This is a genomic window from Flavisolibacter tropicus, assembly GCF_001644645.1.
Classification (GTDB): domain Bacteria; phylum Bacteroidota; class Bacteroidia; order Chitinophagales; family Chitinophagaceae; genus Flavisolibacter; species Flavisolibacter tropicus.
Window position 1 is genome coordinate 2,751,372 of sequence record NZ_CP011390.1, and the last position, 922,746, is coordinate 3,674,117.

A 922,746-nucleotide genomic window follows, 5' to 3' on the forward strand; every position below is an offset into this window, starting at 1 on the left:
ATTACCATTACCAAACACCCGTAGTCCACTGATAGCAAACTTCCCGGTTGGCATATGAATATTTTCCAGTTTGATATAGCGTGCCTGTACTGGCTTATCTAACTCTACATAGTCGTGCGGCACATCCTTTTTATTTTGGCTTTTATCCACTAGCACATTCCACTTCTTACCATCTACAGAATAATACAGCTTGTATTGATGATACTGGTCGTTGAATTTACCTAAGCGATTGCTATCCACATCCTGGTCAGCATAATTGATTTGCACCGCATTTACTCTTGACACCGCGCCCAGATCAGATTGTATCCACTCCCCTTTGTTTCCGGAAGTTGCACTCCAATAGGTCTTGGTCAATTCATCCACCGCACCGTTAGCTAGATATCCGCCCAGTGTGGAAGATACCTGAACGGGTTTGTTATAGTTCAACAGCATCCAACCGGTAAAGTAGGGAGAAGGTGAATATTGATTAGGTTTAGCGTGATCTACAGCATCAGGTAAATAATGAGGATAATCACCAAAGCTGGTATTACACCACATCTGATCGTCTTTATCAAACCCTGACGGCCATACACCTAATCGACGTTCGAATGTATTTTTTACAGAAACCACAGTAGTAGATATGTGCCAGAAATTTTTATTATTGTCTTGAAAAGTAGCTCCGTGACCGGCCCCTCTCACATATCCACCCAGCTTCATACTCAAGGGATCCGAAGCTGGTGTAAAAGGACCCAGAGGACCTTCCCCTACCAACAAACCATCGGCATACCCACTGAACTCAGTACCCGGAGCACCATATTGCAGATAATACTTGCCTTTGTACTTGGTCATGTGTGAGCCTTCAATAAAGGGATCCAGGAACGTATTATCCATATGCTCCCCAAAACGCTGCCAGCCATAACGCCAGGGCTCCAGTAAATACATCTCTTGTCTGGTTCCAATGGGCTTCATGGTTTTCCGATCCAGTTCAACACCATACATGGGATACTTATTACTGCTTCCATTGTACATATACACTCGACCATCATCATCAGTAAAGAATGATGGATCCCAACCTCCAATCTCAAAAGAGTCTACCAATGGTTTCCATTCATTGCCTTTGGGATTGGTGCTCATCCATATAGAGAAGTTGCGGGTATAGGTTGATCCAAAGACAATCATCGTATCTCCCATAATTCCAACGCCAGGAGCACACAATTCATCATAGGTGCCTGTATTCCAGGGTCGTAGAAATCTCTTAGAAATATAGTTCCAGTTAGAAAGATCATTACTCCACCAGTAGCCCCACTGGTTGGTTGAAAACAGGTAGTAATCACCTTTATAGTTTACGATAACAGGATCAGCTGTAGCGCGGTGCCGTCCCCACTCTGAAAAATTGGGAATTGGCGTATAACCATAATCTATATTAATAGGATTGCAATAGGTCTTCGCCTTATTCATCTGAGCAGACACACAAAACAAAGACACACAACAACCTAATAACAATAGCACACGCTTCATATCGAACGTTTTTAATTGCATTTCTCTTAGCGCTTATTTCAAATACGGACTTTGAAAACCCAGCTTCTTCAAACCACCCTGCACTTCTGGCGCACTCATAAACAGGTCCCACAACAAGCCCGTCCGGTAGTTTTCAATCATTACAATGATGGGCCCCTGGTCTATCGCCAAATGCGACTTTGCATACCAGTTCTTCTCCTCACTAAAAGCATCCACAAAACCATACTCACTCCATATCTTATCTCCTAGCTCGTTGTAGAAATATTTCAATGCCTGCATGGAATATTCAGGCGTATAAGGAAATGAAGACAATGCTGCTGTTGGCGTAATCACACCCAGGTCTTCTGATGGCGAATGCGCTGCATAACCTACATAACTGTCACTGGCTGATAATCCCCAGCTGTTAGGACCATAGCCTTTATACTTTTTCGGATTCTCCAATACATAAGCACGATTGATCAAGGTATGATTCGTGTTTTGCTGCCAATAATCAGCATACTGATCTTTTAATCCTTTTGGACTTAAGCCTAAAAAGGAATAGTGTGAAAAGAACAACGGACCACCATAGTCAAACCCTAACGGCAATACATGTCCGTAGAAGGTTTTACCATTCTTAAAGAAATTGCTCTGTGCCCAGCCACGATGATAAACAGCTGTAGGTACAGGATAACGTTCTGCAGAGGCTGCCAACACATAGGTGATCAGTGCTTCATTATAGCCACGGAGTGGAAAGTTCATCGCCCAGTCATTGTTAGGGCTCCAGTGCCAGTACAGTACTTCTTCGCCCCCTTTGGTATACCAGTTCCATTCCGTTTCGCTCCAGATCCAGTTGATGCGGTTCCGCAGTTCGCGTTCAGTATTATTATCTGCATTAAAATACTGACGCGCACATAGCAGTCCTTGCAATAAGAAAGAATGTTCTACTAAGTCACCGCCATCATCTTTACGGCTAAAGCGGATCACCTTACCTGTCTCGCCGTTCAACCAGTGTGGAAACACACCATGAAAGGCATCAGCCTTCCACAGAAACTTTACCATTTTCAACAAATGCTTGGCTGCCGTATCTCTAGTGATCCATCCTCTGTTGGCAGCAACCACTATCGACATTACACCAAAGCCAGTACCTCCTGTGGTTACCACTTCACCTCCGTATTCAAAGGCGGTATTGCTTCGCTCACGTGCCATACCACTTACCGGATGAGCAAAGTCCCAGAAGTACCGAAAGGTTTGCTTTTGCACCAATTCCAGCAAGGCCGAGTCCGACAGATTTTTTGGCCGGTTAGCAGGATTAAAGGCAGGCGTTTTTGCCTTCTGGGCAAAGGAAAAAAGTGAGCAGAAGACAAAACAAATTAGTAGAAATGCAGTTTGCTTTTTCATCAGCTGTTTTATACAATTTATCTATTTAGCATTACAGATTAGGGCTTTGAAAACCTAAGGCACGCATACCGGTTTTTACTTCCGGTGCACTCATAAACAAATTCCAAAGCAATCCGCTCCGGTAGTTTTCAATCATAATGATAATGGGTCCCTGGTCTATGGCTAGGAAGGAATTCGCAAACCAGGGTTCTTTCAACGAGAAGGCATCTATAAAACCATATTCCTTCCAGATCTTGTCTCCCAAGGTATAATAAAAAAACTTTAAAGTCTTCATCGATTCGGTCGGTGTGTATGGAAAAGAAGAAAGAGCCGCCGTTGGAGCAATAACACCTACATCATTAGTTGGCGAACTGGCTGTATACCCACCTTTTATATCGCTCGCTGTGAGCCCCCATACCGAATCGCTATAGCCGAAATACCCTTTAGGGTTGGTCTTGCAATAATTGTAATTGATTAATGCATGATTTTGATTCTGCATCTCATAATTCGCATAAGCATCCGTAAGGCTCTTTGGATTGATACCTAAAAAAGAATAGTGCGAAAAGAATAGTGGTCCCCCAAAAGCCGGCCCCAAGGGTAATGTAATGCCATAATACGCAGCACCATTTCGCATACCTCCATTGGAAGCCCATCCATTATCATAAACCGCTTTTGTAATGGGATAGGTTGTGGAAGAAGCCGCCATCACATAAGTGATCAACGCTTCATTCCAGCCCTTTATCTGCACGTTCATTACCCAGTTCACGCTAGGACTCCAATGCCAGTATAATACCTGCTCTCCTCCTTTGGTAAACCAGCTCCACTCCACCCGGTTCCAAATGGTATTGATATCACTTCGCAAACTAGTTTCGGATGCGTCGGCCCCATTGAAATACTGCCTTGCAGTGATTAACCCTTGCATGAGGTAAGATGTTTCTACCAGGTCGGCACCATTATCATTCGCGCTAAAGGGCACTACAACACCCGTAGCTCCATTCAACCAATGCGGATAGGCTCCTTTAAAGGTTTGCGCTTGATCCTTTAAAAAACGCACTATAATTTGCATACGTGCTAAGCCTTGCGCCCGCGTTACAAACCCGCGGTGAATGCCAGCAACAATAGCCATAATACCAAAGCCGCTGCCACCCGATGTTACCACATCGCCCGATGAATTACGCTCACGAGCCAAGCCACTCACCGGGTGCCCAAAGTCCCAGAAATATTTAAATGTTTGTTGCTGCACTTTAGTCAACAATTCATCTTCTGTCAATTGCGGAAACTTGGCAATGGAATCGATCTTGGTAACAAACGTAAAGTTGGTGCCACTCATCAACGAAGCACCAGTCGTCGCTTTGAGTGAAGTAGAAATTGAAAAATCATGTCGTACTATGGAGGACAAAGGCGAAGCGGGCTGTATCACTAAACTACTATCGCCATTGGCATAGGAAGCCGTATAAGCAACAGCACCACTTTCAGACGTTAGGTGTACAGCCGCAGCAACAGTTCCTTTATCTACTTTACCATTAAAGTTTAATCGTATAACCGGCGAAAAAGGAACATTATAATTTTCTGTGCCTGGCGCCTTCCCGTCAAGGCTGGTACTATTTAGTTGAAAGACAGGCGGTGTAGTGGGCTGATCATTACTAGAAGAACCCTTATTACAGGAAACATGCTGCAACGCCAGCAACGCAAGAACAAAACAATGAATACCGCGCATGTGTTATGGTTTCAACGGTAAGTGAACAACAAAACAGCCAGCTAAATAACAGCTATTTGCACTGGCCTTGTATTAAAATACAATTACAATTTCAAGCTCACAACAGCCCTTCCACCATTTACAACAAGCGTACCACTACTTCTATTTCATCACCAATCGGTTGTCATTCCGGTTAATGCTTCTAAAAAAAAGCAAAGGCTGATTATTTCTTGCCAATACCAGCACCTTCTGACCTTTTACCGTATTCACCCACTTGGCATCGCGCAACTCTCCGTCCAGTACTGGCAAACAAGTACCACTCTCAAACGCATTTGCTTGTTTATTGAACGAAAATGTGGTTGGCGGCAATGCATCATAACGCCCTTCATAGGGAATCACACCATAAAAGTTCCCTCCCGCTAAATAGGCTTTTTTAGAATCAGGCATTGCTTGCGCAAAGGAAAATATAGGTGCCAGCTGCAGAGCTGAGGCAAACTCCACTTTCTCGAAATTGCCTTTCCCATCATTCAAAAAGCATGCTGAAGCAAGCGTTTCGGCTTTCAACTCAGTATAGTCTTTAAAAAGATCATACAGCAAGTATTGCACCGACTTGCCCGCCACTTCACCATACGTTAAATACGCTTTCTTCAACACAGGCAATGGGCGCTCCAGCTCGTCTTTTGCCAAAAACGTGTATTCAGTACCATCAATGGTATAGGTCATGATCTGCTCAACACCACCCTGCCCATCAAAGTTTTTTACATACAGTTTCAAAGGCCCTTGTTTACCTGATGCTAGTTTTGAATTTAACCCCCAGTTACCTGCTAGCAAATCGATAAAGCCATCACCGTTTACATCAGCCGGGTAAACCGTTTGCCACAAACCGGTAGACTGCTGAATATCGTTAGCCTTAAATACGCCCTTGTTATTGATGAATAACTTAATGGGCATCCATTCTCCTGTTACTATCAGGTCCATCCATCCATCATGGTTAATATCACTAAACGCACCGCTGGTGGTAATGCCTAACTTATTCAGATTAATAACTTGCATTCCTGCCACAGTAAAACGACCCTTGCCATCATTCAACAACAAATAAGAGTCTTGCGGCATTCCATATTGGCGTGCATGCGCTAGCCCACCTACAAAAAGATCCATGTCACCATCCTTATCAATATCAGCAGCAACCACGCACGATTTATTCTTTAATAAAGACGGTATACTTTCTTTTGAAAGCGCAAAATGCCCTTTACCATCATTGAAATACAAATGATCCACTAATACGCCATCACCATCCACCGCTTCATTGCCACCACTTACAACATACAGATCCAAAGCACCATCGTTATTGGCATCAAAGAATAAGGCATCTACTTCTTCATTCATTTTAGCTTCTCCAAATACAGCCGAATCGGCCGACACAAACCTTCCCGATTGATTTTGTACCAGCAGCACTCCTGTAGTGCCCTTGGCACCACATACATAGATGTCATCCAGACCATCCTTATTCACATCACCTACCGCCATCTTGGGTCCGCGTGTAGATTCCTGGTGTGGAATTAAATATTGAACATTGTAATCCAGGAAATCATTTTCACGGTGTACCCAGTTTACGCCTGTTTGCGCTGTAATGTTTTCATAAGCTGCTACTGGAGCCGGAAAGAAAGAAGCATAGCTAAACTGACCACCCGCTTCACTTTTTTTCAGTGTCAGCTTTCCAATAGCTGGAATATTTTTAAGCATCTGGTATTTCTGATCAGGCCATACCACCAGTAGACTATCGATATTTCTTCTGTTGTTTAAACCAAAGTGCAACACCGGTTCTACCGACGATTGAAAGCCGCGCGTTAGCATCAATTGCTGGTATTGCATCTGGCCTTGTGTGAATACCCATACTTTGGCACCAATACCAAACTGGTTCAAACTATCACCTTTCAAATTCACATTTAGTACAGGCGCAGGTGGAGTAGTATTCTTTAAGATCACAGCAGCCGACTCTATTGGATTAATGATCACATCCAGGTTGCCATCATTATCCAGATCAGCATAGGCCGCACCAGTGTAGTAACCTTTCATGTCACCAGTTCCCCAATCCCCACTCACATCGGTAAACTGCCAGCCTCCATCGCCTTTAAAGAAATAAGGATGCGAGCTACCATCAGGCATGCTCTTCAACGCTTCATCATCATAAGCATCTGTCTGTTGGCGTCCTTTTTTCATATCCAGGTCAGAAATGAATTTTACATAATCCATATCCACTGGCCGCTTTACAATACCACTGGAAATAAAGAGATCCTTGTTTCCATCATTATCAAAGTCAGCAAATAATGGTGCCCAGCTCCAATCAGTAGCACTCACGCCCGACAACAAGGCCGTTTCACTAAAACTTTCTCCATTACCATTATTGCGTTGCAAGCTGTTTTTGGAATACTGCTTCTGGTAGCCATTCATTTCCAGCTTCACCTTATAGATGTCCGCGTTTTCATCACTACCATAGGTCTTTAAGGTCTTTTCATCAGGTGGCAACATATCTACAGTTACCAGGTCTAGCTGGCCGTCATTATTATAATCAGCCATATCATTACCCATGCTAAACCGACTATAATGCTGAAAATGCTTTGCCCCACTTTCTACAAATGAGCCATCACCTTTATTGATGTAGTAGTAATCATTCTCATGAAAATCATTGCCTACATATATATCATCCCAGCCATCATTATTTAGATCACCTATGGCTAGCCCCAGACCATAGCCCAGACTGCTTTGGTAAATACCCGCCTTGGCAGAAACATCTGTAAACTTGCCTGTAGCAGCAACATCATTACGATACAATCGATCACCCGATAGCGGGTCATAGCTTTTGCGAAAACTGGTATCGCGAATATTTGCATGTGGGTGATGCGACTGGTTCAGGATATAACAATCCAGGTCGCCATCATGGTCATAATCGAAAAAGGCCGCCTGCGTAGAGAGTCCCGCAAAATCAAGACCGTATTGAACAGATAGATCTTTAAAAGTTCCATTGCCTTGGTTTATAAATAGCTGGTTATGTCCTTTCAGGTCATACTTTCCACTTATAGCAGAAGTATAAATATCCAGGTAACCATCACCGTTTACATCAGCCATGGTTACACCTGTACACCAGTCTGCTATACCCGCAACACCAGCTTTATCGGTAATATCTTCAAATTGAAACTGCCCCTTATTAAGGTATAGTTTATTGCCTCCTTTTTTATTGGCGGCAAAATACAGATCAGTCAACCCATCGTTATTGATATCACCAGCAGCCACGCCAGCACCATTGTAGTAATACAGGTAGTAGAGAATATTAAAGAGGGGACGCTTTTCCAGCTTATTAGTGAAATCGACATGGGTAACTGATGCCGGAAGGCTTTCAAAAAGACCTGCTTTTTTTACTTCACAGGCAGATAAGATTCCTGCAATAGCTACGGAAGTAAAAGTGATGGATAGGGTATTTCGGATAAACATAGTATTTCAAAAACTAGTAGAATTAACTATTTAAAAGGGCTGAAACAAGATGTTCAGCCCTTTCCTATTATTGTCTATCAACAAGACAAAAATTGTATTTAGAGCTTGCTGTTATACAATGCCAGCGCCTCTGTTGCTGTCAACGCCTTATCATACATGCGAAACTGGTCAAGCGAACCAGTAAACGACTTCACCCAATCATCAGTAGGCCCTTTCTGCCCTGCATGTTTGTTCCAACCACCTAAGATCAAATTAGTAACCCCAGTGAAATTAACAGAGGCATTCATATTGGTTTGCGTAGCCGTCATACCTGTTACTTCCTGACCATCAAAATAATAGGTCATTTTCTTGGCGGCATTGTCATAAGAATAGACCATATGGTGCCAACTGCCGTCAAACATTGGTTTATTGAACGTCCCTTCAAGCCATTGGTCTTTCAAACCAAACTTCATAGTAGTGTTAGTCGCCGTTTGGTTTTCCACCAGTACAAAGGCCGCACTATTGGTCCAACTAAAGTTAGGTTGTACCAGCGAAAAAAGAAACTCAGTACGACCAGATTGTGCCGCATTTTTGATCCAGAAGGCAATACTGAAACTGCTAGCCTTATCAAAATCATTGGCATTCAAATAAAGTACCGCCTCATTATCTTTTCCTTTAAACGCTTTACCATTGATACCATCCGTATAGTCTACCGGGTACAACAAAGCGGGGTTACCAGATATACTATCCAAAGCATTCCACCTTGCACTGGGACCATCGGTTTTATTAAAGCTGGTAAAGAAACGTAATGAACCAGTAGGCAAACCTTTTCCTCCATCTGTTACTACCTCACCCAATCCCGGCCTATCTATTTTTTGACAACTACCAATAGCTGCAACTACTGCAGCCATTAGTAAAATGTTTGCTATCTTATTTTTCATGATCGTAAATGTGTTAGGTTAATTGATTGGCTTACCATTCAGGGTTTTGTGTAAGTTTTGGATTATCGCTTAAGGCTGCTGTTGGAATTGGATAGTAACGGTGTTTGTTTTGATAACCCAAAGGCCCCAACACAGTAGTAGCATCACCCCAACGTACAAGGTCAAAGAAGCGTTCAAACTCCATAGCGAATTCGGCTCTTCTTTCTTTTTTAATAATGGTACGCAATTCTGCTTGTGTAGGTGTGCCAGTAATGGCTGCCAATCCAGCCCTGTCACGTATCATATTAACCCATTTGATAGCGTCGCTGGTATTGGATGCGCCACCTACTTCATTGGCGGCTTCGGCTGCCATCAACAGTACATCAGCATAGCGCAATACGCGTTGATTGATCCAGGTATTCTGCGCTTCATTATTCGGGGTACCCAAGCCAGCAGCCAGGTAGTCCTCATAGCGGTTGTATACTTTTTTATTCCAGTAAGTATGTGCCAGAGCGGGTAGGGTTAAACCATAACCACCTGTACTGGTACCACCATCAGGCTTGCCTGATTCTAATATAGTTGCATCCTTGCGTTGGTCTCCAGGAGCATAAGAATCAACTAATGATTGTGTTGGTGTATTCCAGCCCCAACCTAGATCCCATGTACCAGAACCTCTTATACCTTGCGCCTGCCCAAAACGGCTCCAATAAGTATCTCCGTCACCAGCAGATTTAGAGGCCTGAATTTCAAAGATGGATTCCTTACTTAATTCACCTGTAGTTTTAAAGATCTGGTAGTAAGGTTTTACCAGTTCATATTGGTTGGATGCAATGACCTCTTTTGTCAGAGATAAGGCATCACTCCACTTTTTGCGATACAACTTTACTTTAGCTAACAAGGTCTTAGCAGCACCTGCAGTCAAGCGTCCGCTATAAGAGGCATCCCAGCTAAGTGGCAAATTTTGCACGGCATAGGAAAGATCACTCTCAATGAAATCATAAATGGCGTCTGCTGTTACTTTAGGCACATGTGCATCTGTTGGTTTTGTAATTACAAAATCAATCTTGGGCACATCACCAAATGTGCGCACCATATCAAAATAGGTATACGCACGGAAGAACTTGGCTTCCGATTCATAGATCTTAGTAGTAGCAGTTGGAGTCGTTTCAGCTACCGCTGCTAAAGCTTCATTGGCCAAACCAATAAATACATAGTGCTTACTCCAATACATACCAGCACCCCAATCGTCTTTGGTATACTGGAAATTATCATAGGTCTGATGCCAGGCAGAGGCTCCAGGATCAGCTGTAATTTCGGCATCATCAGAGCGGAAGCCTTGCATCGCCAAATAGGCAATACCTTGCAAACCATCACCTACAAAGGGTTCTACTTTCGAGTTACGAATGGCACCATATAGCCCCAACACCCGTCCTTCCAACTCACCACCCTGCAAGTCATCAATACTAGCCGACAAGGGCTTGCGGTCTAAAAACTTTTTACAACCGCCAAGTAGGGTAACAGCCAAAGCTGCCATTACAATGCCTGTTGTTAGTTTACCAATTTGTCTCATAGTTCTCAAATATTTTGTAATGACTCAATTAGAAATTAGCGTTTAAACCAAATGTGATGATGCGTGGCAACGCACTGGCAGCATTACCATAGTCAATTCCGAAATTCGCAGCATCACCTGTAAACTCTGGAGAGTAACCACTGTTATTCTTCCAGGTTTTCAAATTCTGCACACCGGCTGTAAGCCTCAGGTTCTTTACAAACTTCAATGCTGGTACACCCACCAAATTGTAAGACAGGTTTATATTACGTATACGGAAGAAACTACCATCTTCAACACCATAGGTTGATGGAGCCCGGTTGATCAAATGTGCTTGGTTCACAATAGGAACTACGCTGGAGGTACCAGGGCCCGTCCAGGCTTCCATATAGTTCTGTGGATAGTTATATACAGAGTTCTTTTGTTCAGAAGTACCCCATACACGATATACCTCGTTACCATAAGATCCGGCAAAGTCCATATTTAATTCAAAAGCCTTATAACGGGCAGATGCTGCTATACCATAGGTAAAGTCAGGTGTCGGATTACCAATGAACGTTCTATCCTTATCATCAACAATATCATCACCATTCAGGTCGGCATACTTGATATCACCAGGCTTGGCATTACCACCATTGATTTTACTTACAGGTGATTTTAAGATATCCGTATACGACTGGTAAATACCAATGGCTTTCAAACCATAGAAGTAGCCAATTGGGAAACCAGTCTCAGCCTGGTTGGGTGTTTGCTCACTGGATGAAATATTCGTCCGTAGTGGAAACGGCAAGAACAACACTTCGTTATTATAAGTAGTCAGATTACCACCTATAGAATAACTAAAGTCCCTGTTGATCTGCTGGTTCCAGTTAGCGGTAAATTCAAAACCTTTGTTGGAAATGGTACCACTATTGGTAAGAGTTTGCTTCAAACCAACAGGCGTTAAAAGAACGATCAAGTCCTCTGTCTTTTTAGTATAATAGGCCGCTTCAAAATGCAGACGGCTTTTCAGCAGGTCTGTCTCAAACCCTACCTCACTGCTTTTTACGGTCTCCCAATGTAGGTTGGGATCATACAGGTAGTCAGATGTAAACACCGGCACATTGGTATTTCCAAATACTGCAGAAGCACTGTTGGAAATGGATGGATATGCTGGATATGCTTTTCCTTGTGCCGTAAAGTTTCCAAGCAAACCGGTAGACGCTTTCAACTTAAAGTAGTTGAAGATGTTCTGGTTAGCCATGAAGTCTTCCTTCGTCAGCTCCCACGCAGCACCCACTGCCCAGAAATTCTGAAACTTCTTGTCATAATCCTGGTTGATCTGGCTAGAGCCATCCCGGCGGAAACTGGCATTCAGATAATAGCGGTTTCTAAAATTATACAATACGCGGGCCAAGCCAGAAACAGTGGTGTACTCATTCTGAGTGGTTGGTATAATGCTCTTTTTATCACCAAAGCCTGTGTTTAGGTACCAGAAGCGCTCTTCATCAGGAATAATGCTTACGCCGGTGGTTGATTGCCCCACAGTACCGCTCACCTGCTCATATTTCTTATAATACGTTGTAAAACCAGCTGTACCTGTAAGGTTATGTTCACCAAACTTTTTCTTATACGTAAGAATATGATCCTGCTGGAAAGAACGGTTATTGGTCAGATCCTGCCGAACCGCAGTAAGAGCGTTCTTATGGAAGATCTGTGAACCTACAGGGTTAGTGGGGATATATAGATCATAGAGTGGCGTATACTCACGATTGTTTTCATTGCTGATATCAGCATAAACCGTACTACGCAGGTTCAGGTCTTTCAGAATGTTTACATCTAAGAATACACTTCCTACATAGCGATATCGATCATCGATCTTTTTGTCATACATGTTCTCCAGTGTGGCCAACGGGTTGGTTTCAGAGTTCTGGATAACGGGGGTTTGAGCGTATAAATTATACCAGCCGGAGTCTACACCATAAGGGTTCTTGGTAAAGAAAGGAGTTGTTTCAGATGGAATGATAGGCAATGCACGACGAGCGTTTTCAAGTGCACCGCTGTTATAAGGCAGCCTTTCTTTAGAAGCCACCAGGTTGAACCCTATTTTCCAGTTGTTGTTGATCCGGTATTCATCATTCAGGTTTATGGTAAAACGGTCATAACGAACATGTTTCACCAAACCTTCATCATACGTATAACCAAGCCCTACGTGAAAGCGGTTCTTGTCGCTGCTTCCATCCAGACTTAAGTTGGTTGTCGTAAACTTGGCATTACGCGTTACAGCATCAATCCAGTCAGTATTACCAGTATAGGCCGACAAACCAGGCCCGCCAACGTTGTTGACAAACTTGTACAAGTTCTGGTCATTCGGATCATCAGCTAAGCGGTTATTGGCTTCAGCAGTCAATAACTGCCTGAACTCGTCGCCATTCGCCAGCTTTATTTTATCTACCAGGCTCTTGGTGCCATAGGTAGTATTGAAGTTGATATTGAATTGACCAGCTTTCGCTCTTTTGGTAGTAACCAATATAGCTCCAGCAGCACCTTTAATACCAAATACCGCCAAGGAAGAAGGATCTTTCAACACCTCAATGCTTTCAATTTCATTGGGGTTTACAAAGTCCATATTGTCGCTGAAAATACCGTCAATTACATATACCGGCCGTACAGTACCCACACTTATGGTACCACGGATACGCACATCCGGTGTTGAACCCGGCTCTGCATTATTTACAATCTGCAAACCGGCTACTTTTGATTGCAAAGAAGCCAGAGGGTTAGTGTTCGGCTGTATAGCAATGTCTTCACCTTTCACCTTGGCTACCGATCCCGTCAGGTCTCTTCGGTTAGCTGTACCATAACCAATCACTACCACTTCACCCAGGTTGCTGGAAGTTGAGGCACTCATAGAAATGTTTACAGTACCACGGTTGTTTACCATTTCTTCTACAGTACCAAAGCCCACATAACTGAACACCAGCACACTTCTATCGCTGGGCACTGTTATCGTATAGTTACCTTGTTCATTAGTAACTGTACCGTTAGTAGTACCCCTTACCGTTACCGATACATTAGACAAGCCCTGCCCGGCACCATCCGTTACTCGTCCCATTACATTTCGTTGTTGTGCCACTACTTGTATACATAGCAGCAGCAGAAAAGCGCCGACCAATTTCAGTCTTCTTAAAGCCTGCAGGCCCATCGAAGTCTTAACAGAAACAGATTCCCTTTTTTTCATTCCCGTGAGTATTTAGATTAAACCAAAGATTCTCTGTGGCTAACAGAATAGCTTAGTCGTTTTACAGGGAGGGGACGGAAGAAATAGCTCATATCTTCGGCATGAATGGTTTTCATGCCACGAGCTTAGAAACGCAATAAAGGATGTGCTGATGTTAAAAAAGACAAGCCCTCTAAAATCTCAGTGTACGCGCAAGACTAGCAATACAAGCAAGCAATCTTAACAGCAACAAGGATCGTTTTTTAACGGTATTGGTACAACGAAATTATATTAATTATTAATTAATGTAAATACTGACAGAATACTATTTGTAATATTTTTTCTACACACCAGGTATTAAACCTAACAGAGTGGAATTTTTCCTAATAAGATAGGATTGTTCGGGCGAAAACTAACCGTACCAACCAAACGTTTTCAACAAAAGCCAAGGATACACCGGCATTTTCATACCCCATAAAACATTAATATAGCATATAAATAGGTAATTACATAGTAATCCATATTTATATCACCTCTAACGGTGGGCTTTATAGGCCATCCAAATCCCCCTAACCTTCCTCCTCTCTTGCAACTAACCTGCGGGTCTCTTGTACCTCTCCTGTACCTAGTCTGTACCTAATCTGTGGGTCTTCTGTAGGTAAGTCCGTACCATCTGCACAGATAAAGCCCTCTACCTGCCTTCCACATTCACTACTCCTCCTACCTTCCTCCTATCCTCGTCCTCTCTTCATTGAACATTGAGTATTGAAAGTTGAGCATTGAACATTTCCTTCCTTCAATATTCATCCTTCCTTGTTCCTTGTTCAATATTCCCTTCCTCCTTTTCTCCTTTCCTCTGTGCGAAACCCTCCCACTGCGCTCCCAGCGCTTCCGCGTGACACCAAAAGCGCAAAAACACCAACCAGAAATCTTCAAATCAGCCGTCAGAAATCCCACTATATATCTTTTTCTAATATAACTTTAAGGAAGCTTACAACCATTGTAGATATTTCTACAATCTTCACCTATTGGCTACCTTATCAAACTTCCTTAACCATGAAACATGTCCTTTTGTGCTGCGGCATACTGTTAGGAATCTACGCCTGTACCAACAAAAAAACGTCATCGTTTAATGACCCTTTAGTGTACTGCAAAACCGTTAAGAAACTGAATGACGTAGTCTTATACAACAACTTCCCTCCCATGATCGCCTCCCGTAACTATGTATATGCCAATATTGCGGCATATGAATGCGTAGCCGCCGGTGATAGTAGCTATCAATCATTAGCGGGACAGATCAAACACCTTCCCCCCTTACCAAAGCCGGAAGCCGGTAAAGAGATCAACTTCCAGCTGGCGGCCTTGTTATCCTTTATTAAGGTAGGCAACGCCGTTACCTTCCCGGAAGGCGTACTGATGGACTATTACCAGGAAATGTTCAACCAGGCTAAAACGGCTGGCCTGTCCGGTGAGGTTTTAGCTAATACCACTACCTTTTCGGACTCGATCGTTAGCGCTATCATGCGCTGGAGTAAGAAAGATCACTACGCTGAAACCCGTTCAGCTGAACGGTTTACTATTACATCAGAAGAAGGCCGCTGGGTACCTACCCCTCCCGCCTACTCGCAAGGACTTGAGCCCCACTGGTGCGAGGTACGCCCCATGGTTCTGGATTCCTGTAACCAATTTACAGTTGCCGGCCCGCCACATTTCAACATCAAAGACACAACCTCTCCCTACTATAAACAGGTAATGGAAGTAAAGACCACTGGCGAGAACCTGACCGCCGAACAAAAACACATTGCCGACTTTTTTGACGACAACCCTTTCAAACTGGAAGTAAAAGGTCATGTTATGTATTCGGTGAAAAAGTTTTCTCCTGCAGGCCATTGGATGAACATTGTGGGCATTGCAGCCGAAAAAGCCAAGGCCGACTTCAACGCCACTGTTGCCGCCTATACGGAATCATCTATAGCACTGTTTGACGGATTCATTGCCTGCTGGAAAACCAAGTATATGACTGCTGGCATCCGCCCCGAAACAGTGATCAACAAATACCTGGACCCCAATTGGGCGCCCTATATACAAACACCGCCCTTCCCAACTTATGTAAGCGGTCACTCTGTAATTTCAGCCGCCTCTGCCGAAGTGATGACCCATTTCTTTGGCGACAACTTTAGCTACACCGACACTTCTCTGAATGAATTTGGCATCAGGCAACGCAGCTTTAAATCATTCAGAGAGGCAGCCATGGAAGCCTCCTGGTCTCGGCTCTATGGCGGCATTCATTACCGCGCCGACCTGGAAGATGGGAACACCATGGGCAAACAGATTGGTGATTATATTACTAAACGAATAGTGTTAAAAAAGACCGGAGAGCAACTGGCCTCCAACGCTTTGCCGAACCACTAACCACCAAAAAAGCCGCCATATACGATTTGTGAAAGAGAAGCCGTTTTAGAAAACTACGTACACACAATAATATATAAACTCAACATCTCACATGAAAAGGCTATTTCGTGCATGTATATGTATTGGTTTCCTATCAACAGGTTTTATTGCCTGCAGCGCAGACAAACCACAGCCTGACACGCCTACAGAACCAGGAAACCCAGTTGCAAAAGCAGACAGCATTAGTTCCTGGATCACTACAGGCGATCGAAGCTTTTTGTTACGCGAACAAGCAAAGATTGCGCTGACCGCTACCAACAACCAAGTAGCTCCTATTGTTGTAGACACAACGAAGACCTATCAAACGATCGATGGTTTTGGCTACACCCTTACCGGTGGTAGCGCTCAACTGATAAATAGTTTAAATGGTAGCGACAAAGAGGCCTTGCTAAAAGAGTTATTTGGGAACAACACCAATTCCATCGGGGTTAACTACTTACGCATTAGTATGGGCGCCTCTGATCTTGACGGCACTGTCTTTAGCTATAACGACTTACCCGCCGGCCAAACCGACGAACCCCTGGCTAAGTTTTCACTGGCACCCGATAAAACACACCTGATACCCGTATTAAAACAGATCCTAAGTATCAACCCCTCCATCAAGATCATGGCTACGCCTTGGTCCCCACCAATATGGATGAAGGATAATAACAACTCCATTGGCGGCAGTCTGAAATCCGCGTATTACAGCACGTATGCAAATTACTTTGTAAAATACATCCAGCAGATGAAGGCAGAAGGCATTACTATCGATGCTATCACGCCGCAAAATGAGCCACTACATCCCGGCAACAATCCAAGTATGCTTATGCCAGCCGTGCAGCAGGCCGACTTCATTAAAAACCATCTGGGCCCCGCTTTCCAACAGGCTGGCATACAAACCAAGATCGTGGTCTATGATCATAATGCGGATCGACCCGACTATCCACTTGCCATTTTAAATGATGCTGCTGCAAAGCAATTTGTAAACGGATCGGCCTTCCATTTATATGGTGGTGATGTTTCGGCCTTAGGACAGGTACAGCAAGCCCACCCCGACAAGGCAATTTACTTTACTGAACAGTGGACTGGCGCCAACGGCTCATTTGACGGCGACCTGAAATGGCATACCAAAAACATCATCATCGGCACCATGCGCAATTGGAGCCGTGTAGCCTTGGAGTGGAACCTGGCCAATGATCCCACTTATGGACCGCATACGCCTGGCGGCTGCACCGAGTGTAAAGGAGCCCTAACCATTGGCAACGGTATCACTCGCAACGTCAGCTACTATATCATTGCCCAAGCTTCCAAGTTTGTTCCAGCAGGCTCTGTTCGTATTGAAAGCAGCAATGTAGGCAGTCTCTACTCTGTAGCATTCAAAACACCTGAAGGGAAAAAGGCACTCATTGTTTTAAACGAAGGATCTGCTAGCGCCTCCTTCAATATCCAGTTTGCTAACAAGTGGGCTTACACCTCTTTACCTGCGGGCGCTGTAGGCACCTATGTATGGTAGCTCTTAAACACGTACAACATAAACAACCATTGAAACACATGAAAAAAACCATCTTTTTAAGTGCACTCTTTATCTCCGGCTTTGCATTCATAAGCCGCGATAAGGATAATGATCCCGGAGAGAAGAATAAACAACTGGCAGCCAAACCAATCATTATTTACACCACCGCCCTAGGCACCAATTTTCGATTGTCCACTACCGATACTCTTACCTTTAAAGACTTTGGGCAGCCACTGGAAACGCAACCCTGCATCTTTGTCGATCCAACCAAGTCTTTCCAAACATTCATGGGCATAGGAGGCGCATTAACTGATGCCTCAGCTGAAACCTTTGCAAAGCTTCCGAAAGAAAAGCAACAGGAATTTTTGCAAGCCTACTACCACCCTACAAAGGGTATCGGCTATACACTGGCCCGCACCAACATTCATAGTTGCGACTTCTCCAGCGGTAGTTATACCTATGTGGCCGACGGTGATAAAAGCCTTAGCTCTTTTAGTGTTGATCACGACAAGCAGTATCGCATTCCTTTTATCAAGCAAGCGATCGCAGCAGCCGGTGGCAAGCTGACATTGTTTGCCAGCCCCTGGAGCCCGCCAGCTTGGATGAAAGACAATAACACCATGCTGCAAGGTGGCAAACTAAAGAAAGAGTATTATCAAACCTGGGCGAACTATTATACCAGGTTTATTAAAGCCTACGAGAAAGAAGGTATTCCTGTATGGGGACTTACCATTCAAAACGAACCCATGGCCAAACAAACCTGGGAGTCTTGCATCTTCACGGCAGAAGAGGAAAGAGACTTTTTGAAAAAATACCTGGGACCCACCTTAAAGAAAGATGGCCTAGGCAATAAAAAGATCATTGTATGGGACCACAACCGCGACCTGATCTATCAGCGAAGCAGCACCCTTTTAGATGATCCGGAAGCCGCTAAATACGCTTGGGGCATAGGATATCACTGGTATGAAGACTGGAGTGGCGCTGACCAGGTTTTTGAAAACCTGAAAAGAGTAGCCGAACGTTATCCAGATAAAAACCTACTCTTCACCGAAGGCTGTAATGGTCCGTTCAATATGGACAGTGTTAACAATTGGGATTTAGGAGAGCGTTATGGCAAGTCTATGATCAACGACTTCAACAATGGTACGGTAGGCTGGACAGATTGGAATGTCTTGCTGGATGAACAAGGTGGCCCTAACCACGTAAAAAACTTTTGCTTTGCACCCATTCATGCTAATACCAAAAGTGGCGAATTGATTTATACAAATGCCTACTATTATATTGGCCATTTCTCTAAGTTCATTCGCCCAGGCGCTAAGCGCATCATCAGCTCGGCTAGTAGAAGCCCATTACTGACAACAGCGTTCAAAAACAGCGATGGCAAAACAGTAGTAGTGGTAATGAACACGGCCAGTAAAGAAATGCCATTTCATTTGTGGGTGGCTGGTAAGGCGGCACAAACCAAGGCCCTACCACATTCCATTATGACGTTTGTATTTTAATTTTTAGATACTTCTTTATAAAAAAGCGTCCCGTTGTAGCGGGACGCTTTTTTATAAAGACAATTGTGCTAACGCGTTCGTATTACTGTTTTACCAATTGCTTCTCCAAAACTTCCAGTGAAACGCCCTTTGTTTCCGGCACTTTGGTTAACACCCACACTAACTGCAAAGCCATCATAAAGGCAAGAAAAGCGAAAATGGGCCAGGGATTATCTTTAAAAATGCCGTTCTCTCCATCCAAAAAAACTGGTGTGATCAAGGTAATCAAAGCGGCAAATACCCAGTGTACTGACGCCCCGAATGATTGTCCTAAAGCTCTTACGTTGTTGGGGAATATTTCAGCGATGAACACCCAGATCACCGCACCTTGGCCAATGGCGTGTGAAGCAATAAACAGGAGCAAAAATGTCATTAACACGCCGGCACTGGCATTGTCTGCAAAACACCAGGCAACAGCAGCAAGACTTATTATATAGCCCAGTGATCCAATAACCAACAACGTCTTTCTTCCTAATTTATCAATAAGGTATAAGCCTAAGAAGGTGAATATAAGATTGGTGCCGCCAATGGCGATTGAATTAAAAAGCGAATCTTTAGCAGCAAGGCCTGCCCGTTCTAAAATCTCTGGTGCATAGTACAAGATAAAGTTGATGCCCGACCATTGGTTAAAGAATGCCACTAAAAACGCCAACCACATGACCTTGCGGTATTTTCGATCCAATAGGTTCTTGCTGTGACCAGTTGCAGCTTCATGCTGATGGCTCTTTACAATCGTTGTCACCTCAGCATCTACATCCACAATGCCTAACTTAGACAATACCTGTTTAGCCTGACTGCTTTTGTTCTTTTTTGCTATGAGCCAGCGCGGACTTTCGGGTATTCCAACCACCAGTAAAGAATATATGATAGCAGGAATTGCCAAAACACCCAGCATATAACGCCAGTCATCGGCACCACCCACTCCTTTTAATAAATAATTAGAGAGAAAAGCCAACAGTATTCCAAAAACAATATTGAATTGATAGAGTGCTACTAATCGTCCGCGGTTGGCAGGCGTAGAAATTTCAGAGATATAAGTAGGTGCTGTCACAGAAGAAACACCAATCCCGATGCCACCAATAAAACGAAAAAAAGAAAAACTGTAAGGGTCAGGGGCCAATGCTGTACCCACAGCAGAAAGCGAGAATAGAATACCAATCCAAATCAGCACGTTCTTTCTCCCATACTTATCTGTTGGTATCCCACCAAAAATAGCACCTAATACTGTCCCCCATAAAGCCATTGACATAATAAAGAAACCGTGAAACCAAGGAGATGTGTGCCAAAGTTCCTTAATAGGCAAGTTGGCGCCGGAAATAACAACGGTATCAAAGCCGAAAATAAATCCCGCCAATGCAGCTGTGAGGGAAATGCGCATAAGATAGCCTGCTGCACCGGCCGATGTATTTTTTTCCAGAACCGCCCGGGTAGCTTGATTTGCTTCAGTAAACATACTTTGTAATTTATAAGTTGGGTAAGCGGATAAACAGTGCGTTGTTTTACTATTCTATCTGAACCCATCAAAAAAAGGTAATTATAATTGAATATGATGTAGTTAGTTAGCTAATAATGCTTACATAAACAGCCCTTTTGTAAGAAGTCACATAGTCTCTTTTTTAGGATAAGGAGTCATAAAAGGAAGCGTATTGATCCAGTAATAATTCCGCACAAAAAGCATTACCCGCTGTCCCATACACCTATTTGATATCTCTTCACGCTATGTTCCTTTATAAATGTTGACACTTTACCTACAGCCAAATCCTGAATTATATAAACTCTTTTAATAATTATATAACAAGCTGCTCTGTTAACGCAACTACTTTTGCGGCGGATTAAACCTACTGCTATGTTAAAACACGGATTTATGAAAAGAAGACCAAAACTGACGATTCTCTTTTACTTGTTATTTTTCTCACTATTAGCCGTTCCGGCTCTTGCGCAGGAGAAGTTCACTCTTAGTGGAACAGTTACAGCGCAACGAACTGGCGAAAAACTACCAAGTGCCACAATAACTGTAAAAGGAAGAAATGCAGCCACGTTCACAAATGAATATGGCTTTTACTCTCTCACTTTATCAAAAGGAACGTATACCCTTGAGTATTCAGCAGTGGGATTAGCTATGCAAACCATTACACTGACGCTGGATAAGAACCAATCACAAGACATCAGTTTAGCAAACAAGGAACAGGATCTGGAAGGCGTAGTAGTGGTGGCCAAAAAAAGTACACGTAGCTTAAGCAATCCTCAAATGGGCGTTGAGCGATTAAGCATCAGTGAAATCAAGAATCTCCCTGTTTTGCTAGGTGAACGCGATGTATTAAAGACCATACAACTACTTCCTGGCATCAAATCGGCTGGAGAAGGTGGCAGTGGCTTTTTTGTACGTGGTGGAGCGGCAGACCAAAATCTTATTTTGTTAGATGAAGCCACTGTTTATAATGCATCGCATTTACTGGGTTTCTTTTCCACTTTCAATTCAGATGCTATCAAAGACATAGCGGTATACAAAGGCGGCATGCCAGCCCAGTATGGCGGGCGTCTTTCTTCCGTACTGGATATCAAAATGAATGAAGGCAATAACAAAGACTACGACGTTAGCGGCGGCATTGGCCTGATCTCTTCCAAGCTGAATGTAGAAGGCCCGATTCAAAAAGATAAATCTTCTTTCCTGGTTTCTGCCAGAAGAACCTATGCCGACCTGTTTTTAAAACTGTCGCCTGATTCTACCATTAACAAGAACAAATTGTATTTCTATGATCTGAATACCAAGCTGAATTACAAACTGGGGAAAAACGATCATCTGTACCTCTCTGGTTATTTTGGCCGCGATGTACTGGGCTTCCAGGACAAGTTTGGCATCAACTGGGGCAATGGTACCGGCACATTGCGCTGGAACCACTTGTTCAACAGCAAGTTGTTTGTGAACACCTCGCTTATTTTCAGCAATTACAACTATAAGATCAATATCAAAAATGAAGCGAACGACTTCACCATCTTCTCCCAGATTCGCGATCTCAACCTGAAACAGGACTACCAGTGGTTTGCGGGCAGCCGCAACACCATTCGCTTTGGCTTCAACTCCGTTTACCATATCATTCGACCTGGCGAAGTAAGGGCTTCTCAAACTTCCGAAATCGATGACTTCTTCTTACAAAAAAGACGCGCCTGGGAAAACGCTGCTTATATCTCTAATACCTGGAAGGCCTCCGATAAGCTCAATCTTACCTATGGCTTGCGCACTACAGCATTCAGTGTATTGGGTGAGGGCAACTATTATACAATTGACAACAATGGGAAGGTAATCGATACCATGAGTTATAATAAAGGAGAGATTGTAAAGACCTATGTAAACGCAGAACCCCGCATAGCGGCAAGCTATCTATTGAATGCCTCATCATCCATAAAAGCAGCCTATGTACGTAATGTGCAGAACCTGCACCTGGTCTCTAATTCCACTACAACCAGCCCCACAGATAAATGGGTAGCCAGTTCAAATATCATTAAACCCGAAGTGTCGGACCAGGTATCGGTGGGTTATTATAAGAACCTGGCGGCCAACCAATATGAGCTAACGATTGAGGCCTACTATAAGGACATGCAAAATCAAATTGACTACCGCAATGGCGCTGACATCTATACCAATGATGCGATTGAATCACAATTGCTGTTTGGGAAGGGAAGAGCGTATGGCATCGAGTGGCTTTTGAAGAAAAAAGAAGGCCGCTTCAATGGCTGGATCAGCTATACCCTTTCCAAAACAGAGCGAAAATTCGATGGCATCAACAACAATAAGTGGTTCAATGCCCGCCAGGACCGCACGCATGATATTGCCATTGTAGGTTCCTATAAACTCAATGACAAGTGGACACTTTCGGCCAACTGGATCTTCTACACTGGTGATGCCGTTACCTTCCCTACCGGAAAATACACCGTTGATGACCGTGTAGTTTTCTACTATACTGAACGCAATGGGTACCGTATGCCCAACTATCACCGCCTGGACTTAGGTGCTACCAAGCAACTAAAAAAGAGAGGTCGCTATTCTTCCGAGTTAAGCTTTAGTCTTTACAATGCGTATGGCCGGGAGAATGCGTACACCATCAACTTCCGGGAAAGTGAAGACAACCCGGAGAAGACCGAAGCGGTACAAACCACGCTTTTCAAATACGTGCCTTCCATTTCTTACAACTTTAAATTCTAAGACCATGAACTATATACTATACTTCTTTATCACCATACTTTCTGTACTCTTTTTGAGCTCTTGTGAAAAGGTCATTGATGTAAGTGTGGCTGATGCTGATAAACAATACGTCATCGAAGGCATAATCACCAACGAGGCAGAAGGCTGCCAGGTGAAGATATCAAAAACGAAGTCCATTAGCGAGACCAACAGCTTTGCAGGTGTAACCAGCGCACAAGTAAAAATCACAGATGAAAATGGGACAGCAACCACTTTAACAGAAACCAGCACGGGTGTGTATCAAAGCAGCTTAATAGGTGTACCCGGCAAGCGTTATAGTCTGCAGGTAAACATTGGTGGCAAAACCTTTAGCGCCACCTCTCAAATGCCGCAACCCGTTTCGATAGACAGTCTTTATGTTTCGTCAATGAACTTTACCAATGAGAAGATGTATTATGCCAATGTGGCAATCATGGATCCAGTAGAAAAAGGAAATGCCTACCGGTACGTACAATACGTAAATGGTGTAAAAGGAAAAGATGTATTTCTGCAGAATGACGACATCTCTAACGGAAAGAAAATTACCAACTCCTTATATGGCCGCGACAACGATAAACTTAAAGTAGGCGACCAGATACGCGTAGAACTGCTATCCATCGATGCCGCCGTTTATAAGTTTTGGCTTACCCTATCGCAAAGTGCTACAGGCGATGGCAATTCAGCTTCTCCTGCTAACCCGGAGAGCAATATTAATGGCGGTGCCTTAGGCTACTTCAGTGCACAGGCTACCACCTCTAAAACGGTAACAGTAGAATAAGTCATTGTAAATAGCAAAACGGCAATAGATACACAATTCCATATTGTTTAGTTATGATTAAAGCCCTCTGTTTATACAGAGGGCTTCTATTTTTCACTAGTGTCGCCTTTTGCTTATGAAAAAGAAGACCTATGGGTTTATTCGATACCTATAATTATGCGTTCACTACATTAACCGGTTTCCCCTCCAAAAATGCAGCTATGTTTTTTACAGCCACATCCATCAACCGGGTCCTTGCTTCTTTTGTAGCCCACGCAATATGAGGTGTGATGATACAGTTTTTAGCAGACAGCAACGGGTTGTCTGCCGATGGCGGCTCCATGGACAGTACATCAATACCAGCACCAGCAATCACACCCGTATTCAAGGCATCAGCTAAATCTTTATCCATCACTAATGGTCCCCGGGAGGTGTTGATCAAAAAAGCTGAACGCTTCATCCGTTGCAGGTTGCTCCGATTGATCAACCCTTTGGTTTCAGCTACCAACGGCGTATGCAAGCTTACGATATCCGATTGATCCAACAACCCCTCTATAGATGCCCATCTAAAGTTTGTTCGATGTGTTTGTCCTTTTTGCGTTCGGCTGGCACCAATGATATTCATTCCAAAGGCTGTTGAAATATCGGCAACCTGTGAGCCAATATCTCCCATACCAATAATACCAATGGTTTTCCCTGCCAGTTCGATCAAGGGATAATCCCAAAAACAAAAATCCTTCGATTGAGACCACTTCCCTTCTCTGACACTATCGCTATGTTTTTGTACATGATGACAAAGCTCCAGGATCAAGGCAAAGGTTAATTGAGCCACCGATGCCGAACTATAACCTGGTACATTGGTCACGGGGATGCTTTTCTGTTTGGCCGCTTCCACATCAACCACATTATAACCAGTAGCTAAAACGCCTATATACTTCAACTGTGGCAACTGCTGAATATGACTTGCATTCAATACGGTTTTATTGGTCACCAGTATTTCCGCCATTTGAGCGCGTTCTAAAACCTTATCAGCCGGTGTTCGATCGTGAATGGTCACATCACCTAAGGATTGCAAGGCCGACCCATCCAGATCACCCGGATTTAAGGTATAGCCATCCAACACAACTATCTTCATATTACTATTTTGATCTTTTCCAAAGAAACGACATTCCTAAACGTTATTCATTTCATATCCATACAAACGAAAGATCAATATCCTAATTAACCGACTCCGTTGCATTGGTTTTCTTTTGATGCTTATTCTTCTTTGCAAAAGCCCCCAGATCTTTATACTTCTTGTATAATTCCTGGTAAACAGCACGCTTATTTTCTTCAGGATAGTATTCTTTTTCATAGCCTGAATGCATGGCAGCTTGCGCATCTCCTATTGCAGGATACACACCAGCTGCCGTAGCCGCAAACATAGCTGCCCCCAAGGCACATGCTTGTTCACTTTTTACAACAGCGATGGGCAGCTCAAGGATATTGGCAAGCGTTTGCATTACAAAGGCCGCTTTCTTTGATAGGCCGCCTAAGGCAATCACTTTGCTGATCGTCACACCTTCTTCTTCATAACGCTCCACAATGGCTTTTGATCCAAATGCAGTAGCCTCTACCAACGTCTTATATATACTCACCGCATCCGTTCCAAGATGTATTCCAGAAATCATACACTTCATATCCAGGTCCACATCTGGTGTACGGCGACCATTGATCCAATCAAGCGCCACGGCATCGGAAGCTGTTACTGGTAGAGTGGCTGCTTTATCATTCAGTGTTGGCAATATTTGTGCAATCATTTTATCAATCATGCCTTTAGGCAACGTATCACCAAAAAGCGTTCTTACAGGAAATGACAGTAACTGACTGAACCATTGAAAGAGATCGCCATAGGCCGATTGTCCGGCCTCCATAGCCAACATGCCCGGAATAATAGAGCCGTCTACCTGTCCACAAATTCCTTTTATGCAAATACCTTCAAAAAGAGATGTGGGAGCAATCAACATATCGCAGGTAGATGTGCCCATCACCTTTACCAAATGGAAGGGTTCGATCTTAGCGCCAACAGCACCAAAATGCGCATCGATGGCACCTACACCTACAACTACGTTTTCAGATAACCCTAACCGCCTACTCCATTCAGCAGACAATGTACCTGCTGCATGATCGGAAGTATAGGTTTCGGTATATAGACGAGAACGAAGTCCTTTCATGCGAAAATCCAAAGCCGACAAAAATTTGTCCGACGGCAGCCCGCCAAACTCCTCATGCCACATGGCCTTATGGCCCGCGGCACAACGACCTCTTTTGATAGAGTGAGGGTCTGTGTTTCCTGTTAGTAAGGCCGGTATCCAATCGCAATGCTCCAGCCAGGAATAGGCCTTAGCGGCCACCGCATCATCAATGCGTATCGTATGCAGGATCTTTGACCAGAACCATTCAGAAGAATACAAGCCACCGGAATATTTTGTATAATCTACTTCCCAAGTCCTGGCCAGTTCGTTTATTTCCCGCGCTTCTTCATTGGCCGTATGATCCTTCCAAAGAATAAACATGGCATTGGGATTGTCGGCAAATTCGGGCAACAAGGCTAAGGGAGTGGCCTTTTCATCCACAGCTACAGGCGTTGATCCTGTTGTATCCACAGAAATACCCACCACTCCACTCTTAACCGTATCCGAAACCTGACTAAGCACTTGTGTAATCGATGCTTCCAAGCCTTCTATATAATCCAGCGGATGTTGCCGGAATTGGGCATGCGCCGGATTACAATACAACCCTTCTGCCCACCGCTTATAGCTATGTACAGCCGTAGCTACCTCCTCGCCGGTATGTGCATTCACTAATAAAGCACGCACCGAGTCGGTCCCAAAGTCGACACCAATAACATATGAACTCATAAAGAACGCTTTTTACAATGATTCGTTTCCAAACTTTACATCACCACAAAAATGAACATCGATACCTAGTTCAGCCAGCGCAGCTGCTTTGATACGACAGGCGCGATGTGCCTGGTCCAAATCGAGAGTATATACTACATGAATATGATTGGCCTTGTGCCTGGCCATCATTTGATCCCGGCTTACACCATGCAGCACCGCATGCATTATAGGCCATTGGGATGTGGTCTCTTGCCAACGGCGTTGTGTTTCCTCCTCTGGTAAGGCTACTACTTCACCTACACCCAAGTCGCACTGCAAACGATTATCCATTACATAAATGCGGCTCCATACAATAGCTCCCGGCTTACTAACACCTTTTAAGCTGCCACCGCCCAAGCGGAAGTACATGCTAGGCTGACGTTCACTACTGGCCCCTTTATATCCATCAATAAAGTGTGCAGGAGGCGCTGCACCTGAGATGAGGAATACCCATACAAAGGCATCAATCCCATTTCCTTTATAATGTTGACCCCAACGCAAGTCGTGCAGTGTGTTCTCTCCAGGCATACCCATCTCGCGCCATAGATGATACGTCACTAAGGCATCAATACCGGCACATTCATCTACTTCATTGAAGTGCGGCATCGCTTCATTGGCGTATAGCAATCTGCCATCTTCTGAAAACGCAGGTGGACGTTCCTGGTTGTTCAATAAGCCCTCTACGAGGTCACTGGCTACTGTTAGATCTTTTAACCCTTGCTGGTATTGAATACCGATCGTATCACAGCCAAACTCGTCGGCAATACGTAAGGCCGCGATATACATTTTACACTGCTCCAGCGTTTGTTCTTTTGTCAATTCTTCAGCACCATTGGTTCCCCAATTAAAGCGCATACCCTTTTGCACCAGCCAGTCCAGTACTGCGGCAGCTTCTTCATCTTTTACGCTCAGCATACGCGCATATAAAGTAGCCTGGCTCAAGCGTTCTTTGAATATGCCAACATCATGTAATAGTGCATCAGGCACAATGGCATTATACATACCCATACAACCCTCATCAAAAACGCCCATTATGGCTTTATTGTGTTTCAGGCGCTGAGCAAATGAGCGGCCTTTATGCTCTTCCTCTCCAGGTATCTTTACTAAGTCATAGCTAACTACATGGCTCTGATCATGCTTGATAACACCAGTGTCTAACCATTCCTGTAAACCATTTACAAAAAAGGGATCATCAAAGGTTTCACTCCACAGCGTGCTGTATTCAACGCCTGCTTTTGTCAGTGAGCCATTCATATTTAACATACCTACCAATCCTGGCCACATGCCGCTCCAATTTGCTACGGTAAGAATGGGGCCCTTGTGCGTAGACAAGCCTGCTAACACATGATGGGTATACTGCCAAACACTTTCAGCCACCACAATAGGCTGATGAGGGTTGATGTTTTTAAACGCCTCAATTCCCATTCTCTGAGAGTCAATGAAACCATGCTTTTTTACCGGATCATATGCGTGAGCCCGTTTAATGGTCCAGCCTTGCATTTCAAAAGCGCGGGCCAATTGTAATTCCATTTCTTCCTGGGCAGCCCAACAACTTTGATTGGCGGAAAGTCGCAAATCGCCACTGGCAACCAGTAAAACCTCATTTTCTTTAAACATGGTAGATGTGTATTAAAAAAGTTGAATAATTGATACTAACAGCAAAAGGTTGTTGAACCGGAAGGATTAAAACGCCAGAAGCGTTCTCTAAAAGAGATAGCAAGCCATCCGTATAGCAACATCGTTTGCAAGCTTTCGCCCACTCGTATAGAACATTTAGAAGTTCCATCTATTGAACACAAGTGAGGGAGTGTATTCTTACAAATATCCTAGGAATGCTAAGGGGATTTCTACCTGTTTTTACCAACTTACTATACGATCTTATCATAAGCTGGTTCCATCATATTAAATAATCCAGTATATTTAAAAAGGCGGTGATCTGCTACTACCGGCACCTCGTTCTTGTGTATGCTATAGGGGTTGTAATAAACAAAGCCCCTGATCTGCCTGTAACATTTTTAAAAAGATCGTATTCAAGCACTTATGAAGCCACATTTTCACAAAGTTCCTGTGAGCTTGCAAAGCTCATTCAGTATCCGCCACGACGTACAGCGCTGTTTTCCAACAACCTGGCACTTGCATCCAGAATTGGAACTGCATTATGTTATTAAAGGCGAAGGGGTTCGCTTCATTGGTGATAATATCAGCAACTTCTCACCGGGCGAGATCTTATTTATGGGTCAGAACCTGCCCCATACCTGGCGGTGTAAAGAGGAATATTTCCAGGAGGCCTCCAACCTGCAAGTGGAAGCCATTGTACTACAGTTCTTACCTACTTGCCTGGGCAAAGATTTCTTAAGCCTGCCTGAGGCTTACCTCATTCCAAAACTGCTAGAAAAAGCAAAGAGAGGCATGGTACTGGGCGGCAAATCAAAAGAGAAAATTGGCGAGTTAATGTTTGCCGCATTGCAAGCCACCAATCTTGACCGCATTATACTACTGCTCTCCATTATTAAAATACTGGCGGAATCAAAAGACTACCATTCAATTTCTTCACCACATGCCTTTTATAAATCAGACGATGTAGAAACACAACGATTGAATACAGTTTGCGCCTATACGCTGGCCAATTACAAGAAAAACATTACCCTTGAAGAAATAGCCTCCATCAGCAACTTAAGCGTTACTTCGTTTTGCCGCTATTTCAAACAAATGACCAATAAGACCTACAATGATTTTTTAACAGAGATCCGTATCAGTCATGCCTGCCGGCTATTGATTGAAGACCGGCTTCCAACAGAACTGATTTGTTTTCAGTGCGGCTTTAATAACATCTCTAATTTCTACAGGCACTTTAAAAACATTACTTCATTAACACCTTTAGAGTACAAAAGGGAGTATTTAAAAATGCCGGTAAATGCCTAACCTCCGATAGCTATAGGCCAGCAACATCCAATAGGAAAATGTGCAGGTATTTACCTTTCTCGCCTTTCGTATAACGGTTATAGGCAAGTTGTTTTCCGTTATTAGACCAGACCACCCCACCTACAGGGCGCTCTTCATCCGAAAAGGATGGTAGCAATTGAGTGGTTTTACCAGTAGAAAGTTCTGTTACGTACAAGGTATTATTTCCTATATAGGCCAGCTTGGTATCATCAGGACTAAAATTGAACATGCCCTGAATGGAAAACGCATTATGCGTTAGCTGTTTACTATCGCCTCCATTGGGAGACACACAAAAGACTTGGATATGTCCATTTTCATCAGAAGAAAGAAAGGCAATGATTGATCCGTCTTTCGTAGAACGCAACCAATGTCTCGGGCCCTGCACGCCGTTATTCGTATAGGTAACGCGGCGTTGTGTAACGCCTGCCGGAACATTAGGTCGACTAGTAGCTGTTCCCTCCAGTGGTTTACCGGGACGCTCTTGCCTGATATCGTTTGGCAGATCAACAACAAAGACTTCCGTTTTCAAGTTTCCGTCCTTATCGCGTACATGCCCTTGAAAAGCAATAGCCCGCTCTTGTCTACTTCCGTCTTTATGCACATAGCCACTCTTGCCAATCCAGGTTTCATCAAAAGCTTTTTCAATTTCATCGGTGCCCCACCTGGGTTGTTCTGTAACTTCAGTAACAATAGCCGAAAACATTTCGCCTGTAAAATTCTCTGCTGAATCAGCATCGGTTACTTCTACCCGAGCTGGCATCATCACACCCACTACCCGCAGGTCTTTTATGGATTGATCTACCAGGCTGTGTTGCTCCAATACATAGTCGTTATAGGTATAGCTTATCCACCGACCATCGCCACTGAACGAGTGTGCATGTGTACCACCACGCAATGCGCCCTTCGTAAAAGGATGGTCCACATCACGGGCATCCATTGCAATTGGTTTTAACGGATTCGCTATATCAATGCCAATACAGGAACGTCTTGCAAAACCGTAAGGCTGTTTCTCATTGGCATTGGTTAAACCACGAAGAAAAATCACCCGATCCTGGATAGGAGAAAAACTGGCAGCACCAACGCCCGGGCCAAACGCTGTTTGGTTTTCGGTATGATATACGGGCTTTACTTCACCCGTTTCTACATTCACAATACCAATGGTACCGGTGCGACTAATATGTGTATCCTCATTTCTTGTGTCAAAAACAATCCATTTATCATCTGCAGAAAAGCATTGCGTATGGTTGATGGTAAATCCATGTTCGCCATACGTCAATTGCTTCTCCTGCAGTGCATGACCTCTCAAATCATCCATAGCTTGCGTATTAAAAAGAAGTAAAAATAAGAAGGGATAGAACTTTGCGCTTAGCATCAGGCAGGCACTTCCAACTGAAGCGTTCTTTCCAGCTCCAGATATTCGTTTAATAAGGCATCTATTTTCCTTGTATCAACTATTGCTGCAGATTGACCAGGGATACGAACCAGTGTAGAAATATTCAGACCTTGCTTTTGCAGGCAATACTTGGCAGAGAGTGGATAGTGATCGTGCATGACATCCATATGCCGAACAAAAAACTCCTGAACCATTGCCACTTCTGCTAGCAGTTCCGGCTTATCATAATTATCACACAACCATACAATCAATCGTGGGAAATAATTACCCTGGATGCAGGAGAGCCCTGCAGCACCCGCTTTTAGTGATTTCACAGCGTTCACCATATAGGCGTCATACAGTCCAAAGCTATGCCCCTCACCTGCTTTGATCTTCTCACGTACTTGTGTAATATCCAGGCAGGTATCCTTATGATAAGTAACCCGTCCTGTTTTTACAAATAAGGCCAGCTGTTGTGCCGATAGTAAGCGTTTATAGGGAACAGGACATTCATAGAAACCGATAGGAATATCTTCTGTCGCCTCTAATAGTTTAAAAACTCTTTCATTAAAAACCTCATCACTTTCCTGCTTTTCTGCAATGATAGAAGTAATAGCAATTACAGCCTGTGTGCCCGTATCATTTATCCGCTTTATGAACTCGGCCTGCTTTTCTAAAGTCTTATCAAATGTACCTGTAGCTACCACAGGCACTGTTCCGTTAGCCACTTTTACCACATGCTTTACTACATGGATTCTTTCTTCTTCGGTCAGCTCATACATTTCACTGGAAAGACAGTTGGCAAAAAGTCCCCTGGCACCTGCCTGCAGGTAATATTCTGTTAATTGGGTTAGCCCATCATAGTCAACTTTACCTGTTGCTGTGTATGGTGTCAGCATAACAGGAATAAATCCTTTGTTCATAATTATTTTTTTCAAGGTGTTGAAATCAATTAGAGGCATCTACCCTCTACATACTTGTTTCTAACTCTACAACTTGTAGTGGTTCCTCTTTACGTTTTCTTTTTGATTGTGTAAGTGCAAGACCGATCAGGAAGATGGTGAGTGTTCCCACCACAATGGTCATATTTGTATGCAATGGATTACGTAAGAACTCATACTGTTGTGGCAACTTAGCGGAAAAGGTTAACCATAAGATTACCACAATGCCTATGATCGTAGCCGTTAGTGCTTCTGCATTTTTAGTTTGGCGGCTAATAATACCAAGAAGGAAAAGACCCAGCATACCACCGGCAAATATGCCAGAGAGCTGCCACCAGATATCTAACACACTTTTTACGCCAATCATAGCCAGCCCTGTACACAAACCGAATAAGCCGAATACCACTGTGGCAATATGAAGTGTTCGTAAGGTGCGAGAATCAGACAGGTTGGGTTTAAAATAGCGTTTATAGATATCAACTGTAAATACCGTTGCTGATGCATTCATACCCGAACTAATGGTACTCATAGCCGCTGATAACAGCGCGGATACAACCAGACCTAATATACCTGTTGGCATTTTACTTACCATAAAGAAGGGCATTACTTTATCACCATAATCTTCAGGTCGTAACGAAGCGGCCATCTGGCTGATCTGTGCAGATGTAGCCGCAGCACCTAATCGTTCTGCCGCCACCTGCTGTCGTACAGTTTCTATTTGTTCCGGATGGATCTGGTAATAGGAATAAAGGGCGGCTCCAATGATGAAGAACAAAAGTGACGCGGGTACATACATGGCCACACACAGCCATAAGGACCGTGACGCTTCCTTTTGTGAAGCCGCCGTATGATAGCGCTGCACATAATTCTGGTCCATCCCAAAATTATTCAGGTTGATAAAGAACCCATAAAACAGCACCACCCAGAAGGTCGATTCTACAAAATTGGGTGATATACTTCCCAGGCCGAACTTTTTATCACTAACTCCAATCTCTATCATTTTCGACACACCACCTGGCATATCGGCAATAATCAAATAGAGGATCAATAGGGCACCTAATGTTTTGATAATGCCTTGTATTACTTCCGTCCATATAACAGCTTCCATACCCCCTAATACGGTATACAAAATGATGCAGGCACCCATCACCACCATGATGGTAGACATCGGGTAGCCAATCAAGGCCTGTAGGCTCAAAGCAATACCAAAGAAGATGGAACCCATTCTTGCCAACTGGGTCAGCAGGAAGCACACCACGGTATAGGTACGGGCCCATGGTCCAAAACGATGTTCAAGATGCGTATAAGCCGATATTTCGCCAGATTTACGATAGAAGGGGACAAAGTATTTAGAAGCTACCCAAGCTGCAAAGGGCATAGAGATACTAAAGACAAATGCATTCCAGTTACTGCCAAATGCCTTACCCGGTACACCCAGGAATGTATTACTGCTCAAAAAGGTAGCATAGATAGACAACCCAATGGCCCAACCAGGAATAGAACCTGATGCCTTTGTAAATTGCTCGGCACTTTTATTTTTCCGGGAAAAATAAACGCCCACCACCACCATGGCCAACAAGTAAAGGGCAATTATCGAAAGGTCTAAAATGGGAAGATTTTTCATTCAAGAGAATTAAGAAACAACAAATACTAAAAACCAAATAACAAATACCAAGAAGCAAATTCAAAATGATAAATGCGAAACTGGTAAGAACAACAAACAATAATTGATATCATACAATGCTGCACCCTTTGAATAGATATCAGCTATGCTGTACTGTTATACTAACTACTGCTGGATACTAAAACTATTTCTGTTCTAACACCACGTGCTTAATGCTTTTACGATCGTAGGTATAAGTGATATGCACTTTACCATCTTTTGTTTGAATGACGGCCGGGTAGCTAAATTCCTCTGTAGTACCATCTTCTAAAACAGCGATATCTGTCCACTGCGCGCCATCTTTGGATACCGCCACATTTAGCTTGGCTCTTCCAGTTGACCACTCTTTACCTCTAATGGTAGGATTGTAGACCAATAACTGCCAACCATTTTTCAATGTCACAGCATCGGTACCAGAGTTCGGATTCAAGATGTCTGTTTTGCTTAATGCACCCCAGGTTTTTCCATTATCCTCTGAAAAGGCTTGTACCACCCTGTCGTGTCTGCTTCTGCAAAGAATTTGCAGCTTATTATTGGCATAGCTCAAAATACTAGGCTGTATAACATTGAACTCGGTCTGTACATCTACAGGAATGATCTGCCACGTAGCACCCAGGTCCGTTGTCTTTTCAATATGCACTTTCCAACTTTCCCTGGTCTCGGTACTGGAAGGCGCTAAGATGGTACCATCCGCCAATTGAATAGGTTTATTCTTAATGGGCCCCAATACGCCATCCGGTAATTTCACAGGGGCTGTCCATGTTTTCCCATCATCCATTGATGTACGCACCATCCCCCACCAGTCGCGTGGTGATGGGCCTTCTTTATAGAATAAGAAAACCTTTCCTTCTTTTGCCTTAAAGAGCACCGGGTTCCAGGTAGGATAACGCAAGGTATCATTAATGATCCCATTCGCCATTTCTACCGGCTGCTTCCATTTACCATTTTCTTCTTCCGAAAGCCAGATGGCTACATCTTTGTGTCCTTCCCGCGTGCCGCCGAAATAGGCGACTAAACGCTTACCCGGCTTTACCTCCAAAATGGTAGATGCATGGCACTCACGGAAGGGTGGATTATTAAATAGCAGTTCTTCCTGCGCTTTTACCCAGGTACCTTGTCCATAGCAAAAAGCTACTTGTGAAAAAAGGGCTATTGCAAGTGTTTTAATGTGTTTCATAATTAATCGTTTGTTCTTTTACCCATTACTGGTATGTGATAATCAAGGCTACAAACCCAGTAAAGGCTTTGCATTTTAATAAACAGAATAACAGCAGCACACCGGTGTCAGTAGTTCAGCGTGCTGCATGTTCCAGGTTATTAATAACCTGTATTCTGTTCCAACTTTGCACTGAAGTTGGCATCGATTGCTGTTTGAGGAATTGGGAAAAATTCGTGTTTATCTTGAATTGTTGTTCGTGTGCTTTGTAACAGGCTGTATTTGCGAACGCGCTCTACCAGCTTACCCATTCTTGTTAATGTACGGCGCCTGGGTTCTTCTGAAATTAACTCACGCGCACGCTCATCCAAAATATAATCCAGTGTAACACTACCTGGAGCAACAGGTTTTGCTTTCGCTCTTGCTCTTATTACATTGATATCATCAGCAGCCTTTGCAGGATCACCTTTTCTTAAATAAGCTTCTGCACGAAGTAAATAGGTTTCTGCCAGGCGGTAGATGATGGCATCTTTTCCTGTACGGCCAGATGTATTGGTATTGTTCCAGGGCTTGCCTTCTACTTTGCGAGGGTAGGCATAAATGTTACGCATAGTGTCTTCCTGGTTTGTCTTCTGCTCTACAGGCTTACCAAAGTAAGCCGCAGAAGCGGGGTTGTTATACAAGAAGCTGCGACGCATGTTATATACGGAATTACGGATATCGTTACTCCAGTCGCTACTCCATATATCATACAGGTAATAATTGGTTCCGCGAATAGGACCCGTACCGCGACCCAGGCTATCTACAACCAACATGGCACCACCGCTTGGATCTTTAATTTTCGATAAGAACGGCGCCCATTGTCTGATCATGCTGTTTCCTCCTTGAGAACCGCCACCACCAGCAGTAAAGTTTTCAAACTGCCAGGCGTAGATCGTTTCCAGGTTGCCTGTGCTACGGTTTTGGTTACCTTCTACAAACAGATCAGAGTACACATCGCCAGGTTGATCTTTTTGCACACCAAAACGATTGGTCATGATCTGGTACAAGCCAGAATTAATAACCGCGGATGCACTTGCAATTGACTTATCGTAATCGCCAAGGCTGATGTATACTTCACTCAACAGATGATCTGCTGCTGCTTTTACAATACGACCTTCTTTTGTTTTAACAACAGTAGCAGGTAACCACTTAGAAGCAAACTCCAGGTCACTCTTAGCCAACTCATACACATCTTTTCTAGCCGCCCGTACGAAATCTGTTTTGGGAGCAGAATAGATCTCTTTTACAATAGGCACACCGCCGTATAAATTGGCCAATAAATTATACGTATAGGCTCTAAAGAATTTTGCTTCTGCTATCACTGCATTCTTCTCCGCTTCAGTGGCCCAGATGGAAGCCGACTCCGGCTTTTCTGCATAAGTTATTACCGTGTTAGCACGCAGGATCATTTGCGTATAGGCCCAGTTCCAGATGTTTACCACTTCGCGGGTAGCTGGGTTTAAGTAAGAATTATAGTCCTTATAAAACACAAACTCTACCCCCGCAGCAGATGCCACATCGGTACCAATGAAGTTCATGATATAGGTCTGATCATCCATGGTCATTTCTTCCCGGGCTGCCTGGTGCAAGCCTACCAGGTAGGTTTCAAAACCAGCTTTTGATGTTAATACGGCATCTGAACTCAATGAAGATAAAGGTGCTTCATCCAGCAGATCCTGTTTGCATGAGTTGAAAGTAAGCAGGCAAAGTGCCAGCGGCAATGCCCAAAAGCTTTTATTATTTATTGTCTGTTTAAAACTGTACATAACAATATTTTTAATTAAATGAATGGTTGATAGTAATGATTAAAAACCTACGTTAAGACCGATGGTTAATGAACGTGGCATTGGATACAAATCGCCAGGCTGCGTACCGCCTACTTCCGGGTCTGCGCCTAACCAATCAGTGAAAGTGTACAGGTTCTTACCACTTACAAATACTCGCAGGTTCTGCAACTTCACTTTAGATAACATATCCTTAGAGAACTCATACGCCAGTGATACATCCTGTATCCGTACGAAGTTGCGGCTCATATACCAGTTGTGTCCCAACGGGTTATTATATACCAGCGAAGGACGTGTAGCTGATTTATTTTCAGCTGTCCAATAACCGGCATCCATTTGGTTCAAGCCTCTACCCGGCGCATTTGGACTAACGGCTGTATTTAACAGCGGGAAGGAAGAGATCCAACCTTGCATGCCATTTACAAATACAGACAGTGACAGATTACGATACTTAAAGTTGTTGGTAATACCAAAGCGGTATTTAGGCTGACCACCTGAACCTACAATGGCTCTATCATTAGCATCGATCTTCTTATTACCATCTACATCTTTCAGGCGTACAAAGCCAGGTTTTGAACCGGCAGGAATATTATCGCCTTCCTGGTAAATGCCATCAAACACATAGTCGAAATAGGTAGTAATAGGCTGACCAATAAACCATCTGTTAGAAATATCATCATCTTCTTTACCATCATTGTTGATATCAGAGCCATAAAGATGTACGATCTTATTTTTATTGTGAGAGAGTACAAAATTGCTGGTCCACTCAAAGTTCTTTCCCTGAACGTTTACAGAGTTAAGTGACAGTTCTATACCACGGTTATTGGTTTCACCGATGTTGGTGAAAATACTGCTGTAACCGGTAAGCGTTGGGATGGTACGTCTTACTAACAAGTCGCGTGTATCACTATTATACACTTCCACTGTACCACCTAATCTTCCATTCAGTACGGTAAAGTCTAAACCCAAATTGGCGGTATTCGTTGTTTCCCATTTCAGATTAGGATTCGCCATAGAAGATGGGAATACACCAACAGAAGTAGATCCACCATCTGCAAACACATACTGTGTAGTGTTTGAAAGACCTAATGATTGATAGGGGTTAATAGCCTGGTTACCTACAGAGCCATAGGATAATCTAAGCTTCAACATATCAATAAACTTATACCGGCTCATGAACGACTCATCAGATAAGATCCATGCAATGGAGCCTGAAGGGAAAGTGGCGTACTTATTATTTTCAGCAAATACGGAGCTGGCATCTCTACGGGCAGTAAGCGTTAACATGTATTTGTTTCTAAACTGGTAGTTAACACGAGCCATAGACGAAATACCCTCTGATGCATCTGCAGCAGATGTAGTACTCAGTACTGTACCCAAACCCAGGTTGTTATAACCCAATGCATCTACACTAAGCTGTGATGCTGTAGCGGTAGTGCTTTCCGTTTCGCTGTGATTACGGCCATACAGGAAGGTAAAATCAACGTTATGATCTCTGGCAATCTTGCGCTTGTAGGTAAGGATGTTTTCCAACACCCAGTCAAAGCCTTCAAAATTGTACTTTGTGGCGCTGGTAGTATTATTAGTCAGGTGTTTGTCCTGGCGGAAGAAGTCATAGTTGTGGTTCCAACGATAGTTTGGAGAATAATTCATACGGTATGACAGGCCTTTCACAAAAGGCACGTCTACCTTAGCATAGAAGTTGCTAAACAAACTATTATTGATCTCTTCGTTTGTGGTTAACAGTGGAGCCCTGAGGGGGTTACCATACGCCTGGTCTTCTGCAACAATATACTGCGTAGGCTCACCGTCTGGATAAAACCAGTTTCCTAATGGGCTGTTGGTATAAGCAAAGCTTAGATCAGCACTTACACCAGACAAGTCGCGCTGTACAAATGTGGCATTGGTACCGATGTTCAACCAGTCGGTGATTTTAGTATCTAAGTTGGCACGCAGTGATGTACGTTTTTGATTATCGTTATAGATCAACCCTTTCTCGTCTACCAGGCCGGCAGACAGGTAATAGTTCACCGCTTTTGCTCTTCCGGAAACACTCAGGTCATACGAACTGATTCTTCCTTTTTGTGAAGCCATTTCCCATGGATCGTGCGAAACACCATTCTTATAATTGTCTGCTTCTGATTTGTTCAGATAGTCGAGGATCTTAGCAGGATCTGCTTCCAGGCCAGATTGCTTGCGGTAGTCAAGCTTGCTTTGTACATAACGCTCTGTATCAAAGGTCTTCATCTTATAAGCCCAATCTGAAACGCCATGAAATGTATTCACACGAATTGTTGGCTTTTCAGTAACGCCTTTTTTAGAAGTAACCAGTATAACACCATTGGCAGCGCGCGAACCGTAAATGGCCGCCGCACTAGCGTCTTTAAGAATGTCCATAGACAAGATATCATTCGGATTAATATCAGCAAGGCTACCGCCAAAAATAATACCGTCTAATACCACTAATGGATTGTTGGATGCACTCAATGAACGAGGACCGCGGATCAGGATGGTACCACCCTGGCCTGGACGTCCGTTGTCCGTAACCTGAACACCGGCAACACTTCCTCTTAAGGCCTGTGTAATGTTGGTATTTGGCAGGTTTTCGCTACGTGACAGATCTGCTTTAGCAACAGCACCGGTAATGTTGCGTTTTGATTGTGTACCATAACCCACTACTACCACCTCATTTCCCGTTATGGTCTTTGGCGTTAGCATAAGGTCAATACTGCCATTACCGCCAACCACCACTTCGCTGTTCTCATAGCCTACAGACGAAAAAACCAGGACATCATTCGGCCCCTTTACAGTTATTGTATAATGTCCACTGGCATTAGAGGTTGTACCTACTGTTGAATTTTTCACAACAATATTTACCCCTTCCAGTGCTTCTCCTTTTGTATCTCTTACAGTTCCTTTAATAGTAGCCGTTTGCGCACTTGCTGATACAGAAAGTACACCAACGAGCAGCAGTAATAATGTTAGGTTTTTAAAATGCGGCAGCTTGTTACAAGCGTGCTGAAGGCATAGGGATAGCTCCCTGAAGTTTAATTTTCGATTCATACAGCAACAATTGAGGAGGTTAGAGATAGTAGTTAACGATCCATTTGTGTTTTATAAAAGTAGAATCTCATAACCCGCAATCCTTATGGCTTCTTGGCTAATTATTATACGATCTTACCATTTAGAGAAATGCGGGATGAGAAAAAGAAAACGTGAAAGGTGAAAGGTGAAATTTAAAATCCTAAATCATACATCAGCCATTTCAAATTTCAGATTTTAAATTTCAAACTAGTGTTTGTGCGGGTTTAAAACTCCGTAGCTTTTGCAACGACTCGCTATAAGCATCTTTTATGAATTTGCTATCATAGCTATAGGTTACAAAGCGCATTCCCTCCTTCACCCATTTTTCTACATACTCCATTTTGGAGAAATGAATACCGGGCGCTACATCGTATTTGTTGCATTGCTCAATTATTTCATGGAAGGCTTCTTCCAATCGGGGATGTTCCAACTGACCAGAAATGCCCATATCCTGAGACATATCGGCCGGGCCAATCATTACTGCATCGATGCCTTTATTGGAAAGTATTTTACCGACATTATTTACGCCCTCTTCACTTTCAATTTGGATGATGTTCATCAATTCTTCATTGGCCCATTGGGTATAGGCCGCCTGGCTGTAGTCGCCAAAAAGGGTAACTGTTTCAGACAAGCTAACACCGCGCTTTCCTAAAGGCGCATACTTGGTAGCATTGATAATGCGCCTGGCTTCTTCATCTGTTCTTACCTGGGGCAGTATTAAACCCTCAGCACCCACATCCAGCATTTGCGCCATTTGGTGGTATAATTTGTCGGGCACACGAACATAAAGGTCCATATCTACATACTTAGATGCCAGGCAGAAATTACTGAGGGTCTCTAGATCATAATCATTGTGCTCGGTATCCAGGATCACATAATCCCAGTGCTGGGAAGCACAAAGGGCAACGGCTTGCGGCGTGCGCAACATCCGCAACATGGTACCATAACAGATACCTCCTTCCCGTAAGATCTTTTTAACACGGCTTGACTTTAGTTTCATCATCTTATTTATTATAGAATTTGAGATTTGAAATTTGAAATCTCTAGTACAAACTAGGATTTTGTATTAAAAGGCCCTATTAGACAGGCTTTTAATATCTTCTTTTTTAGCAGTAAATACAATTGAAAACGTCCACTCTACTTGCTTCTGTGCTTATCTATTCTGTTATAGATCCACCGTTTATAGGGCAAAATATGGGGCTTGAAAAATAAGCTATCTGACCCAATGGAGCGTAAACCATTTAAGGATTACACTGTCATTAGATGGCTACATCTGGGGAATTTGAGATTTGAGATTTGTTTTTTGGAATTTTTCTCTCGCCATCTCCAATTTTCTTATTCAACAGCATATAAAAAGCCCCGGCTGCCTCATTTGGTCAAATCAAGGAACTGCCGGGGCTAAGAAAGTACAATTATAGTGGTTTAGTTGCGGAAGCAGGAGCTTCAGTTACTGGGATCAACCAAACCTCTGAAACCTGCGCCCCACGGCCGCTACCCCCTAAACCGGCAGGGCGTGTCCATGATAAACGCAACTGGCCATTTTCAGTCAGCGAAGTGGGCAGATCAAACTCCACTGGCTGTAAGTTCATTTCTTTGGCACGCATTGGATGCACGGTATATGAACCATTGGCCATTAATTGAATATCAGACTTTGCCTCCGCACCATATACTATCCGCAGGCGGTATTGCGCATTTTTATTCAAATTCGTATATAGCATCTCTAATGGACGATCGTGTAAAGACTCGGCAAACGTAGCCGCCGATACACGGGCCGTATTATCTTGAAAACGAACGGTAAAGCCCGACATAGGCGCCTGCAAGTAGGCAGGGTCATCGTCATAGCTGGTACCCTTTACCAAATGCGGTTGTGCATATGGGTTACCAAGGTCATCATAGAAACCACCAGCACCCGGGTTGTTGTAATTCAAAATATCATTGATCATGCGCAAGCGATCGGCCTCTGTTGACAGCTTTTCTACTTCAGCCAGGCGACTGTTTAACCAGGGCGCATTTGTTAATGGGAAGTCGATCAGATCGAGGTTGGCGCCGCGGCCAATGGCAATGGCTTTGTATTTGGACACACTTAGCTGCATGCGTATGCTTTGATAAAGGGCTTCGGCCAGCTCAAATGCCCGGCCTCTGAATATAGAAGGCGAACAGTTGTTTCTATCCAACGCTTGTTTAGCGGCTTCTATTGCAGAAACTGAACCCAGTAAAGGTGCTTTACGGAGTATCTCCATTGCTTTTTCTTCCTGGGCCATTTCCGTGATCAGGCGACTACGTAACGATGCATCGTAATAGGCTCTGTACATAGCCTGCTGAAAGCGCCAGTTTAACAGTTGCGAAGGGGTAGCTGTACGCTCCATATCCTGGAACTGCAGCAAGGTTGTTTGCACCGTTTGGTTTACCGCCAATGGACCGCGCCAGTTCTGCTCCAGAGATAACAAACCCTGTGCAAAAGCATCGGCCTTGTCAGCGCCAATAAAGTAGCGACTATAATCAGTAAGAATGCTGGTAATATCTGCAGAAGCATCCCAACCCAGGCCACTCCATACAAACTTGTTTACATCATCATTACAGCCCTCTGAGTAGGTAAGAAAGCCATGTGCCATAATCGGCTGCAGCTTACGGAATATATTGGCTTCATCGATAGGGCGCGGGTTGATCGGCTCGCGATTTAGTGTATATCTGTAAGCAAAGTCCCAATCCGGTACTGGGTATTGCGCACGGATGGTATGCGTGATATCCGGGTAAAAGCGAAGCTTGTAACGCTTTGGCAATTTAGCGCTAAGATCCTGTATACTTTCCCGCTGCTGTGGGCCAAACACAATCCCTTCCAGCCAGATAGGTTCGGCTTTCATGAGCTGGTAGAAATCATTCATCCAATCGGCGGTGAAGCCCTGTGGTGACATCCACATTTTAGCACCCGGATGCAGCTTTTGCAATTGTGCCGTCTGCTTTTCCAACATCGGGAAAAGATCTTTCGGTGGTGTATGGCCCGGATCGCCACCCGGTACAAAAACAGCATCTACGCGTGGCAACTGACGAAGAACATCACCCCACTCCTTCACTGCTTTTTGAACGGTAGCAGGGTCTGCATAGCTTTTTTCCAGGGCCGGATACCAGACCCAACACTCAATGCCGTAATCGGCCGCAATGCGCGACATTTCGGCCATCATTTTTATTTGCGGAAGCGGGAAGTGCGGACTGGTGGAATCATCATCTGATACCGGCGGGATCAATTCAATAGCATTGGCGCCAAAGATCACCAAGTCGCGAATGTATTGCTCCCACATTTTTACATCCCAGGCATCGTATGAATTAGTTTTAGGACGGTAACCCAACTGGTGGCCGCGCAAGGGATATTGCGGTGCCGTGTTGATAGCAGTATTAGCATTCAACGAAACAGTAGCAGGACTATAGTTTAACAGGCGTAACAGACGACCAGCGCCATAGAGTACACCACGTGCATCGTTACCGGCTACAATAATTTGATTTTGCTTTGTACAAACAATCTGGTATCCTTCTGGTTTATCGGCATTGTTCGTTGTTAAGCTATTGGCCAACTCCGGATAGGCACGGATCAATTCCGACCGGCGTCCCAGTACAACAGAGGTCTTGCCCTCCTTTGCCAATTGATCTTCTATGGGCCAACGAACCATGCTGCGCTTTTCTACTTCTTCGAGCAACATTTCAGCAGCTTTTCGCTCTTGTTTACTCATGCCTGGTGCCAGTACCAAACTAGCTGCCGATAAATTAATGGAGGGAGCAACTTTCACTACGGGCACAACTTTTACTTCTTGTTGCGTTACAGTAGTAGCGGCCGTTTTCTTTTGGGCGTAAGCGCCTGGAACGCCACTCCCTAAAAGGAGGAGGATGGGGAAGCAAACAATCTTTTTCATATTCTCATTACATTTTAGCCAACAATTGATTTTAAAAGGGCAATCTTTTCAGGTACAAGGGAATCTGAAATTTAGAGCAAATTCCAAATCACAAATTCCAAAAGCCAAATTCCAAATACGAAATCTAAATGTGGTGAGAGCCTATAGACGGAAAGGGGTAAATATATTTATCGTTTTCACAACCGGTCCTAATTTCTTTCAGTCTTTAGCAAATTTCTTTGATTGACACAACAGTTTCCTGCAACTGCTTTGCAACTTATTGTACGATATTATCATGGAGGAGAGAAGAATGTCTGAACCGGGATTTGGGGAGATTAAAGGATTGGAAGGAAATGGCTGATGTGAGGATGGCTGATGGCTGATTTGGGTTGACAGGTTGAGAAGTTGATAAGTTGATAAGTTGATAAGGAGGGATTGGGAATTGAAGAAGGGAGGAATGCTCAATGCTCAATTTTCAATGATCAAAGTACAAGAGAAGGAATAATGAACAAGGAACAAGGAATGATGAATAATGAGTGATGAGTAAGGAGTAAGGAGAGAAGGAAATGTTCAATGCTCAACGCTCAATAATCAATGAGTAGTAATAAATAATTATTGAAGGAGACGGTAAATAAAAAAGTACTCCACTTAACGGAGTGCTTTTAGTATATAACCTGTTACTTCTTAGCGTCTTTACATCTTTACGCCTTTTCGTGAAACCCTTCTCCTGTTTTCCTGAGCCTGTTTTTTGTACGTGAATGAAATATATAAAATCAATTGCTTCCAGGGAAAGATACCTACTCCCTTTTTTTGAATGGAGAATCCAGGTTGTTGTTTATAGATAGCAGTTATAAGTTGCACTGAAGTAATTGAAGGATCATTTTTCTTTTTCTTTTGCCTGCTTATATTCTTCTAAACATTTGTCAAGCGGTTTACCCTGATTATAAATACAATTGCAAAATTCTTTGGAAGCCTTTGGATATTTGCTATCTACACATCCATTCTCGCATTCTATCAGCGAATTACCAGGGCGGACTTCGAATATAAAAATGTTTATTACAATAACTAAAACTACTGTCGCCAACACGCCTCCAAAAAACGCAAACGGAAACTTACTGGTTGACGCCTTCTTTTTTGCTGCGTCAATTTCAGTGTTCGATCGCTTAAATGGTAAGACATATTTTATTCGTTCATAGTCCCAGCATAGCAGATATATGTTTGCCAATAACATCAGTGTTGTGATACGAGTTCCTTCAAACCGAGTAGCATAAGCCAAAATACAAATGTTCAGGATAGCTGGGAAATACATAATTGCACCAAGAAGTGCCGTTCTTGGTATGATTAGTAAGATAGCTGTTAGTAGTTGTCCAACCCCGATAAATGTATAATAGAACCCTGTTTGGTGTAAGGCATCGAAATAATGTCCCAATGGATGATTAGCTGGTAAGGCCGTAAAGCGTTCACCCATAATTTTTACTATACCCGATGGAATGAACCCAAAGGCCAATGCTACACGGCAACAAACAGTGAAGTAGTGAAACCATTTGTTTCCTTTCGCCTCATAGTAATATTGCTCAAGTTTGGTCATTCTGTATTTAAGTGCAATGATAAAATGTCATCAATCCTTTTGACCTATTATTTTTCAAAATTTTCGTTGTTGTTACAAATTATCGCTGGCATGCTAATTTATGAACCTCTGTAAGAATTTGGTATCAAACAGTCACGACCACCGTCGCGTCCCTTGCCACGCACAAGGCTAGGCAAAGGAGACACGGCGGGGACCGAAAAGATTTATATTCATACTGTCTTAATATATTAGTCCTAAATGCTTGATCCAGAATAAAGAAGCCGGTATGCCTCTTTGGGTAAAATAATCTTGGCTATGAGCATAACCAAAACTATAATCTGCAGTTCCGTCTGCAATCATTCTTTTGGCTTTGACTACCTGCTGTTGGCTAGGCGTAATGGCTATCTGGTAATACCTGGTATAGGTATCAACTAATGGCCATAGAGTATAATTGGCAAAAGACATTAAAGGAGAAGTCTGCAATTCCTTTTTCGTATACCCTCCAAAAGTTTTATCATTAACTACAATCGAGTCTGAATAAATACCAGTAGCATATTGATAATAAACAGAAATGGGTGTCGTACGCTTATAAATCAAGGTATCATTGACAAACATTGCTGTATCGCTAAACTGTATTTTTTTAGAAAACAACCGGCCATAACCCCCGCTCTTGGTTTTACCGGCATCGTAAATAAAAAAGGTATGCTTTCCTTGTCTTACAACACGGGCATGGGTTTGCAAAGGTTCTTTCATCCAATCTTCCTGGCGAAAAATGTCAATATCGGTGAGGATACTCCCCCTGATACGTGCAACACACATAGTTTCGGGGCAGGGCATTAGCGCTTACTGTATCTTTCGCAAAAAGCGTACGGTAATCAAAATCACGCCCATATACTTTTCGTACCTGACCTATCCCTACAGGTGCCAGAAGAAAAAAAGACAGAACAAAAAATAGAACCCGCATTATTGCTTTTTATTATGGATGATAAATAGGCGCCCCTCTATTAAAATAAATAGTATCGGGATTGAATACACTTCCGTTTCTAACTGCATTCAGTCCCCGCCGTGTCTCCTAAGCTTGGCTTAGTGTGATAGCAGGGACACTGCGGTGGCAGGAAGCAATAACTGTAACTTTCCTCAATGGCTGTTTAACAGGTATACAAGAAAGCCGGCAATTTAACTTTCGCGACTGCCGCCGTGTCCCTTCCCACGCGCAAGGCTATACAAAGGAGACACGGCTTGGACCGAAATTTACAGATGTTGCTGTTAAAAATAGCAACATCTTAACAAACATTCACTTTCTGCTCTTACCCTACCTCCTTTATTGCTTCACCAGCTTTGTTTGCGCTCCCGAATGCAGGTGCATTCTTAATTGTACTGTTTCATAAATCACAAAAAAGACAAGTAAGCCAAAGAGAATAAGGGTAGCGCCTATTGTGCCATAACCCAGTCCGCCTTTATCGTGCGGCTTCGTGAGCAAGTCGCCAAAGGTGGCACCAAAAGGCCTTGTCAATACAAAGGCGATCCAGAAAAGAAGCACTCTGGATATGCGTGTAAAATAGTAGGCAAGAACAATCAACAGCAATACACTACTGATCAATAAGGCACTGCCGCCGAAACCAAGACCCGAATCATCGGCCAGGAAATCGCCCAGCGCTGTGCCCAGCGTGTTGGAGAACAGAATAGCCACCCAATAAAAGATCTCTCCTCTTCTTGTTCGTATGTCGGTGACCGAAAGGGTCTTTTCAGAAAGCTTCCATATAACGAGTATAACAATAAGAATAGAGATGAGTATGAGGCTGCCCAGTGCATAACCCAGTTCCAATGTACGATCCATGTAATCGGACATGGTGGTACCTGCCGTACTGGTGGCAACAATCACAGCCCAGTAAATGGGCGGCACATATCGCTTAACGATCAACTGTGCTGTTAGAGCTACCAAGAAGAAGGAAAAAAAGATGAGCGTACTGGTGGCATAACCTACGTTCATGGTTTGCGCCAATAAGTCGCCACCCGTTTCACCTAAGGTAGTAGCGGTGATCTTGGTGATCCAGAACAGTAGGGTTAACTGGGGAATTTTATTCCAGGCATAGTGCTCATTGCTCAACTTATCCATCGTTCACTTTTCATAAGACTGAACAATGATAGTGCCAGTGGCTTATTGATGAGGCTGTTTTGCGAATGCTATTATGAGTTTGCATTTCTTTCCTAACACCACGCTAGAGCGAAAAAGTACAGAGTCGCAAACGTCGTATAGCTGTCGTTTATAATTTGAAGAAACAATAAGGATAACCTGGATAGGGCCGCGCAGCGCCAGCCTAATCAATGGTCATTAGTCAATAGTCATTAGCTGCCGCACAAGCCCAATATCAAACAACATTACATAAGAAAAACACTCCCTCAGTGGAGTGCTTTTTAATTTATTGACATTCGTTCTTTCATCAGCTAATTATCACATCAGCTAATATTCTTCTCCTTTTCTCCTTTCCTCTGTGCGAAACCCTCTACAAACAGTTTTCAGAAAGCACCCCTACTTATTTTTTACCGAGTTGTTCTGCAAGCCCAATAAGGAGTCCATCATTTCCGCGAATGTAACAGAGCCTATATGCGTTCTCGTATTGAACCACTTCGCCAACCAGTGTAGCGCCATGCTTATAGAGCCTCGTGAGCAATTCGTCAATGTTGTCAACGGTGAACATAACGCGTAAGTACCCCAGCGAGTTCACAGGAGCCACACGGTGATCTGCAACAGTTGAAGGGTCGATAAACCGAGAGAGCTCCAGGCGACTGTGGCCATCAGGGGTAACCATCATAGCGATTTCTACACGCTGAGAATCCAACCCGGTGACGCGTCCAGCCCATTCTCCTTCAATGGTAGCTCGCCCTTCCAGGCTCAGACCTATTTCTGTGAAAAAAGCAATGGCATCATCAAGGGATTCTACCACGATGCCGACATTGTCCATTCGCAGCAAATTACTTTTCGTCATAATTTATCTCGTTGTAAATGAAAAGCTCTGTATAGTATACAGAGCTTTCCTCAATAACCTTATTTCTAAACGCCTTTAAATAAGTTTTAGCCAACGTAGTTGGCTTTACTAAACCACAAAATTCTTGAGCCTGCTCCAATCTCGCTGCTCACTATTTATTTACAGGCCAGGTTGCCACATCAATCCTGCTTTTGCTAAACAGATGTTAGGCATTCATTGTTCTTCGTCAATTAGTTTTGACTATTAGATTTTGGGGCAAATTCCACCATCCATTCAATACCGTATTTGTCTCTAAAACAACCAAAATAGGAACCCCAAAAACTATCACCAATAGGCCCTTCTATTTGTCCTCCTGCTGAAAGCCCGTTAAATAATTTGTCTGCTTCTTCTTTACTCTCCGCAAATATTACAATTTTACTTCTGTTCTCATTTTCGTTAGTTTTTCCTAAAATTTCCGGAACATCATTAGCCATCAACATATCACCTTTACCGATAGGCAAAGCAATATGCATAATTTTGTTTTCTTCATGTTCCGCTACGGGGAACTCTGGACTCGCAATATCTTTGAAACGAACAACTTTTGCAAACTCACCACCAAATACTGATTTGTAAAAAGTAAACGCTTCTTCAGCATTTCCGTTGAAGTTGATGTGGGGATTGATTTGTGCCATAATTTATATTTCTTAAGTTGGTTTTCTTATTTCAATTCTTCGCCTTAAAAATTGTACCTAATTAGCTAATCCGATAGAGCTACCCAGGTTTATCATTAGGTCTACCAATAAAACGGTCAGCAATTACGGTTATTCCTAAAATTAGTTATCTCATCGCTATTCGTTTACCAGCTGTAAATCTCGCAAAAACCTTGGCGCCATGACAGTATGAATGCGACAATCTTCATGGCCTAACGCGACAAGTAAGATACGGCAATTTGCCTCAAAAGGGTTAAACATTGATGAGATCAAAGGCGTACCGTTCATACAAGTGAAAGCAATATAGAATGACGCGTTTTTCATTAACCTATAAACTGTATAACGAGCTGCCTATTGGCTATTGTTTTGTTGGTTCATAGTAATGTATTACAGCTCCAGAACCGAAGGTTTTTGTCTTCATAAGTTTAAGCATCATCTTTTCGCTTATGTTTTTAAATAGCGGCGATCCACTCCCTACTATTACAGGATGAATACAAAGTTGGTATTCGTCTATTAAATTCAGTTTCATCAGCTCCACAATCAAACCCGGACTGCCAACAAAAATGTCTTTCCCTTCCTGGCGTTTAAGTTCTAAGACGGTTGCTTCGATGTCTTTATTTGCCAAGGTTGCACTTTTCCAATCTACATTTTGCAGCGTGTGCGAAAAAACAATTTTAGGAATCTTGTCCATTGCTATAGCAAATTCATCCGTTGCTTTATCGCCTGTTGGATTTTCCAAAATGGTTCGCCAATACTCCATCAATTGATAGGTGACCCTGCCATATAGAATGACACCTGCGTTATTTAACAGGTCCGCGTAATGTTGATGTATTTCTTCATCAGGATTGATGGCTGTATGGTCGCAATAACCGTCAAGCGTCATATTGATTGCTGCAATTAGCTTTCTCATGCTGTTTTGTTAAAATCAATTGTTGAATTACTGTGGGCTGGTAACCATCCAGTGGCTGATTGTTGTTTGTGGTTGAAAATAACACCTAGCTGTCATTTTTGGAAGCTTGTGTTAGTGGCCCTGCCTTTTCAGCACTTCATCTATCAAATATTTTTGTTCTTCGACTGCCGTAGGATAAGGTAATGACAGTAAATATGCTTTGTCTACTTTTTCTCAAAGCTGCTTCATAAACTCCGTTGACACTGTTTTATAAGTGGACGTCAGGAACAATGCAATCCCTTCATACATTAGTTCAATTGTTTTTAATTGCTTGTCGCTTGCAGCATCAATCAACTGCATAGGGATGAGTACCTCGTAAATTTTAGTGCTTTCTGCACTAATAATCCTTGAACCTTTAGCCAGAAATACAGCATCAGGACCATATTTCCCCTTTCGTATAAAATAGATAGCTAATACGATGTTCCATTTAGCTTTCAGGATAATGTTTTTCTGCTCCAGAACTTCAGTAGTAATGAAGCATTCAAAATACTCTTTCACTCTATAAGATATTGGCGGCCTGTCTTCTTCGGTGGAACTTTGAGAAATAGTGAAAGTGGAAAGTATCATCTCTTAGAGTTAATGAGTATCTGTAAATTGCTGCTAATGGAATAGAGCTTTGCGTCTGCGTGGGCATGCATTGAACGCCAGCCTTGGTTGAAGATAAACTAGTTCATTGGAAAATAAAGCTGACAATATGAATGTCTGCCTAGCTGGCGAAAAACTCGTGCTAGCAGCAAAATCTTTATCCATATATAAAGTAAACACCAGTAGAGCCTTTACTTTTCACATATTCAAGAAACCGTTTGAAATTCCTTAAGTCCTGCCCGAAGTTATTTCCTATATAGCCATCTCCTTTATCAATATTAAAGTCAGAAAAGTAATAGTTATTATTTAAGCTGTCAAAGCCATTGTCATTCAGGAGTTCAGGCAGATTTTGGATATTGGATATCTTTTCAATTAAAGTGCTTACAGTCGAGAGGACTATTTCAAGGTTCGTTTCTAATCTAGCTCTGTCTGTATTGATTCTTTCAAATATTTGTTGCTTCTCTTCTTCTGTTTCGGCAAACGAGAGCTGATGTTCAATACTCTCTGGCACCCAATACTTATTCATATCATATAAGGGCACTATATCTACCGAAGTGATACGCCCAATTTGATCAAGTTCAGGCTCTCCACTAACAGCGTCCTGTTTGCACATAAAGTTGCAAAATGTTCTGCTAAGATTATGTTTATAAAAAGAGTCTATTTCCTTATTCTCATAATAATCAGGAGTCAATACTTCGTCTGCATTATTTACTGAAAGTTGTATATCGAGTCCCATAAAGTTGCCGCTAATGTTAAATGTGTTCCTTAAGCTGTAGTTGTTTGTGTTCCATCAGCTTCACCGTTGTTATATTACACCATTTTCGGTGTTGAGGCAAAAACTACGTGACTAACCCACCAACAACAAGAGTGAAGATAAATAACTTATTGCAGGATAGCTTTATACCTTCTAGTTGTTGGTGCAGCTGCAGCACAAGGGCTAAGCGGAACACCAACAACGGCGTATAAGTTTAAAATTGAATGACCACTAATGGAGATGGACTTTATGCAGTACAGGAATTTCAGGGACTGTAGCTTCACTTATTTGCCTATGTAAAATAGAGATTTATCATAGGCTTTCATTCGCCAGCAGTAATTGCATGAAACTTGTGTTATTTGTCGTTATTCGTCTCCAATTTCAAAGCTTAATTTCCAGTAACTGCCTTGATTATCCTTTGCATAAAGAAAGTTTCGTTTGATACAGGCAATGCCTTCTAAAAAGGCATCAGCTTTCCCCTTCAAATACACTCTAGTATTGACTGCTCCCTTATTTATTTCGCAAATTTGTACTTGCTGCTCCTCGTCTGTTCCTGGATTATTGATGCAGGCAAAATCTCTCATGTTTTGAGCGAATACAGGTTCTCCGATGAGTGTATCAATAGCTCCAGTCGACCGATTAAGAAGATAAAACTCTTCGTGATTGTAGTCTGTTCGCTTTACCAGTGAAAGTTTTGTGCCTTTTATTTCACCCATATAGTCAAATTCATGAAAATTCTCATCAGAGTTGTCGTCCTTAAAAACTTTCGCAGGTCTACCTGCAATTGGAATTGAGAGCTTGCCTGACTGTTTTTTTATTTGGGCGTTTTTCAGAAGGTAGGATGTCCTAGCACAAGTATTATACTGACCTTTTTTGATTTCTGTGTAAGCATACGAGATTTGTCGTTGCGCAGTTGCAGAAACTGTTAATATTAATAAAGCAGAAATTGTTAATAGGGTCTTCATATAGTGGTAACTAATGTAGAAGGTATTACTGACAGTACAGGACGCTGATGTCATTACTGCTTAACCTTACTCAGTTGTTGATTTGTTATTTAGGTTGAAAACTAGCACAAAGCCTGTATTGAAGCAATATTCATGTTAACAGCAGACAGATTTTACCTTTTTATATAAATAAAAGGAGGCTGTCTATCTGTATCGGCAAAGGTTATCGTTTGATTATCCAGCTTGGCGGAAAACAAGTCGTTGGCACAACCGCAATTAATAGGGGCAGCTAATGCACCACACTCCGTTGTTTTCTTATTACCCCTTATATCAGAGACAAAGACGGTCTTTTGTAAAGCAGGGATAAACACCTGCCAGTCAAATCCTGGCTTTATTCCTTGGTCGCCCTTCAGGTACAAGATGACTTTAGTTGTATCGTTAGACGTCCGGTAATATTCGCTGTATTTTATAACGAAGGTATCAACAAGGCTTTGGTAGTTTGTGTTTGGCTGATATTTCCTAACAACGAATGTATCAATATCGGCAGCAGAAAAACCAATAAAAGCGGGATAAATGGGTGGATCTCCGCACTCATACTCTTTGGTGCATTTGCAACCATTGAAAACAAGAGTGAAAAAGAGCACGGCTATTAAAATTCGAATTGTCATATAGCTTGCTGCATAAATTGGCTAAAGTAAGATTGTTACTAACATCTTAGGCTAGTTGCAGTTTTGGGTATCCGTATTAATGCTGCTGAGCTAATGTACAAAAGTTGATTAGAATTACTCCCTACCGGGACATATTCTGAAGCCTCCATTGCTCCCAACCGCTGGTAGCAGTAGTGACGCTGTCAACATTGAAGAAGCATCAACTACCTATTTTATTCCTCGAGTAATCAATGAAGCTTTCTGATTTACTTCATAGTCAACCGAAGAAACATTCTTTACGTACGGTCGGCTTACAACTGCTTTTACCAAGTCAGAATTCATAAAATCTTCCATTGCCGTTTTGCTTTCCCATAAATAGAACCCGCCAAAAGTGTTTTTTTCTATGTCTGAAAGCCAAACTTTTGAAATCAGTCCTTTTACCTGCGCTAAAATTGGTGCATCTGGTTCCACCATTTGCTTAAGATATTCCTCTTGAGAAATATCCTTTAATTGATAGGTGATTAGTTGAGCTTGCATTGTTCAGTATTTTAAATAAACAATACTGCAAAATTAAAAGTGTCGCAACTCCTAAAAAGTGTACCAATCATAAACTTTACTGCACAGTTCATTTTGTAAATCCTTTTGGACTGAACCCTGTTCTAATTTTTAAATTATATCGTTGTTGGGATAAAGACAATGTAACTAGCCCACCAAATACAAGGGCAAAGACAAATAACTAAAAGCAAGTAACCTTACAGCTTCCAGTTGTTGGTGCAGCTGCAGCACAAGGGATAAGAAAAGCACCAACAATGGCGTAGAGAAACTTATTATTGAATTTGGTAAAGGTGTTTTATCAATGCACGTGTTGCCCTATTTTCGTGTTGCACTTAGTAAGCTCCAATATACCTTAAAACCACGTTCAACCGATCCGGGTTAACAAATTTTCCAATCCCTTAACTGGCCGAGTTGCAACGTCTTTCCCCTCTTTCCGGAGGGGATTTTTATTGCTAAAAGTCAAAGCCCCCCCTGAAGACGAAAGATCGCACGCAATTCCTGCTTATTGCCAGATAAAGAGGCCGCCATATAACTATTAGCCGTATCCTATTTACATGAAATTAAGGCATGTGTTTGATGGCAAGGTGAAGCATAGCAAATCGCATCTCTTACTGGTGTATAGCTGCTTTAGCAGGTATGGCAGCTGGTTATATTTAATTTTGGGAGTTTGGTAAATGGTGTGGCCTTTTATTGTTACTTTATAGTATAAAAGCTCTTACGCCATGCTTTCCGTGCAAAAGACCATTCTCTTGATTGATGATGATCCTGAAGAGTTGGAACTCTTTGAAGTAGCCATTGAGGAATTTGGCTTACCCATTCGCTTGCTTTATGCCGGCGAATGCAATATCGAAAGACTTCGGGCCTTACCCCAACCCGACTTAATTTTTTTAGACATTAATATGCCGGAGTTTGATGGCTTTCATTGGCTCAAGGGGATCCGTGAAAGGCTGGCCACCGAAATTCCAATTATCATGTATAGCACCACACTAAATCCTCAGCGCGTTGCGATGGCCTATAACCTGGGCGCCAATCTTTTTCTTTCCAAACCTAGCTCATTTAACACGTTAGCAGCAGCGTTACAACACATTCTTGAAATAGATTGGAACAATCCACGGCAAGTAGCGGTTGAGAGATATCAGCAAGAAACCTTTCATTTGGTTTATTAAGTGTAGGCGCTTCCTCCTCATCCGTTACAAGCAGGCAACGCTGGCTTTGCTGCTGATTAAGCCTGCTCCTGAGAAATTATCCTATTCCCTGTTAAGCTTCGTTTAAGTTCTTCTAGCTACGGCTTCTCGTGGACCTTCATAACCGGCATGGCTATACGAGCAATCTTTCATCATTCATACCATCGCTCTTTTGGCAATAAGTACTAGCGTTCCTGGGTATATGTAACCGACCATTGCGTTTAACCTTCCATTTAGATAGGTAGCGCGCCTGCTTAACGTGGTGTGCTGATGTTGGTACTGCTGGTTTTATTTCCCTCCCAGCAGGTGCTGGTGTTGGCTGCGGTGGCACCACAGGTGCAGTTGTACATACAGAAGGCGTAGCTTCTATCGCCGTTTGCTTGGTCGTTAATTTCTGACAATGCGCCAACAATAGCTCCTGTGCTTCTTCTTTGGTATGGCCCTGGTACAACCACTTATTGACCATGCCAGTTAGCCTGGCAAACAAGCCAGGTTTGCGCACGGTCCCTGGAAGCTGGCGGTAGTACACCCGCTTCACCATCCTGGCGGCCACCCCAAACCGCTCGGCATTGGCCATGGTGCGCTGGAGGCTAGGATCCTTGCGCATCTTTTTACCACTCTTATAATCACCCTTTGAGCGCAGGTAATACTGCCCATTGAGCTTATAAAAGATGATGCCATCGATGGTGCCGGTGATGAATACGGGGCCTATTTGTTTTGCCATGGTGTACGGGAGATTAGTGATGATTTTAAATGCTAAGTATTTTAGCAAATTTACTAAAGAGATGCTCCTCTTACAAGGGTTTTACTCACTTTAGTTATACACATGTAAGCCACTTCTAATATCATTAAACCCTCCGCGTCTCTGCGTGAAACCAAAAGCCCCGGCTTTCTCCTAATCCCCAATACCCTAATTCCCAATTCCATCTCTCTTCATTGAACATTGAGTATTGAAAGTTGAGCATTGAACATTTCCTCCCTTCTATATTCATCATTCCTTGTTCCTTGTTCATTATTCTCTCCCTCCTATCTCCCTGGTCTCTTGTACCTCTCCTGTACCTAGTCTGTACCTCTTCTGTACCTCTTCTGTAGGTAAGTCCGTACCAACTGCACAGATAAAGCCCTCTACCTGCCTTCCACATTCACTACTCCTCCCACCATCCTCCTCTACTGCCCCTACCAGCCTCCATCAATCCTAAAATAAAATCGTAATAATCAGAGCCGAAATTGCTCTCAAAGCGAAGAGGTTGAAATGTACTTATTCGTCCTTTTAGGCAACAGCAGATGCTGAAATAAATGCAGCATGACAGCAAGAGGCATTACACATTTCAAACTTATTTTAGATGCGCGTCTCTGAGATCCTTCGCTATCGCTCTGGATGACAAACGCCAGAGGCATTATGGCTGGCAGGCAGGTTGTAAGGGGGGAGGGAATGACGCCAAACCTGTAAGAGTTTCCCAAAGCACTATTGCTATAAAAGAAAGAGCACTCCAATAGCGGAGTGCTTTTCTATTTTATAGATCTATTTATTCTTTACTGTTCTCTGTGCCCCTTTGTGCTCGCTGTGTCGCCGTGGTTCAATCCACAGCGCCCCCGGCGCACCTACCCTACAGGTTTAGCATGCGCTTTAGTACGGCTGGGTAGACATCGCCTTCGGTGGTGCCTTGGCCGGTGATGCGGTAGCCATTGGTAATGCTGTCGCCGAAACACATTACAGAGTGTACGCCGGGTTTATAGCCTTTAATGGTTTGGTAAACAGCAGTGGCAATAACCTGGTAGCCAGCCGCTGTTGGATGAATGCCATCGGCGATATTGAAATTGGCTTCGTTTTGGAACAGGCTGTTCTTGTCGGTGTTGGCGCCACCGCAGGCCGTGAGAATGGCGTTCAGATCTATGAGTGTGCATTTATTCTTGGCGGCCAGTCGACGGATCACCTGGTTTGCAGAATCCACGCGGGCCTGTGGTGCCTTCTCATCTCCATTGAACTGCGGCTTCCGCTGAATGACGTAGGGTGCATAGATGGGTGGAATGGTCATTAGCACCAGGTCGGACTTTTTGCGGATCGAGGAAATGAGTTTTTGGTAGTTGGCCTCGTATTGTGCCATAGAGAGGCTTTTATCCGTATGCAGCATATCGTTAGTGCCCACCATCAATACTACCAGTTCAGGGCTTTTACTAAGCACGTCGCGCTCCAAGCGTGTCAGCAGATTGGTAGTACTATTGCCATTGACACCGGCATTGTACACCCGAACCGAGTCGGAATAATTTCTTCCCCAAGCTAGAGTAGTACAGCCTACCAAAAAGAACAAAAGAGTTGTTTTGAATAGCTTCATATAGCTGTCTTTAATGCGTTTATTATTTAATCATAACAGGGAGATGCATGCGCGTTTCTATTAGCCTAGCAGCACGTTATTCACCCTACCAACTCCTCCCTCCTGCCACTTGATCCCGGCGGGTGTGATCTGCCAGTGTTCTGCACTATGGGCGCGCACAAAATCTTCATCCACAGAGATACCAAGGCCAGTGCCGGTGGGCACTATTGCACGTCCGCCTTCCACCTTTAGAGGACTGGTCAGCACCTTATTGGCCGTAGGGAACATATCCAGCTGGTGCTCCTGGGGGACAGGGTTGGCAACCACAGCCGTAACATGCCAGGTGGCGGCTACACCGATAGCGGTGCACACACCCAGGTGAGGGGCTATGCGTAGCCCGTGCTCACTACACTGCGCGATGATCCGCTGTCCACCGGTGATGCCACAGCGCACAATATCGGGCTGGGCCACCTGCATGGCCCGTTGTTTGATCCAAGGCTCGAATTCCCGCACGGTGCGAAGCGGCTCGCCAATAGCCAGTGGCGTTTTTATAGCCTTTGCCAGTTTGCTATGGCCGGCAACATCTTCAGGGTCCAGGGGCGACTCAAACCAGGCGGCCCTTAATTCATCCAGCCCAAGGCCAATCTCATATGCCGCTTGATACTCATGGCGGCAGATGGCGTCGAAAGCCAGGTCGGCCTCCTCTCCTATGGCCTCGCGGATAGCAGCACATTCGCGTATCGTGTTTTCGGCTGTATCGCCAATAAACACTTTAACGCCTTTAAAGCCTTCACTCACTTTTTCTTTGGCCAAGGCCTGGCGCTCGGCGCGTGTAGGCAGGCGCAGCCCTGACACGTATTGTGGCAGCTCCGGATGATGCACCGTGCCCAATAACTGGTTTACCGCTATACCTTCTGCCTGCCCTTTGATATCCCACAATGCGATATCGATAGCCGCAATGGCATCAATGGTATAGGATGCATAATGCCCCCGCACATGATTGAGGTGGTACAGGCGGTCATAAACAGCGTGGGGATTGCGGGGATCCATACCCAGCAAGGCTGGTCCTAGTAAGCGCGCAATTAGGGTAGCCGGCACTTCGGGTACCAGTGGCGCCTGGCCTTCGCCCCAACCCACCAGACCAGTGTCTGTGGTAATCTTTACCAGGCACGACTCGGTGAGGCGGCTGTAGGCATGTTGCCACTGCGGCTCAAAATAGTAGTCGGTACCGGGCAGGCGATTAGGAGCGTCGCCATGACCGCCTATGCGGTAGTGATGATCGTATTTAAAGACAAAAACTTCTACGCTTTGTATCTGCATAATCGTTGCTTTGAGGCCTTATCCAAATTTGATATAAAAAAACAGGATGACAGATGTAATGATGGCCCACCAGATAGTGGGGTTGCGCCAACCACGTTGGTGGTGCTTTTCTGCCGGTGGCAGGCTCAGGCTGTCTTTTTTCCAGATCAGCCCCTGTAGTTCGGCCTCCGTTTTTCCCGGCGTGAACAGGCTCACCAGCGCACAGAGCCCCATGCAGGTCCAGAACACAATACCGGTGCGGTTGTAAAACGGCATGCTGGGAAAAAAGAATTGCAGGCCAAAGGAAAGTGGTATCGTCAGCAGGCCTGCGGTAAGGGCGCCCGCCTGGGTAGTGCGCTTCCACAGGATACCCAAAAGAAACATAGTGGCAATGCCCGGTGTAAAGAGCCCATAGGCGCTAAGCAGGTACAGAAACACGGGCTTGTCGGAAGCCGTGATCAGCATAGCTGTACACATAATACCCAGGATGATAACGACAACGCCTGCGCGCCGTCCAAAGCGCACCGATTGCACCTCTGTTGCATTCTTTTTGAAATAGGGCAGGTACACATCCATAGTTAGGATGGTAGTACAAGAGTTAATAGCCCCGGAGAGGTGCGACATGATAGCGGCAATCAAACCTGCCATTACCAGGCCGGAGAGTCCCTTTGGCAGCAGGTTTTGCACCAGGGTGGGAAACACCAGGTCGGCTTTTTCCAGGTTGGGAAATAGTTTGGGAGCCACCAGCGCCGGGCCGATGATCATTATAGGAATGAGGAACTTCAGGTAGTCGGCAAAGATGACACCCATACGGGCGTGCCATTCGTTTTTCGCCGCTAAGGTACGCTGCACGATAAACTGGTTGGTAGCGCAATAAAATACGCTAATGCAGATGGCGCCACCCAGGTACATTGTCCAGGGAAAGGCAGGGTCGCTGGCCGGTAGCAGCATATCCCAATCCTTGGAGGTAGCCAACACAGCGTCAACACCACCGGCAGCGCGTATGGTAAAGAATGACAAGGCCACCATACCTAAGATCAGCACACCCAATTGCAGCATCTCGGTCCAGATCACGGCACGCAGTCCGCCCAGGATGGTATACAAGCCAGTGGCGGCTGCTAAGGCTACCACGCTCCAGGCCATAGGAATGCCGAGCAGCGAGTGCAGCGACAACGCACCGAGATAGAGCACTGCGCCGATCTCTACGAAGATGTAGGTGAATACGACCAGTACCGAATAGTTGGTGCGGGCTGCACCGCCAAACCTTTTTTGCAAAAACTCGGGCATGGTATAAAAGCCGTTGCGCAGGTAATAAGGCAGGAAGATCCACAGCAGTGCGTTAAAGCCTAGCAATACAGCGCCCCACTCGGTGAGGATGGCTACAAAGCCGCGGCTATAGGCAACACCCATAGTACCCACCAATTGGTGGCTGCTGATATTGGCGGCCATGATACTGCCGCCGATCATCCACCAAGGCAGCTTATCGCCGGCGAGGAAGTAGTCCCTTTTGGTTTTCTTTCGCTTAGTAGATGCATACAGGCCCAAGCCCAGTACGCCCAGGATATAGACCCCGAAAATGATGGCATCCAAAGCAGAGAGGTTTGATCCCATGTGTGCGTGATTGTTAGATAAGGGAAAAGGAACATGGTTTTGCAAACCATTACTCCTTCCACTCGTTCATTGGTTTAGTTTTTATTACAGGATGCTTTCGTTCAGGGGCAGCTCAATGCCTGCAGCAGCCGCCACACTCAGTAGCTGGTCTACATCCCATGGCTCGAAGAAAGCTGGCTCGGGGCCTCTTACTTTGGAAGAGCGAATCACACCTTTCTTTACTAGGATCTCTTTCCACAGGCAACGGTTGGCCACATCTTTTTCGTATGCGGCTAGTCGTGAGTATGGTGCAAAATAGTTAACCGCTTCTTGCATCTTACCTTCCTCCAACAGGTTCCAGGTATTGCTGAACTCTGCCGGCATATAACAGGCCGGCATGGTACCACAGCAACCTGCCTCATATTCTTCCGGCAGGAACACGCCGCTGTTGCCACCAAACACACCTACGAGGTTATTTTTTGGATGTGCCAGCAGCTTGCGGGCTTTGTGAATGATATTGCCTGACTCCAGTTTGATATACTTCAGGTTTTCCAGGCGGGAAGAAAGATTGGCCAGGAAATCTACCGGCAGCGAAATATCACTAAGCTGGTGGTCCTGCAAAATGATGGGAATATTAATCGCTTTGTCAATAGCGGTAAAATAGGACTCTATTTCCCCGAGGCCTGAACGCCAGCGGCCAAAGAAAGGAGGCATACACATTACCGCGGCAGCTCCTGCCTCCTCGGCCTGGCGAGCCAGCTGGGCAGCGCAGTATGATGAAGGGTGATTGACGGTAACCACTACTGGTATACGACCATTTACTTTTTGGATCACAAAGGCGGTAAGCGCCTTTTTCTCTTCGTCCAGCATCAGGTGGCCTTCCGAGGCATTAGCCCCAGTAACCAGGCCATGTAATCCGTTATCAATACAATAGTTGATCAGGTTCTCCTGGCTTTCATAATCGATACGCTCATCGTCGTGAAAACAGGTTCCGAGAATAGCAAAAGTTCCTCTAAAAGAATGTTGTGGTGCCATGAAAGGTTTATAAGATTAAATAGATTAATGATAGTAGAGACGAAAGGATCAAAAACAGGGTCACTGTTTTTTGAAATATATGATTGGGCAGCATGCGAAAAGAAAGCATGCCCAGCACATAGCCAGCCAGCGAAGGCCCTATAAGCTTGAGCAACAGCGGCATTGTACCGGGCGCAAAGTCGGTTTGCAGCGTCATGCTGATAACACCAAAGCTCATGATCAGGAACAGGTAGGACAACATGGTGTTTCTTGTTTGTTCCTTATTGGTGAACACAGCGTTGAGGTGCAGGGCCACCAGTGGTCCGTTGATCCCTGTAGAGGGAGTGAGCACGCCACTGAAAAATCCGCCCACCCATGACATATAATTATGTGCAAAGAATACTTTGTTTTTAGTCAGCGATACTACAGAGGCCAACAGGATAACGCCAAGGGTTACCTGCTTTAGCACCAGCGCATTGACGTAGCTGATAATCGCCAATCCTACTAATAGTCCGACAGTCGCACTAACGATCAGTTTGAGCAGGGTGCCCCGTTGGATAGACTGGAGATTTTTACCAGAGAACATCGCCACTAAGGAAGTGAGTACCGACATACAGAGGTTGAAGTAAACCAGCATGGTAAAGTCCAGCTTGTCTACCAGCAACAGCGTAGTAGCGATAGCAAAGCCGAAGCCAATGAGTCCCTGGATCCAGCCAGCCAGCAGAAAGGCAAAAAACAATAACAGCAGCGACGGCATCAGGGAGTCATTTTTGAAGTCAGAGAAAGCCCTCCATCCACCAGGAGGGTTGTACCAGTAATATTCATTCCTGTAAAAGAAGACAGCATACCCACATGGTCCGCTACTTCCTCTACCGACACCAGTGTATGCATGGGTATAGAATCCAGGTGCGTCTGCCGCAAGGCAGGATCTTTCTGCTGGTTCTTTTTCGACAGACCACCTTCTACAATACCGGGTGCCACTTCGTTTACCAGGATATGGTGCGCCGCCAGTTCGAGCGCCAGGCTCTTGCACAACATGCGGATGGCGGCTTTAGAAATACAATAGGATGAAATGCGTGCATTAGGTCGCTCGGCCGCCCAGCTACCGATAAATACAATGCGACCGGGCAGTTCCTTGTTTTTGATACGTTGCGCTGCCTGTACTGCCATATGATAACTACCCCAGAAGTTCACATCCATCTGCCGACGCAACTCGGACGAAGGCATATCGCTAAGCGATCCCGCTACTACAATACCTGCATTGGGCACTACTACCTGGGGCGTACCCCAGTGTTCTTCTACGCGGTTAAGCCAGTCCGTTACTTCCGCTTCTACCGACACATCAGCGCGGGTATAAAGCAGCTCACGACAACCTGCGGTGCGTAAGGCCTCCAGTTGTGATTGTACCGCAGCTTCTTCCTGTAGGTCGCTGAGGGCAATCTTTGCTCCCAGTTTTCCCAGGTGAATAGCTATCGCCTGGCCGATGTCACCAAGCCCCCCACTGATCAATGCTATTTTGTTTTCCATAGTTTCCACGCTCACTTATGCCATTTTATTTTCGGTATATCCCAGTTTGTCGATGGCTACGTTTACTACGTCGCCGGGCTTTAACCATACTTTTTCTTTATGGCCCATGATCACACCTTGCGGTGTGCCGGTCAGGATCAGGTCGCCGGGCTCCAGGGTCATATGCTTAGATAGGAACTCAATAATCTCCGCCACTGTAAAGACCATGTCGGCGGTGTTGGAGTTTTGCCGCTGTTCTCCGTTAAGGGTGCAGGTCAACTGCAGGGTCTGCGGGTCGCCCACTTCATCGGCGGTGACCAGGTATTTGCCAAGTGGCAGGAATGCATCGAGGCTTTTACCCATCAACCACTGTGAGCTCATGAACTGCAGGTCGCGACAGGACAGATCGTTAGCCACGCAATAGCCCAGCACATAGTCTAAGGCCTCCTCTTTTTGCACATGCTTACCCTTTTTTCCAATGACCACGGCCAGTTCCACCTCGTAGTCAAACTCCACCCCCACTGAACCCAGAGGCACATCCGATTGAAAGTCCGTAAGGGTATTGCTATACTTGGTAAAGGCCACGGGCACGGTAGGTATGGCCATTCCGCTTTCAATGGCGTGCTGGCGATAGTTGAGACCAATGCAAATGATCTTGGGTGGACGGGGTACGCAAGGCGCAATCGTCAGCCCTTCTTCGGGTAGGCGGTATTGCGGATCATTCAGTCCGTTAGCAGCCAGCGTTTCCAGTTCTGCTACATCATCCAGGGTCATCGGGTTTTGAGGCCGCCATGTTGTATTCTGTTCTGCGAGGTATTTATCGATATCCAGCACCCCTTCTTCAGTGGCTATGCCGGGATACAATTGGTTGTCTTTCCTAAAATAAAGGATCTTCATCGTGGTTTATATTTTCAGTGTCTGGGTTCTATTTTGCAGCCTTTGGCAGCAACCATTAATAAGTGGCGCGTCCGCCGGTAAGGTCAAAGGTGAAGCCCGTAGTAAAGCTGTTTTGCGGGGACACAATATACAAAGCCATGTTGACAGCTTCGTCAAGTGTACCACACCGTTTCATGGGAATTTTGTCGGTCATGTATTTTACCTGCGCCTCGGGCATAGCATCTACCAATGGGGTCCGTATCACCGCCGGTGCCATGGCATTGACGGTGATGCCAGTTTCGGCATACTCCTTACCCTGCACCTTAGTCATTCCAATTACTGCCGCCTTGGAAGACGAATAGGCCAGCATGCCCGCATTGCCTTCCTTGCCTGCCACGGAGGCCATATGCAAAATACGGCCGTAGTTGGCTTTCAGCATTTGGGGTAAAACGGCCCTAGCCGTATAAAAAGAGCTCATAAAATTCAGCTCAAAGACCTTCTGCAGATTCTCCGGGCACACTTCATGGCTTTTTGTATTGGTTATACCCGTTATACCTGCACAATTGATCAGCATATCGATCCTTCCGTATTCAGCGATCACTTCGTCAACCGAGGCATTCACCTGGTCTTGCTGGGTCAGGTCGATAGCCACTATTTTTACGGTGGCGCCATAGGAGGCAAAGGCCTCGTCAAGGGCCGTCTTATTGATGTCGTAAGCTACCACCTTTGCGCCTTCTTCCAGCAGCTTGCGCGAAATGGCCAGTCCTATACCGGAGGCAGCACCCGTTACCAGGGCTACCTGTCCTGAAAAAGTTCCCATTGATTATTTATTAGTTGTTAGAGGTGTATTAATACAGCCAGTGTTCTACGGTCCGCTATCTGTAATGCAGTTAGTGAAGGTACCGCAGCCCCATCCATCCTATGGAGCGATGGAGCCTAAACATGTCACCAAATGTAGCGCGGCCATATAGAAGAAAAGTCCAATAAACAATTCAAGAATTATACTTTTTTAACACGCTAAGCTCAGCGGTTTTCTTATCTTCCCCACCGGTTCAATTAATATGAAAGCCCGCTTACACAAACTACCACTACACAACGACGTTTCCTTTTTGTACAGCCAATGGGAATGTCCCTATTTTGACAAACCCTGGCATTTTCATGAAGAATATGAGCTGGTACTGATCGATAAGAGTAGAGGCACCAAATTCATTGGCGACAGCGTGAGTTTGTTCGAGGAGGGAGACCTGTTTCTCATTGGCTCCAATATCCCGCACCTGTTTCGTAATGATGAAACATATTATACCGACAGCCCGGGAGCCCATTCTGTATTTATACATTTTACCCAGGACCTTTTTGGCGACCGCTTCCTGAGCCTCCCCGAGTTAAAAGGGGTGCACCAGCTGCTTGACCAATCGGCCTTTGCACTGGAAGTACATGGGCAAACCCGCAAAGAAGTGACCGAGCAATTGCACCAGATGCAAACGCAATCGCCGCCGAAGCGTTTGCTCAGTCTGCTGGATATCCTGCTTACGCTTTCAGAAAGCAGGGAGCTGAAACCGCTCCTTTCCACCCGCTTTGCGCCAAATCACAACATCAATACAAAAGATACCCTGCGCATACAAAAGGTGCTGGAATACATCATGAAGAACTACATGAATGATATTTATATATCAGAAGTGGCCGCCATGCTCAATATGAGTGAAGCGGCATTTTCGCGGTATTTCAAGCATCATACCCAAAAGACGTATACGAGCTACCTGACCGAAGTGCGTATCAGCAATGCTTGTCGCCTATTGATGCAGGGAGAAGAAAGTATTTCGGAGATCGGTTATGGATGTGGCTTTGAGAATCTATCCAATTTTTACCGGCATTTTAAAAAAGTGACAGGCTTCGTTCCCAAAGACTATCGCCGGCAGTTTTTGAAGATCGCCACTGGTGCAGCTACGGCTCCTGATCTTTAAACCGGTTGGCAGGTAATCCTCTAAAACCACAGTTCTTCAGCACAAAAAGAGTACCTGCCTGCGGTTGTTCCGCCAACGCTTGCTCGTTCAATCCTACACGGGAGGTGGTCACATACAAATCATTGAGATCATCTCCTCCGAAAGTACAGGAACTAACGTGGGTCACCGGTAATGTAAACTGGTGTAACAGTCGTCCGGTGGCAGGATCCCAGCGGGTTACTTTACCACCCCCCCACAAGGCGATCCACAACATTCCTTCTTCGTCGATAGTCATACCATCTGGCTTGCCCATGTTCTCTGGAATACGAACTACTATTCTTTTATTACTGATAACCCCACTTTCAACATCGAAATCATAGGCCACCACTACGCGAGTGGGTGTATCAATAAAATAGAACTGGCTTGCATCCGGACTCCAGGCCATACCGTTAGAAACACTTACATCAGCCACCTTGCGGCTATACGAGCCATTGCGTTCGAGGGTGTAGAGACTGCCAGCTTCCGGCACCCCGGCGGTGCTCATGGTGCCAGCCCAGAAGCGGCCGGCGGGATCGCACTTGCCATCGTTAAAACGGTTGCCCGGCAGGTGCGCTTCCGGATTAGCTATAAAATCCAGCTGCCCATTATCCTTGTTAATATAGAAAAACCCCTGCTGCAGTGCCCCCACCAGTCGGCCGGAGGTACACAAGGCAATGGCACCTATGGGTTGTTTCATTTTCCACGTCCGGTGGTTTTGCGCCAGCCCTCCCCAGGCATGGATCTCTCCCTGTAGGATATCTACCCAGAAGATCGTTCCGGATGCAGCATCCCAAAGAGGTGATTCCCCCAAGAGACACAGGTGCTCAGTAACCGTTTCTAACATATTACCCTCTATATAATATTTAAGATTGAATATTTACTATTTGGCGGTCGGCATTCACCCTCCTTTCGCATAGTGCCGTATGCTTTTACGACCAGTGCGGCCATTTTCGTGACACAACATACGTTACAAACCTCATCTACACTGCACCGCCTGACTATACGCGGTCAAATTGTTAAAAAAGTATAGAAACTAACGCTATTATTAAAACTTTTTCCCTTGCGTGCTGTATAGTTTTGAGGAGTAGTGAGGTACTGGTTCTGCTTGTTTGCTATATGGGCTTCGCATACTAGCCGATCCCTGGGCGGAAGTAGATAACAATCCCAGCCTTAAATAAGATTACCTTTCCACGCAAAGGCAAAACAACCATTTTTAAAGATCAGTGATCGACTGCTGATTTAAACCGTGAACATGAAAAGAACGCTTTATACCTTGCTGGCTGCCGCCTTTCTTGCTGCTTGCCACACACAGCCATCTGCGCAAACAACAACTGATAAAACGGCTTATGGGAAACAAGCCTGGGCCGAATCGGTGACCCCTGTTCGCCCGGGAGTGCCGGGCAAGACGCCCTTTTGGAATGCCAACGCGCGCCAGTTTATTTATGCACCTGCTTTTGACTACCAGCAGGTGACAAACGCCACTAAGTACCGCTATACCATTACACAAGAAACTAACGGTAAGACCTATAGCTTTGAAAGCGATGTACCCTATACACCTCTTAGCAAGGTATGGGCTGATGTACCGGTGGGATACTTCAATCTTTCAGTGGCAGGGATCTCGGCCAAAGGCGACTCTGTAGGTCTGGCAGGTAAAGGACGTTACTACCGCGCTGCTCCATTTAATGGCGTGTATCATACGCCTGCACTACCCTACGACTCCAGTGCCCGTCTGGCCCTGGACCGGCTGATGGAAAAAGATTACGTGACCTACTGGTTTGAGCATAAAACACCCAAATGGGATTATATCAATTACAGCTACCCCGCCAAGATCTACAGTGCCCTGGTTATCGGAGCCATCACCCACGCCCGCCTCAAAGCTGGCACTCCCGACGCGCAGCGTTCAACCGAACTGGCCCGCATAGTGGCCGACTATATGCTGAGCATCCGGTTTAAAGAAGGTACGCCATGGGAGTATTTTGTACCCACCTACTATGGCCCTCGCTCCGAAAAGACCACCACGCAGCACCTTAAACCAATCAACAGCTTCTCCATCATGGGTGTAGATGCCGGTAATGCGTTTCTGGACCTCTACGACTTCACGGGAGATAAAAAATACCTGGAAGCCGCACAACATATTGCCCAAACCTATTTAAAAACGCAGCTACCTGGTGGCAGTTGGTACCAGTTTGTTAACCACGAGACTGGCGAGCCAACTGCTAAAAACATTGTTATTCCGACATCGATCATCAACTACTTTGACCGACTGCAACATAACTATAAGATGCAAGGCCTGGAGGCTTCCACTCAAAAAGCGCTGGACTGGATCATGAACAACCCGGTTAAGACCTTTGATTGGCAAGGACAGTTTGAAGACATTGCAGCACGGGCATCTTATGGAAATCTGAGTCGCGAGCAGGCCTGCGATCTGGCTATGTACCTGTTCCGCAACAAAAAAGACCTAGTGTTGGCCGAGGAATTGGTGCGCTTTTCGGAAGACCAGTTTGTTATCTGGGAACAACCGGTAAAGGTTGCCTTCCAGGATCCCAAGCCCGGCGGACGCTCAGAAAACTGGATCACACCATCTGTGCAGGAGCAGTACGTGTTCTGGATGCCAGTAGGAAGAGCGGCAGGCGTAATGATGGAAACGTTCCTGAGCGCCTATAAAGCCACGGGCAAGGAGCTTTACCTCGCCAAGGCCAAATCCATCGCCAATTCCTTTACCTTGGCACAGAAGGCGCATAACGGTGATTACCCAACGTATTTTACTAAATACCCGTTGAACCTATGGTTGAACAGCACCGTTTATCCGGCCAAGTTGCTGATGAACTACCGGGATATTTTAGAGAAAGGGACTCCTGCTTACTCCTTGAAATAAGGAAGTATAGGAAACGAGATAAAAGACAAGGATGAAAAATTATTCCCTATTTCTAATTACGCAGGATGCTACAGATAGGGGAAATAGACACGTACCAAAAGTGGTTTACTGCGAACTAACTTTACTTACCAGAAACAAGAAGCCCCGCCAAAAGCGGGGCTTTGTTTTATTTGGCGCAGAGTGAGGGATTCGAACCTACTCCGCTACGCCTTTATTTTCAAGCCTTTCGGCGGGTGATCAAACCATGAGTCTCGATTTAGACTCGCCTGCAATAAAACTGGCTTTATTTTCTCTAAGTTAATGAATTTGTAGTGATTACATTTAGTTTACACCTTCTAATTCAAGTCTTCATTTTAAGCCATTTTGAATGACAAATGGTGGTAATGAAGGTAAACTTGCTATCTCAGCTTCTAAAGAGGCAATATCTTCATTTCTATAATCACTCGTACGATGTGCCAGTAAATGGGCCATATGAATTGGGCCGATGCACCTTTGCATTTCAGGCATTATAATAAACATCTTACTCTCATCAATTTTGCCCTGCCAATGTGTTTTATTTTGGGTTACCTGTATAAGAGAGCCTCTTGCTCCATAAAAGTTCGAATATAAAAGCAGCTTATTATCAGCAATAAGTAAGTTTATTACATGGCCTCCCTCCCACTTAAGAAACGAATCGATATTTTCAAAGCCGTCACCTCCGATAAAGCCCGACCCGTGGATTGGAATCTTATCTCTTTCTTCTCTATCTTTTGTCCACATGAACTTTCTTAAGAGTGATGCATCTTCACTAGTTTTAAAACTATCATGAAGAAAAATACACCCAAGCCCGAGTGCTAATTTTGCTAAAAAACGATTACCTAAATCCACGTCTATCGTAAAGGTCATAGCATGTTGTTTGCCTTGCATTTCCCAAAGCCTAGCATGTAAGTCTATTAATTCATCAGGAATATCTTTAAAACCGATCCCGTCAATATCCGGAGTTGGACCATTACCTAAATAAAGAGGCGACTTCTTAAAAGCACTAGCAAAAGAATAAATTACTGTAGGTAACCAAGCTGGATTATTTGAACGAAGGAAAATAAACGCAAATCCATAATCAACATTAGCCTTTCGTATATGTGGAGGAACTCCAACCATCACTGGCGTATCTAGATCATTTGAATAAGGCGCATGGAAGTGATAAATTAAGTCACCTGTTGGGCCAAGATAGTTTTCACATATCTTCCCCTCAAAGGCCAACTCTTTAATTACTCCCATGTATATCAATGGCAAAATAGTATCGGGGGTTAGGCGAGTGTATTTTGTAGCATTACTAGCACGGTAATTATTTATAAACCAGCTTTTAGTAAAAGGCGCATCAATAAAGAAGCCTGCAATATTATTGCATCTTTCACAAACAAGGTCAGTTGAGAATGGATTTATAGGCTGAAGAACGCCTCCAATTGCACGAGGCAAAATATGTTCTTGCGAAAATTCACCTTCTTCTTTCTCCCGGTTACAATAAATACAGATTCTCATGTTAAATCTAGCTCGTTCAACTACTTTGATTTATTATTATTTTCGACAGTTTCTTCATTACCAAACAAAGCCAATATCGCTTTTCTGCCCCTTTCACGTTCGTTTGACTTTTCCACCTGTACCTTCTCGTCGAGGTTAAATCCATAATAATACTGAATGCGCTCAATCTGTAGTTTTAGCTTATTGAACTCAGTACTAAGATTCTCGAACTCCTTTGCCTTTACCATTAAGTTTTGAAAATATTCCTTGCGCCATTTCGCAATCTCTTCTGGAATATTAGGTGGAGGCCCGCCTGTAACGCCCACAATATAAGATAGCTTAGCTTTGGCTTCCAACTTCTCAACAGCAGCATTTTCGTTCAATTTCATACACCTGAATAGCTCGTCTGTCATCTGTAAGTTTTCTGGAACTGTATCAGCTAGTTCTCTTTTATAATTCCAAATCTCTTCATCGAATCCCCCTCTTTTACTGTCACTCTTATTTTCAATTTCTAGAGGCTTATTTTCTGCAAATTGTTTGGTTCCACAAAAAGAACAATATACACTGTCATTATCGATTTCTTTTCCGCATGATTTACAATACATATTGACACAAGTTTACTACTGTTACTTAAGATATTTATGGCCATCGCAGCTTAGTAGATATGGCATTCCTCTAGACCTGCTCCGATCTTAAACCTTGTCTTAGTTTGGCAAAAACCATTCGTAAAGCTTTTGCATGGCATTTCGGCAACACAGTTTGTGCTGTTGACGTTTCTGTATGACTAAACACTAACACATCATTTAAAGAGGACATTAAATTGCCTTCTGAACTCTTTTTAGTGATCAATAAGTATTCTTTGCCCTCTTCATCTCGCCATGTAGTGGTAGCTACCCAAAACCGGCCCTCTTTCATAAACTTGTCTATTGCTTTATTTATACCGAGTCTGGCTTCAATGGCATCATTTTTTTCTTTTTCAATTCTGGCTCTTTCTTGCATTCTCAGGTAGGCTTCATGATTTTTTTGGGCTTCTATTCGCTTTATTTCATCTTCTTGTGATGCCTTGATGCCATAATTAGCACCTACAATACCACCAATCAATGCAGTTAGACCTACTACAATAGCAACTACAGGCCCTGTGCGTTGAGATTTCTTTATCATGTTTATTTCACCAAATCCTGCCAATATGCCTACAAATCCTCCCAACAAAAAGCCATAAAAGCCATTTTTAATATGTTTCATCTTTGCTTCGATTTAATAAACAAATGCAAGCTGCTTGGAATTCAAATTATTAGTCACTTAACTAAACGACTATGTATTTTTTCATAAGCATGTCAATTCGTGGTTATTCTTTATAAATAACGGGTTTCAATATTTACTCTTTTGTATTCGATAGGGTTTGTTTTATCTGCAAACCCTCTCAAGTATTTCCCTTCTTCTACTATGGTGAGTGTGTGAACTCCTGATAGGTGCCTCTTGCCTGCTGACATCAAAACAAAAATTATTTCCTGAGTATCTGGATTACAATGAAAATTTTCAATACTGGAAACATATTCCGTTTGTTTAGTAGACTCATCAAGTTGTGAAATTGCCCCACCGTCTATGAAAATCACATAAGATAAAGTGAATTTATTCTCCTCATTCTGCATTGTGACGCTCCATTGACCGTTCATTAAGCCAATATTATTTAATCGCCGCCATCTGTTAATCCAGCTTTGGTTCTCATTGGCTGTGTGAGTAAGTTCCAGATGGGTAGTCTTCAATGATTCATTTTCCTTTAAATATTCGCTTTCTTTCTCTAACACTTGTTCTAAAAGATGCGTCCGTTCAATATAGTTATCGCGTAGCTGAATGTATTTTGATACAGAAACCTTTCCTGTCTTTGTGATTCTGAGGTTTAAGTTGGTGCCCCATGTTTTTGCCCAAGCATGGACTGCTTGAATGACATTTTTTATTATTGGATAACCGAATGTATAGGCCAAGGCCAACCCAAACGGTTGCCAAAATACCTTATTAGGGGTTCCAGCTTTATTGATCAAGTCAATGTAAGATAAATATCCATCTGCTTTAAGATCATTGCTTTTATAAAACAGCAAACCAATAGGTATTTGCCAGTTAATCACTAACCATGAAATGAGAAAAGAAGAAAAAAGTGGGCTAGCGAGACGTTCTTTAATATCACTAAAAAAGTCAGTTAGTTTGTCCATGGTACAAAAAGTCAAGCAGTAATAGGACAAGCAAAATAGGCAACCTTCACTACTTAGCCAAGATTTCTATATGGTTATTCCCCAATGCTGGCGCAAGTATGCAGCCTAGCTTTTGTCGCCAGGCGTACTTGTATCCTGTTATTACAAGCAAACCCATGTAGCAGTTAGCTAGTATGGTATAATGACTCTGATTTTACGGCACAAGTAAACATCCGCACATGAGCCTACCGGCATACTTGCGCCAGATGGGAGGAAATATTGATTTAACCATAAAAATAGCCCAGAGGATTACTCTGGGCTATAGTGTGGGGATTGAGGACTTGAACCTCGGGGCTATATGACAACTCGTTCTCTTCCTTAGTCAGTGATTAACTTTTTCTGGATCCCCATACTAGCCCTAACCCACCTTATTATGTTATTTTTCATATCATTTACATTTAGTTGTTTCATAAAATTATTAATACTAATAACCCCCATCGCAAACTGAAAAAAAGTCACATCTGGGCAACTAAAAAGTAATACTGACATTATTCCAAGAACTACCGCTATCCAATTGAACGCTGCAAATATAGTATTTGCTAAGATTGCTTTATTTATTACAGCAGGAGCTCCTCGTCTCAAGCATTACAGTAAAACAACCTGTTATAAAGCAACTACCAAAAGATAAAAGCCTCTGTTGTAGTGGCTTTTATCTTTTGGTAGAGAGTTAGGGGATTCGTTTCACTGATCCTAAAAGGGGAGGCTTCAAAGAAAACAAAGCCATTCGCTCCGCTCATTACTTTTTTATTTCCATGGCATTGCTGAAGCGAGCTTTGCAATGCCATGGAAATAAAAAACCCCGCATAACGCGGGGCTTTGTTTTCTTTGGCGGAGAGTGAGGGATTCGAACCCTCGATACCCTTTAGAGGTATACACACTTTCCAGGCGTGCTCCTTCAACCACTCGGACAACTCTCCTTTGATTTTGGGGCTGCGAATATACAATATCTCTAGAGATTAAAGAGATTGATTGTGTTTTGTGTTGTGATTTTTGCTACTTCCTCTATAGTTTTCCCGGTAACACTGGCTATTTTATCGGCTACCAACGGTAAATAATCTACCTGATTGCGCTTACCACGGTATGGAACCGGCGCAAGGTAGGGCGCATCGGTTTCCAGGATCAGGGCATCCAGACCAATATGCTGCACCACTTTATCTAAGCCGGCATTCTTAAACGTAACCACACCGCCAATACCCAACATAAAGTTCAGCGCCATGATCTGCTCGGCCTGCGCAATAGTACCAGAGAAGCAATGAAACACACCTCTTAGTGTGGGATATTGCTTCACCACGGCAATGGCTTCGTCAACAGCATCGCGCGAATGGATAACAATAGGTAGCTGGTATTGAAGGGCCCATTCTATTTGCTGGTGAAAGCAATCATATTGTTGTTGAGTAAAGGTTTTGTCCCAATAGAAGTCGAGCCCTATTTCGCCAATAGCAATAAAAGAGCGGCGTTCCAGCCAGTCTTTTATAATAGCCAGTTCAGTTTTATACTCTGCATTAACTGAGCAGGGATGTAAGCCCATCATAGCTTTGCAGGAAGGATAATCCTCTTCAACCTGCAGCATAAGCTGATGCGTAGTGGCATCAATAGCTGGCATTAATATTTGCTCTACGCCTTGCGCTGTAGCTTTTTCTATCAAGGCTTTTCGCTCACTATCAAACTCCGGCACATAAATATGTGCGTGACTATCAATCAAATGCATAATTAAACAAACTGGCTGCAAAGCTGCCGAAAAATAGTTAGATAAAACAGGGTTGCACGAGAAAGAAATCATAAACTCATCACTGGTGAGCACCTCTTCCGCAACCGTCAAAAAACTGAGCAACAAAATAAAATCTACCCCTAGAGTAGGATAAGCTGTAACCCGCTACAGCACTGCATTTTATTAACAAAACTTATTTGAAAACCATAGCACATATTCAAAAATAAGTATACCTTTGATCCAGTTTTCATAGGGTACGGATTAAAAACGGGCCAGGGTTTTCACCCAGGCCCTATTTTTTTATAGAACCTTCTAAACAGGCTATTACGATAAGGCCTTACAAACCACTCCCATCTTCTTCCATTCTTCCAATACTAAAGGCAAGGCATATGCTAAATTGGGAAACGCTTTTTCACTGTCGTGAAATACAATGATCGATCCCGGCTGCGTATGCTTTAGCACATTGGCCGCGCATTGCTCCTTTGTAATAGAGGTATCAAAGTCGGCACTCAACACATCCCACATGATCACTTTTATATCTGCATGCACAGCCTCCTTTAAAAATGGCAGGTGCTTTCGTTTGATGCGTCCATACGGCGGACGAAACAGGGGTGATTGGATATGCTTAGCTGCCTCTTTGCTATTGGCTATGTAGTCGGTCACTGGCACTTTCCAGCCATTCAGGTGGTTGTGCGTATGGTTGCCCACGGCATGACCTTCGGCTAGTATTTGCTGATAGACATCGGGGTATTGCACCACATTTTTTCCTATACAAAAGAAGGTGGCCTTAGCTTCATAGGCCTTTAATTGCTCCAACACCCAAGGCGTGATCTGTGGGTGCGGGCCGTCGTCAAATGTCAGGTAGACTTCATTATTAGTGGCCTGCCTATCCCACACGTATTGGGAATAGAGTTTCTTAACCAGCCACGGCGTTTTAATGAAGTATTGATGCATGCCGGTCAAAGATAGGAGAGAAAGCTGCAAGCTACAGGGAATCGCTACAAGCTGCATGCTACACGCTACAAGCCCAACAGCCGGTTTCTGGCAGCGGACGGTCGCCTGCTATCCGTGAACGCTTTTCATAACGGGCATTCTATTGCGTACAGCGTGCAGCATTACCTATTCTTCTCCTTTCCTCCTTCGCTCTGTGCGCAACCCTTCTTCTGCGTCTATCTGCGCTATCTGCGGGCCACCCATGCCTTCGTGCCTTTGTGCCTCCGTGGTTCCTCCCTCTCCGCGCCCTGGCGCGCTCCGCGTGCAGCGAGTAGCGTACAGCTTGCAGCTTTTTCTCCCCGAGTATTGCCTACTTTTGCCGCGTATGGAAAAACGAGTTCGGGTGCGCTTTGCGCCATCGCCAACCGGCGGATTGCATTTAGGGGGTGTTCGCACCGTGTTGTATAATTATTTGTTTGCTAAACAGCATGGTGGTGATTTTGTACTACGTATAGAAGATACCGACCAGAACCGCTATGTGCCTGGTGCGGAAGATTACATATTTGACACTTTAAGCTGGGCCGGACTGGAGCCTGATGAAAGTACCCGCAAGCCGGGGGCTTTTGGTCCTTACCGCCAGAGTGAGCGTAAAGAGCTGTATCGCCAGTACGCCGAGCAACTGGTACAAAAAGGCGTAGCGTATTATGCATTTGACACCACAGAAGAGCTGGAAAAAATGCGCCACAACTTTAAAACCGAAAGCAATCCTACTCCACAATACGATCAGTCGATCCGTACCAAAATGCGGAACTCGCTGACGCTATCAGCAGAAGAAGTAGACAGCTTACTACAAAATAATACGCCTCACGTGATCCGGATTAAAATGCCCGTGGGCGAGACCGTTAGCTTCAATGACATGATCCGTGGTGAGGTAAGTTTTGAAACCGCCATTGTAGATGACAAAGTATTATTGAAAGCCGATGGCATGCCAACCTATCACTTAGCGGTGGTAGTAGACGACCGCCTGATGGAGATCACCCATGCCTTCCGTGGTGAGGAGTGGTTACCAAGTGCTCCTGTGCACATTCTATTATGGCAGCACCTGTTTGGCTTAGAAAACATGCCACAGTGGGCGCACCTGCCATTGATCTTAGGCCCAAGCGGTAAGCTTAGCAAGCGTGATGGTGCCAAGTATGGCTTCCCGGTATTTTCCATGAACTGGGCCGATCCAAAGAGCGGCGAGCTTACGGAAGGTTTTAAAGAAAAAGGCTTTTTACCACAAGCCTTTGTAAACCTGCTGGCCATGCTGGGTTGGAACGATGGTACCGAGCAAGAGCTATTCACTTTAGAAGAATTGATCCAACGCTTTACGATTGAAAAAGTACATAAGGGCGGGGCTAAGTTCGACTATGAAAAAGCAAAATGGTTCAACCATGAGTGGATCAAGCGCTTACCATTAAGCACTTACAAACAACAGGTAAAAGACCTGTTTGAAAGTAAGGGTCCCATCATTGATAACGACCAGCAGTTTGAACGTATATTGGAATTGGTAAAAGACCGTTGCCATTTGCTAACCGATTTCTGGGAGCAGGCTTCTTTCTTCTACCAAGCGCCCACTGCTCTTGACGCAGCGTCTGTAAAGCCCAAGTGGAATGCTGATAAGGCTAAGTTCTTCCAGGACTTTCAACAGGAGCTGCAAAGCTTACCGGAATGGACAAGCGCTTTTATTGAAAACGCTTTCAAACAGTTTGCAGCTACAGCAGGAATTAAACCTGGCGAATTACAACTACCTATGCGTATTATGTTGGTAGGTGGCAAGTTTGGTCCCCCCGTATTTGATATCGCTGAAATTATTGGGAAAGAGGAAACGATTCAGCGAATACAGACGGCGCTGCCGGCGTTTGAGTAGCTAAGAGAGAAAAAAGGAGAAGAAGGAAAGGAGAATATTGAACAAGGAACAAGGAAGGAAGAATGAAGAAGTAGAGAAAGAGGGAATGTTCAATGCTCAATATTCAACGATCAAATTTCAATAAAGAGAGTATAAATTGATAAATAAAAAAAGCACTCCACTTAACGGAGTGCTTTTTTTATTTAAAGCATGTTTGCTCTTTTGTGCGTGGGTGCTCCCCTTTAGGGGCTGGGGGTGTGCTTGGTCGCTTTCTCTACCCTGCTTTTTCCATTGCATCCAACACCCGTATCCAATCGCTGTTGCGGAGTGCGGTTAGCTGCTGCATGGTTGCTGAGGACAACTTCTTTAATCCACTTGTATTTGAAGACACATGCTCTGGTGTACGAATACCAGGTATAATCGTAGATACCTGCGGATGATTGAGAATAAAACTCAAGGCCATTGCTGTAGGACTCATTTGCTCCTTAGCAGCCAGCGGCCACACTTTCTCTTCCAACACCTGCAAGGTTTGTTGTAAGATGCCGGGCGTTAAGCGGAAGTGGCGGTGGTCATCTTCTGCAAAGGTGCTGTTAGCGGAAAACTTACCCGTCAGCAAGCCAAACTGAAGCGGCATGCGGGCAATAATACCATAGCCCTTCGCTCCTGCTTGCTCAATGGTTTCAATAGCGCGTTGGTTAATAACATTAAACACCAACTGAAAGCCATCGCCATAATTCTGTTGCATTAGGAAATCGGCCTCTGGCGCTGGGTGAAAAGTATTGAGAGACAATCCCCAGTAGCGGATCTTACCCTGCTGCTTTAATTGCTCCATAGCCTCTATGCATTCGCCTTGCTGTAAATGATTCAGGCGGGCGGAGTGCAATTGATAGTAATCAATTGCATCGCGTTGCAAGCGTTTCAGGCTTTGCTCACAGGCCTCAATTATATAGGCTTTAGAATAATCCAGCACAATGGACTCTTTGATATTGCGGTGCCCCACCTTAGTGGCAATGATGGCGTCTTTATTCCCTTTCAAGGCCTGCCCTATCAGGTTTTCTGAATGCCCCAACCCGTAGAAATCGGCCGTATCAAAAAAGTTGATACCAGCATCCACAGCGGCCTGCAGCGCTTTTTGAGAGGTAGCATCATCTGCCTTGCCCCAGCCAATGGGTGTGTTCCCAACTTTGGCATTGCCGCCGATGGCCCAGGCGCCAAAACCGATCTCGCTGACCTGTAAATCGGTATTTCCGAATTTTCTGTATTGCATGCTTGAAATTACAATCTGGATAGGTAAAGAACCCTATTTTTGACCCCGATTTATGACAACGATGCTAAACAGACCGATTCGTGTACTGGTAGCCAAGGTTGGCTTGGACGGTCACGATCGCGGTGCTAAAGTGATTGCTACGGCATTACGAGATGCCGGTATGGAAGTAATTTATACAGGCCTGCGCCAAACTCCAGAAATGGTAGTGAATGCAGCCCTTCAGGAAGACGTAGACGCCATTGGCGTATCCATTCTCTCTGGTGCCCATATGACCGTATTCCCCAAACTATTACAGCTGATGCAGGAAAAAGGCATGAATGATGTGCTCCTAACCGGTGGCGGCATTATTCCTGACGACGACATGCAGCAACTCAATGAAAAAGGTGTAGGAAAGCTTTTCCCTCCGGGAACGGCTACGGCAGATATTGCGGGATATATTACGGAGTGGGTGAAAGAGCATAGGGCTTTTTAGGAAATGCGCTTCACGCTTCACGCTGCACGCCAACTGCAAACCATCAAAACTTAGCATAGGAGAAACTTTAAAGAACTAAGAATTTGGCAGAAGGGGATTGAGATTGCAGTAAAAACTTTTAAGCTCATTGAAACATTTCCAAAGGAAGACAAGTATGGTATTTGTCAGCAAATGACGAATGCTGGTGTATCCATTCCTTCGAACATTGCAGAAGGGAGCAGCCGAAGAAGTGAAAAAGATTATGCGCGGTTTATTGATATTTCCTTGGGTTCAAACTTTGAGTTGGAAACGCAGTTGATTATTGCAGAACAACTTAATAAAGGCAACCCAAACTTGTTACAAGAACTAAAAGCCATGCTAGTAGATCATCAACGAATGCTTACTGGCTTTCAACAAAAACTAAATAGCTCATTACAATAAATTCTTAACCAGCTTGCAGCGTGAAGCGTACAGCGTGTAGCCTTTAGCTAACCAGCTTTCCGCAAAAGCCCAAAACTCTAACATGTATCAAACTTTACTAACATCACTAGAGAATGGCATTTTTACCATTACAATCAATCGCCCGGATAAGTTAAACGCTTTGAACAAACAGGTGATGCTGGACCTGAATGATGCGATACATGAAGTGGAGGCCAATGCCGAGATCAAAGCCGTGATCCTTACGGGTTCCGGACAAAAGGGCTTTGTGGCTGGTGCTGATATCAGCGAATTTGTAGGCTTGACGAGTGGCGAGGGTATGGACCTGGCCAGAAGAGGCCAGGAGATCTTTTTCAAATTTGAAAACTGTTCAAAGCCGGTAATTGCGGCTGTAAATGGTTTTGCTTTAGGTGGCGGTTGTGAACTGGCGATGGCTTGTCATTTTCGCATTGCCGCAGAAAACGCTAAATTTGGCCAGCCGGAAGTAAACCTGGGTTTGATTCCTGGCTATGGTGGTACACAACGTTTGGTACAATTGATAGGAAAAGGAAGAGCTTTAGAATTATTAATGACCGGCGGTATGATCGATGCTCCTACTGCCCTGCAATATGGCTTGGTTAACTATGTAGTACCACAAGAAGAACTGATAGCAAAAGCCACTGGTTTATTACAAACCATTATTGCAAAAGCACCTTTGGCCATCAGCCGTTGCATCCAGGCGGCGAACGCGGTATTTGATCATACCAAAGATGGCTATAAACAAGAGCTTGAAGCCTTTGGCGATTGCTTTAACACAGAAGACATGAAGGAAGGTGCTGCTGCTTTCTTGGAAAAGCGGAAGCCCAACTTTATCGGTAAATAACTGCTCACACAACTACTTAGAAACAAACCCTTCGCTCCCTTTGAAGGGTTTGTTTTTTCCACACATGAAAACGCGTACCCTATTCTTATAGGATTTGACATCTTTTATTATATAAACTAAGAAGTAGTTATGAAACATTTCGCCTGCTTGGGGATAGCGTGTATGGCATTGGCCAACAGCTACGCCCAAAAGATTGCTTTTACTGAGTATGACCTCCCGAACGGCCTGCACGTGATCCTGCACCAGGACAAAACAGCGCCCGTTGTAGCTGTATCTGTGATGTACCATGTAGGGTCAAAAGATGAAGACACCGCCCGCACTGGTTTTGCACACTTCTTTGAACACCTGTTGTTTGAAGGCACTGATAATATTAAACGTGGCGAATGGGACCGACTGGTAACCAGCCGTGGTGGTAACTCCAACGCCAACACAACACAAGACCGCACCTACTACCACGTAGTATACCCTAGCAACCAATTAGAAATGGGTCTGTGGATGGAAAGTGAGCGTATGATGCACCCTGTCATCAATGAAGTGGGTGTGGAAACACAAAACGAAGTAGTAAAAGAGGAAAAACGACTGCGTATGGACAACCAACCGTATGGCGCTTTGATCTCTAATGTATTCAAAGGTTTATTCAAAACACACCCTTATCGTTGGCCTACAATTGGATCTATGGAGCACTTAGATGCAGCCAGCTTACCAGAGTTCCAGGCTTTCTTTAAAAAATACTATCTGCCAAACAATGCCGTATTAACCATTGCCGGTGATATTGATACCGACAAAACCAAACAATTGGTAAAGGCGTATTTTGGTGATATACCTGCTGGTCCAAAGCCTACACGCAACGTAGCTAAGGAACAGCCGATCACTAAAACGATCATTGATACTGCCTACGATGCCAACATACAATTACCTGCTGTGGTTGTTAGCTATCGCACACCGGGTATGGCTACTCGCGATGCGAAAGTGCTGGACATGTTGGGCACCTTGTTAAGTGGTGGCAGCAGCAGCCGTCTAACTAAGAAGATGATGGATGTAAAGCAAAACGCTTTACAGGTGGGCGCTTTCCCTTATTCTTTGGAAGACTATGGCATGTACATTTTGTATGCCATACCTAATAACAATGCTTCATTAGCCGATCTGCAAAAAGATATTGATGACGAGATCAAACGCGTGCAAACAGAGTTGATCCCCGAAGCGGAATTCCAGAAGCTACAAGCTCAAATAGAAACACGCATTGTAAACAATAATACGTCTATGGCAGAAGTTGCCAACAACCTGGCTGATGCGTATATGTTCACGAAGAGCACCAATAGCATTAATGAAGAACTGGCAACCTATCGTTCTATCACCCGTGAAGAACTACGTGCTGCAGCGCAGAAATACCTGCAGCCTAACGCTCGCCAGTTACTTTATTATTTACCCAAGTCCGGTGAAAAAACATTTTAATCACCCAAACAACAATTACTAGCGGGACGACTAGTCCCGGCCTATATAAACTATTAACTGGAAGCGGCTATTTACAAAGCCACTTCTTAAAAATATAATTTGATGAAAAAGCTTTTTCTTTCTTCCTTCTTGTTACTGCAACTAGGAACCTATGCACAAATTGACCGCACACATCCGCCAAAGTCAGGACCTGCGCCAGTGCTTTCTATTCCCGATCCTGTACAGTTTAAATTGGCCAATGGCTTAACGGTATTGGTGGTTGAAAATAAAAAACTACCTGTAGTAAGCGCCAGTCTTACGATTGATGCCGGCCCTATTACAGAAGGCGCTAAGACAGGTGTTACCTCCATTATGGGCACCATGCTGAACGAAGGCACTACTACTAAACCTAAAGATGCATTTGATGAGGCAGTAGACCGTATCGGTGCTTCTGTTTCCCTTTCTTCTGGCGGTGGCTATGCTTCTTCACTGAGCCGTTATTTTCCACAAGCTTTAGCATTAATGGCTGATGCCCTACAACATCCAGCTTTTACCAAAGCGTCGTTTGACAAGGTAAAAACACAAAACATTACGGCTTTTCAATCCAGCGAAAAAGATCCTAATGCTATTTCTGGTCGTGCAGTGAATGCCTTGGCCTTTGGTACCAAGCACCCTATGGGCGAGTTTGTAACCGAAACCTCACTAAAGGGTATCACTTTGGATGATGTAAAAGCGCAGTATAAAAAATACATTACACCTAGTCGTGCTTATCTTACTTTCATTGGAGACATCACCCCTACAGCAGCACGCACACTAGCAGATAAGTTATTCAGCACCTGGAAGGGTTCTATGCTGACCTTACCAACCTTGACTAATGTAACTAACCCTGCTACTACAGAAATTGATATCGTAGACGTACCTAATGCTGTTCAATCTATCATCAACGTAGTAAACGTGGTAGAACTGCCTGTTAGCCATCCGGATTACCATGCTGTATTGTTGGCCAACTATATTTTAGGTGGTGGTGCTAACAGCCATTTGTTTACAACACTGCGTGAAAAGCGCGGGTTTACCTATGGCAGCTATTCCAGCATTAAGGGTAGCCGTTTCCAAAGCAAGTTCTCTGCTTCTGCTTCTGTGCGTAATGAAAAAACAGATAGTGCTGTAGCTGATATTCTTAACGAAATCAATTTGCTCCGTACGGCGCCTGTAACGGCTCAAGAACTGCAAAATGCTAAGGATCTTTACAATGGGAACTTTGCCATTCAGTTAGAGAATCCATCTACTATAGCTGAATTCACTACGAATATTTTGATCAACAACCTGCCGAAAGATTTCTACCGCAACTATCTGAAAAACATCAATGCCGTAACTGTAGCAGATGTACAGCGTGTAGCACAGAAGTATTTCAACTACTCTAATACGCGTGTAGTAGTTACCGGTAAATCTTCACAGATCAGCGAGCCGCTGAAAAGATTAGGTCTTCCTATTAAGCAATATGACAAATATGCCAAACCTGTTGTAGCTACAGCGCAGGGTGCTGCAGCATTGCCTGCTGGCGTAACTGCTCAAACTGTGGTGAATCAATACCTGAATGCCATTGGTGGTGAAGCCACTATTAAGAACGTGCGTTCCTTACTAATGGAAGGAACTTTAGCGGTACAAGGACAGCAGCTTAATGTAGTAAGAAAAGAGCAGGCGCCTAACAAAGAGTCCATTGAAATGAGCATGAATGGCATGACAGTGATGAAAGAAGTCTTTAATGGACAAGAAGGCTATGCTTCTCAAATGGGACAGAAAGAAGCTTATAAGGCTGACAAAGTGGAAGAGAAAAAGATCAAAAAAGGCATCATTGAGCAAGCCTTTTATACTTCTTCTGACTACAAGTTAGAGCTGGCGGGTATGGAAAAAGTTGAAGGTGCTGATGCTTACAAACTGGTTATCACTCCTGCCAAAGGAAGCCCGTCTACAGAGTGGTATGATGCTAAAAGCGGCTTATTGCTGAAGAAAGAATCATCAGAAGAAGCGCAAGGCCAAACCATCACACAAACAATAACCTATAAAGACTATAAAAAAGCAGCTGATCTGCTACTTCCTTTCGCAATGGTGATGAGCGTACAAACACCTATGGGCGCACAAGAGCTTACCTTACAGTTCAAAACGATTAAGGTAAATGAAGGTGTGAAGGAAGAGGACTTTAAGTAAGAGAGAGAGAATATTGAACAAGGAATGATGAATGATGAATAATTAGTGATGAGTAAGGAGAGAAGAAATGTTCAATGCTCAATTCTCAACGATCAATGTTCAATAAAGAGAGAATAAATTGATAAATGAAAAGCACTCCAATTACGGAGTGCTTTTCATTTATAGTCAGCCCTTCATTTCTTTGCGCCTTATAATCTTTGCGCCTCTGCGTGAAATCTTTCTGAATTTCTCCTTTATTGTCAACTTATCAACTAGCCAGCCTATCAACTAGAATTAGCTAATCTTCACATCAGCTAATTCTCCTTTTCTCCTTTCCTCTGCGCGAAATAATTAAGCCCGAAGCTCCCTAAAGCAAGCCTTGGGAATCATTCTGTGGAAAGATGCGTATAGTTTTTACAAACCGCGATCGGTAATACTTACTTAATGGCGTTATCGTAACCCCCATAGCCTTCCCAGATGTAGAATGTATAAAGCGTAAAGTATCCGTATTGGCAACTACCAAACCCATATGACCTACAAATCTTTCTGTAGAATCTGTTCCTGTAAACAATATAATATCTCCGCGCTTAGCCTGCTCTACAGGTATAGGTTTGCCAACATTCGTAAAATCTATGGATGATCGTGGCACACGAATATTAAAATGATTGAAGACATAAGTGATAAACCCTGAGCAATCAAAGCCCACCTTGGGATTTGTAGAAGCATACACATAAGGTGTGCCCATCAGCGTTTCAGCAAAAGCCATTACTTGTTCTGGTTGTACCTGCCCGGTTTCTATGATCTGAGCCGGCGGCAGTGCTGGTGTGTCCCTTACAATTGTTTGATCGGGCGGCATACTATCTACCAGGCTGGTTGTTGTATCCGACTTCGCTTCTCTTGTATCGGTGTTTGAAAGTGTATCCACTAAGCCTTCATTATTGGAAGGCACTGTAAAGTCGCAGGCGCTCAGCAGTAGCACCATTCCTACGCCCAATATCATCCATTGCACTTTTTCCATGCCTATTCAACAACAAAAACAAAACCAGAGAGAGATGGCGGATCGCTGATATAATGATTTCTGATTTGAGTTCAGATATGAAAGGCGTTTGCGTGTCATTTTTGCGTGCAGCGTAAGGCGTATAGCGTGTAGCCCTTATGTCAATAATAATCCCATTAATCCTGCTTATCCAACTACTCCGCGGTCTATCTTTGCACCACTTTAAAACAAGCATATGTCAAATTACCGGATTGAAAAAGACACAATGGGCGAAGTACAGGTGCCTGTTGATGCCTTGTATGGTGCACAAACACAGCGTAGTATTGAGAACTTCAAAATTGCGCAAGACATTAACCGGATGCCGAAAGAGATCATTCGTGCCTTTGCTTACCTGAAGAAAGCAGCAGCTATCACCAATTTTGAAGCGGGTGTTTTACCAAAAGAAAAAATGGAGCTGATCAGCAGCGTGTGTGATGAGATCCTGGAAGGCAAGCTGGATCAATACTTTCCTCTGGTGGTATGGCAAACAGGAAGCGGTACGCAAAGCAATATGAATGTAAACGAAGTAGTTGCTTACCGTGGCCATGTAATGGCAGGTGGTCAGCTAACCGATAAAGAAAAGACATTACACCCTAACGATGATGTAAATAAGTCGCAGTCTTCTAACGACACCTTCCCTACAGCAATGCATATTGCAGCCTATAAAATGCTGGTAGAAGTAACCATCCCCGGCATTGAAAAGCTGCGCAACACCCTGGCTGCCAAGAGCCGCCAGTTTATGAATATCGTGAAGATCGGTCGCACTCACTTTATGGATGCAACCCCACTTACTGTAGGACAAGAGTTCAGTGGCTATGTATCACAACTAGACCATGGTTTACGTGCTATTAAAAACACCTTACCCCACCTGTCTGAATTAGCATTAGGCGGTACAGCTGTTGGTACTGGTATCAATACACCAGCTGGTTACTCAGAGAATGTAGCCAAGCATATTGCGGCACTAACAGGCTTACCTTTTGTAACGGCTGAAAACAAATTTGAGGCACTGGCTGCTCACGATGCGATTGTAGAATCTCATGGTGCTTTAAAGACAGTTGCTGTCAGCCTGATGAAGATCGCTAACGATATCCGTATGTTGGCTTCTGGTCCAAGAAGCGGTATTGGCGAGTTGTTCATCCCTGATAATGAGCCAGGTTCTTCTATCATGCCGGGCAAGGTAAATCCTACCCAGTGTGAAGCTTTAACCATGATTGCTGCCCAGGTAATGGGTAACGATGTAGCCATTAACATTGGTGGTTCTATGGGTCATTTTGAGCTGAACGTGTTCAAGCCAATGATGATCTACAACTTCCTGCACAGTGCTCGCCTGATTGGTGATGGTTGTGTAAGCTTTAATGACAAATGTGCTGAAGGTATTGAAGCTATTGAGGCTAACATCAAAAAGCACGTGGATAATTCTTTAATGTTGGTAACCTCTTTAAATACAAAGATTGGCTATTACAAAGCAGCAGAGATTGCTCAGAAAGCCCATAAAGAAGGTACTACATTAAAAGAAATGGCGGTGAAACTTGGCTATGTAACGCCTGAGGAATTTGACCAGTGGGTTATTCCTGCCAACATGGTTGGTGAACTGAAATAAAGAACCACAAACGCATAAATAAAAAAAGGAAGCTCATTGTAGCTTCCTTTTTTTATAACTAGTTGTTAAAGTCCAAGTTTGCCTTTAACCTAATGCTATTTATGGACTCTAATTAAGTATGAAATAACTTGACTATGAAAAGTGTACTTCAACTCCAATTAGACAACAATTACGAAATAATGAGAGTGGCCTACACATCAAAGAAAGAAACAGCTACCTCCGTTCATTCGTTCCCCGTAAAGTCAGTAAACCTGCAATTAAAAGAGGTGCCTTCGTACCAGGTGCAGCAATCCACTAACTGGGATATGGCCTGGTTCGATAACTATGAGTAATAGGTGAAAGGGAGCTGCATGCTACAAGCTATACGCTGCAAGCAAAAGACAAGTATACCTATTCGATTCTAAAAACAGGCATCATGAGATGTGAAACGTGACAGTGAGGTTCCTCCGTCCTTTTGATCGCTTGGCGTTTGCTCATAGATGTCCCTATTTCTACAGTACAAGTAGTATACGATTATTTGAATTCCAATTATCCTTTAGATAAAAAGGCGAAGCCCGAAAACGGATGTTCGTTTTCGGGCTTCGCCTTTTGTATTTTGATATGCGACCACTTACATTACGTGTGCTCTATCATTATTTTCCGCTGCCGTTTCAACAGTAGGTTGCCCATACTTCTCTTCATGCTTATGCAGGAAGCGTTTTTGAAACACTAACAAGGTAATCACACCTACAGAGATCGCCGCATCGGCAATATTGAAAATGGGACTAAAGAACTCAAACTCTTTACCACCCAGGAATGGAATCCAGCTTGGATACGTTGTTTTGATCACGGGAAAATAGAGCATGTCTACCACATGGCCGTGCAAAAAGCCAGCATAGCCTTGCGCAGGAAACATCGTAGCTATGGTATTATAACTGCTTGATGAAAAGATCAGTCCATAGAACATGCTATCAATCAGGTTTCCTAAAGCACCGGCATAAATTAAAGAAGCGCAAATGATAAATCCTTTGCTATGCCCTTGCTTTACAATACGTCCTAAGTACCAGGTACCAAAACCTACAGCAGCCAAGCGGAACAGGGTTAACAACATTTTACCCCAGTCACCGCCAAACTTCCAACCCCAAGCCATCCCTTCATTTTCTATGAAGTACAGTTTAAAGCCCCGGAACTCTCCTGGCGATGATTCTGAACCAAATATGCGCATCACTTCCCCAAAAGGGTACGACGTTTTGATCCAAATCTTTAATGCCTGATCAGCTATAATGATGGCCAGAATAATAAGTACTGCAGAACGTAATTTCACAAGCTATAAATTAAAAGGGCGTTGCCGTTAAAGATAAACAGTGTTCGGTAAGAACAAGCTAAATGCTAAAAGAAACCTTATGTTTTGTTAAGCAAATGCTGTCATTTCTTCTGTAGCTACCGCTCCGTGTTAAGGGTAACAAAGATAAGGGTTGTGTTGTGGCTGTCTATACATAACCTGTTAAAGCCTATTCCTGGAAATACACCCGTTTTACCCGCTGCGAAATGCCTGTCATGATCTCGTAAGGAATGGTTCCAGCCCACCCCGCCAGTTGTTCAATGGGCAGTTCGTTGCCAAACACTACTACCTCATCTCCTACTTTCACATGAGGCAAATGGGTCACATTGATCATGGTCATGTCCATACACACGGTACCAATTACGGGCACCAGCTGGCCATTCACCCACATTTTTCCCGTGCCATATCCTAGGCGGCGACTGTATCCATCAGCATAACCAATCCTAACTGTGGCTATCAATGAAGGCGCTGTTACTACGCCCCTGCGGTTATAGCTGACCGACTCACCAGGTATTAAGTGTTTTAATTGCGCAATGGTGGTACGCAGTGTCGCTACAGGCTGCAGGTCCAGCTTTTCAGTAGCAATCTCTACACCATAAACACCAATTCCCAGACGCACCATATCCCATTGCAGTTGTGGGTGCCGCACTATGGCTGCCGAATTAGAGATATGTTTTAAGAAGGGATACGTAATATATTTTTCCAAAGCAGCAGCAGCCTGCTGATACAAGCCCGCCTGCTGTTGCGTATAGGCATCTTGAGCAGGGTCTTCACTGGCTGCCAGGTGACTAAACAGGCTTTCCACAGCCAGCAAGGATTGATCACGCAAATGCTTCCCTACAGCCTCTATATCACTTACTGCAAAACCCAACCTGTTCATACCGGTTTCTACTTCCAGGTGCACCGGGTAGTTTTGTAATCCTGTATTCTGCACATGCTGTTCAAAACGTTCCAATATCTCAAAGGAATAGAGTACAGGCTGCAGGTTATATTCCGTAATAGAATAAAAAGAGGCTTCATCTGCATTCATTACCATTATGGGTAGCGATATTCCGCCCTTCCGCAGTGCCACACCTTCATCGGCATAGGCCACACCCAAATAATCTACTTTATTGAATTGCAGCACACTCGCTATTTCAGAACTACCACTCCCGTAGGCAAACGCCTTTACCATCACCATTACTTTAGTAGATGGTTTTAATAGCGCCTGGTATTGTTTTAAGTTATGCGAAATAGCATTGAGGTTGATCTCCAATCTTGTCTGGTGCACTTTCACTTCCAGCAACTGCACAACTCGTTCAAAAAGAAAGCGGCGCGCCCCTTTCACCAGTATCACTTCCTGCTGAAACGTTGATATCTTGATCTGGGCTAAAAACTCCTCGGTGCTTAAAAAACATTGTAGCTGTATTGAGTCTGGCAAGTAAGCAACAATGTATCGGGAGATTTTTTCACCAATAGCTATAACCCGTGATACCCGGTGCTGCACAAGAGCTGCTGCAATGATTTCATACAGCCTCGTTTCTACAAGTCCTGATTCTACAAAGTCTGACAGAATTACGGTACGCTTCTGTTCTACATTTTGCTGCGACATAAAGTGCAGGGCAATGTGTAGCGAGGTCAAATCTGCACTATAGCTATCATTGATGATAACACTATTATTCAGTCCGTGTTTCAGCTGCAGTCGCATGTCTACAGCATGCAAGCCTTGCAGGCGTTCATTAATTACATCAACACTATATCCCAACTGCAATAGAACACTACTGCAGGTTAATGCATTTTGTACCGATGCGTCATCAATAAAGGGAACAATAATTTGAAAAGACTGCTTATTGTATACAGCCGCTACCAGTGCACGTCCATCCTGTATAGAAACAGCATCTACGTGTAGTTGTGCATAAGGACTATTACCCCATGAGAAGTGCTTATAGGGCAACAAATCACTTCTTTCTCCTTGATGTAGTACCAGGCTGGCCACGCTATCATCTTCCGGGTACACCACCACTTCTGCCGTTTGAAATAGTTGTACTTTTTCAATAGCTTTTTGTTCCAGGCTGTCAAAGTTCTCGCTGTGTGCTTCACCAATATTGGTTAGTACGCCAATGGTAGGCTGTATAATGGCTGCCAGCGTCTGCATTTCACCTTTATGCGAAATACCCGCTTCAAATAGGGCCAGGGTATGTTCGGGCTGCAACTGCCAAACACTAAGCGGCACACCTATTTGCGAGTTATAGCTTTTAGGACTACGCGCTATTTTATAATCCATTTGCAACAACTGGTAAAGCCATTCCTTGACTACCGTTTTCCCATTGCTCCCAGTAATGCCAATAACAGGAATTGAAAACTGCTTACGATGATGCATAGCCAACTGCTGCAAGGCCTGCAAGGTATTAGCCACTCGCAAAACCGTAGCCCCCGGCAATTCGTCTAACACAATTTCACGGTCTACTACAAAACACCGAACACCCTTTCGGTAGGCATCTGCTATAAAATAATGCCCATCTTGACGCTGGGTATGCAAGGCAAAAAAAAGAGAAGCCGCCGGAAAAGAAACCGTGCGGCTATCATATAGTAAATGCTCAATAACTGCGTTGTCGCCTTTCTGAAGAAAGGTACCGTTTACAATTTGAGCAATGGATTCAATCTTATACACAAACCTAATTTACACTAAATCATTTTCTTCAGGACGGCGCTTGGCTGCCTGTATTGAATACAACACCGAACCACCCAGGCAAATCAAGATCACGATCAGTGAAATGGTCACTGGCAAATGGAAGCCTGGCACAAAGAGTGGCACTATCATTTTCGCTCCAATAAAGATGAGTACAATGGCAATGCCTTGCTGTAGGTACTCAAACTTATTGACGGCGCCCTTCAATAAGAAGAAGAGTGAACGAAGACCTAATACCGCAAAGATGTTGCTGGTATAAATGATCAACTCTTTATTGGGCGACTCCGTGACAATGGCAAATACCGCCGGTATGCTATCTAAGGCAAAAACAATATCTGTTGTAGCCAGCATCACAATCACCACAAACATGCTGGTAAAAAAGCGCTTACCATCTTTTTTAATGGACAGCTTTCCACTTACATCTTCATGAATGATCGGGAAAAAGCGGTTGAGGAATTTATATACAGGGCTAGTAGCGGGATCAAACTCATCTTCTTGTCTAACCGTAAAGATCTTAAAGCCAGTATACACCAGGAAGGCACCGAAAATGTACAACAGCCAGTTAAAGCGTTCTACCAGGGCAACACCTACAGTGATAAAGATGATACGGAAAACGATGGCCATCAAAATACCCACCAGCAACGCTCTGGCTACATGATCGGTACGAATATTAAAAAAGGAAAAGATCAGGATGAAGACAAAGATGTTATCAATGCTCAGGCTCCACTCCATTAAGTAAGCACTAACATATTCCAAAGCGGAAGCCTTACCAGTCTCAAACCATAAAAAGCCACCAAAAGCAAAAGCAAGAGCCACCCAGAACAAGGTTTGATACAATGCTTTTTTGATACTGATCTCTGTTGACTTTTTGCTGAGCAGCCCCAAGTCAAATACCAGTGCTAATAAAATAACAATCCCAAAAACTAAGTACGTGATCTGATCCGCTGTCATTCGTTCCCAATATTTAAAACGCCAAAGATAAGCCGCTTCGTTTTCTGATTGGCTGCAGAATGATTAGAAAACTGTTTTGGGATTTGAAATTTGGGGTTTGGAAATTGATGTTTCTGATTTCCTATTTCGGATTTCGGCATTCTAATTTTTCGGATTCCCAACTGTATACGTCCGCTTTCTGACTTGCTGGTAGATATAACCAAATAGTACTACCAACACTATTGGCAAGGCAATATTGACCAGTTGCCAAGTAGAGCGTTGCTCATCCACCCGACGGGGATCCAGCAAGCGAAGTGTATACTCTTTAGAGCGGGTTTGTAAAATATCAGTAGGGTTTACCAGGTATTCAAGGCTGTTAACAAAGAAATCCTTGTTAGCAAACGTGTACCGTGTAAATACATTCATACCCATTGGTAAAGGGCCCGCACTGGAACTAAACTGATTCATGGCAATATCCCCATCAGCTACCACAATCATTTTCCCATCAGTAACGGCAGTGTTCTGAAATGGATGATTCATTTGTTTTAAAGAATCGGCTACAGCACGCGGTACTCTACCGGTGTACAAGGAGCGAAATTTACCTTCCAGCAAATACGCAACCGGAGTGGCTGGCTTATGGAATAGTTTCTGATCGGGCGCAATCTGCAAAAACTCAAAGTCTATTTTGGCAGGAGCCTCGAGGTAACGACTGTTATTGGAAGACTGCAGCAAAACTGTTTTACGAATACCCGCAGCCTGTACAGTATCTAAGGTAGTGGGGAACATGGATCGAATACCATCCAGGTTCTTACTGATCGGATGATCTGTGCCATTCAGAATGGGGAAGAAAGGCCAGTCCACCAACATCTGCTGACCATTAGGGCCTACTTGTGGCAGCTTATCGCATTGCATGTCCTGCAATAGCGTTTGGTTGATCCGCACGCCATACGTAAACAACAGATCTTCTAAATTCAACCCTCTATCGTAAGCAATAAAGCCATTGGATTTATATAAGCTATCAAACTCCGCGTACATATTATCGATCATCCAAAACACCTTTCCACCATTCATTACATACTGATCGATCTTTAACTTATCAGCATCAGCAAAAGGCTGGGTGGGCTTCAGAATCACCAGCGCATTGATCTGGGAAGGAATGAACGGCACCTCTTTTATGTTGATCGTATCGCCTGAGTAGTTTTCACGGATGGTAATGAAAGCATCATTCACCCGCGCGTCAAAAGTTTCACCATGCCCCAAAGCATAGGCCACCACTGGCTTTTGCTTGGTTGTTATCTTTTGTATGGCAGAAGCAAACTTGTACTCGATGCGTGCCTCCATGTTGTTGTACAAGGCAGCCAATTGCTCCTTTTCAGTACCGAAAGATTTCTCCCCTTGAAGTAGGTCCACACCTACAGAGCGGTCGCCATAGCGAACCACCGCACCATGTATTAGCTGCTTGATCTTTAGCTCATCACCTACTGCAGCAGGTGCATTGATCACTACAGGAGTCAGCCCATAGTTGGTGGCCAATGAATCTTGCAGTTGACGCACTACCGCCGTATCATTACTTGCATAAGGATCTATAAAATTGAACTGCAGGTTATTACCCGCATACTGCTTGGTCTCAAATAAGAAATCGCTAAGCGTATTTCGAAACTTACGCACCACGGCCGGCAACTCTTTTCCAGTAAGATATACATCTATGGTAACGGGTGCCTCTAGCTGACGCAGTAAGTCTTTGGTAGGTTTACTCAGCGAAAAGCGTTTTTCTTCCGTTAAGTCAAAACGTTGATGAAACTGTGCAGCCAATACATTGATCAATGCCAACGCGCCTGCAATACCAATCCACCAAAGCCGGTTGTTCGTCTTTTTGCCTTTCATGCTTATCGTTTCAATAAATTTTGACGGGTGATCAATAAAAAGAAAGCTGTTACGCTCAGGAAGTAAATAATATCGCGTGTATCAATCACACCGCGGCTAATGCTGCTGTAATGGAAATCGATCCCTAGCATCTCCACATAATAATCGGCACCGCTTTCTAAGGCTGGCAGCTGACTAACCGCCCGAAAGCCATAATACAACACCACACAAGCAATCAGGCTAATAATAAAAGCCACAACCGCATTATTTGTAAATGAGCTGATACAAATACCAATAGCCGTAAAGGCTGCTGTTAAAAACAACAGTCCCAAGTAAGAGCCGATAGCCGCCCCGGCATCAATACCGCTTGTAGCAGCCAGATTGCTAATTGTAAAATAATAGATAATGGTGGGTAACAACGCAATCAAGGCTACAATGAAGGCACCCAGAAACTTCCCCCATACGATCTGGCCTGTTGTTACTGGTTTTGTACGCAATATTTCAAACGTACCGCCACGGTATTCATCCGCCAGGCTGCGCATGGTAATTGCAGGCACTAAAAACAGCAGTATCCAGGGAGCAAAGGCAAAGAAATCTTCCAGCGAAGCATAGCCATTATCCAGGATATTATTACGAAAGACAAACAACACCAAACCATTCACTAACAGGAAAACCACTATAGCTATATAGCCGGTAAGACTACTAAAAAACTGTCCTAGCTCTTTTTTACAAATTGACCACATGGATTATTCAGTTGGTACGACGTAGCTGCAAAATAAGGCATAAGGAGTGATGAATGATGAATAATGAGTAAAGAGTGATGAGTTATAGTGTTTAGTTAACACGAATAATAGAGGCCTCACCCGGCCTCCCCGAAGGAGAGTGGAACGGCCCCTCTAACTCCTCCCAAGGGGGTGAATACTGTCGCACAGAGGCCAGCTTTGCCACGATACTTTACTTTTACAATTAGATCAATAAACAAAAAAGCACTCCACTGAAGGAGTGCTTATGTTATATAATACTGTATAATCTTTTGGTGCTGGGCGGCGGCGAAGTCCTCCCTTTACATTCGAGCTTTGATTAGTTATGGAAGCCGAGGTCTGGATGGTGGAAAAAGTTTTGGATGATTTGGGGTTGGTGCTTTAGGTTTTCCATGACGGTGGTGATTTTTTCTTTTAATTCCTGGATGGTCGGGTTGCAGGTGTTTTTGAGTTTATGTTGTTTTAAATAGTTCCAGACCTGTTCGTCGGCATTGAGCTCCGGCGAGTAATGGGGCTGCAGGACCAAATGCAGTTCATTTTGTGTTTTGCTTTCCAGGTATTTCCGGACTTCTTTGGAGTGGTGAATAGAAGCGCCATCCCAGACAATGAGCAGCTTTCTTTGCAGGCTTTCCGCTAAGTATTCCAGGTACTCAATAATCGCTTTGCCATCAAAGGGCTGGTGACGTACCATATAGCGCAACTGCCCGGAGGCGGTGATGGCACTTGCCAGATAAAGCCGGAGGCTTGTTTCCGTACTGGTGGTAATCACCGGTGTCCTGCCCTTGGGCGCATAGGTATGGGTGAGCACAGAGGCCACACTGATGCTGGCTTCATCTGAATACAATAACAGGTAGTCTTCTTCACGGGCCTTTTTTTTTCAAAGCAGGCAGGGTGTCCTGGTACCACTTCCTGACCGCCTCCTGGTCTTTTTTAAAGCTTCTTCGCCGGGGCTTTTGAAGGGTGAAGCCCAGCTTTCGCATTAGTTTGGAGACGTGAGAAGGATGGTAGTGTACTGAAAACTGCTCCTGGATAAGAGCGGCTATCCTTTCCCGGGTCCAGTTATCGGTGGGAAAGCGGTGGTGCAAAGCTCCTTGTAAAAGCATCCCTTTGAGCCGTTCAAACTGCTCTTGCCGGAGATAGGCCGCTTTACCGCCGCTTGCCGGCCGGACCTTTACCGCCGCTGTGCCTGCCTGGCGGTAGCGTTTTAGAAACTTACTCACCCAGGCCTGGCTGCACTGCAGTAGTTGGGCAATCGCTGTCTGCGTTTTGCCCTCACCGGAAAGTTTGGCTATCAGTTCAAAGCGGAACTCAATAGCTGCATCACTCTTTAATCGCATCGGGGAAAACAATTTTCAAAACACAAAGCTAACAACTATAACCACCTATGGCTCGAATGTATCGGGAGGATTTAGGAGGGCCGCTCTACACCGCGAAGCTTTCCCCACATGCGCAAGTTCTACTGGCATTGGGGTTATTAAAATGGAAGCCCTTACCGTTCAAGCCATCGGAAAAGTCCAACTCGGTATTCACCAGGTATAAAAAGCTTTTCAGATCTGTTACCACCTTTACACCATTGTGTTCAAACACCTGGTCGGTTGGTTTTAACTCGCTATCAAAGTCCATTTTATAGCTCAAGCCGGAGCAGCCGCCACCCACAACGCTAACTCTTAAAAAGTGCGTTTCAAGGGAGTGACCATTTTCCTGCATCAATTGAATTACCCTTTCGCGGGCTTTTTCACTTACTGTAACTGCATTATCTGTTGCTAACATATAGGTATTGTTGTTTGTAAGACCGCTGCCATCTTCAGCTACTCGCTACTTTCACCGGCCTTTTTTTATTTATTACAATTTACTTCAAAATGCTTTCCTATTCTACTCCGCCACTAATCAATAATTATTAATTAGTAATTATTACTCCTCCATCCTAATAACTCTAGCTCTCACCTCCTTCACTGCCCTCGTTACCCGCTCAATCACATAATCAATCTCTTCTTCAGTTGTATTCCTTCCTAATCCAAATCGTAACGAACTGTGTGCCAGTTCATCCGGCAGTCCCAACGCCTTTAACACATAAGAAGGCTCCAAGGTAGCCGAGGTACAAGCTGAACCAGAAGACAAAGCTATCTCCTTATTTAGCTCCATCATCAATCCATTGGCTTCTGCGTCTTTAAATGACAAATTGGTTACATGAGGTAAGCGGTGGGCACGACTACCATTTACTGCCACATCACCCATTCCTAATAGCGCCCCCTCCAATCGATCGCGCATAATGCTCAATCGCTGGGCATCGGAAGTCATTTCCTGCAGGCACAGTTCTGCCGCCTTACCCAGTCCCACTATACCTGGCACATTCAACGTACCGCTACGCATACCTCTTTCATGTCCGCCGCCGTCTATTTGAGCCGCCAGCTTTACACGTGGCCCTTTCCGACGTACATATATAGCACCTATACCTTTAGGCCCATACATTTTATGAGCACTTAGCGTTAATAGATCTATGTTATCACTGTTTACATCCACTGGAATCTTTCCCACAGCCTGGGCGGCATCTGTAAAAAATAAAACCCCGTGTTTCCGGGCAATAGCGCCAACCTCCTGTATGGGCATCACCGTACCCAGCTCGTTATTGGCATACATTATAGCAATCAGAATTGTATTGGGCTGAATGGCGGCCTCCAAGGCTTCCAGGTCGATCAGCCCTTCGGCGCTTACCGGCAGATACGTTACTTCAGCACCTTCCTTCTCCAAATGCTTACAGGTATCCAAAACTGCTTTATGCTCAATCTGGCAGGTAATAATATGGTTTCCTTTGGTGGCATAGGTGTCATAAACACCCTTTAAAGCCAGGTTATCAGCCTCTGTTGCCCCCGATGTAAAAACAATTTCTTTAGGCTCTGCTCCTATAAGCCGGGCTACCTGCTCTCGCGCATATTCAACGGCTTCCTCGGCATGCCACCCAAACGGATGACTGCGGCTAGCCGCATTGCCAAAATGTTCCGTAAAATAGGGCAGCATCGCTTCTACCACCCTAAGGTCGCAGGGCGTAGTAGCATTATAGTCCAGGTAAATAGGAAGTTTTAACATAAAGACGTCCGGTAATACAATACAAATTTAACCCCAACCCTGGGTTCTCAAGGATACTATAACAATTTATGTTTTGCATGGACCACAGATGGATAGGACCGCGGATTCAAGGATTAGTGGGATTATTTTAGCCTAAAGTGTAAGAGTTCCCTTGCGGTTTAGGCTTTAATTAAAGTGAGAGCAGACCCTGAAACGAGTTCAGGGTGACAGCAAGAGGCATTGCCCAAGCCGTTTGTACTATAAACGAAGTCTCTGAGATCCTTCAATGCGTTCAGGATGACAGAAGCCAGCCGCGTTAGGAATAGCAGGCTGGTTGAGCCCAAAAGGTTAAACCTGAAACCAGAAACTTGCGACCTGAAATTTGAAATCAGAAATCTTGAAATTCTTCTCCTTTTTCCGTTTGCGATAACAATTTCAAACCTCAACTATCAAATCAAAGAAATCCTGCTAATCCTTTCTAAATCCTGTTCATCTGCGGTCAATCTTTTCGTACAATTGCACCTTATGCGTAAAGTAGAACATATCGGTATTGCAGTAAAGTCTTTAACAGACTCCGTTCCTCTTTTTGAAAAGCTTTTAAACACACCTTGCTACAAAACAGAAGCCGTAGAAAGCGAAAAGGTAACAACCGCCTTTTTCCAAACAGGAGAAACAAAGATCGAACTGGTTGAAAGCAGTTCACCCGATGGTGTGATAGCTAAGTTTATTGAAAAAAAGGGCGAAGGCCTGCATCATATTGCTTTTGATGTTGCCGATATCTATGCCGAAATGAAGCGCTTACAAAGCGAAGGCTTTACGCTGTTAAACGAAACACCCAAAAAAGGAGCTGACAATAAACTCGTTTGCTTCCTTCACCCTAAGGGAACCAATGGTGTTTTGATTGAGCTTTGCCAAGAGCAACCCTAATCTTTGGAAGCATTTGGCTTGGCAGGTATTGCCGATTCAAGACTTAACTTGTTTTTCTGCGCAAAGTTGTGTTGTGCATTTGTGAAATGCTTATCCAGCTCTGCTTCCTCTGCCGTTAAGGATTGCGTTATTGCTATTGCCCGTTGAGCATCTGCTGCACTAACTTTATTACCTTTTGAATTGATGACCAGCAGGGTCTTATACTCGTTATCAAATATGCGCTTATAGAAAGTAAAATTATTCACCGCTGCATTGCGAAACGCAGTATCGCCCTTATAATCACTCATGGCCGATAAATCAGTCAGGTACTCACCTGTTATACGACTACTCTTTTGCAAAACAGCCTGTGCAGAGTCTTCATCAAAAGCTGACGCAGCCGTAAATTGATCAATAAGCCTTGCCACCTCTTGCTGGCGGGTAATAATATAGTCATTGTATTCCGTAGGCGTTTTAAACTGAATACCATTTCTGCCAGTAGCTTTTGGTGCGGTATTACAGGCAGCTGCAATCAAGAGAATGGTTAAAAGGGGTAGTATGTATTTTCGCATGGTACTACCAATATAAATAAAAACCTCCAGTTCATACTGGAGGTTTTTATTATGGCAGTTTCACTAGGACTACAATAGGATCTGCTTATTTACTTGTATATCTTGTTGATCAGAGACTGTTAGAATATAATTTCCTTTTACAGTAGCAGGAATAATCAGCTGTCCAACAGGCCTATTAATCTGTTGGCGGCTTACTACAGTACCATTAAAAGATACCAGCCTAACCTCTACCTGCCCTTGCACTTGTTTAGCAAATTGCAGAACAATGTTTCCACGAACGGCTGTAGCGTCTACGATATTATTGCCATCTGCTTTTACAATTCTTACCGAAGTGTACTCATAACGCTCATTCAGATCTACTTGCTTAATACGGTAGTAGACAGTTTTAGAACTTGCGTTTTTGTCGGTATAGGAATAATTAGAAGTGTTATTTGAAGTTCCTGTTGCGCTTACCCTACCAATAGCTTTCCAGTTTGAACCATCTTCACTACGCTCTATTTCATAATAATCAGCGCCGGACTCTTGCGAAGTAGCCCATTGCACAAATACATCTGTGCTTTTGCGTACAGCGCTAAAACCAAGGTATTTAACGGGTAAAACGACAGGTATTAAAAATCCAGTGGTTGCACTATTGGCAATGGCCGGACCGCTTATGACTACTCCATTGCCAGGGTATTTCAAAGCGCCACCAATGCTAATAATTTGAGAAGCGTTTTTATCAGAAGAAATTGTACCACCAGCCATTACTTCAACAGTGCTGACCGCATCGAGAACCAATTTTGCACCACCACCAGTGAATTGCAATGCCCCTTGAACTTGAATGTGGATATTGCTCACAGACAGATTTCTGTCAACAAGAACGGTGTCATATGCCTTGATAATAACTGTGTCGCCAGGGTTAGGCGACCTGGTCAGATCCCATGTAGAATTATCCGACCACATTCCTTTTTTGATTTTGGATTTAATAGGGGTTGCAGCAGCAGAGAAACTACTAACTATCAGCAGTAAGGCTAATAACTTCCTCATGGCACGGATCATTTATTTTTTTAATTTATCCAACTAAATAAAGCGACTACTGTTTTCTAAGGGATTTTTCTTACTGCTTTATTTAGCGAGCGCAAAGATAGCGGAGGAATTATATATAAACAAAATACTATTGGAAACACGGATCAATTGAGGATTTTCGCAGATAGATTGTAGTTAGTTATTATGTTTTGCACTACTATTTAGTACCACATTTCACTTAGACCGCGGCCACTACTCAACTTTTTGCATAGTTGCGCTATATATACAACAATTGGGCACACACTAAGTTTTACTCTTACTTACTTAGTCCTTTATACCTAAATGAAACGCTTAGGTTTTATAGCCTATGACTTAGACTTACTTAGAAAAAAAGTGAAAATAAACAAGTAGGGCTATGCGGATAAAAGTCACAACAGCATAATCTCCCTGAAGAGGTAAAGCGAAACGTATAAACAGAAAACGTTCTTCCTGAATAGAGCAGAAACTTAAAAAGGGGGAATGGAGATGTACGTTTATTCCTGAATACCGGGAGAGTCGGCATTGGCAATGCCCATTTTCTCTACGGCCAATTGGGCAGCAATCTGAGAGGCATCTTTTTTATTAAAGGCCTTTCCTTCTGCAATGATCTTTCCGTTAATAACAGCGGCTATTGTAAAGAGGCGGCGGCCATTTTCCAACTGTTCATTGACGGTTTCAAACTCTAGTTGTTTACCGTTTTTGTTGGCCCACCCATACAGTTTGTTCTTATGGTTGATCTCCAGGATTTCAAGATCATCCATATACATGTGAGGAATGATAATGCGTTCGGTAACCCAGCGAGCCGTTTTTTTATAGCCTTTATCCAGGTAAACAGCGCCTACTAAGGCTTCCAAGGTGTTACCAAAAATCTGGCTGGTTTTTAAAGATGCGTCGGCTTTATTGTACAGGGTAATTTTTTTCAACCCCATTTTCACCGCAATTTCATTCAGCTGCTGACGGTTTACCATCTTGCTGCGCATTTCGGTTAAAAAACCTTCTTCTCTATAAGGATAACGCTTGAATAAGTATTCGGCTACCAAGGCGCTCAAAATAGCATCACCCAGGTACTCTAAGCGCTCGTTGTTTTCATCGCTGGTTTCTTTAATTGAACGATGGGTCAATGCCGTTTTATAAAGCGCCGCTTCGCCAGGGGTATACCCTAATACACCTTTCAATTGCTTCTTGAAAGTTGACCCAGAATGTTTCTTAAAGGGGTTCCAGAAATCCACAACCGAATTTGATAGTCAAAAAAATAAAAAGTCGTAACAATTACCCGAAGGAAGCTACGACTTTTTTCTAATGCATTTCCAGAAGACTTTTATTGATACTTCTTAAAGATCACACAGGCATTATGTCCACCAAAACCAAATGTATTACTTAAGGCTGCATTTACCACGCGCTTTTGCGCTTCACCAAAAGTGAAGTTCAGACGTGGATCTAATTCAGGATCGTCAGTAAAGTGGTTAATCGTTGGCGGCACAATATCATTTTGCACGCTCATGATACATGCTATAGCTTCTATAACACCGGCAGCACCCAGACAGTGACCTGTCATAGACTTGGTAGAGCTGATGTTAAGGTTGTAGGCATGTTCACCAAATACGGCTTGAATAGCTTTTACTTCGGCAATATCACCTAATGGTGTAGAAGTACCGTGTGTATTTATGTAATCTATTTCAGTTGGCTGCATACCTGCATCGTCCAAAGCCTGGATCATTACATTTTTAGCACCCAGTCCTTCCGGATGAGGGGCTGTAATATGGTGTGCATCAGCTGTTGCACCGGCACCAGCTACTTCGCAATAGATCTTAGCGCCACGGGCCAAGGCATGCTCCAGTTCTTCAAATACTAATACACCGGCGCCTTCACCCATTACAAAGCCATCACGGTCTTTGTCGTAAGGACGGCTAGCGGTTTTAGGATCATCGTTACGCTCGCTCAGGGCCTTCATGGCATTAAAGCCACCTACGCCCGCTTCAGAGATAACACTTTCCGCACCACCCGTAATAATAATATCTGATTTTCCTAAACGAATCAGGTTCAAGGCCTCCATCATAGCATTCGAGCTGGAAGCGCAAGCGCTTACAACTGAGAAGTTTGGGCCTCTGAAACCATGTCGCATAGAAATATGACCTGCGGCAATATCAGAAATCATTTTAGGGATAAAGAAAGGGTTGAAACGAGGCGTTCCATCGCCTTTTGCAAAATTCATTACTTCTTCCTGGAAGGTAATCAAGCCTCCAATACCGGAAGCAAAGACCACACCCACGCGATCTGGGTTTACATTGTCCTTATCAATTCCTGCATCTTGTACAGCAAAATCAGAGGCAACGAGAGCCGTTTGGGTAAAGCGGTCCAGTTTACGCGCTTCCTTTTTATCGAGATAATGCGTTGGATCAAAGTTCTTGATCTCACAGGCAAATCGGGTTTTGAACTTGGAGGCGTCGAACTGTGTAATGAAATCAGCCCCACTAACACCATTACGCAAATTATTCCAATACTCGGTAATGGAATTACCCAACGGTGTCAAACATCCCATTCCTGTTACAACGATCCTTTTAAACTGCATACAGCCTGCTGTAAAATTTTGTGTAAGAGAAAACCGCCTTCACTGCTGCAATCACAGCCGAGAAGGCGGGTAAAGTTAATTCCGATTATCGGAAAGTAGTTTTTAATTACTTGGCATGTTCTTCCAGGTAAGACACAGCCTGACCTACGGTAGTAATTGTTTCAGCCTGCTCATCTGGAATAGAAATATTGAATTCCTTCTCGAATTCCATAATAAGCTCTACGGTGTCAAGAGAATCGGCTCCCAGATCATTTGTAAAAGAAGCCTCGTTAGTTACTTCTCCTTCGTCAACGCCTAGTTTGTCAACTATGATCTTTTTTACTCTTGCTGCAATGTCTGACATGTTGTAAAAAGTTTGGTTATGATTATAGTGGTGCAAAAATATAGGTTTTTGATATAACTCACATTCTTCCGTAATAGTTGTTCTGCTCGCCAAAGTATTTACTTCTTTTTTAAAATGCAAACTGTAACCATTCCAGATTTGCCGTATGCGCAGATATTTGTAAATTGAGGCACCCAAACAGGAGCTATGGCATTGAAAATCATTGATCACGGAAGCCAGGAATATCGTAAGATGGTGCAACTGCGCGACGACATCCTGCGGAAACCCCTTGGATTACATTTTACAGAAGAAGAATTAGAATCAGAAAAAGATAATTTATTAGTAGCCGCTTATGAAGACGATCGTATGCTAGGCTGCTGTATGCTGGTAGAGGAAGACCCGCAAACTGTACGTCTCCGCCAGATGGCCGTAATGAACGACTTACAGGGAAAAGGCATTGGGAGCGCCCTAATGACCTTTGCGGAAAACCTGGCGCGGGACCGCGGTTTCAGAAGAATTACCATGCATGCCCGAAAGAACGCCTTAGGCTTTTATGAAAAAATGGGATATAAGAAAGTAGGCGAAGAGTTTCAAGAAATCACTATCCCTCACTACGTGATGGAAAAACAACTATAGAACAGAACCAGGATTTATAGGATATAGGATTGTAAGAGATTATGAGGAAATTATAATTGAATTTTAATCATTCCTGATTATAAACAACAATAAAGAAAGGGGGACGCTAATTAGCGTCCCCCTTTCTTTATCAATGATTTTCAATAATCTGTCATTATTCGTTTTTCAGCACTCAGCTCACTTCCTCATCCCTCTACTTGCTGCGTTCACGGTTCACGGAACTTACCACTCACTCCCATCATGCCTTCTTCTGAATCTTTTCTTTAAACAGCTGCCGTATCTCAAAAATGGCATCGCTGCTACCAAAACTGCTCTTAGGTACTAAAAAGAAAGAGCGTGGATCAAAGTATAAGTGAAAGAAATTGGGTGTTTCAATAAACTTTGTCAGCGACGACCACTGCCAGGAGCGGGAACCACGTTCATTGCCTAAGGAAAAGAAATCATTTTCAAACTCCATAGTAAAATGATCCCGGAAAGTGGCAGCCCTCCGGTATACAGCTCCTGGAAGAACAAACCAGATAGAGATCATAATAAAGATCCACAATAATGATCCTATCAAAAAAGCCAGCGGTGTTACTTTTTTGAAATAGAACAAAGCGGCAGAAAACAAGGCAAAGACATTTACCAGTATGATCATGACCCGAATCTCGGGCCGCGACAGAAAGTGGAAGCGCAACGCTTGCAATACCTGTCTTTTATCGTACGAAAAATTAACGGTCATGGGATGAAGGTACAGTTAGCCTACATTTTACACACATTCTGTTTCAACTATTTTTGCGCAATCACTCCAATAAGACCTGGCCACTAAAGGGGAGGCACACAGAGGAAATGGCGGATGTAGGGATGGCGGACGGCTGATTTGGGTTGACAGGTTAACAAGTTGATAAGTTGACAAGGAAGGGAATAATGAACAAGGAACATGGAATGATGAAGGAAGAAGGGAGGAAATGTTCAATGCTCAACGCTCAATAAGCAATGATCAGTAATGAATAGTTATTGATAATTGAAGAAAACTCGTACTGCCGGATTCACCTTTCACGTTTGACGTTTCACGCGCCCAGCCTTCTCCCTTTTATAGGTCGGGGTGTGTGGCTGGCTGAGTTTACGGGTTTGGCAAAGGCTGTTTCTATGTTATGAGGAAAAGCAACTTATAGAGACTAAATATTCAAATACTTGGAATGGTACAGCAAGAACAAACACCCAATTAACTGGATGAAGACACTGTAATCAGAAACAATTTCAAATCTCAAACTCCAAATATCAAATCCTTAATCCCCAAATCTATGATATAAAAAAAAGCCCTGCAGGCTGCAGGGCTTTATAGAGATAATACGTTTTCGCTTATTTATTCATCATTTGTTTAGCTTCAATGCTTAAGGTAGCATGCGGTACAGCACGCAGACGAGCCTTATCAATCAGCTTACCTGTAACGCGGCATACACCATATGTTTTATTTTCTATGCGCATGATTGCTTTTTCCAAGTGATCAATAAACTGAATTTGGCGGCTGGCCATCTGGCTCAATTGTTCGCGTTCCATGCTCATGCTTCCATCTTCCATGGTCATGTAACGTCCATCTTCAATGTCTCCGCTCTCATCTTTACGTGTAATTAATCCCTGCAAATAGGCCAATTCTTTCTTGGCGGTATCCAACTTACGATTAATTAAATCTCTGAACTCTGCTAGCTCTGCATCTGAATAACGCATGGTAGGTCCTGTATGTTCTTGTGTTTGGTTACGAATGTCTAATACTGACTTTGTAAAATCCGGTTCATACTTTACAGATTTAGTAGTAGATGTCTTAGGAATAACAACTGGTTTAGCGGGTTCTTTCTTAGCAGGCGCTGCTTTAACAGGCGCCTTTACTGTGGATTTTACTTCCTGAACCGGCTTTACAGCAACAGGCTGCTTTACGGCAGGCTCTGCGGTTTTCTTTACAGGGGCTGGAGCTGGCTTTACTGCTACTTTTTCGGGAGCAGCTTTCTTGGCGACAGGAGCCGACTTTGTGGCAACCGGGGCCGCTTTCTTTATGGGCTCTACTTTTTTGGCAGGAGCTGCTTTTTTAGGAGCAACTGCTACCTTCTTAGCAGGGGCCGCTTTTTTAGCAGGGGCTGCTTTCTTGGCAGCTACTTTTTTAGCTGGCGCGGCTTTAACTGCTGTTTTTGTATTCTTAGGTGCAACTGCTTTTTTAGCTACCGCTGCCTTTACAGCGGGTTTTGCGCTTTTAGCCGGCTTAGCTGCTGGCTTCTTTGTTGCGGATTTTTTGGTTGCCATACGGTTTATCCCTTTTTAGTTACGATAACCTTCAATGGATTGTCATTAATTTCTATCTCAAGGCCATCGTTTAGTTCAGTTTGGAATTCTAGTGAATCTGCCAGAATTTCCGAGCAAATATAATTATTATACTTCGCCAATGATTCTTTTATGCCGTTAGAAGCTGTCACTTTTACATCTATGCGATCGGTTACATCAAATCCACTATCCTTTCTTATTTTCTGGATACGGTTGACAAACTCTCTAGCATCACCTTCCTGAACTAACTCTGGAGTAACATTAATATCTAAGGCAACGGTTAACGGGCCCTTGGAAGCTACCGACCAGCCCGGAATATCCTCGCTGGTGATTTCTACTTCGCTCAACATCAACTCAATATACTCTTCTCCGTCAACAGGGATTGAATATCGCCCTTCTTTTTCAAATAGCGAAATATCATGTTGACTAAAGTTATTCAGAGCTGTGGAAACCGCTTTCATTTTTGCCCCTAACTTCTTACCCAGCGCCTGAAAATTGGGTTTGATCTTCTTTTTAATAAATCCTTCCGTGTCGATCAAATATTCCACTTCTTTTATGTTCACTTCCGCCTTCACCAGATCTTCTATCTTCTGCAATTGTTGTTCCATGGCCGGGTTCAATACGGGGATCAGCACTTTTTGCAGTGGCTGACGCACCTTGATATTGGCTTTTTTCCGCAATGACAGTACCAAAGAAGAGGCATCCTGCGCCAGCTGCATCCGCTCTTCCAAGGCTGCATCTATCAAAGATTCATTGGCCACAGGAAAGGCTGCATGGTGAACAGAAGCTTCTTTATGTCTGCCAGTAGCGGCATTCAGGTTTCGGAACAGCTCATCACTAAAGAATGGAGAAATCGGCGCCATCAACATGGTCACTGTTTCTAAACATTCGTACAGGGTTTGGTAAGCGGCTATTTTATCCACCTCATACTCCCCTTTCCAGAAACGGCGGCGGCACAAGCGTACATACCAGTTACTTAAATGCTCATCCACAAAATCTTCAATCAGGCGACCTGCTTGGGTAGGCTCATACTCATCAAACGCTGCGTTTACCTTTTTCACCAGTGTTTGCAGTGAAGAAAGAATCCAGCGGTCAATCTCCGGACGCTCTGCTACGGGGATATACTCTTCCTGGAAGGTAAAACCATCTACATTCGCATACAGCCCAAAGAACTGGTATGTATTATATAAGGTACCAAAGAATTTGCGTTGCACTTCCTTAATTCCTTCTAAATCAAACTTCAGGTTATCCCAAGGCGACGCATTGGTGATCAGGTACCAGCGAGTAGCATCGGCACCAAAGTCTTCAATAGTTTTGAATGGATCTACCACATTGCCCAGGCGCTTACTCATTTTGTTCCCGTTCTTATCCAATACTAAACCATTGGAAACTACGGTTTTATAAGCCACTCTATCAAACAGCATTACCCCCAAAGCATGCAGGGTATAGAACCAACCGCGTGTTTGGTCAACGCCCTCTGCAATAAAGTCGGCCGGGAAGTTTTCCTTAAACGTTTCCCTATTCTCAAAAGGATAATGCCACTGTGCATACGGCATAGCACCACTATCAAACCACACGTCGATCAGGTCTGGCTCACGGCGCATAGGCTTACCGCTTTCAGACACCAGGATCACCTCATCTACATAAGGTTTGTGCAGATCCAGGATACCATCGTGCAGGTAGTGCGTGTTTACATCGCCCCCCAACACTTCATTAGCCTTCCGGATCTCGGTATTTAGTTCTTCAATAGAACCAATACATTTTTCTTCTGTTCCATCTTCTGTACGCCAGATAGGCAATGGTGTACCCCAGTAGCGACTGCGGCTCAGGTTCCAGTCCACCATATTCTCCAGCCAGTTACCGAAGCGGCCAGTACCGGTAGCTGCAGGTTTCCAGTTGATGGTTTTATTCAGCTCTACCATTCTATCGCGCAGGGCAGTGGTTTTAATAAACCAAGCATCCAGCGGATAGTATACTACCGGCTTATCGGTACGCCAGCAGTGTGGATAGCTGTGTTCGTATTTTTCTACTTTAAAGGCGCGGTCTTCTTTTTTCAGTTTTACAGAGATGTCTACGTTTACATCTACATAATCCGGCGCGCTCTTATAATCTTTTATAAAGCGGTTGCTAAACTCACCCAGACCGTTCACAAACTTTCCTTCACGGTCTACGAGGGTCAGGATACCAATGTTATACTTCTTCCCAACTTTATAGTCATCTGCACCAAAGGCTGGAGCGGTATGTACCACACCGGTTCCGTCTTCTGTTGTAACAAAGTCACCTAACAGAATGCGCCACGGTTTAGCATCGGGAGTAACTGCATGCACTGCTTCTAAAGAGTTGGCCTCGTAAGGAAGCAATGGCTCGTACTCTATGTTCTCTAAGTCCTTGCCTTTAAACTCAGCAATGATCTTCCAAGGCAGAACGGCCCCACCCCGGCCCTCCCCGGCAGGGAGGAAGTGCTGCGCTACATACCCATCGAAATCACCATTCTCTCCTTCAGGTTTCAGGTATTTTCCAATAAGATCTTTAGCTATGATCACGTTTTGAGGAACGTGTGTATAAGGATTGAAGGTTTTTACCAATACATAATCAATGTTAGGCCCTACTGTTAATCCCAGGTTGGAAGGCAGGGTCCAAGGAGTAGTTGTCCAAGCCAGGACAAAAATGTCTGATGGCTGATGTGAGGATGTCTGGTTTGCAGCATCGAACAGGAACTGTGCTTTGGGCGACTGCTTCAGCTTAAACAGCGTGGTAATACTTGTGTCCTTCACATTACGGTAAGTGCCTGGTTGGTTCAGCTCGTGAGAGCTTAAACCGGTACCTGCCGCTGGTGAATAGGGCTGGATAGACACACTCTTATATAATAATCCTTTTCTGTAGAGCTCTTTCAAGCACCACCACAAGCTTTCTATATATTCATTGGTGAAGGTGATATAAGGATTTTGCAGGTCAACCCAGTAGCCCATTTTGGTGGTCAGGTCGTCCCACTTGTCTTTATAGCGTAATACTGCTTCACGGCATTTTTGGTTATACTCGGCAACAGAGATCTTTTTACCAATATCTTCTTTTGTAATGCCCAGTTCTTTTTCTACGCCCAGCTCTACCGGCAAACCATGGGTATCCCAGCCGCCCTTACGCTGCACTTTAAAGCCCTTCATGGTTTTGTAGCGACAAACCAGATCTTTCAGGGTGCGGGAAATCACGTGGTGAATACCGGGCATACCATTGGCACTAGGTGGACCCTCGTAGAATACAAAGGGTGTAGCACCTTCTCTTAACTCGATACTTTTTTCAAAAGCCTGCTCTTGTTTCCATTTGTTCAGGATCTCCTTCTCGATGGAAGGCAGGTTAAGGTGTTTAAATTCTTTATAACGAACAGCCATAATGTGCTTCTTGGTAAAAAATGTTGGCAAAGGTACGAAAAAACAAAGGAGGGCGCGTTTGACAGGTTTCACGCAGAGCGCTGAGAACGCTGGGTGCGCCTTTGGCGCGGAGAGGGAGGAACCACAGGGACACGGGGGCAGGGAGGGACACGGAGGGAATTGTCTGAACCGGGATTTGGGGAGATTTAGGGATTAAGGAGAAATGGCTGATGTGAGGATGGCGGATGGCGGATTTGGGTTGACGGGTTGAGAAGTTGAGAAGGAAGCTAAGAGATAAAAGAGCAGAAAGAGGAAAAGAGAAGGGTTGACAGGTTAACAAGTTGATAAGTTGACAAGGAAGGGAATAATGAACAAGGAACAAGGAATGATGAAGGAAGAAGGGAGGAAATGTTCAAAAAGGGAAATCCGAAATGCGAAAGGAAGAAAGAAGGAATGTTCAATGCTCAACGCTCAATAATTAATAATCAATGATTAGTAATGAATAATGATTGATTATTAATGGAGGCAGTAAATAAAAAAACACCCCTTAAGTGGAGTGCTTTTCTTATAATTCGATTCTTTCTTTCAATTCTCTGTGTCTCTCCCTGTTCCCCCCTGTCTCTGTGGTTCCCCTTCTGCGCCGATCGGCGCCATCTGCGGGACACCTGTGCGGGCGTCCTCCCCTTCAGGGGTTGGGGGCGTGCGCGCCAGCGTTGCCTATTTGGCCATCTGTATCACTTTTAGCTTACTCAGCAGCAAAATGATGGGGTAACAGAAATCAAACTCGCCTTTGTGGGTGGCAAAGTTGGTGCGGGAAGGGTATTTATGATGGTTATTGTGATAACCTTCGCCGAACATCAGCCAGTCTACCTTGAAGAGGTTTTTAGATGTATTGTCCTGTTCATGGTTCACCTCACCATATTTATGGGCAAACCAGTTGATGACCACTCCATGAATAGGCCCCATAGCTGCATGAATAGGAATTAACAAAAGAAACCATAAAGAAGGTGCAAAGACAATATAGAACCATACGTATACGCCAATCCACAAAAGGCGTGACAGACCGCTGTTGGCCATAAGGTCGAACCAGCGCCAGTCGGGTACGTTCTTGGTAAACTTCTCTTCTACTGGTATTTGCTTTTGCAGAATACCTGCATACATTTTTTTAGTACGCCACATCATGGCCATTAAGTTCTTATCGAATGAAGGTGAATGCGGATCATCTTCTGTATCGGTATAGGCGTGGTGGATGCGGTGCATGATGCCATACGCCCAGGGACTTAAATAAGATGAACCTTGCGTAATGTAACAGAAAATGAAAAAGAAACGTTCCCAGCCCCTACTCATTGTAAAAGCTTTATGAGCTGAGTATCTATGTAAAAAGAAGGTTTGTGCAAATAAGGACAGGTACCAATGCAACACAAAAAACAAAACAATAATCCAAAGCATGATGCGGTGTTTATAATAAAAGGGCCGCAAAGGTGCTAGAAAATAGGGTTACAGAAAAATTACAATACATAAATCTATGAGAAACACCTAGGGGGGGTCAAGATGGAAACGGTTACCTGAACAGGCGTTTGTGTGAGTAATAGCCATCATTATATAAAGTAAACCAAGTGGCCTATGCGCTTATATTCTTTGCTAAACAGAATGAACCCTTGACAAGTGAAATACTTAGCGGGAAAGAAGATACGGAGCCAGATGTAATGAAGAAAGGAGCGTAAAATAAAACGAAACACGGCCTGCCATTTTATGGTAAGCGGTGTTTCGTTAACCGATTTTCAGGAGGACATGCAGTCATTCCATCGGAAAACCTATTGTGCAGGTTCAGGTTGATCAGGCCATTTCCCAAAGTGTATCAGCAGTAGCTTTTACTTGCATGGTACCATTAGAAGAAAGAGTAACATTTTTCAACTTGTACATACCTGGCTTCAGGTTTTCAGGAACAGTAAGTCCTTCTACAATTACCTGTGCTGGCAATGTTCCGCCATCTCCTGATGCTATTGTGTTCAGCACTTCGATGGACTTCATGGGGCAAAAGTACATTACCATTTTTCCGCGTTCTGTTTCCAAACGAACGGGAGCAATGTTAGCTGTTACAGTTTCTCCATGTGACAAACGTTCTTCGCGCATGCGTTGCTGCAGCACATGTGGTTGTGAATAGGAAGTTACAACCACTTGCTTGGGCTGATCTGTTTCTGCTGGCTGACTTTTAGTGCCGAACAGGCTTCCGAAGAAGGGGGTGTGTTCATTTTTCATATTGCTTCGTTTTAAAGGTGCGCACGTTATAACAAATACACGCTACGAGCTTGCAATAGGCTGACACAACAATCTTGTAAACAATTACTTCCCAATTTCAAGAGTACGAGCCATCAAACGATGTTAGGAGCTTTCATGAGGGGTAAAAAAAAGAGGTCTCCCGAGTCAATACTAAGTTACTAGATAATTCATTCAAATAGAACAAAATAAAGGGAAACCAATTTACATAAATAAGACAAAAATTATACCTAATATGATGCGTCAGAATTAGAATTTGAACACTTAAACAAATCTTTGATCAACGATCAAAGCCAGTGCCGTTAAACCCACTAACAGGATGACACATTGATTACAAAACCGCTTTGCTACATACTAAAAAAGCAGTTCTTACGTTACGCAAGAACTGCTTTTTTAGTAGTTATGATGAGGACTATTGCCCTAAAACTTTGATCAGGGTTCCCTTCTGTACTTGATCGGTCAGCAGCATGCCATTCAGGAGTGCCAATTCATTCATTCGATTATCCGCCATATTGAAACCACGTAACACTTGTTGTAAGGTAGCGGTTTGGCCTACTGTTTTAATACGAATGCGTTCTGGTTGCTTATTCAGCTTGGCCTGGTCGGTTACCTGTCTAAAGCTTTGCATTACATTGTTAAACGTATTGGCATATGATGAATAATCGGCTTGGCTGGTTACCCCTGTAATTTGATAAATAGCATTATTATACTGGATGAAATATGATAAGGTATTCACTACCCCACCTTGTTGTTGCTGGTTGGCTTCTACCATCAGGGCCGGCAGTCCATTTACGGTTGTTTCTCTAGAGCCAGTAGCTGTAAGTTGATATTGCTGCATAGCTGTATTAGCCGCCTGCTGTAAAGATGTGCCTTGTGCTAATGTCATAAACATCAACGCCTTTCCATCTTTAGGGGCCATGTTTACCTTTTGTGGCGTATTCTGGTAATTCCAGTTGGCCGGAACGTTGAACTGGAACTTCAATACCGGATGATAAAACACATTATTTTCCAAATAACCTTCGCGTGGATCATCGCCATACACCAGTCCTTCAATGCGGTGGAGGTATTCGTTGCGATTGATCTTAGGGCTGGTAAGATTCAGCTTCTGCTTCCACTCCGTTGCTTTTTTAGCCACAGCTATATGGCGGTCGCCGGGATTGGGGTGGGTAGATAAAAACGTAGGCAGCTCAGCATTACCCGATTGCTCACCCTCGCGTTGCAGTACAGTGAAGAAGTCGGCCATTTGCTGTGCGTCATATCCAATTTTAGAAGAGTATTCAACACCCAAATCGTCTGACTGGCGCTCAGCATCGCGGCCAAACTTTAAAAATAGCAGGCTTAAACCTTGTGAAGCCTCTTGACCAAATTGAGCAAACTGTGGGCTAACCACCATGGCACCTATCAAACCTATTTGCCCCAGGATGGCCTTGCTTTGCTGTGATACCGAGTGGCGGGCAGTGATGTGGCCGATCTCGTGACCTAGCACACCCGCGAATTCGGCTTCGCTGTTAAAGTGTGCCATAATACCACGGGTAAAGTACACGTAGCCGCCTGGTACTGCAAAGGCGTTCAATATATTGGAGTTAACAATACGAAACTGGTAATCCAGATTAGGACGGTGTGATATGGCTGCCATTTCTTTGCCTTTCTGGTTTATAAAGGCTTGAAGGTTAGCATCTTCATATAATCCGTATTCGGCAATAATTTGAGGGTCGGCTTCTTTACCCATTGCAATTTCCTGTTTCTCTGAAATAAGCGCCACTTGACTCTTTCCCGTAACGGGGTTTTTGGCACATTCGCTAAAAAACAAAACCGTGGCTGTTAAACTACTGATCAAAAAAATCTTCTTCATGTTTATTCTAGGTTTTAGACTAATACTTTCGGCTGCAAAAGTAAAGATCTTGCTTTGCCTATATATACAACAGCAATGCCAGTATTCAACTACATCTTTTATTCATACGCTACGGATAAACTAAAACAGAGGATTTAACTACCATAAAGCGCCCAGATACCATTGAATGCAAGACATGTTACTACTTCATTTATCATTTCGTTTAATAGCAGCTTTTACAGAAACGCACAAACGATAATTGATACACTACTCCAATTCTCCGCAATCCTGTATAACACGCTCATCCTATGTAATAGGGATAGCTGGTTGCTGATAAAGATACGTTGGTTTTCAAAGTGTAGTATAAGCGGTAAGTTGGTAGGGCCGCCGCCGCTGTATTCTAAAGCACAATAGGGGCCCTGCCAGCTGACTAAATCCTTTAATCCGTTTCCCTTTTGATTACTAAAAAAAGCCTTACGCCAGCTGCGCGGTCGGGTTGTCTTTTTTCACCTTATTACCTTTGTCTTGGCATCCTATCAGCAGTCGGAGTCCTTGTGTCCGCTGCAAGCATTTATTACAGGCAAAGGAAGTGGCGCTGTATGCTATACGACAGCAGTCTTCGGCCTATACTAAGCACAGGGAGCTGCATAGCGTGTTTTACAGTCGCCACTTTTTATTTTTAAATGCCTTTTCTGCATTGTGTTAAAAGATCAGAACGGTAATAAGATACAGGCCTCTGTTAGGCCAGGGCTTTTACTTTTTCCAATTGGTAGGGTTCTCCTGTTTTGATCACATGGTACATCCGGCTGAGGGTCTTGGCAGCCAGCTTGACGATCAGCTTTTTATGATCACCACCTTTGCGCTCCTGGTAGTACTGCATTAAGACCGGATCTTTTTTGCATGCCACCCAGGCCGCCTCTACCAAATAGCTTCTCAACAGGGCTTTACTACGCCGGGTTAGTCCCTTGGTATAGGTGCGTCCACCGGAGCTGTGTACGGCAGGTACTAACCCCACATAGGCACTTAAGCGGTCGATGCCTTTAAAGCGGCGGATGTCGCCCACTTCAGCCAAGACCCCGATGGCGGTTAGGGGGCCCACACCCGGTAGCGAGCGCAACAGGTAATAATCCTGGCGGTGGTTTTTGCGGGTATAGATGCGCAACTCCTTGGAGACCTGTAGGAACTGGGTTTTCAAAAATTCCAGTTCTGCTAATCGGCTGTGCATGGCTGTGGTAGCTGGTGTGTAAGACCAATGCTGCTGCCCCAGCCACTGGAGCATCTCTTTACTCCAGGTGATGGTGTCGTATTTTTTAGGCAGTACAATGCCATAGTACAAGAGCATGCTTTTAATGCTGCACTTAATACGCCGGATATTTTTAACCAGGTCATTACGCCGGCGAAAAAGGCTACGGAACTGTTCTTGTTCGTGCGATGGAATATAAATGCCGGTGAGTCGTCCCGCCGCCAGTTCCTGGGCCAGGTGGGTGCTGTCAATCTTATCGGTTTTACAAACGGCAAGTTTATGGCCACGGGCAATATCACCGGGGTTGACCACCAGCACCTGCCAACCCGCAGCCGTCAGGGAGTGGTAGATGTGGTAGCCGCAGCAGCAGCTCTCATAACAGCACTGTACCTGGTGATGGGGAAAATGCTTTTGAATATAGTTCACTAAGATGGCTGCATTGGCTTCCATAGTGAAGCGTTTGACAACAAGGTGTTCTTCCTGGATAGTAACCGCCCACGTTTTTTTGTGGACATCTAAACCAATAAAAAGCTGTTGCATAACTTACCTCCTTTAGTGTTTAGGACCGGTAAGCTATCCCATTTACATGAATGCTATATATACAAATAATCAATATTCGACACTTCATTCGAAATCCGAATATGAGGCTTCGTTATTCAGCTAATTTCCTGTTCATATATGAAAACAATCCAGGAAAACTCCTATCAAAAAAACGTCTTTGTAGACTTTGAGGAAGAAAGCAAACGTCTGACCATACAAGCCACATTTCTTCACCAGGTTGAACTTGACATCTTAATAAGACATGGTTTAAAAGAGCATCATGACGTTTTAGACATAGGCTGTGGGCAAGGTTTTCTGGCGCACCTGGTTTCTGGCTACCTGACCAGTGGCCAGATTGACGGTGTGGATATCAATGCCGCGTTTGTTCAAGAGGCGCAGCAAACGTTTCTCTCGCCCAACCTAAGATATCACTGTAGTGCCATTTTAGAGTATACGCCTGAAAAGCAGTATGACTTTATCTATGCGCGCCTTTTGTTTCAGCATCTAAAAGATCCATTAACGGCGCTATTACATCTAAAACAATACTTAAAACCAGGTGGAAGAATTTGCATAATCGATGTTAATGATGAATGGCTCTTTTTAGAACCTAGTCTTCCTGCATTTGATCGTTTGGTAAATGCCAGTATTGATTATCAGCAAAAACAAGGAGGCAACCGCCTGATAGCAAAAGCCTTACCCAACCTTTTACGTAATGCTGGACTAGGAACTCCCCAACTTGAAATTGTTCCATTCTCCTCTGACATTGCAGGCATGAAGCTGTTCCTAGAAGTTGCCATTTCCTTTAGAGCAAACTATGCTTATAGCGACATACATGGACTGGAATTATACCACAGCATAAAGGAATCTATTCTAAATGCCAGCGAGCCTTATTTCGGGCTAATGGGTGTATCCTGTATATCTGCCTGTAACGATCAAAACTAATCACACTGAAAATCCAACTATGTTAGTAGATCAACACCAATCCCAGCTACGTCAGCATATTTATAAACTTCGGTATAACATACTTGTAACAGAGCAACATAAACAACCAACGTATGCCGATCATTCGAATAAACTCGTTAAAGAGCCACTGGATGATACTGGATTATTATTTGCCCATATAGATGCTGATGAAGGAATTGGCTCCTGCAGGGTTAACCGCTTAACAGATCTTCAGGACCTTTCTGGCTACCCCTATCACTGCTTAGACTATTTTAGTCAACATGCCTTTGCTCATCAAGTAGGCATTGCATCAAGACTACTATTACACCCTTCTTATCGAAGAACGAATGCCTTTAAATTATTAGTAAAAAGCGTGGTAAAAACGGCATTTGATAATGGCATTTCTATTCTGATAATAGACGGCGTACTATCGTTAGAACGGCTTTATTTCAAGCTGGGTTTCTTGCCTTACGGAATACCTTTTACACACAAAGACGGCATGGAGGTTACCCCCATGATCCTGGATGCGAATAACCAGAACAGGTTGAGGGAAATCAACTCCTTGCTTTTAGATTGTTACCCGGCCAACTATTGCGGAAGCGAAGCCATAAAAACTAAGGTGGACGGCCTAATTAAACTTCGCCATGAACTGGAAGTGCTTTCCTAAAAATCGAAAGTAGAACACTAACAAGAAAAAACGTAGCGTCGTTGAACCGTCACGTTGCTTTACTTAATAGGCTAATGGTTCCAACAAAGAAAAATTACTGCTTCACACCGTTTCGACAAGCCCAAATTAATTACTGCATACAAGACACGCCCGTCTTCTAAAGAAAGCGCTTCGCGCTTATTGGTTTCACGCAAAGGCGCTGGGAGCGCAAGGGAAGGAACCACGGAGACAGGGGGAAATTGTCTGAACCGGGATTTGGGGAGATTTAGGGATTAGGGAGAAATGGCGGATGTAGGGATGGCGGATGGCTGATGTAGGGATGGCGGATGGCTGATTTGGGTTGACAGGGAAGCTAAGAGATGAAAAGAGGGAAAGGAGAAAAGGAGAAGAGGAATAATGAACAAGGAACAAGCATGATGAAGGAAGAAGGAGAAACTGGGAGAGGGAAGCTGCAAGCTGCACGCTGCACGCTACAAGCTAAACAGCCGCGAGAGATGGTCCACAGTCGACAGACGACAGTCCACAGAAGGAAAGACAGTGGTGAGTGGTGAGTGAGAAGAGAGCTGCAAGCTGCAAGCTGTAAGCTGTAAGCTGTAAGCTGTAAGCTGTAAGCTGTAAGCTGTAAGCTGTAAGCTGTAAGCTGTAAGCTGTAAGCTGTAAGCTGTAAGCTGTAAGCTGTAAGCTGTAAGCTGTAAGCTGTAAGCTGTAAGCTAAACAGCCGAGGGAAAGGAATATTGAACAAGGAACAAGGAATGATGAAGGAAGAAGTAGAGGAAATGGATGAAGTGGGGATGGAGGATGGCGGATTTAGGTTGAGAAGAAAGAATATTGAACAAGGAAGGATGAATGATGGGTGGATTTGTTGAAACTTACACATTACATAATTGGGAAAACCGGCACTCAGGCTTAAAAAAACCAAGTACCTGACAGAGACGTGACAAAAGCAAAAAAGCTTTCCGCATACCGTAAGCAATTTTTCCTCATCCGGCATTTATAGGAAATACGAGTGTTGTCTCTTTGCAAAAAAATTAGAACGTGAGAAGATCGTACTGTTTGATAGCAATGGCTTTATTGACATTAAATGCATCAAGCCAAAACAACTTTAAATTTACCAACTATACTTATTCGAATACTGCTGACAATCCAGATGCCCCAACCGGTACTGTACAAGGCTTGTTGACAACGACAGACAATCAGCCAGCGGCTTATGTAACCGTGCATTTAAAAGGCACCAACATTAACACTGTAACTGACGAAAACGGTGCTTTTATTTTAAAGAGCGTTAAAGAAGGTAATTATGTGCTGGAAGTATCGATGATCGGACTGCAGTCGCAGGAAAAAGCAATTTCTGTAAAGAAAGATCAATTAACTACCATAAGCCTGGCGCTTGTTGAAGATGCCAAGCAATTATCTCGCGTGGTGGTTACCAGCGCCAAGTCGCTAAACCAGCGTCCGGTTATTATAGGCAAGGCGCCTATCGATCCAATGGATCTGCCGCAAAGCATCGCTGTTTTGGGTCAAGGAGTTATTCGAGATCAACAAGCGCAGCGCCTGAGTGATGTGATCAAGAACGTGAATGGCGTTTATTTAGCTACCGCCCGCGCCAGCACACAGGAAAACTTTTCTGCCCGCGGTTACTCCTTTGGTAGCAGCAATATGTTTAAAAATGGAGCTCGTATCAACTCTGGCACAATGCCTGAAATGAGTTCATTAGAGCGTGTAGAAGTATTGAAAGGAAGCGCCGCTATCCTTTATGGCCAGGTATCTCCAGGCGGTATTGTGAATATGGTAACCAAGGAACCTAAGTTCAAGTTTGGTGGAGAAGTAGCTATGCGCATGGGCAGCTACGACCTGTACAAGCCATCTTTTGATATTTATGGACCGATTTCTTCCAACGTAGCTTTCCGTGTAAATGGTACGTATGAAAGCGCCAATAGCTACCGCGATGTAGTGCATTCTGACCGCTATTATGTAAACCCGTCTTTCCTGTTTAAACTAGGTACTAAAACAGACCTGGTGGTAGAAGGCGATTACTTGAAACATGACTTTACACCAGATTTTGGTATTGGTTCTTTAGGAGGCACAACTATTCCTGACCTGCCCCGCAATACATTCTTAGGTACTAGCTGGCAATATGCTAAAACGCAACAAGCTACTGCTACTACTACGCTAAAGCATTACTTCAATGACAACTGGCAGATCAATACCTCTTTATCTTACCAGAACTACTATAGAGACTATTTCTCTACCGAGCGTATACAAGCAGATGCTATTGGCGATTGGACGCGCCCGCTTGGTAGAACCAATACAGAAGAGAACTACTTTACTGGCCAGGCAAACCTGACAGGTAAGTTTAAAACGAAAAGCCTGGAGCATACACTTTTAGCTGGTGTTGATGCTGACCGTAGTGTAACCACTAACTATAATTATACTATTGCAGGTGGAACGAATTACGACAAGATCAACATATTGAATCCAGCGAAGTATACAGCGCGTACCGATATACCTGCCACTGAAAAGATCCGTAAGGTTGTAGCGCCTGTAGACAGAAATGGCATTTACGTACAAGACCTGATCAAGCTTTCCAGCAAGTTCAATATATTAGCTGGTATCCGCTGGTCTTCGGTATATAGCGATCAACCCGATTCTACAACGCTGGCTACTAATGCGAAGATCAAAGGCAAGTCGCAATACAATGATGCCTTCTCTCCTCGTTTTGGATTGGTATATAAGCCAACCGAAGCCACATCAGTATTTGCCAGCTATTCTAACTCCTTTACAGTGAACACGGGTACCGATATCTATGGACAAGTTTTAGATCCATCTTTGATTGACCAGTATGAATTAGGTGTTAAGAATGATTTCTTCAATGGCAAGCTGTCTGCGAATGTTACTCTCTATCAAATAAAGAATAACAACCTGGCACAAACCGCACAAAATGATAAAAACGGCAATCCTAATAGCAATACTGCCTTAAAAGCGTTGGTTGGTGAAACTACCAGCAAAGGTGTAGAAGTAGACCTTGCAGGACACCCTGCGATAGGCTTGGATATTATGGCGGGCTATAGCTACAACGACATGCGCTATACAGATGTACCGGTTGCGGTAGGCAACTATAAAGAAGGTGAGCGCCTGGTAAATACGCCAGCCCATACAGCTAATGGTAGCGTATTCTATACTTTCCAGAAATCAAGCCTGAAAGGATTGAAGCTAGGATTATCTGCCTATTATGTAGGTGACCGTAATGGTGGCTGGAACACTGATGTCACGAAGATCGATGGATCTACTATTACCTATCGTAATCGTTTGATTCCAGTAGAAGGCTTTACCACCATGGACTTCTCTGCGGGCTACAGCTACAAGAAGTTCTCTATCCTGGCCAAGGTTTCTAACCTAACCAACACTTACAACTATTATGTTCACGAGAACTATAGCATTAACCCTATTCCTCCAACACAAGTAGTTGGTACCGTTTCCTATAAATTTTAATTAATTAACTAAACAAAGAGGCAAAGCCCGCAAGGTTTTGCCTCTTTTTGCATCTTGAAATCGTATATACATGAAAGTATTTTTCCGCCGTATTCACCTTTATTTAAGCCTGGCCGCCGGATTGGTTATATTAACCTGCTGCTTAACTGGGGCTATACTGGTCTTTGAAAAAGACCTTCAAATGGCCTTCAACAAAGAGCGGTATTTTGTAGCCCAAGGAAGTCAACGCCTTTCTTTGGACCAGCTATCCAAAGTGGTAAAACAAGGTTTTCCGGAAATGAAGATCAACGGCGTTAAAGTATATGAGGACCCAACGCGTTCGGTTGAATTCAGCGTGTCGCCAGCGCCTAAAAAGGATAAAAAGGCAGAAGGTCTACCAGCTGCTGCAAAGGGAAAAGAAAAAACGGCCGCACCTGCCGGCAGGCAACCTGGCTTTACCATTTTTGTAAATCCTTATACAGGCGATTTACTTGAAAAGTATAGTTATAAAGAAACTTCTTTTTACCAGGTATTTGCCTTGCACCGCTGGTTATTAGGTGGCGAGAAAAGCGCAGGTAAATACATTGTTGGTGTATCGACATTTATATTTCTGTTCATTTTAATTACCGGGATTATCCTTTGGTGGCCTAAGACAAAGAAGATATTAAAGCAGCGTTTGACTGTAAAATGGGATGCAGGCTGGAAACGCATCAACCACGACTTTCACCTGGTGTTTGGTTTTTACAGCGCCATCTTCTTATTCATCTTTGCCTTTACGGGACTTGCCTGGTCGTTTGAGTGGTTCAATGACGGGATATATAAAGTGACCAACTCATCGAGTAAGCCACCAGCCCCACCAAAGTCGGAATATGCGGCCAACACGGACCGTATTTCTTTTGATGCAGCACTGGCTAGCGCAAAGACCGTTTATAATGGGGCGGAGTTTTACACTATTTCAGCTCCAAAAGATTCCACTGAAGTCTTTAATGTATCGGCCCTGCCTGCCAATGCTGTACATGAAAGCGCTACCAATGCGGTTTATGTAGATCAGTACTCTGGAAAAGTGGCAGGTCAATTAGCCTATGAAAACAGAAGCTTAGGTGCAAGAGTGCGTTCTACCTTTAAGCCTGTACACACAGGTAGTATCTGGGGCACGCCCTCAAAGATCATTGCGCTGCTTGTTTGTATAATGGGTGTAACCTTCCCTATTACCGGTGTGATCATGTGGATCAACAGAACTAAGAAAAGCAAAAAGAAAAGTGGACCTATGCATGCAACAAAAAAGGAAACTGCTGTTGCCTAAAAGCGTTTTTCATTAAATAGTGCGGTAATTATCTGGAATCTAAAAGTAGTAAGTACGTAATTCGGAGGCTGATTAAAGACTACATTTCAAATACCAGCGGAGATCATTCTTGCCTTAACAAAGAGCAGGCACTCAAGACTACAAATGTTTTGCTACTGGTTTGCAACCTTATGTGTTTGAAATATCAAAGTCCACTATTTCTTTGATGCTGTTAATGCTCCTGCTGTATAGGATGTGATCAGGTTTCTATTGCTGGCATTCCTTCTTATCCTTGCTTTTCCACTTTTGCCTTGATGGACCGCGGATTGTTTGGATTAGTGGGATTAACAGGATGAGAGACTTTTCGTTTTTAGTGTTCCTTCACTATTTGTCTTTTCTATCTTTTGCCTCTTAAGAAACTTAAGCCGGTTTAAGTTCAAGCCCAAGCCTCTTAGCTTGTTTTTTGAGTTTTCTTACTTGTTTTTCTCTAAAGCTTTCAACATAGTTTTCCAGGCTGATCGGATTAAACCTAACCCGGTCCCGCATCATGTGATAAAAGATCACTGCAATTTTTCTTGCAGTAGCGGTGATGGCCTTCGCTGGTCCGGACCGCGCTTTTATTCTATGGTAGAACACCGCTAACCAGTTCTGACTGCGCTGGACAGCAAAAGCTGCCAGTTTGAAGACCTGGCCCGCCCGGTTTTTTTTCTTTGGTATTTTACTGCTCAACAGCTTACCACCAGAAATTTTATTGTAGGGTGCCAGGTTGAGCCACGAGGTAAAATGTTTTTCAGTTGGCCATTTATTCATAGTAAGACCCGTTTCACTTAAGATTTCAATAGCCGTGCTGTCATTAATCCCAAAAATTTCTGTGAGGTCGGTGCCTGTTATCTCCTGTAGTATTGGTTTGGCATCAAAACTTAAATTGTTCTTGTTGCTTTTCACATTTTGCTTCTTGGCCAGAGCGTGAGTGCTATTGGTTTTTTGAAGGAGCAGCGCCTGGATCTGCTGGTCACATTCTAATATCCTTTGGCGATACTGGTGATACAGCTCAAAAGACAAACGCAGTTCAAAAAGATGTTCTTCTTTCCATACGCCCTCCAGGGATCGGCATATATCATCAGGACTGGCTTTGATTCGGCCATCAACTAGTTTGAGCAGCACCTGAGGATCTCGTTGTCCTTGCAGTATGGTTTGGATGATTCGTTGTCCGGTCTTTCCGGTGATGTCAGCAATGACATGCTGCAACTTGATATTCATTTGCTCCATGGCTTTTTGCATCATGCGGATATGTGTGGCACTCATTTCAATTAAATTTTTCCGATAGCGCATATACGTACGGAGTTTTCTGGTGTACGTATCGGGTTGGAAGGAGGCCGACAGCAAACCACAACTGTGTAATTGGCGGATCCATTCTGCATCACTCATGTCGGTTTTCTTTCCCCTTACATTTTTTACATGCTTTGCATTGTCCAACACGACCTCAAAACCGGCCTCTTCCAGAATTAAGAACAAACTGATCCAGTAAATACCGGTCGCTTCCATGGCCACAGTGTCGACGTCACATTCCTTTAACCAGTTGGCGATAGCATGTAAATCTTCTGTAAAGCAACCAAAGCAGCGAACCGGTTGTGCGTCCCGATTGGGCGCTACGGCTACCCAATGCTCTTTACTGGAGATATCAATTCCCGCAGCGTCGGGATAAAAAACAGGAAACGCCTTGTTTTTGTCTTTCATACTTGAAGTAATTTTAAAGTGACAAACAACAAGGAAGCGTTGTCAGTTCTTTCGATAACTAATACGCTCTTAAACGGGGTTGGCTACTGCCACCTCCAAATACGGGTTGTCATTCAAAGAACTTTACCAAACTTGATGACGGGTTTACAAAGCACCACGGCAAAAGACGGTCTACGGCAATGCTTCCTTAGCTCACAAGTTACTTCTCCGGGTTGGTAGCTTATTACTACTGGTCACTTGATACAAAAGTGGAGCAAAAAAATCAATCCCGAAGTGTCGGGACAGCCCAAACCGCTCCGCGCGTTGGGCCGGCTCGGCTGCTGTAGCACTCAAAGTGATTTGATTATTACTTACGATAGGCAGGTCGTTTTACGCGTACCAGTGCAAGCGTTTATAGCTGACAGCATGAAGAAGTATGTGCTGAGTAGGTAAGATACTGCAGGCGCTGTGATTCCGCTCCACAGTCGTTATGGTTTGGAGTGTACATAGGTCCGCGGAATCAAGGCGCTGAACCACTCCGCTACTTTGCTTTAAGGGTAAGTGTTTCTTGAGAAGGACTGATTGGGGGTGAGTGAGCATTTCCTACATGAAAGCTTTTTTAAGCTATAACAAGCGCACATCTGGGGCTGGCAACTTCAGCTTAAGCGCACAAACTTTTATAATCTATAACATGATTTGCAGAGCCAACAATTTTATTGATACATCTGGAGAATATAAATATTGAACTTTATGGGTAAGAATAGACTCCAAACCACAAATACCAATATCCAATGAAATAACCCTGCTGCTACCTAACAGACATGGTTATCAGATGCGTTACTATGATCTTGCACGCTTATAAATTTTAATAGCTGTCATTAAGATTATTACAAATGCAATTAAACCTGTTAGTCCCCACACAAAGCTCAAGCTTTGTTTTACTGCTGCCAACATTACAATTGCTACCAAAAAGATCGTGGCTACTTCATTCCAAACGCGCAGCTTTTGAGAGGAGTATTTGAAGATGCCTTGCATTTGTTGCTTGTACATACTGTGTAATGTAAAATGGTAGGCATAGAGGCCGACGACAAACAGCAGCTTGATCAACAACCATCTTCCTTCAGGCTCTGTTAAGGTATTTTGCCAGTTGCCCAGAAACATCACTAGAGGTCCAAAGATCAATGTAAGGATTGCCGATGGCCATGTAATCCCAAGCCATAGGCGCTTGATCATTATTGAAAACTGCTTTTGAAGAATAGATCGCTCAGGCTCAGTTTTCTCTTTTGCTTCTGTATTATAGATAAACAAACGCACGATATAGAACATTCCTGCAAACCAGGTCACAATAAAAATGATATGGAGGGCCTTTATGTAGAAATACATATGGTGAATGGTGAGTGGTGAATGGTGAGTTAGTTCCTAGAGCTCATCATACCGCTCAGTATTTTAAATGTTTGTATAATTAATTTACCCAATCGGGAAAGTTGTTCTTGATTACAATAGCCTAAGCATTCTGCAATATCCAATGCTGTATGTATTTCGATAACAGAGCCTCTCGATATTTCAAAGTAGCGTTTTCTCTCTACAGCAGATGTTCTTGAACAACCTTCAGCTATATTTAAATGAACTGACAGTGCAGCCCTTCTGACTTGCTGCACTAATGCGAACTTTTCTTCACTTGGAAATGCTTTTGTAATCTTATAGCATTCTAGTGCTAATTGCTTTGAAACTTGGAAGACATCCAGTTTCGTGTGTGATAGTTGTAAAAACATAGGAACGGTTTGATCTAAGTTAACCAAACTCACCATTCACTACTCACCACTCACGATAAGACCATCTCTTTGCTTCCAGTTGCATATTCCTTGATCCATTTGGCCATGGTGGACACCCATAGCGGATGCACGTTCAGACAAGGGATCATTTCAAAGCTTTCACCGCCATTGTGCATAAAAATTTCTTTGCCTTCTACCGCGATTTCTTCCAGGGTTTCCAGGCAATCGCTTACAAAGGCAGGACATACCACCAGCAGTTTCTTGACTCCTTCTTTAGGCAGTTGTTCAAAACGCATGGCGGTATAAGGTTGTAACCAGGGGTCTCTACCTAGGCGCGACTGAAATGAAAAGCCCCATTTTTCTTTGGGAATGCCCAGCATTTCTGTCACCATCTTGGACGTTTGCCAGCATTGGTGACGATAGCAGTACTCATGTGCTTTGGAAGGAACATCGCAACAGTTAGGCACTTTGAGGCAATGTTGCCCGGTTATATCACCTTTATATATATGGCGCTCAGGCACACCATGATAAGAGAAAAGTATTTGATCGTACTCTTTATCTAAGTACGGCCTCATGCTCTCGGCCAATGCTTCCAGGTAATCAGCATTATCATAGTAGGGCTTTATGGTTGTTAGCTTAAACGCATACCCACCTTTTTTATATTGTTCTTTAGCATATTCAACAGCCGTTTCATAACTGCTCATGGCATAGTGTGGGTACATGGGTACCAAGATGACTTCTTCCAGATCCGGATTCTGCTGTACTAATTCATCGTAGGCTGCCTTAGGAGAAGGATTACCATAGCGCATGGCGATAGTAACAGGCTCCTCCACTTCTTTATCCAGGGCTTTACCCAATTGTTCACTAATAACAATCAGTGGTGATCCCTGATCGGTCCAAATTGATTTATAAGCTTCTGCAGATTTGGGCGCACGAAAGGGTACAATAATTCCTTTGACCAACAAGGCTCTCATTAGCCAAGGCTTATCGATCACCCGTTCATCCATTAAAAACTCGTCCAGGTAACACTTCACATCTTTCACTTCAGTAGAATCCGGACTTCCCAGGTTCATTAAGACAACCGCTCTTTTCATTATTACGTATAAATGTTTACAAATGTAGTTTGTGAATGCAACTCATATTCAAAAACCTTCAATTGAATCATCTTAGTATGACAACTGATTAAAATCAACTCCCAAAATGACAGAGCAATGACAGAGATATTCGGAAGTGCCGCTGACCGTTAATACTTTTGCAACGGTGATTTTGAGATATATAACAGAATGAATTCCAACGATTACAAGCACATATCAAATTTCTACGTAGCCGGGATCAATTATAAAAAATCTGATGCTTCTATCAGAGGACAGTTTGCCATTACTAACGAACAATACGAAGCTATTTTAACATTAGCTGCTGAAAGAGGATTGAATGAACTCTTTATTCTTTCCACTTGCAATCGTACTGAGATCTATGGCTTTGGCTATTCCAGTGAACAACTGATTGACTTGCTTTGTTCACAAACTGCAGGTGATGCCGCTACTTTTAAGAAAGCCGCTTACATAAAAAAAGGCCAGCACGCCGTAGAACATGTATTTCAGGTGGGCGCGGGTCTGGATTCCCAGATACTGGGTGACTATGAAATTGTGGGGCAACTGAAGACAGCGGTTAAATTTTCTAAAGAAAGAGGATTCGTTGGTGCTTTTACAGAACGTTTGATCAATTGTGTACTGCAATCTTCCAAACTAATCAAAAATAGTACAGCCTTAAGCGGCGGTACCGTTTCGGTTTCTTTTGCTGCTGTTCAATATATCCGCGATACTGTTACTGACATCCGTTCCAAGAACATACTGTTACTGGGTGTTGGTAAAATAGGACGCAACACCTGTAAGAACCTTGTTGATTACCTGGAAACAACGAATATTACCCTAATCAACCGCACTACTGAAAAAGCGGCTGAATTGGCAAATGAGCTAGGCCTGAGCTGTGCTCCTTTAAGTGATCTTGATGCTCATATCAAAAAAGCCGATATCATTTTAGTAGCCACAAACGCAGCCGAGCCTACCATTTTAAAATCGCACTTAGAAGGCGGCTCTCAAAAACTGATCATTGATCTTTCTATTCCTTATAACGTAGAAGATGCAGCCCAACTGCTTCCGAATGTGCAAATGGTTAATGTGGACGAGCTTTCCAAACTAAAAGATGAGACCTTGAAGAAGCGCGAGGCAGAAGTGCCTAAGGCTAAAGGTATTATTGGAGAGTTGATGATTGAGTTTATGGACTGGTATGATATGCGCAAGCACGTACCGCTGCTGAAAGATCTGAAAAGCAAATTGAAATCGCTCTATACACATCATCAGCATCTACACCTGGCAACAACTACTTGCCCTAAAACATTGGATGTACAGATTCAACGAGTATTGAACGACACAGCCGGTAAGATCAAGTTGAACAATCAACGTGGCTGTCAATACATCAACGCTATTACTGAATTTATAAGTGCGAAAAATTAATGGCAGCACAAACTTTACGCATTGGAACCCGCGACAGCCAGTTGGCTGTGTGGCAAGCTACATTGGTACAGAATCTTTTGAAAGAAGCAGGTATTGCTTCTGAATTGGTATATATAAAAAGTGAAGGTGACATTGACACCATTACGCCATTATATGACTTGGGTGTAACGGGTGTTTTCACTAAAACATTGGATGCCGCACTCCTAAACAAACGCATTGATATTGCGGTGCATTCTATGAAGGATGTACCAACCAAACTGGCAGAAGGCATTCAGCAAGCTGCTGTTTTAAAAAGAGCTTCGCACAAAGACATACTTGTTTACAAAAACGAGCAGGACTTAGAGGCGATAGGATTCGTGAATGGAGAATGGAATGAAGGAGAGATCGTGAAACGTGAGACGTCAAACGTGAAAGGGTGCGATCAACATTCACCATTTACTATTGGTACTAGTTCTGTACGAAGGATAGCTCAATGGTTACATCGCTATCCTACTAATAAAGTGGAAAACCTGCGTGGTAACGTAAACACCCGTTTACGCAAGCTGGAAGAAAGCAATTGGCAAGGTGCCATTTTTGCTGCGGCAGGACTGGAGAGAATCAACCTTCGTCCGGAACACTCCATTAACCTGGATTGGATGTTGCCTGCTCCATCGCAAGGTGCTATTATGGTGGTATGCCGTGAAGGCGATCATCAAGCATTTGATGCCTGCCAACCTTTCAATGATGAAGCAACCGCATTATGCACAAAGATTGAGAAAGACTTCTTGCGTGTGTTAATGGGTGGCTGTACTACACCTATTAGTGGGCTGGCGGTTAAAAAAGGAGAAACCATACAATTCAACGGAAACATTTGTGCTCCGGATGGAAGTGACCTGGTGAGTATAGAAATTATAAAGGAAGTAAAAGACAGTGCAAACGTGGGTGAAGAAGCTGGCAAAACGCTGCTTTTAGACGCCCGCACCCAACATATCATAGAAACAGTACGGAATGGAAAGCAATAAAAAATACTTGCTCAGTACTCGTCCCTTACCCAAGACCGTTCATGAAGAAGGCGCCAAAAAGAATGTCATCATCGAAGAATTATCCTTCATAGCTACCCAGCCTATAGAAGATGATGAACTATTTCAAAAGATAAAAGCCATTGCTGCCGAACAGCACTACGTTGTTTTTACCAGTATGAGCGCGGTGGAAGCTGTGGCTGCTCAAATTAATGAGACACCGGCCTGGAAGATCTACTGCATTGGTAACACTACCCGTAAGTTGATTGAAGAAAAATGGGGCGCAGACAAAATAATAGCAACGGCTGAAAATGCGCAGCGGTTAGGCGAACGATTAATTGATGATGGTGTAAAAGACGTAGTTTTCTTTTGTGGCAACATCAGACGGAATGAACTACCCAATAAAATGCGCTCTGAAGGAGGCAAAGTAGAAGAGGTAGTGGTTTATGAAACAAATGAAACACCTTCTAAACTAGAGAAGGAATATGATGGCATTTTGTTTTTCAGTCCCAGTGCCGTGCATGCCTACTACAGCCAGAATAAGCCTTCAAAAAGCACAACTCTATTTGCTATTGGCAAAACTACCGAAGAAGCCATCCGTGAACATAAAGGCCATAAGATTGTGGTGGCCAATGTAACCGACAAAATGGAAATGGCATTGGAAGCCATTGACTATTTGCATCAAACCACTTTATAACAACAAGCACAGAAAATACGATATGACAGCACTAAAAAATGACTTGCTATTAAGAGCCTTACGTGGAGAACAAGTAGAACGTCCTCCAGTATGGATGATGCGCCAGGCTGGAAGATATTTACCCGATTATATTAAGCTAAGAGAGAAATATGATTTCTTTACCCGCTGCCAGACACCTGAGTTAGCAACAGAAATTACGCTGCAACCGATTGACCAGGTGGGTGTAGATGCTGCCATAATCTTCTCAGATATATTGGTGATCCCACAAGCCATGGGAGTAGAAGTGTTAATGGAAGAAGGGAAAGGTCCTTTACTACCAAAAACAATCAAAACAAAACAAGATATTGATGCCCTGAATACAGCTAATGCTGAAGACCATTTAAAATATGTAATGGATGCATTAGCCTTAACAAAAAAAGAATTGAATGGGCGTGTACCATTGATTGGCTTTGCCGGTGCTCCATGGACCCTTTTATGTTATATGATTGAAGGTAAGGGCAGTAAGACCTGGGATAAGGCAAAGCAGTTTGCCTATACGCAACCAGAATTAGCACACCAACTTTTACAAAAGATCACCGATATTACCATTGATTACCTGAAAGCACAAGTGAAAGCAGGTGCTGATACTGTGCAGGTATTTGATAGCTGGGCAGGATCGTTGAGTCCAGCTGATTTCAAAGCTTTTGCGCAACCCTATTTATTACAAATAAGTGATGCTGTAAAAGATGATGCGCCGGTGATCCTGTTCCCCAAGGGCACTTGGTATGCATTAAAAGATCTAAGCCAAAGCAGTGCCAGCGGTATTGGTATTGACTGGAGCATAGAGCCTAAACTGGCAAGAGAATTGACCAATAATGCCATTACTATTCAAGGCAATTTTGATCCGGCTAAACTTTTAGCACCCATTCCGCAGATCAAGCAATGGGTGAAAGAAATGATCGATGGCTTTGGTACCCAGCGCTACATTGCTAACCTGGGTCATGGGATTACGCCTAATGTACCGGTAGACCATGCGAAGGCGTTTGTGGAAGCAGTTAAGTCATATAAGGCGTAAGGAGAGCGCTTCGCGCTTTTATGATTTCGCGCAGAGGACGCGGAGTACGTGGAGGGAGGAACCACGGAGGCACAGGGAACACAGGGGGGCACAGAGAATATTGAACAAGGAATGATGAAGGGAGAAGGAATTGGGAATTAGGGATTGGGGGGAAGAAATGATGAATAATGAGTAATGAGTGGTGAAAGAGAAAAGCTGCACGCTGTAAGCTACACGCTACAAGCCAAACAGCCGAGAGAGAAGTCTACGGTTAATAGACGACGGGCGATAGAAGAGAGTGTGTTATCAATAACTGCTAGAGGAGTGATGTGAGAATAGAATTGTATAAGCTTAAAAATGAAATGTGATGATGAAGAGCGGAATTAAAGTTTTGTTTATTGTATTCTTATTTATTACTGGTGTTTTTACTACTAGTGTTACAGCATCTGCACAAGTAAAAACCTTGGGGCTGCAGCTGGAAGAGTTTCCCTACCCCTACCCTGTACATTACCTACAGCTGAACATTCAGAAACAGCGGCTGCAAATGGCCTATATGGATGTAAAGCCACAGCAATGGAATGGTAAAACCGTACTGCTGCTGCATGGCAAAAATTTCAGTGGTGCGTATTGGGACAGCACTGCGAATGTGTTGACACAAAAAGGTTATCGTGTGATCATGCCTGACCAGATTGGCTTTGGCAAATCATCGAAACCAGAAACATTACAATATTCCTTTCAGCTATTAGCCCGCAATACTAAACAGTTGCTAGATAGTTTAAAAGTGGAAAAGGTTACTGTATTAGGACATTCAATGGGTGGCATGCTGGCCACCCGTTTTACATTAATGTACCCGGAACGTGTAGAGAAACTGATATTGGAAAACCCAATAGGGTTAGAGGACTATAAAGTAAAAGTGCCGTATCAATCCATTGATGAAGCCTATCAGAATGAACTAAAACAGGATTATTCCAAGATCAAAAGCTACCAGCTGGAAAACTACTATGGTGACCAATGGAAACCTCAGTATGATAAGTGGGTAACTATGCTGGCCGGCTGGACGCAAAATCCAAAGTATTCTGTAATAGCGTGGAATGCAGCACTCACTTCAGATATGATCATAACGCAACCGGTGATGTATGAGTTCCAAAACATAACTGTGCCTACCCTGTTGATCATTGGTCAGCGTGACCGTACTGCTTTAGGAAAACCTTTAGTATCTGAAGATGTGCGTAAAACGATGGGCAATTACCCTGCCCTGGGCAAAAGCACTCAACGGAAAATCAAAGGATCCCAATTAGTAGAGATTGATGGTGTTGGTCACCTACCCCATATAGAGCGTTTTGATTTGTTCATTACACCAGTATTAGAATTTCTTCAACAATAAACGAAAGTCTACTTGATGAATATAAAGTCTGAAATAGAACTATCGATCAAAGATCAATTTGTAGCGTATATACACGACTTGCAGAATCGCATTTGTGCTGCATTGGAACAATCGGACGGAAAAGCAAAATTTATAGAAGATGCCTGGCAGCGACCTGAAGGCGGCGGTGGTAAAACCCGCGTGATAGCAAATGGCAATGTGATTGAAAAAGGAGGCGTTAATACCTCTGTTGTATATGGTGAAGTAACCGATGCGATGCGCACACAATTAAAGATCGATGGCGCGAAATGGTTTGCCTGCGGTTTGTCGCTGGTGATACATCCTTTTAATCCCTTTGTACCTACGGTGCATTGCAATTACCGGATGTTTGAACTGTATAATGAAAACGATGAAGTCATTGATCGCTGGTTTGGCGGTGGCACCGACTTAACGCCCTATTATTTGTTTGAAGAAGATGCCAAACATTTCCATCAATCCTACAAAGACGTGTGCGATCAATTTGATCTTTCTTTTTATCCCAAGTTCAAAGAAGTATGTGACAACTATTTTGTCAATGCCCACCGCAACAATGAGCGTAGAGGTATTGGTGGTATCTTTTATGATTACCAACGTCCTTCTGAAACTCAAGATGTAAACTTCTGGTTGAACTTTGCAAAAGCTTGTGGTGATGCTTTTATACCGGCATATGTTCCTATCGTAGAAAAAAGAAAGCTCATGCCATTTACATCAGAGAACAAACATTGGCAGGAGATTCGTCGGGGACGTTACACAGAGTTCAATCTAGTTCACGACCGAGGGACTATTTTTGGTTTAAAGACGAATGGACGTATTGAGAGCATCTTGATGAGCCTACCACCTACTGTGCGCTTTGAGTACAACTACCAGCCAGTGCCTGGCAGTGAAGAAGACAAACTATTGCAGGCCTGCTTACACCCAAGAGAATGGGTAGCATCTGAACCTACTGAAGAAGATCGTTTAAACTGGGCAAGAAATGCCAATAAATGCTAAAGATTAAATTATGTATTTACAAAGACGGAATAGAATCTTAAGACAATCGCCTGCTATCAGGAGTTTGATAGCAGAAACTTTGTTAACTCCCAGTGATTTCATTGCGCCTATATTTATTGACGAAGGCGAAAATGTAAATACTGAAATTGCTTCTATGCCCAATTACTATCGTCGCTCATTGGATCTGACGATAAAAGAAGTAAAGGAGCTATACAGCATGGGTATTAAAAGTGTATTGCTGTTTGTAAAAGCAAAAGATGAAGTAAAAGATAATAAGGGTACTGAAGCTGTTAATCCAAACGGATTAATGCAACGCAGCATTAAAGCTATTAAAGATGCTGTTCCTGAGATGGTAGTAATGACGGATGTAGCACTGGATCCTTTTTCTTCGTATGGGCATGATGGCATTGTAGAGAACGGAGAGATTGTCAACGATGCTACAGTAGAGGTATTGGCACAGATGAGTGTAAGCCATGCCCAGGCTGGCGCTGATTTTGTAGCACCCAGCGATATGATGGACGGCCGTATTGCTGCCATCCGTGAAGCTCTGGAACACAATGGCTTTACCAAAACAGGCATCATGGCCTATAGCGCTAAATATGCTTCTTGTTTTTATGGGCCCTTCCGTGATGCTTTAGATTCTGCACCAGGCTTTGGTGATAAGAAAACGTATCAAATGGATTATGCTAATCGCATAGAAGCGGTGCGTGAAGCTGTAATGGATGTAGAAGAAGGCGCTGATATTGTAATGGTAAAACCTGCACTCGCTTACCTTGATATTATTCGTGAAGTGAAGAATGCAGTAGATGTACCCGTAAGCGCATATAATATCAGTGGTGAGTATGCGATGATAAAGGCGGCAGCAAAGATGGGTTGGATCAATGAAGAAAAAGCTATTTTAGAAACGCTGACATCCATGAAACGTGCGGGTGCGGATCTTATCGCCACCTATTTTGCCAAAGACGCTGTTCGCTTACTAAACGCCTAAGCAAATGTTTATTGTTGAACTGACCTATAACGCTCCATTGGAGCAAATAGATGTGCACTTAGCAGCGCATGTACAATTTTTGGACAAGTTCTATGGTAGTGGCAACTTTATTGTGTCTGGCAGAAAGGTACCAAGGGATGGTGGCATTATTCTGGCAGCAGCAAAAAGCAAAAGTGAAGTGGAAAAGATTATAGCAGAAGATCCGTTTTATAAACATCAGTTAGCCGAGTATAAGATAACTGAGTTTATACCTTCGAAACAAGCACATAATATTCAAGAACGTATAGCTTAAAAGTCATGAACATTCAGAAGAGTAAAAGTTTATTTGAACGAGCGCAAAATAGTATTCCCGGTGGTGTTAACTCGCCTGTAAGAGCTTTTAAAAGTGTAGGTGGCAATCCTATTTTTATACAACGAGCTAAGGGTGCCTACCTATATGATGAAGATGGGAACCGGTATATAGATTATATCGCTTCATGGGGGCCAATGATCTTAGGGCATGCTTATGAACCTGTGGTAAAAGCTATTCAGCAGAAAGCCACGGAGTCTACTTCTTTTGGCGCACCCACCGAGTTAGAAGTGGATATGGCTGAGCTTATTAAAGGTATGGTGCCTAATGTAGACCTTATACGTATGGTGAGCAGTGGAACGGAAGCGTGTATGAGTGCAGTGCGATTAGCAAGAGGTTTTACTGGACGCAACAAGATCATCAAGTTTGAAGGTTGTTATCATGGACATGCTGATTCCTTTCTAGTAAAGGCCGGAAGTGGGGTAGCTACTTTTAATATACAGACTGTACCGGGTGTTACAGCTGGGGTAGCGAATGATACATTGACTGCACCATACAATGATCTACAAGCCGTAGAAGCACTAGTGGCTGCTCATCCAACAGAAATTGCTGCAGTCATTATAGAACCGGTTGCCGGCAACATGGGTTGTATTTTACCAGAACCTGGTTTCTTAGAAGGATTACGTCAGATCTGTACAGACAACAATATCATACTCATTTTTGATGAGGTGATGACAGGCTTCCGCTTGGCGCCGGGTGGAGCGCAAGAGCGTTTACAAATTGATGCTGACCTGGTGACCTATGGTAAAGTAATTGGTGCCGGTATGCCGGTTGGTGCATTTGGTGGCCGCAGCGAAATCATGCAACATATAGCTCCCCTGGGTAGTGTGTACCAAGCAGGTACGCTCAGCGGTAATCCATTAGCGATGGTGGCTGGATTTACATTGTTAAGTGAACTGCATAATAATCCATCTATCTACCAAGAGTTGGATGAAAAAACCATTTACCTAAAAGCTGGGCTTATCAATGCATTTGATGCATCTGGCTTCCCTTATGTGATCAATCAATTGGGTTCGATGATCAGCGTGCATTTTAGTGAGCAACCAGTTAAGGACTTTGCTTCTGCGTCTGCGGCTACTAATACACTGTTCAATAAATTTTTCCATGCCATGTTGAACCGTGGAATCTATTTGCCACCTTCTGCCTTTGAAAGCTGGTTTTTGAACAATGCTTTGACGTATGAGGATTTGGATCTGACCATTTTGGCGGTGAATGAAAGTTTGTTGGAAATTCAGCAATCTATGTAAGAAATTTAAGTGATGATAATAGATAAAGCCGGTTCCAACAGGACCGGCTTTATCTATTATATAGTTAGATTCTGGTATTAATCTTTGATGTTCAACAGCTTCTTTACTTGCTCGTAGTTTTTAAAGTCAACACCGGCGTACTTACCTGTAATACCGCCAGGAATTACTACATAGCGGATAGCGAAGTTAGTCTTGGGTTTTAGTTCACTGTACTTAATTCTCTTACCAGCGTTACCATTAGAATAATGATATCTAGGTTGGCCATTTCTATTCAAAGCAGCGTCATAATAAGCAGCAGATCCCTCGTATGAAGTTCGGAATACCATCTTGTCTTTTTGAATATCACCATTTTCACTAGCGTTCTCAAAATAAAAATAGGAAGCATTACTCCAATCGGTAGTACGGTTAGTCATACCTACGCTCCAACCATCCCAAGACTGGAAAGGAAAAATCTTTCCATTAGAAGGAGCTGTCATGTCTTTAAAGTAGTAGAATACAACACCTTTGTCCAAGATCTCCTGAGTTACTTTTGGCGTCAGGACCTCTGCCTGATAAGTAATGGATGTATCCGTATAGTTATCCACTGCATAAGAGCCAGACAGCCAACTATTATAATCTGTATAAGGAACGTTTGGTGTAATCTGGCGATTGGTTTCCACCCATTTTGTATCATTTACCACGATCCAATCAGAGTAGTATACATTAGCAGTACCTGTTGCACCAGTAGAACCAGTAGCCCCATTACATACATATTTTGTTTTAGTAGCGTCTACTTCGCTATCTTCTAAAGTACCATTGTTGTTAGCATCAATACCGGTTTCAACTTTTAAACCTCCTGTGGCACAATTACTGCCAGCAGCTTCCGCTATTGTGCGTGTTAAACTGTTTTTACCATTTGGGCCAGCGGGACCTAATTCCCCTTTGTCGCCTTTACAACTTACAATGACTACAGCCGTAGCCAACATTGAGAATGCAAGAAATTTCATCTTCATAAGAGTAGCTTTGATTGAGGGCACTAAAGTACTGGGTGCGACTTCTGGAATAACCCTTATATAACATCAACCGGGGAAAAGCCAGTATCAATTTCAACTAATCTGTAATGAATCTACTTTTACAATTGATGACTCATTACCATATGGATAATGGTTTACTTATATTTTATTATTTATGAAAAGCAAGCATTTATAACACAACATCATTTCTCTGAATTTTCACAATTTGATATAGGTAGATTTTAACACCTGCCTTTATTTACATTGTAATGAATGATGATCTACAAAATGTAGGTAGCCGCTTTTAGGAGTAAAAAGAATTGTACAACTTTGCGTTATCAAAACAAATAGTAATGAATCCAATTACTTCTGCCGGGATACTCATTGCTGTTTATGCATTGCTCTGTATTATTGTTTTTTTAATTGGGCTACGCCAGGCACTACGTTATACTTCACTTCCGACTCATACACAACAACGGACACTAATTATTACTAGCTTAGTCATAGCTGGCTGGATGACCTTATTGCATATATTGGCTCGTCAGCATGTATTTGCAGTACAAGGATTTCCTCCTCGTCCTATGTTGACAGTTCTCCTTGGTTTAATTATTATTCTAGCTATTTCATTTACCTCAACGGCTAAGATTATTTTAGGGGTTACGCCATTGTATTGGTTGGTTTTCTTCCAAGTATTTCGGGTGGGTGTAGAATTGTGGTTTTGGTATACTTATAAAACAGGCGTCTTTCCAAAGCTAATGACATTTGAAGGTGCCAATTTAGATATTATTTCTGGTTTGCTTGCGTTGGTAACAGGCTTTCTGATACTTAAGAAACCAAGTACCGCACGCGCTATAACGCTTTTTTATAATATTGCAGGCATCTTGATCCTACTGAACACGCTACGGGCAGCGGCTTTATCAATGCCCTCTCCAATTCAGCAATATCCATTTGATGAACGTTTGCTATTGCTCGGTAGCCCCTACTTTATTTATTTACCAGGGATATTAGTTGTACTGGCTCTTGGTCTTCATATTTTATCATTAAGGCAAGTAAGTTTACAAGCCGGGATTAAAGCTACGAATGGTGAGCAGTGAGAAAGGTCAATAGACATTAGTCAGTGGTGAGCGGAGAGTCTGTAGGGAGGGTTTAGTGAAGTAGTATAGGAGGATGGTAGGAGGAGTAGAGAAGGATATCCTCTGTAACTCCTCTGTAAGAGGGGATCGATTATAGTTTTTTAACAGACGACTAAGCATAACTTTTAATGCAAGAAAAAGGAGATAATTCCCACTATTATTAATACAATTCCGCTGATACGCTTTTCATTGTGTTCAATAAAGTGAGCACTTAGAAGTCGGGTGCCCTTATACCCTAAGTTGACCAGCAGTAAAATGCCTGATATGCTAACAATAGCATATATAATGGACAGCAAGGTCACCATTCCCATACCATACGCTCCTGCAGACAGGAAAAGACTTTCTACCTCCAGGCAAGGAGATAAAAACATCATGACTATAAATATCAGCACCCATTTCCGTTTGCTGCGCTTATAAGCCACTACATCACTTTGCTCGCTATGATGGTGGTGTGGAAGGTTCACTGTATAATAAACTAAACCAAAAACAATTAACAAGACAGAAGACCCGACATAAATTGCGTTTCCGTATTGTTGTACCAGCTCTTTACCGATAAAACCCAGCACAATCCCCAAGGCTACAGTACCTAATACATGAGCCAAAGCAGCCAATAGTGTAACCAAGTTAACATCCCGGGATTTCCATTGTTCAGCTTTAGCTACCGCCACCAGTGGCAACCAGTGGTTGGGTATAAGCGCATGAACAATGGCTAATAATACGGTACCGGCTATAACACTATACATGAAAGATTGAGTTGTTTAAAGTTTGCAAGTATAAGGGTTTACGTGTTTACAAGTTTACTTGTTCACTCGTTTAATGAAATAGCATTTATTTTCTGAAAGTTAATTTAACATGTAAACATTCAAACTTGGGAACTCCTACCGAAACAGCAGTTCGCAAGGCTTTAAGCCTGTATGTTTTTTAAATGCAGTGGAAAAATGAGAAATAGAAGAATATCCCAACAGAACAGACACTTCCGTAACGCTTAGTCCTTTTTCATACAACAGGTATTTGGCGTGCTCCATCCGTTGACTTTGGTAAAATTCAAAAATCGTTGTACCAAACAATTGCTTAAACCCCTTTTTTAAATAGCATTCGTTCATGGCTACTTTCCGACTCAGTTCCTTAATTGTTATAGGCTCCCCGATATGCTCAATCAGGATCTCTCGAGAGCGGATCACTTTATCGCGGTCAGCCTCGTTGGCCAAGAACTTACAAGTAATCGTATTGATTTCCTTTTCACCCATAATACAGTCTAAACTGTATAACAACAACATCTGGGTTTGCGCATTTACATAGATGTTTGCCAAGGAGTCGGTATAGTTGTGATTGACCAAGCCTTCCAAAACCGCCCTTGTTTTATTGCAAAGCGGCAAAGGCTTTGAAAAGGAAGATGTATGCGTAAACGCTAAAATTTCATCACTTAACACTGAATGGCTGTTCTTGCCTTTACTAAACTGGTTCAAAAAAGAGGCATTGAAAACAAAAGAAAACATATCGATGCTTTCTATTTTTTCATTGCAATTCTTTTGCACCTGGTGTATGCAGCGTGCACAACAGGCTTCATTGTATTGTCGGCAATACATGTTGCCCGTAATACAAAAACGCAGCTCCACATATTGCTGATCGGTATTGGAAGGGGTATAATGATAATGGAGTATACCTAAATCCTCACTCATCCAATCGTCTGGTTTAGCAAAACGTTTGATAGCATAATGCACGGAGCCGGGTATTTCCTGCCCAGCCTCAAATACCAAACGTTGTGTGGCAGATGATGCGTCAATCCATTGAAAAGTAGAAACAGCCTGCATGTTCAAACGCAAAGGTAATAGGGTGAAGCACATCGGATTGTCAAAGAGATGTAAACTGTTCTTAAATTATGCCTGGAATGAGCGTTTAATTATTTGTAGAACACCCAACTATAATCAATTTCAACAGGAATAATGAAGCTGAGGACTTGACTTGATTGGTTTCTACCAGATTTCAGCTGTAGTACATTTGCTTTTTTCCTACTTTCGCCGCATGCTCTCGGATAATCAGACGAATCAGGAATTTCAGCACACATTGACGGCTGAAACATCGATCAGTGGCGTTGGCATACATTCGGGCCAAACCGTAAATATAGTTTTAAAACCAGCTGATCCCAACACAGGTATAGTTTTTCAAAGAGTAGATCTAGAAGGAAAGCCTACTGTAAAAGCAGATGTAGATAACGTAATAGAAACCAACCGTAGCACCACCATAGAAGCAAATGGTGCTCGCGTAAGTACTATTGAACACCTTATGGCAGCCCTGGTAGGCTGTGGTGTAGATAACGTATTGATTGAAATTGATGGTGTAGAAATTCCCATTTTAGATGGTAGCAGCGCGCCTTTTGTTGAAATTATTAACAAAGTAGGGGTAAAGAAACAAGATGCTGTCAAAGTGTACTACACCTTACAACATAATATAACGTTTGTTGATGAAGGTAAAAAGGTAGAAATGGTGGCATTGCCTTACCATGAATACCGTGTGAACACCTTGATTGACTTCAACTCCCCGGTTTTAGGAACACAGCATGCTTCTATGAAGCATATTTCTGAGTTTCAGGAAGAAATTGCTTCATCACGCACATTTTGCTTCTTCCATGAACTGGAGTTCTTGATACAAAACAACCTGATCAAAGGTGGCGATATCAACAACGCCATAGTGGTGGTTGACAAGCCCGTTAGCGACGAGCAGGTACAACGAATTTCTAAAGTGTTCCAAAAAGAAGATGTGAAAGTGAATGAAGGTGGTATTTTGAACAACCTGGATCTTCGCTTTCCTAATGAACCGGCACGTCATAAATTACTGGATGTAATAGGCGACTTAGCGCTGGTAGGGTTTCCCTTCAAAGCCCACATTATTGCCAGCCGACCTGGTCATGCGAGCAATGTAGAGTTTGCCCGCAAGATCAAGGAACATATCAAAAAAAATAAGCACCGTCAGCAAGTACCGCAATATGACCCCAATAAACCAGCGGTATATGATGTACATGCTATAGAAAAGAAACTGCCGCACCGCTATCCGTTCTTATTGATTGACAAGGTAATTGAAATGACGGAAAAGCATGTGATTGCCATCAAGAATGTGACCTACAATGAAGGTTTCTTCCAGGGGCACTTTCCAGGCAACTGTGTAATGCCGGGTGTACTACAAGTAGAAGCATTAGCACAGGCTGGTGGTATATTATGCATTCCTGACGATCCGGATCATGATTATGATACCTATTTCTTAAAAGTAGATAACTGCAAATTCAAGAATAAAGTAGTACCAGGCGATACCCTTATTTTAAAAATGGAACTGATGAATCCTGTACGCCGTGGTATTTGTGAGATGAAAGGAACTATTTTTGTCGGCGAAAAAATAGTAGCAGAAGCTGACCTAGTTGCTCAAATTGTAAAGAAACCTAAAGTACGAGTATGATTTCACCGCTGGCATCCATCCACCCTAATGCACAATTGGGCAACAACGTAACGGTAGAGCCTTTTGCCGTTATACATGACAACGTAGTTATAGGAGATGGATCACATATAATGTCCCATGCGGTAATAATGCCTTTTAGCCGCATAGGGAAAGAATGCCGCATATATCCAGGCGCTGTAATAGGTGCTATTCCTCAAGATCTGAAGTTCATTGGTGAAGAAACCAGCGTTGAGATTGGCGACTATACAACAATCCGCGAATGTGTAACTGTAAATCGCGGTACTAAAGATAAATGGAAAACCTCTGTAGGTAGCCATTGTTTATTAATGGCTTATGTTCATATTGCTCATGATTGTATTGTTGGAAACAATGTTATTCTGGCCAATGGTGTTCAATTGGCTGGCCACGTTGAAGTGGGCGACTATGCTATTATTGGCGGATTAGCCGCTGCCAATCAGTTTACCCGTATTGGTGCACATACGTACATTGGCGGCCAGAGCGCTATCCGCAAGGATGTGCCACCATTTGTTAAAGCAGCCCGCGAGCCATTATCTTATGCAGGTATTAACATTGTAGGCCTGCAACGCCGCAATTTTAAACAAGAACAAATAGACATCATTTCCCGTATCTACCATTTGTTGTTTATAGGTAATCACAGTACATCAACCGGCATTCAGCGTATTGTTGATGAGCTACCTGATACTGAGTTAAAAAGTGAAATTCTATATTTTATTCAGAGCTCCAAGATTGGCGTAATCAAGCGCTTTTCCAAAGATGGCAATGAAGATTAAGCTCTCCAATGCCGGTAAACGTTTTAACAGGGAGTGGATATTCCGCAAGGTAAACCTGGAATTCTCTGCTCCTATTGCCTATGCCATTACCGGCCCTAATGGATCTGGAAAATCCACTTTACTTCAAAGTATTGGTGGCATGTTGCAATTTTCAGAAGGTGGCATTGGTTACTCCAACAACTCAACAACCATTGCTTCAGAACAGGCTTTCAACTCAATTTCATTTTGTGCGCCTTACCTTGATGTGGTAGAAGAAATGACGTTAGTGGAGTTCCTGCATTTTCATAAAGCATTTAAGCCGTTGCTCAATGGATTAAGTGTGAATGATGTTATAGAAGCTATACATCTTCAACACGCTGCACATAAACAGATCCGTAATTATTCGTCTGGCATGAAGCAGCGTGTTAAGCTAGGGCAGGCCATCTTTTCCAACACGCCTATAGTTCTATTGGATGAACCCTGCAGCAACTTAGATATAGCGGGTATTGAGTTATATCACTCCTTAATTGAACGCTATTGCCAAGAGCGTTTGGTTATGGTTTGCTCCAACGATGAAGTAGAATACCGTTTTTGCCAAGAGCGAATCAGCATTTTGGATTTTAAATAAAGGTTTCTTTTTTAGTCTTCTGCTCTAACCTCTTTAGCCGGAACTTCATAAATGGCTTTTCTATATAATAGAAGTACCCGGCAGACAATAATAATATTAGAAGGGTAATAGCAATAAGATATAGCGGTGCGTAGTTATAATCAAAGCTTGTGTTTCTCGAAAGCATGATTGCACCGAAGCAGGAAATAATACCGAAGTGCAGTAAGTAAATAGAGTAACACATACCGCCAATTAATGTAATTCCTTTCCCCGAGAACATTGTCTTCATTTGTGAATTGAACAATACCTGATAACAAACTATAAACAATAGCAACACCTTAGCATATTGCAGTGAATGCCAATAATATGAAGGAATGCTTATTAAAGCCACTAGGGCTAAAACGCCCATTACGAAGCTAAATTTTGAGTTCTCCACCTTTGCATCTTTACTTACATATAAGTCTGCTAATAATAAGCCTATAATGAAATAATGTAGGAATAGAAGCAGATTAGTGGTAAAGGAGCTGCAAAGCACACTAGTGATAGCTAGTATCACTAATGCGGCCCTACGCAATAACCTTGATGGAATTTTAAATAGCAGACAAAAAAGCGGGGCTAAAATATAAAACTGTACTTCTATTTCAAGTGACCAAGCCACGGGCATTATCAATGGTTGCCGATCATAGATTAAACCATGTGAGTAAAATATGGAAGCAAAGAAGCTTGGTATGAGTTGCCCAACAGCAAACTTCTTTATAATAAATACATGCCCAATGAAAAAGAGGAAAAGCGCAATAAGATAAGGTGGTTCCAAACGGGTAAGTCTACGTAAATAATAGCGTTTCAAACTCACCTTTTCTTTGTTATTGAGATACATCCTGGCAAATGGCAAGCTTAAAATGAATCCACTGATTACAAAAAACAGGTGCATCCCATTTACGCCTTCTAACACAACCAGTCGCCAAACACCATGAATGAGTTGATTATTGTAGAACTTCTCATCCAAATAATGCATGGTATGCATGATGATGGCCACCCAGAAAACTGCCAGAAAACGCAAGCCATCTATTTCAGGCAGATATGCAGTGGAGGCTGTTACCCGACGAAACTTCTCAAAAAAAGAGGACTTCATTAAGTTTTTGGGATTCTAGCGTTGGCTGGCAATCAGCAGATTCAGATCGGTATACTTCAAACCAAATCTTTCGCTTAAATAAAAATTGGTTAAGGCCCCTTTGAACATATAGATACCACTACGTAAGTGAATCTGGTGCCATACCATCTGTTCAAAGCCCCCATCCTCACCTGCCTCCAGCAATAAAGGCATCAGCACATTGCTAATAGCTTGCGATGCTGTACGAGCAAAACCAGAAGGAATATTGGGTACGCAATAGTGTATTACACCATATTTTAAATAGATCGGTTGCTCATGTGAAGTAATTTCGGATGTTTCAAAACAGCCACCCCTATCAATACTTACATCAATAATAACTGACCCGGTACGCATACCGCTTACCATTTCTTCTGTAACGACAATGGGGGTACGTCCTGTTTCTGAACCTAACGCACCAACAGCCACTTCACAGGTTTTTAGTTGCTTAGCCAGCATGCGTGGTTCAATAACCGATGTCCACAACCGTTGGCCAATATTATTCTGCAACCGCTTTAAACGGTACACACTGTTATCAAATACTTTTACAGAAGCCCCTAAGGCCAGTGCAGCACGGGCTGCATACTCACCCACAATACCTGCCCCAATAATTATGACCTTAGTAGGTGCTATACCAGAAATCCCTCCTAATAAAACGCCTTTACCATGATTGGCAGAACTCAAATATTGAGCAGCAATTGATATAGCAGCACTACCAGCTATTTCACTCATGCTGCGTACAATCGGATAAGTACCGCTATCGTCTTTCAGATTTTCAAATGAGATAGCCGTAATACGCTTCTCCATCATTCTTTGCAACAATTCCGCCTTTAACACACTCAGGTGAATGGGGGAAATAACCATTTGATTTAGTTGCAAGAACGGCAGGTCTTCTTCAACAATTGGCGCACTCTTTACCAAAATAGGGGCTTTAAACACATCTTCCCTGCTGTAAACGATTTTAGCGCCTGCTTCACTATAATCTTTATCGCTATAATGAGCAGCCTCCCCAGCATTATGTTCAATAACTACATCATGCCCGTTACTGATCAATACACTAACAGCATCGGGAGTAAGGGCTATTCGATTCTCCTGGAAAGCCACTTCCTTTGGGATGCCTATATGTAAACGGGCACCTTTAGGTTTTATATCCAGGGTTTCCTCGAGTGTTTCGTAATTAAATGAAGTTGCTATAACCGGTTTTAGTTGAGACATATGCGCAAGATCGTGTAGCTACAATATTAAATTGGTGGCTCAAATTACAACTGTTCTGCCATACTATGGGCATTGAACGCCTTATCTGTCAGGATTTTTATAGAACGGGTTTGTTCGTCTATAGGACTTATAACCACATGAATAACGTTTTCATCGAATAATTCAGGTGCCTTATGTGGCCATTCCACAAAGCAGATCTCTCCACTATATATACAATCTTCTACACCAGCAGCCACCATTTCTTCTAGGTCTTTCAAGCGGTAAAGATCTATGTGATATATTTTATGGCTCTGGCCTCCTTCTTGAAAATTGTATTCATTTATTATAGAAAATGTGGGGCTACTAATAGCCTGTTTTACACCTTTATACTGACACAGGGCGGTAATGGTAGTTGTTTTACCAGCCCCCATCTGCCCATGAAATAAAAACACCTTTGCCTCGTTTACATGCTGCCAAAAGGCAGCAGCAAATTCATGTAACTGGTCAATTGACAATTGCATCTCCATGGCACAAATTTAACATCACTTTGCAACGGCGTTGAAAAGATAGTCGGTGTTACAACATTTAATGGCTAATATGGGGTAGTACCTTTGCATGGAAATCGACTAGAATGGAAAAAGTTCAATGGAAAGTAGAAGGAATGACCTGTGCCAATTGCGCACTCTCTATCAATAAATACCTGGAGAAGCAAGGTGCTAAAGAAATTAAAGTTAATGCAATTGATGGTGATGTTTCTTTTGAAATAAATGATAATACACCCCAACAGAACATAGCAAAAGGGGTAGAAGATCTTGGATATAAGGTAATTGGAGAAAAAATCATTCAAGGGAAAAAGAGTGAACCTTTCTTGAAAACAAACCTGCAACGTTTCCTATTCTGTTTTCCATTTACTGCAGTACTGATGCTTCATATGATTCCTAGCCTGAAGCTTCACTGGCTCATGAATCCATGGATTCAATTGACACTATGCCTGCCGGTATTTATTGTGGGCATGCACCACTTTGGTCGCTCGGCTGTTAAAAGCCTGCGTAGAGGCATTCCCAACATGAATGTGCTCATTTCTATAGGTGCTGCATCCGCTTTTATATATAGCCTGATTGGCGCTGTCATGAACTGGGGAAATGAATATTTGTTTTTTGAAACAGCAGCCACCATCATTACACTGGTTTTCATGGGTGAGCACCTGGAAGACAGCACAGTCAAATCAACACAGCGAGCACTAAAAGGACTGATCAAGTCACAAAAGGTGATGGCCAACATGATTGCCTTTGATGATCAACACCAGGAGCTGATCTTCCCAGTAGAAAACACGCAATTGCGAGTGGGGGATCTGGTACTAATCAAAACCGGTGAACAAGTACCGGCTGATTGTAAGATCCTTTGGGGCGATGTAATGGTCAATGAAGCGCTGATAACCGGCGAAAGTGTTCCGGTTAGTAAAGGAAAGAAAGCCATTTTAATTGGCGGGAGCATTATAGAACAAGGAACCGCCAAAGCGCAAGTAACTGCTGTAGGCGCTGATACCGTTTTATCTAATATTGTAAATCTCGTCAAAAAAGCTCAGGGAGAAAAACCACCGGTGCAGCAAATGGCTGATAGAATTAGTGCCATTTTTGTACCAACAATACTTATAATAGCCACCCTTACCTTAATCATCAACTGGATTGTCTTGGGCGACTTCACTCCTGCTATGATGCGTAGCATTGCCGTAATGGTCATTGCCTGTCCCTGCGCTATGGGATTAGCTACTCCTGCTGCTATTGCCGTTGGCTTGGGTCGTGCGGCACGTAATGGTGTTTTGTTTCGCCACGCCAAAAGCTTAGAGCTTTTTAAGAATATCCAACAAGCCGTTTTTGATAAAACAGGAACGTTAACAACAGGGCAATTCCAGATTGCAGATTTTAGATTTCAAAATATTGATGAATCTACATTTAAGTCGATCGTATACTCTTTGGAAAAATATTCAAACCACCCGTTAGCCAAGAGTATTGCTAATGAATGGAAGGATACTGGCGAAATACGCTGGAAAAATATTGAAGAAATAAAAGGCCAAGGCATGCAGGCTACTGATGCTGATGGCAACCAATATCTAGCCGGCTCATATGTGCTAGCCACTGATCTTACGAAAGAGGACAATCACAATATCTATATTGTACGCAACAACGAACTTATTGGCTGGATTGACCTTCAGGATGAAATTCGCCCGGAAGCCAAACAGGTTATTGATCACCTGAAGTCAAAACATATTAAAACGGTAATGCTTAGTGGTGACCGGTACGCAAAAAGCCATCAGATTGCAGACCAACTAGGCATTGATGTAGTTATTGCAGAACAAACGCCTGAACAGAAATTAGAAACCGTAGCACAGCTAACCGCCGCAGCACCGACAGTAATGATTGGAGATGGTATTAACGATGCCCCAGCACTGGCAAAAGCAACCATTGGTATATCCATGAGCGATGCCTCACAAATGGCGATGCAAAGTGCGGGCGTAGTACTAATGAACCATGGCTTAAACAAACTACCATTGGCGCTTGGCCTTGGCCGCCATACCTATTTAACTATCAAGCAAAACCTCTTCTGGGCCTTTGCGTATAACATTGTGGCAATACCTATTGCAGCCTTAGGTTTACTAGGAGAATATGGGCCAACCTACGGTGCTTTAATTATGGGTCTGAGCGATGTAGTGTTAGCAATTAATTCCGTAAGGCTGTTTGTGAAGAAAGTGGATTAATCTTCGGCAATCGGGAATCGATAATCGCGAATGCTGGAACTTTCATTACTTTATGACATGTTCCTACAGCTTAATCATCAACAATTTGATATCTACAAAGTATCCAGAGTTTTTGTTAAGGAATGCTATAAAGCTACCTCAAGTTTCCCACCGGAGGAAAAGTTTACTCTTACTCAACAAATAAGGAGAGCTGCATTCTCCGTGTTCTTGAATATTGCTGAAGGTTTTTCGAGAAAGTCTTCAATAGAGCGCAAACGCTTTTTTGAGATATCCAGAGGCTCACTCAACGAAATTGATGCAGCGCTAGATGTAGCAGCCGACTTAGGCTATTGCCAAAAAGAAAGACTATCTGAACTAGGAACATATGCCCTCCGTACCTACCAGATGCTTTCCAAACTAATTAGTAGCTAATATTGCCGATTAACGATTCCCGATTCCATGAGCGCCATCCACGACATACTAAAGCAATATTGGGGCTATAACGTTTTCCGGCCTTTACAGGAAGAAATCATTACATCAGTACTTGAGCAGAAAGATGCTCTTGCACTCCTACCAACTGGGGGGGGCAAGTCCATCTGTTACCAAGTACCAGCTATGGCCCAAGAAGGCATTTGCCTAGTTATATCGCCGCTTATTGCGCTGATGAAAGATCAGGTAGAGAACCTGCGCAAACGAGGGATCATGGCCTTAGCCATCTATTCTGGCATGTCACGCCGCCAGATTGCTCAAACACTTAAGAATGCTGCTTATGGAGAATACAAACTCCTATATGTATCACCTGAACGAATAGAAACCGACCTATTTAAAGAATACTTGCCGGCACTGGGTGTTAACCTAATTGCGGTTGATGAAGCCCACTGTATTTCACAGTGGGGCTACGACTTTCGCCCCTCCTACTTGAAGATATTAGAGTTGAGGGAAGAGTTGCCCGATGTGCCTATGCTGGCCTTAACGGCATCTGCAACACCTGCTGTGCAAAAAGATATCGTAGAGAAGCTACAGCTTAGGGATGTACAGTTGTTTCGTCAATCTTATGAGCGAAAGAACTTATCCTATACGGTTAGGCAAGCCGACGCCAAGGTGGCTAATTTAACAACCATTATCAGCAAGGTGCCGGGCACAGCTATAGTCTATTGCAAGAGCCGCCGCCGTACACTGGAAATTGCTCAACTATTGCAAATGCATGGCTTTTCAAGTCATTATTATCATGCGGGACTTTCTGCAGAGGAGCGTGATCAAAAACAACAGGACTGGATCAATAACCAGGTGCAGGTGATGGTGTGCACTAATGCCTTTGGAATGGGCATCGATAAGCCGGATGTACGCTTGGTGATTCATGCCGATATGCCTGACTGCCTAGAGAATTATTATCAAGAGGCAGGACGTGCAGGACGTGATGGCAAAAAGTCATATGCGGTATTACTTTATACGCCTGCAGATATTGAAAACCTTAGAGAACTACACCAAACACGTTTTCCCAGTTTTGAACGCATACGCCATGTGTACCAGTCGCTTGTAAATTTCCTACACATACCCGCGTATACCGGAGAGGATATAAGTTATAACTTTAATTTCACCGACTTCGTTCGCAACTTTCAGTTAAACAACCAGGAAGCCTTGTATGCACTGAAAGCTTTGGAAAGTGATGGCTGGCTAGTATTCAATGAAAAGAGCTTTTCACCCTCCACAATTGTTTTTACAACAAACAAACAGCAGTTGTATCAGTTTCAACGCAGCTATCCACAATACGAGCCGTTGCTTACAACATTACTCCGGACATACGAAGGCATATTTGATTACCCGGTTTTTGTAACTGAGAAAAACATTGCCTACCTCACAAAAAAAACTGAAGCAGAAATAAAGCAAATACTCCTGGCAGTTACTGCCCTTCGTGTAATCCGATATACCCCACAAAATGATGCACCTCAAATCATCTTTAAAAAACACCGGGTGCGCGTAGAAGACCTCTACCTTGACCTTTCCCAGTATGAAAAGCGCAAGGCTGTTTTTATAGAACGAGTTGAAAAGATTATCACCTATACAAACATCAGCAGTTGCCGTAGTCAATACTTAAACAACTATTTTGGTGATGATAAAACGAAGGCTTGTGGGATTTGCGACAATTGTTTAAAAACAAAAGCATTACCATTAAGTAAAGAAGAGTTTGCAACTATTCACCACGAGATAAAAGCTGCATTACAGAGTGGGCCACTATTACCAGAGCAGCTCATTCAACAACTAGGGCTGAAAAAAGAAAAAGCCTGGCAGGTGTTAGAGTTCCTCCAGGCTGAACATAAAATAAGTATAAACAAAAACGGACAGCTATTTATTGAAAACTAGGCATATCCATACCTAGCTGCCGTGCCGCCTCTCTGTTGGATTGTACAGAATGATGTTCAACAATCTTTCCTTTATCATTGAATTTAAAAATATCAACATCGTATAGATTGAAAGAACGGCCGGTGGGTTTCATTCCCAAAAAATCCTTAGACCAGGTACCACTCCATTGGCCATAAACCATTACATATTCGCCATCGGCTACAGCTATAAAATCAGAGCCTTTATAATTAGGAACTGCTGCCATCCAGCTTTTAAAGCCTGCTTTTACGCTATCCAAGCCTTTTACTGAAGAGCTAGAGCCTTCTCCATATTCTACGAGATCAGGTACTGCATCTTTAAATACCGAATCGAGATTACCTTTTTCCACCGCCATTACACTGGCTAAGGCAGTGCGTTTATTACGTTCTTCTTTAGCTTTCTGGTTGGCCTCAGGAGAGTTTGCTGCTGAGTTAGAGCAGGCTGTGTAAGTGAATGCTGAAAGTGCAACGATCCATAATGTTTTCATAAAGCAGATTTAATGATCAGAAAAATACGGCGCGCATTTAAGGAATGCAATAGCATCCAGCCCAGCCAATAGATAATCTGATCATAAACGTTACATATTGGCCACGGCTAAACGAACTTTATTGAAAAAGGCCTAAAAATGTAATGTTTTTTCTACCTTATCAACACGAACATTTACATAGTTCTTTTACGATCTTATCAATTTCCTATTAATAATTAGTGTACCTTCTTATTTTGCAGTATAAATAACCCAAATCCAACCCATGAAAAGGATTCTGCTCCTCTTATGTATGGCAGCTAACCTGCAATACATAACAGCCCAAACCAGCATAGACACAACTGCAGTTCTCATAGAACAGAAAGACAAGATCATACGCCCAGAAACCATTCTTAAAATTGAAAACCTAGGCGTCAATATCAATTCAGAGCTAGCAGAACTCAGACCCACTATTTCGGCCGATGGCAATATCTTGTTTTTTATTTGTGAGAACCACCCTTACAATACCAAGTACAATTCTATCCGCAATTCACAAGACATATGGTGTTCGTTTAGAGATACCACTACAGGCAAATGGAGCGAAGCCATGCATATGGAGTATCCGCTTAATACTTATCACTACAATGCCGTTTATTGGATATCGCCTGATAACAACCGGATCTTGATCCGGAATGCTTTTGTTGATGGCGATTATGCAGGCAATGGTGTTAGTATGAGTTACCTGAAGAAAAATGGTTCCTGGAGTAAGCCACAAATGTTACAAATCAAAAACTACCAGAAATATGACCGGGGTCGCCAAAATGGAGCCAGTATGGCTCATGATGGTCAAACACTGTTGCTATATATGTCAGAAGAAAAAGGCGGTTACAACAATGACATCTATGTGTGTTTCCTGGAACCGGATGGTACGTGGACAGAACCTAAAAGCCTTGGTAAAAAGATCAACCTTACTAAGTACAATGAAATGACACCTTACCTGGCGGCCGATGGAGAAACACTGTATTTCAGTAGTGACCGTCCCGGCGGCCTTGGTGATAATGATATATGGATGACCAAGCGCTTAGATAAAAGCTGGCAAAAATGGAGCGAGCCAGTCAATCTTGGAGCGCCCATTAATACAGAAGACTGGGATGCCTTCTTTACGCTGGATGCCGGTGGCGAATACGCTTACATGAGCACGCATTTAAATGGATATGGAGCAAGTGATATTGTACGTGTTAAGCTATTAGAGAAAGAAAAACCCAACCCAGTGGTATTGGTTAGTGGCAATGTTTATAACAAAAAGACAGGCAAGCCGCTTAGCGCATCGCTGGTATATGAAACCTTACCAGACGGAACTATTGCAGGCAATGGTATTTCCAATCCAGAGGATGGTGCTTTCAAGATTGTTCTTCCTTATGATAAGAATTATAGTATCCGTGCTTCGGCCGATAAGTTCTTTGCCATATCCGAGAATCTCAGCTTAGACTCTTTAGTAAAAGCTGGTTATAAAGAAATTCATAAAGACTTATACCTGGTGCCCATTGAAATAGGCCAGGTAGTGCGTTTAAATAATGTATTCTTTGATTTTGACAAATGGGATCTGCGCCCAGAATCTTATGTAGAATTAGACCGGGTAGTAAAACTACTTCAGGAGAATCCGGCCATTGAAATAGAAATGAGTGCTCACACCGATAGCAGAGGTGCTGATGACTATAATTTCAAATTAAGTGATAACAGGGCCCGCTCTGTAATGGAATACATCTTATCTAAAGGCATTGCGCCTACAAGGATCACATCGAAAGGCTATGGCGAAACAATGCCTGTAGCTCCTAATGACACTGATGAAAACCGTCAACTAAATAGAAGAGTGGAATTTAAAATTGTAAAGAACTAAAAGAGCACACTTAGTTCAATACAAACTTATAATTAAAGGCTGGCCAGGAATGTCGAAAACCGACAGAAATCCTGGCCAGCCTTTAATTATAATAGTAGTTCCATTGTGAGTTACTCTTTCACTAATCCCAATTTTTTCCATACAGACTAAGCAAAAAAATATCCGCTCTTGATTGAGCGGATATAGATATTGAAAAGACGTTGTAATTGGTTAGCGACGACCGCTGCTTCTACCATTGCTGGAACCACGGCCGGAACTCTTACTGGTTGTACGGCTAGTAGATGAACTACGTCCACCTTTAGTTGCAGCAGTTTTGCTAGCAGCCTTGCTAGCAACCTTAGTGGCAGCTTTTTTAGTACGTGTGGCCGTTGCCGTACGCGTTTTGCCAGTGCTGGCGCTGCGACCTGTGCTTTTTGATGTACTGCGAGATGAGCTAGCTTTACCGGCTGGCGCTGCACTGCCACCTCTGCTACTGGTTTTTGTTGCTGCCTTTGTGCGACCGGCACTGCGGCCTGAAGTTGAAGATCCAGAGCGTCCGGAGCTGCTAGTTGAACGACTTGTTCTGGATGCATCACGACCAGAAGAAGCACCACCACTTTGGCTATTGCTGGCAGCCAAAGCTGCGCCGGCACGACTACGAGACGTACCAGGAGCGGCAGTACGACTGCTACTGCGACTTGAAGATGAGGCGCTGCTACGGCTGGAACGACGCCCATCACCCATTTCCGCTTCTTTATTAACCTTGCCAACAGCCATGTCTGTTAAGCGATCATCCGCCTCATTCTCTTCGTTCAATGTTTGCTCTAACAACTCAGCTATTTTATCCAAATTCAACTCACGCGCATAGGCACGTGCTGTGCCATACCCGCAAATTTCATAATGCTCAATCTTTTGCGCGCAAGCAATAATTGCAGCATCCAAAACAGATGGCTCCATTTCTTCAGCTAACATTTTTTTACTCTCCTTGATGATCCCCTCCATTCCCAAGCATTTTTCCTCTCCGCTATCGGATTCGTTTTCCTGTGAATGACGTCTCATTAAGCGAGCAAACAAACCGCTATTTTTTCGCTCCTGTATTTCATGATGATCCTGATCCATTAACTCTTTTACTTGATCCAGGCGTTTTAATTGCTCTTCGGTAATGCGCAGGTGTCTTTCCAAACCTTGCTTTAATTGTGGATTATTTGCTTTTTCGATCATTTGTGGCATAGCCTCTATGATCTGTTCTTCCACAGAATAGAGATCTTTAATCTCATGTCTAAGCAGATCTTTTAAATCTGTCATCTTTTCCATAAAATGTATTTATTCGTTTGCGAATACTTAAGGAAAAAATTATGCCGTGGTAAGGCATACAAAATTTGAGATTTGAAGTTTGATGTTTGAAATTATCCTGCTAAATATTTGTTTCAAACTTATTGACCTAACTTCAAAAGAAGTGACTGCTTCAATATCAAATACCAAACTGCAAATCTCAAATCTTCCTATTTATTCTCAGTGTGTGTGAACTGCCCTGTTGTAGCATGTTTTCCTTCACCCAATTCTTCTATCACCTTTTTATTAAATGCTTCCAGGTCTTTGGGACTACGGCTGGTAACTAAACCATTATCCACAACAACTTCTTTATCTAACCACAAGGCACCAGCGTTGATCAAATCAGTTTTAATAGAAGGGTAAGATGTCATCTTACGTGAAGAGACCATTCCTGTTTCAATCAATAGCTGCGGACCATGGCAGATAGCAAACAAAGGCTTTGCCTGCTCAAGAAAATGTTGTGCAAAAGCCACATATTCTTTTTTACCACGCATCTGGTCTGGATTTATAACACCCCCTGGCACTAACAAGCCATCATAATCTTCAGGATTGGCATCCTGCAACGCTTTATCAACGGGTAGTTCTATACTCCAATGATCGTGATCCCATGCTTTTACTTTTTCAGGTTGTGCAGAAACAATATGCACAATGACACCAGCATCTTCCAAGGCCTTTTTAGGTACGGTCAGTTCCACTTCTTCAAAGCCATTTTCAGTAAGGATGGCCACTTTTTTACCTGCTACATCTTTTGCCATAATTTTTATTTTAACCTTTACCTGCCTCAAAAACTAAACCAGTAGGCACATTTGTAAAATCTACTCAACAGTTTCAATTCTTTACTACTTTCATCATTTTTTATAATCACGCCATGAAACGCATTTTACTACTAACTACTCTGCTTGTAATTATTATTGGCAGCAGTTGCAATCGAAATCCGTACGCATCAACAAACAAGCAGTATAAAAAATCTGCAAAGTCGCTGGCAAAACAACTGCGACAATCCCCTTCTCAACAGCTTATTGCTACCGCACCTGATTGGGTAGGCACTACTAATTTTAACCTGCGCAAACCCAACCTGGTTATTATACACCACACAGCACAGAATAGTTGCGACCAAACGTTGAAGACCTTTACTATGCCTTCAACAAGCGTTAGTGCTCACTACGTCATTTGTAAAGAAGGGATCATTCATCATATGCTAAATGATTATCTGCGTGCCTGGCATGGAGGCATTGGAAAATGGGGCGCTATCAATGATATTAATTCTACCTCTATAGGAATTGAAATAGATAATAACGGTATTGATACTTTCTCTACGGCTCAAATCAACAGTCTTTTAGTTGTGTTGGATTCATTGAAGAAGAGATATTCTATTCCTACAGCCAATTTTATTGGCCATAGTGATATAGCTCCTACCCGAAAAGTAGATCCGAACATTAACTTCCCTTGGAAACAGTTAGCGGACAAGGGTTTTGGCTACTGGTGGAGCGACACAACCGGTGTTACCGTACCCACCTATTTTAACCATATGGAGGCCTTACGCCTTATTGGTTACGATGTAAAAGACAGCAGCGCCACCTTTGGTGCTTTTAACCGTAAATACCTGCAACTTGAAAGCAAGGTAATGGCTGAGCCCAGTCGTAAAGTGCTTTATCAACTCTACAAGAAATATTTATAACTGAAGCAATCGCCCGCCTATAGCGGGCGATTCTATTAATGGGGTGTTACGCTTATTGACATTATAAAACCCGTTTCGATAAAATGGAAAGAATTGGCTTTTCTACCCTATTTCTAAGAATTATAAAGTCCATAGTCGTCTTTTCTTCGGGGCTTCTTCGAGATTGCTTCGAGATTTCTTCGAAGCGACTCGAAGAAGCCCCGAACAAGTCCCGAACAAGGATACAGCAAAAGGTAAGGGGAAGGTGAACACTACAACTATAACCTGAGACTTTACTATGCTACAGCTATAGTTTACAGCATAAAAAGTATGGAAAAATGGTAATCGATTACCACTGACCATTCTTTCTATGCATGCAGCTTCATCCTTCTACTTGCTCAGGATTAAACTCATCCTTAATGCATTTACTACTTCTACTGGCAGCCTTTTTGTATTTAATTAGAGCAAAAACAACTATGAATGTTAAGCGGCTTTTTGGAGTCATCCTTACTATATTAGGTATTGCTGGGCTAATCTATACAGCTATTTTATTTTTAGATGCAGAGGGCACACGGAATCAAATCAAGAATTTGATTGTTTGGGGTATATTGGGTGGTATCTTTTTCTTTACTGGTATTGGATTAGTAAAAACTACACAAGACGATGCCAGACCGCCTGTACAATAAAGTTTTAGTAGGCAATAAATTTGCGCACATACATACTGTTAGACATAAAATTATTCTTAGTCGTTTTAGTGCAGAGTTGTAGATACATCTTTTGAATATTTGCAACTCTGCACTATTGCTATTTTACGACAAGTATTTCCCATACTATTACCATTCTTCCACAAATCTCATTCGTTTAACCCTATTTACTTCTACTACGCCTTCCTTCGTAATAGTTTTGCCGCCAAAGGCAGCTAACTATGAGAAAACACCTGCTCGTTTTGCTGAGCCTCTTTAGTTCTACGCTTTTATTGGCTCAGCATGTAAGTGGACTGATCCATGATGATAGTGGTAAGCCTGTAAGCGGGGCCACTGTTTCTTTACTACATATTAAAGACTCTTCTACTTTTAAGTTTGCCACCACAAAAGATGATGGCCGGTTTTCTATAATGGCTGACACAGGTAGCTATCTTGTAAATGTTTCATACATCGGGTTTACGCCCTATTATACATCTTCTATTACAGTAAGTAACAAGGATATTACACTTCCTATTATTACATTAAAAAAAGCAGATGCATCTACCCTAAAAGGTGTTACGGTAACTTCTACAAGACCCATGATAGAAGTAAAGGCGGATAAGACGGTGTTGAATGTAGAAGGGACTATTAATGCTGTTGGTAATGATGCGTTGGAGTTGCTACGTAAATCTCCAGGTGTAATGGTAGACAAGGACGACAACATATCGCTCAGCGGAAAGAACGGCGTGCAGATCTATATTGACGGAAGACCTTCGCCCCTTACTGGCCAAGACCTGGCTAGTTATTTAAAAACCTTACAGTCTTCACAGATTGAAGCTATTGAAATTATAACCAACCCTTCATCAAAATATGATGCCGCGGGTAATGCGGGCATCATTAATATTCGCCTTAAGAAAAACAAAAGCTTTGGGACCAATGGTTCTGTGAATGCAGGATGGAACATAGGCACCTATGCTAAGTATAACGGCGGTTTGTCGCTCAACCACCGCAATGCCAAGATCAATACATTTGGCAACTTCAATTACTTCCGTGCACGGTATGCCAACTATATGAACATGTATCGGGAAACGGTAACTGATTCACTTTTCCAACAACATAATGACATGCAGTTTAAAAACAATAGCATTGGCTTTAAGGCAGGCTTAGATTATTTTCTCAGTAAAAAAAGTACTGTTGGCTTTATAACAAACGGCAACCTCGCTGATCAAAACTTTAGTACCAATGGGAATGCGCTCATTTCTCACTTGGCTACTAAGGACATTGACCGCATAATGATTGCTAACAACAACAATGAGATTGACCGCGACAATGTAAATATAAATTTGAATTATCGTTACAATGATACCAGCGGCCGAGAGTTAAATGTGGATGCCGATTATGGATGGTATCATATTGTCAACAATCAGCTACAGCCCACTGATATGTATGCGTATGCCACAAATACATTATTAAGTCGTGAATTGCAAAATATGTACACGCCCAGTCGCATTGATATTTACACTATAAAAGCAGACTATGATCAGAACCTATGGAAGGGACGCGTGGGCTTAGGTGGCAAGCTTTCTTTTGTAAAGAGCGACAATGCTTTTGATCAATATGATATGCTGCACCCTTCTGGCCCATTCACAGAAGGACAAAACAACTTTGATTATCGGGAAAATATTAATGCTGGGTATGCAACCTATAACCGGCAAATAAAGAAAGTTACGTTTCAAGTTGGCTTACGCGTTGAAAACACAAATGCAGAAGGGCATTCGGCAGGTAAGCGATGGTACTACAATGCAGATGGCACCGGATCTTATAAATACTTTGACTCTCTTACAAAACGCAATTACACCGATGTTTTTCCTAGTGCATCAATAACCCTTAATCAGAACCCAGACAATCAATTTAGTATTTCGTATAGCCGTCGTATTGATCGACCGGCCTATCAGGATCTAAATCCTTTTGAGTTTAGATTAGATAAATATGCGTTTCGGCGTGGCAATACTTTGCTGCAACCACAGTATACCAACATTATTGACATTACCCATGCCTTTAAATCGAAGCTAACCACTAAACTTACGTACAGCCATGTGAACGATGTCTTTGCCCAGGTAATAGATGTAGTAGAAACGAATCAATCGCAGAGTTATTTAACAAAGAAAAACCTGGCGACACAGGATATAGTTGGCTTAAACTTCAGCTACAATCTTAAGTACAAAGCGCTTACTTCCTACATCAATTTAAACACCTACTATTCTCATTTTAAATCCAACGACGGCCCTACCCGCAACATTGATATAAATGTGTATGCGGCAAATGTGTACGCCCAGAATAGCGTGAAGCTAAGTGAGATATGGTCTGCGGAATTGAGCGGCTGGTATTCTACACCCTCCCTTTGGCAAGGCACTTTTAAAAGCTGGGCAATGGGTGGATTAGATATAGGCGGACAAGCGAAACTGCTAAAAGGGAAAGCCACTATTAAAGCAACGGTAACGGATTTTCTGCATACACTGAAATGGGGTAGCACTAACTCCTATGCTGGTCAGTACTCGCGCATGAATGGTGGCTGGGAAAGCCGCCAGTTTCGGCTTAACCTAACCTATCGATTTGGTAGTACTGAAATAAAAGCAGCGCGTCAACGCAATACGGCTTCTGAAGAAGAAAACAAACGTACACAAGGTGGTGGCGGCAGCCCTAATCAATAATACTGGCATAAAATTTAAATAGTAGAGGAGGGCACAAAAGCCCTCTTTTATTTATGAAATGGTGGATATGTAATGCACTGCTGTTTGTAGCATGTAATAATGAATCCTCTAATCAAGCCAATAGCCATAACAATGACAGTACAACGAGTATACATGCCGGTGCTATTGACACCGTTGCTCACAGCAGCATTGCCTTACGCGAAGGATGTTATAAAATGGTACTAAAGCGAGATACAGCTACGTTGTCCTTACACTTGCAAGACACCGCAGTAATGGGTAATCTTAACTACCGCTGGGCTGAAAAAGATAACAACACGGGTACTATAAAGGGCTATGTACAAGATAGCCTGCTGATAGCTGATTATACATTTGAATCAGAAGGCCTGACCTCAGTACGAGAAGTAGTGTTCAAACTAAAAGGCGATACACTTATACAGGGTTTTGGTGAGCTCGGCGAGCAGAACGGCAAGATGATTTTGACGCAAAAAAACAAATTACAATTTGATACTGGTCAACCCTTTATAAAAGTTGCTTGTACACAGTTATCACAATAGCCGAGTTTAAAACGTAATAGTATTAGCAGGTTGTAGTAATTTTCCAGCGTGAGTTTGATACTACATATAGAAACAGCCGTTGAAGGCGCCTCCATTTGCCTGGCAAAAGACCAGGAGCTGATTGCCTTTAAAGAAAATAAAGACATAAGAGATAGTGCTGCGTGGTTGCATCAAGCCATACACCTCCTTTTGCAAGAAAACACTACGCCAATACAGCGACTGCAAGCTATAGCTGTTAGCGCTGGCCCCGGCTCATATACGGGCTTGCGGGTAGGCATGGCTACTGCTAAAGGGTTGTGTTATGCGTTACAAGTACCTCTTATAACACTTGGTACATTAGAAATCATGGCAGCTGCTGCAAAAGAGGTTACTACAGATCTGCTTTGTCCTATGATCGATGCACGCCGTATGGAAGTATTTACAGCTGTGTATGATAAAAATGAACAGGTGCTATTACCACCACACAACCGTGTTTTAGATACCACTAGTTTTGCAGACATATTAGAGAATAACAGTATTACATTTTTTGGTAATGGGAGCCAGAAGTGGAAAGAACTGACTGATAACAAGAATGCTCATTTTGCTGCAATTGAATTCTCAGCAAAAGATATGATTGCAATGGCAGCAGCCAATTATCAGCGGCAAGCTTTTACAGATCTGGCATACAGCGAACCTTTGTATGTAAAAGAATTTTTCACTACGCAGATTCCGCAGTCCATCCAGAAAAAATGTTAATTGGAGTATTCTATTATTTCGAGCGAAAGTGAGACTTCTACATTTGTAGTAATTCTAATAAAGACGTTACTATGAATACCGCGTTTGTTGAATCGACTCAGTCGGAATTGGACTTAAAAATTGATATTGTCCAGCTTAAAAAAGCAGCCTTGGTGTTAAGAGCGATCAATCATAAGTTGCGCCAGCAAATCTTAAAATTGATCTGCGACCATGACCGCATGACTGTTACAGAGATCTACGTAAAATTACGTCTGGAGCAATCGGTGGCTTCTCAACACTTGGCAATTTTACGTAAAGCAGGCTTTGTCAATACGCTGCGTGATGGTAAATTCATTTACTATTCAGTAAGTGCAGAGCGTTTAGCTGAAGTACATGAGTTTTCCGGCCAGTTGTTAAATTAACTAGTCTATTGACTTTCTATACTACTAAACTTGTGCGCAAGAATGTATTTTTGCCCACAAGTTTTTTTTATGTTCATTAAACAACTCTACACCGGCTGCATCAGTGAAGCCGCCTATTATATAGAAAGCAATGGAGAAGCAGCCATTATTGACCCGCTTCGCGATATTGATGCTTATTTGCAATTGGCAACAGAACGCCAGGCAACCATCAAATACATTTTTGAGACCCATTTCCACGCTGATTTTGTAAGTGGCTACCTGGATCTGGCTAAAGTAACTGGTGCTACCATTATTTATGGCCCGGAAACTCAGACCAAATTACCAGTACATGTAGCGAAAGATGGCGACGTATTTAAGCTTGGCGATATTACTATTTCAGTTCTACACACACCTGGCCATACATTAGAGTCCAGCTGTTACCTGCTGAAAGATGCCAGTGGTAAAGATCATGCTGTTTTCACCGGCGACACGTTGTTTGTAGGGGATGTAGGCCGACCTGACCTGGCCCAGAAAGGTGCTGATCTAACCATGGAAGACTTAGCGGGTATGATGTACGACAGCCTGCAGACCAAAATCACTCCTTTGGCCGATGATGTAATTGTTTACCCAGCGCATGGCCCAGGCAGCTCTTGCGGTAAAAACCTTGGTCCTAATACCTTCAGTACCATTGGTGAAGAAAAGAAAAGCAACTACGCTTTAAAAGCAGAAAGCAAAGAAGCATTTGTAAAGGCCGTAACAGAAGGTTTGGCTGAGCCACCGCAATACTTCCCCATCAATGCAAAGATCAATAAAGAAGGATACGATAGTTTGGATGAGATTTTAGAAAAAGGATTACATCCGCTGTCTATTGAGGCTGTTAAAAAAGCCATAGAAGGCGGCGCAGTTCTATTGGACACCAGGCACGCTTCTGTTTTTACACAAGGCTTTATACCGGGTTCAATTTTCATTGGGCTAGAAGGTCGTTTTGCAGAATGGGCTGGTAGCTTATTGTCCTTTACACAACCCATAATACTGGTAACAGAACCTGGGAAAGAAAAAGAAAGCATTATTCGCTTAGCTCGTGTAGGTTTTTCAAAAATAGACGGTTATGTAGACGGCGGGTTTGAGGCTTGGAAAGCGAGTGATGAGGAAATTGATATGATCATTGATGTAGAAGCCGATGAACTGGCCATGGACTTACCTTTTGATCCTAATATTTTAGTGGTAGATGTACGCAAGCCAACCGAGTATGGCGATGGGCATGTAAAGGACGCCGTAAATATGCCGCTAAACGAACTGATTGACCCAATACATATAAGTGGATTGGCAGAAGAGCAAAACCTTTATGTGCATTGTGCCGGTGGTTATAGAAGTGTAATAGCAGCCTCTTTACTGAAACGCCAGGGAATTCACAACTTACGCAATGTAGTAGGTGGCTGGAGTAAGATCAAGGAGCAGGAAAAGATCCAAACTGTAAAAGAAAGCAGCGTTTTGAATTAATACATGTTTGGGAAATTCCAAAGTTTAAATCCCAAATTCCAAATTGGAATCTGAACGCGGAAAAGCTTCTATCTAATTTTTACTGATTTAAGTACAATAAAGCAAAATAAAAAAGGAGGTTAGTTAACCTCCTTTTTTATTCAATGATCTTACCGTATTCAGGTTTCCATTCATGCTTCCAGCGCCGATGACTCCAAAGCCAAAGCTCCGGATGCTCCGTCATGACACGCTCCAAATATTTCACATACAATTTAGTTAACTGCCCTTCCGGCAAGGCTGCAGCATTGTCCGTTGCCAGTTCCGCATGCGCCGTGTAAAAGCCTCTTTTCTTCTTCGTAAAATGAATAAATACAACCGGATAATCGTTACGACGAGCTGCGTTTTCGGGCCCTTTCAAAAAGCCGGTAGGCCGACCAAAGAATTGTACCCAATTCGCCCTGGAAGGTACGCCTGGCGATTGGTCGGCCACTAGTCCAATGACATATTGGGTACCACGGTGAGGCAGCATTTCTTCCTTCATCCGTTTGGCGTTAATTAGTATGGTTCCAAAGCGGGTGCGAATATAGCGGAACAACCGCTCAAAAGCCTCGCTGTTCAGGGGCAGGTATACCGCCATCACCTTGCCCGGCAAGGACGGGGCAACGGCAAGGTTCACCAGCTCCCAGTTAAAGTTATGCCCTGCCAGCACCTGAATGGAACGACCTTGTTTATATAGATCATGTACCAAGGAGAAATCACCATCACAATGGCGCTTAATATAAGCTTGCGAGGCACTTATATATTTGATTGTCTCAATAAAGGTGTCGGTAAAGTTTCGGTAGAACTTGCTGGCAATAGCTTCTTTTTCCGTCTCTGACTTAAGGGGGAAGGCAATGGAGAGATTATGCAGCACTACCTTCTTACGATAGCGGAATATTTTATAAATAATGAAGTAAACGATGTCGGATAAAACGAACAACACACGCAGTGGCAACAACGACACCAAATACAGTAGTCCGAAGAGGAGGTAATACATAGAACCTAGATTTCCCCGATTAGAATGGATTTTTCAGGAAATAAATCGCAAATGTACTACTGTTGAACAAACAACCCCTTTTTTCCGAATAATCTAAGCAAATCTTAATAATTCTGGTCCTATTCTACAGCACAATATTTTGTACCAGGCCTGCTTTTTCCGGATAATCGGTGGTATAGTGTAAGCCACGGCTTTCTTTACGGAAGGTAGCGCCCTTGGTGATCAAATAGCCTACTGTGATCATATTACGTAACTCCAATAACTGTGGCGATACAAAAGTTGACTGATACAGTCCTTCCGTTTCTTCAAACAAGAGGTCTATACGTTTCATGGCGCGCTGCAAACGCACCGTATTTCGTACAATCCCTACATAGTCACTCATCACCTGTTGCAGCTCTTTTAAGCTTTGGGTGATCAGGATCATTTCTTTGGGCTCAGATGTTCCCTCGGCGTTCCAATCGGGTATTTCAGGTACATCTTTGATCAGATCAAAGCGACTTATGGCATCTATATAACAGCGGTGTGCAAAAACCATCGCCTCCAGCAAGGAGTTAGAGGCCAATCGATTGGCGCCATGTAAACCCGTACTGGCACATTCACCACAAGCGTATAAGTTTATAATAGAGCTCCTGCCCCACTCGTCTGTTTTGATACCCCCACAACTGTAATGCGCTGCTGGTGCCACCGGGATCATGTCTTTTGTTACATCGATGCCAATGGAAAGACATTTCTCATTAATATTAGGAAAGTGCTCTTTGAACTTTTCAATATCCATATGGCGGCAGTCCAAGTACACATGTTCGGTACCGCCAATCTTCATTTCATTATCTATAGCACGGGCTACTATATCGCGTGGTGCCAGGTCTTTACGGGCATCATACCGCTCCATAAAGGCTTCACCAGCACGGTTGCGCAAGATACCGCCATCACCGCGCACCGCTTCTGTTATTAAAAAGGCTTGACCGCGTTTGCCTGCTTCATATAAGGCCGTTGGATGAAATTGGATGAACTCCATGTTTTCAATCCTTCCCTTGGCGCGGTAAACCATGGCTACGCCATCGCCGGTAGCAATAGCTGGATTTGTGGTAGTACGATACACTTGCCCATTACCACCTGTGGCCAATAATGTTACCTTGGACAATACTTTTTCAATGCGGTAATTGTTTGTATTTAAAACATACACGCCATAGCATTCTATATCCGGGGTAGACTTGGTAACCAAATACCCCAGGTGATGCTGGGTGATTACATCAAGTACAAAGCAATGCTTGATGAACTCAATATTCGGCGTCTTTTCTGCTGCCTCCAGTAAGGCACGCTCCATTTCTTTCCCTGTAACATCTTTATGGTGCAGGATGCGAAACTCTGAATGGCCACCTTCTTTTCCCAAACGATAGTCGCCTTCAGCATCTTTATCAAAACGAGCACCCCAATTGATCAACTCCTGTACGCGGGCCGGGCCTTCTTTTACAACAATCTCGACAATCTCTTCATCACAAAGGCCATCGCCAGCAATTAAAGTATCTTCAATATGCTTCTCAAAAGAATCGTTTTCCAGATCGTTTACAACTGCTACCCCACCCTGTGCATACTTGGTGTTGGTTTCGTCAGCAGAGGCCTTGGTAATAATGGTCACTCTCTTTTCTGGAAAATGATTTGCCACTTTCAAGGCATAGGTCAACCCCGCAATACCCGAACCAATAACTAGGAAATCCGTTTTCATTATAACAATATGGTCTACAAATATCCATCATCACAGCAATAAATAGATGATCGAATACTGTTTTCAATTGAATCGCCTAGTAATGGGGAAAATCCGAAAGAGTAGAAATATCGAAATCTGAAGGATAGGAAAGATTAAATTCCAAATAACAAATTCCAAAAGGGAATCATGCCTGCAAATAGAAATGTGCATAAGTAACAGTTAGCTAAAACAGCTTATCTATACCTATTCCCTCATTTGGTTGTGCAACCAACGGACGCTCCCCTCAGTAATAAACCACTGTGCCAACCCATATGTAAGCATGATAACAATACCTGCACCTGCAAAATGTTGATAGAATTTATTAATTGCTAAGGCGGTATCTGACAAAACGAAGAGTAATGCACCTAACATAATAAAAAGACCTGAATTGCTATGGTAAGCTTTATTAAGGTGCAAGGCCAGCCACAACATCAGGCAGATTACCGCTCCATAGATCCATACAGGCAGTTTCATATCACCCAACTTAGGACTTAGCAATTGTATCAGCGCTGCATAATAAACCAACACAAAAACGAAGAGCAAGATCTGCCCTTTCATTTTCTCCACCTTACGAATCTGATTGAAGAAAACGATATAACAAACATGCGCTATCAAAAAGGCAGAAAGACCTAGTATAAAGAATTGAGCGGATTGGTCTTCGAACAACAATAATATATCGCCCAACCACGAAAACCCTAAGGCTCCTGCCACCCACCATTTCAGAGATGAGGGCACCAGTTGTACACTGGTGATAAAATAGTTGATGAGAAACAGAATAATCAGCGGCTTGGTAACAAAGCGAAGTGTTTCAAACTGTAATTGCACACAAATCAGATCGCTAATGAGCGCTAAGAAAAAAAGGCCTACCCAGATTTTTTTATTCATATAGCCGTTATTGCTTTCAAACCCGAAAAGCCTGACTTACCCTAGCTTGCTACTTCAACCCACGCTTCATTTGCCTTCAGCAAGTTGATCAATTCTTCTACAGCCACTTCACTAGGCACATTGCGCTTTACCACTTCCTTGCCTTTATACAAGGTAATTTTTCCTGGACCGCTACCTACGTAACCAAAGTCAGCATCTGCCATCTCCCCCGGTCCATTTACAATACAACCCATAATAGCAATTTTCACTCCTTTCAGGTGATTGGTTACAGCACGGATCTTAGCAGTGGTTTCCTGCAGGTCAAACAAGGTACGACCACAAGAAGGGCAACTAATGTATTCCGTTTTAGAAATACGGGTACGCGTTGCTTGTAAAATACTAAACGCCGTATTATTAATGAACTGTTCTACCGAGTTATTCTGTAAATAGTTTCTTCCGGAAGCACTTACTGCTTCTGCCTGACGATAGCTTTGCGGGGTCATGCCAAAACAAACACCGTCGCCCATGCCATCCAGCAATAAAGCGCCGGCTTCTGTAGCATAATGCACTAAATGCTCATCGGCTGTTTGCCAATTACTATCAACAATAATAACAACAGGGTTTTTAATATTGCGATTTGTCAGCTCTATAAACATGCGGCGCACGGCTGCCATTGGCTGAGGGTGTTGGCTACTCAAACAAAGTACAACTGAGGGGTCATTCCCCAACGTATCTAAGTAAGTAAAATCGTTGATGGCTGTTGCATCGCTAAAGCAATCCAGCATTACAAAGTTTACAGCCTTGCTTTTGGCAGGGGCTGCTACATAACCTGTGTTATCAAAGATGGGGAAATACTTTTCCTTAAAGCCTTCCATTTCTTCCTCACCAAGATTGAGTGAGGTTTCTAAACCCTGCTCCCAGGCAGCCGGATAGACAATCACTTTAAGCGTGCCGGGCAAAGCAAAGTCCAATACTCTATTCCCTGTAAAAATGTAATCGGCAGCGGTGTCTGCAATGCTCCATTTATCAGTATGCCCATTATAACGATAGCCAACACGCTCTAGGTCGGCTGGTGAAATACTTTCCAACTTGCTTAGGTCGGCAATCACTACCGGCACGTGTTTATCACCGATATTATCGATGGAAAAGGTTTCTCTACGCTTATATTCAAATGGGTTGTAGGAAAGCTTCTCTACAGCAGGAATTGTTTCACTTTTCACATTTGACGTCTCACGGTTTGCATAGCGCTTCACAATATCTCTACATACTGGCATTTCCAGCTCCGGATCTTCGGTTAGGGATACACGTATAGTATCACCAATTCCATCTTCCAGCAACGTACCAATACCAATGGCGCTTTTGATGCGGCCATCTTCACCATCGCCTGCTTCTGTTACACCAAGATGCAGCGGGTAACATTCATTAAACTCCTCTCCCATGGTTTTCACCAGCAGGCGGTAGGCTTGCACCATCACCTGAGGGTTGGAGGATTTCATGCTAAGAATAATATTGTGATAACTCTCGGCACGCGCAATCCGCAGAAACTCCATTGCACTTTCTACCATCCCCATTGGCGTATCGCCATAGCGGCTCATAATGCGATCACTCAGGGAACCATGATTAGTACCGATACGCATGGCGGTACCATACTCCTTACAGATTTTTACCAGTGGTGTAAAGCGCTCACGGATGCGTTCGATCTCTTCCAGGTATTCTGCATCGGTATAGTCAATAGTTTCAAACTTTTTCTTGTCAACATAGTTGCCTGGATTGACCCGCACTTTTTCTACGATACGAGCAGCAATCTCTGCAGCATTGGGCGTAAAATGAATATCAGCTACCAGTGGAGTTGTGTACCCCCGGCTGTGCAATTCATTCTTTATATTCAATAAGTTCTCAGCTTCTTTTTTAGAAGGCGCGGTAATCCGCACCAGCTCAGCACCGGCTTCAATACAACGGATAGTTTGTTCCACCGTACCCAGTGTATCCATGGTATCGGTTGTAGTCATGGTTTGAACACGGATAGGATGGCCATTTCCCAATAACAGATCGCCGATCTTTACTTCTTTCGTCAGTAAACGTTTATAGCTAGTTAGACTTTCACAATAAAACTGCATAGTACCCCCAACCCCTAAAGGGGAGTTTTTGTCTCTCCGAACAAAGGAGAGGCTTTATTTATGGTTGAATAAAGAACAGAAACTGAGACTAAGTGGCTGCCTTCGTTTAATTAACTTATGCATACCGCCAATACTTGTTTCTAAAAACACTGCAAGATAACTAAAGGCTAATAAACTCCCCTTTAGGGGAGGGGGTATTACCAATCTTTTGGCATTGGCTTGCCGTTCTGGCCCTGCTGCATGCGCTCGCGGATGTTCTTTTCTTTTTCCTGAAGCTGCTGTAACTGTTTTTCGGCCTGGCTCTGGCTCATGGACGACTTTTGCTTTTGCTGTTGCTGCTGTTCCTGCTGTTGTTTTTTCTTTTCCAGTAAGGCCTTTTGCAGGTTCTCACGCGTCTGTTTATCGTTGGGATCAATGCGCAGGGAAGCTTTGTAGGCTTCAATACTATTATCCAGGTCTTTTTGTTTGGAATAGATCACCCCTTGGTTATAAAATGAAGTAGCTTTTACTGATTTTGCGGAACCTGTACTACCTAGCGAACCCCATATCTTTTCCGCCTCGTCATATTTACGCTGCTTGTAAAGGGCGCTGGCCAGGTTATATTGTGCTGTGGCATTTCCCTGCTCTTGTTGTAAAGCATCCCGGTAGCTTTTTTCCGCAAGGTCGTACTGCCCGTTGCGGTAAAAATTATTTCCCTCCGTAATGGTCTTATTTACCTGGGCCTGCAGGCTGGAGTAACTTCCTATGCCAATCAATAGTAATAACAACACTCTCATGCTTTCACTTTTTTACGATCGGGGAAAAAGATATCAGCTAATAAAAGCAGCAGCATGGGAGCCGCTACCCACATGTACAAGGTATTATAATTGAGCAGCGAAGTGTCTATTACAGCTTTTTTATTGGCAGTAGCAAACTGGCTGGTAATAACCTTAGTTGCTGATGCAACATCCTGCAGGTGTACATAGGTGCCATTGCCAGTAGCGGCAATATCTTTCAAAATTGCTTCATTCAGTTTGGAGATCACAGGGCTACCGCCATCCATTTTTACCTTGCCAGTTTCGTCTGTGATAGTAGTACCGGTTGTAGATCCAATACCTACAGTATTAATGATCACCCCTTTTGAAGCCAGATCCTTAGCGGCGTTAACTGCCTGCTCATCAAAGGTTTCACCATCTGTTATAAGCACAAGAGCTTTGTAGCGGTCTTCTGAAGTGGCCAGGGCTATATCCGTTTTCTTTAACGCATCGCTTATAGCGGTTCCCTGTGCTGTAATAGTAGAAGGACCGGCCGCATTAATGAGCATTTGTGCCGCACTGTAATCAGTAGTCAGTGGTGCCTGCACGTAAGCCTGCCCGGCAAAAATCACCAAGGCCACGCGGTTATCCGGCGTTTGCAATAACACCTGGCGGATCAGGTCTTTGGCCTTGGTCAACCGGTTGGGTTGAATATCAGAAGCCAACATACTGTTGCTCACATCCAATGCAAATACCACATCGATACCCTTGCGTACGGTAGGATCGCCTCCTTCGGGCTGACGGGGATTAGCCACGGCAATACAGCCTAAGGCAAAAGCCGTTGCCAGTAATACAAACTTGATAATCACTTTTGGCCGTGAATAGCTTTTTGTCAATTCTTTCACCAGGCGGGCATCACCAATCTTTTTAGCTGTCCGCTTTTTCCAAAGCAAATAGGCTACAAAAAGCAGTATAAATACCGGCACCAGTGCCAGTAACCAAAGGGCTTCGGGGTATTGAAACTGAATGTTGTTCATGAACGTGTACAGCCATTAGCAAAAGTGATGCTAGTTTTTAGCGTTTCCCTTGCATAAACTCCAGCTGCTGCAATATACCTTTTAATATTTTCAGTCGAACAACGGGAATATCCGCTTTTTTATCCGGTGTTTCTACGTTCAAAACGAAAAAGTAGGGGTGCTTATTTTCTTCAATCCAACCTACCATCCAAGCCAGGCTGTTTCCGTTTTCCTTAAAACCCCAGCCAGTTTTGTAGCTTAATTTATAGTTCGGATTATCTTCAAACAACATGGCGCGTTTTACGATATCCTGGTTGATCTTATGAAATGGTAATTGGTTGAAGTATAAACGCTTTACCAATCCTAGTTGCTCATCGGGGCGAATCTTTAATGAATTATCCAACCAGAAAGTATCAATGCGGCTGATCTTCTTGTTTCCATAAGCCAACGTATCTAACCACTGTTGCATGGTATCTTTACCTAATCGTCTAGCTAGTTCCTGGTACCAAGCCGGGCAAGAAATGCGGAATGCATCATACATGCTCATATCGCGGTTACACTCTGAGCGACCGCGGTCGATACCATCCCATTTAATAATCATACTATCGTTTACAATCTTCCCAGTTTGTAAGCCAATCAGCGAGTTAACGATCTTAAACGTTGAAGCCGGCAGATAAGCACTATCTCTGTAACGCTCCAGGTTATACACCGTAAACTTGCCGGTTCCATTATCGAAAAGTGCGAACGTACCTTCTACATTGTTTTCTTTAAAGTATTTGCCCAGGCTGGCATCTTCATTTACATTATTAGGAGAACAGCTGTAAACAAAGGCCAGCATACCGATACCAATTAACCAATTCTTCATACGGGTTGACTTGTAGGCTGCAAAGGTATTGATAGAAGTGTATGCCCGTTTGGAATTTCAACAGCAAATCTTTTCTTTTACAGTCGATTCGTTTCCTATGTCAAAAAACCTGTTGCCTTTTATTGCTTGCCTTTTACTATTAGCTAGTTGTAAAAAAGATCCTTCTGCAGACACCTCCTCTGCCAAGCTGATTTTTAAATTCCAGTTCGATAGCACACAAACCCGCCTTACCAATACGGGAGAAGTTGCGCCTCTTCCTGCCGGGAATGCAGGCCAAAGCCCCGTGTTTAATAAAATGAGTGCTCACTACGTAGAATTAACCCCTACCAAATGGACGGCCCTGGGTGCGGGTGCTGTGTTGTATAGAGCGACAGAAACAACTACAGGCGGCAACAATGCTATTGATTTTGAGAAATCGGCCATGGCGGGCAACAAAGAAGTTTTCTATAGTGTACCTCTAAAAGATATAGCGCCGGGCGAGTATGAATGGCTGCGCATATCGCTGGCTTACCAAAACTTTGATGTAAAATATTATGTTGACACAGTCATTAATGGAGTTACTATTAAACAAATATTCCCTGCCACTGTAGCCGGGTTCATTGGGTTCAACAGCTATATTAAGAACCTGACCATCAAGAATCAGACACTACCCATAAACGCCAATAAGAAACAAGGTTTCTGGGCCTTTGAGACTGAGCTTAGCGTAGCCGGCAACAAGTTTCCTTATGCCACTTCGGGCCAGTCGCCGGAAGGCAGCACCACGGTGGTCAATCCTTTATTTGCCACTTCTCCCATTCCACAAGGATCTTGTGTGGTTACGGCTTCACTTGGGACTAACAAACTAAAGATCTCTGGTACCGAAACTCACGACATAACCATTCTGGTATCGCTTTCTACCAATAAGAGCTTTGAGTGGAAAGAAGTAAAAGCTGACGGCTTGTGGGAACCAGGCAAAGGCGAGGGTGTAGTAGATATGGGTATTCGTGGCATGCTTACTACCATTCAGTAATCAGGGAACGCGTTTTAGTACACCGCGCTGAATACTTTTAATATTGTAGCTATCTACAAAGGGAGAACTGTCAGTACCATCTCCTGTGCGAGCCAGCGGTTTTACCGGTACGCTTGCATACTCAACATATAATTGCCCGTTTTCCAACCAATATGAATTAAAAATAGTAGACCCATTTACTGAAAACACGCCACTAAGTTTATTACCGATCCAGAATTGGTCAAGGAAAATACCATTGCGTTCATCTACCACCCAATGGCCTTTTGTCGTATCAACAGGCTTTAGTACATAGGGGCGATTGTCCGTATCCTTATCGCCATAAATGATCTGCCATGTAAACTGCCCTATGGTATCAGTTGCTCGAATGCGCAACTGCATGGGAATTGTTTTGGATTCCGCCTTGCCTTGCTGATACCAATTAATCTCTCCCTTCCAGTAACCAACAAAATCTGCGGGAAAGCGCTGTGCATGAGCATTATTTGAAAGAAGTAAAATGAGCAGGAAGCCGAATACGTTTTTCATTTCCACAAATAAAGCAAGATCGCTCCATTTGTTGTTAGCCTTCAGTTGCCGTTTATCACATTACAAGTAAATGCCATTTGGCAAGCGTTTGTGTTTGCCGCCTTGGCAATCGCGCTTCATAGAAGCACAGGAACTCATACCAACAGTAAAAATGGCAAGACAGCCCAATAAAAGAAGTACCCTTTTCATACGTACGTAACAAGTTTTAATAGTAAATAAATGCGGTAGTTTAAGGGTAATTGGATGCAATAGACTTCAGAAGGTAAACGGATTATGGGGTTCTTTATTGCAGCTGAGCAATAAGAATTGGTGCGAAACTAATGGCTGAAGAGGGACTTTGCAAGCAGCGTCCTTTCCTTTCAACGGAAAACAACACTAAAGAAAAGCGCCTCCAAATGGAGGCGCTTTTCTTTATTTAAACTATTTCTTCTTTAAATATTCAAGTCCTTGGTAACTTATCGACTGCCACAACCGTGGACTGTCGACTGTCGCCTGAGGACTCACTCACCACTCTCTACTTAATTACGCCCAGCTCCTTACCAATCTTGGTAAAGGCAGTGATCGCTTTATCCAGGTGATGTTGGTCATGACCAGCGCTTATCTGTACACGTATACGCGCCTGACCTTTTGGCACCACTGGGAAGAAGAATCCAATCACATAGATATTTTCTTCCAGCAGCTTAGCCGCAAAGTTGGCCGCCAGTACCGCATCGTACAACATGATGGGAACAATTGGATGTTCGCCCGGCTTGATATCAAAACCAGCCTCTGTCATTTTAGTACGGAAGTACTTTGTATTATTCTCCAGCTTATCGCGCAGCTCCGTTGTTTCGCTCAGCATATCCAACACCGCGATGGAAGCACCTGTGATTGATGGAGCCAGTGTATTAGAGAATAAATACGGACGGCTTTTTTGACGCAGCATATCGATGATCTCTTTACGACCAGATGTAAAACCACCCGAAGCACCGCCTAGTGCCTTACCTAAGGTACCAGTAATGATGTCAATACGACCCATTACGCCTTTATGCTCGTGTGTACCTCTACCGGTTTTACCCATAAAGCCAGAGGCATGGCTTTCATCTACCATTACAATAGCATCGTATTTATCGGCCAGATCGCAGATCACGTCTAGTTGGGCAATCGTACCATCCATGCTAAAAACGCCATCAGTAACGATTACACGGCTACGGGCACCTGCAGCTTCTTTCAGCTTTGCTTCCAAGTCTTCCATATTGTTGTGCTCATAGCGGTAGCGTTGGGCCTTACACAAACGCACACCATCAATAATAGAAGCGTGGTTCAGGGCATCAGAGATAATAGCATCCTGCTCGTTGAACAAAGGCTCAAACACACCCCCATTGGCGTCAAACGCTGCTACATATAAAATGGTATCTTCTGTACCTAAGAAAGTGGCCAGCTTTTGCTCCAGTTCTTTATGAATATCTTGAGTACCGCAGATAAAGCGTACAGAGCTCATCCCATATCCATGGCTATCCAGGTATTTATGTGCTCCCGCTAACGTTTTAGGATGAGAGGATAAACCTAAATAGTTGTTGGCGCAAAAGTTCAATACAGTTTTCCCATTAACGGTAATCTCAGCTCCCTGCGGAGAGGTAATGATCCGCTCCTGTTTATACAAACCCGCGCTTTTGATCTCTTCAACTTCCTGGCGGATCCGGTCTACAAATTTTTGATTCATATAACTGCTTTAGTGGCGCAAAGATAAGGGTGGCGCACAGAGCTAAAGAGGGATTTCAAGATTTTAGGTGGCAGGCTTCTGGTTACAACCTTCCGTTCTCAACCAGACTTCTATTCTTCATGTCGCTCGCTGCCAGGCGTAATTCGTTTCAGCATCTGCTTTCCCCTTCAGGAGTTTATTGTGTAGCTTTATGATTCTTCACTTTGGATTGATTCTTAGGTAATTACATTACGTTTTTTCTACATGATTTATGGATGCTGGTTGGGGCAGTATAGGAGGATGGTAGGAGGAGTAGTGAATGTGGAAGGCAGGTAGAGGGCTTTTTCTGTGCAGTTGGTACGGACTTACCTACAGAAGAGGTACAGAAGAGGTACAGACTAGGTACAGGAGAGGTACAAGAGACCTACAGACTAGGGAGGGGCAGCGTGGCAGAAGCCGGGATCGTGAATGGTCAATGGTGAGTGGTGAATAGAGTGAAACGTCAAACGTGAGACGTGAAAGGGATCCCTACAGTACGGGAATCACTCACGTTCCAATCCTGATAATATTATAATAAATCCTGATAATATGTGGTCACTTAGTGAGGAGTTGCAGAGGACATCCTCCTCCTTTACAACTCCTACCGTCCTTCCATACTACTTCATTAAACCTTCACTCTTAAGGCTCTAACAACTCACCACTCACCATTGACTCAATGACTTGCTGACTTCTTCCTACTGTGGACCGTGGTCTGTCGACTATGGACCACTACTCATCTGTTAGTCACATATTATATTATTATACAATTCATCCATCTTTTTCGCAATTCACACTTTTTTTAGAATACCTGTAACATAGACCTATCTACCTTCGTCTAACCATTAAACAAACCACATGAGGAAGGCATTACCAAACCGATTACCGCTGTTGCTGCTTGTCAGCTTGGGTCTGCTGTCCGCCACCCTCTTCATCTCATCAAGACCTAGTGATACTAACTGCATCAATACTGTTAAGTGCACAAAAAAGATTGAAAAACAAACGATTAAGGATGGAGGAGAGCTTTTATGGGAGTCTCTTAGCCGCCAGTTTGTTGCTTCAATCGGGCCACAATAAAAAAAGTTTTTATTTATTGTAACATCTTAGTGCTTCAGACGTATTAGAGTATAGATAGGCACACACCACACTGTTTTATGACCGAGAAAGAATATAATGAATGTGTTACAACGCACGCCGACCATGTGTACCGGTTCATTTTAAAGAACCTGCGCCACGAGGAGGATGCGCGTGACATTGTACAAACGGCTTTTGAAAAATTATGGCGAAATAGAGCGGAAGTAGAAAGGGAAAAAAGCAAGTCTTACTTATTTACTATTGCGTACAACAGCATGATTGACCACCTGCGGAAGGTAAAACGTATTTACCTGAAGGAGGAGTTTACCGACGAAACCCGTGTGGTGAACAAACCCATGCACAACGCCAAAGCGGTACTGGAAGAAGCCCTTGGTAGACTTAGCGAGACCCAGCGTTCGCTGGTGATGCTAAAAGACTATGAGGGTTACAGTTATGAGGAGATTGGACAAATTACCGGATTAAACAGCAGCCAGGTAAAAGTATATTTACACCGTGCCCGTCTGCAATTAAAAGAATACTTAGTTAAAGTAGAAAATGTCATCTAACGAATTACATATAAGCCGTGCAAACTACGAAGCATACTTTTTAATGTATGTTGATGGTGAGTTAACCCCTGCACAATGTGATGCGGTAGAAGCTTTTGCCGCCCTTCATCCCGATTTGCAGGAAGAACTGGATCTGCTGCTGACCACTCGTCTGGATGCAGAAACCATTTCTTTTGACAAGAGCTCTTTGATGGCCGACAGCATGAAGCAGAATGTAATTGACGAATCGCTGCTGCTATATATCGATAATGAACTGAAGGGGGAGGAAAAGAAAAAAATGGAAGAACAGTTAGCTGCTGATGCTAACTACCAATACCAACATAACCTGCTATTACAAACGAAATTGCCGGCCGAAGAAATCAGCTATCCTAATAAGGCTGAGTTGTACCGGAAGTCAGAAGGCAAAGTGCGCCCCATTATTTGGTACCGCGCTGCTGCGGCTGCTTTTGTATTGATGGCATCTGGTTATATTTGGTATATGAACCAAAATGCGGTTCCTAATGGCGGTTCTTTTGCCCAAGAGCATGGTAAGCAAACTACACCTGCCACTCCATATACGAACAATACAAACCTTGCTAAAGTGCCAGCCACTACACAAGGTACGGAAGCTCCTACTGAAAAAGATCATATTACTAATACTGTGGAAAGCGTAAAAGCTACAGATAATACTATTGCATCCATAGCGCAAGTTACTCCAAGAACATCTACACAGACAGCTGCTGATAACCGTACAAGTGTAACCGTTAGCGACAATACAGCAAACACTACCGTTAACGATGTGGCTGTAGTAACTCAACCTGTTTCGACCATTGCAAAGAATACAGATGCTGCTATCCAACAACAAAATATTAACACTGACGCTGTAACAACCACACAGCCTACTGCGTACAATAAGTATACAAAAGAGGTTACTGGTGATGAATCCGGACTTCAGACAGTAGCTCTAGAAACAGAAAACAATAAGCGCGGCTCTGTAAAAGGTTTCTTACGCAAAGCCTCCCGCTTTATTGAGCGCCGCACAGGAGTAGCCACCACCAACCAAAATGATGAATTACTGATTGGTGCGGTAGCGATCAAATTAAAATAACTACTTTCAAACTTTTTACAGATGAAACAAGCTTTACTTGCAATTTTTGCAACTGGCATAGCTATGTGTACCTATGCGCAAAACGATTCTACCCAGAAAGAAAAAGTCGATACCATTAAGATCGGCGGAATGGTGATCATTAAAAAAAGCGATGGCAAAGAACATTCCAGCGACAAAACCATCACCATCTCTAACCACCATCATTCAAGAAAGAACGAAAACATTAGCACCAACTGGGGTATTATTGATATTGGATTTGCCAACTACAACGATAAGACCAACTATGCCCAAGCGCAAGCTGATGGCTTTGTAGCACCCGGTGTAGGAGATGACCAGTTTGACCTACGTACAGGCAAATCGGTTAACGTGAACCTTTGGTTCTTTATGCAGCGCTTTAACCTTGTAAAGCACGTAGTGAACCTGAAATATGGACTGGGACTGGAACTGAACAACTACCATTTTGACGATCAGCGTGTGTACTTCCAGGAAAACCCTACCAAGGTAGTGCTAGACGACAGATGGAAGGATGCTAACAAAAACAAACTGGCCGTTGACTATCTAACCGTGCCCCTGATGTTAAACTTCAACTTCACACCTGGCCGTGAAAGCGGGTTTGGATTTAGCGCAGGTATTAGCGCAGGCTACCGCTACTCTGCCCGCCAGAAGATCAAGATCGATGGTGAAAGAATTAAAAACCACGACGACTTTAACCTGGAACCCTGGAAGCTTTCCTACATTGGCGAGGTAAACCTGGGCCCGGTTAAACTTTACGGTTCTTATGCACTGGATAATATGTGGGAGAAAGGTTTGAACCAACGACCTTACAACTTTGGTCTGCGCTTTAGCCGCTTCTAGTATTAATAAATATTTTTGAAGAGAACCTTGCTGAATTTATAATTCAGCAAGGTTTTTGCTTTTAGGAGGTTGCCGAGAAAAGCGTTTTTGTGAATTGTAGTTGTGCGTTTTGTTCAGTGCGGTTGGGCTTATTACTTATCACGATCCCATATTTTAGTTATAACTTTTCGGCCGCATACTAAGAAATAGTTATTGTCCGTTACACAAAAAGACACCGCTAAACCGCAATTCAATTTATGAAAACAATCTTGTTGCTATCCAGTTTCATTGCAATAGGAGGTTTGATGCTAACCAGCAAGAGTGAAAATGAAAACGTGAGGTTCACTTCCTATAAAGTGAGTAAAGCCCGTAAAACATCTGAGAAACCCATTGCGCCCATGCGCATCGTCATTGACAAGTCGGACTATGAGCTGAGTGTTTATGACGCCAAGGGCTGGTACGCCACCTACCCGGTGGTATTTGGAGCCGATCCCATGCAGGATAAAAAAATGGAGGGCGACCGCTATACGCCAGAAGGGGAGTTCAAGATCCTTTCCAAACGTCCGCATGAAAAGTGGAGTCGCTTTATAATGCTGGATTATCCTACGCAGGAGTCATTGGTCAAGTTCAATCAACGCAAACAACGAGGTGAAATACCAAAGAACGCTACGCCCGGCGGCGGTGTGGGCATCCATGGTGTATGGCCGCATGAAGATTTTGTGATTGACCGCTATAAAAACTGGACACTAGGCTGTATATCGCTGAAGAATGCCGATGTGCAGGAACTATATGGCTATATACCTATCGGCACGCCAGTAACCATCAAGAAATAATCACTGTTACTTTACCGTTCGACACATACAAAGCAGCCTTCCTCTAATGGGAAGGCTGTTTGCTATTACAGATGGCACAGCTACACGCTGTACGCTATACGCTGCACGCAGAGCGCGCTTCGCGCTGTTTTGTTTCACGCGGAGGCGCAGGGAACGCAGAGAGAAAGGGTTTCGCACAGAGGAAAGGAGAAAAGGAGGAACCGCGGATTGTTGGATTAGTGGAATTCAGACTTCGCTGATGATTGGAGAGCAACTATTCGCTTCACGCTGTACACTGCAAGCAATGAACAGTGAAACGTGAAACGTCAAACGTGAAAAAGGCCTGCACACGCCCCCGCCCCTAAAGGGGAGCAGCCACCCTCAGGAATCTCCCGCAGATAGCGCAGATGAACGCAGAAGTGATCGCCTCAAAGAAAGCTAAGAGATGAAAGAGTATAAGAAGGAAAAGTGAATGGATATAAAGTGCGAAAGCACTCCTAAATTGGAGTGCTATTCTTATGTAATACTATTTGGTCGTCTGGCGTTGTGCGGTGGTGAAGTCCGCCCTTCGGGAGGATTTAGGAGGGCCGTCTCCCTCTCCTACATCTTCCCTCCTGCAATCTCATTCACTACATTCGGATCCAGCAACGTAGACGTATCACCAAAGTTCTGTGTTTCACCTTCAGCAATCTTGCGTAGAATACGACGCATAATCTTACCACTTCTTGTTTTAGGAAGACCATTCACAAACTGAATTTTATCCGGCTTGGCTATAGGACCAATGATACGGGAAACAGTTTGAAGGATATTTTGACGGGTTAATGACTCATCACCATGAAGGTTCTGGCAAACAACATAGGCATAAATACCTTGTCCCTTGATATCGTGCGGGTAACCTACTACGGCACTTTCTACCACATCCGCATGCATATTGATCGCGTTCTCTACTTCGGCTGTGCCTATACGGTGGCCACTCACATTCAGCACATCGTCCACACGGCCAGTAATACGGTAGTTACCCTCTTCATCGCGCAGGGCACCATCACCCGTAAAGTAGAGGTTCTCATAAGTAGAGAAATACGTCTTCCGGCAACGCTCATGATCGCCCCAGGTAGTTCTTAGAATTCCTGGCCAAGGCGCTTTCATACAAAGGTTACCAGCGGCGGGGTTTCCTTCCACCTCTTTACCATTTTCATCTACCAATATAGGTTGCACGCCCGGTAGCGGCAAGGTAGCATGTGCAGGCTTAGCCGGTGTTACACCTGCCAGATTGGAAATAAGAATACCACCTGTTTCTGTCTGCCACCACGTATCTACAATTGGGCATTTCTTTTTACCTATATGCTCATCGTACCAATGCCAGGCCTCTTCATTAATGGGCTCACCTACTGTACCTAACACTTTTAATGAGCTTAGGTCTTTTCCTTCAAGAGGTTTTAAGCCAAAGCCCATGAGTGAGCGAATAGCTGTAGGCGCTGTATATAAAATATTTACTTTGTACTTGTCTACTATTTCCCAAAAGCGACCAGCATCTGGCCAAGTAGGCACCCCTTCAAAAATGATACTGGTAGCGCCAGCAGCCAGTGGGCCGTAAACAATATAGCTATGACCAGTGATCCAGCCGATATCAGCCGTACAGAAATGAATATCACCAGGATTATACTGGAACACATTCACAAACGTATACCCTGTCCACACCATGTAGCCACCGCAGGTATGCACTACCCCTTTAGGCTTACCGGTGCTTCCGGAAGTATATAAGATGAATAAAGGATCCTCAGCATCCATTTCTTCTGCCGGGAAGGATACGATATTGTTTTTTTCTACTTGCGACTCTGCGTGATCCATTTCATCTTCCCACCACAAGTCTCTTCCTTTCAACATACTCACCGGAGTGCGAGTGCGTGTGTATACAATAACTTTCTTAACGGTTTTATTACCTATTAATGCATCATCTATGACGCTCTTTAATGGGATCACTTTTTCACCACGGTAAGCACCATCTTGCGTAATAATAAACTCTGCTTGCGCATCTTCTAACCGGTCGGCAATACTCTGCGCTGAAAAACCACCAAAGATTACACTGTGTATAGCACCAATACGGGCACAGCCTAAAACAGCATACACCAATTCAGGCACCATACCCATATAGATACAAACCCTGTCTCCTTTCTTTACGCCATGGTTCTTTAGCATTTGGGCTACTTGGCATATGCGTTTGTGCAAGCGGTTATAGGTTACCACACGTACTCTATCTTCCGGGTTATTGGGTTCAAAAATAAAGGCCGGCTTGTCGCCCAATGTTTCCAGGTGGCGATCAACGCAGTTCTCCGTGATATTCAGTTTTCCGCCAGCGAACCACTTTACATTTGGCTCTTTAAAGTTCCACTCCAGTGTTTTATCCCATTTTTTTCTCCATAGGAAATGTGAGGCTACTTCCCCCCAATAGGTTTCTGGTTGTTCAACACTTTGCTTCCAGGCTTTCTGATAGGCATCTAAACTTTTGATCTGATAGGGATATGACATTTCTCTAGCAATTTGTGCTTAAAAATACTGATTTGCTATTTACCCAACAGAAGCCTTATATCTTATAGCGTTAGAAGGAGTGCCAGCGTAAGCCCATCATTGTTCTGAACGATGGTATGGTTATCTACACGCCGGCTCTGAAACAAAGTTTGCTTTATATAGCCGGCCTCAAATGCTATATTTTTATTCAGCTTTGATCCTAACTGAAGCATTAGGCGGTTTTGATCAAATGTATTAGCTCCTACATTTTTACCAGCGCTTACAAATACTTCATCACCCACTGCTGTATATAAATTAAAGCCCTCACTATTTATAATCGGATGCTGTAAACGTAATAGGTAGCGGAAACGATTACTGTATGTCCAACCTTCTATCTCCCGCTCATCACCAGGTTTGCGTTTTCCCAACCACCGTTGCTCCACACGCAAGCGTTGATTAACAGCCAGTTTTCCAAATGCGTTTTTCAATTGCATTTGTTCATATATACGGTGCTCTGGAAAGGTGCCATTATTGGCAATAGGATAGTCACCATAGGGAAAGGTCAATATCCATCCATACCCTACAGCGGCTGATACCTGGGTATTGATATTATATTGCAATGCAGTTCGCGCCAGGCTTTGCTGCCAGTATTTGAATCCATCTACACGTCGCCACTGGTATTCGGCCAGCACATCAAACTTCTTATTCAGCTTTATGGCGCTGAATACCTGCGCCCAAGCTATAGTATTATTATCCTGTACACGGTCATTTTGTGCATAGGTGCAAAATGATCCTATCGAAAAAAGAAAAAGAAAAAAATATTTCATAGTGTAAAGAGGCTGCCCATAAAGGGCAGCCATAGTTAGGAATTAAGCAACGCTTTCTGCTACCGCTGGATTGATGTTTACAACTTTGGCATCTTCGTAAAACTCTACTTTACCCGATGTTACATCGTACATAGCGCCAACTATACCAACCTTACCCTGATCGATCAAATCTTTCAGGATAGGACTTTTCTCCAAAATCTCTTTCACTGCTTTATGCACATTGATATTAGCTACGTTTTCTACAAATACAGAATTCGCAGAAGAACGGTTCTCTTTTGTTTCTGTTTCTGCCTGCACAGAAGGCTCAATCTTTGAAAGCAGGTGGGTCAAATTGCCTAGTTGTACATGATCACAAGCCCCCTTGATGGCACCACATTTAGTATGCCCCAATACCACAATGAATTTTGATCCTGCTACCCCGCAGGCAAATTCCATACTGCCTAAAATATCCTCGTTTACAATATTGCCAGCTATACGGATACTGAATATATCGCCAAGACCCTGATCAAATATCAACTCGGCCGATGTGCGACTATCGATACAACTTAATATAGCAGCAATAGGCCATTGCCCATCGCGTGTATCGTTAACCTGCTCTAAAAGGTTTCGGTTGTATTTTAAATTGCTTACAAAACGCTTATTCCCTTCTTTTAAAATCTCCAATGTTTGTGCTGGAGTAATTTGTTGTTGTAACTCTTTATTTAAAGTTCTCATGATTGTTGTAATAATAGTTTAGTATAAGAAAAAGGCACACAAATATCGAACAGTTGTATTACTAAAGATGCGCTTGTGGCGCTACTACGACACTGTATTTGCAACAAGTACCACACTCTGCTTATCTGTTGTTATATGCGCAAATCAAGCGCCACAATCCAAATCATTGTTTGTATAATGACTTTAGAATTATGCCAGCACTACAGTACCCTGGTATAATTGGATAAGAAGAACTCAATAATAGAAACAGTTACTAATTAAGAAAGGTTGAGTCTCCTTATAATTAGCAAAAGTCAGGAGGGGTATAGGGCTTATTGATATAACCTGATGAGAGTAGAGCAAAATAATAAGAGACAGGTAAGTTATTAATTGGCGCAGGCACTTGCAGATCATAAACAGTAGCTAAAACATACTGCACTTTTATATCATCCTCAGCTTTGCTTTGCCTTTCTTCTTTCGAGCTTTTACTGACATCTTCATCTTGCGCCAATGCTTGCCCGGCATCCATATGCTTCAAGACGATGTGTTCAGCTATAAAGCTAAAACTCAACAACACGAGCAATATGGCAACTAAGCCTTTCATTTTTCTGCATCGTAAAAATAGACACACATCAAAAACTACCAAAACAATCAACACGCTAAAACATAATTTTAACGAGTAGTATAAAATCAAGCAAAAAACTGTTGAAGTTTAAGGTTAGTAGTACAATTTTTGTTGAAACAGAAGGATCGATTTTACATAGCCAATGATGAGACCGTTAGATAGCTTGTCTTAAAAAATCGTTTGTTAAAAACAGATAAATACTATTCAAACATCAAAGTTTTACAATAGGAACCTTAGTTTTGTCCTCCTGATGAATAAGTCTAAACACAAATACTATCTTCTGAAGCACCGCATTTCCAGCGTGTTTATGATGATGGCTTTGCTATGGCTTACCATTAGCATACCATATGTATATGCGTCACAACAGGCTCAAAAGGCCGTTGCTAAACAACAATGCCAAAGTCAACGGGATGATGGTTCTTCCAACCCGCTGACCAATACTAATGAAGAAAAAACGGAGAGCGGTGTTAACACACTTTCCGAATACCTGCACGAGGCGCATATTATAGAGCATGGCTATACCATCATTGAAAAATATGAAAAATGCCATGCGGAAGATCTCTACTTTGCCTATCACCCTGAACTGATCTCACCGCCTCCGGACGCCATCTCCGCTTAACTAACCCTTACTCTTTTTACTGTTTCTAATTATTGTTATTGCAGTGCAGTATGCTACTGTATTGCATCTATTGATTTCACATACAAATTATTTTGTGATGGCACGTCGTGCATTAAATATATTTAAGCATGCAGGCTCTGATTTACCTGCGTCTATCGTTGTATTCTTAGTAGCGCTACCCTTGTGTTTAGGTGTAGCGCTGGCGTCCAATGCGCCATTGTTTAGTGGGCTTATTGCCGGCATGGTGGGCGGCATGGTCATTGGAGCCTTGAGTGGTTCTCAACTCAGTGTTAGTGGACCCGCAGCGGGCCTTACGGCTATTGTTGCTGCTGCTATTTTAAAGCTCTCCAGCTTTGAAGTATTTCTTTTATCGGTTGTTATCTGTGGCGCACTGCAGTTAATATTAGGCTTTATAAAGGCTGGTGTTATTGGTGATTATGTCCCTAATGCGGTGATCAAGGGGATGCTGGCAGCCATAGGTTTAATATTGATCCTTAAACAATTCCCCCACCTGATTGGTTATGACAAGGATTATATAGGTGACGAAGCGTTTAAACAGAGCAATGATGAAAATACCTTTTCTGGTCTTTTGCATGCCCTTAAGGCTATAACCCCTGTTGCTGCTCTTATAGGTGCGGTTGGTCTGGCCTTACACTTCTTTTGGGAGAAATTTACTGCCAAGAAGAAAGGCTTTATCAAACTGGTGCCAGCACCTTTATTAATTGTATTGTTGGGTGTTGGTATCAACATCTTTTTTCAGCAGCGTAGTTCCGGGTTGGGTACAGAGCATATGGTAAATCTGCCAAAAGCCGATTCTGCTCAAGAGTTCTTCTCTTTCTTCACCTCTCCTGACTGGAGTGCCATTTTAAATAAAGAAGTGTGGATCACCGCCATCACCCTGGCTTTAGTGGCCTCCTTAGAAACCCTGTTAAGTATTGAAGCTATTGACGATCTGGACCCCTACCAACGCGTTACCAACAAGGAACGGGAATTAAAAGCCCAAGGTGTGGGCAATATGGTTTCTGGTCTGCTAGGAGGTTTACCGGTTACCAGTGTGATTGTGCGCTCTTCGGCCAACGTAAATGCAGGTGCACAGTCTAAACTGTCTACTATGATGCACGGCTTGTTGCTGTTGCTCTGTGTGGCATTATTACCCAATATCTTAAACCTTATTCCCAATGCAGCCCTTGCTGCGGTATTGATCTATACCGGTTATAAGCTGGCAAAACCCTCACTATTCAAGGCCTTTTACAAAAAGGGCTGGGATCAGTTTATTCCTTTTGTAGTAACCATTGCAGCCATTTTATTTACCGACCTCTTAATTGGTGTATTAATTGGCATAGGGGTAGGACTACTATTTGTATTGCGTAGCAACTTTAAAACAGCGGTATTTGTTGTACACGATAACAACAAATACTTATTCCGCTTGCGTAAGGATGTATCTTTCTTAAACAAGCCTATCATCAAGAACAAATTGGAAGAAGTGCCAGAGCAGGCTTATGTACTGATAGATGCCAGCCGCGCCGACTTCATTGACAAAGATGTCATTGAAACGATCGAAGACTTTATGATCCATGCACCGCTGAAAGATATTAAAGTTGAACTAAAGACTGGCACATTCAGAGATTATGGGTTTAACAAGGTGCTGCCCATTAAACAAAAAGAGGAACAAATAATACGTCAGCACGATAAAACGCTGGAAGAAGTAGAATCCATTTAATTTTATTTACGAATTAGAAGAATATGCACTCATACGAAAAATTGTTATTAGAGAACAAGGCCTGGGCCGCAGAGAAAGTTTCAGACGACCCGGATTACTTTAACCGTCTGGCACACTTACAAACGCCCGAGTTTTTATGGATAGGTTGTAGCGACAGCCGCGTGCCGTCCAACGAAATTACGGGTACACAGCCAGGCGAGATCTTTGTCCATCGCAATGTGGCCAACCTGGTGATCAATACTGACGTAAATCTTTTAAGCGTATTGGATTATGCAGTAAATCACTTAAAAGTAAAACATGTGATCGTTTGCGGCCACTATGGCTGCGGCGGCATTAAAGCCTCGTTGACTAAGACTGATTTTAACCAGGTATTAAATATGTGGCTCCGGAATATTAAAGATGTTATCCGCATACACCGAGAAGAACTGGACACCATAAAAGATGAAGAAGCCAAGGTTGATCGACTGGTAGAACTGAATGTGCAGGAACAGGTAATGAACCTAGCGAAAACCTCGATCATTCAACGTGCCTGGAAGCGTGAACAGCGCCCCCACCTGCACGGCTGGGTATATGGCTTAAAAGATGGGATCATAAAACCTGTTTTTGAAATGCAGGCAGGCACTCATATTGACAGCCTGTATGAGTACGACGAGTTATAACCTTTAAAAACGTGTCCATGCAATGTCCAAATTGTAATGAAACATTGGTAATGACGGATCGCCAAGGCGTTGAAATTGATTATTGCCCCAAATGCAGGGGTGTGTGGCTGGACAGAGGTGAGCTAGACAAGATCATTGAACGTTCGGCAGCGTATACCTCAGGCCCTGACGCTAATCAAGGCGCTTCAAACAAAGATGAGTATAAGCAGTACCCTCCTCAGCAAGGAGGCCATGATCAGTATACAAATTATAAGCACAAAAAGAAAAAAGGGTTCTTAAGCGACTTTTTTGATTTCGATTAAACAAAACATCCCGCCCTAAAAAGCGGGATGTTTTGTTTAAAAAGACGTTCTTCTTCCCCTAACAGCTATTAAAGAGTTGCAAAAGGGATAAACGGTTGTTCGCCGTCTAGCGGGTATCCCTACATTTGTAAAAACACGATAATATGGAAACCCGCTTTGACGAGAGCCGTCCTGTGGCCATTGGCGCCGATCATGCTGGCTTTGAATATAAAAATCTCCTAAGCGACCTTTTAAAAAGCAAGGGATTTGAGGTAAAGGACTATGGCACCTATAGTGCTGATTCTGTAGACTACCCAGATTTTGCCCATCCTGTGGCAGAAGCGGTAGAAAATGGTACAGCCGCCTGGGGTGTACTTATTTGCGGCAGCGCCAACGGTGTAGCCATTACAGCCAATAAACATCAAGGCATCCGTGCAGCGCTTTGCTGGACAGAAGAAATTGCGAAACTGGCTCGCCAACACAACAATGCTAATGTGGTTTGTATACCCGCACGTTTTGTTTCTACCAGCGTGGCAGAGGACATCACCACAGCCTTTGTAGAAACCCCATTTGAAGGTGGCCGCCATGAAAAACGCGTAAACAAAATAGCTTGCAGCATTTCAAACTAAACCCTATAAAAAAGAAGATGAGATCACTACTCGTACTAGCAATGATGGCTAGCACAACGTGCACCTTTGCTCAGACATCGGCAAAGTCAAGCGCTTTTGCCAAAACAGGCAAGCCAGATGCATTTGCAAAAACCATCACGGCAGAAGACTTAAAAAAACATTTATTCATTATTGCCGGAAAAGAAATGGAAGGCCGGGAAACCGCCTCACCAGGCCAGCGCAAAGCCGCTGCCTATATTGAAAACCATTTCCGCCAATTAGGCCTGGAGCCGGGCGCAGGCAATGGCTACCAGCAATTTTACAACGTTTATCAAGATTCATTGTTAAACGCCGGCTTAGAAATCAATGGCCAGGCATACAGCCTTGATAAAGACTTTGGTGTAAACATTGCCAACAATGTTTCCGGCACTTTTCGCTTTAGCGAGGTAACCTATGTTAATGCCGCCGACACGAACGCTTTTAAAGCAGCCAATCTTACCGGCAAGCTAGTGATCATGTTTGGCAACAACGCTAACATGTCTCGTGCAGCAGCTATGGCTACCAACAACCTTGTTCGCTCAAAAGGTATTGCAGCCATTTTATCAGTATCATCTCAATTACCGCGCACTACACCGGCTCCACGTAAAGGCAATCAAAGCCTGTATTCGTTCCGCAAAACATTGGAAGCTCAACAATATTCCATTTCAGAAGCAGTTGCAAAAGCCATCTTAGGTACTGACTTTGATGCAGCTAAGGCAGGAACGCTGGCTTCAAAAGCTTACAATACTGAAGCTTTATTGCAAACCAATAAAGCTACTACTACCTTACAAAGCAGCAACGTACTGGGCGTATTACCAGGTACAGATTTGAAAGATCAATACCTGTTTATTACAGCGCACTACGACCACTTAGGTAAAAGAGATACCGTTATTTACTATGGTGCCGACGATGATGGCTCTGGTACTGTTGGCGTATTGGAAATTGCAGAAGCATTTGTACAAGCTAAAAAAGCAGGCAAAGGTCCTCGCAGAACCATTGTATTTATGACTGTAAGCGGTGAAGAGAAAGGCTTGTGGGGTTCTGAAAGCTACTCTAACAACCCACTGTTTCCATTGGACAAAACTACTGCTGACTTGAACATTGATATGATTGGTCGTAGCGATGTTACCCGCAAAGGAGATACTACCAACTATGTTTACGTAGTAGGGGACGATAAACTGAGCACTGATCTGAAGCCGATCAGCGAAGCCCAGAACGCCAAATACACAAAGCTGGAGTTGGATTATAAATACAATGATCCAAATGATCCGAATAGAATTTATTTCAGAAGCGACCACTACAACTTTGCACGTAAAGGTGTACCTATCATCTTCTATTACGATGGTATGTTAGGCGCTGATTATCACCGCCCTACTGATACTCCTGAAAAGATCAATTATCCTTTGGCCGCTAAAAGGGCTCAACTGGTATTTTATACTGCTTGGGAAATGGCCAACCGCAATGAGATGTTGAAGCGTGACATAGCTTTACCTACAGCAACTCGATAATAAATAATACTTTCCTTTTTTTGAAAGCGGAGACTCTGTTCTCCGCTTTTTTATTGAGACTGGTTGCCCCCACATAGATGTAAGGAACTACCAATGCACATTTTAATCTCTAAACCAGATGCAACGCCTGCTTAAAGCCTATTGTCAAGCATAAAAATGGAGATATGAAAAAACGTCTTTTTACCATTCTGGCCTTAACGGGGCTCTTGGTCGCAGTGGCCAGCAGTTGCTCAAAAGACAAGGATAGGTATGAAGAAGTGACCCCTCTTGAAAACAAAACAACCGATGAAATAAAGCTGCTGCTGATTGGCAACTGGAAAGTTCATTATGCTTATGGAGGCTTTGATGGCCATACCAAACAAAGCTTCTCTAATAAAACATTTAGGGTGCTTGCTAATGACAGTATATACTTTTCTACCAATAATGGTATAACAGATGGCGATAAAATAGCTTATGAAAGAATAAACACCATATTTGGCTACGAAGCAACCGTAATGAACTTTACTAGCCATCTGGATTGGATTGTAAGTAATCAGAAAGGCGATACATTGATATTAAAAGATCATGCTACAGAGCCTTTTGAATATTATATTACCAGAATTACCGAACTTAAAAATTAATATTTTCAAACAAAAGGCGAAGACTATTTCAGTGCTTTCATTTTGTATCAGTGTCCCCTACGCTTATATTCGTAAGGAACCTAACTAAACAAAATGGAACAAATGCAAGTCCAACCCACCGAAACAACTGCCACAGACATTGTCTCTGAACATTATGACACCTATAAAGAGGTGCAGCAAGACATTCTGGAAACGGAGACCCGTAAAACACGCAATGCCATACTTATTGTAGCAGCTCTCTTATTTGGCAGCGACCTGCTGGCATTATTGATGGCCAATGCTGTTTCCGGAACAAACCTGCTATACATACTGATTGTCCCGGTTATTTTCGCAACGATTGGCATCTTTGCTTTAAAACAACCTTTAGCAGCTATCATTACTGCTATTGTGCTGTATGTCAGCCTGTGGGCCTTTAACGTTTATATTTATGGCGGCGCACAAATTCTTAGCGGTCTGATTATGAAAGCCATTGCAGTTACCTTTTTACTAATGGGCTTGAACCATGCTAGGGAGGCTGTAAAAGCCCGAAAAAACCTAAAATCAGCGTAATTATTACGCTTTTGAATAAAATAAAAGAGGCTCCATGTGGAGCCTCTTTTATTTTATAATGATTACTCAAACTATCAAGAAAAGTAATCCTATTGATCCTACCTATCAATCCCGCTAATCTGCGGTCCGGTCATTACCAACCTAATAAATACGCAAACACCAATGGAGCCACAATAGTAGCATCACTTTCAATAATGAACTTTGGTGTTTTAATATCCAACTTACCCCAGGTGATCTTCTCATTTGGATGTGCACCTGAGTAAGAACCATAAGAAGTAGTAGAGTCAGAAATCTGACAGAAATAGCTCCAGAATGGAATATCATGCATTTCCAGATCCTGGTACATCATTGGAACCACGCAGATTGGGAAATCACCGGCAATACCGCCACCAACTTGGAAGAAGCCAATACCCTTACCAGCACTGTTTTCTTTATAATAGTTAGCCAACCATACCATGTATTCAATACCGCTCTTCATGGTGCTGGCCTTTATTTCACCCTTATACACATACGATGCAAAGATGTTACCCATGGTGCTGTCTTCCCAACCACCCACTACAATCGGCAGGTTCTTTTCAGCAGCAGCGATCATCCAGCTGTTTTTAGGATCAATCTGGTAATTCTCTTTCATTACACCACTTAACAGCAGTTTATACATGTATTCATGAGGAAAGTAACGCTCACCTTTATCATCGGCGTCTTTCCACAACTTATGAATATGAGTTTGAATACGGCGGAAGGCTTCTTCTTCCGGAATACAAGTATCTGTTACACGGTTCAAACCTCTTTCCAAAAGATCCCACTCCATTTCAGGTGTTAGGTCTCTCCAGTTTGGAAGACGCTCATAATGGTTATGCGCTACCAGGTTCATGATATCCTCTTCCAGGTTGGCACCAGTACAGGAAATGATATGAATCTTATCCTGGCGGATCATTTCAGCCAATGAGATACCCAATTCGGCAGTACTCATAGCACCAGCCAGCGTTACCATCATTTTACCACCTTCCAGTAAGTGTTGCTCATATCCTTTAGCCGCATCTACCAGCGCCGCTGCATTGAAGTGGCGATAGTGATGGGTAATAAACTGTGAAACGGGACCCTTATTCATATGCTTAAAATTGAGCGGCAAAATTAGCCCTAAAAAAACAAACCCCAGCAAATTCGCTGGGGCTGTTCAAAACACACACACTGAAACAAACTCATGGTTTGCGCGTTTTCTGAAAAGTAACCCACTCCGTTAAAGCAGATCCTTTCAGGATTAGTTTATTGTCGCTGTTCTGCAGCGTTACATAGTAGGCTAAGCCATCTTCTGTTGTCATTTCAATCAGATCTGAAATCCAATAGCCTGAATAATCTTTTCTCAAACTTGCCTGTAAAGTAATCGGCAACTGCAGAGAAGAGATATTACGACTGGTAGCTACCAGGTTGCCATCTGCTTCGTAAAATACAGAAGCATATTGACCATTCAAAGCAAAATCGGCCTTATATAAATTATTAGACACCGACCAGCACACTTCAGATGCATCTACAAAGGTAGATTTAAAAGACTGGATTGCTGCTGGAGCAATTTCAATTTTATCAGTAGCAGAGCTAACATTGGTAAACAGTGACGCAGCAACTGTTAGAAAAGCAATTAAAAGTTTCATATAAATGATTTTGGTTTTAAAAATTTCTTTGTCGTTTTATCATTCGACGTGACAAAAGTAGATTTGGTTACAGGCCATTACAAGAAATTTGTGAGGACTGGCGCACACTGTTAAAGCTTTAACACGGTGCAAGAAGATTGTTAACAGAGATGAATTGATAATTTTAATGTATGAACTACCTCGCCCACGCCTACTTGTCGTTTCACCATCCAGAGATATTGGTTGGAAATATGATTTCCGATTTTGTAAAAGGCAAGTCGCGTTTAGGATATTCGGTAGGCGTACAAAAAGGAATTACCCTTCATCGATTAATAGATGACTATACAGATTCTCATTCAGCTACGTTACAAGCAAAAACAATTTTCCATCCATACTATCGTTTATACAGTGGAGCGCTTGTTGATGTAGTATATGATCATTTTCTAGCAAACGACCATTCGATTTTTACAGAAGCATCGCTATACCAATTTACCCATACAGTGTACCAAACGTTAGAGCAGTACCATATGCAGTTGCCACCGCGCTTTTTGCTAATGCTGCCGTATATGAAAGCAGAGAACTGGCTCTATAACTATCGTACAAAAGAAGGTATTGGCAAAAGCATACGCGGACTGGTACGCCGATCGGCTTACTTAACTGACTATGAAACGGCGATATTGCTGCTAAACGAAAACTATGACTTCCTGGAAAGTTGTTACCAACTGTTTATAAAAGATGTTAAATCCTTTGCGGAAGATCAATTAAGCAAACAAGATTGATATTTGGTAAGGGTTCTTTTATTTCAGACACTATTTTTGCAACCTAATTTTTAATACTATGAAAAAACTGATTGGCCTTCTATTGGCTGTTGCGTTTTTAAACACCTCTAATGCGCAAAGCAACGGCAATAAACTGCCAGCCATAGACAAGTCTCCTATGGATATGGCTTATTACCCAGCCAACTTCCCTGTATTAAAAGTACAAGACAAGGCCTCTGAGCCTTTAGTAGCACGAGTAATCTATAGCCGCCCGCAAAAGAGCGGCCGTACAGTATATGGTGAATTGGTAGAATTTGGCAAGGTGTGGCGACTAGGAGCCAATGAGGCCACAGAAATTGAGTTTTACAGAGATGTCAAAATAAACGGCAAAAAGATCCCAAAAGGCAAATACACTTTATATGCCTTTGTTAACCCTGCCGATTGGACAATGGTGATCAATAAAGAAACCGACACCTGGGGTGCGTTTAAATACGATGAAAAGAAAGACGTAGCACGCATAACAGTTCCTTCCGAAAAACTGAAAGAACCAGCCGAAGCTTTTACCATGTATTTTGAAAAAGCAGAAGCAGGCACCAATCTATTAATCATGTGGGACGACACAAAAGTGACATTGCCCATAAGTTTAAAATAACCCTTAGAAAGCCATCTTTTAGGATGGCTTTTTTTATGAAAAATAGAAATAGCATAAAAGCTGTAATTTTTCGCCATGAAATTTCCACTGATCATTTGCCTCTCGTTTTTCCTTTTTTCATGTAATGAGGAGAATGGGAAGCCCAATACCAACACTAAGCCCCTACGAAAAGACACTAACACCGCCCTTCGACCTTCAGCTATAAACCCTTATAGTGCGTTAGACATCTCGGCCATGGATATCAGCTACTTTCCAATCGACTTCCCTGTGCTCAAGATGACCAAAGGCACTCCGGAACTCCCTATAGCACGAATCATTTATAGCCGCCCCCACAAACAAGGAAGAAAAATCTTTGGAGGTCTCTTAAAATATGGTGAACCATGGCGTCTAGGGGCTAATGAAGCTACAGAGATTGAGCTTTTCCAACCTTTGCGCATTCAAGGGAAAACAGTTGCCAAAGGCCGATATATTTTATACTGCATCCCTACTGAAACCAAATGGACCATTGTCTTTAATACTAATATTTATACCTGGGGACTAAAACAAAACGCCAAAAAAGACGTGTACCGTTTTGATATCCCCATTCAAAAAACAGCTAACAACATCGAGAACTTTACGATTTTATTCCAGGGCGAAGCTCCCCATGCCAATATATTAATTGCCTGGGACGATGTAGAAGCACGTCTTCCTTTCAGTACTAATTAACCTACATCCATGTGTGGCATAACCGGTATTCTCCAATATAGGTCGCCTCTTTCAGAGCAGGCCTTACAGCAAGGCACAGCCGCTATACAGCATAGAGGACCGGATGAGCGCCCCTCAATCTGGACTAATTCTGAACGCTCTGTTGGACTTGGCCATTGCCGGTTGTCCATTTTAGATCTAAGCAGCCGTGCCAACCAGCCTCTAGCGTATTTAAATCGCTATCGTATAGTACATAATGGTGAACTCTATAATTACCTGGAGCTTCGCCGCCAGCTTGAGCAAAGAGGCTACCAATTTCTTACTACGTCCGATACAGAAGTTATCGTAGCTGCTTTTGATGCTTATCAAACCGATTGCCTACAACAGTTTGAAGGCATGTTTGCTTTTGCTATCTGGGATGAAAAGGAACAAATACTCTTTGCTGCCCGCGACCGTTTTGGAGAAAAGCCTTTCTTCTTTCATAACAGCAACGAACAGCTATTATTTGCTTCTGAACTAAAAGCTTTATGGCGCATGGGCGCTCCCAAAGAGGTGAACCCTGCGATGTTGTATAACTTCCTGACCATTGATTATACCAGCAACCCCTCCAATCCGCAGGAAACCTTTTATAAGGACATCTTTAAACTGCCAGCTGCATCCTATCTACTGCTTACGCTTCCAACAAGGGAGTTAGAGATACAACAGTACTGGCAAGTGTTTCCAGAAAGCAATCAAAATATTTCGGAGCAACAGGCCATTGAGCAGTTTCAGCATTTACTGACAGATAGTATTCAAAAACGTTTGCGCAGTGATGTGAGTATCGGTACAAGCCTTAGTGGAGGTTTGGACAGCTCAACCATTATTGCTCTTTGTCATCAAATTACCAATCAACACTATTCGCATCAGGCATTCACAGCATCGTTTCCAGGCTATGTAAACGACGAAACGACCAACGCTACATTGGTTGCCCAACGTTTCGGCTTACAGCAGCATTTAGTTACTATTTCGCCCGACAGCATTCCTACCCTCATGGAAACCGTTGCCCGCCACCAAGAAGAACCGATCCTGTTTAGTAATGTATTAGCACAGTATAGGGTATATGAAACAGCCCTGCAACAGGGAATTACTGTATTACTGGATGGTCAAGGAGCCGACGAAATTCTGGCAGGGTATCACAAATACTACCCTTGGTATTGGCAGGAACTCTATAGGCAAGGCAAACTAAAAAGCAGCGGTGAATTGCAAGCAGCGCGGGGCCTAGGCATAACCCAAACCTTTGGCATCAAACGTCAAATAGCAGCTCGTCTTCCTCATTTTGCAGCAGCCTTACAAGAAAGAGCCAAAGCAAAAAAAGCCAACCGCTTTATAGATCTAGAGCCTTCTTTCGCCTGGTCTAACAAACAACAGCTTTATTATGCGCTACCCTCTACTATGGATCTGCAGGGCGCCCTCTATTTCAACACCTTTGTCTATGGCCTAGAAGAACTCTTACGTTATGCAGATCGCAACAGCATGGCACATGGCATAGAGGTACGTCTCCCCTTCTTAAGTCATCCGTTAGTAGAATTTCTCTTTACGCTCCCTTCGCATTTTAAGATCAAAGAGGGCTGGACAAAATGGATACTTCGAAAAGCAACCACATCGCTTCTTCCTTCCGAAATTGCCTGGCGCAAGGACAAAGTAGGCTTTGATACACCACAAAAACAATGGATGCAACAGCCTTCTGTAATAGAGGCTATCCATGAAGGGAAAAAGAAGCTGGTAGAACAGGGTGTTTTACAGCCACAAGTATTACATCAAAAAATAAAGCCGCACGATGTACATGCGGCTGATAACAAAGACTGGAAGTATTGGTCGGCTTCGTTTCTATTTGATTAAAAAAGCAATCACTTAAGTTTTACAAACAGATCGTGAAACGTGAGACGTCAAACGCGAAAGGGTTTCCGACAGAACAATTTTATTCAATAACTAAAGCCCCGTTAATAAGCCAGCCCTGTGCGGTGGCATTTCACGATTCACGTTTCACGATTTTGGACCCTCCGCATTTGGCGGACCGTGGAACCTAAGCCTTATTGTATTTCTTATCCACCATCATATAACCCATCGAATCGCAGACAACGATTGTCCAATGTTTGGCACCTTCTAATACAATGTGATAATTTAATTGATCAGGTGTGGCTACTTCGGTTACGCCAAACACTTTTGTACCAGGGAACTTTTGCTTTAACTTACCACGAATAAATATTGGTAATTGGTCTTCGTAATAATAACGCATGGTCTTTAATATATTACCATTTACATCGTAGGTAACACGAGACCGGATCTGGTTTTGAACAAACTTCACCTCATACACATCTGTATGTTCTTCCCAAATTACTTGTTGCGCATCCTTAAAGGAAGCATTAAATGCTTTTAATACTTTTTCATTTACGATGGTAGGCGTTGCAGCGAAAACTGTTAAGGAAAAAATAGCAGTGACTAAACATAACAAAAGCTTTTTCATGGTTTATTATTTAGGCGTAAACAATGTTGGTTTCAAGTACAAATTAGATCCCTGAAACGCCATACACCAGCAGTTCTACACCAATGGCAAAGCCAATTTGTTACACGAATATTGTTAAGATAGGGGGATATATTTAAGGCGGTAGTTCTACATGATAAAAGTAGTGAAACAACCATAAGCGGCGATGTTATTTGAAATTGTTGGCAAATAAAAGAATTGTTAAAGGGCTCACCGTTAGTGATATACGGCAATCTTCGTATATCGTATAATTCTAAAAGCTGTAGATTTAAATCACATCTTTGCACTACCTTAAATTAAAGACAGCAATTATGAAGATCGGAACCAAGTTTATACACGCTGGTACTGAGCCAGATCCCAGCACTGGAGCTATTATGACGCCTATATTCCAGACCTCTACCTATGTACAGGCAGCACCTGGACAACATAAAGGTTATGAGTATGCCCGTTCTCAAAATCCTACCCGCTCAGCTTTGGAAGAAGCCTTTGCACAAATTGAAAATGGAAAATACGGCCTGGCATTTAGCAGTGGAGTTGCCGCTACTGATGCTGTGATCAAATTATTGTCGCCTGGTGATGAAGTTATTACTGGCAACGACATGTATGGTGGCACGTACCGCCTGTTCACAAAAATATTTGAGAAGTTTGGTATTAAGTTTCACTACATCGATATGCGCGAGGCTAGCAACATTGAACAATATGTAAATGCCAATACGAAACTGATCTGGATTGAAACACCCACCAATCCATTAATGAATATCACTGATATAGCAGCCGTAGCCGCCATTTCAAAAAAGAACAACCTGCTGCTGTGTGTGGATAATACGTTTGCTTCTCCTTATTTACAAAACCCCTTAGACCTGGGTGCCGATATTGTTATGCACTCAGCTACTAAATACCTGGGTGGCCATAGTGATGTTATCCAAGGCGCCTTAATGATGAACGATGCGACCTTAAGGGAGCAGTTATACTTTATTCAAAAGAGTTGCGGTGCAGTACCTGGCCCACAAGACTGTTTCTTGGTACTTCGTGGTATTAAAACGCTTCACGTGCGCATGCAACGCCATTGCGAAAATGGGCATGCTATCGCACATTTCTTACGCAAACACTCAGCAGTAGATAAAGTATATTGGGCAGGCTTTGAAGATCATACCAATTATGATATTGCTAAGAAGCAGATGCGTGACTTTGGAGGTATGATGTCCTTTACATTAAAGGACGACTCAATTGAAAATGCGATGCGTGTATTGTCTTCTACGCGCTTGTTTGCACTGGCAGAAAGTTTAGGTGGTGTAGAATCCCTGATCAACCACCCGGCCTCTATGACACACGCTTCTATTCCAAGAGAAGAACGTATTAAAAACGGACTAACCGATTCGTTGATTCGTATTAGTGTAGGCATTGAAGATGTAGAGGACCTGATGGAAGACTTAAACAGAGCCATAGGCTAATAACGTAATTACAATAATGGAGCTACTGCCAGGTCTAAAGCCTGGCAGTTTTCGTTTACAGCACCCAGGAAGAGTTAGGTTCATTAATTCTTTTTCAAACCTGTAACCTACTATCAACCAACATAGTCCTATGCGTATCAATCAACACATTGGACATGAACAAGATCATTATTGCTTTATTGACCATTATATTTAGTACAAGCACTTTTGCACAAGACTCTACTTTTTATTTTACCACTTCCGATAATGTAAAACTCTATGTACGCCTGGCGGGGAAAGGCAAGCCCTGCTTGTTTGTACACGGCGGCCCAGGATCTACCAGCTATTATTTTGAAGCAGTTGAAGCGGCTCCTCTCATCGAGCAAAAGATGCGCATGGTGTACTACGATCAGCGTGGTTGCGGTCGCTCTGACTCTGCACACAACAACGATTACAGCCTGGCACGTTTAGAAAAAGATATGGACGAATTAAGAAAGGCATTAGGTTATAAACAATGGGCTGTTATGGGTCATTCTTTTGGCGGCATATTGATCACAAACTATGCTTTTCATTATCCTAAATCGGTTGCTGCTTTATTACTGATTAACTGTACCTTGAACATGCAGGCTTCTATGCAAAGCCATCTGGAGTTTGGTTTAAAGGCATTAGACATAAAAGACCAAACCAGCTTCCGTGATACTACAAAGCCTTTAAATGAGCGCGTATGGGCTGTACATGATCAACTTACCCAAAAGAATATGTGGTACAAACTAATGTACCGCAATGCCTATGAGAAACAATACAATGACTCTATTACCTTCTCCTATGGAAAGCCCAACCGCGACTTTGCCAATAAAGTATGGAGTGTAGCCGACTACTGGAAAGACTTTACACCACTTACTGCGAAAATCACTTGTCCTGTTTTTATTCTAACCGGCGATAAAGATTACGCTATCGGTCCTAAACACTATCAAAGCTTTCAATTCCCTAAGTCGCAGATTGTGCACTACATTGGAGGTCATGCGCCTTTCCAGGAAGAACCACAATGGTTTGCTGAAAAGATCATTTCATTTATAGCTAAATACTAATAACCATTTCGCATAGGTACTGTTCAATACCTTTGCATTTTTAAACAGAACAATGCAAAAACTATTTATGCTAGCCGTTGCTCTTATTCTAAAAGCAACGGCTTTTTCACAAACTACCGTTTACCTGATTCCATCTTTGCACGGCATACATAAAACAAATGCGAAGTACAACTATGATTCAATAAAGGCTACCGTCCAGCGCATTCACCCCGATGTCATTGCGGTAGAAATACGCAAAGAAGATATTTCATCCGACACGGCCTATCTGAAGCAGAACTATCCTTATGAAATGTGGATGATGCGCTATTGGTTCCCAACGACTACAATTGAAGGCTTTGATTGGCTGGGTACAGAACTGGAAGGCAAACCTATTCCCAATCGTTACTGGCAAGACCACTCCCGCATCAAAGCACTACAAAAACTGCTTAGCCTGGATACGGTATATAGTAAGAAGCTGGCCAATTGCCAACTATACGCCGATCAACGCATGACCATTTTAAATAACAGCACACTTAAAGGAATATTGTTAAGTAACGACGCCGTACTTATCAAGGAGTACTACGACTGCCTTACCCAGCAGCTGCGAGGTAGCGATTATGAAGAACTCACCACCTTTTACGACACGCGCAACCAACAAATGATGCAACGTCTAAAGGAACTAGTAACGCTATATTCCGGCAAGCGAATTGTTGTTATTACAGGCGATGATCACGCTCCTTACCTACGCGCTTTTCTTAGTAAACAAAATGTAATGCTCAAACAGCCTTACTAAAAGTATTGAGAGCTATTAATTATGGATGCAAAACTGAAAGCTTTCCTGGATCGTAAAGTTGAAGAATACAATCAGCCTTCATTTATCCCTGCTGACCCAATCTCTATTCCTCATCGCTTTACAAAACTACAGGATAAAGAGATCTCTGGTTTTTTTGCTGCCATCTTTGCCTGGGGTAACCGCCGCATCATTATCAATAAAACTACCGAGCTCATGCAATTGATGGATGATGCGCCTTATCAGTTCATCCTTCATCATACCGATAATGATCTAAAGAAACTATTAGCTTTCAAGCATCGCACGTTTAATACCACAGACCTACTTTATTGCATATACTTCTTTCACCATCATTATACTACCAATACATCCCTGGAACAAGCGTTCTTTCCCAACAAAAGCATTAATAGTGTAGAAGCGGGGCTCAATCATTTTCACCACTACTTCTTTTCCTTACCCGATGCACCAGAGCGTACTCAAAAACATATTGCGGCACCTTTTAAGAAATCAACCTGCAAACGACTGAATATGTACCTGCGGTGGATGGTGCGTAAAGACAATAAGGGAGTAGACTTTGGTATCTGGAACCATATCTCCCCCAAAGAGCTGATCTGCCCTATAGATGTACACGTAGCCCGCGTGGCCCGCAAACTGGCCTTAATTCAACGTCCTGTTACAGATTGGCAAACAGCCTTAGAGCTTACCAATCACCTCCGCCAAATGGATCCCCACGATCCTGCTAAATACGACTTCGCTCTTTTTGGCTTAGGCGTAACCGAGAAGTTTTAATAACCAATAATGAGTAATGAATAATGAGTTGCGCTTTTAATATTAAAACGCCTACACTCCTTACTCCTTACTCATCACTCATTTCTAACGCCTCACAATCACTCATCATCCCACCTGCGATAAAAGAAAAGCAGCCCGAAGGCTGCCTGTTAGTTCTGGTTTTATGTCAAGCAAATAGTTAGAAGCGGAAGAAGCGATCCGTTACGCTACCCACTTTTGCACCTTTGAAACTCCTGATATTATAGGTAAAGGTGGCCATGAAATATTGTTGCAGAATATTGATCTGTCTATCGATGATCTGATTTTCAGTAGTATTTCTAAAAACCGATATGTTCTCATTCAGCAGGTCAAAGGCAGAGAACTTTAACTGGCCCTTGTCGTCTTTCAAGAACACAACCGACATGGCTGCATTCCATAAGGCTACATTCTTCTGCACACCAGGCGCCACATTTGAGTTCTTACTTAAAGCCAAATTACTTTCCCACACAATGTGCTTGGGCCACCTAACCACTAGTTCCGTGCGCAGGCCGCTTCTATCTACTTTTAGATCTTTAAACTGGTCATTCTCATAGTTGGTCCGGTTAAAGCCCAGATAATAACTATAACTCCACTCTATCTTGTCTTTCCAATTTATATTACCATTAGCAAAGGGCCCAATATCCAAGGTTTTTACATATCCTTTTCTACCATTTACAATTAAGTAGTTACGATTGAAATTGACGTTGTAGCCAACACCATAACCAAACTGAAAGTTCTTATTCGCCTTGTGTTGCTTCACCACGTTTAAATTCGTATACAAGTCCTGCACACCATCTACATTTACGGGTGTTGTGACTTGTACACCGTTGGTTTGTACCACACGACTCCTGGTTACAGCATTGTTCCGGAAATTGCCAAACCCATAGGCACTAATAAATAAATTCTTGGTAGAAATATTTTTAAAGTAGTTTAAATTAATACTGTGTGCAGTAGCAGGCTTTAAATCCGGGTTTCCATTAACAATGAATAAAGGATTGGTACTGTCGGGAACTGGTTGTAAATCACTAAGATTGGGTGGTGTAGCATTAGCAGAATAATTCAGGTTCAGTTCTCTCCAGTTTACAGTCATTCCTGGCAACACATAACTATAGCGCTGGTTAACATCCGTAACGGATTTACCAAATTGATTATTGATATCCAGTTTTAAAAAGCTGGCTGTACCTGTCACATTCAACTTCTTGTACTTTACATTCAACCCGGCAGATACTGCATTCCTCCAACTTTCCCTGCTCAATTCATTACTCAGATTTGCATTTACCACATCGTACTTACTGCCCCCGCCTTTATTGAAGGTGCCTAATTGATCCACATTGTTAAAGTAGGTTCCGGAATACCCAAGGCGTAAGTTCAGCAATTTGGTGATTGGCTCATTGTAATTTGCATTCAGCGTAGTGGTAAAGTTATTCTGCTCGCGGTCACGCAATTGATTCAAATACGTCTCTAACGCTGAGCTACTTTCATAGAAAGTATTGATCACATCATTGATCTGGCTATTATCTAAATTACCATAGCTTAAGGAATTAGCAATATTAAGCGAGCGATCTTTCTTTCTGAAATTCTTAAAGTAGAGTAAGCTATGACTGTAAGACACATCTTTACCATCCATATTCTGCTGATTGTTACTGGTATTCAGCAACCCATCAATATTGCTGCTACTGCTTGTACCTGTAAACTTATTGCTGTGCTGATCATTTATCACAAACGATGGTTTAAAATCAATACGGCTCAGTGAATCAATTTTACCTTTTAAGCCAAACGCAACCCGATGACTATAAGATTTCAAAACCTCATTGCGGTTAGAGCGGGTGACTAACGTGGTATCACTTAAAAACTGTTGGCGGTTGTTCAACTCCAGGATGTCATTGCGCGATTGGCCGTAAAAATATTGCGAGTTTAAGGTCAAGCCATTCTTTAATACATGGTTCATATTGAAGCCTGCACCGGTAGATTGATTGATACCATCTCCCGTACCCCCTAGTGAAATACCATTCACACTAACCCCGCCATTTCCATTCATCCACAAACTATTAATACCACTACGGCTAAAGCCTCCTAGTGACCGGATATCATTAAAACTAAAACCTGCTCTATTCAGGTTATTTGTAAAACCCAATAAGCTCACTTGCATAGTATCCTTAAACAGATTAACAATGGCGCCACCTTCATAACGCTCATCTGTACCCGCACCTGCATAGGCCTTACCAAACCAACCTTTTTTGATAGCCTTTTTAAGCTTTAGATTAATTACCTGACCAATGTCACCCTCAGAACGATCAGGATTTAGCTCACGCTCATCCTTATCTTCCGTTACTTGTACTTTATCAACAATATTCGCTGGCAGGTTGCGGGTTGCCATCTTTGGATCAGAGCCAAAGAAATCCTTGCCATCCACCATTATACGATTGACCTTTTTTCCGTTGACAGTAATGTTACCATCAGCATCTACTTGTACACCCGGCAACTTCTTTAAAATATCTTCCACCAACGCTGTAGGAAGTGTTTTAAACGACGCCGCATTGAACTCTATAGTATCCTTACGTACGGTTACCGGTGGGCGTTCCGCTATTACCAGCACCTCATCCAGTGAAGTAGCAGCTGGTGCTAATGCAATGGTTCCCAGATCTATTGACGTGTTATCTGTTAATGTAAATTCTTTGCGATATACCTCATAACCAGAAAAGGAAATTACGGCACGGCAAGCTATATTCAGCGGCAATCCTGTCACTTTAAAATCTCCTTCAGGTGCACTCATTCTATAGGTAATCAGCGCCGTATCAGCAGCTTTAAATATAGTAACAGTCGCCAGGGCCAGCGCCTTCTTTGTAGAGGAATCAGTAACTTTCCCCTTAATAGTGCCTTGTGCCATTGCATGTGTAACGGATAGGAACAAGAATGCAATGCAGATTGTAATAAATCGCATGTTGGTCGTGGTTTGAAGTGCAATTATACGACATACTTCGTACGAAACCGCGCTTACCTTTTGCGTTTACATGAATGGTAAATGAAGTGGATGATGGGTACAGCCACATGGCTTTTAAATATATGAAGTGATGGAAAAGCTTTATGAACTTCTACAACAGGTAACTGAATCGTCAAAAACAGTATGTACATCCGAAAATCTACAAAATATACGAGTACAGTTAGAAGCGTATGTAAATGAATTAATTCAACACGATTTCCCTAAATTGGTAGACTTACTTTATAGGGTAGATGTAAACGAAAAAAAACTGAAACGCTTACTGGCCTTACAACAAGACGCTAATAGTGCTTCCTTGATTGCCGATCTATTGATTGAACGGCAAATACAAAAGAAAGCTTTGCGACAAACACCACCACCCGATACAGATATCCCAGAAGAAGAACGCTGGTAATTACTGCTTCCGACGCAGATACATTATTTCGCCATTGCTTGCGGTAAAATAATCACTTCTTGTCCCATCAAATAACTGCCACTGAATCAGGTCATCATTAATTACCTGCAGCAAGCTTTGAAGCTTAACAGTACCAGTAGTGTCTTTAACAGTAAAATCAAACCAGGCAGGCGACTTGGTGAAATCTGCATTAAAAGAGAGCAACGGTTTTCGCTCCTTACCGTAAAAAAGAATGATATGGGTAGTATCCATTACTTCAAACCCACCTCCGTCATACTTACTTTCAATGGTTTCCCAACGGCCTACCAGGGCTGCCAGGTTACGGCTCTGTGCAACCGATTTGCTTAGAAAAGAGAGCAGTACAATTACAAAGAGCATACACATTTTCATACCCCTCAGTTTACCTTCTTTAATAGGCACATATTATATGCCATGACAGACGTAAAACCCTTTTTAGGCATCATTTTTTTTAGCAGTTTAGAAAAGACTTTTTATGAAGAGAGATGGTATACAAACCAGCTTATGGCAACCTTCTGTTCCGGACTTTACCAGTCGCTATACATCCCTTCCCTCTAACCGTTTTGATGTAGTAATTGTAGGTGGAGGTATCACAGGTGTTACTACAGGTCTAATGCTACAGAAAGCTGGTAAAAATTGCCTGATTGCAGAAAAGCATAGCCTCTGCTTTGGCACTACGGGCGGCACTACAGCTCACCTCAATACTTTCCTAGATACCGACTATCATACTGTTAAAGAGAAATTTGGTGAAGAGAATGCACAACGCTTGCATATGGCCGCAGAACAGGCGCTACAGCTCATCAAAAAAAATATTGACACCTATGATATTGAATGTGGCTACAGCGAGCAAGAAGGCTATCTTTTTTCGCAGGATGAAAAGCAAACCGATCAGCTCAACAATATTTATCAATCATCAACAAATGCTGGATGTAATGTAGAGTGGGCAAATGGTATTCCTGTACCTGTAGCGTTTGATAAGGCCATTGTTTATAGTGGACAAGGGCAGTTTCATCCTACACAATATGTAATGGCATTGGCGCGCCTCTTTGAAGAGGCTGGTGGCGTTGTTTTACAAAACTGTTCAGTAGGAACAACAAAAGGTGAAGCTCCTCTACAGTTAGAAACTTCTCTCGGCCTTATAGAAGCAGAACATGTCATCTATGCTACACACATTCCACCGGGTATCAATCTCTTACACTTCCGCTGCGCACCTTACCGCAGCTATGCAATGGCCGTTACATTGCAAGATGATAAATACCCCGTAGGCCTTGCTTACGACATGCAGAATCCTTATCACTATTTCCGCACACAGGAAGTAAGTGGACAGAAGTATTTGATTGTGGGTGGCGAAGACCACAAGACCGCGCATGTAACACACACCGAAGATTGCTTTAGAAACCTGGAAGTGTATATCCGCAAATACTACAATGTAGACAAGATCGCTTACCAGTGGTCGTCACAATATTTTGAACCAGCAGATGGATTAGCGTATATAGGTCACCTGCCAGGCAATCCGAAGAATGTATGGGTAGCAACAGGCTTTAGTGGCAATGGAATGACCTATAGTCATATTGCAGCTATTACCTTATCGGATTTGATTGTAAAAGGTGAAAGTGTATACTCTGAATTGTTCAATCCCAACCGTGTAAAACCAGCCGCAGGCTTTGCCAATTTTGTTAAGGAAAATGTAGACGTAGTAAAAGAGTTTATAGGCAAACGATTGAGCCAGGAAAAACTGCAGAGCTTGGCAGACTTAGCTCCCGATGAAGCAAAGGTGGTAAAATATGAAGGCGAGAGTATTGCCTTATATAAAAATGAAAGTGGCCAGATATATGCGGTAAACCCTGTGTGTACCCACGCCAAGTGTATTGTAGACTGGAACAGTGCAGAAAAGAGTTGGGACTGCCCATGCCATGGTGCTCGCTATGATGTAAGCGGCCAGGTGTTAACCGGCCCAGCTCACAAAGGCTTAGAGGTCATTGTATTGAGTGAAGCTGTAAAAGAAAAACACTAAACATTTTTGTTATCTATTCGTTCTAACGCCCATGCTTTTTGCATGGGCGTTTTAGTAAACATAAGTATCCATTCTATCTAATCCATTTTATTTACGGCTTAGTAAAGTAGTGGTCAATTCTATACAAAAACAACTATTGCGCTTACACAATCCGCATACGCTACCAATTGCAGAAAGGCTGATTAAGGAAGAAAGTGGTCACAATAGGTAATAGATTACTCAACCTTATTGAAAATCAATACCCACTGAAGAAAGATTAAGATTGGCACGATTCTTCAACTATCATCAGCAAATATTTGTTAACTAAAATTGTATGTTATGTTACGTTGGACAGTTATTTTTCTGGTTGTTGCCATTATAGCTGCCATCTTTGGATTTGGTGGTATTGCAGCAGGTGCGGCAGGAATTGCAAAAATTTTATTCTTTATCTTCTTGATACTATTTGTATTATCCCTGATCATGGGCGGCACCAGAAGAACGTTATAGCAACAAAATTCTTTTTAATTGAAAGGTATAGCATTGGCTATACCTTTTTTTATGGCTATATTGCATAACTCAATCCTTTACAGATCCGTCTTCATTTATTGCATTTACTTCTCTCAATTAGCAATTCTCTATTTCAATTTACTTTTTCTTCGAGCGTTGTTCGACACTTGTTCGAGGCACATTCGGAATGTTCCGAACGTAGGTAAACCAATCCCAAACGAATGCTAAACCAACAACAAGATGTAAGTAGAAACGACAGCAAGAACGTCTTTGTATATCCTACACTTACATAACCATTTATATAAGTATGTCTGTTTCGCATAATGCCCGTATGCATTAACTTTATAAGCCACAGAAACCACACTTTATGTGGCTCCAGTTCTTAAATGGGTTCTTCTTTATTTTTCATACAGCCTTTACCCTGTTTAATATTACAGGCTGGTGGTTTCCTGCCACCCGTAAGTGGAACTTGATTACGTTGTTGCTCACTGCTTTTTCCTGGTTTGTATTGGGCATCTGGTATGGCTGGGGTTATTGCCTTTGTACCGATTGGCATTGGGATGTAAGAGCACGCATGGGGTTGCATGATCAACAGCAGACATACATTCATTTTCTGCTTTTCCAATTAACGGGAATTGACTTTAATGAAAAGCTGGTAGATTATGTAACCTTAGCCATTTTTGTTCTCAGCCTGCTAATGAGTATTTATCTAAATTGGAACGACAGAAAACGGAATGTGAATCAAGCTTCATCTCGTTAACAACAATACCTGCGCAAATTAGATCTACGCTATTTCTTTAAATCTTTTTCCATAGCCCTAAGCTTAGATGTTGGCAGGAATATCTGGAAACCGAGTGATAACGTAAGATCATTGGAAGTAACAGCACTACCAAAACCAATAATGCCGTTGTATTTGAATAGCGCTTCTAAGGATACGTTGGGCGTTACAAAAAAGGCCCACCCTGGGCCACCTCCAATGCCAAGGCCATTTGTATTGTCGCCAACCGCTGGATTATCACCCTCTATACCCACATTGGCCTCTAAAAAAAAACGAGACCTATATAATAAATTCCCTGGTTTATCGCCCAAATAGTGGCGCCCTAAGGCACCTATGCCATAACTAATACTAGAACCGTCGCCTGATGCTGTAGTTAAACTAAAAGTCAGGTAACCACCAATTGCCGTATTATCAACAATGAACCAAGCAACTTTTGGATTTAACGTAAAGGAAAAGTTACCTCCTTCGTCCAAACTTAAATCAAGTTTAGATATATCACCTCCAACCATTACGTTTCCGGCTTGTATTTGCGCCTCTGTTTTAAGAGACGTAAAAAGTAGTATCCAGCATGCGAACACAAACAGTATTCTTTTTTCCATAACCTAATTTTTTATTTCTAAATGATACAGTAATAGCATTTTCTTATTTAAAAAAATAAATAGAACCGTTAACTGCATTCGAAGGTGAGGAAGGTTACGTCATATAATATTGGAATGAAAATAACATATGAGCGTATATACAACCCTGTTAGTCAGCAACGCTTAAACACAAGGAATAGGAATAAATGCAAAAAATACAGACAGAGATGGCTTTAGTATATTCAGAGGTAAAAAGATCTTTCCTATTGACTAGATATACCCAGTTAATTTTATTTCACCTGCATGCTATTTTATATAATGGCTTTGTTAAATGAATTGCCAACAGATAAGTTCTTCAAATTTACAATAACAATTCTTAGACAGAGAGCTTTCCAACATATAATTCAATCCTTGCGCAAACAAATAAGCCAGCTTATCAAAAAACTGTTGCATTAAACACCGGATGAACAACACTGCTACAAAAATTATACAGCAGCTTTAAAAACAGGATTTTATTGGCACAAAGCGAGGTAAGCTCTACACAATTCTACAATAAAAACCACAAGATGCTTATAACTGTATGTGCATCAATACTTAATTCTTAAGCGTAATCAGAGGAATTGAAAACGAAAAAAAAGAAATGGAAGAGCTGGCACAATTATTATCTACCTGCTAGGCACAAATGTTAAAGCTGCATAGCTAGCCTAACACCAATTGATTGTGATCCGACTAATTCCTGCTGAATGGTATTCAACTCTATTGAATTCTTATTTTTTCTACCAGTTGTATTTATACTCTACTGGTTTGTAAGCCAGCGAAACCTGGCTATACAGAACTGCCTGATCTTACTGGCCAGCTATTACTTTTATGCCTGTTGGGATTGGCGCTTTGTGTTTCTCTTACTAGCATCCACCTTTATAGGTTTTGGCTTTGGTCTGGCCATTGAGTATTCGAGATGGAAGAAGCTGGCACTGTGGGGTGGACTGTTGTGCAACATACTGCTATTAGGTGTTTTTAAATACTTCAACTTCTTTTCTCAATCAGCGGCAGATTTGATCCATGCCTTGGGCTTTAAAACCAGTCCTTATTTTATTGACATTGCCTTACCGGTGGGTATTTCGTTTTACACCTTTCATGGCATGTCGTACCTGATAGATGTTTATAATAAAAAGATAACCCCTACCCGCAACTTCATTGATTACAGCGTATTTGCTTCTTTCTTTCCCTTACTGGTAGCGGGCCCTATTGAAAGAGCTACGCACCTGTTACCGCAGGTACAAAACAAACGCACATTTGATTATACACAGGCAGTAGCCGGCACCCGCCTTATTCTTTGGGGATTGTTTAAAAAGATAGTCATTGCCGATACACTGGCTACCGTAGTAGATAAAGTGTACCTGCACCCAGAATATTACTCGGGCTCAACGCTTTTACTCACAACCATCTATTTTTCGTTCCAGATCTATTGCGACTTTAGCGGCTATTCCGATATAGCCATTGGTACCGGCAAACTGTTTGGTTTTGAATTGTTGTCTAACTTCCGGTTTCCCTACTTCTCACGCAACATAGCCGAGTTCTGGAGAAGATGGCATATTTCGCTTTCTTCCTGGTTTAGGGACTATTTATACATTCCGCTGGGGGGCTCCAAAGTGGGAAAGCTAAAGGCCATTCGCAACACCTTTATTATATTCCTGGTTAGTGGATTGTGGCATGGTGCCAACTGGACCTTTGTACTGTGGGGTGGCATCAATGCTTTGCTCTTTATTCCCCTATTACTTTCCAATAAAAACAGAAAGTTTGCTACTAGTGTAGTTGCCGAAGACCGCGTGTGGCCGACACTAAAAGAGGTAGGACAAATGGTAATCACATTGTTACTGGTATCCTTAGCCCGCGTCTTTTTCCGATCGCCCAATATAGAGACCGCTACCAATTACTTTGGGCTAATGACACACAAGTTATTCACGCTGCCAGAATTCCTAAGCCTGCTTGTTTTTATATTGTTGTTTGTGGTACTGGAATGGACACAACGAAGAGATGAAAGAAATGTGTTTCAGATTGAGCGTCCTGTGTACAAGCAGGCTTTGTATTTATTTATGGCGGTTATGATTGTCTTTCATCATAAATATATCGACACCACTCAATTTATTTACTTCCAGTTCTAACCATGAAAAGGTACATTGCAAAACTACTTTTATGGAGCCTTGTGGCAGGCGGCACCTCACTTGGGTTGCTAACGGCCATTGATCATTCATTTATTCCTGGACCAAAGAAAATGTTCCTTGCTGAAAAAGCACCCAAGGACATTGACTTGCTTATTATTGGTTCTTCACGCGCCGAGTTTGTTATTGACCCACATCTCTTTAATGAAGAATTTACTGTTTACAACTTTGCTATGGCAGGCCATGGCCTACCCTCTAATTACCTGTTATTAAAACTGATGATTGAAAAGTACGGCTTTAAAGTTGGCCAGATCGTACTCAGTACAGACGAGCTTAATTTCAATGGCAGCAAAGGATTCTCTCGTAAGTTTCGGGATGATTTCTTCATAGATGAAATGGACGATCCTGAAGTGTATGAAGCTTATCAAAAGTATAGAGGTAAAGTCTTTTCTTCTGTACTCAAACATCTTCCACAAACCAGCACAGTCATTTACAGCGATATCCGGAAAACACTGCGCAACCTGCCCTTTATGACTCGCCATTTATTAGAGCGCTCAAAAGCAGAGTATGAGAAAGAATTAAATGTTTTTGCTTCAACAAAAGGATACAGTCCGCTGTTTCAAAAAAGCTATATCAAGGATAACAACAAGAAAGAAAAATATGTGATTGAACCTGATGACCTGGAGTATTTCAATAAGCTGGCGGCTTTGTGTAAAAAGCACAACATTCAATTAAGTTTATTCAGAGCGCCTATGTTGCACTGCAACAATTACCAGTCGGAAGAGTTTGATAGCTTTATCAGTGCCTTTACCAGGGAAAACAATATTCCCTTCTTTGATTACAAATGCAGTTACCAACTGGCCGATCAATTTTATGATGCAACCCATCCAACAGATACGATTTCTCAACGAGTATCCATGGACCTAAGCAATAAACTACAACCTGCATTAGCTGAATTAAAAAAGAAAAATCAAACCATTACATCAAAGCCTGCGTTCATTACCATGTTACAATAATGCGGAAATAAAAATGGCTTTCTAAACAAGGCATAACACTATTTTAAATAAAGAAGGGCGAATTTAGTTGACGGAGGGCAGTTGATAGTTGGCAGTGGACTGCCCTTTATTGCCGACTTTCAACTACCAACTATCATCTGATAAACACTCGATGTAACTTAAATTGGCATAAGAAACCATTGTCATTATTGCACTAAATATACTACTGGTATTAAAACATACCGTTCTCATTGATCATATCGGCAGGCACTTCCTGGCCAAAATCCCACATCTCGGCAATCTTGCCATTTTCAAAACGGAAAATATGCATAACGGCATAGCCTAAGCTTTCAGGTGTTGGCCGCACATGCGAATGAACAGCTACCAAATCTCCATCCTGTAATGTGCGCTTTACTTCAAAGATCTTATCAGGTACTTGCTTAGCGTTTTCTTCCATAGCGGTCATTATCGTTTCTGCATCGCCTTTAAAATACACATTGTGATGCTTGAAGTTGCTAGCCACATACTTATTGAAGGCTTCACGAGAATCACCTTTGGCAGCCAATTGCAAAAAGTCTAGAGCTATTTCTTTATATGTTTTCAATTCCATTGTTTTAATGCTTGGTCAATTTTTATTTCATTTCTCTATTACTAATAAACCCATATTCTAAAAAGGCTTCTTTGCTGTTTCCATTGCTTTTTCCAAATACTCATCTCTTCCTTCACGCACTCCTTGAATGGTCTTGTTAACCAAAATATGGGGCTGTATGCCCACGCCATGGTGCGCAGATCCGTCATGCTTTACTACACGCATACCTGTCCAACTGATTGAATACCCGCCCGGCAGCGTAAAAGGATTAATATTTCCATTGGTACCTGCGGTAGGTTGGCCAATGATTGTTGCCAATTTATAATTCTCAACAAAGCTCATATAGCTTTCTGCATAGCTGATGGCACGACCATCGGTCAGAAAAATGATATTTGCATCAAGATGTGTTTTCGAAGGTTTCATTCCCCAACCATGATATTCCCATCCTGCCAGATTCTCCCTATCGGGATAAATTGTTTGAGGCACCTGCATCCAACGGGTAGATGTATCTTTTCCCTTTAACAGGTATTCAAGAAATTCATGGTTATTGTTTGGATATCCCCTGAGATCACAAATGATTACGCGGCTTTTTTTCAACTCCGGCAATGCTTTGTTGATGGCATCCATTGTAGCCCTATCCATATTAACATAGGCTACATCATTTGAAAGCATCTTGATGGAATCATTCTTTGGCAGTGAAGCATAATATTGCGAAAGGTTTACTGTTCTTGTTAGCGTAACATCTTCTGATTGATTATTCATCCTTTGAACAAACAGCTTCATTACTGATCCTTGCTCGCCTCGCAGTGATTCGGTTTCTGCTCTATAATCCAGCCAACCTTTTGTGCCTGCGGAAATAGTGGGATAGATGTCTGCAAAATATTCTTTAGCCAATCGACCATCTATCTTCTTTACAATATCGCCACGCTTGAGAGCAATACTGCTATCTCCTACATGCGTAATCACTAATTCACCTTCTACCCATTCCCAGCCAATCAAAGGGTAAGAGACGTCCTTATCACTCATCATATTTACCCGCACATGGCCGTCCTTTAGTTTTGCAGTCAGACGCTGTAGAGTTTTTTGAAAATTGGCCGCGGTTTTATCAGTATAAGCCTGCGCGATGGCTTCTTTCAAGGCCAACCCCCAATCTACTTTCACAACATCAAAATAGGGGTAGAAATGTTGGAATATATTCCAGGCGATGTCGAGATCTCCTAATCTTGTATACAACTGATCACCACTAATTTCTGTAGCTGGAATAGAAGCAAGGTTTTGTTTTAGCTTTAGCAACAGGCTGGTATCACCAACTGGAAAGGTTTGTGTTTCAGAACCATATAAGGCAAGTGGCAACACCATTTTTAAACCGCTACCAATTCCTTTTTCTAAATACTCCCCAACTTGAGGGTAAGCATCAAATAACTTTTTATGAGAACGAACAGTCGGTGATACTTCCCTACTCATAATAGCAGCATAGCTTTCGCCACCAGCACCTTGCCTAACTACAATTGAATAGCTTTCCTGTACCGTTGGACTTAACTGCAATCCTTTGGGTGCTGTATTTTGATCGCTATTTGTAAATGCTTCCTTGTACAATTCTTTCCATTCCTCGCCCTCCTTTACCTGCAGGCTCAGATCGTCAAATTCCACCTCACCCTTGCCTATGAGCATTATACCAAAAAATAGCTTTGCTGCATTATTATCAATTTTCCCCTTTATCTCATAAGTATCCCACTCTTTTTTCTTTATTGGCCGGCCGCCCATGTTATCAAAGAAGCCCATGGTCTTATCAGCCTTATCTACCCTAGCCCACAATTGCCCCTGCCCCTCTCCACTTGCCATGCGCACCTTTCCTTTAAAGACAAAGTCCTTGCCCTGTAGCGGTGTTGCATCCAGCCAGGAATTTACCGGCGCAAAATTCGCAGTGGAAACCGTGACTACTTCTGGGCGGTTTGTACGAAGGCTCTTATAGATGCTGCCTCTGCCACCCAATCCTACACCTGAATGCTGCCAGGCAATTGTTTTATAATCCCTAACAGGAGCTTTCAATTCTTCTTTATTCAAAACAGCTTTTTCATCCTCCAGAAGCACTTGTATGGTTGGCGCAATAGGTTTGAATAGCGCCAGCAGGTTGGCTTGTAGCTCTGCTTTGTTTTTGCTTTCACTGACTATGCGGTTTCCATAAATAGCAAACCGATTCCAATCAATAGCAGATGCTTCATCACTTGGATGAAAATATTTTACGTAACCATACAGCTTTGCAAAGGCTGTTGCATTCTCAACCTGCTGAGGTGTCTGGCAAAAGACAGTAAAGGAAGTTGTGAGGGCAAGAAAACAAAAAGTTGACTTAATGTTAAGCAGTTTCATGTTAATGGCTTAAACAAATGGGTTAGTAATGAAACTTAAATCTACAAAAAAAGAGGATGAACGTAAACGTTAGAAGACTGACTGCTTTCATTATAAATAACGGTAGGAGTATTATTTAGAAAGCTTTGCAAATAATGCACCCTGGCTTGGAATCAATGACCAGATACATAAACAAGCTAGTCCTAAATGCCCAATATCGCTACCTAAGGCCGACTGACAAGTAAAGAAACTTTATGATAATGTGGCCTACTTCAAATAACCATAAGCCCGGGTAGACTGTAATAAGCTAGATATAGAATCCCAGACTCTAAGCAATTTATTGTTCGTTTACAAATGCCTTTATCTGTTCCAAGGTATCGCGTTCATTACTTAGGCGTGGTACTTTGTGTTGTCCACCTAACTTACCCCGATAACGTAACCAACTCTCAAAAGTTTGAGGGGGTATGGCTTGAACCACTGGTAAGCGTAACGCGATGTCTTTATGGCGCTTGGCCTCGTAATCGCTATTGATCTGTTTTAAGGCTGTGTCCAGCGCTTCTACAAAGGCAGGTAAGTTTTCGGGTTCTTTATCAAAAGCTATCAACCATTCATGTGCACCGTTTTCTGCTTCAGAAAAATAAACAGGCGCAGCCGTATAGTCCTTTACTGCAGCCCCCGTTTTTGCACAGGCGGCGGCAATAGCTTTGTCGGTATTGTCTACAATTACTTCCTCACCAAAGGCATTCATATAGTGCTTCAATCGGCCCGACACTTTTATGCGGTAAGGACTGATAGAGGTAAACTGAATCGTATCACCCAAAAGATAACGCCAAAGGCCACCATTGGTAGTGATAACGGGTGCATAGTTCTTTCCCAGTTCCACCTCATTAAGCTGCAGGGTACGCGGTTGCTCTTTCCCCCACTCTTCTAATGGCATGAACTCGTAAAAGATGCCATGCTCCAACATGAGCAACATGCCTTCTACTGTAATATCGTCTTGTGCGGCAAAAAAACCTTCCGATGCATTATACATCTCCAGGTAGTTGATAGGCGCACCAATCAATTTTTCAAAATGCGCCCGGTAGGGTACAAAAGATACGCCACCATGCATGTATAACTCCAAGTTAGGCCATACTTCAATAATGGTGCTTTTGCCGGTAATCTCCAGTATGCGTTTCAACAGTACTATGAGCCAGGTAGGCACACCGGCCATAGACGTCACATTTTCATGGATGGTAGATTGCGCCAGCCTTTCAATCTTTTCTTCCCACTCATCCATAAGGGCTATGGAAAGATCGGGTGTACGCAACCAATGACCCCAGAAAGGTGAGTTCTGTAAGAGTACCGCGCTCAGATCGCCATATTGCACATCTTCGTGCAACTGACTGATCTGGTGGCTACCACCAATCACTAATCCTTTGCCTGTTAATAATACACTCTCCGGATGAGTTGCATAATAGAGACTTAACACATCCTTTGATGCTTTATAATGGTTATCGTGAAGGCTTTCTTCACTGATAGGAATGAACTTACTTTTTTCACTGGTAGTACCGCTGCTTTTAGCAAACCAGGTAACGGGTGTATTCCATAAGAGGTTTTCATCGCCCTTCATCATACGCTCAATAAAGGGCTTCAGGTTATCGTATTCCTGAATGGGCACTTGTTTTTTGTACTGATCCAGCGTTTGAATTGTATCAAATTGATAGAGGCGGCCAAACTCGGTATACTGACCTGCAGCCAGCAAATCTTGCCACACAGCAAACTGCGCTACATTAGCATTATGCATCCATTGTTCTACTGCCGGAAGACGTAAACGGGCTAATCCCGATATAGCTGGGCTCAATAATTTCATCTGTGCATATTCCTTTTCAACTGGCCTTGGTGATCAGCCGCTTCCTCAGCACTTAAAAAACGTGCCAATAAGGGCGTCAACTGTCGTGCAGCAAGATAGCCTATATTCTCAAATGAAAGGTAGATAGACAGGCTGCCTGCAGGAATTTCTTTTGACAAATAATTGCCCCTTTTAAACGAAATCGGGTGGCCTTCCTAACAGTTGTAATTTTCCAACTACAGAAAATGGAGTCCGCTTATTATTCCTCAACCTCACGCTAACAGGTTTTATTCGGCAACATATTGATAGCAATCAATCACACTTAGCCTTTCACAATAAAAAAGGACATCCTTAAAGATGCCCTTTTTATAGTTGATTCATAGATTAGTTATGGAACATACTTCGTTTCCACCTCTACAATATGTTTACCAATATTATATTCATCAAAACTAATAACAGCCGTTTCGCCATACGCACCTGTATCCCGCAGACGGATAGCCATTTTCTGAGGTGTACCTCCATTCTCAGGGATATAGCGGGCTGAAATACGGTAACGACCAAAAGGCACATCATCCAGTCCGCTACCTACGGCCGTACCTTGCATGCTAAAGCTGGCTGTAGCGCGTCCAACTACGTTTTGCCCGGTAGTACCATCTACTAATGGTCCCTCTGGCACCAACGTCAATTCAATTTCTTCTCCTTTGATATACGTAGGCGAATTATCGTAATAAGCTACCTTGGCACCAATCTTACTATTATTGGAGCCAGGAACGGCACCAGAAAGCTTCCAGGTAAGATTCCGTACTCCACCAGCGCTAGAAGTAACCGGGTCTGCATTATCTGCGTATACATAAAACGAATAGGTTTGACCGTTATATTGGCGTTGCAGTTCGGCATGCACTAACCAGGTACCACCTGGATTGGCCACATTCATTTTATAATAACCATTTGCATCTGTAACGGCTATTACATTGGTATTATAATACGCTGTATGTCCGGCATATACTTTAACGCCGGCAACCGGTTGTCCTTTGGTATCTATAACACGGCCTTTCAGCAAGCCGGCTTCTACTGTAGTATTATCGCCGTTATTTGTGTCATCGCTTTTTTTATCAGACTTGCTACAATTGGCTGCCGTGGTTCCTAAAAAAACCAAGAGCATAAAAACAGAAGTACAAAATTTCATAGTTGTTAGCTTTAAGGTTAAATGATTTATAACCCTAAACTAAACAGCGCATCTATGTACCTATACTTCAACAGGTATGACTTGCATTTTTAATGCGCTCAATTGAAAGAATTGTGCAATGTGATATTAGATACATTAGCCAACGTATCCTTCAATTTTTGATTAACAGGAACTAAATGTAACGACTACCCTTGCTGGCTTTCCTGAAGTAAATAATCTTTCCGACGCAAAATAAAGTTGCGGCCTAAGTAAAGCTTTTTCACTTGTTCATCTTCCGCCAGTTCTTCTGCCGTACCATGTTTAAAGATCTTGCCCTCAATCAGCAAGTAGGCGCGGTCGCAAATGGAAAGCGTTTCTGTTACGTTGTGGTCGGTAATAAGAATGCCGATATTCTTAAACTTCAATCGGGCTACCACCATTTGAATATCTTCTACGGCAATAGGGTCAATACCGGCAAAAGGTTCGTCCAATAAAATAAACTTAGGATCTACGGCCAGGGCACGCGCAATCTCTGTACGGCGCCGCTCACCACCACTTAGTACATCACCATTGCTTTTACGCACGTGTTGCAGACGGAACTCTTCCAGCAGCGCTTCCAACTTCTCTCTCTGCTCCTGCTTGGTCATCTTGGTCATCTGCAGTACTGCGGAAATATTATCCTCTACACTTAGCTTTCTGAAAATAGAAGCTTCCTGTGGCAGGTAGCCAATTCCCAGCTGCGCCCTCTTATACATGGGCAGCTTGGTAATATTAAGATCGTTTAAAAATACTTCACCTTCATCTGGCTTAATTAAGCCTGTGGTCATATAGAAAGTGGTGGTCTTACCGGCCCCGTTTGGTCCCAGCAAACCCACAATTTCTCCTTGTTTTACTTCTATAGACACATGATTCACCACCCGGCGGTTGCGATACTGCTTTACCAGCTCACTTGTATGTATGCGTAATTCTTCCACTTCTACAAACCTTTCGGTAAAAATAGTACGAAAGCCTTTTATACCCTATTCCTTAACTGTCTTTTGTATTTAGTTAACGCTGTACTATGTTTGCAATCCGAATTAAACCATTATTACAACTGCTGTATCAGCAGAGCCCACGTGCCCCAATGATGCAGCTATCGATTCCGATTATTATCGGAATACTCTAAAGCAACAACATGCAGATGAAAGTCACTGACTACTTGAACAACGGGAAATCCACCTTGGTATCCTTTGAAATCCTACCGCCCTTAAAAGGCCGCAGCATTAACGCGCTTTGGGAACACCTGGACCCTTTAATGGAGTTTAAGCCTTCTTTTATTAATGTAACCTACCACCGCAGCGAAAGCATGTTCAAACGCAAAGTAGATGGCACGTTTGAAAAAGTGGAGGTGCGCAAGCGCCCAGGTACCGTAGGCATTTGTGCTGCTATAATGAACCGCTATAAGGTAGATGCCGTAGCTCACCTGATTTGCGGAGGCTTTACCAAGCAGGAAACGGAAGATGCCCTTATTGACCTGGCCTTCCTGGGAGTTAATAATGTATTGGTACTTCGTGGCGATGCCCCTAAGAATGAAACCTTCTTTGAGCCAGAGCCAGGTGGTCATAAATATGCAATTGAACTGCTGCAGCAGGTAACCAATATGAATAATGGTATCTATCTGGAAGAAGACCTGAAAAATACCGTTAAGACAGACTTCTGCATTGGTGTAGCCGGTTATCCTGAAAAGCATTTTGAATCGCCCAACTTTAAAACGGACCTGGCCTACCTGAAGGCGAAAGTAGATGCGGGCGCTGAATACATCACCACACAGATGTTCTTTGACAATGAGAAATATTTTGCATTTGTTGATGCTTGCCGCAATGTAGGCATTAATGTGCCTATCATTCCAGGTCTTAAACCCATCAGCTCAAAAAAGCAACTGACCATCATTCCACGCACGTTCCATGTAGATATACCAGAACAGCTGTCCAGTGAGATCCTGAAGTGCAAAACCGATGCAGATGTAGAAACTGTAGGTACTGAATGGCTTTTGCAACAGTCTAAAGAATTAAAAGCTGCCGGTGTGCCTATCCTGCACTATTATACCTTAGGCAAGCCGACAATGGTAGCGAATGTGGTTAAAGAGATCGTTTAGTGAGTAGTTTACGAGTTCACTTGTTTACAAGTTTACAGTTCATGGATAGAAACAAGTGAACTTGTGAACTCTGGAACTTGTGAACTATAAATAACCAAAGAAAAAGGAGAGCCGTTGCTCTCCTTTTTCTTTGGTTATTTACCCGAACTTAGAATAGTAGCTAACACTTTATCATCCACTACTACCGGGTACTTTTTCTTTAGTTGCTCCAGCCATTGTTTTTCCAGATCGGCCTGGTAGTCGTTGATCACTAAACCACGCGCTGCAGCAAAATCACGCGGTTCTGGCTTGGTATAGCGTTTTACGATGTAGGCACAAGCCGCTGTATTATCATCTTTGTTAGGTACTAAAGATGTCACCGTTCCTGACTGGCTGCTTTTGGCGGCGCCTGGAATCTGATCGATCTCAAAACGATTGGAATCGGCTACCACCTGTTCTCCAAAATTAGCTATGATGGTACGCCATTTTTGAGGCGCTTTGCTCAGCTCTTTATAAAAGTGCTGGGCCACTGGAATATCAGTAGCATAAAACACAACCGCTTCTGCACTTTCCTTCCAGATATAGCGATCTTTATGTTGGTTATAATATTTCTCTAAAGCCACTGTATCGCTCTGCGCTGGGTTCCAGATCTCGCGCTGCATGATCTCAAAAAACAGGTTTCCGTCCTTAAACTCTTCAACCTGAGCTTTAAACGCAGGATTAAACTCCTCCAAATGCTTCTTGTAATAATCCATGGCAGTAGCAGCAACAAACTCATCCCACAGCTGGTTATAGGCTTTTGTGCCTGAACCATCGTGCTTAAAGCGATTGGCCTGTGCGTACTGGATCCAATTATCTACAGTGGTAGCATCAGCTCCTAATTGGAACAATGCGGATTGTGGTTTCAAACCACTTGCCTTTGCCGTTGGCATATTATTAAGGAGACTATCTGAATAGGCCCACAAAGCATTAGTAGCAAAAGCAGCCTGTTTATATTGTGCCATAGCCCTGCGAATGGCCGCATTGGTAGTGGTTTGCATCCGATCGCTGGCCTTTACTTTTTCTGGTAGCTCGTCCTGAACTTTAGAACTATTAAAGTCGGTTGGTACCGGCTGCAGGATCAATCGTTTTACAATATGCCAGCCATGTGTGGTTTGAAAAGGCTTGCTGATAGCGCCATCTTTGGTAAGGCTATACGCCACTTTTTCAAACTCAGGGTCGTATTCTCCCACACCAAACTCAGGAATTTGACCATTGGCAGCACTTGATACCTGGTCTGCGCTGAAGCGAGTGGCCAGTTTGCCAATATCATCACCCTTTAGCAAACGGTTGTATAAGGAGTCTGCCAGTTTTTTAGTAGCCGCTTTGGTGGCAGCATCCGCGTCGGGAGGGTAGGCCAGTAATATCTGAGCCGCACGTAAACGCCCCAATGCTTTCCGATCGCCCAGGTTCTTAAATATATGATAACCGACTTTCGATCTATAAATAGGTGCTACTTGTCCAGTGGGTGTTTGATAAACTACATTTTCAAACTCGTAAGGCAAGGTGAACACCGTAATATAACCCATATCACCACCATTGGTTTTGGCAGATGGATCTTCGGAAAAAGTCTGTGCTACAGTAGAAAAGGTTTTACCTGCTTTTAATAGCTGATAGGCTTGCTGGGCTTTTTGATAAGCAGCCGCTGTATCATTATTACCGGTAGCAATGAATATATGGGCTACATGAATATCTTTTTGTGAACGCTGAAAAGCTTCTTTTACCAAGGCCTTCACGCTTTCTTCATCCGACAAAAAGCCAGGTAAGATTTGCGCACGCAGGTTCTCTAATTCAGCTACCAGCTGTGGCAATGTATCGTAACCGCGCGCTTTCGCTTCTTTTACTTTCAAACGTGAGGCAATGTAAAGATCCAGGTAGCCTTTCATCGCTTCTGGCGACTGAGCGTCTGTATTGTTTTTACGATACGCTTTTAAAAACTCTTGTGCACTAACCGATTCACCACCATAGGTAAATAAGGTCTGGGCAGAAGCCACTGTACCGCTTAATGCAAAGGCCAGGGCAGCTAGAATGTATTTGTTCATAGCAGTAATCGGTTTAGGACTTGTTTTTTTGACGGACCGCTAATATTTCATCAACCTGTTCTTCGGTTACTTTTTTAGCGATTATTCGTTTGTCTTTGTCTAACAAATACAAGGTAGGAAAACTCTGAACATCAAACAATTGGGAATACCCAGGAACACCAGCATCAATACGTGCTTTTTCATCGGCCTTGGAATAGTATACATGCACCCAATCATTAAGTTTGTGATCATGGATCATATTCATCCAGTCTTTCTTAGAGCCTTCTGTTTCCTTAGCTAATCCAAACATTTGTACACCCTGTGCCTTCCATTTACTGTGAAGCAGGCTATCCAGCTTTGGCACTAATTCCTTACAATGCCCACAGGTAGGATCCCAAATTACTAATAATGTATAAGGAGAATTTACGCTATACAGGTTTATCTTTTTTCCACTGGTATCAGGAAGTTCCACATCAGCAGCTGGAGTGCCCATAATATTTGCCATCAGGCTATACGCACGGTCGGTGATCACTTTCTTTCCTTGCTCATTCAGCCAGGGATAGGTTTTCTGGGAAAAGTATTTTTCATACAGGTGTACAAATACCTTGTCTTCCCACATATACTTCTGGTTCAGATAGCGGTTGACATATTTCACCAGCAGAAAGCGTTGCATGTCTTCACTAATGCTGGCATAACCCAGCATCCAATCCAGTTCCTTGATCACAGAGTCAGCATCCGGATATACCAATTGCTCAAAATAGCGATCTAACCGGGCTTCAAAAAATGGCGTACGTGCCAGGCGATCATCCCAAAAGTTTACACCATCCCAGTAATGTGCCTTGAAATAGTGGTAGCCAAATAGTGAATCAGTCTTGGCTTCCGGGGCATTCTTGGGTACCTCTGGATCTCTCATGGCCTTTAGCAAAACAGTCAGTAAACTGTTAGGATTTTTGGTCATGATATTCACACGGTAATCGTGAATCTGTTTATTAACCGCTATAATCTTTTGAGTAAGTGCTACTGAGTCTTGCGGCTGTGCCGTGCGCTGTTTGTATAAAGCATCCAGCGTTTTGCCATTGGAAGCCATATACTGCTGATACGCCCTGAACTGGGCATTATCGGGCGAGTTTTGGAATGTAATGGTTTTAGCAATGGTAGCGGTATCGGCTATCACGCTAAACCTCTGATTCTTGTCTACCAATATCTCAAAGTTCTGTGAGCGGTCGGGGTAGCCAATCAGGTAAATACCTCCACCCAGCTTTTTAGAACCTTTAAAGACACCTTCGCTTTTCTCATTCAGCTTTACGGAGTCGATAATGGGTAGCGTTTTACCAAAGTAATGACCTAAATAAATGTATTGATTCTTAAAGGGCTTCAGCGTTACCTTAATCTCGTAAGCGTTCTGAGCACTGGCCGTCAGGCCCACAGCAAGGGCAAGGAGTGTGTTTACTATTCGCATTTCGGTAGCAATGTGCCATAAAAATAGAGAAACAATACAGAACCAATTGATTTTGTCAGGTTAAAGAGATGCAAAAGGGAGATAAGAGGAGAAAAGAGAGGGAAAGAGGAAAAGAGGAAAGGAATAATGAGCAATGAACAAGGAAGGAAAAGCTGCGAGCTATGAGCTATGAGAAGAAGTCCACGGTTGACAGATGACAGTCCACAGAAGGAAAGAAAATGTTCAATACCCAATAATCAATGTTCAAGGGACAAGGAAGAAGAGAACTTGCTCTGCGGGGAGGGTTTTCGTATCTTTAGGCTCTTCTCTTTTAGAGCCTATTCGGCTCTTTTTATTACACATTTCCTTATTATATCTGATTGGATTTCTACCGGCTTTGGGGTGGCGGGATACGGGTGAGGGATCGGCCGGGGATGGGGTGAGATACGGGTGAGGTACGGGTGAACCCACAGGACAGGTACAGGCTTATATGAAGATACTAGGGCGTTACCATTAGGTTACTATGGCATTACTGAGGCTTTGCTATGAAGTAGCCATGAAGGAAGAACGGTAGAAGGGGAAAATATTAGGGGCGTTTATCATGTAACGGATTTGGGGCTACCTATAAAAGTATGCTGCCTGTAGGGGGGCTTTTTATTTATCAGCGTTTTTGGTCTTCTGCCTTTGAGTGCAGGCTACTCACCATTGACCATTCACGAGCTAAGCCCTCCCCTTTAGGGGCCGGGGGCATGTGCTTGCTTTCCTATCACTCGTTATAAACCTCTTAAACTGCAAGGCTTCAACGGGAAACTACCAACTATCGCCTACTTTTACAGCGTGAGAAAAAAGAAGAATATTGTTTTAGAGAACGTAACGGTAGCCGATTACGCAGCAGAAGGTAAATCACTGGCCCGGCAGGACGGAAAAGTTATTTTCATTGAAAATGTAGTGCCCGGAGATGTAGTAGACATTCGTTTGACCAAGAGCAAAAAAGACTGGGCAGAGGGCTACCCTATCCAGTTTCACAGTTATTCTAAAGAAAGAGCTACCCCATTTTGCCAGCATTTTGGCGTATGTGGCGGTTGCCAGTGGCAGATGCTGCCCTACGAAAAGCAGTTGCAATACAAGCAGCAGCAAGTGTTTGACAACCTAACCCGTATTGGCAAGGTGGAGCTGCCTGAGTTTCAACCTATTATTGGCGCCCAGGACGATAAGTTTTACCGCAATAAGCTGGAATACACGTTTAGCACAAAAGAATACTTGCCGGCAGGCAGTTTTAATAAAGAAGACAAAGCACAAAGCCTGCGCCCCGTTGTTGGCTTTCATGCCAAAGGCTTCTTTGACAAAGTAGTAGATATTCAAAAATGCTGGCTGCAGGAAGACCTGACCAACCAGATCCGCAACAGTATTCGCCAATATGCTTACGATCATAAACTTTCCTTTTATGATATCCGTGAGCACCAGGGCCAATTACGCACCATGCAGGTACGCCTTTGTACTACTGGAGAACTAATGGTGAATATTGTGTTTGGCGAAGACAATGAACAGAGGCGCAAACCGCTGCTGGACTATGTGCAGCAAACATTCCCACAGATCACTACCTTATTATATACCATTAACTTAAAAAAGAACGACTCCATGTTTGACCTGGAGCCGCAGGTGTACAGTGGTAAAGGATATGCTATTGAAAAATTGGAAGACTTCCAGTTCAAGATCGGCCCTAAATCTTTCTTCCAGACCAATACCAAACAAGGTGAACGTCTTTACCAGATAACCCGTGAGTTTGCAGAGCTTGATGGCAGCCAGGTTGTTTACGACCTCTATTGTGGCACCGGCAGTATTGGTATTTTCTGCAGCAAGGGCGCTAAGCAGATCGTTGGTGTAGAAATGATTGATGCAGCTATCCAGGATGCAAAAGAAAATGCTGCACTGAACAATATTGATCACTCTTTCTTTGTTAGTGGCGATGTAATAGAGGTGTGTAATGACGATTTCTTTGCCCATCATGGCAAACCCGATGTGATCATCACCGATCCGCCGCGGGCCGGCATGCACCCTAAGCTGGTAGAGAAAATTCTAGAGATGGAAGCTCCTACCGTAGTGTATGTAAGCTGTAACCCGGCAACACAGGCAAGAGACTTGCAGTTACTGGATGCGAAGTATAAAGTAACCAAGGTACAGCCCGTAGATATGTTTCCGCATACGCACCATATTGAAAACATCGTACAGTTGAAATTAAAAAGCTAGATAGATGAGCGATTTTAAAACAAGACCGGATTCGTTTCCTCCTATTGTAAAAAACCTGATCATCATAAATGTTTTAGTATTTGTAGCGCAGCTAACGCTAGGCATTACTGATAAGATCATGCTGTACCCAATTCAGTCTCCTCAATTCGCACCCTACCAGATAGCTACCCACATGTTTGCCCATGCGCCAAACATGTATTTTCATATCATTTTCAACATGTTTGCGCTCTGGATGTTTGGGAGAGTATTAGAGAATGTATGGGGACCGCAGCGTTTTTTATTTTTTTACCTTGTCTGCGGTGTAGGGGCAGCAGCCTGCCACTTGGCTGTACAATATATTGCCTGGCAAAATATGGATGCAGCCATCGCAGTAGGCGATATGGCAAAGGCACAGACATATGCCAATTCACTAGCACCCGCTTTAGGCGCCTCTGGTGCTATTATGGGTATTTTTGCCGCTTTTGCCTACCTGTTTCCCAACACAGAAATGTTTATCATGTTTATTCCGTTTCCCATCAAAGCAAAATGGGCCGTATTGGGTTTGACTGCCATTGACCTTTTTGGCGGCATAGCCAATGTTAGCGGAGATAACGTTGCGCATTTTGCGCACCTGGGTGGCGCTATAACCGGTTTCATAATCGTGTTGATTTGGAACAAAATGGACAAAAGACGCTTTTATTAGCGTCTATATACTTGTAATTTTATATAGAACATCATGAGCTACTACGAACAACGACATCAAAATAAATTAGGCATTGGGCAGGATGGAGCGCTAATCACACTTATCTCTGTTAACCTGGTGGCCTTTGTGATAATGGCCTTGATCAAGGTCGTTTACTTTTTCTCTTATGGCGGTCAAGAGGGTAATGTATTGTTTAATGACCAGGTCATTAATTGGGTGGCGCTACCGGCTCACCTGCCTACGTTTCTTAGCCGCCCGTGGACCTTATTGACGCACTTCATCCTGCATGTGGATGTTTGGCACATCATTGCCAACATGCTGTGGCTATGGGCCTTCGGGCGCATCTTACAGGATATTGCCGGCAGCAATAAAATTGTTCCTGTGTTCCTGTATGGTGCTATGGCTGGCGCTATTGCCTTTATACTTTTCATGAACCTGATTCCCGGCTTACGGGGTGGTTTACTGCACGCTAAAGCATTAGGTGCTTCTGCCGGTGTAATGGCCATTGCCATTGCCGCTACAGCATTAGCTCCAGGCTATCGCATTTTTCCTCTGCTAAACGGTGGTATTCCTTTGTGGGTGATCACGGGTATTTTTGTAATTATAGACCTGGCTACCATACCAGAAGGCAATTCTGGTGGCCATATAGCACACTTAGCAGGTGCAGGCATGGGCTTCCTGTATGTGGTGATGCTGAAGCGCGGTAGCGACTGGGGTGGCTGGATCAATAACTTTTTTGATTGGGTCAACAACCTGTTTAATCCAGAGGTACCTAAAAAAGGCAAGACCATCAAAAGCCAACATTTTTACAAAACATCAGTGCCTCCTTATAATAGAACCAGCACGACAATCACACAACAACGCGTAGATGCCATCCTGGATAAGATCAGCCAGAAGGGCTATGGCGCATTAACCGATGAAGAAAGAGAAATACTAAAACAGGCAAGTAAAGAAGATTAGTAAATTGCAATAATGGCTGGTACGTACCGACTGATTCTGAAACGTTCATTTATCTTCCTGAACGGCTTAACAGCTGTCATTTTTTTACTTACCTGCCTGGCACCTTACCTGAATCCCACCCAATGGTGGTTCTTTTCTATTTTAGGCTTGGGGTTTGCCTTTATCCTGATTTTATTATTTGGCTTCCTGCTTTTCTGGCTTTTTGTTAGCCCCCGCTTTATATTCATTTCATTGATAGCATTGGCCATTGGCTGGAAAAGCCTGGCTTCTTTTTTTGGATTTGATATCTCTGGTGCCTACGACCTCCGCAAAGAAAAAGGCAGCATTCGTGTGGCCAGTTGGAATGTAGCCCGCTTTATCGAACTGATGCGCAATAATAATAAAGGCAGTCAGACACGATTAAAGATGCTGGACCTGATAAAGGCACAGAAGGCCGATGTGCTGTGCATGCAGGAATTTTACCAGTCCACGGATTCAAGCCGTTATAATAACATCAAATACATCCAGGAAAAACTTGGCTATCGTTATTACTATTTCTGTTGGGATGGAGATGGCGATAAGCAGTGGTTTGGCCAGATCATTTTCTCACGTTACCCCATAGTGGACAGTGGCAAGATCAACTATCCACGACCCAGCCAGCCCGAAAGCCTGCTTTATGCAGATGTGTTATACAAAGGTGATACCATTCGTTTTTACACAACCCACCTGCAATCTGTACAGTTCAAAAAGCAGGATTTTGAAAGTATTGAAGAAATCAAAAACCGGGAAGACAGCATACTGGAAAACTCCAAAAGCATTTTTTCCAAGTTAAAAAGAGGGATCATTTACCGCTCTCGCCAGGCTAAGATTGTTAAGGAGGCTACCCGGCAATCGCCACATCCCTATGTAATCACCGGCGATTTTAACGATGTACCCAACTCCTATACTTATTTTACTATTCGCGGCGAACTACAAGATGCGTTTTTGGAAAAAGGTTTTGGTATTGGGCGCACCTATTCAGGCCTATCACCAACACTACGCATCGATTATATTCTCCCCACACACGATTTTACGGTAAAGCAGTTTAACCGCGTAGTACGCGACTATTCAGATCACTATCTTTTAGTGGCGGATTTGGAGTTGAAAAAGTAAAGGCCTAGCCCCTCCCGGCCTCCCCGAAGGGGAGGAGAACCATTGCCCAGAGGCCAGCTTTGCAACGATACTTTACTTTTTCAATCACTTTGAACAAAAAGCACTCCGTTAAGTGGAATACGTTTTCCTTATCCATTCTGTTTCCTACTTGAACATTGATCATTGAAAATTGAGCATTGAACATTTCCTTTCTTGTTCCTTGTTTCTTGCCCCTTGTGCCTTTCCTCCACTTCTTCCTTCATCCTTCCTTGTTCCTTGTTCATTATTCTCCCTGGCCCTTGCCGCGCAGGCCTCCCCTTTAGGGGCCGGGGGCGTGCAGTGAGCCTTTGACCTAAAGAATGTATCTTTGACATCTATGACTGTATTGAAGCTTCTATATTGTTGTTGCTGCTGACGCTAAGCGCTATGCTTATAATACTCCTTTAATTATTACAGTCATTAATCTATTATTGCATCATGAGTCGTTTAAGAGTTTACAACTCCTATATCAGAGACAAGGAAGAATTTAAGCCCCTAGTAGAAGGACATGTAGGCATGTATGTGTGCGGCCCTACCGTAAGCGGCGAGAGCCATTTAGGTCATGCGCGCCCGTATATCACGTTTGACGTAGTGTATCGCTACCTGATGCACCTGGGTTATAAAGTGCGCTATGTGCGCAACATTACAGATGCCGGCCACTTTGAAGAAGAAGGGCGCGAAGCTGAAGATAAGATCTCCAAAAAAGCAGTGATTGAAAAGCTGGAACCTATGGAGTTGGTACAGAAATACACCAACCTTTACCATTGGGCCATGGCGCAATTCAATTGCCTTGAACCGTCTATCGAACCTACGGCTACCGGCCACGTTATTGAGCAGATCAATATGATCCAAGATCTGATTCAAAAAGGCTTTGCCTATGAAATGAATGGTAGTGTATACTTCGACGTTACCAAGTATGCAAAAGGCCATGATTATGGTAAGCTTAGCGGACGGGTTCTTGAAGATCTACTGGAAACCACACGTGAATTGGAAGGCCAGGAAGAAAAGCGCGACAGAGCAGACTTTGCTTTATGGAAAGCAGCCCCACCGGAGCACATCATGCGCTGGACCAGCCCTTGGGGTGAAGGATTTCCCGGCTGGCACATAGAGTGCTCGGCTATGGCTACCAAGTACCTGGGAAAGCAGTTTGACATACACGGTGGCGGCATGGATCTTCTGTTCCCTCACCACGAAAGCGAGATTGCGCAAAGCACTATTTGCAATGGAGTACCCCCTGTTCGCTATTGGATGCACAATAACATGATCACCATCAATGGCCGTAAGATGGGTAAGAGCTATAACAATGTGATCAAACTAACGGAGTTGTTTAGTGGCAATCATCCCATTTTACAACAGGCCTATACTCCCATGACGGTGCGCTTCTTTATCCTGCAAACCCATTACCGCAGCACATTGGACTTTAGCAATGAAGCCTTGCAGGCTGCTGAAAAAGGGCTGAAACGTTTAATGGAGGCATATCAGTGGCTGAAGGAGTTGACAGTTGACAGAGGACAGTTGACAGATAGTTCGGACCTGTCAACTGCCAACCACCAACTGTCATCTAATAAGGAGCTCGATGATAAAGTAAGAAGGTTGATAGCTGAGTTTGAAGAATTCATGAATGATGATATTAGCACCGCGCGCGTGCTGGCAAACATCTTTGAACTGGTGCCAGTGATCAACTCATTAAAAGACAAAAACATACCAGCAGATTCTTTGTCTGCTTCAACCCTACAACTAATGCAGCAACAACTGAAGTTGTATATAGAGGATATTTTCGGTTTAAAAGCAGAAGAAGCCGGACAGACCGACAAACTGAAAGGTGTGATGCAGGTATTGATTGAATTGCGCAAGGAAGCCCGCGCCAATAAGAATTGGGCGCTTTCTGACAAGATCCGCAATCAACTGGCCGAACATGGCGTACAGCTGAAAGATGAAAAGAATGGTGAGATGAGCTGGAATATTGCCTAACACAGGACCTTAATCGTGAAACGTGAGAGAGGGAAGCTGTGAGCTACGAGAGGGAAAGAGATGAAGGGAATAATGAACAAGGAATGATGAATAACGAAGAGAGGAAATGTTCAATGCTCAACTTTCAATGTTCAATAAAGAAGGAAGAAATAAAAGAAAAGCACTCCGTTAAGTGGAGTGCTTTTCTTTTGTTAGAGAGTGTAACCTTTTGTGCGATGGCCTTCTCCCCTTTAAGAGCTGGCGTGAGGTCTTTCATTATTCAAATACTTCGTTTAGTCGTAACAGCTACCTACATTCTTGGTTTCAGAATATTATTTGTGAAAAGATTTGAATATTAAAACCCAGCCGTTATTTTTATAATAACAATAATTTGAAGCTCCTTTTTGTAATCTCCCCTCGGAACACTTATTAACAGTACTCCCGAAAACGATCTGTATACTTTGATTAACAACTTTGCCTATTTACACCATTTAGGTTTATTCCTTGCCTAAGTGCCGACAGCTTTTTAAGTGCGTAGTAATACCACTAATAGCTTACAGCACCTGCAATGTTCTAAACCAAGCCAGCATCCTATTACCCTACATCTGGCCTACCTCAAACACCACACACCTGGCTCAACATCATCAACAGTACAAGGCATTTTCTTAACCAAAAAGAAGATAAGGCAGCGCTATGCTCTTGTCTTACCATAAAGCAACTTATGCACTATTTCGTAAGCAAATATTATTGCCTACCCGGTAACAACTCGCCTCCCTGAGCAGGCATACTGACACGATCTATCCGCAGCATGTTAAACTTTTAAACCATCAAGTATGACAAATACTTTGACCATAAACTGGCACCTTAACTGGCATCAAAATCTACAATCAAAACAAATCTTCATTCGATCTCTCTTACTCAGTTTTTCCATACTGCTATTAAGCATTGGCAGTATTGCTCAAACGTTTCCTCCAGCCTCGTCCTGTACATCTAAAGACTTGGAATTAATAAGCGCTACACTTCCAGTACCTCCAGGCTTGGACCCTTGTACATGCAATGGCACAAGACAGCTGATATTAGGTATAAATAATAAAACAGGATCATTCAGAACCTCTTTTGCTTTGTGGGGCACATTGAGGCGGTATGATGCATCCGGCAAGGAAATAGGAAATGGCACACCCATTTTTGCTTGCGCGTCTGGAGTGGAGCCTAACAAAAACAACTTTCTACCTGCTACTTCAGGCATGACAACCATAAACGTCAATTGTGGAGAGACCTTAGAAATTACAGACCTCTTTCTGGCATGGACTACTTCAAACAGCAAAGAGACATGCGATGTTTTAAGTAAAGGTTCAGCAACCATCAATCCCAAATGTGGAACAGTACCTAAAATCAAAATAGGGTTGGGTGTAACGGCTGATTTTGAAGCAACCAAAGCAATTTGTCAATTAAATGGCAACGCAACTGGAACAATAAAAATAAAGCCTAATGGCGGCACAGCTCCTTACAAGGTAAAAATTGGTAATGATGAACGTATAGTTAATGCAGTTGGTGACTCTACGACATACACATTAGCGCCAAATACCTACGACATTCTTATAACAGATAGTAAAGGTTGTAACATATCATTTCAACGCACTATTGACGCCCCCCCTACTGTAAGTGTAAATGGTATTGGTAACGCCTTAACCAAAAACTGTATTCAAAATACAAATGGCGGCATTATAGGGGAAACGTCTGCAAGTGGCTTTAGCTATTCCTGGTCTCCTGCCACAGGCTTGAGTAGCACCTCTATTGGCAACCCCACTGCTAACCCAACCGCCACAACTACCTATACGGTAACAAAAACCAATACTTCAACTGGTTGCTCTGCACAAGCCAACGTTATAGTAACGGTAGATAATGCACCTGTAGCTATGAGCGGTGTTAGTGACTTCACCAAAACTTGTATTACTAACCCCAATGGTAAAAATATAGGCGAAACGGCTCAAGCTGGATACACATACTCCTGGAGCTCTACACCTGCCGGCTATTCATCAGCAAGCTCTAACCCAATGATGAATCCCCCTGCAACCATTACCTATACTGTTCGGAAGACCAAGACGTCTTCAGGTTGCTTTGCTGATGCTTCCGCAACTGTAATAGTAAACAATGCACCTGTAACAGTTAGTGCAGGCGCAGCCTTTACCAAGAGTTGCACATCGAATGTAAATGGCGCAACCATTGGAGAGACTCCTGTAGATGGCTTTAGTTACTCATGGTCGCCCGCCACCGGCTTGAGTGATGATAAAATTGGTAACCCAACCGCCAACCCTAGCGCAACAACAACTTATACGGTTACTAAAACAGATAATACTAGTGGCTGTTCCAAACAGGCTAGTGTTACAGTAACGGTAGACAACACGCCAATTAGTGTAGCTGCGGGAAACAACTTCACTAAAACCTGTACACAAAACACCAACGGAGCCACCATCGGAGAAACACCAGTTACTGGTTATACCTATTCCTGGCTGCCTATAACAGGCTTGAGCAACGCCTCTATTGGCAATCCAACAGCCAACCCTGGTTCAACAACCACTTACACCGTAACAAAGACCTATACATCTTCTGGTTGCTCTAACACCGCCAGCGTAACGGTAACAGTCGACAATGGCGGAGTGAATATTAATGGTATTGGAGGCGCTTTTACCAAAACCTGTACGCAGAATACAAATGGCGGTACTATAGGGGAAACACCGGTTAGTGGCTTTACCTATTCTTGGTCTCCTGCCGCAAGCTTGAGTAATGATAAAATTGGGAACCCCACTGCTAACCCTACGGCTACCACCACCTACACGGTAACGAAAACCAATACAGCAACTGGCTGTTCTGCCCAAGCCAACGTTACCGTAACTGTGGACAATGGACCGGTAACTGTTAGTGGTATCGGCGGAGCCTTTACCAAAACCTGTACTACTAACACCGGTGGCAACATTATTGGCGAAACACCGGTCAACGGCTTTAGTTACTCTTGGTCGCCTGCTACTGGATTAAGTAACGATAAGATTGGTAACCCTAATGCCAACCCAAGTGCGACAACCACTTACACGGTAACGAAGACCAATACAAATACTGGCTGTTTCCGACAAGCCACTGTTACAGTTACGGTTAACAACACGGTACCAACCTTTACCGTATGCTTAGTGCAGCCAACCTTGTGTGCTAATTCAGGTGGTGTTACATTTACCGCAACAGGTGGCAGCGGCTTTGAGTACAGCATTGACAATGGAGCGCATTACCAAACTGGCAATAGTTTCACCGGCCTTGGCTCTGGATCGGTCACTGGATTCTTAGTTAGAAACTCCTTTGGTTGTGTGTCCACACCAGCTAATTGCAACACTACCTCCCAGTGCGAATCATTATTATCAAGTCCTACAACGGCTTCACAGCAACAAACCGAAATACTTGATCAAGGCTTGAAGGTTAAAGCTTATCCCAACCCCTTCAACAATCGCATACGCTTTGAAGTGAATGCCACCGAGGCAGGTAATGGAAGCCTGGAGGTATACAATACGCTTGGCCAGAAAGTAAAAACAGTATATCGTGGTTTTATGAAGTCCGGCATACAAACATTTGAGTTAAATGTTCCAGCCAACCAGCATTCCACGCTCATTTATATTTTCAAAATGGGCAGTAAGCAGGTAACGGGCAAACTCGTTTCGGCAGGCAATTAACGGTTCATTTTGCAAGAAAGGATGCCTCTATCAGGCATCCTTTCATTATTAATTGCATTGATCAGTTTTTGTCTTGTGTAAAGTATTTTACTGCTTATGCTTTCATAGCTCTAAGCATCTCCCTCTTACCACGCGGGCCCGGCAATTTAGACACCGTGAAGCCTGCTGCCTGCATAGCCCGTCGCACATCGCTTTTAGAGCAATACGTAACCAGGATACCATTGCGCACTAACATGCCATATAGTTTTTCAAACACGTCTTTCGTCCACAACTCCGGTTGTGCAGCAGGCGCAAATGCATCGTAATAGATAACGTGTGCAGGTTGATCAATTGAAAACCTATCTAGCGCAACAGGTTCTTTCTGCAATGTAAAGTAGGGATGAATAGAAACAGGCTGGCTCCACGCTGCCTGGTGCAATTGTTCAAACAGCGGTTGCCCTTTCAACGCTTCCCCATAATTTAACACACTCACTTCTGCTGCTGTCACCGGAAACGCTTCTACACTCGTATAATAAATACTACGTTGTTCCTTTTCAGCAACAATAGCCGTTAGTAGTGTGTTGAGGCCACTACCAAAGCCCATTTCAAACACACGTAAAGGCGTATCCGAAAAGTGAACAAGTGCATATTGCAGTCCCGCCTGTATATATACATGCCTGGACTCCTGAATAGCTCCATGAATAGAATGGTACATTACCTTCATTTCCGGAATAGCAATCGTACTACTTCCATCTCTTGTTATGATCACCTCGCGCTTCATACTGTAAATAAGTACACAAAATTCTTATTTCTACTAACATATTGCATAAACTTTAGTTTGTGATCGTTGGTACAGAAAATCTAAAATCGTAAATCTGCAATCTCAAATCGTACCATGGATTATATAGACCACCTTTCTAAAGACCGTACCCTGCGCAAGGTTTTGATAGAACAAGACCCTGTAGAACTGCGGCAACGCAAGAATATTCCGCTACGCCTTTGTGCTTCTATTATGAGCCAACAGCTATCTACTAAAGTGGCCGAAATACTCTTTCGCCGATTCCTGGAATTGTATGGAGGCAAAGAGCCTACCCCGCAGCAAATTGTTGATACCCCCTATGATATATTAAAAGGCATTGGCCTTTCTAATGCCAAAACCACCTATGTACAGAACGTTGCCCGTTTTGCCACAGAAAACAAGCTTACCGATGTGCGTTTGAAAAAAATGAGTAATGAGGAGATCATTGCACTGCTTACCCAGATCAAGGGCGTGGGCCAATGGACGGTAGAGATGCTGCTCATGTTTACACTAGGGCGCGAAGATGTGTTTGCCGTAGATGATTATGGCATACAGGTGGCTATGAAAAAACTCTACAAACTCGACGACACCAACAAGAAAGAATTTAAACAGAAGATGCAAACCATTGCTGCTAAATGGGCGCCCTACCGTACGTATGCGTGTTTGCATTTGTGGCGGTGGAAAGATCAATAGAGTAGATGAGTTGACAGGTTGATACGGTTACAAGTTGAAATGCCTTCCTTGTCAACTTATGAACAATTCAACAGTTAACTAAAAATCGCTTTTCTCTTTCCCTCTTTTACGCGCTTAGCTTTCAGGCATACTTTTTATACGATTATCTCTACAACTTAAAAATCTAAGATTATGCTTTGGCGAGGTGGTAGACAAAGTGGTAACGTTGAGGACCGTAGAGGTATGTCTGGCGGACAAATGGCCGTTGGTGGCGGTATTCTTGGCGTCATTGCTTTAGTGCTCAACTTCTTATTAGGCGGAGGCGATGGTGGCAGCACACAAATTCCCCAGCTGCCTGGAACACAAACCAACCAACCGCTATCTCCACAAGAACAGGCTGCTGATGAAGAACGTGCTGGTTTTGTAAAAACAGTACTGGCCTTCACAGAAGATGTGTGGCATGAGCAATTGGCTAAAATGGGCGAAAATTATCCAGAGCCCACACTTGTGCTATTTCGCGATGCTGTACAATCGGGCTGCGGAAACGCCAGCGCTGCATCAGGGCCGTTCTATTGTCCAGCTGACCAAAAACTCTATATAGACCTTTCATTTTATGATGAACTACAGAGCCGCTTCGGTGCACCCGGCGATTTTGCCATGGCCTATGTAATAGCCCATGAGGTAGGTCATCACATACAAACATTAATGGGCACCTCGGAAAAGATGGCTCGTATACGCAACCAGGTTAGCCAGGATGAATACAACCAGTATTCGGTGCGTATGGAACTGCAGGCCGATTTCTATGCCGGTTTGTGGGCGCATTACATGCAAGGAAAAACCATCAACGGTAAGCCCGTGTTAGAAAGGGGCGATATCGAGGAGGCCTTGACGGCTGCCAATGCTATTGGTGATGACCGCCTGCAGAAGGAAGCGCAGGGTTATGTGGTACCAGAGTCCTTTACGCATGGCACCTCCGCACAACGAATGTACTGGTTTAAAAAAGGATTTGATACCGGCGATATCCAGCAGGGAGATACTTTTAATGCAACACGCCTGGAGTAATATAGTCCCGATGAAATTATACATGTAAATGCCATATCAATTGATATGGCATTTACATGTATAATAGCTTTGCTTAAAATATAGTTTAGGCTACCAAGAGCAGCAGCTTTTTTCAAATACCAATTATTTAAACACTGCCATGGATGATGTCACCTATAAGCAATTAATAAAAGAGCCTGATGTGCTGGACCACACCACATTAAACGTAACGCTTAAAGAAGTAGTGGCCCGGCAGGAATTTGCACTGGCGGCCGAGTTGCAGCGTATCTTGAAGGACAACAAAATAGAAAAACCCGTTCTACCAACGGGCTTGTACGATGCCCGCCCTAATTATTATAAGATAGACCTGACAGATGATGTTATCGATCAAATTGTTGATATCCTTTTTGATCTGGAGGCTGAGTTCACAAACGAAGATGGCGACACTACACCTACTTCTTCATTTTATGCTTCCCTGGTTGATAAATGGTTAAACTTATCAAATCGCTATAATTAAATCACCGACATGTTTGTAAGTAATTATTTTCATTGGTAGCTTTCATTTACACACCCTTCATCATCCCTAATCATTTCATATGGCAGACCAGGTCAACTTTGCTGATTGTTATGTTCTGACCAATCAAAGAACATATATTTTCATTCTCTCCTTTCTGAATCATTTTCTGCCTGAACGGGAGGCCTTTGCCAGTGAATATGAAGTACCACAACATGCCGATCATCCAGAGCATGTTTTTAAAGCATCGGAAGATCTGATTACCTACCTGGAGAACAACCCAAAAGAAGTGCATGCTATCTATTGGGGTAACAAAGAAATATCTACTGTAAGAGCAGGCATGTGTTTGTTTACCAGCGATGGCCAGGTGATCGTTGGTCTAACATCTGAAAGCTATTATCCTGAAACCTACCTGGAAGATGACTGTTTACAACAAATCAAAGAGTTTTGCAACAGCTCCATTGGCTTGATAGAATACGATACACCAGCAGCAAAGGATACTGCAGAGTTTCTGCTAAGAGTTAAAAAAGCAAACGCTTAATTATTCAAATGAACCTTATCGGTTACCCACAGGCATTACACTAGCTTTACACTTACCATGGAATACAAGTACCAGGAAGTTACGATCAGAACAGACCTGCAGTCTGGCGACATTGGTTATATCATCTACCTGCACGGCTCCATGTACAAACAGGAATATGGCTACAGCCTTTCGTTTGAAGCCTACGTAGCACAAGGGTTATATGAATTTTACCAACAGTACGACCCTAACAAAGATTACGTATGGGTATGCGAACACAATGGTCTTATTATTGGCTCTTTATTTTTAATGCACCGACCTAACAATGCTGCCCAGCTTCGATACTTTATTTTATTACCACCCTACCGCGGCATTGGGCTGGGCAAAAAACTCATGGAGTTATTTATGAACTGCCTAAAAGAGCGGGGTTATCAATCAGCTTATTTATTGACCACACATGAACAAGTGCTGGCAGCCCTTTTATACAAGCGTTTTGGATTTCAGCTTACCGAAGAAAATAGGTCTACAGCTTTTGGCAAGCCTTTGAAAATACAGAAGTATGAATTGATACTCCCAATCACCTAGTTCTTTTAAACGATTGCAATTAATCTAAACTACAACACATGGTAATTGAACCATTGATCCAGCAAGCGTACGATGCTTTTAATAAAAGAGACATAGATGCTGCCCTTCTGTTAATGACTCCCAATGTGGATTGGCCCAATGGTTGGGAAGGTGGCTATGTGCACGGGCAGGATGAAGTGCGTGCTTACTGGACCCGGCAATGGAATGAAATAGATCCACTTGTTGATCCACTCTCAATCATTCAACAGCCTGATGGCAGAATAAAGGTGCTGGTACATCAGACCGTTAAAGACAAACAAGGCAAGCTCTTATCTGATGGTCATGCTTATCACATTTATACCATTGAAAATGGACTTATCAAAACCATGGAAATAGAAAAAGGAGATGAACAATGAATGGGTGATTCTATTGCTCATTACTCATTATTCATTACTCACCACTCACAATTCACCACTCACCCTTCCGCTAACCCCTGTTAGCCCTGCGCGTTTTTCTTTCTGTGTCATTGTCTGCATGAATAGCCGTAGCCTGCACCGGACCGCTCACTTGTTGACTTGTAGACTGCACAGCAGTAAAAGGCGTTAAAAAGATAGTACCCTCTGGGCTTTCAGATATATAGCCCTTATCTGTAACTGCCAACGGCACCAGCATAGCATTATCTGTAATTACCTGGTTATTTACTTTTTGAGATTTCGTTAAGCGCAAATAGTTCGCTAGGCTCTTTTCCGGCACAGCTGGTGCGTTTTGCACTTCCTTATTGATAAAGGGATATGGATCTACTGGTCCACTAGCGGTATACACACCAAAGTGAAGGTGCGAAGCCGTATGCCTGGCATTTCCCGTATTTCCTACTGTTCCTACCACATCGCCCTTCTTTACTGTCTGCCCCACCTTTACCAATTGTTTATCTAGGTGCGCGTAGTACAGGTGGTAATCCTTACCCTCAGGCTTCATCCACACTACCTTACCACCAATACCACCTTGTTTTACTGCGGTAATAACACCATCAGCACTGGCTATTGCAGGAGATCCTTTAGGAGCAAAAATATCAATCCCTTCATGACTACGTTTGCCTCCATCGCGACTGGCCCCCCAAAAGCTTCCGGGCTTGGCTTTAGGGCTACTCACGGGAAAGCCAACAGTAGGGCCCACAGCTATGGACAAACTATATTCGCCGGTTCGGGCCAGCTCGGGCTGCAAGCGCAGCACGTAAGTACCAGCTTCATCAATATCTAAAGTAAACGTTGCCGTATTTGTATCAGACGATAGGAGATGCTCTTCATCGCTACCATTTTGTTTGAACAGGTCGGCATAGATCACAAAGTTGGCAGCGGTGTTTTTATTAAGCGAGAACAACAGCCGCTCTCCCCGCTTGGCGGTAAACTTTAATCCCATTGCCCGCGGCTTATCGGTTTGAAAATAACCCACTTGCTTATACGGCAATTGTACCAGCTGGGGTGCTTCCAGGGCGGCTTTAGCTGCGGCTAACCATTGACGTCCCTGCTGGGTTTTATCCAGGTCTTGGTCGTCCAGTTTGTCGGCATATTTTTCATGAGGTGTTTTCTTACTAAAGATACGGGGTGTAGTAGAGCTGCAGGAGGTGCCTATAAGGGCAATCCCTAGCATAAAGGTGGCTGTTATACGTTTCATAGTTAGTGCGCTGCACACAGCAAAAGCTGAGCCGGAAAAGGTGAAGGAAAGTTTAAGCTGATGAGATTGCAGATTTTAGATTGGCGATTCCAGATTGGAAGAAAGCTGCGAGGAGAGGTCCAAAGTCGACGGACAACAGTCCACAGAAGAAAAGTCAATGGTCATTGGCCAGCATGTACTCCGGCCCCTAAAGGGGAGGGCCTGCGCACAGGTGTCCCGCAGATGGCGCCGATCGGCGCAGAAGAGGAACCACAGAGACAGGGGAACACGGAGAGACACAGAGGGTTTAAGAAGGAATGGATTAAAGAACAAGCACTCCACTAAGGGAGTGCTTTTCTATTTTCAATTCTTCTTCCTTGTACCTTGATCATTGAAAATTGAGCGTTGAACATTTCCTTTCTTGTTCCTTGTTTCTTGCCCTTGTGCCTTTCCTCCACTTCTTCATTCATCATTCCTTGTTCCTTGTACCTTGAACATTGAACATTCCTTCTTTCTTCCTTTCGCATTTCGAATTTCCCCTTTCGAATTTTTCCTACTTCTACCTTCATCATTCCTTGTTCCTTGTTCAATATTCTTCTCCTTTCCTCTGTGCGAAACCCTTTCTCTGCGTTCTCAGCGCCGCTGCGTGACACCAATCAACGCGAAGCGTTATCGGAAACCTTAAAAATCCTGCGGAATCCATCAATACGCGGTTCAAACTAATAACTATGAGTTAACTTTGCAGCCTCAAATTTTACTATGGAGCGTAAGCAGGAAGTTGTACAGGATGTGGTGATCAAATTTGCCGGCGATAGCGGCGATGGGATGCAGCTGACAGGTACACAGTTTACTAATAATACAGCCCTTTTGGGTGCCGACCTCTCTACCTTCCCGGACTTCCCGGCGGAGATCCGTGCCCCACAGGGTACTATTCCCGGCGTGAGCGGGTACCAATTGCGGTTTTCTTCTGAAAGCATACATACCCCTGGCGATCAATGGGATGTGCTGGTGGCCATGAACGCTGCGGCACTGAAAACCAACCTGAAAAACCTGAAGAAAGGCGGTAAGGTGATCGTAAATACAGATGGTTTTGATACCAAAAACCTGCGCCTGGCCAACTATGCCGATGGTGTGAACCCAATCGAGGACGATACGCTGCAGGGCTACGAGGTGATCCGAATGGATGTAACGAAGATGACCCGTGAGGCCCTAAAAGAGTCTACTTTAGGCATGAAAGAGAAGGATCGTGCCAAGAACATGTTTGTACTGGGCTTCCTGTACTGGATGTATGGCCGCGATACCAAGAGCACCGAGCAGTTCCTGGAAGAGAAGTTTGGCAAAAAGCCAGATATCCTGGAAAGCAACCTGAAAGTGCTGCGTGCGGGCTACAACTATGGCGATACAACAGAAACTTTTACCACACAATATCATGTAGAAAAGGCCCATATTGCACCGGGTAATTACCGTTCCATCATGGGAAACCAGGCCCTGGCGTATGGCTTGATTGCCGCTTCGGTAAAGAGTGAGCTGCCTATTTTCTTAGGCACTTATCCTATTACCCCTGCCTCTGATATTTTACACGAACTAAGCAGACATAAAAACTTTGGTGTACGCACCTTCCAGGCGGAAGATGAAATTGCTGGTATCAGCGCAGCCATTGGCGCCAGCTATGGTGGCCAACTGGGCGTAACTACTACATCTGGACCTGGTATGGCACTGAAAACAGAAGCCATGGGATTGGCCCTAATGCTGGAAATACCACTGGTGATCGTAAACGTACAGCGTGGCGGTCCTTCCACAGGTTTGCCCACTAAAACCGAGCAGAGCGACCTGCTGCAAGCTTACTACGGCAGAAATGGTGAAGCACCAATGCCTGTAGTAGCAGCAGCCACTCCATCTGATTGTTTTGAAGCGGTTTATGAGGCGGTGCGAATTGCGGTAGAGCATATGACGCCAGTGATCTTCCTGAGCGATGGCTATATTGCCAATGGTGCTGAACCTTGGAGATACCCGGTATCTGACGATCTGCCAAAGATCCATGTAACGTTTAAAACTGAACTGAATCACAACGAAGCTAAGTTCCAGCCTTACCAGCGTGATGAGAAACTGGTGCGCCCTTGGGCAGTACCTGGTACTCCGGGACTGGAGCACCGTATTGGTGGTTTGGAAAAAGAAAATATTACCGGTAATGTTAGCTACGATCCGGAAAACCACCAGCTGATGGTGAAGATCCGCCAGGAAAAAGTAGACAAGATTGCTGATTATATACCTGAGCAAAAGCTGGACAATGGTCCTGAAAAAGGAAAAGTACTGGTATTAGGCTGGGGTTCTACTTATGGCGTTATTAAAACCGCTGTAGCTGAGCTGCTGGCTGAAGGTCACGAAGTGGCTCATGCCCACCTGCGCTATGTACGTCCATTCCCCAAAAACTTAGGCGCGATCTTAAAGAACTATGATACGATCCTGATCCCTGAGATCAACAATGGCCAGCTGATCAAGATCATCCGTGATCAGTACATGGTAGATGCCAAGGGCTATAACAAGATCATGGGTGTACCGATTACTAAGGCTGAGCTGGTGGAGGCGATAAAGAAGTACCTATAGGCGTGAATGATGAGTGGTGAATGGTGAGTATCGTGAAACGTCAAACGTGAGACGTGAAAGGCTACAAGCTGCACGCTTCAAGTCAAAAGCAATCTTTCTTTATAAAAGAAAAGCACTCCTTTAAGCGGAGTGCTTTTCTTTTTAGTATATCCCTTCTTTGCGTCTTTTCATCTTTGCGCCTTTGCGTGAAATCCCTCCTTGAACTTGAGCATTGATAATTGAGCATTGAACATTCCCTCTCTCATTACTCCTTACTCATCACTCATTATTCATCATTCCTTGTTCCTTCTTCAATATTCCCTTCCTCCTTTTCTCCTTTCCTCCGTGTCCCTCCCTTGTCCCTTGTTTCTTGAACCTTGAGCCTTGCATCTTCCCTTCTTCCTTCATCATTCCTTGTTCCTTGTTCAATATTCTCTGTGCTCCTCCCTGCCCATGTGCCTCCGTGGTTCCTCCCTCTCCGCGCCCTCTGCGCCTCTGCGCGAAACCATATAGCGCGAAGCGCTCTTTTTAGCAGACAGATATTACCTCGCCCAGAAGGTAGAGATGCAAAAGGCCAGAACGGCAATAATCAACCCGTACATAAAAATGTTGTAGGAGATACGGAGGTAACGATACTTCTGCGCCAGTACAATACCCAGGAAATAAATGTCTTTGATCATACTGCCATAGATATAGTCGCGGTCCTTTAGCATCTCGTTCATGGCCCAGTTGTATTCCTGCAATTCCATTTTGTGAAAGTTACCGAAGAACAATAGGTTGGTCTCCTTGTTACGGATATCCTCCTCTGTAAACTTACCAGAGGTAACGGAAGGACGTATTGCTAACACCGCAAAGACAATGGCTAATAGAGAAACCACGGCTAGCATTAAAGTAGGAATAGCTAAGTGTGGATAATACTCCAAGCGTCCCAGCAACACGGAGAACATGATAGAGATAATGATCGAATTTACTGAGATCATGATATTGGCCTTGGTATCGGCCATTTGACTTAAATGTATATGGTTGCCAGATGTCAGGCGAAAAACAGTTTGTACGCCACGCTCGGCTTCTTTCCGAATACGTTCCGCCCTCTTTTTTTCAGCATTATCGTTTTTACCTTCTCCAGCTTCAACATCAAATGAATAAGGAGATATTTCCATTGCTTCAGTATGCTTCACCTCTTTATCGCCTTGCTTCTTTCTCAGCTCCCGTATCCATTCCTGTTTTTTGGGTTCCCGCATGCGTTGTGCATAGTCGGTGAAATACTGGTGACTTTCTAGGAACTCAATATTTCGCTGCCGCCACTCCTTTTTTGAAAACTGTTTATTAAAATAAAACTCCTGCTCCTGTCGCAGGTGATCATTCATTTTCTTGAAATCATTGCTACCCAAGTGATAGAGGTCTGCATCGCATATGATCTTTTCTATCAGGCTTAAAGGCGACTGTGGCATATGCGTTGCTTGTATACTGGACGTAACGCGTTGAATAATTTCATCTTCAATGCCTTTGCTTTTTAGAAACTCAGTGGCCAGCCGAATGCTTTCTTTTTCATGGTCTTCGGCCTTCCCACTACTAAACCCGGTATCATGAAACCATGCAGCCAATAAAAGTGTCAATCGATCTTCATCATTCAGGTTGTGGTAAGCAGCCAATTCTTCAGCAGCAGCTACGACCTGTTGTGTATGCTCCAGATTATGAAATACAAAATGAGGGTCTACTTTATGCTTGAACAATTCGGTTACATATGGCCGTACCTGTGTTAACAATTGAAGCTGTTGATCATTCATACTAGAAAATTACTTTAAAAATTGAGTAGAATCATGCATGTTCTTAGAGGAAAGTCTTTACCCAGCTATTTATTTTTTGCCGGTATTCTGTTGACCACGCTTACCTCTTGCGAGCTTTTCTGGTCGCCCAAGTCGCCACATGGCTATGTGGTTCCCCGGCCGAACAAGATGATCCTGGAGAAAAAGCTGAATGAAATATCCGGCCTTTGTTACTTGCCGGAAGAAAACGCTTTTCTCACTATAGCAGACAACAAGCAAAAAGTTTACCGCGTAACGGTTGATGGAAAAGTGAGCAACTACTTTGAGCATGATTTTGCCAAACAAGATGACTTTGAGGACGTTGTAAAAGTAGACAGTAGTGTTTATGTATTGGTGAGCGATGGTACGATCATCGACATTAAAAGAAAAGATAGCCTGCTTGTTACTACAAAGTATCATTTTCCAACAACGGACGATACCAATAAGAATGATTTTGAAACCCTGTATTACGACTCTACGTCTAAAGGGCTGATCATGCTATGCAAAGAGTGTGAGATAGAAAGTGGAAAAGGGATTCGCACAGCTTACCGGTTTGATATATATACACATCAATTTGACCCTGCACCCTACTATACCATTCCAACGAAAAGTGTGGCCGACAAGCTAAAAGATGGAAAAATTGACTTTCACCCCTCTGCGGCAGCCTTTAACCCCATAGATAAGCGGCTGTACATCCTTTCTTCAAAAGGTCATCTGCTCATTTCTACAGACGGGAAAAGCAAGGTATTGGAGGTTTTCCGCTTAAACCCAACTTTATACCCTCAGGCCGAAGGCATTGCTTTTGCATCTAATGGCGATATGTATATAACGAATGAAGCGAAACTGGGGAAACCAACGCTTTTACGCATACCCTATAAATCCATGACGAAAAAAAGATGAAAACGATGAGAAGAAGCCTGATTTGTTTGGTAATCCTATTGTGTACCAATGTGTTTTCAATCGCCCAAACCGACTCTATTCGTCACCGTATCTTCCTGGTAGGTGACGCCGGTTCGCTATATAGCGGCAAACATCCCGTTGTAGACTGGTTGAAAAAAAATGCCGACTGGAATGACGAGAAGAACATGGTGATCTTCATGGGCGATAATGTTTATGAAATGGGATTACCCACAGAAGGAGAACCCAATTATGCCTATTACAAGCAGGTCATAGATTACCAGATTAGCCTCGTAAAAGGGAAAAAAGCCAAGGCCTATTTTGTTATGGGCAACCATGACTGGATGAATGGCAAGATCGGTGGCTGGCAGCAAGCTATGCGGCAGGAAGACTATATCAATGGTCAGTTGCAATCTAATATACAGGCCTTACCTACTGGTGGCTGTCCAGGCCCCGAAGTAGTAGATGTAGATACATTAGTGGCGTTAACCTTGATGGACAGCCAATGGTTTTTACACACGCATGATAAGCCCGGCCCCGGCTCCAGCTGTCTATCAAAAACAATTGATGAATTCAGTACAGAGTTGAATGAAATTGTACAGTCGCATCAAAATCAACTATTATTACTGGTAGATCACCATCCCTTGCATACACATGGTGTTCATGGAGGCGCCACCTATACCTTACGTCATCACATTTTTCCTTTAACAGAATTATCTCCTGCCCTGTACATACCTCTACCCGTATTAGGCTCCATTTATCCCATAGCCCGCGGCTTGTTTGGTAATATTCAGGATGTGAACCATCCTTTATACCGTGGAATGGCACGCACCGTTGAGGACGTAATGACGAAACACCCCAACCCAATTGTAGCATCAGGACATGACCATAGTTTACAATTACTCGTGCACGACAGTTTGTATCAAATTGTAAGTGGTGCAGGGGCAAAGCTTTCTGCCATTGACCAAAAGAAACACAACAACGATCTACTCTTTGCTCATACCCAGTTTGGTTGTGCGGCACTTGAGATTTATAAAAGCGGGAAGGTGACTGTAAAATATTTTGATATTAATAGTCCCAATTACAATACGCCATTGTATGCAAAGGATTTGAAGACCATTACCAAATTGCCCGATGTAGCCAGCACAGACAGCATTGGCATACTACCGGAAAGTGTTACTGTTAGCGCTAACCCAAGGTTGGAAGGAAGCGCCTTTTCAAAGCTTCTGGTAGGACGCAATTACAGACGCGAATGGACGACGCCTGTAACCATGCCAGTTCTAAACATGGGTGAAGAACAAGGAGGGCTGCGCCCAGTGAAACTAGGAGGTGGTAAGCAAACCCGTTCTTTACGTTTAGAGGACGCGAATAAAAAAGAGTGGACCTTACGCTCCATTGAAAAGTATCCTGAAGCTGCCATACCTGCCGACCTACGGCAAACATTTGCCAAGGACATTGTAGAACAAGGGGTTTCGGCATCATACCCTTATTCCTCTTTATCCATAGGACCACTGGTACAGGCTGCTGGCGTACCTTATATTCGACGTAAACTGGTATATGTACCCAGCGATCCACGCCTGCTGCGCTTTCGATCTAACTTTTCCCAGATACCGGCTATTCTGGAGGAAAGGGAACCTGTAGGTATAAAGAAGACAGACAACACCGATGAAGTGGTTCTAAAGCTGTTTAAGGACAATGATGATCATGTTGATCAACGCAGTGTATTACGGGCGCGCTTGTTAGACAATTTTATCATGGACTTCGATCGCCATGAAGATCAGTGGCGCTGGGCTACGTACGATACTGGTAAAGGCAAGGTCTACTTTGCCATTCCCCGCGATCATGACCAGGCCTTTTTTAAAAGCGAGGGCATTTTACCTCTCTTTGCGGCCAAGCCGTGGTTTGTACCAGAGCTCCAAGGCTTCCGCCCCAAAGCGAAAAACATCAAAACCTTTAACCGGCCAGCGCGCAATATGGATCGCTTCTTTCTCACTGAACTGAATAAAGAAGACTGGCAACACCACATAGACACCTTCCTGAATGCTATGACAGACAAAGTGATTGAAGAGGCCTTAAAGCTACAGCCACAGGAAGTTCAGGATCATAACATGAATGAGATCATAGCTACGCTAAAAAAGCGCCGTAAGTATTTCCGGGATGACATGATGAAATACTACCGGTTCATTTCCAAGGAGGTGAATATAACCGGCTCTAACCAGCGGGAACAATTCCATATATTCAGAAATGATGACAATACAGTAAAAGTAGTCGTTAATAAAATCAAGAAGGATAGTACGCTGGGGGCAACCATGTACGAGCGTGTTTTTGACCCATCCGTTACCAAAGTACTCAACTTATATGGCCTTGGAGATGAAGACCGTTTTATTGTGGAAGGCAATCGCACACATATATTGATACGCATGATCGGTGGCGCCGGCAATGATTGCTTTATACACAAAGGTCATGGCGGGAATTTGCTTGCCTTCGACGCTTCTTTTGAAAAGAACAATATTTCAGGTAACCCCGGCATACGCAACCGGATTTCCAGTGATCCTGCAGTCAACGTATTTAACCGCCTAGGCTACAAATACAATTATATCAACCCAGGCCTTACGGTAGCCTATAATGTAGATGACGGTGTATACCTGGGCGGGCAAATGGAAGTGATCCGCCAACAGTTTCGGAAAGAACCTTACGGCGTACGACAATATGTAGCTGGAAGCGTAGCATTGAAAACAGGTGCCTTGCGTTTTAAATATGAAGGCGACTGGATAAAAGCCATCGGCAACCAAGATCTATTGGTTCGTGCCGATATACGTGCCCCGGTCAATGTGACCAACTTCTTTGGTGTGGGCAATACGACAACATTTAACAAAGACCTGCAACGAAAAAGCCTCTATTACAGAACGCGGTATAATTATGTAGATGCTTCTGTGCTATTACGTCGCCAACTGCAGTCCTGGTTCCGTGTTAACTATGGCGCCGCCTTCCAATACTACAAGGTAAATCAAGATGAAAACCTGGACCGGTTTATCACCAATTTTGCGCAAAACGGACTCAACCCTGAAACAATCTATAAAGAAAGATTGTTTGCTGGCGCTCACTTAAAGCTGGATATCAATTCTAAAAACAATCCGGTTATTCCTACCCGTGGTTTTGTTATGGACTTGAATGTGCGTCCGCTGTTCGGCCTGAATAGCTACAGCCACGACCTGTTGCGTACAGATATTGACATGCGTGTATACGCCAGCGTGTATAATATTCCAAGACTGGTAGTAGCCACCCGCCTTGGCTGGGGCAAAAACTTTGGCCAGTTTGAGTTTCCGCAAGCCTACTACTTAGGGGGCACTGAAAACCTGCGTGGTTACCGCCGCGACCGGTTTGCTGGTCGTTCCCGCTTGTACAACAATTTTGAAGTGCGTTATCGGCTGGCCGATTTTAGCACCTACCTATTCCCCGGTTCATTTGGTGTGCTGGCCTTTAATGATATTGGGCGGGTATGGGCTGATGGAGAAAGCTCCAGCGACTGGAAAATAGGTAATGGTGTTGGAGTGTGGTTAGCCCCCATCAAGCGGTTTGTTATTGCCGCTCATTTTGCGCGCTCCAAGGAGGAGAAGTTTATGCCTTACATAACGTTTGGCTTCCAGTTCTAAGATCGGTTCTTATACAATAAAAAAGCCCTGTTGCATACAGGGCTTTTTTATTGTTGCTATTTGAAAGCTATTTCACTCCACTATTTCGGCAATCTATCCTTTTGTTTTCGGCCTTATTCAGCCTTAACTATAGCATGTATACCAGCCTGTTATTTTTGACCAATAGCTTTTTTATGAAAAATAACCAACACCCTTTTTTACTCTTTCTGGCAGCATGTTTCACTTTCTGCTTTGCATCGGCACAGCAATCACCCAAAAACAACAAACAAGTTAATAGCACACCATCCACTCAGGATGTACCTGACCTTACCAAGTTTCGCATATATGCAAATACCGTAGTTATTAAATCGGGACAATCTGCGAATCTAACAGCCGAATGGCTTAACGACATGCTGGCACCTTTAGAAAGCTCATCCTCAGAAAACGTGAGCGAGCTGTTGGCTCCACTGGTTAAAATTTCACCTGAGGATGTGAGTGACCTATTAGCGCCTTTGGTAAAAGAAAACGCGGAGAGTGAGAATTGGATAACACTACCAAAGGACAACTACAAAACGATCAAATGGGAAATAGGTTCAGGGGCAGGCAAGATCACAACCAACCCTTCAGACCCGGTAAAAGCAGTATTTACTGCGCCTTCAAATGCTACTAACGGCACCACCTATGTCACAGCCACTATAACAGGCCTTGCAGATATAGCAGGGGCTAATTCAACATCCGCAACTGTGAAATTAACAATCCCCATTATGATCATTAAAGAAGACCAGTATGTCATCTACAGCTTTGATGGTAAAACCAATATGGTGTATGGCGATGGCGAGACAGGCTCTATATATCATAAACCCGGCGATGCATTTTCTTTTAAGGTATCGATGAACAGTAACCGGGAATTACTTGTATTTACTGATCAATATACTGAGGGTTTCTTTCCTTATGGCAATGATGAAAAAAACGATAAGGTGGCTGGTATAATAGTACATGCTGGATTGGCCAAAGAGAACAAGAAATATGGCTCTTCATATTCGGCGTCTACACCCAACTGTTCCCTCTGTATGGAAAAGTATTCTGCGGGTGGTGTGAAAATCACAAAAATTGAAGAGGTAGGCGAAGAAGTAAAATTGACAAAGGCAGAAGAAGCCGCCTTAAAGAATGGCACCGCATCAGAAGCCTTATATAATAAAATGGCCAAACAGGTGAGTAATGTAAAGCGCACTTACGTAGAGGGCTATTTTAAAGGAGTAGTTTATTTACAAGACGGCAGTGAACCTAAAACAATAGCAGGCAGGTTTAGAGTGATGGCTTGGTAGGAAGCCTGGCTATTTCAATAAACATACAGCAGCCTTACGTAACAAGCTTATCCCTTTGATCACGACTTGACATCGCTTTGCCTACAACGTTGCATTTCCCAGGAAAGCAACAAAACGTCAAACCAAAACCAATGGATTATTATGAGAACACTATTTCTCTTACCATTACTATTTCTCTTAAGTAATGTGCTAGCCCAAAAACAGTTGTCTGAAAAGGACCTAAAACAATTGAGTGCGCAAGCCGAAAAAATGATGAAGGATCCCCGCTATAAAAAGGCCATGGCTGAAGCGGGCAATAATGACGTTAATAACGAAGCGCTGGAACGCTTCCCCTCTCCTAGCCCTGCACGGATGGCTACGGTGCCCAGTCAGCCTATGAGCAAAGGTGTAATGAGTTCTTACCTAAGCAACCTGTATACGGCCTATAAAACCAAAGTGCCGGTAGCCGCAGTGCAAGCCGCACAGCAGGCAGGCATCAAACTGGGTAACGATCCAGAAAAACTAGGTGTAGCTGCCGTTACCAACTGGTATAATGGTGCTCCGAAAGAAGCCATACTGATGTCGATTGCTGCCAGTATGAAGAACCCTGACAACAAAATGCTTCTAAACAACCTGGGAGCCTTGCTGAATATGGGCGGTGCACCGTACCATGCCTTGCCCATCTTAAAAACCTTGGTTAGCGAGTTCCCCAACAACCCAATGTTTTTAAACAATCTTGGACAAGCCTATACGGGTGCTGGTGAGCTAGATACCGCCATGTATTATTTCAAACGCTGCATTCAGGAATCGCCACACCACCCGGAGGCCAATAATACAGCCGGACAAATTGAAGCCTCTCGTGGCAATACAGCCGCAGCCGCCCAACATTTTGAAAACTCCTTGAAAGGAGGTTTTAATGATGGTGCGCAACGGGGCATGAATAATCTTGGCAATGAACAAAGTTTCCGGTTGTCTAAATTCATTAAGCCACCGGTAGACCAACCGTATTTCAATGAGTTCAAATACAAGCTGCCGCGGCAATGCCAGAATGCTAACGATGCACCTCTTGTACGTCAAGAGCATGAAGATTACAGAAACTTTATAGAAGGAGTACAAATAGCTTATTCCGAACTATCACGACAGGAAAGCGAGAAAGGCGAAGCGAAATTGAAAAAACTTACCCAGGCGGCCATGAAAAATCCCATGGTGATGCTGACCCTTAGAAACCCAATCCAGTTATCGGCTGGCAAAATTCTGATGAATTGGGGCATCGGCTTTCAGGAGGAAATGAGAGAGCATAACCAACGGATCGAGAACCTGGATCAAAAGATCAAAGGTATCCAGGCCACCTATGAGGCTAAGCGCGAGGCGATCGTGAAGGATTATGCAGAACGAAAGAGGCAGTATGACTGTGGCGAAGGTAATGGTGCTGGCTGTGCTGCCATAGAACGATTGAGTAAAGAAGAGTGCCAGGCAATAGCAGCCTTAAGTAACACTACGCAGGGTGCCATTGCTACGGCTGTAGCCGATAAACAGCAAAAGCAACTGTATATGGCTCGCCGCATCTTCAACATCACCTCTTATTACGGCTACCTGGCTTCTCCCAATAAAGAAATGGCCAATGCAGCGTTTTATAAAGCCTGCGCCCATTATTTAACCGAACTGGAAAAGATTGCCGGAACCCCCATCATAGTAGCGAGCAAATGCGAAGAGGATAAAACCATTACGCAGGCTAAGTCTGAATCAGATAATGCCAAGGCGATGGATTGTCCTATTGATCTCTCTATACCCTTTGCAGTAGGCAAGATCGAGTTGAACTGTGAGAAGTTTAGCTTTTCGGCTGGCGAAGGCGTAACCTTTAAGTACGAGAAAGATTTTGGCTCCAAACAGTCTACCATTTCTATTGGCGCCGGGCTGCAGCTTGAGGCAGGAAAAGCATTTGGCATTTTCTCTGGCGAAGTAGGAGCCAGCGCAGAACAATCCTTTTATATTGTATTTGATAGTGACAACAACATTAGCGATGCAGGGTTGGCTTTGCAGGTAGAACTATCAGCGGGTGCAGAAGCCAGCGTAGAAACACCAAGCGCTATTGCCAACGAGTACCTGAAAAAAGAGATCCTGGACCAGAAGATAGAATTAGGATACACCCTTGGTGTGAACGCTGGATGGACATTTAATGATGGCGCTATAAGCTCTATTGCCAAGTCTATTGGAGGTGTGTTTAAGAAGTGAGGGGCAGCGTGGCTCGTGAATGTTGAATGGTCAATGGTGAGTAGTCTACACACAAATCCAGAGGTACAAACACTCTTATAAACTAAAGGCACTCCGCTTAAAGGAGTGCTTTACTTTTATAAAGAAAGATTGCTCTTGGCTTGAAGCGTGCAGCTTGTAGCTTGCAGCCTTTCACGTCTCACGTTTCACAACTATATACAAGTTAAGCGGGCTAACCAATATCTTTATCTAACCAAAAACAATAAAATGAAAAATACACTCGCTATACTCATTCTATTTTTAGTACCCGTGTTGGCTTTCAGCCAGGATATTACCGGTCAGTGGAATGGTGCATTGTCCGTTCAGGGGATGCAGCTACGATTAGTTTTTCATATTACTAAAACCGAGAGCGGATATAGTGCCACCATGGATAGCCCGGACCAAGGTGCGAAAGGCATACCGGTAACAACCACCACATTTGAAAATGCCAAACTAAAACTAGAGGTAGCAGCTGCCCGCATTGAGTACAGTGCAGACTTGAAAGACAACGCTTTTGTTGGGACATTTAAACAAGGGGGAGTTGAGTTCCCACTTAATTTATCAAGAGACGCAATTGAAAAGGCAACACCCAAAAGACCGCAAGAGCCTACAAAGCCTTATCCCTATTATACTGAAGATGTCAATTTTTCTAACAATAACGCCAACGTTACATTAGCAGGAACATTGACCTTACCTAATAAAGAAGGGAGCTTCCCAGCAGTGATATTGATCACAGGCAGTGGTCCGCAAAGCAGAGATGAAGAATTGCTAGGACACAAACCCTTCCTGATCCTTGCTGACTATTTAACCCGGAATGGCATAGCTGTATTGCGGTATGACGACAGAGGTGTTGGACAATCAACTGGTGATTTTAAAACGGCAACATCGGCCGATTTTGCTACTGATGTAGAGAGTGCGATTGCCTACCTGAAAACCAGGAAAGAAATCAATCAAAAAAAGATTGGTCTGATTGGGCATAGTGAAGGGGGTATTATAGCACCCATGGTGGCCTCAAAAAGCAATGACCTTGATTTCATTGTTTTGCTGGCAGGAACAGGCATTCGGGGAGATCAATTATTGTTGATGCAGCAGGAAGCTATTTCAAAAGCATCCGGTATACCCAACGCTAACATACAAAAGAATAAAGCAACCAATGTGGGTGCCTTTCAAATTATACTACAATCGAAAGATACACAGACATTAAAGGCAGACCTTACCAAATACTTAGAGGGAACACTACAAAAAGACCCAACCATAAAGCCGGCCAGCTTAACGGAGGCCGCCTTTATTGATCTGCAATTAAATCAGCTGGTAAGTCCCTGGATGACATACTTTATTAAGTATGACCCAGCTCCTGCATTAGAAAAAGTAAAATGTGCTGTACTAGCGGTCAATGGCAGTAAAGACTTACAGGTGCCAGCTAAAGAAAACCTGGCTGCTATTGGTCAAGCTTTGAAGAAAGGCGGGAACAAAAAAGTAACCCTCCTTGAACTTCCCAACCTGAATCATTTATTCCAGGAGAGTACTACAGGTTTACCAGCTGAATATGCTACAATTGAACAAACCATTTCACCTACAGCTTTGGAGAAAATAACGGAGTGGATTAAAAAGCAAGTACAATAATCAGCTTTTCATTAGGATAGGTCAACATTATTAAATCCTAAAATTTAAACTATCGGAATCCGAATGAGAGGATTAAACTCCAAAGTTCAAATCCCAAATACCAAAAAAGATAATACCCCTCTATCTAATTGAAACGAGTATAAAACTAATTTAAGTTACGCAGCGTGTATAGCCGTTGACAGTTAACATAGAGCAGTAGAATGCTGCCAACTGTTAACTGTCAACTAAAAACGCTACTTTCTTAATACCGTCTTTGCTGCCACCTTTGCGGCCTCAGCAATTGTCGGCGATTGATCGCCTTCCAGGTTGACATCTACCCGAATGGCTTTCAATCCGCTAATGCCTTGCAATTCTTCCAGCTCCAGGTGTTCAACATCACCAATCAGCAAATTTTCTGATTGCAGGTATTCAATATAGGCCAGGTACTCGTTCAGCTCTTTTTGCTGCGAGTAAACAATCGCTATTTTTCCGGGTTGTGTCAGTCGTTCATCACTATCTAGCAGGTGAACTTTATCTATACGCTTCTTGACGATCTCGTAGCGAATATTATAAGCGCCATCAACATCAAACTTACGTTCCTTACGACGGAATGATATAGACAACGGAATGGAATGCGCCAGGATCAGCTGCGTCGTTTGTAACGGTAGTGGCAGTCTTTTTTCCAAAGCATGGGTTAGTCGCGCCGCCTTTACCAGCATCAAGAGTTGCCACAACTTCAAATTGCCTACATACATTTCATGAAAAGGCCGGTTGGGTGCCATACTCTGACCGATATAGATATTGAACTCTATACCATCTGTCATATAGCGCTCAAAATAGTGCGGGTAAAACTTTTGCGCCTGCGCCTGTTCCCGGTCTACAAATCGGTCTAATGCATTATTGATAATTGTGAGAGTATCTTCATACTTCTTGCGGTGGTGATATACAATATTCTTTTGCGGGTCAAGAGCACCTCTATAATTGTCGATAAGTTTGTGCAACTCTGGCTGGGTCAAATGTAAGTGTGTGAAAAGTTCTTCTACATCTTTTTGCAAGAAGTCATAGATCATTAATTCATCATCACTAAGCAGCTGTTCGCTGCTAGCAGCAATGTATTTATTAACCTTATAGCGAATTTCTTTAAGTAATGGGAACTCCAAGATAGCTGCTGCTTTTTCCAGAACCTGGTGTACCAACTGCAGTTGTTCGAGAAGATCCAATTGAATGGAATTATTACGTTCTACCGAGCTATTGCGCACATCAATAACAGCATATAGGGGATATACATCTTCAAAGCTGATGGACGGAATTTTTGCCGAATCATTTTCCTGCATCATTTGTAGGTATTGAAACGCAGCTTCTGTAAACAACCACTCTACCGCCGGCTGTATGGCTGTAAAATGCTCTTTAATGGTTTTATTGATCTGCGATTCCAAACTCTGAATGTTCTTTTCTAATGCCAGTGAAAACAACTGCATAGCTGAATGAATCTTAACCAAGTGGTTATACTTCAGCCGTGCAGGTTGCTCGCTTGTAATGTCCAGCAATCCAATCAGCTCTCCCTCATTGCCTTTTAAGGGACAAAGGATCAGGCTTCGCGCCCCTTGTTCATTATAGTATTTAAGCAACTCATGCTGCTTACTATTTTGTTCGGTCAGATCGGTATACAAAAGGGGTTGATCAGTAGTCTCAAAGATCTGCTTTGCCAGTTGAGTGATCGAATACTTTTCAGCCTGCGATCGATGGGTTTTAAATAGCAGACTGTTGCGATAGTATTGTTCAGAATAAATATAATGGTCATTAATCTTTATAAAAGGAGTGATGCCAACCGTTACGTCTTTCAAACCCAGGAAGGTCTGGATATGTGTTTGCATCTGCTCATAAACGGCAACATCGGAAATAGCGTTTACATTTAACAAGGTATTTTTTATCTCTGCAATAACCTGCTCACTGGTAACATCTGTTACATCAATAACGACCAAGCCCTCAAAACGAAAGTTTTCTAAAGGAAAGGTCTTCCGCAATTCGTCCATATCCAGTGAGCGCTGAGCTGTGTAGTTAGTAGGCAGCTTAAACTTATCATTGTCCAGATTCACATCAACAAACTGCGCATTCAATCGCAGCTCCAGGTATTTTGTCAGACCGGTTTCCTTATCAGGAAAGGTATGCACAGAAGTGGCAATAGCCGCCACATCCCAGGAATAGAACTTGCGCATGATCAGGTTATAGGCAAGGTTCAACGAGGCTTTGGCTATGCTATAATTGGTGCGGTTGTCAGGTACCACAATTTCCCGTGAGTCGTTGGGCAGGAACTGCTCCTTGAACGAGGGTGACGTATAAACCGTTTCAGAACGAAAAGGAAAAGCAATGGCATACATACCCTCCATAGCACCCGTGCTAGGCGTAAAGATGGTAGATAGCAGGGTTTCAATCAGCTCATAATGTTCTTGCAATACTGTTTCGTCATCAATAGGCTCTAAGAGCACCGGATTGGCTTCTATATCATTTATGATGCCCTGATATAGTCTTTTAGCACCTAGCTTCCCTTCAGCAATCATTCTCTTGAGCACTGTAATCAAGGGCTTCAGAGAAAGTACGCTATTAAAATTATAGTTTGTGTTTACCATTTGTGATACGCTTGTATATGTACGGAAAACAATGCAGACGCAACCGTCTTGCATGCTTACCTATGCAAAACAACCGCCACGCCAAAAACGGCAACTCAGCGTTAAATCAACATTATTTAGGGAAAAAAGGGCAAATCAGGAGGCAGGAGTGATCTGCTTACGCATAACCTTTTGAAAATAAACACAAACGGGCTGTAATCCACATTGCTCACATTTGGGTTTACGGGCTATGCAGGTATAGCGCCCGTGCAAGATCAGCCAATGATGAAACTTAGGTACGACCTCTGCTGGAACATACTTCATTAACTGAAGCTCGGTTTGCAACGGTGTTTTGGCATTTACAGTTAAACCAATACGTGCCGATACCCGGTGCACATGCGTATCTACCGCCATATTGGGCTGATTATCAACCACAGAAGTGATAACATTGGCCGTTTTACGGCCTACACCTGGCAGCTGTACCAATTCCTCTACAGTCATTGGTATTTCACCATTGAATTTTTCAATAACCAGCTTAGCCATGCCCAACAGGTGACGGCTTTTATTGCCAGGAAAAGAAATGCTTTTTACCAGGGCAAACACATCATCATAATTGGCTGCAGCCAATGAAGGAATATCCGGGTATTTTTCAAAAAGAGCCGGCGTGTGCATATTCACGCGCTTGTCTGTACATTGAGCCGACAAAATTACCGCTACCAATAACTGATAGGTGTTAGTAAAATGCAGCTCCGTTTCCGGTGCCGGCATTACTTCCTGGAAATAATTGATACAGAATTGAAAGCGATCCTTACGGTTCATAAAAGTTGCCGCAAAGGTAGGGAAGTTAACAGGCAATAGTCAACAGTCCGCAGTTAACAGTTAACGATTACTAGTAAAAAGCTTATTGGTATAACCGCGACGAGAATCAATGAAGTCATTGAGTAAAATGTGTAATATAACAACACATTCGTTACCCCTCTTTTCTTACCCCTATTCTATATGTACGTGTGTGTTTAACAGCCCATCTTTTGTGTACAAGTCGCATATTTTAAAACATTCAAAACGGCTTCTGTTCGGGGTTGTTCCATTAGTGAATTTAAACGCTGATGAGAAGCTTTCAGGACACCTAATTTTTCACGAAGCGTCCAATCATTTTCCAATGCTTCTTCCATGTCTAGCCGCGTGACACTGTCCACTTCATTGTAGAGATATTGCAGCAAATCCTCTGGCGTGTAATTATTCATAACTCCTCTTTATATACGGTGGCTTGTGATGTTGTTGCTACTTAAACGCACTATAAAGTAAGTTATTGTGTACCTACTTATTTGTCTTTTGTATTGCTCTCAGCAGGTTCTATCAGAAACAAGTCTTCACCATCGCGCTTCATAAAGTACTTTTCGCGGGCAAATTTTTCAATAGTGGCGGGATTGTTTTTCAGCTCTTCAGAAAAGTGTCGCTCCTGCTCAATTTGCTCCGTAAAATAATCCTTGCTTTTGTCCAGCTCATGCAACTCGTGGCGACGCTCCAATTGTGCAAACAGATCGTTTTTGTCAAAAAAAAGTATCCAAACGACAAAGGCAACTGTTGCCACCAGGAACTTATTGCGCAAAAAAGCAGGAATGATACGAAGTATTTTCATAGCCTTGGAGCAGAGAATTGAAGGCGAAGATACAAGGCTAAGAGGAAAAAAGAAAGCTAAGAGAAAAAGAGAAAGGAGAATAGGAGGAATGGCTGATTTAAGTTGACAGGTTAGGAGGAATTGGGAATTGAGAGAGAGGAATGTTCAACACTGAATATTTAACGATCAATGTTCAGGAATGAGGATTCATAAGCAATAAGTTGCGAGGGTTATTGGCAAAGTTTGACTATGATCAAAAAAAGGAAAGTCAACAATGGGACCGAATATTTGTGAAACGTGAGAGATAGTCCATGGTCAATAGACGACAGTCAACAGCAGGAATGGTACTTAACCGTGAAAGGCGAAATATGAAACGTAAAAAAATAAACTAAGATCAACTGTTGGAATGGGTTATGATGATAGTCAACGGTCAACAGACGACAGTCCACTGCCAACTATTAACTACCAACTACACTAATTGCTGATAGCTTTTCACCATATCTAACAGCCGCTGCTTCTTTTCCGGCCACTCCTCATCAATGATGCTATAGATCACAGTATCTCGTATAGAGCCGTCTGGGCGAATGGCATATTTGCGTAACACACCTTCTTTCACACCACCAATCTTTTCTACCGCTTTTTGCGAACGAACATTTTGATGCGCTATATGGAATTCAACCCGCTGAAATCCTACTATTTCAAAGGCGTACTGCAATAACAGCAATTTACACTCCTTGTTATGCGGACCACCCCATACAGCCGGAATATACCAGGTATACCCAATGGCCAGCCGCTTATCCTTTGGTGTAATTGCATAATAGCGTGTCATACCAATAATGCTATCATCGGCCGTAGCGCGAATAACAAAGGCTTGTTGTCCTTCTACTGCCGTAGGATCCAATGCAGTAGTGATATAGGTTTGGAACTGCTCGTTGTAGGTATCGTTAATGAGCAAGGTTTTGGTAAACTCCCACAAACGCTCGTCACGTGCCAACTCTTTCAATACCTCAATATGATCCGGACGTAACAACTCTAAATAGATATGTGTTCCTTTTAAGCGGGTAATATCAATGGGTAGTATCGCCATATTGTAAAAATAAAAAACCCTTTCACTCTTTGCACTTTCTATTCCCTTCTAAAGAAGAGCAGAAAGATCAAATGTGAAAGGGTATTATGGATAACGTATTACTTACTTACCAAACTTCAGCTTAGCACCTGGATAGTAAGCAGAAGCGCCTAACAGCTCCTCAATACGGATCAATTGGTTGTATTTAGCCATACGGTCGGTACGGCTGGCAGAACCCGTTTTGATCTGTCCGCAGTTCAAGGCTACTGCCAGGTCAGCAATAGTAGTATCTTCTGTTTCACCACTACGATGGCTCATGATGGTGTTATAACCATTGTGCTGTGCCAGCGTTACGGCATTGATCGTTTCAGTGATGGTACCAATCTGGTTTACTTTTACCAGCAAGCCATTACCAATATGCTTATCAATACCTTGCTGTAAGCGGCTAACGTTTGTTACAAACAAATCATCACCCACTAGCTGGCAACGGTTACCGATAGCTTGTGTCAATGCTTTCCAACCTTCCCAATCATCTTCAGCCATACCATCTTCAATGGAGATGATAGGATATTGATTCACCCAGTTCTCCCAGTATTTTACTAATTCATCAGAGCTTAATTTCTTACCATCGCTTTTATGGAAGATATACTTGCCATCTTTATACAACTCGCTGTTAGCCGCATCCATTGCAATGAACACCTGAGAACCTGCTTTAAAGCCAGCAGCATTGATAGCCTCCAATACCGTTTCAATAGCTTCTTCGTTTGAACCAATATTTGGTGCAAAGCCACCTTCGTCACCTACGTTGGTGCTATAACCTTTCTTCTTCAATACTGTCTTCAATGCATGGAAGATCTCAACACCCCAACGTAAGCCTTCACTGAAAGTAGAAGCGCCAGTAGGCATAACCATGAACTCCTGGAAGTCAATTTTATTATCAGCATGTGCACCACCATTCAGGATGTTCATCATAGGCACAGGCAATGTTTTAGCATTGGTACCACCAACATAACGGAACAGAGGCAGACCCGCTTCTTCTGCAGCCGCTTTGGCTACCGCCATACTTACGGCCAACAACGCGTTTGCACCCAATTTGCCTTTATTTTCAGTACCATCTAACTCAATCATTAACTGATCGATACCTGTTTGATCGGCTACATCGTAACCTACCAGCTCTGGTGCTATGGCTTTATTTACGTTATCCACGGCTTTCAATACCCCTTTACCCAAGTATTGGCTTTTATCGCCATCACGCAGCTCTACGGCTTCATGTATACCTGTACTAGCACCACTAGGAACAGCAGCACGGCCCATTGCCCCATCATCTGTTATAACATCTACCTCTACAGTAGGATTACCACGGCTATCCAATATTTGTCTGGCGAAAATCTCAGCTATGTAACTCATGACTTCGTTGATTGGTTTATAGTTGTAAAAAGAATTCTGTTTTGGAGGTGCTAAGATAGTGAGAGTGGACGGACTGCCCTTATTCTTTTATCAGTGACTTCCTTGGAAAAATCAAAAGAACCAACCCGCCTAACAAGCAAATACCAGCCTTCACATATAACCACATGCGCTCTTTTTTGTCGCGGCTAAAAGCATCGTTGAACGTATAAACTTCTGTTCCATTATTTAATACAAGCCCATACAATCGTACGGTGGAAGGCGTGTACAAGTAAGCCAATTGATCTTTATGAATTGCTATACGAGCGGTATCTGTAGCTTTTACTAAGCTATTGAAATACGTTTCTGATAAAGAAGGAGATTTGGTATCCACCAGGAAATAGGTGGGATAATTTTCCACCTGCACCAGTACTTGTTTTTTGGGCCGCCATAGGCCCTCTCCTGTTTTTTCAGCAAACCGTACGCGGCCTGATATGGTAAATACATCTTTCGGGCCCACTGATTTTATATCACAGGCTTCCTGTCCAAGACTGGCAGCCACACCTAACAATACAATACCAACAATCTTTGCAATAATGAGAATTATTCTACTCCGGGTTCGTAACATGACATACAAGGGGTTTAAATCGCGAGTAAAGATCAGTACTTCACCGGACTTGCTTTCTCTATCCTATTTCCATATAGGTAAAATGATAGTAAGGTCACTAAAGAAAAAAGGCATTACATAGCCCCCTTAATCCTTTAGATAATTGCACATGGAACAAAATGAGATATGTATTGCTTTTATACACAAGTAGCATTAATTGTACGATAGGGAAACAGTGTTGTTTGCTGTGATTATGATGGTGATGGCACTGTGGTAAGCGAGCGGAAGATATCTTCCAGGCTTTCGCTTTGGGTTTGCAAGGAAACAATATTAAGGTTATGCTCAAGGGCCAGCTGCAACAGCCCTTTTCGTACAGCTTCCGGCTCCAGCGTCTGTATATTCCAGTTGTGCGTATTTACTTTATCTACATTTTGAACGGCGGGCAGGCGTTTTAGCCACTCGGCCTCTAACGCTTCGGCAAAGCCCACTTTTACCACAATAACCGGAGAGCGCTTTTGCAGATTGGCCAGTTTGTCATCAGCTACAATCTGTCCTTTATTGATGATGATCACACGGTCGCAGATGGCTTCTACTTCCTGTAGAATATGTGAGGAGAAAAGTACCAGCTTATCCTTGCCTTGCTCCTTAATGACATTGCGGATCTCTACGATCTGGTTGGGATCCAGACCACTGGTTGGCTCATCCAGGATCAATACTTCTGGATCATGGATCAAGGCAGCCGCTAAACCCACTCGCTGCTTGTAACCTTTAGACAGTTGTCCAATGCGTTTATTGCTTTCTGGTGTTAAGCCGGTTAATGTAATAACTTCTTCTATGCGCTGCTTTTTATGCTCCACCGCATGCATATCAGCAACAAAACCCAGGTATTCCCGTACATACATATCGTAGTACAGGGCATTGCTTTCCGGCAGGTAGCCTATTTTTTTCTTGGCAGCCAGGGGATCTTTCCGCACATCAATACCGCTGACAGTAATCTGGCCTTCATCGGGTTCCAGGTAACCTGTGATCATTTTCATGGTAGTAGACTTTCCCGCACCGTTTGGTCCCAGGAAGCCCACAATCTCGCCTTTGTTAACGGAAAAGGAAATCTGGTTTACCGCTTTTTGCTCACCATACTGCTTTAGTAACTGCCGTACTTCAATTGCCATAAAACAAACGTACAAAGAAATACAGCAGCAATAGCGGGCAGCCAAGGCTAATTTATCTTTAAAAAAAGGCTAGGTAGTGCGTAAGGATTGACTGCTACTGGGTGCAAGCTGTTGTTGCAGGCTAAACAATAAGAATTCTAAAGGAATTGGCTTGGCCAATACAGCATCTGCTCCGAATAAAGTAGCACGGGCCGTGCTGCAGTCGTAACCCGACATCAACACCACTTTCACAGCTACTGTAGCGGATGAATGTTTTAGTTTCCAGCAAAGCTGTCGCCCATCGTTGCCATTAACGTTAATGTCCAGCAGTACCAGGTGGGGGTTAAAAGAGGCAATAATTTCCTCAGCCTCGGGCAAGGAGGCTGCTGTTTCAACAATATAGCCCTCCTTGGCTAAACGACGCTCTAAGAGCATCAGCCAATCTATATCGTCGTCTACTACTAAAACTCTGTGTATCATCCCTCTACTTAAAGCACTCATAAAAAAAGGTGTTTAACATTCGGTTAGCTAATCAAATCGTTGCTTCTTGGCTTTATAGTTTACACAGAGGACGGAAGGCTTACGGAGGTTAAAAAAAAAGAAGTTGATTGATATTGGATTGGTTTGGTTTTTCAAGGAACGGTGTTATTCAATGGGTGGTTTTTCTTTAGGATCGGACTGGGATTGATAAGTAATCAATCAACTTCTACCACAAAGCTATTTCACACCAGAAGGCCAGACAAGCGGGGATTTGACTTTTTTCCGCCGAAAAACTACAGCACAAATAGCACGTAGAAATACGCAAATGTTTATTTACTGTATCGTATTTATTAAAAATTCTCCTGACCGGAAATGCAGTAGCCATATGGGTTTTCAAAGAGCGCCCATACTTATTCCATCTTCTTTGTAAAAAACACTAACAAAAAAGGCCTTACGTCTGCGTAAGGCCTTTACTTTATCAATTTCATTCCGTCTTTTCGAGGTTTTTGGCAAGACAGACACTATGAAGAACATATGATGGGATAAAACAACATGTGTCAGATGGATTACTACCCATAAAGTAACAATCACACTTTACGATTTACCTTTATTCCGTCTAAAGACATAAACTGTTGCAACCCAAAAGCCCAAAGCAACTATAAGCAAAAGGTATCCATTGAAGGAACTTTGTATCCAACCTGTATCACTATAGTAAGAACCTTCTGCTCTTTTACCCGTGAGTATAAGATACCCAGCAAGCATGAGCAGAAATGCAGTAATAATTGAAAGGAATATTTTTGCTCCCACAGTATGTTTTACGCTTTGATTTAAATAAACAACTCAGTAGCGCACAACGGGGAAGAAGTTTTTCCCCTTAGACCTAGAGTCCAATATTGACATTAGCCGGCTCTTCCTCTGTGATGCTGGTTGCTTCCAGAACCGAAATCAGGTCCGGATCGTTCACAATCTGATTTAATACCCAAGTATTTTCATCTCTGGTGAACACGTATAAATCTTTGAACTTTTCCGTATTTGTGCTGGAACCCTTTATAATTTCCCCACTCCGATCGTCGATAGTATAGTCGATCATCGTTCCTTTGATGAATGCAGAAAAGGTATCCAGGTAATCTTCCCGGTAGTCCCTGCAAGAAATTATCTGAATGGAACTAATGGTGATGTTTTCCAAAATATTTTTCTCATGATTGGCTTTCATATTTTGCAGCTGCCAATCATTGTTATTGTAGAAACTACAACTAATAATCTTTGATAATTTGAGTAGATCTCTTTCCATCCATGCATCCTGCATTGCATAGAAAGTATTCTCCACAGTTTGTTGCATGTGTTCCAGGTTCCAAATATCATCTTTTGCTACAGCTATCACCTTTAAGGCAGACTTCTTTTTCCAAAAGAGTACAACTGTAAGAACAACAGTGTAAAGCCCCCAAATAATTAATCCAATGAAACCAAACGGTCCACCTCCGCCTCCATGGCCGTGTCCGCCCGAACTACTTGAGCCACCTGATCCGCCTCCCCCACCTGCTCTTGCAAAAAGCAAGCAGACACAAAGGGTTAAGAGTATAGTTAGAAGTACTGCTTTCTTATTTCTCAGCATGTTAGTCATATGGATGTTAGTTATTCAAAAGGCATGATTACAGCAGACAAACAGTTTATGCATTGGCGAAGGAGGGAGTTTTTATCTCAGCTATCAATTCCAAATTCCGTTCATCGCTGTCAGTATGATTGGCTTTCCGTCTGTAACCACAATAGTATGTTCATGCTGTGCCATAAAGCCACCTTTATTTCCAACCATTGTCCAACCATCGTTAAGGGTTTCAGCATACGTTGAAGCGGTAGCAATAAAAGTCTCTATGGCAACGACAGCATTCTTCTTAAATCTTGTCAGGTTGAACCGGTCTTTGTAATTGGCTATTTCGCTTGGTTCTTCGTGAAGACTTCTGCCTACTCCATGCCCTGTCAGGTTCTTAATTACTTTGTAACCACGCTTCTTTGCCTCCGTTTCTATTAGATATCCTATGTCTGAAATGCGAACACCACCCTTTATGTTATAGATGGCTTTATGCAAGATCTCTTTTGAAGCATCTACCAGTTTTTGGTATTGGTTAATATCTTTCCCTAGTACAAATGAGCTACCATTGTCCGACCAAAAACCATCCAGCTCAGCAGAAACATCGATATTGATCAAATCGCCTTCTTTCAGTTTTCTGTTGTCGGATGGAATACCGTGACAAAATTCATTGTTCACGCTGATGCAAGTCCAACCAGGAAAACCATAGGTTAGATAAGGTGCTGACTTTGCCCCAAAATCCGAAAGTATTTTTGCTCCATATTCGTCTAAATGTTTGGTCGTCATACCAGGCTGTGCATAGTTCCGCATCTCCTTCAATGTGCAGGCAACTGCTTCACTTGCTTTTTGCATTCCGATCAGTTCTGCTTCTTTTGTTATTGACATAATCGTTTTATCTGTTTGTTTGGGTTAGCGTCATAGACCGACCGCCAACAGAGTAGGTATTGGTGAAGGAGTGTAATCAATGTCACAGCTACTTCATTTTCTTAATTGTGCTGATAGCAATTTAAAATAGAAAGGTAGTATAGGTATAACCATTTTACAAATACACATGCTTGCGGCAGGTTCAATTCATTATCCACCTGTTATGCGTATGTCTGCAATGATCATGTCACCATACTCCCTCTTTTGCTCATCTGTCCACAAGGGGATACCGCCTTTAGGTAAAGGCTTACGAGAGCTATTGGGCTCTAGCGAAAAAGAAACCACAACGCCAGCAGGTTTTTTGTTTTGGCGTAGCATTTCGCCATACTCTTGCTTATCTACAAAATGGAACTTTAAATAAGTGCCGCCGACTGCTCCACGCCATCGATTTTCAGGATTTCCGTAAACGTATTTTATTGCAGGTTCTATCTGCGCTAACAATATGTTTAAAGGTTGACCAATAAACTGTTCTTTGTGTATAGCTAGTTGTCCAACATCACTTACTGCTTGAACGAGTTTTTGCCCAAAACAAGCTGTACTAACAAATAAAATGACAAAGAGGAAGAGTCTATAGGGCAGTTTCATAAAAGTAAGTCAGAGTCCTTTTTAAAATAGTGAGATGCGTCTACCATCTATTTCCATAAACTTGCCGTCAACAGCAAAAGAGCTTTCTGCAGCAACAGCCTTAATATTCTACTAAACAAATCTACACAACAAAGCCTGATAACGTTGTGGCGCTTAACTTTGGCGCCTCTGCTGCTATAGCTGAAAGCCCTGTATTAGCGGCTTTTGTCTGGCATTTCACTATTATTAAATATCGATGAAAGACGTAATTCAAGGTCCGGACCTTTTAAAAACGAAACAGCATTTTTCCATTCTTGATGGATTAAGAGGAGTTGCTGCGCTGGCTGTGGTCATTTTCCACTTTATGGAATGGGTCTTCACCGATCCCAGTAAAAACTTTATTGGTCATGGTTTTTTAGCAGTGGACTTTTTCTTTTGTTTATCTGGTTTTGTTATGGGCTACGCTTATGATGACCGCATCCAAAAAATGGGAATAGGATCGTTTTTCAAGGCTAGGTTAATAAGATTGCACCCCTTAGTGGTTTTGGGTTCTGTATTGGGATTATTAGGATTCTTTTTGGATCCTTTTGCATCACCCTTAGTTTACAATACCGGCAAAATTGTTTTGCTGTTTGTTGGCTCACTTTTTCTGATCCCGATTCCCCTGATGGAGGAGCGCGCCTTTAACCTCTTTGCCTTCAATGCTCCCTCCTGGTCACTCTTTTGGGAATATGTTGCCAATATATTTTACGCTTTCGTTCTTTATAAGGTGGGCCGTCGCTCCTTGACTGTTTTGACGATCCTGGCAGCTGCAGGTATTTGCTTTGTTAGTTATCGGGCGGGAAACCTGCTGGGTGGATGGTCAAAAGATACTTTCTTAGACGGAGGCGCCCGTGTGGCATATTCCTTTTTAGCGGGCCTCTTAATTTACCGCTCAAATTGGATCATTAAAAACAGACTTGGATTTATAGGCCTGAGCATTTTGTTGTCTTTAGCCTTCTTTATGCCCGTTACTAAGTGGAATGGGCTGACAGAGACGCTGGTGGTACTTTTCTATTTTCCCCTGCTGGTTTCCCTTGGAGCCGGCTCATGCCTGTCGCCTAAATTGAAAAAGGTTTGCCAGTTTTCAGGCAACATCTCTTACCCTCTTTACATGACGCACTATGCTGCTATATGGGTCTTTGGAAACTATTTTACCAATAAAAAGCCACCGATAAGTGAACTACCCTACATCATTATGCTGGGCACCATTTTCCTTGTTGTTATTGCTTATTTAGTAATGAGGTTCTATGATATACCGGTTAGGCGATACCTGGCTAAAAAATGGATGTCAAAACAAAGGCATTAGCCTAAGCAACTTTGATGGTGGCTGATTAATGCAGAGGGTATTTTAGGTGTCTTTTCTGTTGCCGTTGGTGCGACCCTAAGTGTTCGAAAGCTATAATAGACGGTAGAGAGCGTACTCTTTGAAGCAGTTTCCTTTGCGCCCCTCTGCGGTTTCTCTGTGGCCTTTGCGGTAAAAAAACAACCGCAAAGCAGCGCAAAGAAGGCGCAAAGCAACGCAAAGAACAACATTCGAACACTTAGGGTCGCCGACCAACGGCAACATTGAAAAAATAGTATTCTGCACGCTCGGAGCAGCTCAAGACTATGGGTAGCTAGACTTAATCGAGCATGCCAACAAATAATGTTTCAGTCTTTTCGTTCTGGCCCGCTTTTATTTCAATTATTCTAAAATCCTTTGGCACTTCGGCGCCACCATTGAGATCAAAAAGTTCTTTTACCAGATAGGGCACATTACCGAAATACTTATCAATTTTTTTGTTCATTTGGTCCATTGCCTTTTTATACTTTTTATTGTCATGTGCAGCTGTGGCTTCTTCCGCTTGCTGATGCAATGATTTGATCTCTTGTTGTAAGGAAGACTGATCAGTACTAAAATCGTATCCACTAACCGTTTTTATTGGCACACTAAAGGAATCTGTAATATCGTGGTAGGTTTTGTACCAGTTGCCCAGTGCTCCTCTGGAAGAGATACAAAGCAGATAGGTTCCCGCCGGCAGATCATTAAAAGTGTAGTTGCCATTTATATCCGTTCTTGTTTTTTTGATAATATTTACATCTTTATAATAATCGAAAGAATATTTTTTATTCAGATCAAAAAGGTAAACTACTGCACCAATTTCCTGCCTGGTAAATGAGCTTTTGGATGTGATATAATTAGTTATAACATTTCCTGAAACACTTGCTGTTTGTGCATTTGTAAAAAGTGTAAAAAATAATGCAGCGGCTAATAACAAAGCTTTGTTCATTTTCTAAAAGGGGTAATGATTAAAATTTTCAAACTAATTGGAACTGGTAAAAAAGGGCAATATAAAGAAGAAAATGAAGGCCAGTGATTCGTTGCCGGAATCTTGATTGTTGTTATGTATATCTTAAAGGAATCTGCCTTTTTCCGTTAAAACCTTATGGGTTTTGGGCCCCGCCGAAGGGTCGGAAATGAGATGATTGATCAAGTAATGTTTGGCACTAAATACCTTTACAAAGTCCATTATACAGGGTATTTTAGTACATGCTAAAAAAACTCCTTATCAGAAGGTGGATGGCAAAGCCCTTTGCAGCATTGCTATTGTTACCTGTTTCGATAGCCGTTTTTTCGCAGACCTCCGATTCTGTAAAAGTTAAGAACTGGGATGTAAGTGCCGTTGCGTTGTCTGTGCTTACCCCTGACGACTTCTTTATAGTACCCGTTGTTTATGCCAACTACAAACGCTGGCATTTTGAGCCCCGCTATAATTACGAAAGTTTAAAAACCTTTTCCCTATTTGCCGGTTACAATATAGTAGGCGGCAAAAAGTTTCAATATCTTCTTACCCCTATGCTTGCTGGAGTGGTAGGCCGCATCGATGGTATTGCTCCAGGACTTGAGGCAGATCTGGCCTATGGACGATTTCGGTTTTATACTGAAATGGAATACCTGTTCGATCTTAACTCAAGTGCTGATTCCTATTATTATGCCTGGTCGCACTTCCGCTTTGTTATTAACAATTGGATGTCGGCAGGTATAGCAGGCGGGCGTAACCGGGTTTATCAAAATGATGTAAAAGTTCAAAGAGGGGTATCGTTGGGTTTCTCTAAAAAGAAACTTTCTATCACAGGCTTTTATTATAATCCGTTTACTTCCGACAATTATGGAGCCCTCGGTGTTTTTATGCGGTTTTAGGGATTGAGTATTTGTTCTTCAGCCATGGTTCGTAATCCTATTTCCACGGAACGTTTTTGAGTTAAAGCAATTTTCAGCCTCCGTGTCTCTTACCATATACAAGAGGCCACGCAAAGGAAACATGTAGGAGACGAAAAAAAGCCTACTCCCAAACACTGTTTCAATTCAGAGTTGTGCAACAGCCACCAATGTTAGCTGCAGGAGTTATTGTTAAGATGGCTATTTTTTGCCCATGCATCTTTTATAGTCGGCAATTAATCTTTCCCTATTATACCACACTTTATACTTCTCAGGTATTATTGAATTTACCAAATAAATTATCCTTCCAACTTCTTCTTGGTAAAAGTTACTCACATGAACAGTTTTTGTGCTGTTATCTTTTTTAATAACAACTGTCACCTGCGAGCCATCGTCAATACAGGGATTTGAATAATAATCTTTTAATTTCGTTAGATTGATTTCGCTAATTTGTCGTAAAGTGTCCGAGAATTGTAGTTTTTTAAGAAAAACAATAGTGTCCTTGACGCCTTCTAAGTCACTCTTGAAAATTATTTTTAGTTGCTTATCGGTCAAAACCGTAGCCACTGAATAGGCTTCTGCATAAAAACTATTTACAATTATGGCCGTGAAAGGTCTAATGGTATCTTTCCCTTTTTCAATATTTGACTGTGCTTTGATAGCGTTGCCTGAGCATGAAAAAAGACCTATTAATATGGAGCAAAGCGACAAAACGTATTTATAACCTTTCATGGTCTTCATTCGGGTTGTTAATGTGCACTCTAATTTCAGCTAATGTAAAAGGTATTTGTGAAGTGGCTGTAGTCGGTGTTACCGCTGCTTCATTTACCTGCTGTCGTTGATATATGTTTTGTAAATGAAAGGTAGTGACGCAGCAGCCATTTAACAAATATGATGTTAGCCGAATCATAAGTAAATAAAACCTGTCTGGGTATTTCCTTTGAAGTTCTTTAAGTAGTTAAGAACTGCTTCTTTTGACTTGAACTCCCCGCCGTAGCCTGTCCAGAAGTCTACTACCTTATTGTTATCATACCTGAATATGATAATGTGGTGCGACAGTCCTTTACCTCCCTGTTTATAAGCCAAAAGCATAAAATGGTCATTTAGTCCTAAGTAGGTCAATTGTCTGCGGGGTAACGGTTTCACTCTCCATCGAACTACATCTGTGGCTTGAAAAGGCTGGTTGGGATTGGCTATATCAAAGTCTCCTGTCCAACAGTTAAGCGTATGTTTAAGAAACTTGGGAATGTTGTTTTTATTGTTCAGTGTGGTGAGCTGGGTGGTCTGTAAGGAATCAACCAGCGCCTTTAGATTTTGATTGTTTAAGATTTTAACCGAGTCAATGGTATAGCTGCATGGCTGACTTTGGGCGAAACTCCCAAAAGTAGCAAAGAGCAATATGCTTAATATTACTGGTCGCATGAATTTCGCCGAACGAATTGGAGCTTGCTGCTGTGGCGGCAGTCCATGTTCCTGTTGTTTGGTTTATAGTCTGAAGATAATTAGAATTATGGTTGATGAGAACAGGTACAACTTCCGCTATGGTAGCAAGGTCGTGTTGTACGCAGTAAGATTACTTTAATTTAGCCATGCGTTCTTCAGGCAATTCTTTATCTCTGTTGTAGTCATTAACTGTTAGTGTCGCCTTTACAACCACTTTGTTTTTCATAATAATCACGGTATCAACGCACTGCTCTTTATAAGCCGCTGCCATGCACAGGCCATTGAATTTTAATCGATGCTCCTTGTTCTTCATTAGATCAACTGCTGAAACTTCAAAGGGTGCTCCATCTTGTTGACCTGCTTGGTTAACAAAGACGACCACACCATGTGGTATACTATAGCTAATAACGTGCGGGTAGTCGACTGCCTTGGTTGTATCTTTTTGCAATGTAAGGATTGCTCCACAGTCTGTAGCGCACCCATGCTCGAAAAACAAGAGTTGGTTATTTTCACCTATGTACTCAGGAATGAAATAACGCCTGTACTCCAAAACTGAGGGACAATGATATAATCCTTTATTATTGCCTTTACTCCATTGTATGTAAAGGTCTTTGTACCTGCTGCTATCATTCTTCACCAAATACTTAATTAGCCAACCATCCTTTGTAAGCGTATCATGAGCATAGGATTGAATCTCGTAGTAATTACTGTCTGAGAAATTAATAGGTATAAGTTTCCCAGCATTGGCATCAGGCAAAGGAACAGGAGTAGTTTGCTGGTCAGCATTAGGTGGGTTGCAACCCAATGTAAAAACACTTGCCAATAGTAAGATTCTAATTATATGTTTGGTGACCATTTTATTGCGCACAACAAGTAAATATACAAAACACCCCTTCCATAATATTCAGTTTCCATTTTCGATCCAACTCAAAGAGTATCAAGGCATATGGATTGCGCTTTCTATGTTTTCCATTTCACATAACCGCTGCATTTATGCGTTTTCAATAACAAAGAAAACGCAACGTTTTTTTTGTCAAAACCATCCATATAAGATCACTAGAAAATTATTCCAAAAGCAAACAAGTAGAAACAAAAAAGGCCTTACTCTATAGTAAGGCCTTTTCTCTATATTATTATTTGATACGGTTTAATATCTACCGTCTTTTTTATCCATACCTCTACCAATACCATAACCGGCACCAGCACCAAGAACACCACCAATTACGGCACCTACACCACGGTTCTTTTTATTGATAATAGCACCCGCACCAGCACCTACTACACCACCAACTACAGCTCCTTTAGCCGCTTTACTCCAACCTTTTTTTCTAGCAGGAGCTTGTGCTACCGTACCATTACCTGAGCTGTAACCTCTGGATCTACCAGCACCACTGCTACCGTAGCTACGAGATGAGGTACTACGTGTAGTAGAGCGCGCCACAGGTGCTGCAGCAGCAGCCCCAGCTGTAGTAGCATATGGATCAGCTGTATTATTCAATTCATTCTGCATTTTCCAAGCCTGGTATTCAGACAGCCCTGCTGTATCGGCAGCCAGGCGTACCGAGTCTTGATAGGCCTTCAGCCTTGCACTCTCTACCGCTAGTTTATCCTGGTTGCTATTACAAGCAGCCATTACTGCGGCTATACTGAAGATGGATAATATGCGTTTCATAAGTAACAATTTAACGTGTAAAAATTTGTTTATAGCTTCTCTATTTTTCCTCATATATTACCTAAACCATGCCAACAGCTGTGTCAAATGTTAAAGGTTTATCAACCCTTTTTTCCCTTAACAAATAATTTATTCAAAGCGGAATTGCGCTTCGCTAACGGCTAAGCGCAATTCTGTTTCAGTACGCTAAACAAACAGTTACGGCACTGCTATTCTCCATAAAAAGAGCAAGGATATTAGCTCCAGCTTTTAGAAAAGACTTTTTGTAACAAGGTCGTGGTACGCGCTTCTTTTTCAGCACGTATCAGACGCTCTTTTTCAGCCACTTTACGGAACATGGCTTCACTAACAGCGCCAGCCATGATAGTAGGCAGATCCAGTTTTATTTTATTGCCGCCTAATGGTTTTACAATCTCATTCCACATGTCGTTGAGCTTATACTCCTGTAAGGCGGTCTCCACTACTGGACGGATGGAACGGCGCAGGCTATCGCCAATAGATGCACGCAGGTAATCGGTACCGGCAGTACCGCCCGCTTTAATGATATGCATAGCATCGGTAAACTGCATATTACTGATACCGCTGGCAAAAATGGGTATGGAGTTGGTAGCTGTTTTTTCAGCTGCCGTGCCTAAGGTTGTTGTAAAACGATCGATCTCGTTGGTAAGCCCCAACATGCTGACCGTATTCATGGCCTTACGCACACCCTCGGGCAACACGGCGGTCATGATCGTTTCTTTATTAAAAGCTCCTGTGAAATTGCTTTCCTGTACGCCTAGTTGCAACATCTGGCGAATGGCAGCAGCGGCATCGTTCTCATTCAGCTTATAGCCGGCAAAGCGACCGCTGGTACAGGAGTACGACAAGGGTAAAAGGAACAGGAGGAGGAAAGGTACAATTAGTCTTTTCATATGCTACTTTTTCTTAAGAACCTCATAAGACCGTTTCGTTTAATCCACCTAGAAGGGCAAGGACTGTATTTGGCAAACTTTAACAAAAAGAAGCTGCGAGCTATGAGCCGTGAGCTTCGAGTAAGAATACATATCATAAGACATAAAATCCCTTCTCACGGCTCATAGCTCACCGCTCGCAGCTACACTCACAATGTATCACTAAAGTCATTGTCCGTGCCCTCTGGCTCCAGCTTTTCATTTGGATCTATAATGCCTTTTAATTCAGTAAGATTAGGATCGGTTTGTTCCTGCCTAACCTCATGAATCGGTTTCTCGTTACGCCCACTATTATTGTCGTTGGCTGCTTGCCAGCTTTTATCGTTTGTATTTATTTCATTCTTCTTCATTGCATTCATTTACTAATGAGTATACCATGATCGTTCCAATTTTTAATGCTGTACCAAAATGGACTGCCGACTATTGACCTCTTTTCCTGTTATTTCTATAAAATAAATGCCATTAGCAAGGCCCTGTGTGTATACGGAAGTAGTTGCACTCTTTAGTGACTGCTGACCTACCAACAGGCCCGCCGCATTATAAATACGCAACTGGTGAGCGGTTTTAAAAGCTGCTTTTACATAGAAATAGGATGCCGCAGGATTGGGAAATACCTGTACTTGTTTTTCCTCACCTTCTGCAGGCACCCACTGGTTGATATAAACATTGATGGTTTTGTTTGCGCAGCTTACAATAAGATCTTCCCAACCATCCTTATTTATATCTGCAAGGATTAAATAGGCCACATTAGCCGGTACCTTCATTGCCACAGGCTCCTCAAATTGCGCATGGCCTTTACCCAGCATAAAGAACAGCGTATCGTTTGGCATACCATCCATATCAGTATGATTAAATACCAGGTCTGTAAAACCATCATGATTAAGATCTGCAGTGCGTAAATAATAGGGCCGGATCATTCTGTTTTCAAAAGAAGGTACTCTTATAGAAGGCGATAGGTAATCAGTTCCGTTATTGAGTTTAATGATCAAACTATCGGAGCCAGGCATATTATCAAAAGAAGCATACAGCAAGATCAGATCTTCTTTGCCATCATTGTTTACATCGGCCAGGGCAGGTCTGGCCATTTGAAAGGTGGGATGATAGGTAGGCACAAAATCACCATTGGCCTGCTGCACAAATATCAATAGCCATGGAAAAGAACTTGACACCACCACATCCCAACGACCATCGCCGTTTTGATCCGTAATAAAAATATCCTTACAGGTATCCAGCACCGAAGGGTAAGTTCTTTTGGTTTCAAAACTGCCATCGCCTTTTCCAATAAATACATGCAGGGAAATGGTACGGCCGGAGCCGCTAGTGGTGCTCAATATATCCATGATCCCATCTTTGTTGATATCAACACATTTTACGGCACGGCCGTGAGTACCGGTATACATGTAGGGCCCTTTGGTTAGTTGGCCGGAAGACTGTCCAAACCAAATGGTGAAGCCATTGTTCCAGTAACTGGAAATTACCATGTCCGGAAAACCATCTCTATTAAAATCGGCAATATCACTTAGAAAATAATTATCCTCTTTAGCCTGGTGGCTGATGCCAGAAAACTTTCCCTGCCCCTCTCCTTTCATAACACCCCATTGGGATTGACCGGCGTTGTATAACACCGTAAGATCTGACTGACCATCGCCGGTAAAATCTTTTGTATGTATAAGGTTGGCTACATCAGCCACATTATAGGTTTGAACAGGAGCAAATCCTTTCCATTGAGCTAAACAAGGAAACGTATTAGATAAAATAATAAGCAGTGTAACGATCTTTCTCATAATTGAACGTTTGGTTTCTATATGTACAATTATCGCGTTGACAAGGCGGTGCAGGCCGACGTTGCAGGGGAAAATGTTAAAGAAGAGGAAAGCCGCGGGCTATGAGCTGTGAGAGGAATCCACGGTCGACAGACGACAGTCCACAGAAGGAAAAGCTGCGAGCTATGGGCTGCGAGAAAAGTCAATAGTAATTAGTCGTTATGTCAGTAGTGAACAACTATAGGAGGATGGTAGGAGGATATCCTCTGTAACTCCTCTATAAGTGCGACTCATATAAGTGGAATTTGGAATTTGTCCTTTGGAATTTTAAAGAAGGACTCCTGTGCGTGGGTGCTCCCCTTTAGGGGTCGGGGGCCGGCTACTCACCACTGACCACTGACCATTCACGAGCCCGGCTTCTGCCGCGCCGCCCTGCCTATCTCCTCTGGTCTCTTGCACCTTTCTTGTACCTCTCCTGTACCTCTTCTGTACCTAATCTGTACCTCTTCTGTAGGCAAGTCCGTATCAACTGCACAGAAAAAGCCCTCTACCTGCCTTCCACATTCACTACTCCTCCCACCATCCTCCTATCTACATTCATTCCTGACTCACCACTCACTACTCACCACTCACCACTCACTACTCATCATTCATTACTCATTACTCATCACTCATCATTCATTACTCACCCCCTGTCTTCCTTTCCCTCCATTGCCCCTTGAACATTGAAAATTGACCATTGAACATTCCCTCACTTCTTCCTTCTTCCTTCCTTGTTCCTTGTTCATTATTCCCTTCCCTGTCAACTTATCAACTTGTTAACCTGTCAACCCAAATCAGCCATCCTCACATCAGCCATTTCCTACTAATCCTAGTTCTCTCGATTCAGACACAAAAAAGGCCCAGCTTGGCTGGACCTTTTGCATCAATTGCAGGTTTGGTTATTTTTCAAATGTTTGATAATCGCTCCACTTGCGACCATTCTCCGACTTTACTATTTTTTTTGCGTCGGCAGATTCAATGGTTGCGAAGTAAACGTCGCCTTCATTAGTAGACAATATGATCAGGTCACTGATCCAGGCTCTTTTAAGTTCTTTACGTAAGTCGAATTTCAGCTTGGACGACAACTCCGTAACAGGAATGCTTCTGCTAGTTCCGATCCAGCTACCATCTGGTGCATAATAGGCAGTAGCATACTTTCCATCTAACTTAAAGAAGGCCTTGTAAGTATTGTCCACTACTGTCCAATTAACTTCTTGAGCACTTGCATAGGTGCTTTTAAAAGAAGCTAACACTGTAGGTGTTATTGGCTCACTGGCTTTTGCCATTTGAAAAATACTTGCAACTGTAACCGTTAATGCGAGAAATAGGTGTTTCATAAATCAGTTATTTAAAAGTGTTTAATTTGATTTGCTGGTGTAAAGTTGGTGCACGAAAAGCCCCAAATCAATGCAAAGAGGTGTAAACTGTTTCCTTGTTAGCATGGACCGCCAATACATATATATTAATTGTAATAATGCAATACAGGCGCTCTTTTGCGGCAATCTTCACCTCTAAATAAGCCCTACTACAATCCAACACTTGTATTGCCAGTTTGCACCTAAAATCCCTCTGTTCATACACCTCTGCAACAACATCCATTTCCCCTTGCAGTTAATTTGACCTTTAATTACCCATTTTATATCCATGAAAACAAAACGCCCTTTTGCTTATAAACTTCTTATACATACACTTCTCACCTGCCTTACACTGCATTTTTTGCCAACGGCTCAGGCACAATACCGCGTGCCCGGACAAGACAGCGCCTATGCCCTCTATAGTAAGATAGACACGTTGCAATGGAAGGAATACAATGCCGTATTCGACTTTGAAAAATTTGATCTGAACCGCATCTACGAGCTGCGCAAAGCCATACAGCCCTATGTAGAAGCCCAGGATCCTCTGGGAGAATTTTTATATGCAGCCAGCATGGATCTCTATCCCTACGGACATGGAGAACCGAAAGAGGCACAGATTGCATTAACCTATTATACTAAAGCGGCTAACAAAGGACTGGCTGAAGCTGAAAGAATGCTGTTTGACCTATACAGCTATGGATTGATGGGTCAAGAACGTGATGAAAAGAAAGCCTTCAACTATTTACAGCGTGTTATAAAGCATGGCGATGCAACATTCAAAGCAAAGGGTTATGCAGACCTTGCCGGCTTGTTTGATTCGGGCACATCTTCGTTTGTAAAACGTAATAAAGACTCTGTTATCTTCTATCTGGAAAAAGCGCTTACCTATACCCCTAACGATGGCTGGTTGCTGGACTATGCCGCCGGTACATATGAGGAGAAACGTAATTACACGAAAGCGATGACCTACCTATTGCGTAGCGATAATGAACAAAGCCATATTAAAGTAGCTGAATGGCTGATGGAGGGAAAGAAGGTTAAGAAAGATGTAAACCAGTCTTTAGCGATCTTATACAAGATAACAGACACGCTAATAAAAGAATATGGCAAAAACCTGGACGGCTATATGGGCGGTAGCAACCCCATGCACCTATTGAACAACTGGTATCGTTGTAAAAAATGGATTACCCGTGAGCAGTTAGGAAAATACTTTGATCCAAATTGGATATGCGATTAGGGGATTGGAATTGGGTATTTGCCTTTTAGTACTTGTACTGTTATTATAAAACAAAAAGCACCAGTTGATTGATTAACTATTCAATCAACTGGTGCTTTTCTATATATGATACGTTTGTTACTAGTAACGATCTTTATTGTAGCCACCGCTACCACCACCTTTGTTATAGCCACCGCTACCACCACCTTTGTTGTAGCCGCCGCCACCGCCGCCTTTATAGCCGCCACCGCCGCTGTTGTAGCCACCGCCACCGCGGTTGCCACCACCATAGCCACCGCCGCTATTACCGCCACGGTAACCACCACCGCCGCCAGAACCACCACTTGGGCGTTCGTCAGCTGGTTTTACGATCAATTGCTTTTTACCAAAAGCAATGTCTTTCAGATGCTCAATGGCGTCGCGTGCGTCCTGCTCATTTTGCATTTCTACAAACCCGAAACCACGGCTTTTGCCGGTTTCTCTATCTAGTGTGACTTTGGCAGAAACCAAAGGACCAAATTTTTCAAATATTTCTACCAGCTCGTCATCATAGAGATCGTATGGCAGGCCTGCAACAAAAAGTTTCATACAACTATTTATTTTGTAAATGTAACAAATTTGAATACGGTAGTTTTTAGAAATTGTTTCGCCTCAAAGTAACCCATCTTTTAGGTCATTTCTTATAGGTATTAACCATTAGCTTTTTCTTGCTTTCTGCAACCCATAGGTTGACGGATCAAGCTTTCGGGCTTTAAAATATTCCAAACTGTAGTTGGCCTGCCAAAGATCGTACCGCTTAAACTGGCTAGGTAAACTTTTTTGAAAACTTTCCCAATTGCGACTTTCCTTCGGGCTCCACAACACTTCACTTAAAGCGCTAAGTCGCGGAAATAACATGTACTCCACCTTAGCCGTATTGCTAATATACTCCGTCCACAAGCAGGCCTGGCCACCCCAGATATAACTGCTCTCCTTAGCAGTGAGTTCAGCTGGTACCGGATCATATAAGTATACACTATCTAGCGTGATCGCTTTGCCCGCTGCCGTCAGCGAATCTTCTTTAGCAGACTGCATATGATTGAAATACATTTGAGAACTTGGCGTCATTACCACCGGGTGGCCTTGTTTAGCTGCAGTTATACCACCCTTTATACCTTGCCAACTCATAACAGCCGCATTGGGTGCCAGACCACCTTCCAGTATTTCGTTCCAGCCAATGATCTTCCGCCCTTTTTTATTTACAATCATTTCAGCCTGGTGAATAAAATAGCTTTGTAATTCCTTTTCATCTTTTAAGCCATGTTCTTTCATGAACTGCTGGCTCACAGCCGATTCTTGCCACCACTTCTTGGCACATTCATCTCCACCAATATGAATGTATTCTGATGGGAATAGATCCATTACTTCATTTAGCACATCTTCAATAAAAGCAAAGGTCTTTTCAGATGGCACCAGCACGTTGTTTTGCCGGTTATAGATACCCCAGGTTTGTGCTACCTGCTTCGGCTCATTGGGCGTAGTGCTTAACTCGGGATAAGTAGCCAATACGGCCATGCAGTGGCCAGGAATATCAATCTCGGGCAATACGGTAATAAAGCGATCGGCAGCATAACGCACTACTTCTTTTACTTCTTCCTGCGTATAATAACCACCATAGCGCAGGCTATCATTGCCAGTTCCAGGGAACAAGCCAATGATGGTACCATTGCGCCATGCACCTACCTCTGTCAGCTTAGGATGCTTTTTAATTTCAATTCGCCATCCCTGGTCATCGGTTAAATGCCAATGGAAAACATTCATTTTATGTAAGGCTAAGTAGTCAATGTATTTCTTGATGTAGTCGACTGGAAAAATATGGCGGCTTACATCCAGGTGCATACCCCGGTATTGAAAACGCGGATAGTCACTGATACTTACGCTGGCTACACCTTCTTCCAGACGACCAGAAACCGGTAGCAACTGGATCAAGCTTTGCACGCCATAAAACAGACCAGATGGCTCGTTCGCTTTGATCTGTACGTTATTCTTTTTTGAGCGAAAATCATAAGCCCCTACCACCTTACTATCGACCTTATCCAATTTCAACAAGATGGCATTAAAACTATTGTGGCGAGGATTGATGGTAAGCTCTTTACCATAATATTTTTTAAGATAGTCCTTCAGGAATTCGGCTGCTGGCATCGCGTCAACAGTCTCTGGAATGATTGTCGTTTCCTGATCAATGATGAAACGATCTTTGGCACTAGTCACCTGCAACTTCACTGGCTTTGGAATAATAGCTACATCCTGCGCTACCACCATAACCGGGAAAAGCGCTGCTAAAAGAATCTTCAATTTTCTCATACAAAAACAATGGGTGTAAATAAAAAAGCTTCCGGGCTATAGTGACTGTTTACACTATAGCCCGGAAGCACAAAGGAAAGAATAGTTCGTTTAATTACGCCTGTTTCTTGGGTGGAAGGTCAAAAGCAATTGCTGCATGCTCAAAATTTCCCTTGTGTGAACCATCACAGAAAGGCTTGTTCTTAGATTGACCACAGCGGCAAATGGATACGAGTTCTCTTCCACCTAAGCCATATACATTACCTTGCTTGTCTACTATTTCAAAATCACCTTCTACTCTCACGGAGCCATCGCTGTTGATGGTAAGTTTTGTTGTTGCCATTGTACGGGTTGATTATTTATTACTACTTAATTAATTATTGGGGATGCAAAGTAGTACAATTCATCAAATCCAAATTCCAAAGTGGAAAAGCAAATCCCAAATACCAAAATCCAAATTCCAGTTCTATCCCTCCTTCTCCTCCAGCTCTTTCCGCAGTTTGCTGTTTTTCTTACCATAGGTAAAGTAGATCACCAACCCAATAGCCAGCCATACAAACAAGCGGATCCAGGTGTCGGCAGGCAATGACACCATCATTAACAAGCAGGTAATGATTCCCAGTATAGGCACTACAGGCACCCATGGTGTTTTAAAGCCACGCTTTATTTCTGGATGTTTTTTACGCAATACCATTACCCCAATACATACCATGATAAAGGCAAGCAAGGTTCCAATGCTCGTCATTTCACCCACTACGCGAATGGGCACTAACCCGGCAAACAAACTAATGAACACACAGAGCAGAATGTTTGACTTTACCGGTGTTTGAAATTTGGGATGCAGATCCGAGAAGACTTTAGGTAACAAACCATCCCGACTCATAGAATAAAACACACGTGATTGACCTAACAGATCTACCAGTATCACAGAAGTATAGCCAATCAGTATGGCCAAAATAATGGCCTGGCTTAACCAGAGATAGGGCGTTTTTTGAATGGCAATGGCTACAGGGGCGGCACTGTTTTTAAACTCGGTGTAATTGGCTAAACCCGTCATGACGTAGCCAAACAATACAAAGAGAATAGTACATACAGCCAGAGAACCGATGATACCAATTGGCATATTGCGCTGCGGATTCTTGGTTTCCTGCGCCATGGTAGATACAATATCAAAACCAATAAACACAAAGAATACTACCCCGGCACCTCGTAGAATACCACTCCAGCCAAACTCGCCAAAGGTTCCTGTGTTCTGTGGAATATAAGGATGGTAGTTAGCCGGGTTAATATACTGCCAGCCCAGGGCAATAAAGACCAATACAACAGCTACTTTCAAGGTTACTACAATGGCATTGAACAAGGCAGAACCTTTGGTACCACGAATGATCACAGCCGTCATGGCTACTACCACCAGTACGGCTGGCAGGTTAAAGATCCCGCTGACGATACTGCCATCGGCAAGTGCAACCGTTTCAAAAGGCGAAGACACCAGCTGTGGTGGTAAATGGATACCATACTGACCCAGAAACCGAACCAGGTATTGGCTCCAGCTAATGCCTACTGTGGCTGCCCCTACTGAAAACTCTAGCACAAGGTCCCAGCCAATGATCCAGGCAAACAACTCGCCGATAGTAGCATAGGAGTAGGTGTAAGCACTTCCCGAAACCGGCACCATAGCGGCCAGCTCGGCATAACACAAGGCGCTGAACGCACAACCTATAGCGGCAATAATAAAAGAAAGGGTAACAGCAGGGCCGGTATTATTGGCAGCGGCAATACCTGTTAAAGAAAACAAACCGGCGCCGATTATAACGCCTATTCCGATAGCTATCAAACTAAAGGGCCCAAGGCTCCTTTTGAGAGTTTTGTGGCCTTCTTCATTGGCCTCAGCTATCAATCGTGTAACGGACTTACGCAACATATACTATCGCTTCTTTTGGTGTTGTCAAAGGCGGCAAAAGTAGGACATATCCATTAGTCTACATTTAAAGTAGACTTAATATTAAAAAAGAGGAAAGGAGAAAACATTTCTATCTAGAGATCACCTAATCTCAAACTTCAAACATCAAATACCAAATAAGAAATCCTGCCAATCAAAAGCAAAATCCCGCTCATCCTTGGTCGCTTTTACGCATTCTTTTCCGGCAGTTGGATTAATTTTAAGGCAGAATGAAGGCTTTTAAACCTCTTGGATTAGTGATGCTGCTTGTACTGCTGGTTACCCAGGCACAGGCCCAAACAAGTATTCTAAAAGGATACCTGCGCGACAGCATCACGCACTACCCTCTCCCGAATGGCACCATCATCAACCAACGAACGCAAAAGAAGGTTACGACCAATGACAGTGGCTTTTTCTTTTTAGATGCCACCTCTGGCGACCGCATTTATATACAGGTCCCGGAATATAATTATGACACCTTAAATTATACACCCTTCTATACAGATATCCTTACCATATATCTTTCTCCTGCTGGCAGCATCTTGCCTGGGGTAACCGTGCGTGCCAACTACACGAAATACCAGTTAGACAGTATGAGTCGGAAGGCAGACTTTGATACCATACGTGGAAATGTGGCACCAACAGTAGACTCTCATGCGCCTGAAGGCTTTGGCGCAACGATTAGCATGGATCGCGTTTGGAACAAGAAAGCAAAGCAAAAAGTAAAAGCAGAAAAGCAATTTAATAAAACGGAGGAGCAGCTATATGTAGACTATCGTTTTTCACCACAGATGGTATCGTACTACACCGGCCTCAAGGGCGACACCTTACGCGATTACATGAGCCGCTACACGCCTTCTTATAGCTGGTTACGAAAACACCAGTCGCAACAAGATGTGCTGCTTTATATCAACGATAAGCTTAAACTGTTTAAGAAAGGAGCTAAGACATAAGTAATCGTGAAACCAGATACGTCAAACGTGAAATTCAGAAAAGTAAATATCTAACAATACTTTATAACCGCTCTTGCTTTAATAGCCAGCGTTGGCTTTACTACCTATTGGCAAAAATCCTTATTCTTTGTTCGCATTTTAATTCCGGGTATGCTTCCTTTTAACCATTTATTAAAACAGCATCCTTTATTTTCAGCTTTCGTATGAAAGCGTTCAAACCCATTTCGTTTTTCGTGCTTTTAACTCTTGTTAGTTTTGGCTCCAATGCCCAACGAGGCTTTGTCAAAGGATACCTCAGGGACAGTATTACCCACTATCCCATTTTAAACGGCACGGTTACCAATTTGACCTCTCAGAAACAAGTTAAAACCAATACAAAAGGCTTCTTTTTTATAGAAGCCACCGCCGGAGAACAACTGGTTGTTCAATCCAAGGAATATGAAAATGACACACTGAAGTATACCACCTTATTTATCGACACTATTACGTTATATCTATCTCCTTCTGGTAGTATTTTACCTGGTGTTACGGTTCGCGCCAACTATACTAAATACCAGTTAGACAGCATTCGGCGCCGGACTGATTTTGAAATCATGCGCGGCAATGTGGCACCGGCAGTTGGATCTCATGCGCCTGATGGGTTTGGCGTTACTTTAAGCATGGATCGTGTATGGAAAAAGAAAACAAAGAAAAAAGCACAAGCCAATACGCTATTCCAAAAAACAGAAGAACAGCAGTATGTCGACTACCGTTTCTCACCACAAATGGTATCTTACTATACCGGTCTAAAGAGCGATGCTTTACGCCTATTTATGTACCAAAACACACCCTCATATAAATGGCTTCGCCAACACACAGATCAGCAGGATGTGCTGTTTTATATTAATGACAAACTAAAACTCTTTAAGAAGGAAACTAACAAGAAGGGATAACAGAACAGGGGTTATTGCAGTGCGGATATCAAAGCATTTCAGCCTCACTAATACATAAATGCCAAATAGAATAGCAAAGTTCAGTTCCTGCTGCCCACCCGCATTGCAGCAATATGCTGTTAGTGGCGTTCTAAACTATGCGTTGTGCAGTTGAAGGGTATACTCTTTGCCTGAAAGGGTCTTAATTTGATAAAGTTCAACGATGGCCCGTTTCAAATTAAATATTGCATCCAAATCAAAATTCTCGATGCTAAATCGAAGTTCAGGTAGAAGTAAGCGTTCACCCTCAAGTATGGAAACCACGCATAAGGAATTTGTCTTATGGTCATTACTGGCAATGAATTTGAATAAGAATTCTTTGTCGTCAGGGTCCTTAAAATATGATTCCAACCATATGCTTTGGTGAGTAAAATAAAAACTATGTTCTTTAATGGTTATTAGTCTTTTTACAACATGAAAGCCGGGTTTTTGCATATCCCAAACATTAAAGATCTCATCTTCATCAACACCTCTTTGGGGAATGATATAATTGACCTCAGTTTGTTTGTCAAGAACACTCATTTTTAGTATCAGATTACTGCGCATGTTTAGCTAATTAGAGTGAGTATGAAAGAAAGACAATTTGTCGCAATTCACAAATGCTTCCTTAGCTAATTGCTTTGACTATTTCGGCCTTTACTTCTTCTGTTAAGTTAACTTCCCAATCCTTGCCATAAACCCCCAGCCCCAGTGCCACTTTCATATTTTGAAGAATGGTTTTTGGCGGTTTGTAACCTTTGGGGGGGAGTAAGGACAAACAGTTCCTTACCCTCTAAGTTTTGAGGGAACCAAACGTAAGATTTCCAGTTAGTTGAATTGGCTAAAAATGGTTTGGGAAAGTCTAGGCTGAACAAATCCGAAAGATGTTGTTCTACCCCTTGGAAACCATCGGCATAAACAGAAACTTCCTCCCACTCTCCATTTTTAAAAACAAATACTAAGAACCAATCATCAGTAAATGGTCCATTGTCTGTTGTGTATTCGCCGATCACAACGACACTTTCAAGGTCAATTGAAATAATACTTCCATCTATTTTATGCCATTCAATCCGCCTTCCTTCACAGGTGACTTTGCCTGATTGATTTTCCCTTTCAATTATTGGTTGTTTTGACATGTGAGTTGAGCACTTACTGCTAGCAATAAATTTACGCCCTTTCTTGCCCATTTAAAATTGGCAAGCAATAAAAGTTGACTGCACTTAAAATAAGCGCACCTCTTTCTACGTTAGTATCAAAGTACACTGCCCGCTTATGATCAATATCTACCATGAAAACCGTTTATTATTTTCTTGTACTCTGTTTTTCAGTGAAAGCAGCGGCGCAATCCAATAGTATAACAGCAACGCTGCTTAGCCCGTTTAGATCCGATGCAGATGAAAGCAAAAAACGTCCTTTAAAAAAGAAGTTGTTCCAGCGCAACCAAGGCGCTATTGTAGGCCTACAAAGAGGAACGGCTACGGCCATTGAGCTAGGTGGCGAGGCTCATTGGCGTAAACTCAGTCTTTTCAATCCCAACATCATTGGTGCATCCACCAATCTTGAATACAATTTTGGCGGACATGTATTGGGGTATAAAGCAGGCATGTGGATGAAGCGTGGCCGGGTAAACCTAACCTATGGCGGCAATGTGGTTTACTTTACCGATTTCAATGGATTGCAACGTTATGGCCTTGGCCCTTCAGTAGGCTTTCGGTTCTTAGGGTTTCACTTGATCAATGGTTATAATTTCCTGGCGGGGGATAAAGAACTGCAGCAAGCCAATACGCTACACATGACCCTGCGTTATTACTTCCCGGTACAAAACAAGTTTACCTGGGACCGAGAGACCCGAAAACGAAAAGAAAAGAGACGAGAAGAGAGAGCCGAACGGAAAGAGCAACGAAACAATGAAGAAGAACAAGAAGAAAAGAAGGGTGTCCGCAAATTTCTGGACCGCGTATTTTAAACCGTTGCCTACAGATGCAATTAAGGTTTTAACTACTGTTGTTTATTGGAGGCCATTACTTTATCCCGCTTCTTGATGGTAACGGATCTGAACTTTACATGATCCTCTACCCAACCCGTTCCCTCATCTGTATCCGCAAAGAGCTGATTCACCTTTATGCTTACATCATAATCATTACGCTTCAACAAAGACACCTGGTCCAATAGATCAAACGTATACGTTGGATAGCTGGAATATTCTGTAGAAGAATTATCCAACACAAAGCTCGTTGGACTAGTGATGAGTTCATTACCGGCTCTTGGTATTAAGGTAACCAATACAGTGGCTATCCGAAACTTATAAGGAGTACTCCTTCCTGAAAATACAACCCGCATTAAATCGCCTTTTTGAAAGCTTTCAACATAGATAGAATCATCCACTGTACTACCATTCAGATAGAACTTGAATTCTTGTGCAGAGGCTACCCAGGCAAACAGGTAACTGACACACAGCAGTGCATACCTTTTCATATGATTAGCTTGTAGAGTGTAGGAAAAATTACCCTTATTACGTAACAAACGCCAGTGGTTCTTTTTAAGTGCGCGTATTGCTACAGTAATGGCAAAATAAATAAATAAAAAAGGAAGCGTGGGCGCGGTATTGACAAGAATTCCTAGGAGATCGTAGCTGTCGTATAAGCAGATGCGGTGGTAGTTGTAGAAATAGCCGGAACCAGATTAATAACCAGGAACTCAGGCTGCATAACCGATTCCTGAATCAATGATTGATATTTTTGTTTTAACTGGCGCTTAAAACTGCCCAAATATCCGGGCACTGAAATAAACGCACCATCAACAGTAACTGCTTCAATCATGTCATTGCCTATATACATCATTAGTTGCATAGGACTGGATTTGTTACAAGATATTTCGAGCTATTAAATCCTACAACCGGATTTTAGCCGATTTCCAGGAGCTAAGCATTTTTCCTAATAACCTATAATTGTTTTCTTAGAAGTATAAGGCATCGTTCTTTCTTCAATCGGTAACAAATAGAGTGCAGCACACATTGGCTCATCTACTTCCAAATACTGGACAAGCGGGTATAGACCATTTTTTTAATAATAATGCCGACTGGAGCCCTCAGTTGCACATTCGTATATGGCGTTGAAGGAAAGAAGATACCGGTCATTACACTTAAGCCATTGTCTGCAAATAACTCTACTGAGCTAATGTCAATAACAAGTGTCAGGTTCATACTGTTTGCTGAAGAAATGCGAGGCGCTACACTTCTACTGGCAAAGTCTTTCTGAAAATCCACCTTACCTGAATGCCGGCGATCAATATAATATTGGTTGCCTTGCTTATCATATCCAACTACCAACTCTTCACCAGCTGCATTAGACAATACCACCGCATGTGTAGCTGCAGTTTCCAAATTGATATCAATACGACATGGAAAGGCAACAGCCGGCAACTTAGTTGCCAGGTCAAGATGGTCTTGTACTTTCAGGTTTTGAAGCACTACAGGCTTACCAGTTATTACATTTAACTCCTTTGAAGGCCATGACGTAATGAACCAATCCTTACCTACTTGTTTCAATGCCAGATCACGTGGCAGGGTCATAGCACTGCGCCATCGGTCGGTAGGCACTACTGTACCATAAAGCCAGTTGCTCATCCAGCCTAAGAATATTTTCCTGTTACTGGTATTGGACCAGGTAATACCTGCATATTCATCGGGGCCATAATCCAGCCAACGCGTATCCCTATGCGAAGTGGTAAAAGTCTTGCCATCAAAGTCACCAATAAAATACTGTGTTGCCGATCCACCGTTAGGGCCGCCGGGATTCAGGTTGACCAGCAGCACCCATACCTTTTTACCATTGCCCTTCAACTCAAACAGATCAGGACATTCCCATACACCACCATGCGCGCCAAGGTCTTTACCAAACTCACTTTCTTTTGACCAGTTCTTTAAATCCTTGGAAGAATAAAAAGCAATGTGGTCCAATACAGCTAATGTCATGATCCATTTTTTACCGGCCTCAAACCAGAATACTTTGGGATCGCGAAAGTCCTTGATACCTGGATTCTTCAGCACAGGATTACCCGCATACTTGATCCATGTCTTGCCATCATCCAGGCTATACGCTAAGCTTTGCACCTGGTAGTCGTTCCGCCCAGCTTTGTCGCCTACCGGATCGTGATGCGTAAAAATAGCTACCAACGGAACCTTGCCGCTTTTTCCAAAACCCGAAGTATTATTCTTATCTACAACAGCACTACCCGAAAAAATATACCCAAGGCTATCGGGGTATAAAGCAATAGGCTGATGCTGCCAATGTATAAGGTCTTTACTGGTGGCATGTCCCCAGTGCATGGGTCCCCATACGGTACTATCTGGGTAATATTGGTAAAACAAATGGTATGTACCCTTATAATATACCATACCATTGGGATCATTCATCCATTTTTCTTTGGGTGAAAAATGGATCTGTGGGCGATAAGGCTCTTTATACGATGCTGGTACATCATCAGTTTTATGTGGCTGTGCTGTCAATGGCTTTACAATAACCGTCACCAGCAATAAAGCAAGGCCAATACCAATGTTCCTGTGCATACCAGTAAGAATTAATAGCGTTATTTTCTATAGCACGTTATAAATGTGGTTGTCTGCTAGCCTGCATCAATCGGGTAACCTCCGCAAGGTCATAAGCCGGGCAGGCACCGTGGTAGGAAGCAATTAAAGCCCCAAGGCCCGAAGCATAATCCAAGGCTTCCTGCATGCTAGCCTTATTGTATAATTGGGATAAAAAGCCGGCTAAAAAAGCATCGCCGCTACCAATGGTATCAGCCACTTCTACCTTATAACTGGGATTATAAAAATACTGGCCTGATCGCGCTACCATAGCCCCGTCTGCACCCATGGTCACAATAACTGTTTCAATAGCAAAACGATCTTGCAGCAATTGTATTTGCAGTTCTTTAGCTGGGTAAGTTCCATACCAACTGGCAATGATTTCCAACTCGGATTCATTCAGTTTTAGGATATCCGCTTTTTGCAACAAAGCCTCTACACCTGGCTGATCATAATAGGGCTGTCGCAAGTTAATATCCAGCACTTTTGTTGTAGGCGCTTCAAGCAATGTATAAAGTGTTTCTCTAGATGTAAAATGGCGCGTAGCCAAACTGCCAAACACAAAATAGCTTGCATTATTTACGAGATCATGAAGAGCCGGTTGTTGTTCAATAAAGTCCCAGGCAGAAGGATAAACAATATCATAGGTCATTTCATTAGTAGCGCCCGGCTTCGCATATACCAAGCCTGTTTCGTGCTGTTGATCAACTTGAATAAAGGCCGTACTCAGTTGATTACCAGATAACATCTCTATTAACTTATTCCCATACTCATCTGCGCCAACGCGGCTGATCATAGCTGGCCGTAAGCCTAGCTTTTGTAAATGGTACGCTACATTCATTGGCGCGCCGCCAGGCAGAGATTTGTCGGGCAGTATGTCCCACAAGACCTCTCCAAAACATACTATTGGATGGGATACAGAATCTGGTGCCATATACTGAGATTAATTATTTAGAAATAGGAACTATTTAATGCAGTACTAAGGTGCGCTCAATCTGTTCCAGCGACTTGCCCTTTGTCTCCGGCATAAACTTCCATACAAACAACAGCTGCAATACCATCATTAAAGAAAAGAACAAAAAGGTATGCCCACCACCAAATCGCTCAGACAGCATAGGAAATGAAAAAGCAATGAGCGCAGCCATCACCCAATGCGTAAAGCTGCCCAGTGTTTGGCCTTTAGCGCGTACTTCATTAGGAAATATCTCTGAGATAAACACCCAAATGACAGCGCCTTGGCTAAAGGCAAAAAAAGCAATGTACACCAGTAAATAAACAGTAACGGCCCAACTGCTAAAGTTCTGCGTATAAAAAGCTTGCGACACCAAACCCAAAGTGCTGATCAAACCAACAGAGCCAATGAGCATCAATGTTTTTCTACCCACCCGGTCAATGAAGTTGAGCGCTAGCAGTGTAAATAAAAAGTTGACCAACCCAATACCGACGGTTGAAAGCAAGGAGGAGCCGCGTGCTAAACCTGTCATTTCAAAAATACGGGGTGCATAATAGATGATAGCATTGATACCCGACACCTGGTTGAAAATAGCAAAGGCCACTGCCAGGAAAACAGGAAACTTATATTTAGAAGAAAGGAGTTGGTTAGCGCTGCCAGTAGCTTCTTCAGCGCGGTGATTGGCTCTTATACTTTCCACTATTTCATCACAATTCTGCGGATTGATAATACGTAAGGTAGCACGCGCTTCCTCTACCTTACCCTTCTTTAAAATCAACCATCGCGGGCTCTCCGGCACCAGGAACAATAATACCAGGAACAACAAAGAAGGTATGGCCTGCACACCCAGCATCCAACGCCAGGATGATTCACCGTCTTGTCCTATTAAATAATTTGAAAAATAAGAGATCAGGATACCTAACACCACATTGAATTGAAACATAGCTACCAGTCGGCCTCTTCTTTCGGCCGGTGCTATTTCCGAAATATAAACCGGAGCAGTAACCGAAGAAGCTCCTACACCCAATCCACCCATAAAACGGAAGAACAAAAAGAGATACCAGTTAGTAGCCAATGCGGTACCCAGCGAAGCTACCAGGTAGGTACCGGCAATCAGGATCAAGGTTTTTCTACGGCCCAGCCGATCCGATGGTATGCTACCCATTAAGGAACCAACGATAGTGCCAATAAGTGCGATGGAAATAGTAAACCCATGCTCCACAGGTGTTAAGTTCCAGAATTTTTGAATGGCCTGTTCGGCACCAGAAATTACGGCGGTATCAAATCCAAATAGAAAGCCACCTAATGCAACTATAATACTCCATATCAGAACCTTTTGATTATTCATAAACAAGCATTTAGAATAAAGCAATCTGTTTTATGAGTACAAGCAAGCTCTAGCTATAAGCTACAAAAAACTATTCGCAAATGAAATAACGGTATACAGTTAATTAAAACAATGCGGCTAGGCTATATATTGACATACCAATACATAGAACAATCACTTTGTATCACACATCCATTATTTCAACCCGCAGATAGAAATTCCTGCCAACAGGAAGGTGGTAAAATCAGAAATGCCGCTTTCAAAAGCTTTCGCTGTCTTAACACATCAGCTAATGGTGCCAAGGCTGCTTTGACTCTCTATTGTTTGGATATCGGCACGTTTGCCAGTAACTAATGATCAGCTGAAGCACCCGCTTCGTTTCGGCCATAGCATGCGGCTTTACAAAAAAACCTTGCACATGCATACTGTAAGCTTTTTGCATAGCATCGGGTGTAGCAGATGTAGAAAAGAAAATAAAGGGTATGCCTCGCTTTTGTACAGGCAATTCAGAATGTACTTTTTTTAAGAACTCAAGCCCGTTCATACCGGGCATATTTATGTCACACAAAATAATAAAAGGCTCGTCAGCAGTTGTCTTTAAATAGTGTAAAGCAGCGCTGCCCTGGGCAAAAAACAAAATGGGATTCGTTAAGTAAAGTGAATGCAAAGCTTCTTGCATAAGGTGTTGATCATCCGCATCGTCTTCTACAATTACAATTGGTCCTGTTTTCAGCATAGTGTTTTGGTAATAGAAAGGTGGCTTCACAAGCCATGTGAAATCCACTTAAATTGATTATAGTGTTGTTGAGCTTAGGAAGGAGGAAATTATCCAAGCGCGCAAGAAACTAAAAATGCAAACGCAAGACAATAGTACTTGTACTTAAAATCGACTTTACCTGTACGTATTTTTACGATTCAAATTGTTTCAAATCAAGTAATTAAGCAATTCATGATGGCTCGCACTAGACTTCAAATTACACTTGATAGGATTCAACCTTCATCGTTTGGAACAAACGTTCGGCATCTTCTTTATAAAATAACTCAGTGCCATGATTCATAGTAGCCGCCGTTCCGCAAGCCACACCAAAACGAATTACTTCTTCCAATGTTTTTCCCTGCGAAAGCATATACACCATTCCTGCCACCATAGAGTCGCCAGCACCTACTGTGCTTCTCTTTTCCACTTCAGGAGCCAGCACCTTATAGCTAGCATCTTTAGAGATCAACAAAGCGCCAGCTGCACCCATAGACACGGCTACCAACGTTACCTTACCTTGATCTATCAACTTACGCGCAGCCGCTTCTACACCATCAGCCTCTAGCCACTGAATACCCGACAACTTTGCCAGTTCACCAATATTGGGCTTCAACAAGTAAATACCTTCATTGACAGCCGCTTCCAATGCAGGTCCTGAAGTATCCAGGATAAACTTAGCGCCCATGCTGGCTGCAACCTTAGCAATCTGTGCATAGGTATCGTCTGTCATGCCTGGCAACAAGCTGCCGCTGGCTATGATATATTCAAATGGGTTGTTTTGAATGTATTCAATTACTTTTTCCAAAAGAGGTATGGAAGTAGGCTCTCCAGGTAAATTAAACCGGTATTGCTTATTCGTTGATGTTTCTAATACAATAAAGTTCTCCCGGGTTTCTTTCTCTACTGGAATCACTTCCGCTTCTATATGTTCTTCGTGCAACAGGTGCTTTAACATGAGCCCATTATATCCGCCTGCCGGGAATAAGGTTTTTGAATCGCTACCTAACTTTTTTAAAGCTTTACTCACATTGATACCGCCTCCGCCAGGTTCATGCTTCATGGCAGCACAGCGCAACTTAGATTCTGGAGCTATTTTTTCTACTGATGTACTCTTATCAATGGTTGGGTTCAGTGTTATAGTGAGAATCATGTTTTTCATTTGCAAATGGTTTACTGGTTACCGCTTAATGATTTTAATTTCTACACGGCGGTTGGCGGTCCGGTCGTCTTCTGTGTTTTCAGGATACACCAATGGTACACGGCCTGCAAAACCTTTATAACTCATCCTACTGGCATCGATTCCGTTTTGATATAAATAATCGAACACAGCACGTGCCCGATTATGAGACAGGTTCCAGTCATTAGAATCATAATCAAAGCCGTCTCTTGATCCCGGCATACAACAAATATGCCCTTGTATCTCAATGACCAATGCAGGATTATCCTTCATTACAGTCAGTAATTCATTTAATGCTGCCTGCGACTGTACCAGGAACTGATGACTACCACCGTAGAAATTAATGTTTTTCAGACGCAGGGTTTGCCCTTCTTTTACGATCTTAATTGTTTCCTGGGTGAATACGGGTATCGTATCCTTTTGTCTTATTGGCGGCGGTGTTACACTAACGGCCGCTACCGGCCAGATGATCTCTACCCGCCGGTTCTGCTGTCTACCATAAGCTGTTTGGTTATCAAGCAGCGGTTGGTGTTCGCCATAGCCTTTGAAAAAACGAACAGCCGAATCTGGCAAACCTTTTTGCTTTAAATACGATAATACTGCAGCCACACGCCTCTCAGAAAGCTTATCGTTATAAGCATCACTACCAACAGCATCACAATGACCGCGAAGTGTTAAGGGCGCCATACCTTCATGGCCTGTGTAGGCAGCCAGGAACTGATCAATTTTAGTAATAGTCTCCGTTGTTAGATCCGCTTTATCAAAAGCAAAGTGCACAATAACTGTATCATTCTCCTGGGCTTTTGCTGGCATTACAGTAAACACGATCAGTAAAGCACCAAGCAGTTTGATTACTAGTTTACAGTTGCGGGTCTTTTTCTGGAGGTGGCCATACATGAAGTATAGGTTTGAATAACCTACATATCCTTGCAATTGATGGACCACCTAAAGGCAATAAACCTATAAGCCATTAACAGACACAAAGACTATAAACCGACACAGGAACTTCATTTATAGTTAGCTTCGCTACATTTCTTCCTGCAATTTGACATTATGAACCGCATCGACCGACTTTTGGCCATCGTCACCTTTCTGCAATCCAAAAAATATGTATCAGCAGAAGCTATTGCGGATAAATTCAATATTAGCATACGCACTGTATATCGCGATATAAAGGCCCTGTGCGAACAAGGGATACCGGTAAGTTTTGAACAGCACAAAGGCTATTTTATAGTACAGGGTTTCTTCCTGCCTCCTGTTTCCTTTTCTACAGAAGAAGCCAACGCCTTGTTACTAATGGAGAAAGTGATGGAAGGCTTTGCCGACAAATCTATCTGGAAACATTACTCTTCTGCCTTAAACAAAATAAAATCTGTACTACGCGGCCAGCAAAAAGAACAGATAGAAGCACTGAGTAATAACATGCGCTTTCATGTACCGGATTGTTTTGCTCCCGACTACGAGTATTTATCACTACTCCAAACAGCCATAGCTTCACGTACTGTTATCCAACTGGAATATCAGAATAATAAAGCCGAAATAAGCAAGCGAAAAGTAGAACCCATTGGACTGGTCTTCTATGCTTTTGCCTGGCATCTCATTGGTTGGTGTCAGTACCGGAAGGATTACCGCGACTTTAGGGTATCACGCATCTTAAAGATCCAAGCCACCAGCGAACCCTTTACCCAGCAAAACCTGATGGAGCTTAATGATTATATTATAATGCATGCACTGACTACTTCCCCGGCCCCTAAAGAGAGCGCTTCGCGCTAGTTGGTTTCGCGCAGAGGCGCAGAGAACACGGAGGAAGAACTAGGATTACTAAGATGGGAAAGATTAGGAGGAAAGAAGAAAGAAGGTTTGATAAGTTAACAAGGGAAGCTAAGCGTTTAATAACCCTCCTTTATTTATAATTGAACATTGAGCGTTGAGCATTGAACATTTCTTCTCTCCTTACTCATCACTCATTATTCATCATTCCTTGTTCCTTGTTCATTATTCCTTCCCTTATCAACTTGTTAACCTGTCAACTCTTCCCTTCTCGCAGCTCGCAGCTTTTACGCCTTTTCTCCTCTTAGCCTTCCCAAATCTTTTTTTACCCGACTGCCATAGGGTTGTCAGTGAGAGCTTCTTTCTTTGCACTACAAAACCAATTATACATGAATATCATTGAACTGATCTCAAAAGAATTTGAAGCCGAAGCCGTTACTACCCGCAAAATGCTGGAGCGCGTACCTGCTGACAAACTGAAATGGCAGCCCCACCCTAAAAGCATGACCATGGAGCAGCTAACCGTACATATAGCCGAACTTCCATCCTGGATATCCATGGCACTGCACACGAGCGAGTTAGATTTTGCCAGCCAGCCTTATGAGCCAACCATTGTTAATGACACTCAGGATTTATTGAATGTGTTTGAGAAATCGTTAGCCGATGGCAGAAAGGCCTTACAAGAAGCCAAAGAAGAAGACCTGTTACCCACTTGGGTTTTACGCAATGGCGACCAGATATATGCTACCATGACCAAGTATGAAGTGATCCGTCATTCTTTAAGCCAAACCATTCACCACCGCGCACAACTAGGTGTATACCTGCGCCTGTTAGACATACCTATCCCTGGCAGTTATGGCCCCAGTGCGGATGAGCCTGGCTTCTAACACTTCCAGTAAGCCGCTGTTTTTCAAATACAGCGGCTTTTTTTATTAGCTCACTTATTGTGAACAGCTAGTGTTCCCGGCCATTTACTACTACCATGCCTACCACCACATACGCACCACTACCTAGTTTACAATTTCGTATTCACTACGAATACCCAAGACCGTAATAGTATCTTCCTTTGCATATAAAATTACTTATTAACACAGGCGCCTTGTGCCGCTTTTCTGCACCACATTCACAAAACTTATGAAGAAACTCTTTTTTACCTGCAGTGGTCTGGCATTTACCCTTTGCTGCTTTGCACAACAAACGAAAACTACAGTCAAAAACAGTCTTATTGCGGTCTATGCTGATATGCCCCAACCTTCCGCCGCGCCCCAAAAGCCATCAGCAATCGATACTTAAGTAAATGCTTATCATGAGCGGCTACGGCGTTTATCAAACGACATGAGCGCTATTTTCTTACAACACAACAGTACTTATCAGACCTATGAAAAGACAGGCGAGGCCGGCTTAAGAAAGAATACAGCACAGCAAGCCGATCAAAACGACATATTAGCCATGATGGGCGGAGTGGAAAAAGTATCGAAAATGAGCGAAGCAGAAGCCCAGACCGCAGCTATGGCAGCCTACCAAAAGAAGATGGCATCTACAACTGCTGGCCCCGCAGCCAATGCAAACATGAATGAATTGACGCAGAGCATGAAAGATCCTAAATCAAGAGCGAAGCTCCAGGCAGATTGGAATAACATGAGCGAAGAAGAAAGGAAAGCCTTTGTAAGATCTAATACAGCTGAAACAATACCCACCAACAATGCGCAATACGCAAAAGTTGGTGCACAGAAAAACAAGGCTAACCAAATCATGAATATAACACAGGCATTAGCAGCCATACAACAGGAGGTTATCAACATTAATACCTATTACAGCCAACAGGAAGAAGCCTTTCATCAAAAGTTGCAACCCAAGCGGGACAGCCTGAACAAATGGTATTATGAAAAGTATGTGCCTGCTTTAGGAAAAGGATCAACCAATGACCCGGTACAATATGAAAAATACAAACAGGAACTAGAACAGCTGGCCAAAAAGGAAACCAACTTTAAAGTTACCAGCTGGCAGGAGCAGTATGCCAAAATAAAACCAATTGTGGCCAGCTTTGAAAACAAATACATTGCGGGCCGCACACTGGGTATGCAGCCTGACGAAGATCAATACATAGCTAATGTTACCAATAACCTGATTGGTGTTATGGATGTGCTAGCCTCTCAGGCAAGCCAGATCACTCCACGGGTTCAGGAATAAAAGTTGGTTTATACATAAAAAATAATAAAAGCTTCAACTAGTGTTGAAGCTTTTATTATTGGCTCCCTTACCCGCTCACCTATTTTTGATCCATTTATGCCCGACTATGCATAGCCATGCCAAAGTGTAGATTGCAACTCTGGCCTACCCAAGTTGAGGAATTTCACCTATACACTCACATAACCACCGGTAATCTTTTACAGTATGTTTACCCGTAAAGCAGCATTACTGCTGTGCTGGAATGATTATTACAGAGCTTGGGGCAAAGCTATACCAATGAGAACACTAGCAGTCCTTGCTCTTGTAAGTCTTTCTATTGCCGGTATTTTAACAGGGTGCCAGAAAGAACTATCTTATGTTTCTCCCGACAATACCACAACTAAAAATTCGCCACACAGCTTTGCCATTTCTTTCCCACCGGGCACTATAAGTATAGCTTCAGTTGACTCTGTAGTCGTTGACTTAATAAATAGCAACGCAGCCAACTACCGGCACCTGACACTCGAAAAAATGGGAACCCGCTTTGTTAGTGTTAGCAAAGTTCCGGAAATGGGCTATGATGCCTATATCATTATTTACTTGCATCCTGAAAACACCAACAGTTCTGCTTTGTTATATCACCAGGTTTATGGCGGCGGTAATGAGGCCATCAGTAAAGCAGCACCTAAAACCCTGACAGATGAAGCAGGCTGGCAATTAATGGGTCGTACGTTCAGCAGAGAAAACGAATTCTTCGCGCTTGTAGGCGTGTCACCCACTAATCCGTTGTTATACCTTTTTACAAACGTTCAGAAACGAGATTATATCTATGTCGATAAATCTTACCTGAATAGTGATCAGTCCATTAGTAATGGCTCGTATGAATATAGAGCTACAACACCTTTATCGCACCCAATAGCCATCAAAGATGCTTTCCAAACAATGGCCACGCAAATGCAAGGGAAAACCTGGACTACCTTTAGCAGCATGGCCTTTGTCAGAAATACCGAAACTGCCCAGGAAAATTCCTATTACTTTGAATACATGAAATAACAGTTTCAACACAGCCATCATCGTAAGCTATCTCCGCTGAGCAAATGGCTTGCGCTTTGCCGTTGTTTAGCATATAAATTCCAACAGTGTTTGAAAAGAAGATCGATTTTTCTACAGCCAGCAACAAACCGGGCACGTATGTCTGCAGTAGATGCGGCACCCCGTTGTTTGAAGCAGCCAAACAGTTTGATGCGGGCTGTGGCTTTCCTTCTTTCTGGATGCATATGGGTGAGCAAGTAAGATTAAACCCTTTACATACCTATGGCCGTGAGCGTATCCAATTATTGTGCGACAATTGCGGGCAGCACCTGGGACATCTTTTTGCACATAAACAAACGCCTACCCAGCTGCGCTACTGCATCAATGCAGAAGCCATTCAATATAGAGAACACTAAGCTATTCAACAGCTGACCAGCAACTGGCACACTATTTTAAGAATTCTACCACTATGGCAAAGAACATTACAAATGCAGATGTGGTGCTGATTGGTGCCGGTATAATGAGTGCTACCTTGGGTATGTTGTTAAAACAACTACAGCCGAACCTTACTATTGAAATTTTTGAACGGCTGAATAGCGCAGCAGCTGAAAGTTCCGATGCCTGGAACAATGCCGGCACCGGCCATTCTGCCTTTTGCGAGTTGAACTATACACCCGAAAAAGAGGACGGCTCCATCGATACGAAGAAGGCTGTAAAAATTGCTGAATCGTTTGAAGTATCTAAGCAGTTCTGGGCCCACCTGGTAGAGAACAATATTATCAAGCTACCTAAAACGTTTATACATCCTATACCTCACATGAGTTTTGTTTGGGGTGAAAAGAATGTAAACTACCTGCGCAAGCGCTACGATGCTTTACAGGAGTGCCACCTCTTTCGTGAAATGGTTTATTCAGAAGATCCGCAACAAATTGAAGAATGGGTTCCGCTGGTAATGGATGGTCGTGAATCAGAAGGGCCTGTAGCAGCAACCAAAATGGACCTGGGTACCGATGTCAACTTTGGCGCGCTTACCCACAGCATATTTGATTGCCTGACCAAACGCGAAGGTGTAGGTCTTCACTTTGACCATGAAGTGTTGGATATAGACAAAGAAGATGGACTCTGGCATATTCGTGTAAAGAACGAGGAAACAGGAAACAAACATACCGTTCAGGCCAAGTTTGTATTTATTGGTGCGGGAGGGGGCTCATTGCCACTCTTACTTAAATCAGGCATTCCGGAAGCAAAAGGCTATGGAGGCTTTCCAGTTAGCGGTCAATGGCTGCGCTGTACAAACGAAGAAGTGATTCAACAACACCTCGCCAAAGTATATGGCACGGCAGCAGTAGGCTCACCACCCATGTCGGTACCCCACCTGGATACCCGCTGGATCAAGGGCAAACGTGAACTTCTTTTTGGGCCTTACGCTGGCTTTACAACTAAGTTTTTAAAAAACGGATCAGTACTGGATCTGTTTAAGTCTATCAAGCTCAGCAATATTCGACCCATGCTATCGGCGGGCATACACAACATTCCGTTGACGAAATACCTGATTGAACAGGTGCGCCTTACCCCTGAAGCAAGGCTGGATGCCTTGCAAGAGTATTACCCTGAAGCTGAAATGGAAGACTGGAAATTAGAAGAGGCCGGGTATCGCGTACAGGTGATCAAAAAGGATGAAGAAGAAGGCGGCATTCTTGAGTTTGGAACCGAAGTAGTTAGTGCTACGGATGGCAGTATTGCTGCCCTATTAGGCGCCTCGCCGGGTGCCTCTACGGCAGTATCAATTATGCTAGATCTCCTGCAACGTTGTTTCCCTGAAAAGGCCAAAACAAAAGAATGGCAGACCAAGCTACAGCAGATGATTCCTTCGTACGGCAAATCGCTGGCAAAAGATGAACAACTCCTACAAGAAGTACGGGAACATACAGGAAGGATTTTAAAGCTGTGTACAGCACCTGTAGAAGCTTAACACTATTTAATAAAAGAGCTGCCGCTTCGGCGCATTAACAAGACCTTAGCAGGCAACTCGACAGGATTCCTGACTTTAACACCATGTTGCGGGCCATTGCACATTCTTTGCTCTATAAGAGGCATGACAACAAAAAGAATATTGATTGTTTCAGGCATTAACCACGAAAGGCTTGGCACCTGGAATCAACTTAAAAATACAGAGACCAAAATCGTTCATACTGATGAAAACGCTATTGAAATGGCCCAACGTCAAGGCTTTGACGTCGTTGTAATTGATTATAACGATATCAATATCAATCACAAGAAGTTGAGCGCCGTACTTCCTATCTTATTACCAGAAGTACAATTGTTTAGTTATAAAGGCGAAACACCTGACGACTTGGAAGCGCGTGTCAATGCCTACTTTATCCAAAAACGTAATGAACGGATCAAACGCTGGTTGGTTCTGAACGATAGCACACCCAGAAGCGGGCAGCTTCCTGCATTTTCTGCCAACTAGTAGAACTAGGATTGGTGGGATTATTAGGATTAGGCGGAAACGGATAGTTGCATACGCTAAAATAGAATTCCATTAGTGTAAACTAATTGACAAAGGCCTGCATAAAACGCAGGCCTTCATCGTTCATATAACGCGTATGTATATATGCTTTTTATTTACCTTCTCCTTCAATAATCAATAACTATTCATTACTAATCATTGATTATTGAGCGTTGAGCATTGAACATTTCCTTCTCTCCTTACTCATCACTCATTATTCTTCCTTCCTTGTTCCTTGTTCAATATTCCCTCCTTGTCAACTTCTCAACTTGTTAACCTGTCAACCCCATTAGCTAATCTTCACATCAGCTAATCAGCTAATTCTCTCCATTTCTCCCTGCCCCTGTGTCTCCGTGGTTCCTCCCTCTCCGCGCCAAAGGCGCACCCAGCGTTCTCAGCGCCTCTGCGTGAAATAAATAGCGCGAAGCGCTCTCTACGCTGTTCGCACCGGCAACAATATCTTAAACGTAGCGCCTTCATCGGGTATTCCTTCTGCCCGAATATAACCGCAGTGATTCTCTACTACCCGCTGCACTATAGCTAGTCCAATACCTGTGCCAGCATACTCAGTGCGGTGCTGCGGCAGACGCTGAAAGATCTTAAAGATCTGTGTAGCCTGCTCTTGAGTAAAGCCTTGTCCATTATCCTTTAACTCAATTAGCCAGAAAGGCTTCTCGCTTTCTTGCGGAGCCAATACAAAGCCAGTGTCTTTACCAACAACTGCTTTTGAAACAATAGTAATATGCGGCCTTACATCCGGGCGACTATATTTCAGCGAGTTGCTTAAAAGGTTTTGAAACAGTTGTTGCAGGTGCAAGCTGTCGCCTTTTATTTTACCTAATCCCTCCAGCCATATCACGGCATCTCGCTCACTGATGGCTACTTCCAGGTCATTAAGTACTTCACCTATCAGTTGGTTCAGATCCACCTCCTCAAAAGCATCCCGATTTGCACCACCTACCTCGGCAAAGATCAAGAGATCCTGTATCAGGCGGCGCATGCGTTTACCCGAAGTTTTAATGCGTTCAATAAAACCAAAGGCCTCATCATTCAGTGTATCACCATAGCGCTCTTCAAACTTTTCTGCATAGAGCATGATCTTGCGTAGTGGTTCTTGCAAGTCGTGTGAGGCTGCATGAGCAAACTGCTCCAAACTGGCATTGGAACGTTTAAGATCGGCAATGGAAGCTTCCAGTTCCCGCTGAGCATGCTGTAAGGCTGTATGATCGGTAAGAGATACTAATATCTCGTCATCGATCTTGGCTACCTGCAGGTTAAAATACACATCATAGCCATCTTCATAATGGAAATCAAATTGGCTGCAGGTACCATTCTCATAACAGTCTTTATAGATCTCAAACAAGCCATTGGTTTTGTAGGCCGGAAAGTAAGTACTGGCTAATTGTCCACTAAGCGATTCCGCTGCTTGTCCAATATAAGTACCAATGGTTTGATTAACAATGCACATGCGAAAATCTACAATCTCACCCTGCTCATCATACACCGGCTTAAAGGTTTGTATGCCACTGTGCGAGGTACTGATTACCGCCTCAAAACGCTTAGCTAGTCGCTCTACCTCCTCCTTAGCACGCTTCATCTCGGTAATATCCGTTACCATTTCTACAATGCCATTCTCACCCAGTTTGGTAATAGCAATCAGGTACCACTTGTTAATATCATCACCTTCATAAAAGGCCTCTTTGATAATGGTCTCCCCTGTTTCTATCACCTGGCATTTTAGCTCAAACAAGCCATTGGCTTTTGCAAGCGGCAGCATGGCGGAATAACTCTTTCCAATTACATCTTCTTCTTTCTTGCCAATAATACGGGCAAAGGTTTCATTGAGTTTCAAAAAGCGAAAGTCAATGATCTCACCTTCTTCATCACGCACAGCCTCCAGTGCAAACAAACCATTGATCGTAGCATTCAGCATACTTGCAATAAAGCCGGCTTGCTGTTCTTTCTCTTTTTTAGATTGTACTTCACGCGTTATATCTCTAGCCATGGTCAGAATGCCCTTGCCTACGCGTGTACACAGTAAGTTGTAATGATGTTCTGTAGAAGGATCGTAGTAACGCTTCTCCGCCTTTCCGCCGGTTTCATATACCTGTGCTAACAGGTTGAACCAGGAAGCCTTCAGTGTACTGTCCTTATATACGTTATTAAATATTTGTTGACTTAATAATTGTTCTTTACGAATGTTGAACGTGTCAGCTGCTTCCTTGTTGACATACCCCACTTCAAAATCAATAATCGTATGCGGCTCTTGTACTTCACTCCATACAGGCAAGTAAAGCACTACTGGCTCCAGCAAATGATCAAGAAGCTCTACCGCACATTCGTGGGCGTTAATTTTCTGGTGAAAACCGACATCTTTTATAGGACCGGTATCTAGGGGATAGGTGGCATAGCCTTCAATGCCTGTCTCCTGACTGTGGTTCATAGACTTTAAATATACCAATACTTATTAACATATAATAGAGTGAAGCACTGCAGGAAGAACGGTTTCTTAGATCTTGCTTCTATCACCCTGAACTTGATCCTGAGCCTGTCGAAGGAAGGGGAAACTTGCACCCACAAACTGTTTGTATGCAGTAACGCCTCTGGCATTCCTCGCCCGTCGAAGGAGGCGTCAGCGCTAACCTTAAAAGGGAGCCTAACCCATGGAAACACTTCCCTAAAATCCCAAACTAATGTCTTCCTAATCCCTAATTCTCAATTCCATCTCTCTTCATTGAACATTGAGTATTGAAAGTTGAGCATTGAACATTTCCTCACTTCTATATTCATCATTCCTTGTTCCTTGTTCATTATTCCCTTGTTCCTTGCCTACTCCCCCTCTGTCCCTTCATGGTTACTCCGTATAAAAGACTAGGTTACTCCGTATGGCAGCCTACTTAACTCCGTACCTCACCCGTACCTCACCCCTACTACAGCCCTACCTCACCCGTACATTAGACCGTACCAGGTTATCTATTCATCGTTAGAAACGCTTAGGAAATAGTATAGAAAAGTATAATAAGAAGGGCTGGAAATGCCTTCAAAGAGAAGCAGTTAAAGATACAAAAAACAAATCCTAAAACGCTACAGCACAGAACCGATTACATCAAATCGTGAAGAGACATTTAGATTATTACACAAAGTTAAAATCCCATAACAACCTACCATTAGTCGGACCATCTGCTATCTTTAATGAATCAAAACGATAACAACCAAAACAGTGCTTCATGATGAGAAAGCTCTACCTATTTGTCACCTTGCTTTTTTCTATTAGCAGCTTTGCCCAAGACTATAAAGCCATTCAGCAAAAGTTGGAGACCATGTATGAAACCGATCAGCGATATCGTATTATCCTTGACTCGTTGTTTACCAAGGCCAAACTGGAGTGGAGTGATCCGCAGATACAAAAGTGGGTTCCTATTGCACAACAGCAAGACTCGATCAACCTGGCAGAAACCCGCACCTTACTAGATCAGTATGGCTGGCTGGGTGTTGACCAGATTGGGAAAAAGGCCAACGAGAGTTTATTCCTCATTATACAGCATGCCGACAGCAGCGTTATTCATAAATACTTCCCACTATTGGCACAGTCTTACGAGCTCGGGCAAACACCAGCCAAGTACTACGCCCTGATGCTCGACCGCCTGCTTACCGATCTGGGGCAAAAGCAAGTCTTTGGCACACAGTTCAAAAAAGAGAATGGACGCTTTGTTACATTCCCCTTACAAGATGAAAAAGGGGTAGAACAGCGCCGCCAGCGCGTAGGATTAGAGCCGCTGGCCAAACAATTAAAAGAGCTGAACGGCTAAGCTTTCAAGTCTTTTAAAAACTCAATCAGACGTTGCACATCGGCTTCTTTTTGGAAGTTAACAGGATTGTCTTTTAAATAAGCAGACACTTCCTTTTCTTTTTTGGAATAGAGATAGAGCACGTTCTTTTTATTAAGTAGCTTGAAATGTCCATATCGATCACCTATAAAGTAGATCGTTTTTTCACGGTAGGTGAGTATCTCCTGGGCTACAACAGATTTAAAGCCTTGATTGGTTACTATCGTTGTATGCGTATCAATAGCGTTCTGGGCTACTGTTCCAAAGGCGCCTACCTTTTCCCGGTTGCTCAACTCCAAATACGTTTGTTTGGCTACAGTGGAGGAAAACTCTACAACTTTTTGCAAGTAACCCTGGGAGTAATAAAAAGTATCCGGCCCAATGACGACCTTTTCAATTTCCTTTTCATTGTCCAATGTCAAGGTATCGCCTTTGGGATCAATGAACTGCATTTCGCCTGTAAGACGGTTATAATTGAGCACCCCACTTCCATAATTGCCCCCTTTGTAGAATACTTCGCCTTGCATAAACTTGTGGTACTGATACAGGCCACCATTGCTTAGCAGTGCATCACTTACTCTTTCTCCGGGATTTACTTTGTATACTTTGACATTGTGCCCAGAACTGTCTTCAGGGCTTTTAATTTCTTGCGCCTTTACTATAGAAACAGCAAACGCAAGCAGCAGTAAAAAAGCAGTACGCATGGCAAGGAGATTTACGCACTCCTAATTTACAATTATTCAGCAGGAATATTAGTTAACAACCAACTAGACACCTCCCCTCGCAACCAAACATAAAAAAACAGGGTTGGTAAGAGCGCCCAAGCCCGCCAACCCTGCCACGTTTACATGAAAAGATTATGATTAACTAGCGCGTCTTACCTTTCCACCTGAGCTGGTAGAAACATTGCTGATACCGCCGGCGCCTTTGTACGTAATAGCACCACCTGAGCTGGCAGTAGCGTCTAGGTCTTTGCTAACCGAAATCTCTACCTTACCGCCACTGCTGGCATCAGCCTTGGCAGTAGTAGCTGTAAGATCATAGCCATTAAAATGAGCGCCACTACTTGTTTCAATAGAGAGGTTTTCTACGCGGCCCTTAATAGTACTCTTAGCACCACTGTTCAGATCCATCTCCAAAGTAGTAACCGCCAACTCGCCCGTTAAGAAAGCACCTGAAGACAGGTCAACCGTTAATTTATTGCCAGACAAACGACCATCGATTGTAGCTTTTACTCCAGAAGAAATGTTCAAGTGGTCTATGTCCTTAAATGATACATAGGCTTTCACCTGCACACCTTTGCTTTTAAGCTGCTTCCACCATTTTGTCATATCCTGCTTGATAGAGATACGTAGTTCGCCGTTCACTACTTCAGTCTTCACCGCATTGGCATACTCTGGTTTTTCAGCACTTATAGCCAGTGCTTCTTCAGCTCCTTGCTTCATCAAAAGCTGTATACCCTCTGACACTTTTATAGAGTGAAAAGAAGTAACTGTTCTTTTCTCTACATTGGCGTCATAAATCACTTTATCCTGCGCTATAGCACTAACAACCAGCACACTAGCAAGTAAATAGGAAAGTAGCTTCTTCATATGTTGTCTTTTGGTTTTGTAAGTGATTAAACGCACAGATATAAAAAAAGGTTACAGCTTAAAAGAAAAATAATTGGCTGTAAAAAAAAGGCCTCAGCAGTGCTGAGGCCAATTAATGGAAACAAACGTTTACTATTGCTTAGCGTGTGTTCCAACGGAACCACTTGATTCCAAGATAAGCAAAAACAACCGCATAGCCAATAGTAGCCAGCAAGGCTATAGAAGCATCGCTGCTCCAACCTACCGTCTGCATACTGGCAGAAAGAATAGTTTTTACAGTACCGTAGGGCGACCAATGCACAATGTCCTTCAACTTTTCACCCAACATGCCCATCTCACCAAACATACCCACCATGATGAAAACAAAATATACCAGGCGTGTAGTAGAGTTTACGGTCTCCGCATTTTTAAGTAAGCCTACAATCATTTGTCCCAGTCCTAAATACAGTGCCCCACCTGCAAAAGCAGCCAGGTAGCCCAACGTATAACCCATAGGCGTTAACTCAATGCCATCGACTTTATAACCCACTACAAAAACGGCAGTAGTGATCAACATGATCATTGCCAACTGCACGGCTAAGCGGCTGATCATAATGGCCCACCGGGGAATGGGTGCTACACGAAGGCGTTGAAACACACCCTTATCACGGTCACGGGCAATGGCATTGGAGTAACCCATTAGCCCAATTGCTGTTAAACCAATGGTTATACAGGTAGAAAGGGCAAAAGCGGCTCCCAGTTTTGTAATAGCGCTTTTCCAGGATACCAGGATGATGATTGGTACTAATAGTACCAGCACGACCGCACGGCGGTTACGCCATTGTGTAATAAAGTCGGAGCGCAACAGCGTAGTTAATGCTGAAGTAGTAGAAGGTATTGTTGTTTTCATTGTTTTAATAGTTGAAATTAAGAACGAACAGCGGCGCCGGTAAGACCGATAAATACATCTTCCAGTGTAATCTTTCCTTTGCGGGAAGCCTGGATCACTTCGGGTTGGTGACGGTGTTCATCAATAATAGACTGGGGTGAATCAATAGTGAGAATACGGCCATGGTCAATGATGGCAATGCGGTCACAGATAGCCTCTGCCTCCTCCATTGAATGGGTAGTCAATACTATAGCATGCCCTTTATCGCGCATAGCTTCTATGCGTGCCCATAACTGGCGGCGCGACTGTGGATCTAAGCCAGTGGTAGGTTCATCCAGCAATACCAACTGCGGTTCGTGTATAGTAGTGATGAATAAAGACACACGCTGTTGTTGCCCACCTGATAGCTGGCCAAAGCGCTTGCTGGCCGCATCTTCCAGCTTAATATCTTTTAATATGGCCTGAAGCTGGTGCTGACTTAACGACAATCCGTATACACCCGCATAGAGTTGCAGAATCTCTGTAACTGTTAGCTCGGGCTGAAAGCTGGTTGACTGTAGTTGCACCCCCATGTTGGCCCGGGCATACAGCGGTTTTTGTTGGATATCATAACCGCAAATAGCTATTTGACCCGCCTGTGGTTTTAGCAAGCCTTCAATGGCACTTAACGTACTGGTCTTGCCAGCACCGTTAGGTCCTAATAGACCAAAGATTTCACCGCCATAAACATTGAAGGAAATATTCTTTACGGCTTTAAAGCTCCCGTAAGCCACTTCCAGGCCATTGACTTCCAGGATCGCGTTTTGTTCTTTCATGAAGTAGTTAGTTGATTGTGTGGTGTACAGATTAGTAATCAATGGTAAGCTACCATTTTATAGTCAAATCCATTACAATAGTTTCGGTCATACGGCATAAGCGCTCGGTAAAACAGAGCGATGGGATTGCGCACTGAGCAAAGGAGAACTGGGAAGAAATGGCTGATGTATGATGCCTTATGGCTGATTTGGGTTGACAGGTTAACAAGTTGATAAGTTGACAAGGAAGGGAATATTGAACAAGGAACAAGGAATGATGAAGGAAGAAGGAATGTTCAAGGTAAAAAGCGTATCCTTCCCAACATTGGATGCAGGGAGCAAGGTTATTTATCAGTAAGTAATTTCTGAAATCTGTTTCGCTTAGAATCGATTGGCCGCTACATACTGCTCCAGATCCTTACGGTTGTCTTCATTGGAAAACAGGTCGTACAAACTGGCAAACGTTGTAGGATCGTTTATACGCTGGTAAGCTAATTTAGCCAGCGCCAAACGGTCACCTTCAGTAGTTACAAGGTTTAGCCACTGCCGTATTTGTTCTTCTGTAAAATAGTGATGACTGCTAAAGGCCTTTTTGATTTCAGCTACCCTATCAGGCTGACGCATTTGAAATTGCACTTTCAGATCAAGATGTGAATATTCAGCTTCACTAATGGGCACACGGTATGCATAAGCATTTGACGCTACCACTTTCGTATTAGGATTGCTACTCCGAATAAAATGATCCATCTCCATTTGGCTGTAGCGGTCGTCAAAAAGATCATAAAGGGTTTTAAAATTAGCGGTATCCGCCGTATGGCTGTAGGCAAGCTTTGTTAAGGTTAACCGGTCGGCTTCTGCTGTTATGGGCGTTATTAGCTCGCGTAATTGTGTTGTTGTAAGATAACTGCCTTCGCGTTGAAAAGCACTTGTTAATACCGACACCTTCCCTTGCTGGGTGCGTTGGCTTTTCACTTTCCGCTGCAACTGGTTGTAGGTCTTATTGGAAACAGGGGTTCTGCCATTATAAACATCTACTTCTTTCAGGTGAACTTCTGAAGCAGGGCTTTTGACTTCATTTTGTTTCTGAGTACTGACGGCTTCTTCTTTTTCTTTTGGTTCAGCCACTGCAACAGGAGCTGTAACGGCAGAAGTATTATCAACACTGCTGGCTCCAGCAAGTGGTGTGATAGTCGTATTGCGCAGGAAAAAATCCAGCTCACTACGGAGCGATTCATTGCTAAACAGATCATTAAGCTGCCGGTAGTTGGCCGCATCCACTACTCTGGGATAAACAGTCTTGGCTAGCTCTAGCCGCTTGGGCTCACTAGTAATATACGCGAGCAAATGGCTGACCTGATCCGTTGAGAAATAATAGGTAGTGTTTTCAAAAGCAGATTGTAAAGTTGTTGCTTTAGCAGACTGCATCAACTTGCCTCGCACTGACCGGGCTAAATGATCGAAGTCTGAGCTATTCATGGCCATAGCAGCATTATAGCTTCCAGTAGAAACAGCTGTTTGCTCATTCTTTGTTTCTGAAATACTTACGGTACCATTTGCCTTAACAACAATTGCAACGTCATAGCCTTTGCGTAGTTGAAAAGTGTTTTTATACAAAGTATTTTCCCGCTTCTTATCAGCTGTACCGGCATTATACAAAGCCAACTCATGCGAACCTTCAGATAAGTTGTTCATGGTAAGCATTTTGGTTTTGCCATCGCCAACCGCATCAGCTGAAAGATAACTGGCACCATCAATGATCACTTCGTATTGCCGACTTTTATTGGCGCCAATAAATTGTAGTGTAACCGTTTGTGCCCGCAGCCAGGACGCCAACACAATACCCAACAGACACAGATAAAGGGGTTTCATAGATTGCACATTTGGTGAAAGGGTTACCTGTACAATGGCAAAGTCTATACCATATAATAATAAGCTTTTACTAAAACACGCCTGGTAGCCTTATTAACTCAATAAAGCCCAGTAGACACAACCAATGCGTTTTAGGTAACCGCTGTGGTATAGCTGGATAAGAATTAGGAAAGGGAACGCCTAAAAAGAGAAATCTTTTCAACAGCACAAACTATAAATACAATAAAGAAGTTTAGCGTTTGGTCAATACTTTCATCACATCTCCTACAGCTGCCACAGAGGACATGGATTCAAAAGTGATATAATCTATATGATTTGCAGTACGCCAGGTAAGTCGCTTCAGGTGCTCGTCTGGATATCTTTCTACTACATCAATTTTAATTAAAGTAGCATCGCTTAGTTCGCCCATGAATTCATTTCGAACCGCACAACTACATAGTAGTGTTAACGTCAGTAATAATGATACCGGTTTCATATAAAGGAGTTTGTAAAAACAAGGAAAAGGAAGTCATGGGTGGATCTAATCAGTCAAAGAGCTCCAAGCGATTATTATTTATCTATAACAAAGTGTATTCCGAAACTTCAGTTTTGAATAAAATATTTTTTACAGCGACACTGATACAGTACACATGAAGTAGTGCTATCTAATTACGCACTGCACCATGCGCAATTCGCTGGTTATGCTGGTAGGTTATATAAACGAATGACAAACTGTAAAGTATACTTAAGATAGGACTTCAACTTTATCCAGAGGGAATGCAACCTGTAAATAACATCCACGACCTGAGGCCGTTTGCAAATGAAAAGAGCCATTCAGACTCTCAGCTCTTGACCGGATATTGGTCAGTCCAATGCCATCACGTTTAATGGAAGGATCAAAGCCTCTTCCGTTATCTTTAATAGTCAGGAACAACTGATCATCTTCATAGGCCAATGCGATCATAACCATAGAAGCTTCTGCATGTTTAATGATATTATTCAATTGCTCTTGCATGATGCGATAAATGGCCAATTGCAACTCCTGGGAAATGGGGATGGCATGCATACCTTTTAGCGAGTAGGTAACTTCAAACTTGCTTGCCAGATTAATGGAATCAACCAACTCGCGCGTCAATTCAACTAAGCCTACTTCTGATAAAGGTGGAATTGCCAGGCGCTTGGATATACGCCTTATTTCGTCAATACACATTTGCAGAAAGTTAGAAGACCGTTTCAATAGTTCTTTATGATCTGTTACACTTTCCGCAATAATTTCATTAAATAGCTTTACGGTGGTAAGCACCTGGTTTACATTATCGTGCAGTTCGCGGCCCAGTTGAGAACGCTCTGTTTCCTGCGCCCGAATAACTGCTGCCGTTATACGCTGCTGCTGCTGTTTTAGCTCAGCATCCAACTGCTCCTGTAATCGTTTTCTTTCTGTAATATTATTAATAATGGCAACGATCTTATCAATGCCCCCGGTTTTATCAAACAGCGGCTGAAGTTGAATAGCAGCCCAAATAGGTAACCGCTCCTTTGTGTATCCTAGCATCTCAATAGTAGCAGCCTCACCCCTTTGTACTTTTCTAATGATTTCCTGGATATGTTCTATATCTGTACCCAGCCCGCACAGAAACTCGGCAGGTCGTTTCCCTTTAATTTCTTCAATAGCAAAGCCTGTCATATCTGCAAATGCTTTGTTTATCCAACTGATACGTCGTTGTGCATCCATGATCACAATACCATTGACTGTCTCGCGGGCAATTAAAGACAGCATCTCTACTTCCTTTTCCTGCATTCGCTTTTGAATTACGTTTTTGCCCCGCGCATATATAAGTTTATTATGCGAATCCTTTTTCCCTATCCACGACATTGCTATTACAGAGCCATCTTTGTGACAATATTCATTTTCAAATTCATAGCTCTCCCCGTCTTTCCAAAACTGCTCAATCGCTTGCTGAGTAGCGGCTCTATCTATATTTACAATAAGCTGAAAAATAGGCCTCCCAATAAGTTCTTCAGGCTGATAGCCCCACATTTCCTCACAGGCCTGATTGACATACACAAATCGAAAATCTTTATCAATAACACAAACTACTTCTGCAATCGAATCAAGTAGCTTATCGAATTGATTAAAAGTGGATGGTCCTGCCATATTCAAATTGTATTGATATATACGTTGCTACAAGTTAATACAGATAGTCGAAAACTTGTAGTAATACAACTACGCTTCTTTGCCACCGCAAACCCTCAATTTAAAAATGATATCCTGCAATTTTAAAAACAGACTAGGCTCATAAAAAAGGCAGCATTTGCATGCTGCCTTACGGTGTCGGTGGTGGAAGAGAAAATACTATTTGATCTTTATGATTTGTTGCTGGGTAGTCTGGTTGCCTTGTTGCAATACAACAAAGTAACTACCAGGCTGCAAGTCACTTCCCATGGTAATGACTTGTCCTGGTGTTATATTGTTTTTGCGGTATACAGGGCGTCCCATACTGTCCGAAACGATCATTGTAATCTTATCGGTTGTGTTTTCACTGGTGGCCTTAATGGTAAAATTGTTCTGGCTTGGATTTGGCGCTACTACCATACTCAATGACTTCTGAGTTTCAGCTTCCTCTTTTTTACCTTGATCATGCGGAACGGTAACTGTTACAGTAATGGGCTCTGATTTATTACCAGACCCATCGGTCACTTGCAGCACAATGGAATAGATACGATCTGTGCCAGTTCCAGAACGTTCAGCGCGCAATTGAATATGCTGACCATCCGTTCCTTTATCCCAATCAACATTGGTATTACCATCGCCAAGGCCATTCTCTGATTCATTGCTGGTGATGGATAAAACCTGGAAGGTTAACCCAGAGCAATTCTCCGCCACATCATACGTGAGCGTAATATCTGTCATCTTATGGTTGGGTGCCCACAAGACATCAGGGGTAGCCCTAACACTATTAATTACTGGCGCCTGACGATCTTCTACCGAAATATCAAATGTCCAATATGATTTATTGCCACTTGCGTCGGTGGCAGTACACCAAACCGTAGTGGTGCCTTTGGCAAAGACAGTACCTGCCAAACTATTGTCGGCCTTGCCGGAGCAAGCGCCTGACCAGGAGTAGCTGATGGCAGCCTGGCCGCAATTGTCGGTAGCACTGGCATCAAACTCAGAGCCTTTTACAGTATAGGAGCACACATCGGCATCGGTGTTTTTGGTAATCGACGCAGCATCAAAAGGCAACACCATTACCGGAGCCTGCTTGTCTGCAACAGCAATATCAAATGTCCATTCTGCAACGTTTCCATCTCCATCAGTAGCCTTGCACCAAACAGTAGTAGTACCTTTTGCAAAAACGCTACCTGCCAAACTGTTATCAGCATTACCAGAGCATGCCCCTGACCAGGAATAACTTATTGTAACGGCACCAGCACAGTTGTCTGTAGCACTGGCGTCAAACTCAGGGCCTATTACGGTGTAAGAGCAAACATCAGCATCAGTGTTTTTGGAAATACTGGCATCAGTAAATGGCAACTTCATTACTGGCACTTGTTTATCAGCTACCACTATATCAAACACCCACTCTGAAGTATTTCCATCGGCGTCGGTGGCAGTACACCAAACCGTAGTGGTGCCTTTGGCAAAGACAGTACCTGCCAAACTATTGTCGGCCTTGCCGGAGCAAGCGCCTGACCAGGAGTAGCTGATGGCAGCCTGGCCGCAATTGTCGGTAGCACTGGCATCAAACTCAGAGCCTTTTACAGTATAGGAGCACACATCGGCATCGGTGTTTTTGGTAATCGACGCAGCATCAAAAGGCAACACCATTACCGGAGCCTGTTTGTCACTCACCACTACCAATTGGGTAGTGGTTGCCTGGTTGCCAGCTGCATCCGTAGCAGACCAGGTAATGATAGTTGTCCCCTTGGGATAGGAGCTAGTTATTGACTGCTTGTCGCTGCGGGTGCCAACTATGATGGCAGTATTATCGCTCACAGTGGGCGTTCTCAGGTTGGTACTTGAAGCAGAACAAGCACCTGCATCCGTATTTAAAAATAATGGATCCGGAGTAGTAATAACCGGAGGCTCGGCATCCAATACGGTCACGGTAAACTCCTTGGTTGTTCTACCATTAGCTGACTCGGCCTTAACGGTTGTTACCCCAATAGGAAATGTTGTAGTTACTCCTATGGGAAATGTTGGTGTTGCTGGAACCCGAGTGTAGGTTATTTTACCGCAAGCAGTAACTACGTCAGGCAAAGTAACTACAGCCCCTGATTTACCTTTTTCGGCTGGGACAACGATATTGCCTAATGAACTAAGAGAACAGTTTTGCGAGAGCGCCAGGGAAGTCATAAATACTGCCAATAGCAGCAATGGACATCGAAGTAGAAATGTCTTCATAAAGTAATACGGTTTTGTGTACGAATTAATGACGGTGTTGAGCAGGTATAGACTATAGCATACAGGATCTTATGCTGATAAGCTATTCGTTAGGATCAATGGATACTATTCCCTTACAGGTAATAGGTTGTAATCAATGTGGTTCTTGGGGAATTGGCACGACTTTATACAGTAACCGTTTTTCGAAGGATAGGACACGCTAACCTAAATGTATTTTCACACATTTGCAAGTCCTTGCGGAAAATACCATGTTATGTTTACTACCACCCAAACACCATTCTAGTTACCCAATCAGAAGCAACAAGGGTGTGAGCGCCTTACATGTAAAGTGGGAATATGTCCGAATGGTTCTTTTTACGAAGCCGCGAGTATCAATAGCAACAGGAACATAAAATAAAGCAGGGGAAAAGCACTCAATAAAAGCGAAACCATTACCACATGACGATTACCAAATTGTTTGCGCTTTAAGAATAATTGGGAGGTGAAGATGATGGAAACAAATAACAAACCTAATTGGAACAATAAACCTACCAGGCTTCCTAATTCATAAATAAATCGCAGGTTTAAGGAATAACGGAAAAGAGCTACCGCCCACCGAAAGAAAAAGAAAAAGATAAATAGTAACGGAATCAGCAAGGCTGTTAAGAGCAAACGTTTATCCCTACGGACCGATGAGGTTGGAATCGATGTTTGTAACTGCTGAATCATAACAACAAACCACTTAATACTGATAACACTCCTTTTCTACCCAAAAAGTCGTACCAATTTTATCATCCTTGTAAATAATTGAGCATCACTTATAAATACGCTTTAGGCATTTCAGAATACCGGCGCCTCCTTTCCCACTTGCCTACTTTGCCGTTCATCTTCCACACTCAATACACATCCTTCATTCCCTTACCTTTACACCCTTGCAATCTTGTAATCCGTATTTTAATTTAGTAGTTGAACCTTCTATTATGAAAACAAAAATGTTAAAGGCTTCGGTCTTTGGCTTACTAGTGATCCTGCTGGCTGCCAGCTGCCGCTCTTCCAGAGACGGCTGTCCTTCTACCCGTTACTCAGGGCCTCGTTTTAAAGCAACAAAGTTCAAGTGGGAATAGCTTGCCTGCCGAACTGCCTTTGCCTTTCACTATTATAAAAAACTATCAATAAAAAACATAAAGGGGCGACTTTACAGTCGCCCCTTTATTTATTCTTCCTGAAGGCATACACCCATATCAATTAGTTAGTAGTGCCTTCGCATAAGCTTTCAATTTGGATTTTGTATTTTGGTTCTTCAGCTTTACTAATTCCTAAATAAAGTAAAGACTATCAGTTATCCTTCACAAAGCGAAGCGAAAAGCGCTGTGTAGTAACAGCATCGGCATAGAAAGAGGCTTCTGTAGATCCTACAGATAAGAAATAAGGCGTATTTGTTCCGATAACTTTAGACGATGTCCAGAAAATGGTCAATGTTCCCTCATAGCTAAAGGAAGTCCCTGTATAATATCCAGCAGGGAAGGCATTGAATGTAGACGTGTTGGTACCCTGAAACCCTCCGGCCCAGCCAGAAACTGATGTTATTTTCTTTATCGCGTCAACCTGGGTGGTTTTACCATCGGTAAACGTTGCTCCCTGCGACTCCAATAGCTTTACATAATCAGCTTGAGAAGGCAGGTGCCAGCCAGCTGGCGGGGTTACAGCCATCGCCTCTGTATAGGTATATAGCTTCCCGTATACAACTACAGGAGAAACCTCATTGAAGTAAGAGCCACCTGCACCATTATAGTTCACACCAGTCCAACTCTGGGTACCGATCTTTACAATGGGATACTCTCTGCCACCGATACTTACTACAGTGGGTTCAGTTGGTGTAGGATTTGGTTGATCCTTATCGTCTTTCTTACAACTATATAAGCTGGCCACTGCCGACAGTACCACTACATAAAAAAACTTCATTTTCATAAACAGTAGGATTTGATAAAAGTGAAGGTAGAAGTTGCCTCCCTCCCCATAATCGGAATCCCGCTGAATAGCAGCGATTAATGCTTGAACTGGTAAAGATTTGGAATGAATAAATGGCAAGCGACCTCGTATGTATTTATCTGCGATCAACAGTAAGGGGCACTTACTATTCCTCTTTCAACTGCCAACGCTTTATCAATACCCGGATTGGTTTGTTTTGCCTCCCACTATCAACAGTCTTCATAAATTTGCGCCCGTAAATACAGAAAAGTCAACTTGCAGCCTGCAAAAGGCAACTGGACGCACTTTAACGCTATTTTACATCTACTCCCTATTATTTTCGATCAAGCATAGTGGATTGACGCCTCTTGTCTTTCCTTATCATATAAGCGATCTCCTAAAAAACAAATCAATAGATATAGGAGTGCGCCCAGCGAAAGCCTGAACTATGAACAAACTTTTATTCCTGCTCTTCTCGTTAACACTGGCCCTTGGCTTACAGGCTCAGACCTTTAAGCTGCAAGGAAAAGCAGTCAATAGCCGTCAGGAAGGTATCCCTTATGTTACTATCCAGGTGCAGGAATTTCAAACAGGCGGGCTTGTTACCCGCCAGGACGGATCTTATGAACTGTCCCTGGCGCGGGGTACATACAGGCTGCAGATAACCGCCGTAGGCTACATCAGCCAGGAGATCTCCATCACTATCGACAGCAATATGCATAAAGACATTGTGCTGGAAGATGCCGAACAGAGCCTGGGCGAGGTGATTGTGCGCGCAAAGGCCAAAGACCGGGCCGATGAAGTGATGCGACAGGTAGTGCGCAAAAAAGACAGCATCCAGGCAGCAGCTGGCCCTTATTCTTGTAATGTTTATATCAAGGCCCTGGAAGAAAGTGATAGCAGAAGCCAGGCAAAAAAAGATACCGGCAGCTGGGAAGGTATGTCCATGGCTGAAATCATGCTAAAACTGGATGTAGAATCAGAAAGCCGTATAAAAGAAGAACGTTTGGGAGTACGGCAGAACGGCACTACCAGCCGACTCTTTTACCTGTCTGCTACCGATGGCAACTTCAATTTCTTTAACAACCTGGTGAAGGTTCCATCTATTTCACAAACACCATTCTTATCTCCTATTAGCAATAGCGGCCTGATAGCCTACCACTTCAAAACCACCAAGGTGAAACGCAATGGTAAGCACCGTATTTACACCATTTCGGTAAAACCATTGGAAGTTACCAATGCTACGGTAGAAGGCGAAGTAACCGTTTCGGATAGCGCCTGGACTGTTATGCATGCCCGCTTTCGCTTCCCCAGCTATCACCTGCAGGAGTTTGATTTTTTTGAAGTGGAGCAAGACTTTGATTTTGTCAACGACCAGGCTTGGATGATGACTCGCCAGCAGTTTACTTACCGTTCTAAAGACCGGAAGAACAAATACGCAGGTCATACAACAGCCTCCTATTCTCAATTTGAATTAAACAAAACCTTTGATAAACGTCATTTCAAAAACGAATTGAGTGCCACGGCCAGCAAAGCCTACCAACAGGATAGCATCTTCTGGGAGGCCGTGCGTACGCCACCACTTACAGCCAGCGAAGCACGCTTTGTACGCTATAGCGATAGCCTGGCGGCCGTGGCCCGCACAGAACGCTACCTGGATTCTTTGGACCGTAAGATCAATAAGCTCACCTGGATGAAGATGGGTTTCTTTGGCCAGTCATTGAACGACCATAGAAAAGAACGCACCTGGCATTTCACGCCGCTCATTTCCTTATACCGTCCCTTTGCCTATGGTGGAGGCCGCCTGGGAGCCGGCGTTTATTACGGTCGCACGTTCCCTTCCCGCAAAATGACAACAGTGAATGTTGATCTGAGTTATGGCCTGCGCAATAATGATGTTAATGGCACCGTAGATCTGTACCGCCGGTACAACACGTTCAAACTGGCTTCCTATACTTTGGAAGCTGGTCGCGATTTTGCCTTCATTTCTGAAGGCGATGCCTTGATCAACATGGTCAAGCGAAACAATATTTACTTAAACAACTACTTAGGGGCAGGTCATGCTTTTGAATTGGTCAATGGCTTATTCATTTTTAGTGAAGCGCAAATGGCCTTCCGCCGCTCGGTAGCTGAATACAAAACCGGCAAGTTGGTAGACAGTCTTTTCAACGAGGTACTGACAGAAAACCAACCGGTAGCATTCAATCCCTATAACGCTCTTTATAGTAAGATAAAGGTAGAATACACTCCTATGCAGCGCTACCGCCGCGATGCCAATGAGAAGATCATCCTGGGTTCAAAATGGCCAACCCTTTTTGTTCAGTGGGAAAAAGGCATTCCGAATATAGCTGGCAGCGAAGTGAACTTCGACTATCTGGAGTTTGGTCTTAAGCAGGTGCTGAATGTAGGCCTGCTTGGTGTATCGCGCTACACCGTACGTTCGGGATCGTTCTTAAACAAAACCGACCTGCGCTTGATCGATTATAAGGTACAGCGCCGTGGCGACCCGCTGCTGTTTATGGACCCACATAAGGCCTTCCAGGCGCTGGACTCTTCTTTCTCGCTGTTTAACCGTTTTGTTGATGCCCACTTCTTTCACCAGTTCAACGGCTTGTTTGTTAACAAGATTCCGCTGCTGAAAAAACTAAAGCTGCGCGAAGTAGCCGGCACCGGTTTTCTCTATGCACCCGAACGAGACCTCCGCTATGTAGAACTGTTTGCCGGCCTGGAGCGAGCATTTGAATCACCTTTCAACCCTATGGATAAATTCAAGGTTGGCATTTATGTAGTAACAGCTACTTCCAATCAATTCAAAGACCCTGTCCAATTCAAGATCGGGTTCACCACCTGGGATAAAAGAAAGAATCGCTGGCGATAGCTAAGAGAATGAAAGAGGGGAAGGAGGAAAGGAGAGCTGCGAGCTGTGAGCTGTGAGCTGTGAGCTACGAGGAAAAAAAGGAATATTGAACAAGGAACAAGGAATGATGAAGGGAGGAAATGTTCAATGCTCAACGCTCAATAATCAATGATTAGTAATGAATAATGATTGATTATTAAAGGATAATGTAAATAAAAAAGCACTCCTCTTAACGGAGTGCTTTTAGTTTATAACCTGTCATTCCTTAGCGTCTTTGATTCTTTGCGCCTTTGCGTGAAATCCTTCCTCCTTTTCTCCTATCCTCTGTGCAAAACCTATTCTTTGTGTCCCTCCGTGTCTTTGCGCCTCCGTGGTTCCCCCTTCCTCTGCGCCCTCAGCGCCTCTGCGTGACACCCAATTTCAAATCTCAAATAACAATTACCTATCTTTCTTCTGCTTATGAGTCAAGTTATTAAAGAAGAAGTTGAGCGTTTGCTGCCACAGATAAAACAAGGTGAAGTAACATCGGCAACTATAGAAGAACTTACCGGTAAGGTGCGCCAGGCCATGATAGACGATCCAACACAGGGCAAGGTAATGGGTCCATTACTAGCACAGATCAGTGCAGCAGTAAAAGCACAAGTTGTGCGCCCCAATGTTCATTGGGTAGCCGTAGAAAAAGGCGGACTGGCCATTGGACATAAACCCGGTGGCAAGATTCCATTTGATGGCTTAAAGCAAGTTGGCGCATCTGCTGTACTCACCTTGCTCCATGAAAATGAAGGCGCTACGCCTATTGGACAACAAGTGGAAAAAGCGGGCATGCAGTGGGTCTGGTTTCCTTTTTCGGCATCACGTCCGCACCAAGGCAATGAACTAACTCAAGTAGTCAATCTCTTTACACACCTCAGGCAACTACTGCATAACGGATGTAAAATCTATATACATTGCTCGGCAGGTATTCACCGCACTGGCATGATCACCTATGGCCTCCTACGCTTTCTGGGCAAGGACAAAAGGGAAGCCTCGCAATTACTGCAAGCACTTCGCGAAGTAACGGCCGCCCAGGTTGGAGAAGACCGCCTGGCATGGGGCGATCAGTTTGGTAAAACACAAGAATAAAGCAGGCATCGACATAGCAACACAAGTGCTTTTATATTCTTTACCTACAAGCACAATTTTAAATCGCTTGCCAAAGCTCTTTTATTACATCTATAAACAAAAAGAGACAGCATTTCGGCTGTCTCTTTTTCAAGATTAAAGTATCAAGAAGGTAGACTATATAAAATAAAACGAGCCTTCTTTGAAGGCTCGTAATAGATAAACAAATATGATATCAATTGTCTTATTTAATGCGCACAGGTACTTCCAGGTTTTCCCAACGAAGCGCAAAACCAGTAGCGGTTACCGCATAGGCTAAGCGCTCATTCATAGTGGAAGATGGAGAAGATTTTACTTTTACGGTCAGTACATCTTTAGCAGGGTCGCGGTTGGCTTCGCCAGAACGTTTCACGCCCCACTGACCGGTCTCAGAATTAAAGATGAACTGCCACTCCGTAGCACCCGGAATAGCAAAAAGACTGTATTTACCGGCAGGCAGTTGCTTACCTTCTACCATAATGTTTTTATCGGTTTCAAAAATGGTAGCCTCATTGGCTCCTGCACGCCACACCTGGTCAAAGGGTACCAGGTCACCCCATATTTTACGGCCTTTTACTGCGGGACTGCTATAGTTGATCGTGATGGTAGCATCACCTACTTTACCAGATGCCGTAGCTGGCGGGCTCGGACGAGTTGACTTATCGTTTTGGGCCCAGGATGTTGCCATTACAAAAAACAGAAGTAAGAAAGAAAGAAGGATTTTGTGATTCATACTGATTGTTTTTGGGTCGTCTTAAAGGTATTGACATTTGCACGCATATCCATGGTATTTTGTTGTACGGTAGTTATCCGGTATGTGTGAACGCTAAATGCAGAGCACGAAGAAGAAAAGGCTTGGCCTAGAGACAAAGAGAAAAGGAGGTAATATTTTAAGTTGCATGTTTATGATTTTTCATTATTCAGTTACCCGAATACATCTCACACCAAGACTAGCTTTCATTAAACATCACTCCATACAGTAAAGTCATTACCTAAACAGCAAGGATATATATTTCTTGAAGTTTCTAAGCTCTAACACTGCAGAACTTAGAAACCTCTGCAGTAAACACTACTGCATAAGTTCAACAATACTTAGCTTATTTCATCTATGAAAGCGCACAATTATGTAGTAACTTAATAGACTAAAAACCTTGACCGCATGCAACACCTGGTTTCAGAGCGCAAGCTCTTACTGGCAGCATTATTTATTTGCCTGGGAATGTTGTTTCTTACCCAGGTTATGTTATTCTCCTCTTCAGTTTTAGTTTCAGAAAAAGACCTGGTTCTATTAATACTGGCTATAGCCCTGTTGACTTTAGGCATAGTTCAAGTAGTGAAAGCTGTTAAACGAATCTAAGGTGTAGGTCTGCTAAAGGCCTACACTTTTTTTATTGTCCACCAAATGAGTTCGTGACAACCAAATACTTTTCTGCGCGCAACTTTTATACAGATACAATTCACCCTTTGTTTACTTGTAGTATTATGTTACCCACATCCCTGTAAACCCCATCCACCTCAACCATACAATATTGCGTTTATGAACACATCTGATCCATTTTCCACCATTCAACATATTGCAGGTGGCTATTGCCTGAACCGGTGTTTGCATGCAGTAGCAGAACTTGGCGTTGCCGATGTATTGGACGATACGCCACAAACTACTACCCAACTCGCCCAGGCCGTTGGAGCGAATCCGGATGCGCTATCAAGAGTGATACGACTGCTGGCCGCCTACCAGGTATTTGAAATGAACGGCAATAAGGTCTCTCATTCACCCGCTTCTTACCTTTTACGGCAGGATCATCCTCAATCCATGCGAAGCTTTGCACGCATGTTTGGACTATCTATTAATTGGAAAGCCTATGAAGGTTTTTACGAAACCATTCAAACTGGCCAACCTTCCTTAACATCTACAGGCAGTTTTTGGGAATACTTTGCTACTCACGAAAAAGAAAATCACATTTTCAATGCAGCTATGGCTGATAAGGCCAAAGGACAGATATATGGCATCTTGGGCACTTACGATTTTTCTGCGTTTAACCACGTTGGTGATATTGGAGGTGGCCGTGGTCACTTACTAATGGCCATCTTAAAAAAGACACCAAACGTCACAGGTATATTGTTTGACCTTCCACATGTAATTGACGAGGTAAAAAATATTGCTTCTGACAGACTCTCTTTACAGGCAGGTGATTTCTTTAAAGATGATCTGCCAGAATGCGATGCCTATGTGGTTATGGAAATTATACATGATTGGCCCGATGCTGAATCCATAGCTATTTTAAAGGCCATCCGTAAAGCAGCACCCACAAACGCCCGGCTGTTGTTAATTGAAACACTGGTGCCAGAAAATGCAGCACCCGACTGGTCAAAGATGTTAGACATACACATGCTCACATTGTTGGGAGGCCGTCAGCGCACACAAACAGAATATTCGACGCTTCTAGGAGCAGCTGGATTTAAATTAAACCAAGTGATAGATACTGGTACAGGCATTGCCATTTTAGAAGCTACGCCGTCATAAATGAAAGCAAAATGATAATAAGACATCAAATAGCGAAGACGTAAATAAAATGATCACCACAATAATGAACCAGCCAACACTTGCAATTCATGAAAATCGGTAGTATCTTAAAGTAGCAACCTTTCTTCTGCTAGCTTTCATTTAATATCCCTTCATTCGAAAACAACCAATCGTGTTGCAATATTGCGCATCCATAGCCTATTCTGACTACACATATAATTAAGGCTCCTACAGTACCACCCTTATACGCCGCAATTATTTGCGTGCTTAAGTATGTCCTTTTATTACCTCACCATAACCCCGATCAGAAATGAAACACATTGCAATCTCTTTAGTTCTTTTTAGTATGGCCGCTAGCACCTCTCTTATTGCTGTTGGTCAGAGCAACGATGAAGAAGCAATTAAAAACGCCATCAAAAACGGATGGGAAGTTAGTACCGCTAAAAATGCCAACGGCGTAAAAGCGGTATGGAAGCAAGACCCCAACGTAGTCAACACTTTTATAGGCCGCTTTAACTACACAAGAGCAAACGGCTGGGACAGTATTGCCGCTATTACCGACCGCAGCTTTAATGCCAACCCCAAACCGAGTCGCACCGGCTACAGCTTACGCAATTACAACATTCGCTCTAATGGCAACATGGCCTTTGCTGAATATGTTGCCGTTGTTACACCGGTAGACAGCGACCCTAATAGCTTCCCCTACGTCCCAGATAGCATTCACTTTAACACCTACCAGGTGCTGGAGAAAGTAAACGATCAATGGAAAACAGTTGCCCTTGTCAATACTAACCCAGAGAGCTATGAAACCAATACCGATCATGCTATTGAAACGGATATTAATGAGATTGGCTACCGGTTTTTAACGACTAAGCGATATAATGAGGCTATTGAAGTTTTTAAAACTAACGTTAAGCTCTATCCTAACATGTGGAATACATATGATAGCCTGGGAGAAGCCTATATGGCGGCCGGCAATAAAAAACTGGCCATTGAGAATTATGAGAAGTCAATGAAACTAAATCCAAAGAGTGAATCGGGCAAAGCTGCCCTAGCAAAATTGAAACAGCCTTGAGAATTTGCAGGCAACTCAAAAGCCATGGATTTAATTTAAGCAACTAGCTAAAAAAGACATGGCTTTTGATCCCACCAAATAAAACGCAGCGCACTATTACGCTACCATAATGGCTTCAACAAGTTTACCAACTTCCTGTTTTCAGGAATGCATTTATGTATGGGTGGCACAGGGTGTTTTAACACCTGAAAGGAAGTAAAATCACCGATATAATGAAATATGTATTGCTGCTCTTTAAATACTCTAGCCCGAGGGCTACCAAACAAAGAGTGGTCATACTTACCATTGATCTTTACTTCTACAGGCTCGCCCATTCGCAGATCACAAACCTTATAGGCAGGCCGACTGGGTTTCTGTATTGAAAGTGATTGATGACGAAGGTGCAATTCTAATTCTTCTGCAAGCGCCAGGTTAAAGTCACCAAACGGCCTCGGCACATCTAACACGAAGCAATTATTATCTTCTTTTTCTCGCCAAGGATACGGCTCAATGGTTTGGTCATCTATTATAGTAATTACATTACAGCGATGCAAGGCGGGATGTGCAAGCACCTGCTCTGGCAAGTAAAGTTGCTGATCTGCCACAAAGCCATTTACCGACTCCGCATCTTGCCACTCCAGCTTGTGCTTACGATCGGCAAATGATTTTTCATCCTTGTAGTAGTACAAAATTTTGCTGAATACCTGCAGGATCTTGACAGGCTTTTTTAAGGTTACAACAGTAGCTTTCACAACAGCCAATTAAAAATGAAACTTGCAATGTAGGAAAATTTTCACCCCTTACGCATGAAGTACGACGGATCGTTTTTTATAATAGCTTTTAGCCATTAGGGAAAGCGGTATACCAATACAGACAATCAGGATCAACATATTGATCAACGCCCCATCCCAACGAAAGGGTGGCCTGGACACGTTTGATAAAGGAACAACAATTAAGTTCATTATCATCCAGACAATGATACCATATACTATACCTGAAAGGAGGCCAATCTTTCTAAGACCATCTATCCGTGAAAAAAGCCAAAAGAAGATAAAGGCAAACGTAGTGGCTATTATATAATGAAACACCAGACCGGCTACCATCATTTCAGCGCCACCAGCAAAGGCCGCTTTACCAAAAATACCACTGGCAACAAATGTCAATACACGCAGTGGGTTATTGCCCGTTCTGATAAAGTAATAAAGGAAGGCAGCTGAAATATCCAGCGTTCCTACAATAAGACCTGCTTTTAGAGGTTTCAAATTGAATCTATGCATTGCGTTTAATTAAATCCATTCGTATAACTCTACTACAGCTAAAGTACCTATCACCATTTAGCTCCACATATAACTCGGCTTCCCACAGTAAAATAGAAAAATAAAAAGAAAATATAAATAGGAGAAGGCTTCTCCTATCATGCCATCAATACACTGTATCACACAATGCATGTATACTAAATATCAACAGACTCCAACTTTGAATAGCTTTGCATTCACTACAAACCTATCACCCATATTATGATCCAACTACGAGATGCCCAATTTTCGGATTACAAAGCCATAGCCAAGCTTCATGCTGATAGTTGGAAGAAAACCTATAGAGGCATCTATAGCGAGCAATTCTTAGATCATGAAGTAGAACAAGACCGTGCAGTCCTATGGCACGATCGCCTTTTCAACCCTGGCAGCCAGCAACAAGTAGTGGTAGCTGTTCAAGAGGAAATCATTGTGGGCTTTGCTTGTTTGTTTTTAAACGATCATCCCCAATATGGTACGTTACTGGACAACCTGCATGTATTAGCCAGCTATCAGAAAGCGGGCATTGGCAAACAGCTGCTACAGGAATGTGCCCGTCGTATCATCAATAAGGCCCAAAGTCACAAAATGTATTTATGGGTGTATGAATCTAATGAAAATGCCCGCCGTGTTTATGAGCACCTGGGTACTACATACATAGAAACAGTAGAGCAACCTACCCCTAGCGGTATTACAGCACCTGCATGTCGGTATGCTTGGTCTGACGTAGCAGTATTGCTACCTAGTTGATACGGCACTTTGCCCAATTACACTTATGCTATGCTATTATTTTGGTAACATTATAGGAAACACCGACTCAAGAACCAGTGGTAGAAATACCTCCTCAAAACTCCAGCTTCCAAACCACATTGGAAGGAGATGATTGATCTATATATCCGCCAGAGGTATAAGTAAGAACTAAAACTTGGAAATGCAATCATCCTACTAGAACTCCAGCTGACAAACAAGGTCTATTAAGAACACATCGTTTACTCTTCCACCAGCCAGGTAAATGGTATTACCAACCGAAACTATGGCACCGCCAACGATCACGTCCGATGCCTCTCCTATCGACCAGGTATTGGTAGCGATATCATAAATATCAAATTGATTGGTTTTATCGGGATCATGCCTGTAGAAAATGATCTTATTATCTTTTACAACGGCTTGCTGCCCTTGAGATCCTATCCATTGCGCCGGCCTGAATAAAACAGCTTCAGCCACGCTGCCTGCCTGCACGTTCTTCATTTCCACAAAGCAGTCCGCCGCCCAATAGATCTGGTTACCAACAGCTACACCGGTTACATTTCCCATGGGTCTTTTCAATACATCGGTTGTCCAGGCATTAGTAGCATTACTATATACATCTATACGAGTAGAGGGTTCAAGGCTAGTGCTATTTTTGGTTTTAGTACCGCCAGCAAAATAGATCTTCCCATTCAGCGCCACAGCCGATATATTGGCCCTTGCTTCACTTAACTGGGCTACAGACCACAGACCTGTTGTAAGATCATAAACATCTACTGTTGAGGACGTCAAGTACAATCCTTTTTTACCACCGGCAAAAAACACTTTATTGCCTACAGCAGCGGCCGCTACATTGGTCCTTGCTTCACTTAAATGCGACACTGTCCAAGTATTAGTAGCCGCATCATAAATATCAACAGTGGCATAGGGCGTTAATGAAACATCATTGTACAATTGCCCACCGGCAAAAAACACTTTGTTACCAGCTACAACTGTGGCCATGTTACTCCTTGCCTGGCTCAACTCTACCTTTGACCAGGCACGGGTAGTTACATTATATATATCTATTCGTGAGGAAACATAACTTCCATCTTGCTTTATGCCACCCGCATACAGAATCTTATTGCCAACGGCGGCCACTGAAATTCCATACCGTGCCTGCGAAAGTTTACCAATAGGTACAATTTGCGCATTGACTGTTGGCCGAATACTGTTGTCGCAACGTGTTGAAGAAACGGGAGATGTGGAAGATGGTGGTGGCGTTGTTGGTGTAGTTACCGGGTCCGCGCCTTTTTCTTTACCACAAGAAGATAAGGCTGCGAGTACAGCCACCAGGTAGCTTATACACCGTAATTGCAGGTTCATTGCATACTACTTTACACGTGAAAAATCAGGGACAATCGTGAGGGTAATCGTAAAGTAGTATGCAGCAATTTCTAAACCATGGCGGCTAAAAAAGCATCGTTTAAAGTAGCGTCAAATAAGCAAGCCGTTTTATTGACTGGAATCATGCACATACTATATTTTTTTGGCAACTAACCCCAAAACCACCTATGTTTTGCTATAGTGTCAATAGCATTTTATTGACAAAGCCAATCGTTGAAGACACCTGCAAATCATTTTTTGTTTTTTATCACTGTCAACTGTCCGAGAACTTCTACACCTTATGCTGGTATACAAAATAGCCGCCCTACTTTTTAACTGAAATTGTTCCGTGGCAAACAAGAACGATCATTTTAGACACCAACATTATATCATCGGCCAGTCATTATAGGCAACGCTCAACGAAATAAATAACCATCCAGCATCATGTAGACGAGTTCAGCATGTTCATCTTGCAATAGTTGGCAACCATTTACTTTCCAGCTTTAAATTATTGGCTTCGTATCTTTCCTCCTTGATACCTACCAAATGCTGCTCACAAAACTTAAGTTTTACACCCTGTTACAACTACTTGCTTTAAGCATTTTGCTGCTTTATCAAGGTGTCTGGTTGATCAGTAATACCACGCAAGGGCAGATTATAAATTTTGGCAAGATTCCGCCTCGCAGCTCTCATCGAATAGAGCATTCAGGAACGGTAGTAGTGAACTATACCGTAAACGGCACCACCTATGAAAAAGAATACACGCGCAATGGCATACCTCTCTGGCAAAAGACAGTGCGCATTCGCTACTTACTATTTGCACCATCCTTTAGCAACCAAGATTCTTTTATTGGACAATGGGTAGGCCCGCTGATCATTTTACTGATTTTCTTTTTGGCTTCCTGTATGTTACTACTCATGCACAACACTGTATTTCCAAAAGGAACGTTGTTTGAGTTAAGTCGCCAATACCCCTACATAAAAATGCACGAGTTCCTTCCATATCATTCGAATGAGCAGTAACAAAAACATCAACAGGGAATGATCTCCCTTTTATTTGTTTACGTTCAAATTCTATACGCTTGCATGTACTTGTAAACGTATTTCAGGACAAGACCCAATTACCCCACGCAGTGAAACCCCTGCTTAAACAGTGAGCTTATAATCCTGTCAATCCTACTAAACCAATAATCCGCGGTCCATTACTCCAATACAAACTGCCCATCCTTATAGATCACTTTTTCCGTACCATCTTGCAAGCGTGCTGTTACGGTCCTATCACTGGTGCTGATAATATCGGTGTGCACCTTGGGGCAACTGTTATAGCCCATTTCTGCCCATTGCTCTTCAGTAACCGCCCCCCAGTCGCCCGGGAATGTATCCTTATATGCATTACCCAAGGCAATATGCGTGTTACCAAATGCGCCGCCCATATTCTCATCAAACAAGGTATTGGCCATGAATTTTGTAATGCGCGAATGGCGCTTATCCGTCAGTGAATACTCGCCTACTTTATCAGCATTTTCCTGTGCGATCATTTCTTTCAAAGCATCTTCATTTTCCGTAGCCGATGAAGACACTACCACCCCATTTTCAAATTGGAGTGTTATGTCTGATATGCGTTTACCCGAGTAATACAGAGGCTGGTTGAAATGTATAGTACCATTGGTACCGCGCCAATCGGGAGAAGTAAATATTTCAAAGCTGGGAATGTTCTTACCACCACCGCTCAGCCACTTTCTGTTAGGCCCAATCTTCACTTGCAGATCTACATCGCTACCCTTGATATGTAGTGTATCAATTTCAAGCGCATCCAACTTATCCTTTATATCTTCTATCTCCCTTTGTACAGTTTTCCATTTGCTTACCGGATCATCTTCGCGTAAGTAGCAGGCTTCAATGATCTGCTCCCAGTACTCTTCTAACGATAAGCCAGCTTCTTCTGCCATGGATGATGTACCGTATAAGCAAAGTGTCCATGAAAGTTTCCCAGCCTGCTCCTTTAGTTCCCGCATCTTCATATAGGGTGCACGGGCACTATTCATCCTACTGATCTTAGATGCGGGTATGCCTTCCAGGTAGTGAATATCGGGCTCTGATATAATAAACAAAATATGATCGGTAGCATCTACAATACCCTGCCAATACGGTTTGGCAAAGAAGCCAATTTGATCATCCGTACCATTCTGCAATAGAAAGCGTATAAGGCTATTGTCTTTTATGTTGTTTGGCTGATAGTTAGTAATGAGGTTACCGCCGGCTTCATACACTTCTTTAGCAATGGCCATAAACAAGTCTTTCGTATACTCCTGTCCTACCAGGAATACCGTATCGCCCTTCTTTATTCCCTCACCGTTATTAACGGCATAGTGTACCATTACCTGCGCGTATTTCTTCAACAGACTCTCATCTAGCTTCATCATATGGCTATTTGTTTATTCCTGTGAAGTTAAAGAGGAATGAGGAAGAAATGTTAAGTGAGTGGTGAGCTTAGTCCACGGACGACAGACGACGGTCCACAGTAGGAAAGTCAATGGCCAGTGAGTCATCGGTCATTAGGTATGACAGTAATGAACTGTGTGTAATGAGCTATGAGCTGATTGGCCTGTTTATAACGCTTACTACGCTTTTAAAGTAGGGCAGTCGAGAAGCAATAAATGGACTTAAAAAAGCAGCTACTACTTGGTAATAAAAAAAGGAATATGTAAAATACACGATGGCAAAAGGGAAGAATAATGTCATAAGAAAAGATATGGCAACATACAGCAAGCCATTAATTGCAGCCAATTTCACAATTACATGTCTTATTTTAATGTAGCCCAAGATCAAGCAAATGCCCACGACCCAAAAAACGTGTAAAGTAAAAGCCGTAGTATTATTATGTCTGTTGCGTCTCTAATTGAGCCTCTTAAACTAATGACAGGAGTATTATAGAGAATGATGTTCTCTACCTGGAAAAATATAAGCAATAATATATATTCTATAACCAGTAAGGTAAAGCCGTACCAAATGGTATTGAGTATTCTTTTCATTTACTTTCTTTAGAATGTCTACATCCACCCATGAATTACAATACCTAAGGCTTTAGTTCCCAATACGGTTACGCTCCTCTCCATTGCTTTGCTCCAGGTTTTTCTTTGTGAATGTTTTTCCGGAAGTAAAGCTGTAGGTAAACGCCAAGCCTAACAATCGTGTCTGGCGTTTTTGATAAAAGTTTACCAGCACCCCTTTATAACTGGTACGTTCTTTTTCACGCAGCAGGTTAAACGGATCGGTAACAAAAAGACGCACGCGGCCATTGCTTTTTTTAAACACCTTGCGTGTCAGGCCCACATCAGTATACAGCTGGTACACCACCTGCGAATTAGCTCTTACAGTGGCCGATTGATAGTCGGCAACTACATACAGATCGGCAATCTTTTTCAGCGTAAAGTTTTGAATGGTTTGAGCTGTAAAAGAGGTTTGGTGCTGCTCAAAATCAGCTATCGAATAGGAAAGATTATAGAGTGAAAAACTATTGGTAGCAGTCCATCCTTTTACAATTGTTACAGGCATATTCAAGGAAACACCATACTCTGTAGTCTTGTCAAAGTTTTGATATTGATACTCCATGACATTATTGTCAAGAGACTGGCCCAACTGGGCAATCGTATTGACCGTACTTGAATAATAAACACTACCGGAATACCCTTTGGCCCCATTGAATCCCGCTTCCAGCTTATGCGTATACTGCGGCTTCAACGCCGGGTTGCCCATCATTACAGAATAATTATCTACCTGCAGGCGGTAAGGATTTAATTCACTAAAGCCAGGCCGTTGTAAGCGCCGTGCATAATTCAGGAAAACCGCATTGTTCTTGGCCAGCGTTTGCATTAGATATACGGAAGGGAACAGGCCAACATAGTTCCTTTCAAACCGATCACCCGAGGTCAGGTTGTAGCCTTTGCTATTGGTTCCTTCTACACGCAGTCCTGCTTTGATAGTAGTGTGCTTGTGCAATACAGACAATGTGGCATAGGCCATCAGCAGGCGCTCATTGTACCGAAACCGGTTGCTATTGGGGTTCACTACCCAACTACTGTTGTGCCAGTCTTCACGAAACACTTCATTGTCTCGTTTTAGCAAGGAATATTTTACTCCACTGGTAATGTCCAGCTGCTTCATTACGTGTTTGCTAAAATCTGCCTGCGCACTATAATTACGGTTATAGTTAGGCGTTTGATTACGATACTGGTTGTCTTGCAATGGGTCGGAGTACCGGGCCTCAAACTGGTTGGTTTCTTCACGGTTGCTGTTGGTATAATCGCCAATGATCTTTAGTTGTGTACCCAGGCTGTCGATCTTCCAGGCATAGTTGATGGTCGTATTGAACAGCGATGGCTTGCGCACCCAATCAGAAGTAGCCTGGCCGGTAGTAATGGCATTACCCGATTGGTAATAGGTAGCGGTAGCAAAGTCATTCAATAGTTGGTTACTATTGCCCACTGTTTGAACCCCCAGGGTGTGTGCACGGTTTATATCATAGCCAAAGCCCAGACGGTATTGCTGGCGCTGGTTGCGGTTGCGCCGATCAATACTGCTTTCCAGAAAATCGTTACTTGCATATAGTATTTTATTAGAACCCCAGGAGGTATTGCGTTCAGACACCAACGAGCCACCGCCAAATAGATAGAATTGTTTAATCTTATAATCCAGTGAGGCACCCCCACTTCCATAAGGGCTTCCATCTTGCGAGCGGTATTGTGCATTTACCGATCCATTCAAGCCATCTTTCCGCCCTTTCTTGAGCACAATGTGAATGATACCACCACTACCGGCTGCTTCAAATTCGGCAGGCGGGTTGTGGATGATCTCAATGCGGGCAATGTCTTCGCTCTTGATCGTCTTCAGGTATTCGGCCAGGTCTTCACCCGACATGCGCTGCACTACATCGTTGATCATTACGCTTACCCCCTGCCCGCCTCTCAGCTGCAGCGAGCCATCGGGCTTTACCCATACGCCGGGCGATTTCTGCAACACTTCTAACCCAGAGTGCCCTGTAGCCAGGAAGCTATTCTCAACGTTTACAATATAGCGATCTACTTTCTGTGTAACCAAGGGACGCTTGGCAGTAACTGTTACGCCAGCCAGTACAGCTCGCTCTTCGGCCAGCTGCAGGCTAGTTAGTGCTGTTGTATCGGGGTAAATAAAGCTTTTGTTAAAAGATTGGAACCCTAGCAAAGAGACGGTAAGTGTATACCGCTGTCCGCGGTTGAAAGTGTACCCTATTCGATAGGAACCATCCTTATCTGTAACGGAAGCCGCCTGCTGCACACTATCCTTCAAGAGAATAACCGTAGCCATCGTCAGTGGTTTGCGTTCCACATCTGTTACGCGGCCCTCTAAAACCGATTGGGCTTGAGCGGAAAACGCGGCAACTAAAACAAGGGCAATAAGAGCGAGCAGGCACTTTGCAGACATGAATAGGATAGGGATATATGTGTCAGTATTGATTGTATGGGTTAAAGATAGGACATAGCTGCTGAGCAGTCTTGGTTATTGATCGCAATAAAGAGCCTGCCGCACGCCCCACCCCAAAGGGGAGGGTCGCGCGGCAAAAGCTTGGCTCGTGAATGGTGAATATTGTGAAGCGTCAAGCCGGAAACGTAAATGGAGTGCTTTGCGCTGAATGGTGTCCCGCAGATGGCGCCGATTGGTGCGGAAGATTTGAACCACAGAAACACCGGGTGCAGGGAGAGGCACAAAGGAGCGGCTATTTAGGTTTAAGAATAAAATGTAGCAATCATTACTTAAAACTCCAGCTTCCACACCTGGTCGGTCAAGGAACCATTTATTTTTCCTCCCGCCAAATAAACCGTATTACCTACTGAAATAATAGACGTGCCTAAAACACCTATTGGAACTTGACCTATCAACCATTCCTTTGTGGCTATATCATAAATATCAAACTCATTAGCGGGTTCTGTGTTATGTCTAAAAAATATGATCTTATTGTCCTTTATCACTGCCTGCTGCCCTAGTGGGCTCATCCAGCTACTGCCACGATACAGAAGCGCTTCTTCACTTTGCCTGCTCTGTACGTCATTTATTTCAACATTACATCCACAGGCCCAATAGATTTTGTTTGCGGCAGCAACACCTGTTATACTCCCCATAGGCCTTTTTAGAGCCGCCCTAGACCAAGTGTTTGATGCCTGATCATAAATATCTACACTGTTGGATTCTTCATCTTCCCAGCCATAGAGCAACTTTGAACCACCAGCAAAATAAATTTTATTATCCAACATAATGGCCGACATATTGTACCTATCTGCACTTAATTGCATAACCGACCAGGCACGCGTAGAAAGATCATAAATGTCTACTACAGTAGAAGAAACACCTTTGGAATTTATACCGCCGGCAAAAAAGACTTTATTGCCCACTGCAGCAGCAGCTATAGCATACCTTGGCGCACTTAAGCTATCCACCGTCCAGGTATTAGTAGCGGCATCATAAACATCGACAGTAGCATACATATCACTCCGCATTCCACCTGCAAAAAATGCTTTGTTTCCAGCCGCTACAGCCGCCATATGGGAGCGCGCCTCGCTTAGTTCAGCTGAGGACCATGAATTAGATGTTACGTCATAAATATCTACCCTTGACGAACTGTGTGTATTATTGGTTTCCCAGGCACCAGCAAACAATATTTTATTTCCAACAGCCACTACAGCCATTCCACTTCTTGCCTGCGAAAGCTTTCCAACGGGAACCAACTGCGCGCCAATCGCCCGGCGGCTGCTACTCGAACAGATATCCAAATTAACAACAGGCGGTGGCGGAGGCGGAGGTGGCGGTGATGAATTCGTTGTTGTAGTAGATACTTCGTCTTTATGACAGGCAATCATAATAGTGAAGAAAGCTAACGCGTAGCTTATACCTTGGTATTTCATTGCTCATAGCTTTAGCGTGAAGAATATCCGTAAGGATAGAGCGCGAATGAGCTGGTTAAATCCATAGAAAAAGGAAGCGAAACATGCAAAGCTATAGTGTTTTAATAGTATAATATTCTATCACCATCTACTTCTACGTACTACAATAAATACGTCCAACTAAACGCACTCACATACTACCATTTTGCATTGATGATTTTTAATTTATAATCGAATCATAATCAATGCTGACGCTATAAACAAGTGTACTATTTACCAGCAATACACGAAGGCTGGCAATGACAGCTGTCGTTTGTTGCTTACATAAGATTCCTCTTAGTCAACTACTGCCCGTATTCAGGCTATAAGCATACGCTATCTTGGAAAAGTAGGGTATGTTGCCAGTGCACTAACAGTTGATCAGTGTATACAGACTGAGAGGGGTTAGGAAAAGACATTACTATCGAGTCAACAAGTATATAACAGGATAGTGTATACTATTTTTCTTAGCTCATCTATTGCAACCCTGCTTACCCATCCCTAACTTCATAAGACATCTCCTTATCTTTTCCCGAATACCAATACACCGCCTTTATCATGTGATGTAGAGACCAGTCACACGGTGACTGACTTTCGTACGTGAAACCAATATACCCAACCAGAGTTAAATCAACCTCCGGTTGCCAGCATTTGTTTTTTCAACACTCTAAACCCATATGTCATGTCTTTGAAATTGTTTATTCAAGATTTTTACCTGAACGCCATTAACGAAAAAGCAAAAACAAGAAGCCTGCTAGAGCCTTATGTTGCCGACGAATCTCTTCTGGAACATGTAGACCTCTTTGAAATGGGATTTCCTAAATACCGTATCGAAATTGAGGACATGGTAGAAGAAGGTAACAAGATCGTTCTGCGGGCCCGATTCCAGGGACGTCATGACGGCCCATTCAACGGTATTCCCCCAACCAATAAAGTAGTAGATCTGCCTTTTATGATCATGTATCATATTGAGAATGGCAAAATTGTTCACCATTGGTTAATAGGCGATCAACTTGCCATGCTCACTGCATTGGGTGTTATTCAAATGGAAGCTCAGTCTGCATGACCAAGAGCTTATTTATTAAATAGATTCATTGGTTTTGTTTTATTAGCCAGTTTACAAGCCCTATCTTCCCGCTGCCGGTCTAAGCCTCATGGCTTAGACCTTTTTTATTCAACCACTTTAAACAATACCAGGTAATGAAGATTTACTTTTCGTAACAGCTACCTTCGTAAATACATGAACATAGAATTGCTTTTAGAGGAAAACAAGACCAATGGTTTATTAGCCAATGGCAATTGGAAGCATACCGACTATTATGAACTAGATTCGGGCAGCAACTATTTTGGCTGTGTGAATTTGATCTGCCTTTCCAAGCAAGTCACCACCAATGAAGCAGATGCCCTCCTATATTTGTTTCAACGCATCCATAGCGGTACGGTCACAAAAGACAACAATCCCATTTCAGCAAACGAGCTGCGGCATTGGCTGATCGGTGCTGGTTATATAGGATCAACGGAAGGCGTAAACGCTGGCGCCAGAGGATCATCGCAAGGAGTTAAACTGACACTACAAACAGCAGCCAACAAAGTGCAGGATATCATTGAGGCGCAGTTAGAATCAAAGGAGCTGCGTGTATTTAAAAATGGCCAGGAGATCACGCCTCTATCCCCCTTCAACGTACAACAAGTAATAGCTGTTACTGCCTTTAAAGATACAGAAGACGACTACCTGTACTTTATTGAAACCGATACGGATTGGATATATTTAAATGCGGGTACAGGAGCATAAATGTTTGAGCTTACATACCAAGCACACGCCCCCGCCCCTAAAGGGGAGCGGCCCAAGCACAGGTACCCCGCAGATAGCGCCGATGGCGCAGCGTTTTGAACCACAGGGACACCGGGAACACAAAGGGACACAGAGAAAAAGTTTCGCACAGGGCAAAGGAGAACAGGAGAAGAATAACGAACAAGCAACAAGGAATGAAGAAGGAAGAAGGGAGGGAATGGTCAATGCTCAACGCTCAATACTCAATTATCAATAATGAAAAAGCACTCCATTATCGGAGTGCTTTTCTTTTATAAAGTAAGATTGAGTTTTAGGAAACCTTTTCACGTTTGACTTCTCACGTTTCACGATCACTGGCCCTCCCCTTTAGGGGGCGGGGGGTATGCTGGCTCTTTCACGACAGGCTGTTTTCTGCTTGCAGCGTGTAGCGTACAGCTTGCAGCTTCCCTCACTCACCACTCACCACTAACCACTCACCTATCTACTGTCAACTGTCATCCGTTGACCGTGGGCCCTCTCTATCGGCTGTTTAGCTTATAGCGTGCAGCGTATAGCTTGCAGCTTTCTTCACTCACCACTCACCATTCACGGCTACATGCTTGACTACCGCCCAGTATTGTTGTAACTTAATAGGAGCACCTCCCTCCATACAAAACGACGCTTTATGTCTAAGTTCTTTATTCTTCTATGCACCCTGCTGCTTAGCCATGCATTTACCTATGCGCAAATGCGTACACTATCGGGCCGCGTGGTAGACACCTACGACAGGCCAGTAGCCAATGCCTCTATCAACATCAAGGGCACTACGCAGGGCACTGTGGCCGATGCCAGCGGAAAGTTTACATTGCAAGTAACGGATACCACCGTCCTGCTGGTGAGCAGCAGTGGTTATGCCACCCAGGAAATAACGGTAGGCAATCAAACTAACCTGTCTATCACTTTATCGGAGACAGCTGCCGAGCTGCAACAGGTAGTGATGGTAGGCACCCGCCGTGTAGGCCGTGTAAAAACAGAAACGCTGGCTCCTGTAGATGTGATCAGTGTGGCTGCCCCAGCGCCCACCTCGCGTGTAGATCTTACATCGATCTTAACCTATACCGCTCCCTCACTGAACTATAACAAGCAAAACGGCTCTGACGGTGCCGACCACGTCGACCTAGCCTCGCTGCGCGGTCTGGGCCCCGACCAAACCCTTGTATTGATCAATGGCAAGCGCCGCCACCAGACTTCCTTTGTCGCAGTGTTTGGCACCCGTGGGCGTGGCAACTCCGGCACCGACCTCAATACCATTCCCATTGACGCTATTGACCGCGTAGAGATCCTACGCGATGGCGCCTCTGCCCAATACGGCTCTGATGCCATAGCGGGTGTGATCAACATCATTCTAAAAAACAGTGTGAACAAGCTAACCGCCAATGTAGGCGTATCGGCTTATGACGACCCCGACTTTAACCCCGCCTTTAAAGACGGCCTGGGACATTATATATACAGCGATAAGCTGGATGGCAAGAACCTTTCTGCAGGCGTCAACTATGGATTGCCGTTAGGTAAGCAGGGTGGCTTCCTGAACTTGTCGGGCGACTACCTGACCTCTGGTAAAACCTTCCGCCAGGCACTGGATACTGTAGATCCTGTACACAATAAAGACGGCATGTTCCTCAACCCCTACCGCCGCGCTAATGGCGATGGATCACTGGATATGGCAGGTGGCGCCTTTAACCTGGAAGCTCCCTTGAACACCGCTGTACGCATCTACTCATTTGGCACCTATAACTACCGCAATTCGGATGCCTATGCCTTTACCCGCAACTGGTCGGCACGCCCGGAGCGCTTTCCTACCGATGCAGCGGGCAACTTAATTGAAGTACCCGGCATTATTTTTACCGCTGCCGATGGCGAACAGTACTTTAACCCCCATATACAAACGAAGATCTACGACGCTGCTATAGCGGCCGGTGTACGCGGCACTACCAGCAAGGGATGGAACTGGGATGTGAGTAATAACATTGGGAAAAACCGCTTTCACTTCTATGGCGACAAAACCTTTAATGCATCGCTAGGTGCTGGCCAAACCCATTTTGACGATGGCGGCTTTAGCTTTTTACAAAACACAGCCAACCTCAACCTGAGTCGTGAACTGCCAGGCGTAGCGGCCGGCATGAACCTGGCCTTTGGTGCCGAGTACCGCTACGAACGCTACACCATATTTGCCGGCGAACCCGCCTCGTACACCAACTACAACCCCGACAAGGCAACAGGGGCACAGGGATTTCCAGGCTATCAACCTTCTGACGAAGTAGAAGCAACCCGCAATAACGTGGCCGGCTATGTAGATGTGGAATTGGATGTAACACCCAAGTGGGTAGTAAGTGGTGCGGTGCGCCTGGAGAACTACAGCGACTTTGGCTTTACCGACAATTACAAGTTTGCTACTCGCTTCAAAGCTACTCCCAAGTTGAACCTGCGTGGTTCTTTCAGTACCGGCTTCAGAGCTCCTTCTTTACAGCAGATCAACTTCAGCTCCACCTTCACTACGGTACAGGGTGGCACCATTGCCGAAGTAAAAATTGCCCCCAACTATAGCTCTATAACCAAAGCGGCCGGTATTGAAGACCTGAGAGAAGAGCGTTCGGTAAACGGTAGTCTTGGCTTTGCCTACAATCCCATTCCCGGCCTCAGTATTACGCTGGATGGCTATTGGGTACGAATAAAAGACCGGGTAGTACTATCGGGTCAGTTTGATGCCACTGATCCTAATATAGATCCTGCACTGGCAGCAGAAATGGCCCGCCTTCATGTAGGCCTTGCGCAGTTCTTTGCCAATGCCGTGAACACCACCAACAAGGGCATTGACCTGGTGGCCGATTATACCCATCGCTGGTCTGTATCGCGCTTACACTTATTGTTTGCCAGCAATATTCAAGACATGAAGATTGATGAAGTGAATGTACCTCCCAAACTATCGGGCTCCACTTCCCTGCAGGAGACCTTCCTGAGCGATCGTGAACGCGCCTTTATCCTGGCCTCTGCCCCCAAGACAAAGTTTGCCTTCAATGCAGAATACGGCTGGAAGCAATGGGCCCTAGGTACGCGACTGAGTTATTTTGGCAAGGTGGAGATATTGGGTTATGGCGAAGATGGACTAGGCATTAATCCGCAAGTACCTACCGATCTAGACCCGAATGTACATGTGCCGGATGCCTACGACTATGGCGGCAAACTGGTAACGGATCTGTATGCATCTTTCACTTACAAGCATTTCACACTGCATGCTGGTGCCGACAACCTGTTTAATATTCACCCCGACCTCGGCGTAGCACCCGGTGCCAAGGGCTGGGCGTACAACAATGAACCGGCCGGCCCTTTTGATGCCGTGCAGATGGGCGGTAATGGAAGGCGATTGTTTGTACGATTGGCGTTGGCGTTTTAGTTAGTGTACTTAACTTGAATTGGCTTTATAAGTTTAAACTAACCGAGGTGTTTAATAAAGCTTATTCTTTTTCCTTGTTGGCAGGTCTATCTTTTATAAACTGCTTAAATGATTCAGTATCTCTGGCCGTAAAAGGACTACGGTCCATTACTTTTCCATATCCTTCTTTGAGCCAACGTTTGTACAAAATCTTTCCATTGTAGTACACGTACAATTCATTGTCCTTAACCACTTTGGTAATCATACAATAAATATACTTCGCCATAGCTTGTCACAAGCTTTATAGAAGCCGTATTTTAAAATACTGGTCGCTGAGAATTAATATAGAACTAAACAGAATGATCAAGCCTAAAGTAGCTAGGTTGAATCGTTTGCTGAAACCATACGAAGCAGAGGTGCGAAACAGGAGCACAAAAAGAATGGCCGTCATAATGAGTGGCAATGTAAAAGTACCTACGCCTAGTGCCTTACTGATGCGGGCTTCATCGTTCAGGTTGAGAAAGCTTATACCAGTAGCCAACAATCGTGTATAAAAGCAGGTAAACAAAAAAGCATACAGTGCCTGCGCAGGGCGGTTGTGCATGATGCCAAATACCAGGAGCGCCTCCAGCAATGTAAGCAAAGGGCCTGCAGCGCTAATGATCTGTGCATGTGCATTGGACGTACCACTTGCATCTACAGCATAAGCGGTATTGAGTGTCATAGCCATCTGATAGCCTAAGAAAGTGCCAGTAGCCCAATGGGCCAGCTCATGCAGCACCCAGGAGAGGACAACAGCTGCCAGTGTTATTAGTATATACTTTGCATTAATGCGTATAGCATTTGTTTTGGTTGTCATTTTCAAGAGTGTGATAGTATGCTACTAACATAATAAAAAAGGCTTACGCATGAAAGCGTTGCTAACTATCCTCTAGAACTTCTTGCACAAGATGATGCATTGCTAGTCGAGGCCTGCAAAGACTACTCAACCTATAGTACGCTAATCGCTGCTATTCGAAGCCTGTAAAGCCTGATTAAATTATAGGTCGCTGGCCTCAGCCTCCTGGCTGAGGCCTATTTATTTTCATTGTAGCGTCCTCGCTGCCACTGCCATACTCATCCCAGAACTTTACCTCCAGTAAGCCACAGCATTTACCATAATAATGATCACGGGCACTGCTATAGGGATAGTCTTCAGCCTTATCTACAAGACCGGCTTCTACCGGGTTGTGATGAATGTAGTTAAACTTCTGAAAGGCAAAGGCCTCGCTGTACACTTCCTTGTAATGATTGTCTTGTTGCCAGAACTGGAAAGCGGTATTGTTGCTATTATCCTTGCCAGCCTCTCTAAACAGTGGCAGCATCCATTCTTTCCTACTCTCACCAGCTTGTTGCAACGCCGTGAATAAAAGCTTGGCGGTATAGCTTTTAAAGTCGCGTAGGATATCAGAGAGATTCTGTTCTTTGGCTGCAGCCACTAAGTGTACATGATTACTCATGATGCACCAAGAATAAATAATAAGGCCTTTGTGTTGTTGGCAATAACGTAGGTTATCAACAAGCAGATCGCGATAGTGTTTGCGAGTAAACACATCGATCCAGCCTACCGTGGCAAAGGTGATAAAATACACACCAGCTTTATCGGTGATAGCGTATTTGTGGCCCATGTACTAAAGGTAAGGGATATACGCTTTTATGTAAGAGTAGGGCAGCGAGGACGCTGCTGCGTATGTAAATAGGCCTCAGCCAGGAGACTGAGGCCAGCGTACTATTATTTGGATTAGTATTATAGGCTTGGGCAAGCAGAGGGTAGGCTTATGAGGCCAGCGTAATATGCTATTTCGCTTTAATTACTCCCCAGGCAACAGCTCTGCCGCCATTACTTCTTCCTGAACCTTTCCTCCTTTTAGTGTAAGCCGGTAGGCCTTATCAGTTGCATTTTGCGCCACAACCCTTTTCAGCGTTTCGTTTTCAAAATAAAGTCCGGCTGTTTCATCTAAAGCATAGCCAGGCATTATCTTTTCCTTTTCTACCCAATCTAATAAAATGGGCCTGCGTTCTTTTTCAGTATGGTAGTGTGGACACATACTGCCTTTTAAAAAATGCAACCCTTCTACCTTGGTTAAATGTATAGGACGAGAGTCGGAAAGGCCTTCATCAAACCAACAAATGGCACCGGCACTGGGCCCGCTTAGCACAATTCCTTTTTCCCAGGCTTTTCGCAGTATATTGTCAATGCCATGCGCCTTCCATAATGTAATAGCATTAAGGGTATTGCCACCGGTTACCAAAATGGCATCCATCTGCAGTAATGTTTCTTCAAATGAAGTTTTTTGTTCCCCGCTGGTAATAAATACTTTTTGCACAAAAGGTTGGATCGGCAACAGTTTGGCTGCGGCAAACCATCTGTTAATGTGAGCTTCACTATCTCCAACAGGTGTAGGCAGGAAACATATTTTCGGATTTTGCTTACCTGTTAGTGAAGCCAGGAATTTTATAGTAGCCAAGTCATAGGCTCCTCCAGTAACAAAGAGTTTTTTCACAGGATTTTTAGCTACAGGTACAAAGGATTCCAAAGATTGAACCAAAGGGTAAGCAGCGGAAACTAAAGCCGTTTGTTTTAGAAAGCTTCGTCTTTTCATGGCTGCAAAATAAAATAGAAAAGTATCATCATTCATCCATTTACGCTAAAGCGGCCAGATGCTGGCTTTAACTATCGATGCAGCCCAACTAAAATAAAAAGTCCGGAGGTGCAAGCTCCGGACAATGGTCGTTTATGATTTGACGTTATACTACGAATAGCCAGTTGTTTAGTAAGCCAATCCGCTATTCCGAAGAACCACCTTTCCCCTCACTTATGTCGTACTTCTTTTCAAGATCAGTCACAATGGTTTTCATCTTATTGATACAAATATCATAACGCTGTATTATTTCTCATTGCTAGTCGAAGCCTGTAAACCCTAATCAAATTATAGTCCGCTGGCCTCAGCCTCCTGGCTGAGGCCATCTATATTCACTGCAGCGTCCTCGCTGCCACTGCATTATTCATCTTAGCTTGCAATTGTAGATGACTTTCATCTATATACCATATCATCAATCCGGAAACGTATCCGTATCCAGGATCTTTAAAAACTCTTGCTTCGAATGCACTTTACTTTGCCTTGTCTTATAGACATAAAAAGCTATAAATCCTGCCAGGGAAAGCCCATACACCGGCCAACTCCAAATGGACTTACCCATAAGCGTTAGCAGGCCACCTACCAACGCAAAGAGAACAGCATGTACCAATACCACTATGCCGTATGCATACACCTGCACGGCTTTATTAGAGCGCAGGTGCAGCGGCAGCTTGCGCCAGTTGTTGAATGTATCCAGGTTGGCCTTCATATAGTTGGCAAAGGCTACTGCCATATGGGGCGCATAGTGATGTTGTTCGCGTAGGTATGTTTCAAAGGAGTAGAACTTTTTAGCTGGTGTTTCTTCTACTACTGGCGCTTGCCGTTTACCCACTGCAGTAAGAAACTGGTTAAAGAGAGGAAAGGCTTCTTCTTCGCCTATTGGCGGAACTGTAAAGTCTTTTACAATAAAGCGTTCCGCGCGATAGCGCATCACTGAAGTTTCCAGGGGTACCTCGTGAAAGTTAGTACCCAGGTAGTCGGCCGATAGATCACCAAAAGTATCAAAGACAATATCGGTGTCTTCATCCAGTTGCAGCTCGCTGTTCCCCATACGCTGGATTTCACCATCCATAGAGATGCCATCTTCCCAGAGAAGCTCACCGCCGGCAAATTTTTGAAAGAAAAATACCATAGCCGTCTCGCTCAGTCCAAACACTACTAGCTCTCCCTCTTTGGATATCTGTTTCAGGCCCTGCTCCCGCTCGTAATAGGCCATATCACTAAGCACCAAGGTGCCACTGGCTGTGTGGTAAATATCTACAAAGGCATTGTCGTATTTATTGAGCGTAGCTTCCTCAAAAGTCACAGTAGTTTCATCAACCAACTCCCACCCGAGTGCTTGTTCCAATATGGCTTTGTTTGTAACTGCCGGCTTGATCAAAAAGCCGGATAAATTGTAACCCATTTGTCAATGATATTTTTTGGTGATAGCTACTACTCCCAGGGCATCCGTACACTAAATCGCAGCGCCATACAGTGTAGTAACCAAGAGGAGACTATAACTACTTTATCAAAGCATAACCAACATAAAATTGAACGCTCCTATTCTTACCTATTGATTCTTCTACATAGGGATTATAAAACTCAGGATCGTTAGAGCCTATTCTTTCATAACGAACAGAAGAAAGACTATAGCTATAACGCGCGCCCATCTCAAACCTTTTTTTAGTATAACTCAACTCACCAACAATACCATAATCCATCTTTGATAACTGCAGATCCCTTTTACCTATCTTCTTCTCATCCAGGAATTCATCTACCTGCACCAGGTACGATAAGGAGGGTCCCACACCTAAATGGATATAGTCGGAAAGCTTTGCTTTGATCAGTACAGGCAATTCCAGGTAATGAAAATTGTAACCATACCCTTTATAATAAGCCGGACCGCCTAAACTCCAGGATGATAAATGCGTAGTATCGCGTAGTCCCTTTAGTGAATAGAATAATCCTGTTTGAATGCTTAGGTTTTTGCTGACCGGCAATGCCACGCTTGCACCCGCATGATAACCGATGTGGACTACCTGGTTATCCTGACGTACGGCAACACCTTCCGGCTTGGGTCGCTGCATATGAGAGATATTGATACCCGCCCTGGCAGTAACAGTCAATTGACAAAAAGATACATTGGTAATCGTTAGCAGCAGCACTAACACAATAGGATACTTCATCTTGCAGTTTATTTTGGCGGGTCAAATATAGAAATGGAATGTGTATTGAAAATAAAAAGGCTTTACCAGCCTTAGCCAGTTAAGCGTATTGCTAATTGTCTTTTAGTAAAACTTGTACTACAGTTTGTCCACGCTTTTTTTCTTTAGCGTATGAGCGTAACTGTTCCCTTCTCCATTTTCTCGGGTTCGTTTTCCAGCTGGTATCGGCACTGCCAGATAAAGATACCAGAATCAGGTCGCTGTCCTTTTACCAGGCCATCCCAACCTTTCTCTGGGTCCTTCGTATGAAACACCACCGTTCCCCAGCGGTTATATACCGTCAGCTCAAAGCGTTTTAAAGGACCAAAGACTTTGGCTTTAAAGACATCGTTATTGCCATCATTATTCGGGGTAAAGGCACTGGGAATATAAGTACCCTTCATGCACTCTTTTGGATTAACCAGTGTCGAATCCCTTCCGGTACAGTTCTTATTGTCCTGCACCTGTAGCCAATAAAGGCCAGGCTTATCAATGCTTAAAGAAGAGGAGAGGCTGCCAGTACTCCACTGGTAGGAGCTATAGGACTTTAATGGCTTTAATGTAAGCGTACCATAAGAACAGATCAAGGTATCATTCGGAAGAAACCTTGAGGGAACAGGAAGTAAAGTAGTAATAGCAACCGTATCACTGGCCCGGCAATGATGATCATCGCTTACCAGTACAAAGTAGCGACCTAGCCCATTTACTTCAAAGGTGCGCCCAGTACTTCCATCCTGCCATAGGTAGGTTCGGAATGCGCCCGGATCCAGCGTTCGGGAACTTTCTATACAGAGCTCAGGGTTATGATCCATACGAATAACGGGTAGTGGCCATAAAGGTCGTATCGTTACTGTATCGGCAGACGTACAGCCTTCTTGCGTAACCGCTTTAATAGTTACGGTACCAGCTTGTTTGAATGTAACCTGCTGCGTGGTGGCACCATTACTCCAATTGTAGTTGGTAAAGCCGGTTCCCGCATTAAAGCTTACAGAATCTCCAATGCAAAACTGTACATCATTACCCAGGTTTATGGCAGGAGAGTAGTAAACTTTTATATGCAACGTATCATACGCAAAACACCCGGGCAACTTCTCGGCTTTTAGGTAATACGCTGTATCCGTTGTTGGGTTTACCACCACCTGTTGGCTGGCAAGGGAACTAATGTTGTAGTTATTGCTCCAGCTATAAGAAATAAAGCCATCGGGGGCCCTTAGGTGTAAGGTATCACTGTTACATTTTATACGGTCTGGCCCGGCATTAATACTCAATGAATAGGCGGAGATCAAAATACTATCCCGAAGGGTATTGCCACAGGAATCAATTACTTCCACCCAATAAAGCCCGGGATCTGTCGCTACGAAGAAGGAATCGGCAGAATTATTCTGCCAGCGGTAGGAAAGAAACTTGTTGCTGGCAGAAAGCCGGATTGTTGAATTAGGACAAAGAGATGTGTCTCTACCCAGGTTTAACGGCGCCGTTTTTGATTTAATAGTGAGTGTCAGCGAATCTTTAACAGGCGTACACCCTTTGATCAATGCGGCAATCTTATAAGTGCCAAAATCTGGAAAGCGTAAAGAAACCGTACTATCTGTTTGATTGACCAGTTGTACGCCCGCTGGCAATTGCCAGGAAGGGATTAAAGCACATTTTTTATTCTTATGAAATGTATAGGTATACACTTCATTAAAACTACAACCGCTTTTAGGTCCACTTATTTTCAAATGGCTACAGGAGTCAATAAAATCCGGGCAGGTATATCGATTGCTGAAATACATTTCGTCAATGGCAATATTTGTTGGAGCCACGGGCAACAGGTTCCAGATAGAATCGGTAGCCCAGTTGAAATCAAATCGTTGTGCGGAATAGTTGGAAAGTGAAAAAGCATCCATACGGTAATCGCACTCAAATTTGGGTAGCATGGAGTCGATCTTCATGAACTTAAAATCGCGAGAGCTGACGATGGCATCAGCCACCTTGCCGAAATCTTCGCCAACAGCACCTACCGCACCATTTTTATTAAGCGCCATATCGTTCAGGAATCCTCTGTACCAATTGGAGTATTGCATGCCCCAATACTTGGTAAGCGACGTATCAAACTTCATCAAAAAGCTATAATTGGAATAGTAGGGCTGTAGCGGAAGGGGCTCTTTCCAGAACTGGTACATAACAATCTTGCCATTCTTATCTGCTTCCGCCCGCACCATGCCCGAACCATAACCTGATTGCAATTCTACCTTGATGCCTTTTTTAAAATTACCCTGCGCATCAATAAAGTTGATACCTGCCTTACCCGAATGGTTAGAGGATACCATAACCATGTTATCATAGGTAGATGCCGATAAGAACAATAGATCACCTGCATTCCGGTAACCATACTGCCACTGGGTTTGCCCAGTCTGCGTATTTACTTGGCAAAGAAAACTGAAGAAGTTAGGGAATGTCGTGTAGGCGTGACCAGAAATATAAAGAATGTCATTAATGATGACCATACCATTGGTACGCATATAGTTGGTGGGGCTATAACCATACCGCAAATATCTCTTCCATAAGATCGTACCCTCTTTATCCATTTTAAAAATGGTACACCCGTTTTCGGGACCATCGGCCTGGGCATACAGGTATCCCTTACTATCAGAAACCATTTTCCGGACTGACACCTTATAAGGATTTTTTTCCGGGGACCAGCCTTTATTCCATAACACATCACCTTTGCGGTTGAGCCGGATTAAATTTCCCTGCATCGACACATAATAAGTGGTATCCGGTGCGGCATACACATAATCCACATCGTTAGACCAGTTCTTAATCTGACGCGTCCATTCAATACAGCCCTGCTCTGTGATCTTTACAACCAGGCCGCGATGCTCTTGATTATACTGGATCCCATAGCCCCCCATGATAAAGCCGCCATCCGGGCTATCGTCTATTGTTGTACCGGATTCATGCGTATCCACAAAGCCATAATTGGCTATCATAACGGTATCTACCGAATGAGCCGTACCCGGGCTTAGAATGTACAGAGTTTCACTGGTATCTGAGCAGGCGCCATTCGTAGCCACCAGGGAAATGTTCTGAATACCAGTCCCTACAACATAGCTCCAATCAACACCACTAAGGGCATAAAACCCGTTTATCAACCAATGAGAGGAAGTAGCATTGGTACTGGTATTGGTAAGCGAAAGAATGGAGTTTTGCGGCAATACCGTATCGCCGTAAAATGGGCCAAAGCTGGCTTTCACACCACAGTTAGGAGTAGACTGGGAAAAGGCTATAAGTCCAGAAAATAAAAAAGCAAGCGTATAAAGAAATCGAAAGCAAATAAATACAGCGGAACGAACTTTCACAAGCAGTATTAATGGTAGGCAACAAATATAGATCGTTTATCATTTATCCTAAATAACCCAAAGAGGGAACTCCAATCGAGAAAGTGAAACGAAGACATTGAATATTCGTCATTGTCAGCCCAGGCTTTTAAACACTCTTTACATTATAGTTCGCTGGCCAGTACCTATGCTGGTGCAAAGCCACCAATCGGTTAATTTAATTATACCTTTATATTCTGTACAGTATCTAGTTCTCACCTATCTAGCGGAGGTACGGACATGGAAGAAAATATTGCGATCCTAATTGCTGACCTATCAGGTTATACGGCTCTTACAGAAGCGCATGGGGCTACATCTGCAGCCGATCTTATAGACAAGTATGTAAGTATTGTAGAAGACTGTCTTATTGGTAGCAGCGTGCTAAAAGAACGTACCGGAGATGAAGTAATGATTGTTGCTGAGTGTGCAGATCATTTATTGACTACCGCCGTAATGATCATGAAAAACACGTCAAGTGAACATAACTTTCTGCAGGTTCACGGTGGCCTTCATTATGGAACGGTCTTAAAAAGAAACAATAGCTATTTCGGTTCTACCATTAATCTTACAGCAAGAATAGCAGCAGAAGCTAACCCGGGTTCTTTTTTGTGTTCAGTGGATTTTATTGAGGCGCTGAACGACAAATCTATATGCACATTTCAATCCAAAGGAGCCTACCGTTTCAAAAATGTGAATGAAGAAAAAGAAGTAGCAGAAATAGTAAATGCAGCTACCAATTTATTAGCCATTGACCCCATTTGCAAAATGCTGATACTGGACAAAACACTAGCAATACAACATCCGGAAAAAGCGGACCTGTTCTTTTGCTCACAAACCTGCCTTGATATTTTTGACAAATACCAGTCGGTAAACCCTAACATTGACAGGTAGGATTATTCTGGCTGTACTTTAATAAAAGGCCGCGTATGCTGGAGCGAGGTACTAAAGGCAAGAAACAAATGATTTTATAAGAGTAGAACAGCGATGACGCTGCAGCGTACTATAATTTGGATAGGGTTTACAGGCTTGGGCTAGCAGAGGGTGAAAGAACACAAGGCCCTTTACTTAAAACGCCAGCAGATCGTCGAGCATCCCTTTGGTACCATCAAACGCTGGTGGGTATAATTATACACTGCCCAAAGGATTGGAGTAGGTCTCGGCCGACTTGGGGCTGGCCTATCTGTGTTACAACTTAAAGCGGGTGATGAACATCCTGTCAGTAAAACGCATGCTTCGCAAACTGCAACCGGCCCTTGTGTGAAGAGAAAGAGGCCACAAAACCACTTTTACACCCTGAGCCCGCATAACACGTAGGGAAACAAAAACCACTGCAGCTAGCGGCTATAGGCAACCTAAGAGAAGAAATACTGTAAGATCCCCTTTTTGCACACCCTGACGGAGAAGGTGTTTCTGAAGCAGCGGTATTCTGTGTTCCTTCAGCCTCACCTTTGCTCTGCTGATGAATAAAGATATGGAGTTGAGCGTTTGCCGTAAAGCCGCTGTTTTAGAAACATTCTGTTAGCAGCGGTATTAGTTTCGTTTTATTTTACCGCCCTCTGTTAACAATATTTTCTCTTGTTTTGAAACTTCCAATGTAGCGTCAGGAGTATCCACAGTTCCAAGTTCATTGATAGAAACGGTGTAGGTGTAACCATCATTTTTGAAAGTTATTGTATGATTTCCACCACTGCCTTGAAATTCTAAAACTCCATTTTCTATTATTATGTCTGGTTCACTCTTTTGTTTTTTGATTTTCCATGCCGCATATCTGTAAATGCCTTCTGATTTTTCGTCAATTCTTATTTTATAATTCTTCGTAAAAAGCAAATAGAGCGGCTTTTCAAAGTTTTGCAGGGATTTAGGTAATTGGTTTTTGTCAGCCTGAATTGCATAAGCAAGTAATTGCTTTTCCTTAGGCGATTGGTAATTAACGGTCATGATTTTCCCATTATCGTCAATCCAAAGTGTTCCATTGTCTAACATAATTCCTCGCCAGCCAACTTCTGACCAATCGCTTATTTTTGATTCCGCAACACGGTCTATAAATTGTCTGTCGAAAATGTCATCAAAACGTTGTAAGAAGTCATTTTTGTCTTTTACATCTTTCAGGGGATATTCCCTCCTTAGAGGATAGTCAATTACGTCAACGATTTTTGTTTTGTTATTTGCCTTAAAGGAATTAACCAGCTTTTGAATTGATTGTATTTGTTCCTTCTTTAATTCGCTGTTTTGTCCAAGTGCAGTTATTGCAGTTATGATTAAAAGTGCTGTTACAATACAAGTTGCCTTCATAGTGATGGTCGTAAAATATTGCCGCAAACGTTTATCAGCTTTGCGAAGGTTGGACATTTCTAGTTCGTCTGCCTAACACTTGCACAAAAGCTGATTAATGATCGACAGTTTAAATTCAGTTCGCCAGCCCAACTTTTGCAAAGTTGTAGTTGGCAGCAATTTTTGATTGGTATCTAACTTATTTTATCAGCAAGTTTTGTTGATAACCCTTGTTTGATCTTTAATTGCACAATCTTATTGTCTTTAAAAATAAATTCGAGATCAATGTCTGCATCATTTGTAAAAAAAACACCTTCCCTTTCAGCTGACATTTTTATTTTGCCTTCATCGTTAATTTTCATGTATAACTTACCTGCTTCTGTAGAAATTTCAACTCTGTAATTTTCAGATACTTCAAAGATGCCGGTATAGCTTAGGAGTTTAGGCTCTTCTAACTGAATTTCTTTTTTTGGCTGAGGGATACTGTATGGTTTGTTTTGCATAGCTGCATACATGGAGTTCCCTATTTTTTCCAAGGAGTTTGAGGTAATGTTATTCAAAAGTATGATGCAGATTTTATGCTCTGGCATCATTAAAAAATAGCTGGTGGCACCTGCCACGTTTCCGCCATGATCAATGACCCTGTCTCCCTGTATCGTATCGATAAACCAGCCATATCCATAACCACCTAAAAAGGGGGTTGTAGCCTGATTGAATGTTTCTTTAGAGATGATTTTAAAATCACGTAAGCCCTTATAAAATTTTAGGAGGTCACCTGTTGTACTGTACAAAGCGCCGGATGCATAAGTCAACGTTGGATTCCAGAAGTTAATTTCTAATTGTTTTGCAGGAGAGATAAAGGAGTAACCGCTTACCTTGTTTTTATCTTTTAGTTCCCCAAAGTTAAAACCACTCTTCTGCATTTTTAGTGGCTTAAAAATATATTGGCTCAAAGCAGTTTGATAGGAAAGCCCCGTTACTTTTTCAATAATGATCCCTAACAAATCGTAACCCGAGTTCGAATAACTAAACTTACTGCCGGGCTCGAAGTCGAGCGGTTCATCTTTAAAAAAGGCCATCTTTTCCTCAGGACGGAATGCATAAGTGGTGGTTACTTGTTCCCGATATGTTGACTTTCTGAATGCCTCATAAATACCGGCGGTATGGGTAAGCAGATGTTTTATTAATATTTCATTTCCTTTTGGATAATCGGGTATATACTTGTTAACTGGATCGTTTACAGATAGTTTTTTTTCTTCAGCAAGTTTTAAAATTAGTAAAGCAGTAAAGGGTTTAGTTAATGAACCAATTGGGAATACACTATTCTTAGTATTCAGGCTTTTTATGGCTGCATTTTGATAACCAAAGCTTTTTTCATAAACTTTTTCTCCATCCTTTATGACCAATGCTGACCCATTAAATTTATGAATGGCAACATACGCGTTAAGTAAACTATCAATTTTTGAGTGGTTACTTTGTGCCTTTACGGAAAGACTGATTAATAAATATGAAAGAATTGTTAGTAGAGGTTTTCTCATAAAAGCATATTGTTTGGATTTTAAAATTTCTGCTAACGGAACAGGTATTTGTGAAGTGGCTGTAGTCGGAGTTACAGGTGCTTCATTGTACCGATACCGTTGCTTGTTGTTTTGTAGGTGAAAGGTAGTGCTGAACCAGCCATTTTACAAATATGAGTGTTGTACGTAGTTATTCCCATCTGTACTCGTACCTGCCTGCCAATCTGCCAAGGTCATAGTATTCCATTTTTATCTTTTGCCCCTTATCGTTATAAAAATACTTTTCCCAATACCAAAAGTAGTTGGAGGCATTTGTACCACCACGAGAGCCTTGTCCTTTCCATTTGCGTTCAGTAATGTTGCCGTCAGCATCCCGCACCAGCACCTCATGAAATACCGTATCCCCATGCTGGTTAAAGTTAATACGTCCAATCAGGCGTTGGCTTGGGTCATAGCGAAAGGTATTAATAGCGATGAGTTGGTTATTTAAATACTGCCTGACACTGTCCTTCTGTCCCCCTTTGGTATAGCTATAGTGCTCAAAGTCTTTGCGGCCTGTATAAAGCAGCGTAAGCACAGTTAAGCGACCTTCACGGTTATATTCATAACGTTCATGTGGATTGCCGTTAACGGCTGTTTCCTGAAGTCTTTCACCGTTATAGCTATAGGTTCTAACACTCTTTTCAGTAGGAGTCTGCTGAAAAGCGCCTCTATCCTGTGTTTCTTCTTTGACTAACCGTTTGTCTTCATAGAAAAGCTGGGTAGTGGAAAGCAGTAGCCCCCATTTTTCTTGTGGATATTCAGCAGGTGAGGCGTAGACTTCTTGGTAGATAAGATTGCTATCGGTGTTATAATGTTCCACGCTTATTTTATACGCTTTAGCCGTCGGGTTTTCTATAGAGTCAATAAGGGTATAATAAACATTAAGACCAATATGCTTGTGGTTTTCTTGGCCGCTACAGCTGTTAACAGTAAGGCAGATGAGCGGCAGGAAAATGGCAGTCAGTAGGGTCTTCATAATTACGTACAACGTAGAAGGTATTGCTGGCAGTACAGGTAGTCTGTGATACGGGAGCTTAACCTTTCTCAGTTGTTGATTATTATTTATAGTTGAAGATAGTACTTCGCCTGTGTTGCAGCAATATTGTGTGCTTGTTGCACAACTCAGCCTCCTAAAGCCACTGTAAAAGTGGTAAATTAAACCATGCAAGGAAAGAAACCTTTTCAAGACAAGCGCCTTGCTTCCTTCCGCCTCTCGGAGCGGGTGCCGCGTGACAACTTCTACCGCCGCTTAAAAGCAATCATGGATGTGGAGTGGCTCTATGAAGCCACCCAAAAGTACTATGGCCGTGAGGGCCACAAATCGCTGGACCCGGTGGTGTTCTTCAAACTCATTTTAATTGGTTATCTCGAGAACCTCTTAAGCGATCGAAGAATCATCCAGACCGTCAGCCTGCGCCTGGATCTTTTGTACTTTATCGGTTACTCCCTGGACGAACCGCTGCCCTGGCATTCTACCATCAGCCGCACGCGTCAACTTCTGGGTGAAGAGGTCTTTAAAGAACTCTTCAAACGGGTCTTACGCCAGTGTGTGCAACAAGGCATGGTGAAGGGCAAACGCCAGGCCCTGGACTCGGTGCATGTCAAAGCCAATGCGTCGATGGACTCCTTAAAAGAAAAAGAAATTGTGCAGGACGGGGAAGCCTATGCAGGTGAACTCGGTGAAGATGCAGAGGACGAAGAGCAAACAGAAAAGCAAACCGTCTCCGTCTTCAAACACCAGCAAGTGCAGTGGCATCACGGCTGGAAGCGGAAGGCCTACAAAGGGCGGCCCAGTGGTGGATGGCGGGCTCGCTTTGTCTCCAACCACACCCACTACAGCACTACCGATGGGGATGCCCGTGTGGCCGTCAAACCCGGCAAGCCCCGCCAGTTAAACTATTTGGGGCAACTCAGTGTCGATACCGCCCATCACGTTATTACTTGTATACAGGCCGACTATGCCAGTAAAAAAGACTCGCAGTGTTTGCCCTCATTACTCCGGCATACCATTGACAATGTAAAGGCGGTAGGCTTAAAAGTAAAAGAAGTACTCTGCGATGCGGGCTACTCCTCTTCGGAGGCCCTAAAAGCACTGAAGCAGTACCGTGTCACCGGCTATATCCCCAACTTTGGGCAATATAAACCCACCCGGGAAGGCTTCCGCTATTTTGCCGGCGGGGATTATTACCAATGCTCCCGGGGAGTAAGGCTTCCTTTTAAACGCATCAAGGACTCTCATGATGGCACGTACCAGATGCGGGTCTACAGAAGCAGTTCTTTGGATTGCAGGAACTGCCCTTTGAGAAAAACCTGTATTGGTAAAAGTGATTTTAAAAAGATTGAAGACACTGTAGACAAACCCCTCTATGATGAGATGCATCTCCGGCTACAAACCCGCAAAGCCAAACGTATGAAACGGCTTAGGCAAGCCACCGTCGAACCGGTGATTGGTACCCTGGTGAACTTTTTAGGGATGCGACGAGTGAACACAAGAGGCATCCAGCTGGCCAACAAGTGTTTGCTGATGGCCGCCGTGTGTTATAATTTGAAAAGACTCCTAAAATGGATGGGGGAAGCCGAAGGCAAAGGCGAAAAAACGCTTGGCCAGCTACTGGTTATGCTGTACTGGCTACCGGTTCTCTACAGCCGAAGAGGAGAGCAAATACAAACCAGCTTAAGCTACGCTTGCTAAAATCAAAAAACCACATACAAATACTGTTTTAGTTCCGAGTTGTGCAACAGCCACTCTTGTTAGCGGCATGGCTTCAGTAGTTAAATCTTTTCTCCCATTTTCCCGTACTACTATTATAAGAAACTGTATTAACATTCATTACACCTTCAGTATATGCCAAATTGAAAGCTTGCCTCATTGAATCTACAGAGTAGTAGACATCATTGTCGACCCTAACACTGATACTATCTAAGGTTAATGGATATAAACCATGCTTTGCTTTGTAGTTTTCAATTTGCGAGATGGCTTCTGACAGTGCTTTCTTTTTATCGGTCTTTTTATTGCAGCCAATGATAACTCCTGAAGTAAGGATAATCAAACAGGCTATCCAAATCTGTAAGTAGTGACTTTTTCTTTTTGCTCCCATCAAACTTGCTATAAGTGAACTTTGAGATGCTTGCCGCTAACGGAACTGGTATTGCTGCCAGTGGTGGCCGTTCGTGTTCCATCAGTTAAGTTAAAGATATTGTGTTGTTTAGATATTCTGTAGATGGTTGCTGTTATGTTGCCACCATTGCGGCAATATTAATGTTGTACGCTGCTAATTATGCGCTCCAAGCTTCTTCAAATTCTTGTTGGTCAATCTTGAACTCACTAAATCCATCTAAGTCCAAAGCTGCTTGTGAAAGGCCTCCATACTCGTCTTCAATATGGACGGAGTCATATTTTAGTTTCCGTCCGTTAGAATACACTTCTATTTGCCTAAGAACATCGCCATTTATGTCTGTCTCAAAATAATAGGTAGAAGTTCCCCATGAATCTGTCAGAGGGTCACCAGTTGTCTCGTCCCAAAAACGTTTAAAATATTGTGTCATTTGCTGTTGCGTACAACGACCAGAGCTTGCTGCTGTGCTGGTATTTTATAATTGTCAGCCTGGCAACTGAAGCCGATTAGAAAACCAATGTACAAAATATATTCTGTTGCCCAATTGCATAATGTCGGCTGGAACTACTGCTGATAAGCGAACGAAAGTTCATGCTGCCTATTGTCAGCCAGCATAGCAGCAAGCCGAATGTTGTGTGCTGCTCTTCACTGTGTCACTATAATCTGCCCTGTCAAGTAAATTGTATGCCATGATGCAAAAGTCAAAGTGAATTTGTCAAGCAGCAATTTATCAGAATGAATGTCAGACTTCACCTGTAAGTCAACCTTATAAAGCTGATTTGATGTTGCAAGTTTTTTTTTCCAACTTTCAATTACTGTGTCAGCAATTAAACGGGGTTGAATATCTCTCTTTACAAGCTTGCATTTTACCAAGAGCATACATTGTTTGTCTCCTGTTTCTTCGAAATCTATATCACTGAAAAGTTCTGTCTCTGATAAGTAGTGGTCAAAGTCAATGCAGTAACCTTGCATGTCAGCACCATCATAAGGTTTGATGCCGGGACTTAGCTTCTCCAAAAACGATTTTGGCTCCCAATAATTAAAGTCGGGTCTTAGTATTTTAGTTATAGTCCCTTTACCAACAGTTTTTGAACCTTCTCTAATTTCAAACTCTTTGCCGACATATAGTTGTCCTGTATGAAATTCAGGACTTGCAGTTTGCAAGAGAACTTGGACTGTGTCACCAAGATGGCACCAAGCTTTGTCCACAAATTGCTGCATTGCGTCAAAGTCTTTTCCGTTATAGTAGAACTGTCCCCTGTAACCACTTGCAACGGGTGTTTTACGTCCGCCTTCTTGTTCTGTCAAGTAGTAAATGTCAGCTTGAAGTTCTGGTCGTGATAACTTGAATGTTTGAGGGTCTGCCATAGAGTTGCACACAACTATCAAATATACGAACCACTTTCAGTTTATCACCTTTATTAGATTTTAGTCTAATCAGCACAGATGCAAGTAGTTGCAGGTGCGCCTCCCTTGTTGCCAGAAGCCAGTTTCCTGCTTATTTTCTGCCCTCCGGCAACAAAGATACGCACTGTATTATGTTAAACAGGCAACTCAAAAAGCGCACCTGTCGCGCTACCATTTTAGCCGATCCAACGGGCTTTGAATGGCTTCAATTTTAGGCTGCATAACATGAGTATAGCGCATGGTGGTCTTTAAAGAGTTATGGCCTAAAAATGCCTGTATGTAACGTATATCTGTGCCCGCTTCTAAGAGGTGAGTAGCATAGGTATGCCTGAGCGAATGAATACTCCCGCCCTTCTGAATTCCGGCCCGCTTTTTTGCCGCATGCAGTACCTTTTGAGCACTACGGGTGCTATAGGGGCCACCGTCATCGCCTTCAAAGAGGTATTCTTTGGGCTGGTATTGCTTTACATACAGCCGCAGTGTGTCCAGCAGCTTTTTGGACAAGGGCACTATCCGATCTTTTTTACCCTTCGCTGCACGCAAGTAAATGAGCATGCGTTTGGAGTCAATGTCTTTTACTTTGAGGTTTACCAATTCACTCACCCGAAGACCGGCCGCATACGCCGCCATCAGTAGGCATTGGTGTTTTAAATTGTGGGTTCGTTGTATGAGCTTTAGCACTTCTTCCTCGGCCAAGATCTCTGGAAGGATCAGAGGACGTTTGGGGCGAGGCAGATCATAAAATTCTTTACTTCGGCCTTCTACCTTTTCAAAATAAAACTTAATGGCATTAATAGAAGTATGCAGGTGGGCTTCCGAATACCCCTTCTTTTTAAGCAACCACAAAAGATAAGACTGGATATGACCTTTGGTTAAGGTAGACACATCGACTTCCCCTAAAAGGCGTAGTAGGCAATGAAACTCGTTGCAATAGGTTTTGATGGTATTGGGGCTGTAAGCTTTTAAGTGTAAGAGGTTCTTAAACGCTTCATAGGCTTTGAGGTTCACCCCACTTAAGGAATGCTGAATCAAAACGGCCGCCTTTTGTACGGCAAGGGGTTTAGCAGAGGGTTTTAATTCAGTGGTAACGGCCTTGCGCTGCTCCAGATACGTTTTTAACGCTTTACTTTCCAAGGTCGCTTTGTTTTTTATAGCAACGGCCAGGCTGTTGTAATTTTCCTTCGTTAGTGGCAGGTACCAGCAGGATTTGGCAACACACCATTTGATGGTTTTGAGCCGTCTTACAAGATTTTCCAGTTCTTTATTCTCGGAATAACAAAGAGCAAAGGATTCTTGCCCTCTATAGTGCAGGGGCTTTAAAGTAATAACGGGCAGCATAGAAAAAAGAATTTATATTTAAGATTCTATTCACTCTTCAGTGTTACTAATGCTACTGATCGATACCTACTCAGACAAATGTCAGCATCCGGGCATGTCTTCTTCGCATAGCCATGTGTCTTCAATGAAACCTTGTATTTCCTTCAAACGATAGGCTTGCCCAGAAAACATTGCAGCACCTCATGGCACATCACAAATGCCCGTAATGAAGCTTAGCTATAGCAAAAAATTATTCCTTTAATAACTCGAGTTCAGCACTCAACTTGCCTACAGTAGTAACGGGTATATGCAACCGCCCATTGCGTTTCACCTTCCATTTAGATAGGTAGCGGGCCTGCTTAACACGAGGTGCTGGTATTGCTACCGTTGGTTTTGTTTCTCTTATTGTAGGTGCTGGTGTTGGCGGCGGTGGCGACACTGGCGTTGTGGCACTTACAGATGGTATGACATCTATTGTCGTTTGTCTGGCAGCTAATTTCTGGCAATGCGCCAACAATAGTTCCTGGGCCTCTTCCTTGGTCTTGCCCTGGTACAACCACTTATTGACCATGCCAGTTAGCCTGGCAAACAAGCCGGGTTTGCGCACGGTCCCTGGCAGCTGGCGGTAGTACACCCGCTTTACCATTTTGGCGGCCACCCCAAACCGGTCGGCATTGGCCATCGTGCGCTTGAGGTTGGGATCCTTGCGCATCCTCTTAGCGCTTTTATAATCGCCTTTGCTACGCAGGTAATACGTGTCCCCTAACTTATAAAAGATGATGCCATCAATGGTGCCGGTAATGAAGACGGGGCCTACTTGTTTTGCCATGGGGTACGGGTGATTTTTAAGGATGAATTTGTTGATGATTTACTACTAATTATTTTAGCAAATTTACCCAGCTAATTGCCCCTGTCAAAACCTTTCACCCTCTTTAGTTATACACATGTAGGCCACTTCTAATATCATCAAATCCTGCCCATCTACGGTCCCCCATTCAGCGTAAAGCGCACCTTTCACGGCTTGCAGCTTGAAGCATATAGCTTGCAGCTTTCTTCACTCACCACTCACCACTGACCATTCACGAGCCAGCCCCTCCCTAGTCTGTGGGTCTCTTGTACCTAGTCTGTACCTCTTCTGTACCTCTTCTGTAGGTAAGTCCGTACCAACTGCACAGATAAAGCCCTCTACCTGCCTTCTACATTCACTACTCCTCCCTCCATCCTCCGATATACCTCCTATTAGCATACATCGACCATAAAATAAAATCGTAATAATTAGAGCTGAAAATGCTCTCAAAGTGAAGAGGTTTAAAGATACTTATTCTCCCTTTTATACGACATCAGATGCTGAAACAAGTTCAGCATGACAGCAAGAGGCTTTACAGAGTGCAGCCATTTCCGATTGTTGAACATGGCATTGAGTATTGAACATTTCCTCCTTATTCATTCCTCATTACTCACTCCATCATTCCTTGTTCCTTGTTCAATATTCTTCTCCTTTATCGTAACTCACAGCTTGCAGTGCACCAAAACTTATCGTACCTTACTTATCAATTCCATCATCCCCCTGTAAGCTCTCCGGTAATTTCCCAGACCAGATGACTTAATAAAACCAACATTGGCTTCAACATCTTATTCTTTTTTGTGCACAGCACATCCATCCCATGCAAGCCATTGCATCGTCTATATAATACCTACGGGCCTATACCCTGTATCCATACAGCACGTTTTTCATCATAATAAACCCCCTCAACCATGAAGCAGCTTTTAACCATCCTCTCCATCACCAGCTTCTTTACACTATTATCACTATCGGCCTATAACCAGGACACGACGGTCACCCAGCAGGTATCTACCTCCAGCAACACCGCTAAAAGCAACGACTTTACGGTAAACTCCACCTCCAATGAAGCCGTAACCGCCTTTAACGAAGGCCTGCATTGGTCGGACATTGGAGACGATAAAAAAGCCCGCACCTTCTTACAAACCGCCATTGACCGCGACGCTAACCTGGCGGTAGCCTATATGTACAAGGCACTGGCTCAACCTACCTTTGAGGGTTATGCCACCGCCCTGCAGCAGGCCAAAGAACACTTGGCTACTGCCGGCGACTGGGACAAACTATTCTATACTTTACTGGAAACCCGCCTTACCGACGATGTGGCCAAACGCATGGCTACCGCACAAGAAATGGTAACGAAGTTTCCCAACATAGCTCGCTCCTATCATGAACTGGGCAATGCCTATAGCGACCGCGACGAGATAGACAAAGCCAGAACTGCCTATATGAAGGCCATTGAGCTTTCTCCTAGTTGGATATCTGGCCATTACGACATAGCACAGTCTTACCTGAACCGCGATCCTAAAGACCTGAAGCAGGCAGAAACCCATGCCCAGCATGCTGTAAGCCTGGCTCCCACCAGCGCATCGCCCAACATCTTACTGGGTGATGTGTATCGTGCGCAAAGCCAGTGGGACAAAGCAGCTGCCTGTTATTCAAAAGCCATACAGCTAGATCCCAAAATGCCTACAGCGTATATTAAAAGAGGACACGTGAACAACTTTGCCGGCAAGTATGATGAAGCCCGCAAAGATTATAAACTGGCCAACGAATATGATGAGGAAGCCCCGATGTCGGCCATGCCTTACATAGCCTACACGTACGCCTACCAGGGTCAGCTACCACAGGCTATAAAAATGTTGCAGGATGAAGCTACCAAACTCGGAAGTTCTACTACCAAGGGTAAGACCGACCTGCAATTTGGCTTACTGCAATCGGCTGCTTATATGGCTTTCCATAATATGGATGCCAAGAGCCTGAATGCCGTAGTAGACCAATGGGAACCTGTGTACAAAGAACTGGCACAAAAAGTAGGCACCGATGAAATGAGTAGATATCAGCAAGCTGAAATGCTATACTGGAGAGGACTGGCTGACGTATTGAACGGCAACTACGACAAGGCAAAAGCAAATGCAGAAGAAATCAAAAAGACAGTAGACCCTATTAGCAACCCGCACAAACTGGATAATTACCACAGCCTGCTAGGACAAATTGCTTTCCATAAGAAAGAATACAAACAGGCTGTTACAGAATTTGATCAAACTAACCCTACAGATACGTATGCCAAGTACTGGAGGGCCAAGGCTTATGAAAAAGCCGGTCAAAAAGATAAAGCAAAGATGCTGTACAAGGAACTGGCCAACTACAACTTTAATGATATCGGTAATGCGCTGGTACGTACAGAAGTAAAGAAAAACACCATGGGTAAATAATGAGCAGCCTAACGGTGGCCATTGAACGTTTTACCGCCAATAGCATCCAGGCCATGAACAATGACCTGGATGCTATCGGCTACAAATTACTGAACGAAAAACAGGTGAGCGAAGACACAGAGGTCTTTCAGCTGAACGTGACACAAAATCCTACAGCCTGGAATCCATACGATAGCTTGGAGCAAGCTTATACAGTAGCCAGCCAAAAGACCTGGCAATCAAGAGTTATGTGAAATTACTTGAACTGAACCCCAAGGAACGGAATGGGGAAAAGCACTGGCCAAGTTGAAACAAAAGTAAGTGCGCCCGCCTGTCTGCCCCGGCTGTTTGCCGGGGCTTTTTTGTCTGAACCGGGATTTGGGAAGATTTAGGGATTAGGAGGAAAATTAGCTGATTAGCTGATGTGAAGGTTAGCTAATGAAGAAAGGAAATATTGAACAAGAAAGAAGGAATGAAGCAGGAAGGGAGAGAATGTTCAATAATCAATACCCAACGCTCAATAATCAAAGAGGTAATAGATACCTGATTATACTTTTTATTCGCTGCTCTTCTTCCGCATCTATCTGCGTTATCTGCGGGCAAATCCCGTGCGTGGGCGCTCCCCTTTAGGGGCTGGGGTTGCGCTTAGCTTCTTTTTTCGTAACTTAAGACAAACCTTACCATATGTCCGCCGTTATTACTGCATCGCCCAAAGCTGTTGCCTCTCAAACCACCCGTATTTTACGTCGCTTTAGAGACTCTGGGGCTACCACTCCAGATCACGCCATTGACCCCGCCATTCATAAGATCCATCAAACCTTTGTATTCAATAAACTGGTACGTGAAGGGGTACTGGTAAAAGCAAGAAGTCACCGCTACTACCTGGATGAAGTCCGTGCCGCTCAGTACCGCGAGCAGCGCTACCAAAACCTGTTGGTCTTTATGGTGGTGCTTATTATTGCGCTGGTGGTGTATTTGTTTATGAGGTGGCTGTGAGGGGGAGAAGCTGCACGCTATACGCTGCAAGCTGCAAGCAGAACAGCCCATCGTGAAATGTGAAAGGCTACACATTGGTCAGCCAGCCTCAATGCGTGTAGCGTGAAGCGTGTAGCGTGCAGCCTTAAGCACCTATTGTTTGATCGTAAATGAATACGTGTCTGTTTGAAGAGTCGACATCATCTTAGCGACTCTTTTAAAACGGAGCGAAACCGGCCAGCCCGTTTTTACCTGCAGTTCTATTTCTGCTTCGTCACGCAAACTAAAGTATTTGAACGCCTCCTCCAGTTCTTCACGTGTTTTTGCTTCAGGCATTCCTAAAGCTTTGAGCAGATCGGCTATAAATATTCCTGCTTTTCCCTGATCTATTTCCTGTGTGGTACGCACAGTGCAGGTAGGACTATTTTTTTGAAGCCGGCTTACCTGTACAGTAGTCAATGCAGGAATAGGTTGGCCACCAAATGGATTGGGCAAGATGGTTTCAGCAGACTGCTTTCGGGTGGGATATTCACCACCATAAAAAGTATGAAACATTTGCACATCCTTGATCAATGTATTTTCAACAGCTTCACGTGTTTGAAATAGTGCTTTCGTTTTTTCCCAGACAGCTTGCGCCGTATCATTGTTCTTTGGTATGGATAAAGCCCCTAGGTTCACGTAAAAATCGCGCACCTCTTCCCAATTCACCAGCTCTGAAAAATCACCGTTTTTATCTGTTTTATAAATAAACTTCAGATTCTTAAAAAACATATTCACCTGGCTCATACTGGGATCGTCAGATGTATAGTTCTCATTTTTCCATTCTACTGTATATCCATCTTTGGTAGAATCTTTAACGGTTATATGCGCTTCATACGAGAACTCCAGGTGAGACTGCGTACTACTGTCTACCTTTTGGTCTTTGATATTCTTTACCAGGAATACTTTGCTTTCTTTATTCTTCCAATAAGCAACACAGGTTGCAGTTGTATCAGTAAGCCGGTTCTGGGCTACCATTGTATTAGTAACAAACAATGCAAAACAAAAGACGAATACATTTTTCATAAGTCTGTAAGTAATATCTTTAAAAAGAAGCGGCAGGCCGCCAAATTGAATATTCGCTGCATAAAGCAGACTTCACTATATAGATACCGTGAACGTTACAGGCTGCAGGCGATAGGCTTTTACTTTCTTACCATTTTGTAGCGCTGGCGTCCACCGCGGTGCTTTTTTCAATACACGTATCACTTCTTCTTCCATACCATACCCAAATTTTGTAAGTGGTGTGATCTGCGATACACTGCCATCTTTTTCAATCAAAAATTGTATTGCAACCGTATACACACCCAATGGCGCCTTTTTCCTGACAGGCACTAGTGGCTGCAGGTTTTCAGCCAGAAATTGCCGCCACGCTCTTTCTCCTCCCAGGAAAGTAGCTTCTTGTTCAACACAGGTGGCACTATCCAACTGCTGGCCATCCTCATTATAACACATACAATCTATCCGCTCACCGTTTACAAATTCTTCGATTGACTCCACTTTACCATCAGCATAATAATGAAACCAGCGCCCATGCCTAAGCGTATCAGCGATCCAGCTACCGGTAGCAGACACATTGCCATCTTTGTTTCTTCTTGTCATTACACCATTGCCAGCACCATCAAAAAGTATAGTGTCTATATGACCTTTATCACCATAACTTAAGCTCAAACCTTTACGCCAGCCATTTACATAAAATGTAGAACCTGTTAAACGGCCCTCTTTGTTATACTCTAAAAAAGCGCCCTCTTTTTTACCATTGAAATAGCTACCGCTGGTCTTTAATCTCCCATTGATATAATACCAGTCTTCTCTACCATGGAGCATCTTTGCCAGCGAATCTTTATACCAGGCTTCCATTGCCAACTTTTGTTCCGGCATGTACCACGCCTGGCGGTGCCAGAGTGTGTCTTTCTTTTCAGTAACAACATGATAACGCGGTTCGTTGGTAGTGGGTTGGAATTTAAAATCATAGCCCTCTTCACGCTTCTGTGCCTGTAAGGCAATGAGAGAAAGTAAAAAACAGGTTATCAACAGGGTTGTCTTCATAGCAGCTAATTGGGCTGTAAAGTAAGGCTTTCTAGGGATTAAAATCTAGGGTGCAAGCTATGAGCTGCGAGGGAGAAGGAGTGTGTTGACAAGTTGAAAGGTTGATAGGTTAACAAGGAAGAATATTCTTAAATGCTAGTGATAGATTGTTTCTCGCCTTATCAACTTGTCAACCTATCAACCCAATTCTCGTTTGGCGTTTCACGGCTTGCAGCGTGCAGCGTGCAGCTTGCAGCGTGTAGCTTTTCTTCTAGTTTTGCACAAAACACCCACGCATGTACGATAAAAAGATTGCCCTTGTTATTAAAGGCGACCTGATGGATTGGCAAAAGCTTAATGTAACAGCCTTCCTGGCCAGCGCTGTGGCTATACAGTTTCCCGACACCCATGGCCAGCCCTTTGTGAATGCATCCGGCACTACCTACCTGCCCTTTATCAAACACCCAATGCTCATCTATAAAGCCGATACAGAAGAACAGATCAAACGCGCCTTCACACGCGCCAAGGAACGCGACCTGCATATTGGTATTTACACCGAACCGCTCTTCAGCACCAAGAATGAAGCGGGCAATCATGTAGAGATTGCTAAACATACTGATGATGACATGCCACTCGTAGGTATTGTAATTTATGGTGAGAACAAGAAAGTAGACAAGGCGTTAGATGGTTTGAAGTTTCACCCGTGAGAGAAAAAGAGCTGCACGCCTCAAGCTTCAAGCTACAAGCAGAACAGCCCATTCAATAGTGGCCAATAACTAAATATCAACAGCTATTTACTGAAGGAAGAATCAATAGGGAAGCACTCCTTTAAGTGGAGTGCTTCCCTATTATAATACCATTTGTTCTTCTGGCGCTGTGCGTCAGCTCTCCTCCTCTTCGGGTAGGCCGGGAGGGGTCGCTTGCAGCGTGCAGCTTGTAGCTTGCAGCTTCTCTCCGTCTTATTTCTTACCTTGCCAGTTTATTCCAGAACATGACGCCCCGGATTGAACATATAGACGATAGAAAATTAGTAGGACTACGCATTCGCACCTCAATGGATAAGCAAGCAACTTTTCGGTTGTTCAGCACGTTTATGCCACGCCGCAGAGAACCAGAGAACCGTTTGAACGCCAATACCTATTCGGTAGAGATCTATGATGCAGATCTTGCCTTTCACACCTTTACACCAGCCACGGAGTTTGAAAAATGGGCAGCAGTAGAAGTAAAAGCCTTTGGCATTCTTCCTGAAGACATGGAAGCCCTGACCATACCTGCCGGCACCTATGCCGTATTCCTGTACAAAGGATTAGCGAAAGACTTTGCAAAAACAGCACAATATATCTATGGCACCTGGTTGCCACAGTCGAAGTATGAACTAGACAGCCGTCCGCATTTTGAGATCATGAGTCCCGCCTACCGTCCTGATGACCCTAATGCGGAAGAAGAGATCTGGGTGCCGGTGAGGGAGAAGTGAGAGAAGCTGCACGCCACACGCTTTACGCTGCAAGCAATAGCGTGAGTGGTGAATGAGATGGCACTACAGGCATAGAAGACAAACTATTCTTAACTATTTTAAAATCAAACAGGCGACCACAATTGTGTTCGCCTGTTTGATTTAGCAATGGACGGCTGTTTTTGCTTGTAGCTTGCAGCGTGAAGCGTGCAGCTTTCTTTCACACAGCTTGCAGCCCTCCCCCTACCCTACCACCACTTCCTTCCGGGTAATTTCTTTACCTGCTATCAGTGGCAGACTTACATACAACACCCCATCTTCATAGCGGGCTGTGATGTTGGTAGCATCTACCTGTTCGGACAATTGGAATACGCGTAGAAAGCCACCGCGGCTGTACTCGCGCAGTACCCAGTTGGGTCTTGGGAACCCTTCGGGTGGTGTGTACGAGATCTGCAGCTCGTTGCCTTCTACGTTGATCTTAAAATGTTCGCGAATGCGCCCGGGAGCAAACACCAGCATTTCGTAGCTGGTATCGGTCTGATGAATGTTTACAGCAGCCCGTTGCATAAAACGGTTAAACAGTGGGCGCTCACTGTTTCCGTAACGTACGCCTTTTGCGGCACATGATTGATAGCTCATGTTTTTGTCTTTAAATGAAGAAATAGTGAACAAACTCACTAAGCGAACAACCGCGCCAATCTGGCCCTGACACGCATTCTGACAGCGTTAAGCTGAACACTAACTGCCATTTTAGCTACAAGCCGCAAGCTGCACGCTGCACGCGGAGCGCGCCGGGGCGCGGAAGAAAGGTTTCGCACAGAGCGAAGGAGGAAAGGAGGAGAATATTGAATAAGGAATGATGAATAATGAGTGATGAATAAGGAGTAATGAGAGAGGAAATGTTCAATGCTCAATTTTCAATATTCAAGGTACAAGGAAAGAAAGGACTTGCTCTACAGAGGCTGGTTTTGTATCTTTAGGGTCTTCTCTTTTAAGGCATTTTCTGCCGTTCTTATTATTCTTTTCTATACTATTTTCTATCGTTTTTTAATGGTGAGCGGGTAGCGATATACGGGTCAAGGTACGGGTGAGGTAGTGGCTGTTTGGCGTGCAGCGTGTAGCGTAAAGCGTGCAGCTTCTCTTCCCTCCCTCCTTTCCGCTGTGCGCAACTACCCTCTTTTCCACATTACTAAATATTATAGTATTTGCCCATTACCTTTGAGCCATGGCGCTGCTCCGTGATAAACTCCTAGACCAATTTCAATCCGCTTATGATCGCTTGAACGACGCGCAACGCAAAGCCGTCGACCAGATAGAAGGCCCTGTGATGGTGATTGCCGGCCCGGGAACGGGCAAAACGCAGATACTGAGTGCCCGTATTGGTAAGATCCTGTTAAGTGATGCCCAGGTGGAACCGTCTAACATACTTTGTTTAACCTATACTGACGCTGGCGTAGTGGCCATGCGTAAGCGACTGGTACAGTTCATTGGCCCGGATGCCTATCGTGTGCACATCCATACCTTCCACGCGTTTTGTAATGAGGTGATACAGGACAACCTGTCCATGTTTGAAAAGACCGCGCTGGACCCTATCTCTGATCTTGAGCGCATTGAGCTACTAAAAGAGTTGATTGATGGCTTCCCCAAAGACCACCCGCTGAAGCGCTATCGCGGTGATGTGTACTTTGAGATGGCCAACCTGCAAAGTCTCTTTAGCCTGATGAAGCGCGAAGGCTGGAAGTCGGATTACATCTGCCAGAAGATCGATGAATACCTGAACGACCTGCCCAACCGCGATGAATACATCTGTAAGCGTGCCACCAAGGAGTTCAAGAAAGGCGATGTGCGTTGGGATAAGATCGAGGAGCAAAAAGAGCGCATGGAAAAACTGCGGGCGGCTTGCAACGAGTTCAACCGCTTCCAGCAAAAAATGCGCGAGCGCAACCGCTACGACTTTGACGATATGATCAACTGGGTAATTGAGCGCTTTGAGCAGAACGAGAACCTGCTGCGCCAGTACCAGGAACAGTTTCAATACATACTGGTAGATGAATACCAGGATACCAGTGGTTCGCAAAACAAGATCGTGCAACTGCTGATCAACTTCTGGGACAAGCCCAACGTGTTTGTGGTGGGTGATGACGACCAGAGTATCTACCGCTTCCAGGGGGCCAACGTAGAGAACATGCTGGCCTTTGCCGATGGTTTCAAGCAGGACCTGATGACCGTGGTACTCACCAACAACTACCGCTCCACACAACCAATACTGGATGTTTCCAAAAGCCTCATTGACCGGAACAATGAGCGACTGGTAAAACAGATTGAGGGCCTGAGCAAGGACTTAATCGCCAGCAATCCCGAACTCACACAGCTGTCATCTGCCAACAGTCAACTGTCGTCTATTAACCATCCCGAAGTATTAGAATATGAAACGCAGCGTGATGAGATGATTGGTGTGGTGCAACGCCTGGAAGATCTATTAAAGCAAGGTGTAAAAGGCAGTGAGATCGGTATCATTTACCGCGAGAACAAATATGGCGATGAACTGGCCGACTACCTGCGCCTGAAAGAAGTGCCGTTTTATACCAAGCGTAGCTTAAACATACTGGACCAGCCACTGATTCAACAATTGCTGACGGTGCTGGAATACATAGCTGCTGAGCATGATATTCCGTATAGTGGTGACGCGATGCTTTTTGAGATCCTGCACTACGAGTGGTTTGGTATTAAGCCAGTGGAGATTGCCAAGGCCTCTGTAAAAGTATCCGACCTGAATTACGCCAGCAACCGGGAAAACGAAAAGGAAGACAAGAAGGGTAAAAAAGAGGAAGCCAGCACACCGCGCACTTCTATCCGCCAATGGGTATGCGACCAGGTGGGTAAGCCACCTACTGATCTTTTTGACACGGGCGTAGATAAGCGTTTATGCGAAGCTGTTACTTCTATAGAAAAATTGATTGGTGCCGTATCCAATGAAACACTGCAAGGCTTGTTGGAAAAAGTGATCCGCGAAGGTGGCTTCCTGTCGCACATCATGAACCACCCCGATAAGAACTGGCTGCTGCAACTGATCACGGGTTTTTACAACCACGTGAAAGAAGAAACACGCCGCTACCCTACCCTGAACCTGCAAGCCTTCTTAGATCGCCTGGATCTGATGCGCCGCGAGGGACTGGTATTACCACTGGTACAGGTGGCAGGTAATGAGCGTGGTGTAAACCTAATGACAGCTCACGGCTCTAAAGGACTGGAATTTGAATATGTATTCTTTGTAGGTTGTACTTCTTCTAGCTGGGAAAAGAAACGTAAACCTAACAGCGGCTTCTCATTCCCCGATACACTTTTCCTTAGTAATGCACAGGAGAACGTGACCGAGGAACTACGCCGCCTGTTCTATGTAGCGCTTACCCGTGCCCGTAAGCACTTGTATATTACTTATTGCAATTACACGAACGAAGGCAAGCCCTTAGAGCCTTCTGTATTTATAGCAGAAATAGCAGAACACCATACACTGCCGCAGACCAAACACACACTGGATGCCACTGTGGTAGCCGAGTTCAGCGCCCTGCAACTCAAGGGCCGCATTGCTCCAGAAATGGATAAGATCTCCGACGAGCTGGCCGACCGTACCGTTCACAATTTTGTAATGAACGTATCGGCACTCAACTCGTATTTAAAGTGTCCGCTGGAGTTTTACTTCCGCCAGATCGTGCGCATTCCTTCACCACGTAATGAGGCAGCAGAGTTTGGTTCAGCCATTCACCACGCATTAGAAGAACTGTTCCGAAAAATGCAGACAGGTGGCAAGAACACCTTCCCTTCGCTGGATCATTTCATTGGCGACTTTGTTTGGTACATGCGCCGTCACCGCGCCTTCTTTACCAAAGAACAGTATGCGCGTCGCTTAGAATATGGCACTGAGATCCTTACAGCCTATTATGAGCAGAAGCTACCACTGGCCAATAAGATCGTTTCTATTGAGCGCCGCTTTAGGAGCATCGTAGATGGCATACCACTGAAAGGAAAGCTGGATAAGATTGAGTTCAACGGTAAGGAAGCCACTGTAATCGATTACAAAACCGGTGACCCTGAAAAGAATAAAGAAAAGTTTGCCCGCCCCAACCCTAAGGTACCGGATGGCGGTGACTACTGGCGCCAGGCAGTGTTCTATAAACTAATGCTGGACAATATGACCAACACCGACTGGGTAGTGACCGGCGTAGCGTTCGACTTTATAGAACCTACTAAGAAGAAAGAATACACACTGGAGAAAGTGATCATCAATCCACAAGATGAAGCCGATGTAAAAGAGCAGATCAAGCGGGTACATAATAAGATCCAGAGCAAGGACTTCTATACCGGCTGCGGTAAGGAAGACTGTCACTGGTGTAAGTTTGTAAAGACCAATAAGCTGGCCGTGGCCTTGCATGAACTGCAGGAGGAAGAACCGGAGAATCAGCGGAATCTGCTACGCATTGTGTAGAACTAGGATTGATTGGATGGAAATGGATTAGGAGGAAAACTTCTTGATATTTAACAAGCACTCTATAAAAGGGTGCTTTTTTATTACGTAGCAATAAGAAGTAAATACTGCCAATAAAATACGACCTATCTTATACTACCTTTATTACTTATGTCACCAACAAACATAAACAGGCTTTTAAAAGTGATTCAATCCGGCGATGTTGAAGAACTTTATATCCATATAACTAAAAAAGCACTCGAATGGGCTATATGTGGATTTACAGAAGAAGCCAATCAACTGCTTGGGGTGCTTTGGGGCTATAACTTTAAGCATTCAGAACAGCTACGATCAGTTGAACAGGGACTACAAGTATTTTGGCAGGCTAGCCGAACAACCCCGGCAAATGTCCCATTTCCATTTATTGATATTGATGAAATAGAAAAAGAAAACTGGAATGGCGTCATCTATCAATCTAGCAGCGCCGTATATAACACCTCCATAAAACAATTAACAGGTGGACACCTGCTAGCTACGGCTATTACAGCTGGTGCTACACAAGTGCTACCTACAGCCGCAATAGTAGAAGCTCTAGACCGCTTTCTTCAATCTAATGAAGCTGTAGGCTACTCATATTATCATGCCACCACTGCAGCATGCTTATTGGCAGGTAGAAGCCACTTATCTGATGAATTGGAAAAATATATAAAACTATGGGGACAAGGCTACTTGAAATATTGGTCTAATTATGATCTGGCAGTACTCTTAAAAGAAAGAAGCATTATATCCTTGCTACTAGAAGGCATACTAGCACCTGTTTTTAATCTTTCGTCAGCCTCCATCAAAAAAGACTTAGAAACTTTAAAGCTTGCTCTTATGGAAAGGGCAAAGAATGGCAAGACTCTTTTATATAGTCAGATGCCTTGGATGGAATTACTCACAAAGATCTCCTCTATAGTTGCAAGCCAACACATCGATGCTCCTTCTGCAGAAATAAAAGATGCTGGGTGGTTAGGCAAGGCAGGTACAAGTGAACAAAACATACAAAACGTAGAACAGCGACTAAACATACGTTTCCCAGAAGATTATAGAGAGTTCTTGTGTACATCTAATGGGTTTGACAGTATCACTCCAGTTTCCCCAACTGTAGCACCAGTTGAATATGTTGATTACTTTACCAGCTATGATGCAGAATTTGTAGAAAGCTGGATATACGAAGTCATGCAGGAGAATGAAACATTGGGTTGCAGGTTTAGACAAAGTATTGTTATTGGAGGACAAGGAGAAGAACAACAATTGCTATTAGTTCCAGATGAGATAGGTGCATGGGAATGTTGGTTTTTTGCTACATGGGCTTCAGGAGAAACAAGGTACCCCAGCTTCCGATTTTATATGGAATCACAATTGAAAGATTTGGAGGAAAACATTACCATCTAATTTCTCTCTTTTGTCGCCCTGAGCTTGGCGAAGGGTACTAGCACCTTAAGCCTGTCTACCATTTGTAAAGACTTTTACTGTCATCCTGAACTCGTTTCAGGATATGCTGCTGGCGTTATAAACCTCGCTACAGACATTGCTTTACACCTGTCATATCATATAACTATACCTCCGTTGCCGTTGGTCGCCGACCCCAAGTGTTCGAAAGTTTTATCTGATTTAAAAAGTGCCTTAAAGAAGTAGCTTTCTCGCAAACCATAAAACCCTGCCCCTATGTCAATCGTCTCTTCTTCTAAACTAAGTAGCAGGGTGGTCCAGCGCCTTATATTGCGCCTTGTGCTTACCGCCTCACTGTACGATCAGAGTCAGGCGGAATATACAGCGCCTGCCGTTTCTTCGCATAGCAGCTGTTTCTAGCTTTCTTGCTTACTGCACCCAACGTTGGGAAGGGTACGCCTAAAACGACCTGCCTATCGTAAATCTAATCAAAATAGAGGAGTGTTGCTGTGCGTGGGTGGTCCGGCAGCCGGAGGCGCATTGGCGGTCCCGCACATGCGGGATTGATTTTTTTGCTCAACTTTTTTCATCAAGGAAAAAAGTTGAAAAGACAGAGGAAGAAGGGACATTAAAAACTAAAAAATTTCTCATCCTGCAAATCCATTCTAAATCCCACTAATCCGTGGTCCATCAAGGAAAAAAGTTGAAAAGATAAGTAAGAAGGAACCCCAGCTTCAACAACCTGATCATTTCTAACCAACGCACTGGCGGCAAAGTATACAAGGAATTTTGTGACCTAGATCTTTCGAACACTTGGGGTCGCCGACCAACGGTTCTATACATCCTGAGAGTGTATTAACAACTGAAAAGGATTCTATATCTGGCGCAAGTCTTTGCGGGAGAAATTTTGCAGCCAAGCAGGCATGTGTCCAGTGAGCTATAAAAGTGCATATGACTCATTTAAGCCAGGCACAAGTCAGCTACCCGCATGGCTGCGCACAGAAAACTAGCGCCAGATGAATGGGAGCTCTAGCTTTAAAGACCGTGCAATCCCAAAAACAATCGCCAGTATTCGCGAATATAATCCTACTAATCCCACAAATCCCTCAATACGCGGTCTCTTTTTACTATCACAGTGTGTACTTTTAAACTACACTAAACCATCAAAGCATGAGAACCACTCTCATTGCATTTATAAGCTTGTTATTACTTCTTTTAGTCACCGGTGTATTCTGGGGCACATGGTTTACACTTACACGAAGTATCGATAGCTTTTCAGCAGAAGAATTCATTCATATTGGCAAAGTCATTATTGCTAATGTGGCTGTTCCCATGCGCATTCTTATGCCTGCTGCTATTCTATTCGTATCGCTATGGGTAGTGTGGTACTACAACAAGAAGTCAATTGGCTTTTACTTTGGCATCTTAGGCTTGGCAACCCTTCTTATAACACTCTTGATCACCTTACTGGTATTAGTGCCCATCGACAACCAGATTAAAGAATGGGACGCTGCAACAGTGCCCGCTGAGTGGACTACACTGCGCCACAAATGGCAGGCCTACCATGCAGGCAGAACAATTACTTCTATCATCAGCTTTGCCTGCGTTGCGTTATCGGTTATACTTAGCAAGAAAGATGAATGGTAATATAGCTGCTCAATAATCAGCTAAAACTTCAGAACATAATTTTGATCAACTATTTAATACTTCACAATGTTATGGCGAAAATACCGTTACAATTGCCGGGCAACTGGCTTAATTATGGTATACACTATAAAAAGCAGTGATCATGCCTGACAGGGCCTCTTTTATTTACAGAAGATCCTGACCCATTAACCCTCTGCTGCAAACCGCTATCACCCAACCTTCTGAGTACCAGTAAATGACATGAATATTTTCTTTCGGCAGGAAGTATAATATAGTGCTATCTGCCACTTAAAATCCATACCATGATAAAAAATAAGCTGTTACCCTTAGTGTTACTTTTCGTCAGCACCTGTGTACACGCTCAACTTAAATATTCCAGCAATCCGGACAATTCACTTTTTCTGTATAAAGACATCGATCATTTCTGGGAAGCTTTTGATGCCTTTAAGCAAGACACAACCAGTAACCCGTTTGACAGTAATTACCTGCAATTTAGAAGTGCGGGTATACAAGCTTTTCTTCCCAATCGTATTCAAAGTGCAGAACATCTTTTGAATACGGTAAAAGCCAGAAGGGCGGACTACGAAAAAGTCAGAGAGAATACATTGCGGATAAGTGAAAAAGAAAAGCAATGCCGAAGCGTATTTTATGCACTAAAATATTGGTACCCCGAAGTGCAATACCCCCATGTATTCTTTGTTATCGGTGCATTTAACTCTGGTGGCACTTTCTCGGAAAGAGGCATCTTCATCGGCGCAGAAATGCAGGCCAATCTTAATAATGTTCCCTATGTTGTAGCACACGAATTGATTCATTTTCAGCAAAAGAACTGGCCTGAAAATCCTACCCTCTTACAACAAAGCATTATAGAAGGCAGTGCCGACTTTCTTGGCGAACTGATCTCAGGAGCGCATATTAACCAGAAAGCGCAAAACTATGGCAATCTTCATGAAGAGAAGCTATGCCGGGAATTCATCAGCCGCATGGATAGCACGCAATATATCGACTGGCTGTATGGTGTATCAGGTAAAGATGATCGCCCTAATGATCTGGGTTATTGGATTGGTTATAAGATCACAGAACAATATTATAATAAGGCTACAGACAAGCGCCAGGCATTTGAAGAAATATTGGACATCAAAGACTTTAAAGACTTTCTAAGAAAGAGTGATTATCTAGAGAAGTATTTTAAGTAAATGGCTGATGTCTGATTTTGTGATGGCTGCTTTAGGTTGACAGGTTAACAAGTTGATAAGTTGACAAGTATGCTAGGAGGATGAAAGAGGAAAAGGAGAAAAGGAGGTGGATTTGAAGATTTCAGGTTTCTAATTTCAACCTTCCGCTTTCAACCAGCCTGCCAATTATAACGTCTCTGACGTTTGTCATCCAGAACGCAGTGAAGGATCTCAGAAACTTACACCATCAACATGACTACAATCAGTAATAATTTTTACTGTCCCCCTGTCCGCTTCATCAGTGTCTCTTTTTGAAATAAGGAGAAGGTTGCATCTCCAACGTTTTTTCCTTTGCCATACTGAGCGAAGGAAAGAGCTCAAAGAATCGCACATAAAATCGGATATCGAGGAATGGAATCTTACCATCTTTTACATCCTACTATTCTATAAAACGCCCTGCTTCAACGTCCTTACACTTATATTTAGCCATCCGTACCGGTTAAATAAACTTCATTATGAACAAATACGTTAAGCGCCTTCTTTGGACACTCCTTATTCTGTTCATATTAATGAATTTAATTGCCTTCTTACATGCTTATAAATTCACCCATTTCGACACTTCTATACACAAAACAAAAAACGGTACTAACTTATCATTTGGGCAAAAGTTGAACCTAGCGCTATTTGGGATCAGCAACCCACGCCCCCAGGCCAAAATAGTACCAGATACGGTATACAAAGCAATAAAGCTCAAAAGCAATAAAGAAATTGAATGCTGGATCATAAAAGCAAAAGAACCAAAAGGAACTGTTGCCTTATTTCATGGCTATGGAGGAGAGAAATCCTCCATGCTGGATAAAGCAACTATATTCCGAAACCTTGGCTACAATACACTGCTTGTTGACTTTATGGGAGCTGGCGGTTCTGAGGGAAATCAAACCACCATTGGTTTTAAAGAAGCACTTGAAGTAAAAACCTGCTTTGACTATTTGCAGCAGACAGGAGAACAGAATATTGTTTTATTTGGCACTTCCCTTGGTGCAGCGGCTATCTTGAAAAGTATGAGTGACTACCAGTTACCGGTGAGCTCGATTATTATTGAATGTCCTTTTAGCACCCTATTACAAACAGTAAAAAACCGTTTCTCAAACATGGGTATCCCTGCTATACCAATGGCCAACTTGCTGGTATTTTGGGGCGGCGTACAAAACGGGTTTAACGCATTCCATCATAATCCGGTTGATTATGCAAAACAAATCAACTGTCCAACACTGCTGATGTATGGTGGCGTAGATACAAAAGTGACGAAGAAAGAAACGATGGCTATTTATAACAACCTTGCAGGGCAAAAGGAATTAGAGATTTTTCCACTAGCTGGTCATGAAAACTATCTGATAAAGTATAAAAAGGAATGGACCAACAAAATCACCGCCTTCCTTCATAAATGATTAAGCCACAAGAAAAGTTTCTTTCTCCATTATGTTTTTCTACGGGGTATTGAGCAGTTCCATTTAATTTGTTTTTCGCTGTAACCTTTCTACTCTTCACCTACTCTATTCTTATGTAAGCAGCCAAATAACCGATGCTTACAGAATACATCGTTCGTAACAGCATTAAATACAAATAGTATGGAAACCATGAACCCCAACCAAAAGATAGTGCCCGTTTTTAACCTCCTACGATTAACCTATGGCCTGGTACCTATAGTAGCTGGCCTGGATAAGTTTACCAACATCCTTACTAACTGGGAGCAATATTTAAATCCGACCGTCGCGTCGTTTCTTCCGTTTTCAGCAGCCACCTTTATGATGATCGTGGGTGTGATAGAAATAGTAGCCGGATTGATCGTACTTGCCCGTCCTACAATTGGAGGCTATATTGTAATGGCGTGGCTAGCACTCATTGCCTTAACGCTTATTGCTTCTGGAAAATATTTTGATGTAGCTGTGCGTGACCTGGTTATGGCTATCGGCGCCTACTCCTTTGTACAAATTGCAAAGGTAGCTCTGGCGTGGCGCACCGAGCCAGCCCGTCATCAGGTAGCTTTCCGTTAAATTGCTGGCAAAAAAGATTAGATTTATTAACAGGAAAAACCACCCCTTTATGGCTTTGGCCCACATTGAAAAAAATATTCAACAATACACCGACACAGAACTGGTTACGGCCATTTTAGATGGGCATACGGCTCTTTTTGAAATAGTGATACGCCGTTATAATCCATTCCTTTATAAGATTGGTCGAAGCTATGGTTTTAATCACCACGATACCGAGGACCTGATGCAAGAAGCTTTTATTAACAGCTATTTAAAACTGGAACAGTTTGCTAATCGGTCTTCTTTAAAAACCTGGATCGTAAAGATCATGCTTAACCAGTGCTATCATAAATCACAAAAGCACAGCTATCAAAAAGAGCAGCTTATAGAATCCATACCAGATCATGCAAGCGTTATGAATCAGATTAACCCACAAAGCGACAATGGAAAAACCGTGATAAAAAGAGAATTAAACAGCATTATTGAAACCTGCATTCAAAAGCTTCCTAAGGAGTACCGCACAACCTTTACCCTTAGAGAATTGCTGGGACTCAGTGTTGCTGAAACAGCCGATAGCATGCAAACCACCGCTTCTAATGTAAAAGTGCGGTTAAATAGGGCCAAAGCTTTATTACGAAAAGAAATTGAAAAGATATATACCCCTGAAGACATCTATGAATTCAACCTGGTGTATTGCGATCGTATTGTTAATGCCGTAATGCAAAACATCTATGAAATAGAACGCCGTAAAAAGTGACCAGCCAGTTGATTCCCCTACTTCTTAAAATGGTGCGTGAAATAGGCACCATTTTTTTGCTTTTAAGCATAGCACTACCAACGCTTTCTCTTTAACTTCATCTTAAATACAAAGAGTGTAAATTATACGTACTGACAAGAAGTATAATTTGCTAACCACCGATTACTTAAATCACAGCAAGGGAATGATTGCACTATTACTGATCCTGGTTAACGTTTTAGTTTCTTATAAAGGCTTTAAAGACCATGCTTTCTTTGACCGCTATAAGTTTAGCGTAGATAGTATACGATTGTACAAAGACTATAAGCGATTGATTACATCCGACTTCCTGCATGTAAGCTGGACACACCTTCTATTCAACATGCTTAGTCTTTACATCTTTAGCAGCTCTGTAGAGGCCTACTTAGGCAGTGCTTATTTTTTATTGATCTATGTGGTCAGCATCATTGGGTGTAACCTGCTTACACTTTTGATTCATTGGCGCGATGGCGACTATAGTTCGGTAGGGGCATCAGGCGCTGTGAGTGGAGTGATCTTTGCAGCCATTGCCTTATTTCCAGGCATGCGTATGGGTTTCTTTTTCCTGCCATTCTTCAATATTCCGGCCTGGATATTCGGTGTACTTTACGTAGCGTTCTCTATCTGGGGTATTAAATCAAAAAGTGATAACATTGGCCATGAGGCACACCTTGGCGGTGCTCTGGTTGGTATGGGTATGGCCTTACTGATTCACCCTGAAGCATTTGCCCAAAATTACCTACCGATCTTATTGATTACCATTCCGGCTATTGTTTTCCTTTACCTGATTGTAAAGCGGCCCCATCTCCTACTTGTTGACAATTTCTATTTTAAAACGCACAGCGACCACTACTCTGTAGATCATAAATACAATGAAGAAAGAGTTACCCGCCAGCAGGAAATTGACCGCTTATTGGATAAGATCAGTAAGCGAGGCTACAATAGCTTAACGGCAAAAGAGAAAGAAACCTTGAAACGGCACTCACGTAGTGCCAGTTGATACCACTATACCATATGCTGTTTAATAAAATATAAAAAGCCTCCTGAATACAGGAGGCTTTTTATTAAGCGGCTTCTACAGCCACTGCTTTTATCAATTGAATCTCACTATTGATCTTTACTTCTTCTCCCAGCATCAGTCCGCCGGTTTCTAACACACCATTAAACGTGACACCCCAATCGCTTCGATTGATTTTTCCTGTAATGATAAATCCTGCACGTTGATTACCCCAGGGATCTTTTGTTAATCCGCTGTACTCCACATTTAACTTCACAGCCTTTGATACACCTTTCATAGTCAGGTTGCCATACACATAGAACGTATCATCATCTATGCGTTCAATCTTGGTAGATTGAAACACCAGACTAGGATATTTCTCTACTTCAAAAAAGTCGGCATTACGTAGGTGCGCATCGCGCTGCTCATTATTGGTGGAGATTGAGCTCATATCAGCTGTGGCTACAATCTTAGCCGTGGTAAAATCATCATTTTCAGATTCCACCTTTACATCAAACTTTTTAAACGTACCTGAAACATTGGTGATCATCAGGTGTTTGATTTTAAAACCCAGCTCACTATGTGTGGGATCAAACTCCCATTTTGTTGTTGTCATTTTTTTAGATTTATTATGGTGTTGAATAGTAATTGTTCTTAGAAGCTGTTTAAAAATGATACTACTACTACTAAAAACTGTATCAAGGTCTGCCACGGTTACCCAACCGTTTTCGATAAGTAGTCACCACTAAAAAACCGTGGCAGACCTCCGCGCTTTCAACGCTGGGTTGAATACACAAACAATTTTTAAACAGCCTCTTAGTCCTGCCATGTACCAAATTGACCTTGCTGATACGCTACAAAGGCTTGCCGTATTTCTTCCTGTGTGTTCATAACAAAGGGGCCGTGCGCTACTATCGGCTCATGGTTTGGCTGTGCATGGCCTAATAAGAGCAGCGTATCGGCTGCAGCCTGAATCTGTATATTTTCTCCTTCTTTGTTGAACTCAACCAGGTCGTGCGTTTCTGCAGTTTCCCCATTTACGGTTACAGCCCCTTTGATCACATAAAACAACACACTTCTTTCTGCCGGAATAGTTACGTCTACTTGAGCGCCTTCTTTTAGTTCAATAGTAGAAAGGTGTACATCGGCAATGGATTGAATAGGTGCTTGTACCTCTCCCCAGGAACCAGAAGCCAGGTGCACTACCGCATCATTGTTCAGTTTAATTGCCGGCACCTCGTCTTTCTGTAACCCAATGTATTTGGGCGGCGCATTTTTATGTTTGGCAGGCAGGTTTACCCACAGCTGCAATATTTCTAAGGCTCCACCGCTGGCCTTAAACTCATCCGACGATTGCTCAGAGTGAATGATACCGCGTCCTGCAGTCATCCATTGAATACCTCCTGCCTTTATGTTGCTGGTAAATCCTGTGCTGTCTTTGTGTATCAGGTCGCCTTCCACAATAAATGTCACGGTTTCAAAACCCTTATGTGGGTGCGGACCAAAGGGCAAGCCTGCATTATTAGGCTTGTATACCTGGTGACCATGATGATTTAAAAAAAGAAAAGGGTCCAGTGCTTCAATTGGAACATTACGCGTAGGAAAAGCACGATAAGTATCCAACCCCTCATAATCGGAATATCCAGCTCTGTATATGGCGTTTATTGTCTTATTTGTATTCATTTTATACCTCTATTTACTTTGAGATATCAAAATTACCTACCTTTACTTACATAAAGTAAGCACTATACAAAAGGTTAGTACTTACCTTTTGGTAACTTAATACAGTTGTGAGATGAAGAATACAGAAACGCAAACAGCCCCACTTACAGCCCAGCAGTGCACAGCCCGCCTGGCGGCTATTGGAGATGCGCTTTATGCTATTGGCGGTAAATGGAAGCTCCGGATAATAGTAGCCTTAACAGAAGGCCATAAACGTTTCAATGAGCTGCAGCGCGTAGTGGAGGGGATTTCGGCTAAGGTACTCTCTGCTGAGCTGAAGGAACTGGAGCTGAACGGTTTTGTAAAACGCAATGTTTTTACAGGCACGCCCGTAGTAGTGGAATATGAGCTCACCGACTATAGCCAGACCCTTCATGGCGTACTGGATGCGTTGAGCCAATGGGGTGCCATGCACCGTGAGAAAATCAGACAGGACTCTTTATTAAACCGGGACAACTAACCCCTTTATCTGTTATGCTTGAATATGCTAGCCTTATTGATCATCTTACGGCTAGTTAGATTATGTATTGTAAGTAACATAAAGCTTTCCAAACATCAACCCATTTTCAACCTGACATTTAAAGTATAATTAGGAGGCCGGTTTTATTGTTCTATTAGAAAGCCACTAAGTTTGCCGCACAAATGAGACATTCTTTTCTTTTTTCAATAGCCATCTTATTTATTCTATGCATTGGCGTTATTGGCGGCTCAGGCTGTGCCAATATTGTACCTCCCCAAGGAGGGCCAAGGGATACGATACCACCGATGTTGATTAAAGCCACACCAAACGACTCCACTACCAATTTCCGCAGCAAACGCATTGAACTATTGTTTGATGAATACATAGATCTGCAGAATGCCGCACAAAATATTTTGGTTACACCTACATTTGAAACTCCCCTTCAGTTTGATGTGCGCCTGCGTACAATGACCATCCATCTGAAAGATACCCTGGAACCTAATACCACTTATTCCATCAACTTTGGCAATTCCTTGAAAGATTTTAATGAGGGAAATGTGTTACCTGATTTTACCTATACTTTTTCTACCGGTCCGGTGTTTGACACCTTAAGTTTTACCGGGAATATAGTCTTGGCAGAGAGCGGCAAAATAGATACCACATTGATTGCCGTTCTGTATCGAAACCCTACTGATTCTGCCGTAGCAAAAGAACGCCCCCGTTATATTGCCCGCCAGGATTCCCGAGGCCATTTCCGGTTCCATAACCTTCCCCCTGGCACTTTTCGGGTATATGTTCTTAACAATGGAGGAAGTCAAAGCCGCTACAACAGTCGCCAGTATTTTGCCTTTGCAGATTCGCCTGTTGTTGTCCGTCCGGCCACGCCACCTGTAACCTTATATGCTTATAAACCCGAAGCAGCACCTACACCTGCCAGCACCAGCGCACTGCCGCCGCCCTCTAACGGTCGTCGTGACAATAGTAGCGAGCGCCGCCTGCGGTTTTCAACCAACCTAAGCAATGAAGAGCAAGATCTGCTCAAAAACCTGGTACTGACTTTTGAGCAGCCGTTGAGGATTTATGATAGTAGCAAATTACGCCTGACACGAGATTCAACGTTTACTGCGGTGAGTTACAGCACCCGCCTAGACACCGCCCGTAAACAATTGACCCTGCTAACCCAATGGGTACCTGCAACCAAGTATAACCTTATTTTAGACAGAGATTTTGCGGAAGATACACTGGGTCGCCGCCTTTTAAAAAGCGACACCATTTCTTTCACCACGCGAAAGCTTACCGATTATGGCCGAATGCGGGTTCGCCTAACCAATGTCGATTCTACTCAACACCCCATACTGCAGCTATTGCAAAACAACGTTGTGGTGTATAGTACTTCGATCAGCAGTGGCCAGGTAAGTGTTGACCAATTTATACCCGGTGACTATGAAGTACAGATTTTGCTAGACCGTAACAATAATGGGAAATGGGATCCAGGCCAGTTCTTTGGTAAACATCTACAGCCAGAAATTGTACGCCCCATAGAACAGCGAATAACGGTGAAAGGGGGAAGTAACAATGACTATGAGTTAAAGCTGGAATAGAACTAGAATGAATAGGATTTAAATTGATTATGAGGAAATACAGGACAGCCTTTAGTATTTTATCCATATTTCCAATTTTAAAGCTGGCTTATTGAGGCCAGCTTTTTTATTTCCTGTTGAATACCTGAACCCATCCTTTTAACTTGTAAACACCTCAAGCATACCCTCCCCTTAATCCTTACTAATCCTAAAATTCCTAGTTCTGACACCATTTCCAAGGAAACGTTAATAGCTGATACTCAGTCCTTTTTACATTTGTTTTTCACCCTTAAAAGGCGCTATATTTTGTATCTTTGTCCCCCTATGCAATTCTCATCAGCACTACTGGAAAATGCGGTTAATGAGTTCTCCAAACTACCTGGAATTGGACGTAAAACAGCCTTGCGTTTAGTGCTTCATTTATTGAAGCAGGAGGAAGAAGATGTGCAGCATTTTTCTGAAGTGGTGAGCCGCATGCGTAACGAGATCAAGTTTTGCCAACGCTGCCATAATGTAGCTGATGCCGATATCTGTTCAATCTGCGCCAACTCTATGCGCAAGCAAGATGTGATCTGTGTGGTTGAAAACATCCGCGATGTGATTGCACTGGAAAGCACCCAACAATTCAGTGGCACCTACCATGTATTGGGTGGCGTTATTTCTCCATTAGATGGTGTAGGTCCTTCTCAATTGAATATCGACACGCTTATTCACCGTGTACAAAAAGAAGAAATACGCGAGGTTATTTTTGCGCTGAGTCCTACCATCCAGGGTGATACCACTATTTACTATATTCAGAAAAAACTCAATCCGGGTGTGCGCATAACTACCATTGCCCGCGGTATTGCCTTTGGCGGCGAACTGGAATACGCAGATGAAATGACCCTGGCGCGTAGCTTACAGAACCGTCTGCCTATAGAGAGTTACGTTTCCAACAAATGAGGGCGCTTCGCGCCGTTTCACGCAGAGCGCGCCGAGGCGCGGGGAGAGAGAGGAACCACACAGAGGCACAAAGACACGGAGAAACACAAAGTATAGGTTTCGCTCAGAGGAAAGGAGAAGGATTTCCGGTTTCACTCTTCCGCTTTAAACCTGCCTGTATTGGGTAATGATTTTTACTGTCACCCTGAACTTGATCCCGAGTTAATCGAAGTAAGGATCTGCTCTTGCATTAAAGAAAAGCCTGCTATCATAAAAGGACACTTACCCTAAATGCCTAATCTATCCTCTTAATCCCTTAATCTCCCCAAATCCCGGTTCATTCCTCCCTTCTTCCTTCATCATTCCTTGTTCCTTGTTCATTATTCCTCTGCTCCTTCATTGCTACTCCTCTGTCCCTTCATGGTTACTCCGTATGGAAGACTAGGTTACTCCGTATGGCAGCCTACTTAACTCCGTATCTCACCCGTACCCCGGCCGATCCTTCGGCCCCTTCCACAGCCCTACCTCACCCGTCTCCAAGCCCGTATGCCGTTACCAGAAAACCATTACAAACCCAAGAACTAGTAAAGAAAAGTGTAATAGGAAGGGAAAGAATACACGCAAATAGAAGGATCTAAAGATACAACACAAACCTTGCAAGGAGAGATCAGATGCTACAGCAAACTACACCCAACATCGAAAAGGCTGTATGGATAGCGGCCCGTAATCCCGTCAATCCAATTAATCCTTTATATCCATGTTCCAATAATTCTTTTCAATTCCTGCCAATCTATGGCTATTTTTGCAGCCATTAGGCGGATTTGTTTATTGTTCGGCCTCCTTTCAGGAAAATGGAACTAATAAACGCAGATTACTCTCTCATGCAGTTTTCCGACGTTTATTAGTAAGGTTTATTTAAAGTCTACTATTTAAGGTTCAAAGTGACGAGACAATGACCTTAGATGTTAAACTTTCAACCTTAAACACTAAACATCAACCCTCCGCCTTTGTACAAGCAATGGCAGATATACGTGCATTATTGAACCAACGCATCTTAGTGATCGATGGTGCTATGGGTACCATGATCCAGCGTCACAAGCTCACGGAAGAAGATTACCGGGGTGAGCGTTTTAAAGACTGGCCTTCTGATCTCAAAGGCAACAATGACCTCTTGTGTCTAACACAGCCCGACATCATCAAAGGCATACACAAAGAATACCTGGAAGCAGGTGCTGATATTATTGAAACCAATACTTTCAATGCCCAACGGGTATCCATGGCCGATTATGGTATGGAGGCGCTCTCCTATGAGATCAATGTAGCGGCGGCAAAGATTGCCAAACAAGCCATTAAAGAATACCAGGAGGAAAACCCCAATTCACAAGTTCCGAATTCCAAATTCGTGGCAGGTGCTATTGGCCCCATGAATAAGACGCTTTCGCTGTCGCCTGATGTAAATAATCCTGGTTTCCGTGCCCTGACATTTGATGAAGCTGTTGACGCCTATTACGAGCAGGTTAAAGGGCTGGTAGATGGTGGCATCGATTTAATCTTGATAGAAACCATCTTTGATACACTGAATGCCAAGGCCGCCATATTTGCTGTCAAGAAATATTTCCGCGATGTACAGCAGCCAGAGCTTCCGATCATGATCAGCGGTACTATTACTGATGCATCTGGTCGTACGTTAAGTGGCCAAACGCTGGAAGCCTTTTATACTTCCATCATGCATGCCCGCCCTTTAAGTGTAGGATTGAATTGTGCCTTGGGGGCTACGCAAATGCGCCCGCATATAGAAGAACTAAGCACCATAGCGGCTTGTTATACATCGGCATACCCTAACGCCGGCTTACCAAATGCTATGGGTGAATACGATGAACATCCATCTGATACGGCGCACTTCATTGAGGAATGGGCAAAAGAAGGTTTTGTAAATATTGTAGGCGGTTGTTGTGGCACTACACCTGACCATATCCGTCATATTGCGGAACATGTAAAGACCATCAAGCCAAGACCTTTACCAACATTGGAAGCGGCCCTTTAGGCCTAATTTGGAACCACAGAGACACTATGGCACTGAGCAACACAGAGAATATTTATTTACCCTTAAGCGAAAGAGAACAATTATTAGCTGCTGAAATTGTTGACATAGCAGTGGATATACACAAAGCTCTTGGACCCGGCTTATTGGAAAGTATATATGAAGAGTGCTTTTGCTATGAGTTGGAAAAGAGAAAGATTCCTTTCTCTAGGCAACAAAGTGTTGATATATTCTACGATAATCTGGTTATCCAAAAAGGGCTTCGTATTGACATTCTTGTAGATGATCTGGTAGTTATTGAATTAAAAGCACAAGAAACAATACACCCCATTTGGTCAGCGCAATTATTAAGCTACTTAAAACTAACAAATAAACGACTGGGTTATATTTTGAACTTCCATGTACCATTAATGAAGAATGGTATTAAAAGAATCATTTTATAATCCTCCGTGCCACTCCGTGCCCCCGTGCCTCCGTGGTTCAAAAGAAGAAAAACTATGAGCGAAGCGAATACAATCAAACCATATTTAAGACTGTCCGGATTGGAGCCACTGGTGGTGCGCCCGGAAAGCAATTTTGTAAACGTAGGTGAACGAACCAATGTAACAGGTTCTAAGAAGTTTGCCCGCCTGATCCGTGAAAACAAATATGAAGAAGCACTAAGTGTGGCCCGCCAACAAGCGGAAAACGGCGCACAGGTGCTGGACGTGAACATGGACGACGCCTTATTGGATGGCGTAAAAGCTATGACCACTTTCCTGAACCTGCTGCAAGCTGAACCCGACATCGCCAAGATTCCCATCATGATCGACAGCTCTAAGTTTGAGATCATTGAGGCCGGCTTGAAGTGCGTGCAAGGAAAATGTATTGTTAACTCTATTTCTCTGAAAGAAGGCGAAGCCAAGTTTATTGAACAAGCCATCATCTGTCAGAGCTATGGTGCTTCTGTAATTGTAATGGCCTTTGACGAAAGCGGTCAGGCAGACACCCTAGAGAAGAAAGTTAATATCAGTGAGAGAGCTTACAAGATCTTAACCGAACAAGTAGGCTTCGACCCACAAGACATCATCTTTGACCCCAACATCTTTGCAGTAGCCACTGGTATTGAAGAACACAACAACTACGCCGTAGACTTTATTGAAGCTACGCGCATCATTAAACAAAAAATGCCGCTAACAAAAGTTAGTGGTGGTGTAAGTAACGTATCCTTCTCCTTCCGTGGTAATGATCATGTGCGTGAAGCTATTCACTCTGTATTCTTACTGCATGCTATCCATGCCGGCATGGACATGGGTATTGTAAATGCAGGGCAACTGGTAGTGTATGATCAGATAGAGCCTGAGTTAAGAGAGCTGTGTGAAGATGTGATATTGAACAGAAGAGCCGATGCTACAGAGCGCTTAGTAACCTTTGCTGAAACGGTTAAATCCAAAGGCAAGGAAGAAGAAAAGAAAGATGAAACATGGCGTCATACTTCAGTAGAAGAACGCCTGAAGCATGCGCTGGTTAATGGTATTACTGAACATATAGAACAGGATACTGAAGAAGCGCGCCTGAAATACCCTAAACCACTAGACGTAATTGAAGGCCCATTAATGGCCGGCATGGATGTGGTAGGTGACCTGTTTGGTAGCGGCAAGATGTTCCTGCCACAAGTAGTAAAAAGCGCCCGTGTGATGAAGAAGTCGGTGGCGGTATTAACACCTTATATTGAAGCCGAGAAAGAAGAGCGCCGCGCGGCACACTTAGCAGCTGGCACCACGAATGAAGAATCTGCCAGCGCTCCTAAAGTGTTACTGGCAACGGTGAAAGGTGATGTTCACGATATTGGAAAGAATATAGTAGGTGTGGTATTGGGCTGTAACGGCTACGACATTATTGACCTGGGTGTAATGGTTGCCGCTGACAAAATATTAGAGACTGCACAGAAAGAAAATGTAGATGTTATTGGACTGAGTGGTCTGATCACGCCTTCACTGGACGAGATGGTGCATGTGGCACGTGAAATGAAGCGTCGTAACATGAAGCAGCCCCTGCTGATTGGAGGAGCCACTACCTCACGTACACATACAGCCGTAAAGATTGCTCCGGAATATGACAATGGCGTTTTGCACGTACTGGATGCTTCCCGTAGTGTAACAGTAGTGAGCAACTTGCTCAACAAGGAGCAAAGTGAAAGCTTTATCCAGCAGACCCAACAAGAATACATTGATGTACGTAACCAGTTCCTAAGTAAGCAACGCACCAAGGCCATGATCCCCTATGAGGAAGCTGTGGTGACGAAAGAATACTTTGACTGGAAGAATTATACACCTACCAAACCAGCAACAGAAGGTGTTAAGGTGTTCAAAAACTTTGACCTTGCTACTATTGCTAAATACATTGACTGGGGTCCTTTCTTTATTGGCTGGGAAATGCCTGGGCGTTTTCCAGAAGTACTGAGTGACAAGATCTTTGGTACAGAAGCAACCCGCTTGTACAATGATGCCCAGAAGATGGTAGAAAAGATTGTAGCCGAGAAGTGGTTTACGGCAAACGGAGTTATTGGGTTGTGGCCAGCAGTCAGCAACAACAGAGACACCGTTACCCTTCAAACAGAGCAGGGTGAAGTGAAGTTGGAGATGTTGCGTCAGCAGCTGAAAAAAGCAGCCGGCCAACCGAACTTCTCGTTAGCAGACTTCATTAAACCTTCACCAGAAAGTACACCTTTGGGTAGCACAGAAGACACTGACTATATGGGCGCTTTTGCTGTAACCATTGATGGTGCCCGTGGTCATATTGATCGCTTTGCCAGTGAGCATGATGAGTACAATAAGATCTTAGTTCAGATCCTGGCCGATCGCTTTGTTGAAGCCTTTGCTGAATGTTTGCATCAACAGACACGTAAAGAGCATTGGGGTTATGAGAAAGGTGAAACATTAAGCAATGAGCAACTGATACGCGAAGAGTATAAAGGCATTCGTCCGGCACCAGGCTATCCTGCTTGCCCAGACCACACTGAGAAGCTGAAACTATTCTCCTTACTGAATGCTACAGAGAACATTGGCATTGAACTAACAGAAAGCCTGGCCATGAACCCTCCGGCATCGGTTTGCGGTTGGTACATAGCGCATCCACAAAGCCATTACTTTGGTTTAGGAAAAATACAGCGCGACCAATTAGAAGACTATGCTCAACGCAAAGGAATGAGTATAGAAGATGCAGAACGCTGGCTACGACCAGTATTAGAATAAATAATAAAAAGCCCCTGTGATTACAGGGGCTTTTTATTATTTATTCATTTTAACTTATGGCTGCTTCATTCCACTTATTCGCCTATCGATTGTTTTATCGCTGCATACTTACGCGCATCTTTATTAGCCTTCACTAGCGCTATAACAGCCAGCGCTTTTAATAAGATGCCTTTAAAGGCACTTTCAGGATCTAGGTATATAGCAAAACCAACGATTAACACATATAAAGCAAGCGCTATAGTAAAAGCCGTTACAGGATTCTTTTTGCTATAGAGTGCTAATCCCAGGAAAAGCAAACCAACACCAACATCAATACCACATGCAATCATTCCTACTGTAGCTTCATCGATTGAATTGTATTCTATAATACCCATCACAGCCTGGAAGGCTGCAATCACGTACAGCCAAATGCGTGCATTATTCATGCTCTTCTCGTAAGGCGCTGTATCAATAATATCAGCAAAAAGGTCTTGCTGTGGCATTTGTTCTTCCTGGGCTAATTGTTGCTCTTGTGTTGTTTCCATATTCAGTAGTTGGTTTTAGCGCCCAATATAATTCACCATTTTTAATAAAACAATCTATAGCAGGTTCAACTCTTGCAAGCGGGAACGCAACTGCTCGGGCGACTCAAAGCGAATGCTTTTAACTCCCATTGCTTCAGCAGCTTTTATATTTCGCAGGTTATCATCAATAAACACAACATCGGAAGGCTGAAGGCCATAGCGATCCAGTAACAGCTTATAGAATTCAGGCTGCGGCTTACGCATACGCTCTTCACCACTTACTACACGACCGTCGAACCAATGCATAAAATCATATAGGCGTAATGCTGTAGGGAACAACTCGTGGCTCCAATTGGTCAGCGCATAGTGTTTTAAATGATCTTTTTCTTTTAGCTGCTTAAAGATTTCAACAGTACCATTTATTGGACCACCAAGCATTTCTTCCCAGCGACCATAATACGCTTCTATATATTCTTTCCACTCCGGATGTTTAGCTACTAATTCTTCTGTGGCTTTCTGGATAGGATAACCAGCATCCTGGTTTTCATTCCAATCCATGGTACAGATGTTTTCAAAGAAATATTGACGTTTGATCTTGTCTTCAATAAGTTGTTCAAATAAATGATTGGGATTCCAATCCACAAATACATTTCCCAAATCCCAGATAATTGCCTTGATAGGTTGATTCATTGTATACGCTTAAATAAAGGTGGCAAAGATAAGGACACCATAGCTCACCCCACCCCTAAAGGCATGGACAGCACTACTGGAAACCACAGAAACACAGAGCACACTGAGCTGCACAGAGAGAACAAAAGATGGAATAGAAAGAAGTAAAATAACAAAAGCACACCAAAGGAGTGCTTTTGTTCTATAAAGTAAGATTGCGTTTTAGGAAACCTTTTCACGTTTGACTTTTCACGTTTCACGATCACTGGCCCTCCCCTTTAGGGGCCGGGGGCATGCGCTGCCCTTTTCACGTCTCACGTTTCATGATACTCACCATCCTATCTATTGCGCTAATTTTTTTCAAAGAACCACCATCTGCGTGGTTGGCGGGGCTTTACTACATAATTGGTTTGAATGTACTTACGAATATGTTCCATAGCTTCCTGCACATCATCGGTTAATAACACCAGGTTCAGGTCTTCAGGAGAAATGGTTTTTTCTTCAGCCATGTGATTAAACACTTTGATCAAGGGGTTATAAAACTTTTTGCTAAACAATACAACCGGAAAGCCATGGATCACTTTCGTTTGCACGAGTGTGAGTATTTCAAACAATTCATCCATGGTACCAAACCCACCAGGCATAATGATAAAGGCGTAAGAATATTTCACCAGCATGGTTTTGCGGGTAAAGAAATATTTAAACGTCATATACTTATGCAAGTATTTATTGTGCACTTGTTCAAAGGGTAACTCAATATTGCACCCTACCGACATGCCACCGTTTTCATAAGCGCCTCGGTTAGCAGCCTCCATAATGCCTGGACCACCTCCTGTCATAACAGTGAAGCCCAGTTCAGCAATGCGCTTACCAAACTCTTGTGCACACTTGTAATATTCATGATCTTCTTTAAAACGCGCAGAACCAAATACAGTTATACAAGGCCCTACAAAATGTAGAGTGCGAAAAGCCCGGATAAATTCCTTAAAAACTCTCCAGGTGAATTGGAGTTCATAGCTTCTGCTTTTAGGTCCTTCAAGGTATACGTGCTCACTTTTGGGTATAATCGGCTCACTAGTTTTCATGCAATCGTTTATGAGCTTAAAATTACCCCAAAAAAGGGGTAAGTGCATGCTGAAGTAGACAGTTTATATATTCATTAAAGCTTCATGCTGCAAGCAGAAGAAAGATGACAAGGATGGTTAAAATGCGTAAAGCGTAAAGCGTGCGGCGTGTAGCGTAAAACTATTCTTCTGCTCGCAGCTTTACTTTTTCTTTACTACAAACTATCCTCTACATTTGCTACGTTATGAAAATCATATCCTACAACGTAAATGGCTTACGGGCTGCCATGAAAAAAGGATTTTTAGAGTGGCTGAAAACCGACCCGGCTGATATCATCTGTATCCAGGAAAACAAAGCCCAACAAGGCGATGTTGACAGTAGCTTATTTCATGAAGCTGGTTATAAAGACTATTGGTTTTGCGCCCAGAAAAAAGGATATAGCGGAGTAACGGTATTTTCTAAAGTAGAACCCGATTATGTACAATGCGGAACAGGCCACCAGGTGAGCGATGAAGAAGGCCGTGTGATACAATTGGATTTTGGTAATGTGCGATTGATCAATGCTTATTTTCCATCTGGCACAACCGGTGATATTCGCCAAACATACAAGTACCAATGGCTGGATGAGTTTTACAACTATGTGCAGGAATTGCGAAAACAACATCCCAACATTGTTATTTGTGGTGACTACAATATTGCACATAAGGAAATCGATATTCACTCTCCTAAAACCAATCAGCAAACCAGCGGCTTTTTACCTGAAGAGCGCGCTTGGATGGATAAATTATATAGTAATGGTTGGGTAGATGTATTCAGAGAAGTTAAACCAGAACCACACCGTTACTCATGGTGGAGTCAGCGATTCCCTTCTGTACGCGCTCAAAATAAAGGCTGGCGGATTGATTATATATCGGTAAGTGAACCATTACGTAATTGCATTAAAGATTCAGAGATCTACCCTGATGTAAAACATAGCGACCACTGCCCTGTTTATGCGGAGTTTGACATTAGTCTTTTAAATAAGAATTAATATGATCATTTATAATGTAACGGTGAAAGTAGAAGCAGGGATTGCTGATGCCTGGCTGGAGTGGCTGCTCAATGAGCACATACCGGATATTATGGCTACGGAGTGTTTTTCAGACTACAAAGTAGTGCGCTTGCTGGAAGTAGATGATACGGAAGGACCAACCTATGCTATACAATATCACGCAGATTCTAAAGCGCTTTATAATCATTATATTATTAAGCACGCAGCAGATATGCGACAAAAGAGTTTTGATAAATGGGGTGAACGCTTTATTGCATTTCGTAGCGTTATGCAAATTGTGAAATAGATGTGTAAAACATTTTTTTCATAGTGTATGCGTGACCGTTTTTATTGTATATTCCGCTAAAAGCCTTACCCAGCCTATATTCCAACTACACAAAGCGTGAAACCAGCCACCATGGCCAGTTTCACGCTTTTACATAAAAACACTTACAACAAAAACCTAACAGTCATTTCGATAAAACCCTTACCCCTTGCGGCTTTCAGCAAAACCATATTTTTTGCGAAAACATGAAAATTATTTTGCCGGTATTTAAAACCCTCTAAATTTGTTTACGCAAATTTTAAAATTTCAACTATGAACAAAGCTGAATTGATCGCTACTCTTGCTGACGAAGCAGGTATCACCAAAACTCAAGCTAACACTGCATTAGACGCTTTTGTTGATGCTGTTACAAAAACATTAAAAAAAGGTGACAAAGTTACTTTAGTAGGTTTCGGAACTTTCTCTGTTTCTAAGCGTGCTGCTCGTAACGGCCGTAACCCTCAAACTGGTGAAGTAATTAAAATTAAAGCTCGCAAAGTTGCCCGTTTCAAAGCTGGTAAAGAGCTTTCTAGCAAGTTGTAATCGCTGACTGCAACATCTTATTTTAGCCCTGTTTCACGCAGGGCTTTTTATTTGCTATTTTTTTCGCAATTTGCAGCCTTAAAATTATAAGTCATGGGTAGAGGTGATAAAAAAACCAAAAAAGGTAAAATCTTCAAAGGATCTTTCGGTAAAGCAAGACCTGCGAGCGATAAGAAAATTACTGGTACTAAACCTGCTGTTAAGCAAGAAGGTAAATAAGTTGACCAGTTGAAAAGTTGATAAGTTGACAGGTTTATCCTTGTCAACTTGTTAACCTTTCAACTTTCTACTTTACTACGGCGCTAAGCGCTCAATCTTCCACTCTCCATTTTCTTCCAGTGTATACTGTATACGGTCGTGCAGGCGGCTAGGTCGGCCTTGCCAGAATTCTATTAACACAGGTTTAACTACATAGCCACCCCAGTGCGATGGGCGCTCAATGGTTTTACCACCTTTCTCTTTTACAACTTCCTGGTATCTCAGATCTAACCATTCACGGTTTTTAATTACCTGGCTTTGTGGCGATGTCCATGCACCTAACTGACTCCCTTCCGGTCTGGAATGAAAATAAGCATCGCTTTCTTGAGCATCTACCTTACTTACTAACCCAACAATACGCACCTGACGCTCTAATTCTTTCCAGAAAAAAACCAGGCAGGCTTTCGGGTTCTCCTCCAGCTGCATGCCTTTAAAGCTTTGATAGTTGGTGTAAAAAACAAAACCGTTGTAATCGAAATCCTTCAGCAATACAATACGGGCAGCCGGCACACCGTCAGCCGAAGAAGTAGCCAGTGTCATTGCATTAGGCTCAGTAATCTGGCTGTTCATCACCTGTTGCCACCACGTTTTAAACTGTGCAATGGGGTGTGGCGCTACATCTTTTTCCAACAATACTTGTGCGGCATACTCCTGCCGCAGGCTGGCTATTTCTGAAGTCATAGTGCAAAGATAGCTATGAGCTATGAGAGGGAGGGCTACAAGCTACACGCTGCACGCTGCAAGCCAAACAGCCAATTGACTTACTGATGAATGACCTTTAGGAACGGGAGAAAGGAATATTGAACAAGGAACAAGGAATGATGAAGGAAGAAGGCAGGAAATGTTCAATGTAGAAAGAAGGAGCTAAAAAGAGGTTGGCTGTTGGCTTGAAGCTTGTAGCCTGAAGCTTGCAGCTCCTCTCCTACTTCCTTAACAGCTGATTCCGTTCCTCCATAATCGTATTAAGCATGCTTTCCAGCTCGCTGATGCGACGGAGCTCTGTTTGCAATTTAGAATTGGTATCTGTCAAGGTTTGCAGTTCGTTGTTGGTCACTTCCAACATCTGCACTTTTTTAAAGAGCTGATGCCGCTGAAAGTTAGCTTCTTGTAGCTTATCTTCTGTTTCAGCCAATTGCTCATGAAGCTTTGTATTTTCTAAAAACACCTGTTGCACTTTTTCACTTTTCCGCGACAATTCTACTGTTAATTGAGCATAAGACGCCTTACTTTCTTCCAAATCCATGGCCAATTTAGAAGCCTGTGCCGCTTGTAATTCCAGCTTGCGCATGCTTTCCTGCATGCCGAAAAACTCTTGCTGTAACAATTCCAGTTTGGACGCTAGCTTATCAGAAACTTTTTGTTGAAGAAGTAGTTGCTGTATTTCCTCTTCTTTATCCTCCAGCAGAAGCTCTAGGTCGTCTACCCGTAGCTTTGCCTGTTGCACTGCCTGTGGCGGCACAGAAGGCTGGGGTGAGCGCTGTTGATCTATTTGGGTAATCAGTTTTTGCGTAAGCTGTTGCTGTTGTTCCAGCATATTCTTCACTGCTAATAAATCTACGGAGTTCAGTGACGCAGCCGGGTGAATCGGCTCAGCTGTGGCAGCGGCTTTGTCTGACGCCTTTGGAATAAAGCGACGAAGTGAGCTTGCCAGCTGGTTGGTCCAGGAAGAACGCTCCCATTCAGCATCCACAGCGGCTATAAGGTGACTGTATTGCTTTCGCTGATCTTCCTGAAGCTGCTTAATGCTCCGCATGGAGGTACGGTATAGCCATATAGTGCCTGCTAAAACAAAGCAGACAAATATGAATACTCCCACTTGTAAACCATTAAACGAGCCCGCCAATAGAAGCATGCAGAGACTTTGGATCGACAAGCTAATAAAACTTTTGATGGACGCAAAAAATAACGTCCATTTATTAGCCCCGCACCAAAGTGCCCACTTTCTCGCCAGTAGCCACACGACGCAGGTTTCCAGGCTTGTTCATGTCAAATACGACAATCGGCAAGCTGTTTTCCATACAAAGTGTAAAGGCGGTCATATCCATTACATTAAGCTTTTGCGTAATGCACTCCTGGTAAGTAATGATGCCGTATTTAGTTGCGGTTGGATCTTTTTCAGGATCGGCTGTATAGATACCATCTACACGGGTACCCTTCATAATTACATCGGCCTTAATTTCAATGGCACGAAGTGAGCCTGCTGTATCGGTAGTGAAGTAAGGGTTACCTGTACCAGCGCCAAAGATCACCACGCGACCCTTCTCCAGGTGGCGGATAGAGCGGCGACGGATATAAGGCTCCGCTATTTGTTCCATTTTAATAGCGCTTTGCAAACGGGTATAAACCCCAATCTTTTCCAGCGCAGCCTGTAAGGCCATGCCATTGATCACAGTGGCCAACATGCCCATATAATCACCATGTGCACGCTCAATACCCGTTTCTGCTTCATTCATACCACGGTAGATATTTCCACCACCAATTACTACTGCTACTTGAACACCTAGTTCTGTAATAGACTTGATGTCTTGTGCATACTGAGACAAAACCCGGGTATCAAAACCAAAGCTTTTATCTCCCATTAATGATTCACCAGAAAGCTTGAGCAGAATGCGTTTGTATTTAGGCAACATATGTGTATAAATTGGCGGTGCGAAGATAAAGGATCGGCGGGAGGAATTGCCGATTTCTGATTTGAAGATTTCTGACAGATGTTCCACGCTCAGCGCAAGTGTGCAGATCAGGATTTCGCACAGAGGTAAAGAGAAAAGGAGAATAGGTTACAGGTTTGGGGGTTCAACTTTCCCTTCTCAACCGGGCTGACAATAAGAATGCCTCTAGCCTTTGTCATCCCGAACGCAGTGAGGGATCTCAGAGACTCGCACATAAAGTAGGACTGCTATTGTAAAGTCTCTCGCTGTTACGCTGAACTGGATCCTGAGCTCGTCGTAGGGTGCTGCTGCTCCCACCCCAAAAGAAATTAACACCGCGAAGGACATTTATCCTAACACCCTAATATCATTTCTCCCTAATCCCAAAATCTCCCCAAATCCATTCCTTCTGCCTTCATCATTTCTTGTTCCTTGTTCATTATTCCCTTGTTTCTTGCCTGCTCCTCCATGGTTACTCCGTATGGAAGCCTACTTTACTCCGTATCAACACCCTTCCTACCCTGGTTGACCGGCCTTCCTGCCTCCATACTCCTAATAGGCAAGCAATCATAATTAATAAAGAAAATAATAATGTGAAGGAAGGAAAATGAATCTAAGTAAGCAGATCCTAAAGATACGAAAACACAATCGGCCTTCCCCGCAATCACCAATCTAAAATCGGCAATCCCAAATCCGCCAACCAATCTCAAATTTCAAACCTCAAATATCAAATCAACCATCACGGCTGGCTCAAGGGCGCAAAATACGGGTATAAGTATCTTAGGCTTTCCAGCTTCTTTTGATCAAACTTTTTATTACCGCGATACACGCCCAGCAGGTTTTCTGCTTTTTCATTTTCGCCAGTCGCAATATAGTTTGCAATCAGCTCCAATGCACCATCGCCAAAATCGGGCTTTTGCTTATTCAACAGTTCCAGGTATTTTATCGTATTCTCCCGGTCGCCCATTTTAGTGTAGATCAGTGCACGATAATAATTGAGCAGCGGATCTTTTACAGTACAATCCAGCACGTTTACTACATTAAGTGCTTTGTCATATTCCTCATTCAGGAAATAAGAATCAAAAAGACCAAACTGTGCAGCGGGATCATTGCCGAAGTATTTATTATACACTTCCAGCGCCAGCTTATACTTCTCCTGGTCCAGTTTTGCCAACACGGTAAGATTCATTAACTGCAAGGCTTTATCTTCTTTAATCTTTTCTGGCAACTGTTCATATAGCTTATTAGCTTCTGCATACTGCTGTTGATTAATAAGGTTACGAATATTCTGAATAGACTTAGCCACATTCAGCATTTTCTTTTCTGATTCTTGCTTCGCATGATTGGCCAGCAAAGAAGTCGTTCGAATAAATGTTTTGCTGATATTCTCGCCACTGAGGTAAATGAACATATCAGCCAGCCCAATTCGGTCATCAAACTTCGCCAGTTCTAAATCGTGATAATTGATACCCGCATCGCCATAAATACGAAACAAAAGATGGTGATGCTTATCTTTTTCATAATGATGTAGAAACTCATAGGTAGCATCACTTCCCATATTTTTCAGCATCTCTCGTCCAATCTTTTTCTCCTGTAAAGCAACTACTAAACCCTTCACATAACTTTTATCCATAGCCTCACCGGCTTCTTTGGCTATGTGATCAGCAAAAGCCTGGTTGGCAAAAATGGAATCAAATAATTGAGAATGTCCATTCGCAATAGAGGTCTCCAATCTTTGTGCAAAGGCAATGGCTTCTTCTTTAGTAATAGGCTGTTCCTCGGGAGTACAACTCAAAAGATATATAGGTAACAAGAGGAGTAGGACGATCGTTTTCACAAGCATTAGGTTTTAGTATGGATGAAAAATACGACGAATTAGGCATATGACCTTTTTCATTGCTATCAATACTTTCTAACAATCAAAATCATAAACATTAGTAAAAAAGTAATATATCAGCTTTACATGAATGGTAACAGCAAGAAATACAGAGACGTCTAATTTTAAAAATCAACCAATTAACCAGTTATGGGAAAAGCTATTTTCTTATTTGTTTGTTTTATAAGCTTTAGCGCCCTTCAGGCACAAACCAGCCGATCGCACTTAAGTGAGCGAATAGATACTACCAATCTCAACCTTGAACAATTTGCTACACAAATAGCAGGTAATGCAAGCACTGATTATGAAAAAGCTAAAGTATTGCTGAACTGGCTTAGTCAACGCTTAGACTGGAAGGCTACCGACTATCAGCAACGAAGTGTAAACCAAATTTTACAGAGAGGTGGTGGCAACTGCTTTGAACTGGCCAAGGTATATATGGCCCTGATCAAGGCCCTACATTTACCCTATCGCCCTATAGCCGAAATCAATATTCATAGATATAGCGAAAGTCGTCAGCAAACGGCTGAAGAAAAAGTAAAAGAAAAAGGGAATGCCATGTCTGTATTTGGCCGCCAGCATAATGACCATCGTTGGTTGGAAATCTTTGATGCCACCTCCAATCGCTGGGAGCCCGTAGATCCATCAATGAATGTTATAGGTGTAGAAAGCTGGCTCAAAGCCAGAGTGTGGTTTGGAGAACGACTAACCATTGATACTAGCATAACCAATGATATGATTGTACCCTTTGCTATTTTCACAACTGGCCCCTCAAAAACCCAAATGCAAGAGAGCCGCTCTACTTATTACTTAGTGGAAGCCTTTGACAAACTATACAATTACCAGCTCTCCAAATTACCATCATGGAAAGCATGGCCTGAAGGTGTCGCCGCCTTACAGGACCCAGCGCGTAATGCATTTGCAGGCACTGAGAACCTACATTCCAATGGCACACAGATTGCCAGCTTAGCTACGGTGTATGGGCAATTGAAAAAAGAATACTTTGCTATAAATCCTAATCCAAAGAACTGAACCAATTAGCGTTTATACTTTCGCGCCAACTATTTGTCACTAATGCCATCAACCATGTTATCGACACGAATAATTCTTTTGCTTGCCTTCTTTGCATTTCTGCCCTCTCTCGTATTTGCGCAGAACAAGACTGATCAAAAAGAGGCTATCCGCAAAGCGTTCCAGCAGATCAACAATGACCAACGTCTAAAAAAACTAACACTGGAAAGTGAAGCCTTTCTGAAACACATGCCTGATGGTGGTGGCGAACTAACAGGGTTTTACAAGGATGGACAATTAGTAAAAATTCGTGAATGGATTGGCTTATCAGATGGCAATAAAGTAGTGGAGTATTATTTGAAAGATGGGGCATTGATATTTGTATATGGCCAGTTCAACACCTGGATGTTCGACGCTACACTCGACGAATTTGACCATAGTAAAACCAAAACTATCTTTGAAGGACGTTATTATTTTCACCAACAAAAACTTATAGACAAAATTGAAAAGGGCAATATGCATACTGCTGATGAAATGTATTACAAGGAGAACAATATGTTGACTACAGCAAATCAATACGCAACCTTACTTAACAAGACCAAAAAATAGAAGTTCGTTAACTGCAATAGTTTTAAATGTTATTGTATTCTGTTTATGTAATTTAAGACCTGATAGTACCTCCTGATTCTTTATCAGTTACCCTATCAATTTCCATCTTTCAAACACTTGATGTACCTTTTATGATGACCCTGATTGAAACAGACCGCCTTATTGTCAGTGATTTTAATCTTGATGATGCTGCCTTTATTATTAAATTGGTAAATAGCCCAGGCTGGTTACAATACATTGGTGACCGTAATATAAAAAGCCCTGAGGAGGCACGCCAATACTTAGAAAACGGACCTTTAAAAAGCTATAAACAGTGGGGCTTTGGCCTATACCGCGTAGCCCTAAAAAACACAAATACGGCTATTGGCATGTGTGGACTAATTAAGCGTGAAGTGTTGGATGGAATAGATATCGGCTTTGCCCTCTTACCTGCTTACGAAGGCCAAGGCTATGCATATGAGGCGGCAAAAGCGGTTTTGGATTACGCTGCCAAAGACTTAGGAATGAAACGCATGCTAGCTATTACAATGGTTGACAATGCTGCCTCAATTAAGCTGCTTCAAAAACTAGGGCTGCGTTTTGAAAAAATGATCCGCCTAAACGATGAAGACCTTGCATTACTAGCCATGGAGCTGGGTAAAGAATCGCACATTGTTAAAGAAAAGGAATGATCCTAAACAATGGTGGCATGGCCATACTGACTACAAAGGCACAGATGCAAGCTTTTCCTTTGCCCGCGAAATGGCCCATAATCATCATACACAGAAATGAATAGAACGCTAACCAGAAAAGACACGCTTAATGTCTTTCTTCCACATCTTCAGATACCCTCAAAACACATAAGGCCTTTTTATAGAAACTATTTTACGGTTGCTCATCAAGGTGATCGGGTGGGCGACCGTCTTGCTGTTGTACTTCAGTACCCGACTCTCTCACTTTCGTATCTCCAGTATCTTGCGAACCACGGTAGCCGCTTCCGCCCTTATCATCACTTCCCGTTCGCTGAACCTCCTGCTCTACTTGTTCATTAGATAGCAAGCCACCTTTGTTTTCTTTTTTAGCCATATCACGCTATTTGTTTAAAAAATATACCAATTCTATGCCTGTAAAACTTCTAATCATGAGCCATAGGCAGCAAAAGTTAGATTGTGCAAGATGAGCATGAAAATGTAATAAGCTTCTGGATGAGCTATTATTTGCTGAGCTTTAAGCAACGCAACTATTTTATTCATCTCGGCATTATGGCATGTTTTTTTAGAGTTATACTTAAACGTTAGTTATGAAAACCTTTTATTTTTTTCTTTTAGCCACATTTACCAGTGTGATGGCAATGGCACAAGAGGCAAGCGGTAAGCTGGATGTGAATATCAATACAGACGAGGGCACCAGTTGGCTGACTTCGCCATGGGTATGGGTAGCCGGAGCCGTCGTTTTTATCTTATTATTGGTAGCGTTGACAAGCGGCGGTGGCAGCCGAAGAGTTAGCAACACCACAGTTGAACGCACTACAACTACTCCTACTGGTGATCAGGTTACTGTAACCAGGAGAACGAATGAAGACGATTTAGCATAAAAAAAGCTACAACTCTCTCTATTATTTTGATTTTTGAAGGTCTTAGTTATCTAAGACCTTTCTTGTTTATATCATTATCGCCCATTCTGCTGCTTCCATCGGCGTATTAAAAAGGTTATAAAAACACAAACACCAAGAACAACATAAAGACCACTGTAAATACTGCTTGTTGTGTCAAACTTATCCACTGAACTTCCTCCTATACTATCCACCAGACCCCACGTTAATCTATAACCACTTTCTTCATCAACCCTATCCATATCTGCCAGGAATTTCCCCATTTCCTCTGGTGACACATGATCTTTTTGACTTTCATACTTGTAATGCAATTGCAAAACACCTTTGCTATAATTAGAACTTGTCTCTAGAAAAAAATTGGCATTTTTAAACTCATCCCTAGAGGCTGAGATATCCCACTCGCCTGGCAACTCAACCACGATATCTTCTGTATATCGATTAGGGTAAGAGGTAGCAAAGGGCATTGCTCTTTTTTCATCGTTAGGTGTTTTAATAACACTATTAAGCATGAACGGAGAGAAAGAAGATCTCAGACTGCTCTTTTCTTTTTTCCAAAAATTAGGTATTGTGTACCATTCATATGTGGTTAACTCACCGGTCTGTTCGTTATCAGCATATTGCAGGCTATCAATCGTAAGCTTTTCATAGTATGATTTATAAAAATCCTCAAACACCTTTTTCATATCATGCATACTACTTGAGTTAAAGTCATTACGCATATTGTCGGCGTGCGACCCTGTATATTTTGTAGTTACCATTAAGCGCACCGGCGAGATACGGTCTTTTACAACAAATTTCTCCTTTGTTACGACGCTCCCTTTGTCTTGCAATGGTATAACGGTTAAGCCTGTAGTTTGTGGGCTTATAACTAAGCCACATTGGTAATTTGGATAGGCAATCTGCTGAATAGTACCACGCTGGTAATTAATAGTAGGGTCAAACCAATACGTTTGTCCCTTGAGTTTTAGCTGTACTGTAACATGATCAAAAGCTGTAGCAGAAGGAAGCCAATTAAGCAGAGCCTTTTTATAAGCTGTATTTATTAGAACAGGATAGGCTTCCATATTCAAACCGCGCAAAAGTGTAAGTAACAAATAACTTTTATCCTTACAATCACCAAAACGTTGCGCAAGAACCTTATCAGGATTGTTAGGGCGGTGAGATCCCTCCCCCATTTCCATACCTAAATAACGTACTTCATCTTGCACAAACCGCAGAGCGGCAACGGCCTGCTCCTCAGGCGTTGAATATTTATTTTTAATTTCAGCAACCTTCTGTTGCATTGACGCAGAAAGCGATACGCTAGCAGGGAATAAAGCCTGTGCCCAATCATTTACTTCTTTCCAGGAAGTATATTCACTGATGGCCACATTATTATATGGCTCATACCATGAAGGCACCCGATCCTCTAAGTGAAAAGCCGGCACATCTGTCAGCTTCCATTCATACACCGTTTCGTTTGGTTGTTGAGAAACGGATGGCTCTATCATTTGCCCTTCTCTTTTAATCGTTACAAAGCGCCCCTTAGGCACAATCAACTTATAATACAAGAGGCCGAGCGGCACTGAAAAATTACCGGCAAAATTACCGGTATACTTCTCTTTGAAAATAGGATTGAAACCCTTGAGACTATAGCTATACTCAATTACATCACCTTTACGAACATCTTCCAGGAACAATACAGCAGACAAGCTGCCATTGTATAAATATTTATCGAGCTCCTCTTCCTGCTGTAGAATCTTGAATTTTGAACGATCTAACTTATTTAGAACCTCCTTTCCCCGTATAATGCGAATAGTATGAAAGGTTATGCTTTCATAAGAGGGGTCGAAGCCAACATTAACTTCAGAACTATTTTGCACACCAGCATCAGATAAAATCCTTATGGCTTTCCGGCAATAAACCTCCTGTTGACTTAAAGAAACCTGACGTTCAAAAGCCAGATCTATATAACCATCATCAGCATCCTTTTCCCCTTTGGAGTTGCTATAATTAACTGCATTAACTGTTACCCAGGTTGGCGTTGGTGCTATTTGTATGTTTTTCTTTTGTGCAAACAGGGGGATATACAAGAAGAGAATAACAAGCAGGATACAGGATTGAAGCAGACCTTTCATAATCAATTAGTTTCACGGCTTACCCACCTAGCGTTACTGATACTACAGCATCTTGCCAACGCTAGTTATTTTATAAGCAGTAGTTCGAAAGTGTTAATGTACAATAAAGCACTGAAACCCACGGCGGAAGCAGCAGGTTTTTTAACTAGGTTTGCCGATATTCAAAAATGTTGACATGAAAAAGATTCTGATTACCCTCATTCTTTTTAGCAGTGTGCTGAGTAAGGCATTGGCCGATGAAGGAATGTGGTTGCCACTGCTACTAGGGCAACAAGTGTACAATGACATGGTGAAGAAGGGCCTTAAACTTTCTAAAGAACAATTATATAGTGTAAACAAGGCATCCCTAAAAGATGCCGTGGTGATCTTTGGTAATGGGTGTACTGGCGAACTGGTGAGTGCAGAGGGCTTGATCTTTACAAACCACCACTGCGGCTATAGCCAAATTGCGGCCGCTTCTACTGTAGAACACAACTACCTGCGTGATGGCTTCTATGCTAAAAACAAAGGCGAAGAAATTCCATCACAAGGGCTGTCTGTCCGGTTTTTATTACGCATAGATGATGTAACTAAAGAAGTAATGGATTCGCTTCAAGGCTTAAGCGGCGCTGAACGCCTGGCGGCTCAAAACCGTGTATTGAGCACGATCAATGCGCGCATGAGCGACCCTTCTAAGAGCATTGAAACTTTGGTAAGCAGCTTGTTTAAAGGCAATCAATTCCTGGCCTTTGTATACCAACGCTATACCGATATACGCCTGGTAGGTGCACCTCCGGAAAGCGTAGGCAAGTATGGTGGCGATACCGACAACTGGGAGTGGCCGCGTCATACCGGCGACTTCTCGGTTTTCCGTGTGTATGGCAATAATGGTCAGCCAGCATCTTATGCAGCAAACAATACCCCATTAAAGCCGAAATACTTCTTACCCGTATCTATTAAAGGGGTAAAAGAAGGTGATTTTGCCATGATCTATGGCTACCCTGGCAGCACCAACCGCTATGAAACTTCACTGGGTGTAAAACTGGCTACCGATATCAACAACCCAACGCTTGTAAAGTTGCGCGATGTGCGCCTTAAGTACATGCTGGAAGAAATGAAAAAGGATCCTGCTATCAAGTTGCAGCTAGCCGGCGATTATGCTTCTATTGCCAACTACTGGAAGTTTTATGATGGTGAAACCAAGCAATTGATCAAGTATGATGTATATGGTCAAAAGCGCAAAAGCGAGGAGACCTTTATTAAATGGGCAGCCAATAAACCAGAGTATAAAAACCTGTTTACTGACCTGGAGAGTGCGTACAACGCCTGGCGTCCTTACGCATTGCACCGCGTCTATATCAATGAAGGTATTTTAGGTTCGCCACTGTTGGCTTTTGCTGCCAGCTTGCAACAACTAGAAGCTGCTATGGTAAAACCTGGCACTTCTCAAGCTGATATCAAAAAAGCGTTGGATGCTGCCAACAGCAGCAGGAAAAGCTTTTTGGCTGCACATAACCGCACTTCAGATCAAAACATAGTAGCGGCTGTTTTACAGATGTACTATAACGATGTACCCAAAGAGCAACAGCCTATTGGCCTGTATAATGCCATCAAAAATGAATATGGTGCGCTGGACAAAGCCAGCACGTATCAGAAGTATGCAGAAGCTATTTTCAGCCAAACCATGTTGCTGGACAACAACAAGTGGGATGCCTTTATGCGTAATCCAGATGCTACTGTATTGCAGCAAGACCTGGCGTTTAACTTATCGAGCGCTTATCTTAAAAACTGGCAAAGCAAATATCTTCCTTACTACCAGCAATTTGTAGCCCGCAACAATGAAGCAGGCCGCCTGTACCTGAAAGGTATTATGGAACAAGATCCTAAGAAGATCATGTACCCAGATGCCACCTTTACCATGCGCGTTTCTTATGGCAAAGTAGATGACTACAAACCACGCGATGCGGTATCTTACGATTACGTAACCACGATGAAGGGTGTGTTGGAAAAATACAAACCCGGTGATTACGAGTTTGATCTACCTGCACGTTACCTGGAACTGGCGCGTAAAAAAGACTATGGTCAGTATATAGACAAACGCACCAACGATCTGGTAGTTGGCTTTATAACTTCTAACGATATTACTGGCGGAAACTCTGGCTCGCCTGTTATGAACGGCAATGGTGAGTTGATTGGTTTAGCTTTCGATGGCAACTATGAAGCATTAAGCCATAAGATTGCTTTTGACAAAGACTTAAACCGCACCATCAATGTTGACATCCGTTATGTGTTGTGGTGTATTGATAAATTAGGTGGCGCATCAAATCTGATCAAAGAGTTGAATATTAAGCGCTAAGAGCAGCGCACGCCCCCGACCCCTAAAGGGGAGAAGGCCAACGCACAAAAGATCAAACTCTCTTTACATAAAAAAGCACTCCGTAATTGGAGTGCTTTTTTATGTACATTATCCTTCAACAATCATTGAACATTGATCGTTGAAAATTGAGCATTGAACATTCTTTCATCATTCTTCCTTCCTTGTTCCTAGTTCATTATTCTCTCCCTTGTCAACTTATCAACCAGTCAGCCTGTCAACCCAATCAGCTAATTCCTTCACCATTCACCATTGACCATTCACCCTACCGCTTTATCTTTATGTCTTTACTATACACTTGAAGAAACTATTTTCTACCCTACTGTTATTTTACTGTTGTGCGGCAGAAGCACAAAATGCATTCAGTCTTACAACTGACCTTTCTGTATTGCGTAACCTCGGGGAGAATCAAGGCTTTACCGCCATTGGTCAAACCGTGCAGTTTCAATACCACTTTAAACCAAAGGAAATCGGTTATGCCTGGATCAGTTATTACAGCCCGGGTAGATACCAAAACACGTTAACGGCCACTGCCAAAGATCCAACAACCGTTCCTCCTACGCTTGATTATACAATTAGCTCAGAAATACGCTATCGACAAATATCCTTGGGTTGGAAACATTTCTTTAAAGGGTGGTATGACAGTGAAGAACCTTTTAATATTTACGGCTCCGCGGGCTTTGGCATCTTATTCTCAAAGATTACAAACACCTACAGCCAACCCATTGACAGCACTGTTTACATGATCCCTGCTAAAGCGGCGGCTGGTAGCGATGAAGCCAGGCGCCTGACTTTCGACCTGGCTTTAGGCACTGAAATACGACTTGGTGCAGGTATTTACTTTTATACCGATGTACGCACTTGGCTACAGGCATCCAGCACCCCTTCTCCTTACTATTATGACAACCGCACACCGCAGGTAATTATGTTGAATGGCGGTCTACGCGTATTGTTTGATTAGACCAAGATGATGTAATTGAAAATTATTTCTGCCACAAACGGCACAAGCTCTAATTTTAAAGCACTGATTAAATATTAATCTGAATAACAGAAATATTATGGCCGGCACTACTATCCAATCGATTGAACTCTACAAGTTATTTGTTCCACTGAAAGAACCATTTGTGATCTCTTTAGGTCCCATCAACACCGTTCAGAATGTGGTTGTGATCATCCGCACACAAGATGGCTGTGCGGGATACGGCGAATGCAGTCCGTATATGACCATCAATGGTGAAAGTGTAGATACCTGCTTTATTGTAGGACAGTACTTTGCACAGGTATTAAAAGGTAAGAATGCGTTGAACATTGCAGACTGCATGCAAGCCATGGACAAAACCATTTATGCCAATTGCAGTATTAAAAGTGCCTTTGATATAGCCTTACATGATATAGCGGCACAGCACTCTGGATTACCATTGTATCAGTTCCTGGGCGGCAAAAAAGATAAAGTCCTGCAAACAGACATGACCGTAAGTATAGGCGACCCGGCCAAGATGCAACAAGATGCTGTAAAATTCCGTGAGCAAGGCTTTGAGTTTATCAAAGTAAAATTGGGTGGAACAAAAGAAATGGATGTACAACGTATAGCCGCTATCCGGGAAGGCATTGGCAACGATGTGCCGCTGCGCATTGATGCCAACCAAGGCTGGCCTACAACAGAAGCCGCCATTGAAGTTTTGAACGCTTTAGCACCATTCAATATTGAACATTGCGAAGAGCCCATTCCACGTTGGCGTTTTATGGAACTGCGCCAAGTAAGTGACCAAAGCCCCATTCCTATTATGGCCGATGAAAGCTGTGGCGATGAGCATGATGCCGAACGCTTAATTCAGCTTAATGCTTGCCAAATGTTCAATATCAAACTAGGTAAGGCCTCTGGCTTTTACCGGGCACAAAAGATAGCCAAACTGGGTGCACAAGCTGGTATGGAAATGCAGGTGGGTGGCTTTATGGAAAGCCGGCTGGGGATGACAGCCGCAGCCCATTTTGCCTTGAGCAACGACCATATTCACCATGTGGATTTTGATACCCCTTTGATGTTTACCGAAGACCCTATCATTGGTGGTATTCAGTACCTGGACAAAGGAGTCATAGAAGTACCGGAGGTTCCGGGCTTAGGCGCCGTAGTTGATGACAGCTACCTGCAGAAAGCCGAGAAGTTTATATACGCTTAACTAGCCTTCAAAATAAAACTGGCTCAGCATTATGACATCGTCCAATGCTGAGCCAGTTTGTTTATAGAAGGTCCATCTTACATTTTCCGGGTTGTATCAGCAGGCGGTTGCTGCTGCTGAGGCTTTACTCCAAATTTAGCCGGGTGCACTTTTCCATTATGGCAGGTATAGCAGGTTACCTCTAGGTCGGCATCCAACTTATCCGCATGTTTTACATTAAAGTATTTATCATTCAGCTTCGCAGTCATCTTCAACATATCGCGCGCTATTGATTTATGATTATTACCATCAGACGCAAAGTCCATAGATTTCTGCTCTTGGTTATAGACGTGACAAAAATTACATTTTACTCCTAAGGCCACAGTAAAATGCTTCATCACACTGTCCATCTGCTCTTTGGTAGTGTTTTTAGGTAATACCTTTAAGTTTTTATAGCGTGGTTCATCTTTCGTAAAAGCCGAAGAAATAACCACTGCAAGGGCCAGCCCCAACGTTACTAAGTAAGATTTTTTCATGTGCAGCGCTCTATTTTGGGCCCAATTTATAAAAAAATCTGCCTTAGAAATCATTAACACCATAACCCACCAAACCATCGTAAATTTGCGGGCAAAAGAAAATCTAGCCCATGAGCAAGCTGGTTGAGGAATTTAACGACTACCGCACCCGAATGAATGAGGTGATTTTGAGCAAGAATAATCTGGTGATGAAGCGCCTGTGGAACCTGGATACCAACACCTATGAAGAAGGCGCACTGGATAAAAAGACCAAGGAAATGCTGGGCTTGGTAGCTAGCATGGTACTGCGCTGCGATGATTGTATTAAATATCATCTGGGCAAGAGTTACGAGCTGGGTGTTACCACTGAGCAGATGTACGAGATCTTTGCGGTAGCTAATATAGTAGGCGGAACGATTGTTATTCCGCATACAAGAAGAGCGGCGGAGTATTGGGAGGAATTGCAGACAAATGCTCAATGATCAATTATCAATACTCAACGCTCAATTGAAACTAACTGCATGGATAAACAGAAGTATGATCTGGAAGATAGGCTTGTTGATTATACCTGTAGAATGATTGATGTTGTAGAGGCATTACCTAATACAAGAGCAGGGAATTATATTGCGGGTCAGTCAATGAGATGCTGCCATTCGCCAACTTTTAATTATGGAGAAGTACAGGCTGCAGAATCAAGGTCCGACTTTATTCATAAGTTAGGTATCTGCTTAAAGGAGCTTAAAGAATGCAGAACAGCATTAAAAATTATAATTAAAAAAGGTTTGATTCAACCAACCGACAAGCTTAAGGGGATTTTTCAAGAAACAGAAGAGTTAATTGCAATAATCGCCAAAAGCGTTGAAACAGCTAAAAAGAATAGAGATGCTCAAAACTTGAACATTGAAAATTGAGCATTGAACATTGAATATTGAATATTTATTAAATTAAAATGGAAACTACCACTTTAAATAAACCCGCCCTCACAGCTAAGGATTTTGCAACAGACCAAGAGGTGCGGTGGTGCCCAGGTTGTGGAGATTATTCTATCCTGGCGCAGGTGCAGAAAGTAATGCCGACACTAGGCATTCCTCGTGAGCAAATTGCGATCATTTCGGGTATCGGGTGTTCTTCCCGCTTTCCATATTATATGAATGTGTATGGCATGCACTCTATTCACGGACGTGCTACAGCCATAGCCAGCGGGTTGAAAGCATCTCGTCCAGACCTAAGCGTGTGGATTGTAACAGGTGATGGGGATGGCTTAAGCATTGGCTTGAACCATACGATGCACCTGATGCGCAGAAACTTTGATGTAAACGTATTGCTGTTCAACAACCAGATCTATGGCTTGACCAAAGGACAATACTCCCCTACTTCAGAAGAAAACAAGGTAACCAAGTCTACCCCTTATGGTAGCATTGACCATCCTTTCAATCCATTAGCGCTGGTTCTAGGTGCTGATGCTACGTTTGTAGCGCGTAGTATGGACCGCGATGTAAAACACCTGCAAGCCATGCTGCTCCGTGCACATGGTCACCATGGTACATCGTTTTTGGAGATCTACCAGAACTGTAACATCTTTAATGACGGTGCTTTTGAGACCTTTACTGAAAAAGCAACGAAGGCCGACGAAGCCTTGTTCCTGGAAAACGGACAGCCGTTGATCTTTGGTGCTAACCGCGACAAGGGTATTCGTCTGGATGGGTTTACACCTAAAGTAGTAAGCCTGAACGATGGCTTTAGTGCTGATGATCTGTGGGTTCATGATGAAAGCGATATCTATAAAGCTCAGATCCTGACCCGCATGTTTGATGATCCGAAACTAGCCAATCACTTACCTCGTCCGTTTGGAGTGTTCTATGAAACAGAGCGTCCAACATATGAAGACATGATGTCGCTACAGCTTGAAGAAGCTAAGGCACGCAAGGCTGCCGATCTGGATAAGCTGCTAAGAGGTAATGAGGTTTGGAATATTGCCTAGAACTAGGATTTTTTGGATTAGAAGGATTTTGAGGAAAATGAGTTGAAAGGTTGATAAGTTAATAAGTTGACAAGCACATAAATCGTATATAAAAAAAGCCTCCAGATTGGAGGCTTTTATCATTTTGAGGGTTTACACTTCCTATCAACTTGTTAACCTGTCAACTGCTTTTACTCGCAGCTAGCAGCTCGTAGCTCATTTACTGCAGCAACTCCAGCTCTCGCTTAGCATTATTAAAGATGGTTTTCTTTTTATTCTCGTACCACCATTTGGGTACGGTCGTTTTCATGAGCGTATCAATATTGCGCATACCGATCAGGTTCCAGGCACCTTTTAATTTCCCAGTTAGTGAAGGCTGTAGTGCCCGCAAACTCATAGCAAAGCCACTGTCCAGGTATTCCATATGATGCCAGTAGCCGGCAGGCATAAACAAAGTGTCGCCATGTTCCATGATGACCTCATAGCCATTGGCATGTTTTAAGGCAGGGAATAGGTTATAATCTAGTTTGCTATTCTCGTTGTAATAGTTAGAGAAATCGGCCAAACTCAACACTTCAAATGGTTTACGATACAACTTATGCTGTTCAGAAAACGGAAACAACAGTACACGCTTGCGTCCTACAAACTGTGTATGTAGAATATTGGACAGGTCAATATCAAAATGCATGTGTGTAATAGAGCTGGCCCCGCCGACAAACAACATGGGATACTTTTTTACAAAGCCCTTCATTAGGTGGTCTGGATATGTAAAGTCCTTTACTAACCGGGGTGCATGATCGAAAATATTGAACAGAAAGATTCGCCAGCCAGCTGGCCCTTGGCTGATCATATCTATGTATTCACCAAAGGTTTTATAGTCATCGGCTTTATTGATGGGTGTATAGGCATCGCTTTTAATATTATTGTAAAGACCTACTTTCTGATGCCCTACCAGCTCTTTAAAATAAGACCAGTTCCACTTAGTATAAGCAGGCCACTGCTTAGCCAGATCCTTAATAACAACAGGTTTTTGTGGCGTATAGTATAGATCAACAAATTGCTGTGGCTCAATGAAATCAACGGCGGGTACCGCTTGCAATTGCATGGCTTGTAATTTTAAACAAAGTTAATTTTTGCCTCCAGACATAAAAGCCATTTTTCTTCATACAAATGATTGAATTGGATTACTTTAACAGTCGTTAAAGCTATTCTGGCATGTATGAAATAAAGATTTTGGTAATGAAATTGCTTTGACAAACAGAAAAAGATGCGCATACATATACATCCCGACAATCCACAGCCGCGCTTGATTCGGCAAGTAGTTGATATCTTGAAAGGAGGGGGAGTGATTGTGTACCCAACTGACACCATTTATGGTTTAGGTTGCGATATTTTTCAACAGAAAGCGGTAGAGCGAATTTGCCGGCTAAAAGGTGTTGACCCACAAAAAGCCCAGCTTTCGTTTGTATGCCATGACCTAAGCGATTTAAGCCACTATGCCCGGCAGTTAGAGACTTCGGTTTATCGTATGCTGAAGCAGTATCTACCCGGTCCTTATACATTTATTTTAGACGCCAGCAAACAAGTACCTAAGATCTTAAAAAGTAAGCGCGACACCGTAGGGATCCGTGTACCAGACAACAATATTGCTCAAAGCATTGTAGAAGAACTCGGCAATCCTATTTTAAGTGCCTCCTTGCCTGGTGAGTTTGTAGAAGACTATACCGACCCTGAAATTATTCAGGACCGGTTTGGCAAGCTGGTTGACCTTGTCATTGATGGCGGTATTGGAGGTATGGTGCCTTCCACTATCATTGATGTTACGTCAGGAAGTCCGGAACTAGTGCGCTTAGGCGCGGGTGAATGGGAGATGGTGGAATAGAATTTCAGATTTTAGATTGACGATTGCGGATTGGGAAGAAAAGACGCCGCTTTTAGGAGCTTTACCGTCTTCTCATTGGGAGCACAATCCGCACCTACTCATTACACTTTTCTTTAATTACTTACGGATGCCAGCCGGAGTAGTATAGGCTACTAGCAGAGGCAGTATAGGCTCTGATATGAATGATTAGTGAATGTGGAAGGCAGGTAGAGGGCTTTATCTGTGCAGTTGGTACGGACTTACCTACAGAAGAGGTACAGAAGAGGTACAGACTAGGTACAGATAAGGTACAAGAGACCAGGGAGGGCAGCGCATGCCCCCGGCCCCTGAAGGGGAGCACCCACGCACAAGAGTCCTTCTTTTAAATCCCAAAGGACAAATTCCAAATTCCAGTTATATGAGTCGCACTTACCGAGGATACACTATACTCCCCCTCACAGCTCGCAGCTTGCAGCTTCCCTTACTCACCACTCACCATTGACCATTCACCACTGTCTTTCTTTCTGTGGACTGTCGTCTGTCGACCGTGGACTACACTTCACATCTCCGATCTATCTTTGCGCCTACTGTGACATCAAAAACAAAAGCGCACCTGGCCGTATTAGGCACAAATCTCTTTTTTGCGGCCAACTATAGTTTGGTAAAACTGATTTCACCTGCCTTAATAAAACCTTTTGGCATCAACATTTTCCGTGTAGGTATTAGTTTACTGTTATTCTGGATAGTATGGTTATTTGGCAAGTCGAAAGCTGGTATTCGCAAAAATGATATTGGTCGTTTTTTGCTTTGCGGGTTTATGGGTATTGCCATCAATCAAACTCTTTTTATAAAAGGCCTTACCCTTACCTCCACGGTACATGCTTCTCTATTAACATTAACCACGCCTTTACTTATAACTATACTTGCTTTTTGGGTACTGAAAGAATCCCTTACCCTATTCAAAGCCGTTGGTCTGGCTTTAGGCATTGGCGGATCGGCCTTATTGATCCTTTCAAAGGAAAGCTCCTCGCATGCTACTAATTATTTATTAGGCGACATACTCATAGTCATCAACGCCATTTCATATGCGCTATATTTCATCCTGGTGAAGCCGTTGATGCAGCACTACACTCCATTGCATGTTATAAGGTGGGTATTTACGTTTGGCTTTATGATGGTACTGCCCATAGGACTGTCAGATGTTATGGCGGTAGACTTTAATGCTTTTGAGCCCGTTCACTTTCTTTCTTTGGCGGGCATTGTATTGACCGGTACTTTTTTGGCTTACTTTTTTACTACTTATGGCATTCAGCACTTGGGAGCTAGTATCACCGGCTCTTATATCTATACCCAACCGGTATTTGCCGTACTTATTGCCACATTCGTACTTCACGAAGGCCTTTCCTGGCAGAAATTGGCTGCCGCTGTTTTGATTTTTAGTGGGGTCTTTCTGGTTAACTACCGTAAACGGTGAATGTGATTTCACGCAGAGAGCGCTTCGCGCTGTAATGTTTCGCGCAGAGGCGCAGAGGACGCAGAGGAATGTAGAACTAGGATTATTAGGATGGAGGAGGATGGGGAGGAGAAGGGTTGACAGGTTGATGAGGTGATAAGTTGACAAGGAAAGGAATAATGAACAAGGAACAAGGAATGAAGAAGTGAGGGAAATATTCAATGCTCAATACTCAACGATCAAAGTTCAATGGAGAGAAAAAGAATTGATAAATGAAAAAGCACTCCTTAAGTGGAGTGCTTTTCTTTTTATAGACATTCAATTTCTTCTCCTTTTCTCCTTAGCTCTGTGCGCAACCCTTTCTCCGCGTCTCTGCGTGACACCTGCTGCGTGCAGCGTAAAGCGTATAGCTTGAAGGGCTAGGTCAACGGATTCTTGGGATAGTCGAAGAACAGGAATTGTTTTTCTGCATCTTTGAATGCTTCCCACTTGTCAACAGCAGCGCTCACCGCAAAAATGCCACAGGTGGGCATATCGTCTATGCGTACATTGGTAAGTGTGTTTGCAAATTCAGTAATACCTGGGTTGTGCGAGAATAGGGCTACAATATCCTGTTTATCAGGCAAGGACGCTACCACCCGGTAGAAATTATCCAAAGAAGGCTCATAGAGTTCTTCTTTGATCAGAACATCGTCTTTAGCCACCTTGTATTCTTCTGCAAATAACCGGGCTGTTTTTTTAGCGCGCTTTGCCGGGCTGGATACAAACAGGTCAATCTTGATATTCTTTTCCTTCAGGCGTTCGGCCATGTCGGGCGCATCTTTTTTGCCCCGATCATTGAGCGGCCGCTCCATATCAGGTTGATCAAAACGATCCCAACTACTTTTAGCATGACGAACGACAAGAAGTGTTTTCATACTTTAAAAGTCGGAAAAGAAACGCAGAAATTTAATAGCCCCTTGTGTTTTTACCTTCCATATAATTCATAAAGGCTTTGTTCACCACGCGGTTTCCACCCTCTGTTGGGTAGTTACCGGTAAAGTACCAGTCGCCCAGGTTACTTGGGCAAGCCTCGTGCAATGATTCAATGGTCTGGTAGATCACATCAACCGGAATCGTCAGGTTAGCTGGCGTAATTAGTTGAGCGATCTTCTGGGTAATTTCTTCGTTGGTAAACAGCTTGTAAACTTTCTTCACCACGTTTACGGTATGCAACTGATCGTTTTTGATCAGCTCAACACATTCATTGTATAGCTCCTGTAGCAAGCCATCCTGCCCTCTTTCTTTCAGCAATTCAACAGCAGCATTAAAGGCAATGAAATCGCCCAGCTTACTCATGTCAATGCCATAGCAATCCGGATAACGGATTTGCGGTGAAGAGGAAACAACAATGATACGCTTTGGATTCAAGCGCGCCAACATGCGAATAATACTTTCCTTCAGCGTGGTACCGCGTACAATAGAGTCGTCGATCACCACCAGCGTATCTTCATTTTTACGCACGGTACCGTAGGTGATATCATACACGTGTTGTACCATTTCGCTGCGGCTCACATCTTCGGTGATGAACGTACGCATCTTTACGTCCTTGATGGCAATCTTTTCTATCCGTACCTGCCGACTCACCATTTCTTTCAGCTTTTCCGGGTCTATGTCATTACCCCAGGAAAGAATGCGATCAATTTTGATCTGCTTCAGGTAGTCATCACAGCCTTTTACCAAACCGTAAAAAGCTACTTCTGCTGTATTGGGAATAAATGAGAAGATGGTATTCTTTAGATCGTAGTTAATAGCATCCAGCACTTGCTTGCTGAGGTTATAACCCAATCTTGAGCGCTCTTTATAGATCTTTTCGTCGCTACCACGAGAGAAGTAGATCCGCTCAAAGGAGCAAGCCTTACGCTCTTTGGAGTCAACGATCTGCTCAATGCTGATCTCACCATCATTGGAAACGATGAGGGCATGTCCGGGCATTAATTCTTTTACTTCGTTTTCGCCTACATTGAAGGTAGTGCGGATAGCTGCGCGTTCAGACGCCGCCACTACTACATCGTCATCAATATAATAATAGGATGGGCGAATACCGTGTGCATCGCGGAAAACGAATCCCACGCCGCTGCCGGTAACTCCACCTACATGGAAGCCGCCATCAAAAAGCGGTACGGCCTGACGCAATACGTTGGCTACGTCCATTGTCTGCGGGGAAACTTCATCCTCTTTTACTAAATAATGGTAAATCACTTCCAGCATAGCTGCCAAGTCACTCTGACGCTGAAACTCTCCGGGGTTGATACCTATCTGCTCAAACAGCTCTTCGGTATTAACCAGGTTAAAGTTGCCTGCTAACGCCAGATTGCGAGCTGGTATAGTGTGGCGTTTTATAAAGGGGTGACAAAACTCAGCGTTGTTCTTACCCTGGGTACCATAGCGCAGGTGCCCAATCAGTATTTCGCCCATAAATGACATGTGGCCTTTCATTAGGCCTGCGTGGTTACTGATATCAGGGTTGAACTTTTGAAGTTCTTTGTACTCTTCACCTATCTGGCGAAACACATCAGCAATCGGTTGATTGGCACTGCTGCGAATACGAGACAAGAAAGGATATCCCGGTTCAACGTTTAGCTTAACAGCAGCTACACCGGCACCATCCTGGCCACGGTTGTGTTGCTTCTCCATAAGTAGGTACATCTTGTTCAGACCCCACATTACGGTGCCGTATTTCTGTTGATAATGGGCGAAAGATTTGCGTAGTCTTATAAAGGCTAATCCGCATTCGTGTTTAATGGCGTCGCTCATGCTCTTGGTAAGAAGCCGCAAAGCTACGCCAAACTGTTTTAGTTGAAAACACAATTACTGATTTTGGGGCAAATTTGGCAGTCCTATAGGAACTGTCACCTTTATAATACAGCCCTGGCCTTCAGCCGTTATAATTTCAACCCTGCCGGCAAATAGCTCTACGCGGTTCTGTATATTAGCTAGCCCCAAACCTTTACGTACCCGGGCTAGGTCAAAGCCAATGCCATCGTCAGCGAACTTCAGAAAAATAGCAGATGCATTGTTTTCTAGCGTGATTTCCACCTGCTGGGCGCGGGCGTGTTTTACCACGTTATTTAACTGTTCCTGAATAATACGGAAAAGCATGAGCTTCTGGTTATCAGGAACTTTAGCTTCATTAAACCTTGAATCATCCAACTTAATTTCAAGTGTTTGAGTTCGGGCCAGGGTTTCAATCAGGTCGCTGATCGATTCTACCAATCCCAGGTCACCCAGTGTAGGAGGCATCAGTGAACGGGAAATATCACGGATCTCATTGATGACATCAGACACGCTACGCAGTGCCAACCCTACCATCTCTTGCGATTCAGCATTTACCGTAGATTTTGCCAGGTCAAGATAGAGTTTCGTTGTCGTTAATTGCTGACCAATATTGTCGTGCAGTTCCTTTCCTATTTCACGACGTTCTTTTTCCTGCCCATCAATCGTTGCCTGCGCCAGCAAGCGTTGATGATAGATCTCTTCAAACCGCAGCTTATTCTCCAATTTCTTCCGTTGTGTAATATCGGTCAGAGAAGTGATGATATGGAAAAGCTTGCCTTCTTCATTGAAAATAGGATTCACATCAACCATCATCCACTTTTGTTCAGAAGAATGCTCCATAAAGATGCCTAATACTATTCCGCGTACCGGCTTACCAGTCTTTATAACTCTGGCTACTGGGCGGTCGTGTGGGGCCACAGGGTTTCCCTGTTCATCAACAGCCGTGGGTATAATATCCAAAAAGAACTTCCCTTTTAATTTTTCTTCGCTTCCACCCAACAATTCTGCAGCCAGATGGTTCACCATTTCAACTTTACCTTCCTCATCCTGTAAAATCACTCCTACCTGTAAATCCTGGATCATATGGCGAAAGCGCTCTTCACTTTCTGCCAAAGCATCATTGGCCTTCTTACGAAGCGAATCATCGTGCAGGTAAATTACTATGCTATTGATATGGGGGTTATGCAATTGACTATGCCCGCGCACCATACACCAGGTCCAGTTGCCATTCTTTTTACGAACACGAATTACTACAAACTGTATATCACTTGCCCGTTTATTGTCTTCCGTATCTGATAAAACATCTTTAATAATGGTATCCTGAAAAGATGAAAAGGCATACGCCACATCATCGGGATGCACAAAATCCAACGCACTTTTTCCTAGCATGTCTTCACTTTCGTAGCCTAAGACATTGTAGATTGATGGAAAAACAAATCGGATAGTAGTGTCGGGATCAACGAGTAGCATTCCGTCAAGAGAGTTGGCAATCAGGCTGCGGTAAAAACTTTCACTTTGCAAAACCTTTTCCTCGGCACGCTTACGATCTGTTATTTCGTGACTTATAAATAAATAACTCTTCCTGTCACCCTTTTCATCATAGATACAATTGATCGTTTTCCGGAAATAGCGGAATTCACCCTTTTTGTTTTTAATACTGGTTTCTCCTATCCAAAAACCCTTTTCAGCCAAAGCCTTTTGCACATCCTCTTCTGTTTCACTTACCAGTGCCGATTCAGCTATGTCATAACAAAACCGACCTATAGCTTCTTCCTCTTTACATTCATACACCTCTTCAGCCACTTTGTTCATCGACAAAACACTAAATTCCAAATCTGTCACAATGATACTGTCACGAACATTTTCCAACACCATAGCCTGGTATTGCAGCTGCTCTTCTTTTTTCTTTGTATCGTCTATATCTATTACCGATCCAATGTAGCCAAGAAAAGTACCGTCTTCTAAAAAACGGGGAATACCTGTATCCTGTACCCAGCGGTATTGCCCATCGCCTCGCTTCAACTTATAAATTACAGTTACAGGTAAACGCTTTTTAAAATGTGCTTCAAACTGTACAAGTATGTCTTTAACTTGTTCAGGGTGTATCAAATTAGCCCAGGAAGAGCCTAACAACTCGCTTGTTGTATAGCCGGTATATTTTTCCAGGTAGCGATTTACATAAACAACCTTATCTTCCGGACTAATCATCCAGATGCCTACCGGCGCTGAGTCGGCCAACTCCCTAAAGCGACCTTCGCTTTCCTGCAACAGCAACTCGGCTTCTTTGCGCTCCGTAATATCTGTACCACTAATGATATAACCCAGTGGCTCATCCTGATCATCCTTCATCAGCTTAAAACCGGTTAACAAGGTAACCAGCTTTTGATCGGTTGGCCGAATAAAAGACATTTCTCCACGCCATCCTCCTTCCTTAAGAATCTGCGCGCGCACTTCCTCTCGAGTAGTGTTATGATAATGTATATCTATATACTGACGAACATTCTTTCCAATTACTTGTTGAGCGCTTAAGCCATACACTTTTTCAGCTGCAGTATTCCAGGTAAGGGGCTTAAAATCCAGATCGGCTGCGGTTAATACATCAGAGGTTTGTTCCACCAGGTCGGCCAGAAGACGTACTTTCTTTTCTACTTCTTTTACCTGTGTAATATCACGCTGCGATCCCCATATCCGTTTTAAAAACCCATTTTCAACAATCCCAATCGCATTGTTTAAAAAATAAACAGAGTTACCAAAGCGATCTTTTTCATGCGACTCGGCGCTGACTACTTTAAAGTCGTTGGTGATAAAGCCTTTAACGTATTCGATATTGGCTTCATCGCTGAAGTCAACTAAGTTCTTTGTTACCAGGCCCACCATTTGGCTACCGTATTCATAGCCATACATTTGCGCTAAGGCATCGTTACATTCGGTAAGACAGCTTTCTTTAATGGCATCCAAAATTGCTTCTACAGAGGCTGTAACAGGCATTGGCTCCAATAGTTCCTGGCAAAAAATCCCCTCTGAATTTTGATCAATAAATCCCTTATATCGTTTAGCCGTAGCTGCCAGTTGCTCCTGTTTGGCATAGCGGCTGGTAATATCGATAAGTGTAATTTGATGCAGCACATCTGCTTCATGCACTAAGGTCTGTACATGCATGTCTGCTGTCAGAATTTCCTGTGTTGTTTTTTGCAACTGTACAATCGTATTCCATGGAGCTCCTTCTTTACTGCGCTGTAAGGCTGCAGCTGTTTTTACTTTATCAGCAGGAATTAATATATCGGTAAAGGTGCGGAGGAGAAGTTCTTGTGCTGTTAATTGTAATAAAGCAGTAGCTGCTTTATTAGCCGAAACAATTTTCAAATTGCTTCTGAGTACCAAAATGGTAGGCAGCGGATGGGACTCAAAGAAAACTAATGGTTTTGATGATCCCTCATATTTTTTAGTACCGGAAAATATAGACACAGGCTTGGGATTAATGGACAGATTACCCTTTAAAATTATAGGCATATAGCCAGATTCCCCTGACAAGTCAGAAAAATTTTTGACTTGTCAGGGGAATCTTTATTTAAAACGTTCAAAACTGCTTTCTAGTTTGTAGCCAGCTTTGCTGCACCTTTCCATTTTTCCAATTGCTGACAATTGCCAATGGTAGGATCCACCATGATGTAGTGTGTAGAGATGCGGTTAGACATCCACTTGTCCAACACCTGCATCTTCTTTTCTTCTAAAGCAGCTGTTGCAATTTTATTATAGTCATCACGCATGTTCATACGGTGTGGCTCTGTACGTGATTTCAGGTATAAGATACGCACTCCTTTTTTGCCTCTTTCGTCAGCAAAATTTATTGGCTGGGAGTACTCGCCCAATTTTAATTTATCTAGTTGAGCCACTACATCCTTGTCCAATTCGTCAATGGTCAGGTAAGTAGAGCCTGTAGTTTTACTTGTAATGAATGGTCCGGAAAACTTCGCTGCTTCATCTTCACTGTAGCGGCCGGCAGCAGTGCTAAAGTCAAGCGTTCCGGCAATTAACTTGGCGCGTACAGAGTCTAACTTAGAGCGTCCTGCGGCCAGTTCCGCATCCGTGACCGGAGGCACACGCAGAATATGTTTTACAATGGCGTCATCTCCATTGCGTTGTACCATTTGAATAATGTGATAACCAAACTTGGATTTGATCACTGGAGAGATCTCTCCTTCTTTTAAACGGAATGCAGCAGAAAGAAATGCAGGATCCCAGGTCTTTTCTGTTCTATTGATCTGGTACTGCCCACCTCTGTCTTTAGAACCGGGGTCTTCAGAATATTGCTTTGCCAATTGATCAAAAGAAGTGATACGCATCTCTACTTGTTTCTTGTAATTGTTCAATTCGTCAATTACATATTTTTCAAGATCGCGAGAGGCTTTTGGGAAAACAGCGATCTGGCCAATTTCCACTTCTGTCTCAAAGAAAGGCAGGCTATCTTTTGGTATACGGTCAAAATAAGCTTTTGCTTCTGTAGGAGTAATGCGTACGCTTTCAACGATCTTGCGCTGCATGGCTTGTGCCAGTTTGTTCTCTCTTACTGATTCGCGGGCATCGTCTTTAATCTGGTAAATAGTTTTTCCAGCTATGGTTTCCAGCTGCTGCTGTGATCCATAGGCGTTTATAAAGTAGCGAATACGCTGATCCAGTTCGGCTTCTATTTCTTCGTCTGAAACAGGCAGTGAATCTTTTTCAGCTTGCAGCATCAATAATTTCGACACCAAGGCTTGCTCTAATATCTGGCATTCAGCGTCTGCTGGCACTGGATTACCCTGGCGGGCCGCATCGGCAATAGCATTTTTAATATCTGAGTATAAAATAATCCGGTCGCCCACAACACCTACAATCTTGTCTGCTACTGCTTTTTGTGTTTGTGCGGTAGCGAAAGATGTAATACCTACAAGTCCGAGCAAGAAGGAAAAAACTTTTTTCATATACAATGATAGACGTCAAAAATAGGTGTTCCCAGCAGAAATCCCTGCCGAAAGCATTATGGATTAACAAAGTTTTGCTGACCGCGGATTTTTGAGATTAGCGGGATTAATGGGATTAAGTGTCTGTAGATGGATGTATTCTTTCTCTATCAGACTTTCTGTTATAGCGGGGCCTGCATGTGGGGCTGGGGGAGGAACGCTGTTTTTATCCATGAACAGGCATAAAAAAAGGTCAGAACCATTGTTCTGACCTTGAGAATGTTTATTGTATGTATTACAATGTACGTTTGATCTCTTCCAATTCGAAGGCTTCGATGATGTCGCCCACTTTGATATCGTTGAAGTTCTTCACTGTCAAACCGCACTCCATACCAGACTGAACATCTTTTGCATCGTCTTTATAACGCTTCAATGAGCCCAGTTCAGCATTTTGACCTTCGCCTTTTGGATATTCTACGATACCATCGCGAATAACACGGATCTTGTTGTTGCGGCTGATCTTTCCATCCAACACGAAACAACCGGCAACGGTAGCTTTATCAAAGCGGTATACTTCGCGTACTTCCACATTGGCCACGATCTTCTCCTGCACTTTCGGCTCCAACATACCCTCCATCGCGCTCTTGATTTCATCAATAGCCGCGTAGATTACTGAGTATGTTTTGATCTGGATACCGGCGCCATCTGCCAGGCGGTTGGCCTGCATAGACGGACGTACGTTAAATCCAATGATCACCGCATCTGATGCTTCTGCCAGTACAACGTCACTTTCGTTGATCTGACCTACACCTTTATGGATCACACTCACCAGGATCTCCTGGGTAGAAAGTTTTTGTAAAGAGTCACTCAACGCTTCTACTGAACCGTCCACGTCACCTTTGATGATCACTTTCAGTTCTTTGAAGTTTCCAAGTGCTAAGCGGCGACCGATCTCATCCAGGGTAATGTGCTTCTTCGCACGCATACCTTGTTCACGAAGGATCTGGGCACGGCGGTTAGCTATATCTTTTGCTTCTGCTTCATCCGCATACACTTTAAACTTCTCACCGGCTTGTGGCGCACCGTTTAAGCCAAGGATCAGTACTGGAGTTGATGGTCCGGCTTCATCCACACGTTTGTTACGTTCGTTGAACATCGCTTTTACACGACCAAAGTGTTGACCACTCACTACAATGTCTCCATTATTCAGCGTACCATTCTGTACCAGGATGGTAGCTACGTAACCGCGACCTTTATCCAAGGAAGCTTCAACAATGCTACCGCTAGCCTCACGGTCTGGGTTGGCTTTCAGATCAAGAATTTCCGCTTCCAGTAATATTTTCTCCAATAACAGATCTACGTTGGTACCTTTCTTAGCCGATAATTCCTGGCTTTGATACTTACCACCCCACTCTTCCACCAATAAGTTCATACCCGCTAGCTGCTCATAGATCTTTTGTGGATTAGCGCCGTCTTTATCAATTTTGTTGATGGCAAATATCATTGGTACACCGGCTGCCTGTGCGTGGCTGATGGCTTCACGTGTTTGTGGCATAATCGCATCATCAGCGGCAATTACAATAACAGCAATATCGGTAACCTTAGCACCGCGGGCACGCATGGCCGTAAAGGCTTCGTGACCAGGCGTATCTAAGAAGGTAATATCTTTTCCATTCGGAAGGTTTACCTGGTAGGCACCAATGTGCTGGGTGATACCACCCGCTTCACCAGCTACTACCGTTGCGCTACGGATGTAGTCAAGCAATGAAGTTTTACCATGGTCTACGTGACCCATGATGGTTACAATTGGCGAGCGAGGCTCCCTTTCGTGATCACCATCTTCCTCTTCTACTTCCTCCATCTCCATTTGCTTCTCCATATCGATGAACTCTACATCATACCCGAACTCACTTGCCACCAGTTCAATTACCTCGGCATCCAGGCGCTGGTTGATAGACACCATGATACCCAAGCTCATACACTTACTGATCACCTCTGCAAAGGAAACATCCATCAGGTTAGCCAATTCGCTCACTGAGATAAACTCGGTTACCTGCAGTTTGCTGCCTTCAGCTCCTTCTGCCATTTCAGCCATTTCGTGGCGCTTGTCGCGGCGAAGCCTTTTCGTGCTCTTACCACCACGGCCGGTACCACCAGAAAGTTTGGCTTGTGTTTCCTGTATTTTCCGTTGAATTTCTTTTTCGTCGATTTGTTTGTCTTCGCGTCTTTGGAAGCCACCACCTTGGCGCTGACCTTGACCAAAGCGGCCACCGCCTTGTCCAAAGCGACCACCACCTTGTTGCTGGCCACCTTCTGGTCTACGCTGAACAGTAAAGCGTCCACCGCCGCCGCCACTTTGTTGCTGGCCTTGCTGTGCTTGGGTTTGGGCTTGGCCCTGCCCCTGTTGTTGACCTTGTTGCTGGCCGCTGGGGCGTACCTCTTTCTTTTCAATAGGAATGCGCTTGCGTTTACGCTTTTCATCCAATTTCGGACGCGTATCGCTGTCTACAGGCAATTGAATTTTACCCAGGATCTTAGGCCCTGTAAGCTTTTCAGCCTGTATATTCTCTATTACTGGTGGAGCCTCTTCAACAGGCTGTTGTGGTTCTTCAATCACTTCTGGCTGCGCTTCCGCTGCCGGCATAATAACTTCTGGTTCTGGAGCAGGCGCTTCTTCTACCGGTTCAGGCTTCACTTCAGGCTCTGGTTGCGGAGCAGGAGCAGGAATAGGTGTTTCTGCTTTTACCTCAGGCTCTTGAACTGCAGGCGCAGGCTTTTTCGTTATACCCTTTTTAGGGCGTGTTGACGAATCTATAGCCGACAGGTCAATTTTATTGATCACTTTAGGCCCTTCAATTCCAGGCGTTTCCAACTTAACTACAGCTGGCTCCTCTTTAACAGGCTCTGGCGGTGCTTGAGGCACTTCAGGCTCTGGTTCAGGAGTAGGTGGCGCCTGTACTTCTACAGGAGCTGGAACTTCAGGCTCAGGCTCTGGTTCCGGAGCAGGCGGAGGTGTTGCAACCTCTGGTTCGGCAGGGGCTACTTCTTCTTTTTTAACAGGCGCTTTCTTTTCTTCTTTACGGAAATGCACCTCTTCTTCATCCTTCCGCTTACGGGCATCGAGGGCTGCACCTTTCGGCAAGTCGATCTGCTCGCTTTTCAGCTTCGCTACTTTATCGCTTTGGAACTCAGCCTGCAAAGCCCTATACATATCTTCGGTCAACTTGGCCGTTGGCTTCAACTCATCTTTGTCGAAACCTTTGTTTACCAAAAAGTCCACCAGCGTGTCTTTACCGATGTTGAACTCTTTAGCGGCTGCCATTAACCGGGGTGTTGATACTTCTGCCATTAACTGTTTTTATTATTCTAAATCGTTTACCTGGCTTATTAGGACCAGGATTTGGGTTATTCTATTTTGTTCTTCTTAAATGCTGATTACTCAGACACTTGGTACTATTCTTTCAACAGGCTGGATATAAGAGACGCCAAACTTGAAGCTTAGGCTGCCTCTTATTAAAGAACGAACTTATCCTTTTTCGAATTCTGCCTGTAAGATCTTTCTAACATCCTGGATGGTTTCTTTTTCCAGGTCAGTTCTACGCTCTAATTCTTCTGCGCTCAACTCTAATACGCTTCTTGCAGTGTCGCAACCCACGCGTTTTAATTCATCAATGACCCAAGGTTCAATTTCATCGCTGAATTCTTCCAGGTCAATATCAAACTCTTCTTCCTGGCCCTCATTGTCTCTGTATACGTCTATATCATAACCTGTCAATTCACAGGCCAGCTTGATGTTTACACCACGACGACCAATAGCTAAAGACACCTGGTCAGGTTTCAGATATACACTGGCGTGTTTCTCTTCCTGCTCCAGTTCCATAGTAGTGATCTTAGCTGGCGTTAAGGCCCGCTGAATTAAAAGTTGTGTATTGCTGGTCCAGTTGATAACGTCAATATTCTCATTCTTTAACTCACGTACAATACCATGGATACGGCTACCTTTCATACCTACACAGGCTCCTACCGGATCTATACGATCGTCGTAAGATTCAACAGCCACTTTTGCTCTTTCACCTGGGTCGCGAACGATCCTTTTAATAACGATTAAGCCATCGAAGATTTCTGGTACTTCTATTTCCAACAATTTTGCCAAGAAATCAGGTGATGTACGGGAAAGTATAATAACAGGGCTATTATTTTTCATATCCACCTTTTTCACGACAGCACGGATATTTTCACCCTTCTTAAAATAGTCCTGTGGTATTTGTTCGCTCTTAGGCAGGATTAATTCGTTGCCTTCTTCATCCAAAAGTAAAATCTCTTTTTTCCACACCTGGTATACCTCAGCACTAATGATCTCACCAATGCGGTCGGCATATTTTTTAGCCAGTACGTTCTTCTTCAAATCAGAGATACGGCTAGCCAAGGTTTGCTTAGCAGCCAAAATAGCGCGACGGCCAAATTCTTCCAGGTTTACCTCTTCATATACTTCCTCACCTACTTCATAGTCGGGAGAAATTTTAATGGCATCTTTATATTCAATCTCCTCTAAGGTATTATACACGTCGTCATTATCTACAACTGTACGACGGCGGAAAATTTCCAAGTCACCTTTTTCTGCGTTTACGATCACATCAAAGGTTTCATCACTACCGTATTTTTTCCGGATCAGTGTTCTGAATACATCTTCAACCACACGCATTAGCGTAGGACGGTCAATGTTTTCGGCATCCTTGAAATCCTGAAATGCCTCTATCAGATTGATACTTGCCATATTCTTGGTTTTTAGCTTCACGCTGCAGGCTTCACGCTTCACGCATAGGGCCCCAAAGGCTTTCAGCGTATAGCTTGTAGCTTGCAGCTATTTTAAAACTTTACTTGAATTTTTGTTGCTTTTATATCAGTAAATAATACAGTTTCCTGGTTTACTACTTTCTTTTTGCCCTTTCCTTCTTCCGTTTCCATCACAATGGCCGCATCGCTTACCTCTAAAAGTTTTCCTTCTTTTTTTGAGGTATCATTCAGCAGCACCTCCACAGAGCGCCCAATATTCTTCTTATACTGACGGGTATTTTTCAGGGGTTCATCTAAACCCGGAGAAGAAACTTCCAGTGAGAAATCATCGGCCGGGAAAAGTCCGCTTTCTTCTAATTGCTTGTACAGCGCCCGGTTATAGCTTACTATGGCAGACAGAGGTAAGCCTTCGTCGCTATCAATAAACACCTTTACATTGTTAGTAGGTTTTATTCGCACTTCCACCAGAAAATGCGCCGGCTGCTGTTCCAGCAACCCGTTGATCATTTGGGTGATTGTCTGAATTTGAGTCTCTGTTTGCATAGTATAAAAGAAGAAGGGAACGTCCTCGTTCCCTTCTTTCTATCAATTTCCTTTGCAAAGGTAAGCAATACGTTAATTAACTTCCAAATAGAAATTGAATAAAAGCCATACTATAACTTTGTTTTACCATGTTGCAATTTATTTTATACTTCATACTAGCCTATTTTTTATATCAGCTGATCTTCAAGATCATTATACCGGTTTACCGCACTACCCGCCAGATTAAGAAAGGATTTCGGGAAATGCAGGAGCGGATGAACGGCCAGCCTGGAGAGCAACCCAATCCTTTTCAAAATACCACAGCGTCCAATCAACCAGATAAAGGCAAGCAAGTGGGTGATTATATAGATTTTGAAGAAATAAAAGAATAATACTGAATTTCCCTATTTTTGCACTCCTTTAAAATTTTGTTCTGCTACAGCAGGGCGCGGATCCTTAGCTCAGATGGTTAGAGCATCTGACTCATAATCAGAGGGTCGCTGGTTCGATCCCAGCAGGATCCACTCAGAATCAAGGACTTACAGCAATGTAGGTCCTTTTTTATTTCTGTTTGCCCTAAATCACCTATTATAAAGAACGCCTAAGATATTAGGGTTGCAGATTTTAGGGGTTATAAAGTTTGATTGCTTGCCTGCAATTAATTTCGATCCAGAGCTGCAAGGCTAACCAATTAAATACACTTATTCCTTTCATATAGCATTGAATAACATACTGCAATGTATCTGTAATATTTTTTCTACAAAGCTTTGCTAATGTGCCATCCTTTTTACTTTTGTTGTTGGTCTAAAAAACCCAACAACGGCCATTGCTAAGAAAAGATAACCTACTCGTCCAACAGCAGCTTTTTTTACCACTAAACCATTCAACCCTTTTTAATGAAATCAGTACTACCTTACATCATACTTTCAAATAAATTAACCCTTGCCAGTGCCGTCTGAAACCTCACACCAAAAATCCAACTTACCATTCATACAAGGTGGTGGCGAAATGGGAGAATTAATCCGCCATTTCAATTGGGATAACGTTTGTATTGGCCCCCCTGGCCAATGGCCACTGAGCCTGCGTATTACCATTGGCAATTTACTTAACTCCGCCTTTCCCATGTTCTTGTTTTGGGGCAGCGAACTTACCTGCTTTTATAACGATGCATTCCGACCAAGTCTTGGCATTGATGGCAAACATCCCGCGATAGGTAAAAAGGGTAAAGAGGTCTGGCCGGAGATATGGAACTTTATCGGTCCTTTAATTGAGGGTGTAATGACAACAGGGAAGCCTGTTTGGTTTGAAGACCAGTTGGTGCCTTTTTACCGAAACGGCAGAATGGAAGATATTTACTGGACGTTCAGCTACAGTGCAGTGGTAGGAGACGATGGGACCATTCAAGGAGTACTGGTGGTGTGTACCGAAACAACAGAAAAAGTACTAAACCTTAAAAAGCTACATGAAAGCGAATCACAATTTCGAAACATGGTGGCGCAGGCCCCTGTGGCCATTGCCTTTACGCTTGGTGAGGATTTGGTTGTTGAAAGCGTCAATACACCAATGATTAGCGCTATGAGAAAGACTTCTGAAAGCGAGATCGTTGGAAAAACACTGCTTCAGGTGTTACCCGAATTAGAAGGCCAAGCCATTTTAGAAATTGTGCGAAATGTACTCAGAACTGGAGAATCTTTTAAAGGTTTCGCAGTGCCTATAAAATTTCTAATAGACGGACAATTACAAGATGAGTACTTTGATCTTTCCTATACACCTATTATTGAAGAAGGGCGAATCTCGGGCGTATTACATCTTGCCATCAAAGTAACAGAACAGGTTATGTCAAGAAAGAAGCTGGAAGAAAGCGAAGCCTACCTGCAACATAGAGTAGAAGAAAGAACAAGAGAATTGGCCAACGCCAACAAAGAACTCCAACGTTCCAATTCTCAGCTCGAAGAATTTGCTCATGCCGCCTCGCATGATTTGAAAGAACCCATTCGCAAAATTCATTTTTTTACGGACCGGCTGAAGAACCAGTTATCCGATAAGATGAGTCCTGAAGATATGCGGATGTTTGGCAGGGTAGAACACGCCAGCCAGCGTATGAATTCATTGATTGACGATCTGCTGCTTTACTCACATGTCAGCCAAAGACCGCATGAAAAAAAGACTATCGACCTAAATGAGAAGATGAAACGACTACTGGAAGATTTAGAGTTGGATATAGCGGAGAAAGCGGCAGTAATAACCATTGGCGAACTGCCTGTCATACAGGGTCATCCAAGGCAGTTGCAACAACTTTTTCAAAACTTATTAACCAATGCACTGAAATACAGTCGTGCGGATGTGGCACCACATATAGAGATTACAGCAAAATTGGTCAGCGGAACAAGACACGATTTGTTACCAGATAAGCGTTACCACCTGATAATAGTAAGCGACAACGGCATTGGCTTTGAGCAGGAGCAGGCCGAAAAAATCTTTCAGATGTTTCATCGCTTACATGGTAAAACTGAATATGAAGGCACTGGTGTTGGGCTGGCCATTGCAAGAAAAGTAGCAGAAAATCATGGAGGTAAGCTCACCGCTCAAAGTGAGCCGGGAAAGGGAGCCATTTTTAATTTGTATTTGCCAGTTGAATAAATTAATAACTAGAAAGACCTGTTTTTTCTTTACCACCGCGTTTCTGCCGCCAAAGCCTAACAGTTATTAACAGATGAGATCAATCCTGTAATCAACTTAAATAAGCGACAGTGAATCCCCGCAAAACCTTTTACCTTTAAGGAATTAGGGTTTCCGTTAATTGAAAGTACCAAGCAAATCATATAGTATTTGCTTCTGAAATTTTATTTATTTACCTGATTATTCAGAAATATGCGTAGGCTGGGTGCATGGGCAGTAAATAATAAACAGTGCATTATTAAATTGCTGCTCCCACTACTTTTTGTTTTTAGTTCTTGCAACGATTCAAACAGAAAAGGGGGCAAAGCAGTTTCCGTCATAGACACCAATAAGAATGGTGAAATCAGAGGCACACTTGTACAACAAAGCACAGACAGCTTTCTTAATATACTGCGCAACGCACAGAAGGTATATGTTGGTGATTTCGACACCATGCTGAAACGCCGTATTATTCGGGTACTCGTCCCTTATAGCCGCACCCTTTTTTTTAATGATAAGGGAAAAGAATGTGGGGTTACCGCAGATAACTTCCGGCAATTTGAGATATATCTCAACAAGAAGTACTACAAGAAGCCAGTAAGTATTCCTTTCACCGTGGCCTTTATTCCCACTCCACGCGACCAATTGATCCATCATCTACAACAAGGACTGGGTGACATTGCCGCTGGAAACCTTACGGCAACAGAAGCGCGATTAAAGCAGGTTGATTTTGTAGCACCAAAAGAACAAGGCAGCGTATCTGAAATTGTTATTAACCGCACAAAAGACCCAGCAATAACAAATGTAGAACAGCTGTCAGGCAAAACCATTCATGTACGCAAATCTTCCAGCTACTTTGAGAGCCTGCAAAACTTAAACAACAGACTTAAGTTAGAGGGTAAGTCACCTGTCCTGCTAAACATCGTTTCTGATGATCTGGAAGATGAGGATCTGATGGAAATGCTCAACGCCGGTGTGATTTCAGATATTATAGTTGACGACTGGAAGGCGAAAATGTGGGCACAGATCTTACCCGGAATAAGAGTAAACGAACAGGCCGCTATGAGTAGCGGAGGGTACATTGGTTGCGCTTTCCGTAAAAACAGCCCCTTGCTCGCTGCTGAATTAAACGACTTCTATTACAATTATGAGAGAAACCTGGCGAGTATGCCCTACCGCCTAAAGAAATATTATAAGAAGGTGAAAGAGCTGCAGGATCCTACTAACTCCGGCAATACCAATCGCTACAACGAGATCATCCAGTTGTTCGAAAAATATGGGGACAAATACGACTTCGATCCATTGATGCTGGCTGCCATGGGATTCCAGGAGTCAAAACTTGACCAAAGTAAGCGAAGCCCGGTAGGCGCCGTTGGCGTAATGCAACTCATGCCTACCACCGGTGCCGAAATGAAGGTAGGCGACATCAACATTACAGAGGCCAACATTCATGCTGGAACTAAGTACATGGACCAACTCATGACAACTTATTTCCAGGATGCTCACTTCGACCTATTCAATAGATCGCTATTTGCATTTGCCTCTTACAACGCAGGCCCCAACAAAATAGCTAGTTTACGAAAGCTGGCTGCTGAGCGCGGCCTCAACCCGGACATATGGCTAAACAATGTTGAAATTGTAACCTCTGAAAAGGTAGGGTTGGAAACCACCACTTATGTTCGAAATGTTATGAAGTACTACTACTCCTACAAGCTAATGCTGGAGCGCAGTAAGGAAAAATCTAAAGCACTAACCGGCAGTGTAGCCGAAAAGAGCAATTAGACAACGACTTTTGAGGCTGGAAAGATGTGTTAAACCCAAATAAAAAAGGCTTACACATAGTGGCAAGCCTTTTTACTTTATAGATAGCAATCGTTCTCTGATGTAGTTCGCTTATATCAGCTCACTTAGCTGATTTCTTCCTAAAATTCAGGTTCACTCCTCATTGCTCCCAATGACAGTTCACTTCCTTTAAAACCTAAGTAGCGTTCCGCATCTGGCGTTGTCCGGCTCTCCTATTTCCATCATTTAGTTATTGGATTGATTCGACCACAACATCGTTTGTAATAAGAAAAGACTTCAATATTGACATTAGCTGATCAATCTCTTCTTTTGTATTCTCTTTACTGAAGGAGAAGCGAATTGTAATGCATTCATCCGTTTTTTGAAGTGCCTTCATCACATGCGACCCGCCGCCACTGCTACAAGCACTTCCGCCCGACACGCAGACGCCTTTCAGATCGAGATGAAATAGCAGATCTTCACTTTCTTTCGTTTTCGGGAAACAAACACTCAACACAGTATATAATGATTCTTCCGGGCCATTGAAAGAGATACGAGGAATGGCTTGCACCAACAGTTCCTTCAAATACGTCTTCAAACTAGCAATGTACTGGCTATCCGACTCGTACGATCCCATAGCTAACTCTAGCGCCTTGGCAAAACCAACTATCCCATAAACATTCTCCGTACCCGCACGTAGGCTTCGTTCTTGACCACCTCCGTAAAGAAGTGGCTGAATCTTTAACAATGGATGCACATATAGAATGCCGACACCTTTCGGACCATGAAATTTATGACCAGCTCCTGAAACAAAATGAACGCCTATCTCTGAAAGATTAAGTGGATAATGTCCAACTGTTTGAACGCAATCAGAGTGAAAGATAGCACCATGCTGTTCACACAAAGCACCTACAGTTTTGATATTCAGAAGGCTGCCAATCTCGTTGTTTGCATGCATCAGTGAAACCAAACATTTATGCCCCTGGCTGGTTTGTTCCATTAATAGCTGTTCGAAACTAGTATAGTCAATACTACCATCGGTCTTTAATGCTACGTAGAATACAGGAATTTTATTTTGTTGGCCATAGTATTCTACGGTATGCAATACCGCATGATGTTCGATGGGCGAAGTAATGATACAGGTACAACCCAAATCGCGGATAGCCGCACTAATAGCCGTATTGTTGCTTTCTGTTCCCCCGCTTGTAAAATAGATGGCAGAAGCCTTAACGCCCAATAACTGCGAAACAGACTTACGTGCCGTTTCAATGGCCATGCGGGTTGTACGTCCGATAGAATAAGTAGAAGAGGGATTACCGAAATGGTTGGTCAAAAAAGGTAGCATAGCTTCCAACACTTGCGGATTTAAACGCGTGGTAGCAGCATTGTCGAAATAGATTGTATGACTCATAATTTTTTTTATATCAGTTTAAATCGAGGTACTAGTTATTATCCCTTCTTTACTACGCCATTAATCAATTCCTTAATGACGTGATTGATGTTATCCATACAAAGGAAAGAATTCGATCAATCCGTTTAGCTTTTCAATTTAATAAGAAAGGGTAAGTAGACACAAACCCTTTTACACGATGAGAAAAACACCAAATGCACATACTTACGGCCTAACCAGCCTACTATTTTATTAGAGGTAAAGATTTTTTAAATCCATTGATTACGCTTTGCCATTATTGTATTCAGCTTTTACCTTATCCAACAGTGCTTTATAGTTTGAAATTTTGAAACGCATGACTCAAATCGAATTCATTTACTATAGCATATCCTTTGGCATTACTGATTTATGGTAAAATATGGCGGGGATCATTATGACAGTTTCCATAAAGTAGAAGCGGTGACATTCAATTCAATTGTATAAAACATTCAATTGAATGTTTTAGAAATTCATTTGCGCGCTTAAGTTCCTACAATGGCGAGTGAGCATTTTTTTAAAGTGGACGAATTACTAAAAACACTTGACCAATATGCCTTTTGGGATTATTTGTATGTTGGAGATTTTCTGAATAGGAGGCTGAAAGTCAGGAGTACATTACATATAGAAAAAGGGAGGATACACTTCAAATGAACCAGCCTATCGCAAGCCCTAATTAAAGTAGCGGAGTCTTGTTGTGCATAGGTGCTCACCGCCTCAGGTTGACCGGCGGCCTGCGCTTGTGCATCAAGGAAAAAGTGGAAAAGATAGAAGAAGCAAGGCAACGAAGAACAATAAGTCTCTAATCCTGTTAATCACACTAATCCAAACAATCCGCGATCAACTGCTTAGACAAGGACTTAAACCGGTTACCCAACGGCGGCTTCTCGCGGTGATCGATCGATACTACCAACACTTGTGGCTTCTTTTCTAAGCGTGCGTTTGCACAAGCTTCTGGCAACAGTTGTTCAAACGCACCCGGTTGGGTAACAGCATAAGCTGTTGCACCCAGCGATTCAGCAAACTGCACCAGGTCAGGCGCTCCAAGGTCATAATAAGGATCATCCATCTTATCAAACTGGTTGGCCACCGTCATTTCACCATGATGCACCATACCATAAAAGTTGTCGTACAACACGATGTACACCACGCCTACGCTATAGCGGGCCGCCACTTGCAGCTCCACCCCATTCATTAAAAAAGCACCATCACCAGTAACACAGATACAAGTGGTATCAGTACTTCCCAATTGCCCGCCAATGACGGCGCCACTGGCCCAGCCCATAGAGGAAAAACCACAAGGCACATAGGCTTTGGCGGGCGCCTCTAGCTGCATAAAATGCGAGAAGTAACCGGTACAATTACCCATATCCACAAAAAAGGAATAGGCATTGTCTTTAGCCAGGTGGCTTAACTGGTGAAATATAGATTGAGGTTTCAGCGGTACACAGTCCGCCTCCAGTTTGTCAGCATCGTCAAATGGTAAACACCGGTTCTTAAATAGCTGCAACTGCAACAGGCGCTCGCCGGTCCGTTGTGGATACATATTTCCCACTCTTTCCTCTATAGAGAACAAGCCCGTTAAAAAGCTTTCAATGTCTGTTTGTAAGCGATGTGTTGTCCGGTATGCACGCCCTATCACCTTTGCATTTAGATCTACATGTATAAATGCCTGTGTTGCTTGCAACGCCTCGCTCCAGCGGCCAGTAGCCCACTCGTTTAGCGAACTGCCCAACACCAACACCACATCAGGCGCGGCCTCTTCAAAATAGGTTTCACTATAGCGGGAAGCTCCCATTCCAAATACACCTAGCGAGGCCAGCGTAGACTCGGGAAACAATCCCTTACCCTTAGGACTGGTTATTACACCAATGCCGTATGAATGCGCAAACGCTTCAAACTGGGCTGCCAACTCCACATTTTTAAAGGCCTCCCGGCAACCAGCACCCAATAGAATAACTGGCCTTTCAGCTTCCTGCAACAGTTGATAAACATCATAAACTATAGCTTCCACCAACAATGGCTTTGGCTGCAAATAGCTGTCATATACCCGCTGTTCTGGAAATAGTACGTGGCTAATAGTTGCCGATGCAATATTGAGTGGAATAGACAGATGCACTGCCTGCCGCGGACTGGCAAACGCCGTTTGTAACGCACGCGAAAACAACAAAGGGAAATTAGCGGCACTCACGGCCGTTTCACTAAACCCACAGGCCCTACCCAATACATCTGTAATGTTCACGCCCATATCTATACTGTCCTGAATAGCGCCTTTGCCGGCAGTATCAGTAGCTGTTTGTCCCGTTATAAGCAACAGCGGCACGCCATCGGTGTGCGCACTTACCAGCCCCGTCAGGGCATTGGTAGCACCGGGGCCTGCCGTAGAAAATACCACGCCTAGCTTACCGCTAGTGCGGGCATAGCCATCGGCCATAAAGGCCGCCCCTTCTTCATGCCTACTGATGATAAACCGAATGCTTGGGTGCTCTCGCAACAGTTTTAAAAAAGGATGAATGTAACCGCCGGGTATACCAAATACATATTCCACACCCTCCAGCTCCAAATATTTGATCACTAGTTCAGCTACCGTTATGTTTTGTAGGTCTTTATAGGTATGCATCATTGTTATTGAAATAAAAAAGGAATGAATGGTTATAGTGTTGGCAGCCATTGAATAGCTACCGAACGTCTATTGCGGGAGTTAACACCCTCCAGCCCTGCCGGCTTGCTGGATACGCCTATCAGCACCACTCCAAACAGTTTTTGTTTACGCGACAGCTTCAGGTCTTTACGCAGCCAGGGAAAGGCATGGTTGTAGGAAAACTGAATACAGGAGTCTACCCCGCGTTGTTTAGCGGCCAGCGTCAGTCCATAAGTAAAATTGGCCAATGAGGCTTTCACCGCGTTTTGCGCCACCCGGTAATCGCGCCGGCTACGCAAAGCCAGCTGTATAAAAGCAGCCAGTTTCTTTACCGGCGACTTCACCGCACCCATGCGGTGCCAGAAAAGCGACAAGGCCGCCAGTGATAACTGGTTAAATTCCTTGAGCGTAGGCTTGTCGTAATAAATAGCAATGACCCGTGGCGTGCCTTTTACCACTACCTGCTGCTGATACGTTTGCATTACCTGCTGGTTCACCTCCCACGAAGTTTTTTGATGACTGCTGGCATGGCTTAACAGTGCTACACGCAGCGATGGCAATACCGACTCCCAACCCAATGCCTCATACCGGTCGCGAAACTGCTGCGACGCCTTTTCACTTAATACCGCTACCCGCCAAGGCTGCATATTGCCGGCCGATGGCGCCCAGGAGGCATCGTCAATAATGGCCTGTACAATGGAATCAGGAATAGGCGTATTCATAAAATGGCGTACAGACGCCCGCGCACGAATCGTTTCTGATGCAGTCATTGGTGGTGGTGTTTGTGGTTTAAAATGGGCTGAATAATTCAGTGGCTACCAGCCGTTACCAAAAGAAGAAAAACCCTAAGCCCACTCCTAGCGAAGCCGGCATAAACTGCCAAACGTTTATACACAACTGTAATTAAACTGGTATCTATTGCGAGACGCTTTTTTGTTATATATCTCGCCGGTATTTGAGATTTGAAGTGTGAGGTTTGAAATCAGGTGGCTCGCAGAGCACGCATAGAGAGAGAAACCACAGAAACACAAGAAAAAGAAGGGTCACAGAGAAAAGGTGGCCCGCAAATGGCGCAGATATCGTTTCCGGTTTCAAGTTTCTGGTTTCTTGTTTCAACTTCAGCTTTCATCCCGATTGCTAATCATAACGCTGCGGGCCTTTGTCATCCCGAACGCATTGAGGGATCTCAGTGATTCACAAATAAAGTCGGACTGCTATTGTAAATTCTCTCCGCTGTCATCCTGAACTCGATCCTGAGCTAGTTTACCCTGAGCACAGTCGAAGGGAAGGAAGCATCCGATCTCACACCAAAAGAATAGCCAAAACACACAAAGACACGTACCCTAATGACCACCTAGCCCTTTCTCCTAATCCCAAAACCTCCCCAAATCCCGGTTCAGCCAGTCCATCCTCCACTGCTGCTCCATGGTTCCTTCATGGTAGCTTCCTAGTAAAGCCATAGTAACGTCATAGTAACCTGTGGGTAGCCTGTAGGTTCACCCGTATCTCACCCGTATCTCACCCGTATCTCGGCCGATCCTTCGGCCCTACCTAACCCGTACCACTACCGTATATCAGTCTATGACCCCCCCGTAGAAATAGTAAAAAAGTCTAATAAGAAAGGCTAGAAATGCCCCAAAGAGAAGAGCCCTAAAGATACAAAACCACTCCCACTCATCCTTCTTCTCTCCTCTCTAATGAACATTGCTCATTGAAAATTGAGCATTGAACATTTCCTCCACTTCTTCCTTCATCATTCCTTGTTCCTTGTTCAATATTCAAATCGGCTGTTTTGCATGCAGCGTGCAGCTTGAAGCGTGTAGCTTACTTCATACAGCGCCTGGCCTCCCTTCTCCCATTCCGAATTAAGGTATCTTTATCGCTGATCAACATGAAAAAATCGTCTTCTATAGTATTGACATCTGTATTGGCGCTGGCTATTGCTGCCTGCAACGACAAGGAAGATCAATGGATCACCGGCGATGAAAACGGCCAGGTGCGTGACACCGCTACCAGCAGTGGCCACTACCGCTACTATGGTGGCTTCTGGTACCCTATCTATGGCGGCCGCATTAACCCCGGCCGATACAATGGCGCCAGCGCACACGATATTGTTAACCCCGGCTTTCGCTCCAGCACCGTCCGTACAGGAGGGTTTGGCAGATCCGGCTCCTTCGGCAGTTAAACATGAAAAGACTTTCTATTACCCCACGACCGCACTGGCAGACAACCGTGCAAGAGCAAGGCTTTGTTTTTTATAAGGATTATTATAACGAAACGGCAGCCTATGAGTTTTCGGCCGATGAAGTAGACCAACTGGAAAGTGCTACCGCAGAAATCTTTGATATGTGCCTGGCTGTGGTGGAGCATGTGATTCAACACCAGCTGTGGGATCAGTTCTTTATTCCCAAAGCCTACGCCGAGTTGATCACGCACTCGTGGAAAGAAGATGCCATTTCTTTTTACGGCCGTATGGACCTGGCCTATGATGGCAAGAACATTAAGCTATTGGAGTTTAATGCAGACACGCCTACCTCCCTACTGGAAGCCAGCGTGATTCAATGGTACTGGCTGCAGGAGCATAACAAAGCACTGGACCAGTTCAACTCTATTCATGAAAAGTTGATGGCCCACATGAAGGTGTGCCAGGAATATTTTCTACCCGGCAAACTATTCTTTGCCTGCTCGCATGACAGTGAAGAGGATTTTATTACCACCAAGTACCTGGAGGATGTGGCCCAGCAGACAGGCATTGACACCGCCTTCCTCTACATAAATGAAGTGGGTGTGGATGACCGCGAACTGTTTTGTACCCCGCAAGGCGAGATCATGCGCAATATCTTTAAACTCTATCCTTGGGAGTGGATGTTTGGCGAGGAGTTTGGCCGCTACCTGGCCATTAACCAATATGGCATGAATTGGATAGAGCCGCCCTACAAAGCCATCCTGAGCAACAAGATGGTGCTTAAATACCTGCATGATCTTTTCCCCAACTCGCCCTATATTCTTCCCTGTGCGTACGGCCAGCCCCTATCGGACAGCTATGTACGCAAACCGGTGTATAGCCGCGAAGGCGCCAACGCCATGATCGTGCATAAAAATGTGGTGCTGGAAGAAACCAGTGGTGAGTATGGTGAGGAGGGATATATTTTCCAGGAATATTTTCCCATTCCCAAACACAATGGGCAAACACCTGTTATTGGCAGCTGGCTGATTGGTGGTGTACCTGCGGGCATGGGCATACGCGAATCCAGTGGTTTAATTACCGGCAACACCAGCTTGTTTTGTCCCCATTACTTTGTGCCCCGATAATCGGCACAGCTTTTATAGTTCTTTTAAAGGCTTGTTAACGTTTGGTTGACTGAATACCAATACTTTTGCCGCATCAACAAATACTATGAGAAGAGTTTTTCTTTTTGTTTTAGCTATCATCGCAGCAGGCAGTGTTATGGCGCAAACTGATTCAGCGTCTCGCAGCAACATGATAAGTCATAAAAACATGCCGCGTTCCGGCGATCATTTTATGCTTCAATTTGGTTACCTGGGCTGGAATGGTACACCGGACTCTATTAACACCAGTGGCTTTCCCCGTACAGGTAATGTTTATTTCCTGTTTGATTTCCCTTTTAAAACCAGTCCGCAGTGGAGTGCAGCTATAGGAGCCGGTATTGGTAGCGACAACATGTACTTTAAAGAAACAAGTGTTGGTATCAAAGACATCACCTCTTCCCTGGTATTTAAAAATTTGGCTGATACCAATAGTTTCAAAAAATATAAACTGTCTACTGTTTACCTGGAAGCACCTGTAGAATTGCGTTTTACAGCTCGCCCCGACGACAACAAGCATAGCTTTAAAGCGGCACTGGGTGTTAAAGCAGGCTTATTAATGAGCGCTATGGTAAAAGGAAAGAACCTGGAAAACAAAGCCGGTAATACCATCAACAGCTATACAATGAAGGAGAAGAGTAAGACCTTCTTCAACAAGAACCGTATTGCGGCCACTGCTCGCCTGGGTTATGGCCCGCTGAGCCTGTTTGGCTCTTACCAGTTCACTACTTTATTTAAAGAGGGCGTAGCCCCTGATATACGTCCATTTTCTATAGGACTTACCTTAAGTGGCCTATAAAGAAATTATGGCTTAATTTTTAAAGCGAACTCGTAAGGGTTCGCTTTTTAATTTTGCACCACATTATGATCGAGAAAAAGAATATAGTAAAACACGAAGAACGGGCGGTACTGGTTGGCGTAATTCAAAAAGACCAAACCGAGCACCAGGTAAAGGAATATCTTGACGAGCTGGCTTTCTTAGCCGAAACGGCCGGCGCAGTAACGATAAAGAAGTTCATGCAAAAACTGGCTCATCCTGACAGTCGCACCTTTGTAGGAAAAGGAAAGCTGCAGGAAATAGCGGAATATGCGAAGCTGCACGACGTCAGCATGCTCATATTTGATGATGAGCTATCGGGTGCACAAATCTCCAATATCGAAAAGGAAACCAATACCAAGACCATTGACCGGTCCGATCTGATCCTGGACATTTTTGCCCGCCGGGCCAAAACGGCGCAAGCCAAAGCCCAGGTAGAACTGGCGCAATACCAATACATTCTTCCCCGCCTGCGCGGTATGTGGAAGCACCTGGAGCGTTTGGGTGGAGGTATTGGTACAAGAGGTCCGGGTGAAACCGAGATTGAAACCGACCGTCGTATTGTGCGCGACAAGATCTCGCTATTGCGCAAGCGCTTGGCCGAAATAGACAAGCAGGCCTTTACCCAACGTAAAGACCGCGGCGAGTTTATCCGTGTGGCACTGGTAGGTTATACAAACGTAGGCAAGAGCACCATCATGAACCTCTTAAGTAAGAGCGATGTGCTGGCGGAGAACAAACTCTTTGCCACACTGGATACCACCACGCGCAAGATCGTATACGAGAACACGCCCTTCCTGTTAAGTGATACAGTTGGATTCATCCGCAAGTTACCTCACCATCTGGTTGAAAGCTTTAAGAGCACACTGGATGAAGTGCGTGAAGCAGATATACTACTTCATGTAGTGGACATAGCGCATGCTAATTATGAAGACCAGATTGGTGTGGTAAATAAAACCTTACAGGAACTGAAAGCTTTTGACAAGCCTGTTCTAACAATTTTCAACAAGATGGATCTGTACATCAAACACACGTTTGACGAGTGGTTGGAAGAAAGCACCAAGGAAGAAATCTTAAAAGACCTGAAGGAGCGCTGGCAGGATGCCACACAAGGCAATGCCATTTTCATATCGGCCCTGGAGCGCACGCATATTGATGACCTGCGCACCGCTATCCTTGAAAAGGTGCGCGAAATGTATAAGATCCGATATCCGTATAAGACGGCATTCTTCTACTAGTCTGAACCGGGATTTGGGGAGATGAAGGGATTAGGAAGAAGAGACGCCAGGCTGTTTCGCTTGTAGCTTAAAGCTTGTAGCTTGCAGCTTTCCTTTCACGTCTCACTTGTTCAATCGCTCTCCGTTTTCAACGGGTGAACTTGTAAACAGGTGAACTCGTAAACTACAAAAACACACATGGATTTTAAAAAGAGGAACTGGGTTCGCGTTGCCCTATCGGTGGAAGAACTAGGCATTGATGAAAAACAAGTAATAGAGGCCGATGCGGATGGCAAAATGGTTTGTATTGGTAAATATGATGGGAACCTGTTTGCGTTTGCACAGAAATGTCCGCATGCAGGTGGCTTTTTTAAAGAGGGTATTATTGACAATGCGGGCAACGTACTATGTCCACGTCACCGCTATAAGTTTTGTGTAAAGAACGGCCGCAATGTGAGTGGTGAGGGCTATTATTTAAAGCATTGGCCGGTGGAAGTAAGGGAAGAAGGCGTGTTTGTGGGACTAGAGGCTGGAGGCTGGAAACTTTTCTAAAAAATCTTTTGATTTTTTTTGTTGAAAATGAACAAGTAAAAGAGGTTTCCCCTATTTTTGCCATCCCAAAACGGGAAATTCCTCCTTAGCTCAGTTGGTTAGAGCATCTGACTGTTAATCAGAGGGTCGTTGGTTCAAGTCCAACAGGGGGAGCAGAAAAAAGCCTTGGTAGTGATACCGAGGCTTTTTTGTTTTTGCGACTTCTCAAGAAAAGACCTGCACTAATATCTTCTTTGTGGAAAGCCTTGTCTTATTTCAGTTGTTGGTGCGGCTACCGCACAAGAGCCAAGAAGAACACCAATAGCAAAAAGGAGATTCAGCGAAAAAGAAATGACAAGAAAACACTTCAATAACCGATAAGGAATTTTTATATTTAAGAAACCATGGCCATGGTCTTCAAACAGACTGCTATATACGCCCTGCTTCTATTGAATTGCTTTCTGATTGCTTGCGGAAAAGATGATAACAAACCTTCGGATAAGAGTTCTAATAAAGTCTCTGCAACCATTCAATTACCCAACACAGCCCCCTTTACATTTACTGTTTCCGGTGAGGCAGTAAAAATAAATCCTACATATCCTGGTGCATCCGAATACCATATCAACGCACAAGATTCAGCGAACAGGACCCTATTTATGCATATACCTATTGTTACGGCGCCCGGAACCTACCCGATAACAGCAAGTTCAGTAGTAGTAGGTAATGGAGAAGGTTCATTGTCATATAACAACGACCTTAATGGCACAGGCCTCAGTAATAGTTTCACAACCATATATCCTTCTGCAACAGCGAAAGGAAGCGTTACTATAACCGTAATCAATACCAAACGCATTGAAGGCACTTTCACCGCCCGGGCAAAAAATAGTCTTGGCGAAGAAGCGGTCATTACCAATGGGAGCTTTATAGGAAACTTATAATTGCTACAGCCAGGTTTACCTTGCTATTCGTAGGGTAAGATAAATTTTTACGCCGTTGTTGGTGTTTCTCCTAGCCCTTGTGACGCGGCTGCACCAACAACAACTACCAAGTATAGGTATTTTACTAAAATAGTATCTTGGCTGAAGATACTATGGCTACCCTACTTACTGAATACCCGCAGTTTTTTACCGCTACCTGCTTGGAGTGGAAGCGATTACTCCAGCCCGACAAATACAAAAATCTGGTAGTGAAAAGCATGCGGTTTTTAGTAGACAATAACCGCGTGAGAATTTATGGATTCGTCATCATGAATAGCCACTTGCATCTAATCTGGCAAATGAAGGGCGGCCACCGACCACAAGATGTACAAAGAGATTTCCTAAAGTTCACCGGCCAGCAAATCAAACAAGACCTGTTGCTAAACCATCCTGAGGTCTTGGAACACTTTAAAGTACAGGCACGCGACCGCCACTACCAGCTTTGGGAACGCAATGCCTTGTCCGTGGAACTGCGAAGAGAAAATGTCCTGACATAGAAGCCCCCAGCCATGGTTCGTGTCCCCACGAACCACACATGTAATTACACGTCGGTGCTATACTGTTATATAACTATCAATTCCCCGTTCGGGCAGGGCTGTGCAGCCTGTCGGAAGCTTATCACTTTTCGTCCGCTCATTTTTATGAAACGGGTATCGATAACTGGGGCTTTCTCACCCATTACAAAAACTGAAGTGGCAGGAAGGATTACTATATCAGCGCTATACAGAAGTTATGTGTTGTTGGTGCAGCTGCCACACAAGTGCTAAGAGGAACACCAACAACGGCGGAAAAAAATGAAAAGCCTGCTTGAAACAGGCTTTTCATTTTTATTATTTTAAACTATACCGTATACCTCCATAGAACATACGTCCAATAACTGGCCCCCAGATCATAGATGCATCAAAATAAGGGCTAAATGGTTGGTCCGCTGAAATTATTACGTCCTTTTGAAAGTAGTTGGTCAGATTCTCTCCACCCAAGTACAAGTCCACATTACTGTTTTTACCCAGTGTTTTGCTAACCTGGGCATTCATGAGTACATAAGCTGGTGAAGAAACATCAAGTTGATATGCAACTGGATTGCTAGCAGTGGAAGGGATTCTTTTCCTTCCATTGTAGTTCACGGTGTAATCCAGCTTCCACCCATTGATTTCATATCCTATATTGGCAAAACCGCGGTTCTTAGCCGTGAATGGCCTTTCCAACAGACTACCGCTAAAGGTTGTGTTTACATCAAAATAACGGTACGCTAGCCGCACATTAAGCTTGCGTAAAGGTTCTACTGTCAGCTCTGTTTGAAAGCTATTGGAAAAGGATTTCCCATTTAAGTTGTAAAAGGATACTGTTCTGGGATCTTCCAGATCCACCACTACCTGATCTTGGAAATCGTTGCGGAAGTACTCTACACTTAACGAGCTGTTTCGGTTAAACAGTTTGAACTTTTGGTCCACACTGATGCCTTTGTTCCAGGCTACCTCTGGATTTAACCCATAGGCTTTACCCACAGTGGCCGGCAAAATGTTGACAGTTCGTGCACTCACCAACACACTGTTGTTTTCGGCAAAAATGTTGGCCGTGCGCTGGCCTCGACCTATACTACCGCGTATCGTTGTTCCTTTAATGGGTTCATACCTTATGTTGAGTCTTGGTGTTGTAAACCAGCCGTACAAGTTGTTATAATCCTCACGGATGCCAGCTACAACATCTAACCTATCCAACGGACTGTACGTGTACTCAAAAAAGCCACCAGGAACCGTTTCCCTACGGTTGTAGTTTATCCCGTTAAATTGTTCTTTGTATTGGTCGGAGACAAAGCTCAACCCTGTTCTAAACTTATGTTGGCTATTACCGATGATGGATTGGTAAATGAGGTTGGAATAAAAGTTCTGTTGTTCACCGTTATAAGTGGTTAACCCAAAGTAAGAATCTTGGTCATGATTGAACGCAGAAAGCTGTAGGCCAATGCTTTTGTACTTCTTTTCAGGAAACACATAACCGATCTTTCCAAAGGCTTCTATACGGCTGGTGTTAATTCCCAGACCATATACATCCGTGGTCAACTTGTGCTTGGAAGGATCAAAGGTCACCTGACCACCTGTTTTCTGATCCTCCAGCATCTTAACTCCAAATTGAGTCATCAGTCCTTTATTGTTGTCATAACTCCAGCGGTTGACCGCACTAAACAGATTCCCTGTAGGCAGATCCTTAAAGCCATCGCCATTGAAGTCAAGGGACTTATTTTTCAAAAATGCATCATGGAGTAGCAACGTAGTAGCCCACTTCTTTCCCACCTTTTGCGTGAGATTCAGGTTGAGATCGGTTTTGCCGAAGTCGTTTACATATACGTTGGCAAAGAGCCGTTCACTGGTAACAGGCTTTTTTAGTTCCAAGTTGATTTGTCCTGCAATGCTTTCAAACCCGTTGGCTACCGATCCTATTCCCTTGATCAACTGGATGGACTCGATCCAGGTACCAGGAATGGAATTAAGGCCTTGCGAGGTGGCCAGTCCCCTGGGGCCCGGAAGGTTTTCCACCGTCAACTGGGTGTAATTACCCGACAGGCCTAGCAGCTGGATTTGCTTGGAGCCAGTCACTGCATCATTGTAGGATACATCCACCGAAGGGTTGGTTTCAAAGCTTTCGCTTAGGTTACAGCAAGCCGCTTTTAACAGCTCCTTTCTGGTCATGATAGCGGTGCGGAACGGATCGTAAGCGTTAATGTAGGTAGCTGGCCTTCCGCCCGCTGTTACTTTTACTTCATTGAGTTGTTTGCCTTGGGCTAAGATGATCTTTAACTCCTTAGTCGGCACTACTGCTAGCGTATCGGGTTGATACCCTGCGTAGCTGACTACCAGCCGACTACTGTTGGCTGTGTTTGCAATGGTAAATACACCCGCAGAATCGGTGGCCGTCCCAATAGTTGTGCCCAGCCAGATTACGCTGGCTCCTACCAAGGGCTTAAAGCCCCCTTTCTGGTCTTCCTCCAGCACTACACCCACAATGGTGTGCTGACTTGTCGGGTAAGCTTTAATTGAGTTGAAAACACTATCTGGTACCGTGGTTAAAGAACTGCTCTGGAGGGTAACAGAAGTGTTTTGTGTGGTCATATCCTCCATTCTTTCTATCTCCCGATAACGGCAGCAAGCGGGGAGAGAATTATATACCGCATCGCTAGCTTTTTTCAGGTAGGTATCGTGGCCAGCAGCTGCGATACGGTTATGAACTTTATCCAGCGTAACACGTAATGGATCAAGGGTGAGTGTAAGTAGCTTGGAATCCACATTCCACGCCGCAGTTTTTACACCTTTACCTTTTGCAGCCTCTTCGATGCGGTGTTTACACATCTCACACACACCAAAGACTTTAAAAGTTACAGTAGAATCAGTTTGAGGGGTTTTAGTCACATCCTGCGCGGAGGCATTTGTTGAGAAAAGTAGGAATACACTTCCCAACAGAAGTGACCATATAATGGATTTCATGAAAAAATGAATTTGAGTGATTGAATATAATACTGGAGCTGTCACGTACAACATTGGGTACGTGATGGTTCATAAAGTCAATCACTTCAATCAAATTCGATAAACGCAGTTTTTGATAAATAATGGTACAGGCGAGACAACCAGTGGTGGGCCTGTCGCATACTCGTTGACTGGAATCTTCTGGGTAGGAATCAACAAGTAACACGCTGCTGCTTGGACAGTTGAGGTGAGATCTTTATGTACAGTGATCCATTTAGTCCCAGGTTCCTGATCGGATTTTATTTTGAATTCCAGCTGTTTACTGTCGCAACAGCGCTTGAAAGCGCCGTCTTTTTGGGGCAGTCTTTATTATGCGCCGCAGAAAACGAAATCTTATCCAACTTACCGCAGCAATAATGCAGATGAAGCGTCGCTCCCGCAGAAGCAACTCCGTACACCAGTATTACAAATAGGGTAAGTAGCTTTTTCATTTCTTCTTCAAAGTTAAGACAGACCAATTTAGCAGTGCATGACTTGGATCAGTCTAAAGTTTATTTACAACAACTTTTCTTAGGCATCAGAAACAATATGATCTTCTTTACCCATTTCATACAGATCGTTTTTATTAGTTTGTAAAAGCAAATTTCTTACGGTTATAACAATTGCAGTAGAACTTTTCAACGGTTTTATGGTGTTTTACAAAAGCAAATTCTTACCTAAAGCTTGTTCTTAATAGTTGGGCATTAAAAGCAACCACGATTGTACTTAAACTCATTAATACGGCACCCATGGCAGGACTTAAGGTAAAGTGGGGGGGGTACAAGACACCAGCAGCTAGCGGAATGGCAACTATGTTATATCCCACCGCCCATACCAGGTTTTGGATCATCTTTCGATACGTAGCGCGTCCAAAAGCAATCATTTCTACTACATCTTTGGGATCACTGTTGACCAATACTATATCGGCGGTTTCAGCTGCCACATCCGTTCCAGAACCAACCGAAATGCCCACATCTGCTTGTGCCAGGGCAGGAGCATCGTTTACCCCATCGCCTGTCATGGCTGTTACCTCTCCCTTATCCTGAAACTCTATAACCTTTTGCTGCTTTTCATGTGGCAGTACATTAGCCAGATAACCATCCATTCCTAGTTTGTTAGCAACAGCTCCTGCAATACGCTCGTTATCCCCTGTTAACAAGAATGATTTAATCCCCATCTGTTTGAGGGTAGTGATCGCATTTGGGGCCGTTTCACGAATGCTATCCGCCAGCGTAATAACGCCAGCTGGCTCATTATCAATTAAGAGGGCACTAACAGTTTCGATGTCCTGATTACTTATGTCTGAAATAGTGGGTATAGGTAATTTTTACGCCATTGTTGGTATTCCTCCAAGTTTTACGCCGTTGTTGGTGTTCCTCCTAGCCCTTGTGCCGCGGCTGCACCAACAACTGAAATATGACGAGATGTTCCAGCTATAAATTATTTACCTGCAGCTGTGTTGTTGGTGGGCTGATCACATGACCTTCGCCTCAACACCAACAAAGGCGTAAAAAAGACTAAAGCATAAGAGATGTACACTTTTCATGTGGCGGATACAAAGAAACCCAATGATATAAAAAGATAGGTACTTCTAATACATACAAGTTTTTTCCCCGTTGTTGACCTTGAAACTGGCGCATTCCATGATAAAAACACAGAAAAAGATGTGTTAAGCAGTTACCATTTATTTATTCTACAAAATACATATTTAAATCGCCTTTTCCCTTCGCATTTATCTTCCCCCTTGGAATACAATTGTATCTCCCCTTAATTAATTCATAGGTGGTTTCGGAAATATTGATCTTTCCAACTTCACCATTGGTTTCCATCCTGCTGGCGGTATTTACAGTATCTCCAAAAAGATCATAGGCGTATTTCTTTTTACCAACAACGGCGGCTACAACGGGGCCAGAATGAATTCCTGCCCGCATTTTCCATTGTAGCTCATTCTTTTTGTTTCGCTCTTCTAAATACCTGAACATTTGTTTAGCGGCTTCTACACAATGGAACGCATGGTCCTCATTTATTTCCGGCACTCCACATGCAGCAAAGTAAGCATCCCCAATGGTTTCTATCTTTTCCATTTGGAGTCGTTCCATAATATCGTCAAAGTGACCAAATATCTCATTCAGCTCATCCACAAGTTTAGTGGGAGAAATGGATGAAGACATTTGTGTAAAATCTTGAAAATCGGTGAACAGGATGGAAACATTCTCAAATAATTTGGTGGTAGCCTTTCCCTGGCTCTTAAGTTCATCGGCCACCTGTTTTGGTAAAATGTTCAGCAATAACTCATCTGACTTTTTCTTTTCTTCTAAAATGAGGAGTTCTGCTTTTTTCTTCTCTGATATATCCCGGATAATGCCACTATAATATCTTTTGCCATCGTTATCCCAACTTCCAAGCGTAAGTTCAATAGGGAATTCTTCGCCGTTCTTCTTTACAGCGTTCAATTCAAGGACATGTCCAAGTACAGGGGGCTCCTTTCTTTGATTCATTCTTTCTATACCTTCATCATGCCGTTGATGTAATGCGCGAGGAATAATCAATGTCAAAGGTTGGCCAACTGCCTCTTCCGCAGAATAACCAAATATGTATTCTGCTCCTTTATTCCAGAATACAATTTTTTTGGTTTCATCAGATGTAATGATCGCATCATTTTTAGAACTGGCTATTACCTGGAATCTTTTGTTTTGCTCCTCAACAAGGTTTGCGATCTCATTTAATTTGGAAAGATGATAATCGATGTTTCCGTAATAGTTGACGTCTTTTTGGGAATTCTCTTCAGCCATGAACTGAGTAGTTAATAGTTGTATTTTTTCGCCATTGTTGATGTCCCTTCCAACTCTTGGACTGTAGCTTCACCAACAACAATACTAAATGCAGGTATTCTACTAAAATGGTATCTTAACGTAAGATACAATACCTGCCCTAATTAGGAAATACCCGCAGTCTTTTACCGCTACTGGCTTATCCTATCATAAAAGCGAAGAAAAAAAATGTGCTACGCCATTTCTTTAAATGGATAGGTAGTTGACAAATGGTTTGCAAAAACCTACCTCCTACAATAAAGCTATTGCTGTGGATTAAAGTATTTGGTAATTATTTTTTAAAAAGTATTTTGGCTGTCAATTCCCCAGCATTAATCTACCACCTGAATGAGCCCTATTAAAGCAGTTTTCGCTTCGTTACTTTCTATAATCTCCGTTACATTAATTGCACAACAACCAAGGTTGGTATTACCAATAGGACATACCAATAATGTGCAGTTTGAGTCCATCAGCCCAAATGGAAAATACGTCGTCACCGTTTCCTCAGATAAAACCGCCAAGCTCTGGGAAATAAATACCGGCAGGCTATTAAATACATTTACTGGTTTTACCGGCGTAGTGAACAGTGTTGAGTTTAGCCCCGATGGAACGAAGATCATCACGGGTGCCAAAGATGGAAAAGTAAGGATATGGGATGTATCTACCGGTGCCTTATTACAAGATCTGAAGGGACACAAACAGGAGATCGCCTCAGTAAAATTCAGTCCGGATGGTCAGTATGCAGTATCCGCATCTATTGACCAGAGCGCAAAGATCTGGAATGTTGCAACCGGGGCGCTGATTCATTCCCTTGAAGGGCATCGATCTTTTGTATCAATGGCTTCTTTCAGCACTACCGGCGATTATGTGCTGACGGCTTCATGGGATTTTACGGCTAAAATATGGGATACTAAAACAGGACAGCTGGTACGCACATTGACTGATTCAACCAAGCTCGTTAATCTTCCGTTGAACTTCGCTTATTTTTCCCCAGGAGACAAATATGTTATTACGGCTTCAAAAGATAATAGTTTGTCTATCTGGGATGCACAATCAGGAAAACGAATCAGGGAGCAACGAAAACATACCGATGAGATCCGTTCGGCATGTTTTATTAATAAAGGAAAGTATTTTGTCACTTCTTCTTATGATCATACTGCCAAAGTATGGGAAACAAGCACAGGCGATCTTGTATATGACCTGGTGGGGCATAGCGACAAGGTATATATGTCTTCGCCAAGTGCAGATGGCAAGTACCTGGTAACGGCCTCAGCAGACGCTACAGCCAGTATCTGGGATATGACAAACGGAAAGCTGGCGCGTACACTAGCAGGGCATCTTTCTGATGTTATGTCGGCCTTTTTCACACCTGACGGTAAAAAGGTCGTTACTTCATCCTGGGACAGAACAGCAAGAGTTTGGAATTTTTCTAATGGTAAAACAATTTCCGTTCTGAAAGGACATTCCTTTCATTCTACATCACTTTGCCTGGATGATAAAGGGCAAAAGCTCTATACAAATACGTATGATAATGGTGGCGAGTCAAGGGTATGGGACCTTTCTACCTTGAAACTGATCAAAGCGTTTGATTATTCAGTCTTCAAAAAATCGAATGTTTATTTCAGCTCGGATATTAACGCCGGTAATCTGAGCCATGATGGAAAACTGTTTGCAGCTTGTCCGGAGGTGCTGGAAACAGCATCGGGAAAATTAAAATTTAGGCTCCAGCTCAACGACTCAGCATCTTACTCGGAAGGTATTTTCAGTCATAGTGGTTCACTTATAGCGGCCAATACATTCATCTATAAGGAGAAGGATCCTGTTATCGCTTGCCGGATATGGGATGCTGCTAACGGCAAATTATTGCATACGCTCAAAGGACACAGAGATATGTTAGGAAGGATTGGCTTTTCACCGGACGACAAGAAAATTGTGACCACTTCATGGGATGGAACGGCAAAGGTTTGGGAAACAGCCACGGGTAAATTATTATTTACACTTTCAGGTCATACAAATAAAGTTATGAACGTCGTCTACAGTCCGGATGGTAAGTATATCGCCACGGGTTCAGATGATAAAAATGTAATGTTATGGTCGGCCACCACGGGTAAATTACTGCATACACTAATCGGTCATCCATGGGTGATAACAGAGCTGCATTTTAGTGCGGATAGTAAATATTTACTAAGCACCTGTGGCGGCCGTGGTTCGAATGCTATTTTATGGGAGGCCGAAACAGGCAGACTTATTTACAAGATAGGAGATGAACAGAACTCTGTTTCTAATGCCGCTTTCAGTACAAAGGGTGAATATGTTCTTATTTCGCATCATAACAGCCTTGCAGAGATCTATGAAACAACAACCGGTAAATTAGTACACCAATTAAAGGGACATACCGACGAAATATATAGCACGACAGCTGATAAGGATGATAAGTTTGTGTATACCGTTTCCAGGGATGATCAATTGAAGTGCTGGGACCTAAAGTCAGGTGGTCTCCTTTATACTTTTTTTGCAGCTGACAGTATGGACTATTTTGTCCAGACCCCTTCTGGCTATTACCAGTCTTCCCAAAATGCGGCAAAATTACTTCACTATGTTACGAATGATTTAAAGGTGCTCAGTTTTGAACAACTCGATGTTAAATATAATCGCCCCGATAAAGTACTGGAGACAATTGGCAATTCCGATTCTACCCTTATCAAAAGCTATAGAAAGGCATGGGAGAAAAGGATAAAGAGACTTGGAATTGACACCACTGCTTTTAGGGAAGGTTTCAGTGTTCCGGAATGTGATTTTGTAAACAGGGATGATATAGCGTTTGAACAAAAAAATGAAAAACTAGTACTGCATATTAAAGCATCCGATAATGATTTCAACCTTGATCGTTTCAATGTATGGATCAATGAGGTGCCGGTATTTGGCCAGCGTGGCATTGACCTGAAACAAAAACAATCTCACTCTTTAGACACGTTGCTGACGGTTGTTCTTTCCGAAGGCAACAATAACATAGAGACCTCAATAACCAATGTAAACGGAATAGAAAGCTATCGCCTACCGATAGCAGTAGCCTATATGCCTGCAACCCCGCAGGCAGAAAAGCTGCATTTCATCGGTATTGGCCTGGACCATTTCAACGAGCCAAAACACGACCTTAATTATTCGGTTAAAGATGTAAGAGACTTAGCCATCAGTCTTAAGAAAAAGTATGGTGCTGCAATCCAAATGGATACGCTATTTAATGAAGCAGTAACTACTACAAGTATAGCAGCACTGAAAACCAAATTGTTGAGCAGCGCTGTAAACGACAAGGTCATTGTGGCTTACTCCGGTCACGGCTTGCTATCAAAGGACTTTGATTATCACCTGTCTACTTATGACGTAAACTTTTCCAGACCAGAAGAAGGTGGTCTTCCGTATGATGAACTGGAAGCACTGCTGGATGGTATACCGGCACGTAAAAAGCTTATGCTTATTGATGCCTGTCACTCAGGGGAAGTCGATAAAGAAGAATTTCAAAAGATTGCCCAGGCCAATGAAGCGGCCGCTACGAGCAAGGGAGCAAGAGGCACCACACCCTTAGTGTTGAATTCCAGGAAAGATGGCATGAAGAACTCCTTTGAATTGATGCAGCAGCTCTTTGTTAATGTAGGTCGTTCTACCGGAGCTACGGTAATTTCAGCAGCTGGTGGCACCCAGTTTGCCTTGGAGCGTGGGGACTTAAAAAACGGCGTGTTTACCTATTCGATTTTAGAGTATATGCAAGCACATCCAACGGCAAGCGTGAGTGAGTTAAAAGCGTATGTGAACCAACGGGTACCTCAGCTCACCAAAGGTGCACAACAGCCTACTACCCGCAATGAAACCAAACAGGCAGATTGGCAGGTGTGGTAGGGCGTTAGGCTCCCTTTCCCCCCAGCCGTGGTTCGTGTCCCCACGAACCACACTTGTAACTACACGTCGGTGCTATACTGTTATATAACTATCAATTCAGGTAACCAACCATACAACAGGCGCCATATAGTTTCGTGGAGACACGAACCTAGGCGATTGGAGGATTACAAACCCATTGGTGGGACAGGTGCGTCTGCCTTTGGTATAAATTACGGAAGCCAAGGCAGTGATGTCGCCGGGAAGCCGTTGTATAACGGAAATATTTCAACTACCACACTGGCGTTAAGTAAGTTCCGGGGCGGTGATCCGGTGGGCTACAGCTATGGTTACGACCAGTTAAACCGGTTAAAAGAGATGCGCCAACACAACTTAACTGCGGCGACAACTACCTGGGGTAGTGCCTCCGCTGGGGAGCCCTATAAAGAAAGCTATAGCTATGATGCTAATGGCAATATACTTAGCCTTTTGCGCAATGGTACAACCCAGGCCGGTAAACCCCTGCAAATGGACCAACTGACATACAACTACCTGCCCAATACCAATAAACTCGCTTATGTCGCAGATGCCATTGGGGATAATAATTACACAGAAGATATCGATAACCAGGCGGTTGGCAATTACCGCTATGATAAGATTGGTAATTTGATTGGCGATGTCAAGGAAGGTCTTACGGACATCCAGTGGTCGGTGTATGGCAAGATTCGTAGTATCACCAAAGCTGGTGGCTCTACCATTTCTTACAGCTATGATGCAGCGGGTAACCGCATTGCTAAGTCAGTGACTACTGGCGGGGTTACTACCACTACTTATTACATCCGCGATGCCCAAGGTAATACGCTGGCCGTGTACGAGGGCACAGCCAAAAAAGAGCAGTACCTCTATGGTTCTTCCCGACTAGGGGTGTATGATCCCGCCCTTGACCAGCGCAGCTACGAGCTGACCAACCACCTGGGTAACGTGCTGGCTGTGGTCAGCGAACACAAGGTGACGACCGCCTCCGGCAACGAGGCCGATGTGCTCAGTCAGCAGGACTACTATCCCTTCGGGATGGAGATGCCAGAAGGGAAATGGGGCAACAGCTACCGCTATGGCTTTAATGGCAAAGAAAAGGATGGAGAAACGGACACCCAGGATTACGGCATGCGGATTTATAATCCAGCACTAGGCCGCTTCTTGAGCGTGGATCCAATAACAAAGAATTATCCTATGTTAACGCCTTATCAATTCGCATCAAATAGCCCAATTTCAGGTGTGGATTTAGATGGCTTAGAATATTATTATGCAGCAGATGGAAATTTTATTGCAAAGTCCAGAGACAATAATACACAAGTACGGGTAATTCAGTCCAAAGATGTGGCGACAGCCTGGCAATTGCTTCGAAGAAAAGAAGGTGCAACTGTAGTGGACTTAAATAAGATCAGTATAGATGTTGGTATAAGTAATGCAGAACTAAATACGAGAGCATTCTTGAGTACATTAAAGCAAACTGAAAATCATGGAAATGATCCATTACCTTATAATGCAATGCATGGCTTTATTAAAGGTAAATTAAAAACGTTTACCGATAAGAGCTATGAAGAGGCGCCCGAAGAATATAAAAATCATCCTTATGAAGGAAAAAAAGGTGGTACCGCCGCAGGTGCATATCAATTGCTACGGCCTACATTCAATGCGCAAAAGAAATCTAATCCATTAGTTAAAGATTTCGGACCCAATGGCCAAGATTATGCAGTTCTTGGAATATTAAATACGCCTGGAATCGATGCTTTGGAACCAATTAAAGCTGGAGATTTAAACACTGCTATAAAGCGTTTAATTAAAGACAAATGGGGAAACACTCAATTCGCTTCACTGCCAGGAGGAGGACAGGAAGCATCGGATATGACAATGGATAAGTTAAAAGAATTGTTTAAGAAAAATGTTTCAAACGAGCTAAATGGAAAGTCTAATATATCATTGCCAAAAGGCGAAACATTACCTAAATAATTAAAATAAAATGAATAAAGGCATCTGTTCAATATTAATTTTAGTGGCTATTTTGGGGGAAGCGTGTAAAAACCAAACTATAGGTGGGGACAACAAATATAAAAAGTCAAAAGTTGATTCGTCAATTATTGTGCAAAGTTCAGATGATGAGAATTATAGTGATTCGATAGCTATTTACTTTACCTCAATCGCCTCTGATTCATCATATTCATTATCAATTAAAACATATTCAGAGAGTAAGAAGCTTAAACAATATCCCTGTGTGATTAAACAAGAGTTGGTTTTCAAAGTTCAAGATAGTGTCATAAGTAAAAAGCTAGTGCCACTTAGTAATGTTCTAGTAGAAAATGATAAAAGAAGGTTTTTAAAATATGTAATAAATGGAGTAGCTATAGATAGCATAAATGAACAAAAGATTTATATGCTTTACCTATATGCAGCAAATGGAGAGGCTGAGAACTATTATTATTATGACATGAAAGGCAAACTATTATTCTCTCAAAACTGTAATAAGACTGGGTGTAAAGTTGAAGCATTTAATTTTGATAAGAAAGCTGCCATAGATTACACAAATCATTCAAATGATTTAAAAATTAAAAATATTGAGGGAATTTGCATTTATTGATTTTAAAGTCTTGTGTTCTAAAACTTCACTAAACATAAAATTCATTTTATTGTTTTAATTTCTAAGATGAACCAACTCCTTCCCACTTTTATATTTATTACCTAATGTTTTTGGCCCAATGTTGCCTGATTAAAAGCAACATTGGGCCAAAAAGAGCAGTACCTCTATGGCTCCTCCAGGTTGAGGTGTATGATCCCTCGCTAGACCAGCGCAGCTACGAGTTGACCAACCACCTGGACAACGTGCTGGCTGTGGTGAGTGGACATAAGGTGGCAACCGCCTCCGGCAACGAAGTGAATATACTTAGTCAACAGGATTACTATCCCTTCGGGATGGGCCTACCCGAACGGAAATGGGGCAACAGTTACCGCTATGGCTTTAATGGCAAAGAAAACGATAAAGAATCAGGCACACAGGATTATGGGCTAAGGATTTATAATCCGGCACTAGGCAGGTTCCTAAGCGTCGATCCCTTGACGAAATCATATCCCATGTTAACACCATACCAGTTTGCCAGCAATAGCCCAATAGACGGGATTGATTTGGATGGTTTGGAATATCTTTCTTTTCATAAATCAATGTACCGAATGGAGTATCAAGTTATGCGACAGGATATTAAAATGGGTGACGGTACAAAGCAAACAGTAACGACTTCAAGTACAGTCGTGAACACTGTATATTCAAACATCCCTGCAGCCTTACAGGACTCAAAAGCCGCTAGCTTTAAATTTGTTGGAGGGGGGCCTGTAACTACAATGGGAAGAGATTATGATCCAAATGTTGATGGTGCATGGCAAGTTGATTGGTCAAAGTATTATGCCAATGGTCCGTCATTTTATGGTGCAGCAGAAGGGGGTAAGTCAACAAATGGGATTCAGAGTTTAAAAGGAAATGCTTCGATGCAGCGACAAGTACTTGCGCAAAATATTAATGGTGTTGGCGGTGCTTTTGGCGCAAATGGCGCTGGCGGTATGATAGTTAATCGAAGAAGTGTAGCAACATGGAAAGCGCTTACTCTAGAAGGTGATCTGCGCAATGGGTTTTATAATGCAACGCAAATGGTAGATTACTACATGAATAATAACATGATTGGCAATTCTGGGAAAGATTTATCAGGAGGTGCAGATAGAGCTATGTTGATAAACTTCCTTAGTGATGGTTATTTGCCAACAGCTGAAACTGATAAATTTAAAGGACCAGAATTTACTAGTTTTAGAAGGAACGCTTATGAAAAGCAATTAACTGTTGCGTGGCATGGCTTGGAAATTATGCAAGCTCAAAACATAACAATAAGAGAAGAAACAAAATCTTCAATTAGGTCAATTGTTGGAAAATATCTGCAAGACGGAGGTAACACCACTCCTACAAATGCTATAAATGAAAAATTGGACGGAATTAAATAGTTTAACAATGAGACAATTATTTATTTTTTTTAGTTTGTTTGTTTTATGGATTGGTTGCTCCTCAACTAATCACGATGACAGAATTGGGCTTATATATAGGTCAGTCAGTATGATGAAAACGCTTGATACTACAGGTCTTAAAGCTATTGTTGATACCTCTTACTATTATGAAATCTACGGTTCTGAAGGATTTAATAATATAGTACAGTTTACAAGTAAAAAGATTAATGCTTGTGGTATTCCAGCAAAAAATAAACTTAGCTCAACTGAAAACACTCAATTGCATTATACTGAATTTATTATGCCATTTTGCCGCGACCATGTAGATAGTTTAACAAATGAGAGCTTTGATTTAGTTTTTCGTTTTTTCGACTATGAGAGTAGCGAAAAAATTGGTTTTATCAATATTAATAAGTCACCATCCCAGCTAAACAAACCAAAACCAACTAGATCATTACCCCAATAACTATTTCTACATGCAATTAACTTTCCCATCAAGTTTTCCTTTATTCTAACAGGTATATAGCCTTGATATGTGGGTACGAAAGACCTAAAAGCTTGGATTGATGCAATAGAGCAATGAGTTGCCTTGCAGGTATGAACTGTTAACAATTATGCAACGTACCGGCCGTGGTCAGTGAGCACAAGGTGACTACCACATCCGGCAGTGAAGCCGGCGTGCTCAGCCAACAGGACTACTCTCCCTTCGGAATAAAAGCCCGAAGGAATAGTAGTCTTGGGCACTTGTCACATTGGCTTTATAACAATCCACATCTCCATCGTTATCTATATCTACATCCACTCTCTTATCTTACTGGGACCAGTAGTTTTGTATGGATTTGTAAATGGTTAAAGCTGCGTCAATTCTTTCTTTCGATTAGTAACAGTAGTGAAGAGTTCTCAAGTAATAGTCCCATCTTCTTTTGCTTTTTTATAATGCATAGCTTGTAAGTGTAAAAATTAGGACGGTTGCTTTTCAACTCATAAAAGCTTAGAGATGCTTCCTTGTTGCCAAGTAATTTCATGAAAGACCTTCCAACAAAACATTTGTTCTGATCTACACGAGCCGGCTCACAGCTTAATTCATCGCCTGGATAACGCAGAGATATTTCGTTGTCCTCAGTTTTTTTGAATGTTTTACATTCCCCAATAAAAACTGTATCAGCATAGCTTTCCGACTTTTTAAGAGCCTTGGAGAAGAAAAGCATCTTACCCTGTATGTAGATAGCATTTCCGATGAAAAGTTTTTCCTGAGCTTTAAAATCTATATCGACAGGATTTGCAACACCCAATTGAAGATTGGTATTGACGACTTTTGTTATTACCCATTTTTGTTTTCCTTGTGAGAGAACTACAAAAGGTATAAGCAAAACCAATATCAACAATCTTAAAGCTTTAATAAATATTCTTTGCCTCATATAATTTTATCTATTTTTTTCATCCGGTATTTTCCCTGCAGTGCCTTGGGACGAGATGGGGTCGGGACCTCCTGTTTGTCCATTTACCGCGTCCTTTGCAGTCTGCTTAGTGGTCTTGTTATTTATAACATCAAAGTGGATGTAAACTCCTTCTGAGTAGAGCAAATTTTCTGCATACCGGCGTTTTTTTATGCCTTCACCTCCTGCCATGTATTCCAGAAAAAAGTTCTCTCCGCTGTACTTGGTTCCGTCTTGTGTATAATGCGACATCTTTCCTGGGCCCATATTGAATGATGCGTCGTATAAAGCGTTCTTTTGATTTTCACTCAAAGTATACCCTTTTAATAAGTTGTCCGCTTTTTGAAAAATATCTTTTGAGTCTTTTCTAAACAAAGCTTCAGCATCTGCCGCAGAAATTTTTCCACCGACGGTATATGGCTCAACTTTCTTAATTAGGTGGCCGAAGCCTATCGTTGGATTGCCTAAGTGGTCGTTATAGCCAACATGATTGCCTTCCTTATCAGTATTCACTCCTTCATATGCTTTTTTAAACGAAACAATAGTTGGGTCAGGTATTTGATTTCCGTAGTAGTAGGTTGTTTTTCCACCATGATTTGACTGTATCAATACACCGTCACCAAGAGGCCCTGCTTCTGGCAGGCTAATTTTTGTCTTTGTTATTTTATCTTCAGTAAAGTCATAGATGTAAATCTGTTTCTCTTTGCCATCCAAATCAACACTTCTAATGACATCGTTTTCGGCATAGCAATATGGGCTATTCCAAGCAAATGATTTAAACAGCGGGTCAACACTCAGGAACCTTCCTAACCTAGGATTATAAACCCTAAAGCCATAATCGTATTGATTTCCAACACCGCTTACTTCCTGATCCTGCTCTTTTCCGTTGAAGCCGTAGCGGTATTGATTTGTAGTTGTATAAGTTCTGCTTGGCAGGCCCATCCCGAAGGGAGAGTAGTCCTGTTGGCTGAGCACGCCGGCTTCACTGCCGGATGTGGTAGTCACCTTGTGCTCACTGACCACGGCCGGTACGTTGCATAATTGTTAACAGTTCATACCTGCAAGGCAACTCATTGCTCTATTGCATCAATCCAAGCTTTTAGGTCTTTCGTACCCACATATCAAGGCTATATACCTGTTAGAATAAAGGAAAACTTGATGGGAAAGTTAATTGCATGTAGAAATAGTTATTGGGGTAATGATCTAGTTGGTTTTGGTTTGTTTAGCTGGGATGGTGACTTATTAATATTGATAAAACCAATTTTTTCGCTACTCTCATAGTCGAAAAAACGAAAAACTAAATCAAAGCTCTCATTTGTTAAACTATCTACATGGTCGCGGCAAAATGGCATAATAAATTCAGTATAATGCAATTGAGTGTTTTCAGTTGAGCTAAGTTTATTTTTTGCTGGAATACCACAAGCATTAATCTTTTTACTTGTAAACTGTACTATATTATTAAATCCTTCAGAACCGTAGATTTCATAATAGTAAGAGGTATCAACAATAGCTTTAAGACCTGTAGTATCAAGCGTTTTCATCATACTGACTGACCTATATATAAGCCCAATTCTGTCATCGTGATTAGTTGAGGAGCAACCAATCCATAAAACAAACAAACTAAAAAAAATAAATAATTGTCTCATTGTTAAACTATTTAATTCCGTCCAATTTTTCATTTATAGCATTTGTAGGAGTGGTGTTACCTCCGTCTTGCAGATATTTTCCAACAATTGACCTAATTGAAGATTTTGTTTCTTCTCTTATTGTTATGTTTTGAGCTTGCATAATTTCCAAGCCATGCCACGCAACAGTTAATTGCTTTTCATAAGCGTTCCTTCTAAAACTAGTAAATTCTGGTCCTTTAAATTTATCAGTTTCAGCTGTTGGCAAATAACCATCACTAAGGAAGTTTATCAACATAGCTCTATCTGCACCTCCTGATAAATCTTTCCCAGAATTGCCAATCATGTTATTATTCATGTAGTAATCTACCATTTGCGTTGCATTATAAAACCCATTGCGCAGATCACCTTCTAGAGTAAGCGCTTTCCATGTTGCTACACTTCTTCGATTAACTATCATACCGCCAGCGCCATTTGCGCCAAAAGCACCGCCAACACCATTAATATTTTGCGCAAGTACTTGTCGCTGCATCGAAGCATTTCCTTTTAAACTCTGAATCCCATTTGTTGACTTACCCCCTTCTGCTGCACCATAAAATGACGGACCATTGGCATAATACTTTGACCAATCAACTTGCCATGCACCATCAACATTTGGATCATAATCTCTTCCCATTGTAGTTACAGGCCCCCCTCCAACAAATTTAAAGCTAGCGGCTTTTGAGTCCTGTAAGGCTGCAGGGATGTTTGAATATACAGTGTTCACGACTGTACTTGAAGTCGTTACTGTTTGCTTTGTACCGTCACCCATTTTAATATCCTGTCGCATAACTTGATACTCCATTCGGTACATTGATTTATGAAAAGAAAGATATTCCAAACCATCCAAATCAATCCCGTCTATTGGGCTATTGCTGGCAAACTGGTATGGTGTTAACATGGGATATGATTTCGTCAAGGGATCGACGCTTAGGAACCTGCCTAGTGCCGGATTATAAATCCTTAGCCCATAATCCTGTGTGCCTGATTCTTTATCGTTTTCTTTGCCATTAAAGCCATAGCGGTAACTGTTGCCCCATTTCCGTTCGGGTAGGCCCATCCCGAAGGGATAGTAATCCTGTTGACTAAGTATATTCACTTCGTTGCCGGAGGCGGTTGCCACCTTATGTCCACTCACCACAGCCAGCACGTTGTCCAGGTGGTTGGTCAACTCGTAGCTGCGCTGGTCTAGGGCAGGGTCATAGCCCCCCAGGCGGGAGGAGTAATAGATATGCTGCTCGAACGCTTGTGGACATAAACCCCGACTAGCGACTGTTTTTATTCTTGGAATTTCGGAAAAATTGGCTTTACAGTCATTCAGGTAATTCCTTTGCTGTTATGCGTGGATGCTTGTAATTAACAAACCCCTTCTTTAAAGAGTCAAGCCAGATATGATATAATTCATTCTGAGAAAGGCCCTTATCAATTTCACTGTTCCTTCCACTCTGATGCTTAAAAATAGAGCTATCTGCATTTAGCAGATATAAGTAAAGTGCATAATCATAATTGTCAGAAGCTGGCACTTCATAAGATTTACAAATGATAGTGTCATTCAAAGAAATATATAGTATATCCTTGTATTCTTCAGTGTGAGTAGTATAAACCCTATTACGCCCAGGCTTACCGCCATGAAAATTATTAGTCGAATAAACATAGATAGGATTATCGTAGCCTACGCTAAAGCTATCTTCTAAAGTTAATGTTACTGTTCTCTCAGGTTTATAGTATTTAATGTAAACAGGAAACTCGTTACTATATTTTACTTCAACAGATTGATTTTTATCTATTCTCTTTAAACTGTCAATACCCTTCAACTTAAATAGGTTGAAGTTATTAAAATAAACAGGTTTCTCTTTTTTATCTGTCATCTTAATGCTATTACACTGGGAAAAGATCAAACACCAAAATACAATGGATAAATTGAACCTTATTAAGGGAGCCTTCCACATAAATTAATTATTTTAATCATTCACTGTAGATATATTGCCTGCTGTTTTCTTTTCAGTGCTAAATTGAACACCGCCCATGCTCGTGGTAGTTCCGTCCGGTGTTACTTTTAGGTACTTACCTTGATTTGCGCCATTCCCATCCGATTGACTCATCATCCAATTTAGGATACCTCCATAAAATCTACCATTCTTCAAGTTACTAGAATAACTGTAAGATTTATGACCATAAACTGTGGTATTCATATCCTTACTTATTAACTGCAAAACCTGTGTACACTTATTTGCGTTGCAATGTCCCATTAAGGTTTGACTTCCTTCGGATCTGAACTTACCTAATAGCTGGAATAAATGTGATGTTTTTTCATTGTAATTAGTAGGAACACCGTTAGCATCTACTTGAAGCTGATTTTCACCAAACTCAAGTTTATGGGGCTGACCGTCAGTCCTCTTTTCAAAATGCTGGGTACCATGAAAGTCTATAATAGCATCCTTAAATGAAACATTATTTTCAATAGCATAAGTAATACCTTTGAAAACCATTTCTTCTAAGTTTCCAGCACCTATCGCTGCAAAGTTCTCGCTCTTTGCATCCAGCCCATTAAAGAATTCTGCATCATATGAGTATGCTGACATTGCTTCAATTGTTTCATGTTCCTCATCTTTATTTACCAACTTTTCATTAGGAATAAAAGCTACATTAATTATTGCTTTTTTGTTAACCTCATAAATGGAAGATGTTGATGCTCCAGTTCTAAGATCATAGGTATGTTTATAAATCTGACCAGCACCTAAAGGTTTTAATTCAGGTGCAAAACGGAAAGTTGTAGGCTTATTACTGCCATTTACAAATATTGCAACCCACTCTTCCAAGCCGTCTAGATCAATTGCCATTATAGGTTTATTGCCTGCAAATTGATAAGGGGTATAGAATGGATAATTTTTTGTCAAAGGGTCAATACTCAAGAACTTTCCTAGCCGGGGATCATAGACTCTGAACCCATAATCATATTGTGCTCCTGAGCCCTTTACTTCAGGATCATGCTCTTTGCCGTTAAAGCCATAGCGGTAACTGTTTCCCCATTTCCGATCGGGTAGGCCCATCCCGAAGGGATAGTAGTCTTGCTGGCTGAGCACATCGGCTTCATTGCCGGAGGCGGTGGTCACCTTGTGTTCGCTCACCACTGCCAGCACGTTGCCCAGGTGGTTGGTCAGCTCGTAGCTACGCTGGTCAAGGGCGGGATCATACACACCCAGCCGCGAAGAGCCATAAAGGTATTGCTCTTTTTTGGCTGTGCCCTCGTACACGGCCAGCGTATTACCTTGGGCATCGCGGATGTAATAAGTAGTGGTAGTAACCCCGCCAGTAGTCACTGACTTAGCAATGCGGTTACCCGCTGCATCATAGCTGTAAGAAATGGTAGAGCCACCAGCTTTGGTGATACTACGAATCTTGCCATACACCGACCACTGGATGTCCGTAAGACCTTCCTTGACATCGCCAATCAAATTACCAATCTTATCATAGCGGTAATTGCCAACCGCCTGGTTATCGATATCTTCTGTGTAATTATTATCCCCAATGGCATCTGCGACATAAGCAAGTTTATTGGTATTGGGCAGGTAGTTGTATGTCAGTTGGTCCATTTGCAGGGGTTTACCGGCCTGGGTTGTACCATTGCGCAAAAGGCTAAGTATATTGCCATTAGCATCATAGCTATAGCTTTCTTTATAGGGCTCCCCAGCGGAGGCACTACCCCAGGTAGTTGTCGCCGCAGTTAAGTTGTGTTGGCGCATCTCTTTTAACCGGTTTAACTGGTCGTAACCATAGCTGTAGCCCACCGGATCACCGCCCCGGAACTTACTCAACGCCAGTGTGGTAGTTGAAATATTTCCGTTATACAACGGCTTCCCGGCGACATCACTGCCTTGGCTTCCGTAATTTATACCAAAGGCAGACGCACCTGTCCCACCAATGGGTTTGTAATCCTCCGCGTAATAACCCAGAGAGAATGCCAGCACATCTCGCGCATTATCGCGCATATCGTTTGCCGTATTGCTCCAACCATCTTTTTTACGCCGTTGTTGGTGTTCCTCCTAGCCCTTGCGCCGCGGCTGCACCAACAACTTATCCTAAGTACAGGTAACTTTCCACTCCCATCTGGCACAAGTACACCACGCAGTCAAAAGCCTGCCCTGCATACCTGTGCCCGATGAAGAGGAAAGATTAATTCGATCTCTAACCGGCTTAATTTTTCCGGCTCACAAAATTCATGACTAGTCTAACACCAAAACTGCCCCAATCTTTATACGGCTTTTTGATAACAATTTTAGGTGTATAGGTAGATCCCTGTGAAGAATAAAATTGTAATATGTCGCCTGGTGCATCTTTGCTGAGATTATTATGAAATTCGTAAGTAACACCGAGACCCATGCTACCCAATTTGAATAAGACACCAGGCGTTACGTTCAGGAATATATTACCCATAGATGATTCAGTGTAGTCTTTTCCAGCTAAGAAAAGCGAGAGACCGGCATCTGTAAACAAAAGCATTCGGTCATTAAACAATCCCACTGTAGGGCCAAGACCGGCACTCATCATAACACCCTTTCTGTTTGCGGTTTCTGTTTTCAGCTCCACTTCGTTATTATTTTGGTAACTAACCTCATAGGTTGGCGAGTTCATAACATAAGCTACTTCAAAAAGCCAGTGAAAATATTTAGAGGATCGATTACTGAACTGCAAAGCGATCTTTTGAAATTGTTTGTCATTCACGTTATCTGTTTTGTAATCCAGCCCTGTGTAGCCAAATTGAAACATCGTGTATTTGTCAAACGCTTGGCCGATAGCTTTCAACTGTTGGTAGCGTTCAATGTCTGCTTTCATGGCTGCAGATTCGGGCAAAAGACCCGTAGAATTACCGCATCCGCCCATATATAAATTGTATTCATTGATTGCTTTCTTCCAATCGGCCTCTTCTCCGCTTTCTTTAGCCGCAGCAATCAATTTCTCCACTTTGGCCATGGCACTGAAGCAATACATTGTCGGATCATATGATTGATTGCTCTCCTTCTTGTTTGAATTGCTTCCGGTTTGATAAGGCGCTGCCAGCTCACGCATGCTGCCATTTGTATATTCCCCAACGTACAATGGTGACAACTTTTCAATTCGTGAATAGGTCTGCTTGTATTTGTCGTCCACATACTCATTGAAATCAACCTGGAAAACAGAATACCCTTTTTTACGATACTGATCAATGATCGCCTGGCGTACATTCACTAAAAACGTTGTTGATGATCGTACAGTCTGATACAATTCTGGTCCCGTGCCTTTTGCACCAACGCCATCAAAAAAGGCCCACTCTGACTTCACTGAAGACTTTGTAGTTATTTGATTGGCGTAAATAGAACTTGCTGCATTGAATTCATTTCTTTGTATTTGTTCGGTTTTGTTGCCGAATGCATTCGATAACATCGTTCTGTATTCTGAACTCGGACTGTTGGCATACTGTTTATAGGGTTCGCTGGCGTCGAGCCTGTAGATATAACTGCTAACGAGAAGGATCCTCAATTCACTGCTATTAGGCAATCCGAATTCTTGATAAAAGAAAACAACGTTGCGTTCATCCGGCCTGTTCTCCTGACCAAAACTTTTTTGTGTTCCGAAAAAGGTCATAAATAGAACAGCGAGGGTCATCAATTTTGCTAGCCGTTTGGTTCTATGTTTCATCATGTACGTTTAAGGTTTTTATGATAGTAATTGGCTTAAAGATGCGGTCGAATAAAAAATTACACACGACTTGTGCAGTTTTTTTTATTATCGATAGGTCTCAGCACAGTCAGATTAGAGTCCAAACGGGGTCCTCATCGCATAGCCTTGTGCGAAAGCATGAGCCTCGCTGCAAAAAAGATCGGTTTATTCTTCCTTGACGCATATATCCACCTGTAGTAAGGCTTTAAATCTGTATCTTTCCGCCTTTTCGTATACACCCTTTACCTACCATGCAAAAAAGAAATTTAGCCCTTGATTACACCAAGGCCGTTCTTGTTGTGGGCATGATACTATCACATAGTATTCAGCTTGTAAAAACGGACCAGAATAATCTAACCAACAACCTTCTTAATTTATTTTCCACCTACATCAACCTGGTAACCTTTTCAGGTTTCTTCTTCTGTTTTGGCTTTGTCTATTACCTGGCCTACTTCAAAAAGGATTTCACCCAAGTCAAGGGAAATATATTGGAGACCGGCTTAAAGACACTGGGGGCCTACTATGTTTCGGCATTTGCCTATAGACTCTTTTTTAGTGACAACTTTCCTGTAACAGCAAAAGGGTTGCTGAATATCCTGCTACTCTTCGATATACCAAGCCTAGCAGAGTTTTTATTATCCTTCTTTGCCGTCACCATTATTTGCTACCTGTTTTTTAATACCATCAAAAAAAGGCTTTCTAAAAAATGGCTTTTGGCAAGCGCCATCATATCGCTTCTTTCATCTTGCCTGGTACCTTATGATCTTATTCAAAACAACCATTTAGGTCTACTTATAGGAACGCACAACTTCCCCTGCTTCCCGGTTCTTCAATACTTACCTTATTTCCTGGCAGGCATCTACTTTGCACAACACAAAATTACCTTCAACAGATATGCTCTTTTTGTATCACTCCTGGCAACGGGAGCGTTCATGGTCTACTTGCTTGTAAATAGAAGTTCCCCTCACCGTTTCCCTCCTTCCTTTTTTTGGATCATAGGCGCTGCGGGAATTATCTATATCTATTATTTAGCAGCCTTGTGGCTCAACAAGCGGTTTACCCCAATCCACTACTTGCTTTCTATAGGAAACAACACCTTATTTTACCTGCTGGTCAGTAATCTGATTCTCTTTACTACTCACAAACAAGTAGCTCTATTGGTAAATGGCAACGGCGTATGGGCAGTTTTGTATGGGGTGGCCATACTGGCACTGATTCATTTTCTAATTAAGCTGGTACGGCCACAGGAAAAGATAGCAGCAAAACCGGAGCTGCAAGCTATCAAGATACCTGCCGCTCATTATGAAAAGTCTTATCCTTAACAGGCCGGGTTGTTGAAATTCTTTGCTTCGATGGTCAAGAGGAATAGATGCTTAAGCGTTCAAGCAGTGTCTCAGCTTGCACGCAAGGCTATGCGACGAAGACCCTTCTGTAACCTAAAAAGACCTAATTTGAGCTGACACAAGTCGTAGAGAAGTGGAGCTTACTACCAACATAACTTATACTACCAATGAATTCAATTTTGTCTGGTATTGATATCCTATTGGCTAGCCCGCCTGCATGGAAAGACAGCCGAATTGGTTTAGTAACAAACCATGCAGCTTGTACCGCCAACTTCAAACCTTCTCGGCAGGCCTTACTGGAGGCGGGGTTCAGGATCACCCGGTTGTTTTCTCCTGAACATGGGCTGGATACTATTGGCGTGGATGGAGAGGAAATGAAGGATGGGATTGATCCATTGACAGGACTTCCGGTTACGAGTCTGTATGGTAGTAAGTTGGCGCCCGATCAAAAAGACCTGGCCGAAGTGGACGTGATCCTATTCGATATTCCGGATATCGGTTGCCGGTTCTATACCTATCTATGGACAATGACCCATGTGATGGAAGCCTGTGCGGCTCATGAGAAGCACCTGGTAATCGCCGACAGGCCCAATCCCTTATCGGGTAGATTAGACCTGGCAGAAGGCCCCTTGCTGGATGAGCACAACTGCAACAGCTTTATCGGAAGATGGAGCATTCCAATTAGACATAGCTGTACACTGGGCGAACTGGCGCTTTATTTCAAGTCAACAGGGAGCAGCCAAATCTTACAGACAAACGCTGATTCTTTCCAATTGGATGTAATCCGCTGCCATAAATGGCAGCGGATACTATTCTATCCCCAATGCTACCATTCATTTGTGCCGACATCCCCAGCTATACCGGTTTTTGAGTCCGCACTATTGTATCCTGGTCTGGGCCTGCTAGAGGCTACCAATATCAGTGAAGGAAGAGGAACAGCAACACCATTCCGCGTTGCCGGTGCTCCCTGGATGGATGGCACTCGCGTAGCTTCCCTCATTAATGAACTACATCCAAACGGCGTAGTGGCCCGCCCCATCAATTTTACACCCGCAGAAGGAAAATATGCCGGGCAAAAATGTAATGGCATTATGCTTCATGTTACGGATCCTGCTGTCTTCAGGCCGGTTGGACTTGGGTGGTTGCTGATCCGCCTCATTAAAAAACTTCATCCTGCCTTTTTCACATGGGCACCCTATCCTACGTATGTAAATCATGCCGGGGCTCGACATCTCGATCTGCTGACAGGGTTAAAAGATGCTGAATCACTGGTTGCAGGCTTAAGCGAAAATGACATCGAAGACATTGGCAGTTATACGAATCCTGGAGATTGGCGGAACAGAGTAGCCCCTTATTTATTGTATCAGCCGTAAGGCGTTAGTGAAGGAAGGCCCCTCTTTTTATTTTGCTTTGTGATTTATATTGAGATAACTGCTACAGATTTACAAAGATCTGAGTTTAATCAAAGTGCGCTCTCCATCTCCAAGCCAAAGCTCTCCTGCCTTCATATTCCACTCTGTGGATTTTGATAAGGCATCCAAAAACGTAGCTTCCAATGCTGCTGCAGTTTCATTCGAACATACAACCTTACTCAGGGAGTCAGGTGAAAACCGGATGGTTTGATGCTTGCCTGCAACAAAACCTGCTGACAACCTGTTGCAACCCGTGCTGCCTGATATCTTGCCTGGTGTAAATTCAAAACTGGATTTAGCCGAGTCAGAAACCTGCTGCCCCTGGAGCTCAGCCAGTTTCCATTTGCTTCTGAACAGAACTTCCGTTTGCGATGTCAACTGTTTGGTATTACTGCAATAGTTCAGAAAAAGTAAGGTTGCTATAATTGCCGTTGACCATAAACTCTTTTTCATAACAATTACATTGTGATAACTGATACTGAATTGCTGCCGGATTTATGTTTCAATGGAGTTATGGATAAGATTGGACAAGTAATCCTTGAGGCCGGTTTGCAAAAGAGACAGACTTGTTATGTAGAAGCCCATTCGCGCCTTTATTAAAGTTATGAACTTTTATGCCTTATTGTTGCACCTTTAGAGTTATGTGTTGTAACTGCACTAACAACCGAAATGGTAGCCAGCAACAAATGCCTTTTCACTACTTGAAGTCAAGCTATATCTTCATTTAATAACCTCGTGCAAGCAACGAAGCCCCGCTATAACAAAGAGCGCTAGTTCTTTCCGTTTGTTGGAATTACTTTTTACTTGCTCTCCCTTGCCAATATTTCAACCATAGCACGCACTTCTTCTTCATCAGCTATATAAACATTTCCATAATCACTAACCTGCGTATTAATATAAGTAAGTGGATTAGGTGCTATTTTCCGTGCAGACGCATGATATTCCTTCGCTTTACTTTCTTTCTGGAGTTGGGCAATATTGGAAGATTTTATGCCTGCCCCGGGCATTATGGATATACGACCATTAGCCTGTTGTACCAGTTTACCCAACAATTCTCCAGCTTCAGGTGCAGCCGCTTTTTGCCCGGAAGTCAGTACGCGCTCACAGCCACAAGCAATAATGTCTTCCAGGGCCTTAAAGGGATCTGGTGTTCCATCAAAAGCCCGGTTGCAAGTGACACCCATAGGGCCAGCCCATTCTACAATTTTTTTCAGCCATTCGGTATCTATTTCACCGGTTATAGTTGCTGTACCAACAGATATACCATCACAACCCAACTCCTTGGAAATGGCGATATCCTTTTTAATGATAGCATACTCCTCATCGTCATAAAAATAGTTGCCGGAACGTGGACGTATGATCGGATATAAGCGGATGGCTATCCGCTCTCTTGCCTGCTTGATAGTACCATAACTGGGCGTAGTACCGCCTTCAATGGGGTTATCACAAAGTTCTACACGCTTCGCTCCTGCCCTTTCCGCTATTATGCATGATTGTACATTAAATGCACAGACTTCTAATATTGATCTTTCAGCCATTCCGCTATCTCATTGTTTACTGTTCAAATATATTTCACCTCTACTACCAAAAATGGAGAATAGTAAAACGTTATTCGTAACTTATCAATGATTAGCATCTCGACCCCGCCGTATCTTATTCCATTAGCAAAGCCACACGTAGGAGACACGATGAGACCGAAAATAGGCTAGAACATCTCATGCCTTCTTTACTAAACTATCTGACTTCAGGCTGATCCTGATCTCTGGAGTTACTATCAGGCCGTTTGCTATCGGTTGGCAATATGTTGCCTTGTATAGTGTTGCCCCTTTCCTCCCGGAACGTATTTTGAGAAAAGGAGCGAGTAGCATTTCTACTTTCATTTCTATTAATAAGTCCCCTATCATTAATCGGCATATGCGCCTTCTTCTTTCTACGCACAAGCGTGACGATTGCATACCCCATTATTAATATAAAAGCAACAAAGAAAAAAAACAATAAACTGAACATAAATTGGATTTTATTATAGTAGCCTATCACAAAAACCATGCTTTCATATCCAATTGATATCACGCTGAAGATTAATAATACGGTGATGTAGAGCTATGCAAAAAGATAATGAATAATCACCTCTCTATCCCTGCAGCACATAAGCCAGGTGGTGAGGCTCAGCGAGTAAGAAAGCTCTTCATTCATTCCTTTGATAGACGAAGTTGTTTGCCCTGCGTTTTATCCAAATAGGCATTAGGATTATGTTCCAATGCCCCTTTGGGCAACCATTGCCACCAACTACCCAGGTCTTTTTGAATAATATGGAGATAAAAAGAAGGCAACTGTGTTGTTTCCCCTTCAAAATATTGACGGAAAGGCCGATCTTCTACTAATTGTCGCCGCAGCTTTTTATAAAAACGCAGGCGCCCTAACCCTTCAGAAGAAATAGCACGCATCACATTCATCCACTGGGTAGTGCCATTAGCGTTCGCCCGTAATCGTCTATAAATAGCTTTGGGTGAAAACGAATAGGCCGTGAGGTCAATAACCTTATCATAGAAGTCTACCCACTCATAATTCTTAGGCTTAAGATTCATGGCCAGGTGATTATTCAAAAAATGGAAGGGAAAGGGAAGCACCCTGCCTGATCGTTGATATTCAAGGTTAAGCGGGGCGGCTTGACCAAATGCAGTTAAAAGGGAGTACCCGGGAAAAGCGGCAGGCGATTGATCTACAAATCGTTTGGTCAGTTCAAAAGGATCTGCTCCTACATCACTATCCAACCCCAGGACAAAATTGGTTTGAACATAAGGCACATATTGAAACATCTTATTAACGTGGGCAGAAATACGGTCTACCTTTTCTGCTCCGGTAATATGCGATGTTTTTGACTTATTACCGAGCTCGTACCACGATTCCACACCGGGAAGCAAGGCTTCAAAACCATTACGTTTCATTTCAGCTAAATGGGCTTCCGTTAAAATGGACAAACTACTTTCTGCAATGAACCGAAAACTTCTGAGCGGCGCAGCGGAAGCAATGGCTTCCATGTTATCCTTAAAGTGCACCCCAAAATTGGGATCGTGCCAAACTATAAGCGGCCTTTTGAACTGGGTCAGCAAAAAGCGCAGATCTGCCTTGATTACATCGAAGTCCATAGCTTGGTAGGGCACTACCGAATCAATACAGAAAGAACAAGTATAGGGGCACCCAAGGCTGCCAATCATTGGAACGATCTTCAGAAAAGGAGCTTTTTTCAGCGTAGGGGCTATAAACTTCCATCGTTCAATAACACCTGGCAAATGAGTAGGCTGTTGCTTTTCTGACAGGGTAATACCCAGTGGGCGTTGTGGGCCATAATTGGCTAATAGACCAACGATAGTGGATTTGTGTGTAAATCCTAAAACGTAATCAAAATATTGGATGGCGTCATCCGGATAGCAGCGGGCATGCGGGCCTCCCAACACGGTAACGGCACCTCGGCTTTGAAAATAGTTGCTAAGTGCATAGGCTAATAAAGCCGCCTGGGTAAAAGCACAAATAAACACGACATCAACTTTCTCCGGCATTTCGCTACGGAGATCTTCTCTACCCGTATAACAGATCATTGTTACCTTATGTCCCTGTTGTTCACACCAAGCAGCCACCACCTGGGGCATAATACTAGCCAAATTAGCATACATGATCTGCGCCCAGAAAGTATTTGCTGGCCCTTTTCCAACCAAGTCAATGACACCAACCTTTAGTGACTTCATAATGAGAGTATTAAGCTGGCTTTAACCTCAAAATCACTCTATATGGGGCGTACGGTGTGAGTTAGTTATAGAAGCAGTAAGCCGTAGAAGTAAGGATTAGTAAATTACTAAAAGAAACAGATGAATCAAATAGTCCTTGTTTTAAATTCAAATGGCCAGTGCAAGTCTTCTATGCGCTTGGCAATGGAAGTAACCTTACTGCGGCACAAGTTGGCTTGGCTACAAAAGCCCGCCCATAAAGACCTGCACCAGAATTAGGAATGCGCCAGTCCGGCGCATTCATTAAGCTGTTTGTATAAGAATAAGTATAGTGGCTGCTATCAACACAAATGAGGCAATGACATATCCTCTTGCAGCTCTTTTCTGTTTAACCAATTGAACAATACAAAGTATTGGGATCACAACTAAAAGCAAAAGCATTGGAATGGACAGAAACTCAAACACCGCTCCAACGAAGGCATATTGATAAACATCAGAAATTAATACCTGGGCGGATAGATAAAAGAGAAATACCAAAACGCTAAGTACCAGGATCACTTTAGAAGCTTTCCGATGCTCAACAAGGCTTATACGTTCATTTGTTTCACGCATAGTATAAGGTATTTATGTTGTACTAAACAGGAGTTCTGTTGCTTAAAAACTATAAGAAAGTTGAAGGGTTGGTAATCGCTTTTACCAACCCTTCAACTTTAATCTGCATGAAACAGCTCATCCATTTCCGTCCAGATCTTATGTTTTTCCAATGCCTCTTTTAATGGCAATTGACAGGGATCTGTTTCACGCCACCAACGCTGCGTAACTGTATCTGCAGCCATTTTACTCATGTCCTTTTGGAAGTCATTTCCAGTGTATTCAAAATAGCTGAACAAAAAATATTGCTCATCTAATTTTTGAAGGTAGATAGAATAGTTTTGAATATTACATTCCTTGATCTTGCTGATCACCTGTGGCCAGGGCTTTGCATGCAACTGCTTATAATAATCCAGCTTTTCGGGTTTAACACCTGTAATCATACCATAGCGTACAGGGGTGATAGCAGAAGACTGTACTATTGTCGAAGGCTTTTCTTTTTGCTCCAGGTTACAACTGGCAAACAAAAACACAAAGAATAATGCGATTAATTGATACTTCTTCATTCGTTTTAATTTCTATTAAATAATTCTATTGATACAAAATGTAATAGGGTATAGTGCCTATTGATAAAGCCAATACAGCAAGCACATAATACCTAACAGCAATAAGGATAAGAATTTATAATTCCCAATACCTTTCCAGGTTGCTCCTCTTAATGGGTCCATTGGAGATCTCCAATACAGCGCATCACTTTCTGGCGTGTGCTTAACCGGGTAAATAAAGGAGAACACTATCTGCATGAACATACAAGCCACAAATAAATAAAAGGCCATCATCATAAAAGGTATGTTGGAGATTACTGTATCAGGCAAGAGTTTATTTACAGCAAATACAACAACACCCAGCAAAGAACCTATCCACAATGTTAGTTGTGCGGCTTTGGCAGAAGCATTTTTCCAAAAGATCCCAAGAATAAATACAGTGGTGATAGGTGGTGCAATGTGCGCTATAACATCGTTAAGACCATTGAACAAACTTTCGTATCGGTTTAAAAGCGGCAATAAGGAAATAGACACAACCAAGGCCACAGCTGCAGACACTTTACCAACGCTGACAAGTTTTCTATCACTTGCCGCCGGATTAAACCGCTTGTAAAGATCAAAACTTGCCAAGGTAGCAATTGAATTGAGCGCACCAGAAATTTGGCTCATCAAGCCAGATAATAAGGCAGCCACCAAAATACCAACCAACCCTGTTGGCACCAGCTGTGTAATCATTAAAGTATAGATACCTTTTGTTTCGGTAATGGTTTTACCAGTTGCATCTACTGTTTGCAAACTGCTGATATCGAACATCCCTTTTTGAGCCAGAACATAGGCCATTAAACCCGGCAACACAAAAATGAATACAGGTAATATTTTGATAAATCCACAAAACAGTGAACCTACCCTTGCATGGTTTTCATCTTTTGCACCCAACACACGTTGAACAATGGTTTGATCGGCACACCAGTACCAGATTCCTAAAACAGGATAACCCAGGAAAACAGCATACCACGGCATACCACTTTTATCGCCACTTCCACGAAGCATGGAAAGTTTGTCAAGGCTGTTGGTTTGTTGGAGTGTTGCCGTCATGGCATCCCATCCGCCCACATTCTGAAAACAGATGACCGTAATAACAACAGCGCCTGTAAGAAGAACAATGGTTTGAATAGATTCTGTAATAACCACGGCACGCAAACCACCAATGATGGTGTATAAGCCAGTAAGCAAGGCAATCACCACGACACTTACATACATATTTACACCAAACAATGTTTTTAATACAATACCACCCGCAAGAAAGGAAAAGGCAATATGTATAACGATGGCCGAAACAATAGAAACAATAGCCAGCCAGTCCCTACATGCGCGGTTATATCTTTTTTCCAAAAAATCAGGCAGTGTAGCCACCTTCGATTTTAAATAGAAGGGAACAAAAAACAAGGCCAGCAAAATGAGCGTAAAAGCGGCCATCCACTCAAAATTGCCGTTGAGCAACCCTGTATCAAAACCCGATTGAGCAAGGCTTACCAAGTGAATACAGGAAATATTGGTGGCAAATAAAGCCAGCCCGATCATAGGCCATTTCAGGCTTTTACCGGCAAGAAAGTATTCGTTTGAAGATGTTCCCTCTACTACTTTCTTTTTCTTTAGCCCAGCCCATAAACCAATAGCTACAATACCGAGTATGTAGAGTACACTTATGGCAATATCGTACGATCCGATCATGTTGTGGATTTTATTGGTTTTTTAGTTCACAGGTACTTCCGGCCACCTGGGGTGTTTGGTATACGCCGTTTTTAATTACTGCAGGATGCACAAAATGTTTCTGTAAATGGGGAATATGCTCAAGGAACAACGCCTCATGTCCCATGGCTATATGATTAAACAATACCAGGTGCTGATGCAGCTGTCCCATATCGCCTACATGTGGCACCACAGGAATACCATATTTTTTACACATCAGGCTTACAGTAATAAACTCACTTACGCCTCCTACCCGCACAGCATCCACCTGTATAAAACCAGCACAGTCCGCCTGCAGGTAATTTTTAAAGATGACCTTATTGGGTACATGTTCACCTAACGCCAGCTTGATTGGCGCAATGGTGTCAGCAAGTGTCATGTGTGCCAGCACATCATCAGGATGAGTAGGCTCTTCTATCCAGTAAGGCTGCATTGACTGGAGTTCTTTACAAATGCTTAATGCCTGCGGCAAGGTCCATTGCTGGTTAGCATCGAGCATTACTTTTACATCACTACCTGCCACTTCCCGCACAATATTGGAACGCCGGATGTCTCGCTGCGGATCCGCAGATCCTACTTTCAGCTTCATGGCCGTAAAACCTTCTTCAATTGCTTTTTTACAATTCGCCCGTACTTTTTCATCATCGTAACTAAACCAACCAATGGACGTATCGTACCCGGGATAACCGCTTTCGATAATACCACTCCGCTCCGATTTACTCCCTTGCTTATCCTGAAGTAGCTGAATAGCCTCTGCCCGGGTTAATTCATCTTCAATATAAGAAAGATCTAGTGTGTTAACGATCTGCTCAGGCGAAAGATCGATTAGCAGTTTCCACAAAGGCACACCTCTTTTCTTAGCCCATAGGTCATAGCAGGCATTGGTAACTGAGGCCAGGGCCAAATGAACAACACCCTTGTGCGGACCCAGCCAGCGGAATTGCTGTTCATTAGATAATTGATTGAATACTTTTCCGAAATGATGCATCAGTTCTTCAATGTCCTTACCTTTTAACTGTTCTGCATAAAACGCTGCAGCTTTGCAAACAAGATCATTTCCCTCGCCTAGCGTAAAAGCAAAGCCAGTTCCGGTAATACCAGAGTCATCAATAAGTTCTGTTACTGCGTACGAATACACAGGATCCCTGTGAATAGCATCGCTACCGGCACCTGAATCCAACTTAAATCTTCGGTCTTTTATATTAATCGCTGAAATCATTCAGTTTATATTTCAGATTAAAAAAGCGGAATGGTTTTCACATTACCATCCATTACTAAAACAATAATGCTTCAATCAGCATTTGGCTGTTAGGTGAACGTATAGGTAAGGGTGACAGGTTGTTACAAACTCCTTTTAGTTCACTTCGTTTCCAACTGGTTCTGCCACAGGCAACACAGATCTATACCCAAGTTCCGCCCCACCACTAATAGGCAAAATACAGCCGGTGATAAAACGGGCTTTGTCTGACAGCAAGAACACACAGGCGTCAGCAATTACATCGCCCTGCGGACAATAACCTAAAGGATGAATATTATTGAGGTATTCATTGATGAAGGCTGTAGAAGGTTGTTCTTCTGTCCACTTTTGTAAAGTAGGCGTCCATACTCCAGCAGGACTAACAGCATTTACACGTACGTGAAACTTTGCATAGTCCAATGCCATAGATTTGGTTAAGGCATTCACAGCACCTTTAGTAGCCGTATAAGCTGCATGTAGCTCCTGCCCTATTTCACCAACAAGGCTGCTGGTATTTAAAATGCAGCCTCTTGTTTCTTTTAATGCTTTGATGCCATACTTAACTGTATAGTAAATACTTTTCAGATTGACATCCATCAGGTCATTCCATTCGTCTTCTGTCGTTTCATCAAGGGTTTTAGAAGGGCTTGCAATGCCGGCATTATTATGAATAGCGTCTATTTTACCAAACTGTGCGATTGCTTTTTGCATGGCCAGACTAACCTGTTCTTCATTGCGCACATCGCAACAAACTCCCAGGTGCTCCGGTCCCAATTCAGCCATAACCTTTGCCAATTGCTTTTCACCAATGGCAAGAATGACAAGCTTTGCTCCTTCTGCAGCATATGCCTTTGCACACTCATACCCTATCCCTTCACTACCTCCAGTAAGAACGATTACTTTATGATCTAGTTGTTTCATTTACATGTTTAAAATTTTTCATCGCAAGGGCGATAAAAGTAGTTTTGAATGAGAACCGCTTCAATAGACTATACCACCATTTTGATGGAGATTCCGATGGCGGGGATTTTACCGTACAAGAACATAAGCAATAGGATATAGCCTTAGCTACTGCAACTCATTCTAAAGCATAGAGAATGAATAGCATTGAACAATGGCCCTTCAAAAAGCTACACTGCCTATTTTAAACTATCTGTCTGTAACCTTCCATCGCACGCTGTACTTTAGAACACGGCTCGCAAGTATTATTTTATGATTCAAACAGTTATAAAATAGCATAATAGTCCATTATTTTCATAGCATCGTCTATTTGCCAAGCTCAGTTAAAAACTAGCTTTCCGCAATTAGCCAGTCGCCATTTCTTGACTTAATTCAGGAGAGTTTTCATAACGGCCGGCCTTTTGTTTTTATCATTCAAAAGCCGCATGCATTGTAATTAATTTAGTCAAGGGAATGCAATGGAAGACAGAGTACTTGCTTAACTGATTTCAAACTGTCCATAAACAGACATCTATAATAAATAATGAATTATGCTGCCCAACAACGTTTTCAAAACGATTAAACACAGCTTTTTAGTTTTCACAGCCTTCCTGTTTACACAACAAACAACGGCACAAAAGTCAGTACCTTACTTTGGCGAAATAAAGTGGATTAATGGCTATGCAAAAGAAATTACTGGCGAAAACATTGGCTATTTCTCCGCTTACCCCGATTATGCCACCGTTGCATTATTAACCCGCTGTACCGATGGTAATAAAGTGATTGAATGGGAAACAGCACCGGTACCCAAAAACATAAAGGGGAATTATGTATACTTCAGTTGGGTGGCAGCACACTCTTCAGGAACCAGTAAAGGGGACCGGAATTTTGACTTATACGTGAATGATCATAAAGTCCTAACCTTTACCACTACACCCAACCATCAAAATCCTAACTGGAGTTTTGCAGCAACCGACAGCTCAAGAATTGTTTTTCAGCAAACAAAAAGAGACGCAGCGAATGATGCACATGGGCTGGCTTTCTTGCGTTTGCCTGTAAGCAAGCTTAAGCCAGGTGAACCGGTTAAAATTAAAGTTGTTGGACAAGCCCAAAACAGCAATGACTGGTACATGACCTTTAAGTTTTCTTTTGAAGAGAAAGTGGAGGTAGCACCAGTACCCTTTATGCTTAAAAGCGGAAAACAACCTGTTGTTTTAACGGCACTTCATTTTGGAAAAGACCAACACCTCCAAGTAAAGGTCAACCGCAAAGGAAATCACTCATTTCTCATAAAGGATGGTGTCAACACATTTGACATACCAGTAAATGCTGTTCAGAAAAACGACAGTGTGTTCATCCAGGTTTCGGCAGGTAAAAACGTGATGGTAAGCAAGTATGTTCTTCTAAAACCAGTGGTTCATCGGGAGCTGCATTTCATTCATCATTCACATACGGATATTGGTTACTCGCATTTGCAACCGGAAGTTTTAAAAATCCATATAAAAAACATTGACGATGCCTTACACATGATCGATGCGACAAAGAACCTGGCAAAGGAAGCAAGGTTTAAATGGAATATCGAATCGTTGTGGGCGGTAGAAAATTATTTAAAACAGGCAAGCCCGGCACAAACGGAAAGATTTATCAACGCAGTAAAAGAAGGAAGTATTTGCTTATCGGGCTTGTATGCAAATATACTTACAGGACTCAGCCAACCGGAAGAGGTTTTTCATTATACCGATTATGCGGAACAATTACGCAAACAATACGGAGTGAAGATCAACAGTGCTATGATATCTGATATTCCCGGATATGCCTGGACAACAGTAACCGGCTTAGCAAAAGGAAGCATTCGATATTTTTCAAGTGGCCCTAATTTCCTGGGCGAAACCCACCCTTATGGTGGTGACAGGGTTGGCCATTTTGTAAAAACCTGGGGCGACAAACCGGTATGGTGGGCGTCGCCCTCAGGTGAAGAAAAGGTTTTATTCTGGACGGCAGGAAAAGGTTATTCTTCCTGGCACGGAACACCTGTTGGCGGCGTATTTGATAAGGGTGCTAAAAAAATTGCAGCCTATCTGAATGAACTAACCGACAAGAACTATCCGTATGAAATGGTACAATGGAGATATAATATTGTTTCCGACAACGGACCAATTGATCCCAGTATTTCTGATTTTGTAGACCAATGGAATAAAAAATACGCGTCACCCAAAATTGTATTGAACACAACAGACAAACTTTTTGAAGCGTTTGAGCAAAAATATGGCAACAGCCTACCTGTAGTAAAAGGCGACATTACACCCTATTGGGAAGATGGTGCTATCTCTACCGCTTATGAAGAAGGTAAGAACAGGGTAAACAGCTTGCGCTTACAACAATTAACAACCTTGTACGCTATACTGGATGCAAAGAAATACCAACCATCCAGCTTTTATGAAGCATGGAAAAATATACTTCTATTTCATGAACATACCTGGGGAGCCTACAACAGCATTACCGATCCTGATATTCCATTTGTAACAGAACAATGGCAAATTAAAAAACAATTCATGCTGGATGGGGATAAGCAGATTAATGAGTTGGAGAAAAATCTATTAGCCCCTCTCACCGACTCTCTATCAAAACGCATAGCGGTAGTCAACACCTCTTCATGGGCCAGAAGCGGAATGGTAACAATTCCAGCCACTATAAATGGCAAATCAGTAAGAGACGCAGTGGGCAAAAAATGGCCACTTCAAAAATTAAGCAACGGTACATATGTATTCATGGCCAACCAGGTACCAGCACTTGGAGCAGCTGTTTATACAATAACAAATGAGGAAGCGGATGCAATAAAAAACAACTTCACTGTTACAAATAATGCTGTGGCAAATGATAAGATACGAATGGAGTGGGATCAGCAGGGAAGTATTACCAACCTAACGGAAAACGGCAGCTTCAATTTTGCAGGTTCTTTTAATAAACAGGGTTTGAATAGCTATTGGTATGTTCCAGGTTTTAATCCAACGGATGCTCTTACCAACAGCCATGTGCAGGTAAAAGTATTGGAAAACGGTCCGTTGGTCCTTTCTCTTGTACTACTTAGCGATGCACCCGGCGCCAACCGCTTAGAACGGAAAATAACATTGTATGCAGGAAGTAACGAGGTGATGATTGATAACCTTATTGATAAAAAAGCCGTTCGTCAAAAGGAAGGTGTACATTTTGGGTTCCCCCTTCATCCATCATTGAATAAAGTAACCCTGGATGCTGGGTACGGATCAATGCAATACTTGGCCAACCAGTTGCCGGGCTCCAATATGGATTATTTATACAGCCGCCGGTGGCTAGATGTTTCAACGGCAGATAAAGGAATACAATGGATGTTGCTGGAAGCGCCCTTGGTTGAACCAGGCGCTATCATAGATGAACGCCAAACCATTAATCAAACGCATAAGGAATGGAAAAAAACAGGAAGTCCTACAGCTACATGGTTTAGCTATGTAATGAACAATTATTGGCACACCAACTATAAAGCCGATCAGGATGGTGTGAGTCATTTCCGCTATGCATTGAAACCCCATGGCCCATTCAGTTATACTGAAACAGAAAAAGCAGGCGCTTCCTTCAGTCAGCCATTGCTGGCATTGCCTGTTAAAGAACAGGTAACATTCGCAGACGGATTGTTTGATCTATCGAATAACCGCATTGTTGTTACCAGCCTAACACCACAGGAAGATGGAAGTATTGTAATCAGGCTTTATAATCCTGAAGCATCTACTGAGCAAACCAATTTCCTGTGGAAAAAAATGCGACCATCACAAGTGATCCACCTTGGAACTGGAAAAAAATTCTCTGTTAATGAACCAATCACCCTGGCAGGAATGGGGGTAATGGAATTTAAAATTACCCAATAACAAAAACGTATATAAATAAGAACAAGCTAAAAAAATGAATTATCAACGATCGCTTTTAGGTTGCATACTATTGATCTTACTCTTTGTTACAACAGGATATAATTATGTGTCTGCACAAAGCCGACCCATTAAAAGAATGGGAGCCGCGAATACGGTTTCTTTTGATGATGGATGGCTGTTTGCCCGCTATGGTTTACAAGCCGATGGCTCCAAAATAGAAGAACCGGCAGGTTTGGAAACAACTAGTCTCAACGATGGTACCTGGCAGCCGTTAACATTACCGCACGACTGGGCCATTACCGGCCCCTTCCGGATTGAATTAGATGGCGCTACAGGCAAGTTGCCCTGGAAAGGAATAGGCTGGTACAGGAAACATTTTGTAGTGCCTGCAACAGATGCCGGCAAACAAATCTTTGTCGATTTTGATGGAGCAATGGCCAATGCAAAGATTTGGCTCAATGGAAAATATGTTGGTACCTGGCCGTATGGCTATACTTCGTTCCGCATGGATCTAACGCCCTTTATTCAACCCGGTAAAGAAAATGTCTTAGCCGTTCGTCTGGATACGGAAAACTGGGATTCCAGATGGTATCCAGGCGCTGGTATTTACCGTCATGTATGGTTAGTAAAAACAAACCCGGTGCATGTGGATCATTGGGGCACTTTTATTACCACGCCTCAAATCACAGACAAGAGTGCCTTGGTAAACATTGCGGTTACCGTGCGCAACCAATCGGAAAAAGCAATAACAGCAAACGTACTGACTACTTTGTTTGAATTGGATGCTACCAACAGGCCAACCAAAAAAGTGGCCGTAATGAAAGAAACTGTGGTGGAGGTGAACGGCAGTGAAAATAAAATGGCCGAATCACAGGTAAATGTTGCCAATCCCAAGCTTTGGAATATTGAAACACCTAACAGGTATGTAGCACAAACGACGATCAGCATTAACGGTAAAATCATTGATACCTACCATACACCATTTGGTATTCGCACATTGGAGTTTACTGCCCGCAATGGTTTTTTATTAAATGGTAAACGGGTGGAGATAAAAGGCACATGTAACCATCATGACCTGGGTGCATTGGGAGCCGCATTTAATTTGAGCGCCTTAACCCGTCAGTTGAAAATGCTGAAGGAAATGGGCTGTAATTCATTGCGTACGTCTCATAATCCACCGGCACCAGAATTACTGGAACTGGCAGATAAAATGGGCTTCCTGGTTTGGGATGAAGCGTTCGATGCGTGGAAAACTGGAAAACGTAAAAATGATTACAACAAATTATTTGATCATTGGCATGAAAAAGATCTAACGGCCTTGGTCCACCGCGACCGCAACCACCCTTCCGTATTCATCTGGTCCATTGGCAATGAAGTCAATGAACAGCAAAATGTAGAACTCACCAAACACTTAGTAGATATTGTACACCGGGAAGATCCTACGCGCCCGGTTTCCAATGGCTATAATGACCCGAATGGTGGCCGCAAGTCAGGCGCCGCCGTAGCCCTCGATATCATGGGCGTAAATTATTTTTTTGGTCAGCAAGCCAAATGGGATGCAGATCCTCGTTATACCAACAAGCCCACCATTGGTAGTGAAACCTCTTCCTGCGTTACTTCCCGTGGTGAATATTTCTTTGGAAATAACGACTATCAAAACTGGCAAATATCATCGTATGATTATGCAAAGCCGGGTTGGGGTTGTTCACCAGACGAACAGTTCAAAACCAATGCAACATATCCGCACCTGCTAGGTGAATATGTATGGACGGGCTTTGATTATTTGGGAGAACCGACGCCTTACAATTCAGATGAAACCAACCTGCTCAACTTCCGGACGGACTCCTCTAAAAAAGAGGAATTGGAAAAACAGTTGGAGTTATTGCGTCAAAAGAACCCACCATCAAGAAGCAGTTATTTTGGTATTATTGATTTAGCTGGATTTCCCAAAGACCGTTTTTATAGTTATCAATCGCAATGGCGTCCCGATTTTCCTGTAGCACATATTTTCCCTCACTGGAACTGGCCCGAAAGAATGGACTCCTTCACACCTGTGCATGTGTACACTTCAGGCGATGAAGCCGAACTGTTTTTAAATGGCAAAAGCCTGGGGCGCAAAACCAAGGAGGCCGGAAAAGATTTTCGCTTAATTTGGGATGATGTAAAATATACACCGGGTGAGCTGAAAGTGATCTGTTATAAAAGCGGAAAGCAGTGGGCAACAGATAAGGTAAAAACAACAGGCGAAATGGCAAAGCTTGCACTTTCCGCTAATCGTTCTGTGATCCATTCACAGGATAATGAATTATGCTTTATTACGGTGAAAGTAACAGACACTGAAGGATTAATGGTGCCACGTTCCCACCCTGTTATTCATTTCTCTGTAGAAGGAGCAGGAGAAATAATGGCAACTGATAATGGTGACGCCACCAGTTTTGTACCCTTTCAAAGCCATGACCGCCCAGCGTTTAACGGAATGGCATTAGTGATAGTAAAAGCAAAAAAAGGAGCTAAAGGGCCTATTACGATTAAGGCTGAAAGCAAAGGCTTAACTACAGGAACAACAAAGATCCAGGTTCAATAATAAATTGTGCGGAGGCAGTGACTCAGAAAAAGTCACTGCCTTTCTTCATGAATTTTCCTAACAACAGGCAGCTCAATCTTTTTAATTCCCAATAAGATTTACGGTTTATTGGAACTGCTTTCTATTATAAATACCTCCAGGCTCAAAGGCCCATGAGCACCAATTACCAGAGATTGTTCAATATCCGCAGTTTTTGAAGGACCGGCAATAAATACACCGTAGCCGTCTATGTCTATTGCATTTTTTTCATAGGCATCATGCATGTCAACAACAAGATCTTCTTCTGTAACCACAATTATCAAATGCTGACAAAGAAATGGTAACGAGCGATTACCAATGTTTTTTTCTGTCACCCAAATAGCACCATTTTCTGCTATAGCAACACTGCCTCTTACAATAAAAATTGCTGTACTCGCCAAGGTTCTGGCATCTGCGTTTACAAAGTCAATGATATTGAAGCCCCGCAATTCGCTCACTGCATTAATGATGCAGGGATACTTGCTTCCTGCTTCCTGTATGTAGGCATCTATCTGTTCAACGCCACCTACTTTCCTGCAACGCCCTCCAATAGCAGCAAGTGTTTGACTAAACTTAGCCAATAGATCTTCCTGTTTACATTCACCAAAATTCAGAGAAGGTAAATGCTTGTTCTCTAGCTCACACCCTCTGATAGCTTTCAGTATTTTCTCGCGACTACTTATCATCTTTTATTTTTTTCATACCACTCATTGAAACTTTGCCTTGGGGCCTGAGGCATCTCCCTGTTTTTATGCCAGGGGTTTAATCGGTTATTGACCAGCCCTGGTAGCCACTGCATAATCTTTCTGCCAATCTTTCCACTGAGTTTATACATGCGGGGACGAGAAAGCACAAAAGCCATTGCTTTCATAGATGCTTTTTTAGCAGGACTACCATACCATTCCTTCATCAGGATTTGTCGCCAGCTCCATAACTGTTCGTGGATATTAATCTTAACGGGACAGACATTGGTACACGAACCACAAAGGGTTGAGGCAAACGGCAGGTCGGCATTCTTTCGCATATCTAAATTAGGCGCAAGGATAGCACCAATTGGGCCAGCAACGGAATTATGATAACTGTGTCCACCACTCCTTCTATAAACAGGGCAGGTATTTAAACAAGCACCGCAACGAATACATTTTAAGGAGTCTTTAAAATCTTTTCTTCCTAATTGCTGCGTGCGACCGTTATCCACCAGGACAATATGCATTTCTTGTCCTTTTCGGGGTCGACGGAAATGACTTGAATAGCTTGTAATAGGCTGCCCTGTTGCACTACGCGCCAGCAAGCGAAGAAAGATCCCTAAATGTTTTGCCTTGGGAATGAGCTTTTCAATGCCCATGCAAGCAATGTGAAGTGGAGCACTATGAACGCCCAAATCGGCATTGCCTTCATTGGTACAAATAACAATACTACCCGTTTCTGCTACAGCGAAGTTAACACCCGTAATAGCAGCATCGGCTTCCAAAAACTTTTCACGCAAAACTATTCTTGCGGAGTTCGTCAAGTAGGCAGGATCAAAATTATTTTTTTCAGTTTGCAAGCACTCATGAAAGGTATTACTTACATCTTCTTTCTTTAAATGAATGGCTGGCAAAACAATATGACTGGGTTGTTCTTTGCGTAGTTGAACAATGTATTCACCCAGATCGGTATCAACAACTGAAATCCCCTGGCTTTCCAAATGATGATTTAAGCCACATTCTTCAGTAAGCATGGATTTACTCTTCACTACATTCTTTGCCTTGTGTTTCGCTAAAATAGAATACACAATGCGGTTATGCTCTTCAGCATCCGTTGCCCAATGTACATGCACGCCGTTAGCTTTAGCCTTAGCCTCAAACGCTAAAAGATATTTGTCTAAATGAGAAAGTGTGTGGGCCTTAATTCCGGAGGCCATTTCACGTAAGGATTCCCACTCAGGAAGTTGCTGAGCAGCCTTGTCTCTTTTAGACCTCACAAACCAAAGCGTTTCATCGTGCCAGGTGGCCCGTTCTTCGTCTTTTAAAAACCGAGCGGCAGCATTGCTATGATCCTTTATTTTATGCTCCATTTTGTATTCAGTATTTCAGCTATATGCACCACTTTGATTCTACTTTTCTGGCGTTTTAAAATACCCTCTAAATGCATCAGGCAACTTACATCTCCACCTGTAATATATTCCACCTCATTCGCTGCATGATCCCTGATTCTGTCTTGGCCCATTCGCACAGAAACCGCTTCCTCTGTTACACAAAAAGTTCCCCCAAAACCACAACATTCATCAACGCGGGCAGGCCTCATTAGCTGTAACCCTTTTACTTCATTTAATAGTTGTTCTGGTTTAGAAAAACTTGGCCCAACCCGTTCTGACATGGATGAAAGCCCTAGCATTCGTTGTCCATGACAACTTGTATGTAATCCTACCTTATGCGGGAAATAGGCACCTACGTTAACGACCTTTACTACATCGGTCAAAAACTCAGTTAGCTCATAAACATTATTTCGCATAATAGCGGCTTCTTTCTCTCTCGGCTTATAGTGCAGATGCTCCTTTACATGCGCCACACAACTTCCGGATGGACTAACGATATAATCAAACCCATAAAAGTTTTGAATAAAATTTTTATTACAGCTGTTGGCTAACGAAGCATAACCAGCATTTGCCATGGGCTGGCCACAGCAAGTTTGATTTACTGGATAAAACACTTCGCAACCGACTTTCTCAAGTACCTGCAGGGTAGCTATTGCTACCTTAGGGAAAAATTGATCAATATAACAGGGAATAAACAGGGCAACCTTCATTAGCTATTTCACTTTGCTGTTCTTTGACAACGGGTAGGATTTAAAAGAGGACTATCTAATTTCATAATAAGAATTCAGGAATTAGCCAAAGCCCTGTCCAGATGAACATACCCCCCATCCACATGAATTAATTGTCCTGTGGTATGGCTGGATTTATTAGACAAGAGAAAAGCAACCGTATTGGCAATTTCCTCTGTCGTGGTCATTCGATTCTCTAAAGGAACTCGTAAAGCGATTTCATTTAGTTTTTCCTCCGGATTACTTAATGTATTGATCCAGGTTTCATAAAGCGGTGTAAAACACTCTGCCACTACAACGGCATTTACCCGAATACCATATTTTAATAATTCCACAGCCCACTCTCTTGTCAAAGCATTACGGCCACCATTAGATGCTGCATAAGCCGATGTATTGCCTTGACCGGTTTCAGCTGTTTTTGAACTAATATTTACGATGGCTCCTTTTGAACGAATCAATTCAGGAAGTGCGTATTGTGCCATCAAATAATAATGTACCAGATTTTTATGAAGGCTCGCCATAAACTTTTCATAATCGCCATGCTCTAGCCCTATGTTATCATTCTCTCCGGCATTATTTACAAGTCCATCTAGTCTTCCTGCTTTTTTGATTACTTCTCTTACGGCTTTTTCACAGTCATCGGGGCGGGTCAATTCTGCCACCACATAATCTACTTTCTTCCAAGAGGATCTTAGTTCTTCAACCAGCTGCTTATTATCGGCTTCACATCTGCCCACAACAAAAGTGTGTGCGCCTTCCTCTGCCAATAATCGAACAATACCTTCCCCTATTCCCTTGGCACCGCCAGTAACGATAATTACTTTGTCTTTTAATTGAAGATCCATTTGCCCTTTTATAAGTTATAAAAACGAACCGCGTTCTTACCGAAAACTTTTTGTTGTTCTTCTTCTGTAAAGGCAGCGAAATAATCCTGTACAATATCTACTGTTTGCTTGTAGGAGGCCGCCACCAGGCATACTGGCCAATCGGTTCCAAATAGGATCCGGTTCACGCCAAACGCTTCTACTACCGCATCCATGTAGCATTTAAAATCATCTTTCTTCCAGTTCTGCCAATCGGCCTCCGTCACTAATCCTGATAATTTACAATACAGATTTTCATGTTGCGCAATCTGAAAAAGTTCTTCCCGCCAAGGCGCTATCTTCTGTTCTTTTATGGGAGGTTTTGCAAGGTGATCGATTACAAATTTTTGATCGGGCAGTTGGCCAACCAATTCATTAGCATATTTCAATTGGTCAGGGAAGATCAAGACATCATAGGTAAAGCCAAACTGTTGCAAAGCCGCTATACCTTTTTTGAAACGCGGCATCAACATCAGATCTCTTTGGCTTTCGCCTTGCAGGATATGCCGAAATCCCTTTACAATATCAAACTGTTTATAATAGGCTAACCTATCATTAATAGTGTCTGCCTGAAGATCTACCCAACCAACAACCCCTTTGATAAAATCATTTTTGCTTGCCAGTTGAACTAAAAATTCTGTTTCTTTTTCAGACTGGTCAGCCTGCACAGCCACACATCCATCAAAACCATTTTGTGTTAGAAAAGGATGTAAATCGGCAGGCATAAAATCACGTTGCAAAACAGCCATATAATCGGTGATCCAGCTGTCCCTAACTGGATCAAATTGCCAAAAGTGCTGATGGGCATCAATTCGCATACGCCACTACCTTTTGCTTGGATGTACCTAAGCCGTCAATTCCTAATTCTACTACATCACCTTCCTTTAAATACACCTGGGGGTTCATTCCTAAACCAACGCCAGCAGGTGTTCCGGTTGAGATCACATCGCCGGGCAGCAAGGTCATAAACCGGCTAACGTATGAAACAATAAATGGAATTTTAAAAATGAAGTTGGCGGTATTGCCGTCCTGCATTAGCTGGCCGTTTACGCTAAGCCATAAGCGTAGGTTGTCAACATCTGCTATTTCATCCTTTGTAGCCAAGACAGGGCCAATGGGTGCGAAGGTATCACAGCCTTTTCCCTTATCCCATGTTCCATTTCTTTCTAATTGAAATTCTCTTTCGCTAACATCATTATGCAGGCAGTAACCAGCTACATATTCCATAGCGTTGGCTTCTTCTACATAACTGGCTTTCTTGCCTATCACAACAGCCAACTCCACTTCCCAATCTGTTTTTTGGGAGTACATAGGAATAATAATTTGATCATTGGGCCCTGTAAGCGCTGTAGTTGACTTCAGAAAGATCACTGGTTCTGGTGGAAGCGCAGCACCTGTTTCCCTGGCATGATCAGCGTAGTTCAAACCTATGCACACAATCTTAGAAGGTCGTTGAAAAGGTGCCGCAAGAGTGATATCATTTGAGAGCTCTTTTAATTGAGCACTGTCGTTCTCAATAAAGTTTTTTAACCGCTCCAATCCATTTGTCTCAAAGAATACTTCATTATAATCTTCGCCAAAAACCGAAGCATCATAGTAACGTTCATCTATAATAACGCCGGGCTTTTCTTTACCGTTTTCTCTAAAACGTATAAGTTTCATAATTCGTTCTTGCTTATTAATTTCTAAAAATGCGAATTGTAAATCGGCAAATCGACTTTATTCTTAACCAACAATTTTTGTGTATTCAGAACGATTGCGATCTACAGATACTGCCTTAGTTTTAATTGTTCAATTTTATAAACCCTCCATCAATGGGATAATCACAACCCGTAATAAAGGAGGCTTCATCAGAACACAAATACAATATAAGATGAGCTACCTCTTCGGATTTAGCCATACGGCCAATTGGCTGCGTTTTAGAAAGCTTCTCATACATCTCTTTCTCTTGGCCAGGGTAGTTTTGCGCTAAAAAGCCGTCCACAAACGGCGTGTGCACACGTGCCGGAGAGATACAGTTACAACGAACGCCTTCCTTAATATAGTCCCTTGCCACAGATAGCGTCATGGCATATACAGCGCCCTTACTCATGGAATAGGCAAAGCGGTCTGGCAAACCAACATTATTGGCGATGGAAGCCAGGTTAAGAATAACGCCTTTTCCCTGCTGTTTCATCATGGATACAGCAGCTTGCAAACAATTATAGACTCCTTTTACATTGACCTGGTAAACACGATCAAAATCAGCTTCCGAGGTATTTTCTACATTACCGATATGTGCTACACCAGCACTATTAACGAGAACATCAATTTTGCCAATCTTTTCAAATGTATTCTTCACTTCTTGCTGATTGGTTACATTACATACCTGCGCTACCGCTTTGCCGTTTTCGGATTCTATTTCTACAACAGTAGATCGGCACGCTTCATCATTCAGATCTACTACATGTACCTCTGCTCCTTGTCTTGCAAACAGTAATGCCACTGCTTTTCCAATACCGCTTCCTGCGCCTGTAATTACGGCTGTTTTGCCTTCAAGTCTAAACATAACTTCTAAAGTCTTTGTTATTACTATTTTATTAATGTACTGCTTTACACCTATTTTTCAAACGGAGCTTAGTACAGTATTAAAGAGACACGCCTCGTTTCCATGGTATAAAATCGTCCTGTCCCAGCAATACAGACTTGGGAATTATTTCGCCGCTTGCGGCCTTGATACAATATTCCAGGATTTCCTCCCCCATTTCTTCAATCGTTTTTTCTCCTTCAATGATGCCCCCCGTATCAATGTCTATGATATCAGCCATATGCTTTGCCAGCTTAGAGTTCGTCGCCACCTTAATGGTTGGACATACCGGATTGCCCGTAGGTGTACCTAAACCTGTAGTAAAGAGAATTAAAGTAGCGCCCGATGCCGCTTTACCTGTTGTTGCTTCCACATCATTCCCCGGTGTACAAACAAGGCTTAAACCGGGCTTTGTAGCTGGCTCTGTATAATCCAATACATCAACAACTGGTGATGTGCCGCCCTTACGCGCTGCACCTGTTGACTTAATAGCATCGGTAATCAATCCATCTTTGATATTACCGGGAGAAGGGTTCATATGAAAACCTGATCCCACCTTCATGGCCAGCTCGTTGTACGAACGCATTAAATGGATAAAACGATTGGCAACATCCTCATTGGTACAACGATCAATTAACTCCTGCTCGGCCCCGCATAGCTCTGGAAATTCAGCCAGCAGTACTTTGCCGCCTAACCCAACCAAGAGATCAGAAGTATAACCTACTGCAGGATTAGCCGAAATACCGCTAAAGCCATCGCTTCCACCACATTTTACGCCAACACAAAGTGCACTTAAAGGTGCAGGCTCTCTTTCGATTTTATTAACCTCCACCATTTCCAAAAACGTTTCGCGGATGGCATCAAAAATCAACTGTTCCTCACTTTCTGTTAGTTGCTGTTCAAAAACAAGCAACGGCTTATCGAAGTCTGGATTTCGCTTTTTCAGATCTTCTAAAAGCATCTCCGATTGAAGGTGTTGACACCCCAGGCTTAAGATGGTGACACCCGCCACGTTGGGGTGGTCTGCATAAGCTGCCAATAAAGCTCCTAACGTGGCAGCGTCCTGGCGCGTGCCGCCACATCCACCTGTATGGTTAAGAAATTTTATACCATCAATATTTTTGAAAAACCGCTCTTTAGCTTGAGTTGAAACCGGGTTAAAATCGAAGCGCTCTACATTCTTTCCTTCTTTATAAGCTTGTAGCACTTGCTTGGTATACTGCTGGTACTTATCCGATACCGCATAGCCGAGTTCTTTATGCAGAGCCTCTTTTATGATGTCCAGGTTTCGGTTTTCACAAAACACGGTTGGAATAAACAACCAGTAATTAGCCGTTCCAACCCTTCCGTCTTTGCGCTTATACCCATTAAAGGTGCGGCTTTCAAATTTTGAAACATCCGGTGCACTCCATTGATAGTTTACCCCTCTGTAGGCATATTCACCAGCCGCATGCTTGGTATTTGTGGTTGTCATCAAACTACCTTTCTGTATGTTCGTCTGCACTTTTCCAACCAACGCGCCATACATAATCACGTCATCATCAGTGTTCATATCCTGAACAAAGAACTTATGCTTGGCGTTAATGTTCTCCAGTAAGGTAAAAGCTTCACCATTAAAGCTTATCGGCATTCCGGAAGGCAAATCCCTTAATGCCACCAGCACGTTATCGTCTGGGTGTATTTTTAAATACTGTTGCATATTAGGAGCTGCATCCGTCATAATAGTTGCTGTCATTGTATTAAAAGTTCATAAATAGTTTAAATCACATACTTTATCCAAATCTCATTTGCGCTATAAAAACTATTCGGTCAACAAACTTTAAAATTCACAATACGCCAATTCTTATAAAATGGAGGAACCACCAACTTTGATGGATAAAACAATTTTCAGCTGTAGCAATGCAGATGCTGCAACGAATGCAAAAGCCCCAACCATGAGGCTGGGGCATGTAAGCAATAACTTCACTACCCAATTTAGACTTTGAATAGCAGTTGGCCCTGTTTTAACTGACATGGGCATTAAAAACTAACCCTGCCTTTCTCAGCCTCCAAAGCACCTGTCTTATTTCGAGCGGCCTTTAGTTTTTGATTTCCAAACTTATAACTGAAGTTCAAATTGATGCGCCGTCCCTCCCATTCATTTACCCAACGAATGTCTAAGCCGCTACCTATATAATGCGCCCTGTATTGGGATAGGCCCAATAATGTATTACAGTTTAATTTGACTGTGGCTTTATTGTTCCAAAATGATTTCTGCGCACCTATGTTCACTGCATATCCAGACTTCAAATGTGCCAAACCACTTTTTTCCGGCAAACTATAATAACCATCAAGTAACAGTTTCATATTATGTGGCAGTGTGAAACTATGATTCGTAGAGAAATCACCATTAAAAGATCTTGTATCATACGAATAATCAGTAAGGGTGGAAACACCATGACCATAACCAATGCCGATATTGGTTGAAGCAGACCACCATTTGTAAGTAGTAGATGCCATAACATCCAATCGTAGCGCTGACAACTTCCCGGCATTCTGAGGCTTGTTAACTATAACCTTAGTACTATTGTCTTGCAAGATGGTATTAATAATATTGCTGGTGGCCACATAGTAGGAGACTGAAGAAAAAAGCCATTGTTTATAATTGTGCTTTACTTCAAAGTTGTTACTATAGGCTGCATTAAGATGAGGGTTTCCTTCAAACCTTGTATAAGGGTCAATGTAATTAACAAATGGGTTTAAACTGCTGTAACCGGGTCTGCTGATCCTTCTGGCATAGCCAAAAGTCAAGTCACTATTATCACCTAATTTCTTTCTCAGAAATACGGTGGGAAAGAAGTCGAGATAGTTCCGCTTTGTAATTTGATCGTACGTTTTTGAATTACCTCTTGTGGTTGTATGTTCAGAACGAAAACCAATTTGATATTCCAATTCGTTCAACTTGCCTGAATAGGTAGCGTAGCCTGCAGCAATGGTTTCATCTAGTATAAAATGATTAGACACATTGAAATCGGGTGACCAACCTTGAGTAGTAAGGGTATCAGAGATCAGGTTATTATCCGTATTTACGCGGCTAAGTTTAAAACCTAATTCCAGTTTTGAGGTGGCATTCAAAATCTTAGAATAATCTGTTTTAAAGGCAAGTAACTGAACCCGGGCTGGCTGCTGATTAAAAAACACAAAATCATTTCTCAACTTCATCTCATTCTGGTCGTTAAAAACATTCTCATTAAGGCTATGCTCCTTTCTGCTATACAATGAATAGTCCACGTCTACTGCCCACTCAGAACCTAATGTATCTATCGTTTTTTTGAAGTTAATGTTTGCACTGAAGGTGTTTAGGCCTTGTCTTGACTTTTTTATACTGTTGATACTATTCTGTAGCATTTTTTGATCATTACTAAACGAAGATTTATTGGTTGTCACAGTCGTATCCTTATCCACTTCCAGATTGAAGACAAAACCTATCAAGCTTTTCTTGCTGATGTTGTAATCAAGCCCTGCTTTATAACTTTGCCACATGGTCCTCGGGTTCCAATAATTATTTCGATCCTGGTAGCCTATTTCATTGCCGTTAACGATTCTGCTGTTATACGTTAATTCGTTGTAGGATTTACTGTATGAAATACTGCTGCTACCAAATAGGTTCAGGTCTTTACTTCTATGATTTAAGCTAAACGCTGTTCTATATTTTGGATAACGGCCGTAACCTAAACCGATTGAAGCCTGCCCATTTGTTCCATATAGCGTATTTTTCTTTAAGCGTATATTGATAATGCCGCCGTTGCCTTCAGCAGGATATTTGCTTCCAGGGTTTGTGATAAACTCTATGGAAGAAACGGTTTCAGCAGGAAGGTTTTTCAAATATTCCGTCAACTGATTGCCCGACAAAAAGCTCTGTTTCCCATCTATAAAAATTGCAGTAGAAACCCCTTTCATTAATAGGTTATCGTCTTTATCAGTTTTTACAGCGGGCCCTTTCCGGATGACATCAAAAACACTGTTCCCAATGGCAAGCGCATTTCCTTCAACATTCAAAACGATTTTATCTGGCTTCATTTCAAATAGTTTCTTTGAAGAAGTCACTACCACTTCTTTGAGTGATTTTGCCGATGGGCTAAGCGCAATTACAAAAGCTGTATCTTTTTGCAGGACTATATTTAAAGTGGACAAATTATAGCCTACAGAAGTGGTAACAATAGTGTAGGAACCAGGCGTTATCTTTTCAAAATAAAATGAGCCATCAGCAGATGAAATGGTTCCTTTCACCGGCTGTAGCGATGTGTTTTTGAGTATAATGTTTGCAGCATTTATTCCCTTCTGCATTTGGTCAAGTACTTGGCCACGAATTGATACCTGTTGGGCACAAATGGCGGAATTAATCAGGGTAAACGTTATCGTTGCCCAAAGTTTCATATTGACTAATTTTTGACAAAGGAAGACACCTTAGAAAAGTGTCTGTCGTCTTTTCTGCAAACGCCCTATTTAGTCCGACAAAGCCCAAAGAGTAGTTTGCAGATGAAAACAACCCGTTTGCAGATTAAAACAGGAGCAATAAAAAGAATGAATAATTTTAGTGTATGGCAAAACGGTATGAAAGAATAACACACCTCGTGTATTGGGTCTGGTTCATTTTCGCACCACTCGTTTATCAGTACATGTGGCGCGACCCCGTTGAATTCAAAAAACTATTTAACCCTTTAGAAATCTCTCAATTCTTTATAGGCGCAGCCACCTTTTATTTTCAATACTTTTTTGTAATGCCTAAGCTATTTAAAAGCAAAAGGCAAACAGGGGCTGTAGTACTCTGGTCTCTTATTGCGTTGTTAATCTATATTTTTCTCCGCTATGCAGTTGAAGAGCTTTTATATCCCTATTTCTTAGGTGTAAGAAATTATACACTCGGCACAACCTTAACTTACTATGTATTTGATAATATTTACTATGGCGGAAGGTATATTGTAGCTTCTTCGTTAATCTGGCTGGTGGTAAACAATGCTAAAATAATCGAAGAAAGAAATGAATTGCAAAAACAACAGGCTGAAGCAGAAATCAACTTTTTGCGTGCCCAAATAAATCCGCATTTTCTTTTCAATACCATCAATAATATTTATTCGTTGGTATATCACCAATCGGATAAAGCCCTGCCTGCCATACAAAAACTGGGTGAACTAATGCGCTATATGACAACTGATCTGGCAAAAGAAAAGGTGGAACTGGAAAAGGAAATAGAATATTTAAAGAGTTCAATTGATTTGAATGCACTGCGTTATCCCGGTGGTGGCGCTGTAAAAATGAATATATCCGGTGACACTAAAAACAAAGAGATTGCACCTTTTATTTTGCTTCCCTTTATTGAAAATGCTTTTAAATATGGAGTGGCAGATGAGAACAATAAGCCAATTGAAATCGATTTAAATATTGAGGATGAAAAGCTTATATACAGCTGTAGAAATAAAATAAATGATGCCGGCAAAGATGTTGAGAGTACGCGAACGGGACTAAGCAATTTAAAACGAAGATTAAATTTACTTTACCCACAGAACCATATTATTCATACTGGCATTGACGGTGAGTATTACAATGCTGAACTTGAAATCAACTTTAAATGATTAAATGCATTGTAATAGATGATGAACCTTGGGCTCTCGCATTGATCGAGGACTACGTAAAGAAAACGCCTTTCCTGGAATTAATATATAGCACTACAAAGCCAATTGAAGCCATTAATTTTCTCCATGACAACAAGGTGGACCTGGTGTTTTCGGACATTCAAATGAAAGAACTAACTGGCATCCAATTGATGAAAATTGCAGGTGAAAAATGCCGGTATATTCTAACAACCGCGTATAGTGAATATGCAATGGAAGGGTATGAACACAATGTTTTGGATTATCTATTGAAACCAATCACCTATGATAGGTTCTTAAAAGCAGCAGCCAAGGCAAAGGACTACTTCTCTAACAGTTTACCTGTCGCTGCTAATGAAACCAAACAAAAAGATTTTATCTTTTTGAAGACTGACAATCGTTTAGTACGGATACTACTTGAAGACATTCTATTTATTGAAGGATTGAGGGATTATATAAGCGTGCAAACCAAAACCGAAAAACTTATTGTGCTTGAGAACTTAAAAAACCTTGAAAACGAACTACCCGGCAATTTGTTTATGCGGGTACATAAGTCTTTTATAATTGCACTGAATAAGATCGAAATAATAGAACGTAACAGAATTTACATCCGGAAACATATCATTCCCATTGGTGACACCTATAAACCTGTTTTCTTTAATACCGTTGATGCGAACAAATTTGGATAAGAGTGTAAGCTTCTGAATTTCTGGAAAAAATATATACCACTAGAACTGAAAACAATGCGGGGCCTCTTGTTTAAGCTAACAATAAAGGACCCCACATAGAGATGCAGGGTCTTTCCTAAAAGGCAGTAAATAAACACCCTAAAACTTTTATTAAAAAGATTGCAATAAGCAGTTAGCCTGATACTATAAATCTGGTCAGCTACTTCTTTGCACAAACATAAAAGATTAGAATTTCAACTACAAGCTCATCAGTAAAATACGACACAAAATTTTATAATATAGCAAACGCCTTATCAGAAAAGCACAGCTTATTTCATTAGAAGTTCTGGTCGCTGCTTATACACTTTCCATAAGAACTCCCCAAATAACGTATTGGCCCAGGCAAACCAGGTTCGGGTAAACTTCTTTGCATCGTTTTTATGAAAAGACTCGTGCATAAAGCCGGTTCCCCCATGGGTACTTCGCAGTGTTTCTATACAGTTTTTAATTTCTGTGTCACTGTTGCTGGTAATTCCTTGTATAATAAGGCTGATTGGCCAGATCATATCCATGCCGGTATGAGGCCCGCCTATACCCGCTGCCGCCTTTCCTTTAAAGTAAAAGGGATTGCTTTCTGAAAGCAATAGCTTTCGGGTATTGAGATAAATAGGATCATTACTCTTTACAGCACCTAGATAAGGTAAAGCCAGCAAACTGGGTACGTTGGCATCGTCCATCAAGTTAAAGCTGCCGAAACCATTTACCTCATAAGCATACACTTTCCCAAATTGGGGATGATTAATGATAGCATGCTGCTGTAATGACGTTTCAACTTCTTTCGCCAGTATCAGCAGCTCGTTCGCCAGTTGTTGATCTTTTGCTATTTGTAACATCATTTCTGCTGCCTGCTTCAGACTAACAACAGCAAAGAGATTGGATGGAATTAAGAAAGGAAAAACGGTAGCATCATCACTTGGTCGAAACATAGAACAGATAAGTCCTACTGGTTTTACCGGGTAGCCATAACCACCTAAGGGTACACCATCAGTAGCCCATGATGTTTTCCTCTGAAAACTGTAAGGACCACGCCCTTCCTTTCGCTGTTGTTCTTTGAATGTTTGCAAAGTAGCGCGGATCGCCTGTTTCCAGTTGGAGTCAAACGGTGCTGTATCACCACTTACCTTCCAGTACTGGTAGGCTAAGCGAATAGGATAACATAGGGAGTCGATCTCCCACTTGCGCTCATGTACACCGGGCTTCATTTTGGTGATATCAGTCTCCTTCCATTCACTCACCTTATTTTCATCTTTATAAAAAGCATTGGCATAGGGATCTTTTAAAATGCAATGCGTTTGCCGATTGATCACACCGGCAATCAACTGCTGCAATGAGGCATCTTGTTTTAACAGCTGCAGGTAAGGCCATACTTGCGCAGAGCTATCCCGCAGCCACATAGCATCAATATCGCCTGTGATAACATACGTATCGGGCCTACCATTGATCATCTCAAAATCAACTGTAGTATCTAACGTATTCGGCAAGCAGTTCTCAAATAACCACCCCAACTCTTTATTGGCTGTCTTCTGCTTAAACTCATTGATCACTGCTTCCACCGCTGCGCTGTGAAACTTTCGCTTATCAAAGGGTGTGCGCACTACTGGAAAATCATCCCAGCCAGCAGCAAAAGGAATCTTTTGTAGTAGTAGACCAGTAGCCAGTAAACCAGTGTGTTTCAGAAATTCACTCCGTTGCATAAAACTTCTTTTTAAATACTATTAGTAATCAACCCAATTAAAGTTAGCTAGCGGCATTAGTTTACTGCTATGCTTTATCCCTGCAGTACATCACCTCACCCATTCCCAATAAAAATGGTTCTTTAGCGTCTGGCGTCCAAAGACACCCGTTGCTAAAGAACCATGAAGATAGAAGGATAATTTATAGATGCTTTCTGACTTAAATTCGGTCCGTCAGACACATCGCATTTTTTAGTTCAAAATCACTTGCTGTGAAGACGTTTTTCCTAATTGCTTTCCTTCATTAAAACTAGCGGCCTTAATGGTAACGGATTTACGCACTTCAAAGGGCTTGGTATACTTCTTTGCATTCATAGTAGGCTCTGAGCCGTCCAGTGTATAATAAATTTGTGATGTATAGCTATCAGTAGCAAATGTTACAGTTGCTTTGGATGCTGCTGTTTCTAGCAATACGGTAGGACGTACATCGTAAGCACTCTTTGCATAATTGACTCCTAAGGCACTGTAGCGCTGGTATTGCGTTTCCATACGTTGCTTAAAGCCATCCCAGCTTTTCTGACTTGGCTGTGTCCATGCTACTTCAGACAATGCAGCTAAACGAGGCATCAGCATATATTCTACCTGTTGCGTTGTTGGAATGTATTCAGTCCAAATATTTGCCTGCACGCCCTTAATATATACACCTTCCTCTGCAGATAACTCTTTGGGTGTAGGGTTGTAAGCGTATACTTTTTCCAACGTATTATAGCCGCCTATGGCCAATGGTTCTTCAGAAGCCTTGCCTTGGTAGTGGTCAAAATAAAGAGGCGAGTTAGGCGTCATGATCACTTCGTGTTTTTGTTTAGCTGCTTCAATACCACCTTTTTCACCACGCCAGCTCATCACAACAGCATTGGGTGCTAAACCGCCTTCCAGTATCTCATCCCAGCCCATTAGCGTGCGGCCCTTGCTGTTCAAATACTTCTCCATGCGCTGCACAAAATAGCTTTGCAGTTCATGCTCATCTTTCAGGTTATTCTCCTTTTTACGTTGCTGGCAACGGACACATTTTTTCCAGCTTTCTTTTGGACACTCGTCACCGCCGATATGTATCACTTTAGAAGGGAATAAAGGCAGCACTTCATCAATCACGTCCTGCAAGAATGCAAATACAGAATCATTCCCAGCGCAATACACTTCGTTGAACACACCCCAGGTTTGTTGTACTTTATATGGGCCTCCGGAACAACCTAAGGCCGGATAAGCTGTCAATGCGGCTGAAGCATGACCAGGCATTTCAATTTCCGGAATAATAGTGATGTAACGCTTGGCGGCATACTGTACCACCTCTTTAATTTCCTTTTGCGTATAGAAACCGCCATAACGTTTACCATCATTCCCTGTACCTGGGAAATGACCGATGATAGTACCATCGCGATAAGCAGCTACCTCGGCTAGCTTTGGATACTTCTTGATTTCAATGCGCCAGCCTTGATCGTCGGTTAAATGCCAATGGAAAACATTCATTTTATGCAAGGCCAGGTAATCGATATACTTCTTTACAAAATCAACAGGATAGAAGTGACGTGCCACATCCAAATGCATACCACGGTACTGGTAGCGAGGCGCATCATTGATTTGTGCCTGAGGCATGTTTAATGATAAAGACTTTTGAACAGGGAGCACTTGTACTAGTGTTTGCATACCATAAAAAACACCGCTTTCATCGTTGGCTTTTATAGTAATAGTTTCTTTACCAATGCTCATGTGATAAGCACCAGAAACGCTGCCATCTTCTTTGGACCGGCTTAATACAATAGCGTTATTGGCCACTGCCTTTTTGCTGGTCTTCAATGTAAAACCATACACCTCTTTTAGGTAATTATTAAAGAAGTCGGCAGATGGCTGCAATTCAGGTTGTTCAACCACCAACACGGTTTTGGATGTGATGGCGAATGAATCCGGCGCTGAAGAAATAATAACTTCTGCAGGCTGAGGTATAATATTAAGCTGCGAAAAACCTTGCATGGGCAACCATACTGAACCCAGCATACAAACAATCTTAGTTAACGTTCTAAACATAATAAATTAATATAATCGTATATGAGAAAAAACAAGTTGTAATGGCATTAAAAAGCAATGCTATGAAAGAATGTATATATGGCATTTGCCACGATACTCCTACCGATGAACTATCTATAATCTTATTTAACGCAACGAAATCCGGTGTGCTCCATACCTGTATCAGGTGAGGTTTTCATTCGGGAGCTTGCGCGGTATCCTTTGCAATAAGATGCGTTGCATAAGAATGAGCCACCACGAATGGCCTTTTTAGGAACGGTTGGCTCCATGGAATCGAAACTCTGGTTAGGGCCTTTTGGATTATTTGCTATTTCGGCTGCACTTTGCTGGTAGTACCCTTCATTATACCAATCATTACACCACTCCCACACATTACCCGCCATATCATACAAACCATAAGCGTTCGGCGCAAAGGATTTAACGGGGGCAGCTCTTTCAAAATGATCCCACTGCGTATTTAAATTGGGGAATTGTCCCTGCCAGGTATTGGCCTTAGGACTACCCGCTTCTACATCCTCATTACCCCAGAAATACTTTTGATTTTGCGCCCCGCCTCTTACAGCATATTCCCATTCAGCTTCTGTAGGCAATCGTTTTCCTGCCCATTTTGCATAGGCAGTTGCATCGAACCAACTTACGTGTACTACGGGATAATTTTCTTTTCCCTTAATGCTACTACCGCGCCCTTGCGGATGTCTCCAATCGGCATCTTTAACCCAACTCCACCATTGCGTAATATCTGTGAGTGGCACTGCGTGAGCCGGAGGCGTGAACACTAATGAAGCTGCCACTAACAAGCTATCAGCCGGCTTGGGCGTACCAGAAGGCAGTTGCTTTTTCAGCTCTTCCCAATCCGGCGCTTGTTCTGCTGTAGTTACATAACCAGTAGCTTTTACAAAGGCTTCAAATTGCGCATTGGTCACTTCAGTTTCATCCATCCAGAAACCATCAACTTTCACTTTATGTTGCGGATATTCATCCGGTCTTCCTTCATTGTCAGCAGCGCCCATCAAAAAGTCTCCACCTTTTATATAAACCATTCCCTCTTTTGAGAATTCGCCTGCAGCTACTTCCTGATCGACACCAGCTGTAACACCAAAGCGCGAAGGCACATGGCTTTCACAAGACAGCAAGCTGTCTTTTTCAATGGCTGCTTCTTGTACCGGTGCCGAGTTACAAGCACTCAACACACCCAATACCATCAGGCCCGATAGTATATGAACACTTTTATACTTAGTTCTCTTACTCTTCATAGCGATATCTGAATTTTATTACGATGCGTCAACAACCCTTTTAGTTATTAAATGTAACATCTCCTTTTATAGGATCCATTGCCGCTACACTTTTCTTTATTCTTGATTGTTTACCCATCGATCCGTTACGATCCTTTTGAATACCGATGCTTTCAAAAGGAATGGATTTGAATTCCGGCAACTGCTTATAAACTGCAGCATTAGGTTTTAACCCAAAGTTTCCAGCTGCCCAATCTACAAATCCCGGATCAACAGCTGTGATCCAGTTATTTCCTAAACGCGCCCATGTAGCTTTGCCGTTGTGCAAGGTTCCCACATTCACAAACACGTTGTTCTCAATAAAGTTACGTTTTGGAAGACCTAGTGAATCATTGAAATAATTAACGAGCTCTGGATAGGAAGAAGAATAAGGAGGCTGTTTAAAATGTACTGCTTCTAATCGTTGTTCAAAAAGACCGTTTTTCTGCACAAAGGATTTAGCCCAGCCGATTAGTCTGGCATCCAGATGTAAGGCCAATGGACAGTCAATAAAAATATTATTGCGGTAATGATTATCATTTCCGCCACCGATCATAATGGTGCGCGAGCCAGCTTTGTAAAAAATATTACCTGTTACCTCCATGCCACAGGCACCATCGTCATGATAAATGGCCATGATCATTCCATCGTCATTGCCGATGTGATGAAAATAGTTGTTGATGATTTTGTTGCCCTGTTCACTTGGGTCGCGGCCATAATATACAGCCCCCATATCATGCCCATCAGTAACGGCATGATGAATCATATTCCGCTCAATCAGATGATTGTTACCATGCAGAAGAATAGCGCTGCCTGGACAATTAAATATTTCATTGTTGCGAATACTATTTCCTACACCATCAATATTGATCCCTGCTTTATAAGAGCGTTCAATGCGATTGAAATCATGTATGCTACAATTGACCACTTGATTATTACCACTTTCCAGCGTTAACCTGTTCCCTCCTCCCAAACTAATTCCACCCGAACCGGTATTGTAAATATGACATCCGCTGATTGTATGTCCAGTACCGGCATCGCGGTTAAAAACGGTATTATCATATAAGGTGGCGTATAAGCCGCCTACTACTTCAGACGCAGGTTCTAAACCCGCCTTTTGCCATATCTCACCAGCTGGTTTTGTTCCTTTCCCAATACAAACACCTAGCTGTCCCAGGTTTCGGATGGTGCAGTCTTCTATGCGGTTACCGCTGCCTCTTTCCATATAGACACCCATTCCACGCGAACATTCAAAAATGATGTTCTTAAACACCACATGCATCGTATTCTTCAAAACCAGTAGAGGCGTTTCTAATAGAGAAAGCTCAATAGAATTCAGTTTGCCGGCAGGTGGATAGAAATACAAAATGCCAGCATTTCTGTCAACACAATACTCACCTGGTTGATCAATTTCTTCCAGCAAGTTAAAAGCATACCAACGCTGAAAGGTTTTGCCACCTTCAAAGCCGTACTGCGTTTCTTGCTGTGTAGTAAACGTTTTATTGACGGTATCGATCCTGGCAATACGTACGGCATCATCGGCATAACCATACCGGAAAAATCCTGAGATCCAGATTTCATTTGCTTGCGCCCACCGTTGTGGACGATGCACATCATACGTAAAAATGCCACCACGCTTTGAATAGTCGCCATTTCGGGGTATTGAACCTGCATCCAGCACTTTCCCAATAGGCACCATACTATCATTTGGCCAGCGAGAAAGAAGCATTGCCTGCTTATTGCAAAACAACTCCATAGCAGAAGGCGTATAGAGTCGTCCAAAGCCTTTGGGCTGCATAGTTCCCAAATCACTAATACCAAGCGCCTTCAGATCTACCTGCAACACATACTTCCTGGCCTCTGGTACCATACGGTCTAAAATAGCTTTATCCTTTATTTTAACTGCCTTAGTAGTGGGCACGGAGATACCTCCACTAAAACTGACCGCTTCACCCCGATAGGCGCTATAAACAATCGGCGCTCCATCATGGCCAGAATCCAAACTATCCAGTCGTAGACTTTCTTTAAATGAATACACGCCTTGCCGGAACAGAACCGTAATAGAATCAATAGGATGATTCCTAACATATTCTCGAACAGCCAACCTTGCCCTTTGCAGCGTAGCAAATGGCTTTGACATACTACCTGCAGCTTTATCGCTACCAGTTAACGCTACAAAAAACCGCACGTGTTTTTGAGCGCCTGCTGCAAAAGGCAAGGCGAGTACCAACAAGAAAAGCGACTGAAATAATTTACGTAAAAACAAAGCTTAGATTTGAGGTGTTACTACTGGAACCGGATCGTTGTATTGTTTCTTCAACTCCATCAACTTCTTCTGCATCATGCTTTTCACTTTGCTGTAGGATGGATCATTGTATACATTCTTCATTTCACTCTTATCCTTCTTCAGGTCATACATTTCCCATTCATTGTTTTCATAGAAGTAGATCAACTTATATCGGTCTGTACGCACACCAATATGTTTGGCCACCTTGTGCTCCTGGTTCTCATAAAAATGATAATATAAGGCCTCGTGCACATCGCCTTTCTTCTTACCCTTTAATACCGGCACAAAGCTTTTGCCCTGCATATCGGCAGGAATAGGCAAGCCAGCCATATCCAAAATGGTTTCTGCAAAATCCAGGTTTTGCACCATGCTGTTGCTGGCGATTTTCTTATTGGTTACACCGGGCCACTTAACAATCAACGGTGTACGGAATGATTCTTCATACATAAAGCGCTTGTCAAACCAGCCATGCTCGCCCAGGTAAAAGCCCTGATCGGAAGTATAAATGATGATCGTGTTCTTATCTAGGCCATTTGCTTTCAGGTACTCCATCAAACGGCCTACATTATCATCAACGCTTTGCACACAACGCAGGTAGTCTCTCATGTAGCGTTGGTATTTCCAGATCGCCAGTTCCTTGCCACTAAGATTTGCTTTTTTAAACGCTTCGATAGAAGGTCCGTAAGCAGCCTCCCACTTTTTCTTTTCTTCTGGTGTCAGACGGTTATATATACCCTGCCAGTTACCTGCCAATCCTTTCTGCTGATCTTTAGGTAAATCAAATGCCAGCTTCAGATCATATGCATCATGCATATCCCTGGCAACCTCCATGGCCTGCTCATGTGCTGCTTTTGTTCTTGTTTGATAATCATCAAAGTAATTGGCCGGAACAGGAAACTGCGTGCTATCAAATAAGTGATAATATTTTTCTTCCGGCATCCAGTTGCGATGTGGTGCTTTTTGCTGGTACATCAGAAAAAAGGGTTTGCTTTTATCCCTGCTATCCAGCCAGTTGATCGCAAAATCGGTGGTAATGTTTGTAATATAACCCGGCACTCTTTTTTTCACCCCATTTTCAATGAAGTCAGGATTGTAATATTCACCTTGCCCCGGTACCACATTCCAATAATCAAAACCCTGCGGGTCAGAGATCAGGTGCCATTTGCCAATAACTGCAGTGGTGTAACCATTGTTGTGCAATAGCTTGGCCACTGTTTGCTGGCTGCCATCAAACGTGCTATGATTATCCTTAAAACCATTAACATGGCTATGCTTGCCTGTTAACATTACGGCTCTACTAGGACCGCAAATAGAATTGGTAACAAAGGCCCTGTTAAACAATACGCCCTGTTCTGCGAGCTTATCAATATTGGGCGTATGGTTTAAGCCGTATCCATAAGCGCTGATAGCCTGATAGGCATGATCATCACTCATGATATAAATAATATTGGGGCGTGTATTTGCATTTTGTGCAACCATTTGTTTGGCTTGAACACACAATGCAATAAAAACGATGAAACGTATTACTCTTTTATAGCTCATGTTTATATAAGATTTAAATTCTGTTGAACACTGAAAGGTTTATTCTTCTGATTTTTTCGCGAATAGATTTCAATTAGTTTTTAGCAACTTTCTCCTTTTCATTCTTCGCGATAGGCTGCAATAATTCGGCAATACCTTTGCAACGAACCTCTATTTTAACATCAGCTCCGTTCTCACCGGAATAACTACCATCGAAAACAATTTCATTCTTTCCCTTTACCAACATCGGCAAGGGGGCAGACAGGTGTAACGTTTGCAATAACTGCCATTGCTTATTATACAACTTTACCGTTTGGCCATCGCAATACAAATACTGGTTGGATTTCAAATTGACTGGCAAGCTGATCGTTTCTTGTTGGTTGATTGCAATGCTTGGATTATTGAACAATACTTCCGGATCATTATCTTTTTTTGGTGCCAGAGAAATAATGAATTCAACTGGTTGTTTTTCCGCTGGATTATTAAACTCATAAGACGAATAGGTTGGTTCTCCTGGTTGCTTTATTTTTTGCCCATACACCAGGTAAGCATTATAAACAGGCGTCAATTCATACTGACCTTTACCATTCATTTGCAGGTGAAATTCATTCTTCACATCCTGCATTTTTTGTTGTTGCGCCTCTGTAAAAAATCCATTTAGCCTTGCGGTTTCCCACAATTTGATCGCCTTTAGGATTTCATCTCTTCTTCCATGTTTCTTTAGGCTTTCAATTCTAGTGGACAATCCAAAACCTGCGTTAAACCCGGCACCGCGGGCCAGCATCCATTCAATATCTTCAAGAGAAGTTTCTGACTTAAGGCTAAACCATCCAAGCATTGAAGGCATCAGGTTACGACGAAAGAACTGCTGGTTTTTTAACCGCAGCTGCACTTGGCTTTCACGGAAGCCTGCATACCAAGGTTCGCCCCAATTCATACGGGTATATATGTGCCAGAAAAAATGTCCGGGATTGCTAGCATCATTGATAACCTTACCTTTTAATTCAGGCGCCAGGTTATCAAACCAGGTTTTTGTAAATAACTGCTTGCCATAGTCACCCATCCCTTCACTCCAACAACCTTCCAGTCCATCGAAAGAAATTTGCATCAGGCCTGTTTCATTAAACAAGCGGGCAATTGTTTTTGCAATTTCCTGATCCAATTCATGGTTGCCCAAAAACACTTTGTAGGCATGATCCATTAGCTTCCCTATACTATCATTTGCCTGGTGGGATGATGCCTTTGTTCCAAATGCTCCTCTCTGGCAATCCAGCAGTTTCCAAGGAGCTGCAGAAGAAATGGAACCATAGCGAATGATCTCATTTCCAATCACACAGGCCTTCAATGTATTGTTTGCGAATTGGTTAAAGTAGGATGTATCTTTTATCCCGATCTCGTTAGTAGTGGCATCAATAGTTTCGGTTAATTGCGAATAGCCAACTTTTGCAAGACGCTTATCAGGTATCGGGCTTACATAGGCATCGCTGGTCGTGATAAAATTAGAGAGCGTATGTAATCCGATTCGCACATCCTGTGCTTTTGCCATATCAATACAGGCCTTCAGGCTTTCCCAATTCTTTGGAAATTCCTTGCTCTTCAATTTAAAATGTCCCCAAGTTTCAAATGGATCATCAAGATACAAATAACGCAAGCCAGCTTGCTTCGTTAGATCCATGGCCTCCTGCAAATTGCTTTCACCAAAACTCATGATCAAGTAGGATTCGGAGGCATTACGTGCCTGCTTCCCCCATACTCCATCAAGCATTGGGTGTGGCAGGTTTTCCTTTAATTCTATTGTTGAAATGGTATTCAGTGCATTTGAAGATGCTACTCCAAAAAGAGCAAGTTTACTACCAACAACACCGCCATCCTCAGTATAAGCAGGCGCTATATAGCGAGCATGACTCCAATTCTCAATTACACGGTCTGTATTACGATTACGACAATAAGCCTGCAGTGAACTGCCATAAGGCATAGGCTTGGCCACATCGCCTCTAAACATTTGTTTATTCTGCTGATCTTTCGATATATCAACGATGTTGCCGTTGGTAAATCCCTCGAAAGCAGGCTGAATATCATTATCAATGGTTGTATTTCCGCCCAAGGTCTTTACGTTCAATGCCTGGATACCTATTGCAAAATCTTTGTTGCGTACCACACCAACTACCTCGCCTATGGTTTCTCCAATAGTTGTGGGATAGGGGCCCCACTGCACTAATTGAATATGATCAGCGTTTGAAATTTTTACCATCTCAAAACTCACATACGAACTATTCTGAGCCACTTTGATCTGGGCCTGAATATTACCCGGATATGAAAGACTGATTAGCGATGATTTACCGTGCCAAAGCAAAGCGTTTGGATGAATGATCTTATCATCGATCTTTATATTTAGCAAATAAGCAACCTCATTCCTATACAGATAATTCTTTTGCATCTTCAAATCAGTCAGCTCCGTCAACTCACCTTCTTTACCCAGTCCAATTTTGAATGACGCTGTTTTAAAATAAACCTGTGAATTGGCCTTACCCGCTATCAGAAGTAAAGCGAGTAAACTAATTTTTCTATACCGATCCAATAACCTCATTGAGTTGAATTTTACCATTAAGTTTTCCTTGTTTTTTTAGTTACCGTATCAAATACCTTTAGGAAAACGGGAACGCTACTTTGACAGAATCACTATTTATTTACCCTACTGCAATGGATCACTCCCCTGCAAATGATTTGAATACGCCGATCTCAGCCAGCTGAATTTGATCTTTATATGTAGCGCTTGTTATCGTTAAACGGAGTTTGTTACTATTAACAATAGGAAAACGCAAAAGCCGTTTATAACCAACAGTACTAAAAGAGGTGATCACTTGCCATGTATTACCGTCCCAATACTCCAACAAACCAGATTTTATACTCTGTCCGTTATGAATATTTTCCTGCAAGAGTAAACGATCAAAGCTGATCGATTTTTTCAGACTAAATTCCAGTGCTTCATTTTCTTTCAGTGACACAAATGAAGCAAGATCATTATCCACTAGTTTGGAAGAAACAGCACCTTTTAATAAGTTCTGGGCAAAGGTTTTATTCAATATCGTTCGAAAACTATCTATCGCTTTCATATCAGCAGTTTCAAGTAGTCCATCTTTGTTGGGCGGAATGTTTAACAACAACAAACTGTTTCTGCCCACAGATTGATAATAAAGATTCACCAGATTTTTGGCACTTCGTACCTGGCTGTTTTGCTTTTCATGCCAAAACCATCCTGGTCGTATGCTAACATCCGTTTCAGCAGGAATCCATTGCTGACCGTTTTCATCACCCTTGTTTAAGTAGGCAGGATTGGCCACTCCAGGCATCATGCCATCTGTGTTGATGGTAGACCAGCAAGTATCACCAGCATTTCCCTTTTCATTTCCTACCCAACGTACATCTGGTCCTACATCGGAAAACATTACCGCATTGGGCTGCAACTCCCTGACCATTTTCCAGTAGCCCTCAAAGTCATACTGCATGTCTTTCTGCTTCTCTCCCTTGGCTCCATCAAACCACACTTCGGCTACTTCTCCATAATTGGTCAGCAGTTCGCGCAACTGGTTTTTATAATAATCATTATAAGCCGGTGTACCATAAGATGCTTCATGCATATCCCAAGGCGAGAGATAAAAACCAAAGGCAACACCATACTCCTTACAGGCATCAGCTACTTCTTTTACCACATCACCTTTACCATTTTTCCAAGGACTATTCTTAACCGAATGCTCTGTGTATTGCGAAGGCCACAGGCAAAAACCATCATGGTGCTTGGCTGTAATAATGGCCATTTTAAATCCTGCATCTTTCAAAGCCTTTATCCATTGACGGGCATCTAACTTTTCCGGATTAAAGATCGCCGGGCTCTCCTTACCTGTTCCCCACTCCCTGTCAGTAAACGTGTTTACTGAAAAATGCAGAAAGGCTGTCGTTTCTTTCTTTTGCCACTGCACCTGCGCGGGTGTTGGCTTGGGTATAGCTTGCTGCGCATTTGCTGATACAGAAATTGCCATTGACAAGGCAATCGAAGGCAACAATAAACGCAATGGCTTGTTATGATTCACCAGGTAGAACATAGCTTACTTTAATTGTATAGTGTGCTTTTAAAGTTACTTGACATCCACTTTAGCGGCCGGCCTTATTTCTGCTCCTTTTTGCTTGGTAAGATCATCGCCTATTTCACTCCTGTATTTTTCGGCTATAGCTGTTAGTTGCTTTACTACTTCAGGATATTTTTCTTTTACATCCAGTGTTTCACCTGGATCTGTACGAAGATCATATAAAGCTAAGCGTACACTGTCTGTAGCATACTGGCCTGGCCAACCATTATTATTAATAGCCGATGCTTTTTTATAAGTCTGTGACACGCAAGGAAACGTAAGTACCCATTGCCCTTTGCGTATACCTTTTAAGCTGCAGCGATCGTAATAGTAGGCAAACTCATCGCGTGGATTCGTATCAGGAACCTGTTTCAATAAGGACAGCATGTCCATACCATCAATCTTTTTAGCAGGTTGCTTAGCGCCACAAATATTTACCAGTGTAGGTAGTATATCCATACTAGCCATCATATTGTTGCAGATAGACCCTGGTACAATCTGAGCCGGCCAGCGAATAATGAACGGCACTCGTACACCACCTTCCCAGGCTGTTCCTTTTCCTTCACGGAACCCACCCGTATTACCCGCATGGTTTCCATAGGTCAACCAGGGACCATTATCACTAGTGAAGATGACAATCGTATTTTTTGTCAATCCATTTGCATCAAGCGTCTTCATGATTTCACCCACCGACCAATCAATTTCCATCATTACATCACCAAATAAACCCGCACCGCTTTTACCCTTGAATTTTGCTGAAACGGCCAGTGGCACGTGTGGCATGGGCTGAGCAAAATACAGGAAGAAAGGCTGATTCTTATTCTTCTTAATAAAAGCCGTAGCCTTTTCTGTATACATCGTGGTAAGTGTGGCAGCATCATCCAATGTAGCAATGGCTTTGCCGGGTGTATTGCCTTCTATCAAGCGTAGAGTAGGCCACTTGCCCCTTTGCGTAGTCGTATCTGCAGGCTTTCCGTCAAAGTTCACCGGCCAATAATCGTGTGAATAAGGCAGCCCTGTAAATTCTTCAAATCCATAACTAAGCGGAAGAAATGGGGGCTTCTGCCCTAAATGCCATTTACCTACCATTCCGGTTTTATATCCTTTGTTCTTTAATACAGAAGCGATGGTCTCTTCTTCAGGATTCAGCGCTATTTTATTATCAGGACTGAACGCTCCACTAACACCGATGCGATTAGGATAGCAGCCAGTTAAGAAAGCCGAACGCGAAGCACTGCAGGTGGCTTGCGCCGCATAAAAATTGGTAAAGCGCATACCGCCAGCGGCCAGCTTATTGATATTAGGGGTGTGATAAGGAAAGCCACCATAGCATTCTAAGTCACCATAGCCCATATCATCCATTAAGATAAGGATGACATTGGGAGCAGCAAGCTGCTTTTGTGCTGCAGGCCTCAAGCTGCAAAATAGGACTGCAACTAAAATCCAAATTGATTTTTTCATGATAATTGAAATGCATTAAAGTTCATGCTGTTAACTCTTCCGGTAGAAATTTAGTTTGTTGCAACAGATCCGGCTATTTGCTTGTCAATAAGTGGAACCGAATCTACTGTATCATTCATTTCCAATACAATGATACTGCAAGCAGGATCTGGCATATTTCCCTTCCACGAAAGGGCTATTCTATTTTCCTGCTGATGCACGTTTACCTCACCACCTGCCAGGAACCAGGCTTTCAATACACTCCTTCCAGGCACTGCAGGTATACTCAACTGACTATTGTTATTGGAGTAGAGGTGCAGGAAAATTTTATTAGCCGAACGGGTAGACGATAAAAGGCTGTCCGGTTTATAGGGACCTCCCTTTGTATTGTAAATGGCTTGCTGGTTTATACGCAACCAATCACCCACCCCATTGAGTCTTTTTACCTGTCTTTTTTCAATCCGGCCATCAGGCATTGGGCCAACATTCAAAAGCAGATTACCATTACCTCCTGCTGTTTTCGACAACGTTTTAATGCACTGATCCAACGACTTCATTTCATCATTGGGCTTCCACGACCATTGCTTGCAAATGGTGATACAAGACTCCCATGGATCATTCATGTTGATCTGGCCAATCTTTTGTTCTGGCGTCGCATAGTCGCCAATAGTACCAGCGTCCATCAATTCATGCTTGCCTTTTCCCAGCCTGTTATTGACTATTACATTCTTATCAATCGTTTTGATAAATAGATACATATCGGCAGCCATCTCCTGCGTCCAGGGTTGTTCCCAATTCCCATCAAACCAAAGCATGTAGGGTTGATAGGTTGTGATCAGCTCTTTCAGTTGATTTTTCATGTATTGGGTAAAGCGTCCCATATCTGCTTTACTATCAGGTGTTTTATTACCATCATTGTGCAGGGGATAATCAGGATGATACCAATCGAGCACTGTATAATAGATGCAAAACCGGATGTCATACTTCTTGCAAGCCTTTGCCAGCTTGCCTATTACATCTTTTTTATATGGCGTATTAGCAATGTTATAACTGGTGTACCTGGAAGGCCATAAACAAAATCCATCATGGTGCTTGGCTGTGATCGTAATGTATTTCATGCCAGCGGCTTTTGCGGTTTTCACCCAGCTTTCAGCATCAAACAAAACCGGGTTAAACTCACGGAATAAACTATCATACTCCTCTTGGGGTACCTGGTGATTCCTGGACCAACTCAATTCTGTTCCTCGTAAGGTGACAGGGCCCCAATGAATAAACATACCAAACCGCTTATCCATAAAGTCCTGGAGAACAGAATCAGACGTTTTTTTACCGTTAGGAATAAATGACTGTGAATGAATGATAGGAACAAATGCAAACAGAATTCCTGTAAGTGCCAGTATTTTTTTAAACATAACTTTTGACATATTGAAGTACGCCCTTTAACCTTTAAAACTACTGTCCTGTTCCGGACAATTTAAACGGCATATACCAACCCATAAATCCCTGTGACCAGTACAGCTATTTGAATGATCAAGTAACGGGTATAAGGGTCCGTATTTTAAATTTTTGCGCATAAAAGTAGCGGGAAGGTGTCCTGCATTCAATAGACAATCCAATAATAGTAATAGATTTTCCGCTTAAAAAGCAATGCATGGCCCCAGCCACTAAAGGGGAGGGCCGCGCGGCAAAGGCCAAGCAGAATAATGAACAAGGAACAAGGAATAATGAATGAAGAAGGAAGCTAAGAGAAAGAAAAGAGTGGAAGGAGATAAGGAGGGAAATGATCAATGCTCAATGCTCAATGTTCAAGGTGCATTAAAAAAGAAAGGAAAATAAAAAAGCACTCCTTGAATAGGAGTGCTTTTGTTTTATAAAGAGGTTGGCTGTTTGGCTTGCAGCGTGCAGCGTGTAGCTTGCAGCTTTCTTTCACGTCTCCCGTTTGACGTTTCACGAGCCAAGCCCTCTCCGCCTTAAGGGGACTAGGAATCTGCGTTTTGATTTTTTTACATCAAAGCATATAGAACGTAATAAGGAAGTAGAAGAAGGACTACTTCCGCCAAAAACCAAAAGTTCTTTCACTAGCTTTAACCACTTTTACAAATGCCCCTATGTACAAAATTTGTTGCTTACTTGCCCTTGTCTCAATATTAACCACTAGTGCCCAAGCTCAAAATAAGCTGCGACTGCTTTCCTACAACATCCGCAATGCCAAGGGCATGGATAACAAAACAGATTACGACCGCGTAGCCGCTGTACTGCTACAAACCAAGGCACCCGTCATTGCCTTGCAGGAAGTAGATAGCGTGACCACCCGAAACGGCAAGGTAGATGTGCTGCAACTGCTGGCACAAAAAACAAAGATGCATGCCGTTTATGGTGCTGCCATTCCCTACCAAGGTGGCAAGTACGGCATTGGAGTCCTCTCTAACGAAAAGCCTTTACAACACTACACAATACCATTACCCGGCAGGGAAGAAGAGCGCGTACTGCTGGTAGTAGAATTTAAGAAGTATGTTGTGTTCAACACGCACTTCTCGCTCACTGAGGCCGACCGCCTGACATCTGTAAACATCATCAACGAACAGGCTGCCCGTTTTCAAAAACCTATATATCTGTTGGGCGACTTCAACGCCGAACCCACCTCGCTGGTGCTATCTGCCTTACAACAAAGCTGGACACTGCTCAGCGGCACAGCCTTCACCGTTCCTGCCACCACACCCAACAGCTGTATTGATTACATCTTCAGTCGCAATGCCAAAAAGAAAAAGAAACTAAGCGCAACCGTTATCAACGAGCCTATGGCGTCTGATCACCGGCCCGTGCTGGTAGAAACGAGATAGAGGCCCAACGCTCCCCCCTCTCAGCATAAGGCGGAGAGCCCTAAACACAGAGCTACGCTAGAAAATGGTCATTGGCCAATAGTATTGCTGTATTTACCATTAATCAAGCAGCAGCAAAATACCAGTGGCCGAGCTTGATCAATGCTTTTTTATTGGCTTAATGGGAAAGCAAACATTAAATGTATTATTCTCCGGCTGTACATGTTCTATGTCTCCTTTTGTGGGCTCCTCAATGGAGGCAGCAGCAAACAATGCCATCACCTGGCCTTTACTGTCAATAACAGTAAATGGGCGTTCCAGGTGCGCCAATTCAATCTTTTTGCCTCCTTTCATATGTAACTCCCGCAAGGAGATAAGTGGATGACTAGCAGGCTGCCAATTCAAACCATCTTTGGAGGTGATCAACGCTAAGGCTCCGAATTGCGGAATGATCTTTTTACTGTTAGAATAATATTTAACGGCCGCATAAAAACGCTTTCGCTTTTTATCATACCACATACAAGGATCCTCACAAGCCATGTCTGCACTGGTAAACACTTCTCCCACAAATTGGAAGGGCTGGTCAGGGCGATCGGCCTTGGCCATCCAGAAGGTCATGTTGCCTACATTTGGCTTCCGCGACTTAAACATCATGTAGTATTTCCCATCAGGACCTTGCGTTACCGTAGGATTGGTTGCCACCTCAAACGTATGTACATTATCAATAGTCATAATGGGACGTTCGGGTTTTTCAAAGTTACCGGCAATTAAATCTTTTATGCTTTTGGCCCGTATTACGCCGATACTTTGTGTACAGTTATATTTCAACCAATGGTGCCAATCGCGGCGCGTGGAAGAGTCCTTAAACTGATAATTGGCATTAAATGCGTTGCTGATATAATAGAGATAGTAGTCGTTACCAAATTTTCGGATCTGGGGATTATGCATGGTATACCGATCCCACTTTGCAGGATCACCATCTCCTTTTAAGATCGTTTTTACATAGTGGTAAGGACCTGTCAGTTTATCCGAAACCGCATAGGCAATCTCGGAATACTTTAACCACCCTCTGAATCCATCAAAAATGTAATTCATAGAATCACCATCAGCTGTTCGTTTTCCATGAGGCCAGCGGGAATAAAACATATGATACTTTCCATCTTCTCCTTTGATCACACTGCTGCACCAGGTATAATAATCCGGAGTAGAAAATAGGCCGGAAGAATCCACCTCACCTATTTGCGCATTCAGGTTCAGATTATCCTGAGCAATTGCTGTAATAGCAGTAACGCTCAAAAATAGTTGCAGAGAAAAACACTTGAGTAAAAAGAATAGAAGCTGATTCACAGATTTCATTTAGCAATTCACTTTGTGGCAAGGCCAGTAATCCGTTTTGATTAGAGACCACCATACACTAAAAACCAAAAGCTCAAAAAGGTAAAATTATATAGGCACAAAACTACTTACAATAGAAAATTCTCTAGTAGGCATAGATTATCCTATGAAACCAGTGTGCGAGATTTAAACAAAAAGGCATCGAATTTACACTACAGCATTGTGACATCTTGTCTACATACACTCCCTTTGCTTTTCCGGCAAGGAATCTTTTCGTTAATTAGTTTGTCAATTGATTTTATTAGTTGGTCAACTAGTTTTTAAAATTGGTCAATTAACCTCAGCAACACTAGCTCACCCTTGTAGCTTCAGTACACATGTCAAAGTTTCTGGTTTGCGTTTGCAAATAACAAAGTATAGCAGCAAAAGACATGGAAAATACTACTATCAAAAAAACGAATAGCTAACGGTTAGTATATGCGAGAATCAAGAAGAAGGGATGGTTTTGTAGGGGAAAAGCAAATTCTTATACCTAAAACCATCATACATAAACATATTACGAAGAACGATTTCCTGCATTCGCTCTTTATTACCAGTATCGGTTATTTTCCAAATGCACTATACCATTACCGTGAGAGAAAGAATGGTTGCGAGGACTATATCTTACTCTATTCCCTAGCAGGGAAAGGTAATATTGAAATAGGCAATGAACGATTTGAACTGCAGCCCCATCAATTCATTATCATTCCTCCACATCGTTTTCATCGATACCAGGCCAATGTTAGCGATCCCTGGACCATTTACTGGATCCACTTTAGCAGTAATCAATTAGAAGCATTTAGCCGAGAGTTTAAAGTTGAACAATTTTTTACGCCAACCGACTTGTGTTACAATGATAAAATTGTTACCACATGGAAAGAAATGTATTCCAGCCTAGCCAATGGATACGCTGCTGAAAGTATTGGATACGCTAATTTTTGCATGTACCGGTTCTTATCCTTTTTCTTATTTCCTAAAAGAAAAACCAGCCTTCCCAAAAAGGCATGTCCTTTTGATCAATCAATTGAATATATGAAAGCGAATCTTGAAAAAAGGCTAACCACACAAGATATCGCCAATCATTTTAAATACTCTTCTTCCCACTATACGGCACTTTTTAAAAAGAAAACCGGACTTTCTCCCATTGATTATTTTATCAAAATGAAAATCCACTATGCATGCCAGTTGCTTACCCAAAGTGATTTAAAGATCAAGGAGGTGGCAGAAAAAATAGGCTATGAGGATCCTTACTATTTTTCCCGTCTTTTTAAGCTGGTCATGAATAAATCACCTAAGGATTACAGGAATACTAGTCTATAAAGGAATTAATCTAGTTTCTCTAAAATAAAAAGGCTGCCTCAAATAATTTTGAGACAGCCTTTATTCTAATATCCAATCATAATAGAAACGACTATTTCCTTCTTACCATCCCGGATTTGGTGTCAGCTTCGGATTAAGTGTGATTTCATTGGTAGGAATATTATCTAGATAATCTCTACCCACGTTAAAATTATAACCACTAGCCATTGATGTTTTGAATGGATCAACAAGTCCTGATGCATCTGTAGGCACCACAAGACCGGCTGCATATTCCGAAGCCAGGTAAGGAAATCCTGTAGGCCTTTTGCCCTTAAACAAGTTGTGGGCACGCCATCTGCGCCAATCGTCAAATCTAAAGCCTTCGCATGCCAATTCTACTGCTCTTTCGCGTCTAATTTCATACAGCTCATTGCTCAAAGTATATCCAAAATCAGCATACTTGCTGCGGCTTGCATCGGCTTGAGCTGCAAAATTAGGCATACCAGCGCGGGCACGTAGCTTGTCTATTGAAGAAGCGTAATCAATGGCACCACCCAATTCAGCCTGTGCCTCTGCATAATTCAGCAATGCTTCTGCGTAACGAAAAACAACAGCACCCGTTTCACAAGCCGTGCTAAATCCAAGGGCTCCGCCTGCGGTTGGATCTTTTGGATCAACACCCTTATTCATCTGAAAGCCAGTATAGTTTTTATTTTCACCAGACTTTTCCAGTGATGGCTTTACAAACAGCACTTTACCGGCAGAGTTATCCCACATGGTTTGTCCAGGAATCCAGATAACCTGCGAAAGTCTCGGATCGCAATCAGTACCAATTTTAGTAAGGAAAGCTGACCCTTTTACAGTTGCAGCAGTTCCATCATAATCATAAGGCGTTCCGTCCTTTTTCAGATAGTTCAGAATAAGTTCGCGAGTAGCGCTCAATCCGTTTGTACCTGATGTGATATACTGCTGGAAATTGTGTGAAAAAGTACTCTGACTTTTGTCAAACTTACACCACAACGTTACCTCTGTATTGGAACTCAGGTTAGTTGAGTTAAACAGTGCATTGTAGTCTGAGGCAGGTTTACCGGTATTGTAAATACCCACCTTGTATTTTCCAGGTGTCATTAGTTCTTTAGCCGCATCTACAGCTGCCTGGAAATACTTTGAAGGATTTGCTCCGCTAGTAGCAAATGGAGTACCTGCATGGTACTTCTGCCAAGAACCTTCAAATAAAGCAACACGCGTTTTGAAAATAAGCGCAGCTTCTTTACTCAATCGGTTATTACCACCTGGCACATCTTTTAAAAGACTGAGTTTAGCAATTGCCTGATCTAAATGATACAGGATAGAATCAACAACCTGTGTTCTTGGCGTGCGTGCATCATACAAATGTGCATCATTAGCCAGCATGGAATTGGTATACCAAGGCACATCACCAAAAAAACGCACCTTTTCAAAATAAAACCAGGCCTTAAAAAAATGCGCCTCACCAACATATTGAGCAATATTGGCTGCCGGCTCATTTACTTTCTGATAGTTTTCAAAGAAAATATTAACCGCTCGGATGCTAGCCCAGTTCCAGCGGCCACCTGATGCAGTAGCTGTTCTGGTTCCATTCATCTGCGTAACGGGAATATTCTGTATCTGGTGATCAGAACCATTATAGGCATCCATTCCTATATTACCATGGAAACCTGATTGATTTCTAAAAGTGGGGAACGCTGTATAAAACTGTAAAACATACGAGTTCAAATCACTCCCCGTTTTCCAATATTGATCATTAGAAATTTGATCAACTGGAGGAATATCCAGGTTTTTGCTGCACGATGACAAACTGAGAGCAGCAATACCCATATATAAAAATCGCTTAAGCATAAGAGTCTGTTGAATAATTAGAATTTAAGATTAACACCAAGCGTGATAGCCTGTTGTGGGAAGAATGATTTTCCAGAACCACGTACACCTATGTTTGCGTTCTCAGGGTCAAAATGAGATGGAAGATGCGATATGGTCAGCATATTTTCTCCAGACACATAAAAATAAGCGCCACTGAGTTTTGCTTTTTTCATCACTTTATCAGACAGGGAATAACCTAACTGAATATTCTTCAATCTTGTATAAGCTCCATTCTGGATGTAGCGAGTTTGTACTGCCTGATTCTTTGCATTCATCGCAGGATCTAGATATGGTCTTGCAAAATAGGCATCGGTGTTCTTTCCAAGACCAGCATATTTGGTCGCGTCTGCATCTCTGAAATAATCCAGGTGGTCTTTGAAAATTGAACTTTGTACTTGAGAAATGAAACCCCAGAATAAATTATCACTCAATACAAGATCACGTTTGCCAACACCCTGCACGAACATGGAGAAGTCAAAACCTTTCCACTCAGCCCGTAGCGTTACGCCATACTGGTAGCGAGGTGTGGTATTACCAATGACCCTGCGGTCGCCCGGATTATTAACAGTATTATCACCAAAATTCACTACACCATCCTTGTTCAGGTCGGCATAACGCATATCTCCAATTTTCCAGGTTTGGCCAGAAATGGCTTTCTGAATATTACCCGTATTGATAGCATCAACAGTTGCCTGATCAAGCATCAGACCTTCAGAAGTATATCCCCAGATCTCACCCTGCTTCTGGCCTTCATACGACGTAGTCAGGATTTTTGTAGGGTTATTATATTTAGTGATAGTCGTGTAATAATCAAATAACTGCCCAATTACAGAGTATTTAAAGTCTTTACCTATCTTATCATTCCAACCAAAAGAAAACTCCCAACCATCGGTTCTAGTTTCCATGTTGTTAACTTGTGGTAAGCTAGCACCAATAACAGCAGGTAATGCATTCTGGCTGCCCAATTGATCGTAAGTAAGACGCTGATAAACTTCAGCCGTTAGGGTCAGGCGGTTTTTAAGGAGCCCCAAGTCTGCACCTAAGTTCTTAGTATTTGATGTTTCCCAGGTAATATCAGGATTCACCAATGTAGGAGCAGAAGTATAGCTTGGTCTTGTACCATTTAGTATCCATCCCAGATTGGAGTTTACAGCTATAATAGGTAAATCCTGGTAAGCTCCTGCCGTTAACTGGTTGCCTAGAGAGCCAAAAGAAGCCCGTAATTTGAAGGCGTTTACTACCGGCTTGATAACTTCCCAGAATTTCTCGTTGCTCAAATTCCAACCAGCGGACACGGATGGAAAAAAGCCCCACTTCTTACCGGCTGCAAACTTGTACGTTCCGTCGTAGCGGCTGTTTAACTCCAAAAGATATCTATCATTGAAGTTGTAGTTAAAGCGACCGAATACACCTTCCGTTGCATAATTATTCAGGTTATCAGTGGCATTAATAGTACCCGTTGAAGTATTCAACGAAGGTACTTCACCGGTAATCATATTGGTTTTACTGGCAGATAGGTAAGACAGGGATGATTTCTCCTGCTGATAACCAGCCATTATAGAAAAATGATGTGCCTTACTAATGTCAAATTTGTAGGTAGTATAGGCATTAGCTGATTGGTAAAAGGTGATAGCCTGCGATTTAGAAATGGAAGAAGGAGAAGTACTTCCAGAAAGAACAGGCTGACCAGCAACATTATCCTCGTAAACGGTAAAGTTTTTAGAGGTGAACTGGTTTGAAGTAAGATCGAAAGTATAATCTCCATTAATGGTCCATCCTTTCAATGATGTTATTTCAGCTGCAAATCGCTGAACCATGTCATTGATGGTAGTACCGTTGTTACCAGCATCTTTGGTCCAAGGTATCTTTGATTGAATGGAGTTCACGCCATATTTCGACTTCATGTACTGCGATGGGAAAGTACGGGCAACCTGGTGAAAAAGCAGATCATAATCACCTTGGTTGTCGTAAGCAGGCGTATTACGCTCAGAGTTATAATAGCGTGTATTTGAAGTAAGCTTTATCCAATTCGTTAAGCTGGCATCAAACTTTGCACTTAGATTATAACGCTTGTAATTATCTTTTCCTACTTGTAAAACACCGCCATCGTTTACATAACCACCGGAGAGGAAGAAAGAAACAGCCTTATTACCGCCACTCATAGAAAGATTATGCTGGTAGCGTTGGCCATCACCATAAAATACGTTGAACCAGTCGTAGTTAGCATTGCTTTCAAACGTATTGGCCCATAGAGCCGGGTTAGCTAAAGCAGGATTTGTTTCAGGAGTGTTTACCGGATCTTGTTGATAGGCCAAAATCCTATCAATGGTCAGATTGGTATAAAGTGGCGTAATTCCTGAGTTGATAGCTGCTTCGTTCAGTGCCAATGCCGTTGTATACGAATCAAGATGATGCGGCATATTGATTGGCTTAATGAAGGAATAATTACCTGAATACTCAATGCTTAATTTATTATTGGTAGCTCCTGATTTTGTAGTAATCAATACAACTCCATAAGGCGCCCTTGCACCGTAAATGGCTGCTGCCGCTGCATCCTTAAGGACTGATACCGACTCAATATCATTAGGGTTAAGCCCATTGATATTTGCAGCATACATACCATCGATCAGGATTAGTGGCGCACCCTGCCCTCTGATTTGAAGGTTAAGAGCTGCACCAGGTTCAAAACCAAAACTACCAGCCGAGAAGTTCATACCTGAAACTTTACCCTGTAGCGCCTGCGATACGGTAGCTGTGGGTCGGTTAACCAACTCAGCACCCTTTACCACAGCCACAGCTCCAGTCAGGTTGGCTTTCTTTTGTGTACCGTAGCCAACCACTACCACATCGGATAGTCCTTTGACATCAGTCTTTAGCGCCACATCAAAAGAAGCCTGGCCGGCTGCTCTTAATTCCTGTTTTTCAAATCCAACACCAGTAAGAACCAGTATTGCATCTGTTGACTTGACGTGAATAGAAAACACGCCTTTTCCGTTGGTAGTAACAACATTGTTGGTGCCTTTCTCGGTCACCGTAATTCCTTGCAGCAAGCTTCCGTTTTCATCTCTGATTACCCCGCTAAGAACAGAGCCATCAGTGCCCTGTGCAAACGAGAGAACAGATAAAAACATCATCATCCAAGCAAGCAATAGTTTGGATCTCATTCTCATAAATAAATGATAGTGTTAAAATTTATGTAAATGTACCCGGAGCCTTTCTGGCTAAAAATGGACTAAGCAGCATTCCTAATGGAGAATTTTATGTTGCCATAGATGCTGATCTTGAGCAAGGAAAAGCAAAAGCCCCGGTATCACTACCGGGGCTTTTTATGAGTCTAATTCAAAAGTCTACAAACAGGTTAGTTTACAATACCTGCTGCATATACCACCTTCGATTTATTGCCAGATTTATCTACAGCTATCAATTCAAAACTGTAATTCCCTTTAGCAAGATTGGGTATCGTCACTTTCTCAATAGCGTCCTCAGAAGGAGTTACGTCCTGGCTATTAGCCCTGTTATTCCAATAGATGACATACTTAAGAATATTAGGATCAGCCGTTTTCTTAAACTGAATATCAACACTGTTTACCTTCGAAATAACAACCACGTTGTAAGGAGCACCGGCATAGTACAAATCGCCGTCGTTTAAATAAGGCTTTTGTGTATCATTCATCTTGCTACATGAAGACAGGGTACCAATTACCATTACTAACAACCAAACAATATTTTTCATTGAATAAAAATTAATGATGAATAAAATGAGCTAACACTACCTGTTATCACCCCAAAAATGAATAGGACCTATTTTCAGATTACCATCAGGTGCTGCCTTCCAGGTATCAATACCAACAATTCTTACGTATTTACAGGCAACAGCAGGTAAAGGGAAAACAAATTCAAAACCGGCATTGGCAGCATTAACATCTTCCGTAGAATTGGTACCAATAGGTAATCCAGAAGGTTTAATCACTTCATATCTTCCCAATTTTGTCCATGTACCATCATACAAATCGCCAGTAGCACCAGGAGTCATACTTACCCAAACCTCAAATACTCTTGGTGTTCCATTAGTAAACTGCATATCACTACGGGGGTAAAATTTAAACCGGCTTAGTTTTGCGGTAACACCTAAGTAAAGGCCTAGATAAGGATTGGGCGCAGGTGCAGTTTTATTGATAGAATAATATCTGGTAGAGGAACCTGTAAAATTAATAATGTCCGTAAATACAGTAACATTACCCATGGCACCATCTTGCGGCAAATTTGCCAATACAATCTTTCCAGCCCTTTGCAACTCAGCTTCATACAAAGGGGTGATTGTTTTCCAGGTTGTATCTGAAACATTTCCCCACCTGTCAATAACATAAGCACCCATTCTATACGGTTTGAGAGAAAACCCCCTCACCGTAAACTCCACCGCAGTTGCTTTTGTATACTCCGTGTACACCAACTCAGGTCTTCCGGTTGTGTCTACCACAACACCAACACCCACTTCCCCTTCTGTTGGATTCTGACATTTAACATTCACACCACCAAATGCATCATATAATTGGAGCGATGCAGCAATGGTACGATAGGGCGGATTGAGCGGATTTACTTTAACCACTACAGAATCAGATTTCACTTCACTCCTGCTCACGCTGTATAAAATTACTTTATACTCACCGGCCTTGGCAAAACCACTTACCCGAATAGAATCGGAATAGTACGATACTTTTTCCTGCCTGGCTATTTTATCATTGATCATATAGTCGGCCTGCACATACAAAACAGACGGATCTTCCGGTAATTTATAGGTGATTACAGCTGCCCCTTCCATATTTTTCACCTGTACACCTGTAACAGGTAATGGCTTTTTATCGCTTTGGAAAAGCGGTTTTCTTTCGTCAACTAACTTCTGGCAAGAGAATAGACCGCTAATTGCCAATGAAGCCGTCAAAATGAAAACTAGATATTTCATATTTAAACCTTTAATAATTGTAATTGAATAGTTAATGCCTTCCTATTACCACATTGGGTTCTGAACCAGGTTATGGTTAACCGATAAATTATATTCTTTTATCGGCGCCAAAAAGTCTCTAAGCGTAGATGAAGGATAGAAATAATTAACCTTGTTATAATACACCTTTGGTGCATCTGCCGGAAGGGTTGATTTCTTAAATACATCCCATCCTGTAACAGGCCTGTTCAGAATATCTAACCGGTGCCAACGGCGGGCATTCCAGTAGTTGTTCCCTTCAAACATAAATTCAATCTGGGTCTCCTGTTGAATAATGCTTCTCAACCCCTCTTTACTTGCAGGTTTTGCAGGGTTATTAGAGTATTTTGTCCAGGATTCCTGTACGCCTTTTAAACCGGCTCTTGCCCTTACCGAATCAATATATTGATACGCCTCAGGAGAAGGTCCTGCAGCTTCATTAAGTGCCTCCGCATACATCAAATACAATTCCGACAAACGGATTGCTGGCCAGGTATAAGGAACAATAGTTCTGGTATTTTGATCTCCAGTACACTTGTAGTTCACTAATTTCTGTGGCCAGTAACCTGTCATAGAATATTTATCCGTTGCGGTAGCAGATCCATAACCATTAATATAGGCTATGTTGTTACTGTTGATGTACGTTTTATACTGATACGAAGAACCCTGAAAGGTCAGATCCGCATAAAAACGGTTTTCTCTGTCCATGTTAAAACTGGATGTTACAAAACCCTTTTTCAAAAGCCCTGAATCCGCGGTGCTGGGTACTGTTTTTAACGCTGTGTATCGGTTGGCATAATCCCAGGTAGGATCTTCATTAATAGGTACGCCATTTTTGGTGTAAAACAATTCGCAGGCTTCCATATTGGCCGCATAAAAGGCATTACCAACAATGGGTAGCCTTCCAGTGGTTCCCCCGCCAAAAGTCATAGCTAAAAGCTGTAAGCTGTTAGGTCTTGAATTTTTAAAACCCCAGATCGTTTCCGCATTAAAATCTTCCGTAATGGCACCACGAATATCAAGGCAAGCCTTCGTGCTCGGGAAAATAGCACCCAATCCTACCGGCACATCAAAGTAGTACATGGTATGTCCGGCAGCACGTGCAGCATCAATGGCAGCTTTACAAGCTTCGCTTGCTTTTTGCCATTTTGTAGCATCATAAGTTGTGTTTACCAGTGCCTGACCGTCCTTGTTTTTAAAGTTGGCATAGTCCGTATTTCCGTTAAATAAAGGACTGGCTGCTAATACTAAGGTCTGCGCCTTGATCGATAAGGCAATCGTCTTCGTAATACGTCCCATTTCTTCGCTTACATTAACAATGGCAGGCTGCAAATCCGGAGTGGCTTCATCTACCAATTGAGTGATATAGGAAACAACAGAATCTACGGGCTCTCTTTTTACCTGTACTTCATCCGCAGTGGCAGAGATGGGCAGGTTCTTCCTGATTACAGGGATGGGCCCATACATACGCAGCAAATAAAAATGATAATACGCTTTCAACGTTTTTACTTCTGCTATCCATTGCTTTTTTTCCGTTTCGCTCATATCCGGTACATTCTGAATACCCTCCAGGAAGATGTTACAATCCCGCAGGCCCTGGAACAGGGGTGTGCCCGATTTGGTACCGTCCCAGAAATTCGCCACAGGGTCATTCGCTGATTGATATCCATAAGCCATGTCCAAAAATTGCTGAAGGCCTGGTGCAGTAGAAGAGGTTACACCACCAGTTGGCGCAACAATTTCACGCGAAGCAACAGACGTAAAATTGTCAGCATACTCACCCAATCTCGGCAAATAAGAATAGCAAGTAGCTAAATATTTTTTCGCCTGCGTTCTCATTGCAAACGCATTATCTATAGTAGGCGAATAATCGGGCACAACATCCAGGTATTTTTTACATGATACCGTTCCGATAATAAGCCCCAGGAACAAAATGATTTTTATATTTTTCATAAATCTGTTTCAAATACTGATGAAATCTGTGTTGGCAACTGTTGCCAACACTTTTTACTTGAATGAAATAGTAACACCCAAATTGGTTACCCGCTGAATAGGATAGGCTAAACCATTACCTCCCATTTCTATATCCCACAACTTAAAGTTGCTGAAGGTGTAGAGGTTATTGCAATTCAAATAGAATCGGGCATTTGACAGGCCTAATTTGTCCATTGCTCTTTTAGGCAGTGTATAACCCACTTCCGCCTGCTTGATGCGAAGCAATGAGCCGTCGCGCATAAACCAAGTGCTTCTTTGCACATTATTGGCATTCACTGTAGGGCTTAAACGTGGCCACAGTGCATAAATGTTCCTGTTTTCTTCACTCCAATGATCATCAGCATACGCCTGTAACAACAGTCTTTGATCATTTACAAAAGGAGAAGTGGCGCTGGCATCAATCCAAAATGATCTGCGGGCCAGGCCTTGGAAGAATATAGAAAAATCAAAACCTTTATAGCCGGTAGAAAACCCAAAGCCATACACTATTTCAGGAACAGTAGGGTGTCCAAGAGGCACTTTGTCAAGATCAGTGATTTTTCCATCCTTATTAATATCTCTGTATTTAATATCGCCACCCCCATAAGGTCCAAACGATTGCAAAGGAGAATTGGCGGCATCTTTATCATCTACAAATAAACGCTCCGCAATAAAGCCCCATTGTTGTGATAACGATTTTCCAACATGCGTTAAATTATCCAGCTGAATGGTCTTGCCATCTAACTCAGATATATACACGGGCTCTTCATACCTTTCGTATTTGCTGGTAGCATAGGTAAAATTGGCCATTCCTTTTACCCACCATTTCTTGGTCAGGTTAAAATCCATATCCATGGCAAGGTCAATCCCTTGAGAAGAGGCTTTACCTACATTGGCTCTTGGAATGGCACTTGTATCCAATCCCATTGTTGTAGGTATAGAAGCTCTTGTCATTAAAATATTGCTTCTTCTATCCTGGTAGGCATCTGCCTGTATATTTAGTTTCTTCAACAATGTCATTTCGAATCCCACATTGCTCTTTTCTGCAACCTCCCAGGTAATGTCCTTATTGGCATAACGGTTAATGTCAATTCCATTCACTATATAATCACTAGGGTATCCAAAGTTTGCTCTTTTGGTAGCACTGTTCATGTTGATAGATGACAAATAGAAGAATCGATCCTGAATGCTTCCAATAGCATCATTACCCACTAAACCATACGTAGCTTTCAGTTTCAATTTCGTCACCAGGTCTTTCAAACGGCCATCCCAAAACTTTTCGTTGGAGACTGTATAGCCAAGGCCCGCAGAAGGGAAAAAGCCCCAGCGCTTGGAGGCATGAAAACGTTCAGACCCATTGTAGCCAAAATTGAATTCAGCTGCATAACGTGCATCATACACATAAGTAGCTCTTCCTGAAACACCTAAATTTCTATAAGGCAATGAAAGGATCAAATCATTAGAAGTACCGGGATTTAAGCTGTTTTTTGCAATCCCCACCAGTGTACCGCTAAGACTGTGACGATCCTTTAAAACACGTTTATAATCAACGGCCACCTCGCTATAAAACTCAGAAGCTACATCTTTCGTTGATTCAGAGCCAGTCAAAAACTCGGTACCTATCGGCGCTACAACTCCTGTTACCGCTTCAGCATTGATCGGATTCAGATCATAGGATTTAGTAACGTAATCATAGTTAGATAAACTATAGAAGAATGGATTGTACGCCCGTACAATAGCAGCAGAAGAAGTACGCTGAATACTTAGCAAGCCTCTGGCAGAAAGTCCTTTTGTAATAAAATTCAAATTCTGCAATAGCTGCACCTGCGCATTAATTACAGAGGAAGCAGACTGTCTGTATCCTTTCTGTAATTCGGCATATGGGTTATTGTAACTACCATTTCCGTAGTTACCGAACATGATATGCTTAACATAACTGGTCTTTTCCGTGTTTTCATAATAAGCCGGGAATAAAACAGGATTGGTTTGCATGATATCAGCAAACACTTTATTTCCTCCTTTAATCGGGCCTGTATAATCATCGAAATTGCCCGAAATGCGCGTCTGCAATTCAGTGGTCTTTCCTAAGTCAATGTTTACATTAGAGCGGATAGAGTAAGAAGCTAACTTAGGATTACTGTTGAAATTACTCTTGTTATCCACTTTTAAGATACCATTATCCAAACTCATAGATCCTGATACATAATAACGGGCTACACCGCCCCCACCACTTAAACTGATATTTCCACGCTGATTAAGACTGTAATCTTTCAGCAGCATTTTCTGCCAGTCAGTAGCCGGAAATACGAAAGGATCCGCACCCGCTCTGGTATTCTCAATTTTTGATTTCGAATAACGATACCCATTCAAAGGATTACGTGTCAAATTGGCTTCGTTAGCCAGTTCCATATACGTTACAGGATCGGCCAGTTCAACATTCTTTGTAGACTGTGAAATTTTATTTTCAATTCGGGCGGTTACATTCACTTTTCCATTCTTACCCTCTTTGGTCTTAATTAAGATAACCCCATTGGCTCCTTTTGCACCATATAAAGCCGTTGCTGTAGCATCTTTCATAATGCTAAAACTGGCAACATCATCTACCTGCAACCGGGCTAAATCAGTAGTAGAGGCTTCAACGTTATCAATTAAGATCAATGGACCATTTCTGTAACCGAACGTAGAGACACCGCGAATAAAAAAATCCGCATTGTCTGCTCCAGGTTCACCGCTTGATTGAAAGGCAATGACACCGGCCACTTTTCCTGCAAATGCCTGAGTCAGGTTATTTGCCGGAATTCTTAGCTCACTGGGCTTAACGGTTGTCATAGAGCCTACCACTTCGCTTTTCTTTTGAGTTGAATATGCTACTACCACAACTTCATCCTGTTGTGTCACCGCTTTTTTCAAGGTAACATCAACTGCCTTCTGTGTACCCACTTTCACTTCCTGGGCTTCCAAACCAACAGAAGTAAAAACAAGAATTACATTAGCCGTATTCGGTAATTTGATGGAATACGAACCGGCAGCATTGGTAGTAGTTCCTATTTTGGAATTTTTAATACTAACCGACACTCCGGCTAAGGGCTGGCCGCCTTCATCTTTCACAACGCCTGTAATTACTGGCAGGTTGGTCCCCTGTGCAAACGAGAGGGCCGACATGAACAGCATTATCCAGGCTAGCAATAGTTTGGATCTCATAAATTGGTTAAAATGGAATTTGTTAAGAAAATGTAAATGTACCCGGGCATGCCCACGCCGAAAATGGACTAAACATGATTCCTAATGGAGAATTCTATGTTGCCATGTACATTATTTTATCATACTTCCAATAAAAAAACCCTGGCATGACTACCAGGGTTTTTTTATTGGATAAATAACTAGTTAGCTTGAGCCTTTTGAAAGCTTAAACAAACAGAAGAAGATGCTTATAATAGGCTTATATCTTATCTGGCACGTTTAACCACCCACGGCTTGAATCACTTCTTTCAAGAATGCATTGCCATCGATCTTCTGCAAACCCATTCTTACCACCACCAGCTTTTTTGATGGAATAATATAGACATGCTGGCCACCATATCCGCTCGCATAGAATAGATCAGAAGGTACATCCGGATACTCTCGCTGCGCTGGATTGGTTTCACTAAAACCATTCAACCAAAACTGGTAGCCATATTGTTTCAGCGGATCTGCACTAGATGGAGTAATCGATTGTTGCACCCATTGAGTGGGTAATATTTGTTCACCATTCCACACACCCTTGTTGTAATACAACAAACCAAAGCGGGCAAAATCTCGCGCCGTAGCATAGCTGTACGAAGAGCCAATAAAGGTACCCGACGCATCCGGCTCCAACAGCGCGGAGTACATTCCAATTTTATGAAAAAGGGCCTGGTAAGGAAACGCCGCATACTGCTGCTCCCCTACTGTTTGCCGTATAATGCGGCTCAGAATATTACTATTGCCGCTGGAATAATAAAACACACTGCCTGGCTTATCCTTCAGGGGCAGGTGCGCGGTATAAGCCGCCATATCGCCCTCTTTAAACAGCATATTGGTCACCTCGCTAGGGTTGGCATAATCCTCTATGAAATCTAGTCCGCTGGTTTGCTGCAGCAGTTCCTTTAAGGTAATAGCTTCTTTATCGGTGCCTTTCCATTCCGGTACGGGTGCGGGTGCATTCACATTCAGTTTTCCCTCTTTCACTAATATACCTATCAGGGCGCCGGTAAGACTTTTAGACATGGACCATCCCAGCATCACAGTATTCTTATCAAATCCGGGAGCATATTGCTCGCCTACGATCTTACCATCATACACTACCAGCACCGCACGTGTATAGGCAGGCTTACCTTCTGAGGTGGCTTGCATGGCATTAGTAATGGCCTTTTGCAGCATGGCCTTGTTTACCCGCGGAGGCAGACTATCATTTACCCGATCGCCATAGGGCCATGTCAACGAATCGGCATTAGGATGTTGACTGGCAGGCAAAGCAAACTGTTGATGCCGAATGTCATCTTCACTATAACCATTTATCAATGTACAGCCAAGTCCTTTACGGTAAATGGCCTTGCGTTTGGCCAGCCCCCACACAGAGCCGGTTACGGAAGAATCTTCTTCATTAACGGTAAATGTTCCCAGTGACAGCGGAAAACTGCCTAAGTCCTCTTTCAAAATATCGGCAGGCTTACGATGTTGTAAGTAAATAGCTGATGCCATATTCTTGGCACCGTAGCCACTTATAATCGGAAAGGCCCGCCAGGCATACCATATACCAAACAACAATAGGACGAATACAAATAGGCCAATGACTGTTAGAATCTTTTTTCGTAATCGCATGGTAAAAGGTAATTAATCTTTAGACAAAGTAACAGTGAGAAAGCAAACTGCTTTTCAGTAGTAATATAATAAAACAGTTGCCTTTTTACTCCAGAAATATTGTGGTGTGTGAGTCACACATCAAGGTGGCAGCAACATAGAATACTCCATCATAAGTGACGGTTAGTCTATTTTTCACAATAGGAGTACCAGATACTTTTATATGGCTATTTAAAAATCAACGAGGAGGATTAAAACTGAACGATTGCTTGAATTGTTACACAGTTGTTGGAGAAATCATAACAAACCACTCTAAAGGAACTCCCACGAGGTAAAAAATAGCCGCGCGTTATATTCTTATTGGTATTTACAATAAACACCACGTAGTAGTAATATCAATTACAACTTTATAATAGCGAGGTTAGTTAAACAAAACAAACACGTATAAAATGATTAGAAAAACGTTGGTTCTTGCAGTTGCTACATCCTTGCTGTCACTTACAGGCTTTTGGGCAAATGCACAAACAAACACGAAAAAGCAAGAGCAGCATTTTTTACTGGCAGGTTATTTACAAGCCAGCAATATAAAAGCCTTTGACACAGTTGCATTAAAATACCTGGATCGAATCTATTTTTTCTCCGTTACGCCAGATTCTACAGGAGCGTTTTTTGTTAGTCCCGAGTACATAGAAAAAATGAAGATGCTGCAATCGGTTATGCGACCATCACAAGCCTTATACCTGGTGATAGGTGGATGGACCGGGTCGCAAAATATTCACGGCATGGCAGCCGATCCCGCTAAAAAAGCGGCCTATATAAAAGCACTGGTCGAGTTTTGTCAATCGGCTCACTTAAATGGTGTTGACTTAGATTGGGAAGATTACCCAAAGGCCGTAAATGCTAATGATTTTGTAGCCCTGGTACAAGATATGTCTACTGCACTTCATATGGCCAACCTGCCATTCACCATCGCACTGGGAACATCGGCTGGTAAAATAGCATTGGCGACACGTGTACTTCCCTATACCGATCAAATAAATATCATGTCGTATGGCAAGTTTGATAAAGAAGGCAGACAGGCCACTATGGAAGACTTTTTATCATGGATGAACAGTTATGAAAAAGCAGGTATACCAAAAGACAAACTGATAGCCGGAGTGCCCTTCTATGGCAAGCACCTGCCAATACCCGGCGATACAGGTCCATTAGCTATCAGTTATGCCCAGATTGTAGAGAAGGCGCATCCAGGCATCAATGAAAACCAGTATCTAAACTTTAGCTATAACGGTATTCAACTGCTGACCGATAAAACAAAGTGGTTGTTACAAAACCAATACCCCGGCATCATGTTTTGGGAACTAGCTCATGATGTTTCTGCCACATCAAATTACTCTTTACTAAAAGCCATTTATCAAGCTGCGGTTATGAAAAAATAAGGCGAATGATCATTTCTGGTGACTTAATCTAAGTGAGAAAATAAAAAAGCCTTGGTGTTACTACCAAGGCTTTTTTATTGGTATCGTTCTAAAGCGGATACTCTGTGTCAAGTTCTAAGCCCCAATGATACGTAGAGAAACACAAAACCACAAGGAGCACGTCTAAAGATCAAGCTAACGCACTATAACTACTCGCTGAACTTCTGGTGGGTTCCTTGACTTCTTATAAAAGCTTATACCAGCTATTGCAAGTAAGGTCATGAAGATTGCAACAACCTTTTTTGTCCCAAGACTGGCAAGAAGCAGTACGATACCAGCCATAGAATTTTTATGCCCTACGATTTCATACTCGGCCCCGTGTTCTATACCATTGGCAATGTTCAGTGTCCATAAGAATAATACAATAAGAACTGCTGCTGCAATTAAAGGCTTTTTGCCTGCTTTTAGTTGCGAATACTTTTCAAGTGAATAAGCATTATTGGGAATAGAATTCAGTAGGAACTGGAAAACCTCAACTCTAACCTGTTCATCTTTTATTCTAAAGTGTTCATATGAGTCGCTACCAAATCTTATCTCGATGTACTCCTTGCCTTTTTCTAAAATAATTTCTCTAATATAATTGATTGGGATACCAATGAAATTCTTTTGAGGTAAAACCCCTTGGCTCAGATCGAATAAAACATTCTTCAGATCTGTTTCCTTAGGGTTTCCTTTATAGATTGTTTTATTGACAAAGGCTATAACCTTTTCCGTTCCAGGATTATCGCTTGTCCATGTTCTCATAGTTAGTATCTATGTTTATTTTTAGCAAATATTGTTTATCGATGCCGTTGTTGAATAATGAGGTGATGACTTTGTGCCATTGCCCACCACAATCATTGGATAAATGCAATCCTATCTTATACAAAAATGGTTTTCACCATTTGTTTGGCGTTGTTGCAACAAAACACCTTAATGGAACACTAACAACGTCATAAAACGAGATTCTTCTTAATTCAATAAGTTGCTGTTGGTCCAAACGGTTACTATTCTAAAAATGATAGCCAATATCACTACACCAGCCCAAAGCGCACCTCTTTTCGATTTTTGATCAATGTTTTTACTTCTTAAACCTATATATAATGACCAAACTAATAACCCTGCTGCAATGGTCCCGCTAATAGAAACCAGTATTTTATCTTTAAGTAGAAAGACTGCAGCCAGCAACCCTATACCAAGAATTAATATTGGAATAGCATATTGCTGTACTAAAGGAACAGGCTTAGGAGTCACAGGGGAAAAACTATTTAGTAAAGCTTCAGCAGTAGCATAATCCTCCAATTGGGCAGGCACACAAATCAAGTCTAATCGACTTTGCCCCTTGATAACGAAACTGCCATTCTCCAGCTTATTTATCGTTTTAATTTCCCATTTGCTTAATGTAATAGCAGGCATCCCTTTTTGCTCTCTTGTAATGGAGGTTTCATCAACAGTTAAAGTATAACTTTCAAAAAACACCTTTTGCTTACCAAGTGTATTATAAATTTTGTAGAAAATGTAAAGTGCAAGTATAGGGATCACAAAGGGGAGTACATTACTATCATCCTCACCCGAATGAGTTGAGTTTACATGAGCAATCACTATGCCTGTACCCATGGATAGAATCATAATTGGTACTGTACGTAGTAAGACTTTCTTTTTTATCTCATTAAAGCTGTTAGGCCTGGGTCTGAATTGTTTTGGTTGCATAGAATACTGTTATTGCTAAACTAACGCCTATTTATATATTGGAAATAAAATCTTGATTACTGTATACATATAAGTATGGACCAAATTTTGCACTTTTCACATTAGCCTCTCATGTGTACAATGGGCTATTTGGAGTAAATGGAGGGCAAGGTTCACCACCTCATTTTTGTTCTGCATTTGCAGCAATAGCTGCCATACGAGGATCGATCTGCTTTGCTCTTACTTTTCTTGAAGAAATGCGCAGCGGCCTTAACGTAACACTGGTATTTAGTGATGAAGCATCTTTAATTAGAAACGCCTTCTTTCCAAATGCAACCGTATCTCCAACCCGGTATTCCGGACGGGTGTTCCAACGCTTTAAAAAAGCAGAATCTTCATTACCATTGGCAAACTTCAGTAACTCAAACTCGGGCCTATTATTATAAACCGGGAAACCGCAGTTACGCGTTGCCACCTTATAGGTTTTTCCTTTATTGCGAAAACTGCCTGTATACGTTTCAGATGAAAGTATGTTTAGATAGAAGTCAACATTACGCGGGCGGGAGGTATCAATAGCAGTGACGGAAGGTTGCAGTTCCAATCTTGTTGAAAAAGAAAAGATGCCGTTATTGTCGTATGCTTTTAAGTTTGTAATGTAAACACTGGCTGTAGCAGCGGGATGATTATTCTTGATCTTACCTATGGCAGGCTCAATGCTTCTTAGCGTATCATCCAGGAAGGAGTTGTTATTATTCTCATCGGCAACTATTACGTATTCCCCATTCTTTCTTCTGCCAAAAAAGAAACGGCTTTCATTATCAAGTGGCGGAAGCGAGCCAGTGAAAATAGGCTCTTTCATAAAACGCTGTAGTATAATGGCAAAAGAAGCAGAGTCTGCCTTCCCTTGTTTCCATTTTTGATATTGCTGCTCCCATGGGCGATGGAGAAATTGCGTAACAATATAAGTCTCGAGTCCCAACTGGCGGGCATAGGTTGCGGTACTACTATCGACATCAATAGGATTGGTCGTCCAAAAGGATTGTCCCATTTCCCGGGAAAGTCCGGGTGTAGAAGATACATTTACAACAATGTCTTTGGATGAGGAACAGGAGAAGAGAAAAACAAGCAGTGGCATCCAAATAATTACTCGAAAGCGTCTAAGCACTTGGGCATCGCCGTTATTGAAGGTAAGCATTCGTTAGTATTGGTATACTATAAATATACACATATACCACCAGACTCATAACTAACAAACTCTGGTTGTTTTACAAGAGACACAACAACAGTAATGAGAGAAAAGCTTTAAACCTATCTTAACCAAGCGGGGTTTCGCCACACACCAACCTACGCAGTGAAGACCCCGGTTAAACAGAAAATTCTTAGACAAGATATGGCCTATCTCCCTTTGGAATGATGCTTAAAATAGGATAGCACAAGAATTGACATTATCTAACCAATGCCGAATAAATTGAAGCCCTATTGTATATCGAAGACCGCTCTTGTAGTTTCTTCACTTCTTTATAACCCAATTGTATAAACAACTGCTTTAGCGTATTAAAAGGTAGCGGGTATGGCACCCATGGATTCGCCAGTTCAGTATCATACTCTACCAACAAAAAACAGCCGCTGGGGCGGAGCCATTTTTCTGCTTTTCTTATAAACCTGATCTTATCTTCTATATAGTGAATTGAATTGGCCATGAGGATACCATCCAGCTCATTAAAAGACAAATCATCCCTTTCAAAATTGGCCTGTATTTTATCCAAGGTTACATTGCCTGGCAGGCTCCCTAATTGGGAAAGCGCTCCTTTGTCGGAGTCAACAGCGTGTATAGCACTACCGGGTTGTAGAAGTTGCGCTAAAGCCTGCGTAAACAAACCTGTACCGCAACCTAGGTCAGCCCAGACTGTGACTCTATGTTGAACAATGCAGTCGTTATAGATCAACTCAATGGCTTGTTTAAGCTCCATCTTCAAACTTAAAAAAAGAGCTGGCATAATACCAGCTCTTTTTGGAATTTGGCAGTAACCATTTATTCTTTTACCAATTGATACATTTTGCTGCCCTTATCGGTATTTACAGTCACCATGTATACACCAGCAGTAAGTGTTGAAACCGGAAGTTGAATAGTTGTTTGCTTCCGCACATTTTTTTGCCAGATCGTTTTACCATTCATATCCACTATTGAAATCGTAGCATTTTCTATATCTCTCTGGATGTGTAAAACGGCTTTATCCTTTGCAGGATTAGGATACAATTCTGCTTCAAAAACGGGAGCTATCTCAATCGGCTTGTTAGCAGCTTGCACCATGCTGGCATTCAATTTAGAAGTGGCCGCATCGCCTACATACATTTCCCTTCCATACTTTTTAGTATAGGCGCCAAAGAAGAGTTTATTGCCAGAGGCGGTCAATTGAGAAATATCAGTTAGTCCCACTAACCCATCGTCAACTACTTCCTTAGTTGTAGCAGCAGTGCCTTCAGACGACCATAGCTTAGCGGGAAATGTCGTGTTGTTCATAAAGAAAAGCTTACCGCCTGCAGTGCAAAGACTGGAATAAGAACTTCCAAATCCAGGTGTTATATCTTTTATCATCGCTGTACCTTTCTCTGTACCATTGGTAGTCCAAAGCTCTAATCCTGCCACACCGTCATCTGCAAAAAAATACAACGTACCCTTTAGATCTGTCAAATAATTGGGAAAGGAACCTGTATAGGGATTTATGTCTTTTACCAGTTTGGTACCGGCATCTGTGCCATTGGTCTTCCATAGTTCATTTCCATAGGTATTGTATTCGGTAGCGGTAAAATATAAAGTTCCGCCCGACTCCTGGAAAACATGTTGTGGCTCTGTATTGAAATAAGATTGATAATACGTGGGCTCAATAGCTTTCAACTTTACCGTTCCTTTTTCTGTACCATCACTTTTCCAAAGCGATCTATGAAAGTCAATTCCTGTACCATCATAGGCTCCAAAGTAGAGGGTGTTTTTATACACATAAAAACTGTATGGATCCGATCCTCCAAATCCGGGATTGATATCTTTTACCATCTTTGTTCCAGCTACCGTGCCATCACTTTTCCACAGTTCATAACCCGTATTAAAATCGCCGGCAATAAAGAAAGCCGTATTGCCTATCACTTCTATATAGTTATTGTTATAGTAGGACAGGTTTGTTGTGAGCAGGAAGGTACCCGCTTCTGTGCCATTACTGCGCCAAAGTTCCAGCGCATCACCAGTATAATGGTTTCCTAAGGTGTAAAGGATAAGCCCTTGATCGGTTATGTTATAGTTGACTACAAAATACTGCTGCCTGTTTATATAAGGCGTTATGCGCTGCAGCCCTGCTGACGCACCATTCGTTTTATAAATCGCTGTACCATTGACATCATCGCCAATGAAGTACGTCACCTTATTCTTATACATATAGTTGTTCGGATACGACCAGTCTGCTCCTGCTGCAATATCATTTAGTAAACCGGTACCGGCAGCCGTTCCATCAGATTTATACAACTCGCCTCCTAAGGAAGGTGTAAAGGCGTTAAAGACTATACCATACTCTGTTAACCCAATTCCTTTAAACATATAACCAGCATCAGAACCATTGGTTGTTGTGGTATTGATATCCTTTACCAATACAGTGCTGGCAGCACTACCGGCTGAAGACCACAACTCAGTACCGGCATCCGAATCTGCCCGAAATAACAACTTACCATTACAGAACGTGAGATCATCTGGATACGCACTTAGTTTCCCCGGGTTTATATCCTTAACCACGCTGGTCCCACCCGATGAACCATCACTGCTCCACAGTTCTGTACCATAGTCAGCATAATTATTCACTACAAAATAGAGGACGCCGTTTCCATTGAAAAAATTATAAGGGTATGTACCTTGATCAGAAGGGAATTCTTTGATTAATTGGGTTTGATCAGCTTGCCCATTGGTGATCCATAATTGATCATGGGAGCCACCAATATTACTGATGACTTTGAAAAAGAGTTTATCGTTCACAATGGTAAAATCTACCGGCACCACAAAATCAACAACATCATCAAAAGGAGAATCCGGAACATCTGTCAGATCTTTTACCAGCACTGCACCGTTGACAGCATCATATTTATAAAGGCCTCCGCCATCAGTAAACGTATACCCGGCAAAGTAGATTACATTGTTCAGAATGCGGTAGGGATAATTCTTATAAATGTTATTATAATTTTCCTGCATCAAGATATCGTTATTTCCCGGCGCAGGCATCGTACCATCGAACGTACCATCAGACACCCACAGCTTACGCCCACTATTATCATTAGCTGAAAAATAAAGTGCATTGTTATACTCGGTCAACTGGCTGGGTGCTGTTATTCCATCAAAATCAGTATTCCAACCAATATCCCTGACCAGGTAGGTACCTATATCTGTACCATCGCTCCGGAAAAGTTGAAAGCCGGTGTTCCAGGTATACACAATAAAATAAGCCAGGTTGTTGGCTTCCATTAATTCAAAAATCCGGTAACCAATAAACGACTGTAAAAAGTCTTTGACCAATACAGTGCCGTCTTCTGTACCGTCTGTTTTCCATAATTGATCATTTGTTCCATTGATGGTAACGGTAAAAAATACAACGCCATTTACATCCACAAATTGAGAAGGGTAGCCAGAACTATTGGCGAAATTGATGTCTTTCAACAAATGCGTACCAGCTTCCGTTCCATCAGAGACCCACGGCTCCAAACCATAATCGCCTGTAGAAGCAGCGAAAAAGAGTAGGCCATTAGCAGCAATAATATTAGCCCCTCCCGAACTGGCATCACCAAAGGGATTAATATCTTTTACCAGGTAGGTACCAGCAGTCGTTCCATCACTTCGCCATAGCTCATTTCCATGAATACCATCATTGGAAAAAAAATAGCTGACATTATTGAGCACGGCAAAACTGTAGAAGGCATTGGCTGGATTGTTTTCCGGAAAGCCATCAGATCTTGTATTAATATCCTTTGTAAGCTGGAAAGCCGACGATGCAGTTACTGGCAGTTTTGCTGCTTGAGCAGACTGGTTGGAAAGCGTTTGGCCAGTGACTGAATAATTTGAAATTCTTTGGCCAGGAGCATGCCGGACAAACTGTTTCATGACAGTATCATACGAAACAGATGGCAGATCCCCTTTTTTCTGGTTATAGTAATTAAATAACTGTACATCTCTGCTGTTGACAGCAGGTGGCGGCAACTTTTTACCATACGGCAACTGCGCCATGGTTACCGTTACAGATCCCAGTAGATAAAGCAACCAACAGGACAAACGTCTAGAGTTCATAAACATTATTTTGACATGAGGAAAAATGCAATGAAGGTTAGACTTACAGGTGGCTTAGATAGAGTAAAGGCTAACTGCCTAGGTCTGAAACTACATTCGGGAGGCCATGGCGAAAAACCACAGTAACGTTAGAGCGAGCTAATAGCAAGTGCACTATTAAGTTACCACCTTTTTATGTGCAATACAATCAAACGGTTTAAAACCTTGCATTCTTATAAGAAAGGCTAACCGAAGGGAATTTGAAATTTGAAATTTGAAATTTCTGTCCCTCTAAACTTCACAGGCCTTCTACAAACAAAAAGAGCTGGCATTACACCAGCTCTTTTTGTTTTTAGTTGTTTTCACTTTTACTGCCAACCACCACCTAGATCGCGGTAGATATTGACAACAGCATTTAACTGCGCTTTCTTCGTTTCTATCAATTCCAGTTTGGACTCTAATGCATCCCGCTGTGTCATTAACACCTCCAGGTAATCAGCCCGGGCATTATTGAACAACGTATTAGCGATATCAATCGACTTGGTAAGTGCATTCACTTCTCTGGACTTCAGATCGTAGCTCTTTTCCAGGTTACTGATCCGGGAAAGCTGTGTAGACACTTCCAGGTAGCCATTCAAAATACTACGCTCATAGTTGTACATCGCCTGCACTTGTTTGGCACTCGCATTATTAAATTCTGCTTTGATCGCATTACGGTTAATCAACGGCCCTGCCAGGTCGCCTGCCAGGGAGTACAATAACGACTCTGGCATACGCATTAAATAGGTTGGCTTAAATGCCTGGAAACCTAATGCAGCTGAAATCTCTAACGAGGGATAAAATTCCGCACGTGCCACTTTCACATCCAGCTTGGCAGCCTCCAGCTCCAATTCCGCCTGGCGGATATCTGGTCTGTTAGCGAGCAACTGAGATGGAATACCTGCTTGTACGGTAGCCGGTACCAGGTTCAGGAAATTGCTTTTATCTCTTGGAATAGGTTGCGGATAGCGGGCCAACAGGAAGTTGATCTTGTTCTCCGTTTCCTTGATATCCTGCAGTATGCCATACTCCATGCTTTGCGACTTCAATACTTCAGCCTCAAATTTCTGCACAGCAAGCTCTGTTACCCTTGTGGCCTCTTTCTGCACTTTCACCACTTCAAGGGCATTTTGTTGCAGTGTAATGTTTTGCTTCACCATCTCCAACTGGTTATCCAGGGCCAGCAACTCATAATAAGAGTTAGCTACCTCTGCAATCAGGTTGGTGATCACAAAGTTCTTGCCTTCCATAGTTGCCAGGTATCGGCTAATGGCGGCCTTCTTGGCGTTACGCAGCTTCTTCCAGATATCTACTTCCCATTTCGCATAGGCGGCAGCGGTATAGTCCGGTAAAGCCTCGGGCATTTCCACACCCGGCTTCATCTCTGTAGAGGCATCACCAGCACCCTGGCTGGTATACCTACCTACTTTTTCTACACCCATACCCAGCCTGGCCCCAACTGTTGGCAGTATGGCCCCATGCCGGAACCGGATATCATTCTTGGCTATTTCAATTTCCTGCAGTGTGATCCGCAGCTCCTGGTTGTTTTTCAGCGCTGTATCAATCAGGCTAACCAGGTTTTTATCCGTGAAATAGTTTCGCCATTTTAGGGTGGCCATATTCACGGAGTCTTGTCCGCTACCAAAGCTTTCTGGTACGGCCTTATTTTCAGTGACCTGCGTAATGGCCGGCACCTTACAACTGGTCATAGCCAGTGTAACACCCAGCACACCCAAGCCTATATATTGTTGGAGCTTATGCATATTCCTCAATTTTTTCAGTGTGATGATCAATTTCTTCCGTTAATGGATTTTCTTCTTCGCCTTTTACCAGTAAGCGTCGTTCAGCGATCTTACCAAATATGTAGTACAGACCGGGTATGATCACAACCCCGAAAACAGTACCGATCAACATACCTCCCGCCGATGCAGAACCAATAGTACGGTTACCAATAGCACCGGGACCAGAAGCGAACATCAACGGAATCAAACCAGCAATAAAGGCAAAAGAGGTCATCAAGATAGGACGGAAGCGGAGTACAGCCCCTTGTGTAGCTGCTTTCAACACCGACTCACCAGAGCGATGGCGTTGTACAGCAAACTCCACGATCAATACCGCGTTCTTTCCTAACAAACCAATCAACATTACCAGGGCCACCTGCGCATAGATGTTATTTTCCAGGCCCATTAGCTTTATGAAAAGGAAGGAGCCGAAAACCCCGGCAGGCAATGAAAGAATAACCGCCAGCGGCAGAATAAAGCTTTCATACTGCGCGGCCAACAGCAGGTATACGAATACCAGGCACACCAGGAAGATGTAAATAGCTTCATTACCACGTGCCACCTCGTCGGCGGAGATACCCGCCCAATCAATACCAAAACCTCTGGGCAAGCTTTTCTTAGCCACTTCGTTTACGGCCTGGATGGCAGAACCACTACTATAGCCCGGTGCCGACTGACCGCTGATCTCTGATGCATTGTACATGTTATGTCTTGTGATCTCTGATAAGCCATACACTTTTTCCATTTTCATAAAGGCGGAGAAAGGCACCATCTCATCATGATCGTTCTTCACATACAACTTCAGGATATCTTCCGGCATGGCGCGGTATTGCGGTAAGGCCTGCACCATTACTTTATACTGACGACCGTATTTGATAAAGCTGGTCTCATAGTTACTACCCACCAACGTAGATAGTGTGTTCATAGCGTTTTCAATGGTCACTCCTTTTTGCTGGGCAATGTCATTATCTATCTGCAGCATGTACTGCGGATAGCTGGCGCTATAAAACGTAAACACCGATGATAGTTCAGGACGTTTGCTCAACTCCTTAACAAACTCATTGCTCACCGTTTCCATCTTTTTATAATCGCCTGTTCCCGACTTATCCAGTAAGCGTAACTCAAAACCACCGGCTGCACCATAACCAGGCACTGCAGGCGGCTGGAAGAATTCGATAGTAGCACCAGTGATATCTTTTGATTTTTCTTCCAGTTCTTCAATCACCTCCTGTGCCGAGTGCTTCCGCTCTTCCCAGCTTTTCAGGTTGATCAAGCAGGTTCCGGAGTTAGCGCCCGTTCCCTCTGTCAGGATCTCGTAACCAGCCAGCGAAGAAACCGATTGTACATCTTCCATTTCTTCCGCGATCTTCTGCAGCTTTTCAGCTACCTGGTTGGTTCGTTCCAGCGATGAACCCGGAGGGGTTTGTATTACCGCATAGAACATACCCTGGTCTTCATTTGGAATAAAGCCAGAAGGAATATTATTATTCAGGAACCACGTGCCCGCACAGAATGCGATCAGCATGGCAAACGTCACCACTCTTCTGTTCACAATTCGGCGCAGTAAGCGCTGGTATCTACCAGTAAGCCTGTTGAAGCTCCTGTTGAATGCATCCAGGAATTTGTCCAGTCCCTTTTTCTTTTTGTGTTTACCATGCGTGTTCTTCAACATCATGGCACAAAGTGCTGGTGTAAGCGTTAAGGCTACCACACCAGAAAGGATAATGGATGTAGCCATGGTAATAGAGAACTGGCGGTAGAAGATACCCACTGGACCAGACATAAAGGCCACAGGAATAAACACCGCTGCCATCACCAACGTAATGGCTATGATCGCTCCACTGATCTCGTGCATGGCTTCCTGCGTGGCCTTCAATGGCGACAGGTGCTTGGTTTCCATCTTGGCATGCACCGCTTCAATTACCACAATGGCGTTATCTACCACAATACCAATGGCCAACACCAAGGCGAAAAGCGTGATCAGGTTTAGCGTAATGCCAAAGAACTGCATGAACATAAAGGTTCCAATCAGCGATACCGGTACCGCAATAGCAGGTATCAGCGTAGACCGCCAGTCGCCCAGGAACAGGAACACAACCAAACCTACCAGGATAAAGGCTTCCACCAAGGTGTGAATTACCTTTTCTATAGAAGCATCCAGGAACTTAGAAACGTCGTAACTGATCTCATAATCCACTCCTTTAGGGAAAGAGGTGGCTTTAATTTCCTTCAGCTTCGCTTTTACATCTTTAATTACCTGACTGGCGTTACTACCGTACGATTGCTTTAATACAATGGCAGCCGATGATTTACCATTCAGTGTGGAATACAGATCGTACATCGAACTTCCAAACTCCACATCGGCTACATCTTTCAGGCGAAGCAATTCACCATTGGAGCTGGCGCGCAACACAATATTCTCGTACCCTTCCTTGGTACTAAAGCGGCCGGGATACTTTAATACATATTCAAATGCCTGTGAACGCTTTCCGGAGGCTTCACCCGTTTTACCAGGAGAAGCTTCCAGGCTTTGTTCATCCAGGGCTTTTAGCACTTCTTCTGCCGATATCTTATAGGCAAGCATACGGTCGGGCTTCAGCCAGACGCGCATCGCATACTCACGGTTACCCAGGATATCTGCAAAACCTACCCCATTTACCCGTTTCAACTCCGACAAGATGTTGATGTCCGCAAAGTTGAAAAGGAACTTCTGGTCCATGCTTGTATCCTTACTATACAAGTTGATATACATAAGCATGTTCGATTCCTCGCGGGTGATCTTTACCCCTTCACGCACTACCAGTGGTGGCAGTTTATTAACTACAGATGCCACACGGTTCTGCACGTTTACGGAAGCCAGGTTGGGGTCAGTTCCCAGGTTAAATACTACCTGAATGGTAGCCTCACCATCGTTACCGGCATCGGAGGCCATGTATTTCATGCCGGGAATACCATTGATGGCTCTTTCGAGCGGAATAAGTACCGCCTTTGTCATCAATTCACCGTTGGCACCAGGATATTCGGCGGTAACGGTTACTTTAGGCGGCGATATAGAAGGGAACTGCGTGACCGGCAATGTCATAATGGCCAGCGCTCCCAAAAAGACAATAACGAGCGATATTACGATAGACAGGACGGGCCTGCGTATGAACTTACTAAACATGGGTTGATTCTTTTAGAGGTGGACCACTATTCTGTGTATAATTTCAGGCGGGCGATTACATCCTTTGGCGCTACAAATTCAGCCTGGATCTTGTCATCGTCCTTTACCTTCTGTACGCCTTCCAACAGGATCTGATCATTTTCGGAAAGGCCACCAGACACTACATACAAGTCAGGGATCGTATTGCTGATGGTAATGTTTCTAGACTTCACCACCCCGCTCTTGTCTACTACAAACACATATTTCTTTTCCTGGATCTCGTAAGTAGCTTTTTGTGGAATGATAATGGCGTTGTGGATAGGCACCGTCATCTGCACCTTGCCGGTTTCACCATGTTTCAGCAACTGGTCGGGATTTGGGAATTTAGCGCGGAAGGCAATGTTTCCTGTTTCACTATCAAACTCACCTTCAATGGTCTCTACTACGCCTTTATAGGGCAGTTGCTGGTTGTTGGCCAACAACAGGTGTACCTGGTTATTTACGCTTTCTTTCGCAACGGTTTTGAAATTGAGGTACTCAGGCTCCGATACATTGAAATAGGCAAACATCTGGCTGTTATCAGAAAGGCTGGTCAGCAGCTCTCCTTCATCAATCAGGCTTCCCAATTTCAAAGGAATGCGGTCAATAACGCCATCAAATGGTGCGCGGATCTCTGTAAAGGACAGGTGCAGTTTGGCCAGTGCAACTTCTGCTCTTGCCTGATCCAGCTTGGCTTGTGCTACAGCCTGCTCATTTTTTGAAACAACGTTTTTATCGGCTAGCGTCTTAGCATTCTGCAATTCAATTTCAGCTGCTTTTTCTTCGGCCTGCGCTTTTAGCAATTCAGCCTCATAAAGCTTTGGCATAATGCGGAACAAAAGCTGACCAGCTTTCACATATTGGCCTTCATCTACATAGATATTTTGCAAATAGCCCTTTTCCTGTGCACGCAGTTCAATGTTCCGGATAGATTTAATCTGCGAAACATATTCTTTAGCGAAGGAAGTATCAACTCTTAAAGGTGCCGTAACAACATACTTACTGGCTTCTTCCTTTACTTGTTTTTCGGATGTACAGCTTGAAAAGCACACAATGGCGCTCAAGCCCATAAGCAATAGACTTCTTTTCATGGTATTAAGTGGAAAATTATAAGATGGTGTATTCTGGAATCAACGATTCCCTGGAATGTGCAGAACTTCAACAGTTGCTAATGCACGGACAGACCTGCTATGCAGGTAGGAATATGGCTATACGCCTATATACCCACCTGGCATGTGTTTACATACCGCTGGCAACCGATGAACAAATGAAATCAGACTCTTAAAACTCTTTGAACAATGTACTTAGGGGTACTGCTGAAGGCCACATGCCCATCAAAGGGAAGAGGGTCGGCCTGGCAGCCTGGCTGATACTGTAAAATGAATACGTAGGAAAAAGCTAAGATGTACCGGGCTTGTAAGAGGTGCTTCTTGATAAGATCCTCATGCCCTTCATCGTCATCTTCAACACTGATAAGATGATCATTTTCTTCAGCCAAACCGCTGTTCTTAGTGATCATCCGCTCATGATCGGCCAGCAGGCTTTCAAGCTGCTGCGTTTTTCCAATATGCTGCCAGTAGGAATGGTTGTAGCTATGCGCACTGGCGTGCGCATCATTATTTCCGCCTAGAAGGTGAAAACACAGGTACAGGAAAAATGCTACTACAAACTTCATTTAGGGCCGTAAAAATAGTATATCAACCTAAAGAGTCGAAATCGGTTTGTGAAAATTCAGTGAAAGTGGGTTGGATGAAAGGCGAATAGGCAATCGCGTATGGTGAATGGGCAAAGGCGGGTGGTGGGTGGTGAGGGAAGCTGCGAGCTGCGAGCTGTGAGCTCCGAGCTGTGAGCTGTGAGCTGCGAGCTGTGAGAAGAGAAACGTCAAACGTGAAAGGGAAGCTGCACGCTACAAGCAAAACAGCCTCTTTATTGCGTGCAGCGTGAAGCGTACAGCGTGCAGCTTATTCATTACGTGAAATATAAATAGCTATTTAACAGGCAATTTTTTCGGAAGCCAAGGCGGATTGTTGCACCTTTGCACACTTCCTTACAACCACCATTTGTATTGCCAGACCTATGGGACTCCTGAATATTTTTAGAAATAAAGCTGATGATGCGCCAGAAGCAAACAATACAAAGAATGGCCAACTCAAACTGACAGGAGAACAAGAGGCCATTATTCGCTCTAAAGGAAACATCAAGATCAACGCCGTAGCCGGCTCCGGGAAAACCACCACCATTATCGAGTACGCCCGAACCCGCCCTGCTGGCTCCAAAATATTATACTTAGCTTTTAACCGGGCGGTAAAACTGGAAGCCGAAAAGAAGTTTGCTGCGCAAGGTCTTTCCAACGTAAAGGTAGAAACCGCACATTCTCTGGCCTATAAAAGGATCGTTTTCCAAAATGAGTATACCGTGCGATCGCAAGGGTATAAAACCCACGAGATCGTTGACATGCTCCAGCTAAAGGGCAATAGTGAAAAACACACTGAATACATTATCGCTAATCATATTCTCAAGTTTGCGGCCTATTTCTGTAACAGCGACAAGCAAAAAGTACAGGACCTGGATTACCGTCAGACAATTACTGATGATACAGCAACCGATTTTGTACAATCGCATTATGCCATTATTGAACATGGCACCCGCTTGCTGCTTAGCCGGATGTATAGAGGCACAATCGAGATCACGCACGATTTCTACTTAAAGAAGTTTCAACTGCAAAACCCGGTATTACCCTACGATTACATTTTATTTGATGAAGGGCAAGACGCCTCAGCGGCCATGCTGGATATTTTCCTGAAACAAAAAGCCACCAAGGTCATTGTAGGTGATACCCACCAGCAGATCTATGGCTGGCGCTATGCCATCAACTCGTTAGAGAAGGCCAATTTTAAAAGCTTCCACCTTTCCACATCCTTCCGGTTTCATCAAGACATTGCTGATTTGGCCGTTACTATATTGGATTGGAAACGTTTTTTTCAAGAGCAGCCTTCTGTAATAATGAAGGGAAAGGGGAAACCGGCAGAAAAGAAAGTAAAAGCCATTATTGCCCGTACCAACCTGGGCTTGCTGCTGAAAGCCATTGAATACATTACCACGCACAAACAGGTAAAGCATATTTACTTTGAAGGCAATATCAATTCCTACACCTATGCCGATGAAGGCACTTCGCTGTACGATGTTTTAAGCTTGCACAATTTTAACCATGGTTCCATTCGTGACAAACTTGTAGGCTCTATGAGCAACCTGGACGAACTGGAAGAATACATTGAAAAAACAGAAGATGTACAACTCTCGATGATGGTGGACCTGGTAAAGGAATACGGCAATGCTATCCCGGGTCTTATTAAAACCCTCAAAGAAAAACATACCGGAGATGAAGAGAAAGCAAAAGCCGAAGTGATCTTTTCTACCGTGCACCGTTGCAAGGGCATGGAGTACGACACCATAGAACTGGTTAACGACTTTGTTACAGAAGCCAAGCTCGAAAGACTGACCAAAGAAAACAAACAACCTCAAGACCACAATCAGGCTAAGTGGTACGAAGAGATCAATTTATTGTATGTAGCCATTACGCGAACAAAAGGCAGCATCAGAATTCCCGAAACCTTACTGCCCGCTGGTTTTGATTCTTCCCCTTTTATCCTTTCACAGGAAGTAAAGAAAGAGACTGAAACACAAGGCACCAATTCCTTTGCCCGCACATCACACACAGGCAGTAAACAAAACCAGGAATCCAACAAACACATTCAGGTCAGGGAACGACTGAAAGAGGAACCTAAACCCTGGACAGCAGGGGAGGACAGATTCCTGAAGCAGCTGTTTGAAGATGGCGTACACATTATGGAGATCGCCAAACGTCTGAACCGAAAAACAAGTATTGTATTATCGCGGTTAAAGAAACTGGGATTGTTGAACACCAACAAATTCTAATTGCGCTCCCATTGGATTGCGTGGCATTAGAAGTTTGAAAATCCTAATCACAAATTCCAAATACCAAATTCCTTCTGACTTAGCTCATCCATTCATTAAGCAGAGGCAAGACTGCCCCAAATTGTAAAGCCAGCAAGCGCCTTTGAACAAATATTGCTTTAAAATTATCCGCTTACGACGCGGCATAACTTTTTTAATTCTTTTCAATTCGAGAGTCCACAGCACTAGCAAATTCCACCTATTTTAAGTAATTTAATTAGAACGCCTAAACACCGAATTATGAAACCCAAGCTTCTACTTGTAGCACTTCTTGCCGTTTCTATTTCATTTTTATCTTCTTGCAAAAAGGACAAAAGCGACGACGCCGATCAAGTGATGTCAACGGAAGAAGTAGCAGCAAAGATCCTTGGCAAATGGTCAATCAGCAGTGTCCAATACAACAACCATTATAATGGGACCGATCATAAAGAAACCTATCCGGGCACAGCTACCGACTATGTGGAATTTAAGTCAGACGGATTGATGTATACTTCTTTCCGTGGTGTTACCGACATTTCTACTTACAAAGTGAAAAACGATAAAGTAATTACGATAGATGATGACCCTGCTTCTATTCAGGAAATTTCTGATAAAGTGCTTCGCTTGTATACCAAAGATGAAACCGGCACGTTTGGCTTTACAGAATTAATGTATAATCTAAACCGCTAGAACGGCCCCTCCCAGCCTCCCCAGGGGGGAGGAGAGCTAACGCACGCCCCCGCCCATCGTCAAACGTGAAACGTCAAACGTGAAAGGGCCTGGGCACAAAGCCAGAAGATCAAACATTCTTTACATAAGAAAGGCACTCCCTTAGTGGAGTGCTTTTTGTTTATAACCATTCTCTTTTTCTTCTTACGCTCTTTTCTCTCTTAGCTTTCTTTGCGTCTTTTCCTCTTAGCGCCTTTGCGTGAAACCTTTCTTCCTTGTCAACTTATTAACTTGTTAACCTGCCAACCCTTCTCTCCTCACAGCTCGTAACTCAAAGCTCATGGCTTCCCCTGTGGACTGTCGTCTGTCGACCGTGGACTCCCTTTCACGTTTCACGAATACTCACCACTCACCATTCACCATGGCTAGTCCTTCGTTACAGAAAAATTATATCCCCGTTTGGCCTTTCTTGGCTGATTGTTACTGTCTAATACCGGGTTTAACTGCGGTGGCCCACTTACCAGGCGTTGCTTCACCTGGTCCAGCAGGAAGGCATTTTCAGGTGTAGTTGTTACATTGGTAATATTTACCTGTCCAGTGGTTTCTATTTCATATGCCACAGTGATATAGTAAGTTTCCTTTTTAATCTTTTTAGAAGGGAGTACTTCGGTGGTTAAACTAGCTACCAGGGAGTCAGAATATTCTTTCCAGATCTTGGTGTTGGTCTTTACTGGTACCGGGGGAGGAACAGCGGCGGCAGCAGCGGCAACTGTCGCTGCAGCTGCGGCAGCAGTGTCGGCCTGTACGGCTGTATTATTATTGGAAGAAGCAACGGCAACTGTGTCGCCCTGTGGTGTAACTTTCTTTACCGAATCAACAGCAGCAACAGCCACTACAGGCTTAGCAGGTTCGGCTGGCTTCTTTTGTGCCGTATCGATTCTTGACTTCAGGTCATCTGTTTTGCGGAGCACCGTATTGGAATCCATTTTTAGCTTACCACCATACAGCAATTCCTTTAACGACTGCGCCTGGGTGGTTATGGAACCTGCAATAAATAATAGCACTAGTAAAATTGCTTTTTGCATATTCATTCCTTTAGTAAAACGATTGGCGGCTTGTGGCACGCATAACCGTAATTTAAAATGATAGTAAGTTGTAAAGAACCTTAACGTATATACCCGTGCTTTTCGTTTGTTAGCAGACTACTAAATCTGAAATTCCTTGCAGCTCATCAATCTTACAGCAAAAAACGGCCCATCTTATAAAGCAGGCTGATCTACAGATGACGCTGCTCTTTCAGTAGTACAACCGCGTCTTGAATTACATGTAAGTTACCATCTATTTTACCACGCAACGATACTGGTTTGCCACTTTCCATAACAAACCGTAGCTCTGGCGGCAAGTTGGCCAATTGTAGTTCTGCTGCATCCAAACAAGGACGCAAGCTGTAATGACCATCTACTTTGTAAAACTCAAAATCCACCTGATGCTGGTGAATAACACCACCTGAACTTTTATAAGGAACAGCAATGCTAACGGTTGTGATCTTACTATTCATAACAACAGATTTTAAAATACAAAAGGATAGACTGTTACACACATATAACAAGCCTATCCTTCAACACATAATCTGAACTGTAAGAATCGTGCCATCTCAATGTAGTGTTGAGTTAGTTTTTTTCAACACCTCCTTTTTTAGCACTTTCTTGTGTATTGCTATCACCTAGAGCTTCAATGACTTATGCTATGGGCCTTCTAATCCTGCTAAAATCATTGTAGCTTCAAGGTCTGTAATATCCCCAATGACTCCGGTCTTTATCACGGGCGGAACAGGATATATGGGCCGCAGGCTCATTAAGAAATTAGTAACGCAAGGCTACTCTATAACGGCACTTGTGCGCCCGGGCAGCGAAAGAAAATTACCTCAAGGAGCTAAAGCTGTTGTCGCTAATCCTTTTGATGCTTCTCAGTTCCAGGCATACATTCCAAAGGGCGCCGTGTTTGTACAGCTGTTGGGTGTAGCGCATCCATCACCACGAAAGAAAGAGCAGTTTCGCCGTATTGATCTGGCCAGTGTTAAAGCTTCGGCCAATGCAGCAGCGGCTGCCCATGTTTCTCATTTTATCTATGTAAGTGTGGCTAGGATGGAAACAAGGGTTATGCAGGATTTCCAAAAAGTACGTAAGGAAGGAGAAAACGATCTCCTCTCCAAAGGATTTCCTTGTACGTTTATACGACCCTGGTATGTTTTGGGTCCGGGGCATTGGTGGCCGTTGTTGCTTTTACCCTTTTATGGCATTGCCCGTCTTATACCCGCCTGGCGGCAGAAAGCAAAAGCCTTGTCGCTAGTAACCATTAACCAAATGATACAAACCCTTGTGCATACTATTGACTCCGCACCACAACACCTACGCCTTATTGAAGTCAGTGAGATCAAAAGATGCAAGTAAGAAGTATAAACCATGCATTCTTTGAAGACAAACAACCGGCAACCTTATTTTTTTAACCATAAATAACTATTACAATGAAACCAATTATTTACGGCCTGCTTACCAGTGTTACCGTAGTACTTACAGCTTGCAACAGTCAGCCTGCCAACAAGGACATGGCCGATAAAGATAGCGCCGGCGCTACCATGCCAATGAACAATGATGAAGAGGCCAAAGAAGAACGTAACAAAAAAACAGCACTGGAAAGTGCTGAAGCCATCAATCAACACGATGTCAATGTTGTTTTAAAAGATGCCGCTCCTGATGTAGTGGATTATAGCGACGGTGCCATGCCACCGACCAAAAGCAAGGACAGCATTAACGTGATGATCTCCAACTGGATGAAAGCTTTTCCAGATGTAAAAGGCAGCAACCTGAAAGCGGTAGCCGATGGTGACTGGGTGGTAGTTTGGGGTGATTGGAATGGCACCTGGAAAGGTGACTTCATGGGTCAGAAAGCCACCGGCAAGTCGTATAAAACCCGGGAGGCTGACATCTTCCGCTTTAATAATGAAGGTAAAATCATTGAACACTACAGCGCCTCTACCTGGCCGGCAACAGCTATGCAGACTGGAATGAAAATGCAATGATTAGCTATTGAGGAATGACAGAGGATAGTTGACAGGTTAACAAGTTGATAAGTTGACAAGGGAAGGAATAATGAACAAGGAACAAGGAATGATGAAGGAAGAAGGGAGGAAAGTTGCGAGCTATGAGCTACGAGCTGTGAGAAGGGAAAGGGAATGTTCAATTTTCAATGATCAAGGTACAATAAAAGATAACAGAGAAGAAGCAACAAAGACAGATGATAGAGGACAGTAGGCAACCATTAACTGTCATCTGTCCTCTGTCAACCGTCCACTCTCTACCGTCAACTTTTAACCGCGCTATAATTTCTCCAGTACCTGAAGCATTTTTCGGCAAATAGCTTCATCTGGCAATGGATCGTTACCAGCTTCCATATTCTCTACTGCATTCTTTGGATTAGAAGTGCCTGGTATAACACAGGTAACAGCAGGATGAGCGATAATATACTTCAGGAAAAACTGGCTCCAGCTATTTATTCCATAATCTTCCGCCCATGCGGGTAAGGATTTTCCTTTTACCCGCTTAAACAAAGTACCGGTTTCAAAAGGTTCATTGATCAACACCGCTACGCCTCTTGCCTGTGCTGTCGATAGCAATGACTGCTCGGCATGGCGCTCTTGAATGGAATAATTGAATTGCACAAAATCTATCGGCTCTTCATGCATTACTTGTTCTAACTGCGCATGAGCAGAACGGTGATAATGCGTTATACCAATATAGCGAATACGCCCTTCTTCTTTTAACTGCCGCAGGGTACGCAGGTGTGTTTGCCAGTCCACCAGGTTATGTATCTGCAACAAATCCATAGTTTGCCGCCGCATCTTTTGAAAAGAAGAATTGATCTGTTGCAGGCCACTCGCTTTGCCTGTGGTCCATACCTTGGTAGCATAAAAGAAATCATCAGCTATAAGTAAGTGACTTGTAAGATCGCCAACCACTGCTTCGGCCCTGCCATACATAGGTGAGGAATCAATGACGCGGCTACCATGTGTTGCCATCTGCGTTAATACTTCGGTTAGTTGTTGCCGTTCTTGTGCACTAGCCCCTATATCAAATTGTTGCCAAGTGCCAAGGCCAATAACAGGTAATGATTCGCCGGAAGAAGGTATGATTCTTTGAAGCATTTTTATGGTATGAATATAAGCTGCAAGCTAAACGCTTCACGCAACAAACAGCCATCGTGAAACGTGAGACGTGAAAGGAAGGCTGCAAGCTACAAGCTGCACGCTGCACGCCAAGAGTCAACCTCTTTTATAGTTCTCTTCTCTCTTTATTGAACATTGATCGTTGAGCATTGAACATTCTCTTCCTTCTTCCTTCATCATTCCCTGTTCCCTGTTCAATATCCCTTTCCCCTTAATCCTTTCCCTTCCTACTAATCCTAGGTCTCACTAATTCAACCCAATATGCCCTTTACCTTTCTTAGCCTGTTCCTCCATTAGCTTTTCTAAGGTGATGTCTTCACCGATGCCGATCACTTGTTTTACCACTCCATTCTCTTTTTTAAAAATACTATCCTTGGTGCGGAAACAGCGGAAGCCTTTGCCCACCCAGATGCGAAACTCCAATTCACGCACCTCTCCTTCTGCCAGTGTTGTCATCTCATTCATATAGGTGGTACGCTTAGGCAGATCTTCTGGGTGGATGATGGCCTGGAACAAGTGCGGCCCCATGGCATATACATATTCTTCGGTTTGACCTATCAGTTCGTTCACCCGTTTGTTGATATAAGTAAAGCGCTGTTCCTCCAGGTCAAATACATAAATAAGATGAGGGGTTTTATTAGTGACCTGCTCCAGGAAATAATGTTCCTCCTTCAGCTCCTGCTCAGCATTCTTTAGCTGCGTAATATCGTGAAGAATAGCAATGATCTGCTCTACTCCACCTTCTTTATTTCGCCTGAAAACCCCGCGACGCACCTGCACCCAGCGTATCGATCCGTTCTTATGCACCACACGGTATTCACTATCCTGTATCTCGCCATCCTCTAACGTAGACAGGGCCGCCAGTAACCCGGCTTGTATGTTCCAGTCGTCCGGATACACAAGACGCTGAATAACACCAATACCAAAGGCCTGCATTTCAGCAGGTGTGTAACCCAATAATATTTCTACTTCAGGATTAGCAAAGACATTGCGTTGCTCACGCAAGTCAAAAATAAATACGGTTTCAGGTACGTTACTAACCACACGCTCAATAAAGTTAGACTGCTCATTGATCTTTATCTCCGACAGCTTTCGATCAGTAATATCGGTTATCAGGGAAATAATCAGAGCCGCTTCGCCGGCACTATTTCTACTAAACACTTTACTTTTAAGCCGAATCCAACGCTCGCCAGAAGCCGTCCGCAGGTCAACTTCTTTAATCTCTCCGTCGAGCAACTCCTTTCGCTCTTCCAGGAACGCTTTTACTTTCTCCTGATCATCAAAGTGAATCAGTTTTTCTACCCGTTCCACATGCCGCAAATTCAAGCTTGCTCCTTCATCCTCCGCTCCCCAAAAGGCATCGTGATTGGCATACAAAATCTTATCAGTAACGACATCATAAATCGTGATAAGATCAGGGACAGTGGAAGTAACTTCTTCTATAAATGCCTTGCTCTCTTTCAATTCATGAGTGCGCTCTGCTATCTGCTGCTCCAACGAAGCATTGAATTCCTTGAGTTCATCCTGGGCTTGCTTACGTTCAATCAGGTCAGCCATCTGGCGGGCCAGTACATCCAGTAAGCTTAACTCCCGTTCTGCAGGTTCATGCGCGCTTCGCCAGTGAGTGGAGAGCATGCCCAATATTTTACCAGTACGGGAAACAAGTGGTGTGGATTGCACGGCCTTAATGCCCGATAAGCGAAAAGCCTCGAAGTTTTCCGCATCAAACATAGATTTACAGCTATGCACATCCGAAACAACAACACGCGCTCCCTTGGCGAACGCCATACCGCAGGATGTGGTAGATTCTAACGTTATCCACTTCCAGGTCTTGGCCGATTCTGGCGAGAAACCTTTGTATGTCAAAAGCAGTAGTTCATTCTTTTCAGAAGAAAGCAATTGTATACTGCCCATATCGGAATCCATAATGGCAATGGCAGCATCCAATATCTGATCATACAGTGCATCAATATTGTCTTCATCAATCAATTGGCTGCTGGTATGTTGCAGCTGCCTGGTGTCAGCCATTTCTTCTGCCAGTTGGGTTTGGGATTGCTGCAAGGCTTCTTCGGCGCGGATGCGTTCCTGTGTCTCACTGTGACGAGAGATGATGACAGCAGCCGTTTGGGTTACAATATCGGCGAGTTCAATATCTTTCGGTGTCGCTTCACGAGGCCATTGGAAGTACATGGCAAACGTACCGACAGCCTTGTTTTCTTTCGTTTTAATAGGAAATGACCAGCAGCCACGGTAGCCGTACTTCTCTGCAACAGAAGTCCAAGGCTTCCACCTTGGTTCTTCAAAAATATCTGAAGTCAGTACAGGAAGGCCTGTTGGCACAGCCAATCCGCAGGCAAGCGAATCTTCCCCTATAAGAAATCCATCTATTTCATCGGCATAAGCGTCCGGCATGTTTCCGGCTCCACGGATGTTGTATAATGCTGTGCCTTCCGCATTAGCAATATAAAAGGCCGTTCTTGCCTCACCCTTTGTTTCATTTATGACCATACTGGTCAGGACGTTGAGCGAATGATCAAGCGTGGCGCCATTAACGGTTGCCAAGAAAGCTTCTTTCTGCCTGCGCATCCGTTCTTCATTGATCCGCAAAGCTTCTTCTGCTCTTGCTCTTTCCACCGCAGCCCAGCTACGCTCAGCCACTTCCTGCACCAACTCAATTTCGCTTTCCTTCCACAGCCTTGGCTCTATGTTGTGAACAGCCAAAGTAGCCACCCATTCTCCCCCTTTCACCAACGGCATCGCTACATAGGCGCCTATATGCGCTGAAGCAAGCACGCCCCGTTCATCTTGAGATATCGTTGGGTCTGTAGCCGTGTCATAACATACCTGCACCTTTCCCTTGCGGAATCCTTCTACCAAACGTTCACCAAAGTCGAGATGACGAAACTTGCCTGTCATTGGTGGTAGCCCATCACCATGGCTATGGCTGATATATATAAACTCTCCAATCGTTTCGCCGTAATGAGATTGATTCGCCTTCAGATGTTCACCCAAAAGATCAGCAGCTACCGCCTGTATTTTTAGAGGATCAGGGAGCGAGCGAAGCGCATCGTTCAACTTCAGTAAAAACAACTGCCTTTCTTCTGTTTGTTTGCGCTCCGTAATGTCGTCAAAGACCACTGCCAGCAAATGCTCTGCTCCTTCTAACGGAGAGGCATAAATCTTATACCAGCGATTGATAGCACCTACATAATTTTCTGTCCTTGCCGGTTGCCGGGTTTGCAACACGCTGTTATAAAAATTGAGCCAAAAAGCTTCAACATCTCCAATGGCCTCGCTTACCTTTCTGCCTTTTGGGTTAAAACCACTTTGCCGCTCAAAAGTCGGGTTTACATCTAGATAAATCCAATCAATGGGTTTGCCTTCACGGTCGTATAACATTTGAATGATACAAAAACCTTCATCAATAGAATTAAAAATAGCATAATAACGATCGGTTGCTTTTTGTGCTGCTTCATCTTTCAGTTGAAATATTGCCTGCTCGGCTTTTTTGCGTGTGGTTATGTCTTCTGTACTGGTTACAATACCATCACCTAACTTCACAGCAACAATACGACGCCAATTATCCAAGCCATCATTGGCATAGTGCACTTCAAAATCCTGCGGCACATTCTCTTCAATCACTTTTACATACCGGGCAAACATGCCGGATTCTTTTAGACCGGGATATTCGTCCAAACAGCGTTTACCCACCAGGTCTCTGCCATCATTATATTGCTTTAATGCTTTATTATGAAGCACCCATTCAAAATCAATGATCACATTGTTTTCATCACGAATGGCCTTGTAAACTGAAATGCCCGTTAACGAGGCATCGACTATAGATTGCAGTAATGCAGCACTATCCGTCAGTTGACGAGTGCTGTGCTTTTTGCTTAGCTTCAATGGCGGGTTACTTTCCTCCTCTTCAATTCTCCAGCCCTGGCTAATGGCCCACTGCGAAAGCTTTTCTAATACATTTGTTTTATCATCTCCATTCTTTGAAAAAAGAGTGGTATGGAGAGTTACTTCTGGCATAAAATACAAAAGGCAAGGTGATAAGAAAAGAAATAATGTGCAGCTATTCTTGGATCAGTTCAATGAGACTCTTCGACCAGATTGTGATGGACACATCTTGCTCTGCTGAAACTACAGGCTCATACATTCGGTTACGCCATTCCGGTAGCTGTGCAAAAAATAGCTTCTCGCCTTTTGCCATATCAGCCAGTACCAGGTCATCAGGCTCAAGGGTAATTACTTCATAAGCTTGTTTGCCTTGTATGAAAAGGTAGTTTTTTTTCTTTACTTCTTTGATCTCCCAGGCAGAGGTCTGCACCAACGCTTCCCGTGGTACAGGTGCCGGAGCTTGTTTTATAGTCATACAATGATCTTCGTCTACAGTTACCTCAAGATAACTGGTAGGCGTATGTTTTTTTACACAGCCAGAAGCATAAAACGCCTTATAGCTGCGCCATGTTCCTATAAAATGGTGACTTCTCATGCAAGCCAGGTTATTCAAACTTTATTAAAAAATAAGCTAATTCTACCGTTAGGCCAACTATTTTTTATCGCTGAGGATAACTAAGATTTTGGGATGGCAATGATTAAGAGGAAAGGAGAAAGGAAGGAAGAATGAACACGGAACAAGGAAGGATGAATAGTGAAGGGAGGAAATGTTCAATGCTCAACTTTCAATACTCAATGTTCAATGAAGAGAGGAGGAGTATAGGCTTATCTAAGGATGAGTAGTGAATGTGGAAGGCAGGTAGAGGGCTTTTTCTGTGCAGTTGGTACGGACTTACCTACAGAAGAGGTACAGAAGAGGTACAGACTAGGTACAGGAGAGGTACAGACAAGGCACACCCCCAGCCCCTAAAGGGGAGCATCCACGCATAGGAGGCCTTCTTTTAAATGTCAAAGGACAAATTCCAAATTCCAGTTATATGAGTCTCACTTATAGAGGAGTTGCAGAGGATATCCTCCTCTCCTCTTTTTTAACCTGTTAACCCTTTCCTCTTAATCCTTCCCATCCTACCCATTCTAGTTCTACCCTCATTGCTCTACCAGTTCTTCTCCACAATGCGGGCAGCGGGCGGGCAACTGTTTCTTTGTCTTCCGTGATTCTTCCAGAAACCCGGAAGTAATAATACCGGCAGGTAGTGCAAAGAGGGCTACACCTATCAACAGGATGATACCTGTAAGAATTCTTCCCGGAATGGTTATCGGTATCAGGTCGCCATAGCCAACGGTGGTTAGCGTAATGATACTCCACCAGAATGTATGTGGTATGCTGGTAAACTTGTTCGGTTGGGCCGGATGCTCAAAGTAGAACATCAGGCAGGAGGAAATGATCAGCAAAAACAGGGTGAGCGCCAGGCTCAGTAACAGTTCATTCTTACGGGAACGGAAAACGGTAATGATCAACCGCGATGCTTTCATATAAGAGGTCAGGTGAAAGACACGTAAAAGCCGCAGCAGCCGTAGTATTTGTAAGGCCCGTAGATCCAGTCCAATAAATAGGTGAATATAAAAGGGCAGAATTGCCAATAAGTTGATCAATGCTTCATTGGTCCCCATGAACCGCAAGCGGCCATAGAAGCTGTGCTTATAACGAGGATCGGCAGTAGCGCTCCAAATCCGCAGTCCATATTCTACCGTAAAGATGACTACCGACACCATATCAAAATAGTGAAAGAATAAGTGATGGCTCACATAGATAGAGGGCACCGTTTCCAGCATTACAGCTAATACATTCGAGAGAATAAGTACAATAATAAAAAGGTTCAATAAGCGGTCAGCCAGGGTATTACCCAGCGCCGGATGCAGCAATACATAAACTTTTCTTTTAGTGGACTGATACAAGTTGGTAAGAAGGAAATAGGAGTATAAGTTACAGCGAATTATGGTATTTGAAAAGGGCAATTGGCTATACGCTACACGCAGAGAAAAGGAGGAGAAGAGTATTGAACAAGGAACAAGGAAGGATGAAGGAAGAAGTAGGAAAAATTCGAAAGGGGAAATTCGAAATGCGAAAGGAAGAAAGAAGGAATGTTCAATGCTCAATTTTCAATTATCAATGTTCAAGGTACAAGGTACAAGGAAGGATGAAGGAAGAAGTGGAGAAAAGGAACAAGGGGCAAGAAACAAGGAACAAGGGACAAGGAACAAGGAACAAGGCACAAGGGGCAAGAAACAAGGAACAAGAAAGGAAATGTTCAATGCTCAATTTTCAATGATCAAGGTACAAGGAAGAAGAATTGAAAATAGAAAAGCACTCCCTTAGTGGAGGACTTTTTCTTCAATCCATTCCTTCTTAAAACCCTCTGTATCTCTCCGTGTTCCCCCTGTCTCTGTGGTTCCCCTTCTGTGCCGATCGGCGCCATCTGCGGGACACCTGCGCCTGAGCCCTCCCCTTTAGGGGCCGGGGTACATGATGGCCAATGACTAATGACCATTGACTGGCTCCGCCTCTGCCGGGCTTCCCCCCTTCTGGCATAGCTTTTTAATAATACACCGCTTGATAGATGCATAGAGTAGGTTGGCTATTACCCAACCAGCTTACACGTATGCCTTAACCTTTAAATAAACAATATGAAACAGATCATTGCCATGACGCTGGCAGCAGCATCGCTGACTGCCTGTAACAGCAACACCAGCACAAAAGAAAATACGGCTGACACTACCAGTACGACTACTACAACTACTGTTGCGCCTATCGACACCATGACCACTACCACAACCACCTCTAGCAATACGGCCTATATGCCTATGGAAGGTGATGTTACTTATAAGGAAAAAAAGGTGATGGTAATGCGTAATGGACAGTGGGTAGAAGCTAAGGAAGATGTAAAGCTGGACAATGGTGTAGTTGTTTACCGCTCAGGTAAAGTGAAAAAAGACAACAATGAAGTAGACCTGGATGACGGTGTAGTAGTAACCAAGACCGGTAACTTTTTTGACAAAGCCGGCAACGCTATTGACAACGCTTGGGATGCTACCAAACATGGCGTAAAAAAAGCGGGTAAAGCTGTTGGCCATGCAGCAGAGAAAGCTGGTGAAAAAGTAAAAGATGCTGTTGATAAGGACCATAATAAATAAGTACGAGTCCTAATGCTTGTTTTTTTCTAATCCCTGTTTATTTAAACGGGGATTTTTTATTGTGCCTCCTAAAAGAAGTTATAGAAAGGCTATAAAAAATTAAGGCTAAGGTAGAAACCTCAGCCCGCTTTAAAATCCAATATCCTATGAAAAACCATATATACCTCTACAATAGGCGTGCCGATCCGTTTTAAACGGAAACTTCGGTTATACAATGTAGAAAGCCATCCTTTTTGGGAATTATTGCTGACTATCTTCCCCACTTTATTTCTCAGCTTTGCTTTTTAAGCTCTTCAGTAATCAGCTTTGATCAGCTATTATGGTTTCTTTTCTGTACAAAAAAGCTAAGTTATTCAACTATTTTCTCTTACTGCAGAGCTGCTTTGCTTAACCTTGGTCAATAACTGGCGGCCAGCATAAGTAGTTATTCTTACAGCCTCAAAACATCCCTTGCCTCCCCTATAGTACCGGCGTAGCTTTGACATGTCCGTTTTTATCCAATATCCTAGTAAAGCAATCCCTTCCCTAACGAAAACAGTATTAAAGAGAACCGATTAACAGATCACTCTTATCCGAGAAATAAACCTATTTAAACAAACCTCTTCCTTTTGAAGAGGTTTTTTGTTTTTAGTCCTATCCTCATATCAAAATAGATCATATCCGGAAATTCCTAAACCATAACTGCCTCTTAAAGAGCGGTCCCATAGTTGTGATACCATTCACCTTACCGAGGCGCCATGTTTAAAGTAACAAAAAGCCATATGGGACTTGAAGTGGCAATAGTGGAAGAGAGGGTAGTGCTTACTCCTCATGCTTTATACCCACGAATGGCCAAAGCAGCCTTAGCTATAGCTCAAAGTGAACAACTGCTGGCCAACAATTACTTACAGCAACATTTAGAAGAAGACCATTTTGAGCTGTTGAAAACCTATTTCCAGGATCGCGGCTGGCGGCTTACTTAATAAAGCGTTTTCTTAGTCTTTACAGCCACTTCATCAATTTATTAATGCCGGTTATTGAAGAGCATGAGAAAGGGCGGTCTCTGGCCGCCCTTTACTATTTCTCTTTTCCTTGTTCTATGTTAACCCACAAATCACTCTACACTATAGGGTACTTACTCCGGGTTTCGGTGTTAGTTATTCACACGTCTATATAAATCCAAGCTTTATGCCAGAAACATAAATAGCAGAGCCGCATAAACACACCTATTTACCGCGTACTACTACCTAACAAGGCATCTTTACAGGCTTATTTTTTGTTCAATAAAATAGCACAGGACTTATTTATTCTTATCGGGCAACGTGACCATTACTTCTACGTATGCTCTTTATAAAGAATTGAAAACATCACCATGAAAAAGGGTTTAGTACTACTGCTCGTTTTATCACTTAGTCTACACCATTTACCTATTCAGGCACAGGCACCTTCTACTGTTACCTGGAAGCTAGCTAAACAAGCTAATGGCATACAGGTATACACAGCCGATGTTGATGGCTCTAATCGCAAGTACATTAAAGTAAAGGCAGATCTTGAAGGTTCGTTAAACAAGGTAAAGGCTGTCTTTCAAAATATTGCACAACAGAAAGCCTGGGTATACAGCACCAAACAAGCCTACCTGATCCAGCAAGTTGATGATCATACCCTTCTATACTACAATGAGACCTCACTACCTTGGCCGGCAAGCAATAGGGATGTTGCCATCAACATGAAACTAACGGAAGATAATGCGCAACACAAACTGGTAATAACACAAGAAGGCAAGCCCAGTGCAGCCCCAACACATAAAGGAGTAGTGCGTATTCCGCATTTGAGTGCCAACTGGCAGTTCCATGAAGTGGCAAACAATCAGTTAACGGCGGAATATTACCTGGACCTTGATCCCGGAGGCTCCCTACCTACGTGGGTAATCAACATGTTTATTGCGAAAGGCCCCTATGAAACATTTATGCAACTCAGGCAAATGCTCAAGCAGTAATAAGCAAATTTGCAGGTTCACCACATAGTGCATTTAACAAGATGCAGTTCTTTATCAAAAAAGAGCCTAATCACCTCACCTTATCGTATTGTTATTGTTTGAAAAAAGCAGTTGGCTGGCTTTTAATGAATAAGAATAGTGGTCTGACTGATAACCCAGTCAGACCACTATTACCAGCAGCATTTATTTTTTTCCGCCTGGCGCCACTACAATTTTTCTTGTCATCACGCCTGTTGCAGTCGTTAGCTGTAACCAATAGGCACCATTAGCCTTTCCTGCAGCATTCCAGCTGAACTGGTACTTTGCACCGGCATTGACTGCACCATTGTATAACTGTTTTACCACATTTCCCTTATGGTCATAGATCGTCAGATTGATCTGTAGATTCTTACTAACGGCAAGATCAATGTGCGCCGTGTTTCGTACAGGGTTCGGGTATACGGTGAGGCTGGTAACGCCACTCAAAGTACCCTTGTTGCCATGAACAATATCAAAGTCAGAATCAGTAACAACCTCCTGTGTCGTAGCGTTGGCTGTATTGGAGTAGTCGGAGTTGCCTGCGGTATTGCTGCACCTTACGCGATAATAATAGTGCGTACCTGGCAACAAACCGCTATTGGCGTAGGCCTGCGTATTCGCACCCAATGTAGCCACTACCGTGTAAGGCCCGTCAGCAGCCGTTGCCCGTTCTACCGTATACTGGGTTTCGTTGTCTGCCCGATCGGTCCATGCCAAATCAATCTGTGTAGCCGATACGGCTGTAGCTGCTAATTCTGTAGGTGCGAGTGGTGCCAGTGGTGTAAATGCCAGTTGGAAATTATAGTTACGGAATGCACCATTTGTGCCGCCTATTGCGTACAAGTTGCCATCAACGTTTACAGCCTTTAATTCACCAGTCTGCGCCGGAATAACGGGTCCTTCTGTCCATGTATTCGTCTCAGGGTCATATATTTCTACGGTGTGGAAGAAGGGGCCTGTATTGCTGTTGATGCGCGCCTTGCCACCTACGATATAGATACGTCCGTCGGTTGCGGACACCGTACCAAACTGCACTTTAGGAATAATCATCGGTGCGCCAGTTGTCCATGTATCGGTGGCTGGGTTATAGATCTGAACCACATCTTGCGGTTCATTAGCACCCGTGCGACCGCCAAAAAGGTAAATTTTTCCATCGGCAGCTGTAACCGCACTGTGTTGTTTGACAGCTACTGGCATGTTGGCGCCCTGGCTCCACGTGTCGGTTGCCACGTCATAGATCCGTGTAAGGGAATTAAAAGCGTTGCCATTACTGGTTTGCTGCCCGCCAAAAAGGTAAATCTTACCATTGGCTGCAGTAGCAGTGGCAGCTTCCCAAATACCAATTGGCATGTTGGTCAGTGTTGTCCAGCTATTCGCGGAAGGCGTGTAGCGATAAACGGCTGTACTAACCGTTTCGATAAACCCGCCAAACACATAGATAGAACCGTCAGTACCAAGTGTTGCAGCCACACCACGTGCAGCGCCAGGCATGGGAGCGCCTGCTGTCCATGTATTGGTAACCGGATTATATATTTCCAGCGAGTTGAGCAAGCCCGTACTATTGTAGCCGCCAAACACATAAATGCGTCCGTTGGCAGCAACAGCACCGTATTGCGCCCGCGCTGTAAGCGTGCCGGCTTTGTTGGCCCAAACGGATGCTATAGGTGCCACCGTAAAGTTGCCTGTGGCTTGTACTGTTTGAATGCCCGAAACCACTTGAACGCTACCGGTAACAGCACCGGCAGGTACGGTAGCATAGATCAATTGCGGACTGGCTACATACACCTCTGTTGCTTCCACACCACCAAAACGCACCGTGGTTTCGTTAAGAAAATTGTCTCCTTTGATTACTACACCCACGCCGGCCGCACCACTTGATGGTGCAATACTGCTGACCGTTATCAGGCTTTGGACAGTTACAGACACTGGATCAGATATACTGGAAAGACCTGAATTATACGTAACCAAAGCTGTTAACGTATAGGCACCGGCGGGAACATCTGTCCAACTAAAGGTATATGGTGCTGTAGGATCTTCGCCCAACTTCGTATTGTTATTGAAAAATTCAACTTTGGCAATGGTACCTCCGTTATTGCTAGTTGTAGCCGCCAAGTTGATGGTAGCTGGCGCCACATATATAGCGCCATTAGCAGGCTCGCTAAGTGTTATGGGAGCTCCATCACCTACTATGGTGATGGTGTAGTCTTCGGCTTCCCCCCATGAGATACGCCGGCAATAATCAATACTGGTCATAGGCTCATAATTAGATCGCACCCGCAGTCTTGTGGGCCCCAGGGCGGCTGTAGCCGGAATGGTAATTGTAGCAGAAAACAAAATGACGTTACCCCCAGTCGTAGCATACACAAACTCACCGGCATCGTCAAAGTCATTATCCTGGTTATAGTCGATCCACACGGCAAAATTCTGTGGTTCATCAGCGTCTCCCTGTATTTTCAATGGATAGCTCTGCCCCCTGTTTACCGTTGTGGTAAGTGTACCGGTGGGTGCATACACCGAATAGCTATTTGCGTTGCTGGTGCAACCCGAGTTGTTGTTTACCAGGGTATTGAAACTGAAATTATTGACCAAATCAAGAAATGATTCGCATCCGCTACTATATACCGGTGTACAGTAGTCTTTACCCTGTGTAATTGTATAGGCACCCAGAGAACCATAGTCGGAGCTGGCACCCAAACCTCCTTGTACACCATCAATAGTGATATAGTAGGTGCCGGGCGTTACGGTAGCACTGATCGCTGCCGCCGGATCGAGTAGCGGGGCATGAGATGCTATGACGGTACCTGCCGCATTAGACAGGGTGACTGAAAGGTTCAAATTGGAATATTTAGGTGCCGGGTTTACCGTGAATGCTATTTTACCACCGGTACTTGTAAGTGAAAAAACATCTACATCTGTGGGCGTGGAAATAATCCCTTTATTAGCTGTAGCTGCTATATTACCACTGGCATCCATGACCAGCGCGGTAGCGGTGGCTCTCGTATTACCATGGTCATCGGTTCGGTAACCAAAGCCATTCAACGTGGTTATAATATTTAAATCATCCTCGGTGTTACTGGCATTGAGGTATTCACCTTTACTCCATTGTACAAGCGGCTTAGCATAGCCGAGGCCCATAATAGGTGCCCAGGATTGGTCTCCGTAATAATATTCTTCTGGCGGGTCAGTACGACCATCGTGGTGTAAGCCCACCGTATGGCCTGCTTCATGTGAGGCCACCTCCCCACTAAAATTAACTTCTGTGTTAAAATCCCAACAAGGGGTTTCCCCTCTGAAGGCATCGCCTCCCCAGGTAAACGAACCAATATAAGCTACCCCACCGACACTACCGGGAAACCACGCTTGAGTAGGGGTAAATACGATGCGCATTCGTGTGTTGGGCGCAGATCTGTTAAAGACCGCTACGTCAGTGGTTACATTCAGTGCAAAGGGCAGAAAATCTTCACTTACTGATTTCCATATTTCGGTCATTTCGCTTGCCGTGAACGATGATGGCGCAGCTACAATCGGTTCTCCATTTGTATAGTTTCGATTCCATTCGGTATTGATCACCGTTTCCCCATCAAAGTCCAGATAAAGTACAGAGATCGCACCGGGCAAACTTTCCAGCAAGGGCGCCGGCTCTAAAGCAGCAGCAGCCGGACTATTAGCAGTAGTGGATTGACTGTTTTGTCCCCGCGAACCTGTGGCTTCTTTGGCTTTCGGTAAACCCACACACATTACTTTGTCAATATCCTCTTCTGTTAAGTAAACTGACCCATCGGCCTTAGAGGAATACCGGTAATACTTTTTCTGATCAAGAATGGTAATAGCCCCGGATGCCTGGCCATTGACAACCCTCAGATAAAACCGACCTGATGCAGCATCTTTTACTTCTCCATAAAAAAATACTCCAGCTTGATCTTGCCGGCTTGATACTATTTTCAAAAGGAGGGGTGGCTCACCGGGTATAGAATGACTTACCATTGTTTCTGAACTTACCCGGTTAGCGGCTGCTGCCCTCGCCTTAGTAGAATAAGTTGTTCTCACGTCATTAACCTTTCCAATGTAAACAGGCGTTTGTGCAAAAACAGGTGAGATAAACCCACAAATTAAAATAAGTAGCAAGTGTTGGTAAGCATTTTTCATAATCATCCGTTTTAGTTATTTCTTCTTTCGTATTAACACTAGTTCCAGCTCTGGTGCAGCTGGTGCGTTTCCAGTCTGGGATGTATCTGGCTTTGCATAGGTCAAGAAGTGTTGTGCTTTAATCTTTAGCGTTCCTGCATTCAGCTCATAGCTACCTAAAAAATGCATATCCTCTTTGATGAAGGTTATCGTATTCGTTGTGGTCATGAAACGAAAAACATCGCAAGGGTTACTCGAAGCGTCTGTATATATTTTAAGTGTATCCTGGGAGAAAATAAAGATGGTGCCGGTCTGAATATATTTACAACGAGGCATGATGCTAAGTGGTGAAAGAAGTGGTTCCGATACGACCCATGTTCCTGTTACTATTGACTGCGCACTGGTATCCGATCTTTGGCTTCTAGAATTAGAGCACTTTAGAAAAACCAAACTCAAAATAAGAATGGTATAACCGCATTGCTTACTATATCTTGTCATGTTAGCTTCCTTTTAAAACCAACCGATACCAACAACTCTTTACTTATAATTTATCTCCTCATTGTCAATATAAAGGCTATTCATATGGACACTCTAATCTCACTCCTTTACAATAAGCATGATTAAAGTATATAGACTGTGTATAGGTAACCGTACACAACAAGCGGACACTAAACAGCTCCAAGACTTGTTGTACATTCCAACACACAATGCTGACACCCTTTTAGATTATCAAAGAAATTTGAGTTTACATGCCACCATTAAATGCATGAATTGATCAGGGAATGACGAAGTATTATATCATATCTCTTGCCTTATAGTCTTTGGAGATTACCTTGACTATCAAACACTTCATCGCTACCTTACTAGTGGCATGCTGATGTTTTAGGTAGCAGCACCTTTTTATTCCAAACGAGTTAGATGTAAAAAGTGCTATACCTTAAAAACACTCGTATTTAAACAGGGTTAAGTGAAGCTTTCACAGATGGCTGCCTCACAGGAAACAGAGGAAAGAATAGTTTACTAAAAATAAATACTTATATCCGTTATTGCAATAACAGTCATGCCTTCTTTTGCCTATTAAAACTTCGAAGCTTGCATTAAACCGCTTTCAAAAAAACGCTTGCGGGCATTCTCGTTCAGAATGACCTTTACCTGCACAGCTTACATCTCTATCCTATTATCCAAGCTATCTTGATACTATCCATTTTCTTATACGTCAAAGCCTTTTATAAGTATCAATAGCTCAATAAAAAGGGCATAAAAAATGAGCAACTACAAATTCCAGGTTTTGCTGGATCTACCAGGTCAATCAGAGGGCAACTAATTATCACTGGTTGAAACCTCTAGATATTATTTATGTATCAATTGCGGCTTCCGGGCGCTTTATACTTATAACCGTATGGGTAAACCGAAAAGCGCAAATAGCTTTTCTAAGATCTTATATGACCAAACTTTGCACAAGTCCTCAAATTCAACCAAAGTTTTATAGCATTACCCTTTATGCATCTTATTATGCTCTAAGGTAGAGTAACGGGCTTTGCAGCCTTCAATTCATAACAAAAAACCCACACCCAGCGCTTCCTTCTTTTCTTTTGCCCTACCTTTATACCCATTAAGCTGTAAGCTATAGCTCAGCATTTAAAAGGTTGCTTTACAGTCAACCTTATAAACCACCAACTGTGGGTTAGTATAGAGGCAAACATGTGTGGTTTAGAATTTAAACCCTTACAATGACCATGATGCTAACGCGATTAATACCTATACCAGCTATACTTTTATTTCTACTTTTTCTTTCCTGCAAATCACCTTCAAAAATGCCGGATACAAGTAAGACTTCCCTTGACTGGCAAGGCAGCTACAGCGGCATTGTACCCTGTGCCGATTGTGAAGGCATAGCTACTACTATTGTACTAAATGCCGATAAGAGCTATGCGCTATCTACCCACTACCTTGGCAAAGACCAAACGGTGAACAATGCAAACGGAACATTTTCCTGGAACAAAGAAGGTAATACCATCATGTTGAATGGAATGAAGAATGGCCCCCTTTATTATAAAGTAGTTGAAAACCAACTCATTCAATTAGATCAGCAAGGAAAGACGATTACCGGCCCCAACGCCAACCGTTATATATTAGCTAAGTCCGACAATGCTATTACCAACAAGTATTGGAAATTGATAGAGGTAATGGGCAAACCCGTAATAGTAGACAGTCAGCAAAGCCGAGAGCCTCACATGATTCTGCATATAGACAATAACCGCGTATCAGGCAATGGCGGCTGCAACAACTTTAGTGGCACGTACCAACTGGAAGCAAATAACCGCATTCATTTTTCACCACTAGCTGCTACCAAAATGGCCTGCATGAGTAGCATGGAAGTTGAGGACCAGTTTTTCAAAGCTCTGGAGACTGCCGATAGCTACTATTCAAAAGGTGATTCTTTGCAACTAATAAGAGCTCGTATGGCGCCACTGGCACGGTTTGTGGCGGTGTACCTGCGCTAGTTTTTTCCGCTACCCGCAACCTTTTATTCAACTACCTCTTGATAACAGATAGTTTTCACCTGCCAATAATACTAGTAATACTGTACACCTTTTAAGCATCTGACTTACGTATCTGGAAGACTACCCAAGCGGTTTTGGCACCAGTTGCCGAAGCATTTACAACGATTTAAATTCTTTTTTATGCTAAAGCTTTTCGTCTCAGGTACACTACTACTTTTATTACAAACGGCTTCCGCTCAACTTGGTATAAAAGCAGGTGTAAACATTAGCAATTTTACCGGCGGCAATTTTGAGAACGTTGAAAAAGAAGCACTGGTAAGCGGTTATGGCGGCGCCTTCTGGAGAATTCGCTTTGGCGATTTGCTGGCCTTACAACCGGAAGTATTATTCTCTTCTCAAGGAGCTAAATTAAAGTCTGCGACAGAAGCTTTTGATGCTAAAATCAACTATATCAATGTCCCTATAGTCTTGCAGGTTTATTTTGGCAGCTTCTATGTCGAAGGCGGTCCTCAGTTTGGTTTTAAAGTAAGCGAAGACGTTCCCGACCAATCTGCTGAGGACTTTGCCAAGTCCAGCGATCTATCTGCGGCCTTAGGGCTCGGCTATGAAACCAAGATTGGACTGGGCATTAGCGGCCGTTATACCATTGGCATCAGCAAAGTAGGCGATTTTGATTCCGGCAACATTGATCCCGACTTTAAAAACGGAGTTATACAACTTGGATTGTTTTACACGCTTTTCAATAAAAAGAAGTAAGTCTCGACTTTCATAATTACTAACCTATCTAACTACTAATTAAAACCAAGATTATGAAACGTTATTTCCTGTTTATCATTTTAGTAACTGGTTTATGTTCTGCCACTTATGCACAATTACCAAATGTAACAGCACCTGCTACAAGCTCTGTTGCCAACATAGGGCAAATGGTAACCCAGCTGGTTGGCGCTATAAAACCCAGCTCCTTTACTAATGCCTGGAGCGGTGAGAAAGCAAACTGGATGCAAAAGGCACAAGGGGCTGTTTCCGATGCGTCGGGCCTTGCCAGTAGTATATCATCACTCGCCGGCTTTATTAAACCCGGTCTTTTTAAAAAAGGCTTCAGTGCAGCAGGAATAGCCGACCTTGCCAAAAATGTAACGTCACTATCAGGCGCTGCCGGCCTCTTAAAGTCTTTTGCAGGAGGGCTGAAGCCCAAGGCTTTTAATCCCGAATGGAAAGGTCAGCAAAGTGGTTGGGAAAGTGCTTTGGGCATGATACAATAATAGACCAACCTAACAACGAAGTGCAAACGATTCATCCGCACCACGCTTTCTTTTAAAGAAAGGCAACTGCTATATGAGATGTTTTCACAAGCCACCATTTCAGTCTTTTTTAAGGCTGTAGCAGACTATTGTTTTTTGCAGTCTATGTTTAAGCAAGGTGTTTCCGTATCGGGCATATACTGCTTATCGCTGCGTATTAGGATGGAAGTTTTGCCAGGAGTGCCAAAACTCCTGCGAGGCTTGTACAGGCTGCAATTGCTGGCCTTTTAGGCTACCCAATATACAGGTACCATTCATGTTCCAAACAGAACCCGTATTCACATCATTGAAAAGTGACAGATCGCCTTGCTTTTGAAACTGTAACACAGTGCCGTTGATGTTTCGACTCCATACATGAAAAGAAGCTGTATCCGCTTCTAAAACAATCACTAGCGGCAAGCCAGCTAATGAATCCTGAAGTAATCGTTTATACACTAGCTCATTCCAATCGTAGGCTTTTACTTCTTTGCCCTGTACTACACCAATTACCCACGACTTGGGTTTCCAGGAAAGTGAATCACGTTTTTCCAAATGGCTCTTAATAGTGCCTTTATCAAAATCAGCCAGGTCTTTATACGATTGGTTAAATACGGTATCCGGCTGTAATACCAGTGTTTGTGGATACTGTCTCGTCCAGGCTGCCAAGGTCATTTGCTGTGAGGGTAGTTCTTTCAGCGCCTGCCCTTTCAATGGGCCAGCTATCGCTTCGCCCGACACCTGGCGCCACCAGCTTTTTGTAGTAGCATCTTCAAACATGGCATTAAAGTGATCCATACCCACCAGGCGAAATGTTTCATTCTTACCATTTACCACAGGGCTAAACACACGGCCGGTTCTGCAAACGGTACAATAGGTAACCATTACGGGTGTATTACCTACGGTATCTCTTACCTGATGGTGGTAACCGATCAACTGCAATGGATAGGCTTTCGCCTCACCATTAACAACCAGCCCTAGCACCAGCTTATCTTCTTTAACGGTATTCTGATCAACAGCTGCAAACCGTTTGGTGCGTGGCTGGTAAAACATCTTATCTGCTAAGAATCGAAAGTTGAACAGGTAAATGACCAAAACATACAACAACAGCCCAAAACCTAACAATAACTTACCTCCTACTTTAGCCCGACGCAAACCTATTATAATCGGTAAGGCCAAAAGAGCCAACAATAACAATCGCAGCCAGTTTATGTTATTGTTCAACCAGTAAGCGATACTAATGGTGTTGCTCTGCTGACTTCCAGGAAAGGGCATAATAAAATAGACACGCAGGATCTCCAAAGCAATTAAAAGCAACAGTCCAAGGAAAAGAAGAAAGGTTTTCATTATTTAAGTGGCTTAGTTAGGTGGTGGTAATTATTAGCCAGCAGTTGTGCAAGTCTATTAGGCTCATAACAACTTATGGCTTACTGAAGATAAACTATAAAAAGCCAGACGTTTAGTTCCGATATCATGATAGTTCTGTTGTTTACAATAGAATATCGCATACAAACATTTTACTTACTCGCTGGAAGCTGTCCCATCCTTAAACTTTTCCCGGAGCTTTAACTCTTCCAGGTCAATTAAAGAAAGGTATTTGCGTATTAGGTCTTCATCAAACTCAGCCCGGTGATTCATCTCATTCAGCGCTAGTCGCTGATGCTCTAATAGTTCTAAGTAAATACGTTGAAAATCCTGTCGGGCATTACCAGGACTCGAGCCGTTCAGGCTTTGCTGGAAAAAATTAAATTCAAGCTGCATTCTTCCTAACAGGTTTTGAAAGTGTTCATTGGCTACCTGTTCTTTTCCATGTTTCGTTTCCAGGTATTGAATAGAAGTCTGTGCCACTTTCTTTTGAATGATCGCCTCCTGCTCCCGTTCTGGTATGGTAGTGAATTTATCTTTCAGCCTTACTTTACGAATCACAAAAGGAAGGGTAAGGCCTTGGAAAACCAACGTCACCAGGATAACAATGAATGTGATAAAAAGAATCAGGTTGCGATAGGGAAAGGGCTGCCCTTCATTGATAAGAAGCGGTATAGAAAGGGCCGCTGCTAATGAAACAACACCCCGCATACCTGCCCAGCCAATAACAACGGGACCTCTCCACCCCGGATTAGCGTCGGCAACAGTAATAAAATGGCTCATTACCCGGGTAAAGACAGACGCTCCGAATGTGCAAAGTAATCGTGCAACGATCAGCACTAATGAAATGATCAAGCCATATCCTATGGCACGGATGATACTGATATCACCCAACTGCCGAACAATAGTAGGCAGCTGAAGTCCTATGAGCAGAAATACCAGCCCATTCAAAACAAAACCGATGGTAGCCCAAACGTTTAGTCCTTGTATGCGGCTACGATAGGTAAGCATACGTAGACGCCTGTTAGACAAGAACAATCCTCCACTCACCACGGCCAATACACCTGAAAAATGAAAGTGCTCAGCAAAATAGTACATGCAATAAGGAGTGGCCAGGCTTAATACAATTTCAATACTGGGTGTAGTAGGTAACCAACGATGAATACCATAGAAGACAGCGCCTACCAAGAGGCCAATAAGTATTCCCATAACGATGACCAGGAAAAAACTAATGGCGGCGTCTTGAAAATAAAATTGCCCGGTTATGACTGCTGCTAAGGCAAACCGAAATACAATGAGCGAGGAAGCATCATTCAGCAGGCTTTCGCCCTCTACGATACTAACTATAGACCGTGGTACTTTTACCCGACGCATAATGGTAGTGGCCGATATAGCATCGGGTGGAGAAATAATGCCACCCAACAAAAAGCCTAATGCAAGCGTAAAACCAGGGATCAGTGCATATGATACAAATGCGATCACGCAGGAGGTTAAGATGACTATAGGAAAGGCAAAGCTGGTAATGACCCGTCGCCATTTCCAAAACTCTTTCCACGATACCTGCCAAGCAGCATCATATAATAATGGCGGAAGAAAAATAAAAAAGACCAGCTCAGGGTCTATTTCAATTTGTGAGAACCGGGCCGTAAAACTAAGCAACAAGCCGCCCAACACTAATATGATCGGGTAAGCCAGCCGGAGTTTATTGGCAATCATCACTAAGCTCAGGATGATTAAGATGAGGTAAACGTATTGAATAAAAACACTCTGCATGAAGTGCTGGTTGTGGTGATGATGAACTAATTGTACTTACAATAACTGCTGCAAAAAATCAACTGCTGCAACAGAGCAATATATGCCTTGCCTGTTGCGGTTGAGACTATTGACGCTAGCAATAGGTACGACTAATTTAAAAAAAAGCCATATAGAATTGTCTAAATGGCTTTACTATGCTAATAATGTTAGTTGTCTGCTTTTAATGGCTAACCTGGTATTTTAACCACAACACGCCTTCCTGTAGTTGTTGTACATCTGAAAGTTGTAGTTGCGTTGCTGCCTTCTTTTGCAAACTATCTCTTACTTCAAATGTGGTTGGCACATTGGGTGTACCATCAGCTATAGGCAATAGCAGCAAGCTTAGTTCATCAATAAGCCCTTCGTTGAGCAGTGAACCATTAATATGACCGCCGCCTTCCAACATAATGGTTTGTATTGGAAAAAGTTCACCCAACTGACTTACCGCTGATACCAAGTCCAGTGTTTCTTTCCCGGCAAAAATGTAAGAGATGCCTCGCTGCCTCAGGTAATGCAGATAGTCATCGCTCACTTGCTCTGTTAGCACTTCAATTAGATGATCGCCACCAATTTCATTACTGGCCCACCCTAATTTTCCATGTGCGTCTACAGCTATAGCAAAAGAAGTGGCATTAATATCTCCCACAAATGGCTCCCGTGCTATAGCCTTTTCCGGCTTCACCAATTCTGGCTGTAGCCCTTTAGTAAAGTCCTTCTCCATCGTTACCCTTCCTACCATCCAGGCCTGCGCGTCAAACGACTCGTGGCATTTTTCATAAATAGCAGAGAAGGCTTTTCGTCTTTCCGGATCGCCCCAGTTGGCTACAATAATTCGCCCATCTATGGTCGACATCATATGACAGATAACATGTGGTCGCTTCATGATTCTTTTTGTTTTAACCTATTTCTATGTACCTACTATCATTCCTTTCTTTATGATCCTTATGAAAAGAACATAGAATTTATAGACCTGTTAGTTTCTCCAGTGCTTCCGGGTAGCGGCTTCCTTCAATTGCAATCTTGGAAGCGGCATCATTGATCTGTTGCAGGTCTTCTGATGTCAATTCAATATTTACAGCCCCAAGGTTTTCTTCCAACCGGTGCAACTTTGTTGTTCCAGGTATGGGCACTATCCAAGGCTTCTGTGCTAACAACCAAGCCAATGCTATCTGGGCAGGTGTTGCAGCTTTTTGTTTAGCAACTGCATTCAGCAGATCAATTAAAGACTGATTAGCCTTCAGTGCTTCGGGAGTAAAGCGTGGAAGCGCTTTGCGAAAATCGTTATCGGAAAGTTGCGTATTCTCATTCATCTTCCCTGTTAGAAACCCTCTACCTAAAGGACTAAATGGAACGAACCCTATTCCTAACTCTTCCAAGGTAGTCATTACCGTTTCCTCTGGCTTACGCCACCAAATGGAATACTCACTTTGAAGGGCGGTTACCGGCTGCACAGCATGTGCCTTGCGAATGGTATCAGCACCCGCTTCTGATAAACCGAAGTATTTGACTTTTCCTTGGTCAATTAGTTCTTTTACAGCACCTGCCACATCTTCTATAGGCACATTAGGATCTACACGATGCTGGTATAACAAATCGATTACCTCAACATTTAGACGTTTTAAAGAACCTTCTACCACTTGTTTAACATGCTCTGGCCGGCTGTTTACACCAACTGACTTTCCATCCTGTATGTTGAAGCCAAATTTGGTAGCAATAACTACCTTATTGCGTAGAGGCGCCAGGGCCTCGCCCACAATTTCCTCATTGTTGTAGGGACCATATACTTCAGCTGTGTCAAAAAAGGTTACGCCACGCTCTACTGCTGCGTGAAGGAGTTCAATAGCTTCTTTCTTACTTACCTGTTGACCAAAAGTGGAACTAAAACCCATGCAACCAAGCCCTAAGGCAGAGACTTCCAATCCGCTGTTTCCTAATTTTCGGTATTTCATAATACTACCATTGATTGTTATTAAGTAATTATAGTTGAACCATTATTGTATTACACCATCGATGGTTCGATTTAATTTCGTTAGTGCAAAGTTCTCTATTATTTTCAGGCCGCCTTGTATACAGATTACTGAAAGTTCTACCACTATTACTGCTTCAGCTGCCCGACTTTACCAAGCCGTCATTCAAGCTATAACTTTTAAGTAGTAAAGCATAGTTGATCATGGAAAACATAATAACATTTGATACCGTAAGCCAGTATAACACTTCTAATAATCATGAAACACTACATCCACTGATTACAGTTATTGATTACTCGAAGGTGCTTCCACGACAACGTTACAGTGCCAATTTTGGACTCTAAGCGATCATGTTAAAAGATGTAAAATGTGGCGATCTGCGTTACAGGCGCCATTATTATGACTACCAGGAAGGCACATTGGTATTTATTGCTCCCGGACAAGTAGTGAGTGTAGAGAACGAAGGCGAGCTCTACCAACCCTTAGGTTATTCATTGGTTTTTCACCCCGATCTGATTCACGGCACTACGCTTGGACGTTACATTGATGAGTACTCCTTGCTGATCGATGTGGCCAAAGAGCGAATCTTTGACACTTCCAGATCAGTTAGTGAAATTGCGTATGAACTTGGATTCAAGTATCCCCAGCATTTCACCCTGCTGTTTAAGTAGCGGGTGGGTTACTCACCCAATGAATACCGGATGCATAATTAACGGGCTTTGAACTTCATATATCTGCCTCTTCAGGCAACTAATGGCTAACAAAGAATAATGTAAAGGGGATTTAGCACCAACTGTACTAAAAACACTACACCTGTATTTTCTTACAGTTCCTAATTTGCTAAAATCAAGCGGGGCAAGGAGTTTGAAGCCTTCTTTTCAGATAAAGCGGAAAAATAAATTAAATTCGCGTCCAGCTTGAAAGCAATCGCTTTTAAAGCCCCTTACCATATGATCCTGATCGTAGATGACAAACCGGAAAACTTGTTTTCCCTCAAGACTATTTTAGAGCGTCATAGCTTTAAGGTAGACACAGCCCTTTCGGGTGAGGAAGCCTTAAAGAAAGTTCTCCGTCAAACATACTCGTTAATTATTCTGGACGTGCAAATGCCAGACATGGATGGCTTTGAGGTGGCAGAGGCCCTGGTAGGCTCCAGCCGCTCGAAGCAAACGCCCATTCTTTTTCTTTCTGCTGTTAATACGGATAAGAAATTTATTACCAAGGGCTTTGACTCTGGTGCCGTGGACTATATAACAAAGCCCGTGGATCCCGACATTCTTATACTGCGGGTTCGCACTTTTTACCGGCTTTATGAGCAGTCGGCTGCGCTTAATGATGCACACCAGCAACTAAAAGCAGCTCACACGGAATTGCACCTTACGTTGAACTCCATTCCCCAGATAGCATTTACCGCCACACCCGATGGCCAACTGGACTTCGTGAACCAATTTTGGTATCAGTATTCTACCTCCCCAATAAGTTTCCCGGATACGCCAGAAAACGAACCTTCACTGGAGGAGATATGGCAAGCCGCCCTTACAAAAGGGAACTTCTATGAACAAAAAGTTCGTATTCGCAAGTTAACTAACCAGGCGTACCGGTTTCACCTGTTCCGTGTTACGCCTGTAAAAGAAAATAATACGCTCATTAAATGGACGGGTGTATTTGTTGATATACACGACCAGCACGAAATCAACGAATTGTTGGAAGAGAAAATAAAAGAGCGGACCAAGGAGTTAGTAGAAGCAAATAAAAGTCTTGAAGAAAGCAATGCAGACCTGCAACAGTTTGCCTCTATTGCTTCACACGATCTAAAGGAGCCCCTGCGCAAGATTCATTTGTTTGGGAGCTTAATGAAAGAGCAATTAGCAGATAAAGACAAGATTGAAAAGTACCTAAGCAAGATTCTATACGCTTCTGATCGAATGAACCGGTTAGTAAATGACGTACTGAGTTTTTCCCGGTTGTCCGAAATAGATCGTTTTGTACACACTGATTTAAACCAGATAGCTCAGGAAGTGCTTGTTGACCTGGAGTTAATGATTCAAGAGAAAGAAGCACAGATTCACCTTGACCCCTTGCCTCACATCGAGGCCATTCCCGGATTGATCCGCCAGGTGTTTCAAAATATGATCAGCAATGCTTTAAAATTTGCTAAGGAAGACCAAACACCCGTTTTGCATATCCATTGCCAACAAGTAAGCACATTACAGGCGGATAGCCCTGAATCCAACAATGGTGCTTTTTACCGACTAGTGTTTTCTGATAATGGTATTGGCTTCGAAGAAAAATATACACAACGGATCTTTTCCTTGTTTCAACGCCTCAATGCCCAGAGCCAATATGAAGGCACCGGCATCGGGCTAAGCATTGCCAAAAAGATCGTTGAAAAACACCATGGTCTGATCACAGCACATAGCCAGCCAGGTGAAGGCGCCAACTTCATTGTGGTTTTACCAGCTACCCAACAACAATAAATAACCAACCCGATTCACCATCTAAACCAAAAGTGTAAATGAAAAGATTGCTGCAAAGGCTACCGTTACCTACGAAGCTGATGTTATTAGGGCTATTACCCCTGCTTTTTTTGTTGGCCGTTTCATACCAACTCTATAAAAGTCGCGATGAAAAGCTAGCCCTGGTTGACAACTACCGTCAACGCGTAGACCTGGCTATCAATATTAATAACCTGGCAGAACAATTACAAAAAGAAAGGCGCTACGCATTTGGCTTTGCCTTGCAAGGCACCTGGCATAATGAAATGCTGGCCGAACGTCAGCAAACCGATGCCGCCTTACAAAAACTGCTAACCGAAAATGGTGCCGGCCTGCCGGGGTTTACTTCTTATACCTTCCTGGACCAATTAAAAGCTTTCAGAGCCCGACTGGACAATAAACAGGCTGATGCAGGCGAGATTCTAAACTTCTACACGAATATTATTTTTCGCTTGAGTAACCAGAATAATGTGGCGGTAGGCAACAATTTGTATCTAAGGCCTATTATTAAAGATCTGGCCGGGCAAAAGATATTATCGGATATTATTACTTATGAAGGAATAGTACGCGCACAGGTATACCTGATGCTACAAACCCAGCAGTCTAACCCACAGCTTATTAGTTCGGTTATTCAAACACAATCCATCATTGATGCATTTTCGAAAGAGTTCTTTATTGCATCATCGCCACAGTCTATTCAGGATATCAAAGCCTTACAGTCAGACGCCGATGTTAAAGCAATGGGCGACTACCTGAACAAACTGGCAAAAACCAAATCACTGGACACTTCCGTTTCGGCCGAATACTGGTGGAATGTTTCGGCGAATGCAATAGACCGGGTTATGGAAGTACAACAAAAAATGGTAAGCCGGGTTAAACAAGGTATTGACAACTTATATACACATGAAGAAGACCTGCAACGCTGGAATATTATTTTATTGCTAGCCATGCTATTTTCCGTAGTGAGCCTGATCCTCTTCATCACCCGCTCTATTTCCAACACACTCACCTCGCTGCGGGAAGCCGCTCAAACCATTGCCAAAGGCAAGACAGGTATTACCATACAAGCCGAGACAAACGATGTGGTAGCAGCCCTTGCTCGCTCCATCATAGCAATTGACACAAATAATAAACAACTAACCCAGGCAGCTGATGCTATAGGAAGGGGCGACTTCTCAGTACCTATTCATCCTCGCAGCGATGAAGACTTACTTGGCAATGCTATTATAGAAATGAAAGGCAACCTGGAAGTGTTTACCAGGAGCAATGAAGAAAAGATCTGGATACAGACAGGAATTGCAGCTGTAAATGATGCCATCAGAGGAGAGAAAGATCTGCCTACTCTTTGCAAGGATGCCTTGCAAACTGTTATTGAATACCTGGGTTGCGAAAACGGGCTTTTGTATGTTGCACAAGAGGATGAACTTCTTTACAAAGCTGGTTATGCCATCAGCAGTGTGTCTTTAGTGCCCCAACGCCTGCACTTTGGTGAAACACTGGTAGGCCAGGCTGCCCTGCGCAAGGAAATGACGGTGCTGGAAAATGTACCAGATGACTTTATCAAGATACGTACGGCAGCAGGAACAGCAGCCCCCAAACAAGTGCTACTAATTCCACTGGTAAATGATAACCAGGTGGAAGGTGTAATAGAAGCCTCCTCGCTACAGGGCATACAAGCCTACAAGCTGGATTTCTTAAAAGATATAGCTACTGATATTGCCATTGCACTACAGGTTACAAAAAATAAAACCCGCCTGCAGGAACTGTTTGAGGAAGTGCAAACGCAGGCAGAAGAACTACAGTCGCAGCACCGGGAACTGGAAGCGCTGAATGCGGAATTAGAGATGAATACCCAGCGCTTACAGGCGTCGGAGGAAGAACTGAAAGTGCAACAGGAAGAATTGATGCAAGCCAACCAGGAACTGGAAGAGCGTTCTAAACTTTTAGAGGAACGCAATCAAATCATTCAGCAGCGCAACCTGGAGATTCAACGCAAAGCCGAAGAGCTGGAGATCAGTACCAAATACAAATCAGAATTCCTGGCTAACATGTCGCATGAGCTAAGAACGCCATTAAACTCGATCTTGCTCCTTTCCCGCCTGCTGGCAGAAAACAATGAAAAAACCCTGACCTCAGACCAGGTAGAGTATGCACAGGTAATCCAAAGCTCAGGATCCGGATTACTGTCATTGATCGATGAAATCTTAGACCTATCCAAGATAGAAGCCGGCAAAATGGAGCTGGAGTTTGCACCTACTGCCGTGCGCGATATGACCAGCGGCCTTCGCTCACTCTTTGCTCCTATGGCCAAAGAAAAAGGCATTGATTTCAATGTTCAAATTGAGCCAAGCGTACCGGCATTGATTGAAACAGATCGTATGCGTTTGGAGCAGATCCTGAAAAACCTGCTTTCCAATGCCCTTAAGTTTACCACACAAGGTGCGGTAGACCTTTCTGTATCTACCCTTTCTGAACGCCCCTCCTTTATTCGTTTTTCAGTTAAGGATACCGGTATTGGTATTCCACAAGAAAAGCAACAGGCCGTGTTTGAAGCCTTTCAGCAAGCCGATGGTTCTACCCGTCGCCGGTTTGGCGGTACAGGCCTGGGGTTATCTATAAGCCGGGAGCTGGTGCGTATTTTAGGTGGCGAGATCAAACTGACTAGTGAAGTGGGTCAAGGAAGTGAGTTCACCCTTTTCATTCCTACGCACAAAACAGAAGTAGCAAGCACACCACCGATTGAGCCAATAGTTACCACACCCGTTAGCCATAAAATAAACACACCAGAAGAATCCCTATCGGTAAAGCGCAAACGCTACATAGCTACTGAAATTCCAGCTGCCCTTCCTGACGACCGTACTGTAATTAAGCCGCAGGACAAGGTCATTCTTATTATAGAAGATGATGCAGGCTTTGCCAAAGCCCTGTTGGATTATACACGCACAAAAGGCTACAAAGGCCTTGTAGCCGTAAGAGGTGATGAAGGCATTGAACTGGCCAAACAGTTCAAGCCTATTGGTATCTTACTGGATCTGCAACTACCGGTAAAAGATGGATGGGAAGTAATGGAGGCGTTGAAAAGTGCGCCTCAAACAAGACACATACCGGTACACATGATGTCGTCGCATGCAGTAAAACGAGAAAGCCTGATGAAAGGCGCGGTTGATTTCATCAACAAACCGGTTGCCTTTGAGCAAATGCAGGAGATCTTCCAAAAGATTGAGCACGTACTAAACAAAGAGTATAAAAAGGTGCTGATCGTAGAAGAGAACTCTAAGCATGCCAAGGCATTGGCTTATTTCCTAGAAACCTTCCAAGTGAACGCAGAAGTATCAAACAACATCTCAGAGAGTGTAGATGCGTTGGAAAAAGAAAGCGTAGACTGCGTGATATTGGATATGGGCGTACCAGATAACAAGTCGTATGATACCTTGGAAGAAATAAAGAAACGTTCTGGACTGGAGCATTTACCCATTATCATTTTCACTGGAAAAAGTTTATCAACAGTTGAAGAATCGAAGATCAAGCAATATGCTGATTCCATTGTGGTAAAAACAGCACACTCCTATCAACGCATATTGGATGAAGTGTCTTTATTCCTGCACCTGATTGAAGAAAATAACGGAACGCAACAAAAAGCCTCTTTCCAAAAGCTCGGTGCATTGGAAGATGTATTGCGCAACAAAAAGATTCTGATCACCGACGATGATGTGCGCAACATCTTCTCGTTGACCAAGGCTTTGGAAAAACATAATATGCAAGTGCTTAGTGCCATAGATGGCAAAGAGGCCTTACGGATGCTAAACCAACATCCTGACATAGACGTTGTCTTAATGGACATTATGATGCCAGAGATGGATGGCTATGAAACCATGAAGCAGATTCGGGCTACTGAACATTTCCGCAAACTGCCCATTATTGCCGTAACGGCCAAGGCTATGACCGGCGACCGCGAAAAATGTATAAAGGCCGGTGCCTCCGACTATATTTCAAAACCCGTTGATATTGACCAATTATTATCCTTATTAAGAGTTTGGCTTTATGACACCCAATAAACAAACGATGAGTGAACAAAAACAGGTATTAATTGTAGATGATGACAGCCGCAACATTTTTGCACTGAAGGCCACCTTAAAAGCCAAAGACTTTGCCTGCCTCTCGGTGATGGATGCCCGTGAAGTGTTGCCAATGCTGAAAACCAATAAAGGTATAGGCGCTGTATTAATGGATATGATGATGCCGGAAATAGACGGTTATGAAACCATCGCCCTGATCCGCGCTGATGAAGAGATTAGGATGACACCTATAATAGCTGTAACAGCACAGGCAATGGTAGGTGACCGGGAAAAATGCCTGGCTGCTGGCGCTGATGATTATATTTCAAAGCCGATAGATGTAGATATACTGTTAGAGAAATTGAATCACTATTTAAGCAAGTAATGTGGAAACAAGGTTGCTGCGGGAAGAAGAAATAACATTGTTGTTGCAAGAGGTGTACGATACCTATGGTTACGATTTCAGCAATTATGCAAGGGCGTCGCTAAAAAGACGCATCACCCGGCTAATGGTGCTGGACCGGTTTCCCTCCTTTGCCGAGTTGCTGTATAAGATCAAGTCGGACGCCGACTATATGAAACGTTTTGTTGAGGAAATCACGGTGAATGTAACAGAGATGTTCCGGGATCCTGAAGTATATAAAACGTTGCGTCAAGAGATTCTACCCCTGCTGGCTACCTATCCGCTAATTCGTATCTGGCATGCCGGATGTGCAACCGGTGAAGAGGTATACTCTATGGCTATTGTATTAAAAGAATTGAACCTCTTACATAAGTCTTTATTGTATGCTACCGATATCAATCCCGATGTACTGGAAAAAGCAAAGCGCGGCATATTTCCGCTCAACCAGATGAAGCAATACACGGAGAACTATATTCAATCGGGCGGGAAAGAGGCCTTTTCCAACTACTATGCGGCCAATTATGAATACGCCAAGTTTGACGTATCACTAACATCAAGAATGATCTTTGCTACACATAACCTGGTATCAGATAAATCATTCAACGAATTCCAGTTGATCCTGTGCCGCAATGTGTTGATCTATTTTGACAAAGACCTACAAGAAAACGTTTTTCAATTATTTGACAATAGTCTGGAAGGATTAGGTTTCGTGGTGTTGGGCGCCAAAGAAACCCTTCGCTTTTCCTCCATTATTAAAGGGTATAAACAATGGAACAAAGAAAAAATCTGGAGGAAGATCAGCTAGTAGCTAAGCAGCTCCTGGTCATTGGCGGTTCGGCCGGAAGTCTGGATGTATTGCTTCGCGTGTTACCACGCCTGAAGTCAAAACTGCAAACAGCCATTCTTATTGTACTGCATCGAAAAAGTTCAGCGCAGACCTCCCTGGCCGATCTGTTTTGTGTTAAGACCAAACGTAAGGTGAAAGAAGCCGATGATAAAGAATGCATCCAGCCGGGCATGATTTATCTTGCTCCTGCCGATTATCATTTACTAGTAGAGCAAGACAAGACGCTGGCCATGGATGACTCTGAAAAAGTAAACTATAGTCGTCCAAGCATTGATGTTACATTTGAAACAGCGGCCGATGTATTTACCAATAAACTAACCTGCCTATTGCTTTCTGGTGCCAACAACGATGGAACAGAAGGATTAAAGCGCGTAAAGGAAATGGGTGGTAAAGTATGGGTACAGGACCCCAGGAACGCTGAAGTTTCGCAAATGCCTAAAAATGCATTAGCCACTATTGAAGCCGACGCTATTTTAGAGGAAGATAAAATGGCAGACTTTATCAATTTATTGGATTAACCAACTCACTAAAAAAATTACGAAATGAAAGAGCCACTTGTAATCTTACACGTTGATGATGATGAAGACGACCTTTTTATTATTGGTGAGGCTTTGAAAACCGCACACGATTCTTTACATATTGTAAGCGCCGGTGACGGCAATGAGGCACTGCGCTATTTACAAGGAAGTGATACTACTCCCCACCTGATCATCCTAGACATCAACATGCCGGGAATGGATGGCCGGGAAACCCTGAAGCACCTAAAACAACACGAGCAATGGAAGTCTATTCCTACAGTCGTTTTATCTACATCTTCTGATCCGCTAGACCAACAGTTTTGCAAGAATTACGAAGTAGACCTGCTCACCAAGCCTATGGAAATTATTGAGGTGCGCAAAACTGCAGAACAACTGCTTCAATATGTATAAGTTCTAAAAAGTTCTAGCTACTGCCAGTCTAAATCTATTTAGGTCCCGTTAATGTAGCGCATCTCCCTTATTATAGGTGCTTCCATACATCATTAAACATCTCATCAGCGTTTTTAAAGCAAGAAACTAACCGACCAGTTTTATTAGTATTCCAACTATCAGGCAATTGATTATCGAATCTTGAAGTAGCGCTGCTTGCTTTAAACACAAAATAGCAAAGCGTCGACACTTTATAGATAACCAACGATTGCATGCTTATTGAGGTGTTTAAGATTGGGCTGATGTTTGTATAAGATTAGAGAGATACAGTATCCTACTCTGGAAACGTTGCGTTTTACAATCAGTTTGGAATAAAATAGATACTTAACAATGACAGGCAGTTTAAGAAAGTCCGGCATTGAAGTGCTGGGAGACATTCCATGGGGAACGCATTTTTGTCAGTTCTATGAAACCCCGCAAGATCTGTTATACACAGAAGCCGCTTTCTTCAAGGCTGGCTTGCAGCATAATGAATATTGCCTCTGGATTTTATCAGAGACCAACAAAGAACTAACTGTAGAAGAAGCGGCAAGCACATTGCGAAAACTATTGCCAGACCTGGATGATTATTTAGCAGCAGATAAGTTAGAAATTGTTTCGCGCGAAGAATGGTTTCTTAAGGAAGGCATCTATGATCTTAAGGCAATTGCCGAGCGCTTTTCAGAGAAGCTAAAGCAGGCACTCCTTAGAGGCTTTGACGGCATGCGCGTGAATGGCGGTGGTGCCTGGCTACTGGACCATTTTGAAGGTGAGCTGCACAAACTTGAAAAGAAGATTGATCAATTCATTGTGGGCCAGCCCTTGATCATATTATGCAATTTCCCACTTCCCCACATTTTAGGCAACGACATGTTTGATGTAATGCACAATCACCAATTTGGAATTGCCAGGCGATATGGCAAATGGGAAGTATTTGAAACACCAGAGTTATTACAAGCCAAGGCCTCCTTAAAAAAAATGAATGAGGATTTGGAGCAATTGAATAATAAACTGGAGCAGCGCGTGGCTGAACGAACTCAACAATTAGACGAGGCTGTCCAATACCTGAAAATTGAAATAACTGACCATAAAAAAGCAGAAGAGTTACTCACTGAATCGTATCAACAAATCCGTGCACTAACAGAGCATTTACAAAACATTCGGGAAGAAGAACAAATCCGGATTGCCCGTGAACTCCACGATGAGATTGGACAACAATTAACGGTGTTAAAACTGAATGCCGATTGGCTCAGAGAGGAAATAGATTCTCCTGATAAAACCATACAAAAGAAATTTAAGGATCATATGGCTATGGTTGATACCGCCATTCAATCGGTGAGAAAAATTTCTACAGAGCTTCGCCCCTCGGCACTTGATGATATGGGGCTGGCCGCCGCCATGGACTGGCACCTCAATGAATTTGAAAAACGGACCAACATTCAATCTTACTTCTTAAAGTCTGAAAAACAACCGGAACTATCAGCCAAAGTTCAAACTGCTTTCTTTCGCATCTTTCAAGAAGCGCTGACCAACGTAGCGCGGCATGCAAGAGCAAGTGAAGTAAAGGTGACGCTCACCCAAAAAAACAGCCACCTTCATTTGTCCATACACGACAATGGAGCAGGCTTCGACCCTCAAAAAGCAAAAGAAAAAAGGACGTTAGGCTTATTAGGGATGAAGGAAAGAGCGGCTATGATTGGCGCCAACTACCAAGTACAAAGCAAATCTGGCGAAGGCACTACCGTTTCCGTATTGCTGCCCATTCATGAATAATACTGCTTTAATAAAGGGGGCGTATTTAGTTGACAGATGACAGTAGACAGCTGACAGAGTGCAGCTCTTTATTGCCGACTATCACCTGTCAACTACCAACTGTCATCGGATATACGAACAGCCTAACTTAAAATTGGTATTCATAAGCCGCCTAAGTAGGTTACTGCAATAGCATCCACGTCTGCTTACTGATGGTCATATTTAATGCTATCCAAGTTTGTCCATTTACTTTTCGCTCTGCTTTCTTATCCGGATTGATTTGAAAACCAGCTTTCTCATAACATTTAATAGCGCTGGTGTTCCAGTCAAAAACATTCAGCGCTACGTCAGTTTGTTGCAACACCTCAAAGCAATACGTCAAAAGCAAAGAAACAATTTGCAACCCAATGCCCTTTCCTCTTAATTGCGGAGCGCCAATTACTATTCTACCCAAATAAGTGCTTTGGCTGGTTACATATACTTCTGCATGCCCGATGGTTACATTGCCCGCATCAACTACTTTAAAAGCCATTCGGTTTTTATTACCAAAGGATTCATCCAGCTGCTCTCGAGTTAAAGGAAATGAGAAGGCCGGACCCGCAAACTGCATCAGCGTTTCGGCACTGTCAACCCAGGAGATCAACAACTCATAATCGTTATAGTCAAATTTTTCTAACCGAATCATCTGAAGTTTATTTCACTTGCCAGCAACTGTATGAATAGCTCCTACAATAGTACCAGACCTTATTCTTATTATTGAAAGATAAGAAGTCGAAACTGCTTTGCTATAACTACTGGCAGACAATTACGCCTTACTGTATAGTTTAACGACCATTTCTACCTGTAGCTGTTCTAAAAAAGATTCATCGTGTGATATAATGATCAACGTTCCCTGGTATTCATTAATAGCCGCTGTAAGAATTTCAATGTTTTGAATGTCCAGGTTGTTTGTGGGCTCATCCAGTACAATTATATCGGGCGCCTGATGACCAATGGTCAGGCAACAAAGCATCAATCGCATTTTCTCTCCGCCACTGAGTGCACTACAGGGTTTATCCCAGTCTTCTTTTGTAAACAAAAAGCGGGTAAGCCTTATTTTCACTTCATGCTCCTGTAAAGCAGTAGTGTTAAATTGTTCGGCCTGCTCGTACACTTTTAGCTGGTTGTTAATGAGCGAATAATCCTGGTCAATATATACCGAACGATTACTGGCCCGGTAAACGGTTCCAACAGGCGGCTCTAATTGCCCAAGCAGGATCTTTATCAAGGTGGTCTTCCCTGAACCATTCAAGCCTTTCAGCGCCATACGCTGCCCACTTGTAATTTGAAGATCCAGGTTCTCTTTCCAAAGCAGCTTATGATTGTAAGCGTAGTTGATACCCGACGCCGTAAACAATATTTTACCCTTGTGCAAGGCGGAATGATCAAAACCCAATTTCATTTTATCAATTTCCGGCAACGCGGAACGTATTTCCTGCAGCTCCTGCGAAATACCGCCGATCTTTTCGGCATGTACCGATTTGATTTTAGAAGTACTGTTTTCAGCACTATTACGCAGCGTATTCAACATAATAGTGGGCACACCCGCTTTTTCCTGTTTCTTCTTGCCTCGTGCATCCAGCTTTTGCTGTCTTTCCAAGGTTTCTCTTTCTTTCTCTTTGGCTTTGCGTAAGGCTTTCTCTTTGCTTTTTACATCTTGGGACAGTGCCTCATTTTCAATCTGTTTCTGCTCTGCATAGAAATCATAGTTACCACCATAAACAGTGATTCCCTTTTTACTTAATTCACAAACTGTATCTAACAGGTTTAATAACTTCCTGTCGTGACTTACAATCAACAACGTGCTGGGCGTATGGCGCACAAACGCATACAGCAGTTCCCTGCCTGCTGTGTCCAAATGATTACTAGGCTCATCTAATAATACCAGCTTAGATTGATGTATAGAAATGCCCGCCAGGAACACCTTTGTTTTTTGCCCGCCACTTAAAGAGCCAAGCCTTTGTGTCAGGTCCAGATCCTGCAGTTGCCAGTAAGCCAATGCCTCATTGCATCGTTCTTCAATAGTCCAGTCATCATCAAGTACGTTCAGGTTATCTTCAGTTACCTGGCCTTCAAGGATCTCTTTAAGAGCACATCGTTTTTCTTCAATGCCTAAGGCCTGGGCAATGCTTAGCTCATTGTACTGTCCGAAAATTTGCGGTACAAAATAAGGCTGGGTACCAACCTGCAATTGTCCTTCAGCGGCCTGCAATTCGCCTGCTATGATTTTTAATAATGTTGATTTACCAGAACCGTTATTGCCAATTAGGGCTACTTTATCGCGATTGTTTACAGTGAGGTTGATGTCTTCAAACAACAACTCCTTATTGGGATGTATATAGGAAAGATTTTGTAGAATAAGCATGTTTCTTTCTTTGAAAGGTGAGAAATGGTAGTCTTCTGCTGCGGCAGCCAACGACCTGTCTTGTCAGAAAGAAATTTTATTCTACATGGTTGAGCTTATTGAAAGAGGGGCAAAGATAAGGATGTTTTCCACTCTGGCTTGTTAATATGACGGAGCTTGCTACATCCTAACACCAAATACTAAATAGCAACCTCGCCTGGATCACTAACAACATCCATATGTTGCTTGTCTTTTGCTAACCGTTGCGCTATCATACTTACTACAATTAGCTGCAACGCATGATACAGCATTAACGGCAATAGCAAAATACCTGTCATAGTGCTGTTTCCAAATAGCACTTTTGACATAACGGTACCATGCACCAACGATTTTTTTGAACCGCAAAAAGTAGCGGTAATGGTATCTTCCCTATTAAAGGAAAGAGCCTTGCAGATTAATGAAGTAATAATGTAAGCCACAAAGAAAAGAGCCAACATACAAACACCTAAAAGCAACAATTCTACAACGCCAATATTATCAAACAGGTGTTTTGCAAACGATTCGCAAAAAGCGGTGTAAACAATAGTCAGGATAATAGCCTGATCAAAATACTTTAGTTCTTTCTTGTAGTGCTTTGCCCAATGCCCCCATTTTTTGTTTAATGCCAAACCCAATACCACCGGTACCAGCACTTGTAAGACGAGCTTTAAAATGATGTCCGTCATATTTACATTTCCTGAACCGCCTATGTTTACCATGCTCATCCACACCGGTGTAATAAATACACCGATAATGCTTGAAATACTGGCATTGAAAATAGCCGCTGGTATATTGCCTTCGGCAATGGACACCATCACTACTGATGATGACACAGTTGAGGGCAGGCTTGCCAAGAAAAAGGCGCCCAGCCACAATGGATAGGCGGTAGTAGGAATAAGCCCTTTAAAAATTAAGACTAGTAAAGGGAATAAAATGAATGTGCTGCCGTGTACGATCGTATGCAGTTTCCAATTGCGCAGGCCAGCTCTCAGCTCGGCAAAGTTTAGTTTCAGTCCATAGAAAAAGAAGATGAGCGATACCCCATAACTTGATAGAGAAGAAAGAGACCAAGGGCCCTCACCCGTGCCACCCTGTGGAAACAGCTTTGCCAGCACGATCATACCTATAAGCAGCAGGATAAAACTATCTAACCCAAAGCGAGAAAGAATGTGCAACACACGTTTACCATACGACCCCTTACTGCTCATATTCTATTTTTTTTGGCGCCAAAGGTAAGTGCAATAATGAGCAACTTGCTTCTTACTAAAATCTGATTGGCAGTTTACAGTTGGGAGTTAACAGCTTACAGTTGTGAGTTGACAGTTGACAGTTGGGAGTTGGCAGTTGACAGGGGATAGTTGTGAACTATATATAAACAGAGCATTTGGACTTAATAGTATCTGACTTAAAATGGTTCTATCCATTCAAGCGATCTGCCAAAGCTTTCTTTTAAAAAAAAGAGCGTTAGGATAGCGATAATGATGCAGGCAATACCCACCAGGGCAGCACCGGTTATTAAACCAAAGGTTGGCCTAAGCAGCAGGAATGCCGGCGCCACAACAATGGGTAAAAGTCCACGAATAAAGTTGGGAGCCGAAATGGTGGCCGTAGCCCTGTAATTGGTTCCAAAATGCTCTGCTACAAAAGTAACCAGCAGGGATAGGTAACCTATGCCAATACCCAGGATAGCACATTTTACATAATACCCCAATGGAGTAGTAACAGGAAAGTATAAGTAAATAAGGATACCGATAAGTGTAATGAACAGGAATAACAAAAGTGCTTTTTTACGACTACGCAACACCTGGCTCACTACCGTACAAAGAATATCGCCCAGTGAAATAGCGATATAGGTAACCATCACAGCTGTACCTGTAGCGGGCATTGGCGACATACCCAATGCTTTAGCAAACTCAGGTGTGGCTGTGATCAGTATGCCTATTACAAAGAAAATAGGCAGCCCCAGAATGATCAATTTTATAAATGTAAAGGCCAGACGTTTATGCGTCATCAACTTTAGAAAGTTCCCCCTGCTTACCTCTGTTGCTAAAGCCCTTTTAAATACGGGGCTTTCCTTTACACTTATTCTCAGGAACAATAATACCAGGCCCATGATACCACCTAGCCGGAAGGCAAACCGCCAATCGTAATGCTGCCCCACATAGGCTGCGGTGGCGGCGCCAAACATACCTACTGCGGTTACCAGCATAATACCATACCCTCTTTTTTGAGGTTTCATTATTTCGCTGATCAGCGTAACACCTGCACCCAACTCGCCGGCAAGCCCAAAGCCTGATATAAATCGTAAAAGGCGATACTGCTCAACAGTAGTAATATACCCGTTTAAAAAATTAGCAACAGAGTAAATAATGATGGAGCCGAATAAGACTGAGAGTCTTCCTTTCTTATCGCCCAGAATGCCCCAGACAATGCCGCCTGCCATCATGCCGATCAGCATCCAGTTCAGCAGGCTTAATCCCACTTGTAAAATATTCTCTTGATTTACACCTAGCTCCATTAAACTATTGGAGCGGACCACGCTAAATAATAGCAAGTCGTATAGATCCACAAAGTATCCCAATGCGGAAACAAGGATGGCAGGCCATAATGACTTGTGGTTTTCTGACATTTTATGGATGGCGCTGTATTAGGTATTTTATTTTTGTTAAAAACAACGTTGCCGTGCAGCTGCAACAACAGCCGATCACTAGTTCTACACGCTCGTATCAATTTCCTATTGAAAGATAGCGTATACCCTTCATGACGGCAATACAAGCGATGGGGATTCTTAAATACAAACAGGGATACTACATGAAACAGCGATAAAGACCCAGCAGGCATATAAGCCTAACAGACCGTTCTTCCACTTCAATATAACATGTTGTTTAAGATATTATCATTACCTTTTCTTACTATTTTAATTTGGCTGGCGCCGGCACACACACTCGTATAATTAATTAAATCAGAAATGAGATCCCCATCTTATTTTGAAAAGAAACTTCTCTTTTTCTTTCTTTGTATTCTATCCGGCATTCTTACGCTCGCCATTAAAACGTACGAAAACAACCTGGTGCATGAAAATACCACCTGGTGGGTGGAGCATACCAAAGAAGCGCTATATAGATCAACGCATTTATCAAACGACGTAAAAGATATGGAATCTGGCGTCAGGGCGTATGTTATAACCGGCGACAGTACTTTTCTTGCTCCTTTCCTAAACGGCCAGCAATTGCTCTTTGATCAGATTGACCATTTAAAAACACTAACAACAGACAACAATATACAACAAGCCCGGATCAAGTACTTACAATCACTAGTCTCTGAAAAGATCAATGCTGCCCAGCATAGCATAGATCTTAGAAATACCTATGGATTTTCGCTTGCACAAGCCTTCATAAAAGAGGGAGGTGGTAGCTATCGCACCAAACACATTGATAGCTTAATCAATAGAATTGAAGATGAAGAAGAAAATTTATTGGCAGTACGTAAACAGGCCGACGCCAAGAGCAGCTATTACTTTACTATTTTTTATTTTGCCTTGATAGCTGTTTTAGTGGCTATCATTACCGTGTTTTTTATAGCCTTATGGAAAAACCTAAAGGCCCGAAAGCTGGCAGAGACCTCGTTAAGGCAAAGTCGTGATCTCTTGCAATCTATTGTTGACAATACCAGTTCAGTTATCTATGTAAAGGACCTTAGAGGAAGATTCACCTTATTCAATAATCAGTTCAAAAATCTATTCAACCTAGACAGCTGGGAAGCCATTGGAAAAACGGCACTTGAATTACTTCCCGAAGCGTATGCCCATCAACAGACCCTGAATGACAACAGGGTAATAAGAGAAGGAATACTAATAGAAGTAGAAGAAGAGCTTGAGATCAATGGCCAATGGAACCATTTTTATTCTATAAAGTTTCCCATACAAAACCAAAAAGGAATCACCTATGCTGTAGGTGGCATTTCTACTAATATTACCGAGGTCATCAGTAAACAACAATTAGAAAAACAACGAGAGATTGCTGCTACTACCATTGAAGCACAGGAAAGAGAACGAAATCATTTAGGAAGAGAGCTGCACGACAATGTCAACCAGCTATTAACCTATTCAAAGCTCTGCCTTGAAGTGGCGGAAACCAATGCTGAGCTTCGCGAATCGTTCCTGGAAAAGTGCAAAACCACTATAGTAAATGTCATTACAGAAATCCGCAATCTTTCACACACCCTTACCTCTCCTTCATTTGAAGGCGAACGGTTTACCGAGTCTATTGCCGATCTGGCACAGGATATACGCTCCAGCAGCAGTATAAAGACACAAGTACGATTTAGTTCAGAAGATGAATTAAATGGCCTGCCAGACAAAGTAAAGCTGACGCTTTATAGAATTATTCAGGAACAGCTGAATAACATTTTAAAATACGCCCGGGCCAATACGATTACTATTGAGCTCATACAACAGAAGAAAGATATTAAACTATTGATCGCAGATGATGGTGTGGGCTTTGACGCACTCTCAAAAGCTAAGGGTATTGGTTTTAGAAATATCCAAAGCCGCACAGAATTCTTATTTGGTACTATGCAAATTACCACAGCCCTCAATCAAGGCTGTACATTACTGGTTAAAATTCCAGAGAAAGGGTACGCTACTGCGTAAGTAAACCATTTTTCAGATATCACCCTTGAGCGTCTAAGCAAGTCTTCCTACCAGGCCTTCTATATGAATAAATAACGCATCTCTATTTTTAACCAGTTTTAACAGATAAAACAGGCAATAAAAGAAGAATGAAACGTTTCCCATTCAGGCAAAACTCATCACCAAACTCTGGATTTAAATGGTGATGTAAGGTATAGCAGCGTTAAAGCAACTATTGCTAATAATTATAAATCACATAGACAACCTTTTTCCGCTCCCCGCCGTATATTATTTATGCCCGGAAAATGCCGTTCGTCGCCTTTTAGCATAGTTTCCATAACTGAAACGTACCGCCCATTTTGATCCCACCAGAAAGCTGTTCGTATTAACGTACCTTCATCCAGCAACCTTTTTAAACCAGCTCTTCGTTCGTACCCCTTTTGTAACCTCCTAAAAAAACCGGTGTATGCAGACGAATAGCAAAACGGGTATTTGCTTATTGATGCAAATGGATAAAGGGATGAGTATGACGGTGCTGCTGACGATCCTGTTGAGCTTGCTGGTTACAGTGGGCTGTAGAAAGAATGAACAGCCGCCTTCGCAAAACCTCGACCTTCAACTGGTAGCCGACAATTTTGTTTCTCCGGTTGTTCTTTTGGAATCGCCCGATAGCACGCACCGCTTATTCGTTGTTGACCAGGTGGGTAAAGTATGGATTCTGGATGCCAGCGGTAAGCGTCTCTTACGCCCCTTTATTGATATCAGTAGCAAAATAGTTCCCTTGGTGTCGGGCTACGATGAACGTGGACTGTTGGGTATGGCCTTTCACCCCGATTTTAAAACTAACGGTAAGTTCTACCTGTTTTATACAGCACCGCCACCAACTGCCTCCCCTTCTAGGGATTCCAGTACAGCACAACCCACAATATGGAACAACATGAGTCGTGTTTCCGAGTTCCAGGTATCGGCAGCCAACCCTAACCAAGCCTTGCTGAATTCTGAACGTATTATTTTGGAAGAGCTGCATCCACAATCCAACAACAATGGCGGTACTATTGCATTTGGCCCTGACGGCTACCTCTATATATCCATTGGCGATGGTGGCAATCAAAATGATATCGGCCCTGGGCATGAGAAAGACTGGTACCATGCCAATGCCGGCGGCAATGGGCAGGACATTGAAGCCAACTTAATGGGCGATATACTGCGTATTGATATAAACGGATCAGGCAACAATCAAAACTATTCTATTCCACCCAGCAACCCATTTGTAGGCACAGCAGGCCGCGATGAGATCTATGCCTACGGTTTTCGTAATCCTTACCGGTTTTCCTTTGATAAGGGCGATATGCAATCACTATATGTAGCTGATGTTGGCCAATCGCTTTACGAAGAAATAAATCGGGTAGTTAAGGGTGGCAACTATGGCTGGAACGTTAGAGAAGGCACCTATTGCTTTAACGCTGCTGATGAAACAAAAACATTAACCACCTGTCCCGATAGGGATACTTTCAATAACTTATTGCTTGACCCTGTCATTGAAATGAGGCACCTTACCAATCCTGCTGGCGGCGAAACAGTGGCCATAGTGGGCGGTTTTGTATACCGTGGCCAGGACATACCTGACCTGGATGGCTGGTACATCTTTGGCGGTTTATCGGCCAGTGCCAGAAGCCCTGAGGGTCAAATCTTTCTTACTTCACCCAGCAGCAGTATAAGTGATTGGCCTTTTCAAAAAATAACCTTTGCCAGTTACTCCAACAATATTGGCTATTGGCTAAAAGGTTTTGGGCAAGATCTAAGAGGAGAGATCTATATACTGGCCTCTAAGTCGTTTGGCCCGTCCAGCAATAGCGGCAAAGTATTTAAGCTGGTTGTTACAGGTGGTAGCAACGCCTGATTGTAGTAGTTGACAGGTGGCAGTTTGTAGTTGGCAGTCGACAGTTAATAGTTTACAGTTGAAAGATGACAGTTGACGGTAAGCGGTGGTCAATTACCAGCTAACGATAATAAATAGGCGAAGTTTCTCTCAAAACAAATCCATTTTTCATCACCGGCAGCGGCTAAAGCGATAGGAGCAAGTGCAGAGCTTCAGTGCTAGAGTAGCGCCAAAATTGTAGCCATCAGTTTGTAACCTTTCAGGCCATCAACAACTCTATAGAAGTAAAATCGTCTTATATGCTTTACGTTGCTATTGGCCTATTTGCATTAGCCGCTGTATTTGGCCTACTGAACTTAAAAAACTGGGCCGTTGCCAAGCACCCGCCACGCCCTGTTGTATATAGCCATGGTCTTTTTGCAGCTACCGGCCTGGTATTACTATTGGTGCACACACTGCGCCAACCAGCGCAGGCATTAACTACTAGTTTGATCTTTTTTATTTTAGCAGCATTGGGTGGCTTTTTCTTGTTCTACCGCGACATTAATGGAAAGGTCGGCCCTCTAGGGGTAGCCATCTTACATGGTTTACTTGCTGTAACTGGGTTTATTATTCTTTTAGCTGCTGTTCTATAAAAAGATAAAACATTACAATTAGCCATCACCCTTATTCATACAAATCTCCAGGGCTAGAACAAGACTTTATCAAAGTTTTGCGCCAGCCTGTGCAAACAGTTGGCTGTTGACTCTCAACTGCCAACTGTCCTCTATCCCCTGTCATCTTATCCTTCAGGGAATTAAAAACGGCAGTAAGCCCTCTTTAACTTCAATCTTTATTGCCTGCTCTTTTTTCATCTTGATCACTTCATCGTCTACGTGCAGGTGTGTGCCTTCCCAGGTAATGGCAACTGAACGTGCCTGAAAGCGTGTATAATTGAAGGGACGCTCTTCGCCATTTATTTTATCAGCTATGTATTGTTGAAACGTTGCGCGATCGGCTTCTGTAACGGCTACAATATCCAACACTCCATCATCTGGATTAGCATCGGGCGCCAGGAATAGGTTGGGCCCAATTGATTTTGTATTCATCACTTCCAGCAATATAAACTGGCCGGAATGATCAATACCATCTATCTGCAACTGGCAGTGATGTGGCTCATAGGTAAGTGAAATATCATATAGCAGGTGCAGAGCGGCAGCCATGCTTTCTTCCGGTGTTTCATCTTCTACCACTTGCCGCTCTTTCATTTTCAGCATCAGGTAGGGAAATATGCCAATACCCAAACTCTCCAGGAACAACGCTGCCTCTTTCACGTTCTCAATTCTTCCTACATCGTATTTCAGCAGATTTTCCTTTTTCCATGATTGGATCAACGGTGAAGTGTCATCTGTCAGCTGCAGTGTCTTGGCAATATTATTAGCCGTACCATAAGGCAATAGACCAATGGGCCAGATCTTATCAATCATTTTACGATTGAGCAAGCGCTTGGCCACATTGCGCACAGTACCATCGCCGCCTGCAATCACAAGGAAGTCCACATCGTAATCAAAGTCTTTCCACTGCTTGTCCTTTACCGATGCATACAGGCATTCATATCCGTGTTGCTCTATCAACGCAATAAGCTCTTCCTTACTATGCTCTTCATCTCCCGCTCCAGGATTATGTAACAATAACGCACGCTTCATATCATAAACTGCTTAGTATAGATGGGTTGAAAAAATGATACCACTGTGCTGCATTCATGGCACTAAAAATGTAAATCACTGCATATGAGAATCCTTATTACAAATGATGATGGTATTTATAGTCCGGGTATAGCAGCGTTAGCCAATATAGCCTCCCAATTTGGAGAAGTAATAGTGGTTGCCCCCGATGTAGAGCAGTCCTCAATGGGTCATGCTGTTACGCACTCCCGCCCATTGACCATCAAGAAATCGCCTATTTCATTTGGAAGTATTGAAGCCTTCCGTATCAACGGTACACCGGCCGATTGTGTGGCCATCGGCACTCATTTATATACCAAGGTCGATGTGGTGCTCTCGGGTATCAACATGGGGCCAAACTTGGGCAACTCAATGTGGCACTCCGGTACATTGGCTGGTGCCAAGCAAGGTGTGCTGCTGGGCTTAAAAGGCATTGCGTTTAGCACACCAGTAGGCAAATCGGAACCCGATTTTGATACACTGGCACCCTATGTATCAGAGTCACTGAAAGTGTTGTTAGATGCGCCGGGCATTGGCTTGTACAATGTTAATTTGCCTCCCGAACCACATGGCATCAAGTGGACGCGCCAGTCGGTACGCTTTTACGATGGCCAGGTGGTACCCGGAATTGACCCCATGGGCCGTAAACACTATTGGTTTACCGTAACACCACTGGAGCCGGCCGAGGAAGACTCAGATCGCTGGGCGGTAGAGAATGGCTATGTATCCATTACGCCTTTACGGTTAGACCTAACCGATGAGCAGACCTTGAAAAAGCGGCAGCAACAACAGCCGTTGGATGAATAAGAGGGCGAGGCGGCAAGCTATACGCTGCACGCTGCACGTAGAGGCGCCGGTGGCGCAGAGGGAATCACGGAGGCACTGTGAACACAGAGAGGCACAGAGGGAATTGTCTGAACCGGGATTTGGGGAGATTTAGGGATTGGAAGGAAATGGCTGATGTAAAGATGGCTGATGGCTGATTTCAGTTGACAGGTTAACAAGTTGATAAGTTGATAAGGAAGGAAGAATATTGAACAAGGAATGAGGAAGAAAGAATGAAGAAGAGTTGGCAGGTTGACAAGATGATAAGTTGACAAGGAAGGTTTCACGCAAAGGCGCCAAGATGGGAAGACGCCAAGAAAGACTGACTATAATAGAAAAGTACTCCTAGACGAGGAGCGCTTTTTATATAACTCTTTACCTATTCTCTGTGACGCTCCGTGCTCTCTGTGCCTCCGTGGTTCCTCCCTCTCTGCGTGGCTGCCCAAAACAATTCAGCGCAAAGCGCTCTTTTTACACATGCGTAATAAAAGCCGCAGCATTGCTGGTATCTATTACTGCTTTTGAAAGGCTTTTGTGAAATAGCCTTGAAAGGGCTTTTCTACCATAGGCACCCATGATGACCACCTTAGGGCTAGTATCAGCATTAACAATGTTGGCCAACTCCTGAACCCTGTTTCCAGTGATCACTTTTGTTTCAACCGTTGAGTAATGCAGCGACAGCCATGGAAGAACTTGCTTTTCCTCCGGCAACGTGGTTATATCATGGTCAGAAACGTATACTACTTGTAGCGGTACATCTTTCCACTGGGGAAACAGGTAGGTAAACATTCGCATGGCATAAATACTGGACACGCTTCCATCATATGCCAGCACCAATTTACCAGGGGCTTCAAGAGTTTGTTTGGTTAACAGCACCGGGCAATGCGAATCCGTTAACAAGTCGGACAATAGATACTCGTAAAAATTAGACTTGGCATCGGCCAGTAACAGGTCGCTAAAAGCGGTAAGCTCTAGCAGTTCGTCTAACGAGTAATCGTTCCGCTCATCAATAGTGTATGACAATCCTGCCAGATCAGATACATCTTTAAAGGTTTGAATGGTAGCGCTAATGATCTCACTATTTTCCGCTGCTATATTTTCGCCCCGCAGTGGATTATCTACCAGTATAAGATCGTTGGGAAAGAAATAATTGTACTCCGGATCAATGGGCGCTTTATTCAAAAAGATCGCATGAATGTGGCAGTTAGCCATTTTGCCGATATTGGCAGCCGCATCCATTAAATAGCCAGGCACTTGCAAACCATCTAAGATCAATAACACCTTATTCATAATCCATTGCTTTTAAAATCCATTAAAGCCTCGCTCTGATGGGTAGAACAAATAAGCTGCAAGCTGTACGCTTCAAGCTACAAGCAAAACAGCCTCTTTAATGTGTACAGCGAGACGCGTATAGCGTGCAGCTGCAACATTTTCACCACTCACCATTCACCATTCACCACTATCACACCACGCTCACTTCCCCATTTTCACTCTTATACACGAAACAGAAAGAATACATTAACAGTTGCTGCAACAGGTAGGGATTGAAATGACGACAGCCTCGATAACGCTTGATCACTTCGTTACGGGTTAAATAAATACCAGATTCCATGAAGGGATGGAAATGAGAAGTTACAAAGTACATGGGTCAAGGGTTTTTGAAAGATAACAAAAGAACATACCATTTCCTATTGCTCAGCATTACGGAATTATTATGTTTCTTTTGGTGGACCGCTTCAAACTATACGCTGCACGCTTAGCGCCTGTGGCGCATGCAGGAGGAACCACGGAGGCACTGGGGGAGAATTGTCTGAACCGGGATTTGGGGAGATTAAGGGATTAAGGAGAAATGGCTGATGGAATGGTGAGTGAGGAGAGAGCTGCAAGCTATACGCTGCACGCTGCAAGCTAAACAGCCGGGGGAAAGGAATATTGAACAAGGAACAAGGAAGGAAGAAGGAAGAAGGGAGGGAATGTTCAATGCCCAATTTTCAATTTTCAATGTTCACAGAAAGGTGTCACGCAAAGGCGCAAAGAGGAAAAGACGCAAAGAAAGCTAAGAGAGAAAAGAGTGGAAGAAGATTAAGAGAATAATGAACAAGGAACAAGGAAGGAAGAAGGAAGAAGTAGGAAAAATTCGAAAAGGGAAATTCGAAATGCGAAAGGAAGAAAGAGGGAATGTTCAACAATCTGAAATGGCTACATGCTGTAAAGCCTCTTACTGTCAGGCGTAACTTGATTCTGAGCCTGTTGAAGGTGCGTATTTTGGGTCTAAGCGGGGTCTTCACGGCCTAGCCATATAGCATGGAGAGATCCGCTTGTGCTAGAATAACCAGACATCGTGTGTATTGTTATTGTTTGTACATCCTTTTCTAAATTTGGTTGTTGGTGCAGCCGCGGCACAAGGCCAAGATGAACACCAACAAAGGCGTAAAATTATGTAATAAAAAAAGCCCTGTAAAACAGGGCTTTGAACAAAAGAGTAATACCGTTTTAGCGAACTTTTTGTTCTGTAACTCTTTTGGCTTTTACAGTCTGTGGCTTATCTAAACTCGATAGGAGTTTAAGGTTGTCTACTAACATAGCTACAAGTAGTAAGCATACCAGGCCAATTAATATTATTTTCTTCTTTTTCATAAAGATGTATTTAACAGTGGCCACGGCCAGCTGTTAAGCTTAATGTGCAGTGTATAGAATCCCACTCATACCTAATATAACGTTCTTCTGATATACCCCAAGTTGCTGCACCAATTCCGATGCCATGCGTAATAGTCCCTCCCACACAGCCAGAAGCACCAAAGTTGTGGTTGTATACTTGAGACCAGTTCCAACCTAGAGTTACTCCTGCTGTATAAAAGTCCATTGAAGATACATTTCCTCCAGAAGTTTGAAAAGCTACTCTAAATGAAGAAAAGAAGCCACCCCATTGAGGGATTGGGGCGTAATAACTTCCAGTACCACAGCCTGTCTCATAGTCATATTTCTGAGATCCAGGCTTTTTCTTAGACTTTCCGCTTGGTGCGAAAGGCTCTGGCTCCGGCGCTGGATTTCCAACATAGGCCGATCCTGCACCCTAAGCATTCAATTGATTTATTGCATTACTTAAGTCAGCTGCGGCTGACTGATAATCTGAAAAGCTTTGGACTTGCATGCCAGCTGTTTGTGCAGGAGTTAATTCTACTATCCCAAACTCTGCTTGTAATTGATTTACTAAGGCCTGTTGTGCGGGGGTAAGAGCAGCATAAGCAGCTGATTGAGTGATGCTACGTTGAGTCGAAGTGCTGTTTTGAGTTCTTACTTTCTTTGTGCCCTCCAAAGAAACATTTTCATTGGGAGCGTTTGATAAAGGTTGGTCTTTTTTGGAACAAGAAGGAACGATACATACGGAAGAAATAAGGGATAAAACGATAATGACCCTAACTACTGTTTTTGTCGACATATGCATATGGTTTAATGGTTAAGAGCCAATATAAAATATCGGTTATGCATTTACTATAGTAGTTATACGGATACCAAAAATCTCCTATCAGACTATCACAATCTTAAACTTTACAATTATTTGCACTATGATTAAAATGCAAGGAAATGAGAAGGAATAGTCAGGACATATTAGATCGCTTGGACAACAACTTTAGATGGCTAGTGGCCATAATGGTCTTATGCTTTGCGTTAATGGTAATAGCGGTTATATAGTAAAAAGCCCTGTAGAAACAGGGCTCGGACCAAAACTAACTGCTTAAAATTAAGCTATACAAAGATGCGGAGAGAGAGGGATTCTCCACCCCGGACCTGTTACAGTCAGCGGACAAAAAACTAGCATTTGAGTGCCGCGCCGTCATCTCTCCGGCGCAAAAATCCAGGAAGAGATTTCAATGTTCAAAATCATAAAATCGTAAATCAGTAAAAGCTGAAAGTCTGATCGTATGAAAGTATGCAGGTACGTAGGAAGCTAGGTACGTTGATAGCTGGGTGGCTAGATAGCCATGTACGTTGATAGCTAGGTAACACTGGAGATGAGAGATCGAATGGATTCAGGTTTGAATCCCGCTGGGACTCAAACCCAGGACTCAAATCATAAATGTTACCTTTTTGTCCCTTTTGTTTAACTCCTTTTTCCTGCGCATCGATCACCGCTTTCACAATTTCTCGCTGCCTGCTTTTTTCCTGCTCTACAAGTTGGTGCTGCAGTGTTTTTAGTTCTGTAATATCATGTTGGGCACCAATCATTCTTATGGCTTTGCCAGACGCGTTACGAATAATATAGCCCTTATCAATAACCGTTTTATAACTGCCGTTGCCGTTCAGAGCCCGGTATTCTTCTTCCCAGTATTGCCGACCCGTGTCAGCAATGGCCTCGTGCAAACTTTCCTTTATCCGCTCCCGGTCGCTGGCATTGACTTCACTCAGGCTATCTTCCAATGTATGCCAGATCTTATACTCATTTTCAACCTCTTCAAAACCATCTGTTATTATCCGATTTGCTGCAATATCCCAATCCCAGATATGATCGGAAGTAGCTTTATTTACCAGTCGAAAACGCTCATTGCGTAAACTCAACTGTTCCTGCTTTTCTATTTCCTTAGTAATATCTACGGCCACTCCTCCTAAGTATTTTTTCGATCCTGGCAGATCAAGAGGAAATTTTAAAACCTTAAGCATCACTTTTTTACCGTTAGGTCCTACAGCGGTTTCTATAAATTCCATAGGCCGATCGGTTTTGAATACAATAGCATTATTCTCTAAAAACGGATCCACTATCTCTTTGGGAAATAATTGACTGGCATGTTTACCAATAGCATCGTGGTCTAGATGAAACGTTTGCAAATACAACTCATTAAAAAAACTGCAGTAGCCTTCATCATCGACAATCCAGGTAAGTGCTGGGCTGTGGTCCATAAATGCAGTAAATAGCTTTTGCATAGCAGAGAGGCTACCTCTAACTACCACCGCATCTGTAATGTCTCTGGAAATTAAAACGTACCCGATCAACTGACCAGCTTTATTATTGATACGATTGAGGGTTACATGTACGCTTATCTCTTTTTTATTCGGGTACACAACCAGAACTTCACCCGTCCAATGACCCGTAACACGCGTGTATTCGAAAGCCTTGTCAACAGTACCACCTACAACAAAATACTCTGCTAGCGCAAATAAACTTTGACCGAGTACCTGATCTTCAGTAAAGCCGAATATTTTTTCAGCTGCATTATTCCAGCTTTGGATTATAAAAGATGTATCGGTACAAACTGCGGATTCGGATATGGCATCCAACAAAGCTCTGAAGCTAATTAATGATTTGCCATACTTTACATTGGCAGGCATGTTTACAAATTTGCTCTTTTAAAAAAAGCACCTGGTCTGGTCCGTCTACCGAGTATGGGAGGAGTATTTACACAGGAGGGAAGTACTGCTGTAGGGTGAGTAATAAATGACAAGAAAGACGCAACTACCATGAAAGCTCCCTCTCAATCTATCAAAAAACGTATCACTGTTAAAGGCGCTCAGATGAACAGTTTATTACGAATTGCAGTAAAATAATTTTGCTTCTACCAAAACTATCTCTTGAGCAAAAGTAGACTATTGTTTTGAAAAATGTCTTTAGACTACAGCGCACGCCATACTAGGTTGTAATCAACAGTAATGCTTTATTCATACAGCATTACTTGTCCAATAATGAAGAGGTAAAAATGCTAAGCAAGCAGGTTCTAAATCAACAATAACGCCATGAAACCATTGAACTTTTTAAGAGCATTCTTTACTGGCTGACTGTAATATATCTTTTTTGAGTTCAGGCTCTGATTTTCTTCTTCGCCTCGTGGCTACCCTATTTTGCTTATGGCTATTCATCTTGCCCGGTATGAGCAAGCGCCCATTAGGCTTAACCTTCCATTTTGATAAATAGCGGGCTTGCTTGAAACGGAGAGCTGGTGTTGCTACTGCTGGTTTTGTTTCCCTTACAGTAAGTGTAGCTTCTATTGTCTTAGGAATAGCAACCAATTCTTGACCATATGTGATCAAGGCTTGCTTTATTTCGTCAATGCTCTTTCCCTCACGCATCAGGCATCCGACCTCACGGGTGAGTTTACCAATCACTCCTTTTCCTTTGGCTTCTTTGGGCAGCTGGTGGTAGATCTCTGAGGCCAGTTTGGAAGCTTCGCCAAACTTTTCCGCACTTTTTCTAGAGCGGGCAAAGCGGGGATCGGTGCGGAAGCGTTTGCAGTTCAGGGAACTTTTCTTTCTAGCCAAATACTGGCCTTCCATTTTATAAAAGGTGATGTCATCGATGGTGCCGGTGAAGAAGAGCGGGCCTGCTTGTCGTGCCATTGGTGTATAGATTATTGGTTACTGATTATTGCTAAATATTTTAGTAAATTTACGCCTTCTCTTCTGCCTGTACAAGCTTTGTGATTGCTTTAGTTATACACATGTAAGCGGCTTTTAATACCAGTTGTTTCCCCTCTCTGTTCTGACTTGTTACTACATCTTATTAGCCTTTGATACGGAGTAAGGGAGGAGGCCATACGGAGTAACCTAGTATTCTATACGGAGTAACCATGAAGGGACAGAGGAGGAGTAATGAAGGTAGAGGCAAGTAGCAGGCAAGAATGTCTGAACCGGGATTTGGGGAGATTTAGGGATTAGGGGAAGATTAGCTGGTTTTAGGGCAAGTGTTCCTTTAGGACTTTGAACTTTTCTTTAATGTGAGAGCAGGAGCCTCCTTCCCTTCGACTGTGCTCAGGGTAAACTAACTCAGGATCAAGTTACGCCTGACAGTAAGAGGCTTTACAGCGTGTAGCCATTTCCGATTGTTGAACATTGCTAATTGAGCATTGAACATTTCCTCCCTTCAATATTCATCATTCCTTGTTCTTTGTTCAATATTCCCTCCGTTTCTCCTTTGCTCTGTGCGAAACCTTCTCACTACAGCGCCTTCAGATCAAATTTTCATGTATTTTGTACCTTCTTTCATTAACCATGTTCGAAACCCAACCCGATCAACAATTATTTGCCGAACTCTACGATGCTAATCCCCAAGCTATTGTATGGATGCGTGCGATTTGGAATGAAAGCGGCGAAGCAATCATTGATTTTGAATACACCTACTGCAACGATGAAGGGCTTCGGTACCTGAATTTAACCAGGGAACAGCTACCGGGTTTATTCGTTTCCAACTCGCCCACACTCCCAGAGGACAGACGCGTCTCCATTTTGGAAGAACTGATCGATGTTTATACAACAGGTAAAAAGACGGAAGCAGTAGGCTACAACTCCAATCTTAAAAAATACGCCCGCTACCTGCGCGCCAAAGTGCGCAATGGCGTGATGACAGTGATCCAGGACACTAGCAATGAACACCAGATCATTAACCAGCTGGAAGAACAAAGCCGCAAGCTGGCTACACAGACTCAGGAGCTGCAAGAGCAGCGCTCCCTGATGGACAATATTTTAAAGCACTCCTCTAACGGTATTTCCGTTTCCGAAGCCATTCGAAATGAACAAGGCATTGTTATAGACGCCCGAACAATAATGGCCAACGATGCCGCTGTACGCTTTACCGGTCTGCCTTTAGATATTTATCTTTCTAAAACAGCGGTAGAACTGGATCCTACTATTATTGAATCACCTTACTATCATGCGTATGTGAAAACGTTGACCACGGGCGAGCCGGGCATTCTGCAGTATTTCTTTCCGCATACCAGCCGCTGGTTGGAGCTTTCCATTTCAAAGATGGACAATGATCATGTCATTCACATCTTTACCGATATAACACCTATTAAAGAAGTACAGCTGCAACTGGAAAAAAGTGTGCAGGAGTTGAAGCGTTCCAATACCAACCTGGAGGATTTTGCCCATGCCGCCTCGCACGATCTGAAAGAACCGCTGCGCAAGATCCGTACATTTATAGACCGCTTAAAAGCCAGTCTGAATACGCGCATATCCGATACCGAAACTCATATGATGAAGCGGGTAGAAGCAGCGGCCGAACGAATGCAGCTGCTGGTAGACGACCTGTTGGAGTTTTCGCATGTAAGCCAGCAACCCCGCCAGATGGAAAGCATTGACCTTAATGATAAGGTCCAAAAAGTACTAGCCGACCTGGAACTTTCCATTGAAGAAAAGCAGGCCACTGTTACCATAGAACCGCTGCCTACTATATATGGCCACCGCCGGCAATTGCAGCAACTCTTTCATAACCTAATCAGTAATGCTTTAAAATACAGCAAGACCGATACGCCACCACAAATCAGCATCCGATCGAAAGTAGTGAAGGGCGCCGATGTGCCCTCTAACATACCTGTGTCTCAATCAGACAAATACTTTCATCTTATAGAAGTGAGTGATAATGGAATTGGATTTGAGCAGCAGTATGCTGAACAAATCTTTGATATGTTTCAACGCCTGCATGGCAAAATGGAATACTCGGGTACAGGTGTAGGACTGGCCATAGCCCGTAAAGTAGTAGAGAACCACAATGGCTTTATTTGGGCTACCAGCCAACCGGGTATCGGGTCCACATTTCATGTATTGTTACCAGCATAACGTTTTTCAAAAACACTGAACTACTCATCTTAACAAATCCGTTTGCAGAGCTACAAGTGTATCAAGCCCTGTTATAAAGTAGTATACACACGATAAAACACTTTAGCATTTTAGGTATACTCATGGCTCCTTTAGAATACCTTTACTTCTTTCGTGTTGGAATAGGAACTAACTCTACAACTGAAAGGCCATAATAGGTGCAGCCCTTGCCGCGCTGCATGCTTAAGACTAACACTATACTTTATAAGCATACGGCACTTACCTCATTTACACTTTGCAGAGCTTACTCATTTGCTGATTTAATAGACGTTATTTTTTTGTAGAGCTGCCCATTAAAAGAATGACGAATTAAAAAGCAAGCTCTGGCACTTTATTGTTCAGCCAACTGTCATCCTATCTTAACCCCATCTTTCCCCTGACGCAAATAACCTTTGAAGTAGGTGATTCCTACCACTAATCAACTGCCCTTGCGGAAGCACGTTAGTTGTCCTTTAATGGTTTTTACCTAATTATTTAAGATTGACCAAAATCAATACCTACAAAAAAGCCGCTGGCACCTACTTTGTAACCTAACTACTTCTTATAACCGCTAAATAAGAAACAAAATGACCGCGTATGAGTTTAACTCTTGCAGCAATACGCTACAGTTTGAAATACTGAAGCAAGCCGGTGTATGCCTGGTTACCAGCCGGTCGGGTTGTAGACATAGTTATCTTTTTTCTATTGATAACTTTTATGTAGAAGTAGTGCAAGATCCAGGGGTTGGGGGCTTTACGCTTCGCAGTTTTGACGACGTGGATCAACTTGATCCGTACTTATCGAATATTGATATTAGTAGTATGTTAAAACCATAACCATATGACCTTGCGTGATTTTAACCAGCTCAGTGATCTGAGTAAAGAAGAAGTATTAGACCTGAAGGGAACCGTAGTTACTGACCGTTTAGAAAAACGCACCCAGGTAGTGATCTACCAGGTAGATAATTTTTATGTAGAAGTGCATTACGACCTGCTAACAGAAACGGTTAGACGATATAAGGGTTGTGTAAGGACGGATTTGAGGAATTAGCTGATTAGCTGATGTGTCAATTAGCTAATGGAGTTGACAGGTTGAAAAGTTGACAAGGGAAGAAATAATCAATCATTACTAATTAATAATTATTGATTATTGTAGAAGATTTGCACTATCGGAATTTCCTTTCAAGTCTTACGTTTGACTTTCACGGCCTAGGCTGCTTGCAGCTATTCCTCGCTTATTTTATCTATTACAAACCGGCGTGATGCTTCGCCATTTATCAGCTTATAAGTAATGGTTCGCTGCCGGCCGGTGGGTCTACTATTGTGATCGGCAGGGTTGTAGAGTGGAAAGCGTTGTACCAACCGGTTGTTAACAATAGAAAATTGGTCGTGCCCACCGTATTGCTTTCGCATATCGCCATTGCTAACCACTTTTGGAAATTGTACCGCACTGAGTGATTGCCCATTGTTTACAGAATAAGCATAGACATTTCCATAACTGCCACTGCCTGCCGACTGGGTATAGATCAATAATTCGGCATAACCATCATTATTCAGGTCCGCTACCTCTGCATTAACAACAGGTTCCACATTTTCTATTGTGATCATCTTATTGTGTGACAAGCCATGTGGCTGAATGGTGAGGTACTGCAGTGAGCCTTTACCTGTAGCCGTTACGTTAAAGGACGTGTTCATGAAGTAAAGGGTTTTCTGAAAATCATGTGTACGTGCTGTGTCGTCCTTTACTGGTTCAGTAGCTGCGGGTGTTGTTATAGTCTGTTGTGTACTTGTTGTATCTGTTATTTTAGCGGAACGCTCATCTTTAGACTCTTCATTACTGGCCGAGGAATGGCTGTTACAACTGATCATCACACTCACTATTCCGCACCCTAAATAATATTTTGCTTTAGTAAACATATAGCTCATCATTCAATACATACTTCCCATCTGTTTATTCTATCAAAATACTGTGCCAATGGATCAGCTTTAGCGTGAAAAAGCGGATTTGTAGTTAGATTACGGCAAGCGAGGGAAAACAGCTGCGAGTAAGGGTTGACAGGTTAACAAGTTGATAGGTTGATAAGGGGAAGAATAAGGAACAAGGAACGAGGAATGATGAAGGAAGAAGTGACGGAATGTTCAATGCTCAACTTTCAATACTCAATGTTCAATGAAGAGAGAAGGAGGAAGGAGTGATGAAGGTGAGAAGGAAATGTTCAATGCTCAACGCTCAATGTTCAATGATTAGTAATGAATAATTATAAAAGCAGACTTGCACTATCCTTAACAAATTTCCTGCTCCTTAACCCTATGTTAGGCCAGGTACTTTCTTTTGAAACCGGGCTCTATAAAAACGATAGACTTTGGCAGGCAGCAACCAAAAGAAATAACGCATATCGATTTCCTTCCATTGAAAATCAATCTTCACGCCGGACTTGGCAGCCAGCTTATGTTTGATATAGGCAATCAACGGCACATACCTTCCTAATTGGCCCGATACGGGTTCTATAGGTCTATTCAACGCTTGCAGGCAAGCCAACGAGGGGAAATTGACGTGTGCGCCCACTGTAGAGCCGCCTACTGTTTGCCAGAAGCGGGCATTGATTTCCAGTATCAGAATCTGCTGTTTTGCTACATCATAGATCAGGTCGATATTGGCTACGCCGTTCCATTGCAATTTTGATAATAGTGAATCCACTACTTCTATAGCGGCATCGTTCTGTATGAATTCCAAGCCAGGTGAAGGCGCAAATGACTTTGCTTTAACGATTCCCTTTTGAATGGTGTAGGCTACCAGCTTTCCGTCTTTGTACAATACATTACAACCTACAATGTAACCATCAACAAAGCTTTGAATAATATACTTATCAATAATGCCAGGCTGTTGTATACAGGCCATGAGCTCATCCTTGTTGGCGAACACCGTAATAGGCAGCTCTCCACCCACGCCTTTACCACCAGCTCCTATTCGGGGTTTTAACAAGACCGGAAAAGGAAAACCATCCAGCTGTTTCTTCAGGTCATTGTTAAGATCGATAATGGTTAACGGTGTAGCAATCTGATGATTGCCCATGAAGTGAGCCAGCTGTCCCTTGTCGCAAGCAATTTCATAAGCCCAAGGCTGGGGCGTTGGTATCACTTGTATAAACGATTGCAAGGCTTCTTTATGCCGGATCACAAACTGGAAAGCTGCTGAATTGGTAGGTACCAGTACAGCGGCTTTTGTTTTTTCAGTAACCAGTTCGACAAAGTTTATAAATGAGATCTCGTGTGTTTCTTCATCAAAGTGGTGATAGCTTTTGACAAATGGCAAGTAGCGAAAAGCACTCTTACTTCGGTAGGTGATAAAATGAATCTCCCATTGCTTGTCGCATCCAAGACAGTAAAGTGTATTGGCTGTTAGCCAGTCTTCATGTTTGTACTCTAGTACCAAAATTGGAGTCTGCTTCATAATCCAGTTGGGTTTATAAGTTCGTGGTTGGTTTCTTAGAATGTTGGAATGAAGCATCGCCGCAGCCTATCACCTACTTGTAAGTACACTAGCTACCAAGTAAAACTGATGACACCAGGGCTAAACCAAATGCATATGCGCAATAAAGATGTTAAGCCTAACTCTTTTAATGCTTTTTTCTATACGTTGCTTATTGTTTACAGGGAGAAGGATAGATAGGTAAATGAGTGGCATTCAATCTTTACTCGAAAATTGACGCGTTAAATTAACACCTGTTTTTGGGAATAGCAATAGAAGGTGAGCTAAGAGATTAAAGAGGGAAGGAAAAAAGGAGAAGGGTTGCGAGCTATGAGCTGTGAGCTGTGAGCAGGAAGCTACACGCTACACGCTGCACGCTGCACGCTAAACAGCCGATAGAGAGTGGTGAGGAATGGTCCACAGACGACGGGAGGGAAAGCTGTGAGAGGGGCCACAGTCGACAGACGACAGAAGGAAAGTCAATGGTGGATGGTGAGTGATGAGTAAGGAGTGATAGAGGGAGATGCGAAATTCCAAATATCAAATTCCACACTGTAAATACGGCAAAAGCGGCCCAATGAAGAGCCGCTTTGTTATGAACAAGCAAAAAAGTGCAGTGTTTAGTGCTATAGGGTAAGGCTTAAAAAACTAATGTTGGAATCTCTTATAATCCTTCATTTTCTAAAAAGAAGCTGAGCAGTGGTAAGCATCTGGTGCCCCTTCTTTAAATTCATTACCATTCGCAATAGCTTTGATCAGAAAGTAAATAGACACACCAAAACATTATATCCTTTTCTCTAATTTCAGTTCTTCCTATTCTGAACCATTTTAGAAGAAGGCTTCTATATGAACGAACTATTTTGGCAGGCAGCATAGCAAAGAAGTTATGTATGTCTATCTCCTTATACATAAACTGAATCTTTTCGCTCTTTATTGCCTTCCATCTATATTTCAGATAAGGTACAATGGGAATATACTTTCCTATTTTACTTTCCACTCCCGCTAGGGGTCTATCAAGAGCCACGCTACAGGCCAGCGAGGGGAAATTGATGTTTGCTCCCATCATAGAGCCTACCATGGTTTGCCAGAACCGCGGGTTGATCTCCAGTATTTGCAACTCATTCCTATTGGTGTCATAGATCAGGTCTATATGTGCCACGCCATTCCATTTCAACTTGGAGAGCAGCGCATCTACAAGAGCTATTGCTTCTGCAGAGTGAATAAACTCCAACCCAAATGATGGCGCATAGTTATCGGCCTTAATAAGCGCTTTTTGAATACAGAAAGCCACCTGGCGCCCTTCTTTATAAAGCGCATTACAGTCTATTTCATAACCCTCAACAAAGCTTTGAACTACATATCGGTCGGCAATCTGATGCTGATGAACACAGGCCAGAAGTGATTCTTTATCATTAAAAAGCGTAATGGGCGGTTCGTTTGCTGCCACTCCTTTTCCTCCAGAGCCTGTCTTGGGTTTGAGCAAAACCGGAAAAGGAAACTTGTCCAACTTATGTTCCAGGTTATCTGTCAAATCACTTATAGTAAGCGGCCCCGGTATATGGTGTTGAAACATAAAATCAGCCAGCAGTCCTTTATCACCTGCTATTTGATAAGCATCTTGGTTCGGCACCGGCATTAGCCTGATAAATTGTTGCAGTTCTTCTTTATACTTAATTACGAACCGGCAGCTTGCAGTATTGGTTGGCACTAGTACCTGGGCCTTCGTTTCTGTGACCACATTCTTTAAAAAATACAGAAATTGCTCATATCCGTTTTCTTCTGGAAACTGCCTGTAGCTTTTCAAATGCGGCAAATAGCGAAAACAGCTTTTTGCATTATTAAACGACACGAGGTGGATATCCCACTGTTTATCGCGCTTCAGACAATATATTGTATTAGCGGTAATCCAATCCTCGTGCATACACTCCACCACCAGTACAGGTACAGGCGCTTCTTTTACAATGGTTCTGTTATATGCATCTGATTGTTTGCCAAGTCTTATGGATTCAACGCTGTTTAGCTTTCTTAGAATTGTCCCTTCACTTGCATTTGATTTGCGGTTATTCTTAAAGGTTAGCTCAGTTGTTTTAGCTGTAAAAGCTGGCTTCTTTTTGGGCGCCATTTGTATGGTGTTGTTTAGTGTTTTACAAGGGATGGAACAGGCAATTGGTGGCGGTTTACCTGACCCGTTAAAAGCCTTAGCGACAATTTTAGTGGTTGTAGGTGATTACTTACTAGCTAGTAGTACAAGGGGGCGGCGCTGACCGATTTACAAAGGGAAGGAAGAATATAAAGCTTTAAGTTAATCTACAACAGGAGAAAATCCAAATAACAAGAAATAAATTCCAAAAGACAAAATCCAAATTCCAAATTGGAAGATCGAAATCCGAAATGCAAAGGGGAATTGCACGCTGTTTAGAGCACCTATAAGGATATAATCAACGTTTAACCAATACCGTTTACTTACCAACTGCCAGATGCGCCACCGCCGGAGAAGCCGCCACCGCCACCTCCACCGCCCCAACCACCAAAGCCGGAGGAGCCACCACCAGAGGAGCGAGAGCTATCATTAGTGCCGTAAAGACTTGTATAATAACTACTACCGATTCCGATATATACACCATTCACGGTATTCTTTCTCACATATCGTTTCTTGTACCACCAGGCCCAGATGCAAAAGCCAACAGCACCTGCAATAATAAACCCTATAGCGATATTGCCATAATGATCGTATTTGGCTTTTTCTTTCTCAAACGCAATCCGCTCTTTTCGCTCGGCATCGTAAATATCTTCTTCATAGGCGGATAAATAATTTTGACTGACTGTATCTGTTATTGGTTGTTCCGTTGTACCAAGATGGTAATTTATTTGGGCAATCAAGGTAGCTAAGGCTTGATAATAATCCTGCTGACGCAAATAAGGCACCAGTTGATCAATGATGGCTGCTGCTGTTGCATCAGGAATTTGTCCTTCCAAGTTCCGGGCAATTTCCAGTCTTTGCCGACGTGCACCTAGTACTGCCACATACACTACCCCATTATAGTTATTACCTACCTTCCATTGATTACCTACCTTGCGTGCAAAATCTTCAATGGCCATATTCTCTGGCAACTCGTTGATAAGCAATATGGCTACCTGTATGGAGGTTTTCTGTTCTACTTGATATAGTTGCTCATTTAAGTCTTTTATTTGAGCTGGTGTGAGGAGTTGGGTATGATCATTTACATAGGTATCAGGCAGCGGGTCAGGTACCTGTGCAGTGGCGGCCAAACTGAAGAAAAGGCAGAGTATAGCAGCAAGGCATAACCGAAAAGTTGAAATGTAGCCAGTAAGCAGTAGTCGGGTTGTTAGCATGAGGTATGGTATGGCTAAGATAATAGATAGATGGAGAAAAAGCTGTCATTGACTGCTAGTCTTAACTGAAGGCAGTCCCTCCAGCAGCTTCTCTAATACAATTATAATCAACGTGAATGATGGTAAAGCCGCAGGCCTATATTAAAATATTTCTTTATTTCGCAGCTTTGAACAACTACCAAAACCAACTCTTATGATGAAAACTATTACTCAACCCAGTTCTATGCTCTTTCTGTTTTATCACAAGAGCTGATCCCCCCCTTTACTAGAACCTTCGTAAAGCTTTGATCCACACAGTGGATGGAGTTTATTGCTAATTGGCAACTTGATTAAAAACAATATATAGTGACACTTATGAAAACTCGATTCCTTGTCTTTTGGCTATTGCTGGCAAGCATCTGTTCGTTTGCCCAGCCCGGCACACTGGACCCTAATTTTAATCCAACTGATGCCGGATTCTCGATTGGCGACGGCATCAATGGAATTGTCCGCACCACGGCGGTTCAGCCAGACGGAAAAATACTGGTGGCCGGGTGGTTTTATGCCTACGATGGCACCAACCGGTATCGTATAGCCCGGTTGAATGCTGATGGCACCTTGGATGCCTCTTTTGATCCGGGTTATGGAGCCAGCGGCACCATTACAGCCATGACCCTTCAGCCTGATGGAAAGATCCTGATTGGTGGTGTTTTTACCTATTACCAAAGTACACGCGTACCAGCTATTGCGCGCCTTAATCCTGATGGATCGCTGGATGCCACCTTCACTTCAGGTTTAGACGAAAACAGTAGCGTTTACTCTATAAGTTTACAAAGTGATGGTAAGATCATCATTGGAGGTAATTTCTCCAGCTACAACGGTACACCGCAAGGCGACATCATACGCCTGAATACTGATGGCGCTGTTGATCCAAGCTTTCATGCAGGCACGGGCTCCAATTTGTTTGTTTACGCTACAGCCGTTCAGCCGGATGGAAAGATCCTGATTGGAGGCGACTTCACTACTTATAATGGTACCCCCTGCAACATGCTAGCGCGCCTAAACAGCGATGGAACACTTGATCCAACTTTTAATTCGGGAGGAAGTGGGCTGACCGGAAATTCGATCAGATCCATTTCTGTGTTAAGTGATGGCAAAACCTTGATTGGTGGTATGTTTACGTATTACAACGGCGCCTACCGGTTCAATGTGGCTCGCCTGAATACAGATGGTTCATTAGATGCCAGTTTTACTTCTGGAAATGGAATTCCCAATAGTGTATTAACTGTTGTCACACAAAGCGATGGCAAGATCCTGGTTGGTGGTGCTGCCACTTTTTATAACGGCGTCAGCGGTCCACACTTTATCCGCCTGAATGCTGATGGCTCCCGGGATGCCAGCTTTGCTTTGGGCACCGGGCCCGATCACGCGGTTTATGCGGTAATGATTCAAGCCGATGGCAAAATCCTCATTGGTGGTAATTTTCTTTCTTTCAATAGCAAGTCCAAGCACCACATCACACGTTTAAACAGTGATGGCTCACTCGATCTGAGCTTTCACAACTTCACCAGTACCGGAGCCCAGGGCATTATTTATTGTATGGCAGTGCAACCCAATGGAAAGATTGTAATTGGCGGCGAATTCCTGCTCTATAATGGTATACCTAAGCTTTACTTGGCCCGCTTAAATGCAGATGGATCGCTGGATCCTACATTTAATGCAACAGGTGTTGGACCTGATCAACTTGTTAATACAATGGCTGTTCAACCCGATGGCAAGATCTTAATTGGTGGAGGATTTAGTAATTACAATGGTGTGCCGCGCTCTTTCATTGCCCGCTTAAATGCAGATGGATCGCTGGATGCCAGCTTCAACTCAATGAATGGAACTAATGGTAGTGTGTTCGCCATTGCCGTTCAAGGCGACGGTAAGGTGCTGGTAGGCGGTGCCTTTTCCACCTATAACAGCATAACGCGCGGCAGGTTGGCACGTCTGAATGCAGATGGTTCGCTGGATCAGACATTTAACACGACAACTGGTGCCAATAGCTCTGTCTGGAAAATTGTGCCCCAACAGGACGGCAAGATCCTGATCGGTGGCGACTTTACTACCTATAAAAGCATTGCCCGCAATCGCATTGCCCGCTTAAATGCAGATGGATCGCTGGATGCCAGTTTTGACCCTGGCACTGGCGCTGATAACAGAGTAGAATCTATAACGCTTCTGGCTGATGGTAAGATACTGGTTGGCGGGGGCTTCCAGCGCTTTAATGGAAACTGGCGAGGCGCTATTGCCCGCCTAGACGCCAACGGCTTAGTGGATCCAACATTTAATGTAGGAGGAAATGGCTTTTCTGGCTCGGTTCGATCTACTATTGTTCAACCCGATGGTAATATACTGGTTAGTGGTATCTTTTCTTATTACAATGTTGCTACACGAAATAGCATTGCACGATTAGATGCCAACGGCGTTCTTGACTCCACGTTTAATTCCGGAAACTCACTTGTTAGCGCTATTGAAGCTATGGCACTGTTACCCAATAATGATATACTCATAGCTGGCAGGTTCACTTCGTATAATAGCATTGGCCGTAACCGCATTGCCCGCCTGTTTGGTGGTACGTTTTCTATGGGTACTGTAAATCCTACTGCCTACTGCCAGGGCAGCCCTATAACTATTCCCATTACCACTACAGGTGGCTATAAAGCAGGCAATGTGTTTATGGCACAAATGAGCGATGCCGCTGGTAGTTTTGCTTCACCCATTACACTTGGCACTTTAAACAGTACCACATCGGGAACTATTATCGGCACCATACCAGCCAATACACCTGCGGGAACTGGTTACAAAATACGGGTAATGGTAGAAGAAGCGGGTGTGGTTCAAATAGATCCTGCTATCAACCTTACTATCAAAGCCGTACCAGCTACTCCGATAGTAACCGCTAACACTCCTACTACTTTCTGTCTGGGACGTAACATAACCCTAAACTCATCGGCCACCGCAGGCAACCAGTGGTATAAAGACGGTGCAGTCATTGCTAATGCTACCGAACAAACCTATACAACCAATCAAAGCGGCAGCTACACCGTGGTAGCAACTGCCAACGGCTGTTCTTCTCAAGCGTCAACCATGAAAGCAATTGTTGTAACGCCCACGCCGGAAAAGCCAACGATTACACGTGCCGGCAATACATTAACGGCATCAATAGCAGCCAGTTATCAGTGGTATTTAAACGGAGAGGTACTGCCAGAAGCTACGTTACAGTCGTACGCCGTGCAAGCATCAGGTGTATATACCGTGCAGGTTACACAAAGCGGATGTACTGCCAATGCAAGCGCTGAGCCGTACAACTTTGTAGCTACAGCCTTACCTACAACTGCGGCCTGGAATGGAGAAGTAATAGCATTTCCAAACCCCACCATAAAAACGCTGTATCTTAGAAATACAGCACACCGAAAATTGGCCATACAACTAGTAGATGTAGCTGGCAAAGTTTTTTATAAAGCTATTATAGCTGCTGCCAGTGCATCAATAGATATGAGCGGGTTTGCAAATGGTGTGTACCGACTGGTAGTAACAGACATCAGTAAACAAGAAACCATTACACTCTCAATTCTTAAACAATAACACTCTAGCGTTTATTATATGAAACAAGTAATCAAACTTTCTGCACTGCTCTTTTTCATGGCCTTTGCCCTGGTCAATTGTGGCAAAAGCAGCGATGACACAACTACTCCGGCAGAATCCAACCTGGTGATCAGCCTGGATCCTGATCCGGGCAGTAGCACTACACCTGTTAAAGCAACCGGGTCTACCTATAGCTTTAATGTAGTGATCAAAAGCGCTGTGCCGCCACAAGGCGTAACCGTCAAGGTGGATTATGTAAAGGATAGTGGTGGCTCGGTGTTTAGTGAAACCAAAACTTCTACCAATGCTACTACATCGTTTACCATTACCAATATTCCCTTTAATGAAGTGGGTACAGTAACGGTAGTAGTAACGTCGATTTCCAAACCTTCCAATACGGCAACACAAACGTTTAAGTTGGTGAGGAAGTAGGGCAGCGCGACGCGCGGCAAGAGCCAGGCAGAATATTGAACAAGGAACAAGGAAGGAAGAATGAAGAATTAGAAGAAATGCTCAATGATCAACGATCAATATTCAATATTCAATAATGAGAGAAAGAATTGATAAACAGAAAAGCACTCCACTAGTGGAGTGCTTTTCTGTTTATAGCTATTTATTCTTTGCAACCCGTCCTCCACCTCTTTGCGATTTTGCGTGAAACCTGCAGCGCGAAAGGTAATCTTCACACTTACTTCCAAATAGGTTTTAGCTTTTGCAGTTTGATCAGGTAAGGAATCAAGGCTACCAACTCAAGTCGAAAGGAAGGTGTCGTGGTCAATAATTCCAGCGACAATCCCAGCGGTGTCATCAGCAATACACAAAAGAAAATACCAATGATAGCATCAGCTATGCCCAGGTTTATCGCCCAGCTCTTTTCCCACCACAGGCCATAAGCCACTATGCCTTTCAGGAAGAATAAGGCTGCGATCAGTAATCCTACTATCGACAGTGGGCTAGCTGTCTCCATGCCATATAAAGCCAAGGAAGCTTGTACATCATTGAATAATAAACCTGCTACAACAAGCAGTGGTGCGACCAGTCCGCCCAAGAGAAAAAACCAGCAGAAGATCTTTATCCAAATAGGCAATAACTGCCTTTTTTTAATAGTTGCTTCTTGTAAAAGGGGTTCTAGAATGAGTTGTTCTGTTTGTTCCATAAGGAGTAGGTTTTGGTTTATTAGCGTAACGGTGGCAAGGTAGTACAAACCCGCTGACGGACGTGTAGAAGTGTCTTTACATCTTTATCGTTTAAAGAGTTGGCTATCGTCTATAAAACAAACGACAGCAAGTAAACCAGCAAAAAGGAAAGTAGCCCCATTAGTATCGTGGCTATTGTGTAAACCCGCAACATGGTTCGCATTTCAATTCCGGAGAACTTGGCTATTACCCAGAAATAGGCGTCATTGGCGTGAGAGATCATCATGGAGCCTGCGCCCATAGCCAGTACACAAAGCAATCTGCCGGACTCACTATCCAAACCCAATGCAGATAACAAAGGCAGGATAATAGAAGCGGCTGTAATAATAGCCACAGTGGAAGAACCTAAGGCGGTTTTTAAAACGGAGGTTAGTAAGAAAGGAAATAGCAAACCCAAGCCTGCCAGAGGTAAGGAGCTATTAAAATGATCGCCCATTTTGGTGGCCTGTAAAACAGCACCAAAGGCACCGCCTGCACCCACTATTACTAAGATGCCACCAGCTTTCTCAATAGCCTCGTTCAACACTTTCTGCACTGATTCTTTTTTCCAGGGTCTGCCAGTGTTAAAAGCTAGTAACAATCCAATGGTCAGAGCAATTACCGGATCACCCAATAAAGAAATGATCTTTTGTCCACTGGTTAATGAGGCTGCATCTACGCCTAGCAGCAAGAACGACTTTATCGCAATTAATAAAATGGGTACAATTACAGGCAGGAAGGATTTTAATACAGACGGTTGGTGGCTCCATTCATAGATTTCTTCTTCAGCTGGTTCCGGATCTTCTATTTTAAACTTCTTAACAGCATAAGTGCTCCATACGTATCCCAGTAGCATGGCAGGAATGGCTACCAGTGCACCCAACAGGATCAACTTTCCATAATCCACACCAATAATGCCGGCGGCAGCAGTTGCACCCGGATGAGGAGGGATCAGGCAATGCACGGAATACAAACCACTGGCCAGTGAAACGGAGAGCACAGCTACAGGAATTTGTGTGCGCCGGGCAATCGATTTATTTAAGCCACTTAATACAATGTATCCTGAATCGCAAAAGAGTGGCAACCCAACGATATAGCCCGTTATAGACATGGCCAAGGCTGCATACCTGTGTGGTATTTTTTTAAGGATATAATTGGCTAAAACTCTTGTACTTCCTGTATGTTCCAGCACTAAGCCAAGTGTGGTACCCAGTACAATTAACAGGGCCAGCGATTTCATGATATCGCCAAAGCCAGTCTTTACAGCGGTTATGGTTTCCGGAGCAGAAAGACCACTCCCCATCCCCACCACAAAGCCTGCCAGAACCAACGCAAAAAATGCATGTATGCGCCACTTGGCCGTTAATAAAACGATCAGTGTAATTCCTATACACAAGACCGCTAGAAGATAACCGAGTGATGTTGTCATACTGCTGCAGTTAGTTAAATTGCCTGTTAGTGAATTAATGTTATTACCAGATCCATGACATTGGTTTGTGTAGGACCCGTTTTCAGCAATGCATCCGTTTCCTGGAAATAAGTATAGGAGTCGTTGTTGTCCAAGTAAGGTACCGGACTACCATGAAGTGCTATAGCCTCCTCCATAAGATCAGTGTTTACCACAGCCCCTGCTGCATCGGTAGGTCCATCGGTGCCATCAGTGCCTGCAGCCAGTATGGTAATGTTAGGATGTAGATGACAGCAGCTCCCCGCCGCAAGCGCCAGCTCCATGTTTCGTCCCCCCTTCCCCTTGCCCTTTATGGTTACTGTGCTTTCGCCTCCATACAATAAACAAGCAGGTCGCGGCCCGTTCCAATCCATAGCCTCTTCCGCAAGTGCTTGTCCTACTACACTTGCCTCTCCTTTTAAAGTGTAGGTAATAATATGTGCATGATAACCCAATGCCTTTGCTTTATCTGCTGCTGCCTGGAGTGCAATACGGTTGCTTCCTATTATGTGGTTTTGCGTATTCATAAAACAGGCATCACCGTCCTTTGGTGTTTCTGCTATTTTTCCTTCATAGCCATCCAGCAGATGCTGGTAAATAGTAGTGGGCAGTTTATCAGTGATCTGGTATTTAGCAAGAACTGCCAAGACATCGGCAAACGTGCTGCTATCGGGCGCTGTAGGCCCAGAACCAATGATATCCAGGTCATCGCCAATTACATCAGAAAGTATCAACGAATACAAACGGGCCGGGCAAATGGCTTTCGCTAGTTGGCCGCCCTTTATATGTGACATATGCTTGCGCACGGTATTCATTTCGTGTATGTCGGCCCCCGATTTTAATAAGAGAGTAAACACTTCCTGCACATCTGGAAAGTGAGTGCCTTCGGGGCAGTCGGCCAATAAAGAAGAAGCACCACCGGATAAAAGAAAAATAACAACATCTTGTGGTGCCAGATCTTTCACTAACTGCATAACCTCCCTACTTGCCTGTAAACTTTTTTCATCTGGCACCGGGTGACCAACCTCTATGTATTTTATTTTACGTAAGGGCAAGCCATGTTCATACTTGGTTACTATAAAACCATCGGTTACCACATCACCCAATATTTCTTCTGCTGTTTGCGCCATGAGCGCTGCTGCTTTGCCAGCGCCAATGATAAAAACCCTTGTGTCGGCCTGCAGTGCAACACGATCACCACATATCATAAGATGATCGGCCTGCCGTTGCAGGTGTTTTTGTATCAGCGTTGAAGGTTTAACAGCTGCTACGGCATGATTGAAAATGTCTATGGCGTTTTGGATGCTGGTCATTGGTCAATGGTCAAAAGTCAGTAGTCATTAGTGATCAATGAATAATGAGTGATGAGTAATGATATTTGTAGGAATTTAATCCTACCATTCGGATTTCGATATTATATTTTTCGGATTTCTTAATATCTACTTAAAAGGTTGTAAAGAGGACTGCCACGGTTATCGCTGTTTTTTTTACCTAGACAAACACGCTGCATAACCGTGGCAGACCTTTCCGCTGGCACTAATCATTGATGGTATATGCATATTGCTTTGCTTTTTCATCGTAATACTTCTTCAAGGTATAGAAAGCTTTTTTCTTCTGCCCATTGTTGCTGATAAGTCCTTTTCTGTTCCAGCCATCTTTAATAAAGGCCAGGTTGCGGCGAGGAGAACGGAAGTCTACCAGCACCCAAGGTGTCGTGCCTCTGAACTGCGGGATCTTGTCTAACATTTTAAACGTTTCCCGGTACATCCAATCTTGGTAATCTTCACTCCAGCGGGTCAGACTATCGCCGAGCATATTATACTTGGCGCCACTACCAAACTCACTAATGAATAAGGGCTTATCATGTTCGTGCAAGTCCCAGTTCGTTTTACCAATACGGTCGGGCAAGGAACCATACCAGCCAATGTATTCATTAACAGATACAATATTGCTGGCCTGTGCAAACGGATCGGAGATAGTGATCGTATAATTCTCTTTATCTTCTGTGCGGTCCAGTGCGGCAGAAATAAAGCGAGTGGAATCTAATGCCAATACTTCTTTTTTCATGTTTGACAAGAACTCCAGGCGCTTGGGATCGTCGCGTGGTGTTTCGTTGGCTACCGACCAAACAATAACAGAGGCCCTGTTCTTATCTCTGCTCACCATGGTTTTCACCTGGTTCACTGCCTGCTGATAAGTATAGGGATTGTTGTAATCGATACCCCAGTACACTGGAACTTCTTCCCAAAGCAAAAATCCTTTTTCATCAGCCAATCGTGGCAGGTTTTCGTTGTGAGGGTAATGGGCCAGGCGAATCATATTCGCGTTCAATTCTTTTGCCCATCCCATCATCATTTCTGCCTCGGACTTGCTGTGTGCTCTGCCGGGTACAAAAGGATTTTCTTCATGCATGCTAATGCCGCGTAAGAAAATATTCTTTCCATTCAGGTAAATGTCTTTACCTCTGGTTTCAATAGTCTTAAAGCCAATACGATCATTGGTTTTATCGCCGTCTATCGTTAGCTGCACATCATAAAGTTTTGGACGCTCGGGATACCAACGTTTCAATTTGTTGGCAGCAAACTGGATCATAGCCTTACCGCTAGCATCGGTAGTAAATGGAACATTGATGCCCGCTTCAGCGATATTAACTGTACCCTTTGTCACACCTGGTTGGCTAACCTGCACAAAGCCTTTTACCAGTGTAGGGTTCTTTGGATCAATATTGATCTTATAGTCTTCAATGAATTGTTTTGGCAACTCGATCAAGGATACGGAGCGCGTAATGCCACCATAATTCCACCAGTCGGTTGTCATACCGGGTACACGGTCTTTTTCACGCCGGTTGTCGGCTCTTACAATGATATAGTTTTTACCCTCAACCAACAGGTCGGTAGCATCAAAATTGAAAGGATCAAAACCACCTTCATGATAACCCAGCTTCTTGCCATTTACGTATACATCTGCCCGGTAGTTAACGGCGCCAAAGTATAAGTAGACGGTATTGCCTGTTTTATGATAATTGAATTCCCGGAAATACCACAAGGTTCCTTCATAGTAAGTCAACTCTGGTTTCTGGTGGTTGAAATCGCCCGGCACTTCCAACACAGGGCTGTTGTAAAAATCATATTCCACGCGTTGGGTCTTATCGGCTCTTGAAGCATTTTGCCAATAAGGCGCAGCGGAATATTGCCAGTCACCTTTTTCATCGAATGGCACCCAGTTGCGATGATCCCGGTAGCCAGTCTCATATGGATCGATGATATAGTGCCATTGTCCATCTAACAAGGTTTGTGGACGATTAAATGCGTTTTGCAACAAGGGCTTCAAATTGTTTTGCTGCGCTTGCTGTGCAGCAGTTGAAATAACAAACAGTAAAAACACATAAGTCAATAATTTCTTCATAGTTATATGATGAGTGATGAATATCGTGAAACGTCAAACGTGAAACGTGAAAGGGGTTCTGATAACACAATCTTATTCTACCTAACAATTGCACTCTACCAATAGAGTGCTTTTTAGTTTTAATTATTAATTATTTGTTATTGATTATTGAGCATTTCTTCCTTCTTCATTCATCCTTCCTCATTCCTTGTTCGAAATTCTCTTCCATCCCTGTCAACTTTCATCAGCTAATCTTCACATCAGCTAATCAGCTAATCATCTCATGCTTTTTTAAATTCTTCGTTACGTAGCTCGCGTTTTGATGCATCGCTTTTTCCATGATCAAATCCAAGCTCCCTTTCCAACTGAATCATCTCAGCAGGCCTGAAGTTCACAATGAAGGCCCTGCGATGACCACTGGTAGCATTACCCCTGCTATAGTGCAGCGTACGTCCATGATGAAAGGTGCAGGAACCCGCCTTCAGTTCTACGGCTAATCCTTCTTCTTCAGACGCATCGCAGGTCAAGGCCCCACCGTTACCAGCAGCAAAGCGATGTGGGCGAACAGCGTTTTGATTGGAGCCAGGGACAAACCACATGCATCCATTTTCAACGGTAGCATCATCCAAGGCCAGCCAACAACTGGTAGCTCTCTTATCAGGCACATTAACCCAATAGGCTTCGTCCTGGTGCCAGGGTGTAATGGTATTGGTAACCGGCGCCTTGTTGATCAGCATATCAAAATCCATGGCCAAGTCTGCGCCCATTAATTCTTTACTAATAGCCAAGGCGCGCTGATGAAAGGGCATATTCACCAACCCCTCGACAAACTCACTCGGCCACATGATCTGCGTGATGTTCTCTACCCCTTTACTATCTCCCATGTTAGCACCCAGGTCTGAGCGCTTGGCACCTACATCAATCTGCCCGGAAAGGAAATCGTTATAGATATTTTTATACTGCTCTACTTCTTCTGGCTTAATAATATCTTCCACTACCACATACCCATTCTCCCTGTAAAACTCGATCTGACTATCGGTGAGGAATCGTGTATTCATTGTAAAGAATTATAGCGTGATTTTAATAAGTTGACCATGTATAGATTGATCTCCCACTGGTTGGCTATTGGTTGCTTAGTAAAAGGCAGCGCCGGCATATAAGGTGCCGGGCCAAATTCGGGTGTGATCGTTACATAAGGAGAGCCGGCTCTTAAATGATGTTGGATGATTGCATCCCACCATTGCAGATGTTTATTGACTGCATCCTGCCATTCAGGCAATCTTGGATCGCTGATTTGTGGACCTTGCGGATGTCCTACCCGTGCATGAATATGATCGACCCTTGGAATGATCTGATTCAGTAGTTCGTCCTGTCCTTCCAGCAAGGATTCTGAAACGGTGCAGAAATGAGAGAAGTCGCCTGTTAAGCGCATAGGCTCAACATGCTGCAGATAATACAAGGTAGACAAGGCATTATAGGCCATTTTACCCCGATGCGTTTCATGGATGATCTTTATGCCTGTTTCCTGCTGGATGTCAGCAGCCAGGTGAATTAAGGCCTTATTCTGTTCTTGCGAGAAGTAGTCTTTTCCCGTTTGCGAATTAATAAACAGAGGATTGAAGCCACTTAAATAGTACAGGTGTGCTTTCAGATTATCAGCATAGGCTTCAAACGAATAGCCATCTGCACCATATTGCTGCATGATCACCTCCAGCTCCAACTCCTGGCAAAGCTTCAGGAAGGTGTCTTTACAATTATCATTTAACTCACAACCAAACTCTACGCCATCATAGCCTGCTGCTTTCATTTTCCGCAAGGACTGATCTAAAGGCTGATCAGCCATGCCCCAAATAGGACAGAAGAATAACAACTTCATGTTACAGTTGCTAGAACTTTACCGGTTCCATTTTAGGGGTGAGGAAATGAATAACCAACCAGCCCACCAAAAACGAAAAGCCGCAAATCAAAAAGATGATATTATAGCCGGCTGTTAGGTTGTTCAGTGCTTTATAATAATCAAGGATACCGCCTATAAACAAAGGGAAGATAACACCACCGATGGCACCTGCCATACCACCGATACCTATAACCGAACTTACCGCCTTACGTGGCAGCATATCGGAAACAATGGTATAGATATTGGCACTCCAAGCAGCATTACCCGCTACAGCCAATGTTATAAGCGCAATCACCATCCACATGTCGGTCGTGTAGCGAGAGGCTATAATAGGGAGCACGCACACTGCGGAAATAAACAACGCCATTTTGCGGGCTTTGGCTACGGTCCAACCTTTCTTCATTAACCAGGTAGAAAGATAACCGCCCCCTATAGCACCTACAGTAGCCCCTGTATAGACAATGACCAAGGGAAGACTCGGCTTCTTCAGGTCTAAATGAAATGTAGTACTGAAATAAGAGGGTAACCAGAATAGAAAGAAATACCAGATAGGATCGGTAAAGAATTTACCGGCAATAAAAGACCAGGTAGGCTTAAGACTAAATAACTTGATCCATGGTATGTTCTTCTTTTCCTCCTGGCTGTATTCTGGCTCCTGATCGCTATGGATATAATTAAATTCTTCTTTTGATAGTTTCTTTTGATCAATGGGTTTTTTGTAATAATAACGCCAAGCCACTAACCAAAGAAAGCCGATGGCGCCAGTAAGAATAAAGGCTTCCTGCCAACCATAGGCACCTAATATCCAGGGCACAATGATAGGTGCAACCAGTGCCCCAATATTAGAACCAGAATCCAGGAGTCCTGCTGCCAATGCTCTCTCCTTTTTAGGAAACCATTCTGCTACGGTTTTAATAGCCGCAGGGAAGTTGCCGGATTCACCAGCTGCCAAACCGGCACGGGCGATGCCAAAACCCACGGTACTTTTTACAGCAGCATGCAGCATGGCGGCTATACTCCATATGGTTATAGAAATGGTATAACCCAGTTTGGTACCGATCTTGTCGATAATACGACCAAACACCACAAGACCAATGGCATAGGTAGCTGTAAAGGCCATCACGATATAGCTATAGTCTGTCTCTGTCCAGTTAAACTCTTTTTCGAGTACCGGCTTCAACAGGCCTAATACCTGCCGATCGAGATAGTTGATGGTAGTGGCGAAGAAAAGCAATGCACAAACGATCCATCGATAGTTTCCAACTTTTTTCTGGTCCATAGTTCATAAAAGTTTATACGGCTTCTGTTACCATTTGTCTTTTACCCTTAACGCTGTAAAACAGCAGGAATAAATAAACAGGAAAGAGAATCCAGTATGCGTTTTGGTTGTTGAAATATTTAGCTAACCAGCCATATCCTAAGGGTAATAATGCACCACCTGCAATACCCATAATCAGGATAGCTGAACCCTTGTTCAGTTGTTTTCCTTTTAATCCGCTTAATGCCTGCGGCCATATAGCAGGCCACAACAAGGCATTTGCGAGACCTAATACTGCCAGGCAGATAATAGATGCTTTGCCCGGAACAAAAATGATAGCTAAGGTGATGAGCAATCCTAATAAAGACGAATAATAAAATGCTTTTTGCTGAGAGATCAGTTTAGGAATACCTAGCACACCTCCTATGTAGCCGATCATCATACCGGCGAGTGTGAATGAGGCCAAATTCTTGGCGGTATCAAGACCAAGCCCGTGAAATAAACCATAGTTACCTATTGTATCACCTGCCAGTACTTCGGTACCTACACAACAAAAGATAGCGATAAAGCCGAGCAGGTACTGCATTTGTACACCTGATTTTTTATCCGTGATATTATCGTGCTTCTCTTCCTCTTCTACTTCAGACGTTATTTCAGGAAGGTGTGCATAACGGATAGCCATGGCAATCAGTAAAAGAATAATCGTAAGGCTGACGTAAGGGAAGATAACAGTGCGGGATAACTGATCTAACCGTAGTTGTTTAGCTGCAGGTGATAAACTAGCCAGTTCCGCAATTAACCCATCGGAGTTCTTTAAAATAATACTGCCCACTACCAATGGGGCTAATATACCAGCCACTTTATTGCAAATGCCCATGATGCTGATGCGCTTTGCGGCACTGCCCTGGGAGCCCAATAAGGTAACATAGGGATTAACGGCCGATTGCAGAATGGTAAGACCCGTGCCTACAAAAAACAGCCCTAGCAGGAACAAGGAATACATTCTGGTCAACGCTGCCGGAATAAATACCAGACAACCTGCAGCCATGATCACAAGGCCCATACTCATACCCTTTACCATTCCGGTACGCTGTAACAATTTACCAGAAGGCAAGGCCATGATGGTGTAAGAAATATAAAAGGCAAAGGTTACCAGGTACGCCTGCCATTCTTCCAACTCGCAAGCAATACGCAGGTAAGGGATCAAGGTGCCGTTTATCCAGGTGACAAATCCAAAAATGAAAAAGAACGCACCGATAATTACAATTTTTCTACCATTACTTTCCTCTTTGGAAACAACCAATGGCGCATTGACTGATAAAGTCATAATTTACTTTGTTATTTTTTCTACTGCCGATTGAACACTACCAAATTCTAACAGGAGTCCCCTTGCTTCCTCATAATCCATGATACCTGTTTTCTCCATCAACATTTTTGTACCTCTATCCACCAATTTGTCATTGGAAATTTGCATATGCACCATACGGTTATCATATACTCGTCCTCTTCTGATCATAACAGCGGTTGAGATCATATTCAGGACCATTTTTTGCGCCGTTCCACTTTTCATACGGGTGCTGCCTGTAACAAACTCTGGTCCCACGATCACTTCAATAGGGTAATCGGCATGTTTTGCTACGATGGAGTTAGGATTACAAACAATGCATCCCGTTTCAATACCCTGTTCGCGACAATGCTTCAAAGCGCCCCATACGTATGGTGTGGTACCACTGGCAGCAATACCGATGACCATATCGTTTACAGAAATATTATACTCCTGTAGATCGCGCCATCCTCCTTCGGGGTCATCTTCTGCATCTTCAATACCGAAACGTAGTGCTTCATCACCACCCGCCATAAGGCCTACTACAAGGCTTGCTGGCACACCATATGTTGGTGGGCACTCACTGGCATCCAATACACCTAAACGACCGCTGGTACCAGCACCAAGATAAAATAAGCGACCACCTTTTTCCAGCTTTTTTACGGTGGCTTCAATCAGGTTTTCCACCTGCGGCAACACTTTCTCTACTGCCTGAGCCACTTTTTTGTCTTCCTCGTTTATATGCTTCACTATGTCTTTAACCGACATCTGTTCCAGATGTCGATAATAAGATGGTTGTTCCGTAATTTTTTCTGCTTGCATATTATTTTGATTTCAATCACCATTCTTTATTATGAGTTCACTTGTTTACAAGTTCACTAGTTCACCTGTTTGTTATGGACTACAAAAGTTTTTGCAGCCTGTTGAAGCCATTTGTCTGAGCGTGCAAACCTTTGTAGTCTTTCTGCAGTCTTTTATCTTGTGTTCACTGGTTTACACGTTCACTTGTTAGTAGATTGGAATTTGTGAACAAGTAAACTTTACTACGAACGCTGCAATTGAAACTAGTCTTACCTCACTGTTGCCGGATCAAATAAAAGCGGGTAAAACTGCCCTTCCATTTTCTGACCTTTAGCAATACTGGGTGTTGTTGGCAATAATTCATTATCCGAATTAGATAAGGTACCATCTGCAAACACATTCAGCACAAACGCGCGTCGCGCCATTGGCGATTTGTTGGAATACGAACCATGCACCATTAAGGGATGATGAAAAGCGGCGTGGCCTTTTTTCAATTCAATAGGTATGGGTTTAAATTGTTCTTTCTGTTCGTCCGTTAAATACTCCATTAACCCTTCCATATCACCGGCCAATTCCGGCTTATCCAACAATCCCCAGTTTTGACTGTAAGGCACATAATACAAACAGCCGTTATCTACGGTAGCATCGTCCAGGCCCACCCAGCAAGTCAGATGTTGCAATGGTGTTGTACGGGTCCAGTAGGAATAATCCTGGTGCCAGGCCACAACACCACCGTGTAAGGCTGGCTTGCAGAAAAGCTGGTCGTGCCAGAACCGTACACCACGATCGCCAAAAAGCTGGCTAGCGGCCATCACAAAAGCAGGGTTCCAAAGGATGTCATGAAAACCTTCGGTAATGCGCCATGCACCCAGTGCATGAAACAAAACAGTATTTGGATCGGACGATTCATTGGAAGCAAACTGGTAAAACAGCGAGTTACCCGGATGTGAAGGATCTGCAATCTCAGCTAATTCTTCTTTCAGTTTCTCAATCTGCTCTTCATCCAACAACTTAATATTGCTGACATATCCATATTCATTATAAAACTCAATCTGCTCTTTTGATAATTTATATTGTTCCCATTCGGCTGCCGAAGACGGCCATTTGAACATATTGGAAATTAATCGATGTACTTTAGATAGATCTTGTACCTGAATTGTTTCCATACTATTGCGTTTAGATGAATTAGTAAGTTAATAAGAAACTGCAACTGGTTGTACACAGGCTGCGCTTTCCTTATCCAGGAATAAAATAGCATTGGGATGTGTACGTAAAATCGTAGACGGATGACGTTCTGTTATCTCATCTTCCAAGGTATGATAAACAGCCTTGGCTTTTGTGGGACCAGGCACCATACAGAATATGTAGTTCGCTTTTAATAAGGCTGGTATAGTAAGCGTTAGCGCATTGATTGGTATCTGCTCCACACTTTCAAAACAGCCTTCATTTACCTGTTGTTGTTTACAGGCCTCATCAAGGTCCACTACTTTCACCTGGCTTTTGTCATTGAAGTCTGCCACGTGTGGGTCATTGAACGCAAGGTGGCTATTCTCCCCGATTCCCATACAGGTAATGTCTACCGGGTTTTGTTCCAGCAGTGCTGCATACCGCTCGCATTCTGCTTGGATATCCGTTACATTTCCCTTCAAATAATGTACCTGGTGAAAAGGTACTTTGTCAAAGATCCGATGTTTCAGAAAGGTACCAAAACATTGCGGATGACCGTCGGGCAATCCGATGTATTCATCCATGTGAAAAGCATTGATCCGGCTCCATTCTAGCGGTTCTTTTGATAAGGCATCCAGAAATTCATTTTGTGAAGCCGCTGCTGCAAAAATGATATTTACGAAAGGCTGCTGCTCTAATAAAGTTCTAATCTTGTTTGCAGCCATCTTTGCCGAGAAGTTTCCCATTTCTTCCCTGTTATTATAAACGCGCACTTGTAACTTATCCACTGTTAGTTCTGTCATGATTATAAACTTATGTATACGGAATTTGGTATCGAATAGTGTCTCTCAATTGAGGAATACAAGAAGGCTGTAAACCTTGGTCTGTGATGATGTTTTATTTTAATCCCGCTTATTACTTTCAGCTTGCCAAATAACGTATCTAAGTCTGCCACGGTTACTAAGCCGTTTCCCGACAAGTAGTCAGAGCTAAAAACCGTGGCAGACCGCAACGCTCTCCTCAGACTGAAAGCAATAAGCAGATGGATTAATTTATGTTTTAGAATCTCATTTTCACACCGGTTCTTCCAGAGAAAGAATAGTATTGTAATGTGTAGATTCTTGAGCGATCACCGAAGTAATCAATCTGAGGGGCGTTGGTTAAATTCACCACCTCAGCATACACGGTTACTCTTTTTGATAATTTTAGTGAGGTATTCAAATCTACCTGAACACGATCATTGCGGATCACATCGCTGGCATCATTAGCGCCCAATGAAACGGTATAGGACCCATTATAGTTAACATTTCCCTGAAGCGTAAAGCCTTTGTAGTTATACGAAAGTGATCCATTGGCTGTATGTTCAGCTTGTCCTGGCAATCTTAAACCCTTTCTCAATTGTGCATCTGCTTTTGAATGTGCATAGGTATAGTTTGCATACAGAGATATGCCTTTAAGAACGCCTGGCAAGAAAGTAAGGTTGGCCTGTGCATTCAATTCCAAACCATACACTTTGGCGGTATTACCATTATACGTTTTGGAATATATCCAATTCTGGTATTGGTTAGCCCCTTCAAACTCGTCTCCTTTAAGTGTAACCACGCTTAGGTACTGGAACTTGTCAATATTCTTATGGAAGGCTCCAATTGACAAAATACCCAGGTTCTTCAAGTAATGCTCAAAAGAGAAGTCCAGGTTTCTGGCAAATGCAGGCTGTAATTCAGGATTGCCATCTGTCACTGTTTGGTTTAAAATGGCCACCACGCGGCTTGGCACCAGGTCAGGGAAGTTTGGTCTTGAATATCCAAATGATAGTGCTCCGCGAATCAACGTGTTCTTAGAGATATCATATTTGGTTTGCAGGTTTGGCAAAAACTTGGTGTATGAATTTGTTTTATTTGAAGGCACAGAAGATGTAAGATTACCTGCAGCATCCTGGTTCACAAGATTGGCATCATAATCCACAGAGGTGCGCTCTACACGCAAACCACCTAACAACATCAGCTTATTGAACTGAACGCGGTTCATTAAATAACCCGATGTTACATTCTCTGTAGCATCATAGAAATAGGTGGCGATGCTAACAGCTGTAAGATTGGGGCTAAACGTAAACTGGCCTTGGTTGTTTTTGAAATAGTTAATAGTAGCGTCTTTGTTTACCGCTCTGCCAAAATTCAGGTGACCATCTAACAGATCGTCAGAAAGTTCTTCTTCACCCAGGAAGTTGTTCAAGCTTCCATTGGCAGCAGTACCTGAGTAATTGGCAACAAACGTACTTGCCGGACGGTAGCGATCATTTTGCATGCTCTTTGTCTTAACGCCTGCTTTAAACGTAGCATCGTTATTACCCCACTTGTAAGGAAGCGTCATATTTAAGCGGCCTACAAAGTTGCGACCCTTGGTATTGAAGTTGTTACCCTCAATAGTATTGTACGTAAATAAGGAACCATTGTTTTTCCAATCGCTGGTACTAACCGCCTGGATATAGTCGCCAGATAAGTTATCAATTGTCAACGGAATATTACCGGTGATGAAATTATATGTATTGGCTTCCTGCTCCAGTTGTGTAGTGGTATAGAATAATCCTGCATCCAGTTTTACCTTTTTAATGGCTGTTTCACCCTCCAGGCTAAAGTTCAGGTTAGCGTTATCCATGGTTCTTTCCATGAGCTCATTGTAAGAACGTCCTTTTGTAGTAGTATAAGGGCCGGTAGCTGTTTTGGTAGTATTAGCTGTTTGCATACGCGTACGCTTGCGATAGCGGGTAGCTTCATTATCCAGCTCATTATAGGTTACGTTAGCTACTAAAGAAGTAGTAGGGTTGAAGCTGTAGTCAACTGTTGCAGCAGTACCCTTACGTGTACGCTCATTCTCCAGGTAAAGCAGACGAATATCAGTAGGGAATAAAATGGTTCCTTTACCATCATTGAAGTTCTTCTCCTGCCAAACCTGGGCATTCAATTCATCATAGCCATTAACTGTTTTGTAGTAGCTGGCAGAAAGGGCAACACCCAACTTTCCATTTGGAAGTTGATCTGTACTAAAGAAACGTTTTCCAAAATTGGCACTACCAATACCATTAAACTTCTTTCGCAAATTATTAAAGCCGCCACCCAGATCAAGGGACAAACGAGATTTCAGGCTGGTGGCTGTAGGTGTTTTTAAATTGATGGCGCCCGCAATGGCATCACCATCCTGATCTGGAGTCAAGGTTTTAATAACTTCCATTGAAGAAAGAATATTGGCAGGCACCAGATCCAATTGAGCATTACGTTGTCCCTCTTCTCTTGAGCCCATTATCTGCTCACCGTTTACGTTGATGTTAGTGAAGTTTCCAGGCGTACCTCTTAATTGAACGGTAGAACCTTCGCCTTGCTCACGACCAATAGTTACACCTGGCAGACGTTGCAAAGCTTCAGCCACATTCAGATCCGGAAAGCGTCCCATTAGATCCGCAGAGATAACTTGTTTAATATTATCAGCATTCCGTTGCTGGTTCAACGCTTTTTGCTGCCCTTCACGGAAAGAAGAGATCGTTACATTACGGAGGCTTGCTACATTGGAGCTAAGCTTCACTTTCGTATTAACGGTTTCACCATTTTTCACTATTACCTCTATTTCCATAGGCTTAAAACCCATGTAGTTGGCAACCAGTACATGTTTGCCCGGCGTTATATTCAAGAAAGTGAAGTTTCCGGCCAGATCGCTGGTAACACCTTGGTTTGTTCCTTTGATCAAAATAGAGGCGCCCGGCAATGGTCCTCCGTCAGCATCAGTAATTTGTCCTTTTACGTGTCCATTTCCGCTCTGGGCAACCGCAGTGATGGAGTAACCAGTGCACAATAGTATGAACAGCAAAATTGCCGTCAGGGATTTCTGAATCCATTGTTTCATTTAACAGAAGTTTAGTTGGTGAAAGAATTAATGAGTATGTAGTTGATTAGAATATAGCAAGCTGTGTAGTGATACGTGGTGAGGTTAATTTGACTCCTTACGCTCCGTATTTGAATTTTAAGTAGTCTGTTAAGAAGCGAAGGCCAAAACTGGTTCCAATATCCCTGTTTACTAACCATACCTTGCCATTGCGAAGGCGGGTTCTTGTTTCCAGTACAGCACCTCGCAGGTTAGGATCGGGATGCTTTACATCGTAGCGGTTATTCATGAGCCACACCGCTGATCTTTCGATGTTTTGTTCAAACTCTTTATAACCGTATTTAGAAAGCTGCATCCATAATATACCGGCAAAGGCTACGGACGAACCGGTGGCTGAACCTTTATCGGGCTGTCTGCCATTTAAGTAATTATCATAGAAAATAGTTCCGTCTTTCAATTGGGCTTTAGCAAAGGTTCTTGCTGTATTGGCTGCAGCATCTAAATATCTTTTATCCTTTGTCAGTTCGTAACCTTTTACTAAAGATTCGGCATACCATAGTGAAAAGCGTGGATGGAATGATTGTTCTTCTATAAAGTTTGGCATGAACTGCATCCATACCCCTTCCTTGCCCTGCTTCTCTACTAAGCTATTACATAGGTTGATGTAGGCTTCTTTGAATTTATTGTCTCCAGAAAACTCGTAAGCATCCATGAATAACCATCCTTCTGTATTAGGGCGGGAAACATCGAATAGCTTTTGATTGGGCTTATCTTTCCAGAAAGGGCTTTTCTCTTTCAGCACCTCGCCGGTCTTTGCATCAATATTATCATAACATACGCCCGCTTCAGCATAGTACATATTATTCAACATCCATGCAGCAGCTGAAGTAGCTACTTTGGCGTATTTCTGATCTTTTGTAACACGGCTTAACTCATAGATACCCGGCGTGCCATCTGATACGGTAGCAAATACGATAAAGTCTTCTCCTATTACATCGCCATGCTTTGCAGCAACCATTCCCTTCAGCACGGATTGATCTTTTATTTCCATACCAACCCAATAATCGCCTCCTTTTTTAGCAGCCTGCAAATAAGCTTTGTTACCCGTTTGTTTGTAGGCAGCCAATAAGGCATATACGGCCTGTCCTGTATGCCAAGGCACTTCATAATCGTACCACTTACCTTCTGTAAGGTTATAATCACATTTTGACTTTCCTTCTTTATCTAAAACCGTATTGGCTATATAATCGGCGGATTGTTTAATGGCAATTTTCAGATCTTCCTTTTTAACCTGTGAATAGCCACTTACTGACATCAGCATGAGTGAACCTGTGCCGAGTGAAAACATCCATTGCTTAATCCGCTTCATAAGTAGTTTTTTTAGGATTGAGTTGATATTTGTGTTTATGAGTTGTTACAGATAAGTCTTTATCAAGCCGGAAGGTGAATGTCCAGGGATGGCCTTCTTTTTTGGGCAGCTTCATCAACAGGTGATTTACTCCTGCCTTTAAGGTAAGCGTCATGGATCTTTCCTCACCATCTGGCTGTCCGCCGTTTATACTGCTAAAAACATTTTCTCCATTGCAGAAGATCTCTCCGCCATCATACGCCGCAAAAAAAGCCTTTACTGTTATCGGATGTTCTACCGTGATGTTGCAGTAAGCATATACCAGTGAAGAGTTGGGGGATTTATAATTTTCGTCAAGATCAATTACGCCACCATCCTGTGAAGCATATTTTTGCCAACGGTACGCTATGCCCTGGTAGTGTATAAAATCACCTGGTATGGGCGGCTTATTGTATTCCGTATTCTCTGAGTATAAAAAATCGGGGATCTTATCTTTTGATGAGAAAGGAAATGGTCCACCGAACATCCAGTTCTGAAAATAATATTCCGGGCTTTCTTTGATATTAAGACGAACATGAGAAACTTCTGGCAATTTGGTCTTTGCTTTCAAAGCTGTAATGGCCGCATGAAGATTACCAGAAAGCTGTTTTAAATCATTAATTCGTTTGTCATAGCTATCCAGTACCACATTCAACGAGTAAGGCTGATTTTCTTTTAACCAGGCTGTTCGAAATTGCTCCTTTAGTAGCAGGTGCCGAAGTGCAATTTCCATTACCTTCTTATCTGCTTCCATTAAAACAGCTATGCTATTTTGAGGTGTTGCATTGGATAGACTAACGGCTTTATAATATTTCTGTGCTACATCTGCCAGCTGAATTCTTGTATCGATAATTAGACGGTATTGATCGATGCCAAATTGCAGTGTGCTAATATCAGTTCTATGGCTTTGGGGATTGGCAGCTGCCAATAATTGGTCGGCAGCTGTAATAATGGTAAGAGCGTCTTTAGCAGATGTATTGTTTACAATCAGTTGTTGTCCGCTATCCGGCAGAATCTTTTGTCGCCATACCTGGTCATTCAGGTTATAAGTGATAGGAAGCGCTCTTAGCTCCATCAGTTTATTCAAGGCCTTTACATAAGCGCCATTGTCCGTTCCATAAGCCGCTTTTTCATATCGGTTATCAAATGAACTTTCCCATTTGGGATCTGCATTCCAGCTTTTATCTGCCGCTACATATACACCGTACCAGTCGCCAGAGAAAAGATAAGTTCCGCCATCGTCCCAGACAGTGGTAATAACACCAGCGGCACCATGCTTTGCGGCGTCGTTAACAAAATACCTGATGTTTGAACTTGCCATTGTCATATCGGGAAACATCCGGTAGGAATTCAAAATACCGGGACAAACCATGAATTGTAAGCCGCGTTTTTTAAAAGGAAGAATCAATTTGTCGTAGGATTTGTTCTCGCTATACTCCCAGGTCCCGTAGATGACATCCTTTGGTAGCATATCCAATACTTCTTCATGTTGCAATGCCACATCGCCCCACATTATCATTTGTTTATTGTGTCGCTTTACAATATCATATAAGAACTTCAGATGATCGGCGTAAAACCTTGCTGCACCTATACTGTCAATGTATTTTTTAGAGCGGCCTTTTGTCAGATCAAAGGTTTCATCGCAGTTCACATTAAAATAAGGTGATCCGAAGGCATCACATAATTCGCCAATAACATTTTCCAGAAACTTTCTGGCTTTGGGATCAAGCGGCGAAATCAATGTGGAAGTTTCACCCATGGATTTGTATTGAGGAAGCGACAGTATTTTTTCGAAATGACCAAAGGACTGAAAACTACCTATCAACTGTATGTGATGCTTGGTAGCATAGGCAGACAGTTCTTTTATTTGAGGTATGGTCAGCTTACCGCTATCAGGAGCAAAGTCCGGGTGGGAAAGAGGTTGAACGACATGCTCAATATAAAAAGAGAGGCCATTGACCTTTATTTCGGCCATACGTTCAATCTGTTCTTTAATATAATTAACAGTAGATATAGGACCGCGGCTGATGTCATCAAAGATCACGCGGTTGGGAAAGGATGGCCAGTCTACTATATTCACTTCCTTGTTCCAGCTGGCGCGAATTAATTGTTTAAGACTTTGCAAGCCATAGAAAAGACCTGTTTCAGTATTGGCAGCCAGTATGCTTTGTTTCTTATTTATTACTAATACATAACCCTCTTTACCAATCTTATCCATACGTGAGGCCGCGTATTTCATCACCTCGGCATCAAACTTTTTATCCTTACCCAGGATCCCCACGTTAATGGAGGTAACAGCTTTTAATGAAGGTGCTGTTTTAGAACGAAAGGCCATCCAGTGCTCCGAAAGCCTATTGACTACATCTTTATTTACTAAGCGGAAATTAAGGGAGAGGTTTGAAGAAATTGCTACCTGGCTATTACTTGTTTGTACGTATTGTGGATACGGCAATACCGGCAACTCTTTAGCAGCTACAACAGTATCCTGTAGCAAAAGAACAAGTGACAGTAACAAGTATATATAGCATCCCTTCTTCATTACCTGGCTTTGAGAAATGAATCAATTTGACTGTACCAGCAGGCACAGTATTAACATGTATAAGCGTGGATTAAAGCAATCGTTCGTTTAACAAAATCGTTTACTTCACTAATGTAACATTAATTTCCGTTAACGTACACGATAAGTAGCAACTTTTTTTCTAATATTTAAATATAGTTGACAATAACTGCTTACTATTTATTTGTAAATAGGTTTCTACAAGCATGTCTTACCGGTATCAGAGACCATTAGTTGGTATAAAATGTATAGTTATAACGCGTGATAATATCAATAGGCATGAAGGTGAGACTTTCAATATCGGCACCCATAACCAGTGTTTGGTAAAGCGTCATTATAGCGCGGTACCCCTGCTCTTCAGGCTTATGGGAAATCAAGAAATCGATGGTGCCGCTTTCAAGGTATTTTACATTCTCTTTCAATATATCGTAGCCAATCAACAACACATCCTCAATGCCCGACTTCACAAGAAAAGCAGCAACAGCAGAAACCCTTGAATTGGTTACAAAAATCGACTTGATCTCTTTTTGTTCTGCAAACAGGGTTGATAGTTGTTTTTCAACCGAGCGGGCGTTTGTCTGACGAATACTTAACGTAGTGATATCCGCCTTTTTATTATTATCCTTAAAATAATCTTTAAAGCCTTTTTCCACCTGGCTATCCATTTCAGCTTCTGAGATATTCAAGAACAGGATCTTTGATTTATTAGCTGTTCCAAAATCAATCAGGTGCGCCGCCTGGTAAGCACTGTGATACATATCCGGGCCTATGTAACAAAGTCCCTGCTGATCTGACAAAGGCGTATCAATTACAACAACAGAGATATCTTTTGCCTTACAGGCATTTGCAAAACCGGATGCCTCTTCGTTGAATAAGGGTGATAACAAAACACCATTTGGCTTTTTAGCAATTACTTTTTTTGCCTGTTTAATAAAGGATTCCCGATCCTTCAGATCAAAAAAATAGGTAGTTACCGATATGCCGTACCTTTTAATTTCTGCCTCAGCCCGCTGTATACCTTTTAATGGGCCTTCCCAGAAATCGGTTTCTTTAGATATATGCGGAATAAGTACAGCAATTTCAAATACCTTCTTTGACGCCAGCCGGCTTGCCAAAACATTTGGCTGGTAGTTCATTTCCTTTATGATCTCATTGATCTTCTCACGTGTCTTTTCAGACACACCTTCCCTGTTATGGATAACGCGGTCTACAGTACCAATGGATACATTTGCTCTTCTTGCAATTTCCTTAACACCGAAAGGTTCCTGAGCTTTTTTCTTCATGTACGTTACTATTGATCTTCAATTATTAAATACACAGAATGGGAAGCGCAACGTTTTAAACTGCTGGAATACATTTGAAACGAACACCACACATTTCTTCACATCAAAAAGGAGTGCATTTATTGATGCAATTTAAAATAGTTAGGAGAAACGTTTAACTAGTTGCTTAAGAATACAACGAGATGTTATCTTCTATCTACTTCGACTTAACAGACACCATGCGCACAGCATGATTATTCTGTTTGGTTATCTCCTTTTGCTTTGTGTCTACTTCTATAGTTATGCTGTGCCTACCACGTTGTGCCAACCACTGCCATTTCACTTCTTTCATTCTTGGATGCAGGTCATTAGGCGCTTCAATAGCATCGATCTTTTTACTATCGACTTTCTTTCCATCAACAATCAAATGAACTTCCACATCCTGCGCTATCAGGTTACCTATATTATGAACAGTAGCTGTTACTTCTATTGTCTGGCCTGGCACAATTGCACTCGGCAATTGAATATCTCTGTCTGCAATAGCCAGGTCTGCTACTGTGGTATTTGTATTTGCAGCAGTGCTTATCTGCTCAAGAGAAACCACCCAATTCATTTTAGAGGGAACGTCAAGTGATATAGTATTAACGCTTTCTACCAACACGATTTCTTTATCCGTTTTCAATTCATCTATAACACCATCATCATTGGTATCAATACCTGCTTTTAGCTTATAAAGTCCCGGTGCTACTAACCAGGTGCGCATCTCCACCTGTTTTTGTTTTCCAGCATTAAACAAAGACACCGTAGCTGAAGTGGTATTGCCTCTACGTACAAAAACAGACACGTCAGCACCTGTATTTTTCCACGTAGCCACTAAAGCAGGATACTCAAAGCCACTACCAAAATGTCCAGTATACATGCCAAACAACAGGTTACTACCCGGCACATACACCCTATCAGTAAACTTCACTTCGCTGGTTAACAAAGGGAAATTATAACGCAGTGAATTCAACAACTCTCCAAATCCTTTTATGATCTCTTCTTGATTGTTGCTGATATCATATTTGTTATAAGGCTGCCCATATTGCAACACCAGATTATCAAATGCGGGAATGGTTGTTACCTTTTTAGCCATGGCAAATAGTTTAGACAAGGGATGCTTATCCTCACTTCCTTCATTTGAATTACCAGACAGGTTGTCCTTCACCCATTCAAAAGATCCGGGGTTGCTTTGGCTTGCGTGCCTGGTACTATCCTGCATGATTTTCACAACCGATTGCAAGGGCCTTAAAAAATTTTCATTCCGGGTAATAGCATACATGCCCAGCAAATGATTATACAATTCACCTACATGGCCAAGACTTTCCCATCGATAATAGGGATACGTTAAGTTGGCATCATACCAAGTACCAGTATACCCGCCTATCTTGTCCGATGTAAATGCTATTGCTGCCGGAAATACACCTGCAGGTTTACCATTTTCTTCTCTTTCAGCATCTTCAACCCAGGCATTACACCATTCTGAAAAAGACTGCAATAGTTGGGGATTTTTATTGTACCAGGCAAGCCACAATCCTGGCAGGACAGCTCTTGCATTCAGCGGCACATCCACACCATAAGGCTCCTCTTCCCGCACCTGTGTTGCCGACAAATAATAAGATTTGAAATGACGATGGCCTCGTGGGGTCAGGCCGGTCCAGACGCCTGTAAAATTTTGCATGCTATACATACATCTTTCCACATATTCCGGATCGCCGTATTTAATAAGAAACATCGCTGGATGTGTATCTCTAAACAATTCTGCGGAGTGTTCTACATCATCCACTCTTTTGGCGAATCCACGCTCTAATATTTCACTATTCCAAACACCATCAGCTAATCTTGTATAGCCTAGTGTGGCGGTACTATCATCAGCACCTAGAATAGCAGGGAGCCACCACCTCAATATTTCTACATCGTCACCATACTTACCTCCCAGTTCACCATTTGCTGTTTGCTTTTCCTTTACCCACCAGTTGATGATATGCAACATCCGGTACATGGCCTCACGCTGGTAAACAGCCCATAAAGGTGCACCGTCCACAGGCTTCAGATCAACACCTATAGCAAATGGAACTAGCGTCCCTCTATACATCTGTAAGATTGAGTGATCGGGAAATTTAGACGACAAGAGTGTGAAATGCTTTTCAGATACCGTATCCGGATAAAAGGTCCTATCCTCTTTGCCCAACCAGTAATGAAGCCTTCCTCGTAAGTAGAGGGCTTTGTAATAAAGCGGGTTAGATGGATCAGCAACAATTTCCTTTAGCATGTCGGCTGCTACATAATACCGTTTGATAGCACTTAAGCCGGTTGCCTTTACCGCCCATGACCAACCTGCACCTTCAAAATAAGAGCAGGCCTGCAGATAGTTATTAGCCAGGCGAAGTTGCTTTGCAGTACTACTATCACCAGCATTTGTTTGCAACTGTTTTTCCAATCCCGCTGCATATTGCTTTACTGCCATTGTATCCATCTCTATGGATGCTGATAAATCAGTCGATGTTGGAAGGGCCCGCTGCGTAGTACACGCGCAAATACCTACTACAGCGAACAGCGATATAGCAACTAAGTATTTCAAGGACTCTTATTTAAGTTTAGAAATTTCAACACCAGCTGTAATCACAGCACCTAGCCCGCGCGGATCGTGATCTATGGTTGGACGGTTCATATAAAACGCATCATCAAAGCCAATCTCTGTACCCCGGCATATTCCATGCACCGTACCATCTTCATCGATCTTGCTTTTTACCGCATTCCATCCATTAACAGCATACTTCTTATAGTCTTTAGGCAGCCATCCTTTACGCACTCCCCTGGCTATAGCCAAAGTGAATAAGGCTGTGCAAGAAGTTTCTTCATAAGAATCTTTTCTATTCAGCAGCTGATGCCACATACCATTGGGCTCCTGGTAAGTAACCAATTTGCCTATATGCTCTTTGAACATTGACAGAACCGTTTTATACTCCTTATGAGATGTTGGCAACCAGGTTAATAATTCTGCTGTGGCCCACACAATCCATCCGTTGGCTCTTCCCCAATAAGCTTTGGACCTTTCTTGTGTATGACTAAACCAACCATGCTTATAAAGACCATTCGTATCCAGCAAATATTTTCTAAAGTTGACCACTTGTTTGGCCGCATCATCATAATACTTCTGCTCGCCTGTAATGCGTGCCATGCGCAACAAGAAAGGCACACTCATAAACAGGTCATCAGCCCATACGGTAAAGTTTATAGGCTCTGGGCGACAGAAAGTACCATCCTCCAAACGAATCTGCCCGTTGCTTACATAGTTGGCAATGGGATCAATCAGATGTCGTAAAGCACTGTCTTTGTTTTTAAGATATAACTCTACTAATGGTAAAGAAGGTGTGCCACTATCATCCAGCATGGATAAACGGAACATGCGATGAAAGCTTCCACGATAAGCGGACAATGAATCGTACTGCCATTTAAAGAAGGCGTTATTATCTATAATAAACTGGCTGTACTTTTTTACAAACTGCGTATAACGTTCATCTTCCAGCGCCATCATACTCCATAAGGTAGCGCCGTTGGCATAGTTCCAGTCAGCATACGAGTCGCGCTTATAAGTAGCATTCGAATTGATCTTTAATTCAGAAAGAAACGCTTCCGGAGCTGCCTGCCAGGCTATTATTTTTTCACCAGCTGCATAATGTGTTCGTAAAGGCTCTGTTGGCTGAAACGAATATGTAGCAGGGAATACTGCCATGCGCCAATCGCCTTTGGCCGCATCATCAAACTTTACAGCATCATCTACATCTTTATTATCCAGTACCGGCCGAATAAAAATGATGGGATCACCGGTGCCTCCTTCAAAAGAAACCAGTATCTCATTTTGGCCTTTTGTAAGATCAGCTGCAAATGCATGATCAAACTCAAACCTGCCATAGGCAATCTCCTGCGGATTACCAGCTTTGCCTTCGTTCTGTTGATACACCAGCTTTTTATTCACCCACACCTTTACGTTACCACTGCTATTAATACCAAAATTGGCTGCCCGATTACCCGTAGCATAAGCTTGCTGAAATGCATATGCCACCTGGCCTTTCTGCGGTGCTATGTGTCTGAAATTGATCACCTGCATGCCTAACTGTGCTTCCTGCGGCACTAGTTGCAGTTCAAAAGCTGTTTCCCGAATGACCTTATCAGCCACTTTTTTCGCCAATAACAATGCGGTGCTATCCTGTGCAACTAACATAGTGGACAGAACGAAGCAAGAGAAAAATGTGGCTCCAAAAACTTTAATCATTGGAAATGTTTTTAGACGTCTTATCCTTCAGTATATAACGACGGAAAGGAAAGAGCTTAGTACTATTCTTTATAGATCCATTGTTGCTATTGGTGATATAAATCACCGCATCAGTACTATTTGACGATTGAGCGTCGATACCGGAAAGTGAAAACAATTCTGTTTTTGTAATAGCTACACCAGGCCTGTAGTCTACTGCTTTGGAACGGATCTTTATATCGGAGAGTTTTACATCATTAGCATTGCTGATATAGAATCCGTAAGCCGGCAAGTGTCCAAACATATAGGCTTCGGGGTAGTCTTTTTCTTTTGCCTCAATGGTTCTATACATTTCACTGGTTGTGCCGCCACCACTTGTTTCAATACTGATATTGCTTAACGAAATACCTTCAATGGGATAACCATCTATACCAGAAAATGAACAACCAATTGTATCGGCACCCGTAGCAATGATATTAGCAATAGTCACGTTCTTTATTTTGCCCACTTGGGGCTCTGCTGCTTCATCGATATGCTTTCTTGCACGATTGCCCAAGCGCATAAACAAAGGAACTTGTGGACCTTCAATAACAATATTACTGATGGCAATGTTTTCCATGATACCGCCATCTACCACTTCCAGTGAAATACCGCTAATACCAGCAGGTCTTCCATAGATCGTGGTGGTTTGTTTTGATGGCTTGATCACACAATTATCAATAGTAACATTTCTAAAACCACCGGTGGATTCTGTACCGAATTTGATTGCATTGCAATGACTGCTAACGATACAGTTGGTGATGGTTATGTTTTCTGAGACCAATGTAGATGTACTTTTAATCGTGATACCATCATCGTCCGAATCGCCTGTTACATTATTGATTCTTACGTATTTGCTACCATCAATATCCATCATGTCGTTATTCTTGTTGGAATGGTTCCAGATCTTGACACCATCAATGAGCACGTATTCACATCCTAAATAATGCTGCATCCAAAATGCGGAATTGCGTAACTGCACATCTTTTACTGATACATTTTTGCATCCCACAAACCATAGCAGGTAGGGTCGGTTTTTATAACGATCGGGCTTTACCGTAGTTGTTACAGGGAACATTGCGCCCTGCCCATCGATAGTACCCAAACCTTCTATACCCACATTCTCCTGTCCCTTACAAAAGATCAGGCTTTGTCTTGCCCATAGTTCTCCATAGAATCGAATACCCCCATCCTGGTAGGGATATTTTTTAAGATCGGTATGACCCATTATAATAGCACCACTAGAAAGACTTAACACCACATTGCTTTTTAAAACCAACGTGCCCGTTAAAAATGTACCGGCAGGGAAATAAACTTTGCCTCCTGTTTTGGTACACGAATCGATGGCTCGCTGAATAAAGGCCGCGTTATCGGAAGTAGCATCACCCTTTGCTCCAAAAGAAGTAACATCATATATTTCTGCGCGGGCGCCAAAGCCAGCAAGAAGCAGTACAATACCCAATAAAGAACTACGCATACAATAAAACCCCCTTGCTATTTATTTAGTGAATAGTTGTTGATCTGCTCCTGCAGCCAGATCGCAGTGCGTTTGTAGGCCTCATCGATATTAGCAATACCCGTTTCATCGCCACCCACATCTATCGCAAAATGACCTTTATAGTTTATCTTTTGTAAGGTGCTGAAGAAAAGCTCCCAGTCTATATATCCATCGCCGGGTACCAGGTGTTCCACACGATAGCCCTTGTTGTCTGAAATATGTATATAATTGATACGGTCCGCTAAGCGTAGCAGACTTAAAGTAAGATTGTCTTTAAAATAATATTGATTGGCTGTATCCAGGTTAAACAGGAGATTAGGACAGTTAACAGCGTTGGCAAAATTGATAAAAGAATCGGTGGTGGTGATCAGACTACCATCGCAAGGGTGCATGTGATAAGCCAGGTTGCATTTAGCGGCAATGCGGCATGCCTGCTGATAAGTAAATACAAGATCCCTCCAATAATCACTCCATTCAAAACTTTTATTCACGCCCGACCTCATCAGGTACTCCTGTGAATAATGGCGTTTAATGGGGCCATTCTCCTGTCGGCCAAAATTGATCAACGGACCATTATCCAAAACAGCAGGTGCACCAAGGCATGTAGCTATTTCGCAACCCATTTCAAATAATTCAAGCGCCTCGCAGTGCTTGGCTGGATCAATTGAACCCAGATCCGGCAATACAATACATAAAACAGGTAAGGTACATTTATACGCAGCTAGTGTTTCAGCAATCTCGCTCTTATGCGTATATAGGTATTCAATATTTGCTTTACCAATTCCTTCCAGCTCAATGGAGCTAAACCCTAAGGCAGCCATCTCCTTTATATGAGCAGTTGTTTTGCTTATATCAGGAGGGTATCCATATTTGGAAATGGTATGCAAATAGGCACACGTAATTTTCTCAGTATAGCAGTGGTTATTCATATAAGCTCTCTTTAATCGTTTTCCGTGTACGTTAACGAATTTAACAGAAAATACTTAGAAAAAGAGCTTACCCTAGAAATATTTTACTGAATAACAGATACTTTATAACTGATAGTTTGTTTGAATATGGGTACTGCCGGTGTTACTTCCAACTCGATAGGAAAGGCTTTTAATGCAGGATAGGGTGTCCAAAACTTATCGCGGTTTCTGCCCAAAATAATCTTTGCATTGCCCGACACTAATTCAAACTTCAACTTCTTTTTACCGGTATTTATAATAACTGTACGATCATCTATTGCATTAAATGTTGCCCCTTCTGCATCAACAAAAGGTTCTACTATTTTAATTGCTGGCCAGGCATCGTGCCAGCTAAGTTGAATGGTCTTCTGGTACGTGTTATTAGTAAAAAGATAATCGATCGTATACCCTACGCCACCAGCCAATTGATTCTTATCTTTCAACTCCCCACTTGCATGAACGCCATAGTGGCCCTGCTGCGTAGAATCAATAGTTAAACGACTGTCAAACTCAAAGAGATTGGTAAAATAGCCCAGGCTATCGGTATACTCGATACGTGGCGTTAATGACATAGTACCGGGAGCTTCTGGAAAACTCATTGGCTCAGGCCTTGTATAAACAGTAGGGCTTGATGCCTGCAAAAACCCAAGATCCTTCATCCACAAATAAGATACAGCACCACCTGTGGGGCGATACATGTACTTACCCTTTGTACCGGCAGGATCTTTATAACGATAGCCCGTAATAGTGGCCATAAAATTCTCTGTACGCACTTCCACAACATCAAGTGTAGGAAACAATTTCATCCATCCTATTTTATCAGAATGAAGGGCCGTCAATTCGCGTGTTGCTTCCTTCTCCAATTCATACGCCATGGCTATGTTCTTAGCCTTGGCAAACGTGGGATAGATGCAGGGAGGCGTATCAAATACCGCTTCATGGTGCTGACCAAAACCAATCAGATCTTTTGCCTTATTCTTCATTAAAAATTGAAGATTGCGCATTGATGCGGATGCATATACTGGATCTTCATCGGCATACATACTAAACAATACCTGGCAACCGTCGGAAGTAGCGCTTCCGTAACCCGTCCATTTATTAGAACGTATACCCCACGAACCATCTAATGAACCATCAGGATAAATAAAGTACACATGATTTTTTAGTGCGCGTTTTACATAACCATCTACCAATGTATCGGCTGTTAGTCTTGCATACAAGCCCAGTCCCCACAACGACATCTCCATATCATATCCCAGATCAACACCCTGTTTATTTTTATAACTCCTTCCACCTTCGCCATTAATAAAACCATCTTCATCCATCTTAGATACTGTTCTATGTGCTAAAGCCTGCGCTTGATTACTATAGGCATTGTTACCAAAAAACTGACCTGCTTTTGCCAATGTAGCAGTTGTTGTAGCTACATAATTAATGCTGGCAAACTCAGGCGTCATGTTTTTAAATAAGAAATCAGCCGCTGCATTCATAGCGGTCTTCCAGGCTGTTTTTTCTTGCTCTTTTAATTTAGGAGAAAGTGATTCATACGCCAGCAGTAACATCAACAGTTGGTCGGTGGTAGTACCTTTCCATTCTTCTGGTGTTTCCTTCCAGCTTCCATCTTTCTCTTGCTGTTTCATCAGCCAATTAGCTGTAGCCAGTGCTGCTTTTAGATACGCTTCATCACCACTTATTTTATACATAATGGCAAATGGATAAACCGCTTCTGCTGCCCTTGTGTGCAGCACATTACAATGGGCACACTGTATAGCACCATACTGTGCATCCTCTTTTTGCACTACCTGCCGTTTGAGCAAAGCGCTGGTTAGCTCTTTCAATGCAGCAGCATAGGCTTTCTTTGTATTTATGCGCTGCGCGTTTATGGATAAACTAAGAACCAATAAAAGAGGAAGAACAATCAGGACCCGTGAAAAACGTACCATTCGTAATAAGGTTTAAATAGGCTTAGGCAACTGTGATTTAAAGGCTTACTATAAAGAAGCATGTGTAGCAACAACTGGTAACGCTTCGTGATAAGCTACCAGACCTTCAATGGGCGCGCACAGAAACGTTCCCTGCTTCATTTGAAATTGTTCGACAACTTCTGTTAGAATAGCTTGATATGTATATCCAATAGATCCTACACAATTGAAACTGTATTGCTGAAAATTGGGATATAGACTAACCAGGTTTTCAAACAACGCCACAAACGCTTTCCGTACAAGTTCATGCATATAAGTATGTTCAATATGCTGATGTACAAAGCGACTAAAACCGGCACAAAAACGATTGGGTAGCTTCTTTGAATAGATCTCATGGATAATATCGTTGGGCGTAAGATGAAACTCCTGCCAGAAGTTTTCTTTTATATCCTGAGGCATAACATCCCGGATATAATCACCTAATAGCTTTTTACCAATAGCAGTGCCACTGCCTTCATCGCCCAGGATATACCCCAGCGAATCAATGTTGTGCGTTATAGCCTTACCATCATAGAGGCAGGTATTGGTACCGGTACCTAATATGGCAGCAAAGCCTGCCTCGTTCCCCAGCAAGGCCCTTGCTGCAGCCAGCAGATCAAGCTCTATATAATTGTTTGCTGATGGAAAGATGGCTTTTAATGCCGTATCTAACACTTCTTTTTTCTCGGGATAACAGCCAGCCCCATAGAAATGAATTTCATCTACCTGATCAAGTGCAGCCTCCCTGGGCAACTGTAATTGTAATGATCGGACAATTTCATCGCTTGAAAGGAAATAGGGATTATATCCTTCGGTGGTAAAAAACAAGTGCTCTCCCTTCTCCTGCATCAAGCACCAACTGGTTTTAGTAGAACCGCTATCGGCAATTAGCTTCATGGTAAAATATAGATGGTAAATAGTATAGCAAACAATAGCTAATATAGTTTTTAATCCTTATTTGAGTTTTGTAAAGCGGAGCGCTTCGCGCTACTTGTTTCACGCAGAGGCGCAGAGGACGCAGACGGAGGAACCACGGAGGCACGGGGAACACAGGGTGACACAGAGAAGATTGTCTGAACCGGGATTTGGGGAGATTTTGAGATTAGGGAGAAATGGCGGATGGCAGATTTAAGTTGACAGGGAGGGAATATCGAACAAGGAACAAGGAATGATGAATATAGAAGTGGAGGAAATGTTCAATGCGCAATTATCAATGTTCAAGGTACAAGGAAAGAGAGAACTTGCTCTACAGGGCCTGGGGATTTCCTTCGCCAGATAGCCCCTACGTTGTTCACTTTATCTATGTGCATCCCATTGAGTGGTATCTCAGCATAGAACAGCCGTTCCGTTTTATGGACCTGCCGAATGAGGACATGCTGCAGTTTAAATGCTACGAACTGCGTGATTTGCTGCGCCTGTTTCGCAGCTCCGACGCTGGCGTTTTTGAATGGTTGCAATCGCCAACTGTTTACCGTCAGGACACCGCTTTTATGGAACCGCTACAAAAGCTTATGTATTCGTACTATTTAGAGCCTGTCGGTCGACGACATTATACAGACACAATCCGTAAACTCTTGGAACGGGATCTGCAAGCTGAAGAAGTCAGCCTGAAACAATATCTCTATGCCCTACGATCGGTATTGGCAGCACTATGGATACAGACCTATATCGATTATCCACCTATGGATTTTAATCGTTTGTGCAGCCTCGTAAGTGACCCAGTCATCCTTTCGCGTATCAATGGTTTATTGAAGTTAAAAGCCGCCACCTCTGAGCAGCATGCTATAGCACGCGATGAAGAACTGAACTTCTTCTTTGAGCAAACCAGGGAAAAATGTTTGGGCATGAGCCGTATAAAAAAGGATACCGATGCTGCCTCATTGAACAAATTGTTTAGAAAGATGGTTGGTCTCTGATGAGGAGCACTTATAAAAAAAGAAGGCTGTTTCATCAACAGCCTTCTTTTTTTATAAATAGGAAATCCAATTAAAACTTGACAATACTGAAGGAGCCTCCGCTCAATAGGTTTAATGGATTAGATGCGTTGGCATTTAATACAGTAATCTTTATTTGATCGCCAGCAGTAAGCTTTTTCACTACATGAAGCATTCCTCGTCCGAAAGCGACTGAGGTTGGTACAAAAACGCCATAATCAGTAAGAGTGCCGTTTACACTAAGATTAAGAGCAGGCGAACCGGCAGCTGAGTTACTAGCAACAGACGCAGAGATCATATAATTTCCAGTTACGCCTACTGTATAAATGTAGGTGCTGGTATTAAACGATCCGATAGTAGACGAAACACTAACGGTACTAAAGGGAACATCTACCATTGTACTGGCTGCAATATTATTTACTGCCGGGTTACTGGCTATAAGGTCAGTGCTTCCGCTACCTGCAGGACCTTGAGCACCTGTAGCGCCGGTTGCCCCAGTAGCACCTGTTGCACCTGTAGCACCAGTCGGTCCTTGTGGGCCTTGAGGGCCTTGTGATCCGTTGCACACATAGCGGGTCAACGCCACATTCACTTCACCGGCATCTAATGCACCATTACCATTGGCATCCAGACCGTATTCCATTTTAGTTCCACCCGTAGCACAGTTAGCACCTGCCGGTTCTGCAGTCGTTTTCACCAGGGAATTATAACCGCTGGCACCGGTAGCACCTGTGGGGCCGGTTGGACCCTGAGGACCATTAGCGCCGGTTGCACCTATTGCGCCCGTTGGCCCTTGTGGACCTGTAGCACCGGTGGCTCCCGTGGCACCAACATTACCTTGTGGCCCCTGCGATCCATTACATATATAACGGGTTAGTGCAACGTTTACTTCAGCTACATCTAACGTACCATTACCATTAGCGTCAAGGCCATGTTCTACTTTAGTTCCCCCGGTTGCACAATTGGCGCCCGCAGGTTCAGCAGTAGTTTTTACTAAAGTTGTTAATCCATTAGCACCAGCAGCGCCGGTAGCACCAGTTGGACCTATTGGACCCTGCGGACCAGTAGCACCAGTTGGGCCTTGAGCACCAGTAGCGCCGGTGGCCCCAATAGCTCCTGTAGCACCAACAGGTCCTTGTGGACCATTAGCACCTATGGCACCCGTAGCTCCTGTTGCGCCTACCGGCCCCTGTGGACCTGTTGCACCAGTTGCTCCGGTTGCACCTGCAGGACCTTGCAAACCCTGTGAACCATTACAGATATAGCGGGTTAAAGCAACATTCACTTCAGCCGCGTCTAACGTGCCATTGCTGTTAGCATCTAAACCATATTCTACTTTTACACCCCCAGTAGCACAATTAGCACCTGCTGCTTCCGCAGAAGTCTTTACCAGGGAGGTTTGACCGTTAGCACCAGTGGCGCCTGTAGCACCTGTAGCACCAACCGGTCCTTGAACCCCTTGGAGGCCTTGCGCTCCAGTAGCACCTGTCGGACCTGTAGCACCAGTCAACCCGGTGGGACCCTGCGGGCCCGTAGCACCTGTTAAACCAGTAGGTCCTTGCGGACCAGTGGCTCCAGTACTACCTTGAGCACCATTGCAGACATAGCGGGTTAGGGCTGCATCTATTTCACCAGCATCTAACGTGCCGTTGTTATTAACATCCAAGCCCATTTCTAGCTTAATACCACCCGTGGCACAATTAGCGCCGGCGGCTTCAGCAGTAGTCTTTACCAACGCGGTTTGTCCGTTAGCTCCAGTAGCGCCTGTGGCTCCAACCGGACCTGTTGGACCTTGTGGGCCGGTAGCACCTATGGCACCCGCAGGACCTGTAGCACCCGGAACACCTTGAAGTCCCTGTGTACCAGTAGCTCCAACAGGGCCTTGCGGACCCGTTAATCCTGTAGGTCCAGCTGGCCCTTGTGGTCCAACGGCTCCTTGTGGTCCTTGTAATCCCGTAGCGCCTACAGGGCCCGCCGGGCCGGCTGGTCCCTGCGCACCGGTACCACCAACAAACTGCCAGCTGGGGCTAGCCGCAGTTCCTTTATTATAATAAAAGCCTTCAGTGCCATCTGTTTGATAGATCATTAACCCTTTAGCAGGATTCGTGATGGCATTACGTTGTGCCGTTGTCATTCGGGGAATCAAAAGCCCTTTGTTGGTACTTTTTATATCCAGTTGTGCACTGTTGTCGGGGAGAGAGCCATCTGCATTAACGGCTACGTTCTGTGTTTGTCCCGACATACATGCCAGGAGCAAACCAGCCAGCAATGCCTTGCTCAGATGCTTTCTTGCAGGTTGAAACATTGGGTATGAATTAATATTTAGTCTTTAATAATCTTAATAGCAGGATGTGCGATGCCAGAGAAATGCATCATATAGGTACCGGCAGCCAAGAAACCAATCTCACACTTCACCTCATTCAGCCCTATTTCCGCTGCAATGGTTTTGCTAAACACCGTTAGTCCGTTGCCACTGGTTAGCCACAGCTGCACACTGGTAGCGGCAGGACTTGCAAAACGAATGGTAAGCGCTGACCTGGTAGGGTTAGGGAAGGCCAGGATGCGTAATTCATTGGGAAGCGTTACAAGGGAATGACTGATGGTACTGCCCAATGTGATGCGGCTGAGCGTATGAAGACCGCCTTGAATAACAGAATTGCCGGCTGTTTGATTCCCCCCCAACAAATTCCAGTTGCGGCTATTGCCCAGTGCGGACCAGGCCTTCAGCTCGTTTTCATTAATACCTGCCAGTTCTGCATCCAGGTAATGAAAGTTTACCGTGGCATTGAGCGACTGGTTATTGGTTGGCAACACATCGTAAAAGCGACGGATGCTGTACCCGCTGGCACTTACCTGTTGCTGATGGCCTCTTTTGATAAGCGTAGTGCCCATATTGACCTTACTGGTGATCTCCAGGCCCAGGTTGCCCGGATTGGCAGCAGCTGGCGCATTGAGTGTAGCCGTTCTTAAAACAAACCCTGTTGAAGAACTAGTTATATAAGAGTTAGCATGCTCACCCACCAGGTTGCCGGTAGTACCCAGGTTAATGTCAAAGCCATTCATATCCAGCACGCCCTGTGTTAGTACCAACTGATTGGAAACCGCTATAGGACCTAGCAGCTTTACACCGCCGGCCTGGTTCATTACCAGGTTGTAAAACTGTAGTGGCGATCCGGAACTAACGATAGTACTCGCCGTATTACCGGTCAGGCTTACGGTTCCATTACCGGCAGATATAGTACCGTTATTGACAATACCGCCGTTATTGACTACCAGGTGACCATCTCCATTGATAATCATATTACCACCGGATGTAACCGTTACTACCTGGGCAGCAGCGCTAATAGCAAACAGGGAAAAAAGCGGGGAAAGCAGTTTTAGAGTTTTTATCATGCAGGCAGTTAGTAGTACGAATAAAATGGTTTTGTTTTGTGCAGAAAGAAGGACAACAACGCCATGGCATCAATTCTTCCTCGTTCTTTACCTGCACCGTTTTCGGGGGCAAATGTTAGCAAAAATGGCCAGATTTGCAAGTTTCACGCCGCCAGAAGGTAATTTGCCGTATGTTTTCTGCTATTTCCAGACCGGCCAACGATCAAGTTCAGGGCAAAAGATAAATATCCTTGATGCACCGAAGGACTATAGAGCCAGCAGAAAGGATACAGGCAATTGAAAACGGGGTTTATTGTCACTCCAAACAGACTGTATAGCCCTTTCAGACAGTAAAACTATTGTCCCATACACCGGAAACTGCTATTTTTCCGCTTTTTACCTATCAAAACTGACGCTATGAGAACGTTATCCTGTATCATCTTGCTTTTCAGCTCCCTGCTGGTTTGTGGCCAATCGAAAAAAGAAGTTAGTGTAGATGATTTTGTTCAATCCATTCAAAAAACACAGGAATCTGGCGATACCATGAAGATGGTGTTTTGGTTTCCTACGGAATTCTGGGATGTAGTAAACAGAACCACGCCCGACTATGATTCCGCTAGTGTTAAGCTTCTTGAGGTAATGGTAGAAGACTATCTCATTTTTGCGGTTGTGGATGGTTTCTTTTCTACTGATGGCGGCCAGTTTAAAACGGAAGCTGAAATGCGCAAAACCATTCGTCTCATCGACAAAGACAATAAGGTATACCCTCCCTTGTCAACCATAGAAGTACCAAAGCCACTAAATCATATCATGTCGTCAATGAAACCAATGCTTACCAACATGTTGGGCAACGTAGGCAGTGGCTTCAACTTCTTTTACTTCAAGGTAAAAGACGCGAACAATAAAGATCTGATCAGCGCTACCCAAAAAGGGGCTTTTTCTATAAAACTTAACAATGCGGACTTTACCTGGAGCCTGCCCCTGGCAGCCTACCTACCCGGTAAGCTATGCCCCGTTGACCAGGTAAAAATGAATACCGAATGGGCATTCTGTCCTTTTCATGGCAATAAACTGGTTCAATAAACCATAAATATTACTAACTCAATGCTATGATAAAATCAGCAAGTGGCCATTGTATAGCAGTCCTCTTACTAGTCGTTTTAAGACAAACTACATTGTAGGCACAGGCCCGGGAGCTGCCTACTCCGCTTCAGGTGATGGAGCGATACATGCAGGTTTCCGGCGACTTTTCACGCATGGCCAACACCCGTATACTGGTAAGTTCTGACCCTTTCAATGGCGTTGTGATGGATGTAGAGATCATAAAAGACTCTACCAACCGCATGCGTCAAACCGTAGTGGTTTACGACTCGGCCCGCAGTAAAAAGTTATCAGAAACCATTACCATTTATAACAGGGGCAAAGCCATAAAGATTGAAGACGGCAAAAAAGAGCCGGTAACAGATATCAAGTTGCTGGATGAAATGCAGCTCTACTCGTACATGTTTTCCGAGGTGGCTTACAATAAAGAAAACTTCACGTTGGAAATGGAAGGGATTGAAACCATTAAAAACAGTGATTATTATAGGATAAAATCCACCTCTCCTAACGGCATTATACGAACGAATTATTATGATAAAGAAACTGGCTTTCTAGTATATATTGACAATGAGGAAGTCAAAAGTCACCTGATGGATTACCAAAAGATCAACGGCCTTATGTATCCCATGGCCACTTATACTGAAGGTGCCAACGGTGCGGTATACACCCTACGCATCAAGGCCATTTATAGCAATGAAAAGCTAAAGCCCGGCCTGTTTACCCTCTAAAACTTCACTAAAAACACAGAACCCATTGCCCAAAGAGCATCCACCCCACCCTAAAAGGGAAACACACAAGGAATGGTTGGTGGCTGGTTTTCAGGTTGTGAGGTTTGTACGTTCATTTAATGTGAGAGCAACCCTTCCTTCAGCAAGTTCAGGATAAAGTTGGGGTGAAAGTTATTACTAGCTGCACCTGAGTGATGGTATAAAAGTTGGCCGCAGGAAGCGTACCCAAGTAGAGCGGACCGCCTTTACAGAAAGCGGCCTTTTCCGCCGCTTTAACATTGATTGTTGAGCATTGAACATTCCTCTCTCCCCCAATTACAAATTCCTTCTCTCCTTTCCTCCTTCGGTTCTTTTATCTCTAAGCTTCATTATACCCTTCTCGCAGCTCATAGCTCACGGCTCATAGCTTTTCCGCTACACTTAAATCAGCCATCCCATCTGCGGTCCCTACCTTTGCGCTTTAGCAGGAATATGGAATTCAAAGATTTTAATCTCAATAAACGATTAGTGAACGCGCTTGATGACATGGGTTATAGCACGCCCACGCCTATCCAGGAGCATGCTTTCTCTGTGGCCATGAGCGGGGCCGATGTGTGTGGTATAGCACAGACCGGAACCGGTAAAACCATTGCCTACCTTCTTCCCCTGCTCAACCAGTGGAAGTACAATAAAGACAAAGACCCGCAGATACTGGTACTGGTGCCTACGCGCGAGCTGGTAACACAGGTAGTGGAAACGGTAAAACAGCTGTCCACCTACCTGAGCCTGGATGTAAAAGGTATCTATGGCGGTGTGAACATGAACACCCAGCGACTGGAGCTGCAAGACGGCTGCGATGTGCTGGTAGCTACCCCTGGCCGGCTGTACGACCTGGCCGTGGTGGGTGCTTTTAAAGTAAAGACCATCAAAAAGCTGGTGATCGATGAAATGGACGAAATGCTAAACCTTGGCTTTCGCACCCAGCTCAAAAATATAATGGACCTGCTGCCGCAGCGTCGTCAAAACCTCTTGTTCTCCGCTACCCTGATCGAGGAAGTGGAGGAAATACTCTCCGAGTTTTTAAACAACCCCGTACGGGTAGAAGCGGCACCTGCCGGTACGCCGGTAGAAGGTGTGGAGCAGACCGCCTACGAAGTACCTAATTTTTACACCAAGGTAAACCTGCTAAAACTCTTGTTGACTGAAGATGATACCATGCGTAAGGTGCTGGTGTTTACCGCCTCTAAAAGCCAGGCCGACCAGCTGTGGGAAGAACTGGAGTCGGGGCTTGATGAACCTTTTGGCCTTATTCATTCTAACAAAGAGCAGAACTACCGGTTCAATACCGTGAAGCAATTCAAACAAGGCATCTACCGCGTGCTCATAGCCACCGACATTGTGGCCCGTGGTATTGACATTGCCGAAGTAACCCATGTCATCAACTTCGACCTGCCCGATCAACCCGAAAGTTATATACATCGTATAGGTCGCACGGGTAGGGCCGAAGCAAAAGGCATAGCCATCAGCTTTATTACCGAAAAAGACGCTAAGGCCCGCGAAGCCATAGAAGACCTGATGAAGTTTTCCATTCCGGTATCGCCATTACCAGAGCACCTGGAAATCTCCACCCGACTCACTGAAGACGAGATCCCCAAGGTATACGTGAAAGAGATCGAAATAAAGTTGCCTAAAAAAGAAGAACGCGGACCTGCCTTTCATGAAAAGAAGGAAAAGAACAAGAAGGTGAATGTGCGGGTAAGCCATAAAGACAAAATGATGAAGAAATACGGCAAGCCGAAGAAGAGGGGAGCGAAGAAGTAAGGACTAGGATTGGAGGATTAGCTGATGGAGTTGACAGGTTAACAGGTTGATAAGTTGACAAGGAAGGGAATATTGAACAAGGAACAAGGAATAATGAAGGAAGAAGTGGAGGAAAGGCACAAGGGGCAAGAAACAAGGAACAAGAAAGGAAATGTTCAATGCTCAACGTTCAACACTCAATGAGCAATTAAAAAGTAGAAAAATAAAAGAGAGAAAAACGCTGCCTACGGAGTGCTTTTCTGTTTTAAAGCATGTTTGATCTTCTGGTTATGTGCGTTGGCACTCCTCCCCTTCGGGAGGCCGGGAGGGGCCTCACGTTTGACGTTTGACGTTTCACGTATTTTCACTTTGGAATTTTAAACACATGGTTTCTAACGATCCCTTACATGGCAAAACATTGGAGATGATCCTTACGCAACTGGTGGATCATTATGGCTGGCCCGAGCTGGGCAACCGCATCCGCATCAATTGCTTTATCAGCAATCCCAGCATCAAATCGAGCCTCACCTTCTTACGTAAAACACCCTGGGCCCGGCAGAAGGTGGAGACACTGTATGTGCGTATGTTGAAGAATCGCGGATAAAGACAAGAAAAGCTGCACGCTGCAAGGTCGTGAGTGGTGAGTGGTGAGTGGCGAGTGTCGTGAGACGTGAAAGAGGACGGCTGCAAGCTACACGCTGCACGCTACACGCCAAGAGTCAATCTCTTTTATAGTTCTCTTCTCTCTTTATTGAACATTGATCGTTGAGCATTGAACATTCCTTCACTTCATTATTCTTCCTTCCTTGCTCATTGTCCCCTGTTACTTCTTTAAGAATACCAAACGTTGGGTATTGGCTTCCATCTGAGGTACCCCTATTTTTGCTCCCCTTAAACAGGCTTTACACAGCTTCATTCATTTAATACCTTAACTCATACACTCTATAAAAACAACCTTATGAAAAGTTACGCCCCCTTCAGACTCTTGCTGTCATTCTTCTGTTTTGCCGCTTTGGCTTGCCATAAAAAAGACAAACCACAAAACCCCGAAGAACAGCTGGCTGAAAATCGCAAGGCAGATGCCGCCCACAATAACAGCATTACGCCCGGTGTAGGCAATGTGTTCTATACCGACAAACTGACGCCCAATGCTACCAACCAGCTGGTATTTAAGATTGCCTATAATAATGATACCCTTGCAGGATATGGCAAGATCAATAGCAGCGGTCAGCTTCAATACCTGACATCTACCGTGCTAGCCAAGAAAGGCAATACAGAATTATTAGTAACCGAATTGTTTCCCGAAGTATCCAAGAGCCGGATGTACACCATTCTGAATGGTATAAAAGGCTCCATTGTAGTGGAAATGAATCATATTTCTGGTACCCGCGTAGCCATGTCGGTACTGGACCTGGATTGGGCCACCGGCACTTCTAAAGTGATCAAAGAATCGTACTTCGAAAACGGTAAGCCCACAGCAAACTATAGCTCTTTCAAACTGACAGGTGAGGGTGGCAACCGGGTGTATAATTGTGCAGAACCACAACCCAGTGATGATATCAGCAAATCTGTAGACAATTCCCTGGATTATTTCCAATGTGGTGGTCATGCCTATGATACGTATCCCGCGCTGCAGGCGGTAAAAACGGCCATCACCTCGGCGATCGAGTCCATGAAGAACGCTGGCCAGACCTTTCAAAGCAAGTTAGACCAGCTCAATGCCCTGCAGGCCAATTACAGTTATCTCAATAGCATTTTTACCAGCATCAATGACAAGATTTCGGGATACAAGTTTGAGAGAACGGTACTCGGCGGACTTTTAAAACAGCTGGAAGAATTGATCAACAAACTAAAGGCCCAACTAAAGCCCGATGTGTTGCTGGTACCGTTTGAGCAGGCCTCTGATCTGAACTACGATGAAGTAACGGACAACGAAATCAAGCTGGCCTTTACCCTGATCGATAACAAAACCAAATTGCCCTACACAGAACAACCGGTAGGTGTGGATATGGCCTTTTTAATTCCAGGCACTAATGAAGCCGTGCACATGGAAAGCAAGTTTACGTCGACCGTTAATGGACTGGTAACCTTTAAGCTGGACCCAACAACCATACCTAACTACCAGGCGTATACGACCTTGACGGCTAAGTATGCGTTCACCAGCGATGACTGGACTAAGAGTGCTACTAAACCCATTACCTTATATTTCATTAAACCTAAGCTGGTTTTAGGTAGCGGCGGCACGGTTCCCTTCTCGTTCTCCTTTGAAACAGGTGTCAAAAAAACCTTTAAGATAGTAAATGAAGATGGCCGCGCTATTGTGGTGAACTACAATGACGTAACACTGGTTAACTCCAACCCAAAAGTGAACTATGCCCTCTTAAAAGGCACGAGCGACTTTGAGCTGACCTTATCGACAGATGAACTGACCGACCAGACCACCACCGTGGATGTATTCTATAAACAAAAGAAGCTTCAAACCATTTCAGCCACAGTGACAACAGCCTGTGGCGATGCGCCTGTGATCAATGGGATAACGTTAGACTGTGCTTCCTCAGGTATCCGGTTCAATGTTTCTTTTACAGCCGGTGGTTCGGGAATTATCCCAAGTGGAGGCAGCGGCTGGTGTGATCCTGCAGAAACCTGTTACCCGGTTCGGCTTTATTTCCTTAACCCCGGTGCTACGGAGTGGAGCATTGCTTACAATGGGTATAGTGCAAGTATGGTTTCCGGCACGGTGAACCAGGGCGTAGTGGGTATTTATATCAAGAATTGTTTAAGTGGTAAATCGGCTGCCGAAAGTTTGCAGGCGTATTACACAGGGTATCGCTGGCGGGTAGAGCTCATGAACCGATGCAACAAGCGAAGCAACATCGTTGAATTCTAACAACATAGATGTTGTCTATTTCATAAAGCGGCTGCCAATACTAAAAATTGGCAGCCGCTTTTTTTACCAGGTATGTATTGGGCTACAGAAGCACTATTGTTTTGGCGTTCGAAATACCTGGCGAACCTCATTCATTGTTGATTTTGTTGCTTCTGTTAGGAATACGTCTTGACAGGTTTTTGTTTGAAATGCTCCTTCTTGCCTCTTGCTTTACGTTCTTTTTTCCTTGATGGACCGCGGAATGGCAGGATTAGTAGGATTAACAGGATTAGAGGTTTCTAGTTCTAAGTGTTCTTTCTTCTTCTTTCTTTTTTCCTATTTGGACCACGGATGGGTGGGATTTGGAATGGATTAGCAGGATGAGAAACTTTTTATTTTTAGTGCGCCTTCTACCTCTGGCTTTTCAACTTTTTTCCTTGATGAAAAAAGTTGAGCAAAAAAATCAAGGCCCGCCAATGCGCCTCCGGCTGCCGGGCCACCCACGCACAGCAACACCCCACTGCTTTAATCTTTCATCAGGATAGGTAGGTCGTTTTTAATGTACCCTTCCCAACGTTGGGTGCAAGGAGCAAAGAAGGTAGCGAACGCTGCTATGCGAAGAAACGGCAGGCGCTGTATATTCCGCCCGACTCTAATAATACAGAGAGGCTGTAAACTCGGGGCGCAATATAAGGCGCTGGACCAGCCTGCTATATTTGCTTAGATGTTGTGGCTTGGGGATTGTGGGCTTTGCTTTCTGGTATTGGCGCATTGTTAGTTCTGTTATAATGCAACTCTAAGTAACAATAAAAACATTCGAACACTTTGGGTGTAAAACTCCAAATTCCCTTCTTCCTTCATCATTCCTTGTTCCTTGTTCATTATTGTCTTATCCCTTGTTCACTATTCCCTTCCTGTCATCTGTCCTCTATCCTCAGTCATCCCTCCGCGTCCCTCCTTGCCTCCGTGGTTCCTCTGTTCCGCGCCTTGGCGCGCTCTGCTTGCCGCTGCTCTCCCTTCGACTAGCTCAGGATTTGCTACATTCGGCCTTTATACTAATGACGATCGAACATCCATCTCAATACCTGCCCAAGGAGCTTATAGACAAGCTTCGGGCTGTAGCGCCGGAAGCAGAAAAGCTGGGGCAGCTACATCCCGAACAACTGGCCATTATTCATGACCAAGGATGGTTGAATATGCTGGTAGCAAAAGCGTATGGCGGATTGGACCTGTCACTGGCAGATGTATTGCGGACTGAAGAAGCACTAGCCTGGACCGATGGCAGTGTAGGCTGGGTGGTAACGCTTTGTAGCGGTGCAGGCTGGTTTGCCGGGTTCTTAGATGAAGCACTGGCCAAGGAAGTATTTTCTCATCCACAGGTATGCATAGCCGGTAGTGGCGCCACAACAGGCACCGCTACAGAAACGGAAAGCGGTTATACCATCACTGGTTTTTGGAAGCATGCCTCCGGCGCACATCATGCCACAGCGTTTACTGCTAATTGTCAAATAGAAAGAGAGGGGGAATTGCTTCTTGATACTAAGGGGCAACCTGTAATACGCACTTTCTTATTCTTAAAAGAAGAAGTGACCCTGCACCCTACCTGGAATGCCATGGGTATGATGGCTACGGGCAGTCATGCGTTTTCAGTAACCAACCTGCACGTACCACCTAATCGCTGCTTTATCATAACACCTGAACAGGCACAACTACCTGATGCTATCTATCAATATCCTTTTTTACAATTGGCAGAAACCACGCTGGCAGTGAACCTATCAGGCATGGCCATGCGCTTTATTGATCTTTGTAAGGAATATGCTACTGCCAAACTAGAACGTAATGGCCGTTCTACATCACACCTCTTGTTGTTTACGGAAGCGGCACAAGCGCAACTGAATACGTTGCGTCAAGTGTTTTATGATACCGTGCAGGAGTCTTGCGAATCTTTATTGGAAGCGACCAGCATTAGCGATTCGCCTTTTTCATCCGTGAGCGCAACCAGTAAGGAGTTGCTATTCAAAGGACGTCAACTGGTGAATGAACTTTATCCTTACTGTGGACTGCAAGCTGCAGCTACCAGCACCGAAATGAACCGCATCTGGCGAAACCTGCATACAGCGGGGCAACATGCTCTGTTTCGTTCTATTTGAGAACTGGGAATTTGGGATTGGGAATTTGGAATTTGAAATCAGACATCTTCAAATCCGCCATCAGCCATTCAACGGCAACAGTATCTCAAACACCGTTCCTTCATTTTCCTTACCCCTTGCGGTAATGGTACCACCATGCCGCTCTACGATCTTTTTACAAAGCGATAGTCCCAGACCGGCACCTTCATATTTATCTTTTGAATGAAGCCGGGCAAACGCCCCAAAGATCTTTTCGGCATATTCCTGCTCAAAGCCAATACCGTTGTCTTGCAGCCGGATGCGGGTCACCGCTTTCCCATTCAACTCCATTTCTTCTGTGGTAATGTTTATGACTGGTGGCACGCCCACCCTGGCAAACTTGAGCGAGTTGCTGATCAGGTTATAAAAAAGCTGGTGCAGCATTACCGGCGACCCGTACAAGGTGAGCAGATTGGAAAAACGGATCGTAGCATCATTCTGCTGCATCACCAACTCCAGGTCAATGGCCACATTTTTTATCAGCAGGTTCAGATCTACCGACTCATATAATTCTTCCACCGCGCTAATGGTAGAATAGGCCAGCACACCATTGATCATGGACAACATACGATTGCTGGCAGCTTGCACCCTATCGAGGTAAAAACCAGTTTTTTCATCCCGGTTTCCATTAAGGGTTGCTTTCACGCGACTGAGAAAGAAATTCATCTTACGTACCGGTTCTTTCAGATCATGAGAAGCCACATGCACAAACTGCTGCAGGTCTTCATTGCTTTGTTTCAGTTCTTTGGTTCTATCCGCCACCATGTTTTCCAGCTGTTCAGTAAATGTTTTTTGATCGTGTATTTCGGTGCCGGTACCAAACCATTTGGTTATAGCGCCTGTTTCGTCACGGAGCGGCAAGGCCCTGCCCAGGAACCAACGATACTGCCCATCGTGTCGCCGTAGGCGGTATTCAAACTCGTAGGGCTCTCCGGTTTCTAAACTGTGCCGCCAGGTTTCCCATGCAGGCTCCTGGTCGTCCGGATGAAAGAGCTCATTCCATCTTTCGCCTTTGGTTTCGTTGTAGTTGAGGCCTGTATAATCGTAAAACTGCTTATTGTAATAATAATGGTAGCCGTCGGGACGGGCCAGCCAAAAGATCTGTGGTAAAAAGTTCATGGCAAACTGGAACTCTTTATGGCTTTCCTCTATCTCCTTCCGGGCCACCACCTGGTCGGTTACATCAATAGCCACGGCAATGATCTTCGTAACTACGCCATCGCTGTTTTTGATGGGTTGGTAAACAAAGTTCAGATACGCGGTTTCCTGCATATGGTCACGGTGAAGGGAAACCGGCATTTCGTGGGCGGTAAAAGGCTCTCCCGTGGTATATACGTGTTGTATAACATGTGCCAATTCCTGTTCACCCGCTATTGGCAACACCTCAAATACCGGACGGCCCACTATTTCCTCAAAGCGTTTTCCCCAAAGTTCCAGCATGCGATCGTTAGCCACCTCCACTATAAAGGAAGGCACACTTCCTATACACATGGCTACAGGCGCATGCAACACCAGGTTACGCAGGTTACTTTCGCTTTGCTGCAAGGCCTCCTCTACTTCTTTTTGTTTGGTAATATCTACCGTTACACCGGCCAGGCGATAGGTTTTTCCACTTTCATCAATAAAAGCCTTGGCTTTTGCACGTACCCAGCGCAAGCGGCCATCGGCTGGACTAACCACCCGGTATTCGTTTTCATAGCCTCCTACTTCCCCTCTTAAGGCTTTCTGAACAGCAGCATCGGTCCGTTCCCGATCTTCGGGATACAAGGCACTCAAATAATAACTGTAATCAACCGTAGCATCGGGCGGCAGACCAAACAGCTCTTTTGTACGCGACGACCAGATCAACGTATCCGTTTGCACATCATAATCAAAGTAGCCAAGCTCCCCGCCTTCCATGGCCAGGAGCAATTGCTCTTCGCTGCGTTTCAAAGCGTCTTCTATTTTGCGCTGTTCGGTAATGTCGGTGTTGGTACCAAACCACCCGATGATGGTGCCATCGCCTTTACGTACCGGCACCGCACGGGATAGAAACCAGCGGTATTCACCTTCTTTGCTGCGTATGAGAAAAGTATCTTCCCAGGAGCTACCCGATTCAAAGGCTTTTTTGAGGCGGTGTACCACACCTTCTACCATGTCGGGGTGATGCACTTTGCGCCAGCCCCAGCCCCTCATTTCTTCCGGGGTGGTGCCGGTATAATCATACCATCTGTCGTTATACCAATAGATCAATCCACTTGGATCCGTCATCCAGGCCAGTTGTGGAATGGAATTGGCCATGGTGCGGAAGCGTACCTCACTTTCTTCTACTTTCTGCTGGGCTTCTACCATTTGGGTCACATCGTGCGAGATCGTGAACACACCTGCCGGTTTATTGCTGCCTTCATCATAATAAGGCTGGTACACCATATCGAAGTAGTGCTTTTCTTCTTTACCGTTAGGATACGAGGTTACCGGCACCGCTTTTCCATAATAGGTTTCGCCGGTGTTGTATACATGGTCAAACAGCTCAACAACACCCTGACCTTTTAATTCCGGTATACCTTCCAGCAAAGGCTTGCCAAGGATCTCCGGCCCCCGGCCCCATAGTTTATAGGCACAGGCATTGGCCAGTTCCATCACATGTTCCGGGCCCCGCGCCACGCCAATTACAGCAGGGGTTTGCAAAAAGAGGTTGTAGGCCTGCTCTATGCCTTTGATCTTTTCTTGGCATTGGTCGGCTTTTATCAGTGTCGTAACATCTTCTGCTGTATGAATAATGTAGATCAGCTTGCCTTGGGCATCTAAAACGGGGACATTATAGGCCCGCCAGTATTTTTCGGTAAATGTGCCATCGCCGTTAGGGATGTTGTAACGCTGCGGGGGTAGTGCATGCGGTTCATTATAATGTATCACATGTTCAAACGAAGCACTCAGGTTGGTCTCGCCGGTAAAGTTGGCGTCCAGTGGGCTTTCGGGAAATATTTCAAAGTGTCCTTTGCCGATGACGTCGGCCCGGCTCATGCCCCATGTGCGTACAAAGTCATTGCTAACCGCTACTACAGTAAACTTAGGAGGATCTGGCAAAAGGGCTTCACTCACTCCTGGCCGGGCTTCAAACAAGGTATAGTCTATCACTTTATTACAGCTCTTCGTTAATGATCAAAAGGGTAACGATAGAGACGGAGCCTAGTCTTCAAGAGGTACTATGGCATTGGAACAATTATCATTCCCTTTTGGGATTTGAGATTTGGGGTTTGAGGCTGGGAGGAAATGGCTGATGGCGGATTTGGGTTGACAGGTTGATAAGTTGATAAGTTGACAGGAAGGAAATAATGAACAAGGAATGATGAAGGAAGAAGTGAGGGAATGTTCAATGCTCAACGCTCAATATTCAATGTTCAATGCAGAATTCAATGTTCAATGTTCAAGGCAGCGTGTCGTGAGAGGTGGTTGTGAATAAGAAGTTATATGAACGTTGTGCACAGGGGTATGTAGGAGAAACAGCTTAATTTTATAGGCTACTAACCATTCTATTTAGCCGCTGAAACAAAACACTTCTGCCGCCATGAAAACACAACCTGCTATTCTGTTAGCCAGTCTACTTATTGGTACCAACGCTTTTAACCGGCAACCGGTATGTATTGCTGTCCCGGAAGCCAACACGCAGCACCTTGCTTCCCACCAACAAGACACCACCTTTGAACCAACGACCCGGAAAAAGCTGGTGAAAACCGAGTTAAGCGAAGTATTTGTCTTTGACAAAAACCAGCTGGTTCACACCGTCAAGAACCCTTTTGGCAACAAGGCCGCCCTCTCTTTTACATTACCTACGCCTCAAACCAGTGATAATAAAACGTCTACCGTTGTGGCCTGGGGCTGCTGGGTAGGTGTAAATGAAGCCGCTAACCAAGCGTGGCTACAAAATAAGGAAGCCCTGGACAAGCTCCCGAAAGAGGGCCCTTACACTACCCCTTTAGGCGCCTATGCTGCCGGGGCTGTTAGCGACCTGGCAGTGCCTACCACCGGGGAAGATGTGTATTATGCGATCACCAATGCGGCCAACCAAAAACTGTTTGCTGCGGGCCAGCGTTTCCGTTTGATCGATCAGGGCAAGGGAAGGGCCGGCTATAAAAAGTTTACCGATCCAGCACTTTGCCAGGGGACGTATTTTGTATGTCTCTCTAACGATAATGTATTGATCCCTATCAGTGTGAACATCAAAGTGGTGGCTATTGTGGAAACGAAGTATTACGAAGACTAAGAGAGCGGCGGGGGAGAGCTGCACGCTACAAGCTGCACGCTGCAAGCTAAACAGCCGAGGGAAAGGAACAAGGAAGAAGGAATGATGAGTGAGGAGTGAGGAGTGGTGAGTGGTGAGTGGTGAGTGGTGAGTGAGGGAACGACGGTCAACAGTTGACAGTCCACAGAAGGGGAAGGCCTCAACCTGGTCAGGGCACTATTATTTGATACGTTCTTACAGGCTTGCACATGCGCTAGTGGAGGCTTAATTAAAAAAACGAGCACCTGTTGGGTGCTCGCTAAGGTGGACTTGGATATGTACGCTACTACTAATTACAATGGTGTGTATTGATCCAATCGCCAATAAAGCCAGCAGCCGCTGATACATTCGTTGGCATTTCCGGAACAGCCGTAGCTGTTAGTTTTGATTGGGAGGTCAACCAGGTTTCAATAGTGGTCACTGCCTGGTTCAGTTGTGCATCACTGTTATAGGCCGTTCCACTCAACTTTAACGCTGCTACCTGCGTAAAGCCTAAGATCAAATTTTTGGAGTATGTATTCCATATAGCAGCACCTTCTGCTTGTGTATAGGTTTTACCACCTACCACTACACTGCCAGAGGGCCAGGTGTGGCCGCCATTGGCAAACCAATACCCTTGAGACATAGAGCATAACGGTACCGACACAGTGCAAGGCTGAACCGTATAAGTCAACTTGGTAGCCCAGTTGCCATTACCCGTATTGATGCGGGTTCCGGTGCAGCCATCAGCCCAAGCCGCTGTAGCAGCGGTTTCTACATGCGCTGCCAGCGTAATAGTGCCGGTAAGATCACTGAGCACAACAGAATACGTATTGGAAGAGGCAACAGTGTATTTAAAAGGAAACTGTCCCACCACTGCATTGCCACCGTTGTTTACTGGAATGTTGGTACCATCGCCCGCATACAGTTTTATACCTGTTATGTAATTAGTGCCAGTAGTGGTAAAGGTTAAATACACCTTGCCATCACTTCCGGACTCAACCTTCAGGTTACCAATGCTGGCACTGTTGGCATTGCCACCTGTACACAGGGAAAAGGTTTGTGCTGCACATTTGGTTACTGTATTGTCCGTTAGGCTACCAATACTTGCGGTAATAGAGGGAGCGTTCAGATTGCTCAACGACAATTTGTTTTCATCGGTACTTCTGGCTTCTTTTTGACAGCCAAGTAACCATAGGGAAAACAGACAAAGGGAAAACCACAAAAGCTTTGATACATGCTTCATTAAAAATGATTTTTGATTAAGAAAGTGGTGACTTTTCAGTGGAGATTCCAGGCACGAAAGGTTCTTGGCAGCGGGATCGGATTTATGCAGGCCCGCCAAAGAAATGGCAAAACATTGGTAGTTGCAATACCTGATAGTAGGTAGATGAAAGCGGGGAGAGGGAAGCTGCACGCTATACGCTGCACGCTGCGCGCGCCGGGGCGCGGAGAGGGAGGAACCACGGAGGCACAGGGGCAGGGAGGGGCACAGAGAAGTGGGGCCCGCAGATGACGCAGATAAACGCAGAGGTGAGGAAATATTGAACAAGGAACAAGGAAGGAAGAATGATGAAGGAAGAAGGAATTGGGAATTAGGGATTTGGAATTGGGGAAGGCAGAAGGAAGAAGGGTTTCACGCAAAGGCGCAAAGATTAAAAGACGCAAAGAGCGACCAACTATAAAAGGAAAGCACTCCACTTAAAAGGAATGCTTTTTTATTTAAGTTCATTTTCTTCTTTGCGTTTCTTCCTCCGCGCCTTTGCGCCTTTGCGTGAAACCTGTGCATTGGCCTTCTCCCCTTTAGGGGCCGGGGGCGTGCGCAGCCTCCTTTCACGTCTCACGTTTGACGTTTCACGATACTCACCACTCACCATTCACTACAAATAGCCCGTGAATTTTGACTATCTTAAAAAGCCAAATCAGTTATATGGAAACAGTCACAACAGTCCCCATTACGGAAAAGCCACGTACGCATACCCGCGTACAAACGATAGATGTATTGCGCGGGCTGATCATGGTGGTGATGGCGCTTGACCATGTGCGTGAGTACTTTGGTCCCACGCCCTTCCGGGCCGAAGATGCAAGCCAGACCACAGTAGCCCTGTTTGCTACGCGGTGGGTTACGCATATCTGTGCGCCCTTATTCCTGTTGCTATCGGGCGTCAGCGCCTATTTATACTGTAGTAAGCATGGCCGCCGGCGTACCAGCGCCTTCCTGGCCAGCCGTGGCGTCTGGCTGATCGTATTGGAATTAGTGGTATTCAGTTTTGTGCTGCAGTGGGGTTATACACTGGTGCTGCTAAGTATTATGTGGGCCATTGGGTGGTCCATGCTATTCCTGGCGGCGGCGCTATGGTTGCCCCGTTGGTTGCTGGCTACTATAGCCGTAGGTATTATTGCGGGCCACAACCTGTTGCCCAATTTTGCCCCCGCCTACCCTGTGCCCGCACTACTGCACAACAGCCCTTTCTTATTAATGTTAGGAAAGCAGCCCGTACTGGTAGCCTATACTATTTTCCCCTGGGCCGCCGTGATGATGCTGGGCTTTGCCATAGGGCCGCTGCTGAAAGCCCACAGCACCGGCAACCGTTGGCTAAAGGCTGGCGGCTTATTGATCCTTGCCTTTGTAGCACTACGCGCTATCAACCTTTATGGCGATCCTGCCCCTTGGAGCACGCAGCCCCGTGGTGCACTCTATACGGCCTTATCATTCATGAACGTAACCAAGTACCCGCCTTCGCTGTTGTTCCTGATGGTGACATTAGGAGTGGGTGCCGTATTATGGTATGTGCTTAGCCGTTACAACAACCGGTTCACCGCTTTTCTGTCTGTATACGGGCGGGTGCCGTTCTTTTATTTCCTCCTGCATTTTTGCCTCATCAGCGCCAGTGCGTATGTATGGAGCCGCGTAGCCTTTGGCCAGGCCATGAATCTTTCGTTTACCGATCCTACCCAATGGCCCGCGGCTTATCACTTCAGCCTGTGGCGGGTGTATGGCGTTTGGATAGCCGTAGTGCTGATAGCCTACTATCCCTGCAAATGGTTTGGCAAGTATAAGCAAACACACCAGCAGTGGTGGCTGTCTTATTTGTGAGGGACAGCCCGCTGCCTTAAAGGGGCGCTTCGCGCTTTATTGTTTCACGCAGAGGCGCAGAGAACGCTGGGTGCGCCTTTGGCGCGGAGAGGGAGGAACCACGGAGGCACAGGGGCAGGGAGGGGCACAGAGGGAATTGTCTGAACCGGGATTTGGGGAGATTAAGGGATTAAGGAGAAATGGCGGATTTGGGTTGATAGGTTGATGGCGGATTTGGGTTGACAGGTTGACGAGTTGATAAGGGAGAGAATAATGAACAAGGAACAAGGAAGGATGAAGGAAGAAGTAGAGGAAAATTCGAAAGGGGAAAGGAAGAAAGAAGGAATGTTCAATGCTCAACGATCAATGTTCAATAAAGAGAGTAGCGAATTGATAAAGAAAAAGCACTCCACTTAACGGAGTGCTTTTTTGTTTATAAAGAAGTTGGCTCTTGAGGCGTGCAGCGTGCAGCGTGCAGCGTGCAGCTTGCAGCCTCCCTCACTCACCACTCTTCTTCTTACAACTCATGCTCTCTTTTTCCCTGCTCATGAAAGCTGCTTTTAGACAGCTGATTCTTTAGCTATATGTTATCCCCCGGTATAGAGGATGGTAGATATAAGGGTGAAATGCAATAGTAGATTTACTGACAACATCGGAAGCCTCCGATTTTTTGCGCCCTGCATTCCGCATAATTATGCCGGAAAAAGGAGCTTATGTCTGAACAGTTTTCGGAAAACCAATACACAGTAACTGACCCTGAAACCCGCCTGGCGCTGGATCATTTAGACCGATTGCTGCAGGTGCAGTTGGCCGCCTTGCCCGATTCTTCATTTAAAACCATCCGGTTTATACCCCTGGCCAACAACCGCTTTGTAAACATTTACTCCAGGCAATACTTTCCAAAAGCCGCACAGCTTTTTGCCCGAGCAGAAGTATCGCTGGTGGGCAAGGGGATCAAACGCGTGGTATTTACTGGCAGCCTGCCGGTAAAAGATCCGGGACCGCTGCTACTGCTGATTGACGACCTGATAACGATCCTGGGCAAGGATTTGTTTAATAAAACAGGGTTCAACACCCGCGATATCGCAGGATTGAAGCGGGGCCGCTGGGCCGGCCGCCGGTGGCTGTTGTGTTTTGACAAAGGGCAGCGCATGCCGCTTTTGTTAGACCTGTTGGATGGCCAACTGCAGCTTTGCCTGTACCTGCCGGTGTAAGCGCCTTGTTATTGTAAAGGAAGGACAGGAGGTAGTGGCGGTCGGTTCATAGCCCTGCTTTAACCATTGATCCAAGGAACCTGCCGTTTGGTCCGGTAGTGCTGGCAGCCCCACAAAAAGAATGAGATCTTACGACGGTAATTGTTTCCACAATCAGCCTCGTGTAAAATCCCCTGTCCGCTTTCGGAACCATGAACAGTTTAGCAAAGCCCTGTGTCTACAGGGCTTTTGATTTTTTCATATATGGGGCGCGTGACACCGGCCAGCTCTTCTCCTATGTTAAAAGCAGTTTTATGTAAGGAAAGGATCAAAAAAAGAAAGCGCAAGGAAATAGCTTCCTGCGCTTTACTACCCTCTCACTATGTAATCCAAGCAACCAGCCCATCCATGAACTATCTTTTTACAGTTAAGGGTCCATTCAGGCCTATGAAGTGGGTGTCGTGTTGCGGGTATTGGGATGAATAGCCGGTTATCAGGCCAGCATCAGCAATAGGGAAATGAAAACGGCTATTATCAAAAACAACAACGCCTGTTGATAACGGTCGTTGGCTAAAAAGGAAAATCGTTTTTTCATCTATCCAGTATCGTTAGAGTACTAAAACTAGGCCTAGCCTACACACGGGGCAAGGATAAGATGTACCACTTGCGCAGCGTTCCTATACACACCACTATACGACGCATGAATTGCGTAAGATTTTTAACCTATATAAGAGGACCGCGGATTAGCAGGATTATGGATTTGAGATTTGAAGTTTGAAGTTTGAAATTAGGAGCCTTTTGATTCCTAGTTTTTCTGTTTAAGCTGAGTATTAGCTGTGGGAGGAAGGGTTGACAGGTTAACAAGTTGACAAGGAAGGGAATAATGAACAAGGAACAAGGAAGGATGAAGGAAGAAGTAGGAAAAATGCGAAAGGAAGAAAGAAGGAATGTTCAATGCTCAACGATCAATGATCAAGGCACAAGGAAGAATGAGTGATGAGAGGAGGAATGGAAACTATTTAAAACAAAAAAGCACTCCACTTAACGGAGTGCTTTTTCTTTATAGAGAAGTTGGCTCTTGAGGCGTGCAGCGTGAAGCGTATAGCTTGCAGCCTCCCTCACTCACCCTTCACAAGCCTGGCTTTTGCCAGCAACGTTTATTTCACTCTTACCAGCTGCGTCTTCATATCTTGAGGAATGTCTTTAATGTTGATGATCTTCAACGCTGGTTCCATCACCGTAGTGTTTGATTTTTGCAGGCGCACATTAATGGGCGGCGTCTCTAAACGCCACATAGCGCCGGTGGCCGGATCAATGATCAACATACCTAACACACCACCTATTAACAGGTTGCCAAATGAGTTGTGAGCTACGAGAAAAAGGAGAGCTGCACGCTTCAAGCTGCACGCTGCAAGCTAAACAGCCCATTGACTTACTGGCTAATGACTAGTGACCTTTTGAGGCAGTGATAAAGGAACTATTGAACACTACGAATAGCCAAATGAATATAGCGTAAACAATGCTACGTAATGAAAAGGCGCTAGCCAGGAGGCTGGTCATCCAAGTCATTTTGACTTACTGCACACAATATTCTTTCCCGTGTAGGAGCAGTTCCTGATCCTTCTGGTGTGGGTGGATGAGTGGCAAGCGTTATTCCCGATGGCCAGCCATTTGTTGTGTGCGGAATGTGTAACTGCCCGTTGCGTTTGACCTTCCAACGGGAAAGGTAACGCGCTTGTTTGACACGTATAGGTTGCGTTGTTTGTTGTGTCTTCTCCTCTGCCGACGTGACCGCTTGTGTGGCTGGTGCTGCTACCTCTGGTGGCGCGGTGGTTACAGCTGGCATTGCTGCTGTTGCCTTTGCTGAAGGTGTTGCTTTTGTGGCCTTCACTGCAGGTGCGGCTTTGACTGGCGCGGGCTGGGCCAAGGATTGACAATAGGTAATCAAGGTTTCTTTTACTTCTTCGTGGCTTTTACCTTCCTGCAGCCAGCGGTTGACCATACCTGTGAGCTTACCAAACAAGCCATATTTCCTCACCCCCTTGGGCAGTTGGCGGTAGTAAACCGGCTTTAGCAGCTTAACGGCCGCCCTGAACTGGTCGGCTTTTTCCATGGTGCGTTTGAGCTTGGGATCTTTGCGCATCATCTTAGCGCTTTTATAGTCGCCTTTGGAGCGCATGTAATACTTATCTCCCAGCTTGTAGAAGATAATACCGTCGATGGTGCCGGTGGCGAATATGGGTCCTACTTGTTTGGCCATAGGGAGGGTGATTATTGATTATTAAATACTAAATTATTTAGCAAATGTAAGTTAGGGCATTAAGCTTTGCAAGGGTTGGGAGAAGTTTAGTTATACACATGTAGAGGGGTTGTAATACGAGCTGGGAGGGAAAGAAGAGAGCTGCAAGCTGCACGCTGTAAGCTGCAAGCGGAACAGCCGTGGGATGAATGGTGAGTGGTGAGTGGTGAGTGGTGAGAAGTTGACAAGTTGAGAAGTTGATAAGTTGATAAGTTGACAAGGGAGAGAATTAGCTGATTAGCTGATGTGAAGATTAGCTAATGAATAATGAACAAGGAACAAGGAATGATGAAGGAGGAATTGGAATTAGGGATTGGGGTGGTTTTGTAATTTTGGGGACTCCAGTTTTTATTGATTCATCCTTCTTTACATTCTTCTATTTACCACCATTTATGGACCAGTACGCCAGCTGGAATGCTCCAGTAGAGAGCCAAGACGCCAGGTAGAGGGCTGAAAGAGCGCAGAAAGAGCGGAGTTACCCACAGAACAGGTACAGAAGACCTACAGAAAAGGTACAGATCAGGTAGAAGAGAGGGGGAAGATAGGAGGAATTGGGAATTAGGGTATTGGGGATTAGGAGAGAACAGCACACGCCCCCGGCCCCTAAAGGGGAGCGCCCGCGCACATTAAGCTTTCACTGTGTTGGACTAGACTTGCGATAAGTGGTGTTTTTGGAACGAAGCTGGGATGGATAGGCCAGGCGTAGTATCATTTAACCCGTTTCTATTTGCTAAGGGATGCGAAGGGTGATGATTATATATGAATGTGGTTGCAAGAGTTCGAGTGGGCAGAACCGTTGGTCGGCGACCAAGGGCAACGAAGGGGTATTTGTATTGATTATGAAAAGAGTCTAGACTTACATAAACCCAGTGACATCTATGTTCATAAAACCTTTATAACCCCTGTATGTATTTGCGATAAAACTCTAATTTAAAGGCTAAAGTTTCATCCTTCTTTCCTCGATTGAGCGGAGCAGGAAGTAAAATGCATCTTATGGTTTTATCTTGAAACTTGAATTCGCCGACTGGGCCAATCACATATTTTACTTTTAGTTTTTTTAACCGAACTGGTTCAACTTTCTCTAACGAATGCACAAACCATTTGAAAGCACTTTGATACACAAAAAGTAGTTCATTGATGTTGTTATCAACCGATAATTGAAGTAAGTCCTTGTATTCTTTTGGTTGTATATGTTTGTCTTTTGTAGAGTTATAATCATCTCTATCATATCTGTAAATGATATCAGTAATGCCAATATTTAGGCTATTCAATATTTCTATCTTCGTTCTATCACTCAACTCATTTCCGCCTCTGTTAACATAATTAGAATGCTCATTTATTGCAGTTAATATATCCCAAAGCCTGGTATTTGAGCTATTGGAAAAGTAAAAACTCACATCTTCTGGGGGCAATGTTCCAACCAAAAGCTTTTTAGTATTCTTAGTAATTAGTGGTTTAAATGGGTGAGTTCTCATATTTTAAAACATAAAAAAGCTAAAGTACTTGTTAATGTGAGTAAGATCCTGATAAAAGAAAATAAAGAAGGGCCATAGAAATAATTAAATAATCGTATATATATTTTATATAATTTCCGATCTGGATTTCATTTTTAACCAAAACTGCCTGTATACCTAAAAAATGTGTAATACTTCTAGCGCCTGAACAGGCCGAACACATCCTTATTTTTTATCTACTACAATAGGATCGTGACCTAATAAAGAAAATACATCTATTATACAATAAGGTTAGTTCAAAATTGCTTAATTGCCGTTATTTGTGCGATAGAATTAAAATTTTATAAGATTGAAAGAGCAATTCAGACATATTGAGTTATTTGCGGGTTGCGGGGGCATGTCATTAGGCCTTGAAGCTGCTGGCTTTGAATTATACATGGCCAACGAGCTTTCACCTATGGCCAGTGAGACTTTTGCCTATAACATTCTTGGAGAAGATATTAGCTTAGAAAATAGCAGCCTTCCCAAAAAAGTTTTATGGATTAGATCCAACTTTAAACTGGAAGAAAGAAAAGAACGACTTCGAGAAAATCCATTTACTTACAACAAAGGGCAGAATAGCGACCTTAAAGATTTAAAGAGTTTAGAAGGTAAACTTCTAGTTGGGAGCATTGACCATTTGCTTGAGCATTTGCGGGAAGATAAAAGTCTATCCAAAGACCTTAAAAATTTAGATATTGATTTAATATCTGGAGGTCCTCCATGTCAAGGCTTTAGTCTAGCTGGTAAGCGAATTAAGGATGACCATAAAAACAAACTACCACTTTCATTTGCACAATTTGCAGGCATAGTCAAACCGAAAATTGTTCTCTTAGAGAATGTAAAAGGCATTACTGCACCATTTACAGACGAAGATGGCCAAACGTATTTTGCCTGGCTAGAAGTTGCCAAGGCTTTTGCGTTAGAAGGCTATATCCCAATCTGCATGATGCTGAACTCAAAATATTTCGGAGTTCCACAAAACAGGCCTAGGTTTATCTACTTAGGGATCAGGAAGGATGTATTTGAAACATACGAAAAACAAGTTGAGAAGGGTGAATTAAAAAAAATTCTTGAGAATTCTAGATACTTCTATAAAACTGTAAAGGAAAATAAAGGCAATCTCAATATCATCACCACAAAAGATTTGAACTTATATGATATTGAAACCCGGAAGGAATTATTTGATGGGAACTTGCTTCCTAAAATTTCTACAGACATTGGGTCCTTTGTTTCTGCCAAGCAAGCTATTGATGATATAAAGACGCTAAATACTACCTACTATTTAAAAGACTTTAAAAGCGGGTATGCAAAAAGCTTAAACAAGACCTTCCCTTCTAAAATCGGATCAAAAGATGACTCACTAAAGAATCACGATCACCGAAAACATACTTATTTAGTACAAGCAAGGTTTCGTTTATACCAGATTTTAACTGATCTAAATGGTTATAAAAAAGATGCTCTCCATGTGATTTCAGGAAAAGATAAAAGTGAATCAGGGATACAAAAGACCTACGAGATCATTTCTGGGTACAAGCTCTTTTTAAAAAATGGCAATGAAGGAAAACTTGAATACATTAATAATCCTGATGTATTCAAAAACTACATTTCCCAGTTTAATACTAGAAAACATAGCCAGCGAGCTTTAATAGATGATGATCCCGCACCTGCACAATTAACCATACCTGACGATGTTTGCCACTATCATGAAGAACAATTACGCACCGTTACAGTAAGAGAGATGGCGAGGATTCAATCTTTTCCAGATTGGTTTGTTTTCAGATCAAAAGTAACAACTGGTGGTAACCAGAGAAGTTTTGAAGTACCACAATATACCCAAGTTGGTAATGCAGTTCCTCCATTATTAGCATTAGCACTTGGAAAAACTGTTTCTAATATTTTAACCAAAGTAAAAAATGGCTAGATATGTACGCGTAAAAGGTGGTGAAAAAAATGAGAAGTCAGGCAAAAGATGGACAAGAGAAGAGTTGGACGAAGTACTTAAATTATATCTATCTGACTCGAATTTAGGTATCCATGAACGAAATCCTGATCTACAAAAATTGGCAAATCATTTAGGTAGGACTGTGCGTAGCGTTGAAGCTCAATTGCTAATGTTTAGAAATCTAGATAAGCATGGTGATTATGGCTATGGCAACATGAACAAACTATGTAAAACCTTATGGGAAGAATATTTAAACTCTGTAAAATATAAGTAATTCATGTCGTTGAAAACGATCAATCTTACACCCGATCCTAGGATTTTAAGAATGCTAGGTCAAATTGAGCTGAAGGGTTGGCAGTGTATAGCTGAACTAGTGGATAACTCAATTGATGCTATGCTAAAATCTAGCTTAATTGATAAAGAAAACGAAATTAATATAGATATTCCTTCACGGTCTGAATTATCTCGAAATACTCCACTTACCATAACAGATAATGGTATTGGTATGACCGCTGAAGAGCTTGAAAGCTGTTTAAAGGCCGGATACACATCAAAAAGTAGTGACAACCTTGGACTTTTTGGTATGGGCTTCAATATTGCTACAGCAAGACTAGGCGATGTAGTAGAGGTTTGGACCTCTACAAAAGATATGAATCACGATATTGGGGTAAGAATCGATCTTATCGAAATGCAAAGGACAAAGTCCTTTGTAAGGGAGCTCTTAAAACGGAGTAAAACCTTTAAAGTTTCAGGGACCTCAATCGAAATTTCAAAGTTTCATCCAAGAGCCGAAAAGCTTCTAAATAGGCAGCATATTCAAAAAGAGTTAAATAGGATTTACTCAAAGCGCCTACTAGATGACTACAAAATATCCATTAAAACAAATGGTATTGCCTTAAAGCCCTTTGAATTTTGTGTATGGTCTGAAGAAAGATCTGTGGAATACGAAGGGGAGAAGATTTACGCGATTCAAAAATTTGAACACGAATATGATGACAGGTACTACTGTTCAAGATGTTTCATTTGGATAGATGAATATGAGACAGAACTAACAACTGCATCCGTTTGCCCGAATTGTAACCAAGCCGATTCAATACAAACAAGGAAGATTGCCATACGTGGATGGGTAGGAATACAGCGTTATAATGATTTAGAACATTTCGGTATTAATATCATACGAAATGGTAGGATAATTAAAAAGCTAGACAAGTCTTTATTCACTTGGCAAGACCGCGATAACCGCAACAATGGTGATCCAATTAAAGACTACCCTATTGATACCACAGCACAAGGTGGCAGGATTGTAGGTGAGATTATTGCAGATTTTATAACTCCGACCTACACTAAAGATAGTTTCGAAGAAACTGATAAACACTGGTTGAATAGTATTGAAATTGTAAGAGGTGCAGGCCCAATGCAGCCAAAAATTGCCGAGAAGCTTAACTTTCCTAAAAACCGATCACCACTTGCTAAGCTATTTTATGGGTATAGAAAGTCTCATCCACCAGGTTTAAGGAATTTGATTCCAGGTACAAAGACCGGTCAAGGCTTGTATACAGAAGCTAAGAGATGGGCAGATTTGTTTTATGCAGGTGACCCCGAATATCAAACTGATGAAAAATGGTACCAAGCAGTTTTAGATGCTGAATTCCCAGAAGATGACTCTTCTACCGATCCTACAGATTTAAATTCTTCTGAACCAACTAGTATTAACAATTCAACTGGAGGATTCACTCCAGCTCCTACTTTAAGTGATGATGGTATAGGCGAGTACATTGAATCTTTTCCTGGCAGAAAGAAGTTAATAATGGACCACGAATATGATTTGCGCCCATTACTAAATGAAATGCCGTATAATATTTCTATTTATAATTATTGGCCATCATCAGAACTTAAGTCTCCAATAATTTTTGAGGCTAAGAAGGCCTCAAAGTTCAATGTATATGTAAACAATAATCATCCATTGTTTAAAGACTTTGCAGATGGTTGGGATGATCTTATACTAATGGAGATATCTACACGATACTATGAAAAGATAAACAATCTGGATATATGGCCAGTTAGCAGAATATACTATGAACTCAAGCGAAAATATGCTGGAGAAAGAATGTTGAATGTTCAAGCGCTAGTGGCCGAAGCGAAAGCTTTAGTTACCGACTTACAAAACTTTCTTGTAAACGAATCTAGCGAAAGACAACTCAGTGAGCCCGCAGGCCTAGATAATGAGCAGTTAAAAACGTTAAAGCAAAACTACCTGCAGGTTGAGATGAAAGGTCTTATTAATACAGAAAGTTTGACAAAGTCAACTGAATATTTGAGGTATATGGACTTTGCTTACATAATTGATTTTGCAAAGTGCCATCCAGAACTCATTTATGATGAAAAATATTTTGCACTTCCCTATTCATCATTAGATGAAGATGATATTAAGAGTAGACAACTAGAACAATACAACGGGTATTTTAATGATATCAAGTGGTTTATCTATGACTTGGCAAACTACACAGAAGTATTAGTTAAACAGCAGAAGAATTTAATAATCAGAAATCGATTCAGCTTAGAGTTCCTAAATGGAAAAACAGTTTGAAATAAATAAAGGGTTTTTAGGCATTGAGCGACTGACCAAGGGACCTTGGCAAGCTTTTGAACGAGGCATTGCTAGATTATTAGCACATAGAGGCTGGGATTCATATGATGTAGTAGGTGGCTCAGGCGATAAAGGCGCTGATATCTTAGGCTCTATGAATGGAGTTGAAAAAATTTTTCAAACTAAGTTTTACCACTCCAATTACTCACTAAGTGTTGATATTGTAAAGGATGTTGTACGGGCAATCGAGTTTTACGGAATTCAGCAAGGGGTATGTGTCTCCAATAGAAACTTAGGCACAGAGCAGAAAAGAAAGCTTGAAACCTATAAGAAACAAGGGTATCAAATAGAAACATTTACCGGTAATAAAATTTTAGAAACTTATTCCAGCTTACCTACTTGGCCAGTTGACAGGCGGCAACTTAGACCCTATCAACGAGAGGCAGTAGATAAGATAATAGTAAGTTTTGAAAGAGGTCTAGGGAAAGGACTAGTTACCTTGGCTACTGGACTAGGTAAGACTTTTGTAGCCGGTTGTTTCCTACGTTGGCTATATGAGCATTACCCACAAAGCAATGTATTGGTATTGGCTGATAAAAAGGAACTCCTACTACAATTTGATAAATCAATTTGGACAAACTTACCTAAGTTCATTGCCACACATGTTTTACATGAAAGTGAAAAGCCAACGTTTAATGAAGGTGTTTTATTATCCACCTTTCAAAGTCTTGAAGGATATTTAGAAAAGAATCCTGATACCAGTTTTGATATTGTCATCGTTGACGAAGCGCATCATGCTGCAGCTGATACATTCCAAGCCATAATTGATAAGATAAGCCCAAGATATCTTCTAGGTCTTACTGCCACCCCTTTTAGAAAAGACCAGCGTAGTATAAAAAAGATATTTGGGGAACCGCTTGTGAAGTATGACGTGGTGCAAGCTTTACAAAAAGGTTACCTGGCCAATATTGATTACAAAATCAAGAATGATAACATCGATATTGATTGGATTTCTAAAGAGAGCAAGAAAGGCTATACGATCAAGCAATTAAACAAAAGAATCTTCATTCCTGAAAGAGATGAGGAAGTGTGTGATACTATTTTCGAATACTGGAATTTCAAAAAGCCACAAAGAGGTATCATCTTTTGTAATAGTAGTGAACATGCTGAGCGAATTGAACAAATACTAAGAACAAGATTTGATTTCCCGGCACGATCATTAACAACTCGTATTCCTGATGCAGACGAGAGAGCTAAAAGACTTCGGCTGTTTAGAGTTGGGCAAATCAAGATTCTTACCTGTTATGACATGCTAAATGAGGGTGTTGATGTGCCCGATGTAGATTTCCTTGTTTATTTACGTGTTACTCATAGTAGGGTTATATTTCTTCAGCAATTAGGGCGGGGTTTAAGATTTAAGGAGGGCAAAACATTATTGGTGCTTGACTTTGTGGCGGATATACGTCGCTTAGCAGGGATTAAGTTGTTTAAGAAAGAGTATGATGATGCAAAAGAAGATAAAAGCAAAACAAATCAAGTTGAAGAATTAAAGTTGCCATCTAACTTTCAATTGCAATTCTTTGATGAAACAACTAAAGATTTTTTAAACTTAGTTAAAGCTGATGCTACTGAACTTAATGAGAGTGAAGAAACCGATTACATATTTATGGTTTAAGTTTTCTAAGAATAGATTGAAAAATGGAATTATTAGATTTTAAAACTTCCTGCTTTAACGATGATGCAGAAATCGTCGTACAAAAACATTTAATTGACGGTTCTAGCTATTTTTTCGACCAGTACTTCAACGGATCAAAAGAGGAGTTTGACTTTAAGAAGGATTTGTCTTCAAGCTTTGGAGTTCATATTCGTGATATTGTTATCGTTGGTTCAGGTAAGCTTGGATTTAGTATTAAGCCAGATGAAGAAGTTGCCACATTTTATCCGTTCAAAAAATTTGATTTTGATTACGATGAAAATGTTGAAAACGAAAGATCGGATTTAGATGTAGCTATAGTTTCCAGCTCACTATTTGACAACCAATTATTAAATATTTATAATCACACAAGTAGTTATACTAGTGCAACTTTTAAAGGTGGTCAAAGAAATTCTTTTGCACAATATATTTTAAAAGGATGGCTACGACCTGACTTCGTTCCACAAGATTATTCGATTTTGCCATTAATAAATTCAATACAAGAAAAGTATAGGAAAAGATATGAAAGAGATGTCAATATAGGCATTTACAAATCATGGCACTTTTTTGAAAACTATCATAAAAACAATATAACAACAATAAAACTCAATCTAATTGCTCATAGTTAAAACAACTGAGATGAAGTTAAAAGAAAGCATTCCTTCAAATAGCGTCAAGATTATTGAACTTTATAATAAAATAAACTCTGATATTCTTGATACTAGGCCAGACTTCCAGAGAAAACTTGTTTGGAAAAAGCAACACAAGTACCATTTTATTCAAACCATCCTTATGAACTTTCCTTTTCCGGAAGTCTATATTGCAAGTGCAGAAATGGATGTCCAAAGTTTAACAGCCAAAGAAATTGTTGTTGACGGCCAACAGAGGTTAACAACAATAGTCGATTATATAAAAGGCGAAAATGATTTTAAAGAACAAAATAAAGTAACGCCTTTTGATCAACTTTCTGTTGACCAGAAAAAAGAGTTCTTAAACTATCTTGTTACTGTTAAAGATTTGAAGGACATGAGCATGGTCTTGATTAAAGAGATCTTTCAAAGAATCAATAACACAGAATATTCACTAAATGCAGTTGAAAAAACAAACGCTCAGTATGGCGACGGTGAATTCGCAATCTTCTGCAAACAAGTTGTTGACAAGAGTTACAATCCGTCGCTAGATGACACAGATATCATATTAGATGCTGAGGTTAAAAGGAAGTTGAATAGCTTTTTTGAGACTAATAATGTATTCACTGACAATGATAAAACAAGGATGTTTGATACACAATATTCAATGCTGATTGTATCAACATTGTTAGAAGGAAGTTATTATGGTAGAAGTACTAAAGTTGAAGATTATTTAAAGAGGTATAATGCATCATTTACACAATATACTGACGCTCTCAACCTGCTGACCAAATCAATAGATATAATATCAGGTCTACAACTAAGCAGTAAGAGCTATTGGTTTAATAAGGCAAATCTATTTAGCTTAATAATTGAGTTATCTAAAGTAGATCCGCAGGATTTGAATTTTGAAAAGCTAGAAGCGAATCTTTTGGAATTAGAAAATAAAAATGATACTTACTTTTCAGAAGAGAACTTAGAAACAATTACAGATGATGAAAAGAGATATTTTGAGGTTGCAAGACAGGGCAGTAATGAAAAAGCATCCAGAGTACATAGAGGAAAGGTTATCTCATCAATAATTAACAACTCTAAAAAGGTTAAAAGTACTTACAGTCATAATTCTATTGAAGAAAAGCGATTAGCAATATTAAGTAGCGAGAATATTAAATATGTAACAATAGAACCAAGTAAAACTAGCCTAAAGAATTATCATATGGATGCTACTTCAATTGTTAGAGAGTTTCTAAAAGTGAACCAGATTCATGATTATGATTCTCAAGGGAACGGCGCAGATCACAAAGTGACGAAACAAGCAACTTTAATCACACACGACAATACAATAATTTCTGAAGCTTCATTTTACAAAGCCAATAATAGAGGAGATGCACGTATCTGGTTTTCGAACTTAGGATCTTTTGCTAATGAAACAGAATCAGTTGCAATAATTGTCAAGAATTCAGAATTATATTTAGTTAATGTTTCACAACTGGATATCGAGAATTTAACAGGAAAAACAAATCCTTTTAATGATATTATTCTTAGTTAATCCAAATTATTGACCTTTAAATTTTTAAATAGGTTACACTTTATTGAAACTGGGCAAATTGAACAAAGCGGAGTTGGCTTACATACTAACGCCGCAAAGTCCAAAATTGCCCAGTTTATTTCTTTAGCTTTTTTATGGTTCACTATTAAATATGACAATGCTTGCAGTTGAGGGTCATATCTAATGTCTGCTAGCTTCCTTGGCTCAAACACTCTCTCAACAACCCTTGCCATATTCACATCAACTAAAGGACTAGGTTCTTTAAAAATTATTAATTCAACTGCGTTAGCAATGTATTGTCCCATAAAGGGGATAGACTCAAGCTCTTTTCTATCTTTTGGTAATTCCCCTTTCCGTTTTACCATTTCAATAGCCAAGTTCTTCAAACGAACAGAGCGTTGCCGATATAAGCCAACTGGTCTTAAATAATCTTCTAATCTTTGCAACTCTGCATTTGCTAATGCATTCCAATTTGGGAATTCTATAATAAACTGTGGATAAAAGTTAGCCACAGTTTCTGCCCTTGTTCTTTGTAACAGTACTTCAGCAATTACATATTGATAACTACTGAGTCCTTTCTTTCTCCAATAGAACTTTCTTCCATTTAATTTATACCATTCCAACAACTTCGCCTGAAAGAACCCAACCTTTTCATCCGCAACATTCTCCATTTTAGACCTAGACATGTTCAAAATGTATAATGGCAAAAGATAGACCAACGAGGCCTTATTCCTTTAGATCTCTATTAAGCTCAGCGGTTATAAAGAATACAAACAGCGATATGTAGAGGGTGTACGAGAACAAAAGCATATTCTAACGTTTCTATTCTCACTATAAAGGGTAAATATTCTATAATGGTATCGCTTATTGGTTATCTTTTGAAGATATACAACATACTAATAAGCCCTTGATACAAAATATTATATATAACTTCTATAGCTTTTTTATAAATTCGGGGCAAGGACCAAACTAGCTGTAAATACCTACGAATAATTGCTTCGTTATTCTAGCCAGAACGTCCTACTCTTTAAAAACTTTCCAGATGGAATATATTGAGTGGAACAAGCTCCTTTTTACGCAATTCTTTAAAAAAGAAATGGCTGGGCAAGAAGTGTATAGCCTGCAAGTGTCACCTGTGCTGCTTGATTCCTTAATAAGCGGCGGCTATAATTCTTATTTACGCTCGATAAAATGGAAGGTACCTGTTAGTAAGAACTTCTTCGAGGAACTTGGAATCTTAATTAAAGTATCTAAAGAAAGAGTAAAGAAACATAAAACTTATCCCCCGGAATATTTTGGACTATTAATATTTCTAATTGTTGCATGTGCTGAAGGCGATAGCGAACAATTAAACTTGAATAATGTTTACGATAGGATAAACAGGTTTGCTAGTGATATTCTTGGCACCCAGCGATGGAGTGATATAAGTCGTAAAACCTCGAGAGATATAATTGCCGAGGGTTGGAAGTTTCTCCAGGAGTGGACTGAGATAAACAACCTCAATTACGGTAAATTTGTTGACTATAAGGCAGTAACTAATCCCTATGCCAACTCCATTTTAAGGCATGTACTAATTAATCAGGGCCACCTGGATAATATCCTTGACCTTTTGATAGACAAAGGGTATATTCCTGGAGAACTAATTACAAGAGAGAAGTGGGTGGACGTACTTGCTAATAACTCTCAAAGGATAAAGGCCCCTAAAGCATTTTTTGACCTTCTCAAGGAGGATTCCGCAATTTGTAATGGTATTCTAGGATATATCGAGGGATATATCGAGGAGAACTTTAATGACCGAGCAATTGCATCCCCCTCCAGTAATAACAGGAAGCCCGCCATACCATTAAGAATCTCTGTTAATTTCTCTAAATTTTCAAACCGGGTCACAGACGTGTTTGTAAGAGCCTACTCACATGACCTTTCCAGCGATGAAATTTTCATCAATGGCTCTAGATACGGGATGGAATACGAATTGGCAGGTTATTCAAATAAACTGGTACTCCCTGTACACCAAGCACTCGATGGGTTTACTTACAAATCTCAGCAAGGCCAACGGTTCAATTTGCAAACTGGTATAAAATGGCTAGTCATTAATCAAGAGCTAGAAGAATGGGTTGAGTCCAGCATGTTAGAAAATGCCAGCAGTTTTGCTGTTTTATGTTCTAATAGCTTCACAGAACAATTAACAAAGAGTGGCTTAAGCTTTAAAACCTATTATACTACACATGACGAGATCGTGTTCTTAAGGTTCTCATCCTTGAATGTCGAACAGCATAACCAGCTTTTAACTATTCTTGGCTTACAAACACAAAAAAGTGGGAGGATAATTTTAGAAGGGGCTTTCGTAACTGACAGGCGGACGACAATATTTCAAGAAATGCCTTACCGCTTTTCTTACTCAGGCTATGTCGATGAGCCGGTACTTGTTGCTGTAGCAAGTGGCGAAACCGAAGTCCCATTAGAAAAAAAGGAAAACATATTACAAGATGGCACAACAATATATTACTGGGTTCTTCCTCACGGACTCCTAAACAAGGAGTTTAAGATAAAAGAGGTAACAAGTAACAACTACAGCCATTTAACTTTTACTTTGAGGACAATCGAGGAGCCAAGCATGGAGAGAGCTGGCTTTTTCTTGAAGGATAAAGTTGGTAATTATTGGAGAGAGTCTACTCCCGCTGATATTATTGATATGCCTTCTAGGGTTTATGATAATATCACCGAGTTTAACCAGTATTATTATCCTAAAGTAAAGTACTTTGTAAAGGAACAAAATAACTTCCTTGTCTATGACCATTCTATCAACCCGGAATATAATCCAGATCACTTAGGTGACCTGTTGCTGCGGTACATCAGCAATGCAACGAACATTAATACAAGCAGCTTTCCTTTTTTGCTGCAACAGGTATATAGTTCTTTACCTAGAGCGCAAGCAAATCGTATCATGTACCAATGGAGAAGTTTAGGATATATAGATTATGAAGACTTTGGGAAGGGTATAAAAGTTAACGATAGCACACTATTTTTCCTCCCCTACCACGGTGGTATATTAGCTTACTTAACAGGGAAGAGGAGCAACAGTTTTATAACCCAGCTAAAAGAGTATTGCTCTAAGAATGGAATCGACTTTATAGTTGAACCACATTCTGAAGAGAATCCTAAAGTGTTCCCACAAAAAATCATGCTATTCTCTAAGTATCCATTAAAAGAGAAGTTCACACGCTTATGCAGCCATTTTGATATTACAATAAAGGCAAATGAAGTTTACCAGCTGTATGCGTTGTATTACCAACTTGGCATGAAGGAATATATCGAAATGCTCCAAGGGGCCGACCAATACGATAATGACCATCATAGAAAACAAGTATTCAATGCCGAGAAGCTGGGCTGGGATGATTCTGTAGCAAGGATTGAAGATATTCCAAGTCCTGCCTTGATAAAGTATGATGGATTCAAAGACAACTCTATCGAGTTCGTATTCAAAATGGATACAGGTATTGTAAAGATTAAAGATTATTCCTTGGTTTTGCTTTATTTACTTAAACATCATGGTAAAGAAGTATTGTACCGGAAGTTTAATAAGACAGGCTTTTCTGATTTACTCGTTTCTAGTAAGCTACCACTTCCATACTGGCTTGAAAAGGCGTTAATGTTATGCACTGCATCGAATCCACGATTTGATGCAGGGGTCCGTGTTTACTCACATATTCCTGATACAATCATCGATTATATTGAAACTAAACTGCAAATAAAAATAAAATATCCTGCTAATGTTTGATCCTATTGGCAATTTCGAAAAGATTAAGGATGGCTATGTATCCTATATAGAAACAGCCTTCGGCACAAGATTCGACGAATTAAACCAAAAGAGAAAAGAGCTACTGGAAAAAGATGGTGTGCTTTACCGACAGCCATGGGCAGAACCTATGCTTGATTACAAAAGATCTGGGAGAACTATCAAGTCTTTACAGACTAGCGACTGTCCTACCCTAAGCCAAGAAGACCTGGATTTGTTCAAGGGCTTTGTCAGCGCCGGAATGTTTATAAAAGATATTCAGCTGTACAAGCACCAATACTTGATGTTACAAAAAGCCCTTGCTGGCAACCATTGCGTAATAACATCTGGAACCGGCTCTGGAAAAACAGAATCATTTCTACTCCCTTTGTTTGCTTATTTGTTAAAAGACCTAAGGAGATATAAGAGCACAAAAGAAGTTGTCAACCCAAAAGGACCTCATTCCCCAGGCATTGGTCATAATAGGGGAATTGAAATCGTGGGAACACGAGGAGTGTTATCAAGTACTGCGGCGCAGAGACCACAGCCCAGTAGGCCAGCTGCAGTTAGGGCGATGATCATCTATCCTATGAATGCCCTAGTAGAAGATCAATTAACTAGGTTAAGAGGAGCTCTGGACTCAGATGCAATTAGAGATTACGTTGGCAAAGAACTAAATGGGAACCGACTATTTTTTGGACGCTACAACAGTGAAACACCTGTATCTGGAAAGCTAGAAAAAATAAACAATGAGGGAGAAATAGAACCTAATAAATCTACGTGGGATAGGCTTGCGGACCAACTAGGAAAGGTTAATGAAAACTGGCAAGATGTTGAAGTTTACATTAACGAAGAGAAGCGAAAGCATGAGCAAGAAGGAACCATTTTCTCTCAAAGCAAAATAAATGAAATTAAAGCTAGCTTTCCGCGTTTGGATGGTGCCGAACTGCGATCGCGGTTTGACATACAACAAACCCCTCCTGACATCTTAGTTACCAACTTTTCGATGCTCAGTATAATGCTGATGCGAAATATTGATTCCCCGATTATAGAGAAAACCAAGCAGTGGCTCCATTGTGAAAACGAAGGCCTGAGTGCAAAAGCGATAGAAGAAGAAAGGCCAAATAGAATCTTTCATTTAATTATAGATGAGCTCCATTTATACCGGGGTACTAGTGGAACCGAGATTGCGTATTTAGTCAGAATGCTCTACCATCGCCTTGGTCTTAATCCTAATTCTAAACAATTAAGAATCCTTTCATCAAGTGCATCTATCGAAGGTGAAGAAGGGTCGCAGATGTTTGAAGATAGCCAATCATTCCTGAAAGGCTTTTTTGGCCTGTCGAAAAACATGGAAATCGTAAAAGGAGACGTAGAAATCATGGATAAGCCAGGAGATTATAACGAAGCTGTTTACGTGCCGATTAAACCTTTCTATTCCCTATATGATGTTGCGCATAGCGTAAACCTTGAAGAGCCGGAAACAGAACACGACGCGTTGTTTGAATCGGTAGCAAGTGAGCTTGGAACTTTTGAAGGCAGTTGTGGCTTAGAAAAGCTTTTAAATGCGCTTAACGATGACAAGCTTAATTACAAGCTTTTACAAGCATTTAAACATGGGAATCGCTTTCGGGCTATGCCTGTTTTCAACAGTAGCGAAAATGAAATAGACGAGTTTGTTTCTATTGCTAGGAAACTTTTCGGCCCTTTGGCAGATAACGAGCTTAAAAAGGCAATAAGGGGATTATTCTTCGGGCGGGGATTGTTTGAATTAAAAGAAAACAAGGAAGTTTTAAAAGTGCAACCTAAGATGCCCCGCTTCAGGATGCACTTTTTTGTGCGGAACGTTGAAGGGATGTGGTGTACTTTGGATAATGCACAGGGGATTTCGCAGGACTTGAACAAGAACCCTTACAAAGAGCTTTTTGAACAAAGCTTAATTAGCAAAAATGGCGAAAGAGTATTTGAGTCTTTGTATTGCGAAAATTGCGGCCAGGCTTTCGCTGGTGGTACCAAGATCAAATATGATGAAGAGGCTTTTGATTACGAGTTGATCACAAGCCCTCCTGAAATTGAAAAGATCCCAGAGCATTCACAGTCTGTATTAGTAGAAAAAAAAGCCTCTAATGAATACCTAGTATTTTGGCCAAAAGTGTTGAACAATAGTACAGTCGATGATAAGTGGCAAGTGCGTTACTTATGCCTCAAGACCGGCCGGTTATATTATAATGACAATAACGACCTTTCAAGGGTAAAGGGCCTATTATACAAAGGTGACCCATCTGATGAGCCCGGGTCTGCTCTACCCCACACTTGTCCAAACTGTTTACAGGACTATTCCGGCAGGAAAACAAGAAAGTCGCCTTTAAGAGGATTTCGTACAGGTTTTGGAAAGACTAACCAAGTTCTTGCAAAAGAGCTTTTCATAAGCTTAGACGATAGCAAAGATCGTCCAAGAAAACTTATAGCTTTTTCTGATAGCAGGGAAGAAGCTGCCCGCTTTTCTAACGATGTAGAAAAGGAGAACTTTGCCCAGCTGGTAAAAGACTTTTTCTTTAGAAAAAAGGGGCTAGTACAAACCAGGCTAGCTTTCTTAAACGCCGTTCGAGATCGGAACACAAATGAGGCAAAACGATTGATGGAAGCCATTGGCAGGAATGCAAGTGAGGTATTGCAGGCCTTTAATGACATCAGTTCTGCAATCCCAGTAGACGAGAATAAGAGCCGAAAGCTACTAGAAGAAGTTGAAAAAGAGATTATAGCAATAGAAAGTATACTTGAAGGAATAGTGCAGGACCTCGTTAAGCTTAAAATGAATCCCGCCGGCCCTAATGCAAGCGTGCAGATGTTCAAATTTCAAGACAAGGAAATTGATTGGAAAGCATGGTTTGATTGGGATAAGAGCACGATAAATCCGGAGATTTTCACCAGCCCTAATGATCAGAAAGATTTAAGGCAGTTTATTTATGACTCTCTTTATAAGGTATTCACAAGTTTCTTATTTGGCAGGTTGTTTTATAGTATTGAAGCTTCCGGCTTAGGCCATGCTAAACTTCAATACTACAACACCACGATTCCCAGTATTTCTCAGGAAGCCTACGAAAATATAGTTGACTCCTTTGTTAGAATCCTGGGTGATAATTTCAAGCACAACAAAGCGGAGTCAGACTGGGTTATTTCTCCGATAAAAGGCTTCGAGAATATTTCAAAGAAACGACCTGAAAGAAAATACATTGCAAAAGTTGCCGAGTACTGGAAGGTTGATGAACTTGAGCTAGGAAAAAACATATGGACAAACCTTCGGCAGAACGGCCACCTAGATGGACAGCTGGTTATTGAGAACTTGAGGGTTAAGTTCTCTAATCCAAGCGATTTAGCATGGGTATGTGAAAGATGTTCTACTGTTCATTTACATAATTCAGGAAATATTTGCAAACTGTGCTTTCATGAACTAACCAACGCTGGTCAGACAACTGCTAGTGAAATTAGCAACAAGAACTTCACTGTCAAGGATATTAATGACAACAAGGAGATACAGCGGTTCCGTTGCGAAGAGCTGACTGGTCAAACAGGAAACCAGCTAGAAAGACAACGTTATTTTAAAAATATAATTACCGGTAATAACCCTGAGCTTAAGGCAATCGACTTGCTAAGTGTAACCACAACACTAGAAGTAGGTATTGATATTGGTTCTTTGCAGTCGATCTACCAAGGAAACATGCCACCAATGCGCTTTAATTACCAACAACGGGTTGGCCGCGCCGGCCGTGCTGGTCAGGCTTACAGTATTGCGCTAACTTTTTGTAGGGGAAGAAGCCACGATGAATTCTTTTTTAGACATCCCTACCGAATGACTGGAGATCTTTCACCTGTACCCTTCCTAAGCCAAAAGCAACCCCAGATTCTTTACAGAATGGTTGTGAAGGGAATCTTTCAAAGGTATTTCAGGGTTGTGAGGCCTGGGTTTAGCGGGAGTGTACATGGAGAATTTGGAACTGTCTCACTTTACAAGGAGAATAGCGCTAGTTACCAAGAGTTATTCACGTGGCTCTCGAATGAGACGAACTGGGAAGAAGTATTTAATTCCTTTACCTACAAACTATATTTTAAAAATGAGATTGTTGATGATTTTGCAATAACAGATTTCAAAAGCTGGCTCCTCAACGACTTTAAGGCCAAATTTGATGCGATGCTTAACGAGCCAGTAACGCCTGACCTTGCAGAAGCTATGTCAGAAGCTGGTTTACTTCCAATGATGGGAATGCCAACTAGAATTAGAAACCTTATAACTGGTTTTGAGAAGGATGGCAATAACACTTATAGCCCAATGATAATTGACAGACCTCTTGATATGGCTATTTATGAATTCGCACCAGGAAGTCAAAAAACTAAAGACAAAAACATATACACAAGCATCGGTATTACCCCTGAAATAACTTCTATAGAAAAAGATTTTCGCCAAGGTGGCAAGTGGGTTGTAAAGACTTTCCTAGAGGAAGCTTTCCCTAAACCAAAATGGGTAGTGCTTGACCAGAAGAAAAATATTATCAGGACTATTGACTATGATGGGCAAGATAATATTGATGGATTAACTCCTAACGAGAAAGCTCATCTTGTAATTACTCCGAATGCATTCCGAACTGATTGGCACCCCAAGCCGCAGGATAGACAGGTAGATCAAGATATCTCAACTTCGAAACCGCTTATATTTTCTGAAGTGGCTTCGCGAAATCCTATTAGTATAGATAATTTTAGAGTTTCTTTATCTGAACAAGATTACACCTGGCGGTTAAATACAAATGGAAATAATGATGGTTTCTTGTTAAAGGAAATGCGTTCCCAGGCAAATGAAACAAGAGCGGCAATTGGAGCGCAATTCTTTGACATGACCCTAGAAGAAATGCTTGGCGAGCATGGCTTTCGAAAAGCTATTACAGATCCACATTTACAAAGTGTATTAGGTGGTGGGAGACCGGGAGGAAGAAGGTATGTCCTTGGAGCTAGAAAGGTGACAAACGTATTTAGTTTATCTCCAGTCAGTTTAAATGAGCAGTTGGATATAGATCCCTTTAGTAATGATGAAGCAAAAAGAACGGCATCGAAAGGAGCATTCTACTCTGCTGCATTTTTACTTCAAAGAACATTAGCAGACGAACTTGACATTTCACCAGAAGAAGTGGAGATAGCTGCGATTGTTGAAGAGGAGCTGGAAGATGGCACGGACCGTTCAACAGCACGAATCGTATTAGCCGATGAGCTTCCTAATGGATCTGGCTTTGTAAAATACTTAAGTGACAATATTGGAAGCTTTTTGATTAAGTGTACTGACCCAGCAAAAGAAGACACTTACACGAGTTCATTTATTAACGATGAACATGCTAAAAAATGTAAAGATGCTTCATACGACGACTTAAAAACTTATAGGAATCTTACATACCATGGAATACTCGATTGGCGGTTAGCAGTCGCTCTACTTCGAATCTTAAGAAATCCAAACTATATGGTAGGACTTGATGATAATTGGGGCCACATAGAAATTAAAGATTGGAAGGAAGACGCAAAGGAATTAGCCGAACAATTTCTATTAACACTTGAAGGTGGTAAGTTAAATATAATAGATGGTGCTATTCCTGTAATTACCATTGAACAGTTTAATATCGTTATTGTTCATCCTTACTGGAACACCGTTGGACAACATGCTCCAAGTGACAACATTCTTACAAAAGCATTAGCTCAACTAGGAGCGCCAGAAAATGTATTCATGATTGATACATTCAACTTGCGCAGAAGGCAGGGTTGGTGTTATAAAAAATTCTTTGACTGGGTAAGTACAACATGGGGGTAAGCACAATCAATAAAATAACCAGCATCAGCCCGAGCCAAGTTCAAATACTTAAGGATTGCGCCTTGAGATTAGTCTTTCAAAAGTCATTGAAGGACACATGTTACTTCCCAACAAGTCCATCTAGCTTGTTGGGAAGTATTATTCATAAGATATTGGAGCTTTCAAACAAAAGGGAAGTTGATGCTTCTACATTTGAAGAACAGTGGGAGGCTACCTTTGTCCAGGCTGAAAAAGATTATTTTAAGAACCCTTATAATAAGCAGTTCGCCAACTTGAAGTACTGGCTTCCTTTTTACTCAGTTAAAAAAGAAATAACTCGACTTAGAATTGCAAAGCTTCCCGCGACAAAGTTGAACAACCAAGTTTTCCATACCGGGAAACATAACAGCTATTCACAAGCAGAAGAGTCGATTAACTACCAGTTTTTAACTGGGGTGCCAGATTTGATTGAGTATAAGAAGGGGAAAGTTTATATAACAGATTACAAGACTGGGCCTATATATACTTGCAAAAATGGGAAGATCAAGGGAATAAAAAGAGAATACGAAGAACAATTAAAAACGTATGGCTTAATTATAAAAAAGCGAGAAGGAATTAAAGCAGAAAATATCATTTTATCCCTTGAGAATGTTTCCAGCGGCGAAATAGAAAAAAGAACATTCAAAGAAGATGAATATGAAGGACATTTTGCAGATTTAAAAAGCCGCATTGAGGTAGTGAACCGGCATGTTGATACAGGTACACATCAGGCTTTAGGAAATCCAGGAACTCCGGCTTGCAAGAATTGCCAGTTCCGCCCAATTTGTTCCAAATATGCAGTATGGTTAAAGACAAGTTTAGAAAATTCTATCGACCTATATATGGAGTACGCTGACCTACTTCAACAAAGTGGAGGGTACTGCCTTAAGACTCGTGAAGGAAGCGCCGTTATGAATATCCCTAACAGTGTAATAAATCAGGTAAAAGACTGTCTTAATGAGGGCTTTTTTATTTATAACCTCTCTCAGTCTAAAAATGATCCAAAGCACTATTATTGGACTCGCTATTCTGCACTTTATAAGGCTTAGTTAAGTTGTTAAACACTTAAAGGGAAAAAGAGTTTATTTGGAAATTATAAAACAAGTCAATAACTAGTTAAACTAGGCCTGTCACAAATAATCAAATCATAGTTCGCTGGTCCCAGCCCACTAGTTGGAGCCTTCTTACACTCACTTGCATTGAATCTTTATAGTATTGGACATAAAACACCAAATAGGGAGGCTACATATTAATGTTCCCAATAATAAACTCCCGTTTTTTAAACGAAAACACCTAGCCGCATTAAGGTCTAACGTGCCCAAACGTGCCCAGTTATTCCCAAACGTGCCGAAAAGTGCCCAAACGTGCCTTTTCGTGCCATTTTGTGCCCAAACGTTCCCAAACGTGCCCAAACAGGGAAGTGCCGTTTTTGAGCCATGGTATGTTTGCACTGTCAATATCACTGAAACGGTTAAGCGCTGAAGATCTGGATCATCCGCGAAGTGAAAGAGACAAATTCCGAAGAACAAATTCCAAAGGATAAAAAAACAAATTCCAAGGAATGAGGTCCAAGGAACAGAAACTAAACTTTAAAAAAAATCACATTTTAAAAACCAGGGGAAGGGGCTAATAGCCAACCATACATGCATGCTGTGTGCGCTGGTGCCCGCTTCTTCCCCTACTAAAAAAAATTAATTATGCCTAAGTATAAAGGACTATTTAAAGCGAGCGAAGGCTCTATTGGAGATGTAACGTTTGCCAAAGGCAAGGACGGCTACCAGATGCGGGAAAAGAATGAAGTATCGGCCGAAGCTATAGCCACCGCCCCCAGCTATCAACGTACCCGTGAAAACATGGCCGAGTTTAGCCACGCCGGTAAGTCCGGCCGACTGCTACGCCACGCCCTGCGCCCGCTGTTGCAAAACGCCAAGGACCGCCTTGTGACCTCGCGCCTAACCCAGACCATGCGGGCGGTGATCAAAAGCGATACCGTGAATGTGCGTGGTGAGCGCCGGGTAATGGATGGCAACATGAACCTGCTAAATGGGTTTGACTTTAATGTGAACGCCGACCTGGCCCTAAACCTAGCGGTAGCGTATACCTCTACCATCAGCCGGGCCACCGGAACCATGACTTTTGATGTGCCGAGCCGAGTACCTACTGATGCAGTGAAAGTGCCACTGGGCACTACGCATTACCAAATAGTATGTGGCGGTGTGGCCGCGGACTTTAACGAGGAGACCTGCACGACCGATATCAAACAGTCGGCCTACCTGCCCTGGACAACGGCTACGGCGCCGTCGCTGAGCCTGAGTGTGAGTGTACCGCCCGCCAGCACGCTGCCGCTGTTCCTGGTAGCCGGGCTGCTGTTTTACCAAGAGGTAAACGGTGTGTACTATGCGCTGAAAAGCGCGACGCATAATGCGTTGAGTATTGTTGAGATCGATAGCTAAGTATAGCCGCGAGCTATGAGCTATGAGCTTCGAGCAGAGCGCGCCAGGGCGCGGAGAGGGAGGAACCACGGAGGCGCGGGGACAGGGAGGGGCACAGAGGAAAGGAGGGGAATTAGCTGATTAGCTAATGTGCCAATTAGCTGATGAAGAAAGAAGAATGGCGGAAGTGGGGATGGAGGATGGCTGATTTAGGTTGACAGGTTGAGAAGTTGAAAAGTTGACAGGGAGTGGCCCGCAGATGGCGCAGAGACGCGGAGAGAAGGTTTCGCACAGAGCTAAGGAGAAAAGGAGGATCGCGGGTTAGTGGGATTTAGAATGGATTAGCAGGATTACGAGATTGCAGAAAGATGATTCCTTGTAGTTCAATATGGTTGTTTTAGCCATTGTTAGGACCGCCCTTTTACAGGTAGACTGTAGGGGCGGTTTCTATTTAACTGGGGATTGTAGGGGTGAGAGGGAAGCTGCAAGCTGCACGCTGCACGCTACAAGCTAAACAGCCGAGGGAAAGGAATATTGAACAAGGAACAAGGAAGAAAGAATGATGAAGGGAGGGAATGTTCAATGATCAATTTTCAATTTTCAATGGAGAGAGAAGAGTTGACAGGTTAACAAGTTGAAACGTTGACTAGGGAAAGGAATATTGAACAAGGAACAAGGAAGGAAGAATGATGAAGGAATTTGGAATTAGGGATTTGGAATTGGGGAAGGAAGAAAGAAGGAATGTTCAATGCTCAATTTTCAATGTTCAATATTCAATGAGGGAGAAGGGAAAAGTGAGTGGTGAGTGGTGAGTGGTGAGTAGGCTAACGCACAAAAGATCAAATACTCTTATAAAAAAGCAGAAACGGTATTGTTTCTGCTTTTTTGTTGAAGGCTTGGATCGAGCCCAGGCTAGCCCAGGTACCCACCCATTACCGAAAGATCATATTTTCGCCCGACCACCAAAGCGGGTTTTGAATTATTAATTCATCCTTTGTTAGCGATACAATTTTCGCTCGCACCAATAGCCATAACAGATCTCCAGGCTGATCGGGGCTGATAGTATACGCTTGAAACTCGTTATTCAACACACCTATCGTAATCGTATTAGAACCCGTTACATCTTTTGGCTTGGTTAAATCAACACAGTTAAACAAATCAATAGACCCGCCACAGTATATACCGCATTTACCCGTTCTGGATTCCGTAGCCACCGTTTGTCCGTCTACCAGCTGAAAGTTGAGCGTAGCCCCTGTTAGTTCATAGGCAACAAGCTTTAAGGCCGGACAATTACTATTGGTTGTATACTTCTTAATGGGCCCATTGGTCAGTTGCCATTGTTTAGACCGTAAAACGGCCATGGTGTCTAAGGGAGTAGTGGCTTTAAAGATCAATGGATTCTCTTCAATTTTCCAATCGCAGGTTGTTGATTTGATAGTGGCCCTTATTTCCTGCTCGCCCTCCTTGGGGCCTAAGGTCCACCTATAGGTATTAAAAGTGCTTCCCGATCTTACAAGGGTTATTTTGCCATCGCCCGTCCACTGAATATCAAAACGATTTAGGGGCATGTATAAACCCTTCTGCGCCGCATCTTCCACTATTATGGATATCTCTTTATTCACCGGCTCATTGGGCTTGCCTTGAAGTACATCCTTGCTGCCTAGCGCAATAAAAGCATTTTTAGTGGTGGTACGATATATCTCTTCTGCAGATGTTGGAGGAATACCAGGGATCTTCACTAGCACATTATTCACAGAGGCGGTACAAGGTAGCTGCCACAGTATAGAGGCCATGCCATCCTTATCCGTCCGGCCTTTTGGATTTATAGCATTGTCTGGCGCAAAGGTACCGGTAGTGGTAAACCATACAAAGTGGGCAAATGGATAAGGACCTTTTACATAAGGGTAGTACTTGTCATTTTTTATAGACTTCACTTTTAATTCAACAGACTCGCCGCTGTAATAGTTGGGTTCGATAGTGGCGCCATCTGCCTTCTCCAGAAGAAAACAATTATGCGATTCCAGTTCCGCATCTAAATATTGGCATCCATCAACAGCAGCTTTGTTCGTTGCCAGATCACCTAAGTAATAGGCAAAGGGCAGACTCGCTTCAATAATTTTGAACATCTGTTTTATCCGATCATTAAAAATGGAAAAGATCCCATTCACAAAACAACCCCTGGTGACCAATCGATCCTTGGTGAAGAATTTATTGAGCAGCTCCTCCATCAATTTAGTGTCATTAAGCGTAGCAAGCAGCTTTTCTGTGGGGATAGCACTTAAATAATCATCTATAGCACTGGAAACACAGGTGGCAATAATGCCATCTTCCTGACCCACCATTAGCTCTCCCGGGCTGGGTAAGATATTGCCATAGATCATTACAAAAAGCTCGCGATAGTTATCTTTAATGGCTATCTCGTTTTCTCTTGAATCTTCAGACGCCATCCCACTGCGCAAACGTATTTCATACTCTCCGGGTCCAAGACCTAACGCTTTCAGATCAATATCAATTTCCCTTTTCAGATCCTCGTTTGTCCGTATATAATTGATATACTTAGCGAATGCATTGGAGGTGCCGATAGTGCCGGAAACCTTAAAAGATTTTCTTAGAATACCTTCTTTTTTGTCATAAACGCCCCCTGCATAATGATAGCTCGTGCTATTTGAAATAGTTACCTTACCCCCCGTTTTAGATAAGATAAAAATGGGGTCGGCGAATACTCTTGCAGTGGTTGCTTTTTTTAACCGGTCGCTATTATAATCTTTCAACAGCATCGTATTCATTGCTTTGTTCAATCCGGTATTACTTAGCGAAAAAAGAGGCTTGCCTGTTACCAATAACTGGTCTACTTCCTTCACGAGCGATTTCAGGTCCGCATCTGCTTTATAAAGGGCTAACAATTGGGCTTTTTCAGTAGCCTCCAGTGGTTTTAAAAAGGGATAGACCAGCAACGTGGCTAACGCTGTAGATTGTGCGTTGATCTCCAGGCTCTGGGTTTTGCCTACCACGTAACACATTAGCAAAACATCGCCTTCTTTATTGGTTACCATCACATAATCACTGGCAATGGAGTCGGCCATCAAAAGCTCAAACGTTCCATCTGTATTGATTTTTGCGCTGTCTAAAAAAGATAGCACCGTAAGCTCACCTTTATTGATGGTGGAACCTGCCGGCAGTTGAATTTCACCCTTTATCAATACAGTGCCTCTAGTAAACCCCGATTCTATCACCACCGCTTTGATGTCGCTATACGTTGGTCCACAATCGGGCTCTGTTACCCTGGCCCTGTAATACGTAGTTTTGGTTGGCTGCACCATATACGTGGCTACGTTGCCGCCCGGCACATCGCTCCAGGTGGTTTTATCTACAGATTGTTGCCATTGAACAGCACCGCGTACTGTACCGGCTTTCAATAAGAAAGGTTTGCTTGCTTGTGCCAATGCCGATGTGCTGCTGGTAACACTTAGTATCACCAAACCAAGGCCAAGGATGAACGGAATAATACGCTGCATAGTTTTGGGATTAGTAAACGAACACTTTGAAAGTAGAATTGAAGTTGTTGCCGGTTAGTTTCAATATATACATGCCTTTCAGGTAAGGGGCTAAGGATAGGCTGTGATCTAACAGCCGGTTGCCTTTTAACGTAGTCGTATAAACTTTTTTACCAGCTACATCATATAGCTCCAGGAGCAAGGTAGCGGCTGGAACGGGCCGGTCGGTGGTAAGGAATAAACGCGAGCGGGCAGGGTTGGGAAATAGCTTGAGCCCTAAAGCCGTACTTATTGGATCAATAGCCGTTGCTGCGGTTATTTTTAGGTTCACGGAAGCTGTTTTTTTACAACCCCTTCCATCATCTACCGACAAGGTATACGTAATAGCAGCATTGACAGTCGCTGTCGGGTTTGCAATGTCGGCCCTGTCCAGCCCCGTTGTTGGCGCCCAGGAGTAGGTATACGTACCAGACCCACCGCTGGCAGCTGCAGTGCCGCCAATCTTTACCGTGCTTCCCATTACTACAGCCGTATCCTTTCCAGCATCGGCTTGCAGTAAAGGCAATTGTTTGATGGTAAATGCTAAAGAGGATTGGGCAGCTGCCGTAAAACAAGTTAAAAAAGGAAGTAGAAAAAAGTAGATCAACCGCATGGGTGGGAAAGTTTTAGTTGTAAACTTTCACGGGAAGAGGGATTAAGCGGTCTTTGATCGAATACTTCTTAAATGTAAAAGAAATCTTTTAGAAAGTGTAGCGCTTCGGTTAGCTATTTTAGTTAGTTAGGGGTGAGGGGTGAGAAGGAAGCTGCACGCTGCACGCTAAACAGCCGAGGGAAAGGAATATTGAACAAGGAACAAGGAAGGAAGAATGAAGAAGGGAGAAGAGAATTAGCGGATTAGCTGATGTGAAGATTAGCTAATGAGGGATGACAGAGGATAGAGGACAGATGATAGGAGGGAAAAGTCAGTGTGTCAATGGTGAGTGGTGAGTAATGAGTGGTGAGTAGTGAGATGCTGAACCTTTCTCTCGGCCACTAACCGAGCAGATGGTAAAGTCCATGAACTTCATAGATGTGCCCTTCTGCTTTATGATTCCGTTTAGTACCTATTGGCCTTCTTGGCGGCTGTATGTAATGGTGGTGTAAAAAGCCCGTAGAAAGATAGCAATAAGTACCTGTGCAGTAGACGATTCCATTCAATAGCTCTTAAATATTGCATAGGCAGTATTTAAAAGCACAAAAACAATAATTATCTCCAGTAAACCCAAACCGGGCAAGGATTTTGTGCACTATTAGGTAAAGATACCTTTTCCTGTTTTGACACAAAAGGCAGCTTCATTCTTTCATTTTTAACCCAGGTTGTTATGGATCATGATGCTTCAAAACCCCGGTTCTACCAATCACTGATGACCGGCTTGTTTTTAGGAATGGTGGTTACACTGCTCTGTCTGATCTTCAATTACTTTTTTAGAGGCAGTACCGGCTTTGCGCTATCGGGGATCATCAATATTGCCTCTCTTACCTTCTTTACCATTCTTCTTTTTTTAATGCTGGGTGTTGTCTACTATCAACTGCTGAAAGCCCTTCCTAAAGGAGAGCTTGTTTTTATAGTGCTTATGGTGCTACTTACAGTAGTATCCGTATGGAGGGCAGAATATGCGCATCGTACCAGTAGCGCGGTAGAGAATGCAGCATTCAGGGAGTTACTGATAGGCGACATTATCATCATGGGGGCTTGTGCAGCGTTTCTGCTTCCCTATTTGTACCATCATAAAAAATTCCAGGACACTGTCATTTGAGGGAAATAGGATAACTCTTCTTTGTTGAAGTTCCTTCTTGTTGCGTGCCTGCTTCGTTGCCGTTGGTTGCCGTTGGTCGCCGACCAACGGTTCTGCATAAGCGGAATTTTGCTACTTACAGCAGCTCAGTCTTCAATCAATTGATACACCGAAGTCCAAAAGTCGCGTGTAATAAGGGGAATATTCAGTGAATCAGGGCAACGCTGTATCATGAGTATGCCTACCAGTTGTTCTTTGGGATCTACAAACCAGGAGGTGCCAAAGGCGCCATCCCAGCCAAAGCTACCCAGCGCACTGCCAAGATCAGTGTTTGCAGTAGTAACTCCCAGCCCCAGTCCCCAGCCATGCGTATCCCAGAAATGCTCAAAGAAGGATGAAGGCATTTTTTGTTCAGGTGTCAGATGATCGCGGGTCATTAACTCCACGGAGGGTCGTGAAAGAATCTGCTCTTTTCCATAAGCCCCTTTATGTAATAACATCAAGCCAAAGGCTGCCATATCGTCGATGGTGGAGACAAGGCCGCCTGCCCCTGCTTCAAATAAGGGTGGCTGGGACATTTGTCCGCCAGCAGCCTTATCCAGCACCATGAGTTTGCCTGTGCGCATATCCGATCCATAACAAACCGGCAGTCGCTCCATTTTTTCTTCTGGAACATAGAAGCCGGTGTCGTGCATGCCCAGGGGTTCAAAAAGACGTTCGCGCAGAAATTGACCTAACGATTGGCCGGCCACCCGGCTGATCAACACCCCTAGTATTTCCGCACTCATGTGATAGAGCCAGCGTTCACCCGGCTGAAAGGCCAGCGGTAGCTTGCCCAACCGTTGCATAAATTCATCCGGTGTGCCGGGAAAGATCCATTTACTCAGTGGCAGGCTGGCTTCTGCCAAGGCTTTCTGTAGCGGAGAGGTGGGTGCCAGAAGAGACACTTCACCATACCCGGAACGGAAGGTAAAGAGATCGCGCACGGTTATGGGCCGCTTGGCAGGTACCGTGTCATCCAATGGACTATCAATGGTGCGTAATACTTTCCGGTTCTTTAGTTCGGGCAACCAGTCATCTACCGCATCATCAAGCCGGATCCTACACTCTTCCACCAGTATCATAGCCGCAACGGCTGTAATTGGCTTGGTCATAGAGGCCAGCCGAAAGATCGAATTGCGCTGCATGGGCACCGCACTATCAAATGCCATCGAACCCATCACGTCTACGTATTCCTGCCCATTTCGATGCACAAGTGTTACAAGGCCTGGCGCCCAGCCATTGTCTATATAACGCCGCATAGTAGCCTGCATACGTGCAAGCCGCCCAGCGGAGAAACCGTGGTTGCTCTTATGAACCTGGTGGCGGATCCTTTTGCTTTCTTTGTGAAGAAGATGATGTTCTTGCATAACATAGGTTTTTTTAAATTAAATCAGCCTTTATTCATACAACGCATGCCTCGTTTGACTCATTACTATAGGGCGGATAGCAACAACAATGATGGTTTATGGTTATGATAAATTTGATCAATAGGCCACCCGTATTTAGTAGTCTTCAGGAACGTCAAAGCGTCCTGTCAATTTCTCCAGGACGATCTTATAAACCACTGTTTTTATTTTATCACTGCGGGAAATGTCCTATCATAAATTACAAGGAGGTTTTTAGCATCATTGCTTTTATTATTTCCTATTGTTGTTCATTGGCAATTTTATTCTCATGTAGATCCCTTTTCACCGGCAACCGTTGGCACCAGTATCTTTTTCATTATTTTGTTTTTATCATTTAGCGCTCCATCTTCAGAACAGTTAACATAGATGCAGACCTAGGCTAATTAGTGCAGGTGGCTTTTGATTAGGGAATAACTAAAGAGTAGGGAGAAAGTACATGTTTCCAGTGGGGCGTCTTACTATCAACAAAGTACGTTTCTATAAAGAGATTGTTATTGATTTTTATCAGGTCCCTGGCTGACTTGAGTGCTACCCGTGCGACTCATATTGTATAGCAGAGGTCACACTCCTCTCTATACCATTTACTATAACCCTCCAATTAACAACTGCAGAAAGCTTGGTCCTCCAGCTATTCGTAGTGTTTCTAAATTATATACGACCGCTGTACAGCGTTTGCAACCAGTACTTTTCGCTTAAACATGCTGATAGAAAGAAATGAGCAACCGTAGCAAACGAATGGCATTATACCGGTACCGATGCCAGTTTTTTCTGCTCCGCTTTTACCAAGGCTACCCAGCTGCGGTTATACTTTCGCTCTATGGGTGAAAGATGTGACCATTCACCAATCATTTCAGCAAACACGCTAGTGGCCTCCTCGATACGGTTGCTTCTTTTTAAGAACAAGCCATACTGGTAGCGGGCTTCAAAATTGCTGAAGCGGGTGTTCATTAGTTGAAACTCTTTTTCAGCCTCCGCTACCTGGCCGCACTGCTCTAAGGCCATAGCAAAAAGCAGATGCCCTTTTGAACGTGTAAACTGAGGTAAACGATAGATCTTTTTAGCTATCGGTAACACTTCTTCATAGCGTCCTTCTTTTGAATAGGCTACAATCAACTGGTACAGCACGTGTTCATTCTCCTCAAAAGCACCGGTGAGGCTAGATTCATACAGAGCAATTGCTTTTCCTGTTTGTCCAGCCGCCAGGTAGGCATCGGCCAGGGCTATGCGATTATGGAAGGTATCCGTAAAGCGTAAGTTCTCTTCTAACTTGCGAATGCTGCCTGTAGGATTCAACACGGCTCCAAGGCCTGCGTTTTGCAACGTGCGACCTGTAAACATTTCGGTAAAGAAATAGGCAATGCAGCCCACCAGTGGCAGAAATACAATGATGTAGATCCATTTTTGCTGGTTGCCTTTACGAATACAATGAAACACACAGAGCGCCTGCAAACCCAGGGTTATGTAATAAAAATAACTATCGAAGAAGAACATAGTACTTCAGCAGCGTTTGGTTTTGAAAGAAGTAGCAATGTACAAAGAAAGTTTTTATGATCTTATCCTCTGTCTATACGTAGTGTTTCTTAAATCATACACGACCTCTGTACTCTGGTTATCATTCAGTATGACAGTCACAAGGGTAAAAAATCAAAAAAATTACCCACGTTCTCCCTATCATGTACCCAAATTGGATCTTTTTACCCTCGTTAATTACCCCCTAACTAGCCCAGCCTGTAAGCGCTACTCAAATTATAATTCGTTGGCCTCAGCCACCTGGCTGGGGCTTTTTTATAACCGCAGATGTGAACGATTAGAGGGATTAACTGATTTATAGATTATGTGTTCTTTTGTATTGAAGGATATTCTTTTAGTCAGAGCAGGTGCCTCCTTCCCTTCGACTGTGCTCAGGGTAAACTAACTCAGGAGCAAGTTACGCCTGACAGTAAGAGGCTTTACAGCGTGTAGTCATTTCCGATTGTTGAACATTGATAATTGAGCATTGAACATTTCCTCCCATCATCCTTCTTCCTTCCTTGTTCCTTGTTCAATATTCCCTCCGTTCCTCTTTTGCTCTGTGCGAACCTTCTTCTGCGTTTATCTGCGTAATCTGTGGGCCACACATTCTCTGTGTCTCTCCCTGTTCCCCGTGTCTCTGTGGTTCCCAGCAGCGCTGGCGCTCCCCTTTAGGGGCTGGGGCATGCTGGGCCTGGTCTTTCGAACACTCGGGATTGGCGACCAGCGGCAACATCGAGGCATAAAAAAAGCAGAAACGTTATTGTTTCTGCTTCTCTGTTGCGAAGCTAGGGATCGAACCTAGGACCTTCGGGTTATGAGCCCGACGAGCTACCGCTGCTCTACTTCGCGATGTGGAGTGCAAATATAGGGGAAACGTAATGTATGTGAAGATAAACTTTCGGTTTTGCTTCATTGTTTGCCACCCATGTCAACTATTGATACTTAAAAAGGAAAGGTACAAGACAGGAAAACTCCGCTTCATCCGTTGCCGACTTTAGGCCAGCCGCATTGGAAGTAATTTTACCAAAACTATTGCCCATGTTAAAGAAGGCGGCTTTCTTACTGATCTATCTAAGCGTTTTTATACCCGTACTGAAAGCGCAAACAAAACCATTGGAAGTGCTTCCTCTAAAAATGATTGGGGTACATACGCTTATTGAATTAAAGATCAATAACAGCAAGCCGCTGAAGTTTGTGTTTGATACCGGTGCAGGCGAAAGTGCGCTTAGCGAAGAGGCGGCAGAAAAGCTAGGACTGAAGAATGAAAAAATAACGAAGGCAATGGAAGGTGCGGGAGCCAGTGCTGAAACCTGGGCTTCGGAAGGCAATCGTATTAATATTGGTAAAACAACGTTAGATAGTGTTACGTTCTGGGTTACTGATCTATCGAACCTTAATCTAAAAGGTGAAAAAGTAGATGGCATTATCGGCTATGATCTTATCAAGAACTTCACTGCTTTAATTGATATCGATAAACAGCAGATTAAACTGTACCCGGCTACTGCCTTCTCTAAAATCAGCAAAGGCACCCCTATTGATTTTACACTGGTAGATAATATTCCTGTGTTTTATGCCACGGTAAAAACCATCAATTCGGCCCCAGTTAGTGGCCAGTTTTTCTTTGATACAGGTGCAGGCCTGGGTGTTGTTTTACACGCTCCATTGGTAACCAAAAACGCGCTTATTGATAAGCTTCCTGTTAAAACCACTTTGAAGTTTTCGGGTTTGGGCGGCGCGTTCAAGGCTTATCAAACAACGCTTGAGTCGGTTACATTTGCCGGTTTTACGTTGAAGGATCTGCCAGGCACGCTGTCTACCGCTACCAGTGGCACAGCCGCTGATTCCATATCTGCCGGCACTATGGGAAACGATATCTTAAGCCGGTTCAATATTTTGATCTCCTACCCCCTACAAAAAATTAGCGTGGTGCCAAATAAGCGTTTTAATAACGCCTTCAACTTTAACGTATCGGGATTGAAGTTGCGGAAAGCGAAGGAAGGATACATTTTTATTGATTATGTAATGGAACAGTCGCCTGCTGAAAAAGCGGGTTTAAAAGTGAACGACGTTATTGTTAGCATGAATGGGAATAATTCTATGTCCTTAGATGAAATGGTGTCTTTATTATCCGTCTCTAACCGTACGATTACGATCCGGGTTAAAAATAAGGAGAACGTGGAGCGGGAGGTGTCGTTACAGACAGAGCGTTTCTATTGACCGCGGATGGAGGAAGGGAAGCTACGAGCCATGAGCTGTGAGCAGGAAGCTTCACGCTACACGCTGCACGCTGCAAGCTAAACAGCCGGGAGAGCGTGAGCGGTGAGGAATGGTCCACAGACGACAGACGACGATCCACAGTAGGAAAGTCGATGGTCAATAAGTCATTGGTCATTGAATGAGTAATGAGTGAGGGATTTCGTGAGACGTGAAATAGAATATAAACAACGATTATAGCAAGCAATACACAAAGCACTCCATTAGTGGAGTGCTTTTTCATTTATCCATTCTCTACTCTCTTTATTGAACATTGAGCGTTGAGCATTGAACATTCCTCCCTCACTTCTTCCTTCATCCTTCCTTGTTCCTTGTTCAATATTCCTTCTTCTCAACCTGTCAACCTAAATCCGCCATCCTCCATCCTCACATCAGCCATTTCTCCTTAATCCCTTAATCTCCCCAAATCCCGGTTCAGACAATATTCTCTGTGCTCCTCCCTGCCCCCTGTGCCTCCGTGGTTCCTCCCTCTCCGCGCCTCGGCGCGCTCTGCGTGAAACCAATTGCGCGAAGCGCTCTTTAAATGAAGGCCTACCTATAGTAAAAAAGCCGGTATAAAACCGGCCTTTCCTATTTACAGTGAGAATGGACTTCGTTAAGCGGATATCTTGCGCACAACAGTATAAGAAGCATTGCTGGCTTCCATATTGTTTGCCGCATTGCTTTCAGCCTCACTATACGAGTTGCCAAAACCAGCGGCATACATGGTTTTTTCGCAGCCCCAGCCAGATATTTTTTTCTTGTAGCTGATAATAACAGCATATGGCTTATAGCCTGTTTTTATTACTACATCGCTAGCCTTAACATCGTTTTGACGGGCAGCTTCGTCACGCACTTGCGAGGTCATATCGCCAATGCTACCACCGGTTCTGTACTCATAGCCAATGGCTGTCTTTACCGTTAACCCATTACAGGCCATATCGCTGTAGGCAAAGCCAATAGCAATGCGATAGTCCTGGGCTTTGGGTTGAGGTTTGAAACTAAAGGCGGGAATAATAGCAATTAGTGATAGCAGCAGGGACAGTTTTGTAGTTTTCATTGAGTTTATTTAAAAGCGTAATTCTTATTTACGGCGGCAATTTGTCGCATTTCCAACAGATAGACAATACCTGAAGTTGGGTAATTGTGCGTACCTAATTTTCCTTCATTTGACCGCGAATTAGATGGAGGGAAGCTGTGAGCTATGAGTTATGAGCTGCGAGAAGGGAAGGGTTGATAGGTTAACAAGTTGATAAGGTGACAAAGAAGGAAGAATGATGAAGGGAGGGAATGTTCAATGCTCAACGGCCTGTGTTCATAAACAATAAGGAAAGAATAGATTATTACAAAAATACACTCCACTTAAAGGAGTGCTTTTCTTTTATAAAGAAGTTGGCAGTTGGCTTGAAGCGTGCAGCTTGTAGCTTGCAGCCTTCCTTTCACGTCTCACGTTTGACGTTTCACATTCCCTCCTTTACAATTCCCCATATAATTTTTAAATTGGCTATATGTTTTACCGAGCCATAAAAGCTGGACTCAAAAACAAAATGCTCGACATTATAGCTCCCTCCCGTTTTTATTGGGAACAACCCGGCCATTGTCCCTGTTGTGATCGTGATACTGTATTTGTGGCCAGGCACCAGTGGCTGCGGGATCAATTTCAATGCACCAATTGCTGGTGTATTCCGCGGGAAAGAGCCTTGATGGTGACCATAGAAAAACACTTTCCTAACTGGAAGGCGTTGTCCATCCATGAATCATCTCCTATTGATAAAGGCGCCTCAAAGAAGCTTAAAGACAACTGCCGCCATTATACCGTTTCCCAGTATTTTCCAAATGATCCATTTGGCAGCCTGGTCAATGGTGTTCATAATGAAGATCTGGAAGCACAGACCTTTGCAGATGAATCCTTTGACCTGGTAATTACCCAGGATGTATTTGAGCATCTCTATGCCCCTGCAAAGGCCTTTAAAGAGATAGCCCGCACGCTTAAAAAAGGAGGCGCTCATATTTTTACCGTCCCTATCATTAACCGGTTTCAGCCTACCGAAGTTTGGGCCAGCAAGGGCGCCCATGGAGAGCCTGTTTTTTTAAAAGATCCTGAATGGCATGCCAACCCGGTAGATGCCAAAGGATCGCCGGTAACCATTCATTGGGGTTATGATATTGTAGATTTTATAAAGGTGCATTCCGGACTGACTACTTCTATAGAATATATCGATGATCTGTCGAAAGGCATACGAGCGGAGTTTAGAGAGGTACTCGTAAGTAAGAAGATGTAGGACCGCTGATTAATAGGGATTAGTAAGATTGACAGGATTACAGTCCTATAATTGTCTTTTCCTTTTCGGATTTAAAAACAGGTATTTGGAATTTGACTATTGGAATTTCTCTACTCGTATTTTCTCTTTACTTGCTTTTCGGATTTGGACGCTGTACTTTGTATATACAAAACAGTTGTACCATATGAAGCGCATCTCCCTTCTTGTTATAATCGTATTCACTACTCTTGTTTCTCATAGCCAAACAAAGATCAAGTTGGAAGAAATAAGCCAGCACATTGGCGACAGTGTGCAGGTGAGTGGCAAGATCTTTAGCGGCAAGTGGCTGCAAGGAGCTACCAACCGACCTACCCTACTGAATATGGGCGCCCTTTATCCCAACCAGTTGCTTACCGTAGTGATCTGGGGCAAAGACCGCATGAACTTTGACTATCCACCCGACAAAGAATTGATCGGAAAAGAAGTACGCTTAACCGGCAAATTGGAGTTGTATAATTCCAAACCGCAGTTGGTGTTATACAGCCAGGAGCAGGTGGCTATTGAAAGCAATTAGCTGATTAGCGGATGAAGAGAGAGAATATCGAACAAGGAACAAGGAAGGATGAAGGAAGAAGGGAGGGAATGTTCAATGCTCAATCCTCAACGATCAATGGTCAATGAAGAGAGAAAGAATCAATTTAAATAGAAAAGCACTCCGCCAGGGGAGTGCTTTTGTTTTATAGACAGTTCCTTATTCTTCTAAATCCTGTTAATCCATTTTTAATCCCACTAATCCGCGGTCCTCCTTTTCTCCTTTCCTCTGTGCGAAACCTTCTCTCCGCGTCTCTGCGCCTCTGCGTGAAACCCGCTGCTTGCAGCGCTCACTTACTACTTTCCCGGCTGATACTGCCGCATGGCATGTTTCTGCACATCGGTTTTGTAGTAGTAAATGTCTTTGAACTTACCGGTCAGGTAACCATCGGCCTGGTCGTTATAATGTTTGGAATTAGGATCAAAAGATTCACCACTCACTAAGATGGTTTTGGCCTTCAGTTTTCCTTTACCACCAAATTCTACAGCGGCTATAAAACTATTACCATGTACACCGTAGCGTTTTTGCGTACCTACACGACGACCATTATAAGCTGGCAATGAACCCCAGGCAGAAGAGGCCATGCCTACTGGTAAGCTAGGTAGATTGTCATCAAACTTACCATCGTTGGTGCGTTGGTAGCGGTTGATATCGCCCCAGGCTACCTGCCAGGTTTTGTATTGTTTTTCCAGCATCGTGATCACGTCTTCCAAGGCCTTTAACCGATCGGCAGCGGTGGTTTCCTTTATAATGCGCTCCGCATCAGCGCTTCCAATCTTAGTTTCAAATATCGATGCCCATTCAATGGCCAGTGTGGTGGCTATAGAGGTAGTAGAAGAATACTTATCCCATAAGCGCAAGAAGTGAATAGGCACTTCCAGTCTGCTCTTTTGAGGGTCGGCCTGTGTCAGCGCATCATAGTCTTTAAACAGTGGCGGCAGTAAGATCTCAAAAGCTGACAGGTAGTGGTCGTACCCAATGGCAATCATCTTGTCTATCGTTACATCCTGCGCTGCACTCAACAAACGCGCGGCATTGATGGCGCGGGCATTCTGTGCATCAGGGGCCATGTAGGTAGGGAAATCTTCTTTCTTTGGACTGCTGGCACCAGATACAGTGAATGGCGTAGAGTTGGTGTTTTGGATCCAGCCGGTTTTAGGATTGTATACATGTACAGTTTCGTCCAAGGCATGAATACCTTTCCAGTCGGTGGCCGATGTAGTACCATCTAGTGGTTGGCTGTAATCATATTTTGGATCACGCTTGGGCACATAGTTGCCATGCCAATAAGCAATGTTGCCACTAGCATCGGCAAACACCGTATTGTCTGATGTGTTGGCGCGTAGATTCATTACCTTTTTAAACTCCTCAAAGCCATTGGTCTTGGTTCGTTGCCAGGATTGCAGCAGGGCATTCAGCGAGCGGTTGTACTCGCGCAGGCTCAGCCACTGCCCATTGCGCTTGCCCATTACCGGGCCATGATTAGTAGCATAGGTAGTAAAGCGTTGCTCTTGCAATGCATCGCCTTGTTTATAGCGGATGGTGATCTCTTTAGTCGTTACCGGCAGTTGTTTACCATCATATAGTGTGAACAGTTTATCGCCTTTTTGTTCAACGGTTTCTTTGTACAGATCGGCTACATCGGCACGACCAGAGGTATGCATCCAGCCACAGTTCTCATTAAAACCCTGGAAGATGAAAAACGTGCCCCAGGTAACGCCACCATAAGCATTCAAGCCTTCATCGCTGATCATGTGTGCCTCTGTGCGGTAAAAGAAAGAGGTGTGCGGATTGATGTACAAGATGGCTTTTTTGTTCCTGGTTTTAGCCGGTGCTACAGCAAAGCCGTTGGAGCCTTGCTGCATCTTATCGTATAGGGGCGGCTCCTGAACAAAAGAGGTAGCCTTATCATCTATAGGATACATGTTTTGTAACTCCCGCAGTGTAACGCCACCGGTTTCGGTTGCTGATATACTACCATTGGTACGCAGCAGGGCCATCCAGGGTTCAAAGCGTTGCAGCGCCTTTGGTTTAACCTCCGGATGTTTGTAGATGTAGAAGTTGATACCATCGGCATAGGCATTCAATAGTTTTTGAAACCAGGCAGGGCTTTGCTTATAATCGGCTATAGCAGCAGCCGTATCGTAGATCATACGCATGCGCAGGTCTTCATACAAGCGATTCTTTCCATACACTTCAGAAAGGCGGCCCATCATTTCCAGGTGATTGAGCTCTACGCGTTCAAAGCTTTGCTCGCACTGTACATACATTAATCCAAATACCGCATCGGCATCGGTCTTGCCATACACATGCGGAATACCCCAGTCGTCTTCAATGATATTCACCTGCTGCGCCTGTTGCTGCCAGCGGCTGACTTCTTCTTTGGAAAAGGATTGGGCCCACAACTGCGCTGGTAGCAGGAAGGCAAAAACCAAGAGTTTCTTCACGGAGTAAAATTTTCTTAAATGTAACCCGAATTTGAGATTGAAGATGAATAATGGCGGATGTCTGATTTTATAATGTCTGATATTGGATTTTTGGATTTCATTTTTGAATTTGAACGAAAAGCATTCCCCATTGCAGTGCCTCCTCGCTATAGGACGTCCGGTAAGCATTTAATACCTTTACTGTTCATGCAGCGTTTATGACTTATGAAAGGTTTGGCTGCGCTACTCAGCTTTCCCCTTTTATAGAATGCTACTTTGTATGGGATTCAAAAACAGCCTTGGAACAAGAGCTTGTTGTAGAATCGCCACCGAATAGTTTTTGCTCCATTGTATTTAATTACGGAGATCCCTACCGGCTACAAAACATCAAATATGCGCAACTAGCCGTTCCTCGCCATTTCATTGCCGGCCAGTCTATCTACAGCTACAAACTATTTCTGCAGGGGCGTATCGGCATTACCGGCATTGTACTGAAGCCAGCGGCCCTGGCCACACTGTTTCACTTACCAGCCTACGCGTTTACGGAAGAACGGGTGGACCTGTTCAACGTTTTTTCCCATCAACTACTGCAGCCCTATATTCAACAAATAGAGGAAGCCGCCAACCCCATTGAAAAGGTAAAGGCGTTGGAAGCTTTTCTCCTGCACCAGGTACAAACCCAATCGCCCTCGCCCGACTTTATAGATATAGCAGCCAACCAGATTGTGGAGAGCAATGGCATGATCTCTATTACACAACTGGTGCAAAACAGCTGTATGTCGCGACGCACTTTTGAACGCCGCTTTTTTCAAAAGGTAGGCTTGAGTCCGAAGTACTATGCCCGTATCCGACGCATTGCACACCTGTGTAACCTTATAGCCGGAAAACAAAAAGTAAACTGGCAGGAACTCTTTTACGGGTGCGAGTATTACGACCAGGCCCATTTTATCAAAGACTTTGAAGAGTTTACCGGACGCTCCCCACAACAATACCTGCAAGAGAATACGGAACTGGCCCAATACGTGAAAAAGCCCCAGCAACAGCAACTATAGATTGCCGCATTTTTACAACCGATTGACGCACTTATACAATACTGCCTGCGCAGCGACTTGTAGCTTCACCTAAGAATCAGGATCATGAGCCGATACATTGGTTTCCTGCAAAGCAGGTTTACTAAAAAGGGGAAACGTCTGAAAAACGAAATCAACTAAAAACACATCATATGCTCACCTTAACACAACAACAACTGAGTCTGAAAAATGCCTGCGTGCAATTCATGTTTGCCTACCAGCAGCGAAACGTAGAACGGATGCTTAGCTTTTGCGAACCGGAAGGCTTGGTACATTTCCAGCCATTAGGCGAAAGTGGAACAGGTAAGATCGGGGAATTGGGCAAAGCGATCTGGAGCGGATTGATGGACGCCTTTCCGGATATTGACAATACCCTTGATGCTGCCGTAGCCGAACCCGGCAACGCTGTACGCTGCCAGGTAGTGATCCGCGGCACACAGGAAAAAGACTTTGCAGATATTCCCAACAAGGGTAAGCACTTTGACAGCGACCACATCTTTATCTTTCACTTCAATGAGCAGAATAAAATTGATAGCATTTCCATCTCCTGGGACCACGCTGATTTTAAGCGTCAATTAAGCTGAATATTTTTTTATCCTGGCTGTGTCCCTGCTACGTACATGGCCAGGATTAACATGGATGATTTGGAATTTGAGATTGATCTTTACGATTGCAGTCGATTTTTAGGTGTGAGTCTCTGAGATACCTCGCTATCGCTCGGAATGACAAAGAGTCTTTATGATTACAAGATGGTCTACGTAAGTACAAGATGCTTTACGTAAAGAAAAGCTAGCTTATGTAGCTGTTTAAGTTAGTTTCTGGATTCTATTGATTGATAAAACTACCGGGTTGTAATTTCCTTTGGTGGCCAGCCGTCAAACAACTGCGCATTGAAGAATGTCAAAGAAGGATTGACGGCTTCTATCAATGTCAGCTTTTTCTTTCTGTTCCATCCTTTGATTTCTTTCTCCCTTGCAATAGCGTTATTGATATACTGAAACGCTTCATAGAAGATCAAGTTATAGCAGTAATATTTACCAGCAAAGGTTTTTCTTCTCCCTTTGTTTAAGTAATGTTCTATAATACGCTGCTCCAGATCATTGGTAACACCTGTATAAAAAACGGTTCTCTCCGGATTAGTAACGATATAGACATAGTACTGGTGCATTGCACTTGTAATTTATTTCTTCTGTCCTATTTAGTTACTTTTTGTTTTTTGTCATTCCGAGCGATAGCGAGGAATCTCAAAGAGATGCTATCAGTAGAACCTGTAAGGTCTTATAGAATCTTGCCTTACTCTTAAACTCCAGTGCACGCCTTCTCACCATTCTCCTCCCGCCATAGCATCGATCATTTGCATTACCGTTACGCCCTCATCTGCGGAACAGGGATTATCGCCGCGGTTCAGGAAATAGTCCACCACTTTCTGTATCATGGGTTGTTGTACATGCGGCAGGGGATCAAATGCAAACTGCTGCTCACGATCACCTTGTTTCAGCACCAGCAACCGGTGATCAAATATGGAAAACTGCAAGCTGCCACCAGTACCAATGATCTCACAGTGGTCGCGTTTTTCAGGAACGGTAAAAGACCAGGTGCCATTGAATAGTACATTATTGGGAAATAATGCCTGCCCGATAGTGGTATCATCAGCACCGTATAGTTTAGAAGCATTCACCGAAAGCCCCGATACTTTTTCCGGCGTACCTAAAAAGTACAACATCAGATCGAGCTGGTGTGGCGCCAGGTCGTAAAAAAGACCACCACCGGAAATGGCGGGATGGTAACGCCAGGGGTCTTCCGTGCTAGCAATCTTGTTGTCTCTATGAGGCTGCAAACAATACAGGTTGACTAGTCGGGGTACACCAATTGCACCTTCCTCTAACAAGGATTTTACTTTTAGAAAAAGCGGCTGCGCCCTTCGGTAGTGCGCCACCGTTAGTTTCACACCTGTATCAAGGGCAGCCTGCGCCATGCGAGCAGCTGCATCGGCATGAATAGCCATTGGCTTCTCCACATACACAGGCTTACCGGCCCGCAATGCAGCTATGGTGTATTCTTCATGTTGCAAGGGAGGCGTGGCCACATAGATGGCGTTTACTTCCGGATCGTTGATCAACTGCTCCGCATCGCTGTACCAACGTTCTACTCCATGACGGCGGGCATAATCGGCTGCCTTTTCTGCATTACGTCGCATCACAGCCACCAGTTTAGAGTGGGGGACTTTATTAAAAGCAGGGCCACTTTTCACTTCGGTTACATCGCCGCAACCAATAATGCCCCAGCGGATGGTATTGTCAGTCATAAGAACCGTGTATTAGTAATTAGAGCTTGGAATTTGAATTTTGCTTTTCGGCTTCTTCTGTGCCATCCCAAAAGGAAATACATTCTTTGCCGTACGTTAAAATATTATTCCTCCAATACTGGTTCTTTGACCGCTATTGGTAATTTTTTTTCCACTACTCTTTTATAGGTGTCCATGTCTATTTCATTTTCCATTTTAGCAATTACAACGGTAGCGATGGTATTGCCAATAAAGTTGATAATAGCGCGGCCCTCACTCATAAAGCGGTCCACGCCAATGAGTAAGGCCAAACCCTCCAGCGGGATCACTTTTAATGCGGTTAGTGTGGAAGCTAAAACAATAAAGCCACTGCCTGTTACACCAGCGGCCCCTTTGCTGGTTAAGAGTAAAATGCCAATGACAGTGAGTTCCTGACCCAATGAAAGATCAATGCCAAATACCTGTGCCAGGAAGATCACGCTCATGCTCAGGTAAATAGTAGTACCGTCCAGGTTGAAACTGTAGCCGGTTGGAATTACCAAGCCTACTACTTCTTTTTCACAGCCCGCTGCTGTAAGCTTTTGCATAACAGAGGGGAGCACCGCTTCACTACTGCTTGCGCCTAGCACAATAAAGATCTCCTCTTTAATATAACCTAACAGCTTCCATAAATTGATTCCATAATACCGGCACACCAGGTGCAGCACTACAAAGATGAAAAGGAAGCCGGTGAGGTAAAAAGTTAGTAACAGTTTGCTCAACACGGCCAGGGTGGCAAAGCCAAACTTTCCAATGGTATAGGCCATACCACCAAAAGCGCCAATGGGACTAAGCCTCATTATGATCTTGAGTACATTGAACAGCGCCTTGTTGATCTTTTCAAAGCTAACCAGCAGGCTATGTCCCGACTCGCCCATCCACTTTAAACCAATAGCAAATAAAACACTGAAAAAGAGGATCTGTAAAATATCGCCTTTTGCAAAGGCGTCAACAATATTAGAAGGTACAATATGCGCGAAGAACTCGCCCCAGTTCATGTGGCTGGCTTGCTCGGAAATGGCTGACACCTGCGCATTGGGTGCATGCGTTACTGCCACGCCATGGCCTGGCTTTACCACGTTGGCGGTTACTAAACCTATGATCAGCGCCAAGGTGGTAACCACCTCAAAATAGATCAGGGCTCTTAAACCCACCCGGCCTACTTTTTTCATATCACCCGCACCGGCTATACCGGATACGATGGTGAAAAAGATCACCGGCGCAATGACCATGCGGATCATATTGATAAAGGTTTCGCTAATTAACTTGGCCGTAGGGGAAAAGCCGGGGAAAAGCCAACCTACCAACACACCGGCCGCAATGCCGATGAGAACCTGTACATAAAGTATCTTCAAATATTTCATGAAATCGCTGCTTGATAAAAGCGTTTAAAGGAATACTTCCGTTTCCCTTTTGTTGATATTGATTTGCGTCTCTTTGCTTATGATGAGCGAATCAAAAACAGGGAAGATACATAATACTCACACTTTACTATTCGTCAATATTTAAATAAGAACACGTAAGAAGACGCTGTGTTACTATATAAGTTGACAGAGGATAGATGACAGGAGGGAGAGAATAAAGAAGGGATTGGAAATTAGGGATTTGGAATTAGCAATGGATGATGGCTGATTTTGTGATGGCTGATTGGAGATTAGAATTTGAAATTTGAAATTTCACTTCTTAATTAGAATTCCCTTTATTCTCGGGTTCTTCACTACTTGCGCCTGAACTTACGTTCTGCCCACAGTAGAATAACAGCCAGTACCATTACCCATAGCATATAAGCACCAATGCTAATGCGCTCCCATACACCCATTAATGGAGTAGGTTGGCCAGCCTCCATACGTGGGGCATCTAATCCTGTTAAAATACCAGTTATTAAAAGCAACAGTACAGTGACTATAGAATAGAGGCGAAAGCGATTTCCTAACGATGCTGCAGCAAATGCTATGGTAAACAACATGATCAGTACCGTTACCATAGAGAAAACAATATGCAGGGTATCAGTAAAACTGCCTCCACCCGCCGCCAGTACCTGACGCTGGTGCATAGGCGCTAGCGGCCATGCCAGTCCGACAATACCGTGCGCTATGATCAAAATGCCCGCTTTGCCAAGGGGCCGTTTTCTGGGTGCCGACTGCCATACGCCCCATCCAAAGCCAGCTACCAGAAATGTGTATACAAAGCCTAGCCAAACCCATAGGGGTCTAGTAGGTGCGTCTATGGCCGAAAGCTCACTTACTGTTTGGCTAGCCGCATTGTAGCCTGCATACAACATCGGTATAAAAACATTCATGGTCACATATAACAAAGAAGAGAGAAGACCGCAAAGTAGCAGGCCCTTGTGCACGGCTTCCTGAATGCTGTTGTTACTTCTTGTTCGTTGCGACCATTGATGCGTAGTGGTGATGGAGGAAGACATAACCATTCATTTACTAAAAGAAGCAAAGGACACTATACAACTATAGGAATAGCTGTAAACAACTTTCTTACAAGTTCCGGTATAGTATTCAGTAATTGGATGATACTTGTCATTGCCCTTCCTGATAAACAACAAGTTTGTAAGTCCATTAAAAAAAGAACAGTTTCTTATTGCCTTCTTCTCATTATTCATCACTCATCTCCTCCCTCATTCAATATTCATCATTCCCTTCCTTCTCAACTTGTTAACCTGTCAACCCTTCTCTCTCCATTGAACATTCCCTCCCTTCATCATTCTTCATTCCTTGTTCCTTGTTCAATATTCCTTCCCTTGTCAACTTATCAACTTGTAAACCTGTCAACCCTTCCCTCACTCACCCCTCATAGCTCGCAGCTTTCCTTTCCATCAGCTAATTTTCTTCCGCTCTCTGGCTGTTTGGCTTGCAGCGTATAGCTTGCAGCGTGCAGCCTTCTCGCCATCAGCTAATCTTCACATCAGCTAATTCCCTCTCCTTTTCTAACTTGCAGTATATTATTAACCAGCTGATCATGGAATTACAAGCCGGCCTTTTTCTAAAAAGCACTGATGCCTTAAATGACACGGTGTTTTTTGAGGCAACTATTCTTATTACTGAATCTAATGCTAAAGGGGCGCTGGGTTTTGTACTCAACAAACCCTTTGGTCGTTCGCTTAATGAGCTGGAAGAATTTAAGTATAGCCTTGCTGTTCCTTTATACGAAGGTGGCCCTGTAGACCAGGAGCACTTGTTCTTTATACACCAGCGGCCTGACTTGATTGAAGAAGGAGCCCGAGTGGGCAATGGCATTTATTATGGCGGTAATTTTCAACAAGCCGTTGCAGGCATCAATGATAAAAGTCTTACCTCAAATGATATCAAGATCTTTGTGGGCTATTGTGGCTGGGATGCCGGCGAGCTGGAAGCAGAGATTGAAGAAGGTAGCTGGGTGATCGTTGAAGGTAATCATGAAATGGTCTTTGGCTGATCTTTGTTTATGAGTGGCGCATTCCTTTTCTTCTCCTGATAATCAGTATCTTCATTCCCCCTTTATGGCTCACGAAACACCCATTGTCAACACCTTACCGGGTTTAGACATCAGTACACTCTGTACGTGGTTGCCCAGCAGCAGTGTATTGCTTCAACCCAATGCGCCTCAATATACCATTGTAGCAGCTAGTGCTGCCTTTGGCGATCTTATGGACATCCCACATCACCTTTTACCAGGTAAAAGCTATTGGGATCTACCGTCTTTTCAAACGAGTAGTGAAACCGTAACTTCTATCCGCACCTCGCTTGAAACAATCCAGACACATAAAGAACATCGCCAAGTGTTGTATGGCCGCCTGCCTATGCAACAAGGCCAGGAAAAAACGGTGATCATTACCCACCAGCCAGTGTTAAGCACAAATGGCACGCTGCTCTATATTCTACAAACGGTAGAAGATAAAAGCACTTCACCTCAAGAACTACATGCCGCTAATGATAGTGAGCTACAGTTACAGCAACTGATTGAAAGTGTGCCGGCTATTCTCTGGATGACAGCCGCCGACGGCCAGTGTACCTACCTGAACAAACCCTGGTGCGCGATCACTGGTCAAACGTTGGAAGAGGCATTAGGCTATGGCTGGCTAGGCGCCACCCACCCCGATGATAAGGAAGCGGCCGGAAACTTATTTATAGAAGCCAATAAGCAGCATACAGCTTTTACCGTTCGTTACCGTTTACGTCAGCAGGATGGCTCTTACCGCTGGGTCATAGACAAGGGAAAACCCCGCTTTGACAGTGCTGGCAACTATTTAGGCATGATCGGTACCGTATTGGATATTCACGATCAAAAGCTGGCCGAAGACAGAAGTCAGAACCTGATTTCTATTATAGAAGCCAGCCAGGAGTTTGTGGGACTGGCCAACCTGGATGCTACCATTAGTTTCATTAACCCTGCGGGCCTACGCATGCTGGGCTGGGAAGGTGTGGCAGGTAAAACGGTTCTGGATGCCATTCACCCGACGATAAAGCCATTGCCCAGAAGCTATTACCCCTTTTGTTTACAAAAGGTCATTTCTCGCAAGAGATCCGGTTGATTCACGCTCCTACCGGCGAGCCGGTATGGATACAATGGAACGCCATTGCTATTCGGGATAAGCGATCGGGTGAGGTTACCAGCCTTGCTACTATCAGTGCCAATATTACAGAACGAAAGAAAACAGAAGCGGCCTTACGCCAAAGCGAGGAACGCATACGCAGCTTCGTTGAAAGTGCACCCTTCCCTATAGGTGTGTATATAGGCAAAGAGATGCGTATTGAACTGGCCAACCAATCCATCATTGACGTATGGGGTAAAGGAAATGATGTTATTGGCAAGCGCTATGCGGATATACTTCCGGAATTGAGCAATCAGCATATTTACGAACAGCTGGACCTTGTGTATACTACAGGCCAGCCGTTTCATGCCAAGTACCAGCAGGTTGATATTGTCATTGATGGAGAACTGCGTCCCTTTTTCTTCAACTATAGCTTTACCCCACTGTTTGATGGTGCCGGAAAAGTATATGGTGTAATGAACACGGCTGCTGAAGTCACCGATCTGGTAATGGCGCGCAAAAAAGTGGAAGAAAGTGAAGCGCAGTTTCGTCACCTGGTAATGCAGGCGCCAGTTGCCATGGCAGTATTCAAAGGCGATGACCTGGTGGCTGAAATTGCTAACGACTACTACCTGCCCCTGGTAGACAGAACGCGAGAGGAATTTTTAGGGCGTCCCTTGTTAGAAGCCTTACCTGAAGCCAGAGCCAGACTGGAACCCCTGGTTAAGCAACTGCTGCACACCGGCGAACCTGTTATCCTGTCAGAGTACCAGATTATCCTTAACCGCCATGGCCGAATGGAAACCTGTTATTTCAACGGTATCTGGGAGCCGCTACGAGATGTAAATGGGAAGGCGAATGGTTTTATGGTGGTAGCCCACGAAGTAACAGTCCAGGTTATAGCCCGTCAGCAAATAGAAGAGATAGTAGCACAACGCACACACGAACTGGCCCAGGCCAATGAAGCCTTGCTACGCTCAAACCAAGAGCTGGAGCGCTCTAATGCCAACCTGGAGGAGTTTGCACACGCTGCCTCGCACGATATGAAAGAACCCATACGCAAGGTGCTTACGTTTTCAGACCGGTTAAAAGCCAGCTTGAATACGCGTATGACCGATACCGAGAGACACCTGTTTGAACGTATGGAGAATTCCACGCACCGCATGGGCTTGCTGGTGGATGACCTGCTGGAGTTTTCGCACGTGAGCGAACGCCCCCTTGAAATGGAAGAAGCTGATCTTAATGAATGTGTGCACCGTGTATTTACCGACCTGGAGCTGGCCATTGAAGAAAAGAAAGCCACCATTCGTGTAGAAAACCTGCCAGTAATAAAAGGCTACAAACGCCAACTGCAGCAACTGTTTCAAAACCTGATTGGCAATGCCCTGAAATACAGTAAAACAACCATTGCCCCAGAAATTACGATCACAGCCCGCTTGGTAAAGGGGCAGGATGCGCCCATTCCTTTATTGCCCGATCTGGATGACCAACTCTTTCACTGGATCACGGTAAGTGATAATGGAATTGGCTTTGAACAACAATATGCCGAGCGCATCTTTGGCATGTTCCAACGCCTGCATGGCAAGACCGAGTATGCCGGCACCGGTGTAGGTTTATCCATTGCCCGCAAAGTAGTAGAGAACCACCAGGGTTTTATATGGGCGGAAGGGCAAGAAGGAGAAGGTGCTCGCTTTCATATTTTATTACCTGCGTAGTGGTTTGTTTTTATAATCAAGAGGCTTATGCTGTGTAGGCAGCTTGATCATGATCATTGAATCCTGAGCCTGTCGAAGGATGGGACACTCACACCCTCAACCTGCTTACTTTGTTAAAGGCTTTTACAATCGCCCTGAACTTATTACAAAGACTGATAATTGGTCTAATAATACGTTTAGTATTCCTTAACGTTTCACTTATTCAGGCAGTAAAGGATACAGCAACTACTATTATGGTATAAGCGGGGTCTTCACTGCGTGGGCATGTGTGTAGCGAGCCCCGCTTGAGCGAGTGGGAACTAAGTTTTGTTAGAGCATGAGCAACATCGACTGATTCTTTTTTTAAGCTAAAACAATCGAACACTTGTGCGGATTCACCAACAACAATAATCTTTAAAACACTTTGCTTAGTACGCCATGCCAAAAACAGAAACACTACTCGCCACTCACCATTCACTATTGACCATTGACTTTCTTTTTGTAGACTGTCGTCTGTTGACCGAGGACTAAACTCACCACTCACCTTCTTGATTTGCAACAACACAAACTCTCTTCTTTGGCCGTGCCAAAATCAATTTGTTTTTCCTTAAAGAATTTTGGCAAGAGCTAACAACGGCAATCGTTTTCTTGCATGCCAATCTTTCTCTTCAAACATTTAAAAAAACAGTCCCTAAGTGTAATCAACTAGTAGCTGTTTTGTTTTCCTACCTACACGGCAAATCAAATAGCCACATTTCCCCTTATATATTGCCCGTATCAAATCCTCTTTTAACGATGCCTTAATGGTTCTCCAATACCAAGATCATTGTGCTTATATATATGGTATAAATAACGTTATAGCACATGCGCGATACTGAAAACTACTTTTTAGTAGCACCCGTGCCAAACCCTTGCCCCTAAAGGGTTTGATCGAAATCTATAAAACGAAAAGCGACTACCGATTCTAGGAATATACACTTAGAGAGCTCTACCATAATCCGACTAAGTCCACAACTCTGTGCAAAAAACACCTCAATATGGAATGGTATTCGTTTTCACTGCGGCGTTAATTCAACAAGTTCACATTGAAAAAAGCGGTCAGCCAATAAAGTTGGCCTCCATCATCATTCATCTAAAAAACAATCTAAAGACCATGAAAAACAAGAGTATTAAATTATCACTGATGATCCCGTATCTATCGGTGATCCTTTTGGCTACTGCTTGTAAGAAAGACGATCTGTCTGCTGAAAACAATTCAGTGGCAACAGCATCAACTTCTTCTGAAACTTTAGCACTCGATGCACCTACGGCCACAACAACAACCACAACTTCATCTACTACATCTTCAACTACTCGGTATGAAGCGGAGAATTACGCGAGCATGAGCGGAGTAGGACTGGATGCATGTAGCGAAGGTGGAAAGAACGTAGGTTCTATTCAAGCTGGCGACTGGATGAAATACACAGTCAATGCTCCAGCAGCTGGTTCATACAAATTAAACTTCCGCGTGGCGGGTCCTGGTGGACAGTTCCAGGTGCGTAATGCAGCCGGTACTGTACTGGCAACCGTTACAGCTCCTAAGACCACTAGTTACCAGACTTATACAACAGTGAGCGTAAACGCTAATCTTGCTTCCGGTTCACAGACTATTCAATTGTATGCAGCAACCGGTGGTTACAATATCAATTGGTTTGAAGTAGTAGGCGGTACTACCTCTACTTCAGGAACAGGTAGTGCAACAGCACCAACTACGCCAACAGCACCAACTACGCCTACTGCACCAACGGGTTCTACTGGCGCACTGGGTAGTACTACCATCGGCTCTAACACCCTGTTCCGTGAGACTTTTGAAGGTACTTCTCCATGGAGTGGCTTTGGTCAGGAGTGGTATACTTCGTATGCCTTCACAACAGCTACTACACCGGCCCTGCAGGGTTCCAAGGTAGGTCGTTTTGAACTGCGTGATACCGATCCCAACTACCGTTCTGAAGTACGTTTCCCGTCTTCTTATAACGGAAAAGACCGTTGGGTTTCTTTCTCTGTGTATTGGCCATCCAGTGGCATGAAGGACGATTCTAAACCAGAATTGTTCCACCAGGCCCACCAGACGTCCCAGACTTCACCTCCCGTGAGCCTGATCGTAAAAAATGGTCACATCTGGGCCGAGGTTAATGGACAGGTGTTCTCTGGTGCCCTAGGTTCTGGTACCTCGAAGACCATGGACATTGGTGCGGTGCCAAAAGACCAGTGGGTACGTTTTGTCATTCACTATAAGTTTTCTTACAACACGGATGGTGCGTGGCAGATCTGGAAAAATGGTTCCCAGGTGTTGAACTATGCGGGTAAAACCATTTATCCACCAGCGATCACCTCTAACCTGCCAACCTTTAAACTGGGTATCTACAAGTGGGTATGGAGTGGAACTGCAACAAGCGATGCAACGCTTCGTGTAATGTACGTAGATGATGTACGCGTGGGTAATGAAAACAGTTCATTAAGTACAATGTAATCCATCAATAACGCAGGCTGGGTGTTTGATTAAAAAGTGAACTTAGTGAACACCCAATCTCAAAGCCAGGAGCAATCCTGGCTTTTTTTATTTTGTATCGTTTCATGGCAGCACTGAATCATACCTCTTTATTGGCATTAGTGTAATGCTTTCTTCTTCTCTGCAGCTACCCATACCTAATTTAATGGCGCAAGTATAAAAGCGTTTCGAATTATTAGTTTAGTCATTGTATGTATTGTACTAAACGTATACCTTGTAGATAAAAGTTAACGTCAATGAAAGGACTACAAATTATAGGCGTTTGCTTGATCGTGCTGGGTATTGTTATGATCGCTACTGGCGGCTTTAGTTTTAAGCAACGCGAGAAGATTATTGATACCAACACGGTTGATCTTTCGATCAAAAAAGAAAAGACTGTCACCTGGCCCTGGTTTGCAGGCGGTATTATTGTTATTGGCGGCATAGGCCTGTTGCTGGTAGGCGGCAATAAAAGAAATTGATGGCGTATACCTTTGCCAACAAGCAATGTTTGCCTTCAATACCTGCCTATAACGTCAGTGCCTAAACGTTTTTTATTATCTGTCTTTAGGCCGACACAGTCTCCAATAACTGTAATAGCTGATGTGCCGCTTCTTCGGAGGAAGCTGGATTTTGACCGGTTATCAGCAGCCCTTCTTTTACTACGTAAGCAGCCCAGTCGTCTTTTTTGGAGTAAATACCCCCTTTCTTTTTCAGCTCGTCTTCTAGCAAAAAAGGCACTACACTGGTTAGTCCTACCGCTTCTTCTTCCGTATTGGTAAAACCTGTAACCTGTTTTCCTTTCACCAGGGGCTCACCATTGGCGTCTTTGACATTAAGCAGCACAGCTGGTGCATGACATACAGCAGCCACTGGCTTTTTTGACGCCCAGAATGTTTCAATCAGCTTTATGGAGTCCGGATCGGAAGAAAGATCCCACAAAGGACCATGGCCACCGGGATAGAATACCGCATCAAAATCAGCAGCGTTTACTTCACTTAGTTTTTTGGTGTTGGCCAATTGCTTTTGTAAGGCCTCGTCTTTATCAAAACGTTTAGTGGCTTCGGTTTGCGCACCAGGTTCTGAACTTTTGGGATCAATAGGCGGCTGCCCACCCTTGGGTGATGCCAGCGTAATATCTACACCCGCATCACGCAGTACATAATATGGTGCAGCAAATTCCTCCGTCCAGAAACCAGTCTTTTTACCGGTGTTGCCCAGCTCGCTGTGCGAGGTTAATACAATCAATACTTTCATGGTGTTCTCCTTTTGTATTTGGAAGAAAGACGCCACAAGAAACGGACCCTTCTAAACTCAGCAGGAGCTTTTAGATGGAAGAAGGTTTTCACGTAGAGCGCTTCGCGCATTTTTGTTTCGCGCAGAGGCGCCAAGTTTTAAAGGCGCAAAGAAAGGGTTTCGCACAGAGGAAAGGAGAAAAGGAGAAAGGATTTCACGCAAAGGCGCAAAGAATCAAAGACGCTAAGGAATGACAGGTTATAAACTAAAAGCCCTCCACTTAAGGGGTGCTTTTTTATTTACCGCCTCCATTAATAATCAATCATTATTCATTTCTAATCATTGATTATTGAGCATTGAACATTTCCTTTCTTGTTCCTTGTTTCTTGCCCCTTGTGCCTTTTCTCCACTTCTTCCTTCATCCTTCCTTGTTCCTTGTTCAATATTCTTCTCCTATTCTCTGCGCCCTCTGCGCGAAACAAATAAGCGCGAAGCGCTTCTCTTAAGGGCTGAGGCTGTGCGCTTGTTATTTATTTTCAAAAAGATGCGGGCTTACGGTCCACACATGCCCTTGACCAGCAATGAGGGCTTCGGCTGTTTCGGGTCCCCAGGTGCCGGCAGCGTAGTTGGGAAAATCCAGCGAATCGCGTGTGGCCCAGGTTTCCAGTATGGGTGTGATCACATCCCAGGCTTCTTCTACCTGGTCGGCACGCATAAATAAAGTAGCGTCGCCTTGCATGGTATCCAGCAATAGCGTTTCATATGCTTCGGGCGTTTGCGTAGAACACTTGTCGTAATCAAACACCATTTCGCCTGGCTGCAGGTTCATTTCCAGCCCTGGCCGTTTGGCAATAAAGCGGATGCTGATATCCATTTGCGGCTGAATGTTTATGGTAAGCCGGTTAGGTATAAGGCTACCAACCTTACTTTGCGGAAAGGTGGAGTGTGGTACCGGCCTAAACTGGATGGTAATAGAGGATGTTTTTTCCTGCATACGCTTACCGGTGCGCAGGTAAAAAGGCACACCCTGCCAGCGCCAGTTATCGATATACAATTTCAGGGCGGCATACGTTTCGGTGTTAGATTGCGGATTCACACCTTTTTCCTCGCGATAGCCGGGTACTTTTTTGCCTTGCAACCAACCGCCAGCATACTGGCCGCGCACTGCATACATATGTACTTCTTCTGGCTTCAATCTCCGCACAGCCCGCAACACATCTACCTTGCGATTACGGATCTCCTCTGCATCAAACGATACAGGTGGCTCCATAGCAACCATGCATAAAATTTGTAACAGGTGGTTTTGTATCATATCGCGCAAAGCGCCAGATCCTTCATAATAATCGCCGCGGTCTTCCACACCCACCGTTTCCGCAACGGTGATCTGCACTGAATCGATATAGTTGCGGTTCCAGATAGGTTCAAACAAGGCATTGCCAAAGCGAAAGACCAGGATATTCTGCACGGTTTCTTTTCCCAAGTAGTGATCGATGCGGTAGATCTGCTCTTCCTTGAAGGTGCGTGTCAGCAGGCGATTGAGTTCAATAGCCGATTCTTTATCATGGCCAAAAGGCTTTTCTACAATAATGCGATCCATGGCTGCATCAGCGGCCAAGCCGACCTTACCAATGTTTGTAGCAACGGCTGCAATTAACTGGGGCGCTACCGACAGGTAAAATAGCCGATTGGCACGGGTTCCCCATTGATCATCGATATGGTCTAAATGCTCTTTGAGTTTTTGGTAAGAAGCAGCATCATTGACGTCGGAGGGCAGGTAGGTAATGAACGACTTAAAATGCTCCCATTGTTCCTCGTTGGGCTTACCTCTACGTGAGAATTCACCCAACCCTTCTTTTAGCTTTTCCTGATAGGCACCATTATCCAGTGGGGTGCGGCCCAGCCCAATAATGGCAAACTTTTCCGGCAGGTAACCATCAAGGTAAAGGTTGTAAAAAGCAGGCAACAACTTGCGCTTTGTCAGGTCGCCCGTACCGCCAAAGATGACAATGATAGTAGGAGCGGCTTTATCGTTTTCGTGGTTCATTGTGTTTCGTGTTTAAGGGTCATTGTTGAAGCTGCAAGCTATACGCTACACGCTGCACGCATATAAACAGGCTGTTTGGCTTGTAGCGTGTAGCTTGCAGCGTGTAGCCTCACTCCCATTCCGTATGAAAAACGCCCTCGCGGTCGATACGTTCATACTGGTGGGCGCCGAAAAAATCGCGCTGGGCCTGGATCAGGTTGCCCGGTAAATGGGCGCTGCGATAGGCATCGAAATAGGAAAGCGCCGCCATTGAGGCAGCTGCAGGAATGCCTTTATCTACAGCCATCATCACCATCCAACGCAGGTCTGCCTGCCGTTGTGCAATGATGGAAGCCACCTCCTCGTCCAACAGCAGGTTGATCAGTTCTGGGTTCCGGGCGTAGGCACTGCGGAAAAGCTCCAGGCTTTGTGAGCGAATAATACAGCCGCCGCGCCAAATGCGCGCTACACTTTCCAGCTCAATACCGTACATATAGGCCTTAGATGCCACCTGCAGCTGCGAAAGCCCCTGCGCATAAGTAATGATAGTAGCCGCGTATAAGGCGCTCTTCAAGCGCTCCAGTGTTTGTTGCATATTGGCCGGCTGCTCGCTATTTATTACCGATGAGAAGCGCTGTGCGGCCAATGTGCGTTCTTCTTTATGAGCAGACAGGTCGCGCATCATTACTGCGGTATCGATAACGGGAACGGGCACCTGCAGATCCATGGCGTTTTGAGAGGTCCACTTGCCGGTGCCTTTGGCGCGGGCGCGGTCAGCAATCATGTTCACCAGCAACTGCCCCGTTTCTGGATCTCTTGTTTTGAAAATATCGGCAGTGATCTTTATTAAGTAGGACTGCAGCTCTTGCTGATCCCAAGTGTCAAAGGTTTGTTGAATGGCTTCGTCTGGCAGGCCCAGTCCACGTTTCAGCATGTCGTACACTTCAGCAATCAACTGCATAATCCCATACTCGATACCGTTATGCACCATTTTTACATAGTGACCAGCCGAGCCATTACCTAGCCAGGTCACGCAGGGTTGCCCATCTACCTTGGCAGCAATGGCTTCAAATACGGGACGTAGCCGCTCGTAGGCGGACCTGTCGCCACCCGGCATCATGCTGGGACCATAGCGGGCACCTTTTTCACCACCCGAAATACCCATTCCAAAAAAATGGATCTTTTGTTTGCCCAACTCCAGGGCCCGACGGTCGGTATCGGTGAAATACGTATTGCCTCCATCAATAATGATATCGCCTTCATTCAAATGGGGCAGCATACCTGAAATGGCTATATCAACAGGCTTGCCGGCCGGCACCAGCATCAAGATAGCCCTTGGCGTTCGTAGTGCACTTACAAAATCAACAACGGCCGATACGCCTTTTACGTGCTGCTGGGGGCCCACCTCTTTAGCCAGCACTGTAGCTTTCAACGGATCGAGGTCCAGACCCAACACAGAAAAGCCCTGATCGGCCATATTCAATAACAAGTTCCTGCCCATTGTACCCAGGCCAACGATCCCAAATTCATATTCTTCCATAGACTAATTTCAGATTGAAGATTTTAGATTGCAGATTTTGGATTTTCAAGTGGATAGGATTAGAGATAGCGACCCGTTTCTATTGCCCAGATCTTATGCAATCGGCGCTCAAAACGCTCACCACCATTATAAGATGCTCTCAGGTAGGCCTGTACCAGGTCCCAGATCAACACAAAGCCAATAACGCGCCCGCCCAGGCACATCAGGTTCATATTATCATGCTCTACACCCTGGTGCGCCGAATAGGTTTCTGTGATCAGCGCAGCCCTTACGCCCGGAAATTTATTAGCTGCTACCGATACACCTACGCCGCTGCCGCAAACGGCAATGCCACGATCCATAACACCAGCTGTAATAGCCTTTGCCAATGGAACAATGATATCTGGATAATCATCGTCAGCGTCATAAACATGCGCACCAAAGTCAGTTACTGAATAGCCTACGGCTTCCAGTTGTTTCACCAACTGTTGCTTAACCTCGAAACCAGCATGATCGGCAGCAATCCCTATTTTCATTGACCATCGTTTTTTACCAGCGCTTTCGCGCGGTTGTATACATGATCTACTGTAAAGCCAAAATGTTTGAGCACTTCCTCACCCGGCCCCGACTCGCCAAAGCGATCAATACCAATAACGGCACCTCCAGTGGTTACATATTTGTACCATGCCAACGTAATGCCAGCTTCCACGGCAAGCCGCTTATGAATAGTTGGCGGGAACACCGTGTCTTTATAAGCCTGGTCCTGCTGCTCAAATAGCTCCCACGAAGGCATGCTGACCACACGGGTAGGTATGCCCTCGGCTTGCAGGCGCTCTTGTGCCTGCACCACCAGCTGCAGTTCTGAGCCAGTGCCAATCAGTATAAGTGTCGGTGCGCCATTGGCCTCACTTAGGATATAAGCCCCCTTTTCGAGGTTAGAAGCCGGTGCATATTTTGTTTGATCCAGCGTGGGTATCTTCTGGCGGGTAAGAATGAGCGCAACAGGCCCTTTCAAGCTGGTCATGGCAATACGCCAGGCAGCGACTGTTTCATTGGCATCGCCTGGCCTTATTACGGTAAGATTGGGAATGGCACGCAAGGCAGTAACGTGCTCTACCGGCTGATGGGTGGGACCATCTTCTCCCAGGCCAATGCTATCGTGCGTAAAGATGTAGGTAACGGGTGCTTCTGTTAAAGCGGCCAGACGAATGGCGCCCCGCATATAGTCAGAAAAGGTTAAGAAGGTACCACCATAAACACGAACACCGCGGTGGGTGGCCATGCCATTTAGAATAGCGCCCATAGCATGCTCGCGTACGCCAAACCAGATATTGCTGTTTTGATACTGACCTGGCTGAAAGCTAACATCGCCGTTCTTAGGTGTTTCGGTAGAACTGGCCAGGTCCGCCGATCCGCCAATCATCCATGGAACGATCTTCTTTAGCGCTTCAAGTGATTTGCCCGAAGCCTGGCGTGTGGCCAGTGCTTCTTCGGACCCAAACACCGGCAGTTCTTTTTCCCAGCCTTCGGGTAGCTTACCACTAAAGGCCAGATCAAACTGTTTGGCTTCATTAGGGAAGCTTTTCGTGTAAGCGTCCAGGTTACCTTGCCACTCCTCTTGCAGGTGTGCTCCTTTTTTACCCAACTCTAAAAGATGCGTTTTTACATCGTCAGGTATGTAAAAGGTTTTATCAGGATCCCAGCCAAAGAAGGTCTTGGTCTTTTTGACATTATCCTCACCCAAGGCACTGCCATGCACCTTGCTGGTACCGGCTTGCGGACTGCCATAACCAATAATGGTTTTTACAGAAATGAGCGTAGGGTGTTCTTTATCAGCCTGTGCCTCACGAATGGCGTCTTCTATGGCTTGCATGTCATTACCATCGGCCACGGTAAGTGTTTGCCAGCCATAGGCACGGAAGCGTGCTGGTACATCCTCGGTAAACGCCAGGCTGGTGGGACCATCGAGCGAGATGTCGTTATCATCATAGAGATAAATAAGCTTACCTAGTTTTAAATGCCCAGCAAGAGATGCCGCTTCTGAGGCCACACCTTCCATCAGGTCGCCATCACTGACTATACCGTAGGTGTAATGATCGATCAGAGAATGTCCCTCACGGTTAAACGTAGCCGCTAAAAACGCTTCGGCAATAGCAACACCCACACCATTACCAAATCCCTGCCCTAACGGCCCTGTAGTGACCTCTACGCCGGGTGTGAGCATGGATTCAGGATGACCGGGTGTTTTGGACCCTACCTGCCGGAACCGCTTGATCTCTTCTAACGGAAGATCATAGCCGTATAAATGCAACAGGCTATACAATAAGGCTGAACCGTGCCCTGCCGAGAGGATGAACCTGTCTCGGTTGGTCCAGTGCGGATCGCGGGGATTGAATCGTAAAAACTTACTCCATAGCACATAGGCCATGGGGGCTGCGCCAAGCGGCAAACCGGGGTGACCGGAGTTGGCCTGCTGCACCATGTCAACAGATAAAAACCGGATCGTATTAATGCTGCGCTCGTCAATGGGGTTAAGGGTGTGAGAAGCCATAGGTAAATAAAGTTACAGCAAGTAAAATGGGAAAAGAAGCGGGGAGGGAAAAAGCTGCGAGAAGAAGTCCTCTGTCGACAGACGACAGCCCACAGTAGGAAAGTCAATGGTCAAAAAGTCATTGGTTATTGAATGAGTGAGTAGTGGTGAGAAATCGTGAAACGTGAGACGTGAAAAGGGAGGAGTAATGAGTAAGGAGTCCGTAATGAAGTAAAGTAGGCCTATTATAGGAGGATATTCTCTGCAACTCCTCTATGGCTCCCGTGCGCGGGTGCTCCCCTTTAGGGGCTGGAGGCGTGTGAAACATCTTTTCGCGGAGCACAGAACAAACCTTGTAAATTCGTAACACTTAACCCTATACTATGACCATTGCTATTATATCCTCTGCCGTACGCACCGGACGCAAAAGCCATTGGGTGGCGCTGTATTTCAAAAATTACATTGAACAACAGGGATTGGCTACTGTCGACTTTATTGATCTGGCAGAATACCAGTTTCCGCTTTTTGAAGAACGCCTGCGTTTTATGCCCTCACCATCGGCCGATGTTTTGGATTTTGCGCAACGCATTGTACTGGCAGATGGCGTGCTCATTGTTACTCCTGAATACAATGGCGGCTATCCCGCAAGCTTAAAAAACGTAGTGGATCTGCTGTACGCCGAATGGAAGCGTAAACCTATAGCCTTGGCTACCGTTTCCGGCGGACCTTTTGGCGGAGCACAGGTAATGACATCGCTAGTGTTTTCGCTATGGAAAATAGGAGCCTGGGTGGTGCCGGCAATGTTCCAGGTAGCCAAGGTGCAGGAGAGTTACGACGAGACAGGAACACCCAAAGACAAAGAAGGCACCGACAAAAGGGCAAAGGCATTTTTAGAAGAACTGCGCTGGTGCATAGAAGCCAATAATCGCATGCAGGAGACGGCTGCGAAAGGCTCTTAACATGCAATAAAGCAAAGCCAGTACGCTTAGAAGCTGATTCAAAAAAAGAGGCGGTTGTTGTAAGTACAACTGTACTACGTATTACAACCGCCTTGTTCAGCAAGAGCTACTTCATTCGCTTGGAATCAGAACATGAATCCTGCTTTTATATATAGCACCTGGTCTTCTTTTGATACGCCATAGTTGGCTGTAAACGAAATCCGCTGGTAAGGAACAATCCATACACCGCCACCATAGCCTACATGCCAGCGGTTGGAATCTTCATCTGGTATCCATACCCGTCCATTATCACAGAACAGGTTAATACCCAGCTTACCTCTTACAACAAAACCTTTAAGCGTTGCTACTGGTATGCGCAGTTCATTGTTATTGTACACCATGGATTTACCAGAAAAACGGCTTCTTCTGTACCCTCTTAAATTGGTTAAGCCACTGAGCTGGTTGTACTGGAAAAACTGTGGATCGCCAGAAAGAATAGCACCACCAATGCGGCTGGTCCAAACCAATGAACGTATGGGAAGATAAAAAGTAAACGCCCCGGCATAGTTGGAATAATTATCCGACCGCGTTGGCGAGTAGTGGTATTGAATGGCCGATTCTACAGCTACGCCATGGGTAGGAAAATAACTATCATTTCTTGTTGAAAACAAATAAGACACCGTACCACCAACCCAATGTACGCGATCAAAAGCCGATGAGTCCAGCGCTGCACCAGCACTGGTTACAAAACGTTTATCTACCTCCTGCACCTGGGTTGATAAATAATCGCCCAAAATCGACACATGGTGCTTGGCCGCCCATGAACGTTGCAGCCCGGCTACCGCCACCAGTTGTTCTACCCTTATTCTATAGAAGGATTTATCGTCTACCAGCTTCTCTGTATTATTACCCAGTCCATAAAAGTTCAACACATAGTCGGGTTGGTTCAGGTAGAAATTGGCCAATACATTCCAGCGTCCAACAACCTGCGCAAAGAAGCCTTCGTATAAGAAGTTATAAGCACCAGATTCGAAGGCATAGTTAGCAGCGATGCGATGTTGTGCAGCAAGTCCCGGTTTATTCCATTTGTATTTTCTGTAGTTGATGCCACCGCCCAGGAAAACGCCATCATCAGGGTTATAGCCTGGCAAAAAAAATGGCAATACTATATCGTACTGGTAATTACCATAGGTGTATTGTTGCCAAAGGGAGTCGGGGCGTGTTCTTATCTTAAACTCCTTTTTCACCTCACTGTTCTTTTTCAATGAAGTATCGTATGCATATACTTTCGACAACTTGGAACCTGTAGCATTGGTATAGCTATTATTACCATAACCACCAATCAACCGGATCCTTGATTTTAACCGGGTGTTGGGTTCTATTTGAAACTGATCATCGCCATTCATGCCATAGAGGCGTACCTCTTTTGTTTCACTGGAGTTAAATACCCGTTCTTTTTTTAGCAGGTATCCTTCCTTATCCAAGGCATAATGCTTTATGGTAAATGTAGAAGGCTCGGTTGAGGATATCACAAACTTGTCTGCGTTATCAGTACCCATCCATTCCACCTCTTTTGAAAGGATCTTATAATACTCTTTGGTGTACTTCATCAAATCGTCTCTACGATGCATAAGCTTTTGCTGTATATCCTGGCCGTTTAAAGGCTTAACCGAAGCCGGCAATTCATTCACCGCTTGTGTAATTACGTTATCTGTCCATGCCGTTTGCATTGCACTTCCTTCTTTTTCCCACTCGGGCCAGGTAAGATCTACCAATATCAGGCGATCCAGGTTTTTAGCTTGCCACATCAACCCTTTCATATCCTCTATATCCTCTTTAAAGTATTTAGCCTTACGCAAGGCCCATTTGCGGGTACCTAACCAGGGCACAACGCCATCCAGCTTGGCAAATGCCTGGTCCCGATCTTTCGGTATGGGATATATGTAATTCAATCCATCCTGTTTCCGCACACCCCATGTCCATTGATCTTCATGCCGGTCCCAGTCGCCTATGAACATATCCAATAAACGGGCGCGTAGGAAGGCCCTGCTGTCGGCTTTGTATTTTGGCTTTAATAATGACTCCTGCATTTTTTCGGTAGAGAAGATCCGCTCGGCATTTCCAAACAACGGGTTGCCTTCCCAGTTGCCTTGTGGGCGCTCTTCCATCAGGTAGAACTGGTTGCCAAACGTGGAGTCAAATTCACCTAATGCACTTGATCTTTTTACAAATACAAACTTCGGGTTACTACGATAGATGCCGCCTGCTTTGGCCAGATCGGCCACCACCAATGGTGCATATGGATGTGCAGATGATACCTGGTCTTTTACAAATTCAACGGCAACTGTTCCGGCAAATTCCTCTGGCAGGGCTTTCTCGGGAAACTTCTCCACCGTACGTATGGTATATTCCTGCCCGGTGGTCTTTGACTTTAGTTGTAAAGACTTGGTTTGTTTACCTCCGCCTTCTTTTTTTACTACCAACCCTCCATAAAGTGTATCAATATCAATCACGGGAACTTTTATTGGTGTGATCCATTCGCGCCGGTAGTGGTCGCCAAGGAACCAACGCGTAGTAGGCACTTTCTGAAAGGCCGCGTCGGCAAGAACATAGACACTGTCGCCTTTGTATTGCTTTTGCCGGTTTATGTTAGCAATAATGGAGGCATCGTCAATTGCAGACTGGCCAATACTTTGGGATGAGAACAAGAGAATAGCAGCAGCGAGGTATAGCCAATGCCGCACAGCAGTTGTAGAATGAGTGGTGTTCATGGCAGTTGGTAAGAGGTGTATATAAAATTACAATTTATCTGGTGGGTATTTGCTAAGCTGAGCGGTTAGGATATGTCAAGATTTCAGGATAAGTATCAAGCAGAGGCGCCGGGGCGCGGAGAGGGAGGAACCACAGAGACAGGGAGTGCAGGGAGGTGCACAGAGAGTATGGTTGGCCCGCAGATGGCGCAGATAAACGCGGAGATGGTTTCGCGGAGAGGAATAGGTATCCGCGAAGACGCTAAGGAGCACAAAGGAGGGGGTGGCTGAATTTAGTTTTCGTTTTTCTTATTTCCTATTTCGGATTTAGCATTTGGTATTTGGAATTTTTCCTTTCACTTTTGGTTGATAGGTGTTTCAATAATTAAAAAATCAGCACCGGCTTCGCAGTGAATGGGTACGGTATCGGTTTCCCATACACCAATGGCATCCCTGGGGTGAAGGTCGGTCCCATCTACACGTATTTGCCCTTCCAGCAGGAATATAAAAAGGCATTTATTGGCAGGCGAAAAGCGATAGGTTAGTTCTTGCGCTGTATCAAAAGACCCCAGTGAAAGTTTGGCGCTTTGATTGATCCAGCAATGCTCCATGCCTTCTTCATTCGAAACAATGGTTTTTAATTGATTTCTTCTTTTCTCTTTGGGAAAACTGCGTTGCTGGTAGCGGGGTGTGATGTTTTGCAACTTGGGCTCGATCCATATCTGTAAAAAGTTAACCTCCTCTTCTCCAATATTATATTCCTCGTGGCGTAGTCCACTACCAGCGCTCATAATTTGTACACCACCTTCTTCAATCACCGTTTTATAACCTAGGGTATCAATATGGTTCATCTTTCCTTTCAACAAGACGGAGATAATTTCCATATTGGCGTGCGGGTGTATACCAAAGCCCTTACCAGCTTCTACAAAATCGTCGTTGAATGCTACTAGCGTTCCAAAAGCTGATTTTAATGGATGGTAATAATCGCTAAAACTGAAGTAAAAATTGCTCTTCAACCAACCAATGTCTTTTATGCCGCGCTCTGTTTTTCTGAAAACCTGTGACTTCATTTGTACTTGTTTATTCTGTTATTGTTTGTCTTTAGGGCAATGTAATAAAGATCGACTTACGCTTTACAGGCTGCACATTGCGTGTTTTATGTCCTTTGCCAGTGGTATCTTCCATGAGCAACACTTCACCTGCTTTGAAAATTCGCTTGTCACCCAACGATGTTTCTATCTCAATTTCACCATCCAAAAGTATAATATACTGCTTTTCTGGTGCGGCATGAAAGTTCCAGTCGTAAGAGGGCTCTACCTCCCGGAATATAACAGACTTAGCTGGAATGGCTTCGGATAAACGTCCAATACTACCGGCCTCAGCCAGTGGAACGATCACATCTTCAAAATGGCTATCACCTGCAGCATCACTATATACTCTTGTTAGGGAAAACATTTATACGCTCTTTATAGATTGTGCATTAAACACCAGGCGGTTGGCGTTATCAATTTCATCATGGTTAATCGTATGTCCCATGCTGTTATACACTTTTGCTTCAACAGCAGCACCCATGCCATTTAAAATGTTTGTAGTGGCATATACGCGTTCTACCGGTACGTGTGGATCAGGATCGCTTGTTCCTATAAAGACGGGCGTTTGCTCAAAGCCGCCCTTGTAATTTTCAGGATAGATCTTATCACCTATCAAGCCTCCTGTAAAAGCTACTATGCCGCCGTATTTTGTGGCGTTACGTGTAACAAACTCCAGGGTCAGACAGGCTCCTTGTGAAAAACCTAAGAAGTAAATGTGCTCTGAGGGTATGCCTTTACTATTAAGATCTTGAACCATTTCTTTCAACAAGGCCAGCGACGACGATAACCAAGGTTCATTTTGCGCAGGTGGCGCTAAAAATGAATAGGGATACCAGGTATTATTAGTAGCCTGCGGAGCCAGTAATGTAAAGTCTTTTACGTCCAGATGGTTGGCAAGAGTCAGAATATCTTCTGCACTACCGCCACGTCCGTGTAACAGAATTAATACATTGTTCTTAGGGTCTAGTTCCTTTCCTGCTGTCAGTATATTTTTTTCGTGCATGATTATTTGTATTTATCCAGGTTAATAAAAACGGGCGTCAGTGTTTTTTCAATCTGTTGCCTGTTGTCTTCAAACTGCGGTGGTAACTTCAAGGCTTCTCCGAGATGATCAATGGACTCATCTACCATAAAGCCAGGCCCTGATGTAGCCACTTCAAACAATACACCACCCGGCTCCCGGAAGTAGATAGAGGTAAAGTAGTTCCGATCCAGTATGGGCGTCGGATTCAGCATCCGCTTAACGATCTTCAATCTCACTTCTTCCTGTGTTCCTTTATTTGGTGTGGCAAAAGCAATATGATGAACCGTACCACTGCCTGCCAGGCCTTTCATGCTGTCTGGCGAGCAAAGTATATCGATATAGTTTCCAGGTGCATCTTTGGCTGCAAAGCGAAAGCGATTTCCTTTTTCAGCAATAAGCTGATGATCTAACTGTTCGGTAAGCAAGCCTGCTGTACGCTCATAGCCTTCTTCCCAGATCTCTACGTTATAAAATCCTTTGATGGAATGTTCTTGAGGAATGTTACCAAGACTAAAGCCGGGGCGCGTATCCTTGTCATTAAAGACCAACTCCAAACCTAGTCCATCCTCATCTTCAAAATACACCACCATCTCGCCGTCGAAGCGCTCTTGTGGTTTTTTATAGGGAATATCAAACCGTTTTAGGCGTTCCAGCCAATAGTTCAGTGAAGTAGCAGGAGCCGAAAACGTTGTGGTGTTCAACATGCCTTTTCCTTGTCGGCCATTGACCAATCCATTGTATGGGAAAAAGGTAAGAATACTTCCAGGGTTACCTACTTCATCGCCATAGTAAAAGTGGTATACATCCGGACCATCGAAGTTGATGGTTTTCTTAACCAGTCGCAAACCAAGAATACCTACATAAAAATCAATGTTCTTCTGCGCACTACTGGCAATGGCTGTAACGTGATGGATACCTGTAATTAGCTGACTCATTTAAATGGGTTTAATTCTTTATTGGTTTACTCAATCACCACTACCACATCGCTAGGCTTTTTGAGCAACCGGTCAATGGGACAAACTTTAGAAATTTCCAACAACCTTTTTATTTGTTCCTCTTTAAGACTTCCGGTAAAATGGATAGAGCAATAAAACGTATTCAGCCCTGACGCCATCTGGTCGCCTTTTACCAGCTTCACATTTACCTGTATCTCCCCTACATCCCAATTCTTTCGCCTCGCATACATGCGAAGGGTAATAGCCGTACACGAGGCCAATGCCATACATAAATAGTCGCCGGGTGCAGGGCCCATGTCGCTTCCACCAAAGTCCAATGGTTCGTCAGCAATGAAATGATGTTCACCAATAGTAAGCTGGGTGGTATACATATCACCACTATTTTTCGCTACAGCCGATGCTATAACCTTTGTTTCTGCCATTTATCGTTTACCTTTTTGTTGAACATCCCGTTTATTTTCTTATCCAATTTTTTGCATTCAACGTTTCTATAACTATACACTTTGAATGCACCTTGAGGTTACGGCTTTAAAGCAGGCAACGCATCTACTATTCGTTGGCGTGCTGGTTCATATTGTGGGGGCAGCATCAGGTGTGTACCCAACTCACTAATTGATTCGTCGGTAGCAAAGCCTGGATTATCTGTTGCTATCTCAAACAACACACCACCCGGTTCACGGAAGTACAGTGAGTAGAAATAATTTCGGTCAATCTTTTCCGTGATATTCAAGCCAGCATTTACTACCTTCTCTCTAAAGTTCATCAGGATGTTTTCGTCTTTTACACGGAAGGCCACGTGGTGATTGGTACCACCAGCATTGATGCCACGCTGCCCGTTTGGATCTTCTACAATATCCACTACGTTAGCCGTATCAATAGCCTCTGTAATAAAGCGATAGCGATTCCCTTCCTGCGTTAACAGACGGTAGCCAAAGATGTCGGTTAAGACTTTAGCAGTAGCGGCGCTGTTGCGCACCGTAAGCACAATGCTGTGAAAACCTTTGGTGGCCGTGTCTTCTTTCACCTCGTTGGTTACCCATGGCTTACGCGTATCATTGGTAGCTACTAGGTTAAGCTGCAGGCCATCTGGGTCTTCAAAAGAAAGGTATTGCTCGCCAAAGCGTTCATTAATAGGCTGGTGCTTTACCTTAAGCGTTTCAAAGCGGTTCTTCCAAAAAGGCAGGCTGTCTTTGGGTACTGCATATCCAATTTCCGTGGCCATGCCGGTACCAGGACTACCTTTTTGAATTCCTTCCCAAGGGAAGAAAGTAAGGATAGAACCAGGCGTGCCTACTTCGTCGCCAAAGTAAAAGTGATAAGTGCCAGGGTCATCAAAGTTGACGGTCTTTTTCACCAACCGCACACCCAGAACACGCGTATAAAAATCATAATTGCGTTGGGCATCACCAGCTATAGCTGTAATATGATGGAGTCCTAATATTTTATTTTCCATGATTGTTTAATTAAGCGTTTACCAATTCGGCTTGTTTTACTAATTGTACTTCAGCATGGATCTTAATTTCATCACTCACCACTACACTTCCTGCTTCCGTAACGGCATTCCAAGTTAAACCAAAGTCTTTACGACTGATCTTGCCACTTACGGTAAAGCCAGCTTTTGTTTGTCCATAAGGATCAACTACAATACCACCGTGTTCTACAGTAAGAGCAATGGGTTTTGTTATTCCACGGACGGTCAATTCTCCATACAACTTTGCATCCTCACCATTGGTTTCATATTTGGTGCCGACGAAACGCAACTGACCATACTCCTCTGCATTAAAGAAATCGGCTGATTTCAAGTGGGCGTCACGCTGTGCATTATTGGTATCAATAGAATTAATATCAGCTGTAAACTCAATGTTTTTAGCCGTAATAAAGTTTTCTGTATCTGTAACAACATTTAGATCAAACTGCTTGAAATAACCTGTTACGGTTGTGATCATCAGGTGTTTTACCTTAAACTGTATTTCCGAGTGTGTCGGGTCTATTTTCCAATTCATTGCCATAGTTTGTTGTTTTAATTTGTTGAAACAAAACTACTATGACAGGCAGGCCTGCTCCATTGAGAAAAGGCAAGAAATGAATGTGACCTAGATCACATTATTTGGACAATGTTATTTGTTTACGCAGGCGGCTTAGGGTTTCACGTGTAATGCCCAGGTACGAAGCGATCATGTGCTGTGGCACCCGCTGCACACAGTCTGGGTAGGTAATGGAAAAGCGTTTATATCGCGCTTCCGCTGGTTCTGCCAGCGATTGCATCAGGCGTTTCTGGGTAGCTACCAGGTGGTTTTGCATCAGGATCCGGAAGTAGTGTTCCAGCTTAGGAACGGTTTCCATAGCCTGGTTCCACGATGGTTTGTCTATCAAAAGCACCTCTGCTTCTTCCAGTGCCTCCATATTAAAAATAGAGGGCTCGTCGGTTAAAAAGCTCGCCAAATCAGCCATCCACCAGCCTTCTGAAGCAAATTGAAGGGTGTGTTCACCGTCTTTTTCATCCACCGTAAAAGAGCGGAGAATACCTTTTTCAACAAATGCCTGGTACCGGCAAACATCGCCTTCCTGCAGCAGGTATTGTCGTTTCCGCAATTTTTTGGGCAAGAAAAAGGATTTGACAAGAGCAAACTCTTCATCTGTCAGTGAAATAATTTCAGTAATTTTTTTATAGAGCAGCTCAGTCATTTTACAAAGTTAAGTGGGCGCTTAAAATTAGCGAGTTCTGCAAATCTTCCTTTCTAATTGATTATTAAGCTATAAGAAACTATTTTTTAACGTGTTGTCCCCTTTTTCCCACCAAGGCTTACAGTCTTCGGAGCTCATCCATAAAGCTCTTAACAAAGCCTTAATCCGCACAGCTAGGCATTTCATCAATATAAATTGTACCTTCACCGAGTTAATTTGAGCAACGCATCTAGTTAAGTCAATTACCTGCCTCGTTATCTTGTCAGTTAGTGCTTCAATTTTTGCCTCGCCCAGATACCATTTATCATTTTTTTATTTTAAAAAGAACATGAACATTTACGTTTCAAACTTAAGCTTCAACATTCAAGATGAAGATTTACGTGGATTTTTCGCTGAGTATGGCGAAGTAACTTCTGCCAAGGTAATTACAGACAGAGAAACTGGCCGCTCTCGTGGTTTTGGCTTCGTAGAAATGTCTGACGACGAGGCTTCTCGCAAAGCGATTGCTGAGTTAGACGGTGCGTCTATCGACAACCGTACTATCAAAGTAATGGAAGCTAAACCAAAAGAAGGTGGCAACAACCGTGGCGGTGGCTTCGGTGGTGGCAACCGTGGTGGTGGCTTTGGTGGTAACCGCGGTGGCGGTGGCTATAACAAGAATCGCTACTAATCTCTTTTTTTATAGTCCGCGCCCTGGTTTCCACCAGGGCTTTTTTTTGGGCACCACCTTTGCGGCAATAAAAACGAATTTTGGTTCAACAACTATATAAGCATATGCATACACAGATTTGGGATAAATATCTTCCAGTTATCAAAATCCTTTTAAAAAAATCAGCCAATTGCGCACAAACCCTTAATCTAAATATCCAGGATTTCGAGCGCGCTGGTCTGGCACGTAAAACAGGCAACAAATTTCATCTTCACTTCCAAAATGGACGCGCCGATAATGCAATCAACGCATCTCCTTTGGCTAAAGACTTTGCTTCTACGCTGCTGGGCGATGATACTGTAAAAAGCCTATTCATGGGCGGCGAATACGAGTTGTCTTTAAACAACAAATACCAGCTTGGAATTAAGTGTTTGCATAAGGCAGAGGCAGAAGAAAAGGAGCCAGCAACAGCTGACCAAGGGCCTAATTAGGAAGCTGCACGCTTCAAGCTTTACGCCTAACGCCAAATATTATTCGTTACAAGACAATAACGTCAGAGATGAAGTATATACAGGCTATAGAAGAGCTATCTGTTTACACACCACCCATGTAAAATAATCTCTCCAGCGTACAGCTTGAAGCGTATAGTTTCTTTCATTTGCTTATCTCAAGCCTACCTTTATAACATGGAATCCAATGAATTAGCAAATTTTTTAGACGCCTGCCGGCGTGGCGATTCAGGTGCCGTTGCCCAATTTTGTCAGCAGCGTCCTGATCTGATCAATGCGGCAGATGCAAAAGGATTTACGCCATTAATCATTGCCGTATATAACCACCAACCCGATATAGTAGCTATTCTCTTGCAAAACGGCGCCAATCCAAATGCACAAGATATATCTGGCAATACGGCCCTTATGGGTGCCTGCTTTAAAGGTTATGAAACACTGGCCGAAAAGCTCATAGCTGCCGGCGCGGATACAAACCTGCGAAATGGACAGGGAGCGCAAGCCCTGACATTTGCGGCTATGTTTGGACAACTGGCTATTGCCAGACTACTGCTTAAACACAGTGCCACAGCAAATGCCCCCGACAATAGCGGAAAGAGTGCACTTGACCACGCTGTATTACTAAAGAACGAGGAAATGGTTGCATTGCTGAGTGGTAATCGTAACTGATCTGAAAACCAAACTTGCCTTAACCACCTAATTTACGGCTACAGATTTACGATAGAAACTTCAAGCAGACAAGTTCACTCCTCTACTCCAACCATGAGGTTTTACAGTTTTATTGCTCACCACAATTAGGTTTAGCCTTATTTAAACGTGTACCCTTTTACACGCGCCACAACTACTAAATACCATCTACTAACGCATAACGACAAACTATTATTTCAATACGCCTTGGTCCGGTTTTTTGTTACTCTTATTTGTATTTCTCATCTTGACAATCAAAAGACACCCGACTATGTTCAACAAGTTTACTCGTTTGGTATTAATGCTGATAACATTAGTAGCCTTGAACCTACCAGCCTTTGCCGTATCATTACCAGCTTCTACTCCGGCTACCGAGCCCGATCCTGCCACTGTAAAAGCCGCCCTGAGCGAGTTTTCCAGCCTGAGCAAGAAAGAAAAGAAAGAGCGTATTCACGAGGTAAAAAAAGTATTGAAGCAATACAAGGCCGATAAAAAAGCCGGTACAGCTGCTGAAACCAGCACTGTTTTATTGGTGATTCTAGCCATTTTACTACCCCCATTAGCGGTGTATTTACATGAAGGAGAAATCAACAACCGCTTTTGGCTCAGTTTGTTACTTACCTTACTGTTTTGGATACCAGGTGTAATCTATGCACTGATTGTTGTCCTTGGTGATGGCTCTCTTAAATTAGCTTCTGAAAAAGAATAATTAAATGCGTACAACATAAAAAGCCCCGCTCTAGATAGCGGGGCTTTTTATTATAATAAAGTCAGCTTCGAGCTTTGAGGTATAGCTATAATACTTAAATATCTATAATCTCTCTTTGTGTTTGTATCAACTTCAAATCTCAAACTTCAAATGCTCCTACAAATGTCTGCGACTGATCGGATCATCTTCTCTACGTGTAGTGCTAGGTGTTACCCGATCTCTGGAGCGGCCACCATTTCTGTAATCTTCTCTGCGGTCTAAAAGCAGCGGTATAGTAGCCACCACGCAGAAACTAGCAAAAATGCACAAACCCAGGATAAGCCCATGTTGAGGTTCACCAAATACGGTTTGTCGATCAGGACCCATCAGGGTAATTTTCTGTTCTGTAGAGCGATAGATTGCATAAATGATAGAGAACAGCGCCACCACTAGTAGTACAGGTATTAATATTCTTTTGTTCATAACCTTTCTTTTATTAATTAACTCTAAACGACACTAGTCAAATTTAATACCATAGGTGTGAGCAGCTCAGCTTTAACGAGAGAATAACAAAGTGAATGGTGAATGGTCAATGGTGGGTGAGAGAAGCTACAAGCTGTACGCTACACGCTTCACGCAAGGTAATTCGTGTTTTCTCTAGTATACTTAGCTCATTTTCCAGCATTAGTGAATTGCCCACTAATCATCTTTCCTGTTCGTCCTATTCATCCTACTAATCCTAGTTCTTTCTTTACGGTGCAAGAATTGCTTAGCTCTCTTTAATACACTGTTCTTATGCCGGAATTATCCAGCGATTCGTTTTACCGCTCCTTGATCAAGGCCATCTCTTATACAGCAGGGATCATTATCCTGCTATGGTTTTTGTACAATGCAGCAGGCATTGTACTACTATTACTTTTTGCTATTATACTGGCATTGGTGATCAATACGCCCGTAGTAGCCCTGGAGCGGCGTGGCTTAAAACGGGGCTGGGCTTGTGCCATTGTGTTGGGTTGTATATTACTTGTATTGGTGGGCCTAGCCTGGATCATTATTCCTAAGGTTGGAGAGCAGATCACCGCTTTGATCAATAATCTCCCTGCATATGCTGCCAGTGTATCAAAAAATGTTTCAGGCTGGTTTGAAAACTATCCAGAGATCAACCGTGAGATACAAGAGCAGGGTAATAATATTTCTCAATGGCTTCCTTCTGTACCAAAGGCAATTATGCGGATTGGTAATTACTCACTTTCTATTGTAACCTTGCTCTTACTGACCATTCTGTTCCTGAGTATGGTAGTATATGCCGTAACCAATCCACGACCTTTACTGGAACTGTATTTTTCTTTTTTCCCCAAACGACGCGACCAGGCCACTGAAGCTTTACATAATGCCTCTATTATGCTTAATGGCTGGATACGCTCTAACCTTATTGGCGGGGCCATACGCGGTGCCTGTATCATTGCTTTTTTAAACCTGATGGGCGTTCCGGGCGCCTGGGTGTGGGGAGCCGTAGCCTTCTTCTCCGAGCTTATACCTCGCCTTGGTTTTTATATTATGTCTATTCCACCCATACTGGTAGCATTGGCTATTAGTCCAATGACAGCATTATGGGTAACCATATTTATGCTGGCGCTTGACGAGGTCATGGGCGATTTTATTTTACCCAAGTTGCGGTCCAATACGATGAAGATCCACCCAGTATCAACACTATTTGTTCTGCTGGCCATGGCAGCCGTTTTTGGATTTATGGGTGCGCTGTTGGCCACTCCCGTAACAGCCATCATCAAGGCCTATTATGAGGCCTTTTACCTGAACCGATTACCCCCGGATGAACAGCTGGATGAGCGTATTGATACTATTTTATATAAAAACAAAGGCGGCCCCTCGCGGCCCCCCCGAAGGGGAAGAGAACGGCCCTCCTAAATCCTCCCGAAGGGAAGACTTCGCCACCGCACAGCGCCCGGCCCCTAAAGGGGAGGGCAGCGCGGCAAAGGCCAGGGAGAATAATGAACAAGGAACAAGGAGTGATGAGTAAGGAGTAATGAGAGAGGGAATGATCAATGCTCAACGCTCAATAATCAATGATTAGTAATGAATAGTTATTGATTATTGAAGAAAACTCGTACTGGCGGATTCCCCTTTCACGTCTCACATTTTTCACGTCTCACATTTGACGTTTCACGGCATTCACTTTGCCTTCATCGCTAACTGATAAAAGCGCTTCAGATCGGCCTGTTCTGTAGTTGTTAACTTTTCATTACGATCGTACTTGGCTTTTAAAAAAAGTACGGCCTTGTGTTGCGGGTATTTGGTTAAAACGGCGTCGATCAACTGACCCGTACTTTCTTCTTTTTCATACAACGGTTTGTTAACCGGTATATCCGATTTAAAGCGGGTGGGCATTTTTTTGATGCGGGCCTCTAACGTTGCCAACTTAGCCGAAGGGAAGTCTTGTATATTTTGAGCCTTACCATAAAGGCCTTGCAACTGTTTTTTACTAAGACTGCCACGCTCTAAATATTGTTTATAAAGACTGATCACAAAAGAAGAAACAGGATAAGCTAATAAGCAAGCTTCCAGTACTTCGTTAACAATATCAACTTCTGGTTTCTTCTTTTCCATAAAGCAAAGATATGGCCCCCTGTCCCCCGAAGGGGAATGCCCTCCTAAATCCTCCCGAAGGGAAGACTTCACCACCGCACGCCCCCGGCCCCTAAAGGGGAGCGGCAGCGCGGCAAAGGCCAGGGAGAATAATGAACAAGGAATGATGAAAGAAGAAGTAGGAAAAATTCGAAAGGGGAAATTCGAAATGCGAAAGGAAGAAAGAAGGAATGTTCAATGCTCAATTTTCAATGATCAAGGTACAAGGAAGAAGAATTGAAAATAGAAAAGCACTCCACTAAAGGAGTGCCTTTTTTATGTAAACAATGTTTGATCTTTTGTGCGTGGGTCTCTCCCCTTTAGGGGCCGGGGGCGTGCGTTGGCACTCCTCCCCTTCGGAAAGGCCGGGTGGGGCCTTACCCTTCCGTGAACAGGGGGCCGCTCTTTAACATAACCTTACCTAATACCGATTAATCGTTAACACTTGTTTGCCTTCTTATTTATGAACGACCCAAAACCACGTTCGGCTATCATATGAAAAAACAACTACTCCTCCTATCTACCATCGCTCTTTCTACTTTTGCCATGGCGCAAACAGCTCCTTCTTTTGGCATTAAGGCTGGTCTTTCTTCGTCTACTATGAAAGGTAATGCTGTAAGTAACTTGAATAACCTAATTGATTATACTAACGATGCTATCACATCCAGCGGTCGTACTGGTTTCTTTGCTGGTGCTAACGTATCGATCCCTGTTAGCGAATTATTCTCTGTAGAACCAGGTGTTTATTATGCACAAAAAGGATACACGCTTAATGGTGAACTAAACCTGAAAGGTGTTGAGTTCTTAGGTGCTAACGCCAAGGCACAGTTGCAATCGCACTATATAGATATGCCTGTTGTTTTGAAAGCCAACCTGGGTGGCCTACAGGTATTTGCCGGTCCGCAAGTATCTTATTTAGCAAAAGCAGATCTACGTACGACAGCCGGAGTCTTGGGCTTTAATGTTTTAAACCGTAAGATGGACGCTACCGATCAATTGAATCGTTGGGATGCAGGTTTAACAGGTGGTATTGGCTACCAGTTTAGCAACGGTTTTAACCTGACCGCTTCTTACGATCATGGTTTATCGAAAGTAGATGCCAATAAACGTTTTGATTCGTACAACCGCTCCTTTAAAGTGGGCGCAGGCTTCCGCTTCTAAGAGAACCATGATTTGAGTGGATTTAAAAAGATTATTAAGAAAAACCAATTCGATAGAGAGCCGCATTCCGTATGCGGCTCTTGCTTTTACAGTCCTACCAAATGAAGGAAATTGTATCTTTCCGCTATGCGCTACCTTACTCTATTACTACTGGGCATGGCAACAACGATTGCCTCACATGCTCAAACCAAGACAGACAACAACCTTCTTCAAATCCTCAATACCAATTCGTCTCCTATTATGAAGCAGGTGTTGGCCGACCCACAAACGTATCGCTGCCAGATCATCTATACACGAATTGAACGTGACAAACACAACAACCCTTCCTTCACTAATTATTATTTTAATTATGATTCACTGTTGTATTTCAATCCCGCATCTACAGTGAAGCTGCCATTAGCCTTGCTATCCCTGGAAAAACTAAACGACATGAATCAGAAAGGTGTAAACAAGTACACTACGATTCAATATGACAGTAGCTACACCCGTCAAACAATAGCTTACACCGACAGTACTTCTGCCAATGGGCTACCGTCTATTGCCAACTATATTAAACGCGCGTTTTTGATCAGCGAGAACGATCCCTATAACAGGATGTACCAGTTTGTAGGACAGCAAACCATTCACCGCAGCTTGTACAGCAAGGGATACACCGGGGTGCGCATCTCCCGTCAGTTTATGGGATTTACACCAGAGCAAAACCGGCATAGCAACCAGGTGCGCTTTTTAGATGCTAATGGAAAAACCATTTACCTGCAGCCAGCAGCCTACAATACCGACAGTATTGATTTTAGCCGAACCATCTTAGTGGGTAAAGCCCATATGAACCGTGATGATAGTTTAATACAAGCACCTTTCGATTTTACGGTGCACAACAACCTTCCCTTGTTAAACCTGCAGCAAATGTTGCAATCCGTACTTTTTCCCAATTCAGTACCCAAGCAACAGCGGTTCCGCTTAACAAAAGACGACTACCGTTTTCTTTATCGCTGGCTATCGCAATACCCTTCAGAAACCGATTATCCTAAATACGACACCAGTAAGTTCTATGACAGTTATGTAAAATTTTTCTTCCAGGATAGTACACACCGCATGCCATCGCATGTACGCGTGTTTAATAAAGTAGGCTGGTCGTATGGTTTCCTAACCGATGTATCGTATGTAATGGACACCAAGAACAAAGTAGAGTATATGCTGGCGGCTACCTTGTATGTGAATAGTGATGGTATTGTGAATGATGGCAAATATGATTATGATAACGTTGGCCACCCCTTCTTCTACCAACTGGGACAAACCATTTACCAGTACGAACTAAATCGCCCACGCACTTACAAACCCAACTTCTCCGCACTAGAAGTAAAGTACGATAAGCGAGACCCGAAGAATACGAGGCCGGCGTTAGTGGAAGTGGATAATTAGGTGGTGAGTAGGGCCAGCACACGCCCCCAGCCCCTAAAGGGGAGCACCCACGCACATATCTCCCGCAGATGGCGCCGATTGGCGCAGAAGGGGAACCACAGGGACACGGGGAACAGGGAGGGACACAGAGGGATATGGGGCCACAAAACACGAAGGCACTAAGAACAGCAAAGAATAAGAAACACTATAAACAAAAAGCACTCCGATGATGGAGTGCTTTTTGTTTATAAATAGACTTTACTCTTTCTTCATTTAATGTTGAATGCTGATCGTTGAACATTGAATGTTTCCTCCCTCATTATTCCTTCCCTTCATCAGCTCATTCCCTATTCCGAAATCGTCAATCTGAAATCTGCAATCCATTCTTCCTTTAGGGGCTGGAGCATACTACAAATAAACAAGCCCTGTAGAAACAGGGCTCTAAACACATGAATTAAGATTGCTTGCTTGCTGTATGAGAATACAAAGATGTAATGGATTAAAAAGAATTACTAGACAAATAGGAGTCAATTGTAATATATAGTGATTGAAATGTAACTATGGCATTAAGGGCTGTTGTTGTACAGAGCAGCCGACTAGAATAGCCCCCACTCGTCTTCATACTCATCCTGACGGAAAGTGGTAACCCACTGTTTGAACAAGGAGCGGAATGCATCCATTTCTGTTTCTATGACCTCACGGTGCAGGTCATCGGCAATACCCGATAAGGCAGCAAAGCTGATCTGCTCCATTAGCTGGCGGCAATTGGTGCGGATAATGGCAGCGTTCTCCATTTGTAACATGTAGAGTGTATCTACCGCACTTAATATTTTGGGCGCTACGATCATCACGTTTTCATAGATCAATCGACGCGTCATATCTTCTTCACCTTCTTTGCCATTGTTCAGGGTTTCAGCAAAGGCTACTACCAGGCCAAACACCTCGCGCCACTGATTGTACAATGCCCGTGAGGCTTCATTTTTATCATTTGTTTTCCAGGCTTCTGGGTCGCGTATGGCTTTGTGGAAGTGTACTTCTTCCCAATGGGGCAGGAAGTTGAGTTTGTCGAGATCCATGTGGTGGTTTTTAGAATGAATGGCAGCAGCTGGTCTATTAAATTACAAAACACCCTTTACTTTTCCTAGCAGTTGAGCCATATCGAATATAAGAAAGCAATTGGGAAAACTGATCAGTAGTTAATCGTGAATGGTCAATGGTGAGTGGTGAGAAGCTGTACGCTGCACGCTACACGCTGCAAGCAGAGCGCGCCGTGGGCGCGGAGAGAGAGAGGAACCACGGAGACAGGGGGACAGGGAGGGACACAGAGAATATTGAACAAGGAACAAGGAATGATGAATATAGAAGGGAGGAAATGTTCAATGCTCAACTTTCAATACTCAATGTTCAATGAAGAGAGATGGAATTGGGAAAGGGAGAAGAATGTTCAATGAGCAATGCAGTAAGAAGAAAATAAACAACAAAAGAATTTCTCCAATCTTAAAGCTCATCTGCGAAATCCATTCAAAATCCTATAATCTGCGATAAAAAAAAGCCCTGTAGAAACAGGGCTCTAAACACACGTATAATATTTGCTTGCTTGTGAGGATACAAAGATGTTACAAGGTGTTGGTCTATGCCATACAAATAGGCATCAATTGTAATATCTTCTGTTTGAAATGTGATTTACTTCTTTCTATTGTATTACGCTTACAAAATGCATGCACCTGTAAAACACGCCTTCTAAACTCGGCTTTACACTTGTGGCTCTTTCAATGATCACTTTCTGCCTTCTGCTTGTTTTTGTATATTCAATAAACCCTTTAACTACTGTTATATGAAACCTTCTCCTGTAAGCCTTGTTATGGCTTTTATTGTATCCACCATCTTTAGTAGCTGCCAACGTGAAGTAGAGCCTCCGGGAACAACTCTACTTGATGCACCTACAGCAGCGCGCCCTACACAACCTCCAGCCACCATAGCGCCCACTATTTGTAATTATGCCCTAGATGAAAGCGCTTTAACCAGCGCCGGGTGGACTAAAACTTTTGAAGACAATTTTGATACAGACCTATCCAAATGGACTATCTGGACAGGCGGTGCTTTTAATAACGAACTACAACTCTACCAGGCTGCCAACTTACAGCTACTGAATGGCCAACTGGTGATTACGGCAAAAAAAGAAACCGTTACCGGCCCTACTACGCCTTTTGATGCTACGCCAAAACCCTTTCAGTATACCTCAGGTCGTATAGAGTGTAAAACCAACGTATCAGCCAATACCGCCACGCCTAAAGTACGTATGATTGCACGCCTGAAACTGGCAACGGGTTATGGCATGTGGCCAGCCTTCTGGAGCTATGGCGATCCCTGGCCTACACAAGGTGAGATTGATATGGTAGAAGCCCGCGGACAAGAACCTACCAAGTACCAGACGAACTATTTCTACGGCAAAACGGCTAATAGAAACCTGGTGCGTAATGCGGTGGGTTATATAACAGCAGATGCCGATCTTACCACCTGCTATCATGTATATGAAATGGTGTGGCAACAGAATAGTCTTACCTCTTACTTAGATGGCAAAGTAGTAGAAGTAAAAACCAGTGGTGGTTACATTCCTAACCTGTTTGGCAAAACCGAGCGCATTACTTTAAACCTGGCTGTTGGTGGCAACTTTTTCACCAACCTGAATCCGGCACAAATACAAACCGGCAGCCTGTATGTAGACTGGATAAAAGTATTTACTGCCAAATGATACCAATTTAAGTTAAGCTCTGCGTATAGCAGATGACAGTTGGCTGCTGATAGTTGACAGCCGGCAATTAGGAGCTGTTCTCTGCCAACTGTCCTCTGTCAACTAAATACGCCCTCCTTTATTGAAACTAGTATCACTCAACGCTTAACCATCTTTATAGCTATGTAGCCGAGGCCACTCGCCTGGCCGATACTTTATCATGGCCATAAATATCTTCACGAAAGTTTACGGCGCCCTCATTATCTACCCACGCTGTAAAATAAGTGATCGCTACCTCAACAGGCACACTCAAATTCACCGTCTGCTCGCTACCACTATTCATCGCTATATCTATTCGCTCCGGAGTCCAGCCTGGTGTATCGCGCAATAAGTATTGGGCTAATTTTTCCGGCTCGGCCAATCGGATACAGCCATGACTGTAAGCCCTGCGCCGCATGTTGAATAAGGACTTAGCCGGTGTATCGTGAAAGTAAATGTTGTGATCGTTGGGGAATACAAACTTTACCTTACCCAATGCATTGTCCGGCCCCGGTAGTTGACGGATCTTGGGCAAGCCATTTTCCGTTCCTACCTGTTCGTAATTATTGCGCCACAGGTAATCGTAATTGGCGCGCATCTTTGGCAGGATCTCATTCTTCACAATACTGGACGGCACATTCCAGTAAGGACTGAATACAATCTGCTTCATTTCATCGTTGAAGGTCACTGTTTTGTTAGCGGCAGTACCCACCACAATGTTCATATCAAACACCTGTTTGTCGCCCTCATACACATGCAGCTTAAACTCCGGTATATTGGCTACTAAGCGTGTACCCCCGGTGCTTGGTGGCAAAGCTTGCAGCCGCTCCATGTTCAGCAATATCTGGTTGATACGCTGCTCTACCGGTATATTCAACTCTTTGATCAACGCTGCATCTACTACACCGTTTTCTTTAAAGCCAAAGCGCTTTTGTACACGTTTAACCGCTGCCGTTAGCTCAGGTGTAAAGAGCGCAGACAGATCATCAGATGTATAGTCGCCAGTAGCACGTAACCGGTTCTTGATGTCGGTTACAGCAGCAGCGGACTCTGCTTGCTGGTAATACTTCTTTGTACCCGTGATTTTTGTCCAGCCGCCATTGGCAGCTATCTGTTCATACTTGGTTAACGCTTGTTGCAGCAGATCGTAGCCGCGCGTGGGGTTGATAGTGTTAGTACCTGCAAACGCATTCAACGCTATCAAAAGGGCGGTTAATGCTATTAGTATCCTACTAATACGGATTGTTGTTACCATAACTTCACATTTTCAATCGCTTCCTCAACAATGGGGAATCGGTTATACGTAAACAATATCCAGGCCTGAATGCCCTCCAACGGTCATATTTAGTTGCAATAAGAGGCCTTTACCCGCTATAGCAGAGCTTCTTATCGGCTTTTCTTTACAACCATTCTATTCTCCTTTTGTAGTACAAGGCTGCCGTTTACATATAAGATGCGCCACGTTATTTTAAGATGTTGTAACTTATTAGTAGTTCATTTATTTCTTCACCTAAATCATGCACAACATGCTTTCCTTACTTATCAAGCGGCCCATGTTGTTGTTATTGGTCGCACTACTATCTACACACACGTATTCACAACAAATTACCCAACCCCGTACACCAAGTCCGGCGGCTACTGTTTCACAAACTATTGGTATATCTACCGTTAGTGTAAGCTATTCACGCCCTGCGGTAAACGGGCGGGAAATATGGGGAGCGCTCGTTCCTTATGGCTGGAACAAACAAGGCTTTGGCAACAATAACGAAGCCCCCTGGCGTGCCGGCGCCAATGAAAATTCTGTCATCACCCTTTCTCATGATGCGCTGGTAGAAGGCAAAAAAATACCTGCAGGCTCTTACGGATTGTTCTTTGTGATCAATAAAGACAACACAGGTGAAGTGATCTTATCAAAAGACTATCGCTCATGGGGAAGCTTTTGGTATGACGCTGCACACGATGCGTTGCGTGCCCCCATTCAACTGCGCACCATACCATTAACCGAGCGACTTACTTACGAGTTTGACAACCTCACTAAAACATCTGGCGAACTGGAACTAAACTGGGAGAAGAAACAGTTTCCTGTAAAGATCGAATTTGCCGTAGATGATATTGTAGTGGCCAATGCCATGGAAGAATTAAAAGGGCCGATTGGATTTACCTGGCAGGGGTACACCAGCGCAGCGCAATACGCCTTGCAAAATAAAGTGCATACAGATGATGCTATGAAATGGATAGACCAGGCTGTGGCACAAAACAAAAACTTCAACACACTGCGTGTTAAATCGGGATTACTAGAACAAACCGGTAAAAAAGCGGAAGCTGACCAATTGATGAAAGAAGCTGTTGGCATGGCTAACGAAGCGGAGCTGAACACTTATGGTTACCAGCTATTGGGTAATGGACAACAAGACAAAGCCATCGAGGTATTTATTCTTAACACCCAACGCCACCCCAAGAGCGCTAATACATGGGATAGCCTTGGTGAGGCCTATGCTATAAAAGGTGACAAGAAAAACGCAATAGTCAATTTCAAAAAGTCGCTAAGCATGAACCCACCGGACAATGTAAGAGCTAACTCAGAAAAATACCTGAAACAACTGGGTGCGTTGTAAAACCGACCACCTGGCAGGGCTTGCGTAGATTATTGATAGGGTACGCTTTTACCTCAGTAAGAGCTATAATCGCGCAGGCCTTTTCTATTGCCAATAGAGCACTTACTTACGTCTATCACTTGAAGTTATTCAGTACCTATTGGTGAGGACAGATGACAGTTGATGGAGGACAGTAGGGCACTGTCATCTATTTATCTTATATCCTTTGCTACATTGTAATAGCTATTTTAACTGTTCTTGCAATTGCTGAAAAGCAGAAATAAACTTCTTGTAGGTAACCTCTTTTTCAGGCCACTTGATATTGCGTTTGCGAAAAATGTCTTTGATCATGCGATCTGCTTTACGACAATCGGTAGTATCATAAAAGTATTGGCGCCAAGCAGTAGGTAGCTCCTCGTATTTCTTTAAGCCAAAGCCATTGCCATAGATCTTAATAGGCGTAGGAGTGCTTCTTACATTAAGGCCATCTACTTCCGTTTCCAATGCCCAGGCAAAATAGGTTTCCCAAAACCGGCAATGGTTATACAGGCGGGCTCTTAGTTCTGCATCTGTTTCCGCATGTGTAGCCGGCAGGCGCCAGCGATTATTGTCGGGAGAAAAAGGATTGTTGTTGGCAGAGGCGGCAGGGTATTTATCAAAGGCTACTACGCGGTTCTCATTGGCAAACAATTTTAGCTCCTGGCGACCTTGCTCTTGTATACGTAGGCGTCTTGTTCTTCCTTTCGTATTTGTCAATACCAATTCCTCACCTTCTTGCACCCAAGTGCCATTGTCATAATGACCCAGATCGCTTTCATAAGATCCATTGCTCTTTAAGTGCAGAAAAGAGGTTGCGGTGAGTAAGGAGTCGTTCTTGGAACGCTGCTCAGCAGGTGAATAAAACCAAGTGCCGGAAAGGTCTTTTTCAAAGGGGTTGCAGGCAGTAAGGCTGAACATTATCCATAGCAATAAAAGTCTGCGTCTTTTCATACACTAAAACAGCATCCATAAAGCTTATAAACAACTTTGTTTATCAAGCAGCTCTATTTTATAAGCATTCTCATTAAACTCCCGTCCATACTTGTCGCCATAATAATACACCGTTACTTCGTATGTTCCATTGTCATAAGTTCTGCAATAGGCGTTATTGGCGGCCGTGTCATCTTTTATTTTGTGAAAGTTCGTTTTTTCTACGGAAGCAACCAAGCTACTGCCATCTCCGGCATTCAGCTGCAATTCAAAATGACGCACATTATTGTTACAGAACTTTACCATAAAAGTTTGCTGTGCTTTTTTATAACACACAGAGTCGGCTGTCTCTTTTTCGGTAAATTCGGTAAACGCTATTTTGGCTGCCGCCAATTTTATTGCTGTGCGATCATGTTTCATGTTGGCCAAGGCGATATCGAGCGTAGTGGGCCGGAGGTTTAATACTGGTGCTAGCGGTGCGGCCAGGTCGTTATTTTGGCAACTATTTTTCCTGGAAACGTAGATATAGTGTCGGGCCAAAAGCAAATGACTATCATCTGCATAAAGTTCAACATTAATATTATTCTTGCGGTATCTGTCACGATCTTTTTCTAACTTTTTATAACCCTGCGTTTTCAGCTCTTTTGCTAACAGTAAAGATTCCATAGAAGTAATTTCCCTGGAATAACCTGTGATTTGGTTACCGCATTGTTCTAAAATATAAGTAGTTGGCCGGGTGCCTTTATCCGCTTTCATAAACACACGTAGACCAGCCTGCTGAAAAGCCTTATCAATATTTTCTTCATAACCAGAAGCGTTTAGCTTTAACACCAACGGCTCTACGTTTTGATCCAGATCGGTAATGAGTGATTGGAGAATGGGATGTTCGCTTGCCAATAGCGAAATAGAAGGACAGCAGGCTAAAGCCAGCCAAAGGAAGACCGTTCTCATGTGGTACGTTTTGATTCGTGCAAAATTGTATAAAAAATATATTCCTTCTCTATAAGATTATAATTACTTTTTTCCATTTAAGATAAACATGCCCTATGCCGCATAAAAAAAGCTACCCCACGGTAGCCTTGCATCAGCGTTCTGATGTTTTCAATTTCTGGTGTTTTTAAAAGGCCTATTCCTCCCAGCCTTCGGGATGCCCTAAGCGCTCAAAGATGGTGCGAACCTGCAGGGTGTTGTAATACCGTCCCTGGCGTTTGCCGATCCTTTGCTGGTGTGGCTGTAGCCATACGCGAAAGGTTTTCAAACTCACGCCGTACATTTCGGCCAACTCCGTAATGGTGCAGGGTCTAATGGTCATATCTGTCGTAGTGCTCATAGTCGTTTTCGTATTGTAAGCCAGACCTTTATGGTCTGTTTTACACCCCTGTTTCCGGCTAATAAATTTAGTAAAAAGAGGGTAAAAGTCACTGCTTTTTTGCACCTTTCTTTATCCACATCGTTTTGATACTGAGGATCATAGGGTTGTAAGGGAGGCTGCAAGCGAGAATCAGCTTTTGGCAAGATGCGATGATACTTTTATAGCTAAAGATCCTTCGCTATCTATCTTTTCCACTTTTTTTCTTGATAAAAAAAGTGGAGCAAAAAAATCAATCCCGAAGTGTCGGGACAGCCCAAACCGCTCCGCGCGTTGGGCCGGCCCGCGCACAGCATCCCTCCATTGCTTTGAGCCTAGTTTAGGATAGGTGGGTCGTTTGAAGTGTGTCTTTCCCAACGCTGGGGATGAGGAGCAAAAAAGGGAGATAGCGCTGCTATGCGGGAAGACTAAGGCGCTGTGATTCCGCTCCACAGTCATTAAGGTCTGGAGTGTACATAGACCCGCGGAATCAAGGCGCTGGACCTTACCGCTAGTTTGATTTAGGTGGTAGGGATTTTGAGGATAGATGCATTCTTTAAGTGCGAGTGCGGATCCTGAAACAAGTTCAGGATGACAGCAAAAGGCGCTAGGATTAGCCGTTAGGTTGTAGGAGCAAGTCACCGAGGTCCTTCGCTATCGCTCTGGATGACAAAAGCCAGAGGCATTCTAATTGACAGCCCAGTGAAGAAAGGAGGTTGAAGCCAGAAACGGGTAACTGGAAATCTCGAAATATTCAATCTTCCCATTCTTCTTCTTTCCTCCTTTGCTCTGCGTGAAACCACAAAAAAAGAGGCCGAAGCCTCTTTACTATGCGCCCTTTTGCCGGTGGCGTTTGTACCGCAATACACCCTGTTTGAGCAGCCAGGAAACCACAAAGCTTACAATGGCACCAACGGCAGCCAGTATACCGGTTTTTAGCAGCTCGCCCGGTGTAATAGTGGCCAAGACCACCAGCGCGGTTCCACTCCATATACCCATACGCGTGTCGATATTAAAAGGGGTATTGTTGTCCATCTCCTTCCTGTTTTTGCGGGTTCTCATCTTCTGCAGTAGCCTGGCTTACCGCAGTAGCCACACCTCCTGCCACAGCCAGGTAGCCAGCAACCTTTACTATGATGGCGGGCAAAGCAACAGGCGCCGTTAACAAAGAGCCGCTGACGGCCGCCAGTACCAAACCAATATTGCGAACTTTCTTAAAAAACTTAGGGGTAGGCGCTTTTAATCGTTGTTGAATTGTCATGATTACTGATTTTAAAGATTTATAACTGTTTTTAAATCAACCATCTACCTGCAGTGATCATGATCGTTAGTAGCGCTAAACTGTGGCGATGATTGTTACACAAAACTACCACCTCGCCAAGGGGTGACTTCCCTGTTTGGGCACGTTTGGGAACGTTTGGGCACAAAATGGCACGAAATGGCACGTTTGGGCATTTTTGGGAACGTTTGGGCACGTTTGGGAACTTTTCGGGAGAAGCTATGAGGAGAGAAGGCTGCACGCTGCAAGCTATACGCTGCAAGCCAAACAGCCGTGAGGAGAGTCCACGGTCAACAGACGACGGTCCACAGAAGGAAAGACAGTGGTGAGTGGTGAGTGGTGAGTGAGGGAAGCTGCAATCTGCAAGCTAAACAGCCGAGGAAAAGGAATATTGAACAAGGAACAAGGAAGGATGAAGGAAGAAGTGGAGAAAAGGCACAAGGGGCAAGAAACAAGGAACAAGAAAGGAAATGCTCAATGCTCAATTTTCAATGATCAAGGTACAAGGAAGAAGAATTGAAAATAGAAAAGCACTCCCTTAGTGGAGTGCTTGTTCTTTAATCCATTCCTTCTTAAACCCTCTGTGTCTCTCCGTGTTCCGCCTGTCTCTGTGGTTCCCCTTCTGCGCCGATCGGCGCCATCTGCGGGACACCTGTGCGGGCGTCCTCCCCTTCAGGGTCGGGGGCGTGCACAGCTTTCCTCACAACTGCGGCATGGAAGTACTGAAGCCGGTTTTGCGTTTGGGCGTAGCGTCTTTAATGAGTGCCTGTACATAACGTACTGTGGCTACCTTTCCATCCTCTACCTCGTTGGGAAAGGCGGTCATAGGGCCATGCAACAACCAGCCTTCCTCTAACAATTTTTCTATAGTAGTGCTGAACTCCTGCGAGTCAAATGATTCTACAACACGGAAATTTAATGCAGCAGCCATTTTTTTCTTTAAAGCTAGGGATTATTGGAGAGAGCAGCTGCACGCTATACGCTGTACGCTGCAAGCATAGCGCCAGAGGCGCGTACGAAGAGTTGCGCACAGAGCTAAGGAGAAAAGGAGAAGGGAATAGTGAACAAGGAACAAGGAATGATGAATAATGAGTGATGAGTAAGGAGTAATGAGAGAGGGAATGTTCAATGCTCAATTATCAATGCTCAAGTTCAAGGAGGGATTTCACGCAAAGGCGCAAAGATGAAAAGACGCAAAGAAGGGATATACTAAAAAGAAAAGCACTCCGCTTAAAGGAGTGCTTTTCTTTTATAAAGAAAGATTGCTTTTGGCTTGAAGCGTGCAGCTTGTAGCCTTTCACGTCTCACGTTTGACGTTTCACGATGGGCTGCGTGAAGCGTGTAGCCTTTCAGCATTCACCATTGACCACTCACCACTCACGCTTGACAAGCAACTACCCATTTCGCTACCTTCATTGCCTATCCCTTTTATTTAAAAAGATCCTTATGTTTCGTTCTTGTTTTTTGTTATTATCTATCGTTGCCGGACAGTTGATAATGGCGCAGGACCTTTATAAGCCGCGCGATATTCAACAGGCCTATAAAAACGGTACACGTTCCCTAGATGGAAAACCCGGTGCCAACTACTGGCAGAACCGCGCCCGCTATGATATACGTTTGGCAGCAGCACCACCCGACCGCACGGTTCGTGGCAGTGAAGACATTACGTATTTCAATAACAGTCCCAAGGCTATGAGAAACCTGGTGTTTCGTCTTACGGTGAACATCCATAAGCCTGGTGCTCCCCGACTGAGCGGTGTGCCCGACGACTACCTGACATCGGGCGTTCAGATTGATTCTGTTTTTGTGAATGGTACTGCTGTGAAGTGGAACACGGGCAATTATTTTACAGCCGCGCCGTTAGGCTTACCAAGTCCGCTGGCATCGCGCGATTCTATACGACTGCACATTAAATGGCATTACGATGTATCGCTATTGAGCAACCGTGAGGGGATGATCGATTCTACCACTTATTTCCTGGCTTACTCCTATCCACGCGTATCCGTGTATGACGACTACCAGGGCTGGGACTTTACCTCTTTCAATGATGCGTTGGAATTCTACAACGATTTCAACGACTATAACGTGCAAGTACAAGTGCCGCAGAACTATATCGTATGGGCTACCGGCACCTTGCAAAATGCTAATGAAGTATTGCAGCCTGCGGCCTACCAGAAGTTTACCCAATCGCTGCGTTCCAATGATGTGATCCGTATTGCCACACCAGCCGAGCTGGCGGCTAAAACCGTAACCGCCGCAAAGGGCACTAACACCTGGCATTTTACGGCCGCCAATGTTCCTGACTTTGCTATTGGTCTTAGTGATCATTTTTCATGGGATGCCGGCAGCGTAGTGGTAGACCCCAGCACTGGCCGTCGTGCTTCTGTACAAGCCGCTTATAATGATACCGCGCGTGATTATCATCACATGGTGCGCTTTGCCAGCCATGCCCTAAGCTGGCTCTCCACGCAGTGGCCGGGTATACCTTACCCTTATACGACCATGTCGGTATTTCAAGGTTATGCCGGTATGGAATATCCAATGATGGCCAATGATGAAACGTATGCTGATAGCAGCTTTTCGAAGTTTGTGGTGATGCATGAAATTGCCCATACCTACATGCCATTTTATATGGGTATCAACGAAACCCGCTATGGCTTTATGGATGAAGGCTGGGCCACTACGTTTGAATACCTGTTTAACCGGGACGACATGGGCAAGGAACAGGCGATCGATTTCTTTAAACAGTTTCGTGTAACTGGCTGGGCTAGTGATCCATCACAAGACGAAGACCTGCCGATCATTACACCGGGGCCCAATCTTAACGGCGGTGGACTGGGCAACAACCAGTATGGGAAACCGGCATTGGGTTATTTAGCGGTAAAAGAACTACTAGGTGACGCCACATTCAAAAAAGCCTTGCATGAATATATGCGCCGCTGGAATGGTAAACACCCCTTGCCGTGGGACTTCTTTTATTCCATCAATGCCGGCTCTGGCCAAAACCTGAACTGGTTCTGGAACAACTGGTTTTTCTCCAACTACTATATTGACCTTGCTGTAGCCTCTGCTCCAAAAACCAGCACCGGCTATTCCATACCTGTACAAAACATTGGTGGTATGGCGGCACCATTTGACCTGGTACTTACCTATGCAGATGGCAGTACGGAAACGCTTCACCAATCACCTGCTGTATGGGCTGCCAATCAAAAGCAAACCACTGTGAAAGTGAATACCAAGAAAACCTTGCAATCGGTGAAGATAGAGGGAGGCATTTATATGGATGCCGATACGAGTAATAATGAATGGAAGAAGTGAGTGGTGAGAGAGGGAAGCTGCAAGCTATAAGCTACACGCTGCACGCTACACGCTACACGCTGCAAGCTTTTAGTTTCACGCAGCGGCGCAGAGACGAGTAGGAAGAAACAGCACTCAATAAAAAAGCACTCCACTTAACGGAGTGCTTTTTTATTGAGTGCTGTTTGAACTTTTGATCTGTGCGGAAGCTACTCACCGCTCACAATTCACCACTCACGGTCTTTATCCCTTCCCGGTAAGGCGTGGGTTGGATACCAAAGTAGTCCTCGATCTTTTTAGAGCTGAAGATGTAGTCGTATTGGTATTGATAATAGAGTTCTACGGTTTCGCCTACGGGTTTGTTAAAGAGACCAATGAGCTGCAGGGCGATTTTGCTTAAGCGCGTGTAGCGTGGTTTTGTATGTAAGATCTCTGCGGCCAAGTTGACGAATTCTGTTCCTTTCAATGCAGGTGCTGTGGGCATGTGCCATACCTGGCCATCGGTTTCGGGGTGTTGGCCTAAGAGGTATAATGCCTTAGCGGCATCGGGCACATAGGTAAACGCATGCAGGCTGTTGGGATCGCCCATCCACATGGCTTTTTGTCCCTTGGCGTATTTGTCTAACACCAGCATGTCTAAAAAACTGTTCTTGTTTTCGGCACCATAAAAATCAGCAGCGCGGGCGATGGAGCCTTTGATGGTTCCTTTCTTTATTTCACCCATTACATAGTTGGCCACTTCTGCACGGATCTTTCCCTTTACACTACCGGGATTATAAGGTGTTTGTTCTGTCATGGCGCCTTGTACATGACCATACATATAGACGTTGTCAAAGAAGATGAGTCGCGCACCCGTAACCTGTGCCGCCTTCACCACATTGCGAATAATGAGGGGCCATTCTGCTGCCCATACTTTTTTATCGTAGCGCAAGCCGGCGCACATATAAATCACGCTAGCACCTTGCACGGCTTTCAACAGACTTGCTTCGTTTTTCAGATCGGCACCTACCCAGGTAGTAGTAGGTATATGGGTTTCCACTTTACGGCGACTTACCAACTTCACCGGTAGCTGATGTGCTTCTAATTCTTTTGCCAGGGCATTGCTAACAGGTCCGCCAGCGCCTAATATGGTATGCATGTGGTATTCTTTTCAGCAAAGCTAGATGGAGTGGTTGGGGAAAAACGTTGACTTTGGGTAAGAACGTGAGTGGTGAATGGTGAGTGGGGGCAGCGCGCGCCGGGGCGCGGAGAGGAAGGAACCACTGAGACACAGAGACAGGGAGGGGCACAGAGGGAATGGCTGATGTGAGGATGGATGATGGCTGATTTATGTTGACAGGTTAACAAGTTGAAAGGTTGACAAGGACGGGAATATTGAACAAGGAACAAGGAATGATGAATAATGAGTGATGAGTAAGGAGTAATGAGAGAGGGAATGTTCAATGTTCAATAAACAATAAAGAAAGAAGTACTTACAATAGAAAAAGCATTCAGTTGGAGGTGTGCTTTTTCATTTATGGACATTCATTATTCTTTTAAATCCTGCTAATCCATTCTACATCCAACTAATCTGCGGTCCTCTTTTTCTCCTTTCCTCTGCGCGAAACCCTATCCTCTGTGCCCCTCCCTGTCTCTGTGTCTCAGTGGTTCCTTCCTCTCCGCGCCCCGGCGCGCGCTGCGTGCAGCTTTACTCAAGCTACCTTCCGCTTGCCTTTTGCATTCATTAGGCGTTTGCGGATGCGGGAGAGCGATTCGGGGGTGATGCCCAGGTAATTGGCTACATAGTGTTGCGGTATGCGTTGCAGCAGTTCGGCGTTGCGCTCTAACAGGTCCATATAACGCTGCTCGGGCGATTGGGTAATAAAGGCCGTCAGGCGCTCTTCAAAACAACAAATAAGGTACTCGGCTACCTTGCGACCAAAACGCTCCATCTTAAAGGCTATACGCTCGTCGTTTAGTAGTTCCTGCAGGCTGTTGTACGAAAAACAGATCAGGGTAGCATCTTCCATGGCCTGTATGCTGCCGGGACCGGGCTGCTGTTTTAAAAAGCTGCCATAGGCACTGATAAGTTCATTGGCAAAGCAGAAGTAATTACTGATCTCTACCCCATCGCGCACAAAGAAAAAACGAAAGGAGCCGGATAGAATATAACCTACTTCTTTGCAGGTGTGCGTGGACGTTACCCAGCACTCTTTCTTCTTCACTTCTTTCAGATAGAGGTGCCCAGCAAAGAGCTCCCACTCTTCATCCGTAAAGGTTACATACGCTTCTACATGCTTACGATATTTGGTGAGGTGGAGGGGGGAGATGGACATGGAACGAAGTTACGCTAAGAGATAAAAAGGGAAAGGAGAAAAGGGAACGGTTGACAGGTTAACAAGTTGATAAGTTGACAGGGAGGGAATATTGAACAAGGAACAAGGAAGGATGAAGGAAGAAGTGAGGGAATGTTCAATGCTCAACTTTCAATTCTCAATGTTCAATGGAGAGAGAAGGAATATTCAATGCTCAATTCTCAACGATCAATGTTCAATGAAGAAAAACAACATAATTCAATCCTGCTAATCCCACTAATCCAATAATCCGTGGCCCTCCTTTTCTCTTTTGCTCTGTGCGAAGCCTTTTCTCTGCGCCCTAGTGTCTTTGCGTGACAACTTTTCTATGCGCGGGGGCGTGATACACGTCGTCTTGGGAAATGCAGGCGCTCGTTTGGTACAAAGCGGAAGTCGAGCTTGCGGGCCTGAGTTCCATACTCTTCCATTACCTGTTTATAGATCTGCTTTACACCCTTGGAATCGAAGGGATGGTTGGACAAGCTTTCCAACAACAGGATCTCAAAAGATGATGACAACAGCCAGGGCACCTCTTCTTTATACCCCATCACCGCCACGGAGCGGGTCTTTTGCATAAAGGATTGCAACAGGCGCTTGTCGATATCCAACGTGGAGCAGCACCCAAAATGGATCACTACCCCCTCGCATTTATCTTCCAGCAGACTTGCCAGATCATCGAGCGTAATGGTTTGCTTGCCCACCTGTATCAGTCCGGGGTGACCATGAAAGCCTAAATAGAGCAGCGGGTATTTTTTGTGAAATGTTTTGTTGCGCCAACGACTAATAGAGAACTGGAATTCTTCTACGGTGGCACAGCGATGATGAATAAAGGGCATTTTATTATAGCGGTGCACGAGGTCGAGTACGGGGAACATAGAGGTTTTGTCGCGGTGGTCGCCGTACCAGAAACCTTCTAAGCAAAAGATGCCTTTCATAGTGTTTGGGTTTTCACGTTTTGGATGGGGTGCTTCGTTGGAAGCGGGTGTAAATTATTACAAATTAGAGATTTGAGGTTTGAAGTTTAAGATTATGTTCAGGCAGGTGCGCCTTTGGCGCGGAGAGGGAGGAACCACAGAGACAGGGGGACAGGGAGGAGCACAGAGGGAATGGCTGATGTGAGGATGGATGATGGCTGATTTAGGTTGACAGGTTAACAAGTTGATAAGTTGACAGGGAGGGAATATTGAACAAGGAACAAGGAATGAAGAAGGAAGGTAGTTGTTTTTTGTGTTGCAGATCTGTGTGGCCTGATGTATCTTTTACGTACCTCAAGCTTTGTATATGAGAACAGCTGTACGAGTGGCACGCATTGCTATGTGGATCATGATTGTGGCCATTGTGCTTAGTTTTTTTATGAAGGGAAAATGGATCACCGTTACGTGGATAACGGCGGCGAGTGTGTGTTTGGTGAGTACGATTGTGGTAGCGTTGCGTAAACCTTCGGGTGGGGCTAAGAGATAAGAGGACAGCTGCACGCTTCAAGCCAAACAGCCGTGAGCGGGAAAGCGGTGAGGCGGGAGGAATGGAAGGAATAATGAACAAGGAATGATGAATAATGAGTGAGGAGGAATGAATAAGGAGGAAATGTTCAATGCTCAATTTTCAATGTTCAAGGGGCAAGGAAGGGAAAGGTGTGAGTGATGAGTGGGGAGGAGAAAGGAGAACGGTTGACAGGTTAACTAGTTGATAAGGAAGGGAAATTCCAATTTTACAATTCCAAATTCCAAGACCCAAACTCGAAAAGGAAAATTGAAAAGCTGCAAGCAAATAATCGCGAAACATGAAGCGTCAGACGCGAGGAGGCTAGCGTACTATAATTCTATTCGTTATTACAGGATTGATCAGTATTGGAGAAAGGTGCTATTCTTAGCTTTAAAATATTATGCTACTTTGCCTGTGATTAATACCAACAGAAGAGCGTAATTATCATTTTAATTTTTTTGCCATGGCTTCTGTTAAATAATACCCACCTATTTTTTGCGAACCCTTGAACTCAACTAGCCCCTTTAGTCTTTGTATATCCCGTTTAAATGTGATTTCGGATATACCCAATGCCTCTAGCAGTGGTCCCTTCCGCAGTCCTGGGTGGAGATACAATTGTAGCAGGATAATAGCTAGCCGACGCTTTACAGTATCATTTACAGTATCATTTACAGTATCATTTATACGTTCCTTGGCGTCTTTAGGAAGGTAAACATCTACCGGCCTGTCATTTACTATTGCTACACCATCTGCAATGTCTACGTGCAGAATAGAAGATGGTATGGGAATGCTAGATGAGAAGATGTCCCCCTCAGTAAACACCGGCGGTTTTCCCTTGCTATACACCATGGTATACTTATATACATTGCGTACGCCCGAGCCCAGTTCTTCAACCCTTCCAATCTCTTTAAAAAATTTGGCTATTACCGGATTTTTGGGGAACGGTGTAAAGCTAGCCGGATCAATCAGGCCATGAATGTGCGGCTTATTCCAGTTTTCGGTAAACAGTCGTTCCCGTTCTATTACCAGTTTTGCCGGAAAGGCATTTGCATATTCACGGTGCACCAGAAGATTGGCTACAATCTCACGAAACAGGCGATCGCGAAGGTTAATACGTTGAGCTCCCTCTTGGTAGAAGGTGTCCGGAAGATGCTTGGCCACAAAAGCCATAAGCCGCTCATAGGCTTCCACCAGGTTTATACGTATGTCATCGCGGTCGTCCTACCGGTCGGTATTGTTTACCCGGTATATAGCGTCTGTCTTATAGTAGGGAACTATGGATTGAATTACTTCATCCTTACCCAATAGTAAGGCGGCTGCCAAGGTAAAGCCTTCAACCCCGGTTTGATAGTCCTTTTGGTAGAGTCCGGCTGAGCGCATCAGTGCGGCATCATCCATAGAAAGCCAAGGATGGTCGGGCCGCTGGCTGCGCGCCAACTGCCGTACTTTTTGAAACAGGTCGGCGCGAAAGTCGGTCAGCTGTAGTGCCGGGTAAATGCGATTTTCTGTATATGTCTGCTGCTTGCGCAGGTGTAGCTGGCGCAACAGGTGTTGCTGGTTAGTGATCTCAAAATCGCCATCGCCATTCCGGTCAAAGATGCGTCCGACGGTCTGATGCACCTGGCTGCTTTCCGGCACCTATAAATAAACGATCTTTCGGTCTTCATAATGGATTACTTCTGGCGACAGGTAAAATGTCGGGAGCAACGTCTGAGGGTTGTTGGCATTGCTAACAATGGCATCTATCAGCGTTTGCACTTTCTCTTCCAGCACCCCTTCTACCCGATCCATCATTAGCCACACCTAGCAATAAGTAGCCTCCCTTGCGGTTTAGGAACGCGCATATCGATTCAAACGTGCTTTTATTAAGCTCGAAAAGACTTTCTTTAAACTCCACTTCTATCCCTTCTCCTTGTTGCAATATGTCTTTAATGCCTTGTGGCGTCATGTACTCAATTGAAGGCTGCTAATTTATTGAAATTAATAGGAGGTGAATATAAGTCGTTATTTACATTGTAAAGGCCGAACGTCAGTCTATGAATTTCCATAGCAAAGGGGAAATTCCAATTTTAAAATTCCAAAGACCATGGGGTAAATCCGAAAAGAAAAATTCCAAATCCTAAATTCCAAATACCAAACTTCAGATCTCAAATTCTAATTAAGAAACCGCCCGAAACAGGCAAGCTGTAAGGGCGGTTCTTTTAAGTAAAAAACAAAATCCAAATTATAAAGGCATTTAAATAAGAGGCTCTTTCATTAGGCGATTTCTCTTTAGCTATCGGCTAATTACCTAGGCATCTACTTTGACGATGCTGAGGGCATTGAACTCGCCCGTTTTCAGCGCATAGTAGGTACCGTTTACTTCCTGGAAGAATTGCAGTCCCATGACCAGGAACAAGGGGAGTTCGCTGGCAGGCGTGACGTTGGCCGTAAGGCTTAGTGCCGCTGCCGTAGTGGCTGTCCAGGGCAGGTAAGGCGACTCCTCAAAGTCGGCGGTATAGGTTTCGGCTTTAAAGTCGATCTCGGCCCCGCCGCAAACAACCCGGTAGTGCGTAGCGCCTTCTGGTGCTTTAATTGTTTCTGTAGGCACCAGCGCTGGAATGTTGACCGTCATTAGCCCGGTAGCCCGATTGATGCTGGTGGTATACAAGGCCGCGAGCGTGGTTTTCAGATCGGCACTATTGTTAAACTCAAAGCCCTGTAAAAAGCCCAGTTCGCCATCTACTACATTGCGCAGGCCGCGGGGATTGACGGTGTCGGCCTTTACGACTTTCATCATTTCCTTCAAAAGGCGGCTGGTGACGCGTTTGCCCTTGGCGTTTTTTAGTAAGATGCTAAAGGCCTGACGTAACACTCTACCCGTGGTGCCGGCGTGGCCGAACTCGGCCATGTTTTCCCGAGTACGTTGAAACCCAGCACTGGAAGCTATGGTGGCGGCTGAAACCCTGGCCGCCTTGCGGGCCCTAAAACCATCTTGTGTTTTTACAAATGTGATGTTGCCGATTGTTCCTTGTAACTCAATAATTGAGGCTTGCTTTGCCATAAAAAATAAAATTTAAATAGTTTAAAAAATTGGTGATTAAATGTCTCCTCACTTCTGCGGTTGATCCTGATCGTTAGCGCGCTGACCGTTTCAGTAACGATGACAGTGCAAACATACCCTGGCCCCAAACCCTCACTTCCCTGTTTGGGCACGTTTGGGAACGTTTGGGCACGAAATGGCACGAAAAGGCACGTTTGGGCACGTTTGGGCACGTTAGACCTTAGCGAGGCTAGGTGTTTTCGTTTAAAAAGCTTCAAGCTATGAGCTTTGAGCTGCGAGGAGAGAGCGCTTCGCGCTGATTAGTTTCACGCAGAGGCGCAGAGAACGCTGGGTGCGCCTTTGGCGCAGAGAGGAACCACGGAGGCGCGGGGACAGGGAGGGGCACAGAGAAAGGGTTTCGCACAGAGGAAAGGAGAAAAGGAGAAGAATATTGAACAAGGAATGATGAAGGATGAGTGATGAGTGATGAGTGATGAGTGATGAGTGAGGAGGAAATGTTCAATGCTCAACTTTCAATACTCAATGTTCAATGTAGAGAGATGGGAAACGTTTTGAATGACGGGTTGGTAATCCCATTCCTCCCAATCCTGCTGATCTGCGGTTATAAAAAAGCCCCAGCCAGGAGGCTGGGGCTAGTGAACTATCATTTGATTCGTTGTTATCGGCTTGGGCTAACAGCGGTGTAACCTATTGCTTATTTTTTCTTCTTATTTACCAGCAAGACATTGGCCACGGTACGTTCGCCGGCGCGGTCCCATTTTTCAGAAGCGGGGAAGTTGTCCAGGTCCATACCGGGTTTGTAGGCTTTGGCCTGCTCCATCTGCGGGTTGTCGGAAGGGTGATTAATAATACCGCCGTCGGCAAAACCGCTGACCCACAGGGTAGTAGAGCCGCCGCCATCGAGGTTCAGCGCATCATCGGCCTGCATCCATTTCAGAAAGCTGGCCAACTCGGGCAGGCTCATGCCGGCCGCTTTTTCGTTGCGGCCGTCAACGGCTACCAACAGCAGCCGGTCGCCTTTCAGGGCTACAGCGGTACGGGGGTGGCGTTTTACATAAAAGGCCGTGGTATCGAGGGCAGGTACCTGGTGATCCTGCAGCAACAGGGGGCCGGTGACCATTACGTCCTCGCCCGCCAGGTGCTGTTCCCAATTGTCGGAACCATCCCATTGTGCAATACGCACTTTTTTCCCATCGATAATGAGTGCTGATTTCTGGTGAAAGGCTCTTTTGTTAGCCTTCGTGAGCCGGGTTTCATTGACCGTTTCGCCGTCTACACGGATGTAATCTTCAGAGCCTCCATTTTTCATATCGAAGAAGGTACCGTTGATGCCGGCCAGTGCCTCGTATTCCGTACCGAATTCACTGGTGAGTTTGCGGCTGTGCGGCACCGCGGCCACATCAAGCCTGTTTTTTCCTTTGAGCCTTACTTCCAGGATATTGATGTTTTGAGAGGCGCCAAACAGTGACGAATCGAACCAGTAATGCTTTAGGTAGACCCCTTTGGCCAGCTTCTTTTCTGTCCATTTGGCCCCTACTACAGTAAGGGAGTCGGACTGGGCGCTGCCCTGCAGCGTGGTCAGGAAAAAAGCCAGGAGCAAAGGCGTGATTTGTAAACGAGCGCGTACGGTAATAAATAACAGTAAGCCAAATACGATATGCCCAATAGCTAACCAGAGACCACCGCAAAGAATCCAAATGATATTTAGGAATAGCGAGATGCAACCTGTGGAGGATGTGCTGCTTACCACTTGGCGCCCGAATGGCCAGATCATAAAGTAGCCCAGCTTAAAACATTGCAGTCCGAATGGAATGCCTATAACGGTAAGGCATAGTGCCAGGCCGCCTACGAAGTAACCGATAGCGGAGAAGAGACCGCCGAAGATTAGCCAGATAAGATTGCCGAGCGTGTTCATGGTGAGTGGTGAGTGGATTAAAAGGATTTAAAGGTAGAGGATTTATGGCTGATGTGAGGATGGCTGATGGCGGATTGAAGAGAGGATGAAATGCTAACTAGTTGGCAAGGGATGTTTCACGCAAAGACGCAAAGGAGGAAAGGCGCAAAGGGCCGGGGATTAGTTGGATGATAATTGTGAATGGTGAGTGGTGAGTGGTGAGTGGTGAGGAGTAACGGCCCAGTCTAGTGGCCGCTGATCTCGTCTTTTTCTGCTTTGAGTTGTTTGGTGCGTTGCTCGGTGAGTTCCTGCATGCAGAGGGAATAGATCATGGGTTGGATAGAGCCGCCTTCATAACCACTGTCGGTAAACTGGCAATGCGTGTCGCGGAAGGTGATCCAGGCACGTTGGGCTTTTACCAATAAGGCCTTTCGCTCCGGTGTTAAAAGGGCTGCCAATTCTTTGTATACTTTATTGAGTTCGGCATCAGCTTTTTTGTATTTCTTATCGGCTTGCTGGTTCAGCTCCATTTGGGTTTGGGAGAAAGCGGGAGCGGAGAAGAGGAAGAGAGCAGCTATGAGCAGTGAGCTACGAGCTGCGAGGGTATGGAGAGCGGGTTTCATGATCAGTTGGATTAATGGCAATAAAGATAAGGTTGACAGGTTAATAAGTTGACAAGGAGGGTTTCACGAAAAGACGCGAAGGAGGGAAAGCTGCGAGCTGCGAGGAGGGAAGCTACACGCTTCACGCTTCACGCTGCACGCGAAACAGCCAGGAGAGAGGAGTCTACGGTCAACAGTCCATAGCAGGAATGGTGAGTGGTGAGGGAGGGAGGCTGCAAGCTATAAGCTGCACGCTGCAAGCCCAACAGCCGAGGGAAAGGGTTGACAGGTTAACAAGTTGAGAAGTTGACAGGTTGATAAGAAATGGAGAAGGGTTTCACGCAAAGACGCAAAGAAAGCTAAGAGAGAAAAGAGGGTAAGAAGAAAAAAGAGAATGGCTATAATAGGAAATAGCTGGGAGAGGGAAGCTGCACGCTACAAGCTGCACGCTGCAAGCTAAACAGCCGGGAGAGAGGAAGGATGAATAATGAGTGAGGAGTAAGGAGTAATGAGTAAGGAGTAATGAGAGAGGGAATGTTCAATGCTCAATTTTCAATACTCAATGTTCAATGGGGAGTGAAGGAATTGGGGATTGGGAAGAAAGAGAAGAATGTTCAATGATCAATTTTCAATGCTCAATTTTCAATGATCAAGGGGAAAGGATTTAGAATAGTTCGCTGATATCGATGGTTTCGAGGTAGGGTTCTAGTAGTTTATCGGATTCGGTATGGTACATGGCATAGATCTCGCTGAGATCGTCCAGGTAACAGAGTTCTACATAGAAGTGATCTACCTGGTATAGGATCAACAGGTCGTCGTTGTCGATGCGTTTGCCAATAATGGTGCCCTCCTCCTGTGTAACGGCTACCTGTGTGTATTTATCGAGTGCTTTAAATTCTCCATACGTCATCATGTGCTGCATAAAATCTGCTTCAAACATAAGCGTCAAAATGGATGAGTGCAAGTGCAGAGCTGAGAAAAAGAGTGAAGGGAGCGCTTCGCGCTATTGGTTTCACGCAGAGCGCGCCGAGGCGCGGAGAGGGAGGAATGTCTGAACCGGGATTTGGGGAGATTCAGGGATTTGGGAGAAGAATGGCTGATGTGAGGATGGAGGATGGCGGATTTAGGTTGACAGGTTGAAAAGTTGACAGGGAGGGAATATTGAACAAGGAACAAGGAATGATGAAGGAAGAAGTAGGAAAAATTCGAAAGGGGAAATTCGAAATGCGAAAGGAAGAAAGAAGGAATGTTCAATGCTCAATTATCAATTATCAATGTTCAAGGTACAAGGAAGGATGAAGGGAAAAGGCGGAATTGGGAATTAGGAATTGGGGATTGGGGATTGGGAGAAGAAAGAAGAATGGCTGATGTGTGGATCGCTGATGTTTAAATTAGGGTTTCACGCAAAGGCGCGAAGATTAAAAGACGCTAAGAAAACTAAGAGAGGAAGAAGAAAAAGAGAATGGCTATAAAACAAAAAAGCACTCCGCAAGTGGAGTGCTTTTTCTGTATAGTTCATTTTTCTTCTTTGCGGTTCTTTCTCCGCGTCCCTGCGCCTCTGCGTGAAACCTGCCGCGCTGTCTACTGACTTTCCTTCTGTGGACTGGTGCCTGTTGACCGTGGACTCCCTCTCACGGCTTTCTCTCCCGCTGTTAAATAACAATTCCTTACCGCTTTCCGGTATGTTTTTTTCGTCTTTTAGTAAAGAAGTACGCAATGAAAAACCTATTACTTATAGTCTTTTTATTGATCAGCACAATGGCTGGTTTTAGCCAGGCAAAACCACCTACCCCTTCCTCTCTCGAAAGCCCGCTTTTCCGCTCTATTGAGGGCACCTATTTTGACCTGGAACATGATAACAGTATGCTGTCGGCTAACAGTTATTTCAACATTTTAGATTGGCTGCAAGGCCGTGTGGCTGGTTTGCAGGTGTATACGATACGCGGTATCCGTGTACCTTATATCCGCAACTACCCGGCTACTATTTATGTAGACGAAATACGCTCCGACGCCTCTATCCTTAACATGCTGCCCGTGGCCGATATGGCGCTGGTAAAAATTATCAAGTCGCCACAGGCTGGTATTGGTACCGGACCCGGTGGTGCGATAGTGGTGTATACGAAGAGAGGGGAAGAGGAAAAAGAGGAATAGCTGCAAGCTACACGCTACACGCTGCAAGCGAAACAGCCGGTCCCTCCCCCGAAGGGGGAGAATACTGTGCGCACGCCCCCAGCCCCTAAAGGGGAGGGCCTACGCACAGGTGTCCCGCAGATGGCGCCGATCGGCGCAGAAGGGGAACCACAGAGACAGGGGGACACGGAGGGGCACAGAGGAAATTGTCTGAACCGGGATTTGGGGAGATTAAGGGATTAAGGAGAAATGGCTGATGTGAGGATGGCTGATGGCTGATGTGCCGATTAGCTAATGAAGAAAGGTTTCACGCAAAGGCGCAAAGATTAAAAGGCGCAAATTTGTTCATTGAGTATTGAAAATTGCGCATTGAACATTTCCTCCCTTCTTCCTTCATCATTCCTTGTTCCTTGTTCATTATTCCCTCCTTGTCAACTTCTCAACTTGTTAACCTGTCAACCCTTACTCACAACTCATAGCTTGCAGCTTTCCTTTCCATCAGCTAATTTCCTGCCTCTCTCTGGCTGTTTGGCTTGCAGCGTATAGCTTGCAGCGTGCAGCCTTCTCACCATCAGCTAATCTTCACATCAGTTAATCAGCTAATTCTCTCCATTTCTCCCTATCTTGTTTCAAATAAATCCAACGCGACAGTTAAACCTTTCTTTAACTGCCGAGTCAATCCAGAATCTAAAACCTAAAATTGTCCCCTATGCACCTGCAATTCCGCAACCTGGCGGTAATGACGATCCTGCTTGCTACTACTGTCATTGCCTGTACAAAAAACAATGCTAGTGAAGATGACAAGTCTTCTGATCTCTTTTCTGAATTAACCGTACAATCGAAAGACCAAGTAGATGTATCGGGTGAAGTAGACGCCGTGACCAATGATGCCAACCTGGCGGTTGAAAATTACAGCGCTATCAGTGGTGGTAAGTTCCTTGGCGTTTTGGGCACCATCTGCGATGCTACGGTAACGGTAGATTCGGCCAGCAATCCACGTAAGGTAACGATTACCTACAACGGCACTAACTGTATTGGCAACCGCAAGCGTACGGGTACCGTGATCCTTACCATGCCGGCTACCAAGCGCTGGAAAGAACCGGGAACCGTTATCACCGTTACGTATCAAAACCTAAAGGTGACCCGCGTAGCCGACAATAAAAGCATTACCCTTAATGGTACACATGTGCTTACCAACGTAAGCGGTGGTTTGCTGCTTGGCCTGCCTGCCCGCACCAGCATTACCCATACGATTACCAGCAACGATATGAGCATTACGTTTGACGATGGTACCCAACGTACCTGGCAGGTGGCCCGTCAGCGTGTGTATACCTACAACAACGGTATTGTTGTTACCATTACCGGTACGCATACAGAAGGCAGCAAAACCGGTATTGCGGAATGGGGCACTACACGTGGTGGCCAACCGTTTACTACCAGCATTACCCAACCGCTGGTTATTCGCCAGGACTGCCTGTTTCGCTTAACCGCAGGACAAGTGCAACATGAGCAGCATGGCACTACCGCTACTACCACGTTTGGTTTAAATGCTGATGGTGTAGCAACAGGTTGCCCAGGTAGCGGCACGTACTACTGCAAGCTGGAATGGAAAGGGTTGAATAATAATGTGCGTAGTGTGGTGGTGGCGTATTGAGAGAAGGGCGAGCAGGAAGCTGCAAGCTGCACGCTGCACGCTACAAGCTACAAGCTAAACAGCCGGGAAGAGAATTAGCCGGTTAGCTGGTGTGAAGATTAGCTGATGAAAGGAAGGCTGCGAGCTATGAGCTGCGAGCTGTGAGAGGAGTCCACGGTCGACAGACGACAGATGACGGGAGGAAAGACAGTGGTGAATGGTCAATGGTGAGTGGTGAGTGGTGAGTGAGGGATTTCGTGAGACGTGAAATAGAATACAAACAACGATTATAGCAAGCAATACACAAAGCACTCCACTAACGGGGTGCTTTTGGTTTAGAGTTATTCCTTCTTTTTTTCATTGTGTCTTGATCATTGAAAATTGAGCATTGAATATTCCTTCTTTCTTCCTTTCGCATTTCGATTTTCCCCTTTCGAATTTTTCCTACTTCGTTCTTCATTAAACCTTGATTCTTGTTCATGATTTTTCACTTGTCAACTTCTCAACTTGTTAACCTGTCAACCCTCCTTCATTCACCATTTACCATTACTGCTGCCGGCTGTTTAGCTTGTAGCTTGTAGCGTGCAGCTTCCTCCTTGCAGCTCTCTTCCCTCTCGGCTTTCCAACCAGCTCATCATTCTTTCCTCATCACTCCTTGCTACCTTTACAGTCTAAATCCTTTCATATGGGTATTGTACAACGCTTCCAACACTGGAGTCATCATACCCGTGAAGATCTTACCTCTAACCGGGAAGACCTGACCTCCACTGTTCTACGTGTTATTCTAGGCTTGATTTTACTGGGAAAGGGAATTGCTTTTTTGAGTAATGCCGATGAGCTCCGTAGTATGATTATGAACAGCCGCTTTAGCGCCGGTACTACCTTTTTGGTGTCCTACGTAACCTTTGCCCACATCTTTGGTGGTGTATTTATTATTGTTGGGTTGTTAACGCGTATTGTACTGCTGCTACAGTTGCCAATTCTAATTGGCGCCCTGGTGTTTATTTTACCAGCTCAAGGTATCTCTACCTTTAATGGCGCCTTTTTCTTAACACTGCTAGTACTGATCTTGTTGCTTTATTCATTGGTTGTTGGTCCGGGTGAAGTATCTATGGACGACTACATGAAGAAGCACCTGCTTTGAGGATTTGAGATTTGAGATTGCGGGCATCTGACGGATAGAGCACCGGAATGACGGACCGTGGAAGAGAGAGAAGGCCCTCCTAAATCCTCCCGAAGGGAGGACTTCGCCACCGCACGACCCCGGCCCCTAAAGGGGAGGGCAGCGCACAGGTGTCCCACAGATGGCGCCGATCGGCGCAGAAGGGGAACCACAGAGATACGGAGGCAGGGAGGGGCACAGAGGGAATTGTCTGAACCGGGATTTGGGGAGATTTAGGGATTAGGGAGAAATGGTTGATGTGAAGATGGCGGATGGCTGATTTAGGCTGACAGGGAGGGAATATTGAACAAGGAACAAGGAATGATGAAAGAAGAAGTAGAGGAAAAATTCGAAAGGGGAAATTCGAAAGGGGAAAGGAAGGAAGGGGAAAGGAAGGAAGAAGGAGGAAGGGATTAGCTGGTTAGCTGATGTGAAGATTAGCTGATGGAGGAAAGGCGGGATGAAGGAATGTTCAATAAGCAATAAGAAAAGAAGAAAAGACCATAAATAGAAAAGCACTCCTTTGATGGAGTGCTTTTCTATTTATGGATCAATTTGTAAAAGTAACGTCTCGTTGAAAAGCCGGGCGCTGTGCCTTGGGTCCCTCCCCCTTCGGGGGAGCTGGAGGGGGCCGCCTGCACTTCATCCATCTTTTCCATTCAATAAAATTGATATATAGAATAGAGCGGGCAGTAGTGGCCTTGGTAATGCCTAACGGTAGAGCAGCTTATATATAGAAAATATTTACACTGTAAGGGGTTAAGCATACTGCCTGACAGTTCATAGCGGTTGGTCTGTAGCAAGCCCCAGGGGTTTTCTATGTTCGTTGGCTATCCAGCCTACCCTGTTGGGAAGGGCGGGATCAAAAACATGCCACCAACTTGTCGAAAGACAACCGCCTTATGAAAAAGTTCGTTGCCTTATGTAGTCTTATTATGACTTCGCTATTTGCCTTTGGCGGTACCAAAACATTGGCTGTCAATAACGGCGAGTGGGGTACTGCTTCCAGCTGGTCGCCTTCGGGAGTGCCCGCCGATGGCGATAACGTCATTATCCCGGCCAGCTATACGGTTGTGATCAAGAAAGATATCTACAAAACCTTTCCCAATCTCTATATCATTGTCAATGGCATACTGGACTTTGATCCGTCTGGTAAGCTGGACCTGGGCATCAACAGTACCATACTGCTTTCTTCCAGCTCTTCAAAGATCCAATCCAATGGCACAGGCTCCGAGGTAATCTCCATTGGTGGCGTGCAAAAATATAATGGCAGTACGGACCCGGCTTCTATTAGCGGGCCGGCTTTTACCTCTAAAGACACCCCCACTTCTCCCGGAGGGTTTGACTATTTCCCTTTACCCATAAAGCTTACGCATTTTGCTGCCAAGGCTCAAGGGGAAACGGTTGTACTAAGCTGGCAAACGGGTCAAGAAGAAAAGGCCGCTTATTTTGAACTGGAGCGCAGTGCCAATGCCCAACAGTGGCAACACCAGGCCACACTACCCGCAAAGGGCTCCAACACTACGTACACCTATACGGATGCAATACCCCTATCAGCAACAGGGTATTATCGTTTAAAGCTGGTAGATGTGGATGGCCGTTTTGCCTACTCGCCCGTAGTGAGTGTTTCCCATACTGCCAGCCGTTCGTTGCTGGTAAGTCCTAATCCGGCCAGCAGCTATTTACAGGTGAGCCTTTCTCAGCCGGGAAGTCAGTTACTGGAATTGCAGGTAATCAATGCGGCCGGCCAGGTGGTAAAGAAACAGGCGGCTGCCAGTACCGGCTATACGCGGTTAACATTGGAGGGCCTGATGAGCGGGACGTATTACCTGATTGTGAAAAGCGGTGCGCAGGTGTTGGAGTCGAGAGGGATTGTGGTGAGATGAGGAGGGAAGCTGCACGCTGCGCGCGCCGGAGGCGCGGAGAGGGAGGAACCACGGAGGCAAGGGGGCAGGGAGGGACACAGAGAATATTGTCTGAACCGGGATTTGGGGAGATTAAGGGATTAAGGAGAAATGGCTGATGTGAGGATGGCGGATTTTGGTTGACAGGTTAACAAGTTGATAAGTTGACAAGGAAGGGAATAATGAACAAGGAAGGGAGGAATGATGAGGGAAGGAAATGTTCAATGCTCAATTTTCAATGTTCAATGTTCAATGGAGAGAGAAGGGAAAAGTGAGTGGTGAGTGGTGAATGGTGAGTGGTGAGGGATGAGTGGGGAGTGAGGAGTACGTTGTAGTATTGAAAGCGAGATCGATTTTCGCGAATATTGCTTTCCTTGAAAAGCACATTCTTCTCCGGTTTTTAATGGTGGCGATTATTGAAAACCTTAGTTCATTGTGAACATTTTAAGCTCCTAATGCAGGTGTAATATTGATGGTCTTTAAATAAGGTTCTAACTCATCTGTATTGGTAAAACACTTGATCCAGGTGATCGTATCGGCTTCGCTGGCAAATGCTACTTCTACATAGGATTGCGGGAGCTGAAACAGTAAGATCTCTTCTGCATCTGTATGACGGTCTGCTAAATAAACACCTTGTTCTAATAGATAACGAAAACGTTTATGCTGACAAAGTAGGGTGTGATGACGAAACAACATTTACTTCCTTTACTATGTGTATTGAAAACGCAATGCCAAAAAGAGCGGCCATGTGTAGCTGTGAATAGTATGAAGATTGTAGACCAATGGTTGAATAGCATACACATAGCCATGGGTAAAGTGGTTCAAATTATCCACAGCTCTACTGTAAACGGCTCTTTTTGAGACAGATTAAAACTGTGTGAATCAGAAACACATATAGGCACTGGGTTTGTGGCAAACATAAAAACTCGCTGTTTATGGTTATTCAAGCTGCAGTACTATATAAAGGTCTATTGGCACAATACCGGGTGCAGAAGGAAGATAGTGGTGGTTTTATAGCTCAGTTATTGTTCTACCGGGGAAGCTCAACCGATGCGCCTCCGGGCGAGGTTCATTTTGTAAAAGATGGACGGCACTGTACCGGCGATACGGCAGAGCAGGAATTAATGGATGACCTTTATGAAACCGTAAAGACAAGGTTTGGCATTTTTTTAAGTCGCGCCAACGGCTATCGTTTATAAAGAATTGAAACCGCAATAATTTATTGATCAGGTGGATGTGCGAAGGTGGAAAAGGTAGTCGAAAGACTGCCTTTTTAGTTGACCGCGTGTAGGCAAAGCGCTTCGCGCTTTACTGTTTCACGCAGAGGCGCAGGGAGCGCTGGATGCGCCTTTGGCGTGGAGAGGGAGGAACCACGGAGGCGCGGGGACAGGGAGAGGCACAGAGGGAGTTGTCTGAACCGGGATTTGGGGAGATTTTGGGATTAGGGAGAAATGGCGGATGTGAAGATGACGGATGGCTGATTTAGGTTGAAAAGTTAACAAGTTAAAAAGTTGATAAGTTGACAGGGAAAGGAATACGGAACAAGGAAGGAAGAAGGGTTTCACGCAAAGACGCGAAGAAGAGAAGACGCGAAGAGGTGACTAGCTATATACAAAGAAGCACTCCGGGTAAAGAGTGCTTCTTTGTATAAGAATGTTTTATTCATTGCGATGCTTCGCGTCTTTGCGTGAAATATACTGCTTGCAGCGTGTAGCTTACAGCTTGCGGCTTCCTTCTCATAGCTCGTAGCTCACTGCTCGCAGCTTCTATCACTGCACGGCTTCCCACCAACCTACGGGAGCGTTTAGCTTTCCTTGTTTTACTACTTCGCCAATCATAGGGAGCAGCAAGGGCATGTGGCGGCGGTCGGCTTCCTGCTGTACGCGTATAGCCGGCTCGCGCCAGGAATGGTTGGCCAGTGCAAACTTGGACCAATGGACCGGCAATAAACGCTTGGCCTTTAGGTCTATAGCGGCCTGCACGGTTTCTTCCGGCATCATGTGTATGTATTTCCACGCGGGGTCGTACTGGCCATTCTCCAGGATCACTAAGTCAAACGGCCCGAACTTGTCGCCAATGGTTTTGAAGTGGGTGTCGTATCCTGAGTCGCCACCTAAGTAGATGCGCCTGGTAGGCGTGATCAAAACGAAGGATAGCCAGAGTGTTTCATTGCGCTTGAAGCGGCGCCCTGAAAAATGACGTGCCGGCGCCGTATGCACTACAAAACCGGGATCGAGTGTTTCCTCTTCGTACCAGTCTTTTTCAACCAGCTGCGCCGGACTATACCCCCAATGTTCCAGGTGCGCACCCACCCCTAGTCCCGTAATGACTTTTTTTACCTTGGGCTGTAGCTTTACAATGGTCTCGTAGTCCAGGTGGTCGTAATGATCGTGCGATAAAAAAAGGTAATCGATGGGCGGCAAGTCGTCTACGGTATAGACATCTGTCCCTTTAAAACTGGGTGTGGTAAACTTTAAAGGTGAAGCGTGACCACTCAGTACAGGGTCTACCAATATTCGTTTACCGTCTAGCTGCAGGTAGTAAGAGGAATGCCCAAACCATACCAATACGTTTTCTGCCGGATCTATCTGCTTCAGCTCCTGCTTTTGAGTGGGCACATTCTCTTCCGGCTTGCTTTGTTCCTTGCGTTCAAACAAAAACTTCTTGATCACACCGGTGTAGGAATACCCCTCGGTAAGGGCAGGTGTAGGACTCTGGTTTTGAAACTGCCCGTTCTTATAGTGCGGCGACTGCTGCATGCGTGCTAACCGGGCGCCGGTAGCGGCCTTTCCAAATATGGGCTGCTGCATGTATAAATACACGACAGCAATAAACCCTATTACAATTAGAAGAAAGATTATCATCGGTTGATAAAGCTACAAGGTTTGAGCCAGCTGCGAGCAGAGCGCGCCAGGGCGCGAAGAGGGAGGAACCACGAAGACACGGGGACAGGGAGGGACACAGAGGGAATTGTCTGAACCGGGATTTGGGGAGATTCAGGGATTAGGGAGAAATGGCTGATGTGAAGATGGCGGATGGCTGATTTAGGTTGACAGGTTAACAAGTTGATAAGTTGACGGGGAAAGGAGAAGAATATTGAACAAGGAAGGAAGAAATTCGAAATGGGAAATGCGAAATTCGAAAGGGAGAAGGGTTTCACGCAAAGGCGCAAAGAGGAAAAGGCGCAAAGAAAGCTAAGAGAGAAAAGAGCGTAAGAAGAAAAAGAGAATGGTTATAAAGAAAAGGCACTCCACTAAGGGAGTGCCTTTCTTATGTAATTCTGTTTGATCTTCTGGATTTGAGTGCTGGCTCTCCTCCCCTTTGGGGAGGCCGGGAGGGGCCGCTTGCAGCGTGCAGCTTACAGCTTGCAGCTTTTCTTACATATACAAGCCACCGTCTACGCTAAGTACCTGGCCGGTTACATAGGCGCTTAGGTCTGAGGCTAGGAACAGGGTTACATTGGCGATATCTTCGGAAGAGCCAAAGCGACCTAGAGGAATACCTGCTTTGTATTTATCGGCCTGCTCGCCGTCTTTTAAATAACCTGTCATATCGGTTTCCACAAAACCAGGCGCAATAGCATTGCAACGGATGTTGCGGCTGCCTAATTCTTTGGCTACTGATTTGGTAAAGCCCAGGATACCTGCTTTAGAAGCGGCATAGCTACCCTGACCCGCATTACCCATTAAACCAATGACAGAGCTCATATTGATGATGCTTCCGCTTTTGGCTTTCATCATGGGGCGAATCACCTGCTTGGTCATATTGAAGACGCTTTTCAGGTTGATGTCCATTACATCATCCCACTGCTCGGGCGTCATACGCAACAACAAGTTGTCTTTAGAGATACCGGCGTTGTTTACCAGCACGTCTACTGTACCGAACTCTTTTACCACGTCGTTTACAAAGGTCTCACACTCCGCAAACTCACCGGCATTGCTACGGTAGGCCTTGGCTTTTACGCCTAGGGCGGTAAGTTTTTCTTCTAACACCTTCGCTTTTTCTGCACTGCTTTCACTAACATAGGTAAAAGCGATATGTGCTCCGTGCTCCGCTAATTTGAGAGCTACACCCTCACCAATGCCACGCGCTGCACCGGTAACAATAACAACTTTGTTTTCTAAAAGCTTCATTGATCTGGTTTTAATGGCAGCAAATGTAGTGATTTGAGTGGAGAGAGGCTGTACGCTGTATGCAGAGCGCGCCAGGGCGCGAAGAGGGAAGAACCACAGAGACAGGGGGACAGGGAGGGACACAGAGGGAAAGACAGTGGTGAATGGTCAATGGTGAGTGAGGGAAGCTGCAAGCTATACGCTGCACGCTGCACGCTAAACAGCCGAGGAAAAGGAATATTGAACAAGGAACAAGGAAGGATGAAGGAAGAAGGGAAGATGCAAGGCACAAGGTTCAAGAAACAAGGGACAAGGGAGGGACACACAGAGAATTGGGCCGCAAAGACGCGAAGACGCGAAGAGCCGCTAAGAATATTGAACAAGGAAGGAGGAAGGAAGAAGTAGGAAAAATTCGAAAGGGGAAATGCGAAAGGCAGAAGGAAGAAGGTTTCACGCAGAGGCGCGGGGAGCGCAGAGAAAGGAGAACAGTTTCACGCAAAGGCGCAAAGATGAAAAGGCGCCAAGAAGCTAAGAAAGGAGGAGGAGAAGAAAAAGAGGTTCGATATAAAACAAAAGCACTCCTTCAGGTGGAGTGCTTTTGTTTTATAGTCCAATTTATTCTTTGCGATTCTTACTCCGCGTCTCTGCGTCTCTGCGTGAAACCCGCTGCTTGCAGCGCTTAAATCTTTCCCTTTACATTGAGCGCATCGCGGAGGCCGTTGCCTAAGAGGTTGAAGGCTAGTACTAAGATCATGATGGCGAAGCCGGGCGCCAGGGCCAGCATGGGGTTTTGTGTGATTATGAAGTTGTAGTTTTCTTTGATCATCAGTCCCCAGCTAGGTTGCGGGGGCTGTACCCCTACCCCTAAAAAGCTCAGACCGGCTTCAATAACAATAGCCGATGCAAAGTTGGAAGCGGCAATAACCAGGATGGGTCCCAGGATATTGGGCAGAATATGGCGGCCAATAATGCGGGCATGCGAGAAGCCTAGTGCTTTGGCAGCTTCTACATATTGCAGCTCGCGCGTGCTTAGTACCTGGCCGCGCACCAGGCGGGCCACATTTACCCACATGGTCAGGCCAACAGCAATGAATACCTGCCAGAAACCCTTACCTAATAAAAGGGTAATAGCAAATACTAAAAGCAACGTGGGAATGCTCCAGATCACATTGATCAACCACATGATAATATCATCGGTGCGCCCACGAAAGTAGCCGGCTGCCGCGCCTAAAATGATGCCCACCGTTAAAGAGATAAACACCGTGATCAGGCCCACACTTAAACTAATGCGTGTACCAATGATCAGGCGACTGAGAATATCGCGGCCATAACTATCTGTACCCAGCCAAAACTGGCGGGTAATGATAGGTGCATCTGCTAACGCTTTTTTGTGATAGCTAATGCGCTCGGTGAGTCCTTCATCAATGAAGCGTTGCGCTACTACACTATCGCCGGTAACACTGGCTTGGGTAACCGGAATATAGTCGTACTGGTCTTGCTTACCCGAAACTGCCTGTTGCAATACCGAGGTATTACTGGCATCCACTTTTTTAACCAGCAGGAAGGTTTGCGTAAAGCCTGGCTTTTCACCGCCAATCTCCAGGATGATACGATTGGCAAAAGGTGAAGGATCGGGGGCGATGAAATACCCAAACAAGGCAATGAAAATGGCCAACACAATCAAGACAAGGCCTACCATTGCTGCTTTATTCTTTTTTAAGCGTCGCCAGGCTGCCTGCCAGAAAGAAAGTGAGGTCTCATTCATGCAGGGAAGATAGGAAGAAGCGGTGAATGGTGAGAGGGAAGCAGCAAGCTGCGCGCGCCGGGGGCGCGGAGAGGGAGGAACCACGGAGGCACAGGGGGCAGGGAGGGACACAGAGAATATTGTCTGAACCGGGATTTGGGGAGATTAAGGGATTAAGGAGAAATGGCTGATGTGAGGATGGCTGATTTGGGTTGACAGGTTAACAAGTTGAAAAGTTGACAAGGAAGGAAGAGGGAAGAAGTAGGAAAAATTCGAAAGGGGAAATTCGAAATGCGAAAGGATGAAAGAAGGAATGTTCAATGCTCAACGATCAATGATCAAGGCACAAGGAAGAATGAGTGATGAGTGATGAGAGGAGGAATGGAAATATTGAACAAGGAACAAGGAAGGATGAAGGAAGAAGGAGAAACTGGGAGAGGGAAGCTGCAAGCTATACGCTGCACGCTGCACGCTAAACAGCCGGAAAGGGTTGACAGGTTAACAAGTTGAGAAGTTGACAGGTTGATAAGAAATGAAGAAGGGTTTCACGCAAAGACGCAAAGAGGAAAAGACGCAAAGAAGTGACTGGCTATAATGAAAAAGCGCCCACTAAAGGAGTGCTTTTTCTTATAGGTATGTTTACTCTTCTGGCTTTGTGCTTGGGTCTCCTCCCCTTCGGGGAGGCCGGGAGGGGCCGCTTGCAGCATGTAGCTTACAGCGTGCAGCTTCTCTCTCCATCTGCGGTCTAAAAAGATATACTACAAACCGTTAGAACCCGTATCTTAATTGTTATAACACTTTTCACTAAATACACTATATGAGAAAACTGCTTGCCGCTGCCCTGGGTAGTGGATTGGCTGTTGCCGCATGGGGACAGGCCATTCCCGTTCCACCCTCACCGGAGACACTGCCCAAAGATTCTTTTGTCTTTACCAAGTTTAAAGACCTGCCTCTTAAGCCTAACCGAACCATTAACCTAAAAACGTCGGAAGGAACCTGGACCTCCGTGGATATCAGTCCTGATGGTAAGACCTTGCTGTTTGACCTGATGGGCGATATTTATACCGTGCCCATTACAGGTGGGCAAGCTACGGCCGTTACTACGGGTATTGCCTTTGATGTACGTCCCCGGTTTAGTCCCGATGGCAAGCGCATCTTATTCATTTCCGACAGAAGTGGTTCAGACAACCTTTGGTACATTGACCGTGAGAAAAAAGACACGGTGCAATTGACCAAGGAATCGAACCAGGATTTCCCTGGCGCCGCCTGGACGCCCGATGGTGAATACATTGTTTACTCAAAAGGACGCCGCATTCCGCAGCTGTTTATGATCCATAAAAACGGTGGTGGCGGTATCCAGTTGATCGACGGACCAGTAGGCATGAAGACCATTGACCCCGCTGTAGGTGCCGATGGTCGTTTTGTCTACTTCTCCCGCCGCTTTGGCTCCTGGAACTACAATGCCCAATTACCGCAATACGAGATTGGCGTGTACGACCGCGAGAATGCCAAGACCACCACTATCACCTCCCGCTACGGATCGGCCTTTACTCCGGTTCTATCTGCCGATGGCAAGTGGATGGTGTATGGTAGCCGTTATGAAGACAAGACCGGTTTAGTGCTACGCAACCTGCAGAGCGGTGAAGAAAAATGGCTGGCCTACCCTGTACAGCGCGACGACCAGGAATCGATTGCTACGATGGGCGTTTTGCCTGCTATGGCCTTTACACCGGACAGCAAAGAAGTGATGGCTTCTTATGGTGGTAAGATCTATCGTATACCTGTAGACGGCGGTAAACCTACCGAAGTAGCGTACGAAGTAAATGCTGCCTTGGAGATAGGCCCTAGCGTGGTATTCAAATACCCTATTAAAGATACTACCCGTGCTCTGGTGACCCAGATCCGCGATGCGGTGCCTTCACCCGATGGTAAGCGCCTGGCCTTTACCGCACTGGATCGTTTGTACGTGATGGACTATCCAAAAGGTACTCCCGTACGCGTAACAACCAATGAGTTTACTGAGGCCAACCCGGCCTGGTCGCCCGATGGCCAATACATTGTGTTCAGCACCTGGAAAGACGATGGCGGTCATTTGTACCGTGTGAACACCAAGGGTAAACCGGTGGTACAAAAGCTGACCTCAGAACCAGGTTTATATCAAACACCGGTATATACCAACAGTGGTGATAAAATCGTTTTCGTACGCAACAACAACGAGCGCTTCCGCGAATCGGTAAGTCCGTTTGTAGATGGTGCTGAAGATGAAATAGGCTGGATACCGGCCAATGGTGGCAAGGTGACTATTATTGACCGCGCCCGCGACCGTTACAACCCGCATTTTGTAAAAGGTGAAGACAGCCGCATTTACCTGAATACGTATGGCAACCTGGTTTCCATTAAGTGGGATGGCAGCGATGAAAAAACCATTGCCAAGGTGACGGGTATTACTACCTATGGTACGATCAAGTACGTGAACGGTCGCCCGGCACCCGACGGGGCTTGCATACTGGTAGATGATCAACATGATGATGCCAAAGAGGTAAATCCACCTTCACCCGCAGCCAACATCCGCATGTCGCCTACTGGCAACCGCGCCCTGGCCCAGGTGAACAACGAGATCTACGTAGTAACCATCCCTAAGGCTGGTAAAACCGCCAATATCTCCTTAGCCGATGCCGGTAGCGCCCAGTTCCCGGCACGCAAGCTGACTGAACTAGGCGGTGAATTTCCCACCTGGGACAATGATGGTAAACGCATTCACTGGAGCTTAGGTCGCTCGCATTGGGTATATGATGTAGACAAGGCCCAGGCGTTTGATGACAGTCTTCGCATTGCCAAGCGTGATAAAGAGCGCCGCACGGCCGATTCACTGGCGCGTGTAAAAGCAGATACTACCGCTAAGAATGGATTAGCTGATATAAAGAAAGACGGTTTACCAAAAGACAGCACGGCTGCCAAGGACAGCACGCTGGCGAAAAAGACCGAGAAAAAAGAAGACCCTGCCTATAAAGGGGAAGAGTCTGAGATCACCTTGTACTACGACCGTGATATGCCTAAGGGTTCCATCCTGTTGAGCGGCGGACGCGTTATTACCATGAAGGGCGATGAGGTATTGGAAGATGCCGATGTACTGATCGTAGACAACCGCATTAAAGCCATTGGTAAAAAAGGAACGCTTACGGTACCCGCCGGCGCCAAGGTGATGGATATGAAGGGCAAGACCATTACGCCGGGCTTTGTAGATGTACACGCCCATATGTGGCCGCAGTGGGGTATCCATAAAAACGATGTATGGATCTATGCCGCTAACCTGGCGTATGGTGTAACTACCACCCGTGACCCACAAACCGCTACTACTGATGTACTGACCTATTCTGATATGGTGGATGCCGGTAAGATCACAGGACCACGTATTTTCTCTACCGGTCCTGGTGTGGGCTTCTGGGCCTATAATGTAAAAGACTCTGCACAGGCCGAAAGCATTCTGCGCCAGTACAGCAAGTACTACAACACCAAGTACATTAAAATGTACCTGACCGGTAACCGCAAACAGCGTCAGTGGATCATTAACGCAGCGGCTCACCAGGGCCTGATGCCAACAACCGAAGGTGGCTTGGATTTCAAACTGAACATGACCAACCTGATAGATGGTTATCCGGGTCATGAGCATGCTATTCCTATCTACCCGCTTTATAACGATGTGGTAAAAACCATTGCTGCTACCAAGATGGCGGTAACACCAACCCTGTTGGTATCGTATGGTGGTCCTTGGGCAGAGAACTACTATTATGAAACGGAGAACCCGTATCATGATAAGAAGCTGCAATACTTTACACCGTATAGCGAGCTGGCCCAAAAAACCCGTCGCCGCGCTACCTGGTTCATGCCGGAGGAGCACGTGTTTCAAAAGCACGCCAAGAACATGAAGAAGCTGGTAGAGGCCGATGCTTTAGCCGGCATTGGTAGCCATGGTCAATTGCAAGGTTTGGGTTACCATTGGGAAGTATGGTCTATGCAAAGTGGTGGTATGCGAAACCACGATGCGCTGAAAGTAGCTACCATCCTAGGTGCAAGAGCACTGGGACTTGATGGCGACCTGGGTAGTGTTGAAGCCGGCAAACTGGCCGATCTGATCATCATGGATAAGAACCCATTGGAGAACATTCGTAATACCAATACAATACAGTTTGTAATGAAGAATGGTCGCCTGTACGATGGCAATACGGCTGATGAGGTATATCCGGCTTCACGTAAACTGGATAGAAGAGAGTGGAAAGAAGACAAGCCTACGGTGAATACGGGAGTGGAGGATTAGGGGGTGAGTGGTGAATGGTGAGAAGAGAGCTACACGCTGCACGCTGCAAGCGAAACAGCCGTGGGAAAGGAATATTGAACATGGAACAAGGAATGATGAATGAAGAAGGGAGGAAATGTTCAATGCTCAATTTTCAATGATCAAGGTACAAGGAAGGAAGAATGAAGAAGAGAATTAGCTGATTAGCTGATGGAATGGGAATCTGGGAGCGGCGAGAAGAAGTCGACAGACGACAGTCCACAGAAGGAAAGACAGTGGTGAATGGTCAATGGTGAGAAGAGAGCTGCACGCTACACGCTGCACGCTGCAAGCGAAACAGCCGTGGGGTGAGTGGTGAGTAGTGAGTGGTGAGTGATGAGAAGCTAGAAACACTGATTTTATTAAACAACTTTAAACATTCAACCTTAAACCAACTAAAAAGCCGCCTGATATTAGGCGGCTTTTTTTATGTAGGGTGTTGAAACCGAGTTGTAGGTCTACCCTGTTATTCTTTTAATAGAAGTATTATTCTTTACTCACTGAACAGGGCATCGATATTAATGGCTTTCAGGTAGGGCTCCAAGGGAGCGGTATCTTTAAAAGACGTCACTTTCAGAATAACGTTGAAATGCTGGTGGCGGGTTACTTCGATATAGTAATCTTCCAGTTGATAGAGTTGAATACAATGAAAACTCTCGAATCGTTCGGCCAGCAAGGTGCCATTATTCCAGGCAGTATCAGCTTGTTCTAATTCTTCGAGTGTATTGAAGTTGCGGTAGTTCATAACACGGTTGCTCTAAAAGATAGACAGTCAAATTTGCAACAGGTTTACTCCACTACAAAGTTATTTAGATAAAAGCGGGAAATCCATAGTTTGTCGCCCCTAATTCTACTACGAAGGCCAGCAGACACCCCCAGCCCCTAAAGGGGAGGGCAGCGCTCTATTTGGTTTCACGCAGAGACGCGGAGAACGCTGGGTGCGCCTTTGGCGTGGAGAGGGAGGAACCACGGAGACAGGGGGACAGGGAGAGGCACAGAGGGAATTGTCTGAACCGGGATTTGGGGAGATTAAGGGATTAAGGAGAAATGGCGGATTTGGGTTGATAGGTTAACAAGTTGAAAAGTTGATAAGAAGGAATTGGGGAAGAGAGGAATGTTCAATGCTCAATTTTCAATGATCAAAGTACAAGGGAAGGAATATCGAACAAGGAACAAGGAATGATGAAGGAAGAAGGGAGGGAAAATTCGAAAGGGGAAATGCGAAAGGCGAAAGGAAGAAAGAAGGAATGTTCAATGCTCAACGCTCAATAATCAATGATTAGGTGGGTGCCCGCAGATGGCGCAGATAAACGTGGAGGGAAGGAAATATCGAACAAGGAACAAGGAAGGATGAAGGAAGAAGTAGCGGAAATGTTCAATGCTCAATGCTCAAGGCACAAGGAAGAATGAGTGATGAATGATGAGTGATGAGAGGAGGAAGGGAAAGGACGCAGCGAAAGGGAGGACTGCGGATAGACAGGATCTGTAATGGATTAACAGGATATAGTACATAGCATGTTTACTTGAGGAAGAGAGCCAATAATTTGGATTTTCTTCATCAGCTAAATTCATTTAGAATCTGCGGCTTAAGCGGTCAAAAAAGAAAAGAGGTTGAACGTTAGTCCGACCTCTTTTGTTCCAAAAGAAAAACCAATATTTAAAACCACTAATTCACATCACTGGCTTCTCAACTTATTTGATACATCTCTTTTTTTTATGGTTATTGGTTCACGCTTCGAGATGCTCAGTGTTTGAGTAAGCTAACCACAACCAATTAATAAACGAATAGTGTACCAATTTTATTTTAAAGCTCAAAAGCCTGCGCCCACAGCGGATTTCAACAGTTTTACCTCCGGCTCAGCTCCCCAATTTGTTGCTAATTTTTCCACTCACACCTGGGTAACTGAGCGGTGAGAATGGTTCTGCCATGGCCGAATGTCCATAGGTATTTACCTATCTCTATTTTTTTAGAGGGACCGTGGATTGTTTGGATTAGTAGGATTAACAGGATTAGAGGTTTCTAGTTCTAAGTGTTCCTACTGAATGTTTCTTTTCCCCTTTTTTCCTTGATGGACCACAGATTAATAGGATTCTTATTAGGATTTGTAGGATGAGAGACTGTTAATTCTTAGTGTTCTTTCTTACCCTTGCTTTTCCCCTTTTTTTCATCAAGGAAAAAAGGGGAGCAAAAAAATCAATCCCGAAGTGTCGGGACAGCCCAAACCGCTCCGCGCGTTGGGCCGGCCAGCGCACAGCATCACTCCCATATATTGGTTATTGTTTAGGATAGGCAAGTCGTTTTGAGTGTGTCTTTCCCAACGCTGGGTGCAGGGAGCAAAGGTAGATATTGCTGCTGGTGGCAGCTACTGCAGGCGCTGGAACACCCAAAGAAAATTAGTGAGAGCGGATGACGGATATACATACTGTTACACTTCTATTGTAACAGTATGGTATCAGTAGTCTTATTGAGTCGGCCTGCATCTTGAATTTGTTACTATAAAAAAGGCAGCACTATAATGTGCTGCCTTGCAAAAGAATAAATACTACCGGCTTCGGTTATTGCTTAACCAGCTTCAGGGTTTGCTTTTCTTTTCCTTGACGCACTTCCAGGAAATACGTACCGGGGCGATAGGCCTGTCCGATACGCATCACGCCATTAGAAGCTACACCATGTTTTACCTCCAACACCTTACCATCAGCATTCGTGACAATAAGCGTAATAACTTCTGCTTTATCACTACGCATCTGGATCAGGAACTGATCGGATGTAGGATTAGGCGAGGCCGTTACCGTCAGGCTGCTTACAGGAACTTCTTCCTGCTCCACTGCTTTTGTACGGGCAGAAGTGATAGCAGACTGATCGTGTGGAACAGTTACCGTTACATCCTGACTGGATGTGTTACCTGCCGCATCTTTGGCGGTAATGGTAATCGTATAAACGCGGCCATCACCATTGCCCAGGCGCTCTGCTTTCAATTGTACATGATGTTCATCTATAATGATCCAATCAGGGTCTTTTTTGCCATTGCCATTCTTCGTTTCATTGCTGCTGACAGACAAGGTAGCTGTTGCCGCACTGCAATTATCCGTTAGGGTATAAAGCACCGTTACATCGCGCAGCTTATGGTTAGGCGACCATAATACGGCAGGATCAGCGCTTACTTCACTGATCACCGGAGCCGTTACATCTTGTGTAGTTACGGTAAAGTTGTAGCTGGCCGATTTTCCAGATGCATCGGTAGCTGTCAACGTGATGGTATGATTGCCAGTACCTGTCAGAGGTGAGCCTGCAGCTGGTGATTGTGTTACTGTAATTTGTTCTACAGTAGAAACATCATCACTAACAATAGCCTGGCTTCTGTAATCAGGCACCGCTACACCACAAGTAGCATCCAGATCCAGGGTTTGATTAGCCGGACCAGTGATCGTTGGTGGTGCATAATCGGTAACATTCGATGGCGTGCTTTCATTTTGGTGGCGATCTAAAGATGTTACGGTATAATAATAGGTTTTACCTGCAGCCGCTGTAGCATCGGTATAGGTAGCAACGTCCGTATTTGTAATAGCCAACAGGTTATCAGCACCGGAAATATCAATTACCGGGCTTTCAGAGCGGTAAATGGCAAACTGTCTTACTCTATCCATTTCATTGCCGTTAGCAGCCGGCTTTGTCCAGGTTAGTGTATAGGCATTGCCTTGCTTTGTGGCTTCTAAAGCCGATGGAGCAGCTGGCGGCGTGTTGTCTTTCCATGGCATGGTAGGCATCAGCGCTGGCTTTTGATAGAGGTTCAGGCGAATGGAGTCGCAGAACTTCAACGTATTGTTTCTTAAGAAGGTACTGCGGAAGAAAATACCGCCATATACGTTTGGATAGGTTCTATTCAGGCGCACCTGGTTAGGTATTTCACTGGGGTTTTGCCAGGCACCGGCTTCACCAACACGGTAAGCGGCCATACCTATGTAAATATGACGTCCGTTTGCATTGTTGTTCCACCAGGGTACAATTACCTGGTAGTCGGCCGTGGGGTAAAAACCAATGTTCCAGTATACTTGTGGTGCGATATAATCTACCCAGCCTTCCTGTAGCCAGCGGCGGGTATCACAATACAAGGAAGCGTAATGCTCAAGCCCCCTGGTGTCGGTACCGATAGCAGGGTTTGTGCTGTTACGATAAATGCCGGAAGGCGATACACCAAACTTTACCCAAGGCTTTAGGCCGCTTACGGTTTCATTCACCCGCTTGATCAGCAGGTTTACATTGTCGCGGCGCCAGTCGCCTTTGTTGGTAAAACCGCGTTTGTCGGCATTGTACCAGGCGTCGTCATTTTGTACGGCTGTGGGGTAGAAATAATCATCAAAGTGAATCCCGTCTAAGTCGTAGCGGGTTACCAGGTCTTGAATGACGCTTACAATATGATCACGCACGGCTGGCAGTGCCGGGTTCATGATCTTTAAAATAGTAGTACCGGAGGTTCCTGCAGTCAGCATCCACTCGGGGTGTGTGCGCGACACGTGAGTAGCGGCAGGCACTGCCGTATTCCCTACCGCCCGGTAAGGGTTGATCCAGGCATGCAGTTCCATACCGCGCTTATGCGTTTCGTCAATAGCAAACTGCAGCGGGTCCCACGCAGGGTTAGGGCCAACCCCTTGGGTGCCGGTCAGGTCGTTTGACCAAGGTTCAATAGCACTGGGGTACAAGGCATCACACTGGCTGCGTACCTGCAGGTAAATTACGTTAATGCCGGTAGCCTTGTGATGATCCAGGATGGTGATCAGGCGACTTCGCTGGGTAGCTGGCGACTCGTTTTTATTGGGCCAGTCCAGGCCAAAATAACTAGAGATCCAGGCGCCTCTCAGCTCCCGCTTGGGTGGGGTTTGGGCCATAGCCACAAATGCGCAAAGGAAGGGCAGTAGAAAAAAGAGTAGTTTTCTATTCATATAGTACGATTAAGTGTTGACTTCCGTTAAGATACTTGGATTTTCAATTGAGTTGACTCCAATCAACTCAATTGGCCTACAGATAAGTATAAACGCTTGATGATGTGTCGTAAATCTACCTGCCCGTTCTTCTGCGTATGCAAGGATTATACCTGCACAGTTGAACACCGCTAGCGGTTTGCCGGGCAAAAATTGGTAAGTTGCGCCCCTGAATGATCACTGATTTTCTGCATTGCCAAACGTTTAAATGGGGGCCACACCAGATAGAGCTTTGTATACCGGACGCCGGATATGTACGCCGCCTCTACCGCGACCAAAAACACCACAATCCTAAAACACCCTTTCCCTACTGGACACAGATCTGGCCCGCCTCACTGGCCATGGCAGAGTTCCTGGTGCATCATCCGGAACTGGTACAACAGAAAAAAGTGCTGGAACTGGCTGCCGGTTTGGGCTTGCCTTCCCTCTTAGCCGCTACCTGGGCCGAGCAGGTTTTCTGCAGCGACTACCTGCCGGATGCAGTGGCTGTTATGCAAAAATCGGTGGTGCAGAATGCACTGGCCAATGTAACGCCACTGGTACTGGACTGGAACCATCTACCCAGCGATTTAACAACAGAGGTACTGCTGATAAGCGATGTAAATTATGACCCGCGGGAGTTTACTGTTCTGCATACCCTTCTGCACGATTTCCTTACTAAAGGCGTTACTATTGTTTTAAGCACGCCTCAACGCCTAATGGCAAAACCCTTTGTGGAGCAGATCCTGCCCCTGGCAAAACAGGTGGAAGAAATAGAGGTGTCGCAGCATGGCGTAAAAACCTCGATCAGCGTTTTTGTATTGCACGCATAAGTAGTGAATAGAGTGGTTTGGTTTTGGGAAATCCGAAAGGAAAATCCGAAAAGGGAAAATCGAAATCCGAATAATGGGATAAATACCTAAGACCAAAATCCAGAGGAAATACCAGATTTTCTACTTGAAAGGGGTCTTATTGCCAATGAAGAAAAGGTAGTAAGGATGCGGAATATTTTTTGCAGGTAGTACTGTATAAATCTATTCAATGAAAAATTCTACATTGGCGGTTGGCTTGGGGGTCATTTCTTTAGTAGCAGTGGGTTGGGTTGTAGGGGTGTTGATGCAAAGAAATGCCATGCTAAAAAGACAAATGAAAGTGGCAGACGCCGGCTATGAAACCGCTTACGATATACTATATCCGCCTAAAAAAGGAAAAAGCTACTTCTGATCGAATAGCTGCTGTACGTATAGGCCATACGGGTAATTGACTACATTCAAGCTACTGGATCATTTTATTCTTGATCAACTCCATCAGTTCAGCCTTGTAATTTTCCCCAATTTGTATATCTGTTGCTACATCCTTTATGCGCAACAGGTTGCCTTCAATACCAGTGATCTTGGCCAAGGGTATAATAAACGACTTATGCACACGCATAAACTGTTTTTGTGGCAAGCGCTCCTCCAGCTCTTTCATGCTGGTTAGTACCATTGTTTTTTGGGCGCCCTGGTAAATAGCCACATAGTTTTTCATGCTCTCTATGTAGTCGATCTCGTTGAGGGTGATCTTTAGCAGCTTGCCTTTGAGTTCGGTTTTTACAAAAATGTAATCGTCTTCTTCCAGCTCTTTATCATCCTCCTCTTTTTCAACGCCCAGGTCTTTTAAGGCTTTTTGACTGGCCTGCAAAAAGCGGGGAAAGCGAATAGGTTTCAGCAGGTAGTCTACCACATCCAGTTCATAGCTTTCCAGGGCAAACTCACTATAGGCCGTGGTCAAAACCACTTTTGCCTTGCCTTGTATGGCTTTAATGAAATCCATACCGGATAATTCCGGCATCTGTATATCTAAAAACACCAGGTCCACCTTCTGTGTATTCACCAGCTGCAAGGCCTCCATGGGGTTGGTGGTGGTACCTACCAGCTGCAGGTAAGGCGTTTGGTTAACATAGTGCACCAATATGTCTATAGCATGTTGTTCGTCGTCGACTATAATACAAGAGATCATAAAGGATCAATGGTTAATTCTGTGGTGTAAAATTCAGCTTCATCTCTGACTTTAAACTCATAATTATCACCATATGCCAGTTCCAGGCGCTTTTTTATGTTATCGAGCCCTATGCCGGTAGAAAGTTCCTTGGGTCCGGGACCGCTTTTCTTTTTATTGCGGCAGTAGAAAAATAATTTATGTCCCATAACAACGACACGGATCGTAATCGGGTATTCCGTGCTTTTAAGATCGCCATGTTTAAAGGCATTTTCAACCAGTGTAATCAATACAAAAGGTATGATACGCGCTCCATTAATCACGCCTTCCAAATCCAGTTGCACGTTTAGCTTATTGCTAAAACGAAGTTGGTTGATCTTAATAACATTGCGTAAGTGCTCAATTTCATCTTTCAGTGCGGTCTTACCATCTTTGGTATTGCCCTCACTTAAAGCGTAACGCATGATCTCACTAAGGGTAAGGATGCCTTCTGATAATTCAGGCGAGTAGGGCAGTGACTTAGCGTATAAAAAGTTTAGTGTGTTGTGCAAAAAGTGCGGGTTGATCTGGGCTTTCAGAAAGTTGAAGTTGGCCTGCGACTTTTCTACTTCCAGTTGCAGTTTTTGCTCTTCCAGCACTTTGCGCTGCAAGCGCTCATCGCGTAAATAAGTAAGGTAAGCAATCAATAAGGTAGCTCCCAGGTAAAAAGCCGCTCCTATAAAGTAGGCAAATAGCAGTAAAGCCATTGTTGCCTGCACTTTTGATGGCCCATTATTAACAGTAATGCCAATGGTTTGCCTGTCTAGAAAGTAATAGGTAAAACTGTAATAGGCAGTAACAGCTAAAACAGTTAGTACGGCCGGCTTTAGAAAATGAATAGCCGGTTTGCGTGTGGCATATAAAGGATAAAAGGCGTTAAGCGAAAAATAATAAAATAAGGATGTAAACAGCAAGCTAGCGACTTGACTTGACAAATGGCGCCAGGTCAGCATCTTTGCCAGGTTCACCTCTTTCGCTTCTGGTGTAATGGACATAGTAATGATGCCCAGTATACCAAAGAAAAGATAGAGCCCCAACACTACCCAAAACACTCTCCAAAATCGAAATCGCTTGCTGGTATTCATAACAACGCTTGAAAGTTAAAAAAATACAACTAATTGAAAATGAAAAGACACGAAAGTGAATAGCTGCCTAGTTCATCTTTCGTGTCTTTATCATCATCTATTCGAACAAGGCTTCATTGCTGATGGGAAAACGTTCCCAACGTGAAACCTTACACTTGAAACTATCTTATTGACCAATACCAATTCCACCGCTACCACCTTGTGTACGTTTGTTTTCTTCTTCAGAACCTACAGCACGCTGGCGGGCTGCCTTCACTTGCTTGTTACCAAAGCGGTAAGAGAAGTTCAACTTCACCTGCTGGCTTTCCCAACGGGCATTGAATTTAGATTCCTGACCAGCAAATGAGTTAGTACCTCTGAACTGCATGCTGTGGAAGATATCGCTTACAGATGCCTTAACAGTACCTTGTCCTTTCAGCACCAACTTTTGTACACCAGCATCTACACCCCACAGGCTCTTAGCTTTAAAGGCGCCCTGGTAAATCGTTGGTGCATTATAGAAACCTGTTAGCTCGGCAGTCCAGCTCTTGTCTTTACCCAGCTTCATGCTGTTTTGAGAGAAGAAGGTCAAGCCAAACGCTTCCAGGTCAATTTCACGGCCTGCACCAAAATCGGCTTTATACTGAGAGTAGTTGGTGTTCATGTTCATGAACGAGGTAAAGCGCTTGTAGCTGAAAGGATAGCTGGCGTTCAAGCTAACGATGTCTTGGGTAGCCAGGTTTTTCTTAGTGATGAACGATTTAGAGCGTTCAGCCGTATCAATCAACTGAGCAGACATGTCTTTTACATGGCTATAGTTGGCTGTAACATTAAACTTATACTTGTAAGTATGTGTAAGACCAAAGCTATTGGTGTATTGCGGTCTCAGGTTTACGTTACCTTTTTGGAACGTGTATTCATCCAGGCGGAACTCAAAAGGGTTCAGGTCCTGGTAAGCCGGGCGGTCGATACGGCGGCTATATGTCAGGTTCCATTGCTTCATTGGGTTCTTGTTGAACGTAATAGCTGCACTTGGGAAGAAGTCAGTATAAGGTCTTTTGAAAGTAGTCTTTGCATTTACATACTCAGTACCTTCTTTCTTCAAACCGGTAGATGTACCTTCCAGGTTTGTGTTTTCTACACGTAAGCCTGCCTGTACCATCATTCCTTTCAGCGCACGGTTATAGTTTACATAACCGGCATTGATGTTCTCTTCGTATTTGAAACGGTTGCTATGGTCTTTATCCAGCTGTTTACCTGTAGAAAAGACGTCGTAACGCTGAAAATCATTATCCGTTTTTACATAAGATACCTTTCCTCCAAAACCTAACTTTCCTTTAGCAAAGTTCTGCTCATAGTCCGCTTTTAAAGAAGAAATCTGGATATCGGTAGGCGACAGCATACTATACACCACTGATTTAATCAAGGTATTGCCAGTTGCAGTATAATAATAGTTAGGCTGTAATTGATCGGTTTTAAGGGTATAGATACCATGATCCGCATTCAACACTAAGCTTTTACCATCCTTTGCAGCATAGTTATAGTTCAGGTTAAAGTTGATATTATCGCGGCTCATTTCTCCATGGTTTGGAGCTGTCAATATGCGATCCGTTGTATTGGTTGGCTTGTAGATAATGGCCGTACGTCCTGTATTGTTCATTTCGGTGTTTGAATACGTACCGTTTACCATAGCACCAATAGAAGATTGCTTGCTTAGCGTAAGGTCAATACCGCCTTTAAAGCTATGCGTCTCGCTGGTAGCACGCATGGTATTACGCTGGTCAAACAATGAATCCAATAACGAACGTTCAATATTGAACTTGCCCTTAGTGATGTTCCTGTTATAGTTATAGTTGCCGTACAGGTTTACATTCTTATTGCGGTAGTTTAAGGTAACACCGCCATTGTATTTTGGATACACACCTTGGTTAAAGCCGGCTGTTACCGATCCATTGGCACCAAAATTCTTGTTCTTCTTCAACTTGATGTTGATGATACCGGCATTACCGGCAGCTTCATAACGGGCCGATGGGTTGGAGATGATCTCTATCGACTCGATCTGTGAAGACTGTAAGGTTTTCAGGTAGTTGGCCAGGTCAGCACCTGATAAAGGGGTAGGACGACCATCTACATATACCTGTACGCCGGTCTTACCGCTTACACTCAGGTTATCGTCTTTATCTACCAGTACACCCGGAGATTTGCGTAGCAGCTCCAGGGCATCATTACCGGTAGCATTGATAGTACCTTCTACGTTTACAATCATTTTATCGGCCTTTACTTCTACTATCGGGCGACGCGCTGTAACGGTTACGCCTTGCAGGTTAGCGCCAGCTTTGTTCACTACCAGTTCAGGAACAGTAACATCGGCAGTGGCTACCGTAAAAGGAGCAGAGAAGGTAGGAGCCGTACCTACAAACGAAGTACCCACACGGTAAGTACCGGGCTTTACAGCCTCAAAGCGGTAGGCACCGTTTTCCTTGGTTACCGCCAGCTTGGCAATAGCCGAATCTTTATATAAAGTAATAGTGGCACCTGAAAGGGGCTGACCACCGGTTTCCTTAGCTACGCCCGAAACGGTTTGGGCGGAAGCTCCTATGGAAACCATTAAAACAGTCAGTATTAAACTGAAATAACGCATAAGAGAAAATTTTGGGGACATGACAGTTGGTGTTGAATTATTGAGGCTGCAAACTTATCATGCGCATATACGATCACGAAAAACGATACACGAAAAGGCTTTTTGGCAGGACGAAACCCCAAACCGCGGATTGGTTTTGATTAGCAGGATTGACAAGATTTCAGAATTTCAGGATTTGAAGATTTCTGATTTGAAGATTTCAGGTCAGCGGGGCTTTTTTGTATCTTTAGAGCCTTCTTGTTGGAAACCTATTCTTCTCTTCTTCTTACACTTTTCTTTACTATTTCTTGTGGGTTTGGAGCGGTTGCCTGGTAGCGGTATATGGGTTTGGGTACGGGTGGAGTACGGTCATGGTACGGCCGAGAATGGGGTGTGGTACGGGTGAGGTACGGAGTTGATACGGAGTTACCATGAAGGGGATACGGAGTAACTATGAAGGGGATACGGAGTAACTATGAAGGGACAGTGAAGTGGCTATGAAGGTAGAAGGAAGTAGCAGGCATGGGGGAGTGAAGGAATAGCCAAGCAACTACTTCTTAACCTCCTAAGGATCAATCTCCATGCTGAACTAAGCTGCGAAATCCATACAAAATCTTTAAATCTGCGATAAAGAAAAGCCCCGCCGAAGCGGGGCCCTTCACATTCACAAGCAAGAAAAAATCTTGTGTTCGGTTTTCCCATGTCTTTATTTGTCTTTTAGTGTATGCCTTTGAAGAAGACCACTAACCGTATCAACAAAAGGCTGGGGTACATTTCATGTGTGCGTGTTTTGTATAATATATAGAGTGAGGTAAATAGTAATATCTATGAGAAGCGATTTGTTTTGGGGTCAAATGGTAAGTAATCTATTTCTAAGATACCGCAAATAATTAAATCCAACTATAATGTGTATTCCTTTTATTCTGATAGCAAAGTCAATATGGCCAGCCTGAAAATGGGTGCAAACTGGCCTGTTCTTACCTGTCAATTCATCGTATGAATAACACAATTGATACATATAATGCTTTCGCTATGCGTTTATGCAAACCATCTTTGCATCACCAATCGAAACTAACTGCCTTGTGTAATCAAAGTATCCGATGAACTAAAACAAAAACCAATATCCAGCCAACGAGGCCAACATCCATGTAAAGCCAAAGGCGCCAGTAGTTTAGAAAACCAAAACTAACTGAACTGAAACTGGAAATTATTACTGGTGTCTGACTAAAACTAACGTGCACTACGCACATCTGCTTAACACCAAAACCATTAAAGCCCCACGCATTAGCTGGGGTTTTTTGTATCCCTATTTCCGAGCGCTTCGCGCTGATATGTTTCACGCAGAGGCGCGGAGAGCGCGGAGGAAGGGGTTCGCACAGAGGAAAGGAGAAAAGGAGAAGAATATTGAACGAGGAACAAGGAATGAGGAATGTAGAAGGAAGAAGTGGAGGAAAGGCACAAGGGGCAAGAAACAAGGAACAAGAAAGGAAATGTTCAACGCTCAACGCTCAATGATCAAGGTACAAGGTACAAGGAAGAAGAATTGAAAATAGAAAAGCACTCCACTAAAGGAGTGCTTTTTTTATGTAAACAATGTTTGATCTTTTGTGCGTGGGTCTCTCCCCCTTTAGGGGTTGGGGGCGTGCTACAGCACTCCTCCCTTCGGGGAGGCCGGGAGGGGCCTTCTCATTCAAACAAACTCACCGTCCTCAGATCCTTCAGTGCTGCCTGGGGAGCTATGCGGCGGGCACGGAGGAAGCGTTTGTGTTCACCTTCATCATAGTTTGTCGCTTGGGGATTAAAGCTACTGATGTGAACCATGCCAGCCGAGTGTATGAATTCGGCATTGCCACCAATCCACATACCCACGTGCACTACGCGTTCGGGTTGGCCGTCCTTGGCACGCGCACCAAAAAACAGCAGGTCGCCGGGCTGCAGGTTTTGCCAACCGCTTTTAGTGTCCACTTCTTCACCCATATGTACCTGTTGGGAGGCATCGCGGGCCAGTACTAAACCGTTCATCAGGTATACGGTTTTGGTAAAGCCACTGCAGTCTACGCCTTTTACAGAAGTACCACCCCATAAGTATGGAAGTCCCATCAGGCGTTTGGCGGTTTCTACCAAGCTGGCCGATGTGGGCTGCCGGCTAGCGGTCCATTGGGTATAAGGCAGGGCATTGGCCTTGGGCACAAAGGCTACTCGCTGATCGGGGAAGCGTACTTCATAAAACCCATCGCGCTCGCCAGTAACATCCAGTAGGCTACCAAATACCAGGTCGGAAACCGTGGCGCTGCCAGCAGCTGGAGTGGTATAAGCAAAACCATAGGGCTCCGTATAAACGAGTTTGGGTTGTTGTTTCCATTGCTGGTATTGAGCACTATCCAATAAGGCAATGGCCGATCCATCTACCCAGGCAATGTATTGATCTGGGGTTTGTACCAGGTACCAGCCCTTTTCTTTTTTCCATACTTTCAATGGTGTACCAAACAAAGCCTGTGTGGCTAGTTCGGCCGGATGCCGGGGCTGCGTGCGCAGGTTTGCAACTGAAATGGTAACCGCTGCAAAATGTTTGTTTTGTAGTGACGCCGCTGGCAATACTTCCACACTATCGATGAATTGTTTATTCAAACGATCCAAACGTTGCCATAAGGCTGCTTTAGCCGCTGGCTGGTTGGTATATCCTACTATTTTATTGCCAGTAGCAGTAACCGAAAATGAAACCGTACGGCTATCGGGTGCATACTGTTGTTTTACTTCTTGTATGACAGCATCCACCTCAGGTAAAGGCTGCGTTCCTTTTTTTGCCGTGGCACAACCAATTACCACAAATGGGAGTACGAAAAACGAATATTTCAACGGACAGAAGTTTGGTCTAAGGTAAAGAGAATGAGTGATGAATGAGGAGTAATGAGAAAAGTCCACGGTAGTGAGCGCTTCGCGCTGTTTTTTTCACGCAGAGGCGCTGGGAGCGCAGAGAGGGGGTTCGCACAGAGGAAAGGAGAAAAGGAGGACCGCGGATTATTGGGATGTAGAAAAATGGCTGATGTGAGGATGGCTGAGGGCTGATTTAGGTTGACAGGTTAACAAGTTGAAAAGTTGACAAGGAAAGGAATAATGAACAAGGAACAAGGAAGGAAGAATGATGAATGAAAAAGGAATTGGGAATTAGGGATTTGGAATTGGGGAAGGAAGAATGATGAAGGACTGTTCAATAATCAATGACTAAAGGAGAATGTAAATAGAAAAGCACCCCTCTTAAAGGATTGCTTTTTCGTTATAGCGTATTACTTCTTCGCGTCTTTTACCCTTGGCACCTTTGCGTGAAACCTTTCTTCATTAGCTAATCGGCACATTAGCTAATCAGCTAATTCTCCTTTTCTCCTTTCCTCTGTGCGAAACCCTTCCTCCGCGCCCCGGCGCGCACTGCGTGAAGCGTATAGCGTGCAGCTTTTCCTCGCCTCTGCGTATCTTGTACCCTCAAAACCAGCCCTTATGAAAAAATTTGTTTCTGCACTTGCCTGTCTTCTGGCGCTGCAAGCCATTGCTCAAAAGCCTGTAGAAGTAGTTGAAAACACCTTAAAGGTAGCAGCGTGGGGAGATGAAGAGTTCTACTATGGTTTTGCAGCAGGCGATCAGCTGATCTTCAACTTTGAAGAAACAAAAGGAAAGGAATTGAAAGAAGTAGAGATCATGGAGTGGCCATCTACTTCCAAGTTCATGGATTACAAAACCAGTCGCATTCAGAATAAAGTCATTCAAATACCTCGTGATGGTGTTTATAAGTTCCGCTTTAAGAATAGCTCCATTAGTGGCCGCGTGTGTAAGTTTCGTATACAACGGATACCGGCCAGCGAAGCCACTCGCAGCTACAACTCTACTGTTTACTGGCGCACACTATACGACACCACCATTGTGCCTACACAAGAACGTTACCTGGTAAAAAGCGACACCATGGTGCACACTGTGCTGGAGCAGAATGCCAAAGTGTATGGTCAGCAAACCACCAACGGCCAGACCAACCGCACGCTGCTAGAGTTTAACCTGCCACAGGGCACAACAGCCTGGAGCTATTATATTGGTACAGGAGGCGAGGGTATGGAAGAATATTATAAGGCAAGAGAGAAGTATAAAGAAAATAGTACTACCGTGTCTAACATTCCGGGGTACACTGTTATGGCAGCACTGGCCTTACAAGGTCTTAACTACTTCAACCGCATACAGGGCGAGGATAATATTCGCTACAGCTTTTTGCGTGATGCTAACAGCGCTACCGCTTTCCGGGAAGGACGAGAAACAGCAGCCACTGCTTACAAAAGCGCCGATGTGATCAATGATGCTGCTCAAATGAAGTCGCCTACTTATGGTAAAGTATACCTGGGCCTGCTGAACGATAACCTGACGGAACCCGTACGTGTGATGGTGAAAGTACACGCCGTGGTACTAAATCAACAATGGGATTACCGCACGGTGGATCGTATGAATGTGCGTTCAAGAACAGAGCCGTATACAAAGAATTGATGGAGTGGTGAGTGTCGTGAAACGTCAAACGTGAGACGTGAAAGAGGTCCACGGTCGACAGACGACAGTCCACAGCGGTAAAGGCAGTGGTCAGTGTCGAATGGTGAGGCATGAAACGTGAAACAAGAAACGTGAAATATGAGATGGGGAATGGCTAGGGATGAATGGCCTGTATCTATGAGCAGCGGTATACAGATAATGGAAGACCATCTACAGAAAATTGGGATATGCTGGGTTGCAACTGGTAGATGTCCGATGTATAGCAACAACTAATTTCATTGTTTTGGGATGGCAGGATTATATACAGTATGATCGGCACTGAGTTCTAAACTTCTCTTAACATTTTTTCGCATAAGCATCCTTTGGAACAATGATTGCGTCTTTAAAGTGAGTTCTTTTCTTTCACTTAAAACGCTTCGCCATGAAAAAGTGGATCATAGCCGCTGCATGTATATTGACCTTTAGCGGATACGCAGCTGCTCAGAACGCTCCCGCCAAGGCCCTATCTACTTCATCTTATGCCGCAAAAGCTCCTAAGAAAAACGCAGAAGCAGCAGCACCTGTAAAGAAAGACACCAAGAAAACAGCTCCAGAACCTATCAAGATCACCATACCGCGATTTAACGATAACGATACATTGACCAGTGTACCTAAGTCTGGTGGAAGAAAGTAGCTGATAGAGCTGTAAGCTACAAGCTATAAGCCGTGAGATGTGAAACATTGAACGAGAAAAGATATGCGAACAGTTACTCTTTCTTCTCGTGCAGCGTGTAGCTTGCAGCTCTATCCTAAAGCTTAATCCTATACACGGCATAAGGGCTGGTTCGTTTATTTACGCCGTTATTATACTCGGGTTGTTTGTGTATTTGAGAGCAGGTAATGTATAAGTAGCCATCGCCAATGGCATAACTATCGGGCCAGAGCAAGCGCTGATCTTTAACCAACGTTGTCATCTTATGATTCTTATCGATACGCACAATGCTGTAGTTCTGTAAATCGCCCAAATATAGATTGCCTGCCTTATCAAAGATCATCCCGTCTGTGGTAGTAAAGTGTCCTAAGTCCTCTACCTTAGATGCCAGTGCTGTATCCGTCAGGCTGGCATTTCGCAAGTCTTCTGTGCGTATGCGATAAAGTTTATTATCCGTCAGTGGTTTGTAATACAACCAGGCGTAATCAGGTGTTAATGCAATACCATCTGAGTTGATTTTAACGGGCCTTCCATCTTTCATGAGCTCCTGACCATCAATCACAAAGTAGAAGGTGGTATCAGACTTTACAGAATAGTGGCTACTCAATAAGCGACGCATCTTGCCTGTATTTAAATCAATGACTATTAAACCACCGCCTTTTGATTCGGTGAGGTAGGCATAGTTGCGCTGCACATCTACGCGTATATCATTTACATAGGCACTGTCTGGAATAATGCCTTTAAATGAGTAGGTACGTTCTGGAAAACCCGTTGACTTGTTGATGCGTACCAGCTTTGCCCCACCACCAGTTACATTTTTCATTTTAGGAGCTGCCGGATCTAAAACCCACAATCGGCTGCTATCATCTACATAAACCGATTGCACACAAACCCACTTGTTAGTGCCTGGCTGTCCTGCTTGCCATTTATTCATCACCGAATCAGGATAAGGCTCTCGGCTGTTTGTACCTGTAACATGTACTACTCCATATCGGTAGCTATCAGACCAGCGTGGATAGTTGACCCACATGTAGCCTCCTTCTTCTTTTGCCACGCCTGTTAATTGGTAAGTGCTGTCGAGGTACACCAGCTCTAGCGCTGATTGATTGTTGGTGGCAGAAGTATCATTTACGGTTGTAGATGTGTCAGAGGGCTGAGCTCTACCTGTCTTATTTGAATTATTACAAGCGAGAAGCAAAAGAATAAGTCCAAGGCTTGATAGTAGAGATATACGCATAACGAGGTTTGATAAGTGAAATATCAAAGAATGGTGCCAGAAAGAGCAAGCACATCACCTCTTTTGGGTATAGGTCTATATCTAAATGGAGCCTTACCTTAGCTTCTTTTTTTGCGTATTACCGAACCTATATGAGAATTTTTATCCTATCCCTTTGCCTGCTTACTGCTATGGCAGGCTTTACACAACAATCCAATAATCAATTGTTAGGTTACCAGGAGTTTCCTACCATGATAAGAGGCCATGCAGTAGACCTGCAGGGCAACCAATATTATGTAGGGACGTTCAAAGGTGAGCTTACCGTAAAGGGCCAGCGACTAACGAGTGGTGAAGGCCAGGAAGATGTGTTTTGGTTGAAGACCGATAATGCAGGAAAGATCATCCGGTACAAAACATTCGGTTCTGCTAATTCTGATATAGCGCTTCCTGAAACATTTGTTTTTAGTGAAAACAACTCGCTTAGTTTTTCAAGCCGGCTAGTTGAAACTGTCAGCTTCCAAGGCCATATACTTAAGCCTTATCTGCATGCTGTGTCAAGCAAGCCAATAACAACAAGTGCTATTGTTAATACCGACACAGCAGGTAATGTAAAGTGGGCCGTGCGAATGCAGCTGACTTTGACGAAGCTGTATGCAAGTAAGAGTATTATACATGCTTTTGCCACTTACAATAATTTAGAGGCTACTGATATCAAAGTAAATGATTCGATAATCGTTAAGGCCGCCAATTCATTTGGGCTCCTGCACCTGATGTTTGATACTACAGGTAAGTTGATAAAAGTAAAGGAGATTGGGAGTTTTTTTAATGGGCAATCACTTCAAGTGCGAAATGTAGGTCAGTTCCAGGATGAGAAGTTATTGCTTTTCTTAGTGTTTACGGGTGGGAGCAATGTAACTGTAAATGGTGTGAGTCATTCACTGCGGTCTTTTCCCTCGGGCTATCCCATGTTATTAAAAACAGATACCTCCTATACCGACTTTAAACTCAAGTTTCTTAATCCTGATGCGCATTCATTAGGTCGAATGCCGCTTACATTATCAGCCAGCGACTCTATTTATACAATAATGAACGTATGGCCTAACAGTCCGTTATATATGGTAGACGGTCATAGTGTACCCTTTGCTCAAAATGCGCTTGTTGTCTTCGACTCTTCATTAACGGCAAAACGAGTGGTTGATTTAAGCCGGAACTATATAACTACTGCTTCACAAAGTGATAGAGGTATTAACTTTAGAGAGCTATTTATAAAAGACAATCAGTTGTTTTTTAGCGGTTATTATCGCGGCTCAAATGAATCACCTATAGGTGCGTTAGCGCAACGTGACACACTGATACCTGTTTTCCCAAATTTGTCTGCAATAGTGAACTTGAATGGTGCCAGCAAAAGCTTCATTGCAAAAGCAGATCTTGGGTTAAACCATACAAGCATGCAATGGTATGGAGAGCAAACGCCGTATGAAACCAGTTCACTTTCACATAATTACTTCCATGATGCGGGGCCGGGTAAAATTGCCTTTAACCTGATGCAGGATAATGTTTGGAATCCATTTCAAATAAATACTGATTTACAAGTGGAAACAGGCAGTATGCAGCCAGGTGTCGACCTTGCTGATGCCACTCAATTTGTAGAGTATCTTTCAGATGGCAGCCGGATTGTAATGGGCTATGCTCGTGGTCGAACCGCAATCGATAAGGATGCCCCTTCCATTCGTAGTAGTGCTGCGCGTAAAGATGCCTTTATTTGCCGGATTATGCCGAATGGACAAGTGAAGTGGTTTCACCGCGCTTTTTCAACACTGCTTTCAACACAAATCAGCAAGCTTACTGTTAGAAATAACAAAGCTTATTTTTTAATCAACTATGGCGCCTGGAGTAACGATAGTAATTATATTTCAATTAACAAACAACTGTATAAAGTAGATATATCGGCCAGTTTAATGGCTCAAGTGGATAGTAGTGGAAACCTCACTGTTATTAATTTAAAAGAAGTAGCTAATGGTGAGGAGCAACAAAATATTCGGGATTTCAACTTCTTTTCTAATGGTGACTTGGCTTTTGTAACCAATGTTTTGCATAAAGTAAATTACCCCGGCTTTCCAAATGATAATGGATTTTATATACTTCGTGTTCATCCAGAAACAAGGCAGATAATTGGCGCAAGGAAGTTAGTGGGCACACCCTATCCTAGTATCAACAGGATTGAAATAGATAAGAAGGATGCTATCTATCTTTCGTATAACGTGCCTGGCACAAGCTCGCTCTACGAGACCACCATGCTCCGGATGCATAATGGCGCAACCTATATTGATGCCATACAACTGACAAACAATACTTCTTCAAACGCAAGCCGTGTTTCACACACAGGTTTAATGAAGCTACATTGGAATGGATATATTTGGGCAAAGCGTTTTTCCGGTGATGCTGGTGCAGCGGTTTATGGTAATAGAGATTTGCTGCTAATCAATGACAAGCCTCTGTTACTAACAAGTACCCAATATAACAGCAAACCCGTTTACTGGGATGGCCAGTTACTTCATTCCGAGGCAAAAGCCTTTTATCCTACGCTTGTACAATTAGACACCGCTGGAGCCTTAAAGGGCTATAAAATCTTTGGAATGGAGATAAGCCATATGAAAAATAAGGCTGATGGGCGTATTTATTTGAGTGGCTATATAAGCTTTGCTCAAAAGATTGATACTATACAAATAGCGCACTCTGGATTCACGGATGCTATTGGCCTTGTTTTGGATAGTAACCTGGTGGCCAAAAATAGCTATCGCCTGCATACGCCTTATTCAGAAACAATGTATGATTTTGATATTTACCGCGACAGCGTAGTTTCCTTTGCTTATACGGCACAAACAGATCCCGCTCTTAGTACAGCGCGGTTGACAACCGAAATATCGGATTACGAAGAGAATGCTTATTTAGGCACCCTTGTTATTAAAGGACAAACGCCTACAGCTATTAATACGCCTTTGCCCCAAAACACTTCAGTGGCTATAACGCCCAACCCTGTGCGAGATAGACATCTGCGGCTAGCAATAAATACCCCTGAGCTTTTGCCCACAGTGTTATACGTGTATACCGCAGACGGGCAACTCATTGACAGCCATGAAGTGCGTTTAACACCAGGCACTAACCGATATTCAATCTCATTGCCTGAATCTATAAAACCTGGCGTTTATCAGTTGGTTATCAGCAATAAAAAGTGGAAGACTGTACGATCATTTCTAAAATTATAAAGTGAGAGAGCGCTGCAAGCGTCGAGCTTCACATAGAGGCGCAAAGACGCTAAAAGGAATTCTAAAAATCATGAATTAAAAGAAAAGCACTCCCATTTAAAGGAGTGCTTTTAAATTCTATAATCGCTCATTGAGTATTGAAAGTTGAGCATTGAACATTTCCTTCATTCTTCATTCCTTGTTCCTTGTTCAATATTCTCAACGCCCCCACTTGAATTCAACAGCCCCTCTGGCACTTTCAGATCACCGTTCCATTCCAGCAGTCCGTTGCGCTCATCTTCAATATTGGTAGCCTGCGTATACACATCGCCGGCAATGAGTCGCTTGCGTAGCTCTTCTTTGTAAAGCCGGATTTGTTCTGTACGTGCTTCATCGTCATTAGGGCCGCCATAATCCGCAAAACCAAAGCCACCCCACTCGCTCACTATTAAAGGCACCTGTTTTCGATAAAAGAAGGGATCACCTACCACCAATGGGAAAGCGGCTACGCCTTCCAGTTGGCCATTTACCAGACTATCCAGCATTTCACGCCAGCGTGTAATCTCTGGTGTATACAGGTGTACGGTGAACAGATCGGTCTTCAGGCGCCCTTCATAAGATATGTGTTGCCATCCATCGTTGTCTACTACCAGAAACTGCGGATAGGCCAGTTGCAGGTAGTGATACATATCCATAATGTACTGGCGGGTATCGGGGTTGGTGGCAATATCTTGCGCGCCCCAGTCTTCATTATACAAACTCCAGATTACAACTGATGGGTGCGTGCCAATCAATACCAGCATGCGCATCAGCTCATCGCGGTGAGCGGCACGACTGCGCTGGGTAGAGCTATGCGGACTGGGTACTTCTACCCACAACAGCATCCCTAACCGGTCGGCCAGCTTGTAAATACGCGGATCAACACCAGCAATGTGTATGCGCACCAGATTACAACCCAGTCGCTTCATGGCAAACATATGTTTTTTGATCTCCTCGTAAGTAGCTGCGGCTGGTTGATACAAAATGCCATCCAGGTAAATCTTCTTGTTGTTTAAGTATACCCAGGCACCCCGGGACTCGATCTTGCGTATTCCAAAATGTGTTTCTATTTCTGCACTGTATCCATCCGCATCAATGAGTTCTGCTTTAAGGCGATACAGGTTAGGCTCTTCTGGCGACCATAGTTTAGCATTGGGAATTTCTACCACTACCCGCTGTCGTTTCTCTCCAGCTTCTAAAAAGAAAGGAAACTCATCCACTACTACGGGCTCATTTTCACTTTGTTTGCGGTAATAGATCTTCAAGCGTAATGTATAGCGACCAGGATCATGAATACGTGTTGTAAAATTGAAACGTATCAAGTTGTCTTCAATACTGCTTACTACGCCCACGCGAGAGCGCAGCCGGTTGCGCTCTACGGTTTCCAGCCAAATGCTGCGTACTGCACCTGTATAGGTTTGATACCAAATGCCGCCCCGCTTGTATACATGCGATTCCTGTTTGCCCCGGGGTATTTCGGCATCCATGGTGTCGGCAATACGTACAGTAAGCCGATTGACAGGACGCAGCATACTGGGATCTAATTCATAGGAGAAAGACGTGTATTCGCCAACATGCATCTCCTCGCCTTCTATAGTACGCAGTAAGATACCATTGAGCCACACTCTGGTCTCATAACCACAAGCGCCAAAGGTTAATTGTAAAAGTGAATGTGGATGCCCGTTGCCATTTTCCAACTCAGGTAGTGGAAACTCGCGCTCATACCAGGCCACAATTTTATCGCGCCAGCCACTATCTGTGTGTATCTTGGCTTTCTCCATATGGTCTTCAATAGAGCCGGGCCAATTGGCGGTATGTTCATACTGATGACCCAGGTGCCAGCTTTTTAGGATGCCTGTATCGTCTGTATCTAATGCAAAGCGCCATTCGCCGTCTAGCAGCATAAAAGAATTAGAGCGGAGTACCGCACGCGGCAACGGGTCTACAAAGGTTTCTTCAGCGTATTGTTCTTCCTGGCTTTTAGTTAATCCATAATTAGGATGGGTATGCTCCATAGCTGTTGTTTATTCTGAAAAGAGTAGCTGCGAATTTTAAGCCAAGGAGCTAAGAGAGATGAAAAGAAGGAAAGGAGGATGAGCCACACGCTACAAGCTGTACGCTACACGCAACGAGAGACTGGCTAATTGGACATCCTTTGACATTTCACATTTCACGGCTTATTGATTTTCTCACACCTGCGGTCAAAAAAAGAGGTAGAACGTTAACCCTACCTCTTTCTGTTCCAAAAGAAAAAACCATTAAAATACACCACATCACCTTACTCCACACGCCATACACGATTTGATACATCCTTGTAACCATAATCTCCTAAATTCTCTTGAAAGGATGCCAGTTGTATGAAGGCGCTTTCCAGAAAAGAAGTATTCATATAGTATGCCAAACAGAACTAGGATTTGTAAGATTTAGTGGATTTTGAGGAAATGGGGCACTAATAAATAAATTGTTCTTTGATCGTTTAGAGCCGATCGTTAAGAAGTACAGTAGAAAAAAAGCCCTAGTGGCGATTGTCTTTTCGTACTATAGACTATAATTAATCAACGGCAAATATTTGCTCTTAATTTATATCAATCTTTCCCCCTAATCCATTTCGTCATGCTAATCCTAGTTCTCTTGTGCATAAATTCTTTTTTGCTGAGTAACGTTTGTGGAACAGCGCTGACACTGGCACTTGCTATTTTACAATAGTTGTGTATAAGTTACACAAGGATTGAAAGGCTATGAAGTACCGCACCCACAGCTTAATTTGGCGGCATGAATTACTTTCCTCAAAAATCAGTGCGCACGGCCTATATCCTTTGGCTGTTTAGCGGTTTCGGATGGCTGGGGTTACACCGTATTTACCTGGATAAACACCGCACCTGCCTAGTTTGGACCTTAACGTTTGGCTTGTTTGGCATCGGTTCTCTGATCGACCTATTTACACTGCCACGTTTGGTGCAACGTTATAACATCATTCAACAGCGCAGGGCCTTGCAATACCAATTACGTCAGATCAATAAGAAAAAGCAACGCCTCATAGAGGAACAGCGACTTGACGAGGCTGAACATTGCCACATGGAGGAAGTGCGATTGCAACAACAGTTTAAAGCACTGCATCATCAACTACAAGCCACACCGGTTCTCTCTCTGAATAAAAAAGTGGCAACCACACTTTCTACTGCCATACTTTTTGGTGCACAATAAGCGTTTTCCCTCTGCCATTGCCCATTAATACATTTTCTGTACAACTATGATTTTGCCACTTGTTATAGCTTCTTGCGGTATTAGTGTAGTAACGCTTATACTGCTGATTATTTTCCGTCCCAAGCCTAACAACAATTTGTTCGCTCTTTCCTACAAGCTTGACGATCTATTAAAAAAGCTGGATGGTATCTCTATTCACCTCAAAGAAGATTTTCGTCTCAACCGGGAAGAATTAACCCAATCTGCTGCAGCCAACCGGCAGGAGCTCAGCATTGCCCTGCATCAGTTTAAAGGCGAAATGACGGATACGCTGAAACTGATGACGGATACCAACCGCACGTTTAGTGAAAATATCCACCGGACATTGGAAGAAAAGATCACGGCGCTTATTCAAAAAACAGACGTGAATAACCAGTCTAACCGGGAAACCATTACCACTGCACTTAAAGATTTTTCACTGGAGCAAAGTGCCAAACTGGAAGCACTTAAGGCTGCACAACGCGAGCAATCCATGCAGACAACTCTTGAGCTGGAAAAGATCAACCGGAAAGTAGAGGAGAAATTGCAACAGCTTAATGAGCAAGCAAAAAACGATCAACACTTAGCACGACAAACCATGGACACTTCATTTAAAGGCTTCAATGAAACCTTTGATAAGAATGTTGGCTCCTTCAACCAGGTGTTACGCGAAAAGTTTGGCCAATTGGAAGACAAGCAACGCCTACTGGTTGAAAGCACCGAGAAGAAATTGGAAGGTATACGGGAAACAGTAGACGAAAAATTACAGAAGACCTTAAATGAACGACTGGGTCAGTCATTTGAGCTAGTGCGTCAACAACTGGAAAGTGTACAAAAAGGATTAGGTGAAATGCAGACATTGGCACAAGATGTAGGCGGATTGAAGAAAGTATTGAGCAATGTGAAGATGCGCGGCGGCTTTGGCGAGGTGCAATTACACATGCTGTTAGAAAACATTCTTGCACCAGAGCAGTATGAAGCCAATGTAGCTACTAAGCAGGGTAGTAGCGAGCGTGTAGAGTTTGCTATTAAGTTCCCAAATAAAGAGGGCGAGCGAGATTTTGTATGGCTACCTATTGATGCCAAGTTTCCTAAAGATGCCTATGAAACTTTGCAAAACGCTCACGATACCGGCGATACTGCTGCCATAGAAGCGGCACAGCGTACACTGGAGGCAACCGTAAAGCGAATGGCTAAAGACATTTGCGACAAGTATCTGGATGCACCTCATACCACCAATTTCGGTATCCTGTTCCTGCCTTTTGAAGGTTTGTTTGCCGAAGTAGTGCGCAAGGCCAGTTTGCTGGAAGAAATACAGCGCGACTGCCATGTAATTATCACCGGCCCTACTACACTGGCGGTAATTTTAAACTCCCTGCAAATGGGCTTCCGCACATTGGCCATTCAAAAACGGAGCGCTGAAGTGTGGCAGGTGCTGGGTTCAGTAAAGAAAGAGTTTGGCCAGTTTGGTGGTCTGCTGCAAAAAGCACAGAACAATATTCAAACAGGATTGAACCAGCTAGATAACGTGATGGGTGTGCGCACTCGTGCCATACAGCGTCAATTGAAAGAAGTGGAAGTGTTGGCTAGTGATGAGGAGGACCAGCAGCTGATAGAAGAGTGAATGAGTCCACAGTCGATAGACGACAAAAGTCAGTAAGTCAATGGCATTAGGCTGTTTGCTTGTAGCTTCCTATTTATAGCTAAATTGCTTGGCTGCACAATTATTTTTCTATTCGAGCAACAAACTTCATGTAGCTCATCTTTTCACTGAAAAAGATTTGTCCGACTTTTGCACTATAAGTTTTAAGCTTAATCATTTAATTATAGGAATACAATGCAGAACGTCTCGAAGATATCCCGCGCGGAAGTGATGAACCATTTGGATAAAGAAATTCAGGAAGCTATTCTCCAGTATTTAAAACCTATTGATGACATCTGGCAGCCAGCCGATTTATTACCGCAAAGCGATCGTGATGATTTCTTTGATCAGGTAAAAGAATTGAAGGCCCGTGCCGCCACGTTATCGTACGATCTGGTAGCCGTGCTGATTGGTGATACCATTACTGAAGAGGCCTTGCCTACCTACGAAAGCTGGCTAATGCAGGTAAAAGGCCCGAAAGATGATCCTGAAGGTGGGTGGCACCAATGGGTACGTAACTGGACAGCTGAAGAAAACCGCCATGGTGATGTGCTGAATACTTACCTATACTTGTCGGGAAGGGTAAATATGCGCCAGCTGCAGATCTCCACACAGTATCTGCTGGCAGACGGTTTCGATATTGGAACTGCGCATGACCCGTACCGCAATTTTGTGTATACCTCCTTCCAGGAAATGGCCACTAATCTTTCACACCGCCGCGTAGCGCAATTTGCCAAGAAAGCCGGCGATGAGCAACTGGCCAAGATCTGTGGACATGTTGCCTCCGATGAAATGCGGCATGCCAATGCATACAAATCATTTGTCAGTAAAATTCTTTTGATCGATCCCTCAGAAATGATGGTAGCGTTTGAAGATATGATGCGCAAAAAGATTGTAATGCCGGCACATTTCCTGCGCGAGATGGGCATGGCCAAGGGCGAAACCTTTGCCCACTTCTCTGAAGCTGCCCAACGTATTGGTGTATATACGGCATTAGATTACGTGGCCATCTTAAAAGTGCTGCTTAAAGAATGGAAAATTGATTCGTTGACCAACCTGAACGAAGCCGGTGAAAAAGCACGTGATTACCTGATGAAACTCCCCGACCGCTTGTTCCGCCTGGCCGAACGTATTAATCCTAAGCCATCTAGCTACAAGTTTAGTTGGATTGTGTGATAGAAGCTGCAAGCTACACGCTATACGCTGCACGCATGGCGCGCTGGAGTGCAGAATGGGTCAAGGAGACGGGGTGCAGGGAGGAACACAGAGAGTATGGGAAAAGAATAGATTTAAATAAGAAGTCACTCCATTGATGGAGTGACTTCTTATTTAAAATGGTTTAATACTCAGGTTTTGTGAGTGAGCTTCTTTCACGTCTTACGTTTAACCTTTCACGGTAAGCCGCCTGCAGCGTGTAGCGTACAGCTTGTAGCTTCCCTCACTCACTGCAAATGTCTAATACGGTTTCGTGCCTACTGTATTTCCAGGCGGATTATAATTCGCTACAATAATAACAGCTCCATTACTGCAAGTGGCCTTGCCAATGCCTACCGACTGGGTGGTTTTCCATATCATTTGGGTATAGTGTCCCACACCTTTGTTGGTACCGTCGAATGGGCCATACTGGTACTGATCAATTTCACTATACCAGCTACGTGAGGCATCGGTGGCTAATAACGAACGGCCCTGTGCCCAGAAGATGTTTTCGCCATACTGTTGAGCCCATGTACCAGAAGCAGGTCGATGCTTCATGTTGCATCCGCTCTTGGCCAAATGATCTGCCCATGCCTGTGCAAAAGCAGCCAGCTCTGCCGACCAGCTCAAGGATGTTACACTTACATCTTTACGTGCTTTATTATGAACGTCTAAAGCGTCTTGCGCTTCTTGCTGGCTTAAAAGAGACCCAGTTGATGCCGGCACTGTTTGCGCTCGTGTGGCAACAGTGAACAACAGTAAAATAGACAAAAGAACCTGGCCATTTTTCATATGCATTAATAACGTGTGTAGGGCTGTTGGAATTGTGAGACCCGCACAAAGCTACACTAGGAATCCTGCATCGAATGTCGTAACTTTCTATTCAACCTTTTCCTGTCTAAACTGCTTGCTGCTAACGTTCTCTTGTAACCTGTTGCTTTTTATCACCTACACCCTGTGTGATCATTGTAAAAAGGTAATGTATTCTTCACCTTTTAAATACGAACAACAATGAGATCAACACTGCATGCACTAATAATGGTTCTTTTCTTATTGGTGTCTATCCCCTTGATGGCACAGAAAAAGAGCAAGAAGAAAAATGCTGAAACACAGCCCACCATGACCGATACTACTATGCAAGGCGGTGGCGGTGGAATGGCAGAAGCTGGCGCCTTCCCTTATACAGCAGATTATTCTTCCAAGTTTACAATGGGCAACCCAGAGCACGCCCGTATGGTGTTATCAATGTGGAAAGATTATGACAACAACACATTTGATCGAAGTGCGGCCATGTTGGCCGATACCGTGATGTTTCAAGCCCCTAATGGAATGGTGATCCGTGGTAAAGACAGTGTCTTGAATTCCGTTAAACAATTTCGTGGTCAATTCTCCAGTGTAAAAAGTACTGTAGATGCCTGGGTGCCTATGCACAGCACCGACCGCAACGAAGACTGGGTGCTGATCTGGGGCACAGAAAACGATACCAATGCCAGTGGTTCTACTACTAATGTTATTCATGAGATCTGGCGTGTTAATCGCGATGGAAAGATCGATTTTATACGTCAGTATACCGCCAAACCTCCGGTGCAGTAAAGGCGGTACGGTTTAGACGAACCCTGGCCTTTGTAGGTCAGGGTTTTTTGTGACCGCAGATTTGAGGGATTAGTAGGATTAACTGGATTACAGTTTAAACAACTATAAGTCGTGAGATGTAAAAAGTGAAACGTGAGAAATAATACACGGTCCACAGATGACCGTCTACAGTAAGAACCGGCTGTTTGGCGTGCAGCGTAAAGCTTGCAGCATGCAGCTTTTCCTCACAGCCCTACATGGCACAGAATTTATGTGATTATTATTCTAATGCACTCAGATAAAACTTAAGTTATGGCAGAGTTATATGTGGAACGTAAGCGTAAATCACCGGTATTATGGATACTGTTGGCCTTGATCGTACTGGCGGTTGTTGGCTATTTGGTATGGGCCAATCGCGACAAGCTTCAGAACAACAAAACAACCACCACAGAACAAACAACAACGACTACCACCGGCACACCAACCGGACAGTAGAAGGAAACCGGTTACAACAATTAATTACTTCACCGGGAAGTCTGGCTTCCCCAAAAAGGATACAATATGTTTGGTAAAAAAGAAACACCTACAACACGTTTGCGCGAGCTATCAAAAAGTGATTTTCAAATAGCGAAAGGGCAGCCTGATATACGAGGCTGGGATGTGCGTGATGAACAAGGACGTAAATATGGTACCGTAGGAGAACTCATCTTTGATATCCGTGCCAACAAAGTACGTTACCTGATTGTTGATATCCAGGATACACCAGATCTGGAGCTGGATAAGCGCAGCGTAATGATACCCATTGGACTTGCCGAATTGGACCATACAGATAATGATGTTTTATTACCCAATGTATCTCCCTTCCAGTTGCGGGCACTGCCGCGTTATCAAACCGCCAAACTGGGTGCTAAAACCGAAAGAGATATCCGCACTGTATTTGGCGACATGAACCTTGGCGCTACACGTACATCACCATCTACCACTAATGTAGATGATGATGTGGATGAAAGTTTTTACGACAACGACTACTTCAATGAAGACAATATGTATCGCCGACGCCGTAGTTCCTATGATCGTGACCGGGAGTATAATTATAATGAAGATGTTTATACACCTCGTGATGTAGATATGAATGTACCGGTATCTAACCGTAGAGATATTTATGAAGACGATCTTAGACCAGGCGAAACCGATGAAGACTTTTATCGTCGCACCGGCCGCCGCCCACGCTACTAATAAGATCAATAAATCCCTATATAACGATGAAGCAGTCCCCGGTGGGGCTGCTTCTACCATTTAATAGGTAAGATGCAATGTTTGAAGTTTGAGATTGTGTCTTCAATGTAAGTGGCGTTACGCATAGCATTATGGTTGAAAGCGTAAAGATGAAACCAGAAACCACCCTTCTGCGTTTATCTGGGTAATCTGCGGACCACACACATTCTCTGTGCCCCTCCCTGCCTCGGAGCCTCCGTGTTTCCTCTCTCTGTGTTTAGCGTATAGCTTACAGCGTGCAGCTTCTCTTCACCTCAGCAACAACTCACTGCTTCCCCTACACTATTCACCATTCACTAATTACAATTCACACAAAAATAAACAGCTCATCGCTTTTACAGAGGTTTGAAACATTGTAGTTTCACTTTCCTTCCGCACTACTACAAAACCAACACCAATCCTGCCCTGCTGTTTCGTTTCATTTTAAACCTTAAATACAAAACCATTTATGCAAGCACTACACGAAGAGCTGGTAACCTCTCAAGTGACACCTACTACAACGCCCAACCCATCTGCCATTATGCAAGTAGGAACCGGCTTCTGGGCCTCCAAAACATTACTGGCTGCTATTAAACTGCGCCTTTTTACCGAGTTAGAAGGAAAGGCGCTTACAGCCGAAGAAATCCGTCAGAAACTAGACCTTCATCCGCGTAGTATTTATGATTTTTTAGACGCACTGCATTCACTAAAATTTCTTAACCGGGAAGGGCAAGGTACAACCGCCCGTTATAGCAATACTGCCGACACTTCGTTTTTCCTTGACCGTAATAAGCAGGGCTATATTGGTGGCTTATTGGAAATGTGCAACGATCGCCTGTATCCTTTCTGGGGTACTCTGGAAGATGGCTTAAAAACCGGAAAGCCACAAAACGAGGTCAAGGACGAATCAACGGATGCTAACCCATTTGATGCCTTCTATGCTGACCCTGACCGCTTGACACAATTCATGGAAGCCATGGCCGGTATCCAGATGGGTGCCTTTATGGCCCTTGCCCGCAACTTTGATTTTAGCCGCTACCAAACACTCTGTGATATGGGTGGCGCTACAGGGCTGCTGGCCATACAGGTAGCATTGAACAACCCGCACATGCAAACGATCACCTACGACCTACCTGCCGTAGAACAGGTAGCAAAAAAATGGGTGGAGCGCTTTGATGCAGTAGCGCGTGTACGTATTCAAAGTGGCGACTTCTTTAAAGATCCCTTCCCCAAGGCCGATATCATTACCATGGGTAACATTCTGCACGACTGGGGATATGAGGATAAACTGAAGCTCGCGAAAAAAGCTTATGAAGCCTTACCTGCAGGCGGCGCCTTTATAGTGATTGAAGGCATTATTGACAACGAGCGCAAGGAAAACACCTTTGGCTTACTGATGTCACTAAACATGCTTATAGAAACTCAGGCAGGTTATGACTTTACTTTCAACGACTTCCAAAATCTCGCAAAAGAAGCCGGCTTTACACGCTTTGAATTGCTGCATCTTGCTGGTCCTACCAGTGCGGCGATTGCGTATAAGTGAGGAGTTAGCTTCGAGCCGTGAGCTATGAGCTGTGAGAAGAGAGAGCTGCACGCTGCACGCAAGAACGAGAATCGTTAATAGCTGCCACATAAGAAAAGGCGATCAAGCGGTGCTATATAGAAAAGCACTCCTATTAGTGGAGTGCTTTTTCTTTTAAATACATTCGCTGTGGTTCATGTCAGCGTGGGGCTCCCTTTAAGGGTTAGGGTGTGCGTTTGCTATTTCACTTCTACCAATACCGGCCGATGATCAGAAGCTATAGCCTCATTAATAACGGTTGCGGACATATGTTTTTGCTTTATGGCATTGCGACTGAAGATATAGTCAATACAGCGATCAGGAGTATTGGCAGGAAAAGTTAGCGCTGTGCCACTAAGCAATGTCCAGTTTTGTTGTAAGGCAGTCAGTACCGGTGAAGTAGGCTCGGCATTCAGATCGCCTAACAGATAAATAGGTTTTTGAAAATGGGTAGCCTGTTCATTGATAATATTCACGGATGCTAAGCGGTCCGCCTCCGTGAGAGAGAAATGCGTGTTGAACACTACGTATTTTTTGAACTCCACGACCAGCAGCACGCGCTCTTCTTCTTTACCAGGCAAAGGGATAGTATAGTGTTGCAGGGGCTTTTCTTTTGAAAGCAATCCTACGCCATACTTGCCACCTTGCAGCGGAATGGCGGCACCGTAAACAGCCTGCATCTTTGTTTTTTGTGCCAGCTGCTGCAATACATCTACTGCGTTGCTACGCTTGGTAACACTATCCACTTCCTGTAAGGCTACGATAGGTGCCTTTGCCTGCAACAATACGGCGGCTACGCGATCATAATCTACTTTATTATCCATGCCTTTGGCATTGCGGATGTTGTAGGTAAGCAGGCGCAGTTTCTTTTGCGCAGACGTCTGGCTGCAGAATAGGGTAGCCAGAATAGACAGGTACAGAAGTTTATACATGGTGTAAAACTAAGGATCGCGGATTAATTTGGGTTAATTAGATGAACAGTATTATACTTAGCACGCCCTGAAGTATCGCGTACGGTACGCCAACGCAAAGTTTCAGGTTGCAGGCTTCTCGTTTCATCCTTTCATTCTCAATCCACCTATCTTTTGTAATGCCTCTCTTAGTATAGTTAAGTGCTTGAGTAAAAAGATAATGCACAGTAAGAAGCTGCAGTTGAAGATAGGCCATACCTGCATCTTAGAAAAGCCTTTCTATTGTCAGGCTTTTAGCGGCTTGGGTGCATTTTTGAAGTGTTTGTATTTTCCTAAGAGTCGCCCAATGTTGTACGTAACAGGAATAATAATCTTTTTAACAAACCATGGCATGTCTGCCATCTCGTATTCCGATGCATAGCGAGTGAGCAGATAAGCTCCATCAAATGCTTCTGGTCTATGGGTGCCTGACTTATTTTGTGCATCATATACTGCTGTCAAGTAAAAGACAATCGTATTCGCAGGTTTTATCCAGCCGGTACAATGCAGTTCTTCTTCTCCTACATTCCAAAACCGGTGCGGTGTGCCACGCTTAAATTCTACCGTTTCACCAACACCAGCGTATTGTGTGGGCTGACCCTTTACCTGGTAGGCTAGTTGACCACTGACTACTGTTAATACTTCGTCTTGCATAAAGTGAGTATGCATGGGAGGGCCACTTTTGGGCGTTACAAAATTCTCAACCAGCAGTTTATCCCCATCGTGCTCCTTTATTACTTCTAAGAAGGTCAGTTTTTCACCAATGCAGTTTTGTATGCTATGAGGTAATTGGTAGTTCATTGCAGTAAAGTTTCTGTAAAACTACCTATATTTGGACAATGTCCAAATTGATAATGAATACAAGGGAAAAAATACTGGATAAAGCGTTAGAAATGTTCAATGAACAGGGAATCGAATATGTTGGTCTGCGTGAGCTAGCGGCTGTTTTGGATATGCGTGTGAGCAACATTACTTACTACTTTCCCACTAAGGATGACCTGGTGTATCAACTATCTCAAGAGCTTCGCAAAAAGAATGCAACGGTAATTGTGGCAAGAGAAAACATGACCATGAATGGCTTTCTTGTTATGCTGCACCAGGTTTTTCAGCATCATGTAGCATTCCGGTGTTTGCTGCTCAGCTTTGTGCACCTCATGGAGCAGAATAAGTTTATTTCGGCTTCTTATAAAAAGACACAAGACCTCAGAAATGCAACTATTAAATCGAATATAGAAGTGCTTGCTACATCTGGCTATTTAAAGCTAAATGATAATGATGCTGACAAGGATTATTTAGTATCAACAATTGCCCTCATCAGCCGGTTCTGGATATCAGAGGCGGCTATATCGTTTCGTAAGGTAAGTAGTGCAGAACAAATCCGCCACTACCTGATACTGATCACAAAGCTGATGATGCCTTATGCTACAGCAAAGGCTAAGAAAGAGATGCAGCAATTCATGGAAGGCCTTTAGTTAAGGAGAAGGGGATTAGCTGATGGAAGCTAAGAGAAGAAGGAGGAAAGGATTTAAGATTTCAAGATTTCTGATTTGAAAGTTTCAGGTTACAGGTTTCTGGTTTCACTCTCTCCCTTTCAACCCGCTTGCTATCTATAACGCCACTTACCTGTCATGCTGAACGCAGTGAAGGATCTCAGAAGCTTTGCTTATAGAAAAAACCGAAATTCATAACCTTTCTCAACGATCTTTCTCGCGATTGTATTCGTTTGTGCCCCACTGTAATACTTCTACCTTCACCTTGATACGGCCTTCTTTCACCATGCCCAATTTTTGTGCGGCCCCTTTTGAGAGATCGATGATCACACCTTCGGCTACGTTTTCATCTGTTGGTCCACGATCTATAATGCGTACCACCACAGAGCCCCCTTCTTCAAGGTTGGTGATGAGTGCCACTGTGCCAAGGGGATAAGTGGGGTGGGCCGCTACCATTTCTTTGAGATGAAAGGTTTCGCCACTGGCCGTTTCTTCACCTTCAAAGGCATGTCCATAATAAGAGGCTAGCCCGGTTTTGGTTTCTTTGACCGTATCTTTTTGTGGCGGTGGAGTGGTGCTGTTATGGCATTGCGCAAAGGAAAACCAACTCACTACCAATACCGACATAAAAAGGAAGTAAGAGTAAAGATGAGCCGATAGACGATAAGACGGTTTCATACAAACGCTTGAAGTAAACGCTACAAATGACCTTTGTTTCTTAAAGTTACGGCTGGAGTAATTGATAAAGAAGAGAGGGTTGCCAAATAAATGGCCTTGAAAGCGCTCATTATGATAAACCTAAATATGCTGTTCAGTAGCCAGCTATGTATTAGCTTAGTGCTTTAATGACTGCATTTTGATCAAGGTAAAGGATAAATGGTTTCGCATATTGGCGGTTGCTCTGCCGGTTTTATTAGTGGTTTATTTCCGGTTCTTTTTCCAACACGGCTTTAACCTCCGCAATACAGGTGCAGTGCTGATAACCTTTATCGGCGCGCTGGCGTTAACTGAAGGTAGTCGTAAGCTGATTTACCAGAGCCGTCCTTTTTTTGCTCGTATACAAAAAAGATGGCTGCGGCTTTTTGTTTTAATACCAGCGGGTATTTTATATTCCACGTTTGTTTATGCGGTAGGCAAGGCACTAAGCAATTATGTACGCCTTGGCGACTGGATGATGTATGCCAATACAGGCTCTAACCTTTATGTCAATGATGTAAAACTTACATCAGGTGTTATAGGTTCAGCCGCTACCTATTCTTTCTTCATTTTTTTATTCTTATTAGCCGTGTATGAAACCTTGTACCATTTCGCCAGGTTGCGCTATACAGAAAGAGAACGAGATGATCTGGAAAGAGAAAAGCTAAAAGCCGAATTACAACAGTTGAAAGGAATCATCAATCCTCATTTTTTATTTAACAACTTAAACTCCCTCTCTTCGCTTATCAGTGAAGATCCAGCACAGGCAGAAGTTTTTCTTGATGAACTCACTAAAGTGTTCCGATACCTGCTACGCAATAACGAAACGGATCTAACCACCCTGGAGAACGAATTGGGCTTATTGCAATCTTACTATCACCTTTTACAAGTCCGTTTTGGTAAAGGCGTTGCGCTGAATGTGCAAGTAGCCGAAGAAGCAAAAGCATTATTACTACCACCATTAACCCTTCAGTTATTGGTAGAGAATGCTGTTAAACACAACCACTATCACACGGATCATCCATTACAGATCCAACTCTTTACTACTTCTAACAATACGTTGGTGGTTCGCAACACGCTTCGCAAAAAACAAGGGCTGGTAGAATCTACAGGTATTGGTCTCAATAGTATTAATCGGCGATACCATATGCTGCAACGTCCTGAATTAAGTATTGAACAGGATGATCAGTGGTTTGCCGTAACGATTGCTTTAATAGATATGGAACAGCCTGCACTTGCGGCGGCAACGAAACGGGAGCTTAAAGAAATGATACAGAAGTAAACTTGTATTGTTCAAGGTTATAGCCATGTCTCCTTTGCATGGATTTGTGTGTAGAAAGAGACACGGCTGAGACCAGGGTAACAGGGAATTGCTGAACGTAAGCCGGTGCCTTTAACAGTTGATAGGCTGCCACCCACGCTACGGTTGTTGGTCAAAAGATACACAACGGCTAGCGCACAGAGAAGATCAACAATGGAAAAGAAGCGTATGTTGTGCGTAGCGCTTAGTTACAACTATTTACTTCCACTTTTTTGAAAAGTTTCTAACGTTGCACGTTTTACAACGTTTTAGATATGTCACATACTCTAATTCTGAAATCTCGGTCTTGTTGCAGGCGTTAATCATGTCCTTAGAATTGGCGTCAATGATATTAATTTTATAGTAACTATTATCATTCGGAGTCACATATTCTGCGACAAGAATTGTCTTGTTGACTGAGTCATATCCGAGTGTCTTACAATCTGAAATCACGTCAGCTGAAAATTCAGGGGTAGATTGAAAAACTAATTGTATTTCATCGCTTTTCGCTTGCTGTTCTAACTTAAAGTTTCCTACAACAATCTCCTGTAAAATTAAATTATCAGCATCACCATCAAAGGCACAACTTTCAAATAAAAAGAGAAATAAAGCAAATAAGGTAAAAAGCCGCATGTTACAAAGTTGTCCGCTTATAGTGAAGCTATTGAGATTACGCACAACAAGTAAAAATACGACATGGATATACAAAAAAGTGAATGCTAATAGCTTGACGCTGAACTGCCGGACATTTGCTTTTACAGGCTGCTAGTGTCGCAATCCACAAAATCCAACCTACTTACTTCAAACAAATTCTCATCTTTGCACTCCGTTATGAAAAAGACCTGGGCACAAGAACTGTTAGCTTTTTATAAGAACCTGCAACCACCACAACAACTACCCAACAACATTGAATGGCTGTACCCACAGCAGCACAAAGAAGTGATGCAGTTGGTAAAGCGTTTCTTTGATAAGTACTATGCTGACAAAGAGCCACGCCGCTTGTTCCTGGGTATTAATCCTGGTCGCTTTGGTGCCGGTGTAACAGGTGTAAACTTTACAGCACCCAAACAACTGAAAGAAGAATGTGGTATTGACCACAATTTGAAAATGCAGTCGGAACTATCCGCTGAATTTATCTATGACATGATCAATGCGTATGGAGGTCCTGATACATTTTATAACGATTACTTTATTGGTGCAGTATGTCCACTGGGATTTATAAAAGACGGTATCAACATCAACTACTACGACGATAAGCAACTGCAGGTGGCCGTTACACCTTTTATTATGGAAAGCATCAATCAACTGCTGCAGCTAAATTTTAAACGCGATAAATGCTTTTGCATTGGTGGTGAAAAGAATTTCAAATTCCTAAACAAACTCAACCAGCAAGAACAATGGTTTGAAGAAGTAGTGCCGCTGCCACACCCGCGCTTTATCTTACAATACAGAAGGAAGCAAAAAGAAGAATATATACAGCTTTATCTACAGGCGTTAAGTGCCTAAGAGTGAGTGGTCAGTGGTGAATGGTGAGTAATGAATAATGAGTGAGGAGTTGATAAGTTGACAGGTTAACAAGGATGTCGATTATTGAAATGAGCATTGTAATACCGCACTACTCTTTATTTGTTGCTTACATACCCTATCAACTTGTCAAGCTGTAAACTTGTCAACTCTCTCCTCCTAATCCTTCCAATCTGGAAAATCCCAGTTCTCTAATCCTAGTTCTTTTTCCTACATTTATCCCTCCTTAAGACAACGCATATGAAGTTCGTTTTTGGTCCCACACCTTTTTAAGGACCTGTTCTCTCTAGTCTTTATCAACTGATGAGCGGTGAGCCGTTACATCTCTTTTTTCAATTGTCTTAATCCTTTTTTTATTCTCATGTCGCAACCAATAACTTATACATCTAAGTCGCATAAACTATTTACGCTCATTAAGCAATCGCTCAAGGGCGAGGAGCAGGATTATACGCAAGGAAGTCTCCGTAGAGCTGTGTTTCTGCTAGCTGTTCCCATGATGCTGGAAATGATGCTGGAGAGTGTGTTTGCCCTGGTAGACCTGTACTTTGTAGGTCACCTGCCCAATAGCAGCCAGGCCATACAAACCGTTGGTCTTACCGAGTCGGTGATCACCATTATTTACTCGCTGGCCATTGGCATTAGCATGGCAGCTACCGCCATGGTGGCCCGCCGTATTGGTGAGAAGAATCCCGATGGCGCTGCACGGGCCGGTATGCAGGCCATTTGGTTATCGGTGTTCATTACCATTATCATCAGTATTGTTGGTGTTATTTATGCAGCCGATATCCTGCGCATTATGGGTGCTGAGCCGGGCACTGTAGAAGCCGGTACAAACTATACGCGCATCATGATGGGAGGCAGCCTGGTGATCATGCTGCTGTTTATGATCAATGGTATTTTCCGTGGAGCTGGTGATGCCTCTATGGCTATGAAAAGCCTGTGGCTGGCCAATATCTGTAACATCATTCTTTGTCCCATTTTGATTCGCGGCCTTGGTCCCATTCCCGCTTTTGGACTAACAGGAGCAGCTTTGGCTACTACCCTTGGCCGGGGCATAGGAGTAGTGTATCAGCTCTATCATTTGTTTAAAGGCGATGGCACGGTGCGCATCCGGTCAAAGCATTTTCATTTGGACTGGCCCCTGATCAAAACAGTAGCTCGTATTGCCTCGCCGGGCACACTTCAATATGTGATTGCCTCGTGCAGCTGGATCTTCCTGGCGGTAATGGTGGCCAAGACAGGCGGTGATAAAGCCTCTGCCGGTTATCAAACAGCCCTAAGGGTGATCATGTTCTTTATTCTGCCTGCCTGGGGCCTAAGCAATGCTGCTGCCACCCTGGTAGGTCAGAACCTGGGAGCAAAACAGCCCGAGCGAGCAGAAGCTTCGGTTTTAAAAACAGCCAAGTACAATATCATCTTCATGGCCGTAGTGACGGTGTTCTTTTTCCTGTTTGCCGAGTTTACGCTCTCCTTCTTTACCAGCGATCCGGATGTTACGCGGTATGCCGCGCTGGCTATGCGTATTGTGAGTGCAGGCTATGTATTTTATGGGATTGAAATGGTGATGATCAATGCCTTTAATGGCGCCGGCGACACCTGGACACCCACCTGGGTAAACTTGTTTGGCTTCTGGTTGTTGCAGATACCGCTTGCCTATGTTTTATCGGTAGTATTAAACCTGGGGCCGATGGGTGTGTTTATTGCCATACCGGTGGCAGAAACCTGCATTACCATTGCCGCTTATATTCTGTTTAAGAGAGGCAGGTGGAAAAAGGTGAAGCTGTGATGGTGAGTAGTGAGTGGTGAATGGTGAGTAAGGGTGAACGCTGTAAGCTATGGGAGAAATGAGTGATGAATGAGGAGTGATGAGTGGTAAATGGTGAGTAACGTGAAACGTGAAATGGTCCACTGCCTACGGACTACGGTCGACAGAAGGGAGAGTGGTCAATAAGAAGTCTTCAGTGATTAATATAATTTATACAGCCCTAAGGCTGCAATAGATTAAATCTATTGCAGCTTTTTTTATGGGTATAGCGTGAAGGGCTCATCCTTAGGAAATCGTCCTTTTAAATTTGTTTATGATGTTGTAACTTTAAGAGTCTCAAAAAATGGCATAAGCAACTGCCTCCTGCCTCTTTACATTTTACACGCTTTTGCCATTACCCTTAATCAGTTACGTTTCCGTTCGCATCGCTATCGATTTCTGTTCTGTTTCGAAAAGCTAGTAGTACGCATTTGTAAACACTATTAAAAATTGGAACGATGAGACTTGCCGAATTTATCTTATTAAGCGAAGGGGAAAAGAAAGTAGTTGTTCTGCACCAGGGTATTCTGATAGCCAAACGCACCCGCTATCCTTACATGGTATTTCTTTTTCAAATGGATAATTATTACGCAGAGGCTTTTTGCAATATACAGACGAAGGCCATAGAGGAATACCGGGCGTTTAATCATCCATCATTGCTGAAACCCTACCTGGAGGAGATTGCTATTGATGATTTGTTGGAGTGATTTCAAGATTTTTGATTTGGGTTTCGCACAGAGCTAAGGAGAAAAGGAGGGAATGTTTTTTGATTTTTGGCGTCCCTACACTCTCAGACAGACGGCTATTCGTAATGTTTCTTGCCATTGTCACCCTGAGCTTGGCGAAGGGTCACTTGCGCTTACAGCCTGCCTGCCAACTATAACGCCACTTGCTTTTGTCATCCTGAGCGATAGCGAAGGATCTCAGAGAGGTGCGCCTAGGAATAGGCTGCTATCTAAAAGTTATTCCAGATAGCAGCCTATTCTTTCATGTAAAAGCTGTTTCTAAAAGAGGTGTTTAGCACACTTGCTGATTCATTACTTAATGCAAGCTCACCACCTTGGTGATCTTAAACTCATTGTTTCTATACTGCCAGAAGATCATAAAGCGGGCGGGGTGAGGCTTGGCATTAGGTTCTTCTTTATTGCGAAACTGGTGCACGCCCATTTCTATGGCACCAAAGCCTGGTATCCAATACACTTCAATGCTGCCGGGTATCAACTCGCGGGTTACTTTGCCACAGACATTTTTACGTATCCCTTCTACCACGTCTTGTTTGCTTTTGGTTAAGCCACCATTATCATGATAAAACTCCAACGTGTCGGCATAAAAAGCTGCATGCTTATCGAGGTTAACGTTACAGGTATTGTAATAACCAAAGAACACACTGTCTAAATGCACAATGGTATCATAGAGCTTTTGATCCCTGGAAGTGTATTTGTAATCCTGTGCCGTGGCTTTATTTTGAAAGGTGATACTGATAATTAAGAAGACCGCGGCTAAAAAGTACTTGGCGCTTCGCATGTGCACTGTGGTTTTAGTTTATAAAGATTACTTTTTGTAGGCGTAAATCATAATCGGTAGAGAACTAATTATTCTCTAATGCTGAGGGTATTCCAGGGTCTTTATTTGTTTCGCCAGGATATGAATTCACAGACATGTCTGTACCAAACAGCAGACCTTTTTCTTTGAAAAAGGTTCTTAGCTTTTCTGTTTTTCCATAACACTCATCTCCTATATCCTTCAGCTGATTTGAACCTAGATCATACCGGTCACAATGGAAACATATAAGTATGTAGTCTCTTAGTATTCCTTTCTTGTCTATAAAAAGAATAGCGTTTCGAGGTTCGTAACACTGTGTTATCACCCTGACCTTAGTTTTTGTTTTATAGAAATTATTAAAGAGAATATCGGTCAACAGATCAACTTCGTTTTTCTTCAACACCACTGTTTCAATGAGACTATCTTTCACTACTGTATGTCCTTTCATAGGGTAGTTCTGTACATGATGCCTGAAGGAAACCAGTTTAATGGAGTCTGCAACATCGAATGGATAAAAGTGAAGACGATTTGATGGAGAATACATTGGCTTATAAATACAACCAATGTCACTAGCGCTAGGGACGTCAACGGTTTCTCTTTTTCTTTTTTGTCCAAAAGCCGTGGGTGCTAAAAGTGTAATGCTTAGCAATAGGAATAATACGTGTTTCAAGCCAGTTAGTTTCTAAGTCTAAAATACCGCATCTTTCATTACGCACACTTTTATTCCCCTTTCTCTCTTTCTCACTCTTAGCTTCCTTCATCAGCTAATCACAATCCTGTTAATCCTTATTAAATCTTGTTAATCTGCGGTCCAAATCAGACATCCTTAAATCAGAAATCAGCCATCTCCCCTTACTTTGCACTATGACTCCAATCGGCGTATTTGATTCTGGTTATGGCGGATTGACCGTACTAAGAGAACTGGTGAACCAGCTGCCGCAGTATGATTACCTGTACTTGGGCGATAATGCACGGTCACCTTATGGCACACGTTCCTTTGAAACAGTATATCGCTATACGCTGCAGTGTGTAAAATGGTTGTTGGATCAAAACTGTCCACTGGTGATTTTAGCCTGCAATACGGCTTCGGCAAAGGCCTTGCGCACCATCCAGCAAAACGATTTGGAAAAGCTAAACCCTAAGGCTCGCGTGCTGGGTGTGATACGGCCTACCACAGAAGTGATTGGCCAGTACTCCAATACCAACAGCATAGGAATATTAGCTACTAACGGAACCGTACAATCGCAATCGTACTTGTTGGAGATTGAAAAGTTCTTTCCGGGTCTTAACGTGGTGCAGGAAGCCTGCCCTATGTGGGTGCCATTGGTAGAGAATAATGAGCACACCAGTGAGGGCGCTGATTATTTTATTAAAAAGCATGTGGACAATGTGCTGACGAATAATCCTGATGTAGATACATTGTTACTAGCTTGTACGCATTACCCTTTATTAAAAGATAAGATTCAACAGTACCTACCTGCACATGTAAAGCTGCTTTCGCAGGCGGATATTGTAGCACATAGTTTGATAGACTACCTGCAGCGCCACCCGGAAATAGAGAGCCAAATCTCTCAAAAAGGAGAGCGCCTGTTTTATACAACAGACGCTCCGGAAGATTTTAATATGAAGGCTACTACTTTCTTTGGTTCGGCAGTGCAGTCGCGCCATACCGATCTATCAATCTAATGATTTCAACCAGTCTTTAATACCCTTGTAGATCTGCTTGGCTACCTGCTTGTGAAACTTAGGATCATTTATACGCTTTTCATCTTCAGCATTGCTCAGGAAAGCTACTTCTACCAGGCAGTTGGGGTATTCTGTTGGGCCGCTCAAGGCAAAGTTGAACGAGCCCACATTGCCAAAGTTGTTTAGTCCCAGCGCCAGCATCCGATCAAGTATATGTTGCGTTAAAGGGCGGAAGCCAATATAACGGTAGTAGGTACTGGTGCCGCTTACAGTGGCGTTGGAAGAAGAGTTCAGGTGAATGCTAACCATCACATTGGGATCCTGCTCACGCAGCATTAGCGTACGGTCGATCATACCCAGGTCAACATCTTCATTGCGCGTCATGTATAGATTAGCGCCTTTCTTTTTCAGATACTTTTCTACTTGCTTAGCAATTAAAAGGGTGTAGTCTTTTTCCTGGATCTTGGTATTCGTTCCAGATGCACCTGCATTGCTACCACCATGTCCAGCATCTATGGCAATATTGAGATGTTTCACTTTTAGCTTTTCGGGTTGACGCTTCACACGCACCGTAAGGATGTTGTTTTTGTAATAAACAAAATAGCCCCAGTGTTGTGCATGCTTTAGTTCAATGTATATACGGAACACATCGTCTTCTAATTGCTCATGCCATACATTCTTTACTTCCTTTACCGTTTTTAATTGTGTGACCCAGTTTGTATTGCTGGTAGCACCAAAAATGTCGATCACAATACGTGAAGGATCGATCTGTTGTTGGGTGCGATAAGGTAAGCGCTCTGGTAAACCGATAGTGACATAATCGTACGCTGAATCACCATTCACGCGCCAGCTGCCTGTTAGATAAGAGGGCTTTGGCTTTGCGGCCGTATCAACTTTAAAATTCGTCTTAGGCAGGTAGGCGGCGTGTTGTGTTGATAGTTGCACTTTGTACACATCGCCGGTGCTGTCAATCACTTTTACCAATATACCAGTATCCAGGTAATTCATTTTAGCGCCACCCAGGCGGTCGGTACCCAAGCCATAATCCATATAGGGTAAACGGCCAGTGGTGCGGCCTGTGATAGGGGTTTGAGCGGAAATGGTCGATAAAATAAAACAGTAAATAACGAGAAAAAGGTACTTCATACCGGCAAATTAAGCCAAAGCGTCTTTTTTGGCGGTTTTATAGCAGCGTACTGCTTTATTTTTAGCTGAACCATCTGATACCATGAAAAAACACCTGTTCCGGCACCTTGGCTATACGGCTGCAATGGCGGTGGTTTTTGCAGCCTGCACGCCAGAAAAAGCTACCGTTCAAACTCCTATCAAAGCAGACGCTAATAGCGCCTTCTTTTCTGCGTTTGCTGATAGCCTGGAAAAGGGCTTGGACAAAACACAATATGGGTACTCTATTGCTATATACAGTGGATCAAAGCTGGTGCTGAATCGCTCTGCCGGTCAGCGTTCTAAAGCTGTTGATGCTGAAGGTGCACAACCGTTTACAAATACCACGCGCATTCACATAGCCAGTCTTTCAAAAACCATTACTGCTATAACTGCACTGGAGTTGCTACAGGAAAAAGGGATTTCTCTTTCCGACAGCGTTTATAAATACCTGCCTGCGCAATGGAGCATGACTGCGAGTTTTAAGACTATTACCTTTCACCAATTGCTTACACATACAAGCGGACTGCGCAATGCCGATGGCAGTAGCAACAATACAGACTTAAATACCTACAAAAGTCTGAAAGCCATGGCAGCTCGGGAAATCGATTCTTCAAAAAGCTATTGTTATCAAAACGCCAACTTTGGCTTATTGCGTATAGCCCTGCCTGTTATTAATGGGTTAGCGCTGACAGGTAATGAGGCGCAGGACGATAACAATACCCAGCAGGCGTATGAACTATTAGTACAACAACATGTGTTTGATAAAAGCGGCATTGCCAACGCACAATGTGAATGGCAACCGGGTTATGCCTTGCTGTATGATTATCCCTATACTGGCCGCCGCGGTTATAATGCCGGCAACCTGACCGGCCGCGCTGGTGGCTTAGGCTGGTACCTGACGGCTAATGAGCTAGGTAAAGTATTAAGCAAACTTTCCAACCCTGGTGATGAAAGCATTTTAACCAACAACTGGAAAGACTCTTTACTGCAAAAAGGCTATGGCTGCTTTTCTACTGCTACCACCAAGGGAGACGCCTACTGGCACGACGGTATCTGGCATTGGATGCCCCAAGGTCAGGTGCCGCAGGGCATGCGTAGCTTGTGGATAAAGCTGCCCTACCAGGATATGACCGTGGTGCTATTGGTAAATGCCCTGCGTGAACAAAATAACGCACCGGCCTTCCCGGTAGAACATACAGGTATTGTGTCGTATGTAGTGAGCGCGTTTAATGCAGCGCTGAAAAAGCCATCCTAAAGAGAGCGCTTCGCGCTATAGGGTTTCACGCAGAAGCGCAGAGAGAGGGGGAACCACAGAGGCACTGGGAGCACAGAGCGTCACAGAGAATAGGAAAGAAGTTTAAATAGAAAAGCACTCCACTTCAGGGGGCTTTTCTATTTAACGAACCGTACTTGACTACAAAAGTTTTTGCAGGCTGGTTGAGACTTGTGTCTAAGGGTTCCAAACTTTTGTAGTCTATACGCAGATTGGTATCGGGAAACCAAATTTTAAAATGAACGAAGACCCTGCCCAAGACTACAAAAGTTTGGCATCATGCATTTGTTTCACCGAACCTCATACTAAACTTTTGTAGTCGAGTCATACTCCTTGTTCCTTTTAGCCTTTTCTGTGCATCTCCCTGTCTCTGTGCCTCTGTGGTTCAAAACCTGCGCCCTGGCGCTAAGCCTAAATAGCATAAAAAAACCCGGTGGGATGCACCGGGTTACTGTTTATAACTATAATCAGAACTTACAGAAAATAGCGCTTCTGCTCAATGAAGGCATCGGCAATGCGACGGCGGGCGTCTTTGCTGTTGAATGATTGTGCCTTGGTAAAGCGTTTGATACCCATAAGGATCATGCGTTGCTCATCGCCTTCGGCAAAGGCATTGATGGCATCTTTACCCCACTTGTTGATGTTATCTGCTGTGTCATACAAGTAGCAGCCCAGGATGTCCTTATAAAGACCATTTCCACCTTTTTCAGCCAGCTTCATAACACGCAATAACAAACTTTCAGCCACAAAAGTTTCAATGGCCATATCGGCAATGTTCATCAGGATCTCCTGTTCGCTCTCCAGCTTCATCATCAGTTTTTGAGCCGCCGCACCTGCTGTCAGCATCACTGCTTTTTTGAAGTTGGCTACCAGCTTGCGTTCGGCCGCAAATGGTGTTTCATCCTCATCGCCAAAGTCAGGAATGGACATCAGCTCCCCTTGCACTTTCATGGCAGCGCCCATCAGGTTCAGGCGGCCTTGCATGGCGCGCTTAAGGGTCATGTCAACTGTTAAGAGGCGGTTGATCTCGTTGGTGCCTTCAAAGATGCGATTAATACGGCTGTCGCGATAAGCGCGGGAGATCTCGTATTCGGCACTAAAGCCGTTACCACCATGAATCTGTACGCCTTCATCTACCACATAATCCAACACCTCGCTACCATTTACTTTTAAGATAGCACATTCTATGGCGTATTCTTCAGCGGCATTCAACAGGGCTTCATTGAATGGTTTGCCAGCAGCTAAGGATTCTTCTTCGTTATCAGAGATCCACTTAGCCGTTCTGTATAAGGCACTCTCACAAGCAAAGATCTTGATCACCATCTCGGCCAGTTTGTGCTTGATAGCACCAAAATTGGCAATAGATGTTTTGAACTGTTCGCGGGTGATAGCGTATTCTACAGAAGTAGTGGCTGCCATTTTTGCACCACCTACAGCTGCTGCGCATAATTTCAAGCGACCAATATTCAGGATATTGAAGGCAATTTTATGGCCCTTGCCAATATCACCCAACACGTTTTCTACCGGTACTTTACAATCCTGGAAGTACAATTGTACGGTAGAAGAACCCTTTATACCCATTTTGTCTTCTTCGGGCCCTTGTGTAAAGCCCTCAAAGCCGCGTTCTACAATAAAGCCGGTAAACTTGTCGCCATCTATCTTGGCAAACACGGTATATACGTCTGCAAAACCACCATTAGTGATCCAGCACTTCTGACCATTCAGGAGATAATACTTACCATCTTCGCTCAGGCGGGCTGTTGTCTTAGCACTTAAGGCATCGCTACCGCTGTTAGGCTCTGTCAAGCCATAAGCGCCTATCCATTCGCCGGTAATGAGCTTGGGTATGTACTTCTGTTTTTGTTCGTCGGTTCCAAAATAAAGAATGGGTAAGGTACCAATACCGGTGTGAGCCGAAATGGCTACAGAAAAAGAGTGACCGGCACCTAAGTATTCGTTTACGATAGTAGATGTAACAAAGTCTTTACCTAAACCACCATATTGCTCGGGGAAGGCCGTAGCCAGCAAGCCTTGCTCGCCTGCTTTTTCTACCAGCGAGCGCATGAGTCCGGGCTCCAGACTATCCAGCTCATCAAGGCGGGGTTTTACTTCTGCTTCCAGAAACTGGTTACACATGTCGCGAATCATGTGCTGTTCTTCCGTAAAATCTTCCGGGATGAACGTGGTTTGCGGATCGCTTTCCTTAATCAGCCATTCGCCGCCTTTCAGGGTAGATGTTGTTGTTTGTGCGGTGCTCATGGGGGTGCTTTTTGGGTTTATAATTATGTTTTTTTTAGTGTGTTTAACGCTTCAAGCTACACGCTGCACGCAAAGAATATGCTGTAAGCCATACGTTTCACGCTGTACGCAATAAAGAGGCTGTTCTGCTTGTAGCTTGTAGCGTACAGCGTGTAGCCTTCTCACTGTTCTGCCTGCCCATTCAGGTTATCATACACCTTCTGCAATACCTGTTTGGACAGTTCAACGTGCTCGGGTAGTACGCCATTCAACGCTTCGTTCAGGGTTTCATTCGCCATGTTCATGGTTTGATCCTGCAGCTTTTGCGCCTCCTTGGTCAGGTAGATCTTGTTGATCCGCCTGTCTGTTTCATCGGGTACGCGTTTTACCAGATTCAATTTCTCCAGGTTGTCTACCAGGCGTGTGATGCTGGGTTTATCGCGAAAGGTAGCGGTACACAGTTCCTGCTGGCTCATGCCATCGTCTTTCCATAAGTGGTACAAAACGCTCCATTGTTCAATGGTTAAATTCAAGCCTACGGCGTTGAACTTCTTTTGCAGACGGCGGGCAATGGCGGTGGACGCCACACCGGCGATAAAGCTGTATAATTCTCCTCTCTTGAATTGGTTGTTTGGCATACAGTTGTTTATGCAACTAAGTAAATTTAGCACAATTCCTTAAATAAAGAAACATCCTTTGAAAAAATTATTTAAAGGGTAGCTTTGGCCCTCATGCTGCTACTGTTCACTACAATTTTCTTGCTAGGTTCCTATGGTGTACTGCTCCGATATTATTTACATAGTTGGGAGAAAGCTGGCCGGTATGAACCATTGCCTTTGCAAGAAATCCCCTTTATTTCGGTAATAGTAGCTGCACGTAATGAGGAGCACACTTTGCCTCAATTGATCCAATCATTGAAAAGACAGGACCATCCTCAAGATGCATTTGAAGTCATAATTGTGAATGACCATTCGACCGATGGAACAGCGCAGCTGGCATTGGACTTGCCAGCCAACTTTCATATGGCAGTGCCAGAGGTGAATGCTGCAGATTCTTCAAAAAAGAAAGCGATAGCCTTTGGTATAAGCCGGGCTAAGGGTGAATTGATTGTTGTGACCGATGCAGATTGTGTGGTGCCGCCTCACTGGCTGCCAACTATCGCAGCTTTTCAACAGCAAACAGGCGCCCAGTTTATAGCCGCCCCCGTGAAGTTTACTCATGATAACAGCTTATTACAGGCATTTCAGGCGCTGGACTTTTTAGTACTGCAAGGCATAACAGCAGCCAGTGTATCGGCTCGCTTTCACAGCATGGCCAATGGTGCTAACCTGGCCTATACAAAGCAGGCGTATACTAATGTGAATGGCTTTGAAGGCATTGATGCCGTGGCCAGTGGCGATGATATGCTGCTGATGTACAAGATCTGGCAGCAGCACCCCGAGCAGGTGTTGTACCTGAAAAGTAAGGAAGCCATTGTAACCACGGGGCCTATGAAAACCTGGGGCCAGTTTATCAACCAACGCCGCCGCTGGGCCAGTAAGACCTTTCACTACGAGGATAAGAAGGTGATGGGTGTAGCTGCATTAGTGTATGGCGTGAACCTTTGGTTTGTGGTGTTATTACTAGCCAGTCTCTTCAATAGCACAAACTGGCTAGTACTGCTAGGTTCTCTATTTGTTAAGTTATTTCTAGAACTTCCCTTTGTTAATAGTGTAGCACGCTTTTATAACGAGCAAAAACTGCTTTGGTACTTTCCTCTTTTTCAACCGCTGCATATACTATACACAGTAAGTGTTGGTTTCCTAAGCCAGCTGGGAGCTTATGAGTGGAAAGGGCGGCAAACGAAGTAGAACTATGATTAATAGGAAGTAGAGGATTAGAAGAAAAGAGTTGATAAGTTGACAGAGGAAGGAATTGGAAGTTTGGATTAAGAGGATTAGTTGAGGGAAGGGCTATAAGTCGTAAATATGAGATGATGTACGATCAGCAAAGCTTTCAATGCGTGTAGCTTATAGCTTGCAGCGTATAGCTTACAATGTATAGTTCATTGACCACTCAACATTCACGCTTCACAGCTTCTCTCCACAATACTTACAGAACTTGGCGTCGGCATCATGGCCTTCCCGGCCACAGGAAGGGCACACATCGCGGTGCTGTGACTTGGTGCGGGCAGCAATAGCCATTTCGGTAGTAAGAATACCTGTAGGCACAGCAATGATACCATAACCCAGGAGCATGATAACACTGGCAATGAGCTTACCCAAGGATGTAACCGGCGAGATATCGCCATAACCTACCGTGGTAATAGTAACGATAGCCCAATAGATACTAGCGGGAATACTGGTGTAGCCGTTTTGTCCACCCTCTACCACATACATCAAAGAACCCAATATGATAACAATGGCCAGCACGGCCAGCATAAAGATGCTGATCTTCTTCAGACTGCTTTTGATAGCGGTGCCAAGAAAGTTCATTTCGGAAATAAAGTGGGTAAGCTTAAAGATGCGGAAAATGCGGAGCAGGCGCAGTGCGCGCAAAACCAGTAATGATTGCGCGCCAACAAAGAATACACTCAAGTACATTGGGAGAATGGAGAGCAGGTCGATCAAGCCCAAGACACTGGTAACATAGAGTAAAGGTCGTTTTACACTCACCAGGCGCAGGATATACTCCAGCGTAAAGATGCCTGTAAAGATCCACTCCATTATAAAGAACTCATTACTGTAAGATTGGTGTAACCTGGCAATACTGTCTAACATCACCACACTGATGCTGGCCAGGATGAGTACCAGCAGGCCTATGTCGAAAGCCTTGCCAGCCACTGTGTCGGACTCAAAAATAATGGTATGCAACCGATGGCGCCAGGGCGCGGTATCGTTTGGTGTGGGCATAGGATAAAGATAAAACTAAGAGAGGGAAAGAGGGGAAGGAGGAAGAAGAGAATTAGCTGATTAGCTAATGTGCCAATTAGCTAATGAAAGCTACGAGCGGTGAGCTGTGAGAAGGAATTGGGGATTAGGGATTTGGAATTGGGGGAAAAGAGAATGTTCAATGATTAACTCACATTTTTTTATGAAGAGAGTAGGTTGATTATTAAAAATGGAAAAGCACTCCTTTGGTTGAGTGCTTTTCGTTAATAAAGTCTTCGCATTTCTTCTCCTTAGCTCTGTGCGAAACTTTTCCTCCCCATGGTTCTTATTCGCCATTTACAATTTATTCTCGATGGCAAAGCCATTTTCTGCGCCATACAGCTCCTGTGCTTCACTCACCTTGGCCAGCATATCTTTTTCCTTAGCGGCTAGCGTGGTCAAATTGTCGATTAATTTCTGTACTTCTTCTTTAGTAACACTGGACTTTAATCTTTCAAAAGGAAGAAAAGCCTCTTGTAACAAACGCTTTTCATAGCTCAAAAATTCAATAACAGCCAAACGTAAGGACTTGGAGTTATTAATGTCTTTCATTGTTACCACATATTCAAGCTTTTGGTTAATAAAATTCTCCAAACGCACTCTGTATGGTTTTATAAGATCATAGCGTCCCGTCTTATAAGCGTCACCAAAAGCCTTCCCCCACTCTGATCCAGCCTGGTATAATGAGTCTGTGATATCGGCCATTGCGTCATTAAGTTCAAGCGCTGTAGTAGGCTGTTGTGCTTTAGTTATGAATGAAATAAAAATAAAGAATAGTGTTACTAATAGGGAACGGATTGGATGGCGCATAACATTTGCTTTGATTAATAAGCAAAGAACAAATTAAAAACCGCAAAATCCAAATCACAAATTCCAGAATTCACATTCCAGCTCACCTCTTATCACTTAACACTATCATGCTGTCATTTTAAGTTGGGTGGTCTCTTTAACGAAGGCTTCTTTATAGTCGTGTGCAAACTGTTCAAAACTGCGAGGGGAATTGCCGGTGATCCATTCAATATGGTTGGTTAAAAAGCGTGCCTGTTCGTTCTTCTGATAGCGATACAACTCCAACATGGCATCGCGGATCCACTCGGGCGTACCAGCCACGCGCATACCGGCCAAGGTTTGGCTTTCCGATACCACTACATAATTGATGCGTCGCTCCAGTACGGCGGTAAGGATATGCGCAATCTCGTAGTTGCTTAATGCCTGCGGACCGGTCAGCGTATAGGCGTTGCCCTCATGACCTTCTTCTGTAAGCACCTTTACGGCCACATCGGCTACATCTCGTACATCTACTAAGCTCACACGAGCTACGCCCAAGGGCAGATAGAATGCACTATGCGCCTTAATGTTGACGCCCATGAAGCGGGCATAGTTTTGCATATAGCTCTGGGCACGCAGAACCGTTATGGCTTTACCGGTTTGCTCCAGCTCTTGTTCCAGTTGACGATGAACCTTGGCCAATGCTGTAGGCTGCTCCGCTTCAGCTCCGGCTATGGACAGCTTTACCACGTGCTTAACACATCGAGAACGCCCAATTTCTTCAATCACACGGCTTTCCATCTCCATCATGTGCGCGGTAAATGGTGTGATCAAAAACACTTTGTCTACACCATCAAGTGCAGCTTGTATTGAGGAGCGGTCGTTATAATCAAAATGAACTAGCGGAGTATGCCCATAAGGATGGCCTTGTCGACTAGCGCCTTTTACATCTAAATCGTTGCGCTGGGAAAGAGTATCAAAAATAAACTGGCCGGTGGTGCCCGTAGCACCGGTAACAAGTATACGGTTCATGGTGGCTTTTCTTAAGGTTAAATGATTACTATATAAGATTAAGGGCAGGATGGTCGGTTGATCGCATGGTTAAAGGTTTTCTTTTGTAGATTAAACCTTTGGTCGCACCTATACAAGATGCAGGCCAGAATTGAAAAAGTGGATAAGTATTCGTCTATTCACACCATGCAACAGTAGTGGTGTGCACACTAAACTAGAAATAGCAACGTCGCTTTTCTAATCGTCCTAATTATATACAACTAATGCAGCAACTTAATGTTCTTCTTTTGATGTAATAGTGCCACAGGATCATGGTGGCAATAGTGCGGTGGGGTTTCCAGGGTTCGGCAATGATTAACAGTTCTTCTTTTGTAGGCTTTTCCAAATGCATTAACATCTTCATAGCATTGATCAATGCCAAGTCGCCAAGCGGGAATAAGTCCAGCCGTTGCAAGGCGTGCATCAGGTAGATATCTACTGTCCAATCGCCAATACCTTTTAATTGCTTGAGTGTGGTGCGCACTAATTCATCGGGCTGTTCGGACAACCATTCCAAATTAATGTGATTGGTTACAATTGATTGAGCCAACCCTCTGACATAAACGATCTTTTGCCGGCTGAAATAACAACTGCGTAACTCCTCATCACTTAATGCCAATATTTTTTCCGGCGTAATGGTAATAAGTTTTTCCAACAACTTTTTATAAGCCGCAAAAGCGGAGGCAAGAGAAACTTGTTGTTCCAGTATAGTCAATACTAAAGTAGAAAAGGTATTGGAGCGTGTCCATACTGGCGGATAGCCATACTCCCTGATAACAGTTGCTAAGTGTGTATCCTTGGCTGCCAGTCCATCACAGATACTATAGAAATTGCTGGAGTCAAATGTCTGAACCATTGAGAACTAGGATTGATTGGATTAAAAGGATGATGAGGAAATAGAAGAACTAAGATTATAGGATTAGAAAGGACGAATAGGAAAAAGGTTGAGATATTGAGAAGAGGTATATGCCACCGATAAAAAAGAAAATAGGAAAGCTGACCATTATAGCCAGCTTTCCTATTTTATCAGTCTGTTTTTATTTCCTAATAATCTCAACAATCCTGAAAATCCTAGTTTTATCCTAGTTCTATACTTTCGCCTTGAATTTCGCGATTGCCTCCTTGGAAAAGTGGCTCAATACCAAGCGGCCACTGATCTCGGCGCGTTTACTTAACAAGTCATCCCAATCGTCCGTGCCTGACCAGAACATCTTTTTCATTTCTTTCATTGCTTCCGGACTGCTGTTCGCTAATTGATTAGCCAAGCGGGCAATGGACTCTTCCATACCCTCCAGCGCTGGATGCAGTTCTGCATACAGGCCCTTACGGCGCGCCCAATCGCTATTACGCCACATGTTGGCATCGATGGCTAACTGGCTAAAAGCAGATGTACCAATCTTTCTTTCCACAGCCGGCCCAATCACAAACGCACCAATACCTACGGCCAGCTCGCTCAAGCGTACCTCAGCGCCTTCTACTGCAATAGCATAATCAACCGCTGCCGCCAATCCTACACCGCCACCCACACATTTGCCATGAATGCGGCCAATGATCAGCTTAGGGCAGTGGCGCATGGCGTTGATCACGTTGGCAAATCCACTAAAGAAAGTATAGCCTTTTTGAGCATCATTGATAGCTACCAGTTCATCAAACGAAGCACCTGCACAAAAGGTTTTTTCGCCACCGGAGCGCAATACAATCACCTTTGTGTCCCTGTCTGTACCCGCTGCATGGATCTCATTTGCCAAGTCCACCAGAAGGCGGTGGGGCAGTGAATTACTTTGAGGATGGAAGAATTCAATTGTAGTGATACCGTTATGGGTCTCACTTGTAACATAGCCATTTACTAAATCCTGAACCATATCTATTAATTTTTTGTTTCTCGCAGAGGCGCAGAGAGCGCGGGGTTAAAATTATTTACTATTCTTTTAATACCGTTTTTCAACAATGCCTCGTTGAAGTTAATAATTAAGCCAACAGAAATATCAGTCAGCTTTAAATATGTTAGCAGCTGCTTGTGATGAACAGGCGCCAATATCTCCACTGATTTTATTTCAATGATCACTCTGTTTTCTACAATCATATCTGCACGAAATCCAACTTCCATTTTAATGCCATCATAGAATACAGGAATGGGAACCAGCCTTTTCACATCCAATCCTCTTTTATTTAGGCAATGAGTCAAAACTTCTTCATAAACTGACTCAAGTAATCCCGGACCTAAATCGTTATGAAGTTTTATTGCTTCATCAATAATAATACCTGTAATATCATTTATTTCCATAGGGAATGATTGCAATACATTAGTGAACAATCTTTCCAATAGAAGTTTCTTAGTACAATCCTTATCTCCTCCGCGTCTCAGCGCCCTCTGCGTGAAACTATCCTTTCCTCTTAGCCACCATTGTTAAAATGGTGGCGATGCCGACGTGTTCGTTGGATTCGTCGAGCATTTCTACATACCACTTGACAATACCTTTGGGTATATCATTTTCGTCCTTAGGATCTTGGGGCAGTTTTTCCTTACAGGTAAAGCGGATATAGAGCTCGCTGCCGGGGTAGACTGGTTTGGTGAAGCGCAGTTCGTCAATGCCATAGTTCAACAAAACAGGGCCTAACTCACTACCATCAACAAACAGGCCGGCCGCAGCGCTCATAATGAAATAGCCGTGAGCTACCTGGCGTTCAAACATGGTACCGGTGAAATCGGTATTGATCTTATGCGCATAGAAGTGGTCGCCGCTTAAATCAGCAAAGGAATCGATATCCGCAGATGTAATAATTCTTCTTTCAGTAATAAGCTGGTCACCAACCTGCAGGTCTTCAAAGTATTTGCGAAAAGGGTGTACACCATCGTGACGTCCCTTGGCATTTGCCTGGTAGGTTTGAGTGATCTCTGTAAGTGTAGTTGGAGAACCTTGCACGGCTACACGCTGCATGTAGTGTTTTACACCACGCACACCGCCCATTTCTTCACCACCGCCTGCACGGCCTGGACCGCCATGAATGAGCATAGGCAATGGTGAACCATGACCTGTGCTTTCTTTGGCGCACTCCTGGTTCAATACCAATATACGGCCATGGTGGGTAGCAGCACCTACCACAAACTCTGTGGCTAATTTATCATTGGCTGTTACTATAGAGCAGCAAAGTGAACCCTTCCCCTTTTTGGACAGTGCAATGGCATCATCAATATGAGAATACGGCATGATAGTGCTTACCGGACCAAAGCACTCAATATCGTGCACGTTTTCACTTTTGAAAGGATTATTGTTAAGTAATAAAATTGGAGATATGAATGCCCCGCGACTGGCATCAGCATCAATTACTTCTACGCTATCTAATGAACCGTAAACGATCTGTGAAGTGGCCAGTAATTTTTGGATGTTTTCTTTTACACCATCGCGCTGCTCTTTACCTGCCAAGGCACCCATGCGCACTTTTTCATTTAGCGGATTACCAATAGTAGTTTGACCCAGTGCCTTACCTAAAGCAATGTAGGCGTCTTCAATCAAGTGCTCCGGCACAAAAATGCGGCGGACGGCTGTACACTTCTGTCCGGCTTTTACAGTAATCTCTTTACGCACTTCTTTAATAAAGATGTCCCACTCTGGCTTGTCTGGAGTTACGTCTTCACCCAACACAATACAGTTTAATGAGTCGGCCTCCATATTGAACGGCACGCTTTGCTCCAGGATGTTGGGATGTCCTTTCAGCATCAGGCCTGTACTTTTGGAGCCCGTGAAAGTGACCACGTCTTGTGCGTTTACGTGATCTAATATATCGCCAGCGCTTCCGCAAAGCAGTTGCAATGCTCCTTCAGGTAAAATGCCAGAAGCAATGATCTCTTTCACTACGGCTTCGGTAAGATAGGAAGTGACTTGTGCCGGCTTTACTACAGCGGGTACTCCGGCCAACCAGTTAACAGCACATTTTTCCAGCATACCCCACACCGGGAAGTTATAGGCATTGATGTGAACGGCAACGCCTTCTTTTGGCACCAGTAGGTGATGGCCCATAAACGTACCGCCCTTACTTAAACCAATAGGATCGCCATCGGTACAATAAGGCAGGTCAGGAAATTTGCGGCGAAGTGAAGCATTGGCAAACAGGTTACCAATACCGCCTTCAATATCAATCCAGCTATCGGCCCGTGTAGCACCGCTGCGATAGCTAAGCTGGTAGAATTTGTCTTTGCGCTCCATCAGGTACATGGCCAAGGCTTTAAGCATGCGGCCGCGTTCATGGAAAGTCAATTTGCGCAGGGCGGTATTACCTACTGTTCTGCCATACTCCAGTACACCGGCAAAGTCCAAACCTTTTGTGGTAGCATAAGCAATTGTGTCGCCTGTAACAGCATCATACAATGCCTGCCCGTCGCCATCGCCTGAAACCCAGGCTCCTTTGATGTAGTTCTCTAGTTTCATTATGTCTATAGTTACAATCGTTTGAAATGAAGGGAGTAAAGGTATTTGAAATTAGTATAGCTACGAGCCGTAAGCTATGAGCTGTGAGGAGGGAGCTGCGCACACCACCGGCCCCTAAAGAGGAGCGCTTCGCGCTTAGTTATTTCACGCAGAGGCGCAGAGACGCAGAGAAAAGGTTTCGCACAGAGGAAAGGAGAAAAGGAGGACCACGGATTGGTGGGATTTAATTGGGATGAACAGGATTTAAAAGAATAAGAAATGCCTGTAAATAGAAAAGCACTCCACCAACGGAGTGCTTTTCTATTTTATTTTCTTCTTTCTTTATTGATTATTGAACATTTCCTCACTTCATCATTCTCCTTCCCTTGTCAACTTATCACCTTGTTAACCTGTCAACCCTTCTCCTCCCAATCCTCCTCCATCCTAATAAATCCTAGTTCTACTTTCCCTCCGCGCCCCCGGCGCCTCTGCGCGACACCATATAGCGCGAAGCGCCCTTAGCGCCAGCTAGTGGAAACGCTTTACGAAACCGTAATACCAAACTGCCGCAGGTGATGCAGGGCGTGTTTGTATAACAATTGTACGTTCTGGGGGTAATTCAGATCGCCAAAGAAAGGATTTCGTGTTAGCTGGTGTGGTTTTTTTTCAAATGTCTTAAAGAAGAAGTCTATCTCTTCCTGCAGTTCAGAAAGGGCCAGCTCAATGCTTTTATTTCGAACCGGTACAGGCACTTCCGGCATCAATGGATTGAGAGTATTTTCTTTAAAAGGTTTATCGCTGGCTAAAAAATCCTGCATTTTAGGCACATTGCCTGGAGGAGTAATGATCTCTGTATATTCGGTTTTACCGGAGGCCATCCGCACGGAATCGCTGAAATGTTCAATCATTTGCTGCAATGTCATTTTGCCCCAGGCAGGTAGTGTATCAGAAGGAATTTGTTTCAACAAGGAAACAAATTGTGATTGCAAAAAGACTTCTTTTCCATTTTCCATACCGCCAAATTAATAAAACCCATCGGAGTAAAATGATTATGATAGTCTTAACTCATCACCCATTCCGATGGGGGTGAAAAAATCAGTAATTTTTCCCAATGAAACTAACCAAAAACCTACTGCCTTTTTTGGTATTGGGACTTTTTTACTCCTTGCCCGCTGCTTCTCAAAAATTGATTGAAACACTTGATACCTACAACACCTCCTTTGTTCAGGAAAAAATGTATGTACACTTTGACAAGCCTGTTTATAGTAGCGGTGAAACCATATGGTTCAAAGCCTATCTATTGAACAGCAACTCTTCCTTATCCACTAGCACCAATTTTTATGCGGAGTTATTAAATGAAGAAGGAACGGTTGTTGAACGCAAGGTGTATCCCATTTTTGAATCCAGCGCTACAGGCAGTTTCGACATTCCCCAACAGACAAAAAGCAACCATCTCCTTTTTCGAGCTTATACAACCTGGATGCTGAATTTTGATACTGCATTTTTGTTCACAAAACCAATCAACATCCTTCATCCGGTACCACAGGCAAAAGAAATACAACAAACAACAACGCAGCTTCGCTTTTTTCCAGAAGGTGGTAATTGGGTAACCGGATTGCCCGCAGTACTTGCCTTTAAAGCAACAGATAACAACGGCCTGCCAAAAACCATTAGTGGCGTTATTAAAAATACTGCAGGTAAAGTCATTACGGCTTTTAACAGTATGCATGATGGCATGGGGAAAGTAAGCCTGGATCCTTTACCCAATGATGCCTATTACGCCGAATGGAAAGATGAAAACAACCAGGTTCAAAAAACAACATTACCAGCGCAAGAGAAAACAGGCCTGGCGCTGGTAATAACGCCAACCGCTAGCCATATAGGCTTTACACTTACCCGAACAGAAGGAGAGCAATTAAAGAAGGTACAGGTAGTAGCCCAGATGTTTAACCAGGTTGCGTACCGAGCGAATATCAACTTTAAGGAAAGCCAGGTAAGTGGCGCCATTCCTGTGAATAAGTTGGTATCGGGCATACTGCAATTAACGGTGTTTGATTCGGATTGGAAACCATTGGCTGAGCGGATTGTTTTTATTAACAAGAATGATTTCGAGTTTTCGTCAGCTGTTAACCTTCTGGACAAGAACCTGGGTAAGCGTGGAAAAAACAGTATCGAGATTGAGGTTCCTGATACATTGAAAACCAACCTCTCCCTTTCCATTACCGATGCCGGGCTACTAGCAGGGAACATGGAAGAGAACATTATTTCCCAATTAATGCTTACCTCAGATTTAAGAGGATATATACATGACCCTGCCTACTATTTCTCTTCTTCGGCCGATTCTGTAAGAGAGCATCTTGATCTTGTTATGCTCACCAACGGCTGGCGAAGGTATAATTGGGAACAACTGGCACAGGGTATATTGCCCACCATTAAATTCCCAAGGGAAAATCACCTAAGCCTGCAAGGCAATATTTATGGTGTTGATGGAAGTAAGATTTCTGATATGACCCAGTTGAATCTTTTTATACAGGCAAAGGATTCGTCTCACCAGTTTTTAATAGCACCTGTAGATAAGACAGGACGCTTTGCAGTGAATGGTCTTCTGTTTTTTGATACTGTAAAGGTTTTCTACCAGTTTAATAAGGATGCCCGCCTTGATCGGAAAGCCACCGTAAAATTTGATCCGAACACGTTTAGAAAAGATATAGAAGTGCCATGGAATCCTTCTTTCCGTTTTTTCAATAACTCCATTTATTCAACAGAAAGAAATCAATTTTTTGCCGTCAAGCAAAACGAAGTGCTCCCCTTGTACGATAAGAAAGTGAAGACCTTAAAAGAAGTGGTTGTTAAAACGAAAGTAAAGAGCAGAGAAGAAGAGTTAGAAAAACGCTATGCATCCGGATTATTTCAAACAGGACATGCACGCAGCTTTAATATAGTAGACGATCCCTTTGCTATTAGCTCTATGAACGTATTGAATTATTTACAAAGTAGGGTAGCAGGCTTATTGATTTCTTTCAGTGGCGGCAGCTATACGGTAACCAGAAGAGGAGATGCGCCAGCTTTATTTATAGACGAAATGCAGGTGGATATGGATCAATTAGCTTCCCTACCCATGAGCGATGTTGCCTATGTAAAAGTGATCGACCCACCCTTTATTGGTGCAATGGGCAACGGTCCGGGTGGTGCCATTTCTGTATATACCCGAAGAGGAGGGGATGCTAAGTCTACTGCGAAAGGACTGGAGCAACGTTTACTAACCGGATATAATATGCTAAAGCAGTTTTATTCTCCTGACTACGCCACATTTAACCCCTTACATGAAATAGAGGATGTGCGCAGCACGCTTTATTGGGCACCTTATATCTTAACGGATAAAACGAACAAAAAAATAAAGATTGAGTTTTACAACAATGATGTATCTCAATCTTTACGTATTGTTTTAGAAGGTCTAAATGAAATCGGACAAGTAACAAGAGTGGAAAAGGTTATTCAGTAACCTTTTCCGCGATTACTTTAATTCACCCTCTATGTGATTACTTAACGCTTGGAAGATATCGTCAACAGAACCTTCACCTTTTATTACTTCCAGCTTTCCTTGCTGCTTGTAATGATCGGCAACGGGTTCTGTTTCATTTTTATATACTGTATAGCGTTTGCGGATAACGCTTTCATCGGTATCATCGCTACGGCCAGAGGTTTCACCTCTTAACAAAAGGCGCTTCACCAGTTCTTCTTCTGTTACTTCCAGGGCCAATACTTTATTGATAGCTGTTTTGCGCAAGGCCAACAACTTGTCCAACGCTTCGGCCTGAGCCACAGTACGGGGAAAGCCATCAAATAAAAAACCTTTGGCTTCAGGATGTTTTTCCAGGCAAGAATCGATCATGCCCACTACCACTTCATCAGGTACTAACTGGCCTTTGTCCATCAGGTTTTTAGCTTCTAAACCCAATGGTGTTTTATCGGCTATTTCCTGGCGAAGTAAGTTGCCGGTAGAAAGATGAATCAACCCAAACTTCTCAACGATTTTTTCTGATTGCGTTCCTTTTCCACTGCCCGGAGGGCCAAAGAGAATAATATTTAACATAATTGCTTGCTGAACCTTAAGTGACAAATATAGTTTAAAAACAAACAGGAAGGTGGGGGAAGCTGTGAGTGAAAGCTGCGAGCTATGAGCTATGAGCTGCGAGAAGAGAAGAGAGTTGTGAGCTACGAGGAAGGAAAATCGTTAGTTTTAAGAAAACCAAAACAACTGTATGAAAAATTTCAAACAATTAAAAATTTGGCAGAAGGGATTTGAGATTGCAACAAAGATGTACTTGCTTACTGACCATTTCCCCGAACATGAAAAATTCGGTTTGTCATCCCAGCTAACAAGAGCTGCCGTATCCATTCCTTCTAATATTGCGGAAGGAAGTAGCAGAAGCAGCCAAAAAGACTATGTGCAGTTTATTGAAATAGCTCTAGGCTCTTGTTTTGAAGCAGAAACGCAATTGCTTATTGCTGATCAAGTGAAATTGGGAAATAAAGATTTAAAGAGTGAAATGTTTACTCTTTTGGATGAAGAGCAGAAGATGATCATGAGTTTTATTAAACATATCAAAAGCTAGTATCTCGTAGCTCAAAGCTCATGGCTCGCAGCTCGTAATCCGTAGCTTTGTCACTTTCCTTTAACAAACTATACCCTCACAGGTTTCGTAGATTTGATATAAGACATTTGCATATGAAACATGGATTTTTGCTACTGGCTATGGCATTTAGCCTGCTCTCCTGCACGTATTCGCAATCCACTAAAAAAACAGCTATGGATACCAACGATAAAAAGAACCCGGTATACTCTAACTCTGATAGCGGTAAAGTCAATCTAACGGACGCTGAATGGAAAAAGATCTTACCGGAAAATGTTTACTACATTGCCCGGCAGAAAGGAACCGAAAGCCCCTGGAGCAGCAAATACGAAGATTCCAAAGAAGTGGGTACCTACTACTGTGCTGCCTGTGGCAACGCCTTATTTAAGAGCGATACCAAATTTGAAAGCGGCTGCGGCTGGCCTTCATTCTATCAGCCAATCAGCAAAGGCAGTATTATTTATCAACCCGACCACTCACACGGCATGGACCGCACCGAAGTACAATGTGGCCGCTGTAAAGCGCACTTGGGCCATGTATTTGACGACGGCCCACCACCCACCGGCTTGCGCTATTGCATCAATGGTGTGATTCTGGATTTTAAGAAAGCCCAAGAAGCGGAAGAAAAATACAAGAAAGACACTAAGCAATAGGAATATCAGAAATCGTGAAACGTCAAACGTGAGACGTGAAAGGAAGGCTGCAAGCTACAAGCTGCACGCAAAAGAAAGGCTGTTCAGCGTGTAGCGTAAAGCGTGCAGCTTTTCTATCCTACCGCCCCCTCATACAAGCGCAGGCGATTCTTCAGATACATCATTTCTTCCTGCAGTTTTTCCATGCGTTTTAGCAATTGCGTTACAGCATCAACCCCTTCCAGGTTGATGTGCAGGTCATAATGAAGGCGCATGAGACGCTCCAACTCCTGCAGCTGGTCGGCCTGTACAAATACACCCTGGTCTGTAGTTGTTGTTTCTATCAAACCATAATCCTGTAGGGAATGGATAAACGAAACTTCAATATTGTGTTGTGAGCAAAAGATGGATGCTGCTATCAGATTTTCCATTGCCAGTAGCCCTATTTTTTTAGTTTAGATAATTCGGTGAACAGTTCACGTTCGCGTTCGCTAAGGCCGGTTGGTATTTTTATCTGGTACGTGATATAAAGGCTTCCATGCTGACCTTCCTGTTTGTAAACCGGAAAGCCTTTCCCTTTTAAACGCACTTTTGTTCCATTTTGTGTTTCCGGAGCAACTTTTAATTTGATTTTACCACTCAATGTATCTATTGTCGCTTCTCCACCTAATACAGCTGTGTATAGATCTAGATCAATAGTAGCAAACAAGTCGCTTCCGGAGCGTTTAAATACGGGATCATCGTTTATTTGAAAGGTAATGTAGAGGTCTCCCGCAGGGCCGCCATTCACGCCCTGTTCGCCATGCCCTTTTAGTCGTATACGCTGGCCGTTCTCTACTCCGGCGGGTATGGTAATACGGATTTGTTTACCATTGATTGTGAGTGTGCGCTGATGTGTAGTGTAGGCCTCTCGTAAACTCAAATGCAACTCAGCCTCAAAATCCTGGCCCCGAAAGCGCGTTTGCCGGCTACGCCCCCTAGCCCCGCCTGAACCAAACATAGACTCAAAGAATTCTGAAAAGTCGCCGCCTCCAAAACCTTCATAACTTCCTCCCTGGAATCCTCTACCACCGCCAGCATATTGTTGCTGCTGTCGTGCTTGCTCAAACTGCTCGGCATGCTGCCAGTCTTTTCCATACTGGTCATACTTCTTGCGCTTTTCAGGATCGCTAAGCACCTCGTTTGCTTCATTGATCTGCTGAAACCGTTTATGCGCCTCCTGATCGTTTGGATTAAGATCAGGGTGATGTTTCCGCGCGAGCTTTCGGTAGGCTTTCTTTATATCGTCTGTACTGGCATTCTTACCAACGCCTAAGATTTGATAATAATCAACAAACTCCATAAGCCGCTTTTTAGTTATATAAACCGGTGGTATGGATGTAAAAATCAGGCCAATGGAGAGAGTGGAGGACAGTTGGCAGTTGATAGCTGGCAGATGACAGAGGATAGAAAATACAGGATACTGCCAGCTGCCCTCTGTCATCTGTCAACTAATCTTCATTATTGAAAGGCAAAACGAAACTTTAATGTTTTTTCAATCTTGATCTTGTCAGATGGGAAAACTTCACTTCCCAGCTTAAGAGGATCAGATTTGCTACCCAACAGCATAGTCAATTTTTGAAACAACTCCTCATATGGATTCTTAGTAGCATCGGACGCTTCAACAATTTGAGTGATAGGCCCTAGTTTTCGACCTGCCAGTTGTGCCAGGCGAGCCGCCTTTTGCTTACCTGCATCAATCAGCTTCACATCGAGCTTTTCATAAAAAGAAGCTATGTCGGGGTGACTAATTTTTACTACGCCACCTTCTACATCTGAACGATTGCCAATGGCAGTAAGGAAGCTATGTAGTGAATCGCGACTGTTAAACCGAAGGTTTAAGGCATAATCGTCATTAATAGAATAGCGACTATAATTATTCAGCATGTATTTATCTGCACCAGCTATATAATTCATCAAGGAAGTATAAGGGAGCAGCTCGCCGCCATGAGCAAGGGCTAATGCCTTTACTTGCTCCAGCTTCTCTTCGCGGGTTAACACCTTGGGCTTTGGAGGGGCTTTAGGCTGCGGCACCGGTTTGGCTTTGTTTTTTGGAGTGGGCGCCGCATAGGCAGCCGTGTCAATAGCTGTAGTTACATCCATATCCTCATAGCTCTCTTCTACTTTAATGTAATAGTACCATTCTTTGGGCTCAACCATCAACGTGTCTTTTACCGTTACTTCTACATATTGGTCTTGTGCTTGGGCCAGCGCGCCGCAAAACAAAAAAGCACTAAACAGGAGTCCTCTTTTTTTCATAGCAGGTATTTTGCGCAAGCTAAACAGATAGCCACACCTGCGTTCATAGACCTGTTTGAGCTGTTTTATTTTTTGAATGAACTACCTAAAACGTATGTTTTGGCTAAGTAGAAAACTATTGTTTAAATGAACGCTCGTAATACAATTGTACTAGCCCTTTCTTAAAATGTTTCACACTAATCAATTGCAACATTTGCTCTTGAAAACCTTCCTTGAATAAGCGTACACCTTTGCCCAATAAGATGGGAATAATTGATATATAAAACGCATCGACAAGGTTTTCTTGTAGCAACGTATGTATTACTTCTGCTCCTCCATCTATAAATATGTTTTTTCCATCCTTATGCTTCAAGTGGCGTATGAGCTCTTTTACATCGTCGGTATAAAAAGATATGTTTGCAACAGCAGATCTTGGTGTGCGGGTAATGATATAGGCTTCTTTATCTGCATGTGGAAATTCTGATACCTGGCGCATCACCCAATCATAAGTTTTCCTTCCCATCACTACGGTATCAACAGTTTGTATAAAATCACTGTAGCCGTAATCTTCGCCTTCTTGTTCTACTATGGATAGAAATGACAAATCATCGTTTGACTTAGCAATGTAGCCATCCAGGCTGCAGGCAATGTATACAACAACTTTTCTCATATCAGGTCTGTGTTTGGTGAACGGGTTGTTAGCGCAGGTATAATATAACCGTTACAGAAATAATTATACCTCTAAAAAAACACCAGCCACTCCCTAAAACTAATCATTTTTACACAAAGAAGCCCAGCCAAAAGGCCGGGCTTTCTCTTCTATTCTAAAACGCCCTTATTTACTTCCGCACCAGTTTAAACGTCTTGGTGACGGTGTTGGAGGGTCTGGACTTTGATGCTACGGTTATAGTAACGGTACCCACTTCATTGAAAGGGATGTTGGTAATGGTAACATGCTGCGGCGAAGTTGTAGTAGTATAGTTCTGAGAAAAAACCACTGCATTGTCTAAATCCTGGCGATAGACCACATTTACTGTCACGCCTTGAGGCGGCATCTTACTTAATACCAGCACTTTGAAATCGTAGGTAGTACCTAGGGCGCGGGCAATGGCAGAGCCCGCATCCGGATCCAGTGCCACCACCAGGTTTTGCTCGCCCAGATCATCACCGCCCAAATCTCCATAACAGCTGGACAGCCAAAAGGCTAACAGGCCAGCAAAAAGAGTTCTTATTAATAGTTTCATTGTTGTCTACAGGATTAGAGTTTAATAATAGATTGGGTAATTGTCTGGTTTCGGGTAAGATCAGTGATCCTGACCTGGTATATACCGGCACTCAGACCTTGCACGTCAATGGTGTTTTGAGTACCTACCAACTTGCTATTATACACGCGTTTGCCAAAGCTGTCAAAGAGTTGTAAAAAGAGTGGGTGGCTGCTCTGGTTTTTCACTACCAGTTGTTTCACCACAGGGTTGGGGTAGATAGTTACAACACCATTCCACACTTCTGGATTGTCAATACGGGTAGCTACGAAATTGTAAGGCGCTGAAATTGCTGAACAACTGCCAGACGTTGCTACCACACTATACACTCCCGAGGCCTGTACACGGTGGGTTTTACCGGTGGCACCCTGAATTAGTGTTGAGTTCAAGTACCATTGGTTACCGTTGGTGGCCGACGAGGTCAAAATGTTTCCAGTGGCCGTAATGGTAGGTACAGATGGTACAGGATTCACCGTAACAACTACAGGAGCCGACAACGCCGATACACAACCGTTTTCTTTGTATTGTACTGCGTAAGAGCCGCTAGCGGTAGCTGTATACGTGCGGTTGGTTTCCCCAGAAATCGCCACGCCATCCTTAAACCACTGGTTATTTACAACGGCGGCGGAAGATTGCATTTGCAGGTTTCCACCTTCACAGAAAGTATTGGGGTCGTGGAAAGTAATAGTGGGTGCGGCTAAGCTGTTTATAGTTAGGGTAGCTGATGCAGATGTTACACTTCCACAATCGCCAGCAATTACAACATCATACGTACCGGCGTCAGCTGCGCTAACGCTACTAATAGAATAGCTATCATTTGTAGCGCCTTGAATAGCTACTCCATTTTTGCGCCATTGGTAGCCCAGTACTGATCCATTAACTGCCACAGTGAATCCGGCACTTCCAGTACAAAGTGTCGCACTAGCAGGCTGACTTGTAATAACAATCGGATCTCTCAAGCTTAACGCCGCAACTGGCGAGGTCGCTGTTCCACAGGTGCCTGTCACTACCACATCATAATTACCGGCTTGAGCAGATGCAGTGTTAGAAATCGTATAACTAGTGCCGGTAGCATTCGTGATATTGTTGCCATCTTTACGCCACTGGTAAGACAGATTACTACCGGTAGCTGTAACAGTAAATGTAGTGGAAGCACCTGCACACACCGTTTGTGATGCGGGTGGGGCAGTAATTGCTGTAGCAGGGTTAACAGTAAGCACAGCAGCTGAAGAAGTAACAACGCCACAATCGCCTGTTACCACCACATCATAACCGCCAGCATTATCAGCACCGATAGCCGCTATTTCCAATTCACGATCAGTAGCACCGTTTATATCTATGCCGTCTTTGCGCCATTGATAACTCAGGTTTGCACCCGTAGCTGCAACAGAAAAAGTAGTAGTAGCTCCTTCACATTTTACCTGGCCTACAGGCTGGGTGGTAATAGCTGTAGAAGGGTTGACGGTAATCGTAAAAGTCTTCGATGGGCCAGAAGCAACACCTATAAAGTTGCCAAATGCTGTAGGAAGCTCCCCTACAGCCATATTCATTATAAATGAATTATCGGCTGTATTAAAAACAGATATGGTATTAGATAAGGTGCTATGGACAGAAAAATTAGCAACATATAGCTTGGAACCGTCTTGAGAAACCGAAATACCGTAAGGACTTTCCAAAAATTCATTAATGGTTGCCATGACTGTATTAGTAGATGCATTAATGACCGATACACTATTATCGGATCGATTCGCTACATAAACTTTTGTACCATCAGGGGAAACAGCAACACCTGTAGGCTTATTTACTCCAAGTATGGTGGCAACCACAGTATTACTTGCTGTACTGATAACTGATACGTTATCGGCATTTAAAACGTAGACTTTACTATTATCGGAAGAAACAGCGATACCCAAAGGATTAGATCCTGCCGGAAGTGTTATGTTACTTACATTATAATTGGTTGTATTAATAACAGATACCGTATTACTAGCATAATTTGATACATAAACCTTTGTACCATCAGGGGAAACAGCAATACCCGTTGAATTACTTCCAGTAGGTATGGTGGCAACCACAGTATTACTTGCTGTACTGATAACTGATACGTTATTAGAAACCTCATTTGATACATATACTTTAGTGTCATCGGGAGAAACAGCAATACCAAAAGGTCTAACACCTACAGGTACCGTTGCCATAACGGTATTGTCATTTGTGTTAATAATTGAAACCTCGTCTTTGTCGACGTTAGCTATATAGACCCTAGAGCTAGACCTACTTGCAGCAACACCATCTGGAGGACCCTGTATTGGAACGGTAGCTACTATATCAACAGCAACCGTATTGATAACTGATATCGTATTCCCAGAATTATTTGACACATACACTTTTGAGCCATCCGGGTTAGCAGCAATGCCTGTAGGCCTATCGCCTACACGAATAGTAGCAGCTACCGTATTTGTAGCGGTATTAATAACAGTTACATTATCAGAACCTGTATTAGCTACATACACTTTAGAACCCCTTACAGCAATGCCCCCGGGAGCATCACCTACTCCAACAGTAGCTTTAACGGTCCTAGTCGCCGCATCTATTACAGTAACATTGTCATTGTCATAGTTCGCTGTATAGATCCTGGTGCCATCTGAAGAAACAGCAATATCCATAGGTCGCGTTCCTGCAGGAAGTGGTATAGTAGCGGCAACAGTATTAGTAGCTGTATTAATAACCGATACAGAGCTGGAGTTGTAATTGGCAACATATACTTTAGTGCCATCTGTAGATATAGCAAGGCTATAAGGAATAGCTCCTACAGGAATATTCATTACACTATTATCGGCTGTATTAATGACAGATACCGTATGAGAAGCAGAGTTAGATACATAGACTTTTGAACCATCGGGAGAAACAACAACGTCATAGGGTTCATTTTGAACAGTTACATTAACTCCACTATTGTCAGCCGTATTGATGATCGATATATTATCTGAAACCAAGTTAACTACATACAGCTTAGTTCCATCGGGAGAAACAGCAATACCACGAGAGCTTGAGGCACCCGCAGGTAAGGGAATGGTAGTTCTGGCGTTAGTTGCCGTATTGATTACAGATACTACATTTGCCAATTGGTTAGCTACATATAGTTTAGTGCCGTCCGAAGAAAAAGCCATACCGCTGGGAGAAGTTCCCCCTCCTGCATCAATAGTTGCCGCAATAGGGTTAATATCCACACCCAGAACAGAAACACTGTTACTGGCAAAATTGGTTATATAAGCATATTCATTTGCCGGCGCTACTGTGATGGTACTGGTTATAGGTGCTGTACTATTGTTGACAGCTGTAAAGGCAGGTAAGTTCCCACTTCCATTAGCCGCCAGGCCAATAGCCGGATTACTATTGCTCCATATATAGCGAGCACCTGGGGTGCCGGTAAAAATGGTGGAGGTAACACTAGCTCCGTTGCACACTACCTTATTAGCGGGCTGGTCTACGGTAGGACCTTGTGCGTAGACGCTAGTTAGGGTTAACAAAACAATTAAAAAGAATAAAATTCTCTTCATGAATTAGCTGTATTTAATAAAATAAAAAGTAAAAATAGGCTCAACAGCAGCGGCTATCCTTACCTATAAATTAGATTACGTAGTACTACTAGGAGAGCTGCGAGGTGTGAGTTATGAGCTGCGAGATGAGTCGACAGTCGACAGAAAGAAAGTCAATAGTCAATAAGTCATAGATTATTGAATGAGTAAGGAGTCAGTAATGAAGGATAGTAGGACAATTATAGGAAGAGGGTAGAAGTTACAGCGAAGAATATCCTCTGTAAGTGACCACAGATTAGCAGGATTGATAATAGATGCAGGAAATGCTAGTGCAGAAGGTTCCTGTGCGTGGGTGCTCCCCTTTAGGGGCCGGGGGAGTGCGTTAGCCTACTCACCACTGACCACTCACCATTCACGAGCCTGGCTTCTGCCGCGCCGCACTACCTATCTTCCTGGTCTCTTGTACCTCTCCTGTACCTAGTCTGTACCTCTCCTGTACCTCTTCTGTAGGTAAGTCCGTACCAACTGCACAGATAAAGCCCTCTACCTGCCTTCGACATTCACTACTCCTCCTACCATCCTCCTATACTGCCCCAACCAGCATCCATAAATCATGTAGAAAAAACGTAATGTAATTACCTAAGAATCAATCCAAAGTGAAGAATCATAAAGCTACACAATAAACTCCTGAAGGGGAAAGCAGATGCTGAAACGAATTACGCCTGACAGCGAGCGACATGAAGAATAGAAGTCTGGTTGAGAACGGAAGGTTGTAACCAGAAGCCTGCCACCTAAAATCTTGAAATTAGAAATCTTCAAATTTTAAAATCCTTTCTCAAAACCATCCACTCATCCATTCCATTTTGCTACCGCTCAGTTTATTGGTAAGTTTAATGCCTCAAATCAGCATGCATGAGAAAACTTGTTATTGCACTGGCTGTGGCCTCCGTATCTGTGGGAGCTGCAGCTCAAAAAGTCTCCCTGGACCAGTTTAAGAACTGGAAACCCCGAAACATAGGACCAGCCGGTATGAGTGGCCGTGTTACCGCTATTGACGTTGTAGTCAACAACCCAGACACCTGGTATGTTGGCGGTGCCTCAGCCGGTGTATGGAAAACCACTAACGCAGGTGCCAGCTGGCAGCCCGTATTTGATGATCAGCCCACACTAAACATTGGCTCTATTGCCATTCAGCAAAACAATCCCAATATTGTTTGGGTAGGTACCGGTGAGGGCAACCCGCGCAACTCGCTTAACATTGGCGAAGGCATCTATAAGAGCATGGATGGCGGTAAAACCTGGCGCCGCATGGGCCTGGAAAAAACCCGCAACATTCACCGTATTATCATTGATCCCATCAATCCTAACACAGTATATGCCGGTGTGATTGGCAACCCCTATGCAGAGCATCCCGAGCGCGGTGTATACAAAACCACCGATGGTGGCGAATCCTGGACCCGAGTATTGTACACTAACGATTCCAGTGGTGTAGGTGATATGGCCATGGACCCTTCTAACCCCAACAAGCTGATTGTAAACATGTGGCAGCACCGCCGCACGCCTTACAGCTTTAAAAGCGGCGGCCCTGGCAGTGGCTTATACATTACTATGGATGGTGGCCGCAACTGGAAAAAGCTGGGTAAAGCAGATGGCTTGCCAGCTGGCGACTATGGTCGTATTGGTATTTCCTTTGCCCGCAGCATGCCTAGCCGCGTGTATGCGATGGTTGAGGCTACTAAGAACGGCTTTTACAAAAGTGATGATGGCGGCTCTACATGGGAGCTGGTAACAGCCGATCCAAAGATCGTTACTAACCGTCCATTCTACTTCCAGGATATTGCTGTTGATACGAAAAATGAAAATCGCATTTATAGCATTCACGATGTGGTAGAAGTAAGTGAAGATGGCGGTAAAACCTTCAACACTATGCTACCCTATTTTGGTATACACCCTGACCACCACGCCTGGTTTATACACCCCGATAATCCTAACTTCATTTTAGATGGTAATGATGGAGGTATGGGTATTTCCAGAGACCGCGGTAAGAACTGGGTGTTTGATGAAAAGCTACCCTTTGGCCAGTTTTATCATATCAACGTTGATAACGAAATCCCATACAATGTAATGGGCGGTATGCAAGACAATGGTAGCTGGCATGGACCAGCCTATACCTGGACCAACGGCGGTATTCGCAACTACTACTGGAACAATGTAGGCGGTGGTGATGGCTTCGATGTAATGCCTGATGCTGAAGATGCTTCTTGGGTATACAGCATGAGCCAGCAAGGTAATGTAGGCCGCATCAATTACAAAACTGGCGAGCGTTGGTTTATCAAACCACCCGTAACGGATACTGCTAATAAGTTCCGTTTCAACTGGAACTCTGCTATTGCACAAGATCCGTTTGAGAAGAGCACTATTTACTATGGCAGTGATGTGGTTCACAAAAGCACTAACAAAGGCGCTAGCTGGGAGACCATTTCTCCAGACCTGACGACCAATAATCCGGAGCAGCAAAAGCAGGATGACAACGGTGGGTTAACACTAGATGTAACCGGTGCAGAAAACTACAACACCATCCTGGCTATTGAGCCTTCTTATAAAGAGAAAGGTGTGATCTGGGTTGGTACAGATGATGGTAATGTACAACTAACAAGAGATGGTGGTAAAACCTGGACCAACTTCCGTGGTAAGATACCTGGCTTACCTGTAGGTGCCTGGATCCCGCAGGTGAGAGCGTCCCGCTATAATGCAGGCGAAGCCTTTGTAGTAGCTAACGATTACCGCCGTGGCGATTTCAATGCCTATGTATTCCGCACTACAGATTATGGTAAAACCTGGACCCGCCTTGTCGACAATAATAAAGTAAGAGGTTATGCCCTTACCATTTTACAAGACCCTACAGAGCCCAACCTGATCTTCCTGGGTACAGAGCATGGCCTGTGGATCAGCTTTGACAACGGTGCTACTTTCCAGCAATGGAAAAATGGCTATCCTTCTGTATCTACTTACGACCTGGCTATTCAAGAGCGTGAGGCTGACTTAGTGATTGCTACGTTTGGTCGCAGTTTATGGGTATTGGATGACATTCGTCCCCTACGAAAAATAGCTGCCACTAAAGGCCAAACATTCACTAATAAAATAACTGCGTTTAATGCACCAGAATCTTACCAGGTGAATTACAAAGCCGCTACAGGTTATGAGTGGAGCACCTGGGGCCTATATGATGCAGAGAATCGCCGTCGTGGCGCTGCTGTATCTTATTATGTAGCCCCCACAAAAGACACATCTGCCAAAGCCAAAATGGATAGTGTGCAGGTGCGCATTTTTAACGATAAGAATGAAGTGGTACGCAACCTGAAGTGGAAGGCAGATACCGGTTTTAATCGTCAGTGGTGGGGATTAGAAGAAAAAGGTGTACGCAATCCTGGCGCACCCAAGCCGCGCCCTGGAGCCGCCGAACCTGGTGGCCTACAGGTAATGCCTGGTAATTATAAAGTAGTACTGACCTTGGGTAAAGACATGGATTCTACTTCCATTACTGTAAAAGACGATCCGCGCATTCCTAAATCTACAGAATCCCGCATTGCACAACGCAGCATGATCGAGCGCCTGCGCAATACAACGGCTAAGCTTACGGAAGCAACCGATCGCTTAAGCGAGTATGAAGATGTGCTAAGTAAAATGCAGGCACAGTTACGCGGCTTAGAGGGGAAGGAAACGGACTCTTTGCGCAAGCGCACTACTGCTATGCAGGACTCTATAAAAGCCATTCGCGAATTCATTAGTGGCAAAACCTCTGACCGCCAAGGGTTGACCCGCTCTTCCGATTTCACAGTTATGAGCAGCATTCAAACGGCTCAAAGCTATATTATGTCTAAGAGTGTGGCGCCTAGTGCACAAGAGGAAGCCTTACTGAAGAATGCAGAAGGCATGATCGGTACTGCTGTAAAACGCGTTAACGACTTCCAGAATTCATTATGGAAGGCCTACCGCCAACTGGCGGAAGCCACCAAGGTACCCTTATTTAAAGAGTATCAGCCTATACAGATACAGTAAGTCTATCTATTTGTTGTAACAAAAAGCCCCGCATATGCGGGGCTTTTTGTTAATGCTTTTTCTTGATCGCTTTTGGATGCTCCGGAACCGGAGGAGCTGGTGGAACAGATACGCTCCTCTTTTGTGGTGGAAGTTGGGGTTTTGTTTTTTCTGCTGATGGCAAAGCTACTGGTGGAGGTGGCGGCGGTACTTCTTCTAGTGTAACAGCTACAGGTGCTGGAGGCGGAGGCGGTGCTTTTTCTTTCTTTGTTTGCGCATTGCCGATTACCGTTATCAAGCTTATAAAGGCCACTGTTAAGAACAATCTTTTCATATAGTTGGTTTCTTACTAGGATGCAGCCCCTTGACAATTCCATAACCGCTTAACCTATTTATGCTTCGTTACCCCCACCTGCCGGCAATACTCCAGTACCGGGCATGTAGAACATAGTGGAACCATTTTGCAGATGTGTTTGCCAAAAGGCATCAGCAGCCGATTAATGTCTATCCATCTTTTTTGCGGCACACTTTCTTCAAGCGCCTTCATGGTTTTCTCCGGCGTAGAGGTTTCTACAAAACCCCAGCGATTAACAACGCGATGCACATGCACATCTACACTAATAGCGGCCTTGCCAGTAGCCACACCCAGCGACAGGTTGGCGCATTTAGGCCCTACGCCTTTTAATGCAGTGAGTTTTTCATAATCAGCCGGCAATTCACCACTATATTCTTCTACTGCTGCCTTGGCTATACCCAGCAGGGTATAAGCCTTTTGTCCCGGATACTGCGAACCGTTAAGCAGCTCCTCCAGTTCCTTGGGCGACAGCTTAAGCAATCTCTGCGGCGTACGTGCCTTTTCAAAAAGCTTTAGCGACAAAGGAATAGTGGTTTCATCCAGTGTTCTAATTGAAATAATACAAGAGATCAATTGTTCAAACAAGGTGGTATAGCCGCGCTCATACAATTCAAACATGGCGGCCTTTGGATAAGGCTTCACCGCTTTCTCTATCCGCCGCAGCATCTCCTTCAGATCAAAGGCCTTTTTCATTAGTAACAGAAATACAAACGATGTACCCAAGAGTGGCCCCACCCGGCCTCCCCGAAAGGGAGGAAACCCGTGGCACAAGGCCCGCTTAACAACGATACTTTAAGTAGATCAATAAAACAGAAAAACACTCCACCAAAGGAGTGCTTTTCTTTATAGTCTTTTCTTCTTTTCTTATTGCTCATTGAATATTGAACGTTGAGCATTGAACATTTCCGCTACTTCTTCTTTCATCATTCCTTGTTCCTTGTTCATTATTCTCCCTGGCCTTTGCCGCGCGGCCGCTCCCCTTTAGGGGGCCGGGGGCGTGCGGTGGCGAAGTCCTCCCTTCGGGAGGATTTAGGAGGGCCTTTTTGTTCCAAGTAATCCACATATTCTTTAGTTCCTAACCGGATAAATAGAGGCAGGCCAGTTACTTTCTGTATTTGTAGCTCTTTTTGGCAGAAGAAGGAGAGGTGCTGGGTGTAAAACTGTGGCGGAACGGTTTTTATATTAATAAAACGCACGGTGTCTTTTATGTAAAATGAAGTGGTTTGTGCAGCTGCAATGTGAAAAGACGCCCAAAAAACGACCGAGCCGATAAAGCTTTTACACATCTTAAATTATTTACTAGTAAATTTACGGCTCGATTTTTGTGGAACAAGGCGATTTTTTTTCGCCGCAACGAAACCTGGAGAACATGAGCCTGAATCAAAGTTTACAGCAAAAGCTGTTACAAAAACTGTCACCCCAGCAGATTCAGTTAATGAAACTGTTGCAAGTACCTACTGCAAATCTGGAAGAGCGGATCAAGGAAGAATTGGAGGAGAACCCTGCATTGGAACAATCCGACGACACTCACGACGAAAACTATAACGAGGATACAAAGGACGAGTTTGCAGATAGTAATGAAGATGAATATGGTGAAGATGAATTAAGTTCTGACGAACAGTATGACAATATTGACATCTCGGATTATGTATCTGAGGGGGATGACGATATAGCCGATTATAAACTGCGCGACGAAAACTACGGCGAGCAGGAAGAGAAACAAACACTTCCTTATAAAGTAGAAACTTCTTTTTACGAGCTGCTGGAAGCACAGCTCGGCATGTTAAAGCTAGACGATCAGGAATACAGAATAGCCGAACAGATCATTGGTAGTGTGGACGAGGATGGCTACCTGCGCCGCGAAACATCGGCCATTGTAGATGATCTGGCCTTCCGCCAAAACATCATGACCACTGAAGAAGAAGTAGAAGCCCTGATCAAGCGCATTCAACGCTTTGACCCGCCCGGCGTAGCCGCCCGCACTTTACAAGAGTGCCTTATCCTGCAGCTGCTTCGCCAAAAAGAAGAAGGAAAAGATGTGGATGTAGCCATTATGGCGTTAACCAAGTACTTCGACGAGTTTACCAAGAAGCACTACGAAAAAATACAGCGCGGATTGAACCTGAGTGATGAAGAACTTAAGGACGTTATGCACCAGATCACAAAGCTCAACCCTAAACCAGGTGGCAATGTGGGCGAGGTGAATAAGGCCGAAAGCTATGTAGTGCCCGACTTCTTTATTTATAATAACGCTGGTAAACTGGAGTTGACCCTCAACTCCAAAAATGCACCGGAGCTACGCATCAGCGAGGGCTACCGTGATATGTTGAAGGAGTATGATCGTGGCTCTAAAAAAGACCGTCGGCAGAAAGAGGCTGTATTATTTATCAAGCAAAAGATTGACGCTGCTAAATGGTTTATTGACGCTATCAAGCAACGCCAGCATACCCTACTTAGCACCATGACGGCGATCATGAATCATCAGTACGATTTTTTCCTGACTGGGGACGAGACCTCATTGAGGCCCATGATCCTGAAAGACATTGCCGAGAAAACAGGACTGGATATTTCCACTGTAAGCCGCGTAGCCAACAGCAAGTTTGTACAAACAGAGTTTGGTACCTACCGCTTAAAATTCTTCTTCTCTGAATCCCTTACTACAGAAAGTGGTGAAGAGGTATCTACCCGCGAGGTGAAGAAGATCCTAAGCGACCTGATTGAGGGTGAGAACAAGAAGAAGCCACTGAGCGATGAACGTTTAACAGAGCTTTTACAGGAGAAAGGCTACAATATTGCCCGCCGTACAGTTGCTAAATACCGCGAGCAATTAAATATACCTGTCGCCCGTCTGCGTAAGGAACTGTAAGTTTGCACCATGGTTACCAGTGAACAGTTACAGCCAATTACAGACCACCAACCGGGTACAGACCGGCCGGAATCTTTCCACCCGGTGTTACGTGTAGTGGCTAGAGTGATTTCTATTGTTTTTCATCCGTTATTTATACCAGTATACATTTCCTGGTTCTTGTTGTACAACACACCCTTGTTTCCCGGCTTTTCCCAAGGCGACAAGGTGATGCTGATGGTTCGCTTTTTTGTGATGTATACCGTCTTCCCGCTGGCCACCATTTTACTGGCTAAGGGGTTGGGCTTTGTACAGTCCATCTATCTGCGCACCCAAAAAGACCGGATTATTCCTTATGTAGCCTGCGGACTTTATTATTTCTGGATGTGGTATGTATTGCGCAACCAACCAGAGTTCCCAAAGGAGCTGGTTATGCTAAGCCTGGCCATATTTATTGCGTCCAGTGGCGGCCTTATTGCCAACAGCTATGTAAAGGTTAGCATGCATGCTATTTCTGTTGGTGTGATGATTGCCTTTATGTTCATCTTTTCATTTCTTACCGATGCCCACCTGGGTGTATATCTATCGGTTGCCCTCTTTGTGGCTGGTATTGTATGCACATCGCGTCTGATCAACGCTGATCACAATCCACTTGAAGTGTACCTGGGTTTGTTTATTGGCATCATTGCTCAAGTGGTATGTTTTTACGTTGTGTTTTAATGGCGTGATTGGTGAGTGGTGAATGGTCAATAGTGAATGGTGAGTAGGGCCAGCACACGCCCCCAACTCCTAAAGGGGAGAAGGCTAACGCACAGAAGAATAAACCTTTTTATAGAACAAAAGCACCCCTTAGTGGGTGCTTTTTATTTCCTTCTTTATTATTCCTTGCTTCTTGAATATTTCTTCTCTAACTACTCCTTATTCATCACTCATTCTTCTTTCTTCCTTTCGCATTTCCAATTTCCCATTTCGCATTCTTCCTACAGCTTTACTATCTTCTGCGTTGGTATGCCAGTAGGCGTTTGCAATCGTATCCAATAGGTTCCGGCCGGCAATTTATCCAACGACACATACTTACTAAATAAGCCCTTTGCCTGCACCCATTTTTCCTTTTGCAATACAGAACCTTTAGCATCAATGATCTCCAACAGCAAGGCAGTTTCTTCCAGCACACCACCATTGATCCAAACCGATGATGTAGTAGGATTTGGCGATACAGTAAACCCATAATCTGCTTTTACTGTTAGCTTTCGCAAAGCTGATACTACTTCCTCCGCAGGATAGATGGCCTTTATACGATAGTATACTGTTTGGGCTTTTACGTCTTTATCAATAAATGTATATGCCAGATGATTGGCCTGTACAGGTACCTGCGATAACGGAGAAAAGATTTTGCCATCAAAAGACCGTTCTAGTATAAAATGTTGAAGGTTTACTGTTTCGTCTACCATCCAGGTTAGCTGAGCACCTGCTGCAGTTGCCAATACAGTGAAGTTTTTGAAATGCAAGGGCAAAACAATTTCTCCAGCGTGGCTAGCAATCACCCTTGCCAGCAAGCCCACGTACGCCGACTGCCCATAAATAGAAGGCTCATTAATGGCCCAGGAGGCTTCGTCTTCCAGAATGGTATTGTTCCAGGAAGTGTTCCAGTCATAATATGATTTTTGAGGAGGTTGGTTATAGGGAGGGGAAATGGTAGTCAACCCATATTTATTTCCATAAGCATCGTACTGTCCATAATTCTTATTAGGGCCACCAATTAGATACCCCGGAGCGGGACCTTTACTGGAGGTTTTGGCATTGTCCCATAAGGTACCTTCACCAAACCATACATGATAAATTTCGTTGGCGCAAGCTTCTGCACCATACGCATACATATTGCTTAGCATGACAATACCCATTGGATTCACCCCGTGATACCAATGCAGGTACGACTCTCCAGTTTCTTTGTATAAATTATGATTCGTTGGATCAACATTAAATGTAACGTTGTCATAGTTGTGAATAGCGCCATTGGCCTTAAACTCACAGCTCCCCCAGTTATATTCGTTATCCGGCATATGAGACCGGTATAAATCAGTTTTGTTTGTATAGTCTGTAATACTCAATACACTTTTATTATAAGACTTGCGTTCAAGAATATTTGCTGAAACAGTAGCATTAACCCCAGACAGTCGGGCATATCGCAACATAGCCTGTTGCACTGAATTATCATAGGGTCCCCAATACCAGCCAGCATAACACTGAGCGTCTGTATAATGGGTTTCAAAGAAGGTTTTATATTCTGCATCGCCTGTTGCTTCGTATAAATAAGCCGCTGCTGTTATGGCCAAATCCAATTGAAGTTTATCGCAGGCGGGTGTGTAATAAGGACTACACAAATCAGCATCACCCGATTTGATGGTACCATCGTCACAATTGGCCTGAAATGAAGTAAAGCTACTAGTAGTAAGTTTGGCCCTGGCCCAGGCACTCTTTGCCCGGTTTATTAGGTCGGTACCATAGGCTGAAAGTGAAGGAATCCCTTTATAAACAATACCCGCTATGGCAAATACAGCACTACCTGTTAGTGTAGATGAAGTACATTCACCTACATAATAACGCGGGTTATCATCTGTACTGGGTGGCGATTTACTATTGTAATTATCAACGCCCACTTTTAAAAACAAGCCTCCTGTGCCTGTTCCATCCTGCATACGCTTTAGCCAGTCTAGCTCCCATTTTATTTCATCGATTATATCAGGTATGCCATTACCTGATTCTGGGATATTATAATTGTCTGTAAATACTGCCGGTTGAATACGATAGGTTTCAAGTAAGCTGCATAATGTTCTAAAAGTAAACGTGGTGTACTTGTTATAGTCGCCGGCGTCAAACCAGCCACCACTTAAATCCCTTTCTGTTGTAGCGTCCATTTTAGCAGTATAAAGACGCGCATGTTTATCCTGGTTAGATCTTTCAAATGCAGCGCCGTCCGCCCACTTTGCATCTGTATAAGGAACGGCTTTTGCAAAGTTGATGCGCTGATAATAAAACATGCGCATAGCCTGCTTCATCACTTCATCATAGACATTATTACTGATCTCAAACCGATAAGAGCCTACATTATTAGCTACATCGTAGATGTAATACGAACCAGCAGCTTCTACAGTTGAGAAGTCAAACCACCAACCCCTATCCCCGCTTTGGGCCTGGGTAGCACCGCCATTCCAAATCGCCAAGGTTCCGGAGAAAACAACGGCATCATCACTCCAGCGGCGCACCTGGTATTGATTGGCACCCGTACCCGGGCTAAATGATTCTGCAGCATTATACCCCCACTGAGGATCTACTACTACAGCTACCTTTTTACTTTTTGGAAAATAGCCAAACTGGTCCACTTTAATATATGGCGAAGTGGTTCCAGGCGCAGCAAAAGCAATCGAATGAATAAATAAAACAACAGCTAATAACGTAAAGACATTTTTCATTGGAAAGGATTGGAGCAACAAACATAAAAGTCAGTACCATTAACCACTACCTCTTAGGTATGAGCATACCAATTAACATCATGAACCTTCACTTTTGCCGGATTAATCACTCAGGCAAAGAAGTCGGTCTGCATTTAATTGTTAATGCGCCTTATACGTTTCGAATAGGCGATTCTATTACCACCGTTGGGTATATTGCTTTTACGCGATAGTAGATCTTCTTATCACTGGTCTTATTTCCACCATCAACATAAGAATAGATTTGTTGATGCAACTGCACCGGCACTTCATACAAGGGCAAAAAGTTTTGACCATCGGTAGAATGCTCAATGAGAAAATATTGAAGGTTTGCAGTTTCTTCTACCATCCAGTTTAACAGAATACCGTTGGGAGTAGTTTTTACAGCTAATGTGTTTCCTCGAACTTGTACTGATACGCTTGTATCATTAGCTGGTTGATCTACCTTATTATAGGCAATACGTTCATGAGTTATAGCTACGTTATTGTGCAGTGTGTCCGCTGAATTGATTGCCTTTGCAGAAAAGCTTTGTATCATCACTATTGCGGTTAGCCCTACTAGATAGTTCACGGTGTTGAATTAAGGGCGCAAACATAACAGTGCTCTTTGGCACCGCATATCTCGTTTAGTATGAGAGCTGCAAACGGCGTCATGAATTGCTTAAAGCAAGAACTAAAAGGAATAGAAACAACATCGATAGGTACAAAAGAAAAAGCCCGGCCATAGGGTACGGCGGGCTTTTGTCATCCATCCTTGTTTGTGTCCAACTAGCCGTTTAATAATGTTGATTCCTGCTCATAACGGCTCGACGGATGGTATATAAATAGGCAGGTGCCATCTTTCAATAAATTAATAACCTTTTCAGCATACTCCTGGGGCACTGCCGGACAACCGAAGCTGCGACCCATATAAGCGCTGCTTACACGATGATCACCAATATAATTGGCGCCATGCACCACTACAGCTCTTTCTTCTGCATTATCATTCCAGCCTTTCTCCTGGCCAGACAAACGCAGCGATAAACCATGCTTACCACTATAAGTACCCTTGGTTACATAAAAGCCTAAGCTGCTCTGCAAAGACTCCGGTGTGTTCGAAAACTGGTTAGCGTAATCTAAACCAGAGTTCTTACCATGTGCCACATAGGTATTGAATAATACTTTATCGTTTTTCAGATCTATGATGTACATCCGCTTTTTGCGAGAGCTTTGGCTAAAGTCTACAACGGTTAATACATCGCTGTTAGCTAAAGCACCTTTTTCACGCAGTTGTTCATACCCTTTATAGGCATATTTCATAGCATCTACAGAAAGACCTAATTTGTCTAATTCTAAACGCTCATAGATTGATAAAGCAGTAGCCTCTGCTGTTGCAACAGTTGTTGAGGCAGCAGCTGAACTATTGTTGACTATCGTATGGGTTATCGCTTTTTTGCTATCGGCTTTTTCAACTGGCGAAACCGTAAAGGACACAGCTAATGCGGCAGCAAAAGCAATGGGAAGTATTGTTTTTCTCACGTTTTACAGGTTTTTCTTGATTGGAACGCCGACAAAGTGAAAATATTATGCCTAACCTGCCTCCACAAATTATCTATAAGATTTTTTTAATAAATAAGGGGAAATACGTTAATGTACCCTTAAAGAATAAGTAGATATGCTAAATCTGTTAACGTTTTTTCTTACTTCACACGGTGGGTTTCACGTCTTTTTAAAATGAATTCGTTGCCATAAATACGAAGCAACAAGATAAACATAGAGATCAGCAGTGGACCAAAGATGAGTCCAATAAAGCCGAACAGTTGCAGCCCTGCAATAACCCCAAATATGGTGATCAGAGGGTGAATATTGCCGAGCTTTTTATTGATGAGGAAACGAAACAAATTATCTGATAAACCAATCAAGCCAAACCCCCACACCCCCATAGCAATGCCTTGTCCCGTTTTGCCTTGTACCAGCAACATAACAGTAAGCGGTACATACACCACAGCAGCACCTACTATAGGCAGCATGGCCGTAATACAGGTAGCCACAAACCACACAAACGGCTCATCAATACCAATGATGAGGTAGCCTATAAGCCCTACAACACCTTGTATCAATGCAATGAGTGGAATACCAATTGTGCTGGAGGTAACCATCACTTTTACCTCTCTACCAATACGCTCTACATTACCGTCTTTTAGCGGTATGTATTCATACAGGTAATCTTCAATACGCCGTCCATTAACCAACATGAAGTAGAGAATAAAGTACATGCTGGCAATCAAAGTGAGCGTATCTAAAGACACCCGTAAAATCTTAGGCAGTAACTGGGTAAGATAAGGTCCTAGCTGGTTAATGGTCTCCGGCTTTATGATCTCATAGCCAATCTTGCCTTTTAAATCAACAATCACTTTCTTTAGCGAATCCATTAGCTCACCAGAGTGCGTTACCACATAACTGATCTTTGAATACAAGATGTTTCCCAACAATCCTATTGGCACTAATATCACAAAGAAAGAAAGCAGCATTAATACCCAGGCAGCTGTAGCGGGTCTCCAGCCCTTGCGTTCCGTTAGATAAAACATGCGGTCACGCATCAGTACATAAAAGGTAACAGCACCCAAAAAGGCTGACAGAAAGAACCATAGTTCTCGTATCAATGCAATTCCTAAAAACAGGATGAGCAGGATAAAAGCTATTTGCCGTAACAGGTTGGTATCAATGGTATTATTAGGTGTGCTGTTCATAATAAAGCCAATCCTCAATGAAATTACTGAAATGCACAGGACTGCAGATCGTACCAATAAGAAATTATGCCATGGACCGCGGATTGTTGGATTTGTAGGATTTACAGGATTAATATCGTTTCAGATCTGCCAGTTTGAAAATTGTCTACGGTGATAATAAACCACAGCCTGATTATTTGTTTGCCCAATAATCTTTTCAACCATAAGTAATATCACAATCCATGATTGTTAGAGGAATACTATATGCTTAGTAAATGTTCAATTTCAAATCTCAGACTTCAAATTGCAAACAAGTAATCCTGTTAATCCAACTAATCATCCCTCTAATCCGCGGTCAAAAAAAATCCCGGCCTACTGGCCGGGATCTCTCTTCTATCTATTTTACAGATTACTGTTTTTTAGCAGGAGGGTTGGTAGTGGTTGCTGCAGGTGTTGGGTTAGTTGCACCAGCTGGTACTTTTAAGTTCAATTTCTTAGCTACCAATGGCAACAGGTTGTCTGCTGGAGGCGCTACCAATAAAGATTCCATATTATATACGTATGAATAACCGCTTTCTTTTGCTACTGCATTCAACGCATTCATCACTTTAGCATAAATAGGCTGCAATAATTCATTTTGTTTAGCCTGCATTTCGTTCTGCACAATGCCCTGCCAGTTTTGAATCTGGTAAGCCATCTGCTCTAATTCTTGTCTCATTTGCGCACGTACAGGTGCTGCAGTCTTTAAAGAATCTTTACCATTAGCTAAGCTATCCTTACGATTATATTCAGATACCAGGTAAGCAAACTGAGGGTTCAGAGAGTCTGCCTGGAAACGTTGTAAAGTTGAATCAATCTTTCTTACTTCTGGCATCAGATATACCACCTGATCTAAGCTGATATAACCAGTTTTCTGTGCAGAAGCGCTAAATCCCGCCACTACCATCAGGGCCACTACGAATAATTTGATTTTGTTCATGAGATGTTTTTGTTATGATACTTTTTAGTTTGAAATGGTTGCTACCCTTTTTTGATTTTACAATTCTTTAATGAATTAGCGTACACCTAGCTCTTTCAATACATCATCACTCTTTTCAAGCTTGGGGTCAGCAAATATAACCGTTATTCCTTCGCTTTTATCGAGTATAAAGTCGTAGCCACGTTGTACAGCCAGTTTTTGCACGGCATTGTATACTTTGTCCTGAATGGGTTTAATCAGCTCTTGTCTTTTCTTAAACAGATCGCCTTCAAAACCAAAGCGCTGACGTTGCAGATCGCGCAGTTCTTTTTCTTTATAAAACAACTGATCTTCCCGCTTCTTGCGCAGATCATCACTTAACATGACCTGCTCTCCTTCAAAGTTCTTATACATTTTGTCCAGCTCCTGCTGCTTATTATCAATCTCTTTTTGCCAGCCCGCTGCTATCTCATCCAGGTTCTTTTGGGCCGACTTGTAATCGGGCATCTTGTCCAAAATATACTTGGTGTCAATAACTGCATAACGCTGAGCATAAGAACCAGCCGCAAGGCACAGACTAAATGTTGCAAGCAATAAAAGCTTTTTCATATGTCAAGTGTGTTTTCCTTATTATCAGTTTTAATACCTATAATCCACCTAACTCTTAGTCTATTCTGGTTCAAAGCCTAACATAAAGGTAAAGCGGGTAGCGCCTTTCAATCCTTTCTGACCAGGGTTCAAACGATCCAGACCCAGACCATAGTCAAAGCCCAACAGACCAAACATAGGCAGGAAGAAACGCATACCTACACCCACGCTACGACGCAAGCGGAATGGATTGTATTCTTTAAAGTTATACCAGCCATTGGCCGCATCAAAGAAGGTCAAACCATAAATCGTACTTCCCGGATTGGTTACCAATGGGTAACGCAACTCTAAAGAGTATTTATTGAATATAGTAAAATAACGACTCGTATTGCTGATGTCTGGGTTTATAGAAGGATCAGATGTTTCAAACACCGGATAACCACGTAATGAAATTACGTCATAACCCAGGATACCACCACCGGCCTGGTTCAAACCATCACCACCCACCTGGAAGCGTTCAAACGGAGAGTAATCAAGCTCTTTATTGTAGCGACCCATGAAGCCATACTTAGCAGCCAGCTTCAATACAAACTGACGGTTCTTATCAGCACCCATTGGGCGGCCAATTGGCACAAACCACTCCGCATTAAAGCGCCATTTGTGATACTCAGGACGCTCATAAGCTGCATCAGACTTTGCCAGGCTTGGATCAAACAAAGAGTAAGGTGGTGTAAACTGACCACTCAACACAAAGTTAGAACCACTGCGTGGGAAGGTAGGGTCATATACAGAAGAACGCTGTAATGCCACTTTCAAACTCACGTTGTGAGAGGTACCATTAGAGAAACCAAAACCTGAATAGGCGTAGTTCTTTAATTTATACTGCGTATAGTTTAATGAATATACTAAGCTGAAATAGTCATCTGGCCACTTCAATTGTTTACCCAACGAAACAGAAGCACCTACGATACCCAGGCGGCTAGAGTCACTGTATTCAAAACGACCACGGTCGTTGTACTGACCACTGGCGCGGATGTTACTTTTATAAGCCGACAATGTCAGCGAGTTGCGACGCTTACCACCCAACCAAGGCTCGGTAAACGAGAAGTTATAAGACTGGTACGCACGTCCGTTCGATTGCAAACGCAAGCTTAACTTCTGACCATCACCCGTTGGTAATGGATCCCATGATTCTCTCTTGAATATATTTTTTACGGAGAAGTTGTTGAACGACACACCCACTGTACCGGTCAAACCAACACCACCACCCCAGCCAGCTGAAAGCTCTAACTGGTCAGATGATTTTTCTTCCAGCTTCCAGTTGATGTCTACAGTACCATCATCCTGGTTAGGGTTTACACCAGGGTTGATTGTTTCCTGGTTGAAGTATTGCAGGTTGGCCAATTCTCGCTGAGAGCGAATTAAGTCAGAGCGGCTGAATTTATCACCCGGCACGGTACGTAGCTCACGACGAATTACATGGTCCTTGGTTTTTTCATTTCCAAAGATGCCCACGTTTTTGATGGTTGCCTGTGGACCTTCCACTACTCGAATCTCGTGGTCGATCGTATCATTATAGATAGAGGTCTCAACAGGGTCCACACGGAAGAACAGGTAACCATCGTCCATATACAGACCACTGATGTCACCACCTTCCATTGACAACTGTTTACCCAGGCGCTTGTTTAACAGCTCCAGGTTATAGATATCTCCTTTATTAATACGCAACACCTGGTTTAATAAAGAATCGCTGTACTTGGTATTACCTCTCCAGGTAATGTTACCAAAGTAGTAACGGCGACCTTCATCAATTTTTACGTCAATATTTAAATTACCATCAGGTGTATAATATTGTGTGTCGGCTACAATCTGAGCATCGCGATAACCAAGAGAGTTGTAATAATCTAATACTTTCTCTTTGTCTTCTTCGTATTTCTTAGCATCGAACTTAGCACCGCTGAACAACTTGAAGCGGAAGTAAGGGTCTAAGAAGTTTTTGGTTTTAGTACCAGAAAGGAAACCTAAATCATTTACGTATTCACCAAAGCTGGTGCGGTCATTATTACCATAAGGGCTTTGGGTTTCCTGAGGGTGTAAGGTAGCCTTACTCATTTCCTTGGTACCCTTCATTTGCTTTTTTAAACGCACATCAGCTACTTCCTCATTACCGTAAAAGCTTACATTGTTAACCCGTACTTTTTTACCCTTGGTTACATAAAAGGTCAGATCGTTAGAGTTGGTAATTGCTGTATCAGACTTTTCTTCAATGCGCACTGCCACATTCTTAAAACCCTTATCAGCATAAAACTTTTGGATAACTTCTATGGCGTTGCGGCGCGTATTCTCTGTAATAATGGTGGATTTAGCCAAGCCGATCTTGCCTTTCAGTTCATCAGCTTCCGCCTTCTTAATACCCACAAATTTGAAATTGCCCAACTTAGGACGTTCCGCCAGGCTGATCTCCAAAGCAATATGATCATCTTTTATTTCAGTGATAAAGATTTGAATATTGGAGAAAAGACGTTGGCGCCACAGGTTAGCAATAGCTTTAGAGAAGGCATCGCTACCGGGAATTTGAATTTTATCGCCTACTTGTAATCCTGAAATTGAAACAACAATCGATGTATCCAGGTAATTAACACCTGTTACTTTAATTGCACTTACTGTATACTCTTTCGGCACATGGTTGTTTTCCAGTGCCAGTAACGAGGGATCTACGGAAGTGGGCCGGGTAGTATCTTGTGCCGAGGCTGAAAACACACAACTGCCAATACATAATAATAATGTAGAAACCCGCGATAAAATTTGTTGCATAATCAAGTATTCAGTCAGTAGTTCCTCTAAGCGGTTCTGTTATAAAGCTTAGGGAGGCAAATTAAAGGTAAATTTCGAACGGTTTTGTTAAAACGGTTGTTGGAAAAGGGGGCTAACAGCCGGGCACTCATCTTTAATAATCCATTCACGTTCGGCTATTTTCCAAGGGAGATATCAGGCTTTGACTTGCTCGCTGGTTTTACCAAAGCGGCGTTCTCTTGCTTGATAATCCAGCAGCGCTTCATACAAATTGGCTTTCCGGAAATCAGGCCAGCGTACATTGGTAAAATACAATTCCGCATAGGCCAACTGGTATAACAAGAAGTTGGATATGCGATACTCACCACTGGTACGGATCATCAATTCAGGATCAGGGAAAGCACTGGTGCATAGGTATTGCTGTAAAGTAGTCTGATCGATCTCTTCTACATTCAGCTCACCACGCTTCACTTCCCAGGCTATGCTTTTCACTGCATTCAATAGCTCCCAGCGTCCGCTGTAGCTAAGCGCCATTACTAAGTTTAAGCCGGTATTGTCCTTTGTAAACTCCAGGGCCTCTTGCAGCTCTTTTTGCGCATAGGTAGGCAGCATGCTCAGGTCACCAATCACATGCAGCTTGATATTGTTCTTGTGCAGGCTTTCTACTTCATTTCGAATAGTAGTTACCAGCAGCTCCATCAAGCCTACCACTTCATACTGCGGGCGGTCCCAGTTTTCGGTAGAGAACGCATACAAGGTCAGGTATCCAATGCCTAGTTCGGCACAGCCCTCTACAATGTTGCGTACGCTTTCCACACCATGGAAATGCCCAAAGAGACGGTCCTGGCCTTGTTCTTTTGCCCAACGCCCATTTCCATCCATTATAATGGCAATATGGCGGGGCAGGCGGTTCTTATCAATTTGTTGTACGAGATCGGACATAGTTTTAAGCGGGCACAAAGGTAATTGCTCTGTCCGTGTTTTTGGGAATTGATTTCAGTGATTGTGTTAAAACCGTCTTTAGGTTTTTCACGCAGAGCGCGCCAAGGCGCGGAGAGAGGAACAACGGAGGCGCAAAGGGACACAGTTGAAGGATTTCGCGCAGAGAAAAGGAGAAAAGGAGGACCGCGAAAATTAGATTTAGAAAGGATGAACAGGATTACGGTTTGCTATTGTAAAGTTTTTCGCCTTTGTCATTCCGATCGCTAATGAGGACTCTCAGAAAGGTGCCCTAAAAACAAATTATTATAAAAATACCTCGTGCCTCTGTCAGGCTAAGTCCTGGCGAAGCCTCGCTTGCACCTATAAGCTACTTATAATCAGTATTGACTGTTACTGTCATGCTGAATTTATTTCAGCATCTGCTTTTACATTAAAGAAAAGTTCAAAGTCCTAAAGGAACACTTGCCCTAAAAACCAGCCAATCTTCCCCTAATCCCTAAATCCCCCAAATCCCGGTTCATTCTTCCCTTCTTCCTTCATCATTCCTTGTTCCTTGTTCATTATTCCCTTGTTCCTTGCCTGCTACTCCTACGTTCCTTCATGGCTACGCCTCTGTCCCTTCATGGTTACTCCGTATGGAAGACTAGGTTACTCCGTATGGCAGCCTAGGTAACTCCGTATCTCACCCGTACCTCGGCCGATCCTTGACCCTACCTCACCCGTACCTTGACCCGTATGTCGTCATCCGGTCACCTTTATAAACTCATTAGAAGTAGTAAAAAAAAGTGTAATAAGAAAGGCAGAAAACACCTTAAAAGAAGAGCCTAAAGATACTAAAAGCAAGCGGCTTTTCTTCCCAATCTGCAATCAAATAGCCTCTCAAAGCCTGCAACCAATTTCAAATCCCAAACATCAAATATCAAATCCTAATATCCCTTCTTCTCACTTGCCGAAGGGCACTTATACGATTGCAGGTTGAAGCTCAGGTAAAATAACAGGGTGGCAAATTGGTCGTTCTGACGGCTGTTACCGCGCTGTATTCCATCACCGCCAATAACTGACCCGGTATCATACGACCGATCCTGTAGCAAGAAGGCGGGCGATGGCGTACCATCGGGATTGGCTGGGAAAGCGGCTGGGTCGGCATAAGTAGTGCTTACATCGTCCAGGTAATCAGTAGTAGTAAAGTGATATACCAATTCCGCTCCTATATTAATACGCTCATTTAGCGAGTACTTCATACCTACACCAAATGGTACGCTAAAAGCCATTGAGCTATACTGCTTGCGCTCAGGATAGATACTACTGCCTTGTCCTTCTGTGCCCAGCTGACGCAGGTAGTATTTATCACTACCCAAAAAGGCATAGGGATCGTAATTAAAGACACCGATACCTAAGGTAATGTATGGTGTAAACCTATAATTAGGATCGCCGGGTAAAAAACGATAGAAGTTAAAATCGCCCTGTACGGCTAACTCCCAAATATTGGAGTTGAACGAAAGGTTACGACGCCGCTGATACTCATTATGCGTATTGTATTTATCGGAGTAACCAATCTGGGCATAGCTGGCATTGACCCTTGCCGCAATGTAGTTACCAAAGTTTTTACGAAAGAAAAGGCTGGCCGCTATCTTAGGCCGGTTAAACTGCGGGCGGGAATTAAGATCACCAAAGTAGTGCGCCACACCAACACCTAATCCAAACTCACCTTCCTGTTGTACGGGCTCCTGTGCACATAGTGACAGAGAGAATAATAAAGTAAAAGCTAGCAGTCCTGTTTTCATAAACAAACTAAATCAATTTCCTATTCTGGGTTAACGAAAAATCATAGGGTTTTGGTATCGGAGCGTTGGAATTAATTCCTTTTATCCAAGCCCCAGGACAGCTTGTTTCTCATGGTTTGGAGGAAGTTGTTCTCATTGAGCCTAACAAGGTTCATTGTAAAACTTTCCCGGCGTATAGCCAGCTGAATATTTTTGTTAACGATCTCGCGGCGCGAGTCTAAGGCAACAATTACCTCGTCCGATCGGCTTTCAATTTCAAAAGATATTATGGTGGTATCCGGTACTACAATGGAGCGCACATTCAGGTTGTGCGGCGCAATAGGAGTTATCACAAAGCTATGCGCGTCTGGAAAAATAATGGGCCCTTGGCAGCTTAAATTGTAGCCTGTCGACCCTGTAGGTGTTGCAAGAATTAAGCCATCGGCCCAATAGGTATTTAATAACTCACCATTGAGGTAAGTATGTATTTTGATCATGGGCGACACATCCCGCTTGTGTATAGCAAATTCATTCAGCGCATAGGGCACATCGTGAAATAACGATAGGCTGGAGTCTATATGAATGAGCGTACGTTTATCTACAATAAACGAGCGACGGGCTAATGCCTTTACAGCCTCCGGCACTTCATCGCGCCCAATAGAGGCCAAAAAGCCTAATCGGCCGAAGTTGATCCCTATCACTGGAATCATTTTATCACGGACCAGTGTTACCGTATCCAGTAGTGTACCATCGCCACCCAGACTTACTAAAAAGTCTATGTCATTGGTCAAATCCTCGTGAGAAGAAAAAGTCTGGAATGTATCTGGCAACCGAATGCTACCATGCAACTCTTTTAAGAAGGGAGCAGAAATCACGGGAATGATTTCTTCTTTTTGTAACTCATCAAAGAATAGCTGTATATCATCTTTCTGCGGCCCCAATTCCAACGCCCTGCTATAAACGGCTACTTTCATCTGTTTTTGTTCTTTATACTGCAGGCAATAAAGGCCAGCAGCCCCATATTAATTTCTTTATAGATATCGCCTATCGTGTAAATATAGACCGTTTTGATGTAACTGGTTCCAACTCCATTCCAGTTTTAGTGCTAAGTCGTAGAACAGGACAATGTCCAAACCTACTCCACCAGAGTAGATTAACCGGTTGTTTAAATTATTGGAGGGATCTACGTTTTCAGCGTATACATAACCGGCATTGCCGTATACTTTCCCATACACTTTTATGGGTATGGTGCTAATTTTCTTGATTTGGGTAAAGGGCAAATGAATGGCCGTCTGTAACAGCTTGCGCGTGAAGGTTGCCTTGGTGAACCCGCCGGCCACACCATCTATTTCATAGCTCTCATATCCTTGCAAGAACAAATCGCTGCCTCCTAAAAACCGCTGGTTAACATACGGCTGCTTAAAGGGTAGCCGGAGCATGGCAGTTGTTCGCAGATTAAAAAAGTATTTATCATTAAGCGGCCAGGAAGCAGATGTTCGAGCCACTAGCTGCCACATGCCGACATCGCTGTTAAACAAACCTTTTCGGCTTAATGACATATCGGCTACATAGCCCTTGGTGGGATAAGGAATAAAGTCCGCATCAAAATACTGAAAGCGGTAGGTAAACTCTGGATACTTCATATACCGGTTAGGCAACTGAAACTGCTGATGGATATGTAGTAGCGTATCACTGATACGCTCATTATTGTATCCTACACTAAACGAGTGGCGTGCTTTAATAGCCCTACGGTAACTTACTTCAGCGTAGGTTCTAAAAAATCATGTACAAAGTCTTCGTTGTTGCGATACGCTAAAGGCTTGTGGGCAACAGTGGCATATTGGAAATCGCGGTTCTGACCATACCATACACCCAGGCTGCCCGACCAACGCAGCTTGTTATCTAACGGTAAGCCCTCGTAACGAAACGATAACTCTTTTGTAAACCCGCTGGTAATGTTAAAGGAAAAGCGGTCGTTTCTACCCGTAAAGTTTTTCATCGTCGTTTTTATGCCATACTTCACTTTTCCCATATCCATCTTACTATCCGTTACCCATTGCTGCAGGTTTTGATCTACCACCTTTATAAAGGGAATGGGAAAGATGTACAGGCGCTCTATTACACTCACTTTCACCGCTGCATCATAACCCTGAAGGGTGTTTAAAGAAACCACTACATCTTGAAACAGCGTGGAGTTCATTAATTGACGGCGGGCAATGGCAAACTTTTCAATCAGCTCGCTTAAAGAGTATCGCTCGTTCACTTCAAAAGGTAGCTCCCGCAAGATGATCTTTTCCTTCGTTCTTTGATTGCCCTCAAGAATAATTTCCTTGATGGTAAATAACGATGTTGTATCGGTGTAGGTATTAAGTTCGTTAGTGGAATAAATCAGCTGACTTTGCAAGCTATTCACCTGCGCGCACACCGACAGGCTGCGACAGAAGGCAAGCATAGCGAATAAAATTAAAGGCAACTGCTTTGTGGACATCAGGCACCAATTTCTGATTTATATATAGTAAATATGATACCTGAATGGAGAGTTCTTGAAACTTTTTTTCTAAATCTTCAAATAGTGCATCAAGTTGTCGTAGTTCGTCTTTAATTCATTTTCGTAATGCTCCTCACCAAAATAGTACTTCACATTGTACTCGTATCGTTGGAAGGTAGCAATTAAGTCCGAGATCTCTAGCTTACTTACCCGTATTGTTACTTGCATAATGCCTGTTTCAGGGTCAGTAAAGGAGTTTAACTGGGTAATTTGCGCATTGTTTGATTCAATAATGCGACTTATTTCAGCAAAAGAGTAGTCCCGTCCTTCAATTTCCAATACAATCAGCCCGCCAGGATAATCCAGGCTCAAAAAATCCGAGGTATTGCGCAGCAGATCATTATACGTAACAATACCCAGGATCTGCTTGTCTTCAATAACGGGAACAATGCTTAATTTATTTTGTACCGCTACCTGTATAGCCTTTAGAAAATGTTCATTTGCCTGTACAGCATTACCGCCATCGCTGATAGGCAATTGATTTAGCATATTATCATCATCGGAATGGAGCAATAGCTCTTCACTAATAATGCCCAGGTATTTTTCCTCATCTACCACAGGAAGGTGCGCCACATGATAATCATTCATGAGCTGCAATGCATGATAGACTTTATCGTCCAGATGCAAGTAAGGTATTGAGTTCGATATGAGATCCCTGGTTAACATGGACGGTATTTATACTATATAAGACAACAGAGTTTAGGCCACTGTTGCAGGTTCAGCCAGTTTTTTCAAAAATTTGTGCAAGATTTGATTGAACTCCTCGGACTGTTCCATCATAGGGGCGTGCCCACACTTATCAATAAAGTGCAGCTCACTGTTTGGAATCAGTCGGTTGAATTCTCTTGCTACAAATGGGGGTGTAATTGTATCATTATTACCCCAAATTAGCAGGGTCGGTTGTTTGATATTAGATAGCTCTTCGCCTAAGTTATTGCGAATAGCACTCTTGGCAAGTGCAATGATCTTGATCACCTTCAGGCGGTTGCGGGTAATTTCAAATACTTCGTTTACCAGCTCCTCTGTAGCCGTTTTGGGATCATAGAAGGTTACTTCTGTTTTCTTTTTGATGTACTCATAATCACCACGCTTCGGATAGGAGTCTCCCATTCCGTTTTCAAACAAACCAGAACTGCCGGTTAAAATAAGCGACTTGATCCGCTCAGGATGTTTTAGCACATGAACCAATCCTACGTGTCCTCCTAATGAGTTGCCCAACAGGTGAACGTTTTTGTAATCTTTTAATTCCAAAAACTTATGTACGTGTTTGGCCAAACCGCCCACGGTAGTATGTAAAATATCCAGCTCAAAAAGTGGTAGCATAGGCACCACTACTTTATAATGCGGACGGAAATACTCAATTAGATCTTTAAAATTACTGAGTGCACCAAATAGTCCATGCAGCAGCACCAATGGTTCCCCTTCGCCCTCTTCAATGAATTTAAACTTGTCCTGTTGATGTATCGTATACTGCATCAGCCTACAATTCTTCGGTTAATTTTGCTAAAATAAATGTTTTGAACTAAAACCAATTTTTAATAGTGCAATTATAATGCAGAAGGCTAAGCCGTAGCAGCCTGACTACCTACTCCATCAAAAAATTGCAGTAGTTCCCCAAACATATTTTTAAAAAACGGAAGCACAACACCCAGTCCATTTATCACTTTTGGTCCCATGGGTTGCAGGTATGCATAGGTAACAGATGCTTTTGCAGTTTCTTCATGTATAAGGTGCACCTGTGTTGCGTAAAACAACAGAATACTAAAGATAAAAAGGTACAGGATAGCAAACAAAATGATGCCACCCAGCTTGTTTGCCCAGCCCAACATGGCTACCGTAACCACACCTTCCAGTGCCTTAGCACCCAGGCGCACTAATAAAACAATAACCAAAAACACCACGGCAAACGCTACCACCGGCAACCATCGCTGAGAGATGTTAACCGCCTCGCCAATATAGGCTGCGGCTACTGTCGATAACTTGATAGCAGCCGCTAACCCTATGATAAAAGCTAAAAAAGAAAAAACACCAACAATAAATCCTTTACGCCATCCTTTATACAATGCCAGTACAAGCAGGACAGCAACAATCAGGTCAATAAACATGGTAGCTTTTTATTTGGCGAGCAACTCTTTCACTGCTGCCGAAATGGCTTTACCATCAGCCTGACCAGCCAACTTTTTTGTAGCCACGCCCATTACTTTACCCATATCTGCCGGAGAGCTGGCTCCTACTTCTGTAATAATAGCTTGAACAGCAGCCTTTAAGTCGGCTTCGCTCATTTGTGCAGGCAAAAATTTCTCAATTACATCTATCTCTTCCTGCTCTTTCTGGGCCAGATCTTCGCGGTTTTGCGTTTTATAGATCTCTAATGCATCCTTGCGCTGCTTTACCATTTTTTGCAGCATTGGAATTTCTTTCTCCGTTGCTAATTCACCACCAGCACCGGGTTCTGTTTTCGCCTTAATGATTTCTGCTTTAATAGCGCGCAAGCTGCGTAAAGCCGCTTCATTCTTTGCTTTCATGGCCTCTTTCATTTCGCCCATGATTTGTTGCTCAAGATTCATATGCTAAAGTTTCTTGTTTCTGGTTTAATGTTTCAGGTTTGACCGCGGATTACAGGATTTTTAAAGGATTAGCTGGATTTAGACACTAATACTAATGTTTTTCCTTCCTTGTACCTTGAATATTGATAATTGAACATTGAACATTCCTTCTTTCTTCCTTTCGCATTTCGAATTTCCCCTTTCGAATTTTTCCTACTTCTTCCTTCATCATTCCTTGTTCCTTGTTCGTTATTGTCTTCTTTCCTCCATCAGCTAATCAGCTAATTTCCTACTGCTCCAACTTATTATCCTTCATTTGCTGCTCCTGGAATTTCTTGTAGAAACTCTGGGCAAATTGACGGATATCATTTACCAATGGTTCCATATGTGTAGAACGCTCAAAACTATCGGCCATGCCCATGAAGGTTTGAAAATAGAAGTCAGCCATTTCATCAACCATCATTTTTTGTGTCCACAGATCAATACGTAAGGCCGCCTTGTCTGCACCATCCCACAAAGACACCATCATTGCCTTTGCCTGTTGTGGTCTTTCAGCTGTGCTTTCAGTAGCCTTCCATTGAATGTTTAGTGGAACCCGTCCCTCGTCTAACTCTACATCTATTGTTATGGTTGATTTTGCCATTATTTTTATTTTGGCGCGAAGGTAATTGTTTAAGTGTTTGCCGCCTGCACCACGCTTTGCCAAAGTGTATTCGTAGCCCCCTTCCAGGAGAGTGTCTTTACATGTACCTTCCCCCTTTCAATGTATACAGACCGTTCTTCTTCCTGCCGGTACAGGTGCATAATCCATTCGGCCATATTGGTAGGGTGGTTTCCATCAAATACCCGCACACTGTCGCCAAACAATTCTTTATTAGTAGCTGTAGAAGCTGCCAGCACTGGCACCCCACACTGCATGGCCTCCCATACGGCCGTGTCAACTGTTTCAGCAACAGAAGGACTAATTAAGACATACGCCGCTGCTACCAGCTCGGCCTCTTCTGTTGCGCCCAAAGGACCCGTTACGACAATATCTTCTTTGTATTTATAGGTTTCCAGCAACTGCTGAAAGCTGCTATTCTCTTCTGCAAAGGCGCCAGCCAATACCAGTTTCCAACTGCTTTGCTGCCGTTTTTTAAAAAAGGAAAACGCCTTAAGCAGGTTTACTAAGTTATAGTCCTCGTGTAGCGGCCCTTTATATAAGAAATACTCCTGCCCCTGGGCAAAAATGGCCTTAACAGATTCTTTGAGCTCGTAACCTACCGGTTGAAAACGCTCCGGTACAGCGGCGGGCAGCAATGCGGTCTTATGCTGGTCAATCCGGTATTTCTTTAGAATCTCGCTTTGTAAAAACACAGAAGGTAACAATACCAGCCTAGCTTTTTGTAAAAACCGGGGCATCCAACGTTTATAAAAAGCCCGCATAACTGGAGTGTAAGCAGCCGATGACTGCTGGTAACACAGGTCGGGCAGCAGTACACACTGGGGCAGTTTTGTAGTAAGGGAAGCAGTACCATCGAGGTTTATTACCAGATTGGCCTTGATCTTACGCAACCACAAGGGAAGTTTTACATCTAACCAATATTTCTGTAAAACACCCTGCTTACCGGCTGAGCCTAACGTAGCTACCGTTACATTCGCAGGTAGTGTTGTTTTGAAGTCCAAAGGCTCATCACTCAGGAAGAAAAATTGATGCGTTGGCTGCTCTTCTACCATACGTAACACCAATTGTTTGATATAGCCCTCAAAGCCATCCATGGGCTGCTTTTTCCAGGACCTTACATTGACCACTATCACCATAGCCCGGCAAAGGTAGCAGAAGTTAAGTTCCTTATTCTCTTAGCCAATCACTCACTTTAACCCCTAGGGTAAACCGTAAGTTGTGGAATTTATTGCCCCATTTTAAAACCGCTGTTGTGATTATGCAACAAATAATCAAATTTCGTCTAAGGGTAATTACTTGTTTAATGCATTGAAATTCATTGGTATACTGTTTGTTTAATTTATAAACACGAAGTTCAGAGCTTCACCCTTAAACCCATACAAACCGAATTATAAAGAGCCTCTTAGGTGGAAGAGGATGGTGGCTTGTAAAAGGGGCCTTGGTTCGGGGCCCCTTTCTTTTTAACCGCGGATTAACCTTTATAAAGGATTTCGCGGATTTTTTATGCTGCTTTTCTTTGGTTTAGTTACAGAACTTAAACAATCAGATGTTTTTCATTGTACAATTGCTAGATATCAAAAAGGCTTACTGGTAAACAGTAAGCCTTTTGATTTATTCAGAATAATACCCGTTACAATCAGGTGGTATTCACTCTGGTATTTGGAATTTGTGATTTGGAATTTATCATTTCAGATTTCCTTTCAGACTACTATGCTTTTTTAGCCGCTACTCCGGCTGCCCAAGCATCCATTTTGCGCTCTATTATATCTAACGGCATTACACCATCTTTCAGGAACTCATCATGAAAGTCGGACAGCTTGAATTTATTACCCAACTGCTTCGTGTATTTATCTCTTAGCTCACGGATTTTCAAAGCACCGATCTTATAGGATAAAGCCTGCGCTGGAATTGCCATATAGCGCTCAATTTCAGCAGTAGCACCTTGCTCACTAATGGCCTCGTTGTCCATCATGTATTTAATGGCTTCTTCGCGAGACATGCCTTTCATATGCATACCCACATCCACTACCAGGCGAATAGCGCGGTGGATCTCATCACCTAATGCTCCCATATACTGATAAGGATCAGTATAAAGGCCTAACTCCTTACCCAGGCTTTCTGTATAAAGCGCCCAGCCCTCACCATAGGCACCATACCAACTAAAGCGGCGGAACTTGGGCAGGCTTTCATTTTCCTGCTGCAGCGAAATCTGGTAATGATGACCAGGAATAGCTTCGTGCAAGAACAGCGACTCCATACCGGAGGTTACGTTAAAAGTAGTTGCATCCAGAATGGGCACATAGAAGATACCCGGGCGTTTACCATCGGGTGTGCCTGGCTGGTATTCGGCAGCAGCTGATGCCGCTCTGAAGGCTTCTGTCTGCCGGATCTCAAATGGCGTTTTAGGAGTACGGCCAAACATATTCTTCAGATTCGGCTCCATTTTTTGCTGAATAGCCCGAAACGCATTTAATACATCTTCCGGCGTTTTATAAGGCATCAGCTTGGGATCGTTTTTCAGGTGAATGAAGAAGGCATTAAGATCACCTTGAAAGCCCACTTGCGCTTTTACCTTTTCCATTTCTCCTCTAATGCGTTTCACTTCAGACAATCCTGTATTATAAATTTCATCGGCCGATTTATCAGTTGTGGTCCAGTAACGCACCAGGTAGTTGTAGTAGGCAGTGCCATTGGGTAGGCTGCTGACACCAGTGGTCGTTCTGGCTTTGGGTAGGTACTCGTTTTGTAGAAACACACCCAGGCGTTTATAGGCTGGTAACACATAAGTATTCATGGTGGTCATAAACGCTCTTTGCAAGGCGGTATCACCTACCACATCTGCAGGCATTTTACGCAGCGGGCCAAAGAACACATTCTTTGCAGTATCAGGATTGGCCATGTCCTGCATTTGCGGGATCATCTTTACCACTAAAGCCCTGGGCAATACATTGCCACTGGCCATACCTTTTCTAAAATTGGCAATGGCTGTATCAGCCCACGCAGCAAAACCTTTTACACGCTCCAGCCAGTTTCGGTAGTCCTGGGCATTGACAAAGGGCTGATTACTTGCACCCGATCCCAGCTGCCCCATTGTTAATGGCATACCCCAGAATTGCTGAAAAGGAATCTGGTACTCATTAAATTGCAAGCGCTCCTGCTGCATCTCCATTTCACGCTTGAATATATCATAACTGATCTGGTCGTTGGCCGTCAGTTTTGTCCTATCAAACTGTTGAATTTGCTGTAGGTAATTGGAATAAAAAGTACGCAAGGTGTCCAGGAAAGGCGCACTGATATCCAGCGTCAATCGATCATTATAACGGTTATCGCCATTTTGGGTAGCCTCTAATGGAAATAACTGCATCCGCTGTTCCCAGTAGTTGTCAAATAGCTTGGCAAGCTTTTCATCACCCTTCGTCTCAGCGTTGCTGCCTGCCACTATATTGGAGTCGTTACAGGCCCCAAGGGTGGCGGCCAAAAGAAAGGTCCATAAATAACGCATATAGGTTTAATCGTTTCTTTAAATATAGTTTGAATCCGCTGGGGATTACTTAATTTTCTGGTAAATACGAAATCTCGCTAAACCGATAGTGCCGTTATGCACGGCCTTTCTTACATTTGTTACTTGTAATTTGATTTAATGGAATATAACACAACGCGAAATCATCTGATAATCCGTGAATATGGCCGCCATATTCAGAAGATGGTGGATCATATATTAACTATAGAGGACAAAGAGCGCCGCCAAAAGCAAGCGCACGTAGTGATTGAACTAATGGGCTTTTTAAACCCACATTTAAAGAACGTTGAAGACTTCCGTCATAAACTATGGGATCATTTGTTTTTGATCGCCGACTTTAAACTGGACGTAGAATCGCCATATCCTATTCCTACCCGCGAAAAGCTTAGCGCCAGGCCAAAGCCGTTGCCTTATCCAAAGCGCTATCCACGCTACTCACACCTGGGTAAGAACCTGGAGATCGTGATCAACAAGGCGCTTAAAGAAGAAGATGGTGCTAAACGCCAGGGCTTTGCCAACGCTATTGCATATTATATGAAGCTGGCGTATAACAACTGGCACAAAGACCAGGTACACGACGATGCTATTCAGCAAGAATTGACCAACCTTACCAAAGGTCAGCTGGAGTTTACCAATACACCGTATGTAAAAGCTTACCGTCCTCAGCAAGAAGACAGAGGCCGTGGTAGCTATGGTAAGCGCGGTGGTGGCGGTGGAAAATATGGCAGTCACCGTGGTGGTGGCGGTCAAAGTAATCGCAACGATAACCGTAACGACAACCGCAATCGTCACAACAATAAAAAGCGCTTCAAATAAGAAGTTGAAAAGTTTAATAGTTGAAAGGTTGACAAGTAGTGTCAACCTTTTTTATTTAGCACCTAATTTGCATCGTAAGGAATCCCGCGCAGTGATAAAACGGAAGGAATTAGTAATTTGGAATTAAGGAATAGGAAGGAGAATTGAATGGTAATAAATGCTACCAATAGTAAACACTGTACCTCCAACTTTAACCATCCAGCTAATCCTTACTAAATCCTGTAATCCGCGGTCCAGAAATCATCAAATCAGAAATCAGAAATTCTCTTATGGGTTCATTTGAAGTAATAGGCGGGAAAAGACTCAAAGGCGAGATTGTACCCCAAGGCGCCAAAAACGAAGCGTTACAGATCCTTTGTGCAGTAATACTTACCGATGAAAAAGTAACCATCAGCAATATTCCAGACATCCTGGATGTTAATAACCTCATTGACCTGCTGGCTGCCATGAATGTGAAGGTGGAACGCCTCGACCGGCACACTTGCGTGTTTCAGGCCGATGATGTGAACCTCAATTACCTCCGTTCCGAAGACTTTCGCTCGCGCAGTAGCCGGCTACGTGGTTCAGTAATGCTGGCAGGTCCCATGCTGGCACGTTTTAAAAAAGCCTTTATTCCCAAACCCGGTGGCGACAAAATCGGTCGTCGTCCATTAGACACACACATTCTAAGCTTTGAGAAACTAGGTGCTGAGTATGTATATCATTCCGATGATGGCTTCTTTCATTTAACTACCAATGGTCTTCAAGGCACTTATATTCTGTTAGACGAACCTTCTGTAACCGGTACCGCCAACCTGGTGATGGCCGCTGTAATGGCAGAAGGCACAACTACAATTTATAACGCAGCCTGTGAGCCCTACCTGCAGCAGTTATGCAAAATGCTCAACCATATGGGCGCCAACATCAGTGGGGTAGGTAGTAATCTACTCACCATTCAAGGTGTAGAAAAACTGCACGGCACAGAGCACCATATGCTGCCCGACATGATCGAGATCGGTTCCTTTATTGGCTTAGCCGCCATGACACAGAGCGATATCACTATCAAAAATGTAGGTCATGAACATTTGGGTGTTATACCCGACCGTTTTCGCCAGCTGGGTATTCAACTAAATGTAATTGATGACGACATCCATATTCCAGAACAAGACCTTTATGAGGTAAAGACCATGATGGATGGTGGCGTGCTTACCATGTACGATCATCCATGGCCAGGCCTTACCCCCGATTTACTTAGCATTATACTGGTAGTGGCTACGCAAGCTAAAGGCTCCCTATTAGTGCACCAGAAAATGTTTGAAAGCCGCTTGTTCTTTGTAGACAAGCTAATAGAAATGGGTGCTCAGATCATTCTCTGCGACCCTCACCGTGCAGCCATCATTGGCTTAGAACGCCGCTACAAACTACGCGGTATCAAAATGAGCTCACCGGATATCCGTGCCGGTGTTGCGCTATTGATAGCTGCCCTAAGTGCTGAAGGCACCAGCGTCATCCAAAACATTGATCAGATCGATCGCGGTTATCAATACATCGACCAACGCCTTCAGGCATTGGGTGCGGAGATCAAGAGAGTGTAGAACCAGGAAAGAACTAGGATTATGAGGATTGAGATTGATTATGAGGAAATGATTAAATAGAAATAAAAAAGCCGGTCTAAATAGACCGGCTTTTTTATTTCTATAGTCCCGCCATAGTTCCACGCTGAAGAAGATAGGAGTTGAGATTTGACTTGTCTGTTCATAAATAACGCCTGTAGTTATTGCCCCACAATTCTAACTGGCCACTTCTTTTATTAACCAAAAGCTATTATTGTAAAGCAGTGTGAGGGTAAGATCTTGACAGAGCAAAAGGAATAATCACACTCAGAAAAAGTTTTAAACCCTATAGAGTCTGCATGAACCAACTGTCTAAAAAACAACTAGTCATCTCCATTATCTTAAGTGTTATCGGTCTTGCTGTTTGGATAAGCATCGGCTTAATAAGCAATAAAGTAGAAGCTTGGGACAGCAACCTATACTACCTGGCTGGTCTTCCTACCCAAGTGTCCGAATGCTATAATAGACAGTAGAGAGCGTACTCTTTGAAGCAGTTTCCTTTGCGCCCCTCTGCGGTTTCTCTGTGGCCTTTGCGGTAAAAAAACAACCGCAAAGCCGCGCTAAGAAGGCGCAAAGCAACGCAAAGAACAACATTCGAATACTTAGGGTCTTCCTATTATGTTTGCAGTTGCAGTTATTGCAGGTTTTATAGCTCCCTTTAAGCCATGGCGATGGGGCATCTTTGTTGTTCTTTTACAACCTTATGCCCTTTTTATTCAATACCAGGCAGGTCCATTTATCATTGTCAGCCTCTTCTTCTTTGTCTTTATGGCCGTTGCAATCGGCTGTGCTTATATTGGTAAAGTACTGCGATCCCACGTAAAGCAATAAGGAGTCATGGGTTTAACCCATTCTACATCTCTATTCCATCCGCGTCTCCACGGCCTGGTCGCCTTTCTGAACGGAGAGAGATAAAGTGTGATTAGAAACCCGTTGCCACAAAGGCTCATTGTTTGCGGGCGAATAGGCATTTGTAGTTATTGCCTCACATTTTTAATAAACCTCTTCTTTAATAGCCAAAAAACTATTATTTTAAAGTAGTGTTGAGCTGTAAGGTTAAACACAGCTAGTCTAGCTACCAATATTTTATCAAGAAAAACGAACCAAAGTCCCCTACAGAAGTAACCATACTTAGAACACGTTTTAACTTAATCGTATTCATATGAATCTTCTGGCTAAAAAACAACTATTCATCTCCGCTACTTTAAGTCTTACGGGTCTTACTGTTTGGTTAACCATTAGCGGAATAACAAATGATGTAGAGGCCTGGTACAGTGACCAATACTATCAAATTGGTTTACCAATCATGTTTTTAACCGCAGCTATTGCAGGTTTTATAGCTCCAAGCAAGCCTTGGCTATGGGGAGTTCTTATTGTTATTTTACAGCCTGCTTTTATTTTTACGCAAGCCAAAATAACCCCACGTATCTACGTCGGCGTACTCTTTTTTCTTGCCTTTATGGTAATGGCAATTGGCTTTGCCTATTTGGGAACCATACTACGATCCCTCCTAAAGAATAAGGCTAGTAAGACTGCGTTTAACTTAAACTAAAAAGGATTCGTGCTTTTTAAGCCGTTCTGCATCTTCGCTCCGCTGTGTCCTTCCTAACGCACATAGCTATGCGGAAGTACGGTAGGGACAAGAAATGTAGTACACTAATTTTCGCACTTCCTATTTACTCCCATTTTATTTGTTGTCAACTTTCAATTGAATAAGGAGTTGTGTATATTGGACAGTTACCTGCAACCATAACAGCTTCCACTCATGAAAAGAGTATTCATTTTTACGCCGTTGTTGGTGTTCTTACAAGCTTTGTGCGGAGGCTGCACCAACAACTGAAAGACGTAAGGAAGGCCTGTTCTAGGTTGGTTATCTTCAGCAGTGTTGTTGGTGGGCCCATCACATAGCCTCCGCCTCAACACCAACAACGGCGGGAAAGAAATTGAAAGGCTTTTAGAAGGAGAAATTGCAAAGTAATAACTGTCTACAAGTAACACTTTACTTCTGTGAGGTCTTTCTCATTAGATATTTACTGTATCTATAACAGAATGATGCAGCACCGTTTTTCCCTCGGAACATCTACTCTAGCAAAAACAAGCTAACTATCCCGAAAAACATCTTCCAATATCTCCTGTCCTTCCTTTTGCCGAATACGTTGCTCCATATGATCAAGCACTTCTACAAAACCCAGATACATTTCTTCTTTCTCTTCGTAATGATGTGGTAAAGCATTAATGAGAATGAGCGTAATATTCTCCAGGTATTTGCGGCCACCTGGCTGGCGGAAGAATTTTTCTACCAAACTGGTATCACCTTTCCCAATGGAGCCAATGATATCTTTGAAATGCTCATTCATGACTCCAAAGGTCGTGGTATGCTATAGAAAAGAAATGTTAGTTTTTACAAACGCCGTGTCCTTCACCACCCACAAAGCCAGGCGGAAGAGACACGGTGGGGACCAAAAATCACCAGCGAGCGAGCGTCGGGATCCACCGTGCTGATCTGGGTTTTCTTCCCCGACTAGTCTCCTTTGCGTGGCCCTTGTGCGGCAGCAAGGGACTCGGCGGCCTTGCCCTAGCGGACGGTCACCTCTTAGCGGCTAGGTTCACTTCCTGCAGTTCGGCCGCATGAATAGGCACAAAGTAGCCCCCTTGCAACTGAACAGAAAGATATTCAACAATTTCTTCCGTATATCTCGTTTTATATGAAACAAGAGTGTGAACCTACGATCTATCGTAGGAATTTTACAATAACCCTTTGAACGTCAATAACGTTGCAACCTATGATATAGTTTAATTCAGTTAGATTTATTTAAATAGAATTACTTCTCTCCTCCGCACATAGCTATGCGTAAGCGACACGGTGGGAACCGGAAAGCAATCGCCTTGTTGAACACGCCGCATGGCTTATTTTTATACAGCACCTAGTGCATAGAACTCAACAGCCACTCCATGAAACATCTGCTCTTATTCTCGTGCCTGATGACGACCTTATTTGTCTCTGCCCAATTATCCATTCCCTCTTCTGGGATAATCAAGCGGCATGAAAACGTTACCTCCAAATATGTAACTGCCCGCCATGTAGATGTATGGCTTCCTGCAGACTATACCCCTTCTAAAAAATATGCAGTGCTTTACATGCACGATGGGCAAATGCTATTTGATTCATCCACCACCTGGAACAAACAGGAATGGGGTGTAGATGAAAGCCTATCGGTCCTGTTGAAACAAAAGAAGATTCAGCCATGTATTGTTGTAGGCATCTGGAATAGTGGTGCGGGCCGGTTCGCCGACTATTTTCCACAGCAAGCGTTTGAATCTTTATCACAACCGCAACAAGATTCTATTTACAATGGAGTGAATAGCAAAGCCCTTTTCAATGGACAAAAAATAAATAGCGACAACTACCTGAAGTTCTTGGTCAATGAATTAAAGCCATTTATTGACAGTACGTATAGCACGTATAAAGATCGTCAGCATACCTTCATTGCCGGCAGTAGCATGGGCGGGCTTATTAGTCTTTATGCTATTTGCGAATATCCCCAAGTCTTTGGTGCAGCCGCTTGCTTATCTACTCATTGGCCCGGCTTGTTTACAGTGGAGGGTAATCCCATTCCACAGGCTTTTTTCAACTACATGAAAAAACAGTTGCCCAATCCCGCTACCCACAAACTCTATTTCGACTATGGCGACCAAACCCTGGATGCTTTATACCCGCCATTACAACAGCAGGCCGATAAAATAGTAAAGGCAAAAGGTTATACTAAAAAGAATTGGACAACAAAGTACTTCCCCGGCGAGAACCATTCAGAAGCTGCCTGGAAAAAGCGCTTACAGATACCGCTAGCGTTCATGCTGGGAAAATAATTTCTTATAAAAGCGTAGTCCTTAGCTTCCTTTGGTAATGAGGATCTGCACGCGCATATTCATTTTTTTCTCAGCAACATTCTGAGGTGTCTCTATAGCAGGCTGGGTGTTCGCTATTCCTTTGTACGACATCTTCTCTGCGGGGATACCGTGTTGCAATAGAAGTTGGTAAATGAGCTTTGCGCGTTGTTCGGAAAGGCGGTAAAAGATTTTGATCTTACTGGGCTCTAGTGTCTCCTGGCAGTTGGCATGACCAATGATCTCAAAATGTTCGTCCTGGTAGTTTTTCAGGGTTTGCGCCAGCTCCTTAATAAAGGGTAAGGACTTAGGGGTTATTACAGCAGAATCGGGCACGAAATAAATATTATCCAGTTCCAGTGAACGAATAGTAGCAGCCGTGGAAGGAGTAGACGCAGACATGGCAGCAACTATATCAACCCTTCTATTTTTCCATAACTCCGCTAGCTGTGTACCTGTTTCACCTTTTGATTCAGGCATCACTGTAAGCCCCTTCTTGCCAGAAGCCAAGAGCCTGGCTACCGCCTCGGCTCGTTTTTGGGAGAGCCGCTGGTTAGAAGAAGTAGAGCCACGATGGTCGGCATAACCCGTGATCTGCTTGACCGAATGATCAGAACTGGCCAACCATGCCAGTTGCTTCGTATGCAGGGAGTCCAGCTCATAGGCTCCTGTAGGGAAATACAGCGAAATAACGGTGTCTCTAACTACCTGGCTATTTACCTGTTTGAATGACAACAGCAGGACTGCAACTAGCAAACGGTTTTGGTATTTCATTCTGCTAAAAATAAAACCTTTCATCTAATCAACTCTTCATGGATAGAATATGTCTTCAGCACATAAGCTTGTGTTAACATTACCATTCCTGTCAACCGCCCACTATCATCTGTCCTCTGTCAACAAAAATCAACCATCAGACATCTATTCCTTTATCCACACCATCTTTTCTTCCAGTGGCTTTCGTTTACCCGCAGGAGATGGTATTGCCACATGTCCCAAATAAAAGAAGCCAAGCAGTTTATCGTCCGGCCCAAGGTCAAAGAATGCCTTGGCTTTTTCATTGTAGGTAACACCACCGGTGGTCCAATAGCCGCCCAAGCCATAAGCAGTAACAGATGGGTAGATATTTTGCACGGCGCAAGCCACCGCTTCTATCTCTTCTATTTCCGGGTGGCGGCGAGTTTCACTACGCTTCATACACAGTGCTATAATGTGTGATGCCTTGAGCGGGTTCTCTTTCAGCTTACTATACGTAGCCTCTTTAAAATGATCACCAGCTGTTTCCTTATATAACTCACTTTGAAAGTTGGCTAGGGTTTCTAATCCTTTGCCGGTAAATACTACAAATTGCCAGGGCTCTGTACTACCGTGGCTGGGTGCCCAGGTAGCATTTTCCAGGATCTGGCGTACAATTTCATCGTCTACTTTTTTGGCAGGATCCAATTGTTTGGGAAATACCGAACGCCGAGCCCTAACCAGCCGATTGAATTCTTCTATAGTAAACTCCATACCGTAAAGCTATTTCAAAAACGGGCAAACGCTTACTACTGAAGTTATTTTAATTATGCCTGTTCATGTAATTTTCCGACACGATCATTTTCGTAAGTCTAGTCATGTTTCCGCCCATAGGAGAGGATAATCGGTTAATATAGTTTGGCTATTTTCTATATGTAATTCTTCTGTGCTTTGCCGGAAACTACTGTACATGCGAAGAGATATACTATTGATTTTGAGTGTAGTAATGAGTCTTTCAGCCTTTGCACAAACACCAAAAGGAAAAGTAACAATTACCATCACTACCGAACAGAAACAAGCGTTAGATGGCGCCACTGTGGAGCTACTCCACAGCAAGGATTCGGCCTTAGTGAAGACAGCCATAACCGACAAAACAGGATTAGCCGAATTTGAGCCTGCTGTTGCTCAAACCTACCTGGTACGGGCCAGCAATGTAGGCCATCAACCCCAGTATTCACAGCCTTTTACGTTAACTACAGAGCAAGCATCCCTTACGCTACCCGCATTAAGCTTGACTGCTAAAGCCGCCAACCAACTGGCTGGTGTAACGGTAACCGCTAAAAAGCCCTTTATCCAAAAATTGAACGACCGCATCGTGGTGAATGTGGACAACAGCATTGTTAGCGCCGGCAGCACGGCGTTAGATGTTCTGGAGCGTTCGCCTGGCATTACATTAGATCAAAACGATGCCATCAGTCTGCGTGGCCGCGCAGGTGTTATTATCATGATCGATGGCAAGCCTACTCCCATGACTGGTGCTGACCTGGCCAACTACCTAAGAGGATTACCAAGTAACGCCATTGAGCGTATAGATATCATTACCAACCCTTCGGCTAAATATGACGCAGCCGGCAACTCCGGTATTATTGATATCCGTTTGAAAAAAGACCAACGCTTTGGCACCAATGGTACACTAACTGCCGGCTTTGGACATGGCGAACTACCAAAGGCCAATGCCGGAGGTACGTTTAACTATCGCAACAAGAAAGTGAATGTGTTTGGTAACTATAACTATAGCTATCGCGAAAACCTGAACAACCTGATCATCAACCGTAACTTCTATAAGGATGGAGCATTTGTGGGTTCTGATGATAAAGACAACTATGCGGAATTTCCAGTTAGCTCGCATACCGCTCGCCTGGGAGCCGATTTCTTTCCATCGAAGAATACCACCTTGGGCTTTGTAGTGAACAGCAACTTCACTGATTTTAAACGCGACGCCAACATTACTACCATTGTTAACGATACAAAGAATGAAGCCGAGTCTAAGATCATATCCACCGGTAGCGACAACAACGACTTTAATAATACTGTAGCTAACATCAACCTGAAGCACAAGTTTGATTCTACTGGCCGGGAACTAACAGCCGATGTGGATTATGGTGTTTACAGCTCCAGATCATTCACCCGTACCGCCAGCAGCTTCTACAATTTAAATGGTAGCACCCGACGCGATAACGATATATTGGATGGAGATCAAGATGGTGAGCTGACCCTACGCACAGCTAAAGTGGACTATGTAAACCCCTTACCTAAGGGAGCGAAGTTTGAAGCCGGCTTTAAGACCAGCTATGTATCATCGGATAACGATGCCAAGTTCTTCAAAGTCTTTTCATCCGGGCGTGTTGTAGATCCTACTAAAACCAACCAATTCCTTTATAAGGAGTATAACAATGCCGCTTATGTGAATTACAGTAAAGAGTTCAAGAAGTTCAATGTACAACTAGGCTTGCGCGGTGAGCAGACCAATCTGAAAACGCACCAGGTTAAAGGCAGCGTTGACTTCAAAAACGACTATTTCCAGTTGTTCCCCAGTGCTTACTTCAATTACAAGCTTACAGATGACCAAACAGTAGGTGTATCGGTTAGTCGCCGAATAGACCGCCCAGGGTACAACCAGCTTAATCCATTCCTTTTCCAGATCGACCCAGGTATTTATTCTACCGGCGATCCAAACCTGAAACCACAAACCACCTGGTCGTATGAAGCCAACTACACTGTCAAAAACATCAACTTCACCTTAGGGTATAGCCACACGATTAATGCGCAGAACACGGTATTATCACCCATTTTGGATGTGATCCCCAACTTTGAAATAGAAGCGGGTACAGACTCTAATATCACGGTACAAATACCAGTGAATCTCAAGTCGTCTGACTATATAGGCTTAACCGCCAACGCACCGATTCGCGTAAGCAAGTGGTGGAACATGATCAATAATGTAAACGTATATTACAACTACTTCAGCGGTAACCTGGGTGGCGCTCAGCTTGATAATGGCGCACCAGCAGCTACTATTCGCAGCAACAACACCTTTACACTTAAAAAAGGTTGGACCGCCGAACTAAACGCCAACCTGAATACTGGCGGTCGTTACGGCTACATGGTATTAGACCCGCAGTGGGGACTGGCAGTAGGTGGACAAAAAACAGTGATGCAAGGCAAGGGTACATTCCGGTTTAGCTTGACTGATATCTTCTGGACCAACCTGCCTAAAGCTACTGTTACCAATCCTGGCCGCTATGTAGAGAACTGGCATGCCTATAGAGATACCCGCGTAGGTACGCTGTCCTTTACCTACCGCTTTGGTAATAATAAAGTACAAGCCGCCCGCCGCAGAACAACGGCTTCTGAAGAAGAAAGACAAAGAGCAGGAGGAAATTAAGGCGGCCACACACGCCCCCAGCCCCTAAAGGGGAGGGCAGCGCGGCAGGAGCCTGGCCCGTGAATGGTCAATGGTGAATGGTGAGTAGCCAACACACAAATACAGAAGATCAAATTTCTCTTACAACTAAAAAGCACTCCGTTGGTGGAGTGCTTTTTAGTTTATATAAATTCCTTAATCGTCTCTGTGTATCTCCGTGCTCGCGGTGCCTCCGTGGTTCCCGGAAGCGTGGCCCTCCCCTTTAGGGGCCGGGGGTGTGCCTTCGCTATCGCTTCAGCAACTGCAGGTGCGGTTGGGCAATGGCGGTAGTATGACTGTTTAAGAACGCCTTTAGGTGTTTGTAAAAATGGCTGTAATCGTAATAGCCGAAATCGGTGTGTTGAAAATGATCTGGGCGATGTACCAATTCTTCTACTGCTCTGCGGATACGCATTAGCTGCAATGCCTGCTTGGTATTAATGCTGGTAGCCGCTTCAAAATAGCGCTGCAGGGTGCGTGTGCTTATTTGATTCTGGTCGGCCAGCGCTTCTATAGAGATTTGAAATTGTGAGTCAGCGAATGTTTGCAGGCAGTTGGTAACAACATGTACGTAGTTAAGTGTACCCGCATGCTTTTCAATGATCTTTTCGTAGTAATGCGAAATGATCTCAACACGTTTGTTAAACGAGTCGGCCTGTTTCACTTTTTGCACTACCGTTGGATCAATCAGGTAAGCCAGCGGGTAAATGAATTCGCGGTACTCAAAGAAGTTCACCTTCTTTTCAAAAACAATTGGCGATACATTGAACTTGACACCAAAGATGCGGTTGCCTACTGAATGGTGGCAGACCATGTTTTTGAACCGGGGCAGAAAACCATCCGACTTTATCTCATGCCGGCTTTCCTCCAGCTGCATTACAAAAGGACTTCCTAAGTTGATCAGGTAGGTATAACCAATATTGGGGAAAAGCGCGTCGGAGAAGCCTTCCGGATATTGTGGCCACAGCGACTCAAAGTCGGTTTCCCAGAAAAAATCAATAAAGGGCCATAAGGATTTTTTAGCCTTGCGACGGTGATACCGGTGTTCAAAATGATCGATATGAAAAAACTCTACATGCTGCACAGTGCTATTGTTAATGGCATTTTAAGCCATGTGGTAAACTAAGATTTTTTAATCAGGTAAAATGTTATGTAAAGACAAATAATGAGCAAAGTTGTTATAGCTGTTACTATCGGAGTTATAGCATGTCCAATGATAGGTCAGCCGTTCCCAATATATAAAATGATCCGTCCATTTGCGTTGGTGCTGCGACAGCGACCAATAGTTTTTAAAGCATTGAAGCGCCTCTTGTAATACGTGTGGAGTGGCCAGCACACCATACGGCACTTCATGAAAATAATAATCCATGGTTTTAGCCAACTGGTGCAATAGCAACGTAAGCGCATCTTGCTCCTGGCTAATGGCAAAGGCTTTTTCAAAGAAATAGGCTGCCTCAAAAAAGCCTTCATAATGGATCTGTTGCAGGAAAGCGCTGGTGGTTTCCGCATCAGTATAAAAGAATTGCTCCAATTGCCCAATCCATTTCATGTGGCGGCTGCTGTTTTGCAGATACTGCTTTGCCAGAATCGGCAGAAGGATATCCTTAAATAGTGGATGCTGAATTCTTTCTACCTGATTGGCTACTGCTACTCCGTTATTGGCCAGCACTTCATCATTTGTATCTAATACGGCTGTACATAAGGCATCCACGAAATGTTGCATCTCCGCTTGATCTTGCTGTCTGAGCTCATTGATAAAAACGGCCAGCAAGTTGTTAGCCTCCTTTTTCTGCCCTAGCAGACGTACGTGATTGTACTCCTCCCATAAGTTTTGCAAACGTCTATTTAGTACGGCAACATCCATTGTCAGGGGTCAGCTGTTGGTAAGTCTGCTAAGGTAATTCTTCCTTTTTACACCGCTATTGGCAATCTGTATCATACAATTGTTTGTTTACAGTTCCTACATTTGCAGCCATCAATACTATGGCAACAGATCCACTGCACAAAATCATCATTCTTACAGCGCCCTCCGGTGCGGGGAAAACCAGCATTACGCATTTCTTGTTAAACAAGTATCCCGAAAAGCTGTCCTTTTCTATTTCGGCTGCTACGCGCCAGGCCAGGGGCAATGAGAAAAGCGGAGTGGATTATTACTTCATGAGTGCTGAGGAATTCAACCAAAAGATTCAGCATGGTGAGTTTATTGAGTGGGAAATGGTGTATGAGGGTAAATACTATGGTACCCTGAAATCGGAACTGGAGCGTATTTGGAGTTTGGGAAAAGTACCACTGCTGGATATTGATGTAAAAGGTGCTATTCACGTGCAGGAGCAATTTCCGGACAACACATTTTCTTTATTTATAGAGCCGCCTTCCATTGATGAATTACGCCGCCGACTAACGTCCCGAGGCACAGAAAGCGAAGAGTCGTTACAGGCAAGGGTGAACAAAGCAGCCTATGAGCTATCCTTCAAGCACTCCTTCCATCATGTAATAGTGAACGCCCATTTAGGAACGGCGTGCGGGGAAGCAGAACGACTGATACTGGACTTTATCCAAAGCGGCAAAAAGTAATAGCCGCTCCGTCATCCTTTTGCCAAAATCCCGCTAAACAACGCCTATACTCTATAATCCGTGGGCGTTTTCCATATCTTTATACCTATGATCTCGGTTAGTGTACTCACCTGGTTTTTCTTTACCATTTTTATGATGGCCTTCTTTGCCGGTATTGAAATGGCGTTTTTTAGCGTTAACCGGTTTGGTATTGAGCTTAAGAAAAAACAAGGAAAACCAAGCGCCCAGCTACTCTCCCGTTTAATCAAAACACCTGAAATATTTTTAGGCACCACCGTTACCGGCTTTACTATATCGCTGGTATGTTTTGTATTACTGTTTAACACCGTTACTACTCCTATGTGGGAATGGATCTGGCGCCAGGCAGGTGATCGTTACGATGCGGTACAACTGATTGCCGATATCATTTTAGCCACCTTCATCGTATTGGTGTTTGGCGAGTTTATCCCCCGCGCCTTGTTTCGCGCCAATAGCAATTGGATCCTAACCAGCCTGGTGTATGTAGTGAACTTCTGTTATGGTTTACTACAACCCATTGCTTCCTTATTCATTAATATCTCCAACTGGGTTTTAAAATATCTTTTCAATGTGCGTGTAGATGAAAAGAAAGAAGCCTTTGTGCGTAGTGATATGGATACACTTTTCAACGAAGGCACTAACGACGAATTTGAACCCGAAGAACTCAACACCGAGCTGTTCGAAAATGCCCTGGAGCTGGCCAAGACCAAGATCCGCCAGTGCCTGGTACCCCGTAAAGAGGTTATTGGTGTAGAAAGCAGATGCACGGTAGAACAGGTTCGCGTAAAATTTATTGAAACCAAGTTGAGCAAACTGGTAGTGTACGAAGGCAATATTGACAATATTATTGGCTATGTCCACCAATTAGATTTGTTTAAAAGTCCATCTGACCTTAACTCTATCCTGCATCCCATACCGGCCGTACCGGAAACCATGAGTGCAACCGACCTGATCAACAAATTCAGCCGCGAGCGCAAAAGCATTGCGTGGGTGGTAGACGAATTTGGTGGCACCGCTGGTATAGTAACCATGGAAGATGTGTTGGAGGAGATCTTTGGTGAAATTCACGATGAGTACGATAGCGAGGAGTTTGTAGAAAAGCGTTTGGCGGAAAACGAATACATGTTCTCCGGCCGATTGGAATTAGACTACTTAGCACAGAAATACGACTTAACATTCCCGGAAGATGAAGAATCAGAAACCCTATCTGGTTATATCATCAACCACCACGAAACAATCCCGCGCCAAAAAGAACGGATCATTATTGATGATTTTGAGTTTGACATTTTGAATGTAAGCGACACACGTATTGAAACGGTAAAATTGAAAATCCTTAAGTAAGGAGCTTCGCTTTCTACCATACGTTGCTATGCATCCATCCAGAGCTGGCAGAATGGGCGCCTTTCTTTAGTACTTTGTTACTTTAAATACCAATAAGAATGCTTAAACACATGCTGTTGTGTCTTGGCCTGGCTGCTACTGCCTACAGCTTTGGTCAAGGAAAAGAGAAATTGACTACTCCACCACAACCCTCATCCGACTCCGCCAAGCCCACCAAAAAAGGAGGATGGCCTCTGGCTGATAAAACAAAAGGCAGCAAAAAATCCGATGGCTTGTTTACCCTTTACCAGGATACCGCCACCGGAGGTGTACAGCTATACATCAAGAAAGATCAATTGGGTAAAGAGTACATCTATCAAAGCTTTTCCCTGAATGGCCCCACCTCTTTATTCCTGAACCAAAGTATGCACCGCGCCAATTTTGTGTTCAAAGTGCAGAAGGTATTTGACAAGCTGGAGTTCAGCCGCGTCAACACTTCTTTTTATTACGACCCTGCCAACCCGGTAAGTAAGACCAAGGATGTAGACAAGCCGGAAGCCATCTTCCTGGCCGAAAAGATTGCCGGTGAAGATTCTACCGGTTACCTGGTCAATGCTGATGGCTTGTTTATCAGCGAAAAGCTGGACCCGATAAGACCCGTAAGTGTACCCAGCTTTTTCAGCATTCCATCTTTTGGGCTAGGTAGTCTGAACCCCAGTAAATCCAAATACCAGGCGGTTCGCTCTTTTCCATCTAATACAGATATCATTGTAGACCTGGCCTATGATAATCCTAGCGCGTTTATACAGGGCGGTGCCGACATTACCGATGCCCGGTATGTGCGTGTGCGTATGCAGCATAGCTTTATTGAAATGCCGCAAAACGATTTTAAACCCCGTCGCGACGATCCCAGGGTAGGCTATTTTGGTCAGCAGGTAAACGACCAAACCAGTATTAGCGCCACCCCTTATCGCGATATCATTAACCGCTGGAACCTGAAGAAAAAAGATCCTTCAGCGGCGCTTAGCGAGCCAGTGGAGCCGATTGTTTTTTGGATAGAGAACACCACACCTCAAGCTTATCGCAAAACCATTATGGAAGCTGGCTTGAAATGGAACAAGGCTTTTGAACAAGCCGGTTTTAAGAATGCCATTGTAATGAAAGAAATGCCGGATACCGCTACCTGGGACCCAGCCGATCTGCGCTACAATGTTATTCGTTGGGTATCGTCCGCCAACCCTCCTTATGGTGCAATAGGACCTTCTTTTACCAATCCTAAAACCGGGCAAATACTTGGAGCAGATATTACCATTGAGTGGTATAGCGGTAGCGCTACGCCCATTTTCGACGAACTGGTAAATGGCAAAACCACAGCGGCCACCAACACACTAAATTTCCCCGGCATGGATATGAGCGAAACGGCGCTGTGCACCATGGCCAGCGAGTTAAAGGGTCAGCTGATGACAGGTATGACCGTATTGGATGTAGAAGGTTCGGAGAACGAGATCAGCGAGATGCACAAGCAGTTCCTGACCTACCTGATCATGCATGAAATGGGACATACACTGGGCTTGAACCACAATATGAAAAGCTCACAAATGTGGTCGCCTAAAGAGATCAACAACAAAGAGCTTACCCAGAAATGGGGCTTGATAGGTTCGGTGATGGACTACCCGGCTATCAACATTTCTTTAGACCGCAAAAAGCAGGGCGATTATTACACCACGCTGGCCGGCCCTTACGATCTATGGGCAATAGAGTATGGTTATACTGAATTCAAAGAGGATGAAACAGAAGGTCTGAAAATGATCCTGGACCGCAGCAACGATCCAAAACTGGCCTTTGGCAATGATGGTGATGACATGCGTGCCCCTGGTAAAGGCATGGATCCACGCGTTAACGTAAATGACCTGACATCAGACGCTATTGGTTATGCAGAAGATCGCTTCCAGCTGGTTAACAACCTAATGGGTAAACTGCTGCAGAAATATACCAAAGAAGGACAGTCTTTTGCTGAACTGCGTTCACGCTACAGCGCCCTACAAAGCCAGCGTTTCAATATGATCTCAGCCATCAGCCGTTATGTTGGCGGTGTGTATGTAGACCGTAGCTTCCCGGAGCAAAAGTCCACCACCAAGCCGTTTACACCTGTGCCTGTAGCTACACAAAAAAGAGCTATTCAAGTACTCAACAAATATGTGTTTGCGCCTAACGCGTATAAGGCCGATGCACCTTTGTATGCTTACCTGCAGCCCCAACGCCGCGGTTTTAACCAGGCCAGCGCCGGAGACGACTATAAGGTAACAGCTGTTGTTTTGAGCAACCAGTTGAATGGCGCCCTTGCACACATCTTACACCCGGCTACCTTGCAGCGCATCACCAATAGCTGTTTGTATGGCAACACCTATAGCGTGGCGGATGTACTGAACGACCTGACCACAGGCATCTTTGCAGCGGATCTGAAAGCCAATGTGAATGTGCATCGTCAATACCTGCAAACGGCTTACGTGAAAGGACTAACTAGTATGATCGATAGTAGGATGAGCCTATACGATGATGTAGCCAGGGCTGCCGGCTTAAACGCGCTTCGTAAGATAAAAACACAACTGCAAACAGCGGTGTCGCCCAATGAAGAAACCAAAGCACATCGCGCCAGCCTGTTGTTCATGATCAACAACGCTTTGGAAAATAAGTAAGTTTTAAAAACTTTAACTGACTATAGCCCGTACATCGTACGGGCTTTTTTAATGCGTGCTTGTGTTATCCAGTATATTTGCGCTTTCCTGAGTCATGGCCTTATTTAATAGAAATAAAACGAGTGATACGGCAGAAATGTCGTTTGTCGATCATTTAGAAGCATTGCGTGGTCACTTGTTCCGGAGTGTACTTGCTATTGTTATCGGCGGAATTATTGTTGCCGTTTACAATGACTTCTTTGTACGTAATGTATTGATGGGACCCACCCATGGCAACTTCCCCACCTACGCCTGGCTTTGTAAAGTGGGTCATGCCTTGGGCATGGGCGATACCCTTTGCATGAAGATCATGGATGTGAAAATGCAAAGCACCTCCGTAAGTGGTCAGTTCAGCATGTATTTCACCGTACTGGTTATTGGCGGTATTATCATTGCCTTCCCGTATATATTCTGGGAGTTCTGGCGCTTTATCCGTCCAGCCCTTACCAAGAAAGAATTGAGCAGAACCCGTGGTGTTATCTTCTGGGTATCGCTTCTTTTCTTCTCTGGTGTGTTCTTCGGCTATTTTGTAATTGCTCCTTATACCGTTAACTTCTTTGCCAATTTCCAATTGGATGAAAACATCCAGAACCAATGGACCATTGAGAGTTATATTGATACCCTGATCCCCCTGATCCTGGGTACCGGTCTGGCTTTCCAGTTACCGTTGGTGATGTTCTTCCTTTCAAAAATTGGCCTGGTAACACCTAGCTTCCTGCGTAGTGTACGCAAGTATGCTATTGTTATTATCCTGATAGTAGCGGGTATCATCACTCCGCCCGATGTGATCAGCCAGATCATTGTGACCATGCCTTTGATCTTACTGTATGAAGTGAGTATCTGGCTGAGCGCCCGCGTAGTAAAAGAAAAGGCGAAGGCGGAAGCGCTGGAATGGAGCTAACCCCCTGTCCCCCTAAAGGGGAGACTTAGGTCATTGTTTTTTATTGTATAGCATTCATCATTTAGCAATAGCATTCAGAAAAGGCCACCCATATGGGCGGCCTTTTCTTTGAAACATTAGTATAAGAGATTGACCGAAAAAGAAAGAAACAAACCCGACCTAAGTCTCCCCTTTAGGCGCCGGGGGCGTGCGTCAGCTTTTCGCCCTAATCCCTCTATCTCCCCCAATCCCGGTTCAGACAACCCTATCTCCGTGCCCCTCCCTGCCTCCGTGTCTCTGTGGTTCCCTTCTCCGCGCCTTGGCGCGTTCTGCGTGAAGCGTGCAGCGTATAGCTCATTTACCATTTAAAAGCTCCTGGAACCGATCAATATACTGCGCTACATGAAAGCCGTCCATTAAGGCATGGTGCACATGAACGGACATGGGCATCAGGCGGCGACCATTTTCTTCGGTCATTTTACCAAACGAGATCTTGGGACAGCTATCCGGAAAGGAATAGGCACGCGCATGCGAAATACCGGTAAAGTTGATCCAGGGAACAGAAGAATAATGGATCACATTCTCGCCCGATAGGGCTGGTATCAACCCTGTAGTGTTTTGCACTTTATTGATCTCTTCTTGTGCCTGTGCCTGAAATTGCTGAAAGTTGGTAGTATAATCAAAGTAGGCAAAGCCAAAGGTACCATTGGGGCGGTTGATGGTAGGCGACGCATGGATTTCATCAAAGATCCAAATCTCTTCTCCTTTAATACGGTAGCGAAACGATTCCACTTCATTGGCAGCTACCAGTGATTGATATAGGTAATAGAGAAAGAACGAAATATGCTGCTCCTTGGCAGATTCATAGGCCTTTGTTACGTCTACTTGTACGGTCACGCCAAAGAAAGGTTCATCAAATTGTTTGAAGAACTGGTATTGATCTTTACGTTCCCAGTTAGCTATGTCTAATAATTGTTTCATGGAAGCAGTAGGGCTAAGATTTCTTTAATGTGGGTTACGGATCTGAAGTTTTCATGTTCAATATGATGCTCCACATGTTCATGCGCCCAGGTGGTGTGATAAGGAATGTGAATGGCATGCCCACCCATTTCCAATACAGGTAATATATCAGACTTTAGTGAGTTACCAATCATCAGGAACTGGCTGGGTGCTATATCTAAATGTTTGATCAGTTTTTGATAGTCGCCCGTTCCTTTTTCAGACATGATCTCAATATGGTGAAAATGGTGCTCCACCCCCGAGTTCTTCAACTTCCTTTCCTGGTCCAACAGATCGCCCTTGGTAGCCACCACCATGCGGTAGTGTTCTTTTAGGGTCACCAGCACTTCTTCTATTCCATCCAGTAATTCTATAGGGCGGGCCAACAAGCCACGACCCAGATCCAGGATCTTATCAATAGCCTTCACATCGATGGTACGATTAGAAACGTTTAAGGCTGTTTCAATCATGGAAAGGGTAAACCCTCTGATCCCATAGCCATACAGCGGCAAGTTCTTCACCTCAGTTTGCAGGAGTTCCCGCGCTATAGTATGTGCCGGTAAAAATTCTTCTAACAATTGTCCAAAAGCCAGTTCCGTTTCGCGGAAATAGGGTTCATTGATCCACAGGGTATCATCCGCATCAAAGGCGATCACTTTTATATGGTCCATTACACTTATTTAATACAGAAAAGCCTTGCAAAGATAGTCTGCTTACAGGCTGCGTTTGTATACTCTCTAAAGGGTAGGGGGAAAGCTGCGAGCTGTGAGGAAGGTCATTGGTCAATAAGTCATTAGTCAATGGTGAGTAATGAGTGATGAATAATGAGTCAGTAGAGGATGAGTAAAGGAGAATTCCTCTACTCCTGCGTAACTCCCCGTTGGGTGACCATAGATGAAAGGAATTTGGAATTTGTAGTTTGGGGTTTGAGATTAGAAGCCTTCTGTGCGTGGATGCTCCCCTTTAGGGGCTGGGGGTGTACCTCTCTTGTACCTCTCCTGTACCTCTTCTGTACCTAATCTGTACCTCTTCTGTAGGTAAGTCCGTACCAACTGCACAGATAAAGCCCTCTACCTGCCTTCTAGATTCACTACTCCTCCTCTATACATCCTATACTACTCCTGTATACATCCATAAATCATGTAGAAAAAACGTAATATAGCTGCCTGAGAATCAAGCCAAAGTGAAGATCCTAAAGATACAAAATAACAAGTGGCTGCTCATGTGAGAGGGTCAATAGTATAAGAAAAGGCTGTTGTACGTAAAGCGTGCAACGGTTCTCCTATCAATCCTATAATATCCAACTAATCCTAGTTCTCTGAACACTCCTTACATATGCCATGGATGACCACCTGTACATCATTGGCTACATAACCGGCAGGAAGTTCCATTTTAGGGGAAACCACGTTATCCAGGCAGATGGTGGCATTGCAGTTGTCGCACATAAAATGCACATGGTCATCGTGGTGGTGGCCCTCTGTGCAGTCTTTACACAGAGCATAGCGAACCGCGTTATCGGATGTAGGAATAGAATGAATGATACCCTTTTCCACAAAGGTTTGCAGTGTACGGTAAATAGTGACCCTGTCAAACTTTTCACCGGCTTTCTTTTCGATATCGCCGTGTGTCAGCGCGTCTTTATGTTGCAGGAACAAGGAAAGAATCTTCTTTCTGCTATCGGTAACGCTTAAATGGTTTCGGCGTAAGACATCGGCAATTTTTACTTCCAGTGCATTCATACAGGTTACTGCTTTAAATACCGGGCAATGTCATCTTTCAATTCCTTGATCTCACTCTCCTTTAAGGCATCATAGACCTTCATCACATCACCCTTCTTGTTGACTAAAGCTATGAATTGTGTGTGTAAAAAATCATCATCAATACTACCAACGTTGTTTTTAGGATCATCAATTTTATACACATGGCGGGCCATATTGTATAAGCTGTCCTTTCTTCCGGTTAAAAACACCCATTTGTTGGTATCCACCTTCATGGAATCAGCATAGCGCTTAAGCTGGTCGGGGTTGTCGTTTAGCGGGTCGCAGGTATGTGACAGGATCAAGAAGTCTTTTTCACCCTTATATGTGTCATACACCTTACGCATATTGTTGTTCATTCGCGGGCAAATACCGCGGCAGGTAGTGAAGAAGTATTCCACGGCCGTTACCTTGCCGGCCATTGCCTTTTCTGTTACAGCTTGCCCGTTTTGGTTGTAAAAGGTAAACGGACGTATTGTGCCTAATGGTTTGATCACCTGGGTGGTAAACCCGGGTATCAGCTGGCCCATAGCCAAATAAAACCCTATTACTAATACGGCAAAGAAGGCAATGTAAAACAGACGCTTTGTAGACATGGCGCAAAGGTACAGCACCCGGCGTCACGGCTATATGATGGATGTTATGTAAATTGAATTTTAAAGATTCCTAAACGCCCACTTGTATGAAAAAAGCCCTTTTTGCTCTTCTGATCCTGTTTTCGATCAAATCTATGGCCCAGTCATCGGAAGAAACGGCCATCCGACAGCTGCTGGAGCGCCAAACCACCTCCTGGAACCGTGGCGATGTGGAAGGCTTTATGCAAACCTACTGGCAAAGCGACTCGCTAATGTTCATTGGTAAAAGTGGGGTAACGCGGGGTTGGCAGCAAACCCTCAACAATTATAAGAAAGGCTATCCTGATACAGCTGCTATGGGCAAGCTGACTTTTGATATCATCCAGATCAAACCACTTTCCCCCGAATATTATTTTGTAGTAGGCAAGTGGATGCTCAAACGCTCCATCGGCGATATCAGCGGCCACTACACCCTTCTCATGCGCCGCATCAAAGGCGAATGGAAGATTGTGGCAGATCATAGCAGCTAGGCACCCCCTGTCCCCCTAAAGGGGAGACTTAGGCTATAGTTTTCTTTTGTACACCTATATACTTCAAATCAATAGTATAATACAAGAACGTCTTCCTGAAGGAAGACGTTCTTGTTATGACATATCCATAAAGATGTTTGAATACCAAATGTTTCTTAAATCTAAGTCTCCCCTTTAGGGGGACAGGGGGTTATTTCCACGTCTTATACAAAAAGCGCAGAAACAGAAGTAACAGCAAGAACGATACAACATAAAAGGTCAGGTTGTACCAGGCTACATGCCCATGAAACGATGCCAGGTCATAATAAAAACCGGCTGTAGATACAGCAAGCATCCACAGTAAAAAGAGGGAAAAAGAGTTAATGATCTTTTTAAAATACCGCTTCACCTCCGGGTCTATCCCCATATTTGATTCGTCGTAATGCATGGCTTTCTTTAAGGTACTAATAAAGATCTGAATTGTATAGAGTCGCCGCTAAATACATTGAAGTCCACCTTAGCGGTAATACCATTTACACTACCCTTTTCGCTATGCTGCCAGAAGCTCCACTCACGGGTAATCCGCGGCTGGTGCGGCTGCAGGTAATGCGCCACCCATAGTGGGTAGTCATCAAAATGCCCCTGTAAGTTCCTAGTATAGAAATCGGCATTGGTATATATAATAGGTTTTACCCCATAATGCTCCTCCAACAGTTCTACCCATTCTTTCAATTCCTTGCGCAGGTTATCGGCAGAAACACCATATAGCTGTTCAATATCCAATACTGGTGGCAGATCGCCTTGTTCCAGCTCCACCGTTTTTATAAAGTTCTGCGCCTGGGTGCGGCCATCGCGGTTAGGAATAAAGAAATGATAGGCTCCGCGAATAATACCGGCCTCTTTGCTTTTTTCCCAATTGCGTTTGAAAAAAGGATCCACACGCCCATTGCCCTCGGTGGCTTTGATAAAGGCAAAGCCTAATTGCACCCCTTCTACATTCATTTCCCTTACCGCTTTCCAGGAAATACGCTGCTGGTAGCGTGATACATCTATACCATGAATGCCGTAATGGACAGGAATGGGAATACCGAATTCTTTATAGGTTATAAACCGCTCCTGCCGGGTTTCCTGCCATAAGTAAAAGAGATAGCCCATACCTGCCAGGGCGGCAAGGATGGTCAGAAAAATAAACCAGCCTATATAATTGGATTGCTTTTTTCGTTTGGGCGGCATTGCTGCAATACTAAAACAATACAGGGTATCTATAAAATTTTAAGGATGCTTGGTGGTATAGTTTAACGAAATACCTTACCCTATTATTACTTTTACAAAGTGGGGCAATTTAACTGGAACGATAGCGTCAATTTTTTATCCAAGCTTACAGCGCGGCGCCTGCTGAACATGGTAAAAGTGTATAGCAGCTATCAGCTAAGTAAGTGGACAAAGAAAAGCGTGCAATGGGGTATGCCCATTTCTATCTCCTTTGAGCCAACCACCTCTTGCAACCTCCGGTGTCCAGAGTGTCCCAGCGGCCTGCGGGCTTTTTCACGGCCTACCGGTATGCTACGCAAAGACTTTTTCCGAGAAACCATTGACCAACTGGAAAAAGACCTGGCCTACCTGGTGTTTTATTTCCAGGGCGAGCCCTACCTGAATCCCGAGTTTTTGAATATGGTGCAGTATGCTGCATCTAAAAAGATCTATACGGCTACATCTACCAACGCACACTACCTAACCGACGCCAATGCTAAAAAAACGGTAGAAAGTGGACTAGACCGCCTGATCATCTCTATCGACGGCACGACCCAGGACACTTATCAGCAATACCGTGTAGGCGGCAAGCTAGACAAAGTGTTAGAGGGTGCCCGCAATATGGTAAAGTGGAAGAAAGAGCTAAAAAGCAAAACCCCCTTTATTATTTTCCAGTTCCTGGTCGTACGTCATAATGAACACCAGATTGAAGAGGTGAAACAACTCGCTGAAGAAATAGGAGTAGATGATGTGTGGCTGAAGACCGCTCAAGTCTACGACTATGAAACCGATCCTAACGGCCTGATTCCTACAAATAATAAATACAGCCGCTATAAGAAAGGGAAAGACGGCAAAATGCAGTTTAAAGGCAATAACCAAAATCACTGCTGGCGTCTATGGCACGACCCGGTCATTACCTGGGATGGGGCTGTAGTACCTTGTTGTTTTGATAAAGACGCCCAGCATAAACTAGGCAGCCTGCAGCAACAGTCATTTAAAGAACTGTGGCGAAGTGGTGTCTACAACCAGTTTCGGCACCAGGTGTTGGAAAGCCGCCAGAATATTGATATCTGCGCCAATTGTTCCGAAGGCGTAAAAGTGTGGGGCTAAATCTTGTCAGCCCAATGTTAGAACATTAACTTTGATAAAGGTTTTATTAAGCTGAATGCTATATGTTTCAAGCTATAAGCAAGAGAAACTGGCTGTTTGCTTAAAGCGTGCAGCCTTATATTATTACATTGTTTATTCACCCTTCAGTTCGCGCACCCTGTACTAAAACTTAATATTTTTGACCCCTTACCATGGGAATTGAAAAAGACATACATCAAGCTAGATTTAACACCTCCCGGCAAAAAGCTATGGTCAATGTACTTTATAGCTATGGCTGGTTAGTAGAGCGTATCAAGACCATCCTTGCCGCAGAAGATATTACCCACCAACAATATAATATTCTGCGCATCTTGCGTGGCAGCGCCCCCGAACCAATTTCTACCCTGCAGATCCGCGAACGCATGCTGGATAAAATGAGCGACACCAGTCGCATTGTAGACCGACTGATAATAAAGGGCTTGGTAAAAAAAACCGTTTGCGTAAAAGACAAACGCTTAGTGGATGTTATCATTACAGACAAGGGGCAAAAGCTTTTAAAGAAACTAGATCAGGAAGCAAAGAACTGGGATGACATTATTAACCTTTCCGAAAGCGAATCAGAGCAACTTTCACATTTACTAGACAAGATGCGCCAAGCAGATTAATTAACTTGCCGGACTAATTTCCGTCCGGTATGTTACGAAAAACGCTTACGTCCCTGATTCTTGCTTTTTCCTTTTTTATAGCAGCCGCCCAGCCTCAATATGAGTTTCGTGGTGTTTGGATTGCTTCTGTTGAAAATATTGACTGGCCTTTGCCTAAGCAATACAATCCGGAAGACCAGAAAAAAGAATTTATTCGCCAGCTGGACATGCACAAGCGCAATGGCATGAATGCCGTGATTGTGCAGATTCGTCCTTCTGCAGATGCTTTTTACCCCTCGCCTTACGAGCCATGGAGTCAATGGCTTACAGGCGTACAAGGCAAACCACCAGCTCCTTACTGGGATCCCCTGCAGTTTATGATTGAGGAAGCGCATAAGCGTGGCTTTGAGTTTCATGCCTGGTTGAATCCTTACCGTGCCAATTCGAGTATTGGCAAGGCGTCCATTGCCCAATCGCACATTACCCGCCTGCACCCTGAGTGGTTCCTGGAATACGGTGGCAAACTGTATTTCGATCCAGGTAATAAGCAAGCACAACATTGGGTGAACGACGTAGTTCGTGATATTGTAAGCCGATACGATGTAGATGCCATCCATATGGACGACTATTTTTACCCTTACCGCATTGCAGGCAAAGAGTTTCCAGACAGTAAGACATACGCCCAATATGGCAATGGCTTAAGCAAAGGCGACTGGCGCCGCAGCAATACAGACTCTATTATCCTTACATTAAGTAAGACCATTAAAGAAGTAAAGCCTTGGGTTAAGTTTGGCATTTCGCCGTTTGGCGTATGGCGCAACCAAAGCCAGGATCCAATGGGTAGTCCTACGCAAGGCGGTCAAACCAATTACGACGACCTGTATGCCGACATCTTACTATGGACACGCAATGGCTGGATCGATTATGTGATCCCACAATTGTATTGGGAGATGGGGCACCCGAAAGTAGGATTTGAAACCTTGATCGACTGGTGGAGCCAGCATGCTTATGGTCGCCATATGTATATTGGCCACGGCATTTACCGCGCCATGGAGAAGAGTAGTAAGGCCTGGCACAATCCTAACCAACTGCCTCAGCAACTGCAGTTACTGCGCCAGACACCTAACGTGCAGGGCAGCGCGTATTTCAGTAGCCGCAGCTTTTACAGCAATCCAAACGGTTGGAACGATTCATTGCAGAATAATTACTACCGCACGCCGGCACTAATTCCACCAATGGAATGGCTACCTGCCAAACCTGGTACAACAACTGCTGCCGCAAGCACTAATTGATAATTATAATCAACTGCATAAAAAAAGCCGCTTTCTAGAAAGCGGCTTTTTTTATGCAGTAGGAAATGGTTTGATTGTAATTATTTAACACGAAAAGCCTCTTGCCAGACTACAAAAGTTTATGTCTTCAGGCACTTTCATTTCAAGGACACAAACTCTTGTAGTCTACTGCCAACTATCAACTGCCATCTGTCAACCCTCAACGCCCCCCTTTTGTCAAAAGATGTTCAAAAATTTAAAATCCGTGTTAATCCATCACCAATCCACCTCATCCACGGTTATCTTTGCGGCGCCAATTTTAAACAAGCAAAAGAAATATAGTATGAAAAATGTGACCCTATCTCTTGGATCAAAATTCCCAGAGTTTAAAAAGAAAGCGGTGGTGTCTATCGAGAAAGGAAAAGAGTTTTACGACCTTACCTATGAAGAGATCCGTAATGCTGGCAAATGGATGGTGATGTTCTGGTGGCCAAAGGATTTTACGTTTGTATGCCCTACTGAAATTGCTGAATTCAATAAAGCTTACCAGGAATTTGCTGACCGCGATGCAGTATTGGTTGGCGCTTCTACCGATAGCGAGTTTGTACACGCTGCATGGAGGAGAGATCATGAAGACCTGCGCAACCTGCAGTTCCCTATGTTAGCTGATACTTCTAAATCATTGGCTGAAGAACTGGGTATCCTGGAAGCAGAAGAGAAGATAGCTTACCGCGCTACTTTCGTTGTTGACCCTCAAGGTATTGTACGTTGGGTTTCTTTATACGACCTGAGCGTAGGCCGTAATGTAAAAGAAGTATTGCGCGTTCTGGACGCTTTACAAACCGACGAACTTTGCCCTTGCAACTGGCAGAAAGGCGAAGCGACGTTGACCGCTTAATTAAACGTCTCTTTAAACTAGTCGGGAACCGTCAATCGAGAATCGGGAATAAATTCAGAATGGTGCTCAAAAGACATCATTCACGACTGACGATTCCCGAATTAATAAGTTTCACAAGTCCCGCTTCGGCGGGATTTTTTAAACAACATATGTTATGTTATTTGGACAAGCTAACACTATAGACAACGCAGCGGCCCTGTTGAAAGACCTGGGAATTGCCGAAAGCCATTTGTCTGCTAATCTCAAAGCATTGGCGGCAGTAGATGCACGCTACTTAAAAGATTTGAAGATCAATATTTCCAATGCCCTTAATGCCGAAAGCCTGGGCAAGAAAGACGCTTACCTGCTTGCTTTCGCCATTGCAGTAAACGAAAAGAACACTGTATTGCAGGAAGCATTTCAGAAAGAAGCCCTGACACAAGGTGCTACTGATAAAGAACTGGCCGAAGTGATCAGCTGTACCAGCCTGATGAATGCCAATAATGTGTATTATCGCTTTCGCCATTTTATGGAAGAAGAGTTTTACAACAATGCACAGGCAGGTATCCGCATGAGTATTATGGCTAACCCTGTTTTAGGAAAAGAATTGTTTGAGTTAATTAGCCTGACGGTAAGTGCCGTAAATGGTTGCCAGCTTTGTGTAACCTCTCACGAGAAAACACTGATAGGACATGGCACGGATAAACAACGCATTCATGATGCAGTACGTTTAGGTGCTGTAGTGAAAAGTCTAGCCGTAATGCTGTAAATCAAACACGAGATATAAAATAATAGCCCGGACAAAAGATCCGGGCTATTATTTTATAGACACACGGGCCTGCTCACCAAAAGGCGAGTTGTCCGCTGCTGTAAAAATTCGTTTTACCGCTTTGCACCATCAATGCTCGTGGTGAATGGTGTTGCCAGAATCTACGGCGTTAAAGCCGCAAACAATAGCTGCAGTAGCAACAGCAAAGAAACCAATGGTAACAATGATGCTGGCGTTATTTTCCTGTGCCCAAGTGCTGTCGATCTTCGTATAAAGAATAATAGCGATCGCCGCGAACAGTAGACCCAAAACGCCCCATTTAACGGTGTTGGTCATAACTTTTTATTTAAGTGTTAAGGTTTCAAAGTCATGATACCATGGCGTTGACCAGCTTTCTAATTACTAATGAGTCCTTCTTTTACTAAAAATCCTTTGCTTGATCAATCGTAATGGCGATGTCAAATTCTGTTGTAGATAAGGTACGAGTCTATAAGGCAGTTGGCGGTGGTAATGTTTTCTAGGGCGGAAAGATGCTTGTAGCTTGCTATCCTAAAGATACACTTTCTATAGCTGATTGCAATAGCCCATGCATTACTATTTAAACCATCTCTTGGGTTAGGTTGCAGATTAAGAAGAGTACGATCGCTTGTTTTACAACTTTCCCATTAAAAGAAAGAATCCCTGTCTTTTGTAGCGGTTCTTTTACAGATGGCCTACTATCACAACGACCTGTTGTTCAACCACTTAATTTAGATCATTCACAAGGCTTACCTGCTGTAGCTGGGCTGCCACCAGCCAAACTTAAAAATTATTAACTCCTATTTGTTTGATAGCGTAACCATAGAAAAAATGCTAATAAAGAAGCGGAACTTTTCTAAGCGCATTTACCTATATTGATCACGCACAATTTCTTAATAGTGTTAAGTTTTTCCACTTCCTTTTAATTTCTACTCTGCCTTCCTTAATTTGCCGCTCAGAATTATTTAACCTAATGAAGATCATGAAATTCTATTCCCTTCTCTTTAGCGCTGCTGTTTTAGCAACAGCTTGTAACAGTAAGCCAGATGCAGCTAGCACTACCGCAACACCAACAGTAGATACTGGAATGGTAATCGTAGGGCCCGAGATAGCTGCAGATTCGCAACAATTGAACAACACGCCTTCTGCTGAAGCAAAGGAAACTGCCCCTCCTAGCAAATCGACACATAAGTCGGCTGGCAGCAATCCTACCAGCAGCCACCAGTCTTCAGCTGGCAACGCAGGCAACTCAGCTTCTGCTCCTGCAGATGGTGCTGCATCAACAGGAACTGAAAACTCAACCGCTAAAAAAGGCTGGAGCAAAACGGCGAAAGGTGCTGTAATTGGTGGTGTAACAGGTGCCGCTGCTGGTGCCGTGATCAACAAAAAGAACCGTGGTGTTGGTGCAGTGGTTGGCGGCGTTACTGGTGCTGCTGCCGGTGCGGTGATTGGCAACCAAATGGATAAAAAAGACGGACGTCATTAACTAATAAAAAGCACTAATAAAAAAGCCGCCTGATTCCAGGCGGCTTTTTTATTAGTGTAATCAGATATGTATTGTTTGTTCTTTAAGCACAAGTATTAATTTCTTACGGCTGTAAATACGCATATAAATACATCTTCCCCACCTGCTTGGCCAGGTCTGGTACACTACCATTAAAATCAATCACTATGGCTGGTGGATCTTTTTCATTCTCCGGATTTGTTGGACGGTATATACCTGCAAAACCTTTAAGTGCGCCTGATATAAAGCGGATGACTTTCTTTTTACTATCACAGGAGCATGTGCCTTTTTTGTTATTAATGGTATAGGAAGAATAACTATTTAGAATAAGCTTATACTGAAAGTTGAACGATGCGCCATTGCTTTGATAAACATGGTAAGTTCCCAAAGGCAGTTGAGCTGGTGCCGCCTTCGTTGGTTTAGCAGGCTCTTTAGTTTTTATAAAGCGGCTGTTTCTTAAAAAGATCGCGTCGCGATTTTTTTGATTATAATCTCCCGTAACCATAACGGTTTCACCGGCTTTTAGCTGTCCTAGCGTCACCGTATCTTCAACAGGGAACTGACAAACGATAAAATTCTCATAACCTGTGGCGGTAATATAAACATTGTGGTACTGGTTCCACCCCTTAGTACCGACACTGATGCTCCTGATCTTTCCTTTAATGGTTAGTGTTTTGTTGAAATACTTATTTTCAAAGTTGTAGCTGTTTTGATTGTACTCGTCATAGAGCTGCTTGGCTGTATACGTTTGCGCAAAAAGGTTGTGACTTATTAATGCCAAAACAGTTACCAACAGATACTTCATATAGATTTCGTAATTGTCGTTGTAAGGTATAATAAATATTTATGCAGCTGTGAGATTTATAAACAAAACACCTGATATTAAAAGATCATCTTACAGTAAACTGTATGCTAGCTTTTTAAGTAACACAACTTGTACTACTAATAGCTATCCTATGTAGTCAAACTATAGGATAGCTATTAGTAGTTATTAGTACCTGCTATTTTGCCTATAGCATGTATATAGAAATAGCCTATTGCTCGAATATCAGTTATGTACTTATAAGGTCACAGATTCTATTAGCGTGTAATCCTCGTGATTACAAAGTTCTCAATGCAGCAGGGCTGTGAATTTCCTTGAGTCGTCTGTTTTACATTGCCGCTTATAGTTACTTGCAGATTATTGACTTGAAATTCGTTTGGCAGGTTACAGGGTTTAAGCTTTGTGTCAATAGTGCCTTGTTCTAAAATATAAAATTCCCCGCTGGCAGATATAATGGTTGCACTCCGATTGTTTACTTGTCTATAAGTTGGTGTATCTGGCAAACAGTCCGGTGAAGTATGGTTATCCTTTTTACAGGATGAGGCAAATGTCAAAAGAATGGTGATTCCTATTAATGCCATTCGCTGATGAATCATACGTTTTTTGTGGTTGACAGCGATAAAAGGTAGAGCGTTGCATTCAGCCTAAACGGGTCTTACAGTTTTGTCTTGTCGCATAAAATCTGTTGTGAAAGTTGCTGCCTTTATCAAACTCAGTGCTTCTGTTAACACCTAGGCTTAGTATAGGAGGTACGACTAGAACCAAGGCTACTTTACATCAAAATGTTTTCTTTTTCTCTATATCAGGTAACACTTGATCAATACGTTTGGCAAGTTCGGGAAGCTTTATGGTGGGTACTGCAGGAAAGAGATGGTGTTCAAGATGATAGAACATACTGAACGTAAGTTTGTTCTTCCATCCTGTACGTTGAGTTCTGGCCAACTCGGGATGTTCGTGTGTATCATGGTGCACAGTCCATACAGCGAAGAAAGCCATCAGGAGTTCGCCAATAATCATTACAATAATGTGATAGATCAGAAATTGAATCTGAAAATAAATGGCCAGGAAAGCAAAAGCTGCAATAGACGTCAGTTCCAGAAATACATTTCGCTTATATGTCTTATTGCCCAGCTGCAGGGTGATTTTATGAATCAAGAACATATGAACTGGCCCATATAAAATAGCTCCGTACCATGTCATGCCAGCCGATTTTCCTTCATAGTCTTCTTCACTTAGGCAATACTTATGGTGCCGGATGTGATTGAATTTAACTGCATGAATAGACACCATCATCAGGATGCTGTTAATATAAAGTGACAACCAGGTAAGGAATTTGTTTGTACCTAAAGAATTATGAAAGCCATTGTGTACTTGCCGGAGGCCGGTAAGAAAGAAAAAGGCGGAGAAAGGCAAAGCGGCAATATAGTACTTATAGTAGGCTAAAGTAATAGAGAGTAAAAACCAGGGAATAGTGAGATTGTTTTCAATGAGCATCTCTTTTACCGATAGGTTTTTGAGATCTTTCCATTCAACTTTCCGGAGTAGCTCTTGATGGGTCATAGAGAAGGATTTAAAAATCTACAACCTATAAATATACTCATACCATTTCTTACAATCTAGTCCTTAATTAATCAACAATAAGGCATGCACATTTACTTATTGGCCAGACTTTATAAGGATAAGGTATCTATGAGATGGAATATTTTGACAATTGCACAAGAGAAAATGTTGGACGCAACGACTTAATCTGGAAGAACATCAAACGTAACTATAACAGGAACATGGTCACTATACTTCGTCCAGAATTCATAATTACCAACTTCAACTGATTTCAAGCATTCAAGCATATCAATAGATACAAAACAATAGTCAAGATGGTAAGGCTTGTCATGATGTCTGTACATGTACCATGTGGGATGTTGCTCTTTGCCTTGTGTTTGATTAAAATGTTTGTGATAAACGCTATAGATTCCTTTCTCTTCTAAACGCTTTACAACGGCAGAATGATTGCCTTCCCTCCTGGGTTTATCCCAAATGGTATTGCTATTGAAGTCACCAATTAATATTGTCTGTTTACTTGTAATGGAAGTGTCGTAATGGTGGATGGCTTTCCAAACCTGCGTTACATAGGCTCCGTCTGGATCTCCTGGATTATTGGCCCAAATAGCAAAAAGCGTAAAATCAAATTGCCCACCTGAGACAGTTATAGGAATAATCATTTTCAAGTTGTCATTGTGAACATCTAAAACCTTAAACCGAAAGTGGCCGTAAGAAAAAATGCCAAGCCCTTTATTCTGATTGTGCCCAAACCATAAGGTATCTGTTGGCTTTGGTGTGTCACCATTGAAACGCAATTTGTCCGGATGCTCACATTCTGGAACCACCAGAATATCTGGTTGGTGCATCAGAATGATGTCAGCCTTTTTTCTGAATGCCATATTGCAGTTCCAGGTAATGATTTTCATGCTATAATAAGTGTTCAGCAGGAATACAAAGCACCCTAATTTACATAACTCTTTATGCAGTTTGCTGTTAATAACAAGTACAAGGCTGAGCAAGAAGGTGTCTCCTTATAGCACAAGAGGGTTTCACAGCGCAGCATGTCCAAGTAGTAAAGAACTTACTTAGACCATAAAACTGATAAGCACTCTGACTGCCCCGGCAAGCAATTTGCTGCTTTCCTAATTGAGCAGGCTCTTATTCAGCAGCATTATGAAGGCAGTCTTCGTTATAATTATCATTATCATTCTATTACTACTTGCAGTGCTACTCATTTTTGGATAAAGTTGAGTAGGCAATGAAAATCAGATTTTAATGAACCAACGGCAACTTTGTAAAACAAATGCTGCCCTAATCAAGCGTCGTGTCCCTGCAAACACACAAGGCTAGGAAGGAGAAACGGCTGGGACGTAAAGACCTTTATTAATAAAAAGCTTATCTCATAAAACAAAAAAGCACTCCCACTATAGGAGTGCTTTACTATGTAAAACTGTTTGCTCTTCTGGTCTTGTGCCGTGGCGAGGTCCTCCCTTCAGGAGGATTTAGGAGGGCTTATGCGACACCTTCTCAATCTCATTATGCACAAACAACATCAACTCACTGATATATTCAGGCGTGAAATTGAATTCCAGTCCAGCGGCTTTATACAACTCAGGTAAGCTGCGTGTGCCACCTAACTGCAATGCATTGATATAGTTGTTGATTGCTTGCTCTTTGTTTTCTTTGAACTGTTTCCACAATCCGATAGCACCTAATTGAGCAATACCATATTCAATGTAATAGAAAGGCACTTCAAAAAGGTGTAATTGGCGCTGCCAGCCATACTTGCGGTATCCTTCCAGACCGGTTACATCTATATTAATTGGAGTAAACTCGTTTTGAATCCTACGCCAGTTTTCCGCGCGCTCCTCCAAGGTATGGTTTGGATTTTCATACACCCAATGCTGAAACTTATCGATGGTAGCAATCCAGGGGAAGATGGTTATCACACGTTCTAATTGATGCTCTTTTGCGCGGCGCAATTCTTCAGCATTATCAAAGAAAGTGTCCCAGTAGTCCATGCTCATTAGTTCCATGGCCATGGATGCCACTTCAGCAATTTCCATGGGGTATTGCTTAAAAGATGTCAGTGGCAGGTCGTGCGCCAGGAAGGAGTGTACGGCATGACCACCTTCGTGTACCATGGTGGTTACATCATGCATTTGACCAGCGGCATTCATGAAAATAAATGGCGCACCAGTTTCTTCCAGCGGACAATTATAACCTCCGGGCGCCTTGCCCTTGCGGCTGTCCAGGTCCAGGCGACCCATTTCTTTCATCTTCACTATACAATCAGCAAAGAACGGGTTCATCTTGCGGAAGGTAGCTACTGTTTTATCTACCAGTTCATCGGCAGTCTGGAAGGGCGACAAAGGCTTAATACCTTCAGGCTCAGCTTCCATATCCCAAGGGCGTAACATATCCAATCCTAAACGCTGGCGTTTACGATCGTACAGAAAGTTCACAATATCCAGTACATGTGTGCGTACTGCTTCCTGAAACTGGAAACAGTCTTCCTTGGTATAATCAAAGCGACCCAGTTCTACAAATCGATAGTCGCGATAATTGGCAAAGCCAGCGTTCTTAGCAATCTGATCACGCTTTTGTACCAGGGAGGTATAAAGATCGTTCAGCTGGTCCTTGTCCTGCAGGCGGCGCTCCTGGATTTTACGATATACCTGCTCGCGCAGCTCGCGGCTGGGGCTTTCTAAAAACTTGGCAGCTTGTTGCAGAGTATATTCCTTTCCCTCTACTTCAACGGTCATTTTACCGGAGATAACGCCAAACTGCTGGGCCATTACAGCTGTTTCTGCCTGTAAAGGAATGTTTTCCTCGCGGAAGAGCTCAATGCTTTTCCGCACATTGCGCAGGTAAATATGATAGGCTTCGCCTTTCAGCTCACCTACAAATGGATTTTCTACCAGCTTGCGGTTCAGCTTATCAGCATAGGGCTGCATCTTAGGCTGAACCTCCATCACAAAGTATTCAAAGGCCTGCTCCAGTTCTTTGTTTTCGGTATCGCAGGTCATGCGGATCTGGCGCCAGGCGGCGTCTTCTCCAACAACCGCTTCCAGCTCACTCATGTCCTTGAGCCATTTCTCCAGCTCTTCTTTAGAATTGAGTGGCCGGTCCAGTAACTCTTTAAAATAAGGCTCCAGGTTTTGCCAATCGCTTACTTTAAAATCTTCTGGTAAATAGGTCCGGGGTAATTTTTTAATATCTGCACTAAGGTTCATAGCTAAGAGGTTAAAGCGTTAATGTGATAAAGAGGATTTGGGTTTTCAATATAGCAATACTAATGCCTAGGCTAAGAGATTAAAAGAGGAGCTAAGAGAAGAATGAGTATAAAGAGAAAAAGAGGAAAGGTGTACATATGCCACTTTTCCTCTTTCCTATATTTTAGTGCCGATGAGTTAAAAGGATCATTAAGTATAAACTCCTTTTCTTCCTTCCTTGTCAACATATCAACTAGTCAACCTGTCAACTCCCATCAGCTAATCTTCACATCAGCTAATCAGCTAATTATTCTTTGCTTTTGGCTTTCTTTTTCGGCGCAGCTTTTTCAGCTTTTTCAGCACCTTCAACCTCAGCATCTTCAGCTTTTTTCTTGCGTGGTGCACGTTTTGGCTTAGCTGTTTCTGCTGTATCCTCGGCTTTCACGTCCAGCACTACCTTTTCACCAGCTGCTTCCAAGGTTTCTGCTACGTTTTCTTCTTCTTCAGCAGGAGCAGAGGCTTTAATTTCAATATTGTTGTTGTTCAACACTTCAAACCATTTTACCATCTTCTTCATATCAGAGGTATACACGCGTTCGAAGTCCATATCAGGATAAACTTTTTCGAAATAGCCTTTCAGTGCCTTGTTGTCTTTTACATCTGGCAGCTTGGTTTTGTTAGACTGCATAGCCAGGAAGATCTCTACCAGGTTTACGTTATCACGTACGGTATATATTTCAATACTCTCCAGGTGAGACAGGTTGTGCACACGAGAAGAGATAAACTTAGTCGTCTTATCGTCTAATGAACGCACCAGCGCGCCGTCGGTTTTGCTACTTACAATTTCATACAAACCGGGCAAACCCGTAACAGCTACTATTCTGTTGTATTCCATAATACTTCTTTTTTGGGAGGTGCAAGATACAACCACGGATTTAAATGTTTAAAAAAGGATTGCCGGGATTTTAGAGGGCACTTGGCGTTTCCATCTAAAACCTTTGTGCGAAATCGTGAAACGTCAGGCCCCTCCCAGCCTCCCCGAAGGGAGGAGGCCGGTTGCACAGCGGCCAGCTTAGCAAACAGTACTTTCATTTGCAATTAGAATAAAATGAAAAAGTACTCCCCTTTAAGGAGTGCTTTTTTTATGTAAAACTGTTTGTACTTGTGGGATTGTTCGGCAGCTAAGTCCTCCCTTCGGAAGGATTTAGGAGGGCCTCACGTTTCACGTTTGACGTTTCACGATGAGCCTTCTACAGCTTCTCCGCATCAACTATTAACCTTAATTAACCATAAGTGGGGTACCTAACGGCATGGTTTTTAGCGCCTTTAATACAGTTCTGGTAAATTATATGACCATGTATAGAAAGTTATTGTTTTTTAGCCTGGCTTTATTTTCTTTCTTTTTTTCACAAGCACAATCGTTTTCTATATCCGGCCGTATCATTGATGCCGAATCCCGAACTGCCCTTCAGGGGTCCAGTGTACTATTAAGAAGCATCAAAGACACTACGTTATCGTATTCCACTTTTACCGACTCCACAGGCCGGTTTCAATTTGATAATATTCAGCGTGATTCGTTTCGGTTAACCATCAGCGCTGTCGGCTATGAAACCTTAAGCCGCAGTGTACGCGTAGATTCAGCCAATGTAGTATTAGCCAATATCACTGTGCCACGCACTTCCAGAGAGCTTACAGGGGTAACGGTAACCACCCGCATACCACCAGCACAGCAAAAGGGCGACACCGTACAGTTCAATGCCAACCAGTTTAAAGTAAACCCCGATGCTACCGCAGAGGAGTTAGCGCGCAAAGTACCGGGCATTACGGTTGAGAATGGCCAAGTAAAAGCACAAGGCGAAAACGTACGCCGTGTAACAATAGATGGTCGGGAACTTTTTGGTGAGGATGCTACGGCAGCCTTACGCAACCTGCCGGCCGAGATCATTGATAAGATTCAGGTGTTTGACCGGCTGAGCGACCAGGCCCAGTTTAGCGGGTTTGACGATGGCAATACCAGCAAAGAGATCAACATTGTGACCAAGGCCAATATGCGCAATGGCCATTTTGGAAGAGTGTTTGCCGGCTACGGTACTGACGATCGCTACCAGGCCGGTGGTAATGCCACCCTGCTTAAAGGTAATCGCCGCATTTCCCTGGTAGGCAACTTTAATAATATCAACCAGCAAAACTTTTCCCAGCAAGACCTGTTGGGCGTTACCAGTAATGCCCAGCGGGGTGGCGGAGGTGGTGGTCCCCGCGGTGGTGGCGGAGGACCAAGAGGTGGTAGCGGCAACCGTGGGCAGGGCTCGGGCAACCAGGGTGGTGGTAATTTTGGCGGCTTTGGTAGCAGCGGCAACTTCCTGGTAGGCCAGCAAAATGGTATCAACCGCACGAAGGCTTTTGGTATTAACTACTCCGATCTATGGGGTAAGAAGGTCACTGTATCGGCCAGTTATTTTTTCAACAACACAGATAATACCACCAGCGAGTTGACTAATCGCCAATACTATCTAACCACCATACCCAACATACGCGAGAATAACAATAACAACAGTCAGAACACTAACCACCGCTTCAACATGCGACTGGAGTATCGTATAGATTCATCCAACCAATTGATCATTACACCGAATCTTTCTTTTCAGAACAACGATGCCAAGAGCCTGCGGAATACTCTTCGTTTCTTTAATGAAGGCCAAACAGTAAGCAAAGTGGACAATAACCGCATTAGCGACCGCGCCGGCAATAACCTGAATAACACAATCCTTTACCGGCACTCATTCCCCAAGAAAGGGCGCACATTTTCTGTGAATCTAAATACATCCTATAATAAAAGAGATGGTGACACTTACCAACAAACATTCACCACTAACTATTCAGGGTCTACCTCCTTTGACACGTCTGACCAACAACACATTGACCAGCTAAACAATGGCTACCAGGTTTCTACCAATTTTGTTTATACCGAGCCACTGTGGAAGAACACACAGCTCCAATTAAATTACAACCCAACTTTTTCTAAAAGCAAGTCTGACCAGCAAGCCTTCCGGTTTGATGAACTCAGCGACAAATACTCGCTATTTGATACCAGCCTATCCAATCAGTTTGAGAATAAAACACGCGCACAAAATGGTGGTATCTCGTTCCGCACCGGTACACGCGACAACCAGTTCTCGGCAGGTGTCAACTATCAAAATACCAACTTGAACAGCGACCAGGTATTTCCAACAGTGCTCCAGGTCAATAAAACTTTTCAGAACATCTTACCTAATGCTATGTTCCGCTACAAGTTTTCGCCCAAAAGCAATATAAGGCTGATGTACCGGAGCAGCGTGAACCTGCCATCAGTAACGCAGTTGGCCGCAGTAGCTGATATTACGGACCGGCCATTTGTTACTGTTGGTAATCCTAATTTGGATCCACAGTATACCCATACGTTTAGTGGCCGCTATACATTCACCAACACGGCAAAAGGCAGTTTGATCCTGGCCAATGTGTTCTGGCTACAGTCCAACAATTACATTACCAATGCTACCTATGTAGCCACAAAAGACTCTGTTATCAGCAATAACATTGTACTAAACCCAAGCGACGAGCTTACTGTGCCCATAAACCTGGATGGTTACAACAGCTTACGTTCTTTCTTAACCTTTGCCATACCGGTGCGAGCCATTAAATCGAACGTTAACATTAACGGCGGCTTTACCTACAACCGCTTCCCTGGCTTAATCAATAACGTAAGTAATTTGGCCAATAATTACGTTTATACCATAGGAACAGTAATAGCAAGTAATATCAGCCAATACGTAGACTTTACAGTGTCCTATTCAGCCAATTTTAATAATGTAACCAACAGCATCGTTAAAGAACGAAACGACAGCTACTTTCAGCATACTGCCGGCTTGCAGCTGAACCTATTATCTAAGAAAGGCTGGTTTTTCCAGAATGATCTGAACAACCAATACTATTCTGGACTTTCAGCAGGCTATAACCAAAGCTTCTGGCTGTGGAATATGGGTGCAGGTAAAAAGTTCCTGAAAGATCAAAAAGGAGAACTGCGTTTTAATGTGTTTGACCTTTTAGGCCAGAACCGCAGCTTGGGACGTAATGTAACGGAAACCTATATTGAAGATGAACGCAATGAGGTGTTGCAGCGTTATTTCATGCTGACTTTTACTTACAACCTGCGCAACTTTGGAACGGCCGCTGCGCGTGCCGCTAATCGGAGTGGGGCTGGTGGTACCAGATAATTATAAAAAGAGGTAAAGGTTCAATCTTTATAGTTCCGGCCCTGCCTACCTTATAGCCATGTGCCGTGAAAAGAGTTAGTGGTGAGAGCATAAAACAATAAACATTGCACACCATTCATTTGGACTTGAACTTTACTTCATAAGGTTTCAACTGTTGTATCAATCTCTATTTGTTAATGGGCTCTGTATAATATTCTGCGTGTTTAAGGAAGTTTTCAACTGCAGTAGTATCCGAATAGTTTAATTCTATGATTTCCTTGGTTGCTCTTTTTTTGTCTGGCGCATTCTTATAGTACGCTTTACAAATGGCATAACCCATAAAATAGCCTAAATCAGCAACTGTCTTTGCATTAGAGCCATTGTAAAGCCAATTGCTGTAGGAAGAAGTAAACATGTCTAATTTAAACTGCTCCTTGAGTTCTGCTTCATGCTGATTCCCGTAAACCAGGTAATTATTCTGTAAGGGTTTGCCCATTACAAGTTCTGTAATAAAGTCGCAAGCTCCTTCTCTAATGGATTGACCTAGCAAATTTTGTGCTTTTCCTTTTTGCTGAGTATGCACATATTCATGAATGTTCAACGGAACAATATTGCCTGTCTCTTGGCTTTTAAACACCCCTCCGAGCCAGTTGTTAGAAAATTCCGAAACGTCAGTTGTAGGATTGCCAGTAGCAATTTCAGTCCCTATCAATACCATATCATTCCTAGTTGTCCCACCTGAACGAAGTCCTCCGATCGTAAAATACATTTTGGCTTCTTTCAGCTCTGGGTATAGTGTTCTTAGCTTCTGAATGCTATTTTCGATTTCTATAGCTTTTGACTTCGCGGTAAGCGTATTAGGTCGGATGGAACTCCAAAACTTAGGTAACTTACGAATCAGCCTAACCCATAATTCAGCTGTATAATCTCTGGCTTCCATAAAGGCCTTTAACCCCTCTGTGCCTTTATCAATATAGAGTGTTTGAAGGTAGTGAAGTTGCTGTAAACTGTCGGAGGTGGTTAGGCAACTGTCATAGGCCCTCCAAAAGTTATCAATATCGGAAGTATAAACTTTTTGATTTGTTTTCTGCCCTGCAACGGAAAGTAAAACAACAAGAAAAAGAACTGCTGTTGCAACTATTCGCTTCATTGTTTAAAACTGGTTTTGGTATGTATACAATAATTGAATATACGAACTACAACGAGTTGCTTAGCTGCCCTGAACTAATGCTGATGGCCGAGGCTGTTATACCATAGTTTAAATTGTCTGTGGTCTTTATTTACAGAACTGTTTGTCATTTCTTTCTATGGTCCCTGCCGTGTCTCTTCCGCATAGCCATGTGCGTTGCAAAAGGCACGCTGTGGTCAAAATATTTAATTGTCATTCACTACTATCTTTTTAATCAATACAATTTGTCCTAAATGATAATAGCTATGTTCAATCATAGCTTCTATGTTTCGTTGATAGGTCCCATACTTTTCATCAACAAACACCTCGTTTAATTTTTCGTCTGGCATTTGTTCAATCAAGGAGGCAAATGCTTCTGCATCATTCCAGAATGTAGTCAAAAAGCTTTCCCATTCTTTTTGTGATTGTATTGGTGGAAATTCGAAACTGTATTTATCTTTTATGTCAAGGCTTCCGCCTTCAAAAACATTCTTAATCCCTTTTATGTAATAGTGAATATGTTGAGCCAGTAAGGCTATTGTATTTAGGGAACGAACTTTAGCAGTCGCTATTTCCCAGCTTAGGTCGGTCAATTGATGTTTGAAATTGGTGTTTGCAATCCAGGTTCCACTTAGAATAACCTCTCTAAACCGATTTGCAATTTGATAAGTAGTCTCCATCTGATTTTTCATGAAACGACCTGTTACTATTTTTTACAACAAAAGGGTATTTCTAGCAGTTGAGAAAGTCTGATCGACTACCGCTTAGCCTACTTTATTTGTTGATTAGCATTTACTGTTGAAAGATAGTATATACCCTACATGGAAGCAATATGGTGCAAACAGCAGCATTGTTATGGTTCTAGCCATGTCTTTTCAGCATTCCCTTCTGCGTTGCAAAGGTCACGGCTAGAACCAAACTAATTCCCAGCTTTATGAAGTCAGGAGTCAACTTTAGAATCCATGTTATCCACTATTAACTTACTGCAATTAGTTTTCTATCCGCAGGTCTAAAATACCATGACACAAGCGTTAGAACCAGCAGAAGCAATGGAGGGAATAATACTGTTGCTGGGCCGCCCAACGCAATATGTGAAAGCAGCGCACCCATCATGGCAAAGAAAAAGCCTGCATAAGCCCACTCTTTTAATACTGGTGTTTTAGGAATAAGCACGGCAGCTACACCCAGGAACTTCCCAACAGCCAGTATGGTAAGAAAGTAAATAGGATAACCCAAATGTGTAAAAAGGTCAACCTGTTCTTTTTGTTTTAATAATTGTACGAGTCCAGTTGAAAACATTCCTAGCGAAAGCCAAAGGGTAGCAATCCAATAGATGATCTTATTTCTTTTTGTCATTGTGCGTTATTTTAATTGCTTAAGGATTTCTTGTATGCGGTTATGTGCCATGTTGATACCTTGAGCAAAAGGCATTTGCAGCAGTTGGTCTCTTTGGGTGATTGATTTATAAACGACGTGCATAGTAAGTTTACTGGTATCATCAGTAAGCTTTTCAAACACCAAATACTCCATCCAGGCATCAAACGGCGTTTTTTCCATTTCAAATGTTCTTGTGATCTTTTGGTCAGGGATAAACTCATGAATGACTCCGTTGAAGCCGTGTTTATTTCCTTTAGGATCGGTTGTTTCAAATTGATAGCTGCCATGCTTTTTACTTTCCAATTTCAGCACTTTTGTTCCCATCCACTGCTCAACAAACTCAGGCTCTACATAGGCTTTAAAAAGTAGATCCACTGGCAATTCAAATTCCCTTGTGATCAATAGTTCCTGTTTACCGTTTTCGGCATTGACCTTTGTTCTTTGTTCCATAAGCTGTTATTTTCCTGATTTGTGTTTTTTCATGATAGCCTCCAGTTTATTAAATCTGTCATCCCACATGGTGCGGAATGGTTCAATAAAATCGGCTACTTCTTTCATCTTTTTAGCGTTAATATGATAGTGAATCTCCCTGCCGTTTTGCTCCTGTTCCAGCAGTTCGCACTCGGTGAGTATATGCAAGTGTTTTGAAATGGTTGGCCTTGCTGTATCAAAGTTGGCAGCTATGGCACCTGCTGTCATGGACTGCGTGGCTACCAGAAGCAGTATAGCCCTCCTTGTGGGGTCTGCTATGGCTTGAAATACATCTCGTCTCAAATTCATTGCGTAGCTATTTGGCTACGAATATACATGTAGCCACTTAGCTACGCAAATTATTCTACTAATTTTTAGCATCTATTTTCTTTTAGCTAGGTGTGAATGAGTATAGGCTGTTTTTATTATATAGCCATAGAAGGATGCAACACGAAAGCTGATTCAAGGCAATATTGTGCGTCTAACGTACCAAGATGGGCAGGATGAAGCTTGCGCTTTGCATTACTAATATCTTTTGGCTTTTCTACCCTTTGCTGTGGAATAGCTGTCCTCATCATCGTGTCAGGCTGGTAACGGCCTCGGCACTGGTTCGGTTAACAATACCTTTACGCCTACCGGTGCCGAAGCAATCCCAACTTTGAACTAACGATGAGGACAGCTAAGAGTAGGAAAGAGGGCAATAAAACAACAGCGAGGGACTGCAAAACTTGGTGATGAACCTGTGTGTTTTATAGTTTGCTTTAGCTGGAATGATCATGCAGAATCTTCCAGACATTACCTCTACGAACAAAAATTAAGGTATAGATCCCTCTTCTTTCCGGCAGGCCGTTTCCAGACAATACAAACTTGCCCGTTAGTAGTGCATGCTCATTACCAAGAGGGCGCACCACCATGTCTTCATATCGTAAGTTTTGCTTGGGCTTATCGCCGTTAAAAAATCCTTTCTGGTAATTTTCCCGCATACCTTTTATTCCAACCGGGCCTTTGGAAAGCATAAACGTAGAAGCCGTGTCATACACAGCCATGAAAGCATCAAGGTTACCGGCATTCCAGTCTTGGGCAGACTGGTTCATTACTGTTACTATTTCATTGACGTTTCCACCTTTACTTTGTTTTTTTACTGACGCACAACTCCAAAGCAATACTGGGAACATAATAAACAACAGATTCTTCTTCATATACAACTTCAAATAAAAGTTTTCTAATAGAATTCAAATGTACTAGTAGTTTTTACTTGAATGTATTGCATCAGTCTTATAGTAAGGCATAAGTCAGCCAGGCTGCTAGTGTCCACAACAAAAAGACCTGCGCCAGGTGGGAGGGTACCATGTTAGCAACCTTTATTTATCAAAATTGTTTGGGCTTCATTTTACGTGATGCAAGTTCAGCTATTTCATCAATGCGCTTTAGTCTTGTATCTGGTCGTTTGGCCAGCACCAGCCATTGTAACATTGCCTTTCTCACCGATTTGCTTAGGCTTAGAAAATAATCTTTTGAACCATGTTTTGATTGAAACGCATTTTCTAAATCTTCCGGAATGACCAATTCTTCTACCTGATCCAACATTGTCCACGAGCCATTTTGTTTAGCCATTTCAATAGCATCAATACCAGCTTTCGACATTAATCCTTTATCAATAAGTTTAATTACTTTTTCCTTGTTGATTTTGGACCAGGTGCTTTTTGGTTTTCGTTTGCTGAAAAACTGGTGTGAAGTTTCTTCGTCTATCTTTATTTTTTTGCTGTCAATCCAACCAAAGCAGAGCGCTACATCTACAGCGTCAGTCCAACTTATCGTTTTTCTGCCCGACTTTTTACTATAGAAAACAAGCCATACAGCTGTCTTTGAAAGATGATTTTTCTCCAGCCATTTTCGCCACGTGTTAATGCTTTCGGGATAAAATACAGTTATACTATTCTGCATAAGATAGCATTAAGCCTTACAATTTACGACACTGTAAATAGCTTTCACCAACGGCCTGATAAGGAGTGCCTATGATTCTGTTGTTGGTGACACAACGGCTACCGCACACTGAGAACAGGTACTGGCTGCGAAAGCCACAAGAAAGCAGGCAACCCAACCTTCACGAATACCGTCGTGTCCCTTTCCACGCGCACGGCTAAGCAAAGGAGACACGGCGGGGACCGAAATGTTATGCATAGCTTTCATGTGCTAGAAAGCCCTTCCCACCTTCTTTTTAATTGTTTCATCAAAAGCTGTTCGAGCTGCTTGGCTATAAATTGAATCACTGGAGGCTTTACTGGTTATAATACTTTCAGCATAATCTAGCGGATTGGCATCTGAGGAGTTTCCATAAACGCCTGTCACACCATAGTAAACAACTGCGGGCATAATCGGAGTGTCTTTCGCATTCAAGTTTTGTACTGGAACTTTGGTCCGCTTACCAGTATTGTCTACAAAGTAATACTCCTGGTCTAAAACACCAGTTTCCAGCTTCGAACTTGTAATTAAAACACCATCAGCAGGAATATGGTAAATTCTTCGCCCAATCTCAATAGGTATCGGAGCCGCATTGGGCTGGTTGAAAATAACGTTGATGCGTCCTTCAAATCCGGCAGGAACGAGAAAAGTTTCTTTTACTTTCTGCCCGCATGAGCTAAGAAAACAAAATAGGAATGATATTGCAGTTAGAAGTCTCATAAGATTACGCATAACGTCAGAATGCTTCCCGCAGTGGCATTGGCTGTTCTGGCGTTGATTTATGTTCTAAAATAGCCAATTTGTTCTTCTGTTTCATTGCAGCACGTTAGCCGCTGTTGTGGAAAGCAAATGTTGTATGCCGTTTAAATCTCCAGTCTTGCTCTTGCCATTCTAATATTCTCTTCTAAAATCTTATTTACCTCTGAATATTGTTCTTGACTGATAAGGTTTTTAATGGTTTTGAACTTTGGCACTTTGCTCGGCTGATGATTTTCCCACCACTGGATGGCTTCCTTGTATAATCCTGCTTTTAAAAAGAAATAGCCTTTGTCTACGAAGGTGCTGGGTATATACCAAATAAAAGCATATTTATCAGCGGTTACCAGTTCAGATATGTTATGGCTCTCCTTAGAGAACTCAAAGAAGGGCAAAACACTGTTGTAAAGTATATACTTGATTTCAGCTACGCCTTCTTGCACTTTATTAGCATCATCACAGTACCACCACTTGTCTTTTTCAGTCTTGGCAAACTGTCCAATCCGATTGCCTGGCTGTAATGTGTCAAACGAGCACCCCGGCGCAAATAGTCCCTTTTGGACAATGTTAATTGTCATTTGATTGCTCAGTGAACTAGCACCTTTTTGAAAAGAAAGGAATTGAAGTAAGTCGTTGTCGGTCGTTCTGTAAAGAATAAATGTTTTATACGACTTAAAGCCAAAGCTGCCGAGAAATGCTTTGACCTCATTTTGAATGTATTTGTATCCTGTCAGTAAACTTGCTTCCATAGAGGTTTTCTAAAATGGCATACAATACTTAAATCTACACATGTTTTTGCAGGCTCATAAGGATTGTAGCTGAGCTACTTCGGCTTCAAAATGAAGCGCTTTCACTTGTGTTTCCTTGCTATCGTTAACATGAAAAGCGCATGTTTCTAATAAAGCTGTTAACCCTAAAAACGCAAGTGTAAAGTTCTTCAGCCTACGTTCACAAACTTGTCCTCTTTTTATTCTTTTATCTCCTCCAATACTTTTTCAATCCTTGCCTTCATCGTCTCATAATCCGTATAGCCGCGGCTAAGCAAAAAGAATTTGCTATCGGATACCTGCATGAGCACGGAAGGAAAACCATTGACTTGTAATTGTTTTACCAGTGCCATATCGTAATAGGCTTTCTCTCTGTACTCTTCACTATTTAGTTTGGTATAGAACTCGTCTTCCGGGATGTTGTACTTGGGCAACAGGTGGCGATAGGCTTCATTGTCGGTCAGGTCGCGGCCTTCATAATTGAGGGCATATTGCAGGTCCGATGCAAAGGCCACGGCTTTATCAGGATCGTAGTCTTTCAGAATGCCAAGAGCTATAGCTGGTTTAGTAGAATCGGGGAACCAGTCGGTTTTATCAGGATTGTTTACATGCCAGAGAAAATCTTCGCCAAACTTTACACCGGTTAATTCTTCTACTTGTCTGTACTCCTCCTGAATGTATTTGGCCAGGGGCGCAAAATGCTGGGGCTCTTCCGGTAAGATCATTCCACCAGAGAGCACATCAAATACCACTTGGCCCTTATATTCTTCAGATAGTTTTTTAATCACAGGGCTGAAGCCATAGCACCAACCGCAATACGCATCATAGCAATAATAGAGAGTAGGGGTCATTAAACTTTGTTTTTCTTGGTTACTTCATCAAAACGCACATCGTAATCCTTGCGCAAGGTACCCATTACACGGTCCCAAAACGTAAAATATAATCCGTAGTTGCCCTTAAAATATTGGTGGTGCTGGTTGTGACTCACAGAGGTATTGATCCATTTGCCCAGCCAATGCTTATTAAATCTGTTAGGATATAGTTCATAACCGAGATGACCATAGACATTATACACGATCATAAAAAAGAAGAAGAGCACTATGTGCAGGCTATGTACCGGCAGCGTAAATAAGAACACTACAAAAACACCGGCTTCTACCACTGCCTCCAATGGATGAAATGCATAGGCCGCCCAAGGAGAAGGATTGGTAGATTGATGATGCACCAAGTGGACGGTCTTGAACAGGCGCTTGTGATGCATGAGGCGGTGTGTCCAGTAAAAATAGGTATCGTGAATCATGAACAGTAGAGGAAAGGCTAGGAAGAAATACAACCAACCGTGCTGTTCAATCTTGGTATAAAATGTAGTATACTGCCGGATCGAAGGCACCTGTAGCATCACCAACACCACCAATCCAAAAATGGCAACGGTGATCATGGAGTAGCCTATCTCACGCACATAATCACTTTGCTTAGGTGTACGCGCTTGTATCTTTTTATATCGCGTCTTTTGTATTCTCAATATGTAGAAAAGCAAAAAGAAAATGCCCGCAACCATGAAATACCGGCTACCGATTCGCTCAACATATAAAACGTATTGCTCCCAGCGCATTTTTCAACTCCTTCTTAAGAATCACGAATGATACAAAGGTCTTTAAATTATGAATACCGGTGTAAGCTTCTGCTTTGTTAACCTATTATTATGTGCTCATATTCATTTGCGCAATTATCATCAATGTACAATTGTGTAAAAACAAAAAGGACGCTTAACGCGTCCTTTCAATAATTAATAGGCAATACAGTTCTTAATAGATAATATATAAGATGCCCATGATGATAGCCAGAAAACCTAGCGGTATCTGATAGTTCAACAGCTTCATGCGCACAGCTTCTCCTTTTTCAATGGCCGCTGTGTTTCCCCGGAACACATAGGTACTGATCAGACCAAAGCCAAGGATAAAACCTACGGCTAGGTCGGCTATGCCGCATAACAACCAGAAGGTCCATGTCAATGCAAAACCGTTGGACAACCATTCGGTTAATCGCAGTGCGCCAAAGATCTCCCAGATCCCCCAGCCAAACATCACCATACCGATCCATCCCTGGTAAGGCGCAATTTTGTCAATGAGTTCCTGGGCATTGGGCTTCTTTCTGATAATAAATCCCGAAGCGGCTAATAAACCGCCTGCAATTGTAATTAATCCTCCAATCATAGAATTTGGTTTTGGTTTATAAATAAAAGCTTGGATTATAAGTGGTTTAGAAATCAATATCGCTGCCGGCCTTTGGAGGTGCCGCAGCCGCAAATTCAGCGTTGTACTTATCCATCAACGCTGACATTTTCATGGCATTCTCCAGATTACTGCCTAGCTGTGGCGACCAATGGCCGTTGATCACACCCCAATCACCAAGGGATAGCCCGTATTGTTTTAATATAGTGGTGGCGTCAAGCCCTTGGGTGCTGCCGATGTTTTGGTGACACATGATCTTTACATAGAGGTCCAAATCCTTCTTTACTTGTTCTACTACCGGGTTATTGGCAGAATCGGTGGACGCAGCAGCACCGGCAAACTTCCCGATGTTGGAATTGGTAAAGGCATCACCATAGACTTTGCTGATGGCAAACGTGGTGTCTTGCGACATGCGGGCCATCCACTCGGCGGAGGCTTCATCCCAAATGGGTTTTTCGGTGCCTAATACTTTCAATACATCGTTCAGTGGCATACCACTAGCTATCTTGGCATTGGCAGCCGCCCAATCTTCCATAGAGATGCCTTTAATTGGATCCAGCAATCCACTTGCCTTAGCCGCATCAATATTGGCATTCATCTGTTGGCTTAACTTGTCCGTTGTTTCATCAATG

General features: G+C 43.4%; 759 protein-coding genes, 4 tRNA genes and 1 pseudogene (2 of these 764 running past the window's edge). 306 read left to right on the forward strand and 458 right to left on the reverse strand.

From position 1 onward, the window contains the following. The 7 genes from SY85_RS11595 to SY85_RS11625 all read right to left on the reverse strand — a co-directional run. Positions 1–1,497: the 5' portion of a family 43 glycosylhydrolase gene (locus SY85_RS11595; RefSeq protein ID WP_066404640.1), read on the reverse strand. Its footprint begins 276 nt before the window's first position; 1,497 of the gene's 1,773 nt are visible here — the first part of the coding sequence; its start codon is at positions 1,495–1,497; its stop codon lies beyond the left edge, outside the window. 33 nt (positions 1,498–1,530) lie between these two features. Then, positions 1,531–2,874: a glucoamylase family protein gene (locus SY85_RS11600; protein WP_066404642.1), complete on the reverse strand. Its 1,344-nt coding sequence runs from the start codon at positions 2,872–2,874 to the stop codon at positions 1,531–1,533. A gap of 31 nt (positions 2,875–2,905) precedes the next feature. Next, positions 2,906–4,570: a glucoamylase family protein gene (locus SY85_RS11605; RefSeq protein WP_066404644.1), complete on the reverse strand. Its 1,665-nt coding sequence runs from the start codon at positions 4,568–4,570 to the stop codon at positions 2,906–2,908. A 141-nt stretch (positions 4,571–4,711) separates the two neighbouring features. Further along, positions 4,712–8,038, reverse strand: coding sequence for a VCBS repeat-containing protein (locus tag SY85_RS11610; protein ID WP_066404646.1), 3,327 nt, complete (start codon positions 8,036–8,038; stop codon positions 4,712–4,714). 98 nt (positions 8,039–8,136) lie between these two features. Continuing rightward, positions 8,137–8,958 carry a LamG domain-containing protein gene (locus tag SY85_RS11615; protein ID WP_082886390.1) on the reverse strand — a complete coding sequence of 274 codons (822 nt, stop codon included), beginning with the start codon at positions 8,956–8,958 and terminating at the stop codon, positions 8,137–8,139. Between the two features lie 31 nt (positions 8,959–8,989). Next, entirely contained in the window at positions 8,990–10,507 is a 1,518-nt protein-coding gene (locus SY85_RS11620) for a RagB/SusD family nutrient uptake outer membrane protein (RefSeq protein ID WP_066404650.1), read from the reverse strand. A gap of 28 nt (positions 10,508–10,535) precedes the next feature. Continuing rightward, a complete protein-coding gene (locus tag SY85_RS11625) occupies positions 10,536–13,706 on the reverse strand; it encodes a SusC/RagA family TonB-linked outer membrane protein (protein ID WP_066404651.1) in 3,171 nt (1,056 codons plus the stop codon). Between the two features lie 1,035 nt (positions 13,707–14,741). Between SY85_RS11625 and SY85_RS11630 the strand changes: the two genes are divergently transcribed. The 3 genes from SY85_RS11630 to SY85_RS11640 all read left to right on the forward strand — a co-directional run bounded on the left by SY85_RS11630 (position 14,742) and on the right by SY85_RS11640 (position 19,133). Then, positions 14,742–16,097, forward strand: a complete 1,356-nt coding sequence (locus SY85_RS11630) for a vanadium-dependent haloperoxidase (RefSeq protein ID WP_066404652.1) — start codon at positions 14,742–14,744, stop codon at positions 16,095–16,097. 91 nt (positions 16,098–16,188) lie between these two features. Further along, positions 16,189–17,631 (forward strand): glycoside hydrolase family 30 protein, encoded by a 1,443-nt coding sequence (locus SY85_RS11635; RefSeq protein WP_066404653.1) that lies wholly within the window; start codon positions 16,189–16,191, stop codon positions 17,629–17,631. A 38-nt stretch (positions 17,632–17,669) separates the two neighbouring features. Next, complete coding sequence (locus SY85_RS11640; protein ID WP_066404655.1) at positions 17,670–19,133, forward strand: glycoside hydrolase family 30 protein; 1,464 nt, start codon at positions 17,670–17,672, stop codon at positions 19,131–19,133. An 82-nt stretch (positions 19,134–19,215) separates the two neighbouring features. Here SY85_RS11640 and SY85_RS11645 read toward each other — a convergent pair whose 3' ends face one another. Next, positions 19,216–20,625, reverse strand: coding sequence for a sugar porter family MFS transporter (locus SY85_RS11645; RefSeq protein ID WP_071890986.1), 1,410 nt, complete (start codon positions 20,623–20,625; stop codon positions 19,216–19,218). Between the two features lie 411 nt (positions 20,626–21,036). On the opposite strand from SY85_RS11645, the gene SY85_RS11650 reads away from it, so the two are divergent. Then, the gene (locus SY85_RS11650) at positions 21,037–23,373 is read left to right on the forward strand and encodes a TonB-dependent receptor (protein WP_066409644.1); all 2,337 of its coding nucleotides are present in this window, start codon (positions 21,037–21,039) and stop codon (positions 23,371–23,373) included. Between the two features lie 4 nt (positions 23,374–23,377). Continuing rightward, positions 23,378–24,169 (forward strand): DUF4249 domain-containing protein, encoded by a 792-nt coding sequence (locus SY85_RS11655; RefSeq protein ID WP_066404657.1) that lies wholly within the window; start codon positions 23,378–23,380, stop codon positions 24,167–24,169. 154 nt (positions 24,170–24,323) lie between these two features. Here the strand turns inward: SY85_RS11655 and SY85_RS11660 are convergent, their stop codons facing one another. From SY85_RS11660 to SY85_RS11670, 3 genes are all read right to left on the reverse strand, one after another. After that, positions 24,324–25,283 (reverse strand): D-2-hydroxyacid dehydrogenase, encoded by a 960-nt coding sequence (locus SY85_RS11660; protein WP_066404659.1) that lies wholly within the window; start codon positions 25,281–25,283, stop codon positions 24,324–24,326. A gap of 82 nt (positions 25,284–25,365) precedes the next feature. Further along, positions 25,366–27,048, reverse strand: coding sequence for a ribulokinase (locus SY85_RS11665; protein ID WP_066404661.1), 1,683 nt, complete (start codon positions 27,046–27,048; stop codon positions 25,366–25,368). 12 nt (positions 27,049–27,060) lie between these two features. Further along, the gene (locus SY85_RS11670; RefSeq protein WP_066404666.1) at positions 27,061–28,686 is read right to left on the reverse strand and encodes a fucose isomerase; all 1,626 of its coding nucleotides are present in this window, start codon (positions 28,684–28,686) and stop codon (positions 27,061–27,063) included. Positions 28,687–29,109: 423 nt separating this feature from the next. On the opposite strand from SY85_RS11670, the gene SY85_RS11675 reads away from it, so the two are divergent. Beyond that, on the forward strand, positions 29,110–29,991 hold the full coding sequence (locus SY85_RS11675) for an AraC family transcriptional regulator (protein ID WP_066404668.1): 882 nt from the start codon (positions 29,110–29,112) through the stop codon (positions 29,989–29,991). 10 nt (positions 29,992–30,001) lie between these two features. Here SY85_RS11675 and SY85_RS11680 read toward each other — a convergent pair whose 3' ends face one another. The 19 genes from SY85_RS11680 to SY85_RS11770 form a co-directional block, all read right to left on the reverse strand. Further along, complete coding sequence (locus tag SY85_RS11680) at positions 30,002–31,327, reverse strand: DUF3748 domain-containing protein (RefSeq protein ID WP_193408757.1); 1,326 nt, start codon at positions 31,325–31,327, stop codon at positions 30,002–30,004. A 56-nt stretch (positions 31,328–31,383) separates the two neighbouring features. After that, positions 31,384–32,307 carry a dihydrodipicolinate synthase family protein gene (locus SY85_RS11685; protein WP_066409650.1) on the reverse strand — a complete coding sequence of 308 codons (924 nt, stop codon included), beginning with the start codon at positions 32,305–32,307 and terminating at the stop codon, positions 31,384–31,386. Positions 32,308–32,353: 46 nt separating this feature from the next. Next, positions 32,354–33,949, reverse strand: a complete 1,596-nt coding sequence (locus SY85_RS11690; RefSeq protein WP_066404670.1) for a sodium:solute symporter family protein — start codon at positions 33,947–33,949, stop codon at positions 32,354–32,356. A gap of 184 nt (positions 33,950–34,133) precedes the next feature. Further along, a complete protein-coding gene (locus SY85_RS11695) occupies positions 34,134–35,165 on the reverse strand; it encodes a sialidase family protein (protein ID WP_066404672.1) in 1,032 nt (343 codons plus the stop codon). Between the two features lie 140 nt (positions 35,166–35,305). Then, a complete protein-coding gene (locus SY85_RS11700) occupies positions 35,306–36,952 on the reverse strand; it encodes a RagB/SusD family nutrient uptake outer membrane protein (RefSeq protein WP_066404674.1) in 1,647 nt (548 codons plus the stop codon). A 39-nt stretch (positions 36,953–36,991) separates the two neighbouring features. Then, positions 36,992–40,033, reverse strand: coding sequence for a SusC/RagA family TonB-linked outer membrane protein (locus SY85_RS11705; protein WP_082886392.1), 3,042 nt, complete (start codon positions 40,031–40,033; stop codon positions 36,992–36,994). A 223-nt stretch (positions 40,034–40,256) separates the two neighbouring features. Then, positions 40,257–41,057 (reverse strand): HpcH/HpaI aldolase family protein, encoded by an 801-nt coding sequence (locus tag SY85_RS11710; RefSeq protein WP_082886394.1) that lies wholly within the window; start codon positions 41,055–41,057, stop codon positions 40,257–40,259. A gap of 409 nt (positions 41,058–41,466) precedes the next feature. Further along, the gene (locus SY85_RS11715) at positions 41,467–43,956 is read right to left on the reverse strand and encodes a glycoside hydrolase family 20 zincin-like fold domain-containing protein (RefSeq protein WP_226999072.1); all 2,490 of its coding nucleotides are present in this window, start codon (positions 43,954–43,956) and stop codon (positions 41,467–41,469) included. Between the two features lie 856 nt (positions 43,957–44,812). Further along, entirely contained in the window at positions 44,813–45,523 is a 711-nt protein-coding gene (locus SY85_RS11720) for a hypothetical protein (RefSeq protein ID WP_066404678.1), read from the reverse strand. Between the two features lie 219 nt (positions 45,524–45,742). Next, positions 45,743–46,321 carry a hypothetical protein gene (locus tag SY85_RS11725; RefSeq protein ID WP_066404680.1) on the reverse strand — a complete coding sequence of 193 codons (579 nt, stop codon included), beginning with the start codon at positions 46,319–46,321 and terminating at the stop codon, positions 45,743–45,745. A gap of 502 nt (positions 46,322–46,823) precedes the next feature. Continuing rightward, complete coding sequence (locus SY85_RS11730; RefSeq protein WP_066404681.1) at positions 46,824–47,618, reverse strand: COG4705 family protein; 795 nt, start codon at positions 47,616–47,618, stop codon at positions 46,824–46,826. Positions 47,619–48,036: 418 nt separating this feature from the next. Beyond that, positions 48,037–48,489, reverse strand: coding sequence for a VOC family protein (locus SY85_RS11735; protein ID WP_066404683.1), 453 nt, complete (start codon positions 48,487–48,489; stop codon positions 48,037–48,039). Between the two features lie 230 nt (positions 48,490–48,719). Then, the gene (locus SY85_RS11740) at positions 48,720–49,160 is read right to left on the reverse strand and encodes a VOC family protein (RefSeq protein WP_066404685.1); all 441 of its coding nucleotides are present in this window, start codon (positions 49,158–49,160) and stop codon (positions 48,720–48,722) included. A 376-nt stretch (positions 49,161–49,536) separates the two neighbouring features. Then, a complete protein-coding gene (locus SY85_RS11745) occupies positions 49,537–50,088 on the reverse strand; it encodes a dihydrofolate reductase family protein (protein ID WP_066404688.1) in 552 nt (183 codons plus the stop codon). A 213-nt stretch (positions 50,089–50,301) separates the two neighbouring features. Next, positions 50,302–50,694, reverse strand: coding sequence for a hypothetical protein (locus SY85_RS11750; RefSeq protein ID WP_066404689.1), 393 nt, complete (start codon positions 50,692–50,694; stop codon positions 50,302–50,304). Positions 50,695–50,869: 175 nt separating this feature from the next. Continuing rightward, complete coding sequence (locus SY85_RS11755) at positions 50,870–51,448, reverse strand: hypothetical protein (RefSeq protein WP_066404691.1); 579 nt, start codon at positions 51,446–51,448, stop codon at positions 50,870–50,872. 383 nt (positions 51,449–51,831) lie between these two features. Continuing rightward, complete coding sequence (locus tag SY85_RS11760) at positions 51,832–52,431, reverse strand: hypothetical protein (RefSeq protein ID WP_066404694.1); 600 nt, start codon at positions 52,429–52,431, stop codon at positions 51,832–51,834. 152 nt (positions 52,432–52,583) lie between these two features. Next, entirely contained in the window at positions 52,584–53,078 is a 495-nt protein-coding gene (locus tag SY85_RS11765) for a hypothetical protein (RefSeq protein WP_066404695.1), read from the reverse strand. 207 nt (positions 53,079–53,285) lie between these two features. Continuing rightward, positions 53,286–53,594: a YdhR family protein gene (locus SY85_RS11770; RefSeq protein WP_066404696.1), complete on the reverse strand. Its 309-nt coding sequence runs from the start codon at positions 53,592–53,594 to the stop codon at positions 53,286–53,288. A 740-nt stretch (positions 53,595–54,334) separates the two neighbouring features. Here SY85_RS11770 and SY85_RS11775 point away from each other — a divergent pair. Beyond that, a complete protein-coding gene (locus SY85_RS11775) occupies positions 54,335–54,778 on the forward strand; it encodes a response regulator (RefSeq protein ID WP_066404697.1) in 444 nt (147 codons plus the stop codon). 151 nt (positions 54,779–54,929) lie between these two features. Here the strand turns inward: SY85_RS11775 and SY85_RS11780 are convergent, their stop codons facing one another. The 9 genes from SY85_RS11780 to SY85_RS11830 form a co-directional block, all read right to left on the reverse strand. Beyond that, positions 54,930–55,520: a hypothetical protein gene (locus SY85_RS11780; RefSeq protein ID WP_066404699.1), complete on the reverse strand. Its 591-nt coding sequence runs from the start codon at positions 55,518–55,520 to the stop codon at positions 54,930–54,932. A gap of 883 nt (positions 55,521–56,403) precedes the next feature. Then, positions 56,404–57,129, reverse strand: a complete 726-nt coding sequence (locus tag SY85_RS11795; protein ID WP_066404709.1) for an SGNH/GDSL hydrolase family protein — start codon at positions 57,127–57,129, stop codon at positions 56,404–56,406. 60 nt (positions 57,130–57,189) lie between these two features. Continuing rightward, positions 57,190–58,428 carry a mandelate racemase/muconate lactonizing enzyme family protein gene (locus SY85_RS11800; RefSeq protein ID WP_066404710.1) on the reverse strand — a complete coding sequence of 413 codons (1,239 nt, stop codon included), beginning with the start codon at positions 58,426–58,428 and terminating at the stop codon, positions 57,190–57,192. An 18-nt stretch (positions 58,429–58,446) separates the two neighbouring features. After that, the gene (locus SY85_RS11805) at positions 58,447–60,018 is read right to left on the reverse strand and encodes an SLC5 family protein (protein WP_066404712.1); all 1,572 of its coding nucleotides are present in this window, start codon (positions 60,016–60,018) and stop codon (positions 58,447–58,449) included. 84 nt (positions 60,019–60,102) lie between these two features. After that, positions 60,103–61,032 carry a dihydrodipicolinate synthase family protein gene (locus SY85_RS11810; RefSeq protein WP_066404714.1) on the reverse strand — a complete coding sequence of 310 codons (930 nt, stop codon included), beginning with the start codon at positions 61,030–61,032 and terminating at the stop codon, positions 60,103–60,105. 7 nt (positions 61,033–61,039) lie between these two features. Further along, positions 61,040–61,768 (reverse strand): sulfite exporter TauE/SafE family protein, encoded by a 729-nt coding sequence (locus SY85_RS11815; protein ID WP_066404716.1) that lies wholly within the window; start codon positions 61,766–61,768, stop codon positions 61,040–61,042. Further along, positions 61,768–62,538, reverse strand: coding sequence for an SDR family NAD(P)-dependent oxidoreductase (locus SY85_RS11820; RefSeq protein ID WP_148661168.1), 771 nt, complete (start codon positions 62,536–62,538; stop codon positions 61,768–61,770). Before SY85_RS11820 ends, SY85_RS11815 begins: the two co-directional genes overlap by 1 nt. A 15-nt stretch (positions 62,539–62,553) precedes the next feature. Next, positions 62,554–63,414: a fumarylacetoacetate hydrolase family protein gene (locus tag SY85_RS11825; RefSeq protein ID WP_066404718.1), complete on the reverse strand. Its 861-nt coding sequence runs from the start codon at positions 63,412–63,414 to the stop codon at positions 62,554–62,556. A gap of 55 nt (positions 63,415–63,469) precedes the next feature. Beyond that, the gene (locus tag SY85_RS11830) at positions 63,470–64,213 is read right to left on the reverse strand and encodes an SDR family NAD(P)-dependent oxidoreductase (RefSeq protein ID WP_066404720.1); all 744 of its coding nucleotides are present in this window, start codon (positions 64,211–64,213) and stop codon (positions 63,470–63,472) included. 241 nt (positions 64,214–64,454) lie between these two features. Here SY85_RS11830 and SY85_RS11835 point away from each other — a divergent pair, with 241 nt between their 5' ends. Further along, positions 64,455–65,354 carry an AraC family transcriptional regulator gene (locus SY85_RS11835; protein WP_066404722.1) on the forward strand — a complete coding sequence of 300 codons (900 nt, stop codon included), beginning with the start codon at positions 64,455–64,457 and terminating at the stop codon, positions 65,352–65,354. On the opposite strand, the gene SY85_RS11840 is transcribed toward SY85_RS11835, so the two are convergent. After that, a complete protein-coding gene (locus SY85_RS11840) occupies positions 65,335–66,216 on the reverse strand; it encodes an SMP-30/gluconolactonase/LRE family protein (protein ID WP_066404724.1) in 882 nt (293 codons plus the stop codon). The two genes, SY85_RS11835 and SY85_RS11840, sit on opposite strands and share 20 nt — an antisense overlap. Positions 66,217–66,624: 408 nt before the next feature. On the opposite strand from SY85_RS11840, the gene SY85_RS11845 reads away from it, so the two are divergent. Then, complete coding sequence (locus SY85_RS11845; protein ID WP_066404726.1) at positions 66,625–68,247, forward strand: AGE family epimerase/isomerase; 1,623 nt, start codon at positions 66,625–66,627, stop codon at positions 68,245–68,247. A 348-nt stretch (positions 68,248–68,595) separates the two neighbouring features. Here the strand turns inward: SY85_RS11845 and SY85_RS11850 are convergent, their stop codons facing one another. The 7 genes from SY85_RS11850 to SY85_RS11885 all read right to left on the reverse strand — a co-directional run bounded on the left by SY85_RS11850 (position 68,596) and on the right by SY85_RS11885 (position 74,652). Beyond that, a complete protein-coding gene (locus SY85_RS11850; RefSeq protein ID WP_066404728.1) occupies positions 68,596–69,765 on the reverse strand; it encodes an HNH endonuclease in 1,170 nt (389 codons plus the stop codon). 20 nt (positions 69,766–69,785) lie between these two features. Continuing rightward, on the reverse strand, positions 69,786–70,349 hold the full coding sequence (locus SY85_RS11855) for a zinc-ribbon domain-containing protein (RefSeq protein WP_066404730.1): 564 nt from the start codon (positions 70,347–70,349) through the stop codon (positions 69,786–69,788). 70 nt (positions 70,350–70,419) lie between these two features. Next, entirely contained in the window at positions 70,420–70,986 is a 567-nt protein-coding gene (locus tag SY85_RS11860; protein WP_066404731.1) for a hypothetical protein, read from the reverse strand. Between the two features lie 110 nt (positions 70,987–71,096). Then, positions 71,097–71,951, reverse strand: coding sequence for a hypothetical protein (locus tag SY85_RS11865; RefSeq protein WP_148661169.1), 855 nt, complete (start codon positions 71,949–71,951; stop codon positions 71,097–71,099). A gap of 865 nt (positions 71,952–72,816) precedes the next feature. Then, positions 72,817–72,907, reverse strand: a tRNA-Ser gene (locus SY85_RS11875). A 32-nt stretch (positions 72,908–72,939) separates the two neighbouring features. Beyond that, on the reverse strand, positions 72,940–73,698 hold the full coding sequence (locus tag SY85_RS11880) for a TatD family hydrolase (RefSeq protein WP_066404734.1): 759 nt from the start codon (positions 73,696–73,698) through the stop codon (positions 72,940–72,942). Positions 73,699–74,022: 324 nt separating this feature from the next. After that, the gene (locus SY85_RS11885; protein ID WP_066409660.1) at positions 74,023–74,652 is read right to left on the reverse strand and encodes a polysaccharide deacetylase family protein; all 630 of its coding nucleotides are present in this window, start codon (positions 74,650–74,652) and stop codon (positions 74,023–74,025) included. Between the two features lie 364 nt (positions 74,653–75,016). On the opposite strand from SY85_RS11885, the gene gltX reads away from it, so the two are divergent. Then, the gene (gene gltX / locus SY85_RS11890) at positions 75,017–76,540 is read left to right on the forward strand and encodes a glutamate--tRNA ligase (RefSeq protein WP_066404736.1); all 1,524 of its coding nucleotides are present in this window, start codon (positions 75,017–75,019) and stop codon (positions 76,538–76,540) included. A 253-nt stretch (positions 76,541–76,793) separates the two neighbouring features. Here gltX and SY85_RS11895 read toward each other — a convergent pair whose 3' ends face one another. Beyond that, on the reverse strand, positions 76,794–77,786 hold the full coding sequence (locus SY85_RS11895) for an aldo/keto reductase (protein ID WP_066404738.1): 993 nt from the start codon (positions 77,784–77,786) through the stop codon (positions 76,794–76,796). Positions 77,787–77,838: 52 nt separating this feature from the next. Here SY85_RS11895 and SY85_RS11900 point away from each other — a divergent pair, with 52 nt between their 5' ends. From SY85_RS11900 to SY85_RS11920, 5 genes are all read left to right on the forward strand, one after another. Continuing rightward, positions 77,839–78,258 (forward strand): cobalamin B12-binding domain-containing protein, encoded by a 420-nt coding sequence (locus SY85_RS11900; RefSeq protein WP_066404740.1) that lies wholly within the window; start codon positions 77,839–77,841, stop codon positions 78,256–78,258. Between the two features lie 81 nt (positions 78,259–78,339). Continuing rightward, positions 78,340–78,678, forward strand: a complete 339-nt coding sequence (locus tag SY85_RS11905) for a four helix bundle protein (RefSeq protein ID WP_066404742.1) — start codon at positions 78,340–78,342, stop codon at positions 78,676–78,678. An 82-nt stretch (positions 78,679–78,760) separates the two neighbouring features. After that, complete coding sequence (locus SY85_RS11910; RefSeq protein WP_066404746.1) at positions 78,761–79,537, forward strand: enoyl-CoA hydratase/isomerase family protein; 777 nt, start codon at positions 78,761–78,763, stop codon at positions 79,535–79,537. Positions 79,538–79,666: 129 nt separating this feature from the next. After that, positions 79,667–80,989: a M16 family metallopeptidase gene (locus SY85_RS11915; protein ID WP_066404747.1), complete on the forward strand. Its 1,323-nt coding sequence runs from the start codon at positions 79,667–79,669 to the stop codon at positions 80,987–80,989. Positions 80,990–81,091: 102 nt separating this feature from the next. Beyond that, positions 81,092–83,173 carry an insulinase family protein gene (locus SY85_RS11920; RefSeq protein ID WP_066404749.1) on the forward strand — a complete coding sequence of 694 codons (2,082 nt, stop codon included), beginning with the start codon at positions 81,092–81,094 and terminating at the stop codon, positions 83,171–83,173. Positions 83,174–83,519: 346 nt separating this feature from the next. Here SY85_RS11920 and SY85_RS11925 read toward each other — a convergent pair whose 3' ends face one another. Next, positions 83,520–84,170 (reverse strand): C40 family peptidase, encoded by a 651-nt coding sequence (locus SY85_RS11925; protein ID WP_082886398.1) that lies wholly within the window; start codon positions 84,168–84,170, stop codon positions 83,520–83,522. A 214-nt stretch (positions 84,171–84,384) separates the two neighbouring features. Here SY85_RS11925 and fumC point away from each other — a divergent pair, with 214 nt between their 5' ends. Beyond that, positions 84,385–85,788, forward strand: a complete 1,404-nt coding sequence (gene fumC, locus SY85_RS11930; RefSeq protein WP_066404751.1) for a class II fumarate hydratase — start codon at positions 84,385–84,387, stop codon at positions 85,786–85,788. 134 nt (positions 85,789–85,922) lie between these two features. Next, positions 85,923–86,120, forward strand: coding sequence for a hypothetical protein (locus SY85_RS11935; protein ID WP_066404753.1), 198 nt, complete (start codon positions 85,923–85,925; stop codon positions 86,118–86,120). A gap of 278 nt (positions 86,121–86,398) precedes the next feature. Here SY85_RS11935 and SY85_RS11940 read toward each other — a convergent pair whose 3' ends face one another. The 9 genes from SY85_RS11940 to SY85_RS11980 form a co-directional block, all read right to left on the reverse strand. Further along, a complete protein-coding gene (locus SY85_RS11940) occupies positions 86,399–87,091 on the reverse strand; it encodes a lipoprotein signal peptidase (RefSeq protein ID WP_066404755.1) in 693 nt (230 codons plus the stop codon). 187 nt (positions 87,092–87,278) lie between these two features. Continuing rightward, the gene (locus SY85_RS11945; RefSeq protein ID WP_066404758.1) at positions 87,279–89,759 is read right to left on the reverse strand and encodes a bifunctional UDP-N-acetylmuramoyl-tripeptide:D-alanyl-D-alanine ligase/alanine racemase; all 2,481 of its coding nucleotides are present in this window, start codon (positions 89,757–89,759) and stop codon (positions 87,279–87,281) included. Positions 89,760–89,768: 9 nt separating this feature from the next. After that, positions 89,769–90,728 (reverse strand): TerC/Alx family metal homeostasis membrane protein, encoded by a 960-nt coding sequence (locus SY85_RS11950; RefSeq protein ID WP_066404759.1) that lies wholly within the window; start codon positions 90,726–90,728, stop codon positions 89,769–89,771. 141 nt (positions 90,729–90,869) lie between these two features. Continuing rightward, positions 90,870–92,591, reverse strand: a complete 1,722-nt coding sequence (gene gldG, locus SY85_RS11955) for a gliding motility-associated ABC transporter substrate-binding protein GldG (protein WP_082886400.1) — start codon at positions 92,589–92,591, stop codon at positions 90,870–90,872. Positions 92,592–92,593: 2 nt separating this feature from the next. Continuing rightward, positions 92,594–93,313 carry a gliding motility-associated ABC transporter permease subunit GldF gene (gldF, locus tag SY85_RS11960; protein ID WP_066404763.1) on the reverse strand — a complete coding sequence of 240 codons (720 nt, stop codon included), beginning with the start codon at positions 93,311–93,313 and terminating at the stop codon, positions 92,594–92,596. A 337-nt stretch (positions 93,314–93,650) separates the two neighbouring features. After that, positions 93,651–94,175 (reverse strand): IS630 family transposase, encoded by a 525-nt coding sequence (locus SY85_RS11965; RefSeq protein ID WP_066404765.1) that lies wholly within the window; start codon positions 94,173–94,175, stop codon positions 93,651–93,653. 16 nt (positions 94,176–94,191) lie between these two features. Further along, on the reverse strand, positions 94,192–94,668 hold the full coding sequence (locus tag SY85_RS11970) for a helix-turn-helix domain-containing protein (protein ID WP_066404766.1): 477 nt from the start codon (positions 94,666–94,668) through the stop codon (positions 94,192–94,194). 85 nt (positions 94,669–94,753) lie between these two features. Further along, positions 94,754–95,101, reverse strand: a complete 348-nt coding sequence (locus tag SY85_RS11975) for a HesB/IscA family protein (RefSeq protein WP_066404767.1) — start codon at positions 95,099–95,101, stop codon at positions 94,754–94,756. Positions 95,102–95,242: 141 nt separating this feature from the next. Continuing rightward, positions 95,243–96,415, reverse strand: coding sequence for an IscS subfamily cysteine desulfurase (locus tag SY85_RS11980; RefSeq protein WP_066404769.1), 1,173 nt, complete (start codon positions 96,413–96,415; stop codon positions 95,243–95,245). 504 nt (positions 96,416–96,919) lie between these two features. Between SY85_RS11980 and mce the strand changes: the two genes are divergently transcribed. Beyond that, complete coding sequence (gene mce / locus SY85_RS11985) at positions 96,920–97,321, forward strand: methylmalonyl-CoA epimerase (protein ID WP_066409672.1); 402 nt, start codon at positions 96,920–96,922, stop codon at positions 97,319–97,321. Here the strand turns inward: mce and SY85_RS11990 are convergent. The 5 genes from SY85_RS11990 to SY85_RS12010 all read right to left on the reverse strand — a co-directional run bounded on the left by SY85_RS11990 (position 97,318) and on the right by SY85_RS12010 (position 101,825). Further along, positions 97,318–97,869, reverse strand: coding sequence for an LIC11966 family surface protein (locus tag SY85_RS11990; protein ID WP_148661170.1), 552 nt, complete (start codon positions 97,867–97,869; stop codon positions 97,318–97,320). The two genes, mce and SY85_RS11990, sit on opposite strands and share 4 nt — an antisense overlap. A gap of 69 nt (positions 97,870–97,938) precedes the next feature. Further along, positions 97,939–98,895 carry a G8 domain-containing protein gene (locus SY85_RS11995; RefSeq protein WP_158512964.1) on the reverse strand — a complete coding sequence of 319 codons (957 nt, stop codon included), beginning with the start codon at positions 98,893–98,895 and terminating at the stop codon, positions 97,939–97,941. 512 nt (positions 98,896–99,407) lie between these two features. Continuing rightward, positions 99,408–100,142, reverse strand: coding sequence for a ribonuclease III (gene rnc, locus SY85_RS12000; RefSeq protein WP_066404775.1), 735 nt, complete (start codon positions 100,140–100,142; stop codon positions 99,408–99,410). Between the two features lie 89 nt (positions 100,143–100,231). Beyond that, positions 100,232–101,482: a beta-ketoacyl-ACP synthase II gene (fabF, locus tag SY85_RS12005; protein WP_066404780.1), complete on the reverse strand. Its 1,251-nt coding sequence runs from the start codon at positions 101,480–101,482 to the stop codon at positions 100,232–100,234. Between the two features lie 106 nt (positions 101,483–101,588). After that, positions 101,589–101,825, reverse strand: coding sequence for an acyl carrier protein (locus tag SY85_RS12010; protein WP_066409674.1), 237 nt, complete (start codon positions 101,823–101,825; stop codon positions 101,589–101,591). A 186-nt stretch (positions 101,826–102,011) separates the two neighbouring features. Here SY85_RS12010 and SY85_RS12015 point away from each other — a divergent pair, with 186 nt between their 5' ends. Beyond that, positions 102,012–102,440 carry a GNAT family N-acetyltransferase gene (locus tag SY85_RS12015; RefSeq protein WP_066404782.1) on the forward strand — a complete coding sequence of 143 codons (429 nt, stop codon included), beginning with the start codon at positions 102,012–102,014 and terminating at the stop codon, positions 102,438–102,440. 238 nt (positions 102,441–102,678) lie between these two features. Here SY85_RS12015 and SY85_RS12020 read toward each other — a convergent pair whose 3' ends face one another. The 7 genes from SY85_RS12020 to SY85_RS12055 all read right to left on the reverse strand — a co-directional run bounded on the left by SY85_RS12020 (position 102,679) and on the right by SY85_RS12055 (position 113,988). After that, complete coding sequence (locus tag SY85_RS12020) at positions 102,679–103,161, reverse strand: YcxB family protein (RefSeq protein ID WP_066404784.1); 483 nt, start codon at positions 103,159–103,161, stop codon at positions 102,679–102,681. 620 nt (positions 103,162–103,781) lie between these two features. Beyond that, on the reverse strand, positions 103,782–104,714 hold the full coding sequence (locus SY85_RS25795; protein WP_082886404.1) for a TraR/DksA family transcriptional regulator: 933 nt from the start codon (positions 104,712–104,714) through the stop codon (positions 103,782–103,784). 5 nt (positions 104,715–104,719) lie between these two features. After that, positions 104,720–108,118 carry an isoleucine--tRNA ligase gene (gene ileS, locus SY85_RS12030; protein ID WP_066404786.1) on the reverse strand — a complete coding sequence of 1,133 codons (3,399 nt, stop codon included), beginning with the start codon at positions 108,116–108,118 and terminating at the stop codon, positions 104,720–104,722. 696 nt (positions 108,119–108,814) lie between these two features. Further along, positions 108,815–109,546: an acyl-CoA desaturase gene (locus SY85_RS12040; RefSeq protein WP_066404792.1), complete on the reverse strand. Its 732-nt coding sequence runs from the start codon at positions 109,544–109,546 to the stop codon at positions 108,815–108,817. 387 nt (positions 109,547–109,933) lie between these two features. Beyond that, complete coding sequence (locus tag SY85_RS12045) at positions 109,934–110,356, reverse strand: hypothetical protein (protein WP_066404794.1); 423 nt, start codon at positions 110,354–110,356, stop codon at positions 109,934–109,936. A 430-nt stretch (positions 110,357–110,786) separates the two neighbouring features. Further along, complete coding sequence (locus SY85_RS12050) at positions 110,787–112,226, reverse strand: M48 family metalloprotease (RefSeq protein ID WP_066404796.1); 1,440 nt, start codon at positions 112,224–112,226, stop codon at positions 110,787–110,789. A gap of 718 nt (positions 112,227–112,944) precedes the next feature. Continuing rightward, positions 112,945–113,988 (reverse strand): IS110 family RNA-guided transposase, encoded by a 1,044-nt coding sequence (locus SY85_RS12055; RefSeq protein WP_066404799.1) that lies wholly within the window; start codon positions 113,986–113,988, stop codon positions 112,945–112,947. 138 nt (positions 113,989–114,126) lie between these two features. Between SY85_RS12055 and SY85_RS12060 the strand changes: the two genes are divergently transcribed. The 4 genes from SY85_RS12060 to SY85_RS12080 all read left to right on the forward strand — a co-directional run bounded on the left by SY85_RS12060 (position 114,127) and on the right by SY85_RS12080 (position 120,368). Beyond that, positions 114,127–114,930 (forward strand): class I SAM-dependent methyltransferase, encoded by an 804-nt coding sequence (locus SY85_RS12060; RefSeq protein WP_066404801.1) that lies wholly within the window; start codon positions 114,127–114,129, stop codon positions 114,928–114,930. A 19-nt stretch (positions 114,931–114,949) separates the two neighbouring features. Further along, positions 114,950–115,597 (forward strand): GNAT family protein, encoded by a 648-nt coding sequence (locus SY85_RS12065; protein ID WP_066404803.1) that lies wholly within the window; start codon positions 114,950–114,952, stop codon positions 115,595–115,597. 1,035 nt (positions 115,598–116,632) lie between these two features. Beyond that, entirely contained in the window at positions 116,633–119,086 is a 2,454-nt protein-coding gene (locus SY85_RS12075; RefSeq protein WP_226999073.1) for a TonB-dependent receptor, read from the forward strand. Positions 119,087–119,156: 70 nt separating this feature from the next. Continuing rightward, a complete protein-coding gene (locus SY85_RS12080; RefSeq protein ID WP_066404807.1) occupies positions 119,157–120,368 on the forward strand; it encodes a PepSY-associated TM helix domain-containing protein in 1,212 nt (403 codons plus the stop codon). A gap of 399 nt (positions 120,369–120,767) precedes the next feature. Here the strand turns inward: SY85_RS12080 and SY85_RS12085 are convergent, their stop codons facing one another. The 4 genes from SY85_RS12085 to hemH all read right to left on the reverse strand — a co-directional run bounded on the left by SY85_RS12085 (position 120,768) and on the right by hemH (position 124,929). Continuing rightward, entirely contained in the window at positions 120,768–122,084 is a 1,317-nt protein-coding gene (locus tag SY85_RS12085; protein ID WP_066404809.1) for an IS110 family RNA-guided transposase, read from the reverse strand. An 819-nt stretch (positions 122,085–122,903) separates the two neighbouring features. Further along, the gene (locus tag SY85_RS12090; RefSeq protein ID WP_066404811.1) at positions 122,904–123,446 is read right to left on the reverse strand and encodes a CopD family protein; all 543 of its coding nucleotides are present in this window, start codon (positions 123,444–123,446) and stop codon (positions 122,904–122,906) included. Positions 123,447–123,475: 29 nt separating this feature from the next. After that, complete coding sequence (locus SY85_RS12095) at positions 123,476–123,835, reverse strand: four helix bundle protein (RefSeq protein ID WP_066404813.1); 360 nt, start codon at positions 123,833–123,835, stop codon at positions 123,476–123,478. Positions 123,836–123,885: 50 nt separating this feature from the next. After that, the gene (gene hemH / locus SY85_RS12100; protein WP_082886408.1) at positions 123,886–124,929 is read right to left on the reverse strand and encodes a ferrochelatase; all 1,044 of its coding nucleotides are present in this window, start codon (positions 124,927–124,929) and stop codon (positions 123,886–123,888) included. A gap of 189 nt (positions 124,930–125,118) precedes the next feature. Between hemH and hemA the strand changes: the two genes are divergently transcribed. From hemA to hemL, 9 genes are all read left to right on the forward strand, one after another. Continuing rightward, positions 125,119–126,348, forward strand: coding sequence for a glutamyl-tRNA reductase (hemA, locus tag SY85_RS12105; RefSeq protein ID WP_066404816.1), 1,230 nt, complete (start codon positions 125,119–125,121; stop codon positions 126,346–126,348). Further along, the gene (locus SY85_RS12110; RefSeq protein ID WP_066404817.1) at positions 126,348–127,349 is read left to right on the forward strand and encodes a hydroxymethylbilane synthase; all 1,002 of its coding nucleotides are present in this window, start codon (positions 126,348–126,350) and stop codon (positions 127,347–127,349) included. The genes hemA and SY85_RS12110 overlap by 1 nt, the downstream gene beginning before the upstream one ends. Then, the gene (locus SY85_RS12115) at positions 127,336–128,043 is read left to right on the forward strand and encodes a uroporphyrinogen-III synthase (RefSeq protein ID WP_066404819.1); all 708 of its coding nucleotides are present in this window, start codon (positions 127,336–127,338) and stop codon (positions 128,041–128,043) included. Before SY85_RS12110 ends, SY85_RS12115 begins: the two co-directional genes overlap by 14 nt. Before the next feature lie 22 nt (positions 128,044–128,065). Then, positions 128,066–129,097, forward strand: coding sequence for a uroporphyrinogen decarboxylase (gene hemE / locus SY85_RS12120; protein ID WP_066404821.1), 1,032 nt, complete (start codon positions 128,066–128,068; stop codon positions 129,095–129,097). A gap of 346 nt (positions 129,098–129,443) precedes the next feature. Next, positions 129,444–130,460, forward strand: coding sequence for an alpha/beta fold hydrolase (locus tag SY85_RS12125; RefSeq protein WP_226999074.1), 1,017 nt, complete (start codon positions 129,444–129,446; stop codon positions 130,458–130,460). A gap of 15 nt (positions 130,461–130,475) precedes the next feature. Beyond that, on the forward strand, positions 130,476–131,468 hold the full coding sequence (hemF, locus tag SY85_RS12130) for an oxygen-dependent coproporphyrinogen oxidase (RefSeq protein WP_082886410.1): 993 nt from the start codon (positions 130,476–130,478) through the stop codon (positions 131,466–131,468). A gap of 10 nt (positions 131,469–131,478) precedes the next feature. Next, on the forward strand, positions 131,479–132,456 hold the full coding sequence (gene hemB / locus SY85_RS12135) for a porphobilinogen synthase (protein ID WP_066404823.1): 978 nt from the start codon (positions 131,479–131,481) through the stop codon (positions 132,454–132,456). A 4-nt stretch (positions 132,457–132,460) separates the two neighbouring features. Next, on the forward strand, positions 132,461–132,748 hold the full coding sequence (locus SY85_RS12140; protein ID WP_066404824.1) for a YciI family protein: 288 nt from the start codon (positions 132,461–132,463) through the stop codon (positions 132,746–132,748). Between the two features lie 5 nt (positions 132,749–132,753). Next, positions 132,754–134,052 (forward strand): glutamate-1-semialdehyde 2,1-aminomutase, encoded by a 1,299-nt coding sequence (gene hemL, locus SY85_RS12145; RefSeq protein WP_066404825.1) that lies wholly within the window; start codon positions 132,754–132,756, stop codon positions 134,050–134,052. Between the two features lie 77 nt (positions 134,053–134,129). Here hemL and SY85_RS12150 read toward each other — a convergent pair whose 3' ends face one another. Beyond that, the gene (locus SY85_RS12150; RefSeq protein WP_066404826.1) at positions 134,130–135,044 is read right to left on the reverse strand and encodes a DUF7151 family protein; all 915 of its coding nucleotides are present in this window, start codon (positions 135,042–135,044) and stop codon (positions 134,130–134,132) included. Positions 135,045–135,397: 353 nt separating this feature from the next. Here SY85_RS12150 and SY85_RS12155 point away from each other — a divergent pair, with 353 nt between their 5' ends. Further along, positions 135,398–136,138 carry a hypothetical protein gene (locus SY85_RS12155; protein WP_066404828.1) on the forward strand — a complete coding sequence of 247 codons (741 nt, stop codon included), beginning with the start codon at positions 135,398–135,400 and terminating at the stop codon, positions 136,136–136,138. A gap of 164 nt (positions 136,139–136,302) precedes the next feature. Here SY85_RS12155 and SY85_RS12160 read toward each other — a convergent pair whose 3' ends face one another. Beyond that, entirely contained in the window at positions 136,303–136,920 is a 618-nt protein-coding gene (locus tag SY85_RS12160; protein WP_066404830.1) for a hypothetical protein, read from the reverse strand. Positions 136,921–137,055: 135 nt separating this feature from the next. Beyond that, entirely contained in the window at positions 137,056–137,988 is a 933-nt protein-coding gene (locus tag SY85_RS12165) for a helix-turn-helix domain-containing protein (RefSeq protein WP_066404832.1), read from the reverse strand. 211 nt (positions 137,989–138,199) lie between these two features. Here SY85_RS12165 and SY85_RS12170 point away from each other — a divergent pair, with 211 nt between their 5' ends. Genes SY85_RS12170 through SY85_RS12180 form a run of 3 tightly spaced genes read left to right on the forward strand, consistent with a single transcriptional unit; the run spans position 138,200 to position 141,022 of the window. After that, a complete protein-coding gene (locus SY85_RS12170) occupies positions 138,200–139,624 on the forward strand; it encodes a bifunctional UDP-3-O-[3-hydroxymyristoyl] N-acetylglucosamine deacetylase/3-hydroxyacyl-ACP dehydratase (RefSeq protein WP_066409690.1) in 1,425 nt (474 codons plus the stop codon). After that, positions 139,621–140,415, forward strand: a complete 795-nt coding sequence (gene lpxA / locus SY85_RS12175) for an acyl-ACP--UDP-N-acetylglucosamine O-acyltransferase (RefSeq protein ID WP_066404834.1) — start codon at positions 139,621–139,623, stop codon at positions 140,413–140,415. Before SY85_RS12170 ends, lpxA begins: the two co-directional genes overlap by 4 nt. After that, positions 140,405–141,022 carry an ABC transporter ATP-binding protein gene (locus SY85_RS12180; RefSeq protein WP_066404836.1) on the forward strand — a complete coding sequence of 206 codons (618 nt, stop codon included), beginning with the start codon at positions 140,405–140,407 and terminating at the stop codon, positions 141,020–141,022. Before lpxA ends, SY85_RS12180 begins: the two co-directional genes overlap by 11 nt. Here SY85_RS12180 and SY85_RS12185 read toward each other — a convergent pair. From SY85_RS12185 to tsaE, 3 genes are read right to left on the reverse strand one after another with little or no spacing between them, the layout of a single operon-like run. Continuing rightward, positions 141,015–142,133 carry an acyltransferase family protein gene (locus SY85_RS12185; protein WP_066404837.1) on the reverse strand — a complete coding sequence of 373 codons (1,119 nt, stop codon included), beginning with the start codon at positions 142,131–142,133 and terminating at the stop codon, positions 141,015–141,017. The genes SY85_RS12180 and SY85_RS12185 overlap by 8 nt on opposite strands. Positions 142,134–142,148: 15 nt before the next feature. Next, positions 142,149–143,363, reverse strand: coding sequence for an alanine dehydrogenase (locus SY85_RS12190; RefSeq protein WP_066404838.1), 1,215 nt, complete (start codon positions 143,361–143,363; stop codon positions 142,149–142,151). Positions 143,364–143,407: 44 nt separating this feature from the next. Continuing rightward, positions 143,408–143,869, reverse strand: coding sequence for a tRNA (adenosine(37)-N6)-threonylcarbamoyltransferase complex ATPase subunit type 1 TsaE (gene tsaE, locus SY85_RS12195; RefSeq protein WP_066404839.1), 462 nt, complete (start codon positions 143,867–143,869; stop codon positions 143,408–143,410). A gap of 104 nt (positions 143,870–143,973) precedes the next feature. Here tsaE and SY85_RS12200 point away from each other — a divergent pair, with 104 nt between their 5' ends. From SY85_RS12200 to SY85_RS12210, 3 genes are read left to right on the forward strand one after another with little or no spacing between them, the layout of a single operon-like run. Continuing rightward, positions 143,974–146,097 carry a heavy metal translocating P-type ATPase gene (locus SY85_RS12200; RefSeq protein ID WP_066404840.1) on the forward strand — a complete coding sequence of 708 codons (2,124 nt, stop codon included), beginning with the start codon at positions 143,974–143,976 and terminating at the stop codon, positions 146,095–146,097. Positions 146,098–146,154: 57 nt separating this feature from the next. Continuing rightward, entirely contained in the window at positions 146,155–146,508 is a 354-nt protein-coding gene (locus SY85_RS12205; protein WP_066409695.1) for a four helix bundle protein, read from the forward strand. Positions 146,509–146,535: 27 nt separating this feature from the next. Next, a complete protein-coding gene (locus SY85_RS12210; protein WP_066404842.1) occupies positions 146,536–148,437 on the forward strand; it encodes a RecQ family ATP-dependent DNA helicase in 1,902 nt (633 codons plus the stop codon). Here SY85_RS12210 and SY85_RS12215 read toward each other — a convergent pair. Next, on the reverse strand, positions 148,424–148,942 hold the full coding sequence (locus SY85_RS12215; protein WP_066404844.1) for an ester cyclase: 519 nt from the start codon (positions 148,940–148,942) through the stop codon (positions 148,424–148,426). The two genes, SY85_RS12210 and SY85_RS12215, sit on opposite strands and share 14 nt — an antisense overlap. A 262-nt stretch (positions 148,943–149,204) precedes the next feature. Between SY85_RS12215 and SY85_RS12220 the strand changes: the two genes are divergently transcribed. Then, the gene (locus tag SY85_RS12220) at positions 149,205–150,815 is read left to right on the forward strand and encodes an OmpA family protein (RefSeq protein WP_082886412.1); all 1,611 of its coding nucleotides are present in this window, start codon (positions 149,205–149,207) and stop codon (positions 150,813–150,815) included. A 210-nt stretch (positions 150,816–151,025) separates the two neighbouring features. Here SY85_RS12220 and SY85_RS12225 read toward each other — a convergent pair whose 3' ends face one another. After that, entirely contained in the window at positions 151,026–152,108 is a 1,083-nt protein-coding gene (locus tag SY85_RS12225; RefSeq protein ID WP_066404845.1) for a YciE/YciF ferroxidase family protein, read from the reverse strand. Between the two features lie 188 nt (positions 152,109–152,296). Continuing rightward, on the reverse strand, positions 152,297–152,881 hold the full coding sequence (locus SY85_RS12230; protein ID WP_066404847.1) for a type 1 glutamine amidotransferase domain-containing protein: 585 nt from the start codon (positions 152,879–152,881) through the stop codon (positions 152,297–152,299). A 113-nt stretch (positions 152,882–152,994) separates the two neighbouring features. Between SY85_RS12230 and SY85_RS12235 the strand changes: the two genes are divergently transcribed. The 7 genes from SY85_RS12235 (at position 152,995) to SY85_RS12265 (ending at position 160,346) form a co-directional block, all read left to right on the forward strand. Beyond that, complete coding sequence (locus SY85_RS12235; protein WP_066404849.1) at positions 152,995–153,804, forward strand: N-acetylmuramoyl-L-alanine amidase; 810 nt, start codon at positions 152,995–152,997, stop codon at positions 153,802–153,804. A gap of 398 nt (positions 153,805–154,202) precedes the next feature. Continuing rightward, entirely contained in the window at positions 154,203–154,469 is a 267-nt protein-coding gene (locus tag SY85_RS12240) for a hypothetical protein (protein WP_226999075.1), read from the forward strand. Positions 154,470–154,708: 239 nt separating this feature from the next. Further along, on the forward strand, positions 154,709–157,177 hold the full coding sequence (locus SY85_RS12245; RefSeq protein WP_066404850.1) for an outer membrane beta-barrel protein: 2,469 nt from the start codon (positions 154,709–154,711) through the stop codon (positions 157,175–157,177). A gap of 53 nt (positions 157,178–157,230) precedes the next feature. Next, the gene (locus SY85_RS12250; protein ID WP_066404852.1) at positions 157,231–157,731 is read left to right on the forward strand and encodes a hypothetical protein; all 501 of its coding nucleotides are present in this window, start codon (positions 157,231–157,233) and stop codon (positions 157,729–157,731) included. Positions 157,732–157,779: 48 nt separating this feature from the next. Beyond that, on the forward strand, positions 157,780–158,466 hold the full coding sequence (tsaB, locus tag SY85_RS12255; RefSeq protein WP_066404854.1) for a tRNA (adenosine(37)-N6)-threonylcarbamoyltransferase complex dimerization subunit type 1 TsaB: 687 nt from the start codon (positions 157,780–157,782) through the stop codon (positions 158,464–158,466). A gap of 71 nt (positions 158,467–158,537) precedes the next feature. Continuing rightward, entirely contained in the window at positions 158,538–158,867 is a 330-nt protein-coding gene (locus tag SY85_RS12260; RefSeq protein ID WP_066404856.1) for an ArsR/SmtB family transcription factor, read from the forward strand. Positions 158,868–158,936: 69 nt separating this feature from the next. Then, on the forward strand, positions 158,937–160,346 hold the full coding sequence (locus tag SY85_RS12265) for an MBL fold metallo-hydrolase (protein ID WP_066409703.1): 1,410 nt from the start codon (positions 158,937–158,939) through the stop codon (positions 160,344–160,346). A gap of 136 nt (positions 160,347–160,482) precedes the next feature. Here the strand turns inward: SY85_RS12265 and SY85_RS12270 are convergent, their stop codons facing one another. From SY85_RS12270 to SY85_RS12300, 7 genes are all read right to left on the reverse strand, one after another. After that, positions 160,483–161,361 (reverse strand): lysophospholipid acyltransferase family protein, encoded by an 879-nt coding sequence (locus tag SY85_RS12270; RefSeq protein WP_066404858.1) that lies wholly within the window; start codon positions 161,359–161,361, stop codon positions 160,483–160,485. Positions 161,362–161,485: 124 nt separating this feature from the next. Further along, positions 161,486–163,084, reverse strand: a complete 1,599-nt coding sequence (nadB, locus tag SY85_RS12275) for an L-aspartate oxidase (protein ID WP_066404860.1) — start codon at positions 163,082–163,084, stop codon at positions 161,486–161,488. 225 nt (positions 163,085–163,309) lie between these two features. Continuing rightward, the gene (locus tag SY85_RS12280; RefSeq protein WP_066404862.1) at positions 163,310–163,990 is read right to left on the reverse strand and encodes a lysoplasmalogenase; all 681 of its coding nucleotides are present in this window, start codon (positions 163,988–163,990) and stop codon (positions 163,310–163,312) included. Positions 163,991–164,031: 41 nt separating this feature from the next. Beyond that, positions 164,032–166,086, reverse strand: a complete 2,055-nt coding sequence (gene ispG / locus SY85_RS12285; protein ID WP_066404864.1) for a (E)-4-hydroxy-3-methylbut-2-enyl-diphosphate synthase — start codon at positions 166,084–166,086, stop codon at positions 164,032–164,034. A 197-nt stretch (positions 166,087–166,283) separates the two neighbouring features. After that, on the reverse strand, positions 166,284–166,862 hold the full coding sequence (locus SY85_RS12290; RefSeq protein ID WP_066404866.1) for a tetratricopeptide repeat protein: 579 nt from the start codon (positions 166,860–166,862) through the stop codon (positions 166,284–166,286). Next, a complete protein-coding gene (locus tag SY85_RS12295; protein WP_066404867.1) occupies positions 166,859–167,857 on the reverse strand; it encodes a vWA domain-containing protein in 999 nt (332 codons plus the stop codon). Before SY85_RS12295 ends, SY85_RS12290 begins: the two co-directional genes overlap by 4 nt. A 37-nt stretch (positions 167,858–167,894) precedes the next feature. Beyond that, on the reverse strand, positions 167,895–168,701 hold the full coding sequence (locus SY85_RS12300) for a penicillin-binding transpeptidase domain-containing protein (protein ID WP_066404868.1): 807 nt from the start codon (positions 168,699–168,701) through the stop codon (positions 167,895–167,897). Positions 168,702–168,798: 97 nt separating this feature from the next. Between SY85_RS12300 and SY85_RS12305 the strand changes: the two genes are divergently transcribed. After that, positions 168,799–169,710, forward strand: coding sequence for a hypothetical protein (locus tag SY85_RS12305; RefSeq protein WP_066404869.1), 912 nt, complete (start codon positions 168,799–168,801; stop codon positions 169,708–169,710). Here the strand turns inward: SY85_RS12305 and SY85_RS12310 are convergent, their stop codons facing one another. The 3 genes from SY85_RS12310 to kbl form a co-directional block, all read right to left on the reverse strand. Further along, positions 169,711–170,232, reverse strand: a complete 522-nt coding sequence (locus tag SY85_RS12310) for a hypothetical protein (RefSeq protein WP_066404872.1) — start codon at positions 170,230–170,232, stop codon at positions 169,711–169,713. A gap of 60 nt (positions 170,233–170,292) precedes the next feature. Beyond that, positions 170,293–170,421 (reverse strand): hypothetical protein, encoded by a 129-nt coding sequence (locus SY85_RS26120; RefSeq protein ID WP_257739140.1) that lies wholly within the window; start codon positions 170,419–170,421, stop codon positions 170,293–170,295. Positions 170,422–170,746: 325 nt separating this feature from the next. Continuing rightward, positions 170,747–171,934, reverse strand: coding sequence for a glycine C-acetyltransferase (kbl, locus tag SY85_RS12315; protein WP_066404873.1), 1,188 nt, complete (start codon positions 171,932–171,934; stop codon positions 170,747–170,749). A gap of 873 nt (positions 171,935–172,807) precedes the next feature. Here kbl and SY85_RS12320 point away from each other — a divergent pair. From SY85_RS12320 to SY85_RS12340, 5 genes are all read left to right on the forward strand, one after another. After that, positions 172,808–173,026: a hypothetical protein gene (locus SY85_RS12320; protein ID WP_066404874.1), complete on the forward strand. Its 219-nt coding sequence runs from the start codon at positions 172,808–172,810 to the stop codon at positions 173,024–173,026. 77 nt (positions 173,027–173,103) lie between these two features. Further along, on the forward strand, positions 173,104–173,589 hold the full coding sequence (locus SY85_RS12325) for an RNA polymerase sigma factor (protein ID WP_066404876.1): 486 nt from the start codon (positions 173,104–173,106) through the stop codon (positions 173,587–173,589). Next, the gene (locus tag SY85_RS12330) at positions 173,579–174,676 is read left to right on the forward strand and encodes a hypothetical protein (RefSeq protein WP_066404878.1); all 1,098 of its coding nucleotides are present in this window, start codon (positions 173,579–173,581) and stop codon (positions 174,674–174,676) included. Before SY85_RS12325 ends, SY85_RS12330 begins: the two co-directional genes overlap by 11 nt. A gap of 21 nt (positions 174,677–174,697) precedes the next feature. Then, positions 174,698–175,531: an outer membrane beta-barrel protein gene (locus SY85_RS12335; RefSeq protein WP_066404880.1), complete on the forward strand. Its 834-nt coding sequence runs from the start codon at positions 174,698–174,700 to the stop codon at positions 175,529–175,531. Positions 175,532–175,767: 236 nt separating this feature from the next. After that, entirely contained in the window at positions 175,768–176,343 is a 576-nt protein-coding gene (locus SY85_RS12340) for a L,D-transpeptidase family protein (protein WP_066404885.1), read from the forward strand. A 579-nt stretch (positions 176,344–176,922) separates the two neighbouring features. On the opposite strand, the gene acs is transcribed toward SY85_RS12340, so the two are convergent. From acs to SY85_RS12360, 4 genes are all read right to left on the reverse strand, one after another. Then, positions 176,923–178,848, reverse strand: coding sequence for an acetate--CoA ligase (gene acs / locus SY85_RS12345; protein WP_066404890.1), 1,926 nt, complete (start codon positions 178,846–178,848; stop codon positions 176,923–176,925). A gap of 62 nt (positions 178,849–178,910) precedes the next feature. After that, positions 178,911–179,654 carry a DUF2490 domain-containing protein gene (locus SY85_RS12350; RefSeq protein ID WP_066409707.1) on the reverse strand — a complete coding sequence of 248 codons (744 nt, stop codon included), beginning with the start codon at positions 179,652–179,654 and terminating at the stop codon, positions 178,911–178,913. Between the two features lie 42 nt (positions 179,655–179,696). Beyond that, positions 179,697–180,368, reverse strand: a complete 672-nt coding sequence (locus tag SY85_RS12355) for a carbonic anhydrase family protein (protein ID WP_066404892.1) — start codon at positions 180,366–180,368, stop codon at positions 179,697–179,699. Positions 180,369–180,651: 283 nt separating this feature from the next. Beyond that, a complete protein-coding gene (locus SY85_RS12360; RefSeq protein ID WP_066404894.1) occupies positions 180,652–180,951 on the reverse strand; it encodes a hypothetical protein in 300 nt (99 codons plus the stop codon). A 271-nt stretch (positions 180,952–181,222) separates the two neighbouring features. On the opposite strand from SY85_RS12360, the gene SY85_RS12365 reads away from it, so the two are divergent. From SY85_RS12365 to SY85_RS12400, 8 genes are all read left to right on the forward strand, one after another. Next, a complete protein-coding gene (locus SY85_RS12365; RefSeq protein ID WP_066404895.1) occupies positions 181,223–181,591 on the forward strand; it encodes a hypothetical protein in 369 nt (122 codons plus the stop codon). A 97-nt stretch (positions 181,592–181,688) separates the two neighbouring features. Then, positions 181,689–183,311: a SulP family inorganic anion transporter gene (locus SY85_RS12370; RefSeq protein WP_066404900.1), complete on the forward strand. Its 1,623-nt coding sequence runs from the start codon at positions 181,689–181,691 to the stop codon at positions 183,309–183,311. 23 nt (positions 183,312–183,334) lie between these two features. After that, positions 183,335–183,970 (forward strand): carbonic anhydrase, encoded by a 636-nt coding sequence (locus tag SY85_RS12375; RefSeq protein WP_066404902.1) that lies wholly within the window; start codon positions 183,335–183,337, stop codon positions 183,968–183,970. 17 nt (positions 183,971–183,987) lie between these two features. Next, the gene (locus tag SY85_RS12380; RefSeq protein ID WP_066404904.1) at positions 183,988–184,272 is read left to right on the forward strand and encodes a TFIIB-type zinc ribbon-containing protein; all 285 of its coding nucleotides are present in this window, start codon (positions 183,988–183,990) and stop codon (positions 184,270–184,272) included. 143 nt (positions 184,273–184,415) lie between these two features. Further along, complete coding sequence (rpiB, locus tag SY85_RS12385) at positions 184,416–184,880, forward strand: ribose 5-phosphate isomerase B (RefSeq protein WP_066404907.1); 465 nt, start codon at positions 184,416–184,418, stop codon at positions 184,878–184,880. 17 nt (positions 184,881–184,897) lie between these two features. Then, positions 184,898–186,406: a M28 family peptidase gene (locus tag SY85_RS12390; RefSeq protein ID WP_066409714.1), complete on the forward strand. Its 1,509-nt coding sequence runs from the start codon at positions 184,898–184,900 to the stop codon at positions 186,404–186,406. A 164-nt stretch (positions 186,407–186,570) separates the two neighbouring features. Further along, complete coding sequence (locus tag SY85_RS12395) at positions 186,571–187,026, forward strand: hypothetical protein (RefSeq protein ID WP_066404908.1); 456 nt, start codon at positions 186,571–186,573, stop codon at positions 187,024–187,026. A 93-nt stretch (positions 187,027–187,119) separates the two neighbouring features. Further along, positions 187,120–187,575, forward strand: a complete 456-nt coding sequence (locus tag SY85_RS12400) for a hypothetical protein (RefSeq protein WP_066404914.1) — start codon at positions 187,120–187,122, stop codon at positions 187,573–187,575. Positions 187,576–187,708: 133 nt separating this feature from the next. Here SY85_RS12400 and SY85_RS12405 read toward each other — a convergent pair whose 3' ends face one another. Next, positions 187,709–188,683, reverse strand: coding sequence for a deoxyhypusine synthase family protein (locus tag SY85_RS12405; RefSeq protein ID WP_066404916.1), 975 nt, complete (start codon positions 188,681–188,683; stop codon positions 187,709–187,711). A 91-nt stretch (positions 188,684–188,774) separates the two neighbouring features. Further along, on the reverse strand, positions 188,775–189,221 hold the full coding sequence (locus SY85_RS12410) for a hypothetical protein (protein WP_066404920.1): 447 nt from the start codon (positions 189,219–189,221) through the stop codon (positions 188,775–188,777). Between the two features lie 170 nt (positions 189,222–189,391). On the opposite strand from SY85_RS12410, the gene SY85_RS12415 reads away from it, so the two are divergent. From SY85_RS12415 to asnB, 4 genes are all read left to right on the forward strand, one after another. Further along, the gene (locus SY85_RS12415; RefSeq protein WP_066404921.1) at positions 189,392–189,979 is read left to right on the forward strand and encodes an acyl carrier protein phosphodiesterase; all 588 of its coding nucleotides are present in this window, start codon (positions 189,392–189,394) and stop codon (positions 189,977–189,979) included. A gap of 58 nt (positions 189,980–190,037) precedes the next feature. Continuing rightward, positions 190,038–190,610 (forward strand): DUF2911 domain-containing protein, encoded by a 573-nt coding sequence (locus tag SY85_RS12420; RefSeq protein WP_066404923.1) that lies wholly within the window; start codon positions 190,038–190,040, stop codon positions 190,608–190,610. A 75-nt stretch (positions 190,611–190,685) separates the two neighbouring features. Continuing rightward, positions 190,686–191,315, forward strand: a complete 630-nt coding sequence (locus SY85_RS12425; RefSeq protein WP_066404925.1) for a DUF2911 domain-containing protein — start codon at positions 190,686–190,688, stop codon at positions 191,313–191,315. A gap of 9 nt (positions 191,316–191,324) precedes the next feature. Then, the gene (gene asnB, locus SY85_RS12430) at positions 191,325–193,172 is read left to right on the forward strand and encodes an asparagine synthase (glutamine-hydrolyzing) (RefSeq protein ID WP_066404927.1); all 1,848 of its coding nucleotides are present in this window, start codon (positions 191,325–191,327) and stop codon (positions 193,170–193,172) included. Between the two features lie 184 nt (positions 193,173–193,356). On the opposite strand, the gene SY85_RS12435 is transcribed toward asnB, so the two are convergent. After that, positions 193,357–193,797: a hypothetical protein gene (locus SY85_RS12435; RefSeq protein WP_066404934.1), complete on the reverse strand. Its 441-nt coding sequence runs from the start codon at positions 193,795–193,797 to the stop codon at positions 193,357–193,359. Positions 193,798–194,126: 329 nt separating this feature from the next. Between SY85_RS12435 and SY85_RS12440 the strand changes: the two genes are divergently transcribed. The 4 genes from SY85_RS12440 to SY85_RS12455 all read left to right on the forward strand — a co-directional run bounded on the left by SY85_RS12440 (position 194,127) and on the right by SY85_RS12455 (position 197,891). Then, positions 194,127–195,266 carry a cystathionine gamma-synthase gene (locus SY85_RS12440; protein ID WP_066404936.1) on the forward strand — a complete coding sequence of 380 codons (1,140 nt, stop codon included), beginning with the start codon at positions 194,127–194,129 and terminating at the stop codon, positions 195,264–195,266. 155 nt (positions 195,267–195,421) lie between these two features. Next, on the forward strand, positions 195,422–196,333 hold the full coding sequence (locus tag SY85_RS12445; protein WP_066404937.1) for an alpha/beta fold hydrolase: 912 nt from the start codon (positions 195,422–195,424) through the stop codon (positions 196,331–196,333). Between the two features lie 52 nt (positions 196,334–196,385). Continuing rightward, the gene (locus tag SY85_RS12450) at positions 196,386–197,105 is read left to right on the forward strand and encodes a hypothetical protein (protein ID WP_066404939.1); all 720 of its coding nucleotides are present in this window, start codon (positions 196,386–196,388) and stop codon (positions 197,103–197,105) included. A 21-nt stretch (positions 197,106–197,126) separates the two neighbouring features. Then, positions 197,127–197,891, forward strand: coding sequence for a TIGR02757 family protein (locus SY85_RS12455; protein WP_066404940.1), 765 nt, complete (start codon positions 197,127–197,129; stop codon positions 197,889–197,891). A gap of 178 nt (positions 197,892–198,069) precedes the next feature. Here SY85_RS12455 and SY85_RS12460 read toward each other — a convergent pair whose 3' ends face one another. Beyond that, positions 198,070–200,850 (reverse strand): outer membrane beta-barrel protein, encoded by a 2,781-nt coding sequence (locus SY85_RS12460; RefSeq protein ID WP_066404942.1) that lies wholly within the window; start codon positions 200,848–200,850, stop codon positions 198,070–198,072. Between the two features lie 130 nt (positions 200,851–200,980). Here SY85_RS12460 and SY85_RS12465 point away from each other — a divergent pair, with 130 nt between their 5' ends. Then, positions 200,981–201,301 (forward strand): hypothetical protein, encoded by a 321-nt coding sequence (locus SY85_RS12465; RefSeq protein WP_066404944.1) that lies wholly within the window; start codon positions 200,981–200,983, stop codon positions 201,299–201,301. On the opposite strand, the gene SY85_RS12470 is transcribed toward SY85_RS12465, so the two are convergent. Continuing rightward, positions 201,302–201,691 carry a hypothetical protein gene (locus tag SY85_RS12470; protein WP_066404946.1) on the reverse strand — a complete coding sequence of 130 codons (390 nt, stop codon included), beginning with the start codon at positions 201,689–201,691 and terminating at the stop codon, positions 201,302–201,304. Positions 201,692–201,794: 103 nt separating this feature from the next. Between SY85_RS12470 and SY85_RS12475 the strand changes: the two genes are divergently transcribed. The 3 genes from SY85_RS12475 (at position 201,795) to SY85_RS12485 (ending at position 204,579) form a co-directional block, all read left to right on the forward strand. Further along, positions 201,795–203,333 carry an FAD-dependent oxidoreductase gene (locus SY85_RS12475; RefSeq protein WP_066404948.1) on the forward strand — a complete coding sequence of 513 codons (1,539 nt, stop codon included), beginning with the start codon at positions 201,795–201,797 and terminating at the stop codon, positions 203,331–203,333. A gap of 318 nt (positions 203,334–203,651) precedes the next feature. Beyond that, positions 203,652–203,819, forward strand: coding sequence for a DUF1328 family protein (locus tag SY85_RS12480; RefSeq protein ID WP_066404957.1), 168 nt, complete (start codon positions 203,652–203,654; stop codon positions 203,817–203,819). A 367-nt stretch (positions 203,820–204,186) separates the two neighbouring features. Then, positions 204,187–204,579, forward strand: a complete 393-nt coding sequence (locus SY85_RS12485) for a DUF2784 domain-containing protein (RefSeq protein WP_066404958.1) — start codon at positions 204,187–204,189, stop codon at positions 204,577–204,579. A 29-nt stretch (positions 204,580–204,608) separates the two neighbouring features. On the opposite strand, the gene SY85_RS12490 is transcribed toward SY85_RS12485, so the two are convergent. Continuing rightward, positions 204,609–205,196, reverse strand: coding sequence for a hypothetical protein (locus tag SY85_RS12490; protein ID WP_066404959.1), 588 nt, complete (start codon positions 205,194–205,196; stop codon positions 204,609–204,611). A gap of 722 nt (positions 205,197–205,918) precedes the next feature. On the opposite strand from SY85_RS12490, the gene SY85_RS12495 reads away from it, so the two are divergent. Continuing rightward, positions 205,919–207,337 carry an MBOAT family O-acyltransferase gene (locus tag SY85_RS12495; protein ID WP_066404960.1) on the forward strand — a complete coding sequence of 473 codons (1,419 nt, stop codon included), beginning with the start codon at positions 205,919–205,921 and terminating at the stop codon, positions 207,335–207,337. A 2-nt stretch (positions 207,338–207,339) separates the two neighbouring features. Further along, positions 207,340–208,350, forward strand: coding sequence for a hypothetical protein (locus SY85_RS12500; protein ID WP_066404964.1), 1,011 nt, complete (start codon positions 207,340–207,342; stop codon positions 208,348–208,350). Positions 208,351–208,561: 211 nt separating this feature from the next. Here SY85_RS12500 and SY85_RS12505 read toward each other — a convergent pair whose 3' ends face one another. From SY85_RS12505 to lptB, 5 genes are all read right to left on the reverse strand, one after another. Further along, a complete protein-coding gene (locus SY85_RS12505; protein WP_066404966.1) occupies positions 208,562–208,939 on the reverse strand; it encodes a nuclear transport factor 2 family protein in 378 nt (125 codons plus the stop codon). Between the two features lie 57 nt (positions 208,940–208,996). Further along, on the reverse strand, positions 208,997–211,285 hold the full coding sequence (locus SY85_RS12510; RefSeq protein WP_066404968.1) for a S41 family peptidase: 2,289 nt from the start codon (positions 211,283–211,285) through the stop codon (positions 208,997–208,999). Between the two features lie 316 nt (positions 211,286–211,601). Then, the gene (locus SY85_RS12515) at positions 211,602–213,116 is read right to left on the reverse strand and encodes a GH3 auxin-responsive promoter family protein (RefSeq protein ID WP_066404970.1); all 1,515 of its coding nucleotides are present in this window, start codon (positions 213,114–213,116) and stop codon (positions 211,602–211,604) included. Positions 213,117–213,483: 367 nt separating this feature from the next. Continuing rightward, entirely contained in the window at positions 213,484–214,281 is a 798-nt protein-coding gene (locus tag SY85_RS12520; protein ID WP_066404972.1) for a carboxypeptidase-like regulatory domain-containing protein, read from the reverse strand. A 185-nt stretch (positions 214,282–214,466) separates the two neighbouring features. Beyond that, positions 214,467–215,234 (reverse strand): LPS export ABC transporter ATP-binding protein, encoded by a 768-nt coding sequence (gene lptB / locus SY85_RS12525; protein ID WP_226999076.1) that lies wholly within the window; start codon positions 215,232–215,234, stop codon positions 214,467–214,469. Positions 215,235–215,434: 200 nt separating this feature from the next. On the opposite strand from lptB, the gene metF reads away from it, so the two are divergent. After that, positions 215,435–216,394, forward strand: a complete 960-nt coding sequence (metF, locus tag SY85_RS12530; RefSeq protein WP_226999077.1) for a methylenetetrahydrofolate reductase [NAD(P)H] — start codon at positions 215,435–215,437, stop codon at positions 216,392–216,394. Positions 216,395–216,528: 134 nt separating this feature from the next. On the opposite strand, the gene SY85_RS12535 is transcribed toward metF, so the two are convergent. Beyond that, positions 216,529–218,454, reverse strand: a complete 1,926-nt coding sequence (locus tag SY85_RS12535) for a peptidylprolyl isomerase (RefSeq protein ID WP_066404976.1) — start codon at positions 218,452–218,454, stop codon at positions 216,529–216,531. A 13-nt stretch (positions 218,455–218,467) separates the two neighbouring features. Next, complete coding sequence (locus tag SY85_RS12540; protein WP_082886417.1) at positions 218,468–219,892, reverse strand: TlpA family protein disulfide reductase; 1,425 nt, start codon at positions 219,890–219,892, stop codon at positions 218,468–218,470. Positions 219,893–220,708: 816 nt separating this feature from the next. On the opposite strand from SY85_RS12540, the gene rlmD reads away from it, so the two are divergent. From rlmD to SY85_RS12585, 6 genes are all read left to right on the forward strand, one after another. Beyond that, a complete protein-coding gene (rlmD, locus tag SY85_RS12545; RefSeq protein WP_066404981.1) occupies positions 220,709–222,118 on the forward strand; it encodes a 23S rRNA (uracil(1939)-C(5))-methyltransferase RlmD in 1,410 nt (469 codons plus the stop codon). Positions 222,119–222,122: 4 nt separating this feature from the next. Then, positions 222,123–222,800: a rhomboid family intramembrane serine protease gene (locus tag SY85_RS12550; RefSeq protein ID WP_066404983.1), complete on the forward strand. Its 678-nt coding sequence runs from the start codon at positions 222,123–222,125 to the stop codon at positions 222,798–222,800. Positions 222,801–222,833: 33 nt separating this feature from the next. After that, a complete protein-coding gene (locus SY85_RS12555) occupies positions 222,834–223,760 on the forward strand; it encodes a rhomboid family intramembrane serine protease (RefSeq protein ID WP_066404985.1) in 927 nt (308 codons plus the stop codon). A gap of 12 nt (positions 223,761–223,772) precedes the next feature. After that, a complete protein-coding gene (locus tag SY85_RS12560; protein WP_066404987.1) occupies positions 223,773–224,891 on the forward strand; it encodes an endonuclease/exonuclease/phosphatase family protein in 1,119 nt (372 codons plus the stop codon). A 456-nt stretch (positions 224,892–225,347) separates the two neighbouring features. After that, positions 225,348–226,880, forward strand: a complete 1,533-nt coding sequence (gene cysS / locus SY85_RS12570) for a cysteine--tRNA ligase (protein WP_066404990.1) — start codon at positions 225,348–225,350, stop codon at positions 226,878–226,880. Between the two features lie 812 nt (positions 226,881–227,692). Next, complete coding sequence (locus tag SY85_RS12585; RefSeq protein ID WP_148661172.1) at positions 227,693–230,572, forward strand: T9SS type A sorting domain-containing protein; 2,880 nt, start codon at positions 227,693–227,695, stop codon at positions 230,570–230,572. A gap of 94 nt (positions 230,573–230,666) precedes the next feature. Here SY85_RS12585 and mnmC2 read toward each other — a convergent pair whose 3' ends face one another. Beyond that, complete coding sequence (gene mnmC2, locus SY85_RS12590) at positions 230,667–231,332, reverse strand: tRNA (5-methylaminomethyl-2-thiouridine)(34)-methyltransferase MnmC2 (protein WP_066404995.1); 666 nt, start codon at positions 231,330–231,332, stop codon at positions 230,667–230,669. Positions 231,333–231,446: 114 nt separating this feature from the next. On the opposite strand from mnmC2, the gene SY85_RS12595 reads away from it, so the two are divergent. The 6 genes from SY85_RS12595 to SY85_RS12620 all read left to right on the forward strand — a co-directional run bounded on the left by SY85_RS12595 (position 231,447) and on the right by SY85_RS12620 (position 235,077). Continuing rightward, positions 231,447–232,043, forward strand: coding sequence for a DNA-3-methyladenine glycosylase family protein (locus SY85_RS12595; protein WP_066405000.1), 597 nt, complete (start codon positions 231,447–231,449; stop codon positions 232,041–232,043). A 171-nt stretch (positions 232,044–232,214) separates the two neighbouring features. Next, entirely contained in the window at positions 232,215–233,084 is an 870-nt protein-coding gene (ypfJ, locus tag SY85_RS12600; protein WP_066405002.1) for a KPN_02809 family neutral zinc metallopeptidase, read from the forward strand. A gap of 139 nt (positions 233,085–233,223) precedes the next feature. Next, complete coding sequence (locus SY85_RS12605; protein ID WP_066405003.1) at positions 233,224–233,580, forward strand: hypothetical protein; 357 nt, start codon at positions 233,224–233,226, stop codon at positions 233,578–233,580. Between the two features lie 79 nt (positions 233,581–233,659). Next, on the forward strand, positions 233,660–234,118 hold the full coding sequence (locus tag SY85_RS12610; protein WP_066405004.1) for a hypothetical protein: 459 nt from the start codon (positions 233,660–233,662) through the stop codon (positions 234,116–234,118). A 57-nt stretch (positions 234,119–234,175) separates the two neighbouring features. Continuing rightward, positions 234,176–234,682, forward strand: a complete 507-nt coding sequence (locus SY85_RS12615) for a GNAT family N-acetyltransferase (protein ID WP_066405005.1) — start codon at positions 234,176–234,178, stop codon at positions 234,680–234,682. 38 nt (positions 234,683–234,720) lie between these two features. Further along, positions 234,721–235,077 (forward strand): nuclear transport factor 2 family protein, encoded by a 357-nt coding sequence (locus tag SY85_RS12620; RefSeq protein ID WP_066405006.1) that lies wholly within the window; start codon positions 234,721–234,723, stop codon positions 235,075–235,077. Between the two features lie 70 nt (positions 235,078–235,147). Here SY85_RS12620 and SY85_RS12625 read toward each other — a convergent pair whose 3' ends face one another. Next, the gene (locus SY85_RS12625) at positions 235,148–236,332 is read right to left on the reverse strand and encodes a M23 family metallopeptidase (RefSeq protein WP_082886419.1); all 1,185 of its coding nucleotides are present in this window, start codon (positions 236,330–236,332) and stop codon (positions 235,148–235,150) included. Positions 236,333–236,652: 320 nt separating this feature from the next. Next, entirely contained in the window at positions 236,653–236,883 is a 231-nt protein-coding gene (locus tag SY85_RS12635) for a hypothetical protein (protein ID WP_148661173.1), read from the reverse strand. Between the two features lie 187 nt (positions 236,884–237,070). On the opposite strand from SY85_RS12635, the gene SY85_RS12640 reads away from it, so the two are divergent. After that, positions 237,071–238,915 (forward strand): 2-oxoacid:acceptor oxidoreductase subunit alpha, encoded by a 1,845-nt coding sequence (locus SY85_RS12640; RefSeq protein ID WP_066405015.1) that lies wholly within the window; start codon positions 237,071–237,073, stop codon positions 238,913–238,915. Between the two features lie 521 nt (positions 238,916–239,436). On the opposite strand, the gene SY85_RS12645 is transcribed toward SY85_RS12640, so the two are convergent. Next, positions 239,437–240,681, reverse strand: coding sequence for a Pycsar system effector family protein (locus SY85_RS12645; RefSeq protein WP_066405020.1), 1,245 nt, complete (start codon positions 240,679–240,681; stop codon positions 239,437–239,439). A 33-nt stretch (positions 240,682–240,714) separates the two neighbouring features. Here SY85_RS12645 and SY85_RS12650 point away from each other — a divergent pair, with 33 nt between their 5' ends. The 5 genes from SY85_RS12650 to SY85_RS12670 all read left to right on the forward strand — a co-directional run bounded on the left by SY85_RS12650 (position 240,715) and on the right by SY85_RS12670 (position 250,405). Next, the gene (locus SY85_RS12650; protein WP_066405022.1) at positions 240,715–241,599 is read left to right on the forward strand and encodes an SdiA-regulated domain-containing protein; all 885 of its coding nucleotides are present in this window, start codon (positions 240,715–240,717) and stop codon (positions 241,597–241,599) included. A 5-nt stretch (positions 241,600–241,604) separates the two neighbouring features. After that, positions 241,605–245,249, forward strand: coding sequence for a BamA/TamA family outer membrane protein (locus SY85_RS12655; RefSeq protein WP_158512965.1), 3,645 nt, complete (start codon positions 241,605–241,607; stop codon positions 245,247–245,249). A 173-nt stretch (positions 245,250–245,422) separates the two neighbouring features. Next, complete coding sequence (locus SY85_RS12660; protein ID WP_148661174.1) at positions 245,423–246,553, forward strand: hypothetical protein; 1,131 nt, start codon at positions 245,423–245,425, stop codon at positions 246,551–246,553. Positions 246,554–246,694: 141 nt separating this feature from the next. Continuing rightward, positions 246,695–248,764: a tetratricopeptide repeat protein gene (locus tag SY85_RS12665; protein ID WP_066405025.1), complete on the forward strand. Its 2,070-nt coding sequence runs from the start codon at positions 246,695–246,697 to the stop codon at positions 248,762–248,764. A 246-nt stretch (positions 248,765–249,010) separates the two neighbouring features. Continuing rightward, positions 249,011–250,405, forward strand: coding sequence for an alpha/beta hydrolase family protein (locus SY85_RS12670; RefSeq protein ID WP_066405026.1), 1,395 nt, complete (start codon positions 249,011–249,013; stop codon positions 250,403–250,405). 233 nt (positions 250,406–250,638) lie between these two features. Here the strand turns inward: SY85_RS12670 and SY85_RS12675 are convergent, their stop codons facing one another. The 12 genes from SY85_RS12675 to SY85_RS12735 all read right to left on the reverse strand — a co-directional run bounded on the left by SY85_RS12675 (position 250,639) and on the right by SY85_RS12735 (position 262,386). Then, positions 250,639–253,011, reverse strand: coding sequence for a hypothetical protein (locus SY85_RS12675; RefSeq protein WP_066405027.1), 2,373 nt, complete (start codon positions 253,009–253,011; stop codon positions 250,639–250,641). Between the two features lie 135 nt (positions 253,012–253,146). Then, positions 253,147–253,809 (reverse strand): endonuclease III, encoded by a 663-nt coding sequence (nth, locus tag SY85_RS12680; RefSeq protein WP_066409719.1) that lies wholly within the window; start codon positions 253,807–253,809, stop codon positions 253,147–253,149. 194 nt (positions 253,810–254,003) lie between these two features. Next, entirely contained in the window at positions 254,004–254,234 is a 231-nt protein-coding gene (locus SY85_RS12685) for a hypothetical protein (RefSeq protein ID WP_066405029.1), read from the reverse strand. Positions 254,235–254,311: 77 nt separating this feature from the next. Continuing rightward, the gene (locus SY85_RS12690; RefSeq protein WP_066405030.1) at positions 254,312–254,629 is read right to left on the reverse strand and encodes an FtsB family cell division protein; all 318 of its coding nucleotides are present in this window, start codon (positions 254,627–254,629) and stop codon (positions 254,312–254,314) included. A 448-nt stretch (positions 254,630–255,077) separates the two neighbouring features. After that, the gene (locus SY85_RS12695) at positions 255,078–255,695 is read right to left on the reverse strand and encodes a GNAT family N-acetyltransferase (RefSeq protein WP_082886421.1); all 618 of its coding nucleotides are present in this window, start codon (positions 255,693–255,695) and stop codon (positions 255,078–255,080) included. Positions 255,696–255,797: 102 nt separating this feature from the next. Then, the gene (eno, locus tag SY85_RS12700) at positions 255,798–257,081 is read right to left on the reverse strand and encodes a phosphopyruvate hydratase (protein WP_066405035.1); all 1,284 of its coding nucleotides are present in this window, start codon (positions 257,079–257,081) and stop codon (positions 255,798–255,800) included. A gap of 79 nt (positions 257,082–257,160) precedes the next feature. Next, a complete protein-coding gene (locus tag SY85_RS12705; protein ID WP_066405037.1) occupies positions 257,161–257,685 on the reverse strand; it encodes a hypothetical protein in 525 nt (174 codons plus the stop codon). 230 nt (positions 257,686–257,915) lie between these two features. Continuing rightward, the gene (gldA, locus tag SY85_RS12710; protein ID WP_066409723.1) at positions 257,916–258,833 is read right to left on the reverse strand and encodes a gliding motility-associated ABC transporter ATP-binding subunit GldA; all 918 of its coding nucleotides are present in this window, start codon (positions 258,831–258,833) and stop codon (positions 257,916–257,918) included. Positions 258,834–258,902: 69 nt separating this feature from the next. Next, on the reverse strand, positions 258,903–259,313 hold the full coding sequence (locus SY85_RS12715; protein WP_066405039.1) for a response regulator: 411 nt from the start codon (positions 259,311–259,313) through the stop codon (positions 258,903–258,905). 859 nt (positions 259,314–260,172) lie between these two features. After that, positions 260,173–260,913 (reverse strand): Tim44 domain-containing protein, encoded by a 741-nt coding sequence (locus SY85_RS12725; protein WP_066405047.1) that lies wholly within the window; start codon positions 260,911–260,913, stop codon positions 260,173–260,175. An 84-nt stretch (positions 260,914–260,997) separates the two neighbouring features. Next, positions 260,998–261,762, reverse strand: a complete 765-nt coding sequence (map, locus tag SY85_RS12730; protein ID WP_066405048.1) for a type I methionyl aminopeptidase — start codon at positions 261,760–261,762, stop codon at positions 260,998–261,000. A 189-nt stretch (positions 261,763–261,951) separates the two neighbouring features. After that, positions 261,952–262,386 (reverse strand): hypothetical protein, encoded by a 435-nt coding sequence (locus SY85_RS12735; RefSeq protein ID WP_066405049.1) that lies wholly within the window; start codon positions 262,384–262,386, stop codon positions 261,952–261,954. A gap of 235 nt (positions 262,387–262,621) precedes the next feature. Between SY85_RS12735 and SY85_RS12740 the strand changes: the two genes are divergently transcribed. Beyond that, a complete protein-coding gene (locus tag SY85_RS12740; protein ID WP_066405051.1) occupies positions 262,622–263,713 on the forward strand; it encodes an acyltransferase family protein in 1,092 nt (363 codons plus the stop codon). Positions 263,714–264,029: 316 nt separating this feature from the next. On the opposite strand, the gene SY85_RS12745 is transcribed toward SY85_RS12740, so the two are convergent. Continuing rightward, positions 264,030–264,677, reverse strand: a complete 648-nt coding sequence (locus SY85_RS12745) for a carboxypeptidase-like regulatory domain-containing protein (protein WP_066405053.1) — start codon at positions 264,675–264,677, stop codon at positions 264,030–264,032. 290 nt (positions 264,678–264,967) lie between these two features. Between SY85_RS12745 and SY85_RS12750 the strand changes: the two genes are divergently transcribed. Further along, complete coding sequence (locus tag SY85_RS12750) at positions 264,968–265,588, forward strand: hypothetical protein (protein ID WP_066405055.1); 621 nt, start codon at positions 264,968–264,970, stop codon at positions 265,586–265,588. A 219-nt stretch (positions 265,589–265,807) separates the two neighbouring features. On the opposite strand, the gene SY85_RS12755 is transcribed toward SY85_RS12750, so the two are convergent. The 8 genes from SY85_RS12755 to SY85_RS12795 form a co-directional block, all read right to left on the reverse strand. Beyond that, positions 265,808–266,347 carry a hypothetical protein gene (locus SY85_RS12755; protein ID WP_066405056.1) on the reverse strand — a complete coding sequence of 180 codons (540 nt, stop codon included), beginning with the start codon at positions 266,345–266,347 and terminating at the stop codon, positions 265,808–265,810. Positions 266,348–266,512: 165 nt separating this feature from the next. Continuing rightward, the gene (locus tag SY85_RS12760) at positions 266,513–267,028 is read right to left on the reverse strand and encodes a hypothetical protein (RefSeq protein WP_066405058.1); all 516 of its coding nucleotides are present in this window, start codon (positions 267,026–267,028) and stop codon (positions 266,513–266,515) included. Positions 267,029–267,179: 151 nt separating this feature from the next. Then, positions 267,180–267,872 carry a hypothetical protein gene (locus SY85_RS12765; RefSeq protein WP_148661175.1) on the reverse strand — a complete coding sequence of 231 codons (693 nt, stop codon included), beginning with the start codon at positions 267,870–267,872 and terminating at the stop codon, positions 267,180–267,182. 324 nt (positions 267,873–268,196) lie between these two features. Continuing rightward, complete coding sequence (locus tag SY85_RS25150; RefSeq protein WP_099459385.1) at positions 268,197–268,721, reverse strand: glycine zipper domain-containing protein; 525 nt, start codon at positions 268,719–268,721, stop codon at positions 268,197–268,199. A 236-nt stretch (positions 268,722–268,957) separates the two neighbouring features. Then, positions 268,958–269,632 (reverse strand): DUF4197 domain-containing protein, encoded by a 675-nt coding sequence (locus SY85_RS12780; protein ID WP_066405065.1) that lies wholly within the window; start codon positions 269,630–269,632, stop codon positions 268,958–268,960. 188 nt (positions 269,633–269,820) lie between these two features. Then, a complete protein-coding gene (locus SY85_RS12785) occupies positions 269,821–270,021 on the reverse strand; it encodes a hypothetical protein (RefSeq protein ID WP_148661176.1) in 201 nt (66 codons plus the stop codon). A 42-nt stretch (positions 270,022–270,063) separates the two neighbouring features. Next, a complete protein-coding gene (locus SY85_RS12790; protein ID WP_066405069.1) occupies positions 270,064–271,455 on the reverse strand; it encodes an FG-GAP-like repeat-containing protein in 1,392 nt (463 codons plus the stop codon). 920 nt (positions 271,456–272,375) lie between these two features. Continuing rightward, entirely contained in the window at positions 272,376–272,813 is a 438-nt protein-coding gene (locus SY85_RS12795; protein ID WP_066405071.1) for a hypothetical protein, read from the reverse strand. Positions 272,814–273,120: 307 nt separating this feature from the next. Here SY85_RS12795 and SY85_RS12800 point away from each other — a divergent pair, with 307 nt between their 5' ends. Next, positions 273,121–274,068 carry a tetratricopeptide repeat protein gene (locus SY85_RS12800; protein ID WP_066405075.1) on the forward strand — a complete coding sequence of 316 codons (948 nt, stop codon included), beginning with the start codon at positions 273,121–273,123 and terminating at the stop codon, positions 274,066–274,068. A gap of 120 nt (positions 274,069–274,188) precedes the next feature. Here SY85_RS12800 and SY85_RS12805 read toward each other — a convergent pair whose 3' ends face one another. From SY85_RS12805 to SY85_RS12820, 4 genes are all read right to left on the reverse strand, one after another. After that, a complete protein-coding gene (locus SY85_RS12805) occupies positions 274,189–274,635 on the reverse strand; it encodes an RNA recognition motif domain-containing protein (protein ID WP_066405076.1) in 447 nt (148 codons plus the stop codon). Between the two features lie 108 nt (positions 274,636–274,743). After that, entirely contained in the window at positions 274,744–276,390 is a 1,647-nt protein-coding gene (locus SY85_RS12810; protein WP_066405077.1) for a beta-N-acetylhexosaminidase, read from the reverse strand. A gap of 94 nt (positions 276,391–276,484) precedes the next feature. Further along, positions 276,485–276,712, reverse strand: a complete 228-nt coding sequence (locus SY85_RS12815) for a CDGSH iron-sulfur domain-containing protein (RefSeq protein WP_066405079.1) — start codon at positions 276,710–276,712, stop codon at positions 276,485–276,487. A 123-nt stretch (positions 276,713–276,835) separates the two neighbouring features. After that, positions 276,836–278,290, reverse strand: coding sequence for an amino acid permease (locus SY85_RS12820; protein ID WP_066405081.1), 1,455 nt, complete (start codon positions 278,288–278,290; stop codon positions 276,836–276,838). A 248-nt stretch (positions 278,291–278,538) separates the two neighbouring features. On the opposite strand from SY85_RS12820, the gene SY85_RS12825 reads away from it, so the two are divergent. Continuing rightward, entirely contained in the window at positions 278,539–279,261 is a 723-nt protein-coding gene (locus tag SY85_RS12825) for a hypothetical protein (RefSeq protein ID WP_148661177.1), read from the forward strand. 203 nt (positions 279,262–279,464) lie between these two features. Then, positions 279,465–280,193, forward strand: coding sequence for a hypothetical protein (locus SY85_RS12830; protein ID WP_066405085.1), 729 nt, complete (start codon positions 279,465–279,467; stop codon positions 280,191–280,193). 135 nt (positions 280,194–280,328) lie between these two features. Here SY85_RS12830 and SY85_RS12835 read toward each other — a convergent pair whose 3' ends face one another. Continuing rightward, positions 280,329–280,778, reverse strand: a complete 450-nt coding sequence (locus SY85_RS12835) for a hypothetical protein (protein ID WP_148661178.1) — start codon at positions 280,776–280,778, stop codon at positions 280,329–280,331. A 107-nt stretch (positions 280,779–280,885) separates the two neighbouring features. Then, on the reverse strand, positions 280,886–281,347 hold the full coding sequence (locus tag SY85_RS12840; protein WP_066405088.1) for a hypothetical protein: 462 nt from the start codon (positions 281,345–281,347) through the stop codon (positions 280,886–280,888). 152 nt (positions 281,348–281,499) lie between these two features. Between SY85_RS12840 and SY85_RS12845 the strand changes: the two genes are divergently transcribed. Next, the gene (locus tag SY85_RS12845) at positions 281,500–282,177 is read left to right on the forward strand and encodes a hypothetical protein (RefSeq protein WP_066405090.1); all 678 of its coding nucleotides are present in this window, start codon (positions 281,500–281,502) and stop codon (positions 282,175–282,177) included. A gap of 32 nt (positions 282,178–282,209) precedes the next feature. On the opposite strand, the gene SY85_RS12850 is transcribed toward SY85_RS12845, so the two are convergent. From SY85_RS12850 to SY85_RS12885, 8 genes are all read right to left on the reverse strand, one after another. Then, positions 282,210–282,686 (reverse strand): hypothetical protein, encoded by a 477-nt coding sequence (locus SY85_RS12850; protein ID WP_066405091.1) that lies wholly within the window; start codon positions 282,684–282,686, stop codon positions 282,210–282,212. A gap of 143 nt (positions 282,687–282,829) precedes the next feature. Continuing rightward, complete coding sequence (locus SY85_RS12855; RefSeq protein WP_066405093.1) at positions 282,830–283,060, reverse strand: hypothetical protein; 231 nt, start codon at positions 283,058–283,060, stop codon at positions 282,830–282,832. 173 nt (positions 283,061–283,233) lie between these two features. Beyond that, entirely contained in the window at positions 283,234–284,778 is a 1,545-nt protein-coding gene (locus SY85_RS12860; RefSeq protein WP_066405095.1) for a glycoside hydrolase family 32 protein, read from the reverse strand. 37 nt (positions 284,779–284,815) lie between these two features. Beyond that, entirely contained in the window at positions 284,816–285,730 is a 915-nt protein-coding gene (locus SY85_RS12865; protein ID WP_066405098.1) for a carbohydrate kinase family protein, read from the reverse strand. Positions 285,731–285,764: 34 nt separating this feature from the next. Beyond that, positions 285,765–287,096, reverse strand: a complete 1,332-nt coding sequence (locus tag SY85_RS12870; RefSeq protein WP_066405100.1) for a sugar porter family MFS transporter — start codon at positions 287,094–287,096, stop codon at positions 285,765–285,767. Between the two features lie 268 nt (positions 287,097–287,364). Further along, entirely contained in the window at positions 287,365–287,811 is a 447-nt protein-coding gene (locus SY85_RS12875; protein ID WP_066405102.1) for a response regulator, read from the reverse strand. Between the two features lie 238 nt (positions 287,812–288,049). Then, complete coding sequence (locus tag SY85_RS12880) at positions 288,050–288,991, reverse strand: 1-phosphofructokinase family hexose kinase (protein WP_066405104.1); 942 nt, start codon at positions 288,989–288,991, stop codon at positions 288,050–288,052. 18 nt (positions 288,992–289,009) lie between these two features. After that, positions 289,010–289,906 carry an OmpA family protein gene (locus SY85_RS12885; RefSeq protein WP_066405106.1) on the reverse strand — a complete coding sequence of 299 codons (897 nt, stop codon included), beginning with the start codon at positions 289,904–289,906 and terminating at the stop codon, positions 289,010–289,012. A gap of 156 nt (positions 289,907–290,062) precedes the next feature. On the opposite strand from SY85_RS12885, the gene SY85_RS12890 reads away from it, so the two are divergent. The 8 genes from SY85_RS12890 (at position 290,063) to SY85_RS12920 (ending at position 296,453) form a co-directional block, all read left to right on the forward strand. Then, positions 290,063–290,782, forward strand: coding sequence for a helix-turn-helix transcriptional regulator (locus SY85_RS12890; RefSeq protein ID WP_066405113.1), 720 nt, complete (start codon positions 290,063–290,065; stop codon positions 290,780–290,782). A gap of 386 nt (positions 290,783–291,168) precedes the next feature. Further along, positions 291,169–291,666 (forward strand): DinB family protein, encoded by a 498-nt coding sequence (locus SY85_RS12895; protein ID WP_066405114.1) that lies wholly within the window; start codon positions 291,169–291,171, stop codon positions 291,664–291,666. A 247-nt stretch (positions 291,667–291,913) separates the two neighbouring features. After that, the gene (locus SY85_RS25640; RefSeq protein ID WP_158512966.1) at positions 291,914–292,072 is read left to right on the forward strand and encodes a hypothetical protein; all 159 of its coding nucleotides are present in this window, start codon (positions 291,914–291,916) and stop codon (positions 292,070–292,072) included. A gap of 42 nt (positions 292,073–292,114) precedes the next feature. Beyond that, positions 292,115–292,969, forward strand: coding sequence for a hypothetical protein (locus tag SY85_RS12900; RefSeq protein ID WP_066405115.1), 855 nt, complete (start codon positions 292,115–292,117; stop codon positions 292,967–292,969). Between the two features lie 276 nt (positions 292,970–293,245). Further along, the gene (locus tag SY85_RS12905) at positions 293,246–294,001 is read left to right on the forward strand and encodes a hypothetical protein (protein WP_148661179.1); all 756 of its coding nucleotides are present in this window, start codon (positions 293,246–293,248) and stop codon (positions 293,999–294,001) included. 86 nt (positions 294,002–294,087) lie between these two features. Then, the gene (locus SY85_RS12910) at positions 294,088–294,396 is read left to right on the forward strand and encodes a peptide-methionine (R)-S-oxide reductase (RefSeq protein WP_066405118.1); all 309 of its coding nucleotides are present in this window, start codon (positions 294,088–294,090) and stop codon (positions 294,394–294,396) included. A 53-nt stretch (positions 294,397–294,449) separates the two neighbouring features. Next, positions 294,450–295,952 carry a malate:quinone oxidoreductase gene (locus tag SY85_RS12915; protein ID WP_066405120.1) on the forward strand — a complete coding sequence of 501 codons (1,503 nt, stop codon included), beginning with the start codon at positions 294,450–294,452 and terminating at the stop codon, positions 295,950–295,952. 123 nt (positions 295,953–296,075) lie between these two features. After that, on the forward strand, positions 296,076–296,453 hold the full coding sequence (locus SY85_RS12920) for a response regulator (protein WP_066405121.1): 378 nt from the start codon (positions 296,076–296,078) through the stop codon (positions 296,451–296,453). Positions 296,454–296,925: 472 nt separating this feature from the next. Here the strand turns inward: SY85_RS12920 and SY85_RS12925 are convergent, their stop codons facing one another. Next, positions 296,926–298,935 (reverse strand): sensor histidine kinase, encoded by a 2,010-nt coding sequence (locus tag SY85_RS12925; protein WP_066405123.1) that lies wholly within the window; start codon positions 298,933–298,935, stop codon positions 296,926–296,928. 784 nt (positions 298,936–299,719) lie between these two features. Between SY85_RS12925 and SY85_RS12930 the strand changes: the two genes are divergently transcribed. Beyond that, entirely contained in the window at positions 299,720–300,301 is a 582-nt protein-coding gene (locus tag SY85_RS12930) for a DUF6624 domain-containing protein (RefSeq protein ID WP_066405125.1), read from the forward strand. Here SY85_RS12930 and SY85_RS12935 read toward each other — a convergent pair. The 9 genes from SY85_RS12935 to SY85_RS12970 all read right to left on the reverse strand — a co-directional run bounded on the left by SY85_RS12935 (position 300,298) and on the right by SY85_RS12970 (position 310,534). Continuing rightward, positions 300,298–301,023 carry a hypothetical protein gene (locus SY85_RS12935; protein ID WP_066405127.1) on the reverse strand — a complete coding sequence of 242 codons (726 nt, stop codon included), beginning with the start codon at positions 301,021–301,023 and terminating at the stop codon, positions 300,298–300,300. The genes SY85_RS12930 and SY85_RS12935 overlap by 4 nt on opposite strands. Positions 301,024–301,182: 159 nt before the next feature. Then, positions 301,183–301,911, reverse strand: a complete 729-nt coding sequence (locus tag SY85_RS12940) for a head GIN domain-containing protein (RefSeq protein ID WP_066405129.1) — start codon at positions 301,909–301,911, stop codon at positions 301,183–301,185. A gap of 139 nt (positions 301,912–302,050) precedes the next feature. Then, a complete protein-coding gene (locus SY85_RS12945; RefSeq protein ID WP_066405131.1) occupies positions 302,051–302,800 on the reverse strand; it encodes an ABC transporter permease in 750 nt (249 codons plus the stop codon). Positions 302,801–302,817: 17 nt separating this feature from the next. After that, positions 302,818–303,594 carry an ABC transporter ATP-binding protein gene (locus tag SY85_RS12950; protein WP_066405133.1) on the reverse strand — a complete coding sequence of 259 codons (777 nt, stop codon included), beginning with the start codon at positions 303,592–303,594 and terminating at the stop codon, positions 302,818–302,820. 360 nt (positions 303,595–303,954) lie between these two features. After that, positions 303,955–305,442, reverse strand: coding sequence for a DUF4476 domain-containing protein (locus tag SY85_RS12955; RefSeq protein ID WP_066405134.1), 1,488 nt, complete (start codon positions 305,440–305,442; stop codon positions 303,955–303,957). A 232-nt stretch (positions 305,443–305,674) separates the two neighbouring features. Next, positions 305,675–305,917: a hypothetical protein gene (locus tag SY85_RS25450; protein ID WP_148661180.1), complete on the reverse strand. Its 243-nt coding sequence runs from the start codon at positions 305,915–305,917 to the stop codon at positions 305,675–305,677. 249 nt (positions 305,918–306,166) lie between these two features. Beyond that, complete coding sequence (locus tag SY85_RS12960; RefSeq protein WP_066405135.1) at positions 306,167–307,576, reverse strand: PAS domain-containing sensor histidine kinase; 1,410 nt, start codon at positions 307,574–307,576, stop codon at positions 306,167–306,169. Between the two features lie 198 nt (positions 307,577–307,774). Then, a complete protein-coding gene (locus SY85_RS12965; protein WP_066405137.1) occupies positions 307,775–309,826 on the reverse strand; it encodes an HYR domain-containing protein in 2,052 nt (683 codons plus the stop codon). A gap of 354 nt (positions 309,827–310,180) precedes the next feature. Then, positions 310,181–310,534: a hypothetical protein gene (locus SY85_RS12970; protein ID WP_066405139.1), complete on the reverse strand. Its 354-nt coding sequence runs from the start codon at positions 310,532–310,534 to the stop codon at positions 310,181–310,183. A 251-nt stretch (positions 310,535–310,785) separates the two neighbouring features. Between SY85_RS12970 and SY85_RS25645 the strand changes: the two genes are divergently transcribed. Then, on the forward strand, positions 310,786–310,929 hold the full coding sequence (locus SY85_RS25645; protein ID WP_158512967.1) for a hypothetical protein: 144 nt from the start codon (positions 310,786–310,788) through the stop codon (positions 310,927–310,929). Between the two features lie 211 nt (positions 310,930–311,140). On the opposite strand, the gene SY85_RS12975 is transcribed toward SY85_RS25645, so the two are convergent. Continuing rightward, positions 311,141–311,773, reverse strand: a complete 633-nt coding sequence (locus SY85_RS12975; RefSeq protein WP_148661181.1) for an FISUMP domain-containing protein — start codon at positions 311,771–311,773, stop codon at positions 311,141–311,143. 448 nt (positions 311,774–312,221) lie between these two features. Here SY85_RS12975 and SY85_RS12980 point away from each other — a divergent pair, with 448 nt between their 5' ends. Together SY85_RS12980 and SY85_RS12985 are read left to right on the forward strand one after the other, a co-directional pair. Continuing rightward, positions 312,222–314,651: a DUF5686 and carboxypeptidase regulatory-like domain-containing protein gene (locus tag SY85_RS12980; RefSeq protein ID WP_066405142.1), complete on the forward strand. Its 2,430-nt coding sequence runs from the start codon at positions 312,222–312,224 to the stop codon at positions 314,649–314,651. A gap of 438 nt (positions 314,652–315,089) precedes the next feature. Continuing rightward, the gene (locus tag SY85_RS12985; RefSeq protein ID WP_066405143.1) at positions 315,090–315,752 is read left to right on the forward strand and encodes a protein-tyrosine phosphatase family protein; all 663 of its coding nucleotides are present in this window, start codon (positions 315,090–315,092) and stop codon (positions 315,750–315,752) included. A 223-nt stretch (positions 315,753–315,975) separates the two neighbouring features. Here the strand turns inward: SY85_RS12985 and SY85_RS12990 are convergent, their stop codons facing one another. Beyond that, positions 315,976–316,503: a DUF2911 domain-containing protein gene (locus tag SY85_RS12990; protein ID WP_066405144.1), complete on the reverse strand. Its 528-nt coding sequence runs from the start codon at positions 316,501–316,503 to the stop codon at positions 315,976–315,978. A 426-nt stretch (positions 316,504–316,929) separates the two neighbouring features. Here SY85_RS12990 and SY85_RS12995 point away from each other — a divergent pair, with 426 nt between their 5' ends. The 3 genes from SY85_RS12995 (at position 316,930) to SY85_RS13005 (ending at position 319,369) form a co-directional block, all read left to right on the forward strand. Further along, positions 316,930–317,127, forward strand: coding sequence for a hypothetical protein (locus tag SY85_RS12995; RefSeq protein WP_066405148.1), 198 nt, complete (start codon positions 316,930–316,932; stop codon positions 317,125–317,127). A gap of 180 nt (positions 317,128–317,307) precedes the next feature. After that, the gene (locus SY85_RS13000; protein WP_066405150.1) at positions 317,308–318,294 is read left to right on the forward strand and encodes a methyltransferase; all 987 of its coding nucleotides are present in this window, start codon (positions 317,308–317,310) and stop codon (positions 318,292–318,294) included. A gap of 310 nt (positions 318,295–318,604) precedes the next feature. Beyond that, positions 318,605–319,369 carry a tetratricopeptide repeat protein gene (locus SY85_RS13005; protein ID WP_066405152.1) on the forward strand — a complete coding sequence of 255 codons (765 nt, stop codon included), beginning with the start codon at positions 318,605–318,607 and terminating at the stop codon, positions 319,367–319,369. 101 nt (positions 319,370–319,470) lie between these two features. On the opposite strand, the gene SY85_RS13010 is transcribed toward SY85_RS13005, so the two are convergent. Further along, positions 319,471–320,100, reverse strand: a complete 630-nt coding sequence (locus tag SY85_RS13010; protein ID WP_148661182.1) for a hypothetical protein — start codon at positions 320,098–320,100, stop codon at positions 319,471–319,473. A 48-nt stretch (positions 320,101–320,148) separates the two neighbouring features. Continuing rightward, the gene (locus SY85_RS13015; protein WP_066405156.1) at positions 320,149–320,625 is read right to left on the reverse strand and encodes a DUF1440 domain-containing protein; all 477 of its coding nucleotides are present in this window, start codon (positions 320,623–320,625) and stop codon (positions 320,149–320,151) included. 240 nt (positions 320,626–320,865) lie between these two features. Here SY85_RS13015 and SY85_RS13020 point away from each other — a divergent pair, with 240 nt between their 5' ends. Further along, complete coding sequence (locus tag SY85_RS13020; RefSeq protein ID WP_066405158.1) at positions 320,866–321,393, forward strand: GNAT family N-acetyltransferase; 528 nt, start codon at positions 320,866–320,868, stop codon at positions 321,391–321,393. A 195-nt stretch (positions 321,394–321,588) separates the two neighbouring features. Here SY85_RS13020 and SY85_RS13025 read toward each other — a convergent pair whose 3' ends face one another. Next, positions 321,589–322,755 carry a Kelch repeat-containing protein gene (locus SY85_RS13025; RefSeq protein WP_066405159.1) on the reverse strand — a complete coding sequence of 389 codons (1,167 nt, stop codon included), beginning with the start codon at positions 322,753–322,755 and terminating at the stop codon, positions 321,589–321,591. Positions 322,756–323,301: 546 nt separating this feature from the next. On the opposite strand from SY85_RS13025, the gene SY85_RS13030 reads away from it, so the two are divergent. Continuing rightward, positions 323,302–323,778, forward strand: coding sequence for a hypothetical protein (locus tag SY85_RS13030; protein ID WP_066405160.1), 477 nt, complete (start codon positions 323,302–323,304; stop codon positions 323,776–323,778). 179 nt (positions 323,779–323,957) lie between these two features. Here the strand turns inward: SY85_RS13030 and SY85_RS13035 are convergent, their stop codons facing one another. From SY85_RS13035 to SY85_RS13050, 3 genes are all read right to left on the reverse strand, one after another. Then, positions 323,958–325,178, reverse strand: a complete 1,221-nt coding sequence (locus SY85_RS13035) for an aminopeptidase (RefSeq protein ID WP_226998825.1) — start codon at positions 325,176–325,178, stop codon at positions 323,958–323,960. A 661-nt stretch (positions 325,179–325,839) separates the two neighbouring features. Further along, positions 325,840–328,215, reverse strand: a complete 2,376-nt coding sequence (locus SY85_RS13045) for a TonB-dependent receptor domain-containing protein (protein ID WP_066405165.1) — start codon at positions 328,213–328,215, stop codon at positions 325,840–325,842. 329 nt (positions 328,216–328,544) lie between these two features. Then, positions 328,545–329,690: a Kelch repeat-containing protein gene (locus SY85_RS13050; protein WP_066405167.1), complete on the reverse strand. Its 1,146-nt coding sequence runs from the start codon at positions 329,688–329,690 to the stop codon at positions 328,545–328,547. 700 nt (positions 329,691–330,390) lie between these two features. On the opposite strand from SY85_RS13050, the gene SY85_RS13055 reads away from it, so the two are divergent. The 3 genes from SY85_RS13055 (at position 330,391) to SY85_RS13070 (ending at position 334,930) form a co-directional block, all read left to right on the forward strand. Continuing rightward, positions 330,391–330,774, forward strand: a complete 384-nt coding sequence (locus tag SY85_RS13055) for an ester cyclase (RefSeq protein WP_066405169.1) — start codon at positions 330,391–330,393, stop codon at positions 330,772–330,774. A gap of 174 nt (positions 330,775–330,948) precedes the next feature. After that, a complete protein-coding gene (locus tag SY85_RS13060) occupies positions 330,949–331,500 on the forward strand; it encodes a hypothetical protein (RefSeq protein WP_066405171.1) in 552 nt (183 codons plus the stop codon). Between the two features lie 664 nt (positions 331,501–332,164). After that, a complete protein-coding gene (locus tag SY85_RS13070; protein ID WP_066405178.1) occupies positions 332,165–334,930 on the forward strand; it encodes a TonB-dependent receptor in 2,766 nt (921 codons plus the stop codon). Positions 334,931–334,991: 61 nt separating this feature from the next. Here the strand turns inward: SY85_RS13070 and SY85_RS13075 are convergent, their stop codons facing one another. The 7 genes from SY85_RS13075 to SY85_RS13105 all read right to left on the reverse strand — a co-directional run bounded on the left by SY85_RS13075 (position 334,992) and on the right by SY85_RS13105 (position 343,117). After that, complete coding sequence (locus SY85_RS13075) at positions 334,992–335,195, reverse strand: hypothetical protein (RefSeq protein ID WP_148661183.1); 204 nt, start codon at positions 335,193–335,195, stop codon at positions 334,992–334,994. A gap of 15 nt (positions 335,196–335,210) precedes the next feature. Continuing rightward, on the reverse strand, positions 335,211–335,768 hold the full coding sequence (locus SY85_RS13080) for a hypothetical protein (RefSeq protein ID WP_066405182.1): 558 nt from the start codon (positions 335,766–335,768) through the stop codon (positions 335,211–335,213). 196 nt (positions 335,769–335,964) lie between these two features. Further along, on the reverse strand, positions 335,965–336,576 hold the full coding sequence (locus SY85_RS13085) for an REP-associated tyrosine transposase (RefSeq protein WP_066405184.1): 612 nt from the start codon (positions 336,574–336,576) through the stop codon (positions 335,965–335,967). 183 nt (positions 336,577–336,759) lie between these two features. Next, positions 336,760–337,551: a Type 1 glutamine amidotransferase-like domain-containing protein gene (locus SY85_RS13090; protein ID WP_082886722.1), complete on the reverse strand. Its 792-nt coding sequence runs from the start codon at positions 337,549–337,551 to the stop codon at positions 336,760–336,762. Between the two features lie 451 nt (positions 337,552–338,002). Further along, complete coding sequence (locus tag SY85_RS13095; RefSeq protein WP_066405185.1) at positions 338,003–338,992, reverse strand: hypothetical protein; 990 nt, start codon at positions 338,990–338,992, stop codon at positions 338,003–338,005. 97 nt (positions 338,993–339,089) lie between these two features. Continuing rightward, a complete protein-coding gene (locus SY85_RS13100) occupies positions 339,090–339,755 on the reverse strand; it encodes a porin family protein (protein ID WP_066405186.1) in 666 nt (221 codons plus the stop codon). A 143-nt stretch (positions 339,756–339,898) separates the two neighbouring features. Further along, positions 339,899–343,117: a gliding motility-associated C-terminal domain-containing protein gene (locus tag SY85_RS13105; protein ID WP_066405187.1), complete on the reverse strand. Its 3,219-nt coding sequence runs from the start codon at positions 343,115–343,117 to the stop codon at positions 339,899–339,901. A gap of 258 nt (positions 343,118–343,375) precedes the next feature. Between SY85_RS13105 and SY85_RS13110 the strand changes: the two genes are divergently transcribed. Then, on the forward strand, positions 343,376–344,026 hold the full coding sequence (locus tag SY85_RS13110) for an adenylate/guanylate cyclase domain-containing protein (protein WP_066405189.1): 651 nt from the start codon (positions 343,376–343,378) through the stop codon (positions 344,024–344,026). 639 nt (positions 344,027–344,665) lie between these two features. Here the strand turns inward: SY85_RS13110 and SY85_RS13115 are convergent. From SY85_RS13115 to SY85_RS13125, 3 genes are all read right to left on the reverse strand, one after another. Continuing rightward, positions 344,666–345,484, reverse strand: coding sequence for a hypothetical protein (locus SY85_RS13115; RefSeq protein WP_148661184.1), 819 nt, complete (start codon positions 345,482–345,484; stop codon positions 344,666–344,668). A gap of 116 nt (positions 345,485–345,600) precedes the next feature. Then, positions 345,601–346,944, reverse strand: coding sequence for a serine hydrolase domain-containing protein (locus SY85_RS13120; RefSeq protein WP_066405193.1), 1,344 nt, complete (start codon positions 346,942–346,944; stop codon positions 345,601–345,603). Between the two features lie 169 nt (positions 346,945–347,113). Next, positions 347,114–347,941 (reverse strand): hypothetical protein, encoded by an 828-nt coding sequence (locus tag SY85_RS13125; RefSeq protein ID WP_066405195.1) that lies wholly within the window; start codon positions 347,939–347,941, stop codon positions 347,114–347,116. Positions 347,942–348,127: 186 nt separating this feature from the next. Between SY85_RS13125 and SY85_RS13130 the strand changes: the two genes are divergently transcribed. Next, positions 348,128–349,657 (forward strand): IS1182 family transposase, encoded by a 1,530-nt coding sequence (locus SY85_RS13130; protein WP_066402099.1) that lies wholly within the window; start codon positions 348,128–348,130, stop codon positions 349,655–349,657. Positions 349,658–349,974: 317 nt separating this feature from the next. Here the strand turns inward: SY85_RS13130 and SY85_RS25650 are convergent, their stop codons facing one another. The 5 genes from SY85_RS25650 to SY85_RS13155 form a co-directional block, all read right to left on the reverse strand. Then, positions 349,975–350,145, reverse strand: coding sequence for a hypothetical protein (locus SY85_RS25650; protein ID WP_158512969.1), 171 nt, complete (start codon positions 350,143–350,145; stop codon positions 349,975–349,977). Positions 350,146–350,241: 96 nt separating this feature from the next. Then, positions 350,242–350,511, reverse strand: coding sequence for a hypothetical protein (locus tag SY85_RS13140; RefSeq protein WP_066405197.1), 270 nt, complete (start codon positions 350,509–350,511; stop codon positions 350,242–350,244). A 215-nt stretch (positions 350,512–350,726) separates the two neighbouring features. Next, positions 350,727–351,449, reverse strand: a complete 723-nt coding sequence (locus SY85_RS13145; RefSeq protein WP_066405200.1) for an EF-Tu C-terminal domain-related protein — start codon at positions 351,447–351,449, stop codon at positions 350,727–350,729. Between the two features lie 207 nt (positions 351,450–351,656). Further along, positions 351,657–352,826 carry a tyrosine-type recombinase/integrase gene (locus SY85_RS13150; protein WP_082886423.1) on the reverse strand — a complete coding sequence of 390 codons (1,170 nt, stop codon included), beginning with the start codon at positions 352,824–352,826 and terminating at the stop codon, positions 351,657–351,659. A 229-nt stretch (positions 352,827–353,055) separates the two neighbouring features. Further along, positions 353,056–353,634, reverse strand: coding sequence for a hypothetical protein (locus tag SY85_RS13155; protein ID WP_066405204.1), 579 nt, complete (start codon positions 353,632–353,634; stop codon positions 353,056–353,058). Between the two features lie 926 nt (positions 353,635–354,560). On the opposite strand from SY85_RS13155, the gene SY85_RS13165 reads away from it, so the two are divergent. From SY85_RS13165 to SY85_RS13175, 3 genes are all read left to right on the forward strand, one after another. After that, entirely contained in the window at positions 354,561–356,078 is a 1,518-nt protein-coding gene (locus tag SY85_RS13165; RefSeq protein WP_066405208.1) for a tetratricopeptide repeat protein, read from the forward strand. Next, positions 356,078–356,311, forward strand: a complete 234-nt coding sequence (locus SY85_RS13170) for a hypothetical protein (RefSeq protein WP_066405210.1) — start codon at positions 356,078–356,080, stop codon at positions 356,309–356,311. Before SY85_RS13165 ends, SY85_RS13170 begins: the two co-directional genes overlap by 1 nt. Positions 356,312–356,741: 430 nt before the next feature. Then, positions 356,742–357,053 (forward strand): hypothetical protein, encoded by a 312-nt coding sequence (locus tag SY85_RS13175; protein ID WP_066405212.1) that lies wholly within the window; start codon positions 356,742–356,744, stop codon positions 357,051–357,053. Positions 357,054–357,185: 132 nt separating this feature from the next. On the opposite strand, the gene SY85_RS13180 is transcribed toward SY85_RS13175, so the two are convergent. Continuing rightward, positions 357,186–358,097, reverse strand: coding sequence for a hypothetical protein (locus SY85_RS13180; RefSeq protein WP_066405213.1), 912 nt, complete (start codon positions 358,095–358,097; stop codon positions 357,186–357,188). 75 nt (positions 358,098–358,172) lie between these two features. Continuing rightward, positions 358,173–359,120 carry an energy transducer TonB gene (locus tag SY85_RS13185; protein ID WP_066405215.1) on the reverse strand — a complete coding sequence of 316 codons (948 nt, stop codon included), beginning with the start codon at positions 359,118–359,120 and terminating at the stop codon, positions 358,173–358,175. 275 nt (positions 359,121–359,395) lie between these two features. Here SY85_RS13185 and SY85_RS13190 point away from each other — a divergent pair, with 275 nt between their 5' ends. Both SY85_RS13190 and SY85_RS13195 read left to right on the forward strand, forming a co-directional pair. Further along, positions 359,396–359,806, forward strand: coding sequence for a DUF2000 family protein (locus SY85_RS13190; RefSeq protein WP_066405217.1), 411 nt, complete (start codon positions 359,396–359,398; stop codon positions 359,804–359,806). 284 nt (positions 359,807–360,090) lie between these two features. Beyond that, positions 360,091–360,573, forward strand: coding sequence for a GyrI-like domain-containing protein (locus SY85_RS13195; protein ID WP_066405219.1), 483 nt, complete (start codon positions 360,091–360,093; stop codon positions 360,571–360,573). Between the two features lie 222 nt (positions 360,574–360,795). On the opposite strand, the gene SY85_RS13200 is transcribed toward SY85_RS13195, so the two are convergent. Then, positions 360,796–361,191, reverse strand: coding sequence for an Hsp20/alpha crystallin family protein (locus SY85_RS13200; protein ID WP_066405221.1), 396 nt, complete (start codon positions 361,189–361,191; stop codon positions 360,796–360,798). A gap of 586 nt (positions 361,192–361,777) precedes the next feature. Between SY85_RS13200 and SY85_RS13205 the strand changes: the two genes are divergently transcribed. The 8 genes from SY85_RS13205 to SY85_RS13240 all read left to right on the forward strand — a co-directional run bounded on the left by SY85_RS13205 (position 361,778) and on the right by SY85_RS13240 (position 373,078). Continuing rightward, positions 361,778–365,035, forward strand: a complete 3,258-nt coding sequence (locus SY85_RS13205; protein ID WP_066405223.1) for an ATP-dependent helicase — start codon at positions 361,778–361,780, stop codon at positions 365,033–365,035. Positions 365,036–365,185: 150 nt separating this feature from the next. Further along, positions 365,186–366,451 carry an SMI1/KNR4 family protein gene (locus tag SY85_RS13210; RefSeq protein ID WP_066405225.1) on the forward strand — a complete coding sequence of 422 codons (1,266 nt, stop codon included), beginning with the start codon at positions 365,186–365,188 and terminating at the stop codon, positions 366,449–366,451. Between the two features lie 1,167 nt (positions 366,452–367,618). Continuing rightward, positions 367,619–368,095, forward strand: a complete 477-nt coding sequence (locus tag SY85_RS13215; protein ID WP_066405227.1) for an anthrone oxygenase family protein — start codon at positions 367,619–367,621, stop codon at positions 368,093–368,095. Between the two features lie 302 nt (positions 368,096–368,397). Then, positions 368,398–369,291, forward strand: coding sequence for a gliding motility protein GldB-related protein (locus tag SY85_RS13220; RefSeq protein WP_082886425.1), 894 nt, complete (start codon positions 368,398–368,400; stop codon positions 369,289–369,291). Positions 369,292–369,785: 494 nt separating this feature from the next. Next, entirely contained in the window at positions 369,786–370,718 is a 933-nt protein-coding gene (locus SY85_RS13225) for an alpha/beta hydrolase (RefSeq protein ID WP_066405229.1), read from the forward strand. A gap of 180 nt (positions 370,719–370,898) precedes the next feature. Then, positions 370,899–371,324, forward strand: a complete 426-nt coding sequence (locus SY85_RS13230) for a hypothetical protein (RefSeq protein ID WP_066405231.1) — start codon at positions 370,899–370,901, stop codon at positions 371,322–371,324. Between the two features lie 49 nt (positions 371,325–371,373). Then, entirely contained in the window at positions 371,374–372,060 is a 687-nt protein-coding gene (locus SY85_RS13235) for a sigma-70 family RNA polymerase sigma factor (protein ID WP_066405234.1), read from the forward strand. A 184-nt stretch (positions 372,061–372,244) separates the two neighbouring features. Then, positions 372,245–373,078: a rhomboid family intramembrane serine protease gene (locus tag SY85_RS13240; RefSeq protein ID WP_066405236.1), complete on the forward strand. Its 834-nt coding sequence runs from the start codon at positions 372,245–372,247 to the stop codon at positions 373,076–373,078. Positions 373,079–373,142: 64 nt separating this feature from the next. On the opposite strand, the gene SY85_RS13245 is transcribed toward SY85_RS13240, so the two are convergent. Continuing rightward, a complete protein-coding gene (locus tag SY85_RS13245) occupies positions 373,143–373,691 on the reverse strand; it encodes a YceI family protein (RefSeq protein WP_066405238.1) in 549 nt (182 codons plus the stop codon). A gap of 200 nt (positions 373,692–373,891) precedes the next feature. Then, on the reverse strand, positions 373,892–374,758 hold the full coding sequence (locus tag SY85_RS13250) for a pirin family protein (RefSeq protein WP_066405242.1): 867 nt from the start codon (positions 374,756–374,758) through the stop codon (positions 373,892–373,894). Between the two features lie 112 nt (positions 374,759–374,870). Between SY85_RS13250 and SY85_RS13255 the strand changes: the two genes are divergently transcribed. The 6 genes from SY85_RS13255 (at position 374,871) to metH (ending at position 383,032) form a co-directional block, all read left to right on the forward strand. Next, positions 374,871–375,257 (forward strand): winged helix-turn-helix transcriptional regulator, encoded by a 387-nt coding sequence (locus tag SY85_RS13255; protein WP_066405243.1) that lies wholly within the window; start codon positions 374,871–374,873, stop codon positions 375,255–375,257. 182 nt (positions 375,258–375,439) lie between these two features. Beyond that, positions 375,440–376,858, forward strand: a complete 1,419-nt coding sequence (locus SY85_RS13260) for an Ig-like domain-containing domain (protein WP_066405244.1) — start codon at positions 375,440–375,442, stop codon at positions 376,856–376,858. 303 nt (positions 376,859–377,161) lie between these two features. Then, entirely contained in the window at positions 377,162–377,779 is a 618-nt protein-coding gene (gene recR, locus SY85_RS13265) for a recombination mediator RecR (RefSeq protein WP_066405245.1), read from the forward strand. A 931-nt stretch (positions 377,780–378,710) separates the two neighbouring features. Continuing rightward, positions 378,711–379,802 carry a homocysteine S-methyltransferase family protein gene (locus SY85_RS13270; RefSeq protein ID WP_226998826.1) on the forward strand — a complete coding sequence of 364 codons (1,092 nt, stop codon included), beginning with the start codon at positions 378,711–378,713 and terminating at the stop codon, positions 379,800–379,802. Positions 379,803–379,828: 26 nt separating this feature from the next. Continuing rightward, entirely contained in the window at positions 379,829–380,242 is a 414-nt protein-coding gene (locus SY85_RS13275) for a GxxExxY protein (RefSeq protein WP_082886427.1), read from the forward strand. Between the two features lie 54 nt (positions 380,243–380,296). Next, the gene (gene metH, locus SY85_RS13280; RefSeq protein ID WP_066405247.1) at positions 380,297–383,032 is read left to right on the forward strand and encodes a methionine synthase; all 2,736 of its coding nucleotides are present in this window, start codon (positions 380,297–380,299) and stop codon (positions 383,030–383,032) included. Between the two features lie 74 nt (positions 383,033–383,106). On the opposite strand, the gene SY85_RS13285 is transcribed toward metH, so the two are convergent. The 3 genes from SY85_RS13285 to SY85_RS13295 form a co-directional block, all read right to left on the reverse strand. Continuing rightward, positions 383,107–383,556, reverse strand: coding sequence for a hypothetical protein (locus tag SY85_RS13285; RefSeq protein WP_066405248.1), 450 nt, complete (start codon positions 383,554–383,556; stop codon positions 383,107–383,109). Between the two features lie 54 nt (positions 383,557–383,610). Then, positions 383,611–384,225, reverse strand: coding sequence for an HAD family hydrolase (locus SY85_RS13290; protein WP_066405250.1), 615 nt, complete (start codon positions 384,223–384,225; stop codon positions 383,611–383,613). A 329-nt stretch (positions 384,226–384,554) separates the two neighbouring features. After that, positions 384,555–385,289 (reverse strand): LOG family protein, encoded by a 735-nt coding sequence (locus SY85_RS13295; RefSeq protein WP_066405252.1) that lies wholly within the window; start codon positions 385,287–385,289, stop codon positions 384,555–384,557. 224 nt (positions 385,290–385,513) lie between these two features. On the opposite strand from SY85_RS13295, the gene SY85_RS13300 reads away from it, so the two are divergent. The 4 genes and pseudogenes from SY85_RS13300 (at position 385,514) to SY85_RS13315 (ending at position 387,386) form a co-directional block, all read left to right on the forward strand. Beyond that, positions 385,514–386,299, forward strand: a complete 786-nt coding sequence (locus SY85_RS13300) for an exodeoxyribonuclease III (protein WP_066405254.1) — start codon at positions 385,514–385,516, stop codon at positions 386,297–386,299. Position 386,300: 1 nt separating this feature from the next. Continuing rightward, entirely contained in the window at positions 386,301–386,606 is a 306-nt protein-coding gene (locus tag SY85_RS13305) for a DUF4286 family protein (protein ID WP_066405256.1), read from the forward strand. Positions 386,607–386,873: 267 nt separating this feature from the next. Further along, positions 386,874–387,167: pseudogene (locus SY85_RS13310) on the forward strand (HU family DNA-binding protein); the annotation flags it as partial. 93 nt (positions 387,168–387,260) lie between these two features. Next, entirely contained in the window at positions 387,261–387,386 is a 126-nt protein-coding gene (locus tag SY85_RS13315) for a 30S ribosomal protein THX (protein ID WP_066405260.1), read from the forward strand. A 75-nt stretch (positions 387,387–387,461) separates the two neighbouring features. Here the strand turns inward: SY85_RS13315 and pdxH are convergent, their stop codons facing one another. The 4 genes from pdxH to SY85_RS13335 all read right to left on the reverse strand — a co-directional run bounded on the left by pdxH (position 387,462) and on the right by SY85_RS13335 (position 391,910). Further along, complete coding sequence (gene pdxH / locus SY85_RS13320) at positions 387,462–388,106, reverse strand: pyridoxamine 5'-phosphate oxidase (protein WP_066405263.1); 645 nt, start codon at positions 388,104–388,106, stop codon at positions 387,462–387,464. 241 nt (positions 388,107–388,347) lie between these two features. Further along, positions 388,348–389,277 (reverse strand): hypothetical protein, encoded by a 930-nt coding sequence (locus SY85_RS13325; protein ID WP_066405264.1) that lies wholly within the window; start codon positions 389,275–389,277, stop codon positions 388,348–388,350. A gap of 64 nt (positions 389,278–389,341) precedes the next feature. Further along, on the reverse strand, positions 389,342–390,055 hold the full coding sequence (gene pyrH, locus SY85_RS13330) for a UMP kinase (RefSeq protein WP_066405265.1): 714 nt from the start codon (positions 390,053–390,055) through the stop codon (positions 389,342–389,344). A 757-nt stretch (positions 390,056–390,812) separates the two neighbouring features. Then, the gene (locus SY85_RS13335) at positions 390,813–391,910 is read right to left on the reverse strand and encodes a tetratricopeptide repeat protein (protein ID WP_148661186.1); all 1,098 of its coding nucleotides are present in this window, start codon (positions 391,908–391,910) and stop codon (positions 390,813–390,815) included. Between the two features lie 189 nt (positions 391,911–392,099). Here SY85_RS13335 and SY85_RS13340 point away from each other — a divergent pair, with 189 nt between their 5' ends. From SY85_RS13340 to SY85_RS13350, 3 genes are all read left to right on the forward strand, one after another. After that, positions 392,100–392,981 (forward strand): transglutaminase-like domain-containing protein, encoded by an 882-nt coding sequence (locus SY85_RS13340; RefSeq protein WP_066405268.1) that lies wholly within the window; start codon positions 392,100–392,102, stop codon positions 392,979–392,981. Positions 392,982–393,035: 54 nt separating this feature from the next. After that, entirely contained in the window at positions 393,036–393,569 is a 534-nt protein-coding gene (locus SY85_RS13345) for a PulJ/GspJ family protein (RefSeq protein WP_148661187.1), read from the forward strand. Positions 393,570–393,700: 131 nt separating this feature from the next. Beyond that, the gene (locus SY85_RS13350; protein ID WP_226998827.1) at positions 393,701–394,240 is read left to right on the forward strand and encodes a GNAT family N-acetyltransferase; all 540 of its coding nucleotides are present in this window, start codon (positions 393,701–393,703) and stop codon (positions 394,238–394,240) included. Positions 394,241–394,433: 193 nt separating this feature from the next. On the opposite strand, the gene SY85_RS13355 is transcribed toward SY85_RS13350, so the two are convergent. Continuing rightward, positions 394,434–394,634, reverse strand: coding sequence for a hypothetical protein (locus SY85_RS13355; RefSeq protein ID WP_066405272.1), 201 nt, complete (start codon positions 394,632–394,634; stop codon positions 394,434–394,436). Positions 394,635–394,848: 214 nt separating this feature from the next. On the opposite strand from SY85_RS13355, the gene SY85_RS13360 reads away from it, so the two are divergent. After that, positions 394,849–395,142 carry a hypothetical protein gene (locus SY85_RS13360; RefSeq protein ID WP_066405274.1) on the forward strand — a complete coding sequence of 98 codons (294 nt, stop codon included), beginning with the start codon at positions 394,849–394,851 and terminating at the stop codon, positions 395,140–395,142. Positions 395,143–395,216: 74 nt separating this feature from the next. Here SY85_RS13360 and SY85_RS13365 read toward each other — a convergent pair whose 3' ends face one another. Further along, entirely contained in the window at positions 395,217–397,277 is a 2,061-nt protein-coding gene (locus tag SY85_RS13365) for a DUF3857 domain-containing protein (protein ID WP_066405279.1), read from the reverse strand. Between the two features lie 175 nt (positions 397,278–397,452). Between SY85_RS13365 and SY85_RS13370 the strand changes: the two genes are divergently transcribed. From SY85_RS13370 to SY85_RS13380, 3 genes are all read left to right on the forward strand, one after another. Beyond that, positions 397,453–399,612, forward strand: a complete 2,160-nt coding sequence (locus SY85_RS13370; protein WP_066405281.1) for a S46 family peptidase — start codon at positions 397,453–397,455, stop codon at positions 399,610–399,612. 316 nt (positions 399,613–399,928) lie between these two features. Then, positions 399,929–400,591 (forward strand): hypothetical protein, encoded by a 663-nt coding sequence (locus SY85_RS13375; protein ID WP_148661188.1) that lies wholly within the window; start codon positions 399,929–399,931, stop codon positions 400,589–400,591. A gap of 97 nt (positions 400,592–400,688) precedes the next feature. Further along, a complete protein-coding gene (locus SY85_RS13380; protein WP_066405285.1) occupies positions 400,689–401,807 on the forward strand; it encodes a mandelate racemase/muconate lactonizing enzyme family protein in 1,119 nt (372 codons plus the stop codon). 77 nt (positions 401,808–401,884) lie between these two features. On the opposite strand, the gene SY85_RS13385 is transcribed toward SY85_RS13380, so the two are convergent. Continuing rightward, positions 401,885–402,322, reverse strand: a complete 438-nt coding sequence (locus tag SY85_RS13385) for a c-type cytochrome (protein WP_066409744.1) — start codon at positions 402,320–402,322, stop codon at positions 401,885–401,887. 110 nt (positions 402,323–402,432) lie between these two features. Between SY85_RS13385 and SY85_RS13390 the strand changes: the two genes are divergently transcribed. The 3 genes from SY85_RS13390 to SY85_RS13400 are packed head-to-tail and all read left to right on the forward strand — an operon-like array spanning position 402,433 to position 404,282. Continuing rightward, on the forward strand, positions 402,433–402,783 hold the full coding sequence (locus tag SY85_RS13390; protein ID WP_066405288.1) for a carboxymuconolactone decarboxylase family protein: 351 nt from the start codon (positions 402,433–402,435) through the stop codon (positions 402,781–402,783). A 39-nt stretch (positions 402,784–402,822) separates the two neighbouring features. Beyond that, a complete protein-coding gene (locus SY85_RS13395; RefSeq protein ID WP_066405290.1) occupies positions 402,823–403,212 on the forward strand; it encodes a four helix bundle protein in 390 nt (129 codons plus the stop codon). Positions 403,213–403,250: 38 nt separating this feature from the next. Further along, the gene (locus SY85_RS13400) at positions 403,251–404,282 is read left to right on the forward strand and encodes a 2-oxoacid:ferredoxin oxidoreductase subunit beta (RefSeq protein ID WP_066405299.1); all 1,032 of its coding nucleotides are present in this window, start codon (positions 403,251–403,253) and stop codon (positions 404,280–404,282) included. A gap of 199 nt (positions 404,283–404,481) precedes the next feature. Here SY85_RS13400 and SY85_RS13405 read toward each other — a convergent pair whose 3' ends face one another. Further along, complete coding sequence (locus SY85_RS13405) at positions 404,482–405,366, reverse strand: cupin-like domain-containing protein (RefSeq protein WP_066405301.1); 885 nt, start codon at positions 405,364–405,366, stop codon at positions 404,482–404,484. A 162-nt stretch (positions 405,367–405,528) separates the two neighbouring features. On the opposite strand from SY85_RS13405, the gene SY85_RS13410 reads away from it, so the two are divergent. After that, complete coding sequence (locus SY85_RS13410; RefSeq protein ID WP_066405303.1) at positions 405,529–406,143, forward strand: L-threonylcarbamoyladenylate synthase; 615 nt, start codon at positions 405,529–405,531, stop codon at positions 406,141–406,143. Positions 406,144–406,711: 568 nt separating this feature from the next. Further along, positions 406,712–407,596 carry a DMT family transporter gene (locus tag SY85_RS13415; protein ID WP_066405304.1) on the forward strand — a complete coding sequence of 295 codons (885 nt, stop codon included), beginning with the start codon at positions 406,712–406,714 and terminating at the stop codon, positions 407,594–407,596. A gap of 398 nt (positions 407,597–407,994) precedes the next feature. On the opposite strand, the gene SY85_RS13420 is transcribed toward SY85_RS13415, so the two are convergent. The 7 genes from SY85_RS13420 to SY85_RS13450 form a co-directional block, all read right to left on the reverse strand. Then, complete coding sequence (locus tag SY85_RS13420; protein ID WP_066405306.1) at positions 407,995–408,492, reverse strand: SixA phosphatase family protein; 498 nt, start codon at positions 408,490–408,492, stop codon at positions 407,995–407,997. 31 nt (positions 408,493–408,523) lie between these two features. After that, positions 408,524–410,425, reverse strand: a complete 1,902-nt coding sequence (locus SY85_RS13425; RefSeq protein WP_226998828.1) for an amidophosphoribosyltransferase — start codon at positions 410,423–410,425, stop codon at positions 408,524–408,526. Further along, positions 410,426–413,902 carry a PAS domain-containing sensor histidine kinase gene (locus SY85_RS13430; RefSeq protein WP_066405308.1) on the reverse strand — a complete coding sequence of 1,159 codons (3,477 nt, stop codon included), beginning with the start codon at positions 413,900–413,902 and terminating at the stop codon, positions 410,426–410,428. It lies immediately after the preceding gene. An 80-nt stretch (positions 413,903–413,982) separates the two neighbouring features. Further along, positions 413,983–415,353 (reverse strand): peptidylprolyl isomerase, encoded by a 1,371-nt coding sequence (locus tag SY85_RS13435; protein ID WP_066405310.1) that lies wholly within the window; start codon positions 415,351–415,353, stop codon positions 413,983–413,985. 274 nt (positions 415,354–415,627) lie between these two features. Continuing rightward, positions 415,628–418,681 carry a translation initiation factor IF-2 gene (gene infB, locus SY85_RS13440; RefSeq protein WP_066405312.1) on the reverse strand — a complete coding sequence of 1,018 codons (3,054 nt, stop codon included), beginning with the start codon at positions 418,679–418,681 and terminating at the stop codon, positions 415,628–415,630. Positions 418,682–418,858: 177 nt separating this feature from the next. Next, on the reverse strand, positions 418,859–420,106 hold the full coding sequence (gene nusA, locus SY85_RS13445) for a transcription termination factor NusA (RefSeq protein WP_066405314.1): 1,248 nt from the start codon (positions 420,104–420,106) through the stop codon (positions 418,859–418,861). Positions 420,107–420,198: 92 nt separating this feature from the next. Then, positions 420,199–420,669 carry an LSm family protein gene (locus SY85_RS13450; RefSeq protein ID WP_066405315.1) on the reverse strand — a complete coding sequence of 157 codons (471 nt, stop codon included), beginning with the start codon at positions 420,667–420,669 and terminating at the stop codon, positions 420,199–420,201. A 128-nt stretch (positions 420,670–420,797) separates the two neighbouring features. On the opposite strand from SY85_RS13450, the gene SY85_RS13455 reads away from it, so the two are divergent. From SY85_RS13455 to SY85_RS13470, 4 genes are all read left to right on the forward strand, one after another. Continuing rightward, a complete protein-coding gene (locus SY85_RS13455; RefSeq protein ID WP_066405317.1) occupies positions 420,798–421,040 on the forward strand; it encodes a hypothetical protein in 243 nt (80 codons plus the stop codon). Between the two features lie 58 nt (positions 421,041–421,098). Further along, a tRNA-Ile gene (locus SY85_RS13460) sits at positions 421,099–421,172 on the forward strand. A gap of 424 nt (positions 421,173–421,596) precedes the next feature. Next, a complete protein-coding gene (locus SY85_RS13465) occupies positions 421,597–423,288 on the forward strand; it encodes a PAS domain-containing sensor histidine kinase (protein ID WP_226998829.1) in 1,692 nt (563 codons plus the stop codon). A 231-nt stretch (positions 423,289–423,519) separates the two neighbouring features. Beyond that, entirely contained in the window at positions 423,520–425,088 is a 1,569-nt protein-coding gene (locus tag SY85_RS13470) for an MltF family protein (protein WP_226998830.1), read from the forward strand. Between the two features lie 250 nt (positions 425,089–425,338). Here SY85_RS13470 and SY85_RS13475 read toward each other — a convergent pair whose 3' ends face one another. From SY85_RS13475 to SY85_RS13485, 3 genes are all read right to left on the reverse strand, one after another. Further along, the gene (locus SY85_RS13475) at positions 425,339–426,499 is read right to left on the reverse strand and encodes a cysteine desulfurase family protein (protein WP_066405324.1); all 1,161 of its coding nucleotides are present in this window, start codon (positions 426,497–426,499) and stop codon (positions 425,339–425,341) included. 835 nt (positions 426,500–427,334) lie between these two features. Further along, on the reverse strand, positions 427,335–429,137 hold the full coding sequence (locus SY85_RS13480) for a thiamine pyrophosphate-binding protein (RefSeq protein WP_158512970.1): 1,803 nt from the start codon (positions 429,135–429,137) through the stop codon (positions 427,335–427,337). A 29-nt stretch (positions 429,138–429,166) separates the two neighbouring features. After that, complete coding sequence (locus SY85_RS13485) at positions 429,167–429,925, reverse strand: nitroreductase family protein (protein ID WP_066405328.1); 759 nt, start codon at positions 429,923–429,925, stop codon at positions 429,167–429,169. Between the two features lie 1,121 nt (positions 429,926–431,046). Between SY85_RS13485 and SY85_RS13490 the strand changes: the two genes are divergently transcribed. The 8 genes from SY85_RS13490 (at position 431,047) to SY85_RS13525 (ending at position 436,521) form a co-directional block, all read left to right on the forward strand. Next, positions 431,047–431,340, forward strand: a complete 294-nt coding sequence (locus SY85_RS13490; protein WP_148661189.1) for a hypothetical protein — start codon at positions 431,047–431,049, stop codon at positions 431,338–431,340. A gap of 2 nt (positions 431,341–431,342) precedes the next feature. Beyond that, positions 431,343–432,467, forward strand: coding sequence for a glutathionylspermidine synthase family protein (locus tag SY85_RS13495; protein ID WP_066405331.1), 1,125 nt, complete (start codon positions 431,343–431,345; stop codon positions 432,465–432,467). Between the two features lie 85 nt (positions 432,468–432,552). Next, positions 432,553–433,281: an outer membrane beta-barrel protein gene (locus tag SY85_RS13500; RefSeq protein ID WP_066405332.1), complete on the forward strand. Its 729-nt coding sequence runs from the start codon at positions 432,553–432,555 to the stop codon at positions 433,279–433,281. 65 nt (positions 433,282–433,346) lie between these two features. Next, positions 433,347–434,537, forward strand: a complete 1,191-nt coding sequence (gene hflX / locus SY85_RS13505) for a GTPase HflX (RefSeq protein WP_066405333.1) — start codon at positions 433,347–433,349, stop codon at positions 434,535–434,537. 177 nt (positions 434,538–434,714) lie between these two features. Continuing rightward, the gene (locus tag SY85_RS13510) at positions 434,715–435,068 is read left to right on the forward strand and encodes a Rieske (2Fe-2S) protein (RefSeq protein ID WP_066405335.1); all 354 of its coding nucleotides are present in this window, start codon (positions 434,715–434,717) and stop codon (positions 435,066–435,068) included. Positions 435,069–435,147: 79 nt separating this feature from the next. Then, positions 435,148–435,221 (forward strand) — tRNA-Asn (locus tag SY85_RS13515). 236 nt (positions 435,222–435,457) lie between these two features. Continuing rightward, on the forward strand, positions 435,458–435,985 hold the full coding sequence (locus tag SY85_RS13520; protein WP_148661190.1) for a DUF6252 domain-containing protein: 528 nt from the start codon (positions 435,458–435,460) through the stop codon (positions 435,983–435,985). Between the two features lie 137 nt (positions 435,986–436,122). Further along, positions 436,123–436,521, forward strand: a complete 399-nt coding sequence (locus SY85_RS13525) for a transposase (RefSeq protein WP_226998831.1) — start codon at positions 436,123–436,125, stop codon at positions 436,519–436,521. A gap of 333 nt (positions 436,522–436,854) precedes the next feature. Here the strand turns inward: SY85_RS13525 and SY85_RS13530 are convergent, their stop codons facing one another. The 5 genes from SY85_RS13530 to SY85_RS13540 all read right to left on the reverse strand — a co-directional run bounded on the left by SY85_RS13530 (position 436,855) and on the right by SY85_RS13540 (position 442,313). After that, a complete protein-coding gene (locus tag SY85_RS13530; RefSeq protein WP_082886431.1) occupies positions 436,855–439,503 on the reverse strand; it encodes a TonB-dependent receptor domain-containing protein in 2,649 nt (882 codons plus the stop codon). 90 nt (positions 439,504–439,593) lie between these two features. Further along, the gene (locus SY85_RS26260; protein WP_472342638.1) at positions 439,594–439,845 is read right to left on the reverse strand and encodes an HYC_CC_PP family protein; all 252 of its coding nucleotides are present in this window, start codon (positions 439,843–439,845) and stop codon (positions 439,594–439,596) included. Continuing rightward, positions 439,782–439,973, reverse strand: coding sequence for an HYC_CC_PP family protein (locus tag SY85_RS25455; protein ID WP_148661191.1), 192 nt, complete (start codon positions 439,971–439,973; stop codon positions 439,782–439,784). The genes SY85_RS26260 and SY85_RS25455 overlap by 64 nt, the downstream gene beginning before the upstream one ends. Positions 439,974–440,194: 221 nt before the next feature. Beyond that, positions 440,195–440,839: an HAD-IC family P-type ATPase gene (locus SY85_RS13535; protein ID WP_082886433.1), complete on the reverse strand. Its 645-nt coding sequence runs from the start codon at positions 440,837–440,839 to the stop codon at positions 440,195–440,197. 370 nt (positions 440,840–441,209) lie between these two features. After that, the gene (locus SY85_RS13540) at positions 441,210–442,313 is read right to left on the reverse strand and encodes an adenylate/guanylate cyclase domain-containing protein (protein WP_066405345.1); all 1,104 of its coding nucleotides are present in this window, start codon (positions 442,311–442,313) and stop codon (positions 441,210–441,212) included. 366 nt (positions 442,314–442,679) lie between these two features. Between SY85_RS13540 and SY85_RS13545 the strand changes: the two genes are divergently transcribed. The 5 genes from SY85_RS13545 to SY85_RS13565 all read left to right on the forward strand — a co-directional run bounded on the left by SY85_RS13545 (position 442,680) and on the right by SY85_RS13565 (position 450,705). Next, the gene (locus SY85_RS13545) at positions 442,680–446,225 is read left to right on the forward strand and encodes a WD40 domain-containing protein (RefSeq protein ID WP_066405346.1); all 3,546 of its coding nucleotides are present in this window, start codon (positions 442,680–442,682) and stop codon (positions 446,223–446,225) included. Between the two features lie 156 nt (positions 446,226–446,381). Further along, positions 446,382–448,211, forward strand: a complete 1,830-nt coding sequence (locus SY85_RS13550) for an RHS repeat-associated core domain-containing protein (RefSeq protein ID WP_066405347.1) — start codon at positions 446,382–446,384, stop codon at positions 448,209–448,211. A gap of 10 nt (positions 448,212–448,221) precedes the next feature. Beyond that, the gene (locus tag SY85_RS13555) at positions 448,222–448,836 is read left to right on the forward strand and encodes a hypothetical protein (protein WP_066405349.1); all 615 of its coding nucleotides are present in this window, start codon (positions 448,222–448,224) and stop codon (positions 448,834–448,836) included. 221 nt (positions 448,837–449,057) lie between these two features. Then, complete coding sequence (locus SY85_RS13560; RefSeq protein WP_066405357.1) at positions 449,058–450,239, forward strand: RHS repeat-associated core domain-containing protein; 1,182 nt, start codon at positions 449,058–449,060, stop codon at positions 450,237–450,239. After that, on the forward strand, positions 450,214–450,705 hold the full coding sequence (locus SY85_RS13565; RefSeq protein ID WP_148661194.1) for a hypothetical protein: 492 nt from the start codon (positions 450,214–450,216) through the stop codon (positions 450,703–450,705). The genes SY85_RS13560 and SY85_RS13565 overlap by 26 nt, the downstream gene beginning before the upstream one ends. Positions 450,706–451,099: 394 nt before the next feature. On the opposite strand, the gene SY85_RS13570 is transcribed toward SY85_RS13565, so the two are convergent. The 7 genes from SY85_RS13570 to SY85_RS13600 all read right to left on the reverse strand — a co-directional run bounded on the left by SY85_RS13570 (position 451,100) and on the right by SY85_RS13600 (position 459,018). Continuing rightward, positions 451,100–451,657, reverse strand: coding sequence for a hypothetical protein (locus SY85_RS13570; protein ID WP_066405354.1), 558 nt, complete (start codon positions 451,655–451,657; stop codon positions 451,100–451,102). A 6-nt stretch (positions 451,658–451,663) separates the two neighbouring features. Beyond that, complete coding sequence (locus tag SY85_RS13575; RefSeq protein ID WP_148661193.1) at positions 451,664–452,650, reverse strand: RHS repeat-associated core domain-containing protein; 987 nt, start codon at positions 452,648–452,650, stop codon at positions 451,664–451,666. A gap of 212 nt (positions 452,651–452,862) precedes the next feature. Beyond that, entirely contained in the window at positions 452,863–453,354 is a 492-nt protein-coding gene (locus SY85_RS13580; protein ID WP_148661194.1) for a hypothetical protein, read from the reverse strand. Continuing rightward, positions 453,329–454,510 carry an RHS repeat-associated core domain-containing protein gene (locus SY85_RS13585; RefSeq protein WP_066405357.1) on the reverse strand — a complete coding sequence of 394 codons (1,182 nt, stop codon included), beginning with the start codon at positions 454,508–454,510 and terminating at the stop codon, positions 453,329–453,331. The genes SY85_RS13580 and SY85_RS13585 overlap by 26 nt, the downstream gene beginning before the upstream one ends. 142 nt (positions 454,511–454,652) lie before the next feature. Further along, positions 454,653–455,207: a hypothetical protein gene (locus SY85_RS13590; protein ID WP_066405359.1), complete on the reverse strand. Its 555-nt coding sequence runs from the start codon at positions 455,205–455,207 to the stop codon at positions 454,653–454,655. Positions 455,208–455,300: 93 nt separating this feature from the next. Continuing rightward, entirely contained in the window at positions 455,301–457,328 is a 2,028-nt protein-coding gene (locus SY85_RS13595; RefSeq protein WP_066405361.1) for an RHS repeat domain-containing protein, read from the reverse strand. A gap of 205 nt (positions 457,329–457,533) precedes the next feature. Further along, positions 457,534–459,018 carry a hypothetical protein gene (locus SY85_RS13600; RefSeq protein ID WP_148661195.1) on the reverse strand — a complete coding sequence of 495 codons (1,485 nt, stop codon included), beginning with the start codon at positions 459,016–459,018 and terminating at the stop codon, positions 457,534–457,536. Positions 459,019–459,287: 269 nt separating this feature from the next. Here SY85_RS13600 and SY85_RS13605 point away from each other — a divergent pair, with 269 nt between their 5' ends. Next, on the forward strand, positions 459,288–460,358 hold the full coding sequence (locus tag SY85_RS13605; RefSeq protein WP_066405365.1) for an acyltransferase family protein: 1,071 nt from the start codon (positions 459,288–459,290) through the stop codon (positions 460,356–460,358). Positions 460,359–460,546: 188 nt separating this feature from the next. Further along, entirely contained in the window at positions 460,547–461,752 is a 1,206-nt protein-coding gene (locus SY85_RS13610; protein WP_066405366.1) for an exo-beta-N-acetylmuramidase NamZ family protein, read from the forward strand. Positions 461,753–461,821: 69 nt separating this feature from the next. Here SY85_RS13610 and SY85_RS13615 read toward each other — a convergent pair whose 3' ends face one another. From SY85_RS13615 to SY85_RS13655, 9 genes are all read right to left on the reverse strand, one after another. Next, positions 461,822–462,244, reverse strand: coding sequence for an META domain-containing protein (locus SY85_RS13615; protein WP_066405367.1), 423 nt, complete (start codon positions 462,242–462,244; stop codon positions 461,822–461,824). A 347-nt stretch (positions 462,245–462,591) separates the two neighbouring features. Further along, positions 462,592–463,329, reverse strand: coding sequence for a copper homeostasis protein CutC (locus SY85_RS13620; protein WP_066405368.1), 738 nt, complete (start codon positions 463,327–463,329; stop codon positions 462,592–462,594). 196 nt (positions 463,330–463,525) lie between these two features. Beyond that, positions 463,526–463,798 carry a hypothetical protein gene (locus SY85_RS25655; protein WP_066405370.1) on the reverse strand — a complete coding sequence of 91 codons (273 nt, stop codon included), beginning with the start codon at positions 463,796–463,798 and terminating at the stop codon, positions 463,526–463,528. 182 nt (positions 463,799–463,980) lie between these two features. Then, a complete protein-coding gene (locus SY85_RS13630) occupies positions 463,981–465,534 on the reverse strand; it encodes a B12-binding domain-containing radical SAM protein (RefSeq protein WP_066405372.1) in 1,554 nt (517 codons plus the stop codon). Between the two features lie 282 nt (positions 465,535–465,816). Continuing rightward, complete coding sequence (locus SY85_RS13635) at positions 465,817–466,125, reverse strand: hypothetical protein (protein WP_066405374.1); 309 nt, start codon at positions 466,123–466,125, stop codon at positions 465,817–465,819. 98 nt (positions 466,126–466,223) lie between these two features. Beyond that, positions 466,224–466,670, reverse strand: a complete 447-nt coding sequence (locus SY85_RS13640; protein WP_082886435.1) for an L-rhamnose mutarotase — start codon at positions 466,668–466,670, stop codon at positions 466,224–466,226. Between the two features lie 57 nt (positions 466,671–466,727). Then, positions 466,728–468,380 (reverse strand): sodium:solute symporter, encoded by a 1,653-nt coding sequence (locus SY85_RS13645; protein ID WP_066405375.1) that lies wholly within the window; start codon positions 468,378–468,380, stop codon positions 466,728–466,730. Between the two features lie 10 nt (positions 468,381–468,390). Then, positions 468,391–469,617, reverse strand: a complete 1,227-nt coding sequence (locus SY85_RS13650; protein ID WP_066405376.1) for an enolase C-terminal domain-like protein — start codon at positions 469,615–469,617, stop codon at positions 468,391–468,393. Between the two features lie 135 nt (positions 469,618–469,752). Beyond that, the gene (locus SY85_RS13655) at positions 469,753–470,556 is read right to left on the reverse strand and encodes an SDR family NAD(P)-dependent oxidoreductase (protein ID WP_066405377.1); all 804 of its coding nucleotides are present in this window, start codon (positions 470,554–470,556) and stop codon (positions 469,753–469,755) included. 569 nt (positions 470,557–471,125) lie between these two features. Between SY85_RS13655 and SY85_RS13660 the strand changes: the two genes are divergently transcribed. Continuing rightward, positions 471,126–474,473 carry a glycoside hydrolase family 38 N-terminal domain-containing protein gene (locus SY85_RS13660; protein WP_082886437.1) on the forward strand — a complete coding sequence of 1,116 codons (3,348 nt, stop codon included), beginning with the start codon at positions 471,126–471,128 and terminating at the stop codon, positions 474,471–474,473. 34 nt (positions 474,474–474,507) lie between these two features. Continuing rightward, on the forward strand, positions 474,508–477,057 hold the full coding sequence (gene galB, locus SY85_RS13665; RefSeq protein WP_066405378.1) for a beta-galactosidase GalB: 2,550 nt from the start codon (positions 474,508–474,510) through the stop codon (positions 477,055–477,057). 98 nt (positions 477,058–477,155) lie between these two features. Here the strand turns inward: galB and SY85_RS13670 are convergent, their stop codons facing one another. The 9 genes from SY85_RS13670 to SY85_RS13710 all read right to left on the reverse strand — a co-directional run bounded on the left by SY85_RS13670 (position 477,156) and on the right by SY85_RS13710 (position 487,725). Further along, positions 477,156–477,761: a LutC/YkgG family protein gene (locus tag SY85_RS13670; RefSeq protein WP_082886439.1), complete on the reverse strand. Its 606-nt coding sequence runs from the start codon at positions 477,759–477,761 to the stop codon at positions 477,156–477,158. Further along, positions 477,758–479,131 (reverse strand): lactate utilization protein B, encoded by a 1,374-nt coding sequence (locus SY85_RS13675; protein WP_066405379.1) that lies wholly within the window; start codon positions 479,129–479,131, stop codon positions 477,758–477,760. The genes SY85_RS13670 and SY85_RS13675 overlap by 4 nt, the downstream gene beginning before the upstream one ends. Next, the gene (locus tag SY85_RS13680; RefSeq protein ID WP_066405380.1) at positions 479,116–479,862 is read right to left on the reverse strand and encodes a (Fe-S)-binding protein; all 747 of its coding nucleotides are present in this window, start codon (positions 479,860–479,862) and stop codon (positions 479,116–479,118) included. Before SY85_RS13680 ends, SY85_RS13675 begins: the two co-directional genes overlap by 16 nt. Positions 479,863–479,936: 74 nt before the next feature. Then, a complete protein-coding gene (locus SY85_RS13685) occupies positions 479,937–480,725 on the reverse strand; it encodes an L-fucose dehydrogenase (RefSeq protein WP_066405381.1) in 789 nt (262 codons plus the stop codon). Positions 480,726–480,733: 8 nt separating this feature from the next. Beyond that, a complete protein-coding gene (locus SY85_RS13690) occupies positions 480,734–481,561 on the reverse strand; it encodes an amidohydrolase family protein (RefSeq protein WP_066405382.1) in 828 nt (275 codons plus the stop codon). Further along, positions 481,551–482,405 carry a fumarylacetoacetate hydrolase family protein gene (locus SY85_RS13695; RefSeq protein WP_066405383.1) on the reverse strand — a complete coding sequence of 285 codons (855 nt, stop codon included), beginning with the start codon at positions 482,403–482,405 and terminating at the stop codon, positions 481,551–481,553. Before SY85_RS13695 ends, SY85_RS13690 begins: the two co-directional genes overlap by 11 nt. Before the next feature lie 121 nt (positions 482,406–482,526). Next, a complete protein-coding gene (locus SY85_RS13700) occupies positions 482,527–483,291 on the reverse strand; it encodes an SDR family NAD(P)-dependent oxidoreductase (RefSeq protein WP_066405385.1) in 765 nt (254 codons plus the stop codon). A 79-nt stretch (positions 483,292–483,370) separates the two neighbouring features. Further along, on the reverse strand, positions 483,371–485,044 hold the full coding sequence (locus SY85_RS13705; RefSeq protein WP_226998832.1) for a UxaA family hydrolase: 1,674 nt from the start codon (positions 485,042–485,044) through the stop codon (positions 483,371–483,373). 284 nt (positions 485,045–485,328) lie between these two features. Next, positions 485,329–487,725, reverse strand: coding sequence for an outer membrane beta-barrel family protein (locus SY85_RS13710; RefSeq protein WP_066405387.1), 2,397 nt, complete (start codon positions 487,723–487,725; stop codon positions 485,329–485,331). 164 nt (positions 487,726–487,889) lie between these two features. Between SY85_RS13710 and SY85_RS13715 the strand changes: the two genes are divergently transcribed. Together SY85_RS13715 and SY85_RS13720 are read left to right on the forward strand one after the other, a co-directional pair. Next, the gene (locus SY85_RS13715) at positions 487,890–488,921 is read left to right on the forward strand and encodes a sensor histidine kinase (protein WP_066405389.1); all 1,032 of its coding nucleotides are present in this window, start codon (positions 487,890–487,892) and stop codon (positions 488,919–488,921) included. Beyond that, complete coding sequence (locus SY85_RS13720) at positions 488,918–489,628, forward strand: LytR/AlgR family response regulator transcription factor (protein WP_066405391.1); 711 nt, start codon at positions 488,918–488,920, stop codon at positions 489,626–489,628. The genes SY85_RS13715 and SY85_RS13720 overlap by 4 nt, the downstream gene beginning before the upstream one ends. Before the next feature lie 308 nt (positions 489,629–489,936). On the opposite strand, the gene SY85_RS13725 is transcribed toward SY85_RS13720, so the two are convergent. The 9 genes from SY85_RS13725 to SY85_RS13765 form a co-directional block, all read right to left on the reverse strand. After that, positions 489,937–491,361 (reverse strand): glycoside hydrolase family 125 protein, encoded by a 1,425-nt coding sequence (locus SY85_RS13725; protein WP_066405392.1) that lies wholly within the window; start codon positions 491,359–491,361, stop codon positions 489,937–489,939. Between the two features lie 231 nt (positions 491,362–491,592). After that, positions 491,593–493,422 (reverse strand): beta-N-acetylhexosaminidase, encoded by a 1,830-nt coding sequence (locus tag SY85_RS13730; RefSeq protein ID WP_082886441.1) that lies wholly within the window; start codon positions 493,420–493,422, stop codon positions 491,593–491,595. Between the two features lie 122 nt (positions 493,423–493,544). Further along, positions 493,545–494,675 (reverse strand): formylglycine-generating enzyme family protein, encoded by a 1,131-nt coding sequence (locus tag SY85_RS13735; RefSeq protein ID WP_066405394.1) that lies wholly within the window; start codon positions 494,673–494,675, stop codon positions 493,545–493,547. A 40-nt stretch (positions 494,676–494,715) separates the two neighbouring features. Beyond that, positions 494,716–496,959 (reverse strand): right-handed parallel beta-helix repeat-containing protein, encoded by a 2,244-nt coding sequence (locus tag SY85_RS25460; RefSeq protein ID WP_066405396.1) that lies wholly within the window; start codon positions 496,957–496,959, stop codon positions 494,716–494,718. A gap of 3 nt (positions 496,960–496,962) precedes the next feature. Beyond that, a complete protein-coding gene (locus tag SY85_RS13745; RefSeq protein ID WP_066405397.1) occupies positions 496,963–498,522 on the reverse strand; it encodes a sulfatase family protein in 1,560 nt (519 codons plus the stop codon). 73 nt (positions 498,523–498,595) lie between these two features. Then, the gene (locus tag SY85_RS13750) at positions 498,596–501,088 is read right to left on the reverse strand and encodes a hypothetical protein (RefSeq protein ID WP_066409765.1); all 2,493 of its coding nucleotides are present in this window, start codon (positions 501,086–501,088) and stop codon (positions 498,596–498,598) included. Positions 501,089–501,206: 118 nt separating this feature from the next. Further along, positions 501,207–502,601 carry an alpha-L-fucosidase gene (locus SY85_RS13755; RefSeq protein ID WP_082886444.1) on the reverse strand — a complete coding sequence of 465 codons (1,395 nt, stop codon included), beginning with the start codon at positions 502,599–502,601 and terminating at the stop codon, positions 501,207–501,209. 33 nt (positions 502,602–502,634) lie between these two features. Further along, on the reverse strand, positions 502,635–504,086 hold the full coding sequence (locus SY85_RS13760) for a sulfatase family protein (protein WP_066405399.1): 1,452 nt from the start codon (positions 504,084–504,086) through the stop codon (positions 502,635–502,637). A gap of 50 nt (positions 504,087–504,136) precedes the next feature. Next, positions 504,137–505,477: an alpha-L-fucosidase gene (locus tag SY85_RS13765; protein ID WP_066405401.1), complete on the reverse strand. Its 1,341-nt coding sequence runs from the start codon at positions 505,475–505,477 to the stop codon at positions 504,137–504,139. 696 nt (positions 505,478–506,173) lie between these two features. On the opposite strand from SY85_RS13765, the gene SY85_RS13770 reads away from it, so the two are divergent. After that, positions 506,174–506,905: an endonuclease/exonuclease/phosphatase family protein gene (locus SY85_RS13770; protein WP_066405403.1), complete on the forward strand. Its 732-nt coding sequence runs from the start codon at positions 506,174–506,176 to the stop codon at positions 506,903–506,905. A 138-nt stretch (positions 506,906–507,043) separates the two neighbouring features. Here the strand turns inward: SY85_RS13770 and SY85_RS13775 are convergent, their stop codons facing one another. Next, a complete protein-coding gene (locus SY85_RS13775) occupies positions 507,044–508,231 on the reverse strand; it encodes a glycoside hydrolase family protein (protein WP_066409771.1) in 1,188 nt (395 codons plus the stop codon). A gap of 465 nt (positions 508,232–508,696) precedes the next feature. Between SY85_RS13775 and SY85_RS13780 the strand changes: the two genes are divergently transcribed. Then, positions 508,697–509,578 carry an AraC family transcriptional regulator gene (locus SY85_RS13780; protein WP_066405405.1) on the forward strand — a complete coding sequence of 294 codons (882 nt, stop codon included), beginning with the start codon at positions 508,697–508,699 and terminating at the stop codon, positions 509,576–509,578. A 102-nt stretch (positions 509,579–509,680) separates the two neighbouring features. Here the strand turns inward: SY85_RS13780 and SY85_RS13785 are convergent, their stop codons facing one another. The 7 genes from SY85_RS13785 to SY85_RS13815 all read right to left on the reverse strand — a co-directional run bounded on the left by SY85_RS13785 (position 509,681) and on the right by SY85_RS13815 (position 523,247). Beyond that, complete coding sequence (locus SY85_RS13785; RefSeq protein WP_082886448.1) at positions 509,681–511,435, reverse strand: RagB/SusD family nutrient uptake outer membrane protein; 1,755 nt, start codon at positions 511,433–511,435, stop codon at positions 509,681–509,683. A gap of 17 nt (positions 511,436–511,452) precedes the next feature. Continuing rightward, on the reverse strand, positions 511,453–514,620 hold the full coding sequence (locus SY85_RS13790; protein WP_158512972.1) for a SusC/RagA family TonB-linked outer membrane protein: 3,168 nt from the start codon (positions 514,618–514,620) through the stop codon (positions 511,453–511,455). A gap of 194 nt (positions 514,621–514,814) precedes the next feature. Further along, positions 514,815–515,189 carry a DUF4998 domain-containing protein gene (locus SY85_RS13795; protein WP_066405408.1) on the reverse strand — a complete coding sequence of 125 codons (375 nt, stop codon included), beginning with the start codon at positions 515,187–515,189 and terminating at the stop codon, positions 514,815–514,817. Between the two features lie 36 nt (positions 515,190–515,225). Next, positions 515,226–516,416 (reverse strand): DUF4959 domain-containing protein, encoded by a 1,191-nt coding sequence (locus tag SY85_RS13800; protein ID WP_066405411.1) that lies wholly within the window; start codon positions 516,414–516,416, stop codon positions 515,226–515,228. Positions 516,417–516,461: 45 nt separating this feature from the next. After that, complete coding sequence (locus tag SY85_RS13805) at positions 516,462–518,387, reverse strand: RagB/SusD family nutrient uptake outer membrane protein (RefSeq protein ID WP_066405413.1); 1,926 nt, start codon at positions 518,385–518,387, stop codon at positions 516,462–516,464. Between the two features lie 54 nt (positions 518,388–518,441). Further along, positions 518,442–521,609 (reverse strand): SusC/RagA family TonB-linked outer membrane protein, encoded by a 3,168-nt coding sequence (locus SY85_RS13810; protein WP_066405414.1) that lies wholly within the window; start codon positions 521,607–521,609, stop codon positions 518,442–518,444. Positions 521,610–521,867: 258 nt separating this feature from the next. Next, entirely contained in the window at positions 521,868–523,247 is a 1,380-nt protein-coding gene (locus SY85_RS13815; RefSeq protein WP_066405416.1) for a serine hydrolase domain-containing protein, read from the reverse strand. A 428-nt stretch (positions 523,248–523,675) separates the two neighbouring features. Between SY85_RS13815 and SY85_RS13820 the strand changes: the two genes are divergently transcribed. Continuing rightward, the gene (locus tag SY85_RS13820) at positions 523,676–524,662 is read left to right on the forward strand and encodes a glycosyl hydrolase family 18 protein (RefSeq protein ID WP_066405418.1); all 987 of its coding nucleotides are present in this window, start codon (positions 523,676–523,678) and stop codon (positions 524,660–524,662) included. Positions 524,663–524,836: 174 nt separating this feature from the next. On the opposite strand, the gene SY85_RS13825 is transcribed toward SY85_RS13820, so the two are convergent. From SY85_RS13825 to SY85_RS13865, 9 genes are all read right to left on the reverse strand, one after another. Then, positions 524,837–525,445 (reverse strand): hypothetical protein, encoded by a 609-nt coding sequence (locus SY85_RS13825; protein ID WP_066405422.1) that lies wholly within the window; start codon positions 525,443–525,445, stop codon positions 524,837–524,839. A 207-nt stretch (positions 525,446–525,652) separates the two neighbouring features. Beyond that, a complete protein-coding gene (locus SY85_RS13830) occupies positions 525,653–526,390 on the reverse strand; it encodes a hypothetical protein (RefSeq protein WP_066405425.1) in 738 nt (245 codons plus the stop codon). Between the two features lie 160 nt (positions 526,391–526,550). Then, a complete protein-coding gene (locus SY85_RS13835) occupies positions 526,551–527,564 on the reverse strand; it encodes a hypothetical protein (protein WP_066405427.1) in 1,014 nt (337 codons plus the stop codon). A 250-nt stretch (positions 527,565–527,814) separates the two neighbouring features. Continuing rightward, positions 527,815–528,366, reverse strand: a complete 552-nt coding sequence (locus SY85_RS13840) for a class I SAM-dependent methyltransferase (protein WP_226998833.1) — start codon at positions 528,364–528,366, stop codon at positions 527,815–527,817. Positions 528,367–528,401: 35 nt separating this feature from the next. Beyond that, positions 528,402–531,683 (reverse strand): ELWxxDGT repeat protein, encoded by a 3,282-nt coding sequence (locus tag SY85_RS13845; RefSeq protein WP_066405429.1) that lies wholly within the window; start codon positions 531,681–531,683, stop codon positions 528,402–528,404. Between the two features lie 347 nt (positions 531,684–532,030). Continuing rightward, positions 532,031–533,464 (reverse strand): TolC family protein, encoded by a 1,434-nt coding sequence (locus SY85_RS13850; RefSeq protein WP_066405431.1) that lies wholly within the window; start codon positions 533,462–533,464, stop codon positions 532,031–532,033. Next, a complete protein-coding gene (locus SY85_RS13855; RefSeq protein ID WP_066405433.1) occupies positions 533,457–536,645 on the reverse strand; it encodes an efflux RND transporter permease subunit in 3,189 nt (1,062 codons plus the stop codon). The genes SY85_RS13850 and SY85_RS13855 overlap by 8 nt, the downstream gene beginning before the upstream one ends. A 26-nt stretch (positions 536,646–536,671) precedes the next feature. Then, positions 536,672–537,754, reverse strand: coding sequence for an efflux RND transporter periplasmic adaptor subunit (locus SY85_RS13860; RefSeq protein WP_066405435.1), 1,083 nt, complete (start codon positions 537,752–537,754; stop codon positions 536,672–536,674). Between the two features lie 182 nt (positions 537,755–537,936). Next, the gene (locus SY85_RS13865; RefSeq protein ID WP_066405437.1) at positions 537,937–538,338 is read right to left on the reverse strand and encodes a hypothetical protein; all 402 of its coding nucleotides are present in this window, start codon (positions 538,336–538,338) and stop codon (positions 537,937–537,939) included. A 401-nt stretch (positions 538,339–538,739) separates the two neighbouring features. On the opposite strand from SY85_RS13865, the gene SY85_RS13870 reads away from it, so the two are divergent. Further along, positions 538,740–540,599: a UvrD-helicase domain-containing protein gene (locus SY85_RS13870; protein WP_082886452.1), complete on the forward strand. Its 1,860-nt coding sequence runs from the start codon at positions 538,740–538,742 to the stop codon at positions 540,597–540,599. A 279-nt stretch (positions 540,600–540,878) separates the two neighbouring features. Then, positions 540,879–541,307, forward strand: a complete 429-nt coding sequence (locus tag SY85_RS13875; RefSeq protein ID WP_066405439.1) for a lipocalin family protein — start codon at positions 540,879–540,881, stop codon at positions 541,305–541,307. A 404-nt stretch (positions 541,308–541,711) separates the two neighbouring features. Here the strand turns inward: SY85_RS13875 and SY85_RS13880 are convergent, their stop codons facing one another. Next, the gene (locus tag SY85_RS13880) at positions 541,712–542,371 is read right to left on the reverse strand and encodes a hypothetical protein (RefSeq protein ID WP_148661196.1); all 660 of its coding nucleotides are present in this window, start codon (positions 542,369–542,371) and stop codon (positions 541,712–541,714) included. Between the two features lie 191 nt (positions 542,372–542,562). Continuing rightward, on the reverse strand, positions 542,563–542,844 hold the full coding sequence (locus SY85_RS13885; RefSeq protein WP_066405443.1) for a hypothetical protein: 282 nt from the start codon (positions 542,842–542,844) through the stop codon (positions 542,563–542,565). A 244-nt stretch (positions 542,845–543,088) separates the two neighbouring features. Here SY85_RS13885 and SY85_RS13890 point away from each other — a divergent pair, with 244 nt between their 5' ends. Together SY85_RS13890 and SY85_RS13895 are read left to right on the forward strand one after the other, a co-directional pair. Then, positions 543,089–543,736, forward strand: a complete 648-nt coding sequence (locus SY85_RS13890; RefSeq protein WP_066405445.1) for an NAD(P)H-binding protein — start codon at positions 543,089–543,091, stop codon at positions 543,734–543,736. A 74-nt stretch (positions 543,737–543,810) separates the two neighbouring features. Next, the gene (locus SY85_RS13895; RefSeq protein ID WP_066405448.1) at positions 543,811–544,365 is read left to right on the forward strand and encodes an ester cyclase; all 555 of its coding nucleotides are present in this window, start codon (positions 543,811–543,813) and stop codon (positions 544,363–544,365) included. Between the two features lie 297 nt (positions 544,366–544,662). On the opposite strand, the gene SY85_RS13900 is transcribed toward SY85_RS13895, so the two are convergent. The 4 genes from SY85_RS13900 to SY85_RS13915 form a co-directional block, all read right to left on the reverse strand. Beyond that, the gene (locus SY85_RS13900; protein WP_066405453.1) at positions 544,663–545,487 is read right to left on the reverse strand and encodes an aldo/keto reductase; all 825 of its coding nucleotides are present in this window, start codon (positions 545,485–545,487) and stop codon (positions 544,663–544,665) included. 267 nt (positions 545,488–545,754) lie between these two features. After that, positions 545,755–549,543 (reverse strand): PAS domain S-box protein, encoded by a 3,789-nt coding sequence (locus SY85_RS13905; protein ID WP_148661197.1) that lies wholly within the window; start codon positions 549,541–549,543, stop codon positions 545,755–545,757. 43 nt (positions 549,544–549,586) lie between these two features. Beyond that, on the reverse strand, positions 549,587–550,006 hold the full coding sequence (locus SY85_RS13910) for a hypothetical protein (protein WP_066405456.1): 420 nt from the start codon (positions 550,004–550,006) through the stop codon (positions 549,587–549,589). A 551-nt stretch (positions 550,007–550,557) separates the two neighbouring features. Next, on the reverse strand, positions 550,558–551,334 hold the full coding sequence (locus tag SY85_RS13915; protein WP_099459387.1) for an ion transporter: 777 nt from the start codon (positions 551,332–551,334) through the stop codon (positions 550,558–550,560). A 73-nt stretch (positions 551,335–551,407) separates the two neighbouring features. On the opposite strand from SY85_RS13915, the gene SY85_RS13920 reads away from it, so the two are divergent. The 4 genes from SY85_RS13920 to SY85_RS13935 all read left to right on the forward strand — a co-directional run bounded on the left by SY85_RS13920 (position 551,408) and on the right by SY85_RS13935 (position 554,578). Beyond that, entirely contained in the window at positions 551,408–551,788 is a 381-nt protein-coding gene (locus tag SY85_RS13920; RefSeq protein WP_066405460.1) for a hypothetical protein, read from the forward strand. A 308-nt stretch (positions 551,789–552,096) separates the two neighbouring features. Continuing rightward, positions 552,097–552,603: a DUF6799 domain-containing protein gene (locus SY85_RS13925; protein ID WP_066405462.1), complete on the forward strand. Its 507-nt coding sequence runs from the start codon at positions 552,097–552,099 to the stop codon at positions 552,601–552,603. Between the two features lie 737 nt (positions 552,604–553,340). Next, a complete protein-coding gene (locus SY85_RS13930) occupies positions 553,341–553,565 on the forward strand; it encodes a hypothetical protein (RefSeq protein ID WP_148661198.1) in 225 nt (74 codons plus the stop codon). Positions 553,566–553,954: 389 nt separating this feature from the next. Then, positions 553,955–554,578 carry an START domain-containing protein gene (locus tag SY85_RS13935; RefSeq protein WP_066405466.1) on the forward strand — a complete coding sequence of 208 codons (624 nt, stop codon included), beginning with the start codon at positions 553,955–553,957 and terminating at the stop codon, positions 554,576–554,578. Positions 554,579–554,761: 183 nt separating this feature from the next. Here SY85_RS13935 and SY85_RS13940 read toward each other — a convergent pair whose 3' ends face one another. Both SY85_RS13940 and SY85_RS25660 read right to left on the reverse strand, forming a co-directional pair. Further along, on the reverse strand, positions 554,762–558,742 hold the full coding sequence (locus SY85_RS13940) for a Kelch repeat-containing protein (protein ID WP_066405468.1): 3,981 nt from the start codon (positions 558,740–558,742) through the stop codon (positions 554,762–554,764). Between the two features lie 15 nt (positions 558,743–558,757). Next, the gene (locus tag SY85_RS25660) at positions 558,758–559,057 is read right to left on the reverse strand and encodes a hypothetical protein (RefSeq protein ID WP_158512973.1); all 300 of its coding nucleotides are present in this window, start codon (positions 559,055–559,057) and stop codon (positions 558,758–558,760) included. Positions 559,058–560,451: 1,394 nt separating this feature from the next. Between SY85_RS25660 and SY85_RS13950 the strand changes: the two genes are divergently transcribed. From SY85_RS13950 to SY85_RS13960, 3 genes are all read left to right on the forward strand, one after another. Next, the gene (locus SY85_RS13950; protein ID WP_082886454.1) at positions 560,452–561,225 is read left to right on the forward strand and encodes a copper resistance protein NlpE N-terminal domain-containing protein; all 774 of its coding nucleotides are present in this window, start codon (positions 560,452–560,454) and stop codon (positions 561,223–561,225) included. A gap of 180 nt (positions 561,226–561,405) precedes the next feature. Continuing rightward, on the forward strand, positions 561,406–561,981 hold the full coding sequence (locus SY85_RS13955) for a porin family protein (protein WP_066405471.1): 576 nt from the start codon (positions 561,406–561,408) through the stop codon (positions 561,979–561,981). Positions 561,982–562,034: 53 nt separating this feature from the next. Next, entirely contained in the window at positions 562,035–562,487 is a 453-nt protein-coding gene (locus tag SY85_RS13960; protein ID WP_066405472.1) for a hypothetical protein, read from the forward strand. Positions 562,488–562,670: 183 nt separating this feature from the next. Here SY85_RS13960 and SY85_RS13965 read toward each other — a convergent pair whose 3' ends face one another. From SY85_RS13965 to SY85_RS13980, 4 genes are all read right to left on the reverse strand, one after another. Further along, positions 562,671–563,849, reverse strand: coding sequence for a DUF3179 domain-containing (seleno)protein (locus SY85_RS13965; protein ID WP_066405474.1), 1,179 nt, complete (start codon positions 563,847–563,849; stop codon positions 562,671–562,673). Positions 563,850–564,023: 174 nt separating this feature from the next. Then, entirely contained in the window at positions 564,024–565,640 is a 1,617-nt protein-coding gene (locus SY85_RS13970; protein ID WP_066405475.1) for a Na+/H+ antiporter, read from the reverse strand. A 202-nt stretch (positions 565,641–565,842) separates the two neighbouring features. Continuing rightward, positions 565,843–566,544 (reverse strand): RibD family protein, encoded by a 702-nt coding sequence (locus tag SY85_RS13975; RefSeq protein WP_066405478.1) that lies wholly within the window; start codon positions 566,542–566,544, stop codon positions 565,843–565,845. Between the two features lie 79 nt (positions 566,545–566,623). After that, complete coding sequence (locus SY85_RS13980; protein WP_066405480.1) at positions 566,624–567,610, reverse strand: aldo/keto reductase; 987 nt, start codon at positions 567,608–567,610, stop codon at positions 566,624–566,626. Between the two features lie 221 nt (positions 567,611–567,831). On the opposite strand from SY85_RS13980, the gene SY85_RS25955 reads away from it, so the two are divergent. The 8 genes from SY85_RS25955 to SY85_RS14015 all read left to right on the forward strand — a co-directional run bounded on the left by SY85_RS25955 (position 567,832) and on the right by SY85_RS14015 (position 576,357). After that, the gene (locus SY85_RS25955) at positions 567,832–567,972 is read left to right on the forward strand and encodes a hypothetical protein (protein WP_226998834.1); all 141 of its coding nucleotides are present in this window, start codon (positions 567,832–567,834) and stop codon (positions 567,970–567,972) included. A 6-nt stretch (positions 567,973–567,978) separates the two neighbouring features. Beyond that, complete coding sequence (locus tag SY85_RS13985; RefSeq protein WP_066405482.1) at positions 567,979–568,299, forward strand: helix-turn-helix domain-containing protein; 321 nt, start codon at positions 567,979–567,981, stop codon at positions 568,297–568,299. Between the two features lie 279 nt (positions 568,300–568,578). Further along, the gene (locus SY85_RS13990; protein WP_066405484.1) at positions 568,579–570,105 is read left to right on the forward strand and encodes a sensor histidine kinase; all 1,527 of its coding nucleotides are present in this window, start codon (positions 568,579–568,581) and stop codon (positions 570,103–570,105) included. Between the two features lie 38 nt (positions 570,106–570,143). Next, positions 570,144–574,178: a response regulator gene (locus SY85_RS13995; RefSeq protein ID WP_066405486.1), complete on the forward strand. Its 4,035-nt coding sequence runs from the start codon at positions 570,144–570,146 to the stop codon at positions 574,176–574,178. Positions 574,179–574,185: 7 nt separating this feature from the next. After that, positions 574,186–574,563, forward strand: coding sequence for a response regulator (locus tag SY85_RS14000; protein ID WP_066405488.1), 378 nt, complete (start codon positions 574,186–574,188; stop codon positions 574,561–574,563). Position 574,564: 1 nt separating this feature from the next. Then, positions 574,565–575,386: a CheR family methyltransferase gene (locus SY85_RS14005; RefSeq protein WP_226998835.1), complete on the forward strand. Its 822-nt coding sequence runs from the start codon at positions 574,565–574,567 to the stop codon at positions 575,384–575,386. Beyond that, the gene (locus tag SY85_RS14010) at positions 575,350–575,946 is read left to right on the forward strand and encodes a chemotaxis protein CheB (RefSeq protein ID WP_066405490.1); all 597 of its coding nucleotides are present in this window, start codon (positions 575,350–575,352) and stop codon (positions 575,944–575,946) included. Before SY85_RS14005 ends, SY85_RS14010 begins: the two co-directional genes overlap by 37 nt. Positions 575,947–575,970: 24 nt before the next feature. Further along, entirely contained in the window at positions 575,971–576,357 is a 387-nt protein-coding gene (locus SY85_RS14015) for a response regulator (protein WP_066405492.1), read from the forward strand. Positions 576,358–576,427: 70 nt separating this feature from the next. Here SY85_RS14015 and SY85_RS25470 read toward each other — a convergent pair whose 3' ends face one another. Further along, positions 576,428–576,610 (reverse strand): hypothetical protein, encoded by a 183-nt coding sequence (locus SY85_RS25470; RefSeq protein WP_148661200.1) that lies wholly within the window; start codon positions 576,608–576,610, stop codon positions 576,428–576,430. Positions 576,611–576,726: 116 nt separating this feature from the next. Between SY85_RS25470 and SY85_RS14020 the strand changes: the two genes are divergently transcribed. Further along, the gene (locus tag SY85_RS14020) at positions 576,727–578,148 is read left to right on the forward strand and encodes an MEDS domain-containing protein (protein ID WP_066405494.1); all 1,422 of its coding nucleotides are present in this window, start codon (positions 576,727–576,729) and stop codon (positions 578,146–578,148) included. A gap of 160 nt (positions 578,149–578,308) precedes the next feature. On the opposite strand, the gene SY85_RS14025 is transcribed toward SY85_RS14020, so the two are convergent. The 4 genes from SY85_RS14025 to SY85_RS14040 form a co-directional block, all read right to left on the reverse strand. Beyond that, the gene (locus SY85_RS14025) at positions 578,309–578,812 is read right to left on the reverse strand and encodes a GNAT family N-acetyltransferase (protein ID WP_066405496.1); all 504 of its coding nucleotides are present in this window, start codon (positions 578,810–578,812) and stop codon (positions 578,309–578,311) included. Positions 578,813–578,932: 120 nt separating this feature from the next. After that, positions 578,933–580,531, reverse strand: coding sequence for an ABC-F family ATP-binding cassette domain-containing protein (locus tag SY85_RS14030; protein ID WP_066409783.1), 1,599 nt, complete (start codon positions 580,529–580,531; stop codon positions 578,933–578,935). A 179-nt stretch (positions 580,532–580,710) separates the two neighbouring features. After that, the gene (locus tag SY85_RS14035) at positions 580,711–581,757 is read right to left on the reverse strand and encodes a bile acid:sodium symporter family protein (protein WP_066405498.1); all 1,047 of its coding nucleotides are present in this window, start codon (positions 581,755–581,757) and stop codon (positions 580,711–580,713) included. A gap of 197 nt (positions 581,758–581,954) precedes the next feature. Then, positions 581,955–583,178, reverse strand: coding sequence for an MFS transporter (locus tag SY85_RS14040; protein WP_066405500.1), 1,224 nt, complete (start codon positions 583,176–583,178; stop codon positions 581,955–581,957). Between the two features lie 339 nt (positions 583,179–583,517). On the opposite strand from SY85_RS14040, the gene SY85_RS14045 reads away from it, so the two are divergent. The 3 genes from SY85_RS14045 to SY85_RS14055 all read left to right on the forward strand — a co-directional run bounded on the left by SY85_RS14045 (position 583,518) and on the right by SY85_RS14055 (position 587,693). After that, positions 583,518–585,200 carry a CHASE3 domain-containing protein gene (locus SY85_RS14045; protein WP_066405501.1) on the forward strand — a complete coding sequence of 561 codons (1,683 nt, stop codon included), beginning with the start codon at positions 583,518–583,520 and terminating at the stop codon, positions 585,198–585,200. A gap of 445 nt (positions 585,201–585,645) precedes the next feature. Beyond that, on the forward strand, positions 585,646–587,079 hold the full coding sequence (locus SY85_RS14050; protein WP_082886456.1) for a PQQ-dependent sugar dehydrogenase: 1,434 nt from the start codon (positions 585,646–585,648) through the stop codon (positions 587,077–587,079). A 278-nt stretch (positions 587,080–587,357) separates the two neighbouring features. Next, positions 587,358–587,693 carry a hypothetical protein gene (locus tag SY85_RS14055; protein ID WP_066405503.1) on the forward strand — a complete coding sequence of 112 codons (336 nt, stop codon included), beginning with the start codon at positions 587,358–587,360 and terminating at the stop codon, positions 587,691–587,693. A gap of 153 nt (positions 587,694–587,846) precedes the next feature. Here SY85_RS14055 and SY85_RS14060 read toward each other — a convergent pair whose 3' ends face one another. Then, positions 587,847–588,743, reverse strand: a complete 897-nt coding sequence (locus SY85_RS14060) for a diacylglycerol/lipid kinase family protein (protein WP_066405504.1) — start codon at positions 588,741–588,743, stop codon at positions 587,847–587,849. Between the two features lie 84 nt (positions 588,744–588,827). Between SY85_RS14060 and surE the strand changes: the two genes are divergently transcribed. Next, positions 588,828–589,568: a 5'/3'-nucleotidase SurE gene (surE, locus tag SY85_RS14065; protein WP_066405509.1), complete on the forward strand. Its 741-nt coding sequence runs from the start codon at positions 588,828–588,830 to the stop codon at positions 589,566–589,568. 489 nt (positions 589,569–590,057) lie between these two features. Here surE and SY85_RS14070 read toward each other — a convergent pair whose 3' ends face one another. From SY85_RS14070 to SY85_RS14095, 7 genes are all read right to left on the reverse strand, one after another. Next, entirely contained in the window at positions 590,058–590,876 is an 819-nt protein-coding gene (locus SY85_RS14070; RefSeq protein ID WP_066405511.1) for a universal stress protein, read from the reverse strand. Positions 590,877–591,048: 172 nt separating this feature from the next. Beyond that, positions 591,049–591,231, reverse strand: coding sequence for a hypothetical protein (locus SY85_RS25475; protein WP_148661201.1), 183 nt, complete (start codon positions 591,229–591,231; stop codon positions 591,049–591,051). A gap of 848 nt (positions 591,232–592,079) precedes the next feature. Then, the gene (locus tag SY85_RS25665) at positions 592,080–592,223 is read right to left on the reverse strand and encodes a hypothetical protein (protein ID WP_158512974.1); all 144 of its coding nucleotides are present in this window, start codon (positions 592,221–592,223) and stop codon (positions 592,080–592,082) included. Positions 592,224–592,233: 10 nt separating this feature from the next. Next, a complete protein-coding gene (locus tag SY85_RS14075) occupies positions 592,234–592,449 on the reverse strand; it encodes a hypothetical protein (RefSeq protein WP_066405513.1) in 216 nt (71 codons plus the stop codon). Positions 592,450–592,659: 210 nt separating this feature from the next. Beyond that, on the reverse strand, positions 592,660–593,025 hold the full coding sequence (locus tag SY85_RS14085; protein ID WP_066405517.1) for a hypothetical protein: 366 nt from the start codon (positions 593,023–593,025) through the stop codon (positions 592,660–592,662). A 458-nt stretch (positions 593,026–593,483) separates the two neighbouring features. Next, positions 593,484–594,911, reverse strand: a complete 1,428-nt coding sequence (locus SY85_RS14090) for a PAS domain-containing protein (protein WP_066405519.1) — start codon at positions 594,909–594,911, stop codon at positions 593,484–593,486. A gap of 420 nt (positions 594,912–595,331) precedes the next feature. Next, positions 595,332–595,913 carry a hypothetical protein gene (locus SY85_RS14095; RefSeq protein WP_066405524.1) on the reverse strand — a complete coding sequence of 194 codons (582 nt, stop codon included), beginning with the start codon at positions 595,911–595,913 and terminating at the stop codon, positions 595,332–595,334. Between the two features lie 651 nt (positions 595,914–596,564). Here SY85_RS14095 and SY85_RS14100 point away from each other — a divergent pair. From SY85_RS14100 to SY85_RS14110, 3 genes are all read left to right on the forward strand, one after another. Then, positions 596,565–598,130, forward strand: coding sequence for a sensor histidine kinase (locus SY85_RS14100; RefSeq protein ID WP_066405526.1), 1,566 nt, complete (start codon positions 596,565–596,567; stop codon positions 598,128–598,130). 605 nt (positions 598,131–598,735) lie between these two features. After that, positions 598,736–598,984 carry a hypothetical protein gene (locus SY85_RS14105; protein WP_066405527.1) on the forward strand — a complete coding sequence of 83 codons (249 nt, stop codon included), beginning with the start codon at positions 598,736–598,738 and terminating at the stop codon, positions 598,982–598,984. A gap of 4 nt (positions 598,985–598,988) precedes the next feature. After that, positions 598,989–599,198, forward strand: coding sequence for a hypothetical protein (locus tag SY85_RS14110; protein ID WP_066405529.1), 210 nt, complete (start codon positions 598,989–598,991; stop codon positions 599,196–599,198). Positions 599,199–599,371: 173 nt separating this feature from the next. Here SY85_RS14110 and SY85_RS14115 read toward each other — a convergent pair whose 3' ends face one another. The 4 genes from SY85_RS14115 to SY85_RS14130 all read right to left on the reverse strand — a co-directional run bounded on the left by SY85_RS14115 (position 599,372) and on the right by SY85_RS14130 (position 604,970). Further along, positions 599,372–600,064 (reverse strand): PliI family lysozyme inhibitor of I-type lysozyme, encoded by a 693-nt coding sequence (locus SY85_RS14115; RefSeq protein ID WP_158512975.1) that lies wholly within the window; start codon positions 600,062–600,064, stop codon positions 599,372–599,374. A gap of 391 nt (positions 600,065–600,455) precedes the next feature. Continuing rightward, the gene (locus tag SY85_RS14120) at positions 600,456–601,598 is read right to left on the reverse strand and encodes an ATP-grasp domain-containing protein (RefSeq protein WP_066405534.1); all 1,143 of its coding nucleotides are present in this window, start codon (positions 601,596–601,598) and stop codon (positions 600,456–600,458) included. 751 nt (positions 601,599–602,349) lie between these two features. Next, positions 602,350–603,738 (reverse strand): ATP-grasp domain-containing protein, encoded by a 1,389-nt coding sequence (locus SY85_RS14125; protein WP_066405536.1) that lies wholly within the window; start codon positions 603,736–603,738, stop codon positions 602,350–602,352. Positions 603,739–604,079: 341 nt separating this feature from the next. Further along, positions 604,080–604,970, reverse strand: a complete 891-nt coding sequence (locus SY85_RS14130) for a TPM domain-containing protein (RefSeq protein ID WP_066405537.1) — start codon at positions 604,968–604,970, stop codon at positions 604,080–604,082. Between the two features lie 354 nt (positions 604,971–605,324). On the opposite strand from SY85_RS14130, the gene SY85_RS14135 reads away from it, so the two are divergent. Together SY85_RS14135 and SY85_RS14140 are read left to right on the forward strand one after the other, a co-directional pair. Further along, complete coding sequence (locus tag SY85_RS14135) at positions 605,325–608,579, forward strand: T9SS type A sorting domain-containing protein (RefSeq protein WP_066405543.1); 3,255 nt, start codon at positions 605,325–605,327, stop codon at positions 608,577–608,579. An 18-nt stretch (positions 608,580–608,597) separates the two neighbouring features. Continuing rightward, complete coding sequence (locus SY85_RS14140; RefSeq protein WP_066405545.1) at positions 608,598–609,011, forward strand: hypothetical protein; 414 nt, start codon at positions 608,598–608,600, stop codon at positions 609,009–609,011. A gap of 256 nt (positions 609,012–609,267) precedes the next feature. Here the strand turns inward: SY85_RS14140 and SY85_RS14145 are convergent, their stop codons facing one another. From SY85_RS14145 to SY85_RS14245, 21 genes are all read right to left on the reverse strand, one after another. Beyond that, positions 609,268–609,735: a hypothetical protein gene (locus SY85_RS14145; protein ID WP_066405547.1), complete on the reverse strand. Its 468-nt coding sequence runs from the start codon at positions 609,733–609,735 to the stop codon at positions 609,268–609,270. A gap of 110 nt (positions 609,736–609,845) precedes the next feature. Continuing rightward, entirely contained in the window at positions 609,846–611,183 is a 1,338-nt protein-coding gene (locus SY85_RS14150) for a GntP family permease (protein WP_066405549.1), read from the reverse strand. A 26-nt stretch (positions 611,184–611,209) separates the two neighbouring features. Beyond that, positions 611,210–612,514, reverse strand: a complete 1,305-nt coding sequence (locus tag SY85_RS14155) for a glycerate kinase type-2 family protein (RefSeq protein WP_066405551.1) — start codon at positions 612,512–612,514, stop codon at positions 611,210–611,212. Positions 612,515–612,737: 223 nt separating this feature from the next. Next, positions 612,738–614,606 (reverse strand): glycoside hydrolase family 2 protein, encoded by a 1,869-nt coding sequence (locus SY85_RS14160; protein WP_066405553.1) that lies wholly within the window; start codon positions 614,604–614,606, stop codon positions 612,738–612,740. A 260-nt stretch (positions 614,607–614,866) separates the two neighbouring features. Continuing rightward, on the reverse strand, positions 614,867–615,643 hold the full coding sequence (locus SY85_RS14165; protein ID WP_071890992.1) for a phytanoyl-CoA dioxygenase family protein: 777 nt from the start codon (positions 615,641–615,643) through the stop codon (positions 614,867–614,869). After that, positions 615,640–616,461, reverse strand: a complete 822-nt coding sequence (locus SY85_RS14170) for a sugar phosphate isomerase/epimerase family protein (RefSeq protein WP_066405554.1) — start codon at positions 616,459–616,461, stop codon at positions 615,640–615,642. Before SY85_RS14170 ends, SY85_RS14165 begins: the two co-directional genes overlap by 4 nt. Before the next feature lie 10 nt (positions 616,462–616,471). Beyond that, positions 616,472–617,761: an MFS transporter gene (locus tag SY85_RS14175; RefSeq protein ID WP_066405555.1), complete on the reverse strand. Its 1,290-nt coding sequence runs from the start codon at positions 617,759–617,761 to the stop codon at positions 616,472–616,474. Positions 617,762–617,774: 13 nt separating this feature from the next. Beyond that, positions 617,775–619,067: a sugar MFS transporter gene (locus SY85_RS14180; protein ID WP_066405556.1), complete on the reverse strand. Its 1,293-nt coding sequence runs from the start codon at positions 619,065–619,067 to the stop codon at positions 617,775–617,777. 3 nt (positions 619,068–619,070) lie between these two features. Next, positions 619,071–619,886: an N-acetylmuramic acid 6-phosphate etherase gene (gene murQ, locus SY85_RS14185; protein ID WP_066405561.1), complete on the reverse strand. Its 816-nt coding sequence runs from the start codon at positions 619,884–619,886 to the stop codon at positions 619,071–619,073. Between the two features lie 248 nt (positions 619,887–620,134). Beyond that, on the reverse strand, positions 620,135–621,031 hold the full coding sequence (locus SY85_RS14190) for a phytanoyl-CoA dioxygenase family protein (protein ID WP_066405563.1): 897 nt from the start codon (positions 621,029–621,031) through the stop codon (positions 620,135–620,137). Positions 621,032–621,058: 27 nt separating this feature from the next. Then, positions 621,059–621,835 carry a glucosamine-6-phosphate deaminase gene (locus SY85_RS14195; protein WP_066405565.1) on the reverse strand — a complete coding sequence of 259 codons (777 nt, stop codon included), beginning with the start codon at positions 621,833–621,835 and terminating at the stop codon, positions 621,059–621,061. 256 nt (positions 621,836–622,091) lie between these two features. After that, the gene (locus tag SY85_RS14200; protein WP_066405570.1) at positions 622,092–624,926 is read right to left on the reverse strand and encodes a TonB-dependent receptor; all 2,835 of its coding nucleotides are present in this window, start codon (positions 624,924–624,926) and stop codon (positions 622,092–622,094) included. 97 nt (positions 624,927–625,023) lie between these two features. Then, positions 625,024–626,274 (reverse strand): glycoside hydrolase family protein, encoded by a 1,251-nt coding sequence (locus tag SY85_RS14205; protein WP_099459388.1) that lies wholly within the window; start codon positions 626,272–626,274, stop codon positions 625,024–625,026. After that, positions 626,261–628,831 carry a glycoside hydrolase family 20 zincin-like fold domain-containing protein gene (locus SY85_RS14210; protein WP_066405572.1) on the reverse strand — a complete coding sequence of 857 codons (2,571 nt, stop codon included), beginning with the start codon at positions 628,829–628,831 and terminating at the stop codon, positions 626,261–626,263. The genes SY85_RS14205 and SY85_RS14210 overlap by 14 nt, the downstream gene beginning before the upstream one ends. Positions 628,832–629,079: 248 nt before the next feature. Next, positions 629,080–630,132, reverse strand: a complete 1,053-nt coding sequence (locus SY85_RS14215; RefSeq protein ID WP_066405574.1) for a LacI family DNA-binding transcriptional regulator — start codon at positions 630,130–630,132, stop codon at positions 629,080–629,082. A gap of 196 nt (positions 630,133–630,328) precedes the next feature. Further along, positions 630,329–632,731 (reverse strand): CARDB domain-containing protein, encoded by a 2,403-nt coding sequence (locus SY85_RS14220; RefSeq protein ID WP_148661203.1) that lies wholly within the window; start codon positions 632,729–632,731, stop codon positions 630,329–630,331. Between the two features lie 6 nt (positions 632,732–632,737). Next, the gene (locus SY85_RS14225; protein ID WP_066405576.1) at positions 632,738–634,426 is read right to left on the reverse strand and encodes a glycoside hydrolase family 88/105 protein; all 1,689 of its coding nucleotides are present in this window, start codon (positions 634,424–634,426) and stop codon (positions 632,738–632,740) included. Then, positions 634,419–635,921 (reverse strand): glycoside hydrolase family 28 protein, encoded by a 1,503-nt coding sequence (locus SY85_RS14230; protein ID WP_099459389.1) that lies wholly within the window; start codon positions 635,919–635,921, stop codon positions 634,419–634,421. The genes SY85_RS14225 and SY85_RS14230 overlap by 8 nt, the downstream gene beginning before the upstream one ends. A 17-nt stretch (positions 635,922–635,938) precedes the next feature. Continuing rightward, positions 635,939–636,871 carry a sugar phosphate isomerase/epimerase family protein gene (locus tag SY85_RS14235; RefSeq protein ID WP_066405578.1) on the reverse strand — a complete coding sequence of 311 codons (933 nt, stop codon included), beginning with the start codon at positions 636,869–636,871 and terminating at the stop codon, positions 635,939–635,941. An 83-nt stretch (positions 636,872–636,954) separates the two neighbouring features. Continuing rightward, positions 636,955–638,832, reverse strand: a complete 1,878-nt coding sequence (locus SY85_RS14240; RefSeq protein ID WP_066405579.1) for an ulvan lysase-like protein — start codon at positions 638,830–638,832, stop codon at positions 636,955–636,957. A 48-nt stretch (positions 638,833–638,880) separates the two neighbouring features. After that, entirely contained in the window at positions 638,881–639,747 is an 867-nt protein-coding gene (locus SY85_RS14245; RefSeq protein ID WP_066405580.1) for an N-acetylglucosamine kinase, read from the reverse strand. Positions 639,748–640,091: 344 nt separating this feature from the next. Between SY85_RS14245 and SY85_RS14250 the strand changes: the two genes are divergently transcribed. Continuing rightward, positions 640,092–640,766 carry a DNA polymerase beta superfamily protein gene (locus tag SY85_RS14250; protein ID WP_158512976.1) on the forward strand — a complete coding sequence of 225 codons (675 nt, stop codon included), beginning with the start codon at positions 640,092–640,094 and terminating at the stop codon, positions 640,764–640,766. A 70-nt stretch (positions 640,767–640,836) separates the two neighbouring features. Here the strand turns inward: SY85_RS14250 and SY85_RS26140 are convergent, their stop codons facing one another. Next, positions 640,837–643,089: a DUF7151 family protein gene (locus tag SY85_RS26140; protein ID WP_066405582.1), complete on the reverse strand. Its 2,253-nt coding sequence runs from the start codon at positions 643,087–643,089 to the stop codon at positions 640,837–640,839. Between the two features lie 17 nt (positions 643,090–643,106). Further along, complete coding sequence (locus SY85_RS14260; RefSeq protein ID WP_066405583.1) at positions 643,107–644,177, reverse strand: hypothetical protein; 1,071 nt, start codon at positions 644,175–644,177, stop codon at positions 643,107–643,109. 396 nt (positions 644,178–644,573) lie between these two features. On the opposite strand from SY85_RS14260, the gene SY85_RS14270 reads away from it, so the two are divergent. The 6 genes from SY85_RS14270 (at position 644,574) to SY85_RS14295 (ending at position 652,780) form a co-directional block, all read left to right on the forward strand. Then, entirely contained in the window at positions 644,574–645,239 is a 666-nt protein-coding gene (locus SY85_RS14270) for a hypothetical protein (RefSeq protein ID WP_066405585.1), read from the forward strand. Positions 645,240–645,373: 134 nt separating this feature from the next. Continuing rightward, the gene (locus SY85_RS14275) at positions 645,374–645,985 is read left to right on the forward strand and encodes a hypothetical protein (RefSeq protein ID WP_066405586.1); all 612 of its coding nucleotides are present in this window, start codon (positions 645,374–645,376) and stop codon (positions 645,983–645,985) included. Between the two features lie 471 nt (positions 645,986–646,456). Then, positions 646,457–647,785 carry a DEAD/DEAH box helicase gene (locus tag SY85_RS14280; RefSeq protein ID WP_066405587.1) on the forward strand — a complete coding sequence of 443 codons (1,329 nt, stop codon included), beginning with the start codon at positions 646,457–646,459 and terminating at the stop codon, positions 647,783–647,785. 325 nt (positions 647,786–648,110) lie between these two features. Then, positions 648,111–648,368: a VF530 family protein gene (locus SY85_RS14285; protein WP_226998836.1), complete on the forward strand. Its 258-nt coding sequence runs from the start codon at positions 648,111–648,113 to the stop codon at positions 648,366–648,368. A 354-nt stretch (positions 648,369–648,722) separates the two neighbouring features. Further along, positions 648,723–650,651 carry a hypothetical protein gene (locus tag SY85_RS14290; protein WP_066405589.1) on the forward strand — a complete coding sequence of 643 codons (1,929 nt, stop codon included), beginning with the start codon at positions 648,723–648,725 and terminating at the stop codon, positions 650,649–650,651. A gap of 1,037 nt (positions 650,652–651,688) precedes the next feature. Further along, the gene (locus SY85_RS14295; protein ID WP_066405590.1) at positions 651,689–652,780 is read left to right on the forward strand and encodes an acyl-CoA dehydrogenase family protein; all 1,092 of its coding nucleotides are present in this window, start codon (positions 651,689–651,691) and stop codon (positions 652,778–652,780) included. 60 nt (positions 652,781–652,840) lie between these two features. On the opposite strand, the gene SY85_RS14300 is transcribed toward SY85_RS14295, so the two are convergent. After that, the gene (locus SY85_RS14300; RefSeq protein WP_066405591.1) at positions 652,841–655,915 is read right to left on the reverse strand and encodes a PAS domain S-box protein; all 3,075 of its coding nucleotides are present in this window, start codon (positions 655,913–655,915) and stop codon (positions 652,841–652,843) included. Positions 655,916–656,345: 430 nt separating this feature from the next. On the opposite strand from SY85_RS14300, the gene SY85_RS14305 reads away from it, so the two are divergent. Continuing rightward, positions 656,346–657,041, forward strand: coding sequence for a hypothetical protein (locus SY85_RS14305; protein ID WP_066405592.1), 696 nt, complete (start codon positions 656,346–656,348; stop codon positions 657,039–657,041). Positions 657,042–657,348: 307 nt separating this feature from the next. Here the strand turns inward: SY85_RS14305 and SY85_RS14310 are convergent, their stop codons facing one another. After that, positions 657,349–658,284, reverse strand: a complete 936-nt coding sequence (locus SY85_RS14310; RefSeq protein ID WP_066405593.1) for a hypothetical protein — start codon at positions 658,282–658,284, stop codon at positions 657,349–657,351. 684 nt (positions 658,285–658,968) lie between these two features. On the opposite strand from SY85_RS14310, the gene SY85_RS14320 reads away from it, so the two are divergent. Next, on the forward strand, positions 658,969–660,135 hold the full coding sequence (locus tag SY85_RS14320; protein WP_066405595.1) for an acetyltransferase domain-containing protein: 1,167 nt from the start codon (positions 658,969–658,971) through the stop codon (positions 660,133–660,135). Between the two features lie 692 nt (positions 660,136–660,827). Continuing rightward, positions 660,828–661,328 carry a hypothetical protein gene (locus SY85_RS14325; protein ID WP_066405596.1) on the forward strand — a complete coding sequence of 167 codons (501 nt, stop codon included), beginning with the start codon at positions 660,828–660,830 and terminating at the stop codon, positions 661,326–661,328. Positions 661,329–662,464: 1,136 nt separating this feature from the next. On the opposite strand, the gene SY85_RS14330 is transcribed toward SY85_RS14325, so the two are convergent. From SY85_RS14330 to SY85_RS14345, 3 genes are all read right to left on the reverse strand, one after another. After that, a complete protein-coding gene (locus SY85_RS14330) occupies positions 662,465–662,707 on the reverse strand; it encodes a hypothetical protein (protein ID WP_066405597.1) in 243 nt (80 codons plus the stop codon). A gap of 140 nt (positions 662,708–662,847) precedes the next feature. Continuing rightward, positions 662,848–663,567, reverse strand: a complete 720-nt coding sequence (locus SY85_RS14335) for a hypothetical protein (RefSeq protein WP_066405598.1) — start codon at positions 663,565–663,567, stop codon at positions 662,848–662,850. A gap of 932 nt (positions 663,568–664,499) precedes the next feature. Continuing rightward, a complete protein-coding gene (locus tag SY85_RS14345; protein ID WP_066405600.1) occupies positions 664,500–665,081 on the reverse strand; it encodes a uracil-DNA glycosylase family protein in 582 nt (193 codons plus the stop codon). A gap of 328 nt (positions 665,082–665,409) precedes the next feature. Here SY85_RS14345 and SY85_RS14350 point away from each other — a divergent pair, with 328 nt between their 5' ends. From SY85_RS14350 to SY85_RS14375, 6 genes are read left to right on the forward strand one after another with little or no spacing between them, the layout of a single operon-like run. Beyond that, positions 665,410–667,023, forward strand: coding sequence for a DNA cytosine methyltransferase (locus tag SY85_RS14350; RefSeq protein WP_226998837.1), 1,614 nt, complete (start codon positions 665,410–665,412; stop codon positions 667,021–667,023). Further along, positions 667,016–667,318: a hypothetical protein gene (locus SY85_RS14355; RefSeq protein ID WP_066405601.1), complete on the forward strand. Its 303-nt coding sequence runs from the start codon at positions 667,016–667,018 to the stop codon at positions 667,316–667,318. The genes SY85_RS14350 and SY85_RS14355 overlap by 8 nt, the downstream gene beginning before the upstream one ends. 3 nt (positions 667,319–667,321) lie before the next feature. Next, positions 667,322–669,631 (forward strand): ATP-binding protein, encoded by a 2,310-nt coding sequence (locus tag SY85_RS14360; protein WP_082886460.1) that lies wholly within the window; start codon positions 667,322–667,324, stop codon positions 669,629–669,631. Beyond that, entirely contained in the window at positions 669,615–671,306 is a 1,692-nt protein-coding gene (locus SY85_RS14365) for a DEAD/DEAH box helicase family protein (RefSeq protein WP_066405603.1), read from the forward strand. Before SY85_RS14360 ends, SY85_RS14365 begins: the two co-directional genes overlap by 17 nt. A gap of 23 nt (positions 671,307–671,329) precedes the next feature. Further along, entirely contained in the window at positions 671,330–671,953 is a 624-nt protein-coding gene (locus SY85_RS14370) for a hypothetical protein (protein WP_066405604.1), read from the forward strand. A gap of 10 nt (positions 671,954–671,963) precedes the next feature. Beyond that, positions 671,964–673,502 (forward strand): DUF262 domain-containing protein, encoded by a 1,539-nt coding sequence (locus SY85_RS14375; protein ID WP_066405605.1) that lies wholly within the window; start codon positions 671,964–671,966, stop codon positions 673,500–673,502. Here the strand turns inward: SY85_RS14375 and SY85_RS14380 are convergent. After that, on the reverse strand, positions 673,499–674,188 hold the full coding sequence (locus SY85_RS14380; RefSeq protein ID WP_066405606.1) for an HhH-GPD family protein: 690 nt from the start codon (positions 674,186–674,188) through the stop codon (positions 673,499–673,501). The genes SY85_RS14375 and SY85_RS14380 overlap by 4 nt on opposite strands. A 356-nt stretch (positions 674,189–674,544) precedes the next feature. On the opposite strand from SY85_RS14380, the gene SY85_RS14385 reads away from it, so the two are divergent. From SY85_RS14385 to SY85_RS14400, 4 genes are all read left to right on the forward strand, one after another. Next, positions 674,545–677,280: a hypothetical protein gene (locus SY85_RS14385; protein ID WP_066405607.1), complete on the forward strand. Its 2,736-nt coding sequence runs from the start codon at positions 674,545–674,547 to the stop codon at positions 677,278–677,280. Then, positions 677,273–683,122 carry a DEAD/DEAH box helicase gene (locus SY85_RS14390; RefSeq protein ID WP_066405608.1) on the forward strand — a complete coding sequence of 1,950 codons (5,850 nt, stop codon included), beginning with the start codon at positions 677,273–677,275 and terminating at the stop codon, positions 683,120–683,122. The genes SY85_RS14385 and SY85_RS14390 overlap by 8 nt, the downstream gene beginning before the upstream one ends. After that, a complete protein-coding gene (locus SY85_RS14395) occupies positions 683,113–684,189 on the forward strand; it encodes a PD-(D/E)XK nuclease family protein (protein WP_071891001.1) in 1,077 nt (358 codons plus the stop codon). Before SY85_RS14390 ends, SY85_RS14395 begins: the two co-directional genes overlap by 10 nt. An 891-nt stretch (positions 684,190–685,080) precedes the next feature. Beyond that, entirely contained in the window at positions 685,081–685,593 is a 513-nt protein-coding gene (locus tag SY85_RS14400) for a hypothetical protein (RefSeq protein ID WP_148661204.1), read from the forward strand. A 911-nt stretch (positions 685,594–686,504) separates the two neighbouring features. Here SY85_RS14400 and SY85_RS14405 read toward each other — a convergent pair. Together SY85_RS14405 and SY85_RS14410 are read right to left on the reverse strand one after the other, a co-directional pair. Continuing rightward, the gene (locus SY85_RS14405; protein WP_066405611.1) at positions 686,505–689,087 is read right to left on the reverse strand and encodes a hypothetical protein; all 2,583 of its coding nucleotides are present in this window, start codon (positions 689,085–689,087) and stop codon (positions 686,505–686,507) included. A gap of 10 nt (positions 689,088–689,097) precedes the next feature. Beyond that, positions 689,098–689,718, reverse strand: a complete 621-nt coding sequence (locus SY85_RS14410) for a T9SS type A sorting domain-containing protein (protein WP_066405612.1) — start codon at positions 689,716–689,718, stop codon at positions 689,098–689,100. Between the two features lie 709 nt (positions 689,719–690,427). Between SY85_RS14410 and SY85_RS14415 the strand changes: the two genes are divergently transcribed. Beyond that, on the forward strand, positions 690,428–690,862 hold the full coding sequence (locus SY85_RS14415; protein WP_066405613.1) for a hypothetical protein: 435 nt from the start codon (positions 690,428–690,430) through the stop codon (positions 690,860–690,862). Positions 690,863–690,987: 125 nt separating this feature from the next. On the opposite strand, the gene SY85_RS14420 is transcribed toward SY85_RS14415, so the two are convergent. From SY85_RS14420 to SY85_RS14435, 3 genes are all read right to left on the reverse strand, one after another. Beyond that, positions 690,988–692,250 (reverse strand): serine hydrolase domain-containing protein, encoded by a 1,263-nt coding sequence (locus SY85_RS14420; RefSeq protein WP_082886461.1) that lies wholly within the window; start codon positions 692,248–692,250, stop codon positions 690,988–690,990. Positions 692,251–693,030: 780 nt separating this feature from the next. Beyond that, positions 693,031–693,780, reverse strand: a complete 750-nt coding sequence (locus SY85_RS14425) for a hypothetical protein (protein WP_066405615.1) — start codon at positions 693,778–693,780, stop codon at positions 693,031–693,033. A gap of 798 nt (positions 693,781–694,578) precedes the next feature. Continuing rightward, a tRNA-Met gene (locus SY85_RS14435) sits at positions 694,579–694,650 on the reverse strand. 189 nt (positions 694,651–694,839) lie between these two features. Between SY85_RS14435 and SY85_RS14440 the strand changes: the two genes are divergently transcribed. After that, entirely contained in the window at positions 694,840–696,018 is a 1,179-nt protein-coding gene (locus SY85_RS14440) for an aspartyl protease family protein (RefSeq protein ID WP_066405617.1), read from the forward strand. Between the two features lie 652 nt (positions 696,019–696,670). On the opposite strand, the gene SY85_RS14445 is transcribed toward SY85_RS14440, so the two are convergent. Next, positions 696,671–697,114, reverse strand: a complete 444-nt coding sequence (locus SY85_RS14445; protein WP_066405618.1) for a hypothetical protein — start codon at positions 697,112–697,114, stop codon at positions 696,671–696,673. A gap of 448 nt (positions 697,115–697,562) precedes the next feature. Here SY85_RS14445 and SY85_RS14450 point away from each other — a divergent pair, with 448 nt between their 5' ends. Together SY85_RS14450 and SY85_RS14455 are read left to right on the forward strand one after the other, a co-directional pair. Next, positions 697,563–698,336, forward strand: a complete 774-nt coding sequence (locus SY85_RS14450) for a class I SAM-dependent methyltransferase (protein ID WP_226998838.1) — start codon at positions 697,563–697,565, stop codon at positions 698,334–698,336. Between the two features lie 184 nt (positions 698,337–698,520). Further along, on the forward strand, positions 698,521–698,889 hold the full coding sequence (locus SY85_RS14455) for a hypothetical protein (protein WP_148661205.1): 369 nt from the start codon (positions 698,521–698,523) through the stop codon (positions 698,887–698,889). Positions 698,890–699,203: 314 nt separating this feature from the next. Here SY85_RS14455 and SY85_RS14460 read toward each other — a convergent pair whose 3' ends face one another. Further along, positions 699,204–701,354 (reverse strand): penicillin acylase family protein, encoded by a 2,151-nt coding sequence (locus tag SY85_RS14460; protein ID WP_066405620.1) that lies wholly within the window; start codon positions 701,352–701,354, stop codon positions 699,204–699,206. Between the two features lie 197 nt (positions 701,355–701,551). Between SY85_RS14460 and SY85_RS14465 the strand changes: the two genes are divergently transcribed. Further along, positions 701,552–702,385: a helix-turn-helix domain-containing protein gene (locus tag SY85_RS14465; protein ID WP_066405621.1), complete on the forward strand. Its 834-nt coding sequence runs from the start codon at positions 701,552–701,554 to the stop codon at positions 702,383–702,385. Between the two features lie 170 nt (positions 702,386–702,555). Then, on the forward strand, positions 702,556–702,987 hold the full coding sequence (locus tag SY85_RS14470) for an ester cyclase (RefSeq protein WP_066405622.1): 432 nt from the start codon (positions 702,556–702,558) through the stop codon (positions 702,985–702,987). A gap of 257 nt (positions 702,988–703,244) precedes the next feature. Here SY85_RS14470 and SY85_RS14475 read toward each other — a convergent pair whose 3' ends face one another. From SY85_RS14475 to SY85_RS14490, 4 genes are all read right to left on the reverse strand, one after another. Then, the gene (locus tag SY85_RS14475; protein WP_066405623.1) at positions 703,245–703,571 is read right to left on the reverse strand and encodes a GIY-YIG nuclease family protein; all 327 of its coding nucleotides are present in this window, start codon (positions 703,569–703,571) and stop codon (positions 703,245–703,247) included. Between the two features lie 153 nt (positions 703,572–703,724). Further along, positions 703,725–704,708 (reverse strand): Gfo/Idh/MocA family protein, encoded by a 984-nt coding sequence (locus SY85_RS14480; RefSeq protein ID WP_066405624.1) that lies wholly within the window; start codon positions 704,706–704,708, stop codon positions 703,725–703,727. Positions 704,709–704,812: 104 nt separating this feature from the next. Then, positions 704,813–706,090 carry a C4-dicarboxylate transporter DctA gene (gene dctA / locus SY85_RS14485; protein WP_066405625.1) on the reverse strand — a complete coding sequence of 426 codons (1,278 nt, stop codon included), beginning with the start codon at positions 706,088–706,090 and terminating at the stop codon, positions 704,813–704,815. A gap of 353 nt (positions 706,091–706,443) precedes the next feature. After that, positions 706,444–707,151, reverse strand: coding sequence for a DUF998 domain-containing protein (locus SY85_RS14490; RefSeq protein ID WP_158512978.1), 708 nt, complete (start codon positions 707,149–707,151; stop codon positions 706,444–706,446). Between the two features lie 548 nt (positions 707,152–707,699). On the opposite strand from SY85_RS14490, the gene SY85_RS14495 reads away from it, so the two are divergent. The 5 genes from SY85_RS14495 (at position 707,700) to SY85_RS14520 (ending at position 713,954) form a co-directional block, all read left to right on the forward strand. Then, positions 707,700–708,155 carry a YqgE/AlgH family protein gene (locus SY85_RS14495; RefSeq protein ID WP_066405626.1) on the forward strand — a complete coding sequence of 152 codons (456 nt, stop codon included), beginning with the start codon at positions 707,700–707,702 and terminating at the stop codon, positions 708,153–708,155. Between the two features lie 64 nt (positions 708,156–708,219). Continuing rightward, positions 708,220–709,251: a PAS domain-containing protein gene (locus tag SY85_RS14500; RefSeq protein ID WP_066405627.1), complete on the forward strand. Its 1,032-nt coding sequence runs from the start codon at positions 708,220–708,222 to the stop codon at positions 709,249–709,251. Then, positions 709,212–710,966: a sensor histidine kinase gene (locus SY85_RS14505; protein ID WP_082886466.1), complete on the forward strand. Its 1,755-nt coding sequence runs from the start codon at positions 709,212–709,214 to the stop codon at positions 710,964–710,966. The genes SY85_RS14500 and SY85_RS14505 overlap by 40 nt, the downstream gene beginning before the upstream one ends. Positions 710,967–711,987: 1,021 nt before the next feature. Continuing rightward, positions 711,988–713,454, forward strand: coding sequence for a heparin lyase I family protein (locus SY85_RS14515; protein ID WP_066405630.1), 1,467 nt, complete (start codon positions 711,988–711,990; stop codon positions 713,452–713,454). 275 nt (positions 713,455–713,729) lie between these two features. Then, entirely contained in the window at positions 713,730–713,954 is a 225-nt protein-coding gene (locus tag SY85_RS14520) for a hypothetical protein (RefSeq protein ID WP_066405631.1), read from the forward strand. 85 nt (positions 713,955–714,039) lie between these two features. On the opposite strand, the gene SY85_RS14525 is transcribed toward SY85_RS14520, so the two are convergent. The 5 genes from SY85_RS14525 to tkt form a co-directional block, all read right to left on the reverse strand. Continuing rightward, on the reverse strand, positions 714,040–714,729 hold the full coding sequence (locus tag SY85_RS14525; RefSeq protein WP_066405632.1) for a type 1 glutamine amidotransferase domain-containing protein: 690 nt from the start codon (positions 714,727–714,729) through the stop codon (positions 714,040–714,042). 505 nt (positions 714,730–715,234) lie between these two features. Then, positions 715,235–716,752: a glucose-6-phosphate dehydrogenase gene (gene zwf, locus SY85_RS14530; protein WP_066405633.1), complete on the reverse strand. Its 1,518-nt coding sequence runs from the start codon at positions 716,750–716,752 to the stop codon at positions 715,235–715,237. Between the two features lie 109 nt (positions 716,753–716,861). Further along, positions 716,862–718,271 (reverse strand): NADP-dependent phosphogluconate dehydrogenase, encoded by a 1,410-nt coding sequence (gene gndA, locus SY85_RS14535; RefSeq protein ID WP_066405634.1) that lies wholly within the window; start codon positions 718,269–718,271, stop codon positions 716,862–716,864. A 59-nt stretch (positions 718,272–718,330) separates the two neighbouring features. After that, positions 718,331–718,786: an RpiB/LacA/LacB family sugar-phosphate isomerase gene (locus SY85_RS14540; RefSeq protein ID WP_066405635.1), complete on the reverse strand. Its 456-nt coding sequence runs from the start codon at positions 718,784–718,786 to the stop codon at positions 718,331–718,333. Then, a complete protein-coding gene (gene tkt, locus SY85_RS14545; protein ID WP_066405636.1) occupies positions 718,783–720,801 on the reverse strand; it encodes a transketolase in 2,019 nt (672 codons plus the stop codon). Before tkt ends, SY85_RS14540 begins: the two co-directional genes overlap by 4 nt. A gap of 362 nt (positions 720,802–721,163) precedes the next feature. On the opposite strand from tkt, the gene SY85_RS14550 reads away from it, so the two are divergent. Further along, on the forward strand, positions 721,164–721,739 hold the full coding sequence (locus SY85_RS14550) for an NADPH-dependent FMN reductase (protein ID WP_066405637.1): 576 nt from the start codon (positions 721,164–721,166) through the stop codon (positions 721,737–721,739). A gap of 125 nt (positions 721,740–721,864) precedes the next feature. Here SY85_RS14550 and SY85_RS14555 read toward each other — a convergent pair whose 3' ends face one another. The 9 genes from SY85_RS14555 to SY85_RS14600 form a co-directional block, all read right to left on the reverse strand. After that, a complete protein-coding gene (locus SY85_RS14555; RefSeq protein WP_066405638.1) occupies positions 721,865–724,489 on the reverse strand; it encodes a BamA/TamA family outer membrane protein in 2,625 nt (874 codons plus the stop codon). A 335-nt stretch (positions 724,490–724,824) separates the two neighbouring features. Beyond that, positions 724,825–725,538, reverse strand: coding sequence for a pirin family protein (locus tag SY85_RS14565; protein ID WP_066405640.1), 714 nt, complete (start codon positions 725,536–725,538; stop codon positions 724,825–724,827). A gap of 31 nt (positions 725,539–725,569) precedes the next feature. Continuing rightward, a complete protein-coding gene (locus tag SY85_RS14570) occupies positions 725,570–725,923 on the reverse strand; it encodes a cupin domain-containing protein (protein ID WP_066405641.1) in 354 nt (117 codons plus the stop codon). Next, the gene (locus tag SY85_RS14575; protein WP_066405642.1) at positions 725,924–726,562 is read right to left on the reverse strand and encodes an alpha/beta hydrolase; all 639 of its coding nucleotides are present in this window, start codon (positions 726,560–726,562) and stop codon (positions 725,924–725,926) included. A 2-nt stretch (positions 726,563–726,564) separates the two neighbouring features. After that, entirely contained in the window at positions 726,565–727,518 is a 954-nt protein-coding gene (locus SY85_RS14580) for a ring-cleaving dioxygenase (protein WP_066405643.1), read from the reverse strand. 26 nt (positions 727,519–727,544) lie between these two features. Further along, entirely contained in the window at positions 727,545–727,961 is a 417-nt protein-coding gene (locus SY85_RS14585; protein ID WP_082886467.1) for an OsmC family protein, read from the reverse strand. Positions 727,962–728,059: 98 nt separating this feature from the next. Further along, positions 728,060–728,992: a ring-cleaving dioxygenase gene (locus SY85_RS14590; RefSeq protein ID WP_066405644.1), complete on the reverse strand. Its 933-nt coding sequence runs from the start codon at positions 728,990–728,992 to the stop codon at positions 728,060–728,062. A gap of 10 nt (positions 728,993–729,002) precedes the next feature. After that, positions 729,003–729,542: a YceI family protein gene (locus SY85_RS14595; RefSeq protein WP_335583195.1), complete on the reverse strand. Its 540-nt coding sequence runs from the start codon at positions 729,540–729,542 to the stop codon at positions 729,003–729,005. A 100-nt stretch (positions 729,543–729,642) separates the two neighbouring features. Continuing rightward, a complete protein-coding gene (locus SY85_RS14600) occupies positions 729,643–730,224 on the reverse strand; it encodes a Crp/Fnr family transcriptional regulator (RefSeq protein ID WP_066405646.1) in 582 nt (193 codons plus the stop codon). Between the two features lie 328 nt (positions 730,225–730,552). Here SY85_RS14600 and SY85_RS14605 point away from each other — a divergent pair, with 328 nt between their 5' ends. The 4 genes from SY85_RS14605 (at position 730,553) to SY85_RS25160 (ending at position 732,775) form a co-directional block, all read left to right on the forward strand. After that, positions 730,553–730,894 carry an RNA recognition motif domain-containing protein gene (locus tag SY85_RS14605; RefSeq protein ID WP_066405647.1) on the forward strand — a complete coding sequence of 114 codons (342 nt, stop codon included), beginning with the start codon at positions 730,553–730,555 and terminating at the stop codon, positions 730,892–730,894. 104 nt (positions 730,895–730,998) lie between these two features. Next, the gene (locus SY85_RS14610) at positions 730,999–731,364 is read left to right on the forward strand and encodes a hypothetical protein (protein ID WP_066405648.1); all 366 of its coding nucleotides are present in this window, start codon (positions 730,999–731,001) and stop codon (positions 731,362–731,364) included. Between the two features lie 195 nt (positions 731,365–731,559). Beyond that, complete coding sequence (locus SY85_RS14615) at positions 731,560–732,048, forward strand: ankyrin repeat domain-containing protein (RefSeq protein ID WP_066405649.1); 489 nt, start codon at positions 731,560–731,562, stop codon at positions 732,046–732,048. Between the two features lie 289 nt (positions 732,049–732,337). After that, a complete protein-coding gene (locus SY85_RS25160) occupies positions 732,338–732,775 on the forward strand; it encodes a YqaE/Pmp3 family membrane protein (RefSeq protein WP_226998839.1) in 438 nt (145 codons plus the stop codon). Between the two features lie 156 nt (positions 732,776–732,931). On the opposite strand, the gene SY85_RS14625 is transcribed toward SY85_RS25160, so the two are convergent. Next, the gene (locus tag SY85_RS14625) at positions 732,932–733,237 is read right to left on the reverse strand and encodes a hypothetical protein (protein ID WP_066405650.1); all 306 of its coding nucleotides are present in this window, start codon (positions 733,235–733,237) and stop codon (positions 732,932–732,934) included. Between the two features lie 312 nt (positions 733,238–733,549). Here SY85_RS14625 and SY85_RS14630 point away from each other — a divergent pair, with 312 nt between their 5' ends. Beyond that, on the forward strand, positions 733,550–734,680 hold the full coding sequence (locus SY85_RS14630) for an AI-2E family transporter (RefSeq protein WP_066405651.1): 1,131 nt from the start codon (positions 733,550–733,552) through the stop codon (positions 734,678–734,680). Positions 734,681–734,944: 264 nt separating this feature from the next. Here the strand turns inward: SY85_RS14630 and SY85_RS14635 are convergent, their stop codons facing one another. Beyond that, positions 734,945–735,379, reverse strand: coding sequence for a hypothetical protein (locus tag SY85_RS14635; RefSeq protein ID WP_066405652.1), 435 nt, complete (start codon positions 735,377–735,379; stop codon positions 734,945–734,947). A 513-nt stretch (positions 735,380–735,892) separates the two neighbouring features. Between SY85_RS14635 and SY85_RS14640 the strand changes: the two genes are divergently transcribed. Together SY85_RS14640 and SY85_RS14645 are read left to right on the forward strand one after the other, a co-directional pair. After that, entirely contained in the window at positions 735,893–736,558 is a 666-nt protein-coding gene (locus SY85_RS14640) for a porin family protein (protein ID WP_082886469.1), read from the forward strand. 126 nt (positions 736,559–736,684) lie between these two features. Then, entirely contained in the window at positions 736,685–737,977 is a 1,293-nt protein-coding gene (locus SY85_RS14645; protein ID WP_066405653.1) for a serine hydrolase, read from the forward strand. 575 nt (positions 737,978–738,552) lie between these two features. Here SY85_RS14645 and SY85_RS14650 read toward each other — a convergent pair. Beyond that, positions 738,553–739,032: a hypothetical protein gene (locus tag SY85_RS14650; RefSeq protein ID WP_066405654.1), complete on the reverse strand. Its 480-nt coding sequence runs from the start codon at positions 739,030–739,032 to the stop codon at positions 738,553–738,555. Between the two features lie 758 nt (positions 739,033–739,790). On the opposite strand from SY85_RS14650, the gene SY85_RS14660 reads away from it, so the two are divergent. After that, complete coding sequence (locus SY85_RS14660; protein WP_066405656.1) at positions 739,791–740,708, forward strand: glycoside hydrolase family 16 protein; 918 nt, start codon at positions 739,791–739,793, stop codon at positions 740,706–740,708. 160 nt (positions 740,709–740,868) lie between these two features. On the opposite strand, the gene SY85_RS14665 is transcribed toward SY85_RS14660, so the two are convergent. Then, positions 740,869–741,981 (reverse strand): L,D-transpeptidase family protein, encoded by a 1,113-nt coding sequence (locus SY85_RS14665; RefSeq protein ID WP_066405657.1) that lies wholly within the window; start codon positions 741,979–741,981, stop codon positions 740,869–740,871. A 271-nt stretch (positions 741,982–742,252) separates the two neighbouring features. Between SY85_RS14665 and SY85_RS14670 the strand changes: the two genes are divergently transcribed. Beyond that, positions 742,253–743,341 carry a DUF2911 domain-containing protein gene (locus tag SY85_RS14670; protein ID WP_158512979.1) on the forward strand — a complete coding sequence of 363 codons (1,089 nt, stop codon included), beginning with the start codon at positions 742,253–742,255 and terminating at the stop codon, positions 743,339–743,341. A 222-nt stretch (positions 743,342–743,563) separates the two neighbouring features. On the opposite strand, the gene SY85_RS14675 is transcribed toward SY85_RS14670, so the two are convergent. From SY85_RS14675 to SY85_RS14700, 6 genes are all read right to left on the reverse strand, one after another. Further along, positions 743,564–744,310, reverse strand: coding sequence for a hypothetical protein (locus SY85_RS14675; RefSeq protein ID WP_148661206.1), 747 nt, complete (start codon positions 744,308–744,310; stop codon positions 743,564–743,566). 24 nt (positions 744,311–744,334) lie between these two features. Next, entirely contained in the window at positions 744,335–745,240 is a 906-nt protein-coding gene (locus tag SY85_RS14680; RefSeq protein ID WP_066405659.1) for a hypothetical protein, read from the reverse strand. A 175-nt stretch (positions 745,241–745,415) separates the two neighbouring features. Further along, positions 745,416–745,619: a hypothetical protein gene (locus tag SY85_RS14685; RefSeq protein WP_148661207.1), complete on the reverse strand. Its 204-nt coding sequence runs from the start codon at positions 745,617–745,619 to the stop codon at positions 745,416–745,418. Between the two features lie 846 nt (positions 745,620–746,465). Further along, positions 746,466–746,672, reverse strand: coding sequence for a hypothetical protein (locus SY85_RS14690; RefSeq protein WP_066405661.1), 207 nt, complete (start codon positions 746,670–746,672; stop codon positions 746,466–746,468). Then, positions 746,650–746,898 carry a hypothetical protein gene (locus SY85_RS14695; protein ID WP_066405662.1) on the reverse strand — a complete coding sequence of 83 codons (249 nt, stop codon included), beginning with the start codon at positions 746,896–746,898 and terminating at the stop codon, positions 746,650–746,652. Before SY85_RS14695 ends, SY85_RS14690 begins: the two co-directional genes overlap by 23 nt. Positions 746,899–747,616: 718 nt before the next feature. After that, positions 747,617–747,847: a DUF1737 domain-containing protein gene (locus SY85_RS14700; protein WP_066405663.1), complete on the reverse strand. Its 231-nt coding sequence runs from the start codon at positions 747,845–747,847 to the stop codon at positions 747,617–747,619. Between the two features lie 515 nt (positions 747,848–748,362). On the opposite strand from SY85_RS14700, the gene SY85_RS14705 reads away from it, so the two are divergent. Then, positions 748,363–750,234: a M1 family metallopeptidase gene (locus SY85_RS14705; RefSeq protein WP_066405664.1), complete on the forward strand. Its 1,872-nt coding sequence runs from the start codon at positions 748,363–748,365 to the stop codon at positions 750,232–750,234. Positions 750,235–750,433: 199 nt separating this feature from the next. On the opposite strand, the gene SY85_RS14710 is transcribed toward SY85_RS14705, so the two are convergent. From SY85_RS14710 to SY85_RS14720, 3 genes are all read right to left on the reverse strand, one after another. Further along, a complete protein-coding gene (locus SY85_RS14710) occupies positions 750,434–751,351 on the reverse strand; it encodes an NAD-dependent epimerase/dehydratase family protein (RefSeq protein ID WP_066405665.1) in 918 nt (305 codons plus the stop codon). A gap of 553 nt (positions 751,352–751,904) precedes the next feature. Continuing rightward, on the reverse strand, positions 751,905–752,528 hold the full coding sequence (locus SY85_RS14715) for a Crp/Fnr family transcriptional regulator (protein WP_066405666.1): 624 nt from the start codon (positions 752,526–752,528) through the stop codon (positions 751,905–751,907). Between the two features lie 344 nt (positions 752,529–752,872). Continuing rightward, positions 752,873–753,481: a DUF6642 family protein gene (locus SY85_RS14720; protein WP_066405667.1), complete on the reverse strand. Its 609-nt coding sequence runs from the start codon at positions 753,479–753,481 to the stop codon at positions 752,873–752,875. A gap of 346 nt (positions 753,482–753,827) precedes the next feature. Here SY85_RS14720 and SY85_RS14725 point away from each other — a divergent pair, with 346 nt between their 5' ends. After that, positions 753,828–754,007, forward strand: a complete 180-nt coding sequence (locus tag SY85_RS14725) for a hypothetical protein (RefSeq protein ID WP_066405668.1) — start codon at positions 753,828–753,830, stop codon at positions 754,005–754,007. A 465-nt stretch (positions 754,008–754,472) separates the two neighbouring features. Here SY85_RS14725 and SY85_RS25165 read toward each other — a convergent pair whose 3' ends face one another. The 8 genes from SY85_RS25165 to SY85_RS14755 form a co-directional block, all read right to left on the reverse strand. Further along, entirely contained in the window at positions 754,473–755,198 is a 726-nt protein-coding gene (locus SY85_RS25165; protein ID WP_148661208.1) for a putative DNA binding domain-containing protein, read from the reverse strand. Positions 755,199–755,249: 51 nt separating this feature from the next. After that, positions 755,250–755,648: a hypothetical protein gene (locus SY85_RS25170; protein ID WP_148661209.1), complete on the reverse strand. Its 399-nt coding sequence runs from the start codon at positions 755,646–755,648 to the stop codon at positions 755,250–755,252. A gap of 18 nt (positions 755,649–755,666) precedes the next feature. Next, positions 755,667–755,822, reverse strand: coding sequence for a hypothetical protein (locus SY85_RS25765; RefSeq protein WP_162493376.1), 156 nt, complete (start codon positions 755,820–755,822; stop codon positions 755,667–755,669). Beyond that, positions 755,758–755,976 carry an AlbA family DNA-binding domain-containing protein gene (locus SY85_RS26220; protein WP_082886473.1) on the reverse strand — a complete coding sequence of 73 codons (219 nt, stop codon included), beginning with the start codon at positions 755,974–755,976 and terminating at the stop codon, positions 755,758–755,760. Before SY85_RS26220 ends, SY85_RS25765 begins: the two co-directional genes overlap by 65 nt. Before the next feature lie 342 nt (positions 755,977–756,318). After that, positions 756,319–757,071 (reverse strand): hypothetical protein, encoded by a 753-nt coding sequence (locus SY85_RS14740; RefSeq protein ID WP_066405671.1) that lies wholly within the window; start codon positions 757,069–757,071, stop codon positions 756,319–756,321. Between the two features lie 694 nt (positions 757,072–757,765). Then, entirely contained in the window at positions 757,766–758,986 is a 1,221-nt protein-coding gene (locus SY85_RS14745) for a phosphodiester glycosidase family protein (RefSeq protein WP_082886474.1), read from the reverse strand. Between the two features lie 224 nt (positions 758,987–759,210). Next, entirely contained in the window at positions 759,211–759,588 is a 378-nt protein-coding gene (locus SY85_RS14750; protein WP_066405672.1) for a lysozyme inhibitor LprI family protein, read from the reverse strand. Between the two features lie 643 nt (positions 759,589–760,231). Beyond that, positions 760,232–760,507 (reverse strand): hypothetical protein, encoded by a 276-nt coding sequence (locus SY85_RS14755; RefSeq protein ID WP_066405673.1) that lies wholly within the window; start codon positions 760,505–760,507, stop codon positions 760,232–760,234. 776 nt (positions 760,508–761,283) lie between these two features. Between SY85_RS14755 and SY85_RS14770 the strand changes: the two genes are divergently transcribed. Continuing rightward, on the forward strand, positions 761,284–761,718 hold the full coding sequence (locus SY85_RS14770; protein WP_066405676.1) for a hypothetical protein: 435 nt from the start codon (positions 761,284–761,286) through the stop codon (positions 761,716–761,718). 805 nt (positions 761,719–762,523) lie between these two features. Here the strand turns inward: SY85_RS14770 and SY85_RS26225 are convergent. Continuing rightward, complete coding sequence (locus SY85_RS26225) at positions 762,524–762,826, reverse strand: hypothetical protein (protein ID WP_418251510.1); 303 nt, start codon at positions 762,824–762,826, stop codon at positions 762,524–762,526. A 195-nt stretch (positions 762,827–763,021) separates the two neighbouring features. Here SY85_RS26225 and SY85_RS26230 point away from each other — a divergent pair, with 195 nt between their 5' ends. From SY85_RS26230 to SY85_RS14785, 3 genes are all read left to right on the forward strand, one after another. Beyond that, complete coding sequence (locus SY85_RS26230; RefSeq protein WP_418251511.1) at positions 763,022–763,351, forward strand: hypothetical protein; 330 nt, start codon at positions 763,022–763,024, stop codon at positions 763,349–763,351. A 664-nt stretch (positions 763,352–764,015) separates the two neighbouring features. After that, positions 764,016–764,474, forward strand: a complete 459-nt coding sequence (locus SY85_RS14780; RefSeq protein ID WP_066405678.1) for a DoxX family protein — start codon at positions 764,016–764,018, stop codon at positions 764,472–764,474. A 920-nt stretch (positions 764,475–765,394) separates the two neighbouring features. After that, positions 765,395–766,378: a T9SS type A sorting domain-containing protein gene (locus SY85_RS14785; RefSeq protein WP_082886475.1), complete on the forward strand. Its 984-nt coding sequence runs from the start codon at positions 765,395–765,397 to the stop codon at positions 766,376–766,378. Positions 766,379–766,840: 462 nt separating this feature from the next. Here the strand turns inward: SY85_RS14785 and SY85_RS14790 are convergent, their stop codons facing one another. Then, entirely contained in the window at positions 766,841–767,092 is a 252-nt protein-coding gene (locus SY85_RS14790; RefSeq protein ID WP_066405680.1) for a hypothetical protein, read from the reverse strand. Positions 767,093–767,331: 239 nt separating this feature from the next. Between SY85_RS14790 and SY85_RS14795 the strand changes: the two genes are divergently transcribed. Next, entirely contained in the window at positions 767,332–767,595 is a 264-nt protein-coding gene (locus SY85_RS14795; protein WP_066405681.1) for a hypothetical protein, read from the forward strand. Positions 767,596–768,165: 570 nt separating this feature from the next. On the opposite strand, the gene SY85_RS14800 is transcribed toward SY85_RS14795, so the two are convergent. The 3 genes from SY85_RS14800 to SY85_RS14815 all read right to left on the reverse strand — a co-directional run bounded on the left by SY85_RS14800 (position 768,166) and on the right by SY85_RS14815 (position 772,273). Further along, positions 768,166–769,260: an MBL fold metallo-hydrolase gene (locus tag SY85_RS14800; RefSeq protein ID WP_066405682.1), complete on the reverse strand. Its 1,095-nt coding sequence runs from the start codon at positions 769,258–769,260 to the stop codon at positions 768,166–768,168. A 513-nt stretch (positions 769,261–769,773) separates the two neighbouring features. After that, positions 769,774–770,529, reverse strand: a complete 756-nt coding sequence (gene fabG / locus SY85_RS14805) for a 3-oxoacyl-[acyl-carrier-protein] reductase (protein WP_066405683.1) — start codon at positions 770,527–770,529, stop codon at positions 769,774–769,776. A 658-nt stretch (positions 770,530–771,187) separates the two neighbouring features. Then, positions 771,188–772,273, reverse strand: coding sequence for an ABC transporter permease (locus tag SY85_RS14815; RefSeq protein WP_066405685.1), 1,086 nt, complete (start codon positions 772,271–772,273; stop codon positions 771,188–771,190). 796 nt (positions 772,274–773,069) lie between these two features. Here SY85_RS14815 and SY85_RS14820 point away from each other — a divergent pair. Then, positions 773,070–776,567, forward strand: coding sequence for an amidohydrolase family protein (locus tag SY85_RS14820; protein WP_066405686.1), 3,498 nt, complete (start codon positions 773,070–773,072; stop codon positions 776,565–776,567). A 511-nt stretch (positions 776,568–777,078) separates the two neighbouring features. Here SY85_RS14820 and SY85_RS14825 read toward each other — a convergent pair. Together SY85_RS14825 and SY85_RS14830 are read right to left on the reverse strand one after the other, a co-directional pair. Beyond that, positions 777,079–777,330 carry a hypothetical protein gene (locus SY85_RS14825; RefSeq protein WP_066405687.1) on the reverse strand — a complete coding sequence of 84 codons (252 nt, stop codon included), beginning with the start codon at positions 777,328–777,330 and terminating at the stop codon, positions 777,079–777,081. Positions 777,331–779,141: 1,811 nt separating this feature from the next. Next, positions 779,142–781,523, reverse strand: a complete 2,382-nt coding sequence (locus tag SY85_RS14830) for a family 10 glycosylhydrolase (RefSeq protein WP_066405688.1) — start codon at positions 781,521–781,523, stop codon at positions 779,142–779,144. A gap of 212 nt (positions 781,524–781,735) precedes the next feature. Here SY85_RS14830 and SY85_RS14835 point away from each other — a divergent pair, with 212 nt between their 5' ends. Together SY85_RS14835 and SY85_RS14840 are read left to right on the forward strand one after the other, a co-directional pair. Next, complete coding sequence (locus SY85_RS14835) at positions 781,736–782,374, forward strand: class I SAM-dependent methyltransferase (RefSeq protein ID WP_066405689.1); 639 nt, start codon at positions 781,736–781,738, stop codon at positions 782,372–782,374. 208 nt (positions 782,375–782,582) lie between these two features. Then, positions 782,583–782,765 carry a hypothetical protein gene (locus tag SY85_RS14840; RefSeq protein ID WP_066405690.1) on the forward strand — a complete coding sequence of 61 codons (183 nt, stop codon included), beginning with the start codon at positions 782,583–782,585 and terminating at the stop codon, positions 782,763–782,765. A gap of 51 nt (positions 782,766–782,816) precedes the next feature. Here the strand turns inward: SY85_RS14840 and SY85_RS14845 are convergent, their stop codons facing one another. The 4 genes from SY85_RS14845 to SY85_RS14870 form a co-directional block, all read right to left on the reverse strand. Next, on the reverse strand, positions 782,817–783,539 hold the full coding sequence (locus tag SY85_RS14845) for a LytR/AlgR family response regulator transcription factor (protein WP_082886477.1): 723 nt from the start codon (positions 783,537–783,539) through the stop codon (positions 782,817–782,819). Further along, the gene (locus tag SY85_RS14850) at positions 783,536–784,642 is read right to left on the reverse strand and encodes a sensor histidine kinase (protein ID WP_066405691.1); all 1,107 of its coding nucleotides are present in this window, start codon (positions 784,640–784,642) and stop codon (positions 783,536–783,538) included. Before SY85_RS14850 ends, SY85_RS14845 begins: the two co-directional genes overlap by 4 nt. A 166-nt stretch (positions 784,643–784,808) precedes the next feature. Further along, a complete protein-coding gene (locus SY85_RS14855; protein WP_066409814.1) occupies positions 784,809–787,262 on the reverse strand; it encodes an outer membrane beta-barrel protein in 2,454 nt (817 codons plus the stop codon). 1,665 nt (positions 787,263–788,927) lie between these two features. Continuing rightward, positions 788,928–790,097: a C40 family peptidase gene (locus tag SY85_RS14870; protein ID WP_066405694.1), complete on the reverse strand. Its 1,170-nt coding sequence runs from the start codon at positions 790,095–790,097 to the stop codon at positions 788,928–788,930. Positions 790,098–790,733: 636 nt separating this feature from the next. Between SY85_RS14870 and SY85_RS14875 the strand changes: the two genes are divergently transcribed. Continuing rightward, positions 790,734–791,759, forward strand: coding sequence for a hypothetical protein (locus tag SY85_RS14875; RefSeq protein WP_066405695.1), 1,026 nt, complete (start codon positions 790,734–790,736; stop codon positions 791,757–791,759). A gap of 421 nt (positions 791,760–792,180) precedes the next feature. Continuing rightward, the gene (locus tag SY85_RS14880) at positions 792,181–792,432 is read left to right on the forward strand and encodes a hypothetical protein (protein ID WP_066405696.1); all 252 of its coding nucleotides are present in this window, start codon (positions 792,181–792,183) and stop codon (positions 792,430–792,432) included. Between the two features lie 115 nt (positions 792,433–792,547). Here the strand turns inward: SY85_RS14880 and SY85_RS14885 are convergent, their stop codons facing one another. After that, entirely contained in the window at positions 792,548–793,687 is a 1,140-nt protein-coding gene (locus SY85_RS14885) for an L-dopachrome tautomerase-related protein (RefSeq protein WP_082886479.1), read from the reverse strand. 131 nt (positions 793,688–793,818) lie between these two features. Between SY85_RS14885 and SY85_RS14890 the strand changes: the two genes are divergently transcribed. Further along, positions 793,819–796,932 carry a T9SS type A sorting domain-containing protein gene (locus SY85_RS14890; protein ID WP_066405697.1) on the forward strand — a complete coding sequence of 1,038 codons (3,114 nt, stop codon included), beginning with the start codon at positions 793,819–793,821 and terminating at the stop codon, positions 796,930–796,932. Positions 796,933–797,096: 164 nt separating this feature from the next. Here the strand turns inward: SY85_RS14890 and SY85_RS14895 are convergent, their stop codons facing one another. Next, positions 797,097–798,965, reverse strand: a complete 1,869-nt coding sequence (locus SY85_RS14895) for a glycoside hydrolase family 2 protein (RefSeq protein WP_066405698.1) — start codon at positions 798,963–798,965, stop codon at positions 797,097–797,099. Positions 798,966–799,722: 757 nt separating this feature from the next. Here SY85_RS14895 and SY85_RS14900 point away from each other — a divergent pair. The 3 genes from SY85_RS14900 (at position 799,723) to SY85_RS14910 (ending at position 802,990) form a co-directional block, all read left to right on the forward strand. After that, on the forward strand, positions 799,723–800,154 hold the full coding sequence (locus tag SY85_RS14900; protein ID WP_066405699.1) for a TM2 domain-containing protein: 432 nt from the start codon (positions 799,723–799,725) through the stop codon (positions 800,152–800,154). A 46-nt stretch (positions 800,155–800,200) separates the two neighbouring features. Further along, on the forward strand, positions 800,201–801,796 hold the full coding sequence (locus tag SY85_RS14905) for a DNA recombination protein RmuC (RefSeq protein ID WP_226998840.1): 1,596 nt from the start codon (positions 800,201–800,203) through the stop codon (positions 801,794–801,796). 213 nt (positions 801,797–802,009) lie between these two features. Then, positions 802,010–802,990: an acyl-ACP desaturase gene (locus SY85_RS14910; RefSeq protein ID WP_066405700.1), complete on the forward strand. Its 981-nt coding sequence runs from the start codon at positions 802,010–802,012 to the stop codon at positions 802,988–802,990. Positions 802,991–803,269: 279 nt separating this feature from the next. Here SY85_RS14910 and SY85_RS14915 read toward each other — a convergent pair whose 3' ends face one another. Further along, positions 803,270–803,800, reverse strand: coding sequence for a CAP family protein (locus SY85_RS14915; RefSeq protein WP_066405701.1), 531 nt, complete (start codon positions 803,798–803,800; stop codon positions 803,270–803,272). Between the two features lie 219 nt (positions 803,801–804,019). Between SY85_RS14915 and SY85_RS14920 the strand changes: the two genes are divergently transcribed. The 4 genes from SY85_RS14920 to SY85_RS14935 all read left to right on the forward strand — a co-directional run bounded on the left by SY85_RS14920 (position 804,020) and on the right by SY85_RS14935 (position 807,377). Then, entirely contained in the window at positions 804,020–804,601 is a 582-nt protein-coding gene (locus SY85_RS14920) for a nuclear transport factor 2 family protein (RefSeq protein ID WP_082886483.1), read from the forward strand. Between the two features lie 291 nt (positions 804,602–804,892). Further along, a complete protein-coding gene (locus SY85_RS14925; protein WP_066405703.1) occupies positions 804,893–805,075 on the forward strand; it encodes a hypothetical protein in 183 nt (60 codons plus the stop codon). Between the two features lie 66 nt (positions 805,076–805,141). After that, a complete protein-coding gene (locus SY85_RS14930; protein ID WP_066405704.1) occupies positions 805,142–805,816 on the forward strand; it encodes a PRC-barrel domain-containing protein in 675 nt (224 codons plus the stop codon). Between the two features lie 487 nt (positions 805,817–806,303). Further along, entirely contained in the window at positions 806,304–807,377 is a 1,074-nt protein-coding gene (locus tag SY85_RS14935; RefSeq protein WP_066405705.1) for a methyltransferase, read from the forward strand. A gap of 218 nt (positions 807,378–807,595) precedes the next feature. Here SY85_RS14935 and SY85_RS14940 read toward each other — a convergent pair whose 3' ends face one another. Both SY85_RS14940 and SY85_RS14950 read right to left on the reverse strand, forming a co-directional pair. After that, positions 807,596–808,327, reverse strand: coding sequence for an endonuclease/exonuclease/phosphatase family protein (locus SY85_RS14940; RefSeq protein ID WP_066405706.1), 732 nt, complete (start codon positions 808,325–808,327; stop codon positions 807,596–807,598). Positions 808,328–808,591: 264 nt separating this feature from the next. Continuing rightward, entirely contained in the window at positions 808,592–809,146 is a 555-nt protein-coding gene (locus SY85_RS14950) for a cupin domain-containing protein (RefSeq protein ID WP_066405708.1), read from the reverse strand. A 38-nt stretch (positions 809,147–809,184) separates the two neighbouring features. On the opposite strand from SY85_RS14950, the gene SY85_RS14955 reads away from it, so the two are divergent. Further along, complete coding sequence (locus SY85_RS14955; RefSeq protein WP_082886484.1) at positions 809,185–809,817, forward strand: TetR/AcrR family transcriptional regulator; 633 nt, start codon at positions 809,185–809,187, stop codon at positions 809,815–809,817. A gap of 222 nt (positions 809,818–810,039) precedes the next feature. On the opposite strand, the gene SY85_RS14960 is transcribed toward SY85_RS14955, so the two are convergent. Further along, positions 810,040–810,513, reverse strand: coding sequence for a septal ring lytic transglycosylase RlpA family protein (locus SY85_RS14960; protein ID WP_066405710.1), 474 nt, complete (start codon positions 810,511–810,513; stop codon positions 810,040–810,042). A 178-nt stretch (positions 810,514–810,691) separates the two neighbouring features. On the opposite strand from SY85_RS14960, the gene SY85_RS14965 reads away from it, so the two are divergent. Beyond that, complete coding sequence (locus tag SY85_RS14965) at positions 810,692–811,813, forward strand: sensor histidine kinase (protein ID WP_066405711.1); 1,122 nt, start codon at positions 810,692–810,694, stop codon at positions 811,811–811,813. 237 nt (positions 811,814–812,050) lie between these two features. On the opposite strand, the gene SY85_RS14970 is transcribed toward SY85_RS14965, so the two are convergent. Beyond that, positions 812,051–812,464 carry a hypothetical protein gene (locus SY85_RS14970; protein ID WP_066405712.1) on the reverse strand — a complete coding sequence of 138 codons (414 nt, stop codon included), beginning with the start codon at positions 812,462–812,464 and terminating at the stop codon, positions 812,051–812,053. Between the two features lie 198 nt (positions 812,465–812,662). On the opposite strand from SY85_RS14970, the gene SY85_RS14975 reads away from it, so the two are divergent. From SY85_RS14975 to SY85_RS14985, 3 genes are all read left to right on the forward strand, one after another. Further along, the gene (locus SY85_RS14975) at positions 812,663–813,337 is read left to right on the forward strand and encodes a uracil-DNA glycosylase family protein (protein ID WP_066405713.1); all 675 of its coding nucleotides are present in this window, start codon (positions 812,663–812,665) and stop codon (positions 813,335–813,337) included. Between the two features lie 379 nt (positions 813,338–813,716). After that, positions 813,717–815,141 carry an MATE family efflux transporter gene (locus tag SY85_RS14980; protein WP_066405714.1) on the forward strand — a complete coding sequence of 475 codons (1,425 nt, stop codon included), beginning with the start codon at positions 813,717–813,719 and terminating at the stop codon, positions 815,139–815,141. A gap of 476 nt (positions 815,142–815,617) precedes the next feature. Then, complete coding sequence (locus SY85_RS14985; RefSeq protein ID WP_066405715.1) at positions 815,618–815,866, forward strand: hypothetical protein; 249 nt, start codon at positions 815,618–815,620, stop codon at positions 815,864–815,866. A gap of 334 nt (positions 815,867–816,200) precedes the next feature. Here the strand turns inward: SY85_RS14985 and SY85_RS14990 are convergent, their stop codons facing one another. Both SY85_RS14990 and SY85_RS25480 read right to left on the reverse strand, forming a co-directional pair. Beyond that, entirely contained in the window at positions 816,201–816,683 is a 483-nt protein-coding gene (locus tag SY85_RS14990; protein WP_066405716.1) for a nuclear transport factor 2 family protein, read from the reverse strand. A gap of 64 nt (positions 816,684–816,747) precedes the next feature. Continuing rightward, entirely contained in the window at positions 816,748–817,371 is a 624-nt protein-coding gene (locus tag SY85_RS25480; RefSeq protein ID WP_148661210.1) for a hypothetical protein, read from the reverse strand. 194 nt (positions 817,372–817,565) lie between these two features. Between SY85_RS25480 and murI the strand changes: the two genes are divergently transcribed. Continuing rightward, positions 817,566–818,387 (forward strand): glutamate racemase, encoded by an 822-nt coding sequence (gene murI / locus SY85_RS15000; protein WP_066405718.1) that lies wholly within the window; start codon positions 817,566–817,568, stop codon positions 818,385–818,387. Here murI and SY85_RS15005 read toward each other — a convergent pair. Continuing rightward, positions 818,379–819,533, reverse strand: coding sequence for an N-acetylmuramoyl-L-alanine amidase (locus SY85_RS15005; RefSeq protein ID WP_066405719.1), 1,155 nt, complete (start codon positions 819,531–819,533; stop codon positions 818,379–818,381). The two genes, murI and SY85_RS15005, sit on opposite strands and share 9 nt — an antisense overlap. A gap of 82 nt (positions 819,534–819,615) precedes the next feature. Between SY85_RS15005 and SY85_RS15010 the strand changes: the two genes are divergently transcribed. Then, positions 819,616–820,809, forward strand: coding sequence for a serine hydrolase domain-containing protein (locus tag SY85_RS15010; RefSeq protein ID WP_066405720.1), 1,194 nt, complete (start codon positions 819,616–819,618; stop codon positions 820,807–820,809). A gap of 492 nt (positions 820,810–821,301) precedes the next feature. Here SY85_RS15010 and SY85_RS15015 read toward each other — a convergent pair whose 3' ends face one another. Further along, on the reverse strand, positions 821,302–823,086 hold the full coding sequence (locus SY85_RS15015; RefSeq protein WP_066405721.1) for an acyl-CoA dehydrogenase family protein: 1,785 nt from the start codon (positions 823,084–823,086) through the stop codon (positions 821,302–821,304). Positions 823,087–823,247: 161 nt separating this feature from the next. Beyond that, positions 823,248–823,703, reverse strand: a complete 456-nt coding sequence (locus SY85_RS15020) for a MarR family winged helix-turn-helix transcriptional regulator (protein ID WP_066405722.1) — start codon at positions 823,701–823,703, stop codon at positions 823,248–823,250. 93 nt (positions 823,704–823,796) lie between these two features. Between SY85_RS15020 and SY85_RS15025 the strand changes: the two genes are divergently transcribed. Next, complete coding sequence (locus SY85_RS15025; protein ID WP_066405723.1) at positions 823,797–824,915, forward strand: glycosyltransferase; 1,119 nt, start codon at positions 823,797–823,799, stop codon at positions 824,913–824,915. A 219-nt stretch (positions 824,916–825,134) separates the two neighbouring features. Here the strand turns inward: SY85_RS15025 and SY85_RS15030 are convergent, their stop codons facing one another. From SY85_RS15030 to SY85_RS15070, 8 genes are all read right to left on the reverse strand, one after another. Next, positions 825,135–825,956 carry an ion transporter gene (locus tag SY85_RS15030; RefSeq protein ID WP_066405724.1) on the reverse strand — a complete coding sequence of 274 codons (822 nt, stop codon included), beginning with the start codon at positions 825,954–825,956 and terminating at the stop codon, positions 825,135–825,137. A 315-nt stretch (positions 825,957–826,271) separates the two neighbouring features. Next, complete coding sequence (locus tag SY85_RS15040; protein ID WP_066405726.1) at positions 826,272–826,784, reverse strand: hypothetical protein; 513 nt, start codon at positions 826,782–826,784, stop codon at positions 826,272–826,274. Between the two features lie 105 nt (positions 826,785–826,889). Further along, a complete protein-coding gene (locus SY85_RS15045; RefSeq protein ID WP_066405727.1) occupies positions 826,890–827,774 on the reverse strand; it encodes an NmrA family NAD(P)-binding protein in 885 nt (294 codons plus the stop codon). A gap of 229 nt (positions 827,775–828,003) precedes the next feature. After that, positions 828,004–828,648 carry a DNA-3-methyladenine glycosylase family protein gene (locus SY85_RS15050; protein WP_066405728.1) on the reverse strand — a complete coding sequence of 215 codons (645 nt, stop codon included), beginning with the start codon at positions 828,646–828,648 and terminating at the stop codon, positions 828,004–828,006. Positions 828,649–828,880: 232 nt separating this feature from the next. Continuing rightward, complete coding sequence (locus tag SY85_RS15055; protein ID WP_066405729.1) at positions 828,881–829,654, reverse strand: enoyl-CoA hydratase/isomerase family protein; 774 nt, start codon at positions 829,652–829,654, stop codon at positions 828,881–828,883. Positions 829,655–829,659: 5 nt separating this feature from the next. Continuing rightward, positions 829,660–830,076, reverse strand: a complete 417-nt coding sequence (locus SY85_RS15060) for a GxxExxY protein (protein ID WP_066405730.1) — start codon at positions 830,074–830,076, stop codon at positions 829,660–829,662. A gap of 97 nt (positions 830,077–830,173) precedes the next feature. Beyond that, complete coding sequence (paaZ, locus tag SY85_RS15065; protein WP_066405731.1) at positions 830,174–832,219, reverse strand: phenylacetic acid degradation bifunctional protein PaaZ; 2,046 nt, start codon at positions 832,217–832,219, stop codon at positions 830,174–830,176. Positions 832,220–832,740: 521 nt separating this feature from the next. After that, the gene (locus SY85_RS15070) at positions 832,741–833,211 is read right to left on the reverse strand and encodes a hypothetical protein (protein ID WP_066405732.1); all 471 of its coding nucleotides are present in this window, start codon (positions 833,209–833,211) and stop codon (positions 832,741–832,743) included. Positions 833,212–833,309: 98 nt separating this feature from the next. On the opposite strand from SY85_RS15070, the gene SY85_RS15075 reads away from it, so the two are divergent. Beyond that, positions 833,310–835,700: a hypothetical protein gene (locus tag SY85_RS15075; protein WP_066405733.1), complete on the forward strand. Its 2,391-nt coding sequence runs from the start codon at positions 833,310–833,312 to the stop codon at positions 835,698–835,700. Between the two features lie 12 nt (positions 835,701–835,712). Here the strand turns inward: SY85_RS15075 and SY85_RS15080 are convergent, their stop codons facing one another. Continuing rightward, positions 835,713–836,291 carry an adenylate kinase gene (locus SY85_RS15080; RefSeq protein ID WP_066405734.1) on the reverse strand — a complete coding sequence of 193 codons (579 nt, stop codon included), beginning with the start codon at positions 836,289–836,291 and terminating at the stop codon, positions 835,713–835,715. Between the two features lie 169 nt (positions 836,292–836,460). Between SY85_RS15080 and SY85_RS15085 the strand changes: the two genes are divergently transcribed. Together SY85_RS15085 and msrB are read left to right on the forward strand one after the other, a co-directional pair. Further along, on the forward strand, positions 836,461–836,814 hold the full coding sequence (locus SY85_RS15085; protein ID WP_066405735.1) for a four helix bundle protein: 354 nt from the start codon (positions 836,461–836,463) through the stop codon (positions 836,812–836,814). Positions 836,815–836,927: 113 nt separating this feature from the next. Continuing rightward, the gene (gene msrB / locus SY85_RS15090; protein ID WP_066405736.1) at positions 836,928–837,485 is read left to right on the forward strand and encodes a peptide-methionine (R)-S-oxide reductase MsrB; all 558 of its coding nucleotides are present in this window, start codon (positions 836,928–836,930) and stop codon (positions 837,483–837,485) included. A 113-nt stretch (positions 837,486–837,598) separates the two neighbouring features. Here msrB and SY85_RS15095 read toward each other — a convergent pair whose 3' ends face one another. The 6 genes from SY85_RS15095 to SY85_RS15120 all read right to left on the reverse strand — a co-directional run bounded on the left by SY85_RS15095 (position 837,599) and on the right by SY85_RS15120 (position 844,563). After that, positions 837,599–837,895, reverse strand: a complete 297-nt coding sequence (locus SY85_RS15095; RefSeq protein ID WP_066405737.1) for a chaperone modulator CbpM — start codon at positions 837,893–837,895, stop codon at positions 837,599–837,601. Between the two features lie 11 nt (positions 837,896–837,906). Beyond that, a complete protein-coding gene (locus tag SY85_RS15100) occupies positions 837,907–838,806 on the reverse strand; it encodes a DnaJ C-terminal domain-containing protein (RefSeq protein WP_066405738.1) in 900 nt (299 codons plus the stop codon). Between the two features lie 158 nt (positions 838,807–838,964). Continuing rightward, on the reverse strand, positions 838,965–839,762 hold the full coding sequence (locus SY85_RS15105; protein WP_066405739.1) for an SIMPL domain-containing protein: 798 nt from the start codon (positions 839,760–839,762) through the stop codon (positions 838,965–838,967). Positions 839,763–839,877: 115 nt separating this feature from the next. Next, positions 839,878–840,411: a dihydrofolate reductase family protein gene (locus tag SY85_RS15110; RefSeq protein WP_066405740.1), complete on the reverse strand. Its 534-nt coding sequence runs from the start codon at positions 840,409–840,411 to the stop codon at positions 839,878–839,880. Positions 840,412–840,580: 169 nt separating this feature from the next. Beyond that, on the reverse strand, positions 840,581–840,985 hold the full coding sequence (locus SY85_RS15115; RefSeq protein ID WP_066405741.1) for a hypothetical protein: 405 nt from the start codon (positions 840,983–840,985) through the stop codon (positions 840,581–840,583). 14 nt (positions 840,986–840,999) lie between these two features. Further along, on the reverse strand, positions 841,000–844,563 hold the full coding sequence (locus SY85_RS15120) for a beta-propeller fold lactonase family protein (RefSeq protein WP_066405742.1): 3,564 nt from the start codon (positions 844,561–844,563) through the stop codon (positions 841,000–841,002). Positions 844,564–845,454: 891 nt separating this feature from the next. Here SY85_RS15120 and SY85_RS15125 point away from each other — a divergent pair. Further along, positions 845,455–848,601, forward strand: coding sequence for a WD40/YVTN/BNR-like repeat-containing protein (locus SY85_RS15125; RefSeq protein WP_066405743.1), 3,147 nt, complete (start codon positions 845,455–845,457; stop codon positions 848,599–848,601). A gap of 49 nt (positions 848,602–848,650) precedes the next feature. On the opposite strand, the gene SY85_RS25485 is transcribed toward SY85_RS15125, so the two are convergent. The 3 genes from SY85_RS25485 to SY85_RS15140 all read right to left on the reverse strand — a co-directional run bounded on the left by SY85_RS25485 (position 848,651) and on the right by SY85_RS15140 (position 850,221). Beyond that, positions 848,651–848,914 carry a hypothetical protein gene (locus tag SY85_RS25485; protein ID WP_148661211.1) on the reverse strand — a complete coding sequence of 88 codons (264 nt, stop codon included), beginning with the start codon at positions 848,912–848,914 and terminating at the stop codon, positions 848,651–848,653. A 54-nt stretch (positions 848,915–848,968) separates the two neighbouring features. Beyond that, on the reverse strand, positions 848,969–849,628 hold the full coding sequence (locus SY85_RS15135) for an endonuclease III domain-containing protein (RefSeq protein WP_066409819.1): 660 nt from the start codon (positions 849,626–849,628) through the stop codon (positions 848,969–848,971). A gap of 251 nt (positions 849,629–849,879) precedes the next feature. After that, on the reverse strand, positions 849,880–850,221 hold the full coding sequence (locus SY85_RS15140) for a hypothetical protein (RefSeq protein WP_066405745.1): 342 nt from the start codon (positions 850,219–850,221) through the stop codon (positions 849,880–849,882). A gap of 83 nt (positions 850,222–850,304) precedes the next feature. Between SY85_RS15140 and rpoN the strand changes: the two genes are divergently transcribed. After that, positions 850,305–851,801: an RNA polymerase factor sigma-54 gene (rpoN, locus tag SY85_RS15145; protein ID WP_066409822.1), complete on the forward strand. Its 1,497-nt coding sequence runs from the start codon at positions 850,305–850,307 to the stop codon at positions 851,799–851,801. A 9-nt stretch (positions 851,802–851,810) separates the two neighbouring features. Next, entirely contained in the window at positions 851,811–852,500 is a 690-nt protein-coding gene (locus SY85_RS15150; protein ID WP_066405746.1) for a hypothetical protein, read from the forward strand. A 260-nt stretch (positions 852,501–852,760) separates the two neighbouring features. On the opposite strand, the gene SY85_RS15155 is transcribed toward SY85_RS15150, so the two are convergent. The 19 genes from SY85_RS15155 to SY85_RS15250 form a co-directional block, all read right to left on the reverse strand. After that, positions 852,761–855,250 carry a glycoside hydrolase family 9 protein gene (locus tag SY85_RS15155; RefSeq protein ID WP_066405747.1) on the reverse strand — a complete coding sequence of 830 codons (2,490 nt, stop codon included), beginning with the start codon at positions 855,248–855,250 and terminating at the stop codon, positions 852,761–852,763. 151 nt (positions 855,251–855,401) lie between these two features. After that, the gene (locus SY85_RS15160) at positions 855,402–855,839 is read right to left on the reverse strand and encodes a hypothetical protein (RefSeq protein ID WP_148661212.1); all 438 of its coding nucleotides are present in this window, start codon (positions 855,837–855,839) and stop codon (positions 855,402–855,404) included. A 197-nt stretch (positions 855,840–856,036) separates the two neighbouring features. After that, complete coding sequence (locus SY85_RS15165; RefSeq protein ID WP_082886488.1) at positions 856,037–856,786, reverse strand: murein L,D-transpeptidase catalytic domain family protein; 750 nt, start codon at positions 856,784–856,786, stop codon at positions 856,037–856,039. A gap of 161 nt (positions 856,787–856,947) precedes the next feature. Continuing rightward, entirely contained in the window at positions 856,948–857,997 is a 1,050-nt protein-coding gene (locus SY85_RS15170; protein ID WP_066405749.1) for an AI-2E family transporter, read from the reverse strand. Between the two features lie 388 nt (positions 857,998–858,385). Next, positions 858,386–858,955, reverse strand: a complete 570-nt coding sequence (locus tag SY85_RS15175) for an OmpH/Skp family outer membrane protein (protein ID WP_066405750.1) — start codon at positions 858,953–858,955, stop codon at positions 858,386–858,388. Positions 858,956–859,030: 75 nt separating this feature from the next. Next, a complete protein-coding gene (locus SY85_RS15180; protein WP_066405751.1) occupies positions 859,031–859,543 on the reverse strand; it encodes an OmpH/Skp family outer membrane protein in 513 nt (170 codons plus the stop codon). A gap of 60 nt (positions 859,544–859,603) precedes the next feature. Then, a complete protein-coding gene (locus SY85_RS15185; RefSeq protein WP_066405752.1) occupies positions 859,604–862,336 on the reverse strand; it encodes a BamA/OMP85 family outer membrane protein in 2,733 nt (910 codons plus the stop codon). Between the two features lie 174 nt (positions 862,337–862,510). Further along, the gene (locus SY85_RS15190; RefSeq protein WP_066405753.1) at positions 862,511–863,257 is read right to left on the reverse strand and encodes an isoprenyl transferase; all 747 of its coding nucleotides are present in this window, start codon (positions 863,255–863,257) and stop codon (positions 862,511–862,513) included. Between the two features lie 926 nt (positions 863,258–864,183). Further along, positions 864,184–865,041 carry a type IX secretion system protein PorG gene (porG, locus tag SY85_RS15195; protein WP_066405754.1) on the reverse strand — a complete coding sequence of 286 codons (858 nt, stop codon included), beginning with the start codon at positions 865,039–865,041 and terminating at the stop codon, positions 864,184–864,186. A 71-nt stretch (positions 865,042–865,112) separates the two neighbouring features. Then, entirely contained in the window at positions 865,113–865,994 is an 882-nt protein-coding gene (locus tag SY85_RS15200) for an NAD kinase (RefSeq protein ID WP_066405755.1), read from the reverse strand. A 57-nt stretch (positions 865,995–866,051) separates the two neighbouring features. Beyond that, positions 866,052–866,663, reverse strand: a complete 612-nt coding sequence (locus SY85_RS15205; RefSeq protein WP_066405756.1) for a BamA/TamA family outer membrane protein — start codon at positions 866,661–866,663, stop codon at positions 866,052–866,054. A 113-nt stretch (positions 866,664–866,776) separates the two neighbouring features. After that, positions 866,777–867,472 (reverse strand): POTRA domain-containing protein, encoded by a 696-nt coding sequence (locus SY85_RS15210; RefSeq protein ID WP_158512980.1) that lies wholly within the window; start codon positions 867,470–867,472, stop codon positions 866,777–866,779. A 105-nt stretch (positions 867,473–867,577) separates the two neighbouring features. Further along, positions 867,578–868,234 (reverse strand): CBS domain-containing protein, encoded by a 657-nt coding sequence (locus SY85_RS15215; protein ID WP_066405758.1) that lies wholly within the window; start codon positions 868,232–868,234, stop codon positions 867,578–867,580. Positions 868,235–868,267: 33 nt separating this feature from the next. Next, positions 868,268–869,044 (reverse strand): alpha/beta fold hydrolase, encoded by a 777-nt coding sequence (locus tag SY85_RS15220; RefSeq protein WP_066405759.1) that lies wholly within the window; start codon positions 869,042–869,044, stop codon positions 868,268–868,270. 86 nt (positions 869,045–869,130) lie between these two features. Further along, entirely contained in the window at positions 869,131–869,673 is a 543-nt protein-coding gene (locus tag SY85_RS15225) for a CvpA family protein (protein WP_066405760.1), read from the reverse strand. A 9-nt stretch (positions 869,674–869,682) separates the two neighbouring features. Beyond that, complete coding sequence (locus tag SY85_RS15230; protein ID WP_066405761.1) at positions 869,683–870,135, reverse strand: GatB/YqeY domain-containing protein; 453 nt, start codon at positions 870,133–870,135, stop codon at positions 869,683–869,685. Positions 870,136–870,403: 268 nt separating this feature from the next. Next, a complete protein-coding gene (gldC, locus tag SY85_RS15235; protein WP_066405762.1) occupies positions 870,404–870,757 on the reverse strand; it encodes a gliding motility protein GldC in 354 nt (117 codons plus the stop codon). A gap of 29 nt (positions 870,758–870,786) precedes the next feature. Then, on the reverse strand, positions 870,787–871,872 hold the full coding sequence (locus SY85_RS15240) for a glycosyltransferase (RefSeq protein WP_066405763.1): 1,086 nt from the start codon (positions 871,870–871,872) through the stop codon (positions 870,787–870,789). A gap of 614 nt (positions 871,873–872,486) precedes the next feature. After that, the gene (locus SY85_RS15250) at positions 872,487–874,280 is read right to left on the reverse strand and encodes a DUF885 domain-containing protein (RefSeq protein ID WP_066405765.1); all 1,794 of its coding nucleotides are present in this window, start codon (positions 874,278–874,280) and stop codon (positions 872,487–872,489) included. Positions 874,281–874,418: 138 nt separating this feature from the next. Here SY85_RS15250 and SY85_RS15255 point away from each other — a divergent pair, with 138 nt between their 5' ends. The 5 genes from SY85_RS15255 to SY85_RS15270 all read left to right on the forward strand — a co-directional run bounded on the left by SY85_RS15255 (position 874,419) and on the right by SY85_RS15270 (position 878,258). Continuing rightward, complete coding sequence (locus tag SY85_RS15255) at positions 874,419–875,114, forward strand: DUF4290 domain-containing protein (RefSeq protein ID WP_066405766.1); 696 nt, start codon at positions 874,419–874,421, stop codon at positions 875,112–875,114. A 269-nt stretch (positions 875,115–875,383) separates the two neighbouring features. Beyond that, positions 875,384–876,688 carry a UDP-N-acetylglucosamine 1-carboxyvinyltransferase gene (murA, locus tag SY85_RS15260; RefSeq protein ID WP_066405767.1) on the forward strand — a complete coding sequence of 435 codons (1,305 nt, stop codon included), beginning with the start codon at positions 875,384–875,386 and terminating at the stop codon, positions 876,686–876,688. 317 nt (positions 876,689–877,005) lie between these two features. Next, positions 877,006–877,179 carry a hypothetical protein gene (locus SY85_RS25670; protein WP_158512981.1) on the forward strand — a complete coding sequence of 58 codons (174 nt, stop codon included), beginning with the start codon at positions 877,006–877,008 and terminating at the stop codon, positions 877,177–877,179. 145 nt (positions 877,180–877,324) lie between these two features. Continuing rightward, positions 877,325–877,537, forward strand: coding sequence for a hypothetical protein (locus tag SY85_RS15265; RefSeq protein WP_066405768.1), 213 nt, complete (start codon positions 877,325–877,327; stop codon positions 877,535–877,537). 331 nt (positions 877,538–877,868) lie between these two features. Beyond that, positions 877,869–878,258 carry a hypothetical protein gene (locus SY85_RS15270; RefSeq protein ID WP_066405769.1) on the forward strand — a complete coding sequence of 130 codons (390 nt, stop codon included), beginning with the start codon at positions 877,869–877,871 and terminating at the stop codon, positions 878,256–878,258. Between the two features lie 547 nt (positions 878,259–878,805). Here SY85_RS15270 and SY85_RS15275 read toward each other — a convergent pair. Further along, positions 878,806–879,063 (reverse strand): hypothetical protein, encoded by a 258-nt coding sequence (locus SY85_RS15275; RefSeq protein ID WP_066405770.1) that lies wholly within the window; start codon positions 879,061–879,063, stop codon positions 878,806–878,808. 595 nt (positions 879,064–879,658) lie between these two features. On the opposite strand from SY85_RS15275, the gene SY85_RS15280 reads away from it, so the two are divergent. Beyond that, positions 879,659–880,573: an alpha/beta hydrolase gene (locus SY85_RS15280; RefSeq protein ID WP_066405771.1), complete on the forward strand. Its 915-nt coding sequence runs from the start codon at positions 879,659–879,661 to the stop codon at positions 880,571–880,573. A 21-nt stretch (positions 880,574–880,594) separates the two neighbouring features. On the opposite strand, the gene SY85_RS15285 is transcribed toward SY85_RS15280, so the two are convergent. Together SY85_RS15285 and SY85_RS15290 are read right to left on the reverse strand one after the other, a co-directional pair. Continuing rightward, the gene (locus SY85_RS15285; protein ID WP_158512982.1) at positions 880,595–881,365 is read right to left on the reverse strand and encodes an OmpA family protein; all 771 of its coding nucleotides are present in this window, start codon (positions 881,363–881,365) and stop codon (positions 880,595–880,597) included. Positions 881,366–881,509: 144 nt separating this feature from the next. Then, complete coding sequence (locus SY85_RS15290) at positions 881,510–882,097, reverse strand: nitroreductase family protein (protein WP_066405773.1); 588 nt, start codon at positions 882,095–882,097, stop codon at positions 881,510–881,512. A 196-nt stretch (positions 882,098–882,293) separates the two neighbouring features. On the opposite strand from SY85_RS15290, the gene SY85_RS15295 reads away from it, so the two are divergent. Further along, positions 882,294–884,768 carry a TonB-dependent receptor domain-containing protein gene (locus SY85_RS15295; protein WP_066405774.1) on the forward strand — a complete coding sequence of 825 codons (2,475 nt, stop codon included), beginning with the start codon at positions 882,294–882,296 and terminating at the stop codon, positions 884,766–884,768. A 265-nt stretch (positions 884,769–885,033) separates the two neighbouring features. Here SY85_RS15295 and SY85_RS15300 read toward each other — a convergent pair whose 3' ends face one another. Next, positions 885,034–885,870, reverse strand: coding sequence for a helix-turn-helix domain-containing protein (locus SY85_RS15300; RefSeq protein WP_066405775.1), 837 nt, complete (start codon positions 885,868–885,870; stop codon positions 885,034–885,036). A gap of 48 nt (positions 885,871–885,918) precedes the next feature. Further along, entirely contained in the window at positions 885,919–886,650 is a 732-nt protein-coding gene (locus tag SY85_RS15305) for a hypothetical protein (RefSeq protein WP_066405776.1), read from the reverse strand. 119 nt (positions 886,651–886,769) lie between these two features. Here SY85_RS15305 and gmk point away from each other — a divergent pair, with 119 nt between their 5' ends. The 4 genes from gmk to tatC all read left to right on the forward strand — a co-directional run bounded on the left by gmk (position 886,770) and on the right by tatC (position 892,334). After that, entirely contained in the window at positions 886,770–887,360 is a 591-nt protein-coding gene (gmk, locus tag SY85_RS15310) for a guanylate kinase (protein ID WP_066409826.1), read from the forward strand. Between the two features lie 87 nt (positions 887,361–887,447). Then, on the forward strand, positions 887,448–888,719 hold the full coding sequence (locus SY85_RS15315; protein ID WP_066405777.1) for a hemolysin family protein: 1,272 nt from the start codon (positions 887,448–887,450) through the stop codon (positions 888,717–888,719). 98 nt (positions 888,720–888,817) lie between these two features. After that, positions 888,818–891,394: a zinc-dependent metalloprotease gene (locus SY85_RS15320; RefSeq protein ID WP_066405778.1), complete on the forward strand. Its 2,577-nt coding sequence runs from the start codon at positions 888,818–888,820 to the stop codon at positions 891,392–891,394. 94 nt (positions 891,395–891,488) lie between these two features. Continuing rightward, positions 891,489–892,334 carry a twin-arginine translocase subunit TatC gene (gene tatC / locus SY85_RS15325; protein WP_066405779.1) on the forward strand — a complete coding sequence of 282 codons (846 nt, stop codon included), beginning with the start codon at positions 891,489–891,491 and terminating at the stop codon, positions 892,332–892,334. Between the two features lie 333 nt (positions 892,335–892,667). Here tatC and SY85_RS15330 read toward each other — a convergent pair whose 3' ends face one another. From SY85_RS15330 to SY85_RS15345, 4 genes are all read right to left on the reverse strand, one after another. Continuing rightward, complete coding sequence (locus tag SY85_RS15330; protein ID WP_066405780.1) at positions 892,668–893,294, reverse strand: chloramphenicol acetyltransferase; 627 nt, start codon at positions 893,292–893,294, stop codon at positions 892,668–892,670. Next, the gene (locus SY85_RS15335) at positions 893,291–893,983 is read right to left on the reverse strand and encodes an HAD family hydrolase (protein WP_066405781.1); all 693 of its coding nucleotides are present in this window, start codon (positions 893,981–893,983) and stop codon (positions 893,291–893,293) included. The genes SY85_RS15330 and SY85_RS15335 overlap by 4 nt, the downstream gene beginning before the upstream one ends. A gap of 639 nt (positions 893,984–894,622) precedes the next feature. Further along, the gene (locus tag SY85_RS15340) at positions 894,623–895,051 is read right to left on the reverse strand and encodes a Fur family transcriptional regulator (protein WP_066405782.1); all 429 of its coding nucleotides are present in this window, start codon (positions 895,049–895,051) and stop codon (positions 894,623–894,625) included. A gap of 5 nt (positions 895,052–895,056) precedes the next feature. After that, positions 895,057–895,665 (reverse strand): SCO family protein, encoded by a 609-nt coding sequence (locus tag SY85_RS15345; protein WP_066405783.1) that lies wholly within the window; start codon positions 895,663–895,665, stop codon positions 895,057–895,059. Positions 895,666–895,751: 86 nt separating this feature from the next. Here SY85_RS15345 and SY85_RS15350 point away from each other — a divergent pair, with 86 nt between their 5' ends. Then, positions 895,752–896,174, forward strand: coding sequence for a YybH family protein (locus SY85_RS15350; protein ID WP_066405784.1), 423 nt, complete (start codon positions 895,752–895,754; stop codon positions 896,172–896,174). A 190-nt stretch (positions 896,175–896,364) separates the two neighbouring features. Here SY85_RS15350 and SY85_RS15355 read toward each other — a convergent pair whose 3' ends face one another. After that, positions 896,365–896,601, reverse strand: coding sequence for a hypothetical protein (locus SY85_RS15355; protein ID WP_148661213.1), 237 nt, complete (start codon positions 896,599–896,601; stop codon positions 896,365–896,367). 8 nt (positions 896,602–896,609) lie between these two features. Next, the gene (locus tag SY85_RS15360) at positions 896,610–897,386 is read right to left on the reverse strand and encodes a glycoside hydrolase family 25 protein (protein ID WP_066405786.1); all 777 of its coding nucleotides are present in this window, start codon (positions 897,384–897,386) and stop codon (positions 896,610–896,612) included. Positions 897,387–897,485: 99 nt separating this feature from the next. On the opposite strand from SY85_RS15360, the gene SY85_RS15365 reads away from it, so the two are divergent. The 5 genes from SY85_RS15365 (at position 897,486) to SY85_RS15385 (ending at position 902,054) form a co-directional block, all read left to right on the forward strand. After that, entirely contained in the window at positions 897,486–898,514 is a 1,029-nt protein-coding gene (locus tag SY85_RS15365; protein ID WP_226998841.1) for a radical SAM/SPASM domain-containing protein, read from the forward strand. A 191-nt stretch (positions 898,515–898,705) separates the two neighbouring features. Next, complete coding sequence (locus SY85_RS15370) at positions 898,706–899,158, forward strand: MarR family winged helix-turn-helix transcriptional regulator (protein WP_066405787.1); 453 nt, start codon at positions 898,706–898,708, stop codon at positions 899,156–899,158. Between the two features lie 29 nt (positions 899,159–899,187). Next, positions 899,188–900,429 (forward strand): glycoside hydrolase family 10-like protein, encoded by a 1,242-nt coding sequence (locus tag SY85_RS15375; RefSeq protein WP_066405788.1) that lies wholly within the window; start codon positions 899,188–899,190, stop codon positions 900,427–900,429. A 322-nt stretch (positions 900,430–900,751) separates the two neighbouring features. Next, positions 900,752–901,306 (forward strand): peroxiredoxin, encoded by a 555-nt coding sequence (locus tag SY85_RS15380; RefSeq protein WP_066409833.1) that lies wholly within the window; start codon positions 900,752–900,754, stop codon positions 901,304–901,306. 154 nt (positions 901,307–901,460) lie between these two features. Further along, a complete protein-coding gene (locus tag SY85_RS15385) occupies positions 901,461–902,054 on the forward strand; it encodes a carboxymuconolactone decarboxylase family protein (RefSeq protein ID WP_066405789.1) in 594 nt (197 codons plus the stop codon). A 129-nt stretch (positions 902,055–902,183) separates the two neighbouring features. Here the strand turns inward: SY85_RS15385 and SY85_RS15390 are convergent, their stop codons facing one another. Continuing rightward, a complete protein-coding gene (locus SY85_RS15390; protein ID WP_066405790.1) occupies positions 902,184–902,390 on the reverse strand; it encodes a hypothetical protein in 207 nt (68 codons plus the stop codon). Between the two features lie 664 nt (positions 902,391–903,054). Here SY85_RS15390 and SY85_RS15395 point away from each other — a divergent pair. Further along, the gene (locus SY85_RS15395) at positions 903,055–903,558 is read left to right on the forward strand and encodes a glycine zipper domain-containing protein (RefSeq protein WP_226998842.1); all 504 of its coding nucleotides are present in this window, start codon (positions 903,055–903,057) and stop codon (positions 903,556–903,558) included. A gap of 103 nt (positions 903,559–903,661) precedes the next feature. Here the strand turns inward: SY85_RS15395 and SY85_RS15400 are convergent, their stop codons facing one another. The 5 genes from SY85_RS15400 to SY85_RS15425 form a co-directional block, all read right to left on the reverse strand. After that, positions 903,662–904,381: an OB-fold protein gene (locus tag SY85_RS15400; protein WP_066405792.1), complete on the reverse strand. Its 720-nt coding sequence runs from the start codon at positions 904,379–904,381 to the stop codon at positions 903,662–903,664. 795 nt (positions 904,382–905,176) lie between these two features. Beyond that, positions 905,177–905,959, reverse strand: a complete 783-nt coding sequence (locus SY85_RS15410; protein ID WP_066405794.1) for a fatty acid desaturase family protein — start codon at positions 905,957–905,959, stop codon at positions 905,177–905,179. 182 nt (positions 905,960–906,141) lie between these two features. Beyond that, on the reverse strand, positions 906,142–906,864 hold the full coding sequence (locus SY85_RS15415) for an endonuclease/exonuclease/phosphatase family protein (RefSeq protein WP_066409834.1): 723 nt from the start codon (positions 906,862–906,864) through the stop codon (positions 906,142–906,144). Positions 906,865–907,440: 576 nt separating this feature from the next. Then, entirely contained in the window at positions 907,441–909,174 is a 1,734-nt protein-coding gene (locus tag SY85_RS15420) for a M3 family oligoendopeptidase (protein WP_066405795.1), read from the reverse strand. 286 nt (positions 909,175–909,460) lie between these two features. Continuing rightward, complete coding sequence (locus SY85_RS15425) at positions 909,461–910,048, reverse strand: DUF5606 family protein (protein ID WP_066405796.1); 588 nt, start codon at positions 910,046–910,048, stop codon at positions 909,461–909,463. Positions 910,049–910,508: 460 nt separating this feature from the next. Between SY85_RS15425 and SY85_RS15435 the strand changes: the two genes are divergently transcribed. Then, the gene (locus SY85_RS15435; protein ID WP_066409835.1) at positions 910,509–913,403 is read left to right on the forward strand and encodes a TonB-dependent receptor; all 2,895 of its coding nucleotides are present in this window, start codon (positions 910,509–910,511) and stop codon (positions 913,401–913,403) included. Positions 913,404–913,569: 166 nt separating this feature from the next. Here SY85_RS15435 and SY85_RS15440 read toward each other — a convergent pair whose 3' ends face one another. The 13 genes from SY85_RS15440 to SY85_RS15500 all read right to left on the reverse strand — a co-directional run. Further along, complete coding sequence (locus SY85_RS15440; RefSeq protein WP_066405798.1) at positions 913,570–914,532, reverse strand: DUF2268 domain-containing putative Zn-dependent protease; 963 nt, start codon at positions 914,530–914,532, stop codon at positions 913,570–913,572. A gap of 224 nt (positions 914,533–914,756) precedes the next feature. Next, on the reverse strand, positions 914,757–915,242 hold the full coding sequence (locus SY85_RS15445; RefSeq protein ID WP_226998844.1) for a DUF1572 family protein: 486 nt from the start codon (positions 915,240–915,242) through the stop codon (positions 914,757–914,759). Positions 915,243–915,525: 283 nt separating this feature from the next. After that, a complete protein-coding gene (locus SY85_RS15450) occupies positions 915,526–915,906 on the reverse strand; it encodes a DoxX family protein (protein ID WP_066405799.1) in 381 nt (126 codons plus the stop codon). 6 nt (positions 915,907–915,912) lie between these two features. Beyond that, positions 915,913–916,377, reverse strand: coding sequence for an SRPBCC family protein (locus SY85_RS15455; protein ID WP_066405800.1), 465 nt, complete (start codon positions 916,375–916,377; stop codon positions 915,913–915,915). Between the two features lie 6 nt (positions 916,378–916,383). Continuing rightward, complete coding sequence (locus tag SY85_RS15460) at positions 916,384–916,707, reverse strand: ArsR/SmtB family transcription factor (protein ID WP_066405801.1); 324 nt, start codon at positions 916,705–916,707, stop codon at positions 916,384–916,386. A gap of 452 nt (positions 916,708–917,159) precedes the next feature. Further along, positions 917,160–917,597, reverse strand: a complete 438-nt coding sequence (locus tag SY85_RS15465) for a YybH family protein (RefSeq protein WP_066405802.1) — start codon at positions 917,595–917,597, stop codon at positions 917,160–917,162. A 169-nt stretch (positions 917,598–917,766) separates the two neighbouring features. Continuing rightward, positions 917,767–918,342, reverse strand: a complete 576-nt coding sequence (locus SY85_RS15470; RefSeq protein WP_066405803.1) for a YdeI/OmpD-associated family protein — start codon at positions 918,340–918,342, stop codon at positions 917,767–917,769. Positions 918,343–918,591: 249 nt separating this feature from the next. After that, positions 918,592–919,080, reverse strand: coding sequence for a DUF6843 domain-containing protein (locus tag SY85_RS15475; protein ID WP_066405804.1), 489 nt, complete (start codon positions 919,078–919,080; stop codon positions 918,592–918,594). 143 nt (positions 919,081–919,223) lie between these two features. Continuing rightward, a complete protein-coding gene (locus tag SY85_RS15480; protein WP_066405805.1) occupies positions 919,224–919,865 on the reverse strand; it encodes a DUF4304 domain-containing protein in 642 nt (213 codons plus the stop codon). 218 nt (positions 919,866–920,083) lie between these two features. Then, positions 920,084–920,734, reverse strand: coding sequence for a DsbA family protein (locus SY85_RS15485; protein WP_066405806.1), 651 nt, complete (start codon positions 920,732–920,734; stop codon positions 920,084–920,086). Further along, entirely contained in the window at positions 920,734–921,495 is a 762-nt protein-coding gene (locus SY85_RS15490; protein WP_066405807.1) for a sterol desaturase family protein, read from the reverse strand. Before SY85_RS15490 ends, SY85_RS15485 begins: the two co-directional genes overlap by 1 nt. A 193-nt stretch (positions 921,496–921,688) precedes the next feature. Further along, positions 921,689–922,096: a hypothetical protein gene (locus SY85_RS15495; RefSeq protein WP_066405808.1), complete on the reverse strand. Its 408-nt coding sequence runs from the start codon at positions 922,094–922,096 to the stop codon at positions 921,689–921,691. Between the two features lie 46 nt (positions 922,097–922,142). Continuing rightward, positions 922,143–922,746, reverse strand: partial view of a DUF6620 family protein gene (locus tag SY85_RS15500; protein WP_066405809.1) — the 3' portion only. It continues 614 nt past the right edge of the window; the window shows 604 of its 1,218 coding nt (coding positions 615–1,218); the start codon falls outside the window, past its right edge; the stop codon is at positions 922,143–922,145.

What these genes read in the sequence shown, in the direction of transcription:
- SY85_RS11600 (WP_066404642.1), bottom strand. Translation starts at nt 2,874, where the DNA reads ATGAAAAAGCAAACTGCATTTCTACTAATTTGTTTTGTCTTCTGCTCA.
- SY85_RS11605 (WP_066404644.1), bottom strand. Translation starts at nt 4,570, where the DNA reads ATGCGCGGTATTCATTGTTTTGTTCTTGCGTTGCTGGCGTTGCAGCAT.
- SY85_RS11610 (WP_066404646.1), bottom strand. Translation starts at nt 8,038, where the DNA reads ATGTTTATCCGAAATACCCTATCCATCACTTTTACTTCCGTAGCTATT.
- SY85_RS11615 (WP_082886390.1), bottom strand. Translation starts at nt 8,958, where the DNA reads ATGAAAAATAAGATAGCAAACATTTTACTAATGGCTGCAGTAGTTGCA.
- SY85_RS11620 (WP_066404650.1), bottom strand. Translation starts at nt 10,507, where the DNA reads ATGAGACAAATTGGTAAACTAACAACAGGCATTGTAATGGCAGCTTTG.
- SY85_RS11625 (WP_066404651.1), bottom strand. Translation starts at nt 13,706, where the DNA reads ATGAAAAAAAGGGAATCTGTTTCTGTTAAGACTTCGATGGGCCTGCAG.
- SY85_RS11630 (WP_066404652.1), top strand. Translation starts at nt 14,742, where the DNA reads ATGAAACATGTCCTTTTGTGCTGCGGCATACTGTTAGGAATCTACGCC.
- SY85_RS11635 (WP_066404653.1), top strand. Translation starts at nt 16,189, where the DNA reads ATGAAAAGGCTATTTCGTGCATGTATATGTATTGGTTTCCTATCAACA.
- SY85_RS11640 (WP_066404655.1), top strand. Translation starts at nt 17,670, where the DNA reads ATGAAAAAAACCATCTTTTTAAGTGCACTCTTTATCTCCGGCTTTGCA.
- SY85_RS11645 (WP_071890986.1), bottom strand. Translation starts at nt 20,625, where the DNA reads ATGTTTACTGAAGCAAATCAAGCTACCCGGGCGGTTCTGGAAAAAAAT.
- SY85_RS11650 (WP_066409644.1), top strand. Translation starts at nt 21,037, where the DNA reads ATGAAAAGAAGACCAAAACTGACGATTCTCTTTTACTTGTTATTTTTC.
- SY85_RS11655 (WP_066404657.1), top strand. Translation starts at nt 23,378, where the DNA reads ATGAACTATATACTATACTTCTTTATCACCATACTTTCTGTACTCTTT.
- SY85_RS11660 (WP_066404659.1), bottom strand. Translation starts at nt 25,283, where the DNA reads ATGAAGATAGTTGTGTTGGATGGCTATACCTTAAATCCGGGTGATCTG.
- SY85_RS11665 (WP_066404661.1), bottom strand. Translation starts at nt 27,048, where the DNA reads ATGAGTTCATATGTTATTGGTGTCGACTTTGGGACCGACTCGGTGCGT.
- SY85_RS11670 (WP_066404666.1), bottom strand. Translation starts at nt 28,686, where the DNA reads ATGTTTAAAGAAAATGAGGTTTTACTGGTTGCCAGTGGCGATTTGCGA.
- SY85_RS11675 (WP_066404668.1), top strand. Translation starts at nt 29,110, where the DNA reads ATGAAGCCACATTTTCACAAAGTTCCTGTGAGCTTGCAAAGCTCATTC.
- SY85_RS11680 (WP_193408757.1), bottom strand. Translation starts at nt 31,327, where the DNA reads ATGGATGATTTGAGAGGTCATGCACTGCAGGAGAAGCAATTGACGTAT.
- SY85_RS11685 (WP_066409650.1), bottom strand. Translation starts at nt 32,307, where the DNA reads ATGAACAAAGGATTTATTCCTGTTATGCTGACACCATACACAGCAACA.
- SY85_RS11690 (WP_066404670.1), bottom strand. Translation starts at nt 33,949, where the DNA reads ATGAAAAATCTTCCCATTTTAGACCTTTCGATAATTGCCCTTTACTTG.
- SY85_RS11695 (WP_066404672.1), bottom strand. Translation starts at nt 35,165, where the DNA reads ATGAAACACATTAAAACACTTGCAATAGCCCTTTTTTCACAAGTAGCT.
- SY85_RS11700 (WP_066404674.1), bottom strand. Translation starts at nt 36,952, where the DNA reads ATGTACAGTTTTAAACAGACAATAAATAATAAAAGCTTTTGGGCATTG.
- SY85_RS11705 (WP_082886392.1), bottom strand. Translation starts at nt 40,033, where the DNA reads ATGAATCGAAAATTAAACTTCAGGGAGCTATCCCTATGCCTTCAGCAC.
- SY85_RS11710 (WP_082886394.1), bottom strand. Translation starts at nt 41,057, where the DNA reads ATGATGAAACTAAAGTCAAGCCGTGTTAAAAAGATCTTACGGGAAGGA.
- SY85_RS11715 (WP_226999072.1), bottom strand. Translation starts at nt 43,956, where the DNA reads ATGAAAAAGATTGTTTGCTTCCCCATCCTCCTCCTTTTAGGGAGTGGC.
- SY85_RS11720 (WP_066404678.1), bottom strand. Translation starts at nt 45,523, where the DNA reads ATGACCAAACTTGAGCAATATTACTATGAGGCGAAAGGAAACAAATGG.
- SY85_RS11725 (WP_066404680.1), bottom strand. Translation starts at nt 46,321, where the DNA reads ATGTGTGTTGCACGTATCAGGGGGAGTATCCTCACCGATATTGACATT.
- SY85_RS11730 (WP_066404681.1), bottom strand. Translation starts at nt 47,618, where the DNA reads ATGGATAAGTTGAGCAATGAGCACTATGCCTGGAATAAAATTCCCCAG.
- SY85_RS11735 (WP_066404683.1), bottom strand. Translation starts at nt 48,489, where the DNA reads ATGACGAAAAGTAATTTGCTGCGAATGGACAATGTCGGCATCGTGGTA.
- SY85_RS11740 (WP_066404685.1), bottom strand. Translation starts at nt 49,160, where the DNA reads ATGGCACAAATCAATCCCCACATCAACTTCAACGGAAATGCTGAAGAA.
- SY85_RS11745 (WP_066404688.1), bottom strand. Translation starts at nt 50,088, where the DNA reads ATGAGAAAGCTAATTGCAGCAATCAATATGACGCTTGACGGTTATTGC.
- SY85_RS11750 (WP_066404689.1), bottom strand. Translation starts at nt 50,694, where the DNA reads ATGATACTTTCCACTTTCACTATTTCTCAAAGTTCCACCGAAGAAGAC.
- SY85_RS11755 (WP_066404691.1), bottom strand. Translation starts at nt 51,448, where the DNA reads ATGGGACTCGATATACAACTTTCAGTAAATAATGCAGACGAAGTATTG.
- SY85_RS11760 (WP_066404694.1), bottom strand. Translation starts at nt 52,431, where the DNA reads ATGAAGACCCTATTAACAATTTCTGCTTTATTAATATTAACAGTTTCT.
- SY85_RS11765 (WP_066404695.1), bottom strand. Translation starts at nt 53,078, where the DNA reads ATGACAATTCGAATTTTAATAGCCGTGCTCTTTTTCACTCTTGTTTTC.
- SY85_RS11770 (WP_066404696.1), bottom strand. Translation starts at nt 53,594, where the DNA reads ATGCAAGCTCAACTAATCACCTATCAATTAAAGGATATTTCTCAAGAG.
- SY85_RS11775 (WP_066404697.1), top strand. Translation starts at nt 54,335, where the DNA reads ATGCTTTCCGTGCAAAAGACCATTCTCTTGATTGATGATGATCCTGAA.
- SY85_RS11780 (WP_066404699.1), bottom strand. Translation starts at nt 55,520, where the DNA reads ATGGCAAAACAAATAGGCCCCGTATTCATCACCGGCACCATCGATGGC.
- SY85_RS11795 (WP_066404709.1), bottom strand. Translation starts at nt 57,129, where the DNA reads ATGAAGCTATTCAAAACAACTCTTTTGTTCTTTTTGGTAGGCTGTACT.
- SY85_RS11800 (WP_066404710.1), bottom strand. Translation starts at nt 58,428, where the DNA reads ATGCAGATACAAAGCGTAGAAGTTTTTGTCTTTAAATACGATCATCAC.
- SY85_RS11805 (WP_066404712.1), bottom strand. Translation starts at nt 60,018, where the DNA reads ATGGGATCAAACCTCTCTGCTTTGGATGCCATCATTTTCGGGGTCTAT.
- SY85_RS11810 (WP_066404714.1), bottom strand. Translation starts at nt 61,032, where the DNA reads ATGGCACCACAACATTCTTTTAGAGGAACTTTTGCTATTCTCGGAACC.
- SY85_RS11815 (WP_066404716.1), bottom strand. Translation starts at nt 61,768, where the DNA reads ATGCCGTCGCTGCTGTTATTGTTTTTTGCCTTTCTGCTGGCTGGCTGG.
- SY85_RS11820 (WP_148661168.1), bottom strand. Translation starts at nt 62,538, where the DNA reads ATGGAAAACAAAATAGCATTGATCAGTGGGGGGCTTGGTGACATCGGC.
- SY85_RS11825 (WP_066404718.1), bottom strand. Translation starts at nt 63,414, where the DNA reads ATGAAGATCCTTTATTTTAGGAAAGACAACCAATTGTATCCCGGCATA.
- SY85_RS11830 (WP_066404720.1), bottom strand. Translation starts at nt 64,213, where the DNA reads ATGGGAACTTTTTCAGGACAGGTAGCCCTGGTAACGGGTGCTGCCTCC.
- SY85_RS11835 (WP_066404722.1), top strand. Translation starts at nt 64,455, where the DNA reads ATGAAAGCCCGCTTACACAAACTACCACTACACAACGACGTTTCCTTT.
- SY85_RS11840 (WP_066404724.1), bottom strand. Translation starts at nt 66,216, where the DNA reads ATGTTAGAAACGGTTACTGAGCACCTGTGTCTCTTGGGGGAATCACCT.
- SY85_RS11845 (WP_066404726.1), top strand. Translation starts at nt 66,625, where the DNA reads ATGAAAAGAACGCTTTATACCTTGCTGGCTGCCGCCTTTCTTGCTGCT.
- SY85_RS11850 (WP_066404728.1), bottom strand. Translation starts at nt 69,765, where the DNA reads ATGAGAATCTGTATTTATTGTAACCGGGAGAAAGAAGAAGGTGAATTT.
- SY85_RS11855 (WP_066404730.1), bottom strand. Translation starts at nt 70,349, where the DNA reads ATGTATTGTAAATCATGCGGAAAAGAAATCGATAATGACAGTGTATAT.
- SY85_RS11860 (WP_066404731.1), bottom strand. Translation starts at nt 70,986, where the DNA reads ATGAAACATATTAAAAATGGCTTTTATGGCTTTTTGTTGGGAGGATTT.
- SY85_RS11865 (WP_148661169.1), bottom strand. Translation starts at nt 71,951, where the DNA reads ATGGACAAACTAACTGACTTTTTTAGTGATATTAAAGAACGTCTCGCT.
- SY85_RS11880 (WP_066404734.1), bottom strand. Translation starts at nt 73,698, where the DNA reads ATGCATTTGATTGATAGTCACGCACATATTTATGTGCCGGAGTTTGAT.
- SY85_RS11885 (WP_066409660.1), bottom strand. Translation starts at nt 74,652, where the DNA reads ATGCATCAATACTTCATTAAAACGCCGTGGCTGGTTAAGAAACTCTAT.
- gltX (WP_066404736.1), top strand. Translation starts at nt 75,017, where the DNA reads ATGGAAAAACGAGTTCGGGTGCGCTTTGCGCCATCGCCAACCGGCGGA.
- SY85_RS11895 (WP_066404738.1), bottom strand. Translation starts at nt 77,786, where the DNA reads ATGCAATACAGAAAATTCGGAAATACCGATTTACAGGTCAGCGAGATC.
- SY85_RS11900 (WP_066404740.1), top strand. Translation starts at nt 77,839, where the DNA reads ATGACAACGATGCTAAACAGACCGATTCGTGTACTGGTAGCCAAGGTT.
- SY85_RS11910 (WP_066404746.1), top strand. Translation starts at nt 78,761, where the DNA reads ATGTATCAAACTTTACTAACATCACTAGAGAATGGCATTTTTACCATT.
- SY85_RS11915 (WP_066404747.1), top strand. Translation starts at nt 79,667, where the DNA reads ATGAAACATTTCGCCTGCTTGGGGATAGCGTGTATGGCATTGGCCAAC.
- SY85_RS11920 (WP_066404749.1), top strand. Translation starts at nt 81,092, where the DNA reads ATGAAAAAGCTTTTTCTTTCTTCCTTCTTGTTACTGCAACTAGGAACC.
- SY85_RS11925 (WP_082886398.1), bottom strand. Translation starts at nt 84,170, where the DNA reads ATGGAAAAAGTGCAATGGATGATATTGGGCGTAGGAATGGTGCTACTG.
- fumC (WP_066404751.1), top strand. Translation starts at nt 84,385, where the DNA reads ATGTCAAATTACCGGATTGAAAAAGACACAATGGGCGAAGTACAGGTG.
- SY85_RS11935 (WP_066404753.1), top strand. Translation starts at nt 85,923, where the DNA reads ATGAAAAGTGTACTTCAACTCCAATTAGACAACAATTACGAAATAATG.
- SY85_RS11950 (WP_066404759.1), bottom strand. Translation starts at nt 90,728, where the DNA reads ATGACAGCGGATCAGATCACGTACTTAGTTTTTGGGATTGTTATTTTA.
- gldG (WP_082886400.1), bottom strand. Translation starts at nt 92,591, where the DNA reads ATGAAAGGCAAAAAGACGAACAACCGGCTTTGGTGGATTGGTATTGCA.
- gldF (WP_066404763.1), bottom strand. Translation starts at nt 93,313, where the DNA reads ATGTGGTCAATTTGTAAAAAAGAGCTAGGACAGTTTTTTAGTAGTCTT.
- SY85_RS11970 (WP_066404766.1), bottom strand. Translation starts at nt 94,668, where the DNA reads ATGCGATTAAAGAGTGATGCAGCTATTGAGTTCCGCTTTGAACTGATA.
- SY85_RS11975 (WP_066404767.1), bottom strand. Translation starts at nt 95,101, where the DNA reads ATGTTAGCAACAGATAATGCAGTTACAGTAAGTGAAAAAGCCCGCGAA.
- SY85_RS11980 (WP_066404769.1), bottom strand. Translation starts at nt 96,415, where the DNA reads ATGTTAAAACTTCCTATTTACCTGGACTATAATGCTACTACGCCCTGC.
- mce (WP_066409672.1), top strand. Translation starts at nt 96,920, where the DNA reads ATGCGTAAAGTAGAACATATCGGTATTGCAGTAAAGTCTTTAACAGAC.
- SY85_RS11990 (WP_148661170.1), bottom strand. Translation starts at nt 97,869, where the DNA reads ATGCGAAAATACATACTACCCCTTTTAACCATTCTCTTGATTGCAGCT.
- SY85_RS11995 (WP_158512964.1), bottom strand. Translation starts at nt 98,895, where the DNA reads ATGAGGAAGTTATTAGCCTTACTGCTGATAGTTAGTAGTTTCTCTGCT.
- fabF (WP_066404780.1), bottom strand. Translation starts at nt 101,482, where the DNA reads ATGCAGTTTAAAAGGATCGTTGTAACAGGAATGGGATGTTTGACACCG.
- SY85_RS12010 (WP_066409674.1), bottom strand. Translation starts at nt 101,825, where the DNA reads ATGTCAGACATTGCAGCAAGAGTAAAAAAGATCATAGTTGACAAACTA.
- SY85_RS12015 (WP_066404782.1), top strand. Translation starts at nt 102,012, where the DNA reads ATGGCATTGAAAATCATTGATCACGGAAGCCAGGAATATCGTAAGATG.
- SY85_RS12020 (WP_066404784.1), bottom strand. Translation starts at nt 103,161, where the DNA reads ATGACCGTTAATTTTTCGTACGATAAAAGACAGGTATTGCAAGCGTTG.
- SY85_RS25795 (WP_082886404.1), bottom strand. Translation starts at nt 104,714, where the DNA reads ATGGCAACCAAAAAATCCGCAACAAAGAAGCCAGCAGCTAAGCCGGCT.
- ileS (WP_066404786.1), bottom strand. Translation starts at nt 108,118, where the DNA reads ATGGCTGTTCGTTATAAAGAATTTAAACACCTTAACCTGCCTTCCATC.
- SY85_RS12040 (WP_066404792.1), bottom strand. Translation starts at nt 109,546, where the DNA reads ATGCTTTGGATTATTGTTTTGTTTTTTGTGTTGCATTGGTACCTGTCC.
- SY85_RS12045 (WP_066404794.1), bottom strand. Translation starts at nt 110,356, where the DNA reads ATGAAAAATGAACACACCCCCTTCTTCGGAAGCCTGTTCGGCACTAAA.
- SY85_RS12050 (WP_066404796.1), bottom strand. Translation starts at nt 112,226, where the DNA reads ATGAAGAAGATTTTTTTGATCAGTAGTTTAACAGCCACGGTTTTGTTT.
- SY85_RS12055 (WP_066404799.1), bottom strand. Translation starts at nt 113,988, where the DNA reads ATGCAACAGCTTTTTATTGGTTTAGATGTCCACAAAAAAACGTGGGCG.
- SY85_RS12060 (WP_066404801.1), top strand. Translation starts at nt 114,127, where the DNA reads ATGAAAACAATCCAGGAAAACTCCTATCAAAAAAACGTCTTTGTAGAC.
- SY85_RS12065 (WP_066404803.1), top strand. Translation starts at nt 114,950, where the DNA reads ATGTTAGTAGATCAACACCAATCCCAGCTACGTCAGCATATTTATAAA.
- SY85_RS12080 (WP_066404807.1), top strand. Translation starts at nt 119,157, where the DNA reads ATGAAAGTATTTTTCCGCCGTATTCACCTTTATTTAAGCCTGGCCGCC.
- SY85_RS12085 (WP_066404809.1), bottom strand. Translation starts at nt 122,084, where the DNA reads ATGAAAGACAAAAACAAGGCGTTTCCTGTTTTTTATCCCGACGCTGCG.
- SY85_RS12090 (WP_066404811.1), bottom strand. Translation starts at nt 123,446, where the DNA reads ATGTATTTCTACATAAAGGCCCTCCATATCATTTTTATTGTGACCTGG.
- SY85_RS12095 (WP_066404813.1), bottom strand. Translation starts at nt 123,835, where the DNA reads ATGTTTTTACAACTATCACACACGAAACTGGATGTCTTCCAAGTTTCA.
- hemH (WP_082886408.1), bottom strand. Translation starts at nt 124,929, where the DNA reads ATGAAAAGAGCGGTTGTCTTAATGAACCTGGGAAGTCCGGATTCTACT.
- hemA (WP_066404816.1), top strand. Translation starts at nt 125,119, where the DNA reads ATGAATTCCAACGATTACAAGCACATATCAAATTTCTACGTAGCCGGG.
- SY85_RS12110 (WP_066404817.1), top strand. Translation starts at nt 126,348, where the DNA reads ATGGCAGCACAAACTTTACGCATTGGAACCCGCGACAGCCAGTTGGCT.
- SY85_RS12115 (WP_066404819.1), top strand. Translation starts at nt 127,336, where the DNA reads ATGGAAAGCAATAAAAAATACTTGCTCAGTACTCGTCCCTTACCCAAG.
- hemE (WP_066404821.1), top strand. Translation starts at nt 128,066, where the DNA reads ATGACAGCACTAAAAAATGACTTGCTATTAAGAGCCTTACGTGGAGAA.
- SY85_RS12125 (WP_226999074.1), top strand. Translation starts at nt 129,444, where the DNA reads ATGATGAAGAGCGGAATTAAAGTTTTGTTTATTGTATTCTTATTTATT.
- hemF (WP_082886410.1), top strand. Translation starts at nt 130,476, where the DNA reads ATGAATATAAAGTCTGAAATAGAACTATCGATCAAAGATCAATTTGTA.
- hemB (WP_066404823.1), top strand. Translation starts at nt 131,479, where the DNA reads ATGTATTTACAAAGACGGAATAGAATCTTAAGACAATCGCCTGCTATC.
- SY85_RS12140 (WP_066404824.1), top strand. Translation starts at nt 132,461, where the DNA reads ATGTTTATTGTTGAACTGACCTATAACGCTCCATTGGAGCAAATAGAT.
- hemL (WP_066404825.1), top strand. Translation starts at nt 132,754, where the DNA reads ATGAACATTCAGAAGAGTAAAAGTTTATTTGAACGAGCGCAAAATAGT.
- SY85_RS12150 (WP_066404826.1), bottom strand. Translation starts at nt 135,044, where the DNA reads ATGAAGATGAAATTTCTTGCATTCTCAATGTTGGCTACGGCTGTAGTC.
- SY85_RS12155 (WP_066404828.1), top strand. Translation starts at nt 135,398, where the DNA reads ATGAATCCAATTACTTCTGCCGGGATACTCATTGCTGTTTATGCATTG.
- SY85_RS12160 (WP_066404830.1), bottom strand. Translation starts at nt 136,920, where the DNA reads ATGTATAGTGTTATAGCCGGTACCGTATTATTAGCCATTGTTCATGCG.
- SY85_RS12165 (WP_066404832.1), bottom strand. Translation starts at nt 137,988, where the DNA reads ATGCAGGCTGTTTCTACTTTTCAATGGATTGACGCATCATCTGCCACA.
- SY85_RS12170 (WP_066409690.1), top strand. Translation starts at nt 138,200, where the DNA reads ATGCTCTCGGATAATCAGACGAATCAGGAATTTCAGCACACATTGACG.
- lpxA (WP_066404834.1), top strand. Translation starts at nt 139,621, where the DNA reads ATGATTTCACCGCTGGCATCCATCCACCCTAATGCACAATTGGGCAAC.
- SY85_RS12180 (WP_066404836.1), top strand. Translation starts at nt 140,405, where the DNA reads ATGAAGATTAAGCTCTCCAATGCCGGTAAACGTTTTAACAGGGAGTGG.
- SY85_RS12185 (WP_066404837.1), bottom strand. Translation starts at nt 142,133, where the DNA reads ATGAAGTCCTCTTTTTTTGAGAAGTTTCGTCGGGTAACAGCCTCCACT.
- SY85_RS12190 (WP_066404838.1), bottom strand. Translation starts at nt 143,363, where the DNA reads ATGTCTCAACTAAAACCGGTTATAGCAACTTCATTTAATTACGAAACA.
- tsaE (WP_066404839.1), bottom strand. Translation starts at nt 143,869, where the DNA reads ATGGAGATGCAATTGTCAATTGACCAGTTACATGAATTTGCTGCTGCC.
- SY85_RS12200 (WP_066404840.1), top strand. Translation starts at nt 143,974, where the DNA reads ATGGAAAAAGTTCAATGGAAAGTAGAAGGAATGACCTGTGCCAATTGC.
- SY85_RS12205 (WP_066409695.1), top strand. Translation starts at nt 146,155, where the DNA reads ATGTTCCTACAGCTTAATCATCAACAATTTGATATCTACAAAGTATCC.
- SY85_RS12210 (WP_066404842.1), top strand. Translation starts at nt 146,536, where the DNA reads ATGAGCGCCATCCACGACATACTAAAGCAATATTGGGGCTATAACGTT.
- SY85_RS12215 (WP_066404844.1), bottom strand. Translation starts at nt 148,942, where the DNA reads ATGAAAACATTATGGATCGTTGCACTTTCAGCATTCACTTACACAGCC.
- SY85_RS12220 (WP_082886412.1), top strand. Translation starts at nt 149,205, where the DNA reads ATGAAAAGGATTCTGCTCCTCTTATGTATGGCAGCTAACCTGCAATAC.
- SY85_RS12225 (WP_066404845.1), bottom strand. Translation starts at nt 152,108, where the DNA reads ATGGAAAAGATGACAGATTTAAAAGATCTGCTTAGACATGAGATTAAA.
- SY85_RS12230 (WP_066404847.1), bottom strand. Translation starts at nt 152,881, where the DNA reads ATGGCAAAAGATGTAGCAGGTAAAAAAGTGGCCATCCTTACTGAAAAT.
- SY85_RS12235 (WP_066404849.1), top strand. Translation starts at nt 152,995, where the DNA reads ATGAAACGCATTTTACTACTAACTACTCTGCTTGTAATTATTATTGGC.
- SY85_RS12240 (WP_226999075.1), top strand. Translation starts at nt 154,203, where the DNA reads ATGCATTTACTACTTCTACTGGCAGCCTTTTTGTATTTAATTAGAGCA.
- SY85_RS12245 (WP_066404850.1), top strand. Translation starts at nt 154,709, where the DNA reads ATGAGAAAACACCTGCTCGTTTTGCTGAGCCTCTTTAGTTCTACGCTT.
- SY85_RS12250 (WP_066404852.1), top strand. Translation starts at nt 157,231, where the DNA reads ATGAAATGGTGGATATGTAATGCACTGCTGTTTGTAGCATGTAATAAT.
- SY85_RS12260 (WP_066404856.1), top strand. Translation starts at nt 158,538, where the DNA reads ATGAATACCGCGTTTGTTGAATCGACTCAGTCGGAATTGGACTTAAAA.
- SY85_RS12265 (WP_066409703.1), top strand. Translation starts at nt 158,937, where the DNA reads ATGTTCATTAAACAACTCTACACCGGCTGCATCAGTGAAGCCGCCTAT.
- SY85_RS12270 (WP_066404858.1), bottom strand. Translation starts at nt 161,361, where the DNA reads ATGTATTACCTCCTCTTCGGACTACTGTATTTGGTGTCGTTGTTGCCA.
- nadB (WP_066404860.1), bottom strand. Translation starts at nt 163,084, where the DNA reads ATGAAAACGGATTTCCTAGTTATTGGTTCGGGTATTGCGGGGTTGACC.
- SY85_RS12280 (WP_066404862.1), bottom strand. Translation starts at nt 163,990, where the DNA reads ATGAATAAAAAAATCTGGGTAGGCCTTTTTTTCTTAGCGCTCATTAGC.
- ispG (WP_066404864.1), bottom strand. Translation starts at nt 166,086, where the DNA reads ATGCAGTTTTATTGTGAAAGTCTAACTAGCTATAAACGTTTACTGACG.
- SY85_RS12290 (WP_066404866.1), bottom strand. Translation starts at nt 166,862, where the DNA reads ATGAGAGTGTTGTTATTACTATTGATTGGCATAGGAAGTTACTCCAGC.
- SY85_RS12295 (WP_066404867.1), bottom strand. Translation starts at nt 167,857, where the DNA reads ATGAACAACATTCAGTTTCAATACCCCGAAGCCCTTTGGTTACTGGCA.
- SY85_RS12300 (WP_066404868.1), bottom strand. Translation starts at nt 168,701, where the DNA reads ATGAAGAATTGGTTAATTGGTATCGGTATGCTGGCCTTTGTTTACAGC.
- SY85_RS12305 (WP_066404869.1), top strand. Translation starts at nt 168,799, where the DNA reads ATGTCAAAAAACCTGTTGCCTTTTATTGCTTGCCTTTTACTATTAGCT.
- SY85_RS12310 (WP_066404872.1), bottom strand. Translation starts at nt 170,232, where the DNA reads ATGAAAAACGTATTCGGCTTCCTGCTCATTTTACTTCTTTCAAATAAT.
- SY85_RS26120 (WP_257739140.1), bottom strand. Translation starts at nt 170,421, where the DNA reads ATGAAAAGGGTACTTCTTTTATTGGGCTGTCTTGCCATTTTTACTGTT.
- kbl (WP_066404873.1), bottom strand. Translation starts at nt 171,934, where the DNA reads ATGAATCAAAAATTTGTAGACCGGATCCGCCAGGAAGTTGAAGAGATC.
- SY85_RS12320 (WP_066404874.1), top strand. Translation starts at nt 172,808, where the DNA reads ATGAGGAAGGCATTACCAAACCGATTACCGCTGTTGCTGCTTGTCAGC.
- SY85_RS12325 (WP_066404876.1), top strand. Translation starts at nt 173,104, where the DNA reads ATGACCGAGAAAGAATATAATGAATGTGTTACAACGCACGCCGACCAT.
- SY85_RS12330 (WP_066404878.1), top strand. Translation starts at nt 173,579, where the DNA reads ATGTCATCTAACGAATTACATATAAGCCGTGCAAACTACGAAGCATAC.
- SY85_RS12335 (WP_066404880.1), top strand. Translation starts at nt 174,698, where the DNA reads ATGAAACAAGCTTTACTTGCAATTTTTGCAACTGGCATAGCTATGTGT.
- SY85_RS12340 (WP_066404885.1), top strand. Translation starts at nt 175,768, where the DNA reads ATGAAAACAATCTTGTTGCTATCCAGTTTCATTGCAATAGGAGGTTTG.
- acs (WP_066404890.1), bottom strand. Translation starts at nt 178,848, where the DNA reads ATGTCATATCCCTATCAGATCAAAAGTTTAGATGCCTATCAGAAAGCC.
- SY85_RS12350 (WP_066409707.1), bottom strand. Translation starts at nt 179,654, where the DNA reads ATGAAATATTTTTTTCTTTTTCTTTTTTCGATAGGATCATTTTGCACC.
- SY85_RS12355 (WP_066404892.1), bottom strand. Translation starts at nt 180,368, where the DNA reads ATGAGAACTTTAAATAAAGAGTTACAACAACAAATTACTCCAGCACAA.
- SY85_RS12360 (WP_066404894.1), bottom strand. Translation starts at nt 180,951, where the DNA reads ATGAAAGGCTTAGTTGCCATATTGCTCGTGTTGTTGAGTTTTAGCTTT.
- SY85_RS12365 (WP_066404895.1), top strand. Translation starts at nt 181,223, where the DNA reads ATGAATAAGTCTAAACACAAATACTATCTTCTGAAGCACCGCATTTCC.
- SY85_RS12370 (WP_066404900.1), top strand. Translation starts at nt 181,689, where the DNA reads ATGGCACGTCGTGCATTAAATATATTTAAGCATGCAGGCTCTGATTTA.
- SY85_RS12375 (WP_066404902.1), top strand. Translation starts at nt 183,335, where the DNA reads ATGCACTCATACGAAAAATTGTTATTAGAGAACAAGGCCTGGGCCGCA.
- SY85_RS12380 (WP_066404904.1), top strand. Translation starts at nt 183,988, where the DNA reads ATGCAATGTCCAAATTGTAATGAAACATTGGTAATGACGGATCGCCAA.
- rpiB (WP_066404907.1), top strand. Translation starts at nt 184,416, where the DNA reads ATGGAAACCCGCTTTGACGAGAGCCGTCCTGTGGCCATTGGCGCCGAT.
- SY85_RS12390 (WP_066409714.1), top strand. Translation starts at nt 184,898, where the DNA reads ATGAGATCACTACTCGTACTAGCAATGATGGCTAGCACAACGTGCACC.
- SY85_RS12395 (WP_066404908.1), top strand. Translation starts at nt 186,571, where the DNA reads ATGAAAAAACGTCTTTTTACCATTCTGGCCTTAACGGGGCTCTTGGTC.
- SY85_RS12400 (WP_066404914.1), top strand. Translation starts at nt 187,120, where the DNA reads ATGGAACAAATGCAAGTCCAACCCACCGAAACAACTGCCACAGACATT.
- SY85_RS12405 (WP_066404916.1), bottom strand. Translation starts at nt 188,683, where the DNA reads ATGAATAAGGGTCCCGTTTCACAGTTTATTACCCATCACTATCGCCAC.
- SY85_RS12410 (WP_066404920.1), bottom strand. Translation starts at nt 189,221, where the DNA reads ATGAAACTTTTAATTGCTTTTCTAACAGTTGCTGCGTCACTGTTTACC.
- SY85_RS12415 (WP_066404921.1), top strand. Translation starts at nt 189,392, where the DNA reads ATGAACTACCTCGCCCACGCCTACTTGTCGTTTCACCATCCAGAGATA.
- SY85_RS12420 (WP_066404923.1), top strand. Translation starts at nt 190,038, where the DNA reads ATGAAAAAACTGATTGGCCTTCTATTGGCTGTTGCGTTTTTAAACACC.
- SY85_RS12425 (WP_066404925.1), top strand. Translation starts at nt 190,686, where the DNA reads ATGAAATTTCCACTGATCATTTGCCTCTCGTTTTTCCTTTTTTCATGT.
- asnB (WP_066404927.1), top strand. Translation starts at nt 191,325, where the DNA reads ATGTGTGGCATAACCGGTATTCTCCAATATAGGTCGCCTCTTTCAGAG.
- SY85_RS12435 (WP_066404934.1), bottom strand. Translation starts at nt 193,797, where the DNA reads ATGAAAAAGCTTTTGTTATGTTTAGTCACTGCTATTTTTTCCTTAACA.
- SY85_RS12440 (WP_066404936.1), top strand. Translation starts at nt 194,127, where the DNA reads ATGAAGATCGGAACCAAGTTTATACACGCTGGTACTGAGCCAGATCCC.
- SY85_RS12445 (WP_066404937.1), top strand. Translation starts at nt 195,422, where the DNA reads ATGAACAAGATCATTATTGCTTTATTGACCATTATATTTAGTACAAGC.
- SY85_RS12450 (WP_066404939.1), top strand. Translation starts at nt 196,386, where the DNA reads ATGCAAAAACTATTTATGCTAGCCGTTGCTCTTATTCTAAAAGCAACG.
- SY85_RS12455 (WP_066404940.1), top strand. Translation starts at nt 197,127, where the DNA reads ATGGATGCAAAACTGAAAGCTTTCCTGGATCGTAAAGTTGAAGAATAC.
- SY85_RS12460 (WP_066404942.1), bottom strand. Translation starts at nt 200,850, where the DNA reads ATGCGATTTATTACAATCTGCATTGCATTCTTGTTCCTATCCGTTACA.
- SY85_RS12465 (WP_066404944.1), top strand. Translation starts at nt 200,981, where the DNA reads ATGGAAAAGCTTTATGAACTTCTACAACAGGTAACTGAATCGTCAAAA.
- SY85_RS12470 (WP_066404946.1), bottom strand. Translation starts at nt 201,691, where the DNA reads ATGAAAATGTGTATGCTCTTTGTAATTGTACTGCTCTCTTTTCTAAGC.
- SY85_RS12475 (WP_066404948.1), top strand. Translation starts at nt 201,795, where the DNA reads ATGAAGAGAGATGGTATACAAACCAGCTTATGGCAACCTTCTGTTCCG.
- SY85_RS12480 (WP_066404957.1), top strand. Translation starts at nt 203,652, where the DNA reads ATGTTACGTTGGACAGTTATTTTTCTGGTTGTTGCCATTATAGCTGCC.
- SY85_RS12485 (WP_066404958.1), top strand. Translation starts at nt 204,187, where the DNA reads ATGTGGCTCCAGTTCTTAAATGGGTTCTTCTTTATTTTTCATACAGCC.
- SY85_RS12490 (WP_066404959.1), bottom strand. Translation starts at nt 205,196, where the DNA reads ATGGAAAAAAGAATACTGTTTGTGTTCGCATGCTGGATACTACTTTTT.
- SY85_RS12495 (WP_066404960.1), top strand. Translation starts at nt 205,919, where the DNA reads ATGGTATTCAACTCTATTGAATTCTTATTTTTTCTACCAGTTGTATTT.
- SY85_RS12500 (WP_066404964.1), top strand. Translation starts at nt 207,340, where the DNA reads ATGAAAAGGTACATTGCAAAACTACTTTTATGGAGCCTTGTGGCAGGC.
- SY85_RS12505 (WP_066404966.1), bottom strand. Translation starts at nt 208,939, where the DNA reads ATGGAATTGAAAACATATAAAGAAATAGCTCTAGACTTTTTGCAATTG.
- SY85_RS12510 (WP_066404968.1), bottom strand. Translation starts at nt 211,285, where the DNA reads ATGAAACTGCTTAACATTAAGTCAACTTTTTGTTTTCTTGCCCTCACA.
- SY85_RS12515 (WP_066404970.1), bottom strand. Translation starts at nt 213,116, where the DNA reads ATGAAATTATTGAGCCCAGCTATATCGGGATTAGCCCGTTTACGTCTT.
- SY85_RS12520 (WP_066404972.1), bottom strand. Translation starts at nt 214,281, where the DNA reads ATGAAATTTTGTACTTCTGTTTTTATGCTCTTGGTTTTTTTAGGAACC.
- metF (WP_226999077.1), top strand. Translation starts at nt 215,435, where the DNA reads ATGCAGATGAAAGTCACTGACTACTTGAACAACGGGAAATCCACCTTG.
- SY85_RS12535 (WP_066404976.1), bottom strand. Translation starts at nt 218,454, where the DNA reads ATGAACAAATACATTCTAGCTGCCCTGGCCTTTGCATTAAGCGGTACA.
- SY85_RS12540 (WP_082886417.1), bottom strand. Translation starts at nt 219,892, where the DNA reads ATGCGAATAGTAAACACACTCCTTGCCCTTGCTGTGGGCCTGACGGCC.
- SY85_RS12550 (WP_066404983.1), top strand. Translation starts at nt 222,123, where the DNA reads ATGAGCGATTTTAAAACAAGACCGGATTCGTTTCCTCCTATTGTAAAA.
- SY85_RS12555 (WP_066404985.1), top strand. Translation starts at nt 222,834, where the DNA reads ATGAGCTACTACGAACAACGACATCAAAATAAATTAGGCATTGGGCAG.
- SY85_RS12560 (WP_066404987.1), top strand. Translation starts at nt 223,773, where the DNA reads ATGGCTGGTACGTACCGACTGATTCTGAAACGTTCATTTATCTTCCTG.
- cysS (WP_066404990.1), top strand. Translation starts at nt 225,348, where the DNA reads ATGAGTCGTTTAAGAGTTTACAACTCCTATATCAGAGACAAGGAAGAA.
- SY85_RS12585 (WP_148661172.1), top strand. Translation starts at nt 227,693, where the DNA reads ATGACAAATACTTTGACCATAAACTGGCACCTTAACTGGCATCAAAAT.
- mnmC2 (WP_066404995.1), bottom strand. Translation starts at nt 231,332, where the DNA reads ATGAAGCGCGAGGTGATCATAACAAGAGATGGAAGTAGTACGATTGCT.
- SY85_RS12595 (WP_066405000.1), top strand. Translation starts at nt 231,447, where the DNA reads ATGGATTATATAGACCACCTTTCTAAAGACCGTACCCTGCGCAAGGTT.
- ypfJ (WP_066405002.1), top strand. Translation starts at nt 232,215, where the DNA reads ATGCTTTGGCGAGGTGGTAGACAAAGTGGTAACGTTGAGGACCGTAGA.
- SY85_RS12605 (WP_066405003.1), top strand. Translation starts at nt 233,224, where the DNA reads ATGGATGATGTCACCTATAAGCAATTAATAAAAGAGCCTGATGTGCTG.
- SY85_RS12610 (WP_066405004.1), top strand. Translation starts at nt 233,660, where the DNA reads ATGGCAGACCAGGTCAACTTTGCTGATTGTTATGTTCTGACCAATCAA.
- SY85_RS12615 (WP_066405005.1), top strand. Translation starts at nt 234,176, where the DNA reads ATGGAATACAAGTACCAGGAAGTTACGATCAGAACAGACCTGCAGTCT.
- SY85_RS12620 (WP_066405006.1), top strand. Translation starts at nt 234,721, where the DNA reads ATGGTAATTGAACCATTGATCCAGCAAGCGTACGATGCTTTTAATAAA.
- SY85_RS12625 (WP_082886419.1), bottom strand. Translation starts at nt 236,332, where the DNA reads ATGAAACGTATAACAGCCACCTTTATGCTAGGGATTGCCCTTATAGGC.
- SY85_RS12635 (WP_148661173.1), bottom strand. Translation starts at nt 236,883, where the DNA reads ATGATGAAGGTAGAAGTAGGAAAAATTCGAAAGGGGAAATTCGAAATG.
- SY85_RS12640 (WP_066405015.1), top strand. Translation starts at nt 237,071, where the DNA reads ATGGAGCGTAAGCAGGAAGTTGTACAGGATGTGGTGATCAAATTTGCC.
- SY85_RS12645 (WP_066405020.1), bottom strand. Translation starts at nt 240,681, where the DNA reads ATGAATGATCAACAGCTTCAATTGTTAACACAGGTACGGCCATATGTA.
- SY85_RS12650 (WP_066405022.1), top strand. Translation starts at nt 240,715, where the DNA reads ATGCATGTTCTTAGAGGAAAGTCTTTACCCAGCTATTTATTTTTTGCC.
- SY85_RS12655 (WP_158512965.1), top strand. Translation starts at nt 241,605, where the DNA reads ATGAGAAGAAGCCTGATTTGTTTGGTAATCCTATTGTGTACCAATGTG.
- SY85_RS12660 (WP_148661174.1), top strand. Translation starts at nt 245,423, where the DNA reads ATGAAAAATAACCAACACCCTTTTTTACTCTTTCTGGCAGCATGTTTC.
- SY85_RS12665 (WP_066405025.1), top strand. Translation starts at nt 246,695, where the DNA reads ATGAGAACACTATTTCTCTTACCATTACTATTTCTCTTAAGTAATGTG.
- SY85_RS12670 (WP_066405026.1), top strand. Translation starts at nt 249,011, where the DNA reads ATGAAAAATACACTCGCTATACTCATTCTATTTTTAGTACCCGTGTTG.
- SY85_RS12675 (WP_066405027.1), bottom strand. Translation starts at nt 253,011, where the DNA reads ATGGTAAACACAAACTATAATTTTAATAGCGTACTTTCTCTGAAGCCC.
- nth (WP_066409719.1), bottom strand. Translation starts at nt 253,809, where the DNA reads ATGAACCGTAAGGATCGCTTTCAATTCTGTATCAATTATTTCCAGGAA.
- SY85_RS12685 (WP_066405029.1), bottom strand. Translation starts at nt 254,234, where the DNA reads ATGAATAATTACACGCCAGAGGATTTGCTGCAATATCTCTACAATGAA.
- SY85_RS12690 (WP_066405030.1), bottom strand. Translation starts at nt 254,629, where the DNA reads ATGAAAATACTTCGTATCATTCCTGCTTTTTTGCGCAATAAGTTCCTG.
- SY85_RS12695 (WP_082886421.1), bottom strand. Translation starts at nt 255,695, where the DNA reads ATGGCGATACTACCCATTGATATTACCCGCTTAAAAGGAACACATATC.
- eno (WP_066405035.1), bottom strand. Translation starts at nt 257,081, where the DNA reads ATGAGTTACATAGCTGAGATTTTCGCCAGACAAATATTGGATAGCCGT.
- SY85_RS12705 (WP_066405037.1), bottom strand. Translation starts at nt 257,685, where the DNA reads ATGTTACGAACCCGGAGTAGAATAATTCTCATTATTGCAAAGATTGTT.
- gldA (WP_066409723.1), bottom strand. Translation starts at nt 258,833, where the DNA reads ATGGCAATTGAAGTACGGCAGTTACTAAAGCAGTATGGTGAGCAAAAA.
- SY85_RS12715 (WP_066405039.1), bottom strand. Translation starts at nt 259,313, where the DNA reads ATGAGTGCTTTAAGTAGAGGGATGATACACAGAGTTTTAGTAGTAGAC.
- SY85_RS12725 (WP_066405047.1), bottom strand. Translation starts at nt 260,913, where the DNA reads ATGACTAACATGCTGAGAAATAAGAAAGCAGTACTTCTAACTATACTC.
- map (WP_066405048.1), bottom strand. Translation starts at nt 261,762, where the DNA reads ATGTCAATAACAAAAGAAGCAGAACTGATCGGAATGCAAAAAGCAAGT.
- SY85_RS12735 (WP_066405049.1), bottom strand. Translation starts at nt 262,386, where the DNA reads ATGAAACTGCCCTATAGACTCTTCCTCTTTGTCATTTTATTTGTTAGT.
- SY85_RS12740 (WP_066405051.1), top strand. Translation starts at nt 262,622, where the DNA reads ATGAAAGACGTAATTCAAGGTCCGGACCTTTTAAAAACGAAACAGCAT.
- SY85_RS12745 (WP_066405053.1), bottom strand. Translation starts at nt 264,677, where the DNA reads ATGAACAAAGCTTTGTTATTAGCCGCTGCATTATTTTTTACACTTTTT.
- SY85_RS12750 (WP_066405055.1), top strand. Translation starts at nt 264,968, where the DNA reads ATGGCAAAGCCCTTTGCAGCATTGCTATTGTTACCTGTTTCGATAGCC.
- SY85_RS12755 (WP_066405056.1), bottom strand. Translation starts at nt 266,347, where the DNA reads ATGAAGACCATGAAAGGTTATAAATACGTTTTGTCGCTTTGCTCCATA.
- SY85_RS12760 (WP_066405058.1), bottom strand. Translation starts at nt 267,028, where the DNA reads ATGCGACCAGTAATATTAAGCATATTGCTCTTTGCTACTTTTGGGAGT.
- SY85_RS25150 (WP_099459385.1), bottom strand. Translation starts at nt 268,721, where the DNA reads ATGAAACGCATATTATCCATCTTCAGTATAGCCGCAGTAATGGCTGCT.
- SY85_RS12780 (WP_066405065.1), bottom strand. Translation starts at nt 269,632, where the DNA reads ATGAAAAGACTAATTGTACCTTTCCTCCTCCTGTTCCTTTTACCCTTG.
- SY85_RS12785 (WP_148661176.1), bottom strand. Translation starts at nt 270,021, where the DNA reads ATGAAGAAGAATGAAATAAATACAAACGATAAAAGCTGGCAAGCAGCC.
- SY85_RS12790 (WP_066405069.1), bottom strand. Translation starts at nt 271,455, where the DNA reads ATGAGAAAGATCGTTACACTGCTTATTATTTTATCTAATACGTTTCCT.
- SY85_RS12795 (WP_066405071.1), bottom strand. Translation starts at nt 272,813, where the DNA reads ATGAAACACCTATTTCTCGCATTAACGGTTACAGTTGCAAGTATTTTT.
- SY85_RS12800 (WP_066405075.1), top strand. Translation starts at nt 273,121, where the DNA reads ATGAAAACAAAACGCCCTTTTGCTTATAAACTTCTTATACATACACTT.
- SY85_RS12805 (WP_066405076.1), bottom strand. Translation starts at nt 274,635, where the DNA reads ATGAAACTTTTTGTTGCAGGCCTGCCATACGATCTCTATGATGACGAG.
- SY85_RS12810 (WP_066405077.1), bottom strand. Translation starts at nt 276,390, where the DNA reads ATGAGAAAATTGAAGATTCTTTTAGCAGCGCTTTTCCCGGTTATGGTG.
- SY85_RS12815 (WP_066405079.1), bottom strand. Translation starts at nt 276,712, where the DNA reads ATGGCAACAACAAAACTTACCATCAACAGCGATGGCTCCGTGAGAGTA.
- SY85_RS12820 (WP_066405081.1), bottom strand. Translation starts at nt 278,290, where the DNA reads ATGTTGCGTAAGTCCGTTACACGATTGATAGCTGAGGCCAATGAAGAA.
- SY85_RS12825 (WP_148661177.1), top strand. Translation starts at nt 278,539, where the DNA reads ATGAAGGCTTTTAAACCTCTTGGATTAGTGATGCTGCTTGTACTGCTG.
- SY85_RS12830 (WP_066405085.1), top strand. Translation starts at nt 279,465, where the DNA reads ATGAAAGCGTTCAAACCCATTTCGTTTTTCGTGCTTTTAACTCTTGTT.
- SY85_RS12835 (WP_148661178.1), bottom strand. Translation starts at nt 280,778, where the DNA reads ATGCGCAGTAATCTGATACTAAAAATGAGTGTTCTTGACAAACAAACT.
- SY85_RS12840 (WP_066405088.1), bottom strand. Translation starts at nt 281,347, where the DNA reads ATGTCAAAACAACCAATAATTGAAAGGGAAAATCAATCAGGCAAAGTC.
- SY85_RS12845 (WP_066405090.1), top strand. Translation starts at nt 281,500, where the DNA reads ATGAAAACCGTTTATTATTTTCTTGTACTCTGTTTTTCAGTGAAAGCA.
- SY85_RS12850 (WP_066405091.1), bottom strand. Translation starts at nt 282,686, where the DNA reads ATGAAAAGGTATGCACTGCTGTGTGTCAGTTACCTGTTTGCCTGGGTA.
- SY85_RS12855 (WP_066405093.1), bottom strand. Translation starts at nt 283,060, where the DNA reads ATGCAACTAATGATGTATATAGGCAATGACATGATTGAAGCAGTTACT.
- SY85_RS12860 (WP_066405095.1), bottom strand. Translation starts at nt 284,778, where the DNA reads ATGCACAGGAACATTGGTATTGGCCTTGCTTTATTGCTGGTGACGGTT.
- SY85_RS12865 (WP_066405098.1), bottom strand. Translation starts at nt 285,730, where the DNA reads ATGGCACCAGATTCTGTATCCCATCCAATAGTATGTTTTGGAGAGGTC.
- SY85_RS12870 (WP_066405100.1), bottom strand. Translation starts at nt 287,096, where the DNA reads ATGAATAATCAAAAGGTTCTGATATGGAGTATTATAGTTGCATTAGGT.
- SY85_RS12875 (WP_066405102.1), bottom strand. Translation starts at nt 287,811, where the DNA reads ATGCTGAAAACAGGACCAATTGTAATTGTAGAAGACGATGCGGATGAT.
- SY85_RS12880 (WP_066405104.1), bottom strand. Translation starts at nt 288,991, where the DNA reads ATGAAAAACATGATTCTCACTATAACACTGAACCCAACCATTGATAAG.
- SY85_RS12885 (WP_066405106.1), bottom strand. Translation starts at nt 289,906, where the DNA reads ATGTATGGCCACCTCCAGAAAAAGACCCGCAACTGTAAACTAGTAATC.
- SY85_RS12890 (WP_066405113.1), top strand. Translation starts at nt 290,063, where the DNA reads ATGAACCGCATCGACCGACTTTTGGCCATCGTCACCTTTCTGCAATCC.
- SY85_RS12895 (WP_066405114.1), top strand. Translation starts at nt 291,169, where the DNA reads ATGAATATCATTGAACTGATCTCAAAAGAATTTGAAGCCGAAGCCGTT.
- SY85_RS25640 (WP_158512966.1), top strand. Translation starts at nt 291,914, where the DNA reads ATGAAGAAACTCTTTTTTACCTGCAGTGGTCTGGCATTTACCCTTTGC.
- SY85_RS12900 (WP_066405115.1), top strand. Translation starts at nt 292,115, where the DNA reads ATGAGCGCTATTTTCTTACAACACAACAGTACTTATCAGACCTATGAA.
- SY85_RS12905 (WP_148661179.1), top strand. Translation starts at nt 293,246, where the DNA reads ATGAGAACACTAGCAGTCCTTGCTCTTGTAAGTCTTTCTATTGCCGGT.
- SY85_RS12915 (WP_066405120.1), top strand. Translation starts at nt 294,450, where the DNA reads ATGGCAAAGAACATTACAAATGCAGATGTGGTGCTGATTGGTGCCGGT.
- SY85_RS12920 (WP_066405121.1), top strand. Translation starts at nt 296,076, where the DNA reads ATGACAACAAAAAGAATATTGATTGTTTCAGGCATTAACCACGAAAGG.
- SY85_RS12925 (WP_066405123.1), bottom strand. Translation starts at nt 298,935, where the DNA reads ATGAACCACAGTCAGGAGACAGGCATTGAAGGCTATGCCACCTATCCC.
- SY85_RS12930 (WP_066405125.1), top strand. Translation starts at nt 299,720, where the DNA reads ATGATGAGAAAGCTCTACCTATTTGTCACCTTGCTTTTTTCTATTAGC.
- SY85_RS12935 (WP_066405127.1), bottom strand. Translation starts at nt 301,023, where the DNA reads ATGCGTACTGCTTTTTTACTGCTGCTTGCGTTTGCTGTTTCTATAGTA.
- SY85_RS12940 (WP_066405129.1), bottom strand. Translation starts at nt 301,911, where the DNA reads ATGAAGAAGCTACTTTCCTATTTACTTGCTAGTGTGCTGGTTGTTAGT.
- SY85_RS12945 (WP_066405131.1), bottom strand. Translation starts at nt 302,800, where the DNA reads ATGAAAACAACAATACCTTCTACTACTTCAGCATTAACTACGCTGTTG.
- SY85_RS12950 (WP_066405133.1), bottom strand. Translation starts at nt 303,594, where the DNA reads ATGAAAGAACAAAACGCGATCCTGGAAGTCAATGGCCTGGAAGTGGCT.
- SY85_RS12955 (WP_066405134.1), bottom strand. Translation starts at nt 305,442, where the DNA reads ATGAAACCCCTTTATCTGTGTCTGTTGGGTATTGTGTTGGCGTCCTGG.
- SY85_RS25450 (WP_148661180.1), bottom strand. Translation starts at nt 305,917, where the DNA reads ATGAAACCGGTATCATTATTACTGACGTTAACACTACTATGTAGTTGT.
- SY85_RS12960 (WP_066405135.1), bottom strand. Translation starts at nt 307,576, where the DNA reads ATGGCAGGACCATCCACTTTTAATCAATTCGATAAGCTACTTGATTCG.
- SY85_RS12965 (WP_066405137.1), bottom strand. Translation starts at nt 309,826, where the DNA reads ATGAAGACATTTCTACTTCGATGTCCATTGCTGCTATTGGCAGTATTT.
- SY85_RS12970 (WP_066405139.1), bottom strand. Translation starts at nt 310,534, where the DNA reads ATGATTCAGCAGTTACAAACATCGATTCCAACCTCATCGGTCCGTAGG.
- SY85_RS25645 (WP_158512967.1), top strand. Translation starts at nt 310,786, where the DNA reads ATGAAAACAAAAATGTTAAAGGCTTCGGTCTTTGGCTTACTAGTGATC.
- SY85_RS12975 (WP_148661181.1), bottom strand. Translation starts at nt 311,773, where the DNA reads ATGAAAATGAAGTTTTTTTATGTAGTGGTACTGTCGGCAGTGGCCAGC.
- SY85_RS12980 (WP_066405142.1), top strand. Translation starts at nt 312,222, where the DNA reads ATGAACAAACTTTTATTCCTGCTCTTCTCGTTAACACTGGCCCTTGGC.
- SY85_RS12985 (WP_066405143.1), top strand. Translation starts at nt 315,090, where the DNA reads ATGAGTCAAGTTATTAAAGAAGAAGTTGAGCGTTTGCTGCCACAGATA.
- SY85_RS12990 (WP_066405144.1), bottom strand. Translation starts at nt 316,503, where the DNA reads ATGAATCACAAAATCCTTCTTTCTTTCTTACTTCTGTTTTTTGTAATG.
- SY85_RS12995 (WP_066405148.1), top strand. Translation starts at nt 316,930, where the DNA reads ATGCAACACCTGGTTTCAGAGCGCAAGCTCTTACTGGCAGCATTATTT.
- SY85_RS13000 (WP_066405150.1), top strand. Translation starts at nt 317,308, where the DNA reads ATGAACACATCTGATCCATTTTCCACCATTCAACATATTGCAGGTGGC.
- SY85_RS13005 (WP_066405152.1), top strand. Translation starts at nt 318,605, where the DNA reads ATGAAACACATTGCAATCTCTTTAGTTCTTTTTAGTATGGCCGCTAGC.
- SY85_RS13015 (WP_066405156.1), bottom strand. Translation starts at nt 320,625, where the DNA reads ATGCATAGATTCAATTTGAAACCTCTAAAAGCAGGTCTTATTGTAGGA.
- SY85_RS13020 (WP_066405158.1), top strand. Translation starts at nt 320,866, where the DNA reads ATGATCCAACTACGAGATGCCCAATTTTCGGATTACAAAGCCATAGCC.
- SY85_RS13025 (WP_066405159.1), bottom strand. Translation starts at nt 322,755, where the DNA reads ATGAACCTGCAATTACGGTGTATAAGCTACCTGGTGGCTGTACTCGCA.
- SY85_RS13030 (WP_066405160.1), top strand. Translation starts at nt 323,302, where the DNA reads ATGCTGCTCACAAAACTTAAGTTTTACACCCTGTTACAACTACTTGCT.
- SY85_RS13035 (WP_226998825.1), bottom strand. Translation starts at nt 325,178, where the DNA reads ATGATGAAGCTAGATGAGAGTCTGTTGAAGAAATACGCGCAGGTAATG.
- SY85_RS13045 (WP_066405165.1), bottom strand. Translation starts at nt 328,215, where the DNA reads ATGTCTGCAAAGTGCCTGCTCGCTCTTATTGCCCTTGTTTTAGTTGCC.
- SY85_RS13050 (WP_066405167.1), bottom strand. Translation starts at nt 329,690, where the DNA reads ATGAAATACCAAGGTATAAGCTACGCGTTAGCTTTCTTCACTATTATG.
- SY85_RS13055 (WP_066405169.1), top strand. Translation starts at nt 330,391, where the DNA reads ATGTCTTTGAAATTGTTTATTCAAGATTTTTACCTGAACGCCATTAAC.
- SY85_RS13060 (WP_066405171.1), top strand. Translation starts at nt 330,949, where the DNA reads ATGAACATAGAATTGCTTTTAGAGGAAAACAAGACCAATGGTTTATTA.
- SY85_RS13070 (WP_066405178.1), top strand. Translation starts at nt 332,165, where the DNA reads ATGTCTAAGTTCTTTATTCTTCTATGCACCCTGCTGCTTAGCCATGCA.
- SY85_RS13075 (WP_148661183.1), bottom strand. Translation starts at nt 335,195, where the DNA reads ATGGCGAAGTATATTTATTGTATGATTACCAAAGTGGTTAAGGACAAT.
- SY85_RS13080 (WP_066405182.1), bottom strand. Translation starts at nt 335,768, where the DNA reads ATGACAACCAAAACAAATGCTATACGCATTAATGCAAAGTATATACTA.
- SY85_RS13085 (WP_066405184.1), bottom strand. Translation starts at nt 336,576, where the DNA reads ATGGGCCACAAATACGCTATCACCGATAAAGCTGGTGTGTATTTTATC.
- SY85_RS13090 (WP_082886722.1), bottom strand. Translation starts at nt 337,551, where the DNA reads ATGAAAAGACGAAGCTTTCTAAAACAAACGGCTTTAGTTTCCGCTGCT.
- SY85_RS13095 (WP_066405185.1), bottom strand. Translation starts at nt 338,992, where the DNA reads ATGGGTTACAATTTATCCGGCTTTTTGATCAAGCCGGCAGTTACAAAC.
- SY85_RS13100 (WP_066405186.1), bottom strand. Translation starts at nt 339,755, where the DNA reads ATGAAGTATCCTATTGTGTTAGTGCTGCTGCTAACGATTACCAATGTA.
- SY85_RS13110 (WP_066405189.1), top strand. Translation starts at nt 343,376, where the DNA reads ATGGAAGAAAATATTGCGATCCTAATTGCTGACCTATCAGGTTATACG.
- SY85_RS13115 (WP_148661184.1), bottom strand. Translation starts at nt 345,484, where the DNA reads ATGTCCAACCTTCGCAAAGCTGATAAACGTTTGCGGCAATATTTTACG.
- SY85_RS13120 (WP_066405193.1), bottom strand. Translation starts at nt 346,944, where the DNA reads ATGAGAAAACCTCTACTAACAATTCTTTCATATTTATTAATCAGTCTT.
- SY85_RS13125 (WP_066405195.1), bottom strand. Translation starts at nt 347,941, where the DNA reads ATGAAGACCCTACTGACTGCCATTTTCCTGCCGCTCATCTGCCTTACT.
- SY85_RS13130 (WP_066402099.1), top strand. Translation starts at nt 348,128, where the DNA reads ATGCAAGGAAAGAAACCTTTTCAAGACAAGCGCCTTGCTTCCTTCCGC.
- SY85_RS25650 (WP_158512969.1), bottom strand. Translation starts at nt 350,145, where the DNA reads ATGGAACACGAACGGCCACCACTGGCAGCAATACCAGTTCCGTTAGCG.
- SY85_RS13140 (WP_066405197.1), bottom strand. Translation starts at nt 350,511, where the DNA reads ATGACACAATATTTTAAACGTTTTTGGGACGAGACAACTGGTGACCCT.
- SY85_RS13145 (WP_066405200.1), bottom strand. Translation starts at nt 351,449, where the DNA reads ATGGCAGACCCTCAAACATTCAAGTTATCACGACCAGAACTTCAAGCT.
- SY85_RS13150 (WP_082886423.1), bottom strand. Translation starts at nt 352,826, where the DNA reads ATGCTGCCCGTTATTACTTTAAAGCCCCTGCACTATAGAGGGCAAGAA.
- SY85_RS13155 (WP_066405204.1), bottom strand. Translation starts at nt 353,634, where the DNA reads ATGGCAAAACAAGTAGGCCCCGTCTTCATTACCGGCACCATTGATGGC.
- SY85_RS13165 (WP_066405208.1), top strand. Translation starts at nt 354,561, where the DNA reads ATGAAGCAGCTTTTAACCATCCTCTCCATCACCAGCTTCTTTACACTA.
- SY85_RS13170 (WP_066405210.1), top strand. Translation starts at nt 356,078, where the DNA reads ATGAGCAGCCTAACGGTGGCCATTGAACGTTTTACCGCCAATAGCATC.
- SY85_RS13175 (WP_066405212.1), top strand. Translation starts at nt 356,742, where the DNA reads ATGTCCGCCGTTATTACTGCATCGCCCAAAGCTGTTGCCTCTCAAACC.
- SY85_RS13180 (WP_066405213.1), bottom strand. Translation starts at nt 358,097, where the DNA reads ATGAAAAATGTATTCGTCTTTTGTTTTGCATTGTTTGTTACTAATACA.
- SY85_RS13185 (WP_066405215.1), bottom strand. Translation starts at nt 359,120, where the DNA reads ATGAAGACAACCCTGTTGATAACCTGTTTTTTACTTTCTCTCATTGCC.
- SY85_RS13190 (WP_066405217.1), top strand. Translation starts at nt 359,396, where the DNA reads ATGTACGATAAAAAGATTGCCCTTGTTATTAAAGGCGACCTGATGGAT.
- SY85_RS13195 (WP_066405219.1), top strand. Translation starts at nt 360,091, where the DNA reads ATGACGCCCCGGATTGAACATATAGACGATAGAAAATTAGTAGGACTA.
- SY85_RS13200 (WP_066405221.1), bottom strand. Translation starts at nt 361,191, where the DNA reads ATGAGCTATCAATCATGTGCCGCAAAAGGCGTACGTTACGGAAACAGT.
- SY85_RS13205 (WP_066405223.1), top strand. Translation starts at nt 361,778, where the DNA reads ATGGCGCTGCTCCGTGATAAACTCCTAGACCAATTTCAATCCGCTTAT.
- SY85_RS13210 (WP_066405225.1), top strand. Translation starts at nt 365,186, where the DNA reads ATGTCACCAACAAACATAAACAGGCTTTTAAAAGTGATTCAATCCGGC.
- SY85_RS13215 (WP_066405227.1), top strand. Translation starts at nt 367,619, where the DNA reads ATGAGAACCACTCTCATTGCATTTATAAGCTTGTTATTACTTCTTTTA.
- SY85_RS13220 (WP_082886425.1), top strand. Translation starts at nt 368,398, where the DNA reads ATGATAAAAAATAAGCTGTTACCCTTAGTGTTACTTTTCGTCAGCACC.
- SY85_RS13225 (WP_066405229.1), top strand. Translation starts at nt 369,786, where the DNA reads ATGAACAAATACGTTAAGCGCCTTCTTTGGACACTCCTTATTCTGTTC.
- SY85_RS13230 (WP_066405231.1), top strand. Translation starts at nt 370,899, where the DNA reads ATGGAAACCATGAACCCCAACCAAAAGATAGTGCCCGTTTTTAACCTC.
- SY85_RS13235 (WP_066405234.1), top strand. Translation starts at nt 371,374, where the DNA reads ATGGCTTTGGCCCACATTGAAAAAAATATTCAACAATACACCGACACA.
- SY85_RS13240 (WP_066405236.1), top strand. Translation starts at nt 372,245, where the DNA reads ATGATTGCACTATTACTGATCCTGGTTAACGTTTTAGTTTCTTATAAA.
- SY85_RS13245 (WP_066405238.1), bottom strand. Translation starts at nt 373,691, where the DNA reads ATGACAACAACAAAATGGGAGTTTGATCCCACACATAGTGAGCTGGGT.
- SY85_RS13250 (WP_066405242.1), bottom strand. Translation starts at nt 374,758, where the DNA reads ATGAATACAAATAAGACAATAAACGCCATATACAGAGCTGGATATTCC.
- SY85_RS13255 (WP_066405243.1), top strand. Translation starts at nt 374,871, where the DNA reads ATGAAGAATACAGAAACGCAAACAGCCCCACTTACAGCCCAGCAGTGC.
- SY85_RS13260 (WP_066405244.1), top strand. Translation starts at nt 375,440, where the DNA reads ATGAGACATTCTTTTCTTTTTTCAATAGCCATCTTATTTATTCTATGC.
- recR (WP_066405245.1), top strand. Translation starts at nt 377,162, where the DNA reads ATGCAATTCTCATCAGCACTACTGGAAAATGCGGTTAATGAGTTCTCC.
- SY85_RS13270 (WP_226998826.1), top strand. Translation starts at nt 378,711, where the DNA reads ATGACCTTAGATGTTAAACTTTCAACCTTAAACACTAAACATCAACCC.
- SY85_RS13275 (WP_082886427.1), top strand. Translation starts at nt 379,829, where the DNA reads ATGGCACTGAGCAACACAGAGAATATTTATTTACCCTTAAGCGAAAGA.
- metH (WP_066405247.1), top strand. Translation starts at nt 380,297, where the DNA reads ATGAGCGAAGCGAATACAATCAAACCATATTTAAGACTGTCCGGATTG.
- SY85_RS13285 (WP_066405248.1), bottom strand. Translation starts at nt 383,556, where the DNA reads ATGGAAACAACACAAGAGCAACAATTAGCCCAGGAAGAACAAATGCCA.
- SY85_RS13290 (WP_066405250.1), bottom strand. Translation starts at nt 384,225, where the DNA reads ATGAATCAACCTATCAAGGCAATTATCTGGGATTTGGGAAATGTATTT.
- SY85_RS13295 (WP_066405252.1), bottom strand. Translation starts at nt 385,289, where the DNA reads ATGAAAACTAGTGAGCCGATTATACCCAAAAGTGAGCACGTATACCTT.
- SY85_RS13300 (WP_066405254.1), top strand. Translation starts at nt 385,514, where the DNA reads ATGAAAATCATATCCTACAACGTAAATGGCTTACGGGCTGCCATGAAA.
- SY85_RS13305 (WP_066405256.1), top strand. Translation starts at nt 386,301, where the DNA reads ATGATCATTTATAATGTAACGGTGAAAGTAGAAGCAGGGATTGCTGAT.
- SY85_RS13315 (WP_066405260.1), top strand. Translation starts at nt 387,261, where the DNA reads ATGGGTAGAGGTGATAAAAAAACCAAAAAAGGTAAAATCTTCAAAGGA.
- pdxH (WP_066405263.1), bottom strand. Translation starts at nt 388,106, where the DNA reads ATGACTTCAGAAATAGCCAGCCTGCGGCAGGAGTATGCCGCACAAGTA.
- SY85_RS13325 (WP_066405264.1), bottom strand. Translation starts at nt 389,277, where the DNA reads ATGCTTCTATTGGCGGGCTCGTTTAATGGTTTACAAGTGGGAGTATTC.
- pyrH (WP_066405265.1), bottom strand. Translation starts at nt 390,055, where the DNA reads ATGTTGCCTAAATACAAACGCATTCTGCTCAAGCTTTCTGGTGAATCA.
- SY85_RS13340 (WP_066405268.1), top strand. Translation starts at nt 392,100, where the DNA reads ATGGGAAAAGCTATTTTCTTATTTGTTTGTTTTATAAGCTTTAGCGCC.
- SY85_RS13345 (WP_148661187.1), top strand. Translation starts at nt 393,036, where the DNA reads ATGTTATCGACACGAATAATTCTTTTGCTTGCCTTCTTTGCATTTCTG.
- SY85_RS13350 (WP_226998827.1), top strand. Translation starts at nt 393,701, where the DNA reads ATGATGACCCTGATTGAAACAGACCGCCTTATTGTCAGTGATTTTAAT.
- SY85_RS13355 (WP_066405272.1), bottom strand. Translation starts at nt 394,634, where the DNA reads ATGGCTAAAAAAGAAAACAAAGGTGGCTTGCTATCTAATGAACAAGTA.
- SY85_RS13360 (WP_066405274.1), top strand. Translation starts at nt 394,849, where the DNA reads ATGAAAACCTTTTATTTTTTTCTTTTAGCCACATTTACCAGTGTGATG.
- SY85_RS13365 (WP_066405279.1), bottom strand. Translation starts at nt 397,277, where the DNA reads ATGAAAGGTCTGCTTCAATCCTGTATCCTGCTTGTTATTCTCTTCTTG.
- SY85_RS13370 (WP_066405281.1), top strand. Translation starts at nt 397,453, where the DNA reads ATGAAAAAGATTCTGATTACCCTCATTCTTTTTAGCAGTGTGCTGAGT.
- SY85_RS13380 (WP_066405285.1), top strand. Translation starts at nt 400,689, where the DNA reads ATGGCCGGCACTACTATCCAATCGATTGAACTCTACAAGTTATTTGTT.
- SY85_RS13385 (WP_066409744.1), bottom strand. Translation starts at nt 402,322, where the DNA reads ATGAAAAAATCTTACTTAGTAACGTTGGGGCTGGCCCTTGCAGTGGTT.
- SY85_RS13390 (WP_066405288.1), top strand. Translation starts at nt 402,433, where the DNA reads ATGAGCAAGCTGGTTGAGGAATTTAACGACTACCGCACCCGAATGAAT.
- SY85_RS13395 (WP_066405290.1), top strand. Translation starts at nt 402,823, where the DNA reads ATGGATAAACAGAAGTATGATCTGGAAGATAGGCTTGTTGATTATACC.
- SY85_RS13400 (WP_066405299.1), top strand. Translation starts at nt 403,251, where the DNA reads ATGGAAACTACCACTTTAAATAAACCCGCCCTCACAGCTAAGGATTTT.
- SY85_RS13405 (WP_066405301.1), bottom strand. Translation starts at nt 405,366, where the DNA reads ATGCAATTGCAAGCGGTACCCGCCGTTGATTTCATTGAGCCACAGCAA.
- SY85_RS13410 (WP_066405303.1), top strand. Translation starts at nt 405,529, where the DNA reads ATGCGCATACATATACATCCCGACAATCCACAGCCGCGCTTGATTCGG.
- SY85_RS13420 (WP_066405306.1), bottom strand. Translation starts at nt 408,492, where the DNA reads ATGAAAACACTTCTTGTCGTTCGTCATGCTAAAAGTAGTTGGGATCGT.
- SY85_RS13430 (WP_066405308.1), bottom strand. Translation starts at nt 413,902, where the DNA reads ATGCCTATAATTTTAAAGGGTAATCTGTCCATTAATCCCAAGCCTGTG.
- SY85_RS13435 (WP_066405310.1), bottom strand. Translation starts at nt 415,353, where the DNA reads ATGAAAAAAGTTTTTTCCTTCTTGCTCGGACTTGTAGGTATTACATCT.
- infB (WP_066405312.1), bottom strand. Translation starts at nt 418,681, where the DNA reads ATGGCAGAAGTATCAACACCCCGGTTAATGGCAGCCGCTAAAGAGTTC.
- nusA (WP_066405314.1), bottom strand. Translation starts at nt 420,106, where the DNA reads ATGGCAAGTATCAATCTGATAGAGGCATTTCAGGATTTCAAGGATGCC.
- SY85_RS13450 (WP_066405315.1), bottom strand. Translation starts at nt 420,669, where the DNA reads ATGCAAACAGAGACTCAAATTCAGACAATCACCCAAATGATCAACGGG.
- SY85_RS13455 (WP_066405317.1), top strand. Translation starts at nt 420,798, where the DNA reads ATGTTGCAATTTATTTTATACTTCATACTAGCCTATTTTTTATATCAG.
- SY85_RS13470 (WP_226998830.1), top strand. Translation starts at nt 423,520, where the DNA reads ATGCGTAGGCTGGGTGCATGGGCAGTAAATAATAAACAGTGCATTATT.
- SY85_RS13475 (WP_066405324.1), bottom strand. Translation starts at nt 426,499, where the DNA reads ATGAGTCATACAATCTATTTCGACAATGCTGCTACCACGCGTTTAAAT.
- SY85_RS13480 (WP_158512970.1), bottom strand. Translation starts at nt 429,137, where the DNA reads ATGATGCATACCTATAAAGACCTACAAAACATAACGGTAGCTGAACTA.
- SY85_RS13485 (WP_066405328.1), bottom strand. Translation starts at nt 429,925, where the DNA reads ATGACTGCATCAGAAACGATTCGTGCGCGGGCGTCTGTACGCCATTTT.
- SY85_RS13490 (WP_148661189.1), top strand. Translation starts at nt 431,047, where the DNA reads ATGAAAAAATCGTCTTCTATAGTATTGACATCTGTATTGGCGCTGGCT.
- SY85_RS13495 (WP_066405331.1), top strand. Translation starts at nt 431,343, where the DNA reads ATGAAAAGACTTTCTATTACCCCACGACCGCACTGGCAGACAACCGTG.
- SY85_RS13500 (WP_066405332.1), top strand. Translation starts at nt 432,553, where the DNA reads ATGAGAAGAGTTTTTCTTTTTGTTTTAGCTATCATCGCAGCAGGCAGT.
- hflX (WP_066405333.1), top strand. Translation starts at nt 433,347, where the DNA reads ATGATCGAGAAAAAGAATATAGTAAAACACGAAGAACGGGCGGTACTG.
- SY85_RS13510 (WP_066405335.1), top strand. Translation starts at nt 434,715, where the DNA reads ATGGATTTTAAAAAGAGGAACTGGGTTCGCGTTGCCCTATCGGTGGAA.
- SY85_RS13520 (WP_148661190.1), top strand. Translation starts at nt 435,458, where the DNA reads ATGGTCTTCAAACAGACTGCTATATACGCCCTGCTTCTATTGAATTGC.
- SY85_RS13530 (WP_082886431.1), bottom strand. Translation starts at nt 439,503, where the DNA reads ATGAAATCCATTATATGGTCACTTCTGTTGGGAAGTGTATTCCTACTT.
- SY85_RS25455 (WP_148661191.1), bottom strand. Translation starts at nt 439,973, where the DNA reads ATGAAAAAGCTACTTACCCTATTTGTAATACTGGTGTACGGAGTTGCT.
- SY85_RS13540 (WP_066405345.1), bottom strand. Translation starts at nt 442,313, where the DNA reads ATGGCTGAAGAGAATTCCCAAAAAGACGTCAACTATTACGGAAACATC.
- SY85_RS13545 (WP_066405346.1), top strand. Translation starts at nt 442,680, where the DNA reads ATGAGCCCTATTAAAGCAGTTTTCGCTTCGTTACTTTCTATAATCTCC.
- SY85_RS13555 (WP_066405349.1), top strand. Translation starts at nt 448,222, where the DNA reads ATGAATAAAGGCATCTGTTCAATATTAATTTTAGTGGCTATTTTGGGG.
- SY85_RS13565 (WP_148661194.1), top strand. Translation starts at nt 450,214, where the DNA reads ATGAAAAATTGGACGGAATTAAATAGTTTAACAATGAGACAATTATTT.
- SY85_RS13570 (WP_066405354.1), bottom strand. Translation starts at nt 451,657, where the DNA reads ATGAGGCAAAGAATATTTATTAAAGCTTTAAGATTGTTGATATTGGTT.
- SY85_RS13580 (WP_148661194.1), bottom strand. Translation starts at nt 453,354, where the DNA reads ATGAAAAATTGGACGGAATTAAATAGTTTAACAATGAGACAATTATTT.
- SY85_RS13590 (WP_066405359.1), bottom strand. Translation starts at nt 455,207, where the DNA reads ATGACAGATAAAAAAGAGAAACCTGTTTATTTTAATAACTTCAACCTA.
- SY85_RS13595 (WP_066405361.1), bottom strand. Translation starts at nt 457,328, where the DNA reads ATGCGCGATAATGCGCGAGATGTGCTGGCATTCTCTCTGGGTTATTAC.
- SY85_RS13600 (WP_148661195.1), bottom strand. Translation starts at nt 459,018, where the DNA reads ATGATGAAACATAGAACCAAACGGCTAGCAAAATTGATGACCCTCGCT.
- SY85_RS13605 (WP_066405365.1), top strand. Translation starts at nt 459,288, where the DNA reads ATGCAAAAAAGAAATTTAGCCCTTGATTACACCAAGGCCGTTCTTGTT.
- SY85_RS13610 (WP_066405366.1), top strand. Translation starts at nt 460,547, where the DNA reads ATGAATTCAATTTTGTCTGGTATTGATATCCTATTGGCTAGCCCGCCT.
- SY85_RS13615 (WP_066405367.1), bottom strand. Translation starts at nt 462,244, where the DNA reads ATGAAAAAGAGTTTATGGTCAACGGCAATTATAGCAACCTTACTTTTT.
- SY85_RS13620 (WP_066405368.1), bottom strand. Translation starts at nt 463,329, where the DNA reads ATGGCTGAAAGATCAATATTAGAAGTCTGTGCATTTAATGTACAATCA.
- SY85_RS25655 (WP_066405370.1), bottom strand. Translation starts at nt 463,798, where the DNA reads ATGTTCAGTTTATTGTTTTTTTTCTTTGTTGCTTTTATATTAATAATG.
- SY85_RS13630 (WP_066405372.1), bottom strand. Translation starts at nt 465,534, where the DNA reads ATGAAGTCACTAAAGGTTGGTGTCATTGACTTGGTTGGAAAAGGGCCA.
- SY85_RS13635 (WP_066405374.1), bottom strand. Translation starts at nt 466,125, where the DNA reads ATGCGTGAAACAAATGAACGTATAAGCCTTGTTGAGCATCGGAAAGCT.
- SY85_RS13640 (WP_082886435.1), bottom strand. Translation starts at nt 466,670, where the DNA reads ATGAAGAAGTATCAATTAATCGCATTATTCTTTGTGTTTTTGTTTGCC.
- SY85_RS13645 (WP_066405375.1), bottom strand. Translation starts at nt 468,380, where the DNA reads ATGATCGGATCGTACGATATTGCCATAAGTGTACTCTACATACTCGGT.
- SY85_RS13650 (WP_066405376.1), bottom strand. Translation starts at nt 469,617, where the DNA reads ATGATTTCAGCGATTAATATAAAAGACCGAAGATTTAAGTTGGATTCA.
- SY85_RS13655 (WP_066405377.1), bottom strand. Translation starts at nt 470,556, where the DNA reads ATGAAACAACTAGATCATAAAGTAATCGTTCTTACTGGAGGTAGTGAA.
- SY85_RS13660 (WP_082886437.1), top strand. Translation starts at nt 471,126, where the DNA reads ATGCTGCCCAACAACGTTTTCAAAACGATTAAACACAGCTTTTTAGTT.
- galB (WP_066405378.1), top strand. Translation starts at nt 474,508, where the DNA reads ATGAATTATCAACGATCGCTTTTAGGTTGCATACTATTGATCTTACTC.
- SY85_RS13670 (WP_082886439.1), bottom strand. Translation starts at nt 477,761, where the DNA reads ATGATAAGTAGTCGCGAGAAAATACTGAAAGCTATCAGAGGGTGTGAG.
- SY85_RS13675 (WP_066405379.1), bottom strand. Translation starts at nt 479,131, where the DNA reads ATGGAGCATAAAATAAAGGATCATAGCAATGCTGCCGCTCGGTTTTTA.
- SY85_RS13680 (WP_066405380.1), bottom strand. Translation starts at nt 479,862, where the DNA reads ATGAAGGTTGCCCTGTTTATTCCCTGTTATATTGATCAATTTTTCCCT.
- SY85_RS13685 (WP_066405381.1), bottom strand. Translation starts at nt 480,725, where the DNA reads ATGGATCTTCAATTAAAAGACAAAGTAATTATCGTTACTGGCGGTGCC.
- SY85_RS13690 (WP_066405382.1), bottom strand. Translation starts at nt 481,561, where the DNA reads ATGCGAATTGATGCCCATCAGCACTTTTGGCAATTTGATCCAGTTAGG.
- SY85_RS13695 (WP_066405383.1), bottom strand. Translation starts at nt 482,405, where the DNA reads ATGAAACTTATACGTTTTAGAGAAAACGGTAAAGAAAAGCCCGGCGTT.
- SY85_RS13700 (WP_066405385.1), bottom strand. Translation starts at nt 483,291, where the DNA reads ATGTTTAGACTTGAAGGCAAAACAGCCGTAATTACAGGCGCAGGAAGC.
- SY85_RS13705 (WP_226998832.1), bottom strand. Translation starts at nt 485,044, where the DNA reads ATGACAGCAACTATTATGACGGATGCAGCTCCTAATATGCAACAGTAT.
- SY85_RS13710 (WP_066405387.1), bottom strand. Translation starts at nt 487,725, where the DNA reads ATGAAACTTTGGGCAACGATAACGTTTACCCTGATTAATTCCGCCATT.
- SY85_RS13715 (WP_066405389.1), top strand. Translation starts at nt 487,890, where the DNA reads ATGGCAAAACGGTATGAAAGAATAACACACCTCGTGTATTGGGTCTGG.
- SY85_RS13720 (WP_066405391.1), top strand. Translation starts at nt 488,918, where the DNA reads ATGATTAAATGCATTGTAATAGATGATGAACCTTGGGCTCTCGCATTG.
- SY85_RS13725 (WP_066405392.1), bottom strand. Translation starts at nt 491,361, where the DNA reads ATGCAACGGAGTGAATTTCTGAAACACACTGGTTTACTGGCTACTGGT.
- SY85_RS13730 (WP_082886441.1), bottom strand. Translation starts at nt 493,422, where the DNA reads ATGTTTAGAACGTTAACTAAGATTGTTTGTATGCTGGGTTCAGTATGG.
- SY85_RS13735 (WP_066405394.1), bottom strand. Translation starts at nt 494,675, where the DNA reads ATGAAGAGTAAGAGAACTAAGTATAAAAGTGTTCATATACTATCGGGC.
- SY85_RS13745 (WP_066405397.1), bottom strand. Translation starts at nt 498,522, where the DNA reads ATGAGCTATAAAAGAGTAATACGTTTCATCGTTTTTATTGCATTGTGT.
- SY85_RS13750 (WP_066409765.1), bottom strand. Translation starts at nt 501,088, where the DNA reads ATGAGGTTATTGGATCGGTATAGAAAAATTAGTTTACTCGCTTTACTT.
- SY85_RS13755 (WP_082886444.1), bottom strand. Translation starts at nt 502,601, where the DNA reads ATGTTCTACCTGGTGAATCATAACAAGCCATTGCGTTTATTGTTGCCT.
- SY85_RS13760 (WP_066405399.1), bottom strand. Translation starts at nt 504,086, where the DNA reads ATGAAAAAATCAATTTGGATTTTAGTTGCAGTCCTATTTTGCAGCTTG.
- SY85_RS13765 (WP_066405401.1), bottom strand. Translation starts at nt 505,477, where the DNA reads ATGTTTAAAAAAATACTGGCACTTACAGGAATTCTGTTTGCATTTGTT.
- SY85_RS13770 (WP_066405403.1), top strand. Translation starts at nt 506,174, where the DNA reads ATGTACAAAATTTGTTGCTTACTTGCCCTTGTCTCAATATTAACCACT.
- SY85_RS13780 (WP_066405405.1), top strand. Translation starts at nt 508,697, where the DNA reads ATGCGAGAATCAAGAAGAAGGGATGGTTTTGTAGGGGAAAAGCAAATT.
- SY85_RS13785 (WP_082886448.1), bottom strand. Translation starts at nt 511,435, where the DNA reads ATGCTTAAGCGATTTTTATATATGGGTATTGCTGCTCTCAGTTTGTCA.
- SY85_RS13790 (WP_158512972.1), bottom strand. Translation starts at nt 514,620, where the DNA reads ATGAGATCCAAACTATTGCTTGCTTGGATGATGATGTTTTTATCTGTT.
- SY85_RS13795 (WP_066405408.1), bottom strand. Translation starts at nt 515,189, where the DNA reads ATGAAAAATATTGTTTGGTTGTTAGTAATGGTAATTGGTACCCTGTCT.
- SY85_RS13800 (WP_066405411.1), bottom strand. Translation starts at nt 516,416, where the DNA reads ATGAAATATCTAGTTTTCATTTTGACGGCTTCATTGGCAATTAGCGGT.
- SY85_RS13805 (WP_066405413.1), bottom strand. Translation starts at nt 518,387, where the DNA reads ATGAAAAATATAAAAATCATTTTGTTCCTGGGGCTTATTATCGGAACG.
- SY85_RS13810 (WP_066405414.1), bottom strand. Translation starts at nt 521,609, where the DNA reads ATGAGATCCAAACTATTGCTAGCCTGGATAATGCTGTTCATGTCGGCC.
- SY85_RS13815 (WP_066405416.1), bottom strand. Translation starts at nt 523,247, where the DNA reads ATGCGATTACGAAAAAAGATTCTAACAGTCATTGGCCTATTTGTATTC.
- SY85_RS13820 (WP_066405418.1), top strand. Translation starts at nt 523,676, where the DNA reads ATGATTAGAAAAACGTTGGTTCTTGCAGTTGCTACATCCTTGCTGTCA.
- SY85_RS13825 (WP_066405422.1), bottom strand. Translation starts at nt 525,445, where the DNA reads ATGAGAACATGGACAAGCGATAATCCTGGAACGGAAAAGGTTATAGCC.
- SY85_RS13830 (WP_066405425.1), bottom strand. Translation starts at nt 526,390, where the DNA reads ATGCAACCAAAACAATTCAGACCCAGGCCTAACAGCTTTAATGAGATA.
- SY85_RS13835 (WP_066405427.1), bottom strand. Translation starts at nt 527,564, where the DNA reads ATGCTTACCTTCAATAACGGCGATGCCCAAGTGCTTAGACGCTTTCGA.
- SY85_RS13840 (WP_226998833.1), bottom strand. Translation starts at nt 528,366, where the DNA reads ATGCCAGCTCTTTTTTTAAGTTTGAAGATGGAGCTTAAACAAGCCATT.
- SY85_RS13845 (WP_066405429.1), bottom strand. Translation starts at nt 531,683, where the DNA reads ATGAACTCTAGACGTTTGTCCTGTTGGTTGCTTTATCTACTGGGATCT.
- SY85_RS13850 (WP_066405431.1), bottom strand. Translation starts at nt 533,464, where the DNA reads ATGCATAAGCTCCAACAATATATAGGCTTGGGTGTGCTGGGTGTTACA.
- SY85_RS13855 (WP_066405433.1), bottom strand. Translation starts at nt 536,645, where the DNA reads ATGTTTAGTAAGTTCATACGCAGGCCCGTCCTGTCTATCGTAATATCG.
- SY85_RS13860 (WP_066405435.1), bottom strand. Translation starts at nt 537,754, where the DNA reads ATGAAAAGAAGTCTATTGCTTATGGGCTTGAGCGCCATTGTGTGCTTT.
- SY85_RS13865 (WP_066405437.1), bottom strand. Translation starts at nt 538,338, where the DNA reads ATGAAGTTTGTAGTAGCATTTTTCCTGTACCTGTGTTTTCACCTTCTA.
- SY85_RS13870 (WP_082886452.1), top strand. Translation starts at nt 538,740, where the DNA reads ATGGGACTCCTGAATATTTTTAGAAATAAAGCTGATGATGCGCCAGAA.
- SY85_RS13875 (WP_066405439.1), top strand. Translation starts at nt 540,879, where the DNA reads ATGAAACCCAAGCTTCTACTTGTAGCACTTCTTGCCGTTTCTATTTCA.
- SY85_RS13880 (WP_148661196.1), bottom strand. Translation starts at nt 542,371, where the DNA reads ATGCAAAAAGCAATTTTACTAGTGCTATTATTTATTGCAGGTTCCATA.
- SY85_RS13885 (WP_066405443.1), bottom strand. Translation starts at nt 542,844, where the DNA reads ATGAATAGTAAGATCACAACCGTTAGCATTGCTGTTCCTTATAAAAGT.
- SY85_RS13890 (WP_066405445.1), top strand. Translation starts at nt 543,089, where the DNA reads ATGACTCCGGTCTTTATCACGGGCGGAACAGGATATATGGGCCGCAGG.
- SY85_RS13895 (WP_066405448.1), top strand. Translation starts at nt 543,811, where the DNA reads ATGAAACCAATTATTTACGGCCTGCTTACCAGTGTTACCGTAGTACTT.
- SY85_RS13900 (WP_066405453.1), bottom strand. Translation starts at nt 545,487, where the DNA reads ATGCTTCAAAGAATCATACCTTCTTCCGGCGAATCATTACCTGTTATT.
- SY85_RS13905 (WP_148661197.1), bottom strand. Translation starts at nt 549,543, where the DNA reads ATGCCAGAAGTAACTCTCCATACCACTCTTTTTTCAAAGAATGGAGAT.
- SY85_RS13910 (WP_066405456.1), bottom strand. Translation starts at nt 550,006, where the DNA reads ATGAGAAGTCACCATTTTATAGGAACATGGCGCAGCTATAAGGCGTTT.
- SY85_RS13920 (WP_066405460.1), top strand. Translation starts at nt 551,408, where the DNA reads ATGGTATTTGAAAAGGGCAATTGGCTATACGCTACACGCAGAGAAAAG.
- SY85_RS13925 (WP_066405462.1), top strand. Translation starts at nt 552,097, where the DNA reads ATGAAACAGATCATTGCCATGACGCTGGCAGCAGCATCGCTGACTGCC.
- SY85_RS13930 (WP_148661198.1), top strand. Translation starts at nt 553,341, where the DNA reads ATGTTTAAAGTAACAAAAAGCCATATGGGACTTGAAGTGGCAATAGTG.
- SY85_RS13935 (WP_066405466.1), top strand. Translation starts at nt 553,955, where the DNA reads ATGAAAAAGGGTTTAGTACTACTGCTCGTTTTATCACTTAGTCTACAC.
- SY85_RS13940 (WP_066405468.1), bottom strand. Translation starts at nt 558,742, where the DNA reads ATGAAAAATGCTTACCAACACTTGCTACTTATTTTAATTTGTGGGTTT.
- SY85_RS25660 (WP_158512973.1), bottom strand. Translation starts at nt 559,057, where the DNA reads ATGCCTCGTTGTAAATATATTCAGACCGGCACCATCTTTATTTTCTCC.
- SY85_RS13950 (WP_082886454.1), top strand. Translation starts at nt 560,452, where the DNA reads ATGACCATGATGCTAACGCGATTAATACCTATACCAGCTATACTTTTA.
- SY85_RS13955 (WP_066405471.1), top strand. Translation starts at nt 561,406, where the DNA reads ATGCTAAAGCTTTTCGTCTCAGGTACACTACTACTTTTATTACAAACG.
- SY85_RS13960 (WP_066405472.1), top strand. Translation starts at nt 562,035, where the DNA reads ATGAAACGTTATTTCCTGTTTATCATTTTAGTAACTGGTTTATGTTCT.
- SY85_RS13965 (WP_066405474.1), bottom strand. Translation starts at nt 563,849, where the DNA reads ATGAAAACCTTTCTTCTTTTCCTTGGACTGTTGCTTTTAATTGCTTTG.
- SY85_RS13970 (WP_066405475.1), bottom strand. Translation starts at nt 565,640, where the DNA reads ATGCAGAGTGTTTTTATTCAATACGTTTACCTCATCTTAATCATCCTG.
- SY85_RS13975 (WP_066405478.1), bottom strand. Translation starts at nt 566,544, where the DNA reads ATGAAGCGACCACATGTTATCTGTCATATGATGTCGACCATAGATGGG.
- SY85_RS13980 (WP_066405480.1), bottom strand. Translation starts at nt 567,610, where the DNA reads ATGAAATACCGAAAATTAGGAAACAGCGGATTGGAAGTCTCTGCCTTA.
- SY85_RS25955 (WP_226998834.1), top strand. Translation starts at nt 567,832, where the DNA reads ATGGAAAACATAATAACATTTGATACCGTAAGCCAGTATAACACTTCT.
- SY85_RS13985 (WP_066405482.1), top strand. Translation starts at nt 567,979, where the DNA reads ATGTTAAAAGATGTAAAATGTGGCGATCTGCGTTACAGGCGCCATTAT.
- SY85_RS13990 (WP_066405484.1), top strand. Translation starts at nt 568,579, where the DNA reads ATGATCCTGATCGTAGATGACAAACCGGAAAACTTGTTTTCCCTCAAG.
- SY85_RS13995 (WP_066405486.1), top strand. Translation starts at nt 570,144, where the DNA reads ATGAAAAGATTGCTGCAAAGGCTACCGTTACCTACGAAGCTGATGTTA.
- SY85_RS14000 (WP_066405488.1), top strand. Translation starts at nt 574,186, where the DNA reads ATGAGTGAACAAAAACAGGTATTAATTGTAGATGATGACAGCCGCAAC.
- SY85_RS14010 (WP_066405490.1), top strand. Translation starts at nt 575,350, where the DNA reads ATGGAACAAAGAAAAAATCTGGAGGAAGATCAGCTAGTAGCTAAGCAG.
- SY85_RS14015 (WP_066405492.1), top strand. Translation starts at nt 575,971, where the DNA reads ATGAAAGAGCCACTTGTAATCTTACACGTTGATGATGATGAAGACGAC.
- SY85_RS25470 (WP_148661200.1), bottom strand. Translation starts at nt 576,610, where the DNA reads ATGCAATCGTTGGTTATCTATAAAGTGTCGACGCTTTGCTATTTTGTG.
- SY85_RS14020 (WP_066405494.1), top strand. Translation starts at nt 576,727, where the DNA reads ATGACAGGCAGTTTAAGAAAGTCCGGCATTGAAGTGCTGGGAGACATT.
- SY85_RS14025 (WP_066405496.1), bottom strand. Translation starts at nt 578,812, where the DNA reads ATGATTCGGTTAGAAAAATTTGACTATAACGATTATGAGTTGTTGATC.
- SY85_RS14030 (WP_066409783.1), bottom strand. Translation starts at nt 580,531, where the DNA reads ATGCTTATTCTACAAAATCTTTCCTATATACATCCCAATAAGGAGTTG.
- SY85_RS14035 (WP_066405498.1), bottom strand. Translation starts at nt 581,757, where the DNA reads ATGAGCAGTAAGGGGTCGTATGGTAAACGTGTGTTGCACATTCTTTCT.
- SY85_RS14040 (WP_066405500.1), bottom strand. Translation starts at nt 583,178, where the DNA reads ATGTCAGAAAACCACAAGTCATTATGGCCTGCCATCCTTGTTTCCGCA.
- SY85_RS14045 (WP_066405501.1), top strand. Translation starts at nt 583,518, where the DNA reads ATGAGATCCCCATCTTATTTTGAAAAGAAACTTCTCTTTTTCTTTCTT.
- SY85_RS14050 (WP_082886456.1), top strand. Translation starts at nt 585,646, where the DNA reads ATGCAGACGAATAGCAAAACGGGTATTTGCTTATTGATGCAAATGGAT.
- SY85_RS14055 (WP_066405503.1), top strand. Translation starts at nt 587,358, where the DNA reads ATGCTTTACGTTGCTATTGGCCTATTTGCATTAGCCGCTGTATTTGGC.
- SY85_RS14060 (WP_066405504.1), bottom strand. Translation starts at nt 588,743, where the DNA reads ATGAAGCGTGCGTTATTGTTACATAATCCTGGAGCGGGAGATGAAGAG.
- surE (WP_066405509.1), top strand. Translation starts at nt 588,828, where the DNA reads ATGAGAATCCTTATTACAAATGATGATGGTATTTATAGTCCGGGTATA.
- SY85_RS14070 (WP_066405511.1), bottom strand. Translation starts at nt 590,876, where the DNA reads ATGAATAAGGTGTTATTGATCTTAGATGGTTTGCAAGTGCCTGGCTAT.
- SY85_RS25475 (WP_148661201.1), bottom strand. Translation starts at nt 591,231, where the DNA reads ATGTACTTTGTAACTTCTCATTTCCATCCCTTCATGGAATCTGGTATT.
- SY85_RS25665 (WP_158512974.1), bottom strand. Translation starts at nt 592,223, where the DNA reads ATGAAAAAGAAGAAAATAATATTAATTGGCCTGGTATGCTTACTACTT.
- SY85_RS14075 (WP_066405513.1), bottom strand. Translation starts at nt 592,449, where the DNA reads ATGGACTTTTATACAGCAGGAGTAACTCTAGGTTGGAACTGGTCTCAA.
- SY85_RS14085 (WP_066405517.1), bottom strand. Translation starts at nt 593,025, where the DNA reads ATGTCGACAAAAACAGTAGTTAGGGTCATTATCGTTTTATCCCTTATT.
- SY85_RS14090 (WP_066405519.1), bottom strand. Translation starts at nt 594,911, where the DNA reads ATGCCTGCCAATGTAAAGTATGGCAAATCATTAATTAGCTTCAGAGCT.
- SY85_RS14095 (WP_066405524.1), bottom strand. Translation starts at nt 595,913, where the DNA reads ATGGCACGACAAGCAGGCCCGCTCTTCTTCACCGGCACCATCGATGAC.
- SY85_RS14100 (WP_066405526.1), top strand. Translation starts at nt 596,565, where the DNA reads ATGTTCGAAACCCAACCCGATCAACAATTATTTGCCGAACTCTACGAT.
- SY85_RS14105 (WP_066405527.1), top strand. Translation starts at nt 598,736, where the DNA reads ATGACCGCGTATGAGTTTAACTCTTGCAGCAATACGCTACAGTTTGAA.
- SY85_RS14110 (WP_066405529.1), top strand. Translation starts at nt 598,989, where the DNA reads ATGACCTTGCGTGATTTTAACCAGCTCAGTGATCTGAGTAAAGAAGAA.
- SY85_RS14115 (WP_158512975.1), bottom strand. Translation starts at nt 600,064, where the DNA reads ATGTTTACTAAAGCAAAATATTATTTAGGGTGCGGAATAGTGAGTGTG.
- SY85_RS14120 (WP_066405534.1), bottom strand. Translation starts at nt 601,598, where the DNA reads ATGAAGCAGACTCCAATTTTGGTACTAGAGTACAAACATGAAGACTGG.
- SY85_RS14125 (WP_066405536.1), bottom strand. Translation starts at nt 603,738, where the DNA reads ATGGCGCCCAAAAAGAAGCCAGCTTTTACAGCTAAAACAACTGAGCTA.
- SY85_RS14130 (WP_066405537.1), bottom strand. Translation starts at nt 604,970, where the DNA reads ATGCTAACAACCCGACTACTGCTTACTGGCTACATTTCAACTTTTCGG.
- SY85_RS14135 (WP_066405543.1), top strand. Translation starts at nt 605,325, where the DNA reads ATGAAAACTCGATTCCTTGTCTTTTGGCTATTGCTGGCAAGCATCTGT.
- SY85_RS14140 (WP_066405545.1), top strand. Translation starts at nt 608,598, where the DNA reads ATGAAACAAGTAATCAAACTTTCTGCACTGCTCTTTTTCATGGCCTTT.
- SY85_RS14145 (WP_066405547.1), bottom strand. Translation starts at nt 609,735, where the DNA reads ATGGAACAAACAGAACAACTCATTCTAGAACCCCTTTTACAAGAAGCA.
- SY85_RS14150 (WP_066405549.1), bottom strand. Translation starts at nt 611,183, where the DNA reads ATGACAACATCACTCGGTTATCTTCTAGCGGTCTTGTGTATAGGAATT.
- SY85_RS14155 (WP_066405551.1), bottom strand. Translation starts at nt 612,514, where the DNA reads ATGACCAGCATCCAAAACGCCATAGACATTTTCAATCATGCCGTAGCA.
- SY85_RS14160 (WP_066405553.1), bottom strand. Translation starts at nt 614,606, where the DNA reads ATGAAGAAATTATTGACTTATGTGTTTTTACTGTTTGTTATTTCAACT.
- SY85_RS14165 (WP_071890992.1), bottom strand. Translation starts at nt 615,643, where the DNA reads ATGAATACACGATTCCTCACCGATAGTCAGATCGAGTTTTACAGGGAG.
- SY85_RS14170 (WP_066405554.1), bottom strand. Translation starts at nt 616,461, where the DNA reads ATGAAGTTGTTATTCTTCTGTCCTATTTGGGGCATGGCTGATCAGCCT.
- SY85_RS14175 (WP_066405555.1), bottom strand. Translation starts at nt 617,761, where the DNA reads ATGGACCAGAAAAAAGTTGGAAACTATCGATGGATCGTTTGTGCATTG.
- SY85_RS14180 (WP_066405556.1), bottom strand. Translation starts at nt 619,067, where the DNA reads ATGACTTTATCAGTCAATGCGCCATTGGTTGTTTCCAAAGAGGAAAGT.
- murQ (WP_066405561.1), bottom strand. Translation starts at nt 619,886, where the DNA reads ATGCAAGCAGAAAAAATTACGGAACAACCATCTTATTATCGACATCTG.
- SY85_RS14190 (WP_066405563.1), bottom strand. Translation starts at nt 621,031, where the DNA reads ATGGAAACAATTCAGGTACAAGATCTATCTAAAGTACATCGATTAATT.
- SY85_RS14195 (WP_066405565.1), bottom strand. Translation starts at nt 621,835, where the DNA reads ATGACAGAACTAACAGTGGATAAGTTACAAGTGCGCGTTTATAATAAC.
- SY85_RS14200 (WP_066405570.1), bottom strand. Translation starts at nt 624,926, where the DNA reads ATGAAACAATGGATTCAGAAATCCCTGACGGCAATTTTGCTGTTCATA.
- SY85_RS14205 (WP_099459388.1), bottom strand. Translation starts at nt 626,274, where the DNA reads ATGAAGCGGATTAAGCAATGGATGTTTTCACTCGGCACAGGTTCACTC.
- SY85_RS14210 (WP_066405572.1), bottom strand. Translation starts at nt 628,831, where the DNA reads ATGAAGAAGGGATGCTATATATACTTGTTACTGTCACTTGTTCTTTTG.
- SY85_RS14215 (WP_066405574.1), bottom strand. Translation starts at nt 630,132, where the DNA reads ATGAAGAAAAAAGCTCAGGAACCTTTCGGTGTTAAGGAAATTGCAAGA.
- SY85_RS14225 (WP_066405576.1), bottom strand. Translation starts at nt 634,426, where the DNA reads ATGATTAAAGTTTTTGGAGCCACATTTTTCTCTTGCTTCGTTCTGTCC.
- SY85_RS14230 (WP_099459389.1), bottom strand. Translation starts at nt 635,921, where the DNA reads ATGCGTAGTTCTTTATTGGGTATTGTACTGCTTCTTGCTGGCTTTGGC.
- SY85_RS14235 (WP_066405578.1), bottom strand. Translation starts at nt 636,871, where the DNA reads ATGAATAACCACTGCTATACTGAGAAAATTACGTGTGCCTATTTGCAT.
- SY85_RS14240 (WP_066405579.1), bottom strand. Translation starts at nt 638,832, where the DNA reads ATGGTACGTTTTTCACGGGTCCTGATTGTTCTTCCTCTTTTATTGGTT.
- SY85_RS14245 (WP_066405580.1), bottom strand. Translation starts at nt 639,747, where the DNA reads ATGAAGCTAATTGCCGATAGCGGTTCTACTAAAACCAGTTGGTGCTTG.
- SY85_RS26140 (WP_066405582.1), bottom strand. Translation starts at nt 643,089, where the DNA reads ATGTTTCAACCTGCAAGAAAGCATCTGAGCAAGGCATTGCTGGCTGGT.
- SY85_RS14260 (WP_066405583.1), bottom strand. Translation starts at nt 644,177, where the DNA reads ATGATAAAAACTCTAAAACTGCTTTCCCCGCTTTTTTCCCTGTTTGCT.
- SY85_RS14270 (WP_066405585.1), top strand. Translation starts at nt 644,574, where the DNA reads ATGAGAACGTTATCCTGTATCATCTTGCTTTTCAGCTCCCTGCTGGTT.
- SY85_RS14275 (WP_066405586.1), top strand. Translation starts at nt 645,374, where the DNA reads ATGGAGCGATACATGCAGGTTTCCGGCGACTTTTCACGCATGGCCAAC.
- SY85_RS14280 (WP_066405587.1), top strand. Translation starts at nt 646,457, where the DNA reads ATGGAATTCAAAGATTTTAATCTCAATAAACGATTAGTGAACGCGCTT.
- SY85_RS14290 (WP_066405589.1), top strand. Translation starts at nt 648,723, where the DNA reads ATGAAAAGTTACGCCCCCTTCAGACTCTTGCTGTCATTCTTCTGTTTT.
- SY85_RS14295 (WP_066405590.1), top strand. Translation starts at nt 651,689, where the DNA reads ATGACGATCGAACATCCATCTCAATACCTGCCCAAGGAGCTTATAGAC.
- SY85_RS14305 (WP_066405592.1), top strand. Translation starts at nt 656,346, where the DNA reads ATGAAAACACAACCTGCTATTCTGTTAGCCAGTCTACTTATTGGTACC.
- SY85_RS14310 (WP_066405593.1), bottom strand. Translation starts at nt 658,284, where the DNA reads ATGAAGCATGTATCAAAGCTTTTGTGGTTTTCCCTTTGTCTGTTTTCC.
- SY85_RS14320 (WP_066405595.1), top strand. Translation starts at nt 658,969, where the DNA reads ATGGAAACAGTCACAACAGTCCCCATTACGGAAAAGCCACGTACGCAT.
- SY85_RS14325 (WP_066405596.1), top strand. Translation starts at nt 660,828, where the DNA reads ATGTCTGAACAGTTTTCGGAAAACCAATACACAGTAACTGACCCTGAA.
- SY85_RS14335 (WP_066405598.1), bottom strand. Translation starts at nt 663,567, where the DNA reads ATGGCCAAACAAGTAGGACCCATATTCGCCACCGGCACCATCGACGGT.
- SY85_RS14345 (WP_066405600.1), bottom strand. Translation starts at nt 665,081, where the DNA reads ATGAGAACTCACCCATTTAAACCACTAATTACTAAGAATACTAAAAAG.
- SY85_RS14355 (WP_066405601.1), top strand. Translation starts at nt 667,016, where the DNA reads ATGGCTAGATATGTACGCGTAAAAGGTGGTGAAAAAAATGAGAAGTCA.
- SY85_RS14360 (WP_082886460.1), top strand. Translation starts at nt 667,322, where the DNA reads ATGTCGTTGAAAACGATCAATCTTACACCCGATCCTAGGATTTTAAGA.
- SY85_RS14365 (WP_066405603.1), top strand. Translation starts at nt 669,615, where the DNA reads ATGGAAAAACAGTTTGAAATAAATAAAGGGTTTTTAGGCATTGAGCGA.
- SY85_RS14370 (WP_066405604.1), top strand. Translation starts at nt 671,330, where the DNA reads ATGGAATTATTAGATTTTAAAACTTCCTGCTTTAACGATGATGCAGAA.
- SY85_RS14375 (WP_066405605.1), top strand. Translation starts at nt 671,964, where the DNA reads ATGAAGTTAAAAGAAAGCATTCCTTCAAATAGCGTCAAGATTATTGAA.
- SY85_RS14380 (WP_066405606.1), bottom strand. Translation starts at nt 674,188, where the DNA reads ATGTCTAGGTCTAAAATGGAGAATGTTGCGGATGAAAAGGTTGGGTTC.
- SY85_RS14385 (WP_066405607.1), top strand. Translation starts at nt 674,545, where the DNA reads ATGGAATATATTGAGTGGAACAAGCTCCTTTTTACGCAATTCTTTAAA.
- SY85_RS14390 (WP_066405608.1), top strand. Translation starts at nt 677,273, where the DNA reads ATGTTTGATCCTATTGGCAATTTCGAAAAGATTAAGGATGGCTATGTA.
- SY85_RS14395 (WP_071891001.1), top strand. Translation starts at nt 683,113, where the DNA reads ATGGGGGTAAGCACAATCAATAAAATAACCAGCATCAGCCCGAGCCAA.
- SY85_RS14405 (WP_066405611.1), bottom strand. Translation starts at nt 689,087, where the DNA reads ATGCAGCGTATTATTCCGTTCATCCTTGGCCTTGGTTTGGTGATACTA.
- SY85_RS14410 (WP_066405612.1), bottom strand. Translation starts at nt 689,718, where the DNA reads ATGCGGTTGATCTACTTTTTTCTACTTCCTTTTTTAACTTGTTTTACG.
- SY85_RS14415 (WP_066405613.1), top strand. Translation starts at nt 690,428, where the DNA reads ATGGATCATGATGCTTCAAAACCCCGGTTCTACCAATCACTGATGACC.
- SY85_RS14420 (WP_082886461.1), bottom strand. Translation starts at nt 692,250, where the DNA reads ATGCAAGAACATCATCTTCTTCACAAAGAAAGCAAAAGGATCCGCCAC.
- SY85_RS14425 (WP_066405615.1), bottom strand. Translation starts at nt 693,780, where the DNA reads ATGTTCTTCTTCGATAGTTATTTTTATTACATAACCCTGGGTTTGCAG.
- SY85_RS14440 (WP_066405617.1), top strand. Translation starts at nt 694,840, where the DNA reads ATGTTAAAGAAGGCGGCTTTCTTACTGATCTATCTAAGCGTTTTTATA.
- SY85_RS14445 (WP_066405618.1), bottom strand. Translation starts at nt 697,114, where the DNA reads ATGAAAACTACAAAACTGTCCCTGCTGCTATCACTAATTGCTATTATT.
- SY85_RS14450 (WP_226998838.1), top strand. Translation starts at nt 697,563, where the DNA reads ATGTTTTACCGAGCCATAAAAGCTGGACTCAAAAACAAAATGCTCGAC.
- SY85_RS14455 (WP_148661205.1), top strand. Translation starts at nt 698,521, where the DNA reads ATGAAGCGCATCTCCCTTCTTGTTATAATCGTATTCACTACTCTTGTT.
- SY85_RS14465 (WP_066405621.1), top strand. Translation starts at nt 701,552, where the DNA reads ATGACTTATGAAAGGTTTGGCTGCGCTACTCAGCTTTCCCCTTTTATA.
- SY85_RS14470 (WP_066405622.1), top strand. Translation starts at nt 702,556, where the DNA reads ATGCTCACCTTAACACAACAACAACTGAGTCTGAAAAATGCCTGCGTG.
- SY85_RS14475 (WP_066405623.1), bottom strand. Translation starts at nt 703,571, where the DNA reads ATGCACCAGTACTATGTCTATATCGTTACTAATCCGGAGAGAACCGTT.
- SY85_RS14480 (WP_066405624.1), bottom strand. Translation starts at nt 704,708, where the DNA reads ATGACTGACAATACCATCCGCTGGGGCATTATTGGTTGCGGCGATGTA.
- dctA (WP_066405625.1), bottom strand. Translation starts at nt 706,090, where the DNA reads ATGAAATATTTGAAGATACTTTATGTACAGGTTCTCATCGGCATTGCG.
- SY85_RS14490 (WP_158512978.1), bottom strand. Translation starts at nt 707,151, where the DNA reads ATGTCTTCCTCCATCACCACTACGCATCAATGGTCGCAACGAACAAGA.
- SY85_RS14495 (WP_066405626.1), top strand. Translation starts at nt 707,700, where the DNA reads ATGGAATTACAAGCCGGCCTTTTTCTAAAAAGCACTGATGCCTTAAAT.
- SY85_RS14500 (WP_066405627.1), top strand. Translation starts at nt 708,220, where the DNA reads ATGGCTCACGAAACACCCATTGTCAACACCTTACCGGGTTTAGACATC.
- SY85_RS14515 (WP_066405630.1), top strand. Translation starts at nt 711,988, where the DNA reads ATGGTATTCGTTTTCACTGCGGCGTTAATTCAACAAGTTCACATTGAA.
- SY85_RS14520 (WP_066405631.1), top strand. Translation starts at nt 713,730, where the DNA reads ATGAAAGGACTACAAATTATAGGCGTTTGCTTGATCGTGCTGGGTATT.
- SY85_RS14525 (WP_066405632.1), bottom strand. Translation starts at nt 714,729, where the DNA reads ATGAAAGTATTGATTGTATTAACCTCGCACAGCGAGCTGGGCAACACC.
- zwf (WP_066405633.1), bottom strand. Translation starts at nt 716,752, where the DNA reads ATGAACCACGAAAACGATAAAGCCGCTCCTACTATCATTGTCATCTTT.
- gndA (WP_066405634.1), bottom strand. Translation starts at nt 718,271, where the DNA reads ATGGAAGAATATGAATTTGGGATCGTTGGCCTGGGTACAATGGGCAGG.
- SY85_RS14540 (WP_066405635.1), bottom strand. Translation starts at nt 718,786, where the DNA reads ATGAAAATAGGGATTGCTGCCGATCATGCTGGTTTCGAGGTTAAGCAA.
- tkt (WP_066405636.1), bottom strand. Translation starts at nt 720,801, where the DNA reads ATGGCTTCTCACACCCTTAACCCCATTGACGAGCGCAGCATTAATACG.
- SY85_RS14550 (WP_066405637.1), top strand. Translation starts at nt 721,164, where the DNA reads ATGACCATTGCTATTATATCCTCTGCCGTACGCACCGGACGCAAAAGC.
- SY85_RS14555 (WP_066405638.1), bottom strand. Translation starts at nt 724,489, where the DNA reads ATGAACACCACTCATTCTACAACTGCTGTGCGGCATTGGCTATACCTC.
- SY85_RS14565 (WP_066405640.1), bottom strand. Translation starts at nt 725,538, where the DNA reads ATGAAGTCACAGGTTTTCAGAAAAACAGAGCGCGGCATAAAAGACATT.
- SY85_RS14570 (WP_066405641.1), bottom strand. Translation starts at nt 725,923, where the DNA reads ATGTTTTCCCTAACAAGAGTATATAGTGATGCTGCAGGTGATAGCCAT.
- SY85_RS14575 (WP_066405642.1), bottom strand. Translation starts at nt 726,562, where the DNA reads ATGCACGAAAAAAATATACTGACAGCAGGAAAGGAACTAGACCCTAAG.
- SY85_RS14580 (WP_066405643.1), bottom strand. Translation starts at nt 727,518, where the DNA reads ATGAGTCAGCTAATTACAGGTATCCATCACGTTACAGCCATTGCCAGT.
- SY85_RS14585 (WP_082886467.1), bottom strand. Translation starts at nt 727,961, where the DNA reads ATGGCAGAAACAAAGGTTATAGCATCGGCTGTAGCGAAAAATAGTGGT.
- SY85_RS14590 (WP_066405644.1), bottom strand. Translation starts at nt 728,992, where the DNA reads ATGGAAAATAAAATATTAGGACTCCATCATATTACAGCTATAGCTGGT.
- SY85_RS14595 (WP_335583195.1), bottom strand. Translation starts at nt 729,542, where the DNA reads ATGAATTGGAAAATAGACCCGACACACTCGGAAATACAGTTTAAGGTA.
- SY85_RS14600 (WP_066405646.1), bottom strand. Translation starts at nt 730,224, where the DNA reads ATGACTGAGCTGCTCTATAAAAAAATTACTGAAATTATTTCACTGACA.
- SY85_RS14605 (WP_066405647.1), top strand. Translation starts at nt 730,553, where the DNA reads ATGAACATTTACGTTTCAAACTTAAGCTTCAACATTCAAGATGAAGAT.
- SY85_RS14610 (WP_066405648.1), top strand. Translation starts at nt 730,999, where the DNA reads ATGCATACACAGATTTGGGATAAATATCTTCCAGTTATCAAAATCCTT.
- SY85_RS14615 (WP_066405649.1), top strand. Translation starts at nt 731,560, where the DNA reads ATGGAATCCAATGAATTAGCAAATTTTTTAGACGCCTGCCGGCGTGGC.
- SY85_RS25160 (WP_226998839.1), top strand. Translation starts at nt 732,338, where the DNA reads ATGTTCAACAAGTTTACTCGTTTGGTATTAATGCTGATAACATTAGTA.
- SY85_RS14625 (WP_066405650.1), bottom strand. Translation starts at nt 733,237, where the DNA reads ATGAACAAAAGAATATTAATACCTGTACTACTAGTGGTGGCGCTGTTC.
- SY85_RS14630 (WP_066405651.1), top strand. Translation starts at nt 733,550, where the DNA reads ATGCCGGAATTATCCAGCGATTCGTTTTACCGCTCCTTGATCAAGGCC.
- SY85_RS14635 (WP_066405652.1), bottom strand. Translation starts at nt 735,379, where the DNA reads ATGGAAAAGAAGAAACCAGAAGTTGATATTGTTAACGAAGTACTGGAA.
- SY85_RS14640 (WP_082886469.1), top strand. Translation starts at nt 735,893, where the DNA reads ATGAAAAAACAACTACTCCTCCTATCTACCATCGCTCTTTCTACTTTT.
- SY85_RS14645 (WP_066405653.1), top strand. Translation starts at nt 736,685, where the DNA reads ATGCGCTACCTTACTCTATTACTACTGGGCATGGCAACAACGATTGCC.
- SY85_RS14650 (WP_066405654.1), bottom strand. Translation starts at nt 739,032, where the DNA reads ATGGATCTCGACAAACTCAACTTCCTGCCCCATTGGGAAGAAGTACAC.
- SY85_RS14660 (WP_066405656.1), top strand. Translation starts at nt 739,791, where the DNA reads ATGAAACCTTCTCCTGTAAGCCTTGTTATGGCTTTTATTGTATCCACC.
- SY85_RS14665 (WP_066405657.1), bottom strand. Translation starts at nt 741,981, where the DNA reads ATGGTAACAACAATCCGTATTAGTAGGATACTAATAGCATTAACCGCC.
- SY85_RS14670 (WP_158512979.1), top strand. Translation starts at nt 742,253, where the DNA reads ATGCTTTCCTTACTTATCAAGCGGCCCATGTTGTTGTTATTGGTCGCA.
- SY85_RS14675 (WP_148661206.1), bottom strand. Translation starts at nt 744,310, where the DNA reads ATGAAAAGACGCAGACTTTTATTGCTATGGATAATGTTCAGCCTTACT.
- SY85_RS14680 (WP_066405659.1), bottom strand. Translation starts at nt 745,240, where the DNA reads ATGAGAACGGTCTTCCTTTGGCTGGCTTTAGCCTGCTGTCCTTCTATT.
- SY85_RS14685 (WP_148661207.1), bottom strand. Translation starts at nt 745,619, where the DNA reads ATGAGCACTACGACAGATATGACCATTAGACCCTGCACCATTACGGAG.
- SY85_RS14690 (WP_066405661.1), bottom strand. Translation starts at nt 746,672, where the DNA reads ATGGACAACAATACCCCTTTTAATATCGACACGCGTATGGGTATATGG.
- SY85_RS14695 (WP_066405662.1), bottom strand. Translation starts at nt 746,898, where the DNA reads ATGACAATTCAACAACGATTAAAAGCGCCTACCCCTAAGTTTTTTAAG.
- SY85_RS14700 (WP_066405663.1), bottom strand. Translation starts at nt 747,847, where the DNA reads ATGGCTGCTGCATTAAATTTCCGTGTTGTAGAATCATTTGACTCGCAG.
- SY85_RS14705 (WP_066405664.1), top strand. Translation starts at nt 748,363, where the DNA reads ATGTTTCGTTCTTGTTTTTTGTTATTATCTATCGTTGCCGGACAGTTG.
- SY85_RS14710 (WP_066405665.1), bottom strand. Translation starts at nt 751,351, where the DNA reads ATGCATACCATATTAGGCGCTGGCGGACCTGTTAGCAATGCCCTGGCA.
- SY85_RS14715 (WP_066405666.1), bottom strand. Translation starts at nt 752,528, where the DNA reads ATGTCCATCTCCCCCCTCCACCTCACCAAATATCGTAAGCATGTAGAA.
- SY85_RS14720 (WP_066405667.1), bottom strand. Translation starts at nt 753,481, where the DNA reads ATGAAAGGCATCTTTTGCTTAGAAGGTTTCTGGTACGGCGACCACCGC.
- SY85_RS14725 (WP_066405668.1), top strand. Translation starts at nt 753,828, where the DNA reads ATGAGAACAGCTGTACGAGTGGCACGCATTGCTATGTGGATCATGATT.
- SY85_RS25165 (WP_148661208.1), bottom strand. Translation starts at nt 755,198, where the DNA reads ATGGCTTTTGTGGCCAAGCATCTTCCGGACACCTTCTACCAAGAGGGA.
- SY85_RS25765 (WP_162493376.1), bottom strand. Translation starts at nt 755,822, where the DNA reads ATGATGGATCGGGTAGAAGGGGTGCTGGAAGAGAAAGTGCAAACGCTG.
- SY85_RS26220 (WP_082886473.1), bottom strand. Translation starts at nt 755,976, where the DNA reads ATGACGCCACAAGGCATTAAAGACATATTGCAACAAGGAGAAGGGATA.
- SY85_RS14740 (WP_066405671.1), bottom strand. Translation starts at nt 757,071, where the DNA reads ATGGCAAAGCAAGCCTCAATTATTGAGTTACAAGGAACAATCGGCAAC.
- SY85_RS14745 (WP_082886474.1), bottom strand. Translation starts at nt 758,986, where the DNA reads ATGAACACGCTCGGCAATCTTATCTGGCTAATCTTCGGCGGTCTCTTC.
- SY85_RS14750 (WP_066405672.1), bottom strand. Translation starts at nt 759,588, where the DNA reads ATGAAACCCGCTCTCCATACCCTCGCAGCTCGTAGCTCACTGCTCATA.
- SY85_RS14755 (WP_066405673.1), bottom strand. Translation starts at nt 760,507, where the DNA reads ATGTTTGAAGCAGATTTTATGCAGCACATGATGACGTATGGAGAATTT.
- SY85_RS14770 (WP_066405676.1), top strand. Translation starts at nt 761,284, where the DNA reads ATGAAAAACCTATTACTTATAGTCTTTTTATTGATCAGCACAATGGCT.
- SY85_RS14780 (WP_066405678.1), top strand. Translation starts at nt 764,016, where the DNA reads ATGGGTATTGTACAACGCTTCCAACACTGGAGTCATCATACCCGTGAA.
- SY85_RS14785 (WP_082886475.1), top strand. Translation starts at nt 765,395, where the DNA reads ATGAAAAAGTTCGTTGCCTTATGTAGTCTTATTATGACTTCGCTATTT.
- SY85_RS14790 (WP_066405680.1), bottom strand. Translation starts at nt 767,092, where the DNA reads ATGTTGTTTCGTCATCACACCCTACTTTGTCAGCATAAACGTTTTCGT.
- SY85_RS14795 (WP_066405681.1), top strand. Translation starts at nt 767,332, where the DNA reads ATGGTTATTCAAGCTGCAGTACTATATAAAGGTCTATTGGCACAATAC.
- SY85_RS14800 (WP_066405682.1), bottom strand. Translation starts at nt 769,260, where the DNA reads ATGATAATCTTTCTTCTAATTGTAATAGGGTTTATTGCTGTCGTGTAT.
- fabG (WP_066405683.1), bottom strand. Translation starts at nt 770,529, where the DNA reads ATGAAGCTTTTAGAAAACAAAGTTGTTATTGTTACCGGTGCAGCGCGT.
- SY85_RS14815 (WP_066405685.1), bottom strand. Translation starts at nt 772,273, where the DNA reads ATGAATGAGACCTCACTTTCTTTCTGGCAGGCAGCCTGGCGACGCTTA.
- SY85_RS14820 (WP_066405686.1), top strand. Translation starts at nt 773,070, where the DNA reads ATGAGAAAACTGCTTGCCGCTGCCCTGGGTAGTGGATTGGCTGTTGCC.
- SY85_RS14825 (WP_066405687.1), bottom strand. Translation starts at nt 777,330, where the DNA reads ATGAACTACCGCAACTTCAATACACTCGAAGAATTAGAACAAGCTGAT.
- SY85_RS14830 (WP_066405688.1), bottom strand. Translation starts at nt 781,523, where the DNA reads ATGAATAGAAAACTACTCTTTTTTCTACTGCCCTTCCTTTGCGCATTT.
- SY85_RS14835 (WP_066405689.1), top strand. Translation starts at nt 781,736, where the DNA reads ATGATCACTGATTTTCTGCATTGCCAAACGTTTAAATGGGGGCCACAC.
- SY85_RS14840 (WP_066405690.1), top strand. Translation starts at nt 782,583, where the DNA reads ATGAAAAATTCTACATTGGCGGTTGGCTTGGGGGTCATTTCTTTAGTA.
- SY85_RS14845 (WP_082886477.1), bottom strand. Translation starts at nt 783,539, where the DNA reads ATGATCTCTTGTATTATAGTCGACGACGAACAACATGCTATAGACATA.
- SY85_RS14850 (WP_066405691.1), bottom strand. Translation starts at nt 784,642, where the DNA reads ATGAATACCAGCAAGCGATTTCGATTTTGGAGAGTGTTTTGGGTAGTG.
- SY85_RS14855 (WP_066409814.1), bottom strand. Translation starts at nt 787,262, where the DNA reads ATGCGTTATTTCAGTTTAATACTGACTGTTTTAATGGTTTCCATAGGA.
- SY85_RS14875 (WP_066405695.1), top strand. Translation starts at nt 790,734, where the DNA reads ATGAAAAAATTTGTTTCTGCACTTGCCTGTCTTCTGGCGCTGCAAGCC.
- SY85_RS14880 (WP_066405696.1), top strand. Translation starts at nt 792,181, where the DNA reads ATGAAAAAGTGGATCATAGCCGCTGCATGTATATTGACCTTTAGCGGA.
- SY85_RS14885 (WP_082886479.1), bottom strand. Translation starts at nt 793,687, where the DNA reads ATGCGTATATCTCTACTATCAAGCCTTGGACTTATTCTTTTGCTTCTC.
- SY85_RS14890 (WP_066405697.1), top strand. Translation starts at nt 793,819, where the DNA reads ATGAGAATTTTTATCCTATCCCTTTGCCTGCTTACTGCTATGGCAGGC.
- SY85_RS14895 (WP_066405698.1), bottom strand. Translation starts at nt 798,965, where the DNA reads ATGGAGCATACCCATCCTAATTATGGATTAACTAAAAGCCAGGAAGAA.
- SY85_RS14900 (WP_066405699.1), top strand. Translation starts at nt 799,723, where the DNA reads ATGAATTACTTTCCTCAAAAATCAGTGCGCACGGCCTATATCCTTTGG.
- SY85_RS14905 (WP_226998840.1), top strand. Translation starts at nt 800,201, where the DNA reads ATGATTTTGCCACTTGTTATAGCTTCTTGCGGTATTAGTGTAGTAACG.
- SY85_RS14910 (WP_066405700.1), top strand. Translation starts at nt 802,010, where the DNA reads ATGCAGAACGTCTCGAAGATATCCCGCGCGGAAGTGATGAACCATTTG.
- SY85_RS14915 (WP_066405701.1), bottom strand. Translation starts at nt 803,800, where the DNA reads ATGAAAAATGGCCAGGTTCTTTTGTCTATTTTACTGTTGTTCACTGTT.
- SY85_RS14920 (WP_082886483.1), top strand. Translation starts at nt 804,020, where the DNA reads ATGAGATCAACACTGCATGCACTAATAATGGTTCTTTTCTTATTGGTG.
- SY85_RS14925 (WP_066405703.1), top strand. Translation starts at nt 804,893, where the DNA reads ATGGCAGAGTTATATGTGGAACGTAAGCGTAAATCACCGGTATTATGG.
- SY85_RS14930 (WP_066405704.1), top strand. Translation starts at nt 805,142, where the DNA reads ATGTTTGGTAAAAAAGAAACACCTACAACACGTTTGCGCGAGCTATCA.
- SY85_RS14935 (WP_066405705.1), top strand. Translation starts at nt 806,304, where the DNA reads ATGCAAGCACTACACGAAGAGCTGGTAACCTCTCAAGTGACACCTACT.
- SY85_RS14940 (WP_066405706.1), bottom strand. Translation starts at nt 808,327, where the DNA reads ATGTATAAACTTCTGTACCTGTCTATTCTGGCTACCCTATTCTGCAGC.
- SY85_RS14950 (WP_066405708.1), bottom strand. Translation starts at nt 809,146, where the DNA reads ATGAACTACCAATTACCTCATAGCATACAAAACTGCATTGGTGAAAAA.
- SY85_RS14955 (WP_082886484.1), top strand. Translation starts at nt 809,185, where the DNA reads ATGTCCAAATTGATAATGAATACAAGGGAAAAAATACTGGATAAAGCG.
- SY85_RS14960 (WP_066405710.1), bottom strand. Translation starts at nt 810,513, where the DNA reads ATGAAACCGTCTTATCGTCTATCGGCTCATCTTTACTCTTACTTCCTT.
- SY85_RS14970 (WP_066405712.1), bottom strand. Translation starts at nt 812,464, where the DNA reads ATGCGGCTTTTTACCTTATTTGCTTTATTTCTCTTTTTATTTGAAAGT.
- SY85_RS14975 (WP_066405713.1), top strand. Translation starts at nt 812,663, where the DNA reads ATGAAAAAGACCTGGGCACAAGAACTGTTAGCTTTTTATAAGAACCTG.
- SY85_RS14980 (WP_066405714.1), top strand. Translation starts at nt 813,717, where the DNA reads ATGTCGCAACCAATAACTTATACATCTAAGTCGCATAAACTATTTACG.
- SY85_RS14985 (WP_066405715.1), top strand. Translation starts at nt 815,618, where the DNA reads ATGAGACTTGCCGAATTTATCTTATTAAGCGAAGGGGAAAAGAAAGTA.
- SY85_RS14990 (WP_066405716.1), bottom strand. Translation starts at nt 816,683, where the DNA reads ATGCGAAGCGCCAAGTACTTTTTAGCCGCGGTCTTCTTAATTATCAGT.
- murI (WP_066405718.1), top strand. Translation starts at nt 817,566, where the DNA reads ATGACTCCAATCGGCGTATTTGATTCTGGTTATGGCGGATTGACCGTA.
- SY85_RS15005 (WP_066405719.1), bottom strand. Translation starts at nt 819,533, where the DNA reads ATGAAGTACCTTTTTCTCGTTATTTACTGTTTTATTTTATCGACCATT.
- SY85_RS15010 (WP_066405720.1), top strand. Translation starts at nt 819,616, where the DNA reads ATGAAAAAACACCTGTTCCGGCACCTTGGCTATACGGCTGCAATGGCG.
- SY85_RS15015 (WP_066405721.1), bottom strand. Translation starts at nt 823,086, where the DNA reads ATGAGCACCGCACAAACAACAACATCTACCCTGAAAGGCGGCGAATGG.
- SY85_RS15020 (WP_066405722.1), bottom strand. Translation starts at nt 823,703, where the DNA reads ATGCCAAACAACCAATTCAAGAGAGGAGAATTATACAGCTTTATCGCC.
- SY85_RS15025 (WP_066405723.1), top strand. Translation starts at nt 823,797, where the DNA reads ATGCTGCTACTGTTCACTACAATTTTCTTGCTAGGTTCCTATGGTGTA.
- SY85_RS15030 (WP_066405724.1), bottom strand. Translation starts at nt 825,956, where the DNA reads ATGCCCACACCAAACGATACCGCGCCCTGGCGCCATCGGTTGCATACC.
- SY85_RS15040 (WP_066405726.1), bottom strand. Translation starts at nt 826,784, where the DNA reads ATGCGCCATCCAATCCGTTCCCTATTAGTAACACTATTCTTTATTTTT.
- SY85_RS15045 (WP_066405727.1), bottom strand. Translation starts at nt 827,774, where the DNA reads ATGAACCGTATACTTGTTACCGGTGCTACGGGCACCACCGGCCAGTTT.
- SY85_RS15050 (WP_066405728.1), bottom strand. Translation starts at nt 828,648, where the DNA reads ATGGTTCAGACATTTGACTCCAGCAATTTCTATAGTATCTGTGATGGA.
- SY85_RS15055 (WP_066405729.1), bottom strand. Translation starts at nt 829,654, where the DNA reads ATGGTTCAGGATTTAGTAAATGGCTATGTTACAAGTGAGACCCATAAC.
- SY85_RS15060 (WP_066405730.1), bottom strand. Translation starts at nt 830,076, where the DNA reads ATGGAAATAAATGATATTACAGGTATTATTATTGATGAAGCAATAAAA.
- paaZ (WP_066405731.1), bottom strand. Translation starts at nt 832,219, where the DNA reads ATGAAACTAGAGAACTACATCAAAGGAGCCTGGGTTTCAGGCGATGGC.
- SY85_RS15070 (WP_066405732.1), bottom strand. Translation starts at nt 833,211, where the DNA reads ATGGAAAATGGAAAAGAAGTCTTTTTGCAATCACAATTTGTTTCCTTG.
- SY85_RS15075 (WP_066405733.1), top strand. Translation starts at nt 833,310, where the DNA reads ATGAAACTAACCAAAAACCTACTGCCTTTTTTGGTATTGGGACTTTTT.
- SY85_RS15080 (WP_066405734.1), bottom strand. Translation starts at nt 836,291, where the DNA reads ATGTTAAATATTATTCTCTTTGGCCCTCCGGGCAGTGGAAAAGGAACG.
- SY85_RS15085 (WP_066405735.1), top strand. Translation starts at nt 836,461, where the DNA reads ATGAAAAATTTCAAACAATTAAAAATTTGGCAGAAGGGATTTGAGATT.
- msrB (WP_066405736.1), top strand. Translation starts at nt 836,928, where the DNA reads ATGAAACATGGATTTTTGCTACTGGCTATGGCATTTAGCCTGCTCTCC.
- SY85_RS15095 (WP_066405737.1), bottom strand. Translation starts at nt 837,895, where the DNA reads ATGGAAAATCTGATAGCAGCATCCATCTTTTGCTCACAACACAATATT.
- SY85_RS15100 (WP_066405738.1), bottom strand. Translation starts at nt 838,806, where the DNA reads ATGGAGTTTGTTGATTATTATCAAATCTTAGGCGTTGGTAAGAATGCC.
- SY85_RS15105 (WP_066405739.1), bottom strand. Translation starts at nt 839,762, where the DNA reads ATGAAAAAAAGAGGACTCCTGTTTAGTGCTTTTTTGTTTTGCGGCGCG.
- SY85_RS15110 (WP_066405740.1), bottom strand. Translation starts at nt 840,411, where the DNA reads ATGAGAAAAGTTGTTGTATACATTGCCTGCAGCCTGGATGGCTACATT.
- SY85_RS15115 (WP_066405741.1), bottom strand. Translation starts at nt 840,985, where the DNA reads ATGAAACTATTAATAAGAACTCTTTTTGCTGGCCTGTTAGCCTTTTGG.
- SY85_RS15120 (WP_066405742.1), bottom strand. Translation starts at nt 844,563, where the DNA reads ATGAAGAGAATTTTATTCTTTTTAATTGTTTTGTTAACCCTAACTAGC.
- SY85_RS15125 (WP_066405743.1), top strand. Translation starts at nt 845,455, where the DNA reads ATGAGAAAACTTGTTATTGCACTGGCTGTGGCCTCCGTATCTGTGGGA.
- SY85_RS25485 (WP_148661211.1), bottom strand. Translation starts at nt 848,914, where the DNA reads ATGAAAAGATTGTTCTTAACAGTGGCCTTTATAAGCTTGATAACGGTA.
- SY85_RS15135 (WP_066409819.1), bottom strand. Translation starts at nt 849,628, where the DNA reads ATGAAAAAGGCCTTTGATCTGAAGGAGATGCTGCGGCGGATAGAGAAA.
- SY85_RS15140 (WP_066405745.1), bottom strand. Translation starts at nt 850,221, where the DNA reads ATGTGTAAAAGCTTTATCGGCTCGGTCGTTTTTTGGGCGTCTTTTCAC.
- rpoN (WP_066409822.1), top strand. Translation starts at nt 850,305, where the DNA reads ATGAGCCTGAATCAAAGTTTACAGCAAAAGCTGTTACAAAAACTGTCA.
- SY85_RS15150 (WP_066405746.1), top strand. Translation starts at nt 851,811, where the DNA reads ATGGTTACCAGTGAACAGTTACAGCCAATTACAGACCACCAACCGGGT.
- SY85_RS15155 (WP_066405747.1), bottom strand. Translation starts at nt 855,250, where the DNA reads ATGAAAAATGTCTTTACGTTATTAGCTGTTGTTTTATTTATTCATTCG.
- SY85_RS15170 (WP_066405749.1), bottom strand. Translation starts at nt 857,997, where the DNA reads ATGAACAGCACACCTAATAATACCATTGATACCAACCTGTTACGGCAA.
- SY85_RS15175 (WP_066405750.1), bottom strand. Translation starts at nt 858,955, where the DNA reads ATGAACAAAATCAAATTATTCGTAGTGGCCCTGATGGTAGTGGCGGGA.
- SY85_RS15180 (WP_066405751.1), bottom strand. Translation starts at nt 859,543, where the DNA reads ATGAAAAAGCTTTTATTGCTTGCAACATTTAGTCTGTGCCTTGCGGCT.
- SY85_RS15185 (WP_066405752.1), bottom strand. Translation starts at nt 862,336, where the DNA reads ATGCAACAAATTTTATCGCGGGTTTCTACATTATTATTATGTATTGGC.
- SY85_RS15190 (WP_066405753.1), bottom strand. Translation starts at nt 863,257, where the DNA reads ATGTCCGATCTCGTACAACAAATTGATAAGAACCGCCTGCCCCGCCAT.
- porG (WP_066405754.1), bottom strand. Translation starts at nt 865,041, where the DNA reads ATGAAAACAGGACTGCTAGCTTTTACTTTATTATTCTCTCTGTCACTA.
- SY85_RS15200 (WP_066405755.1), bottom strand. Translation starts at nt 865,994, where the DNA reads ATGAAAGTAGCCGTTTATAGCAGGGCGTTGGAATTGGGGCCGCAGAAA.
- SY85_RS15205 (WP_066405756.1), bottom strand. Translation starts at nt 866,663, where the DNA reads ATGAAGTATCCAGAGTTTACCTACCGCTTTCAGTATTTTGATGCGGAC.
- SY85_RS15210 (WP_158512980.1), bottom strand. Translation starts at nt 867,472, where the DNA reads ATGCTTGCCTTCTGTCGCAGCCTGTCGGTGTGCGCGCAGGTGAATAGC.
- SY85_RS15215 (WP_066405758.1), bottom strand. Translation starts at nt 868,234, where the DNA reads ATGTTAACCAGGGATCTCATATCGAACTCAATACCTTACTTGCATCTG.
- SY85_RS15220 (WP_066405759.1), bottom strand. Translation starts at nt 869,044, where the DNA reads ATGCAGTATACGATACATCAACAGGACAAGTTTAAATTCATTGAAGAG.
- SY85_RS15225 (WP_066405760.1), bottom strand. Translation starts at nt 869,673, where the DNA reads ATGTTTATTGACCTGATTGTTGCTGTCCTGCTTGTACTGGCATTGTAT.
- SY85_RS15230 (WP_066405761.1), bottom strand. Translation starts at nt 870,135, where the DNA reads ATGAATCTTGAGCAACAAATCATGGGCGAAATGAAAGAGGCCATGAAA.
- gldC (WP_066405762.1), bottom strand. Translation starts at nt 870,757, where the DNA reads ATGGCAAAATCAACCATAACAATAGATGTAGAGTTAGACGAGGGACGG.
- SY85_RS15240 (WP_066405763.1), bottom strand. Translation starts at nt 871,872, where the DNA reads ATGGATGGCTTTGAGGGCTATATCAAACAATTGGTGTTACGTATGGTA.
- SY85_RS15250 (WP_066405765.1), bottom strand. Translation starts at nt 874,280, where the DNA reads ATGCGTTATTTATGGACCTTTCTTTTGGCCGCCACCCTTGGGGCCTGT.
- SY85_RS15255 (WP_066405766.1), top strand. Translation starts at nt 874,419, where the DNA reads ATGGAATATAACACAACGCGAAATCATCTGATAATCCGTGAATATGGC.
- murA (WP_066405767.1), top strand. Translation starts at nt 875,384, where the DNA reads ATGGGTTCATTTGAAGTAATAGGCGGGAAAAGACTCAAAGGCGAGATT.
- SY85_RS25670 (WP_158512981.1), top strand. Translation starts at nt 877,006, where the DNA reads ATGAACCAACTGTCTAAAAAACAACTAGTCATCTCCATTATCTTAAGT.
- SY85_RS15265 (WP_066405768.1), top strand. Translation starts at nt 877,325, where the DNA reads ATGTTTGCAGTTGCAGTTATTGCAGGTTTTATAGCTCCCTTTAAGCCA.
- SY85_RS15270 (WP_066405769.1), top strand. Translation starts at nt 877,869, where the DNA reads ATGAATCTTCTGGCTAAAAAACAACTATTCATCTCCGCTACTTTAAGT.
- SY85_RS15275 (WP_066405770.1), bottom strand. Translation starts at nt 879,063, where the DNA reads ATGAATGAGCATTTCAAAGATATCATTGGCTCCATTGGGAAAGGTGAT.
- SY85_RS15280 (WP_066405771.1), top strand. Translation starts at nt 879,659, where the DNA reads ATGAAACATCTGCTCTTATTCTCGTGCCTGATGACGACCTTATTTGTC.
- SY85_RS15285 (WP_158512982.1), bottom strand. Translation starts at nt 881,365, where the DNA reads ATGAAATACCAAAACCGTTTGCTAGTTGCAGTCCTGCTGTTGTCATTC.
- SY85_RS15290 (WP_066405773.1), bottom strand. Translation starts at nt 882,097, where the DNA reads ATGGAGTTTACTATAGAAGAATTCAATCGGCTGGTTAGGGCTCGGCGT.
- SY85_RS15295 (WP_066405774.1), top strand. Translation starts at nt 882,294, where the DNA reads ATGCGAAGAGATATACTATTGATTTTGAGTGTAGTAATGAGTCTTTCA.
- SY85_RS15305 (WP_066405776.1), bottom strand. Translation starts at nt 886,650, where the DNA reads ATGGATGTTGCCGTACTAAATAGACGTTTGCAAAACTTATGGGAGGAG.
- gmk (WP_066409826.1), top strand. Translation starts at nt 886,770, where the DNA reads ATGGCAACAGATCCACTGCACAAAATCATCATTCTTACAGCGCCCTCC.
- SY85_RS15315 (WP_066405777.1), top strand. Translation starts at nt 887,448, where the DNA reads ATGATCTCGGTTAGTGTACTCACCTGGTTTTTCTTTACCATTTTTATG.
- SY85_RS15320 (WP_066405778.1), top strand. Translation starts at nt 888,818, where the DNA reads ATGCTTAAACACATGCTGTTGTGTCTTGGCCTGGCTGCTACTGCCTAC.
- tatC (WP_066405779.1), top strand. Translation starts at nt 891,489, where the DNA reads ATGGCCTTATTTAATAGAAATAAAACGAGTGATACGGCAGAAATGTCG.
- SY85_RS15330 (WP_066405780.1), bottom strand. Translation starts at nt 893,294, where the DNA reads ATGAAACAATTATTAGACATAGCTAACTGGGAACGTAAAGATCAATAC.
- SY85_RS15335 (WP_066405781.1), bottom strand. Translation starts at nt 893,983, where the DNA reads ATGGACCATATAAAAGTGATCGCCTTTGATGCGGATGATACCCTGTGG.
- SY85_RS15340 (WP_066405782.1), bottom strand. Translation starts at nt 895,051, where the DNA reads ATGAATGCACTGGAAGTAAAAATTGCCGATGTCTTACGCCGAAACCAT.
- SY85_RS15345 (WP_066405783.1), bottom strand. Translation starts at nt 895,665, where the DNA reads ATGTCTACAAAGCGTCTGTTTTACATTGCCTTCTTTGCCGTATTAGTA.
- SY85_RS15350 (WP_066405784.1), top strand. Translation starts at nt 895,752, where the DNA reads ATGAAAAAAGCCCTTTTTGCTCTTCTGATCCTGTTTTCGATCAAATCT.
- SY85_RS15355 (WP_148661213.1), bottom strand. Translation starts at nt 896,601, where the DNA reads ATGCATTACGACGAATCAAATATGGGGATAGACCCGGAGGTGAAGCGG.
- SY85_RS15360 (WP_066405786.1), bottom strand. Translation starts at nt 897,386, where the DNA reads ATGCCGCCCAAACGAAAAAAGCAATCCAATTATATAGGCTGGTTTATT.
- SY85_RS15370 (WP_066405787.1), top strand. Translation starts at nt 898,706, where the DNA reads ATGGGAATTGAAAAAGACATACATCAAGCTAGATTTAACACCTCCCGG.
- SY85_RS15375 (WP_066405788.1), top strand. Translation starts at nt 899,188, where the DNA reads ATGTTACGAAAAACGCTTACGTCCCTGATTCTTGCTTTTTCCTTTTTT.
- SY85_RS15380 (WP_066409833.1), top strand. Translation starts at nt 900,752, where the DNA reads ATGAAAAATGTGACCCTATCTCTTGGATCAAAATTCCCAGAGTTTAAA.
- SY85_RS15385 (WP_066405789.1), top strand. Translation starts at nt 901,461, where the DNA reads ATGTTATTTGGACAAGCTAACACTATAGACAACGCAGCGGCCCTGTTG.
- SY85_RS15390 (WP_066405790.1), bottom strand. Translation starts at nt 902,390, where the DNA reads ATGACCAACACCGTTAAATGGGGCGTTTTGGGTCTACTGTTCGCGGCG.
- SY85_RS15395 (WP_226998842.1), top strand. Translation starts at nt 903,055, where the DNA reads ATGAAATTCTATTCCCTTCTCTTTAGCGCTGCTGTTTTAGCAACAGCT.
- SY85_RS15400 (WP_066405792.1), bottom strand. Translation starts at nt 904,381, where the DNA reads ATGAAGTATCTGTTGGTAACTGTTTTGGCATTAATAAGTCACAACCTT.
- SY85_RS15410 (WP_066405794.1), bottom strand. Translation starts at nt 905,959, where the DNA reads ATGACCCATCAAGAGCTACTCCGGAAAGTTGAATGGAAAGATCTCAAA.
- SY85_RS15415 (WP_066409834.1), bottom strand. Translation starts at nt 906,864, where the DNA reads ATGAAAATCATTACCTGGAACTGCAATATGGCATTCAGAAAAAAGGCT.
- SY85_RS15420 (WP_066405795.1), bottom strand. Translation starts at nt 909,174, where the DNA reads ATGAACCTTAGTGCAGATATTAAAAAATTACCCCGGACCTATTTACCA.
- SY85_RS15425 (WP_066405796.1), bottom strand. Translation starts at nt 910,048, where the DNA reads ATGGAATACAACAGAATAGTAGCTGTTACGGGTTTGCCCGGTTTGTAT.
- SY85_RS15435 (WP_066409835.1), top strand. Translation starts at nt 910,509, where the DNA reads ATGTATAGAAAGTTATTGTTTTTTAGCCTGGCTTTATTTTCTTTCTTT.
- SY85_RS15440 (WP_066405798.1), bottom strand. Translation starts at nt 914,532, where the DNA reads ATGAAGCGAATAGTTGCAACAGCAGTTCTTTTTCTTGTTGTTTTACTT.
- SY85_RS15445 (WP_226998844.1), bottom strand. Translation starts at nt 915,242, where the DNA reads ATGAAAAATCAGATGGAGACTACTTATCAAATTGCAAATCGGTTTAGA.
- SY85_RS15450 (WP_066405799.1), bottom strand. Translation starts at nt 915,906, where the DNA reads ATGACAAAAAGAAATAAGATCATCTATTGGATTGCTACCCTTTGGCTT.
- SY85_RS15455 (WP_066405800.1), bottom strand. Translation starts at nt 916,377, where the DNA reads ATGGAACAAAGAACAAAGGTCAATGCCGAAAACGGTAAACAGGAACTA.
- SY85_RS15460 (WP_066405801.1), bottom strand. Translation starts at nt 916,707, where the DNA reads ATGAATTTGAGACGAGATGTATTTCAAGCCATAGCAGACCCCACAAGG.
- SY85_RS15465 (WP_066405802.1), bottom strand. Translation starts at nt 917,597, where the DNA reads ATGAAGAAGAATCTGTTGTTTATTATGTTCCCAGTATTGCTTTGGAGT.
- SY85_RS15470 (WP_066405803.1), bottom strand. Translation starts at nt 918,342, where the DNA reads ATGCAGAATAGTATAACTGTATTTTATCCCGAAAGCATTAACACGTGG.
- SY85_RS15475 (WP_066405804.1), bottom strand. Translation starts at nt 919,080, where the DNA reads ATGAGACTTCTAACTGCAATATCATTCCTATTTTGTTTTCTTAGCTCA.
- SY85_RS15480 (WP_066405805.1), bottom strand. Translation starts at nt 919,865, where the DNA reads ATGGAAGCAAGTTTACTGACAGGATACAAATACATTCAAAATGAGGTC.
- SY85_RS15485 (WP_066405806.1), bottom strand. Translation starts at nt 920,734, where the DNA reads ATGACCCCTACTCTCTATTATTGCTATGATGCGTATTGCGGTTGGTGC.
- SY85_RS15490 (WP_066405807.1), bottom strand. Translation starts at nt 921,495, where the DNA reads ATGCGCTGGGAGCAATACGTTTTATATGTTGAGCGAATCGGTAGCCGG.
- SY85_RS15495 (WP_066405808.1), bottom strand. Translation starts at nt 922,096, where the DNA reads ATGATTGGAGGATTAATTACAATTGCAGGCGGTTTATTAGCCGCTTCG.